Origin of the sequence: Variovorax sp. PAMC26660, assembly GCF_014302995.1 — a bacterium.
GTDB lineage: Bacteria > Pseudomonadota > Gammaproteobacteria > Burkholderiales > Burkholderiaceae_C > Variovorax.
The window spans coordinates 3905504-4812108 of the sequence record NZ_CP060295.1 but is presented as its reverse complement, the minus strand read 5'-3'; the positions used below and the strand labels follow the sequence as shown (position 1 = coordinate 4812108).

The 906605-nt window shown below is 65.5% G+C and carries 833 protein-coding genes, 6 tRNA genes, 1 other RNA gene, 4 pseudogenes and 1 riboswitch (1 of these 845 cut by a window edge); of the genes and pseudogenes, 411 read left to right on the top strand and 433 right to left on the bottom strand.

Annotated elements, in window-relative coordinates:
• From H7F35_RS22665 to H7F35_RS22570, 20 genes are all read left to right on the top strand, one after another.
• Positions 1–49, top strand: the final stretch of a protein-coding gene (locus H7F35_RS22665) for a transporter substrate-binding domain-containing protein (protein WP_187108823.1). It extends 746 nt beyond the left edge of the window; 49 of the gene's 795 nt are visible here — the last part of the coding sequence; its start codon lies beyond the left edge, outside the window; its stop codon occupies positions 47–49.
• Positions 50–62: 13 nt separating this feature from the next.
• A complete protein-coding gene (locus H7F35_RS22660; RefSeq protein ID WP_187108822.1) occupies positions 63–881 on the top strand; it encodes an NAD-dependent epimerase/dehydratase family protein in 819 nt (272 codons plus the stop codon).
• On the top strand, positions 871–1761 hold the full coding sequence (locus tag H7F35_RS22655) for an SMP-30/gluconolactonase/LRE family protein (RefSeq protein WP_187108821.1): 891 nt from the start codon (positions 871–873) through the stop codon (positions 1759–1761). The genes H7F35_RS22660 and H7F35_RS22655 overlap by 11 nt, the downstream gene beginning before the upstream one ends.
• Before the next feature lie 53 nt (positions 1762–1814).
• Positions 1815–2807 carry a TRAP transporter substrate-binding protein gene (locus H7F35_RS22650; RefSeq protein ID WP_187108820.1) on the top strand — a complete coding sequence of 331 codons (993 nt, stop codon included), beginning with the start codon at positions 1815–1817 and terminating at the stop codon, positions 2805–2807.
• 142 nt (positions 2808–2949) lie between these two features.
• Positions 2950–3444, top strand: coding sequence for a TRAP transporter small permease (locus H7F35_RS22645; protein WP_187108819.1), 495 nt, complete (start codon positions 2950–2952; stop codon positions 3442–3444).
• A complete protein-coding gene (locus tag H7F35_RS22640; protein WP_187108818.1) occupies positions 3435–4787 on the top strand; it encodes a TRAP transporter large permease in 1353 nt (450 codons plus the stop codon). Before H7F35_RS22645 ends, H7F35_RS22640 begins: the two co-directional genes overlap by 10 nt.
• 18 nt (positions 4788–4805) lie before the next feature.
• Positions 4806–6386: a galactarate dehydratase gene (gene garD / locus H7F35_RS22635; RefSeq protein WP_187108817.1), complete on the top strand. Its 1581-nt coding sequence runs from the start codon at positions 4806–4808 to the stop codon at positions 6384–6386.
• A 26-nt stretch (positions 6387–6412) separates the two neighbouring features.
• Positions 6413–7174 (top strand): SDR family NAD(P)-dependent oxidoreductase, encoded by a 762-nt coding sequence (locus tag H7F35_RS22630; RefSeq protein ID WP_187108816.1) that lies wholly within the window; start codon positions 6413–6415, stop codon positions 7172–7174.
• 55 nt (positions 7175–7229) lie between these two features.
• The gene (locus H7F35_RS22625) at positions 7230–8210 is read left to right on the top strand and encodes a tripartite tricarboxylate transporter substrate binding protein (protein WP_187108815.1); all 981 of its coding nucleotides are present in this window, start codon (positions 7230–7232) and stop codon (positions 8208–8210) included.
• A gap of 11 nt (positions 8211–8221) precedes the next feature.
• On the top strand, positions 8222–9286 hold the full coding sequence (locus H7F35_RS22620; RefSeq protein WP_187108814.1) for a lactonase family protein: 1065 nt from the start codon (positions 8222–8224) through the stop codon (positions 9284–9286).
• A gap of 41 nt (positions 9287–9327) precedes the next feature.
• Positions 9328–10320 carry a Bug family tripartite tricarboxylate transporter substrate binding protein gene (locus tag H7F35_RS22615; protein WP_187114377.1) on the top strand — a complete coding sequence of 331 codons (993 nt, stop codon included), beginning with the start codon at positions 9328–9330 and terminating at the stop codon, positions 10318–10320.
• 118 nt (positions 10321–10438) lie between these two features.
• Positions 10439–11290 (top strand): archaetidylserine decarboxylase, encoded by an 852-nt coding sequence (asd, locus tag H7F35_RS22610; protein WP_187108813.1) that lies wholly within the window; start codon positions 10439–10441, stop codon positions 11288–11290.
• Positions 11291–11467: 177 nt separating this feature from the next.
• Positions 11468–11878, top strand: coding sequence for a winged helix-turn-helix transcriptional regulator (locus H7F35_RS22605; RefSeq protein WP_187108812.1), 411 nt, complete (start codon positions 11468–11470; stop codon positions 11876–11878).
• 86 nt (positions 11879–11964) lie between these two features.
• Positions 11965–12315, top strand: coding sequence for an FKBP-type peptidyl-prolyl cis-trans isomerase (locus H7F35_RS22600; protein ID WP_187108811.1), 351 nt, complete (start codon positions 11965–11967; stop codon positions 12313–12315).
• Positions 12316–12512: 197 nt separating this feature from the next.
• Positions 12513–13049, top strand: a complete 537-nt coding sequence (gene grpE, locus H7F35_RS22595; protein WP_261803315.1) for a nucleotide exchange factor GrpE — start codon at positions 12513–12515, stop codon at positions 13047–13049.
• A 113-nt stretch (positions 13050–13162) separates the two neighbouring features.
• Positions 13163–15100, top strand: coding sequence for a molecular chaperone DnaK (dnaK, locus tag H7F35_RS22590; protein WP_187108809.1), 1938 nt, complete (start codon positions 13163–13165; stop codon positions 15098–15100).
• A 100-nt stretch (positions 15101–15200) separates the two neighbouring features.
• Positions 15201–16340 (top strand): molecular chaperone DnaJ, encoded by a 1140-nt coding sequence (dnaJ, locus tag H7F35_RS22585; protein WP_187108808.1) that lies wholly within the window; start codon positions 15201–15203, stop codon positions 16338–16340.
• 835 nt (positions 16341–17175) lie between these two features.
• Entirely contained in the window at positions 17176–19098 is a 1923-nt protein-coding gene (locus H7F35_RS22580) for a PrkA family serine protein kinase (RefSeq protein ID WP_187108807.1), read from the top strand.
• 54 nt (positions 19099–19152) lie between these two features.
• Positions 19153–20445, top strand: a complete 1293-nt coding sequence (locus H7F35_RS22575; protein ID WP_187108806.1) for a YeaH/YhbH family protein — start codon at positions 19153–19155, stop codon at positions 20443–20445.
• The gene (locus H7F35_RS22570) at positions 20442–21980 is read left to right on the top strand and encodes a SpoVR family protein (RefSeq protein WP_187108805.1); all 1539 of its coding nucleotides are present in this window, start codon (positions 20442–20444) and stop codon (positions 21978–21980) included. Before H7F35_RS22575 ends, H7F35_RS22570 begins: the two co-directional genes overlap by 4 nt.
• A 323-nt stretch (positions 21981–22303) precedes the next feature.
• Here the strand turns inward: H7F35_RS22570 and aroQ are convergent, their stop codons facing one another.
• Both aroQ and H7F35_RS22560 read right to left on the bottom strand, forming a co-directional pair.
• Positions 22304–22744: a type II 3-dehydroquinate dehydratase gene (gene aroQ, locus H7F35_RS22565; protein ID WP_187108804.1), complete on the bottom strand. Its 441-nt coding sequence runs from the start codon at positions 22742–22744 to the stop codon at positions 22304–22306.
• Between the two features lie 40 nt (positions 22745–22784).
• Positions 22785–23756: a LysR family transcriptional regulator gene (locus H7F35_RS22560; protein ID WP_187108803.1), complete on the bottom strand. Its 972-nt coding sequence runs from the start codon at positions 23754–23756 to the stop codon at positions 22785–22787.
• Between the two features lie 528 nt (positions 23757–24284).
• On the opposite strand from H7F35_RS22560, the gene H7F35_RS22555 reads away from it, so the two are divergent.
• The 10 genes from H7F35_RS22555 to H7F35_RS22510 are packed head-to-tail and all read left to right on the top strand — an operon-like array spanning position 24285 to position 31437.
• Positions 24285–24962, top strand: coding sequence for a Rieske (2Fe-2S) protein (locus tag H7F35_RS22555; RefSeq protein ID WP_187108802.1), 678 nt, complete (start codon positions 24285–24287; stop codon positions 24960–24962).
• A gap of 8 nt (positions 24963–24970) precedes the next feature.
• Positions 24971–25813, top strand: coding sequence for an aromatic ring-hydroxylating oxygenase subunit alpha (locus H7F35_RS22550; protein WP_187108801.1), 843 nt, complete (start codon positions 24971–24973; stop codon positions 25811–25813).
• Between the two features lie 2 nt (positions 25814–25815).
• A complete protein-coding gene (locus H7F35_RS22545; RefSeq protein ID WP_187114376.1) occupies positions 25816–26460 on the top strand; it encodes a glutathione S-transferase family protein in 645 nt (214 codons plus the stop codon).
• Positions 26461–26509: 49 nt separating this feature from the next.
• Entirely contained in the window at positions 26510–27616 is a 1107-nt protein-coding gene (locus H7F35_RS22540) for an S-(hydroxymethyl)glutathione dehydrogenase/class III alcohol dehydrogenase (RefSeq protein WP_187108800.1), read from the top strand.
• A 20-nt stretch (positions 27617–27636) separates the two neighbouring features.
• Positions 27637–28560, top strand: coding sequence for an alpha/beta fold hydrolase (locus tag H7F35_RS22535; RefSeq protein WP_187108799.1), 924 nt, complete (start codon positions 27637–27639; stop codon positions 28558–28560).
• Positions 28557–29432 (top strand): S-formylglutathione hydrolase, encoded by an 876-nt coding sequence (fghA, locus tag H7F35_RS22530; RefSeq protein WP_187108798.1) that lies wholly within the window; start codon positions 28557–28559, stop codon positions 29430–29432. Before H7F35_RS22535 ends, fghA begins: the two co-directional genes overlap by 4 nt.
• A 36-nt stretch (positions 29433–29468) precedes the next feature.
• Positions 29469–29963 carry a GNAT family N-acetyltransferase gene (locus H7F35_RS22525; protein WP_261803314.1) on the top strand — a complete coding sequence of 165 codons (495 nt, stop codon included), beginning with the start codon at positions 29469–29471 and terminating at the stop codon, positions 29961–29963.
• A 25-nt stretch (positions 29964–29988) separates the two neighbouring features.
• The gene (locus tag H7F35_RS22520; protein ID WP_187108796.1) at positions 29989–30378 is read left to right on the top strand and encodes a VOC family protein; all 390 of its coding nucleotides are present in this window, start codon (positions 29989–29991) and stop codon (positions 30376–30378) included.
• 19 nt (positions 30379–30397) lie between these two features.
• A complete protein-coding gene (locus H7F35_RS22515; protein WP_187108795.1) occupies positions 30398–30829 on the top strand; it encodes a TfoX/Sxy family protein in 432 nt (143 codons plus the stop codon).
• Positions 30826–31437, top strand: a complete 612-nt coding sequence (locus H7F35_RS22510) for a 3'-5' exonuclease (protein ID WP_187108794.1) — start codon at positions 30826–30828, stop codon at positions 31435–31437. Before H7F35_RS22515 ends, H7F35_RS22510 begins: the two co-directional genes overlap by 4 nt.
• An 815-nt stretch (positions 31438–32252) precedes the next feature.
• On the opposite strand, the gene H7F35_RS22505 is transcribed toward H7F35_RS22510, so the two are convergent.
• Positions 32253–32981: an alpha/beta fold hydrolase gene (locus tag H7F35_RS22505; protein ID WP_187108793.1), complete on the bottom strand. Its 729-nt coding sequence runs from the start codon at positions 32979–32981 to the stop codon at positions 32253–32255.
• Positions 32982–33119: 138 nt separating this feature from the next.
• Here H7F35_RS22505 and H7F35_RS22500 point away from each other — a divergent pair, with 138 nt between their 5' ends.
• The 4 genes from H7F35_RS22500 to arsH are packed head-to-tail and all read left to right on the top strand — an operon-like array spanning position 33120 to position 35919.
• Positions 33120–33443: an ArsR/SmtB family transcription factor gene (locus H7F35_RS22500; protein WP_187108792.1), complete on the top strand. Its 324-nt coding sequence runs from the start codon at positions 33120–33122 to the stop codon at positions 33441–33443.
• 25 nt (positions 33444–33468) lie between these two features.
• Positions 33469–34755, top strand: a complete 1287-nt coding sequence (locus tag H7F35_RS22495; protein ID WP_187108791.1) for an arsenic transporter — start codon at positions 33469–33471, stop codon at positions 34753–34755.
• Positions 34756–34784: 29 nt separating this feature from the next.
• Positions 34785–35216 carry an arsenate reductase (glutaredoxin) gene (gene arsC / locus H7F35_RS22490; RefSeq protein WP_187108790.1) on the top strand — a complete coding sequence of 144 codons (432 nt, stop codon included), beginning with the start codon at positions 34785–34787 and terminating at the stop codon, positions 35214–35216.
• Complete coding sequence (gene arsH, locus H7F35_RS22485) at positions 35200–35919, top strand: arsenical resistance protein ArsH (RefSeq protein WP_187108789.1); 720 nt, start codon at positions 35200–35202, stop codon at positions 35917–35919. Before arsC ends, arsH begins: the two co-directional genes overlap by 17 nt.
• 18 nt (positions 35920–35937) lie before the next feature.
• On the opposite strand, the gene H7F35_RS22480 is transcribed toward arsH, so the two are convergent.
• Positions 35938–36903, bottom strand: coding sequence for a helix-turn-helix domain-containing protein (locus H7F35_RS22480; RefSeq protein WP_187108788.1), 966 nt, complete (start codon positions 36901–36903; stop codon positions 35938–35940).
• A 130-nt stretch (positions 36904–37033) separates the two neighbouring features.
• On the opposite strand from H7F35_RS22480, the gene gnd reads away from it, so the two are divergent.
• Positions 37034–38455, top strand: a complete 1422-nt coding sequence (gnd, locus tag H7F35_RS22475; RefSeq protein ID WP_187108787.1) for a decarboxylating NADP(+)-dependent phosphogluconate dehydrogenase — start codon at positions 37034–37036, stop codon at positions 38453–38455.
• A gap of 7 nt (positions 38456–38462) precedes the next feature.
• Positions 38463–39011 carry a GNAT family N-acetyltransferase gene (locus H7F35_RS22470; protein ID WP_187108786.1) on the top strand — a complete coding sequence of 183 codons (549 nt, stop codon included), beginning with the start codon at positions 38463–38465 and terminating at the stop codon, positions 39009–39011.
• Between the two features lie 328 nt (positions 39012–39339).
• Here H7F35_RS22470 and H7F35_RS22465 read toward each other — a convergent pair whose 3' ends face one another.
• Complete coding sequence (locus tag H7F35_RS22465; protein WP_315970461.1) at positions 39340–40023, bottom strand: gluconokinase; 684 nt, start codon at positions 40021–40023, stop codon at positions 39340–39342.
• Here H7F35_RS22465 and H7F35_RS22460 point away from each other — a divergent pair.
• From H7F35_RS22460 to H7F35_RS22450, 3 genes are all read left to right on the top strand, one after another.
• Positions 39950–43174, top strand: coding sequence for an efflux RND transporter permease subunit (locus H7F35_RS22460; RefSeq protein ID WP_187114374.1), 3225 nt, complete (start codon positions 39950–39952; stop codon positions 43172–43174). The two genes, H7F35_RS22465 and H7F35_RS22460, sit on opposite strands and share 74 nt — an antisense overlap.
• Positions 43175–43266: 92 nt before the next feature.
• The gene (locus H7F35_RS22455; RefSeq protein WP_187108785.1) at positions 43267–44523 is read left to right on the top strand and encodes an efflux RND transporter periplasmic adaptor subunit; all 1257 of its coding nucleotides are present in this window, start codon (positions 43267–43269) and stop codon (positions 44521–44523) included.
• Complete coding sequence (locus H7F35_RS22450; protein ID WP_187108784.1) at positions 44520–46010, top strand: efflux transporter outer membrane subunit; 1491 nt, start codon at positions 44520–44522, stop codon at positions 46008–46010. Before H7F35_RS22455 ends, H7F35_RS22450 begins: the two co-directional genes overlap by 4 nt.
• A gap of 27 nt (positions 46011–46037) precedes the next feature.
• Here H7F35_RS22450 and H7F35_RS22445 read toward each other — a convergent pair whose 3' ends face one another.
• Positions 46038–46943, bottom strand: a complete 906-nt coding sequence (locus tag H7F35_RS22445) for a LysR family transcriptional regulator (protein ID WP_187114373.1) — start codon at positions 46941–46943, stop codon at positions 46038–46040.
• Positions 46944–47068: 125 nt separating this feature from the next.
• Between H7F35_RS22445 and H7F35_RS22440 the strand changes: the two genes are divergently transcribed.
• The 7 genes from H7F35_RS22440 to H7F35_RS22410 are packed head-to-tail and all read left to right on the top strand — an operon-like array spanning position 47069 to position 53089.
• The gene (locus H7F35_RS22440; protein WP_187108783.1) at positions 47069–47734 is read left to right on the top strand and encodes an RraA family protein; all 666 of its coding nucleotides are present in this window, start codon (positions 47069–47071) and stop codon (positions 47732–47734) included.
• Between the two features lie 51 nt (positions 47735–47785).
• Positions 47786–48991 (top strand): pyridoxal phosphate-dependent aminotransferase, encoded by a 1206-nt coding sequence (locus H7F35_RS22435; RefSeq protein ID WP_410010724.1) that lies wholly within the window; start codon positions 47786–47788, stop codon positions 48989–48991.
• Positions 48992–49029: 38 nt separating this feature from the next.
• Complete coding sequence (locus H7F35_RS22430) at positions 49030–49848, top strand: ABC transporter substrate-binding protein (RefSeq protein ID WP_187108782.1); 819 nt, start codon at positions 49030–49032, stop codon at positions 49846–49848.
• Positions 49849–49875: 27 nt separating this feature from the next.
• The gene (locus tag H7F35_RS22425; RefSeq protein WP_187108781.1) at positions 49876–50574 is read left to right on the top strand and encodes an amino acid ABC transporter permease; all 699 of its coding nucleotides are present in this window, start codon (positions 49876–49878) and stop codon (positions 50572–50574) included.
• Between the two features lie 12 nt (positions 50575–50586).
• The gene (locus H7F35_RS22420; RefSeq protein ID WP_222622051.1) at positions 50587–51339 is read left to right on the top strand and encodes an amino acid ABC transporter permease; all 753 of its coding nucleotides are present in this window, start codon (positions 50587–50589) and stop codon (positions 51337–51339) included.
• 2 nt (positions 51340–51341) lie between these two features.
• The gene (locus H7F35_RS22415) at positions 51342–52094 is read left to right on the top strand and encodes an amino acid ABC transporter ATP-binding protein (RefSeq protein WP_187114371.1); all 753 of its coding nucleotides are present in this window, start codon (positions 51342–51344) and stop codon (positions 52092–52094) included.
• 8 nt (positions 52095–52102) lie between these two features.
• The gene (locus H7F35_RS22410; RefSeq protein WP_187108779.1) at positions 52103–53089 is read left to right on the top strand and encodes a Bug family tripartite tricarboxylate transporter substrate binding protein; all 987 of its coding nucleotides are present in this window, start codon (positions 52103–52105) and stop codon (positions 53087–53089) included.
• A gap of 31 nt (positions 53090–53120) precedes the next feature.
• Here H7F35_RS22410 and H7F35_RS22405 read toward each other — a convergent pair whose 3' ends face one another.
• Positions 53121–54215, bottom strand: a complete 1095-nt coding sequence (locus tag H7F35_RS22405; protein ID WP_187108778.1) for a PA0069 family radical SAM protein — start codon at positions 54213–54215, stop codon at positions 53121–53123.
• Between the two features lie 120 nt (positions 54216–54335).
• Here H7F35_RS22405 and H7F35_RS22400 point away from each other — a divergent pair, with 120 nt between their 5' ends.
• The 6 genes from H7F35_RS22400 to H7F35_RS22375 all read left to right on the top strand — a co-directional run bounded on the left by H7F35_RS22400 (position 54336) and on the right by H7F35_RS22375 (position 58799).
• A complete protein-coding gene (locus tag H7F35_RS22400) occupies positions 54336–54938 on the top strand; it encodes a GbsR/MarR family transcriptional regulator (protein WP_187108777.1) in 603 nt (200 codons plus the stop codon).
• Between the two features lie 61 nt (positions 54939–54999).
• Positions 55000–55431 (top strand): thiol-disulfide oxidoreductase DCC family protein, encoded by a 432-nt coding sequence (locus tag H7F35_RS22395; protein ID WP_187108776.1) that lies wholly within the window; start codon positions 55000–55002, stop codon positions 55429–55431.
• Positions 55432–55497: 66 nt separating this feature from the next.
• On the top strand, positions 55498–56442 hold the full coding sequence (locus tag H7F35_RS22390; protein WP_187108775.1) for a class I SAM-dependent methyltransferase: 945 nt from the start codon (positions 55498–55500) through the stop codon (positions 56440–56442).
• Positions 56443–56762: 320 nt separating this feature from the next.
• A complete protein-coding gene (locus H7F35_RS22385; protein ID WP_187108774.1) occupies positions 56763–57812 on the top strand; it encodes an SRPBCC domain-containing protein in 1050 nt (349 codons plus the stop codon).
• Positions 57809–58444 (top strand): DUF4166 domain-containing protein, encoded by a 636-nt coding sequence (locus tag H7F35_RS22380; protein WP_187108773.1) that lies wholly within the window; start codon positions 57809–57811, stop codon positions 58442–58444. The genes H7F35_RS22385 and H7F35_RS22380 overlap by 4 nt, the downstream gene beginning before the upstream one ends.
• Before the next feature lie 7 nt (positions 58445–58451).
• The gene (locus H7F35_RS22375) at positions 58452–58799 is read left to right on the top strand and encodes a DOPA 4,5-dioxygenase family protein (RefSeq protein ID WP_187108772.1); all 348 of its coding nucleotides are present in this window, start codon (positions 58452–58454) and stop codon (positions 58797–58799) included.
• Between the two features lie 9 nt (positions 58800–58808).
• Here H7F35_RS22375 and H7F35_RS22370 read toward each other — a convergent pair whose 3' ends face one another.
• Positions 58809–59465, bottom strand: coding sequence for a glutathione S-transferase (locus H7F35_RS22370; protein ID WP_187108771.1), 657 nt, complete (start codon positions 59463–59465; stop codon positions 58809–58811).
• A gap of 79 nt (positions 59466–59544) precedes the next feature.
• On the opposite strand from H7F35_RS22370, the gene H7F35_RS22365 reads away from it, so the two are divergent.
• The 3 genes from H7F35_RS22365 (at position 59545) to H7F35_RS22355 (ending at position 62725) form a co-directional block, all read left to right on the top strand.
• Positions 59545–60762 (top strand): polyhydroxyalkanoate depolymerase, encoded by a 1218-nt coding sequence (locus tag H7F35_RS22365; RefSeq protein ID WP_187114370.1) that lies wholly within the window; start codon positions 59545–59547, stop codon positions 60760–60762.
• A gap of 420 nt (positions 60763–61182) precedes the next feature.
• A complete protein-coding gene (locus tag H7F35_RS22360; RefSeq protein ID WP_187108770.1) occupies positions 61183–62091 on the top strand; it encodes a universal stress protein in 909 nt (302 codons plus the stop codon).
• A 7-nt stretch (positions 62092–62098) separates the two neighbouring features.
• Complete coding sequence (locus H7F35_RS22355; protein WP_187108769.1) at positions 62099–62725, top strand: GNAT family N-acetyltransferase; 627 nt, start codon at positions 62099–62101, stop codon at positions 62723–62725.
• Between the two features lie 20 nt (positions 62726–62745).
• Here H7F35_RS22355 and H7F35_RS22350 read toward each other — a convergent pair whose 3' ends face one another.
• A complete protein-coding gene (locus tag H7F35_RS22350) occupies positions 62746–63702 on the bottom strand; it encodes a LysR family transcriptional regulator (protein WP_187108768.1) in 957 nt (318 codons plus the stop codon).
• An 83-nt stretch (positions 63703–63785) separates the two neighbouring features.
• Between H7F35_RS22350 and H7F35_RS22345 the strand changes: the two genes are divergently transcribed.
• Genes H7F35_RS22345 through H7F35_RS22335 form a run of 3 tightly spaced genes read left to right on the top strand, consistent with a single transcriptional unit; the run spans position 63786 to position 66980 of the window.
• Positions 63786–64898, top strand: a complete 1113-nt coding sequence (locus tag H7F35_RS22345) for an adenosine deaminase family protein (protein WP_261803313.1) — start codon at positions 63786–63788, stop codon at positions 64896–64898.
• Between the two features lie 11 nt (positions 64899–64909).
• Positions 64910–65887 carry a Bug family tripartite tricarboxylate transporter substrate binding protein gene (locus tag H7F35_RS22340; protein WP_187108767.1) on the top strand — a complete coding sequence of 326 codons (978 nt, stop codon included), beginning with the start codon at positions 64910–64912 and terminating at the stop codon, positions 65885–65887.
• A 7-nt stretch (positions 65888–65894) separates the two neighbouring features.
• On the top strand, positions 65895–66980 hold the full coding sequence (locus tag H7F35_RS22335) for a nucleoside hydrolase (RefSeq protein ID WP_187108766.1): 1086 nt from the start codon (positions 65895–65897) through the stop codon (positions 66978–66980).
• A gap of 9 nt (positions 66981–66989) precedes the next feature.
• Here H7F35_RS22335 and H7F35_RS22330 read toward each other — a convergent pair whose 3' ends face one another.
• On the bottom strand, positions 66990–67445 hold the full coding sequence (locus H7F35_RS22330; protein WP_187108765.1) for a CBS domain-containing protein: 456 nt from the start codon (positions 67443–67445) through the stop codon (positions 66990–66992).
• Positions 67446–67588: 143 nt separating this feature from the next.
• On the opposite strand from H7F35_RS22330, the gene H7F35_RS22325 reads away from it, so the two are divergent.
• A complete protein-coding gene (locus tag H7F35_RS22325; protein ID WP_187108764.1) occupies positions 67589–68899 on the top strand; it encodes an O-acetylhomoserine aminocarboxypropyltransferase in 1311 nt (436 codons plus the stop codon).
• A 19-nt stretch (positions 68900–68918) separates the two neighbouring features.
• Here the strand turns inward: H7F35_RS22325 and H7F35_RS22320 are convergent, their stop codons facing one another.
• Entirely contained in the window at positions 68919–69947 is a 1029-nt protein-coding gene (locus H7F35_RS22320; protein ID WP_187108763.1) for a GlxA family transcriptional regulator, read from the bottom strand.
• 239 nt (positions 69948–70186) lie between these two features.
• Between H7F35_RS22320 and H7F35_RS22315 the strand changes: the two genes are divergently transcribed.
• The 6 genes from H7F35_RS22315 to H7F35_RS22295 all read left to right on the top strand — a co-directional run bounded on the left by H7F35_RS22315 (position 70187) and on the right by H7F35_RS22295 (position 76058).
• Entirely contained in the window at positions 70187–71236 is a 1050-nt protein-coding gene (locus H7F35_RS22315; RefSeq protein WP_261803312.1) for an MFS transporter, read from the top strand.
• Between the two features lie 115 nt (positions 71237–71351).
• Positions 71352–71999, top strand: coding sequence for a hypothetical protein (locus H7F35_RS34850; protein ID WP_261803311.1), 648 nt, complete (start codon positions 71352–71354; stop codon positions 71997–71999).
• A 41-nt stretch (positions 72000–72040) separates the two neighbouring features.
• Complete coding sequence (locus H7F35_RS22310) at positions 72041–72643, top strand: TenA family transcriptional regulator (protein WP_261803310.1); 603 nt, start codon at positions 72041–72043, stop codon at positions 72641–72643.
• Complete coding sequence (locus tag H7F35_RS22305) at positions 72637–73662, top strand: cysteine synthase family protein (RefSeq protein WP_187108761.1); 1026 nt, start codon at positions 72637–72639, stop codon at positions 73660–73662. Before H7F35_RS22310 ends, H7F35_RS22305 begins: the two co-directional genes overlap by 7 nt.
• A 49-nt stretch (positions 73663–73711) precedes the next feature.
• A complete protein-coding gene (locus tag H7F35_RS22300) occupies positions 73712–75154 on the top strand; it encodes a LysE family transporter (RefSeq protein ID WP_187108760.1) in 1443 nt (480 codons plus the stop codon).
• 94 nt (positions 75155–75248) lie between these two features.
• Positions 75249–76058 (top strand): alpha/beta fold hydrolase, encoded by an 810-nt coding sequence (locus tag H7F35_RS22295; protein WP_187108759.1) that lies wholly within the window; start codon positions 75249–75251, stop codon positions 76056–76058.
• Positions 76059–76068: 10 nt separating this feature from the next.
• Here the strand turns inward: H7F35_RS22295 and H7F35_RS22290 are convergent, their stop codons facing one another.
• The 3 genes from H7F35_RS22290 to H7F35_RS22280 all read right to left on the bottom strand — a co-directional run bounded on the left by H7F35_RS22290 (position 76069) and on the right by H7F35_RS22280 (position 78328).
• Positions 76069–77061, bottom strand: a complete 993-nt coding sequence (locus H7F35_RS22290; RefSeq protein WP_187108758.1) for a tripartite tricarboxylate transporter substrate binding protein — start codon at positions 77059–77061, stop codon at positions 76069–76071.
• Between the two features lie 203 nt (positions 77062–77264).
• A complete protein-coding gene (locus H7F35_RS22285) occupies positions 77265–77927 on the bottom strand; it encodes an NAD-dependent epimerase/dehydratase family protein (RefSeq protein ID WP_187108757.1) in 663 nt (220 codons plus the stop codon).
• A 14-nt stretch (positions 77928–77941) separates the two neighbouring features.
• Positions 77942–78328: a thioredoxin family protein gene (locus tag H7F35_RS22280; RefSeq protein ID WP_187108756.1), complete on the bottom strand. Its 387-nt coding sequence runs from the start codon at positions 78326–78328 to the stop codon at positions 77942–77944.
• Between the two features lie 102 nt (positions 78329–78430).
• Between H7F35_RS22280 and H7F35_RS22275 the strand changes: the two genes are divergently transcribed.
• A complete protein-coding gene (locus H7F35_RS22275) occupies positions 78431–78769 on the top strand; it encodes an Mpo1-like protein (protein WP_187108755.1) in 339 nt (112 codons plus the stop codon).
• 15 nt (positions 78770–78784) lie between these two features.
• Here the strand turns inward: H7F35_RS22275 and H7F35_RS22270 are convergent, their stop codons facing one another.
• Positions 78785–79996, bottom strand: a complete 1212-nt coding sequence (locus H7F35_RS22270; protein ID WP_187108754.1) for a YihY family inner membrane protein — start codon at positions 79994–79996, stop codon at positions 78785–78787.
• A 109-nt stretch (positions 79997–80105) separates the two neighbouring features.
• Between H7F35_RS22270 and H7F35_RS22265 the strand changes: the two genes are divergently transcribed.
• On the top strand, positions 80106–80516 hold the full coding sequence (locus tag H7F35_RS22265) for a DUF2069 domain-containing protein (RefSeq protein WP_187108753.1): 411 nt from the start codon (positions 80106–80108) through the stop codon (positions 80514–80516).
• The gene (locus H7F35_RS22260) at positions 80513–81949 is read left to right on the top strand and encodes an FAD-binding oxidoreductase (protein ID WP_187108752.1); all 1437 of its coding nucleotides are present in this window, start codon (positions 80513–80515) and stop codon (positions 81947–81949) included. Before H7F35_RS22265 ends, H7F35_RS22260 begins: the two co-directional genes overlap by 4 nt.
• Positions 81950–82257: 308 nt before the next feature.
• Here H7F35_RS22260 and H7F35_RS22255 read toward each other — a convergent pair whose 3' ends face one another.
• From H7F35_RS22255 to nthA, 3 genes are read right to left on the bottom strand one after another with little or no spacing between them, the layout of a single operon-like run.
• Positions 82258–82608: a nitrile hydratase accessory protein gene (locus H7F35_RS22255; RefSeq protein ID WP_187114368.1), complete on the bottom strand. Its 351-nt coding sequence runs from the start codon at positions 82606–82608 to the stop codon at positions 82258–82260.
• 11 nt (positions 82609–82619) lie between these two features.
• The gene (gene nthB, locus H7F35_RS22250; protein WP_187108751.1) at positions 82620–83285 is read right to left on the bottom strand and encodes a nitrile hydratase subunit beta; all 666 of its coding nucleotides are present in this window, start codon (positions 83283–83285) and stop codon (positions 82620–82622) included.
• Positions 83282–83935 (bottom strand): nitrile hydratase subunit alpha, encoded by a 654-nt coding sequence (gene nthA / locus H7F35_RS22245; protein WP_187108750.1) that lies wholly within the window; start codon positions 83933–83935, stop codon positions 83282–83284. Before nthA ends, nthB begins: the two co-directional genes overlap by 4 nt.
• Before the next feature lie 76 nt (positions 83936–84011).
• Between nthA and H7F35_RS22240 the strand changes: the two genes are divergently transcribed.
• The 4 genes from H7F35_RS22240 (at position 84012) to H7F35_RS22225 (ending at position 86901) form a co-directional block, all read left to right on the top strand.
• Positions 84012–84854 (top strand): thymidylate synthase, encoded by an 843-nt coding sequence (locus H7F35_RS22240; RefSeq protein ID WP_187108749.1) that lies wholly within the window; start codon positions 84012–84014, stop codon positions 84852–84854.
• 5 nt (positions 84855–84859) lie between these two features.
• Positions 84860–85381, top strand: a complete 522-nt coding sequence (locus H7F35_RS22235) for a dihydrofolate reductase (RefSeq protein WP_187108748.1) — start codon at positions 84860–84862, stop codon at positions 85379–85381.
• Positions 85378–86499 carry a phosphatidate phosphatase App1 family protein gene (locus H7F35_RS22230; protein WP_187108747.1) on the top strand — a complete coding sequence of 374 codons (1122 nt, stop codon included), beginning with the start codon at positions 85378–85380 and terminating at the stop codon, positions 86497–86499. Before H7F35_RS22235 ends, H7F35_RS22230 begins: the two co-directional genes overlap by 4 nt.
• Positions 86500–86661: 162 nt before the next feature.
• Positions 86662–86901 (top strand): hypothetical protein, encoded by a 240-nt coding sequence (locus H7F35_RS22225; RefSeq protein WP_187108746.1) that lies wholly within the window; start codon positions 86662–86664, stop codon positions 86899–86901.
• A gap of 22 nt (positions 86902–86923) precedes the next feature.
• Here the strand turns inward: H7F35_RS22225 and gdhA are convergent, their stop codons facing one another.
• Entirely contained in the window at positions 86924–88267 is a 1344-nt protein-coding gene (gene gdhA / locus H7F35_RS22220) for an NADP-specific glutamate dehydrogenase (protein WP_187108745.1), read from the bottom strand.
• Between the two features lie 364 nt (positions 88268–88631).
• Between gdhA and H7F35_RS22215 the strand changes: the two genes are divergently transcribed.
• From H7F35_RS22215 to H7F35_RS22200, 4 genes are all read left to right on the top strand, one after another.
• Positions 88632–90134 (top strand): AMP-binding protein, encoded by a 1503-nt coding sequence (locus H7F35_RS22215; RefSeq protein WP_187108744.1) that lies wholly within the window; start codon positions 88632–88634, stop codon positions 90132–90134.
• Positions 90135–90177: 43 nt separating this feature from the next.
• Positions 90178–91176: an NAD(P)H-dependent flavin oxidoreductase gene (locus H7F35_RS22210; RefSeq protein ID WP_187108743.1), complete on the top strand. Its 999-nt coding sequence runs from the start codon at positions 90178–90180 to the stop codon at positions 91174–91176.
• A gap of 61 nt (positions 91177–91237) precedes the next feature.
• Positions 91238–92659, top strand: coding sequence for a carotenoid oxygenase family protein (locus H7F35_RS22205; protein WP_187108742.1), 1422 nt, complete (start codon positions 91238–91240; stop codon positions 92657–92659).
• Between the two features lie 232 nt (positions 92660–92891).
• Complete coding sequence (locus tag H7F35_RS22200; protein WP_261803309.1) at positions 92892–93431, top strand: TetR/AcrR family transcriptional regulator; 540 nt, start codon at positions 92892–92894, stop codon at positions 93429–93431.
• A gap of 1 nt (position 93432) precedes the next feature.
• Here the strand turns inward: H7F35_RS22200 and H7F35_RS22195 are convergent, their stop codons facing one another.
• Genes H7F35_RS22195 through H7F35_RS22175 form a run of 5 tightly spaced genes read right to left on the bottom strand, consistent with a single transcriptional unit; the run spans position 93433 to position 99205 of the window.
• Complete coding sequence (locus H7F35_RS22195; RefSeq protein ID WP_187108740.1) at positions 93433–94674, bottom strand: acetyl-CoA acetyltransferase; 1242 nt, start codon at positions 94672–94674, stop codon at positions 93433–93435.
• A complete protein-coding gene (locus H7F35_RS22190; protein WP_187108739.1) occupies positions 94671–96338 on the bottom strand; it encodes a class I adenylate-forming enzyme family protein in 1668 nt (555 codons plus the stop codon). Before H7F35_RS22190 ends, H7F35_RS22195 begins: the two co-directional genes overlap by 4 nt.
• Positions 96335–97144 carry an SDR family NAD(P)-dependent oxidoreductase gene (locus H7F35_RS22185; protein WP_187108738.1) on the bottom strand — a complete coding sequence of 270 codons (810 nt, stop codon included), beginning with the start codon at positions 97142–97144 and terminating at the stop codon, positions 96335–96337. Before H7F35_RS22185 ends, H7F35_RS22190 begins: the two co-directional genes overlap by 4 nt.
• Positions 97145–97167: 23 nt before the next feature.
• On the bottom strand, positions 97168–97953 hold the full coding sequence (locus H7F35_RS22180; protein WP_261803308.1) for an SDR family NAD(P)-dependent oxidoreductase: 786 nt from the start codon (positions 97951–97953) through the stop codon (positions 97168–97170).
• A gap of 1 nt (position 97954) precedes the next feature.
• Positions 97955–99205 (bottom strand): branched-chain amino acid ABC transporter substrate-binding protein, encoded by a 1251-nt coding sequence (locus H7F35_RS22175; protein WP_187108737.1) that lies wholly within the window; start codon positions 99203–99205, stop codon positions 97955–97957.
• 164 nt (positions 99206–99369) lie between these two features.
• On the opposite strand from H7F35_RS22175, the gene H7F35_RS22170 reads away from it, so the two are divergent.
• Positions 99370–100020, top strand: a complete 651-nt coding sequence (locus H7F35_RS22170) for a TetR/AcrR family transcriptional regulator (protein ID WP_187108736.1) — start codon at positions 99370–99372, stop codon at positions 100018–100020.
• 28 nt (positions 100021–100048) lie between these two features.
• Here the strand turns inward: H7F35_RS22170 and H7F35_RS22165 are convergent, their stop codons facing one another.
• On the bottom strand, positions 100049–102586 hold the full coding sequence (locus tag H7F35_RS22165) for a penicillin acylase family protein (RefSeq protein ID WP_187108735.1): 2538 nt from the start codon (positions 102584–102586) through the stop codon (positions 100049–100051).
• 235 nt (positions 102587–102821) lie between these two features.
• Between H7F35_RS22165 and H7F35_RS22160 the strand changes: the two genes are divergently transcribed.
• The 6 genes from H7F35_RS22160 (at position 102822) to H7F35_RS22135 (ending at position 106900) form a co-directional block, all read left to right on the top strand.
• Entirely contained in the window at positions 102822–103031 is a 210-nt protein-coding gene (locus H7F35_RS22160) for a hypothetical protein (RefSeq protein ID WP_187108734.1), read from the top strand.
• 50 nt (positions 103032–103081) lie between these two features.
• Positions 103082–104089 (top strand): hypothetical protein, encoded by a 1008-nt coding sequence (locus tag H7F35_RS22155; protein WP_187108733.1) that lies wholly within the window; start codon positions 103082–103084, stop codon positions 104087–104089.
• Positions 104090–104476: 387 nt separating this feature from the next.
• Positions 104477–105748 (top strand): tyrosine-type recombinase/integrase, encoded by a 1272-nt coding sequence (locus H7F35_RS22150; RefSeq protein ID WP_187108732.1) that lies wholly within the window; start codon positions 104477–104479, stop codon positions 105746–105748.
• A gap of 3 nt (positions 105749–105751) precedes the next feature.
• Positions 105752–106096: a hypothetical protein gene (locus H7F35_RS22145; protein ID WP_187108731.1), complete on the top strand. Its 345-nt coding sequence runs from the start codon at positions 105752–105754 to the stop codon at positions 106094–106096.
• A gap of 134 nt (positions 106097–106230) precedes the next feature.
• On the top strand, positions 106231–106407 hold the full coding sequence (locus H7F35_RS22140; protein ID WP_187108730.1) for a type II toxin-antitoxin system HicA family toxin: 177 nt from the start codon (positions 106231–106233) through the stop codon (positions 106405–106407).
• A gap of 67 nt (positions 106408–106474) precedes the next feature.
• Entirely contained in the window at positions 106475–106900 is a 426-nt protein-coding gene (locus H7F35_RS22135; protein ID WP_315970460.1) for a type II toxin-antitoxin system HicB family antitoxin, read from the top strand.
• 20 nt (positions 106901–106920) lie between these two features.
• Here H7F35_RS22135 and H7F35_RS22130 read toward each other — a convergent pair whose 3' ends face one another.
• The 16 genes from H7F35_RS22130 to H7F35_RS22060 form a co-directional block, all read right to left on the bottom strand.
• A complete protein-coding gene (locus H7F35_RS22130; protein ID WP_187108729.1) occupies positions 106921–108147 on the bottom strand; it encodes a class I SAM-dependent methyltransferase in 1227 nt (408 codons plus the stop codon).
• Between the two features lie 109 nt (positions 108148–108256).
• The gene (locus H7F35_RS22125) at positions 108257–108787 is read right to left on the bottom strand and encodes a DUF2514 family protein (RefSeq protein WP_187108728.1); all 531 of its coding nucleotides are present in this window, start codon (positions 108785–108787) and stop codon (positions 108257–108259) included.
• A 67-nt stretch (positions 108788–108854) separates the two neighbouring features.
• Positions 108855–109337, bottom strand: coding sequence for a glycoside hydrolase family 104 protein (locus H7F35_RS22120; RefSeq protein WP_187108727.1), 483 nt, complete (start codon positions 109335–109337; stop codon positions 108855–108857).
• On the bottom strand, positions 109337–109642 hold the full coding sequence (locus H7F35_RS22115; protein ID WP_187108726.1) for a hypothetical protein: 306 nt from the start codon (positions 109640–109642) through the stop codon (positions 109337–109339). Before H7F35_RS22115 ends, H7F35_RS22120 begins: the two co-directional genes overlap by 1 nt.
• Positions 109639–110034, bottom strand: coding sequence for a hypothetical protein (locus tag H7F35_RS22110; RefSeq protein WP_187108725.1), 396 nt, complete (start codon positions 110032–110034; stop codon positions 109639–109641). Before H7F35_RS22110 ends, H7F35_RS22115 begins: the two co-directional genes overlap by 4 nt.
• A 59-nt stretch (positions 110035–110093) precedes the next feature.
• Positions 110094–110618, bottom strand: coding sequence for a tail fiber assembly protein (locus H7F35_RS34845; RefSeq protein WP_261803307.1), 525 nt, complete (start codon positions 110616–110618; stop codon positions 110094–110096).
• Entirely contained in the window at positions 110618–110743 is a 126-nt protein-coding gene (locus H7F35_RS34840) for a hypothetical protein (RefSeq protein ID WP_261803306.1), read from the bottom strand. Before H7F35_RS34840 ends, H7F35_RS34845 begins: the two co-directional genes overlap by 1 nt.
• A 112-nt stretch (positions 110744–110855) precedes the next feature.
• Entirely contained in the window at positions 110856–111563 is a 708-nt protein-coding gene (locus H7F35_RS22100; RefSeq protein WP_187108724.1) for an anti-CBASS protein Acb1 family protein, read from the bottom strand.
• A 3-nt stretch (positions 111564–111566) separates the two neighbouring features.
• Positions 111567–113033, bottom strand: coding sequence for a phage terminase large subunit (gene terL, locus H7F35_RS22095; RefSeq protein WP_187108723.1), 1467 nt, complete (start codon positions 113031–113033; stop codon positions 111567–111569).
• The gene (locus tag H7F35_RS22090) at positions 112975–113541 is read right to left on the bottom strand and encodes a terminase small subunit (protein WP_187108722.1); all 567 of its coding nucleotides are present in this window, start codon (positions 113539–113541) and stop codon (positions 112975–112977) included. The genes terL and H7F35_RS22090 overlap by 59 nt, the downstream gene beginning before the upstream one ends.
• A gap of 781 nt (positions 113542–114322) precedes the next feature.
• Positions 114323–114610, bottom strand: coding sequence for an XRE family transcriptional regulator (locus H7F35_RS22085; RefSeq protein WP_187108721.1), 288 nt, complete (start codon positions 114608–114610; stop codon positions 114323–114325).
• A 37-nt stretch (positions 114611–114647) separates the two neighbouring features.
• Positions 114648–114824, bottom strand: coding sequence for a hypothetical protein (locus H7F35_RS22080; protein WP_187108720.1), 177 nt, complete (start codon positions 114822–114824; stop codon positions 114648–114650).
• A 122-nt stretch (positions 114825–114946) separates the two neighbouring features.
• On the bottom strand, positions 114947–115519 hold the full coding sequence (locus H7F35_RS22075) for a hypothetical protein (RefSeq protein WP_187108719.1): 573 nt from the start codon (positions 115517–115519) through the stop codon (positions 114947–114949).
• Positions 115516–115908, bottom strand: a complete 393-nt coding sequence (locus tag H7F35_RS22070) for a hypothetical protein (protein WP_187108718.1) — start codon at positions 115906–115908, stop codon at positions 115516–115518. Before H7F35_RS22070 ends, H7F35_RS22075 begins: the two co-directional genes overlap by 4 nt.
• Positions 115902–116372, bottom strand: coding sequence for a Ref family recombination enhancement nuclease (locus tag H7F35_RS22065; RefSeq protein ID WP_187108717.1), 471 nt, complete (start codon positions 116370–116372; stop codon positions 115902–115904). Before H7F35_RS22065 ends, H7F35_RS22070 begins: the two co-directional genes overlap by 7 nt.
• Positions 116369–116623 (bottom strand): recombination protein NinB, encoded by a 255-nt coding sequence (locus H7F35_RS22060; protein ID WP_187108716.1) that lies wholly within the window; start codon positions 116621–116623, stop codon positions 116369–116371. The genes H7F35_RS22065 and H7F35_RS22060 overlap by 4 nt, the downstream gene beginning before the upstream one ends.
• 32 nt (positions 116624–116655) lie before the next feature.
• Here H7F35_RS22060 and H7F35_RS22055 point away from each other — a divergent pair, with 32 nt between their 5' ends.
• From H7F35_RS22055 to H7F35_RS22010, 10 genes are all read left to right on the top strand, one after another.
• On the top strand, positions 116656–116847 hold the full coding sequence (locus H7F35_RS22055; RefSeq protein ID WP_187108715.1) for a hypothetical protein: 192 nt from the start codon (positions 116656–116658) through the stop codon (positions 116845–116847).
• A 2-nt stretch (positions 116848–116849) separates the two neighbouring features.
• A complete protein-coding gene (locus H7F35_RS22050; protein WP_187108714.1) occupies positions 116850–117050 on the top strand; it encodes a hypothetical protein in 201 nt (66 codons plus the stop codon).
• A gap of 49 nt (positions 117051–117099) precedes the next feature.
• Entirely contained in the window at positions 117100–118098 is a 999-nt protein-coding gene (locus tag H7F35_RS22045) for a recombinase RecT (RefSeq protein ID WP_261803305.1), read from the top strand.
• A complete protein-coding gene (locus H7F35_RS22040; RefSeq protein WP_187108713.1) occupies positions 118079–118711 on the top strand; it encodes a lambda exonuclease family protein in 633 nt (210 codons plus the stop codon). The genes H7F35_RS22045 and H7F35_RS22040 overlap by 20 nt, the downstream gene beginning before the upstream one ends.
• Before the next feature lie 8 nt (positions 118712–118719).
• Positions 118720–119952, top strand: coding sequence for a hypothetical protein (locus tag H7F35_RS22035; RefSeq protein WP_187108712.1), 1233 nt, complete (start codon positions 118720–118722; stop codon positions 119950–119952).
• Positions 119949–120242, top strand: coding sequence for a hypothetical protein (locus tag H7F35_RS22030; RefSeq protein ID WP_187108711.1), 294 nt, complete (start codon positions 119949–119951; stop codon positions 120240–120242). The genes H7F35_RS22035 and H7F35_RS22030 overlap by 4 nt, the downstream gene beginning before the upstream one ends.
• Positions 120243–120247: 5 nt before the next feature.
• Entirely contained in the window at positions 120248–120766 is a 519-nt protein-coding gene (locus tag H7F35_RS22025; RefSeq protein ID WP_261803704.1) for a class I SAM-dependent methyltransferase, read from the top strand.
• On the top strand, positions 120763–120963 hold the full coding sequence (locus H7F35_RS22020; protein ID WP_187108710.1) for a helix-turn-helix transcriptional regulator: 201 nt from the start codon (positions 120763–120765) through the stop codon (positions 120961–120963). Before H7F35_RS22025 ends, H7F35_RS22020 begins: the two co-directional genes overlap by 4 nt.
• Before the next feature lie 123 nt (positions 120964–121086).
• Positions 121087–121872 carry an exodeoxyribonuclease III gene (gene xth, locus H7F35_RS22015; RefSeq protein WP_187108709.1) on the top strand — a complete coding sequence of 262 codons (786 nt, stop codon included), beginning with the start codon at positions 121087–121089 and terminating at the stop codon, positions 121870–121872.
• A gap of 4 nt (positions 121873–121876) precedes the next feature.
• A complete protein-coding gene (locus H7F35_RS22010; RefSeq protein WP_187108708.1) occupies positions 121877–122428 on the top strand; it encodes a hypothetical protein in 552 nt (183 codons plus the stop codon).
• Positions 122429–122450: 22 nt separating this feature from the next.
• Here the strand turns inward: H7F35_RS22010 and ntrC are convergent, their stop codons facing one another.
• The 13 genes from ntrC to H7F35_RS21945 form a co-directional block, all read right to left on the bottom strand.
• On the bottom strand, positions 122451–123998 hold the full coding sequence (gene ntrC / locus H7F35_RS22005) for a nitrogen regulation protein NR(I) (RefSeq protein WP_187108707.1): 1548 nt from the start codon (positions 123996–123998) through the stop codon (positions 122451–122453).
• A gap of 24 nt (positions 123999–124022) precedes the next feature.
• Positions 124023–125102: a nitrogen regulation protein NR(II) gene (gene glnL / locus H7F35_RS22000; RefSeq protein WP_187108706.1), complete on the bottom strand. Its 1080-nt coding sequence runs from the start codon at positions 125100–125102 to the stop codon at positions 124023–124025.
• An 11-nt stretch (positions 125103–125113) separates the two neighbouring features.
• The gene (locus H7F35_RS21995) at positions 125114–125623 is read right to left on the bottom strand and encodes a hypothetical protein (protein WP_187108705.1); all 510 of its coding nucleotides are present in this window, start codon (positions 125621–125623) and stop codon (positions 125114–125116) included.
• A 143-nt stretch (positions 125624–125766) separates the two neighbouring features.
• The gene (gene glnA / locus H7F35_RS21990) at positions 125767–127182 is read right to left on the bottom strand and encodes a type I glutamate--ammonia ligase (RefSeq protein ID WP_187108704.1); all 1416 of its coding nucleotides are present in this window, start codon (positions 127180–127182) and stop codon (positions 125767–125769) included.
• Positions 127183–127328: 146 nt separating this feature from the next.
• Positions 127329–128129: a competence/damage-inducible protein A gene (locus tag H7F35_RS21985; RefSeq protein WP_187108703.1), complete on the bottom strand. Its 801-nt coding sequence runs from the start codon at positions 128127–128129 to the stop codon at positions 127329–127331.
• Complete coding sequence (locus tag H7F35_RS21980) at positions 128126–129004, bottom strand: EI24 domain-containing protein (protein ID WP_187108702.1); 879 nt, start codon at positions 129002–129004, stop codon at positions 128126–128128. The genes H7F35_RS21985 and H7F35_RS21980 overlap by 4 nt, the downstream gene beginning before the upstream one ends.
• 50 nt (positions 129005–129054) lie before the next feature.
• The gene (locus H7F35_RS21975) at positions 129055–130029 is read right to left on the bottom strand and encodes a sterol desaturase family protein (RefSeq protein WP_187108701.1); all 975 of its coding nucleotides are present in this window, start codon (positions 130027–130029) and stop codon (positions 129055–129057) included.
• A 9-nt stretch (positions 130030–130038) separates the two neighbouring features.
• On the bottom strand, positions 130039–130848 hold the full coding sequence (locus H7F35_RS21970; protein WP_187108700.1) for a polysaccharide deacetylase family protein: 810 nt from the start codon (positions 130846–130848) through the stop codon (positions 130039–130041).
• Positions 130832–131848: a YncE family protein gene (locus H7F35_RS21965; protein ID WP_187108699.1), complete on the bottom strand. Its 1017-nt coding sequence runs from the start codon at positions 131846–131848 to the stop codon at positions 130832–130834. The genes H7F35_RS21970 and H7F35_RS21965 overlap by 17 nt, the downstream gene beginning before the upstream one ends.
• 90 nt (positions 131849–131938) lie before the next feature.
• A complete protein-coding gene (locus H7F35_RS21960; RefSeq protein ID WP_187108698.1) occupies positions 131939–132679 on the bottom strand; it encodes a pseudouridine synthase in 741 nt (246 codons plus the stop codon).
• Between the two features lie 61 nt (positions 132680–132740).
• Positions 132741–134477, bottom strand: coding sequence for a gamma-glutamyltransferase (gene ggt / locus H7F35_RS21955; protein WP_187108697.1), 1737 nt, complete (start codon positions 134475–134477; stop codon positions 132741–132743).
• A 41-nt stretch (positions 134478–134518) separates the two neighbouring features.
• Positions 134519–136120, bottom strand: coding sequence for a class I SAM-dependent methyltransferase (locus H7F35_RS21950; RefSeq protein ID WP_261803304.1), 1602 nt, complete (start codon positions 136118–136120; stop codon positions 134519–134521).
• A gap of 194 nt (positions 136121–136314) precedes the next feature.
• On the bottom strand, positions 136315–136599 hold the full coding sequence (locus H7F35_RS21945; RefSeq protein WP_261803303.1) for a hypothetical protein: 285 nt from the start codon (positions 136597–136599) through the stop codon (positions 136315–136317).
• A 74-nt stretch (positions 136600–136673) separates the two neighbouring features.
• Here H7F35_RS21945 and H7F35_RS21940 point away from each other — a divergent pair, with 74 nt between their 5' ends.
• Positions 136674–137648, top strand: a complete 975-nt coding sequence (locus H7F35_RS21940) for an IS1595 family transposase (protein WP_187108694.1) — start codon at positions 136674–136676, stop codon at positions 137646–137648.
• Here H7F35_RS21940 and H7F35_RS35175 read toward each other — a convergent pair.
• Complete coding sequence (locus H7F35_RS35175) at positions 137643–137897, bottom strand: ribosomal protein L7/L12 (protein WP_187108693.1); 255 nt, start codon at positions 137895–137897, stop codon at positions 137643–137645. The two genes, H7F35_RS21940 and H7F35_RS35175, sit on opposite strands and share 6 nt — an antisense overlap.
• A gap of 179 nt (positions 137898–138076) precedes the next feature.
• On the opposite strand from H7F35_RS35175, the gene H7F35_RS21930 reads away from it, so the two are divergent.
• The 5 genes from H7F35_RS21930 (at position 138077) to H7F35_RS21910 (ending at position 140984) form a co-directional block, all read left to right on the top strand.
• Positions 138077–138352: a hypothetical protein gene (locus H7F35_RS21930; protein ID WP_187108692.1), complete on the top strand. Its 276-nt coding sequence runs from the start codon at positions 138077–138079 to the stop codon at positions 138350–138352.
• 546 nt (positions 138353–138898) lie between these two features.
• A complete protein-coding gene (locus H7F35_RS21925) occupies positions 138899–139591 on the top strand; it encodes a hypothetical protein (protein ID WP_187108691.1) in 693 nt (230 codons plus the stop codon).
• Positions 139591–140130, top strand: a complete 540-nt coding sequence (locus H7F35_RS21920) for a GTPase (RefSeq protein ID WP_187108690.1) — start codon at positions 139591–139593, stop codon at positions 140128–140130. The genes H7F35_RS21925 and H7F35_RS21920 overlap by 1 nt, the downstream gene beginning before the upstream one ends.
• Entirely contained in the window at positions 140127–140525 is a 399-nt protein-coding gene (locus tag H7F35_RS21915) for a roadblock/LC7 domain-containing protein (RefSeq protein ID WP_187108689.1), read from the top strand. The genes H7F35_RS21920 and H7F35_RS21915 overlap by 4 nt, the downstream gene beginning before the upstream one ends.
• Before the next feature lie 99 nt (positions 140526–140624).
• Positions 140625–140984 carry a hypothetical protein gene (locus H7F35_RS21910; protein ID WP_187108688.1) on the top strand — a complete coding sequence of 120 codons (360 nt, stop codon included), beginning with the start codon at positions 140625–140627 and terminating at the stop codon, positions 140982–140984.
• Between the two features lie 82 nt (positions 140985–141066).
• Here H7F35_RS21910 and H7F35_RS21905 read toward each other — a convergent pair whose 3' ends face one another.
• The 3 genes from H7F35_RS21905 to H7F35_RS21895 form a co-directional block, all read right to left on the bottom strand.
• A complete protein-coding gene (locus tag H7F35_RS21905) occupies positions 141067–141306 on the bottom strand; it encodes a hypothetical protein (RefSeq protein ID WP_187108687.1) in 240 nt (79 codons plus the stop codon).
• A gap of 141 nt (positions 141307–141447) precedes the next feature.
• Positions 141448–141678, bottom strand: a complete 231-nt coding sequence (locus H7F35_RS21900; RefSeq protein WP_187108686.1) for a hypothetical protein — start codon at positions 141676–141678, stop codon at positions 141448–141450.
• A 119-nt stretch (positions 141679–141797) separates the two neighbouring features.
• A complete protein-coding gene (locus tag H7F35_RS21895) occupies positions 141798–143123 on the bottom strand; it encodes an aspartate aminotransferase family protein (RefSeq protein WP_187108685.1) in 1326 nt (441 codons plus the stop codon).
• Positions 143124–143219: 96 nt separating this feature from the next.
• On the opposite strand from H7F35_RS21895, the gene H7F35_RS21890 reads away from it, so the two are divergent.
• The 3 genes from H7F35_RS21890 to H7F35_RS21880 all read left to right on the top strand — a co-directional run bounded on the left by H7F35_RS21890 (position 143220) and on the right by H7F35_RS21880 (position 145144).
• Positions 143220–144077 (top strand): LysR family transcriptional regulator, encoded by an 858-nt coding sequence (locus H7F35_RS21890; RefSeq protein WP_187108684.1) that lies wholly within the window; start codon positions 143220–143222, stop codon positions 144075–144077.
• A gap of 228 nt (positions 144078–144305) precedes the next feature.
• Positions 144306–144926 (top strand): stage II sporulation protein M, encoded by a 621-nt coding sequence (locus H7F35_RS21885; protein WP_187108683.1) that lies wholly within the window; start codon positions 144306–144308, stop codon positions 144924–144926.
• The gene (locus tag H7F35_RS21880; RefSeq protein ID WP_187108682.1) at positions 144926–145144 is read left to right on the top strand and encodes a hypothetical protein; all 219 of its coding nucleotides are present in this window, start codon (positions 144926–144928) and stop codon (positions 145142–145144) included. The genes H7F35_RS21885 and H7F35_RS21880 overlap by 1 nt, the downstream gene beginning before the upstream one ends.
• A gap of 11 nt (positions 145145–145155) precedes the next feature.
• On the opposite strand, the gene H7F35_RS21875 is transcribed toward H7F35_RS21880, so the two are convergent.
• The 6 genes and pseudogenes from H7F35_RS21875 to H7F35_RS21855 form a co-directional block, all read right to left on the bottom strand.
• A complete protein-coding gene (locus H7F35_RS21875; protein ID WP_187108681.1) occupies positions 145156–145749 on the bottom strand; it encodes a TetR/AcrR family transcriptional regulator in 594 nt (197 codons plus the stop codon).
• An 85-nt stretch (positions 145750–145834) separates the two neighbouring features.
• Complete coding sequence (locus H7F35_RS21870; protein WP_187108680.1) at positions 145835–147064, bottom strand: dienelactone hydrolase family protein; 1230 nt, start codon at positions 147062–147064, stop codon at positions 145835–145837.
• A 48-nt stretch (positions 147065–147112) separates the two neighbouring features.
• Entirely contained in the window at positions 147113–147637 is a 525-nt protein-coding gene (locus tag H7F35_RS34835) for a flavin reductase family protein (RefSeq protein ID WP_261803703.1), read from the bottom strand.
• A 507-nt stretch (positions 147638–148144) separates the two neighbouring features.
• Positions 148145–148513, bottom strand: a pseudogene (locus tag H7F35_RS34830) (styrene monooxygenase/indole monooxygenase family protein); the annotation flags it as partial.
• Positions 148514–148863: 350 nt separating this feature from the next.
• Complete coding sequence (locus H7F35_RS21860) at positions 148864–150120, bottom strand: styrene monooxygenase/indole monooxygenase family protein (RefSeq protein ID WP_187108678.1); 1257 nt, start codon at positions 150118–150120, stop codon at positions 148864–148866.
• Between the two features lie 33 nt (positions 150121–150153).
• Positions 150154–150945, bottom strand: coding sequence for an SDR family oxidoreductase (locus tag H7F35_RS21855; RefSeq protein WP_187108677.1), 792 nt, complete (start codon positions 150943–150945; stop codon positions 150154–150156).
• 197 nt (positions 150946–151142) lie between these two features.
• On the opposite strand from H7F35_RS21855, the gene H7F35_RS21850 reads away from it, so the two are divergent.
• On the top strand, positions 151143–152156 hold the full coding sequence (locus H7F35_RS21850; RefSeq protein ID WP_187108676.1) for an AraC family transcriptional regulator: 1014 nt from the start codon (positions 151143–151145) through the stop codon (positions 152154–152156).
• Between the two features lie 178 nt (positions 152157–152334).
• On the top strand, positions 152335–154395 hold the full coding sequence (gene fusA / locus H7F35_RS21845) for an elongation factor G (protein ID WP_187108675.1): 2061 nt from the start codon (positions 152335–152337) through the stop codon (positions 154393–154395).
• Between the two features lie 16 nt (positions 154396–154411).
• Here the strand turns inward: fusA and H7F35_RS21840 are convergent, their stop codons facing one another.
• On the bottom strand, positions 154412–155200 hold the full coding sequence (locus H7F35_RS21840) for a DeoR/GlpR family DNA-binding transcription regulator (protein ID WP_187108674.1): 789 nt from the start codon (positions 155198–155200) through the stop codon (positions 154412–154414).
• Positions 155201–155412: 212 nt separating this feature from the next.
• Between H7F35_RS21840 and deoC the strand changes: the two genes are divergently transcribed.
• The 9 genes from deoC to H7F35_RS21795 all read left to right on the top strand — a co-directional run bounded on the left by deoC (position 155413) and on the right by H7F35_RS21795 (position 165459).
• Positions 155413–156492, top strand: a complete 1080-nt coding sequence (gene deoC, locus H7F35_RS21835; RefSeq protein WP_187108673.1) for a deoxyribose-phosphate aldolase — start codon at positions 155413–155415, stop codon at positions 156490–156492.
• A gap of 4 nt (positions 156493–156496) precedes the next feature.
• Entirely contained in the window at positions 156497–158905 is a 2409-nt protein-coding gene (locus H7F35_RS21830; protein WP_187108672.1) for an aldehyde dehydrogenase family protein, read from the top strand.
• 114 nt (positions 158906–159019) lie between these two features.
• Entirely contained in the window at positions 159020–159472 is a 453-nt protein-coding gene (locus H7F35_RS21825) for an RbsD/FucU family protein (protein WP_187108671.1), read from the top strand.
• Between the two features lie 4 nt (positions 159473–159476).
• The gene (gene rbsK / locus H7F35_RS21820) at positions 159477–160421 is read left to right on the top strand and encodes a ribokinase (protein ID WP_187108670.1); all 945 of its coding nucleotides are present in this window, start codon (positions 159477–159479) and stop codon (positions 160419–160421) included.
• A 27-nt stretch (positions 160422–160448) separates the two neighbouring features.
• Positions 160449–161501 carry an ABC transporter permease gene (locus H7F35_RS21815; RefSeq protein WP_187108669.1) on the top strand — a complete coding sequence of 351 codons (1053 nt, stop codon included), beginning with the start codon at positions 160449–160451 and terminating at the stop codon, positions 161499–161501.
• A gap of 10 nt (positions 161502–161511) precedes the next feature.
• Positions 161512–162516, top strand: coding sequence for a substrate-binding domain-containing protein (locus H7F35_RS21810; protein ID WP_187108668.1), 1005 nt, complete (start codon positions 161512–161514; stop codon positions 162514–162516).
• A gap of 11 nt (positions 162517–162527) precedes the next feature.
• Entirely contained in the window at positions 162528–164117 is a 1590-nt protein-coding gene (locus H7F35_RS21805; protein ID WP_187108667.1) for a sugar ABC transporter ATP-binding protein, read from the top strand.
• Positions 164114–165157 carry an ABC transporter permease gene (locus H7F35_RS21800; protein WP_187108666.1) on the top strand — a complete coding sequence of 348 codons (1044 nt, stop codon included), beginning with the start codon at positions 164114–164116 and terminating at the stop codon, positions 165155–165157. The genes H7F35_RS21805 and H7F35_RS21800 overlap by 4 nt, the downstream gene beginning before the upstream one ends.
• A gap of 155 nt (positions 165158–165312) precedes the next feature.
• Entirely contained in the window at positions 165313–165459 is a 147-nt protein-coding gene (locus H7F35_RS21795) for a hypothetical protein (RefSeq protein WP_187108665.1), read from the top strand.
• Between the two features lie 647 nt (positions 165460–166106).
• Here the strand turns inward: H7F35_RS21795 and H7F35_RS21790 are convergent.
• Positions 166107–167189: an acyltransferase family protein gene (locus H7F35_RS21790; protein WP_187108664.1), complete on the bottom strand. Its 1083-nt coding sequence runs from the start codon at positions 167187–167189 to the stop codon at positions 166107–166109.
• Between the two features lie 332 nt (positions 167190–167521).
• Positions 167522–167782 (bottom strand): DUF2514 family protein, encoded by a 261-nt coding sequence (locus tag H7F35_RS35170; protein ID WP_187108663.1) that lies wholly within the window; start codon positions 167780–167782, stop codon positions 167522–167524.
• A gap of 438 nt (positions 167783–168220) precedes the next feature.
• On the opposite strand from H7F35_RS35170, the gene H7F35_RS21780 reads away from it, so the two are divergent.
• Positions 168221–168688: a hypothetical protein gene (locus H7F35_RS21780; RefSeq protein ID WP_187108662.1), complete on the top strand. Its 468-nt coding sequence runs from the start codon at positions 168221–168223 to the stop codon at positions 168686–168688.
• Between the two features lie 421 nt (positions 168689–169109).
• Here H7F35_RS21780 and H7F35_RS21775 read toward each other — a convergent pair whose 3' ends face one another.
• From H7F35_RS21775 to H7F35_RS21745, 7 genes are all read right to left on the bottom strand, one after another.
• Positions 169110–169316, bottom strand: a complete 207-nt coding sequence (locus H7F35_RS21775) for a hypothetical protein (RefSeq protein ID WP_187108661.1) — start codon at positions 169314–169316, stop codon at positions 169110–169112.
• Between the two features lie 357 nt (positions 169317–169673).
• Positions 169674–170081 carry a hypothetical protein gene (locus tag H7F35_RS21770; RefSeq protein WP_187108660.1) on the bottom strand — a complete coding sequence of 136 codons (408 nt, stop codon included), beginning with the start codon at positions 170079–170081 and terminating at the stop codon, positions 169674–169676.
• Positions 170082–170796: 715 nt separating this feature from the next.
• Positions 170797–171534, bottom strand: a complete 738-nt coding sequence (gene qatD / locus H7F35_RS21765) for a Qat anti-phage system TatD family nuclease QatD (RefSeq protein ID WP_187114362.1) — start codon at positions 171532–171534, stop codon at positions 170797–170799.
• Complete coding sequence (qatC, locus tag H7F35_RS21760) at positions 171534–172667, bottom strand: Qat anti-phage system QueC-like protein QatC (protein ID WP_315970483.1); 1134 nt, start codon at positions 172665–172667, stop codon at positions 171534–171536. The genes qatD and qatC overlap by 1 nt, the downstream gene beginning before the upstream one ends.
• 125 nt (positions 172668–172792) lie before the next feature.
• Positions 172793–173410, bottom strand: coding sequence for a Qat anti-phage system associated protein QatB (gene qatB / locus H7F35_RS21755; protein WP_222621962.1), 618 nt, complete (start codon positions 173408–173410; stop codon positions 172793–172795).
• A 263-nt stretch (positions 173411–173673) separates the two neighbouring features.
• Positions 173674–175527 carry a P-loop NTPase fold protein gene (locus H7F35_RS21750; RefSeq protein ID WP_187108657.1) on the bottom strand — a complete coding sequence of 618 codons (1854 nt, stop codon included), beginning with the start codon at positions 175525–175527 and terminating at the stop codon, positions 173674–173676.
• 19 nt (positions 175528–175546) lie between these two features.
• A complete protein-coding gene (locus H7F35_RS21745) occupies positions 175547–175819 on the bottom strand; it encodes a hypothetical protein (protein ID WP_187108656.1) in 273 nt (90 codons plus the stop codon).
• A gap of 77 nt (positions 175820–175896) precedes the next feature.
• Between H7F35_RS21745 and H7F35_RS21740 the strand changes: the two genes are divergently transcribed.
• The 4 genes from H7F35_RS21740 (at position 175897) to H7F35_RS21725 (ending at position 179869) form a co-directional block, all read left to right on the top strand.
• Positions 175897–176451: a hypothetical protein gene (locus tag H7F35_RS21740; protein ID WP_187108655.1), complete on the top strand. Its 555-nt coding sequence runs from the start codon at positions 175897–175899 to the stop codon at positions 176449–176451.
• 100 nt (positions 176452–176551) lie between these two features.
• A complete protein-coding gene (locus H7F35_RS21735) occupies positions 176552–178045 on the top strand; it encodes a recombinase family protein (RefSeq protein WP_187114361.1) in 1494 nt (497 codons plus the stop codon).
• Positions 178046–178055: 10 nt separating this feature from the next.
• Positions 178056–178961, top strand: a complete 906-nt coding sequence (locus tag H7F35_RS21730; RefSeq protein ID WP_187108654.1) for a plasmid partitioning protein RepB C-terminal domain-containing protein — start codon at positions 178056–178058, stop codon at positions 178959–178961.
• A complete protein-coding gene (locus H7F35_RS21725) occupies positions 178958–179869 on the top strand; it encodes a plasmid partitioning protein RepB C-terminal domain-containing protein (protein WP_187108653.1) in 912 nt (303 codons plus the stop codon). Before H7F35_RS21730 ends, H7F35_RS21725 begins: the two co-directional genes overlap by 4 nt.
• Before the next feature lie 78 nt (positions 179870–179947).
• Here H7F35_RS21725 and H7F35_RS21720 read toward each other — a convergent pair whose 3' ends face one another.
• From H7F35_RS21720 to H7F35_RS21705, 4 genes are all read right to left on the bottom strand, one after another.
• Complete coding sequence (locus tag H7F35_RS21720; RefSeq protein WP_187108652.1) at positions 179948–182344, bottom strand: TOTE conflict system archaeo-eukaryotic primase domain-containing protein; 2397 nt, start codon at positions 182342–182344, stop codon at positions 179948–179950.
• A complete protein-coding gene (locus H7F35_RS21715; protein WP_187108651.1) occupies positions 182344–182556 on the bottom strand; it encodes a hypothetical protein in 213 nt (70 codons plus the stop codon). Before H7F35_RS21715 ends, H7F35_RS21720 begins: the two co-directional genes overlap by 1 nt.
• A complete protein-coding gene (locus H7F35_RS21710) occupies positions 182553–183767 on the bottom strand; it encodes an AAA family ATPase (protein WP_187108650.1) in 1215 nt (404 codons plus the stop codon). The genes H7F35_RS21715 and H7F35_RS21710 overlap by 4 nt, the downstream gene beginning before the upstream one ends.
• 413 nt (positions 183768–184180) lie before the next feature.
• Complete coding sequence (locus tag H7F35_RS21705; protein ID WP_187108649.1) at positions 184181–184840, bottom strand: DUF6988 family protein; 660 nt, start codon at positions 184838–184840, stop codon at positions 184181–184183.
• A gap of 425 nt (positions 184841–185265) precedes the next feature.
• Here H7F35_RS21705 and H7F35_RS21700 point away from each other — a divergent pair, with 425 nt between their 5' ends.
• The 3 genes from H7F35_RS21700 (at position 185266) to H7F35_RS21690 (ending at position 187260) form a co-directional block, all read left to right on the top strand.
• Entirely contained in the window at positions 185266–186189 is a 924-nt protein-coding gene (locus tag H7F35_RS21700) for a TraB/GumN family protein (protein ID WP_187108648.1), read from the top strand.
• Positions 186190–186466: 277 nt separating this feature from the next.
• Positions 186467–186937 (top strand): H-NS family nucleoid-associated regulatory protein, encoded by a 471-nt coding sequence (locus H7F35_RS21695; protein ID WP_187108647.1) that lies wholly within the window; start codon positions 186467–186469, stop codon positions 186935–186937.
• A 101-nt stretch (positions 186938–187038) separates the two neighbouring features.
• The gene (locus H7F35_RS21690) at positions 187039–187260 is read left to right on the top strand and encodes a hypothetical protein (protein ID WP_187108646.1); all 222 of its coding nucleotides are present in this window, start codon (positions 187039–187041) and stop codon (positions 187258–187260) included.
• A 42-nt stretch (positions 187261–187302) separates the two neighbouring features.
• Here the strand turns inward: H7F35_RS21690 and H7F35_RS35065 are convergent, their stop codons facing one another.
• The 8 genes from H7F35_RS35065 to H7F35_RS21655 all read right to left on the bottom strand — a co-directional run bounded on the left by H7F35_RS35065 (position 187303) and on the right by H7F35_RS21655 (position 193134).
• A complete protein-coding gene (locus H7F35_RS35065) occupies positions 187303–187629 on the bottom strand; it encodes a helix-turn-helix transcriptional regulator (protein ID WP_222622050.1) in 327 nt (108 codons plus the stop codon).
• Positions 187630–187742: 113 nt separating this feature from the next.
• On the bottom strand, positions 187743–189254 hold the full coding sequence (locus H7F35_RS21685; protein ID WP_187108645.1) for a hypothetical protein: 1512 nt from the start codon (positions 189252–189254) through the stop codon (positions 187743–187745).
• Positions 189255–189513: 259 nt separating this feature from the next.
• Positions 189514–190755, bottom strand: coding sequence for a hypothetical protein (locus H7F35_RS21680; protein WP_187108644.1), 1242 nt, complete (start codon positions 190753–190755; stop codon positions 189514–189516).
• 148 nt (positions 190756–190903) lie between these two features.
• Positions 190904–191137: a BPSL0761 family protein gene (locus H7F35_RS21675; protein WP_187108643.1), complete on the bottom strand. Its 234-nt coding sequence runs from the start codon at positions 191135–191137 to the stop codon at positions 190904–190906.
• Between the two features lie 131 nt (positions 191138–191268).
• Positions 191269–191937 (bottom strand): hypothetical protein, encoded by a 669-nt coding sequence (locus H7F35_RS21670; RefSeq protein WP_187108642.1) that lies wholly within the window; start codon positions 191935–191937, stop codon positions 191269–191271.
• 23 nt (positions 191938–191960) lie between these two features.
• Positions 191961–192311 carry a hypothetical protein gene (locus tag H7F35_RS21665; protein WP_187108641.1) on the bottom strand — a complete coding sequence of 117 codons (351 nt, stop codon included), beginning with the start codon at positions 192309–192311 and terminating at the stop codon, positions 191961–191963.
• A 101-nt stretch (positions 192312–192412) separates the two neighbouring features.
• The gene (locus H7F35_RS21660) at positions 192413–192670 is read right to left on the bottom strand and encodes a hypothetical protein (RefSeq protein ID WP_187108640.1); all 258 of its coding nucleotides are present in this window, start codon (positions 192668–192670) and stop codon (positions 192413–192415) included.
• A gap of 83 nt (positions 192671–192753) precedes the next feature.
• Positions 192754–193134 carry a hypothetical protein gene (locus H7F35_RS21655; RefSeq protein WP_187108639.1) on the bottom strand — a complete coding sequence of 127 codons (381 nt, stop codon included), beginning with the start codon at positions 193132–193134 and terminating at the stop codon, positions 192754–192756.
• Positions 193135–193178: 44 nt separating this feature from the next.
• Between H7F35_RS21655 and H7F35_RS21650 the strand changes: the two genes are divergently transcribed.
• A complete protein-coding gene (locus H7F35_RS21650) occupies positions 193179–193433 on the top strand; it encodes a helix-turn-helix domain-containing protein (protein ID WP_187108638.1) in 255 nt (84 codons plus the stop codon).
• 249 nt (positions 193434–193682) lie between these two features.
• Here H7F35_RS21650 and H7F35_RS21645 read toward each other — a convergent pair whose 3' ends face one another.
• Entirely contained in the window at positions 193683–194060 is a 378-nt protein-coding gene (locus H7F35_RS21645) for a helix-turn-helix domain-containing protein (protein ID WP_187108637.1), read from the bottom strand.
• Between the two features lie 152 nt (positions 194061–194212).
• On the opposite strand from H7F35_RS21645, the gene H7F35_RS21640 reads away from it, so the two are divergent.
• Positions 194213–197407: a class I SAM-dependent DNA methyltransferase gene (locus tag H7F35_RS21640; RefSeq protein ID WP_187108636.1), complete on the top strand. Its 3195-nt coding sequence runs from the start codon at positions 194213–194215 to the stop codon at positions 197405–197407.
• On the top strand, positions 197404–198138 hold the full coding sequence (locus tag H7F35_RS21635) for a hypothetical protein (protein ID WP_187108635.1): 735 nt from the start codon (positions 197404–197406) through the stop codon (positions 198136–198138). The genes H7F35_RS21640 and H7F35_RS21635 overlap by 4 nt, the downstream gene beginning before the upstream one ends.
• 7 nt (positions 198139–198145) lie before the next feature.
• Here H7F35_RS21635 and H7F35_RS21630 read toward each other — a convergent pair whose 3' ends face one another.
• Positions 198146–198832, bottom strand: a complete 687-nt coding sequence (locus H7F35_RS21630; protein WP_187108634.1) for a hypothetical protein — start codon at positions 198830–198832, stop codon at positions 198146–198148.
• A 555-nt stretch (positions 198833–199387) separates the two neighbouring features.
• On the opposite strand from H7F35_RS21630, the gene H7F35_RS21625 reads away from it, so the two are divergent.
• Entirely contained in the window at positions 199388–199594 is a 207-nt protein-coding gene (locus tag H7F35_RS21625; protein ID WP_187108633.1) for a hypothetical protein, read from the top strand.
• Between the two features lie 42 nt (positions 199595–199636).
• Here H7F35_RS21625 and H7F35_RS21620 read toward each other — a convergent pair whose 3' ends face one another.
• From H7F35_RS21620 to H7F35_RS21610, 3 genes are read right to left on the bottom strand one after another with little or no spacing between them, the layout of a single operon-like run.
• Complete coding sequence (locus H7F35_RS21620; protein ID WP_187108632.1) at positions 199637–200413, bottom strand: hypothetical protein; 777 nt, start codon at positions 200411–200413, stop codon at positions 199637–199639.
• 24 nt (positions 200414–200437) lie between these two features.
• Positions 200438–201430: a hypothetical protein gene (locus H7F35_RS21615; RefSeq protein ID WP_187108631.1), complete on the bottom strand. Its 993-nt coding sequence runs from the start codon at positions 201428–201430 to the stop codon at positions 200438–200440.
• A gap of 32 nt (positions 201431–201462) precedes the next feature.
• Positions 201463–201720, bottom strand: a complete 258-nt coding sequence (locus H7F35_RS21610) for a hypothetical protein (protein ID WP_187108630.1) — start codon at positions 201718–201720, stop codon at positions 201463–201465.
• A gap of 106 nt (positions 201721–201826) precedes the next feature.
• Between H7F35_RS21610 and H7F35_RS21605 the strand changes: the two genes are divergently transcribed.
• Both H7F35_RS21605 and H7F35_RS21600 read left to right on the top strand, forming a co-directional pair.
• Positions 201827–202054: a Mor transcription activator family protein gene (locus H7F35_RS21605; RefSeq protein ID WP_261803300.1), complete on the top strand. Its 228-nt coding sequence runs from the start codon at positions 201827–201829 to the stop codon at positions 202052–202054.
• A gap of 494 nt (positions 202055–202548) precedes the next feature.
• A complete protein-coding gene (locus H7F35_RS21600) occupies positions 202549–203613 on the top strand; it encodes an IS1595 family transposase (protein WP_187108628.1) in 1065 nt (354 codons plus the stop codon).
• Between the two features lies 1 nt (position 203614).
• Here H7F35_RS21600 and H7F35_RS34815 read toward each other — a convergent pair whose 3' ends face one another.
• The 6 genes from H7F35_RS34815 to H7F35_RS21570 all read right to left on the bottom strand — a co-directional run bounded on the left by H7F35_RS34815 (position 203615) and on the right by H7F35_RS21570 (position 209445).
• Positions 203615–204310 (bottom strand): transporter substrate-binding domain-containing protein, encoded by a 696-nt coding sequence (locus H7F35_RS34815; RefSeq protein WP_261803299.1) that lies wholly within the window; start codon positions 204308–204310, stop codon positions 203615–203617.
• A 52-nt stretch (positions 204311–204362) separates the two neighbouring features.
• On the bottom strand, positions 204363–205016 hold the full coding sequence (locus H7F35_RS21590) for an amino acid ABC transporter permease (RefSeq protein ID WP_187108627.1): 654 nt from the start codon (positions 205014–205016) through the stop codon (positions 204363–204365).
• 27 nt (positions 205017–205043) lie between these two features.
• A complete protein-coding gene (locus H7F35_RS21585; protein ID WP_187108626.1) occupies positions 205044–205715 on the bottom strand; it encodes an amino acid ABC transporter permease in 672 nt (223 codons plus the stop codon).
• Positions 205712–206857 carry a WD40 repeat domain-containing protein gene (locus H7F35_RS21580; protein ID WP_187108625.1) on the bottom strand — a complete coding sequence of 382 codons (1146 nt, stop codon included), beginning with the start codon at positions 206855–206857 and terminating at the stop codon, positions 205712–205714. Before H7F35_RS21580 ends, H7F35_RS21585 begins: the two co-directional genes overlap by 4 nt.
• Before the next feature lie 26 nt (positions 206858–206883).
• Positions 206884–208599, bottom strand: a complete 1716-nt coding sequence (locus H7F35_RS21575; protein ID WP_187108624.1) for an IlvD/Edd family dehydratase — start codon at positions 208597–208599, stop codon at positions 206884–206886.
• Positions 208600–208758: 159 nt separating this feature from the next.
• Positions 208759–209445 (bottom strand): RraA family protein, encoded by a 687-nt coding sequence (locus H7F35_RS21570; protein ID WP_187108623.1) that lies wholly within the window; start codon positions 209443–209445, stop codon positions 208759–208761.
• A 92-nt stretch (positions 209446–209537) separates the two neighbouring features.
• Between H7F35_RS21570 and H7F35_RS21565 the strand changes: the two genes are divergently transcribed.
• Positions 209538–210290: a FadR/GntR family transcriptional regulator gene (locus tag H7F35_RS21565; RefSeq protein ID WP_187108622.1), complete on the top strand. Its 753-nt coding sequence runs from the start codon at positions 209538–209540 to the stop codon at positions 210288–210290.
• Between the two features lie 218 nt (positions 210291–210508).
• A pseudogene (locus H7F35_RS21560) lies at positions 210509–211084 on the top strand (IS5 family transposase); the annotation flags it as partial.
• Here the strand turns inward: H7F35_RS21560 and cpaB are convergent.
• The 7 genes and pseudogenes from cpaB to H7F35_RS21525 all read right to left on the bottom strand — a co-directional run.
• Positions 211046–211669 (bottom strand): annotated as a pseudogene (cpaB, locus tag H7F35_RS21555) (Flp pilus assembly protein CpaB); the annotation flags it as partial. The pseudogenes H7F35_RS21560 and cpaB overlap by 39 nt on opposite strands.
• 33 nt (positions 211670–211702) lie before the next feature.
• On the bottom strand, positions 211703–212287 hold the full coding sequence (locus H7F35_RS21550) for a prepilin peptidase (protein ID WP_187108621.1): 585 nt from the start codon (positions 212285–212287) through the stop codon (positions 211703–211705).
• A gap of 16 nt (positions 212288–212303) precedes the next feature.
• Positions 212304–212450, bottom strand: coding sequence for a hypothetical protein (locus tag H7F35_RS21545; RefSeq protein WP_187108620.1), 147 nt, complete (start codon positions 212448–212450; stop codon positions 212304–212306).
• Between the two features lie 460 nt (positions 212451–212910).
• Positions 212911–215949 (bottom strand): autotransporter outer membrane beta-barrel domain-containing protein, encoded by a 3039-nt coding sequence (locus H7F35_RS21540; protein WP_187108619.1) that lies wholly within the window; start codon positions 215947–215949, stop codon positions 212911–212913.
• A 343-nt stretch (positions 215950–216292) separates the two neighbouring features.
• Positions 216293–217315 carry an alpha/beta fold hydrolase gene (locus tag H7F35_RS21535; RefSeq protein WP_187108618.1) on the bottom strand — a complete coding sequence of 341 codons (1023 nt, stop codon included), beginning with the start codon at positions 217313–217315 and terminating at the stop codon, positions 216293–216295.
• 30 nt (positions 217316–217345) lie between these two features.
• The gene (locus H7F35_RS21530; protein ID WP_187108617.1) at positions 217346–218098 is read right to left on the bottom strand and encodes a TIGR04325 family methyltransferase; all 753 of its coding nucleotides are present in this window, start codon (positions 218096–218098) and stop codon (positions 217346–217348) included.
• 507 nt (positions 218099–218605) lie between these two features.
• The gene (locus tag H7F35_RS21525; RefSeq protein WP_261803298.1) at positions 218606–218866 is read right to left on the bottom strand and encodes a LysR family transcriptional regulator; all 261 of its coding nucleotides are present in this window, start codon (positions 218864–218866) and stop codon (positions 218606–218608) included.
• A 379-nt stretch (positions 218867–219245) separates the two neighbouring features.
• Here H7F35_RS21525 and H7F35_RS21520 point away from each other — a divergent pair, with 379 nt between their 5' ends.
• Together H7F35_RS21520 and H7F35_RS21515 are read left to right on the top strand one after the other, a co-directional pair.
• A complete protein-coding gene (locus H7F35_RS21520; protein WP_187108615.1) occupies positions 219246–220160 on the top strand; it encodes a LysR family transcriptional regulator in 915 nt (304 codons plus the stop codon).
• 98 nt (positions 220161–220258) lie between these two features.
• Positions 220259–220900, top strand: coding sequence for a YbhB/YbcL family Raf kinase inhibitor-like protein (locus H7F35_RS21515; protein WP_261803297.1), 642 nt, complete (start codon positions 220259–220261; stop codon positions 220898–220900).
• A 54-nt stretch (positions 220901–220954) separates the two neighbouring features.
• Here the strand turns inward: H7F35_RS21515 and H7F35_RS21510 are convergent, their stop codons facing one another.
• On the bottom strand, positions 220955–221563 hold the full coding sequence (locus H7F35_RS21510; RefSeq protein ID WP_187108614.1) for a TetR/AcrR family transcriptional regulator: 609 nt from the start codon (positions 221561–221563) through the stop codon (positions 220955–220957).
• A gap of 109 nt (positions 221564–221672) precedes the next feature.
• Here H7F35_RS21510 and H7F35_RS21505 point away from each other — a divergent pair, with 109 nt between their 5' ends.
• The 5 genes from H7F35_RS21505 (at position 221673) to H7F35_RS21485 (ending at position 225128) form a co-directional block, all read left to right on the top strand.
• Complete coding sequence (locus H7F35_RS21505) at positions 221673–222704, top strand: MBL fold metallo-hydrolase (RefSeq protein WP_187108613.1); 1032 nt, start codon at positions 221673–221675, stop codon at positions 222702–222704.
• 30 nt (positions 222705–222734) lie between these two features.
• Positions 222735–223637, top strand: coding sequence for an SDR family NAD(P)-dependent oxidoreductase (locus H7F35_RS21500; protein ID WP_187108612.1), 903 nt, complete (start codon positions 222735–222737; stop codon positions 223635–223637).
• 342 nt (positions 223638–223979) lie between these two features.
• Positions 223980–224324: a hypothetical protein gene (locus H7F35_RS21495; RefSeq protein WP_187108611.1), complete on the top strand. Its 345-nt coding sequence runs from the start codon at positions 223980–223982 to the stop codon at positions 224322–224324.
• Positions 224325–224458: 134 nt separating this feature from the next.
• Positions 224459–224635 (top strand): type II toxin-antitoxin system HicA family toxin, encoded by a 177-nt coding sequence (locus H7F35_RS21490; RefSeq protein ID WP_187108610.1) that lies wholly within the window; start codon positions 224459–224461, stop codon positions 224633–224635.
• Between the two features lie 67 nt (positions 224636–224702).
• Positions 224703–225128, top strand: coding sequence for a type II toxin-antitoxin system HicB family antitoxin (locus H7F35_RS21485; protein WP_315970459.1), 426 nt, complete (start codon positions 224703–224705; stop codon positions 225126–225128).
• A 13-nt stretch (positions 225129–225141) separates the two neighbouring features.
• Here the strand turns inward: H7F35_RS21485 and H7F35_RS21480 are convergent, their stop codons facing one another.
• From H7F35_RS21480 to H7F35_RS21350, 27 genes are all read right to left on the bottom strand, one after another.
• Complete coding sequence (locus H7F35_RS21480; protein ID WP_187108609.1) at positions 225142–225405, bottom strand: hypothetical protein; 264 nt, start codon at positions 225403–225405, stop codon at positions 225142–225144.
• A gap of 23 nt (positions 225406–225428) precedes the next feature.
• Positions 225429–226034 (bottom strand): hypothetical protein, encoded by a 606-nt coding sequence (locus H7F35_RS21475; RefSeq protein ID WP_187108608.1) that lies wholly within the window; start codon positions 226032–226034, stop codon positions 225429–225431.
• A complete protein-coding gene (locus tag H7F35_RS21470; RefSeq protein ID WP_187108607.1) occupies positions 226031–226585 on the bottom strand; it encodes a glycoside hydrolase family protein in 555 nt (184 codons plus the stop codon). The genes H7F35_RS21475 and H7F35_RS21470 overlap by 4 nt, the downstream gene beginning before the upstream one ends.
• Positions 226582–226938, bottom strand: a complete 357-nt coding sequence (locus H7F35_RS21465) for a hypothetical protein (protein WP_187108606.1) — start codon at positions 226936–226938, stop codon at positions 226582–226584. The genes H7F35_RS21470 and H7F35_RS21465 overlap by 4 nt, the downstream gene beginning before the upstream one ends.
• A 178-nt stretch (positions 226939–227116) precedes the next feature.
• Positions 227117–227575, bottom strand: coding sequence for a hypothetical protein (locus H7F35_RS21460; protein ID WP_187108605.1), 459 nt, complete (start codon positions 227573–227575; stop codon positions 227117–227119).
• Positions 227568–227915, bottom strand: a complete 348-nt coding sequence (locus H7F35_RS21455) for a hypothetical protein (protein WP_187108604.1) — start codon at positions 227913–227915, stop codon at positions 227568–227570. The genes H7F35_RS21460 and H7F35_RS21455 overlap by 8 nt, the downstream gene beginning before the upstream one ends.
• A 103-nt stretch (positions 227916–228018) precedes the next feature.
• Positions 228019–228189, bottom strand: coding sequence for a hypothetical protein (locus H7F35_RS21450; RefSeq protein WP_187108603.1), 171 nt, complete (start codon positions 228187–228189; stop codon positions 228019–228021).
• Positions 228190–228200: 11 nt separating this feature from the next.
• A complete protein-coding gene (locus H7F35_RS21445) occupies positions 228201–229508 on the bottom strand; it encodes a hypothetical protein (protein ID WP_187108602.1) in 1308 nt (435 codons plus the stop codon).
• Positions 229509–229517: 9 nt separating this feature from the next.
• Positions 229518–230114: a YmfQ family protein gene (locus H7F35_RS21440; protein WP_187108601.1), complete on the bottom strand. Its 597-nt coding sequence runs from the start codon at positions 230112–230114 to the stop codon at positions 229518–229520.
• A gap of 3 nt (positions 230115–230117) precedes the next feature.
• Entirely contained in the window at positions 230118–231245 is a 1128-nt protein-coding gene (locus H7F35_RS21435; RefSeq protein ID WP_187108600.1) for a baseplate J/gp47 family protein, read from the bottom strand.
• Entirely contained in the window at positions 231245–231691 is a 447-nt protein-coding gene (locus H7F35_RS21430) for a phage GP46 family protein (RefSeq protein ID WP_187108599.1), read from the bottom strand. The genes H7F35_RS21435 and H7F35_RS21430 overlap by 1 nt, the downstream gene beginning before the upstream one ends.
• The gene (locus H7F35_RS21425; RefSeq protein ID WP_187108598.1) at positions 231688–232365 is read right to left on the bottom strand and encodes a phage baseplate assembly protein V; all 678 of its coding nucleotides are present in this window, start codon (positions 232363–232365) and stop codon (positions 231688–231690) included. The genes H7F35_RS21430 and H7F35_RS21425 overlap by 4 nt, the downstream gene beginning before the upstream one ends.
• Positions 232362–233459 (bottom strand): phage baseplate assembly protein, encoded by a 1098-nt coding sequence (locus H7F35_RS21420; protein WP_261803296.1) that lies wholly within the window; start codon positions 233457–233459, stop codon positions 232362–232364. Before H7F35_RS21420 ends, H7F35_RS21425 begins: the two co-directional genes overlap by 4 nt.
• A 4-nt stretch (positions 233460–233463) precedes the next feature.
• Positions 233464–234027 carry a hypothetical protein gene (locus H7F35_RS21415; RefSeq protein ID WP_187108597.1) on the bottom strand — a complete coding sequence of 188 codons (564 nt, stop codon included), beginning with the start codon at positions 234025–234027 and terminating at the stop codon, positions 233464–233466.
• Complete coding sequence (locus H7F35_RS21410) at positions 234024–234932, bottom strand: DNA circularization N-terminal domain-containing protein (RefSeq protein ID WP_187108596.1); 909 nt, start codon at positions 234930–234932, stop codon at positions 234024–234026. The genes H7F35_RS21415 and H7F35_RS21410 overlap by 4 nt, the downstream gene beginning before the upstream one ends.
• Positions 234929–236785, bottom strand: coding sequence for a phage tail tape measure protein (locus H7F35_RS21405; protein WP_187108595.1), 1857 nt, complete (start codon positions 236783–236785; stop codon positions 234929–234931). Before H7F35_RS21405 ends, H7F35_RS21410 begins: the two co-directional genes overlap by 4 nt.
• A gap of 110 nt (positions 236786–236895) precedes the next feature.
• Complete coding sequence (locus H7F35_RS21400) at positions 236896–237180, bottom strand: phage tail assembly protein (protein WP_187108594.1); 285 nt, start codon at positions 237178–237180, stop codon at positions 236896–236898.
• Positions 237181–237183: 3 nt separating this feature from the next.
• Complete coding sequence (locus tag H7F35_RS21395) at positions 237184–237552, bottom strand: phage tail tube protein (RefSeq protein ID WP_187108593.1); 369 nt, start codon at positions 237550–237552, stop codon at positions 237184–237186.
• 27 nt (positions 237553–237579) lie between these two features.
• Positions 237580–239061 carry a phage tail sheath subtilisin-like domain-containing protein gene (locus H7F35_RS21390; RefSeq protein ID WP_187108592.1) on the bottom strand — a complete coding sequence of 494 codons (1482 nt, stop codon included), beginning with the start codon at positions 239059–239061 and terminating at the stop codon, positions 237580–237582.
• A gap of 61 nt (positions 239062–239122) precedes the next feature.
• On the bottom strand, positions 239123–239377 hold the full coding sequence (locus H7F35_RS21385; protein ID WP_187108591.1) for a DUF2635 domain-containing protein: 255 nt from the start codon (positions 239375–239377) through the stop codon (positions 239123–239125).
• Between the two features lie 11 nt (positions 239378–239388).
• Positions 239389–240048 (bottom strand): hypothetical protein, encoded by a 660-nt coding sequence (locus H7F35_RS21380; RefSeq protein ID WP_187108590.1) that lies wholly within the window; start codon positions 240046–240048, stop codon positions 239389–239391.
• The gene (locus H7F35_RS21375) at positions 240045–240365 is read right to left on the bottom strand and encodes a hypothetical protein (RefSeq protein ID WP_261803295.1); all 321 of its coding nucleotides are present in this window, start codon (positions 240363–240365) and stop codon (positions 240045–240047) included. Before H7F35_RS21375 ends, H7F35_RS21380 begins: the two co-directional genes overlap by 4 nt.
• Positions 240365–241429 carry a major capsid protein gene (locus H7F35_RS21370; protein WP_187108589.1) on the bottom strand — a complete coding sequence of 355 codons (1065 nt, stop codon included), beginning with the start codon at positions 241427–241429 and terminating at the stop codon, positions 240365–240367. Before H7F35_RS21370 ends, H7F35_RS21375 begins: the two co-directional genes overlap by 1 nt.
• A 63-nt stretch (positions 241430–241492) precedes the next feature.
• A complete protein-coding gene (locus tag H7F35_RS21365; RefSeq protein WP_187108588.1) occupies positions 241493–241873 on the bottom strand; it encodes a head decoration protein in 381 nt (126 codons plus the stop codon).
• 29 nt (positions 241874–241902) lie between these two features.
• Positions 241903–242496: a hypothetical protein gene (locus H7F35_RS21360; protein WP_187108587.1), complete on the bottom strand. Its 594-nt coding sequence runs from the start codon at positions 242494–242496 to the stop codon at positions 241903–241905.
• Between the two features lie 23 nt (positions 242497–242519).
• A complete protein-coding gene (locus tag H7F35_RS21355) occupies positions 242520–243398 on the bottom strand; it encodes a S49 family peptidase (RefSeq protein ID WP_187108586.1) in 879 nt (292 codons plus the stop codon).
• Positions 243395–244837, bottom strand: coding sequence for a phage portal protein (locus H7F35_RS21350; protein WP_261803702.1), 1443 nt, complete (start codon positions 244835–244837; stop codon positions 243395–243397). Before H7F35_RS21350 ends, H7F35_RS21355 begins: the two co-directional genes overlap by 4 nt.
• Positions 244838–244883: 46 nt before the next feature.
• Here H7F35_RS21350 and H7F35_RS21345 point away from each other — a divergent pair, with 46 nt between their 5' ends.
• The 6 genes from H7F35_RS21345 to H7F35_RS21320 are packed head-to-tail and all read left to right on the top strand — an operon-like array spanning position 244884 to position 248141.
• Complete coding sequence (locus H7F35_RS21345; RefSeq protein WP_187108584.1) at positions 244884–245264, top strand: hypothetical protein; 381 nt, start codon at positions 244884–244886, stop codon at positions 245262–245264.
• Complete coding sequence (locus H7F35_RS21340; RefSeq protein WP_187108583.1) at positions 245261–245761, top strand: DUF1643 domain-containing protein; 501 nt, start codon at positions 245261–245263, stop codon at positions 245759–245761. The genes H7F35_RS21345 and H7F35_RS21340 overlap by 4 nt, the downstream gene beginning before the upstream one ends.
• Complete coding sequence (locus tag H7F35_RS21335; protein ID WP_187108582.1) at positions 245758–245997, top strand: hypothetical protein; 240 nt, start codon at positions 245758–245760, stop codon at positions 245995–245997. The genes H7F35_RS21340 and H7F35_RS21335 overlap by 4 nt, the downstream gene beginning before the upstream one ends.
• On the top strand, positions 245994–246725 hold the full coding sequence (locus tag H7F35_RS21330; protein WP_187108581.1) for a DNA cytosine methyltransferase: 732 nt from the start codon (positions 245994–245996) through the stop codon (positions 246723–246725). Before H7F35_RS21335 ends, H7F35_RS21330 begins: the two co-directional genes overlap by 4 nt.
• 55 nt (positions 246726–246780) lie before the next feature.
• On the top strand, positions 246781–246999 hold the full coding sequence (locus H7F35_RS21325; RefSeq protein WP_187108580.1) for an excisionase: 219 nt from the start codon (positions 246781–246783) through the stop codon (positions 246997–246999).
• Entirely contained in the window at positions 246957–248141 is a 1185-nt protein-coding gene (locus tag H7F35_RS21320) for a site-specific integrase (protein WP_187108579.1), read from the top strand. Before H7F35_RS21325 ends, H7F35_RS21320 begins: the two co-directional genes overlap by 43 nt.
• Before the next feature lie 131 nt (positions 248142–248272).
• Here the strand turns inward: H7F35_RS21320 and ssrA are convergent.
• The 4 genes from ssrA to ompA form a co-directional block, all read right to left on the bottom strand.
• Positions 248273–248659: a transfer-messenger RNA gene (ssrA, locus tag H7F35_RS21315) on the bottom strand.
• Positions 248660–248671: 12 nt separating this feature from the next.
• Complete coding sequence (gene gph, locus H7F35_RS21310; RefSeq protein ID WP_187108578.1) at positions 248672–249340, bottom strand: phosphoglycolate phosphatase; 669 nt, start codon at positions 249338–249340, stop codon at positions 248672–248674.
• Positions 249337–250065, bottom strand: a complete 729-nt coding sequence (gene ubiG, locus H7F35_RS21305) for a bifunctional 2-polyprenyl-6-hydroxyphenol methylase/3-demethylubiquinol 3-O-methyltransferase UbiG (RefSeq protein ID WP_187108577.1) — start codon at positions 250063–250065, stop codon at positions 249337–249339. The genes gph and ubiG overlap by 4 nt, the downstream gene beginning before the upstream one ends.
• Positions 250066–250201: 136 nt before the next feature.
• On the bottom strand, positions 250202–250852 hold the full coding sequence (gene ompA, locus H7F35_RS21300) for an outer membrane protein OmpA (RefSeq protein ID WP_187108576.1): 651 nt from the start codon (positions 250850–250852) through the stop codon (positions 250202–250204).
• Between the two features lie 224 nt (positions 250853–251076).
• Here ompA and gyrA point away from each other — a divergent pair, with 224 nt between their 5' ends.
• The 11 genes from gyrA to H7F35_RS21245 all read left to right on the top strand — a co-directional run bounded on the left by gyrA (position 251077) and on the right by H7F35_RS21245 (position 263794).
• A complete protein-coding gene (gene gyrA, locus H7F35_RS21295) occupies positions 251077–253722 on the top strand; it encodes a DNA gyrase subunit A (RefSeq protein ID WP_187108575.1) in 2646 nt (881 codons plus the stop codon).
• Complete coding sequence (locus tag H7F35_RS21290; RefSeq protein ID WP_187108574.1) at positions 253719–254300, top strand: DUF2059 domain-containing protein; 582 nt, start codon at positions 253719–253721, stop codon at positions 254298–254300. The genes gyrA and H7F35_RS21290 overlap by 4 nt, the downstream gene beginning before the upstream one ends.
• Positions 254301–254369: 69 nt before the next feature.
• Positions 254370–255437 carry a 3-phosphoserine/phosphohydroxythreonine transaminase gene (serC, locus tag H7F35_RS21285; protein WP_261803701.1) on the top strand — a complete coding sequence of 356 codons (1068 nt, stop codon included), beginning with the start codon at positions 254370–254372 and terminating at the stop codon, positions 255435–255437.
• Positions 255438–255462: 25 nt separating this feature from the next.
• On the top strand, positions 255463–256584 hold the full coding sequence (pheA, locus tag H7F35_RS21280; RefSeq protein ID WP_187108572.1) for a prephenate dehydratase: 1122 nt from the start codon (positions 255463–255465) through the stop codon (positions 256582–256584).
• A gap of 14 nt (positions 256585–256598) precedes the next feature.
• Positions 256599–257492: a prephenate dehydrogenase gene (locus tag H7F35_RS21275; RefSeq protein ID WP_187108571.1), complete on the top strand. Its 894-nt coding sequence runs from the start codon at positions 256599–256601 to the stop codon at positions 257490–257492.
• A gap of 1 nt (position 257493) precedes the next feature.
• Positions 257494–259512 (top strand): bifunctional 3-phosphoshikimate 1-carboxyvinyltransferase/cytidylate kinase, encoded by a 2019-nt coding sequence (locus H7F35_RS21270; RefSeq protein WP_187108570.1) that lies wholly within the window; start codon positions 257494–257496, stop codon positions 259510–259512.
• Positions 259513–259709: 197 nt separating this feature from the next.
• The gene (gene rpsA / locus H7F35_RS21265; protein ID WP_187108569.1) at positions 259710–261398 is read left to right on the top strand and encodes a 30S ribosomal protein S1; all 1689 of its coding nucleotides are present in this window, start codon (positions 259710–259712) and stop codon (positions 261396–261398) included.
• A 76-nt stretch (positions 261399–261474) separates the two neighbouring features.
• Positions 261475–261801 (top strand): integration host factor subunit beta, encoded by a 327-nt coding sequence (locus tag H7F35_RS21260; RefSeq protein WP_019654766.1) that lies wholly within the window; start codon positions 261475–261477, stop codon positions 261799–261801.
• Positions 261802–261847: 46 nt separating this feature from the next.
• A complete protein-coding gene (locus tag H7F35_RS21255; RefSeq protein ID WP_187114356.1) occupies positions 261848–262183 on the top strand; it encodes a lipopolysaccharide assembly LapA domain-containing protein in 336 nt (111 codons plus the stop codon).
• Complete coding sequence (lapB, locus tag H7F35_RS21250) at positions 262173–263342, top strand: lipopolysaccharide assembly protein LapB (RefSeq protein WP_187108568.1); 1170 nt, start codon at positions 262173–262175, stop codon at positions 263340–263342. Before H7F35_RS21255 ends, lapB begins: the two co-directional genes overlap by 11 nt.
• A gap of 128 nt (positions 263343–263470) precedes the next feature.
• Positions 263471–263794: a ComEA family DNA-binding protein gene (locus H7F35_RS21245; RefSeq protein ID WP_187108567.1), complete on the top strand. Its 324-nt coding sequence runs from the start codon at positions 263471–263473 to the stop codon at positions 263792–263794.
• Positions 263795–263861: 67 nt separating this feature from the next.
• Here the strand turns inward: H7F35_RS21245 and H7F35_RS21240 are convergent, their stop codons facing one another.
• The 5 genes from H7F35_RS21240 to H7F35_RS21220 form a co-directional block, all read right to left on the bottom strand.
• Positions 263862–275288, bottom strand: a complete 11427-nt coding sequence (locus tag H7F35_RS21240) for a filamentous haemagglutinin family protein (protein ID WP_187108566.1) — start codon at positions 275286–275288, stop codon at positions 263862–263864.
• 285 nt (positions 275289–275573) lie between these two features.
• On the bottom strand, positions 275574–276125 hold the full coding sequence (locus tag H7F35_RS21235; protein ID WP_261803292.1) for a hypothetical protein: 552 nt from the start codon (positions 276123–276125) through the stop codon (positions 275574–275576).
• Between the two features lie 247 nt (positions 276126–276372).
• Positions 276373–277377 carry a FecR family protein gene (locus H7F35_RS21230; RefSeq protein ID WP_187108565.1) on the bottom strand — a complete coding sequence of 335 codons (1005 nt, stop codon included), beginning with the start codon at positions 277375–277377 and terminating at the stop codon, positions 276373–276375.
• A gap of 100 nt (positions 277378–277477) precedes the next feature.
• Positions 277478–277984 (bottom strand): RNA polymerase sigma factor, encoded by a 507-nt coding sequence (locus H7F35_RS21225; protein WP_187108564.1) that lies wholly within the window; start codon positions 277982–277984, stop codon positions 277478–277480.
• 43 nt (positions 277985–278027) lie between these two features.
• Complete coding sequence (locus H7F35_RS21220; RefSeq protein WP_187108563.1) at positions 278028–278717, bottom strand: TonB C-terminal domain-containing protein; 690 nt, start codon at positions 278715–278717, stop codon at positions 278028–278030.
• A gap of 213 nt (positions 278718–278930) precedes the next feature.
• On the opposite strand from H7F35_RS21220, the gene H7F35_RS21215 reads away from it, so the two are divergent.
• From H7F35_RS21215 to mnhG, 10 genes are all read left to right on the top strand, one after another.
• Positions 278931–279899, top strand: coding sequence for a TRAP transporter substrate-binding protein (locus H7F35_RS21215; protein WP_187108562.1), 969 nt, complete (start codon positions 278931–278933; stop codon positions 279897–279899).
• A 21-nt stretch (positions 279900–279920) separates the two neighbouring features.
• Positions 279921–280430: a TRAP transporter small permease gene (locus H7F35_RS21210; RefSeq protein WP_187108561.1), complete on the top strand. Its 510-nt coding sequence runs from the start codon at positions 279921–279923 to the stop codon at positions 280428–280430.
• Positions 280423–281724, top strand: a complete 1302-nt coding sequence (locus tag H7F35_RS21205; protein WP_187108560.1) for a TRAP transporter large permease — start codon at positions 280423–280425, stop codon at positions 281722–281724. Before H7F35_RS21210 ends, H7F35_RS21205 begins: the two co-directional genes overlap by 8 nt.
• A gap of 168 nt (positions 281725–281892) precedes the next feature.
• Positions 281893–282270: a fluoride efflux transporter CrcB gene (gene crcB / locus H7F35_RS21200; protein WP_187108559.1), complete on the top strand. Its 378-nt coding sequence runs from the start codon at positions 281893–281895 to the stop codon at positions 282268–282270.
• A gap of 78 nt (positions 282271–282348) precedes the next feature.
• Complete coding sequence (locus H7F35_RS21195) at positions 282349–285306, top strand: monovalent cation/H+ antiporter subunit A (RefSeq protein ID WP_187108558.1); 2958 nt, start codon at positions 282349–282351, stop codon at positions 285304–285306.
• Positions 285306–285656 carry a Na+/H+ antiporter subunit C gene (locus tag H7F35_RS21190; protein WP_187108557.1) on the top strand — a complete coding sequence of 117 codons (351 nt, stop codon included), beginning with the start codon at positions 285306–285308 and terminating at the stop codon, positions 285654–285656. The genes H7F35_RS21195 and H7F35_RS21190 overlap by 1 nt, the downstream gene beginning before the upstream one ends.
• Before the next feature lie 41 nt (positions 285657–285697).
• Positions 285698–287371 (top strand): monovalent cation/H+ antiporter subunit D, encoded by a 1674-nt coding sequence (locus tag H7F35_RS21185; protein ID WP_261803700.1) that lies wholly within the window; start codon positions 285698–285700, stop codon positions 287369–287371.
• The gene (locus tag H7F35_RS21180; protein WP_187108555.1) at positions 287368–287859 is read left to right on the top strand and encodes a Na+/H+ antiporter subunit E; all 492 of its coding nucleotides are present in this window, start codon (positions 287368–287370) and stop codon (positions 287857–287859) included. Before H7F35_RS21185 ends, H7F35_RS21180 begins: the two co-directional genes overlap by 4 nt.
• The gene (locus H7F35_RS21175) at positions 287856–288134 is read left to right on the top strand and encodes a K+/H+ antiporter subunit F (protein ID WP_187108554.1); all 279 of its coding nucleotides are present in this window, start codon (positions 287856–287858) and stop codon (positions 288132–288134) included. Before H7F35_RS21180 ends, H7F35_RS21175 begins: the two co-directional genes overlap by 4 nt.
• On the top strand, positions 288131–288487 hold the full coding sequence (gene mnhG, locus H7F35_RS21170) for a monovalent cation/H(+) antiporter subunit G (protein WP_187108553.1): 357 nt from the start codon (positions 288131–288133) through the stop codon (positions 288485–288487). The genes H7F35_RS21175 and mnhG overlap by 4 nt, the downstream gene beginning before the upstream one ends.
• 27 nt (positions 288488–288514) lie before the next feature.
• On the opposite strand, the gene H7F35_RS21165 is transcribed toward mnhG, so the two are convergent.
• From H7F35_RS21165 to H7F35_RS21135, 7 genes are all read right to left on the bottom strand, one after another.
• Positions 288515–289537 (bottom strand): XdhC family protein, encoded by a 1023-nt coding sequence (locus tag H7F35_RS21165; RefSeq protein WP_187108552.1) that lies wholly within the window; start codon positions 289535–289537, stop codon positions 288515–288517.
• Positions 289538–289551: 14 nt separating this feature from the next.
• Entirely contained in the window at positions 289552–290208 is a 657-nt protein-coding gene (locus H7F35_RS21160) for a CoxG family protein (protein ID WP_187108551.1), read from the bottom strand.
• Positions 290209–290251: 43 nt separating this feature from the next.
• The gene (locus tag H7F35_RS21155; protein WP_187108550.1) at positions 290252–291466 is read right to left on the bottom strand and encodes a vWA domain-containing protein; all 1215 of its coding nucleotides are present in this window, start codon (positions 291464–291466) and stop codon (positions 290252–290254) included.
• Positions 291467–291488: 22 nt separating this feature from the next.
• Complete coding sequence (locus H7F35_RS21150; protein ID WP_187108549.1) at positions 291489–292391, bottom strand: AAA family ATPase; 903 nt, start codon at positions 292389–292391, stop codon at positions 291489–291491.
• Positions 292392–292458: 67 nt separating this feature from the next.
• Positions 292459–293250 carry an FAD binding domain-containing protein gene (locus tag H7F35_RS21145; protein WP_187108548.1) on the bottom strand — a complete coding sequence of 264 codons (792 nt, stop codon included), beginning with the start codon at positions 293248–293250 and terminating at the stop codon, positions 292459–292461.
• A 20-nt stretch (positions 293251–293270) separates the two neighbouring features.
• Positions 293271–295655: a xanthine dehydrogenase family protein molybdopterin-binding subunit gene (locus H7F35_RS21140; RefSeq protein WP_187108547.1), complete on the bottom strand. Its 2385-nt coding sequence runs from the start codon at positions 295653–295655 to the stop codon at positions 293271–293273.
• A gap of 13 nt (positions 295656–295668) precedes the next feature.
• Positions 295669–296166, bottom strand: coding sequence for a (2Fe-2S)-binding protein (locus H7F35_RS21135; protein WP_187108546.1), 498 nt, complete (start codon positions 296164–296166; stop codon positions 295669–295671).
• A 179-nt stretch (positions 296167–296345) separates the two neighbouring features.
• Here H7F35_RS21135 and H7F35_RS21130 point away from each other — a divergent pair, with 179 nt between their 5' ends.
• The gene (locus H7F35_RS21130) at positions 296346–297485 is read left to right on the top strand and encodes a helix-turn-helix domain-containing protein (RefSeq protein WP_187108545.1); all 1140 of its coding nucleotides are present in this window, start codon (positions 296346–296348) and stop codon (positions 297483–297485) included.
• A gap of 33 nt (positions 297486–297518) precedes the next feature.
• On the opposite strand, the gene H7F35_RS21125 is transcribed toward H7F35_RS21130, so the two are convergent.
• From H7F35_RS21125 to H7F35_RS21085, 9 genes are all read right to left on the bottom strand, one after another.
• Positions 297519–297896: a nuclear transport factor 2 family protein gene (locus tag H7F35_RS21125; protein WP_187108544.1), complete on the bottom strand. Its 378-nt coding sequence runs from the start codon at positions 297894–297896 to the stop codon at positions 297519–297521.
• Between the two features lie 90 nt (positions 297897–297986).
• Positions 297987–299468: a M81 family metallopeptidase gene (locus tag H7F35_RS21120; protein WP_187108543.1), complete on the bottom strand. Its 1482-nt coding sequence runs from the start codon at positions 299466–299468 to the stop codon at positions 297987–297989.
• Entirely contained in the window at positions 299465–300598 is a 1134-nt protein-coding gene (locus tag H7F35_RS21115; protein WP_187108542.1) for an ABC transporter substrate-binding protein, read from the bottom strand. The genes H7F35_RS21120 and H7F35_RS21115 overlap by 4 nt, the downstream gene beginning before the upstream one ends.
• Positions 300595–301875 carry a Zn-dependent hydrolase gene (locus tag H7F35_RS21110; protein ID WP_187108541.1) on the bottom strand — a complete coding sequence of 427 codons (1281 nt, stop codon included), beginning with the start codon at positions 301873–301875 and terminating at the stop codon, positions 300595–300597. The genes H7F35_RS21115 and H7F35_RS21110 overlap by 4 nt, the downstream gene beginning before the upstream one ends.
• Positions 301876–301908: 33 nt before the next feature.
• Positions 301909–302625: an ABC transporter ATP-binding protein gene (locus H7F35_RS21105; RefSeq protein WP_187108540.1), complete on the bottom strand. Its 717-nt coding sequence runs from the start codon at positions 302623–302625 to the stop codon at positions 301909–301911.
• Positions 302622–303392, bottom strand: coding sequence for an ABC transporter ATP-binding protein (locus H7F35_RS21100; RefSeq protein WP_187108539.1), 771 nt, complete (start codon positions 303390–303392; stop codon positions 302622–302624). The genes H7F35_RS21105 and H7F35_RS21100 overlap by 4 nt, the downstream gene beginning before the upstream one ends.
• The gene (locus H7F35_RS21095) at positions 303389–304351 is read right to left on the bottom strand and encodes a branched-chain amino acid ABC transporter permease (protein ID WP_187108538.1); all 963 of its coding nucleotides are present in this window, start codon (positions 304349–304351) and stop codon (positions 303389–303391) included. Before H7F35_RS21095 ends, H7F35_RS21100 begins: the two co-directional genes overlap by 4 nt.
• Positions 304352–304356: 5 nt before the next feature.
• The gene (locus H7F35_RS21090; RefSeq protein ID WP_187108537.1) at positions 304357–305217 is read right to left on the bottom strand and encodes a branched-chain amino acid ABC transporter permease; all 861 of its coding nucleotides are present in this window, start codon (positions 305215–305217) and stop codon (positions 304357–304359) included.
• Between the two features lie 22 nt (positions 305218–305239).
• Positions 305240–306445, bottom strand: coding sequence for an ABC transporter substrate-binding protein (locus H7F35_RS21085; protein WP_187108536.1), 1206 nt, complete (start codon positions 306443–306445; stop codon positions 305240–305242).
• A 208-nt stretch (positions 306446–306653) separates the two neighbouring features.
• On the opposite strand from H7F35_RS21085, the gene H7F35_RS21080 reads away from it, so the two are divergent.
• Positions 306654–307421, top strand: a complete 768-nt coding sequence (locus H7F35_RS21080; protein ID WP_187108535.1) for a FadR/GntR family transcriptional regulator — start codon at positions 306654–306656, stop codon at positions 307419–307421.
• A gap of 274 nt (positions 307422–307695) precedes the next feature.
• On the opposite strand, the gene H7F35_RS21075 is transcribed toward H7F35_RS21080, so the two are convergent.
• A complete protein-coding gene (locus H7F35_RS21075) occupies positions 307696–308652 on the bottom strand; it encodes a LysR family transcriptional regulator (protein WP_187108534.1) in 957 nt (318 codons plus the stop codon).
• 106 nt (positions 308653–308758) lie between these two features.
• Here H7F35_RS21075 and H7F35_RS21070 point away from each other — a divergent pair, with 106 nt between their 5' ends.
• Together H7F35_RS21070 and H7F35_RS21065 are read left to right on the top strand one after the other, a co-directional pair.
• Positions 308759–310114: an aspartate aminotransferase family protein gene (locus tag H7F35_RS21070; protein WP_187108533.1), complete on the top strand. Its 1356-nt coding sequence runs from the start codon at positions 308759–308761 to the stop codon at positions 310112–310114.
• Positions 310115–310134: 20 nt separating this feature from the next.
• Complete coding sequence (locus tag H7F35_RS21065; protein WP_187108532.1) at positions 310135–311652, top strand: CoA-acylating methylmalonate-semialdehyde dehydrogenase; 1518 nt, start codon at positions 310135–310137, stop codon at positions 311650–311652.
• 57 nt (positions 311653–311709) lie between these two features.
• Here the strand turns inward: H7F35_RS21065 and phnY are convergent, their stop codons facing one another.
• The 4 genes from phnY to psrA all read right to left on the bottom strand — a co-directional run bounded on the left by phnY (position 311710) and on the right by psrA (position 316990).
• On the bottom strand, positions 311710–313158 hold the full coding sequence (phnY, locus tag H7F35_RS21060; protein WP_187108531.1) for a phosphonoacetaldehyde dehydrogenase: 1449 nt from the start codon (positions 313156–313158) through the stop codon (positions 311710–311712).
• A gap of 31 nt (positions 313159–313189) precedes the next feature.
• Positions 313190–314371: a phosphonoacetate hydrolase gene (phnA, locus tag H7F35_RS21055; protein ID WP_261803699.1), complete on the bottom strand. Its 1182-nt coding sequence runs from the start codon at positions 314369–314371 to the stop codon at positions 313190–313192.
• A gap of 92 nt (positions 314372–314463) precedes the next feature.
• Entirely contained in the window at positions 314464–315771 is a 1308-nt protein-coding gene (locus tag H7F35_RS21050; RefSeq protein ID WP_187108529.1) for an MFS transporter, read from the bottom strand.
• A 115-nt stretch (positions 315772–315886) separates the two neighbouring features.
• Complete coding sequence (gene psrA, locus H7F35_RS21045; RefSeq protein ID WP_187108528.1) at positions 315887–316990, bottom strand: iron-containing alcohol dehydrogenase PsrA; 1104 nt, start codon at positions 316988–316990, stop codon at positions 315887–315889.
• Positions 316991–317235: 245 nt separating this feature from the next.
• Between psrA and H7F35_RS21040 the strand changes: the two genes are divergently transcribed.
• The gene (locus H7F35_RS21040; RefSeq protein WP_187108527.1) at positions 317236–318108 is read left to right on the top strand and encodes a LysR substrate-binding domain-containing protein; all 873 of its coding nucleotides are present in this window, start codon (positions 317236–317238) and stop codon (positions 318106–318108) included.
• A gap of 104 nt (positions 318109–318212) precedes the next feature.
• On the top strand, positions 318213–319643 hold the full coding sequence (locus H7F35_RS21035) for an MFS transporter (protein WP_187108526.1): 1431 nt from the start codon (positions 318213–318215) through the stop codon (positions 319641–319643).
• 3 nt (positions 319644–319646) lie between these two features.
• Here H7F35_RS21035 and H7F35_RS21030 read toward each other — a convergent pair whose 3' ends face one another.
• Positions 319647–320951, bottom strand: a complete 1305-nt coding sequence (locus tag H7F35_RS21030; RefSeq protein WP_187108525.1) for an SUMF1/EgtB/PvdO family nonheme iron enzyme — start codon at positions 320949–320951, stop codon at positions 319647–319649.
• A gap of 167 nt (positions 320952–321118) precedes the next feature.
• Between H7F35_RS21030 and H7F35_RS21025 the strand changes: the two genes are divergently transcribed.
• The 3 genes from H7F35_RS21025 (at position 321119) to H7F35_RS21015 (ending at position 323758) form a co-directional block, all read left to right on the top strand.
• Positions 321119–321658 (top strand): TRAP transporter small permease subunit, encoded by a 540-nt coding sequence (locus tag H7F35_RS21025; protein WP_187108524.1) that lies wholly within the window; start codon positions 321119–321121, stop codon positions 321656–321658.
• Between the two features lie 70 nt (positions 321659–321728).
• Positions 321729–323273 (top strand): TRAP transporter large permease subunit, encoded by a 1545-nt coding sequence (locus tag H7F35_RS21020; protein WP_187108523.1) that lies wholly within the window; start codon positions 321729–321731, stop codon positions 323271–323273.
• A complete protein-coding gene (locus tag H7F35_RS21015; protein ID WP_187108522.1) occupies positions 323270–323758 on the top strand; it encodes a hypothetical protein in 489 nt (162 codons plus the stop codon). The genes H7F35_RS21020 and H7F35_RS21015 overlap by 4 nt, the downstream gene beginning before the upstream one ends.
• A gap of 10 nt (positions 323759–323768) precedes the next feature.
• Here H7F35_RS21015 and H7F35_RS21010 read toward each other — a convergent pair whose 3' ends face one another.
• Entirely contained in the window at positions 323769–324065 is a 297-nt protein-coding gene (locus H7F35_RS21010; protein WP_187108521.1) for a hypothetical protein, read from the bottom strand.
• 146 nt (positions 324066–324211) lie between these two features.
• Between H7F35_RS21010 and H7F35_RS21005 the strand changes: the two genes are divergently transcribed.
• Positions 324212–325474, top strand: a complete 1263-nt coding sequence (locus H7F35_RS21005; RefSeq protein WP_187108520.1) for a hypothetical protein — start codon at positions 324212–324214, stop codon at positions 325472–325474.
• Here H7F35_RS21005 and H7F35_RS21000 read toward each other — a convergent pair.
• Positions 325456–326505 (bottom strand): RNA methyltransferase, encoded by a 1050-nt coding sequence (locus tag H7F35_RS21000; RefSeq protein ID WP_187108519.1) that lies wholly within the window; start codon positions 326503–326505, stop codon positions 325456–325458. The genes H7F35_RS21005 and H7F35_RS21000 overlap by 19 nt on opposite strands.
• A gap of 417 nt (positions 326506–326922) precedes the next feature.
• On the opposite strand from H7F35_RS21000, the gene H7F35_RS20995 reads away from it, so the two are divergent.
• Complete coding sequence (locus H7F35_RS20995) at positions 326923–327624, top strand: alpha/beta hydrolase-fold protein (RefSeq protein ID WP_261803291.1); 702 nt, start codon at positions 326923–326925, stop codon at positions 327622–327624.
• Between the two features lie 143 nt (positions 327625–327767).
• Here H7F35_RS20995 and H7F35_RS20990 read toward each other — a convergent pair whose 3' ends face one another.
• Positions 327768–327998 (bottom strand): hypothetical protein, encoded by a 231-nt coding sequence (locus H7F35_RS20990; protein WP_187114517.1) that lies wholly within the window; start codon positions 327996–327998, stop codon positions 327768–327770.
• Between the two features lie 48 nt (positions 327999–328046).
• Here H7F35_RS20990 and H7F35_RS20985 point away from each other — a divergent pair, with 48 nt between their 5' ends.
• Both H7F35_RS20985 and H7F35_RS20980 read left to right on the top strand, forming a co-directional pair.
• Positions 328047–329489, top strand: coding sequence for a hypothetical protein (locus H7F35_RS20985; protein WP_187108517.1), 1443 nt, complete (start codon positions 328047–328049; stop codon positions 329487–329489).
• A gap of 73 nt (positions 329490–329562) precedes the next feature.
• A complete protein-coding gene (locus tag H7F35_RS20980; RefSeq protein ID WP_187108516.1) occupies positions 329563–329928 on the top strand; it encodes a bleomycin resistance protein in 366 nt (121 codons plus the stop codon).
• Between the two features lie 104 nt (positions 329929–330032).
• Here the strand turns inward: H7F35_RS20980 and H7F35_RS20975 are convergent, their stop codons facing one another.
• Positions 330033–331112, bottom strand: coding sequence for a TRAP transporter substrate-binding protein (locus H7F35_RS20975; protein ID WP_187108515.1), 1080 nt, complete (start codon positions 331110–331112; stop codon positions 330033–330035).
• Between the two features lie 224 nt (positions 331113–331336).
• Here H7F35_RS20975 and H7F35_RS20970 point away from each other — a divergent pair, with 224 nt between their 5' ends.
• From H7F35_RS20970 to H7F35_RS20950, 5 genes are all read left to right on the top strand, one after another.
• A complete protein-coding gene (locus H7F35_RS20970; RefSeq protein WP_187108514.1) occupies positions 331337–332494 on the top strand; it encodes an ABC transporter substrate-binding protein in 1158 nt (385 codons plus the stop codon).
• Between the two features lie 123 nt (positions 332495–332617).
• On the top strand, positions 332618–333499 hold the full coding sequence (locus H7F35_RS20965; RefSeq protein WP_187108513.1) for a branched-chain amino acid ABC transporter permease: 882 nt from the start codon (positions 332618–332620) through the stop codon (positions 333497–333499).
• A complete protein-coding gene (locus H7F35_RS20960) occupies positions 333500–334363 on the top strand; it encodes a branched-chain amino acid ABC transporter permease (protein WP_187108512.1) in 864 nt (287 codons plus the stop codon).
• Positions 334360–335163, top strand: coding sequence for an ABC transporter ATP-binding protein (locus H7F35_RS20955; RefSeq protein WP_187108511.1), 804 nt, complete (start codon positions 334360–334362; stop codon positions 335161–335163). The genes H7F35_RS20960 and H7F35_RS20955 overlap by 4 nt, the downstream gene beginning before the upstream one ends.
• On the top strand, positions 335160–335891 hold the full coding sequence (locus H7F35_RS20950) for an ABC transporter ATP-binding protein (protein WP_187108510.1): 732 nt from the start codon (positions 335160–335162) through the stop codon (positions 335889–335891). The genes H7F35_RS20955 and H7F35_RS20950 overlap by 4 nt, the downstream gene beginning before the upstream one ends.
• 476 nt (positions 335892–336367) lie before the next feature.
• Here the strand turns inward: H7F35_RS20950 and dxs are convergent, their stop codons facing one another.
• The 3 genes from dxs to xseB are packed head-to-tail and all read right to left on the bottom strand — an operon-like array spanning position 336368 to position 339422.
• Positions 336368–338218 carry a 1-deoxy-D-xylulose-5-phosphate synthase gene (gene dxs, locus H7F35_RS20945; protein WP_187108509.1) on the bottom strand — a complete coding sequence of 617 codons (1851 nt, stop codon included), beginning with the start codon at positions 338216–338218 and terminating at the stop codon, positions 336368–336370.
• A 20-nt stretch (positions 338219–338238) separates the two neighbouring features.
• Complete coding sequence (locus H7F35_RS20940; RefSeq protein WP_187108508.1) at positions 338239–339159, bottom strand: polyprenyl synthetase family protein; 921 nt, start codon at positions 339157–339159, stop codon at positions 338239–338241.
• Positions 339156–339422, bottom strand: a complete 267-nt coding sequence (gene xseB, locus H7F35_RS20935) for an exodeoxyribonuclease VII small subunit (protein ID WP_124461042.1) — start codon at positions 339420–339422, stop codon at positions 339156–339158. The genes H7F35_RS20940 and xseB overlap by 4 nt, the downstream gene beginning before the upstream one ends.
• A gap of 182 nt (positions 339423–339604) precedes the next feature.
• On the opposite strand from xseB, the gene H7F35_RS20930 reads away from it, so the two are divergent.
• The 8 genes from H7F35_RS20930 to H7F35_RS20895 all read left to right on the top strand — a co-directional run bounded on the left by H7F35_RS20930 (position 339605) and on the right by H7F35_RS20895 (position 348140).
• Entirely contained in the window at positions 339605–340744 is a 1140-nt protein-coding gene (locus H7F35_RS20930; protein ID WP_187108507.1) for an aromatic ring-hydroxylating oxygenase subunit alpha, read from the top strand.
• A 137-nt stretch (positions 340745–340881) separates the two neighbouring features.
• The gene (locus H7F35_RS20925; RefSeq protein ID WP_187108506.1) at positions 340882–341814 is read left to right on the top strand and encodes a DMT family transporter; all 933 of its coding nucleotides are present in this window, start codon (positions 340882–340884) and stop codon (positions 341812–341814) included.
• A 41-nt stretch (positions 341815–341855) separates the two neighbouring features.
• Positions 341856–342764: a sulfurtransferase gene (locus H7F35_RS20920; protein WP_187108505.1), complete on the top strand. Its 909-nt coding sequence runs from the start codon at positions 341856–341858 to the stop codon at positions 342762–342764.
• Positions 342761–343345, top strand: coding sequence for a DUF2796 domain-containing protein (locus tag H7F35_RS20915; protein ID WP_187108504.1), 585 nt, complete (start codon positions 342761–342763; stop codon positions 343343–343345). The genes H7F35_RS20920 and H7F35_RS20915 overlap by 4 nt, the downstream gene beginning before the upstream one ends.
• A 4-nt stretch (positions 343346–343349) precedes the next feature.
• The gene (locus tag H7F35_RS20910; protein ID WP_187108503.1) at positions 343350–344096 is read left to right on the top strand and encodes an ABC transporter ATP-binding protein; all 747 of its coding nucleotides are present in this window, start codon (positions 343350–343352) and stop codon (positions 344094–344096) included.
• Positions 344093–345355 carry an ABC transporter permease gene (locus tag H7F35_RS20905; RefSeq protein ID WP_187108502.1) on the top strand — a complete coding sequence of 421 codons (1263 nt, stop codon included), beginning with the start codon at positions 344093–344095 and terminating at the stop codon, positions 345353–345355. Before H7F35_RS20910 ends, H7F35_RS20905 begins: the two co-directional genes overlap by 4 nt.
• 3 nt (positions 345356–345358) lie before the next feature.
• Complete coding sequence (locus tag H7F35_RS20900; RefSeq protein ID WP_187108501.1) at positions 345359–345997, top strand: DUF3299 domain-containing protein; 639 nt, start codon at positions 345359–345361, stop codon at positions 345995–345997.
• 151 nt (positions 345998–346148) lie between these two features.
• Entirely contained in the window at positions 346149–348140 is a 1992-nt protein-coding gene (locus H7F35_RS20895; RefSeq protein ID WP_187108500.1) for a DUF3300 domain-containing protein, read from the top strand.
• A gap of 146 nt (positions 348141–348286) precedes the next feature.
• Here the strand turns inward: H7F35_RS20895 and H7F35_RS20890 are convergent, their stop codons facing one another.
• The 3 genes from H7F35_RS20890 to H7F35_RS20880 all read right to left on the bottom strand — a co-directional run bounded on the left by H7F35_RS20890 (position 348287) and on the right by H7F35_RS20880 (position 350775).
• A complete protein-coding gene (locus tag H7F35_RS20890) occupies positions 348287–349555 on the bottom strand; it encodes a M20/M25/M40 family metallo-hydrolase (RefSeq protein ID WP_187108499.1) in 1269 nt (422 codons plus the stop codon).
• Positions 349556–349651: 96 nt separating this feature from the next.
• On the bottom strand, positions 349652–350011 hold the full coding sequence (locus H7F35_RS20885; protein ID WP_187108498.1) for a hypothetical protein: 360 nt from the start codon (positions 350009–350011) through the stop codon (positions 349652–349654).
• A gap of 41 nt (positions 350012–350052) precedes the next feature.
• The gene (locus tag H7F35_RS20880; protein WP_187108497.1) at positions 350053–350775 is read right to left on the bottom strand and encodes a helix-turn-helix domain-containing protein; all 723 of its coding nucleotides are present in this window, start codon (positions 350773–350775) and stop codon (positions 350053–350055) included.
• A 204-nt stretch (positions 350776–350979) separates the two neighbouring features.
• On the opposite strand from H7F35_RS20880, the gene H7F35_RS20875 reads away from it, so the two are divergent.
• The 9 genes from H7F35_RS20875 to H7F35_RS20835 all read left to right on the top strand — a co-directional run bounded on the left by H7F35_RS20875 (position 350980) and on the right by H7F35_RS20835 (position 362411).
• Positions 350980–352140 carry an NAD(P)/FAD-dependent oxidoreductase gene (locus tag H7F35_RS20875; protein ID WP_187108496.1) on the top strand — a complete coding sequence of 387 codons (1161 nt, stop codon included), beginning with the start codon at positions 350980–350982 and terminating at the stop codon, positions 352138–352140.
• Between the two features lie 38 nt (positions 352141–352178).
• Positions 352179–353630, top strand: coding sequence for a M81 family metallopeptidase (locus H7F35_RS20870; protein ID WP_187108495.1), 1452 nt, complete (start codon positions 352179–352181; stop codon positions 353628–353630).
• Between the two features lie 43 nt (positions 353631–353673).
• Positions 353674–355260, top strand: coding sequence for an ABC transporter substrate-binding protein (locus tag H7F35_RS20865; RefSeq protein WP_187108494.1), 1587 nt, complete (start codon positions 353674–353676; stop codon positions 355258–355260).
• Between the two features lie 63 nt (positions 355261–355323).
• Positions 355324–356259, top strand: coding sequence for an ABC transporter permease (locus tag H7F35_RS20860; RefSeq protein ID WP_187108493.1), 936 nt, complete (start codon positions 355324–355326; stop codon positions 356257–356259).
• Between the two features lie 31 nt (positions 356260–356290).
• A complete protein-coding gene (locus H7F35_RS20855; protein WP_410010799.1) occupies positions 356291–357190 on the top strand; it encodes an ABC transporter permease in 900 nt (299 codons plus the stop codon).
• Between the two features lie 13 nt (positions 357191–357203).
• Positions 357204–358232 carry an ABC transporter ATP-binding protein gene (locus H7F35_RS20850; RefSeq protein ID WP_410010723.1) on the top strand — a complete coding sequence of 343 codons (1029 nt, stop codon included), beginning with the start codon at positions 357204–357206 and terminating at the stop codon, positions 358230–358232.
• Complete coding sequence (locus H7F35_RS20845) at positions 358229–359218, top strand: ABC transporter ATP-binding protein (protein WP_187108490.1); 990 nt, start codon at positions 358229–358231, stop codon at positions 359216–359218. The genes H7F35_RS20850 and H7F35_RS20845 overlap by 4 nt, the downstream gene beginning before the upstream one ends.
• A 385-nt stretch (positions 359219–359603) precedes the next feature.
• Positions 359604–361055, top strand: a complete 1452-nt coding sequence (locus H7F35_RS20840) for an N-acyl-D-amino-acid deacylase family protein (protein ID WP_187108489.1) — start codon at positions 359604–359606, stop codon at positions 361053–361055.
• 60 nt (positions 361056–361115) lie between these two features.
• Positions 361116–362411: an ArgE/DapE family deacylase gene (locus H7F35_RS20835; RefSeq protein WP_187108488.1), complete on the top strand. Its 1296-nt coding sequence runs from the start codon at positions 361116–361118 to the stop codon at positions 362409–362411.
• Between the two features lie 41 nt (positions 362412–362452).
• On the opposite strand, the gene H7F35_RS20830 is transcribed toward H7F35_RS20835, so the two are convergent.
• The 5 genes from H7F35_RS20830 to H7F35_RS20810 all read right to left on the bottom strand — a co-directional run bounded on the left by H7F35_RS20830 (position 362453) and on the right by H7F35_RS20810 (position 366458).
• Positions 362453–362668 (bottom strand): hypothetical protein, encoded by a 216-nt coding sequence (locus tag H7F35_RS20830; protein ID WP_187108487.1) that lies wholly within the window; start codon positions 362666–362668, stop codon positions 362453–362455.
• 110 nt (positions 362669–362778) lie between these two features.
• Complete coding sequence (locus tag H7F35_RS20825; RefSeq protein ID WP_187108486.1) at positions 362779–363666, bottom strand: ZIP family metal transporter; 888 nt, start codon at positions 363664–363666, stop codon at positions 362779–362781.
• A gap of 119 nt (positions 363667–363785) precedes the next feature.
• On the bottom strand, positions 363786–364685 hold the full coding sequence (locus H7F35_RS20820; RefSeq protein ID WP_187108485.1) for a dienelactone hydrolase family protein: 900 nt from the start codon (positions 364683–364685) through the stop codon (positions 363786–363788).
• 100 nt (positions 364686–364785) lie between these two features.
• A complete protein-coding gene (locus H7F35_RS20815; RefSeq protein ID WP_187108484.1) occupies positions 364786–365541 on the bottom strand; it encodes an aspartate/glutamate racemase family protein in 756 nt (251 codons plus the stop codon).
• 26 nt (positions 365542–365567) lie between these two features.
• The gene (locus H7F35_RS20810) at positions 365568–366458 is read right to left on the bottom strand and encodes a transporter substrate-binding domain-containing protein (protein ID WP_187108483.1); all 891 of its coding nucleotides are present in this window, start codon (positions 366456–366458) and stop codon (positions 365568–365570) included.
• Positions 366459–366687: 229 nt separating this feature from the next.
• Between H7F35_RS20810 and H7F35_RS20805 the strand changes: the two genes are divergently transcribed.
• Positions 366688–367914, top strand: a complete 1227-nt coding sequence (locus H7F35_RS20805) for a D-amino acid dehydrogenase (RefSeq protein ID WP_187108482.1) — start codon at positions 366688–366690, stop codon at positions 367912–367914.
• On the opposite strand, the gene H7F35_RS20800 is transcribed toward H7F35_RS20805, so the two are convergent.
• From H7F35_RS20800 to polA, 6 genes are all read right to left on the bottom strand, one after another.
• Positions 367847–369421, bottom strand: coding sequence for a PepSY domain-containing protein (locus H7F35_RS20800; RefSeq protein ID WP_187108481.1), 1575 nt, complete (start codon positions 369419–369421; stop codon positions 367847–367849). The genes H7F35_RS20805 and H7F35_RS20800 overlap by 68 nt on opposite strands.
• 16 nt (positions 369422–369437) lie before the next feature.
• Positions 369438–371606, bottom strand: a complete 2169-nt coding sequence (locus H7F35_RS20795; protein WP_187108480.1) for a TonB-dependent receptor — start codon at positions 371604–371606, stop codon at positions 369438–369440.
• A gap of 115 nt (positions 371607–371721) precedes the next feature.
• Complete coding sequence (locus tag H7F35_RS20790; RefSeq protein ID WP_187108479.1) at positions 371722–372090, bottom strand: hypothetical protein; 369 nt, start codon at positions 372088–372090, stop codon at positions 371722–371724.
• A 49-nt stretch (positions 372091–372139) separates the two neighbouring features.
• Entirely contained in the window at positions 372140–373042 is a 903-nt protein-coding gene (locus tag H7F35_RS20785; protein ID WP_187108478.1) for a LysR family transcriptional regulator, read from the bottom strand.
• A gap of 15 nt (positions 373043–373057) precedes the next feature.
• The gene (locus H7F35_RS20780; RefSeq protein WP_187108477.1) at positions 373058–374341 is read right to left on the bottom strand and encodes a M20/M25/M40 family metallo-hydrolase; all 1284 of its coding nucleotides are present in this window, start codon (positions 374339–374341) and stop codon (positions 373058–373060) included.
• Positions 374342–374401: 60 nt separating this feature from the next.
• The gene (gene polA / locus H7F35_RS20775; RefSeq protein WP_187108476.1) at positions 374402–377215 is read right to left on the bottom strand and encodes a DNA polymerase I; all 2814 of its coding nucleotides are present in this window, start codon (positions 377213–377215) and stop codon (positions 374402–374404) included.
• A 97-nt stretch (positions 377216–377312) separates the two neighbouring features.
• Here polA and H7F35_RS20770 point away from each other — a divergent pair, with 97 nt between their 5' ends.
• From H7F35_RS20770 to H7F35_RS20760, 3 genes are all read left to right on the top strand, one after another.
• Positions 377313–377684 carry a hypothetical protein gene (locus tag H7F35_RS20770; RefSeq protein WP_187108475.1) on the top strand — a complete coding sequence of 124 codons (372 nt, stop codon included), beginning with the start codon at positions 377313–377315 and terminating at the stop codon, positions 377682–377684.
• A gap of 61 nt (positions 377685–377745) precedes the next feature.
• Entirely contained in the window at positions 377746–378816 is a 1071-nt protein-coding gene (locus tag H7F35_RS20765; protein WP_187108474.1) for a homoserine kinase, read from the top strand.
• Positions 378817–378825: 9 nt separating this feature from the next.
• Positions 378826–379656: a BPSS1780 family membrane protein gene (locus H7F35_RS20760; RefSeq protein ID WP_187108473.1), complete on the top strand. Its 831-nt coding sequence runs from the start codon at positions 378826–378828 to the stop codon at positions 379654–379656.
• Between the two features lie 21 nt (positions 379657–379677).
• On the opposite strand, the gene H7F35_RS20755 is transcribed toward H7F35_RS20760, so the two are convergent.
• From H7F35_RS20755 to H7F35_RS20745, 3 genes are all read right to left on the bottom strand, one after another.
• Complete coding sequence (locus H7F35_RS20755; protein WP_261803290.1) at positions 379678–381204, bottom strand: DUF3999 domain-containing protein; 1527 nt, start codon at positions 381202–381204, stop codon at positions 379678–379680.
• Positions 381201–385079, bottom strand: coding sequence for a DUF2339 domain-containing protein (locus H7F35_RS20750; protein WP_187108472.1), 3879 nt, complete (start codon positions 385077–385079; stop codon positions 381201–381203). The genes H7F35_RS20755 and H7F35_RS20750 overlap by 4 nt, the downstream gene beginning before the upstream one ends.
• 107 nt (positions 385080–385186) lie before the next feature.
• The gene (locus tag H7F35_RS20745; RefSeq protein WP_187108471.1) at positions 385187–387604 is read right to left on the bottom strand and encodes a UvrD-helicase domain-containing protein; all 2418 of its coding nucleotides are present in this window, start codon (positions 387602–387604) and stop codon (positions 385187–385189) included.
• A gap of 207 nt (positions 387605–387811) precedes the next feature.
• Between H7F35_RS20745 and H7F35_RS20740 the strand changes: the two genes are divergently transcribed.
• A complete protein-coding gene (locus tag H7F35_RS20740; RefSeq protein WP_187108470.1) occupies positions 387812–388789 on the top strand; it encodes a GMP reductase in 978 nt (325 codons plus the stop codon).
• 30 nt (positions 388790–388819) lie between these two features.
• Here H7F35_RS20740 and H7F35_RS20735 read toward each other — a convergent pair whose 3' ends face one another.
• The gene (locus H7F35_RS20735) at positions 388820–389686 is read right to left on the bottom strand and encodes an alpha/beta hydrolase (RefSeq protein WP_187108469.1); all 867 of its coding nucleotides are present in this window, start codon (positions 389684–389686) and stop codon (positions 388820–388822) included.
• Positions 389687–389776: 90 nt separating this feature from the next.
• On the opposite strand from H7F35_RS20735, the gene H7F35_RS20730 reads away from it, so the two are divergent.
• Positions 389777–389852 (top strand) — tRNA-Ala (locus H7F35_RS20730).
• 50 nt (positions 389853–389902) lie between these two features.
• On the opposite strand, the gene H7F35_RS20725 is transcribed toward H7F35_RS20730, so the two are convergent.
• On the bottom strand, positions 389903–390610 hold the full coding sequence (locus H7F35_RS20725; protein ID WP_187108468.1) for an SDR family NAD(P)-dependent oxidoreductase: 708 nt from the start codon (positions 390608–390610) through the stop codon (positions 389903–389905).
• Positions 390611–390762: 152 nt separating this feature from the next.
• Here H7F35_RS20725 and H7F35_RS20720 point away from each other — a divergent pair.
• The 3 genes from H7F35_RS20720 to H7F35_RS20710 all read left to right on the top strand — a co-directional run bounded on the left by H7F35_RS20720 (position 390763) and on the right by H7F35_RS20710 (position 393313).
• Positions 390763–390838 (top strand) — tRNA-Lys (locus H7F35_RS20720).
• Between the two features lie 149 nt (positions 390839–390987).
• Positions 390988–391932: a GyrI-like domain-containing protein gene (locus tag H7F35_RS20715; RefSeq protein WP_187108467.1), complete on the top strand. Its 945-nt coding sequence runs from the start codon at positions 390988–390990 to the stop codon at positions 391930–391932.
• Between the two features lie 16 nt (positions 391933–391948).
• Positions 391949–393313 carry an amidase family protein gene (locus H7F35_RS20710; RefSeq protein WP_187108466.1) on the top strand — a complete coding sequence of 455 codons (1365 nt, stop codon included), beginning with the start codon at positions 391949–391951 and terminating at the stop codon, positions 393311–393313.
• On the opposite strand, the gene H7F35_RS20705 is transcribed toward H7F35_RS20710, so the two are convergent.
• A complete protein-coding gene (locus H7F35_RS20705) occupies positions 393310–393738 on the bottom strand; it encodes a hypothetical protein (protein ID WP_187108465.1) in 429 nt (142 codons plus the stop codon). The two genes, H7F35_RS20710 and H7F35_RS20705, sit on opposite strands and share 4 nt — an antisense overlap.
• Positions 393739–394009: 271 nt before the next feature.
• On the opposite strand from H7F35_RS20705, the gene H7F35_RS20700 reads away from it, so the two are divergent.
• Positions 394010–394186, top strand: a complete 177-nt coding sequence (locus H7F35_RS20700) for a hypothetical protein (protein ID WP_187108464.1) — start codon at positions 394010–394012, stop codon at positions 394184–394186.
• An 85-nt stretch (positions 394187–394271) separates the two neighbouring features.
• Here the strand turns inward: H7F35_RS20700 and H7F35_RS20695 are convergent, their stop codons facing one another.
• The 5 genes from H7F35_RS20695 to H7F35_RS20675 form a co-directional block, all read right to left on the bottom strand.
• Positions 394272–394835: an HNH endonuclease gene (locus H7F35_RS20695; RefSeq protein WP_187108463.1), complete on the bottom strand. Its 564-nt coding sequence runs from the start codon at positions 394833–394835 to the stop codon at positions 394272–394274.
• 48 nt (positions 394836–394883) lie between these two features.
• Positions 394884–394958, bottom strand: a tRNA-His gene (locus H7F35_RS20690).
• A 19-nt stretch (positions 394959–394977) separates the two neighbouring features.
• Positions 394978–395184: a short-chain dehydrogenase gene (locus H7F35_RS20685; RefSeq protein ID WP_187108462.1), complete on the bottom strand. Its 207-nt coding sequence runs from the start codon at positions 395182–395184 to the stop codon at positions 394978–394980.
• Positions 395185–395221: 37 nt separating this feature from the next.
• Positions 395222–395298 (bottom strand) — tRNA-Arg (locus H7F35_RS20680).
• Positions 395299–395671: 373 nt separating this feature from the next.
• On the bottom strand, positions 395672–395872 hold the full coding sequence (locus H7F35_RS20675) for a hypothetical protein (RefSeq protein WP_187108461.1): 201 nt from the start codon (positions 395870–395872) through the stop codon (positions 395672–395674).
• 152 nt (positions 395873–396024) lie between these two features.
• Between H7F35_RS20675 and H7F35_RS20670 the strand changes: the two genes are divergently transcribed.
• Positions 396025–396417, top strand: coding sequence for a hypothetical protein (locus H7F35_RS20670; RefSeq protein WP_187108460.1), 393 nt, complete (start codon positions 396025–396027; stop codon positions 396415–396417).
• Between the two features lie 3 nt (positions 396418–396420).
• Here the strand turns inward: H7F35_RS20670 and H7F35_RS20665 are convergent, their stop codons facing one another.
• From H7F35_RS20665 to H7F35_RS20560, 22 genes are all read right to left on the bottom strand, one after another.
• Complete coding sequence (locus H7F35_RS20665) at positions 396421–396858, bottom strand: acyl-CoA thioesterase (protein ID WP_187108459.1); 438 nt, start codon at positions 396856–396858, stop codon at positions 396421–396423.
• A 2-nt stretch (positions 396859–396860) separates the two neighbouring features.
• The gene (locus tag H7F35_RS20660; RefSeq protein ID WP_187108458.1) at positions 396861–397391 is read right to left on the bottom strand and encodes a MarR family winged helix-turn-helix transcriptional regulator; all 531 of its coding nucleotides are present in this window, start codon (positions 397389–397391) and stop codon (positions 396861–396863) included.
• Complete coding sequence (locus H7F35_RS20655; protein WP_187108457.1) at positions 397388–398164, bottom strand: SDR family NAD(P)-dependent oxidoreductase; 777 nt, start codon at positions 398162–398164, stop codon at positions 397388–397390. Before H7F35_RS20655 ends, H7F35_RS20660 begins: the two co-directional genes overlap by 4 nt.
• Positions 398165–398311: 147 nt before the next feature.
• Positions 398312–399901 carry an ATP-dependent acyl-CoA ligase gene (locus H7F35_RS20650; RefSeq protein WP_187108456.1) on the bottom strand — a complete coding sequence of 530 codons (1590 nt, stop codon included), beginning with the start codon at positions 399899–399901 and terminating at the stop codon, positions 398312–398314.
• The gene (locus H7F35_RS20645; RefSeq protein WP_187108455.1) at positions 399891–400622 is read right to left on the bottom strand and encodes an ABC transporter ATP-binding protein; all 732 of its coding nucleotides are present in this window, start codon (positions 400620–400622) and stop codon (positions 399891–399893) included. Before H7F35_RS20645 ends, H7F35_RS20650 begins: the two co-directional genes overlap by 11 nt.
• Entirely contained in the window at positions 400619–402406 is a 1788-nt protein-coding gene (locus H7F35_RS20640; protein WP_187108454.1) for an ABC transporter permease subunit, read from the bottom strand. Before H7F35_RS20640 ends, H7F35_RS20645 begins: the two co-directional genes overlap by 4 nt.
• Positions 402403–403458, bottom strand: coding sequence for a branched-chain amino acid ABC transporter permease (locus H7F35_RS20635; RefSeq protein ID WP_187108453.1), 1056 nt, complete (start codon positions 403456–403458; stop codon positions 402403–402405). Before H7F35_RS20635 ends, H7F35_RS20640 begins: the two co-directional genes overlap by 4 nt.
• Positions 403459–403498: 40 nt before the next feature.
• Entirely contained in the window at positions 403499–404662 is a 1164-nt protein-coding gene (locus tag H7F35_RS20630) for an ABC transporter substrate-binding protein (RefSeq protein ID WP_187108452.1), read from the bottom strand.
• Positions 404663–404702: 40 nt separating this feature from the next.
• A complete protein-coding gene (locus H7F35_RS20625; protein ID WP_187108451.1) occupies positions 404703–405173 on the bottom strand; it encodes an aromatic-ring-hydroxylating dioxygenase subunit beta in 471 nt (156 codons plus the stop codon).
• Positions 405170–406495, bottom strand: a complete 1326-nt coding sequence (locus H7F35_RS20620; RefSeq protein WP_187108450.1) for an aromatic ring-hydroxylating dioxygenase subunit alpha — start codon at positions 406493–406495, stop codon at positions 405170–405172. Before H7F35_RS20620 ends, H7F35_RS20625 begins: the two co-directional genes overlap by 4 nt.
• 29 nt (positions 406496–406524) lie before the next feature.
• Entirely contained in the window at positions 406525–407670 is a 1146-nt protein-coding gene (locus tag H7F35_RS20615) for an ABC transporter substrate-binding protein (protein WP_187108449.1), read from the bottom strand.
• 373 nt (positions 407671–408043) lie between these two features.
• Complete coding sequence (locus H7F35_RS20610) at positions 408044–409210, bottom strand: ABC transporter substrate-binding protein (protein ID WP_187108448.1); 1167 nt, start codon at positions 409208–409210, stop codon at positions 408044–408046.
• A gap of 49 nt (positions 409211–409259) precedes the next feature.
• Complete coding sequence (locus tag H7F35_RS20605) at positions 409260–409994, bottom strand: SDR family NAD(P)-dependent oxidoreductase (protein WP_187108447.1); 735 nt, start codon at positions 409992–409994, stop codon at positions 409260–409262.
• A complete protein-coding gene (locus tag H7F35_RS20600) occupies positions 409991–410806 on the bottom strand; it encodes a cyclase family protein (protein WP_187108446.1) in 816 nt (271 codons plus the stop codon). Before H7F35_RS20600 ends, H7F35_RS20605 begins: the two co-directional genes overlap by 4 nt.
• A 15-nt stretch (positions 410807–410821) precedes the next feature.
• Entirely contained in the window at positions 410822–412075 is a 1254-nt protein-coding gene (locus H7F35_RS20595) for an SDR family NAD(P)-dependent oxidoreductase (RefSeq protein ID WP_187108445.1), read from the bottom strand.
• On the bottom strand, positions 412072–413244 hold the full coding sequence (locus H7F35_RS20590) for a thiolase family protein (protein ID WP_187108444.1): 1173 nt from the start codon (positions 413242–413244) through the stop codon (positions 412072–412074). The genes H7F35_RS20595 and H7F35_RS20590 overlap by 4 nt, the downstream gene beginning before the upstream one ends.
• Positions 413241–414866, bottom strand: coding sequence for an AMP-binding protein (locus H7F35_RS20585; protein ID WP_187108443.1), 1626 nt, complete (start codon positions 414864–414866; stop codon positions 413241–413243). Before H7F35_RS20585 ends, H7F35_RS20590 begins: the two co-directional genes overlap by 4 nt.
• Before the next feature lie 7 nt (positions 414867–414873).
• Complete coding sequence (locus H7F35_RS20580) at positions 414874–415362, bottom strand: aromatic-ring-hydroxylating dioxygenase subunit beta (RefSeq protein ID WP_187108442.1); 489 nt, start codon at positions 415360–415362, stop codon at positions 414874–414876.
• A complete protein-coding gene (locus H7F35_RS20575) occupies positions 415362–416675 on the bottom strand; it encodes an aromatic ring-hydroxylating oxygenase subunit alpha (RefSeq protein WP_187108441.1) in 1314 nt (437 codons plus the stop codon). The genes H7F35_RS20580 and H7F35_RS20575 overlap by 1 nt, the downstream gene beginning before the upstream one ends.
• A gap of 20 nt (positions 416676–416695) precedes the next feature.
• Positions 416696–417688 carry a PDR/VanB family oxidoreductase gene (locus tag H7F35_RS20570; protein ID WP_187108440.1) on the bottom strand — a complete coding sequence of 331 codons (993 nt, stop codon included), beginning with the start codon at positions 417686–417688 and terminating at the stop codon, positions 416696–416698.
• Positions 417689–417701: 13 nt separating this feature from the next.
• Positions 417702–419210: an indolepyruvate oxidoreductase subunit beta family protein gene (locus H7F35_RS20565; protein WP_187108439.1), complete on the bottom strand. Its 1509-nt coding sequence runs from the start codon at positions 419208–419210 to the stop codon at positions 417702–417704.
• A 4-nt stretch (positions 419211–419214) separates the two neighbouring features.
• Positions 419215–421407, bottom strand: a complete 2193-nt coding sequence (locus H7F35_RS20560) for an indolepyruvate ferredoxin oxidoreductase subunit alpha (protein ID WP_187108438.1) — start codon at positions 421405–421407, stop codon at positions 419215–419217.
• 143 nt (positions 421408–421550) lie between these two features.
• On the opposite strand from H7F35_RS20560, the gene H7F35_RS20555 reads away from it, so the two are divergent.
• Positions 421551–422027: a MarR family winged helix-turn-helix transcriptional regulator gene (locus tag H7F35_RS20555; protein ID WP_187108437.1), complete on the top strand. Its 477-nt coding sequence runs from the start codon at positions 421551–421553 to the stop codon at positions 422025–422027.
• On the opposite strand, the gene H7F35_RS20550 is transcribed toward H7F35_RS20555, so the two are convergent.
• The 6 genes from H7F35_RS20550 to orn form a co-directional block, all read right to left on the bottom strand.
• Positions 422024–422902, bottom strand: coding sequence for a zinc-binding alcohol dehydrogenase family protein (locus H7F35_RS20550; protein WP_187108436.1), 879 nt, complete (start codon positions 422900–422902; stop codon positions 422024–422026). The two genes, H7F35_RS20555 and H7F35_RS20550, sit on opposite strands and share 4 nt — an antisense overlap.
• Complete coding sequence (locus H7F35_RS20545; RefSeq protein ID WP_187108435.1) at positions 422899–423699, bottom strand: alpha/beta fold hydrolase; 801 nt, start codon at positions 423697–423699, stop codon at positions 422899–422901. Before H7F35_RS20545 ends, H7F35_RS20550 begins: the two co-directional genes overlap by 4 nt.
• Positions 423696–424700, bottom strand: a complete 1005-nt coding sequence (locus tag H7F35_RS20540; protein WP_187108434.1) for a 3-hydroxybutyryl-CoA dehydrogenase — start codon at positions 424698–424700, stop codon at positions 423696–423698. Before H7F35_RS20540 ends, H7F35_RS20545 begins: the two co-directional genes overlap by 4 nt.
• Positions 424690–425763: an NAD/NADP-dependent octopine/nopaline dehydrogenase family protein gene (locus tag H7F35_RS20535; protein WP_187108433.1), complete on the bottom strand. Its 1074-nt coding sequence runs from the start codon at positions 425761–425763 to the stop codon at positions 424690–424692. Before H7F35_RS20535 ends, H7F35_RS20540 begins: the two co-directional genes overlap by 11 nt.
• 212 nt (positions 425764–425975) lie before the next feature.
• Entirely contained in the window at positions 425976–427943 is a 1968-nt protein-coding gene (locus H7F35_RS20530) for a DEAD/DEAH box helicase (RefSeq protein WP_187108432.1), read from the bottom strand.
• A 251-nt stretch (positions 427944–428194) separates the two neighbouring features.
• The gene (gene orn / locus H7F35_RS20525) at positions 428195–428791 is read right to left on the bottom strand and encodes an oligoribonuclease (protein WP_187108431.1); all 597 of its coding nucleotides are present in this window, start codon (positions 428789–428791) and stop codon (positions 428195–428197) included.
• Positions 428792–428850: 59 nt separating this feature from the next.
• Here orn and H7F35_RS20520 point away from each other — a divergent pair, with 59 nt between their 5' ends.
• The 3 genes from H7F35_RS20520 to rsgA are packed head-to-tail and all read left to right on the top strand — an operon-like array spanning position 428851 to position 431464.
• The gene (locus H7F35_RS20520) at positions 428851–430110 is read left to right on the top strand and encodes a M48 family metallopeptidase (protein WP_187108430.1); all 1260 of its coding nucleotides are present in this window, start codon (positions 428851–428853) and stop codon (positions 430108–430110) included.
• A 34-nt stretch (positions 430111–430144) separates the two neighbouring features.
• Positions 430145–430492, top strand: coding sequence for a 4a-hydroxytetrahydrobiopterin dehydratase (locus H7F35_RS20515; RefSeq protein ID WP_187108429.1), 348 nt, complete (start codon positions 430145–430147; stop codon positions 430490–430492).
• 12 nt (positions 430493–430504) lie between these two features.
• A complete protein-coding gene (rsgA, locus tag H7F35_RS20510) occupies positions 430505–431464 on the top strand; it encodes a ribosome small subunit-dependent GTPase A (protein WP_187108428.1) in 960 nt (319 codons plus the stop codon).
• 9 nt (positions 431465–431473) lie between these two features.
• Here rsgA and H7F35_RS20505 read toward each other — a convergent pair whose 3' ends face one another.
• The 8 genes from H7F35_RS20505 to rpsP all read right to left on the bottom strand — a co-directional run bounded on the left by H7F35_RS20505 (position 431474) and on the right by rpsP (position 437627).
• Positions 431474–432499 (bottom strand): hypothetical protein, encoded by a 1026-nt coding sequence (locus H7F35_RS20505; protein ID WP_187108427.1) that lies wholly within the window; start codon positions 432497–432499, stop codon positions 431474–431476.
• Positions 432500–432522: 23 nt separating this feature from the next.
• The gene (gene hisC / locus H7F35_RS20500; RefSeq protein WP_187108426.1) at positions 432523–433605 is read right to left on the bottom strand and encodes a histidinol-phosphate transaminase; all 1083 of its coding nucleotides are present in this window, start codon (positions 433603–433605) and stop codon (positions 432523–432525) included.
• A 16-nt stretch (positions 433606–433621) separates the two neighbouring features.
• Positions 433622–434623, bottom strand: a complete 1002-nt coding sequence (locus H7F35_RS20495) for a CobD/CbiB family protein (RefSeq protein ID WP_187108425.1) — start codon at positions 434621–434623, stop codon at positions 433622–433624.
• Between the two features lie 52 nt (positions 434624–434675).
• On the bottom strand, positions 434676–435416 hold the full coding sequence (locus H7F35_RS20490; protein ID WP_187108424.1) for a CoA pyrophosphatase: 741 nt from the start codon (positions 435414–435416) through the stop codon (positions 434676–434678).
• A gap of 124 nt (positions 435417–435540) precedes the next feature.
• A complete protein-coding gene (gene rplS / locus H7F35_RS20485) occupies positions 435541–435918 on the bottom strand; it encodes a 50S ribosomal protein L19 (RefSeq protein ID WP_187108423.1) in 378 nt (125 codons plus the stop codon).
• 111 nt (positions 435919–436029) lie between these two features.
• The gene (trmD, locus tag H7F35_RS20480) at positions 436030–436776 is read right to left on the bottom strand and encodes a tRNA (guanosine(37)-N1)-methyltransferase TrmD (protein WP_187108422.1); all 747 of its coding nucleotides are present in this window, start codon (positions 436774–436776) and stop codon (positions 436030–436032) included.
• Between the two features lie 16 nt (positions 436777–436792).
• The gene (rimM, locus tag H7F35_RS20475) at positions 436793–437347 is read right to left on the bottom strand and encodes a ribosome maturation factor RimM (protein WP_187108421.1); all 555 of its coding nucleotides are present in this window, start codon (positions 437345–437347) and stop codon (positions 436793–436795) included.
• A 16-nt stretch (positions 437348–437363) separates the two neighbouring features.
• Positions 437364–437627 carry a 30S ribosomal protein S16 gene (gene rpsP, locus H7F35_RS20470; RefSeq protein WP_187108420.1) on the bottom strand — a complete coding sequence of 88 codons (264 nt, stop codon included), beginning with the start codon at positions 437625–437627 and terminating at the stop codon, positions 437364–437366.
• Between the two features lie 183 nt (positions 437628–437810).
• On the opposite strand from rpsP, the gene H7F35_RS20465 reads away from it, so the two are divergent.
• A complete protein-coding gene (locus H7F35_RS20465; protein WP_187108419.1) occupies positions 437811–438335 on the top strand; it encodes a GNAT family N-acetyltransferase in 525 nt (174 codons plus the stop codon).
• Positions 438332–438778 carry a hypothetical protein gene (locus H7F35_RS20460; protein WP_187108418.1) on the top strand — a complete coding sequence of 149 codons (447 nt, stop codon included), beginning with the start codon at positions 438332–438334 and terminating at the stop codon, positions 438776–438778. The genes H7F35_RS20465 and H7F35_RS20460 overlap by 4 nt, the downstream gene beginning before the upstream one ends.
• 3 nt (positions 438779–438781) lie before the next feature.
• Here H7F35_RS20460 and H7F35_RS20455 read toward each other — a convergent pair whose 3' ends face one another.
• From H7F35_RS20455 to hda, 6 genes are all read right to left on the bottom strand, one after another.
• Entirely contained in the window at positions 438782–439792 is a 1011-nt protein-coding gene (locus H7F35_RS20455; protein ID WP_187108417.1) for an inorganic phosphate transporter, read from the bottom strand.
• Between the two features lie 14 nt (positions 439793–439806).
• Positions 439807–440451 (bottom strand): DUF47 domain-containing protein, encoded by a 645-nt coding sequence (locus H7F35_RS20450; RefSeq protein WP_093434743.1) that lies wholly within the window; start codon positions 440449–440451, stop codon positions 439807–439809.
• Positions 440452–440576: 125 nt separating this feature from the next.
• Complete coding sequence (locus H7F35_RS20445) at positions 440577–441185, bottom strand: trimeric intracellular cation channel family protein (RefSeq protein ID WP_187108416.1); 609 nt, start codon at positions 441183–441185, stop codon at positions 440577–440579.
• Between the two features lie 6 nt (positions 441186–441191).
• Positions 441192–441842 (bottom strand): 2-amino-4-hydroxy-6-hydroxymethyldihydropteridine diphosphokinase, encoded by a 651-nt coding sequence (gene folK, locus H7F35_RS20440; RefSeq protein ID WP_315970458.1) that lies wholly within the window; start codon positions 441840–441842, stop codon positions 441192–441194.
• Positions 441839–443467, bottom strand: coding sequence for a polynucleotide adenylyltransferase PcnB (gene pcnB / locus H7F35_RS20435; protein WP_187108415.1), 1629 nt, complete (start codon positions 443465–443467; stop codon positions 441839–441841). Before pcnB ends, folK begins: the two co-directional genes overlap by 4 nt.
• 27 nt (positions 443468–443494) lie before the next feature.
• On the bottom strand, positions 443495–444181 hold the full coding sequence (hda, locus tag H7F35_RS20430; protein ID WP_256327128.1) for a DnaA regulatory inactivator Hda: 687 nt from the start codon (positions 444179–444181) through the stop codon (positions 443495–443497).
• 130 nt (positions 444182–444311) lie between these two features.
• On the opposite strand from hda, the gene purM reads away from it, so the two are divergent.
• From purM to H7F35_RS20405, 5 genes are all read left to right on the top strand, one after another.
• The gene (gene purM, locus H7F35_RS20425) at positions 444312–445352 is read left to right on the top strand and encodes a phosphoribosylformylglycinamidine cyclo-ligase (RefSeq protein WP_187108414.1); all 1041 of its coding nucleotides are present in this window, start codon (positions 444312–444314) and stop codon (positions 445350–445352) included.
• Positions 445353–445401: 49 nt separating this feature from the next.
• Positions 445402–446496, top strand: coding sequence for an AI-2E family transporter (locus tag H7F35_RS20420; RefSeq protein ID WP_187108413.1), 1095 nt, complete (start codon positions 445402–445404; stop codon positions 446494–446496).
• A gap of 124 nt (positions 446497–446620) precedes the next feature.
• Complete coding sequence (locus H7F35_RS20415) at positions 446621–447193, top strand: cysteine hydrolase family protein (protein ID WP_187108412.1); 573 nt, start codon at positions 446621–446623, stop codon at positions 447191–447193.
• Complete coding sequence (locus tag H7F35_RS20410; RefSeq protein WP_187108411.1) at positions 447190–447819, top strand: DJ-1/PfpI family protein; 630 nt, start codon at positions 447190–447192, stop codon at positions 447817–447819. Before H7F35_RS20415 ends, H7F35_RS20410 begins: the two co-directional genes overlap by 4 nt.
• Positions 447774–448784 carry a GlxA family transcriptional regulator gene (locus H7F35_RS20405; protein ID WP_187108410.1) on the top strand — a complete coding sequence of 337 codons (1011 nt, stop codon included), beginning with the start codon at positions 447774–447776 and terminating at the stop codon, positions 448782–448784. The genes H7F35_RS20410 and H7F35_RS20405 overlap by 46 nt, the downstream gene beginning before the upstream one ends.
• A 327-nt stretch (positions 448785–449111) precedes the next feature.
• Here H7F35_RS20405 and H7F35_RS20400 read toward each other — a convergent pair whose 3' ends face one another.
• The 7 genes from H7F35_RS20400 to murJ form a co-directional block, all read right to left on the bottom strand.
• The gene (locus H7F35_RS20400) at positions 449112–450719 is read right to left on the bottom strand and encodes a M14 family metallocarboxypeptidase (RefSeq protein WP_187108409.1); all 1608 of its coding nucleotides are present in this window, start codon (positions 450717–450719) and stop codon (positions 449112–449114) included.
• A gap of 47 nt (positions 450720–450766) precedes the next feature.
• Entirely contained in the window at positions 450767–452059 is a 1293-nt protein-coding gene (locus tag H7F35_RS20395; RefSeq protein WP_187108408.1) for an RNA polymerase sigma factor, read from the bottom strand.
• Between the two features lie 2 nt (positions 452060–452061).
• Complete coding sequence (locus H7F35_RS20390; RefSeq protein ID WP_187108407.1) at positions 452062–452496, bottom strand: YciI family protein; 435 nt, start codon at positions 452494–452496, stop codon at positions 452062–452064.
• A gap of 28 nt (positions 452497–452524) precedes the next feature.
• Complete coding sequence (locus H7F35_RS20385; protein ID WP_187108406.1) at positions 452525–452947, bottom strand: YciI family protein; 423 nt, start codon at positions 452945–452947, stop codon at positions 452525–452527.
• 141 nt (positions 452948–453088) lie between these two features.
• A complete protein-coding gene (locus H7F35_RS20380; protein ID WP_187108405.1) occupies positions 453089–453517 on the bottom strand; it encodes a bleomycin resistance protein in 429 nt (142 codons plus the stop codon).
• Entirely contained in the window at positions 453517–454368 is an 852-nt protein-coding gene (locus tag H7F35_RS20375; protein ID WP_187108404.1) for a SirB1 family protein, read from the bottom strand. The genes H7F35_RS20380 and H7F35_RS20375 overlap by 1 nt, the downstream gene beginning before the upstream one ends.
• Before the next feature lie 61 nt (positions 454369–454429).
• The gene (murJ, locus tag H7F35_RS20370; RefSeq protein WP_187108403.1) at positions 454430–455983 is read right to left on the bottom strand and encodes a murein biosynthesis integral membrane protein MurJ; all 1554 of its coding nucleotides are present in this window, start codon (positions 455981–455983) and stop codon (positions 454430–454432) included.
• A 117-nt stretch (positions 455984–456100) separates the two neighbouring features.
• On the opposite strand from murJ, the gene rpsT reads away from it, so the two are divergent.
• Positions 456101–456418 carry a 30S ribosomal protein S20 gene (gene rpsT, locus H7F35_RS20365; protein ID WP_187108402.1) on the top strand — a complete coding sequence of 106 codons (318 nt, stop codon included), beginning with the start codon at positions 456101–456103 and terminating at the stop codon, positions 456416–456418.
• A gap of 96 nt (positions 456419–456514) precedes the next feature.
• Here rpsT and H7F35_RS20360 read toward each other — a convergent pair whose 3' ends face one another.
• Positions 456515–456925 (bottom strand): DUF3579 domain-containing protein, encoded by a 411-nt coding sequence (locus tag H7F35_RS20360; protein ID WP_187108401.1) that lies wholly within the window; start codon positions 456923–456925, stop codon positions 456515–456517.
• A 162-nt stretch (positions 456926–457087) separates the two neighbouring features.
• On the opposite strand from H7F35_RS20360, the gene H7F35_RS20355 reads away from it, so the two are divergent.
• The 9 genes from H7F35_RS20355 (at position 457088) to H7F35_RS20315 (ending at position 465965) form a co-directional block, all read left to right on the top strand.
• Complete coding sequence (locus tag H7F35_RS20355; protein ID WP_187108400.1) at positions 457088–458296, top strand: aspartate aminotransferase family protein; 1209 nt, start codon at positions 457088–457090, stop codon at positions 458294–458296.
• Entirely contained in the window at positions 458293–459225 is a 933-nt protein-coding gene (gene argF, locus H7F35_RS20350; protein WP_187108399.1) for an ornithine carbamoyltransferase, read from the top strand. Before H7F35_RS20355 ends, argF begins: the two co-directional genes overlap by 4 nt.
• Positions 459226–459259: 34 nt before the next feature.
• On the top strand, positions 459260–459820 hold the full coding sequence (locus H7F35_RS20345; protein ID WP_187108398.1) for a hypothetical protein: 561 nt from the start codon (positions 459260–459262) through the stop codon (positions 459818–459820).
• Positions 459817–460131, top strand: coding sequence for a YkgJ family cysteine cluster protein (locus H7F35_RS20340; RefSeq protein WP_187108397.1), 315 nt, complete (start codon positions 459817–459819; stop codon positions 460129–460131). The genes H7F35_RS20345 and H7F35_RS20340 overlap by 4 nt, the downstream gene beginning before the upstream one ends.
• A 75-nt stretch (positions 460132–460206) precedes the next feature.
• The gene (gene kynB / locus H7F35_RS20335) at positions 460207–460857 is read left to right on the top strand and encodes an arylformamidase (protein ID WP_187108396.1); all 651 of its coding nucleotides are present in this window, start codon (positions 460207–460209) and stop codon (positions 460855–460857) included.
• Between the two features lie 10 nt (positions 460858–460867).
• Positions 460868–462160: a kynureninase gene (gene kynU, locus H7F35_RS20330; RefSeq protein WP_187108395.1), complete on the top strand. Its 1293-nt coding sequence runs from the start codon at positions 460868–460870 to the stop codon at positions 462158–462160.
• Entirely contained in the window at positions 462157–463017 is an 861-nt protein-coding gene (gene kynA / locus H7F35_RS20325; protein WP_187108394.1) for a tryptophan 2,3-dioxygenase, read from the top strand. The genes kynU and kynA overlap by 4 nt, the downstream gene beginning before the upstream one ends.
• Positions 463018–463258: 241 nt before the next feature.
• Positions 463259–464644 (top strand): reverse transcriptase family protein, encoded by a 1386-nt coding sequence (locus tag H7F35_RS20320; RefSeq protein ID WP_187108393.1) that lies wholly within the window; start codon positions 463259–463261, stop codon positions 464642–464644.
• A 70-nt stretch (positions 464645–464714) separates the two neighbouring features.
• On the top strand, positions 464715–465965 hold the full coding sequence (locus H7F35_RS20315; RefSeq protein WP_187108392.1) for an SMI1/KNR4 family protein: 1251 nt from the start codon (positions 464715–464717) through the stop codon (positions 465963–465965).
• Between the two features lie 24 nt (positions 465966–465989).
• Here the strand turns inward: H7F35_RS20315 and H7F35_RS20310 are convergent, their stop codons facing one another.
• From H7F35_RS20310 to H7F35_RS20270, 9 genes are all read right to left on the bottom strand, one after another.
• Positions 465990–467174 carry an FAD-dependent monooxygenase gene (locus H7F35_RS20310; protein ID WP_187108391.1) on the bottom strand — a complete coding sequence of 395 codons (1185 nt, stop codon included), beginning with the start codon at positions 467172–467174 and terminating at the stop codon, positions 465990–465992.
• A 5-nt stretch (positions 467175–467179) separates the two neighbouring features.
• Positions 467180–467455, bottom strand: a complete 276-nt coding sequence (locus tag H7F35_RS20305) for a DUF6587 family protein (protein ID WP_187108390.1) — start codon at positions 467453–467455, stop codon at positions 467180–467182.
• 28 nt (positions 467456–467483) lie between these two features.
• Positions 467484–469379, bottom strand: a complete 1896-nt coding sequence (locus tag H7F35_RS20300) for a ferrous iron transporter B (RefSeq protein ID WP_187108389.1) — start codon at positions 469377–469379, stop codon at positions 467484–467486.
• Positions 469372–469671: a ferrous iron transport protein A gene (locus tag H7F35_RS20295; protein ID WP_187108388.1), complete on the bottom strand. Its 300-nt coding sequence runs from the start codon at positions 469669–469671 to the stop codon at positions 469372–469374. The genes H7F35_RS20300 and H7F35_RS20295 overlap by 8 nt, the downstream gene beginning before the upstream one ends.
• Before the next feature lie 126 nt (positions 469672–469797).
• The gene (gene efeO, locus H7F35_RS20290) at positions 469798–470634 is read right to left on the bottom strand and encodes an iron uptake system protein EfeO (RefSeq protein ID WP_222621961.1); all 837 of its coding nucleotides are present in this window, start codon (positions 470632–470634) and stop codon (positions 469798–469800) included.
• 55 nt (positions 470635–470689) lie between these two features.
• Entirely contained in the window at positions 470690–472012 is a 1323-nt protein-coding gene (efeB, locus tag H7F35_RS20285; protein WP_187108387.1) for an iron uptake transporter deferrochelatase/peroxidase subunit, read from the bottom strand.
• 19 nt (positions 472013–472031) lie between these two features.
• A complete protein-coding gene (efeO, locus tag H7F35_RS20280; protein ID WP_187108386.1) occupies positions 472032–473222 on the bottom strand; it encodes an iron uptake system protein EfeO in 1191 nt (396 codons plus the stop codon).
• Positions 473223–473231: 9 nt separating this feature from the next.
• Positions 473232–474068, bottom strand: a complete 837-nt coding sequence (gene efeU / locus H7F35_RS20275; protein ID WP_187108385.1) for an iron uptake transporter permease EfeU — start codon at positions 474066–474068, stop codon at positions 473232–473234.
• Between the two features lie 161 nt (positions 474069–474229).
• On the bottom strand, positions 474230–474691 hold the full coding sequence (locus tag H7F35_RS20270; protein WP_187108384.1) for a metallophosphoesterase family protein: 462 nt from the start codon (positions 474689–474691) through the stop codon (positions 474230–474232).
• An 82-nt stretch (positions 474692–474773) separates the two neighbouring features.
• On the opposite strand from H7F35_RS20270, the gene H7F35_RS20265 reads away from it, so the two are divergent.
• Positions 474774–476237, top strand: coding sequence for a C13 family peptidase (locus H7F35_RS20265; protein WP_187108383.1), 1464 nt, complete (start codon positions 474774–474776; stop codon positions 476235–476237).
• A 17-nt stretch (positions 476238–476254) separates the two neighbouring features.
• Here H7F35_RS20265 and H7F35_RS20260 read toward each other — a convergent pair whose 3' ends face one another.
• Together H7F35_RS20260 and H7F35_RS20255 are read right to left on the bottom strand one after the other, a co-directional pair.
• Entirely contained in the window at positions 476255–479122 is a 2868-nt protein-coding gene (locus H7F35_RS20260; protein WP_187108382.1) for an aconitate hydratase, read from the bottom strand.
• 475 nt (positions 479123–479597) lie between these two features.
• Positions 479598–480011, bottom strand: a complete 414-nt coding sequence (locus H7F35_RS20255; protein ID WP_187108381.1) for a hypothetical protein — start codon at positions 480009–480011, stop codon at positions 479598–479600.
• Between the two features lie 132 nt (positions 480012–480143).
• Here H7F35_RS20255 and H7F35_RS20250 point away from each other — a divergent pair, with 132 nt between their 5' ends.
• Positions 480144–480989 (top strand): helix-turn-helix domain-containing protein, encoded by an 846-nt coding sequence (locus H7F35_RS20250; RefSeq protein WP_187108380.1) that lies wholly within the window; start codon positions 480144–480146, stop codon positions 480987–480989.
• Here H7F35_RS20250 and H7F35_RS20245 read toward each other — a convergent pair.
• From H7F35_RS20245 to H7F35_RS35165, 5 genes are all read right to left on the bottom strand, one after another.
• Positions 480895–483144 (bottom strand): acyl-CoA dehydrogenase, encoded by a 2250-nt coding sequence (locus tag H7F35_RS20245; protein WP_187108379.1) that lies wholly within the window; start codon positions 483142–483144, stop codon positions 480895–480897. The genes H7F35_RS20250 and H7F35_RS20245 overlap by 95 nt on opposite strands.
• A 120-nt stretch (positions 483145–483264) precedes the next feature.
• The gene (locus tag H7F35_RS20240) at positions 483265–483885 is read right to left on the bottom strand and encodes a hypothetical protein (protein ID WP_187108378.1); all 621 of its coding nucleotides are present in this window, start codon (positions 483883–483885) and stop codon (positions 483265–483267) included.
• A gap of 8 nt (positions 483886–483893) precedes the next feature.
• Positions 483894–485009, bottom strand: coding sequence for a DUF2827 domain-containing protein (locus tag H7F35_RS20235; protein ID WP_187108377.1), 1116 nt, complete (start codon positions 485007–485009; stop codon positions 483894–483896).
• Positions 485006–486142: a DUF2827 domain-containing protein gene (locus H7F35_RS20230; RefSeq protein WP_187108376.1), complete on the bottom strand. Its 1137-nt coding sequence runs from the start codon at positions 486140–486142 to the stop codon at positions 485006–485008. The genes H7F35_RS20235 and H7F35_RS20230 overlap by 4 nt, the downstream gene beginning before the upstream one ends.
• A 104-nt stretch (positions 486143–486246) precedes the next feature.
• Complete coding sequence (locus H7F35_RS35165) at positions 486247–487407, bottom strand: YadA-like family protein (RefSeq protein WP_410010798.1); 1161 nt, start codon at positions 487405–487407, stop codon at positions 486247–486249.
• Between H7F35_RS35165 and H7F35_RS35160 the strand changes: the two genes are divergently transcribed.
• Positions 487361–489973: a hypothetical protein gene (locus H7F35_RS35160; protein ID WP_410010813.1), complete on the top strand. Its 2613-nt coding sequence runs from the start codon at positions 487361–487363 to the stop codon at positions 489971–489973. The two genes, H7F35_RS35165 and H7F35_RS35160, sit on opposite strands and share 47 nt — an antisense overlap.
• Here H7F35_RS35160 and H7F35_RS35155 read toward each other — a convergent pair.
• A pseudogene (locus H7F35_RS35155) lies at positions 489955–492252 on the bottom strand (ESPR-type extended signal peptide-containing protein); the annotation flags it as partial. The gene H7F35_RS35160 and the pseudogene H7F35_RS35155 overlap by 19 nt on opposite strands.
• A 502-nt stretch (positions 492253–492754) precedes the next feature.
• On the opposite strand from H7F35_RS35155, the gene H7F35_RS20220 reads away from it, so the two are divergent.
• Together H7F35_RS20220 and H7F35_RS20215 are read left to right on the top strand one after the other, a co-directional pair.
• Positions 492755–493891: a DUF2827 domain-containing protein gene (locus tag H7F35_RS20220; protein ID WP_187108375.1), complete on the top strand. Its 1137-nt coding sequence runs from the start codon at positions 492755–492757 to the stop codon at positions 493889–493891.
• Between the two features lie 12 nt (positions 493892–493903).
• Positions 493904–494764, top strand: a complete 861-nt coding sequence (locus H7F35_RS20215) for a hypothetical protein (RefSeq protein ID WP_187108374.1) — start codon at positions 493904–493906, stop codon at positions 494762–494764.
• 74 nt (positions 494765–494838) lie between these two features.
• Here H7F35_RS20215 and H7F35_RS20210 read toward each other — a convergent pair whose 3' ends face one another.
• From H7F35_RS20210 to H7F35_RS20190, 5 genes are all read right to left on the bottom strand, one after another.
• Positions 494839–497424 (bottom strand): bifunctional aconitate hydratase 2/2-methylisocitrate dehydratase, encoded by a 2586-nt coding sequence (locus H7F35_RS20210; RefSeq protein WP_187108373.1) that lies wholly within the window; start codon positions 497422–497424, stop codon positions 494839–494841.
• A gap of 80 nt (positions 497425–497504) precedes the next feature.
• On the bottom strand, positions 497505–498068 hold the full coding sequence (locus H7F35_RS20205) for a hypothetical protein (protein WP_187108372.1): 564 nt from the start codon (positions 498066–498068) through the stop codon (positions 497505–497507).
• Between the two features lie 34 nt (positions 498069–498102).
• Positions 498103–499101, bottom strand: a complete 999-nt coding sequence (locus H7F35_RS20200; RefSeq protein WP_187108371.1) for an HpcH/HpaI aldolase/citrate lyase family protein — start codon at positions 499099–499101, stop codon at positions 498103–498105.
• Positions 499098–499874: a trans-aconitate 2-methyltransferase gene (gene tam / locus H7F35_RS20195; RefSeq protein ID WP_187108370.1), complete on the bottom strand. Its 777-nt coding sequence runs from the start codon at positions 499872–499874 to the stop codon at positions 499098–499100. The genes H7F35_RS20200 and tam overlap by 4 nt, the downstream gene beginning before the upstream one ends.
• 15 nt (positions 499875–499889) lie before the next feature.
• Positions 499890–500876, bottom strand: a complete 987-nt coding sequence (locus tag H7F35_RS20190; protein WP_187108369.1) for a malate dehydrogenase — start codon at positions 500874–500876, stop codon at positions 499890–499892.
• Positions 500877–501060: 184 nt separating this feature from the next.
• On the opposite strand from H7F35_RS20190, the gene H7F35_RS20185 reads away from it, so the two are divergent.
• The 19 genes from H7F35_RS20185 to accD all read left to right on the top strand — a co-directional run bounded on the left by H7F35_RS20185 (position 501061) and on the right by accD (position 521440).
• Positions 501061–501819: a GntR family transcriptional regulator gene (locus tag H7F35_RS20185; RefSeq protein ID WP_187108368.1), complete on the top strand. Its 759-nt coding sequence runs from the start codon at positions 501061–501063 to the stop codon at positions 501817–501819.
• 225 nt (positions 501820–502044) lie between these two features.
• Positions 502045–502491 (top strand): succinate dehydrogenase, cytochrome b556 subunit, encoded by a 447-nt coding sequence (gene sdhC / locus H7F35_RS20180; protein ID WP_187108367.1) that lies wholly within the window; start codon positions 502045–502047, stop codon positions 502489–502491.
• 13 nt (positions 502492–502504) lie between these two features.
• A complete protein-coding gene (gene sdhD / locus H7F35_RS20175) occupies positions 502505–502870 on the top strand; it encodes a succinate dehydrogenase, hydrophobic membrane anchor protein (RefSeq protein ID WP_093434813.1) in 366 nt (121 codons plus the stop codon).
• Positions 502871–502877: 7 nt separating this feature from the next.
• The gene (gene sdhA, locus H7F35_RS20170) at positions 502878–504686 is read left to right on the top strand and encodes a succinate dehydrogenase flavoprotein subunit (RefSeq protein ID WP_187108366.1); all 1809 of its coding nucleotides are present in this window, start codon (positions 502878–502880) and stop codon (positions 504684–504686) included.
• Between the two features lie 16 nt (positions 504687–504702).
• On the top strand, positions 504703–505404 hold the full coding sequence (locus tag H7F35_RS20165) for a succinate dehydrogenase iron-sulfur subunit (protein WP_187108365.1): 702 nt from the start codon (positions 504703–504705) through the stop codon (positions 505402–505404).
• Between the two features lie 20 nt (positions 505405–505424).
• Positions 505425–505739, top strand: coding sequence for a succinate dehydrogenase assembly factor 2 (locus H7F35_RS20160; RefSeq protein ID WP_124459479.1), 315 nt, complete (start codon positions 505425–505427; stop codon positions 505737–505739).
• Positions 505740–505763: 24 nt separating this feature from the next.
• A complete protein-coding gene (gene gltA, locus H7F35_RS20155; RefSeq protein ID WP_187108364.1) occupies positions 505764–507074 on the top strand; it encodes a citrate synthase in 1311 nt (436 codons plus the stop codon).
• A 97-nt stretch (positions 507075–507171) separates the two neighbouring features.
• Positions 507172–508233, top strand: a complete 1062-nt coding sequence (locus H7F35_RS20150; RefSeq protein WP_187108363.1) for a purine-nucleoside phosphorylase — start codon at positions 507172–507174, stop codon at positions 508231–508233.
• A gap of 117 nt (positions 508234–508350) precedes the next feature.
• Complete coding sequence (locus tag H7F35_RS20145) at positions 508351–509304, top strand: LysR substrate-binding domain-containing protein (RefSeq protein ID WP_187108362.1); 954 nt, start codon at positions 508351–508353, stop codon at positions 509302–509304.
• Positions 509305–509353: 49 nt separating this feature from the next.
• On the top strand, positions 509354–510775 hold the full coding sequence (gene leuC / locus H7F35_RS20140) for a 3-isopropylmalate dehydratase large subunit (RefSeq protein ID WP_187108361.1): 1422 nt from the start codon (positions 509354–509356) through the stop codon (positions 510773–510775).
• Positions 510776–510789: 14 nt separating this feature from the next.
• The gene (gene leuD / locus H7F35_RS20135) at positions 510790–511446 is read left to right on the top strand and encodes a 3-isopropylmalate dehydratase small subunit (RefSeq protein ID WP_187108360.1); all 657 of its coding nucleotides are present in this window, start codon (positions 510790–510792) and stop codon (positions 511444–511446) included.
• Positions 511447–511483: 37 nt separating this feature from the next.
• Positions 511484–512572 carry a 3-isopropylmalate dehydrogenase gene (leuB, locus tag H7F35_RS20130; protein ID WP_187108359.1) on the top strand — a complete coding sequence of 363 codons (1089 nt, stop codon included), beginning with the start codon at positions 511484–511486 and terminating at the stop codon, positions 512570–512572.
• A 91-nt stretch (positions 512573–512663) separates the two neighbouring features.
• Positions 512664–513809, top strand: a complete 1146-nt coding sequence (gene asd, locus H7F35_RS20125; RefSeq protein WP_187108358.1) for an aspartate-semialdehyde dehydrogenase — start codon at positions 512664–512666, stop codon at positions 513807–513809.
• Positions 513810–513978: 169 nt separating this feature from the next.
• A complete protein-coding gene (locus H7F35_RS20120; RefSeq protein WP_187108357.1) occupies positions 513979–516777 on the top strand; it encodes a FimV/HubP family polar landmark protein in 2799 nt (932 codons plus the stop codon).
• A gap of 24 nt (positions 516778–516801) precedes the next feature.
• Positions 516802–517623, top strand: a complete 822-nt coding sequence (gene truA / locus H7F35_RS20115; RefSeq protein ID WP_187108356.1) for a tRNA pseudouridine(38-40) synthase TruA — start codon at positions 516802–516804, stop codon at positions 517621–517623.
• Positions 517620–518324, top strand: coding sequence for a phosphoribosylanthranilate isomerase (locus tag H7F35_RS20110; protein WP_187108355.1), 705 nt, complete (start codon positions 517620–517622; stop codon positions 518322–518324). Before truA ends, H7F35_RS20110 begins: the two co-directional genes overlap by 4 nt.
• Before the next feature lie 48 nt (positions 518325–518372).
• On the top strand, positions 518373–519659 hold the full coding sequence (trpB, locus tag H7F35_RS20105; protein ID WP_187108354.1) for a tryptophan synthase subunit beta: 1287 nt from the start codon (positions 518373–518375) through the stop codon (positions 519657–519659).
• On the top strand, positions 519659–520504 hold the full coding sequence (gene trpA, locus H7F35_RS20100; protein ID WP_187108353.1) for a tryptophan synthase subunit alpha: 846 nt from the start codon (positions 519659–519661) through the stop codon (positions 520502–520504). Before trpB ends, trpA begins: the two co-directional genes overlap by 1 nt.
• Positions 520505–520567: 63 nt before the next feature.
• Positions 520568–521440, top strand: coding sequence for an acetyl-CoA carboxylase, carboxyltransferase subunit beta (gene accD, locus H7F35_RS20095; protein WP_187108352.1), 873 nt, complete (start codon positions 520568–520570; stop codon positions 521438–521440).
• A gap of 68 nt (positions 521441–521508) precedes the next feature.
• Here the strand turns inward: accD and H7F35_RS20090 are convergent, their stop codons facing one another.
• Positions 521509–522069, bottom strand: coding sequence for a YggT family protein (locus tag H7F35_RS20090; RefSeq protein ID WP_187108351.1), 561 nt, complete (start codon positions 522067–522069; stop codon positions 521509–521511).
• Between the two features lie 49 nt (positions 522070–522118).
• On the opposite strand from H7F35_RS20090, the gene H7F35_RS20085 reads away from it, so the two are divergent.
• The 5 genes from H7F35_RS20085 (at position 522119) to H7F35_RS20065 (ending at position 528242) form a co-directional block, all read left to right on the top strand.
• Positions 522119–522763 carry an LON peptidase substrate-binding domain-containing protein gene (locus H7F35_RS20085; RefSeq protein ID WP_261803289.1) on the top strand — a complete coding sequence of 215 codons (645 nt, stop codon included), beginning with the start codon at positions 522119–522121 and terminating at the stop codon, positions 522761–522763.
• A gap of 125 nt (positions 522764–522888) precedes the next feature.
• Positions 522889–524460, top strand: a complete 1572-nt coding sequence (gene lysS / locus H7F35_RS20080; RefSeq protein ID WP_187108349.1) for a lysine--tRNA ligase — start codon at positions 522889–522891, stop codon at positions 524458–524460.
• A complete protein-coding gene (locus tag H7F35_RS20075; protein WP_410010722.1) occupies positions 524457–525734 on the top strand; it encodes an Hsp70 family protein in 1278 nt (425 codons plus the stop codon). Before lysS ends, H7F35_RS20075 begins: the two co-directional genes overlap by 4 nt.
• Positions 525731–526267 (top strand): YgjP-like metallopeptidase domain-containing protein, encoded by a 537-nt coding sequence (locus tag H7F35_RS20070; protein WP_187108348.1) that lies wholly within the window; start codon positions 525731–525733, stop codon positions 526265–526267. The genes H7F35_RS20075 and H7F35_RS20070 overlap by 4 nt, the downstream gene beginning before the upstream one ends.
• A 49-nt stretch (positions 526268–526316) precedes the next feature.
• Positions 526317–528242 (top strand): glycosyltransferase family A protein, encoded by a 1926-nt coding sequence (locus H7F35_RS20065; RefSeq protein ID WP_187108347.1) that lies wholly within the window; start codon positions 526317–526319, stop codon positions 528240–528242.
• On the opposite strand, the gene H7F35_RS20060 is transcribed toward H7F35_RS20065, so the two are convergent.
• The 23 genes from H7F35_RS20060 to H7F35_RS19950 form a co-directional block, all read right to left on the bottom strand.
• The gene (locus H7F35_RS20060) at positions 528239–529588 is read right to left on the bottom strand and encodes a galactosyl transferase GMA12/MNN10 family protein (protein WP_187108346.1); all 1350 of its coding nucleotides are present in this window, start codon (positions 529586–529588) and stop codon (positions 528239–528241) included. The two genes, H7F35_RS20065 and H7F35_RS20060, sit on opposite strands and share 4 nt — an antisense overlap.
• A 3-nt stretch (positions 529589–529591) precedes the next feature.
• Positions 529592–530680, bottom strand: a complete 1089-nt coding sequence (gene nagZ / locus H7F35_RS20055) for a beta-N-acetylhexosaminidase (protein ID WP_187108345.1) — start codon at positions 530678–530680, stop codon at positions 529592–529594.
• The gene (gene acpS / locus H7F35_RS20050) at positions 530677–531084 is read right to left on the bottom strand and encodes a holo-ACP synthase (RefSeq protein ID WP_187108344.1); all 408 of its coding nucleotides are present in this window, start codon (positions 531082–531084) and stop codon (positions 530677–530679) included. Before acpS ends, nagZ begins: the two co-directional genes overlap by 4 nt.
• Positions 531085–531097: 13 nt before the next feature.
• A complete protein-coding gene (locus tag H7F35_RS20045) occupies positions 531098–531862 on the bottom strand; it encodes a pyridoxine 5'-phosphate synthase (protein WP_187108343.1) in 765 nt (254 codons plus the stop codon).
• Complete coding sequence (recO, locus tag H7F35_RS20040) at positions 531859–532632, bottom strand: DNA repair protein RecO (protein WP_187108342.1); 774 nt, start codon at positions 532630–532632, stop codon at positions 531859–531861. The genes H7F35_RS20045 and recO overlap by 4 nt, the downstream gene beginning before the upstream one ends.
• Before the next feature lies 1 nt (position 532633).
• Positions 532634–533599: a GTPase Era gene (gene era, locus H7F35_RS20035; RefSeq protein WP_187108341.1), complete on the bottom strand. Its 966-nt coding sequence runs from the start codon at positions 533597–533599 to the stop codon at positions 532634–532636.
• Positions 533600–533606: 7 nt separating this feature from the next.
• The gene (rnc, locus tag H7F35_RS20030) at positions 533607–534293 is read right to left on the bottom strand and encodes a ribonuclease III (protein ID WP_187108340.1); all 687 of its coding nucleotides are present in this window, start codon (positions 534291–534293) and stop codon (positions 533607–533609) included.
• Between the two features lie 17 nt (positions 534294–534310).
• Entirely contained in the window at positions 534311–534679 is a 369-nt protein-coding gene (locus H7F35_RS20025; RefSeq protein WP_187108339.1) for a DUF4845 domain-containing protein, read from the bottom strand.
• 31 nt (positions 534680–534710) lie between these two features.
• Entirely contained in the window at positions 534711–535682 is a 972-nt protein-coding gene (gene lepB, locus H7F35_RS20020) for a signal peptidase I (RefSeq protein ID WP_187108338.1), read from the bottom strand.
• Between the two features lie 8 nt (positions 535683–535690).
• Positions 535691–537502, bottom strand: a complete 1812-nt coding sequence (gene lepA, locus H7F35_RS20015) for a translation elongation factor 4 (protein ID WP_187108337.1) — start codon at positions 537500–537502, stop codon at positions 535691–535693.
• 522 nt (positions 537503–538024) lie between these two features.
• On the bottom strand, positions 538025–539512 hold the full coding sequence (locus H7F35_RS20010; protein ID WP_187108336.1) for a DegQ family serine endoprotease: 1488 nt from the start codon (positions 539510–539512) through the stop codon (positions 538025–538027).
• 105 nt (positions 539513–539617) lie between these two features.
• Positions 539618–540691, bottom strand: coding sequence for a MucB/RseB C-terminal domain-containing protein (locus H7F35_RS20005; protein WP_187108335.1), 1074 nt, complete (start codon positions 540689–540691; stop codon positions 539618–539620).
• 23 nt (positions 540692–540714) lie between these two features.
• Positions 540715–541389, bottom strand: coding sequence for a sigma-E factor negative regulatory protein (locus tag H7F35_RS20000; protein ID WP_187108334.1), 675 nt, complete (start codon positions 541387–541389; stop codon positions 540715–540717).
• 17 nt (positions 541390–541406) lie between these two features.
• On the bottom strand, positions 541407–542081 hold the full coding sequence (gene rpoE, locus H7F35_RS19995; RefSeq protein WP_261803287.1) for an RNA polymerase sigma factor RpoE: 675 nt from the start codon (positions 542079–542081) through the stop codon (positions 541407–541409).
• A 10-nt stretch (positions 542082–542091) separates the two neighbouring features.
• Positions 542092–542574, bottom strand: coding sequence for a hypothetical protein (locus H7F35_RS19990; RefSeq protein WP_187108333.1), 483 nt, complete (start codon positions 542572–542574; stop codon positions 542092–542094).
• A 13-nt stretch (positions 542575–542587) separates the two neighbouring features.
• Positions 542588–543832, bottom strand: coding sequence for a beta-ketoacyl-ACP synthase II (gene fabF, locus H7F35_RS19985; protein ID WP_187108332.1), 1245 nt, complete (start codon positions 543830–543832; stop codon positions 542588–542590).
• Positions 543833–543931: 99 nt separating this feature from the next.
• The gene (gene acpP / locus H7F35_RS19980) at positions 543932–544171 is read right to left on the bottom strand and encodes an acyl carrier protein (RefSeq protein WP_007830471.1); all 240 of its coding nucleotides are present in this window, start codon (positions 544169–544171) and stop codon (positions 543932–543934) included.
• A 100-nt stretch (positions 544172–544271) separates the two neighbouring features.
• A complete protein-coding gene (gene fabG, locus H7F35_RS19975; protein WP_093236562.1) occupies positions 544272–545015 on the bottom strand; it encodes a 3-oxoacyl-ACP reductase FabG in 744 nt (247 codons plus the stop codon).
• A gap of 31 nt (positions 545016–545046) precedes the next feature.
• Positions 545047–546000, bottom strand: a complete 954-nt coding sequence (gene fabD / locus H7F35_RS19970; RefSeq protein WP_187108331.1) for an ACP S-malonyltransferase — start codon at positions 545998–546000, stop codon at positions 545047–545049.
• Between the two features lie 51 nt (positions 546001–546051).
• On the bottom strand, positions 546052–547029 hold the full coding sequence (locus H7F35_RS19965) for a beta-ketoacyl-ACP synthase III (RefSeq protein ID WP_187108330.1): 978 nt from the start codon (positions 547027–547029) through the stop codon (positions 546052–546054).
• Positions 547029–548126 (bottom strand): phosphate acyltransferase PlsX, encoded by a 1098-nt coding sequence (gene plsX / locus H7F35_RS19960; protein WP_187108329.1) that lies wholly within the window; start codon positions 548124–548126, stop codon positions 547029–547031. The genes H7F35_RS19965 and plsX overlap by 1 nt, the downstream gene beginning before the upstream one ends.
• Positions 548127–548187: 61 nt before the next feature.
• Entirely contained in the window at positions 548188–548370 is a 183-nt protein-coding gene (gene rpmF / locus H7F35_RS19955; RefSeq protein ID WP_007830466.1) for a 50S ribosomal protein L32, read from the bottom strand.
• Positions 548371–548516: 146 nt separating this feature from the next.
• Positions 548517–549074 (bottom strand): YceD family protein, encoded by a 558-nt coding sequence (locus H7F35_RS19950; protein ID WP_187114348.1) that lies wholly within the window; start codon positions 549072–549074, stop codon positions 548517–548519.
• A gap of 82 nt (positions 549075–549156) precedes the next feature.
• On the opposite strand from H7F35_RS19950, the gene H7F35_RS19945 reads away from it, so the two are divergent.
• The 3 genes from H7F35_RS19945 to H7F35_RS19935 are packed head-to-tail and all read left to right on the top strand — an operon-like array spanning position 549157 to position 551653.
• Positions 549157–549738 (top strand): Maf family nucleotide pyrophosphatase, encoded by a 582-nt coding sequence (locus H7F35_RS19945; protein ID WP_187108328.1) that lies wholly within the window; start codon positions 549157–549159, stop codon positions 549736–549738.
• Complete coding sequence (locus tag H7F35_RS19940) at positions 549735–550496, top strand: SAM-dependent methyltransferase (protein ID WP_187108327.1); 762 nt, start codon at positions 549735–549737, stop codon at positions 550494–550496. Before H7F35_RS19945 ends, H7F35_RS19940 begins: the two co-directional genes overlap by 4 nt.
• A gap of 2 nt (positions 550497–550498) precedes the next feature.
• On the top strand, positions 550499–551653 hold the full coding sequence (locus H7F35_RS19935) for an MFS transporter (RefSeq protein WP_187108326.1): 1155 nt from the start codon (positions 550499–550501) through the stop codon (positions 551651–551653).
• 10 nt (positions 551654–551663) lie between these two features.
• On the opposite strand, the gene H7F35_RS19930 is transcribed toward H7F35_RS19935, so the two are convergent.
• Genes H7F35_RS19930 through H7F35_RS19915 form a run of 4 tightly spaced genes read right to left on the bottom strand, consistent with a single transcriptional unit; the run spans position 551664 to position 554857 of the window.
• Positions 551664–552707 carry a S49 family peptidase gene (locus tag H7F35_RS19930; RefSeq protein ID WP_187108325.1) on the bottom strand — a complete coding sequence of 348 codons (1044 nt, stop codon included), beginning with the start codon at positions 552705–552707 and terminating at the stop codon, positions 551664–551666.
• A gap of 3 nt (positions 552708–552710) precedes the next feature.
• On the bottom strand, positions 552711–553079 hold the full coding sequence (locus H7F35_RS19925; RefSeq protein ID WP_187108324.1) for a Rieske (2Fe-2S) protein: 369 nt from the start codon (positions 553077–553079) through the stop codon (positions 552711–552713).
• A gap of 10 nt (positions 553080–553089) precedes the next feature.
• The gene (locus H7F35_RS19920; RefSeq protein WP_187108323.1) at positions 553090–553761 is read right to left on the bottom strand and encodes an HAD family hydrolase; all 672 of its coding nucleotides are present in this window, start codon (positions 553759–553761) and stop codon (positions 553090–553092) included.
• A complete protein-coding gene (locus H7F35_RS19915; RefSeq protein ID WP_187108322.1) occupies positions 553754–554857 on the bottom strand; it encodes an RluA family pseudouridine synthase in 1104 nt (367 codons plus the stop codon). The genes H7F35_RS19920 and H7F35_RS19915 overlap by 8 nt, the downstream gene beginning before the upstream one ends.
• A gap of 538 nt (positions 554858–555395) precedes the next feature.
• Between H7F35_RS19915 and H7F35_RS19910 the strand changes: the two genes are divergently transcribed.
• Positions 555396–558647 carry an Rne/Rng family ribonuclease gene (locus H7F35_RS19910; RefSeq protein WP_187108321.1) on the top strand — a complete coding sequence of 1084 codons (3252 nt, stop codon included), beginning with the start codon at positions 555396–555398 and terminating at the stop codon, positions 558645–558647.
• Positions 558648–558712: 65 nt separating this feature from the next.
• On the opposite strand, the gene H7F35_RS19905 is transcribed toward H7F35_RS19910, so the two are convergent.
• Positions 558713–559591, bottom strand: a complete 879-nt coding sequence (locus H7F35_RS19905; RefSeq protein WP_187108320.1) for a LysR family transcriptional regulator — start codon at positions 559589–559591, stop codon at positions 558713–558715.
• A gap of 107 nt (positions 559592–559698) precedes the next feature.
• Here H7F35_RS19905 and H7F35_RS19900 point away from each other — a divergent pair, with 107 nt between their 5' ends.
• The gene (locus H7F35_RS19900; RefSeq protein ID WP_187108319.1) at positions 559699–561264 is read left to right on the top strand and encodes an MFS transporter; all 1566 of its coding nucleotides are present in this window, start codon (positions 559699–559701) and stop codon (positions 561262–561264) included.
• A 28-nt stretch (positions 561265–561292) separates the two neighbouring features.
• Here H7F35_RS19900 and H7F35_RS19895 read toward each other — a convergent pair whose 3' ends face one another.
• Genes H7F35_RS19895 through hemC form a run of 4 tightly spaced genes read right to left on the bottom strand, consistent with a single transcriptional unit; the run spans position 561293 to position 565400 of the window.
• Entirely contained in the window at positions 561293–562576 is a 1284-nt protein-coding gene (locus H7F35_RS19895; RefSeq protein ID WP_187108318.1) for a heme biosynthesis protein HemY, read from the bottom strand.
• Between the two features lie 7 nt (positions 562577–562583).
• A complete protein-coding gene (locus H7F35_RS19890; protein WP_187108317.1) occupies positions 562584–563678 on the bottom strand; it encodes a uroporphyrinogen-III C-methyltransferase in 1095 nt (364 codons plus the stop codon).
• Positions 563675–564457, bottom strand: coding sequence for a uroporphyrinogen-III synthase (locus tag H7F35_RS19885; protein WP_187108316.1), 783 nt, complete (start codon positions 564455–564457; stop codon positions 563675–563677). Before H7F35_RS19885 ends, H7F35_RS19890 begins: the two co-directional genes overlap by 4 nt.
• Before the next feature lie 16 nt (positions 564458–564473).
• The gene (gene hemC / locus H7F35_RS19880) at positions 564474–565400 is read right to left on the bottom strand and encodes a hydroxymethylbilane synthase (RefSeq protein ID WP_187108315.1); all 927 of its coding nucleotides are present in this window, start codon (positions 565398–565400) and stop codon (positions 564474–564476) included.
• Between the two features lie 83 nt (positions 565401–565483).
• Between hemC and ppc the strand changes: the two genes are divergently transcribed.
• The 4 genes from ppc to H7F35_RS19855 all read left to right on the top strand — a co-directional run bounded on the left by ppc (position 565484) and on the right by H7F35_RS19855 (position 578920).
• Positions 565484–568327: a phosphoenolpyruvate carboxylase gene (gene ppc, locus H7F35_RS19875; protein WP_187108314.1), complete on the top strand. Its 2844-nt coding sequence runs from the start codon at positions 565484–565486 to the stop codon at positions 568325–568327.
• A gap of 381 nt (positions 568328–568708) precedes the next feature.
• Complete coding sequence (locus H7F35_RS19865) at positions 568709–576898, top strand: GH36-type glycosyl hydrolase domain-containing protein (RefSeq protein WP_187108312.1); 8190 nt, start codon at positions 568709–568711, stop codon at positions 576896–576898.
• Between the two features lie 30 nt (positions 576899–576928).
• Positions 576929–577468 (top strand): hypothetical protein, encoded by a 540-nt coding sequence (locus tag H7F35_RS19860; protein WP_187108311.1) that lies wholly within the window; start codon positions 576929–576931, stop codon positions 577466–577468.
• A gap of 213 nt (positions 577469–577681) precedes the next feature.
• The gene (locus H7F35_RS19855) at positions 577682–578920 is read left to right on the top strand and encodes an MFS transporter (protein WP_187108310.1); all 1239 of its coding nucleotides are present in this window, start codon (positions 577682–577684) and stop codon (positions 578918–578920) included.
• A gap of 26 nt (positions 578921–578946) precedes the next feature.
• Here the strand turns inward: H7F35_RS19855 and H7F35_RS19850 are convergent, their stop codons facing one another.
• A complete protein-coding gene (locus tag H7F35_RS19850; RefSeq protein ID WP_187108309.1) occupies positions 578947–579870 on the bottom strand; it encodes a LysR family transcriptional regulator in 924 nt (307 codons plus the stop codon).
• A gap of 48 nt (positions 579871–579918) precedes the next feature.
• Between H7F35_RS19850 and H7F35_RS19845 the strand changes: the two genes are divergently transcribed.
• Together H7F35_RS19845 and H7F35_RS19840 are read left to right on the top strand one after the other, a co-directional pair.
• Complete coding sequence (locus tag H7F35_RS19845) at positions 579919–580452, top strand: GNAT family N-acetyltransferase (protein WP_187108308.1); 534 nt, start codon at positions 579919–579921, stop codon at positions 580450–580452.
• 7 nt (positions 580453–580459) lie between these two features.
• Positions 580460–581740 carry an MFS transporter gene (locus H7F35_RS19840; RefSeq protein WP_187108307.1) on the top strand — a complete coding sequence of 427 codons (1281 nt, stop codon included), beginning with the start codon at positions 580460–580462 and terminating at the stop codon, positions 581738–581740.
• Here H7F35_RS19840 and H7F35_RS19835 read toward each other — a convergent pair.
• Positions 581704–582096, bottom strand: a complete 393-nt coding sequence (locus H7F35_RS19835) for a tautomerase family protein (protein ID WP_187108306.1) — start codon at positions 582094–582096, stop codon at positions 581704–581706. The two genes, H7F35_RS19840 and H7F35_RS19835, sit on opposite strands and share 37 nt — an antisense overlap.
• 35 nt (positions 582097–582131) lie before the next feature.
• Positions 582132–583073, bottom strand: a complete 942-nt coding sequence (locus H7F35_RS19830) for a nitrilase family protein (protein WP_187108305.1) — start codon at positions 583071–583073, stop codon at positions 582132–582134.
• 130 nt (positions 583074–583203) lie between these two features.
• Between H7F35_RS19830 and H7F35_RS19825 the strand changes: the two genes are divergently transcribed.
• On the top strand, positions 583204–583701 hold the full coding sequence (locus H7F35_RS19825; protein WP_187108304.1) for a winged helix-turn-helix transcriptional regulator: 498 nt from the start codon (positions 583204–583206) through the stop codon (positions 583699–583701).
• A 14-nt stretch (positions 583702–583715) separates the two neighbouring features.
• Here H7F35_RS19825 and H7F35_RS19820 read toward each other — a convergent pair whose 3' ends face one another.
• The gene (locus tag H7F35_RS19820; RefSeq protein ID WP_187108303.1) at positions 583716–584162 is read right to left on the bottom strand and encodes a tautomerase family protein; all 447 of its coding nucleotides are present in this window, start codon (positions 584160–584162) and stop codon (positions 583716–583718) included.
• A gap of 63 nt (positions 584163–584225) precedes the next feature.
• Here H7F35_RS19820 and H7F35_RS19815 point away from each other — a divergent pair, with 63 nt between their 5' ends.
• A complete protein-coding gene (locus H7F35_RS19815) occupies positions 584226–584858 on the top strand; it encodes a TetR/AcrR family transcriptional regulator (RefSeq protein ID WP_261803286.1) in 633 nt (210 codons plus the stop codon).
• 3 nt (positions 584859–584861) lie between these two features.
• Here the strand turns inward: H7F35_RS19815 and H7F35_RS19810 are convergent, their stop codons facing one another.
• The 3 genes from H7F35_RS19810 to H7F35_RS19800 are packed head-to-tail and all read right to left on the bottom strand — an operon-like array spanning position 584862 to position 587952.
• Complete coding sequence (locus H7F35_RS19810) at positions 584862–586139, bottom strand: AI-2E family transporter (protein WP_187108302.1); 1278 nt, start codon at positions 586137–586139, stop codon at positions 584862–584864.
• Positions 586136–586882: a LytR/AlgR family response regulator transcription factor gene (locus tag H7F35_RS19805; RefSeq protein WP_187108301.1), complete on the bottom strand. Its 747-nt coding sequence runs from the start codon at positions 586880–586882 to the stop codon at positions 586136–586138. Before H7F35_RS19805 ends, H7F35_RS19810 begins: the two co-directional genes overlap by 4 nt.
• A complete protein-coding gene (locus H7F35_RS19800) occupies positions 586879–587952 on the bottom strand; it encodes a sensor histidine kinase (RefSeq protein ID WP_187114346.1) in 1074 nt (357 codons plus the stop codon). The genes H7F35_RS19805 and H7F35_RS19800 overlap by 4 nt, the downstream gene beginning before the upstream one ends.
• Before the next feature lie 56 nt (positions 587953–588008).
• Between H7F35_RS19800 and argH the strand changes: the two genes are divergently transcribed.
• The 6 genes from argH to H7F35_RS19770 all read left to right on the top strand — a co-directional run bounded on the left by argH (position 588009) and on the right by H7F35_RS19770 (position 597703).
• A complete protein-coding gene (gene argH, locus H7F35_RS19795; RefSeq protein WP_187108300.1) occupies positions 588009–589406 on the top strand; it encodes an argininosuccinate lyase in 1398 nt (465 codons plus the stop codon).
• A gap of 22 nt (positions 589407–589428) precedes the next feature.
• The gene (locus H7F35_RS19790) at positions 589429–590907 is read left to right on the top strand and encodes a rhomboid family protein (protein ID WP_187108299.1); all 1479 of its coding nucleotides are present in this window, start codon (positions 589429–589431) and stop codon (positions 590905–590907) included.
• 197 nt (positions 590908–591104) lie between these two features.
• Positions 591105–591719 (top strand): methyltransferase family protein, encoded by a 615-nt coding sequence (locus tag H7F35_RS19785; protein ID WP_187108298.1) that lies wholly within the window; start codon positions 591105–591107, stop codon positions 591717–591719.
• Between the two features lie 138 nt (positions 591720–591857).
• Positions 591858–593069, top strand: a complete 1212-nt coding sequence (locus H7F35_RS19780; RefSeq protein ID WP_187108297.1) for an efflux RND transporter periplasmic adaptor subunit — start codon at positions 591858–591860, stop codon at positions 593067–593069.
• Positions 593070–593078: 9 nt separating this feature from the next.
• Positions 593079–596264, top strand: coding sequence for an efflux RND transporter permease subunit (locus H7F35_RS19775; RefSeq protein ID WP_187108296.1), 3186 nt, complete (start codon positions 593079–593081; stop codon positions 596262–596264).
• A complete protein-coding gene (locus H7F35_RS19770) occupies positions 596264–597703 on the top strand; it encodes an efflux transporter outer membrane subunit (RefSeq protein ID WP_187108295.1) in 1440 nt (479 codons plus the stop codon). The genes H7F35_RS19775 and H7F35_RS19770 overlap by 1 nt, the downstream gene beginning before the upstream one ends.
• Positions 597704–597792: 89 nt before the next feature.
• On the opposite strand, the gene H7F35_RS19765 is transcribed toward H7F35_RS19770, so the two are convergent.
• From H7F35_RS19765 to H7F35_RS19740, 6 genes are all read right to left on the bottom strand, one after another.
• Positions 597793–599511, bottom strand: coding sequence for a ShlB/FhaC/HecB family hemolysin secretion/activation protein (locus tag H7F35_RS19765; protein WP_187114345.1), 1719 nt, complete (start codon positions 599509–599511; stop codon positions 597793–597795).
• 73 nt (positions 599512–599584) lie between these two features.
• On the bottom strand, positions 599585–600259 hold the full coding sequence (locus tag H7F35_RS19760; protein ID WP_261803285.1) for a hypothetical protein: 675 nt from the start codon (positions 600257–600259) through the stop codon (positions 599585–599587).
• 743 nt (positions 600260–601002) lie between these two features.
• Positions 601003–601509, bottom strand: a complete 507-nt coding sequence (locus H7F35_RS19755) for a hypothetical protein (protein ID WP_187108294.1) — start codon at positions 601507–601509, stop codon at positions 601003–601005.
• Positions 601490–612397: a hemagglutinin repeat-containing protein gene (locus H7F35_RS19750; RefSeq protein ID WP_187108293.1), complete on the bottom strand. Its 10908-nt coding sequence runs from the start codon at positions 612395–612397 to the stop codon at positions 601490–601492. Before H7F35_RS19750 ends, H7F35_RS19755 begins: the two co-directional genes overlap by 20 nt.
• Before the next feature lie 298 nt (positions 612398–612695).
• On the bottom strand, positions 612696–614009 hold the full coding sequence (locus H7F35_RS19745; RefSeq protein WP_187108292.1) for a tetratricopeptide repeat protein: 1314 nt from the start codon (positions 614007–614009) through the stop codon (positions 612696–612698).
• 16 nt (positions 614010–614025) lie between these two features.
• Positions 614026–614169 carry a hypothetical protein gene (locus tag H7F35_RS19740; protein ID WP_187108291.1) on the bottom strand — a complete coding sequence of 48 codons (144 nt, stop codon included), beginning with the start codon at positions 614167–614169 and terminating at the stop codon, positions 614026–614028.
• 291 nt (positions 614170–614460) lie between these two features.
• Here H7F35_RS19740 and H7F35_RS19735 point away from each other — a divergent pair, with 291 nt between their 5' ends.
• Genes H7F35_RS19735 through H7F35_RS19725 form a run of 3 tightly spaced genes read left to right on the top strand, consistent with a single transcriptional unit; the run spans position 614461 to position 616607 of the window.
• Complete coding sequence (locus tag H7F35_RS19735) at positions 614461–615036, top strand: RNA polymerase sigma factor (protein WP_261803284.1); 576 nt, start codon at positions 614461–614463, stop codon at positions 615034–615036.
• Positions 615037–615061: 25 nt separating this feature from the next.
• A complete protein-coding gene (locus tag H7F35_RS19730; protein WP_187108289.1) occupies positions 615062–615817 on the top strand; it encodes an anti-sigma factor domain-containing protein in 756 nt (251 codons plus the stop codon).
• Positions 615818–615845: 28 nt separating this feature from the next.
• Positions 615846–616607 (top strand): SGNH/GDSL hydrolase family protein, encoded by a 762-nt coding sequence (locus tag H7F35_RS19725; RefSeq protein ID WP_187114343.1) that lies wholly within the window; start codon positions 615846–615848, stop codon positions 616605–616607.
• A gap of 18 nt (positions 616608–616625) precedes the next feature.
• On the opposite strand, the gene opgC is transcribed toward H7F35_RS19725, so the two are convergent.
• Positions 616626–617768 (bottom strand): OpgC domain-containing protein, encoded by a 1143-nt coding sequence (gene opgC / locus H7F35_RS19720; protein ID WP_187108288.1) that lies wholly within the window; start codon positions 617766–617768, stop codon positions 616626–616628.
• A 547-nt stretch (positions 617769–618315) separates the two neighbouring features.
• On the opposite strand from opgC, the gene H7F35_RS19715 reads away from it, so the two are divergent.
• The 19 genes from H7F35_RS19715 (at position 618316) to H7F35_RS19625 (ending at position 636603) form a co-directional block, all read left to right on the top strand.
• A complete protein-coding gene (locus H7F35_RS19715; protein WP_410010797.1) occupies positions 618316–624282 on the top strand; it encodes an alpha-2-macroglobulin family protein in 5967 nt (1988 codons plus the stop codon).
• A 58-nt stretch (positions 624283–624340) separates the two neighbouring features.
• Positions 624341–624988, top strand: coding sequence for a hypothetical protein (locus H7F35_RS19710; protein ID WP_187108286.1), 648 nt, complete (start codon positions 624341–624343; stop codon positions 624986–624988).
• A gap of 12 nt (positions 624989–625000) precedes the next feature.
• On the top strand, positions 625001–625468 hold the full coding sequence (locus tag H7F35_RS19705) for a hypothetical protein (RefSeq protein WP_187108285.1): 468 nt from the start codon (positions 625001–625003) through the stop codon (positions 625466–625468).
• A 17-nt stretch (positions 625469–625485) separates the two neighbouring features.
• A complete protein-coding gene (locus H7F35_RS19700; RefSeq protein WP_187108284.1) occupies positions 625486–625881 on the top strand; it encodes a VOC family protein in 396 nt (131 codons plus the stop codon).
• A 34-nt stretch (positions 625882–625915) separates the two neighbouring features.
• Complete coding sequence (locus H7F35_RS19695) at positions 625916–626473, top strand: hypothetical protein (RefSeq protein WP_187108283.1); 558 nt, start codon at positions 625916–625918, stop codon at positions 626471–626473.
• A 39-nt stretch (positions 626474–626512) separates the two neighbouring features.
• Positions 626513–626875, top strand: coding sequence for an NIPSNAP family protein (locus tag H7F35_RS19690; RefSeq protein ID WP_187108282.1), 363 nt, complete (start codon positions 626513–626515; stop codon positions 626873–626875).
• Between the two features lie 64 nt (positions 626876–626939).
• The gene (locus H7F35_RS19685; protein WP_187108281.1) at positions 626940–627308 is read left to right on the top strand and encodes a nuclear transport factor 2 family protein; all 369 of its coding nucleotides are present in this window, start codon (positions 626940–626942) and stop codon (positions 627306–627308) included.
• 16 nt (positions 627309–627324) lie between these two features.
• Positions 627325–627762 carry a hypothetical protein gene (locus H7F35_RS19680; protein ID WP_187108280.1) on the top strand — a complete coding sequence of 146 codons (438 nt, stop codon included), beginning with the start codon at positions 627325–627327 and terminating at the stop codon, positions 627760–627762.
• Between the two features lie 130 nt (positions 627763–627892).
• Positions 627893–628756 (top strand): class D beta-lactamase, encoded by an 864-nt coding sequence (blaOXA, locus tag H7F35_RS19675; protein ID WP_187108279.1) that lies wholly within the window; start codon positions 627893–627895, stop codon positions 628754–628756.
• A 40-nt stretch (positions 628757–628796) separates the two neighbouring features.
• Complete coding sequence (locus tag H7F35_RS19670) at positions 628797–629714, top strand: LysR family transcriptional regulator (RefSeq protein ID WP_187108278.1); 918 nt, start codon at positions 628797–628799, stop codon at positions 629712–629714.
• 144 nt (positions 629715–629858) lie between these two features.
• Positions 629859–630545: a DUF4286 family protein gene (locus H7F35_RS19665; protein ID WP_187108277.1), complete on the top strand. Its 687-nt coding sequence runs from the start codon at positions 629859–629861 to the stop codon at positions 630543–630545.
• A 36-nt stretch (positions 630546–630581) separates the two neighbouring features.
• Entirely contained in the window at positions 630582–631898 is a 1317-nt protein-coding gene (locus tag H7F35_RS19660) for an MFS transporter (protein WP_187108276.1), read from the top strand.
• A gap of 7 nt (positions 631899–631905) precedes the next feature.
• Positions 631906–632619 (top strand): DUF2848 domain-containing protein, encoded by a 714-nt coding sequence (locus H7F35_RS19655; RefSeq protein ID WP_187108275.1) that lies wholly within the window; start codon positions 631906–631908, stop codon positions 632617–632619.
• Positions 632619–633965 carry an amidase gene (locus H7F35_RS19650; protein WP_187108274.1) on the top strand — a complete coding sequence of 449 codons (1347 nt, stop codon included), beginning with the start codon at positions 632619–632621 and terminating at the stop codon, positions 633963–633965. The genes H7F35_RS19655 and H7F35_RS19650 overlap by 1 nt, the downstream gene beginning before the upstream one ends.
• A 64-nt stretch (positions 633966–634029) precedes the next feature.
• Positions 634030–634632 (top strand): GNAT family N-acetyltransferase, encoded by a 603-nt coding sequence (locus tag H7F35_RS19645; RefSeq protein WP_187108273.1) that lies wholly within the window; start codon positions 634030–634032, stop codon positions 634630–634632.
• Positions 634629–635126: a GNAT family N-acetyltransferase gene (locus tag H7F35_RS19640; protein ID WP_187108272.1), complete on the top strand. Its 498-nt coding sequence runs from the start codon at positions 634629–634631 to the stop codon at positions 635124–635126. The genes H7F35_RS19645 and H7F35_RS19640 overlap by 4 nt, the downstream gene beginning before the upstream one ends.
• A gap of 39 nt (positions 635127–635165) precedes the next feature.
• Positions 635166–635447, top strand: coding sequence for a DUF2277 domain-containing protein (locus tag H7F35_RS19635; RefSeq protein ID WP_187108271.1), 282 nt, complete (start codon positions 635166–635168; stop codon positions 635445–635447).
• Positions 635448–635523: 76 nt separating this feature from the next.
• A complete protein-coding gene (locus H7F35_RS19630; protein ID WP_187108270.1) occupies positions 635524–635925 on the top strand; it encodes a GFA family protein in 402 nt (133 codons plus the stop codon).
• A 51-nt stretch (positions 635926–635976) separates the two neighbouring features.
• On the top strand, positions 635977–636603 hold the full coding sequence (locus H7F35_RS19625; RefSeq protein ID WP_187108269.1) for a LysE family translocator: 627 nt from the start codon (positions 635977–635979) through the stop codon (positions 636601–636603).
• A 77-nt stretch (positions 636604–636680) separates the two neighbouring features.
• Here H7F35_RS19625 and H7F35_RS19620 read toward each other — a convergent pair whose 3' ends face one another.
• Positions 636681–636890 (bottom strand): thrombospondin type 3 repeat-containing protein, encoded by a 210-nt coding sequence (locus H7F35_RS19620; RefSeq protein ID WP_187108268.1) that lies wholly within the window; start codon positions 636888–636890, stop codon positions 636681–636683.
• 305 nt (positions 636891–637195) lie between these two features.
• Between H7F35_RS19620 and pbpC the strand changes: the two genes are divergently transcribed.
• Positions 637196–639472, top strand: coding sequence for a penicillin-binding protein 1C (pbpC, locus tag H7F35_RS19615; protein ID WP_187108267.1), 2277 nt, complete (start codon positions 637196–637198; stop codon positions 639470–639472).
• A 47-nt stretch (positions 639473–639519) separates the two neighbouring features.
• A complete protein-coding gene (locus H7F35_RS19610) occupies positions 639520–641001 on the top strand; it encodes a TPM domain-containing protein (protein ID WP_187108266.1) in 1482 nt (493 codons plus the stop codon).
• 31 nt (positions 641002–641032) lie between these two features.
• Here the strand turns inward: H7F35_RS19610 and H7F35_RS19605 are convergent, their stop codons facing one another.
• The 5 genes from H7F35_RS19605 to H7F35_RS19585 all read right to left on the bottom strand — a co-directional run bounded on the left by H7F35_RS19605 (position 641033) and on the right by H7F35_RS19585 (position 658785).
• On the bottom strand, positions 641033–646306 hold the full coding sequence (locus H7F35_RS19605) for a beta strand repeat-containing protein (protein WP_187108265.1): 5274 nt from the start codon (positions 646304–646306) through the stop codon (positions 641033–641035).
• 58 nt (positions 646307–646364) lie between these two features.
• Complete coding sequence (locus tag H7F35_RS19600) at positions 646365–653618, bottom strand: DUF11 domain-containing protein (protein WP_261803283.1); 7254 nt, start codon at positions 653616–653618, stop codon at positions 646365–646367.
• A 241-nt stretch (positions 653619–653859) separates the two neighbouring features.
• A complete protein-coding gene (locus H7F35_RS19595) occupies positions 653860–656769 on the bottom strand; it encodes a beta strand repeat-containing protein (protein ID WP_187108263.1) in 2910 nt (969 codons plus the stop codon).
• A 49-nt stretch (positions 656770–656818) separates the two neighbouring features.
• Positions 656819–657424, bottom strand: coding sequence for a DUF11 domain-containing protein (locus tag H7F35_RS19590; protein WP_187108262.1), 606 nt, complete (start codon positions 657422–657424; stop codon positions 656819–656821).
• 467 nt (positions 657425–657891) lie between these two features.
• Positions 657892–658785, bottom strand: a complete 894-nt coding sequence (locus H7F35_RS19585) for a LysR family transcriptional regulator (protein ID WP_187108261.1) — start codon at positions 658783–658785, stop codon at positions 657892–657894.
• Positions 658786–659128: 343 nt separating this feature from the next.
• On the opposite strand from H7F35_RS19585, the gene H7F35_RS19580 reads away from it, so the two are divergent.
• Entirely contained in the window at positions 659129–659809 is a 681-nt protein-coding gene (locus H7F35_RS19580; protein WP_187108260.1) for a FadR/GntR family transcriptional regulator, read from the top strand.
• On the top strand, positions 659806–661122 hold the full coding sequence (locus tag H7F35_RS19575; protein WP_187108259.1) for a CynX/NimT family MFS transporter: 1317 nt from the start codon (positions 659806–659808) through the stop codon (positions 661120–661122). Before H7F35_RS19580 ends, H7F35_RS19575 begins: the two co-directional genes overlap by 4 nt.
• 19 nt (positions 661123–661141) lie before the next feature.
• Here H7F35_RS19575 and H7F35_RS19570 read toward each other — a convergent pair whose 3' ends face one another.
• From H7F35_RS19570 to H7F35_RS19540, 7 genes are all read right to left on the bottom strand, one after another.
• Positions 661142–662293 (bottom strand): M20 aminoacylase family protein, encoded by a 1152-nt coding sequence (locus H7F35_RS19570; protein WP_410010796.1) that lies wholly within the window; start codon positions 662291–662293, stop codon positions 661142–661144.
• Positions 662294–662366: 73 nt separating this feature from the next.
• The gene (locus tag H7F35_RS19565; RefSeq protein WP_187108257.1) at positions 662367–663869 is read right to left on the bottom strand and encodes a M81 family metallopeptidase; all 1503 of its coding nucleotides are present in this window, start codon (positions 663867–663869) and stop codon (positions 662367–662369) included.
• 38 nt (positions 663870–663907) lie between these two features.
• Complete coding sequence (locus H7F35_RS19560; RefSeq protein ID WP_187108256.1) at positions 663908–665524, bottom strand: ABC transporter ATP-binding protein; 1617 nt, start codon at positions 665522–665524, stop codon at positions 663908–663910.
• Positions 665525–665527: 3 nt separating this feature from the next.
• Entirely contained in the window at positions 665528–666481 is a 954-nt protein-coding gene (locus H7F35_RS19555) for an ABC transporter permease (protein ID WP_187108255.1), read from the bottom strand.
• A 20-nt stretch (positions 666482–666501) separates the two neighbouring features.
• Positions 666502–667443 carry an ABC transporter permease gene (locus H7F35_RS19550; protein ID WP_187108254.1) on the bottom strand — a complete coding sequence of 314 codons (942 nt, stop codon included), beginning with the start codon at positions 667441–667443 and terminating at the stop codon, positions 666502–666504.
• 24 nt (positions 667444–667467) lie between these two features.
• Entirely contained in the window at positions 667468–669033 is a 1566-nt protein-coding gene (locus H7F35_RS19545; RefSeq protein WP_187108253.1) for an ABC transporter substrate-binding protein, read from the bottom strand.
• Positions 669034–669225: 192 nt separating this feature from the next.
• Positions 669226–669350: riboswitch (glycine riboswitch) on the bottom strand.
• A 149-nt stretch (positions 669351–669499) separates the two neighbouring features.
• Complete coding sequence (locus H7F35_RS19540; protein WP_187108252.1) at positions 669500–670306, bottom strand: hypothetical protein; 807 nt, start codon at positions 670304–670306, stop codon at positions 669500–669502.
• Positions 670307–670354: 48 nt separating this feature from the next.
• Between H7F35_RS19540 and H7F35_RS19535 the strand changes: the two genes are divergently transcribed.
• From H7F35_RS19535 to H7F35_RS19525, 3 genes are all read left to right on the top strand, one after another.
• Positions 670355–671002, top strand: coding sequence for an ATP-binding cassette domain-containing protein (locus H7F35_RS19535; protein WP_187108251.1), 648 nt, complete (start codon positions 670355–670357; stop codon positions 671000–671002).
• 135 nt (positions 671003–671137) lie between these two features.
• Positions 671138–673375 (top strand): NADP-dependent isocitrate dehydrogenase, encoded by a 2238-nt coding sequence (locus H7F35_RS19530; protein WP_187108250.1) that lies wholly within the window; start codon positions 671138–671140, stop codon positions 673373–673375.
• A 51-nt stretch (positions 673376–673426) separates the two neighbouring features.
• Positions 673427–673747: a DUF1161 domain-containing protein gene (locus tag H7F35_RS19525; protein ID WP_187108249.1), complete on the top strand. Its 321-nt coding sequence runs from the start codon at positions 673427–673429 to the stop codon at positions 673745–673747.
• Positions 673748–673783: 36 nt separating this feature from the next.
• Here the strand turns inward: H7F35_RS19525 and H7F35_RS19520 are convergent, their stop codons facing one another.
• Positions 673784–674833: a helix-turn-helix transcriptional regulator gene (locus H7F35_RS19520; protein ID WP_187108248.1), complete on the bottom strand. Its 1050-nt coding sequence runs from the start codon at positions 674831–674833 to the stop codon at positions 673784–673786.
• Between the two features lie 162 nt (positions 674834–674995).
• Here H7F35_RS19520 and H7F35_RS19515 point away from each other — a divergent pair, with 162 nt between their 5' ends.
• Entirely contained in the window at positions 674996–676009 is a 1014-nt protein-coding gene (locus H7F35_RS19515) for a helix-turn-helix transcriptional regulator (protein ID WP_187108247.1), read from the top strand.
• Between the two features lie 270 nt (positions 676010–676279).
• Entirely contained in the window at positions 676280–677032 is a 753-nt protein-coding gene (locus tag H7F35_RS19510; protein ID WP_187108246.1) for an SDR family oxidoreductase, read from the top strand.
• Between the two features lie 24 nt (positions 677033–677056).
• Here H7F35_RS19510 and cynS read toward each other — a convergent pair whose 3' ends face one another.
• Positions 677057–677500: a cyanase gene (gene cynS / locus H7F35_RS19505; protein ID WP_187108245.1), complete on the bottom strand. Its 444-nt coding sequence runs from the start codon at positions 677498–677500 to the stop codon at positions 677057–677059.
• A gap of 98 nt (positions 677501–677598) precedes the next feature.
• Entirely contained in the window at positions 677599–678021 is a 423-nt protein-coding gene (locus tag H7F35_RS19500; protein ID WP_187108244.1) for a DUF1348 family protein, read from the bottom strand.
• Positions 678022–678107: 86 nt separating this feature from the next.
• On the opposite strand from H7F35_RS19500, the gene H7F35_RS19495 reads away from it, so the two are divergent.
• The 7 genes from H7F35_RS19495 to H7F35_RS19465 all read left to right on the top strand — a co-directional run bounded on the left by H7F35_RS19495 (position 678108) and on the right by H7F35_RS19465 (position 684657).
• Positions 678108–678713: a TetR/AcrR family transcriptional regulator gene (locus tag H7F35_RS19495; RefSeq protein WP_187108243.1), complete on the top strand. Its 606-nt coding sequence runs from the start codon at positions 678108–678110 to the stop codon at positions 678711–678713.
• A gap of 73 nt (positions 678714–678786) precedes the next feature.
• Positions 678787–679671, top strand: a complete 885-nt coding sequence (locus H7F35_RS19490) for a LysR substrate-binding domain-containing protein (protein WP_187108242.1) — start codon at positions 678787–678789, stop codon at positions 679669–679671.
• A gap of 131 nt (positions 679672–679802) precedes the next feature.
• Positions 679803–680960 carry an alpha-hydroxy acid oxidase gene (locus tag H7F35_RS19485; protein ID WP_187108241.1) on the top strand — a complete coding sequence of 386 codons (1158 nt, stop codon included), beginning with the start codon at positions 679803–679805 and terminating at the stop codon, positions 680958–680960.
• 131 nt (positions 680961–681091) lie between these two features.
• Entirely contained in the window at positions 681092–682429 is a 1338-nt protein-coding gene (locus tag H7F35_RS19480) for an MFS family transporter (RefSeq protein WP_187108240.1), read from the top strand.
• Positions 682430–682589: 160 nt separating this feature from the next.
• Entirely contained in the window at positions 682590–682895 is a 306-nt protein-coding gene (locus H7F35_RS19475) for a hypothetical protein (RefSeq protein WP_187108239.1), read from the top strand.
• Between the two features lie 521 nt (positions 682896–683416).
• Positions 683417–683614 carry a hypothetical protein gene (locus H7F35_RS19470; RefSeq protein WP_187108238.1) on the top strand — a complete coding sequence of 66 codons (198 nt, stop codon included), beginning with the start codon at positions 683417–683419 and terminating at the stop codon, positions 683612–683614.
• Between the two features lie 176 nt (positions 683615–683790).
• On the top strand, positions 683791–684657 hold the full coding sequence (locus H7F35_RS19465; RefSeq protein ID WP_187114516.1) for a hypothetical protein: 867 nt from the start codon (positions 683791–683793) through the stop codon (positions 684655–684657).
• 48 nt (positions 684658–684705) lie between these two features.
• Here H7F35_RS19465 and H7F35_RS19460 read toward each other — a convergent pair whose 3' ends face one another.
• From H7F35_RS19460 to H7F35_RS19420, 9 genes are all read right to left on the bottom strand, one after another.
• Entirely contained in the window at positions 684706–685035 is a 330-nt protein-coding gene (locus tag H7F35_RS19460) for an L-rhamnose mutarotase (RefSeq protein WP_187108237.1), read from the bottom strand.
• Between the two features lie 52 nt (positions 685036–685087).
• Positions 685088–685864 (bottom strand): SDR family oxidoreductase, encoded by a 777-nt coding sequence (locus H7F35_RS19455; protein ID WP_187108236.1) that lies wholly within the window; start codon positions 685862–685864, stop codon positions 685088–685090.
• Between the two features lie 28 nt (positions 685865–685892).
• A complete protein-coding gene (locus H7F35_RS19450) occupies positions 685893–687173 on the bottom strand; it encodes an L-fuconate dehydratase (RefSeq protein ID WP_187108235.1) in 1281 nt (426 codons plus the stop codon).
• A 25-nt stretch (positions 687174–687198) separates the two neighbouring features.
• Positions 687199–688149, bottom strand: coding sequence for an ABC transporter substrate-binding protein (locus tag H7F35_RS19445; protein ID WP_187108234.1), 951 nt, complete (start codon positions 688147–688149; stop codon positions 687199–687201).
• A gap of 30 nt (positions 688150–688179) precedes the next feature.
• On the bottom strand, positions 688180–689205 hold the full coding sequence (locus H7F35_RS19440) for an ABC transporter permease (RefSeq protein WP_187108233.1): 1026 nt from the start codon (positions 689203–689205) through the stop codon (positions 688180–688182).
• 19 nt (positions 689206–689224) lie between these two features.
• Positions 689225–690745: a sugar ABC transporter ATP-binding protein gene (locus H7F35_RS19435; protein ID WP_187108232.1), complete on the bottom strand. Its 1521-nt coding sequence runs from the start codon at positions 690743–690745 to the stop codon at positions 689225–689227.
• A 7-nt stretch (positions 690746–690752) separates the two neighbouring features.
• Positions 690753–691631 (bottom strand): amidohydrolase family protein, encoded by an 879-nt coding sequence (locus H7F35_RS19430; protein ID WP_187108231.1) that lies wholly within the window; start codon positions 691629–691631, stop codon positions 690753–690755.
• A 131-nt stretch (positions 691632–691762) separates the two neighbouring features.
• Positions 691763–694648 (bottom strand): PDZ domain-containing protein, encoded by a 2886-nt coding sequence (locus H7F35_RS19425; protein ID WP_187108230.1) that lies wholly within the window; start codon positions 694646–694648, stop codon positions 691763–691765.
• A gap of 122 nt (positions 694649–694770) precedes the next feature.
• Positions 694771–695832, bottom strand: a complete 1062-nt coding sequence (locus H7F35_RS19420; protein WP_187114342.1) for a porin — start codon at positions 695830–695832, stop codon at positions 694771–694773.
• Between the two features lie 256 nt (positions 695833–696088).
• On the opposite strand from H7F35_RS19420, the gene H7F35_RS19415 reads away from it, so the two are divergent.
• Positions 696089–696799 carry a FadR/GntR family transcriptional regulator gene (locus tag H7F35_RS19415; protein ID WP_187108229.1) on the top strand — a complete coding sequence of 237 codons (711 nt, stop codon included), beginning with the start codon at positions 696089–696091 and terminating at the stop codon, positions 696797–696799.
• A 31-nt stretch (positions 696800–696830) separates the two neighbouring features.
• Here H7F35_RS19415 and H7F35_RS19410 read toward each other — a convergent pair whose 3' ends face one another.
• The 3 genes from H7F35_RS19410 to H7F35_RS19400 are packed head-to-tail and all read right to left on the bottom strand — an operon-like array spanning position 696831 to position 701982.
• On the bottom strand, positions 696831–697805 hold the full coding sequence (locus H7F35_RS19410; RefSeq protein ID WP_187108228.1) for a tripartite tricarboxylate transporter substrate-binding protein: 975 nt from the start codon (positions 697803–697805) through the stop codon (positions 696831–696833).
• Between the two features lie 29 nt (positions 697806–697834).
• Complete coding sequence (locus tag H7F35_RS19405) at positions 697835–699184, bottom strand: alpha/beta hydrolase family protein (RefSeq protein WP_187108227.1); 1350 nt, start codon at positions 699182–699184, stop codon at positions 697835–697837.
• Entirely contained in the window at positions 699181–701982 is a 2802-nt protein-coding gene (locus H7F35_RS19400; RefSeq protein ID WP_187108226.1) for a tannase/feruloyl esterase family alpha/beta hydrolase, read from the bottom strand. The genes H7F35_RS19405 and H7F35_RS19400 overlap by 4 nt, the downstream gene beginning before the upstream one ends.
• 119 nt (positions 701983–702101) lie before the next feature.
• Between H7F35_RS19400 and H7F35_RS19395 the strand changes: the two genes are divergently transcribed.
• Positions 702102–703025 (top strand): LysR family transcriptional regulator, encoded by a 924-nt coding sequence (locus tag H7F35_RS19395; RefSeq protein WP_187108225.1) that lies wholly within the window; start codon positions 702102–702104, stop codon positions 703023–703025.
• A complete protein-coding gene (locus tag H7F35_RS19390; RefSeq protein ID WP_187108224.1) occupies positions 703022–704023 on the top strand; it encodes a Bug family tripartite tricarboxylate transporter substrate binding protein in 1002 nt (333 codons plus the stop codon). Before H7F35_RS19395 ends, H7F35_RS19390 begins: the two co-directional genes overlap by 4 nt.
• Positions 704024–704027: 4 nt before the next feature.
• On the opposite strand, the gene H7F35_RS19385 is transcribed toward H7F35_RS19390, so the two are convergent.
• Positions 704028–704591, bottom strand: a complete 564-nt coding sequence (locus H7F35_RS19385; RefSeq protein WP_187108223.1) for a putative glycolipid-binding domain-containing protein — start codon at positions 704589–704591, stop codon at positions 704028–704030.
• Between the two features lie 95 nt (positions 704592–704686).
• On the opposite strand from H7F35_RS19385, the gene H7F35_RS19380 reads away from it, so the two are divergent.
• The 5 genes from H7F35_RS19380 (at position 704687) to H7F35_RS19360 (ending at position 709702) form a co-directional block, all read left to right on the top strand.
• The gene (locus H7F35_RS19380; protein WP_187108222.1) at positions 704687–705211 is read left to right on the top strand and encodes a C4-dicarboxylate ABC transporter substrate-binding protein; all 525 of its coding nucleotides are present in this window, start codon (positions 704687–704689) and stop codon (positions 705209–705211) included.
• Between the two features lie 6 nt (positions 705212–705217).
• Complete coding sequence (locus H7F35_RS19375) at positions 705218–706711, top strand: TRAP transporter large permease subunit (RefSeq protein ID WP_187108221.1); 1494 nt, start codon at positions 705218–705220, stop codon at positions 706709–706711.
• A gap of 32 nt (positions 706712–706743) precedes the next feature.
• A complete protein-coding gene (locus H7F35_RS19370; RefSeq protein WP_187108220.1) occupies positions 706744–707358 on the top strand; it encodes a YiiX family permuted papain-like enzyme in 615 nt (204 codons plus the stop codon).
• A 386-nt stretch (positions 707359–707744) separates the two neighbouring features.
• Positions 707745–708992 carry a Y-family DNA polymerase gene (locus H7F35_RS19365; protein WP_410010721.1) on the top strand — a complete coding sequence of 416 codons (1248 nt, stop codon included), beginning with the start codon at positions 707745–707747 and terminating at the stop codon, positions 708990–708992.
• A gap of 11 nt (positions 708993–709003) precedes the next feature.
• Positions 709004–709702 (top strand): TIGR02117 family protein, encoded by a 699-nt coding sequence (locus tag H7F35_RS19360; RefSeq protein ID WP_261803282.1) that lies wholly within the window; start codon positions 709004–709006, stop codon positions 709700–709702.
• A 19-nt stretch (positions 709703–709721) separates the two neighbouring features.
• On the opposite strand, the gene H7F35_RS19355 is transcribed toward H7F35_RS19360, so the two are convergent.
• Both H7F35_RS19355 and H7F35_RS19350 read right to left on the bottom strand, forming a co-directional pair.
• Positions 709722–711002: an aspartate carbamoyltransferase gene (locus H7F35_RS19355; RefSeq protein WP_187108219.1), complete on the bottom strand. Its 1281-nt coding sequence runs from the start codon at positions 711000–711002 to the stop codon at positions 709722–709724.
• Between the two features lie 440 nt (positions 711003–711442).
• Complete coding sequence (locus H7F35_RS19350; RefSeq protein WP_187108218.1) at positions 711443–712498, bottom strand: purine-nucleoside phosphorylase; 1056 nt, start codon at positions 712496–712498, stop codon at positions 711443–711445.
• 155 nt (positions 712499–712653) lie between these two features.
• Between H7F35_RS19350 and H7F35_RS19345 the strand changes: the two genes are divergently transcribed.
• Positions 712654–713871: a DNA topoisomerase IB gene (locus H7F35_RS19345; RefSeq protein WP_187108217.1), complete on the top strand. Its 1218-nt coding sequence runs from the start codon at positions 712654–712656 to the stop codon at positions 713869–713871.
• Here H7F35_RS19345 and H7F35_RS19340 read toward each other — a convergent pair.
• From H7F35_RS19340 to H7F35_RS19320, 5 genes are all read right to left on the bottom strand, one after another.
• Positions 713814–714494 (bottom strand): hypothetical protein, encoded by a 681-nt coding sequence (locus H7F35_RS19340; RefSeq protein WP_187108216.1) that lies wholly within the window; start codon positions 714492–714494, stop codon positions 713814–713816. The two genes, H7F35_RS19345 and H7F35_RS19340, sit on opposite strands and share 58 nt — an antisense overlap.
• Before the next feature lie 232 nt (positions 714495–714726).
• Positions 714727–714906, bottom strand: a complete 180-nt coding sequence (locus H7F35_RS19335; RefSeq protein ID WP_187108215.1) for a DUF3606 domain-containing protein — start codon at positions 714904–714906, stop codon at positions 714727–714729.
• Between the two features lie 103 nt (positions 714907–715009).
• Positions 715010–716506 carry a class I adenylate-forming enzyme family protein gene (locus H7F35_RS19330; protein ID WP_187108214.1) on the bottom strand — a complete coding sequence of 499 codons (1497 nt, stop codon included), beginning with the start codon at positions 716504–716506 and terminating at the stop codon, positions 715010–715012.
• Between the two features lie 3 nt (positions 716507–716509).
• On the bottom strand, positions 716510–717496 hold the full coding sequence (locus H7F35_RS19325; protein WP_187108213.1) for a Bug family tripartite tricarboxylate transporter substrate binding protein: 987 nt from the start codon (positions 717494–717496) through the stop codon (positions 716510–716512).
• 44 nt (positions 717497–717540) lie between these two features.
• On the bottom strand, positions 717541–719871 hold the full coding sequence (locus H7F35_RS19320) for an acyl-CoA dehydrogenase (protein ID WP_187108212.1): 2331 nt from the start codon (positions 719869–719871) through the stop codon (positions 717541–717543).
• Between the two features lie 138 nt (positions 719872–720009).
• Between H7F35_RS19320 and H7F35_RS19315 the strand changes: the two genes are divergently transcribed.
• The 3 genes from H7F35_RS19315 (at position 720010) to H7F35_RS19305 (ending at position 723446) form a co-directional block, all read left to right on the top strand.
• Complete coding sequence (locus H7F35_RS19315; protein WP_187108211.1) at positions 720010–720792, top strand: citryl-CoA lyase; 783 nt, start codon at positions 720010–720012, stop codon at positions 720790–720792.
• Positions 720793–720806: 14 nt separating this feature from the next.
• Positions 720807–721970 carry an acyl-CoA dehydrogenase family protein gene (locus H7F35_RS19310; RefSeq protein ID WP_187108210.1) on the top strand — a complete coding sequence of 388 codons (1164 nt, stop codon included), beginning with the start codon at positions 720807–720809 and terminating at the stop codon, positions 721968–721970.
• A 108-nt stretch (positions 721971–722078) separates the two neighbouring features.
• Entirely contained in the window at positions 722079–723446 is a 1368-nt protein-coding gene (locus H7F35_RS19305) for an MmgE/PrpD family protein (RefSeq protein WP_187108209.1), read from the top strand.
• Between the two features lie 6 nt (positions 723447–723452).
• Here the strand turns inward: H7F35_RS19305 and H7F35_RS19300 are convergent, their stop codons facing one another.
• The 10 genes from H7F35_RS19300 to yaaA form a co-directional block, all read right to left on the bottom strand.
• Positions 723453–724160: an arylmalonate decarboxylase gene (locus tag H7F35_RS19300; RefSeq protein ID WP_187108208.1), complete on the bottom strand. Its 708-nt coding sequence runs from the start codon at positions 724158–724160 to the stop codon at positions 723453–723455.
• Positions 724161–724467: 307 nt separating this feature from the next.
• Positions 724468–725478, bottom strand: coding sequence for a Bug family tripartite tricarboxylate transporter substrate binding protein (locus H7F35_RS19295; RefSeq protein WP_187108207.1), 1011 nt, complete (start codon positions 725476–725478; stop codon positions 724468–724470).
• A gap of 82 nt (positions 725479–725560) precedes the next feature.
• The gene (locus H7F35_RS19290; RefSeq protein ID WP_187108206.1) at positions 725561–726715 is read right to left on the bottom strand and encodes a mandelate racemase/muconate lactonizing enzyme family protein; all 1155 of its coding nucleotides are present in this window, start codon (positions 726713–726715) and stop codon (positions 725561–725563) included.
• A 130-nt stretch (positions 726716–726845) separates the two neighbouring features.
• Positions 726846–727733 carry a LysR family transcriptional regulator gene (locus tag H7F35_RS19285; RefSeq protein ID WP_187108205.1) on the bottom strand — a complete coding sequence of 296 codons (888 nt, stop codon included), beginning with the start codon at positions 727731–727733 and terminating at the stop codon, positions 726846–726848.
• 13 nt (positions 727734–727746) lie between these two features.
• Entirely contained in the window at positions 727747–728637 is an 891-nt protein-coding gene (locus tag H7F35_RS19280) for a LysR family transcriptional regulator (protein ID WP_187108204.1), read from the bottom strand.
• A gap of 91 nt (positions 728638–728728) precedes the next feature.
• Complete coding sequence (locus H7F35_RS19275; protein WP_187108203.1) at positions 728729–729658, bottom strand: SDR family NAD(P)-dependent oxidoreductase; 930 nt, start codon at positions 729656–729658, stop codon at positions 728729–728731.
• A 118-nt stretch (positions 729659–729776) separates the two neighbouring features.
• A complete protein-coding gene (queF, locus tag H7F35_RS19270) occupies positions 729777–730652 on the bottom strand; it encodes an NADPH-dependent 7-cyano-7-deazaguanine reductase QueF (RefSeq protein ID WP_187108202.1) in 876 nt (291 codons plus the stop codon).
• Entirely contained in the window at positions 730649–731548 is a 900-nt protein-coding gene (locus H7F35_RS19265; RefSeq protein ID WP_187108201.1) for an alpha/beta fold hydrolase, read from the bottom strand. Before H7F35_RS19265 ends, queF begins: the two co-directional genes overlap by 4 nt.
• A gap of 13 nt (positions 731549–731561) precedes the next feature.
• Complete coding sequence (locus tag H7F35_RS19260) at positions 731562–732404, bottom strand: 2OG-Fe(II) oxygenase (RefSeq protein WP_187108200.1); 843 nt, start codon at positions 732402–732404, stop codon at positions 731562–731564.
• A complete protein-coding gene (yaaA, locus tag H7F35_RS19255; protein WP_187108199.1) occupies positions 732404–733186 on the bottom strand; it encodes a peroxide stress protein YaaA in 783 nt (260 codons plus the stop codon). The genes H7F35_RS19260 and yaaA overlap by 1 nt, the downstream gene beginning before the upstream one ends.
• 106 nt (positions 733187–733292) lie before the next feature.
• Between yaaA and H7F35_RS19250 the strand changes: the two genes are divergently transcribed.
• Positions 733293–736172 (top strand): valine--tRNA ligase, encoded by a 2880-nt coding sequence (locus tag H7F35_RS19250; protein WP_187108198.1) that lies wholly within the window; start codon positions 733293–733295, stop codon positions 736170–736172.
• Between the two features lie 118 nt (positions 736173–736290).
• Entirely contained in the window at positions 736291–737181 is an 891-nt protein-coding gene (galU, locus tag H7F35_RS19245; protein ID WP_187108197.1) for a UTP--glucose-1-phosphate uridylyltransferase GalU, read from the top strand.
• 81 nt (positions 737182–737262) lie between these two features.
• Here galU and H7F35_RS19240 read toward each other — a convergent pair whose 3' ends face one another.
• The 3 genes from H7F35_RS19240 to cysM form a co-directional block, all read right to left on the bottom strand.
• Positions 737263–737490, bottom strand: a complete 228-nt coding sequence (locus H7F35_RS19240) for a sulfurtransferase TusA family protein (protein ID WP_119555274.1) — start codon at positions 737488–737490, stop codon at positions 737263–737265.
• Positions 737480–738058, bottom strand: coding sequence for an NUDIX domain-containing protein (locus H7F35_RS19235; RefSeq protein ID WP_124457892.1), 579 nt, complete (start codon positions 738056–738058; stop codon positions 737480–737482). The genes H7F35_RS19240 and H7F35_RS19235 overlap by 11 nt, the downstream gene beginning before the upstream one ends.
• Before the next feature lie 68 nt (positions 738059–738126).
• Positions 738127–739029: a cysteine synthase CysM gene (cysM, locus tag H7F35_RS19230; RefSeq protein ID WP_187108196.1), complete on the bottom strand. Its 903-nt coding sequence runs from the start codon at positions 739027–739029 to the stop codon at positions 738127–738129.
• 41 nt (positions 739030–739070) lie between these two features.
• Between cysM and H7F35_RS19225 the strand changes: the two genes are divergently transcribed.
• Positions 739071–739155, top strand: a tRNA-Leu gene (locus H7F35_RS19225).
• Between the two features lie 100 nt (positions 739156–739255).
• The gene (locus H7F35_RS19220; RefSeq protein ID WP_261803280.1) at positions 739256–740116 is read left to right on the top strand and encodes a class I SAM-dependent methyltransferase; all 861 of its coding nucleotides are present in this window, start codon (positions 739256–739258) and stop codon (positions 740114–740116) included.
• Here H7F35_RS19220 and H7F35_RS19215 read toward each other — a convergent pair.
• Positions 740113–741060: an NAD-dependent epimerase/dehydratase family protein gene (locus H7F35_RS19215; protein WP_187108195.1), complete on the bottom strand. Its 948-nt coding sequence runs from the start codon at positions 741058–741060 to the stop codon at positions 740113–740115. The two genes, H7F35_RS19220 and H7F35_RS19215, sit on opposite strands and share 4 nt — an antisense overlap.
• Before the next feature lie 55 nt (positions 741061–741115).
• Here H7F35_RS19215 and H7F35_RS19210 point away from each other — a divergent pair, with 55 nt between their 5' ends.
• Positions 741116–742180: a CDP-6-deoxy-delta-3,4-glucoseen reductase gene (locus H7F35_RS19210; RefSeq protein ID WP_187108194.1), complete on the top strand. Its 1065-nt coding sequence runs from the start codon at positions 741116–741118 to the stop codon at positions 742178–742180.
• A gap of 114 nt (positions 742181–742294) precedes the next feature.
• Positions 742295–743272, top strand: coding sequence for a Bug family tripartite tricarboxylate transporter substrate binding protein (locus H7F35_RS19205; protein WP_187108193.1), 978 nt, complete (start codon positions 742295–742297; stop codon positions 743270–743272).
• Positions 743273–743277: 5 nt separating this feature from the next.
• Here the strand turns inward: H7F35_RS19205 and H7F35_RS19200 are convergent, their stop codons facing one another.
• From H7F35_RS19200 to H7F35_RS19165, 8 genes are all read right to left on the bottom strand, one after another.
• Positions 743278–744042 carry an ABC transporter ATP-binding protein gene (locus H7F35_RS19200; protein WP_187114338.1) on the bottom strand — a complete coding sequence of 255 codons (765 nt, stop codon included), beginning with the start codon at positions 744040–744042 and terminating at the stop codon, positions 743278–743280.
• Between the two features lie 10 nt (positions 744043–744052).
• Positions 744053–744826, bottom strand: a complete 774-nt coding sequence (locus tag H7F35_RS19195) for an ABC transporter ATP-binding protein (protein ID WP_187108192.1) — start codon at positions 744824–744826, stop codon at positions 744053–744055.
• Positions 744827–744843: 17 nt separating this feature from the next.
• Entirely contained in the window at positions 744844–746052 is a 1209-nt protein-coding gene (locus H7F35_RS19190; RefSeq protein WP_187108191.1) for a branched-chain amino acid ABC transporter permease, read from the bottom strand.
• A gap of 13 nt (positions 746053–746065) precedes the next feature.
• Positions 746066–746995 carry a branched-chain amino acid ABC transporter permease gene (locus tag H7F35_RS19185; protein WP_187108190.1) on the bottom strand — a complete coding sequence of 310 codons (930 nt, stop codon included), beginning with the start codon at positions 746993–746995 and terminating at the stop codon, positions 746066–746068.
• Between the two features lie 241 nt (positions 746996–747236).
• Positions 747237–748559 (bottom strand): replication-associated recombination protein A, encoded by a 1323-nt coding sequence (locus H7F35_RS19180; protein WP_187108189.1) that lies wholly within the window; start codon positions 748557–748559, stop codon positions 747237–747239.
• A complete protein-coding gene (gene lolA, locus H7F35_RS19175; RefSeq protein ID WP_187108188.1) occupies positions 748543–749175 on the bottom strand; it encodes an outer membrane lipoprotein chaperone LolA in 633 nt (210 codons plus the stop codon). The genes H7F35_RS19180 and lolA overlap by 17 nt, the downstream gene beginning before the upstream one ends.
• A 157-nt stretch (positions 749176–749332) precedes the next feature.
• Entirely contained in the window at positions 749333–751765 is a 2433-nt protein-coding gene (locus H7F35_RS19170) for a DNA translocase FtsK (RefSeq protein ID WP_187108187.1), read from the bottom strand.
• 100 nt (positions 751766–751865) lie between these two features.
• Complete coding sequence (locus H7F35_RS19165; protein ID WP_187108186.1) at positions 751866–752540, bottom strand: Crp/Fnr family transcriptional regulator; 675 nt, start codon at positions 752538–752540, stop codon at positions 751866–751868.
• A gap of 181 nt (positions 752541–752721) precedes the next feature.
• Between H7F35_RS19165 and trxB the strand changes: the two genes are divergently transcribed.
• The 3 genes from trxB to rpmG all read left to right on the top strand — a co-directional run bounded on the left by trxB (position 752722) and on the right by rpmG (position 754283).
• A complete protein-coding gene (gene trxB, locus H7F35_RS19160; protein WP_187108185.1) occupies positions 752722–753675 on the top strand; it encodes a thioredoxin-disulfide reductase in 954 nt (317 codons plus the stop codon).
• Between the two features lie 189 nt (positions 753676–753864).
• Complete coding sequence (gene rpmB, locus H7F35_RS19155; protein WP_007830293.1) at positions 753865–754098, top strand: 50S ribosomal protein L28; 234 nt, start codon at positions 753865–753867, stop codon at positions 754096–754098.
• An 11-nt stretch (positions 754099–754109) separates the two neighbouring features.
• On the top strand, positions 754110–754283 hold the full coding sequence (rpmG, locus tag H7F35_RS19150) for a 50S ribosomal protein L33 (protein WP_007830291.1): 174 nt from the start codon (positions 754110–754112) through the stop codon (positions 754281–754283).
• 170 nt (positions 754284–754453) lie between these two features.
• Here the strand turns inward: rpmG and H7F35_RS19145 are convergent, their stop codons facing one another.
• The 3 genes from H7F35_RS19145 to H7F35_RS19135 form a co-directional block, all read right to left on the bottom strand.
• Positions 754454–755668, bottom strand: coding sequence for a fatty acid desaturase (locus tag H7F35_RS19145; RefSeq protein ID WP_187108184.1), 1215 nt, complete (start codon positions 755666–755668; stop codon positions 754454–754456).
• Positions 755669–755800: 132 nt separating this feature from the next.
• Positions 755801–757072, bottom strand: coding sequence for an RsmB/NOP family class I SAM-dependent RNA methyltransferase (locus tag H7F35_RS19140; RefSeq protein ID WP_187108183.1), 1272 nt, complete (start codon positions 757070–757072; stop codon positions 755801–755803).
• Between the two features lie 41 nt (positions 757073–757113).
• On the bottom strand, positions 757114–758967 hold the full coding sequence (locus tag H7F35_RS19135) for a M48 family metallopeptidase (protein WP_187108182.1): 1854 nt from the start codon (positions 758965–758967) through the stop codon (positions 757114–757116).
• Between the two features lie 50 nt (positions 758968–759017).
• On the opposite strand from H7F35_RS19135, the gene H7F35_RS19130 reads away from it, so the two are divergent.
• Entirely contained in the window at positions 759018–759251 is a 234-nt protein-coding gene (locus tag H7F35_RS19130) for a DUF1653 domain-containing protein (RefSeq protein ID WP_187108181.1), read from the top strand.
• 69 nt (positions 759252–759320) lie between these two features.
• Here H7F35_RS19130 and H7F35_RS19125 read toward each other — a convergent pair whose 3' ends face one another.
• Both H7F35_RS19125 and purN read right to left on the bottom strand, forming a co-directional pair.
• Complete coding sequence (locus tag H7F35_RS19125; RefSeq protein ID WP_187108180.1) at positions 759321–759638, bottom strand: I78 family peptidase inhibitor; 318 nt, start codon at positions 759636–759638, stop codon at positions 759321–759323.
• Between the two features lie 37 nt (positions 759639–759675).
• On the bottom strand, positions 759676–760272 hold the full coding sequence (purN, locus tag H7F35_RS19120; RefSeq protein ID WP_187108179.1) for a phosphoribosylglycinamide formyltransferase: 597 nt from the start codon (positions 760270–760272) through the stop codon (positions 759676–759678).
• A 161-nt stretch (positions 760273–760433) separates the two neighbouring features.
• Between purN and H7F35_RS19115 the strand changes: the two genes are divergently transcribed.
• The 4 genes from H7F35_RS19115 to H7F35_RS19100 all read left to right on the top strand — a co-directional run bounded on the left by H7F35_RS19115 (position 760434) and on the right by H7F35_RS19100 (position 764988).
• A complete protein-coding gene (locus H7F35_RS19115) occupies positions 760434–761615 on the top strand; it encodes an acyl-CoA dehydrogenase family protein (protein ID WP_187108178.1) in 1182 nt (393 codons plus the stop codon).
• 12 nt (positions 761616–761627) lie between these two features.
• A complete protein-coding gene (locus H7F35_RS19110) occupies positions 761628–762743 on the top strand; it encodes an acyl-CoA dehydrogenase family protein (RefSeq protein WP_187108177.1) in 1116 nt (371 codons plus the stop codon).
• Positions 762744–762826: 83 nt separating this feature from the next.
• Positions 762827–764188, top strand: a complete 1362-nt coding sequence (locus H7F35_RS19105; protein ID WP_187108176.1) for an alpha/beta fold hydrolase — start codon at positions 762827–762829, stop codon at positions 764186–764188.
• 11 nt (positions 764189–764199) lie between these two features.
• The gene (locus H7F35_RS19100) at positions 764200–764988 is read left to right on the top strand and encodes an enoyl-CoA hydratase (RefSeq protein WP_187108175.1); all 789 of its coding nucleotides are present in this window, start codon (positions 764200–764202) and stop codon (positions 764986–764988) included.
• Between the two features lie 5 nt (positions 764989–764993).
• Here the strand turns inward: H7F35_RS19100 and H7F35_RS19095 are convergent, their stop codons facing one another.
• Positions 764994–765554: an HNH endonuclease gene (locus tag H7F35_RS19095; RefSeq protein ID WP_093245882.1), complete on the bottom strand. Its 561-nt coding sequence runs from the start codon at positions 765552–765554 to the stop codon at positions 764994–764996.
• Between the two features lie 167 nt (positions 765555–765721).
• Between H7F35_RS19095 and H7F35_RS19090 the strand changes: the two genes are divergently transcribed.
• The 10 genes from H7F35_RS19090 to H7F35_RS19045 all read left to right on the top strand — a co-directional run bounded on the left by H7F35_RS19090 (position 765722) and on the right by H7F35_RS19045 (position 778414).
• The gene (locus H7F35_RS19090) at positions 765722–766759 is read left to right on the top strand and encodes a bifunctional riboflavin kinase/FAD synthetase (RefSeq protein WP_187108174.1); all 1038 of its coding nucleotides are present in this window, start codon (positions 765722–765724) and stop codon (positions 766757–766759) included.
• Positions 766760–766880: 121 nt separating this feature from the next.
• Entirely contained in the window at positions 766881–769733 is a 2853-nt protein-coding gene (gene ileS / locus H7F35_RS19085) for an isoleucine--tRNA ligase (protein ID WP_187108173.1), read from the top strand.
• Complete coding sequence (gene lspA, locus H7F35_RS19080; protein WP_187108172.1) at positions 769733–770248, top strand: signal peptidase II; 516 nt, start codon at positions 769733–769735, stop codon at positions 770246–770248. The genes ileS and lspA overlap by 1 nt, the downstream gene beginning before the upstream one ends.
• Positions 770249–770643: 395 nt before the next feature.
• Positions 770644–771669 carry a LacI family DNA-binding transcriptional regulator gene (locus H7F35_RS19075; RefSeq protein WP_187108171.1) on the top strand — a complete coding sequence of 342 codons (1026 nt, stop codon included), beginning with the start codon at positions 770644–770646 and terminating at the stop codon, positions 771667–771669.
• A 69-nt stretch (positions 771670–771738) separates the two neighbouring features.
• Positions 771739–772734 carry an ABC transporter substrate-binding protein gene (locus H7F35_RS19070; protein WP_410010795.1) on the top strand — a complete coding sequence of 332 codons (996 nt, stop codon included), beginning with the start codon at positions 771739–771741 and terminating at the stop codon, positions 772732–772734.
• 407 nt (positions 772735–773141) lie between these two features.
• A complete protein-coding gene (locus H7F35_RS19065) occupies positions 773142–773963 on the top strand; it encodes an ABC transporter permease (RefSeq protein ID WP_187108169.1) in 822 nt (273 codons plus the stop codon).
• A gap of 10 nt (positions 773964–773973) precedes the next feature.
• The gene (locus H7F35_RS19060; protein WP_187108168.1) at positions 773974–774774 is read left to right on the top strand and encodes an ABC transporter permease; all 801 of its coding nucleotides are present in this window, start codon (positions 773974–773976) and stop codon (positions 774772–774774) included.
• Complete coding sequence (locus H7F35_RS19055) at positions 774764–775825, top strand: ABC transporter ATP-binding protein (RefSeq protein ID WP_187108167.1); 1062 nt, start codon at positions 774764–774766, stop codon at positions 775823–775825. The genes H7F35_RS19060 and H7F35_RS19055 overlap by 11 nt, the downstream gene beginning before the upstream one ends.
• On the top strand, positions 775822–776679 hold the full coding sequence (locus tag H7F35_RS19050) for a phosphodiesterase (RefSeq protein WP_187108166.1): 858 nt from the start codon (positions 775822–775824) through the stop codon (positions 776677–776679). Before H7F35_RS19055 ends, H7F35_RS19050 begins: the two co-directional genes overlap by 4 nt.
• A gap of 73 nt (positions 776680–776752) precedes the next feature.
• Complete coding sequence (locus H7F35_RS19045) at positions 776753–778414, top strand: Na/Pi cotransporter family protein (RefSeq protein WP_187108165.1); 1662 nt, start codon at positions 776753–776755, stop codon at positions 778412–778414.
• Positions 778415–778436: 22 nt separating this feature from the next.
• On the opposite strand, the gene H7F35_RS19040 is transcribed toward H7F35_RS19045, so the two are convergent.
• Positions 778437–779444 (bottom strand): bile acid:sodium symporter family protein, encoded by a 1008-nt coding sequence (locus H7F35_RS19040; RefSeq protein ID WP_187108164.1) that lies wholly within the window; start codon positions 779442–779444, stop codon positions 778437–778439.
• A gap of 70 nt (positions 779445–779514) precedes the next feature.
• Here H7F35_RS19040 and H7F35_RS19035 point away from each other — a divergent pair, with 70 nt between their 5' ends.
• A complete protein-coding gene (locus tag H7F35_RS19035) occupies positions 779515–780453 on the top strand; it encodes a LysR family transcriptional regulator (RefSeq protein WP_187108163.1) in 939 nt (312 codons plus the stop codon).
• On the opposite strand, the gene H7F35_RS19030 is transcribed toward H7F35_RS19035, so the two are convergent.
• The 7 genes from H7F35_RS19030 to H7F35_RS19000 all read right to left on the bottom strand — a co-directional run bounded on the left by H7F35_RS19030 (position 780398) and on the right by H7F35_RS19000 (position 787369).
• On the bottom strand, positions 780398–780832 hold the full coding sequence (locus H7F35_RS19030; RefSeq protein ID WP_187108162.1) for a response regulator: 435 nt from the start codon (positions 780830–780832) through the stop codon (positions 780398–780400). The two genes, H7F35_RS19035 and H7F35_RS19030, sit on opposite strands and share 56 nt — an antisense overlap.
• A gap of 121 nt (positions 780833–780953) precedes the next feature.
• Positions 780954–781940 (bottom strand): quinone oxidoreductase family protein, encoded by a 987-nt coding sequence (locus tag H7F35_RS19025; protein ID WP_187108161.1) that lies wholly within the window; start codon positions 781938–781940, stop codon positions 780954–780956.
• Positions 781941–782055: 115 nt separating this feature from the next.
• Positions 782056–782952: a DUF5672 family protein gene (locus H7F35_RS19020; protein WP_187108160.1), complete on the bottom strand. Its 897-nt coding sequence runs from the start codon at positions 782950–782952 to the stop codon at positions 782056–782058.
• Positions 782953–782971: 19 nt separating this feature from the next.
• Positions 782972–783772, bottom strand: a complete 801-nt coding sequence (locus H7F35_RS19015; RefSeq protein WP_187108159.1) for an SDR family oxidoreductase — start codon at positions 783770–783772, stop codon at positions 782972–782974.
• Positions 783773–783783: 11 nt separating this feature from the next.
• Complete coding sequence (locus H7F35_RS19010) at positions 783784–784746, bottom strand: DMT family transporter (protein WP_187108158.1); 963 nt, start codon at positions 784744–784746, stop codon at positions 783784–783786.
• A 33-nt stretch (positions 784747–784779) separates the two neighbouring features.
• Complete coding sequence (locus H7F35_RS19005) at positions 784780–786393, bottom strand: gamma-glutamyltransferase family protein (protein ID WP_187108157.1); 1614 nt, start codon at positions 786391–786393, stop codon at positions 784780–784782.
• Between the two features lie 13 nt (positions 786394–786406).
• On the bottom strand, positions 786407–787369 hold the full coding sequence (locus tag H7F35_RS19000) for a Bug family tripartite tricarboxylate transporter substrate binding protein (RefSeq protein WP_187108156.1): 963 nt from the start codon (positions 787367–787369) through the stop codon (positions 786407–786409).
• A 236-nt stretch (positions 787370–787605) separates the two neighbouring features.
• On the opposite strand from H7F35_RS19000, the gene H7F35_RS18995 reads away from it, so the two are divergent.
• The 4 genes from H7F35_RS18995 to H7F35_RS18980 all read left to right on the top strand — a co-directional run bounded on the left by H7F35_RS18995 (position 787606) and on the right by H7F35_RS18980 (position 792573).
• A complete protein-coding gene (locus tag H7F35_RS18995; protein WP_187108155.1) occupies positions 787606–788583 on the top strand; it encodes a LysR family transcriptional regulator in 978 nt (325 codons plus the stop codon).
• 158 nt (positions 788584–788741) lie between these two features.
• Positions 788742–790313, top strand: coding sequence for an AMP-binding protein (locus H7F35_RS18990; RefSeq protein ID WP_187108154.1), 1572 nt, complete (start codon positions 788742–788744; stop codon positions 790311–790313).
• A 16-nt stretch (positions 790314–790329) separates the two neighbouring features.
• Entirely contained in the window at positions 790330–791526 is a 1197-nt protein-coding gene (locus H7F35_RS18985) for an acyl-CoA dehydrogenase family protein (RefSeq protein ID WP_187108153.1), read from the top strand.
• Positions 791527–791580: 54 nt separating this feature from the next.
• Entirely contained in the window at positions 791581–792573 is a 993-nt protein-coding gene (locus tag H7F35_RS18980) for a Bug family tripartite tricarboxylate transporter substrate binding protein (protein ID WP_187108152.1), read from the top strand.
• Between the two features lie 67 nt (positions 792574–792640).
• On the opposite strand, the gene H7F35_RS18975 is transcribed toward H7F35_RS18980, so the two are convergent.
• The 7 genes from H7F35_RS18975 to H7F35_RS18945 form a co-directional block, all read right to left on the bottom strand.
• Positions 792641–794152 carry a tripartite tricarboxylate transporter permease gene (locus H7F35_RS18975; RefSeq protein WP_187108151.1) on the bottom strand — a complete coding sequence of 504 codons (1512 nt, stop codon included), beginning with the start codon at positions 794150–794152 and terminating at the stop codon, positions 792641–792643.
• 19 nt (positions 794153–794171) lie between these two features.
• Positions 794172–794660: a tripartite tricarboxylate transporter TctB family protein gene (locus H7F35_RS18970; protein WP_187108150.1), complete on the bottom strand. Its 489-nt coding sequence runs from the start codon at positions 794658–794660 to the stop codon at positions 794172–794174.
• A 133-nt stretch (positions 794661–794793) separates the two neighbouring features.
• Complete coding sequence (locus H7F35_RS18965) at positions 794794–796590, bottom strand: GspE/PulE family protein (RefSeq protein ID WP_187108149.1); 1797 nt, start codon at positions 796588–796590, stop codon at positions 794794–794796.
• Positions 796587–797372, bottom strand: coding sequence for a spermidine synthase (locus H7F35_RS18960; RefSeq protein WP_187108148.1), 786 nt, complete (start codon positions 797370–797372; stop codon positions 796587–796589). The genes H7F35_RS18965 and H7F35_RS18960 overlap by 4 nt, the downstream gene beginning before the upstream one ends.
• The gene (locus tag H7F35_RS18955; protein WP_187108147.1) at positions 797372–797899 is read right to left on the bottom strand and encodes a DNA-deoxyinosine glycosylase; all 528 of its coding nucleotides are present in this window, start codon (positions 797897–797899) and stop codon (positions 797372–797374) included. The genes H7F35_RS18960 and H7F35_RS18955 overlap by 1 nt, the downstream gene beginning before the upstream one ends.
• 89 nt (positions 797900–797988) lie before the next feature.
• The gene (locus H7F35_RS18950) at positions 797989–798402 is read right to left on the bottom strand and encodes a hypothetical protein (protein WP_187108146.1); all 414 of its coding nucleotides are present in this window, start codon (positions 798400–798402) and stop codon (positions 797989–797991) included.
• A 134-nt stretch (positions 798403–798536) separates the two neighbouring features.
• Entirely contained in the window at positions 798537–799397 is an 861-nt protein-coding gene (locus H7F35_RS18945; protein WP_187108145.1) for a TatD family hydrolase, read from the bottom strand.
• A gap of 88 nt (positions 799398–799485) precedes the next feature.
• Between H7F35_RS18945 and H7F35_RS18940 the strand changes: the two genes are divergently transcribed.
• The 4 genes from H7F35_RS18940 to H7F35_RS18925 are packed head-to-tail and all read left to right on the top strand — an operon-like array spanning position 799486 to position 803519.
• Positions 799486–800481, top strand: coding sequence for a S1C family serine protease (locus H7F35_RS18940; RefSeq protein WP_187108144.1), 996 nt, complete (start codon positions 799486–799488; stop codon positions 800479–800481).
• A 20-nt stretch (positions 800482–800501) separates the two neighbouring features.
• Complete coding sequence (locus tag H7F35_RS18935) at positions 800502–801515, top strand: AAA family ATPase (protein ID WP_187108143.1); 1014 nt, start codon at positions 800502–800504, stop codon at positions 801513–801515.
• Complete coding sequence (locus H7F35_RS18930; RefSeq protein WP_187108142.1) at positions 801496–802485, top strand: DUF58 domain-containing protein; 990 nt, start codon at positions 801496–801498, stop codon at positions 802483–802485. The genes H7F35_RS18935 and H7F35_RS18930 overlap by 20 nt, the downstream gene beginning before the upstream one ends.
• Entirely contained in the window at positions 802482–803519 is a 1038-nt protein-coding gene (locus H7F35_RS18925; protein ID WP_187108141.1) for a VWA domain-containing protein, read from the top strand. The genes H7F35_RS18930 and H7F35_RS18925 overlap by 4 nt, the downstream gene beginning before the upstream one ends.
• A gap of 7 nt (positions 803520–803526) precedes the next feature.
• On the opposite strand, the gene H7F35_RS18920 is transcribed toward H7F35_RS18925, so the two are convergent.
• Positions 803527–804111 (bottom strand): TetR/AcrR family transcriptional regulator, encoded by a 585-nt coding sequence (locus tag H7F35_RS18920; RefSeq protein ID WP_187108140.1) that lies wholly within the window; start codon positions 804109–804111, stop codon positions 803527–803529.
• A 129-nt stretch (positions 804112–804240) separates the two neighbouring features.
• Here H7F35_RS18920 and H7F35_RS18915 point away from each other — a divergent pair, with 129 nt between their 5' ends.
• The gene (locus H7F35_RS18915) at positions 804241–805053 is read left to right on the top strand and encodes an SDR family NAD(P)-dependent oxidoreductase (RefSeq protein WP_187108139.1); all 813 of its coding nucleotides are present in this window, start codon (positions 804241–804243) and stop codon (positions 805051–805053) included.
• Here H7F35_RS18915 and H7F35_RS18910 read toward each other — a convergent pair.
• Both H7F35_RS18910 and paaY read right to left on the bottom strand, forming a co-directional pair.
• A complete protein-coding gene (locus H7F35_RS18910) occupies positions 805026–805679 on the bottom strand; it encodes a TetR/AcrR family transcriptional regulator (RefSeq protein ID WP_187108138.1) in 654 nt (217 codons plus the stop codon). The genes H7F35_RS18915 and H7F35_RS18910 overlap by 28 nt on opposite strands.
• 69 nt (positions 805680–805748) lie before the next feature.
• A complete protein-coding gene (gene paaY / locus H7F35_RS18905; RefSeq protein ID WP_187108137.1) occupies positions 805749–806351 on the bottom strand; it encodes a phenylacetic acid degradation protein PaaY in 603 nt (200 codons plus the stop codon).
• A 151-nt stretch (positions 806352–806502) separates the two neighbouring features.
• On the opposite strand from paaY, the gene H7F35_RS18900 reads away from it, so the two are divergent.
• The 21 genes from H7F35_RS18900 (at position 806503) to H7F35_RS18800 (ending at position 827886) form a co-directional block, all read left to right on the top strand.
• Positions 806503–807306 (top strand): enoyl-CoA hydratase-related protein, encoded by an 804-nt coding sequence (locus H7F35_RS18900; RefSeq protein WP_187108136.1) that lies wholly within the window; start codon positions 806503–806505, stop codon positions 807304–807306.
• A gap of 367 nt (positions 807307–807673) precedes the next feature.
• A complete protein-coding gene (paaI, locus tag H7F35_RS18895; RefSeq protein ID WP_187108135.1) occupies positions 807674–808117 on the top strand; it encodes a hydroxyphenylacetyl-CoA thioesterase PaaI in 444 nt (147 codons plus the stop codon).
• Positions 808118–808132: 15 nt separating this feature from the next.
• Positions 808133–809446: a phenylacetate--CoA ligase PaaK gene (gene paaK, locus H7F35_RS18890; protein WP_187108134.1), complete on the top strand. Its 1314-nt coding sequence runs from the start codon at positions 808133–808135 to the stop codon at positions 809444–809446.
• Positions 809447–809490: 44 nt separating this feature from the next.
• Positions 809491–810504, top strand: a complete 1014-nt coding sequence (paaA, locus tag H7F35_RS18885; protein WP_187108133.1) for a 1,2-phenylacetyl-CoA epoxidase subunit PaaA — start codon at positions 809491–809493, stop codon at positions 810502–810504.
• Positions 810501–810803 (top strand): 1,2-phenylacetyl-CoA epoxidase subunit PaaB, encoded by a 303-nt coding sequence (gene paaB, locus H7F35_RS18880; RefSeq protein WP_187108132.1) that lies wholly within the window; start codon positions 810501–810503, stop codon positions 810801–810803. Before paaA ends, paaB begins: the two co-directional genes overlap by 4 nt.
• A 364-nt stretch (positions 810804–811167) precedes the next feature.
• Positions 811168–811941, top strand: coding sequence for a 1,2-phenylacetyl-CoA epoxidase subunit PaaC (gene paaC, locus H7F35_RS18875; RefSeq protein WP_187108131.1), 774 nt, complete (start codon positions 811168–811170; stop codon positions 811939–811941).
• Positions 811941–812465, top strand: a complete 525-nt coding sequence (paaD, locus tag H7F35_RS18870) for a 1,2-phenylacetyl-CoA epoxidase subunit PaaD (protein WP_187108130.1) — start codon at positions 811941–811943, stop codon at positions 812463–812465. Before paaC ends, paaD begins: the two co-directional genes overlap by 1 nt.
• A gap of 10 nt (positions 812466–812475) precedes the next feature.
• Positions 812476–813561 (top strand): 1,2-phenylacetyl-CoA epoxidase subunit PaaE, encoded by a 1086-nt coding sequence (gene paaE, locus H7F35_RS18865; protein WP_187108129.1) that lies wholly within the window; start codon positions 812476–812478, stop codon positions 813559–813561.
• 50 nt (positions 813562–813611) lie between these two features.
• Positions 813612–814757, top strand: a complete 1146-nt coding sequence (locus H7F35_RS18860; RefSeq protein WP_187108128.1) for an ABC transporter substrate-binding protein — start codon at positions 813612–813614, stop codon at positions 814755–814757.
• A gap of 199 nt (positions 814758–814956) precedes the next feature.
• A complete protein-coding gene (locus H7F35_RS18855) occupies positions 814957–815985 on the top strand; it encodes a branched-chain amino acid ABC transporter permease (protein WP_187108127.1) in 1029 nt (342 codons plus the stop codon).
• Entirely contained in the window at positions 815982–817892 is a 1911-nt protein-coding gene (locus H7F35_RS18850) for an ABC transporter permease subunit (RefSeq protein ID WP_187108126.1), read from the top strand. The genes H7F35_RS18855 and H7F35_RS18850 overlap by 4 nt, the downstream gene beginning before the upstream one ends.
• Positions 817889–818620, top strand: a complete 732-nt coding sequence (locus H7F35_RS18845) for an ABC transporter ATP-binding protein (protein WP_187108125.1) — start codon at positions 817889–817891, stop codon at positions 818618–818620. Before H7F35_RS18850 ends, H7F35_RS18845 begins: the two co-directional genes overlap by 4 nt.
• Before the next feature lie 162 nt (positions 818621–818782).
• A complete protein-coding gene (gene paaZ, locus H7F35_RS18840) occupies positions 818783–820834 on the top strand; it encodes a phenylacetic acid degradation bifunctional protein PaaZ (RefSeq protein ID WP_187108124.1) in 2052 nt (683 codons plus the stop codon).
• Positions 820834–821592, top strand: a complete 759-nt coding sequence (locus tag H7F35_RS18835; RefSeq protein ID WP_187108123.1) for an SDR family NAD(P)-dependent oxidoreductase — start codon at positions 820834–820836, stop codon at positions 821590–821592. The genes paaZ and H7F35_RS18835 overlap by 1 nt, the downstream gene beginning before the upstream one ends.
• 29 nt (positions 821593–821621) lie before the next feature.
• Positions 821622–822182 carry a methyltransferase family protein gene (locus tag H7F35_RS18830; protein WP_187108122.1) on the top strand — a complete coding sequence of 187 codons (561 nt, stop codon included), beginning with the start codon at positions 821622–821624 and terminating at the stop codon, positions 822180–822182.
• A gap of 107 nt (positions 822183–822289) precedes the next feature.
• The gene (locus H7F35_RS18825; protein ID WP_187108121.1) at positions 822290–822739 is read left to right on the top strand and encodes a hypothetical protein; all 450 of its coding nucleotides are present in this window, start codon (positions 822290–822292) and stop codon (positions 822737–822739) included.
• Between the two features lie 162 nt (positions 822740–822901).
• Positions 822902–823486: a phosphatase PAP2 family protein gene (locus H7F35_RS18820; RefSeq protein WP_187108120.1), complete on the top strand. Its 585-nt coding sequence runs from the start codon at positions 822902–822904 to the stop codon at positions 823484–823486.
• 89 nt (positions 823487–823575) lie between these two features.
• Positions 823576–824544: a glycosyltransferase family 2 protein gene (locus tag H7F35_RS18815; RefSeq protein WP_410010794.1), complete on the top strand. Its 969-nt coding sequence runs from the start codon at positions 823576–823578 to the stop codon at positions 824542–824544.
• On the top strand, positions 824541–826157 hold the full coding sequence (locus tag H7F35_RS18810; RefSeq protein WP_187108118.1) for an ArnT family glycosyltransferase: 1617 nt from the start codon (positions 824541–824543) through the stop codon (positions 826155–826157). Before H7F35_RS18815 ends, H7F35_RS18810 begins: the two co-directional genes overlap by 4 nt.
• Before the next feature lie 61 nt (positions 826158–826218).
• Positions 826219–827016 carry a ChbG/HpnK family deacetylase gene (locus tag H7F35_RS18805; protein WP_261803276.1) on the top strand — a complete coding sequence of 266 codons (798 nt, stop codon included), beginning with the start codon at positions 826219–826221 and terminating at the stop codon, positions 827014–827016.
• A 66-nt stretch (positions 827017–827082) separates the two neighbouring features.
• Complete coding sequence (locus tag H7F35_RS18800; protein ID WP_187108116.1) at positions 827083–827886, top strand: CPBP family intramembrane glutamic endopeptidase; 804 nt, start codon at positions 827083–827085, stop codon at positions 827884–827886.
• A 14-nt stretch (positions 827887–827900) separates the two neighbouring features.
• Here H7F35_RS18800 and H7F35_RS18795 read toward each other — a convergent pair whose 3' ends face one another.
• The 5 genes from H7F35_RS18795 to H7F35_RS18775 all read right to left on the bottom strand — a co-directional run bounded on the left by H7F35_RS18795 (position 827901) and on the right by H7F35_RS18775 (position 832804).
• The gene (locus H7F35_RS18795) at positions 827901–828509 is read right to left on the bottom strand and encodes a flavin reductase family protein (protein ID WP_187108115.1); all 609 of its coding nucleotides are present in this window, start codon (positions 828507–828509) and stop codon (positions 827901–827903) included.
• Positions 828510–828571: 62 nt separating this feature from the next.
• Positions 828572–830131, bottom strand: a complete 1560-nt coding sequence (locus H7F35_RS18790) for a TerC family protein (RefSeq protein WP_187114337.1) — start codon at positions 830129–830131, stop codon at positions 828572–828574.
• Positions 830132–830363: 232 nt separating this feature from the next.
• Entirely contained in the window at positions 830364–830837 is a 474-nt protein-coding gene (locus H7F35_RS18785; RefSeq protein WP_187108114.1) for a hypothetical protein, read from the bottom strand.
• 58 nt (positions 830838–830895) lie between these two features.
• Positions 830896–831621 carry a hypothetical protein gene (locus H7F35_RS18780; RefSeq protein WP_261803275.1) on the bottom strand — a complete coding sequence of 242 codons (726 nt, stop codon included), beginning with the start codon at positions 831619–831621 and terminating at the stop codon, positions 830896–830898.
• Between the two features lie 205 nt (positions 831622–831826).
• Entirely contained in the window at positions 831827–832804 is a 978-nt protein-coding gene (locus tag H7F35_RS18775) for a LysR family transcriptional regulator (protein ID WP_187108113.1), read from the bottom strand.
• Positions 832805–832903: 99 nt separating this feature from the next.
• On the opposite strand from H7F35_RS18775, the gene H7F35_RS18770 reads away from it, so the two are divergent.
• The 3 genes from H7F35_RS18770 to H7F35_RS18760 all read left to right on the top strand — a co-directional run bounded on the left by H7F35_RS18770 (position 832904) and on the right by H7F35_RS18760 (position 836289).
• The gene (locus tag H7F35_RS18770; RefSeq protein WP_187108112.1) at positions 832904–833818 is read left to right on the top strand and encodes a class I SAM-dependent methyltransferase; all 915 of its coding nucleotides are present in this window, start codon (positions 832904–832906) and stop codon (positions 833816–833818) included.
• Positions 833819–833920: 102 nt separating this feature from the next.
• Positions 833921–834601 (top strand): ParB-like protein, encoded by a 681-nt coding sequence (locus tag H7F35_RS18765; protein ID WP_187108111.1) that lies wholly within the window; start codon positions 833921–833923, stop codon positions 834599–834601.
• Complete coding sequence (locus H7F35_RS18760) at positions 834598–836289, top strand: SulP family inorganic anion transporter (protein WP_261803274.1); 1692 nt, start codon at positions 834598–834600, stop codon at positions 836287–836289. The genes H7F35_RS18765 and H7F35_RS18760 overlap by 4 nt, the downstream gene beginning before the upstream one ends.
• Here H7F35_RS18760 and H7F35_RS18755 read toward each other — a convergent pair.
• The gene (locus tag H7F35_RS18755) at positions 836264–837220 is read right to left on the bottom strand and encodes a helix-turn-helix domain-containing protein (protein WP_187108110.1); all 957 of its coding nucleotides are present in this window, start codon (positions 837218–837220) and stop codon (positions 836264–836266) included. The genes H7F35_RS18760 and H7F35_RS18755 overlap by 26 nt on opposite strands.
• 212 nt (positions 837221–837432) lie before the next feature.
• Here H7F35_RS18755 and H7F35_RS18750 point away from each other — a divergent pair, with 212 nt between their 5' ends.
• The 6 genes from H7F35_RS18750 to H7F35_RS18725 are packed head-to-tail and all read left to right on the top strand — an operon-like array spanning position 837433 to position 843398.
• Entirely contained in the window at positions 837433–838632 is a 1200-nt protein-coding gene (locus H7F35_RS18750) for an amino acid ABC transporter substrate-binding protein (protein ID WP_187108109.1), read from the top strand.
• A 4-nt stretch (positions 838633–838636) separates the two neighbouring features.
• The gene (locus tag H7F35_RS18745) at positions 838637–839515 is read left to right on the top strand and encodes a branched-chain amino acid ABC transporter permease (protein WP_187108108.1); all 879 of its coding nucleotides are present in this window, start codon (positions 838637–838639) and stop codon (positions 839513–839515) included.
• Positions 839512–840447 (top strand): branched-chain amino acid ABC transporter permease, encoded by a 936-nt coding sequence (locus H7F35_RS18740; RefSeq protein WP_187108107.1) that lies wholly within the window; start codon positions 839512–839514, stop codon positions 840445–840447. Before H7F35_RS18745 ends, H7F35_RS18740 begins: the two co-directional genes overlap by 4 nt.
• Entirely contained in the window at positions 840440–841192 is a 753-nt protein-coding gene (locus H7F35_RS18735) for an ABC transporter ATP-binding protein (protein WP_187108106.1), read from the top strand. The genes H7F35_RS18740 and H7F35_RS18735 overlap by 8 nt, the downstream gene beginning before the upstream one ends.
• Positions 841189–841905 carry an ABC transporter ATP-binding protein gene (locus H7F35_RS18730; protein WP_187108105.1) on the top strand — a complete coding sequence of 239 codons (717 nt, stop codon included), beginning with the start codon at positions 841189–841191 and terminating at the stop codon, positions 841903–841905. Before H7F35_RS18735 ends, H7F35_RS18730 begins: the two co-directional genes overlap by 4 nt.
• Positions 841906–841946: 41 nt before the next feature.
• The gene (locus tag H7F35_RS18725; RefSeq protein WP_187108104.1) at positions 841947–843398 is read left to right on the top strand and encodes an aldehyde dehydrogenase; all 1452 of its coding nucleotides are present in this window, start codon (positions 841947–841949) and stop codon (positions 843396–843398) included.
• 18 nt (positions 843399–843416) lie between these two features.
• Here H7F35_RS18725 and H7F35_RS18720 read toward each other — a convergent pair whose 3' ends face one another.
• The 6 genes from H7F35_RS18720 to H7F35_RS18695 all read right to left on the bottom strand — a co-directional run bounded on the left by H7F35_RS18720 (position 843417) and on the right by H7F35_RS18695 (position 850286).
• Positions 843417–844046, bottom strand: coding sequence for a hypothetical protein (locus tag H7F35_RS18720; protein WP_187108103.1), 630 nt, complete (start codon positions 844044–844046; stop codon positions 843417–843419).
• Entirely contained in the window at positions 844046–845632 is a 1587-nt protein-coding gene (locus H7F35_RS18715; protein WP_261803273.1) for a vWA domain-containing protein, read from the bottom strand. Before H7F35_RS18715 ends, H7F35_RS18720 begins: the two co-directional genes overlap by 1 nt.
• Positions 845629–846879: a toxic anion resistance protein gene (locus H7F35_RS18710; protein WP_187108102.1), complete on the bottom strand. Its 1251-nt coding sequence runs from the start codon at positions 846877–846879 to the stop codon at positions 845629–845631. The genes H7F35_RS18715 and H7F35_RS18710 overlap by 4 nt, the downstream gene beginning before the upstream one ends.
• 17 nt (positions 846880–846896) lie before the next feature.
• Positions 846897–848021 (bottom strand): hypothetical protein, encoded by a 1125-nt coding sequence (locus H7F35_RS18705; RefSeq protein ID WP_187108101.1) that lies wholly within the window; start codon positions 848019–848021, stop codon positions 846897–846899.
• Positions 848022–848087: 66 nt separating this feature from the next.
• Positions 848088–849389 carry an aminotransferase class V-fold PLP-dependent enzyme gene (locus tag H7F35_RS18700; RefSeq protein ID WP_187108100.1) on the bottom strand — a complete coding sequence of 434 codons (1302 nt, stop codon included), beginning with the start codon at positions 849387–849389 and terminating at the stop codon, positions 848088–848090.
• Between the two features lie 3 nt (positions 849390–849392).
• Complete coding sequence (locus H7F35_RS18695) at positions 849393–850286, bottom strand: amino acid ABC transporter substrate-binding protein (protein WP_187108099.1); 894 nt, start codon at positions 850284–850286, stop codon at positions 849393–849395.
• Positions 850287–850427: 141 nt separating this feature from the next.
• Here H7F35_RS18695 and H7F35_RS18690 point away from each other — a divergent pair, with 141 nt between their 5' ends.
• Positions 850428–851354: a LysR family transcriptional regulator gene (locus H7F35_RS18690; protein WP_187114334.1), complete on the top strand. Its 927-nt coding sequence runs from the start codon at positions 850428–850430 to the stop codon at positions 851352–851354.
• A gap of 85 nt (positions 851355–851439) precedes the next feature.
• Here H7F35_RS18690 and H7F35_RS18685 read toward each other — a convergent pair whose 3' ends face one another.
• The 3 genes from H7F35_RS18685 to H7F35_RS34810 all read right to left on the bottom strand — a co-directional run bounded on the left by H7F35_RS18685 (position 851440) and on the right by H7F35_RS34810 (position 856826).
• Positions 851440–853590 (bottom strand): ParB/Srx family N-terminal domain-containing protein, encoded by a 2151-nt coding sequence (locus tag H7F35_RS18685; protein WP_187108098.1) that lies wholly within the window; start codon positions 853588–853590, stop codon positions 851440–851442.
• 114 nt (positions 853591–853704) lie between these two features.
• Positions 853705–856026 carry a hypothetical protein gene (locus tag H7F35_RS18680; RefSeq protein WP_187108097.1) on the bottom strand — a complete coding sequence of 774 codons (2322 nt, stop codon included), beginning with the start codon at positions 856024–856026 and terminating at the stop codon, positions 853705–853707.
• 320 nt (positions 856027–856346) lie between these two features.
• Positions 856347–856826 carry a hypothetical protein gene (locus tag H7F35_RS34810; RefSeq protein WP_261803272.1) on the bottom strand — a complete coding sequence of 160 codons (480 nt, stop codon included), beginning with the start codon at positions 856824–856826 and terminating at the stop codon, positions 856347–856349.
• 29 nt (positions 856827–856855) lie between these two features.
• Here H7F35_RS34810 and H7F35_RS18670 point away from each other — a divergent pair, with 29 nt between their 5' ends.
• Positions 856856–858385, top strand: coding sequence for an FAD-dependent oxidoreductase (locus H7F35_RS18670; protein ID WP_187108096.1), 1530 nt, complete (start codon positions 856856–856858; stop codon positions 858383–858385).
• 342 nt (positions 858386–858727) lie between these two features.
• Positions 858728–860002, top strand: coding sequence for a lactonase family protein (locus H7F35_RS18665; protein WP_187108095.1), 1275 nt, complete (start codon positions 858728–858730; stop codon positions 860000–860002).
• A gap of 7 nt (positions 860003–860009) precedes the next feature.
• Here H7F35_RS18665 and H7F35_RS18660 read toward each other — a convergent pair whose 3' ends face one another.
• The 9 genes from H7F35_RS18660 to H7F35_RS18620 form a co-directional block, all read right to left on the bottom strand.
• Positions 860010–861473 (bottom strand): N-acyl-D-amino-acid deacylase family protein, encoded by a 1464-nt coding sequence (locus tag H7F35_RS18660; protein ID WP_187108094.1) that lies wholly within the window; start codon positions 861471–861473, stop codon positions 860010–860012.
• 16 nt (positions 861474–861489) lie between these two features.
• Positions 861490–862389 carry a MurR/RpiR family transcriptional regulator gene (locus H7F35_RS18655; RefSeq protein ID WP_187108093.1) on the bottom strand — a complete coding sequence of 300 codons (900 nt, stop codon included), beginning with the start codon at positions 862387–862389 and terminating at the stop codon, positions 861490–861492.
• A gap of 10 nt (positions 862390–862399) precedes the next feature.
• On the bottom strand, positions 862400–863701 hold the full coding sequence (locus H7F35_RS18650; RefSeq protein WP_187108092.1) for an amino acid deaminase: 1302 nt from the start codon (positions 863699–863701) through the stop codon (positions 862400–862402).
• 2 nt (positions 863702–863703) lie between these two features.
• Positions 863704–864681, bottom strand: coding sequence for an ABC transporter ATP-binding protein (locus tag H7F35_RS18645; RefSeq protein WP_187108091.1), 978 nt, complete (start codon positions 864679–864681; stop codon positions 863704–863706).
• A gap of 157 nt (positions 864682–864838) precedes the next feature.
• Entirely contained in the window at positions 864839–865876 is a 1038-nt protein-coding gene (locus tag H7F35_RS18640) for an ABC transporter ATP-binding protein (protein WP_187114332.1), read from the bottom strand.
• On the bottom strand, positions 865876–866715 hold the full coding sequence (locus H7F35_RS18635) for an ABC transporter permease (protein WP_187108090.1): 840 nt from the start codon (positions 866713–866715) through the stop codon (positions 865876–865878). The genes H7F35_RS18640 and H7F35_RS18635 overlap by 1 nt, the downstream gene beginning before the upstream one ends.
• A 3-nt stretch (positions 866716–866718) precedes the next feature.
• Positions 866719–867660, bottom strand: a complete 942-nt coding sequence (locus H7F35_RS18630) for an ABC transporter permease (protein WP_187108089.1) — start codon at positions 867658–867660, stop codon at positions 866719–866721.
• Positions 867661–867674: 14 nt separating this feature from the next.
• Positions 867675–868934, bottom strand: a complete 1260-nt coding sequence (locus tag H7F35_RS18625) for a lactonase family protein (protein WP_187108088.1) — start codon at positions 868932–868934, stop codon at positions 867675–867677.
• Positions 868935–868952: 18 nt separating this feature from the next.
• Positions 868953–870539, bottom strand: coding sequence for an ABC transporter substrate-binding protein (locus tag H7F35_RS18620; RefSeq protein WP_187108087.1), 1587 nt, complete (start codon positions 870537–870539; stop codon positions 868953–868955).
• A gap of 191 nt (positions 870540–870730) precedes the next feature.
• Here H7F35_RS18620 and H7F35_RS18615 point away from each other — a divergent pair, with 191 nt between their 5' ends.
• Positions 870731–871120 carry a RidA family protein gene (locus H7F35_RS18615; RefSeq protein ID WP_187108086.1) on the top strand — a complete coding sequence of 130 codons (390 nt, stop codon included), beginning with the start codon at positions 870731–870733 and terminating at the stop codon, positions 871118–871120.
• Here H7F35_RS18615 and H7F35_RS18610 read toward each other — a convergent pair whose 3' ends face one another.
• Entirely contained in the window at positions 871121–871735 is a 615-nt protein-coding gene (locus H7F35_RS18610; RefSeq protein ID WP_261803271.1) for an ATP-dependent Clp protease proteolytic subunit, read from the bottom strand.
• Positions 871736–871785: 50 nt separating this feature from the next.
• On the opposite strand from H7F35_RS18610, the gene H7F35_RS18605 reads away from it, so the two are divergent.
• Positions 871786–872610: an RNA polymerase sigma factor gene (locus tag H7F35_RS18605; protein ID WP_261803270.1), complete on the top strand. Its 825-nt coding sequence runs from the start codon at positions 871786–871788 to the stop codon at positions 872608–872610.
• Positions 872607–873158: an AAA family ATPase gene (locus H7F35_RS18600; RefSeq protein ID WP_187108085.1), complete on the top strand. Its 552-nt coding sequence runs from the start codon at positions 872607–872609 to the stop codon at positions 873156–873158. Before H7F35_RS18605 ends, H7F35_RS18600 begins: the two co-directional genes overlap by 4 nt.
• A 13-nt stretch (positions 873159–873171) precedes the next feature.
• Here H7F35_RS18600 and lolD read toward each other — a convergent pair whose 3' ends face one another.
• Together lolD and H7F35_RS18590 are read right to left on the bottom strand one after the other, a co-directional pair.
• A complete protein-coding gene (gene lolD, locus H7F35_RS18595; RefSeq protein WP_187108084.1) occupies positions 873172–873849 on the bottom strand; it encodes a lipoprotein-releasing ABC transporter ATP-binding protein LolD in 678 nt (225 codons plus the stop codon).
• A complete protein-coding gene (locus H7F35_RS18590) occupies positions 873842–875098 on the bottom strand; it encodes a lipoprotein-releasing ABC transporter permease subunit (protein WP_187108083.1) in 1257 nt (418 codons plus the stop codon). Before H7F35_RS18590 ends, lolD begins: the two co-directional genes overlap by 8 nt.
• A 143-nt stretch (positions 875099–875241) precedes the next feature.
• Between H7F35_RS18590 and H7F35_RS18585 the strand changes: the two genes are divergently transcribed.
• The 9 genes from H7F35_RS18585 to H7F35_RS18545 all read left to right on the top strand — a co-directional run bounded on the left by H7F35_RS18585 (position 875242) and on the right by H7F35_RS18545 (position 891002).
• Complete coding sequence (locus H7F35_RS18585) at positions 875242–876207, top strand: hypothetical protein (protein WP_187108082.1); 966 nt, start codon at positions 875242–875244, stop codon at positions 876205–876207.
• Positions 876204–877925, top strand: coding sequence for a single-stranded-DNA-specific exonuclease RecJ (recJ, locus tag H7F35_RS18580; RefSeq protein WP_187108081.1), 1722 nt, complete (start codon positions 876204–876206; stop codon positions 877923–877925). Before H7F35_RS18585 ends, recJ begins: the two co-directional genes overlap by 4 nt.
• 144 nt (positions 877926–878069) lie before the next feature.
• The gene (locus H7F35_RS18575) at positions 878070–879209 is read left to right on the top strand and encodes a GGDEF domain-containing protein (RefSeq protein ID WP_261803695.1); all 1140 of its coding nucleotides are present in this window, start codon (positions 878070–878072) and stop codon (positions 879207–879209) included.
• Between the two features lie 297 nt (positions 879210–879506).
• A complete protein-coding gene (locus H7F35_RS18570; RefSeq protein WP_187108079.1) occupies positions 879507–883667 on the top strand; it encodes a WGR and DUF4132 domain-containing protein in 4161 nt (1386 codons plus the stop codon).
• Positions 883664–884101 carry a hypothetical protein gene (locus H7F35_RS18565; protein ID WP_187108078.1) on the top strand — a complete coding sequence of 146 codons (438 nt, stop codon included), beginning with the start codon at positions 883664–883666 and terminating at the stop codon, positions 884099–884101. Before H7F35_RS18570 ends, H7F35_RS18565 begins: the two co-directional genes overlap by 4 nt.
• Before the next feature lie 17 nt (positions 884102–884118).
• A complete protein-coding gene (locus H7F35_RS18560) occupies positions 884119–885267 on the top strand; it encodes an ATP-binding protein (RefSeq protein ID WP_187108077.1) in 1149 nt (382 codons plus the stop codon).
• Positions 885268–885277: 10 nt separating this feature from the next.
• Positions 885278–887728 (top strand): DUF5682 family protein, encoded by a 2451-nt coding sequence (locus H7F35_RS18555; RefSeq protein WP_187108076.1) that lies wholly within the window; start codon positions 885278–885280, stop codon positions 887726–887728.
• Positions 887725–888849: a VWA domain-containing protein gene (locus H7F35_RS18550; RefSeq protein ID WP_187108075.1), complete on the top strand. Its 1125-nt coding sequence runs from the start codon at positions 887725–887727 to the stop codon at positions 888847–888849. Before H7F35_RS18555 ends, H7F35_RS18550 begins: the two co-directional genes overlap by 4 nt.
• Positions 888846–891002, top strand: coding sequence for an SWIM zinc finger family protein (locus tag H7F35_RS18545; protein WP_187108074.1), 2157 nt, complete (start codon positions 888846–888848; stop codon positions 891000–891002). Before H7F35_RS18550 ends, H7F35_RS18545 begins: the two co-directional genes overlap by 4 nt.
• 6 nt (positions 891003–891008) lie before the next feature.
• Here the strand turns inward: H7F35_RS18545 and H7F35_RS18540 are convergent, their stop codons facing one another.
• From H7F35_RS18540 to H7F35_RS18505, 8 genes are all read right to left on the bottom strand, one after another.
• On the bottom strand, positions 891009–892112 hold the full coding sequence (locus H7F35_RS18540; RefSeq protein ID WP_187108073.1) for an acyltransferase family protein: 1104 nt from the start codon (positions 892110–892112) through the stop codon (positions 891009–891011).
• Positions 892113–892211: 99 nt separating this feature from the next.
• Positions 892212–892287, bottom strand: a tRNA-Thr gene (locus H7F35_RS18535).
• Between the two features lie 71 nt (positions 892288–892358).
• On the bottom strand, positions 892359–892928 hold the full coding sequence (locus tag H7F35_RS18530) for a ClpXP protease specificity-enhancing factor (protein WP_187108072.1): 570 nt from the start codon (positions 892926–892928) through the stop codon (positions 892359–892361).
• 41 nt (positions 892929–892969) lie between these two features.
• Positions 892970–893581, bottom strand: a complete 612-nt coding sequence (locus H7F35_RS18525) for a glutathione S-transferase N-terminal domain-containing protein (RefSeq protein WP_187108071.1) — start codon at positions 893579–893581, stop codon at positions 892970–892972.
• Positions 893582–893676: 95 nt separating this feature from the next.
• The gene (locus H7F35_RS18520) at positions 893677–894450 is read right to left on the bottom strand and encodes a cytochrome c1 (RefSeq protein WP_187108070.1); all 774 of its coding nucleotides are present in this window, start codon (positions 894448–894450) and stop codon (positions 893677–893679) included.
• A gap of 34 nt (positions 894451–894484) precedes the next feature.
• Positions 894485–895921 carry a cytochrome b gene (locus tag H7F35_RS18515; protein WP_187108069.1) on the bottom strand — a complete coding sequence of 479 codons (1437 nt, stop codon included), beginning with the start codon at positions 895919–895921 and terminating at the stop codon, positions 894485–894487.
• Between the two features lie 14 nt (positions 895922–895935).
• Complete coding sequence (gene petA, locus H7F35_RS18510) at positions 895936–896553, bottom strand: ubiquinol-cytochrome c reductase iron-sulfur subunit (protein WP_187108068.1); 618 nt, start codon at positions 896551–896553, stop codon at positions 895936–895938.
• Positions 896554–896743: 190 nt separating this feature from the next.
• Positions 896744–897505 carry a response regulator transcription factor gene (locus H7F35_RS18505; protein WP_187108067.1) on the bottom strand — a complete coding sequence of 254 codons (762 nt, stop codon included), beginning with the start codon at positions 897503–897505 and terminating at the stop codon, positions 896744–896746.
• 616 nt (positions 897506–898121) lie between these two features.
• Here H7F35_RS18505 and H7F35_RS18500 point away from each other — a divergent pair.
• The 3 genes from H7F35_RS18500 to mscL all read left to right on the top strand — a co-directional run bounded on the left by H7F35_RS18500 (position 898122) and on the right by mscL (position 903484).
• Complete coding sequence (locus H7F35_RS18500; protein ID WP_261803269.1) at positions 898122–900341, top strand: beta strand repeat-containing protein; 2220 nt, start codon at positions 898122–898124, stop codon at positions 900339–900341.
• A 156-nt stretch (positions 900342–900497) separates the two neighbouring features.
• On the top strand, positions 900498–902993 hold the full coding sequence (locus H7F35_RS18495) for a tetratricopeptide repeat protein (protein WP_187108066.1): 2496 nt from the start codon (positions 900498–900500) through the stop codon (positions 902991–902993).
• 59 nt (positions 902994–903052) lie between these two features.
• Entirely contained in the window at positions 903053–903484 is a 432-nt protein-coding gene (gene mscL / locus H7F35_RS18490) for a large conductance mechanosensitive channel protein MscL (RefSeq protein ID WP_187108065.1), read from the top strand.
• 6 nt (positions 903485–903490) lie between these two features.
• Here the strand turns inward: mscL and pdxA are convergent, their stop codons facing one another.
• Together pdxA and H7F35_RS18480 are read right to left on the bottom strand one after the other, a co-directional pair.
• The gene (pdxA, locus tag H7F35_RS18485) at positions 903491–904531 is read right to left on the bottom strand and encodes a 4-hydroxythreonine-4-phosphate dehydrogenase PdxA (protein WP_187108064.1); all 1041 of its coding nucleotides are present in this window, start codon (positions 904529–904531) and stop codon (positions 903491–903493) included.
• Entirely contained in the window at positions 904528–905301 is a 774-nt protein-coding gene (locus tag H7F35_RS18480) for a Nif3-like dinuclear metal center hexameric protein (protein ID WP_187108063.1), read from the bottom strand. The genes pdxA and H7F35_RS18480 overlap by 4 nt, the downstream gene beginning before the upstream one ends.
• A gap of 126 nt (positions 905302–905427) precedes the next feature.
• Between H7F35_RS18480 and H7F35_RS18475 the strand changes: the two genes are divergently transcribed.
• Positions 905428–906588 (top strand): trypsin-like peptidase domain-containing protein, encoded by a 1161-nt coding sequence (locus H7F35_RS18475; RefSeq protein WP_187108062.1) that lies wholly within the window; start codon positions 905428–905430, stop codon positions 906586–906588.
• Positions 906589–906605 lie beyond the last annotated feature (17 nt).

The window sequence follows — 906605 nt, the reverse complement described above, 5'->3', positions numbered from 1 at the left end:
CAAGAAGTACCACGGCCGCGACCTGCCCGAGCGCATCACCAAGCTGTGAACGGACAAGAACGATGCAAGACAAGAACAAACTTCATCGCCTGCTGCTGACCGGCGCGGCCGGTGGCCTGGGCAAAGTGTTGCGCGAACGGCTCAAGCCCTATGCCGAGGTGCTGCGGCTGTCGGACATCGCCTCGCTGCCCCCGGCCACCGATGCGCACGAAGAGGTCATGCCCTGCGACCTGTCGGACAAGGCGGCGGTCGATGCGCTGGTGAATGGCTGCGACGCCATCGTGCACCTGGGCGGCGTCTCGGTCGAGCGGCCGTTCGAGGAAATTCTCGAAGCCAACATCAAGGGCGTGTTCCACATCTACGAAGCCGCGCGCCGCCACGGCGTCAAGCGCGTGGTGTTCGCCAGCTCGAACCACGTGATCGGCTTCTACAAGCAGAGCGAGCCCATCGACGCGCACGCGGCGCGCCGGCCCGACGGCTACTACGGCCTGTCGAAGTCTTTCGGCGAAGACGTGGCGCAGTTCTACTTCGACCGCTGGGGCATCGAGACCGTGAGCATCCGCATCGGCTCCTCGTTCCCCGAGCCGCTCAACCGCCGGATGATGAGCACCTGGCTCAGCTACCGCGACCTGACGACGCTGATCGAGAAATCGCTGTTCACGCCCGATGTGAAGCACACGATCGTCTACGGCATGTCGAACAACCGCGACGTGTGGTGGGACAACAGCGCGGCCGCCCATCTGGGCTTCGTGCCGCAAGACGGCTCCGAGGTGTTCCGCGACAAGGTCGAGGCACAGCCGCCCGTCGCGCCGACCGATCCGAATGCGATCTACCAGGGCGGCGCCTTCACGGCCCAAGGCCCGTTCGGCGATGAGCGCTGAACTCGTTCTCGACGCGCGCAATGGCACCGGCGAAAGCCCGGTGTGGCATGCGGGCGAGCAGGCGCTCTACTGGGTCGACATTCCAGCGCGCACGCTGAACCGCTGGCACGCGGGCGAAGGCCGTGCGCAGTGGACGGCGAACGAAATGATCGCCTGCATCGCGCCGCGCGCCGACGTGCCCGGCGAATGGATCGCCGGCATGGAAAGCGGCCTCTTCTCGCTGAAGCCGCAAGCCGACGGCACGCTGGCCGCCACTTCGCTGGCACCCGTCGAACACGCGGCAGCGGCCATGCGCTTCAACGATGGCCGCTGCGACCGGCAAGGCCGCTTCTGGGCCGGCACGATGCTGCTCGACATGGCGGCGGGCGCACGCGTCGGTCGCCTCTACAGCTACGGCAAGGGAGACAAGCACGCCGCCCTGCGCCTCGATGATTTCATCGTACCCAACGGCCTGGCCTTCAGCCCCGACGGCCGCACGATGTACCTCTCGGATTCGCACCCGAGCGTGCAGGCCGTCTGGGCCTTCGACTACGACACCGACAGCGGCACCCCTAGCAACCGCCGCCTGTTCGTCGACATGAAGCCCCTGCCCGGCCGCCCTGACGGCGCCGCGATGGACGTCGACGGCTGCTACTGGATCTGCGGCAACGACGCCGGCCTGGTGCACCGCTTCACGCCCGACGGCCGGCTCGACTGCTCGCTCGAAGTGCCGGTGAAGAAGCCCGCGATGTGCGCCTTCGGCGGCGCCGGGCTCGACACCCTGTTCGTCACCTCCATCCGACCCGGCGGCATCGACCTGTCGGACCAACCACTGGCCGGCGGCGTGTTCGCGCTGCGGCCCGGCGTGCAGGGCATTGCGGAGCCCGCTTTCGGAATCTGAGCCTGTTGTTCATCCGCTGCGTTTTCTTTTCATCCACCGAGGAGCCATCAAAAATGAAATCACTACAAATGAAGAAGCTGTCGGGCCTGATCGCGATCGGCCTGATCGCCCTCACGGCAAGCAACGTCACCATGGCGCGGACCTTCCGCTCCGCCGAGGTGCACGCCAAGGACTTCCCGACCAACCAGGCGGTGAAGTTCATGGGGGAAGAATTGTCGAAGGCCACGGGTGGCAAGGACAACATCAAGATCTTTGCCGACAGCTCGCTGGGCTCTGAAAAGGACACGGTCGAACAGGTCAAGATCGGCGCACTCGACATGGTGCGCGTGAGCAGCGCGTCGTTCCACGGCATCGTGCCGGAGTCGGTCATTCCGTCGCTGCCTTTCCTGTTCCGCGACATCGAGCATTTCCGCAAGGCGATGTACGGCCCGGCCGGCGACAAGGTGCTGGCCGCCTTCGAGAAGGCCGGCTTCATCGGCCTGTGCATGTACGAAAGCGGCGCGCGTTCGGTCTACGCCAAGAAGCCGATCAAGTCGGTGGCCGACATGAAGGGCCTGAAGATCCGCGTGCAACCTTCCGACCTGATGGTGAGCCTTGTGAGCGCCACTGGCGCATCGCCCACGCCGATGCCCATCGCCGAGGTCTACACCGGCCTGAAGACCGGCCTGGTGGACGCCGCCGAAAACAACTACCCCTCGTACGAAGAGGCCAAGCACTTCGAGGCCGCACCGGTCTACTCCGAGACCATGCACGTCATGACGCCCGAAGTGCTGGTGTTCTCCAAGAAGATCTGGGACACCCTCACCAAGGAAGAGCAGGTCGCGATCCGCAAGGCCGCCAAAGACTCGGTGCCCTACTACGTGAAGCTGTGGGAGCCGCGCGAGAAGGACGCCAAGGCGGCCGTCATCAAGGGCGGCGCCAAGATCGTCGCGGCCTCCGAGATCGACCGCAAGGGCTTTGTCGAGGTCGAGAAGCCGGTGTGGGACAAGTTCGCGACCACGCCGGAGCAGAAGGCGCTGGTGCAGGAAATCGTCAACATCAAATAAGGCCCACGGTCTTGCCCCCTCCCCTTCCGGGGGAGGGCTGGGGTGGGGGCACAGCGGCCTCGAACGCGGAATGGCGCTCGTTGGGCGCGGCCCCCATCCCAGCCTTCCCCCAGAGGGGGAAGGAGCAAGACAGGAAATCCATATGCACTTGCTGACCCATCTGAACGCACGCCTCTCGCGCTGGGCGATGTACGTCGCGTGCGTGTGCCTTGTCGGCCTGCTCGGCGTCGTCGTCTACGGCGTGGTGCTGCGCTACGTCTTCAATGACGCGCCGCCGTACGTCGAGCAGGTCGCGCTGCTGCTGGTGATCTCGGTCGCCATGTTCGGCGCCTCCGCCGGCGTGCGGGACTCGGGCCACATCGGTCTCGATTCGCTGGTCAAGGCCCTGCCGGACAAGGCGCAGTTCTGGTGCAAGGCGCTGGTCTATGTGCTGACCATCGGCTTCGCCATCGCGCTGTTCGCAGGCGGCGCCGAGATGGCCGTGTCCACGCGCGAATCGACGATTCCCACGCTGGGGCTGTCCGAGGCCGTGCGCTACGTGCCGGTTCTTTTCGCGGGGGTGCTGATCACCCTCTTCTCTCTCGAGCACCTGGCTGCTCAATTCACCGGCCAGAAGGTCGTTCCATCATGGCATTGACAGTGCTGTCGCTGAGCTTCGTGCTCTTCCTGCTGCTCGGCATGCCGGTGGCCTTTGCCATCGGCCTGAGCTGCCTGGCGACCTTCGCGTACGAAGGCCTGCCGTTCGAGACCGCCATCCAGATGATGGTCTCGGGCATGAACGTGTTCTCGTTCCTGGCCATTCCGTTCTTCATCTTCTCGGGCGAGCTGATGCTGCATGGCGGCATCGCGGACAAGATCGTCGCCTTCGCGCGCAGCCTGGTCGGCCATTGGAAGGGCGGCCTCGGGCTGGCCAACGTGGTGGCGTCCACGCTGTTCGGCGGTGTCTCGGGCTCGCCGGTAGCCGACACCTCGGCCATGGGCGGCGTGATGATCCCGATCATGAAGCGCGAGGGCTACAGCGCGGCCTATGCGGTGAACGTGACGACGCACGCATCGCTCTCCGGCGCGCTGATGCCGACCTCGCACAACATGATCATCTATGCCTTCGCCGCGCAAGCCGCGGTGGGCACCATCGACGGGCACATCATCAAGGGCGTGTCCATCGGCGACCTGATGTTCGCGGGGCTGATTCCGGTGTTCTGGATCATGGTGTGCATGCTGGTGGCGGCCTATTGGCAAGCGGCCAAGTACGGCTACCCCAAGCGCACCGATGGCAGCACGATGGTCGAGCGCTTCCCGGGCTGGGGCATGGTGTCCAAGACCTTCCTGGCGGCGATTCCCGGCCTGATGGTGATCGTGATCATCCTGGTCTGCGTGATGCAGGGGGTGGCAACAGCCACCGAGGCGGCGGCCATCGCGGTGACGTATTCGTTATTGCTCACCGTGGTGGCCTACCGCACGATGACGCGCGAAAAGCTCTTCAAGTCGCTGGCCAAGGCGTCGAAGACCACGGGCGTGATCCTGCTGCTGATCGGCGTGTCGAACATGCTGCGCTACCAGATGGCCTACCTGGAGATTCCGGACGCCATCGAAACGGTGCTGCTGGCCGCGACTTCGAGCCCCTGGCTGATGCTGCTGTACATCAACATCATCCAGATTTTCCTGGGCATCTTCCTGGACATGGCGGCGCACATCCTGATCACCACGCCGCTGTTCCTGCCGCTGGCGATCCAGATGGGCGTGGGCCCGGTGCAGTTCGGGATGATGCTGCTGCTGAACTGCGCGCTGGGGCTGGTGCATCCGCCAGTAGGCACGGTGCAGTTCATCGGGTGCGCGATAGGGAAGATATCCATCGGGGAGGCGACGAAAACCGCGTGGCCCTACTATCTGGCGATCTTCATCGCCATCACCCTGGTGACCTACGTGCCGGCCTTCTCCACTTGGCTGCCCACGATGCTGACCGGCCACAAGGTGCTGTAAGCAACAAAGGCCTTCACGATGAGCAATGCCGCCGCCGGAGCCTCGCCGCTCTACATCCGCATCCATGCCAATGACAACGTGGCCATCGTCGCGAACGATGGCGGCCTGAAGGCTGGCGCCACATTCGCCGACGGCCTCGTGCTGGTGGACAACGTACCGCAGGGCCACAAGGTGACGCTGGCCGACCTGGCCGAAGGCGAGGCGATCCGGCGCTACGACGTCGTGATCGGCTACGCGCTGGAAGCCTTGCCGCGCGGCAGCTGGGTGCACGAACGCGTCATGCGCATGCCGGTCGCACCCGAGCTGGACGGCCTGCCCATCGCAACCGTCAAGCCCCCTGCACTGCCGCCGCTGGAGGGCTACACCTTCGAGGGCTACCGCAACGCCGACGGCTCGGTGGGCTCGCGCAACATCCTCGCCATCACCGAGACGGTGCAATGCGTAGCCGGCGTGATCGACTTCGCGGTGCAGCGCATCAAGGCCGAGCTGCTGCCCAGGTACCCGAACGTCGACGACGTGGTGGCGCTCGCGCACAGCTACGGCTGCGGCGTGGCCATCGACGCGCCCGACGCCATCGTGCCGATCCGCACGCTGCGCAACATCAGCCTCAACCCGAACTTCGGCGGCGAGGTGATGGTGGTGAGCCTGGGCTGCGAGAAGCTGCAGCCCGAGCGGCTATTGCCGCCGGGCAGCATTCCCATCGTCGACAAGCGCGGCGAGGCCGTTGGCGATGCGGCGCTCGACGTGGTCTGCCTGCAGGACGACGAGCACATCGGCTTCATGTCGATGATCGATTCGGTGATGCGGCAGGCCGAAGCCCACCTGGTGCGGCTCGATGCGCGCCGGCGCGAGACCGTACCCGCCAGCGAACTGGTGGTGGGCGTGCAGTGCGGCGGCAGCGATGCCTTCTCGGGCGTCACCGCCAATCCGGCCGTGGGCTTTTGCACCGACCTGCTGGTGCGCGCCGGCGCCACCGTGATGTTCTCGGAAACGACCGAGGTGCGCGACGGCATCGACCAGCTCACCTCGCGCGCCTCCACGCCCGAAGTGGCGCAGGCCATGATCCGCGAGATGGCTTGGTACGACGCCTATCTGCAAAAGGGCCGCGTCGACCGCAGTGCCAACACCACGCCAGGCAACAAGAAGGGCGGGCTGTCGAACATCGTCGAGAAGGCGATGGGTTCCATCGTCAAGTCGGGCTCGGCGCCCATCACCGGCGTGCTGGCACCGGGCGAGAAAGCCACGCAGAAGGGCCTGATCTACGCCGCCACGCCGGCCAGCGATTTCATCTGCGGCACGCTGCAGCTGGCGGCCGGCATCAACCTGCATGTGTTCACCACCGGCCGCGGCACGCCCTACGGGCTGGCCGAAGTACCGGTCATCAAGGTCGCCACGCGCAGCGACCTGGCGCGCCGCTGGCACGACCTGATGGACGTGAACGCGGGCCGCATCGCCGACGGCGAAGCCAGCATCGAGGACGTGGGCTGGGAGCTGTTCCGGCTGATGCTCGACGTCGCCAGCGGCCGCAAGAAAACCTGGGCGGAGCACTGGAAGCTGCACAACGCGCTGGTGCTTTTCAATCCCGCGCCCGTCACCTGAACCACCTTCACACGGAGCGACTCATCATGGACGACCTCAAGGGCAAGACCGCGCTTGTCACCGGTGCCAGCACCGGCATCGGTGCCGCGGTGGCCATTGCGTTCGCCGCGCGCGGCATGCGCGTAGCGGTGCACTACAACAGCTCGGCCGATGCGGCGAACCAGGTGGTCGCCACCATCCACGCGGCGGGCGGCACAGCCTTCGCGGTCAAGGCCAATGTGCGCGACACCGCGGCGATCCGCGACTGCGTGAAGCAGACCATTGCGGAGTTCGGCCGCATCGACGTGCTGGTCAACAACGCGGGCAGCCTGGTCAAGCGCGTGCCCATCGCCGAGTTCGACGACGCGCTGTTCGACGAAGTGATGCACATCAACGCGCGCTCGGTGCTTGCCTATTGCCGCGAGGTGGTGCCGCTGATGCGTGCCCAGGGCGGCGGCAACATCATCAACGTGACCTCGGTTGCGGCGCGAACCGGCGGCGGGCCGGCCGCCTACCTGTATGCGGGGTCGAAAGGCTTCGTGAGCACGGCAACACACGGCCTGGCGAAGGAACTGGTGGGCGACCGCATCCGCGTCAACGCGGTGGCGCCGGGCGTGATCCAGACGCCGTTTCAAGACCGCTTCTCGACGCCCGCGATGCTGGAGAACTTCCGCGCCAGCATTCCGATGGGCCGCATCGGTACGCCTGAAGAATGCGTGGGCGCCTTTCTTTATCTCGCCTCGGAACAGCTCTCGGGCTATGTCACGGGGCAAGTGATCGAAGTGAACGGCGGGCAGTACATGCCCTGAGTTCCATCGCTTTTTTCTTTTCTGCAACCCAAGACCCATAACGGAGACAAGACAGATGACGACGAAATTCCTGCGCAAGCTCGCGGCCCTCTCGGGCGCGGCCTGCATCGCGTTCGGTGCTGCAGCGCCCGCCGCGCAAGCCGCCGGCAACGACTACCCGAACCACACGGTCGAGCTGATCGTGCCCTACCAGCCCGGAGGCGGCACCGACGCGCTGGCCCGTGCCTTTGCCGACGCGAGCCGCAAGCACATGTCCGAGAGCATCGTGATCGTGAATCGCCCCGGCGCGGGCGGCGCCATCGGCTGGAATGAAGTGATCCATTCGCGGCCCGACGGCTACAAGCTGGCGGTGCTGACGGTCGAGCTGCTGACGCTGCCGCACCTGGGCCTGGCCAAGTTCAACTACGACGACTTCCAGCCGATCGCGCAGCTCAACGCCGACCCGGCCGCCATCACGGTGAAGGCAGATTCGCCCTACAACACGATCGAGGAATTCCTGGCGGCAGCCAAGAAGAAGCCGGGCGAGATGGGCGTGGGCAATTCGGGCACCGGTTCGATCTGGCACCTGGCGGCCTCGGCGCTGGAAGACAAGACCGGCGCCAAGTTCAATCACATCCCGTTCCAGGGCGCGGGCCCCGCCGTGCTGGCGCTGCTCGGCGGCCACGTCGAAGCGGTGGCCGTGAGTCCGGCGGAGGTGTCGACTTATGTGCAGGCCGGCAAGCTCAAGATGCTGGTGGTGATGGCCGACAAGCGCCTGGCCGCCTTCGACAAGGTGCCGACCGCCAAGGAGCGCGGCATCGACATCTCGATCGGCACCTGGCGCGGCCTCGGCGCGCCGAAGAACACGCCACCGGACGTGATGGCCAAGCTGCGCGACATCGCCGCGAAGACGGCCAAGGAGCCGCTGCTGCGCGAAGTGATGGACAAGCAGAACCTGGGCTACGTCTACACCGATGGCGCCGCATTCAAGGAAACGCTGGCCAAGGACAACGAGTACTTCAAGGCGCTGATCACCAAGCTCGGCATCAAGCCCTGAGCCGCGCCGTGATGAAAACAACCATCGCATCGCTGCTGTGGCTGGCTGCAGTCGCCCCGGCCTCGGCCGCGACCTGGGTCTATGTGTCGAACGCGGACAGCCAGGAGATCTCGGTGCTCGAGCTCGACCGCGCGCAGGGCGCGCTCAAGCCGGTGCAGACGCTGAATGTCGGCGGCACGGTGATGCCGATGGCGGTGAGCCACGACAAGCGCGTGCTGTACGCCGCGCTGCGCTCGCAGCCGTTTCGCGTGACCGCGCTGTCGATCGACGGCGCCAGCGGCAAGCTGCAGAAACTCGGCGAGGCGCCGCTGGCCGACAGCATGGCGAACATCGACCTCGATGCCACCGGCAAGTGGCTCTTCGCCGCCTCCTACCAGGGCGGAAAGATCACGGTCAACGCGATCGGCAAGGACGGCGCAGTCGGCGCGATCCATCAGTTGATCCAGACCGCGCCGAACGCGCATGCCATTCATGCGGATGCGGCCAACCGCTTCGTGCTCGCCACCAGCCTCGGCGGCGACAACGTGTCGAGCTGGCGCTTCGACGCCGACAAGGGCCTGCTGTCGCCCAACGATCCGCCGCTGACCACCACGGCCGACAAGGCAGGGCCGCGCCACTTCGTCTGGGACAAGGCGCAGCGCCATGTCTACCTGCTGGACGAACTCGACGCGGCACTGCATGTGTTCGCATGGGATGCGACGCGCGGCACGCTGAAGCTCGAACAGAGCACGACCACGCTGCCGGCGGGCTTCACGGGCAAGCCTTGGGCGGCCGATCTGCACCTGACGCCTGACGGTCGCTTCCTGTACGCGTCGGAGCGCACGTCGAGCACGCTGTCGACGTTCAAGGTCGATGCGGCGACCGGGCAACTGCAGCCGCTGGGCCACACGCCGACCGAGAAAGGGCCGCGCGGCTTCGCGATCGATGCGAGCGGCCGCTACCTGATTGCCGCCGGGCAGGAGTCGAACGGCATTTCGCTGTACGCCATCGACACCGCGACAGGCGCGCTGGGCAAGCCGACGCACCTGGACGTGGGCAAGAACCCGAACTGGATCGAGATCGTCGACATGCCCTGAGGAGGCATGCACCCCAACAACAAGGAGACAAGACCATGACCATGCAACGCCGCACACTGATTCGAACCGCCCTCGCCTCTTCGCTCGCCGCCGGCCTTCCGGCCTTCGCGCAGAGCAGCAACAACTGGCCGACGGGCAAGACCATCACTTACCTCGTGCCGTTTCCCGCGGGCGGCACCACGGACGTGCTGGGCCGGCTGATCGGGCAGAAGCTCGGCACCGTGCTGGGCACGACCGTGATCATCGACAACAAGGGCGGCGCTGGCGGCAGCGTGGGCTCGGAAGTGGGCGCACGCGCGGCGCCCGACGGGTTCACGCTGGTCGGCGGCACGATCAGCTCGCACGCGATCAACGTGAGCCTGTACCCAAAGATCGGCTACGACCCGATCAAGTCGTTCGCGCCGGTCACACTGATCGGCACCAACCCGGTGGTGCTGGTGGTGAACCAGGCCAGCCCCTACAAGACCTTGAAGGACGTGATGGCCGCAAGCAAGGCCAAGTCGGGCGGGCTGTCGTCGGCCTCGGCCGGCACGGGAACCTCGCAGCATCTGGCGCTGGAGTTGCTGGCCTACAAGTCGGGCGTGAAGTTCACGCACATTCCGTACAAGGGCAGCGGCCCGGCCATCCAGGACGTGATCGGCGGGCAGGTGGACATGATGTTCGACACCACGGTGGTGGCGGGGCCGCACATCCAGAGCGGCAAGCTGCGCGCCATTGCGGTGACGTCGGCCAAGCGCCTGGCCTCGATGCCCGACGTGCCGACCGTGGCCGAGTCGGGCGTGCCGGGGCTGCAGGATTTCGAGGTGGTGTCGTGGCAGGCGATCTTCGTGCCCGCGGGAACGCCTGTGCCCGTCGTCGACCGGCTGCATACCGAGATCCGCAAGATCCTTGCGACGCCCGACATGCAGGACAAGCTGAAAGGCTTCGGCATGGAGCCCACGGATCTGTCGACCGCGCAGATCGCGGCCTTCCAGAAGGCCGAAGTGGAGAAGTGGGCGCAGGTGATCAAGGCGGCGGGGATCAAGGCCGATTGATCCGCTGGCTCCCGGCAAGCCGGGAGCCTCAAGCCCAAACCAAGGGAAGCTTCCTACGCCCCACGCCGGAAGCCCTTTATAGAATGCCCCTCCGATCCGCATTCCAGGCCCTCCCCACGTGTCCGACCGCTCCGCAGTACTGCCCCAATACCTGTTCCCGAAACAGGCACTGACCAATTTCGCCGGCTGGGTTGCGGGCAAGGAACGGGGGGCTGTCACGACGTGGATCATCCGGCGCTTCGTGGCCAAGTACAGCGTCAACATGGGCGAGGCGCTCGAGTCGGACATCACGTACTACAAGAGCTTCAACCAGTTCTTCACGCGCGCGCTCAAGCCCGATGCAAGGCCGCTCGCACAAGCCGACCTGGTCTGCCCGGTGGACGGCGCGATCAGCCAGTTCGGCGCCATCCAGGGCGACCAGATCTTCCAGGCCAAGGGCCACAACTACACGACCACCGCACTGGTCGGCGGGGACGCCGCGCTGGCCGCGAAGTTCGCGCACGGCAGCTTCGCCACGCTGTACCTGAGCCCGAAGGACTACCACCGCATCCACATGCCCTGCGACGGGCGGCTGGTGCGCATGATCCATGTGCCGGGCGACCTGTTCTCGGTCAACCCGACCACCGCGCGCGGCGTGCCCGGCCTGTTCGCACGCAACGAGCGCGTGGTGTGCGTCTTTGAATCCGCGCACGGTCCGTTCGTGCTGGTGCTGGTGGGCGCCACCATCGTCGGCAGCATGGCCACGGTGTGGCACGGCGTGGTCAATCCGCCGCGCGTGGGCGAGTTGCGCGAGTGGAGCTACAACGACCAGCAGATCGACATCCGCAAGGGCGACGAGATGGGCCGTTTCTTGCTCGGCTCCACGGTCGTCATGCTGTTCCCGGCGCCCGCGCTGGCCTTCAACCCGGACTGGTCGCCCACCCGCGCGATCCGCCTGGGCGAAGCCATGGCAAATTATTCAAATTTGTGAAGCTTTGTCTCACAACCCGCATCCAGCATGCCCCAACAGCTATAAAACTAGTAGCATCGTGATCCTTGCGCTATAGTCGCCGGCCAGCAAGGCGGTCCATAACCAAACACAAAAGCGCGCGACATCGGCCCTGTCCACAAGGCCGCTGGCCCGCCCAGCTTCGAGGAGATGATGTCGATGAGTACCAAGGAAAACGCAGCCGTCAGCCAGTTGCTCGCACTGCTGGAGGCCCGTTATGCGCTGCGCGTACTCTGGGCCCTGCGCGACGGCCATGCCCAAACCTTCCGGCTGCTGCAGGACAGCGTGGGCGGCATCACTCCCAACACGCTCAACACCCGCATCAAGGAGCTTCGCGAAGCCGGCATCGTGAGCCATGGCAGCGACGGCTACTGCCTCACGCTCAGCGGGCAGGACCTGCTCAAGCGGCTGTCCGACCTGCAGGCCTTTGCCGGTAAATGGCAACTGGGCCAGGCCAAGAAAGCTGCGGCACCCACGGCGACGGCGGCTGCTGCGCCAGTCGCGCCAGCCCCGGCTCCCGCACCAGCGGTTCCGGCCGTGCCACCCACCGACGACAGCAGCACCAGCTGACCGCCGACAGGCCGGCCCGGTCCGGCCTCGGTAAACTCCGCGCCTTCGATCCATTCTTCCCCTATCGACGCAAGGAGCGTTTCAAGATGCCTACCACCCCCTCCGGCCTGCAGTACGAAGACACCACCGTCGGCGACGGCGCCGAAGCCAAGGCTGGCCAGCACGTGCATGTGCACTACACCGGCTGGCTCTACAACGACGGCGTGCAAGGCGCCAAGTTCGATTCGAGCCGCGACCGCAACGACCCGTTCGCGTTCTCGCTGGGCGCCGGCCAGGTCATCAAGGGCTGGGACGAAGGCGTGGCCGGCATGAAGATCGGCGGCCAGCGCACGCTGATCATTCCAGCATCGTTGGGCTACGGTGCCCGCGGCGCCGGCGGCGTGATCCCCCCGAACGCCACGCTGAAGTTCGACGTCGAACTCCTCGACGCCCACTGAGCGCGTTTCGACGCCAAAACATGGCGTGAAGGCCCGGTTCCGGGCCTTTTTCATGCCTCTGCGGCCCTTTTGGCCGCATTTTTTCGCTTGAAAAGCTCCCGGCCAGCCCAAACTGGCTGGCTATCGATTTGTTTTCCGGTCCACAGCCGGTTCTTTGAAAAATGTCTGACCCGCAACAATCCGCACAGAATTCGCAAATGCTGCAAGGCGAGCCCAGCCCCGAAGAACTGGAGGCTGCACAAGCCGCCAATGAAGCCGACGCGTTGAACGCATTGGCCGCGGCGCAAGCCGAACTGGCCACGCTGCAAGCCAAGAATACCGAGCTGGCCGATCAGTACCTTCGCGCCCAGGCCGACGTGCAGAACGCCCGCCGCCGCGCCGACGACGAGATCACAAAGGCCCGCAAGTTCGCTGTCGAGGCCTTTGCCGAAAGCCTTCTGCCGGTGACCGACAGCCTCGAAGCCGGCCTCGCCATCAAGGACGCCACGCCCGAGCAGATCCGCGAAGGCGCAGAAGCCACGCTGCGCCAGCTCAAGAGCGCACTCGAACGCAACAAGGTGATCGAAGTGGCCCCGGCCCCCGGCACCAAGTTCGACCCGCACCAGCACCAGGCCATCTCGGTGGTGCCCGCCGAGCAGGAACCGAACACCGTGGTGAGCGTGCTCCAGAAGGGCTACACCATCAATGATCGCGTGCTGCGTCCTGCGCTGGTCACGGTCAGCGCGCCGAAGTAATTCATTCGGCACACAAGATTCCCACAGGAAATCCACGCTTCATCCCTTGAATCGCGCTGGGTTATCCACAAGTTCATAACAACATATTTTTCAGGCTTTCAGGAGTAAAGAACATGGCAAAGATCATCGGCATCGACCTCGGCACCACCAACTCGTGCGTGTCGATCATGGAAGGCAACACCACACGCGTGATCGAGAACTCGGAAGGTGCACGCACCACGCCGTCGATCGTCGCGTACCAGGAAGATGGTGAAGTCCTGGTCGGTGCTTCGGCCAAGCGCCAGGCCGTCACGAATCCCAAGAACACGCTGTACGCGATCAAGCGCCTGATCGGCCGCAAGTTCGAGGAAAAGGAAGTGCAGAAGGACATCAACCTGATGCCCTACACCATCACCAAGGCCGACAACGGCGACGCATGGGTCGAAGTGCGCGGCAAGAAGATGGCCCCGCAGCAAGTCAGCGCCGACATCCTGCGCAAGATGAAGAAGACCGCCGAAGACTACCTCGGCGAAACCGTGACCGAAGCCGTGATCACGGTGCCGGCCTATTTCAACGACGCCCAGCGCCAAGCCACCAAGGACGCCGGCCGCATCGCGGGCCTGGACGTCAAGCGCATCATCAACGAGCCCACCGCTGCAGCCTTGGCCTTCGGCCTGGACAAGCACGACAAGGCCGACCGCAAGATCGCCGTGTATGACCTGGGTGGCGGCACCTTCGACGTGTCGATCATCGAAATTGCAGACGTCGACGGCGAAAAGCAGTTTGAAGTGCTGTCGACCAACGGCGACACCTTCCTGGGCGGCGAAGACTTCGACCAGCGCATCATCGACTACATCATTGCCGAGTTCAAAAAGGACCAGGGCGTCGACCTGAGCAAGGACGTGCTCGCCCTGCAGCGCCTGAAGGAAGCCGCTGAAAAGGCCAAGATCGAACTGTCGAACAGCGCGCAGACCGACATCAACCTGCCCTACATCACGGCCGATGCATCGGGTCCGAAGCACCTGAACATCAAGCTCACCCGCGCCAAGCTGGAAAGCCTGGTCGACGAGCTGGTCGAGCGCACCATCGCGCCTTGCCGCCTGGCCATCAAGGACGCCGGCATCAGCGTGAGCGACATCAACGACGTGATCCTGGTCGGCGGCATGACCCGCATGCCCAAGGTTCAGGAAAAGGTGAAGGCCTTCTTCGGCAAGGAACCACGCAAGGACGTGAACCCCGACGAAGCCGTGGCCGTTGGCGCCGCCATTCAAGGGCAGGTGCTCTCGGGTGACCGCAAGGACGTGCTGCTGCTCGACGTGACCCCGCTGTCGCTCGGCATCGAGACCATGGGTGGCGTGATGACCAAGATGATCACGAAGAACACCACGATCCCGACGAAGTTCGCACAGACCTTCTCGACCGCCGAAGACAATCAGCCGGCCGTGACGATCAAGGTGTTCCAGGGCGAGCGTGAAATCGCTTCGGGCAACAAGGCCCTGGGCGAGTTCAACCTCGAAGGCATTCCGCCGGCATCGCGCGGCACGCCGCAGATCGAAGTGAGCTTCGACATCGACGCCAACGGCATCCTGCACGTCGGCGCGAAGGACAAGGGCACCGGCAAGGAAAACAAGATCACCATCAAGGCGAACTCGGGCTTGAGCGAAGACGAGATCCAGAAGATGGTGAAGGACGCCGAGCTCAACGCCGAAGACGACAAGAAGAAGCTCGAGATCGTGCAGGCCCGCAACCAGGGCGAAGCCATGGTTCACAGCGTGAAGAAGTCGCTGGGCGAACACGGCGCAAGCCTCGAAGCCGCCGAGAAGGAAGCGATCGAAACCGCGATCAAGGACGTCGAGGAAGCCCTCAAGGGTGAAGACAAGACCGTGATCGAGGAAAAGACCAACACGCTGATGACCGCAAGCCAGAAGCTCGGCGAGAAGATGTATGCCGAATCGCAGGCTGCGGCCGGCGCCTCGGCCGCCAGCGGCCCGGGTGGCGCGGAAGCTGCTGCGCATGCACAGGCCGACGACAACGTGGTCGACGCCGAAGTCAAGGAAGTCAAGAAGGGCTGATCTTCAGTCCCTTGTGCAAGGCTGGATCACCTGAAGGGGTGGTCCAGCCTTTCTCGCTTCAACGTTACCCGAGTTCCCGCTGCTTCCAGATCGACCTGCCATGGCCACCAAACGCGACTATTACGAAACCCTCGGCGTCCCCAAGAACGCGAGCGAGGAAGAAATCAAGAAGGCTTATCGCAAGCTCGCGATGAAGCACCACCCTGACCGCAACCACGGCGACACCAGCAAGGACGCCGAGGCCAAGTTCAAGGAGGTGAAAGAAGCCTACGAAATGCTGTCGGACGGCCAGAAGCGCGCGGCCTACGACCAGTACGGCCATGCCGGTGTCGACCCCAACATGCGCGGCGGCCCGGGCGCGGAAGGCTTCGGCGGTTTCGCGGAAGCCTTCGGCGACATCTTCGGCGACGTATTCGGTGGTGCCCGCGGCGGCCGCACCAGCAGCGGACGCCAGGTGTTCCGCGGCAGCGACCTGAGCTACGCGATGGAAGTCACGCTCGAGGAAGCGGCCGACGGCAAGGAAGCCCAGATTCGCATTCCCAGCTGGGACAACTGCGACACCTGCAAGGGCACGGGCGCCAAGCCCGGCACCAAGCCGATCACCTGCACCACCTGCCACGGCGCCGGCGCGGTGCAGATGCGCCAGGGCTTCTTCAGCGTGCAGCAGACCTGCCCGACCTGCCACGGCAGCGGCAAGATCATTCCCGAGCCCTGCACCGTGTGCCACGGCCAGGGCAAGATCAAGAACAACAAGACGCTCGAAGTGAAGATCCCGGCCGGCATCGACGACGGCATGCGCATTCGCAGCACCGGCAATGGCGAGCCAGGCACCAACGGCGGGCCGCCGGGCGACCTGTACATCGAGATTCGCCTGAAGAAGCACGAGCTGTTCGAACGCGATGGCGACGACCTGCATTGCGTGGTGCCGGTGAGCGTGACCACGGCCGCGCTCGGCGGTGAGATCAACGTGCCCACGCTCAAGGGCGCGGCCGCCATCGACATTCCCGACGGCACGCAAAGTGGCAAGCAGTTCCGCCTGCGCGGCAAGGGCATCAAGGGCGTGCGCTCCAGCTACCCCGGCGACCTGTACTGCCACGTGCGCGTCGAAACGCCCGTGAAGCTCACCGAGCATCAGCGCAAGCTGTTGAAGGAGCTCGACGAATCGCTCAAGAAGGGTGGCGACAAACACAGCCCGACCGACAAGAGCTGGTTCGACAAGGCGAAAGAGTTCTTCAGTTGATGGCAGTGCCAGGCTAGTGCCTCGCTGACCTGGCGCTTCTGTGTGGCTTGCTCTTCGCAGGCCATGGAAGAGATCACGCTGAAGCGCACCAAGGGCGTGCAGGACCTGTTCAACAGCCTGGACCCCATTGCCACCCAGTTGCGGTGCGGGGATTCGGCCCACTTCTTCACTTTGCACGTGAAGCCCGGCACCCGGCTTCCGGGCAACAGACCTTCACCTCGAACTCCGGCTACTTCACGGCAGCCCCCGAGGTGAACCTCGTCCAAATGGTGCATGCCGGCCGCTGATCCGGCGCCAAGCACACGAAAGGTGCTGTTCGCACCTTTGCGGAACACGCTGACCGGCGTCCGCGCTCCCCTCCCACATCAACTCACGCAAGCGCCTCCTCAAAAAGTGGCGCGGGGATTGCTTTTATATTTTTTTTTGATGTGCAATAAACCAAACGGCAGATCACACGTTATTGAAGAGAGGCGCCGGTTTTATTGAGCACAGAGGCTCAATAGGCGATGCTTTCTCGGAAAAACCGAAAAGCGGCAGATGGCCGTTCGGCATAGGTGTTTTCACCCGGAGAGAATTAGAAAAGCGAGCTTTTGAATTTAACCGAAATTTGAATAGTAGTTCCGCTTTTTTCGAGGAACTTTACTTGTTGGTGTGGTTCTGATTTAAGAAATGATTTGCCGGGTTCAATCTTTGCTTTATGCTGATTGTTAGCAGATTGTTGTAAGGGAGTTTTCCACCGCATGCAGCGAGGGCGGGCACACCTTTTAAATGGCGCGCATTGCTTTTGCTGCAGGCTCCGGGGCCAAAAGCCCACTGACCTGATGGAGGCGTGACCATGGATGTGATCAGCAACTTTGCCGCCCGCTACGAGCGCACCCGCGAGGAAGTCATCTCGCTGCAGGACTACCTCGATACCTGCAAACGCGATCCCACGGCTTATGCCACCGCCTCCGAGCGCATGCTCAAGGCCATTGGCGAGCCCGAGCTGGTCGATACGCGCAACGATCCCCGGCTTTCGCGCATCTTCGCCAACAAGGTCATCAAGATCTACCCGGCGTTCAAGGAGTTTTATGGCATGGAGGACGCCATCGAACAGGTGGTCTCCTATTTCCGCCATGCCGCGCAGGGACTGGAAGAAAAGAAGCAAATCCTCTACCTGCTGGGTCCCGTTGGTGGTGGCAAGAGCTCCATCGCCGAGCGCCTGAAGCAGCTCATGGAGCGTGTGCCCTTCTACGCCATCCAGGGCTCACCGGTGAACGAATCGCCCCTGGGCCTGTTCGACACGGCCGAAGACGGCGAGATCCTTGAAAAAGAATACGGCATTCCCCATCGCTACCTGAATCGAATTCTCTCGCCTTGGGCCGTCAAGCGGCTCGAGGAATACGGCGGCGACATCCGCCAGTTCAAGGTGGTCAAGCGCTACCCATCGGTGCTGCGGCAGATCGCGGTCGCCAAGACCGAGCCCGGCGACGAGAACAACCAGGACATCTCCTCGCTGGTCGGCAAGGTAGACATCCGCAAGCTGGAGACCTATGCCCAGGACGACCCCGACGCCTACGCCTACTCCGGTGGCCTGTGCCTGGCCAACCAGGGGCTGCTGGAGTTCGTGGAAATGTTCAAGGCGCCCATCAAGGTGCTGCACCCGCTGCTCACGGCCACGCAGGAAAGCAACTTCAAGGGCACTGAAGGCTTCGGCGCCATTCCCTTCGACGGCATCGTGCTCGCGCACAGCAACGAGAGCGAATGGAAGGCCTTCCGCAACAACAAGAACAACGAGGCTTTCCTCGACCGGATCTACATCGTCAAGGTGCCCTACTGCCTGCGCGCCTCGGAAGAAATCAAGATCTACGAAAAGCTGGTGCGCAACTCGTCGCTGGCCAAGGCGCCTTGCGCTCCCGGCACGCTGCGCATGATGGCCCAGCTCTCGGTGCTCACACGCCTGAAGGAGCCCGAGAACTCCAGCACCTTCAGCAAGATGCAGGTGTACGACGGCGAGAGCCTGAAAGACACCGACCCCAAGGCCAAGTCGATCCAGGAGTACCGCGACTACGCGGGTGTCGACGAAGGCATGAGCGGTGTGTCGACGCGCTTCGCCTTCAAGATCATCTCGAAGGTCTTCAACTTCGACAGCTCCGAGGTCGCGGCCAATCCGGTCCACCTGATGTACGTGCTCGAACAGCAGATCGAACGCGAGCAGTTCGCGCCGGAGGTCGAGCAGAAGTACATCAGCTACATCAAGGAGCTGCTGGCGCCGCGCTATGCCGAGTTCATCGGCAAGGAAATCCAGACCGCGTATCTGGAGAGCTACAGCGAGTACGGCCAGAACATCTTCGACCGCTACGTCACCTACGCCGACTACTGGATTCAAGACCAGGAGTTCCGCGACGTGGACACCGGCGAAGTGTTCGACCGGGCCTCGCTCAATGGCGAGCTCGAGAAGATCGAACGGCCGGCCGGCATCGGCAACCCGAAGGACTTCCGCAACGAGATCGTCAACTTCGTGCTGCGTGCACGGGCCGGCAACGCGGGGCGCAACCCGGCGTGGACCAGCTACGAAAAACTGCGCGCGGTGATCGAGAAGAAGATGTTCTCCAACACCGAAGAGCTTCTGCCGGTGATCAGCTTCAACACCAAGAGCAGCGCCGACGAACAGAAGAAGCACGAAGACTTCGTGACCCGCATGGTCGAGAAGGGCTACACGGCCAAGCAGGTTCGCCTGCTGTGCGAGTGGTATCTGCGGGTGCGCAAGAGTTCATAGCGACGAACGCGCAGCAGTTCTTCCCTCTTCTTTGCAAGGAGCTTTGACACCATCGTGGCCATCCTGCAGCAGATCATCGACCGCCGGCTATCGGGCAAGAACAAGTCCATTGGCAACCGTGAGCGCTTCCTGCGGCGCTACAAGGGGCAGATCCAGGAAGCGGTGAGGCGCGCCGTCAGTGGCCGCAACATCCGCGAACTGGAGCAAGGCGAAGACGTGACCCTGCCGCGCCACGATGTGTCCGAACCCGTGTTCGGCCACGCCCGTGGCGGCGACCGCGAGTACGTGCATCCGGGCAACCAGGAGTACCTGAAGGGCGACCGCATCAAGCGTCCCGAAGGCCAGGCTGGTGGCGGCTCCGGCAGCGGCGAGGCCGGCGACGGCGGCGAAGGGGAAGACGACTTCGTCTTCCGCCTCACACGCGAAGAGTTCATGCGCGTGTTCTTCGACGACCTCGCACTGCCCCACCTCATTCGCACCCAGATCGCCGATGTGCCCGAGTGGAAGAGCCACCGCGCCGGCTTCACGAGCGACGGTTCGCCCAACAACCTGCACGTGGTGCGCTCGATGCGCGGGGCGCTGGCCCGCCGCATCGCGCTCGGCGGCGAACCGCGCAAGGAACTCAAGCGTCTCGAAGCGCATCTCGAACACCTCAAGCAGCATCCACAGGTCACGACGGCGCTCATCCAGAAGGAAATCCGCGAAACCGAAGAGCGCATCGCCGAGCTGCGCCGCACCATGCGGCACGTGCCCTACATCGACCCCATCGACCTGCGCTACCGCAACCGCGTGAGGACGCCGGTGCCCAGCGCCAAGTGCGTGATGTTCTGCCTGATGGACGTGTCGGGCTCGATGGACGAGGCGCGCAAGGACATGGCCAAGCGCTTCTTCATGCTGCTGTACATGTTCCTCACGCGGCACTACGAGACCATCGACCTCGTGTTCCTGCGCCATCACACGCAGGCGCAGGAAGTGACCGAGGAAGAGTTCTTCCACGCCACCGAAACCGGCGGCACGGTGGTGTCGAGCGCGCTGGTGCTGATGGACGAGATCATCAAGGCGCGCTACCCCAGCGGCGAATGGAACGTCTACGGCGCGCAGGCCAGCGATGGCGACAACTGGCACCAGGACAGCGGCCGCTGCCGCGAGCTGCTGGTCGACAACATCCTGCCGGTGGTGCGCTACTACGCATACGTGCAGGTGGCCGAGACCGAGCAGAACCTGTGGCAGGAATACCAGCAGCTCGAAGGCGTGCAGCCTAACTTTGCAATGCGCAAGGTGTCGGACGCACAAGACATCTATCCGGTCTTTCGTGACCTGTTCAAGAAGGAAGGGGTCAACTCATGAACACTGACCGCCCTTCGTCCGGCCCTGTCCTGGAGCGCCTGCCCAGTCCTTCCGACTGGACCTTCGAGCTGATCGAGACCTATCACACCGAGATCGCCAAGACAGCCAAGAGCTTCGGGCTCGACGTGTATCCCAACCAGCTCGAAGTGATCACGGCCGAGCAGATGATGGACGCCTACGCCAGCGTGGGCATGCCGATGATCTACCGCCACTGGTCGTACGGCAAACAGTTCATCGCGACCGAGAAGAACTACAAGCGCGGCCACATGGGGTTGGCGTACGAGATCGTCATCAACTCCGATCCCTGCATCGCCTACCTGATGGAAGAAAACACCATGGCCATGCAGGCCCTGGTAATCGCGCACGCGGCCTATGGCCACAACAGTTTCTTCAAGGGCAACTACCTGTTCCGCATGTGGACCGATGCGTCCTCCATCATCGATTACCTCGTCTATGCGCGGCACTACATCGCCGAGTGCGAAGAGCGGCACGGTGTTGATTCAGTCGAGGAACTGCTCGACTCCTGCCATGCGCTGATGAACTACGGTGTCGACCGCTATCGCCGCCCACAGAAGCGTTCGCTGGCACAGGAGAGCGTGCAGCGCGCGGACCGCGAGCGCCACATGCAGCAGCAGGTGAACGATCTCTGGCGCACGCTGCCGCGGCGTGCCGAGCAGGCAGCCGACTCCGACGCCACACGGCGCTTTCCGTCGGAGCCGCAGGAGAACCTGCTCTACTTCATCGAGAAGAACGCCGCGCTGCTCGAACCCTGGCAGCGTGAGGTGGTGCGCATCGTGCGCAAGATTGCACAGTACTTCTACCCGCAGCGCCAGACGCAGGTCATGAACGAAGGCTGGGCCACCTTCTGGCACTACACGCTGCTCAACACCATGTACGACCGTGGTCAGCTCGCCGACGGCTTCATGATGGAATGGCTCAGCTCGCATACCGGTGTGATCTTCCAGCCACCGGTAGGCCATCGCGCCTACAGCGGCATCAATCCCTATGCACTCGGCTTCGCGATGATGACCGACCTGCGGCGCGTGTGCGAGAAGCCGACCGACGAAGATCGCCGATGGTTCCCCGACTTTGCGGGTACCGACTGGGTCAAGACGCTCGACTACGCGATGCGCAACTTCAAGGACGAGAGTTTCATCGGTCAGTTCCTGAGCCCGAAGACGATGCGCGATTTTCGGCTGTTCTCGATCCGCGATCACCAGAGCGAGTCCGAACTCGAGGTGTCGGCCATCCACGACGACAGCGGCTATCAGGCGTTGCGCGAATCGCTGTCACGACAGTACGACATCAGCAGCCGCGAGCCCGACATCCAGGTGTGGAATGTCGCCACGCGCGGCGACCGTTCGCTGACACTGCGGCATACGCAGCGCAACAACCTGCCGTTGCATGACGGTGCGGAAGAAGTGCTGAAGCATGTTGCTCGGCTCTGGGGCTTTGACGTGCACCTTGAAAGCATCGACAGTGCTGGGCGCATCAGTCGTAGTTGGAAGGCTGCGGCGCCGAAGCAGGCCTACTGAAATTTTTGGGGTGCTGCTGTTCAGGGCGCCGCTCACGCCGACACGGTGCTCTTTTTCGCGAATGTCCCCCGCTTCGCTCCTCCTTTATTTAGCTAAAAAGAGCCCCGTATCGACGTGAGCGTTGGACAGAGCGGTCGTTGATCGGCTGCACTCCAGCAGCATGCCCAGGTGCGAATGACGCCGGGTGCTCCCCGCAGCGAAATAAAGGAGGAGCGAAGCGGGGGACATTCGCGGAGGGGAGCACCCGGTGTCATTCGCACGCGCCCTGAACAAAAGCGCCCCCGAACCGCCCGACACGAAACACGCAAGACCTTGAAGTAGGCCTAAGGAACAAGCGCAGCAATAGCCAGCGTATAGCCCTTCACCCCCAGCCCCACGATGATCCCGCGCGCCGCGGGCGAGATGTAGGAGTGGTGGCGAAACTCTTCACGCGCATGCACGTTCGAGATGTGCAGCTCGATCACCGGCACGCTCGCGCCCTTGATCGCATCGTGCAGCGCAATCGACGTGTGGGTGTAGGCGCCGGGGTTCATGACCACGCCCAGCATGTTGCCGGCAGCCACCTCGCGGCCCGCTTCCTGGATCCAGTCGATCAGCACACCTTCGTGGTTCGACTGACGGCACTCGATCTCGACGCCGAGCTTGGCGCCCGTGTCCTTGCACAGACGTTCGACATCGGCCAGCGTGTCGCGACCGTATTGCTCGGGCTCTCGCGTACCGAGCAGGTTGAGGTTGGGGCCGTTGAGGACGAGTATTTTCTTCATGATGAGTAAAGGCCTGAGGGCAACTGGCAAACGCCGCCAATTATGGTCTCGCGCCGGTCTTGCGGCGCTTCGTTGTCGATGATCCGACGTAGTAGTTGTACGAGTCGATGTCCACCACGCAACGCGCCATCAGGTCGACGAAGTCGCGCAGTTTCTGGCCCATGTAGCGCTGCCGCTGGTAGGCGCAGTAGATGCGGCGCGGCTCGGGCTGCCACTGCGGCAGCACCGGCACCAGCACGCCCTGCTCCACCTCGGGGCGCACGAAGAAGGCCGGCAGCAGCGCAATGCCCAGGCCGTCGATGCAGAAGGTCTTCATGACCCAGTGGTCGTTGGTCTCGAAGGCGGGCTCGGGGCGGAAAGCGAAGCTGCCCGATTCGCCCGACACCAGCAGCATCTGCGACAACCCCGACGGAGCCTTCATCACGATCGACTGGTGCCGTACCAGCTCATCCGGCGCCTGTGGGGTCCCGTGGCGCGCGAGGTATTGCGGGCTCGCGTAGAGCCCGTAGTTCAACTTGCCCAGCAGCTTGGCCACGAGGTTGGGGGCATCGGGCGGCTCCGAACACACATAGCAATCGACATCGCCGACCTGCGGTGCGTGAAAGCCGTTCGCCACGTCGAGCTGGCAGCGCACATTCGGATGCGACTCCAGGAACAGCTTGACCACGTGGCAGACGAAGGAAGTGCTGAACTGCGTGTCCGACAGCAGCGAGAGGCTGCCCGACACGCCGGTCGTCAGCTCGTGGATTTCGGTGCTGGCCGCTTCGAGCCGGCCCGTCACTTCGTTGAGCAGCCCTTCGCAGCGGGCGAAAAAGGCGCGGCCGGCTTCAGTGAGCGTGATGCGGCGCGGGCTACGCATCAGCAGTTGCGCGCCCAGCAGCTTTTCCAGCCGCGTGAGTTGCCGGCTCAAGGTGGCCTTCGACACGCCCGAGAGGCTTTCGGCCTTGGTGAGACTACCGCCCTTCGCGACCAGCACGAAGGCCTCGACCAATGCGAGATCGATGCGGCTCATGCTAGTTGCCCCACGGGGTGATCGCTTGATCCACGACACGTGGAACTGGCCTCGGTGTCCCGAACGCTGTTGTTCGGGGCGCGTGCGAATGACGCCGGGTGCTCCCCTCCGCGAATGTCCCCCGCTTCGCTCCTCCTTTATTTCGCTGCGGGGAGCACCCGGCGTCATTCGCACATGGGCACGCTGCTATTGATCCTGCGATCAACAACCGCTCTGTCCAACGCTCACGTCGATACGGGGCTCTTTTTCGCGAAATAAAGGAGGAGCGAAGCGGGGGACATTCGCGAAAAAGAGCACCGTGTCGGCGTGAGCGACGCCCTGAACAGCAGCGCCAAGAATCAAGCACAACGCGACGAACAGAAAAACAGGGTGTCATTTCAGCCCAGCGTTTCAGGAATGAAAAGTTGCGTCTCTTCATGTGGCTTTCATCGGTGCGGCAGACGCGGTACGGTAGACGGCATGGCCGGGGTGGCGTCAATGCTATGCCATCACCGGCGCCGAGCCTCACGCCCCTGCGGCCCACGCACCATGAACACAAACAACACTACCCCCTGGCATCCCGTGGCACGGGCGGCCGACCTGCGCCCCGGCGCCAACATCGTCGCCGGCTTTGCCGAAGGCCAGGAACTCGCCCTCTGGCGCGCTGCCGATGGCACAGCGCAGGCATGGGAGAACCGCTGCCCACACCGCAGCGTGCGCTTCACGCTCGGCCAGGTGATCGAGAACCGGCTGGCCTGTGCCTACCACGGCTGGCAATACGCGGCCGGCAGCGGGCAATGCACGCGCATCCCGGCACACCCGGCCATGCAAGCGCCGCGCAACGTTTGCGCGAAGACGTTCAACGTGGCCGAGGCAGCAGGAATGCTGTGGGTTCACCTGTCGCCCGAGACGCACATCGCGCCCACAGAACTGGCCAACGCCGTCCCTGCCGGCTGGAACTTCTGCCGCACGCTGACCGTGCGAGCACCCGCCAGCACGGTGCGCAAAATGCTGGCCCGGCACGGCCTGGTCGCCGATGCGGCGTCGGGCGCATGGCGCGGCCAACTCGACGAGGTGAACACCGCCGCCCTCGTCCTCGACGCCCAGCCCTCCCTCGCCTTTGTTCATTTCTGGAGCGATGCACATCCGGCCGGGCATGCCATGACAGTCCTGCACGTCGCCGTCCGCCGCCTGCGCAGCGAGATCGAAGCCTTTCCCAAAGATTGAAAGAAGCCATGCCCTTCGTCACCGACGACCCCAACATGCGCGACGACTGGCTGGTCGTCGGGCCCACCACGGCCGAAGCGCGCACGACCCGCCTGCTCGGCGAAACGGTGCAGCTCTGGATTGATGCCGACGGCACGCCCCAGTGCCGCCTGGGCGATCAGCCGCTCGCGGTGCAATCACGCTACGGCTACCTCTGGGTCTGCCCGAGCGGCCAGCCCGCGCGTGCGTTGTTCGACTTCCCCGAATACAGCGAACCCGGTCGCCGCACCATCGACTGCGGCGGCATCGGCGTTGCGGTGTCGGGCCTGCGGGTGATCGAGAACTTCCTGGACATGGCGCACTTTCCGTTCGTGCACGCCGACTACCTCGGCAAGGTGCCGCACACCGAGGTGGCGCAGTACCAGGTGCAGGTCGAACCAGCCACGGGAGAAATCTGGGCCACCGACTGCCGCTTCTGGCAGCCGCGCGCCTCGGCCGCACACGACTCGGGCAGCGAGGTGCTCTACAAGTACCGCGTGATGCAGCCCTTCTCGGCCATGCTCTACAAGTCGAGCTTTCGCGCGGGCGAACTCGATGCCATCGGCCTCTTCCTGCAGCCCATCGACGACGAGCACGTGATCGCCCACACGATCCTTGCCTGCTACGACGACGATTCCACCGACGCCGAACTCATCGCGTTCCAGCACACGATCTTCGGGCAGGACAAACCGATCCTGGAGAACCACGCCTACAAGCGCATGCCGCTCGAAGGCCGCGCCGAGACGCCCACACGCGGCGACACCTCGTCCGTCACCTACCGCCGCTGGCTGCGCGAGCGCGGCATGCGCTTCGGCGTGAGGGCTGCTGCATGACGATGCTGAAGCTCTACGACTACCCGCTCTCGGGCAACTGCTTCAAGGTGCGGCAGATGCTGGCGTGGCTCGGCGTCGCCCATGAAACCGTGCCGGTCAACTTCTACCCTGGGCGCGAGCACAAATCGGCCGCCTTCCTGGCGAACATCAACCCGCTGGGCCAGCTCCCGGTGATCGACGACGACGGCTTCCTGCTGCGCGATGCACAGGCGATCCTCGTCTACTTGGCGAGCCGCCACCACGACGCGCAGGGCCACTGGCATCCCGACGACCCGAAGCTGCGCGGCCAGGTCGCGATGTGGCTTGCCACCGCCGACGACATCACCCGCACCGCCTCGGCCGCGCGGCTGCACGACACGCTCGGCTACCACCACCTCGACATCGACGCCTGCCGCGCCGGCGCGCGCGCCGTGTTCCGCGTGCTCGACGACCACCTTGCCGAACAGGCCAGCATGGGCCTGCGCTGGCTGGCCTCGGCACCCGAGCCGACGATTGCCGACCTGGCCTGCTTTCCGTACGTCGCGCTGGCCGGCGAAGGCGGCATTTCACTGGACGAATTTCCAGCCCTCCGAAACTGGGTCTGGAATTTCCGCCATTTGCCCGGGTTCATTGGCATGTCGGGTATCTTCCCTGCTGGCTCCGCCTGAGTATCCTTGGGCCTTCGCGCCTCCCTCTTTCTCTTTCCCCGAACCCGCCATGAAAACCAAAGCCGCCGTCGCCTGGAAATCCGGAGCCCCGCTCACCATTGAAACCGTCGATCTCGACGGCCCCCGTTTCGGCGAAGTGCTGGTCGAGATCAAGGCCACCGGCATCTGCCACACCGACTACTACACGCTCTCGGGCGCCGACCCGGAAGGCATCTTCCCCGCGATCCTCGGCCATGAAGGCGCGGGCATCGTGGTCGACGTCGGCCCCGGCGTCACCACCCTGAAAAAGGGCGACCACGTCATTCCGCTGTACACGCCCGAATGCCGCCAATGCAAGTTCTGCCTCTCGCGCAAGACCAACCTGTGCCAGTTGATCCGCGGCACGCAGGGCAAGGGCCAGATGCCCGACGGCACCTCGCGCTTCAGCCTCGACGGCCAGCCGATCGCCCACTACATGGGCACCAGCACCTTCAGCAACTACACCGTCGCGCCCGAAATCTCGCTCGCCAAGATCCGTGAAGACGCCCCCTTCGACAAGGTCTGCTACATCGGCTGCGGCGTCACCACCGGCATTGGCGCGGTGATCTTCACGGCCAAGGTGGAAGCCGGCGCCAACGTGGTGGTGTTCGGCCTCGGCGGCATCGGCCTGAACGTGATCCAGGGCGCCAAGATGGTGGGCGCCGACAAGATCATCGGAGTCGACCTGAACCCAGAGCGCGAAGCCATGGCCCGCAAGTTCGGCATGACGCACTTCATCAACCCGAAGGACACCGAGAACGTGGTCGACGCCATCGTGCAACTGACCGACGGCGGCGCCGACTACAGCTTCGAGTGCATCGGCAACACCAAGGTGATGCGCCAGGCGCTCGAATGCACGCACAAGGGCTGGGGCCGCAGCATCATCATCGGCGTGGCCGAGGCCGGCGCAGAGATCAGCACGCGTCCCTTCCAGCTCGTCACCGGCCGCAAGTGGGAAGGCTCGGCCTTCGGTGGCGCACGCGGGCGCACCGACGTGCCGAAGATCGTCGACTGGTACATGGAAGGCAAGATCAACATCGACGACCTGATCACGCACACCATGCCGCTGGAAGACATCAACAAGGGCTTCGACCTGATGAAGCGCGGCGAGTCGATCCGCGGCGTGGTTCTGTATTAACTCTTCAGGAGGCGCCCGCCATGAACCGCATGGAACCCTTGCGCAAGATCAAGGCGGGCGTTCTCGAAGTCGCGTACTTCGAGACCGGGCCCGCCGACGGCCCACCCGTGCTGCTGATGCACGGCTTTCCTTACGACATCCACACCTACGCCGAAGTGGCGCCGATGCTCGCGGCGCAAGGCTGCCGCGTGATCGTGCCGTACCTGCGCGGCTATGGCGCCACGCGCTTCCTGAGCGACGCCACGCCGCGTTCGGGCGAGCAGGCCGCGCTGGGCGCCGACCTGCTCGCGCTGCTCGATGCGCTTGCCATTCCGCGCGCGGTGCTGGCCGGCTACGACTGGGGCGGGCGCGCCGCCTGCGTGGTGGCGGCACTGTGGCCCGAGCGCTGCGCGGGGCTGGTGTCCTTCAACAGCTACAACATCCAGAACATCGCCAAGGCGATGGAACCGGATGCGCCGGCCAAGGAGCACAGCCTCTGGTACCAGTACTACTTTCACAGCGAACGCGGCCGCGCCGGGCTCGCCGAGGACCGCAGGGCGTTCACGAAGCTGCTGTGGAAGCTGTGGTCGCCGACCTGGAAGTTCGACGACGCCACCTTCGAGCGCAGCGCCGCCGCCTTCGACCATCCTGATTTCGTGGACGTGGTGATCCAGTCGTACCGCCATCGCTTCGGCCTCGTGCCCGGTGACCCGGCCTACGCGGACATCGAGCGTCGCCTTGCGGCCGAACCCACGATCACCGTGCCCACCATCACCTTCGACGGCATCGACGACGGCGTACGCCCACCCGCCGAGGCCTCGGCCCACGCGCACCGCTTCAGCGGACCACGCTCGCACCGGCTCGTGCCGGGCGTGGGCCACAACATGCCGCAGGAAGCGCCGCGCACCTTCGCCGACGCCGTGCTCGAACTGGTGCCCGCACTGCACAACAAAGAATCCCGATGACCGACACCCTCAAGACACTTTCCGAGCACCACGCCTTCGGCGGCGTGCAGAGCTTTCACGAGCACCGCTCGCACGAGATCGGGCTGCCGATGCGCTTCTCGGTCTATCTGCCGCCGCAAGCCGCGCACGAACGCGTGCCCGCCCTGCTCTACCTTGCGGGCCTGACCTGCAACGAGGAAACCTTCGCGACCAAGGCCGGCGCACAACGCATGGCCGCAAGCCTGGGCCTAGCGTTGATCGCGCCCGACACCAGCCCGCGAGGCGCGGAGCCCGAAAGCCTGCCGGGCGCGAAAGACAACTGGGACTTCGGCATCGGCGCCGGCTTCTACCTCGACGCGACCGCCGAACCCTGGTCCACGCACTGGCGCATGGAAAGCTGGATCGTCCACGAGCTGCTGCCACTGGTGGCGCAGCATTTCGCCATCGACGGCCAACGCCTGGGCATCTTCGGCCACTCGATGGGCGGCCACGGCGCGCTCACGCTGGCCATGCGGCACCCGGGGCGCTTCAAGTCGCTGTCGGCCTTTGCGCCGATCTGCGCGCCAACACAATGCCCGTGGGGCCAGAAAGCATTCAGCGGCTACCTGGGTGCGCCCAGTGACGACCGCGCCCAATGGCTGGCGCACGACGCCAGCGCGCTGATGCAGTCGCAGACCGTCTCGCCCTACCCCCAAGGCATATTGATCGACCAGGGGCTGACCGACAAATTCCTGGCCGAGCAACTGCACCCCGAAGTGTTCGAGGCCGCCTGCTTTGCCGCCGGCCAGCCGCTCACGCTGCGCCGCCATGCGGGCTACGACCACGGCTATTACTTCATCCAGAGCTTCATCGCCGATCACATCGCGCATCACGCGCAAACATTGCACGGCTGATCGACCACGGCGGGTGCGCGCCGTATCATGGAACGCATGTCCGCAGCCCAAATCCCAGCCTTTCACCTGCGGTCGCGCGATGGCTCCACCGAAGAGAGCATGGTACTGGCCGGTATCTGGCGGCGCGCGTGGATTTCCGCCAACCGGGGCGCCGCCAGCATCGAGCCGATCGCGCACTGGCTGCAGCGCGTGCGAACCGAATTCGTGTCTCCAGCCGAGGTCGTGCTGGCCGAGCGCGACGGACAGGTGCTCGCCTTCATGGTGCTGCTGGAGCGGCGCGAGTACGTGGCCCAGCTCTTTGTCGAGCCCCACCTGCGCAACCAGGGCCTGGGCAAGGCCTTGCTCGACGAAGCCTGCGTGCGCATTCCCACCGGCTGGCGGCTGCATGTGGCCACCACCAATACGTCGGCCCAGCGTTTCTATGAACGCTATGGCCTGGAGCGCGGCACGGTCGACCGGCATCCGACCAGCGGCCGCGAACGCATTGCCTACCATTGGTCGCCCTCACGACCACCGTGGCGCGTAGGCTGAGCGACTTTCCTGATTTTTCTTCCCCATGCGCATCGATCACATCGCACTCTGGACCACTGACCTCGAGCGCTGCAAGCGTTTCTATGTCGACTATTTCGGCGCCACGGCCGGCGCGGGCTACGTCAATCCGACGAAGGGCTTCGCCTCATGCTTCCTGAGCCTGGGCGACGGCGCGCGCATCGAGGCCATGACCACCAGCACGCTCTCACCCGTTTCCATCGAAGCCGGCGCGCAACGCATGGGCTGGACGCACCTGGCCATCGGCGTGGGTTCCGACGCTGCCGTCGACGAACTCACGCAGCGCTTGAAGAACGACGGCTATCCGCTGCTCGATGGCCCGCGCCGCACCGGCGACGGCTACTACGAGAGCGTCGTGCTCGACCCCGACGGCAACCGCATCGAGATCACCGCATGAACAACACGAGGCCCGCACCATGAGCGCCTTCGTCCAGAGCCTGCACGAAATCTTCGAGCGCTTCGGCCGCATCGAGCCCCGCCGCATGTTCGGCGCCCACGGCATCTTTCACGAAGGCCGCATGATCGCGCTGGTGATTCGCGACACGCTCTACCTGAAGGCCGATGCCGAAAGCGCCCCGCACTTCGACAAGCAGAACCTGCCGCCCTTCACCTACGAGCGCCAGGGCAAGTCGATGCCGATGTCGTACCGGCAAGCGCCGGCCGATCTGTTCGAGGACCGCGAAGAAGCCGCCCTGTGGGGCCGCCGCGCGTACGAAGCAGCGCTGCGCTCAGGCCAACCGCCAAAGATCAAGACCCCCAAGCCTCCGGCGGCGAAGAAAACAGCCGCCCGGAAAACGCCCGCAAAGAAAGCAGCAGTGAAGAAGACCCAGAAAGCAGTTCCCCGGTGAGCGACAACAACTCCGCGCTGCCCCCATTGCCCGAGCGCGAACAGATCGCACTGCTCGAACCCTTCGACGGCCTCGGCCTGAAGAACATCGTTGTCGTTGCCACATTGCAAGAAGCCGAACGCGCCGCCGACACGCTGCTGGCCGCGCGCGTGGCCGGCTTCGACACCGAATCCAAGCCCACCTTCGCCAAGAACGAAGTCTCCGGCGGCCCGCACGTGGTGCAATTCTCTACACGCGACACGGCCTGGCTGTTCCAGTTGCATCGCACCGAATGCAACCCGTTGGTGGCCGAGCTGATCGCGTCGACCGAACTGCGCAAGGTGGGCTTCGGCCTGTCAGGCGACCTCACGCTGATCCGCAACAAGCTGCAGATCGAGCCGCAGGCGGTGTTCGACATCGACACCGAATTCCGCCATCGTGGCTACCGCAAGTCGGTGGGCGTGAAGGCGGCGGTGGCACTGGTGTTCAACCGCCGCTTCGTGAAGTCGCGCAAGGCGACGACCTCGAACTGGGCCAACAAGCAACTGACCGAAGCGCAGATCCGCTATGCGGCAAACGACGCCTACGCGTCGATCCGCGTCTTCGACGCGCTGTTTCCCGGCACCTGACCCTTCCTCTGGTGGAGTGGAGGCTGGCGCTGCCGCGGTAGCCTGTTAGGCAATTGCAACTTGAGGCCCGGATTGCGCCCTCAGCTCCGCTCTTTGTAGCTCCGGTCGCCAACTGCGCAAAGCAGCGGGCTCTGCAAACTACTCCGCACTCTTTCCGTGTTTGTCCGCTGATGCAGTCCCTCTGCATGCCACCGAGAGGCAAACTGTGTTCACCAGCATTTGGAGTCGTTTGAATGATGCGGTCTGACAAGGTATTGCTTTGCTTGTCGCTTTTTTTTTGATGCGTGCAGCCAGTGCCGATTCGAATCTTCCGGGGTGCTCGACTCCTCCTCCTGCCTTGATCGATGGGCTTAGTCGGACTGCTTGTGAAATTTCTCGCTCAGTAACGATCGAGCGGTACTCAAGTCCGAAACCAGCATCGCCCTACGCTAGCGAGTTCGACCGGCGCGAGGCGGCGATTGCACTAGGAAAGAAAGCCGAATCCGTCACGGCAGTAGCAGGGATCAAGGCCGGGGCCAACGCCGTCCAAGTGCAAACTAGCTTGCTTCCTCCTCCGTTTGTTGACCAAATAGCCAAGCGTTATCCGACTCCAAAGGCGCGCAGATATAAACACTGGGTGATTGCGTATGAGCAAGTTGAATACGCTGCTCAAGGCACAGCACAAGGATTCCCCCTGGAATGCGCAACGGCCATTCACTCGACCACGCAAGTAACGAAGATCGTTGCCGAGTGCTTTCCACTTGGGGAAAGAGCCCGTTTCTCGAAAACATTAGATGCTGTACGGTGACGAAGAAACCGCCGGTGCGCAAGCGTCGTCAGTCCCGGCCCGCCTCCCCGATGGCCTGCGCCAGCCGCTGCGGATTCGAGAAGAACATCTCGTGGCTGCCGGGGCATTCCACCAACCTGAACAGCCCCAGCCGCTCCGACAGGCGCGGATGCCACGGCAGGCTGTGCGGCAGCGCGGTGTCTTGCTGGCAGTTGACGTAGGACTTGCCCAGTGCCAACTCCGCCAGCGGCTTCTGCAGCCTGATCTTGTCGGTGAAGGTGCGGTACGGATGCGGGTTCAGCTTCTCGTAGGCGGCTTGCGCGAGCGCGAGGTCGGCGTCGTTGATGAAGGCCTCGCGCCAGATCTCGAAGGGCAGCATCACCGCGTTGCCATTGGCTGCGGCGATGGCATCGAACATCGTCACGTAGTGCGGCGGCACCATGTCGTTGAGCGATTCGCCGTCGAGCGGCACGAAGGCATTGATGTAGACCAGCCGCCGCAGCCGCTGCGCGATGCGGTCGGCCACGCCCGAGATCACCATGCCACCGTAGCTGTGGCCTGCGAGGCGGACCTGCGTGAGGTCTTTCTCCTCGATGTAGCGCACGGCGGAGTCGATCGCGTCGCCGAGGCTGGTGTGCGCGCGGTCGTCGCCGGCGCGGTTGCCCGCGAGCGTAGGGCAATGCACGGTGTGGCCGGCGTCGCGCAGGCCATCGGCCACGGCTTCGATTTCGGCGCCGGTGTGCCAGGCGCCGTGGACGAGAACATAGGTGTCGGACATGGGTGTCTCCTTCTGGTAGGTGAAGGAGCACCACTGTAGGAAAGGCATGGCGGTGCCGATGGCCGCTGCCTGCCAACCCGATGGCCGTTTCGCGCCCGGCCCTTTGCCTTCATTCAATAATTCAACGATACTTGAAATATGGAAGAAAACGATGTCGTCCGATCCTTGGCTGCTTTGGCGCAGCCCGTTCGCCTGCGGGTGTTTCGTACGCTGGTGGTGGCCGGGCCCGAGGGCCTGACGCCAGGTGCGCTGACCGAAGCGCTCGGCGTGCCCGCCACGGGCCTGTCCTTCCATCTCAAGGAGCTGACGAATTCGGGGCTGATCTCGCAGGAGCGGCAGGGCCGCAACCTGATCTACCGCGCGGCCTTCGATCGCATGAACGCCCTGCTCGGCTACCTCACGAAAAACTGTTGCCAGGGCGAGCCCTGCCTTGCCGACGGCGCGGCGGCCTGCGGCTGCTGAAGCCCCAACACCTGCGCTCGCCGACATGCTGACTGCCGTCCTGATCTTCGTCTTCACGCTCATGCTGGTCATCTGGCAGCCGCGCGGCCTGGGCATCGGCTGGAGCGCTTCGCTCGGCGCGCTGATTGCGCTGGCGCTGGGCGTGGTCCAGCTCTCGGACATACCGGTCGTCTGGGGCATCGTGTGGAATGCCACCGCCACCTTCATCGCCGTGATCGTCATCAGCCTGCTGCTCGACGAGGCCGGCTTCTTCGAGTGGGCTGCTTTGCACGTAGCGCGCTGGGGCAGCGGGCGCGGCCGGCTGCTGTTCGCGTTCATCGTGCTGCTGGGCGCGGCGGTGTCGGCGCTCTTCGCCAACGATGGGGCGGCGCTGATCCTCACGCCCATCGTGATGGCGATGCTGGTCGCGCTCGGCTTCACGCCCGCCGCCACGCTGGCCTTCGTGATGGCGGCCGGCTTCATTGCCGACACGGCGAGCCTGCCGCTCATCGTCTCCAACCTGGTGAACATCGTGTCGGCCGACTTCTTCAAGATCGGCTTCAGCGAGTACGCGGCGGTCATGGTCCCGGTGAACATCGCGGCGGTGCTCGCCAGCCTGGCGATGCTGATGCTCTATTTCCGCCGCAGCATTCCCGCGCGCTACGACGTGGCACAGCTCAAGGCACCCGCCACCGCCGTGCGCGACATCGCAACCTTTCGCGCGGGCTGGGTCGTGCTGGTGCTGCTGCTCGTTGGCTTCTTCGGTCTCGAACCGCTCGGCGTGCCGGTCAGCGCCGTGGCCGCCTTCGGTGCCGTGGTGCTATTCGCGGTGGCGGCGCGCGGCCACGCGATCGACACACGCAAGGTGCTGCGCGAGGCCCCCTGGCAAATCGTCGTCTTCTCGCTGGGCATGTACCTCGTGGTCTACGGGCTGCGCAATGCCGGGCTGACCGGCCACATCGCCTCGCTGCTCGATGTGTTCGCCCAGGGCGGGGTGTGGAGCGCGGCGCTGGGCACCGGAGTGCTCGCGGCCCTGCTCTCGTCCGTCATGAACAACATGCCGACCGTGCTCATCGGTGCGCTGTCCATCGACGCATCGAGTGCGAGCGGTATCGTGAAAGAGGCCATGGTCTACGCCAACGTGATTGGCTGCGACCTGGGCCCGAAGATCACGCCCATCGGCAGCCTGGCCACGCTGCTGTGGCTCCATGTGCTCGCGAAGAAGGGCACCACCATCGGCTGGGGCTATTACTTCAAGGTCGGCGTCGTGCTGACGGTGCCGGTGCTGCTGGTCACGCTGGCAGCACTGGCGCTGCGGCTGAGCCTCGGCTGACACATCACCCCATCAAAGACTTCACTCCCATGAACGACATCACGATCTATCACAACCCAGCCTGCGGCACGTCGAGGAACGTGCTTGCATTGATCCGCAACACGGGCGACGAGCCCGAGGTCATCGAGTACCTGAAGCACCCGCCGGACCGCGCCACGCTGCAGCGCCTGATTGCCGCGATGGCGATGCCGGTGCGCGACGTGCTGCGCCGCAAGGGCACGCCGTACGACGAACTGGGCCTGGACGATCCGAAATGGAGCGACGACCAGTTGATCGACTTCATGCTGCAGCACCCGATCCTCATCAACCGGCCCATCGTGGTGACGCCGATCGCCACGCGCCTTTGCCGACCTTCCGAGGCGGTGCTCGACATCCTGCCGCGTCCGCAGCGCGGTGCCTTCGCGAAGGAAGACGGCGAGTTGGTCATCGACGCAAAGGGCCAGCGTGTCGCCAAGCCCTGAGCTGCTCAACCTCGATGCCGACGCGTTCCACAAGCCGGATCTGCAACGCTTGCTGCCCGCGCAGCGCGCCACCCACGCCCCGCGCATCCTGCTGCTCTACGGATCGCTGCGCGAGCGCTCCTACAGCCGCCTGCTGACCGAAGAGGCTGCGCGCCTGCTGCAGGCCATGGGCGCCGAGCCGCGCATCTACAACCCCCACGGCCTTCCGCTGCCGGACGGCGCACCCGACGACCATCCGAAGGTGCAGGAACTGCGCGAACTCGCGCAATGGGCCGAGGGCATGGTGTGGACATCGCCCGAACGCCACGGCGCGATGACCGGGCTCATGAAGGCGCAGATCGACTGGATACCGCTGGCCGTCGGCTCGGTGCGGCCCACGCAGGGCAAGACGCTCGCGGTCATGGAGGTGTCGGGCGGCTCGCAGTCCTTCAACGCGGTGAACCAGTTGCGCGTGCTCGGACGCTGGATGCGCATGCTCACCATCCCCAACCAGTCGTCGGTGGCCAAGGCTTTCCTCGAATTCGACGACGACGGCCGGATGAAGCCTTCGCCGTACTACGAGCGCGTGGTGGACGTGATGGAAGAGCTGATCAAGTTCACGCTGCTCACACGCGATTGCGCGGACCATCTGGTCGACCGGTACAGCGAGCGGCGCGAGAGTGCGCAAGCGCTGTCGCAGCGGGTGAACCTGCGCAGCATCTGAGCGCGGGGTTGCGCGGCGTCAACGGCGGCGGCGCAATTCACCGGGCGTGCTGCCCAGATGCCGGCGGCACTGGCGAACGAAGTGCGATGCATCGGCCAGGCCGACGCGAAACCCGATCTCCGCGATGCTCAGGCGGTCGAAGCGCGCATTGCCCAGCATGCGCTGCGCCACCTGCATGCGAAAGCCGGTCAGCGCGGTCGCGAAGGTGGTGGCGCCCTCGCCCAGGCAGCGGTGCAGGCTGCGCTCCGAAATGCCCAGCCCGCGCGCCACGCTGGCGGCCGTGAGGCCGGGCTCGGCATGGCGCTCGCGCGTGGCTTCCAGCACGTGCCGCCGCAGCGCGGCACGCCCCTCGTCCACCGACTGCGCAGGGCCATGCCCCATGGCCAGTGCCAGCAGGCCGCCAAGCTGATCGCCCAGCAGTTCGGCCGGCAGCGGCGGGTTCGCAGCCAGCGTTGGCGTCAACTGGCGAACGAAGCTGCTGAGTACGCCGCCCCAGCCCGCCTGCCCGTCGATGCGGCGCGCCACCTGGTCGCCGGCGTCGGGCAGCCAGGCATCGACCCAGGCGGTCGGCAGTTCGAGCGAAATGGTGTCGGCCGACTGCAGCAGATGAAATTCATAGAGGCGGCGCGAATCGACCAGCACCGCGTCGCCCGGCAGCAGCCGTGCGGCGCGGCCGTCCTGCACGGTGACCCAGGCCGAATCGGTCTTGCACAGCAGGTAGAAATAGTTGTGGCGGCTCTGGGCAATGGCCCGGCGCGTGCGGTAGACGTCCTGCGCGCTGCCGCGCACCTGATTGACGACGAGGGGTCCGAGCGGCGCCGACACCAGCGTCGCGCCGAAATCCCCTGCCGCCGGGCTGGTCACGTCCATCTCCAGAAACCCTTCGCAGACCGCGCCCACCCAATAGTCCAACCGCTTCGAGGGCGACACGGCATCGGTCGACCAGGTGTGGATCGGGGTGGCTGCGGGGGCGATGGCGCTCATGCCGCCAAGATAGCCAGCCCGGGCGCATTTGCCAAGCGGGTATAGGCGCCCTCCCACGCCAGCCGGGCGCAGCCCCCGGCACAATGACCGCCATCTCCAACCGTCTCCCACCGCATACGAAAGAAGGGCCATGAGCAACAAAAGCGATTTCGGACTGATCGGCCTGGCCGTGATGGGCCAGAACCTCGTGCTGAACGTGGAAAGCCGTGGCTTCCAGGTCAGCGTGTACAACCGCACCGAAGCCACCACCGAGGCCTTCGTTGCCGCGAACCCCGGCAAGAAGCTGGTCGGCGCCAAGACGCTCGAAGAGTTCGTGCAGAGCCTGGCCAAGCCCCGCAAGATCCAGATCATGGTCAAGGCCGGCGCACCGGTCGATCAGGTGATCGAGCAGCTCATTCCGCTGCTCGACAAGGACGACATCGTCATCGATGGCGGCAACAGCCTCTACACCGACACCGAGCGCCGCGACGCCTACCTGTCGAGCAAAGGCCTGCGCTTCATCGGCGCGGGCGTCTCGGGCGGCGAAGAAGGCGCGCGCAAGGGCCCGTCGATCATGCCGGGCGGCCCGCTGTCGACCTGGGAAGTGATGAAGCCGATCTTCGAGAGCATCGCAGCCAAGGTCGACGGCCAGCCCTGCGTCATTCACATCGGCCCCGGCGGCGCGGGCCACTACGTGAAGATGGTGCACAACGGCATCGAGTACGGCGACATGCAGCTCATCTGCGAGGCCTACAGCCTGTTCAAGGCGGCCGGCTTCACGACCGACGAAATGGCCACGATCTTCAACGAATGGAACGACGGCGAGCTGCAGAGCTACCTGATCCAGATCACCGCCAAGGCGCTGGAACAGAAAGACCCGGAAACGGGCAAGCCGATCGTCGACCTGATTCTCGACAAGGCCGGCCAGAAGGGCACGGGCCAGTGGACGCTGATCAACGCGGCCGAGAACGCGGTGGTCATCAGCACCATCAACGCCGCCGTCGAGGCGCGTGTGCTCTCGTCGCAAAAGAAGCAGCGCGTGGCCGCCAGCAAGGTGCTGCAGGGGCCGAAGATCGAACTGTCGCTCGACAAGAAGGCGCTGGTGGCCAAGGTGCATGACGCGCTCTATGCCTCGAAGGTCATCAGCTACACGCAGGGCTTCGACCTCATCAAGACGATGGGCGACAAGAAGAGCTGGGGCCTCGACCTGGGCGGCATCGCGTCGATCTGGCGCGGCGGCTGCATCATCCGCGCGCGCTTCCTGAACCGCATCACCGACGCCTTCCGCACCGATCCGGCACTGGGCAACCTGATGCTCGACCCTTTCTTCAAGGACCTGCTCAACCGCACGCAGCAAAGCTGGCGCGAAGTGGTGTCGCTGGCGGTGAGCAACGGCATTCCGGTGCCGGCGTTCAGCGCCTCGCTGGCCTACTACGACAGCTACCGCACGGAACGGCTGCCGGCGAACCTGCTGCAGGCGCAGCGCGACTTCTTCGGCGCCCATACGTACGAGCGCATCGACAAGCCCGAAGGCCAGTTCTTCCACACCGACTGGCCCGAAGTCATCGGCTGATGCCGCCATGCCGGCCCTCGACTATCCCAGCCACCTGGTCGAGGACTGGCAACTGCGCGACGGCACGCTGGTGCGCATCCGCCCGATCCGCGCCGAAGACCTGGCCATGCACTCCGCCTTCGTGGCGGGGCTGTCGAACGAAACGGGTTTCCACCGCCTGCTGTCGCCACGCAAGCCTCAGCCCGACGAGCTTTGGCGCATGACCCATATCGACTACGACCGCGAACTGGCGCTCATCGCGACCACCGAAGTCGATGGTGCCGAGCAGCAGATGGGCGTGGTTCGTTATGTGCGCGGCGACACGCTACAGACCAGCAACACGGCCGAATTCGCCGTGGTCATCGCCGATGCCTGGCAGCACCGCGGGCTGGCCGAGAAGCTCCTGCGCAAGCTGATCGATGCGGCTGCCGAAGCTGGCGTGAAGCAACTGGCGGACATCACCCTCTACGACAACACCGCCATGCTGGCGCTCGCGCGCAAGCTGGGATTCAGGCTGCAACGCGACCCGGGCAATCCGAACGTCACGCGGCTGCTGCTGGCGTTGGAAGAGCGCTGAATTCCACTGTCGGGGCTGGTTGGAAACTGGCGCTGCTGTTCAGGGCGACGCACACGCCGACACGGGGCTCTTTTTCGCGAATGTCCCCCGCTTCGCTCCTCCTTTATTTAGCTAAAAAGAGCCCCGTATCGACGTGAGCGTTGGACAGAGCGGTGGTTGATCGGCGATCACCAGCAGCGTGTCCAGGTGCGAATGACGCCGGGTGCTCCCCGCAGCGAAATAAAGGAGGAGCGAAGCGGGGGACATTCGCGGAGGGGAGCACCCGGTGTCATTCGCACTCGCCCTGAATGAACCCGCACCCGCCCCGAACACAAACACGCGGCAAAAACTAGCCGACAGGTAACCAGGCTCTCACCTGCCCGACCAGCGTCCCCAACGGCGCAGTCGCATCGACCGCCAACACGCCCGCCTCGCCCACTGGCGACTCGAGCGTCGCGAACTGGTTGGCCACCAGACTGGCCGGAAACATGTGCTCGCCCGCCCCGGCCCGCGCGGCCACCCGCCGCTCGGACTCGGCACGCTCGATGGCCATGAACACGAAGCGCAGCCCCGGCGCCGCCGCCCGTAGCTGGTCACGGTAGATGCGCTTGAGCGCCGAACAGGTCAGCACCGCGCCCTGCGGCGCATCGGCCAATGCACGGCCCAACGTCGCCAGCCAGCCGGCCCGGTCTTCGTCGGTCAACGCGATACCGTGGCTCATCTTTTCCACATTGGCCGGCGGATGGTGGTCGTCTCCCTCGATCAGCGGCAGGCCCAGGGTGGTCGCCAACGCCGCTCCCAGGCTCGATTTGCCGCACCCCGACACGCCCATCACTACCAGCCATACCCCGTCCATATGCACCCTTTTGGTAAAGCGCCACGCCCTAAAAAGAGGCGCCAGCAAACTTAAATCTACTTCCTTATGATGCGAAACCTTTTTCCGTCGGAAGCAGAGAGCCCTGTCCATGGTCCAGCTCGCATTGCGTCGCCCGTACACCTTCATCGTCATGGCGATGCTGATCGTGCTGGCCACGCCATTTGTCCTGGCCCGCATGGCCACCGACATCTTCCCGGAAATCAACATCCCGGTGGTCAGCGTCATCTGGAGCTACACCGGCCTGCCGGCGCAGGAGATGGGGCAACGCATCTCCGGCCAGGTCGAACGCGGGCTGACCACCACGGTCAGCGACATCGAGCACATCGAATCGCAGTCGCTGGCGGGCGTGTCGATCATCAAGGTGTTCTTCCAGCCGACCGCCAACATCGAAATGGCCATCTCGCAGGTGGTGGCCTCGATGCAGGCGCAGGTGCGGCAGTTGCCGCCGGGCATCACGCCGCCGCTGGTCATCAAGTATTCGGCCTCCAGCGTGCCGGTGATCCAACTGGCGCTGTCGAGCCCCACGCGCTCTGAAAACTCCCTGTTCGATTCCACCGTCAACCAGTTGCGCCCGCAGCTCATCACGGTGCCGGGCGCGGCCATTCCCTTTCCCTATGGCGGCAAGAACCGGCTGATTTCGGTCGACCTCGACACCCAAGCGCTGCAGGCGCGCGGCCTGTCGCCGGCCGACGTGGTGAACGCGGTCAACACGCAGAACCTGATCCTGCCCTCGGGCACCGCCAAGTTCGGTGCCACCGAATACAACGTGCGCATGAACGGTTCGCCCGACGCCATCGCGGGCCTGAACGACCTGCCGGTGCGCACCGTGAATGGCGCCACCACCTACCTGCGCGACGTGGCCTACGTGCGCGACGGCTTCTCGCCGCAGACCAACGTGGTGCGCCAGGACGGCGTGCGCGGCGTGCTGCTGTCGGTGCTCAAGAACGGCGGCGCCTCCACGCTGGACATCGTGTCGAACATTCGCGCCATGCTGCCCATCGCGGCGCAGACGATGCCGGAAGACATCAAGATCACGCCGCTGTTCGACCAGTCGGTGTTCGTGAAGGCGGCCGTCAAGGGCGTGGTGTTCGAGGCCATCCTGGCCGCCGCACTCACGGCCGCGATGGTGCTGCTGTTCCTGGGCAACTGGCGCAGCACGCTCATCATCGGCCTGACGATACCGCTGTCGATCCTGGCCTCGATCCTGGTGCTGTATTCGCTGGGCGAAACGCTCAACCTCATGACGCTGGGTGGGCTGGCACTGTCGGTCGGCATTCTGGTGGACCAGGCGATCGTGACCATCGAGAACATCGAACGGCACCTGCACATGGGCACGCCGTTGAAGGAAGCCATCGAGGTCGGTGCGGGCGAGATCGGCTCGGCAGCTTTCGTCTCCACGCTGTGCATCTGCATCGTGTTCGTGCCGATGTTCTTTCTCTCGGGTGTGGCGCGCTTCCTGTTCGTGCCGCTGGCCGAGGCGGTGGTGTTCGCGATGCTGGCGTCGTACCTGCTGTCGCGCACGCTGGTGCCGACGCTGGTGATGCTGCTGATGAGCGGCTCGCACGGCCAGGCGCAGCAGCAACAGCCGCCCGAAGGCATAAGGCAAAGCGCGCTGCAGCGCCTGTACCGTGCCTTCGACCGACGCTTTGAGCGCGTGCGCCGTGCCTACACGCTGGTGCTGTCGGCGGTGCTGTCCAAGCGCGCGGGTTTCATCGGCCTGTTTCTCGGCTTCTGCCTGCTGTCGTGCCTGCTCTACCCGGCGCTGGGCCGCGACTTCTTCCCGACCGTCGATGCCGGCCAGATTCGCCTGCACCTGCGCGCACCCACCGGCACCCGCATCGAGGAAACCGCGCGCCTGACCGACCAGGTCGAGGCCGCCATCCGCGAGCTGGTGCCGCCCGACCAGCTCGAAACCATCCTGGACAACCTGGGCGTGCCCAACAGCGGCATCAACCTGTCGTACAGCAACGCCGGCACCATCGGTACCTTCGACGGCGAGCTGCTGCTGTCGCTGAAAGAGGGCCACAAGCCAACCGAGCAGCACGTCTCGCTGCTGCGGGCGGAGCTGCCCAAGCGCTTTCCGGGCATCGAGTTCTTCTTCCAGCCGGCGGACATCGTCACGCAGATCCTGAACTTCGGCCTGCCCGCGGCCATCGACGTGCAGTTCAGCGGCAACGACATGGCCGGCAACGCCGTGCGCGCGGCCGAACTGACCAAGGCGATCCGGCAGATTCCCGGCGCGGTCGACGCCCATGTGCATCAGCGCCTGGACGGCCCTGCGCTGAATCTGCAGATGGACCGCACGCGGCTGCAGCAGTACGGCCTGACCGCCTCGAACGTGGGACAGAACGTGCTCATCGCACTCTCGGGCAGTTCGCAGACGGCGCCCGCCTTCTGGCTCAACCCGGCGAACGGCGTGGTCTACAGCATCGCGGTGCAGACGCCGCAGTACACCGTCGATTCGCTCGACTCGCTGCTCAACATTCCGGTGGGTGCGGGCATCGGCGCGGGCGGGCCCGGCTCGCAGCAACTGCTGGGCAATCTCGTGAGCACGCAGGCCGACCGGCAGCCCGCCGTGATGTCGCGCTACAACATCGCACCGGTGATCGACGTGTACGTGAGCGTGCAGGGCACCGATCTGGCCAGCGTGGCGTCGAAGGTGCAAAAGCTGGTCGACGAGATGCGGCCCAAGCTTTCGCGCGGCAGCCGGGTCGACATGCGCGGGCAGGTGCAGACCATGCAGTCGTCGTTCATCGGTCTCGGCGTGGGGCTGGCGATGGCCATCGTGCTGGTGTACCTGCTGATCGTGGTCACCTTCCAGTCGTGGCTGGACGCGGCCATCATCATCACCGCCCTGCCGGCCGCGCTGGCGGGCATCGCGTGGATGCTGTTCATCACCGGCACCACGCTGAGCGTGCCGGCGCTGACCGGCGCGATCATGACCATGGGCGTGGCCACGGCCAATTCGATCCTGCTGGTGTCGTTCGCGCGCGAGCGGTTGCAGGCGGGCATTCCGCCGCTGTCGGCCGCGCTGGAAGCCGGCGCCACCCGCATCCGGCCGGTGCTGATGACGGCGCTGGCCATGATCATCGGCATGATCCCGATGGCACTGGGCCTGGGCGAAGGCGCCGAGCAGAACGCGCCGCTGGGCCGCGCCGTGATCGGCGGGCTGATCTTCGCCACGGTGTCGACATTGTTTTTCGTGCCCGCCGTGTTCGCGGGGGTGCACAGTCGGCTTGCGCACCGCCGGGCGGCACGCGAAGCACAGCATCAACCGCCAGCGGGCGCAACGCCCCAGGAGAACTAGGACTTGACCCCCACGCTCATTCACTTCGTGTATTCGCTGCCCCCCCGGGGGGCCGCAGCTCGCCTTGGGAGCGGCCCGGCGCCGAGCTGGTCATGACGGAGCAACGCCACTCGGCATTGGCCATCCACCCCATCGCGGTAGAAGAAGGCGAAGGCGAATTGATGCGCCGCCGGCAGATCGTGCGGCGCACGCGCTGGCTGGTGCTGATCGTCCTCGCGCTGCTGGCGCTGGGCGCGACGCGCACGGTGGTCGTGCGCATCGCCAACGCGCGCGCACTCGAAACCGGCACCGCCGAGCGCGCCAGGCAATATGTGCAGACCGCCCTGCCCCGCACGCCCACCGCCGGCCAGACGCTCGCTCTGCCGGGCACGCTGCAGGGCTTCGTGCAGTCGCCGATCTCGGCGCGCGCCAGCGGCTACCTCAAACGCTGGACCAAGGACATCGGCAGCCGCGTCGAGAAGGGCGAGCTGCTGGCCGAGATCGAGACGCCGGAAATCGACCAGCAGCTTTCGCAGGCCGTCGCGGCGCGGGCGCAGGCCGCATCGGGACTGCAGCTCGCGCAGAGCACGGCCGAGCGCTGGGAGGCGCTGCGCAAGAAGGACGTGGTCTCGCAGCAAGACCTCGACGAGCGCCGCAGCGCCGTCGCGCAAGCCACATCGAACGTGGCGGCGGCCGATGCCAACGTGCAGCGGCTGAAGCAGACGGAAGGTTTCAAGCGCGTGGTGGCGCCCTTTGCGGGCGTCATCACCCGGCGCAATGTCGATGTGGGCGACCTGATCGACGCAGGCGCGGGCGGCGGCGCCGGGCGGGCGCTGTTCCTGCTGGCGCAGACCGATCCGCTGCGCGTGTACATCAACGTGCCGCAGGCCTATGCGCAACTCGTCAAGCCGGGCCAGCCGGTGGTCGTGACACAGGCCGAACTGCGCGGCCAGAACTTCAAGGGCCAGGTGGCGCGCACGGCGGGCTCGATCGACACGACCACGCGGATGATGCAGGTCGAGGTCTCATTGCCCAACAGCGACGGCGCGCTGCTGCCGGGCGCTTATGTGCAGGTGTCGCTGCCGCTGGCGGCGAGCCGCTCGCTCACGGTGCCGTCGAACGCACTGCTGTTCCGCGCCGAGGGCACGCGCATCGCGGTGGTCGATGCACAGGGCCGCGTCGGGCTGCGCGCCGTGACGCTGGGCCGCAACTATGGCGAGAACGTCGAGGTGATCGACGGACTCGACGGCAAGGACCGCATGGTGCTCAACCCCTCCGATTCGCTGGCCGAAGGCGACGTGGTGGCGGTGGCGCCCGACGCGCCCGCACCGGCGGCCCCGAAGGCGCCCACGCCCAAGGCCCCCGCGTGACACCGCGCCTGCTCGCCACAGCATTCGCCGCCCTGCTCGCGGCAGGCTGCGCGGTCGGCCCCGACTACAAGACGCCGGACACCCCGCTGCCCGTCAGCTGGAAGCTGGAGGAGCCCTGGCGCGTGAGCACCCCGAGCGACAGCGCCGACAAGGGCCCGTGGTGGAAACGCTTCGGCGATGCGCAGCTCGACGCGCTGCAGGACCAGGCACTGGCCGGCAGCCCCACGCTGGCCATCGCCAATGCGCGGCTGGCGCAGGCGCGCGCCACGCTCGCAGGCAGTGCGGCCAGCCAGTTCCCGCAGCTTGGCCTGGGCACGCGCGCCTCGCGGCTCAAGATTTCCGCCAACCGGCCGCTGACCAGCTATGGAACTGCCAACGCCTCGACGGTACAGAACGACTTCGCGCTGTCGCTCAACGCAAGCTACGAGGTGGACCTGGCGGGGCGCGTGCAGCGCACGGTCGAAGGCGCAACCGCCTCGGCCGAGCAATCGGCGGCCGACCTGGAGAACACGCGCCTGCTGCTGGGCGCCGATGTCGCCAGCAACTACTTCAACCTGCGCTCGACCGACATCGAACTCGACGTGGTCGCGCGCTCCATCGGCCTGCAGCGCCGCGCGCTGGAGCTGGTTACCGCGCGCCATGACCTGGGCGCCGTGTCGGGGCTCGACGTGGCGCAGCAGCAGGCGCTGCTCGAAACCACGCTGACACAGGTCGATGTGCTGAAGAAGCAGCGCGCGCAATACGAGCATGCGCTCGCCACCCTCACCGGTACGCCGGCGCCGAGCTTTGCGCTGGCGGTCGATTTGCGCGAGATCCGGCCGCCGGCGGTGCCGCTGGGCGTGCCCTCCGAGATCCTGCAACGCCGGCCCGACGTGGCCTCGGCAGAGCGCGCGATGGCCGCCGCCAATGCACAGATCGGCGTGGCCACTGCAGCCTTCTATCCGAGCATCATGATTTCGCCGACGGTGGGCGTGGACAGCCGGCTGATCGAGAGCCTGTTCAACGGGCCCAGCCTGCTGTGGTCGGTCGGCGTGTCGGCCACGCAGGTGCTGTTCGACGGCGGCCGCGTGCGCGCGAACGTCAACTTTGCCAAGGCCGGCTACGACGTCACCGTGGGCAACTACCGCCGCACCGTGCTGACCGCGATGCAGGAGGTGGAAGACGGCATCACGGGCCTGTCGGCGCTCGACAGCGCCAACACCCAGGCGCAAGCCGCCGTGACTGCAGCGCGCCGCGTGCTCGACATGGCGACCAGCCGCTACGAAGGCGGCGCCTCGACCTATCTCGACGTGATCACCGCGCAGCAGTCGCTGCTGACGGTGGAGCGACAGGCCGCGCAACTGCAAGGGCAGCGCCTGCTGACCTCGGTGTTCCTCGTGAAGGCGCTCGGTGGCGACTGGTGCGGCACGGACGCGGCTGGTACAGCCGAAAAGCCCTCCGCATCCTGCCCCACCGCCGCGGCCGACCGGACTGCAAAGGCGGGTTGAACCAGCCCGGATCAACCGCCGCGGAGATCACGAGGAAGAGATCTCGAACATCCGCGTGAAGTCGCAGCACTCCTGGGAGAGCATGACGATCGACGAGATCAGCGTGCTGCGCTGATCACCCTTGTACATGGCGACGTACTTCATGACCGGCGGCGCCGGCGTGCAGGGCACGACCATCAGCGAGCCCCTGGCCACCATGGGCGCAAGGCATTTCTCGGGCATGCAGCCGATGCCCAGCCCCGAGGCAGTAAGGCCCATCATCGCCACGAGGTTGTTGACGATGATCACGTCGGACGGCTGCACGCCCTGCGACTTCATCCAGCTGTTGTGCGCCATGCCGGCGCCCGACTTGCTTCCCTGAAGCAGCAGCCGGCGCGACGCCAGCTCATGCAGCCTGAAGATCTTGCCCGGCTCGACGAAGCCCGGCTTGCACATCCACACGCTGGAGAACTCACCGACCACGTGGCTCGGCAGATGCGCTTGCGCGAACACATCCGGCACCAGCACCAGGTCGAGTTCGTCCGCCAGGAGCTTTTCCTTCAGGTTGCCGCTCGCGTCCACGTCGGGCTCGATCGTGACCTTGGGGTAGTAGCGCTGGATGGCCTCGACCAGTTTGTGCAACCACGTCATCGCGGTGAACTCGGTCACGCCGATACGCACGCGGCGCTCGATGACTTCGGGCTTGCCGATCTGGTCGATGGCGGCGTCCCTGTGTTCGAGCAGCTTCCTGGCCAGCACGAACATCTCTTCGCCCTTTTCCGTCAGGCGGGCCGTGCGCTGGGACCGGTCGAACAGTTCCAGGTCGAAGCCGGCTTCCAGTTCATGCACGCGCTTGGAGACGGCGGATGTGGAGGTGTGGAGCTTCTGTGCGGCCTGGGAGAAGCCTCCAAGCTGCACGACCCAATAGAGGGCCTCCAATTGCTTGAACGTCATCATGGTCAGGAAAAACCCTTGTTGATTTCCTTTTTCTCCACCAATTCCTCCGGAATTTTTCGCTTTTTGAAATTTTAGGCAACTTTCACAATCGCGCCATCGAATTGATGTTGAGGCGGTTTGTCATGGTTGCTTCCAGTTTTGCAGTTCACCCGACGCCGGCCGTCGCACCGCAGGATGTGCTGGCCGCCTTCCGGGAAGTGGCCACCCCGCACATCAGCGACAACCTGCAGCGGCTGAGCGGCATCGTCGGCCTGCAGCGATTCCACCGGCAGCGCAAGCTGGTGGGAACGGCGATCACGGTCAAGACCCGTCCTGGCGACAACCTGCTGATCTACAAGGCGCTGATGGATGCCTCTGCCGGCCATGTGCTGGTGGTCGACGGCGGTGGCGACACCACCAACGCACTGGTCGGCGAACTCATCATGCTTTACGCACAGCAGCGCGGCTGCACCGGCCTCGTCATCGACGGTGCCATCCGAGACTCGGCGGCCTTTCGCGAGGCCGACTTTCCCTGCTATGCGCGTGCCGCCATCCATCGGGGGCCCTACAAGAACGGACCCGGCGCGGTCAACATGCCCGTCTGCGTGGGTGGGCAGATCGTGCAGCCCGGCGACATCGTGGTTGGCGACGACGATGGCATCGTGAGCTTTCCGCTCTCCGAGGCACCACGGCTGCTCGACGCCATCGAGCAGACCGCCCGGTTCGAGGCCGCCATCAAGGCCGAGATCGCCAACGGAAAGGCCGGGCAGTCCTGGCTCACCAAGGCCTTCGCGCCGCACGGCCTCTGAATCCGTGAAGCGCACGGCCTCATTCCCATCGACTTGCCTGGAGACAACTCAGTGAGCATCCTGTTGGCCCAACGCCTCGGCGGCGTCAAACCCTCGCCCAGCATGGCGGCGAAGACACGCGTCGACGCAATGCGCGCGGCCGGCCGTCGCATCGTCGACTTCACCATCGGCGAACCCGACTTCCCGACGCCGCGCCACATCGTCGAAGGCGCGGTGGCGGCTCTCATGGCCGGACACACCCGCTACACGGTCTCCAACGGCACGCCGGCCCTGCGGCAGGCCATCGCGGACAAGCTGCAGCGCGAGAACGCGTTGCCGTACCAGTCCGAGAACATCGCGGTGGGCAACGGTGCGAAGCACATCATCTACAACGCCTTCGCCGCCACGCTGAACGAAGGCGACGAAGTGATCGTGCCCGCGCCGTACTGGGTGTCCTACCCGGACATGGTGGCACTGCATGGCGGCACACCGGTCGTGGTGTCGAGCCTGGCCAGCGAGGGCTTCAAGCTGACGCCCGCGGCCCTCGAGGCGGCCATCACGTCCCGCACGCGGTGGCTGGTGCTCAACACACCCAACAACCCCACGGGCGCGGTCTACACCCGCGCCGAACTGGCCGCGCTCGGCGAGGTGCTGCAGCGGCATCCGCAGGTCTGGCTGATGACCGACGAGATCTACGAGCACTTCGTCTACGACGGCGCCGAGCACCTTTCTCCATTGAACGTGACGCCCGAGCTGGCCGAGCGCACCCTGGTGATCAACGGCGTCTCCAAGGCCTATGCCATGACGGGCTGGCGCATCGGCTACGGCGCAGGGCCGGCGGCGCTGATCCGGGCCATCACCATGCTGCTCTCCCAGAGCACCTCGTGCCCCAGTTCCGTGAGCCAGGCGGCCGCAGTGGTTGCGCTCGATGGGCCGCAGCAAAGCGTGGCCGAGGCCGCGGCCCTGTTCGGGCAGCGCAGAGACCACATGGTGCGGATGCTGCAGGCGCTGCCGGGATTCGAGTGCGCCCCGCCGGACGGCGCGTTCTACGTGTTCCCCAGCGTGGCCGGATTGATCGGGCGGACCACGCCGGCGGGAAACGTTCTTTCTTCAGACATCGATGTCGTGCACTACCTGCTGGAGCACGCCGGCGTGGCCGCGATCGACGGCACCTCCTACGGCATGCCTAACCACTTGCGCATGTCCTTCGCCACAGGGGTCGACGTGATCGACCAGGGCGGGCAATTGCTGCAAGCCGCATTGCGCGAACTGTCCTGACGTTTCATCGTTCCGTACAACTTTTCCGGAGTAGTTCCATGAAGAAGAGCGCATCGACCCTTATCGCCGGCGCCTGCCTGGCATTGCTGGCCAACCTGGCCTGCGCGGACCAGCTCGCCGACATCAAGGCCAAGGGTGTGTTCACCTGCGGCACCCTCGGGACGGCCGAGCCGTTCAGCTTTTCCAATGCCCAGACGCGCGAAGTGGAGGGCTACGACGTGGACTTCTGCAAGGCACTGGCCAAGTCGCTGGGTGTCAAGCTGGAGCTGAAGCTCATCTCGGTGGCTGCGCGCATCCCCGAGCTGCAGCAAGGCCGCGTCGATGCCGTGATTGCCAACCTGGGATGGAGCGCCGAGCGTGCCGAGCAGATTGCCTTCAGTGACCAGTATTTCGCGAGCGAGCAGAAGGTTGCCGCGCGCAAGGACAGCGGCTTCACGGCCCTCAAGGACCTGGCGGGCAAACGCGTCAGCGCGGTCAAGGGCTCCAGCTCCGAGATGCTGGTGCGCAAGGTGATTCCGGGTGCTGCGACCATCACTTTCCAGGACCCACCCAGCGCCTTCCTCGCAATGCAGCAGGGCAAGGTGGAGGGGTTGGCGGCCTCCGAACTCAATCTCGCGAAGTTCCGCCAGCAATCCGAGAGCACCGTGCCCATCGTCGTGCTGGAACCCTCCCTGGTGCTGGAGCCCTGGGGCATCGGCATGCGAAAGGAAGAAGCGGGCCTCATCAAGCATGTGAACACCACGCTGCAGGCGATGGAAAAGTCCGGCGAGGCACAGCAGATCTTCAACCGGTGGCTGGGCGCGGGGACCTCCTACAAGATGCAGCGCGCCTTCAGGGTCGAACAGATCAAGGGTTGAGCACGGCAATGTAACGAGGCGCACGACGTGGGTAGCAAGATCGACTTCTCTGTACTGGCGCGAGGGGAATATCCGCAATGGATATGGCATGGCGTGCTCACGATGTTCGAGCTCACGCTGGCAGCGTGGCTGTTCGCCCTGATCCTGGGTACGGTGCTGGCCGTGATACGCATGGCGGACAACCGCGTGGCAAAGGCCTTCGTCGCGAGCTATGTCGAGTACCACCAGAACGTGCCCATGCTGGTGCAGGTCTTCCTCTGGTACTTCGGCATGCCGGCGCTGCTGCCGCATGCGGCACAGCAATGGCTCAATGCCCACGACAGCGAGTTCCTGCTGGCCCTGATCGCCATCGGCCTGTGCATGGCAGCCTACGTCTCCGAAGGGCTGCGCGCCGGCATCCGGTCGATTCCCAAGTCGCAGCTGGAAGCGGCGCGTGCCATCGGCCTGTCCTACCTGCAGGCGTCGCGCCTGGTGGTGCTGCCGCAGGCGCTGCGCATCGCGCTGCCCACCCTGGTGAGCCACACGGTGCTGCTGTTCAAGAACACCAGCCTGGCCATGACCATCGGTGTTGCGGAACTGACCTATGCCACGCGGGAAATCGAGAGCCAGTCGTTCAAGACAGTGGAGGTGTATCTGCTGTCGACGGTGATCTACCTGGGCGTTTCCCTGCTGATCATGACGGCGGGCGCCCGGCTGGAAAGCCGCTACCGCATCAGCGCGAGATAAGCCGTGGACAGCATCTTCTCCATCCTGCGCGAGTACGGCGTCCTGCTGCTGGTCGGCCAGTACCCGAACGGGCCGCTGGGCGGGCTGGCGATCACGCTGGTTCTCTCCGCGCTGGGCCTGCTGCTGGCCTTTCCCCTCGGCGTTGCGATTGCGCTGGCACGCATCAGCCCCTTCGGCTGGCTGCGCATGCCTGCCATGGCGGTGATCTACGTGGTGCGCGGCGTGCCGCTGCTCATGTTCATCTTCTGGGTCTATTTCTTCGTGCCCGTGCTGACCGGGCGCATGGTGAGCGGGTTCACGACCATGGTGATCACGCTGGTGATCTATCAGGCGGCCTACCTGGCCGAGATCGTGCGCGCCGGCATCGAGGGACTGCCGCGCGGGCAGACCGAAGCGGCGCGTGCCGTGGGGCTGAGCTACATCCAGACGATGACGAAGGTCTTGCTGCCGCAGGCGCTCTACAACATGGTGCCGGCGCTGGTCAGCCAGTTCGTCTCCACCATCAAGGAGACCTCGCTGGGCTACGTGATCAGCGTGAACGAAGTGACGTTCGCGGCCAACCAGATCAACAGCTCGCTCATGACGCAGCCGTTTCAGGTGTACTTCATTCTTGCGGCCATCTACTTCTGCCTGTGCTTCTCGCTGACGCGGCTGGCACGCTTCCTGGAGCGCCGCATTGCCACGCGGCGCGAAGGCACCTTCCGGCCGGCGACGGGTCTTGCGCCCGCTGCCGCCGGGCCCATCGCACCCGAGCAAGCCGCATGAACATGTCTTCGACCCCCACTCCTGCCCTCATCGCCTTCGATCTCGTGAACAAGTGGTATGGCGACTACCGCGCGCTGAACGACATCAGCGCGGAGGTTCGCAAGGGCGAAGTCGTCGTGGTCTGCGGCCCTTCGGGGTCCGGTAAGTCGACGCTGATACGCACCGTGAACCGCCTGGAGACCATCCAGGGCGGCACCATCCGTTTCGACGGCCAGGACGTGAACGCGCCATCGCTCGACATCAACAGATTTCGCAGCCACGTGGGCTTCGTGTTCCAGAGCTTCAACCTGTTTCCGCATCTGTCGGTGGCCCAGAACATCATGCTGGGCCCTGTGAACGTTCGCAAGCAGAAGCGCGCACAGGCCAGGGCTCGCGCGCTCGAATTGCTCGAGCGTGTGGGCCTGGCTTCCAAGGCGGACGCATTTCCGGGCCAGTTGTCGGGCGGCCAACAGCAACGCGTGGCCATCGCCCGGGCGCTCGCGATGGATCCGCCGGCCATCCTCTTCGACGAACCGACGAGCGCGCTTGACCCCGAGATGGTCGGCGAGGTGCTGCAGGTGATGAAGTCGCTGGCCCGCGACGGCATGACGATGATGTGCGTGACGCACGAGATGAACTTCGCGCGCGAGGTGGCAGACCAGGTCTGGTTCATGGACCAGGGTTGCCTGCTGGAGACCGGTTCACCGACGAGCTTCTTCTCCAACCCTGGCACCGAGCGCGCACGCAAATTTCTGGCAGACCTGCGTTCGCACTAGGAGACAACATGAAGACCACCTCCGGATTCAATCGCAGGCAGATCTGCGTGGCCCTTGCCGCCCTCGGCGCAGCGCATGCGAGCGTCCGCGCACAGACCGGCTACCCCACGCGCCCCATCACCCTGGTCGTGGGATGGCCGGCCGGCGGCCCGGCGGACAACGTGGCCAGGCCCATCGCCGCGCAGATGTCGGTGCTGCTCGGCCAGCAGCTCATCGTGGACAACCGGCCGGGTGCGGGCGGAAACATCGGCTCCGAGTTCGTCGCAAGGGCCAGGCCCGATGGCTACACCCTCATGCTCGCCACGGTTGCATCACATGGGTGGAACTCGGCGCTGTACCCGAAGCTCGGCTACCGCCCCATGGAAGACTTCGCTCCCGTCGGCATGATCAGCACGTCGCCCGGGACTTTGCTGGTGCCCGTGGCGTCTGCGTTCCACACGATGCACGACCTCGTCCAGTTCGCGCGGGCGAACCCGGGCAAGCTGAACTACGGCTCGGCCGGCGTCGGCTCTTCGCAGCACATGGCCGCCGCCGCATTCAGGAAGCTCACCGGCGTCGATATGACGCACATACCGTTCAAGGGCACGGCCCCGGCAATGGTCGAACTGATCGCGGGCCGTGTGGACACGATCATCACCACGGGAGCGACTCCTTTCATTCGTTCAGGAAAGCTGCGTGCACTGGCCGTGGCGGCCCGACAGCGTCTGCCTGCCCTGCCCGACGTGCCCACCTTCGAGGAAGCGGGCGTGGCGGGCTTCTACACAGACAGCTGGTACGGGCTCGTCGCGCCCGCCAACACACCGCGCCCTGCGCTGAACACGCTGAACGCCGCGCTGATCAAGACCATCGAGAGCCGGGAGATCCAGAAGCAGTTCGCCGACCAAGGCGCGCTTGCGGCCAGGCCGCTGTCGATCGACGAATACTGGCTGTTCGTCAGAAAGCAGATGCCAGAGGCCGCGGAACTGGTTCGCAACTCAGGCGCCACGATGGAGTGAGCTTGCGAGCGCGACCGGCGGCCTGCGAGCGTCAGAAAAGGTTGCCCTGCCCCACAGCGCCAGGTGGTCGGAACGCGGTGAGGTCCAGCGGAATCCGCTCGCGGTTGAAGCCCAGGCGATTCGTCGCCTTCTGGAAGCGCTGGTGGATCAGGTCGGCCCACAGCCCGCTGCCCTTCATGCGCGTGGCGAAGTCGGCGTCGTAGTCCTTGCCGCCGCGCATGTCGTGGATGCGCGCCATGATGCGGTCCGCGCGCTGCGGGTAGTGCAGCTCCAGCCATTCCTTGAACAGCGGGGCCACTTCCCATGGCAGCCGCACCACCGTGTAGAAGGCGCGGCGTGCACCCGCCTCCCATGCCGCTTCGAGCACATGCTCCATGTCTTCGGTGACGAAGGGAATCTGCGGCGCCACGCTCACGCCCACCGGCACGCCCGCCTCGGCCAGCGTGCGGATGGTGCGCAGGCGCCGATGCGGCGCGGCCGCGCGCGGCTCCAGCTTGCGGGCCAGTTCGCCGTCGAGCGTGGTGATGGTGATGTACACGGCCGCCAGGTGCTCGGCCGCCATCGGCGCGATCAGGTCGAGGTCGCGTTCGATCGCGCTCGACTTGGTGACCAGCGCGAAGGGATGCCGCACTTCTTTCAGCAGTTCGATGACCGAGCGCGTGAGCCGCAACTCGCGCTCGATGGGCTGGTAGCAGTCGGTGGCGGTGCCGATCGCGATCTGGCTCGGCCGATAGCTCTTGCGCCCGAGTTCGGCGCGCAGCACCTCGACGATGTTGCGCTTGGCGATCAGCTTGGTCTCGAAGTCCAGGCCGGGCGAAAGGTTCAGGTAGCTGTGCGTGGGCCGCGCAAAGCAGTAGATGCAGCCGTGTTCGCAGCCGCGATAAGGATTGAGCGCGCGGTCGAAGTAGATGTCGGGCGAGTCGTTTTCGGTAAGCACCGACTTCACGTCCTCGAAGCGCACTTCGGTCGCAATCGGCATCAGGCCTTCGGCCTCGGCGGCGCCGTCTTCGAGCGTGCCCCAGCCGTCGTCGAAGGCGTCGCGCTCGTCCTTCGAGAAACGGTGCGCCAGCCGCGTGGCCGCACCACGGCCCTTGATGATGTGAATGGGAACCTGGGCAGCGGGCATGGCAAATCCTTCGCGTGGAATTTACTGTTTATTCATACAGTATTCCACCGATTCGCAGGCACCACTCTGTTTTTACATTTCTCTATTGACAGAAATATAGGAAATCCTAAACTCACGGCCATGGAACTCACTGACATTCAACGCAAGTTCGTCCTGCACTGGGGCGAAATGGGGTCCATGTGGGGCGTCAACCGCACCGTCTCGCAAATCCACGCACTGCTCTTCGCCCACGGCAAGCCGATGCACGCCGAAGAGCTGTCCGACACGCTGGGCGTTGCGCGCTCCAACGTCAGCAACAGCCTGAAAGAACTGCAGGCCTGGAATCTCGTGCGCGTCACCCACACCATGGGCGACCGCCGCGACTATTTCGAGACCAGCGTCGACGTGTGGGAACTGTTCCGCACGGTCGTTCGCGAGCGCAAGGAGCGCGAGTTCGACCCCACGGTCCGCATGCTGCGCGAGCTGGTCACCAGCCCCGACTTCCAGAAGGAACCGGCCGACGCGCAGGACCGCATCCGATCCACCATGGAACTCATGGACAAGCTCGCGACCTGGGCCGACGAGATGCTGCGGCTGTCGCCCGGCACGCTCGACAAGGTGCTGACACTGGGTGCCAGCGTGCAGAAGTTCGTGCGTGGTGATGCCGCGTCCACGGACAAGGGTGGCAGCGGTGGCAAGGGCGAAGACCCCGACGCGCACCACGCCAGTCTTCCGATGATCTGAGTTCTCTTTTTTTTGCCTATCAATTTCTGTTTCAACTGAAATATCGAGAAAAAAGAACGCCATGACCAGCACCGCCCTCGTCACGTACCCGCTCACCGTCTACTTCGACGCCACCTGCGCGCTTTGCGTGGCCGAAATGGGCGCCATGAAGGCGCGCGACGCAGCCGGTCGGCTGGATCTTGTCGATTGCTCGCCCACCGACTTCTCAGGCGGCCCGGCCCCGCGTGAAGCGCTGATGACGGCGATGCACGCGGTCGATGCCAGCGGCCGCGTGCTGTCCGGCGTCGGCGCCATCCGCGCCTGCCGCACGGCGGTGGGCCTGCCGGCTGGCGGCTTCCTGCTTGACCTGCCGCTCGTCGGGGCGCTGGCCGATCGTGCCTACGCCGGGCTCGCGCGCAACCGCTACCGGCTGCCGCGATGGCTTGTCGCGCGGCTCGTGGGACGTGGCGCCATCGCGCCGGTCACCTGCGCAGACGACAACTGCCGCGTCTGAGAACGAACGAATCACGCTGTCACGCCCCCTGGGAATCACAAGAAACCAACGTCCGAAGGAGCCTCGATGCCCAACGTCTTCCAGCCCGACTTCCGCATGCCCGGCACGTCCGAAGCGGCACGACCCGCGATGGCCTCGCCGATCACACGCGAAGACACGCAGGACTACTTCACCGAGGTCGCCGTCGACTACAGCGCCTGGAGCCCGAGCTACAACATGCACTTCGGCTTCTGGCGCCTCGGCCTCAACCCGCTGCGGCGCGAAGGCATGCTGGTGGAGATGAATCGTGCGGTCGGCCGGGCGCTCAAGCTCGATGAAGCGGCGAGCCCTTCGCAGCGCCGCTGCGTACTCGACCTGGGCTGCGGCGCCGGCGCCACCGCGCGCACGCTGGTCGGCGACGACGCTTCGCTCTATGCGGTCACAGTGACCAACGTACCGGTACAAAACGGCATCGCCGCGCGGCTCGACGCCAAGGCCGGCGTGGCCGATCGCGTCGCGCACATCGAAGCCGACTACACGCGCACCGGCCTGCCCGCCGCGCAGGCCGATGGCGCCTGGGCCCTCGAAAGCGCCTGCTACGCCGAGGGCACCGCCAAGGTCGACTTCGTGCGCGAGGCCGCGCGTCTGCTGAAGCCCGGCGCACGGCTGGTGGTGATCGACGGTTTCCTGCTGCGCAAGAAGCCCGGTCGCATCGCCGGCTGGCTGCATCGCCTGTGGGCCGACAGCTGGGCCGTGCCGACGCTGGCCATGCGCGAAGACTTCACTGCCGCTCTGCGCAACAACGGCTTCGAGGACATCCAGTTCAAGTCGCTGCGCTGGCGTATCGCGCCCAGCGCGCTGCACATCCCCGTGCTGGCCACGCGGTTCACGCTGGCCGAACTCTGGAAGGCGCGCGGCCGGCTGAGCCCCTGGCGCCGCAAGCACATCGTGGCGAGTTACTGCGCGCTGGCGCTCGGCATGTTCTGGCGGGACTTCGACTACGGGATGGTGACGGCTACTCGCAGTGCCTGAGTTCTTTGGCGCTGCTGTTCGAGGCGAGTGCGAATGACACCAGGAGCTCCCCTCCGCGAATGTCCCCCGCTTCGCTCCTCCTTTATTTCGCTGCGGGGAGCACCCGGTGTCATTCGCACAGGGGCACGCTGCTGGTGATCGCCGATCAACGACTGCTCCGCATAACGCTCACGCCGATACGGGGCTCTTTTTAGCTAAATAAAGGAGGAGCGAAGCGGGGGACATTCGCGAAAAAGAGCACCGTGTCGGCGGGAGCGTCGCCCTGAACAACAAACGTCAAACACAACGCAACAATCAGACGACAAGGAGCACAGGAGCCCATGAGCACAGAACACGAAGACACCCGCCTGTCCGAACTGGCGCCCGCCACACCCAACGACGGCGAGCCGACTGATGAACCCCGTCGCCGCATGCCCTTCGCCTGGTTCTGGCCCCTGCTGGCCGGCGCGGCGGTCGCGCTGCTGCTGCGCATTGCCTTCAGCGGCGGACCGGGCCACCGCTTCTCGCCGATGCTCGGCTCCTTCGTCTATTTCGTGCCCTCGCTTTGCGGCGCGGTCACGGTCTACATGGCCGAGCGCACCGAACGGCGCAGCTGGGGCTACTACCTCTGGGCGCCCTGGGTCTCCACCGCACTGTTCGTGACCGGCACCCTGGCGATCTTCATCGAAGGCCTGATCTGCGCGATCGTGATCATCCCGCTGTTCGCGGTCATGGGCAGCGTTGGCGGCCTTGCAATGGGCATCGTGTGCCGCATCACGAACTGGCCCAAGCCCGCGCTGTACAGCTTCGCGATGCTGCCGCTGATACTCGGAGCCATCGAGCCCCAACTGCCCGACCCCGACCAGTTCTCCTACACCTCTCGCACGCTCTTCATCGCCGCGCCCACCGAGCGCGTGTGGCACGAGCTGAACGACGCGCGCGACATCCGCCCGAGCGAAGTCGGCGATGCCTGGGCCTACCGCATCGGCGTGCCGATGCCGGTGTCCGGCGTGACCGTCGATACGCCCGAGGGCCGCGTGCGCCAGGTGCAGTGGCAAAAGAACGTGCACTTCGACGAAATCATCACCGACTGGCAACCGGGCCGCGTGCTGAAGTGGCGCTACCGCTTCACGCCCGACTCCTTCCCTGCCGGCGCGCTGGACGACCACGTCATGATCGGCGGCCAGTACTTCGACCTGCGCGACTCCACCTACACGCTGACACCGCGCAACGGCGGCACCGAGTTGCGCATCGACGTGTCGTGGCGCGTGAGCACGCGCTTCAACTGGTATGCCGACCCGGTCCTGCAGTTCCTGCTGGGCGATGGCGCGGAACACATCCTGCGCTTCTACAAGGCGCGCAGCGAAAGCACAGTGGCGGCCGCAGGATGACGAAGAACAACACGCAACCCGTCTTCCAGCAGGCGCTGGGGCCCGCATGGGACCAGCTCGGCGACGTGATCCGGCGCCACTACACGATGACTCCGTTCTCCGACGACTACGTGTGCGTTCGCGGCACGATGAGCGAAGTCCATCACTCACCCTGGGCTGCGCTGCTGATGCCCTTCGGCCGCCTCTTCGGCGCGCTGGTGCCTCACACCGGCACCGATGTGCCGATCGAAGTGCACTACCGATGCCACCCCCACAACCCCCACCTGTACTGGGACCGCGTCTTCCACTTCAAGGGTCGGCCGGACTTCCACTTCCGCTCGCACATGGAGCACACGCCCGCGCAGGGCAGCGAAGTGATCGAGTACGTGCGCTTCGGCATCGGCATGCGGCTGGCGGTGAGCGCCGAAGAAGGCGCACTGGTGTTCCGCGACCTGGGCTACATCTGGCGCATTGCCGGCCTGCGCATTCCGCTGCCGCTGGGCCTGCTGCTGGGCACCGCCTACGTCGAGGAGCGGCCCGATCCTTCCGACCCCGACCACTTCACCATGAAGATGCTGCTGCGCCACCACTGGTTCGGCGATGTCTTCCGCTACAGCGGGCGATTCCGATTGGCGCGCTTGGGGCCACAATGAGCACACCATGCCGCGCCGCCCCGAAAACCTCTACGCCCAGTACCACGCCCACGTCTACTTCGCACCCGCCACGCTGGCGCAGGCGCGCGCGCTCTGCGAGCGGGCGGGCCATGAGCTGATGGTGGTCGTGGGCCGCGTGCACGAACGGCTCGTGGGCCCGCATCCGCACTGGAGCTGCCAGCTCGCCTTCGATGCCGCCGAGTTTGACCAGGTGATCGAATGGCTGGACGCCAACCGCGACGGCCTCGACATCTTCGTGCACGGCGTGACGGGCGACGACTTTGCCGACCACACCACCCACGCCATGTGGCTGGGCAACGAAAGCGTGCTCGACCTGCGGATGTTCAGGCACTGAGATCCGCGGTCAGAACTCCGCGTCGAGTTCGTCGATCTCTTCAGGCTCCTGCTTCGCGGCCGCCACCCACTCCTGCATGGCCGGCAGTTCCATCACGCGCTTGCAATACGCGGCGCACACGCTGTCGAGCGCCACGTCGTAGCTCAGGAAACGTGTGACCACCGGCGCGTACATCGCGTCGGCGATGCCCGGCTGCTTGCCGAACAGGAAAGGCCCGCCATAGGCCTTGAGGCATTCGCGCCAGATCGCGACGATGCGGTCGATGTCGGACTGCGCGCGCGACCACACCTTGAAGCTCTTGAAGTGCGCCTTGATGTTCATCGGCAGCGCGCCGCGCATCGAGCCGAAGCCCGAATGCATCTCGCCGCAGATCGCGCGGCAATGGGCGCGGGCTGCAATGTCGGCCGGCAGCAGTCCGGCCTTGGGCTTGATCTCGTTGAGGTACTCGCCGATGGCCAGCGTGTCCCACACCTTCACGCTGCCGTGCTGCAGCGAAGGCACGAGCATCGACGACGACAGCAGCAGCATTTCGGCCTTCATGGCCGGGTCGTCGGGCGGAATGATCTTCTCGCTGAAGTCCAGGCCCGCCAGCCTGCACATCAGCCAGCCGCGCAGCGACCACGCGCCGTAGTTCTTGCTGCTGATGGTGAGAACGGGTTTGGCCATCGGACGCTCCTTGACGATGCAAGACTGCGTGCAAGCGCCATGCCACCCGGCTGGCCCGCAACTTGCCTGCACCTCCTGCATGCTGTACCGGGCCTATCAGAACCAAGCCGACCTTCTCTCGCCCTCGCGGCTCACGGCGCAGTACCTGGGCAAGGCACTCTGGCAGGACGGCACCGAGCGCACCATCATGCGGCGCATGGCGGCCCAGTTCGAGGTGTTCTCGCGCATGCGGCTGACCCATTCGCGGCCGCCCTACGGCATCGACACCGTGACGGTCGATGGCACACAAGTGGCTGTCCACGAAGAGAAAACCCTCGTTTCGCCCTTCGGCACGCTGCTGCATTTCCGCAAGGACATCAAGGCCGTGCACCCGCCTGTGCTGCTGGTTGCACCACTCTCGGGCCATTTCGCGACCTTGCTGCGCGAAACCGTGCGCACCCTGCTGCGCGACCACGACGTGTACCTGACCGACTGGCACAACGCGCGCGACGTGCCGCTGTGGCATGGCGGCTTCAGCCTCGACGACTACACACTGCAGCTCATCCGCTTCCTCGAAACCATCGGCCCTGGCGGCCACATGGTCGCGGTGTGCCAGCCCTGCGTGGCCGCGCTGGCCGCCACCGCCCTCATGGCCGAGGACGACAACCCCGCAACGCCACGCAGCCTCACGCTGATGGCCGGCCCGGTCGATTGCCGCATCAACCCGACCGGCGTGAACACGCTGGCCACCAGCAAGCCCATCGAATGGTTCCGGCGCAACCTCATCAGCCATGTGCCGTGGCCGCATGCGGGCGTGATGCGGCGCGTGTACCCCGGCTTCCTGCAGCTCTCGGCCTTCATGAGCATGAACCCCGAGCGCCACAAGAAGCAGTTCCAGGACATGGTCACCCACCTCGTCGAAGGCGACATCGAGAAGGCCCGCACCATCGGCAGCTTCTACGACGAGTACCTTGCGGTGAACGACCTGCCGGCCGAGTTCTACCTGGAGACCGTCGAGCGCGTGTTCCAGACCTACGACCTGCCGCGCGGCGTGCTCACCGTGGGCGACCGCACCGTGAACCCCGCCGCCATCCGCCGCACCGCGCTGCTGACGGTGGAAGGCGAGCGCGACGACATCTGCGCGGTGGGCCAGACGGTCGCGGCGCAAGACCTCTGCACCGGCATCCGCCCGTATCTCAAGACCCATCACCTGCAGGCCGGCGTGGGCCACTACGGCGTGTTCAGCGGCAGCAAATGGAACGCGCAGATCTATCCGCGCGTGCGCGAAACCATCTACGCCGCAGCCGAACTGCACTGAGGCCGCAGCGCCTCATTCAATCTGGCAGAGGGTGCGGGGCCTTTGATTGCGGATCGGCGTGGGCCTTCCTACACTCGGGCCCATATGCAACGCAAGGCTTTCATCCGCAGCAAGAACCGCTCTCCGGTCGACCACAGGTCGCTGGCGTCGAGCGAATCGCGCGCGGTCGTGCATGCGGCGGTGACGGCAAGGTCAGAGCTGACCCTCGCACATCCCTGAGCCCGGCGGTCAGCCTCCCCCTTTACAGCGCCATCCATCGACCGTCGGGCCACAGCCCCGCGCGGTAGCACCCGTTCGCCTCTGACGGGTTGCGTTCGCGCACGGTCGCGCTCTCGCCGTCCCCCTCCCGATCTTCCGGCTCGCCGCCGCAGCAACGCTGTGGCCGCGCAGCCTGCTTTCCCCTGCGGAAGGAACACAAGCATGCATATCCAATCCATCCTCGCGATCACCGACCTGTCCGCGCGGGGCCATCGCACGGTTCGACGCGCGGCAGCGATTGCCGCGGAACACGGCGCACTGCTGAAGCTCATGTACGCGCCCACGGCCTTCACGGGCGCCACCGAAACGGGCGCGCATGCCACGCGCCATCTGGCGGGCCTGGCCGTCGAAATGGCCGAGGACTTCGGCATCCTGGTCAAGAAAGTCGACGACACGAGCGGCCATCTGGAAGCCATCGCGCAGGAAGCGCGCTGGTCCGACCTGCTGGTGGTCGGCGACGTGCGCGCCCCTTGCACCCTCGCCCTCTTCCACGGGCAGCCCGTGGAGCGATTGCTGCGCGCCGCGCGCAAGCCGGTTCTGGTCGCGCGCCTCGATGCGGCCACGCGCTACCGGCGAATCCTGGTGGCGGTCGACCTCACGGATGAATCGAGGCATCTGGTCGAGTTGGCCTGGGCTTTCGACAGCGCGGCCGAGGTCGAACTCTTTCATGCGCTCAACACGATGCACGAGGGCAAGCTGCGCTACGCGGATGTGTCCGACTACGCCATCAAGTCCCTGCGCCATGCCTGCGCACGCCATGCGCGCGAGCGGATGCTCTCGCTGTCCGACTCGTCGACCGCGCGGCGCAACCGCGTGGTCTCCGCAATCGGCCAGGGCGACCCGGCGCGGCAGGCGGCGGTCCAGCAGCAGTACTCGAAGGCAGAGCTTCTGGTGGTCGGCAAGCACGGGCGCTCCGCCATCATCGATTTCGTGTTCGGCAGCGTGGCGCAGCGCGTGCTGAAGTGGTCCGCGAGCGACGTGCTGGTCGTGCCGCGCGGGAGTGGCATGGCCTCGCCCGTCAAGGCAGAGCCTGTGGCTCACGGCGTGTTGACGCCAGTTCTGAAGCAGTGAGGGCGCCATGGCATTTGCATTGCCTGTCTTCGCTTCCCTCCCCCTTCGGACCCCGCGGCCGGCCGAACTGCGCATCGACGTCGATCCGAAGAAAGGCAGACCGAGCGAACCCCTCACGCCCGTCTACGAACGCATGCGCGCCATGGCCGACCGTCTGCACGACCTGCCCCTGCTCACGCCGAACGATGCCGATCTGCGAGTGCGCTTTCGCCAAGCGGATGGCGAGATCTACGTCTACATCGAAGACCTTCGCCGCGAACGGCTCGTTGGCTACACGGTCTTCAACCGGCTGATCGAGCTGGGCCGCAGGGCCGACCGCCACATCCGCGCGCCGCACTCGCAGTACGACCCGGCCTACCAGCGGCGCGGGCTCGCCACGGCGGTCTACCGCTGGGCCCTGGCCAGCGGGATCTGCCTGATGAGCGGCGCGCGGCAATCACCGGGCGCGAACGCGCTCTGGCAGAGCCTCGCCCGCCATTGCGAGGCCGGATTCGTCGACCTGCGCGACAAGCGCCTGAGTTACCTCGGCCCCGAGATCGACGATGTCACGCTCGCCGGGCTTCACACGCGCATGTTCCTGCTCGGCAACGGCTGGACGCTGGCGCGCTTCAGGCAGGAAGCGCAGATGACCTGAGCCCGTCGAAGCAAGCAAGCCTAGCGCCGTGCCCGCGTGCCCTTGGTCATGCGCCGCGCGGTCGCCTCACCGGCCTGTGGCAGCCGGTCACGCAGGAAGGCGATCAGCTCCTGCGCCACCACGTTGCGCATCGGCCCCGGCAGGTAGGCCAGCACCACGCGGCGTTCGACAAGCGGCTTCAGCAGCGGCACGACCACCAGCTCGGGGTCGTCGCGCAACGACGCGGTGTACAGGCGCGGCATCAACCCGAGCGCCTGCCCGCTGCGCACCAGCGCGTAGAGGGTTTCGGAATAGCTCACGCGGTAGGGCTCCGCGCCCTGCGCGAACTGTGCGCGCGCCGGGTTGCCCAGCGCCGGCATGCTGCCGCTCTCGAACAGCACCAGCCGCTCCTTGCCGATGGCTTCCCAGTTCGCGTCGCCTGCGGCAGCCAGTGCGTGGTCGCGCCGCACCACCAGCACCAGCGGGTCGCGGAACAGGTCGATGCAGGTAAGCCCGCCCGGCGGCTCTGTGATGGCAGCGACCGCCATGTCGAGCTGGCCGCTGCGCAGCTCGGCCAGCAGCGTGGTCGAGGGCGCATCGCGCCAGGCCAGTTCCACGTCGCGCTGCCCGCCTTTCAGGAATTCACTGGCCGCCGCCGCGACGCGTGCGCTGGCCGAGGGGATCACGCCCACGCGCACGAAAGCCCGCCCGCGCTGCACCGTGCTCTCGATGTCGCGCAGCGCCACCTCGAAGGTGTTGACGAGGAAATCGGTGCGCGCCAGCACTTCAGCACCCACCGGCGTGAGTTCGAGCCGGTGGGTGGAGCGGGTCAGCAGCTCTGCACCGAGCAGCTTTTCCATCTGCTTGATGGCATTGCTCAAGGCGGGCTGCGTGATCGCCAGCCGACGCGCCGCGCGCCCGAACTGGCCTTCTTCGACCAGCACCGAGAAGAACTGCAACTGGCGCAGCGTGAGCGCACGCAGGGGCAAGGTGGCCATGGGCGTCATCCCGGTTGTCGACTCCGGTTATTGATTCAGTGAATCAAATTATAGAAATTCAAAATTTTCCTTATGAGGACCCGATGCCTAGACTGGTCAGCATGACCAGCGCCGCCCCCACCTCCACGCCCTTCACGCTGGAATCCATGCTCCATGCGATTCCCAAGGCCGAGCTGCATTGCCACCTGTTCGGCACCGTGCGCCACGAGACCTTCAAGCAGCTCAACCTGCGCGCCGGCGCGCCGCTGGCCGCCGACGAGATCGAAAGCTTCTACGCACGCGGCGAAAAGCCGGTTGGCGTGCTGCGCGTGCTGCGCGCACTCGACGCGCAACTGGTGCGCAGCGCCGGCGACCTCTACCAGCTCACGCTCGAATACCTGCAGGACGCGGCCTCGCACAACGTGCGCTACGCCGAGTTCTTCTGGAACCCGACCGGCACGGTGCACGGCTCCGGCATTCCCTACGCCATGGCACAGAGCGCCATCGTCCGCGCGATTCATGATGCGCAGCAGGAATTCGGCATCGTCGGCCGGCTCATCGCCGCCATCGACCGCGAGGCCAGCCCCGAGGCGGCCGTGGAGATGGTCGAGTGGGTCAAGGCCCATCGTTGCGACGAAGTGATCGGCATCGGCATCGACTACCGCGAGAACGACCGCCCGCCCGAGCTTTTCACACAGGCCTATGCGGATGCGAAGAAGGCCGGCCTCAAGACCACCGCGCATGCCGGCGAGTTCGGCATGCCCTGGACCAATGTGCGCACCGCGCTCGACGAGCTGCAGGTGGACCGCATCGACCACGGCTACACGGTGGTCGACCAGCCCGACTTCGCGCGCCAATGCGCAGAGCGCGGCGTGATCTTCACCGTGGTGCCCACCAACTCCTACTACCTGCGCACGCTGCCGCCCGAGCGCTGGGCGCTCGATCATCCGATCCGCAAGATGCCCGGCCTGGGCCTTCGCATCCACCCCAACACCGACGACCCGACGCTGCACAAGGTCACGCCTACGCAGGCCTGGCTGATGATGGTGCGCGACTTCGGCTTCAACCTCGACGACCTGCGCGGCTTCATGCACAACGGCCTGGACGGCGCCTGGATCGACGACACGCAGCGCCGCGCATGGCGCACGCAATGGAGCGAGGCCTTCGACACCCTGCGCGCCCGCCTCGACACTGCACCCACTTCCTCGACCCTTTGATTGCCCACGCCATGAACACGCTCCGCCGCCTGCTCCTCGCCGCCGCGCTCTGCGCCGCCCTGCCCACCGCTGCGCTCGCGCAGGCATGGCCGAGCGCCAAGCCGATCACGCTGATCGTTCCCTACACAGCCGGCGGCAGCGTGGATGTGAACGCCCGGCTCGTTGCCCAGCGGCTCGGCGAGCGGCTCAAGCAGTCGGTGGTGATCGAGAACGTGAGCGGCGCGGGCGGCGCCATCGGCGTGGCCAAGGCCGTGAACGCCACGCCCGACGGCTACACGCTGGTGGTGGGGCCCGACAGCGCCATCGCCATCGGCAAGCTGGTCAACCCGACCGCCTTTCGCTTCGACCCGCTGAAAGACCTGGCACCGGTCGGCCTGCTCAACACCGCGCCGATGGTGCTGGTCGCGCGGCCCGGCCTCGAAGCCCAGACCTTCACCGACTTCGTGAAGCTCGCGAAGGCCAAGCCCGGCAAGTACAACTACGCGACCTCGGGCGTGGGCACCGTGCTGCAACTGGCGATGGAGTTGCTGAAGGAGCGCAGCGGCATCTTCGTGACGCATGTGCCCTACCGCGGCGGCGCGCAGATCGCCACGGACGTGATCGGCGACCAGGTCGACCTGGCCATGCTGGTGAGCACCAGCGCCATTCCGCATGTGAACGGCAAGCGGCTGAAGGCGCTGGGCATCACCAGCAGCAAGCGGCTGGCCGCGCTGCCCAACGTGCCCACATTCGACGAGATGCCCGGCCTCAAGGGCTTCGACATGGTGAGCTGGACCGGCATCTTCGCGCCCGCGAAGACGCCGCCGGCCGTGGTCGCGCAGATCAACCATGAACTCAATGCGGTGCTGCAGGAAGAAGGCGTGCGCAGCAAGCTGATGGAGCAAGGCGCATTGCCGGGCAGCGGCACGGCCGAGTCGTTCGGAAAATTCGTGCAGGCCGAGTACGCGCGCAACCAGAAGATCGTGCAGACCGCCAACATCAAGGAGTGAGCGCGCCATGAAGACCTTGCTGTCCCGCCGCGCGCTCGTCGCTTCCGCCGCCAGCATGGCCGGCATGGCCTTCGCGCAGTCCAACACCCCGGCCGCGCTGGCACAGGCGCTGGCCGGCACGCCGGCCACGCAACTGCCGCCCGCCGCGCCGGGCAAGCGCCAGGTCATCATCGACACCGACCCCGGCCAGGACGACGCCATCGCGCTGCTGATGGCCATGGCCGCGACCGACAGGCTTGACATCAAGGCGCTGACCGTGAGCGTGGGCAACCTGCCGCTCACCGTGACCGAGAAGAATGCGCGCATGGTGCGCGACTGGGCCAATCGGCCCGACATTCCGGTGTACGCCGGCTACCCGCGTCCGCTGGTGCGCGAACCGATCTTTGCCGACGACGTGCACGGCAAGACCGGCATGGAAGGCCCCGTGCTGCACGAGCCGCGTGGACAGCTGATGCCCACGCATGCGGTGCAGTACCTGATCGAGACGCTGCGTGCCGCGCCGCCGAAGAGCATCACGCTCGTGGGGCTGGCGCCGCTCACCAACTTCGCGGCGGCGCTCAACGCGGCGCCCGACATCAAGCCCGCCATTGCCGAGATCGTGGTGATGGACGGCTCCTGGGGCGTGGGCGGCAACATCACGCCGGCCGCCACCTTCAATATCTACGCCGACCCCGAGGCCGCATCGATCGTGTTCCGCAGCGGCGTGCCGGTGACGGCCATCTCGCACGATGCAGCGCGCCGCGTGCTGCTGACGCCCGAGCGCATCGCGCCCTTCCGGGCCATGGGCAACAACGCCGGCAAGGTGGTGGCGGACATCTTCGATTCGATGATGGCCTACGGCCTGCGCCGCCGGGGCCTGGCGGTGGGGCCGATCTACGACCCCTGCGTCATCGCCTACCTGCTGCAGCCCGAGCTGTTCAAGGGCGCGAAGGTGAGCGTGGATGTGGAAACGAAGGGCGAGTTCACAACCGGCGCGACGGTGGTCGACTTTCGCGGCTACAACCGCCGCACGCCCAATACGCTGTGGATCAGCGAGGCCGACATCGAGGGCTTCTACGCGCTGCTGCGCACGCAGATCGCGCGGCTGCCCTGAACGACGGGGTCAGCCGGTCTTGCTCTCGTCTTCCGCCGGCCAGTCGCGGATGTAGGCCTTGAGCATCTTGTTCTCGAAGTTCTGGCTGTCGACCACCGCCTTGGCCACGTCGTAGAAGCTGATCACGCCCATCAGCATGCGCTTGTCCATCACGGGCATGTAGCGCGCATGGCGCTCCAGCATGATGCGGCGGATTTCGTCGAGATCGGTCTCGAGCGTGCAGGTGACTGGGGCGTCGTCCATCGCCTTGCGGACCAGCGTGGTGCCGAGCTGTCCGCCGTTGTTGACGATGGCCACGATCACCTCGCGGAAGGTGAGCATGCCGACCAGGTCGCCGTGCTCCATGACCACGAGCGAGCCGATGTCTTTCTCCGCCATGGTGGTGGCGGCTTGTGCCAGCTGGTCGTCAGGTGTGATGGTGAAGAGCGTGTTGCCCTTGACGCGAAGGATGTCGCTGACTTTCATCGTGTGCTCCTCTCGGGACTCTATCTCGGCGGCGTGCCGTTTTTGAATATAGCCCACAATCGACGCCGACCTGAACGCCCCTGTCGCGCACGCATGCTTTGCAGGCGTAACGGGGCATTGCGAGAGACAACAGAAAGGCCTAAATGCCCGGTTATTCCGACCCCGGTTTCGACACCCTTGCGCTGCACGCCGGCGCCGCACCCGACCCCGCCACCGGCGCGCGGGCGGTGCCGATCCACCTGACCACCTCCTTCGTCTTCGAGTCCAGCGACCATGCGGCGGCGCTCTTCAACCTGGAACGCGCGGGCCATGTGTATTCGCGCATCAGCAACCCGACCAACGCCGTGTTCGAGCAGCGCGTGTCGGCGCTCGAAGGCGGCATCGGCGCCATTGCCACCGCCAGCGGCCAGGCAGCGCTGCACCTGTCGGTCGCCACGCTGATGGGCGCGGGCTCGCACATCGTGGCCAGCACGGCGCTGTACGGCGGCTCGCAGAACCTGCTGCACTACACGATGCGGCGCTTCGGCATCGACACCACCTTCGTCAAGCCCGGCGACCTCGACGCCTGGCGCGCGGCCGTGCGGCCCGAGACCAAGCTCTTCTTCGGCGAAACCGTGGGCAACCCCGGGCTCGACGTGCTGGACATCCCGGCCGTGAGCGACATCGCGCACGAAGCCGGCGTGCCGCTGCTGGTCGACTCCACGCTCACCTCGCCCTACCTGATCAAGCCCTTCGACTGGGGCGCCGACCTGGTCTATCACTCGGCGACCAAGTTCCTGTCGGGCCATGGCACGGTGATCGGCGGCGTGGTGGTCGATGGCGGCAGCTTCGACTGGGAAAAGTCCGGCAAATTCGCCGAGCTGACGCAGGCCTACGACGGCTTCCACAACATGGTCTTCAGCGAGGAAAGCACGGTGGGCGCGTTCCTGCTGCGCGCCCGCCGCGAAGGCCTTCGCGACTTCGGCGCCTCGATGAGCCCGCACACGGCGTGGCTGATCCTGCAGGGCATCGAAACGCTGCCGCTGCGCATGGAGCGGCATATTGGCAACACGCAGAAGGTGGTCGAATTCCTGGTCAGTCATCCTTTCGTGTCGCGCGTGGGACATCCGCTGATCGAATCGCACCCGAGCCATGCGCTTGCGCAAAAGCTGCTGCGCCACGGTGCGCGTGGGGCCGGCGCGGTGTTCAGCTTCGACATCAAGGGCAGCCGTGCGCAGGGCAAGGCGTTCATCGAGGCGCTGAAGCTGTTCAGCCACCTGGCCAATGTGGGTGACTGCCGCAGCCTGGTGATTCACCCGGCGAGCACCACGCACTTCCGCATGACCGACGAGGCGCTGGCGGGCGCGGGCATTTCGCAAGGCACGATCCGCCTGTCGATCGGCCTCGAAGATCCGGCCGACCTGATCGACGATCTGAAGCGCGCGCTCAAGGTCGCGGAAAAGGCGGCCGCTTAGCAGGCGGTCGACGCGCGACTCAACCATCCCGAGATAGCAAGGTCGAGGCAAATCGCTGTCGATACAGCTCGGGTGTCGTCCCCGCATGGCGTCGCAGGCTTCGTTGAAGACTGTCGACAGAGCCGAAGCCTGCGCGTTGCGCCACGCGCTCCAGCGGCCAGGGCGTCCGCTCCAGATAGCTCTTGGCGCAATCGAGCCGAAGCCTTTCGACAAAGCGCGCAGGAGTCTCGCCCGTTTCAGCGCGAAACTGGCGGGCAAAGTGACGCGTGCTCATGGCCATCCTTTCCGCGAGCGCTGCAACGCTCAGGTCGCCTCGGGGATGCTCCAGCATCCAGGTCACCAGATCGCGCAACGGATGCCGTGCGTCCATCTGAGCCTGCAAGCCCGGGGAGAACTGAGACTGTCCGCCGGGACGGCGCAGATAGAGGACCAGCTCCTGCGCGACCGACAAGGCAATGGGTCGCCCCAGATCGGCTTCCACCAAGGCAAGCGACAAATCGATGGCCGCGGAAATTCCCGCCGAACTGTAGAACGGGGGATCCATGACGTAGATGGCATCGGGCTCGATTTTCACCTTGGGGTAATTCATCGCCAGTTTCGCGCATGAATTCCAGTGGGTTGTGGCGCGGCGTCCGTCGAGCAATCCTGCTGCCGCCAGCGCGAATGCACCTGTGCACACGCTGCCAATGCGCCGGACACTGCCCGTCTTGCAGCGAAGCCAAGGAAACAGGGTCTCCGCCATTTCCTTCCCCTCGATGACATCGATATCACCGCCCGCGACCAAAATGGTGTCGATGTTCTCTTGAATATCAACGATTGCCCTGGAATTCCTCCACTGCAGTCCCGAATTGCTTTGTATCGGCCCACCCTGCGGCGATGCCAATATCAATTGATATGTTTGCAACAATCCTGCTGCCAGAGAAAATTTCGAAGCCTTTGTGAAAACCTCCCAGGGACCACTGACATCCAATGATTGGCATCCGTCATAAGCAAGCACAACCACGGTGCGCGGCAATTCACATTTGTTAAATATTTTCTTGAGTGTCATGGCGGATTTTGCGGTCATCTCGGCAGTTTCAAGGTACTTCCTTTGCATAAGCTCAGGGCTATGCATGCGAAATTTCTTCTCGAAAAAATCGGAACGTCGCCGTTCTGGCTGTATGCCAAGCCCTGTATGTATGTGCCTCCGCGATAGGACTGACGCTCACGGGTTTGGTGGGAGCGATGCTGGCTCCAACGCGAAGTCTGGCCACGCTCCCATTTGCGCTGGTGACAGTGGCCACCGCCTTGAGCACCATCCCAGTGTCCCTGGCCATGGCTCGCTGGGGACGAAAGCCGCTGTTTGCATCGGGCGCCGCCTTTGGCGCATTGGGCGGGGGCTTGGCGACCTGGGCCATCGTGCAGGGCAACTTCCCTTTGTTCTGTGCCGCCAATATGCTGCTGGGCCTCTATCAAGCCTGCGCGCAATACTATCGATTCGCAGCGACTGAATCGGCCGCCGATCATTTCAAGTCTCAGGCCATCAGCATCGTCATCGGCGGAGGTGTTGTCGCAGCAGTTGCAGGACCGACCTTGGCAGCGTGGGCGCGGGACGCATTGGCTCCGCATACCTTTGCCGGCTCGTATCTCGTGGTCCTGGGATTGGCCATGACGTCGGTGGCCGTGCTGTCCGGCTTGAAATTCACCCAGATCGCATCTGCTTCCAGCTCGGATCTCTCAGTGTCATTCCTTTCCACTGCGCGCAATCCTCGATTCGTCGTGGCCGTCAGCAACAGTGCGCTGGGCTACGCCGTCATGATTTTCGTGATGACCGCGACGCCGCTGGCGGTCGTGTCATGCGGCTTCTCGGTGGGTGAAGCTGCGTCGGTCATTCAATGGCATCTGCTGAGCATGTTTGTCCCGAGTTTTTTCACGGGAAAGCTGATTGCCCGCTGGGGCGTGATCAAGATTCTTCTGACAGGTGCCGTCTTGTTCGCCATTGGCAGCGTGGCGGCACTGGCCGGGACAGCCTTGCTCCATTTCCGGCTGGCATTGGCGTTGAATGGGCTGGCGTGGAATTTCATGTTCGTCGGCGGGACAACGCTGCTGGCCCAGAGGTTCTCCAGCGCTCCCGCGGCAATTCGGGCCCGAGCGCAAGCTGCCAATGAGTTCATCACTTTCGCGGCAGTGGCCATCGGCTCCCTGCTCGCCGGGGCCTTGTTCGACAACAAGGGCTGGGAGGCGGTGAACTGGGTCATCCTGCCTTTCGTGGCAGTGGCCTTCGGCTCGACGCTGTGGCTCTGGGCCGTCGAGCGAAAAACCTCGACGAAAACAGCGCTTCTCGGCCCGAAATCCTGACCTTGCGCCAATCGCAGGTCACGAAAAAGAAAAATTCTTTTCGCGATGGCGAGCCCGATGACTCAATAAATCAGGCGTCTGAACCACCATTCAAATGACAGCGGAGGAATCAATCATGAACATGACGTATGACTGGATAGGAAGTCCATCGGATATGAAAAGAGATGGCGCCGCCATCCTCGAGATGCTCGACGCAAGTGTCAGGGATGACGGCATGCTCGGATACAGCACTCGCCTTTCGAGGGAGGAGGCTGACGCATTTCTCGCATTCTGGGAGTGGCAATTACAGAACAAGGCGGCCAGCATATTGCTCGCACGCGACGAAGCTGGCGTGTGTGCGATGACCTTCATGCGGATCAATCAAAATCGAAATTACATGCATATCGCCGACCTGAGCAAGGGCTATATCACACCAAGAATGCGTGGAACAGCGCTTTTGTCAAATCTTCTTCTGAAAATTTGCGAAAAAGCCAAAACACTAAATATCGAATTGTTGACCTTGGATACGCGGGAGAACTCACGGGCATTCAAGGTATGGACGCACTTCGGCTTCAAGAGTCATGGAGTCCTGCAGGACTACTCCCGCTCGGGCGGAAGGAGCCATGTAGGGCACTTCATGAATCAACGCGTGGAAGATTTGGGAAAAAATTGTCAAAAAGGGGAAAAACTCGTGCTGCAAAATAAAAGCGATTTTCGCGCAAAACTGGAAAACACACTGCACCAGGAAATTGCGAAAAACATCCTCTATTCGCTCTTTTCCTAGATCCGGAACGCCCGAATCTCAGGTTGATGCAGAGTGTTGCCGTGGAAGCCTATCAGGTCACCAAGCATTTCATCAGCTATATAGAGCATCTCTATTTTTATTGCCCATTGCCGAGGCACAAGCGATTCCTCCTGACGAACCTCTACGAAGAAGAAACCGGCCGCCTCTCCCGGACAAAAAATCACATTGAATTGATGGCGGATTTCATCGAGGCACTGGGAGTGCCGGATAGCGTGCGGGATGCCGTCAAACCAATGAAAAGCACGCTCGACCTTATTCGCTACCGACTGGACGCGGTGAAGGACCCTTCCAATTACCACATCGGGGCTGCAGCAGTAATGATCGCGAGTGAAGGCCAGAATCTGGAAAACGAAGCGCACGAGGCGCGCGACAGCTTGTTCGGTAGAACCTACGGACTGACCGAGCAGGATTTGAGATTTTTCTCCGTCCATCGAAAGGAAGATGTCGGCCACGTACAGCAAGGCCTCAATCTCGTTTCCGAATACTGCACCACGAAAAAAATGCAGGACGAGGCACTTTTTGCCGTCCACCACACCAGCAGACTTTTCTACCAGATGTACGAAGGCATGTACCAGGCCTTCGTGGTCTCACCCAAGGCCGAAGAGCTCCTGATCAAATGCTGAAAATAAGATCCAGCCTGCCCGAAATCATCGGAAACACGCCCGTTCTGCGGCTTCAAAACGATCTGATTCCGAAAGGTAAATCGCTTTACCTGAAGATGGAGACCTTCAATCCGACCTGCAGCATCAAGGATCGGACGGCCTACGCGTTGATCTTGGCTGGAATCGCTTCCGGTCAATTGAAAGAAGGAAGCACGATCATCGAATCGACCTCCGGCAATCTGGGAAAGTCGCTGGCGATGCTGGGGGCGGCCATGGGCTTCAAGGTCATCATCGTCGTCGACCCCAAGGTGAGCCGGCAGAATCTGTCGATCTACGAGGCTTTTGGCGCGCAGGTGGTCGTCGTGGATACCCTGGATGAAAACGGGGGGTATCAAAGAACGAGATTGAAGAAGGTCCAGGACCTGTTGAAGACGGTTCCCGATGCGTACTGGCCCAACCAATACGACAACGCGTCGAACAGGAAATTCCATTCCGATGTGACAGCGGAGGAAATTCTCGATCTGAACGTCGAATTCGATACCGTCATCGGCTCGGTCAGCACCGGCGGCCACCTGTGCGGCATCGCCGAAAAGCTGAAGCTCGAGAAGCCGAATACGAAGATCGTCGCGGTCGATGCCATGGGGTCAGCCATCTTCCAGGGGAAGTACAAGCCGCACCTGATGAACGGACTGGGCCTGAGCTGGAGAACCCGGAACGTCAACACGGCGGTGCTGGACGAATACATGCTGATTGGCGACACCGAAGCTTTTTCGATGTGCCGCCATCTGGCGAAAACGTCCGGTCTGTTGCTGGGCGGGTCGAGCGGCGCAGTCATTCTCTCGGCATTGAGGCAACTTCATCTGGGTTCCGCAAGAAGCGCGCTGTGCATCGTCGCGGACTCGGGCTGGAACTATCTCGACCAGCTCTACGACGACAACTGGCTGGAACGACATGACATCGAGCTGATGGGCCCCGGCGAATTGCTGGCGGGGCTGGAAGAGCTGCACTGCGCGCGCATCGATGAGTCCAGCGCGCCATAGCGCTCAACCACACCACAAGCCCAGGGATGACTGATCGAGGGAGGCCTCGATGGGTCTGCTCACGTTCGTCATGTCCAAATTCACATTACCGCCCCAGCCACAAGCTGCCGCTTTCGGGCGACTGCAGCATCATTGCGTTATTGAACAGTTGGCGCTTGGCCGACGCGAATGGCACTTCACCGCATTCCGCAAGCTGGACGAAGTGCTTTCCGATCCTGCGTTTCCCTGCCTCTTCGGCCGCCGGGCCTGGCGGGACAAAAGCGCATTCCTGCTCTTTTGCAGACGTGCTGAAGATCAAGGCCTCGAGGATCTTCATCAGGGCTTGATCGAGTACACCGAGTTCGTGAAACAGACGCCGGTCAATCAGCGACTGTTTTCGCCACTTGTCATCTTTGTCGAGGATCCGCCCGGTCATCAGGCCGAGGCTCACCATCGCCACGCGTGGCATCTGCTCCAGGGGCTGCTCGATGCCGATCGGCAGCCCTGGCCATCAGGCGTTCCGACGGATCCGAACGATCCGCTTTGGACGTACTGCTTCAATGGCGTGCAGTTGTTCTTCAATATCAGTTCGCCGGCACACCGTGCGCTGCGCAGCAGATGCCTGAGCAGCCACCTGAACCTGATCGTCAATCCGCGCGAGAACTTCGACGTCGTCGCGAGTGCCCAAGATCGAGGCGGTCAGCTGGTACGACAGAAGATCCGCGATCGCGTGCGCGCCTACAACGCCGGCTTCGTGCCCGCCGAACTCGGCTTCTTCGGAGAGCACGGCAACTTCGAGTGGAAGCAATTTCAATTGAATGAGCCTGGCCTGCCCGCTGCGCATCAAGCAAGACACCGAGGAATCATCATGAGCGATCTCAACTTTTCCCTGACCGCGCTGTACATGACGTCGGTGGTCTCGCTGCTCGTCACGCCCGGCCCTGTGACCCTCCTGGTGGTTCGGGCCGGACTGGCCGGTGGCATGCGCCACGCCATGCAAACGATCTGTGGCACCAACGCGGCATCGCTGGTGCTCATCTTCGCGTCGGCACTGCTTATCAAGGGCCTGCTGGTCATTGATGGAACCGTGTTTTCCCTGGTCCGGATGTTCGGCTGCCTCTACATCGCATGGATCGCGCTGGGGATGGTCAGGGAGGCTTGGCGCGCACCGCCCGGCGACGCAGGCAAAGGCTCCGCCCCGATCCCCGCGCGGGCCGGGTTCGTTCGCGGCTTCACGCTGGCCATATCGAATCCGAAGGACATCATCTTTTTCGCGTCCTTCCTGCCTCAGTTCATCGGCGTGTTGCCGACGCCGGATCAGAGCCTCGGATTGCTGACGGTCCTGTGGATCGTGCTCGACTTCACCACGCTGGGCCTGCTCGCGTTTCTGATACGCCGCGTGGTCGGACCCGCACAGGAACGACGCCTGCTGCTGATCTCTTCGCTACTGCTCCTGCTGATCGGGATCGGAGGCTTCACACACGCGGTGTACGAGATCATGGCGACGAACTGAAGCTGCGATGCTCCCGGAGCGCAGGGCAGCGGTGCAAGTAGGTACCCGGTATCCTGTGCACCCACTCGAACCTGCGCGCGGCAAAGCAACAGACATGAACCTCACCGTCAACAACTATTCCACCTACTGCTACACCGCCGGCAAGCCCTTCGACGCGGCCAAGCCCACGGTCGTGTTCATCCACGGCGTGCTCAACGACCACAGCGTGTGGATCCTGCAAAGCCGCTGGTTCGCCAACCACGGCTGGAACGTGCTGGCAGTCGACCTGCCCGGCCACTGCAAGAGCGACGGCCCACCACCCGCGAGCGTGGAAGAAGCGGCGCAGTTCGTCATCGCCCTGCTCGATGCGGCCGGCGTCGACAAGGCGGCGCTGATCGGCCACAGCTTCGGCTCGCTGATCGCGCTCGAAGCCGCCGCCCGCGCGCCGCAACGCGTGACGCACCTGGCGATGGTCGGCACGGCCTATCCGATGGTGGTGTCGCCCGCGCTGCTAGAAAGCTCGGTCAGCGATCCGCAGCGCGCCATCGCGATGGTCAACACCTTCTCGCACTCGCTGCTGGCGCCGCCGCCCTCTTCGCTCGGCCCCGGCACCTGGCTCTACGGCAGCTCGCGCGCACTCATGCGCCGCGTGCTGGCGAGCAACCGCGAGCACAACGTGTTCCACATCGGCTTCAAAGCCTGCAACGACTACGCCAACGGCGATGCCGCGATGGAAGCGGTGCAATGTCCTGTGCTGTTTCTGCTGGGCGACGCCGACCAGATGACGCCGCCGCGCGCCATCAAGGCACTGGCCGGCAAGGCGCGACAAGGCAAGGTGGTGACGGTGCACGCGGGCCATTCGCTGATGAGCGAAGCGCCCGACGAAGTGCTGTTCGCGCTGCGCGATTTCGTCAGCGCCCCCTGACGCGGTCGACTTAGTCCGTGACGATGCCCGCGCGGTGGGCCAGCGCACGGTAGCGCGGAATCTCGCTGTCGATCTGGCGGCGAAATCCAGCTGCGCCGATGGCCACCGGCTCCATGCCCTGCGCGCGCAATTGCGCCTGCAACGCAGGGTCGCACATCGTCGCGGTGATGGCGTGCGTCAATCTGGCGAGCACCGGCGCTGGCGTGTGTGCCGGCGCGGCAAAGCCATACCAGGCGTCGAAGCTGGCGTCGGGCAGGCCCTGCTCCGCCAGCGTGCGTATGCCGGGCAGCAGGCCGGAGCGTGCGGCACCCACGATGCCGAGCGCCCTCAGCTTGCCTGAGTGCACTTGCGGCGCGACGGAGGCCACAGTGTCGATGCCCAGATCGACTTCTCCGCCGATCACCGCCAGCAGCCCCTGGTTGCTGCCCTGGTAGGGAATGTCCTGCAGCGCGATGTCCGCCGCCAATGCGAACAGCTCGCCCGTGAGATGCGGGCCCGAGGCGTTGCCGAAGGTGGCGTAGCGGATGCGGCCGGGCCTGGCCCTGGCATCGGCAATCAGCTCGGGCAGCGAGCGCCACGGCGTCGCGCTGCCGGCGAACAGCACCAGCGGCACGCGCGCCACGATGGCGATGGGCGCCAGGTCGCGCGACGGGTTGTAGGACCGCGTGGCGCGCAGCGCCGGGTTCACGCTGTAGCTGGTGGAGCCCGACAGCAGCAAGGTGTAGCCGTCGGGCCGGGCCCGAGCCACGATGTCAGTGCCGATGACCGTGGACGCGCCGGGCTTGTTGTCGATGACGATGGGTTGCCCCAGCCGCTGCGACAAGGTCTCGCTGATCCTTCGCGCCACGATGTCCGTGCCGCCGCCCGGCGAAAAGGGAACGACGAGGCGGATTGCCCGGCGTGGCCACGCGTCCTCTGCGACGGCCGCAGCAGGAGCGGCCAGGACGGCAGAGGCACAAAGAAGAAGCTGGCGGCGAGAAACGTGGAGGTTGGCGAATTTCATGGCAGATGGCGGCAACGAGACGATGCAGCGCAAGCTTCGCGCGCATCGCCTGTCGCTCGCACAGGCTCGCGGATCGATTCAGATGGCGCGTAGTCCAAACCCGCCCATCGATGCCGATGCTTGCCGACAAGACATGGCGCCTTGAACAGAACCCCGGCATGGCGCTGTACCGGCACGCAACGGCCGAGTGTGCCCGAGGAAGCTCAGCGCAGCGCGTTGATGTCCGGCGTTTCGAGCAGCACCTTGGGCGCGCCGCGTCGCGCCACGATCAGCATGGCGCGGCCGACCTGCTCGGTGGTCGTCATCCTGTCGGGCCAGAGCCGGTAGGCCAGGCTGAGCAGCGGCGCGATGACGACGTAGATGCCGTTGTACAGCGGCGTCTTCGAGCGCGCGCCGTTCAACGGCTGGATGACGCCGGGGCGGAACATGTAGGCGGCCTTGAACGGCAGGCGCAGCAAGGCGTTTTCGGTCGCGCCCTTCACGCGTGCCCACATGCTGCTGCCGCGCTCCGTGCTATCGGAGCCCGCGCCCGTCACGTAGGTGAAGGTCATGCCCGGGTTGAGCCGCGCGAGCACCGTGGCGGCCGCGAGCGTCAGGTCGTAGGTGACGCGCTTGTAGTCGGGCTCCTTCATGCCGACGGACGACACGCCCAGGCAGAAGAAGCAGGCGTCGAAACCCTTCAGCTCCGACTCGATGCCCGTGTAGTCGTACATGTCCTTGTGGACCAGTTCGTACAACTTCGGATGCGTGTTCCCCGTGACGCTGCGCCCGATCGTCACCACGCGCTCCACGTCGGGTGCGAGCAGGCACTCGCGCAGCACGCCCTGCCCCACCATGCCGGTGGCGCCAAAGATCAGGATGTTCATGGAGGGGGTTCCGGTCAGACCGTGAAGACGGTCGGCTTCTTGTTGAGCACGGCGAGCAGCAGGTCGACGTCGAAGCTCGACGCCTTGGGCGGCTGCAGCGCCGAAAGCATGCGCGAGAGCGTCTCGGCATGCGGCAGCAGCGGGCCCAGGAAACGCGTGCCGTCGGCACCGGCGACCAGCAGGGTCGGGAAGGTCTCGACATCGAAGGCGTCGGCAATGTCGGCGTGGTCCTCGATGTCGACCCAGGCAAAGCGGAACTGCGGATGCGCGCGCGCCACCTGCTCCAGCAGCGGCCGGTAGTCGCGGCAGGTGCCGCACCATTCAGCGCACAGGCACACGACCCAGGGCGCATCGCTGCTGGGCGGCTCGGCGGATTCGGGGGCGACGGGAAAGGCGCTCAAGGCGGATGCGGCAGAGGTGTCAATGGAAGGCCGGGGTGGTGCGGCCGGAAGGTCGTGGCTATTATCGACAAAGCCCCTCCAGGGGCGCAGGAGACTCGCACGATGAACACCACGACTGCCACGGGATCTGCCGTCGATCCGCGCCGTTTCAAGAGCTTTGCGGAGTTCTATCCGTTCTATCTGACCGAGCACGCCAACCGCACCTGCCTGCGGCTGCACTTCGCGGGCTCGACGCTGTCGCTGCTGTGCCTGGTGGCGCTGGTGGTCACGCTCAATCCGTGGTGGCTGCTGGCCGGCTTGGTGGCGGGCTACGGCTTTGCCTGGGTCGGGCACTTCGGCTTCGAGAAGAACAAGCCGGCGTCGTTCAAGCGACCGCTTTATTCCTTCATGGGCGACTGGACGATGTACCGCGACATCTGGCTCGGCCGGGTCAAGATCTAGCCGCCCCGTTTGCTCCTAGATCAATAGCACATCACCCAGGCGCAGCGCGCGCAACGGGCCTTTTTGCCAGAGGTCTTCGAGCGGCTCGGCCTGCGGCATCAGCAGTTCCTTGAGCAGCGGCTCGATGGGTGTCGACGGGTCGGCCAGCAGCACGTAGCGCGGGTCCTGGTCGGCGGGCTCTTCGGCCAGCGGCGCGATCCAGTCGAGCGCCACCAATGTTTCGAGCACGGGCGCCAGTTGCAGCGCATCGACCCGCATGCGCGTCACCAGCTCGGTCGCGCCCATGCCCTTGGCCGGCGTCGCTCGCGCGCGCGCCAGATGCTGCAGCGCTTCCATGGCCAGTTGCATCGGCCAGCCGGCGGCGCCGCCACGGCGCGCAACGCCCGTGAGCAGGCTCGGCAAGTACGCCGCGATCACCGCGCCCAGCAGCACGATCACCCAGGCCACGTAGATCCACACCAGCAGGATCGGGAACGTGGCGAAAGCACCGTAAAGCACCGAATAGGTCGGCACCAGGCTCAGGTAGTAGGCCAGCACGCGCTTGGCGATCTCGATGGCGGCCGCCACGAAAATGCCGCCGGCCCACGCGTGCGACCAGCGCACATTGGTGTTGGGCACGTAGTGATAGAGCGACGCCATGCCCGCCGCGAGCAGCACGAATTCGAGGCTGTCGAAGGCCAGCTTGACCATGGTGCCGCCCACCACGTCGCGCGAGGCCGAGAACACATAAGAGGTGGTCGACAGGCTCACCGCCAGGATGATCGGCCCGAGCGTTATGGTGGCCCAGTAGATGAGCACCCGCTGTGCAAGAGGCCGTGGCGAGCGCACTCGCCAGATGTTGTTGAGCGTCTTGTCGATGGTGAGGATCAGCGCAATGGCGGTGATCAGCAGCACGATCAGCCCCGCGATGCCCAGGCCGCTGGCCTTGCTTGCGAACTGGTTCAGGTAGCCGAGCACCTGGCGCGCGATGTTGTCGGGAATCAGGCTTTCGATGAGCCAGCGCTGCAGGCGGCCCTGCATCTTGGCGAACATCGGGAACACCGTGAACAGCGCCAGCGCGACCGTGAAGAACGGGACCATCGCGATGGTGGTGGTGAAAGTCAGGCTGCTGGCCGTGAGCCCGAGCCGGTCTTCGCGAAAACGCTCGCCCAGCACCGCCGCAGTGTTGCGCCACGGAAAGCGCGAAAGATCCCTCCAAAGCTGCCGACGATTCATGGCCGGTATCATAGAAGCTGAACTCTCCCCCAGCCTCCGCGCACTTCGTGTCGCTGCGCCAACCCCCTCACCGGGGGCGATACCAGCGGCCCGGCAAAGCCGGTTCCGCGGTATCCCGCCCATGAATGCCAACTTGCCGCTTCCGCCCTCTTCCGTCCGCGCCACCCGATGGCTTGCAGTGGGCAGCCTCGTCGGCCTCATCGTGCTGGGCCTGGCCTGGGAGCTGTGGCTGGCGCCGCTGCGTCCGGGCGGCTCGCTGCTTGCGCTCAAGGTGCTGCCGCTGGTGATTCCGCTCGCGGGGCTCTACAAGAACCGCATGTACACCTACCGCTGGGTCAGTCTGATGATCTGGCTCTATTTCACCGAAGGCGTGGTGCGCGCGTGGAGCGACACCAATGGCGTGGGGCAAGTCCTCGCGCTCATCGAGGTGCTGCTGTGCCTCGTGCTCTTCGCCGCTTGCGCCTGGCATGTGCGCCTGCGCTTGCGCCACGCCAAAGCCGCTGCCCGCCCCCTGGAGGCTTCCGCCCAATGACGACCATTTCTTCTTCCGCCGCCCTGATCGACCAACTGCGCGCCATCGTCGGCGCATCGCACGTCCTGAACGAGGGTGACCTCACTGCCTACGAACAGGACTGGCGCAAGCGCTCGCGCGGCAAGTCGCTGGCCGTGGTGCGCCCGGCCAACACGCAGCAGGTAGCCGATGTCGTCAAGGCCTGCGCCGCAGCCGGCACGTCCATCGTGCCGCAAGGCGGCAACACCGGGCTGGCGGTCGGCTCCACGCCCAACGACAGCGGCACGCAGGTGGTGCTGAGCCTGCAGCGGCTGAACGCCATCCGCACCATCGACGCCGCCAACCTCACGATGACCGTCGAGGCCGGCTGCATCCTGCAGACCCTGCAGGAAACGGCAGAGAAGGCCGGCTACCTGTTCCCGCTGAGCCTGGCGGCCGAAGGCAGCTGCACCATCGGCGGCAACCTCGCGACCAACGCGGGCGGCACGCAGGTCGTGCGCTACGGCAACACGCGCGAGCTGTGCCTGGGCCTCGAAGTGGTCACGCCGCAGGGCGAGATCTGGGAAGGCACCAGCGGCCTGCGCAAGGACAACACCGGCTACGACCTGCGCGACCTGATGATCGGCAGCGAAGGCACGCTGGGCGTCATCACCGCCGCGACCATGAAGCTCTATCCGCTGCCGGCCGCGCAGCTCACCGCCTGGGCCGCCGTGCCTTCGCTCGACCATGCGGTCACGCTGCTGGGCCTGGCGCACAAGCACCTGGGCTCGGGGCTCACGGGCTTCGAGGTGATGGGCAAGTTCGCGCTGAGCCTGGTCGCCAAGCACATGCCGCAACTGCGCGTGCCCTTCGTCGACGATGCGGCCGTGCCCTACTGCGTGCTGCTGGAGAACTCCGACAACGAATCCGAAGACCATGCACGCGCACGCTTCGAGGCGCTGCTCGAAACCGCCTTCGAGGACGGCTGCGTGACCGACGCGGTGGTGGCAGAGAACCTCACGCAGGCGCACCAGCTCTGGCACATCCGCGAGAACATTCCGCTGGCGCAGGCCGAGGAAGGGTTGAACATCAAGCACGACATCTCGATTCCGGTGTCGCGCATCCCGGCCTTCGTCGCAGAAACCGATGCGCTGCTGGCGCGCGAGATCGCCGGCGTGCGGCTGGTGAACTTCGGCCACCTGGGCGACGGCAACCTGCACTACAACGTGCAGGCGCCGGAGAACATCGACACCAAGGCCTTCCTGACGAACGAGGAAGAGCGCATCAACACGCTGGTGTACGACGCGGTCGAGAAGTTCGGCGGCTCGTTCTCGGCCGAACACGGCGTGGGCTCGCTGAAGGTCGACAAGCTCGAAAAGCACAAGTCGCCGGTGGCGCTGGAGATGATGCGTGCGATCAAGCGCGGGCTCGATCCTAAGAACACGCTGAACCCGGGGCGCGTGATTCGGGTTTAGTCGTTGGTCGGGGGCATTCGGGGTGCGTGCGAATGACACCGGGCACTCCCCTCCGCGAATGTCCCCCGCTTCACTCCTCCTTTATTTCGCTGCGGGGAGTGCCCGGCGTCATTCGCACAGGACGCGCCGTGCGTTTGCGGCCGATCAACCAGTGCTCTGAAAACGCTCACGACGGCGGTGTGCTCTGCGCAGCGAAATAAAGGAGGAGCGAAGCGGGGGACATTCGCGGAGCAGAGCACGCCGTCGGCGTGGGCGCCGCCCTGAACAACAGCAGCACCAAAACGCCAGGCAGATCGCGAACAGCGCGCTTAAGGGAAATCCTCGCCGCGCAGCTCGATCGGCTGCCCGTGCGGCGTTCGGTCGGCCGCGTGGTCCCACGCATGGCGGTAGCGCGCGAGTTCGTCGCCAGAGCTGGCACCCTTGTGCGCCACGAGGTATTCGAGGGCTGCCAGCCAGTGGCGGTAGTAGGTCTCGCCGGTGTCCGGATCGCCCGCAGCCTGCGCGGCGGAAATCTGCGCAGCCAATGCCTCTGCCCACTCGGTCCAGGTGAACAGGCCGCCTTCATGCAGCGCCAGCGTCATCGCGAAGGCCTGCGCCTCCCAGGGCGCGCTGAACACTGGCCCGTCGGCATCGCGGGGCATGCCGGACGCCAGCGGCATGTTGCCGCCCGTCACGCAATCGCCTCCAGGTAGCTTTCCCACGCATCGACGGACACCGAAAGGTTCTGGCGTGGAGCGTCGACGCCCCACAGCTCGGCCTCGTCGAAGACCACCGTGTAAAGCCACTGCGGCTGCTCGCCCAAGCCCTGCGCGTTGGCGTCGGCAAAGACGTGCGCGCCGTGCAGATGCGCGATCACACCCTGCTTGCCCTGCACGTAGCCGGGCAGGCGCGTGTGGTGATCGACCTTGCCCAGATGCATGCGCACCGGTTGGCCCAAGGCAAAACGCGCCGGGGCCGGCGCAGGGCGTTCGGTCGACGAGCCCTTGGCCAGAACAGCCGGCACGTTCGCGGCCTGCAGCACACGGGCGACGGGCGCTGCCGCGTGGCGCATCTCGCCAGACGCGATCTCATCCGGAAAGACCTGTCCGCGTTGCAGCATCAATTGTTCGAGCGCGCAGAGCCATATCTGGTAGTAGCTCAGGTCGCGGTAGTCGGGCAGTGTCTCGCGCACGGCGCGGCTCGCATCGATGTTCCACGAACCGGTCGCGCCCATGGCCAGCGTGAGCGCCAATGCGCGCGGCTCCCACGCACCATGGAACAACTCGCCTTCGGGTTCGGGCGTCACCGGCCCGAAGCCTGGCTGGCCGCCCAGGTCGGCCTTGGTGACGTAGCTCATGCGGGGCCCTCCTCTTTGGCAGGCACCTCGACCAGCCGCGTGCCGATCATCGAATCGCGCGACACCAGCGCGGCCAGTTCGTCTTCGGCCAGGTCGTCGGTGCCGGGCGGGCGTTGCGGAATCACGAGGTAGCGCACCTCGGCGGTCGAGTCCCAGACGCGAATGCGCGTGGACTCGAGCAGCGTCACACCAAAGTCGGCCAGCACCCCGCGCGGGTCCTTGACGACCCGCGAGCGGTACGGCGCGCTCTTGTACCAGGTGGGCGGCAGGCCCAGTACCGGCCAGGGGTAGCAACTGCACAGCGTGCAAACCACCATGTGGTGCTGCGCGTCGGTGTTCTCGACCGCGACCATGTGCTCGCCCTGCCGACCCGTGTAGCCGAGCGAGGCGATGGCCGCCGTGGCATCGGCCAGCAGCCATTCGCGAAATGCCGGATCGACCCAGGCCCGTGCCACCACCCGTGCGCCGTTGCGCGGGCCGATGCGGGTCTGGTAGGTGTCGATCAGCGTGTCGAGCGCGGCGGGGTCGATGTAGCCCTTTTGCGTCAGCACGCTTTCGAGGGCACGGACACGCAGATCCATCTCGCCGAGTTCGCTGTGGTCGTGGCCATGGGCGTGTTCGTGGCCGTTCGTGGGGTGGTCTTGGCTCATGCCCGCCATGCTAAGCCCAGGCACTTAAAATTCGAAACACCCGGCCCGGCCCGCCAAACACCTTCTTCCTCCTCCCATGACTTCCACGCCCAATCGCCCCGTCCGCTCCCAGTACGAAGACTTCATGCGCCACGTGGACACCCACGGCGTGCAAAAAAGCGACCGCACCGGCACCGGCACCAAGAGCGTGTTCGGCCACCAGATGCGCTTCGACCTGAACGAAGGCTTTCCGCTGGTGACCACGAAGAAGGTGCACCTGAAATCCATCATCCAGGAACTGCTGTGGTTCCTGACCGGATCGAGCAACAACAACTGGCTCAAGGAACGTGGCGTCAGCATCTGGGACGAATGGGCGCGCGAAGACGGCGACCTGGGCCCGGTGTACGGCGTGCAGTGGCGCAGTTGGCCCACGCCCGACGGCGGCCACATCGACCAGATCTCGGACGTCATCAAGACGCTGAAGACCAACCCCGATTCGCGCCGCATCATCGTGAGCGCATGGAACGTGGCCGAGCTGTCGAAGATGGCGCTGATGCCTTGCCATGCCTTCTTCCAGTTCTACGTGGCACCGGCACAGGCCCCCGGCGAGCGCGGCAAGCTGAGCTGCCAGCTCTACCAACGCAGCGCCGACATCTTCCTGGGCGTGCCATTCAACATCGCCAGCTACGCGCTGCTCACGCACATGGTGGCGCAGCAGTGCGACCTGGACGTGGGCGACTTCATCTGGACCGGTGGCGACTGCCACATCTACAGCAACCACGCCGAACAGGTGGCGCTGCAACTGAGCCGCACGCCCTACCCGTACCCCACGCTGAACATCAAGCGCAAGCCGGCTTCGATCTTCGACTACCAGTACGAAGACTTCGAGGTGCTGGACTACCGGCACGGCGATCCGATCAAGGCGCCAGTGGCGGTGTGAGCAGGATGAGCACACCCCGCATCAACCTCATCTTCGCCCGCGCCGCCAACGGCGTGATCGGCGCCCACAACACCATCCCCTGGCACCTGCCCGAAGACATGGCGCATTTCAAGCAGCAGACTGCGGGCGCACCGGTGATCATGGGCCGCAAGACCTGGGATTCGCTGCCGCCGCGCTTTCGTCCGCTGCCGGGCCGGCAGAACATCGTCGTCACGCGGCAGGCCGACTGGCGTGCCGAAGGCGCGCAGCATGTGGGCGGCCTGCAAGAGGCGCTGTCGCTCTGCGAGCAACGGCAGGCGGCCGAGGTGTGGGTGATCGGCGGCGCGCAGATCTATGCCGAGGCCGAGCCCTTCGCGCAACGCGCGGTCGTGACCGAGATCGCGCGCGACTACGAAGGCGATGCCCATGCGCCCGCACTCGATGCCGGCGCATGGCACGAGACACAACGCGAAGCGCATGTGTCGGCCAAGGAAGGCCTGCCTTTCAGCTTCGTGACCTACGAACGCATCGACGCCACCAAGACATGAGCGACGGCCCGCACAGCCCACCGCGCCCGGCTCTGCGACGCCGGTCCGTGGTGGCTGGCGCAGCGCTGCTCGCGGGCCTTGCGCCGCTGCAGGCACTGCCCGCCGCGAAACCGCTCGAGCCCGATGAAGAAGCGCTCTTCATGACGGGCACGGCGCGCCCCACCGCAGATGGCCGGCTTGAGGTCGACGTTCATGCCTGGATCTTCGAGCGTGAGCATCGCTGGGGACTCAACGCCGCCTTCGCTCGCTACCTCGGCCTGAGCCTGAAGAAGCTGTCGCCTGCCGCGCGGCTGCGCTTCAACCAGCGCACCGCGCTGTTTCATGCCGAGTCCGAAGAAGGCAAGCTGATCGACATTGCCTTCGACGGCGTGCCGACCCGCATCGCGATGCCGCCCTCGGGCAAGGACGGCCGCAGTAACCTGCGCGTGGTGATCGATGCGCCGCGCACATCGGCCTTGCAGGAATGGCAGCAGTTCCACGGCGTGACCGGCCCCGGCGAATTGCTGCATCGCTTCAAAGGTCAGTCCCTGATCGTGCCCGCGCAAGGCGTATCGATCATTTCGGACATCGACGACACCATCAAGCACACGCAGGTGCGCGACCGGCGCGAGATGCTGCTCAATACCTTCGCGCGCCGCTTCGAGGCCACGCCCGGCATGGCGGCGTATTACCGCGCATTGGCAAAGACACCCGACACGCGTTTTCACTACCTGTCGGCCAGCCCGATCCAGTTGTATCCGGCACTCTCCGATTTCATTCGCGGCGCCGATTTTCCCGAGGGAAGCATGCACCTGCGCGAGAGCACGACATGGCGCACGCTGATTCCCGGCGACGAAGATTCGCGCGCGCACAAGCTCGGCGTGATCGAGCGGCTGTTCACCGAATTTCCGCAACGCCGCTTCGTGCTGGTGGGCGACTCGGGCGAGGCCGATCCAGAGATCTATGCGCAAGTGATGCGCGCCCACGCAGGCCGCATCGACGGCATCGTGATCCGCGACGTGACCGGCGAAGGGCGGCTTTCGGATCGCTATCGCGCGACCTTCGACGGCATCGATCCGGTGCTGTGGCACATCCTGATGCCGGACACCACGGCGTGGCCGATCCAGACCCGCAACTGACGCGGCAGCGGCCAGAAACAAACCGGCACCTTCGTCTCTTCTGCAAACCGAAAAGAACACTTCGGTACACGCCCCGAAAGGCATGCGCGCCGCAGGGATTAGACGCAGCTAATTGTTTTTGCGCACAATGTCCGAACCGCCATCACGACAAGGAGACGGACCATGTCCATGGAATTTCTTCGGGCTCTTTCCGAGCAGAAATTGCCATACGTCGTCCACACGCCCGCAGACATCGACAGGCTGCGCGTGTTGCGTGCGGCCGAGTTGGTGACTGCATTCATTCCGCCTTCGGACCGCACGCCCGACGCGCGCGCGATCCGTCAGCTGGCCCAGGTGGAGTCGATCACCGCCAAGGGAAAACTGGCCTTGAACAAGGCCACCTCCGCATTCATCGAACTCTGACCGGGCCTGCAAGAAAAGCGCCTCAGACCACCCCTTGCGCCAGCATCGCATCGGCCACACGCACGAAGCCCGCGATGTTCGCGCCATCGACGTAGCTCACGCTGCCGTCCTTGCGTGCGCCGTAGTGCAGGCAGGACTCGTGGATGCCTTGCATGATCTGCAGCAGGCGCGCATCGACCTCGTCGCGCGTCCATGACAGGCGCGCTGCGTTCTGGCTCATCTCCAGCCCCGAGGTCGCCACGCCACCTGCGTTGCTCGCCTTGCCGGGCGCATAGAGCACGCCGTGGCTCTCGAGCACTTTCACGGCCTCCATGGTCGAGGGCATGTTCGCACCCTCGGCCACGCAGATCACGCCGTTCTTCACCAGCGTGCGCGCGTCTTCCTGGTTGAGTTCGTTCTGCGTGGCGCTCGGCAGCGCGACATCGACCGGCACATGCCACGGCGTTGCGCCGGCCACGAAACGGGTGCCGGTGCGTTCGGCGTAGTCGCTCACGCGGCCGTAGAGGTGGTTCTTTACATCCATCAGCACCGCCAGCTTCTCGGTGGTGAAGCCGTCCTCGTCGACCACGGTGCCACTGGAGTCCGACACGGTGACCACCTTGGCGCCCAGCGCAAGTGCCTTCTCGATCGTGTATTGCGCCACGTTGCCCGCCCCCGAGACGCTCACGCGCATGCCCTCGAAGCTTCGGCCCTTGCGCTTGAGCATTTCCTGCGCGAAGTAGACGTTGCCGTAGCCAGTGGCCTCGGGCCGGATCAGCGAGCCGCCGAAGCTCAGGCCCTTGCCGGTGAACACGCAGTCGGCGCGGTTGGTGAGCTTCTTGACCATGCCGGCCATGAAGCCGACTTCGCGTCCACCCACACCCACGTCACCCGCGGGCACGTCGGTGTCCGAACCGATGTGGCGGAACAGTTCGCTCACGAAGGCCTGGCAGAAACGCATCACCTCGCCCTGGCTCTTGCCCTTCGGGTCGAAGTCGGCGCCGCCCTTGCCGCCGCCCATGGGCAGCGTGGTCAGCGCGTTCTTGAAGGTCTGCTCGAAGGCCAGGAACTTGAGGATCGACAGGTTGACCGACGGATGAAAGCGCATGCCGCCCTTGTACGGCCCGATGGCCAGGCTGTGCTGAATGCGAAAGCCGCGGTTGACCTGCACTTCACCGTGGTCGTCGACCCAGGACACGCGGAACATGATCACGCGCTCAGGCTCCACGAGGCGTTCCAGCAGGCTGTGGGCAACGTATTTCGGGTGCTGCTCGATGTACGGCCAGAGGCTTTCCATCACTTCGGTCACGGCCTGCAGGTACTCGGGCTGTCCGGGGTTGCGTTGTGCGACATGTGCCAGGAAACCCCCGACGGATGCGTGCTTCATTCCAATCCTTCTTCCAAATCAGTGCATAACCTTATGCGGATCGTGCATTTTGCAGGATTGACGAACCAATTCGGCTCAAAACCCCCATTTCGGTGCATTTAAGGAGGGGTTGTATCTCAGCTCGGCCATATTTCCGTCCGATCTCAAGAGTCGACCATCCCCATTCACCTTGAAGGCAATGAAGGACCAAACCAGTCCACGCCGCTGCGATAGCGCATGTCGGCCAAACCATGACGTCGCGCGAAACCGTCTTTCACACCGGCATTCGGTGCGTTTTCATCACCAACTAGACAATGACTAGTTAAACGGCTTACGATCCGCCCATCGAAGCCGCCGCCACAACGGCTCGGCAACAGGAGACAAGATGATTCCAACGCTCTGGTTTGGCGGACGCGCGTACTCGCGCGACTGGATGAAGGCTGAAATAGACCGCGTGCTCGCCGGTCTTCATGCGCTCGAGTGCAACGAGGGCAGCACCATCGCAGCCATGCTGCGCAACGGGCCGGAGTACGTGGCACTGGTGCTCGCATGCCGCCATGCGGGCCTTTATCTCGCATCGGTCAACTGGCACTTCAAGGCACTGGAAGCCAATCACGTGCTGGTCGACAGCGGTGCTCGCGCGCTCTTCGTGCACCAGGACCTGCTGCCGCAGATCAGCGAAGGCCTGCCTGACGGCGTCGAGGTCATCGCGGTGCCGTGCGCCGACAGCGCCGCGCATCCCGCAGTGAGCTGGACCGACTTCGGCGCAGGCCTTCCTGCGATGCCTGCGCGTTCGGGGATGTCGCACGGTGCGATTGCCTACACCTCCGGCACCACCGGCAAGCCCAAGGGCGTGCGCCGGATCTCCGCGCCCGAGAACCAGCGCACCGGCATGGAGCGCGACCTGCAGCAGGTCACCGACATCGTCTACGGCACCGGACCCGACGTCGTCGCATACCTCTCCGCGCCGATCTATCACAGCGCGTCCATGACCTACCTTGCGCACATCTGCAAGCTGGGCGCCACCCTGGTGCTCGAGCCCCGCTTCGATGCAGAGCGTGCGCTCTCGCTCATCGCACAGCATCGCGTCACGCATGCCTACCTGGTGCCGACCATGTACCAGCGCCTGCTCGCCATGGAGCCGGCCGATCGCGCGCGTCACGATCTTTCGTCGCTGCGGCAGATCGCATCCACAGGATCGCCGTGTCCACCCGCGCTCAAGCAATCGATGATCGATTGGCTCGGGCCCATCGTCACGGAAGCCTACGGATCGAGCGAGGCAGGCTACACGACGTTCATCGATGCCCACGCCTGGCAGACGCATCGCGGCTCCGCCGGCCGGCCGCTCCCGCACGCCCGGGTCCGCATCCTCGACGAGCAGGGCCAGGCGGTGCCAACACGCGAGACGGGCCTGATCTACGTCCGCCAGCACGCCGCACCCGACTTCACCTACATCAACCGGCCCGAGGCGCGCACCGCCATCGAGCGCGACGGCCTCATCACCCTGGGCGACATCGGCTACCTCGACGAGGAAGGCTTCCTCTACATCTGCGACCGCAAGTCGGACATGGTGATCTCGGGCGGCGTGAACATCTATCCCGCGGAGATCGAATCGGTTCTGCAGGCCATGCCGGGCGTTGCGGATTGCGCCGTCTTCGGCATTCCCGATGCCGAGTTCGGTGAAGGCCTGGCCGCGGCCGTTCAGCCTCGGCCCGGCTGCCGAATCGAGGCGAGCGAGGTTCAGTCCTTCCTGCGGGAGCGCATCGCCAACTACAAGGTGCCGCGCGTCGTCGAGATTCACGCATCGCTGCCGCGCGAGGACACCGGCAAGATTTTCAAGCGCCTGTTGCGTGATCCGCACTGGCAAAAAACAGCGCGTGCCATCTGAGACCGCGCGCCATCCACATTCCAGTTTTCAAGGAGTTCCAAGCATGAGCCTTCCCCCCATCCTGTCGCAGCGCCTTCGCATTCCCGTGATGGCGTCGCCGCTGTTCATCATCTCCAACCCCGACCTCGTGATCGCGCAGTGCAAGGCCGGCATCGTCGGATCGTTCCCGGCACTGAACGCACGGCCGACCACCGCGCTGGCCGAGTGGCTCGATCGCATCACGAGCGAACTGCACGAACACGACCTTCGCCATCCGGAGCGGCCTTCGGCCCCCTTCGCGGTCAACCAGATCGTGCACCGCTCGAACGACCGGCTCGATCACGACATGGAAGTGTGCGTGCGCTACAAGGTGCCGATCGTGATCACGTCGCTGGGCGCGCGCCCCGAGATCAATGAGGCCGTGCACAGCTACGGCGGCATCGTGCTGCATGACGTGATCGACAACGCCTTTGCACACAAGGCGATCGAGAAAGGTGCCGACGGCCTGATCGCGGTCGCCGCTGGCGCCGGTGGCCATGCGGGCACGCAGTCGCCCTTCGCGCTCGTGCAGGAGATTCGCCAGTGGTTCGACGGTCCGCTGCTTCTGTCGGGCTCCATTGCATCCGGTCGGTCGATCCTGTCGGCATTGGCCATGGGCGCGGACATGGCCTACATCGGCTCGGCCTTCATCGCCACGCAGGAAGCCAACGCCGTGGACGGCTACAAGAAGATGATCACAGAATGCGCGGCGCGCGACGTGATCCACACCAACCTCATCACCGGTGTCCACGGCAACTACCTGAAGCCCTCGCTGGAAGCTGCAGGGCTCGATCCCGAGAATCTGCCGACCAGCGATCCGTCGAAGATGAACTTCGGCTCGGACGGCCAGAAGCCCAAGGCCTGGAAAGAAATCTGGGGCTGCGGACAGGGCATCGGCGTGCTGGGGGACATCCCGCATGCCGCCGACCTGATCGACCGCTTTGCCAACGAATACCACGCCGCGCGCAACGCCTTGCTGGACCGCACAGCCGCTGCGCGCGATCGCGTCGCCGAGCCCGCATAGGCCGCACCGGCTTCGACCGCGTCGTCACTGAGTTCCCACCCCAGAAGAACGGAGACACCCCATGGCCCAGGCATTCCCCACCGACGATCCCTTCCTGTGCGGCTACTACGCCCCGCTTCATGCGGAGAGCGATGCGCCGAATCTGCCGATCACCGGCGAGATGCCGCCGGGCCTGCGGGGAACGCTCTATCGCAACGGACCCAACCCGCAGTTCGCTCCCCGGGGGCGCTACCACTGGTTCTCCGGCGACGGCATGCTGCATGCATTCCACATCGACAACGGGCGCGTGGCCTACCGCAACCGCTGGGTGCGCACGCCGAAATGGTCCATGGAAAACGAACACGGCGAGGGAATGACCGGATCGCTGGGCAGCAGGCACCTGAGCGACCCCAGGATATTGGAGCTGAACTCCACGGTGGCCAACACCAACATCGTGTGGCACGGCGACCGGCTGCTTGCGCTCGAAGAGGTGCACGCCCCGTTCGAGGTGGACCCGGTGTCGCTGGAGCCGCGCGGCTATCACGACTTCGCGGGCAAGCTCTCCGGCCCCATGACCGCGCACCCGAAGATGGACCCGGTCACCGGCGAGATGGTCTTCTTCGGCTATGCCGCGCGCGGACCTTTCACGCCCGACCTGATGCTGCACGTCGTCGACCGCGCAGGGAAGCTGCAAAGCTCGATGCACATCGTGGCCCCCTTCCCCAGCATGGTTCACGACTTCGTGGTCACGCGCACGCACGTGCTGTTTCCGATCTTCCCGCTGACGGGATCGATGGAGCGCGTGCAAAGCGGACGCCCGGGGTATGCGTGGGAGCCGGACAAGGGCACGCACATCGGCATCGTTCCCCGCAACGGCACGGCAGCGGACGTTCGCTGGTTCACCGGGGACCCGAGCTACGTGTTCCATCCGATGAACGGGTTCGACACTGAAGATGGAAAAATCGTCTGCGACATGATGAAGTACGAGGTGGCGCCGCTCTTTCCGCTGCCCGACGGCCGACCTTCATCCGAGCGGCCGCCCACGGCGCGGCTCGTGCGCTGGACCTTTGATTTGGCCGGTGCGTCGAGAACCTACCGGGAGCAGCCGCTGGACGACCTCCCCGGCGAATTCCCCCGCCTCGACGAGCGCTTCGCCATGCGCCCCTATCGGCACGGCTACTACTGCGCCTCCGCGGTCACCGAGGCCATCAAGGGCCATCACTCTCGCGGCGGCCTGGCCCACATCGACCTGTCCAGCGGAGGCATCGTGCGCTGGCAGCCGCCCGAGGGCGACCACTGCGGCGAGCCCATCTTCGTGCCGCGCCATGCCGATGCCGAGGAAGGCGACGGCTGGTTGCTGTCGGTCATCTGGCGCGGCGCGGACAACCGCAGCGACCTGGCCGTCTTCAACGCCACCGACCTGGCGGCGGGCCCTGTCGCGCTGGCCCACCTGTCGCACCGCGTGCCTGCGGGCTTCCACGGCAACTGGCGCTCCGAGGCTTGACGCAGGCCCATTGCCGAACGGCAAAATGAGCGGTTTGAAGTGACCCGGTGTCCACGGACACATCGCTCGACCTATGACAAAACCGGCAGCAGCAAAATGCCCGTCGAGGGCTGCGCCCAGGCCCCCTGCCGAGGGGAGCACCAAGCCTGAAGGCCAGTGGCATCACGGCGACCTGCGCGCATCGCTCATTGCGTGGGGCACCCACCTGCTCGATACGAAAGGCATCGCCGGCATGAGCATGCGCGCGGCCGCCAGGCTTGCCGGCGTTTCCCAGGGCGCCCCTGCCCATCACTTCAAGGACCGGAACGGGCTGCTTGCGGCCATCGCGGCACAGGCCTTCCGCGACATGGTGTCGTTGCGCATGACGCGCCTGGACTCGGTGGACGCCAACGATGGCCCGGCGCGGCTGCGGGCGGTGATCCTGGGATACGTCGAGTTCGCCCAGGCGCACCCTGCCCGCTTTCACCTGATGTTCAGCCCGCAGATCGTGCGCCGCGATCAGTACCCCGACCTGTTGCAGGCCAGCGGTGCGTCCTTCCAATTGCTGAGAAACGCAGTGGCGTTGATTCTTCCCGGTGCCCGGGTCGGAACACTCAGCGAAGAAGAGCTGGCATTCGCCGTCTGGGCGGCGACGCATGGTCTGGCGACACTGACTGTGCAGGGCCGCAAGCTGCCGATATCGGCAACGCAGCGCCCCACCTCGAGCCAGTTGAGCGAGATCGTCGTGCAGTTCTGCCTGGCCGCCTTGCGTGGGCCTGCGGCTCCCGACTGAATCAGTTCGCGCCGCTCTGCACGACGAAGCTCACCACCGTGGTGGCGCTGCCACCAATGTTGAGCGTGGCGAAACGCCGCGCACCTTCGACCTGGCAGTCACCGGCGCGGCCGGTCACCTGGCGGGCAGCATCCAGCACCATCCGCACGCCGGTGGCGCCCACCGGATGGCCCAGTCCGATCAGGCCACCACTGGGGTTGATCGGCAGCCGGCCACCGCGTGCAATGGTGCCGTCCTCGATCGCGCGCCAGCTCTCGCCCGGCGGGGTGATGCCGAAATGGTCGATCGCCATGTACTCGGTGGTGGTGAAGCAATCGTGCGTCTCGATGCCGTCGAGCTGCGACACGTCGGCGATGCCGGCGCGGCGGAAGGCGCCCTGGATCGCGTCGCGCACGTGAGGGAACACATAAGGCTGGCCGGCGCTCGCCTGCAACTTCGGCGCGAGCTTGAGGTGCGCGGTGCGATGGCCCCAGCCGGCAATGCGCGGCAGCACATCGAGCGACGTGCCATGCCGTTTCGCCCAGGCCTCGGCGAAGCGCGCCGACGCCAGCACCACGGCCGCTGCACCGTCGGTCACCTGGCCGCAGTCCTGGCGCCGGATCATGCCCTCGATCACGGGATTGGCTTCGTCGTCAGCAGTGAAGCTGGCCTCGGTGTAGCGCCAGTCGCGCGTTTGCGCAAAAGGGTTGCGGCGCGCGTTGGCAATGTTGATTTCGGCGATGCGCGCCAGGTGCTCGTACTTGAGCCCATAGCGGCGCTCGTATTCCTGGCCGACCAGGTGGAACATGTGCGGCCACATGTACTTCGCGCCCTCGCCCTCTTCGCCGACCCAGGTGGCCGCACCGAGGTGCTGCGCGGCCACGGCGCCGGGCACGTTGCGCTCCAGCTCCACGCCGGTGACCAGCACGCAGTCGTAGCGGCCGCATTCGATCTCGGCGGTGGCCGCGAGCATCGCGATGCTGCCAGACGCGCAGGCCGCCTCGTGCCGCCCCGCGGGCACGCCGTAGAAGCCGGGAGCGATGGCCGAGAGCATGCCTCCGAGCTGGCCCTGGCCAGTAAAAAGTTCGCCGACGAAGTTGCCGACATGGCCGGACTCGATCTCTTGCGGTTCAAGCTTCGTGTCGACCAACGCACCCAGCACCGCATCGCGCAACAGCTCGAACAGGCCGTCGCCGTTGCGTGAGGCATTGACGGCGAAATCGGTCTGGTGACCGCCAAGGACATAGACAGGAGTGGAAGTCATGCGGTTCTTTCTTTTGAAAGGGTATGGGTGCGTTCGCGCGCCGCCTTGAGCGCCTGCTCGCGCAGTGGCGCCTTGACGAGCTTGCCGTTGAGATTGCGCGGCAGCGGCGTTGCGCTCACGGTCACGAAGTCGGGTGTCTTGTAGTCGGCCAGCATGCGGCGGCAGAGCTGGCGCACGGCCTCGGTGTCCACCGGCTCGACGGCATGCACGAACACATGCACGCGCTCGCCCAGTACCGGGCAGGGGCTCGCGACGGCGGCCACCTCGATCACGCCCGGGTGGCGCTGGATCACGTTCTCAAGCTCCACGCAGTACACCTTGTACCCGCCCCGGTTGATCATGTCCTTGATGCGGTCGAACACACGCACAAAGCCTTCGGCGTCGACGCTGCCGATGTCGCCCGAGCGCCAGTAGCCGGCCACGAAAGCGCTGCGCGTGGCTTCGGGGTTGCCCCAGTAGCCGATGGCGTTGCCGGGACTGCGAATCCAGAGTTCGCCCGACTCGCCGGCGGCGACTTCGTGCCCCGCGGCATCGAGCACGCGAATGTCGACGCAAGGCAGCAGCGTGCCGACCGTGTCGGGCTTGCGCGCCGCATCGTCGCGCTCGGTGAGCGAGACGGCCGACGTGGTCTCGGTGGCCCCGAAGCCGTTGTAGAGCGCCAGGCCGGGCAACGCCTCGGCCAGCCGCGCGATGGTGATCTCGGGCATGGCCGCGCCACCGAAATGCCCGATCCGCCAGCACGACAGGTCGTGCCGCTGCAGGTCCGGATGCAGCAGGCAGAGGTTGTACATCGCCGGCACCAGCACAGCGGCGGTGATGCGCCGTGCATCGATCTCAGCCAGCACGTGGCCTGCATTGAACTGCCGCAGACAGACAAGACACGCGCCGGCCTGCAACGCGACCACGATCACCGCCAGCAGCCCTGAAATGTGCGAAGCCGGAATCACCAGCAGCATGCGGTCGTCGGCGACGTAGCCGAAGCGGCGTATGTAGTTGCGCGCCGTGTGGAAGAAACCCAGGTGCGACAGCACCGCGCCCTTGGGATGGCCCGTGGTGCCCGACGTGTACATGATGCAGGCGGCCTGCGTGTCGTCGAAGTCGGCAGCCACCTGCGCATCGCTGCCGGCGGCCAGCAGCGCGGCGTACGCCATGGCACCGGGCCGCACCTCGGCGCCAAGCGGGGGCTCTTCGATGCACACGATGCAATGCACGCCAGTGATTTCTTCGGCGGACGGCAGGCGGTCGGCGAGCGAGGCGTCGAACACCAGCGCCGTCGCACCGCACTGGTTGAGCATGTACTTCAGCTCCGCAGCGCTCTGCCGGATGCCGATGGGCACCGCGATCGCGCCGAGCCGCCAGATGCCTGCCAGCAGCACCACGAATTCGGCGCGGTTTCCAACGAACAGCGCGACGCGATCACCGGCCTTTACGCGTTGCGCGGCCAGTCCGTTGGCGACGCGGTCGGCCATGCGATCGAGCGCACGGTAGCTGATCGTTCTGGAGCCGTCTTCGATGGCCGGCGCATCGCCACGCAGCGCCACCGACGCACGCAGCATGGCATCGAGGTTGCGCGGCCGTTCGGCGTAGCAAGGCACCAGCCGGTCGCCGTAGAGCGCCTCGACGCGCACCGTATCGCCGTGCGATGTGACGATGGGCCCGGTCATGACGCTGGTCGTCCTTCGCGCGGCGCGGTCGGCTCGCGCATGCGCACCGCACCGTCGATGCGCACCACGGAGCCGTTCATCATGCCGTTCTCGATCAGCGCCTGCACCATGTGCGCGAACTCTTCCGGCCGCCCCGGGCGTGGAGGAAAGGGCACGTCGTCGATCAGCGTGCGACGGGTGTGGGCAGGCACGACTTCGTACATGCCGGTTTCGAAGGTGCCGGGCGCGAGCGCCATCACGCGGATGCCGAAGCGTGCCAGCTCCCGCGCCAGAGGCAGCGTCATGCTGGCCACGCCGGCCTTGGACGAGCCGTAGGCAGTTTGTGCCGACAACGCCTCGTAGGCGGCGACCGAGGCCGTGTTGACGATCACGCCGCGATCCTCGCCATCGACGGCGGTCTCGCCGCTCAGGCCTTGCGCGAACAGGCGAATGGTGTTGAAGGTGCCGACGAGGTTGATCTCGATCACGCGCCGGAAGACGTCCAGCTCGCGTGGCATGACACGGCCCGTGGCCTTGTCGGTGCGGAACACGCGCGCCGGGCCGAGCACGCCGGCGCAATTGACCAGAATGCGCGGCGTGCCAAGCGCCGTGCGCACCTGCGCGAAGGCAGCTTCCATGTCGGTGGCCGAACTCACATCGCCGCCGATTGCCAGCAGCTTCAACTCTTTGGCGAGTGCGTCGAGCGGCGCGCCGGCGAGGTCGATGGCCGCCACATGGGCGCCCTGCTCGGCCAGCCGCTGAACGGTGGCGCGGCCAAGCCCCGAGGCCGCGCCGGTGACGACGGCAACCTGTCCTTTGATCTGCATCGTTTTTCCTTGCTGCCTTGTGTTCAGACGCGCGCCGGCATGCGCAGCCCGCCATCGAGGCGGATCACTTCGCCGTTGAGCATCGGGTTGGCAACGATGGCCAGCACCAGCGCAGCGAACTCGCTGGCCTGGCCCGGCCGCCTGGGGAACGGCGGCACGGCCGCGAACACCACGTCGCGCGACCTGGGCGCGAGGTTCATCGTCATCGGCGTCTCGAACACACCGGGCGCGATGCCCATGACGCGAATGCCGTGCTCGCCCAACTCCCGCGCCAACGGCAGCACCATGCCGGCCACGCCGCCCTTGGAGGCGGCATAGGCGGCCTGCCCCATCTGGCCGTCGAAGGCGGCGATGGAGGCGGTGTTGACGATCACGCCGGCTTCCTGGTCGCCCGCTCGGCCTTCGATCATCTGCGGCACAGCGCAGCGGATGCAGTTGATGGCACCCAACAGGTTGATTTCGATCACGCGGCGAAACTCCGCCAGCGGCATCGCCACGCCACGGCGCACGACGCTGCCGGGGTCGGCAATGCCGGCACAGTTCACGAGGATCGCGGTGCGGCCGAGTTGCGCAGCGATCTCGGTGAACGCGGCCTCGATGCCATCTGCGTCGGCCACGTCGGCGGCGAATCCGCTGACGCCCATGGCCGCTGCCGTTGCCGCGACCGCCGCGGCGTCGCGGTCGATCAGCGCGACACGCGCGCCTGCAGCATGCAGCGCTTGTGCGGTTGCGGCGCCCAGCCCCGACGCGCCGCCGGTGACCACCGCTACACGGCCTTGCGCCGCACTGCCGATGTCGTGCATGCCCATGTCAGTCCGGGCGTTTCATCTTGCAACTGACCGGCAATTCGGTCACGGCACCCGGCACCTTGGCCACCGTTTTCCAACCCATGCCCAGGCCTTCGGCGTCGTACTTCACACCCTTGACCAACTGGTTGATGTAGAGCGGGTGCGTGGCCTGGTGATCGTCCTTGCGCATCTGGATCTTGCCGAAGGGCGAGTCGTATTCCATGCCTTCGAGCGCCTGCGCGATCTTCACGAGGTCGGTGGTGTTGCCGACCTTCTCGATGGCCTTGGCGAGCATCTCGGTCTGCACCACGATCGAGGTGTAGTACAGGTCTTCGCCGAACTTCGCCTTGAAGTCTTTCTGGTATTTCTCGAGCGCCGGGGTCTTGTCTTCGACCGGCACGTTCGGGTGCCACGACGAGACCTGGAACACGGTGTTCTCGCCGGCCGCGCCGATCGACGTGGGCACGCCGAAGAGGCCGCCGTAGTAGGTGATGTAGCGCGCGTTCAGGCCCGAATCCTTGCTCGCGCGCACCAGCAGCGACAGGTCGTTGCCCCAGTTGCCGGTGAGCACCGTGTCGGCGCCCGACTGCTTGATCTTCAGCACGTAGGGCGAGAAGTCCTTCACCTTGCCGAAGGGATGGAAGTCGTCGCCGACGAACTGCACGTCGGGACGCGCCTTGCCGATGATCTCGCGCGCATCGGCGCTGACCTCGCGGCCGAACGCGTAGTCCTGGTTGATCAGGTAGATCTTCTTGATCTGCGGGTTCTTCTTCACGTAGTCGGCAATGGCGTACATCTTCATGAGCTGGTGCGCCTCGAAGCGGAACATCCAGAAGCTGCACTTCTCGCCGGTCAATTCAGGCAACGCCGAGCCATAGTTGAGATACAGCACGCGCGATTGCGGGTTGCGCTGGTTGTGCTTTTCGACCGCACCGAGCAACGCGCCGGCAATGCCCGAGTTGCCGGCCTGGACCATGAAGTTGATCTTCTGGTCCACGGTGCTGTTGAACATCGAGATGGCCTTGGCCGGATCGCCGGCGTTGTCCATCTGCACCACTTCGAGCTTGCGACCCAGCACGCCGCCGCGCTCGTTGATGAGGTTCACCGCGTACAGCAGCGTCTTGGACACCGTCACGCCGGTCGAGGCAGTGGGCCCTGAAAACGTGTCGATGTGCGCGATACGGATCGGCGGCTGTTGCTGTTGTTGTGCAGACGCGGCGAGCGTGCAGGCGGCCAGCGCCACGGCTGCGCCGCAGGAGCGAAAGAATGCCATTGATGTCTCCGTTGATGGCCGGTGCACGGGGTGCGAACTGGCCTTTTTTCTTGGCGGTCATTGAAAGTTACTTTGCAGTAACTTTGAGTGAATATAAAGTTGACCCGGAGTCCCGTCAAGCGGGCAGACCCCGTTCACCGTTGACCGACAATCCACTTCCACCCATGGTTGCACCGCCCACAGATCCCCCCATTGCCAAGACCGCGCGCTGGAACAATGCGCTGGCCGACACGCCCGATCCGCGCGAAATCCGCAAGCGGGCGCTGATCGCCGCTGCGGGCCGCACCTTCGGGGTCAAGGGGTTTCACAACACCACGCTCGACGACATCGCGAGCGCGTTGTCGGTCACCAAGCCGGCGCTGTACCGCTACGTCAAGAACAAGCACGAGATCCTGTACGAGTGCCATCGTCTTGCCATCGGCATGGCCGAGGAAGCGCTGCAGAGTGCCGAGTCGGAAGGCACGACCGCGCTGGATGCGTTGCGCCTGTTCGTGAGTCTCTACATCCGCAAGATGACGAGTGAGCTGGGAACCTGCGTGGTGCTGACCGAGTACTACTCGATGACCGAGCAGCACAGCGCACTGATCCAGCAGCGGCGCCGCGTGGTCGACACGCAGTTGCGCGCGTTGGTTGCACGCTGCGTCGACGAAGGATCGATCGCGCCCTGCGACCCCAAGCTCGCGGTGTTCTTCTTCATGGGCGCCATCAACAACATCAACCGCTGGTTCACGGAAAAGGGTGACGCCAGCGGAGAGGCGATTGCCGAGGCCTTTGCAGACCACGTGATCATGGGACTGCGCCCCTCGGCGCGTTAGGCCGAGGGGCTGGGGTGCGCGCCCTTCGCTATTCCCGCACGGTCACGCTCCGATACGCCGCGTCCCCCGTGATCTCCCCCTCGGAGAACGGCAGCCGCAGCCACTGCTTGTTGCCGTAAGCCTGCGTGTAGTCCCCGAAGTGCACAGAAGCCGGGTCTTCCGAGACCGAGTACGAGACCAGGGTGTGCGCCTCCACGCCGCCTTGCGGAAACCGGACGATCTGGAGGTAGCTGTTGCCATTGGCGATGGCGTCGCTGTCCATGTTGTAGCCGCCCTTGTCGAGCCGGTTGTTGGCGCAGATGTGGGTGAAGTAGCCGTCCACGCAGCCGCCGTACAGCGGGATCTTCACGCCGCCGCGCACGGTGAACAGGTAGTCACCGCGCGCCGCATCCAGCGGGTAGGGACTGGCCTTCACGCGCAGCACGGCCGCGCCAAAGGCCTGCTGCAGATCGACGGCGGCCGAGGACTTGACGCCGCGCGGCGTGTGCAACGGATCGCTGGCGCTGAAAGGCACGGCGTAGAGTGCGCCGGCATCCAGTTGCGATGCCCTGCTCCAGAACTCGTCCCAGATGTGAGCACCGCGCGCGCCGATGTTGCCGGTGTTGCCCCATTGCCTGAGCACGTCGCACGCTTGCGCGGTATCGACGTCGCGCGGCGAAGGAAAGATCCCGTCTCCCAGCGGATCTCCGATGACTGAGATCGTTGGCACCGCACAGACGATGTCCAGCATCTGGGTCTTGAAGATTTCAGCGTTGTAGGCGCGGCTGTTGAGCACCATCTGCTTAACCGTGTCGACCGTGGCCTTGTCGCCCGCGTAGCCGTCCGTGCCTTCGAGGCGGTCCTGCGCGAGCCGGTTGCCAAGCTGCGTGCGGAAGCTGACGGGTGCGGTGCCCGCCGGTCCCATGATCGACGGGTAGCCGGTCAGTGGCGCCTTGGGGTTCGCGAGCCAGTAGCTGTCGTTCATGTTGGCGACATAGTCGTCGCGCCACAGGCTGGGCAGGCGCGACGGGCCGATGGCGCCGGATTGCGCCGAATCGGGATCGTCCTTCCAGTCGCAGGCACTGCGGGAGCCGTCAAGCACGATGGGCGCGTCGGCCCCGCCGCCGAACAATGCCGCAAGCGCGCGCCCCTCGTCGGTGTTGCACTGGGCGATCTGCGCATCCGATACGTTGGGCACCGCGCCCATGTCGGCATACCAGGCCTTGGCACTGCCTCTGCCGACAGCGACCGTGTTGACCCATGGAACGGCCGCTTCCTCGCGCTGGACGGCAACCAGTTCGTCGAGAGACTTGGCCTGATTCCAGCGCAGCCAGCTGCGCCACACGCGGTAGTTCTGGCTGTTGATGTCGCGCACGGCAAAGGCGATGGATTGGCTCCACGCGAACGAGGGGTCGATGCCCGACAGGTCGACGAGCGGACCGTACGCTGACCGGTACAGCGTGCGCGTGACCTGCATCAGGCTGCCCGATGGCTGCTTGACGGTCACCGTGATGGCCGTGGGCTGCATCTTCACGTTCTGGCCGTCGCGCACGTAGCTGGTCGCGTCGTCCTTGGCCAGTTGCAACTGGTAGAGGCTGTAGCGCTTCGCGGTCGACACCGTGTGGCTCCACGCCACGTTGTCGTTGAAGCCCAGCAGCATCACGGGCACGCCCGGGAAGCTCGCGCCACTGACGTTGAGCTGGCCCGGAACAGTGAGATGGGCCTGGTAGAGCCGATCGGGCCCGTGCCAGTACCAGTGCGGGTTGCCGAACAACAAGGGGCTCGCGTCGCCGGTCGCGGTGGTGCCGAACCCGATCATGTTGCTGCCGATGCCTTTCTGGCCGCCGACCTGTATCGGGGGCAAGACCGCACGCCGCACAGTGGACGATGCAGCCTTCAGCGCGCTGGCGCTGCCCGACGCGATCCTGGCAACTTGCGGCGACGGCGGCACCGCCGCCGCGATGCCCGAGACGAAATTGCTGTAGCCGCCCGCAAGGCCGGCGTGGTACATCCGCCGGTAGATGTCGTCAGGCGTGATGGGCGCAACCCAGGCTTCCTTGCCGCATGCCGCGTTTTCCGGACCGCCGGCCTTGATCTCCCGGACGTAGCGGTTGTAGCCCGCGGCAAAGCCCTCGACCAGCTTACGCAAGGTGTCGGGCTGCGCCGCGCGCATCGCGTCGAGCGTATCGGCGGTGATCACGTGCTTGTGGAAAAAGTCCGACTCGAGGTTGAGCGGCCGTCCGAGGATGCCGGCGTAGACGCTCTGTGCATCCGCGCCGAAATAGCGCGACCTCTCTCCACGGTAGGTAAGGAAGGAGTCGGCCAACGTGCAGAGGCTGTCCTGGGCCTGCGCATAGCCGTAGCCATAGCCGACACCCTCGAAGTTGTCCGCCTTGATGTGCGGCACGCCGAAGGCCGTGCGACGGATCTCGGCTTTGTAGCTGTCCTGCGCAGGAGGGCTGACCGGGTTGCCTCCGAAGACCGGCAGGAAGCCGGGGCCACCGCCGCCACCCCCGCCGCATGCCGTCAGGGCAATCAGGGTCAGCAGGCAAAGCGGGCTTGCGCGCCGCCAGTGAGTACGTCTCATGTTGTTGTCTCCATTTGGATGTTCTTCGAGGCTCACACGCGAAAATCTACTTATCAGTAAATTTTCTACTCGCGGGTAATGTCCGCGTTCGTCCGGCTGGACGGGATAGGGACTTACCCCGGTCGCGGTCGACCCGGTGCTCGACACGAGCGGACGAACGGCGCGAGGAAGATCCGCGATCGATGCGAAACTTTCTAGCGCTTGTCTGGCTCGCATCCGATCGGGAGAAAACTGCATGTCGAAACACACCTTTGTGGACCCCGTCTTTGACTGGTGCGTCAATTTCCTGATCCACTGGGCCAAGGTTCTTGGCATCACCTACAACGAGATCAACGTCTACGTCTTTTGCGTGCTGTGGCCGATCCTGACGCTGGTCCTGTGCTTTCTGGTGGTCTACCAGCGCACGACGATCCGAGCGCTGCGCGCGCGCCTCCCCTCGCGTTGAAGGGCGCAGATACTCCGGCTCTCACCAAAACAAGAAACGGGAACCAACCTATGCGGCTGCCGCACAAGCTCTTCGCCCTGCTGCCTGTCTTTTCATTGCTTTCAGGGTGCGTGATCACGCCCTACGGCATCGCGACGCTGACATGGAGGACCGTGTACTTCCAGGAAACATCCACGGTAGCCATCAAGCAGTTTCGCGATGGCGAGGTGCTCGACGGAGCGCCCGTCACCTGCAACAACCTGACGGAAAAAAACGCCTCCTGCAGTTGCAGCGTCTCGCGCGCTTGGCCCGTGTCGGACAAGGTGAAGTGGGGCTCGCTTCCCACCGAGAAGCCGCCCACGTATGCGGGGAACACGAAAAACTATCTGGCCGCCCCCAACGTCGTGCCGCCAAGCTTCGATGGCCATCCGCGCCTGCAGTACGCCTTCACCGCGCAGGCAGGCCAGGTGTGGTTCTACGACCTCGGCAGCAAGAGCCTGAAGGTGACCGTGCTGGCCGCCGAGCCCCACCAGTACAAGCCCGCCGAGCGCAGCGGCCTGCGCCAGAGAGTCTCCACGGCAAGCTACGTTCACGTGACGCCGACCGACGTGTTCTATTTCGCGCGAGCCCAGGACCTCCAAGCCAAGCGCTACAGCGAACCGGAAGATCCGAAGGCGCTGCCCGTGCAAACCATCTATCGCTGGAAAAACGGCGACGCTGCGGCAAGCACCACCGATGCGACCGTGCCGCAGTTTTTCGTCTGGAAAGCGGCCTTGCAGGCGGATGGCAGCGTGGGCCCTCTTCTTCTGGCCGAGAAGCAAGGCGGCCTCGCACGCGCCAACCCTGCGCTGTACACCTACGTCCCCGAAGAAGAACTGCCGGCCTATGCGCCGACCGCCGCTGGCTTGTCAGAACAATCCTGTCTGGCGAACGTCAAGCCCGGGGCCATTTGCAGCTACCGCGATCACGGCCTGGACGAAGGCACCGTCTCCAGAAGCGAGCCGACCTGCGAGCCTTACTCCGAGGAGAAGGCGAGCCGGATCCGGAGGAAAAATGCGGAGGCCGGCAAGAGTTCGTGATCCGGCCTCGGACCACCGAATCACAAGTAACAGTCTGTCCAGACGCCCTCCAAGTGGAACCGGAGTCCGCCCAAAATACGGCCCAATCGAATCTGTAGCATCACCCGTGTGTTTCATTGCCGCCTCCGGCTCACGAACGATGCAGGACAGCGAAGATTTTTGGGGTACGCCCTTGGATATCAGATAGATACATTGCTTATGAAAATCGCCACCTGGAATTTTCATTGGTGACTCTGGATGTGTCAGGGCGTGCCGCGAGTTTCGGCAAGTCGTTGATTTTTCTGGAGAAGTTGGCGCCTCATGATTCCTGATGTGTCACACTGACTCGCGTTGGCTGGGTAGCTAGGTGGGTAGCTAGACGGCCTAGCTACCCAACCTCCCCAGACGATGGCCAAACTCAGTCACCTACTCTCCGACCTGCAGATCAAGCGCTGGATCGCCAAGGGGGCGCCTGTCGCCAAGTCCGATGGCGACGGCCTGACCTTCACCCTGTCGAAGGGCGGCACTGCGTCGTGGGTGCTGCGCTACCGCCAAGGCGGCGGCGCCCGCAAGGAGATGACCATTGGGAACTATCCCGACATCAGCCTGGCCGCAGCGCGCGAGGACGCTCGGGCACTGCGCGCGTCCATCGACAAGGGCGTCGACCCGGCAACTCAGAAGCAGGAGCGCAAGACCCGAGCGGCCGCTGCATGGACCGTCTCCGAGCTTGTGGACGACTACCGCAAGAAGGTGCTGCTGCCCAGCGACTTTGCGGCCGGCACGATCTACTACCGCAATGCGGACCTCGACCAGGTCATCGTGCCAAAGCTGGGTACGCGTCGCGTGGATCAGGTGACCAGCATGGACATCGTCACCGTGCTCAAGGACAGCAAACGGTCATGGACGATGACCAAGCGCGCCCTCACGACAGCCTCAAAGCTGTACGACCACGCCTGCGGTCTGACCATAGTGGCGGCCAACCCATGCATGGGGATCAAGCTCACATCGCTCAAGGGGCCGCGGCCCCCTGTGCGCAAGCGCATCATGCTGGCCACTGACGAACTAAAGGCGCTGCTGTCTGGCGTCGACTTCATCGGTCGCGAAAACGGTCTGGCGTTCCGCATCCTGCTCGTCACCTGCGTTCGTGGCGTCGAGCTGGTGAAGGCGAAAAAGGTGGACGTAGACCTGGACGCCGGCACCTGGTGGGTGCCGGACGACTCCGTGAAGACCCGTGTGGGTTTTTCGGTGCCGCTGCCGCCCGTGGTGGTGGAGTGGTTCCGCGAGCTGATCTCAGTGGCTGGCGATTCGCAGTGGGTGCTCCCCGCCCGCCGGATAGATCGAGTCATCAAGTTGGGCGATGTGCCTGTCGGCCGCACCACACTCTGGGCTGCTTTCAATCGCGCCTTCGTTCGCGGCGCCATCGACATTCGCCGCTTCACCCCTCACGACACGCGCAGCACGGCCAAGGGGCATCTGCGCAACCTGGGCGTGTCGCGCGAGATTTCCGAGATCGCCCTGAACCACAAGCTCAAGGGCATGGAGGGCATCTACGACGTGCGGGAAGAGATCCCTGAGCGCCGGCACGCTCTCGGGATCTGGGCCGACTTCCTCGTGGCATGCGAGACCGGGCAACCCCCGCCGCTGCCGAAAAACGTGCTCCCAATGAAACGGGCGGCCTGAGCCATGTTCTTCGCCGAAGTCACTCCCCTGATGCGCCAGGGCCTGCGCCTGAAGGTTGGCGAGCGCGATGCCCCCATGCGCGTAACCGTCACCATCCTGGAATCCGACCGCGACAAGAACAACTCGGCGCGCAACCTGGTCGAGGCCAGCCTGTACGTCAGCTACGGCACTGCGCAGATGGCCAGCCGTGGACGGATCACCGATCCTGTCATCGTGGCGCACAAGGGGCCCGGTTTCCTGCTGTCAGGAACCGAACTCGACTCCCAGACGGTCGACGGCGTGCATCGAGTGTGGGAGCACCGGCAGGTATGGCTCGTGGTGCCGGTCGAGCGGAACGGCAGCGAGTAGCCAGCCGGCCTGCTTCGCATCAGCAAGCCCCGTTGCTTCGATGGAAATTATTTAGCAAAAATGCGTATAAACCTCTTGCGGGTTGAAAGCATTTTTGTTTATAATTCATCCATCGTAACAACAGAAAGGCGGTCGTGAAAATCAGTGAATTCAAGCGGTGGCTCAAGACTCAGGGAGTCGTAGCGGTAGAGGGAAAGAAACACTCCAAACTCTCCATCAACGGCAAACAGACAGTCTTACCGAGACACCCAAGCAAGGAACTGAAGGAAGGCACTAAACAAGCAATCCTGAAGCAACTAGGACTGAAATGAGAGGGAGGCCCGAAAGGGCCTATCCCGGGTTGCTCCATTCACGAACGCCAGGACAGTAGAGGTATAGATGTTGAAATTTCCAGCTAAGTTTGAGCCGGCGGATGAAGGCGGCTTTGTGGTCACCTTCCGGGACGTACCGGAGGCCATCACGCAGGGGGACACCTTAGAAGAAGCGCAAGCCATGGCCATTGACGCACTCGTCACGGCCATGGATTTCTACTTTGAGGATGGCAGAGAGGTTCCTCGACCAAGCGCGCTCCAGAAAGACGAGCGCCTGGTTGAGCTTCCGCTCTCCGTCGCGTCCAAGGTGGAACTGCTGAACATCGTGCTGAAGAAGAAGGCGCGGCCCATCGACATTGCCCGGTCGATGGGGATCAAACCCCAAGAGGTAACGCGCATCCTGGATCTTCATCACGCGACGAAGATCGACACGATGGCGCAGGCCTTCAGTGCGCTGGGCTACCGGCTGGAACTGAAGGTGAGCAAGGCGTAGTCTGATGCGGTCGCTAACGATTAGTTTGTCGACCGCGCCGCCTTCTGCGGGCTGAGGCCTCGCGCGTAAACGTGGGAATCCACTGCGGTGGGGCTCATCACGGCCAGCATTTGCGTCGGCGTCAATTCGCCGCTCTCGAAGCCCGCCTCGTCGATGGCATGGATGCGGTCGATGAACGCTCGATCATCTGCCGAATCTGCGTCGAAGTTGGGGCCGAAGCATCGATCCACAAACGGGTTGATCACGTTCCCAAAAGCGAGAAAAACCGGGAAGTCGAAGCGATCCACAAGAAGAGGGAGGATGTCCTGCGCGCGGATACCTTCAAACCCTTCGCTTGAACAATCCCAGTTCACGAACGTGGGTTCCGCGCGCCGCATTTGGTGGTTGTATCGCCGCTCTGCCGGTAGCTCTTGCCAGATGCGTTCAACGTGTCCAAGCGCCTCAGGCCAACGCATGTGGCCGTTGCGCCCGATCATGTCGCTCGACACGAAGTAGCCGCGAGGATTGAGCGACGCCTTGATCGAATCAAAAAGCCCTTCCAGGTTGGTGACGTGATGCAGCGAATGGTTCGCCATGACTCCAGCGTATTCGCCTGACGGAATCCACGCATTGAAGTCGCCTTGCACGAATCGAAAAATTCGGCCAAGCCCACTAGCGTCCACGGCCTCTCGGCCGCGATCTAGCATCGTCGGGTTGAGATCCAAGCACTCGAATTCAAAGTCTTTGAGGCCGAGTTCGAGCATCAACTTGACGACGCGAATTTCTGTGTCGCAGTTCCCCGCCCCGATGCTGATAAACCGAGCCGTACCGCCAACTCGCTGGGCAGCTTGCACAAGGTTCTTCGCATAGAACTCATCAACCGTGGAGAACCCGCACTCATGGAACAGCGGAAGGATGTACTTGTTCGACCAGTAGTCGAAAACTGACGGCAGCTCGTGAACGTCGATCTGATCGTTGTACTGCGTGAGTTCTCTCTCGATCTGATCGCTGTAAAAAAGATCAGGAAACGCAGTCCTGACCTTTGAATAGATCTGCGAGCTTCGCGCAAGTTGTCGCTCCGCATCGTCGATTCTTGTGAGCGCTTTCCCAAGCCGCTCATTTGTCTCGCGCAGCACGTTTTCAAGATCGTCTGCGCGCCGCATGGCTGCGGTGAGAGCAGCGCCCGATTCGGCCTTGGCAATCCCGTCCATCCGCCACTTCAATGCGTTCCAAGCAGGACGTAGCACTGCCTTTGCATATCGTTTCATCAATCGCATCCCTCCATCTGAGAATGTCTGCGATTGTCGCACTCAGAAACGAAAAAGCCCCCCAGCGCGGACGCTGGGGGGGATGGTGGATCAGTGTGACGTGGGCAGCTTACCGACTGGGAGGCTGTAGTCCATCGGCGTACCGCTCGCAGGCAGTGCCGGCGATGTGGGCAGAGTCAGCGAACTTTGCCAGGATGCCCGCTCTTGCGTCAGCGCGGCTGAGCACATCGGCAAGCACTCCGATGGGATCGTCGGCTGGCGTGCTTCTGCTGGAAGTGCTGGGATTCGTGGTGGCGCGACGGACGGCGGCGACATAGGCGGTGAGCTGACCGCGCAGCTTGTCAGCAGCAGCGTCAGCATCACGGGCAGCAGCCAGAGCGGCTTCAGTTTGTTGGCGTGCATGGTCGATCACTTCCTGTTTTTCAGCCTCGCGGCGGGTTTCTTCAGTTCGGGCATCTTCTTCGGCCTTCTGTGCGGCTTGCACCGCCTGAGTTCTCGCGTCAGCCAATGCCACCTGTGCGCGTGCCGTCGCGGCCTTAGCGTTGCTGACTTGCACACGTTGGCCGAGCATGAAAAACAGCAGCAGTGCAATGACCGCCGCATAGATCCAGCCGGGCACCACGTCAAAAATCTTGGTCATCGAACGATCCTCCACTTGCACTGCGTCGTCTCATGACCTGCAGATCCACAAAGGCAGCAAACGTGCGTCATGCGAGCATCCCGCCCGCGGCCTGGTACGCCGCACGCAGCCTGTCGATGCAGTGCTCGGGCTGCCCGTACCCTGCGCCTGGCAGGCTCGCCCACAGGTTGCGCACGCGCGCCACTGCCAGGTCAAAACTGCCCGCATCGATCAACGGCAGTGCGCCACGCTCACGAATAAGCTGCAGCGCCCATAGATCCTGCGAGTCAGGGCCAAAGTCCGGGAGGCCGAGCTGTGCCTTGTAGTGTGCCCAGTCCTTGAGCATGAACTGGTAACGGCCCGACGCGTTGGAGGTCAGCCCGCGACTGTTGATCACCTTCGACGGCCGCCCGTTGGCAAACGGATGTGTGCTGTAGTCGGTGAAAACTTCGGACTTTCCATCCACGCCGGTAACGATCACGTCGTACCCATCGTTCACGGTGGCGGGACTGGTGCGGGTTCCTTCGGACACAGCCAACATGTCGAGGAAAGCTTTGCGGTTTGATGGCATCACAGGTCTCCTAACGGCGCAGGGCCAGTTGAACTTTCGGGAGGGCCGCGGCGCCACTGGTAGCTGTCGGCCGCCAGCATGAAGAGCACCGCGAAGGTGAAGAAGACAGAGGGCCAGCCAGGCATCGCGAAGAGCCACGGTGCAGCACCGTTGGCACAGGCTCCCATCACCATGAGCACGTACTGCGCTTTCACGCGGTTGAGGACGCTGCCAGTGATCTTGTCGGCGCGGCAGATGCACACGAAGACGATGGCAGCAGAGAGCGCGGCGTTGAGGCCAGCAGGGAGGAATTCCGTGCTGGTCATTTCTGCCCCCTTGCGGCGATCAACACATCGACGAACGCACTGATCTTCGAGCCGACCCAAGACATGATTGCTGGATACTTGTCGCCCACGTAGCCCAGCCCGAAGGACACTGGCGCAAACAGCCACTGATCCCGGATCGGCTCCCAGAACGAGGCGACCATCATCGAGATGGGCACCGTCAGTAGCACCGCGACGGCGGCCGATGCCAAGAAGTAGATGAAGGCGCGGATGTTCCCGTCGCCCTGCCGCTGCATGATCATCACGGCCGCGCCACCCATCGCACCGATGCCGATCACGATGTACGGACCAACAACCATTGCGACCGACATGCCGAAAACCAGCGAGGCGAGCTGCGTGAAGACGTGCACCGGAGTGAGGTCTGTTTGGTTCATGCCGTCCTTTCAGGCAAAAGAAAACCCGCCGAAGCGGGTCGCGGTGATCTAGGGCTCTTTCAGCCGGGCGCCTTCGGCCAAACAACCGATTTAGGAAATCCAGCCTGCGTCTCGATTCGGCTGAGGTCGACGCGGTATTGCTTCCACAGCTTGAGCGCTGCGGTCTCCGCATCCGTGGCCTCGCCGATGTCGATCGCATCCTGCAGAGGCCCGATGCGCAAAGTGGCATCAGCAAGAAGCGTGTCGCGCTGGGCCTTGGCCTGATCGGCTGTCACTGGCGGGATCACTGGCACCGGCGGTGGGCCAAACACCTTGCCGTCCCAGGAATCCCCTGGCATCACTGTCGCCCCCGCGGGAACCGCGACCAACATTGCAACTACGTCTGGGTGAAAGCGCTCCTCGATCGGAACGTCGCCAGCGATGTAGTCGTCATGGGCAGCTTGCAGAAGCTCGTGAGTTTCGCGATCTTGCTCGGTGGCGTCTTCGGCGAGCGGCGCCGGTGCCTGCGGCCGGTCTGCTTCCGTGCGCGTGAAAGGTGCGATGAGTTCGGCGACAAGGCCGTCTTGAATGCGTGCGTACTGCATTAGGAATACTCCGAAACGATGACAAAACCAAAGCCGCCAGTGCCACCGCCCTGCAGAGCACCGCTGTTGTAGGAACCTGCACCACCACCACCGCCGCCGCCGTCGCTGCCAGAGATGCCGTTCAAGGTTCCCGTGACTCCCGCGACGCCGCCAGAGCCCTTGGCCGCCGCTCCACCGAAGCCACTGAGCAGCGCAAGCGCGCCGGTTGCAGTTCCACCAATCGACGAGCCTCCTGAGCTACCGCGGATAGACACATCGCCGCCTACCCCAATGCCGCCCCCGCCGCCGGTGTTGCTGGTCTGCGCCGCCGCTGCGGAGCCTGAGCCGCCAACGCCACCGGTTGCAGACACGTAGGCCCCAAATGATGTTGTTCCGCCAGTACCCCCCGCGCCATTGCCAACCGTTTTCGTAGTAGTCCGGGTCGGTTGAGTCGACCTTGAACATCGCGACGCGAATGCCGAAGATCCGGCCCATCCGCACGAACTGCTCAAGGTTCCAGTTCAGGCGCATCGCACGGTCGTAACGGCGCATGATCTTCAGCGCCGTTGGGTCCAAGTCGTCGCCATCGATGCTCACCACATCAAATCCCTGACGAATCGCATCACGGCCAGGCATCGAGCACGCCTTGTCGATCAGCCAGTGCTGCGACAGGATGGCGCACAGTTGGTGACCGATGAAAGTCTGGCTCGCGTACCACATGGCGAGCACTTCAGGGATCGTCGTCGGCTGTGCGGCCAGCTTCAGCAGCCCCTCGCCTTCGCCCTCGTCCATCGCGCCAGAGACCTTCGCAACTGGCAGCTTTCGGATGAGACCTGCCAGGACATCGCCCATCTTTACGATGGGTGCACCCATGCCGTCGAAGGCGTGAGTGCTGAAGAACCCACCACCCGCGCGAGTCGGAGCAACTGGCGCGGCGGCGGGTTTGCGGAAGAGCCAGTTGAACATGCGTTATCCAAAGAAAGAGCGCCGCGGTGCGATCAGCTCTGCAAATGCGCGAGCGAATGCGTCCGCTTGGTCGTCGTTTGCCCCGTTGGGGAAACTGCGCAGTTCGTTAACGAACGGCTGGTTCCAGTCCGCTCGAAGCATGGAGACATTCCCCACATTCACCTGCGCAGCCGCAGGCTCTGCACGAGTCACCTTGTCACCCGACTCAGGCGAACTAACAACCGATGCTCCCGCCATCGCCCGCGTAAGGTAGAGAACCTGTGTCTTGCCAGCCTGCCCCGGGTCTTGAGGAATGCTCTGTTTGGTTGAGCGGCCGTCCATCGCGGCCGTGTTGACCATGGCTGCGTCGCGCTCGTCCGGCCCGACGCGCATGCGCCGGACGTCGGAGATGATGAATCGCCCATCTTCCGTGCGCCCCAGGCGGAGGCCTACAGTCCAATCGCCGTCGACAGTGCTGGCCAAGTCCCAGCCACGCACCCACTTGATATTCCCCGCAGGAAGCGCCTCGATCACCTTGATCTGGTCAGGCTTGAACAGATCGCCATCCAGCGGCGAGGGACGCTGTTGATACAGGGCCGACCAAGTGCGCGGGTTCTGCTCGAACTGGGCCCAGTGCTTCCGGTCAAACCACTCAGGCCACAGGTACTCGCCACGAACACGCCCGAGCGGGTCACTGTCGACCTCGCAGCGCGCCTGAAGGCACAGCACCTCCCAGTGGTTCCCGTCCTTGCACAGAATCTTTCCACTCTCGCCGTTCCAGCCTTCGGGCAAGATGCGGCCGGCCAAGTCATCCTCATGCCAGCGGGTTTGGATCAATACGATCCAGCCACCGGGGATCAGGCGCGTCTTAAGGTCGTCTTCGTAGGCGTCCCAAGTCTTCGCGCGAACCGTCTCAGAATTCGCCTGTTCTCGGCCCTTGATCGGGTCGTCGATGATGATTCCGTTCGCGCGGTTGCCAGTGACACCGCCCAAGATGCCGCAAGCCATGTACTCGCTGCCATTGGTCAGCGAAAACTCTTGCGCGGCCTGTGACTCAACGGTCAGGCCGCATTTGAAAATGCCGTTGTAACGCGGCTGCTTGACGATAGAGCGAGTGCGCCGGCCCATCTTGCGGGCCAGGTCGTCGCCATAGCTCGCCAGGATCAGCTTTCGCTTGCCGACTTCGCCCAAGTACTTCGATGGGAACACCACCGAGGCATAGGTGCTCTTGGCACTGCCAGGCGGCATGAACACCATCATCCGGCCGTGAGGCGTCTTGCTCACCTCATCCAGCTTCTGCAGCAGCAGCCGGTGGTGATGGGCGAGCGCGACTTCGACGGGCTGGAAAATCTCAGTGTCTGGATCGTCGTCGCTTACAGGGCGCCCCGGAACATCAATCGCGCTGACGTACCGCTGAATGTCGGATCGGGCTTTACGCCTGATCAGCAGCTCCCTCGCCGCCTCCTGCTGCGATGGCTGCGAGTTCGTCATCCGTCAGTTCCTGTGCGCTGCGACGAAGGGTTAGGCCGCCTGAGTGCTCCACCTTGTCCTTCAGCATGCCGAGATGGCGCATGGCCAACGTCAGAGCCGTCCCCTTGTCGAAGATCTTGGCCTTCTTCATGAAGCCGATCTGCTTGCGATCCTCGCCGCGGCCCTCGAACTCTTCAGTCACATCGACGCCGGCCAACACAGCCGCCGCGTCATCGTCGAGTTCGTGAGGCGCCTTCATGCCGCCGTCTTCGTTGTAGAGGCGCCGGATGTCGAAGAAAGCGATACGCGCCAACTCTTGAAGCACACGGTCTTGCGTGATCCCCGTCCGCTGCGCGCGAATCTGCATTTTTTGGGTGATTGCTTCCGAAACCTTACGGTTTGCGATCAATTCCGATGCAGTAACTTCCGCTCGCCTTACGGTGTAGCCCGCGCGAATCGCTGCTTGCTTGCCGTTCAGGTCGATCAGGTACTCGTCCACGAATCGCTGTTGCTTCTTCGTGAGTGCCATAGGGTTCTTTCAATGGGGCACAGCACAACCGGGGGCTGCGAGAGGAGTTATCCGCAGGTGGTCTCCCCCGGTTGGCTGGCAGGCGGCGTCTTGCCCGACGACTGCACGGGCCGGCTTGGCCTTCCCAGCGCCTGAGCGGCGGTGAGTTAGTTGGGTGCCGGGTTTGAATTTAACTAAATCTTGAATACGGCAGTCCGAACTTTCCGCCTTGGACTGACCCGAATCGAGCACTACCAACCCCAAAAAGGAGACAGCAATGGCAGATGAGCAACTTCCGGTCAATTTCATTGACAACCCACATGCGCCAGAAGTCCACTCAACAGGACACGCGGGCCTATGGATGCATATGGGGAACGTACATATCACCCTTGGAGCCGGCCGGATAGATCACAGATCTACCCCGGGCCCCATCAACCACGTTGTGATCGGGCGAGTTGTGATACCAGCACCAGCAGCGCTGGACTTGGCTAAACAGATCCAGGCGATGCTGGCCGACCCTTCCGGGTCGCCACAAGTCGCGTCACCGACCACACCCCTCCACTGAAAGAGGGTCGCCACGGCGCGAGGACGGTCTGCGGCATTGAATGTGTGCAGCGAGCCTCGGCCGGGCAAACAAAAAAGCCGCCGTGATTGCTCAGGGCGGCTCGAATTCTGGAGGCGACTATCCAACGAAGGATGGCGCCGCTCTATTGCTTTTCTGGCGACACGCCAGATTTATACGGGTGCCGAAGCGTAACACACGAATTTCTGCGCCGCAAGGGTCTTTTATCCAGTGCCTACCCTAAGCGGATTTGCGCTGCAGATCGAAGTCAGCGCGATCCACCCCGGCGCCGATCTCCTTCATCTTGTCAACGACCTTGCTCATTTCGGCGGGCGACAACGCCAACCGCGCTGCGATGAAAAACAGCATGTGCAGGTTGATGCCTCGCGGCTCTGCGCCGCCTGTGTACTTGCGCCACTGCTGCCCGCCCGCGACGCTCGCCAGGTCGGCCATGTCGTTACCGCTGAACCCAAGCTGCTCCTTGAGGCGTTGCAGGTCCGTTGTGCTGGGTGCTTCGTAGGGAATCATGGGGAAGTGAAAACGGCCCTTTCGGGCCGCTTGGTGTTTAGAGGAAGACTTTGGTGATCGCTACTGCTGCTGCGGCCACCGAGGCGACGACAACAGCCGGATACCACATGCGCTCCCGGATCATCTTGGCGGCTTCGGCGTTGAGCTTCATGGTTTCAGCCATCAGCTTGCCGATCTCTGCTTCAACTTTGAGCTGGTCCAAGGTCTTGTCCATTTCCGTTCATCCTTTTGGGGTTCGGGCTGCGCGGGCTGCGCTACCACTGGGGTCTATTGTAGCACCATTGGTGCTAGGTGCAAGAAGTTTTTCGACCTCTCGCAAAAAGATTTTGCAGTATTTCAGAAGTCCAGCCGAGCCGCGATCTTGCGCATTGCAGCAGGGCCGGCCCTACCCTGCTCGCGCTCCATCTCGCCCACCAGCCAGCGTGCGAGGTCTCGATGCTCGTGGCGAAACTGACGCTCGAATGGGATGCGCCCCGTTCCCTTGCAGGGCTTGCAGATCGCCCCGCCGAGGGTCGTGCTGCCCTTGATCAGCCCCTGCCCGTGGCCGCCGCAGTGCTTGCAGACGCTGTCACGGTGCCATGCGAGGCAGGCCTTGGCCATGTCGGCGCACTGCAGCATGGTCAGCTTCAAGTGCATCGCTGGCGCCTTGCCGCGCAGCCACTCGACCATGATCTCGACGATCTCCTGCGCTGCGTAGTTGTCGCCCATAAACAGGCGCTCGAGTGGGACGGCGAGCGGCGCCTTCGGGATTGGCACCTGCTGCCCGCGCGACCATGTGCGGCCCTCCGCCAAGTCGCGGCCGGCCAAACCCATCGCGCCCAACACGTCTGTGTCGCTGTAGGTGGTGCGGGCGTCGACCGTGAGGCAGGACGAGCGGACGGCGGTGGCGTAGCGGTCTTGAATGCTCATGCGCGCTCCCCAAATGGACGTTGATCAGCAAACACCGGGTACAGGTCTGCGTTGCAGTCGGGCAGTTCAGCCCAAGCAGCGAAGTGCTCGGGGTTGTAGTGCGACGTACCCAGGAAATTCCAGAACCCTTGAAATTTCCCATCCCAGAACTTCGCCTCGACTTGGTGATAGCCATCGCACTGGTTGTAGAGCAGCACCTCGCACTGCTTCGTCGGGATCACGTCCATTGGGCTGAACGTGAGCGCGAAGGCCCGAGCGCGGGAGTCGGAGCCGGATGCCGGAAGGCCCCGGATGCGACGGCACGCTTCCGCAATCATCCCTGCGCCGAGCTGGCCGCTTTCAAGGTTCGCGGCGACTTCTTCATTGGTGAATGGGCGTGTGATCAGCATTCCGTCTCCTTGCCCTTGGGCGTGATGTTCAAAAGCTGCAGGGCCTTGTCCAGCATGTCCTGCTCAGTGAAGCCGTAGTGCTTGGGGAAGGCCTTGGTTCCGAGGCCGTGCACGCCAGTAGTGCCACGGTGGTGCTCAGGGCAAAGCGGGATCAGCGTCATCCAGTCGCCCTTCCCCCAACCCATGCCTGCGCGCAGGTGGTGCAGCTCGACGTCGGGCGTGAACACGTCCAGCGCCATGTCGCAGCACATGCAGCCGAGTTCGACGAGCCGGGCCTTGTGCAACTGCTCAAGCACGCCGCCGCGCGCCGGTGGCGCACCTTTTGGGGCCGGATGCGCAGCAGCGGCGCAATGCGCCATGACAGCCTTGCGGGCGCCGTTAGGCTTCAGGCCCAAGGCGGCGCGCTCAGCCATCGCCATGACGCTGGATTTCTCGCGGATGTAGGGCTTGCGGGCGAAGGTCACTGCGGCGCCACTCCCCACCGCTTCGGCGTCGACCAACGCACGTTGTGCTCTGCTCCGAACGCCAGCAGCCATTCGATGAATGCGCTTGCCAGCTTCACGCTGAACTTGCGGCTCTGCGCGCCCACCATGACGAAGCCTGCGTGGTTCAACGCCGGCAGCAGTTGGACCGAACCGAACTTCGCCCAGTCATCGCGGAATTCCGCGTCGTCTTTGGTCTCGTGCTTGAAGGCGTCGAACCGTGCTCCTTGCAATGCTTCTTCTGGCGCGGCCTCGCGGAGAAGCCATGAGCCTCGCCCACCTGCCCAACTGGGCCATGTGCCTTCTGCTGTTCGTCCTGCTCGTAGTAGTGCCTGCCATGTCGCCACTACTCGGACCATCCGAGGTTGATGCAGCCCAACGCATCGCCCATATCGAAAACGACCGCGCCGCTGAGTACGCGGCATCCCAGAACCGTGCCCTTGTGGCGAAGGAGTGAACGTGGACTTTCAAGAATTCACTAGCGCAGTCGAAGCTGCCAAGAGCGACATCAAGCGCGGCGATACAGCATCTCGCAATCTTGCCAGTCTGCTCTGCGGTCGCCTTCGCGTGGCTGGAGTTGCTGGTTATGTCCTCGCTGAATTGAAGCGCGAGCTGCAAGACTTCAACCGCCAGACTGGCACGTGGAAGGAGCGGGAATGAACGACCTTTTCAGTCCCTTCACCGCCCACAGCGAGGAAGAGCCCTCATCGTGGGTTGGCAGTCTCGTCATTTCTTTGATCTTGGTTGGCGCTTGCATGTTCGCTGGCCTTTGGGGGGCTTCGGTATGAGTGCTATCCAAACGATCACCAACTACGTCTATGGGGCCGAGGATGGCTTCCAGAATGTGCTGGTGGACCGCTCCCTGAACTTCGAGCGCGAAGCCGGTTTCGCTATCCAGGTGCTGACCTCGAATGACTACGTGGCGAAGCTCGCTGCAGGGGATCGGCAATCCGTGGTCAACGCGGTGACCAACATCGCGGCCATCGGCATCAGCCTGAACCCCGCCAAGAAGCAGGCATATCTGGTGCCACGCAAGGGTAAGATTTGCCTAGACATCAGCTACATGGGCCTGATCGATCTTGCCATTCAGTCGGGTTCGATCATGTGGGCTCAGGCTGATCTGGTCTACGCCAATGACGCCTTCACGCTCAATGGCTTCGACCGGCCGCCGACCCATTCATTCAATCCGTTCTCCAAGGAGCGCGGCGACATGGTGGGCGCCTATGTGGTCGTCAAGATGCACAGCGGTGACTACCTGACCGAATGCATGAGTCGCGAAGACATCGACGCCATCAAGAACCGCTCGGAGTCCGTCAAGGCTGGCAAGCAGTCACCTTGGGATACCGACTACGGAGAAATGGCGAAGAAGACCGTCGTGAAGCGCGCCTACAAGTACTGGCCGAAGTCGGACCGCCTCGATCAAGCCATCCACCACCTGAACACGGATGGCGGCGAAGGTCTGGCATCACTGAATGCGAAGTCTGTGAGCTTGGACCCACAGCCCGTCATTGACGGCTTGCGCATGACCAAGACGGTAGACGAACTGAAGAACTACTGGGCTGAGAACAACAGCAAGCTCGCCAGCGACCTAACAGCGCACGACTCGCTGAAGACGGCCTACAAGGCGCACCTAGCTCGGATCAGGGCCGAACAGGCAAAGGCTGACGTAACCGATGTGGAGGCTAAAGATGCCGTGGCTGAAGCTTGATCAGGGAAGCGAGGAATGGCTCGCAGCGCGCCGGGGTGTCGTGACAGGCTCCCGCTTCAAGGACTGTCGCAGCAAACTCCAGAACGGCCAGCCGTCCAAATCATGCCTTGACTATGCCCGTGACGTTGCACGCGAGCGCTTCGGTGGCACCGCTCCTGCCAAGTCACAGAACGCTGCAATGCGAACAGGCGTAGAGCAAGAGCCGAAAGCGCGGGCGCTGTACGAGGCTCGCACCGGCTACATGGTCGATGAGGTTGGCTTCTTCGCTACCGAAGACGGCTTCTTCGGCCTAAGTCCTGATGGCCTTATCGATGACGACGGCGTGCTTGAGATCAAGACCATTGTGAGCAGCGACACGTTGTTCACGGCCTTGGTGGATGGCGACCTGTCGGCCTACCGCGATCAGTGCTTGGGCTACCTATGGCTGCTGGGCCGCAAATGGGTTGACCTGGTGCTGTGGGCGCCCGACCTTGAAAAGGCTGGACGCAAGGGCCTGCACATCATCCGCATCGACCGTGATGAGGACTCCATCGAGAAGCTGGAAGCCGACCTGATGGCTTTCGTTGCACTCGTTCAAGACCGTGAAGAACAACTGCGGCTCAAAGCTGCCTGAGGCCCACCATGACCGACAACAAAACCCTGTGCATGGACGCTGCCGGCGAGACTGGCGAAGTCGTGCTTCGCTGTGCTGAGGGAGGGGCGCCACGCACCCTGCAAAGCTGTGCGGAAGCATTGATTCAGGCCGGCCATGATTTCTGGAAGGCTTGTCGTCGTGACGCAGGAGGAGGCGCCGTTCGCTGGCTTAACGTCACGGACGGAACCACGATCATCTTCACGCGCGGCGAGTACGCTGACCGTCTTCTGAAGACTATCGGCGACGACTACCACGCGCCGGAAATCGTCTTCAAGCACGCAGACCCCGACGATGAAGAGCGTCATGTCATTGCCAAAGTGGCCGCTCCTCAGGCCAGCAGCAAGGGTGGCGAGGCGGTGGATGCCCTGCGCGAATTCGTCGCCTTGAAGCCGTTGGCCTATGGCGCTGTTGGCACGCGAGACGTGGACATTGCTCTGTGGCACAAGGCGCACGCTGCGGCCGAGCGATTCCTCGCCGCCAAGGATGGCGCTGCCGGTCAAGAGAAGCAGCCCGGGGCATGGCAGCCGCTCGCGTCAGCACCAGACGGCGTTCGCGTATTGCTTGGCCCGCGTGAAGCCCCTGTAGTCGGCATCGTTCGGCAAATGCCTGAATGGGCCGACGAGCAAGAGCCCGTCGCGGCCGTCATCCACTACAACGGCGCCACGTTGGTCGCCGGATACCACTGTTCTGAATGGCATCCGCTGCCTCTCGCCGCACCCAGTGCCGCTATCGCTGCGCGCGAGCAGGGGGCAATCAACACCGCGCGGCTGGCATGGCTGCACACGGCGAACAAGGATGCCGAGGGCTACGAATACGGTGTCTGCAAGGTGAAGTACGACGAGGCCGGAAAACTGGTGTCGTGCCTCTGGACGGCGGGTGATTCGTCGGATGTTGATGCGGCCATGTCGGCTGCTGACCGGCCCTCAAAAGAGTGGTATGCGGCCAAGATCGCCGAGACGCTGGATGACGATTTTGCCATCGGCAAAGCCGCCCTCGCATCACGCGAGGAAGCGCCAGCAGCACCCCAGCAGAGCGCAAGCACCAAGGGGCCGCAGGCTCGTCAATGGCCCAAGACGGCAACGCCCGAAATGGTCGCTGCCTTCAAGCATCGCTTCAAGGAAGGCTCCTTCTTCAAACAACGCTTGGAAGGCGCCATCGAGGCGATGCTCGATGCGGCCCCTGCTCCCTCGCCACAGGCTGAGACGGGGGAGGCATCGTGATCGAAACGCAACGCACCCCATGGCCGTTCCCTGCAGAGGTCGCGCGAGAAGTTGAACGCGAACTAACGTCGTCTGTGTACGCGCCCGCGCCTCGCGACTTGATGGCGTCAGGTCATTTGCCGGCTGACTTTGAAACTCGCTGGATAAGCAACATCGCAGCCATGCGCGACGCGACTGAGGCCAAGCAACAGGCTGATAAGGGACGCCAGCAGTTGTGCCGCGAATTGAATGAGGCGCGCGCCTTTCTCACCGCCGCACAGCCTGCCGATGGCAAGGGAGAGAAGCTGTGAGCGCATTGCCTTCAATCCTTGACGCCTGCTGCGGGAGCCGTATGTTCTGGTTCGACCCGAAGCACCAAGGCGTGCTGTTCGGCGACGTGCGCGAGGAATCGCACATCCTCTGCGACGGCCGCGCGCTCGACATCAAGCCGGACGTTCTCATGGACTTCCGCGACATGCCGTTTCCCGACAACTCGTTCAAGTTGATCAGCTTCGACCCGCCGCATCTGCGCAAGGCCGGGAAACTGAGCTGGCTCGGCCTGAAGTACGGCGTGCTTGGCCAAGATTGGCGCGATGACATTCGCAAGGGATTCGCCGAGTGCTTTCGGGTGCTGGAGCCCGAGGGCATCTTGATCTTCAAGTGGAACGAGATCCAGATCAAGGTGAGCGAGGTACTTGCGTTGACCGAGCACAAACCGCTATTTGGTCACAAGTCCGGCAAGCGCGCGGACACGCACTGGATCACATTCATGAAACCAGCACTCGCCGCAGCTCAGACCGGGCTGGATCGTGGGGAGGGGGAGAGAAAGCAATGAACACGATGAACCAAAACTGCATGGCATTTCAGATCAACCGCGTGGCCCAGATGCTGGATGTCTCCAGATCGACGGTGTACCGCCTGATCCGCGACAAGCACCTCACCCTGGTCAAGGTCGGCAAGCGCAGTAGCCGCATCACGGCCGAGAGTGTTTCCGAACTTCTCAAGGCTCGAGAATCGACCGAGGGCGGCTAGGATGATCGGGTGCCCAGCCCCGTTTGAAGCCCTTGTTTTTTGGGTAGCTAGACGGGTAGCCAGGGTAGCCAGACAGCCAGATCAGCACCCCAAGTGATTGATCTAAAACACTTTTTTTCTCACATGAAAATCGCCACCTGGAACGTCAACTCCCTCACCGCCCGGCTGCAGCACGTGCTCGACTGGCTGGCCGCCAACCCGGTCGACGTGCTCTGCCTGCAAGAGCTGAAGATGACCGACGACAAGTTTCCGCTCGACGTGCTCAAGGCAGCGGGCTATGAAGCGGCCGTGTTCGGCCAGAAAACCTACAACGGCGTGGCCATCCTGAGCCGTGCACCGGTGCGCGATGTGGTGAAGAACATCGGCGGCTTCACGGACGAGCAGTCGCGCGTGATCGCGGCCACGGTCGATACGCCGTCGGGCCCGCTGCGCGTGGTCAACGGCTACTTCGTGAACGGCCAGGCGCCGGGCTCGGACAAGTTCGAATACAAGATGAAGTGGCTGGACGCATTGCGCGAATGGCTGCGCCAGGAACTCGTGGCGCATCCGAACCTCGTGCTGCTGGGCGACTTCAACATCGTGCTGGAAGACCGCGACAGCTTCGACCCCGTGGGCCTGAAGGAAACCATCCACCACACGACCGAAGAGCGCAACCATTTCAAGGCGCTGCTCGATCTGGGCCTGAAAGACAGCTTTCGCATGTTCGATCAGCCCGAGAAGAGCTTCTCGTGGTGGGACTACCGCATGCTGGGCTACCAGAAGAATCGCGGGCTGCGCATCGACCACATCCTCGTGAGCGAACCGCTGGTGCCGCGCGTGAAGGGCTGCATGATCGATCGCGTGCCGCGCAAATGGGAAAAGCCGAGCGACCATGCGCCGGTGGTGCTCGATCTCGATCAGGGCGCCTGAGCCGATGACTGCGCACGCAGCCGCTTCGCATGTCGCCGCCCTTCCAAGGGCCCTTCGAGCGCTTGCGGTCGCCGTCGCGGCATTCGCGATGGCCGGCTGCTCGCTGCTGAAGCCGGCGGACAAGACGGAAGACGGCAAGCCCGTCGCAACAACGCCCGCCGACGAGACCTCACCGGGCAGCCGCGACGTGCCGACCGTGCGGCTGATCACCGCGCAGACGCCCGCCGTGCGGGCTTATCGCAAGCTCGGCGCGCGCCACATCTACAGCAAGTACGCCAACCGCATCTACAAGGGCAAGATCCCGCCGCTGGTCTATGCGGTGGTGGTGGTCGAGACGGACCTCGATGCGAGCGGCAATGTCGTGAACGTGGCCTTCAGCCGGGTGCCGAGCCATGCGCCGGAAGTGCCGCCGATGATTGCCGAACTGATCAAGGCCACGTCGCCGCTGCCCTCTCCGGGCAAGCTGGGCAGCCACACGTACGTCGACACGTGGCTCTGGGACAAGAGTGGGAAGTTCCAGATCGACTCCATCACTCTGGGCCAGCGCAGCAGATAAAAAAAGGCCCCGTCGGGGCCCTTTACTCGATACCCAGTTCCTGGATTTTTCGAGTGATGGTGTTGCGGCCGATGCCGAGCTTTTGCGCGGCTTCGATGCGCCGGCCGCGTGTGTTGGTCAGCGCGGTGAGGATCAGCCTGGATTCGAAGCGGCGCGAGAGCACGTCCCACACGTCGGTGCGGCCGGCGGCCAGCAAGGCCTGAGCTTCGATCTCGAGGCCGGCCTCCCAACTGCTCACACCGCCTGGGGTGCCTTCAGCAGCTACGGGCGCGGCAGCAGTCGTCGCTACCAGGTCATGCTCGGCACCGTGCACAGCGGCGGCCAGGGGCTGCATCGCCGTCGCGGCAACTGCTGCGGCTTCCGTTGCGTGCCCATCCACTGCGGTTGTTGCGGCACTGGCCACAGCCATCACTTCGGGCGGCAGATCCTTGGTTTCGATCAACTGCGCCGGCGCCATCACGGTCAGCCAGTGGCAAATGTTTTCGAGCTGTCGCACGTTGCCCGGAAAACCGAAGGTCGCGAGCTTGACCAGCGCCGCTTCGGAGATCCGCTTGGGCTCGACGCCGAGCTGTCGCGCGCTCACCTGCAGGAAGTGGCGCGTGAGCGCGGGCACGTCTTCGCCGCGTTCGCGCAGCGCCGGCAGACGCAGACGAATCACGTTGAGGCGGTGGAACAAGTCTTCGCGGAAACCGCCGAGCTTGACGCGCTGCTCCAGGTCCTGGTGGGTGGCTGCGATCACGCGCACATTGGCCTTGACCGAGTTGTGGCCGCCCACGCGGTAGAAATGGCCGTCGCTCAGCACGCGCAGCAGGCGCGTCTGCAGATCGAAGGGCATGTCGCCGATTTCGTCGAGGAAGAGCGTGCCGCCTTCAGCTTGCTCGAAGCGGCCGCGCCGCATGGTCTGCGCGCCGGTGAAGGCGCCGCGCTCATGGCCGAAGAGTTCGCTCTCGAGCAGGTCTTTCGGAATGGCCGCGGTGTTGATGGCCACGAAGGGGCCGTTGGTGCGCGGCGAGTGCTTGTGCAGCGCGCGCGCCACCAGCTCCTTGCCCGAGCCCGATTCGCCGGTGATGAGCACCGTCACGTTGCTTTGCGAGAGCCGGCCGATGGCGCGGAACACGTCCTGCATGGCGGGCGCCTGGCCCAGCATTTCGGGCGCGGCGACCATGCGCTCTTCGGCCACCTCTTCGCGCTGGCTTTCATCGACGGCGCGGCGGATCAACTCGACCGCGCGCGGCAGGTCGAAAGGCTTGGGAAGGTATTCGAAGGCACCGCCCTGGAAGGCCGACACGGCGCTGTCGAGGTCGGAGAACGCCGTCATGATGATGACCGGCAGGCCGGGGTGCTTGGCCTTGATCTTGTCGAGCAGGTCGAGCCCCGAGCCGCCCGGCATGCGGATGTCGCTCACCAGGACCTGGGGGCCTTGCTGTTCGTCGTCGTCGGCCTGTTCGAGTGCTGCGAGCACCTCGCGCGTGTTGGTGAAGCTGCGCGTGGGCAAGTCTTCGCGCAGCAGAGCCTTCTCGAGCACGAAGCGAATCGATTGGTCGTCATCAACTATCCAGATCGGCTTCATGCATCTCCTTGTTGCCGTGCTGCGCTAGGGCAGCGGTATCAATATCTTGAAATCAGTCCGGCCCGGGACGCTGTCGCACTCGATCACGCCGTGATGCTGTTGCACAAAAGTCTGCGCAAGCGTCAACCCCAGCCCTGTCCCGCCTTCCCTGCCCGAGACGAGCGGATAGAAGATGCGGTCCTTGATCGTGTCCGGCACACCCGGTCCATTGTCGATGACATGCAATTCCAGTGCCAGTCGATACCACTGCTTGTTGAAGATGACCTGGCGGGCCACACGGGTCTTGAAAGTGATCTGCGCGTCACCGGCCGCGCGCCGCTCTGTCAGGGCCTGCGCGGCGTTGTGAACGATGTTGAGGGTGGCCTGGATCAGCTGCTCGCGGTCGCCGCGAAACTCGGGAATGGACACGTCGAAGTCGCGCTCGATGTGCAGGTCGCGCGGAAACTCCGCAAGGATGACCGAGCGCACGCGTTCGCAGACTTCGTGGATGTTGACGTCGCCCACCACGTGCGGGCGGCGGTGTGGTGCCAACAGCCGGTCGACCAGCGTCTGCAGCCGGTCGGCCTCGTGGATGATGACCTGGGTGTATTCGATGAGGTCGCGCGACTCGACCTCCATCTGCAGCAACTGCGCCGCGCCGCGAATGCCGCCGAGCGGATTCTTGATCTCGTGCGCGAGGTTGCGGATGAGTTCCTTGTTGGCCTGCGCCTGGTCGATGAGGCGCTCTTCGCGGTCCTGCCGCACCTGCTGTTCGAGCGGGGACATCTCGATGATGAGTTCACCCACCTTGTCGCCCTGCGCGAGCGTGACCTGCACGGGCATCAGCTCGTGGTTCACTCGGCGCAGAAAGGCCTCGTAGCGCAGCGTGGCGAAGTCGTTGCTGCGTGCGCCGTCGATGGCGGTGCGCAGCACCTGCGGCTCATGAAAGCACGCGCCGAACTGCGAACCTTCGAGCGTGCGGCGCGATGTACCCAGCGCGTCTTCGAGCCCTGCATTGGCGAACAGAACAGACCCGTCGCTGTTGACCACGGCAATCAGCGTGGACAGCAGGTCGAAGGTCTGAAAGCGCACGTTGGCGCCAACCGCCTTCTTCCCGAATGCCATGTTTTCCTTGCTTACTGCGGCTGCTTGACCGGCAGGCGGCCGATTTCACGGCGAATGCCGGCGATGTCGCTTTCGTTGCGCGCCAGCTCGGCCTTCATCTCGGCCACGCGGTCGAGGTACTTCTGGTAGTTGCGGCCTTCGCTGCCTTGCTTCTCGGGCTCGCCGTTGTTGTAGTCCTTCTGCAGCTCGGCTTGCCGAGCCTCGGCCTTCTTGAGCTCGGATTCGAGCACCGAGCGGGCCTCGCCATCGCGGGCGCGCTGGTCGACGCCTTCGACGCGCGGGCTGCCGGCCGGCGCACGCGCGGCGGACGAACCGGAACCGCCCCCCGAGCCACCGCCCGACGCCTTGGTGCCCTGGACGACGGTGACATTGCCGCCTTCCATGACCTTGCAGCCCTTTTGCTGGGCGATGGTGGCGTTGTTGGTGTACTCGTTGCCGCAACGCCAGACGCGCTCCTGCGCGAGCGCGGGCATCGCAGCGATCAGTGAACCGGCCAGGAAAATGAGGGGAGCAGTCTTCATGTGTATCGGTGGAGGGCGCAACAAAGGCGCATTTTCATGCAATTCGACGCCACTGGTGACCAGATGTTCCACGCCAAGGAAAAAGGACGGCCGGGGCCGTCCTTTTGTCTTACTTCCCCGTGAGGGGCTTGCCGATCAGGCGATTACAGCGAGTAGTACATGTCGAATTCGACAGGGTGCGTCGCCATGCGGAAGCGGGTGACTTCCTGCATCTTGAGCTCGATGTACGCGTCGATGTACGCATCGGTGAACACGCCGCCCTTGGTCAGGAACGCACGATCCTTGTCGAGGTATTCCAGAGCCTGGTCGAGGCTGTGGCACACGGTCGGGATCAGCGCGTCTTCTTCCGGCGGCAGGTGGTACAGGTCCTTGCTGGCGGCTTCGCCCGGATGGATCTTGTTTTCCACGCCGTCGAGGCCAGCCATCAGCAGCGCAGCAAAGCCCAGGTACGGGTTCATCAGCGGATCGGGGAAGCGCGCTTCGACGCGGCGGCCCTTGGGGTTCGCCACGAACGGAATGCGGATCGAGGCCGAGCGGTTCTTGGCCGAGTAGGCCAGCTTCACCGGGGCTTCGAAGCCGGGCACCAGGCGCTTGTAGCTGTTGGTGCCGGGGTTCGTGATGGCGTTCAGGGCACGGGCGTGCTTGATGATGCCGCCGATGTAGTGCAGCGCGAAGTCCGACAGGCCCGCATAGCCGTCGCCGGCGAACAGGTTCTTGCCGTCCTTCCAGACCGACTGGTGCACGTGCATGCCGGAGCCGTTGTCGCCAACGATGGGCTTGGGCATGAACGTGGCGGTCTTGCCGTAGGCGTGGGCCACGTTGTGGATCACGTACTTCTGCAGCTGGACCCAGTCGGCGCGCTGGACCAGCGTGCTGAACTTGGTGCCCAGTTCCATCTGGCCGGCGTTGGCCACTTCATGGTGATGCACTTCGACCGGGATGCCCAGGGCTTCGAGCACCAAGCACATTTCCGAGCGCATGTCCTGGAAGCTGTCGACCGGGGGAACCGGGAAATAGCCGCCCTTGACCGCCGGACGATGGCCGGTGTTGCCGTGCTCGTATTCCTTGTCGGTGTTCCACGAGGCTTCTTCGGAGTCGATCTTCACGAAGCAGCCCGACATGTCGTTCTTCCAGCGGACGCCGTCGAACACGAAGAATTCGGGTTCCGGACCGAAGAAGGCGGTGTCGCCCAGGCCCGAAGCCTTCATGTACGCCTCGGCGCGCTTGGCGAGCGAACGCGGATCGCGCTCGTAGGCCTTGCCGTCGGCGGGGTCGATCACGTCGCAGGTCAGGATCAGCGTCGTTTCTTCGAAGAAGGGGTCGATGTTGGCGGTGTTCGGGTCGGGCATGAGCTGCATGTCGGAGGCTTCGATTCCCTTCCAACCAGCGATGGACGAGCCGTCGAACGCGTGGCCCGAGGTGAATTTGTCTTCATCGAAGTGCGACACAGGCACGGTCACGTGCTGCTCTTTGCCGCGGGTGTCGGTGAAGCGGAAGTCGACGAACTTGACCTCGTTTTCCTTGACGAGCTTGAGTACATCGGCGACGGTCTTTGCCATCAGTTTCTCCTGAGTTGGATGGTGGTTAGGAATACAGGGACGAGGGATGCAGTTTCTGTGCCATTGTCACCTCACCCCGCGAGGCTTTGGTGACCACTGCATACGCCAAATGGAGGCGGAAATTCACCAATTTGGTGCAATAAACATTAGCGCACCAATTCTGGGCCGAGCTTGGCATCAAAGGTGTGCAACCCTTCGATCAGCTGAGCATAGGCGGCATCGAGCCGGCCCGGGTCACCTTTCACGCCCAGCTCGATGTGGCGGCCGTATTCGGGGTGATCGACGCTGGGCAGGCTGAACACCTTGATGCCGGCATGCGTGTCTTCGATGGCCTGCATCAGCGGGGTGAGCGTGGCTTCCATCGCACCGAAAACGATCACCGACTTCTCGGCAACGGCATCGCGGGTGAACAGCTCGGCGTAGCGGCTGTCGAGCACCGACTCGATCATCGGCCAGGCCATGACCGGAAAGCCCGGCACGAAGTGCACATGCTCGACGCTGAAGCCCGGGATCTTGTTGTACGGGTTGTGAATGAGCGTGGCGCCCTGCGGAAACACGCCCATGTTGAGCCGGTGCACGTTGTCGGCCCTGTCCGGCTCGTAGGTCACGCCCTGCTCGCGCGCCGTGTCCTGCATGCGTTCGCGGATCAGCAGTTCGGCCTCGGGGTGCAGCGCCAGCGGCACGCGCAGTGCCTTGGCAGCGCACTGGCGGGTGTGGTCGTCGGGCGTGGCACCGATGCCACCGGTCGAGAAGACGATGTCGCCGGAGGCAAAGGCGCGCTCGAGCGCGGCGGTGATGCGCGCGGGCTCGTCGCCGACGTACTCGGCCCAACTGAGCTGCAGGCCGCGCGCGGCGAGCAGTTCGATGACCTTGGTCATGTGCTTGTCGGCCCGCTTGCCGGAAAGGATCTCGTCGCCGACGACGATGAGACCGAATGCGCGTGTCATGGTGAACCCCATTGAGAAAGAGCAGCCTTGTCGGCTTCGATGGCCGCCGTGCCGCTGGCCGCCGAAGCCTCGGCGGCGGCGCGCTGGGCACGCAGTTGCCCGAGCGCGTCGAGGCAGTAGTGCGCGAACCAGAGCGCGGAGAAGGCAAAAACCAGTGTGTAGATCCAGATGGCGATCGGCACCAGCACGAAGAAGGCAGCGGCGAACAGCAGGCCCGAAGCCCAGACGATGCTGGGTGCGGCGCCCAGGTAGCCGCACAGCACGCCGATGCACAGCAGCGGCAACCGGTGCGCGCGCAGCAATGTGGCGCGCTCTTCGGGGCTGGCATGCTCGGCCAGCGCGTCGAAGCTCATCACGCGGTAGGTGAGCCAACCCCAGATCAGTGGCGGCAATATCAACACCAGCGGCGGAATGAGCCACAGCGGCATGGAGACCACGAGGGCAATCAGCGCCAGGATCGTGACGCCCAAAGAACGGGCGACACTGCCAATGAAGGAGGCCCCCTTCTTCTGCTCGAGCGAGGGAAAGCGCCGCTCGGCGGCCAGCCGGGTCAGCGCTGGTGCCATGAAGCCGGCCACGATCAGCAGGCAGAGCACCACGATCAGGGGCGTGGCGGCGAACACCACCACCAGAGGTGCCAGCATGGCCTTGACGTCGCTGGAGAAAAGGCGGCCGATCCATGCCCAGAAACTGGCCAGCAGCGGCCAGGCATCGAGCGCTCCGCGCGTCCAGACCACGGCCGCGTCCCAATAGAAGTACCCGAGCACCGAGGCCAGCAGGATCATCAAACCCAATGGCAGCAGCGACAGCACGATCACGCGCGGCAGCATGCAGTAGGCGACCGCGCGCCAGAAGGAGTCGAGGAGCAGGCGCATGAGGGTGCGAGGATAACGCCTCGGACCGGGATTTCAGGGGCTTGTGGCCCTCAACTGCGGCCGACCATTCGCTTCAGGCCCAGCCATTGCTGCGCCCAGAAGCCGCGACCGTAGTCGCGCACGCGGCCGTCGGCATCGGGCTCGACCTGGTCGCGGATGCCGGTCGGGTCATAGCGCGCCTCGAAATTGGCGGTGCCGAACATCATGTCCCACCACGGCAGCAGCACGCCGAAGTTGTGGCCGCCGAGCGTGCTCTTGCCATTCGACTCATGGCCCAGGCCGATGCTGTGGTGCAGCCGGTGGAAGCGAGGGCTGATCCACAGCCGCTCGCCGATGGCGCCGAAGCTCAGGCGCAGGTTGGCGTGCTGCAGGCTCTCGCTGAGCTGCGTGAAGGCAACGAAGGCAATGAACTGCCCCGGCGCCACGCCGATCAGCTGCGCCACGATCACGATGAGCGTGTCGTGAACGATGTCGTCGAGCAGGTGATTGCGGTCGTCGCTCCACATCGTCATCTGGCGCTGCGAATGGTGCAGCGAATGCAGGCTCCACCACCAGTTGAACTGGTGCTGTCCGCGGTGGATCCAGTAGCCAACGAAGTCGAGCACCACGAGGTAGATGGCAAAGGCGAGCACTGGCACGTCGGTCACGCCGGGCCAGACCTCGTCGAGGTGGAAGGTGCCCCAGCCGGCCGTGCGCAGGCTGCCCATGGCATCGTCGAAGAAGGGCTGCAGCGTGAAGAAGATCGCCAGCCGGAACAGGCCGAGCCGGTGGATCAGCGTGTACAGCACGTCAATGCGGATCGCCTGACGATCGACCACCGGCTCCACCGATCGCCAGCGCTGCAGCGGCCCGATGATCGCGATCAGCACCACGATCTGGATGAAGCCGACCAGCAGCCAGCCGGTGGCGTCGAAGGCGTCCTCGGTCCAGCCGCCCAGGCCGATGGCATAGACCAGCGGCTGCACGGCTGTCTCGAAGAACCAGCCCTGCAGTGCAGAAAAAACGTCAGTCAGCCAATCGATCACGGCGCGAACTCAGGGGTGGGATGCGATCCAGGCGCGGAAATCCGGGTGCTGGCGCAGCGTTTGAAAACAGAAGCCCTTGGCTTTCAGGCCGACGATCAGCGGCTCCAGATTGGCCGGCGCCCACGGGTCCTTGCGCGACCAGATACCCAGGTGCGCGAGCAGGATGTCGCCGGGGCGGATCGTGTCGAGCGCCTGTGTGAGCAGCTTCGCGTTGCTGAACTTCTCGCTCGGCAGTTCGTCGCCGAGGAACCCGGCGGGCGCCCAGCCCACGTATTCATAGCCGCAGGCCTTGGCGGCGGCCAGCAACGCGGGCGAGGTCTTGCCGCCCGGTGCGCGGTACAGCGGCAACGGCTTCTTGCCAGTGATGGCCGCCAGCCGGTCGGACGACTTGCGGATGTTGGCGCAGTACTCGGCCGCGCTCCAGGTTGATTCCTTGCCGTCCTGCGGACCGGCCGAGGGCTTGATGCGGAAGCTGGGCGGCGAGCCCTTGACGTCCCCGCGCCAGTAGGCGTGGTCGTAGGTGTGCGAGCCGAACTCGTTGCCTTCGGCGGCCCTTGCCTTCCACCACGGCGCCCAGTGGTCGTCGAGGCTGTTGCCGTCGGTCTGGGTGCGCTCGGCGGCAGCGAAGAAAGTGACGCGAACGTCCTGCCGCTTGAGCACGTCGGCCACCAGCGGGGCGATGCCCATGTGGCCGGTGTCGAAGGTCAGGTAGACCGGCTTCTCGCAAGAGGCGCCCTGTGCCGCCCAGGCGCCGGGCACCATGGTTGCGGCCAGCAGCAGCGCGAGGACCGCGCGCCCGTGTCTACGTGCGCTTGCCATGATCCAGCGTCCAGACGCCGTGCGGCGAACGGCCGACATTGACCTGGCGCACAACCTTCTGGGCAACGAGGTCGACCACCGTGAGCTTCTTGGCCCAGCGCGAAGTGACATACAGCGTCTTGCCATCGGCCGACACGTCCATGCAGTCGGGCCCGCCCGGCACCGCATAGGTTGCGATGACCTTCAGCGTCGTCACATCGATGCGGCTGATGGTGTTGGCCACCCGGTTGCTCACGAACACGCTCTTGCCGTCGCCGGCCGAACGGAAGGCGTGGGCACCCTTGCCGGTGGGGATCTTGCCGACCAGCTTGGGCTGCGCGCCGGCCACGTCGAACACCTGCACGCCGTCGCCGCCGGTCAGGCCCACGAGCAGGGTCTTGTCGTTGTGCGTGCCGAAGATGTCGGCGGGCATCGGGCCGGTGCTGGTGCGCCACTTGACGGTCTGCGTGGGGAGGTCGACCGCGATCATCTCGTCGCTGTCCTGCATCGTCACGTAGGCGATGGTGCTGGTGTTGTCGATCCAGATGTGGCTGGGCGTCTTGCCGGAGGCGATGCGCTTGGCGAGCTTCAGGTCCTTGCCGTCCCAGCGGTAGATGTCGACGTGGTTCAGGCGGTTGCCCGCCGTCACGAACCACTTCATGTCGCGCGAGAACTGCAACTGGTACGGATCGATGATGCCGTAGACCACACGCTGCACTTCCGCCGTCTTGGGGTTCAGGAAGGTCAGCGAATCGCCCGCCGAATTGGCCACGATGACCGACTTTTCGTCGGGCGTCATGTAGATGTGGTGCGGCTCCTTGCCGGTCGGGATGCGCTGCTTTTCCGTCCAGTCGACGGGATTGATCACGCTCACGCTGGCATCCAGCGAGTTGAGCACGAAGATCGGAGGTGGCTCGGCCGGCGCGGCGGTGGCGGTGTGTGCCGCCAGGGTTGCGAGCGCCGTCAGGCAGGAAAGCAGGAAGGCCGCGATGCGGCCATTCGGTCGGGCAGGAAGTCGCAAGGGAAGGTTCCGAGAGAGAGCTGAATATCTTAACGGCCGTAGGTTAAGGCTGGCTGACTGCACCGGCAGCCTTTCCACAACCTCGTGCCGCTATTTGGATGGTTTGGATGGCGCGCGCAGCGCCGCGACCTGTTCACTGGTCAGCCAGCGCCACTGCCCCGGCGCGAGGTCTTCAGGCAGCACGAGGCCGCCGATGCGCGAGCGGTGCAGGCCTTCGACCCGGTTGCCGACCGCGGCCAGCATGCGCTTGACCTGGTGGTACTTGCCCTCGGTCAGCGTGAGCCGCAGGTGCAGCGGGCTGTCCGACTCGCAGGCGGCCGCGCGCACCGGCTTCGGGTCGTCGTCGAGCACGACGCCAGCCAGCAGCTTCGCGATCTGCGTTTCGTCCACCTCGTGCTTGGCTGTCACCTCGTAGACCTTGGGCACGTGATGCTTGGGCGAGCCCATCTTGTGGATGAACTGGCCGTCGTCGGTCAGCAGCAGCAGGCCGGTGGTGTCCTGGTCGAGCCGGCCGATGGCCTGCACGCCCTGCACCGCGCCCTTGTTGGGGCGCAGCCGCAGCGGCGACGGCAGCAGCGTGTAGATGCTCGGGTAGGTCGAGGGCTTTTGCGAACACTCGGTGCCAGCCGGCTTGTGCAGCATCAGGTAGGCCTTCTCGTGGTACGCCCACTCGGTGCCCTGGACGGTGTAGAGCAGGCCTTCGGGGTCGAGGTCTTCGAAAGGGTCGTCCACCACGGCGCCTGCGATGGTCACGAGGCCTTGCTGGACCAGGCCCGCGCACACGCGCCGTGTGCCGAAGCCTTGGGTATAGAGGATGTCTTGCAGATGCATGGGAAATGAAAAAAGCGGCCGTGCCGACAGGGGCACGACCGCCTTCGAGTTTGCCGCAGGTTCAGTAGCCTGCCGCCAGGCCGGTATTGCGGCGGGGGTCGTTGGCGCCGTAGAAGCGGTTGTTGCCCACCGGCTTGCCGCCCAGGGACGGTGCACCGACGATGATCGCCGCGAGGTGGTTGGCCGGTTGCGGCACGCCCAGGTTGTGGCCCATGTCGGTCAGGATCTTGCGCGTGTCGGGGCTCAGCGCATAGGTCTCGACGTTGGTGACGTCAGGCAGCCATTGCTGGTGGAAGCGCGGTGCATCGACGGCTTCCTGCACGGTCATGCCGTAGTCGATGGCGTTGATCATGGTCAGCATCACGGCGGTGATGATGCGGCTGCCGCCCGGCGTGCCGACCACCATCACGGGCTTGCCGTCCTTGGTCACGATGGTCGGGCTCATCGAACTCAGCGGACGCTTGCCCGGGGCGATGGAATTGGCCTCGCCCTGCACCAGCCCGTAGAGATTAGGCACGCCGACCTTCGAGGTGAAGTCGTCCATCTCGTCGTTCAGCAGCACACCGGTCTTGGCGGCCGTGATCTTGGCGCCGAACCAGTCGTTCAGCGTGTAGGTCACCGAGACCGCGTTGCCCCACTTGTCGGCAATCGAGTAGTGGGTGGTGTTGCTGCCCTCATGCGGCGCGACGCCCGGCTTGATGTCCTTCGAGACGCCGGCCTTCTTGGGGTCGATCACGGCGCGGATCTTCTCGGCATAGCCCTTGTCGAGCAGGCGGTCGAGCGGGTTCTTCACGAAGTCGGGGTCGCCCAGGTAGCTGTTGCGGTCCACGTAGGCGTGGCGCATGGCTTCGATCTGGTAGTGCACGGCCTGTGCCGAGTGGTAGCCCAGGTCCTTGAGCGGATAGCCCTCCAGGATGTTGAGCATCTCGCAGATGATCACGCCGCCCGAGCTCGGCGGGGGCGCCGACACGACGTGATAGCCGCGATAGTCGCACTCCACCGGCGGCAGTTCGCGCGTCTTGTACTGGTCGAGGTCGGCCTGCGTGATCAGGCCCTTGCCGCCCTGGCTCGACGCCACGATGGCATTGCCGACCCAGCCCTTGTAGAAGCCGTCGGTGCCCTTGGTGCTGATCTCTTTCAGCGTCTTGGCCAGGTCCTTCTGGACCAGCCGGTCACCTACCTTGTAGGGCTCGCCCTTGTTCAGGAAGATGGCCGCGGAAGCCGGGTCTTCCTTGAAGTCGGCCGTGGCGGTGCCGAGCAGGTCGATGTCACCCTGTTCCAGCGCAAAGCCTTTTTCGGCCAGCTGGATCGACGGGGCGAGCAGCTCGCCGCGCTTCATGGTGCCGTACTTCTCGCGTGCGTATTCCATGCCCGAGACGCTGCCCGGCACGCCCACGGCAAGGTGGCCCTTGGTGCTCAGGCCCTTGATGACGTTGCCGTCCTTGTCGAGGTACATGTTGGCCGTGGCGGCCAGCGGCGCCTTCTCGCGGAAGTCGAGGAAGGTCTTGCGGCCGTCGGCCAGTTGCACGGTCATGAAACCGCCGCCGCCAAGGTTGCCGGCAGCCGGGTAGACCACGGCCAGCGCATAGCCCACGGCGACCGCCGCGTCGACGGCGTTGCCGCCGCGCTTGAGCACGTCGACGCCGATCTTGCTGGCCAGGTGCTGCGCGCTCACGACCATGCCGTTCTCCGACGCGACCGGCGCCTGCGACGCGGCATTCGACGCGCTGGCGGCTGCCAGCGCAAGCACCGCCGCAACGGCAGCGTGCAGTTTCGGGGCCCAGTGGATTTTTTGCATGTTGAAGTCTCCTCTGTAAGTTCGATGACGAACGATGGTGGTCAGGCCGTGAGCAATGCCTTGCGCCGCAAAGCATCGAGCGCCAGCGCGACCTGTTGCTGCGCAAATTCCTTCACCGTCGACGGGTCGGTCAACGGCTTGTCGTCCTTGATGAAGCGCAGGCGTTCGCTGTGCACTTCGGCTGCCAGATGTTCGGCCAGCGCCTCGTGGGAGTGGGTGCCGTCGAGCAGCGGCAGCAGGCTGCGCTCGAGCAGCGTGAGCCCCACGGATTCGTGCCACTGGTTGCAGATGTTGGCCGTGGCGCCCGCCGCCAGCGCGAGGCCGGGCGCAACGCGCATGGCTGGCAGTGCCTGCGGCAAACCCGAGACCGCCGCCACGGCGGGCACCGGCGTACGCCGGATTCGCAAGGCGCCGAGGATCAGCAGTTCCTCGAGCATGGCCATCACGGCCGCATCGATTGCGGCCACTGGCTGGTTCGTGAGCTTCGAGGCGGCGGCAATCAGCGCATCCGCCGGCATCGACGCCGGATAGCTGGCATCGAGCAACTGCGCCACAGCCTTGTGCACGGGCAACCGCAGCGTGACTTTCAGGCCGCGAATCGCATGGCAAGGCTGTTCGCGGGCATCGAGCGTGAGTGCCCCGCCGTCCTCGGCCGCGAACGTGCCGGCGAACTCCAGCGCGCGAATGCGTGCGGCGTCGAGGCGATAGCGGATGTCCCTGGCGCTTGCCTGTTTGACCAGCAAAGTTTGGCGGAAAGTGCGGTTGACCAGGAAGTCGAGGTACTGCTCCATCATGACCTGGCTGCCGCCGCATTCGCGCAGCAGCGGGTCGCGCACCTTCTCGCCGTAGTTCTGCACGAACATGGTCGACGGCTCCGCATCGCACAGGTAAGACAGGCCGTGAGCCTCCGCGCGCGCGACGAATTCCTTGAAGTAGCACGGCGCATTGCAGGGCTCGAGGAACTCGTGCAGCAGGTAGGAGCTGCTGGCCCCACGCACGATCGGCATGGCTTCTTCGAGCGTCTTCTTGAGCACGCTGTCGGCACGGGCCGATTGCTCCAGGAATTCGAGCATGCCGCGCGCGTAGGAAAGCTTTTCTTCCGGCGTGTCGCGCGGGCCGCCGCGCAGGATCATCGCGTCGCGCACAATCTCGCGCGCCTTCCAGCCGGGGTACACGTTGTAGCTCACATAGGCCACGCCGTTCGGCGCCAGGTTCTCCGAGCAGATGCGCAGGATCGCGTCCTGCACCGGACCCGGCACCCAGCTGTAGACGCCATGGCAGACGATGTAGTCGAACTGGCCGAACGAGGCGTCGATGCCGGTGATGTCGAAGGCCTTCAGCTCGATGTTCGGCAGGCCTGCGTGGCCGATGGCTGCCACGCCTTGCGCGACCTGCACCGTCGAAAGATCGACACCGAGCGCGCGTGCCTCGGGGTGGCGCGCTGCAAAGGGAATCAGGTTGCCGCCGGCCGCGCAGCCGAGTTCCAGCACACGGGCCGTGGCCGGGGCCGGGGCATCGAGCCCGAACAGGTATGCCAGCGCTTCCAGATGCTCCATGGCCGACTGAGGAAACGGGTGCGAGTCATAAGGCACCGCGTCGTAATAGCTGGTCAGCGTGGAGGTCAGGGAATCCGGCACGAGCATCCTTTGTGGGATCGAAGCAGGCTGCGGCGCCTTGTGTTCCTGGCGGAAATGGAGCGATGCGACAGCGCCCGCCGACTATAGCCTCGCGGTCGCGCAAAAAAAAGCGACTCCCGGGCCGTGGGGCACGGTCGAATCGCGGCATAAAAAAAGCCCAGCCGCGAGGCTGGGCTTGAAATCCTTGCTGCTGGCATGCATCAAGGACCCCGCACAGATTGACCAGCGGGGGACGGTTGACCCGTCAAGGAGAAACCGGGAATCGGTGCGAACACCGGTGAAAGGTCGAATCGGTCGACAGGGGCGCTCGACATTTCGGTGATGGGACGAAGCCAGTGCGCTGCAGCCTCATCGGGCAGCATCGCCCGCAGTTGTGCATCGCGCCACAACTCGCGCGCGAGCTCCTCCAGTTCGAGGAAGTCCACGGTGTGCCACTGCTGCTGCAGGCGATGTGCGCAAACAGCAATCCAGAGGGTGGCGGGCATGTGTTCCATGCGCACAGTTTACTGTATATTTGTAAGGGGTATCCTTTTAGCTCCAGCAATCACAGAACTACTGGATGGACGTACAGATATTAGCGCCGACAGCGGGCAAGGACTACCCCCAGACCTGGAACGAATTCCTCGACTGGTTTTCCACCGAGGACGACTGCCTCGCCTACTTGGAGCGGCTGCGCTGGGGTGATGGATTTATCTGCCCGAAGTGCGGAAGCATTGGCGAGGCATATCGCGCCAGCCGTACCCGCCTGATGTGCCGTGGCTGTCAGCACCAGACCACCGTTACTGCCGGCACCATCTTCGACAAGACTCGCACGCCGCTGCGCGTGTGGCTGGCTGCGGCCTGGTATCTGACAAACCAGAAGCAAGGCGTCAGCGCCTTGGGCCTGCAGCGCGTGCTCGGCCTGGGCAGCTACCAGACCGCCTGGACGATGCTGCACCGGTTCCGCCGCGCCATGGTTCGCCCCGACCGGGATCAGCTCAAGGGCGTGATCGAGGTCGACGAGACCTATATGGCGCTGACCGACCGCGAGGACCCGCCTGTCAAGACCGGCCGCAAGCGCAGCACCTCGAAGCTGCTGGTCGCCGTGGCCGTCGAACTGCTGGAGCCCAAGGGGTTTGGCCGCATTCGGCTGCGTCGCATTCCCAAGGCTTCGGCGCAGTACCTGATCCCGTTCGTCCAAGAGAGCATCGAGCCCGGCGCCCAGGTGCGCACCGATGGTGCGGGTGCCTACAAGCCGCTGAAGGATTTGGGCTACGACCACCAGCGCACGGTGATGCTCGGCTCGGAGGTGCCGGCTCATGTGTCGATGGCCGGTGTTCACCGCGTGGCGGCCTTGGTGAAGCGCTGGATTCTGGGAACACACCACGGTTCGGTGCAGCCCGAACACTTGGATGCCTATCTCGACGAGTTCGTCTTTCGCTTCAACCGCCGAACCTCGGGCTCACGCGGCATGCTGTTCTATCGGCTGCTCCAGCAGGCCGTGGTCACGGCTCCCGTAACCTACGCGGATGTGATTCAGTCGAGCGACTCATAAGAGCCCATGCGACGTCGAGTCGCCATTTCCTTCGATAACCTCTGCTGATGCTCCCAGCTCCCGAAGAGAGAGCACAAGCCGATGCGCTTCCGCATCGGGAACTTGGACTCTCTGAGGTTCATCGCGCAGCACTCCATCGGTAACGGCCTTGGCGTCGGCCAATCCCAGGCCCGTTGCGGCTCGCAAGGTCGTCGTGCAAGAGACCTTCAGAAAACCAGGTCGCCATCCGGTGATTTCAACAATTGCCATCGGCAGTAGATGTTTGCATCAAGGTTTCCATCGAATGGCCGTTTGAGCCGCTGGGATCTGAGAGTAGCGCGTCCCTGTAAACATCGCTAATATCTGTACGTCCATCCAGTACTCTGCATCACTGGAGCTAAAAGGATACCCCTTATATTTGTACAGTCTTTTCGCCCAAGGATGTCGTCATGTCCATGAACCAAGAAACAGTCAACTCTCCCAACCACGCGCTGACAGAAGCCCTGGCCTGGATTTCCAGATTCGCGCATGCCTGGAAGGCCATCGAGCCAGTTCCTCAAAGCCTCAGCATCGACGGCTTCATCATCTGGGGACCGGTGCTCTACGAGAAGCACAAAGGCGACGACCCGGTGAAGCTGGCGCAGCAGATGTTCGGCCAGTCCGGCAGCTACGCCAGATACCTCTATCCCGGCCGCGAACCGCGCCCGGCCAGCACCGCGTCTTAGAATGGCCCGATGAATTGGCACGCACTGCTTCCGCTCGCTTTGGTCATCACTGGCTGCTCGACCGCTCCCAACGAGATCACACAGGTTCGCGAAGGCGTCCTGCGCGCCGTGACGTACGTCCAGGCTGCGGACTACTGCGACGCGAGGAGCTTGACGCCCCGATGGCTGGGCAAGGCACCCGCGGAACAAGGCGTCCTGTTTCAGTGCAACTGACTGACGCCGTTCATTCCTGAACGGCAACCGGGATGCCCCCTGCAGCGCATCCCCCCAAGACAAATCTACAGCCCCGCTGACTAACGCGGGACCTGTGCGCGCACGCCCAGTGTGACGCCGCCTTCGGCCGCCCGACGACCGCCAAGGCAAACACCCCGCACCCAAGCATTTCCGCAGTTTGTGAATTACTGCCGCTCAGGCGCGCCCCAACTGTATGCAGTGGATACAAAAGCTAAGTATTTACCCCATAAACTACTTTTGTTTTCAATTTGACACCATCTGAGGCGAAGAGACGCGATAGCGCTCCGAACTGTCGGAACGTCCCGTCACACCATGCGTTCGCACACGGCTACCTTCAATGCAGCATTGCTGTCCCCCGCAGTGCGAGAACGCTTCCAGACCCTGTTCTCGGTGGCCGAACGCAAGTCGGTTCTGGCATGGCAGGAAGCTCCCTTGCCCCGCGCGGAAGTCGTGATCTGCGACAGCGATCTGCAGGATCTGTCGACCGAAGGATCTTCCTGCACGGTGTTCGTGGGCGCTGCCGTCGCCCCCACCCAACCAGCGGCCACCAACGCCACCCGGCGTTTTCAGTTGATGCCTGACTTCACGGTCGGTCAGTTGCTTGACACGCTCGATCGCGCCGCCGTGTGGCTGCTCGAAGTGCGCAGCCAGAAGCACGTGCAACAACGCGCACAGGAAGTCGAACTGCCATCGTCGAGCTACCAACTGCGCCGGTGGGTCACGCTTTCTGCCGACTTGTCGGCGCCCGGCTATGTCCGCGCGATGGCGTTGCTGACGCGCGAGCCGATGTCGATGGAGCGCCTGTGCAACCACAGCGGATTGCTGAGCTGGCAGGCCCACGACCTGCTGACCGAACTCAAGCGCCTGGACGTGCTGAGCCTGACGAGTGCGGCGATCCGCCGGCCGGCCAGCCAGGCTGCATCGAGCACCGATCGGCGCGGCGGCTTCTTCTCGAAACTCTCCCGCTGGTTGCGGCAAGGCCGCCCCGAGGCCGGGGGCCGCTGATGTCGGTCCACCTGCGTGTTGCGCTCATGGGGCCCATGGGCATCGGGAAGACGACCGCCATCCGCACTGTGTGCGGCAACCTCGCGGTCGATTGCGATGTGCCGAACCTCGACACCGCCACGCACGCCAAGGCGACGACGACCGTTGGCGCCGACTTCGGCGAAGTGGATCTGGGCGATGGCGACAAGCTGCAGATCTACGGCTGCCCCGGCCAGGAGCGCTTCAACTTCGTCCGGCAATGGGTGCTGTCGTCCTCGGTGGGCGTGTTCGTCATGACCGACCTGCATGAACCCGATGCCGTGGCCGAAACCGCTCGACTGCTGGCCGAAGTGGCCAGCAGCCCGTCATCGCCGATGGCCGCAGTGCTGGTGTCCCGGCCCGCCACCCATGCGCAGATCGACGCCTTCGCGGCATCGCTGATGCAAAAAGGCGCCGGTCTCGTGCCGGTGCTCCAGGCCGATGTCAGAGACCGGCAACAAATGCTCGACATGCTCCAGGTGCTGGCCTCGATGCTCTCTCTCAAGGATGAAATCGCTTGAAGTTCCGCTCTCCCCTGTTGCCCGCGCACGTCGTGCTGGGCGCGCAAACAGCGCTCGATGACCTGGCCGCGCCGCTGGCCGGCCTGCGCACTGCCCTGGTGGTCACGCCCGACGGCTTCGAGATCGCACAGCTTCAGCGCAGCAGCCTGAACATCGCCAAGCTCGCGGCCATGACCAGTTCGCTGATGGCCATGGCACGCGCCGTGGGCGGCGAACTCGCCTTCACCGATTGCCGCCGCCTCGTGTTCGACGCGGAACAAGGCACCGTGGCCGTGCAGCCCGTGCCCGCGGCGTTCCCGAGCCTGCTGTGCTTTGTTCTGGGGCCCGACGCCACCCTCGGCCGCGCCCTGTGGACCATGGGCGAGGTCGTCTCCGCGCTGCGCAAGATCGACTGATTCGCACACCCCTATATATGTCCGCAGCATCGCTCGTTAGGCCGGGCTGCGGACTTTTTTCTGCCAACGAAATTTTTCTCAAACAGATCGGACTGCTACATGGCTAATTTGAACGACTCCCTCGCCCAACTGCAGAGCATCGACGGTGCACTGACCGCCGCGGTGGTCGACAGCTCCAGCGGCATGGTGCTGGGCAGCGTCGGCTCGGGCGTCGACATCGAACTCGCGGCGGCGGGCAATACAGAGGTCGTGCGCGCCAAGCTCGCGACCATGAAATCGCTGAACCTCAACGACCAGATCGACGACATCCTGATCACGCTGGGAAAGCAGTACCACATCATCCGCCCGGTTGCGAAGAAGGAAGGCCTGTTCGTCTACATGGTGCTCGACAAGGCACGCGCCAACCTTGCGCTGTCGCGCCGCAAGGTGCAGGACATCGAGCAAGCTCTCGTTGTTTGAGGTTCGATTTATCGATTCGAAGCCGCCCGCGAGGCGGCTTTTCGTGCCTGCACGGTGCGCAGGATCGCGCTGGATCGAACGGCTATCTCGACGGCTTTTCGGCGGCGATCTCGGCCGCGGCCGGCGCGAACATGCCACGCCTCAAGGTCCAGATGCAGGCACCCAGGCGCAGCAGCCTCTCCACGTTGCTGTCGTAGGACGCGCTTTCTGCATCTTCCTGATCGATCAGATCCGCGATGCAGGCGAGCGCATCCGTGGGCGTGAAGCCGAGCCCGGCACGCGCCATGTCGATCGCTGTCGCCAGAACCTCGGTCTTCCCCATGTTGGATTGGTGTCCATGTCGCGCACCCCGGGCACGGCCATGTCTTGTCGGGACAGGCACGCCAGGCTTGCGCTGTTTTTCAACAGAAGCGATGCCGGGTGCCTTGCGCCGGAGGTTGGCGAAAGACCCAGCGCATTTTGATCAGCCCCGAGGTCCGGAAACCCACTCTTTGACAAAGTGGAAGGCCCGGATACGCGCGCGCTCGAAGGCACCGTCCCACGTCAGCTGCTGCGTGATCACGAGCGCGCATTTCTGGACGCCGCGCAGGCTCAACTTGGCAACCCCGGCGTACGAGCCGTGAAGCGTGCGAACGATCTCGAAATCCGCGGTCCAGCCCTCGGGCAGTTCAAAAACGTGTGAAGGTGCTTGCATGATGCAGCGAGGTTAAGCCGGCTGGCTCGCTGAACCCAGGAATTAATACACGAGTATTAACAAACGTTTCCTAAAAATTAACTACGGTGAACATTGGGGGGTTCGGACGGGGTGATGGACTAACCTCGATTCACCCCTTCCCGCACAGCCGTTTCGATTGCCTTGTCGAGCAGTTCCAGGCCGAGGTCGATCTCGCTGTCGCTGATCGTCAACGGCGGTGCGATGCGGAAAACGCCGCCCATGGAAGGCAGCTTCACGATGTTCATGCTCAGCCCGCGCTTCATGCACTCGCGCGTGATGGCCTCGCCAAGTTCGAAGGCCGGCTTCTTGGTCTCGCGATCGGTGACGAGTTCCAGCCCGAGCAGCAAGCCACGACCGCGCACGTCGCCGATGCACGCATGGCGCGACTGCATGTCGAGCAGCCCTCGGGTCAGGCGCTCGCCGGCGGTGCGTGCGCGTTCGACCAGTCCGTCGCGCTCCACGACCTGCAGCACCTTCAGCCCCACCGCGGCGGGCAGCGGGTCGGAGACATGCGTCGTATAGAACAGGAAGCCGCGCGCATGAGCCTCGTCCTCGATCGCGGCGGTCGTCACCATGGCCGCCAAAGGCAGGCCCGCACCCAGCGTCTTGGAAAGCGTCAGGATGTCGGGGGCAACGCCGTCGCGCTCGCACGCGAACATCAGGCCGGTGCGGCCGACGCCGGTCTGCGCCTCGTCGACGATCAGCAGCATGCCGCGCTCGCTGCACTTGCCCTTCAACGCAGCCATGTAGCCCGGCGGCAGTTCGAGGATGCCGCCGCTGCTGAGGATGGGCTCGGCAATGAATGCGGCGAGCGCCCCCGTGGATTGCCTGTCGATCTGCTCGAAGCCGTCATCGAGTTCGCGGCGCCAGTCGAGTTCGCCGTCTTGCGTCGTGAAGCGCGGCCGGTAGGCGTTGGGCGCCGGAATGGCCAGCGAACCGGCAGCCGTCGGGCCGTAGCCCTTGCGGCCCGCGCTGTAGGTTGCCGCGGCCGCGCTGCCGGTCATGCCGTGCCATGACTGCGTGAAGGCCACCACTTCGTGCCGGCCCGTCACGAGCTTCGCCATGCGAATCGCCGCTTCGTTCGACTCGGCGCCGGTGCTCAGCAACAGGCAGCGCTCCAACTCGCCCGGCGCGTGTCGCGCGATCTGCTCGGCGAGCTCCACCACCGGACGCGACAGCATGCCGCTGAAGAGGTGATCCAGCTTGCGGACATACTCCGTGACGACGGCAACGATGTCCGGATGCGAGTGACCGAGCAAGGCGCTCATCTGGCCCGACGTGAAGTCGAGAATCCCTCGGCCATCTGCGTCGTAGACGAAGCAGCCCTGGGCACGCTCGATGATCAACGGCTCGAAGCTGCCGCCATAGCGCACCAGGTGCCGCCCGGCCTGCTGCCAGAACTGGGGGTCGTTGTTCCTGCTCATGTCGATGCTTCCCGATCAAAATGAAGCACGTTACGCATCGACGGCTGCGCCGAGAAGCGAATTGTTTTGAACTCAGGTATCAGGAGAATTCATACCGTGAGCCAATCCCTGGACATCGACCTGCTTCGCAGCTTCGTCGCCATTGCCGAGACGGGCGTGCTGGGCCAGGCGGCGGTCCGCGTGGGGCGCACGCAGTCGGCGCTCAGTATGCAGATGCAGAAGCTCGAAGGCATCGTCGAGCAACCGCTGCTGTATCGCACCGGGCGAGGCGTCACGCTCACTGCCACCGGCGAACGGCTCCTGGTGCGCGCGGGGGAACTGCTGCGCAAGCACGACGAAGCCTTGGCGGAGCTGCGCGGCAAGCAACTGTCCGGGGTGCTGCGCTTCAGTTGCCCCGACGACTACGCGGTCGTGTTCCTGCCATATCTGCTGCAAAGCTTTGCCAGCCTACACCCGGGAGTGCAATTGGAAGTGATGTGCGCGCCAACGCCCCGGCTGCACGAGCTGCTGGCGCGGCATGCGGTCGACCTGGCGCTGGTGTCGGTGGCAAGCACAGCGATCGGTGCCGACGTGATCCGGCACGAGCCGCTGGTCTGGGTGGCGCAGCGTGGCGGTGCCGCTGCGTTGCTCGACCCGTTGCCATTGGCCCTTGGTTCGCCGGATGCGCTCGACCATCTGTTGCCGAAGCAGGCGCTGGAAGCCGCAGGTCGCGCCTACCGGCTCGCTTATGCAAGCAGCAGCCTCTCGGGCCTGGTCGGCATGGCACGGTCCGGCCAGGCCGTCATCGTGCTGACGCGAACAGCCGTTCCCGACGACCTGCAGATCCTGACGTCGGAACACGGGCTCCCCGATTTGCCGAGTGTCGGGGTCACGCTCGCTTGCGACCGTGACGAGCCCAGCGCACTGACGGCTGCATTCGCAGCGCATGTCAGGAAGTTTCTTCCCGCGGCTTGAAGGGCCGCCGGCCTTCTTCGGCGTCGCCGAGGCCGCCTCTTCCGGATGCATGCCGGTGGCCTGATTCAGGCCACCGGGTTTTGCCGCGCCGCTGCGCATCCAGACCGAAACGGTTGCAAACCAACCGAATCGGTAGAATAATCGCATTCCCCAAACCGGCGAAATGCGTGGGTCGACTCATCGGCTCAACGCTGGATCGCTCGACTGCATGCGACAAGGAAGCACACGTTGGCCCTCTTGCACGAAGCCTTCTCGATCATCAAAGAGCACAAGAAGGCGTACATCGTTCTCAACGTCGTCTTCTATGGCCTCGTGCTGATCGGCATGGTTGCCGCGGCGTTCATTCCGGAATTGCGAACTCACACCAACCTGGGCGTGGCGCAGTCGCTTTCGCAGCCGGGCCTCATGGCGGTGGTCAAGGAGGCCTATGGCAATGGGCATCTGTTGACGGCCATCGGCCTCACGTTCGCCGTCAACCTGGCTGTTGCGCTGTGCCAGACAACACTGCCATCGTTCGTCATTCCATTCGCAGGCATGCTGGTGACGCTCTGCCGCGCGGTGTTGTGGGGCTTCATCTTCTCGCCCATCGGCGCCGACCGTGCCACGCTGATTCCACACTCGCTCACGCTGCTGATCGAAGGGCAGGCCTATGTGCTGGCCGCATTTTCGGCCTACGTCCAGGGCCGCATGTTTCTCTGGCCGAGCCGCTACGGACGGGCCTCACGCTGGGCCGGGTACAAGGCCGGCGTGTCTTCGACTGCGCGACTCTATGTGCTGGTGACGCTGGCTCTTTTGGTCGGCGCAATCTACGAGGCCATCGAGGTGATCTACCTGATGCCTCGCTTCTGATGCATCCGATGATGGATGCGATGCGCCTGTGGCTGCATGCGCGCTCTTCGGCCATCGCACAGCACATGCGAACACTCGTCGTACTCGGCGTTGTCTTCTGCGTGCTCTACGCCGTCGGCATCGCCGTCACGCCACTGGTGGCCGAGCTGCATTTCTCGGTCGGCACCTGCGGGATTGTCAGTCGCTGGTGCCTGAACCTGTGCTGCGTATTCAGGTAGGCGCCCGAAACTTAGCGGGGCCCGGCACGCTTGCGTGAACTGCTCTTCTTGTGGCCGAGTGCGTCCATGGCCGACGCGATGATCTCGCCGCGCCACTCTTGCTTCAAGCCCATGCGGGCCGCCAGCAATGCAGTGATGCCAAGACCGGAGAACGCGCTGGTGATGCGCACGATTCGCTCTGCCGTGGCGGTCATCAGATCGGTCCCGAGCGCCTGGTAGACGATGAGGCCCAGCTCCGTCAATTGAGGGTCGACGTTCTCTTCAGTGCCGGCGTTGTTCGCGAGCTGACTGGCGAGCGCCGACACGCCCGGCCAGTCGAAGGTGTAGTCGACGGAATCTTCCACCACGGCCCTGTCACGCTCGGCGCCGGGGGGAAGTTCTGCGACGCTGGCCAGCAGCGCCAGCAGATGGTCGCGGCCCGTCTTGAAGCTGGCGTCATAAATCGCCTTCTTGCTCGGGTAGTGGTGCAGCAGCCCCGCCTTCGAGTAATTGACAGCATCCGCGATCTGCTGAAGCGACGTGTTCTCGAAACCATGTCTGGCGAACAATCCGGCAGCGCGGTCGATGATCTCGGCATCTATTTGAGATTTGGTCGGCCTGGGCATTCAAGAAGTCTAGCGCAGCTTTTCTACCGAAATAGTCGGTTGACCTGAAGGCCGCCCAACGCATTCGAGCGATGCTTCTGCACGACTACATCAAGGTGTTCGACGGCAGGTTCTCGTCCAGCAGCTTGCGCGCCGTCTCGATGCCCGCCACCGGCAGCAGCTTGGCGTCGAGCAGGCCCACCTGCACCAGCACGCTGGCCTGGTCCCAGTAGATGTGCTCGTGGTAGAGCTTGTTGCCGCGGAACTTGATGACCGCGAGCAGTGGCACTTCCACGCGCTTGCCGGTGGGCTTCACGCCCGGCAGCATCCACGGAATCTCGGTGGTGTGGGTGAAGCTGAAGAGCAGTTCGTCGACCACCTGCGTGGCGCCCACGGTGCGCGAGATCGACGTGAGCGCGGTGTCAGGCGGGTTGCTGTTGACGAAGTGGTTCGTATAGAAGGCGTGCAACGCCTTGTAGCCTACGCCGCCGGTCATGGTGGGGATGTGATTGACGTAGGGCTCGGCCACCATGGTGCTCATGGTGTCGTCGACGTTGCGCGTGCCGAACTCGTATTCGCAGTGCTTGTCCCACAGCGCCGACAGGTCGTAGTTCGGGCCGATGGCGTCCTTCAGCGTGGCGATGCTGCGCTCGTGCGCCATCAACGCCGAAGGCTTGTGAAAGTGTTCGCCACCGGCACGCGCGAAGGCGTGGTCCATGCCGGGGTACACGTACAGCGAAACGCCGGGACGGCCCTTGAGCGTCTGCACGATGCGGTCTCGCGCTTCGGGCGGGCAGAACTTGTCGAGCTCGGCCACGTGCAGCGTCAACGGACATTTGATCTTGTCCGCCTCATCGAGCGCAGCATCGATGCCCACACCGTAGTAGCCGACCACCGCATCGGCGTCGGTGCGGCAGGCCGACAGGTACGCCAGCTTGCCGCCCAGGCAGAAGCCGACCACACCGACCTTCTTGTCCGTCACTTCGGTGCGGCCTCGCAATGCATCGATGGCGGTCTGCATGTCTTGCATGCCCTTGGCTTCATCGAAGCCGCCGTACAGCGCGAAGGCGCGCTGCCAGTCGGCTTCGCTGTAGCCGAGTTCGACGTTGGGCTCCTGCCGCCAGAACAGGTCGGGCACCAGCGCCACGTAGCCTTCTTCGGCGTAGTAGTCGGCCACCTCGCGCATGGTGTGGTTGATGCCGAAGATTTCCTGCGCGATCACCAGCCCCGGGCCGGTGCCGCCTTCGGGCAGCGCGAGGTAGCCGCTGAAACTGCCGCTGCCATCGGCGGCCTGCATGCGGATGTGCTGCGCAGAGACGGGGGATTTTTTCTGCATGTGTGTGATCTTCTCCATTCCAAATGTGATGTGGTGCGGGCCGCGCGCTCATTGCGCGCATTCCGGGTGCCGTGTCGTCACCTGGTAATAGCCCGAATGAAAAACCAGTGGCTCGCCATCGAAGCGGTCGTAGCGTTCGACCTCGCCGATGAAGATGAGGTGGTCGCCGCCGTCGTACTGCTTCACGCTGCGGCAGACGAACCGCGCAATGACGCCGTTCAGCAGCGGCACGCCGGCCGTGCCCTCGCAGCAGTCCACGCCGCCGAACTTGTCCGCCTGCGGTGTCGAGAACTGCCGCGACAGGTGATGCTGGTGCACCGCCAGTACGTTGATCGCGAAGTGGCTGGCACCGGTGAAGTCGGCCACGCTCGGCGCCTGCCGCGCCAGGCTCCACAGCACCAGCGGTGGGTCCAGCGAGACCGACGAGAACGAATTGGCGGTCATGCCCACGCGGCGGCCGTCGATGGCGCGCGTGGTGATGACGGTCACGCCGGTGGTGAACTGCCCGAGTGCCTTGCGAAAGTCGCGGCGGTCGAAGCGGTCGACGGCGGCCTCGCGCGCCCGGGTTTCCAGAAACCGGTCGGCCTCGGCGGCATCGAACCACCAGGGCGCAAAGACACGCGGATCATCGAAACCGTTGACGATGGTGCTCGCGACAGCGGGCATGTGGGTGGCACTTTGCAGCAGCTTCTGCAAGTGCGGCTTCGGCGGTGCAAGCAGACTGTGGGTCCAGTCGGTGGCCCAGCGCGCATAGCCCTCCCAGTAGCGGTCGAAGGTCTGCTGCATCCACGCGGCGTCGAACGGCGCATCGCCATTTTCGAGAATCCGCTTGAGATAGATGTCGGCGCACTTGGCCGCGTTGTTGGAGCCCTGGCCGGTGATCGGATCGTTGAGCACCACCGCATCGGCCAGGCCCAGCACCTTGCGTCCCGAAGGCAGCGTCGCCACCGGCTTGCGCACCGTCGGCGCGAAGCGGCCCACGAGGATGCCGTTGTCGTCGGTCAGCTCGATGTGCTTGCAGCGCTCGGCCTCCCAGGGCAGAAAGGTCTCGAGAATCCATTTGCTGCGCGCAAGGTGTTCCTGCGGAGTCTTCACGTCCGCCCAGCAGTCCATCGGGCCGCCCGGCACGCCTTCGAACACCATGATCTCGCACGGCCCCGTGGTGGTCAGCGCCGGGAACACGAAGTACTCGCCCACGCCGGGGATGAGGTTGAAGCACACGGCAGCAAACGACTCACGCGGCTTCATCCCTTTCACATAGGTCAATGCCAATGCGCGCTGAGGTTGCTCGAAGGGCGAGCGCTCCGAGTCTCGCTCGAACAGTTGCGAGATCTCGCCCTTGCCGCTTGCGACGACCACGAGGTCGTGCGCCGCCGCGCAGGCTTCCAGCGCATCGACCCCCACGTCCTGCAACACCAGCTTGCCGCCGCGCTTCTCGAACTCGGCCATCCATGCGGGGATCTTGAGCCTTTGGTCGACCGATCGCGCGGGTCCGTCAAGCCTGGCGCTCCATTCGATGGTCTTGCCGCCTTCCGGGTTGCGCACCGTCATGCCGATGCCCTCTACCGAGGGACATTCGCTCGTCCACCAGTCAAGCCCCAGCTCGCGCTCGGTCTGCAGCGCGGACTCGAACATGCACTGGCTGGACATGACCGGCCCGTCGGAAATCTCCTGTGCCGTGCGGTTCGAAAAAACCGTCACCTCGTGCCCCGCGCCCAGCAGCCCCAGCGCGAGTTGCATGCCGGACTGCCCGGCGCCGACGATGGCCACGCGTCTTCTGTTCATGTGCAAGCCTCGAGCTACGCGGCAGCGGCAACAGCAACAGTGGCGGCGCAGGTGTCGATGTAGCGGTCAGCCTCGACCGGGTCCGCGAACCACGGGAAAAAAGTGCGCGGATCGTCAAAGCCGTTCGCAAAGGCACTGGCCAGCGGCGGTATCGCGCCTGCGGTGCCCAGCAGCTTGAGCACATGGGGCGGCGGCGGTGTGAGCAGCATGTTGGTCCATTGCGTGACCCATTGCGCGTAGCCAAACCAGTAGCGGTCGAAGGTCTGCTGCATCCATGCCGCATCGGCCGCGCCGTCGCCGCGCGCAAGAATGCTCTTCAGATAAGTGTCGGCGCACTTGGCTGCGTTGTTGGAGCCCTGGCCGGTGATCGGGTCGTTGAGCACCACCACGTCGGCCAGGCCCAGTACCTTGCGCCCGGAAGGCAGTGTCGCCACAGGCTTGCGCACCGTCGGTGCGAAGCGACCCGCGAGGATGCCGTTGTCGTCGGTCAACTCGATGTCTTTGCAGCGCTCGGCCTCCCAAGGCGTGAAGGTGTCGAGAATCCACTTGCTGCGCGCAAGATGCTCCTGCGGCGTCTTCACATCCGTCCAGCAGTCCATCGGGCCACCGGGCACGCCCTCGAACACCATGATCTCGCACGGGCCTGTCGTGGTCAGCGCAGGGAACACGAAGTACTCGCCCACGCCGGGAATCAGGTTGAAGCACACGGCGGAGAACGGTTTGCGCGGCGTCATCCCGTTCACATAGGTCAGTGCCAGTGCGCGCTGCGGCTTGTCGAAGCTGGACTTGTGCGCGTCGCGCTCGAACAGCTTCGAGATCTCGCCCTTGCCGCTCGCGACCAGCGTGAGGTCGTGGCTTCGGGTGCAGGCCTCCAGCTCGTCGATGCCCGCGTCCTTGAACACGAGTTCGCCGCCGCGCTTCTCGAACTCGGCCATCCATGCGGGGATCTTGAGCCTTTGGTCGACCGATCGCGCGGGTCCGTCAAGCCTGGCGCTCCATTCGATGGCCTTGGCGCCCTTCTGCTCCGGATGCGGCACGGCCAAACCGATGCCGTCGACCGTGGGGCAATCGCTCGCCCAGTGGTCCAGACCCAGATCGCGCTCGATCTGCAGCGAGGTGTGGAACATGCACTGGCTGGACATGACCTTGCCATGGCGGATGTCGTCACCCGTGCGGTTGCTGAACATGGTGACCTCGTAGCCTGCGGCAAGCAGCCCCAGACCCAGTTGCAGGCCCGACTGGCCTGCGCCGACGATGGCGATTCGTTTCATTGCTTGCTCCTTGCTTGTTGCCCCGGATCGGAGCTAGTCCATCAACTTGGGAATGGCGGGCACGGCCTGCTCGGGGCCCATGGCGGAATAGCCGCCGTCCACCGCATAGTCGGCACCGGTCACGAAGCTCGCGTGGTCCGAGCACAGGAACAGCACCACCTGCGCCACCTCGTCCGGATCGCCGACGCGACCGAGCAGATGGAAGGGAGCGGCCACGCGATCGGTCTTGGCGCGGTCGCCGCCGCTGAGCTGATCCATCACCGCCGACCACGTCCAGCCCGGCGACACGCTGTTCACGCGGATGCCATCGGGCGCAAGGTCCATCGCCATGTTGCGCGTGAGCTGCACCATCGCGGCCTTGCTCACTGGATAGAGCCAGCGCCCCGTCTGCGCCACGCGCGACGAGATGCTCGTGAAATTGACCACCGCCCCGCCGCCGGCCGCGACCATGTGCGGATGCACCGCCTGCAGCATCGCCACCGCACTGGCGACGTTCACGTTGAACGAGGTGAGCCAGTCGGCGCGCGTCGACTTGAAGCCGTCGTCCACATACGAGCAGGCGAGGTTGACGAGAAAGTGCACGCCGCCATGCCGTGCCACCGCCTCCGTCGCGCAGGCCTTCACCTGCGCGTCGTCGGTGATGTCGGTATGCACGAAGCGTGCACCGGCGCCGAGCGAATCCACCAGCGCCTGGCCGTTGGCGGCGTCGATGTCGGCAACAACGACCTTCACGCCAGCCGCGTGCAATGCGCGCACCACGCCGGCCCCAATCAAAGTCGAGCCACCCGTGACGATGGCGCTCCTGCCTTCGAGTCCCTTGAACATGACGCTTGCTCTCCTGTGTCTCAGTTGATCGGGCAGGCCGGGCTGGCCTGCGGAGCGAACGTTATGAGCAAGCAGGCCGCAGGCGAATCCCGCAAACGCAGGCGCTGTCCCTGGCGCGCAGGTTTTTGAAGGAGGGCGGGTCAAGGGCCGGCCCGAATTGTGGGCGGGGACGGTTTTTGCTAGGGTCGCTCGACCCCATGGAAACCGCCACGACCCCACTGCTGCCGCTGCAGCGCTACCGGCTTTTCGAGAGCCACGACATGGACGAGGCCCGCGAAAGCGTGGCGCGCGTTTTCTGCCCGCACGGCCTGGTCATGCTGCAGCCGCGTACTGAACTCGATGCCTGCCACCACAGCGCACGGCTGCACCGGGACGTGAGCCTCAACTACGTGCAGTACGGCCCCGGCGTGCAGATCGACCCCGGCTACCTGCAGGATTTTTTCCTGTTGCAGATCCCGTTGCGCGGCGGCGCAGAAATCCGCTGCGGCGCACAGCATGTGGACGCAACCCCCACCCTCGCCTCGCTGCCCTCGCCGACCGAACCGCTGTCGATGCGCTGGGCCAATGACAGCCCGCACCTGATCGTCAGGCTGGCCCGCTCAGCGCTGCTCTCGCGACTCGAGTCGCTGCTGCAGGCGCCCGTCGGCCAGCCCCTGGTGTTCGACCTCGGCGTGCCGCTCGACAACCCCGCGCTGGCACCGCTGGTTCACTTCATCGACTATCTGCGGCTCACGCTCGACGCCGGCAACGCATTGCAAGCGGGTGGCCGCCTCGCCGAGCATGCCGAGGAATACCTGATGTCGAGCCTGCTGATGTCGGCAGGGCACAACCACTCGCGCGCACTGGCGGGCGATACCAGGCGCAACCTGCTGCCACGCGTGGTCCGCAGGGCGCAGGAGTACATGGCGGCGCATGCGGAGCAGGCCTTGTCGCTGGCCGACATCTGCCGCGAGGTCGGCTGCAGTGCGCGCGCGCTGCAGCTGGCGTTTCGCCAGCATGCGGGCCAGGGGCCGATGGAATTCCTGCGCGTGATCAGGCTCGACAGGGTGCGGGCCGAGCTGCAGGTCTCGCCCGGTGCCGGCGTGCGCGACGTGGCGCAGAAGTACGGCTTTCTTCACCTGGGCCACTTTGCTGCGCAGTACCGCATTCGCTTCGGCGAGCGGCCGTCGGAAACTGCGAGCCGGCAGGCTATCGCTACTCGCCCGATGTGATGACGCCTGCAAGTGCAGGCCAACACAGCATGCATGCCGATCAGGCATTGAAGATCGCCGACGCAATCGACTTGCATCGGCACGGTCAATCCCGTACGCTGGCCCGACGTCCACGCGCAGTACCCGAGCCCTTGCAGACCACCGGGCCGGCCTTCCGGACGCGCAAAGGAGTCCAGCCATGCCAAGCCGATCGAACGGCCTCGCGGCCGAAATGGAAGCAGTGCGAACGCTGGCGCTCGTTGGCGCCGCGGCCGCCGGCAAGAGCTCCCTGGCCGAGGCCTTGTTGTACAAGGCGGGTGCCATCGGAGCCTGCGGCAGCATCGAGCGCGGCAGCACCGTCAGCGACCACGACCCGCTGGAGCGCCGCATGCAGCACTCGCTCAACGCATCGGTGATGCACCTCACGCACGCCGGCACGCGCATCCACTTCATCGACACGCCCGGCGGCCCCGACTTCCTCGGCCAGAGCCTGCCGGCGCTGGAGGCGGTCGAGACGGTGGCGGTGGTCATCAATGCCGCCACAGGCATCGAGCCGATGGCGGTGCGCATGATGGATTACGCGGCCTCGCGCCACCTCACCCGCATGATCATCGTCAACAAGATCGACTCGCAGGGTGTCTCGCTGCCGGGCCTGCTGGTCGACATCCAGGCGACCTTCGGCCGCGAATGCCTGCCGCTGAACCTGCCCGACGGGGTCAACAGGCAGGTGGTGGACTGCTTCTTCAACCGCTTCGGACAGTCCGACTTCGGTCCCGTCGAAGCGGCGCACCGCGCGCTGGTGGAGCAGGTGGTCGAGGTCGACGCGGCCTTCGTCGAGCGTTACCTCGAGGAGGGCGACGTGAATCCGGCCGAGCTGCACGCGCCGCTCGAGCAGGCGCTGCGCGAAGGCCACCTGATCCCGGTGTGCTTCGTCTCGTCGCGCAGCGGCGCCGGCGTGGCCGAGCTGCTGGACGTGATCGTCAAGCTCCTGCCCAACCCGACCGAGGCCAACCCGCCGAGCTTCATCGTTGGCGAGGGCGCAGAGGCCAAGCCCATGGAAGCCAGGCCCGACCCGTCGCTGCACGTGCTGGCGCATGTGTTCAAGGTCACGAACGACCCCTATGTCGGCAAGATGGGCATCTTCCGCGTGCACCAGGGCACGCTCACGCGCGACAGCCAGCTCTACATCGGCGACGGCCGCAAGCCCTTCAAGGTGGGGCACCTGTTCATGCTCCAGGGCAAGGACCATGTCGAGGTGTCGCGCGCGGTGCCGGGGGACATCGTGGCAGTGGCCAAGGTCGAGGAGATTCATTTCGACGCCGTGCTGCACGATGCGGCCGAAGACAGCCATGTCCATCTCGCGCCGCTGGCGTTCCCGGTGCCGGTGCACGGCCTGGCCGTGGAGCCCAAGCGCCATGGCGACGAGCAGCGCGCCTGGGAGATCCTCGGCAAGCTCGCGGCCGAAGACCCCTGCCTGCGCATCGAGCATGTGATGGCCACCAACGAGACGGTCCTCTACGGCCTGGGCGAGCTTCATCTGCGTACCGTGCTCGACCGCTTGCGCGAGGTGTACCGCTTCGAGGTCCTGACGCGGCCGCCGCGCATTGCCTACCGCGAGACCGTGACCGCACCGGCCGAGGGCCACCACCGCCACAAGAAGCAGACAGGCGGCGCCGGCCAGTTCGGCGAAGTCTTCCTGCGCATCGAGCCGCTGGCGCGCGGCGTGGGTTTCCAGTTCGCCGACGAGGTCAGGGGCGGCGCGATCCCGAGCCAGTTCATTCCCGCGGTCGAGAAGGGCGTGCGCGAAGTGCTGGTGTGCGGCGCGATCGCCGGCTACCCGGTGGTCGATGTGCGGGTCGTGGTGTACGACGGCAAGCACCACAGCGTCGACAGCAAGGACATCGCCTTCGCGGCTGCGGGTCGCAAGGCTTTCATGGCCGCGATCCGCGAGGCCCGGCCGGTCGTGCTCGAGCCGATCGTCCTGATCGAGATCGCTGTGCCCGAACATTCCGTGGGGGATGTCACGAGCGACCTGTCGTCGCGGCGCGGCCTGGTCACCGGCACGTCGGCCGTGGGAGTCGGCACCGTGGCCGTTCGCGGGCAGGTGCCCATGGGCGAGCTGGCCAGCTACCAGTCGCGGCTCAATGCGATGACCAGCGGCCAGGGCCACTACACCATTGCGTTGTCGCACTACGAAGCCGTGCCACCGGCCGTTCAGCAGACGCTGATGGGCCAGTACCGGGTGCGCGAAGAGGACTAGGAGAAGCGCAAGCGATTCACGCGGCCGTGGGTCGCGCAAACTCGATCGGCAAATCCTTGAACTGCTTGCGCAAACCCGGCGCAGGCGCACCGCCCACCACGATGCGCGCAAACGCATCGAGCGGACTGAAGAAGGCGGGCCGCAGGCGATTGAGCTTGCTTTCATCCACGATCAGGAAGCTCTGCGACGCGCTGCGGATCGCCGCCTGCTTCACCGGCACTTCGTGAAAGTTGGAGCAGCTCGCGCCCCGCTCCAGGTCCAGTCCTCCGGCTGAAATGAAGGCCTTGTTCACGCCCAGCCGGTTGAGATATTGCAGTCCCTCGTCGGAAAAGAACGTGGCCGACGACGCGTGGTACAGGCCGCCCAGCAGCATCAACTGCGTGTTCGGGCGGCGGCTCAGGATCGACGCGATGTTCGTGGAGTAACACACCACGCTCAACGGCATGTCGGGCGGCAAGGCCTCCGCGAAATGGACCATGGTGGTGCCACAGTCGATGAACAGGCTGTCGTGCGCCTGCACCCATGTGGCGGCGCGTTCGCAGGCCACGCGCTTGTGTGCCGCGTGCTGGTCGCTGGCCTCGTCGAGCGAGTACCTGTCCGCGCCCGGCAATGTGGTCGCAAGCACGTAGCCGCCGAGGGCGGTGAGCGGTGAATCGGCGGCCGACAGGTCGCGGCGGATCGTCATTTCCGTCACGTCCAGCCGCTGGGCGGCCTGCTTGATCGGCAACGGTCCACCGGCCTCGACGAGCTCCTGCATCTTTGCAAGGCGCAAGGTCCGGGCCTCGGCGCCGGCGGTCTTTCGCATGTTCTGGTTCCTCTGGTCCACAAGCCCGAGTATCGGGCATCGAAAATGTTATTTCAAAAACATCTTGCACATATAAATGTTATTGAAATAACATTCAATCCAATACGCCGCCGGCCCCGCACGACGGCATGCACAACGACCGGAGACAAAGACATGCCCCTTGCCTGCCTGCCGCTCACGCGGCGCCTGCGCGCCCCGGCGCCCTTCACTCCATGACCTCCACTTCCCTCGTTCGCGCCAGCGGCACGGTGCGCTCGCGCCCCGTTTCGAGCGTCGCGGCCGCATCGCCCCCGGCTGCTGTCGCCAGCGCCGCGGCAACGGCGCCCGACACCAAGCCGCACGCCATCGCACGCAACACCGCGCAAGCCTTCGACACCGGCTGGTTCGACAACATCCGCATCAACCTCTCGGCCGCTGAACGCCGCGTGGCCACGCTGCCCGGCCGCCGCTCGGTCAAGAAAGATGCGCAGGCCGGCTGGCTGCTCAAGGCCATCACCTGCATCGACCTGACCACGCTCAACGGCGACGACACGGCCGAGCGCGTGCGCAGGCTGTGCGCCAAGGCCGTGACCCCCGTGCGCCCCGACCTGCTGGCCGCGCTGGGCTTTGCAGACCGCACGCTGCACACCGGCGCGGTCTGCGTCTATCACCGCTTCGTGGCCACGGCCGTGGATGCGCTCGCGAGCACCGGCATTCCGGTGGCGGCGGTGTCCACCGGTTTTCCGGCCGGGCTGATTCCGCACGAGCTCAAGCTCAAGGAGATCGAAGCCTCGGTGCGCGACGGCGCGGCCGAGATCGACATCGTCATCACGCGCGAACACGTGCTCACCGGCCAGTGGCGCAAGCTCTACGACGAGATGCGCGACTTTCGCCTTGCCGCGGGCAATGCGCATGTGAAGGCCATCCTCGCGACGGGCGAGCTCAAGACGCTGCGCAACGTGGCCAAGGCCTCGATGGTCTGCATGATGGCTGGCGCCGATTTCATCAAGACCTCCACCGGCAAGGAAGGCGTGAACGCCACGCCGCTGGTCACGCTGGTGATGCTGCGCATGATCCGCGCGTACGAAGCCCGCACGGGTTTCCAGGTGGGCTACAAGCCCGCCGGCGGTGTCTCCACCGCCAAGACCGCGCTCGACTACCAGGTGCTCATGAAGGAAGAGCTGGGCCGCGCCTGGCTCGAGCCCGACCTGTTCCGCATCGGCGCCTCCACCCTGCTGGCCGACATCGAGCGCCAGCTGGAACACCACGTCACGGGCCGCTACTCGGCCTTCCACCGCCACCCGATCGGATGACCCGATGAGCAGCAACAGCAGCGTCGCACGCTATTTCGACACCATGGACTACGGCCCCGCGCCAGAGAGCGACACCGACGCCCGCCAGTGGCTCTCGCGCCATGCACAGGGCTTCGGCCATTTCATCGGCGGGCGCTTCACCGACGCGTCGGCCGGCCCGCATTCCGACACGGCCGAGCCCGCCACCGGCCAGCGGCTCGCCGCCATTGCACAGGGCTCCGCGCAGGACGTGGACGCTGCCGTTGCCGCGGCGCGCGCCGCGCAGCCCGGCTGGCTGGCGCTCGGCGGCCATGGCCGCGCACGGCATCTGTACGCCCTGGCGCGCATGGTGCAGCGCAATGCGCGCCTGCTCGCGGTGGTCGAGGCGCTGGACAACGGCAAGCCCATCCGCGAGACCCGCGACCTCGACGTGCCGCTGGTGGCGCGCCACTTCTATCACCACGCCGGCTGGGCCCAGTTGCAGGAGCGCGAGTTCGCCGACCAGGTGCCGCTGGGCGTGATCGGCCAGATCATTCCCTGGAACTTCCCGCTGCTGATGCTGGCCTGGAAGATCGCGCCCGCGCTCGCGCTGGGCAACACGGTGGTGCTCAAGCCGGCCGAGTTCACGCCGCTGAGTGCACTGCTCTTCGCCGAACTGGCGGCGCAGGCCGGCTTGCCCGCCGGCGTGCTGAACGTGGTGACCGGCGACGGTGCCACGGGCGCTGCGCTGGTCGCGCACGAAGGCGTCGACAAGATCGCCTTCACCGGCTCGACCGACGTGGGCCGCCTGATCCGCGAAGCCACCGCAGGCTCGGGCAAATCGCTCACGCTGGAGTTGGGCGGCAAGTCGCCCTTCATCGTGTTCGACGACGCCGACATCGATGCCGCGGTGGAAGGCGTGGTGGACGCCATCTGGTTCAACCAGGGCCAGGTGTGCTGCGCGGGCTCGCGGCTGCTGCTGCAGGAAGGCATTGCGGCCGACTTCATCGAACGCCTCAAGCGCCGCATGCAGAGCCTGCGCGTAGGCATGCCGCTGGACAAGGCAATCGACATCGGCAGCCTGATCGACCCCTCGCAGCTCGAGCGCGTGCGTTCGCTGGTGGCCACCGGCGTGCGCGAAGGCGCGGCCTGCTACCAGCCACCGGGCGCGTTGCCTGCGGGCGGCAGCTTCTTTCCGCCCACGCTGCTGACGGGCGTGCACCCTGCTTCCACCGTTGCGACCGAAGAGATCTTCGGGCCGGTGCTGGTGACGATGACCTTCCGTACGCCTGACGAGGCTGTGGCGCTGGCCAACAACACGCGCTACGGGCTCGCGGCCAGCGTGTGGAGCGAGACCATCGGCCTTGCGCTAGGCATCGCGCCGCAACTGCAGGCCGGCGTGGTGTGGGTCAACGCAACCAACCTGTTCGACGCGGGCGTGGGCTTCGGAGGCTACCGCGAATCGGGCTATGGCCGCGAAGGCGGACGCGAAGGCTGCTACGAATACCTGAAGCCGCGCGCGTGGGCAGAGCGCAAGCCGCGTTCGGCAACAGCCGCTGCAGAAGCTGCGAACGAAACGGACAAGGCGCCGGTCGCCGCAGGGCTCCCGGCCATCGACCGCACGGCCAAGCTGTTCATCGGCGGCAAGCAGGTGCGCCCCGACGGCGAACTCTCGCACCCCGTGTTCTCCGCCACCGGCCAACGCCTCGGCGAAGTGGGCACCGGCAACCGCAAGGACATCCGCAACGCCGTGGCCGCCGCGCGCGCCGCCGCGGGCTGGTCGACCGCCACGCCGCACCGCCGCGCCCAGGCGCTCTACTACCTGGCGGAAAACCTCTCCGCACGCGCCGGCGAATTCGCCGCACGCCTCGCGAGCCTGACCGGCGTGGCCGCGCGCGCCGCGCAGGCCGAAGTCGACGCCGCCGTGAGCCGCCTCTTCGCCTACGGTGCATGGGCCGACAAGTACGAAGGCACGGTGCATGTGCCGCCGCTGCGTGGCGTCGCGCTCGCCACCATCGAGGCCATCGGCGTGGTCGGCGTGGTGTGCCCCGACGAGGCACCGCTGCTGTCCTTCGTGAGCCTGCTCGCGCCGCTGCTCGCCATGGGCAACCGCACGGTGATCGTGCCGAGCGAGAAGCACGCGCTGATCGCGACCGACTTCTACCAGGTGCTCGAAACCTCCGACCTGCCGGCCGGCGTGGTCAACCTCGTGACCGGCCCAGCCGCCGGCCTCGCGCAGACGCTGGCCGAGCACGACGACATCGATGCGCTGTGGGTCTTCGGTGCGAAAGAGCTGTCGCGCACCGCCGAGCGACTGTCGATCGGCAATCTCAAGCGCACGCTGGTCGACCATGGCCTGGCCACCGACTGGCACGACGGCGCGGCCGCCGAAGGCCCGCTGTTCCTGCGGCATGCCACGCAGGTCAAGAACATCTGGATTCCCTATGGCGAATGAACGTGGCGCGCACACCGAAACCAAGGGAAATCCCCGAATAGCAAACGTTTGCGCAAACGTTTTCCTTCCCTAAGAATTGCGGCCACAAGAACAGTTCCATTTGCAGGAGACAACATGCTGAAGTCCATCCATCCACTGCTCAATGCCGACGTGCTGTACGCCCTGCGCGCCATGGGCCACGGCGACGAACTGGTGCTGTGCGATGCCAACTTTCCGGCCGATTCGGTGGCACGCCAGACCACGCTGGGCCGGCTGTTGCGCATCGACGGCGTGGGCACCACGGAAGCGGCGCGCGCCATCCTGTCGGTGCTGCCGCTCGACGAGGCGGTGGACGACCCGGCACGCCGCATGGAAATCATGGGCCAGCCGCACGAGATCCCGCCGGTGCAGCAGGAGATGCAGCGCGAGATCGATGCGGCCGAGGGGCGCGTGCGTCCACTCGGCGCCATCGAACGCTTTGCCTTCTACGAAGCCGCGCGCCGCGCCTACTGCGTGATCGCCACCGGCGAGCGCCGCTTCTACGGCTGCTTCATCTTCAAAAAGGGCGTGCTTGCGCCGCAGGCCTGACCCCATGACCGTCGTCACTTCCAGGCAGCACGGCGTGGCCGTGCTCGGCATCTTCGTCGCCGACCTCGCATTTCGCGCGTCCAGCCTTCCGGGCGTGGGCCAGACCATCGCCGGCTCGGGCTTCGCGATGGGTCCGGGCGGCAAGGGATCGAACCAGGCCGTGGCGGCCGCGCGCGCGGGCGCCGATGTCACGTTCATCTCCAAGCTGGGGCAGGACGCCTTCGGCAACGACGCGCTCGCCCTGTGGTCGCGCGAAGGCATCACGCCGCGCGCACCGCAGGTGACTGCGCAGCCGACCGGCGCTGCGTTCATCTACGTGCATGAAGTCACCGGCGACAACGCCATCATCGTGGTGCCGGGCGCCGCGATGCTGATCGATGCCGCCGACGTCGACGCGGCAGCCGATGCGATCCGCAGCGCACGCGTGTTCGTCACGCAGCTCGAACAGCCGGCCGCCGCCGCGCGCCGCGGGCTGGAGATTGCACGCGAAGCCGGCACGGTCACGGTGTTCAACCCCGCGCCCGCCCTGCCCTTCGACGACGCGCTCTACGCGCTGTGCGACTACATCACGCCCAACGAGCATGAAGCCGCGGCGCTGAGCGGCATGCCCGTCGAAACCATCGAAGACGCGCAACGCGCGGGCGACTTCTTCCTCGCCAAGGGCGTGGGCTGTGCGCTCATCACGCTCGGCGACAAGGGCGCCCTGCTGCACAGCGCCGAGGGTTCCGAGCACATTCCGGTGTTCCGCGCCGGCACGGTGAAGGAAACCGCCGGCGCGGGCGACGCCTTCAACGGCGGCTTTGCGGCCGCGCTGGCCGAAGGCGCCACCGCGCGCGAGGCCGCGCGCTTCGGCGCGGCAGTGGCCGCCATCTCGGTGACACGTGCCGGCACGGCGCCCTCGATGCCCACGCGCGCCGAGGTCGATGCGCTGCTGGGCCGCGCCGCCTGAAGCATCAAGCAAGCCGAGGACTCCCTCATGAAGCTCAAGTTTTCAGACCGCGAACTCAACTTCCTGGTCGGCATCAACGTACTCATCCTCGTGGTGGCGACGGTGCTCTCCAAAGGGGACTTTCTCGACGTCTACAACTTCCAGTCCATGGGCGGCCAGCTGCCCGAACTCGGCCTGCTGGCCATGGGCGTGGCGCTGTCGATGATCTCGGGCAACGGCGGCATCGACCTGTCGGGCGTGGCGCTGGCCAACCTGGCGGGCGTGGTGGCCGCCACGCTCGCGCCGCAACTGGCCGCGCCGGATGTGTCGCCCTGGCTCTACACCGGCTGGTTCGCCGCCATTGCACTGGCGATGGGCCTGGCCGGCGGGCTGCTCAACGGTGTGCTGATCGCCAAGGCCGGCCTCACGCCCATCCTCTGCACGCTGGGCACGCAACTGCTCTACACCGGCCTGGCCGTGGTGCTCACGGGTGGCTCCAGCCTGCGCGTGGGCGATGCCGAGGCGTTCTCGGCCATCGGCAACGAAATGGTGCTGGGCGTGCCGATTCCGTTCGTGATCTTCCTCGTCATGCTGCTGGCCGTCGGCTGGCTGCTGCGGCAGAGCCCCTTCGGCATCCGCCTGTTCCTGCTCGGCACCAACGCCAAGGCGGCGCGCTACGCCGGCATCTCGCAGGCCCGCATGCTGATCGCAACCTACGCGCTGTGCGGGGTGCTGGCGTCCGTGGCCGGCGTGATCATCGCCGCGCGCACCGCGAGCGTGAAGTCGGACTACGGCAACTCCTACCTGCTGATCGCCATCCTCATCACGGTGATGGCGGGCGTGCGGCCGCAGGGCGGCTACGGCCGCATGGTGTGCCTGTTCTTCTCGGCGGTGGCGCTGCAACTGCTGTCGAGCACCTTCAACCTGCTGGAGATTTCCAATTTCTTCCGCGACTGCGCCTGGGGCCTGCTGCTGCTGTTCTTCCTGGCCTACGGGCGTTTCGGCCTGCAGGACCTGCGCGTCTTTCTTTCCACTGCGCGCACCAGCGCACCGCCGCATCAGCTCCCTCCTGGCGCGACGCAAAGAAACCCCGAGGGCTAGGAGACAAGAGATGCTGAAGAAAACAAAGATCGCCTGCACCGCACTCGCACTGACCACCGTGGCCTTTGCCTCGGCGTTGCACGCGCAGGGCAAGCCGCAAGACATCGTCACCGTGGTCAAGATCACGGGCATCAGCTGGTTCAACCGCATGGAAGTGGGCGTGAAGGAATTCGGCGCGAGCACACCGGGCGTGACCACGCGCCAGATCGGCCCGGCCCAGTCGGACGCCGCGCAGCAGCAACGCCTGGTGGAAGACCTGGTGGCCAAGAAAGTCGATGCCATCGCCGTGGTCTCGATGGACCCGCCCACGCTGGAGCCGGTGCTCAAGCGCGCGATGGAGCGCGGCATCAAGGTCGTGACGCACGAGGCCGACAACCAGAAGAACACCATGGTCGACATCGAGGCTTTCGACAACACGGCCTACGGTGCGCGCATCAACGAGCGTCTCGCGGCCTGCATGGGCCAGCAGGGCAAGTGGACCTCGCTGGTCGGCTCACTGGGCAGCCAGTCGCAGGTGCAGTGGGCCGACGGCGGTGCGTCGAACGCGAAGAAGTACCCCAAGATGACGCTGGTCGATGCCAAGAACGAATCGCTCAACGACGCCGAGAAGGCCTACGGCAAGGCCAAGGAAATGCTGCGCAAGCACCCCGACCTGAAGGGCTTCCAGGGCTCGTCGTCGCTCGACGTGCTGGGCATCGGACGCGCCGTGGAAGAAGCGGGCCTGCAGGGCAAGGTCTGCGTGTTCGGCACAGGCCTGCCGAGCGAGGCGGCCAAGTTCCTCGAGTCGGGCGCGGTCGGCGGCATTGCCTTCTGGGACCCGAAGGACGCCGGCCTCGTCATGAACAAGGCGGCCAAGATGCTGATCGACGGCAAGACCATCACCGACGGCGCCGACATGGGCGTGCCGGGCTACAACAAGGTCTCGGTCAAGAAGGGCCCGGGCGTCGGCATCATCGTCACGGGCCAGGCCTGGGTCGAAGTCGACAAGCAGAACTACAAGAAGTACGCCTTCTGAGCTTGCGAACCATGACGCTTGCAGCAGCGCTCTCCACGCCCGTCCCGCACTTTCCGGCCGCGCCGGCGGGGCGTCGCGTCTTTCTCGAAGTACAGGACGTGCACAAGCGCTTCGCGGGCGTGCATGCACTGCGCGGCATCGACCTGACGATCGAGGCCGGCCAGATCTACCACCTGCTCGGCGAGAACGGCTGCGGCAAGAGCACGCTGATCAAGATCATCTCGGGCGCGCAGCCGCCGAGCCAGGGCCGCATCGTGATCGACGGCACGCCGCACGAAGCGCTGTCGCCGCTGCAGGCGCTCACGCTCGGCATCGAGACGGTCTACCAGGACCTGTCCCTGCTGCCGAACATGAGCGTGGCCGAGAACGTCGCACTCAGCGAGCAACTGGTGAGCACCAACGGCAAGCTGGCGCGGCGCTTCGACCGCAAGGCGGTGGCGGCCACGGCCGTGCGCGCGCTGCAGACAGTGAAGCTGCCGACCGACGCCGCCTTCCTGGCGCGCCGTGTCGACGAACTGCCGATTGCCACGCGCCAGTTGGTGGCGATCGCGCGCGCCGTGGCCACGCGCGCGCGCATGGTCATCATGGACGAGCCCACCACCTCGCTGACGCAGAAGGAGGTGGACAACCTCGTGCACGTGGTCGAAGCGTTGCGCGCACAGGGCGTGGCGGTGCTGTTCGTGAGCCACAAGCTCGACGAGTGCATCGCCATGGGCGGCCAGGCCATCGTGTTCCGCGACGGCACCAAGGTTGCGCAGGGTCCGATCAAGGACTTCACCAAGGCCGAGCTCGCACACTGGATGACCGGCAAGCAGCTCGACGGCGCACGCTTGCGCCACCGCTCGCACGACGGCGAGGTGCTGCTGCAAGTCGAGGCGCTGGGCCGTGGCACACAGTTCAGCGACGTGGGCTTCACGCTGCACAAGGGCGAGATCCTGGGCATTACCGGGCTGCTCGATTCGGGGCGCAACGAGCTGGCGATGGCGCTCGCGGGCGTACAGGCGGCAGACCGCGGCCGCATCTCGCTCGCGTCCAAGGCGATCACGCTGAAGACACCGGCCGACGGCATCCGCCAGGGCATCGGCTATGTGCCCGAAGACCGGCTCAGCGAAGGCCTCTTTCTCGACAAGCCGATCCGCGACAACATCGTCACGGCCGTGCTCAGCCGCCTGCGCGGGCGCTTCGGCGCACTCGATGCGCGCCAGTGCCAGGCGCTGGCCGAACGCACGGTTGCAGACCTGCAGATCGCCACGCCCGACGTGGACCGGCCTGTGCAGTCGCTCTCGGGTGGCAACCAGCAGCGCGTGCTGATCGGGCGCTGGCTCGCCATCGATCCTCGCGTGCTGATATTGCACGGCCCGACCGTGGGCGTGGACGTGGGCTCCAAGGACACCATCTACCGCATCATCCAGCGGCTGGCCGAGCAGGGGCTGGGCGTGATCCTGGTCAGCGACGACCTGCAGGAATTGCTGCAGAACTGCGACCGCATCCTGCTCATGCGCAAGGGCCGCATCGCCCACGACTTCGACGCGCAAGGGCTGGCCGAAAGCGATCTGTACCGCGCGCTGGTTTCCGATACCCCCTCTCCCGCATTCTCATGACGGCTTCCACCATGCAAGCGCACACCACCGCTGTGCCCGCAGCACCCGAGCCCCGGGCCCGCTCATCCTGGCGCCACTGGCTCGCGCAACGCCCCTCGGTCTTCACACTGGCGCTGATCGTGCTGGTGTGCCTGGTGGTGGGTGCGATCAACCCGAGCTTCTTCCAGTTGCCGGTGCTGTTCGACATCGTGCGCGCCTGCACGGTGCTGGGCCTGTTCGCGCTCGGCGTGCTGATCGTGCTGGCCGCGGGCGGCATCGACGTGTCGTTCGCAGCGATTGCCGCGCTCACGATGTACAGCATCACCAAGCTCGTGCTGAACTATTTTCCGGAAGCGCCGATCGCGCTGCTGCTGGTGGCGGGTGCGGTCAGCGGTGCGGTGCTCGGCGTGCTCAACGGCCTGCTGGTGCACTGGCTCAAGGCGCCCTCGCTGATCGTGACCATCGGTACGCAGTACCTGTATCGCGGCATCCTGCTGACCTTTGTCGGCACCGTCTTCTTCATGAACGTGCCGGCGCCGATGGACGCTTTCGGCAAGCTCGCGCTCTGGCGCTTCGACACGCCGCAGGGCCTGCACGCGGTACTGCCGGCCACGGTGCTGGTGCTGGCTGGCGCGGCGGTGCTGACCTGGTGGCTGTTGAACCGCACGCTCATCGGCCGCGCCGTGTATGCGATTGGCGGCAGCCTGGCGATTGCGGAGCGGCTGGGTTACAACCTGCGCACCGTTCACATCTTCGTGTTCGCATACGCGGGCTTCCTGTCGGGCCTTGCGGGCATCGTGCATGTGTCGAGCACGCGGCTGGCCAATCCTTTCGACCTGGTGGGCAACGAGCTGGACGTGATCGCCGCCGTGATCCTCGGCGGCGCGCGCATCACCGGCGGCAGCGGCACCGTGGGCGGCACGCTGCTTGGCGTCGTGCTGGTCACGCTGATCAACAATGTGCTCATCCTGGCGGGCGTGCCGAGCACCTGGCAGAAGGTCATCATCGGGGCCTTCATCCTCGTGGCCGGGGCCTGCTTCGCGATGCGCAAGCAGGGCTGAGGGCTTTTGCGGCGCGCCAACAGCGCAGCGAAAAGCCCGCCGATGTGGCCGACCCAAAAGCATGGGGTCACGGAATTCATCATCAACGCACAGAAGGTGGACGCGACCTGCCTCCAGGGCTCGACCGTGCCACTGAATCTGACCGGCCTGCCGGGGTGTCGATCAGGTTTGGAACGAGCCGCGACGGCATGCCGATCGAGGTGCAGATCGTGTCGATCTGGCTGGCTGAATCGACACTGTCGCGCGCCGCTTCGCTGCTCGAATCAATCAGCGCTGTTCACGACTTTCACCCGGTTCTCTGACTCGGGAACAAACCATGTCCACCATGCCCTTGGATTGATCGAGGGTCGCAGCCCGAAGCTTGCTGAGCCGGCGTTCTTGCAGTTGTTTGTCAGTTGGCGTGAACGGGGCTCCTGGGCGGGAAATAGGTGGTAGCCGGGGAGCAATGTCCCATGACGGCGGCTTCACCCAGCTTGCTCCCCGGTTCGGCCTTGCTGCGAACAAATCGCGCCGGATGCCCTCGCCCGAAAGGCAACTGATTTTCCAGTGGAAAAGGGCGTTCACTGGACTTCAGCGAACGCCCTTGGACGTTGTGTTGATGGAGTTGGGGGGATTTGAACCCCCGAGTAATCGCCCCGCAAGCCTTTATCCATGCGGGTTTCAGAAACCCAAACCTCTCGCCTGTGAGAAACGAGTGAATTTTCGAGGGCGTCCGGCCCCCTTGGGCAACCCCTATGCTCGCGCACGCCGAAGTTCTTCAAGCAGTGGATGGATCAGCTCGACACCTACCCTGCGCAGCTCGTGCTGCGCGCCAAGAAGACGAAGTTGACCAAGCCCCTGCGCCCACTGAGCCGCTAGATGACTCCTCCTTGTTTTAGGGGGGCGCTCGGACTGTCGGCTGGAGCTGAAGGTCGGCCAGGCGTCGCCTGGTGGAGCAGCCTGGCGCGAACTACTTCGCCGCCTGTTCGGCAGCTTGGCGCGCCGCTGACTTGCGGCCCATCACGTAGCTGCTGAAGTGCTTGGCCGCAGCAACGCCCCAGCGATCGATCGGAGCAAGCAATGTCGCGCAGGCGATGCACAAGGCGACAGTCGACAGATTCAGCAGCACCTTCTGCGCGTCTGTGGGATCCCCTACCCAGCGATACACCATGTTCGCGTAGGACAGCATCAGAGGGCCATGGATCAGATAAAGGGGGAACGAGATACGTCCCAGGAAGCGGCTCAGTCGGCCTGAAAGAAACGTCGACAGAGTCTTGCTGAAGACGCATGAGATGGTCAGCAGCGAAGCCACGATCAGGTAGGCCCATTCTGGGTTTGGCCCTACTTTGGGCAACAGAGATGCGCCGTAGAAAGCTACCAGGAACACGAGAAAGGCTGGAGCAGAGAGGCCGATGGCGTTTCGCTTCCAAAAGTCGGAGACGTGCACTTCAGCCAGCACCATTCCGACAACGAAGGCCGAGAAGATGGGGTTGATAAAAAAGGAGACCGCGCCGAGCACCGCATAGACGTAGAAGCGCCGTTCAAGGCGGCCTACGACAAACAACGTGCCCAGCACCAAGCAAGAGCCCCACAACTCGAACGGCATCGTCCATAGCGGTCCGATCAACGTGGTCGCGTAGCTGTAAGCGAAGAAGGTGTCGAAAAAAGAGAAGCGGACCACATCCCAGAGGGATGGAGCCAATGGGAGGAAGTTCTGGAACTTCGGTAGCCGCTGCTCGGCCGGCAAAACGAAGCCCAGCGCAAAAAGTAAGTAGAGGACCGCGGCCGCACAGAAAATCGGAACGGCCAGCCGCACGTAGCGACCAAGAGCGACCTTCACAAGCACATTGCTGTCTCGGTTCCGGCAAAAACCGATTGCCAGCGAGAAGCCCGACACGAGGAAGAAGATCCAGACGGCCAATCCCGCGTTGAAGACCACCAGCTTCGACAGGATCGCAGTGACTTGGTCGCTGATCGGGAATCCTTCGCCGTAGACATGCGCCATCAACACAACGAGCGAACCCCAGCCTCGGAGGCCGTCGAGGAAGTGCAAGCGATTGTCTGTAACGGCCATCATCCCCCTATTGTGCTTTGTCAGCGGCGGTCAGAAACGACAACGCCCCCAGCGCAACCGCTGAGGGTGGAGATCGGGTGATGTGGGCAGCCTAGCGATTGAGAGACTGCCGTTTTTCGGCATGGCGTTCGCAGACTGTGCCGGCGATGAAGGCTCCGGCGACGAACGTCCCCGGCTCGATCAGGGCGGCCCCGCCTGCCAGCACTGTCATGTCCCAGTTGAACCGCTGAGCCGGGGTGACGCCCCCCCACCCGCGGCACCCGATCGAGCGCCAGCCTTGATGCGCTCGTCGGAGTAGTCGCGGAGAACCTTCATCGAGGCGCTGGCGGTGCTGCTTCACCGGTAGCAGCGCGCACTGGTCTTAAGGCGTCGACGTAGCACTCGCAGGTGACGCCGGCAGAGTGGGCACTGCCAGCGAACTTTCCCAGCTCGACAAGAGCTGCTCCACTCCCGCCGAGCAGGTCGGCAAGCAGATCGAGCGCGGCTTCGGCTGGCGGACTTCCGCCGGCAGGGCCGGCCTCTGCGCTGGCTGCACGGACGACGGCGCAGAAGGTATCGAGTTGCTGGCGCACCCTGCGCTCAGCATCCCCAGCCCGTCCTTCGTCCAACCGCTTCTCTTGGCTGCGAGCAGCATGGGACTAGAGCTACAGCAGCAAACGCTCGCCGAGCGACTCGCGTCGCCCTAGCGGGGCCTCGTTGCCCGTAAACACCGCCGGACGGCGCTCCAAGAAACTGGCGACACCTTCCTTGTGGTCGGCAGAGGCGAAGCATTCCTTCATCCCCTCGCCGCGGTGCTCCATGTGTTCGCCGACGTTCTGGGCGAGAGGACCATCGCTGACATCGAGCGCTTCTTTGCGCCACCCGCCGCTTAAGATTCACCACCCTAGGAGGGCTGTGGCTCTGGCGCGCAGCAAAGTGGAGCGGTTGGTCACTCAGACCAGCACGCCAGCAATCGCAGCCCCTAAGATCGCCGGAACGGGCGGTCTAGATTCAAAAAACAAAGGAGAGAGATGAGACGACTTTTCATGATTGCAATGGCTGTTGCGATCACTGGATGCACCGGGCAAGGCGAAGCAGAGAGTGGAGTCAAACTGCTTCTGAACGACCCCGGTAGCGCTACGTTCACCGAAGTGCAGCCAGGCGCAGCCAAGGGGAATTTTTGCGGCCTCGTGAATGCGAAGAACCGCATGGGTGGCTACGTTGGCAACACTCCGTTCTTTTACGAGAAGTCCTCTACGACCTCGGCCATCGTTCAGCCCCCACGGACCGAGGATTTCCAGATGTACTGGCTCTCCATCCGCTCGAAGTCATCGTCAGTCGAGGAACTGATGCAGCTCCATCAGAAGTGCGATCTGGTCGCCCGCTGGAAGTCCGTCTGCGGCGGGGAGTACCCGGGCTCACGACACGCACTGTGCGAGGCGCTTTCAGGGCCTGGCGACAAGTTCTACCTTGCTATGAAAAAAGAGTTCGGGGACTAACGTCCGGCCTGTGCTGACCCAGTGTTCCCAAAATCGGGAAGGACGCAGCAGCGGGAGGTGCGCGCGGTGAGAACGGGCACATAGCTCTGAACAAGCGAAAACATCCGCGCCCGTGCGGCTCGCGGGAATTTTGGGAGGAGACAACCTGATGAAGCAACTCGCGATATTCCTGATCGCCGCATGCGCCCTGTCGACCAGCCTTGCGCGCGGTCACGGTAGCAGCCATGGTCATCACCGCAGCGCACATAGCGAACGGCACTCGGCTCCCCGGCATGCTGTTCATAGGTCCACGCACCGTGCGCCTCGCGGCGAGACCTGCTGGCGCACCAATAGCAGAGGGCAGCGATTCCGGATCTGCTGATCCGATACGTGGCCTCAAGGGCCTGCGCAAGATGCGAACGCCGCCCTTGAGGTGGCTTTTTCATGGGCGTCGCCTGCTTGCCCCCTCCCGGTACAGCGTGCCACCAATCTCCCCCAGCACTACCCAGTCATCCGCAGTGAGGTGATCCTGCGCCAACGCCATCCAAGCGGCCAGGTTGGCAATCGCGCCATCTAGGCCGGCACTGCTTCCCTGCATTTCCAGCAAAGCAGCTCGCTGCTCGAAGAGTTCAATGACGGGGTGAACCATCTGCGCACTGTGCGCCGGTGCGGTTACGGACGCAAGACCAGCAGATCCGCCGCCGTGACCAGGAAGGCGGCCCTTAAACTTCAATCCCAAGATGTGACCGAGCGGCTTAAGGCAACGCTGAACAAGCCATCGCATTTCACACCGGAGCGACAACGTCGACGGGATACCCGAATCCTTGAATAGGCGGACGCAATTTGGAGCAAAGGGGACCGCTTTCCCGTGCCAAGGCGTGAGCCAGGCGCGACACGGACACACTCATGCTGCACGTTCTCGCGACGACCATGGCAAGGGTTTGTTGCTTCATGCAAAAGCATGATGCCGACGGAGTGCCAACAGAGGGGCGAAATCAGCGGCGCTTTAGCTGGGATTATTGCAAGCTACGAGCGACGGCGTTCGCGGGAAGTATTGTCTGGCTTCGGCCGATGCCGTGAAGACATTGACACACGTTCCGGGCGCTAACTTCGCATTGCATCCCCAGCGCACATTTACGAACTGGTGCTCCTTCAGTTCGACAACGCAGAGGTGATAGGGCTGCAGAACATAGGCGGCTGCGGCGTTCGCGCCCGCGCTGGCGCCGATCGAGGAGTAAGCCCCTGGTGGGGAAGCGTTGACCCCGGTTGCTGAGGGTCGAATGAACTCGACGCGCTGCAACGTGCCCGTCTCCTGAGTGCCTTTGGGATCATCTTGGGCAACCCGAGGCACGCAACCGGCGCTCAGCAGCGGTATTGTGATCAGCGCGACGAGTTTGAGCGGCGAGAGCTCCATGTTTTCGATTCCCTGTGATGTTGTTGTTACGGCCCTATGATCGCCGCCGCCGTGATGGATGAGCGGCGTTGCGGATGGGGGGGCGGGAATTTTATGGCGAGATCGGGTCTTTGTTCGCCTTGCTTGAGCCAGAGCAGAGCGGGCTTCTGGGGAAAGAATGGGACAAGAAAAAGGGCCCCGTGCGAGGCCTTGAAAATTCTCTGCCGCGAAGAGCGGTCTCTCAGGAGGGGGGAAAGAGTTCCGGCTGAACACTTGACGCAGTTCATGGGCGGCGTCCCGTCGACGTTGTCGCCCCCGTGTGAAATGCGATGGCTTGTTCAGCGTTGCCTCAATGTGGGCGGCGCCCGAGAGGGACTGCTCGGAGGCCTTCTGTTAGAATCGAGCCTCGCTCAAAGATCCTGAGCGTTGCCTCCACAGGCAAGCTGAATCTCATACCAGCGCGTCGAAGTCACTACGACGAGAAAAACAAAAATGACTTCATGCAAACGAATTTGCCGTAGCGTGGACCGCGTAAGAGTTCACGACCACATTCCAAAAGCCCTCCCTGTGAGGGCTTTTTCGCGCGCCACGGACTTATCTAGCTGATGCACAAACTCAATAAAATCAACAACTTAGATCGGCGGCGATGCTGCCTAAAAAATAGCTGGATGGCTCTCTTTGACAAAAAAAGCCGCCCCCTGATGATCTGTGATTAAAGGGAACACGTCCGCGGGAGTCAGCAGACTTCCATTAGATTCAGAAGTCGAAGTGAGTTGTCCGCCAGCAATTTCTGAGCTTCATCCAAAGGTACTAGCCAGACGTCTGCAAGGCATTTGGCTGTCCTCTCAGCGCTCCATGGGAGGACCGATTTGCCGTCGATTTTTGCGAATGGCCCGTCACTCTCTGGCACCACACGGTTCCGTGGGAGTCGAGCAGCTATGGCACGACCGTTACCGGACGTGAACATTGCTGGGCCCACACTGAACCAGCAGCCCATCCTGTCTGCTGTCCGCAATTCGGTCGCCGTTCCTGTAAACCAATGCAGGACGGCGGTTCCATACCCGGGCTGGCAATGCAATTCGTTCAACACCTCGTTGACTGCCTGCCGAGAGTGAATGCTTAGCGTTCGCCCACCCAGGCTTTTCGAGCGCTCGACGACGGCGCGAAAGATGCTGCATTGAAGTTCAAAGCTGGCTCGATGCCTTGAAGAACCATCGATACCAACTTCACCGACTGCTTTCACCCCCGCCATTTGCTCGAGCAAAAGGTCAAGTTCTCCGACCTTCTGCTGCGCAACTTCAGGATGAAGGCCTGGCGTGATGAGGACTTTCGGGGAAGCGCCCAGAACGCGAGATGTTGCTTCGAATGCCTTTGGACTGGTCGTCACCAGCCAAGTGAACGTGTTTCGCAAACACGCTTCCCTGTAAACCTCGCGAGCGTTGGGGTACAAATCCAAATGACAGTGAAAATCCATCACAGGATGCTATCCCTGCGCAGCAGTACCCCGAGCTCTGCGATGCCAGCACCGAGCACCCTCCGGTAGGCTGCACGATCCTCATGTCGGGCGAAGGCCAGCGTGGCACCAAGGAATCGGTCCAAGCCCTTGTCCTCGACTGCCACTATTGCAAGTGCTGCTGCCATCGGATCGTCCGGCCCGCTCGACTTTCCGGAATCTGCCAGTGAATCGTGCACGTACTCCGTCGTGTCCATTTGAGGATCCCATGCGAGAAATGCGCTCTTGCGGATCATGCAGGGGACACAGCGTCCGCAATGAACGCGGTTGTACGTACGGAACCGACCACAACTCGTCGAGTCTGCGGCCCAAGCGCGCAGAAGGTCCGGGTTGAGGCACTCTCGAAGCATCTCGCCCTTCGTCTTGAACTGGTACGGCAATTCGAGCCTCACCTCGACTCCAAGGCCGGTCAGCAGGGCCTGAAGCATTGCAATGAACATGGGGTGGGTCGTCCGAGTGCTCAAGCTTGAGACCCGTCCGGGCACCAATGGCGGGTTAATGCAAATGAAGCCATTCTCAGGAATGAACACTTGCACGGGTGTCGCGGCAATCTGAGACGCGGCAAGCACAGCGAATCCATAAAACGCCAGCGAACGCGCACGTGTTGACGATTCGCGTGGACCAGAAAAACTGATGCCGTGACTCCACTGTCGGTGCGTGGCACCGGCGCCGAGTAGCCCAGCGTAGTTTCTCTGACGCTGAGAATCTTCGTGCGCAAGCTGTGACACGAACATCGGACGGCGATTACTCGCCACCAAGTCAATGCCCCCAATGAGACTGTCCAGGCCACCAGAAAGCAGCGAAACGCAGTCGTGATCGAGAGCCTTTGGCTTTCCATTGGGCGGGGGCGCCCCGCCATCGATGAAGTGGAGAGTCCAATAGTCGCCGGTCAGCACTTTCAGCATGTCTTCGGCATGCTGTTTCCACGGTGCCCATGTGAGTGGCTCATTCAGTCCGACAGTCAGCGAGATGGTCCGAGTCCAGCCGTCTGCACTGGTGTTTCGAGGGCACGCCAGGTCGGCAGCGCAAACCGCCAAACAGAATTGGACGAAGTCCCACGCCTGGGGACTTGGCGCAAACCCTCTCCGCTTCAAGTGCCCACGGAATCCCTGAGCAATGGTGCCTATGCCCTCGCGCTTGGCGCTTTTAAACAACGCGAACCCACGTTCTCCGTCCTCCAGCGTTGCAGGTAAGTGGTCTACCGTGGTGCAAAGGACTTTCATTCTGCGAATACCTCCAAGGTCGAAGCCAAGACTTCTTTGGCGAGGCGTTGCGGGTCCATGCGCAGAGCGCTGTGACGCTCCATCACCACACGAACTTCGGCGTGAACGTACTCCTTCACATCGTTTCGATACAACTGCACCTGCTGAGGATCGAACTTGAGCCGCTCGTAGGTCTGCCCCAGCTGCAGATCCATCCGGTTGCATACATCGTTGGCAATCGTCAACCCGATCACTTCTGCGATTTGATCGTTGTTCAAATTGAAGACATCAACGTCAGGTGCAGTCTCGTAGAGCTTCCCCAACGCCTCCGCGGCGGCATTGCGTAGCGACTCGTCGTCAACGCTGCCCGTATCAGGAAGAACCTCCTTCACCAACTCCAAGATCAAGTCGCCGGCGGAGAGGTTTGAACCTCTGACACGCTGCACCCAATCGACCACCCTGGGATCAGTTCCATCTCGGGCAGAGGCAAGAAATTGACCAAGTTGTCCGGCTCCCTGCGAGGTTCCACGCATCGTAGATGCCGCCCGCCGGGGCCCGCCCATGCCCCTATTGACCATGTTTTTCGCGGCGGAACGCAGGGACTCCCGGCCGCCACCAGAAAGGTAGGCCGACATGTTCGTCCTGGCAGCAGCAAAGCGACGACCGGGGGCAGGTGCAGCGGGAGCGTCAGGCCCATCTGCTCCTGAAAGGGCGGCACTGTTTGGCGCGTCTTGACTATCGTCGCCAGCTGCTCCATCGTTGTCACCGCTATCGGCGCTGCCCGTGTCCGTGGCGACATCAGACCCTCCGCCCGATTCCGCACCGGCCGCAGGAGACAACCACTCTGGGTCAAACGGAGATCTCGCTCCGCCACCTTTACTTGAAGTCGAAGTGCCCATCAGTGACCTGCTTTCTTGGCGAGAATCGCTTTCTTGACAGGCTGGGCTACACCTGTCGCATCTGCCCAAGTGTCCAAGATAGGCCGGGCCCACACTTGCGCGTGCAACAGCGGAATGATCCCGGGCCCAATGCTACCGACCGGCGCTTGGCTCAGGAGTGAACTGGCTTTGGCGCTGAGCTCAGGAAAAACCTTGCACAGCTCCACCAGCAAAACGATGTCCGCTACTTGCCGCCACGTTCGTTTCGGCGCTTTGAGTTGCCACGCTTTGTCCATCGCCAATCCCGCTTGAACGGCCCCGGCGGCCTGGATCGCTTGCGTGAGCGGTGCGTTGCCGCCCGTTGCGACCAACAGCGCGTCTCGCAGTGCACGCCCCTCTGGCGTCATGTTGTCGGCACCGAAGTCACGAGTGGCGGTGTCTCGGCTCAGATGAAGCAATGGCCGCAGATCAATTTCACCGAGCGCGGGTTGCAACTGCAGCCACTCCTTGGTGAACGCATTGTCCTTGAATGGGTCCGTCAACGGTGCCCCTTCGTGGACCGCAGCTTCGGCAACACGAAGCGCTTCGATCCGGCCATCTGAAGCCGACGTTACCAGTGCCCCGAGCGCATTCGCAAGAGATTCGTCGCATCGCTCCAAAAGGTGCCATTTGGCAAGCTCCTGAACATCAAGCTCAATACCTTGCGGCGCTGCGAGGGCGAATCGCAGAAAAACGGTGTTCAAAAACCGCTTCATCAAACGAGGATTTGCGTTGACGGAAGTCGATTGCGTCAGCAGCGGTGCCAAATCTTCTGCCAGCCGCATCAGCCCTACCATTCGCTCATCGCCAATGCCAACAAGACTTTGGAGGAAATCGGTCGTGACAGCATCTCCTCGCCAGCTTGTCCTCAGTCGTTCGGGAACTGCAGTGAGGGCACGGTCGAATCTGTTTTTATCAAAATACCCATCGGCGAAAGCTCGTTCCATCAGCAAAAGAGCGAGGTAGGCTTTGGCTTCGTTCACGCCAAGACGTGGGACATGCAAAGGAACTTGAATGAGCTTATCGAAGTAGTTCGTTGCAATGTCATTGGTGATGCCGGTCCCCTCGAAGTGGACGCGTACTGCACCTTTGATGAAGTCATTGTCTGCGGCCAGCACAAAAGCACTCCGCTTGAGAAAAAGCAACAAGCGAATCGACTCGAGCGTCGCGATCGCTGTCTTGGGAAGACACCGATCCAGGTCGTCGACGAAGACCACCAGCGTTATCTTTAGTTCCTCAAGCAGTTCTTCGAGCGCATCGCGGAAGGCTTGAATTTCCCCAGGCAGCGAGATCGGCTCAGCTGCTTTCAACAAATCAAATCCACCACCTGCGTCGGAATCCTCGTCACCGTCGGACGAGTTCCCATCTCCTTCGCTTTTAAAGACGCTGCCAAATTTCACGATCGCGCGCCCCACCAGGCCAACCGGAATTCCTGTGGCAATGGTCGCAGCAGCTTCGCCGCCAAGCTGGACCAGTCGCAATAGATTGATACGCTGCAAAAGCCGCTTGGCTTTTTTCAACAAACCCTCATCGGAGGCCGCCCGTCGCAGCACTTCGTCACCCACGATTTGTAACAGTGCGCTACGTGCTCCCTCGAAGTCTTGGTAGAGCCAAGGGTTGAACGTTACGATCACATACGTATTTTCCTCAGGCTCTGCGAAAGCACTCAGCCTCGCAGCCACCATCCGAATAAGCGATGACTTTCCGACGCCCCAACCACCAGAAACGCCTATGGAGATGGGGGCCCCATTTGTTTGCTGGAGCAGTTTTGCGCAAGCGTCCGCGATCACCCCGAAGTTGAGGTAATCGATGGTTGTCTCGTTGTCATGCCACACGGATTTGTTCCTCCCGCCCTCATTGGCGCTCAGCTGCGGATGTCACAGTTGCGCAAATCGGGTGGTCGGATTTTCTTACGTCTCGCAGTAAAAAAATCAACTCGATGGTCGTGGCTTGATCCGCAAGGCGAAAAATAATCATCGATATGCATAAATTTGCCGCCGGTAGATCTTCGCGGTCCGCCGCGTTGCCTCCCTTCTTGGTGCCGTACCCAGTGCCGAAGCTGCGGAACACGAGATAAGCCATCCCGGTGGCGTTCAGCACTATGAGGGTAATTGCGGTCTCGACCATGTTTGGTGCTCTCCTGTGGGTGCATTTTCCCAACAGTGGCAAGGAACCGCTCACTATGCACGGCATGGAGGGCCGGCATGAAACGCAAGTGCACTTGCTGCGGCAAACAGTTCAGGTTAAAGACCAATCCCGATCAGGCCTTCTGCTCTGAAGCAGCCTGCCAGCGAGAACGCAAACTGCGCTGGCAGCGGCACAAGTTGCGCGCCGATCCCGACTACGTCGAAAACAAGCGCAACGCACAAAAGAAATGGGTGGCCGAGCATCCCGAATACTGGCGGCACTACCGCCAACGGCGCAACGTCGATTCACAGCCACCCCCCGGTGAACCACCTGCGAAGTCCGAAGCGGCACAGGTTGTCAAGAAAGACGCGTCAACCTCACAAATCCCTTTACCAACAGGGCTTTACTGGGTGCAGGCCATCGCGCCCATGGATCCTGCAAAGAACGACGCCTTCATGGTCGAAATCCATTTCGTATCAAGCACTTGGCCCACCTCCGCAAAGAACGACGGTATCGACGCTGCGCCACTCGCAGCCTATCTTCCCGTATCAGCGCTTTCCACAACATCGGTGCGGGCAAACGGTTGCGCCCCCGAGAGGCCGATGAGCGGAAAGAGGTCAACAAAGCAGTAATCGGCCACTCGGATTTATGGATTTCAACGCAACCGGATCTCATGCAGAACCTGACCCCGATGATCTGCCTCCGCCCACGCGCGCCGCCCAATACGTGCGCATGTCCACGGAGCACCAGCAGTATTCGACCGAAAACCAAGCCGACAAGATCCACGAGTACGCGCGCGAGCACAACCTGAAAATCGTGCGTACCTACGCCGATGAAGGCAAGAGCGGGCTGCGCATCGATGGTCGTCAGGCCCTGCAGCAGCTGATCAAGGACGTCGAGGCCGGCAGTACCGATTTCCAGGTGATCCTGGTCTATGACGTCAGCCGCTGGGGACGCTTTCAGGATACCGACGAAGGCGCCTATTACGAATTCGTTTGCCGGCGCGCCGGAATCCAAGTGGCGTATTGCGCCGAGCAGTTTGAAAACAATGGCAACGCCATGTCCAATCTGATCAAGAGCCTCAAACGCTCCATGGCTGGTGAGTACAGCCGTGAGCTCTCAACCAAGGTCTTTGCGGGGCAATGTCGATTGATCCGAGAGGGATTTCGCCAAGGCGGGCCGGCCGGCTACGGCCTGCGTCGGGTCCTCGTCGACCAGAGCGGCACGACCAAGGGGGAACTCTCGCGCGGCGAACACAAGAGCCTGCAAACCGATCGGGTGATCCTGGTGCCCGGGCCGGACGCCGAGGTTCAGATCGTCAACGACATCTATGGCTGGTTCATCGATGACGGACTGACAGAAACCGAGATCGCGGCGCGCCTGAACACGGCGGGCATTCAGACCGACTTGCAGCGGGCCTGGACGCGGGCCACGGTGCAGGAGGTGCTGAGCAATGAAAAGTACATCGGCAACAACGTCTACAACCGCGTCTCCTTCAAGCTCAAGCAGACCCGGGTGGCCAACACGCCGGACGCATGGGTTCGCAAGGAAGCGGCTTTCGTCGCCGTGGTGGCGCCAGCGCGCTTCTACGTGGCGCAGGGCATCCTGCGCGCGCGCAGCCACCGCTACAGCCGCGGGGAGTTGCTTGAGAGGCTGCGGCACCTGCTTGCGCAGCGCGGTTTCTTGTCCGGGCTGGTGATCGACGAGACCGAGGGCATGCCGTCGACCGCGACCTACGTGCATCACTTCGGGAGCTTGATTCGCGCCTACGACGCCGTCGGGTTTTCACCCGACCGTGACTACCGCTACATCGAAATCAACCAGTGGCTGCGACGCATGCATCCCGAGATCGTCCATCAGACCGAACAGCAGATCGCACTTGTTGGCGGTCACGTCCAACGCGATCCGACCACCGACTTGCTGCGGTTGAACAACGAGCTCACCATTTCCATCGTGCTGGCCCGCTGTCATCAACTCGGATCGGGGCGACTGCGCTGGAAACCGCGCTTTGACACGGGCCTCGTCCCCGACATCACGGTCGTCGTGCGCCTCGAACGCACCAATCGTGAGGTGCTGGACTACTACTTGCTGCCACGGCTGGATTTCGGTGGCGATGGTCTCCAGATGGCCGAGCAGAACGCCATCGAGATTGAGAGCTACCGCTTTGACACGCTCGACTACCTTTACAGCATGGCCAAGCGTGTGCGCCTGAATCGCGCCGCATGAGGAACAAAGCATGAGTCGTGACCACCGCCCCGGCAGCCTGCAGCAAATTCCGCTGGCCCAGATTGAAGTGCTCAACTCGCGCGAGCGCAACGCCCAAGCTTTTGAAGCCATCGTTGAGAACATTCGGGTCTTGGGCCTGAAGAAACCGATCACGGTGACACCGCGCCCGAAGCCGGACGGCAGTCCCCATTTCCTGCTGGTCTGCGGTGAGGGGCGGTTCAAGGCATTCGGCCTGCTCGGCCATGCCCGAATCCCCGCCCATGTCATTGAAGCGTCTGACGAGGAAGCCTTCATCATGAGCTTGGCGGAGAACATCGCCAGGCGCAAATACTCGCCGCTTGAACTGCTTGATGGGATTGATCGCCTGCGCGCACAGGGCCATGACAAGAAGGCCATCGCTGCCAAGACGGGGCTGAGCCCTGAGTACGTCAGCGGCCTTCTGAACCTGATCACCAACGGCGAACAACGTTTGCTTGCAGCGGTCGGGACGGGCAAGATCGCGCTCAACGTGGCGCTGATGATCGCCAATGCCGGTGACGATGACAAGAGCTTGCAGACCGCCTTGCAGGAGGCCTATGAATCAGGCCAGTTGCGCGGAAATCAATTGACGCAGGCACAACGCCTCGTTCAACGGCGCAAGACACTGGGGCGGTCAATGGCGCGGTCACTGCCGCGAAACAAGGGTGCAGGGATCACGTCGTCGAGCCTGGTCCGCACCTATCAGAAAGAGATGGAGCGGCAGAAACTGCTGATCAAGAGAGCGGATTTTGCTCAGCAGGGCGTTCTCTTCATCACCCAAGCGCTGCGGCAGTTGTATGCCGACGAGCACTTTGCAACCTTGCTTCGTGCGGAAGGGCTGGACACGCTGCCAGAACTCTTGGCCGAACGGGTCTGGCCCAAAGGACATCCAACATGAAACGACAGCCACCATCACCACCGGCATCCTCGCTGGGCTTCGTGCCTGAGCCCATGACGATTCCGTTCGAAAAGATTTTGCCGACGCGTAAGCTTGCCCCGGAATTGGAGACGACGCGCAAGTTCAAACAGATCAAGGCAACCATCAATGCCATCGGCTTGATCGAGCCATTGACCTTGGCAATGCCTGCGGCCGGATCAGAGCTCTACGTTCTGCTGGACGGCCACCTGCGCCTGATGGCATTGAAGGCGTTGGGCTTCATCGACGCGCCTTGTCTGTTGGCGATAGACGACGAGAGCTTCACATACAACAACCGGATCAATCGCGTGACCTCCATCCAGGAGCATGTGATGATCCGGCGCGCGGTTGAAAGGGGCGTCTCCCTGGAAAAACTGGCCGAAGCAATGGATCTGGATGCCAGTCAGGTGCTCAAGAAGTACAAATTGCTCGATGGCATCTGCCCGGAGGCCGCGCATCTGCTCAAAGACCAACAATTCTCTGCCGAGATAAGCCGCGTGCTGCGCAAGATGAAGCCTACGCGTCAGGTCGAGTGCGCGGAATTGATGATCGCGGCGAACAGCTTCACCGTTGCATATGCTCAGGCGCTGTTGGGCATGACACCTCCGAATGCATTGCTGGTAAACAAGCCGAGGAAGCTCAAGGGTCTTAGCCCCTCTCAGATGGAACTGATGGAACGCGAGATGGGGAATGTGCACGCCAAGTACAAGCTGCTGGAGCAAGACTACGGTCAGGACAGGTTTCTGCTGGTTTTGGCAGGCGGGTACTTGAAACGCCTGCTGAACAACAGCGCCATCGCCAAGTTCCTTCAGAAGAAGCAGGCCACGGTACTCACTGAGTTCGAGGCCATCGTACGGGCCCTGCCCTCCGACAATGGCGCCGGCGCATAGGCCCGAATGTCCAATCGGGTGCACGGCAAATTTTGTCGAACGCCCAAAAAAAACGATCATGGCCCTTGGAAGAACCGTCTACGTCGCTCCCACCGCATCGAAGTCCAGACTACCGCTGGTGGGCATTGGTGCGGCGAACCTGTAGCCCATGGCCTGATAGCCTTTTCGGCGCCGATCCCACATGCGCAACAACGCAGGATGCCCAGCGTCCACGAAATCAATTACGCGGACATGTGTTTTGTCGGCGTGCTCTCGGTGAAGGCGCCCCGCGTATTGCTGCAGCGTGCCTTTCCAGGAAATGGGCATCGCAAGCACCAGCGTGTCGAGCGGGGGGTGATCGAAGCCCTCGCCAACCAGCTTGCCGGTAGACAACAGCACGCGCGGTGCGTCGGGCGGCAATGCTTCCAGCTCGGCGATCAAAGCTGTGCGCTGCTTCTTCGGCATGCGCCCATGCAGCGTGAACAGCGTCGAGATGCGATCTGCCAACGCCATGCCGATCGCGTCCAGGTGCTCGGTGCGCTCGGTCAGTACCAGCACCTTTTTTCCTTGCGCAAAAGCGTCCGCGATCTCGTCGGCGATGGCCTGGGTGCGACCGGAGTCGTTGGCAACGTGCCGGAACACGTCCTGGATGCCTGCATCGGCGGCAAGCGGAATGTGCGCCGACAGGTATCGGGGAATCACCTCCAGGGTTTGTGGCGCGCCTGCCGGCCGCACGGCAGTGTGCCGAATAGGCCCGCACTGCATGAAGATGATGGGCTGCCGCCCGTCGCGTCGGACAGGCGTTGCCGTCAACCCCAACACGTACCTGGCTTTGGCCCGTTTCAGGATGGCTTCGAATGAAAACGCGGAGAGGTGATGACACTCGTCAACCATCACCTGTCCATAGTTTTCAACGATCTCGCTGGCCTCCCCCTGTCGGTACAGGGACTGCATCAACGCAACATCGATCCTGCCGGTCGGCTTGGCCTTGCCGCCTCCGATCGAGCCGATCGATTTCTTCTTGTCGTCCCCATCGAAAGCCAGAAAAGTTCGCAAGCGCTCTTGCCATTGCTTGAGCAACTCGGTGCGGTGCACCAGCACGAGCGTGTTGACGCTGCGGCGGGCAATCATCGCCGCGGCGATGACGGTTTTGCCAAATGCGGTCGGCGCGCACAGGATCCCTGTGTCATGCAGGAGCATGGCGGTGACCGCGCTCTCCTGATCGTGCCGCAACGTGCCGGCGAAGCTCGCATGCAGAGTTTCGCCAACGAAGCGATCGTCCTGCAGGTCGCAACGAATCCTGTTCTCACGCAAGAGCGCAACGGCGGCATCCAGGCAGCCGCGCGGGAGAGCAATGTGTCCAGGAAAATTCTCGGCACAGCCGATCACACGCGGCTCATTCCACACTGGCAGGCGCATCGCCTGCGCCTTGTGAAACTCGGGGTTCTGGAAAGCGGCCAGCCGGATCAAGCGATTCGCCAACGCTTGCGGAAGTTGCGCCTTGTCGAAATACAGCAGGTTGGACTGAACGACCGTCAGCGATGACGGCATCGGGCCTTGGATTTTTTGTTTGGATTGTGCTGTGCGTTTCCAAGGCTCTTGCTGATCCTCCTCGGTGATGAAGGTGACATCGAGCGGGTGCGAACCGCCTGTGGCGCGCAAGATCGTCGGCTCGATGTCATGCGGCGCCATTGGAGTGACCGACGCGAGGAAGTTCCACTGGTCTGCGTAGGGCTGCAATGCATCGTTGACGAACACGCTACGCCCGCTCTCTCGAGGCACCTTTTGCAACGGCAGGGCGATCAAATTTCCGAACCCGCCCTTGGGCATCGTGTCCTGGTTCGGAAACAGGCGGTCGTAGGATTCGAGTTTCAGCTGCCGGGTGCGGGCACAGGTATGGCTGATGATGGCCGTGCCGAGTCGTCGTGCGTCCCGCGCCGATACTTCCGACGAGAAAAACACCCAGGCGTGGGCGCCGTTGCCTGACCGTGAGACTTCCAGTGCGGCAGGCACCCCAAGGTCACGACAGGACTGGAGGAAAGCCTGTGCATCGGCACGCCAATCCGCGTCGTCAAAATCTGCGGCCAGAAAACGACAGTTGTCATTTGCCAGCAGTGCGTAGGCACCGATGGTTTGACGGCCAGAAAGATGATCGTAGATCGTCTGGTCTGTCAGCGGCACGAGCATCCGGTGCCCACAGTCGGCGCATTTGACGCGCGGCTTCTCACAAACGCCCGCGCGCCATTCGTTCGCGCACGCCGGCGCATAACCGGCCTTGCCGCTCTTGCTCTCCCAGCGGACAGGATAAACATCGGTGCGGCCCTGGAACAGGCGACGAAAAAGTGCGATCTTCTCTGTGGTGCCCAATGCAACGGGTGCGGAATGCGCGATGGCGAATTCGGGCTCCCGCCAAGCGATGCCATGGGTTTCCAGCAGACCGACCAATCGGGCGTTCTCTGCGCGCATCCGCTCGAGCTCATCGTCTTTGCGGACCATCACTGCGAGTTCATTCCGAGTCGCTCCTCGATCAAAAGTTTATCCGAGCACGTCACCAGGCCGATCCGCTTGCCACCATGGTGTCTGGCGAATGAGCCCGATGAGCTGCCGGTTCCATTGGTTTTTGACAGAAACCTCTGGGTGAAGTTGAAGTGCTCGCCGAACCCGAAGCCGGATGAGGCCGGGGTGCAGTGGTTTCGTTCGCCGTTCATGACTGCCTCCCTTCAACAATCGACCCGTCTCCGTCGTCGTTATCGTTGCCTCGGGCTTTGCGAGAACGCTGTGCCGGCGATGTTGGCAACGACAAGGCCTCGTCGAAGTCTTCGTCCTTGAAGTGCCATCGGCCAGCCAACGCGGCGATACCCAGGATGCGTTCGCACACCTTCCGAATCTGCCGCGGCGTCAGCCACGCAAGCCGGCAGACCTGGAGATCGGAGAGGGGTCTGAAACTTCTCTTCGCGTTCGGCGGAACCAACGCGGCGAGTGTGCCCGCGAAGATGCTGTTCGCCACGGCCAGCCGCCCGTCAATGTCGGGGGCCTCGATCGTGAAAGTCGTGAAGCGCGAGCGCAGCGGTGCTCTGATGGCCTGTTCATCGTTGGCAGTTGCCACATACCAAACGTGACTCGCGTCGAACTCGAAGTCGACGCTGAGGTCTTTGATCGTCGCGGCGGTGACCGGCTCGAGCAGGCTCAGGAGCGCATCGGCCGGGTTCGCATCCCGGTAGCCCTTGCTCTTGTCGAGCTCATCGAGCAACACCATCAGGTTGGCGCAGGTGCCCAGCACGATGCGGTCCCACAGCACGCCCGTCGTGGTGTTGCCCCAATACCGCTCAGAACCCCGCAGCGACATGGTCGACTGCACGTTGTCAAAGGCTTGTCGGTGCACCTTCGTGCCCAGCGCCTCGGCGAGGCGATGGGTGAAGTGGGTCTTGCCGAGGCCCGGCTCGCCGAGCAGCAGGATGGGCGGTGGCCGCAACGGCGCACCGCCCAGTTCGGAAAGAGCTATTCGCTCGGCCACGAACCGAATCACGGGTTTGAAGTTCGGCATGTCGCGTTCGAGGTCATCGAGTTGCCGCCGCCAGCCTGCACGAATGGTGATTGAGCGCCACGGCCCGTGGCGCATGGCCCGCGCAAAGTGGTCCAGGTCACGCTTCAGTACATCCTTGTCGACACTCGCCAGACCGGCCTCCAGCGTGCGGAAGCGCTCGACCGCAGCTTGCCAGTTGAACACGGCGACGGTATCGCCCGGCTGCACCGGGAGCTCATCCCGCAAGCGCGAAGATGCGCTCGACGTCGCGGCTTCCTCGAGGCGCTTTTGCTCACGGGCACGGTCGCGGCGTTGAGAGATCTCCTCTTGCAATTGCAACTCAAGACAGTGCGGCGCCATCAGACGCACGGACTTCATCACCCCGTCGGGGTCCATGAAGTTGGCGGACTGCAGCGGACCGTACCCAGGCGGGACCGAAGTCGAAGGTGGAGAGGATGAAGGACGGGACATGTGCGGCTCCAATGCGAGGAGCCGCGATGCCACGCAACTCCTCAGGTGACTAAGGAAAGTTTCAAAGGCATCGGAGCAATGACGACTGAAGGTCGCATTCGCCTGAGGATGCCGATTTCCTTGATCCCGTTTCGACGCTCGCGCACGGTCGTGCCAACGTCGACGACGTGCAACAAAACAATGGGCGCGTGGTGGCAGAACATTTGGAGGGCCTTGTGAAGGACGGGACGTTAAGTGCCGTCAGCAAGGCTGTCAACGAGTAGCCGACTGAGATTTTGGGTCTCGTTGCATGAAACGCTGATCTCTCGCATGCGTCCGACACGACGCAAAACCCAGCGTCAGTAGGACGGCAGCATCGGTGTCAGGCAGTCTTCAAAGCCCAGGTGCACCCGATTCATGCGGGCCATCAGGACGCGATCTCCGGTGAGGATGGCCAGGACCATGCCGCTGATCGTGACGAGACCATTCGAGCATTCGATCAGCTGGTGCACGAGTTGCACCGGGAAGCCTTCCTTGTGACGCTGCAGCGCGTGAATGCTGCCATGAACGAACGAGTTCAAAGCGTGGCGCTGCATGTCCTCGAACCGACCCAGCATCGCCGCGGGTGCTGCTGCGGCTGGCATGGCGGCCGAAGCATTCCGAAGTTGTTTGATCATCTCCCTTGCTGCGGGCAACTTGCGCGCAGCTTCGTCGGCTTCTGCACTGAGCGGGGCGGCGGCGAGCGCAACGTGTCCTTCGGTTGCGGCAAGAAGCATCCAAGCCGAGCGGGTTGTCGCCTCAAACTGCAGCCGCATGAGCGGGGCGGCTGACGACACAAACCCGCCCGCAACGAGAAGCCGCAGCGCCCGGGCGTGGTCGATTGAGAGTGAGGCTGCCGTGACGCTGAGGTCCATCCGACTGGCATCATCTCGGTACTCAGGGTAATGGTCCAAGTCCAGAAGCTTGACGATCGTGTCGTCGAGTTCATCGGACCGGCGGAGTATTTTTTCAATGTCCATGCATCAACTCTTGCACGTATTTTTGCCTCGGCGGCTGGTTCAAACTTCGGACTGCTGCTGATGATTATGGTCGGCCGCTCAAGCGGTGCTTGGCAGGGTGGCTTTTGGAAAACCACTCCGCGTCTTGGTTCAGTGGCTGCGCTCGACCCACACCCCCGCTGTGGTCCAAGAGCACCGCCGGCACTGCGGCCCGTTCCTTGTTGAATGCCAGAGCCTTCGCTGGTGCCAGGTCGTCGAGCCGCGTCTTCGGCGTTCCGAAGCAGGCGTGTTGACTTCTTCGTAGTGAGACGAGAACCAAATGTCTATCTTGATGGCGGACATGCCTCACCCGATGAGCAAGCCGGTCTTGCGCAGAAAATCGGGAGCGATCAGCATGGATCTGCAAGCCATGTCGCTCATCCACTGCCGAAGGAAATGGAATACAGATGACAATTTTCAAGAGCCTGCTGGTTTCGGCTGCGTTGGTCGTCAGCGCTTCATATAGTGCCGCACAAGCCACCGTTCCGGCCATCAAGGTGACCGCGCCGACCGGCAATGTGAGCGTCATCATTGGCAGCATCCATGCGCCAGTCGATGGACTGCCGCAGCCAGCCGATTCAGTGCTCAGGGGCTTCTCGCGTTACGTGGTCGAGGGCACCGGCGCTCCTCTCACCTACAAGTCACGACTGCATGAGCAGGAAGTTGGGGCCGGACTAGGAACATACGCAGCCTGGACACAGATGCTCGACGAAAGCCAGCGCAAAGTCTTGATAGAGAGAATCCTTTGCCACCCCGCAATAGCTCACCTGAAGGGCGATGAGCATGCGAATGAGGCGACGATGCGATACGTCTACGCGTTGACGCGCAAAAGCGCTGCCCAGGCCGCTGGCTATGCCGCCTATCGCTGCACCCGATTGGGCGTGCGATCACGCGACCAAATACTCGAAGTTGCGGCGCAAAGAAATGGCGTCCCTCAATTCGGCCTGGAAGACCCCGACGAGGTGGAAGAGCGCCGTTCGGCGGTCGATGAGCGAATCTACATGCATCAACTGCGAATCGCCTTCCACCCAAGTTCGCAGGCGGCTTACAGCCGTGCGGTCGCGGCAATCGCCAGCGGCCGCTATGAAGACGTCAACGCCGCGGTCGATTCGCTCGCAGCAAATGCCGCTGATGCGGCACGGTACAACCAGGTGATGGTCGCGGATCGCAATCACGCCTGGCTGAAAAAACTCACGCCGTGGCTTGACAAGGGTGGCGCCTTTGTCAATGTTGGCGCGGCCCATCTTTCAGGTCCGGACGGCCTTCTGACCCTTTTGGCCGCTCGTGGTTATCTCCTCGAAGTCAAACAGCTGCCTGCGCGCAGCGACTGACACCTCCTGCGGTCTGGGGCGCGAATTGCACATTTGCGATTTGTGCGCGGGACGCAGCTGACAGACACCGGGAATGCTTTCCGACATGTTCACGCCAAGAACTTCCACGAGCTGAATACGCATGCGTTGGTACGCGAGTAGGAAAAGTTTGCGAAGTATGGAAAGTATGCCGAGCAGGAAAATTAGGCCGAAAAGTAGTATTCACGCCTGCCCATGCTGGCGCCGGGCATCCTAGTTACCTGTATTCCACCTACCTTATTAAAAGAGATCCGAACTGATGTCAGATGCAAGAAAAATGAGCTTCGCGGAGATCCAGAAGCGCATCATGGACATGGATGCCGAACGTGCAGAGCTTGAGGCAGCACTTCAAGCCAAACGTGGCGAAGAAATCAAGGTTCTCGCTGACGCCTATGCGAAGAAGCTACAGGCCGGAGGGTTTTCGATCTCTGAGGGCATCAAGGCATTGGCGCCGTACGACACCGCCGCAGCGAAACGCTCGGGCGTTGCACCGCGCCCGCCGCGCGAGGTCGAAACCGGTACGACGTACAGAAATCCCGAGACGGGCGAGACGTGGACTGCTGGCGGAAAGGGCCGTGTTGTTGGATGGCTTCAAGCTCAGATCAACGCCGGCAAGAGCGCGGCATCCTTTTCCACAAATGCAAGCAGTCTCGGGGCAAGGAATGGAGAAGGCGCGTCAGCCACCGGCACCACCGAAAGAGCCGGCGGCGACCAGGTAGGCAATGGTTGAACACACCTGTCCCACCACCCACGTTGATTGGGAGTCGGACTGCGAAACGATCCGTCGAGTCGGCTAAGGGCGCAGCACAGCTTCCCGAGACAATCCGTACCATGATCGATACAGAAGCGCTGCCCGTCGAAGAATTGGGTGCGCAGGCCGTTGAATGGCGTCGACGCGCGCTGCAGGGCGATTTGCACGCCCGTGGCCTGGCCCACGAACTGGAAGCGGAATTGCGTCGACGTGTTGGCGCGCCCCGACCTGACCACAGCACGTTGGATCTGCGGCCACTCGAACATCGCCAAGATCGGCGGCGTTGGTGGAAGCCCTGGTGATTTTCCTTCGCTGATGCTTTGCGGGCCACCAGCCAAGCTCCGTTACGTGCCGTTCAACAGCTCGGCTACTTCTCGCTTCCCTAAGCCTCGTACGAATGCAAGGCGTTCAAGCTGTTCGGCCTTGGGGCGAGCCTTGCCCTGCTCCCAGTTGTAGACAGCCTGCCCTGTCACGCCAACCAGCCTTCTGTGGTCCGCTGCGGAGAGGGGCAGCTTTCCGCGATGTGCAGAGAGACGGGGTCCCGACGTATTCACGCCGAGGATTCCCCCCGGGCTAAATGCGCATGCGCTGGTGCACCGATTATGGAAAGTATGCCGAGTAGGAAAAGTAGCCGACAGGGCAATGCCTGCGCTGGTGCCGACAAGCAGCATCAACGCAAGTTGTCATGCACAAGCGTAGACAACAGGCGGCAAGTGAGGCAGGCCAGGCACAGAGCGCAACCAGCGTTGAGCCGCACTTGAGAAATCGGCCGAGTTGCTGTAAATCACTTTGACTGCTCGACGTTCTCGACGCGATACACGTGGCCTGCGATCTCATCCGCCTTGGCATCCACATTGCGTCGATGCGGCCTGCGCCATTGCAGTCTGCGAAGCGAATGCGTTGGGCCGTATGCCTGCCTAACCCAATGACCGCGAACCCAGTGCGCACCCCTTGGCGCCGAGTTCCCTGCGGCCTCTTGCCGAAAGTTCTCTTCGAACGACTTGCCGCACAGGTGAATCTCGGTGTAGCCAAGCATCGCAAGTTCGGTTTTTGCCTGCCGCTGTTCTTTGGTGTCCGTCGCCTTGCTCGACTTCTCGACCAACCGGCCCGGCGCGTCGGAAGGCCACCGGGCATCCACATCGTCCGGGTAGGCGGACAGGTAGGCCAGCGCGTTGACGATCAGCCGCGTGATCCGTGCCCAACATTCCCGAAGCTGGGGCAGATGCTCCAATTCGGATTTGGCACTGACCGCCTGTGCACTGGGCATACCGATCTGCCTGGCCTGTTCGGCGAATCCAGTCGCGCCATCGCGCTCTTTGCGCAACCGTGCGACGCGATTGCTGATCTCGAAATCACTCGCTTCGCCAATGCCCATTCGCAGCGCTTCGTCCGCGAACGCGATGACGAAAAATGGCTCGGGGTTTTCGCCCAGGCGGCCGTAGGCATCCGGATCCGATACTGGCGCAAAAGTCACACAGAACTGGACGAACGACAAGGCACGGCTGCCGTCCTTTTGCCTGATGTGGTTGCAAAAAACATAGGCCCCATCGGCCTGCCACCCCGGCTCAGCCTCAAGCTCCGGCTGCGGGCCGAACGACAGATACAAGGCCTCGTACGGGAAGTTCAGGGACTCCAGCGGCAAATCGTCGACGTCCGTGCGGTCGAACATTTCCATCAGGCGCGGCGGAAACTGAAAAATCTGGCGCCCGCCCGCATGAAACGCGACGTTGAACATCGCCGCCGTATAGCCGTCGGCCTCCTTTCTTGGCCAGGCCCGCGTGTTTGCGAGGCGCAAGCTCAGCCGGGTCTTCGAAAAATCCTTTTGTGTTTCGCTTGAAATCAACGATGCGATCTTGTTTTGTACATCCACGGTAAAAACGTCTTGCGGACGACTGTGCCGTCCTGCGGACCGGGCCAGCGACTCGCCGGCCGGGTGAAACATTCGAAACCGCTGCGGGTGCACCGAGAACATTGGCGCACTGTCCGCGCTCCAGTTCTCCACAACTTCCGCGGGTCGTTTGCCCAGGCGGCCTTCTGGCAATGAAGATGCCAGTCGTTGAGCCACTGCATGCGACGGCTCGGTCCCGATGTCGAACTCGACGTAGTCCCATAGAAAGCTCGCCGCGACGGCGGATCGTGCCTCCAACCACCACAGCTGCGCGTGGAGCACCCCAGGGTCGGCCAACGCATAGCGCATTTCAAAGCTCGGCCGCACACCATTGCCGCATCGCGAGTTGTGCTCAACGAGCGCCGCGAAACTGACGCTCAGGTAGACGATTGCATCGGATTCAATCATGGCGCTCAGCGTACCTGAACAACGGAAGCTGTACGCGGACAACAGCGGGGTGGAGAACCAGATTGGCCCTGTTGCCCTCAGATGCTCAAGTTGATTGTTCGATGGCTGCCAGCCTGATCTGCGACTGCAGTCAAGACGGAGTCACCGCGCTTACTCAGTGCTGTCGGTCGCAGCGTCCTGGCCTTCTAGAGAGGCGTGACGATGATGAGCCCATTTCGGCTGACAGCGAAGTCGACCGGAGCCTGCCTCTCGCCGGGGGCTACTCGAAAATCGATAGAGCGCCTCGGTTCCCTTCGGCAAGCATTGCCAGCGAACTCACCATGACGTTGGCTCGCGCCCGCGGCCCAAGGCGCTCTTCACGCGTAAAGGACGGCGGCTCTAGGACCACAAGGTATCCCATTGGATCGAGAAATTCCTCGAGCCACACCCGCAGGTAGCTCTCATCCCTGACAGCACGGACCTCTGCGAAGCGGCAGGCGGCCAAGCCGAAGCTGGCAGGAGCCTTCAGGCCGGCAAGTGTGAAGAGGCTTTTGACCTGCGGAAAGGGAACACCTTGCAGCATGTCTTCGACGCTCATCATCTCCCCCACCCGCACCAACCCGGCTGCGACCAACTCGCTAAGTTCGAGGTTGCGGACGGGAGAGTCTTCCGTTGGAATCCTTCCGGGCATCTGCGCCAGGTACCAACGCGCCGCATTGGGTGAGAGCTGGACAAGAAGGTCCGATAGCGCCTCCCGCTTCGCAAGGGAGCCTCTCAGGCCAAACTCTTCGTCCACGAAGTCCCGTGGAAGCCATGGAGAGGACTTGGTGAGGTGCTGTTCGAGTAGCGGCCAACGGATGTCGCATCGGATGGCCTCAAGAATGGCCCGCCAGCGGGTGGAAGATAGGCCCTCGGCATACTCCTCGAATTCACTCTTGAAATGCTCGACCCCGCTTCCATACCTCGCGGTCATCGCCAACTTGTGGTCGCCGATCGAAACGAAAAAATCCACCTGGTCAGGTTGGCCAGGCGTGAGGGACACCGGTTCGATGCTCGGGAGACGATCCCGAATAATGGGCTGCGTCCGCGCCTCGTCGAAAGACATCGGCCAAGACTTCGGCCACGCAATCATGGTGAGCGCAGCGTCGGGCTTAGGCCTCGGCACCATTGCCGTCTTGAAAACGCTCCTCTCCGCGAGCTGATCGACCTCTAGCGCGACGATCTTCATCTGCTGCAGCGCGCAAGCGTAAGCTCGCAGTCGTTCTGGCAACTCCTCACGGTATCGGCTCAGCTTCGAGATTTCCCGGCTCATGCGCGTCTGGACCGGGAAGAAGTCAACGGCATGTCCAGGATAGTCTCGCGCAGCCTCACCGACCGTATCCCTTTGCCACTCTGCCACCACTTTTTCCTGCGGCGGAATGCTGGCAAGACGGTGCTCCACGGCTTCGCGGGCGGCCGCGGCATGCGCGTATGCGGTCGCGAGAGCAGTCGCAAGGGGCTTGGGCAAGCGTTGATCAGGCATCTGGCGCATTCGCTGTAGATCAAGCGGTCCGCAGTCTAGCGGCTGACACCGTCAGTGGCTTCGCCGGAATTTTCAATATTCCGGCGGCTACCGTGCCCCCACAGCATCGCGCCGTACCGGTCAAAAATTTGCCTCGACCACTCTAGCCTTACTCTTCGGGCTCCCCGGCAATCCAGTCGCTGATCTGAAGGTCATGCATTTTGACCGCCGCATCGATCTGCCAAGCTGTAGGGTAGTGACGAAGTATCCGGTTGGCCAACTGGCGCAATTTGGGGGGCACAGGACCTCCCCACAACTCCAGATCGTTGTCGGGCGATTGCAGATCGCGAAGGGTCTCACCAGCCCACTGCAGCGCTCTTCGACGTTCGTACGGAAGTGTCATTTTTTCGTTCCTCGTCTGCGGTTTTTGGATCACGGTCCTTCAGCATGGACGTCGCAAGGAAATGCGAACCACCCATGTTGGACATGCTGCTGTTCAAGCTTCCGCCGCGGATTCAATACGCGTTGCGAGTTTCAACCCTTCGGGTCACTACCAGGCTGGCTTTCGCTCAATAGCACCTCCAAGGCACGCCGATTGAGCTCGGGCACCAACCGCTGACCTCGCAGTTGTCTGATCACCGCCTGCACCAGCATCACCGGCAAAGACAACACGAAACCGAGGATCGTCCCGGCCACGAAAAACGACATGTCCATGCGGGCGGAGAGACTGCATAGGAGGCCAACGAGGGCGCCGATGCCCGCGCCCCAGGCCATGCGCTTCAGATAGAACTTTGGCGGCAGGTAGAGTCCGAAGGGACTCAACCGATCGGAATGGATGGACTCGTCGAAACTGAACTTTCCCGTCGTCGAATTCAGCGCGCCAAAGAACTCGCCTTTTTCGACACCCTTGGCCGCGCCATAGATTAATGCCAGAGTGTGGCCGGGCCTTGAGTCGACGGGGAAGTCGCTCAGGTCGTAGGCTGACTCTCGACCGTCGGCTTCGCGAATCCAGATTTTTTGAATCGACACCACCTCGGAACTGATGCGGCCTGGGCGAAAGATCGCGTGACCTTCGATGAACTGCCGCTGATCTCGGCCCTGGCGGACCATCGCAACCGATGACTCCGACGCTTCGATAACGACTCCTTGCACGACCTGCAGCCAAATCCGGCGGCCGCCGGGCAGAACGATGGTGGTCGGCATGTTTTTGGCGTCCCGACCTGCGTTTACCGACTCAGGGACCAGCCGTCAGAGCCTTTGACGAAGCGAAACTGTGCGGGCGCCTTGTTTCGGGTTCCGGCCTGGGTCATGTCGAGTTCGACATCGCAGCGCCACGACACGTCCGTGTCCGCCTTGCAGCCGAGCTTCTTGACATCGTGGATTTCTCCGAGAGAATTTTTTGTGCCGCTGAGCCGTTGCAGTTGGGCCTGGCTTTCCGACAGGTACTTGCGCACGGTCTTGTCGACATCGCTGGACGAGGGCTCGCCGCTGCAGCCGGCCAGGGCAGTCGCCAGCGAAACCAGTGCGACGACGGCCAAGCCGCGATTCGTTTGGGAAGACAAGGTGCGGTTTTTCATGAGGTTGTGGTGGTGTGCGTTGACAAGGACAAGGTGATAGGTCGGCGCGCCGCGTTGAGGTGATGGAAATTCGAATCCATTCCTCTCTGGGGCTGCGGTCGTCACTCGGAAATCACGCAGGTGCGCCGGCCACGAAGAGCCTGCAATTGGCGCTCCGTCGGAAGCATCGCCAGTGGGCCGACCACCGGCATGTCGGTTGCCCCTGCGGATTGGAAGACGAGGTAGATCGGTTTGCCGGGCCGCACACCTTTGGGGTCACCCTCCGAGTCGCTCGCGTATACCGACTTGATCGAACCGATGTCTCGCTTGGGGCAGCCCTTCAGGCTGGTTCCCTTCTCGACCGCCTGCTCGAAGGTCATCGTTTGAGGGGCCGCTTGGACTTGAAGACAGCACCCCATCGCGATCAGCGCCAGCAGGCGACCAGGGTGGCAACGGCGCCCCCTCATGACGCGCCCTTGGCCAGGCGATCGGAGGGTGCCAATCGGCTGGCGCACGCGCTGCGCAGCCATTCGGCCGCAGAAGGCAACGGACCGCCCAAGGCCATCAGGGCCTTGTTCAACGATTCGCCATAGCTCCGATCAGCGCCGTCACCGGTGCGATCGGTCCCGCCGACCAAAACGGCACAGTGCGTTGGACTCGCCAAAAAGGCCGCAACTTCTGCGGATGCCGGACTGGCGATCTGAGCATGAGCGCCGTGCGCGCCAATGAGCGCAAGAGCGCAAGCGATGGCTAAGGGGTTTTTCATGGGCGAGTGCGAGAGAGTGATCGAAAAGATCTTCTGACGAATCAATATGATCCACAAAGAGCTCCAAATGTACGACATATGAGGTGGAGCGGGGCGATGCGGAACTTGATGCTGAGCGGCCTATGCCCAGAACCAAGCCGCAACCAACCACCAGGGAAGTTTTCGCCAGAAACTTGCGCCGTGCCCGACGTCTCAGGGACCTGACCCAAGAGGGTCTCGCATTGGAGGCGGGCGTGCCGCGTGCGTATCTGAGCCGTGTTGAGCGCGGCACGATCAACATCTCGATCGACAACGCCGACGCGTTGGCTCGTGCCATCGGTGTACCGCTGCACGAACTGGTCGATCCGGCGAAATTTCGTGGCCTTGATGAGCGGTAATGATTTCTGCGTCAGCGAGAACTGGTCTGGGACTACTGTCTCGGCGCAGCCAAGGTTGCTCAGGCGCGTTCTCTTTTCTGTGCCGAAGAGGCCCAGAACGCACAAACCGCCCTCGATGGTGGGCGCCCTCGACCTCGTGGAGTGCGTCGCCATCGTTGGATCCGCGACTTCACCCTGATGATCGCGGGCTTGGGCCCCGGTCAAGATGAAACGACGGGACGCTCACACGAGGAGGGCCAAGCAGGTAGATCATCCCTTGGGCTTCGCGGGGCGTCCGATCTTTCGAGGTTTCAGGCCGTCAAGCATATAGGCGAAGGCCCGGCGCAAATCGGAGTGTTCGTCGCCTTGCAGTTCCGTCTGAATACGTTGCGCAATGGCCTTCGCAGAGAACTCATGCATGTCGTCGCGGCCTCGAAGCACCTGCATGCAGGCCTCGATCACCTTGGCCGGAGGGTCAACGTCGCCTGACTCGTAACGGGAAACCAGCGCTTGGTCTACCCCGCCCAGTCGGACCCCAAATTCTTTCTGAGTGGCCGAGCCACGCGCTGCGCGGACCATGCCGCGAACGGTGTGGACGGCTTGCAGCTCTGGTGAGCTTTCGGACTTGTGTGCAGGCGCCAATTTCATCGAAATTTCGTTGATCTATGAAGCATCGCAGATAGAATCATAAGTTATGCGCAACGCGAATTTCGTCATTTCAGACAGCTTCCATAGCCAGAGGTCGCCCAGCCCGACGTCCGCGCCTCTCGTGATGAGGACGCTGGGATAGCATGTCGGCCATGAACGCCCCTCTGAGCCAAAGGCTTACGGCCTTCGGCGCAGCAACGAGCGAAATTCGCTCGTTGGTGGCTGAGGACCCCGCCACCATTGACTACCTGGATCTCCAGCGCTTTCGCCGGATGGCGAGCCGCGAGGGCAATGCGTTTGTCGCACCCGATGCGGTGGTGCTGGTCAACGGCCAGCCGCTGCTGTATGCGGTGTACGCCGAGTCCCTGTCGAGCACGAGCGATGCGAACGCATCGCTGGTAACGCTACGCTCTGCACTGGCTTGCCGCGGCGAGAGCAGCTACCTGGCAGTCGTTTCTCCGGGCGAGATCAAGCTGGTGTCGGCCCACTACGCGCCAGACCTCAAGGACGCGGTGGTCGTCAAGCACTCGGATGCTCTGGCGAGCTTTCTGATTCGGGATCTGGCCGCGGGAATCAAGCCGGGGGCGATTGCAGAGAAGGCCTGGCAAAAGGCGACCCGTGACGGCGACAAGCGGGCGGTTCACGAGCTACTGTTCAGCCTACTGGACCATGTGACGAAGGCGCTGCGTTCCTCGGGTCCGCTGCAGGGGCGCGATGAGGAGATTTTGTCCCTGGTCGGACGTGCGCTATTCACCTGTTTCCTGCTGGACCGCGGCATCCTGAGCGCCGATACATGTCCGGCCCTTTTCGGCACAGACGGCGTGACCGCATTTTCAAATCCGCGGTCCGCTGCGCTGTGCTGTGACTGGCTCGACGAGACCTTCAACGGCGAGTTGCTGCCGATCGAGTGTGACGACTACGCAAGCTACTTCAACGCGTTGAATGGCGCCGATGGGCTGGTATTCAGAGAGCTGTCGAAGATCATTGAGCGCACGACGGCAGAAGGCCAGCGCTTTCTGGATTGTTCCTGGATTGACTTCTCGCACGTACCAGCCGATCTGCTGAGCCAGTTGTACGAGAGCTATGCCCACAAGTTCTTTGGCGATGACGCCGGGCAGGAGAGCATCCACTACACGCCCCGGTACATCGCCGAATACATGATGGAACAGGCCTTCCCCGGGATCGAAACAGCAAAACTTGACAAGGCCAGGGTGCTGGATCCCGCCGCAGGCGCCTGTATCTTTCTCGTACTGTCTTTGCGCCGCCTGGTGCAGGAGCGTTGGCTGCGAACCCGCCGGCGTCCACGCACGAAGGAGATTCGGCAGATCCTTAACGAACAGCTGCGCGGCTATGACATCAACAGCCATGCGTTGAAGTTGGGGGCGCTGAGTCTATATCTCACGGCATTGGAGCTTGACCCGAATCCGCTGTCGGGCGACAGCCTGGTCTTTGAGCCGTTGATGGACCACGTGTTGTTCAACACGCGGCTGCCGGACGAGCAGTACCCATGTTCCTTGGTGCTGGGCAGCCTTTGCGCCGAACTGCCCGACGATCCGATGGGCAATCGATACGACCTGGTGATCTCGAACCCGCCTTGGACGCCCTGGAGGGCCCAAAAGAATGACTCGAAATCCCAGGCCCGTGCAGACGCCTTGAATGGCAGGGCCTCCGAGATGATCCGCAAGATCGCCAAGGAGAGATCGCCGCTGCTGGCGGATGTGACGCAGACTCATGAGAACGCCCTGAAGGCGCCCGATGTTCCGTTCATATGGCGGTCGATGGAATGGGCGAAGCCAGGTGCTGTCATCGCTTATGCGGTCCACGCCCGGCTGTTGTTCCGGCGAGCCGATGCGGGCGCGTCAACTCGTGACGCACTGTTCCGTGCGCTCAGGATCACGGGCATCTTCAATGGAACAGCGTTGCGCATGGAGGAGGTCTGGCCGAATGTCGAGGCGCCGTTCTGTCTCGTGTTCGCCAGAAATTCGATGCCCAGTGACACAGATCACTTCTACTATGTTAGCCCTGAGGTTGAGCGGGGGCTGAATCGGCGATCACTTTGGCGCACCGACTATCAGAGCGCACATCCCATCGAGATGCGGGTTCTGAAGGAAAAACCGTACCTGCTCAAGACGCTGTTCCGAGGCACGGCGCTGGACGTAGAACTGATTGATCGATTGGAGTCGCAGTTGACGGCAGAGGAGCTTAAGCTGGGGCAAGACGGCGGCCGGTCGATCGTGCCTAGTCAAACCACCAAGGTGCGAACGGTCCGCTTGGCCAGCTATTGGTCACAGGATCGCGGGCTGTTCAGTGGGCAGGGCTTTATGGGGCCGGGTACACAGAAGGCTGATTTCATCCGCGAGATGAACGCCAAGACGCTCAGCGCGAAGGACGATGCCGGCCGGTACGTAGAGACCAGCAAACTCAAGCTTTTCGCGATGGATAGGGTGGAGCGTCCTCGACGTCCCGAGATCTATCGCACGCCGCTCGTGCTGTTCAGCCAGACGCCTGGTGCCAGGAAGACCAGCCATCCAGTGCGCATTACCCTTGACCCAACGCCCGTCGCGTTCAACTACTCTTACTATGGGTACAGCACCGCGGGTCACGCGCAGCCGGCGGAGCTGGCTTGCTATCTGTTCGTGATCGCCAACAGTGACTTGTTCAGCTACTACACGTTGATGACCAGCGCGCGATTTGGTGTCGAACGGGACACGATCTATGTCGAGGATGTCGATGTGTTTCCGATGCGGCCCTTCGAGGATCTGACCAAGAGGGAGATCTCGGAAGCATGCAAGCTCGCGAAAGATTTCTGCGTTGAGGATCCTGAAGGCGATGCAGTGCGCCGGCAGATCAACCGCTGGGTTGGTCAGTTGTATGGCTTGAGCGCCGATGACATTCAACTCGTCGAAGACACTCTGGCCGTAAGCTCGCCATTGTCGACCTCCAAGGATCTGGCGCAGTCGGTGCCGACGCGCGCCCAGATCACCACATTCGCCAAGCGGCTGGAAGCGGAGTTGGCGCCATTCTTTGATGATGAGAATGATCCGATCTGCGTGACTCCCCAGCCAGTGGCGTCGCAGAGTTGGCTCTTTGTCAGTGTCCACACCCACGGAGCCGAAGGAGAGGTACAGGGGCAGGAACGGCTGAAAAAGGCCTTGACCATCTTGGCGGATCACGAAGGATCCAGCCGCGTGCTGATGAACATCGGCCAAGGGCATTTGTGCATCGGGATGTTGGCGCAATACCGCTACTGGACACCGAGTCGGGCAAGGGCAACGGCCTTGAGCATCCTGCAGAGCACTGACGGGGTATTCGGACGCAACGCCGACATCGCAGGGAGCGAAGCTTGAACGCAGGGTCGGGATTTCTCGCAAAGCGCGCCTTGGCGACGCAAGGGATATACCGATTCCCGCCGTTCGGTGACTTGCAGGTCAAGGCTGTTGAACGGGCCTTGCGCATGGCCTGGGACGAGCTGGTCAAAAATCCGCTCGTGTACAAAATCGATCTGGCTGCGGCCAACGAGGTGGCCATTTCTGAAGGCTTGGTACGAGTGGTCGACATGATCCGCGATGCTGGTGCGATCCCCGCCTTCACCAAGCATTTCGAAACGCCGCATACCGACGGATCGTTGCGCAACTTCAACGGCACCAAGCTGTCGAAGCGACCTGACATGTCGTTCAAGCTTAAGGTGAACCCGGTCCCTGGCATCCATGGGATGCACCACAGGCTTTTCGTCGAGGCCAAGATACTCGAGACCGGCAAGCAAGGCATGAGCGACTATTGCAAGGATGGTCTAAGTCGCTACATTGTGGGCGACTATGCATGGGCAATGCCGCACGCCATGATGCTGGCCTACGTACGATCGCCCGCCTACGTACTCCCCAAGTCCTTGAACATGCACCTGTCTAAGCCTACGAACAAGCTGTCGTACGAAGTCCTGACCCTACAGGCCGCGATGTGCGAATACACGAGCAGCTCGCCGCGCGCCTACGAGACCACGCACGGACGTGCGGGCTGGACTTTCAGTGACGGCACTGCGCCGACGTCGATCAAGCTCATTCATCTCTGGCTCCCGGTCTAGCTAACGATCAGCGCGTGCGGTCCACCTTGATGGGGCCGAACATGCCGGTGTAGATCAGCGCTTCCCAGATCTTTTTGACCGCCTGTCCGGCGTCCTGGCTCAGAAACAGAGACGAACGGGCGCCACGAGGAGAGCCAAGCAGGTAGTGCCGCATTGATTCCCAGGTTTCAGCAACTTCCGACCATTCTGAACACGGCACCTCCTTTTGGAGGATCAGGGGCATTGCGATGGCCAGTGGGATGGTTTCCCCCGGGCTCACGTGCTTCTCCCATTCACATTTGATCAGGACTGGCTTTGCTTCGGTGCTGTAGAACTTCACGTCGAGCTTCTCCGCAGTGAGCCGCGCCGCCGGATGTCGGGGCAACGCCGCCACGGAAGCAATGATCTCGTCGGCGCCGTCACCGTAAGGGCAACTGATGAACCCGTTCACGAAAAACCGCGTGTGGTCGAGTCTTTGATACCCGCACCGGTCACTTGGCGTGGTCGCAGGACTGCGGTAGTTTTTGTGATTCCACACAAGCGGGTGCCATGTGGGGTACGTGTTGATGGCGGGACCAATCTGGTCCACGATGTCCCGCAACGCATGGCGGCTCTTGGTACGCTGGTCTTCATCGAGGCCCTGTAGCCGGTTCACAAAGTAGTCCTCGACTTCGTCGTAACCGTCCTGCGCTGCCTCGTCCGCTCGGAATGCCATAGTCGCCCCATGAATTTTATAAATTGCGCATGATATTGCAATATCATGCGCAATTAATATTTTTCATGCATCATTCTTAGGCATTGCGCGTGCTCTCGATCGGATGGACATGCTCTCCAAGTTGTCCGTGGTGCACGCAGTCTCGATGCCCCACATGGTCGAGGCGCCGTCGGGCGCCCGCAGCGGGAATGTTGGGCCGGTGTTCTCGCACGGCGGCCGCGCTGCGGCCGCTTCCTCCTGCGCAGACCGGCACTGCCGGGCCGCCCCCACATGCAGGGCGCCTTGATTCACGCCCGCAGTCTGCACCGGCGTCGGGAAGTTGTGAAGCGCGCCGCGATAAGTGTGCCCAGATCGGTGCGATAAGTCTGCCCTGATCCGGTTACGCCCGCTGTAAAGGAATTGCCGGGGAGGAAAGGCAAGCGTCCACCGAGCGATGAACCCACAGCAGCAGTGTCGACATGCCGGCGCGGGTCTTCTGCGACTGGGAAAAACGGCCCTGGGCCGGTGCGTGGCGCCCTCCACAATTCTCGCTCCATTCACCAAGGAGCAAAAACCATGAACTCGTCTCTATCCCCGACCGAACGCCGGTGGGCCGAACTGGTCCGCGAACGGAAGTATCCGCCGATCGTCATCGAAGTCGCTGGCGCGATGGGGACCGTCAGCCATCAGCCGTCGCATCAATGGACGTTGGAGGAGGTGCTGGCGCGCGACCCTATGCAGGCGAACTGGGACCCCGAGTCGGGCCTTCCTGACGTCTTCTAGTGGCAAGTGGCGCGGCTTGAAGGAGTCCTGCGGCCCGGGCCTCTAATCGATCTCGCCCGCCTCGCGCAGCAAGTCTTCATAGAGTCCGCCCAGTGCTCCCATGATCAGCCCACCATGGAACGGCCAGATGGTGCCGAGGGCGTCATTTGCAGCTTGAAGCAGGTTCTGGATCATGGCCAGAGGGATGACGACTTCATCCTTCATGTGCACGTGGAGGGCCTTGTCGCCGCCGCCATCCGGCGTGTACCAGTCGTAGGAGTACCTCGACCATGTGTGCTTCATTTCCACCGCAAGGATCTCCGCCACCGCCGAGCGGACAGCGTCAGGAACGATGCCGACCTGCAAAGCCTTGGCCATTGCCTCCAGATCGGTAAGCAACTCCCTAAGGCCATGCCAGGTTTCCGCACGCTCGGCCTGTTTTCGACTGGGGAACCTGGGACGGGGCCTGCCGAGCTTTTCTCGGTACTTCTGAACGTCAATTCCGAGCTGTAGCGGAGCCTTGATCATCAGTTCAGCCGCATGGCGCTGGAGGAAGAAAATCGGCAGGCCATGGTGGTCCAACGTCGTCTTCTCACGAGCGGCGCTCAACAGGGTATTGGCTGCGAGCAAGTAGGCTTGGCCATAGTTCGGCGCCCGAAATCCGCCGAGCCTTGCGACGCCGGCCGCCAGATCCTTTTCGGTTTGCTCAGGCGATTTCCCCCAGAAGAGGACTCCAGCGGGTTCGCCGGTGCCGTTGAAGTAAAGATCGTCGGGAAACTTCGCCATCTTGGAAAGTCTTTCAAGTGGATAAGCGAACAGCGGCACGAGAGGAAAACCCATGCCGGTACATCTCGTTCCGCGGGTCTAACCCGGGACCGGGCGGCTGTTGCCCTCGTTGCTCCCCAGACGTGCAATCAGCAGGCCTGTTCCTGTAGCTGAGACGTCTACCCCGCGACCGCTCAACGTACCTGCCAGACTGGAGGCATTCACTTTAACGGCCAGTGCCGACGAGGAGAACCCCAACTGGTCAGCTAGGACGGGCAGAATCTCACTTGGGGCTTTCGCAACGTGTGCTGCGTCGACGAGGCGTATGCGGTCCCCCGCGCCAAGACTCTGGGCACTGAAAGTGCGCGTGAGAACTCGCGATCTCCATGCAGGGCCTTCGCCCTTTGCAGACTCCGGTCCTTCCGATATGAACCCGGTGGGCAGGGCGCCCCTAATTGCGAAGTACGTCGCCAGCTGCGCCTTAATCGAATTGACAAACTCTGAGGAAGCTGAAACACCGAACAGCTCCGTTCCCCGCCACTTCCAGATGACATCTTTCGTCCGGAACTCGCCCTCGTCAGCCGGTAGGGCTTCAAATAACATGCGAAGTTCCACGATGGCCAGGCACCGGGCCACCCCTAGGTGCAGGCACAGCCCAGCGCGGTGCTCCCCCTTCTTCTCACTACGCTCGGGAGGATCGTAGGCAGCAACGCGGATCTTGTGCCCTGGGTCGACGCAGGTGTACACAGCCAGCCCAGTCGTGATCGATTTGCCCACGCCAGAACTTGGGCCACCTTCTAGCACCGTGACGGACTGCGCCCCAGCCTGCAGCTGCTGCAGACCTTTATGCAGCGCGGCATGGCGGCCGGCTTCCAGGCCGCCCTTGGCTTCAAAAAAGTGCAGGTTGTCCTTCGTGTCAAGGACCACGTAGTCGGGCGCCTCGCCCTCCGCCTTGAACTCCTCTGTTCCAGGGACACAGAAGTTGCGGTACCCGGACACTTGGTTCGTTCCTGCATACGCGTTTCCATCCCACTTCAAGGCGCCCTCCTTGGCTGATCCGCCGATGCTACTGCGAGCACTGATGGAGGTCATCGGTAACGCAGCAGACAAGAACCGTCGAGGAGTTATTGAGACTGCGATTCCAAGATTCCGTGCGCGATCACAAACGCTGCAGCTTCGGCCTTTTCACTGGTCGCGTAGGAGCCATCGTCGGGATTCTCTTTCATAGGCAATCCCGCGATTTCGATCGATTGGATGTACCAGCTATCGCCGCCAACAAGGGTAACGGACACGTAGCGGCCGCCCTCAAGGACCTTGGTGATTCGGGTCTTGGAGAGACCGTTGTCCATCAGCTCCGTCGAATGGCTTGTCGTACGATCCATAGCGGTCTCCGTGTGTTGGAAGCGCACAGTATCGCGGAACACATGATCGTGTTTTGTGTGCCAGGAGTCGGTCGCCGACCATGTCACAGATCACTGGGGCGGCCAGATGATCTACATTCCCCGCGACTTCCAACGGAAGCTCGCCCAGATCGAGCTCGAGCTGGCGATCTTCGACGCCTTCACCGGCGCCAAGATCCCGGAGCTCTCGCGCAAGTACGAGATGACCATCAACGGGCTGCGCTGCCTCATTACGCGCGTCGGTGCAAAACTGGCATCTTCCCGGCCCGAGCTGCAGCTGGACACGGTGGAGCCCCGCAAGATCGCTCGAAGGTGAGCGATTTGCGCTGCCGGCGCATTTACCACCCGCGAGACGCGCTTTCGCCTTGGCAACGACCACGGAATCGGAAGGCTCGCACCACCCTCATGACTTTCTATTCTTAACTTTCGCCTCTTTAGACTTGGGCATTTTGCCTCGCGGCCTCACAGTTCGCCCTCGTTTTGAATTCAGCCGACAGCCAAGTTTTTGGCGGCGGCAGTAGTCCCGGATTCCGCGCGGCGGTGTGAGTCGGCGTTTAGCAGTGAATCCACAAGGCAAAGCGAATGAAACGGAGTCACCTCTCTCGGTGGGTGCCTTCTCGGTTAATCTTCCATTTTTCCTGGCTTGAGCTCGCGGCGTTGGGTCGCAGCAAGGGACAGCAGCCTTCGTTCGCGAATGGCTGTCCTCCCGAGCCATCGGCATCAGCGTGGGCTGGGCCATTTCACGCAGAAGGCCACTCAAGGTCTGTTCAAGCGACGTCTGCGTGTGCCAGTTGGCGCACGCCCACGCGGTTGCTGCGGCTGGAAATGGCCGGTCACTTTCTGCTTTCGCCGACGGCGAGGAATTTCACCCTCACCGACGTGGAGAAGCTCTCCGAAGATCAGGTGCACGCGCTGTTTGCACAGCAGCGCTGGTCCAAGTACGGAGAGGGAAAGCAGGTCTGCCCAGAATGTGGGGCGGTGGACAGCCATTACGTCGTTCATCGCCGTCATCAGTGGCGGTGCAAAGCCAAAGGCTGCGCTCGCACGTTTTCGGTGACGACGGGCACGAAGCTTCAGGATCACAAGCTGCCGCTCAAGAAGATCCTGCAGATCATCGTGATCTACACCACGGCGGTGAAGGGGATCAGCGCGAGCCAGATGGCGCGGACCGTGGGTGTCGCGTACCAGACTGCTTTCGTGCTGCTCCACAAGCTCCGCGAAGGTCTGCTGAACAACCGCAACCTGGAGCCCCTCGAGCGGCACGTGGAGGTCGACGGCGGCCACTTCTCTGGAGCAGTTCGCAAAGATCGGGTGAAGGTCTTGACAAAGAACAACTACTACAAAGGCAAGTTCCCCGATGGGCCAGGCCATCGGGCGGTCATCGTCTTCCGGCAGATTTCACCCATCAAAGGCCAGGGTGCCGAGCGAACGATCGTGGAGGTTGCGTTCGACGAGAACCGCAAGCACGTCGAGCCGCTGAGCCGCCAATACATCCAAAAAGGTACCGTGGTTCACACCGACGGCGGAGACGCGTTTCTGAATTTTTCGCGGCAATGGACCCATCACACGGTGATCCACAAGAAGGAATACTGCACAGCCGATGGCGTCAACAACAACCAAGCCGAGAGCTACTTCGCTCGGCTCAGACGTCTTGTTCGTGGTCAGATCCACCGCATGACGCCCAAATACATGCTCGACTACGCAAACGAAATCGCCTGGCGAGAAGACGTGCGCCGCCTGGAAACTCGGGCGCAGCTGTGTGACCTGCTGCGGGGTTGCCTGAAGCAAGGACGCTCGCGCTGGTGGCGGGGTTACTGGCAAGGCGTGCACCGTGCCGGCGAACTGAAGTTCGATCCAGACGCGCGGGCCACCTGACTCAGTCGTCGGGGAAATCCCGGAGGGACCACCGCCCCATCTCTCTCGTCATCTGGGGGTGATGTCGTTCCAGGATGCCTTCACGGGCCATCTGTTTGAGCCTGTATCGAATGAGGACGTTCAGCCGTTTCCTGCTGGTCACTTCAAAGTCGATGTTTTCAAGCTTGGCCACGTGCAAGGCAATGTCGTCGGTGTACAGCGGAACGTCCGAAGACCTCAAGTAATTGAGGATGTGCCTCTTCAGATTTCCACGAGGGAGGATGCCCTTGAAGTCTGCAGCCGTCTTGATCTCGACTTTCTTCGCGCCGAAAAGCACCACGGACGCCGCCGCGTAAGGGATCGAGAAGTCAACTTGCTTTGCACGCTCGGGCGTGATGGCCAGCGAAGCGACCAGCACATCGACCTTGTTGGTCAGCAGGAAGGGAATGCGGTTCGGGCCGGTCACCGGCACGATGTTGGCCTTGACGCCCCAGTCCTTGGCCAGCAGCTTGGCCACGTCGGCGTCGTAGCCGTCGGGCTGGTTCTTGGCGTCGGTGGTGCCGTAGGGCGGAAAGTCGACCAGCATGCCGATGGTGATCTCGCCCTTCTTCTTGATGTCGGCCACGCTCTGGGCCGAGGCGAAGGGTGCGAACACGGTCAGCGCGGCGCCGAGGCCCAGGGCTGCGATGGCAGCGCGGCGGGTGGTGGTAATGCTCATTGGATGTGTCTCCTGAATAAAGAAAGGAAGCGACGAGAAAAAGAAACGGGAATCAGCGTGCAAGCGCCTGGGCTTGCTTGCGCTCCATGCGCGCGGCCAGCAATGAAAGAGGCCAGCAGATCACGAAGTAGATGGCGGCCACCACCGAGAACACGATCAGCGGCTGGAAGGTGGCGTTGTTGATGATCTGCCCGGCGCGCGTGATCTCGGTGAAGCCGATGATGGCCGCCAGCGATGTGCCCTTGATGATCTGCACCAGGTAGCCCACCGTGGGCGCAAGCGCGATCTTGAAGGCCTGCGGCAGCACCACGTCGCGCATGCGGGCGGTGTACTTCAGGCTCAGTGCCTCGGCCGCTTCCCACTGGCCGCGCGGAATGGCCTCGATGCAACCGCGCCAGATTTCGCCGAGGAAGGCCGCGCTGTTCAGGATCAGCGCCACGCCCGCGGCAATCCACGGGTTGATGTCCAGCCCCAGCACCGGTGCGCCGAAGAAGATCAGGAACAGCTGCAGCAGCAGCGGCGTGCCCTGGAAGATCTGGATGAAGGTGGTCGCAACGGCGCGCGCGCCCTTCGACTCGGAGGTGCGCATGAGCGCGATGATCAGCCCGAGGATCGCGCCGCCGACGAAGGCGATGGCCGAGAGCGCGAGCGTCCACTTGGCCGCTTCGAGGATGAAAAGGAATTCGGGAAAGCCGAAGGTACGCATGATGGTTCTTGCTCCGTCCGTCGCCTGTTACCGGCGGTCCGGGTAGTTGAGCGCGCGCTTGTAGATCAGCTTGAACATGGCCGAGAAGGCCAATGCCAGCGCCAGGTAGATGGCGGCCACCACGATGTAGATCTCGAAACTGCGGAAGGTCTGCGACTGCAGGTTGGCGGCCACCGAGGTCAGGTCGTCGGCCGAGATGACCGACACCACGGCCGAACTGAGCATCAGCAGGATGAACTGGCTGGTGAGCGCCGGATAGATGGCCTTGAGCGCGGGCTTGATGATGACGAAGCGGAAGATTTCCCAGGGCTTGAGGTTCAGCGCCCTGCCCGCCTCGATCTGCCCCTTGGGAATCGACTCGATGCCCGCGCGGATGATTTCGGTCGCATACGCGCCGAGGTTCACCACCATGGCCACCAGCGCGGCCGTCTGTGGCGACCAGCGCAGCCCGATGGCCGGCAGCGCGAAGAAGAAAAAGAACAGCTGCACGATGAACGGCGTGTTGCGGATCACCTCGATGTAGGCATTGACGATGAAGCGCAGCCAGCCCGGCCCCGAGGTCTTGCCCCAGGCGCAGAAGATCGCGACCACCAGGCCCAGCACCGTGGCAATGAGCGAGAGCTGGACGGTGATCCAGGTGCCCTTGAGCAACAGCGGCCAGGCGGCGAAGACGGCGTCGAATTGAAACTGGTAGTTCACTTGAGGCCAGCCATGGTGCGCAGCGAAGAGCGCCGTCCAGGCATCGCCCGGATCGAACAAGGACCACCTTGCACCGGGACGCGGTGCAAGGTGTCGACCAAGGTTCCGCTGCCGACCGCGTAGACGGCCAACATCTTCTCCACGTTGAACTGAGCCAGGATGTACTGGCTGTCCGCAGTAAAGACGATTCCCTGGCCAGCCTCTCCCGCTGGCAAGTCTCCTGCGGCGTATGCCTGGCCATCGCGAATCTCGAAGAGCCGCACCCGGCCCCGTTCGCGTCGCCCTGGGTTGTCGGGTCTGAGGTTTGAGCCGTCCATGGTGAGCGCGGCGATCCAGCGGCCATCTGGAGAGATGGCCACGCCCTCCGGCAAGGCGGGGACCGAAAGGTGCTGCACGGCACGAAAGGGGCGCCGGGAGATGTCGACGAGCGTGACGGTATCTGCATCGCCCGCCAGTTGCCCCGCCGGACCGGGCAGCCCCGCAAGGCCTACATTGCCGATCACGGCCCATCGCCCACCACCACAGACATCGACCGCATACGGGGCAACGCCAGTCGATATGCGCTCGGGCGTGAGATGAACCGACGAGCCCTCGACATCGAGCACCGCTGCACCCTGTGCATCGCGCATCAGGACGATGGCGGCCCTGCCGTCGGGGGTGAAGGTCACGCCTGAAAGACGATCGTTGGAGACAGCTATCTCGTTCTTGCGCACCAACTGCGTCCCTTCCACGGCGAATGACTCGATCGTGCCGCCCAACGTCGCGGCCAGCAGGAGGTGGCCGTTCGGGTGAAACGCCACGCCTTGCGGATGATGCGAGGTGGGGACGCGTTGTACGACCCGGGGCCGGGCAACGGTCAGGTCCACCACCTGGAGGTAGTTTTCGAACACGCATTCGCCACGGACCGCGTCGTAGCGGTTGGGTGCAGACACGACGGCAAGCTGTCCGTCCGGCGAGATCGCGACGGCTTGCGGCGGGCCCACGATCGTCGTGCTCACATCAACCGTGGCGACGATGCGCGGCGGGAAAGACGATGCATCGATGACGTCCATCGTGTCGCCCGGCGCGTCGCAGGGGTAGGTGTCTCCGCCTGCAACGCGCTGGTACTTCGCATCGTTTGTGGAAACGATCCAATCGGGCATGTGCATTGCCGTCTTCCGCTCGGCGCTCAATGGCTCTCCCGTGGCACGGCATGGCCTCGGCAGCCCACGAGGAAGTCGAGATCCGCGCCCTTGTCGGCCTGCAGCGTTCGTTCGACATAGAGCGACTGATAGCCACCCTTCATGGCGGGCTCAGGCGCAGACCAGGCCGCCCTGCGCGCCGCGAGCGCTTCCTCGGAGACGTGCAACTGGAGTCTTCGGGCCGGTACGTCCAGTTCGATTTCGTCCCCGTCTTTCACCAACGCCAGGGGACCGCCGACGGCCGCCTCCGGCGCGACGTGCAGGATCACCGTACCGAACGCGGTGCCGGACATGCGGGCATCAGACAACCTCACCATGTCCCGCACGCCGCGCTCGAGCAGCTTGCGCGGGAGCGCCATGTTGCCCACTTCCGCCATGCCAGGGTACCCCTTCGGACCGCAATTACGCAGGACCATCACGCAGTGTTCGTCGATGTCCAGCGCGGGATCGTCGACACGGCGCTTGTAGTCTTCGATCGTGTTGAACACCACGGCGCGACCGCGATGGCGCATGAGTTCCGGCGAGGCCGCCGATGGCTTGATGATCGCGCCATCCGGCGCAAGGTTGCCTCGAAGTACAGCGATGCCGCCATTTGGCGTCAGCGGCTTCGTGACGGGCCGAATCACTTCCTTGTCGAAGTTTTCCGCCGGCTCGATGTTCTCTGCGACAGTGCGCCCCGTCACGGTGAGCGCGCCGAGGTCCAGCACCGAAGCCACTTCTTTCATGAGGGCCGGCAGGCCGCCTGCGTAACAGAAGTCCTCCATGAGGAAGCGGCCGGACGGCATCAGATCAAGGATGGTGGGCATGTCCTGTCCCCAGCGATCCCAGTCTTCCAGTGTGAGCGGTGTGCCGATTCGCCCCGCGATCGCCAGAAGATGCACGACGGCGTTCGTCGAGCCACCGATCGCACCATTGATGCGGATCGCGTTGGCGAACGCCTCACGCGTCAGGATGCGCGACAGCACCAGATCCTCGTGGACCATCTCGACAATGCGCCGGCCTGTCATCCGGGCCAGGCGCGATCGGCGCGCATCGACCGCAGGGTACGCGGCATTGCCGGGCAGCGCCACACCCAGTGCCTCGACCATGGAAGCCATGGTCGAGGCGGTGCCCATGGTCATGCAATGACCGGGCGAGCGCGACATCGCGCTCTCGGCCGCCATGAAATCGGCCCGACTCATCACTCCCGCGCGAACATCCTCCGAGAATCGCCAGACGTCGGTACCGGAGCCGATGTCCTTGCCGCGAAATTTTCCGTTGAGCATGGGACCACCCGAGATCACGATGCTCGGCAGGTCGCAGCTCGAGGCGCCCATGAGCAGCGAAGGCGTGGTCTTGTCGCACCCGGCCATCAAGACAACGCCGTCCATGGGATTGCCCCGGATCGCCTCCTCGACGTCCATCGACGCGAGGTTACGAAAGAGCATGGCCGTCGGTCGCAGGTTGGACTCTCCGCAGGAAAAGACCGGAAACTCCAGGGGAACACCTCCTGCATCGAGCACACCCCGCTTCACGTGCTCCACCAGCTCGCGAAAATGCGCGTTGCACGGCGTGAACTCCGAAAAGGTGTTGCAGATGCCGATGACCGGACGGCCATCGAAGGCGTCATCGGGCAACCCGCGGTTCTTCATCCAGCTGCGATGTATGAAGGCGTCCTTGTCGTCACCCGCAAACCAGGCGGAGGACCGAAGCTTTTTTGTCATGATGGCTTTCGTCTTGAAAGGGTGCGCCGCCTTGCCAGCCTGTTTGATGGGGCGAGGCAGGCACTGCGTCTTGAGACCTGGAAGTTCTGCGCGCGGATCTGTGCGCGTTGCCGCGCTTCGGGGAGCCCTTGGGCAAGGAGGCGTTGAATCCCGCCCGCGTTACATCACACCGAATGTGTTGAATGCCTCGACAGTGCTCATGCCGTTCTGAATGGCCTTGCGCACACTGCTTTCCGTGGAAGCCTTCTCGAGCGCGAGGCTGATGGCCTCCACCTCTGCCTCGCGAGGAATGATCAGCACACCATCCTGGTCGCCAAAGACGATGTCACCGGGGCGAACCCGAACGCCTTGGATCTCTACAGGCACTCGATAGTCGACCACCTTGCCGCGTGGTCCCTGGTCCTGGGAATAGCCACCGAGCGAGAAGACTGGCAGGCCCAGTTCAAGCACCTCTGTCGTGTCGCGGGAATAGCCATCAAGGACTGCGCCGGCCGCCTTCAGGTGCATGGCACGCGTCGTCATCAACCCACCCCACAACGCGAATTGCGGGGCCGATCCGGTTGCAACGTAGACCTCGTTGGGCGCGAGGTCGTCGAGCGCCTGAAAAAGCAGGCCAAACGCCTGCTGGCTCAGCGGCGACTTGCCCTCCGGCTCGGAGCGCGAGAAGCAGTTGGTCTCCAGCACGGGCATGGCGCGACCCGCAACGACCATGGATCGCTCTACCGGCTTGATGGCTGGCGGCAGAAATTGGTGCATCAGCCCGAGCGTGTCCAGGATGTCCCCGACCACGGCGGGGAACAGGCGCGTGCGCATCAAGCCAAACAGTTCGTCATCGTCTTTCCACATTGCTTCTTGTCTCCTTTAGAGACGAGGATTGAACGCGCCTGCTACAGTAAAGACAACCTGTACCCCTGTATGACAGGTTAAAGAATCCATTCATGACCGCACACCCCTTTGTCCTTGGCAGATTGGAGCGAAACTCGCTGGCGGAGCAGGCCGTGCAAAGCCTTCTTCAGCACATCCAGGACGCAAAGCTGAGCCCCGGAGCGCCGCTGCCTTCGGAAGCGCGGCTGGGCGAGTCACTCGGCGTCAGCCGCACCGTGATACGGGAAGCGCTGAGAACCCTGAAAGGGTTGGGCGTCGTGGAGATCGCCAACGGAAAGAGTCCGATCGTTCGGCGCGATCTGGATGCTTCGGCACTCGGCATCTACTTCTCTCGGGCACTGCAGGTTCTGGAAAATTCCACGGAGGACCTGATGGACGTGCGCGCAAGCCTCGAAGGCCGTGCAGCAGCACTGGCGGCCCAGCGGCGTACACCGGCGCAATTGACCCGGATGTCCGATCTGGTCATACAGATGCAAGCACAACTGCGGCGACCTTCCGTCTACGCCTCACTCGATACGGAGTTGCATCTGGAGATTGCGCGTGCAAGCGGAAACCTGTTGCTGTTCCAGATGATCGGGTCTGTACGGGCCTCGCTCGAGTCGCAATCCCGTCAAGGCATGGAACAGCGAAAGACAGAAGCGAGTTTGCAGAAGGTTCAAGATGGCCACGCCGAGCTCGTCGAGTTGATCGGCAATGGCAATGCGGAGGGCGCAACGGAATGCATGCGCCTGCACATGGAAAGCGCGCTGCGCGTATTGAGCGAGCCAGTCGCGCGTCGATCAAAGCGGATGAGAACCGCAGTCTGACGGGTGATCCCTGTTCAACTGCGAGACAAGCGAGGTGGCCCTGGCGCGTTTCGATGTTCGCCAAGTCATGCAGCCAGCAGGCGGGACGGGGCACAAGTGTCGTGGCATCTACTCATAGCGAAGGCCATGTGAAACGGCGTCGACGAGGAGTCATGCGGCCTTGCGCCGGAACCCTTGGTTGCCGCCGTTGCGGTTCGGGGCGAAACCATTGGCCAGCAGTACTCAATGCCATCTTGTACGTCGCCGAGCATGGGTGCAAGTGGCGAGGCCTGCCCAAGCGGTTCGGCAACTGGCACACCATCTACACGCGCATGAATCGCTGGGCCAAGTCTGGCGTCCTGGACAGAGCCTTCGCGCAGCTACAGCTCGCGCACAAGTGGTGCAGATCAAGATCGAAGCCGTGTCGTTGGACAGCACCAGCGTCAAGGTGAATCCCGATGGCACAGGCGCTCGAAAAAAACGGTCCGCAAGCTATCGGCAAGTCCCGCGGCGGATGGAACACCAAGATCCACCTTCTCGCCGCGGACGCGCGCACGGCCGTAACGCTCTCGTTGTCGCCAGGCCAGGCGCACGATGCACCCGAAGGTCGCGAGTTGCTCAGGCGCTTGGGCGCGCCGAATCGGCCGCTGCATCTGCTCATGGATCGCGCCTATGAAGGCAACGAGACTCGGCAGCTTGCGCTTGACTTGGGCTTTATCCCTGTCGTCCCGCCACTGCGCACTCGCGTCGAGCCGTGGGAATACGACCGCGCCATGTACAAGCGCCGCCAGGTCGAGCTTTTCCGAATCCTCGAGCGAGAGTTCGAGCGTCACGGCGCTGACGACCTTGGGCTTGGTGTCGTCGCGGTTGGCCTCCTGCGCCACCGCCAGCACCAGCACTTTCTCGAGCACGGTCTTGCTGATCTGCGACGCTTGCTCGCCACGGCTCTTGTCCTGCTGGGCGTTGACCATCACGTCGACATAGTTGCCCGGCAGCGCGAAGCCGGCGACGCCGACCACGTCGTTGACGCGCACCGTCATGGCCCGCTTGCCGCTGGCGATCACCGCCGACAACCCGCCCTGGATGCCCACGGGTGCCAGCTTGCCTTCCATGATCGCTTCGCCGCGCAGCACGCCGACCTTCACAACGCGGTCGTCCAGCGCCTTGATGTCACTGAACGAGCCGTTCGGCACGGAGCCGCTGGGCCAGTCGACCGTGGACAGCATCTGCGCATTGACGCGGCTGCCCAGTTCGATGTCGACCGCGGCCACCACGACCTTGTTGGACGCGATGCCGCTTTGCCGGGAGATCCATCCGGCCGCGTAGACCGCGGCCGCCAGCCCCGTCAGAAGGGCCAGAAGGGCCAGAAGGATCAGCCCGATCGCCTTGATGTTCTTCATACGAACCTCCGTCGCAAGTGAAAGATGAGAGGGCTAGACGTAGCCCAGCTGATGAGCAAGCACTTCGACCACCGTGCCCGCCGCGATACAGATGCCATAGGGCAGCTTCCCCACGGACTGAGCCATGTGAACGTGTCCCGTGGGACGGATGCCCGCCATGCTGGAGATCGCCATGCCCTGTGCCGCGGTCTTGACGTTGGCCAACATGTGCGAAAGGCGCCGGCGATGGATGGCGAACGCCAGCGCCGCCATGCCGCCGGCAATGAAGGTGAAGAGCACCGCCACCAGCGTCTGCTGCGGGCCGATGAATGCACCTGCCATGGCCATGAGCTTCACGTCGCCCGCCCCCATCAATCCCAACGCATAGAACGGCAGCATCGCGATGAAGCCCACGCCAAGCCCGCCGAACACGCTCAGTGCGCCTGCGGACGGTGTGCGGGCGGCGAGCGTCCCGTAGACGAGCGCGAAGAACGCGCCGCCGAAGGTCAGCCAGTTGGGAATGCGATAGGAACGCCAGTCGCTGACGGCGGCCACCCCAAGCAGCGCGACGAGCGCGAGCATTCGAACGTCTGTAGCCAGCATTGCCAGCAGTTCGAGAGCGGAATCGAGTTCTTGCATGGTCGGCTCCGTGGGTTCAGGCGCTGCGCCGGATGGCAAGCAGCAGGAGCAGGCACACGACCGTCACCAGAGCGCCGATCAGAGCGAACTCCATGAACGACATGCCTGCGTCTTCCCGCAGCAGGTTCATGAAGGTTCTCGGCAGCAGTGTGAACGGTTCCATGCGTGTTCCCCGGTTGTCGTGACCGGCCGGAACCGCTTGTCTGCCCGATGTGTGCAGAAGCGTTCGGCCTGGGGATGACTTTAGGAGTCGCATCGCCTTCGCACATGAGCGAAGCGCCCCTTTGCGGGGGAGTCAAATGCCCTACCTCCTCCCATGTGCGGCCATGACAAAGTGCATATCCCGAATGGTGCGAGCGCACGTGGGGATGGTTGAGGGCTTCGCAGTTGCGTGGGACATGTCGAAGATGAGCGACCCCATCAAGCATCGACCAGGACGCGGTATGGCCAATACCGGGAAAGAGAAGTTCTGCGCTTGTGCACCCGTGCCTTGCACTTGCGCGCCGGGGCACGAGAACATGGCATCGATCTGCCGTGCCCGGAGGCGAACTCGACCTCAAGTGGCCGCTTCGCGGGTTGCGTGGATGTTGCGCATCCACGCCCCTCTCAGCCCTCTCAGCCCTTCACCACTTCACGCGCAGGCCCAACGAGGCGTTGATCCCGCTCCTGACCTTGGTGTTGCCACCCGAGGACCACAGCTTGCCGACTTCGCCGTACAGGCTGGTCGTCTGGTTCAGCGCCAGCGTGAAGCCGCCTGCCAGCTCGGTGCTCGTGCCCCCCACGGGCGCGGTGATGTCGGTGACGCTCGCTCCGTTCATGAAGCGTGCGACATCCGTGCCGCTCGAGGTCTTGTAGACGTTGATGCGGCCATACGGCTGCAGCTTGCCCATGCTGGTGTCGATCTCGCCCTTGATCCGAACGCCCGCACGGGCGATCCAGCCGCTGTCCGCCTTCGGCTGAACCACGGCGCCAGTGATCAGCGAGCTGTCCAGGTTCAGGTGCTGGTGGATGAGCTGCAGCTGCGGCTCGATGCTCCAGCCACTGCCGCCCAGCGCGAAGGACTGGCCCACTTCGATGGACGCCAGCAGGCTGCTGCCCTTGCCGCTCGCGCCGAAGCTCAGGAGCGGCTCCACCGTGTAGCGGTGACGGCCCGCCTGCACCACGGCATCGGCATAGAAGCCGCTGTCGCTGGTGTAGGTGCCGTACACGCCCAGGTACTGGCTGCGCAGGTCGTTGCGGCCCACGCCCAGGTTGCTCACGCCGCTGGCAAAGCCGTTGACGCGTGCATCGCCGTCGAGCTGGCCGACGTAGACGCCTGCGCGCCAGTTCGGCACGACCAGCAGGTCGGTGCCCGCCTGGAAGCCGGTCAGGCGTCCCTTGCTGGTGGGCGAGACGGAGCCGCCCTGCCGGATGTCGATGTCGGTGGACAGCACGCGGGCCCAGGCGCGGCGGTCCGAACCGGTCGGTGCAGTGGCTGCGCCCTTCACATCGTCGTCGCCCACGCGCTTGCGCAGATCGCCCAGCATCGCGAGGTTGCCCTGGCGCAGTTGGTTCGGCAGTGCTGCGTAGAGCGCCGCCTCGGGCCGGTAGGTGATGACCGGCACACCAGCCGGGTCGCTCGGAGACACTGCGTTGATGGTGGAGCGCAGGTACCAGTTCTCGCCTGCACCGTTGGCATCTGCTGCATTCAACCTGTACTCGTAGGCGCCTGCATCGACATGGCCGCCAGCCAGCGAGAACGCGTCCTTGGTCGTCTGCGCGGTCGTGGTCGCACCGTTCTGCGCGGTGATGATCTCGATGCCGTTGCCGCTGGTCAGCGCGCCCAGGCCACCGAGGTTGGTGATCTGCACGCTGGTCCTGCCGCTGGCGATGGCCGTGGGGCCGTCGAGGATCAGTCTGTCGCTCGTGCTCGCGCTTCCACCCAGCACCGTTCCCAGTCGCAGCGTGCCACCGCTGCCGACCCACGGCCCGTTGACCGTGAGGGTTGTGCCAGGCACGCTTCCGGGGAGCGAAACAGTGCCACTGTTGGTCATTGACGCAATGACCTGATTGTTGCCGGCCAGGTCCAGCACGCCGCCTGCAGCGACTGTGAAGGCGCTGACGCTGCTGAGCGTGTTGGCCGCACCGGCGCGCAATGTGCCGGCGGCGACAGTGGTGCTGCCAATGTAGGTGTTGATGCCGCTGAGGGTCAGGGTGCCTGCGCCAGCTTTCACCAAGCCGCCGCCGCCCGAGAGAGGGCCTGACCAACTCATGCTGTAGCCGTTGGTATTGATGGTGCCCGTGCCGTCCAGCCGCAGGGGATTGGCCAGGCTCAGGCCATCGGACCCGGCGATGACGCTGGCGCTGGCACCGCTGTCGATGGCAATGGCACCCGACAGCGACGAGCCGGCGTTCAAGGTCAGGCTGTTGCTGCCGCCGATGAATTCCACGGCCGAGGCGCGGGTGACACCGTCGCCGCCAAGACCACCGGAGATCGCGCCGCTGTTGGTGACGTTCATGTTGGCGCCCATCACGCCCGCGCCACCGGCACCGTTGGCGCCGCGCGGGCCACCGTTGCTGTTGGTCCCGCCAATGCCGCCGGCGCCACCTGCGATGGTCCCGCTGTTGGTGATCGTGACCCCCGTGCCTGTAGACCACAGGCCGACGCCACCGTCACCACCGCCACCCGGCATGCCAGTGCCACCCAAGCCGCCTCCTCCGGCGCCGCCAGCGCCCCCGGCCCCGCCTGCGATCTGGCCCGTGTTGGTCACGGTCACAGCGCTGCCGGCCAAGGTGACGCCGTGGCCGCCGGCCCCGCCGCCGCCGCCCGATGCGTTACTGCGGGCCGGCAACAGCTCGGACCCGCCGGCTCCACCAGCGCCACCGGCAAAGGTGCCGCCGTTGGTGAGCGTGAGACCGGGCGCCGTGACGTTCATGAAGAATCCACCGCCACCACTGCCACCGCCGCCGGCCTGCGAAAAGGCGTCTCCCCCTTTGCCACCGGTCCCACCTGTGGAAGCGCCAGAGGAAGAGTAATTGCCGAGCGGGGCGATCAGCGTCGCCCCATAACCGCCGGCACCGCCACCACCCGCAGCCCAATATCCGTTGCCACCTGCGCCTGCGTTGCCGCCTGTAGAGCTGCCGCTCGATGAAGTGGCGCCGGGATTGATGGAGGACCCCACGTGTCCACCTCCGCCACCGCCGCCATATCCATTGCCATTGCTGGCATCGCCGGTCTGAGACCCTCCCGCGCCGCCGGCATCTCCCTGCAGCGCACCGGGGCCAACGACGCTGCTGGACGCGCCAGCCGCACCGCCTGCGCCCGCGGTAGCGCCGGCAAATGACCCGATGCTGGCGGCCGCCCCCGCCGTCGCGCCGGCTGCGGTCGACGATCCGCCGGCGCCCCCTTGCGCATTGACGGTAGTGTCATTGAGCCCGCCACCACCGCCGCTGCCATCGCTGCCACCCGCGCCTGCGTGCAGTGTCGGGTCACCGACGGGCTGGCCTCCTGCACCGCCGGCCGCCAGAAACAGCGCCGCCACAGCGACGCCCCGTAGTCCCCCCAGCGCGCCCGCACACCCTCCACTCACGCTGGTCGATCGGGCATGGCCTCGGGCGATCTCGGGAGCTGCCACCCAGGTGTCGAGCGTGAGATTCCAAAGTGTCCGGAATGTCTTGTTCATGGCTTTCCCTTTGTGTCGTTGTCCTTGTTCGTGGCTTCATCGAGGCAGTCGCTCGCGTGCACCCGCGCGCCTTGGAGGCCTGCAGATGCAGTCGATTTCAAATCACAAGCCTCAATGTAAGAACGCGTACAACACGGCGAAATGCCTGAAACTGAGTACCCTCAAAGAGGCGCGTTCGGTCGCGGCCAGATCGTGCCGTGCCCCTCGACCGCGCCATGTGATGTCCGACTTCACCGGACTGCATCGAGATGTAATTTGTATTTCCCGCCAGATGCAAAGGTGTTTGACGGACGGGCGTCCCACCCCTGCCAAAGCCAGTTCAGGGCTGGTTGAACCGCAGCCTTCAGGGTTCACTCCGCGTGTCCCCGCGAACGCTGTCAACGACAGACAGCACGGCATCGACAACAGCATCGGGGTCATCGAATTGGATGTCGTGGCCCGCCTTGGCCAGCACTACGTGCCGACCTCTCGAGGACCAGCTCGCCTCTTCTTCGTGCATCTGCATCCAGATGGCCTGCACCTGTTTGCCTTGCTCGGGCGTGATCCTCATTCCCCTGAGTTCCGCCTCCGAGTACGGCGCCATCGCGGTCAGCACCACGAGCGGACGATCGCCCAGCTCGCGAAAACCATCCGCCTCGGGGAGCGTGCGGTCCAGCTCGTCGTTCTCCGCCAGTTGGGTGCTGAAAGACACGGGAGCATAGGCGCGGATGGCTTGTGTATCGTGCGCCGTGTGATACGGCGTTGGTGGCGCCAACAAGGGTGCTGCCGCGCGAAGAACGCCCATCCGTGCGAGCGCCACCGCGATGCGAGAGAAAGTGGAGCGAGACTCCGTCATCAAGGCGGCGACGCGCTCGACCTGCTCTGGATGAGAGGGATCGACAAAGACAAGGCCTGCCACCTCGGCACCAAAGTACCTCGTGTAGGCCATGGCATAGGGCCCGCCCGCCGATTGGCCGACCAGCACCAGCGGGCCAGCTTCTCCTGCATTGGTCAACGCGGCGCGCAGGTCGTGTGCAACACGTTCGAAACTCGGAGGGCTGCTCGCAGGATCGCTCCACATCATCCCCGCCCGGCTGTATGCGCATGTGCGGGTATGCCGGGCGATGGGCCCCTGTACCGACGACCAGCTCAGCGAGCCGTCGATGCTCAATCCTGCCTCGAGTACCACGGTGGGCGAGCCCGTACCCCGGCAATCCAGCTGAATCCTGCGGCCTCCTATGTCGACCATCTTGCCGGGTGGAGGGAAATCACGCGCGGCTCGGCCCTGGCCGATGCGCTCGTAGATGGCACCGGCCACCGCGACCAGAACGCCAAGCGCCGCGCTCGCCGTGCAGATGCGTACCGTCCATCGCTTGAAGTTTTTCACATGCGCGCGCCGGCGCTGCTTGACGGGCACTCAGGCAAGGTCGAAGCAACAACCCGCGTAGTAAGGTTTGTCGCCACCGTCGACAAAGGGCACCTCGATCGGCTTGCCCTCATTGCGCCAGCTGTCGCGTTTTTTGTAGCCGGAGCGCATCAGCTCGGCCATCAGTTCGTCGTGGTGCTCGATGCGGTAGGGGCACACCGCCACCCCGATGCTGTTGAGCGTGTAGATCGTGCGCTCGGGATGCACGGCCGTGGTGTTGAGAATGATGCGCTTCGGCTTCACAGCCAGTTCGGACAGGATGGCGTCGATCCGCTTCGGCAGGTACTGCAGACTGCCCGATGCATAGAGCACATCGACGCCGCTCGCGTCGCGATAGTCGGTGGTGAAGTCGAGTTGCGCGGCCACCTCCCGTTGCTTGGCGAGTTCTCGCCCGCTTGCGACCACGCCGGGCACGTCGCACACCGTCCAGTGCAGGTTCTCGGGGTAATTGATGACCCGGCGGAAGGCGTAGTACTTGATGCCGACGTGCCCGCCAAGGTCGAATACGCGTGTCAGTCCGGCCTCGATCGAGCGACCCAGCCAGAAGACGCCCGGATAGTCGTAGAAATATATCTGCGGGCTGTAGAGCTTGGCCGCCTCGGCGTTGTCGTAGCCGATGGGTTTGGTGGAGGGGGCACTGTCCTCAGCCGCCACGAAGCTCACGAATGAGCCCATGAACAGGTTTTCGTCCTGGTTGTCCAGAAACTTGCGCCTGTAGGCACTTTCCAGTCGGCTCAAAAGCATTTTCGTTCTCCGGTGGCACCGACTATTGTGCAGACCGATTCAGGCATTCAAGATGCAAAGCCCTGCGCCGCAGGGGCAGTTACCCACTGGGGGTTACCTACCAAACGGGGCGATCGTCGCGAGTGCACGACCAGAGGCTGGGAACTCGCGGATTTTGGCCACGCTGAAGTGCTCGACGTTGCGTGATCGGAGGGAGTGAATCGCCTTACATGGTCCGCCCAAGGAGAACAAGTTTCTACATCGCGATGGCTTGAAGGGTTTGCTGCCTTACATCCGGGCTGTTTGTGCAGTAGGTGCTGCTGCCCATGATGGCTATTCGCGGCTGGGGCTCCTATCTCCGGGATGTACTCGAGGTACTGGCGATTCATTGGGATTCGCGCTCGACAAATGCGTATGCGACGAACCGCGAAGGCATCGGAGTCGACGGCCGAGTCGTACACCAATCCCAGTTCGCAATAGCCGCGCTCCACGCGCTCAACCACCTCGGGCGAACTGGCTGTCATCATGCTACCAGTGACGCTTGGGCAGCATTGCGAGACGTACCATGGCGTCGGGCAGCAGATAGGCCGCCAAGGTGTTCACGGTGGCGATCGACAAACGCCCCGGCGATGCCGCCGCGGCGCCGTACGCCGCATCCACGATGCCGTAGCTGTGGTTCATGGTGCGAAACAGCTGTTGCCCTCGATCCGTGAGCGCCATGCCGCAGCCGTTGCGGCGAAACAGCCGCGCACCGAGCGTCTGCTCCAGTGCCGCCATTTGCTTGCTCAAGGTCGGCTGTGTCACGCCGAGCATGTCTGCCGCTACGCGCAAGGAGCCTGCGCGCCACGGCCAGGAAGACTCGGAGTTGGTGATCGTTGGGCTGCATAGCAAGGACAGTAGTGGCCCACGATGCGGCTGGGTCGGCTGGCTTCCGCGACATCAGCGAGGGGGACTTCGAGGTCAAGCCTAGGTGGCCTTTTTTTGCCGACGCAGGGCATATTGCGCACGATGCTGTGACATGGCATTTCGCGGTCACCAACGTATCGCCGAAATTTGGTCGGTCGTTTCCCGTATCGGCCGAAGTCCGTCACTCTATGCAATAGATCATTGGAAAAATCGCAATAATCTCTTCGCCAAGTCAACCCGGCGTCGTGCAGGATGCATCCTCATGGACACTGAACAACTCAGAACCTTTGTCGAGGTCGTTCGGCTGGGCAGTTTCGCGTCCGCTGCCCGCCTGCTCGATTCCGATCCGTCGGCGGTCACGCGAGCCGTCGCAGCACTCGAGAAGGATCTGGGCGTACGACTGCTGGAGCGGACAACCCGCCGCCTTGCGTTGACAGAAGCCGGTGCGGCGTACCACGAGAGCGTATCGAGCTTGCTTAAGGGCCTCCAGCGGGCCAGCGACGAGGCGCGCGACCTGGCGGGGCAACCCGAAGGCGTGGTCCGGGTGACCGCGTCGGTGAGTTATGGCCACACCGTCATCGTTCCTATGCTCCCCGCGCTGTGCAAGGCGTATCCAGCGCTAGAAATCGACCTGCTGCTGACCGACTCGGTGGTCGATCTCGTGGCCGAGCGCGTCGATGTGGCGCTGCGCCTGAGGCAAGCGGTCGACAGCTCTCTGGTTGGCGTGCGTCTTACGAGAATTCGCTATCACGTCTGCGCAAGCCCGGCGTACCTTCAGTTGCACGGAGCTCCACGCATCCCGGCCGATCTCGCGGCACGCGACTGCCTTCGATGCCCCCTGCCCGGCTATCGCACGCAATGGAAATTTCGCAGCTCCACCGGCGCAATCGACGTCGTGGATGTCGGAGGCAAACTGATGATGTCCAACTCGCTGGCTCTGCATCGCGCAGTCCTGGCCGACCTGGGTCCGGCACTGCTTCCGGATTGGCTCGTCGGCTCCGACCTCGCGGCAGGCCGAATGATCGATCTTTTTCCGGAGCAGGAAGCGACGCCTACCGACTTCGACAACTCGATCTGGCTGCTCCATACCTCCCGCGCCTACGTGCCCCACAGGGTTCGGGCGTTCATCGACTTCGTCAAGAAACAGCATGTCACCACGCCGATGATCGCCGTGTGATTCGTGCGCCGTGTGCAATGGTTCCGTGCGACACGGCAACTGTTCGGCCGATGGGTCGCTTCCTACGATGACAGCTCCTTTCACCTCTGGAGTTTCGTATGAAGATAAGATCGATGCCGCTTCGCGCATTGGATTCAGCGCCCCTTTTTCTCGCGGTTGTTGCGGCGCTGGCGCTGAGCGGCTGCAGCCCCGATGCCATTGCACAGACCTCCGCGTTCTCGCTGTCGAGTTCGGACCTTGCCTCAGGCACCTTCGATACCAAGTTCATCCTGAACGGCTTCGGCTGCACGGGCGGCAATGTCTCCCCCGCGCTCAAGTGGTCGAACCTGCCGGTGGGGACGAAATCGCTCGCACTGCAAGTGCGCGACCCGGACGCACCAACCGGCAGCGGGTTGTGGCACTGGGCCGTGTACAACATTCCCGCAAGCGCGACCGGCTTGCCGCAGGGTGCCGGAAATTCTCCGAGTTCCCTGCCGACGCCTGCATTCGGCGGCAACACGGACTTTTTCGATACAGGCGCAACGGGTGCCAACGGCAACTATGGTGGCCCCTGCCCGCCGAGCGGCGACAAGCCGCATCGCTATGTGTTCACGCTCTATGCCCTTGCAGTGGACAACGTGCAAGCCGCAGGCGGAATTCCCAGGACCGCCAGCGCAGCGTTGTACTCGTTCATCCTGAACAAGGGGATCGGCAAGGGGCTGCTCGGAACAGCCAGCTTCACGGCGCAGTACGGGCGATAGGTCCCTGCGCTTCGGAAAAGCCCGCGACCAGGCTCTGCACTCTGCGTTTGCAGGCTATGCCTCGTAGTGGCTGAGGAACAAGTCAACCGCCGCATTGGCGATCTGCCGCTGCGCCCGGGGCGCCAGCTTGGGCTGGCCCAGTGCAATCTGCGGCCAGAAGGCCACGCCTTTGACCAAGCTTTCCAGTTGCTGCGCGGCCAGCGAGGCATCGCCTGGCTTCAGGCGACCATGCTTCTGCGCGGCGAGAATCCAGCCGAGAACCCCGCCTTCTTTCTGGCCCAGTCGCTTCACCATCTCCTGCACGCGCTCGGGCGAATGGATGGCGGCCGCGATGGCCACGCGCGCCAAGTCGAGAAAGTTGTCATCGGCCAGCAAGGCCATCTTCTGCATCAGCAGTGCGAGCAGTTGTTCACGCACTGGCGCATCGGCGCGATAGGGCAGGTCTTCCTGGTTCGCGGCGCTTTCCCACAGCACGCGCAAGATTTCGGCGAAAAGTTCGTCCTTGCTCGGGAAATGGTTGTACAGCGTGCGCTTCGACACTTCAGCGCTGGCGGCGATCTTGTCGACGCTTGTGGCCTCGAAGCCATTAGCGCGGAACTCGGTGATAGCGGCCTGGACGATCGCCTCGCGCTTGCGGTCGGTAAGACGTGTTGCCTGGGTCATTGGCAAATTTTACACTGGTGAGTGTACTTTTTTTGAATTCGCTGTACACTCCGAAAAATTACACCTCACGGTGTACTTTTCTCCTTCCATTTTTATCGGAGTGCTCCGCATGACCAACCAGTCCCTCTGCCTTCGCCGCGGTGAGCCCGTCGTTCGTGCCTCGTCGCCGCGACAACACGACGGCAAGTTCCGCAACGTGGTGCCGCGCGAGGCGCCCGGCTTCGCCAAGACGCTCGCGATTGCCTGGCGCGTGTTGACGCAGAAACCCGACACCACGGTGCCGCGCGCGCCAATTCCGGTGCGGCCCCTCAGCGCGGCGGCGCTGGCCGCCGCTCCGGACGCGAGTCTGTTCCGACTGGGGCACTCCACCTTGCTGCTGAAGCTCGCTGGCGAGTTCTGGCTGACTGACCCGGTGTTCTCGGAGCGCGCATCGCCGTTTCAGTGGATGGGGCCGAAGCGCTTTCATGCGCCGCCGATCGCCATCGACGATCTGCCACCGATCAAGGGCGTGATCCTGTCGCACGACCACTACGACCATCTGGACCACGCCGCCATCATGAAGCTGGCGCCCAAGGTGGATGTGTTCGTGACGCCGATCGGCGTTGGCGACCGCCTGATTGCCTGGGGCGTGGACCCGGCCAAGGTGCAGCAACTCGACTGGTGGCAGCAAACGGCTGTGTCGGGCGTGCGACTGGTGGCCGTGCCGGCGCAGCATTTCTCCGGACGCGGGCTCACCGACAGCGACCGCACCCTGTGGGTGTCGTGGGTGATCATGGCGGGCGACCTGCGCCTCTTCTTCAGCGGCGACACCGGCTACCACGCCGACTTCAAGACCATCGGCGAACGCTTCGGCCCGTTCGATGTGACGATGCTCGAAACCGGTGCCTACGACGCCCAGTGGCCCGAAGTGCACATGCAGCCCGAAGAGACATTGCAGGCCCACCTCGACCTCAAGGGCCGTTGGCTGATGCCCGTGCACAACGGCACCTTCGACCTGGCGATGCACGCCTGGCACGAACCCTTCGACCGCATCCATGCGCTGGCCGAAGCGGCCGGCGTCGCGCTGGCTACACCGGCCATGGGAGAGCAGCTGTCGCTTGCCGAGCCGCACACGGGGCAACGCTGGTGGCAAGAGCTTTGAGACGCCTTCTTTGAACGCGACACCGACCCGATGTCCTCAGCTTCCACCGTCGTCCTGACCGGCGCCACCAGTGGCATCGGGCAACTCGCCGCCATCGCACTGGCAAGGCAGGGCGCACACCTCGTACTGACGGCACGCAACAAGGTCAAGGCCAGCGCCACCCGCGCCATCATTCAGACGGCTGCGCCTGGCGCCCGGATCGACTTTCACTACGCAGACTTCACCAGCCTCGATGCCGTTGCAGCAGTCGCGACCGAAATCGCCTCGCGCTACGAGCGCATCGATGTGCTGATCAACAACGCCGGAATTCATGCATTCGAGCAGCGCGTCACTGTCGATGGCTTTGCCGAAATGATGGTCGTGAACTATCTCGCGCCCTGGTTACTGACTGCCGGCCTGCGAGACAACCTCGTTCGCTCTGCACCATCGCGCATTGTCACAGTGGCTTCCGAGGCCTCGCGGCGCAGCGGCGACCTGGTGCCGGATCGGGATCTCTCGGACACGACGCCTTTCACACGACTCGGTTCATCGAAGAAATACGGTCAGACGAAGCTGATGAACATCATGTTTTCGCAGGAACTCGCTCTTCAGCTCAAGGACACGGGTGTTGCAGTCAATTGCCTGGACCCCGGCTTCAACGTCACCGGCCTAGGCCGTGAGCTGGGTTTTGCCTCCTCCCTCGAACGAGTGCTCGGCTGGTTGAACGTGGGCGACCCGCAGCGCGGCGCCGGCATCATCGTGAGGCTCGCCGCCGACCCGGCCTTCAGCGCCGTGTCTGGCGGGTATTTTTCAGTCAAGGACGCACGGCCGCTGCAGCCAATCGCACCAGCCGACAGCGCCGCCGCTCGCCGAGAGCTCTGGTCCGCTACCTCGGCCCTGCTCGACTCGTTCGGTCTCGGCCCTTTCGCCGCAATTGAAAAGGCGATGCGCTGACGCGGCCGCAAAAATTGGGCATCAACTGAAATACCAGACGACGTAGCCCGCGAAAACTACGTTCAACCCGCCTGCGTACGCCAGCATCCCCCTAGGGTCAGAGATCGGCGAAATCCAACAGGCTGCCAGCAAATCTCGTCGGACGCCCTTGTACGAGAGATATCTGATTTCCCAATGGAAAAGGGCGTTCACTGGACTTCAGTGAACGCCCTTGGACGTTATGTTGGTGGAGCTGGGGGGATTTGAACCCCAGAGCGCCCCAGCATTGGCGCGGCCTACAGCCGACGCGTGCGACTTACGTGCGATTCCGAGGGCTTTCGATGCACTGTATGCTTGTACAGCATGTTCTTCGCCGAAGTCACTCCCCTGATGCGCCAGGGCCTGCGCCTGAAGGTCGGCGAGCGCGAGCCGCCCCTGCGCGTGACAGTCACCATCCTGGAATCCGACCGCGACCGGAACAACTCGAATCGAAACACCGTCGAGGCCAGCCTGTACGTCAGCTACGGCACCGCGCAGATGGCCAGCCGCGGGCGAATCATCGATCCAGTCATCCTGCCGCACAAGGGCGCTGGCTTCTTACTGTCGGGCACGGAACTCGACTCCCAGACGGTCGACGGCGTGCATCGAGTGTGGGAGCACCGGCAGGTATGGCTCGTGGTGCCGGTCGAGCGGAACGGCAGCGAGTAGCCAGCCGGCCTGCTTCGCATCAGCAAGCCCCGTTGTCTCGATGGAAATTATTTAGCAAAAATGCGTATAAACCCCTTGCGAGTTGAAAGCATTTTTGTTTATAATTCATTCATCGTAACAACAGAAAGGCGGTCGTGAAAATCAGTGAATTCAAGCGGTGGCTCAAGACTCAGGGAGTCGCGGTGGCAGAGGGAAAGAAACACTCCAAACTCTCCATCAACGGCAAACAGACAGTCTTACCGAGACACCCAAGCAAGGAACTGAAGGAAGGCACTAAACAAGCAATCCTGAAGCAACTAGGACTGAAATGAGAGGGAGGCCCGAAAGGGCCTACCCCGAGTTGCTCCATTCACGAACGCCAGGACAGTAGAGGTATAGATGTTGAAATTTCCAGCTAAGTTTGAGCCGGCGGATGAAGGCGGCTTTGTGGTCACCTTTCGGGACGTACCGGAGGCCATCACGCAGGGAGACACGTTAGAGGAAGCACAAGCCATGGCCGTTGACGCTCTCGTCACGGCCATGGATTTCTACTTTGAGGATGGCAGAGAGGTTCCTCGACCAAGCGCACTCCAAAAGGACGAGCGCCTGGTTGAGCTTCCGCTCTCTGTCGCGTCGAAGGTGGAGCTTCTAAACATCGTGCTGAAGAAGAAAGCACGCCCCATCGACATTGCCCGGTCGATGGGGATCAAACCCCAGGAGGTCACGCGCATCCTGGATCTTCATCACGCGACGAAGATCGATACGATGGCACAGGCCTTCAGTGCGCTGGGCTATCGGCTGGAGCTGAAGGTGAGCAAGGCGTAGCTGTCAGGATCGGCTATGGCTTCGGCGAGCCGCTCGACTGTTTGCGCCAGGCCCATTCCGCTTGCAGCCAGATCGCTAGCCCGAACACCGCGGCGATCTGGTTGGTCGTAGTGGGTTCGTAGGGCGAAAGCCCGAGCATCACGCCCAGCTTCGCCAGCAGGATGAACAAGGAGACGATGCCGGCCACGCGGGTGACGTATCGGACCAGGTGGGCATTGGACATTCCCGAAGGATAGCGCCCAAACGAAAAAATCCCCAGCCCGAAGGCTGGGGACATGAACCGGCGGCGGTCGGCATGCGCTACTTGGTGGGCAACTTTCCTCCGCCGAGCGAGTAGTCGGCCGGCGCGCCCTGCCCGCGCACGGTCTGGCCGTCTGCCTTGCTACTGGCATAGGCGTTGTTGATGTCATCGGCCTCCTTCATGAGCCGTCCAAGAAGTCCTTGAGCGTCTGCTGAAAGTACCCCGCTGGCTTGGGCTGCGTCTGCTGCACCAGCGCTGGCACTGACGGCAGCTTGACCTGCGGCGCCACCACGACTGCCCCCACGTCCGGCAGCGGCTGGGTTGCACAGGCGGCTACCGCGAGTAGCGAGAGCATCACGCAGGCCCGACTGAAGGCCTGCGACCACTTGAACGTTCGTTGCATCTTTCTGCTCCTGCGCGGCGTGGGCCGCATCGATGGTTTTCTGCTGTGCCAGCACGCTGGCGCTGATGGTGCGCAGCGTCGCCGCCGCTTCATCCTTTTGCGTCTTGATGGCGCTCGACAGCGCCGTGACGTTCGCCTTCTGCACGATGGCGTCGGCCTTGTAATGCTGGCCCACCTCTCGCTCTCCGAATGCGGCGACCAGCGCAAGCGCAAGGAAGATGGCCCAGAGCCAGCCTGGCACGATGTCGAAGATCTTGGTCATCTGCGCACCTCGTTTCCCCAGCTCGCGGAATCGTCCTCGGTGTCCTCGGTCGGCGGTGCCGCTGCAGGGGCGTAAAGCTCGCCGCCAGCGGCCAGATAGGCTGCCCGCAGCTTGTCCAGGCTGTTCTCGAACTGCCCATAGCCGGCGCCCGGCAGGCTCGCCCAGAGATTGCGCACGCGTGCTACGGCCAGGTCGAAGCTGCCGGCGTCGATCAACGGCAGCGCGCCCCGCTCCCGGATCAACTGAAGCGCCCACAGGTCCTGCGATGCTGGGCCGAAGTCAACAAGGTGCAGCAGGGACTTGTAGTGCGCCCAGTCCTTCAGCATGAACTGGTAGCGACCCGAAGCGTTCGAGGTGAGCCCCTTGCTGTTGATGACCTTCGACGGCCGGCCGTTGGCAAACGGATGCGTGCTGTAGTCGGTGAAGGTCTCGGGCTTGCCATCCACGCCGGTCACGATCACGTCGTAGCCCTTGTTCCGGGTCGCCGGGCTGGTGCTGGTGCCTTCGGACACGCCGAGCATGTCGAGGAAGGCTGTGCGGTTCGAGGTCATTGCGTGGCCTTTCCGACGTTGATGTCGATCAGGTCGGTATCCACGGCGCTCGTGACCTCACCCGTCTTCACCGCCTGCTTGAGCTGCCTCGCTCGGATGAAGTTCTGCCGCCACGCCTTCGCGATCGGGAGGACGATGAAGAGCAGCGCGCCCTGGATTCGGATCTTGGTCTGCTGGTCCCACGCGAAGACACCGCCGAGCAAGTCCATCTGATCGAGGCCCGTCTGAATCCAGTCAGGCATGTACTGCACCAGGCCAGCCGCAACGCCGGTCCACATCGCCGTCGATGCCCACCAAGCCGCAGCGATGTGCGCGTCGTACCAAGCCCAGAATTTGGTTTTGAAACTGTTCACGGATGATCTCCAGTTGATGGGGCGCCAGCGCACTGTGCGTAGAGGCGGATGACAACGGCGTAGTGATTGGCCGACTGTTCGGCTGTAGGCCGCGGCGGCAGTTCTGGCAACGGCGGGCACAAGCGCAGATCCGACGGAGTGCTGCAGCCAGTCAGCAGGAACGCCAGCAGGAGGTGCTTCATTTCCGATGCTCCTGCATGCGTTCGTTGGCACGTCGGATTTCGCGGTTGACGACTTCGGGCTGCACAGTGGCTTGAGGTGCATGCGCAGGAATCGCCTTCGCCACCTTGGCTGCCTGCACGATCACCGCTTTCGCCACCTTGTCGGCCTTGTCCGCTGCTGCATCGACCTTGCCGACAACCTCGCTCACTGCGGTGGTGGTGTCCTGCAGCCGGCCCGCAGTAGTCGCCTGGCTATTGACCATGCCATCGAGACGCTTGGTGATCTCGTCCATCTTCCCTGCCAGGTCGACGAACATGCCGCGGTTGACCTCGCGCTCTTGCTGCAACGTCTCCCGGTAATAGGCAGACACACCGGTACCACCGAGCAACGCGCCCGCGAGCAGAATCCCGGCCAGCGCGAAGAACACCTTGATGTGCCCGCTGTAGTAGCGGAACTTTTGGACCATTTCACTCATGACCGCCTCCTTCCAGTCGACGGACTTCGGAAGTCAGCGTGTCGATCTTCTCGTTGGCAACCTTCAGTTGGAAGGTCAGCAAATCGACGCTGTTCTTCAAGCTGTATAGCTCTCGCACCATGGCTTCCACCCGCTTGTCAGCAGCGTCAGCGCGCTCGACCGCTCGATCGCGCTCCTCCATCACCTGCTTCATGAGCTGGTCTCCGGTGCGAGCATTTGTGACAGCCGAGTTCAATGCCGAGCTGAGTACCGGCCACAGGAACTTGTAGGCGATTACCAAGATGACCGTGCCGGCGCCACCAGTGAGCCACGTGCTTGGGTTGTCGAGGTCCATCTTCATGATCCGAATGGCTGGAGGTCAGAAGGGGTGTCGTGGCTCATGCGTTCCTTTCAGGCAAAAGAAAACCCGCCGAAGCGGGTTGGATTTGGATTGGGCCAGCAGTTCAGCCCCAAGGGTTGCTTGGTGGAAACAGCGCCATGAAGGCGACGTAGCGCGGATCGTCCTCCTCGACCTCGCCCATGTGGGGATGGTCGGCCGGGTCTTGTGGGGCCGAATACGAGGCCTTGATGGTGGTCTCGGTGTCGTCGGTGAATTCGACAATGACGATTGCCATGATGATTCCTTTTAGAAGCCGTAGCCGTAACTGTTGAGGGTGAGCGTCCCGGTGCCGGCGCCGTTGGACCACGCATAGAAGGTCGTCTGCGGCGTGACGATCGGTGTATCGGGAATCGTGCCGCCCACAGTCCCGCCCGCGCCAACGGAAACGGTTTGGGCCGCCACGTACCCCGGGGTGCCGATGCCAGTGACGGTGGGGCAGGCGGAAAAAGCCATGAAGGACGTCGTCGAGCTCGCCATCGCGCCGTTTCCGCGCCAGCTCTTTGCATTGCGCGGGACGCAGCTAGCGAGCGACGTGGAGGCGAATCCAGTGGGCGTGCTCGAATTAAGTACAAGAGCGTAGTAATCGACTCGGCGGTCGAACTGCTGGAAGACTCCGAGCAGGCTGCCCGCTGTGGTAGGCAACACGCTGATCAGGGCCGATGCGGTGTAACCGCTCGGCATGTTCGCGCCGCCATAGACCTCGGGCGCCGCCGCGGCAGTGGCGTTTGCTGCCAGCACGTTCGACACGCCGGTAGCCGGGTTGTAGATGGCGTAGATCGCCACCCAGCCGGACACGGGCGCAGTGCCGGCGTCCATGGCGCCCGCGCCCGTCGTGGCCAGGTTGATCGTCTTGTTGAAGCTCGGCAGGCAATAGCGCGTGCCGCCAAGGGCGGTTTCTACGATCACCTCGTCGGCAGTGAATGCGCAGGTGGCGCTGGCCGCCGCGAGGCCGGCACGCAGGTTGCGCACGCTGCCGACGACGCCGGCGACCTGAGACATCTGTGGCGCATGACTCGCCTTTGTGGCCGGTGCGACTTGCAGCGCGGCGCCAGTGCACTCGATCAAGACAAAAGCCGGGATCGCGGCATTCCAGACGACCATGCACTTGCCACCGACGACGATCTCACCGCCTTGCAACGGCGCGTGCGCTCCACCAACAACGTTCTTCACGCCGACAGCATTTACGGCGAGCGTTGTTGCTCCGGTGTTTGCTGCTGCTGCCTTGAACCACAAGACCATGCCATCGGTCAGCGTAGTGATAGCTGGCGTGTAGGCAATGGCACAGGCATTCGCCGGCCCCGTGTCGTTCGCCGTCACCAGCGCGTTCGAGCGAAAGCTCGTCAACAACTGGTCGTAGGTCGTTTTGCTCGGCGTCACGCCGGCCGCTGTGAGGATGTTCAGCAGCTCCGACTGAAGCATGTTGAGAAACGAAGCGCGCACATAAGTCGCGGCTTGGCCGAGTGCCGGATTGCCCTCTGTCCAGAAGCCGGGTGTTCCTGCCCCCTCGGGCGCAGGCATTACCGCTACCGCGGTCGGGTCGTCGATTGCGAACATAGAAGGTCCTCAGGTGTAGGAAAAAATCAGAACGGTATGTGCGGGCATCACCTCGCGCAGAGCGCATTCAAGAACTGCGTTGCCCCACACAGCAAGCGCATCACCAGCGCGGCCAGTGCCGACTTGCATGCGTTGCACCGTGTTCAGCGGCGCATTGACCTGCCAGGCGTGCGCCCATGCAGGGCCACGCAGCGGATCGCCGGCCCGGAGCATTCCGACCCGAGCAGGCAAGAAGTTCTTGATCGTGATGACGTAGCCCAAAGCAAGCGCGTAGGCGATGTAATACGGCGCCGACTGGCCGCCCACGGCGATCAGCCTGGCCACGACCTGCGCACGACGTTGCGCCACGCTCGGGGACAGGCCCGCGCACGGATCCGGCAGGCCGAGCGTTTCTTCCCACTCAGGCAACAGTTCGAGTGTTGAAGCGGGGAAGGCGTCGACCAGCAACTGGTTCGATCGCGCGTTCTGGCGCGCGTAGACCGGCGTCAGGCCTGCCAGCAGCTTTGTCAGCGTCGCGTCGCCATCGCGCGGCCAGACTCGGCCACGCGGCATCAACGACTGAAGCGCCGCCAGATAGTCTGCGGCGCTGTATTGCGGTGCGCTCATGGGTCAGGGGTAGGTGACGGTCCCGCGCACCGGCAGAAAGCCCAGGGCGGTCGCGATGTTGCCGGAGGGCACGGTGATGACGAAACCCTTGGTGCCGGAGATCGCAGCGATGGCCGACTCGATCAGCGACAGCGCAACGGTCCCGCCGGTCGGAGTGCCCTCCAGGTAGAAGACGCCGTCGATGGCCGCCGCGATCAGCGCCCTCGTCACCAAGCTCGCAGAAGTCAGGCCGGTGATGGTGAAGTTGACCGGGAACGCGGTCGCGGCACACGAATAAACAAGCGCCGTGACCGGCTGCAGCGGAAAGATCGCATTGGCTACTGCAAGCTGATCACCCGTCGCGTGCGCCGCGCGGTCCTCGCCGGTGGCCGTGCCGTTGGTTCCCTGCGGGAAGCCGCCGAACGCCGCTTCGGCCTGGTCGAACATCGTGTAGACCACGACGGTGCCATCACCGAAGCCGCGCGGCTTGCACCACGCGCGTGTCACGCCGGGCACAGCCGTCGCCCATTTCACATAGTCGTCTGCGCTGCCCCCTTGCGGAGGCTTCTGGTAGGCCGCGAGCATGCGTGTGCGCAAGCTGTCGTCTTGCTCAACGTCCGCGCCCCCGGTGAACGCAGTGGCAGCAACGCCGCCAGATTGGATGCCAGGGATGGATGCGCCCAGCGTGAGGACTACACCGACCGCCGCATTGCCGTTGGCGCCCACGAGGCCCGCGGGGTCCGAAACTGCGGTCGCCACCACGGTCACGAAACCGGTACCGTCGACCGTGGCGTCGGCGTTCGACGTGTAAGTGAGGCCGTCGCCGCGGACGATCGAAGTGCCGGCCGGCAGCACAGTCCCAATCACGCCGGGAAACGATGCGCTGCCACTGGCTTGCGCCGTTGCCTTGCGAATCACGCCCTTCAGGCCGGCCCACGCTTCGAGGAATTCACCGGTTGCAGTCCACGGCACTGCCTGCTGCGCGATCCAGTCGAGATAGCCATAATGCAAGTGTGAGAGGTTGGCTTGGGCGTTGCCCGTGGCGCCGATGTTGGAGAACCGCAGCAATGCGTCAGCGCCTGGTAGCGACGACTCAATGTCGCGCGCCACCAGGTTCTTCAGCTCGCTGAGCTTTGGTCGGGAGTACGGCATCAGTTGATTCCTTGCCAGACAGAGGCGAAGTTCATTGCGACGGTGGTACCGTCGACTCGGTTGGCAACGATCTGGGCGCCGAGATTGCTCTGCGCAACCCAAGCCACGTCGACGTCGAACCGCGCGACCACGCCGTCGTCGATCAGCCACTGCAGCGACTCGACGATGTAGTCCCGGGCCCGCGTGGCGGTGTCGTTCGTTTGTTTCTCACGCGAGAGCAGCCACAGGCGCGAGCCGATGGGGTAGCGCTCGCCGGCGTCGGCCCACCAGCCGCGCGGGTCGCTGGTGCCGTCAGGGATCTCGTCGTCCTCGTTCGCGATGCGGTCGGTGAACAGACTGATGAGCACGGCCGTGATCAGGTCGTCGCCAGTCTGCAGGTCTGCCCCCTGCAGCACCCAGTCGCCGCGCCCGAGCGCAGGCACCCAGACAGTGGTGGTATCGCTCATACGCTCTGCCCAGTGTTGTTGGGACCAGTCTGGACTCCGCTGTGCGTCTCGCGGTGGTCGATGATGTGGCCGTCCGATGTGATCGTGCTGCCGACGTAAGTTGTGGTGCAGCTCTGGTAGTTGGAAGCAACGTTGTTGAAATTGATCGTCCCGTTGGTCATCGCGGCGATGGGAAGACCAACGCCGCCGGATACGCCGCCTGTCGTCAACTGCATCGACTGCAGCAACTGCGTGGTCTCAACCCGCGGCGTCTCAAAGCGCACGAAGTTGCCGACCTTGAACGTGATCGATGGCGTGTTGTGGAAGAGCATGGGCAACCCTGCCCCGTCGACTTCAATGCCAGTGCGCTTGAGCCAAATCGACTGTCCCTGGTCGTCGTAGATCGCTACCTCGCCCGGTTTTAGATTCTTCAGGCGCGCGGTCTGGTCGTTCGTGCCAATGATCACGCCGTTCGACCGATCGCCGCCCACGAAGATCACCACGCCGTGGCATCCGGGCAGCGGGTTCGACGTGAAGCCGTATTCAGCGACGCGCGGCGTGGTGTCGCGCGTTTCGAGCTCTCCGATCTGGATCTGCACCTTCTGCACCGCTCCGCTGTCGTCAGTGGTCGTGATGCGGCCGCGACTGACCACCAGCTGCACGCGCCGCCACAGCTTCTTGATCTCTTCGTTCAATTTCGCACCTCATTGCCCCAGCCGATGCCGGGATTCACAGGGATGTCTGCGAAGGTCGGCAGTTGGATGATGGGAAGCGGCAGGAACGCCTCGGGCCGCATGACGGTCAGCCCGCACTTCGTGCCCGCGTTGTCGCGGCGATAGGCCACCTCAGTGATCAGCCAAACCGCCTTTTCGTCTTCGCTTCCGCACTTCAGGGTTGGCAACGACAAAGGCACCAGCGTGTTGGGGGTCCACAGCGCACCAGCACCGTCGCGCCAGCCATCGGTCACCACGTGCAGCTGCGCGGAACGGCCAATGCGGCGGTTGGCCTCCCACGTCACGCGCTTCTGCGCGAAGTCCAGACCGCCGCCGGGCGACTCGGAAATGATCATGCGCAGCCGGTGCCGCAGCATTCCGGGGTCCTTTGCTGTGGCCAGGAGATTGCCGCCCTCCCCGATGTCGCCCAGCACGTCCATGCTTTGCATGAAGCACTGATAGTCGGAAAAGCGCTGATCGCTGGAGAAGGACATGGATGCGAACTGCACGTTCTCGCCCTCGGTGAAGCCGCTGGCGGCCACGACCTTCGCGGCTTGGGCCAGCAACAAGTTGCCATCTGGCTGGTCATATGCCAGCAGGGCACCGTAGCGGCACACGCGCTCGATGATCTCGAAGGCCGTCTCGCCGATCATCAGGTTGAACTGCGCGACCTGCACGCCCTTGCTGCCAGGCGCCGAAACGGTGATGCCGTAGGGCTGCGCCAACTTCTGCGCGATCCCGAGTGCGTCGGCCCCGCTGATCTGGCCGCCGGGCCATTCCGCCGAGCAGTCCACCAGGTCGGCACAGTTGCTGCGGCCCACGATGGTCACGGCATGTTGGCCTGGAGAGATTGAATAGTTCGCGCGGTCGATGTGCCCTGTCAGCACCAGGTCGTCGCCTAGTTTCACCGTGCAGGCATCGCCCGGCTGCACAACGAAAGCCTCGGCCTGGCCCGGATACAGCTCGGTCATGCCGATCTCGAAGTCCGAGGGACAGCGCTCAATGCCGCGCGTCACGCGCACTTCGGTCCAGCCGGTCAGCTCACGGCCGCCGACAGTTAGGGTCAGATCTTCCATCGGGTTACTTTGAGAGAGCCTGGAACGAAACGGGCATGAAAGCCGGGTGGCGCGGGTCCGCCTGGATCACCAGTTCATCAGCACGCTCCGAGTCGCGGTAGACACGCTGGGCGATGACCGTTGAGGGCATCGTGGTCGGGCTTGTGATCGTCGCCAGTTGCGCGAGATTGGCACCGCGGGCAGTGAGGTCTCGCACGACCGCCGTGCGCAGGTTGCGCAGCGCCTCGAACGTGGCATCGGCGCCCTGGTCCCCGGCGATCAGGATCTCGGCATCCAGCAGGTTCGTGATCTGCGTGCGCAGCGCCGCAGCGTCATCGAATGACGACGGCTGGTAGCTGGTTGACGCGCGGCACAACGCTACCAACGCGGCACGGCGAAACAGATCTCCGCAGCCGCTCTGCATCGTCGACATGGCCACGCCAACAGCGGACACGGGCGTGGCCTGGCTGGGCGTGAAGATCGACAGGGTCGTGAGCATGCGCACTGCGTCTGCGGGGTCGTTGGTGGCCGCGAGCAGCGCAGCGGCAACGCTCTGCGCGGTGCTCGCGAAGTCCGAGACGCCGCTCACGAGGCGATCTCCTGCGCCGCAGTCGTCAGCGCCGACACAGCACTTGCGACGTGCGATCGCGCCACAGTTCCAGCGGCGATCAGCGAGGGTATGGTCGAGAGGCTCGACAGTTGACCGCTCAGATTGCCAATACCGCGAGTGCGGCCGCCGAAGTAACGCCCGTTCGCACCTGGCAAAGAGTTGACCATATGCATGAGGTTTGTCGCGTCGTTCGCGAGATTGAGCGCAGTGTTGGCCCAGGTGCTGGCGGTGCTGACGGCCTGCCCCACCACGGACGCACCTTGCGCCAGTGCTCCAGACACCGACGATGCAAAGTCACCGCCGACTGCGGCATCCGCGAGGTCGGCAAGGGACTTGACCTCTGCGCGGGTGTCTGAGAGGACGGAAGGAAAGGAACGCTCGCCCTCTTCGATGAACGAGAGCGAGATCTCGAACACTCGGCCGTTGTCCCAGCGCTCGTCCATCGCCGAATCGATCAGGGCCACATTGAGCGCGCCGAGTGTCGGGTGCACCAAGGTCTTCTTGCCCGGCGCCTCGCAGGCAGCGATCAGGCGCTCGCGCTGGGCAATGACGTCGCCCCCACCGTAGCGCGCGTTCTCGACAAGGAAGCCGCGCAGGGTGATACGGCGTGCGGCACGCCCCATGTCCTCGACCCAGACCTGATCCTTGAACGGGTACTCGTGCACCGCGTTGCGCCGACCCACACGGATCTGGCCGCCGAACACTCCGAAGGGTACGCCACCGAACGATGCCGGTTGCAGGCGGTTGCGCCAGCCCGCATCAAATGCCGAACCGTTCAGACCATTGCCGGCGAACAGGCCCGAGATGCTCGATGCTGCGCCAAGCAGTCCCTGCACCTGCGATACCGCTCCCAGCGCGGTGTTGACTTTGCTGGAGATGCTCATGGAACCGCCATGCTGGTTGCGACATTCACGGGGACGTTCTTGCCGCTGTTGTCACGCGCGGTGGCCGTAGTGCCGGGCGGCAGCCCCTTCAGGTGGATTTCCAACTGCTGCTTCATCTCGGTTGCGGACTTCGCACGCCCAGCGGCCTCGCCGTCAGCGTTCGCCGGCCGCTCGTACTGCCGGGACACGATGGATGCAGCCTGCTGTTCGGTGGTCGCCTTCTTCAGCGCGTCGCCGGCGGTCTTCTCGCCGCCCTGAGTCAGTTCGTAGTTCACGAAGCCCATCTGCTCCTCGAGCGTGGCCGTGCGGATGTTCTTGCCCGCCCACTTCATGAACTTGCGCTGCCGGTCGTCGTGCCACTGAGCGATGCCCACGGCCTTGCCACCATCGCCGACGGCCGCGGTGTCGAAGTTGCTTTCCTTCTTCAGGTTCGCAGCAATACCGATCGCCTGTTCGTTCGACCAGCCCTTCCCCTTGAAGAAATCCACGACCGTCTTGGCTGTGCCCACCTGCGACAGATGCTGTCGGCCTTCCTCCGGGTGCACCCAGTCGTAGATCTTGCTGCCGATCGAGATGCCGCGCTTTTCGAGCTGATTGTTGATCCAGGTGCCGGTCTCCCACCCAGCCACGCCGGCGAACGCCACCGCCCCCGCAGCCCCCACGCCACGCAAGGCCGCAGTGAGTAGGCCGGCCTGTGCGCCTGCACCTCCGAGGGATGTGCCGAGCAACGCCAAGCCCTTGATGGCAAGCGGCACCGTCGAGACGGCGAGGTTGGTCAAGCTCAGTGCGATGCTCGTGATGCTGAGCAGCAGCGGCCCGGCCATCACGAGCGCCACGCCGATGGCCGCAACCTTCCACCCGCCGATGGAATCGACGAAATCGCGAATGCTCTTGATCGTCTTCTGCAGACCTGCCCACAACTCTTTGAAGTCGATGCTTTTGACCCAGTCGGCAAAGTCGCGCGCCCACTTGCCGACTTCCTGGTGGATGAGTTCCCGATTCGCAGAAATGACCTCGGTTAGCCACTCTACGAGCGGCTGAAAGGCCGGGATCAGCGCATCACCGATGGTGTTCCGCAGTCCCTGGCCGGCGAGGCTGAGGTAGTTCAACGCAAGGCCGAAGCTCTCGGCCCGGCGGATCTGCTCGGGGCCCATCACCGCGCCCAGTTCCGCGACCCTTGCCTGGTACTTTGCGATTGCCACAGGGCCTTCTCGCAGTATCGGCAGCAACGCTTCCACACCGAATGTGCGCGCGACGAGGCCCTGCACCTGAGGACTCTTGATGTTCGAGATCGCCACCGACAGGTCGCGAAATGCCTGCACGGAGTCGACCGCGCCGGACGAGGTCTTGTGGATGCTGATGCCCAGCTTGTTCAGCACGGCCAATGCATCCTGGTTACGACCATAGAGCGCATCCTGCAGGGTGTCGCCCAACGTCTTGAAGCCGCTGGTCATTTCCTCGCTTGACACCCCGAGCGCATTGGCGACGCCGCGGTAGGACTGCAGCTCGCCGGCCGACACGCCTATCGTGCGCGACGTTCGCGCCACCTCCGATCCGAGCCGCGCCCATTGCACAGCCAACGCCGCGATACCCACCAGCGAGCCGCCGCCGATCAGCGCCAGGATGGGTGCGCCGATCTTCGCGACCTGCGAGGCAGCGTCCCTGGCGCGCCGCGCGACGTTGCCCAGGGACTTCGCCATCTTGTCGATGCCGAGTTCACGCCCCAGTGCCTTGATGGAGTTCCGCAACTGGTTCACCGGCCGCGTCAGCTGCGAGAACGAATTGTTGATCTTGCGCACCGTGGCCGTGGCCCGGTCGACCGCAGAAATGGTGATCGCAAAGACGTTGGCCATGGTGCTTCAATCCGGGTTCTTGTTCATGCGTTCGGCCTGCGCGTGCCACCATGCAAGGCGGCTCCACGGCTCATCCCACGCATCGCGCGGGCCCCAGCCGTAGAACTTGGTCAGGTCTGCGAGGAGGTCTCGCCAGTGGTCTGGTCGCCCTCGCTGAAGGCTTCCAAAAAATCGCCAGCCTCCTTCAGGTCCCGCTGGCAGAGCCCTTCGACGACCTTGCGCGGCACCTTGGCGACGAGCTGGATGAGATTGATCACCACGCCCATATTGGTCGTGGCGCTGGACGCCTTCTCCAGCTCGCCCGCTGTGGGCTCGCGAAGCTCCAGCTTCTCGTAGGTCATGTCGCCCAGCTTGACGGGCTTGCGAAGGGTGATAGTGATTTCGTCTTGTTCCATGATTTATTGCTCCGTAACGGAAAGGCCTTCCCACTTGACTTCGATAGTTGCGTCTTCGGCTTTGGCCGTCTGGTCTTCGACGGTCCACATGTTTCGGCCGACGATGGTTTTGCCGTTGGCGAGCTCGGCGACCACCGTGACATTCGTCATGGCATTGATGCTTGCCACGCTCAGGCCGCCGCTGTCGCGCAACGTTGCAGAGATGTGTCCGGCCTTGGGCTTTTCGCTGTAGCCGTGCACGCCATCCATGCCCGTCAGCGTTTCGCGCGTGACCTTGGCCGGGGAGTACTCGAACGCGCCGGCCACCATGTAGGTGGTGCCATCGACAGAGAGGTAGGCCGTCCCAGCCAGGCGGTTGGTGTCATTTGCCATGTTGATTCCTTGGGGTTGACGCGCTGCTTACTGCAGGCGGAACTGGGCGAGCAGCGCGAAGATGCGCAACTGGGCGATCAGCGTGCCGGGCCATAGCACGTCGACGCGGTTGGGGTTCTGGGCGTTCTGCTGAACGATCAGGTTTTGCGCGAACAAGTCGCTGCGCTGCACCAGGCCGGCGTACTCCAGTTCCTGGTACGCCGCTATCTGGTCCATCTTGATGATGTTGGGCGTCACGATGGCCGAGCCCGCGGCAAAGCGCGTCCCGTCGGCGGCCAATTTCATGCGCGGGAACTTGCTCGTGATGCGCGTGCGCAGGAAGCGCAGCACGAACATGAGCGTGAACATCGTCTCGATCTCGAGGTAGCTGTTGTCGGGCTGCCCGAAGCTGTTCTTCTGGTAGGTCGTGATCGCGTTCTCGATTGCGACCGTGCCGTCGTCGGCCACCGTGAAGGTTGAGATGCCGTCGTACAGCAGCGTGTTGCGGTCGGTGAGCTGGAAGCGCGACTGCAGCGGCGGCGGCAAGATGCCCAGCAGCGCCAGCGTCTGCACCGGGCGCCCCGGGTCGGCGCGCACGCTGACCGCGACCTGCGCCGCGAAGGCGGAGGCCCACAGCCAGGTGGGCGTCGGACTGTCGTTGAAGCCCATCACCGAAGCATGCTGGTCATTGCGGCCGGTGCCGAATGTGGTGAGCGCACCCAGGGTGCCACGGTATGCGGCGAACACGTGGCCGTAGATCTGGCTTGCCCAGCTCCAGCGGCCCACCTGGTCGCCCAGCAGCGCCTTCAGCGCGTCGAGGCTGGTGGTGTCGGTGTACGGGCACACGATGAAGTCGAACGGCTTGTCCAGCAGGTTGAGCAGGCCAGTGGTCAGGCTCGGCGCGGTGGCGCCGCTGGCCATCGCCGTGATCGTGTACGTCATGCCCACGGGAAGGGCCTCGCCGCCGGCAGTGCCCTGGTAGTTCACGCGCAGGTCGATGTCGTTGCCGCACGGCCCCTTGTTGATCGCGGTGAAGGTCACCGTGCTGGTCGCGGCGGCCGCTGTGACCGGCAGATTCGGCGTGGCCGTGACAGCCGCGGCGATGGCGGTAGCGATGGCGGCGGTCGTCTGAGTGGACAGCACAGGAATCGCGACGCGCACGCCGGCGATGTAGAGGTACAGCGTGCCATTGGCCGTGGGCGCGGCCGTCACGGCCAGCGTGCCGGTGGCAGCGGTGGCGGCCGGGTCGTCGGCCAGCGGCAGATACCAGACCTCGCCGAAGTTGTCGTTCTCGCGGTACTTCGCCGTCATCAGGTGAAGCATCGAGCCGGGGCCGCCCACTTGCGCGGCGTCGGAGACGCCTTGCGAGATGACTGGCACGTTGGCCACGCCGGTGCCCGCCGCCGTCTTCTGGCCGATGATCAGCGCGCGCTGGTTGAGCGTCGCACTGTTGGCCATCGAGTTGTCCACCTCTGCATAGAAGAGGGGCACACGGATGTTGGCCGGGAGATTCTGGAAGGGAAGCGTCATGGTGGCTCCTGAAATGAAAAAGCCCGCTCAAGGCGGGCTGTTCGGTGAGGGGTGGTGGCGCTCAGCTGGTGCTGGTGGCCGTGTCGGGCTTGGCGGCCTTTTCGGCCTTCGGCGCCACGGGCGCGGTCAGCGCGGCTTGTTCCGGTACCGGGGCGGGCTCGGACGCTGCTGCAGGCGGCTCTGCCGGCACAACGTCGCCGTCGCGCAGCCGGCGCTGCCAGTAGTCGGTGTCGGGCACATCGCGCCCTTCATCGGGAAGGAGGTCTTTCAGATCAGGGTCGCGGCACTTCATGCCGGGCGCGGCTTTCACATACATGGCGGAGGCTCCTATTGCGGAAGTTGAATGTCGAGCGCGCCCTCGTCGCGCCCGTCGGGCCCGGTGGTGCGCGGTGCTGGTTGCACGGCGCCTGGGAACGGCGGGTTCGGGTAGGTGCCGGTGGCATCGAACGGGCTGGTGGTGTCCAGGTGAATACCCATGCTTTCGAGTGGCACGATTGCCGGCTCAGCAGGTGGCCACGTCGATGCGGGTGGCGAGGCCTGTGTGGGGTCAAAGCTCTCGAACGTCTCGGTGGATAGCGTCATGCGGAAACCGGCAAGTTGCCGGCCACCATCGGCAGTGCATTCCACTTCGGTCTGGACCGTCGCGAACTGTTGGGTCATCCGGTTGAGCCAGTAGCCCGTGAGGATCGCGTTCTCCACGCGATAGGCCAGATCTTCGATTAGGTCCTGCACCGCTTCTGCAGTAGTCGCTGTGACTTGACCCTGCACCACGACAGATGCCGTAGTCGTGAACTCGGGCTGCCCCTTGTTGATGGATTGCTTGGTCTCGGTTGGAACGTTGACCAGCAGCGCGGGCAGCTTCTCCGGAGGCGTGGGCCAGTCACCTGGCGACACGATCGTCGTGCCCGGAATCTCGGCACGCAGCAGCGCAACTACAGCCAGGCGCAGCATGCGCCGCGCCGACATGGGTTGATCGAGCGGGTTCATGCAGATACCTTGTTGAGCAAGAGCTTCGCAGCCCCATGCCCGTCAAGTTGAGTTTCGCGAATGACGTAGGTCACGCCGGTCCGGCCGACCGTGATCTGATCGTCCTGCTGTGGCGTTTGCGGGAACGCGCTGAGCCGGATCCCGAGCACCGGTGTCTCCGTCGTAACCGCCATCCCCCCGGCCAGGTCCACCTCACGGTAGGCCTCGTCGAAGATGCCTTCCGTCGTGGTCGGCGAGCCGCCCTTCGGAAGATAGACGACAGGTTCAGCGAAGACCCCGTGCACAGGGCCCAGCACCAGCGCGTCCCAGTCGACCATCAGCTGCCCGCGCGACCGGAGAGCAGCACCTCGGGACGGGTGCAGAGGAACAGCGGGTAAGCGTACGCCTCCATCTTCCACCACATGCGGCGGTCCCGGTCGGGGATCGGCAGCACGTACACCGGTTGGCCCGGCTGGTTGATGAACTCCGCAGATTCTCCCGGGGCCATGACTTCTTGGAAGATGCCAGGAGCATTCACCGGGAAGAACTTCACCTTGTCGTCGGCGATCTTCACGGTACTGTTGTCGTCCGAGCCGCGGTAGTTCACCCAGGTGATGTTGTCGAAGTTGAACGCGCTGAAGGCGTCTCCGAAAGCAGCATCGCGAATCATCCGCGCGTCTTCGAAGTTCACGAACGTCTTCACGACGTCCTTGTGGGTCATGAACTGGTCGTAGAAGGTGTCGCCGCACAGCGCGTAAACGCGCGTCTGCTGGGTGAACGCCCCCTGCGCCTTGCGGGCCATCGTGCGCTTGATCGTGTTGCAGATCGGACGCAGCGTGAACTCGACGTTGGCCGACAGGTTGAACGCGACTTCGGTTGCCTGCAACTGCTGAAACTCATCGAACCAGTTGTACAGGACCGACCCGTCCTTCGGGTCCAGCACCATGCCCTGCACCGCAGCCAGACGCAGGTATTCCTTCGTGTACTCGATGTTGTTCAGCAGGCCCGTGGGGCCAGCCAGACGGCGCGCCACTTCGCGCTCGAGCTGCATCGGCACGGTCACGATCTGGCCGGTAGGGCCTTCCGGAAACTCGCGAATGTTCTGCAGTTCGTAAGTGTGGATCGTGTCGTCGTGCATCAGCCGCGGCACGTCGAAGTAGCGCATCTTGCGCTTCTCGGTCGTGCGCTGCGTGCCCTCGGCGCCGCGCTGGCTGAAGCCGATGAGCTTCAGCGTGCCGGTACGCTCTTCGACCGAGACTGCGGTAGTGCGGATCGGGTTCGGATCGAAGATGTTCAGCGCGCCCAGGCCCGAGGGCTGGTACGGGTTGCGTTGAACGCCTTGCGTCAGGGCCAGCGCGCTGAACGCGTCGCCGTTGAAGATGTCGATGATTTCGGCTGCCATGTCAGTTCCTTCTGGAAATGAAAAAGCCGCCCGAAGGCGGCCTCAATTGGTTGGTGTGTTGGATCAGCGGCCGATGATGCCCAGGCCGGCCAGGGTGGCGAGACCGGTCGTGATGGCGCCGGCGTTGAACGACGCGTCCCAGATCAGCTCGGTGGTGTTGACTTCGCAGTCACGGCGCACAACCACGCACGGCTTGTCGGCCAGCGTCGCGTCCTTGGTGCCGAACAGAATGCCCGCAGGCACCTGCGAGCCATCGCTGGCAGTGCTCACGCACTGCACATACTTGCCCGAGGCGGTGATCTTGCCGACGATGGTGCCGGCATAGACCTTCGCGCCGGCAGCGAGCACAGCCTGGTCGACAGAGCGGTGACCGTTCGCCTGCGAGACGAGAAATCCGCCGTCGTGCCATTGCTCGGCGAGGGGGGTAACAGTGGGATTGCCCATGATTGGATTCCTTCAGTGAGGTTTGGTGATCAGCGGCGGCCTTTGGCTGCTGCCTGGAGGTTCTGGTCCCAGCGGGCTGCGGCTGCCTGTTGAGGCGTCGTCTTAATGTCTCCGCCGGCGCCCACTTGCGGATTGCGTGCGGAGCGGCTGACGTGGCTTGCGGCTGCCGGAGCGGGTGTGCTTTCGAGCATGGTGACCGCTTCGCGACGGGTCATCGAAGTGTTGAAAGCGAGATTGGCGGCGAGGACAGGGTTCCTGCCGGCGGCGGAGCTACCGAAGATGGCGGCGCAGCGCGCACGCTCGCGCCGGCGGGCCGCGGCGGCGGTGCTGTCACCGCGCATTTCTTCATCGCTGTCGTCATCGGCTTTTGCCTCGTCGTCCTTCTTTTTTTCCTCCTCTTCGAGGGCTTTCATGCGAGCCGAATATTCGTCCTCCGATTCGTCGTCGCGCTTCTTACGCTCGTCGTCGTCGTCGCCTTCGGCCTTGGCTTTCGCCTTGGCCTCGTCGTCCTTCTTTTTCTTTTCTTCGTCTTCATCGTCGCCGCCTTCGGCGCGTGCTTTGCCGGCGAAGCCAGCCAGGTGGGCGAACGAAAGGGCGTTCGCCACTTTGCGGAGAGTGCTCATCGCATTCCTTTGTGGTTGAGTGACTACTTACCCAGCTCGACGAGCAGGGACCGAAACGCTTCGTCGGGCGCCATGACGGCGTCGGCGAAGCCGATCTCGACGCCTTTGGCCCCGAGAAAGGTGGTGGCTTGGGTGCCGCGCACCACAGCCTTGGAGAGGTTGCGATTCCGAGCGACGGTGCTGACGAACAGGTCGCCCATCTCGTCAATGTCTGCCTGGAATCGCTCTCGTGCCGCTTTTTCAAGCGGCGTGTATTCGTTGCCATCGGCCTTGCGGTCGCCGTACTGAAAGATGTTCACGGTGACGCCGGCCGTCGTCAGCGCTTTGCTGAATTCGACTGCCATGCAGATGACGCCCACGGAGCCAGTGCCGCCCGTGCGGGGGACCACGATGCGATCACAGGCACTGGCGATGGCATAGGCGGCGGAATAGGCCGAGTCGCTCAGGATTGCCCAGATCGGCTTCGTGCCGCGCTGCCCATAGATGGTGTCTGCAAGGTCGAAGCATCCCGACACCTCGCCGCCAGGACTGTCGATGTCGAACGCGATCGCCTTCACCTTGGGGTCGTCGATCGCCATCGAAAAGTTCGCGCGCAGGCCGTCGTAACCCGTCATGCCGCTGTACGGCCGAATGGTGCCAAGCTTGGCGACCAGCGTTCCAGTGACCGGAATCACTGCCACTCCAGCGACTATCTCGTAGCCGCGCGGTGGCGAGTCGGCTGGGCCGCTGAACTCTTCGTCCTCGGACCAGGCGCCCATCTTCGATTCAATCCCGTTCGCGCGGAACAGCTTCGCGATGCCGAAGCGATCTGCAAGCGCAGCCATGACCATCTCACCCTTCGACGGGAGGATGGCCAGGGGCGTGTTGAACAAGCGCTGCGCCAAATGTGGGTAGTTGGTCATGGTTTCTGTGCGTTGGACTCGCTGTCGTCCTTGAAGAAATCGCCGGTGCCCTGAATGGCAGCCCACTTCGGAGGCGGCAGGCCGCGCTCCTCGTAGGCCTTCTGTTCGATCTGGCGCTGGTCGGCGACCTCTTCCCAGTCGACGCCCTGCTCTGCGCCTTCGCTCTCCAGCGTGGCCAGCCCAGCCTCCATGCGCAGCACGCTGCCGGCCGGCTCCTTGACCGGATCGATCCAGCCGCGTGCCGGGCCGAGCCAGCGGCAGCGCGAATAGGCGGTGGCCGCCTCGACGAAGCTCGGTGCGCCGGCGGGCAGCGGCAGTTCGCCGTTCTCCATCGCCTCGCGCAGCCACAGCGCGTAGATCGGCGTGGCGAAGTTGGTGGTGAACTCGCCGCGCCGGCGCATCAGCGTCTTCCAGCTCTCCATGAGCGCAGCGCGCGCACTGCTGTAGTTGGTCCGCGACCAGTCCTGTGTGATCTGCTCGCGCGACAGGCCCGTGGCAGCCGAGTACAGACCCAGCATCTCGTGAGCGAAGTCGGCAAAGCCGGTGTGCGGGTGCGGGCTCGCAACCGACTCAATGCTTTCGCCGGGTGCCAGCGTGGGCACCTTCACACCGTTGAAGTACGCCGGCCGCTCCTGCGACCACTCGGCACGCATCTGCTGGTAGGCATTGAGTTCCTGCGCCGCGGCGTCGTCAGCTCCCAGAGCCTCCTGCACCAGCGCGGGGTCGTATGGACTGGTCACGTAGGTGCCCAGCGCCGCAGCGAGCGACGCCTGCTGCAGCTCGAGCCCGTAGTAGCGCGCCAGCATGCGAGCGTGCGACAGGATCGGGCTGAACGCGCTGATGCCGCGATGCTGCCCGGCGCGGTCCCGGTCGAAATCGTGGATCACGCGCGTGAAGCCGTCGTCATCTTCGAAGGGCACGCGCTCCCAGGTGTTCGCCTCAACCGACAGATACCAGTCGTTCTGCTGCGCGCGGCGGATATGAGCAGCCAGGCGCTCGCCAGTTTCCTCGTCGATCTCGATGCCGCCGCGCATGTTCTTCGTGTCGGGCCCCTGGAATGGGTTGCTCATCCGGTCAGGGTCGATGAGGCGGATGCACGTTGCATATTCAGCGCCGCCGGCACCCACACGCTCGGGCATCCAGTACGCCAGCGCCAGCCCTTCGCCGTCGATGAGCTTGTGCCGCATGGCCAGGCGGAACTGCTGGCCGGTGGTCAGCGCACGTTCGACGTCGTTCCATCGGCCCAGGCTCTCTGAGTAGCCGCGCCACAGCGCCTCGGCCGCCCGCTGGTATTCCATCGCCCAGGTGGCGTCGAAGGCCTTGCCGAAGCGCGCCTTCAGCGCCCGATAGTCTGGCGAGGCCGACAGCCGCAGGTGCGTGCCGACAACGTTGTCGAGGATCCGTGTGACGCCGCCTGTCGACCAGCAGAGCGCAAGCACCAAGGGGCCGCAGGCTCGTCAATGGCCCAAGACGGCAACGCCCGAAATGGTCGCTGCCTTCAAGCATCGCTTCAAGGAAGGCTCCTTCTTCAAACAACGCTTGGAAGGCGCCATCGAGGCGATGCTCGATGCGGCCCCTGCTCCCTCGCCACAGGCTGAGACGGGGGAGGTCATAGTGGATATGGTTCCGCCAGCGACATCGCGGGACCGTTGGATGTACCAACAAGGACGGCTGGCCGAGCGTGATCCGAGGACGCATCGTGCTGAGCTGATCGAAGAGCTGTGCGCTCGGATCAAGGCAGCCGACGATGCGGCAGCGGATGCTGACTACATGCTGGACAGCAACGACTGCATCGCAGTGCTGCGCGGGACGTGGGGGAACAGTTCCGCCGCACAGCCTGCCGATGGCAAGGGAGAGGGAGCGTGAGCGCGATCATCAGCCCATGCGGAAAGTACCGCTATCGCCTGGAACGCACTGTCGGCATGGACGGACCTGTCTACGCATTCTTCGGCGTCAACCCGAGCACAGCCGATGCAACGGTCGATGATCAGACCGTGAAAAAGTGGATCGGCTTCACGAAGCTGTGGGGCGGCTCGCGCTTCCTTGTCGGCAACGTGTTCGCCTACCGCTCGAAGGACGTGAAGGCGCTGGCAGACGTGCAAGACCCGTTCGGCGAGGACATCGGCGACCACACCACCGACATCATCAACGACGCCGACATCCTCGTGCCGTGCTGGGGCAACACCGAGAAGGTTCCGCCTAAGCTGCGCTTCGCCTTCGATGTGCTGCTGGACGCCCTGCTGTCGTCTGGGAAACCCGTTCGTCACTTCGGACTCACGAAAGGCGGCGACCCCGGACACCCGCAAATGCTGGCCTACAGAACGCCGCTCATGCCCTTCGATACACCGAAAGGAACACTATGACCGCCCCGCAAGCAGCGCCAGAACTCAGCACGGCTTCGAGGCCTGAGGCGGTGACCGCTGCCGAAACGAAGATGCTGCAGTACCTCTTCTCGAACATGTCGGACCTGTCCGATGGGGATTGGCGTCATCACGGATTCAGGCTCTCCACCTTCACCAGCCTGGAGCGCAAGTTGCTCCACATCCTCGCCGCTCGCGCTGCACCAGGGCAGGCTCTGACGGATGGGGAGGCACTGTGAATGAGCTGGCTCTTTTCGCAGGCGCTGGTGGAGGAATTCTCGGTGGCCACTTGCTCGGATGGCGAACCGTCTGCGCAGTTGAACGTGATGCCTACGCAGCACAAGTTCTCATATCGCGGCAAAACGATGGAGCACTCCGACCTTTCCCGGTTTGGGCTGACGTTTGCAGTTTTGACGGACGACCTTGGCGCGGAATTGTTGACGTCATTTCTGGCGGCTTTCCCTGCCAGGACATCAGCAGCGCCGGCAAGGGCGCTGGGCTCGAAGGAGACCGATCAGGGCTATGGGCAGAAATGGCGCGCATCGTGGGCGAAGTTCGACCCCGATACGTCTTCGTGGAAAACAGCCCAATGCTCACTTCTCGGGGACTCGGAGTTGTTCTCGGAGACCTGGCCGCGCTCCGGTTTGATGCTCGATGGCGCGTGCTTTCCGCTGCCGATGTTGGCGCACCCCATGTGCGCGAACGCATCTGGATCGTTGCTACCGACGCCAACGCTGGTGAGTTGCGAACATCCTGGCCGGCAGAAGATCGAGAGTCATCAGCAGGACTGCATATCCGCGGCTCTGGCACGGCGCGACGAATGGCGCCCTGGTGGGAAGTGGAGCCCGAGCCATGCAGCGTGGGTTATGGGGTGGCCGGCGTCGTGGACGAACTTAGGCCATTCGGCAACGGGCAGGTTCCGCAGGTGGCTGCGACTGCATGGCAAATCTTGACGGAGACCGCGTGATGCCCACCCCCACCCCGAAAGCCTCCCGACCCACTCCTGAGAAAGCGAGCAAGACATGAGCGCCAACGAAGCCCACTACAGGTGGGTCAAGCTGAAGAAGCACTGCACCGACACGGGCGACACGCCAGACGCCGTCCACGCCAGGCGCCGGAAACGAGTATGGACGGATGGCGTGCAGTGCCGCAAGGGTCCCGATGGGAACCTCTACATAAACCCCGAGGAATACAACAAATGGGTCGAAAGCCAGTCACCATCGAATGCCCTCGCGGCGTGAGCCTTCGGGAGTTCAAGCACGAGCAGCGCATTCAGATCGCTTTCAGCTACCGCGGCGCCGAGTGCCGCGAACTACTGCCGCCTCAGTCGATCACTAAGAGCGCCCTCACCTACGCTGCCGGCCTGCGGGTCGAGATCCTGCGCAAGATCGCTGACGGAGAGTTCCAGTACGGCGAATACTTCCCAGACAGCACAAAGGCGAAGAAGTTCGAGAACGCAGGAGGCCGCGCTCTGATCGGCCCGCTGCTCGATGCACAGCTCGCCACCTACGAAAAGCAGGTGAAGGCAGGGAAGTTGTCGCCAAGCACCCTCGCGGGCTACAAGAAGGCACTCAACAGCGAGCGCATGAAGGCTTGGCGCACCAAGACGCTGGCCGAGGCAACACCCAGCGCTTTGCGTTCCTGGATCTCCGAGATGAACGTGACCGCAAAGTTCACACGCAACCTGCTGACGCCATTTCGTAGCGTCTTTGAAGACGCCCTCAACGACGACAGAATCCGCTTCGATCCATTTGATCGGATCGCCTTGACGAAGCTTCTGAAGCAGACGGCCAAGTCCAGCGAGTACCAGGCTAACCCGTTCACAGCCGAAGAACGCGCCGCCATTCTCGAAGCTGCCCGAGCCGACGAGTGGCCCATGATTCAGTTCTGGTTCAATGCCGGCCTTCGGCCCGGCGAGATGATTGCCATGAAGTGGCCAAAGGTGGATTTGAAGGCGGCCAAGGTTCGGATCGATCTGAACCAGGTAGAGGGGGTAGAAAAAGCTCCGAAAACGGCTGCAGGCGTCCGTGATGTCGACCTGAACCACGATGCAGTCGCCGCCCTAAAGGCGCAGGAGCCGATCAGCAAAGCCAAGGGCTCGCATGTCTGGCTGAACCCCGCCACTGGAGAGCCGTGGACGAATGATGCGCAGATCCGGAAAACGATGTGGGTGCCGCTGCTCAAGCGGTCGGGCGTGCGCTATCGCAACCCATACCAAGCTCGGCACACATTCGCCAGCGCGGCGTTGACGGCCGGCGCAAACCCGTGGTACTTGGCAGACCAACTCGGCCACGAGGACGCTACGATGGTTTTCACCATCTACGGCAAGTTCATTGGGGACGACTACAAGAAGCCGAAGGCACAGCTCAAGGCGGTATCTTGACCCGCCTTGCGTGCGAATTCCCCCGGCTTTACGTGCGAAATTCGTGCGAATCGAACGCCAAAAGTAGACCGTTTGGGACGGTTTGACGGGGCAACGCTCAATGGTCTCTCATTGGCGTTGACCGTCTTGTATGGTGGAGCTGGGGGGATTTGAACCCCCGTCCGCAAGCCTTCATCGCGCAGTTCTACATGTTTAGTGATCTGATTTGAGTCTCGCTTCCGGAGTCGCGCAGTCACACGCTAAACCGGACGCCAGCACCCTATTTTCTCGCCTCGACCCAAGGTACCCGGATCGAAGCCAGCCCATGTAATTATCTTTGCAGCCGGGAGGATTCAGATTGCTCTGTCACCCCCTTGCCCAGCCCATCGGCCTGCTGTTGCAAAGCTCACTGGCAATTAAGCAGCGAGTGCGAAACGTTCGTCGTTTGCAGTTAGTTTGTTTGAATCTGTTTTACGAGCGCATTCAGCTCGACATGCCCCGCTGCGACTCCGAACCCACGTCGAAACCAGTGCAGCCCCAAGTCTTCTATTTTAGGCGCTATTGAGGAACTTCAAGAGCTCGAGGGGCGAAGAGATTGAGGCGTCGGCCTTCCAGAGCACAGCATCGGCCTGCGAGCCCATGTAGCCGTAGGCGGCCGCGACGGTTCGCATACCCGCGGCACGGCCGGCGATGATGTCGCGCTCGTCGTCGCCCACGTAGATACATACGTTGGAAGCGACGCCCAACCGGCGCGCCGCTTCATGTAAAGGCTCTGGATGCGGCTTGGAGAAAGGCGTGGTGTCACCGCTCACGATCGCACGGGCCGTGGCAAATAGCGGTATGGCACTCGTCAGCGGATCGGTGAAACGGGCCGACTTGTTGGTAACGACACCCCAGAGCAGACCACGCTCTTGAAGCGCCTCGATCAGCATGTGGACACCATCGAACACATGCGTGTTCAGCAGCATGCGCCGCTCGTAGGCAACGAAGAACTCTTCTCGCAGTTCGGCAAACTCAGGCGCCTCTGGCGTGATGCCGAACGCCACACCGAGCATGCCGCGCGCACCGGCGCCGGCCATCGGCCTGTAGCGCTCCAACGGATACGAGGCCAAGCCTCGATCGGTACGCATCTTGTCGGCTGCAGCACCCAGGTCGGGAGCGCTGTCTATCAGCGTGCCGTCCAGATCGAACAGCACGGCTTGCGTCGAAGCATTTTTCATCCCTGCGAACCTGGCAGTGGTGGCTTTTGCGTCGCAAACATGTAGTTGACACTGGTGTCGGCGCTGAGCCAGTAGCGCCGGGTCAACGGGTTGTGTTCCATGCCGCGGGTAGCCCGCAGGTCCAGTCCGGCTGCGCGGCAGTAGGCGGCAAGCTCACTCGGGCGAATCAGCTTCGGATACTCATGGGTTCCGCGCGGCAGCATGCCAAGAACATATTCAGCCCCCACGATCGCAAGCATGAAGGCCTTCAGATTGCGGTTGATCGTCGAGAGAAACACCCAGCCGCCCGGCTTTACCAGCGTGGCACAGGCCTGGACTACCGAGGCCGGCTGTGGCACGTGCTCAAGCATTTCCATGCATGTGACGACGTCAAAGCTGCCGGGCTGTTCAGCGGCCAGTGCTTCGGCACTGATCTCGCGGTACTTGACGCCGCGCGTGCCGGCCTCGAGGGCATGCAACTGGGCAACCTTGAGCGCCTTGCCCGCCAAGTCGATGCCCAGCACCTCGGCGCCCTTTCGCGCCATCGAGTCAGCCAGGATTCCGCCGCCACAGCCGATATCCAGCACACGACGTTGTGAGATAGGCGCAATACCGTCGATCCACTCAAGACGCAATGGATTGATTTCATGCAATGGGCGGAATTCACTCTCCAAATCCCACCACCGATGCGCAAGCTCTGAAAACTTGGCCAGTTCAGCCGGGTCGGCATTCACGTTTTCTGTCATACAGCGATTATGAAACGGGCAACGGGCAACGGCCCACAAACATCCAGCAGGCTTTGACAAGCGATCGAGTGTTAATTCGCCAGGCATAAAAAAACCCCGCCAAAGCGGGGTTTTTTTCATCGATGGAATCGATCGATTAGTTGGCGCGGGTGCCGACCACTTCGATTTCAACGCGACGATTCTTGGCGCGACCTTCCTTGGTCTTGTTGTCAGCCACAGGTTGCGACTTGCCCTTGCCTTCGGTGTAAACGCGGTTGCGTTCGATGCCCTTCGAGACCAGGAAGGCCTTGACGGCTTCAGCGCGACGCACCGACAGACGCTGGTTGTAAGGCACCGTGCCGATCGAGTCGGTATGGCCCACAGCGATGATCACTTCGAGGTTGACGCCACGGATCTTCTCAACCAGGTCGGTCAGCTTGGCGCGACCTTCAGGCTTCAGAACCGACTTGTCGAAGTCGAAGAATGCGTCAGCAGCGAAGGTCACCTTGTTGGCGGCGACTTGCGGTGCACCCGGAGCAACCGGAGCGCCAGGGGTCGGAGCCACGGCAGCAGGAGCGGCCGGAACCAGAGCGCCGTCGCAACCGGCGGCGGCAGTAGCCGGCGTCCAGTTGGCATCACGCCAGCACAGTTCGTTGGTGCCGTTCTTCCAGACCAGCTCGCCGGTGCCGTTTTGCCAGTTGTCGATCGTAGGACCGCCATCAGCAGCGGTGACACGGGTCTGCGCGCCGGCGGCAGTGGCGAGCGCAGCGACTGCAAACATCATCGCCACTTTATTCAGTTTCTTCATGGTTCTCCTCTTGGGGAAAAAGCCGCAGCCGCGCTGCGAATCAAGGACGCTTTAAGTGACCACCACCCAAAACGTTGAGGCGATTGTGCCATAGGGTCTTTGGCAAACAGGCCGCTGGACGCCCCCGAAGCGTAGGACGGAGGCGGAATAGCCGCCTAGTGTTGCGGCGGTGCGACACCCCTCACAGCGTAAAATTTCGCCTTCCTGCCGCCAGCCTCTCGCTCATGACCTCCTTCGCCAAAGAAACCCTGCCCATCAGTCTCGAAGAGGAAATGCGCAGCAGCTATCTCGATTACGCCATGAGCGTCATCGTGGGCCGGGCGCTTCCCGATGCGCGCGATGGCCTCAAGCCCGTGCACCGGCGCGTCCTGTTCGCCATGCACGAACTGAACAACGACTGGAACCGGCCGTACAAGAAGTCGGCCCGTATCGTCGGTGACGTGATCGGTAAATACCACCCGCACGGCGACCAGTCGGTCTACGACACCATCGTGCGGTTGGCGCAGGACTTCTCCATGCGCCACATGCTGGTCGACGGCCAGGGCAACTTCGGTTCTGTCGATGGAGACAACGCAGCCGCAATGCGTTATACGGAAATCCGGCTGTCCAAAATTGCGCATGAAATGCTGGGCGATATCGACAAGGAAACTGTCGATTTTCAGGACAATTACGACGGCTCCGAAAAAGAGCCAAGAGTCTTGCCCAGCCGGTTACCGAATTTGCTGGTGAATGGTTCAGGCGGTATTGCGGTCGGCATGGCCACCAATATTCCGCCGCACAATCTGAACGAGGTGGTGGACGCCTGCCTGCACCTGCTGCGCAACCCACAAGCCAGCATCGACGAGCTGATGGAAATCATCCCGGCGCCCGACTTCCCCACAGCCGGCATCATCTACGGCATCAACGGCGTGAAGGACGGCTACCGCACCGGCCGCGGCAAGGTCGTGATGCGCGCCAAATGCCACTTCGAGGACATCGACCGTGGCCAGCGCCAGGCGATCATCGTTGACGAGCTGCCCTACCAGGTCAACAAGAAAACGCTGCAGGAGCGCATGGCCGAGCTGGTGCACGAGAAGAAAATCGAAGGCATCAGCCACATCCAGGACGAGTCCGACAAGTCGGGCATGCGCCTGGTGATCGAGCTCAAGCGCGGCGAAGTGCCAGAGGTTGTGCTCAACAACCTTTACAAGCAGACCCAGCTGCAGGACACCTTCGGCATCAACATGGTGGCGCTGATCAATGGCCAGCCCAAGCTGTGCAACCTGAAGGACCTGATCGAGGTCTTCCTGCAGCACCGCCGCGAAGTGGTCACACGCCGCACCGTCTTCACGCTGCGCAAGGCCCGCGAACGCGGCCATGTGCTCGAAGGCCTGGCGGTGGCGCTGGCCAACATCGACGAGTTCATCCGCATCATCCGCGAGTCGCCCACCCCACCGGTCGCCAAGGCCGAGCTCATGACCCGCGCCTGGGACAGCAAGCTGGTGCGCGAAATGCTCACGCGTTCACGCGCCGATGGCGGCGTGATCAACGCCGACGACTACCGCCCCGAAGGCCTTGAGCGCGAGTACGGCATGGGCGGCGATGGCCTCTATCGCCTGTCGGAAACGCAAGCCCAGGAAATCCTGCAGATGCGTCTGCAACGCCTGACCGGCCTCGAGCAAGACAAGATCGTTGTCGAGTACAAGGAAGTCATGGCGGAGATCGACGATCTGCTCGACATCCTGGCCAAGCCCGAGCGCGTCTCCACCATCATTGGCGACGAACTCACCGAGACCAAGCAGGAGTTCGGCCAGTCGAAGCTCGGCGCCCGCCGCAGCCTGGTCGAGCACAGCGCTTTCGACCTCTCGACCGAAGACCTGATCACCCCGACCGACATGGTGGTGACGCTCTCGCACAGCGGCTACATCAAGAGCCAGCCCCTGGGCGAATACCGTGCTCAAAAACGCGGCGGGCGCGGCAAGCAGGCCACATCGACCAAGGATGACGACTGGATCGACCAGCTCTTCATCGCCAACACGCACGACTACATCCTGTGCTTCTCGAACCGTGGCCGGCTGTACTGGCTCAAGGTGTGGGAAGTGCCTGCGGGTTCGCGCGGCTCGCGCGGCCGGCCGATCGTCAACATGTTCCCGCTGCAGGAAGGCGAGAAGATCAACGTCGCACTCGCGCTGACCGGCGAGAAGCGCAACTTCCCGGCCGACCAGTACGTGTTCATGTCGACCTCGATGGGCACGGTCAAGAAGACCGCGCTCGATGAATTCAACAACCCGCGCAAGGGCGGCATCATTGCCGTCAACCTCGACGACGGCGACTACCTGATCGGCGCCGCGCTGACCGACGGCAAGCACGACGTGATGCTCTTCAGCGACGGCGGCAAGGCCGTGCGTTTCGCCGAGGACGACGTCCGCCCGCTGGGCCGCAACGCTCGCGGTGTGCGCGGCATGTCGCTCGATCCGGGACAGGGCGTGATCGCGATGCTGGTGGCCGAGGACGAGCAGCAAAGCGTGCTCACCGCCACGGAAAACGGTTACGGAAAGCGAACAAGCATTACGGAATACACGCGCCACGGCCGTGGAACCAAAGGCATGATCGCGATTCAACAGAGTGAGCGCAACGGCAAGGTCGTTGCCGCCACTCTTGTGCATGCGGATGATGAGATCATGCTCATCACCGACAAGGGCGTGCTTGTGCGCACCCGGGTTGCCGAGATTCGCGAATTGGGTCGCGCGACGCAGGGCGTCACGCTGATCGGACTCGACGAAGGCGCCAAACTCAGCGGGCTACAACGTATCGTCGAAAACGACGCGAACGGCGAGAGTGAGCCTGACGCAGACGATACTTCCACATCTTCAACGGAGAATCCTCAGTGAAAAAAATCAAACTCGCACTTCTGACGGTAGCCCTTGCCAGCAGCTCCATGGCTGCCATGGCCCAGGACAAGGCCACGATGATCAAGCAGTTCATCGACATCCAGCGCCCCGGCATCGAATCGCTGGCACGCGGACTGGTCGAGCAATCGAGCGCCCCGATCGCGCAAGCCGGCTCGCAGTACCTGCAGACGCAAGTGCCGGAAGCCAAGCGCGAAGCCGCTGCCAAGGCTGCCGACGCCGAGCTCAAGAAGTACTTCGACGACGCCTACCCGGTCGTGCGCGACAAGGCCGTGCAACTGGCACCTGGCGCCCTGACCCCGCTGCTCGAGCAGAACTTCAGCGAAGACGAACTCAAGCAACTGCTGGCCTGGATCAACTCGCCCCTCAGCAAGAAGTACCAGGACCTGAATCCGAAGATGCAAACCGCACTGACGGAAAAGCTCGTGTCCGAAACGCGCGCCACCATCGAGCCCAAGATGCGCGCACTCGACGAAAACGTCGCCAAGGCACTGGGTGCCCCCACTGAAGCACCTGCCGCACCCGCCAAGGCCCCTGCCAAGGCACCAGCCAAGAAGTAAAGCAACGTGATCCAGCAGCAGACGCCGGCCGGCAAGCGCCCCTACAACTTTTCGGCCGGCCCGGCTGCCATGCCGGAGGCGGTGCTGCAACGCGCTGCCTCCGAAATGCTTGACTGGCAAGGCAGCGGCATGAGCGTGATGGAAATGAGCCATCGCGGCAAGGAATTCGGCGCCATCTGTACGCAGGCCGAAGCCGACATCCGCACGCTGCTGGCCGTGCCCTCTCATTTCCACATCCTGTTCATGCAGGGTGGCGGACTTGGCGAAAACGCCATCGTCCCGATGAACCTGTCGCGCGGCAAAACCGCCGACTTCGTGATCACCGGCAGCTGGAGCGTCAAGTCGCACAAGGAAGCGCAGCGCTACTGCGCCGCGCGCGTTGCAGCAAGCAACGCCGACAACCAGCACACCCAACTGCCCGATCCCTCGACCTGGCAGCTCAGCAAGGACGCCTCGTACGTGCACGTGTGCAGCAACGAGACCATCAACGGCATCGAATTCCAGCAGTTGCCCGACCTTGCCGCGCTCGGCAGCAACGCACCGCTCGTCATCGATTTCTCGTCGCACGTCGCCTCGCGCAGCGTCGACTGGACTCGCGTGGGCCTTGCCTTCGGCGGTGCCCAGAAGAACCTCGGCCCGGCCGGCCTGACGATCGTTGTCGTGCGCGACGACCTGCTCGGCCATGCGCTCGAGATCTGCCCGAGCGCATTCAACTACAAGACCGTGGCCGACAACAAGTCCATGTACAACACCCCACCGACCTGGGGCATCTACATGGCGGGGCTCACGTTCCAGTGGCTGCTTCAGCAGACCGAGGGCGACCTCACCGGCATTGCCGCCATGGAGCAGCGCAACATCGCAAAGGCGAAGCTGCTGTACGACTTCATCGACAGCTCCGACTTCTACGCCAACCGGATCGATGCGAACTGCCGCTCGCGCATGAACGTGCCGTTCTTCCTGGCCGACGAGGGCCGCAACGAGGCCTTCCTGGCCGGTGCGCGCGAAGCCGGCCTGTTGCAGCTCAAGGGCCACAAGTCGGTCGGCGGCATGCGCGCCAGCATTTACAACGCCATGCCGCTGGCAGGGGTGCAGGCACTCGTGGGCTACATGCGAGAATTCGCGCGATCGCATGCCTAGGCGCATGCCCTAGCTGCTCGCACCGATGACCGACTCCGCTCCAACACCGCCCTCCTCCCCCGACAACTCCGAAAGCCTTGCCGGTCTGCGCGTGCAGATCGACTCGCTCGATCAGCAACTGCTCAGCCTGCTCAACGAGCGGGCCCATGTGGCCGAACTGGTCGGCGAGGTCAAGAAGCGCGAAGGCACGCCGTTCTTTCGCCCCGACCGCGTCGCGGCGGTCATCGACAAGATGCAGAAAAGCAATGCGGGTCCGCTCAAGGACCTGCATGTGGCCGCCATCTGGCGCGAGATCATGTCGGCCTGCCTGGCACTCGAATCGCCGCAACGCGTGGCCGTGCTGGGCCCGGAAGGCACTTTCTGCGAACAGGCCGCCATCGAGTACTTCGGTGGCGCAGCCGACCTGATCTACTGCGCCAGCTTCGACGAGGTGTTTCATGCCACCGCCGCGGGCAGCGCCCAGTACGGCGTGGTCGGCGTCGAGAACTCGACCGAAGGCGTGGTCACTCGCTCGCTCGACCTCTTCCTGCATTCGCCCACGCATGTCGTCGGTGAAGTCAGCCTGCTGGTGCGCCACCATCTCCTGCGCAGCAGCAACTCGCTCGAAGGCGTCGAGGCCGTCCTGGCCCATCCGCAAGCCTTGGCCCAATGCCAGACCTGGCTGTCCAAGCACCTGCCGAACGCCGAGCGCCGTGCCGTGTCGAGCAACGCCGAAGGCGCGCGGCTCGCCGCCACCAACCCGGCCTGGGCCGCTCTGGCGGGCGAACGCGCCGCCACGCGCTTTGGCCTGCACATCGTGGCGCACGCCATCCAGGACGATTCGTACAACCGCACCCGCTTCTCGGTGATCTGCCTGCCGCAGACGCTGGCCATGCCGCCGGCCTCGGGCCGCGACTGCACGAGCCTGATCGTCTCGGTGCCGAACCAGCCCGGCGCGGTGCACGACCTGCTGGTGCCGCTCAAGGCCAACAACGTGTCGATGACGCGCTTCGAATCGCGCCCCGCGCGCACCGGCCAGTGGGAGTACTACTTCTACATCGACCTCGACGGCCATCCTTCGCAGCCCAACGTGGCCGCGGCGCTGGCCGAACTGCGCGGCCTCTGCGCGTTCTACAAGGTCCTTGGCGCCTACCCCGTCAAAGCCTGAGCCGGACAGACACGATGTTCGAGCAACTGGGATTGATCGGCTGCGGCCTCATGGGCGGCTCTTTTGCGCTCGCGCTCAAACGCGCGAAGCTGGTGAAACGCGTGGTCGGCTACAGCAAGTCGCCGTCCACCACCGAGCGGGCACGCCAGCTCGGCGTGATCGACGTGGTGGCGCCTTCCGCGCTGCTCGCCGTATCGGGCGCCGACCTCGTGCTGCTGGCTGTGCCCGTGGCCGCATCGGAAGCCATGTTCAAAGCCATCCGCCACGGCATTTCGAGCGAAACGCTGGTGATGGACGTCGGCTCGACCAAGGGCGACGTGATCGAAGCCGCGCGCAACGGCCTGCAAAAGCAGTTCGCGAATTTCGTTCCGGCGCATCCGATCGCCGGCAAGGAAGTCTCGGGCATCGAGCACGCCGAAGCCTCACTGTTCACCGGACGCCAGGTTGTTCTGACGCCCGTCAAGGCCACGCTGCGCTCGAACGTGCAGCGGGCTTCGCAGGTCTGGAGCGGCATCGGCGCCCATGTCGTGACCATGACGCATGAAGAACACGACGCCGCCTTCGCCGCCGTGAGCCATCTGCCGCACCTGCTGGCCTTTGCATACACCAACGCCTTGACCGCGCAGCCGCAAGGCGACCGCTTCCTGAGCCTCGCGGGCCCGGGCTTTCGCGACTTCTCGCGCATCGCTGCGAGCGACCCGGTCATGTGGCGCGACGTGCTGCTCGCCAACCGCGAGCAGGTGCTGCTGCAATCGCAAGCCTTCCGAAAGGCACTGGAAGACCTCGAAGCACTGATGGCCGCCGGCGACCTGCAGGCGCTCGAACAATCCATCGCCGCCGCCAGCAAGGCCCGTGCAGCGTGGAAACCCAATTCGAATTCCGACGCCTCGGCCCAGCAGGATTCCTGACATGTTCTCGACGGCCTTCCTCGACCTTCCGCCCCTCACCGGCGCCGCCGGCACGGTCCGGCTGCCGGGCTCCAAGAGCATTTCCAACCGCGTGCTGCTGCTGGCCGCGCTCGCCAGCGGCACCACCACCATCCACGACCTGCTCGATTCCGACGACACGCGCGTGATGCTCGACGCCCTGCGCGCGCTCGGCTGCGGCATCGACCCGGCGCCGGCCGATAACACGCTGCGCATCACCGGCCTCGGCGGGCAACTGAAGCCCAACGCCACCCTGCTGCCGCTGTTCCTGGGCAACGCCGGCACCGCGATGCGCCCGCTGACGGCGGCCCTGTCGCTGCTCGGCGGCGAATTCGAACTGAGCGGCGTGCCGCGCATGCATGAGCGTCCGATCGGCGACCTGGTCGATGCACTGACTCAGCTCGGCTGCCAGATCGACTACCTCGGCAACCCCGGCTATCCGCCGCTGCGCATTCATCCGGTCGACCACAGCGACCTCGTGCTCGACGTGCCGATCCGCGTGCGCGGCGATGTGTCGAGCCAGTTCCTGACCGCCCTGCTGCTGGCGCTGCCGCTCGCGGCACGCAACGACATCGTGATCGAGGTGGTCGGCGAGCTGATCTCCAAGCCCTACATCGAGATCACGCTGAACCTGCTCGCGCGCTTCGGCATCGCGGTGCGGCGAGACGGCTGGGAGCGTTTCACCATTCCGGCCGGCAGCCACTACAGCTCGCCGGGCGACATCCATGTCGAGGCGGACGCCTCCTCTGCTAGCTATTTCATAGCACTTGGCGCAATTGCGACGGGCGTATCCGGACAAAATGGCATCCGAATCGAAGGCGTGGGCGTCGATTCGATCCAGGGCGACATCCGCTTCATCGATGCCGCACAGCAAATGGGCGCGCAGGTCGACAGCGGCCCGAACTGGCTCGAAGTGCGCCGTGGCGCCTGGCCGCTGAAAGCCATCGACCTCGACGCCAACCACATCCCCGACGCGGCGATGACGCTCGCCGTCATGGCGCTGTACGCCGACGGCCCCAGCACCCTGCGCAACATCGCGAGCTGGCGGGTGAAGGAAACCGACCGCATCGACGCCATGGCCAACGAGCTGAGGAAGCTGGGCGCCACGGTCGAGGCCGGCCCCGATTTCATCCGCGTGCATCCGCTGGCGCAGGGCGGCTGGCTGCCGGCCAGCATCCACACCTATGACGATCACCGCGTCGCCATGTGTTTTTCGCTCGCGGCGTTCAACCCGGCCCGGGTGCCCGTGCGCATCCTCGAGCCCCACTGCGTTGCCAAGACCTTCCCCGACTACTTCGAAACGCTGTTCTCGGTGGCGGAAGCCGCGGCGGTGCCGGTGATCTGCATCGACGGCCCGACCGCCTCCGGCAAGGGAACGCTCGCGGCCGAAGTGGCGCGCCTGCTGGGCTACCACTACCTCGATTCGGGCTCGCTCTACCGCGTGACCGGCCTTGCCATGCGGCGCGCCGGCCTGAGCGCCGATCCGCAGCACGAAGCGCAGATTGCCGCACTCGCGGCCGCCCTGCCCCTGCAGTTCACCGAGGGCAAGGTGCTGCTGGCCGGCGAAGACGTCAGCGACGAAATCCGCACCGAAGCCGCCGGCATGGACGCTTCCCGCGTCTCCACGCTGCCCGCCGTGCGAGAGGCCCTTCTGGCCCTGCAGCAGCGTTTTCGCCAGCTGCCCGGCCTCGTGGCCGATGGCCGCGACATGGGCACCGTGATCTTCCCGGACGCCACCCTCAAGGTCTACCTCACGGCCAGCGCCGTCCAGCGCGCCGAGCGGCGCCATAAGCAGTTGATTTCAAAGGGTATTTCGACTACACTCGACAGTCTTCGCTCCGACTTGGAAGCACGTGACGCCCGGGACTCATCCCGCAGCGTCGCACCTCTGAAGCCGGCGCAGGATGCGCGCCACCTCGACAACTCCCAGCTTTCCATCGAGCAATCGATCGATCAGGTGTTGAACTGGTGGCAGCAAGTACAGCCCTTCAAGTCCGCTTGAAAGGCTCGCGCCAACCGGGTGTTCCGGCTGGCGCATACCGCTCCAGCAGGCTCTTCTCGCGCGACAGCGCACCGGCCTTCTGGTTGTTCAACCAACCCGGGCACCAGCCCACAAAACCGCCGTCTCCAGACCCAACAGCAGCCGCACGCAATTTCGCATTCGCGCCTGCCAACCCTGCCTGACGGAAGGAACCATAAATGTCTGAATCTTTTGCCGACCTATTCGAAGAGTCCCTGAAGCGTTCCGAAATGCGCACCGGCGAGGTCATCACGGCCGAAGTCGTGCGCGTCGAGCACAACCACGTCGTCGTCAACGCCGGTCTGAAGTCCGAAGCGTATGTGCCGATCGAAGAGTTCAAGAACGACAAGGGCGAACTCGAAGTCCAGGCCGGCGATTTCGTTTCCGTTGCCATCGGCAGCGTTGAAAACGGCTACGGCGACACCATCCTCTCGCGCGACACCGCCAAGCGTCTGGCTTCGTGGCTCGCCCTCGAGAAGGCCCTGGAATCGGGCGACTTCGTCACCGGCACCACCAGCGGCAAGGTCAAGGGCGGTCTCACCGTCCTGGTCAACGGCATCCGCGCATTCCTGCCGGGTTCGCTGATCGACACGCGTCCGATCAAGGACCTGACCCCGTACGAAAACAAGACCCTCGAATTCAAGGTCATCAAGCTCGACCGCAAGCGCAACAACGTCGTGCTGTCGCGCCGTGCAGTGGTCGAAGCCAGCATGGGCGAAGAACGCGCCAAGCTGATGGAAACCCTGAAGGAAGGCGCTGTTGTCCGCGGCGTCGTCAAGAACATCACCGAATACGGTGCGTTCGTTGACCTCGGCGGCATCGACGGCCTGCTGCACATCACCGACATGGCATGGCGCCGTGTTCGCCACCCGAGCGAAGTCGTTCAGGCCGGCCAGGAAATCACCGCCAAGATCCTCAAGTTCGACACCGAAAAGAACCGTGTCTCGCTGGGTCTCAAGCAAATGGGTGATGACCCGTGGATGGGCGTTTCGCGCCGCTACCCGCAATCGACCCGCCTGTTCGGCAAGGTCACGAACATTGCCGACTACGGCGCGTTCGTCGAACTCGAACCCGGCATCGAAGGCCTGGTGCACGTCTCCGAAATGGACTGGACCAACAAGAACATCGCTCCGAACAAGATCGTCTCGCTGGGCGACGAAGTCGAAGTCATGGTTCTGGAAATCGACGAAGACAAGCGCCGCATCAGCCTGGGCATGAAGCAGTGCAAGGCCAACCCGTGGCAAGAGTTCGCGCAAAACACCAAGCGCGGCGACCGCGTCAAGGGCCCGATCAAGTCGATCACCGACTTCGGCGTGTTCGTGGGTCTGGCTGCCGGCATCGACGGCCTGGTTCACCTGTCGGACCTCTCGTGGAACGAAACCGGCGAAACCGCCGTTCGCAACTACAAGAAGGGCCAGGAAGTCGAAGCGCTCGTGCTGGCTGTCGACGTCGACCGCGAACGCATCAGCCTGGGCATCAAGCAGCTGGACAGCGACCCGTTCACCACGTTCACCACCGTGAACGACAAGGGCCAGATCGTGACCGGCAAGGTCAAGACCGTGGACGCCCGCGGCGCTGAAATCGACCTCGGCGAAGACATCCTCGGCTACCTTCGCGCCAGCGAAATCTCTCGCGACCGCGTGGAAGATGCTCGCAACGTGCTGAAGGAAGGCGACGAAGTCACCGCCATCGTCGTGAATGTGGATCGCAAGACCCGCAACATCCAGCTGTCGATCAAGCAGAAGGACATGGTCGACGAACAAGGCGCCATGGCCAACCTGAGCCAGCAGTCGGCACGCGAAAACGCGGGCACGACGAGCCTGGGCGCCCTGCTGCGCGCCAAGCTCGACAACAGCGACAACAAGTAAGCTGAGTCGAAAGGCAGAGCTGGCCCCAGGGGCCGCTCTGTCTTTTTTTTCGTCCACGTTTTCTCTGCTCTGGCCTATGACCCGCTCTGACCTCGTCGAAGAACTCGCAGCGCGCTTTGCGCAACTCACGCATCGCGATGCCGAATACGCCGTCAAGACCATCCTGGACGCGATGAGCGACGCGCTGGTGCGCGGGCATCGCATCGAGATCCGTGGGTTCGGCAGCTTCTCGGTCAACCGGCGTCCGCCGCGCATCGGCCGCAATCCGCGCTCGGGCGAGAGCGTGCAGATTCCAGAGAAGCGGGTGCCGCACTTCAAGCCGGGCAAGGCCCTGCGCGAGGCCGTGGACGCAAAGACCGCCGAGCTCGATGCCGGCAAGGAAGCCAAGGGCCGCAAGGCCTGATCGGCATGGTGACAAACGTAGAATGCTCCCGGCAACGGGAACGGCTATGAAATACCTCCTGTGGCTGCTCAAGGCAGCCATTTTTTTTACGCTCTTCGCTTTCGCGCTGAACAACCAGCACGACGCGACCGTCTATTTTTTCTTCGGCACCCACTGGCGCGCACCCCTTGTGCTCGTCGTGCTCGCGGCATTCGCCGGCGGGCTCGTGGTGGGCGCGCTCGGCATGCTGCCGGGCTGGTGGAAGCACCGCGCCGCAGCGGCGCAGTTGCCTTCCGCATCCGAAGCCCTGACCACCGCGGCACCGACGGCCGCATCCGCTTCTGCGGCAGTGCCGTCCATCTCCGCCACCGACCTTCCCGCCGTACGTCAACATGGACTTTGATCCCAGCTGGCTGCTGATCGGCCTGCCCGTCGCCTTCGTGCTCGGCTGGCTCGCATCGCGCTTCGACATCCGCCAGCTCAAGCTCGAAAACAGGCAAGCCCCGAAGGCTTACTTTCGCGGCCTCAACTTCCTGCTCAACGAGCAGCAGGACCAGGCCATCGACGCCTTCATCGAGGCCGTGCAGAACGACCCCGACACGCAGGAGCTGCACTTCGCGCTCGGCAACCTGTTCCGCCGCCGCGGCGAATACCAACGTGCCGTGCGCGTGCACGAACACCTGCTGGGCCGTGGCGACCTGAGCCGCAGCGACCGCGAACGCGCCCAGCACGCACTGGCGCAGGACTTCCTTCGCGCCGGCCTGCTCGACCGTGCCGAAGCCGCGCTGCAAAAGCTCGAAGGCACGCGCTACGAGAACGAGGCCCGACTCTCTCTGCTGGCCATCTACGAACGCTCGCGCGAATGGACCCAGGCCGCCGCCGTGGCGCAAAAGCTGGACGAGTCCGATCAGGCCAGCTACAGCACGCGCCGCGCCCATCATCTGTGCGAACAGGCCACCGAGCGGTCGGCGGCGGGTGACATGTCCGGCGCGGCAAAGCTGCTCGCACAGGCTGCCGAACTGGCACCACAGGCGCCGCGCCCGGCCATCGACACGGCCACGCTTCAGTTGCGCAATGGCGAAGCAGCCGCGGCCTTCGACACCCTCGTCGCCCTGAGCGACACCGCACCGCTCGCGCTGCCGCTGTATGCCGCCGCGCTGCAGCAAGCCGCCGTGGCGGCCCACCGCGAAGGCGAAGCGCTCGCGCTGCTGCAGCGGCGCTATGTCGAATCGCCATCGATCGACGTGCTGGAAGCGGTGATCGCGCTCGGCGGCACGCCGACCGCCACCGAACAAGACCAGGCGCCGACCCCGCGCGACGGCTACATCGCCCACCTCGCGCAGCAACCGTCGCTGGTCGCTGCATCGCGCTGGCTGGCGGGCGAGCGCTTCGAGCATGAGCAGTTCCATCCGCAGGTGCAGCGCGCGCTCGACCAGGCCACCCGCCCGCTGATGCGCTACCGCTGCGCGGCCTGCGGTTTCGAGGCGCACCAGTACTTCTGGCACTGCCCCGGCTGCCAGGCCTGGGACAGCTATCCGCCCCGCCGCGTCGAAGAACTCTGACCACGATTCTGAACAATAGTCACGCGGGGACTGGCACGCTTTCCAGGCGTCAACGCCCCGCTTCCCGAGTCCGTTGAGCCCGAGCCGATGCTTCTGTCGGCTATATCAACAATGAGGGAGTTCAATCAATGTTCAAGAAAATCCTGGCCGCCACGGCCCTGCTGTTCGCGGTCGTTTCGTTCGCCGCGGTCGATGTCAACAAGGGCACCGCCGCCGACCTCGACGGCATCAAGGGCGTCGGCCCGGCGATGTCCAAGCGCATCCTCGACGCGCGCAAGGAAAGCGAGTTCAAGGACTGGCCCGACTTCATGCAGCGCATCAAGGGCGTGAAGGAGAAGAAGGCGGCCAAGCTGTCGGCCGAAGGCCTGACGGTCAATGGCCAGGGCTTCGGCGGCGCAACCGCCGCGGCGGCCGCGCCAGCCAAACCAGCCAAGGCGCCGGCCAAGCCATAACGGCCACGGAATAAAAAAAAAGCCGCCCTCGTCAGGCGGCTTTTTCATGCCCGCAGCCCTCGCGGCCTTACCTCGGCAAGCGACGCTGCTCCGTCTCCGTCAGCCGCGCGCGCTGAGCCGGCGTCAAGGTGCCCTGCCCCAGCACCTGAAAGGCGCTGTCGGGGTCGTAGCGCACGCTGCGCTGCAGGCCACCCGCAGGCGGCAGGCTCTCGCTACCGCCCTTGTGTTCGGCGGGCAAGGGCTCCGATCCGAAGCCGAGCACCCGCACGGTGAAGACCGACGGCATCGCCTGGCGTGCTGCGCTGCGCTCGCGTTGCACCGCCTCCTGCGCGGCCATGGCCGCCTGCGAGGCCGCGGCACTGGCGGTGGTCAGCGCGCCGATGTTCACTGCCGCAGCCACCGGAATGCCCTTCGATTCGCCCTTCACCTGGATGTTGTCGGCGTTGAGCACCTGGGTCGCGATGAGGTTCAGGTTGCCCGCCACCCGCACGCCCGCGTCGCCGGCATTGATGATGCCCCGCGGCGCCACCAGATCGACGTCGCCATCGCCCACCGTGCCGATGCCGCTGCCGCTCATGTCCGACTTCTCGCGCACCACGGTCACGCCGTCCGGATCGGTCAGCACCTCGGGCGCCGAAGGCACGCGCACGGTCTTCGAGCCCTTGCCCGCATCGATGTCGCCCTTGCTCGACCAGATGATCTGGTCGCTGCCACGCGTGGTGGCTTCGGGCACGAAGGACAGGATGCGCGAGCGGTTCACCGTCACATCGTCCCTGGTGAAGATGCCGATGTGACCCGAGCCGAGCGTGACCAGGCCATAGCCGTCGGGCACGGTGGCGCCCAACGCCGCCACCTGCAGTCCACCGCCTGGCGTGAGCACGTCGATGTCGCCGCCGGCCATGGTGCGCAACATCAGCGTGTTGGCGGCCACGTCGCCCTTCCATGCATCACCGGGGAACAGCGTCTCGACCGCCGCGTAGCCGCGGTTGACCCCGCCGTTGCGCGGCAGGTCGTTGCTGCCGGGCTCGTTCTGGTCGCGGCCCGCATCGCGCAACTCGATCAGATAGATCTGGCGAATGAATTGCTGCTGCGCCAACGCGGGCAGCGCCTGAAAGCGTGACCACGCCTCCATGGGCGCCAGCGTCTCGCCGGTCATGTCCTTCATGTACGACACCAGACCGCGACGCACCGTCTTCACCTGCCCGCCAGCGCGCGTTTGCGTGAGGTCGGTGAGGTAGACCGGCAGCACGGTGCCGTCGGCTCCGCGCGTCTTGAGGTAGTCGGGCATGGCAGCCACCTTCGCGGGGTCGAGGTAGGCGGCCACGAAAGCGTCGTAGGCAGCGGGGCGGTTCATGCCCGCCATCACCGTGATCGTGGCGCCCTGGTCCGGCAGGCCCTTGATGCGGGTTTCGTCGATCGGGCGATTGGCGGTGTCGTAACCCTGGTTGCCCAGCGTGCGCACCTGCAGGTTGTCTGCATACACATCGCGCCCCGCGGACAGCAGCAGCGTGCCCGGGCCCTGCACGGACATGGCACCGGTGTCGAGGACGCCCGGGCCGTACGGGCTGCGCACCGGTGCCACCGCCAGGATGTCGTTGCCCGCTTCGAGCAGCGTCACGTCGCTCGGCCGCAGGTTGCGCGCATCGATGCGCATGTTGCGGATGTCCTTGCCCGCGCGCAGCCAGGTCTGCTCGCTCGCCATGACGTCGGCGCCGATGATGGAGCCGCGCGCCGCATAGATACGACTGGGCTCGCGGTCGTCGGCCAGCGCCATCGTCCGCAGGTTGCCCAAGCCCCGGTAGTACTCGCGCTGGTTGGTGGCAATGTCGGGGTCCCCCATCTCGTTGCGCAGCAAGGCGTCCAGATTGACGGTGAACAGGCCGCCGAGCGGCACGTACGGCGAAGGCATCATCGCCGGCGTCGCGCGGGCCATGATGACTTCGGCAAACGGCTCGCTCTTGTAGAGGCTGTTGAACTCGTACGACTGACCGAAATCCATGGCAGTCCGCCAGTTGGGGTTGCTGAAGCGCACATCCTGCTGCGCCATCAGCCGCACATCGTTGGTGGTTCCCGGCATCACGTACATCGGCCCCTGGATCTCCAGCGAGCCGTTCATGGCGGTGGCGCGGGTCAGCGCCGGGTAGCGATTGCCGCCCCGCCCGACCAGCCCGTCCAGGTCGGTGCTGGCTCTGGCCAGCGCCAGGTCGCGGAAGGCGAACGCCGCCTGGTTGACCAGCGTGATGTTGCCGCCCGTCGATGCCAGGCGAAGCGAGGTGCGGTCTGTGTAGCCGCTCATGTAGGCGCCGTAGTCCACCACGTGGCCGGTCAGGGCGTCGTAGCCGTCGCCGTAGCGCACCAGCAGCGGGTCGATCACCGCCTGCAGCCGCAAGTCGCCCGCGGTGCGCAGGCTCAGCGTGGCGTCGCCCAGCGCGAGCACGGGCGCGATCGGCAGCACCTGCGTCTTCTTGTCGGGTTTGCTGATGGTCAGGTCGAAGCCCGAGGTGGTCTCGCCGGCGGTGATCTCTGCCGTTCCGCGTCCCACGTAGTACTGGCCGCCGCGAATGGCACCGCCCGCGTCCACCGTCATCGCGCCGCCGTTGCGTGTTTCCATCGTCATCGCTTCGGCCTGCGTACGGCCGCCGCGCATGCGCATGTTGCTGGTCAGCGCCACCACCAGGTTGCCCAGGTCGCCGCCCGCGCGCACCGTCACGTTGCCGCCGCCGAAGGCGGCCACGCCTTGCTGGAACTGGCCGTAGTCCACCCACCAGCTCGATTGCTGGGCGCGTTGCACCACAGGCGTGAGAACGCCGTCGACATAGATGTAGTCCGTGACGTACTCGCCGAAGACGCGGTCCGCACTCAGGTTGCCCTGGCGGTTGAGCCACTGCACGAAGCGCTGGCCCGAGGGCTGCGCCACGATGCTGCCCTGCGCGTCGATGTCCAGGTTGCCGCCCGCAATGCCGTAGGTGGCATCGGGGCGGGCCGTGCTGAAGTCGCTCCAGGTGCTCGTGTCCTTGCGCCCTGCGGTGTAGATCACCGATTCCTTGTGCGCCAGGCGCAGGTCGCGCCCGGCGCGCACTTCGAGGTCACCGGTGCCGGTGCGAATCAGCTTGCCGGCGCCGTTGTCGAGATGGGGGTCGTCCTCGGTCGCCACCGCCGTGTTGGCCGTGCCGACGACGATGCTGCCCTGCCCCGACGCCTGCGCCGCCAGCGGCTTGAGCGCCAGCGCGTTGGCCGAGGCCATGTCGCCACCCGCCACCAGCCGCAGGTTCCACGACGGGCCTTCCTGCAGCACGCCCGTGCGGTCCGCCGCATCGAAGCCATCGCTCAGGTGGCCATTGACGAGCAGGTTGCCGCCCGCGCGCAGCGTGAGACTGCCTTCGCGCGCAGGGGCGAAGTCGCGCCACAGGTTCCAGTCGCTGGCCAGCGTGAGGTCGCCTGCGCTGCGGATTTCGATGCCGGGCATCACGGCCATGCCGGTGCCCAGTCGCGCGCGAATCGCGCCGGCGTGCGCCATGAAATCGCCGGCCTCGGCAATGGCCTGCGCCTTGACCGCATCGACCGTGTCGCTCTCGTAGACGCGCACGCCTTCGAGCACGGCCGAGCGGGCGCCGGTCACACTGGCGCGCAGATTCGCGACGGCCAGGTCGCTCTGGTCGGCATTGCGCGGTGCGCGCAACCGCACCGCACCGGCATCGCCGCCGGACACATCGATCAGGCCGCCGCGAATGTCGAGCTGCCCGCCCGCCGCTTCGAGCGTCACGCGACCGCTGCCCAGCGGGCCGGTCGCACCGGCCAGCAGTTGCGCGCCGCCCTGCATCGCCACACCGTTGCCGCCGGTGATGCGGATCGCACCGCCGTAGGCCGCGCGTGCATCGACGGTGCCGGTGACATCGACCTTGCCTTGATCGGCAGTGAGGCCGAAGTCTTCGACCATGGTGATGCCGTCCAGCACGATGTCGCCCTGGCGGATGCGGAACTGGCGCGAGCGGTTGAAGCCGGCGTCGTTCAGGCGCCGGCTGAATCCGGCGAAGTCGGGCAAGGTGGCGATGTCCAGCGAGAAACTGCCGGCCTTGCCACGCGTACCCGCACTGCCGCCGGCCTGCGCGGCAATGCCACCGTCGAGCACCACGGTGCCGCCGTTCGCGGCCACCAGGCTCAGGGTGCCTGCGCTGCCGCCGGCCGGGTGCGCGGCCAGGTTCAGCAGGCTGCCGGCGTTCAGGCGCACGTCTCCGCCCACGGCCGACAGATTGATGCGGCCCGCGTCGGCGTATTCCGCCACGTCGAAGAACTGCTTGGCGAAGCCGCCGACATCGATCTGCCCGCCATCGGCAACCACGAGGCTGCCGCGTGTCGCGCTGATGTCGACGGTGCCACCCAAGGCCACCGCGCGGGTGCCCAGCAGCACGCTGCCGCCGCTCAGACTCAGGCGCGCGCCAAGGCTGTCCTGCAGGTTCTGGTTGCTCACCGCGGTGCGCGCGGCGCCGTCCCCCACGACCTCCAGAGCGCCTTGCGTTGCGACGGACTGCGCGGCGCCGCCACGGCCGGTCAGCAACGGCGTGCGCAGCGTGAGCGCGCTCACACCGGCGTCCACACCGCCACTGCCTTCGCCCACGATCTGCTCGCGGCCCGCCAGCGCGACGGCACCGAAGCCGGTGAAGCGCTTCTGGCCAGCGCCCAGCACCAGCGTCGATGCGTCCAGCGTGAAGCGGCCGGTGCCTGCGCCCGCACTTGTCCCCCCCGCATCGCCGAGCGTGTTCAGCAGCGTGATCGCATCGCCGCGAATGGCAATGTCGCCCGCACCACGGCCGGTGAACGCCGCGCCATCGAAGGTCAGCGAGGCCAGGCCCGCCGCCCCCATATCCATCGACCGATAGAAGTCGAAGCTCGAATAGCTGCGCAGCGTCAGGCGTGTCGACTGGGCCAGTTGCGCCAGCCCGGTGCTGTCGAGCACCATGCCTTCGGTGCCGCCGCCGAAGCCGATGCGCCCGGACGACACCGACAGGTCGGTGCCGGAAATGCGCGCCGAGCCGGCCAGTTCGGTGGTGCGCGTGGCGTCGATCAGCAGCGACGCATCGCCGCGCAGCACCGCGCCCTCGCCGATGCGCACCAGGCCGCCCTGCGTGATGTCGACGTTCTGGCGCAGCGCCTTCACGGCGTCGCCCGTGGCCACGCGGATCAATGCGCCCCAGTCGCGCGCCGGCGTGATGAGCACGTCGTCGACCGCGTCCTTCGCGTCGATCACGCCGTCGTTGTTGTCGTCCAGGTTGCCGTCCGGGTCGGTGTAGACCGCCGCGACCTGCGGCGTCACGATGAGGTTGCCGGTGCGCGACGAACGCACGCCCTTGGCGCTCACGCGGCTGCCCGCATCGACCGCCACTTTTCCGGTGGCAGCCAGCACGATCTCGGGGCCGAACAGCTCCGAGCCCTCGTCGTTGCGCACCACGATGTCGGTGGCAGTGACGTTCACGCGCATGCCGCGCGGATCGCCGGTGCGCGTGCCACCCACCAGCAGGCTGCCGGCGCCGAAGTTCGACAGGCTGGTCGCGTCGATCACCAGGTAGCCGTCGGCCTGCAGCGCGGTGCCATCGTGCCCCGCGCCCACGATGGCGATCTTCTGCCCCGCGATGTCGACCAGCCCACCGCGCCCGCCGGCGTCGGCCTGCGAACGCAGCGTGCCGTCCAGCGTGAGCCGTCGCGTCGCATCGAACACCACCCAGCCGCCGTCGCGCGGCAGGCGCGGCGTGACCACGTCCTGGCCCGTCATGCGGTACTGCGTGAGGCGGAAGGCATCGGACGAGAAGAAATCGTTGGCGAAGGCCTCGTTGTATTCGGTGTACTTGCGCAAGGTGCCATCGGACATCACGCGCCAGGCGGAAGGCACGGCGTCCTGCTTGCCGCTGTAGGCGTTGCCGGCCTTGCCCTGCATGACGATGCTGCCGTCACGCGTGCTCACACCGCCCGCGGCGGGGCCGGCCCACGCGGTGCCGGTGGCCTGCACGGCAAAGGCACCGGGCAGCATGGCGTAGCGCGCCGGCAGCAGCGTGTACCAGCCGGCTGCAAGGCCGCCACCGCCCGCGAGCCAGACGCGCTCGCCGGCCGGCATGGCGCTCGAAGGCGCCGCGCTGCTGTGGCCGGGCAGCACCGCGTACATGCCGCGCGTGGTCAGCACGTCGTGCGAGCCGCCGGGGCCGGGCACGAATTCCCAGGCGTAAAGGTCGCCGCCGCCGGCAATGTCGACCACCGCGCCCTTGGCCAGGTCCACGTTGGGCGACTTCATCGTGATGCGCTTTTCAGGCGGTGCCGTGAGCGAGCCGACGAACGGCGTCAGGCTGTTCAGCGGCTGCGTGGGGTCGTGCCAGTGCTCGTCGTTGGTCAAGATGCCGTAGGGCACCACCACGCCCTTGCCCGACACCGAAGTGATGCTGCCCGCACCCAACGCGAGGCGGTCGGTGGCGTTCAGCTCGATGGCGCCATGCGGCGCGCGAAGCACACCGTTCTGCTCGATCACCGGCGCTTCCAGCCGCAACGTGCCACCCGCCGACAGCGGCACAGAGCCCGCGTCGCGCAGGCGCTCCACGGTGATCGACTGGCCGGCGCGAACCGCGGCGGTCGTGGCCGTGGCCGGATAGACCTGCCCGGCCTTCAGCACCAGTTGCCCGTCCACGTCCAGCCCCACCCGCAGGCTGGAGTTCGCCGTGATCTGCTCGGGCAGCGCGCCGCCGAAGCGGATTTCGTCGGCGGCCATCACGGTCGTGCCGAAGCCGGCGATGCGGGCACCGGCAGCACCACCCAGTGCCTCGCGCCGGACTTCGAGCAGGCCGGCCGACAGCGTCAGCGCGCCGCCCAGGCTTGCGGGGTCGCTCCACGGCTTCGCGGTGTAGGGCGAGACCGCGTCGAGCGTCAGGCGCGAGGCGGACAGTTGCGCGCTGCCGCGGTTGCCTCCGTTCGTGAGCGTGCCCGACAGATTGAGCGCGCCGCGCACATCGATCTTCACGCCGTCTCCCAGCGTGATGGTGTTCGACTTCAGCGAGACCGCGCCGAAGCCGCCCCGGCCCAGCGAACCCGATGCAATGCGCATCGTGGGCGCCATCTGCGTGTCGGGAATGACGATGTGCTTTGTCGCCGCCGCATCCGAATAGAAGTAGCGGTTGAGCAGCTCGACCACCGGCTGCTCGATGAACGGGTCCATCTCCCACGGCTTGATGCTGCGCGCGGAGCCCGGCGCGTTGAGGTCCGTCACCACTTCCATGCCGGTGCCGATGGAGGTCGTCAGGTCGAGGATGGCCGCTCGCATGTCCTGCGTGAACTTGATCGGCGTGGTGCCGTACTCGTTGTACAGGTCGAGGTTGGGAATCGAGAGGTACGAGTTCGCGCTCTTGATCTTGCCTGTGACCGGATCGCGCCAGAAGTAGGTGCGCGACGGCAGCTTCACCGGCGCACCATCGGCGCCGCCCACGTCCACGATCGTCAGCGCGCCGCCGGCGGCCGTTGCACCGCCCGCGTGGCCGCGCATGTCGGCGCCGACCTTGCCGGCCCCGAAGATCCGGATGCTGCCGCCGTCGCTGTCGCGCGTGACCGCATGGAACGAGGGCCCGCTGAAGCGCTTGTAGGTCAGCTCGTCCACCTCGCCGCTGGTGCCCGACACATCGATCAGCGCGCCGGGGTCGAGCGACAGGGTTGCCCCGCTCACGCCGTTGCCCAGCACGACGTCGCCGCCGCGCAGCACCTGGCCGACGCGGTTGCCCATGGCCTCGGGATAGATCGCTGCAACACCGCGCGCCGTCAGGCTGGCGCCGGACGCGAGCGTGATCTCTTTCGCGGCAAGGTCGATGCGGCCTGCGGGCGCGTCCAGCGCGCCGTTCACGGTCAACGAACCACCCGCAGCGGTCATCGCCAGCGTGCCGCCCACGTCGGTGCGCAGCGTGGCGCCCGCGCCGATGTCGATCGAGCCCGCCGTCACGTTCAGGCGAATGGCCGCAGGGGCGCGCTTCAGGCGCTCTTCCAGCCGCAGCGTGCCGACCGGTGCGCGCGCGGCCAGGCTGTCGCCCGTGGCGATGTCTTGATAGGCGAAGGTCCGCAGGTCGATGCTGCTCACCGAAGGCGCCACCGTCACGCCCTTCGGCACGGTGATGCGGCCGTCCGCCGTCGCGCTGGCGACGACCGACACATCGCCGAAGCCGCGATCGCCGTACAGCGTTGCGGGCAGCACCAGCACCTCGGGCGTGGCCGCCTCGCCGCCGATCTGCACCGGCGACCGGGTTTCGAGCACGAGGCGCCCCGCCGAGCCGGCCGCATGCGCGCGAATGTCGAAGCCCGAAAGATCGGTGGCCGCCGTCAGGCCGCTCAGCGTGAGCGAACCCGCATCGCCCACGCGCAGCGAGGGAAGGTTCTTCTTGTTGATGTCCACGCGCCCGCCGCCCGACACGTCGAGCACCGCGCCCGGCTCTGCCAGCAGTTTGCCCACGCCCAGGTTGATCGTGCCGCCGTCCATGGCCCAACGCGCCGGCGCCATGCCGTCGCGCCAGGCGTTGATCCACTGCCCGCTGGCGTCGAGCCGTCCGGTGGCCCCCATGCGCAAGGTGCCGTTGATCGCACTCAGCGAGATGTTGCCGCCGGCCGCGCGCAGCGTGCCGTCGATCTGCATCGGATTGGCCGAGCCGTCGCCACCGCCCGCGACGAACGACGCACCGGGCGACAGCTCCACCACGGCCCCGCTTTCCAGCACGAAGCCGAAGTTGCCGGCCAGGTTGAACACCAGCTTGCCCATGCCCGAGCGGCTGAGCACGTCGTCCGAGAGAAAGGTCACCTTGCCTGTCGCGTTGGATGGCGCGCCGGGTTCCGGCTGGGCCTCGTAGTTGCGGTCCAGGACCGAGCCGGCGTGGAACTCGGCCGCCAGCCGGTGCGGCTCGTGGCTGATGACCACGCGGTTCGGCGACCAGGGCCGGTCTTCGGTGCTGCCACCACCGAGCTGCAATTGGCCGCCGACGTTCTTCGACGGCTGCTTGCGCTGCCGCTCGCCCACCACCACGCCGCCGGCGTAGTCGCCTTCGAGCACCATCGCATCGCCCGCGAAGATCTGCACGGTGCCCGCCTTGCGGCCTTCGATGTAGCCGGCTTCCACCGCGTCGCGCCCGATGACCGGGCTGCGCCAGGTGTTCGACACGCCCCAGCGTGCGTGTGCATTCGTGTAGCGACCCGCAAGGCCGGTGTACTCGCCATCGGGCATGGCGCGGTCCATCGTGTAGACCCGGCCGTCCGCGCCCATCAGCTTGGTGACGGTGTTCATGCCGTCGAGGTAGCGCACCGAGCCGCCCGACACGTCGATCAGCGAGCCCTCGCGCGTGATCACCGAACCGCCGGCCCGCAGCTTGATGGAACCGGCATCGGCCGAAAGCTCCTTCAGGTCGGTCTTGCCGACACCGACCCAACCCGTCACGTCGCCCAGCGGCGTGCCGGCCCAGGCGCCGGGTATGTAGCCGCCCGTGGCGTTCTTCACCCACTCGACGCCGGCCATCGGGCCGCCCTCGAACACACCGCTCACACGGCGGTCGACGATCACCTTCTTGCCGCGCACCCACGACTCGATCAGCAGCGGCGAATCGCGCAGCTCGTTGATGCGCAGCTCGGCTTCGACGAAGTTGCGCGACATCGGCACGATGCGGCCCTGCAGGCCCGCCACGCTCAGATAGGCGCCGCGGTCCAGGTAGATGCGGCTGCCGTCGCGCAGGCTGTCGGGCTTGAAGTACGGCAGTTGGGTGGACAGCGGATTGACCGCCGACTCGATGTTGATCGAGCCTGAGGGCACCAGCACGCCGGCACCCGGCCTGGCTTCGATCAGTTGGCCGTACAGGCCGATCCAGCCCGGCCGGTAGCGCGTGGCCAGTGCCGTCGTCTCGATCTCGCTGGTGTCGGTGACGTCGGGCAGCACCTGCGTGACGCTGCCCTTGCCCAGCGTCAACGTGCCGGCCTGCCAGCTCAGCAGCACGTCGTGGGTGTCGCTGTTCTGGTAGGCGTGGGTGCCTTGCCCCCAGGCACGCAGCAGGATCGAGCCGTTGCGATTGCCCAGCGCGGTGGTGGAGGCCACCACGCCGTCCTGATGAATGTCGCGCGCCTGCAGCGTCACGTTGCCGCGCTCGGACAGCACGATGCCGGAGTTGGTCACGTCGTAGCCGACGGCGGCGGCACGCGCCGTCATCTCGGGCAGCACAATCTTGGCCAGCGCCTCGGTGTAGGCCGGCGTGTAGGGGTCGGTGCCGTCCCTCAGCGCGTTTTCAAGATGCGTCCAGGCAAAGGCCCAGCCGGGCACGGCCGAGGCCGCAACGTCCAGCCCGCGCACGCCGTTCGTGTCGTTGCCCTTGGCCGCGTTCAGGTAGATGTTCTCGCCGGCGGCCAGGATGACCTGCCCATCGGGCGCGAACAGTGCGCCCGCGTTGCTCACCTTGGGCGCGAACAGCATGAGTTTGCCGCCCGGCGTGGTTCGCAACTGCGCGCCGGCCTGCACCTGTACCGCGCCCGGCGCCGCGCCGGGCACGAAGCGATCGACACCGCCCAGCTTGTCCGGCGCACCGCCGCTGCCCGCCTCGAACCCGTAGAGGCCGGGCGCGCGCGCCGCGAAATCGCCGAACTGCGGAATCGCGAAATCGTCGGCCTGCCCGGAAGCGTCCTTGTAGACCTGGGGCTTGTTGATGCCGAGGTTGAACTGCTTGTCCGACAGCGCCAGGCTCGATGCCACCAGCGTGCGCGTGTTCACCTGGCTGCTGCCGGTGAAGACGATGCCGTTGCGGTTGACCAGGTACACCGAGCCGTCGGCCTTGATCTGCCCCGCGATCTGGCTGGGCCTGCCGCTCGGGTCGTTGATGCGGTTCAGCGCGATCCATCCGTTCGAGCCGTCCGGCTTCGCACCGCCCTTCTGGTCGAACTGCACCGTGGTGTTCTTGCCCACGTTGAAGCTCTCCCAGTTCAGGATCGCCTTCTCTGCCGTCTGCTCGATGCCCACCACCGTGCGTCCACCGGCGGCCGTCTGCACCGGCGCCCTGGCGTTGAGCCAGCCGGCCGTCAGGCTCTGGGTGTCGACCTTCAGCCCGCCTTCGGCCAGGCCGTCCGGAATGCCGGAAGCCCCACCCAGTGCCGCCAGCCGCGCGGCTTCCTGCGCCGCCTGCTGCGCCGCGATGCCGCGTGCCGCGAGATTGAGGTTGTCGATCGAGCGCTGCAGTTGCGCGCTGTCGCGCTGCTGCTGGGCCATCGGGTTGGTGAGACTCGATGCCGGCATGCCGTTGGGCAGACGGCCCGTGGCCAAGGCCGTGTTCTGCATCACGTTCTTGTTGGCGAACCACGCGGCGCCCAGCGCCTGCTGCGCCTGCGCGCCGTCCATCGCGCCGCCGGCCGCCAGCATCACCGCCAGCGCACGCGCCAGCGGCTTGAGGCGCCACCTGTCGACATCGTGGCGCGAGGCGTGTGCTGCCCGCGCACGGCTGGTGGATGCTGGCTTCATCGGGGCAGGATGCAGGGTCGACATGACAGATTTCTTTCGGTGACGGTTCGGGCGTGCGACAGGAAGCAACGACCGGCGCGCATGCGCCCTGTCGCTGTGCCTTAGACGGATGCCGGCATCGAAAGCTGTACGGAAATTTGCGGAATTCGCGCGAAGCGGCCCGCCGGCGCTGCACGCGCGGCTGCGCTGCTCAGGGAGCGGGCGGCCCGAAAGAAAATGTCGGCAGGGGCCGCTGAAAAGCGGGGTGGCTCACCTCAGCGCTTGGCGTCTGCGGATCGCGAATCCTCAGAAGCTGCGGTTGTAGGTGAACAGCAATGCGGCCTTGCCCAGTGGCGCGATCTGCACCGAATCCTGCTTCGTGATGCGATAGCCCAGCGCCGGAATCACCAGCGGTGAAAAGCCGCCGAAGTTCAAGGGCACCTTGTTCTTGTACTGGCCCACGTAGCCGTACATCAGGCCGACAGTCAGCTTGGCGTAGAGCGAAGGCTGATCGAACAGGTTGTCCCAGCGGTAGCCGTAGTAGGCATAGGCGCTCGGCTGCCCGAAGGAGTTGCTGAAGAAGCCGGCGCCCCACAGCCAGTTGTCGGGCAGGTGGCGCTCGACCCCGATCAGATAGACGCTGCGGTGTTCCGGACTGTGGCTCCAGTGATAGGCGTACGGCGAGATCGTCAGCTCCCACTTGTCCGCGCTGCCGATGCTGCGGTCGATCGGTGCGGATGATGCGGAGGGCGCGGACGATGCGGGCTGCGTCTGGGCTTGAACCTGCGGCGACTGCAGCGCGGCCAGGCCGATCAGCGCAAGCGAAGCCAGATGACAATGGCGCGGGGAAATATTCATGTTGGATTCCTTGTTTCACCTCCCTCCCGGTCAGTGGCCAACGCATTTGCTCTTGTCGCAGCGCATGAAAGCAGCGCCGCTCCAAGCCTTGAGGCAACAGAGGCCGTCCACAAACAGGAAAGCCCCTCACGGGGCTCTCGAACAGGGTCGGTGGCCGTACTTCATCTCACGGCAATACGCGTTTTGGCAGTCATGACTTTAGATGGCGAAGTGCCGGACTTCCTGAATCCATTCTGAAGTTTCGCCCTCAGCTCAACACCACGATCGCGCCCGGCAACGACGTGGCATCGAGCCTGAACAGTCGCTGGATCTGCGCAATGGCCTTGTCGAGATCGCCGATGTGGAATCGGCCGCTCACCGGCCTGTCGCCCAGCGAGCGCGCGAGCAGCACCACGCGGCCTGGCCGGTAGCGGTTGATCTCGGCCACCACCTGCGTCAAGGCGGTCTTGCGAAAGCTCAGGATGCCTTCGCGCCACGGCGACAGTTCAGCGGCGTCGATCTGCCGCACCGCCCCCATGGCGAGCCGGTCGTACACCACCTGCTGCGACGGCATCAGCGCAATATCGCTCCCGCCGGTGGCCACGCGGACCTGGCCTTCGATGCAGGTCACGCAGATGCCTTCGGCCAGCCGCCGCACCTCGAAGCGCGCGTCCGTTGCCGACACACGGCCTTCGCTGGCCACCACGGTGAAGGGCTGCGCCGCGCGCAACGCGTTGACCGACACCTCGCCGTCGATCAGGTCGATGCCTTGCGGCTGGCCGTTGGCCGCGCGCACGCCCAGGCTGCTGCGCGTGTTCATCTCCACGGTGACTGTGGGCGTGAGCGCGAGCTTGCGCTGTTCGCCGACGCCTGTTCGGAAATCCGCCTGCAGTGCCTGCACCGAAGGCCACAGGTCCAGCGGTGGCCGCACCAGCGCCACGCCGATGGCCGCTGCGGATGCCGCGACGGCGCCGCCGAGGAACATGCGCCGCGGCAACGGCAGGGCCGCCGTGTTGCCCATGGTGCGCAACCGTGCGAGTTCGGGATCGGCATGGCTGGCCAGGGTGGCGGCGGGCAGCAGCTCGCGCCATTGCCGGTGCGCCTTGCGGAACGCCTGCGCATGGGCTTCGCTGATGGCGCACCAGTGCTTCAGCGCGCGCGCATCGCGCGGCCGCGCGGCGCCCGACGCAAGGCGACGCACCCAGGCCTGCGCCTGTGCATCGAGCGCATCGGGGGCCTGCTGGCGCGGGCCCGGATCGCGGGGCACGGTCATGGACACGGGCCGCTCCGGGACCGGGACATCGACGACGCAAACACGCAGCACATCTTCATCAGACGGTTCTCGACAGCCATTCCTGCACACCGGTCGCGGTTCATCGCATGCGCTCCACCACATGGTCGTGCGCGCGCCGCAGTTCGCGGTCGACCAGGCTCACCGACACGCCCAGGCGACGCGCCACTTCCTGGCGCGGCATTTCGTCGACCCGGATCAGGATCAGGATGCGGCGGCGGCGTGGCGGCATCTCTTCGATCACCGCCGCCAGACGCTGGGCCTCGGAGCGAGCCTCGGCCGTTTGCGCGGGGCCGGGTGCGGGGTCGGACAGGCTCTCGAACACCTGCTCGACCTCGGTGCCGCTCAGGAAGCGGCTCTCGGAGCGCAGGCGGTCGAGCGCCGCGTTGGTGGCCATCCGCATCAGGTAGCTCAACGGGTACTGCACGGGGCCGCTGGTTTCCGCGCCGCCTTCGAGCCGCACCCAGGTGTCCTGCAGCGCGTCGCCCGCCAGGTCGGCATTGCCGAGCTGAAGCGTCAGCCGGCGCTTGAGGTCTTCATAGCGGCGCAACATGAAGTCGCGCAGCACGCCCAGCCCGGTGTCGCTCATGGGCTGAAGAAAGAAAAGTGCAGGGCCTGCGTGCGCACGCGGGTCACTGGCGCTCGCAATCGCGGCCGGCGGCGGAGGCCTTCGGCACGATCAGCATGGTGAAGGGCTGCGCCGGCCGGCTCGGCGGCAGGCCCGTGCGCACCTGCCGCAAGGCCTGAAGAATGGCCTCGTCGCGCGCCGTGTCGCCGGTGGGATCGAGCAGCACCGGCCGCTCGATGCGGCCTTCGCCGTCGAGATGAAAGCTCACGGCCACGCGGTAGTTGCCGGGTGCGATGCGCGCATCGCGGCAGAACACCTCGCGCATGCGCGATTGCAGCAGGCCTTCGTACACGGGGTCGCGCGGCAGCGGCGCGGCCGCGGTGTCGGGCGCGCCCGGTTCGAGCACGAAGGCATCGGCCGCCGTGTACTGCACCGACAGGTGCGCGGCCTCGACCAGCAGGCGCAGCGCGGCGTCGGGCGTGTACCAGCCCTGCACGGCGGCGGACTGCACGCCGCCGATCGAATCGGCGCCGTAGAACGCGGACCACCCCGTCGCCGCGCCATGCTCATCGAGCGCGGCCTGCAGCGGCTGGGCGGGAATGTCGAAGTGCATGCGCACATGGCGCGGCGCCGGCCGCGTGGCCGGCACGTCGATGCGGGCCGGTGGCCCGGCCTGGGCACTCGGATTCGCCAGGGCCATGGTCATGCCAAGCACCAGTGCCAATGCACCGGCGCGCGGGACCGTTGTTGCCATAGGCGGGTGGAGTTCATGCAATGCGGATCGACTCGCCGCACGAGGGTGCGGCCTGGATCGCAGCGCATGCTATCGACGCCATTTGACGGAACGGTGACGGGCCCTGCCCCATTGGCGGCAGGCGGGATGGCAGGGAAATGCCTCAGAAAGTGGCCTGGAATTTGCTCGTATGCTTCCTTTGGTTTTGCTTTCAACCCGTTCCGGAGCGCGCTAATGAATCACAAGTTCGGTATTGCCCTTGCTGGTCTGACCCTTGGCGCTGCGGCTTTCGCGCAGACCAAGTGGGACTTGCCCACCGCCTACCCGGCGAGCAACTTCCACACCGAGAACATCACCCAGTTCGCCAGCGACGTCGACAAGGGCAGCGGCGGCAAGCTCAAGATCACGGTGCACTCCAACGCCTCGCTGTTCAAGGCACCGGAGATCAAGCGGGCGGTGCAAGGCGGCCAGGCGCAGCTCGGAGAAATCCTGCTGGTGAACTACCAGAACGAATGGCAGATGTTCGGTGCCGACGGCATTCCCTTCCTGGCCGACAGCTACGACGCCGCCTGGAAGCTCTATCAGGCGCAGAAGCCCGCGCTTGAAAAGAGGCTGGCCGAACAGGGCATCGCGCTGCTCTACACGGTGGCCTGGCCACCGCAGGGCATCTTCGTGAAAAAGGAAATCGCCTCGGCCGCCGACCTCAAGGGCGTGAAGTGGCGTGCCTACAGCCCCGCCACCGCCCGCATCGGCGAACTGGTGGGCGCGCAGCCGGTGACGGTGCAACAGGCCGAGCTGTCGCAGGCCATGGCCACCGGTGTGATCGAGTCGTACATGTCGTCGGGCTCCACGGGCTACGACACCAAGACCTACGAATACATCAAGAACTTCTACGACACCCAGGCCTGGCTGCCGAAGAACGCGGTGCTCATGAACAAGAAGGCCTTCGACGCACTCGACAAGCCCACGCAGGACGCCGTGCTCAAGGCTGCGGCCGATGCGGAAAAGCGCGGCTGGGAGCTGTCGAAGAAAAAGAACCTCGAATACCTCGACCTGCTCAAGAAGAACGGCATGACGGTGCATGTGCCGTCTGCCGCGCTCAAGGCCGACATGAAGAAGGTCGGCGACACCATGATCAAGGAATGGCTCGACAAGTCGGGGCCCGAAGGCCAGGCGGTGGTCGACGCGTACAAGAAGATGTGACACAGCGCCGAACAGCATCCGATGCGCAAGACACTTGATTTTCTCTACAACAGCGCCGCCGCCCTGGCGGCGCTTTTCATGATCGGCCTGCTGGTGATGGTGCTGCTCTCCATCATCGGGCGGCAGCTTCACTTCAACATTCCGGGCATCGATGCGTATGCGGGATACATGATGGCCGGCGCCGGTTTTCTCGCGCTCGCGCACACGCTCAAGCGCGGCGAGCACATCCGCGTGACGCTGATCCTGCAGAACCTGTCGCCCGCGGCGCAGCGCTGGCTCGAACGCTGGGCCATGGCCGCGAGCGCGCTGCTCGCGGTGCTGTTCGCGTGGTACAGCGCGCGGCTTGCCTGGCAATCGTTCGACTTCCACGACATCTCCACCGGCAACGACGCCACGCCGCTCTGGTTGCCGCAGCTCTCGATGGCCATCGGTACGCTGGTGTTCGCCATTGCGGCGTTCGACGAGTTCGTCATCGAATGGCGAGGCAGGCCGGCCAAGCCGGTCGAGACGGAGGCGCTGCGCCATGAGTGACATTGCCGTTGCGGGCCTGCTGATTGCCGCGCTTTTCCTGATCCTCGGCAGCGGCGTATGGATCGGCCTCACGCTCTCGGGCGTGGCCTGGATCGCCATGCAGATCTTCTCGTCCCGCCCCGCGGGGGACGCCATGGCCGTGACCATCTGGGGCTCTGCCTCCAGTTGGACGCTCACCGCGCTGCCGCTGTTCGTGTGGATGGGCGAGATCCTGTTCCGCACCCGGCTCTCGCAGGACATGTTCAAGGGCCTGGCGCCCTGGATGCAGAGCCTGCCCGGCCGGCTGCTGCACACCAACGTGGTGGGCTGCGCGGTGTTCGCGGCAGTGTCGGGCTCCAGCGCCGCCACCTGCGCCACCATCGGCAAGATGAGCCTGCCCGAGCTCAAGCGCCGCGGCTACCCCGACGACATGGTCATCGGCACGCTCGCCGGTGCCGGCACGCTGGGCCTGCTGATCCCGCCCTCGATCATCATGATCGTCTACGGGGTGAGCGCGGACGTGTCGATCGCGCGGCTGTTCATCGCGGGCGTCATCCCGGGCATCCTGCTCGCGCTGCTGTTCTCGGGCTACATCGTGTTCTGGGCCTTGCGCAACCCCGATCTGGTGCCGCCGGCCGACGCAAAGCTGCCCTTCCTGGAAAAGCTCAAGGCCTCGATGTCGCTGATCCCGGTGGCCCTGCTCATCCTGTCGGTGCTCGGCTCCATCTACGCGGGCATCGCCACCGCCACAGAGGCGGCGGCCGTGGGCGTGGTCGGCGCAATGGTTATCTCCGGCGTGCAGGGCTCGCTGAACTGGCACAGCTTCAAGGAAGCGCTGCTCGGTGCCACGCGCCTGTACTGCATGATGGCTCTCATCCTCGCGGGCGCGGCCTTCCTGACGCTGGCCATGGGCTACATCGGCCTGCCACGGCACCTGGCCGAATGGATCGGCTCGCTCGGCCTGTCGAAGTTCCAGCTCATCCTGATGCTGGCGGCGTTCTACATCGTGCTCGGCTGTTTCCTCGACGGCATCTCGATGGTGGTGCTGACCATGGGCGTGATCATGCCGACCGTCACCGCGGCCGGCATCGACCCGATCTGGTTCGGCATCTTCATCGTGCTGGTGGTCGAGATGGCGCAGATCACGCCGCCGGTGGGCTTCAACCTGTTCGTGCTGCAGGGCATGACCGGCAAGGACCTGCTGTACATCGCGCGCGTGACGCTGCCGATGTTCTTCCTGATGGTGGCGGCGGTGCTGCTCATCTACTTCGTGCCGCAATTGGTGACCTGGCTACCTCAGCAGATGGCGCCATGAAATTGAGCTCGCCCCCAGGCTGCGCGCACTTCGTGTCGCTTCTCCAACCCCCTACCGGGGGCAACACCAGCGGCCCGGCAAAGCCGGTTCCTCGGTGCTCCACGAAAAGAAATCACGGCCTCCTGATCCATCAGGGGCCATGGCAACAACTGCCCAGACAATAGGCCGATGCTGCTTCCGGTTCTTGCCATCTGTATCGGCGCCTCGCTGGGCGCCCTGTCACGCTGGGGCCTTGCCCTGTGGTTCGGCGCCAGCGGACTCATGCCCTGGGGCACCCTGGCCGCCAACCTGATCGGGGGCTACCTCATCGGGCTGGCCATCGCCATGTTCCAGCTCCTGCCCAATCTCGATCCGGTCTGGCGCCTGGCGCTGGTGACGGGTTTCCTGGGCGGACTCACGACCTTCTCGAGCTTCTCGGCCGAGGTCACGACGATGCTGCTCGAAGGCCGGAGCGGCGTGGCCATGCTCACGGCGGCCGCGCATCTTGGCGGCTCCCTCTTCCTGACATGGCTCGGCATCCGCACCGTGCAGGCGTTCTCGGGTTGACCACTTGATGAAAACCGCCTGATGTCCTGCGGTTATAAATAGAGGCCACATCGGGGTCGATCGATAGAATTGACCACAATGCCCCTGGTCTTTCTCGTCGCTCTCCCCTTCATTGCCAGCGTGCTGGCCGCGTTGATGCCCTCCAACGCGCGCAACAGGGAGTCGACCCTCGCGGGACTCGTCGCACTCGGCTGTGCCATCCAGGCCGCATGGTTCTTTCCGCAGATCGCCAATGGCAATGTGATCAGGCAAGAAATCGAGTGGCTGCCGGCCCTGGGCCTGAACCTCGTGTTTCGCATGGACGGCTTCGCATGGCTGTTCTGCATGCTGGTACTGGGCATCGGCGCGCTGGTGGTGCTCTATGCGCGCTACTACATGTCGAAGTCCGATCCGGTGCCGCGCTTCTTCTCGTTCTTCCTCGCGTTCATGGGCGCGATGATGGGCGTGGTGCTCTCGGGCAACCTCATCCAGATGGTGCTGTTCTGGGAACTCACCAGCCTTTTCTCCTTCTTGCTGATCGGCTACTGGCACCACCGGCGCGACGCGCGGCGCGGTGCGCGCATGGCGCTCACCGTCACCGGTGCGGGCGGGCTGTGCCTGCTGGCCGGCGTGCTGGTGCTGGGCCGCATCGTCGGCAGCTACAACCTCGACGTGGTGCTGGCCTCGGGCGACCTGATCCGCGCGCATGCGCTGTACCCCGTGGCGCTGGTGCTGGTGCTGCTGGGCGCCTTCACCAAGAGCGCGCAGTTCCCGTTCCACTTCTGGTTGCCGCGCGCCATGGCCGCGCCCACGCCGGTGTCGGCCTACCTGCATTCGGCCACGATGGTGAAGCTCGGCGTGTTCCTCATGGCGCGGCTTTGGCCGGTGCTGTCGGGCACCGAGCAATGGTTCTGGATGGTGGGCGGCGCAGGCGCGATCACGCTGCTGCTGGGCGGTTTCATCGCGATGTTCCAGCGCGACCTGAAGGCGCTGCTGGCCTACTCGACCATTTCTCATCTGGGGCTCATCACGCTGCTGCTGGGCCTGAACAGCCCGTTGGCGGCGGTGGCGGCGGTGTTCCATGTGATGAACCACGCGACCTTCAAGGCCTCGCTGTTCATGGCGGCCGGCATCATCGACCACGAGACCGGCACGCGCGACATCCGCAAGCTCAGCGGCCTGATGCGGCTGATGCCGATCACGGGCACGCTGGCCATCATCGCCAGCGCCTCGATGGCCGGCGTGCCGCTGCTCAACGGCTTTCTGTCGAAGGAAATGTTCTTCGCCGAGACGGTCTTCATCCAGGCCACGCCCTGGGTCGATTTCAGCCTGCCCGTCATCGCCACCCTCGCGGGCATCTTCAGCGTGGCCTATTCGGCGCGCTTCGTGTTCGACGTATTCTTCGGCCCGCCCTGCGGCGACGAAGTGCCCAAGCATCCGCACGAGCCGCCGCACTGGATGCGCGTGCCGGTCGAGCTGCTGGTGCTGGTGTGCCTGGTGGTGGGCGTGGCGCCGGCGTGGTCCGTCGGCCCGATGCTGGCGGCTGCCGCCACGCCGGTGGTCGGCGGCACGCTGCCCGACTACAGCCTGGCCGTGTGGCACGGCTTCAATCTGCCGCTGATGATGAGCTTCGTGGCGCTGGTGGGCGGCGGCGTGCTGTATTTGCTGCAGCGCCGCCGACGCGCGGCAGGCGGTCTTGAGCACACGCCGCTGCTGCATCGCTTCGACGGGCAAGTCATCTTCGAGCACCTGCTCGCACTGCTCAGCGAAGCCGGCCGCCGCAGCCGTCGCCTGTTCGGCACTCGCCGCATGCAGTGGCAGTTGCTGCTGCTGGTGCTGGTGGCCGTGACCGGCGCCACCGCCGCGATGTGGGTCACCCCCGCAGCACCGGGCACACGCGAGCTGCTGCCCTTCTCGCCGATGTTCGCGATGACCTGGCTCATCGGTGGCACCTGCGCGCTGGCCGCCGCGTGGCAGGCCAAGTTCCATCGGCTTGCGGCGCTGATGCTGGCCGCAGCCGCGGGCCTCGTGTCCTGCGTAACGTACATCTGGTTCTCCGCGCCCGACCTGGCACTGACCCAACTGGTGGTCGAGGCCGTGACCACCGTGCTCATCCTGCTGGGCCTGCGCTGGCTGCCGATGCGCAGCAAGGACGTGGTGCAGCCCGCGCGCATGCGGCTGCGCCCCTGGGGCCGCCGCGGACGCGACTTGCTGGTTGCCACCGTCGCCGGCTGCGGCATGGCCGCGCTGGCCTGGGCCATGATGACGCGCACCTTCCCGCAAAGCATCTCGCCCTTCTTCCTCGAACGCGCGCTCACCGAAGGCGGCGGCACCAACGTGGTCAACGTGATGCTGGTCGACTTCCGCGGCTTCGACACTTTCGGCGAAATCACCGTGCTCGGCATCGTGGCGCTCTCCGTGTATGCGCTGCTGCGGCGCTTTCGCCCGGCCATCGAATCGATGGCCCTGCCCGTGCAACAGCGCCAGCAGGTGGACGACGGCAGCAGCGACCTGCTGAACCCACGCCTGGCCAAGGACACGGCCGTCGGCTACCTGATGGTGCCGGCCGTGCTGGTGCGGCTGGTGCTGCCGCTGGCGGCGCTGGTGTCGGTCTACTTCTTCATGCGCGGGCACAACGCGCCGGGCGGCGGTTTTGTCGCGGGGCTGGTGATGTCGGTCGCGCTGGTGCTGCAGTTCATCGTCTCGGGCACCGAGTGGGTCGAAGAGCACCTGCGCATCTACCCGCGTCGCTGGATCGCCATCGGCCTGCTGTTTGCGCTGGCCACCGGCAGCGGCGCGGTGGTGTTCGGCTATCCCTTCCTGACCACGCACACCTTGCACCTGAGCCTGCCGCTGCTGGGCGACATCCACGTGCCCAGCGCCCTCTTCTTCGACATCGGCGTGTTCGCGCTGGTGCTCGGCGCCACCATGTTGATCCTTACCGCGCTGGCCCACCAATCGATACGCAGCCACCGCTGGGCCGATGAACAGGCCGAGAAGGAAGCGGAGGCCAAGGCCGCCGCAGCAGAAGCCGCCTTGGCAGAGGGAGCCCGCTGATGGAAATCGTGCTCGCCCTCGCCATCGGCGTGCTCACCGGCTCGGGTGTCTACCTGCTGCTGCGCCCCCGCACCTTCCAGGTCATCATGGGCCTGACCCTGATCTCGTATGCGGTCAATCTTTTCATCTTCAGCATGGGCCGGCTCAAGGTCGACAGCGAGCCGGTGCTGGTCAAGGGCTTCACCGCCACCTTGGCCAACACGGCCGACCCGATGCCGCAGGCGCTGGTGCTGACCGCCATCGTGATCGGCTTCGCCATGACGGCCTTGTTCCTGGTCGTCATGCTCGCCTCGCGCGGCCTCACCGGCACCGACCATGTGGACGGTGAAGAGCGGCAGGAGGCAGAGTGAAAGAAATCTTCCACCTGCTCGACCGGTTCCTCGAGTTCAGCATGCCGCACCTCGTGGCGGTGCCGATCCTCGTGCCGATGCTCACCGCCGCACTCATGCTGCTGCTGGGCGAGAACCGCCGCCGCACCAAGTCGGCCCTGAGCGTGATCTCGGGCCTGATCGGCCTGCTCGCGGCGCTGGCCTTGCTGCGCTGGGTGAACGCAGCCGACACCGGCGGCGGCCCCGGCTCGATCGGCGTCTACCTGCCCGGCAACTGGCGCGCGCCCTTCGGCATCGTGCTGGTGGCCGACCGGCTCTCGACCATGATGGTCGCGCTCACGGGCGTGGTCGCCTTCGCGGCATCGATCTATTCCACCTCGCGCTGGGACCGCGCGGGCGTGCACTTCCATCCGCTGCTGCAACTGCAGCTCATGGGCCTGAACGGCGCCTTCCTCACCGGCGATCTGTTCAACCTGTTCGTGTTCTTCGAGGTGATGCTCGCGGCCTCCTACGGCCTGCTGCTGCACGGCTCGGGCCGGCTGCGCGTGCAGGCCGGGCTGCACTACATCGCGATCAACCTCGCGGCCTCGTCGCTGTTCCTGATCGGTGCGGCCATCCTGTACGGCGTGACCGGCACGCTCAACATGGCCGACCTGGGCATGCGCATCGCGGAGCTGTCACCCGGTGATCGCGGGCTGGTGCATGCGGCGGCGGCCATCCTCGCAACCGCGTTCTTCGCCAAGGCGGGGGCCTGGCCGCTCAACTTCTGGCTGGTGCCGGCCTACAGCGCAGCGGTGTCGCCCGTGGGTGCCGTGTTCGCGCTGCTGACCAAGCTGGGCATCTACACCATCCTGCGGCTGTGGACTGTGCTGTTCGCGCCCGACACCGGCGCTTCGGCTGCCTTCGGGCAGGTCGCGCTGGTCGGCATCGGTCTTGCGACGCTGTTCGTCGGCGCCATCGGCATCGTCGGCACGCAGCGGCTGTCGAACCTCGCGGGCTTCAGCGTGCTGGTGTCGGCGGGCACGTTGCTGGCGGCGGTCGGCCTCGGTCAGCCGGCTGTGTGGGCGGGGGCGCTGTACTACCTGCTGAGTTCCACGCTCGCGGTCAGCGCCTTCTTCCTGCTGATCGACATGATCGAGCGTTGGCGCAACGCCGGCATGAGCGTTGCGCCGCACGAGGCGGCGGGCAATGCGCCCTTCCTGTCCGAAGACCTGAGCGCGCTGGCCGACGTGAACCTCGACGACGAGGCGCAAGCCCTCTACGGCCGCGCCATTCCGGCCGGCGTGGCCTTCCTCGGCCTGAGCTTCATGGGCTGCACGCTGCTGCTCGCGGGCCTGCCGCCGCTGTCCGGCTTCGTCGGCAAGTTCGCGATGCTCTCGGGGCTGCTCGGCGCCCAGGGACTCACGGCAGCCGGCTGGACCTTCCTCACGCTGCTGATCGTCTCCGGCTTCCTGTCGCTGATCGCGCTGAGCCGCACGGGCATTCGCCACTTCTGGACGCAGCCGCACGCCACGATGCCATCGCTGCCCGCGCTCGAAGTGCTGCCTGTGGCCGGTCTGCTCGCGGCCTGCGTGGCGCTGACGATCTGGGCTGAACCGGTGATGCGGCATGCGCAGGCCACCGCAGAAGGGCTGTTCAACCCCGCGCCCTATCGCAACGCCGTGATGGGTGCCAGGCAGGTGCCCAACCCCGTGCCTGCGACCGTGACCGTGCCGCACGAAGGCGCCGCCCCATGAAGCGCCTGATTCCCTCGCCGCCGCTCTCGTTCGCGCTGTTCATCGTCTGGCTGCTGCTCGAACAGTCGCTCGAAACGACCACGCTGGTGTCGGCCGTGATTCTGGCCATCGCCGTTCCGCTGATCACCAAGGGCCTGCGGCCGGCCGCCGTGCGCATGCGCCGGCCCGGCGTCGCGCTGCGGCTGTCCTTCCTCGTGACCTTCGACATGCTGAAGTCCGCGTTCGACGTGGCGCGGCTGCTGCTCACGCGCCGCACCTCGCGCATCGGCTCGAAGTTCGTGCAGATCCCGCTCGACATGCGCGACCCCAACGGCCTGGCCGTGCTCGCCATGATCATGTGCCTCACGCCCGGCACCGCCTGGGGCGAAGTGGCGTTCGACCGCAGCACGCTGCTGATCCATGTGTTCGACCTGGACGACGAGGCGGCCTTCGTCGCCATGATCAAGCAGCGCTACGAACGCCCCCTGATGGAGATCTTCGAGTCATGACACCCATCCTCTTCTGGGCGCTGAAGTTCGCGCTCTTCCTGCTGGCCGTGGCCATGCTCTGCGCGGTCACCCGGCTGCTGATCGGCCCGACCGCGCAAGACCGCGTGATGGCGCTGGACTGCCTCTACATCAACGGCATGATGATGATGCTGGTGCTCGGCATCATCTACGCGAGCAATGTGTACTTCGAGGCGGCCATGCTCACGGCGCTGTTCGGCTTCGTGGGGTCGACGGCCATGGCCAAGTTTCTGCTGCGCGGGGAGGTGATCGAATGAACGACTTCATCGTCGGACCGCTGCCGCTGTGGGCGGAAATCGTCACTGCGGTGTTCGCCGTGCTGGGCGCGGCCTTCGCGGCCATCGGTTCCTTCGGCCTGGTGCGGCTGCCCACCTTTTTTCGCCGCATTCACTCGCCCACGCTGGGTGCCACGGTGGGCGTGTGGTGCATGACCGTCGCCACGATGGTGTACTTCTCGGTGCAGGGCTTCAGCCTGTTCCTGCACGCAATTTTGATCGTGCTGTTCATCGCGCTCACGGCGCCGATCACCACCATCTTCCTGATGCGCGCTGCGCTGTTCCGCGAACGGCAAAAGGGTGGCAATGTGCCGCCTCAAGCCAAGTCGGGCTGACAAGACGCGAACAAGCCTGCTGAGCGTTCAGCTCGGCTGCAGGTGCTGCATTTCCTTCGCGCGCGCCACTTCCACCTCGCGCGGCAGCGTCACTGCATTCTTCACCGCCAATATCTCGGCCATCACGCTCACCGCAATCTCGGGTGGCGTCTTGCTGCCGATGAAGATGCCGATGGGGCCACGCAGGCGCGCGAGCGACGCAGGCGTCTGGTCGAAGTGCTCGATCATGCGATCGCGCCGCGCATCGGCATTGCGGCGCGAGCCGATGGCGCCGACGTAGAAGGCCTCGCTCTGCAGCGCTTCGAGCAGCGCAAGGTCGTCGAGCTTGGGGTCGTGCGTGAGCGCGACCACGCAACTGCGCCGGTCGGGCCTGAAGGCCAGCACCGCGTCGTCGGGCATCTCGGTCGTGATGTGCACGCCGGACAGCGACCATGCGGTGCGGTACTCGGCGCGCGGGTCGCACAAGGTCACGGCGAAACCGCTGAACTTGGCCATGGTCGCAAGGTATTCGGCGAGCTGGCCGGCGCCGATCAGCAGCATGCGGTACTCGGGGCCGAAGGTGTTGGTGAGCTCGGTGTCGTTCACCGTGAGTTCGTCGGGCGCCGTCGCCTCGGCGAGCGCCACGACCCCGGTGGCCAGCGTGACCGTGCGCCGCATGAGCCGGCCCTGTTCGAGCTGCGTGACCAGCGTGTCGAGCGCATCGGCATCGGGCGCGTATTCGAGCAGCAGCTCCAGCGTGCCGCCGCACGGCAAGCCGAAGCGATGCGCCTCGTCGGCCGTGATGCCGTACTTCACGAGCGCTGGTGGCGCACCCAGCGGCACGTCTTCGCCCTTGCCGTGGGCATGGCTGTAGCGCGCGATCAGGTCGTCTTCGATGCAGCCGCCCGAGACCGAACCGACCACCGCGCCGTCTTCCGCCAGCGCCATGATCGAACCCACTGGCCGGGGCGACGAGCCCCAGGTGCGCACCACGGTGGTCAGCAACGCACGCTTGCCGGCACGCCGCCAGTCGCGCAGCGTGCGCAGCACCATGACGTCGAGGTTTTCCATGGCGTGGGCCGTCGCTAGCTGGCGTCGCCCGGTGTGGGGGGCGCGTCCTTGTCGTCCTTCTTGCCCAGGCCGATCTTCTTCATCAGGCCCGACATGACGCCTGATTTCTCCGCAGGTGCTTCAACCGCTTCCGCGACGGGCGCTGGCGGCGGACCGTAGCGGCTTTGCATCTCGGCCTCGAAGCGCTTGAAGAAATCGTCGGCGGTCGACTTGGCGGCGCCATCGATCAGGCGCTGGCCGAGTTGGGCGATCTTGCCGCCGACCTGGGCCTGCACGGTGTAGTCGAGTTCGCAGCCGACAGGCGGCGGCGATGCGGCCTCGGCTTCATGGGCAATTGCCGCGTCCGCTGGCGCCTCTGCGGGGACCGCATCCGCCAGCGGCCTGAGCGTGACGCTCGACGCCCCCTTCGCAAACCCCGCCACGCCGCCCTGCCCCTCGAAGGTCAGCTTGTAGCCATCGGGCGCGACGATGTCCGACAGCATCACCTTGCCGCTGAACTTGGCCGACACCGGGCCGATCTTGACCGCGAGCGCAACGCTGTAGGTGTTGTCCCCCGTCAGCTCGAACTTGTCGCAGCCGGGAATGCACTTCTTCAGCGTTTCGGGATCGTTGAGCGCTTCCCAGGCCTGTTGTTGCGTGACGCCGAGACGGCGGTTTCCGAGCATTTCCATCGTGTCTTCCTTGGGTTCTGTCTGGCTGGCTTGACTGGCGTGACTAGCGGCCGGATCGCATGAGGGCCGCGAGGCTGGCGGCCAGTTGTTCGAGCGCACTGAGATTGTGGACCGCCAGCATCGCGTCCGCTTGCCGGTGCAACACGCTGGCCCCACGCGCCAGAGGGGCGTAGCCCTCGAAGCGCAGCAGCGGGTTGAGCCACAGCAGGCGGCGCGAATGGCGCTTGAGCCACAGCAATTCGTCTTCGAGCACGGCAGGCTCGCCGGTGTCCAGGCCGTCGCTGATCACCAGCACCAGCGTGCGGCGGCCAGTGAGGCGGCGGGCGTGGAAACGGCGCAGCTCGGTCAGCGAACTGCCCAGGCGCGTGCCGCCCGCGAAATCGTCGATGGCAAGGCTGGCGGCGCCGAGCATGGCATCGGTGTCGGCCAGCCGGAAGGCCGGCGTCAAATCGGTCAGCCGGGTGCCGAAGGCGAACACGTCGCGCCGTCCGGCCCGCCGCGTGGACGCATGAAGGAACGCGAGCAGCAGCCGCGCATAGCGCTCCATCGAGCCCGACACATCGACCAGCACCAGCAACGGCAAAGGTTGCTCGCGCCGGGTCAGCCGTGGCAGGCGCAGGATTTCTCCGCCGGTGCGCGCGGCCTCCTGCAGCACGCCGGGCCAGTGCATGCGCGCGTGCTGCCGACCCGCATCGCTGGCCACCCGCAGGCGGCGCGAAGGCAGCGAGGGAACCGGCAAGCGGATGTCGCGTGCGAGCCGTTCGACCAGCCGGTATTCGGAAGCACCGAGCGCGTTGAAGTCCGCATGCTGCAGGCGCTGGCGGTCGCTCGACGTCATGGCGGCATCGAACTCGACCTCCTTGTCGGGCTTGACCGCGAGCGCAGGTTTGGCCGGATCGCGTGGCGCGGTGAGGGCCTCGCGCACGCGCGGGCGCCGCTTCGAGGGCTCGGCCTTGCCTTCGGCGCTGGGCAGCATCTGGGCGAGCAGCTTGTTGGCCAGCTCGGGGTCGCGGAACCAGGCATCGAAGAGTTCGCGGAACACCATGCGGTCTTGTTCGCGGCTCACCATGACGGCTTCCATTGCGGCGCTCAGGTCGAGCTTGTCTTCGACACCGACCAGCGTGGCGGCTTCGGCAGCGAGCGCGATGCGCATGGCGTCGGTACGCACACCCGCACGGCGCAAGGCGCGGCCGAACGCGGTGATGTTGCCGGCGAGCTTGCCGCTGCGTACGTCGCCGAGCTGCTGGACGCCGGTCATGCGTGTGCCCCGTTGCTGCTGCTCAGCGAGCGAGCGGCTCTTCGGGCCTCAACAGATCGGATGCCAGCTCGCGCGTGAGCGCCGCCACATCGTCGCGCTGCTTGAACAGGATGCCGGCGGTATCGACCACCACTTCGGGGTCCAGCTCCACAGTGTCGAGCGCGATCAGCGCCCTCGCCCACTCGACGCTTTCGGCGATGCCCGGCGCGCGCTGGAAGGCGTTGACGAACGGCGCCTCGCGCAGCCGCGCGACGAAGGCCGCCACCTGGGCCGAGAGCTTTTCGCCGGCCTGCGGCACCTGGGCACGCACGATGGCCAGTTCACGCTCGCGTTCGGGGTAGTCGAGCCAGTGATAGAGGCAGCGCCGCTTGACCGCATCGTTGAGTTCGCGCGTGCGGTTGCTGGTGAGGATGGTGACGGGCGGCACCACCGCGCGCACCGTGCCCAGCTCGGGAATGCTGACCTGGTACTCGCCGAGGTATTCGAGCAGGAAGGCCTCGAAGGGCTCGTCGGCGCGGTCCACTTCATCGATCAGCAGCACGGCACCGGGTGCCGGCGTCTGCAGGGCTTGCAGCAGCGGGCGGCGGATCAGGTAGTGCGGCTGGTAGACCTCGGCCTCCACGTCGCGCGCCGCACCGCTGGCCTCGGCCGCGCGCATGTGCAGCAACTGCGCCGCGTAGTTCCATTCGTAGAGCGCTTCGCGCTGCTCCAGGCCGTCGTAGCACTGGAGGCGCAGCAGCTCGCGGCTCAGCGCCTTCGACAGTGCCTTGGCCAGCTCGGTCTTACCGACGCCGGGCTCGCCTTCGAGCAGCAGCGGACGCTGCAGCTTGAGCGCGAGAAACACCGCCGTGGCCAGGCGCCGGTCGGCAAAGTAGCCGGCCTGCACCAAACCGTCGGAGAGGGAATCGATGGTCGGAAAGATCATGGCGAAGCGTAGCGGAAGACGCGAGGGTGTCGCGCCTTCCGGCTCCCGTTGGACCGCCCTGGCTTGTTCAGCCCAGGGCCTTGGTCACTGCCCGTTGCGTCAGCACGCTGATCAGGTTGGCGCGATAAGCCGCAGAAGCGTGCAGGTCGCTGTTGAGATCGCTGGCATCGATCTTCACCGTGGCCGCCGATGCGGCAGTGAAGCTCTTGTTCAGCGCGTCTTCCAGTCCTGCATGGCGGAACACGCCGTTGCCCGCGCCGGTGACGGCCACGCGCACGCCGTTGTCGTACAGCGCCAGGAAGATGCCCACGAGTGGGAAGTTCGACGCCTTCTGGCGCAGCTTTTCATACACGGCGCGCTTCGGAATCGGAAAGCGGATCGCGGTGATCAGTTCGTCTTCTCCCAGTGCCGTGGTGAACAGGCCCTGGAAGAAATCGTCGGCCGCAATCTCGCGCTTCGAGGTGATGACGGTGGCGCCCGAGCCCAGCACCGCGCTGGGGTAGCACGCGGCCGGATCGTTGTTGGCCACCGAGCCGCCGATGGTGCCCATGGCACGCACCTGCCGGTCGCCGATGCGCGAGGCCAGGTCGGCCAATGCCGGATAAGCGGTCTTCACGTCGGTGTTGTTCGCCACGTCGAGGTGACGCGACATGGCGCCGATGGTGATGTTGTTGCCGTCTTTCCTGATGCCGGTGAGTTCCTTGATGCCGCTCAGGTCCACCAGTTGTTCGGGTGCCGAGAGCCGCAGCTTCATGGAGGCCAGCAGCGTCTGTCCGCCTGCCAGCGGCTTGCCGCCGGCAGCGATGAGTTTGGCCGCATCGGCCAGGGAGGCGGGCCGTTCGAGTGTGAAGGCATACATGGTGTGATTCCTTCTTTGTTTTAGTGCTTGGCGGCGGCCTGCATCGCTTCCCAGACGCGGCTGGACGATGCGGGCATGTCGAAATCCTTGACGCCCAGCGGCGCCAGCGCGTCGAGCACGGCGTTGATGACGGCCGGCGGCGAGCCGATGGCCCCCGCCTCGCCGCAGCCCTTGGTGCCCAACGGGTTGTGGGTGCACGGGGTGCACACGGTGTCGAGCTTGAACTGCGGAAAGTCGCCCGCTCTTGGCATGGCGTAGTCCATGAAGCTGCCGGTGAGCAGCTGGCCGGTTTCGTTGTCGTAGACGCAGTTCTCGAGCAGTGCCTGGCCAATGCCCTGCACCAGCCCGCCATGCACCTGGCCCTCGACGATCATCGGGTTGATGATGGTGCCGAAGTCGTCCACGGCGGTGAAGCGGTCGATCTTCACTTCGCCGGTCTGCCTGTCGATCTCGACCTCGCAGATGTAGGTGCCGCCGGGGAAGGTGAAGTTGGTCGGATCGTAGAACGCGGTTTCGTTCAGGCCCGGCTCGAGCTTGTCGAGCGGGTAGTTGTGCGGCACGTAGGCCGTGAGCGCCACCTGGCCGAACGGAATCTTCTTGTCGGTGCCCTTGACCGTGAACTCGCCATTTGCGAACTCGATGTCGGCGTCGCTGGCCTCCATCAGGTGCGCGGCGATCTTCTTGGCCTTGGTCTCGATCTTGTCGAGCGCCTTCATGATGGCCGCGCCGCCGACCGAGATGGAGCGCGAACCGTAGGTGCCCATGCCGAAGGGCACGCGGCCGGTGTCGCCGTGCACCACGTCGACGTTGTCGACCGGAATGCCCAGGCGCGCGGCAACGACTTGCGCGAAGGTGGTTTCATGGCCCTGGCCGTGGCTGTGCGAGCCGGTGAACACCGTCACGCTGCCGGTCGGGTGCACGCGGATTTCGCCGCACTCGAACAGGCCGGCGCGCGCGCCGAGCGCACCCGCGATGTTTGACGGCGCAATGCCGCAAGCCTCGATGTAGCTCGAATAGCCCATGCCGCGCAGCTTGCCCTTGGCCTCTGTCGCGGCCTTGCGCTGCGCATAGCCCTCGACATCGGCCAGCACGCGCGCCTTGTCCATGCAGGCATGGAAGTCGCCGGTGTCGTACTGCAGCGCAACCGGCGTCTGGTACGGGAAGGTGGTGATGAAGTTGCGCTTGCGGATCTCGTCCTGGCCCAGGTTCATTTCCCAGGCGCAGCGCGACACCAGCCGCTCCAGCAGGTAAGTAGCCTCGGGCCGCCCTGCTCCACGGTAGGCATCGACCGGCGAGGTGTTGGTGAACCAGGCATCGACCTCGACGTAGATCTGCGGCGTGGTGTATTGGCCCGCGAGCAACGTGGCGTAGAGGATGGTCGGCACTGCCGTCGAGAAGGTCGACAGGTAGGCGCCGAGGTTGGCGTCGGTGTGCACGCGCATCGCGAGGAACTTGCCGTCTTTGTCCATCGCCATTTCGGCGTGGCTCACGTGGTCGCGGCCGTGCGCATCGGACAAAAAGCATTCCGAGCGTTCCGCCGTCCACTTGATGTTGCGGTTGAGCTGCTTGGAGGCCCAGGTCAGGCACACGTCTTCGGCATACAAAAAGATCTTGGAGCCGAAGCCACCGCCCACATCAGGTGCGATCACGCGCACCTTGTGCTCGGGCAGGCCCAGCACGAAAGCCGTCATCAAGAGGCGTTCAACGTGCGGGTTCTGGTTCGACACGTAGAGCGTGTACTCGTCGGTGCCCCTGCTGTAGCTGCCGATGGCCACGCGCGGCTCGATCGGGTTGGGAATCAGCCGGTTGTTGACAAGGTCGAGCTTCGTCACATGCGCGGCCGTGGTGAACACCGTATCGACCGCCGCCTTGTCGCCCAGCACCCACTTGTAGCACTGGTTGTCGGGCGCTTCGTCGTGCAGCGTGGTGCTGCCGGCCTTCTTCGCCGCATCGGCCACGCTCACGAGCGCGGGCAGCACGCCGTAGTCGACCACCACGGCTTCGGCGGCATTCTTGGCCTGCTCGACCGTTTCGGCGACCACCATGGCCACGTGGTCGCCCACGAAGCGCACCTTGTTGATCGCCAGGATCGGGTGCATCGGCTCCTTCATGGGGGTGCCGTCGGGGTTGTTGATGAGCCAGCCGCAAGGCAGCCCCCCCATTTTTCCCTCGATGTCCTTGCCGCTGAAGATACCGACCACACCGGGCATCTTCATGGCCTCGGAGATGTCGACCGAATTGACGGTGGCATGGGCGTGCGGCGAGCGCACGAAGACCGCATGGCTCTGGTTGGCCAGCGTGATGTCGTCGGTGTAGTTGCCCGCGCCGGTCAGGAAGCGATAGTCTTCCTTGCGCCGCAGGGCTTCGCCGATGTGCGGCAGGTTGGAGAAGTCGGAAGCACCCATGATGCTGCTCCCTTCACGCCGTGACGGTTGTCTTGACCGGGGTGCCCGAGGCCATCGCCTCGCCGCCCATCTTCACGGCCTTCACGATGTTCTGGTAGCCGGTGCAGCGGCACAGGTTGCCGTCGAGCAGTTCGCGGATCTCGGATTCGCTCGACCTGGGGTGGTGCGTACACAGGTCGATGGCGCTCATGACCATGCCAGGCGTGCAAAAACCGCACTGCAGGCCATGGCACTCCTTGAAGGCCGCCTGCATGGGGTGCATGGTGCCGTCGGCTTCGGCAATGCCCTCGATGGTGGTGATGTCGGCACCGGCCGCCTGGGCGACCAATACATTGCATGATTTGATGGCCCGTCCGTTCACGTGGACGGTGCAGGCGCCGCATTGGGCGGTGTCGCAGCCGACGTGGGTGCCCGTCAGGTGGAGGTGCTCGCGGATCGCGTGCACAAGAAAGGTGTTGGGAGGAGCGTCGACCGTGACCGGGCGGCCGTTGACCTTGAAAGCGACCTGCATGTGGCTGTCTCCGTGAAAGGTGATGGCTGATTCAGCAAAAAGCATCTTGGATGCCCACCTTTCGCACTATCCTAGGCAAAACCCTTGACACTTGCACAGACCGCGTGAAATTCTCAAAATGAAACAACTTGCCATTTGGCAAGCCGGGAAAAGACGCCCCACACGTGCGAATCCACACGATGCCCGCCTCTATCGTTTCGCCACTGCCTGAGCGCTCTCTGGCCATCGCCCAAGCGCGCCGCGAACTGATTCACGGCGAGGCTTCCCGCGCGCGCGGCAGTGCCTGCGTCGATTCATGGATCTCCCGCTCGTGGCAGCGGTGCATCGAGTCGGGCCGGCGCCCACAGCAGCGCGTGAGCTTCGACCCGGTGAGCCGGTCGGACAGCAGCGACGTCGCCGAGTGCAACCGGGCGCTGGTGTCGGTGGCCCGCCCCGTCATCGAGCGGCTGTCGCGCGCCATCGCGGACACCCGCTACTTCGCGATCCTGACCGACGCCAACGGCATCGTGGTCGACGTGGGCACGCTGCCCGACGGCGCCGATGCCGCCAGCCGCTATGCGCGCGACATCGGGCGCATCGGCGTCGACCTGTCGGAACACGCCATCGGCACCTCGGCCATCGGCACCGCGCTGGCCGAGCAGGAATCGGTGTGGCTGCACCGCGGCGAACACTTCTTCGATGACACCAGCGTCTACAGTTGCGCCGGCGCGCCGCTCTTCGGTCCTCGAGGCGACTGCATCGGCATGCTCGACCTGACAGGCGTGCAGGTGGTCGAGCGGCCCGAGCTGCGGCACCTGGCCACGCTGTCCGCGCGCAGCATCGAGAACATGCTGGTGATGCTCGAACCCTGCGAGCTGCTGCTGCACCTTGCATGGCCCGGCAGCCCGAGCAGCGAGGCCACCGAAGGCCTGTTGTGCATCGATGCCGGCGGCAGCGTCACCGGCGCCAATGCCGCCGCGCGGCAGATGCTGCACCAGCCGCTGGCGCGCAGCCAGCACGCCTTGCATTTCAACGATCTGTTCGCCCTGCCTCTGCACATGATGTTCGACGCGGCCCGCCGAGGCGATGCGGTGCTCGAAGTGCCTCTGTGGTCGGGCCTGCGCGTGCAGGTGCGGCCCCAGCGCGGTGGCAACGGCATCACGGGCGCTGCGCTCCCCGATGCCCGGCCAAGGCTGCGCGATGTGGAAACCGCGCTGATCCGCAAGGCGGTGGCCGATGCGCGCGGCAATGTCGCCGAGGCGGCACGTGCACTGGGCATCAGCCGGGCCACTGTCTACCGCAAGCTCTGGCGCGGCCGGCCCGCCGGTGGCTCGGACTGAACGTCCGCTGTTCGGCTTTCGTTCAGGCCTTGTTCACGCGCCGACCGGCACCTTGTCCAGGAAGCCGGTCACCGAGCGCAGCTTGCCTGCATCGAGCTGGACGAAATCCGTGCCCTGGATCAGGTCTTCGGCGCCGCTCGGGCCCAGCGTCCACGAAAAGCGCAGGTTGTCGCCATGCGCCTCGGCCTTGCCGAACAGGTTGAAGCGAAAGCCCGGGTAGCGCTGATGCACCGCGCCGACCAGCGCGCTGATCTGCTCGCGGCCGCTGGCTTGCGCCATCGGGTCGACGTAGTGTGCGTTGGCGGTCCAGCCGGCCTCGATCAGCTCGGCGCGGCGAGCGGCGTCGGTTTCATTCCACACGGCGATGTAGCCATGGGCGATGGTGGTGGCGTCGTGTGCGGCGGTGTTCATGGTGACGATTCCTTTGGGGTTCAGGCCCGCAACATCGCGGGGTGAAGGAATGGTCGCGTCGCACGCGCCGCGCGTCGATGACGTGGGAGGTTATGCGGCCGGCACCGCATCCAGCGGAAACACCGGCCGGCGCACCTTGCTGAACGGGAACAGGCTGTAGTCCGAACTTGTCACACCGGGGCTGTCGCACTCCACCAGCGCCGCCGACAGCGGCTCGAACACCGGCCGGCAGTACATGCGCGACTTGAGCAGAAGAAAACGCTCCGTTCGCGGATCGAGCCCGGCGCACTCGAACACGCCGATGTCCCACGGCTCTTGCGTGCGCTCGGTCACCACGATGCGCGCCGTGCCGATGTCGAACAGCACCGTGCGCCCCATGCTGCTGCGCTGGCCGGTGTAGGTGGGGCCGGTGATCACGTACTCGCCGTTGCTGATGCTGCGCACGGTGCCGGTCAGCCGCACCGGCGTTTTCTTCAGGCCGATGCCTTCGAGCGAGACCTTGTTGCCGAGCGCGACCGTCACCTGCGCGCCCTCGCCCGCCGCGATCAGCTCGCGCACCGCCTCGGGGTCGCACAGCGGGCCCACGCCGATGCCGTGCAGCCCCTGCGCCAGCGCCTCCTGCAGCACGTCCATGCTGTCGCAACTGCCACCCGACATGCAGTTGTCGCCATGGTCGAGCAGCAGCACCGGGCGCGTGGCGCCGTGGGCGATGAGCTTGGCGCGCGCCACCGATTCGGCCAGCGGTTCGCTGCGGTAGATGAAGGCCTCGCGCTCGGCCCACATCTGCCCGGCGATGCGATCCGCCGTGGCCTGCGCGCGCTCGGGCGATTGCGCATCGACCACGATCACGCTCATGCAGGGCGCCTCGATGTCCGACAGCGAGAAGCCCGCAAGGATCGACACCGCCAGCGATTCCGACTTCTCGGCTTCGCGCGCGGCCTCAATGGCCCGCTGCATCGCGCCGGTGAACGACGCGCTGCGCAGCGTGTGCGCCATCAATGGCAACGGGTGCCAGCGCATCGCGGGCTTGCTGCGGCCGGCCAGCAGGTCGAACAGCAGGCGGCCGGCGTGGTCGCCGGTCTCGTACATGTCGATGTGCGGATAGGTCTTGAAGCCGACGATCACATCAGCGTTTTCGACCATGGCCGGCGTGACGTTGGCATGCAGGTCGAGCGCCACGCCGATGGGCACACCGGGCGCCGCGGCGCGCAGCCGAACGAGCAGGTCGCCTTCGCCATCGACGCTGTTCTGCGCCACCATCGCGCCGTGCAGGTCGAGCAGGATGGCGTCGCAGCCCGGCACTGCATCGACGATGCACTGCGTCAACGTGGTGTAAGCCTGCGCATCGACCGGCCCGCTCGGGTTGGCCGAGGCCGACACCGGCGTGACCAGCGTGGCACCGGCCTGCTCGGCCAGGTCGATGAAGGCCGACATGGCGGTGCGCATGCCCTTGTTGTCCTTGTAGGCCTGCTCGCCGAAAGTCGGGCCATCGGGGCCGAAGGCCGCGAGCGGCGTGGGCACAGGCGAGAAGGTGTTGGTCTCGTGGTTGAGGCGGGCGATCAGTACTTTCATTGGGCAAACTTTCCGGCACTTCCCAGCATGGTGATATCGCCGAAGCTGGAGCCATTGCGGTTGTCGGGGCGGAACGCGACCGTGAAACCATTCAGGTTCATGGGCGGCGAGTTCTCGATGCTGCGCCGGAGCGATTCGGTGGTGATCGGTCCCTTCACGCGCTGCAGCGATTCCCCAAAGGCCTTGGCCGTGATGTAGCCCTCCAGGCCCAGGTAGGAGCCTTCGCTGCCACTGCCCGTGCCCTTGAGTGCCCGTTGATACTCGTCCACGATGGGGAAGCGCGTCTTCCAGAACGGCGGCACCACTTGAGACAGCACGATGCCGCGGCTCTTGTCACCGAGTTCCTTGTACAGAAGGAACGAACTCGCCACCGAGTTCGTGTAGATCTGCGGATGGACGGGCGCCGCCACCAGCGATCGGATGATGTTGATCGCAGGCATGCCGGCGGCGATGACGTACACCGCCTGCGCCCCGCTCGCGATCACCTGCTGTGCGATGGCCGCATGGTCTTTTTCCTTGGGGTCGAAGCGCAGCGACAGCAGCGCCGGGTGCTTGTTTTTTTCGAGCGCCGCCAACGCGTCCTTCTCGATGCCCTTGCCATAGGCGTCGTCGCTGGAGACGATCGCGATGCGCGTCACGCCGATGGTCGTCAGGTGGTTCATCACGCGCGTGACCTCGTCGGCGTACGACTCCCGCACGTGATAGATCGGCACCTTCGGCCCGCGCAGCACCGCCGCGCCGGTCAGCCCGCCGAAGATGAAGCTGTCGTACTTTGCCGCCACGGGCAACATGGCCGCGCCGATGCCCGTGCCCATGGTGCCGAACAGGCAGACCACGTGATCGGTGCCAAGCAGCTTCTCGGCATTGGCCGCCGCCTTTTCCGCGATGTAGGCGTCGTCATAGATGATCATCTTGACGGGCCGACCACCGATACCGCCTGTCTTGTTCAGCTGGTCGAAGAACAGCGTCTGGCCCTCCATGAACGCGAGACTGTTCGGCGTGAACGGGCCGGTGAGCACGGCGGACTGGCCTACCAGGATCGGCTCCCCGGCCGCCCCTGCGGCCGTGCATGCCGCGACCATTCCCATCGCCAGCAGGCGCAGCCCCATGCGCCGGAGCGCCGCGCTCATGCGGCGACTCCCGCGCTTTGCAGCATCGCCTGCAGCAGCACGTTGCAGCCGGCTTCCAGGTGCTCGGGCTGCGCGTCCTCGATCTCGTTGTGGCTGATGCCATCGAGACAGGGAACGAAGATCATCGCCGTGGGGCAGACGCGTGCGAGGTACACCGCGTCGTGGCCGGCGCCGCTGATCACATTCATCCACGTCAGGCCCTGTGCCTGCGCAGCCTCGCGAACGGCCGACACCAGTTTCGGCGTGAAGGGCTGCGGCGGGAAGTACACGACCTGCTCCACCGTCATTTCGACCTTGCCCTTGGCGGCGATGCGCTGCACGGCTTCTTTCAGCTCGGCATCCATCGCGGACAGCACCACGTCGTCCGCTGCGCGCAGGTCGACGCTGAGCCGCACGCGGCCAGGAATCACGTTGCGCGAGTTCGGATAGTTCTCGATCCAGCCGACCGTGCCGCGCGCGTGCGGTGCGTGGGCCAGTGCGATTCGATTGACCTCGATCACCAGTTCGGAAGCCGGCAGCAACGCGTCTTTTCGCAGCTCCATCGGCGTGGGGCCGGCGTGCGCTTCCATGCCCTGCACCACCACGTCATACCAGCGCTGGCCCAGCGCGCCTTCGACCACGCCGATCACGCGCTCGTTGGCTTCGAGCACCGGGCCCTGTTCGATGTGCGCCTCGAAGTACGCGCCCACCGGAGACATCGCTGCGGAAGCCGGTGTGCTGCCGGCATAGCCGATGGCCTTGAGTGCGTCGGACACGCTGATGCCGTCGTTGTCGCGTTGCGCCAGCGCATGGTCGAGCGTGAAGGCGTCGACGAAGACGCCCGAGCCCATCATCACGGGCACGAAGCGCGAGCCTTCCTCGTTGGTCCACACCGCCACTTCGAGCGGTGCCTCGGTGACGACGCCCGCATCGTTCAACGCGCGAATCACTTCGAGGCCCGCGAGCACGCCGTAGTTGCCGTCGAACTTGCCGCCGGTCGGTTGCGTGTCGATGTGGCTGCCGGTGGTGATGGGTGGCAGTGCGTTGTTGCGGCCCGCGCGGCGCGCGAAGATGTTGCCGATGGCGTCCACGCGCACCTCGCAACCGGCCTCCCGCACCCAGCGCGTGAACAGGTCGCGGCCCTGGCGGTCGAGGTCGGTCAATGCAAGGCGGCAGACGCCGCCCTTCTGGGTGGCGCCGACCTGGGCCAACTGCATCAGCGAATCCCAGAGGCGCGGCCCGTCAATGCGAAGGTCGCGCACATCCGGTGCGATGGAAATTTCGTTCTGTTTGTTCATTGGTCTTGGCGAAGGAGTGAAGGCGGGGTGCACTCAAGCAAGGCCCACGCCGAGGTATCGATCTTTCACTTCATGGTCGGCCATGAAGGCGGCATTGGCTGCTTCGTGCACGATCACGCCCTGCTCCACGATGTAGTGGCGGTCGGCGAGCTGCACGCACACCTCGAGGTTCTGCTCGACCAGCAGGATGGCGACGCCAGCGGCCTTGATGGTCTTGAGCTGCGCGACGATCTCCTCGACGATCACCGGCGCGAGGCCTTCCACCGGCTCATCGAGGATCAGCAGGCGCGGATGGTTCATCAGCGCGCGGCCGATGGCCAGCATCTGCTGCTCGCCGCCCGAGAGTTGCCCGCCGCCGTTGCGCCTCCGCTCCTTCAGGCGCGGGAAGATGCGGTAGATGTCTTCGAGCTGCCAGGGCGAATCGCGGCGCTGGCCGAGCAGCAGGTTTTCTTCCACCGTCAGCAGCTTGAAGATGCCGCGATGCTCGGGCACCAGGCACACGCCGCGCGTGGCGATGCGGTGCGGCGGCAGGCCCGCCACGTCCGCGCCCTGGAAACGCACGCGCCCGCTGGTGGGCGTGACCGCGCCGGCAATGCTCTTGAGCGTGGTCGACTTGCCCGCGCCATTGCGCCCCAGCAGCGTGACGAGTTCGGCCTCGCCCACGGTCATCGACACGCCCTGCAGCACGTGGCTCTTGCCGTAGTGCGCATGCAGCGCCTCGACTTCGAGGATGCTCTTTTTCCCGTTCATGCCTTCCCTCCGGTGATCATGTTGCCCAGGTAGGCCGTTCGCACCCGCGCATCGGCGCGGATGTCGCCCGGCAAACCCTCGGCCAGCACGCGGCCCAGTTGCATGACGGTCACGGTGTCGGAGATGTCCATCACGATGTTCATGTTGTGCTCGATCAGCACCACGGTGTGGGCATCGCGCAGGCTGCGGATCAACCGCTTCATGTCGTCGAGGTCGTCGATGCCCATGCCCGAGGTCGGCTCGTCCAGGAAGATCGCCTTGGGCTTCGCAGCGAGCGCCATGCCCACTTCGAGCCGGCGTTGCTGGCCGTGCGACAGCACGTTGGCCGGCGTGTCGGCCAGCCGTTCGAGGCCGACGCGAGCCAGCACTTCAGCCACCGTGTCTGCGCAGGCGCGGTCGCCGATGGGCGCGCGCCAGCAGTTCATGGCCTGTCGCGGCGCGATGCCCTGCGCCGCCACGCGCAGGTTCTCGCGCACCGAGAGGGTCGCGAACAGGCTGGTCACCTGGAACGAGCGCGCCATGCCGCGCTGCACGCGCTTGTAGTCGGGCTCGTGCGTCACGTCGTGGCCGTCGAACAAAATGCGCCCACCCGTGGTGGTGCCGGTGCCCGTGAGCATGTGGAACAGCGTGGTCTTGCCGGCGCCGTTCGGGCCGATCACCGAATGCACGGTGTTGGGCAGGATCTTCAGGTCGACCCCGCCGAGCGCGGCGAACTTGCCGTAGTGCTTGGTGACGCCGATGGCTTCGATGAGTACGGGTTGCGTCATGCTTTTTCTCCCTGCGCTTCGGGTGCCTTGACCACTGCAGGCAATGCCTTGCGGAACACGCGCCGCCAGACGGCCTCGCCCAGGCCCCAGAGACCGCGCTGCATGCCGATGCTCACGCCGATCAGCAGCAGGCCCAGCAACAGCAACCATCGCGGCCACAGCGTGGACAGCCAGTCGGCCAGCAGCACATAGAAGGCCGAACCCAGCACCGAAGCGAAAAGGTTGCCGGTGCCGCCGATCACGGTGATGACCAGGATCATCTCGCTCGTGTGGTACTCGGCATTCGACAGCGGCGCGATGCCGGTCATCATCGCGTGCAGCCCGCCCGCGAGGCCGGTGACAGCACCGGAGATGACGAAGGCCAGCAGCTTGAAGCGCTTGAGGTTGTAGCCCACGGCGGCTGCGCGGTCTTCGTTGTCGCGGATGGCGAGCAGCGTGCGGCCGAAGACCGAATCGGTCACCTTCAGCAGCAGTGCGAATGCAATCAGGAAGATCACCGCCACGAAGGCGTAGTACTTCCAGGGCGTGTCCATGAATGCGGGGCGCGGCACGTCGAGCAACCCGTTGTCGCCGCCCGTGAGGCCCGACGCGGTGTAGGCCACGAAATAGAACATCTGCGCGAAGGCCAGCGTGAGCATCACGAAGTAGGTGCCACGCTGGCGGATGGCGACCCAGCCGACCACCGCCGCGCCCAGTGCGCCCATCGCAATGGCCGCGAGCAACGCGAGCGGCATCGGCAGTTGCAACCGCGTGAGCAGGATCGCGATGGTGTAGCTGCCCAGCCCGAAGAAGATGCCCTGCCCGAACGACAGCAGCCCCGTGTAGCCCAGCAGCAGATTGCAGCCCAGGGCCGCCAACGCATAGATCAGCACCTCGCTCGCAAGCGAACCCGAGCGCAGCACGAGCGGCAGGCCCAGCGCGGCAATCAGCGCCAGCAGGAATGTGTATTTTCTCGGCATCGCCATCATCCTTTGCGGCCGAGCAGGCCATGCGGGCGCAACAGCAGCACGGCCGCCATCGCGATGTAGATCATCAGGCTCGCCCCCGGCGGCCAGATGGTGCTCATGAGGCTTTGCACGATGCCGATCAGCAGGCCACCGACCAGCGCGCCGCCGAAGCTGCCGAGCCCGCCGATCACCACCACCACGAAGGCGACGCTCAGCGCCTCGACACCCATGAAGGGCTCGGCGCCACGGATCGGCGCGGCCAGCACGCCCGCCAGCGCGGCCGTGGCCGCACCGAGCGCAAACACCAGGCTGAACACGCGGAACACGTTGATGCCGAGCAGCGAGACCATCTCGGTCGACTCGCTGCCCGCACGCACCGCACTGCCCAGGCGCGTGCCTTCGAGCACCCCCCACAACAGCACCGCGAGCACGGCGGTGAAGCCGATCACGAACAGCCGGTACTTGGGATAGATGAAGTCGCCCCACATGACCACGCCCTGCAGCAGATCGGGCGTCGGCACGCTGTTGCCCAGCGGGCCCCAGAACACGATGACGATCTCTTGCACCGCGAGCGCCAGGCCCACGGTCACGAGGATGTGGAACTCGTGCGGCTTGGCATAGACGCGGCGCAGCAGCAGCTTTTCGGCCAACCAGCCGAGCGCGCCGACGCACAGCGGCACCAGCACCAGCGCGGCCCAGAAGTTCAGGCCCCACTGCATGGCCTGGTAGCACAGGTAGGCACCCAGCAAATAGAAAGCGCCGTGCGCGAAGTTCACGAAACGCAGCAGGCCGAACACGATGGACAAGCCAACGGCCAGCAGGAAATACAGCATGCCGATGCCGATTCCGTTGATGGTCTGGAGCAGGTAGACGGTCATAGGCTCGTTGGCTTGCGTTGCATCAGGCCAGCTTGCAGCCAGTCTTGTCGATGGGCAGGAAGGACTTGCCGGAACTCACGACATCGACGTAGTCGGCGGGGTTCTTCATCTTCGACTTGGCCTTGCCCTTGAGCAGGTAGTAGTCCTTGATGACCTGGTGGTCGGCCTTGCGGATTTCTTCCGTGCCCGTGAGGCCGTCGTACTTCATGCCTTCGAGCGCCGCGATCACCGCCTTCTGGTCGACGGTGCCCGCCTTGATGATGCCGTCGATCAGGATCTTGGTGCAGATGTACGAGCCGGCCAGGCTGTAGTTGGGCACGATCTTGAGCTTGTCGGCGGTGCGCTTCACCAGGTCCTTGTTGAGCGTGGTGTCGGCCGTGTGCCAGTACTGCGCGCCGAAGTAGACGTCTTCGCACAGGTCGGCACCGAGTTCGTCGAACTGCTCCAGTCCCGACGCCCAGGCCATGAGGATCGTCATGTTCTTGTGCATGCCGAAGCTGACCGCCTGGCGCAGCGCGGCAGACGATTGCGCGCCGAAGTTCAGCAGCAGCAGCACGTCGGGCTTGGCGGCCATCGCGTTGGTGAGATAGCCGCTGAACTCCTTCTCGTTGAGCGAGTGGTAGCTGTTGCCCACGTGCTCGATGCCCTTCTCCTGGAAGATGTTCTTGGCCGCGCTCAGCAGGCCGTCGCCGAACACGTACTGCGGCGTGATCGTGTACCAGCGCTTGGCCTTGGGCATGGTGGCGATCAGCGGGCGCACCGTCTGCTCGATGGCGCCGAAGGTGGGCACCGACCAACGGAAGGTGGCGGGGTTGCAATCCTTGCCGGTGATTTCATCGGCACCGGCGGTGGTGATGAAGAGGGCACCGGCCTTCTCGGCTTCCTTGCCCATGGCCAGCGCTTCCGACGACAGGATGCCGCCGGCGAAGAACTTGGCGCCCTGCTGCTGCGAGGCTTCCTGCACCTTGCGCACGGCTGTGGCGGGCTTGCCTTCGGTGTCGAGCACCGTGTAGGCCAGCGGACGCTTGAGCACGCTGCCGTACTGCTCGATGGCCAGCTTCATGCCCAGGTCGGCGTACTTGCCGTTGGCCGCGAACGCGCCCGACATCGGGACCGGGCAGCCGAAGCGGATGGCCTCGGCCGACTGGGCAAAGGCGGCGCGGCCAGCCAGCAGGGAAGCGGGGGCGGCCGACAGGGCGGCGAGCTGAAGGAGGTGTCTGCGTTGCATGGGGATCTCCGGTCGTGGTGTGGAAGTAAGTGAAAAGAGCTGCCTGCGAATGCCGGCGAATTTAAGCGGATAAATAGGATTAATATGCTGGTAAAAACCCGCTAGCAAGCCCTGTGCCCAACATCAACCGGACCCCGCCAATGACGCCGTTTAAGATCGCGCGCTGTTGCGCATCCCGCGCATCTCCCGATGGGCATGGAGCGTGTGAATGACAGTGGGCCAACACCGCCCCAAGCGGCAAAAGCTCTCGGACGTGATCGTTGAAGACGTCAAGCGATGGATCGTGGCGGAGCGCAAGCAGCCCGGCGACCGGCTACCGAACGAGAAAGAACTGATCGAGCTTTTCGGCTACTCGAAGAGCACGGTGCGCGAGGCCTTGAAGGCACTCGAAGTGCGCGGCCTGATCGCCATTCGCACCGGCCCCGGCGGCGGGGCGTACCTGCAGCAGGTGTCGGTCGACCATGCGTCGGAGCCGCTGCGAAATTTCCTGCACTTCCATCACCTGGACGGGCATCACATCTACCAGTTGCGCAAGGCGCTGGAGCCCGAACTGGCCGCGAGCGTGGTCGGCCGGCTGACGCCCGAGCAGTTCGAGCGGCTCGAAGCCAATGTGCGTCTGTGCACTGTCGAGCCCACGAACGAGGACGAGTTGCGCACGCAACGCGAAGCCGAACTCGCTTTCCACACGATGTTGGCCGAGGCTTGCCCCAATCCGGTGCTGTCCTTCATGTGCCGCTTTCTCAACGACCTGTTGCGCGATCTCGTGGTCTACAAGAAGGCGCTGGACCATCACCACTTCGGCGAGACCAATGTCGACTATCACACCCAACTGCTTGCGGCCTACCGAAAGGAAGACGCGGACGAAGTGCGCCGGTTGATGGCCGAGCACATGGTCGATGCCGAGGCGCACATGCATGAGATGGAGGCGCACATCGGGGCGAAGCATTTGCTGCTGCCTAGTGGGGGGCAGCGGTAACCCGGTCTTGGGTCTTGTTCGGGGTGGGTGCGAATGACACCGGGAGCTCCCCTCCGCGAATGTCCCCCGCTTCGCTCCTCCTTTATTTCGCTGCGGGGAGCACCCGGCGTCATTCGCACATGGGCACGCTGCTGGTGATTGCCGATCAACAACCGCTCTGAGCGCGCACGTCGATACGGGGCTCTTTTTAGCTAAATAAAGGAGGAGCGAAGCGGGGGACATTCGCGAAAAAGAGCACCGTGTCGGAGTGAGCGACGCCCTGAACAAACAGCCCTCAACCGTGAGCCGCCTCCAGACAAGCCTGAAACGCCAACACCGCCCGTGAAGGCTTGGGCGACCGCCGCAGCAAACTGACAAACCGGCATGCATAGTTGAAGCGCGCCGGCAACACAGCCTTCATCAGCCCGCGTTGCTCGAATACCTGCGCATAGTGGTCCGGCAAGAACCCCAGAAACCGCCCCGAAAGAATCAGCGTCGCAATCGCCTCCTGGTCGAACCCCGTCGCCTTGCGCGACAACCGCGCTCGGTGGCTCAGCTCCATGTTCGGCGAGTGATAACCCAGTCCCGCGAAATGGTGTTCACCCAGCTTCGACCACGTGAGCTTCGCGTGCGGGCTCTCGAACAGCGGATGCCCCTTGCCGCAGTACAGCAACATCGTCTCGTCGAACAGGTCGGCGTACACAAGGCTCTTCGAGGCGCGATGCGCCGGGATGATGCCGATCTGGAAGTTGCCCTCCAGCACACCCTGCTCTATCGCATTGATCGAACCCACGTGCACTGCCAGGTTCACCTCGGGCGCCATCTCTGTGAAGCGCGCAATGGCCTCGCCGATGCGCGCCTTCGGGTTGGTCGCGGTCTTGTCGAACAGTGCCACCTCCAGTTGCCCGCCCATGCGGTTGTGAATGTCGTCGATGCCGCCGCGAAAGGCGTCGACCGAGGCCAGCAGCCGCAGCGTCTCGTCGTACACGCGCTGCCCCTCGGCGGTGAGTGCGAAGCCAGCCCGACCACGCCGGCACAACACGAGGCCCAGCCGCGTTTCCAGGTCTTTCACATGCCGGCTCACAGTGGACGTGCCGATGTTCAGCTCCAGCTCGGCCGCCGCCATGCCGCCGCAGTCGACCACGCTCTTGAACACCTTGAGCAGGCGCAGGTCCATGTCGCTGAGCTGCCCCAGAACGGCGCGATTCCGGGTGCCTTGGGCACTGTTTTGGGCTTCGGCCTTTACTTGCATAAATCGTCAAGTGAACATTGATATTGCGCCATTCTCCACACTGAAGGCTCTGCGAACAATCGGCACATCCCTTCACCTCCGGAGCCCGCCCTGCGCGGGAAGCGCCATGACCCTCGCAACGCCCGCCATCGAACCGACCTCCACCGCGCGCACCGACGCCGCCTGGCTCGACGCGCACTGGATGCCCTACACGGCCAACCGCAGCTTCAAGGCCGATCCGCGGATCATCGTGGAGGCCAAGGGCGCCTACTTCACCGACAGCGACGGCCGCAAGATCTTCGACGGCCTCTCGGGCCTTTGGTGCTCGGGCCTGGGCCATGGCCGCCCCGAAATCACCGAAGCCGTGAGTCGCCAGATCGCCAAGCTCGACTACTCGCCCGCCTTCCAGTTCGGCCACCCGCTCTCCTTCGAGCTGGCCAACAAGATCAAGGAACTGACGCCCGCAGGCCTGGACTACGTGTTCTTCACCGGCTCGGGCTCCGAAGCCGCCGACACCTCGCTGAAGATGGCGCGTGCCTACTGGCGCACCAAGGGCCTGGCCAGCAAGACGCGCCTGATCGGCCGCGAGAAGGGCTACCACGGCGTCAACTTCGGCGGCATCTCGGTGGGCGGCATCGCGGCCAACCGCAAGCTGTTCGGCCAGGGCGTCGAAGCCGACCACCTGCCGCACACCCAACTTGCATCGAACGCCTTCACGCGCGGCATGTCCGACAACGGTGCCGATCTGGCCGACCGCCTGCTCGACCTGATCGCGCTGCACGACGCATCGAACATCGCGGCCGTGATCGTCGAGCCCTTCGCCGGTTCGGCCGGCGTGGTGATTCCGCCCAAGGGCTACCTCAAGCGCCTGCGCGACATCTGCACCGCCAACAACATCCTGCTGATCTTTGATGAAGTGATCACCGGTTTCGGCCGCTGCGGCGCGCTCACGGGTGCGGATGCCTTCGGCGTGACGCCCGACATCATGAACATCGCCAAGCAGGTCACCAACGGCGCGCAGCCGCTGGGCGCCGTGGTCGCCAACAAGGACATCTACGACACCTTCATGGCAGCGGGCGGCCCTGACTACATGCTCGAGTTCCCGCACGGCTACACCTACGGCGCGCACCCGGTGGCCTGCGCCGCCGGCATCGCCGCGCTCGACGTGCTGCAAAAGGAAGACATGATCGGCCGCGTGCAGACGCTGGCCCCGCACTTCGAGAACGCGGTGCACAGCCTCAAGGGCAGCAAGCACGTGACCGACATCCGCAACTTCGGCCTCGCCGCTGGCCTGACGATCGCCGCGCTGCCGGGCGAGCCCGCACGCCGCCCCTACGAGATCGCAATGAACTGCTGGAAGAAGGGCTTCTACGTGCGCTACGGCGGCGACACCATCCAGCTCGCACCGCCCTTCATTTCCGAGAAGGCCGAGATCGACCGCATGGTCAACGCGCTGGCCGACGCCCTCGCCGAAACCAACTGATCCGCAGCAGGGCACTCACCATGCAACACGACAAGAACGTCACGGCCACCATCGGCCACTTCATCGACGGCAAGCACGTCGGCGGCGGCACCCGCGTGCAGCCGGTGTTCGATCCGGCCACGGGCTTCTCGGACAAGAGCGTCGCGCTGGCCGACAAGCTCACGGTCGAGCAGGCCATCGCGTCGGCGCAGGCCGCCTTTCCGGCCTGGCGCAACACGCCGCCGCTCAAGCGCGCCCGCGTGATGAGCAAGCTCAAGACGCTGCTCGAGGCCAATGCCGACCGCATCGCTGCGCTCATCACGGCAGAGCACGGCAAGGTGTTGTCAGACGCGCACGGCGAGTTGCAGCGCGGCATCGAGAACGTCGAGTACGCGAGCTACGCACCCGAGCTGCTCAAGGGTGAGCACAGCAAGAACGTCGGCCCGGCCATCGACTCGTGGAGCGAGTTCCAGGCCATGGGCGTCACGGCCGGCATCACGCCGTTCAACTTCCCGGTGATGGTGCCGCTGTGGATGTGGCCGATGGCCGTGGCCTGCGGCAACACCTTCGTGCTGAAGCCCTCGGAGCGCACGCCCTCCTCCACCTTGCTGGTGGCCGAGCTGGCGCTCGAAGCCGGCCTGCCGCCGGGCGTGCTGAACGTGGTCAACGGCGACAAGGAGGCCGTCGACACGCTCCTGACCGATCCGCGCGTGAAGGCCGTGAGCTTCGTCGGCTCCACCGCGATTGCCGAATACATCTACACCACCGGCTGCGCGCACGGCAAGCGTGTGCAGGCGCTGGGCGGCGCGAAAAACTTCGCGGTGGTCATGCCCGACGCCGACATCGGCAACGCCGTGAGTGCGCTGATGGGCGCGGCCTACGGCTCGTGCGGCGAGCGCTGCATGGCGATCCCGCTGGTCGTGGCCATCGGCGACGACACGGGTGACGCAGTGGTCGCGGGCCTGAAGGCCGAGATCGCGAAGATGAAGGTAGGCCCCGGCAACGACAACGGCAACGACATGGGCCCGCTGGTCACCAAGCCGCACTTCGAGAAGGTCAAGGCTTTTGTCGATGCGGGCGTGGCGGCCGGCGCGAAGCTCGTGGTCGACGGCCGCGGCGTCAAGGTCGAAGGCCATGACGGCGGCTACTACCTCGGCCCTTGCCTGTTCGACGGCGTGAAGCCCGGCATGACGATCTACCAGGAAGAAATCTTCGGCCCGGTGCTCGGCGTGGTGCGCGTGAAGACGCTCGAAGAAGCCATGGCCATGATCGACGCGCACGAGTACGGCAACGGCACCTGCCTCTTCACGCGCGACGGTGAGGCTGCGCGCTGGTTCAGCGACAACATCCAGGTCGGCATGGTCGGCATCAACGTGCCGCTGCCGGTGCCCGTGGCGTACCACTCCTTCGGCGGCTGGAAGCGCTCGCTGTTCGGCGACCTGCACGCCTACGGCCCGGACGCCGTGCGCTTCTACACCAAGCGCAAGACCATCACGCAGCGCTGGCCCTCGGCCGGTGTGCGCGAAGGCGCGGTGTTCGCATTTCCGTCGAACCGCTGAGGCCTTGAACTTGCCGCAGGCCAGGCCTTGTGGGCCTGGCCTGCGGCATTCGTTTTTCTACCAGGGCAACGAATAGGTCTTGCAGTTGGTAAAGCTCTTCATGGCTTCGAGCACGCCTTCCTTGTAGCCCAGGCCCGAGTCCTTGATGCCGCCGAAGGGCGTCAGCTCCAGCCGGTAGCCCGGCACCTCGCGCACATTGACGCTGCCCACGTTCAGCTCGCGGATGAAGCGCGTGATGTAGTCCAGCCGGTTGGTGCACACCGCCGAGGACAGGCCATAGGCCGTGCCGTTGGAGATGCGGATCGCTTCTTCGATGGTCTTGAAGCGGATCACCGGCGAGACCGGCCCGAAGGTCTCGTGCTTGGCCACTGTCATCTCGGGGTCCACGTGGTCGAGCACTGTGGGCGAATACAGCGCGCCCCTGCGCTCGTTGCCGTACAAGAGCTTGGCACCGGCCGCGATGGCCTCGTTGACCACCGCCTCGAACTGCCTGGCGGCAGCCTCGTCGATCACCGTGCCCATGTCGGTGTCCGGGTCCATCGGGTCGCCGTACTTCAGCGCCTTGGTCTTGGCCACCAGCAGCTCGACGAACTGATCCGCCACGGATTCGTGCACCAGCATGCGCTTGACCGCCGTGCAGCGCTGGCCCGAGTTCTTGTACGAACCGTTGGCCGCCAGCGTGGCCGCCTCTTCCACATCCGCGTCTTCCATCACGATGATCGGATCGTTGCCCCCCAGCTCCAGGATCTGGCGCTTGTAGACCGCCTTGCCCGAGATGTACTTGCCGATCGGCACGCCACCGGTGAAGGTGACCAGGTCGACGTCGGCGTTGGTGAGCAGTTCGTCGGCAATCTCGGCCGGGTCACCCGTGAGCACCGACAGCATCTGCGGCGGCAGGCCCGCTTCATACAGGATGTCGGCCAGCAGGAAGGCCGTGAGCGGCGTCTTCTCGCTGGGCTTGAGCACGATGCGGTTGTTGGTCGCAATGGCCGGCGCCACCTTGTGGATCACCTGGTTCAGCGGATGGTTGAACGGGGTGATGGCGGTGATGGCGCCCAGCAGGGGTTCGCGCAGCGTGTAGACCTTGCGGCTCTTGCCGTGGTGCGTGAGGTCGCAGGAGAACACCTGGCCGTCGTCCACCAGTGCCTGGTTGGCGGCGAACAGCAGCACGTCGGAGGCACGGCCCACCTCGTACAGCGAGTCCTTGCGCGAGAGGCCCGACTCGAGCGTGATGGTGCGCGAGATCTCGTCCAGGCGCGAAGCGATGATCTCGCCTGCGCGCATGAGGATCTTGTAGCGCTCGTAGCGGGTGAGCGTGGACTTGTAGTCGCGGGCGATGCGAAGCGCATTGCGCACGTCGTCCAGCGTGGCCTTGGGCACGGTGGCGATGACTTCGCCGGTGTAGGGGTAGGTCACCTCGATCACGCGGTCGCGGTGGACGCGCTCACCGGCGATGCGCAGGGCTTCGCGGTGGATGGTGCCTGGCTTCAGGGTGGCTTGGCTCATGGGGTGCTTCTTGCTCCGGAAGGCGTTTGCGTTATTGGGCGTGGTTCAGCGCGATGTCCAGCGCATCGAAGTTGCGCAGGCGCCGGCCGGCAGCAATGCCGGTGACCGGGCGGTTGCAGATCAGCGGCACGCGCTGCTCGGAGACACCGCCGTGCGAGCGCAGCGGCACTTCGAGCGCCGACAGGTCGTGGCGGCTGGCCGAGGTGCCGATGACGGTGCTCTGCTCGCTCACGACCACGATGTCGCCGATGCGGTCGGGCGGCAGCTCGAAGCGCGCGGCGGCGTCCTTGCGCGAGAGCACGAGTTCCATGCCGGGCACGCGCTGGATGCGGTCGATCCAGCCGGGCACGCGGGCTTCGTCGGGGGCGTACACGGTGGCGAAGGAGCCGAGTGCGCCGTGGTGCACCACATACGGGTCGGTGATCGGCAGGATCACGCGGGCGACACCGGCGCCGTACCACTCGTCGAGCACGTCCTGCAGGTAGATGACGTTGGGCGAGCCGTCGCTCGCGTGCTTGTCGTTCATGCCGTGGTCGGCGGTGACGACGATGGTGGCGCCCAAGGCATCGAGCTGCGCAAGGTAGCGGTCCATCATGGCGTAGAAGGCATTGGCGGCCGGGCTGCCGGGGGCGGCCTTGTGCTGCACGTAGTCGGTGGTCGACAGGTACATGAGGTCGGGGCGGCGCGACTCCATCAGCTTGACGCCGGCGGCGAAGACGAACTCCGAGAGTTCCGCGCTGTAGACCGAGGGCACGGGCATGCCGACCATGTCGAGCACGTTGTCGATGCCGTTCTCTTCCATGGTGACCTGGTCGGACTTCTCCGACGAGAAGCAGATGCCCTTCATGCGGTGGCCCAGCAGCTTGCGCAGCTTGTCCTTGGCGGTGACCACGGCCACCTTGGCGCCGGCATCGGCGAATGCCGCCAGGACGGTGCCTGCGCGCAGGTACTTGGGGTCGTTCATCATGACTTCCTGGCCCAGTTCGCGGTCGAAGAAGTAGTTGCCGCAGATGCCGTGCACGGCCGGTGGCACGCCGGTGACGATGGACAGGTTGTTCGGGTTGGTGAACGAGGGCACCACGCAGTCGGCCAGCAGGTTGGCGCCTGACTTGCGCATGCGGTCGAAGTACGGGGCGACACCGGCTGCGATGGCCGCATCCAGGTACGCCGGCTCGCTGCCGTCCACGCAGACAACGACCACGGGGCGGGCCATCCAGCGGTAACTTCGACCGTTGACTTCAAGCAAGTTTGGTTTCACAGGTTTCACTCCTTGGTTGTTGAGATGTGAGGTCGTCCTGCCGCGGCTCAGCGACGGATGAACGCCGCGATGCACGCACTGATCAGGCAACTGGCCGCGACGATGGGGAACACCAGCGAGGTGTTGCCCGAGTGGTCCAGCATCCGGCCGATCAGCGGCTCGCCAAGCCCGGCGAGCAGGTAGGAAAAGAAGTTCATGACGCCGGTGGCCGTACCCGCGCGTTTCGCGCCGACCAGATCGGGGCACAGGGCCCAGAACGACGAGGCCGGTCCGTAGACGAAGAAGCCTGCAAGGAAGAGCAGGCCCAGGCCGAGGATGCTCGTGGGCAGCAGGTACATGCCGATCGAGGCGACGGCACCGAGCAGCATGTACAGCACGATGGCCTTGTAGCGCTTCGATCCGAAGACCTTGTCGGAGATCCAGCCGTTGGTGAGCGCGCCGAAGGCCATGCCGACCGGCAGTGCGACCGAAATCCAGGCCGGGTCGATCATGCCGTCGGCAGCCTTGGCCCAGTCCTTGCCGAGAAAGTGCACCGGCACCCACACGATCAACCCATAGCGCGCCGCGTTCTGGAAGCCGATCGAGAGCGCGGCAATCATCAGCCGGGGATTGCTGAGCACGGCCTTGTAGCGCGCCCACGAGCTTTCCTCGGCTTCGTGCCCGGCATGGACTGCCTTCGCATCCTCCGCATTGGCGACACCGGTTTCTGGCGACTTGAAGCCAAGGTCCTCCGGGCGTTCACGGGCGATCAGATAGAAGGTGATGCCACCCACCAGCATCAGCAGCACGGGAAGCCGGAAGATCCAGCGCCAGTCGAGGTGGAACACGTTCACGACCAGGATGGAGGTGATGAAGGACAGCACCGACGCGCAGCCTGCCGCGAAGGTGTAGCAGCCGAACACCTTGCCGCGCTCCTGCGCACCCCACCAGTTCGACAGCAACCGGCTGCCAGGCGCCCACCCCAGGGCCTGGAAGTACCCGTTCACGCCCCAGGGGATGGCCAGGCTCTTGAACCCGATCGCGAAGCTGACGACCCAGTTGGCGGCGCACGAAAGAATGGCCCCGGCCGTCATGACGCGCCGTCCGCCGAACTTGTCGGCCAGATTTCCGTTGATGGCCTGGCCCACGGCGTAGCACCACAGAAGGCAGCTCGAGGCCCAGCCGAGGACTTCCTTCGAGAGCCCGAATTCCTTCTGGATGCCCGGAATGGCAAAGCCGAATGTCTGCCGCCCCGTGTAGAAGAAGAAGTAGCAGAACATGGCGGCCAGCAGCATCCGCCACTGGGCCTTCCTGAACGAATTCTCGAGAGGCGGAACGTAGGTGCCCGCCGGCAGGGTCTGGTTGGCTGCTTGCATGGTTTGTCTCCATTTCTTGACGGGCGTGGGGCCCGTGGGACCGGCTCAAAGGCCGGCATCTGTTTTTGCTGTCCTGGCCGCGCGCATACCCACAGCACCCGGCACTCCGAATCATCTAGGCGGGCACCGCCCCGATGAAGTTCTTGCCACGCGCGCCTTCCATGGCGCGCGCGATCATCGCCGCGGCCTCGCCGTCAGCCACGCCGTAGTCGGCAAACTCGGTCTTCACGCCGAGGCTCTGCAGAAAGTCGCGCAGGCGCCGCGTCGCGGCGGACAGGTCCGGGCCGAACAACTGCTGCAGCGTGCGGTCGCGGTCGGGCGACTTGGCCCAGGCTTTTTCAAGCACGAGCGGCAAGGTGAAGGAGCACGCGATGCCGTGCGCCAGCCCGTGGCGCAGCGTCATCTCGTACGAGATCGAATGGGCCAGCGCGGTCTTCGTGTTGGAGAACGCCATGCCCGCCTTGAGCGCGGCGAGCGACATGCGCTCGCGCAGCGCGATGTTTCCGAGGTCGGCCAGAAGGGCTGGCAGGCACTCGAAGATGTCTTGCACCGCAGACACCGCGAAGGTGTCGGAGATGGGATTTGCGTTCACGTTCCACACCGACTCCAGCGCATGGGAGAGCGCATCGAGCCCGGTGGACACCGTGATTCCCGCTGGCACCGAAAGCATCAGCTCAGGGTCCACGATGGCCGCTTCGGGCCACGTGGCCTCCAGATGCAGCGAGTACTTCTTCTGGTTCGCGGTGTCCCAGATCGTGGCCCAGGGCGTCACTTCGCTGCCTGTGCCCGCAGTGGTCGGCACCGCGATCAGCGATTTGACGCTGGCGGGCACAAAGGGTTTTCCCGTGGCGAGCAGGCCGATGAGTTCATCGAACTGTCCGCTGCCAGTGCCGACCATCAAGGCCTTAGCTGTGTCGATGGCGCTGCCGCCGCCCACCGCAACGATGGCGTCGCAACTTGCATCGCCACTGGTGTCGGATTGCCAGAAGCTGTTGTAGAGCCCGGCCAAGTGCGCCACATCGGGGTTGGGCCGCACGTCGTCGATCACCGTGACCAGGGCGTCCCCCAGAAGTGCTTCGAGGCGGGCAACAAGGCCCAGCGCGCGCGCTTCGGGAAAGGTGACGACGACGACACGGCGGCCGGCAAGGATCGAGGGCAACTGCTCGAGGCTTCCTCGACCGCAATGGACGGAAACAGGGTTGTGAAAAGCATGGGGCATCGGCTTTGTCTCGCGTGGTTGTTTGTTTGCTTCTTCCTGCATCGCGCTGTGCCGCGCGTTCTTGAATGGATGCAAGTGTCAAAGCCGCCCGCTGCCCCGTCCAATCGCATTTCTGACGCCGGCATGGTCGAAAACCGATGGATGGCATTCGCCCGCGCGATCACGGGGAAAGCGCGCATGCCGACCGGGGCCCGGATGTGAGAGGCTTCAGCCGCTCACGCGCCACCGCCTTTCAAAACCTGCCCATGTTTCACCAGTACTACAAGTGGATCCGCTGCTTTCACGCTGTCGCCAAGACCGGCGGCTTTACGTCGGCCGCGCAATACCTGCACATCGGTCAGCCCACGGTAACCGATCAGGTCAAGGCACTGGAAGAGCGCTTCAACGTGGAGCTGTTCCTTCGCGGCGGGCGCACCGTGCGACTGACCGCAACGGGCGAGCGGCTCTATGGCATCACCCAGGGCCTCTTCGGCCAGGAGGAAGAAGCCATCCAGTTCCTGCAGAACGCGCACAAGCTCGAAGCCGGACTGGTTCGCGTCGGTGCGGTGTCTCCGCCGATTGCCCTGGAGCTGGCGCGCAACTTCAAACGCGCGCATGCATCGCTGGAGCTGACGATCTCCATCGGATCGGAGGAATCGACCCTGCACGGGCTGCAGGACTTCGACATCGATGTCGGCATCGTGGCCGAACCACCGCCCATCGAGGGCTTGCATACCGTTCCCTTTCGCAACGAGCGGATCATTGCGGTGGTTCCGGCGGATCATCCGTGGACGCGGCGTGCATCGATCACCACGCAGGATATCGAAGGCGAAATGGTGATCCTTCGGGAGCCCGGCTCGAAGACCCGCCAGCGCGTCGAGCGCGCGTGCCAGCAGAAGAACGTGCGCGTGAACTGCGTCATGGAAATCAACAGCCGCGAGGCCATCCTGCACGCGGTGGCCAGCGGAATGGGCATCGGCTTCGTCACGCAGGTGGAGTTCATTCCCTTGCCGGGACTCGCCGCAGTCATGGTCGATGACGAGGAACTGTCGATCAGCTACTCGCTGTGCTGCCTGTCGGTGCGCCAGGACAGGCCGCTGATCAGCGCGTTGTTCGCGGTGTCGCTCGCACCGGCGTAGCGGCCGGAATGCCGCGAGCGCCGCACCAGTGGACGGTGCGGTCCTACAGCGGGCACGGCGGCGCGCTTTCCATAATGGTCCGGCCTTCACTCCAGTGAATCCGCGTGCCCCCTCTTTTGCGCAGCGACATCCCCGCCCGCCTCGACCGCCTGCCGTGGTCGCGCTGGCATTGGCGCGTGGTGATCGCGCTGGGCGTGGCCTGGATCCTCGACGGGCTCGAAGTCACGCTGGTGGGCTCCATCGGCGCGGTGCTGGAGCGGCCCGATACGCTCGGGCTTTCGGCCGGCGAGATCGGCGCATCGGGCTCTGTCTACATCGCGGGCGCCGTCATCGGCGCATTGATCTTCGGGCGGCTCACCGATCGGCTCGGGCGCAAGAAGCTCTTTCTGATCACGCTGGTGGTCTACACGGTGGGCACGCTGGCCACTGCCTTCTCGCCCAACTTCGCCTTCTTTGCGCTCTGCCGTTTCGTCACGGGGCTGGGCATCGGCGGCGAGTACGCGGCCATCAACTCCGCCATCGACGAACTCATTCCGGCGCGGGTGCGCGGGCGCGTGAACCTGGCAATCAACGGCAGCTTCTGGATTGGCGCGGCACTTGGTGCGGGGCTCAGCCTCGTGCTGCTCGACGCGCGGGTGATCGGCCCGGTGTGGGGCTGGCGTGCGGGCTTCGCGCTGGGCGCGGTGCTGGCAGTGGCCATCCTGCTGGTGCGGCGCGACGTGCCCGAAAGCCCGCGCTGGCTGATCGCGCATGGGCGGGCCGACGAAGCACGGCGCGTTGTCGAACGCATCGAGGCCGAAGTCGAGGCACAACACGGCCCGCTGCCGGCGCCGCAAGGCCACGTGACCTACACGGCCGCGGGCAGCAGCAGCCCGTCGATGCGCGAGGTGGCGCGCGTGCTGCTCAGGCACTACCGCCAGCGCAGCGTGGTGGCCGGCGCGCTGATGATCTCGCAGGCCTTCTTCTACAACGCGATCTTCTTCACCTACGCGCTGGTGCTCACGCGCTTCTACGACGTGCCCGCAGGCAGCGTGGCGCTCTACATCTTTCCGTTCGCGCTCGGCAATGTGCTGGGGCCGTTGCTGCTGGGCCCGCTGTTCGACAGCGTGGGCCGGCGCAAGATGATCGCGCTGACCTATGTGCTGGCCGGCGTGGGGTTGGCGCTCACGGGCTGGGCCTTCATGGCGGGCTGGCTCGATGCGCGCAGCCAGGCGCTGTGCTGGTCGGCGGTGTTCTTCCTGGCATCGGCGGCGGCAAGCTCGGCCTACCTCACGGTGAGCGAGGTGTTCCCATTGGAGATGCGGGCCATGGCCATCGCGATCTTCTATGCGATCGGCATGGGCGCGGGCGGCTTCGCGGCACCGATGCTGTTCGGCCTGCTGATCGAGACCGGCAGCCGCGGCGCGGTGACGGTGGGCTACGGCATCGGCGCCGCGCTGGTCATCGGCGCGGGGCTGCTGGCCTTGCGCCATGCGGCCGATGCGGAGCGCAAGCCGCTGGAAGAAGTGGCGCCGCCGCTGTCATCGGGGCGCTGAAGCTCAAAGCGCGCAGGTCCGGAAACCGAAGAAGCCGTCGTCGCGCTCGGGCAGCGCGAAGCTGCGGCGCTTGAGCGAACGCAGGCGCGCACGCGTCGCGAACGATGCACCGCGCAGCACGCGCGCCCGGCCGAACGCCGCCTCGGGATCGAACTCGCCACCGGCGCTCCACGGATCGGCGCGATAACCGGGCCAGGGCTGCAGCGTGCCTGCCGTCCATTCATGCACGTCGGCCCAGCGAAAGCCGCGCCGCGCGGCCGCGTGCGCCGCAATCTCCCACTCGACCTCGGTGGCAATGCGGCGCCCCGCCCAGCGGGCCCACGCATCGGCCTCCCACCAGCTCAGGTGCACGGCGCTGTGGTGCCCGGCCGCGCGCACCGTGGAACCAAAATGCTGCTGCAGCACCGAGCCGCCGGTGCCGTTGCGCGCCACGCCGATCTGCTCGACGTAGCGCGGCCCGCGCCGCCCCTCGACCTGCGCGGCCAGCCAGCGCCAACCGTCGGCATGCCACAGCGCCTCGCGGTCGTAGCCGCCATCGTCGACGAATTCGATGTACTGGTTCCAGGTGACGGGTTGCGCATCGATCTCGAACTCGGGCACGTCGATGCGGTGCGCGCTGCGCTCCTGCGAAAAAGCGAAGCCGCTCGCGGACGAGCCCAGTTCCCAGCGCGTGGCCGGCAGCAGCAGCGGCTCGCGCGTGACGGCGATGGGCGCCTGCTCGACGCCCAGGGGCAGCCCCAGCGCCTGCGCCATCACCACGAACTGCTCGCCGCGCAGGTCTTCATGGAACAGCGCCAGGCGATAGAAGTACAGGCCGGCATCGGTCTCGGCCGCGTGCTCGAGCAACTCGAGCGTGCTCTCCAGCGTTTCGAGCAGGTAGGCCTTGGTCTGGCCCAGGTCGGGCAGGTCCGTGGACCAGCGGCGCCCCGGCATGCTCTGCGCCGGGTTCCACCAATCGTCGGCGCCGGGGTCTATGGCCGCCAGCCGCGTCGGCCGCACGGGGCAATCCACGCCGAAGGCGCGCTGCGTGTTGCGGCCGATCCACCACTCGGCAAACCAGCCGATGTGACCGGCCAGCCAGACCGGCGGCACCACGCCTTCCTCTTCCGGCACGGGCGGCACCATGAGCGCCTGGGTGCCCAGTGCCTCTTCATAGAGCGACAGCAGATGCAGCGTGTGGTTGCGCGCGTCGATCAGCGCCAGCGACAACAGCTCGCGGCCGGCGCGGCACATGTCGGGCGAATCGATCGAATGGGGCAGGCCCTGGGCTCCGGAAGGCGTCGAGGAAGGCGGTGGGCGCGAGGACATGGACGATTATGAGGACCGGTCGATGGCCTCCAGACAGGCCCTGGTTTCCGGGTAAACCCGCCCAATGAAACGACGCAATACAAAGGTATGCGCGGGTAACATTCCGGGCTTTTGCGCAGCCCCCACAACGGGCCCGCGTTTTCTCTGGGCTTTGTGGGAGACACCCCTTGTCTGCATTTCTCAAATTCGCGACCGGCATGGACTGGGTCAGCGAAAAACTCGGCAAGATCGCCGGCTACGCCGTACTGGGCGCCTCGCTGATCTCCGCCGGCAACGCACTCATTCGCTACGGTCTCGATTTCAGCAAGAACTCCTGGCTCGAAATCCAGTGGTACCTGTTCGCCGCCACCGTGATGCTCGGTGCGCCCGTGGTGCTTCGCTTCAACGAGCATGTGCGCGTGGACATCATCTACGGCAAGCTCAAGGGCTACGGGCCGGTGTATGTCGACCTGTTCGGCCTCATCTTCTTTCTGCTGCCGGTGATGGGTCTGTTCACCTACCTCACCTGGCCCTTCTTCTGGAACATGTGGGTCACCGGCGAGATGTCGGGAAACATCGGCGGCCTGATCCGCTGGCCCGCCGCGCTGCTGATGCCCGTGGGCTTTGCAGCGATGTTCCTGCAGGGCGTTTCGGAAATCATCAAGCGCATTGCCTACCTGCGCGGCCTGATCCAGATGGACACGCACTACGAGAAGCCGGTGCAGTGACGGGCGCTCTTCGCGCGCCCCTTCGCTCTCTTTCAGGTTCCGCCCTCTCCCGCACCGCAGGTAAGTAGCAATGCACATGGAAAACTTCGCCCCGATCATGTTCGCGGGGCTCATCGTGATCATGCTGATCGGGTTCCCGGTCGCGTTTTCGCTCTCGGCCCTGGGCCTGATCTGCGGCTTCTTCGCCATCGAGATGGGCTGGTTCCCGGCCGGCTTCATGGCCAACCTGCCGCTCAATGTGTTCGGCATCCTGTCGAACGAGACGCTGCTTGCCATTCCGTTCTTCACCCTCATGGGAGCCGTACTGGAGAAGTGCGGACTCGCGGAGGACATGCTCGACTCGATGGGCCAGCTTTTCGGCCCGGTGCGCGGCGGCCTGGGCTACTCGGTGATCATCGTGGGCTTCATCCTCGGTGCCATCACCGGCACGGTGGCCGGCCAGGTGATCGCGATGGCGATGATCTCGCTGCCGATCATGATGCGCTACGGCTACGACATGCGCTACTCGACCGGCGTGCTCGCCGCCTCGGGCACGATCACGCAACTGGTGCCGCCCTCGCTGGTGCTCATCGTCATGGCCGACCAGCTCGGCACCGACGTGGGCCAGATGTACAAGGGCGCCTGGGGTCCGTCGATCCTGCAGGTGATCATCTTCGCGATCTACACCTTCATGGTAGGCCGCCTGCGCCCGCACTATGTGCCGGGCCTGCCCGTCACCGCGCGCACGCTGCATGGCTGGGCGCTGTGGGGCAAGTGCCTGCGCGGCATCATTCCCTCGGCCATCCTGATCTTCGCGGTGCTCGGCTCGATGGGCGGCCTGCCCTTCATGGACAACGCCATCGCCACGCCGACCGAAGCCGGTGCCATGGGCGCGGTGGGTTCGCTGATCCTGGCGCTCATCCATCGACGCCTGAGCTGGTCGCTGATGAAGGACGCGATGGAGGGCACGATGCGCCTGACGGCGATGGTGGTGTTCATCCTGATCGGCTCGCGCGTGTTCTCGCTGGTGTTCCAGGGCGTGGACGGCGCCAAGTGGATCGAGCACATGCTCGCGGGCCTGCCCGGCGGCCAGGTGGGCTTTCTGATCGCGGTGAATATCTTCGTTTTCTTCCTCGCGTTCTTTCTCGACTTTTTCGAGATCGCGTTCATCATCCTGCCGCTGCTGGGGCCGGTGGCGCACAAGCTCGGCATCGACATGGTGTGGTTCGGCGTGCTGCTGTGCGTGAACATGCAGACCTCGTTCATGCACCCGCCGTTCGGCTTTGCGCTGTTCTATTTACGGGGCATCGCGGACACCCTCTTCAAGAACGGAGCGTTACCCCGAAAGGTGGAGTCGCGCGACATTTACCTGGGCGCCATACCGTGGGTGGGCATGCAACTGCTGCTGGTGGCCATCGTGATCTTCTTCCCGCAGACGGTGACCGTGTTCCTGGAGAAAGAGAAAGTCGTCGACATCGAGAAGGTCAATCTCGACATGCCGGCCGATGCCGAGCCGCCGCCCGCGCCCGACAGCAACGGCGTGAACATGGAAGACCCGTTCGGCAACAGCAAGAAGGACGAGCCCGCCGCGCCGGCTGAAACACCGCCGGCCTCGAACGAGCCCACCAAGCCGTGAGCGAGCACGGCCCACAGGACAGCCCTCGCACCCCGCTCGAAAGCGCCGCCTTCCCGCCCCTGCTGCGCACGCTGGCGGTGGTGCTCGTGGTGGACATCTTCGCCTTCGCGCTCTGGAGCCTGCCTTCGCTGCGCACCACCACCTGGTCGACCAGCGCCCTCGTGGTGTTCGGCATCGCGGCCCTGTGCGTGGTGTGGGTCGGCTACTGGATCGTCTACAGCCGCACCCGCATCGAAGGCGACGTGCTGACGCAGACCTGGCTCTGGAACAAGCGCGTGAGTGCGCAGGACGTGGCGCAACTCAAGCTGGTGCACATCCGCATGCTCGAACGCGTGATCGCGCCGCGGCTGCTGGTTCGCCGGCGCTACGGCGGCATCACCTGGTTCCATGCCTACGACCCGCAGGTGCTGATCGCGTTCGGCGAGCAGGTGGCGCAACGCACCATTCCGTCAACGCCTGCCCCGGCGGAAACCGGGACGCACTGACGCACGCCTGCTAGCGCTGGAGCAGGCGCTCCAGCGTCTCGCGGATCGATTGCGACTTGTCGGCGCTGTCGTTGATCGCAAGGCAGCTTGGCGCATAGACCTGCTCCGCGCCGCGGGGTCCCAAGGTGGCATGGAGCTGTTCGCAGTCGCAGCGCAAGCGGCCCTTCAATGCACGGCTTCGCGCGTTGCGCACTTCGGCCACCCAACATGAATCGGCGCAGCCGCAGGCGTGGTATTCGAGCACCTCGCCCGGCTTCTTCCACGGCAGCCTGTCCGTGGCCTGGGCAGCGAGGGCGAATGCGGACATGAGCAGCGCCGCCACGAGAGGCAACATTCGGGACATCCGGCAAGGCCTGTGAGGTGGAAAGCGAAGCACTATAGCGGCCGCGCCTGCCTATGATCGGGCGCTCTTCACTACAGGGGATTGGCCGCATGCGGCGATATCTGTCACTCATGGCCGCGGCGCTCGCCTGCGTCTGCGTTCACGTTGCGCAGGCCGAGGAATGCCGGCGCTGGCCCAATGAATTCAAGCCCTACGACGGCTACACGCCGACCGGCGAGAGAGGCGCGCTGGAGCGCGACCCCGTGTGGTTTCGCTACGTGCGCGCGGTGCGTCCGGCCCACGGCGGCCCGGACGACACCCGCTATGCGCTGCGGCAGGCCGAGCCGTCGCGCAGCAAGATGCGCTACGACTCGCTCACCACGGTGTCGCTCGGCGGCACAGCCAACGGCTTCATCGCCACGCTGGACGACTGCAACACGCTGCTCGATGCGCAAGGGCGTCCGCTGGTGCCCGACCACTTCGGCGAAACCGAGATCGAGGGCAACACCACCGACAACGCGGGCCGGCCGCTGCCTATCCTCACGCTCAAGCTCTTTCGCGAGGGCCCCAACGGCGCGGACTACACCTACCTGAGATTCCAGCGCGGCACGCTCGTCACGCGCTCGCCGCACTGGTACCAGAACAGCTACAGCATCTCGCAACTGGCGATCAAATACCCGGTGCGCCCCGCCGGACTGCGGCAGGTCACGGCCGACGGAAAGGCCGGGTTGCTGCGCATGTCCGACCTGCGCGAGATCATCCCCACGCAATACGACGGCGTGGGCAGCGTCGACACGGACCCCGCGCACACGCACCAGCCGCTGCTCTTCGCGCAGTCCGGCAAAGAGATCGAACTGTTCAACCTGAACGGGCAACGCATCGACGTGCCCCGCTTCCATCGCTTCGAGGCGCATGCGGCGGCCGATGCGGCGCCGGCTTATCTCTCGCTGATCGACGACGAACGCAAGACCTGTCGCCTCTACCTCGACGGCATGCGTGCGCTGCTCCCCGACGAACTGCCGATGGAGGGGCACGGCTGCCCCTCCATCTGGCGCAGTGACGGCGCGCTGATCTTCGCGGACGCCTCCGGCTTGCTGCGCGGCTATGCCGTGACTGCAGACGGCGCGACTTCTGCGCTGTTCCAGGGCGTGCCGGGCAAGATCGAAGCGCGGTTGCCATCGGGTGTGATGGTGCTGCGCACGGTGGCAGCCAACGGCGGCAAGGACAGCTTCAGGCTCGCGCGCAAGTCCGGCGAGAACCTGACGGACGATGTCTACAACGGCTTCACCAACCTGGGCTGCGGAGCGCTGCGCGTGCAGCGCGGCACGACCTGGTATTCGCTGCAGCCCGACGGCAGCCTCAACACCCAGATGTTCTACCCCTTCAGTTGCTGACCAGCCGGCGCGGCCTGTCGAAACATCACCTGCACTTCGGCGGCACGCGCCCTCAACTGGCCGCAGCCGCCGTCGATGTCCTGGCCGGCCGAATTGCGCAGCTTGGTCAGGATGCCGCGCTCGTGCAGCGTGCGGGCCATCTGTTCGCAGCGCTCCCACGACGGACGACTGAACGCCACGCCATCCACCGCGTTGAAGGGAATCATGTTCAGCACGCCGTACTTGCCGGACAGCAGCCTGACGATGCCCTCGATTTCCTCCGGCCCGTCGTTGACGCCTTCCAGCAGCGTCCACTGGTACTGGATGGGGTAGCCGGTGGCACGCGCATAGCGCTCGCCCGCGGCGACCAGTTCTTCGGGCGTCATGTTCGGCGCGCGCGGAAGCAGCTTCTTGCGCAGGTCAGCCTGGGTCGTGTGCAGCGAGAGGGCCAGCGCAGGCCTGACGCGCTCCTGGAGCAGCCTGTCGAACACGCGTGGATCGCCCACCGTGGAGAACACCAGGTTCTTGTGGCCGATGTTGCCCACCGTGCCGAGAAGGTCGATGGCCTCGATCACGTTGTCCAGGTTGTGGGCCGGTTCGCCCATGCCCATGAACACCACCTTGCGCACCGGCCGGCGCATGCGCGCAAGCGCAACCTGGGCAATGATCTCGGCGCTTCCCACCTGGCGCAGCAAGCCGTCGCGGCCCGTCATGCAGAACTGGCATCCGACCGCGCACCCCACTTGGGACGAGACGCACAGGCCGTCCCGGGGCAGCAACACGCTCTCCACGGTCTGGCCGTCCGCAAGGGCGACCAACAGCCGCTCGGAACCGTCGGCGCCGGGGTGCACCGCGTGGATGCGTGCCAGTCCCGCCAGCTCGGCTTCAATGGACGGCAGGGCCTCCAGCAGCGACGACGGAAAGAAGGTTCCCGGCAAACGCCGGCCGCTGTTGCGGGGCAGCGCATGGGACCACAGCCGCAGGATGCGCTGCTCGTGGCTGGGGCCGGCCCCGGCTTCCCGCAGGCGTCGTTTCAGTTCGTGGATTCGCATGCGCGGGCTCGGGTCGACATGCGGCAGATTGTGCACGGCGGCCTCTTCACAGAGAGACTGGCAACGATCATTCCCAATGCCTGCATGCCAAAAGGTGCTTGGCGAACAGGGCTCCAATGAGCTAAAAGCCCGATGGGGCGAATGCCGATTTTCCGGGCCCGCTCGACGAAGGCAAGCGCTCTGCCAGGTTCCTGGGCCGCTTGCTCACAAGAACATATCAACCGAGGGTTTCAAATGCAGTTTGGATGGATGGTTCGCGCGCTGTCACTTGCAGCGGCTTCGACGATTTTTCTTGGCCTGTCCGCTTGCGGAGGGGGTGGGGGCGGCGGAGGCGGAGGTGGCATTCCCTTCGTGCCGCCAGTCACGGCACCGCCGACTGGGGCCCCGGTTGCACCGCCTACAACAACCAGCCGGGTGGTGGCCGACACGATCGTCTCGACAAGGACGGGAGCGGCCTACAGCCTCGAGATCTATCTGCCCGCTTCCTACGATGGCAGTTCGACCAACTATCCGGTCATTTATGCGTTGGACGGCGACGCGATATTCAATCCGCCAGGCAATCGCTTTTCAAACCTGAAAGACATCCTGGACCAGCGAAACACCCAGGCGATCCTTGTCGGCATCGGCGGCACGGCCCGCAGAACCACCGACTACGTGCTGCCCGGGGCCGTGCCGTACCACGACTTCCTGACCTCGGAGCTTGTGCCTTTCATCGAAGCGAAGTACCGCAGCGATACGAAGAAGCGCATGCTGACGGGCCTGTCGCTCAGCGGCAGCATGACCGGCATCGTGCTGTTTCTCGAAGGCGCAAAAAACAACCTGACCTTCTCGTACTTCCTGTCGTTCGAGGGCACGTACGACGGCCAGGGAACACGGTACCAAGACCTTGAGCAGGCCATGCACGACGGCCTCGCAGGCAACCCGTTGCCGGCAACGCTCTTTCTGACGCGCTGCGCCACCGTTTCGTCGTGCAACTTCAATCCGGTGGACGGGATGTACCAGCGCCTCCTGGCCAGAGGGTATCCAGGCTTCACGGTCACTGAGACGACTTACTCGACCACCCACGGGAAAACCGACATTCCCTCTTTCACCGACGCGATCGCCAAAATACTGCCGTAGATCGCCGGCCGATGTTCTTCAGTGCCCCATGAAAAAGCCCCGCCAAAACCGCAGTCTGTGTAAATAGTCTGCCGGCCGCTTGAATTGAGATGCCCCGCGAGAGCGGGGCATTTTTCATTGGGGCGAGGAATGCCCCAAGGGCCTCAACCCCGCAGCGCCTGGAGCATCCAGGGCGCGCCCTTCATGTTGAACAGCGCACCGTACTTGCCGGTGAGCAGTCTGACGATGCCTTCGATCTCCTCCGGCCCGTCGTTGACGCCTTCCTGTGCACGCCGGCCTCTTCCATGTTCTGCATCTGCTTTCGCTGCCGGCCCCCTGTCGCCCGTTGCAGCGGCCCTCCTGCGCGACGCTCGCAGCAGGCAGAATGCGGCCACGACCGGCTCTTCAGGCCCTTCCGGCCCTCGGCGAAAAATCAATCTTCGATGACCATGCGCAAGATCAGCACCGCCACCGCCGCCCTCCTCGCTGCCATCGCCCTGGCCGTCGCGGCCTGGTTTCTCGCACTCGCCAGTTCACCCGTCACCGGCCCGCAGCCCATGGCCTGGCACAAGGCCGACGGCTCGCCGCCGACGGTGGCCGCCGATGCCGCCTCTCGCTTTCGCGGCTGCAGCCTGGTCGACGTCAACCTCGACATGGCGGTGTGGAACGGCGGCGTGATCGTGCCGTGCCGCGACGAGGCGCTGGGCATCGGCTGGGCATTTCTCGATCCGCGAACGCAGCAAGCCACACTGCGATGGCCGCTGATGCAGAACGGTGACGTGCTGTTCACCCAGGGGATCGTTCCCGGCCCCGGCCGGCGGCTCGCCATCGTGTTCCAGCAGGCGATCACGGGCGACTCGTTCGTAGCCATCGCCAACGCCGACGGCTGGGAGCGCGCGCCCCAGAACCTCGGGCACGTGCGCTACCTGGCCGGTGCGTGGGTCGGCAACCAGTTCGAACTCGCCGTGGTGTCAACCACCGCTGAAGACAGGTACGGCTTGTCGGCGGCGGTGAAGGTGATCGCCATCGAAGGCACCGAGCGGCGCGAACGCGTCGCCGTTCCGGCCTGCGGCACCGACTGCCACACGCCGCAGATGGCCTACCGCGCCGGTGGGCGCTGGGTGTTCGAAGACACCGGCCGCGCCGTCGCCGAAGGCGGCGAGTCCGTCGCACCGATCTTCCCCGGCCGCACGCTCTACGAGGGCGACGTCGATCTCGTCGCGCAGGGCAAGCTCCGCACGCCCGACACGCTCTCGCTCGGACTCAAGGACACGCCCGGAATCGGCGCCGACGGCAAGCCCACGCAGGCCGCGCCGCCGCCGCCGTGGAGCGGCATGCGGGTCGTGCGGCAGAACCGCTTCACCATCGACGAGAGCGCCGTGCGCCGCCGGCCGCAGTGGGCCGACGCCTCGCTGCGTGCCATCACCGAGCAGGTCGGCGACCGCGCGTTGACATGGCATACCGACGACAGCGACAAGGTCCGCATTACCGACGCACGGCAACCCGCGATCGACACGATGTCGGCACTGGCCGCGGTGGCGCAATGGCCGCAGGGCCTGGCGTCCCGCCTGTTCCTGCCCGACGCAACGGGCGGCTTCTGGCTGGTCGACAGCGCTGGCGAATCCATTCACCTGGACCACGCGCTGCGCCGCACCGACCCACTGCCACTGCGCGCTCACCTCCAGTCGTCGCGCAGCGCGCTGCCGGTGTACGCGCTGGGCTGGGCGCTGTTCGGGCTGCCGATATTGCTGCTCGTGTGCGTGGGGCTTTCGCTGTGCATCGCGCCTCGCCGGACTGGGGTTCGGGAACGGGCGATCAAGCTCGCCTCGGTGCTGTACCTGGTCAGCGCGGGATGGGCGTTGATGCAGGTCGTGCCGCTGCTCTGAAAGGGTGGCTGCCGGAGCCGGCGCGCAGCCCCACCACTGCACAATTGCGCCATCAAGAACACCGGGCCCCGGAATGAATCAAGCAAGCTTCGGCAAGGCCATCCCCGTACTCGCGTCACTCGACCTGGTGCGCACCCTGGATTTCTACAAGAACGTGCTTGGCTTCCAGACGCAGCACTTTGAAGATTTTTCCTATGGCATCGCGGAGCGCGGTGACACCGAGCTGCACTTCTGGGCCTGCAACGACAGGCACATTGCCGAGAACACGTCGTGCTACCTGCGCGTGGCGGACATTGCCGCCGTGCACGCGGAACTCAGCGCCAAATTGCCTTCGGTCCAGGACGTGGTGCGCACGGCATGGGGCATGGACGAGCTGTATGTGATCGACCCGGACGGCAACCTCATCAAGTTCGGCCAGGAGTCGGCTGGCGCGCCCTAGCAGGTGCCACGCGCGGGCCCGGCACGCCCCTGCGCAGCCGACGAAAAAAAGCCCCGCCGGAACCGGCAGGGCTTTTTGTACAGGAGCGCGAAGGCGCCGCGCGCTTACAGCTTCTGCTGTTGCATGAAGCGGTCGAACGTGCCTTCGGTGTAGCGGAACCAGGCGTTCTGGTCGGCCAGGAATTTCGACCAGTCGCCGTAGATCTTCTTCCACTCCGGGTTGCTGTTGTTCAGGTCCGAGTAGATCTGCTGGGCCGACTTGAAGGCCGCGTTCATCACGTCCTGCGAGAACGGGCGCAGCTTCGTGCCCGAGCCCACGAGCTGCTTGAGCGCGACCGGGTTCTTGGCGTCGTACTTGGCGGTCATCGTGATGTTGGCGTGCGCGGCAGCCGCTTCGACGATGGCCTTGTACTCGGCAGACAGGCCTTCCCACGCCTTGGTGTTGATGTAGAAGTCCAGCTCGGGGCCGCCTTCCCACCAGCCGGGGTAGTAGTAGAACGGCGCGATCTTGTTGAAGCCCAGCTTCTGGTCGTCATACGGGCCGACCCATTCCAGGCCGTCGAGCGTGCCCTTTTCGAGCGCGGGGTACAGGTCGGCACCGGGGATCGATTGCGGGATCACGCCGAAGGGTTCGAGCACCTTGCCGGCAAACGGGTTGGTGCGGAACTTCAGGCCCTTCAGGTCGGCGACCGACTTGATTTCCTTGCGGAACCAGCCGCCCATCTGCGCGCCGGTGTTGCCGCCCGGCAGGTTGATGATGTTGTACTTGGCATAGAACGCGCGCATCAGCTTCAGGCCGTTGCCTTCGTACATCCATGCGTTCTGCTGGCGGGTGTTCATGCCGAAGGGCACTGCGCAGCCCAGGCAGAAGGTCGGGTCCTTGCCGTAGAAATAGTACGGGGCCGTGTGGGCCATTTCGACCGACGCGTTCTGCACGCCGTCCACCACGCCGAACGCGGGCATCAGCTCGCCACCGGCGTGCACGGAAATCTGGAACTTGCCGCCCGTCATGTCACTGACGCTCTTGGAGAACGTCTCGGCCGTGCCGAAGATGGTGTCCAGCGACTTGGGAAAGCTGGACGCCAGGCGCCAGCGAACGGTGGCCTGGGCATGCACCGCGGGTGCGATACCGGCAGCCAGAACGCCCGCGATGCCGGCGTTTTTGATGAGGGAACGACGATCCATTGGTAGCTCTCCGAGTTCTTGGAATAAAAACAAAACGCGGCTTGTGACCGCGTTGGGGACTTTGGTTTAAGTCGGGGCGATTGTAAAAACGCGCTTACAGGCGTCCGGCGGGGGTTTACCCTGCGGGCCTCCCCACAGGCGGCGCGCGATCCGGAGGGTGTTGCAGGCGAGGCATAAAATGTTACTTCGCCTTCATCACTCAAAACCACCGAGGCATCCAACAGATGATCCGTTCTATCCCTTTCAAACCCGCACTCTTCGCACTCGTTGCCGCCACTGCATTCGGTAGCGCACAGGCCGCCGACATCAAGATCGGCGTTGCCGCAGCCCTGTCGGGTGGTGCCGCGCAATATGGCTCGGCCATCCGCAACGGCTTCCAGCTCGCGGCCGACGAGATCAACGCCGCCGGCGGCATCAATGGCGACAAGATCGTGCTGGCCATCGAGGACGAGCAAGGCAAGAAGGAAGACGCCATCAACGTCTTCAAGAAGCTCATCTTCCAAGACAAGGTCCTGATGACCTTCGGCCCCACGCTGTCGAACTCGGCGCAGGCTGCCGACCCGATCGCCCAGGCCGCCAAGACCGTGGCCTTCGGCACCTCGAACACCGCCGACGGCATCACCTCGATCGGTGACTACATCTTCCGCAACTCGGTGACCGAAGCCGACGTGCTGCCCGAAACGCTGCGCGTGGCCATCAAGCACGCCAACGTGAAGAAGGTCGCCGTGCTCTACGGCAACGACGACGTGTTCACCAAGAGCGGCTACGACAACTTCAAGAAGGCACTGGAAGACCTGAAGCTGCCGGTGACCACCACCGAGACCTTCGCCAAGGGCGACGTGGACTTCAAGGCCCAGCTCACCAAGATCAAGGCCACCAACCCCGACGCCATCGTGCTGTCCGCACTGCTGGCCGAAGGCGCACCGGTGATGGTGCAGGCGCGCCAGCTCGGCCTGAACGTGCCGATCATCGGCGGCAACGGCATGAACTCGACCAAAATCTTCGAGTTGGCCAAGGGCAGCTCGGACAACCTGTACGTCGGCAGCCCCTGGTCGGCCAGCAACGCCACGCCCGAGAACACCAAGTTCCAGAAGGCCTACAACGACAAGTACAAGGCAGCGCCGGACCAGTTCGCGGCGCAAGCCTATGACGGCCTGTACGTCGTGGCGCAGGCGCTCAAGGGCGTGAAGCTGTCGGGCAACCTCGCGGCCGACCGCAGCGCACTGCGCGACGCCCTGCCCAGCGTGAAGTGGACCGGTGCCACCGGCGCCTTCACCTTTGCACGCGCCAAGGACAAGGCCGGCAAGCCCGCCGGCTACGACGCCCAGCAGCAGGCCATCGTGAGCGTCACGAAGGGCACTGCGTTCGTGATCGAGAAGTAAGCACCGCCAGTGCGGGACCGCGTTGCGCGGCCCGCCGGTGCTCTTCGCATGGCGCAGGCCTCCTGCGCCGTTTTCTTTTTTGATTTGCCGTGGCGCTGTGCCGCGGCCTGACGGAAGCCCATCGTGCTCGATCAGCAGCTTGTCAACGCCTTGTCGCTCGGATGCGTCTACGCACTCTTCGCGCTCGGCTTCACACTCATCTTCGGCGTGCTCGGCGTCATCAATCTCTCGCACGGCGCGGTGTTCATGGTGGGCGCCTATGCGGCGGCCGAATTCATGCGCGTGTCGGGCATGCCGCTGTGGGTCGGACTGCCGTTCGCCTTCGCGTTCTGCGGCGTCATGGGGTTCCTGATCGACGTGCTGGTGCTCAAACCGCTGCGCAAGCGCAACGCACCCCACCTGATTCCGATGATCGCCACCATCGGCGTGGCCATCATCCTGAACAACGGCATCCAGGGCATCTTCGGCGCGGAGAACCTGCGCTTCCCGGCCGGCACCATTCCCGACGACGCGCTGGTGTTCGCCGGCATCCACGTCACCGTGCTCGAACTGGGCATCGTGCTGGCGTCGTTCGTGCTGATGGGCGTGCTGATGCTGTCGCTGCAGCGCACGCAACTGGGCCGCGCACTGCGCGCGATTGCCGAGTCGCCCAAGGCGGCGTACCTCGTGGGCGTGAACGTCGAAGGCCTGTTCTACCTGACCTCGTTCGTGGCCGCCGGCCTGGGCGGCGTGGCGGGCGTGCTGATCGGCCTGTACTCCAACGCCCTCTTCCCGCTGATGGGCCAGCCGATGCTCGAAAAAGGCATCGCGGTGATCATCCTGGGCGGCATGGGCGACATTCGCGGCGCGCTGCTCGGCGGCCTGTTCCTCGGCTTCGCCGAGGTGCTGTCGGTGGCCTATGTGGGCTCCAACATGCGCGACGCGGTGGCCTTCGGCCTGCTGTTCCTGGTACTGCTGGTGCGCCCCAAGGGCCTGTTCGGCTCGCTGAAGGAGCGCAAGGTCTAAATGGAAGCCCTCGACAACTTCTGGTCGGTCTACAGCAACCTGGTGCTCTCGCTGGGCATCAACAGCCTGCTGGCACTCTCGATCTGGCTCACGCTCTCCTGCGGCATGCTGGCCCTGGCCAACGCCGCATTCATGGGCATCGGTGCGTACACCGCGTCGATCCTCACGCTGAGCTATGGCGTGCCGTTCCCGGTCGCCATTGCCGCCGGCATGGCAGCGCCCGCATTGGTCGCCTTCATCATCGGCAAGCCGACGCTGCGCCTGTCGGGCGTGTACCTCGCGATGGCCACGCTGGCCTTCGGCGAAGTGGTGCGCATCGCCATCCTGAACGCCGAGTCGCTCACGGGCGGCGCGCTGGGCCTGAACGGCATTCCGCAATCGACCCAGTGGTGGCACGTGGCGCTGGCGCTTGTGCTCGTGCTGCTGGTGCTGTGGCGCATCCGCCGCTCCAAGGTCGGCCGCGCCTTCGAGGCCATCAAGGAAGACGAAACCGCTGCCGGCCTGATGGGCATCGACGTGGCGGGCCACAAGATGCTGGCCTTCGTGCTGGGCGGCGCCATCGCCGGCCTGGCGGGCACGCTCAATGCGCACCTGACCTTCTTCATCGGCCCGGCCGAGTACGGCTTCAACCGCGCGGTCGACATCCTCACGATGGCGATTCTTGGCGGCATCGGCAGCCTCACCGGCCCGGTGCTGGGCGGCACCATCCTCACGCTGCTGCCTGAAATGCTGCGTGGCCTGGGCTCCTTCCGCCTGGTGGTCAATGGCTTCATCCTGGTGCTGATCGTGCTGTTCCTGCCCAAGGGCATCTGGGACCCGGCACGCATCCGCCAGTGGTTCGCACGCAAGGGGAGCGCGGCATGAGCGACAACACGCTTTTGACACTCAAGAACGTGTCGCGCCACTTCGGTGGCCTCAAGGTCCTGCAGGACGTGAGCCTGGACATACCCAAGGGCGGCATCTTCGGGCTCATCGGCCCGAACGGTGCTGGCAAGACCACGGTGTTCAACCTGATCACCGGCCTGCTGCCGACCACCAGCGGCACCATCCATTTCGAAGGCCAGGACCTGGCAGGCCGTAAGCCCTTCCAGATCACCCGTGGCGGCATTGCGCGCACCTTCCAGAACATCCGCATCTTCAAGGAGATGTCGCTGCTGGAGAACGTGACGGTCGGCATGGACGCCAAGCTGCGCTACGGCCCCTTCGGCCTGCTCGCCGGCTCGGGCCTGTTCCGCAGCGAGGAAAAGCGTGCACGTGACCGCGCGCGCGAACTGCTCAGCTGGGTCAAGCTCGACCACAAGGCGAACGACGTGGCCGACAACCTCTCGTACGGCGACCAGCGCAAGCTGGAGCTGGCGCGCGCGCTGGCCACCGAGCCCAAGCTGCTGCTGCTCGACGAGCCGGTCGCCGGCATGAACAGCACCGAAAAGAGCGAGCTGATGGTGGAGATCGAGAACATCGCGGCGCGCGGCTTCACGGTGTTCATGATCGAGCACGACATGCGCTTCGTGATGGGCCTGTGCCAGCAGATCGCGGTGCTGAACTTCGGCCGCATCATCGCGCGCGGCGGGCCCGAGCAGATCCGCAACGACCCGCAAGTGATCGAGGCCTACCTTGGCCGCGAAGACGACGAAGCCACCAACGACCAGGAGGCCGCTGCATGAGCGCCGCAACGAGCAACCCCTTGCTGCAGGTGCAGGACCTGAAGGTGAACTTCGGGCACGTGCAGGCCGTGAAGGGCATCGACTTCGAGCTGCACGAAGGGCAGATCACCACGCTGGTCGGCGCCAATGGCGCCGGCAAGTCGACCACGCTGTTGGCCCTCTCGGGACTGGTGAAAAAGGCCTCGGGCCGCGTGACCTTCGCGGGCCAGGACATCGGCGCGCTGTCGCCGCACAAGATCGTGGCCGGCGGCGTGGTGCAGGTGGCCGAAGGCCGCGCCACGCTGACAACGTTGACGGTGCGCGAGAACCTCGAACTGGGCGCCTACACGCGGCGCGACGGTACGGCGGCGCGCATTGCCGACCTGGAACGCATCTACGCGCTGTTCCCGGTACTGAAGGACCGGGCCGACGGCCTGGCCGGCAATCTTTCGGGCGGCGAGCAGCAGATGCTGGCCATCGGCCGGGCCCTGATGGCCAAGCCGCGCGTGCTGCTGCTGGACGAGCCTTCGATGGGTCTGGCGCCGATCATCGTGCAGGACATCTTCCGCACGCTGCGCGAGATCAACAAGCAGGGGCTGACGATCTTTCTGGTGGAGCAGAACGTGCGGCAGGCACTGAAGATCGCGGACCGGGCGTATGTGATCGAGACGGGGTCGATCGTGCTGTCGGGTACGGGGCGCGAGTTGCTGGGCAACCCGAAGGTACAGGACGCGTACCTGGGCAGTTGACGGTTTTTGCCTTTGTCTTTTTCCCTCCCCTCCCGGGGGAGGGTCAGGGTGGGGGCACGGCGGCCTTTGAACTGCAGCGGCATTTTCAAGGCCGCGGGCCCTGTTCGCCGCGCTGTGTTTGACGTGCACTGCTCAGGGCGCTGCTGTTCAGGGCGCGTGCGAATGACACCGGGTGCTCCCCTCCGCGAATGTCCCCCGCTTCGCGCCTCCTTTATTTCGCTGCGGGGAGCACCCGGCGTCATTCGCACCTGGGCATGCTGCTGGAGTGCAGCCGATCAACGACCGCTCTGTCCAACGCTCACGCCGATACGGGGCTCTTTTTCGCGAAATAAAGGAGGAGCGAAGCGGGGGACATTCGCGAAAAAGAGCACCGTGTCGGCGTGGGCGTCGCCCTGAACAGCAGCGCACGAAACAACAGCACCAAGAGCCCCCATCCCAGCCTTCCCCCGGAAGGGGAAGGAGCAATACACGGAACCTCAGGCGCGGCCGAAGCGGTCCGCGATGGACTTCTCGATGCCCGGTGCATCAAGACCGATACCGGACATCAGCTTCGCCGGGTCACCGTGTTCGATGAACTGGTCGGGCAGGCCCAGTTGCAGCACCGGCTTCAGCAGGTTCGCGACCTGTAGCGCTTCGAGCACCGCACTGCCCGCGCCACCCATCGTGGCGCCATCTTCGAGCGTGACGATGGCGTCGTGCGTGCGCGCAACCTTCAACAGCAGTTCGACGTCAAGCGGCTTGGCCCAGCGCATGTTGACCACCGTGGCATCGAGCGACTCGGCGGCAGTGAGCGCCGGGTACAGCAAGGTGCCGAAAGCCAGGATCGCGATGCGCTTGCCTTCGCGGCGCACTTCACCCCTGCCGAAAGGCAATGCTTCGAGCGTGAGGTGCGGCGTGACGCCAGCACCCGCGCCGCGCGGATAACGCACCGCCACCGGATGGTTCTGCTCGTAGGCGCTGGACAACAGTTGCCGGCACTCGCGCTCGTCGGCCGGACAGGCAATGCTCATGTTGGGAATGCAGCGCAGGAACGGGATGTCGTAAGCACCCGCGTGCGTGGCACCGTCGGCACCGACAAGGCCCGCGCGGTCGAGCGCGAACACCACTGGCAGGTTCTGGATCGCGACGTCGTGGATCAGTTGGTCATACGCGCGCTGCAGGAAGGTCGAATAGATCGCCACCACCGGCTTCAGGCCTTCGCAGGCGAGGCCTGCCGCGAAGGTCACGGCGTGCTGCTCGGCAATGCCCACGTCGTAATAACGATCAGGGAAGCGCTGCTCGAACTCGACGAGCCCCGAGCCTTCGCGCATCGCGGGCGTGATGCCCACGAGCCGGCCATCGTGCGCGGCCGTGTCGCACAGCCACTGGCCGAACACCTGCGTGAAGGTCTGCTTGGCCACCGCGGTGGACTTGACCAGACCGACCTGCGGATCGAATTTGCCAGGGCCGTGGTAGGCCACCGGGTCGGCCTCGGCCAGCTTGTAGCCCTGGCCCTTCTTCGTGACCACATGCAGGAACTGCGGGCCGTCGAGGTGCTTCAGATTTTCGAGCGTGGGCACCAGCGAATCGATGTCGTGCCCGTCGATCGGGCCGACGTAGTTGAAGCCGAACTGCTCGAACAGCGTGGCCGGAACCACCATGCCCTTGGCATGCTGCTCGAAGCGCTTGGCCAGCTCGAACAGCGGCGGCGCCGCGCGCAGCACGCTCTTGCCGACGTTCTTGGCGGCGGCGTAGAAGTTGCCGCTCATCAGTTGCGCCAGGTAGCGGTTGAGCGCACCCACGGGCGGGCTGATCGACATGTCGTTGTCGTTCAGGATCACCAGCAGCTTGCAGTCGCACACGCCGGCGTTGTTGAGCGCCTCGAAGGCCATGCCGGCCGTCAGCGCACCGTCGCCGATGATGGCCACGGTGTAGCGGTCTTCACCCTTTTGCTTGGCCGCCATCGCCATGCCGAGCGCGGCCGAGATGCTGGTGGACGAATGCGCGGTGCCGAAGGTGTCGTACTCGCTCTCGCTGCGCTGTGGAAAGCCGGAGATGCCGCCGATCTGCCGCAGCGTGGGCATGCGCTCGCGCCGGCCCGTGAGGATCTTGTGCGGATAGGTCTGGTGGCCCACGTCCCACACCAGCCGGTCATGCGGCGTGTTGAACACGTGGTGCAGCGCGACTGTGAGTTCGACCGTGCCGAGGTTGGAACTCAGGTGGCCGCCGGTGCGCGAGACGTTGTCGAGCACGCAGGCGCGCACTTCATCGGACAGTTGCCGGAGCTGGGCCCGGTCGTATTTGCGGATCGGCGAGGGGTCGTGGAGTGTGGGGAGCAGCGGAGCCATGGGGAGGTTTTGTTCTTTTCTCAGCGGTCGCGGTCGACCACCATGTGGGCCAGGGCACGCAGTGCGGCGGTATCGGCCAGGCCGCTGCGCGCAAGCGCGGCCAGCGCGTCGGCCAGCAGTTGGCGGGCCTGCACGCGTGCGCCGTCCAGGCCCAGCAGCGACACGTAGGTGGGCTTGTCGGCCGCAGCGTCCTTGCCGGCGGTCTTGCCCAGGGTCTGGGAATCGGCGGTGACGTCGAGGATGTCGTCGACCACCTGGAACGCGAGGCCGATGGCCGCGCCGTAGTCGCGCAGGGCGGCCAGGGCCGTCGGCGTGACATGGCCGCAGGCAGCGCCCATCTCGACGCTGCCCTGCAGCAGCGCGCCGGTCTTCAGGCGATGCATTTCGCGCAGTTGCGCTTCGTTCAGTGCAATGCCGACGCTGGCAAGGTCGATCGCCTGGCCGCCAGCCATGCCCTGGCTGCCAGCGGCGCGCGCCAGCAGGCGGCACAGCGCGGCCTGCGTGGAGGACGGCACCTCATCGCCCTCGGGCGTGAGCAGCTCGAAGGCCAGGGCCTGCAGCGCATCGCCGGCCAACAGGGCGTCGGCCTCGCCGAACTTCACGTGCACGGTGGGCTTGCCGCGGCGCAGCACGTCGTTGTCCATGCACGGCAGGTCGTCGTGCACCAGCGAATAGGCGTGGATCAGTTCGGTGGCGCAGGCTGCGCGCAGCGCGGCAGCTTCATTGCCGCCGACCGCCTCGCTGGCCGCGAGCACCAGCAAAGGCCGCAGCCGCTTGCCGCCGTCGAGCACGGCATAGCGCATGGCGTCGCCCAGCAGCACGGGTGCATCGACGCCGACCCAGCGCGACAGCGCTGCTTCAACATTCGCCAGATGCGGCTCGCTCCAGCCGGCGAGGCGGGCGGCGTCCCAATCGGTGGAGGTCACGGGGACTGCGCTCATTCGGCGGTCCACGTCTTCAGGCTGCCCGCGTCGAGCACCTTGATCTGGTCTTCGACCGCCTGCAGCTTGTCGCGGCAAAAAGCCAGCAGCGCGGCGCCGCGCTGGTAGCTGCCAAGCAGTTGATCGAGGGGCAACTGGCCCGATTCGAGTTCTGCAACCAGTTGTTCCAGTTCCTGGAGCCCGGCTTCGTAGCTGGCGGGCAGCGGGCCGGTATCGGGCGTTGCCGCCGGGCTGGACGAGGAAGGGGAAGGCACCTTGGGCATGCAACGAAACGTGGGTGAAACCGGGCATTTTAGGGCGGGGGCCAAAACAGGGGCCCGCGGGTACAATGCGAACTTCTCTCGTTGGCGACACACCAACACTCCTCTCGGGCCGTCGACCCTTCCAGACGGCGCCTTCCGTTCTTCCTCTTTCTCTCCCTGTGGGGAGCTTGGTCAGGTCCTCCATGTCTGATTTAAGTCTTCAACTGCAGCAGGCCGCGAGCCAACTTCCAGTTTCAGCGTATTTCGACGAGGCGCTGTATGCGCGCGAAATGCAAAACCTTTTTGCGCGAGGGCCCCGCTATGTCGGCCATCGCCTCGCCGTGCCCGAAATGGGCAACTTCCATACGCTCCCGCAGGAGCACCAGGGCCGTGCGCTGGTTCACACGCCCAAGGGCGTGGAGCTGATCTCCAACGTCTGCCGGCACCGCCAGGCGTTGATCCTTCAGGGCCGGGGCCAGCTCGACAACAAGACGGGCGGCAACATCGTCTGCCCGCTGCACCGCTGGACCTACGCCGCGAGCGACCCGCGCAGCACGGGCACGCTGATCGGCGCCCCGCACTTCGACCAGGACCCCTGCCTCAACCTGCACAACTACCCACTCACCGAGTGGAACGGTCTTCTGTTCGAGAAAAACACCGACGGTTCCGGGCCCGACGTGGCAGCCAACATGGCCGGCCTCGGCCCGCAGGCCGACCTGGATTTCAGCGGCTACGCGCTCGACCGGGTCGAGCTGCACGAGTGCAACTACAACTGGAAGACCTTCATCGAGGTCTACCTCGAGGACTACCACGTGGGCCCGTTCCACCCGGGTCTGGGCAGCTTCGTCACCTGCGACGACCTGCGCTGGGAGTTCAACCAGAACTATTCGGTGCAGACGGTGGGCGTGGCCAACCGCCTGGGCCGCGCGGGCAGCCCGGTCTACCAGAAGTGGCAGGAGCAACTGCTCAAGTACCGCGACGGCAAGCCGCCCAAGTACGGCGCCATCTGGCTGACCTACTACCCGCACGTGATGGTCGAGTGGTATCCGCATGTGCTCACCGTATCGACGCTGCATCCGGTCAGCCCGACCAAGACGCTCAACATGGTCGAGTTCTTCTACCCCGAGGAAATCGTCGCCTTCGAGCGCGAATTCGTCGAGGCCCAGCAGGCCGCCTACATGGAAACCTGCGTGGAAGACGACGAGATCGCCGAGCGCATGGACGCCGGCCGCCGCGCGCTGATGCTGCGCGGCGACAACGAGACCGGCCCCTACCAGAGCCCGATGGAAGACGGCATGCAGCAGTTCCACGAGTGGTACCGCAGCGCGATGCAGAACGCCTGACCGTCAATGAACAGCGCATCGACGGGTGGTGTTCGGGGAACACCGCGGAACCGGCTTCGCCGGGCCGCAGGTGTTGCCCCCGGTGAGGGGGTTGGAGAAGCGACACGAAGTGCGCGAAGCCTGGGGGAGAACCAATAATGCAAGCGCTCTGGATGGTGCTCGGCGCCTTTTTGTTCGCCACCATGGGGGTGGTCGTCAAGATCGCCTCGGCCTGGTTCAACAGCGGTGAACTGGTGCTCGGACGAGGCCTGATCGGCATCGTTTTTCTCTGGCTGCTGGCACGCAATCGCGGCGTTTCGCTGGCAACCCAGTACCCCGGCATGCACGCCTGGCGCAGCACCATCGGCGTGATCTCGCTGGGCGCGTGGTTCTACGCCATCGCGCACATGCCGCTGGCCACGGCCGTCACGCTCAATTACATGAGCAGCGTGTGGATCGCAGCCTTCCTCGTCGGTGGCGCGCTGCTGGCCTGGGTGCCGGTGCCCGGCCGCGACGGCCGCGTGGCCCGACCGCCCTTGCAGGCACCGCTGGTGCTCACGGTGCTGGCGGGCTTCGCCGGCGTGGTGCTGATGCTCAAGCCCTCGGTGGATGCGAGCCAGGGCTTCGCGGGCCTGCTCGGCCTGCTGTCGGGGGTGACGGCCGCCTTTGCCTACATGCAGGTGGTGGCACTGTCGCGCATCGGCGAGCCCGAGCTGCGCACGGTGTTCTATTTCGCGGTCGGCTCGGCCGTGGCGGGTGGCATTGCCACGGCCGCCACAGGCTTCTCGGGTGCGGGCTCGTGGACATGGCCGCATGCGCTGTGGCTGCTGCCGATCGGCCTGCTGGCCGCCCTCGGACAACTGTGCATGACACGCGCCTACGCCACGGCCAAGACGCAAAGCGGCACACTGCTGGTGGCCAACCTGCAGTACTCGGGCATCATCTTCGCGGCGTTCTACAGCGTGGTGGTGTTCAACGATCACATCGACGGCGCCGGCTGGGGCGGCATGACGCTCATCATCGTGAGCGGCATCGCGGCCACCGTGCTGCGACAGCGGGCGGTGCCCAAGGCGCCGGCCGAGGAACACTGAACCACGCGCAACAACAGCGACATTTCGAAGGAGCACACGCCATGTACACCACCCTCATCTCCGTCGAACAACTCCAGCAGCTGCAGCAGGGCGACGCGCCTTACATGGTGTTCGACTGCAGCTTCGAGCTCATGAAACCCGAAGCCGGCCCGCAGCACTATGCCGCCGCGCACATTCCGGGCGCGCTCTACGCCAACCTCGACACCGACCTCAGCGCCAAGCATGGCGCGCCGGGCGCACACGGCGAGGTGGTGGTTGCGCAGGACGACGGCCTGCCCGCATCGGGCGGCCGCCATCCGCTGCCCAGCCGCGAGAAGTTCGCGGCCTGGCTCTCCAGCATCGGCTTTGCCAACGGCATGCAGGCCGTGGTGTACGACCGCAACGGCGCCAACTACTGCGGGCGCCTGTGGTGGATGCTCAAGTGGATGGGCCACGACGCGGTGGCCGTGCTCGACGGCGGCCTGCAGGCCTGGCAGGCTGCGGGCGGTGAAGTCACCGGCCGCGAGGAGCCCGCGCACTTTCAATCGAACTTCGTGCCCGGCGAGCCGATTGCGAAGCTCGTCACCACCGACACCGTGGTGCGCCGGCTCGGCCAGCCTGACCAGAACCTGATCGACGCACGCGCCGGTGCGCGTTACCGTGGCGAGGTGGAACCTCTGGACCCGATTGCCGGTCACATCCCCGGGGCCCTGAACCGGCCCTTCGCCGACAACCTCGGTCCCGACGGCAAATTCAAGCCGGCATCGCAATTGCATGCCGAGTTCGAGTCGCTGCTCGCGGGACGAGATCCGGCGACCGTCGTCCATCAATGCGGCAGCGGCGTCAGCGCCGTGCCCAACCTGCTTGCGATGCAGATCGCCGGCTTCGGGACGACCGCGCTCTATGCCGGCAGCTGGAGCGAATGGAGCAACACGCCGGGGCTGCCGACCCGGCAAGGCGCTGAACCATGACATTGACGACCCGACAACTGCAACGCACTGGCGGCCTGGCAATCGCTGCCGCGTTTCTTGCGGCGGCCCCGTTCCTCTCCGCGCAAGCGCAGCAGCAGCACGCGCATGTGCACGGCCAGCTCAAGCTCGACGTGGCCGTCGACGGCCCGACCGTGGTGATCGACATGGACTCCCCGCTCGACAACATCGTCGGCTTCGAGCGCGCCCCGAAGACCGATGCCGAGAAGAAGGCCGTCGAGGAAGCCGTGGCCCAGTTGCGCGCGGCCGACAAGCTCTTCATCATCGATCCGGCCGCCAACTGCAAGCTCGGCCCGGTGGATCTGCGCTCCGGCGCGCTCGGCCTGGGCAACCCCGATCCGAACGAGCCCGTGGGCCACGCCGACCTCGACGCCACTTTCTCCTTCAACTGCACCAACGCGGCCGCCGCGAAGTTCATCGACGTGAACCTGTTCAGCGTGTTCAAGGGGCTGCGCCAGATCGATTCGCAGATTGCCTCCGCACAAGGCCAGTTCAAGCGCCAGCTCAAGCGCCCAAGCGGCGCACAGGCCGCCCAGCCAGCCCGCCTGAGCTGGGGCAAGTGACACTGTGAGCACTCCCCTGCAGGCCGAGACGTCGCCATTGCGCGTCGTGCTCGCCGCCGAAGCGCTGCGCTTCTCGTGGCCCGGCGTGAAAACCCCGTGCATCGACATCGAGGCCTTCCGCATCACCGCCGGCGAATCGGTGTTTTTGCATGGCCCGAGCGGCTGCGGCAAGAGCACGCTGCTGTCGCTGCTGGCCGGTGTGCTGGTGGCCGACGAAGGCCGCGTCACGCTGCTGGGCCATGACTGGTCCAAGCTCTCGGGCACGCAACGCGACCGCAGCCGCGTGGCCCACGTGGGCTACATCTTCCAGCAGTTCAACCTGCTGCCTTATCTGAGCGTGCTCGACAACGTGCTGCTGCCTTGCCGCTTCTCGGCGCGGCGCGAAGCACAGGCCGCGCGCAACGGCAGCTCGCGCGAAGAAGCCGAGCACCTGCTCGGCCAGATGGGCTTGGATCGCAACCTGTGGAAGCGCCAGGCACTGCAGCTCTCGGTCGGCCAGCAACAGCGCGTGGCTGCGGCGCGCGCACTCATCGGCCAGCCCGAAGTGGTGATTGCCGACGAGCCCACCTCCGCACTCGACGAAGATCGGCGCGAAGCCTTCCTCGACGTGCTGCTGACGGCCTGCGCGGTGAACCACAGCGCGCTCGTGTTCGTGAGCCATGACCAGCGCATCGCACAACGCTTTGCGCGGCATGTGCTGCTGCCCGAGATCAACCGCGCCGCCACCAGCGCAATGGCGGTGGACGCATGAGAGCCTTGTTTTCGATTGCCTGGCGCAGCGCCTGGAACCGCCGCTTCACGCTCGCGCTCACCGTGTTCTCGATCGCGCTGTCGACCTTCCTGCTGCTCGGCGTGGAGCGCATCCGCACCGAGCTGCGCGAGAACTTCGCGTCGTCCGTCTCTGGCACCGACCTGATCGTCGGCGCGCGCACCGGCTCCACGCAGTTGCTGCTGTACTCGGTGTTCCGCATCGGCGCGGCCACCAACAACATCTCGTGGAAGAGCGTGCAGGCGCTGACAGAGCATCCCGGTGTCGACTGGGTCGTGCCGCTGTCGCTCGGCGACTCGCACCGCGGCTTCGCGGTGCTGGCGACGTCGCCCGAATACTTCACGCGCTTTCGCTATGGCGACAAGCAACTGCTGAAGATGCGCGAAGGCAAGCCCTTCAGCGAACTCTTCGATGCGGTGGTGGGCGCCGAGGTGGCCGACAAGCTCGGCTACCACGTGGGCCAGAAGATCACGCTGGCGCATGGCAGCGGCGAACTCAACGTGGCCGAGCATGCCGACAAGCCCTTCACGGTGGTGGGCGTGCTCGCGCGCACCGGCACGCCGGTCGATCGCACGGTGCACATCGGCCTTGCAGCCATGGAAGCCATTCACCTCGAATGGGTGGGCGGCGCGCCGATGCCCGGCGTGCACATTCCGGCCGAGCAGGTGCGCAAGTTCGACCTCACGCCCAAGAGCGTGACGGCCGCGCTGGTGGGCCTGAAGAACCGCGCCGCCGTGTTCGGCGTGCAGCGCTGGATCTCGACCTACACCGGCGAGCCGCTCATGGCCATCCTGCCCGGCGTGGCGCTCGACGAACTGTGGAGCGTGATCGGCATCGGCGAGAACGCGCTGCTGCTGATGTCGGCACTGGTCGCGCTCGTGAGCCTCGCGGGACTCGTGTCAGTCGTGATGGCCGGGCTCAACGAGCGCCGCCGCGAACTCGCCGTGCTGCGTGCGGTGGGCGCGGGCCTGCGCCATGTGCTGGCGCTGCTGGCACTCGAAGGCGCGATGGTCACCGTGCTGGGCGTGCTCTTCGGCCTGGTCATGGCGGTGCTGGGCATCGCCCTGCTCTCGCCATGGCTGCAGGCGCAGTTCGGACTGACACTGAGCCTTTCCGAACCTACACTGAACGAATGGCTGCTGATGGCAAGCCTGCTGGTCGCGGGCTGGCTGGCGAGCCTCTTGCCTGGCATCCGTGCCTATCGACTCTCCCTGGCAGACGGCCTCTCACCGAGGATTTGAACCATGCGCATCGCAAAGAAGATTCCCACGCTCAAGGCTTTCACTCGCCTTTCAATGCTGCTGGCCGGCGCCGGCCTCGCAGCGGCCACATGGGCCGCCGACCCCGCGCCCAAGGACACCACGGCGTCGAACCCCCTGGGCGGCAAGACCGCGCCGCCCGTTGCAGCCAAGGGCACACCGGGCCAGCCAAGGCAGATCACCTGGGAAGAACTCGTGCCCAAGGACTGGGACCCGGCCAAGGAATTCAAGGGCATGGACCTGAGCGCGCTCGACGATGGCGACCCGCGCGCCAACGAGCTGCTGATGAAGATGCAGGAAGTCTCGAACAACGCGCCGACCAATCCCGCGATGAACGGCACCGAAGTGAAGATCCCGGGCTTCATCGTGCCGCTCGAAGAAGCCAAGGGCGAGGTCACCGAGTTTCTGCTGGTTCCCTACTTTGGCGCCTGCATCCACACGCCGCCGCCGCCGGCCAACCAGATCCTGCATGTCGTGCCGCAAAAGGGCGCCAAGTTCCGCGCCATGGACACCGTGTGGGTCACCGGCAAGCTGCAGACGCTGCGCAACGATTCGATGATGGGCGTGAGTGGTTACCACGTGAGCGCCACCAGCGTCACAAAGTATTCGGGCGGCGCCAAGTAGGTCTTGCGTCTGTGGTTCTGCGCCGACAGGGTTGGCGGCGCACGACCGACACAGACCGTTGCATCCGTGAAGCAGGCTTTGTCATCGCCTGCTGCCGAGCGCCGTTGAAAGAGTTCCGGGCACGACGCCGGCGCCTTCATGGAACTCCAAGATGACAACAACCCATCGCCCCACAGTCCCGCGGCTCCTGACGATCTCGCTGTGCATCGGCGCCCTCGCCATTGCACTCCCAGGCTGCGACGACAAGACCAAGCCTCCGACGCCTGCAGCCTCTGCCGAAGCCGATCCCGCGCTGTCGATCCCGCCGCCTTCGGTGCCGCAGACACCCGCGGCCCCGACCCCGGTGGCCTACGCGCCACCTTCGGCCGAACAGCTCTACCAACTGGTCGCACCCATCGCGCTGTACCCCGACAAGCTGGTGGCGCAGATTCTTGCAGGCGCCACCTACCCCGAACAGATCACCGCCGCCCATGACTGGCTCGGGCAGAACCGGACGCTCAAGGCCGGCCCGCTCGCCGATGCGGCCAACCAGCAACCTTGGGACCCGAGCGTCAAGTCGCTCACCGCCTTTCGCAGCGTGCTCGACCAGATGGCCGGCAATGTCCCGTGGACCGAATCGCTCGGCAAGGCCTACTACAACGACCCGACCGACGTGATGAACGCGATCCAGGTCATGCGCCAGCGAGCCTCGAAGGCGGGCCGCCTGAAGAACAACGACAAGCTGCGCGTGGCGAGCGCCGCGACGCCGCAGAACTATGCGCCGGCACCGGACATGCAGCCGATGTATGCGGGCCCCGCCGTGATCGAGCCGCCGCCGCAACTGATCACCATCGAGCCGGTGCAGCCCGACGTGGTGTACGTGCCGAGCTACGACCCACAGGCGATCTACGGCGCATCTGAACCCATCTACCCCGGCTATGCCTACGCTCCGCCTGTCGTGGTGGCGCCCGGCTACAGCGGCGGCCAGATCGCCGCGGCGGGCGCACTGGCATTCGGTGCCGGCGTGATCGTCGGTGCCGCGCTGGAGCGTCACGACTGGGGCTGGCACTCATGGAACATGAACTGGGGTGCGCCGCGCTGGCAAGGGCGCGGCCGGGGCCCCGACGTGCAACCGGCTTATGCGCGACCGGCCGTGGTCTACAACAACAGCACCTACATCTCGCGCTCGACCACGGTGGTCAACAACGTGAACAACGTGCGCAATGTCTACAACAACAATGGCGGTCCGCGCGGCACCCTGCCGCCGGGAGCTGCGCCCAATTTCGCGGCGGGCCCAGCCTTTACGCAGCAACAGCAACAACAACAGGCGTTGCTGGCCCAGCAACAAGTGCAGCAGCAACAGCGCCAACAGCAGCAGGCTGTGCTCGCTCAGCAACAACAGCAGCAGGCCCATCAACAGCAGGCGTTGAGGCAGCAGCAGGCCCAACAGCAAGCGCAAGCCCAGCAACACTCGCAGCAACAGGCCCAGCAGTTGCAGGCGCAACAACAGCAACAGACGCGCGAGCAGCAACAACAGGCGCGGCAGGCCCGCTTCCAGCAGCAGCAACAAGACCCGCAGCACAGGCAGCAAGCACAACAAGCACTGCTGGCTCAGCAACAACACCCAGGCGCCGCCAACCCGCAAGCGCAGCAACAGGCCTTGCAACAACAGCAAGCTCGCGCGCAGCAGCAGGCGGCGCAGGACCAGCAACGGCAGCAACAACAGCATCAGCAACAGGCCCAGCAGGATCAGTCGCGGCGCCAGCAGATGCAGCAGCAACAGCAGGCGCAACAACAAGCACGCGCGCAGCAACAGGCCCAACAGCAACAACAGCAGGTCCAGCACCAGCAGGCGCTGCAGCAACAGCAGGCCCAGGCCCAGAATCAGGCCCGTCAGCAACAGCAAGCCCAGCAGGAGCAGATGCACCGCCAGCAGCAGGCACAGCAGCAAGCCGCGCATCAGCAACAGCAGCAACAGGCGATGCAGCAGCAGCGTCAGGTGCAACAGCAGCAACAGCAGGCGCACCAGGCCCAAGCCCAGGCTCAGGCCCAAGCGCGGCAACAGCAAGCTCAGCAGCAACAGCAACGCGTGGCCGCTGCGGCGGCTGCAGCCCATCGCCAGCCACCGCGCCCGGGTGAACCGGATCGGCAACAGCACCCCTGAGCGGCTGGCTTCGAACGACGCCGACGGCGCCGTTCAGAGGCAAGGCGCTGCTATGGTGTGAATCAACAGAAAAACAGTGCGCGCAAGGCCGATGGCTGGCGCCACGGGGCACGTCAAGCACCCCGTGCGAACGATCATGAAGAAGATCAGTTCTTGCCGATCTCGGTCAGCAGGCGCGTGACGAGATAGATGCGCGGCACGATCGAATCGACTTCGATGTACTCATCGCGCGCGTGGTAGCCGAAGCCCGCGAGGCCGAAGCTCTCGACCACCGTGGCCTTGCCCGAGCGGCCCGCATAGCCCGCATCGGTGCCGCCGCCGGTCATGGGCGTCAGCGCGAGATCGCGGTCGATTTCCTTGTAGATGGCCTGCGCCTTCTCGCCCAGCGCACGGCCCTTCTCGCCTGCGATGAACGCCGGACGGCCCACTTCCACCTTCACCGTGGTCTCCGTGTCGGGAATCAGCTTGCCGGCCCCGATCTTTGCCTGCAGCGCCGCGTCGAGCTTCTTCTCGGCGCCGGGCTGCGTGATGCGCACGTCGCCCAGCGCCTGCGCCTTCTCGGTGATCTGGTTGAGCGGGCCGGTGGCGCGCGCCACGGTCCAGTTGAGCGTCGCGCCGGGGATGTCCTTGGCGATGTCCCTGGTCTGCAGCATCTGGTACGACAGCTCGTACAGCGCGTTGCGGCCCAGCTCAGATGCGGCACCCGCATGCGCCGCGCGGCCCTTCACCTCGAGCGTGGCGGTGGCGATGCCGGCCGCGCCGAGCAGCAGCGATTCGCCCTTGACCACGGACTTGGCCGCCGTGGGCTCGAACGACAGCACCGTGTCGTGCTGGTCGGCCATGGTGGCGATGAGTTCACCGGAGCCGACCGAGCCCACTTCCTCGTCGGGGTTCATCAATACGGTGAGCGTGTCGTAGTCGCGCCAACCGGCATCGGCCAGGATCTTGAGCGAGGCCATCATCACGGCCAGGCCGCCCTTGTCGTCGGCGATGCCGGGGCCGTAGATGCGGTTGCCGTCGACCTTGTAGGGCTGGCCGTTGAGGATGCCCGCCGGGTACACCGTGTCCATGTGGCCCTGCAGCATGATCTTGCGTTTGCCGGTGCCCTTGAGCGTGCCGATCACGATGTCGGCGCCCGCGCCGGCCGTGGCCTTGCGGCGTTCGGTCTTGAAGCCCGCGGCCTTCAACCGCCCTTCCACCAAATCGGCCATCTTGAGCAGGCCGTCGACGTTCAGGCTGCCCGACTCGATGAGCACCATTTCCCTGAGGTTGTCGATCACCGCGGGCTGTGCCTTCTCGGCGGCGGCGAGCAGCTTGGCATCAGGCGCGGCCTGCACAGCGGAAGCGGCACCGAGCGCAAGGCCGCAAGCCAGGGCGATGGAGCGAAGGGCGAAGAAAGAGGAGCGCATTGTCATGATGGTTTTTGTCTCTGAGTGAAGGGCGGGCAACAGCATAGCGAGCCAATGAGGAATGCAGCGCAAATCGGCGACAGCTCCTCTCCCGTGCGCCCCTCAGTCAAGCTGGTTGCGCAGATTCCTGAGGATCAGGTACCCGCCCCACAAAAGCATGCCCGTGATGAGCGTGAGATGGCTCATCTCGAACCAATAGGCATGGGGGTCCGTGGCCACCAGAACAGTCCTGGAAGGACAGCCACCGCCTTTGGAGCTGCAGGAAATTTCCCCTCGGATCAAGCCGCGCAACAAGAACACAAGCAAGGCAAAGCCTCCGCCAAGCATCGCCAGCAAGGTCGATGCCAGCCGCAGCCGGCTTCCGGAGAATGCGCCGCCCTCCTTGGTGAGGGACTTTCGCAAGCTCCTGTGCCAGACGAACACAAGAACAACCACGCACAGAACGTAGACCAGGAGCTTCACACGACTTCCTTTGGCGCTTTGATTTTTTACGTGGGACCCGCTCAGCCCTTGCGGCCGCGCACGGTTTTCTTTGCGGGCGCGGTCTTCGCGGGCTTGCGTGCCGGCTTCAGCGCCGGCGCTTCGCGCGCCGACTTCATGTGCCCGCTCTCCCCCGATGTCATGCCCACGATCTTCGCGAGCTGGCGGCTCACGCTCACGTAGGCATGCCCGAGGCGGCTGTCGAAATACAGCGAGTCGCCACGCGCAAGGCGCACCACCTCTCCGTTGTCGAAGTGCACGTCGATCTCGCCCGACAGCACATACGCGAACTCTTCGCCGGCGTGCCGCACGAAGTCTTCGGGGCCGTTGATGCGGCGCGCGTGCACCGTGCCTACGATGGGGCTCATCTGCTTGCCGGCCACTGTCGTGCCGAGAAACTCATAGGCAATGGCGAGCCCGCGATACACCACGCCCTTGCCTGCGCGGGTGACCACCGGGCCGTCGAACTGCTCGGGCTTGACGCCGGCGCCCGCGAACATCGCGTTCATGTCCATCTCTAGCGCACGGCCCAGCGCAGTGAAGTTTTCGTAGCCCAGCGCGAGCTGGCCGCGCTCCGCACGCGAGATGGTGGTGATCGACACGCCCGAGCGCTCGGCCAGTTGCGCGAGCGTCCAGCCGAAACGCTTGCGCGCGGTGCGCAATCGATGACCGAAAGTGGTGCGATCCAGCGTGGGCGGCTCTTCCTTCGGCTTCGTCCCCGCTCTGGTCCCTGTGTGTGGAGTCACGCTTGGCCTTCTCTTTGTAGTGCACTGCAATTCTGCCAGCCCGGCGCCCGGCCATCCATGCCAACCCGCGTGACGCGGGCCCAGAATTTGCGTATATGCAAATTGCATTGACGCAAATTTCACCGGACTGGTTCACCATGGTTTCCCCTTGGTCGGCCCGAATTAATTTGCGTATCCGCAAATTTCTTCCTACACTTTTCGCCGATGACCTCCAACACACCAGCGCCCATCGTGGCCGACTACCTTGTGATTGGCGGCGGCATTGCCGGGGCTTCAGTGGCCCACTGGCTCGCGCCGCACGCCAGCGTGATCCTTCTCGAACGCGAAGCCCAGCCGGGCTATCACTCCACCGGCCGCTCGGCCGCCCTCTTCATGGAAAGCTACGGCACACCGCAGGTGCGCGCGCTCACCATGGCCAGCCGCGCCTTCCTCGAACATCCGCCCGAAGGCTTTGCCGAACATCCGCTGCTCACGCCGCGCGGCGCGATGATGGTCGCGGGCGAAGAGCACATGGCCGAACTCGAAGCCCACTGGGACGTGCTGTGCGCCATGGACGCCGGCGCCACGCGCCTGAGCGGCGAACAGGCGCGCGAGATGGTGCCCGCCCTGCGCCCCGAGCAGGTGGCCGGCGCCGTGTATGAACCTGATGCAGCCGACATGGACGTGCACTCCATCCACCAGGGCTACCTGCGCGGCATGCGGCAGGCTGGCGGCAAGCTGGTGTGCGATGCCGAAGTGACGTCCATCGAACGTGTCGGCGAACGCTGGCGCGTGACGGCCGGCGGCAAGGTCTACGAGGCGCCCGTGGTGCTCAACGCAGCCGGCGCATGGGTCGACACCATCGCCCAACTGGCCGGCGTGACGCCCATCGGCATCGAGCCACGCCGGCGCTCGGCCTTCATCTTCGCGCCGCCCGAAGGCGAGAACGTTGGGCACTGGCCCATGGTCTTCGGCGCCGACGAAGGCTGGTACATCAAGCCCGACGCCGGCATGCTGCTCGGCTCGCCGGCCAATGCCGATCCGGTCGATCCGCAGGACGTGCAGCCCGAAGAGCTGGACATCGCCTTCGCCATCCACCGCATCGAGGAAGCGACCACGCTCACCATCCGCCGCCCCACGCGCACCTGGGCCGGCCTGCGCTCCTTCGTGGCCGACGGCGACCTCGTCGGCGGCTTCGAGCCCAGCGCGCCCGGCTTCTTCTGGGTCGCGGCGCAAGGCGGCTACGGCATCCAGACCTCGGCGGCGATGGGCGAAGCCTGCGCCGCACTGGCACGCGGACTGCCGCTGCCGGAGCGCATCGCGGCCTTCGGCCTCACGGTCGACATGCTTGGCCCGCAGCGCCTGCGCACGGCCGACGCCGGCTGATCCGCCCACAAAACAATCCCTCCTCACGAGAAACCACCATGCGTGTCTTCAGTGCCTCCCTCGCCACCGAAACCAACACCTTCGGCCCGATGCCGACCGGCATCGCGTCCTTCAAGGACCGCGGCTACTTCCCCGCCGGCCAGCATCCCGATGCGCTGACGATCTACTCGGGCCCGTTGTGGGCCGCACGCATCCGCGGCGCGGAAAAGGGCTGGACCCTGCTCGAAGGCATGGTGGCGGGCGCGCAGCCCAGCGGCATCACCACCCGCCATGCCTACGAGACGCTGCGCGACGAAATGCTGAACGACCTGCGCGCCGCACTGCCGGTCGACATGGTGCTGCTCGGCCTGCACGGCGCGATGGTGGCGGATGGCTACGACGACTGCGAAGGCGACATGCTGGAACGCGTGCGGCAGATCGTCGGACCCGACATCATCATTGGCGCGGAGCTTGATCCGCACAACCACCTCACGCCCGCGATGGTGAACAACGCGAATGTGATGGTCTCGTTCAAGGAATATCCGCACACCGACGTGCTCGAACGCGGGCTGGAGCTGGTGGACATCTGCGCCGCGGCGGTCGAGGGCAAGGTCAAGCCGGTGCACGCGATGGTCGACTGCGACATCATCGTCACGGTGCACACCTCGCGCGAGCCGGCACGCAGCTTCGTCGAGCGCATGCAGGCGCTCGAAGGAAAAGACGGCGTGCTCTCGGTCTCGCTCACGCACGGTTTCTCATGGGGCGACGTGCCCGAGATGGGCACCAAGGTGCTGGTGTACACCGATGGCGACCAGGCCAAGGCCAACGCGCTGGCGCGCCAACTGGCCGATGAAGTCATCGCCATGCGCGACGGCCTCACCGTCAACTACCCCAGCATCGACGCCTCGCTCGACGAGGCGCTGGCCTTCGACGGCGGCCCGGTGGTGCTGGCCGACGGTGCCGACAACCCCGGCGGTGGCGCGGCGAGCGATTCCACCTTCATCCTGCGCCGCATGCTGGAGCGCGGCATCACCAACGCGGCCCTGGGCCCGATGTGGGACCCGATTGCCGTGCGCATCGCCTTCGACGCGGGCGTGGGCGCCAGGCTGCAGATGCGCATCGGCGGCAAGATCAGCCCGCTGTCGGGCGACCCGCTGGACCTGGACTGCACAGTGAAGGCGCTCATGCACGACCTGGTGATGACCGGCCTGTCGAACACGCCCACGGCAATGGGCGACTGCGCACTGGTCGAGGTCAATGGCATCGAGGTCGTGCTGATCACGCGGCGCAACCAGGCCATGGGCACAGACCTGTTCACGCAACTGGGCTGCAACCTGCCCGCGAAGAAGATCGTGGTGGTGAAGTCTTCGCAGCATTTCTATGCGTCGTATTCCAAGGTGGCGAAGCACGTGATCTACGCGGGCGCACCGGGCGCCGTGACGCTCGACCTCACGACCTTGCCCTACCGCAAGGCGCGCCTGCCCAAGTGGCCCATCGGCGTCGCTGCCTGATCCCCTTCTTTTTCTTTCGCACCCACCGACCGGAGAACCGACGATGAAACGACGAACGCTTGCCGCCCTCGCTGCCCTGGCTCTTGCAGCCGCTTCCGCTGCGAGCCTCCCGGCGCTCGCCCAGACACCGCCCAAGACGCTCAAGGTGGTGGCGCATGCCGACCTGAAGATCCTCGACCCGACCTTCACCACGGCCTACATCTCGCGCAACTTCGGCCACATGGTGTACGACACGCTGTTCGCGCAGGACGCCACCGGCAAGCCGCAGCCGCAGATGGTCGAGAAGTACAGCACCTCGAAAGACGGCAAGCAGTGGAGCTTCACGCTGCGCCCCGGCCTGAAGTTCTCCGACGGTGCCGCCGTGACCTCGGCCGACGCCGTGGCCTCGCTGCAGCGGTGGGCCGCGCGCGACAGCCTGGGCCGCGCCATGACGGCGGTCGGCGCCGAGTGGAAGGCGACCGATGCGCGCAACTTCACGCTCACGCTCAACGAGCCCTTCGGCATGGTGCTCGATGCGCTGGCCAAGCCTTCGGGCTTCCCGCCCGTCATCCTGCCGGAGCGCATCGCCAAGCTGCCGGCCACCTCGCCGCTCACCGAAGTCATCGGCTCGGGGCCCTTCATCTTCAAGCGCGACGAATGGGTGCCGGGCAACAAGACGGTGTTTGTGCGCAACCCGAACTACGTGGCGCGCAGCGAGCCGCCGAGCGGCCTGGCCGGCAGCAAGAAGACCAGCTTCGACCGCGTCGAATGGCTCTACCTGCCCGACGCCAACAGCGCTGTGTCGGCGCTCAAGCGCGGCGAGGTCGACTACATCGAGCAGTTGCCGCCCGACTACATTGCGCCGCTGCGCACCGACACCAACATCAAGATCGGCTCCGGCGGCGCCTACCAGGGCTTCCTGGTGATGAACCAGTCGCAGCCGCCCTTCGACAACCCGAAGGTGCGCCAGGCGCTGCTGCAGGCGGTGAACCAGGAACGCTTCGTCGCGGCCATGGGCTTCCCGCTGGACATGCGCATGGCCTACTGCGCCACCTACTTCATCTGCGGCAGCCCCAACGACACTTCGGCCGGCGCCGAGCCCTTCCGCAAGGCCGATGTCGCCAAGGCGAAGAAGATGCTCGCCGACGCCGGCTACAAGGGCGAGAAGGTGGTACTGATGGTGCCGAGCGACGTGCCCTACCTCAACGCCGAAGCGCTGATGGCCGCGCAGACCATGAAGAGCATCGGCATGAACGTCGATGCGCAGAGCATGGACTGGGCCTCCATCGGTGCACGCCGCGCCAAGCGCGACGCGGCCGATGCGGGCGGCTGGAACATGTACGTCACGGTGGCCGGGGAGTTCGATGTCAACTCGCCCATCGCCAACGCCTACCTGGGCGCGGCCTGCGGCAACACCCTGCCCGGCTGGCCCTGCGACAAGAAGCTGGACGAGCTGCGCACCGCATGGCTGAAAGAAACCGTGCCGGCCAAGCGCAAGGAACTGCTGGACGCCTTCCAGGCCCGCGCCTATGAGGCCGTGCCGTACATCAACGCGGGCCAGTACTCGGCCGCGTTCGCTGCGCGCGCCAACCTCAAGGGCCTGGACAAGCTCTGGGCCGGCATGCCGACCGTCTGGGCGCTCGACAAGTAAGCAGCCCCCGCGCCGCCGACCCAGCCAGCACACAGCCAGCCACACCAGTTCAAGGGCACCGCCATGGGCTATATCGTTCGACGCTTTCTCTCGACACTCCCGGTCATGGCGGTGGTGGCGGTGGTGGTGTTTCTGTTGATCCACCTGTCACCGGGTGATCCGGCCGCGCTCATCGCGGGCGACCTTGCCACCACGGAAGACATCGAAAAGCTGCGCGCCGCGCTCGGCCTGAATCTGCCGCTGTGGCAGCAGTTCGCGCTGTGGGTCGGCAAGCTGTTCACCGGCGACCTCGGCACCTCGATCTTCACACAGATGCCGGTGACGCAATTGCTCGGGCAGCGGCTGGAGCCCACGGTGTCGATCGCGGCGCTCACCATGCTCATCACGCTGGTGGTGTCGGTGCCGCTGGGCACGCTCGCCGCCTACCGCGCGGGCAGCTGGGTCGACCGGCTGGTGATGCTGTTCGCGGTGCTGGCCTTCTCAGTGCCGGTGTTCCTGGTGGGCTACCTGCTGGTCTACAGCTTCGCGGTGCAACTGCCGTGGTTTCCGGTGCAGGGCTATGCGCGCTTCGCCGACGGCCCACTCGAATGGCTGCACTCGCTGGTGCTGCCCTGCGTGAACCTCGCCCTGGTGTACATCGCGCTGGTGACCCGCATGACGCGCGCCACCGTGCTCGAAGTGCTGCACGAGGACTACATCCGCACTGCACGCGCCAAGGGCCTGGGCGTGCTGGCGGTGCTGGGGCATGCGCTGCGCAACGCGGCCATTCCCATCGCCACCACCATCGGCGCGGGCATCGCGCTGCTGATCGGCGGCGTGGTCGTCACCGAGACCGTGTTCGCCATTCCGGGCGTGGGCCGCCTGGTGATCGACTCGGTGCAGCGCCACGACTATCCCGTCATCCAGAGCGTGCTGCTGCTGTCGGCGGGCGTGTATGTGCTGATCAACCTGCTGATCGACCTGAGCTACCGCCTCTTCGATCCGCGCATCCAGTACTGAAGAACACCAACCCATGTCCACGGTCCTCCCCATGAGCGAGATCGATGCGCCAGTCTCCACACCCACGGTGCCGGCTGCGCTCGACGAAGCGCCCTTCGTGCCCCCGCGCTTTCGCTGGCTGCGCAAGCACCCGACGCTGATCATCGGCGCGCTGCTGCTGATCGCGATCGCCATCCTGTCCATTGCCGCGCCGTGGATCGCCACGCACGACCCGCAGGACATCGACCCGCTCGCGCGCATGCAGCCGCCGTCGGCCGAGCACTGGTTCGGCACCGACGCGCTGGGCCGCGACGTGTTCAGCCGCGCCGTCTGGGGTGGTCGCGTGTCGATGATCGTGGGCTTCTCGGTGGCGGTGCTGGCCACCTTCTTCGGCATCCTGCTGGGCTTGGTGTCGGGCTTCGTGCGCTGGGCCGACGGCTTCATCATGCGGGTGATGGACGGGCTGATGGCCATTCCCGGCATCCTGCTGGCCATCGCGCTGATGGCCGTGACGCGCGCCAGCCTGACGACGGTGATCATCGCCATCACGGTGCCGGAAATCCCGCGCGTGGTGCGGCTGGTGCGCTCATTGGCGCTCACGCTGCGCGAGCAGTTGTTCGTCGAGGCCGCGCATGCGGTGGGCACGCGGCTGCCGACCATCCTGGTGCGCCATGTGCTGCCCAACATCGTGGCGCCGCTGATCGTGCAATCGACCTTCGTGGCCGCCGCCGCGGTGCTGACCGAAGCGGCGCTTTCCTTCCTCGGCGTGGGCGTGCCCGCGCAGACGCCGAGCTGGGGCAACATGATGGCCGAGGGCCGCAACTTCGTGACTGTGGCGTTCCACATCATCCTGTACCCGGGCCTGCTGCTGGCAGCCACGGTGCTCGCGATCAACCTGCTTGGCGACGGTCTGCGCGATGCGCTCGACCCGCGCCTGGCGCGGCAACTGTGAGGGCGCCATGACGATGACCCCGATGTCCCACACCGCCCTCGCCCCCGGCGAGCCGCTGCTCGAAGTCGACAACCTGCGCACCCACTTCCACACGCTGGCCGGCGTGGTGCGCTCGGTCGACGGTGTTTCGTACACGGTGCGCGCGGGCCGCACGCTCGGCGTGGTCGGCGAATCCGGCTGCGGCAAGAGCGTGACCGCGCTGTCGATCCTGCGGCTGGTACCCACGCCGCCGGGCCGCCACATGGGCGCCGTGCGGCTGCGCGGCACCGACCTGATGCAGCTGAGCGAACGCGAGATGCGCCAGATCCGCGGCAACCGCATCTCGATGATCTTCCAGGAGCCGATGACCTCGCTGAACCCGGTGCTGACCGTGGGCCGGCAGATCGCGGAGACAGTGCAGTTGCACCAGAAGGCCAGCCGCGCCGATGCGCTCAAGCGCGCGGTCGAGATGCTGCGCGTGGTGCAGATCCCCGAGCCAGAACGCCGTGTGAACGAGTACCCGCACCAGTTGTCGGGCGGCATGCGCCAGCGCGTGATGATCGCGCTGGCCCTGGCCTGCAACCCCGAAGTGCTGATCGCCGACGAGCCCACCACCGCGCTCGACGTGACGATCCAGGCGCAGATCCTCGACCTCATCAAGCGGCTGCAAAAGGAACTGGGCATGGGCGTGGTGATGATCACGCACGACCTGGGCGTGGTGGCCGAGAGCTGCGACCGCGTCGTGGTCATGTATGCCGGCAAGAAGGTGGAAGAAGCCGACGTGATCGATCTGTTCGACCGGCCGCTGCATCCCTACACCCGTGCGCTGATGGCCTCGATGCCCGCGATGAACACCGCAAGCACGCGGCTCACGGAAATCCCGGGGCTGGTGCCGGCCGCGCACGAACTGGGACGCGGCTGCGCCTTTGCGGCACGCTGCAGCCATGCGCGCGCACGCTGCCGCGCCGAGACGCCGCAGCTCACGCAGCAAGGCGGCGACCATGTGGTCGCCTGCTTTGCGGTCGAAGAACAATGGGAAGACGTCGCCGAGGTGATCGCATGACGGAAACGACCGCAGCACCGCTGCTCCAGGTGCGCAACCTGCGCAAGCACTACATCTCGCCCAAGCGCTGGCTGCGGCCCGCGAAGCCGGCGATCCAGGCGGTCGACGGCGTGTCGTTTTCAGTGGCGCGCGGCGAAACGCTGTCGCTGGTCGGCGAGTCGGGTTGCGGCAAGACGACGACGGCCAAGTCGGTGATGCGGTTGGTGGAGCCGACCTCGGGCTCGGTCGAGCTGGAAGGCGAGGAGCTGCTGACGCTGTCGTCCAACGAGATGCGGCTGCGCCGGCGCCAGTTGCAGATCATCTTTCAAGACCCGTATGCGTCGCTGAACCCGCGCCTGACGGCAGGCGAGATCGTGGCCGAGCCGCTGCGCAACTTCGACATGGGCGCGGCGGCCGAGCGGCGAGAGCGCGTGCAATGGTTGTTCGCGCGCGTCGGCCTGCGGCCCGAGGCGGCGAAGAAATTTCCGCACGAGTTCTCGGGCGGCCAACGCCAGCGGCTGGGCATTGCGCGCGCGCTGGCGCTCAACCCCAAGCTGATCGTGTGCGACGAGCCGGTGTCGGCGCTCGACGTGTCGGTGCAGGCGCAGGTGGTGAACCTGCTGATGGACCTGCAGGCCGAGTTCGGCATCGCTTATCTCTTCGTGGCGCACGACCTGGCGGTGGTGCGACACATCAGCCATCGCGTGGCGGTGATGTACCTCGGGCACATCGTGGAGATTGCCGATCGCGACACGTTGTTCTCTGCGCCGCTGCATCCGTACACGGAGATCCTGCTGTCGGCGGTGCCGGTACCGAATCCGCGCACGCCCGCGCGTCGCATGTTGCTGCAGGGTGATCCGCCGAGCCCGGCCAATCCGCCTTCGGGTTGCCGTTTTCACACGCGCTGTCCAATGGCGCAGGCCGTGTGCAAGGAACAGGTGCCCACGTTGAGCGAGCGGCCCTCGTCTTCCAGCGGTGGGCACTGGGTGGCTTGTCACTTCCGCTGATGGCTCTTTTTTTTCGCCGCGTTGTGCGTTCGATGCGCTGCTGCTGTTCAGGGCGTCGCCCACGCCGACACGGCGCTCTTTTTCGCGAATGTCCCCCGCTTCGCTCCTCCTTTATTTCGCGAAAAAGAGCACCGTATCGGCGCGAGCGCTCAGAGCAGTCGTTGATCTCAGGATCAATAGCAGCGTGCCCCTGTGCGAATGACGCCAGGTGCTCCCCGCAGCGAAATAAAGGAGGAGCGAAGCGGGGGACATTCGCGGAGGGGAGCACCTGGTGTCATTCGCACTCGCCCTGAATGAACCCGCACCCACACCCGCACCCGCACCCGCCCCCAACAGCAGCGCCCAAAACAAGAGCCCCAACAAAGAACACCACGAAAGGATCGAGATGAACACCCCAGTCACCCACTACGACCTGCTCATCCACGGCGGCACCGTCATCGACGGCACCAAGGCGCCACGCTTCAATGCCGACGTCGGCATCGTGAACGGCCGCATCGTTGCCATCGGCCAGCTTGCCGGCCACACCGCCGAGAAGACACTCGACGCCACTGGCCGCATCGTCGCCCCCGGCTTCATCGACTCGCACACGCACGACGACCAGGCCGTGCTGTCGCAAGCGCAGATGCCCTTCAAGGTCTCGCAAGGCGTGACCACGGTGGTCGCGGGCAATTGCGGCATCAGTGCTGCGCCGCTGCGCGTCGACATGGAATTGCCGATGCCGCTGAGCCTTCTCGAATCACCGGCGGAAGGCCGCTTCACGACCTTCGCGGCGTACCTCGATGCACTGCGCGCCACACCTTCATCAGTGAACGTGGCCGCGATGGTGGGCCACTCGACCTTGCGCGCCGTAGTCATGTCCGACCTCGACCGCCCTGCGAACGACACCGAGATCGCCGCCATGCAGGCGCTGGTCGAAGAAGCCATGCAGGCCGGCGCGATCGGCATGTCGACCGGCACCTTCTATCCGCCGGCCGTGAAAGCCACGACCGAGGAAATCATCGAGGTCGGCCGCCCGCTCACTTCGCGCAAGGCGCTCTACGTGACGCACATGCGCGACGAAAGCGACCGCGTGATGGAGTCGCTGGAAGAAACCTTCCAGATCGGCCGCGCGCTCGACATTCCGGTGGTGGTGTCGCACCACAAGGTGCAGAACACGCAGAACTTCGGCAAGACCAAGGTCACGCTGCCCTTCATCAAGGAAGCGATGCAGCACCAGTGCATCGGGCTCGATTGCTACCCGTACACGGCCGGCTCGACCATGATCCGCACCGACCGCGGAATGATGGAAGGCCGCGTGCTCATCGCATCCAGCGTGCCGCACCCCGAATGCGCGGGCCGTGACCTGAAGGACATCGCGGCCGAATGGGGCGTGTCGGGCGAAGAGGCGGCAAAGCGGCTGCAGCCGGGCAGCGCGATCTATTTCATGATGGACGAGGACGACGTGCAGCGCATCCTCGCCTTCGACGAAACCATGATCGGCTCCGACGGCATTCCGCTGGGCGACAAGCCGCATCCGCGCCTGTGGGGCACCTTCCCGCGCGTGCTGGGCCACTACAGCCGCGACATCGGCCTGTTCCCGCTGGAAACGGCGGTGTGGAAGATGACTGGCCTGACGGCGCGCAACTTCGGCTTGCACGAGCGCGGCGCGCTCAAGCCGGGCTATCACGCCGACGTGGTGATCTTCAACGCAGCGACCGTGCGCGACACCGCGAACTACGAAACGCCGACGCAGCCGGCCGAAGGCATCGATGCGGTGATCGTGAACGGCGCCGTGACCTGGCAGCACGGCGTGCACAGCGGTGCACGCAACGGGCAAGTGATCGTGCGCCAATCCTGACGACGCACTGCGGCAAGCGGTGAAACAATGGGTCACTCCCCCTCCTCACACGCCGCCGCCATGCAAACCACTGCCGAGACCCAAGCCTGCGAAGCCGCCATCGTCGCTGCCGCGCAGGCCCTGCGCGAGGATGCCGTCCGCATGCTCGGCGAGCTTGTCGCGCACCCCTCGTTGATGGGCGACGAGCAAGGTGCGCAGGCCTGCATGGCCGACACCTTCGCTGCGCTCGGCCTGCAGGTGCACGAATTCCAGATCGACGAAGACAAGATCCGCGCGCACCCGGGCTACTCGCCCTCCATCGTGTCGTACGAGGGGCGCCCGAACGTGGTGGGCATTCACAAGCCAGCCGGTCCTGCCAAGGGCAAGTCATTGATTTTCAACGGGCACATCGACGTGGTGCCGACCGGCGCGCCTGCACTCTGGACGCATCCGCCCTTCGAGCCCTTCATCGAGGGCGACCGGCTGCACGGGCGCGGTGCCTGCGACATGAAGGCGGGCATCGTGGCCTACACGATGGCCTTCAAGGCGCTGCAGTCGCTCGGGCTGGAGCCCGCATCGCCCGTGTACTTTCAATCGGTGGTGGAAGAGGAATGCACCGGCAACGGCGCGCTGGCCTGCCTCGTCGAAGGCTACCGGGCCGATGCGGCCATCATTCCCGAGCCGCTGGGCGGCATCATGACCTGCCAGTTGGGCGTGATATGGCTGGCCATCGAGGTGCTGGGCAAGCCGGTGCACGCGTCGGTCGCGCAGACCGGCGTGGGGGCCATCGACTTTTCGCTCTACCTGTTCGCCGAACTCAAGAAGCTCGAAGCACGCTGGAACGAGCCTTCGGCGCGCTACCGCTGCTTTGCGCACCACGCGCATCCGGTGAACTTCAACCTCGGCAAGATCCAGGGCGGCGAATGGGCCTCGTCGGTGCCATCCGCATGCCGCAGCGACATCCGCGTCGGCTTCTATCCCGACATGAGCGTGGCGCAGGCCAAGGCCGAGGTCGAAGCGGTGCTGGCCGCCGCCCATGCCGCACATCCGGCGCACCAGAGCCTGAGCTACAGGATCATCTACGAGGGCTTTCAGGCCGATGGCTGCGAGGTGGACCTGAACGAGCCGGTTGTGACCACGCTGTCGAAGTGCTATCGGGACATCGTCGGCAAGACGCTGGAGCCGCAGGCCTTCACGGGCACCACCGATGCGAAGTTCTTCAACCTCTACGGCAACACGCCGGCTATCTGCTACGGCCCGACGGGCAGCAGCATCCACGGCATCGACGAGTGGGTGTCGATCGACAGCATGATGGAGGTTGCCGCGGTGCTGGCGGTGTTCATGGCCCGCTGGTGCGGGCTCAACCAGCGGGGCTGAGCGAAGGCAAACCGGCGCGTTTGGAACGACGCCTGTATCAGTCAGTCCGGCGCGTTCATCACCCGGTCGAATTCTTCGTCTGCAGGGACGTTGTCGGCATCGAGTTCGCTGGCATCGGTGAGATCGATGCCGGTTTCTTCCGAGAGCTCGTCGGTGGCTTCGCTTTCGGCGGAGTCGAAATCGTCGGCGGACAAGGAGTCGTCCTCATCGACTTCCAGAGGCGGGACGGAACGCGCGGTGGCGTCGACGTGAATCATGATCGGCTCCTCGGCTGATTGCTGAACGGCCCCCTATGGTGCGCCTGTTTCGGCCGTTGCGGCTCATCCGGCATGCAGCGTGGGTGTCGGAAAGTTTCCCGCCCCTGGTGTCAGTCTTTGTGCACGTGGCCGTGTTCGCCATGGCCGGGATCGTCGTGGCCATGGTCATGCCCATGCTCGCCGTGCGCCAGCCGGCTCACCAGCGTGACCAGCACGATGCCGGCGACCAGCCAGAGGATCTGCGCGGCGGTCTGCCGCGCGGGCAGGCGTTTTTGCAGTTGCGGAATCAGGTCGGCCAGCGCCACGTAGACGAAGCTGCTGCCCGCCAGCACCAGGAAGTACGGCAGCCAGCTGTGCAACTGGTCGACCAGCCACCAGCCCGCGATGCCGCCGAGCATGGTCATGGTGCCCGCGAGCGACACCTTCACCAGCGCCGCGCGCTGGTTGGCCGAGCTTTGGCGCAGCACGACCAGATCGCCGATGTGGTGCGGCACCTCGTGCGCGAGCACGGCGATGGCGGCCACGAGACCCAGGCGCATGTCGGCGATGAAGGCCGAAGCGATCAGGATGCCGTCGCCGAAGCAATGCACGCTGTCGCCGGTGAGCACGGCCCAGCCGCCGGCGCGGGGTGACGCGTGGTCGTGGCCATGGCCATGGCCGTGTGCGTGGTCGTGCCCCTCGTGCCCGGTCGCCTCGCCACCGTGGTGGTGCTCATGCCCGTGGTGCCACAGCTCCGCCTTGTCGAGCAGGAAGAAAAAGACCAGCCCGAACAGCAGCACCGCGAACAGCAGCGCGGGTTCGATCCGGCTTTCAAACGCTTCGGGCAACAGGTGCATGAAGGCGGTGGCGAGCAGCGCGCCGGCCGCCAGGCTCAACAGGTGCTGGGGGTTCACGCCGCCGGAGCCGTTGCGTACGCCCACGCGCAACAACAGGGCCGCCAGCCAGACGCTTCCGATGCCGGCAACCAGGGTTGCCAAGATGATGACTATCAAATTCATAGCTGCTTGCGCAAGAGGGACGGCCATTGAAACAGTTTCAGGGCCGTGGTCCGTTCATAAAAAGAGAAAAGGCCGTCATCGGACGGCCTTCGGCGGGGAGTGGCTACTGGGCGCCGCCTTCAGGCGACGCCATTGGCTTTGAACCAGGCCGTGGCGCGCTGCCATCCGTCGTCTGCTGCGCTCTTGACGTAGCTGGGGCGGTAGTCGGCGTGGAATGCGTGGCCTGCTTCGGGGTACACGACGAAGCTCGATGCCTTGGCCGCCGCAGTTCCATTGGCCAGAGCAGCTTTCATCTTATCAACCGTGTCAAGGGGGATGCCCTGGTCTTTTCCGCCGTACAGGCCGAGCACCGGCGCATGCAGGCTGGCGGCGATGTCGATGGGGTGCTTTGGCGTCAATTCGCTGGCCTGGCCGACCAGCCGTCCGTACCAGGCCACGCCGGCCTTGACCTTGCCGGTGGCGGCATAAAGCCAAGTGATGCGCCCGCCCCAGCAGAAGCCGGTGATGCCGGCCTTGTTGGTGTCGCCGCCGTTGGCCTTGGCATAGGCCAGGGCGCCGTCGAGGTCGGCCATGACCTGCGCGTCGGGCACCTTGGTAACGATGTCGGCCTGCAGCTTGGGAATGTCGGTGTAGCCGCGCGGATCGCCCTGGCGCGCGTAGAGCTCGGGCGCGATGGCCAGGTAGCCGAGTTGCGCGAAGCGGCGGCAGGTGTCGGCGATGTATTCGTGCACGCCGAAGATTTCCTGGATCACCAGGATCACTGGCAACCCGGTCTTGCCGGCCGGTGCCGCCGCATAGGCGGGCACCTCGAAGCCGTTGACGGTGTACTTGATGGGGCCGGCCTTCAGGCCTTCGGCCGAGGTGGCGATGGCGGTCTGCGCCACCACCGGCATGACGGCGGCCGCGTAGCCCACGCCAATGGCCGCCTTGAGCGCGGTGCGGCGCGTGGCGCCCTGCTCGGTGCTCTCGCCGGGGCGAAGCGAATCGAAGTCGGAACGGCTGTCGTCGCGTGCGGGCATGGGAAGGGCTCCGTTTGAATCGTCGGACAAGGGGCGCTGCGCGAAAAAACGCACGCCGCAATGTAGGCGAAATCGGCCTGGCGCCTCTATGACCGGAATTTCAGTGGGGTTGGCGTGGCATGCCGTAGGCGCGACGCGCCAGTGCGGCCGCCAGCACCTGCGCCGGGTCCACCAGATCCAGCCCGGCCACAGCGGCCGAGCCTTGCAGGCCCAGCGGCACCTCGGTGCAGCCCATGATGATGGTGACGGGACCATGGCGCTCGGCCAGGCGCAGCGCCACCTCTGAAAAGCATTGCTCTGCCAGCAGCATGTTGCCGGCCTTCACGCCGTCGAAGATGCCGCGCATGATGGTTTGGCGTTCGTCGGCCAGCGGCACATGGCAGCCGAGCCCGGCCTCTGCGAGCGCCTGTTCATAGAGCCGCACGCGGTAGGTGCCTTCGGTGGCCATCAGCGCCACGCCGGTTGCGCCCTGCCCGGCCAGTTGCCGCGCCGTTTCCCGCGCCATGTGCAGCAGCTCGACCTGCGGAAAACGCTCCTGCAGACTGGCATGCCAAGCATGCGCGGTGTTGCAGGCGATGGCCACGGCCCGGCTGCCGAGCGCGGCCAGCCGGCCCAGCGCCTGCAGCATCGGCTCCAGCGGCTGGTGCGCGCCGTTGTCGGCCGAGGCCAGCGCGCCGGTGCGGTCGGGCACCGGCACCTGCGCGAGCCAGTGCTCGGGAAAAGACTGGTCGCGCACCGGCTCGCCGCGCGCACGCATCTGCTGCGCGCAGGCCTGCACGAAGAGCCGGACGAAGTCGGCGCCCGCCGCGGGGCCCATGCCCCCGAGGATGCCGACAACCTGTGTGGCTGCGACCATGTCTTTTCTCTTCCTTGTCGTTCGGATCAGGTTGCCGGCTTGTCGCTGAAGGCCTTGAGGTTTTCCTTCAACTGGGGGCTCATCGGCAGGTTCAGCGGCACGCCCTTCGGCGGGATCGGCTGCATGAACCACTTGGTGTAGAGCTTCTCGAACTCGCCGCTCTTCATCATGCCGATGAAGGTGTCGTCCACCAGCTTCTTGAAGGCCGGGTCGTCCTTGGGCAGCATGCAGGCATAGGGCTCGACCTGCAGCGACTCGCCCACCACTTCGTAGTCGGCCGGCGTCTTGGCGTTGGCGATCAGGCCGAACAGCAGGATGTCGTCCATGGCGAAGGCCACGGCACGGTCGCTCTCGACCAGCAGGAACGCGTCGGCGTGGTCCTTGCCGAGCACGATGTTCATGTCGAGGCTCTTCTCGGTGTTGTACTTGCGCATGACCAGCGCGTTGGTGGTGCCGGTGGTGCTGGCCACGGTCTTCTTCGCAAGGTCGGCGTAGTCCTTGATCCTGGAAGACTTCTTCACCAGCAGGCGCGTGCCCGTGTAGAAGTGATTGACGGCAAAGGCCACGTCCTTGCCGCGTGCGGTGTTGTTGGTGGTGGAGCCGCACTCCAGGTCGATGGTGCCGTTGGTGATCAGCGGGATGCGGTTCTGCGAAGTGACCGGCATCAGCGCGACCTGCAGGTTGGGCTTGTTCAGTTTCTTCTTCACCGCCTCGACGACGGCGTTGGAGAGTTCCACCGAAAACCCGATCGGCTTGCTGGGGCCGTTGAGATAGCTGAAGGGCACGGACGATTCCCGGTAGGCGAGCGTGATCTTGCCGGACTCGGCGATCTTCGCCAGCGTGTCGGCGGCCTGCGCGCCGGTGGCGGTGAAGAGCACCGCGGCAGCCATGGATGCCATCAAGACGGAGAGCTTCATTCGAGCCTTCATTCGGTTGGATTGAACAGAAGTCCAGTGTAGGAAAGAGCGGCTCGTTGCGACAATTCCAATAGGACGCTGGGCCATACCCAAAGGTTATGGACTGGGCCCGACACGGTGCAGGGCATGCGCTTTGGCTATGGGCCACGGCGCTTTTGGCATTACCGGCTTGCGCGGTGCAGCCCTACAGTCAATGCAGTCTCTTCTTCATTCCCGGAAAGTTGCCCTCATGCATGTGTGTGTGCTCGGTGCCGGCATCGTGGGCCTGGCCACCGCCTGGCAACTCGAACGCCAGGGCCACAAGGTCACCGTGATCGATCGCGCGACGCCCGGCGCGGGTGCCAGTGGCGGCAATGGCGCGCAGCTGAGCTACTCGTATGTGCAGCCGCTGGCCGATCCATCGATCTGGAAGCAACTGCCCAAGCTGCTGCTGTCGCCCACTTCGCCGCTCAAGCTGCGGCCACAACTCGATCCGCTGCAGTGGCGCTGGGGGCTGGCCTTTCTGGCTGCCTGCAATGCGCAGACCTCGCGCGACACCACCGCGCAGTTGCTCGCGCTGGCCGCATCGAGCCGCACCGAGTTCGAGGCCATGCAGGCCGACATCGCGCCCGACTGCGATTTCTCTGCCACCGGCAAGCTGGTGCTGTATTCAAGCGCAGCCTCGCTCGAAGGCGCACGCGCGCAGGTCGAACTGCAGCGCACCATGGGCAGCGAACAGCGCGTCGTCACGCCCGACGAATGCGTTGCCATCGAGCCCGCGCTTGCGAGCTATCGCAGCCAGATGGCGGGCGCTGTCTACACGCCGAGCGAATGCGCGGCCGACTGCCTCAAGGTGTGCGCCGAGCTGATGCGCGCACTGAGCGCGCGCGGCGTTCGCTTCATGCTCGGCACCGACGTGCACGGCTTCGCGCGCAGCGAAGGCCGCGTGGCCGCGGTGCAAACAAGCGATGGCGACGTGGCAGCCGATGCCTTCGTGATGGCGCTGGGCTCGGCCTCGCACAAGCTGGGGCGCGCGCTGGGCGCCTACCTGCCGGTGTACCCGCTCAAGGGCTACAGCATCACGGTGGAGGTCGAACCCACGCCCGGCGCCGCGCCACTCGTGAACGTGACGGACAGCGCGCGCAAGGTGGTGTTCGCGCGCATCGGCTCGCGGCTGCGGGTGGCGGGCATGGCCGAACTCGTGGGACATGACGCGAGCATTCCGGCCACGCGCATCGAAACGCTGGCAGCCGCCACGCGCGCACTCTTCCCGCGCGCGAGCCGTCTGGAAGAACTGCATCCGTGGACCGGCATGCGGCCGGCCACGCCGAAGGGCCTGCCGATCATCGGACGGTTGCCGAGCGCGCCGTCGAACGTGCTGTTCAACACCGGGCACGGCGCGCTCGGTTTCACGCTGGCCTTCGGTTCGGCGCGACAGATCGCCCTGGCGCTGGCGCCTTCCGCATCGACGTCCTGAGCTTGCGGCCGAGGCGCCGCCAGCCGATCACCACGCCGGTGAGGCTCAGCGCCACGCCGCCCAGGCTCGTGGCGACGAGCAGTACATCCCACAACGGGCGATGGTCGAGCAGCGGCAGCCAGTCCCAGCTGTGCAGCATCGCGAACAGCCAGCGGCTCAGGCGGCGCGTGCTGTCGGAGCGGCCGAGCACGGTGCCGGTCTGCGGATCGACGTGCACCCAGGTCGCATGGACATCGCCGAACACCACGCGCCAGATGGGCAGGGGCTTGTCGGTGCCGCCGGTCATCGTGTGCGGCTCGCGCGTGTAGTAGTGGCTGTCGTAGGCGGTCAGTATGTCGATGCGCTGCACCGCATCGGGCAACAGGCGTGCGACAGCCGTACGCAATGCATTGGGGTCGAACTGGTACGGCTGTGCTGTGACGGCATCGCGCACCATCGGTCGGCCGTTGGCTGTGCTGGCAAGCACCAGCGTCTGGCCTGCCGCGCGCACCCAGCGCAGCTCGCGCACATTGCCACCGGTCGCGGCCAGCAAGGTCGCGGGCGCTGCGTCCTGTACGGAAACAACGAGCGGCCCGCCATTCATCGCCTCGATGCGCAAGGCCGGCGCGCCGCTGTCGAACACGCGCCAGGGGTTCATCGACATCAGGCCGCTGAAGATCCACGTCAGCGTCACCAGCGCGAACAACAACCCGGTGATGTGATGCCAGCGCATCATGAAGCCTTGATACGGCGAATGCGAGCCGCTCTTGTAGGTGCGGCCGAAGCGCCAGCGCATCACGCCCACCACGGTGCCGGTCAGCGTGACGGCGATGCCAATGATCGAGAGCCAGTTGACGATGTCCGCCCAGTAGCGGTCGAGGCCGATGCCGCGCAGCGGGTACAGCCAGTGAATCCAGGCACCGGCGTAGTTCCAGAGCCGTTCGGCGCGCGGTGCATCGCGCACCACCTCGCCGGTCTTGCCCGATACATAGAGCCGGGTAGCGTCGGCATCCGCCAGCTCGACCACATGCAGCGGACGGTGCGCGTCGAGCCCGCGCGAATGGGTGAACGCGTCTTCGCCGATGGTGCCGCGGTAGTCGAGCGGCAAGCTGGCGCCGGCATAGGCTTGCGCGCTGGCGAGCACGCGGGTGCGATCGACTTCGCGCAGCACGGCGCCTGTCGCCGCATCGACGACGATCGCGCCACTGCCCGGCGGTGGCCGCCGCTTGCCGGGCTGGGCTTCACGCCCTGGCGTCGCAAGGTACACAGCGCGCCCACCGCTGGCGGCAGCCAACCGCAACTCCTGCAACGGCCCAGCAATGCCTGCCGCATCGAGCGCCTGCCTGGGCCCCATGAGCGGCGTCGAGGTGTCGAGCCGTGGCAAGTGCTGAAGCCGTTCGGCCTCCGTGAGCTTGGGGTAGCCCACGTACATCATCACCACGCCCGAGACGAACCACATCGCGAAGAAGGCGCAGACGACCACGCCCAGCCAGCGATGGATCAGGAACAACCAGCGTTTGGCATGCACGGCAAATCTCCCCGGTCTAGAAGCTCACGCGCAGCGACACATCGGCCGTGCGCGGCGCGCCGAGGTAGGCGAAGGTGCTGCCGACATTCGCCGCGTAAACGCGGTTGGTGGCATTGCGGATGCGACCGACCACGGTGACGGAGCGGTTCACCTTCCAGCTCAGCCCCAGGTCGAGCAGCGTGTAGCCCGGCCAGTTGATGGTGTTGGCCGCATCGGCATACACCTTGCCGACATGGCGCACGCCCACTGTGGCCTGCAAGCGCGGCGTGAAGGCATACGACATCCAGAGGTTGGCCACCACGGCCGGCGTGTTGGTCGACGTGCGGCCCGCGAGCGACCCGCCTCCCTGCGCGAAGCGCTCGTAGCGCGCATCCACGTACGTGAGGTTGCCCTGCAGCGACCACTGGGGCGTGGGTTGCAGCCCGAGCGCCAGTTCCACACCCTTGGACGACTGCTCTCCCACCAGCACGGTGAGCGCGCTGTTGCTCGGGTCCTGCGTCGCGATGTTCTTGCGGCGGATGCTGTAGGCCGCGAGCGTCGCCGTGCCCTTGCCCTGCCAGAAGTCGAGCTTGCTGCCGATCTCCACCTGTCGGCCGGTGGTCAGCTCGCTGTTGTTGCGCACGTCGGCGAACGAGGCGGTGGAGAGCACGCCCGAAGGCGGATCGGCCGCCGTCGCGTACTGCGCATACAGGTTGGCGCCGGGCGCGAAGTCCCACACCAGGCCGACGCGGCCGGTCGTCGGTTTGTAGCCGCGATAGAAAGTGGCGGGGTTCGAGGCATCCACCGTGCGTCGGTTGACGAGGTCGAGGTCGATGCGCTCGTGGCGCAGCGCCGTCACGAGGTGCAATGCCGGCATCAGCGCCGTGCGGTTTTCAAGATAGAGCGCGGTGGTCGTGACCTTGTTGTTCCTGTCGGGCCGAAAGCCCGGCGTCATGCCCGGCACCGCGAAGAAGCGCTCCGTGGCAAACACATAAGGATTGACGGTGCTCACCGTGCCGGAGAGGCTGTTGGGAAAGCGCGTCTGCCGGTTCACGCTGTAATCCAGGCCAAAAGACCAGTCGCTCTTCAGTCCGGCAAGCCACCCCTTGTAGACACCCTCCACGCGGTTGCCCCACACATCCTGGTCGTGCCGCTGCAGCAAGGCGCTGGAGCGGATGACCGCCGTGTTGCCCGGGTTGTAGCGATAGCTCTCGACGTTGCGGTAGTCGCGCAGTGCGTCGTAGGCATAGAAGGTGTTCTTGAACTGCAGCGCGTCGCTCACCTGCCATTCGGTGACCGAGCGCAGCCACTGCACGCGCTGCGCATACAGGCCGTCGCTGCTGTTGTAGTTCTTGAAGCGGATGCCAGGGTCGATGCGCATCGTGCCGGCCACCGGGTTGAGCACGGGCGTGCCCCAGTAAGGCCGGTCGACGTTCTCATCCTGGTATTCGTAGGCCAGCGTGTGCTTCAGCCCACCGCCCAGGTCCGAAAGCAGCGAGGCGGCCAGTTGCGTCGACTTGCTCTTCGTGCCATCGGTCCAGCCATTGGCATCGCGGTGGTTCACGTCGATGCGCACGTATTGGCTGCCCGCGCCGCCGTCGCCCGCAATGCGCCGGTTCAGCCCGAACGAGGCCTCCTTGAGGTTCTGCGTGCCCAGCCGCAATTGCGCTTCGGCGAAGTCGCCGCGCTCGGCCGTCTTGGTGATGTAGTTGATCGAGCCGCCCAGCGCGCCCGAGCCGAACAGGAAGCTCGACGGCCCGCCGATGGCTTCGACTCGGTCGTAGATCCAGCTGTCCACCGGCCGCGCCGCAATCGCGTACTGCACGTTGATGCCGTTGAACAACTGGCTGATCGAGCCGCTGCCGAAACCGCGGTAGCTCACGCCGATGTTGCCCGGCGCATCGTGCGCGGTCACGCCCGGAATGGCGCGCAGGATTTCTTGCGTGTTCTGTGCACCGCGCGCGTCGATCACCGAACGATTCACCACCGTGACAGACGCCGGCGTCTCGCGCGGCGTGAGGCCCAGGCGGCTGGCGGTGTCCGAAGGGGTGTCGAGGTCGAGCCGGCCGTTGGCACTGGGCGCGTCGTCGGCCACCTCGATCTGCGGCAGCGATGGCGCACCTGCGGGTTGCGCATGGGCAGGCGCGCAAGCGGCGCCGAGCAAGGCGAAGAGCCCCAGCGTGGGGGCGGAAGAAATACGGGACATGAAATCTCTCTTGCAGCGGCGCGTGCGAAAAAGAAAAGGCAGCGCCAGCCGCGGAACGACCGAAAACCCACCGCGCGGCCGTGTCAGGCCGCGTGAGGTGGAAGAAGAGCGGGGTTCAGGAGAGCGTGGGCGGCCCGCGCGCCGGCAGCGGCGAGGCCGTGGCTGCCGCGATGCGGGCAGCGGGAATCGATTGCAGCGCGCGGCCCAGCGGCAGCGGCGTGGGCAGCTTGACCTGCGCTGCCGAGGGCGGCGGGCCGGAGAGCATGCACAGCGGGCAGTCCATCGCGGCAACGCCCATCTCGGTCGGACCGTCGTCGCCCTGCACGATGACCTTGATGGAACCGCTGGCGGAACACACCAGCTCCATCGCCTGCGGGTTCACGATGGGCGATGCCCCCGCGACGAGCAGCGACGCCATGAACCACGCCAGCACCAGGCGGTGCAACAGGCGGTGCAACAGGCGGAAGGTTCGTGGAAAGTGCATGGCCGCGGATTATCGCGTGCGGCGAATGCCCATGGCACTCGGGCGGTGCTCAGGCGGCCTGCTCTATCGCTTCGCGCATGCAGCGCGTGATGCCGCGCACCGCCACCGAATCGGGCCGGCCCGCGAAACGCAGCGCGCGGATCGGCACCGGGATGTGCGGCTCCAGCGTGAGCACGTCGACCTTCTCGCGGTCGGCTGAGCGCGCGGTGCAGCCATCGACCAGCGCCACGCCCAGCCCGTGGTGGGCCATGGCCAGCGCCGCGTGATAGGTCTGCACCGTCACCACCGCCTGCTGGAAACCCACGCCCGCCTGACGGCAGGCCTGGCTCAGGCTGGTGCCCACGGGGTCGCGGCTGTCCAGGCCGATCACCGGCCGATCGACAAGGTCGTGCAACGCGACCGAACCGTTGCGCACCAGCGCGCGCGGCAGCATGCCCTTGGGCGCGATGCACACCATGCGGCTGTCGGCCAGCGTCTCTTGCGTGAGCGAGGGATGCACCGCGGGACTGAACGCGAAGCCCACGTCGGCCTCCTGCAGCAGCAGGGCCGACATGATCTGCGGCGAATGCAGCGACTCGACCGTGATCGCATAGCCCGGATGCATTTCGCGAAAGGCCTTGAGCGCGCGCGGCAGCACGTCGTAGCTGAGCGCCAGCACGCTGAGGATGCGCAGCTCGCCGGTGTCGCCCGCCGTGCGCAGATTGGCGGCCAGCCGCTGCACTTCGTCGAGCTGCGCGAACAGCCGCTCGATGTGCGGGTACAGCGTGAGCGCCTCGGTGGTCGGCGTGAGCCGGCCCTTGACACGCTGGAACAGCGGAAAGCCCAACTGCTGCTCGGCATGCTGCAGCGTGCGGCTGACCGCCGGTTGCGTGATGTTGATGAGCCGCGCCGCCGCGCTCACGCTGCCCGTGAGCATGATCGCGTTGAAGACCTCGATGTGGCGCAGGCGCATGGGGCGGTGGACCGGTCAGTTGCCGGTCTTGCCGCGCGCGATGTCCATGATCAGGCGCGTGCCAAGATAAAGACGCGGTTCGATCGAATCGACCAGCACGTATTCGGCATCGGCCGAATGCGCGCCGAAGCCTTGCAGGCCGAAGCGCTCGATGACGGGCGCCTTGGTCTTGAGCGCGGCGAAGGCGGCGTCGGTGCCGCCGCCTGCGGCCTTGTCATCGGCGCCCAGCGAACGGCCCAGCTCGTCCTTGTAGATCTGCTGCGCGTGTTTCGCGAGTGCGCGCGATGCATCGGTGGCTTCGAGCGGCGGACGGCGGCGCTCGAACTTCAACTCGACCTTGGCTTCGGGAATGAGCTGCTTCTTCACGCGCTCGTTCACCTGCTGCTCGATGCGGTCGTAGTCGCTGACCTTCAGCACGCGCACGTCGGCGCCCGCAGTGGCGCTGGCCGGAATCACGTTGCGGTTGCTGCCGGACTTGGAGATGGTCCAGTTCATCTTCAGGCCCGTGGCCGGGTCGGACAGGTCGCGCATCTGCAGGATCTGGTGCGACAGCTCGTACAGCGCATTCACGCCCAGCTCGGGCGCGGAGCCCGCGTGCGAGGCCTTGCCGGCAACGTGCAGCGTGACCGAGGCAATGCCGGCGGTGGCCAGCGAGAGCTTGTCTTCTTTCACGTAGGCGCCCTCGAAGGACAGCACGGCGTCGTGCTCGCTGCCCATGCGCGTGATGAGCGCACGCGCGCCGGGCGAGCTGATTTCCTCGTCGCCGTTGATCAGCACCGTGAGCGTGCCGTAGTCCTTGAACTTCATCTGCTGCAGCATCGACACGATGTGCGTGATGACGGCCACGCCCTGCTTGTCGTCGGCAATGCCCAGGCCGTAGGCCTTGTCGCCCTCGATGCGGAACGGCTGCTTGTTGAGCATGCCGATCGTGTAGACCGTGTCCATGTGCGCGATCAGCAGGATCTTCTTGCTGCCCGTGCCCTTGAAGGTGGCGCGCACCACGCGGCCGATTTTCTCGGGCGTGTCTTCCATGCGGTATGCGTCGGCGCTCGGGTCGATCAGCTCGACCTCGCCGCCCAGGGCCTTGAACTTCGCGGCGATGAGGTCGGAGATTTTTTCAAGGCCGTCGAGGTCGCGGCTGCCCGATTCGATGGAGACCAGCTCTTTGAGCGTGTCGAGCAGCGCAGGCTTTTCCTTCGCGGCGAGCGAGGCGATGCGGGCATCGGGGGCTGCGAAAGCGGTGCCGATGCAGGCGGCGCAGACGGCTGCCAGCAGGAATTGGCGAGGCTGGAATTTCATGGGCTTGCGTTCTTCTTTCTTTCGTTGTCTCTTCGGTCGACTTGGTAGATCAATGCGGGATCAGTGGGCCTTGTCCCAGTTGGGACCGACGCCGATCTCGGCGAGCAGCGGCACCTTGAGGTCCGCCACGCCGGCCATCAGGCGCGGGATTTCGGTGCGCACCCATTCGACCTCGGCCTCGGGCACTTCGAACACCAGTTCGTCGTGCACCTGCATGATCATCTTGGTGGCGCGCTTTTCTTCATCAAGCACGTTCTGTACCTTGACCATGCTGAGCTTGATCAGATCGGCCGCCGTGCCCTGCATCGGCGCGTTGATGGCCGCGCGTTCTGCGCCGCCACGGCGCGGGCCGTTGGGCGAGTTGATCTCGGGCAGGTACAGGCGCCGGCCGAACACGGTCTCGACGTAGCCCGTTTCCTTGGCGCTCGCCTTGGTCTCGTCCATGTAGGCCTTCACGCCCGGATAACGCGCGAAGTAGCGCTCGATGTACGAGGCCGCGGCCTTGGTCTCGATGCCCAGGTTGCGCGCCAGGCCGAAGCTGCTCATGCCGTAGATCAGGCCGAAGTTGATGACCTTGGCATAGCGTCGCTGCTCGCTCGACACCTGGTCGGGCGTGGAGCCGAACACTTCGGCGGCGGTGGCCCGGTGCACGTCGATGCCTTCCTTGAAGGCGCGCAGCAGCGATTCGTCGCCGCTGATGTGGGCCATGATGCGCAGCTCGATCTGCGAATAGTCGGCGCTGGCAATCACGCTGCCGGCCGGTGCCACGAAGGCTTCGCGCACGCGGCGGCCTTCAGGGGTGCGGATCGGAATGTTCTGCAGGTTGGGGTCATTGCTGCTCAGCCGCCCGGTGACGGCCACCGCCTGTGCATAGTGCGTGTGCACGCGGCCCGAGCGTGGGTTGGCCAACTGGCCGAGCTTGTCGGTGTACGTGCCCTTGAGCTTCGACAGGCCGCGATGCTCCAGGATCTTGGCGGGCAGCGGGTAGTCTTCGGCGAGTTTTTCGAGCACTTCTTCATCGGTGCTGGGCGCGCCGCTCGGCGTCTTCTTGACCACCGGCAGACCGAGCTTGGTGAAGAAGATTTCGCCGATCTGCTTGGGCGAACCCAGGTTGAAAGGCTGGCCGGCAATCTCGTAGGCCTCTTGCTCCAGTTCCATGATGCGCGTGCCGAGTTCATGGCTTTGCGCGGCGAGCGTGGCACTGTCGATCAGCACGCCGTTGCGCTCGATACGAAAGAGTGCCTCGCTCGACTCCATCTCCAGCTGATAGATGAAGCCCAATTTTTCGTCGGCTTGCAGGCGCGGCCACAGCGTGTTGTGCACATCGAGGGTCAGGTCGCTGTCTTCGCAGGAATACTCGGCGGCCTTGGCGATGTCGACCTGGCTGAACGAGATCTGGTGCGCGCCCTTGCCGCACAGGTCTTCGTACGAGATGCCGCTGCGGCCCAGGTGGCGCTCGGCCAGACTTGAAAGGCCATGCGGCTTGTTCACTTCGAGCACGTAGCTCTGCAGCATGGTGTCGTGCGCGTAGCCCTGCACCTCGATGCCGTGGTTGGCGAACACATGACGGTCGTACTTGATGTGCTGGCCGAGCTTTTTCTTCGCGCCGTTCTCCAGCCACGGCTTGAGCTTGGCAAGCACTTCGTCGATGGGCAACTGCTCGGGCGCGTCGGGGTAGTTGTGGGTGAGCGGAATGTAGGCCGCTTCGCCGGGCGTGACGCTGAAGCTCACGCCGACGATCTGCGCGACCATTTCGTCGAGCGAGGTCGTTTCGGTGTCGATGGCCGCGAGGTCTGCGGCTTCGAGCTTCGCGAGCCAGGCGTCGAACTGTTCCCAGGTGGTGATGGTGTCGTACTTGAGGTTGCTCGCGGGGGCGGCAGCCTCCAGCGCGCTCAGGTCAGCGGGCTCGTCGAACAGGCCGCCCTGGTCGGTGCTGGCCTTGGCGGACTTCTTCTTGACGCTCTCCGCTATCAGCTCTGGCGGCACTTCCTGCGCTTCGAGCGTCTTGACGAGGCTTTTGAAGCCGAACTTCTCGTAGAAGGGTTTCAGCTCGGTGGTCTGCGGTGCGCCGACCGGCAGGTTCTCGAGCGAGGGCAAGCCGGTGACGTGGCCTTCGAGGTCGCAGTCGGTGCGGATGGTGACGAGGCGCTTGCTCAGCGGCAGCTTGTCGAGGGCCTTGCGCAGGTTCTCGCCCGCGGCGCCCTTTACTTCGGCCGCGCGTTCGACCAGCGCATCGAGCGAGCCGTACTCGAGCAGCCACTTGGCAGCAGTCTTCGGGCCGACCTTCTCGACACCGGGCACGTTGTCGACGCTATCGCCCACTAGCGTCTGGTAATCGACCATCAAGTTGGGCGGCACGCCGAACTCGGCAGTGACACCTGCCACATCCCGCCGCTTGCCGTTCATCGTGTCGATGATGGTGATGTGCTCGTCGACCAGCTGGCTCAGGTCCTTGTCGCCGCTGGACACGATCACCTCGATGCCCTGCGCGGCGGCAATCTTGGCGAGCGTGCCGATCACGTCGTCGGCCTCGACCTCGGGCACGGTGATCACCGGCCAGCCGAGCAGCCTGACCACTTCGTGAATGGGGTCGATCTGGCTGCGCAGGTCGTCGGGCATCGGCGAGCGGTTGGCCTTGTACTCGGGGTACCAGTCGTCGCGAAAGGTCTTGCCGGGCGCATCGAAGATGCAGGCCGCGTAGTCCGCGCGCACCTCGCGGCGCAGCGCGGTCATCATGTTGATCATTCCGCGAATGGCGCCGGTGGCCGGGCTCTTCGGGTCGCCAGGCACGGCGCGCAGATCGGGCATCGCATGGAAGGCTCGGTAGAGGTAGCTCGAGCCATCGACGAGCAGCAGCGTTTTCTTGTCGGTCATCGGGCCATTTTGCCGTGCCCGGACCGGTCCGCCGAACCACGGCGAAACGGCCTGCGCACCGACAGACGGGAAGCGGTGCCGCGCCTACAATCAAGGCATGCCTAGCTCCACACTCCTGGTCGCCCGCCGCATCCTGCTGGCGCTGGCTTTCGCCGCCCCCTTTGCCGCCGTGCAGGCGCAGCCCGCGCCCGCCCAACCGGCGGCCACGCCGGCCCCGGCGGAATCGCTACCAAATCAGGAGCAGGCAGACGGTCGGCGCAACCAGAAGGTCGAGAACCTGCACACCGAAGACAGCGGTGCCTCGGTCGACGAAGTCCGCTACGGCGGCCGCACGCAAAGCATCAACGTCAAGCCCAAGTCGAACATGCCCGGCTACGAAGTGCTGCCGGCCGACGCAGGCACGGGGCGCCAGGGCTCGTCGGAGACCGGCGCCAATGGCCCGCGCGTCTGGAACGTGATGAAGTTCTGACCGTGCGACCCGCCCACTTCCTCCCATCTCCCGCATCCTCGGCCCGGCGCTGAGCAACGCCATGGCAGTTTTTACCGAAGTCCAGTTCGGCGAGGCAGACGCGCTCGTGCAACGCCTCGGCGTCGGCCGCCTGCGCGACCTGCGCGGCATCCAGGGCGGCATCGAAAACACCAACTACTTCGCGACCACCGAGTCCGGCGAGTTCGTGCTGACGCTGTTCGAGCGCCTGAGCGCCGAGCAGTTGCCCTACTACCTCAGCCTCATGAAGCACCTGGCGGCTGCCGGCCTGCCGGTGCCGGAGCCCGTGGCCGCCATGGCCATCGCGCCCGCCGCCGAGAAGCCGTCGAAAAAGAGCCTGCCACCGACGCCCGCCACCGACACCTCCTGCGACTTGCTGCACATGGTCGCCGGCAAGCCCGCCGCGTTGGTGCAAAAGCTTTCGGGCCACAGCGAACTCGCTCCCGGCCCAGCCCACTGCGCCGAGCTGGGCGCGATGCTGGCACGCATGCATCTGGCAGGCCGCGACTATTCACGCACCCAGCCGAACCTGCGTGGCCTGGCCTGGTGGAACGAAACCGTGCCGGTGGTGCTGCCCTATATCGAAGAATCGCAATCCGCCCTGCTGCGCGCCGAGCTGGCCTACCAGAACCATGTCGCCGAATCGTCGACCTACGCGGCATTGCCCCGTGGCCCGGTGCACGCCGACATGTTCCGCGACAACGTGATGTTCGCGACCGGCGACGACGCAGGTGCCGCACCACGCCTGACCGGCGTGTTCGATTTCTACTTCGCCGGCACCGACACCTGGCTGTTCGACCTGGCCGTGTGCCTGAACGACTGGGCCATCGATCTGCCCACCGGCCGGCACCATGCCGAACGCGCCGACGCGCTGCTGTCGGCTTACGAATCCGTGCGCCCGCTGAACGCCGCCGAGCGCACCCTGCTGCCCGCGATGCTGCGCGCTGCGGCGCTGCGCTTCTGGATCTCGCGCCTGTGGGACTTTTACCTGCCCCGTGAGGCGAGCATGCTCAAGCCCCACGACCCGTCGCACTTCGAGCGCGTGCTGCGCGAGCGCGCCACCCACCCGCATGTCATGGCACAGGCCTTCGAGCCGCTGCTTGTGGCTGCCTGACCCCCACACATGAAACTCAACCTCGTGCCGGCGCGAACCGGCGCCGAATGGGTCCGCCTCGGACTCAAGACCTTCTGGCGACAGCCGCTGGCCTTCATCTCGCTGTTCTTCCTGCTGATGGCGATGATCTCGACGGTGTCGATCGTGCCGATACTGGGCAGCCTGTTCGCGCCAGCCCTGGTGCCGTTCATGACGCTGGGCCTGATGGTCGCGACCTCGGTGGCCTACACCGACAACGCCGAAGGCGTCGGCCAGGCCGGCGACGCGAAGCGCCCCACGGGTTCGGCAATGTTCGTGGCAGTGTTCAGCGCCATGCGCGCCGAATGGCGCTCGCTGCTGGTGCTGGGCATCATCTCGGCGGTCTACTTCGTGCTGGCGGTGATGGTGACGACGCTGGTCGACGGCGGCCAGCTCGCACGCGCCTACCTGCTCGACGATCCGCTGACGCCCGAAGTGATCACGAGCAGCGACTTCCAGGTGGCGCGCATGCTGCTGATGTGCCTGAACCTGCCGCTGTCGCTGGCCATGTGGCATGCGCCGGCGCTGGTGCACTGGCACCGCGTGGAGCCGGTGAAGAGCATCTTCTTCAGCATCGTCGCGCTGTTCCGCAACTTCGGCGCCTACACGCTGTTCGGCATTGCGTGGTTCGGCGTGTTCCTGATCGCCGGCATCGGCATGGGCCTGCTCGCCACGGTGCTGATCGGCGTCGGCGCGATGGGCTCGGGCGGCGCCGCGCTGGCGGTGGGCAATGTGCTGATCGTCGGCACGGCGCTGGTGCTCGCGGCCATGTCGCTCAGCTCGACCTGGTTCACCTTCCGCGACACTTTCGATCCGAACTGAGCGTGAGCGCGGCCGCCCGGTTCAGTCGGGCGCGGCCCCGTCCTTGCGCAGGCTCGCGAACAGCGACCACGCCATGCCGGCCAGCAACAACAGGCCGACACCCAGCGCACCCCAGAGCCACCATTTGCGCGACGGATCGAGGCCATCCGTCTGCGGAATCGGCGGCTGCACCGCAGCCGCCACCGCTGCCGTGATCGCCGCCGTCGGCAGCGTGACCGAGGCGCCATCGGCGACGACCGGCTTGTCCGAGGCATAGCCCGGAATCAGCGTCGACAGCGCCAGCGGTGCGCCGGGCACAGCCCCTTCGACAGTGCCTGTATCGGGCGCCGCACTCCACGACAGAGAGAACGGCGCCCCACCCTGCGCGAGAAACACCAGCGTGCGCGGCACGGCGCCTACTGCGATGGTCGGCGGCGTCGCACCCAGCACGCTCACCGGACCGGCAGTTCGCAAACGCAGGCGCGTGTACACCGCGCCATCGAGCGCCAGCACGGGCGAGCGCACCTCGCCGCCGGCTTGCGCCAGACGGTAGACCACTGCATCGACCAGCGGCGATTCATCCGGCCGGTCAGGCAGCGAGACCGGTCGGCGCTGCTGGTGCCGCAATGCATAGAGCGGATTGCGGGGGACGGGCTGCGGCGGCGTGGCTGTGGCTGGCGCCGGCTCGGACAACCCCGAGACGCCGACCTGTGCCAGCGTGTTGATATCGGCCAGGTCGATGCGCAGGCTCTGCACCGGCAGGCCGCGCGGCAGCAGATAGTCGCAATAGGCGGCGGCGCAGCGCCCCGGCTTCAGCGGGCCGGACCATTCGAGCGGCGCGACGGGTTCGACCTCTTGCACGCTGTCGATGCCCACGCCGGTCAGCGGTACGCCATGCTGCGGATCGCTCCAGCGCAGGCGCAGGAAACGCGTGCGCAGGCTGCCGAGGTCGACCGCGAGGCGCTCGATGGTCTGGCCGCTGTGGGCCAGCCGCACCAGTTGATCTTCGCTGCCCACCGGCCGCCACTGGCGCAGGTCGTCGCTGGCTTCGAGCCGGAAGGCGAACAGGCCACGCGCATCGGGCGCGATCTCGAAGCGGGCCTGCAGCAGGCTGCCTTTGACCTGGCTCAGGTCGATGAGCCACTGCGTCGCTTCGCTCGCCTTGCGCTGGGCGCTGGCAGCCTTGCTGTCGAGCGCCAGCGAGCCGTCGGGCCGCACTGAAAAGGCGAGCGATGCATCGGCCGAAGCCGTGCCGGTGTCGCTGCCGGGCAGCGCGAAGATCGGTACGTCTTGCGAGGCGGTTCGTGGGGCCGCGGCTTCATTGCGCAGCCACGCGTAAGGCACGGCATGTCCGGCGGCATTGCGCACGCGAAGATCGCGCAAGTCACCGTGCGCGGCGCTGCCGTAAATCGACAGGGGGAGCGTGAGCCGGTGGTACGGCCCGTCGCCCTGCAGCACGATGGGCGCAGAGGTGGCAGGCTGCGCATGCACTGCGCTGAAACTCGTCGCCACCATGACGGCGACGAAGGCGCTGCCCGCGCGAAGCGTCCACATCGCGGCGCCGCTCATGCCGCGCCGCCTTCGGCCGGCGCCTTCTGTTCCGCTTTTTCTTCTTCCTTCTTCGGAGGCACCGGCGCGAAGTAGCCCACCAGCAGCAGCAAGGCCCCCACCGCAATGAACGACACGATGCGGAACAGCCCGCCGCGATTGGCCAGCTCGACGAAGAACAGCTTCAGCACCACCACGCCGAGCAGCACCGCGCCCGCGACCCACAAGGTGCGCACCTTGCGCGAGTGGCCCAGCACCATCGCGGCCACGCCGCAGACCGCCCAGGTGATCGACAGCGCCGCCTGCGTCAGCCACGATGCATAGAGCGCATCGAAGCGCCATTCGACGCCGGCGTAGTGGAGGCAGGTGCGCAGCACCATGCCGGTCAGCAGCGCGAGCCCGGTGAGGCCGGCCGCGCCCTTGGCGACCATCGGGTCCACGCGCGCGAACGATCCCCGCGGCAAGGCACGCCACCAGAGCACCAGCGCGAACAGCACCAGCCATTGCGCGAGTTCGAGCGGATTCAGCAGCGGCACATAAGGCAGCGGCGCGGCGTTGCCGGGGCTCACGGCATTGGTGAACCAGACCCAGACCAGCAGATAGACCACCACCGGCGTCGCCGCGAATTCCAGGTAGGCGCCGCGGTACTCGGTCAGCGGCCAGCGCTTGAGCGCCACGCGAGAGCGCAGCGCCCACAGCACGAGCGCCGGCACGATGGCCCAGCCCAGCAGTTGCCAGCTCGACCACTCGGCACCGATGCGCCCGAGTTGCCATTGGCATTCGCGCGCCGCGAGCAACAAGAAGAGCCAGAAGCCCGCCACATGGAAAGGCGTCAATGCCGGGGCATCGAACCAGCGCTTCTGCGCACGCAGCAGGCGCAAATGCCACACCAATGCCAGCGGCCAGGCGATCCAGCCAAGCGCGCTCGACGGCACGTAGAACGGCGTCGGGCCACCTGCAATGCCATAGGCCGCGATCAGGCCAAAAGCCGGCAGCGTGGCGATCGTGGCCTTGCCCAGTTGCGACCAGTCGCGGCGGTGCGCCACGAGCGCACCCAGCGCGGAGGTGACGAGCACGACCGCCATCGCGGCAGCCGGCACATGGCTCGCCAGATCGTGGCGGTTCAGCACACGGATGCTTTCGTCCAGCACGCCGAAGAACCACCAGAAAAGCCCCCAGATCACCGGCGCCCACAGCACGATCGGATTCGCGCACCACGCATTGGCCCAGCGCTTGGGCGCGGTGCCCGCAGGCTCGCTCACGCGCGGCCGCGCTTCGTCGCGCAACCAGTCGCCAGCCAGCAAGGCCACGAGCCCCAGCACCACGGGCGTCCAGAAGCCGAGGTGCGCGAAGGCCGGCCTCACCGCTTCGGGGTCCACAGACTGGCTCGCGCCGAACGCAATCGCAGCGATCACCTGCAGCACGCCAGCCAGCGCGGCGAGCGGGAAGTGCGCCATGCGCAGCGCCACCCAGAACACGACCGTGGCGGTCAGCGGCCACAGCAACGCGGCCTGCGCCAGGTTCAGCTGGAACAGCATCGCCAGATGCAACAGGCTCACACCCGCGAGCACGCCCACCACATTGCCGATCGACCACCCAGACTGGACGCCGCGCGCCAGTGCCGCGCGGTGCGCCTGCAGCATCGACCACGCAGCACTGCCGAGCAGGCTGAGCGCGATCAGGCAGGCGGCGGCAGCGCCTTGCCATCCGCTTTCCAGCACCCGCCCGTCGGTGACCTCGCCGGTGTGGTGCAGCGTCGCGATGAAGCCCGCCACCGCGAGCGCCTGCATGCCGAAGCTCACGTAAGTCAGCGGCAGCAATGCGAAGCGCACCGCCACGGCGAAGGTGACCGACGCCAGCACGGCCGTTGCAGCGGCGGCCCACGGCGGCGTCCACCATTGCCAGAGCAGCAGCGTGAGCGCGGCCATGCCGAGCCACGGCAAGGCGCTGCCGACCATGGCTTCCACTGTGTTGCCCACGTCGAGCTTGGCGCGACGGTGCATGGCCCACATGGCAAAAGCGCTCACGGCCACCAGCAGCGGGCCGATCAGCGAACCTTCGAGCAACGGATGCCCCGGCGCCGCGTCGAGCCCGGTCGCTTCGAGCAGCTTCAGCACCGCACCGGCAAACACCACGAACGAGAAGGCGCGCGCATACACGCGCCCCTGCCGCGCGCCCAGCCAGTACATGCCGGCCGCCTCGACCGCCCAGGCGGCCCCAGTCCACCGCCCTTCGAGGCCGAGCGGAATCGCCAGCGTGCCGAAGATCACACCGACGATGGCATAGGCCTCCGCCAGCAGCGCCAGTCCCTTGGGCTGCGTCGCGAACACCAGCCGGCCCATCACGAGGTAGAAGGCCGCGAGCGCCATCGCCGAGAAGGCGGCGCCGTATTCCCACGGGCGCATCAGCAGGTACTGCATGCCGAACGCGACCATGGGCGTGCCGAACACGAGCGAGCTGTCGACCCGGCCGGCGCGGCGCAGCGTGTCCAGCGCGCGCGTGGCCAGCGGGTGCGCGGGCTGCACCGGCGCATCGAACAACGTGCGGCGCGCAAACAGCAGGCCGATGGCGGTGAATAGCAGGAAGAACGCGATCAGGAACGGCTGGATGGTGCCGTACTGGTCGTCGGTGTAGTACTTGTGCGCCCAGCCGGCCGCCAGCGTGAAGGTGCCGACGAAACCGATCAGGTTCAGCACGCGCCAGGCCTTGAACCAGGCGACCAACACAATGCCGACATCGAGCACCAGCAGGTAGGTGAACAGCCCCACTGGCTGGTTCGAGCCGGTGGAGGCGAGCACCGGCGCCGCGAAACCTTCGAGCGCGGCAACGATGGCCAGCAGCGGCGCGTTCTGCAGCACTGCCAGCGCAGCACTGAGCACGGCCACGCCGAACAGGAAGGCGAAGCCAACGCTGGCCGGCAGCAGCCCGCTGAGCTTCATGGCCGCGAGCGTCGTGAGATAGAAGACACCGATGCCCGCGCCCTGCAGGATCAGCGCGTAGCCCGCGCGCTTCTTGCGCAGCAGCCAGCCCAGCACCAACAGGCCCGCGCCCACCAGCGCCACGGCCGCATAGCGCAGCTCGATAGGCACGGTCACGCGCTCTGCCGTATAGCGCAGCAGGAAAGCCAGCCCAAGGAACAGGATCAGCACGCCGAGCTTGACCAGCATGTTGCCGCCGAAGATCAGGTTGGCGATGGGTGCGGGCAGGCGGTCGCGCAGCGGCACTGGCGGTGGTGGGGGCGGCGGAGGTGGGCGGCGGACCGGCGCTGGTGCGGCCACAGGCGGCTTGATGGGAGCAACCGCCTCGGGTTGCGGCGGTGTGACGGTTTTTTCGACGGGAGCGACAGCAACAGCCAGCACAGGCTCGACGGCTGCAACCGGCACATCGGCGACGACAACTGCAACTGCTGCGACGACGGGCGCGGGCACCGTCATCTTGGCGATGCCCGGACGGGCCAGTTCCGCCCGTGGCGGCGCCAACGGCAGCGACGGCATGGTGGCGAGCGGCGTGTCCGCCATCGAGGTCGCGAGATCGCTCGCCGGCGCATCGGCCAGTTCGGGAATCACGGAGGCTGTAGCTACAGGTGCGGCGATGGCACCGGCCGCGCCTTGCGACAACCGGGACTCGAGCAGCGAGACCCGCTGTTCGAGTTCCGCCACGCGCTGCTGCAGCTTCAGCACACCGCCGGCCGGGGCCGTGGCCGCGCTGGCAATCGCGGGGCTTGCGGCGCTCGGGTTGGGAGCGCTTTCAGCGCCGGATCGCTCGGGCGCGGCTTTCTTCTTGCCGAAGATCTGCGGAAGCGCAAAGGCGCCCAGCACCGCAAGGACCAGCGCCGCAGGCACCGACTGGAACAGCGCGCCTATCACCAGGCCGGCAATGATGCCAAGAAACCACATCCCGAACTCCCCTTGTTTGGCGAGCCCGGAGTGTACGGCCGTTCAAGGAAAAAGACGCCCTGACGCCCGTCCTGCCTGCGGTGTTAGCTATAGTTTTAGTAGCGCCGTCAAACGGGCGTGAGCTTGGCGACGGAAAGCGCCAGCCACTTCACGCCGTGGCGCGTGAACTTGACCTGCGCACGCGCGTCGTCGCCCGTGCCTTCGAGCGCCACCACCGTGCCTTCGCCGAACTTGTTGTGGAACACCTGCATGCCCGAGCGCAGTCCATGCGAAGGCGCCGTTTTTTGCGGTGGCACCGGCGGGCTGGCGAAGGTGTCCTTGCTGCTGCTGCCGCCACCGTAGCCACTGCCGCCGCTGTAGGCGCCGCCACCACCGCGCGTGCTGGCGTAACCGCCGCCATAGCCGAAGGCCGAAGGCGTGAAGCTCTGGTTCTTGGGTGTGAGCCACTTGAGCGCCCCCTCGGGCAGTTCGTCGAAGAAGCGGCTCTTGACGTTGTAGCGGGTCTGGCCGTGCAGCATGCGCGTCTGCGAATGGCTCAGGTACAGACGCTTGCGTGCGCGCGTGATCGCCACGTACATCAGGCGGCGTTCTTCCTCGAGGCTTTCGAAGTCGCTCATCGAGTTCTCGTGCGGGAACAGGCCCTCTTCCATGCCGGTGATGAACACGCAGTCGAACTCCAGGCCCTTGGCTGCGTGCACGGTCATCAGTTGCACCGCGTCCTGGCCGGCTTGCGCCTGGTTGTCGCCCGACTCGAGCGCGGCATGCGTGAGGAAGGCGACCAGCGGGCTGAGCGTTTCGCCGGTCTCGGCATCGGGCGCGAGCGGTTCGTCGGAGACCGGGCGGGTCAGGTCGATGCCCTGGCTCGCGGGCGACTGGCGCAGCTCGTCGACCGGCAATGCCACCGCATCGCGGCCGAAGCCCTCCAGCGTGACGAAGCTCTCGGCCGCATTCACGAGTTCTTCCAGATTCTCGACACGGTCCGCGCCTTCGCGGTCGGCCTTGTAGTGCTCGATGAGCCCGCTGTGGTCCAGCACCAGCTCGATGATCTCGCGCAGGCTCACGCCCTGGGTCTGCTCGCGCAGCACGTCGATCTTGGCGACGAAGCCCGTGAGGTTGGCGCCAGCCTTGCCGCCGACGGCGCTGACCGCGTCGTGCAGCGAGCGCCCGGCCGCGCGCGCCGCGTCCTGCAGGGTTTCGAGCGTGCGCGCGCCAATGCCGCGCGGCGGGAAATTGACGACGCGCAGGAAGCTGGTGTCGTCGTCCTTGTTCTCGAGCAAGCGCAGGTAGGCCAGCGCGTTCTTGATTTCGGCGCGCTCGAAGAAGCGCAGGCCGCCGTACACGCGGTACGGCACCGAGGCGTTGAAGAGCGCCGTTTCGATCACCCGGCTTTGCGCATTGCTGCGGTAGAGCACGGCCATCTCTTTCCGGTCGAAGCCGTCGCGCACGAGCTGGCGCATTTCCTCGACCATCCACTGCGCTTCGGCCAGATCGGTAGGCGACTCGTAGACGCGCACAGGCTCGCCAGGGCCCTGATCGGTGCGCAGGTTCTTGCCCAGGCGCTTCTTGTTGTGGCTGATCAGCTCGTTGGCCGAATCCAGGATGTTGCTGTAGCTGCGGTAGTTCTGCTCCAGCTTGATCTGATGGCGCACATTGAACTCGCGCACGAAGTCGGTCATGTTGCCCACGCGCGCACCGCGAAAGGCGTAGATGCTCTGGTCGTCGTCGCCCACGGCGATCACGCTGTTGTTTTCGCTGGGCGTGAACTGGCCCGCAGCCACGTTGCCCGACAGCATCTTGATCCACGCGTACTGCAGGCGGTTGGTGTCCTGGAATTCGTCGATCATGATGTGGCGAAAGCGCCGCTGGTAGTGCTCGCGCACCGGGTCGTTGTCGCGCAGCAGTTCGTAGCTGCGCAGCATCAGTTCGCCGAAATCGACCACGCCTTCGCGCTGGCATTGTTCTTCGTAGAGCTGGTACAGCTCGACCTTCTTGCGGTCGTCATCGCTGCGGACTTCGACATCGCCGGGGCGCAGGCCGTCTTCCTTGGCACCGGCAATGAACCATTGCGTCTGCTTGGCCGGGAAGCGCTCGTCGTCGACGTTGAACTGTTTCATCAGGCGCTTGATGGCCGAGAGTTGGTCTTGCGTGTCGAGGATCTGGAAGGTCGACGGCAGGTTGGCCAGCTTCCAGTGGGCGCGCAGGAGGCGGTTGCACAGGCCGTGGAAGGTGCCGATCCACATGCCGCGCACGTTGACGGGCAGCATCGCCGTCAGCCGCGTCATCATTTCCTTGGCGGCCTTGTTGGTGAAGGTCACGGCGAGGATGCCGCCGGCGGAGACCTGCCCCGTCTGGAGCAGCCACGCGATGCGGGTGGTGAGCACGCGGGTCTTGCCGGAGCCGGCGCCCGCAAGGATCAGCGCATTGCCCTCCGGCAGCGTGACCGCGGCGAGTTGCTCCGCGTTCAGGTTATGGAGCAGCGGCATGTCCGCAGGGTGGGCGTCAGCCGCAGGATCGTTAAATAACATCCTGCGATTGTAGAAACCACTGCGTATGCGGGTTATATGAAGAAGCAGAAGACCCGCCGCTGCGAGACCGCGTAAACTCAATCACCGGGCCCAAGTTTCTTGCGCCCGGTTTTTTGTGGGCGTCTTCCTTTGCAGAAGGCGCCGCGAAAACCGGCCGGACCAAGCGCTCTTTCGTTCTGTTCAACGATTCCTTTCAGGAGCCTGGTCATGCAAATTTTCGATTACGACAACATCCTTTTGCTCCCGCGCAAGTGCCGCGTGGAAAGCCGTTCCGAGTGCGACGCCAGCGTGAAGCTGGGCGAACGCACGTTCCGCATGCCGGTGGTGCCGGCCAACATGAAGACAGTGGTCGACGAGTCGATCTGCCTGTGGCTGGCGCAGAACGGCTACTTCTACGTCATGCACCGCTTCGACCTCGACAACCTGAAGTTCGTCAAGGACATGCAGGGCAAGGGCGTGTTCGCTTCCATCTCGCTCGGCGTGAAGAAGCCCGACTACGACACGGTCGACCAACTGGTGGCCGAGGGCCTGACGCCCGAATACATCACGATCGACATTGCGCACGGCCATGCCGACAGCGTGAAGAACATGATCGGCTACCTCAAGGAAAAGCTGCCGAAGTCCTTCGTGATTGCCGGCAACGTCGGTACGCCCGAGGCCGTGATCGACCTGGAGAACTGGGGCGCGGACGCGACCAAGGTGGGCATCGGCCCGGGCAAGGTCTGTATCACCAAGCTCAAGACCGGCTTCGGCACCGGTGGCTGGCAGCTGTCGGCGCTCAAGTGGTGTGCACGCGTGGCCACCAAGCCGATCATTGCGGACGGCGGCATCCGCGACCACGGCGACATTGCCAAGAGCGTGCGCTTCGGCGCGTCGATGGTGATGATCGGCTCGCTGTTTGCGGGGCATGAAGAATCGCCGGGCAAGACGGTCGAAGTCGACGGCGTGCTCTTCAAGGAGTACTACGGCTCGGCCAGCGACTTCAACAAGGGCGAATACAAGCACGTCGAGGGCAAGCGCATCCTCGAACCCATCAAGGGCAAGCTGGCCAACACGCTCATCGAGATGGAGCAGGACGTGCAGAGCTCGATCAGCTACGCGGGCGGCCGCACGCTGATGGACATCCGCAAGGTCAACTACGTCACGCTGGGCGGCGCCAACGAGGGCGAACACCTGCTGATGTAAGGCGGCCCCGAGGAGCTGCGCCGGTCGTCGTCAGGCTTCGAGCAGTTGCACCGCATGCCGGTGCAGCGCATGGGCCGGATCGGCGATCGCATCGACCACGCCGAAGTGGTTCAGCCCCGGGAGCACCTCGCACACCGGCACGGTGTTGCGGCCCCACGCCTCGCGGATCATGGCGTTGTGGCGAATGAACTCCGGGCTCTCGCTGCCGCCCGCGACCGCGTAGAGCTGGCCGCGCGAAGGTGCCGGCCAGAGCGCGGGGCTGGCACGCAGCGCGTCTGCATCCGTCAGGTGAAGCACGTTCTCCAGGAACGGCGTGCGCTGCAGCGGGCGCAGGTCGTAAAGGCCTGAGATCGACAGCGCATTGCGCACCAGGTGCGCGGGCAAATCAGGCGCGACTGCCTTCCAATCGCAGGCCAGCAAGGCCGCGGCCATGTGTCCGCCAGCCGAATGCCCGGCGACGGTGATGCGCGACGGATCACCGCCATAGGCTGCGACATGGCGCCAGGTCCACGCGAGCGCGCGCACCATCTGCAGCAGGATGCCCGGCACAGTCACGGGCTGCCCGACGGGGCCGGGGCACAACGCATAGTTGGGCACGACCATGCACACGCCGCGGTCGTTGAATGCGGGTGCGATGAAGGAATGCTGGCTCTTGTCCATCGCGCGCCAGTAGCCGCCGTGGATGAAAACCAGGACCGGCGCGTCGGGCACGGGGGCCGGAAAGATGTCGAGCGTTTCGTTCGGGCCGTCGCCGTAAGGCAGGTCGATCCGGCTGGGCAAGGTGTCGCGCGCCTGGGCCGATTCGCGCGCCCATCGCTCAAAGTACGCCGGGTGGTCCTTGACCCGAGCGAGGTTGTTGTACATGCCTTCCAGCCAGGCGGGTTCGTACGAGGCCATGCGGTTCCTGCTCCTTGATTCGCGAGGCGCGCATCTTGGCATGAAGGCCTGCGCCAAAACGGGAGTTCTGGTTAGAATTTGAGTTGTGTTGGGGGGGTAGCTCAGCTGGGAGAGCGCCGCGTTCGCAATGCGGAGGTCGTGAGTTCGATCCTCATCCTCTCCACCAACCGATTCGAAAAGGCCTTGGCAATCGCCAGGGCCTTTTCTTTTTGCGACTCAGGTATCGAGCGTCAGGTGCTGGCCGTGAAGCGCGGCCGCTGCTGGCGAGGCGAGGAAACCGATGGTCTGCGCCGCGACCGAGGTCGAAACCCAGTCGGCCGGATTCGCATCGGGCATGGCCTGCCGGTTGGCGGGCGTGTCGAGCACGCTGGGCGCCACGCTGTTCACGTTGACGCCGTGCGGCGCCGCCTCGGCGGCCATGGCTTCGACCAGGCGCTGCAGCGCGCTCTTCGATGCGATGTACGCCGCCATCGCCGGCATACCGCGTGCCGCCACCTTCGCCGTCACGGCGATGATGCTGCCGGTGCCGCGCTCGATCATCGAAGGCAGCACCGCTTGCGTCACCGCGACGAACGACCACGCATTGAGATTCATCATGCGGTCCCAGCTCGCACGCGTGAGCGCATGCGTCGCCTCGCCCATCTCGAAGCCACCCGCGATGTGCACGAGCGCATCGATGCGGCCGAAGGACTTGAGCGCCTGCTCCGCGAGGCCTGCCATGTCGGACGCCGAGGTCACGTCGCCGGCGAGCAACAGGTGCTGCGAGTTGTCGAGACCCGGGAACACTTCCGCCAGGCGACCCGCATGATGGTCGACCAGCGCGAGACGCGCGCCCCGTTCAAGGAAGTGCTGCGCCACCGCACGGCCCAGCGCGCCCGCAGCGCCGGTGATCAGGACATGGGGCGTGGTGCTTGCATCGCTCATCGAAATTTCTCCTGGTAGAGATAGGGGTAGAGGGGCATGCCCCGCCGGTAGTGGCGCATCCTAACGCTGCGACTCACAATTTTTCTGGACGGCCATAAATTCTGGGATATACTCGTGGTCTTGCCAGAAAACGCCAAACGTTTTCAAAGCAAGGGCTCTTAGCTCAGTTGGTAGAGCAGCGGACTCTTAATCCGTAGGTCGAGTGTTCGAGTCACTCAGGGCCCACCAACCAACACTGCGGAAACGCTGAAAAGCCTGCTACCTCACCGGTAGCAGGCTTTTTTCATTGGCGCACCGCCTTGCATGGACGCGGGCTGGGTCCATCGAGCAAATGCGGACACGCTGCACGACCGGTTGTTTGGAACAATCCTGTTGCCATGCAGCCAGACCCCTTCACCACGTCGAGAACACAGACGGTTCGCTATCTCGATCTGCTGTCGCGTGCGGTCGCGCACATCGACACGCACCTGGCCGATCCGCTCGATGCGCGCATGCTGGCCGACATGGCGGCCATGTCCCGCTACCACTTCCACCGAATCTTCCGCGCGTACTTCGGAACCACCGTGGGTGGCTACATCACCTGGCGCCGCATGCAGCGGGCGTGTGAACTCCTCGCCCGCAACTGCGCCCCAGTGGACAGGGTCGCCATTCAGGTCGGCTACGAATCCGCCCAGGCCCTCGCGAAAGCCATGCGCCGCGAGCTGGACACCACGCCGGTGGCCGTGCGGGCCGGCAGGGCTCCGTGCTGGCAGCAACTGTTCGACCGCCGGCCCGCCATCGATCCACTTGCATCGCACAACGACGCGTTGCTCAAGCCACAAATGCTCGATGTGCACGCACTCCCGGTCCTGACAGCCACCGGCCGCGGGATGGATGCCGGCGACATGCGGCGGGCGGCCGAGCAGGCCTTCGACGAACTGGTCCCGGCCATCCGACAAGCGAATCTGCTGCCGCGCACCCAAAGCTGGCTGGCACTGTTTCCGGACGAACCCCAGGGTCTGGAAGATCAACAGGCACGAATGCTCTGCGGCGCAGTCTTCGATCACCGCCTCGTCGAACGCAGTGGCCGTGCAACACAGCCGGCAATCACTCTGGAAGGCAGCTTGAGCTGGTGGCATCTGCCCGCCGGCCGCCATGCCGTCTTCTCGCACCGTGGAGGCCATAGCCTGCTGCATCGCGTATGGAACGCCGTGTATCGCGACTGGCTTCCTGCCACCGGTTACGCGTTGCGCGACACACCCAGCTTCGAGCACTACGTCAACGATCCGCGCGAACCACTGGGCAACGAATGGCGCACCGACCTCTACCTTCCACTGCAGTAACCGCCGACAGCCCGCCATGACCTCTTCCCTTCCAGACATCGAAACCGCCAGCGCGAGCCAACTGATACAGGCGCTTGCCACGCGCCAGATCGGCGCCCTCGAGCTGTGCGACGCGACCATCGCACGCATAGAAGATCGCGACCGCCACATCAACGCCGTCGTCGTGCGCGACTTCGAGCGTGCACGCGAGCAGGCACGCGCCGCCGATGCGGCGCTGGGCCGGGGCGAGCGGCGCCCGCTGCTGGGCCTGCCCATGACAGTGAAGGAGTCGTTCAACGTCGCGGGCCTGCCGACCACCTGGGGCTTCGAGTTCGCCCGCTCGCTGCCGGTCACCGAAGACGCCGTGGCTGTCGCCCGACTCAAGACCGCCGGCGCCGTGATCCTGGGCAAGACCAACCTCGCGCTCGCTCTTGGTGACTACGAGAGCAACAACCCCGTGTACGGACGCACGCTGCATCCGCTGGATGCAACGCGCACGCCGGGCGGATCGTCCGGCGGTTCAGCGGCCGCGTTGGCCTCAGGCATGGTGTCGCTCGAATTGGGCTCCGACATCGGGGGATCGATCCGCGTGCCCGCGCACTTTTGCGGCGTCCATGGCCACAAGCCGAGCCACGGCCTCTTGCCCACGCGCGGGCACCAATTCCCCGGCTACGAGGCGGCGTCCGATGTGCTCTCGGTGATCGGGCCTCTGGCGCGCAGCGCCGCCGACCTTGAACTTGCGCTCGACGTGCTGGCCGGCCCCGATACCGGCGAGGCGATGGCCTATCGACTGGAACTGCCACGCGCCCGGTGGCCGGATGCCCGAGGCCTGCGCGTGCTGGCACTGACCGAACACCCTTCGGCTCGCACAGGCACGGACGCACGGCGCGCAGTCGAAGACGTGGCCGCCCGGCTTGCAAAGGGCGGCGCGCGCATTGCACATGCCAGTGCGCTGCTTCCCGATCTCTCCGCCCTTCAGGACGACTACGCAAAGCTCCTGGTCACGATCGTGACGCGAGGCGCTCCCCATCCGCCTGCTTCCATCTCCGCTCACGAATGGCTGCGCCTGCTCGACCGGCGCCTGCAGTTGCGCAAGCGCTGGCATCTTCTCTTCGAGTCGTTCGACGTCGTCATCGCGCCGCCTTTCGGCACGGCCGCGTTCGAGCACATCGACGCTCCCGATTGGGAACACACGACGCTGACCATCGACGGCGAGCCTTCGCTGTACCGCGAGCAGTTGGCCTGGTCGGGCGTTGCCACCGTCGCCGGATTGCCTTCGACAGTGGCACCTGCGGGCAAGACCGCGCAGGGGTTGCCATTGGGCGTGCAGATCATCGGCCCCGCACTGGAAGACCGGACGACGATCGCCGTGGCCCGCTGGCTCGAAGAAAACGCCGGCTAGGAAGCCGAGCCCTGCACGCCGCCTTGCAGGGCTGCCCAGTCATCGACGAAGCGCGCGAGAACATCACGCTTCTCGCCCACTTCTGCCATCAGGTACTGCCTCGCATGCGCCTGGGCCACTTCGCTCGACAGGAACCACTGCTCACGCGCAAGGCTGCCCTGCGGCGGTGGCGTGCCCCAGTCCGTGCCGCCGTTGCCACGAAACGCTTCGGTGACAGGCAGGCGCCCGTCCGTCTTGCCGATGTCGGACAGCGCACCCCGTGGACCGCCCAGCGCGATGCGGACCTGGACGATATCGCCTTCCGCATGAATGGATGCGCCCAGACCTCCCACATCGTGCACCTGCCAGAGCTGCTGCGCAGAGGCATTGCGAACCCAACTCTCCAAGGCGCGCGTCAAACTTTCGAGAACGATTTCTTTGTTCATACGGCAATATTTCACGTTTCTATCTGGCACTTACACCCTGCCTCAGACCCAACCTACAAAAGTAGGCAGAGCGGCGTGGCATCTTGCACCTGCTGTCACGCACCATAAGAACAAGGACTACAGGGACATCAAACTGCGAAGCGAAAAGCTCGTTGACCCGCTCAGGCGGGTATTTTTTTGCCTGAGTGCCTGTGGCGTCAACAACGATGCGCGGAAAACCGGAAAGCACCGCCCCGGCATATGCCTTGAAGCCTGAGCTATATTTCCGCCCATGGAAAAGGCTTCCGACATAGGCAAACCCACCGTTCCCATCGACCTGATCGGTCCGGAACATTGGTCCCGCTCGAAACGCGGCAACGGCCGCTTCACCAAGGTGATCTTCATCGTTGTAGGCGGCATTGCAGCGGCAGGCGTGGTCGCCTACCGCTACTTCGGCATCGGACGCTGACCGGTCCCTCGCACAAGCAAAAGCCCGCAGTCCAAAGGACTGCGGGCTTTTTTCATGGGTGCAAGCAAGCAACATCGAAGCGCACTCACTGAAGCCGCGAGCCCTTGGGCAGCCGCTTCGCCAGCCATTCATGCACGTCTGCGCGGATGTTTCGGCCTTCGAGCAGAAAGTTCTCGAAACGGCTCGGCACGTACGGCAGGTAGACCAGCGGCATGCCCGCTTCTTCGGGCGTGCGCGCGGCCTTCCTGTTGTTGCAGACCGCACACGCGCTCACCAGGTTGGTCCACATCCACGGGCCTCCGCGCGACTCGGGCAGCACGTGTTCGCATTGCAGATCACGCTCCGCGAACACGCCGGCGCAATACGCGCAGGTGTGGCGATCGCGACGCAGCAGCTTGCTCTTGGTGACGCCGGGCACCACGTCGAACAGGTTGATCTTCGACGCGCCACGCAGCGCGATGATGGGCGCCACCTCGATGCGCGACTGCACGCCGCGCGCGACATTGAACCCGCCACGCAGCGTGGCCAACGGCAGGTCGCCGTCTTCCCACGCGACCGATCCGGTGGCGTAGTGCAGCACCGCCTGCTCCAGCGAAATCCAGGCTTGCGGCGTGCCCTGAATATCGAGTTGCAGGACGTGAGGGTGCATGACTCGCCTCCTTTCGCGGCGATGGTTGAATGAAGAGAAGAAAAAAGATGGGGAGCACGAACGGAATCGAACCGTCGTCAGCGGGACCACAACCCACGGCTCTGCCGTTGAGCTACGTGCACCGTAGAAAAAAACCGGCGACCTACCACTCGCCCAGCAAACGCACGCGCTGGTCGGGGTCGAGACCATCGAGCCGACACTCGCGGCCAGGCGAGGCGGACGGGTTCTCCGTTTCAGGCCGGGCATCGATGCCGATGCCGAAGCGTCGGGCCAGTGCAAAGACCATGCGCTTGCGCGGCTGTGCCGGGCGCACGGTGATCATCCGGATCGGGGTGTTGCGCTTGCGCATGGTGACTCCTTGGTTGGTGACGACAAAAACAAAAACGTGGCCCCACGTGCACGACTCGAACGTGCAACCCCTTGCTTCGTAGGCAAGTGCTCTGATCCATTGAGCTAACGCGGGCTGAAAACAAAAAGTGTCCGGTTACGGGTTCCGGCGCCGCCCAATCTTTGCGGCCGGTTTCCGCGGGAGGGCCATCTGCATGGCCCGGTCCCGCTCGGGTTGGGTTCAAAAAAGCGGATGACCCGCTTTTCCATTTCGGTTGTGTCCTCACGCGACGGACAGCGCGCTGGGCGCTGTCCCGTACGACGTCGCTGCACAGGGGTGATCACTTTCCTGCACATCCCGCCAGACCGTCTACGCGGTGGACTCTGGCGGTGTGGTGAAGGCACACCCGAAATGGCAAAGCACGACTAACAAACAAAGCAAAAAACAAAAAGGCCCGGAACCTTTCGGTGTCCGGGCCTCTGCTTGAGAGAGCTTGGAAGATGTGCGCCTATGCGCAATCTCCACCCGGTAGCACCTGATCCTCGAACTTGCCAACGCGCAGGCTGGCTGCGGCTTTCGTGGAATGCACGTAGCTCTGGCGCTGGTTCGATGGGGTCGACAGCATGTTCAAACCACCGCACGACCACACGCGCACGAACGCCCGGCCCGATGCGGGTCGAATGTTGGTGAGAGTCAAGGCGGTGTTCACGATGGTTCCTGGTCAAAAATTGCCGCTGTCGGCTGTGAGGGGTTGGAAAAAAGGTACGGCCGGGGCCGCGAATGAAGGCAACTGTAAATAGTGTTTACGGCGACGTCAACAACCGGGACAATCTTTTCTTGTCTTGTTGTTGTTTTTGAACAGTGCCCAATATCACCGTCGCTCGTCGTCGCAATGCCCTCGCGCTGCATCGCCGCTTTCTCGAAGAGGCCGTTGCCGCGGGCCTGCCAGCCAAGGGGCTGGACCAGGCGTTCGCGAAGAAGATCGAAATCTCTCCCAGCATGTGGAGCCAGATCAAGAGCGCCCGGCCCATCGGCGACAACCTCGCGCGGCAGATCGAGCGGCACTGCGACGTCGAGTCCGGCTGGCTCGACAAGGAAGACCGGCCCTCCGAAGTGCCCGATGCGGCGGAAGAGCGCTTCATTGCTGCCGCGCGCGAGGCATGGCGTACGGCCAATGCAAAGGGCAAGCGAGAGCTCAGCGGCTGGCTGAAGAAACGCGCACAGGACACCGCCGACGCGGAGCCCCCGCCCTGAGCCTCAACCCAGTGCAGGTGCGTCGCGCAGGATCGCCGCGCGCATGTCGTCCGGAATCGCAACAGCGCGGTGCGTCTCCAGCGAGGTCGTCACCAGCACCTGCTTCACCTCCATGCGCAGCTCGCCGGACACCGGCTCGAAGCAGCGCAGCGCGAGCGACATCGAGCGCGAGCCCAGCCGCTGCACGGTGAGCCCGAGCGTCACCTGGTCGCCCATGCGGCTCACGGCACGAAAGTCGGCTTCGAGCTTCACGGTCGGCAGGCCGATGCGGCGCTGCGCCACCAGCCCGTGATAGCTGATGCCCAGGCCTTCGCTCACCCAGTCTTCGACGAGGCCGTTGAGCATCACGAAGTACTGCGGATAGAAGACAATGCCCGCCGGGTCGCAGTCCGAGAACCGGATCAGGCGCGCACGCTGGAATTCAGTGCTGATCTCGCTCATCGTCAGCCCTCGTCGCCCGCGGGCTCGCCATGCATCACATGCACGCGCAGTTGCCCCAACTGGCCGTACATCTGCTTCACGGTCTTCATGTCGAGCCCCGAGAACATTTCGAGAATCCACTGCTCGTGTTCCGTCGCCATCGTCTCGAAGGTGCGCCGGCCCGTGGGCGTGAGGCTCACGATCCATGCACGGCGGTCTTCGGGACTGGGTGCACGCGCCACCATGCCTTCGCGTTCGAGTTCATCGGTCAGCCCGGTGACGTTGCCGCCGGTCACCATCAGGTAGCGCGACAGCACGCGCATCTTCAGGCCCTCCTTGTAGCGGTAGAGCTGCGCCATGTAGTCGAAGCGTGCCAGCGAGATGCCGAAGCGCTCGCGCAAACGGCGGCGGATCTCGGCTTCGATCTGCGTGGTGCTCGCGAGCATGCGAAGCCACAGCTTCAGCATCGCGTGGTCTTCATGGCCCGCGCGGGCCTCGTGGCCGAGTTCTTCGGCGTCGCTCAGCACCGCATGCGATGCGTCGTTGCGTGTCATGTCACTTCTCCCCCTGAAACAGAGATCGACTGGCCGGTGACCGATGCTGCGCCCTCCCCGCACAACCAGCGCACGGTGTCAGCCACCTCGGACGGCTGCACGATGCGCTTTTGCGGATTGACGTTGGAGAACTCGGCCAGCGCATCGGCCTCGCTGCGCCCGGTCTTGCCGACCACGTTGGCGACGCTGTTGCGCAGGATGTCGGTGTCGGTGTAGCCAGGGCACACGGCATTCACCGTGATGCCCTTGCGCGCCACTTCGAGCGCCAGCGAGCGGGTGAGCCCGATCACCCCATGCTTGGCCGCGGTGTAGGCCGCGACATAGGCGTAGCCCTTCTGCCCCGCCGTGCTGGCGATGTTGACGATACGGCCCCAGCCGGCGTCGAGCATGTCGGGCAAGGCCGCCTGCGCGCACAGAAAGCTGCCGGTCAGGTTGACCGACAGCATCCGCTGCCAAAGCTCGAACGAAGTCTTGAGGAACGGTGCGCTCTCGGCCGCACCGGCGTTGTTGACGAGCACGCCGATCGCGCCCCTTGCGGCGCGCGCCTGCGCAAAGGCCGATTGCACGGCCTCCGGGCTGGCCACGTCGGCGGCGACCACGCCATGTCCGCTGCCAGCGAGCGAATCGGCCACGCGCTGCAGCGCGTCACGGTCGCGCCCCAGCAGGGTCAGAACGGCGCCCTCGGCGGCCAGGGTGCGGGCAATCTCGGCGCCAATGCCGCGTGCGGCACCGGTCACGAGAGCATGGCGGCCAGTCAGTGAATTTGTTTGCATACCTGAATGTTTTAGTTCTGAATCATTTTAACGGTGAGCGCCCGACCGGGTTGTCACCGCATGAAACGCCGGCCATGGAGGTCCAGCATCGCGCTGGTCACAAACGCCACGCGTCCTGAAAGCGGCAGCGGCGTGGTGTTCATGCGGCTACGACCTTGCGGGCCGACCGTCCCAGGTCTGTTCGCCGACGCCACGCTCGCGCAGCCTGAATTTCTGCACCTTGCCGTTCTCGGTGCGCGGCAGGTCGGGCAGCAGGTCGATGTAGCGCGGCACGGCAAAGTACGGCAGGCGGCTCTCGCAGAAGCGCGCAAGCTCGGCCGGGTCGATGCGAATGCCCTCGCGCGCCACCAACGCGGCCATCACCTCGTCTTCAGCCAGCTCGGAGCGCACCGGATACACCGCGCACGAGGCGACGCCCGGATGGCTCAGCAGCACCTGCTCGACCTCGAACGAGGAGATGTTCTCACCACGCCGCCGGATCGCGTCCTTGATGCGGTCGATGAAGCGGAATGCCCCGTCGGCATCGCGCACCACCCGGTCGCCCGTGTGAAACCACAGATTGCGCCAGGCCTCGACGGTCTTGTCCGGCATGTTGAAGTAGCCGCTTGCGAAGGCATAAGGCTCGTCGGCACGCAGCAGCAGTTCCCCGGCCTCGCCGGGCGGCAGCGCCGCATCGTCCTGGTCGGCCACGCGCGCCTCGAAGCCCTGGCGCAGCCAACCCATGACGCCGCCACGCGGCGAATCGGGTGCCGTGGCAATCGCGAAGTTGGTTTCCGTCGAGCCGTAGCCTTCGAGCAGCGAGACGCCAGTGCGCGCCCTGAACGCCTGCCCCGCCGCCGAGGGAACGCCGGGGCCGAGGCCGATGCGAACGCGGTGATCCCGCTCGCCGTCACCCTCCGGCTGCGCCAGCAGGATCGGCACCATCGCCCCCAGCAGGTAAACCACTGTCGCGCCATTCGCGCGCATCGACGGCCAGAACCCCGACGCCGAGAAGCGCGACTCGAACACCACCTCGGCCCCTGTCAGCGCCGCCTGCGCAAAGGTGTTGAGCGCGTTGATGTGGAACAGCGGCAGCGTGGTGCACAGCACGTCGTCCTGGCCAACGCCGAGCACTTCCGCGCTGTTCAGGCCCCACCAGAAGTACTGGGCGTGCGGGCAGATCACGCCCTTGGCAGGCCCGGTCGTGCCGGATGTGTAGAGGATCGCGAGCGGGTCGCCGGGTTGAACTGGCGCCGCAGGAATAGCCTGCGCGCTTTCCGGGTAAGGCACCACGCGCACGCCGGCGGGCGCTTGCCAAGCGACTGTCGCCATCTCGCCGACAACCCAGATCTCACGAAGCGCCGTACGCCCGAGGTCCGCCGTCGCGAGCCGTTCGAGAAAGCCGGCCTCGATCACCAGCAACTTCGCTTCGCTGTTCGCGAGGAAGTACTCGACCTGCGGCCCCATCGACGCCGTGTTGATGGGCACGACCGACGCGCCCATCCAACCCGCGCCCAGGAAGGCTTCGAGAAACTCGATGCGGTTGCCGCACATCACGGCGACCCGATCCCCGCGCACCACGCCGGCCTTGGCCAGTGCGCCGGCCCGGACAGCCGCCGCGTGCACCGCATCACGGTGTGCCCACTGACGCCCTGCGATGCGCAGCAAGGGTCGCCCGCCGAACAGCTCGGCCTGCCGCTGCAGCATTGCGGGCAACGTGCGCTGCGCCGGCAGCATCGCACGGGCCTCACTCGTCATCGTGCGTACCTCCACCCAGATAGGTCGCCTGCACACGCGGGTCGCTTGCCAGTTCGGCAGAAGCGCCCGAGAGCGCGATCTCGCCGGTCTCCAGCACATAGCCCTGGTCCGAGCTTTCGAGCGCGGCGCGCGCGTTCTGCTCCACCAGCAGGATCGACACGCCGTCTTCGCGCAGCTTGCGCACGATGGTGAGGATGTCGCGCACGATCAGCGGCGCGAGCCCGAGGCTGGGTTCGTCGAGCATCAACAGGCGCGGCGCCGACATCAGCGCGCGCCCTACCGCCAGCATCTGCCGCTCGCCACCCGAGAGCGTGTCGGCCCGTTGCGCGCGGCGCTCGGCAAGGCGCGGAAAGCGGTCGTACACCGACTGCAGCCGCTTCTTCATTGCATCGCCGCGCAGCCGCTTGGCATAGGCGCCGAGCTGCAGGTTGTCGAGCACCGTGAGTTCGCCGAACAGCTCGCGCTTCTCCGGCACGAGGCACAGGCCTCGTTCCACGCGCGCTTCCACATCGAGCCCCTGCAGGTCTTCGCCCTCGAAGCGCAGCGTGCCCTTGCACGGCAGGAGACCCATGGCAGCGGCCAGCAGCGTGGTCTTGCCCGCGCCGTTCGGGCCGATCACCGAAATGATCTGCCCATGTTGCAAGTCGAGCGATACGCCACGCACCGCCTCCACTTGCCCATAGGAAACGTGCAGATCGCCAATCTCCAGCATCGCGGTCATACAACGCTCCCCAGGTAAGCCGCCTGCACACGCTCGTCGGCGCGCACCGCCGACGGCACGCCCTCCACGAGCTTGGAGCCGAAGTTCATCACCACCAGCCGGTCCACCAGTTTCATCACGAAGTCCATGTCGTGTTCCACGATGAGGATGGTCACGCCCTCCTCGCGCAGCTTGCGCAGCAAATCGCCGAGCGCCATCTTTTCCTTGCGACGCAATCCGGCCGCCGGTTCGTCGAGCACCAGCAGCACCGGGTCGGCGGCCAGCGCGCGCGCGATTTCCAGAATGCGCTGCGTGCCCAGCGGCAGGCTGCCCGCCAGTTCATGCGCGCGGTCGCCCAGCCCGATGCGGTCGAGCTGACGCTGTGCTTCCTGCAGGATCTGGCTTTCTTCCATGCGATCGAGCCGCAGCCCCGCCTTTAGGATTCCCGAGCGGGTGCGCGAGTGCGCGCCCAGCGCCACGTTGTCGAGCAGGCTCATGCGAGGCCGCAGCTTCACGTGCTGGAAGGTGCGCGCCAGGCCCAGCCGCGCCACTTGCCGCTGCGGCATGCCGGCAATGTCGTGCGCCAGAAAGCGCACCTGGCCCGCGCTCATCGGCAGCGTGCAGGTCAGCAGGTTGAACATGGTCGATTTGCCCGCGCCGTTGGGCCCGATCAACCCGACGATCTCGCCAGCCTTGACGTCGAAGCTCACATCGTTGACCGCCACCAATCCGCCGAAGCGCTTGACCACGCCGTTCACCGACAGCACCTGCGTGCCGCGCTCGGGCAGTTGGCGGTGCGGCAACGGTTCGACCGGCGGCGCCTCGTGGCGCGAAGTGCCCTGGGTCGTGCCGCGACGATGCGTCCAGCGCCGCAGCAGCCCCATCACACCGCCCCGCGCAAAGTGCAGCAGCAGGATAAAGAGCGCGGCGAAGGCCACGGCCTCCAGTTGCCCCGCCCGCTGCGTCAGCATCGGCAGCACGTCCTGCAGGCCGTTCTTGAGCACCAGCACCAACGCCGCGCCGACCAGCGCGCCCGCCAGTTGGCCGAGGCCACCGGCCACCGCCATCAGCAGGTACTCGATGCTGGCGCGCACGTCAAAGGGCGACGGACTCACGAAGCGATTCATGTGCGCATAGAGCCAGCCAGCCAGCCCCGCAAAGAGCGCGGCCGTGACGAACAACGAGAGCCGCACGCGGTAGGCATCCGCGCCCACGCTCGCCAGCAGCGTGGCGCCGCCGCGCAGCCCGCGAATGGCCCGACCCGGCCGCGACTGCAGCAGGTTGTGGCTGAACAGGCAGGCCAGCCCGACCATCGCCCAGATCAGGTAGTACATCGCACGCGGCTCGGCCAGCGACCATCCCGCGATCTGCAGCGCCGGAATGTTCGACAGGCCGGTGTGGCGCCCGAGCGCATCGACATTGCCGAAAAGCATCGCGATCGACAGCCCCCACGCGATGGTGCTGAGCGGCAGGAAGTGCCCGCCGAGCCGCAGTGTGAGCATGCCGATGGCCAGCGCAGACAGGCCAGTCAGCAACAGCGCGAACAGCAGCCCGATCCAGGGCGACATGCCTTGCGTGGTCGTCAGCCAAGCCGTCGCATAGGCCGCAATGCCCACGAAGGCCGCCTGCCCGAACGAGGTGGCGCCGCCCACGCCGGTGAGCAGCACCAGCCCGAGCGCCACCAGCGCACCGATGCCGATGTCATTGAGCAGCGACACCGTGAAGCTGCCCGCCAGCGCCGGCACCAAAGCCAGCACGACGACCACCGCGGCGATCCACGCCATGCGTTTGCGGTTCGCGTTCATTGGTCCACCTCGTCTTCTTCCTCTTCGGCGTGCGTCACCATGAAGGACCGCAGCATGAGCACCGGTATCAGCAGGCTGAAGACGATCACGTCCTTCAGCGCACCGCTCCAGAACGAGGCAAAGCTCTCCACCACGCCGACCGCGAGCGCGCCCACGGCCGTCATCGGGTAGCTCACGAGCCCGCCGATGATCGCGGCGACGAAGGCCTTCAGGCCGATGATGAAACCCGAGTCGTAGTACATGGTCGTCACCGGCGCGATCAGCACGCCGATCAGCCCCGCCAGCAGCGACGCGCAGCCGTAGGCCAGCAAGGCCGTGCGCACCGGCCGGATGCCGACCAGCCGCGCGCCCACACGGTTCACGGCCGTCGCGCGCAGCGCCTTGCCCGCGACCGTGCGCTCGAACACCAGGAAGAACAGTCCGCTCAGCACAATGGCCGCACCCACCATCAGCACCACCTGGCCGCTGACCGTGAAGCCATCGCTCAACGTGAACATGGCGTCGGTGAGCGGTGTGGTGCGCGAGCCTTCAGGCCCGAAGAACAACAAGCCCAGGCCCGACAGCAGGAAGTGCAGCGCCAGCGACACGATCAGCAGCACCAGCACCGACGCATCCGCGATCGGCTGGAACACCACCCGTGCGAGCAGCGGCGCAATCGGCACCACCAGCAACACCGCCACTGCGATGTGCACCGCCACCGGAATACCGGGGCGAGCCACCATCCACGCCAGCAGGCACGGCAACGCCGGCAGCACGCCCCACATCAACACCGCCTTGGGAATGCGCGCCGCCTCACGGCGCCGCAGCAGGCTGCCGATTTCCGTGGCCATGGCCAGCAACGCCAGCGTGGCGACAAGACCGATGGTCGGCGGCACGCGGCCGGTTTCGAAGGCCGCGAGCGTGAGCGCCGTGAAGGCGGCAATGTCGCCGAACGGCACGAACACCACCCGCGTGACGGAAAAGATCAATACCAGCCCGAGCCCGGCCAGCAGATAGACGGCACCGTTGGCCAAGCCATCGGTGACGAGAATCAGCGCCACGTCCCATGTCATAGAAAAGCCTCTCCAAAAATCGTCGTCGGCATGAAGGAGTTCAAGGTGCGAGCTTCCATTGACCGTTGTCGAGCTTGACGATCACGCGGGCGCGTTCGTCCACGCCATAAAGGCTGCCGGGCTTGAAGGTGTACACGCCATGCGTGCCCACCACTTCCTTGGTGCTGAAGATCGCGTCGCGCAGTGCCACGCGAAACTCGGGCGTTCCCGGCTCCGCCTTCTTCATCGCACGCGACGCCGCATCGGCGAACACCAGCCAGCCGTCGAAGGAATAGGCCGAGAAGGCGTCGCTGGTGGGTGCGTTGTTGACCTTCTGGAACGCGGCACGGAAGTCCATCGCGATCTTCTTGGTCGGGTAGCCGTCCGGCAGTTGCTCGGCCACGATCACCGGGCCGGTGGGCATCAATGCGTTCTGCCCTGCCGCACCAACCACGCGCACGAAGTCGGGGTTGATCAGCCCGTGTTGGCCGTACACGCCGCCCTTGAAGCCGCGCTCGGCCAGCGCAAGAAAAGGCAGCGCGCCCGGCGTTCCGGCGCCACCGGTCATCACCGCATCAGGCCGCAGCGCCACGATCTTGAGCACCTGCCCCGTCACCGAGGCATCGGCGCGCGCATAGCGCTCGTTGCTCACCACCTTGATGCCGGCGGCGGGCGCAGCCTTGATCAATGCGTCGTAGACCAGATCGCCCCAAGCGTCGGAAAAGCCGATGTAGCCCACGGTCTTCACGTTGTTGCGCTTCATGCGCTCGACCACGGCGTCGATCATCAGTTGCGTGGGCTGCGCGACCGTCATCACCCACGGGTTCTCGTTCGGATCGAGCAGGATCGGCGTGAGGCCGATCATCGGCGTCTTCGCTTCCTTGCCCACCTGCGCCATCGCGATCGCGGCGGGCACGCCCGACGTGCCCATGAGCACATCGACCTTTTCTTCTTCGATCAGCTTGCGCGCATTGCGCCCGGCCGTGGTCGGGTCGGAGCCGTCGTCCAGCACGATGAGCTGCACCTTGCGGCCGTTGATCTCCGGCTTGTAGGCCAGCGCGGCCTGCATGCCTTTCGCGTAGGGCACGCCGAGCGAGGAGTTCGGCCCCGACAGCGACACGCTCAGGCCGACCTTGAGGTCGGCCGCCAGCGCGCTCGCAACACCACAGGCGGTCAACGCGGCCGCGAGGGCACCGCGCGTCAGGGTCTGCATCAGGCTCTTCATGTCGTAGCTCCAGTGAGGATGGATGGAAGTAACGGAAAACTCAGATGAACAACTGGATGGCCGGCAAGGCGCGCGCGGCGTTGAGCAGGTCGATGCGCTTCTGGCGGATCGACCAGCCGGTCGGCGTGCGCACCAGACGGTGACGGGCGGTGCCGCTCAACTGGGTCTGGTTGTCGCCGCGCGCCTCGATGTAGATGAAGGGGGTGTGCAGCAACACCTCGCCGCTCGCGGCGCCTTCCTGCGCGATGCGCGAAGGCTGCAGCACGTGCTGGCTGTGGCTGGCCGGGTGCTGCGAATGCGCGCGCGGATTCTTCAGGCGATCCACACGCAGCTGCAGCAGCAGGCGGTCTTCGTACGCCAGCGAGTTGTGCGAGAACGGATCGACCTGCGCCGCACCGAGCAGCGGCACCCAGTAGTGGCCGTCTTCGGCGAACAGGGCCAGCCAGTCGTCGAAGCGCCGCTCGTCGAGCAATGCGGCCTCGTGGGCAACGAAATCGCGCGGGTCGTTCATGGCGCGACCTCCATGCCCGCCACCATCGACTTCGCCCAGGCGCGAAACTGGTTGCGCATCAACAGCTCGTTCGTGCCGTTGGTGGTGATGGTGGATTGCGTCAGCTCGGCCGCGTCGAAGTTGCGATGCAGGCTCACCCACTCGTTGCCGCCGGCACGCAGCCCCTGCTGGATGCTCTCGAACAGGTGCACATCGTCGTGCGCGACCACCGACATCGGCGAAAACACGAGCCGGTTGTAGCTCATGGCGCGCTCGAAAAGCAGCGCTGGCGCACCGGCCGCGCGAAAGCTCCATGCCTCGATGAGCGTGCGGTTGGCCGCCAGCGGCCGGATCACGCGTATGGCCTGCGGCGAACCCTTGACCGACAGGCTCGGATAGAAGACCGAGTTCTGCGGCGAACGCTGCAGGATCTCGGTGGCCCGCGTCTCGCCGTGCGCCGCGCGCATCGCTGCCTCGTATTCTGGCAACTGCGCGTAGTTGGAGTGGATGCTGAAGTTCACGCCCAGCACGCTGTGGCCGTTGGCGAACACCCGCCCGCCCATGTTGTCGAAGAACTCGTAGCCCGAGCCGAAGGGCAGGATCTGCTCCATGGCCATCGGCTTGGGGTCCGTAGGCGCATGGCCCTGCCACAGCGCCTCAGCAGCCTGCGTGGCCGACTCGTGCGTCGACATCGGGTGCACCGTGTCGTTGATGTTCTCCAGGTACATCTTCCAGTTGCAATGGACGATGTTGCGCAGCACACCGCCGCCCACCGTGAGCTGTCCTTCCGGCGAGCGGTCGACCATGTTGTCGATGGCGCCGAGCACTTCGCCGCAGTAGTCTTCGAACGAAGGCCCCTGCTCGGAGAGGCGCACGAACACGAAGTCGCGATACACCTTCACGTGCTTCACCGATGCCAGACCCTGCCCTGATTCGCAGGCCTTGAGCTGCGTGCCCTCATAGCCGTTCTTCAGCGGAATCGCGAGCGGTGCACCGTCGAGCTTGTAGGTCCAGGCGTGGTACGGGCAGCGGAAAAACCGGCCGGTGTTGCCGCTCTCGTCCGTCAACAGTTGCGTGCCCTTGTGGGCGCAGCGGTTGTAGAGCACGTGCACCGCGCCGTCTGGCTGGCGCACCATCAGCAATGGCCGCCCGGCAATGTCCTGCGTTATGAAGTCACCCGACGCCGGCACTTGGCTTGCGTGACCGAGAAAGACCCAGGTGTTCGCGAACAGGTGCGCCTGTTCGAGCGCGAAAAGCTCCTCGCTCAGGTACAGGTCGCGGTGAACCCGGTCGTCCTGCACCAGCGCCGCGACGAGATCGGGGCGATTGCGGTAGGTGGTCATGGCGGTGGACTCGGTGACTCAGGCGGCGCTCAGGGAACCAGTTTCCACTGGCCCTTGGTCATCTGCACGATGACCACGCCGCGCTGGTCCGAGCCATAGCGATCGTCGGGCTTGAAGGTGTAGATGCCGTGCGTGCCCACCAGCTCCTTCGTGCTCACGATGGCATCGCGCAGCGCCGTGCGGTACTGCGGCGTGCCCGGCTCGCCCTTGGTGCGCGATGCCGCATCGGCCAGCAGCAGGTAGGCGTCGTAGGTGTACGACGAGAAGGCATCGGTCGGCACCGAGCCATTGACCTTCTGGTAGGCCGCGCGAAAGCCCATCGACACCTTCTTGATGGGGTTGCTGTCTGGCAGCTGATCGGCCACCAGCACCGGACCGCTGGGCACCTGCAGCCCTTCGATGGAAGCACCGCCCACGCGCACGAAGTCGGCGTTGATGAGGCCGTGCGTGCCGTAGATCTTGCCCTTGTAGCCACGCTCCGCAAGCGCGAGGTAAGGCAATGCGCCTGGCGTGCCCGAGTTGCCGGCGAACACCGCATCGGGCCGCCCTGCAATGATCTTCAGCACCTGCCCCGCCACCGACGAATCGCTGCGCGCATAACGCTCGTTCGCCACCACCTTGATGCCGGCTGCATCAGCGCTCTTCACGAGCGAGTCGTAGGCGAGGTCCCCCAATGCATCGGAGAAGCCGATGAAAGCCACCGTCTTCACGCCCGACTTCTTCATGCGCTCGACCACGCCCGCGACCATGAGCGGGAAGGGCTGCGACACGGTGACTGTCCATGCGCCCTCAGGGCCGGCGATGGTGACCGGGGTGGGCGAGATCAGCGGCGTGTTGAGTTCCTTGGCCACCGCGGCGATGGCCATTGCACCCGGCACACCGGAGGTGCCGATGAGCACGTCAACCTTGTCTTCGGTCACCAGCTTGCGCGCATTGCGTCCGGCGGTGGTGGGGTCGGAGGCGTCGTCGAGCACGATCAACTGCACCTTGCGGCCGGCGATTTCGGGGTGCTCCGCAATGGCGGCGCGAATGCCCTTTTCGTACGGAATGCCGAGCGCCGCAACCGGACCCGACAGCGAACTGATGAAGCCGATCTTCAAGTCGGCCGCCATGGCCTGAGCGGCCACCAGCGTCACGGCCGTGATGCCTAGGATTCGAGCCAAATTCTGTTTCATCGTGGTTGCTCTACTTTGAGTTGCGTTGCGGGGTGCTTGTGTTCTTGGCGCTGCTGTTCAAGGCGGGTTCATTCGGGGCGAGTGCGAATGACACCAGGTGCTCCCCTCCGCGAATGTCCCCCGCTTCGCTCCTCCTTTATTTCGCTGCGGGGAGCACCTGGCGTCATTCGCACAGGGACACGCTGCTGGTGTACCGCTGATCAACCACCGCTCTGTCCAACGCTCGCGTCGATACGGGGCTCTTTTTCGCGAAATAAAGGAGGAGCGAAGCGGGGGACATTCGCGAAAAAGAGCACCGTGTCGGCGTGAGCGACGCCCCGAACAGCAACGTTCAGAACGCACAACACGACGAACAGAAGAACAAGGCTTCATTTCAAGGAACCAGCTTCCACTGACCCTTTTCGAGCCTCACGACGACACGCGAGCGGTCATCCGAGCCGTAACGATCGGTCGGCTTGAAGTTGTAGACGCTGTGCGTGCCCACCAGCTCCTTGGTGCTCGTGATGGCATCGCGCAAGGCGAGGCGGAACTGCGGCGTTCCCGGCTCGCTCTTGGTGGCCAGCGCACGCTGAGCCGCATCGAGGTAGATCAACCACGCATCGAAGGTATAAGCCGAGAAGGTGTCGGTGGGCGGCGCGCCATTGGCTTTCTGGTAGGCGGCGCGGAAGTCCATCGCGATCTTCTTCATCGGGTTGCTGTCAGGCAACTGCTCGGCCACGACCACCGGACCCGTGGGCGCCAGCAGGCCTTCGACCGACGCACCGCCGACACGGATGAAGTCCGGGTTGATCAGCGAATGCATGCCGTAGATCTTTCCCTTGTAGCCACGCTCGGCCAGCGCCAGGTAAGGCAGCGCGCCCGGTGTGCCCGAAGCCCCGGTGATCACCGCGTCGGGACGCAGCGCCACGATCTTCAACACCTGCCCGGCCACCGACGAATCGCTGCGCGCATAGCGCTCGTTCGACACCACCTTGATGCCCGCCGTGGGCGCGGACTTCATCAGCGCGTCGTACACGAGGTCGCCCCAGGCGTCGGAATAGCCGATGTAGGCGACGGTCTTCACGCCGGCCTGCTTCATCTTCTCGACCATCGCGCCCATCATCAAAGGCGCGGGTTGAGGCAGCGTCACCATCCATGCGCCCTCCTCGCCCGCCAGGTCGGCATTGGCAATCGAGATCAACGGCGTCTTGGTCTCGCGCGCCACGCCGGCAATCGCCAGCGAACCCGGTGCGCCGGCCGTGCCGATGATGACGTCGACCTTGTCTTCCTCGATCAGCTTGCGTGCGTTGCGCGCGGCAGTCGACGGGTCGGAGGCATCGTCGAGCTGGATCACCTGGACCTTGCGACCGCCAACTTCCGACATGTAGGCCAACGCAGCCTTCATGCCCTTGTCGTAGGGAATGCCCAGCGACGACACCGGCCCCGACATCGAGGTGATGAAACCGACCTTGAGATCAGCCGCCCACGCGCCCGCGGCGCTCAAGGCACTCACGGCCGCGGCAAGGCCCGCGAGGGCTCGGAATCGGGTCAGGACTTTCATGGCGATGCTCCAGAGGTGAGGGATGAACGTGGGGAAAACGGAAATAAGTTCAGAGGGCCAGACTGCCGACGCTGGTGCCGCCGCACACGTACAGCACCTGGCCGGTGACGAAGCTGTTTTCGGGCGCGGCAAAGAAACGCACGGCGCGTGCCACATCGGCCGACTCGCCAAGCCGCTTGACAGGCACCGAGGCCGCGAGCGAGCGTTCCTTCTCGCTGCCGGCTTCGACCACGTCGTAGAACATGTCGGTGCGAATGGGGCCGGGTGCGACCACGTTCACCGTGATGCCGTCGCCCGCGAGTTCGAGCGCCCAGGTGCGGGCCATGCCCAGCATGCCGGCCTTGGTGGCCGAATAGCTGGTGCGCGTGGCCAGGCCCAGCGCGGCGCGCGAAGACAGCAGCACCACGCGGCCGAAGTGCTGAGCGCGCATCGCCGGCAAGGCGCCCTGTACGAGCTGGATCGCACAGCCCAGGTGCAGATCGACCAGCGCATCGAGGTCGTCGAGCTTCACATCGGGCAGCAAGGCGGCACGGATGACGCCGGCGTTGTGGATCACGGTGGTCGGCGCGAAACGTTCGACCAGTTCGCGAACCGCCTCGCCCGTGGCGGCGCGGTCGCTCAGGTCGACTTCGATGCTGTGCAGCTTCGGATGGTCGATCTCCACCTTGCGGCGTGCCAGCGACACGACTTCGTAGCCCTGTGCGAGCAGGTCTTCGCAGATGGCCTTGCCGATACCTGCGCTGCCGCCGGTGACGGCCGCGACTTTCGGTGCAACGTTGCTCATGCCGAAGCCCCTACCAACGCCAGCACCCGCAGCGGGCTGCCGCTGCCCTTTTCGATCTTGAGCGGCGGGCAGATCAGCACCGCGCCCGACGGCGGCAGCAGGTCGAGGTTGCTCAGGCACTGCAGGCCGTAGCGCCCGGCGCCGTGCATGTAGTAGTGGCACGGATAGGGCGGGCGCAAGTGGTAGCCCTGCCCTGCATCGGTGCCGATGGCCTCCGAGCCGAAGCCCAGCACGTCGCGCTGCTCGACCAGGAAGCGCACGGCTTCGGTGCTCGGGCCGGGCGTGTGTTGACCCGTCTCGTCGAAGTTCTGATAAGCCTCGGGGTCACTGCGCTTGGACCAGTCGGTGCGCATCAGCACCCACGCACCCTTCGGGATGCGGCCATGCGCGGCTTCGTAGCGCTCGATGTCGGCCACGCTCAGCAGGTAGTCGTCATTCGTCTGCACATCGGCCGAGCAGTCGATCACGCAGGCGGGTGCGACGAAGTGCTGCACCGGAATCGTGTCGACCGAGTTGTTCGGCAGGTCGCGGCCCGAGATCCAGTGGATCGGCGCATCGAAGTGCGTGCCGGTGTGTTCGCCGCAGGAAAAATTATTCCAGTACCAACCGGGGCCGCGCTCGTCGTACTTCGACACTTCTTCGATGCGGAAGGGCCAGCACTGGCCCATCTCGGGTGGCAGCGCGATCTGCGGGAATTCGGGCGTGAGCGTCTGCGTGAGGTCGATCACGCGGATGCGGCCGCTGGCCATCGCGGTCACCAGGCCGCCGAGGATCTCGGCTGCGGACATCAGTTCTGTGGTGTTGGTCGTCATCGTGTGGCTCCTGTCTCAGCCGCCCGCCGCGAGTTCGCGTTCGAGCACCTTGGGGTTGTCGCGCCAGCGCTCCAGCCATTCCTGCGCCACGTCACCGGGGTACACGTCTTCCACACCATCGCGCAGTGCCTTCACGATGGCGTTGGCCAGCGCGGTGGGCGCCAGCTTGGGCGGTGGCGTGTGCTGGTTCCATTCGTCGTCGATCGGGCCGGGGAACACATTGATCACGCGAATACCCGCCGGCCGCATTTCAGCGCGCAGGCACTGTGCGAGCGAATGCGCCGCAGCCTTCGAGGCGCTGAAGGTGCCGTGCGGCGGAAAGTTGCTGAGTGCGTAAATCGACAGCAGGTTGACCCACGCCGTCGCGCCCGTCTCGCCATCGGCGGAACGGCCCTTGAGCGCGGGGCCGAACTCCTGCGCAAGACGCAGCAGGCCGAAGTAGTTGATGTCCATCTCGGCCTTGGCCACGTCCGTGCCACGCCGCGCGCCGATGCCGAAGGTGCGATGCACCTCGGCGTTGTTGATCACGATGTCGACCTTGCCGCCGATGGAGCCTGCCAACTCCGTTACCTGGCGGCCGTTGGTTAGGTCGAGCGGCACCAGCGTCACCTGCGGCAGCGCCGAGATGTCGTCCAGCCCGTCGCCCATCTTCTTCCACGGCTCGGCATGGCCGACCCACACGATGTCGGCGCCGGCCTTCACCAGCGCACGCACGATGGCCTGGCCGGTCTCGGTCTTGCCGTCGGTCACCAACGCCTTGCGGAACTTGGGGTCGCTGGTCATTTCACGCAGCATCTTGTCGTCGGCCATATGGGCACTCCCTTCATTCGGAAAACCAATGAGAACGGCCTGCCCCGCTCGGTCGAGCCGGGCGCCGACACGCACTCGTGTGGGCGCGTCGCCGACTTCGCCGTGCAGGTGGACCATGAGCGTGGGACCTGCGTCGAGGTGCACCAGGCCCAGCCGCCAGGGCAGCCGCTCGCGAAAGAACAGATCGTTGCTGTGATGCAGCGTGGTGCCGCCGAGCAGCTCGCCCTCGCCGCTCTGCTGGCGCCAGCGCAGGGCAGCCGACAGGCACTTGTGGCAGACCTCGCGCGGCGGGTACTGCACCGTGCCGCAGTCTTCGCAGGTCTGCAGTTCGAAGCGGCCTTCGGCAGCAGCCGCCGTGAGGCCTAGCGCCACGCGGCCACGCGCGCCGGGCGGCAGGTTCATCTGCCGGGTGCGCAGCACCGGGTTCTTGCGCGGGGGGCGCATCATCGGCATGGTCATGCGGGTCTCCCCAGGATGACCGCGCCTGTGCACAGGCAGCGGTCGTAGGTCACCATGCCGAAGCCGGCGACGAGGCCCAGTTGGGCATCGGGCACGGTGCGTTGGTCAGCTTGGTCTGTCAGTTGGCGGATCGCCTCGACCATGCCAAGGAAACCGCCCGCCGCACCGGCCTGCCCGGCAGAAAGCTGCCCGCCGCTGGTGTTGTTCGGAAAACTGCCATCGAAGGTCATGGTGTGCGACTGCACGAAGGCCGAGCCCTCGCCCTTCTCGCAGAAGCCCAGGTCCTCGAACTGCATCATCACAATGACCGGGTAGTCGTCGTAGGTCTGCACGAAGTCGAGCGCGGCGGGTTGCACGCCGGCCTGCGCGTAGAGGTCGTCGCGGTCTTTGCGCCAGCCGCCCTGCACCATCACCGGGTCGTCGGCATAGGCGTTGTGGCGTTCGATGGCGCCGCGGATCACCACGTGCGCCAGGCCCAGGTCGCGCGCGCGCTCTTCGTTCATCACCAGGAAGGCATCGCCGCCGGCACAGGGCATCACGCAGTCGAACAGATGGATGGGGTCGGAGATGGGCCGCGCGGCCATGTACTCGTCCAGCGTCAGCGCCTTCTTGAACATCGCGTTCGGGTTGCCCAGCGCGTTGGTGCGTTGGTCCACGCAGATGCGGCCGAAGTCTTCACGCTTCGCGCCGAAGGTGCGCATGTAGTTCGCGGTGATGAACGCGAAGATCGAGTTGGGTCCGCCCGAGCCGTAGGGGTAGCTGGCGTCACGCGCGAAGTTGCTGAAGCTGCCGAGCGTCTGGCGGAAGGAGTCGACATGGTTGGTGTCTGCCCCCACGCAGGCCACGATGTCTGCATCGCCCGCCTGCACCGCCCGCGCCGCGCGACGCAGGCACATCACGCCCGAGGCACCGCCGGTCGGCACATGGTCGAGCCAGCGCGGCGACAAGCCCAGGTGCTGCGTGACGCCTACGGCCGTGTCGGGCGCGAGCGAGAAGCTGCTGAGGCATAGGCCGTCAATCTGTTCCTTGGGCACGCCGCTGGTCTTGACCAGCGCCTCGATGGCTTGCCCGATGAACCAGTGCGCGCTGCGCGTGGAGTAGCGCACATAGGGCACGGTGACGGGCACCGCCACCGCGACGCCTTCATAGGAGAGTCGTCGCTTGGTCATGGCTGCCTCTTTTTCATGGCGCGCGTGTCGATGCAGTGGCCTTGGCCCGGCAGCGACTGCGCCATCTCGCGCAACTGGCCGCGCTGGATCTTCTGCGAGGGCGTGAGCGGCAGTGCGTCGACGAAGGCCACGTAGCCGGGCGCCTTGTAATAGGCCAGCTGCGCCAGCGCGTGTTCGACGATGCTGGCTGCGATCTGCGCGCGTTGCGAGGCATCGGCGCCTTCGCGCATGACGATGCAGGCCAGCACCTCGTCGCCGCGCACCGCATCGGGCGTGGCGGCCACGGCGCAGGTCTTCACGGCCGGATGCTGGTTGAGCACGCTTTCGACTTCGACGGCAGAGATGTTTTCGCCGCTGCGGCGGATCACGTTCTTCTTGCGGTCGACGAAGAAGAAGTTGCCTTCCGCATCGCGGCGCACGAGGTCGCCGGTATGGAACCAACCATCGGCCCAGGCTTCGCGCGTGGCTTCTTCGTCTTTCAGGTAGCCGGAGAAGAAGTAGCGCTTCGGGTCGCTGCCGGCCGAGCGCACCAGCAGTTCGCCCGACGCGTCAACGGCGACGTCGTTGCCGTCTTCACCGACGAGGCGAATCTCGACGAAATCTTCCTGTCGGCCGAAACAGCTCGTGCCCACCAGGCGCGGTTCGCGGTTGGCCATGATGCAGGCGGCGGCACCGGTCTCGGTCATTGCCCAGGCCTCGACCAGCGGAAAGCCGAAACGCCCCTCGAAGGGCGCGTGGTTCTTGCGGTCCACGCCGGCGCCGAAGCCCCAGCGGATTGCATGGTCGCGGTCGGCCGCCGATGTGGGTGCGGACAGCAGCATGGCCGGCATCACGCCCAGGTAGTGAACGATGGTGGCGCCGCTTTCCTTCGCACTGGCCAGCCAGGTCTTTGGATGAAAACGGTCGAGCTGCACGAGGCATCCACCCGCGACCAGCACCACCATGGTGGAGAACGCCATCGCGTTCATGTGGTTGAGCGGCAGCGGCGTGATGACGCGCTCCGCATCGGGGCGGATGCTGCACACGCCGTCGAGCGCGGCGTACCACTCGCCGGCGCGCAGGAAGTAGGCGTTGCTCAGGATGCAGCCCTTGGGCCGCCCGGTGGTGCCCGAGGTGTAGAGCAGGCCGCATTCGGTATCGACGCCAATGGGCTCGCCGGCATGCGGCGCGGCTGTCTTCGCGCTGGGAACCGCATCGTCCGGCCCCATCGTCTCGAAGGCAACGCCAGCCTGTGCCGCCGCTGCACGCAGGTCGGCGGCGCGCTCGGGCAGCGTCACGGCCAGGCCGATTTCACTGTGGCCGATCAGGTAGACCAGCTCGGCCGAGCGCATCTCGGCATTGATCGGGACCACGCTTACGCCCAAAGCGTTCAACGCGAACCAGTGAAAGAGGAAGGCCGGCCGGTTCTCCAGCAGCAGGCCGACGCGATGGCCATGGCCGTAGCCGGCTTGCGCGTAGGCCACGCGCAAGCGTTCGACCTCCGCTGCCGCCTCGCTCCAGCGAATGGCGCCCGCTGCAATGCCGTAGGCGGCAGCAGTCACCGATTCGGTGAACAGGAACTCCGCCCGCGGCGTGCGCGTCGCGGTAGCCGCGAAGACTTGATGGACGGTGGCGTGTGGCATCGCGTCCTTAGATGAAGAGTTGCACGGCCGGCAGGGCCGCGTCGCAGTTGAGCAGGTTGACGCGCTTGAGCGTCATGCGCAACGCGCCGTCCTGCACCGCGAGGTGATGGAAGAAAGTGCCGACGTAGAACTGAAGCTCGTCGCCCTGCGACTCGGTGTAGTGGAACTCGGTGCGCACCAAGAAGCGATTCGCCCCGACGTCGAACTGTTCGACCACCGGCACTTGCAGCAGATGGTGGCAGCGGCTCGGCGGTTGCTGCGAGAACGCACGCGGACTCTTGAGGCGTTCGATGCGAAGATCGCGCAGCAGCTTGTCTTCGTAGAGATGCGAGGTGTGGTTGAGGCCGTCCTCCTGGTCCGGCACCAGCGGAACCCAGTAGAAGGCGTCGTCGGTGAAGAGCGCGTTCCATTCTTCATAGCGGCGCGTGTCGAGCAGGCGCGCCTCGTTCACGACGAAGTCGATCAGATCCTGGCGGGTGATGTCGATGCCGGCCATCACATGGTCTCCGTCATGCGCTGAACCCAGCTTCGGTACTGGTTGCGCATCGGCAACTCGTTGGTGCCGCCGGTGGTGATCTCGCCGCCCTTCAGCTCCGAAGGGTCGTAGTCGCGGTGCAGGCTCACCCATTCGTTGCCGCTCGCGTGCAAACCTGCCTGCATGCCGCGATAGGCCTGCAGGTCGTCATGCCCCACCACCGAGAACGGCGAGTTGATGAGCCGGTTGTACATGGTGGTGCGCTGCAGCAGTTCGGGCGGCGCGCCCTTCAGGCGAAAGGTCCAGCTCTCGACCAGCGTCTTGTCGGCCGAGATCGGCTTCACCACACGGATCGCCTGGATCGCGCCCTTGATCGTGAGGTTCGGGTAGTACACGGTGTTGTGGCGTGCCATGCCCAGAATCTGCGCGGTCTTCTCTTCACCGTAGCGCGCCTTCATGGCGTCGTCGTATTCGGGGATCGCCTTGTACTTGCTGTGGATGCTGAAGTGCACACCCGTGAAGCTGTGACCATGGTCATACGTGCGGATGCCCATGTCCTCGAAGAACTTGTAGTCGGACATGAAGGGCACGAACTGTTCGACCGCCATGGGCTTGGGTTCGTCGGCCGGTTTGTCGGCCCACATGCGCTTGGCGGTACCGGCCGACGACTCGTGCGCCACCATCGGGTGCATGGTGTCGTTGAGGTTTTCGACGAACATCTTCCAGTTGCACTGGTGCATGAAGCGCAGGCAACCGCCTGCGATTTCCAGCTCGCCTTCGGGCGAACGGTCGGCCATGTTGTCGATGGAGCTGAGCGAATCGCCGAAGTACTCGTCGAAGTCGGGCCCGGCATCGTTGATCTTCACGAAGATGAAGCCGCGGTGGCTGCGCACGTGCTTGAGCGTCGTCAGGCCCTTGGCCGATTCGCACTCGTGCAGCGCCGTGTTCTCGTAGCCGGTCTTCAGTGGAATGGCCAGCAGCGAACCATCGGTCTTGAAGGTCCAGGCGTGGTACGGGCAGCGGAAGAACTTGCCGGTATTGCCGCAGGGCCCGCTCACGAGGCGCGAGCCCTTGTGGGCGCAGCGGTTCATCATCGCGCGCACGCTGCCGTCGGTGTGGCGCACGACGATCAGCGGGCGGCCGGCAATCTCGTTGCTGAACCAGTCGCCGGGCTTGGGGATCTGGCTCTCGTGGCCGGCGTAGTTCCAGGTGTTGGCGAAGAAGTGCTCCTGCTCCAGCTCGAACAGCTCCTGGCTGGTGTACAGGTCGCGATGCACGCGGTCGTTCTGCACCAGTGCACGGATGGCATCGGGGTTGTCTCGGTACGAGGTCATGGGTCTGGCGGCTCCTGGCTTCAGATGTCGAGCACCAGGCGTTCGCCCTTGGCGCGCGAGATGCAGATCTGCATGACGTTGCCTTGCGCCTTCTCCCGGGCGGTCAGCACGTAGTCGCGGTGGTCGATCTCGCCTTCGAGCACGGGCACGGCACACACGCCGCATTCGCCGCGCTTGCAGTCGAACATCGGGTCGCAGCCGTTGTCGATCAGGCAGTCGAGGATGCTCTGGTCGGCCGGCACGATGAAGCGTTGGCCCGATTGGGCAAGTTCCACCTCGAAGGGCTGGTCGCCTTCTTCGGCGACCGGCTCGGTGAAAAGCTCGAAGTGCACGCGGTCGTGTTCCCAGCCGCGCGCCTGGGTGCGGGCGAGCACGGCGTCGAGCATGACCTTTGGGCCGCAGACGTAGAGGCGGTCGCCGGCGGGAACGCCATCCAGCAATGCGTCGATGTCCAGTGGCGCCCCAGCCTCGGCGTCGGCATGCACGCGCAGGTCGTCGCCCAGCAGCGCCTGCAGCTCGGGCAGGAAGGCCATCAGGTCGCGGCTGCGGCCGGCGTAGTGCATGCGCACTGGTGCGGCCTCGGCGCGGCGGCGCGCCGCCATCGTCGCGAGCGGGGTGATCCCGATGCCGCCTGCAACCAGCACCGATCCGCCTGGGCCGGTGTGCAGCGGGAAGTCGTTCTTCGGCGCTTCGATGGCGAGCGTGTCGCCCTCTTTCAACCGCTCGTGCATGAAGCGCGAGCCGCCACGGCCTTCGGCCTCCTTGCGCACTGCGATCACGTATTCGAGCGGTGCGTTGGTGGCGTTGCGCGCCGTCGCGAAGTTGATGAGCGAATAGTGGCGCCAATCGGTCTTGCCATCGGGCAGCGACACCTGCACGCGGATGTGGGCACCGGCCGCAAAGCCGGGCAAGGCTCGGTCGTCTTCGGCACGCAGGCGCAGCAGGCGGATCAACGGGTTGAGTTCGCGCGCTTCGACAACGCGCAGTTGAAGGGTGGCGGTGGGAGCGGTCATCTTCTGTGTCTCTTCAGGCCAGGGCGTGCTGCGCCAGCGCGGCTTGCAGCTTGTGGCCGTGTTCGTCCGCGAGCGCGGCGTCGCGCAGTTCGCGCAGCGTGGCGGGCGCAAGCGCCGTGCCGGCACGCTCGAAGGCGCGCATCACGGTGTCGTAGTTGCGCAGGCCGCGTTCGTGCGTGTCGCTGTAGCCTTTCACGAGGCGCTGGCACTGCGCCAGCTCGACGGCGAGTTCCGGGTTGCGCTGCGCGGTAGTGGCGATGCGCTGCAGCCATTCCTCGATGCGGCGGTTCTCGTCGGCGTAGCGCATGGTGGACAGGCGCCAGCGCTTCATGGCGGCCACGGTGCGCAGCATGAGGTAGCCGCGCAGCGAGCTGGTCTGGATCACACGGCCGTGCTGGGTGAAACGCCCGACGATCTTCTTCGGCAACGTCGAGTTCATCAGCCAGCGGCCGATGCCGCCCGGCAGCGTCTCGCAGATTTCCTGCAGGCGCGGGTGCATGTATTCGTTGATGGCGAGCACCTGTCCGGGCTGCACACGGGCTTCGTCGCGCACGCGCTCGAAGCGTGTCGCACGGGTCTTGAGGGCGGCAACGCGGGCGGTGTCTTCGTAGGACATCCAGAGTGCGAGGTGGCGTGCGGTTTCGCGCAGCAGGCGATGGCCGTCGTCGTTCGGCAAAGCTGCAATGGCAGCCATGCGGTCGAGGTACAGGCTGGCGTAGGCCGTGTCCTGGTAGTCGATGAGGCGGCGAACGCCTTCGAGCAGAAAGTCTTGTACCGCCGGCGGGAAGTCGCGCTGCGCCCGTTCGACCAAGGCGCGCACGGCGGGATGGCGCGGCTGCGGCGTTGGCGCGGCGAGTGGCGCGGCTTCCACGGTCTCGCCGTCGTCGCCGGCTTGTGCCCGTGCGAATGCAGCACTGAAGGCCTTGAGGCTGGGCTTGACGCCCACGCCGCCGCGTTCGACGGTCGCTTCGAACTGTGCACGGCTGAAGGGCAGCACGCCCGAGCCTGACAGTGCACCGAACAGCACAGCGCTGATCACGCTGCCCGAGGCTTCGGCAGCCTGCGCCATGTCAAAACGGATGAAGCGCTTGGCAGCCTTGGCCGTGTGTACGAGCAGTTGGGCGCTGTCGACGCGGCCATCGCCCAGTGCGCTCTTCTCCGCAATGGAGAACACGCGGTGCGTGGACGCGATCAACGTGGTGCGGTCGTTCGTGACGAGGCCGCGCTGCACGGCACGGCCCGCTTCCATGAGTTCCGACGCCAGCACCACATCGACATCGCCCGGCAACGGCATCAGCGCCAGCACCGGCCGTCCGCCGTCCGCCTCGGCTTGCGCGATCGGATACAGCTCGACGTAGTAGATGGTGGCGCCGGTGCGCTGGGCTACGCCCGGCACCGACGTGGTCTGGGCAACGTAGCCGTTGGCCTCGCCCATGTCGACGATCCAGTCGGCCAGTACGCCGCCGCCCTCCCCGCCCATGGCGAGGATCGCGATCTTGATGGGTTGCGCGGTATTCGTCATCGCTTCAGAAGGCATAGGCGTCGCGGCGGCGCGCTTCGCCGCGCTGCAGCCAGCCGATCACGCTGCTGCGCACGCGGTCGCGCAGCATGTCCCAGCGGCTGGGGTTGCTCACGATCTGCGCCTTGTAGAAAGAGGGGCACAGCACCGCGGCATGCGAGACCTCGCCGCACACGCCACAGCCCACGCAGCTATCAAGCACGGTCGCGACCGGGTCGGTGCGCAGCGGATCGGGGTTGGGCTTGATCGACAACGACGGGCAGCCCGACAGGCGGATGCACGAGTGATCGCCGGTGCAGGTGTCGGAATCGACACCAAATTTCTCGCGCACCATGCGCTTGCCGTCAGCGATGGCTTTGCGCACCAATGGCTTCTCGCGGCGCTGCTTGTTGAGCATGCACTCCGATTGCGCGATCAGGACCTTGGGGCCCTTGGTCTTCGTGGTGAGCGCTTCCTTGAGCGCATCCCGCATGCCAGCGACGTCGTAGGTGCGGCGCAGGGTTCGGACCCATTCGACGCCCACGCCGCGCACGGCACGCTCGATGGCATGGCCGGTGCTGCGCGTCTTGTTCACGGCGTGCGACGAAAGGATGTCTTGCCCGCCCGTGGCCGAGGTGTAGTTGTTGTCGACGACGATGGTGAGGTTGTCGCTCTTGTTGAAGACCGCATTCGCCACGCCACTGGTCAGGCCGTTGTGCCAAAAGCCACCGTCACCCATCATCGAGATGGCGCGCTTGCCAGCCGGCGCATTGAGCGCCGACGCGCCTGCCCCACCGAGGCCGTAGCCCATGGTCGTGTTACCGATGTTGAAGGGCGGCAGGATCGAGAACAGGTGGCAGCCGATGTCGGCGCTCACGTGGTGAGCACCCAGCTCGCGCTCGACCAGCTTCATCGCGCTGAAGATCGGGCGCTCTGGGCAGCCGGTGCAAAAACCCGGCGGACGTGCGTGCACGACTTCGCCCAGCGACGTGGACGGCAGCGCCGGCTCGGGTGCGGCATCGACGCCGATGGCGGCCACCTCCTTGAGCGGGATCACCTTGCGCACTGGCGTGGGCACTGGCAAGGGTGCGAGTCGTTCGTAGCGCTCGCAGAAGGTGCGCGCGCCTTTCAGCAATTCGGACGACGTGTATTCGCCGGCCACCGGCAGCATGTCCTTGCCGTGCAGCACAGTGGTCGAGCCAGCCTGGCGCAGGATGGTCGCGAGGTTCTGCTCGACGAAGTTGGGCTGGCCCTCTTCCACGATCATCACCGCGCGCTTGCCTTCGCAAAAGCGCAGCACTTCGCTCTCGATGACCGGGTAGGCCACGTTCATCACATAGAGCGGCACCTGGGTGTTGCCATAGACATCGGCAAGGCCCAGGCGTTCAAGCGCGCGCAGCATGGTGTTGTAGCTGCCGCCCTGCACGATGATGCCGATGTCGTCGGCGTCTTCGGAGAAGAACTCGTTGAGCTTGCGCTCTTCGATGAAGCGCACGGCGGCGGGCCAGCGGTCCTTCACCTTTTCCTGCTCGTGCGTGAAGCTGGCGGGCGGCAGCACGATGCGGCTGACATCGCGCTGCGGGTTTTCCAGTGCATCCTTCAGCGTGAACTTGGCGCGCTTGTTGTCGCCGGCAATGAAGTGGCCGTGCACATGGCAGGCACGGATGCGCAACTGGAGCATCACGGGCGTGTTGCTGGCTTCGGAGAGATCGAAGCCCTGCTTGACCGCATCGACGATGCTCGGCAGATTGGGACGTGGATCGAGCAGCCAGATCTGCGACTTCATGGCGAACGCATGGCTGCGCTCCTGCATGATCGACGAGCCCTCGCCGTAGTCTTCGCCCACGATGATCAACGCACCGCCGGTGACGCCGCCCGATGCGAGATTGGCCAGCGCGTCGGAAGCCACGTTGGTGCCCACGGTGGCCTTGAAGGTGACGGCGCCGCGCAGCGGGTAGTTGACGGAGGCGGCCAGCGTGGCGGCGGCGGTGGCTTCGCTCGCGCTGTTCTCGAAGCGGATGCCCTGCTCGGCCAGGATGTCCTGCGCATCGGCCAGCACGTCCATCAAATGCGAGATGGGCGCTCCCTGGTAGCCGGCGACATAGGAGACACCCGATTCGAGCAGGGCCTTGGTCACGGCCAGAATGCCCTCCCCGCGGAAGACATCTCCACCAGAAAGCCGCAGTTTCTTGACTTCTTCAACGAACGAACGCTCAGCCATGTGGGTCCTTGTTCTCTATCGTGGGACGATGCGCTCATCTGCCACATCATGCTTTCTATAATGTTGACAAATGAATGTATCCACAATCATGTATTACCCTAGACATGCAAACAGCGTGCCCGCTGCAACTGTGAGGTGCCTTCATGGCTGAGCAACCCGTCGCGTCGCATCGCTTTGTCGATGACTACCTGCCTGCCCTGCTCGCGCAGGCCAGCCAGTTGATCTCTTCGGAGTTCCACGAGGTCGCGCGGCAGCAGGGCTTCTCTGTGTCGGAGTGGCGTGTGATGGCTTCGTTGGCGGGCAGCGACGCTGTCAGCATCGGTCAGCTCGCGCAGGTGACGGTGACCAAGCAGCCGACCGTGACACGGCTGTTGGACCGCATGGAATCGCGCGGGCAGGTCGAGCGCCTGCCCCACGAAAGTGACCGTCGCATCACGCTGGTGCGCATCACGCGCAAGGGCCTGAAGGCTGTCGAGCATCTGATGGACCTGGCACGCGACCACGAACGGCGCGTGCTGGAGCCCTTCGGATTGCGACGTGCCGAAGAGTTGAAGCAAACGCTGCGGCAGATGATCGACCTGCACGTGCATGTGCCGGTCGAGGCGCCCGAAGAAGACTAAGGCACCAGCACAGCGCGGCCGCGATGGCCGCGCTTCGCGATCCAGTCGAGCGCAATGGCTGCATCGGCCAGCGCGAAGCTCTGCACGTCGAGGTGCAGGCGGCCGTCGGCCAATCGCGCGAGCAGCTCGGGCGCGGCGGCACGGCCTTCGGCCTCTCGCCTGAACATGTTGAGCGGCAGCAGTGCCACGTCGCGCTGCAGGAAGTGAGCGATGTCGAGTTGCAGCGTCGGGCCTGCGGTGTAGCCGATCAGCACGGCGCGTCCGCCCGGACGAACACAGGGCAAGACCGCTGAAAGCACGCCCCCACCGACGGTGTCGATCAACAAGTCGGCGCTCGCAAGTGCCGGAGGTTCTGCATGCGGATCGACTGCAGTCACGGTACACCCAACATCGCGTGCGAGTTGAACGACGAGCGAACCCACCGCACCGCTTGCACCGGTCACCAGGACTTGCTCTCCCGCCTGCAGCTTCGCGACTTCGTGCAACGCCACCCAGGCCGATGTGCTGGGCGAAAAGAACGCCGCACCCAATGTCATCGGCAACGCATCGGGCAAGACACCGAGCGCTCCGTCGGGTGCATCGATCTGCTCGCACCAGGTGCCGTCGAACAGCGTACCCAATCCACTGCCACGCAACCACACGCGCTGCCCGATGTCGTAACGCGCACTTGCGATGACGATGCCGGCAGCTTCCACGCCCGGTGTGTAGGGCAACGGTGGATGCCGCAGGAAGCTGCCTCGCCACACGGTGCGATCAATGTGGCCGACCGTCGCTGCCTGCATGCGCACGATGGTCCGGCCGGGATGCGGCACCGGATCGGCGACTTCTTCAAGCACAGGCACCGCGTCGAAGCCATGGATGCGAACGGCCTTCATGGCAGCGTCGAGAGAAAACCGAGCACCGTGTGCGCGAAAGCCTCGGGCATCTGGTCGGGCAACGGCACCATGCCGCCTTCGATGTCGACGATGCGCGCTTGAGGCAGATGGTGCTGGAGCTCCCTCGCATGCGGCGCGGCGAATGGATCGTCGGTGGCGCGGATGATGAGCGCCGCTTGCGTCACGCGGCCGATGCGGTCTTCCATGCGATAGGACGCCACGGCACGATGCCCCTCCTCGACACGATGGCCGACCTTCAGCGCATCGAGCACGAAGGCTTCGAGCAGGTCGGGACGCCCCGGCGGATAGAAGCCCTGGCGCTTTTTCCACAGCGCGGCGAGATGGCTGCCGTCTTCACTCGGTGCCACTTCGTCGATGGGCGGCCTGTCTGCACGTGCACGGCGAAAGGCTTCGTCGGTGTACGGCGTGGACGACAGCACGAGGCTGCGCACCCGTTCGGGAAACGCCGCCGCAAGTTCGAGCGCCACGACGCCGCCGGTGTGATGCCCCACGACATCGGCAGGCTCGATGTGCAACGCATCGAGCAGTTCGCAAGCCACGCGCGCCCACTGCGCGATGCTGGCCGGCACGCCGCCATCGGCGGAGTCGCCGAAGCCCGCGGTGTCCATGGCGATGGCGTAACGTTGTGCGCCGATCAGCGGCAGCACGCCACGGTACTCGGCCCAACTGCGCGGCGACTGATGCAGCAACAGCACCGCAGGCGCGTTCGAATCGCCGCACGCCGCGTAGTGGACCTGCCCCACCGACAGGTCGGCGAAGGCACGGCGAATCGTCATGACAGCGTCTCGTGAGCGGGTGCGCGCCACAGGCCCGCATGCCGCAGTTCGCCGAGGGTGCGCGAGAGCACGTCGCGGCGATAGGCTGCGATGTCGCGGCCTTCGTAGTCGTAGAAGCCGCTGCCGCTCTTGAGGCCCAGCCGCCCTTCCTCGACCATGCGACCGACGATGGCCGGCGCGGTGTAGCGGCCGGCATCGAGCGATGCCGACATCTCGCGGCTCGCGTGGTGCAGGATGTCGCAGCCGCCGAAGTCGATGAACTCGACCACGCCGAGCGCCGCGAAGCGAAGGCCCAGGCCGTAGCGCGTGGCCTTGTCGATTTCTTCCGCTGTGGCAGCGCCGTCTTCGATCATGCGAGCCGCTTCGTTCATGACCAGCGCCTGCAGGCGCGGCACGATGTAGCCCGGCGATGCGCCGCACACCACGGGCAGCTTGCCGATCTCTTCCATCAATGCCTTCGTGCGCGCGAGCACGGCGGCGTCGGTGCCCGGATGGCAGCTCAGCTCCACCACCGGAATCACATACGCCGGATTGAGCCAGTGCATGTTCAGGAAGCGCGCCGGCAAACGCACCAGCGCCGCGAGTTGCGTGACGAGGATGCTGCTGGTGGTCGAGGTCAGGATCGCGTCGTCGCGGCAATGGCGGTTGATCTGCTCGAAGGCTTCGCGCTTGGCGTCCATCGTTTCGGGAACGCCCTCGAACACCAACTCGGCAGCGGCCAGCGCTTTCGGCGCAGCGGCAGCGTTGACGAAATCCACACGCGCGGCGATGGACTGGATCAGCTGCGCATCGAGCACGCCGAGTTGCGACAGGCCTGTCAGGCTCGCTTCGATCTCGGCCTTGGCTTCGTCACGCAATCGCTGCCATGCTTCATCGCTGCGCTGGCGCAGGTCGATCAGCGAGATGCGGTGACCGGCATAGGCGAACGCGATCGCGATGCCGCGCCCCATGCGGCCCGCGCCGACGGCCGCGAAGCGGGGCAGCGCGGCGTCATTCGCCATCGTGCAGCCTCTGCCTGAGTTGCGCCGCGCTCAGGTCGGCAAGGCCCAGGCTCTCGAAGGTGCGCGGGCCTTGGCGCAGGTCGCGCCCGAGAAAGCCGCCGACGATGGCCAGCAGGCCGTGCGCAATGGGTGCATCGACACCCGCATGGCGCGCCGCCGAGGCGAGGAAGGCGAGCCCGAGCTCGGTGTCCTCCGTGATGTAGCGGTGCGTGTGCAGGTCGATGTTCTCGCGCCAGTCGCCCGACTTGACGAGCTGCTTGTGCGCATCGCCGTACATCCAGCGGTCGTTGTTGTAGTGGTCGGCCAGCGGATAGTGCGGTGCGCCCTGCCCGAAGGCTTCGCGCACCGCGATGCGCTCCTGGTCGAGCCGGTCGGTCACGTCGCGCACGGCGCGCTGCGTGCCTTCGTTGTGGATGTCCCAGCGCTCGAAGTGCTGCAGCGGCGCGGCATTCATCACCATCAGCGGTGGATGAATGACGGGGCCGGCGTTCATCAGCGCACCAGAAAGCGCGTTGCCGCAGCCATGCACGGCCGGATAGGCCTTGCGGATCACTTCGATGGCTGCAGCCTCCTTGCGCGCGGGGTAGACCCCGGTCGGCAGGCGGATGGCGCGGATCGTGACGTTCACCTCGCGCTCGCCGTGCTTGCGCGCCAAATAGGGCAAGGTACCGGTTTCGGCCCAGGCGACATCGGCGCGGTTGCCCGCCTGCTTCACGGTTCTTGCCATCACATAGCTGCCAAAAGTGCCCGGCGGCAGAAAGACGACCTGGTCGTCGACAAGGTGCGGCGCCATCGCGAGCGCGATGTCATGCTGGGCGATGGCCGGCGTGGGAATGACGATCAGCTCGGTGCCATTGAGCGCCGCACCGATGTCAGCGGTAGCCAGTGCAAGCTGCACCTCGCGCGCGCCGTCGGCGTCTTTCAGTGTGATGGCGCCGGCTTGCACGACAGGCGCCAGTGCCACTGCATCGCGACGCCACAGGCGCACCTCGTGCCCGGCTTCGGACAGGTCGGCGGCGGCCGCGTAGGCACCATGACCACCTCCAAGAATCGCAATTTTCATGTTCAAAAGTTGAAAAGCAGATGTCGATGAACCGGCGGCCGCAGGGCGGACCCGGGGAGCAATGCGCCATTACATTACTTTTCATCGATTTATATGTCAATCAAATTTCAACGCGATAGGCCCCTCGGAAACCCGCAATGAAAAAGCCCGCGCTTCTTGCGAAGCGCGGGCTTTTTGGGGGCGAGGCGGCTGGTTGGCCGCTCTGCGATGGATCAGCGCGTGGGCTTGAACGCACGCTTTTGTGCGTCGCGGGGCACGAACACCTTGCCCGGGCCGCCGTGACCTGCGCCATTGCCGCGCGGTGCGAAGCCTTCACGCGGTGCAAAACCTTCGCGGGGAGCGAAGCCTTCGCGAGGTGCGAAACCGCCGCCTTCACCACGGCCACCGCCGTTGCCGCCGCCGCGCGGAGCGTTGTCGCCCCAGCCCGGCTTGCGACCGTAACCGCCGCCGCCTTCGTCACGGCCGCCGCCGAAACCAGCGTTGTGACCGCCGCCATGGCCGTGGCCCTGGCCGCCGCCACCGAAGCCACGCGGGCCCGGAGCAGCCGGACCGCGCGAGCCGCGGTCGTTGAAGCCGCTGGCACCGGCGTAGCCGCTGTTGCCGCCGCCGAAGCCGCCGGCATTGCCACCGCGAGGTGCGCCGCCGCCACCGAACTTGCGGTCGCGCGAATGGTTGTCACGGCTGTCGCGACCGCCGCCACGGTACTCGCCCATCGGGGGACGCGATTGCGGCATGCGCTGTTGCGGCTCGAGACCGGCAACGACTTCAGCCTTGAACTGCTGGCGGCTGTATTGCTCGATGTCCATGATCTTGCGGCGATCGCGGAACTCGGCAAAGGTGATGGCCAGGCCGTCGCGGCCTGCACGGCCGGTGCGGCCGATGCGGTGGGTGTAGTCCTCGGCCTTCATCGGCAGGCCGAAGTTGAAGACGTGGGTGATGGTCGGCACGTCGATGCCGCGGGCGGCAACGTCGGTGGCCACCAGGATCTGGACTTGACCTTGGCGCAGCGCCATCAGGCGGCGGTTGCGCAGGCCCTGGCTCAGGGCGCCGTGCAGCGCCACGGCGCTGAAGCCTTCTTGCTGCAGGTCGTTGGCGAGGCCGTCGCACTCGACTTGCGTGCTGGCGAACACGATGGCCTGGTTGATGCTGGTGTCGCGCAGCCAGTGGTCGAGCAACTTGCGCTTGTGCTGGCTGTTGTCAGCCCAGTACAGCGACTGCTTGATGTTGGCGTGCTTTTCCTGCGGGCTGTCGATGGTGATGCGCTGCGGCTCGCGCATGACGCGCTGGGCCAGCTGCTGGATGCGCGGCGCGAAGGTCGCGCTGAACATCATCGTTTGCTGGCGCTCGATGGTGAGCTGATTGACTTCGGCCAGATCGTCGGAGAAGCCGAGGTCGAGCATGCGGTCGGCTTCGTCGACCACCAGGAACTTGACCTGGTCGAGCTTGAGTTGCTGCGAGCGCTGCAGGTCGAGCAGACGGCCGGGCGTGGCAACCACAAGGTCGGCGTTCTGCAGCTTGGCGATCTGCAGTTGGTAAGGCATGCCGCCCACCACGTTGGCAATGCGCAGGCCGCGGCAATGGCGAACCAGTTCGATGGCGTCGTGCGCAACTTGCTGGGCGAGTTCGCGCGTCGGGCACAGGATCAGGGCGCCGGGGGTGGCGGCCTTGAAATGGCGGGCGTTGGTCGGGTCCTTGCGCTTCGGCTTCTTCGGCACGGCTTCGCCGCGAGCGGCAGCTTCAGCGGCCTGGCGCTGGAATTCAGCCTTGGCTTCGGCTTCGGCTTCGGCCTGGCGCTTCAGGAGCGTGTGCAGCACGGGCAGCAGGAAGGCTGCGGTCTTGCCCGAACCAGTCTGGCTGGAGACCATCAGGTCGACAAAACGGGCCTTGCCGTCCTGGCCGGCTTCGCCGCCCATGGCGAGCGGGATCACCTTGTCTTGCACGGTGGTCGGCTGGGTGAAGCCCAGGTCGGCCACGGCGGCGATCAGTTCGGGGGCGAGGCCCAGGCGAATGAAGCCGTTGGGCAGGCTGGGTTCTTCAACCGCAGCGATCTCGGGGGCGGCTGCGTCGAGCGCCTCGAGGATCGGCGCTTCGGACATGGTGTCCACAGCGGCGGTGAATTCGTTGTTGGTAGCGGATTGCACAGGCGCGAACTCGCCCTGCGCTTCAAAAGCGTCGGTCATGTAGATATCAATCTCAAACGCGAGCGCTGCCGTAGGCGGCGCCCCGTTGGTGGTTAAAAACATCAACCATCCAACGACATTCAGCTTCTGGCTAACGCCTGAGGCTGTGGCCCTTTTTGATCAGCGGATGCGATCGGGCGCGGTGTGCAAGATAGGGAGATGCAAGAGACGCTGATCTGTGTCCTAAGACCTATTCAAACCAGCGAAGCCTGCGATTATGGCACGGCTTCGGGTTTTTACCTAATCCCTTGTCAATCGGTCAGGCGCAGAAAGGTTTCGCGGTAATGGGCGAGTTCCTCGATGGACTCGTGCACGTCGGCCAGCGCGGTGTGCGCCTGCTGTTTCTTGAAGGCGCTGTAGGCCGAAGGTTTCCAGCGCTTGGCCAGTTCCTTCAGGGTGCTGACGTCGAGGTTGCGGTAGTGGAAGTACGCCTCCAGCTTGGGCATGAACTTGACCAGGAAGCGCCGGTCCTGCCCGATGGTGTTACCGCACATGGGCGAGCCGCTGCGGGGGATGTACTTGGCGATGAATTCGAGCAGTTGCTGCTCGGCGGCCGCTTCGTCGAGCGTGGAGGCTTTCACCTTGTCGATCAGCCCGCTGCGGCCGTGGGTGCCTTTGTTCCAGGCGTCCATGGCGTCGAGGACGGCGTCGCTTTGATGGATGACAAGCACGGGGCCGTCGATGCGGGGCGTCAGGTCGGGGCCGGTGACAACCACGGCGATTTCGAGCAGGCGCTCTTTCTCGGGGTCGAGGCCGCTCATTTCGCAGTCCAGCCAGACCAGGTTCTGGTCGCTTTTCTTCAGGGTGGGCGTGGCTGCGGGGGGCGTCGGGACAATGGATTCAGGCATCGCGGGATTGTCGCCGACGGCCCGCGCCTGCAGATACCGAGGGCTAAACTCCGCGCTCCATGTCCTATTCGCTCATCTTCACCATTGCCTTTGCGGTCGCGCTGGTTGCAGGCCTGCTCGTGAAGTTCTGGCTGGCTTCGCGGCAGGTGCGCCACGTGGCGCGGCACCGCGGCACCGTGCCGGCCGCCTTCGCCCAGACCATCACGCTCGCCGCCCACCAGAAGGCGGCCGACTACACCATCGCCAAGGCGCGCTTCGGCCTCGTCGAAATGGCCTGGAGCGCCGCACTGCTGCTGGGCTGGACACTGCTCGGCGGGCTCGACGTGCTCAACAAGCTGCTGCTGGTGTGGATCGGCGGCGGCATGGTGCAGCAACTGGTGCTGCTGGCGGCCTTCGCTGTCATCGGCGGCTTGCTCGAGCTGCCCTTCACGCTCTGGCAGACCTTCAGGCTCGAAGAGCGCTTCGGCTTCAACAAGATGACCTGGAAGCTCTGGCTGGCCGACACCGCCAAGTCGACGCTGCTCGGTGCGCTGATCGGGCTGCCTATCGCAGCGCTGATCCTGTGGCTCATGGGCGCAGCCGGAACCCTCTGGTGGCTGTGGGCCTGGGCTTCGTGGATGGGCTTCAACCTGCTGTTGATGCTGATCTATCCGACCTTCATTGCTCCGCTGTTCAACAAGTTCAAGCCGCTCGATGACCCGACGCTGAAGGCACGCGTGACGGCGCTGATGAAGCGCTGCGGCTTCGCGGCCAAGGGCCTGTTCGTGATGGACGGCAGCACCCGCAGCGCCCATGCGAATGCCTATTTCACCGGCTTTGGCGCGAGCAAACGCGTGGTGTTCTACGACACGCTGCTGCGCCAGCTCAACGCCGGGGAAGTGGAAGCGGTGCTCGCGCACGAACTCGGCCACTTCAAGCACCGCCACATCGTGAAGCGGCTGGTCGCCATGTTCGCGCTGAGCCTCGCCGGCTTCGCCCTGCTGGGTTGGGTCTCGACCCAGGTGTGGTTCTACACGGGCCTGGGCGTGCAGCCCAACATGACCGCGCCCAACAGCGCGCTGGCACTGCTGCTGTTCATGCTCGCCGTGCCGGTGTTCGGCTTCTTCGTTGCACCGCTGCCCGCACGCCTGTCGCGCAAGCACGAGTTCGAGGCCGACGCCTATGCGGTGGCCCAGACCAGCGGCGCCGATCTGTCAGCCGCCCTGCTCAAGCTCTACCAGGACAACGCATCGACGCTCACGCCCGATCCGGTGTTCGTCAAGTTCTACTACTCCCATCCGCCTGCCTCCGAGCGCCTGGCGCGCATGACGGCGGCATGACCACCGCATCAACAACCTTTTGCCGAAGCCCCTCATGAGCAGCATGTTCAAGCCCAAAGACTGGAAAAACATTCCCCGCAAGGCGCTGAGCGCCACCGAGATCGTTTCGGGCCTCGCCCAGCTCGAGGGCTGGAAGCTCACGGGCGACGGCGCCGATGTCGCCATCGAGAAGACCTTCACCTTCGCCAACTACTTCGAGACCATCGCCTTCGTGAACGCGCTGGCCTTCGTGGCGCACACGCAAGACCATCACCCCGACCTGTCGGTGCACTACAACCGCTGTGTGGTGCGCTTCAACACGCATGACGTGGGCGGCCTGTCGGTCACCGACTTCGATTGCGCACGACAAGCCAACGCGCTGGTCGCGAGCTCCGCCGCATGACGGAACGCGCCTGTGGCTAAACCGGCCCGCGCCACTGCCTCTGCAGCCACTGCTGCAAAGACACTCCACGATGGTCTCGTCGTTGCCAGCCATGGGCGTCATTGCCTTGTCGAAACGCCAGCCGGAGAGCGGCTGATCTGCCACCCGCGCGGCAAGAAGAGCCAGGCCGTCGTCGGCGACCGCGTGCGCTGGCAGGCCACCGAGGACGAAGGCACCATCGAAGAGGTGCTGCCGCGTCGCAACCTCTTTTATCGACAGGACGAGATTCGCACCAAATCTTTTGCGGCCAACCTCGACCACGTGCTGATCCTGATCGCGGCCGAGCCGGAGTTCTCAGAGCATCAACTGGCGCGTGCGCTGATCGCGGCGCAGGCCGAGCGCATCACACCGATCATCGCGCTCAACAAGAGTGACCTCGTCGAGCCCTTCGGGCGTGCGTGGAACAAGCTGGCGCCCTATCGCCGCATGCATCACGGTGTGCTGCCGCTGTCGCTGAAGGCTTCGGGCGAGGCGGACTACGCCTCGCTGATGAAGCTTCTTTCTGGCAAAACCACCCTTGTGCTCGGGCCCTCAGGCTCGGGCAAAAGCACCCTGACCAACCTGCTGGTGCCCGGCGCGACCGTGTTGACGCAAGAGATTTCGCAGGCGCTGAACTCAGGCAAGCACACGACCACCAGCACCACCTGGTACTGGATCGACGAAGCGCGCACCACCGGCCTGATCGACTCGCCGGGCTTCCAGGAGTTCGGACTGAATCACATCGAGCCGATGCAGCTTGCCGGCTTGATGCCCGACATTGCCGAGCACATGGGCGATTGCAAGTTCTACAACTGCACTCACCTGCACGAGCCGGGCTGCGGCGTGATCGCCAACGTGGCTTCGGCCGCAAACACGGCGCCGGGCGCCATCAGCGCCAGCCGCTACAAGATCTACGGCGAGCTGTTCGCCGAGCTGAGCCAGAAGCGGTACTGAAGCCGGGCGTCAGCTCAGCCAGACGCGATACGACTTCCAGGTCGGATCGAACGCAAGGTCAAGCCTGACCGGCAACTCCGACTCCACCTGAAGCGATTGCGCATGCGCAATCGCCGCCTCCGGATTGGCCACGTGGAAGTGGATGGTGCGAACACCCTCCTCCAGCACGACGTGCGTGCAGCAGCCTTCCCCGTGCGTCTGCAGCAGTGCGGTCAGCCGGTCTTCGTAGACACGCGCCTCGTCCAGCTCTTCACCCGATTCGACGGGGATGGCGGCCGAGAGCCGATGCCCCAGGTCCGCACGCCCGAGCAGCGCATTCGCGGCATCGTTGCGCATCACGACCGCCTCGACCTCGCTGCCGTCCTCGGCCGTGCGCGTGGCGGTCAGGCCGGACCAGTCATGCTCGCCGGTGGGAAACACGCCGGTGTGGCCAAGATCCTCGCGCCAGCACGCGTCGAACAGATGCACGAAATCATCGAGCGGCACACCATCGAAACTCGCATGTGCATCGGCCTCGATATGGTCGACCGCACCGACTTTCACGGCGAAGTCGTACTCGCCCAGAATGTGGTCGAGCATGATCAGGCTCATGTGGCGCGCGTGGTCGCGCATGTCCATTGGAATGGGTTTGGCAAAGCCGATCTCCAGCGCCACCCGGCCCCTGTAGGGCTCCTGCTTCACGAGAACGTCCGAGCAAGCGAGCTCGAAGTCGTTCATGCGCATACTGAAACCTTCGCTCATTCGCTGCCGGAAGGCCTCCACTTCGACCTGGGGCAACGCGGGCGCGCTCTGCACCAGCGCCATGAGGTCTTCGAAATCGTCCTCGGCGCCTTGCGCCGTCAACACGAGCTTGAAGGCTGGCGGATCGCCCATCACCTCGGCCGCCAGATTTGGAAAGAAGGGCTGCAGCAGCTCATTCAGCGCCCCCACCAGTTCGTGGCCCGACAAGGAACGCAGGCTCTCGAGGCGGTCGCTCAAGGCTTGCCAGAAAGATGCGCAGGCGACAGCGCGCGGATCGGTGGGAATGCTCGACATCGACAAAACTTCTCTCAGGGGTTTCAGGTGAAGATTTCTTGCAGGTGCTGCACGAGCACGCCGCACTGCTCGCGCGTACCGATGCTGATGCGCAGGTACTGTGCGATGCGCGGCTGCTTGAAGTGCCGCACCAGCACCGCGCGCTCACGCAGCAGCGCCGCCAGTTCGGCCGCGTCGCGTCGCGGATGGTGCGCGAACACGAAATTGGCCTGCGAGGGCAGCACGTCGAAACCCAGGTCTTCGAGCTGGAGGCTGAGCCCCTCGCGGGTGTCGGCGATCTTGTCGCAGGTGGTCTTGAACCACGCCTCGTCATCGAGTGCCGCCACGGCACCCGCCGATGCCAAGCGGTCGAGCGGGTAGGAATTGAAGCTGTCCTTGACGCGCACCAACGCGTCGATCAGGTGCGACTGGCCACAGGCGAAACCGACCCGCAGGCCGGCCAGCGCACGTGACTTCGAGAGGGTGTGCACCACGAGCAGGTTCGGGTACTTGCCGATCAGCGGCAGCGCGCTCTCGCCGCCGAAATCGACGTACGCCTCGTCGACCAGCACCACGCGATCGGGACAAGACGCGAGAAGTTGCTCGATGCGCGACAGCGGCAGCCCGATGCCGGTGGGCGCATTCGGATTCGCGAGCACGATGCCGCCGCAGCCGCGACGGGCGCGCGCCGCGATGGCTTCGACATCGATGCGCAGGCCGTCATCGACCGGCTGCAGCTCACAGGCAATGCCGTAGAGCTGGGCATAGACCTTGTAGAAGCTGTAGCTCACATCCGGCATCAGCAATGGCTCGGCCTGCTGGAAGAAAGCGAAGAAGGCGTGTGCCAGCACTTCGTCCGAGCCGTTGCCCGCGAAGACCTGATCGGCCTGCAGCCCGTGCCGGCGCGCGACCGCTTCACGCAGCGCGAGCGAGGTGGGATCGGGGTAGCGCTCCAGGCCGTTCGCGGCCGCACGCTGGATCGCCTCAACGGCGTTCGGCGACGGCGGGTACGGGTTCTCGTTGGTGTTGAGCTTGACGAGGTTCTGGATGTGCGGCTGCTCGCCGGGCACGTAGGGTTCGAGCGCGCCGATGCGCGGGCTCCAGAAGACCGGCACTGCGGTGGTCATGGCGTTTTCCGGTCGCTCAGCCCAGCAGGCGAGCGAGTGTGAGCAAGGCCAGCAGCACCATCCACATCACGACCGAGCGCCAGACTAGGCCGACCACGCTGCGCAGGTGGCCGGGCTCGGGCTCGCGCCCCGGCGTGCTGCCGCTGTCGGGCGGGCGACCGTCCGCAATGGAATCGCCGGCTTGCGCGCGTGGCAACGGGTCGAGCGTCGGGATGGGGCTCAGCGAGCCGCCGCCCAGACGCACATTCACTGCACCGGAGGTGGCGGCCAGAATCACACCATCGTTCTCGTTCGGGAAGCGCCGCGCGTCGTTGCGCCAGCAATCGATCGCTTCCTCGAAGCTGCCGACCACGGCAAAACCCAGGGCCGTGATGCGCGCCGGCAGCCAGTCGATCGCGTGCCAGGCGCCGTCTGCGGCCTCTTGCACCGACACGCTCGAGGGTTGCACCGCAGCGCCGTTCTTGTGCGCCCAGTAGCGCGCAACGAACTCGCTCATGCGATAGAACACCGCGCCGGCCGGCCCGAGACCGATGGCCGCGATCACCGAGAACCAGGCCAGCACGCCGAACACATGGCGATGCGCAGCGATCACCGAATGCTCGATGACGTGGCGCACGATTTCGCTGCGTGGCAAGTCGGCGGCATCGACACCCTGCCAGTGCGCCAGCAGCGAGCGCGCGAGCGGCTCGTCGCCTTCGTCGAGCGCATCGCGAATGTCGGTGAAGTGATGGCTGAACTGGCGAAAGCCCAGCGTGACGTAGAGCACCGCGATGCTCCAGAGCACTGCGAACGGCAGGCCCAATGTGAGCACCAGCAGCCAGTGCACGCCCAGCGCCACGAGCGTGGGCAAGAACACGGCAAGCCCCCATGCGATCCAACCGTGATGCGGCTTACCCGCGTCGAAGTTGCGGCTGGTCCAGCGTGTCCACGCCAGAACGCTGCCGTACACGGGGTTGCGCGGGCCCAACGGCCGCACCTGCTCGATCAGCAACGCGCACAGGATGGCAAAGAAGCTCATCCTTCGATGATAGCGAGAGAGCCTGAAGATTCAGGCCGAATTCAAACCCGATTCAAGCAGCGAGGAAGCGATAGAGATTGCGCAGCATACCGGCGGTCGCACCCCAGACGAAGCGTTCGTCGGGCCCATCTTGGTAAGGCATCGAGTACCACTCGCGCTTGCGGCCGTCGGTGGCGCTCACGGCATGGCGGCGATGGTTGGCGGGGTCCATCAGCCAGGCCAGCGGCACCTCGAAGGCCTGGGCCACTTCGTAGGGATTGATCGTGAGCTCGAAGTCGGGCTGCACCAGCGCAACCACCGGCGTCACGATGAACGAGGTCACCGTGGTGTAGGTCGGAAGGCTCCCCAGCACTTCGATGAATTGCGCCGAGAGCCCCACCTCTTCCCAGGCCTCGCGCAATGCGGCGGCCGCGATGTTGGCGTCTTCCGGATCGACACGTCCGCCCGGAAACGCCACCTGGCCCGAATGGTTCGACAGGTGCGTGGTGCGCTCGGTCAACAGCACGGTCGCGCCTTGCGGGCGCTGCACGATCGGCACGAGCACGGCCGCTTGCGCCGGTGCACGGTCGACCATTCGCGGTTCGCGGCGCAACTCGGGCGTCCACTCCGGCGGCGTGGCAAAGCGTGCCCGCAGCGCTTGTGCCGTCAGTTGCGCGGGCGATACCGCCGGCAAACCATCGCTGCCATCCATGAAGGGCGCCTCGCGCGGGTCGAACTGCAGCAGCGTGGGCGGGACCACGGCATTCACGGGTTCGAGGGGCAAGGATTGCGCGGGGACGGAAGTGGTGGTCAAGAGATGCGTTGGCCGGTAACAGGGTAGGTGGAGTAGAGCGTAAAAAGGTGACGCTGTCTTTTGTGCGAAGCACCAATGCAAAAAGCCGCCAGAGCGGCGGCTTTTCTTGCACGACAGGAGCAGCTTATTTGGCTGCAGCCGTCGACTTGCTCGGCAGCTTTTCCTTGATACGTGCCGAGCGGCCGCTGCGTTCACGCAGGTAGTACAGCTTGGCGCGGCGCACATCGCCACGACGCTTGACTTCGATGCCGGCGATCAGCGGGCTGTAGGTCTGGAACGTACGCTCCACGCCTTCGCCGCTGGAGATCTTGCGAACGGTGAAGCCGCTGTTGAGGCCACGGTTGCGCTTGGCGATCACGACGCCTTCGTAGGCCTGCACGCGCTTGCGGGTGCCTTCGACGACGCTCACGCTGACGATGACCGTGTCACCGGGCATGAAATTAGGAATGGTCTTGCCGAGGCGGGCAATTTCTTCCTGCTCGAGGGTTTCAATGAGGTTCATGATTTCCTGATGTTCGATCGTGTCGGGCTACACAAAAGGCGCTGTTGGCATCCATCGCTTGAGCGACGAAAAGACCAGGCGCGGCCGGGCAGAGGATCGGGCAGCCGAAGATTATAGCTTTTTTTTCAGCGCGGCCTCGTCGGCCTTGCCCAGAAGGCCGGCAGCACGGGCTGCATCGATCAGGTCGGGGCGCCGCGCGGCTGTCATGGCCAGGCGCTGGTCGCGCCGCCAGCGCTCGATCTGCGCATGATGGCCCGAGAGCAGCGGCGCGGGAACGCCCTGCCCGTTCCATTGCTCGGGCCGCGTGTAATGCGGGCAATCGAGCAGGCCATCGAGCGCGGGGTTGAAGCTGTCCTGCACGTGGCTGGCCTCGTCGCCGAGCACACCGGGCTGCAGCCGGGCGACAGCATCGAGCAACGCCATCGCGGCAATCTCGCCACCCGAGAGAACGAAGTCGCCAAGGCTGATCTGATGGGTGACGCGCGCATCGATGAAGCGCTGGTCGATGCCTTCATAACGGCCGCAAACCAGCACTGCGCCCTCGCTAGCGGACCAGCGTTCGACCGCCTCATGGCGCAGCGCCTCGCCAATGGGAGAAAACAGCACGACAGGCGCCTGCGCGCCGCGCGCGGCCATGGCCGCGTCGAGGCAGGCGGTGAGTGGCTCCGCCATCATCACCATGCCGGGACCGCCGCCGAAGGGGCGATCGTCCACACGCTTGTAATTGCCTTGTGCGAAATCACGCGGATTCCAGAGCACGACCTCGACCTGCTTCGATTCGTAGGCGCGGCGCGTCACGCCGCTGGCCATGAAGGGCGCAAACAGCTCGGGAAACAGGGTGAGGATGTCGAAGCGCATGCGCGCAAGACCCGAATCAGTATTCGGGTTGCCAGTCGACCGTGATCAGCCGGCCGGGCAGGTCGACCTTGTCGACGAAGACCGAGACGAAGGGCACCATGCGTTCGATGGCCTTGCCGTCTTCTTCGGCCGTCAGCACCAGCGTGGTCTGCGGGCCGGTGGCGAGCAGTTCGCGCACCGTGCCGAGCACCACGCCTTCGCGGTTGACGACCGACAGGCCGATCAGATCGACCCAGTAATACTCGTCGACGCTCGCCGTCGGGAAGCTCGAGCGCGGCACGAAGATGCGCGCGCCGCGCAGGGCCTCGGCCGCATTGCGGTCAGGCACGTCTTCGGACGAGGCAACGATGCTGTCGGAGTGTTCTTTGGCTTCGCGAATCGCGAGCCGGAAAGCGGCGTTTGCAGAGGCTCCGGGAGCCTGCAGAAACCAGCGCTTGGAAGAGAAAAGCGCCTCGGGCTGGGCGCTATGGGGAAGAACCTTGAACCAGCCCTTGATGCCCCATGCATCGGCGATGCGTCCTACCTCGATCGCATCCGCCGGCAATTCGGCGGCTTCGAGTGTGGGCAACATCGCCGTGCGGGACGGCTTAAGCCGCCGCCTTGGGCGCTGCGGCTGCAGCTTGCTTGATCAGGCGCATGACCGTGGGCGAAGCCTGGGCGCCAACGCTCTTCCAGTAGGTCAGACGGTCCTGGGCAATGCGGATGCTTTCTTCGTTTTCCTTTGCGGTCGGGTTGTAGAAACCCAGGCGCTCGATGAAACGGCCATCGCGGCGAACGCGCTTGTCCGACACGACGATGTTGAAGAACGGACGGCCTTTGGAGCCGCCGCGGGAAAGTCGAATGACGACCATGATTTATCCTTGGGTGGTGCAACAGGCCGACTCTCTAGCTGAGAAGGCCCGGTCACAATGTTCTTCCAGCGTCGAGACACGCGACATGGCCACCCGGCCAGCGACACGCTGAAAAGCCTGCGATTATAGCCCGCTCCGCGTTTTCTCCGAATATTCGGCTCCGCGCCGTCTCTTTTCCACCGCATGACCCTCACCATTCGCCCCAGCCGCGACGACGACGTCGCGGCCATCACGGCCATCTACGCCCACCATGTGCTGCACGGCACGGGCACTTTCGAGACCGAGGCGCCCTCGGCCGCCGACATGGCTGCACGCCGCGCCGACGTGCTCGGCAAGAACCTGCCCTACCTGGTCGCGGAAGAACGTGGCGAGGTGCTGGGCTTTGCCTACTGCAACTGGTTCAAGCCGCGCCCGGCCTACCGTTTCTCGGCCGAAGACTCGATCTACATGTCGGAGTCAGCACGCGGCAAGGGTCTGGGTGCCAAGCTGCTGGCGTCGCTCTCGCAGGCTGCCGAGGCTGTCGGCGTTCGCAAGCTGATCGCGGTGATCGGCGACTCCGCCAACGCCGGCTCGGTCGGCGTGCACCGCAGCCAGGGCTTCACCCACGTGGGTGTACTCAAGGATTGCGGCTGGAAGTTCGGAGAATGGCGCGACGTGGTCCTGATGGAAAAAGTGCTCGGCGAAGGCAGCACAACAAAACCCGAATGAAAAACAAAACAACCGCAGCCTGGCTCTCTTTCCTCGGTGGCCCCCTGGGGCTGCACCGCTTTTACCTGCGCGGCATGGGCGACCTGCTCGGCTGGCTGCTGCCCATTCCTACGGCGCTGGGCATCTACGGCATCGAGCGTGTGCGCATGTACGGCGTGGACGACGGGCTGAGCTGGGGGCTGATTCCACTGCTGGGCTTCACCATTGCAGGCTGCGCGCTGATGGCCATCATCTATGGCCTCATGACGCCCGAGAAATGGAATGCCCGCTTCAACGCAAGCGCACCGACGGATGCCAAACCAGGTCAGACGAACTGGTTCACCATCGGCGCCGTGGTGCTCTCGCTCTTCTTCGGCAGCACGATCCTGATGGCCAGCATCGTGTTCAGCTTCCAGCGCTACTTCGAGCACCAGATCGAAGAAGGCCGGAAGATTTCACAGTAGTCCTCAGAACAACTGCATGCTGACCCAGTAGGCAATCGCGGCAACGAAGGCCGAGGCGGGGATCGTGAAGATCCACGCCCAGACGATGTTGCCAGCCACGCCCCAGCGCACCGCGCTCGCGCGCTGCACAGAGCCCACACCGACGATGGCGCCCGTGATGGTGTGCGTGGTGGACACCGGGATGCCCAGCGCCGTCGCCAGGAACAGCGTCAGCGCGCCGCCCGTTTCCGCACAGAAGCCGCCCACCGGTTTCAGCTTGGTGATCTTCTGCCCCATCGTCTTCACGATGCGCCAGCCACCGAACATGGTGCCCAACGCGATCGCGGTGTAGCAGCTCACGATGACCCAGCTCGGCGGCGTCGCATCGCTGGCAGACGCATAGCCGGTGGCAATCAACAGCATCCAGATGATGCCGATGGTCTTCTGCGCGTCGTTACCGCCGTGACCCAGGCTGTAGGCACCGGCCGAAACCAGCTGCAACCGCCGGAACCAGCGGTCCACGCGCGAAGGCGTGGCGCGCCGGAAACCCCAGGCCACCACAACCATCATCATCGAGCCCAGCAGGAAGCCCAGCAGCGGCGACACGAAGATGAACGCCACCGTCTTCCAGATGCCCGAGGCCACCAGGCCGCCGGTGCCCGTCTTGGCGATCACCGCACCCACGATGCCGCCGATCAGCGCATGCGAGGAACTGCTCGGAATGCCGTAGTACCAAGTCACGAGGTTCCAGCTGATCGCCCCGATGAGCGCGCCGAACACCACATGCACATCGACCACCCCAGGCTGGGCGATGCCCTTGCCCACCGTGGCCGCCACGCTCAGGTGGAAGATGAAGATCGCGATCAGGTTGAAGAAGGCCGCGAACACCACGGCCTGCCCCGGCTTGAGCACGCCGGTGGACACCACCGTCGCGATCGAATTGGCGGCGTCGTGAAACCCGTTCATAAAGTCGAACAGGATCGCGAGCACGACCAGCACTATCACCACCCAAAGGGCGACCTGAACCGTTGCCATCGATGGCTACCCGCTCAGGAGTTCTCGAGGACGATGCCCTCGATCACGTTGGCCACGTCTTCGCACTTGTCGGTGATCGTCTCGAGCAATTCGTAGATTGCCTTGAGCTTGATCACCTCGCGCACATCGGGCTCCTCGCGGAACAGCTTGCTCATGGCGCTGCGCATCACGCGGTCGGCGTCCGATTCGAGGCGGTCGATTTCCTCGCAGGTCTTGAGCACCGCCTCGGCCACGGCCGGGTCGGCGATCTTGCCGAGGAACTTGACGGCGTCCTTCAGGCGGTCGCAGCACTTCACGCTCAGGGCCGTGAGGCGCACGATCTCGTCGGTCATGTGGCGCACGTCGTACAGCGCCATGGTCTCGGCCGAGTCCTGGATCAGGTCGGCAACGTCGTCCATCGTGTTGATGAGCTTGTGGATCTGCTCACGATCGATGGGCGTGATGAAGGTCTTGTGGATCAGCCGGTTGACGTCATGCGTCACGCGGTCGGCAGCGCGCTCGGCGTTGTCGACATCGCGGTTGTACTGCTCTCGCAGATGCACGTCGTTGTAGTTGGCGACGAGTTGCTCGAACGCCCTCGCCGCCTCCACGATGCGCTCGGCGTGCTGGTTGAACATCTCGAAGAAATTGCCCTCGCGGGGCAGCAGCTTGCCGAACATGGAAACTCCTGGGATGCGTCAATCACAATTTCATGACGCCTTCATGAAAAACCGGCGAAGTTTAACGGGCGCGCAAGCCTGACCCGTTCGGACCGGCTTTTCGGGACCCCTGAAACGCTCGAAATTCAGGCCGGCAAGCGCAAAACCGGCAGGTGCCAGCCACCGTAGATGCCGCCCATGCGAAGCGCCACGATCAGCAGCACGCCCGCATGAAAGGCCCAGCGGCGCGGCGCACCGACCGCCTGAAGCAGCAGGTAGGCCGCAATGCCCGCGATGGCGGCCGAGCCGTAGATGCCACTGCTCAGCAGCAACGGAATTCGGGCGGTGAACACGTCGCGCAACAGGCCGCCGGCCGCGCCGGTCATGGTGCCGACCAGCATCACGATGACGGCCGGCAGGCGCCGCTCCTCGGCCACCTGTGCACCGGTGATGGCGAACAAGCCGAGCCCCAGTGCGTCGGCCACGGCCAATGCGTGCTCGGGCAGCGGCATCAGGTGCACCCACGCGATCGTGAGCGCCGCTGCCGCCAGGATCACGTAGACATAGCGGGTGTCTCGAATCCAGAACACCGGATGGCGGTCGAGCAGCAGGTCACGCAGCGTGCCGCCGCCCACCGCGGTGACCGAAGCGATCACCACCACGCCCAGCCAGTCGAGCCCCGCATGGCCGGCCCCCAATGCCCCACTGACCGCGAAGACCGCCACACCGGCGAGATCGAGGACGTAGAGCAGCACGGCCGTCTAGACGATGCGCTTGACCACCTGGCCCGTGACACGTGCCAGCGCTGCGCGCGGCACCTTGTCGGGCGCAATTTCTGCGAGCGGCTTCAGCACGAAGGCGCGCTCGCGCATGCGGGGATGCGGCAGGGTCAGCGTCGGCGTGTCGATCACCGAGTTGCCGTGCATCAGCAGGTCGAGATCGAGCGTGCGCGGCGCATTGGGAAAAGGCCGCTCGCGGCCGGCCTGCGTCTCCAGGCGCTGCAAAGCCACGAGAAACTGCTCGGCATCCAGCCCGGTGCGCACAGCCACCACGGCATTGACGAAATCAGGACCTTCGGCATCCACCGGCTCACTGCGATAGAGCGACGAGCGGGCCGTCACCTGGGTTCGCTGCAGCGCGCCGATCGCGGCCATGGCCGCCTTCACGGCCGCCTCGGCATCGCCCAGGTTCGCGCCGATGGCGACGAAGGCCTGCACGGTCGGGTAGTCCTCGCGCGGACCGCGCGGGCGGCGCACGGGGGCACCAGCAGGCGCACGGCGTGCGGGCGGGCCGCTTCTGGCGCCAGCCGACGGCGGCTTGGCACCGCCCGCGCGCGGCGGTGCGGACTTCTTGGCCGGGGTCTTGGTTGCGGGGCTCTTCCTGCCGTCCTTCGGCTGGCCGGACGTGCTCATTCGGCCGCGGCGCTCCCGCCGCCCTCACTGCTGCTGCCGCCACCGGGGCGCGGTTTGTTGCGACGACGCCGGCGCTTGCGCGGCGCCGCGGCCTCGCCATCGGGCGGCACGGCGCCAGCCTCGACTTCAACCTCGTCGTCCTGCTCGGAATCCTGGTCATCCCGGCTCTGCGGACGTGCGGCCGGCTCATTGCGTGGTTTTGCCGGCGCGGGGTCGCGCACACGCACGCGCTGGCGCACCTTCTGCTCTTCACGCACCTGCTCCAGCAGGTCCTGGCGGCGCAGGTCGTCGGCGGTGCTGAACTCTTGCCACCACTCGGCAATGGCCTCGCTGACCTCGCCCACATCGGCCCGCAGCCGCATGAAGTCGAAGGCGGCACGAAAGCGCGCCTGCTCGACGAGGCTGTAGGGCGTGGAGCCAGTGCGCTTGTCGAAGCGCGGCTGCATCATCCAGATCTCGCGCATGTCTGCGGCCAGCTTGCCGCGGCCCGACACGTCGCCGATGCGCGCATTGAACACGTCGTCGATGGCGTCCTGCAGCGCCGGGAACGGCGCCTGCGGGCGCTGGCCGCGCTGGCCTTCCTGGCGCTGGGCCCAGCCATCGCGCACGTCGGCCCACAGCACGCAGGCCAGCAGGAAGCTGGGCGCCACGGGCTTGCCTTCGCCCACGCGGCGGTCGGTGTCCTGCAGGGCCGCCTTCACGAAGGGCTGGTCGGCACGCTCGACCACCACGTCGAGCAGCGGGTAGATGCCCTTGGCCAGCCCCAACTTGTTCAGTTGCTCGACCGTGGCAATTGCATGGCCGGTCTGCAACAACTTGAGCATTTCGTCGAACAAACGACTTTGCGGCACGTCGGCCAGCAGCTTGCTCGACTCGATCAGCGGCGCCGCCGTCTTGGCTTCCATCTTGAAGCCAAGGGCCGCGAGCTTGGCCGAGAAGCGGATCGCGCGAATGATGCGCACCGGATCTTCGCGGTAGCGCGTGGCCGGGTCGCCGATCATGCGCAGCGTGAGCTTCTGGGCGTCCTTGATGCCGTTGTGATAGTCGACCACGACCTGGTTGGCCGGGTCGTAGTACATGGCGTTGACGGTGAAGTCGCGGCGCGCCGCGTCTTCCTCCTGCGGACCCCAGACGTTGTCGCGCAGCACGCGGCCGCTGGCGTCGACGGCGTGCTTCATGCTCGCAAGCTCGCCCTTGCTGGTGCGCTCATTGCCCGCCACCTGCTCGGCGGCGGCGTTGTCCATGTAGGCGCGGAAGGTCGAGACCTCGATCACCTCATGCTCGCGACCACGGCCGTACACCACGTGCACGATGCGAAAGCGCCGTCCGATGATGAAGGCGCGGCGAAACAGCGATTTGACCTGCTCGGGCGTGGCGTTGGTGGCCACGTCGAAGTCTTTGGGGCGCAGCCCCAGCAGCAGGTCGCGCACCGCGCCACCCACCACATAGGCCTCGTACCCCGCCTGCTGCAGCGTGGTGACCACATTTTTCGCGCGTTCGTCGACCAGGGCCGGATCGATCTTGTGAACCTCTGCCGGCACCTCCTGGCGCTTGCCGAAGCGGCTCTTGCCCTGTGTGCTGCCGGCGGTCTTGCCGAGCAGCTTGTCGATGAATTTCTTGATCATTGTTGGTTGAAAGCCTTGTTCGCTCTTTTATTCGTTCTCGAGCATGGAGCGGATCAGCGGAATGGTGATCGCGCGTTGCGTCTGCAAGGCATAGCCGTCGAGCTGCGTGAGCAGCTCCATCAGGCTGCCCAGATCGCGGCTGAAGCGGTGAAGCATGTAGTCGAGCACGTCGTCGGACAGCATCACGCCGCGCGCATCGGCGGCCTGGCGCAGCACCGCGCGGCGTTCGCTTTCGCTCAGTACCTGCAGATGGAAGACATGGCCCCAGCCGAGGCGGGTGCGCAGGTCTTCGCGCAGCGGCAGGTCGGCCGGCGGCAAGGCGCCCGCACCCACCACGCCGCGCTGCAGGGTCTGGGCGTTGACGAACCAGTTGAAGGCCGCGTGCTGCTGCACCGCGGTGTAGAGGTGGACGTCGTCGAGCAGGACGGCGCCCCAGCGCTCGTCGAACTCGGGCGGCTCCAGCAGGCCGGCGTGGAGCCAGCCCACGCTGGCGCCCTGCTCGCGCAGTGCGACACGCACCGATTCGAGCAGATGGGTCTTGCCACTGCCGCTTTCGCCCCAAAGATAGGTCGGCACCGGCGAGTGCAGCACAGGGCTGCCGGCGCTGCCCGCCCACAGTTGCAGGTGGCTGAGCGCCGCCTCGTTGGGGCCGGCAAAAAAGGCGTCGAAGCTGGGGCCCGTCGCAATGCCGATATCGAGCGCGAGCTGTTTCATCCCGGGAAGGTTCATGGAGGGGGCCGCTGGGGCCCTTAAAATCGTGAGGAATTCTATCGGCCCGGCCGCCTCGGTTACCGGCGCCTCCCCCTTCGCCCTCTGTTCGCCTCCTTCTCGACCTCGACCGCCCATGACTTCCCCCACGCCCACCCCGCTCAGCTACAAGGACGCCGGTGTCGATATCGATGCTGGCGACGCCCTGATCGACCGCATCAAGCCCCTGGCCAAGAAGACCCTGCGCGAAGGCGTGCTGGCCGGTATCGGCGGTTTCGGCGCCCTGTTCGAGGTGCCCAAGCGCTACAAAGAGCCGGTTCTGGTGAGCGGCACCGACGGCGTGGGCACCAAGCTCAAGCTGGCTTTTGAATGGAACATGCACGACACCGTCGGCATTGACCTCGTGGCCATGAGCGTCAACGACGTGCTGGTGCAAGGCGCCGAGCCCCTCTTCTTCCTCGACTACTTCGCCTGCGGCAAGCTGGACGTGGACACCGCCGCCGCGGTCATTGGCGGCATCGCCCGCGGCTGCGAGCTTTCGGGCTGCGCGCTGATCGGCGGCGAAACCGCCGAAATGCCCGGCATGTACCCCGCCGGCGAATACGACCTGGCGGGCTTTGCGGTCGGCGCGGTCGAAAAATCGAAAATCCTCACGGGCCAGAACGTCAAGCCCGGCGACGTGGTGCTCGGCCTGGCCTCGGCCGGCGTGCATTCCAACGGTTTCAGCCTGGTTCGCAAGGTGATCGAGCGCGCGGGCGCCGATTTGCCCGCCACCCTCGACGGCAAGCCCTTCCGCGAAGCCGTGATGGAGCCCACCCACCTGTATGTGAAGCCCGTGCTGGAAGCGCTGGCCAAACACCCGATCAAGGCATTGGCCCACATCACCGGTGGCGGCCTGCTCGAAAACATCCCGCGCGTGCTGCCCGAAGGCACGGCCGCCCATCTCAAGAAGGGCAGCTGGCCGCAGACCGAACTCTTCGCCTGGCTGCAGAAGGTCGCCGGCATCGACGACATCGAGATGAACCGCACCTTCAACAACGGCATCGGCATGGTCGTGGTGATCGACGCGGCCGAAGCCGCTGCCTGTGCCGCCACCCTGCGCGCCGCCGGTGAAACGGTGCACGACATCGGCGTGATCGCCGCGCGCGGCGAAGGCGCCGCGGTGGTCGTCGGCTGACCGCCGGCTTGCTCCGTCCACTTTCCTGAGCAGAGCACCCGCACCCCGGATGGCCAAAAAGCCGCAACAACCCACCACGACAGCCGTTCCCACGGCTCCCACGTCCCGCATCCCCCGCGTGACGGCCTCACGCGGCGTGATGATCGCCAGCTACCTGCTGATGCTGGCTGCGCTGCTGCTGGTGATGTGGGAACACCTGCTGCCGGGCCTGCTGTGCGTCTGCATCGGCTTTCTGGCCACGCGCTGGTTCGCGCGCGTGCTGACCGGCGGCCTGCGGCGCATTCCATCGCTCGGCAAGCATGCCGAAGGCTGGGCCGGCGTGCTGGCCGTCATCCTGGTGCTGCTCGGCCCGATCGCGCTGGTCACGCTGCTGCTGTCGCAGGCCCGTGAATACATCGTCGATGCGCCCGACCAGTACCGCGAGCTGCTCGACTACACGGCCCGCACGGTGCTCGAGTTGCGCTCCAAACTGCCGGGCGAGATCGCGGCGTACCTGCCCGAAGGCGCGGCCGAGATCCAGCGCGTGATCGCCAACTACCTGCGCGCGCAGGCCGGTTCGCTGGCCATGGCCGGGCGCGCCTGGCTGCACGGACTGCTCTTTTCCTATGTGGGCCTGATCGTCGGCAGCCTGGCTGCCGTGGCGCATGCGCCGCTGCTTCGCAAGCCGCTGGCCGAGCAACTGCACCAGCGCGTCGAGACCTTCGGCGAGGCCTTCGGCCAGATCGTGGCGGCCCAGTTCTGGATCGCGGCCTTCAACACGCTGCTCACGGCCATCTTCCTGCTGTTCATCATGCCGATGTGGGGCGCGCACCTGCCGTACACGCCGGCGCTGATCACGCTGACCTTCCTGGCCGGGCTGGTGCCGATCGTGGGCAACCTGGTGTGCAACTCGGTGATCACGCTGGTGGGCCTGTCGGTTTCGCCAGTCACGGCGCTGGCCTGCCTGATCTTCCTGATCGTGATCCACAAGGCCGAGTACGTGATCAACGCCAAGGTGGTGGGCGCGCGCACGCAGATGAGCGTGTGGGAGCTGCTGGCCGTGATGTTCGTGGCCGAGGCGGTGTTCGGGCCGGCCGGGCTGGTGGCGGCGCCGCTGTACTACGCGTACCTGAAGAAAGAGCTGCAGGCAGCGGCGCTGGTCTGAGCGGGCCGTGGCCGACAGGCCATGTCCTGATCTGATCGGTTCTGGTCCGCTCCCGAGCGGACCATGGGCTGGTAATGCACAAGAATAGGCGGCATCATCCATTCCGCCCTTGTGAGCCACCGCCATGAAAACCTGTCTGATTGTGATTGACGCCCAGGCGTCGTTTCGCCAGCGCCCCTACTGGGACGAACGCCAGGCCGCCCCCTACTTCGCCGCGCAGAACGCGCTCATCACGGGCTGCGCCGCCGCCGGCACGCCGATCGTGCGGATCTTCCACGTCGACGAACCGGCCGATGCGAGCAACCCGTTCGCGGTCGAATCGGGCCACATCCGGCCCATCGAGGGCCTGGCCGATTTCGAGGCCACGGCCACCTTCACCAAGCACCGGCACAGCGCGCTGGTCAACAGCGGGCTCGACATCTGGCTCACGCAGAACGGCATCGGCCGGCTGATCGTGAGCGGCATCCGCACCGAGCAATGCTGTGAAACCACCACGCGCCACGCGTCGGACCTGGGCTGGGAGGTCGACTACGTGACCGACGCCACGCTGACCTTCGACATGACCCAGCCCGACGGCCAGCCGCTCGCCGCCGCCGACATCAAGGCGCGTACCGCCACCGTGCTGCACGGCCGCTTCGCCACGGTCTGCAGCGTGGCGCAGGCACTGGAACGCGCCGGCGCAAAGGCCAACGCATGAGCCTGCGCGTACTGATCCTGGCCTACGACGGCGTCGAGGCACTGGACTTCGCCGGGCCGTTCGAGGTGTTCACCACCGCCAGCCGCGTCAGCCAGCGGATGCAGCCCGGCACGGCCGTGCCGTTCGAGGTGGCCTCGGTCGCTCAGGCATCGCCCGTGCAGGCGCGCGCCGGTCTTCGCCTGCTGGCCGATCACACACTCGAGGACAGCCCGGAAGCCGACGTATTGATCGTTCCTGGCGGCGTGGTCGATGCGCCGATGGCCAGCCCCGACACCTTGCGCTGGATTGCGGAAAGCGCAGCCGGCGCACAGCTCGTGGCGTCGGTCTGCACCGGCGCCTTCCTGCTCGCGAAAAGCGGTGTGGTCACGCGCGAGGCGATCACCACGCACTGGGAAGACATCGCCGACCTGCGCGCGCAGTTTCCACAGCTCGATGTGCGCGAAGGCGTGCGCTGGGTCGACAGCGGCCGTGTCGTCAGCTCGGCCGGCATCAGCGCGGGCATCGACATGAGCCTGCACCTGATCGAGCGCCTGGCCGGACGCGAACTGGCCGAGCGCACCGCGCGCCAGATGGACTACGCATGGACCCACAACAACAGCAGCAACAACAGCCACCCATCCGCGTAATCTTCGCGCTGCTGCCCGGCAGTCTCGTGCTCGACTGGGCCGGGCCCGCCGAGGCACTGCGCATCGCCAACCAGCGGCTGCGTGCGATGGGCCAGCCCGAACGTTTCGCGCTCGAATTTGCGAGCCCCCGGCCGACCTCTCTCAGTTCGGTCGGCGTTGCGCTCACCGGGCTGGTGCCGCTGCCCACGCAATGGGACAGCCCGGCCTGGGTGGTGCTGGTCGGTCTGCCCGGAAACAGCATCGCCATCGACAACCCCGAGGCGCAAGACCTGCTGCACTGGCTGCGCAGCCTGCGCTTCGAGCACGGCCGGCTGGAACTGGTGACGATCTGCGCCGGTGCCGTGCTGGCGGCCCACGCTGGCACGCTCGCGGGCCGGCGCGCCACCACGCACCACCATCACCTGGACGAACTGCGCATGGTGGAGCCGAATTGCGACGTGGTGGCAAATCGCGTGTTCGTGATCGACCCGCCGCTCTACAGCAGCGCGGGCGTCACGACCGGCATCGACCTCGTGCTGCACCGCATCGCCGAGATTTGCGGCGAAGCCCTCGCAGCCCAGGTGGCGCAGACCATGGTGGTGGCGTTGCGGCGCGGCCCGCACGACCCGGAACTGTCGCCCTTTCTCGCCTACCGCAACCACTTGCATGCCGCGCTGCACCGCGTGCAGGACGCGGTCAGCGAGCAACCTCAGGCCGAGTGGAGCGTGCCGCGCATGGCGGAGGTGGCGCATACCTCGGCACGGCATCTCACGCGCCTGTTCGTCGAGCATGCGGGCGTGGCGCCGCTGGCGTATCTGCGGCGGCTGCGGCTGGCGGCGGCGCAACTCGCGCTGGCTTCGGGCTCGAATGTCACGCGGGCGGCGGAGTTGTCGGGTTTCGGTTCAGACACGCAGTTGCGTCGCGCGTGGCATCAGTTCGGGCTGCCGGGGTCGCCGTCTGAAGCGAATGCTCTGCTGAAAAATTAGCGGGCGTTCAACTCGCGTTGTATTGACCGCTTGCGATCGCTGGAGACACGTTCAGGGCGAGTGCGAATGACGCCAGGTGCTCCCCTCCGCGAATGTCCCCCGCGTCGCTCCTCCTTTATTTCGCTGCGGGGAGCACCCGGCGTCATTCGCACCTGGGCACGCTGCTGGTGCTTCGCTGAACAACGACCGCTCTGAGCGCTCGCGCCGATACGGGGCTCTTTTTCGCGAAATAAAGGAGGAGCGAAGCGGGGGACATTCGCGAAAAAGAGCACCGTGTCGACGTGAGCGACGCCCTGAACAACAACAGCACAAAAAAACGCAACACACTCAGTGCCAGACCCCCACAGGCGCAGGACCAGGCACGCGCAGCAGCTTGTCGTCACCGATCTCCAGCAGCCTGTTGGCCGCATAGCTGTTCTGCGAATCCGGCTCCAGCGCAGCGCTGACCAAGGGCGACAACGGCTGCGCCAGCGAGACATAGAAGCTGCCCGGTGGCATCACTGCTCGGCCAGTACGTGGCCGCACGCGGAAGGCGCGGATCGCCTCACCGTCCTCGATGGCGCCGCGTGCGTCCTGCCTCTGGCCGTCGGTCTGCGAAAGGATCTCGTAGCGCTCGACCTGCCACGGCGCTGCGCTGTCGATGCGTTCCACGCGCACACCCAGCATCTGCAGGCGCTGCACGGCCACCGTTTCGCTGGCCGCCAGCAAATAACCGCACGGACGCGGGCGCGCGTTGGCGATCTTCAGCGGCTCGGCCGCACGCCACTCGACATCGACTGCCTTTTCTTCCCCACTCTTCGCATCGAGAAAGTCCAGGCGCTGGCGCGTCGTCGTCTGCCAGGCCTCGACCACGAGGTCGCCGTGGCAGGCATCGTCCTTGGCGCGCTGGCCAGCCTGTGCGGTGAGCTGCATCAGCGCCGGCCCCTGGCGCGCCGCCGTCTCGATGACGGTGGTGGCGGCCAGCACCTGCGTGTGCACGCGGCGCGCGAAATGCGCGCGGCCCAGCCCCACGCCGCGCACCTCCAGCAGCAGGCTCACGGCCTGATGCAGGCCGCTCACATTGCGGCCGGTGTCGGGCTGCACGCCGCCCATCGAGACGGTGCGGTCCGTGCTCTTGCCACCAGAAGTCGTGTGGTACTTGAAGCCCTGCAGCCCCGCCTGCGTGAACGCGGACTGGATGGCGTCGATGTAGTCGCGCTGCGCGCTCGCGGCCATGGCGGCGTCGAGGTTGCCCACGGTGGCGGGCTGCAGCAGGCCGTCGTACTTCATGACCGCACCGAACTTGTCGATCCAGCGGCCACCGACGGTGAACTCGTGCAGGTCGAGCACCACCTGCGGCCGAAAGCGCAAGGTCGCGGCCGCGATCAGGCGCGCCTCGGGCGTGCGCAGCAGCAGGTGGTCGCGGTTCACGTCGATGCCGTTGGCGGTGACGCGGGTGAAATGCTCCGCGCCATCGGGGTTGCCACGCGGCAGCAGCACAAGGTTCACTTTCTGCAGCAGCGCCGCGCCCGGCCCGCTGGCGAACTGCTGCGCCAGGGCCAGCACTGCTTCGCCGCCGGCCGGCTCGTTGCCGTGCTGCTGGCCGATCACCATCACGGTGGGCCGCGCGGGATCGAAACGCCCCTGGTCGGCAAGCAGCACCAGCGGCATCTCACGCCCCTGCTGCGACACGCCCAGGCGCTCGACACGCACGTTCGGCGACTGGCGCGCCAGGTCATCGAGAAAAGCCAGCACCTCGGCGTGCGAGGCAAAGTCGGTGCGACCGGCGCGAAAGCCCGGCGTGGCGTAGCTCACCGACGGATCGGGAAAGCGCGCCGCAATGGCCGCTGGCTCGACCCACACCTTGGCAGGATCGAACTGGGCCTGGGCCGATGCGGCCGACAGCAAGGTCAGGCCAAAGACGCACAGGAAATGGAAGTGAGAGATACGGCGCATGGCGCGCATTTTCTCCTCGCGCGGGCTGCCGTGGCTTCAGCAGGCATTCAGCTCAGGGTACAGGCCCTCGCACGCCTGAGCAGCAGCGCCCGTTCGCGCGTGTTGCGGGTGAGCGAGGCGGCGCGCTCGAACTCCTTGCGCGCCTCGTCGAGCCGGCCGAGCTTGAAGAGCAGATCTCCACGCACGGTCGGCAACAAGTGATAGCCGCGCAACGCGGGCTCGCCCATGAGCGGCTCCACCACCTCCAGCCCCACGGCCGGCCCGAAGGCCATCGACAGCGCGACGGCGCGGTTGAGTTCGACGATGGGCGACGGCGACAACTCGGCCAGCGCGTCGTAGAGCGCGGCGATGCGCGGCCAGTCGGTTTCGCCGGCGGTGCGCGCGCGACCGTGGCAGGCAGCAATGGCGGCCTGCAGGGCGTAAGGGCCGAAGGCACCACCCAGCGACTCGGCACGCGCGAGCGCAGCGAGGCCGCGGCGAATCAGCATCTGGTCCCAGCGCGCCCGGTTCTGTTCGAGCAGCAGAACCGGCTCGCCAGACGCACCGACGCGTGCGGCCGTGCGGGAAGCCTGGATTTCCATCAGCGCCACGAGGCCGTGCACCTCGGACTCGCCGGGCACCAGCTCGGCCACGATGCGGCCCAGGCGCATCGCTTCGTCGCACAGCGTCGGACGCATCCAGTCGTCGCCAGCGGTGGCGGCATAGCCTTCGTTGAAGATCAGGTAGAGCACTTCGAGCACCGAGGCGAGCCGCGCCTGAAGCTCATGCCGGCGCGGCACCTCGAAGGGCACGCGCGCCTCGGCCAGCGTGCGTTTGGCGCGCACGATGCGCTGCGCCACCGTGGCTTCGGGCACGAGAAAAGCACGGGCGATTTCGTCGGTGGTGAGGCCGCCCATCAGCCGCAGCGTGAGCGCCACGCGCGCTTCGGTCGACAGCACCGGGTGGCAGGCGGTGAAGACCAGGCGCAGCAGGTCGTCGCCGATGTCGTCGTCAAGGGCGGCATCGACTGCTTCGGCGAAGTCGGCTTGCGCGATGTCGTGCCGGGCATCGAGTTCGCGGCCGATCTCGGGCGCCTTGCGATCGGCCAACTGGCCATGGCGCAGGCGGTCGAGGGCGCGGTGCTTGGCCACGGCGGTGAGCCAGGCGGCGGGGTTGTCGGGCACGCCGGCTTCGGGCCATTGTTCGAGCGCATAGACCAGCGCGTCCTGCGCCAGCTCTTCGGCCAGGCCCACGTCGCGCACCATGCGCGCGAGCGTGGCGATGATCTTCGCGGACTCGATCCGCCAGACCGCCTCGATCGCACGATGGATGGCGCCGGCGCCGGCGTCACTGATCGCCATGCTCAGCCTTTCTTTTTCTGGCCCTCGGGCACGGTCTGCATCGAGGGGATGCTGCCCCCCAAGGCCTGCAGGTCGGGCGGAAAGTCTTCGAGTTCCTGCACCTGCCGGACCTCGATCACTTCGTTCTCGCCACCGGGGCAGCGCGCGGCCCATTCGATGGCTTCGGCGCGCGAGGCCACGTTGATCACCCAGAAGCCGCCGAGCACTTCCTTGGCCTCGGCAAACGGCCCGTCGACGATCTTCGGCTTGCCGCCCGGAAAGCTCACGCGTGCGCCCATCGAGGGCGGATGCAGGCCGTCGCAACTGATCAGCACGCCGGCTTTTTGCAGGGACTCGTTGTAGGCCATCATCGCGGCCATCGCCTGGGCGTCCTCGGGCATGGTGCCGGGCGCGGCGGTTTCGTAGCCGTGGGGAATCATCAGCAGCATGAATCGCATGGCAATGTCTCCTTGTGCGTCGCGGAACTCAGCGACCGGCCTTGGAGGCGGACTCGGCCCGCAGGCGGTCTTCCTGGGCGAGCAGCTCGGGCGTCATCGAATCACCGAAGTCGGTGGCCTCGAACACCTGGCGGATCTCGATCTCGCCTTCCTGGAAGGGGCTGCGCTTGATCCACTCGATGGCTTCTTCCTTCGACTTGACCTGCAGCAGCCAGAAGCCGGCGAGCAGTTCCTTGGTTTCGGCGAAGGGGCCGTCGATGACTGTGCGCTTGAGGCCTTCGCAGCGCACGCGGGCGCCCTTGGAACTCGGGTGCAGCCCCTCGCCCGCCAGCAGCACGCCGGCCTTGACCAGTTCCTCGTTGAACTTGCCCATCTCGGTGAGGATCTCGGTGCTGGGCATGACGCCCGCTTCGGAATCCTTGTTGGCCTTGACCAGAATCATGAATCGCATGGTGTTTCTCCTGAAGGTTGATGAGGTTCGGGAGACGCTGGAAACTGCGTGCTCCTGTTCACACGTCGGGCGAGCGGGAGGCGGATCGACACGATCACGTCGATCTGGTTGTAATTTTTTGCTTCAAAAACCCGGCCGCACTCAGGGCAGGTAGCCGCAAAAGCGCAGCACATGCCCGTCCGGCTCGCGGATCGCAAATTCGCGCAGGCCCCAGGGCTGAGAGGTTGGCGGCTCGATCACGGTCACGCCGCGCGTCACATAGGCGGCGTGCAGGCCATCGATGTCCTTGCCCACGTGGATCACGATTTCGCCGCGCCAGGGCATGGCTTCGCGGCCATTGCACTGCCACAGGCGCAGATAGACCGGGTCGCCGTAGGTGCGGTCGCCCTTCTTCACCCGGGCGTAGCTGGGCGGCTCGCCGGCAATGAAATCAAGCTCGAAACCCAGCACGTCGCGAAACCAGCGCGCGGCGCGCGAGACGTCCGATACCGGCAGCACCGGCTGCACGCCGTGGAATTCATGCCGGGTGCCGAGGTCGGGTGCCGGGCTCACACCGGCCTTGGTGTCCATCAGTTGGCCGTTCGGCGCAGGATGGCGACGCGCTCGGCGATCACGTCGATGTCGAGCGCGTCCTCGGCGTTCGACAGGTAGGTTTCCAGGTCGCGCACCGCGAGCGGGTTGTTGCCCTGCTCTGCGTGCGCGACGCCGCGGTCGCGAAACTCGCCCCAGGCGCTGGGCAGCAGCGCGATCAGGCGGTCCTGCACGGCAATGACGCGCTGCCAGTCTTCCTGCGCGTGGTGCACTTCCTTCAGGTTGCGCAGCATGCGGGCGATGATTTCGCGCGAGCTGGCGGGCTGCAGGTACAGGCCCAGCGGCACGTCGAAATCGCCGACGAGGCCGTTGCTGCGCTTGTAGGGCTCCAGCCGCTCGCCCAGTTCTTCGCGCGACAGCGACTTGCCGGTGAACGGATCGATCACCACCTGTCCCTTGGGCAGCGTGACCTTGAGCATGAAATGGCCGGGAAAGCCGATGCCTCGCGCCTGCAGGCCCAGGCCCTGCGCCAGCTCCATCCACAGCACCGCCAGCGAGATCGGAATGCCGCGGCGGGTGCGCAGCACAGCGTTCAGGTAACTGTTGTCGGGGTCGTAGTAGTCGTTGACGTTGCCGCCGAAGTTCAGGTCATTGAAGAAGAACTGGTTGAGCGCGCGCAGCCGGGCCAGCGGTGCGGCATCGGCCGGCAGGCGGCGCTTGAGGCGGGCCAGGAGCTGGTCGACATCGCCCAGCACCTGCTGCACGTCGAGTTCGGGGTATTCGTCCTGCGCGAGGCTGGCGGCGGCTTCGAGCAATGGAAACTGCTCGTCGCTGCGAACCAGTGACTCGAAGTATTCCAGTGCGGTAGGAACCTGAAAGCTGAACGTCATGTGTCTTTGTAGAGGAGCCCGCCGGGAGCGTCAAGGCAGTGTTTTCCGGCTCGCCAAAGCCTCAGCGGCGCATGAAACTGCGCGGGCGCACGCCAACGGCTGCCAGCACGGCGAAATAGAGCAATGCCGAGCCGGCGATCAGTGCGGCGAGCAGGCCGATGCGGTACAGCTTCTGGTCGCGCAGGCCGATCCAGTCGAAGTGATGCGAGCCCCACGCCAGCAGCACCGCCAGCACCAGCACGCCGGCCAGCACCTGCAGCGCGAACTTGCCCCAGCCCGGCTCGGGCTTGTAGCTGCCGCGCCGGATCAGGCCGACCAGCAGCCAGGTCGCATTGACCAGCGCGCCGATGGCAATGGTCAGGGTGAGCGCCGCATGCTGCAGCACCGGCACCAGGAAGAAGTTGAGGACCTGGGTAAAGATGAGCACGCCCACGGCGATCAGCATCGGCGTACGGGTGTCCTGCTTGGCGTAGTAGCCGGGCGCCAGCACCTTGACGGCCACGAGGCCGATCAGGCCGACGCCATAGCCCGTCAGCGCCAGCGCGGTGCGCCGCACGGCGTCGTCGGGATAGGCGCCGTTGTGGAACAGCACGGCCACCAGCGGCTGCGCGAAAAGCAGCAACGCGACGGCGCACGGCGCCGAGAGCAGCACCACGAGGCGCAGGCCCCAGTCGAGCAGCGACGAATAGCGCGCGTCGTCCTTGGCGGCGCGAGCGCCGGCCAGTTGGGGCATCAGCACCACGCCGAGGGCCACGCCGAGCATGGCGGTCGGGAATTCCATCAGGCGGTCGGCATTGGTCACCCAGGTCACGCTGCCCGTTGCGAGGTGCGAGGCAATCTGCGTGTTGATGAGCAGCGATATCTGCGCCACGCTCACGCCCAGCAAGGCGGGCAGCATGAGCTTCATCACCTTGCGCGTGGTGGGATCTTTCCAGGCCGTGCCCAGCGCCTTGAAGCTCGCGCCGATGCGCGGCATCAGGCCCAGCGCGCGTAGCGCCGGGATCTGCAGGGCCAGTTGCAGCACGCCGCCGAGCAGCACGCCCACGCATTGCGCATAGATCGGCTCGATGCCGTACCTGCGGAACAGCGGTGCGCCGACCACGATCGACAGGATCAGCGCGATGTTCAGCAGCACCGGCGACGCGGCGGGCACCGCGAACTTGCGCCATGTATTGAGAATGCCGCCCGCCAGCGCCACCAGCGACATGAAGCCGATGTACGGGAACATCCAGCGCGTCATGACGACCGCCGAGTCGAAACCGGCCAGCCCGCTGGCCATGGCCCAGACCATCAGCGGCGCCGCGACCACCCCCACCACGCAGACCACCACCAGCGTCCAGGTCAGCAGCGTGGCGACGTGGTCGATCAGTTGCCGGGCGCCCTCTTCGCCGGCTTCCGTCTTGCGCCCGGCCAGTACCGGCACGAAAGCCTGGCTGAAGGCACCTTCGCCGAAAACCCGCCGGAACAGGTTCGGGATGCGAAATGCGACGTTGAAGGCATCGGTGAGCGCGCTGACGCCGAAAACCGAGGCGAAAAGCACGTCGCGCACGAGGCCCGTGATCCGCGATGCGAGAGTCAGCAGGGAGACGGTGGAGGCGGATTTGAGCAGGGACACGGGGGCGAGTGTAGGGCCCGCAAAGGCGGCAAAAAGGGGTAATTCGGAGGAAATGACAACCCGCCCTATAATGGAGGGCTTTGCTGCATCATCCTCAGACACCTAAGGAACTAAATCATGGCATCCGCCAAGCCCAAGAAAAAGAACCCGCGCCTCGCCTCCGGCCGTAAGCGCGTCCGCCAGGACACCAAGCTCAACGCTGCGAACACCTCGCTGCGCTCCAAATACCGTACCGCGGTCAAGAACGTCGAAAAGGCTGTTCTGGCCGGCGACAAGACCAAGGCAAGCGAACTGTTCGCGAAGGCCCAGAGCATCGTCGACACCGTCGCCGACAAGGGCATCTTCCACAAGAACAAGGCAGCCCGTGACAAGAGCCGCCTGTCGGCCAAGGTCAAGGCCCTCGCCCTCGCGCCTGAAAAGGCCGTCGCCGCCTGACACCTGTCAGGCAAGCCCGGGCCGGAATTCTCCGGTCCGCCGTTTGATCGGGGTGCGCTGCAGCAAAGTGTAAAAAACCGCCTTCGGGCGGTTTTTTCATGGGCGATCGGTTTGGGGTGGCTCGACGGGAATCACCGGTGCGACGGGGTCCGACCGCACCACAGCCGCCACCGGGGTCTGCACGGCCTTGGGCACGGCCGGTGCGGGCGGCGCCGGGGACACCTCGGACACCTGCAGGTCGTTGTCCTTCGCGAAGTTGACGCAGAAGTCCCAGGCCATGGGTTCGAGGTCACGCAGGTCGCGGTTCACGATCACGCACTTGACCCCGTTGATGGTGGTCGGCTCGCACCATGGGGAATAGCTCAGGTAGCTGCCCGGAAAGGCGCCACCGGGACGGAAGGAGCTCATGACACCGGCAAGCCGCTCGGCCCAGTCGCTGGGGCGGAAAGTCCGGCCATCGTGCGTGATGCCCTGGATGAAGATTTCTTTGGCAGTGGGGGAAATCATCGTTGAATGAGGCGCCCGGAGCAGGTGCTGCGGTGCAGCAAGCGATTCTATCCGCGCCACTTTTTGCATCCTGAACATGGGGCATTGCAGTAATGCGGAATCCTCAACGAAGCCGTCAAACCGCACGCCTAGAATCCGCCTTCCCTATCTGGAGAACCCCGAATGAGCGCTACCGCCCAGCCCACCTCGCCCCACGTCATGAACACCTACGGTCGCCTGCCGATCGCACTGTCGCACGGCCAGGGCTGCCGAGTCTGGGACACCACGGGCAAGGCCTACATCGACGGCCTCGGCGGCATTGCCGTCAACACGCTGGGCCACAACCACCCCGAGCTGGTGCCCGCGCTGCAGGACCAGCTGACCAAGCTGATCCACAGCTCCAACTACTACCACGTGACCGGCCAGGAACAGCTCGCCACCAAGCTGACCGAGCTGTCGGGCCTGACCAACGCATTCTTCTGCTGTACCGGCCTGGAGGCCAACGAAGCCGCCCTGAAGCTGGCCCGCAAGTACGGCCATGACAAGGGCATCGAGCGCCCCGAGATCGTGGTCTATGAAGCCGCCTTCCACGGCCGCAGCATCGCCACCCTGTCGGCCACCGGCAACCCCAAGGTGCAGGCCGGCTTCGGCCCGCTGGTCGAGGGCTTCATCCGCGTGCCGCTGAACGACATCGAGGCGCTCAAGAAGGCCACCGAAGGCAACCCGAACGTGGTCGCCGTGTTCTTCGAGACCATCCAGGGCGAAGGCGGCATCCACCCGATGCGTGTCGATTACCTCAAGCAAGTGCGCGCGCTGTGCGACGAGCGCGACTGGCTCATGATGATCGACGAAGTGCAGTGCGGCATGGGCCGCACCGGCAAGTGGTTCGCCCACCAGTGGGCCGGCATCAAGCCTGACGTGATGCCGCTGGCCAAGGGCCTGGGCTCGGGCGTGCCGATTGGCGCAGTGGTGGCCGGCCCCAAGGCCGCCAACATCTTCGGACCGGGCAACCACGGCACCACCTTCGGCGGCAACCCGCTCGCCATGCGCGCCGGCATCGAAACCATCCGCATCATGGAAGAGCACAAGCTGCTCGAGAACGCCGCCACCGTGGGCGCCCACCTGAAGGCCGCGCTGGAGCGCGAAATCGGCGGCCTGCCCGGCGTGAAGGACATCCGCGGCCAGGGCCTGATGCTGGGCATCGAGCTCGACCGGCCCTGCGGCGTGATCCTGAATCGCGCCTGCGACGCCGGCCTGCTGTTGAGCGTGACGGCCGACAAGGTGATCCGCCTCGTGCCGCCACTCATCCTGAGCATTGCCGAGGCCGACGAGATCGTCGCCATCCTCGCGCCCATCGTCAAAGCCTTCCTGTCGGAGCCTGCCGCGCAATGACGACCACCACGACACCCGCCATCCGCCACTACCTGCAGTTCGCCGACCTCACGGCCGACGAGTACGTCTACCTTTTCGATCGCATGGCGATCATCAAGAAGAAGTTCAAGACGTATGAAAAGCACCAGCCGCTGGTCGACCGCACGCTGGCGATGATCTTCGAGAAGGCCAGCACGCGCACCCGCGTGAGCTTCGAGGCCGGCATGTACCAGCTCGGCGGCAGCGTGGTCCACCTGACCACCGGCGACAGCCAGTTGGGCCGCGCCGAGCCCATCGACGACAGCGCCAAGGTCATCAGCCGCATGGTCGACATCGTGATGATCCGCACCTACGAGCAGACCAAGATCGACGCCTTCGCGGCGCACTCGCGCGTGCCGGTCATCAACGGCCTGACCAACGAGTTCCACCCTTGCCAGATCCTGGCGGACATCTTCACCTACATCGAGCACCGCGGCTCGATTCAGGGCAAGACCGTGGCCTGGGTGGGCGATGGCAACAACATGGCCAACACCTGGCTGCAGGCGGCCGAGATCCTGGGCTTCACGGTGCACGTGAGCACACCCAGCGGCTACGAGGTCGACCAGTCGATCGCCGGCATCCGCTCGGGCGACAGCTACAAGGTCTTCAAGGACCCGATGGAAGCCTGCCGCGGCGCCGACCTCGTCACCACCGACGTCTGGACCAGCATGGGCTACGAGGCCGAGAACGAAGCCCGCCGCAAGGCCTTTGCCGACTGGTGCGTCGATGAAGACATGATGCGCGTGGCCCAGCCCGGCGCCCTCTTCATGCACTGCCTGCCCGCCCACCGCGGCGAGGAAGTGCAGGCCGAGGTGATCGACGGCCCGCAGTCGGTGGTGTGGGACGAGGCCGAAAACCGGCTGCACGCCCAGAAGGCGCTGATGGAGTTCCTGCTCCTGGGCAGGCTCTGACGGAGCTGGCCGTAAAGCTCGCGAGGCGCAACGCATGGAGTTGATGAACCTCTATCTGCCGCACTACCAGTTCGCAGAAGAACACAGCCTCTACGTGCCCGCCTCGCCTGCCCGCGTGATCGACGCCGCGAACCAACCCGAGGTGATCGACGACCCGATCGCCCGCCGCCTGATCGCGCTGCGCGAGTTGCCCAACCGGCTCGCCGGCCGACTCGGCTTTGCGTCCGCCCTGCAGCAGCGCCCGGCCTTCGGCCTTGCGAACTTCACTCCGCTCGGCCGCGACGGCGAGAGCGAACTGGCCTTCGGCCTGGCCGGCCGCTTCTGGCAATCCGACTATGGGCTGGTCACGCTGGCCGATGCGCCCGCCTTTGCCGCGCTCGACGCCACCGGCCTTGCCAAGCTCGTGCTCAACTTCACCACCCGGCCCGAAGGCCAGGGCACGCGCCTCACGACCCGCACCCGCGTCTGGTGCGGCGACGATGCGGCGCGCCGCCGATTCACCGCCTACTGGCTGCTGATCCGTCCCGCGAGCGGGCTGATCCGCCGCCGCCTGCTGCGACGCGTGCACGACGCTGCGGTGGTCATGAACCCGTGAACCCCTGCCAGACCTGCGGCGCCTGCTGCGCTGCCTACCGCGTCGACTTCAGCGTGCATGAACTCGACGACAACGGCGGCCGGGTGCCGTCCGGCCTTGCGGTCGAGGTGAACGACGCCCTGTGCCGCATGCGCGGCACGGACCACACGCCGATGCGCTGCGCCGCCCTGACCGGCAAGATCGGCCAGGCCGTGAGCTGCGGCATCTACGAATGGCGCCCCAACCCCTGCCACGAACTGCAGTCGGGCAGTGACGCCTGCGAGCGGGCCCGGGCGCGGCACGGGCTGCCAGCGCTGTCGTCGTTGCACTGAGCCGGTTCATCTCGTGACGTTTGGTGTTGGAAATAACCGACACCACGACCCCTCGCCCGGCGCTAACTTCGCGCCATGGCTCCATCACATCAGCAACGCATCTGGGACATCTCGCCGCCCGTGCATGAAGGCGCGCCGGTGTTTCCCGGCGACACGCCGTATCAACAGCGCTGGGCCGCGACCATTTCGCCGGGCTGTCCGGTGAACGTCAGCGAGATCAAGCTCTCGCCCCACATCGGCGCGCACGCCGATGCGCCGCTGCACTACGACCCCGACGGCCAGACCATCGGCCATGTCGACCTTTCGCCCTTTCTCGGCCCCTGCCGCGTGATCCACGCGATCGACAAGGGCCCGCTGATCGAGTGGGATCACATTGCCCATGCCGTCGACAGCCACCTGCCGCAACGCGTGCTGGTGCGCACCTACACCACCATGCCGGTGGACCGCTGGGACCCGCAGCTCGCGGCCTATGCGCCCGCCACCGTCGAGCGCCTCGCGGCCATGGGCGTGAAGCTCATCGGCATCGACACCGCCAGCATCGACCCGGCCGACAGCAAGACACTGGAAAGCCACCAACGCATCCGCCGCCTCGACCTGCGCGTGCTCGAGAACCTCGTGCTCGACGACGTGCCCGAAGGCGACTACGAACTCATCGCGCTGCCGCTGAAGCTGGTCAGTGCCGATGCCTCCCCCGTGCGCGCAGTCCTGCGCGAACTTCCTCGCTGAAACCCCCACCATGACGACCCTTGCAGACTGCCGCGCGCTCGACGCGCAAGACCCGCTGCGCACCCTGCGCGACCAATTCATCCTGCCCGAAGGCGTGCTCTACCTCGACGGCAATTCGCTCGGCGTGCTGCCGAAGACCGCAGCGGCGCGCATCGCCGAAGTGGTGACGAAGGAATGGGGCGAAGGCCTGATCCGTTCATGGAACACCGCGAGCTGGTTCGATCTGCCGCAGCGCCTGGGCGACAAGGTGGCCCGCCTGATCGGCGCCGCGCCCGGCGAAGTGGTGTGCACCGACAGCACCTCGGTCAATCTCTACAAGGTGCTGTTCGCTGCGCTCTCGCAGCAGAAGGACAGCGGCCGCAAGCTGGTGGTGAGCGAGCGCAGCAACTTCCCGACCGACCTCTACATCGCCGAGTCGCTGTGCCGCGAACGCGGCTTCACGCTCAAGCTGATCGACGCGAGCGAACTGCAAGGCCCGGATTCGGTGCTCACCGACGAAGTGGCCGTGCTGATGCTCACGCACGTCAACTACCGCACCGGCGCCATGCACGACATGAAGGCCATCACCGCCGCCGCCCACGCCGTGGGTGCCCTCGCGGTGTGGGACCTCGCGCACAGCGCGGGCGCCGTGCCGGTGGCACTGAACGACAGCAACGCCGACTACGCCATCGGCTGCGGCTACAAGTACCTGAACGGCGGCCCTGGCGCACCGGCCTTCGCATGGGTCAACACGCGGCACGCCGGCCAGTTCGAGCAGCCGCTGTCGGGCTGGTGGGGCCATGCCGCGCCCTTCGAGTTCACGCCGCACTACCGGCCCGCGCCGGGCGTCGGCCGCTACCTCTGCGGCACGCAACCGATCATTGCGCTGGCGGGGCTCGAATGCGGTCTCGACACCGTGCTCGCGGCCGAGTCCTTCAACCGCGAGCAGGGCGCGATGGCGGCGCTGCGCACCAAGTCGCTCGCGCTCACCGACCTCTTCATCACGCTGGTCGAAGAACGTTGCAAGGGCCAGGGCCAGGGCCTGTCGCTGATTACGCCGCGTGACCATGCCCAACGTGGTTCGCAGGTGTGCCTCAGTCGTGAAGAAGGCGCCTACGCCATCGTGCAGGCGCTGATCGCGCGCGGCGTGATTGGCGACTACCGCGCCGGCGATTCGCAGATGCCCGACATCCTGCGCTTCGGCTTCACGCCGCTGTACATCGGCTTCGAGGACGTGTGGAACTCGGTCGAGCATCTCGTGCAGGTGCTCGAAACCGGCGAGTGGCGACGCGCTGAATTCAACCGCAAGAACGCCGTGACATGACCGCCGACAAGAGCCCCGCGAAAAGCCCCGAGAACATCGTTCACGAAGAGAAGGCACAACTGGACTTCAGCAAGTCCATGAGCTACGGCGACTACCTGCACCTCGACGAGATCCTCAATGCGCAGCATCCGCTATCGCCCGCGCACGACGAGATGCTGTTCATCGTGCAGCACCAGACCAGCGAACTCTGGATGAAGCTGATGCTGCACGAGCTGCACGCCGCCACGAATTGCATCGCCGAAGAAAAGCTGGCCGATGCCTTCAAGATGCTCGCACGCGTGAGCCGCATCATGGAACAGCTGGTGAGCGCATGGACCGTGCTGTCGACCATGACGCCGCCCGAGTACACGGCGATGCGCCCCTACCTGTCCAACTCCAGCGGCTTCCAGAGCGCGCAGTACCGCTGCATCGAGTTCGCGCTCGGCAACAAGAACGCTGCCATGCTCAAGCCGCACGCGCACCGGGCCGATCTGCTGGCGCAGGTCGATGCGGCCTACCGCGCGCCCTCGCTGTACGACGAGTCACTGCGCCTGCTGGCACGCCACGGCCTGCCGGTGCCGGCCGACCGGCTGGAGCGCGACTGGACGCAGCCCTATGAAGTGAGCGACGGCGTCGAGGCGGCATGGCTCGTCGTCTATCGCAACCCGCACGATCACTGGGACCTGTACCAGCTCGGCGAAAAACTCACAGACCTCGAAGACGCGTTCCGCCTCTGGCGCTTCCGCCACGTGACCACGGTCGAGCGCGTGATCGGCTTCAAGCGTGGCACCGGCGGCACGGGCGGCGTGAGCTACCTGCGCAAGATGCTCGACGTGGTGCTGTTTCCGGAAATCTGGAGGCTGCGCACCGAGCTGTAGAGCGAAAGGCCGCGCGCACTTGCGGCTCCTACAATCCGCGCGGCACCAGCACTTCAAGTCTCGACAAGGTGATTCGATTCGTCGTTTGACCTTGTGCTGCGGGGTCACCCCGCGGTGGATGGATGGCTACATGTTCCGGCGCGCAAGCGGATCTGCGCTGACGCGCAGCACAGCTGGCGCATCACCGGCTGGTTGAAGGGCTGGTTGCCACCCACCTTCATCGATCGGTCTTGCCACCTTCATGACGCGCGAACTGAGCTACAGGGAATGGTTGGCCCGCAGCCTTGCGCGGGCCTTGCTGGCCGATGCCAGGCAGCCCGGCGGCACCGCGCCCGACGCACTGCGCGCACGGGCCGCCGCGACGCTTGGCGCCGATCAACCCTGGCTGAAGCCGCTGACAGAGGCACTCGGCAACCGCTCGCAAGCCACGTGGCAACGCACCGACCTGCCCGCGCTGGCGAAGGCGATCCACGACATGCCCGAGCTGGACCTCGCCTTCGCGCAGGACGAGCTGCCGCACGTTCGACGGATCATCCTGCGGCCCGCGCAGATGCTGCCGCGCCCGATGGGCCTCGATCACTTCGCCTTGCCACACGTTCCCACGCTGGCCGAACTCGCGCAGTGGCTGGAACTCGAGCCCGACCGTCTGGCATGGCTCACATCGGCGGCACAGGCCTTTCGCGAGCCCGACGCGGGCGGGCCACGCCGCGCCTCTCATTACCGCTACCAGTTGCAGCCCAAGCGCCTCGGCGGCCTGCGCCTGCTGGAAATTCCCAAGGCCGATCTGAAGCGCGCGCAGCGCCGCATCCTGGACGACCTGCTTCAACACGTGCCCGTGCACGAGGCAGCGCACGGCTTCGTGCAGGGCCGCTCGGTCGCCAGCCATGCGGCCGCGCATGCCGGCAAGGACGTGGTGATCGGCTTCGACCTGCGCGACTTCTTTCCCGGCGTTCGCGCCTCGCGCGTGCATGCGATGTGGCGCACGCTGGGCTACCCCGAGGGCGTGGCGCGCGCCCTCACCGCGCTGTGCACGCATCGCACCGACAGCGCCGTGGTGGAACGACTGCGCGATGACGGCGGCCTCGACTGGATGGGCGCCAAGCGACTGGCCGCGCCGCATCTGCCGCAAGGCTCGCCCTGCTCGCCCGCGCTGGCGAACCTCTGCGCCTTCCGGCTCGACCTGCGGCTCGAAGGGCTGGCGTGGGTCTTCGGCGCCACCTACACACGCTATGCCGACGACCTCGTGTTCTCGGGGCCGGCATCGCTGCGCGGCCGGTTCAGCGCATTGCGCGCATGGGTCGGCGGCATCGCAAGCGATGAAGGCTTCGAGCTTCATCCACGCAAGGTGCGCTGCATGCCGCAGCACCGCCAGCAACGTGTGACCGGCGTGGTCGTCAACCAGAAGGCGAATGCGCCGCGCGAAGACTTCGACCGGCTCAAGGCCGTGCTCCATCGATGCGCGGTGCATGGGCCCACAAGCCAGAACCGCGCGAAGCTGAGCGACTTTCGCGGTCACCTGCTGGGCCACATCGCGTGGATCGGCCAGTTCAATCCGGCCCGCAAGATCCGCCTGATGCGCCTCTTCCACCGGATCGAGTGGCCAGGCGCCGTGCAACCGCCCTCATGAAATAGGGGTGGCATGGGTCGCCCCGGTCTGCGCAAAGCGCTACATTTTGGAAACAACGGAGACCACTGCCATGAACGACATCCGGTTCACACCCGACGAGCTCTCCACCCTGCGCGAACACGGCGTCGTGCTGTTCGCAGACCGCGTGATCTTCGATGCGCAGCCGCCCATGCCGGCGCAGCAGATCGCGGCCGTGCAGGCCCTGTGCGCGGGGCCTCTGCCAGAGCCGCTGGTGGCGCTGTGGCAGCAGACGGCGGGTGGGCGGCTCGACTACGATCTGACGCTCGAAATGAACGGCAACGTCGAGGCCGTCAGCTGGACGGAACTGTTCTGGGACGGCAGCGACGGCTACCGCGACCTGCAAGGCTGGATCGAACATGAGCAGGAGCAGGCCGAGAAAGCCGCCAAAGACGCCGGCACACCGTGGAGCGGCAAGCTCACGCACCTGCCCTTCGGTGGCTTCGAATACCGCGACCGCATCTACACGGTGGTCGAGCCCGGTGCCGGGCATGGCCAGATCGTCGCGTGGAAGCAGGGCCTGCCCCCTGCATGGACGCACGCACTGCACGAAGACGGCCAGAGCGCCATCGCGCCCGACCTGCACGGCGCCTTCGCTGCATTGCACCTCGAAGAAGACCCGCTGGCACCTGCGGGCGACTATTTCTCGGGGCAGACCTTGCTCGAATACATGGACGACCGGCACCAGGACCACGGCCTGGACCTCGACCTGATGGACAAGCTGGTCGCCTTTTATTGCCGCGCCGTGCTCGACTGGCGCACGCCGCTGGCCGAGGCCACGCTGCGCCACCAGCCAGCCTTGGCGCGCGTGGCGCTGCGCCATGCGATTGCCACGGACGATGCCGAGTTGATCGTGCAGCTCGCCGCCGCCGGCGTGAGCTTCGAGGGGCCGCTGCAAGGCAGCGCGCTCGCCACCGACGTCGCCGTGGGGCATGACGCCTTTGCCGCCGCCGCAGCGCTGGTGCGCGCGGGCGCGCCGGTGGCCGCCGATGCCCTGCGCAACATCAACGGCCAGATTGCACCCGAACTCACCAGCGCGCTGCTGGCCAACGGTGCCGAGCCCAACGTGGCGGCCATCGTCAAGTGCGCGGCCTGCGGTGCACCCGCAAGCGCGCACCTGATCGCGGATGCCTGCACGCAGGCGGGCATCGACGTGCCGCCTGCTTTCGTGACGGACCGCGATGCCATGCTGCTCGAACTGGAAACCACGCTGGCGAAGATGACCGACGGCACGAATGCCCACTACCTGGGGCAGGAAGGGCTGGCCGAGCGCATCGAGCATCTGGAGACCTTCAGGCTCTGAGGCTCGCCGGCGGCGGCTGCAGGCTTATCCGCCGTACAACCAGGGCTGGTCGAGCAGCTTCGCGCCGAGCATGCGCATCGCCATGTCGCGGCCCAGGCGCACTGCGCCCGTGGCATGGAAGATTTCGCCGTTGCGACGCGCCCGCGCCTGCACCCGCGCATTGCGTGCCCAGCGCGCATCGGCGTAGCGCGAAAAGGCGGCCGGCACTTCGGCCGCGCTGCCATTGCCGAGCGCCTCGGCCAGCGCCAGCGCGTCTTCGATCGCCATGCCGGCGCCCTGCGCGAGGTAGGGAACCATCGGATGCGCCGCATCGCCCACCAGCGCGACACGCTCGTGCGCCATGTCGGCGGCAGAGGCGACGGGCGCGCGATCGCTGAGCGACCAGGCGCGCCAGCCGGGCATGGCGTCGAGCAGGGCCTGCAGGCTGGCGCAACTGCGGCCCATCGCCTGCTTCAGTGCGGCGATGCTGCTGGCCTGATCCCAGTCGCGCGCGTCGCCGGCCGGGGCGGATTCGGCGATCACGACCACGTTGAGCCAGTCGCCGCCGCGCACCGGGTACGCCACCGCATGCAACTGTGGCCCGAGCCACACATCGACCCGCGTGCGGCGCAACGCCATGGGCAGTGCAGATTGCTCGATCAGTGCGCGCCAGGCGGTGTGGCCTGTGACGCGCGGCGGCTCGGTGGCCGAGGTGGAAGCTAGTTGCTGCCGCGCCATGCTCCAGAGGCCATCGGCGCCCACGAGCGCCTCGCCTTCCCAGGCGCGCGCGTCGGTGCTCGACACGCACACGAGGTCATCACTGGTCTCGATCTGTTCGATGTGGGTGGCAGTGACCAGCGCGCCGGTGCCGCGTGCGCGCACCGCTTCAAGAAGCAGCCCATGCAGGTCGGCGCGATGAACGCAGAAGTAAGGCGCGCCGTAGCGCTGCTGCATCGCACTGCCGAGCGGCAGGCGGGCCAGCTCCGCGCCGTTGCCGGCGCTGTGGACCACCAGTGCATCGGGACACGCGGCAATGGCCGCAAGGCCGGTGCCCAGGTCGAGTTGCTGAAGGCGTCGGGTGACATTGGGGCCGAGTTGCACGCCCGCGCCGATTTCGCCGAAGACAGTGGCCTGCTCGAAAACGTCGGCCCGGTGCCGGTTGCGGGAAAGCGCCAGCGCCGTGGCCAGCCCCCCGATGCCGCCCCCGGCGACGAGGATGTGCGCGGGCATCGGTCTCAGAGGCTGTTCGTGGACGACAGCTTGTCGGCTTCCGGTTTGAAGGGTGTCTTGGGGGCGCAGCTTCCGCAGGTGTCGCAGGAGCCGCAGCCCGAGGTCTTGGCGAGCGAGGCCGCCAGCTGGTCGGCACGTTGCTGGTCGACCAGCCCGGCGCGCTGCGTGCCCGCCGCGAGCTTGTGCGCCGCGCTGCGCCGCCAGCCCGCAGGCATCCAGCGCCAGACCGCGTAGAACGCGGCCGCCGCGACGATCAATCCGACGATCAGTTGCTGTGCCATTTCTTCTTCAAACCTTTCGCTGCCGGTTTTAACCTGCCCCGAGTGCCAGTGCAACGCGGTAGGTGATGAAGCATGCCGCGTAGGCCAGCGCAAAAAGATAGCCCGCCATGATCCAAACGTACTTCCACGACCCGGTTTCGCGCTTGACGGCCGCGAGCGTCGAGACGCACTGCGGCGCGAACACGTACCAGACCAGCAACGACAGCGCCGTTGCCAGCGACCAGCTCCCGGCGATCAGCGGTTCGAGCGCGCCCGCCACGTCGTCGCCAGTGGCCGAGAGCGCGTAGACCGTGCCCAGCGCGCCCACCGCCACTTCGCGCGCGGCCATGCCCGGCACCAGCGCGATCGAGATCTGCCAGTTGAAGCCGATGGGCGCAAAGATGTGTTCGAGCCCCCGGCCGATCATGCCGGCCAGGCTGTACTGGATGGCCGGGCCGGTCGCGCCTTCGGGCGGCGACGGAAAGGTCGACAGGAACCACAGCAGGATCGTGAGCGTGAGGATGATCGTGCCCACGCGCTGAATGAAGATCCACGCGCGTTCGTACAGCCCCAGCGCGAGGTTGCGCAGGTTGGGCCAGCGGTAGGCCGGCAGTTCCATCATCAGCGGCGAATGCTGCGCGTTGTCGCGAAAGCGCTTCATCACCCAGGCCACGGCCATTGCCGAGACGATGCCGAACACATACAGCGCGAACAGCACCACGCCCTGCAGGTTGAACACGCCGCCCACGGTGCGCGCCGGAATGAAGGCCGCGATGAGCAACGCATAGACCGGCAGCCGCGCCGAACAGGTCATGAGCGGCGCGATCATGATGGTCGTGATGCGGTCGCGCCAGTTGCTGATGGTGCGCGTGGCCATCACGCCCGGAATGGCGCAGGCAAAGCTCGACAGCAGCGGAATGAAGGAGCGGCCCGACAGGCCCACGGTGCCCATCACGCGATCGAGCAGGAAGGCCGCGCGCGGCAGGTAGCCGGAGTCTTCGAGCGCGAGGATGAAGAGGAAAAGAATCAGGATCTGCGGCAGGAACACGATCACGCCGCCCACGCCCGCGATCACGCCGTCGACCAGCAGGCTCTGCAGCATGCCCTCAGCCATGTGCGCCTTGAGCAGGCCGCCGAGCGCCTCGGTGCCGCCCTTGATGGCGTCCATCGGCACGTTGGCCCAGCTGAACACGGCCTGGAACATCAGGAACATGGTGACGGCCAGCACCAGCATGCCCCACACCGGATGCATCACCACGCGGTCGATGCGGTCGCTGGTGGCGAGGCTGCCGACCGGCTCGGTCACCGCAAGTCCGAGGATGCGGCGCACTTCGCGCTGCGTGGCAAGCACGTCGTCCAGGCCAGGCGCATGCCAGGGCTGCAGCGCGACGGCGGCCACGGGCTTGTCGAGCGCGTCGAGCAGGCTTTGGGCGCCGCCGGTGTGCACGCCGACGGTCTCGACCACCGGCAGGCCCAGCTCGCGCGACAGCACTGCCGTGTCGACCACGATGCCCTGCTTGCGGGCCATGTCGGTCATGTTGAGCGCCACCACCATCGGCAGGCCGAGCTTCTTCGCTTCGAGCACCAGCCGCAGGTTCAGGCGCAGGTTGGTGGCATCGGTCACGCACACCAGCAGATCGGGCAAGGCTTCCTGGCTCTGGCCGGTGACGATGTCGCGGGTGACGGCCTCGTCGGCGCTCAGCGCGTTCAGGCTGTAGGCACCCGGCAGGTCGAGCACGAAGACGCGGCGGCCCGAAGGCGTGCGGAGCGTGCCTTCCTTGCGCTCGACGGTCACACCCGCGTAGTTGGCCACCTTCTGGCGGCTGCCGGTCAGCAGATTGAAGAGCGCGGTCTTGCCACAGTTCGGATTGCCCAGCAGCGCAATGCGCCCCGGCTGCGCGGTGGCAGCGAAGCCGCCCGGCCCCTGGATGACGGCCTCAACCATGGTTCGCGGCTCCCGGCGTCACGTGAATGAGCGCGGCCTCGTGGCGGCGCAGCGCAAAGGTGGTGTGGCCCAGGCGCACCGCCAGCGGCTCGCGCCCCGGAATGCCGCTGGCCACGATGCGCACCGCTTCGCCCGGCACAAAGCCGATTTCGGTCAAGCGCAGCACGAGTTCGCGGTCGTCCGCGCTCTCGGGGCGCGCCACGTCGAGCACGGTGGCCCACTGGTTGTTGGGAAGCTGGTCGAGGTGCAGGACGGCGGGTGCCGGCGCTGCGCCGTTGTCATTGGTGTGCACGGTGAGAGTGCGCCCTGAATATCGGCGCGCCAAGTAAGCAATACCCGAATGCTAGCAATTCTCACTCGCGAAAACCTGACCAAGCCCCAGAAAGACCTCGATCCCCCGCCGAATCGGGGTTTTCGATCAGTTCAGTCCGAGCATTCCGCGCAGTTTGGACAGGTCTTCAGCCAGTGTGTTGACCCGGCCGGCGAGCATCTTGCGGTCGCGCTCGGTGAGCTTCGAGTACGTCTCGAAGCCGCCATCGGCCGCCTTGTACTTGGCCAGCGTGTCGAACACGGCCTTGAAATTGGCATCGGTCTTGTCCGAAAAGGCCTTGTTTTCCTTCACGACCAGCGGGCGCAGCAGTTCGACGATCTTGTAGGCGCCCTCGAAGTTGGACTGAAAGTCCCACAGGTCGGTGTGGCTGTAGCGGTTCTCTTCGCCCGAAATCTTGGTAGCGGCCACCTCTTCCATCAGCACGGCAGCGCCGCCCACCACCTTCTCGGGCGGGAAGGTCAGCGCGACCAGGCGCTTTTGCAGTTCGAGCACGTCGGCCAGCAGCTTGTCGGCCACGGGATTCAGTTCCTTGGTGCTCTTCTGGACCCACAAGCCGTACTCGATGCGGTGGAAGCCGCCGAAAGCCGGATCTTTCTCGGCCTTCTCATGGTCGTCAGCGCGCGAGTCGATCGACTTGTCGAGGTCGTTGAACAGCTCGGCCACCGGCTCGATGCGCTCGTAGCTGGTGCGCGTTGGCGCATAGAGCTTCTTCGCCTTTTCGATGTCGCCAGCCTTCACCGCAGCGGTGAAGGCGCGCACGTCCGTCGCCAGTTTGCGCACGTTCTCGGCCACGTAGATCTTGTAGTCGGAGATCGGTCCGACCAACTCGAGCGGCGACACGGCGGCTTGTGCGCCAACGGCATAAAGCCCGGCGAAGCCTGCAACGAAAGTGGCGAGGAAATGGCGGCGGAACTGCACGGTCATGGATCTCCTAGTTCTAGCGGTGGTGAAAAAAACTTGTGGTCCCGAAGAAGCGGCCTCAGGCCGCCATCAGGCTGCGCCCCAGCCAGTCGCGCTCGTCCTGCACGCCGGGCAGCGTGAAGAAGAAGCCGCCGCCGATGGGCTTGATGTATTCCTCGAGCGGTTCGCCATCCAGGCGCGTCTGCACCGCGATGAAGCCCCTCTCAAGGTCAGCCTGGTAGCAGATGAACAGCAAGCCCATTTCGAGCTGGCCCGACTTGGTGACGCCATTCGAGTAGTTGAAGGGCCGGCGCAGGATCAGGTTCGCATCCGACGCCCGGGTGCGCGGATTCGCCAGGCGAATGTGCGCGTCCATCGGCGTGGACTTGCCTTCGGTGTCCTTGGTGTAGTCGGGCACGTCGTGCTCCGTCTTGCCGCCATCCATCGGCGCACCGGTAGGCTTCAGGCGGCCCATGATGGCTTCCTGCTCCTGCAACGGCGTGCGGTCCCAGCGTTCGACGAAGTTGCGGATGATCCGCACCGCCTGGTAGCTGCCACCCACGGCCCAGGCCGGCTCGTCGCCCCCGGACTGCACCCACACGATGCCGTCCATCAGCTTGTTGTCGGCCGAATCGGGGTTGGCCGAGCCGTCGCGAAAACCCAGGAAGTTGCGCGCGCTCTCGGCCGGCTTGCCGGGCACGGCCGGAATCGGCGGCACGGTGCCTTCCTGCTTCCAGTGCAGCACCAGCAGGTCGGGCGTGTTCTTGATGATGTCGCGCAGCGCGTGGATGTTGGCGTCGGGCGTGTTGGCGCAGAACTGGATCGACAGGTCGCCGTGGCACAGCGCGGCATCGAGCGCGTCGTTGGGATGGCGCTGCATCTGGTTGAGCCGCACGGGCTTTTTCTTCGCAAGGCCGAAGCGCTCGTCGAACAGCGAGGTGCCGACCGACACCGTCACCGTCAATCCGTCGGGCTGCACCACCGGGCCGAGGATGCCCGAGCCCGCAGGCGGCAGCTTGGGATCGGGGTCGGTCTGCAAGCCGCCCTGCGTCAGGAAGGCGATGCGTTCGGTGAGCGTGCGGAACAGGCGCTCCAGGTCGGCACGGTTCTCGGCCAGCACATAGAACGACGCGATCATGCCGGCCGTCGGGCGCGGCGTGACGATGCCTGCCTGGTGCTTGCCACGGAAGGGCACGCGGTCTTGCGTATGGCTGCTCTGCGGCGCGTCGGTGACCTGTGCGCCGGCATCGGGCGAATTGGGCGAGCCCGCAGGCGCGGCGGCGGCATGGGCCGAGGCGGCGAGCCCGGCGAAGGCAACTCCCGCGGCACCGAGCATGCGGCGGCGGTGCGGCGAGGCGGGTTGCCCGGGTGCGGGCGCGGATTCGGGGGTCGGCTTTTCCATGGGGACTCTTCTCTTCAACTCATTCGAGGCCGAGCGCGGCATTCACCTTGCCGAGTTCGTCGGCAAGCGCGCGCACATCGGCTGCAATGGCTTTTCTCTGTGCTTCGTCGAGCGGCGTGGCCTTGAAGCCCTCGCCTTCGCGGTAGGGCGCCAGTGCGGCATCGAAGGTCGCGAAGCGTTCATCCACGCTCTTTTGCAGCGCAGGCGCGGCCTTGACCAGCAGAGGCTGCAGCAGCTCCGAAATCTTCTTTGTGCCTTCGTACGTGCCTTGCAGGTTCACCAGCTCGGCATGGCCGTAGTGGTCTTCACCGCCGGCCGGCAGGTTGTCGGCCACGCGGCGCAGCAGCTTGGACGCCGAACCGGCAAGGCGCTCGGGCGGCATGTTGAGCCCGCGCAGGCGTTCCTTGAGCGCGCCGATGTCGACCGCCAACCGATCGACCACGGGCGCCAGGCCCTTCACGTCGTTCTGGCTGTAGAGCGCGTACTCGATGCGATGGAAACCGGTGAAGCCGGGGTCGGCCTCGCGCTTCTCGAAATAGTCGGCGCGCGCGTTGATGCGCGTGTCGAGGTCGGCGAACAGCTCGGCCATCGGCTCGATGCGCTTGTAGGACTGGTGGGCCGGCGCGTAGAGCGCGCGCGCCTGTTGCAGGTCACCCGCCTTGATGGCGTCGGCCAAGCCGCGCACCGCATCTTCCAGCGTGCCGGCTTCGAGCCGCAAAAACACCTGGTACTCGGCCAGCGCGCCCACGTAGTTGACCAGCGAAGGCCGCGCCTCTTCGGCCTTCGAGGCCGCCGATGGCGTGACGTGCAGCTTGCCGCGCGGATTGCTCAGCAGGCCGCAGGTGATGGCAAAGTCGCCCGGCGACAGCTTGACCGTCATGGTCTGCGAGAAGCCCGGCGCGATGTTCTCGCGCTCCTCCACCACCATCACGCCGTCGAGAATTTCCCACTCGAGCGCGCGGTTCGACTTGTTGACGATGGTGAAGGTGGTGCGCCCCGCCGGCACGGTGATCTCGTTGGGCTCGCAGGCGTTGCCCTGGATGGTGACGGTGACGGCGTTGTCGGCCGCCTTGGCCGGCGCCTTCTTGGCCTCGTTCGAGGCATACCAGAAGGCCACGAGCCCGGCGACGACCAGCACCGCCGAAGCGGCCACCGCCACGCGCATGAGGTTGGAAGAGGAAGGTTTCGGTTCGGGGGAAGAAGAGGACATTGCAGGGTTTCAGCGGGCAGGCGCCACGCGAGGCGCCATCGCCGGAGGCGAGCGCAGGAAGAAGAACAGGGCTACTGCCAGGAAGGCCAGGTAGACGATGACCTCGCCCACCACGGGCGCGGCCTGGTAGCCCAGCAGGCCCGAGAGCACGGCGCCCACGGGGCTGTCCATCGGCAGCGTGTCGCTCATGTCGAACACCACCGTCTGCAGGTGGTTCCACACGCCGCCTTCATGCAGCTTGCGCAGCACGCCGGCCAGCAGGCCGGCCGCCACCAGAAGAATGAACAGGCCCGTGTAGCGGAAGAAGCGCCGCAGGTCGAGCCGCACGCCACCCGAATAAAGGCCCCAGCCGACCGCCACCGACACGGCGATGCCGGCGAGCGCGCCGACGGGAGCCTCCCAGCCACTGCTTTGCTGGAACACAGCGAGCAGGAAGAACACAGACTCCAGCCCTTCGCGCGCCACGGCCAGGAACACCATGCCGATCAGCGCCCAGCCCTGCCCATCAGAGCCCTTGGTGAGCGCCTTGTCGATGGAGGCCTGCAGTTCGCCCTTGATGGAACGCGCCGCCTTGCGCATCCAGAACACCATCGAGGTCAGCATGACGACGGCGATCAGCCCGACCACGCCCTCGAACAGCTCTTGCTGCTTCTGCGGAAACTCGGCCGCCAGCAATTGCAGGCCGGCGCCGGCGAACAGCGACAGCGCGGTGGCCAGCAGCACGCCGACCCACACCGCGGGCATCAACGCGCCGCGTCCGCTTTGCTTGAGGTAGCTGGCAACGATGCCGACGATCAGCGCGGCTTCGATGCCTTCGCGCAGCATGATGAGAAAGGGGATGAGCATCGGCTTCGGAATTCAGGGCAGATAAAGCCCCCGGAGCCGGCAGGTCAGCAACGCTCGACGTTGGCCCCACGGAGGAGCGAACGAGCATACCCCATCAAATAAGATCCATTCTCATCTGAGGGCTTTTGTTGCCGAATGGTAATGATTGCCCGGTCTCAGCCTCAGACAGTGAGTTCGACGATGCGTGCGCTGACGGCATCGCCGTCGATCAGGAGTTCGGCCACCGCGATGGGCAGCTTGAAACGGCGCGGACCTGCGCTGCCCGGGTTGACGTACAGCACGCCATCGCGCTCTTCGATCTTCGGCTTGTGCGAGTGGCCTGAGACGACCACGCGGACACCGGCGGCGGCCGGGTCGATGTCGATCTGCGAAAGGTCGTGGATCGCGTAGATCAGCACGCCGTCGATCTTCAGGAATTCGGATTCGGCGATCGCATCGGCCCACGATTCGCGATCGTTGTTGCCACGCACGACCGTCAGCGGCGCGATGGCTGCGAGCGCTTCCAGAATGCCGGCGTTGCCGATATCGCCACCGTGCACGATGAAGTCGCAGCCTTGCAGGAACGCGAGCGCCTCAGGCCGCAAGAGGCCATGCGTGTCGGAGATGAGGCAGACGCGAAGCATGAGGCGAAAGTGATTCTCGCAAACCCCGAGGCACCCGGCACAGCGGCCCGAAGGCACCTTCGGCCAAGGCATGATCGGCGCCATGCCCGAGGACACCACCCCCCAGATGCCCGTCAACGAAACGCCCGAAGAGGCGCCAGCCTCACCGCCTTTGCCGGTCGCCGTGCCGCGTGCGAGCTTGTTGCGCTGGATCGTCGGTGGCCTGCGCGCCGCCGTGCTGCGCGCACCCGGTGTCGATGCCACGCCCGCCCCCTGGCAACTGCTGCTGCTCGTGCTGCTGCCCGAGCTTCTGTGGGCCGGCGTCGGTCGCCTCCAGGTGGACGGCCCCGCGCAGCTCAATGCACTCGCGGCCCTCAACCCGCTCTGGACGCTGGGGCTGCTGGCATGGCTCGGCTGGTGCGCGCTTTCCGGCAGGGCCGCAAGCGGCGGGCTGGCGCGCTGGTTCGCGCTGGCCACCTGGGCCATGCTCCCGGGCAATTTGCTGATCACCTTGCTGTCCGTGGGTTATGCGCGCGGCTGGCTGCCCTCAGCGCTATCCAGCGCCAAGGGCTACTGGGTCGTCTTCGGCATCGGCTGCCTGTGGATCGTGCTGGCGCTGGCGCGCTTCACCGCGCGCGAGGTCGGCTCGCGCTGGCGGGTCGCCCTCTTCGTGCCGGCGTTCGTGGCGATGCTCACCTTGGGCTTCTGGCAACTGATCAACAGCGAAGAGCGCGTGTGGCTGCCCGACGCCAGCGCGGCATCTCCCGAACCCGAACGGCCGCGCCTGAAGCTGACGCAAGAGGTCTTCGAGCAGCAGCAGGCGCTGTGGGATCGCACGGTGAACGGCCTCGCCGACCGTCGTGCGGGCCAGCCCAATGTCTACGCGCTGGTGTTCGCGCCCTATGCGTCCGAAGACGTGTTCCTGCGCGAAAGCCGCATGGTCACCCAACTGCTCGAAGAACGCTTCGACGCCAAGGGCCATGTGCTGCATCTGATGAACCACGCCACCACGACCGACACGCTGCCCTGGGCCACGCCGCTCAACCTGCAGCGTGCCGTGACGGCGCTGGCCCAACGCATGGACCGCGACAACGACCTGCTGGTGATCTACCTCACCTCGCACGGTGCGCGCGACCACAAGCTGGCGGCTGCGCACTGGCCGCTGTCGGTGCCTTGGCTCACGCCCGAGGAACTGCGTACGGCCCTCGACGGCGCAGGCATCCGCCATCGCGTCGTGGCGGTGTCGGCCTGCTATTCGGGTGGATGGATCGAGCCGATGGCGAACGATCACACACTGGTGATGACCGCCGCCGACGCCACGCATACCTCGTACGGATGCGGGAGCCTGTCAGAGCTGACCTTCTTCGGCCGCGCGATGTTCAACGAAGAACTGCGCAAGACCCATTCCTTCGAGACCGCCTTTGCAGCGGCCGTGCCGCTGATCCGCCAGCGCGAGATCGAAGCCGGCAAGGAAGACGGTTTTTCCAATCCGCAGATCAGCGCCGGCGAGAAGATCCGCCCGCTGCTCGATCGACTTGCGCAGCGGCTCGATGCCGCCGGCAAGTAACGATCAACCGGCGACGATCAGGCCGCGAGCAACTGACGCAGCACGAACGGCAGGATGCCACCGTGCTTGTAGTAGTCCACCTCGATCGGGGTGTCGATGCGCAGGCGCACCGTCACCTCCTGATGGGTGCCGTCGGGCCGGTGCACGACCAGCTTGACGTCCATCTGCGGCTTGAGTTCGCTGCCGATCACCACGTCGATCTGCTCGTCGCCCGTGAGGCCCAGCGTCTGCCATGAATCGGCACCGCGGAACTGCAGCGGCAGCACGCCCATGCCGACAAGGTTGGCGCGGTGGATGCGCTCGAAGCTGCGCGCCACCACGGCCTTGATGCCCAGCAACTGCGTGCCCTTGGCGGCCCAGTCGCGGGACGAGCCGGTGCCGTACTCCTCGCCGCCGAACACCACCGTCGGCACGCCCGCTTCCATGTATTTCATGGCCGCGTCGTAGATGAACATCTTCTGGTTGCCCGGCTGGAACAGCGTGACGCCACCCTCTTCCTGCGTGCCGTTGGCATCCGGCGGAATCATCAGGTTCTTGATGCGCACATTGGCGAAGGTGCCGCGCATCATCACGTCGTGGTTGCCGCGGCGCGAGCCGTAGCTGTTGAAGTCGGCCTTGGCCACGCCGTGCGCCTTGAGCCAGATGCCCGCGGGCGAGCTTTCCTTGATCGAGCCGGCCGGCGAGATGTGGTCGGTGGTGATCGAGTCGCCGAACAGCGCCATGACGCGCGCGCCCTTGAAGCCCGCGTCCGACGCATGCGGCTTCATCTTGAAGCCCTCGAAGAACGGCGGCTCGGCAATGTAGGTGGACTTGGGCCAGTCATAGACCTGGCCGTTGGTGCCCTTGATGCTCGTCCAGAACTTGCCCGGATCGGTCTTCACCTTCTCGTAGTTCGCGCGGAACGACTTGGCGTTCATCGCAAAGCGCAGGTTGTCGTCGATCTCCTTGGGGCTGGGCCAGATGTCGCCCAGGTAGACGTCCTTGCCGTGCTTGCCCTTGCCCACGGGTTCGGTCATCAGGTCGGTCATGACGTTGCCGGCAATCGCGAAGGCCACCACCAGTGGCGGCGAGGCCAGGAAGTTGGCCTTCAGATTCGGATGGATGCGCGCCTCGAAATTGCGGTTGCCCGAGAGCACCGCCGCGCCGATCAGGTCGTTCTTGGTGATGGCTTCGTTGATCTCCGGCGTCAGGTCGCCGGCGTTGCCGATGCAGGTCGTGCAACCGTAGCCGGCGAGGTAGAAGCCGAGCTTTTCGAGGTACGGCAGCAGGCCCGCTTTTTCGAGGTACTCAGTAACGATGCGCGAGCCGGGCGCCAGCGAAGTCTTGATGTGCGGCTTGACCGTCAGGCCTGCCTCCACCGCCTTCTTGGCCAGCAGGCCGGCCGCGAGCATCACGCTCGGGTTCGAGGTGTTGGTGCACGAGGTGATGGCCGCGATCAGCACGTCGCCGTTGCCGATGGTGACGCCGCCCTTGGGCGCGGGAGGCGCCGTGGCGCTGGTGTGGGCCGCAGCCTTGGTCGAGCGGTTGGCAACCATCTCGACCAGTTCGCGCGGCGAACCGGCGGGCGGCGCCGCGGTCTCGTTGTCGTTGCCCTGCCCGGCCGTCACCAGCGGGTAGCGCAGCTTGAGCTTGTCGGCCGGCTGGTTGAAGCCGTTGGCGTCGTTGGGCTTGCTGTAGAGCTCGGAGAACTTGGTGGCCAGGTGGCCCAGGTCGATGCGGTCCTGCGGGCGCTTGGGGCCGGCCAGGCTGGGCGACACGGTGCCCAGGTCGAGCTTGACGATCTTGGTGTAGTCGATCTCGCCCGGCGCGGGCATGCCGAACAGGCCCTGCGCCTTGTAGTAGGCCTCGAAGCGCTCGACCTCTTCCTTGGTGCGGCCGGTGCCTTCGAAGTAAGCCACGGTCATTTCGTCGACCGGGAAGAAGCCCATGGTCGCGCCGTATTCGGGCGCCATGTTGCCGATGGTCGCGCGGTCGGGCACGGCGATGGATGCAGCGCCGGGTCCGAAGAATTCGACGAACTTGCCCACCACCTTCTCGGCCCGCAGGATGGACGTGACGTACAGCACCAGGTCGGTGGCCGTGACGCCTTCGCGCAGCTTGCCGGTGAGCTCGAAGCCCACCACGTCGGGCGTGAGCATGTAGACCGGCTGGCCCAGCATGGCCGCTTCGGCTTCGATGCCGCCCACGCCCCAGCCGACCACGCCGATGCCGTTGATCATGGTGGTGTGGCTGTCGGTGCCGACGAGCGAGTCGGGGTAGTACGTGGGCTTGTCGCCCTTGTCGTACGGGCTCTTGTAGACGCCGCGCGCGAAATACTCGAGGTTGACCTGGTGCACGATGCCGAAGCCCGGCGGCACGACACGGAAGGTGTCGAAGGCCTGCATGCCCCACTTCATGAACTGGTAGCGCTCGTTGTTGCGCTGGAACTCCAGCTTCATGTTCAGGTCGAGCGCCTTGGGCGTGCCGTAGTAGTCGACCATCACCGAGTGGTCGACCACGAGATCGACGGGCACCAGCGGCTCGATGGTCTTGGGCGACTTGCCCAGCTTGGCGGCCACGCTGCGCATGGCGGCCAGGTCGGCCAGCAGCGGCACGCCGGTGAAGTCCTGCAGCACCACGCGGGTGACGACGAAAGGAATTTCGTCGGTGCGCTCGGCGTTGGGCGCCCAGTGGGCCAGCTCTTCAACGTGCTTGGGCGAAACCTTCTGGCCATCGCAATTGCGCAGCACCGATTCGAGCACGATGCGGATCGATACGGGCAGTCGGTCGATGGTGGGGTATTGCTTGGCCAGTTCCTTCAGTGACCAGTACTTTCCGGCTGTGCCCGATGCGGTCTTGAAGGTCTTGAGAGTGGACGCAAAGGCGTGCGCCGGTGCTTTGGCCATAGAGAAACTCCTGTTTGTTCGTGGAAGCTCCTCAAGGATAGCGGGGATCAATGTCAGCTGTTGTAGTCTGGCTTCCCCGGAAATGGTCTCACGGCGCTATGGCGTTCATAGCGAGAAACGCCCCTCCGACGGGCCTGTCTGGGAACTCCGGAGGCGCTGAAGGTGGCTTGGTGCACTTGCGCCCGGGGTACGTGCGAATGACACCAGGTGCTCCCCTCCGCGAATGTCCCCCGCTTCGCTCCTCCTTTATTTCGCTGCGGGGAGCACCTGGCGTCATTCGCACCTGGGCACGCTGCTGGTGTACCGCTGATCAAGCACCGCTCTGTCCAACGCTCACGCTGATACGGGGCTCTTTTTCGCGAAATAAAGGAGGAGCGAAGCGGGGGACATTCGCGAAAAAGAGCACCGTGTCGGCGTGAGCGACGCCCTGAACAACAAGCCCCAACGTGTCCCCGAATAAATCAAAAACAGCCCCTCACGCCAAGGCCACGCCAGAACGCCCCCGGGTCCGACGCAGCCCGGTCCATTGCAACTCGGCCAGCACCACCACGCACAGCACCTGCGCCAACACCCAGGCCACACCCAGCGCAGTGATCGTGAACATGCCACTGGCCAGCAGCGCAATACAGGCCAAGGCCCAGCCGAAGTTGCCGACGATCACAAGACCGATCAGCGTGCGCGGCGGCGTGCTGCGGCTGGCCATGAAGGCGGCAGCCGCCGCGTACACCAACAGGAACACACCCGTGCCCATCAGCAGCGGCGCCGGCAGCCCGGTCCACCCGGCCAGGGCATCGGTGAACGCCACCTGCAACGCACCGGTCGCGGCGCAGGAAGCGGCGTCGGTCCACATCACGGTGGGCAGGAAGCGAGGGGAGGCAAAGACGGACATGTGAATCTCCTTGGGGTGGTACGCCGCAAGCCAGTCCTGCCGCGTTGGAACCAATGATTCCGGCCCGCGTGCGGCGCGTCGATGACCTGGGAGGTCATGGCGCCGCGCCGCCAGCACGCCAGAATGCGGCCCATGAACACCACCCGCACTCACTCGTCCAAGGCCAGCCAGCCCGGCGCGCGCGATCCGTTCGGCGTCCACCTGCGGCACTGGCGCACCCACCGCCGCCTGAGCCAGCTTGACCTGGCGCAAGAGGCCGAAGTCTCGACCCGCCACCTGAGCTACGTGGAAACCGGCCGCGCCGCGCCCAGCCGCGAGATGGTGCTGCGCCTGGCCGAGCGGCTCGAAGTGCCGCTGCGCGAACGCAATGCGCTGCTGGTGGCGGCCGGCTTCGCGCCGATGTACCGGCAGCGCTCGCTCGACGACCCGGCGATGGCCTCGGCGCGGCGCGCGGTGGACCTGGTGCTGAAAGGCCACGAGCCCTTCCCCGCACTGGCCGTGGACCGCCACTGGAACCTGGTGGCGCACAACGCGATGGTGCCGATGCTGATGGAAGGCGCAGCGCCCGAACTGCTGCAAGCGCCCATCAACGTGCTGCGGCTGAGCCTGCATCCGGACGGCCTGGCCTCGCGCATTGCCAACCTTGCGCAATGGCGCACCCATCTGCTCGAACGGCTGCAGCAGCAGATTGCCGCCACGGGCGACGTTGTGCTGCAGGCACTGCACGACGAACTGGGAGCCTACCCCGCCCCCATGGTCAGCCACGACCTGCCCGCCATCGACACGGAGCTGTCTGCGGTGGCCGTGCCGATCCAGTTCGTCACCCCCAACGGCGTGCTGAGCTTCATCAGCACCATCACCATCTTCGGCACGCCGGTGGACGTCACATTGCAGGAACTGGCGGTGGAGTCGTTCTTTCCGGCCGACGAGCAGACGGCGGCGGCGCTGACGGCACTGGCTGCGCAGTCGGCAAGCTGAGGTCGCGGCTCTTCTGGACGGGCCCCTCGAAGTCATCCACCTGGATGACCTTGTCGGCCGCCTTCAAATAGGCCAGCGCCAATTCGGGATCGGCCGCCGAGCGCGCGGCTTCTTCCAGCGAATTCGTGCGGCGCAGCACCTTGTTGAGCGCGGCGGTCGTGCCGCCCAACTGCGCACCCAGTTCCATCGCATGCATCAGGTCGCGCAGGCCACCGGGCGCGGGTTCGCTGAGGTCGGGCGCCAGTCGTTCGACGATGCGCGGGTTCGTGCGCAGCAGGTCGGCCAATGCGATCAGTTGCACGTCGCGCAGCGGCGCCAGGTGCGCGGTGCGGCGCAGCACCAGCGCGCCGATCACGCGGCGGCCGGCGGTCGGCAGGTTGGCGTACAGGTCGCGCAGGATCTTGCCGGCCTCGTCGAGCTGCATGCGGATCGCCGCCTGTGCGAAAGGCAGCAACTCGGGCGCCGCATCGACGCGGTAGCGCCAGATGCAGGCGCTGGCCAGATAGAGATGCGCGAGCACATCGCCCAGCCGCGCCGACAACAGTTCCATGCGCTTGAGCTTGCCGCCGAGCATGCCCATCGCCAGGTCGGCGGTGAACGCGTACTTGGCGCTCATGCGCGCGACCAGCCGCGCCTCGCGCATCAGGTCTTCGGGCGGCTCGCCCAGCACCGGCGCGCCGAACACGCTGTGCCACAGGTTGACCGCCACGTGCTTGCCGTGCGCAATCAGCGCCTTGCCGAGCGCGGTTTCGTCGTTGGCCTGCACCGCCGCCATTTCGTCGAGCACGTGCGGGTGGCAGCGCACCGCCCCCTGGCCGAACACGATGAGCGCGCGCGTGAGGATGTTCGCGCCCTCCACCGTGATCGCGATGGGCGCCTGCCGATAGGCCACGCCGAGCAGGTTCGATGGGCCGGCGATGATGCCCTTGCCGCCGAGGATGTCCATGCCGTGGTTGACCGCGCGCCGTCCTGCCTCGGTGAGCTGCACCTTGAGGATCGCGCTCGCCACGCTGGGCCGCTCGCCCTTGTCGAGCGCCGCGGCCGTGAAGCGGCGCGCTGCATCGCTCGCATACAGCTCGGCCGACATCTGCGCGATCAGCCCCGCGATCGCGTGGAACTTGCCGACCGGCATGCCGAACTGCTCGCGGATCTGCCCATAGCCGTTGCTCACGTAAAGGGCGGTCTGCTGCATGGCTGAACCCAGCGCGGGCAGCGAGATCGCGCGCCCTGCAGCAAGGCATTCCATCAGCATGCGCCAGCCCTGCCCGACCTGCTTTTCGCCGCCGATGATCCAGTCCATCGGCACGAAGACCTGGCGGCCGTGGATCGGGCCGTTCATGAAGGCACTGTCCATCGGGCGGTGGCGCCGGCCGATCTCCATGCCTTCGTGCGGCACGGGAATCAGCGCGCAGGTAATGCCCAGGTCGCGCTGACCTTCGGGCTGGCTTTCATCGACCGCGTGGAAGGCCAGCCCGACCACGGTGGCCACGGGTGCCAACGTGATGTAGCGCTTGTCGAAGTCGACCAGAAAGCCTTTGGTGAGCTGGCCGTTGAACTCGCGTTCGACCAGCACGCCACGGTCGGGGATGGATGCCGCGTCCGAGCCGGCATACGGCGAAGTCAGGCCGAAGCACGGCAGTTCGCGGCCATCCGCCAGACGCGGCAGGTAATGGTCTTTTTGCGCATCGGTGCCGTAGCGCAGCAGCAGTTCGGCCGGGCCCAGCGAGTTGGGCACCATCACAGTGACGGCGGTGGCCGTGTTGACGGTGGCGATGCGGGTCACCACGGTGGCGTGCGCAAAGTGGCCGAAGCCCAGGCCGCCGAATTCCTCGGGAATGATCATTCCGAAGAAGCGCTTCTCGCGCAGGTAGCGCCACACCTCGGGCGGCAGGTCGCGCGCCTGGTCGATGGCGTGGTCGTCGAGCATGTGGCACAGCTCGCGCACTTCGCGGTCGAGAAACGCCTGTTCGCGTTCCGTCAGTTGGTTGGGGCCCATGGCCGCGAGCGCATCGAAGTCCGGACGGCCGGCGAAGAGCTGGCCCTCGAAGCCGACCGTGCCGGCCTCCAGTGCAGCGCGCTCGGTGTCACCCAGCGGCGGCAGCGCCTTCGAGAATGGCTTCATGGCCCATCGGCCGATCAGTGTCGCCAGCGGCATGGTGCGTCTCCTTCGCCGCGACGAAAGCGCGGCTCGGCACCATTCTTGGAGCGCGGGGCTGCTCGCGCGGGCCGGCCAAGGGCCTCCGTGCGTGTCGGAGGCGGGCGCGCCTGACTTCGTCTATCGCCGCTTCGGGGCCACCTGGCCAGCGGGTGCGGCCGGTGCGGCTGCCGGGGCCGCTGCAGGATCGCGCCAGCCGTACTCGACATAGCGGCGAATGATCAGGCAACCCGGCGGCGAATCGATCAGCGAGACCGACGACGTGGGCTCCTTGTCGTCGGTGTAGACCGCGTAGATGGGCAGCAGCCGCGTCATCTTGTAGCCCGCCAGTTCCTGCTGCGCGACGCTCGCGCAGGTGAACGGTGCGACCGAGATGCGCTCGGCCGACACGGTGCAGGCGCCGCTGTCGTCGGGAATGGCGGTGATCGAGGCGGCCACGCCGGCGTTTGGAAACTCCATGCCGATCAGCGAGAACAACGGCCCGGCGTCGGGGCGCTTGCGGTCCCAGTCGAGCAGCACATCGTGGCTGCGGCTGCCCTGCACGGTGAGCGTTGCGAGCCGCGTGATGGCGGGCAGACAGCGCTTGACGCCCACGCTGGTGGCCGCGCGCGTGAGCGTGTCCTGCGGCGCTGCGGGCGGCGCTTGCGGCACCAGCACGCCTTGCGCGAATGCCGTGCCGGCAGCAGCGCAAGCCGCCGCCACGAGCAGCAGCCGTCCGAATCGTTGTGTCGTTGTTTGCATCGTTGGTCTCACGCGCAGAGGTTTTCGAAAGCGGCGGTATAGATGCGCACGTTCTCTTCGCTTTCCGGGTCGAGGGTGGCGATGAAGCGGCGAGCACGCTCGCGGTAGGACGCGAGGTTCTCGTCGTGCTCCGCAAAGGCCTGCTGCAGCGCACGCCCGCCCTCTTCGCAATCGAAGTCGTGATAGCGGTAGCCGCAATCGCCGATCAGGTGGGAGTTATGGATCAGGGGATAGCCGCCGTAGAGCGCCTCGTAATAGAGGTAGTTCTGGCCGTTCTCCCAGTGATGGCTGATGACCGCGTCCACGTTGAACGCCATCACCTGCCAGGTCGGGAAACGACCCTCGAAAGTGCTCAGCCCGTGGCGAACGATGTCCAGGCTGTTGGCAAAGCCGTTGAAGACCGGGTGGTCCTTCATGTGGAAGGTGTTGTACGCGTAGACGTGTTCGAGCAGGTCGGGGTCGGCGCGGTGCGCGGCCTCGCAGCACAGCAGGGGAATGTGGCTGGTCTTCACCATGCAGATGTTGGGCTCGAACATCGCGACGCGCCAGCGCTTGCGGCCGGGCTGGTAGTCGAAGCGGTGCCCTTCGGGCAATCCGGCAGAGGCGCGGTCCAGCACCAGCGGGCTCCACAGGTGCGGCACCATGCGCACCGGCGCACGAAAGCCACTCGCGAAGTAAGGCACGCAGGTGGCCTCGTATTCGGGGATCGTCCAGATCTCGTCGTAGGGCGCGCCGGTCAGCAAAAGGCCGTGGGGTTTGTCGAACACCATGCGCTCGATGTCGATCACGTAGTCGTTGCCCACGCGCATCGACACGATCTTGCCGCCGCGCTCGCGGAACGCCACCATCCAGTCGCGGCTCAGTTGTGCGCTCATCTCGACCATCACATCGAGCTCTTGTGCCGCTTGCGCCATGTCGATCAACGGCACCGGCGAATCGGACAGGAAGTTCGCATCTTCAGGCGAGCCGTCGCCGCCGCCGGTCACCAGGAAAGCCTGGCTCACGAGGGGCGAGCGCAGCAGCAGCATGACGAAGAACAGGCAGTTCTGGTAGATGCCGTTTTCCCAGAGCGACTGCTCGCCCTTGCGCACGAGGATGGAAACGCCGACTTTCAATTGCTTCATGCCGTCACGCCCACCGGGGTTTTCGCCTGCAGGTCGAGCAGGAGCCGCGCATAGGCTTCGACGTTCGCTGCGTTGAAAGGATCGACGGCATCGAACACCTGCCGTGACCGCTGCCGGTAGTCTTCGAGCCGTGTGTCGTGTTCGCTGGCTGCGATGCGAAGCTGCCGCCCACCTTCGGCCGCCTCGAAGCCGGGGTAGTAATAGCCCGCGCCAAAGCCATGCAGCCAGGGCGAGTTGTGCACCAGCGGGTAGTCGCCGTAGAGAGCATCGAGGTAGCTGTAGTTCTGGTCGTTGGTCCACTGGTGCGACACCACCGCGTCGGCGCTCTGCACCATGAAGCCCACGATGTCGTGCCGGCCCAGGAACAGCGCCTTGTGCTGCTGCACCAGGTCCAGTTGGTTCGCGAAGTACAGCATCGTCGGGTGGTCCTTCATGTGCAGCGTGTTGAGCACGTTCATCATCGCGACGCTGCCCGGCTCGGCGCGGTAGGCCTCGTCGCAGGCCAGCATCGAGATGCTCGAGGTCTTGGCCACCGACACGTTGGGCTCGAAGATCGCCACGCGCAGGCCGGCGCGCACGACGCCCGTTTGCCAGCCGAAGCGATGGCCGAGCTGCGTGACCTCGGCAATGCGCTGCTCCAGGAATTGCGGATGCCACAGGTACGGCACAACGCGCACCGGGCAGCGATGCAGCACGCGCTGGAAGCTTGCGAAGGTCTGGTACTCGGGCAGCAGCCAGATTTCGTCGCAGCGATCGGGGCGGGAGAAAAGACCGGGCTTGTCGAACACAGCCGGCTCGATCAGGGCCGCATAGGGCTGCCCGGCGCAGTAGTACACGACCTTCTTGCCGCGCGCGCGCTGCAGCGCCAGCCATTGCGGATCGAGGGCACCGGCCATCTCGATGATCACGTCCACTTCGTCGGTGGCTTCATGCGCGCGCATCAGCCGCAGCCCCAGGGCGTTCAGGTCGACCTGCGCGGGCATGACCTGCTGGTCGCCCACGTCGATCAGCACCACCGATTGCACGAAGGGCAGTTGCTGGAACAGGCGCGCGAGGAACACGACGTTCTGTCCGAGGCCGTTTTCCCAGATGCTCTGCCCCGCGCGGGTGATGACGGAAATGCCGATGCGCATATGAAATATAGGTCTTGAAAAGCAAGCTGGCTCCCGCGTCCAAGGGGCGCGGGAGCCAGCAGATTACCCGATCCGGTGATCGGGTCAGCGGCAGCAAATGTCGATTACTTCCACTTCCAGCCGATACCGGCGTTGATGCCCCACTCCTTGCCCGTGGTCGACAGGCCCGCGCCCCAGGACATCTTGCCGTCGTCCGACAGCGCCTTGAAGGTCAGCGCCACCGCGCTGTAGCCCTTGTACGAGCCCAGGCCAACACCGACTGTCTTTTCTCCGGGGTACAGCGTTGGCAGATAGGTCCCAGACATCGCGAAGGCCATCGCCGAGCCCGAGTAGGCAATGCGCGCCACCTCACCCACCTGGCTTTGCACCTGGTTGAGCTGCCCGACGTTGACCGCGTCGCCCGGCTGGATGCCTGGTGCCACGTTGCTGATGCGCGTGCCACCCGGTACACCGTTGCCCAGGTTGACCTGGTTGTAGTTGACCGAGCCGTCCGGATTGGTCGCGTACTGGATGCTGCCGGCCTTTGAGGCATTCGACGCTGCCTTCAACTGCGCCACGTTGGTCGCGTCGCTGTCGGCCGAGCCTGCCGCCACGCCCGTGATCTGGCGGAACTGGTTGCTGTTGGCATCGCCCACCGAGACCGCGGCCTGCGTGCTGGTGGTCGCTGCGATGGCGGCCTGCTGGTCTGCCGTCGCATTGCCCGGCACGTAGCCGGCCACGCCCGCAGCCCTGGAGGCCACCGAGTTCGCACCCAGCGCCACACCGCCGCTTTGCGTGACCACCGCGCCGAAGCCGATGGCCGTGCCCTGGGAGACGTTCTGCGCCTTGCTCAGCGGCGTGCCGCCGGCGTCGGCGTTGTCACCGAAGGCCACGCCACCACCGCCTGCACGGGAGTCGGCACCGAAGGCCTGCGAGCCGGTGGCAAGCGCCCCCGTACCGATCGCGATGGCATTGGCACCCGTCGCCTGGGCACCGAAGCCGATCGCCACCGCGCCGTCGGCCGTGGCCTTCGCGCCGTTGCCGGCAGCGAAGGAGTTGGCGCCGCTGGCCACCGATTGCGGGCCGATCGCCACCGAATCCTGCCCACTGGCCACGGAATCCGGGGCTGTCGAGTTGGCATGGAAGTACTTCGCACCCTTGGTGTTGATATCGTTGACCGCCGTGCTCAGGCTGCTGACGTTGCTGGTGGCCGTGCTCAGACCAGTGGACAGGCTGCCGATGCCGCTCGTCGCGGTGCTCAGGCCGGTCGAAGTCGAGGTCGACAAGCTGCTGATGCTGCTGGTCGCGGTGCTCAGGCCCGTCGAAGTCGACGTCGACAGGCTGGCGATGCCGCTTGTCGTCGTGCTCAGGGCGGTGGACAGGCTGCCGATGCTGCTCGTCGCCGTGCTCAGACCCGTCGAAGTCGAGGTCGACAAGCTGCTGATGCTGCTCGTTGCCGTGCTCAGGCCAGTCGAGGTCGAAGTCGACAGGCTGCCGATGCTGCTGGTCGCCGTACTCAGGCCAGTCGAGGTCGACGTCGAAAGGCTGCCAATGCTGCTCGTCGCCGTGCTCAGGCCAGTCGACGTCGAGGTCGACAGGCTGCTGATGCTGCTCGTTGCGGTGCTCAGGCCAGTCGAGGTCGACGTCGACAGGCTGCTGATGCTGCTCGTCGCCGTGCTCAGACCGGTCGAGGTTGACGTCGAAAGGCTGCCGATGCTGCTGGTCGCCGTGCTCAGACCGGTCGACGTCGAGGTCGACAGGCTGCTGATGCTGCTCGTTGCCGTGCTCAAGCCGGTCGAAGTCGAGGTCGACAAGCTGCCGATGCTGCTGGTCGCGGTGCTCAGACCCGTCGAGGTCGACGTCGACAGGCTGCTGATACTGCTCGTTGCCGTGCTCAGGCCAGTGGAAGTGGACGTCGACAGGCTGCCGATGCTGCTAGTCGCCGTGCTCAGACCCGTCGAGGTCGACGTCGACAGGCTGCTGATGCTGCTGGTCGCCGTGCTCAGACCGGTCGAGGTCGACGTCGACAGGCTGCTGATGCTGCTGGTCGCCGTGCTCAGACCAGTGGATGTCGAAGTCGAGAGGCTGCCGATGCTGCTGGTTGCCGTGCTCAGGCCTGTCGATGTCGAGGTCGACAGGCTGCTGATGCTGCTCGTTGCCGTGCTCAAGCCGGTCGAAGTCGAGGTCGACAAGCTGCCGATGCTGCTGGTCGCGGTGCTCAGACCCGTCGAGGTCGACGTCGACAGGCTGCTGATACTGCTCGTTGCCGTGCTCAGACCCGTCGAGGTCGAGGTCGACAGGCTACCGATGCTGCTAGTCGCTGTGCTCAGGCCGGTCGAGGTCGACGTCGAAAGGCTGCTGATACTGCTCGTTGCCGTGCTCAGGCCAGTCGACGTCGAGGTCGACAAGCTGCTGATGCTGCTCGTTGCCGTGCTCAGACCCGTCGAAGTCGAGGTCGACAAGCTGCTGATGCTGCTCGTTGCCGTGCTCAGGCCAGTCGAGGTCGAAGTCGACAGGCTGCCGATGCTGCTGGTCGCCGTACTCAGGCCAGTCGAGGTCGACGTCGAAAGGCTGCCAATGCTGCTCGTCGCCGTGCTCAGGCCCGTCGAGGTCGAAGTCGAGAGGCTACCAATGCTGCTGGTTGCCGTGCTCAGGCCAGTCGATGTCGAGGTCGACAGGCTGCTGATGCTGCTGGTCGCGGTGCTCAGACCCGTCGAGGTCGACGTCGACAGGCTGCTGATACTGCTCGTTGCCGTGCTCAGACCGGTCGACGTCGAGGTCGACAGGCTGCTGATGCTGCTCGTTGCCGTGCTCAGACCAGTGGAAGTGGACGTCGAAAGGCTGCTGATGCTGCTCGTCGCTGTGCTCAGGCCCGTCGAGGTCGACGTCGACAGGCTACCAATGCTGCTCGTCGCCGTGCTCAGACCAGTGGATGTCGAAGTCGAGAGGCTGCCGATGCTGCTGGTCGCGGTGCTCAGACCCGTCGAGGTCGACGTCGACAGGCTGCTGATACTGCTCGTTGCCGTGCTCAGGCCAGTCGACGTCGAGGTCGACAAGCTGCTGATGCTGCTCGTTGCCGTGCTCAAGCCGGTCGAAGTCGAGGTCGACAGGCTGCCGATGCTGCTCGTCGCCGTGCTCAGGCCAGTGGAAGTGGACGTCGACAGGCTACCGATGCTGCTCGTCGCCGTGCTCAGGCCAGTCGAGGTCGAGGTCGACAGGCTGCTGATGCTGCTCGTCGCCGTGCTCAGACCCGTCGAAGTCGACGTCGACAGGCTGCCGATGCTGCTGGTTGCCGTGCTCAGGCCCGTCGAGGTCGAAGTCGAGAGGCTACCAATGCTGCTGGTTGCCGTGCTCAGGCCAGTCGAGGTCGAGGTCGACAGGCTGCTGATGCTGCTGGTCGCGGTGCTCAGACCCGTCGAGGTCGAAGTCGAGAGGCTACCAATGCTGCTGGTTGCCGTGCTCAGACCGGTCGAAGTCGAGGTCGACAAGCTGCTGATGCTGCTCGTTGCCGTGCTCAGACCGGTCGAAGTCGAGGTCGACAGGCTACCGATGCTGCTCGTCGCCGTGCTCAGACCGGTCGAGGTCGACGTCGACAGGCTACCGATGCTGCTCGTCGCCGTGCTCAGACCGGTCGAAGTCGAGGTCGACAAGCTGCTGATGCTGCTCGTTGCCGTGCTCAGACCAGTGGATGTCGAAGTCGAAAGGCTGTCGATGCTGCTCGTCGCCGTGCTCAGACCCGTCGAAGTTGACGTCGACAAGCTGGCAACGCTGCTGTTGGTGGTGCTCAGGCCGGTGGACAGGCTCAAGATCCCACTGGAGAACGTCGTCGACAGCGAGGTCAACTGGCTGTAGTTCACCGCGTCGGTCGGGTTCACACCTGGCGCAACGTTCGTGAGAACTACCGGCGTGGTCGCCCCGACACCGCCCAGGGTCACCTTCGTGTGGGATGCGTCGTCGTACTGCACCGAGTTGGCAAGTCCGGTCGACAAGCTACCGATGCTGCTGTTTGCGGTGCTCAGGCCCGTGGACAGGCTGCCGATGCCACTCGTCGCGGTGCTCAGGCCGGTCGAGGTCGACGTCGACAAGCTGCCAATGCTGCTGGTCGCCGTGCTCAGGCCAGTGGACGTCGAAGTCGACAGGCTGCTGATCCCGGTCGAAGCCGAGGTCGACAGGCTGTTGATGCTGCTCGTCGCGGTGCTCAAGCCAGTCGAGGTGGAAGTCGACAAGCTGGCGACACTGCTGTTGGTCGTGCTCAGGCCAGTGGACGTCGAGGTCGACAGGCTGCTGATCCCAGTGGAAGCCGAAGTCGACAGGCTACCAATGCTGCTCGTCGCCGTGCTCAGGCCGGTCGAAGTCGACGTCGACAAGCTGCCAATGCTGCTGGTCGCCGTGCTCAGGCCAGTCGACGTCGAAGTCGACAGGCTGCTGATCCCGGTGGAAGCCGAGGTCGACAGGCTGCTGATGCTGCTGGTCGCCGTGCTCAGACCGGTCGAAGTTGACGTCGACAAGCTGCCAATGCTGCTGGTCGCCGTGCTCAGGCCCGTCGAGGTCGAAGTCGACAGGCTGCTGATCCCGGTCGAAGCCGAAGTCGACAGGCTGCTGATCCCGGTCGAAGCCGAAGTCGACAGGCTGCTGATGCTGCTCGTCGCGGTGCTCAGGCCGGTCGAGGTCGACGTCGACAGGCTGCTGATCCCAGTGGAAGCCGAGGTCGACAGGCTACCAATGCTGCTCGTCGCAGTGCTCAGACCGGTCGAAGTCGACGTCGACAAGCTGCCAATGCTGCTGGTCGCCGTGCTCAGGCCAGTGGACGTCGAAGTCGACAAGCTCGCAACGCTGCTGTTGGTCGTGCTCAGACCTGTGGACAGGCTTGTGATGCCGCTCGCGGACGTGCTCAAGCCGGTCGAAAGACTGCTGACGGTGCTGTTGGTCGTGCTCAGCCCCGTCGAAAGACTGCTGATGCTGCTCGTCGCCGTGCTCAGACCGGTCGAAGTTGACGTCGACAAGCTGCCGATGCTGCTGGTCGCCGTGCTCAGGCCAGTGGACGTCGAGGTCGACAGGCTGCTGATCCCGGTGGATGTCGAAGTCGACAGACTGCTGATGCTGCTCGTCGCCGTGCTCAGACCGGTCGAAGTCGACGTCGACAAGCTGCCAATGCTGCTGGTCGCCGTGCTCAGGCCAGTGGACGTCGAAGTCGACAGGCTGCTGATCCCGGTGGATGTCGAAGTCGACAGACTGCTGATGCTGCTCGTCGCCGTGCTCAGACCGGTCGAGGTCGACGTCGACAAGCTGGCGACGCTGCTGTTCGTCGTACTCAGGCCCGTGGACGTCGAAGTCGACAGGCTCCCGATGCTGCTGGTTGCCGTACTCAGGCCAGTCGAGGTCGAAGTCGACAGGCTGCCGATACGGCTTGTCGCGGTGCTCAGGCCCGTGGAAGTCGAAGTCGACAGACTGTTGATGCCGCTCGTCGCCGTGCTCAGGCCGGTTGAAGTCGAAGTTGACAGGCTACCGATGCTGCTCGTCGCGGTGCTCAGGCCGGTCGACGCGGACGTCGACAGGGCGTTGAGCTGACTGACATTGACTGCATCGGTGAGTGCAGTGCCCGCAGCAAGACTGTTGATCTGCTGGCCGGACATGTTGAGGGTGCCCGTGATGGTTGTCGGTCCCTGAATGAGGACGCTGACGCCCTTCAGCGTCAGTTGTCCACCCAAGGAGCCATAAACCGCAGCCGTCGCCGACGAAAAACCGTTCCCGCCTGTATCGCTCGCGGAGTTTCCGAGGAAGAAAGACAGGGTTGGATTACCCGTGCAACTGATGCTTTGGGTAGTCCCCTTGGGGCCAGCGCCAAAGTTGTTAGTGTTAGTACTCGGGCTTTGCGGCTGGCACAGGGTCAATCCCCCGTTCCCCAGCGTCTGAGCCTGGACCTCGCCACCCATGAACACAGCCGGAAGACCAAGCACGACGCTGGCCACCAACCTCAGCGCAAACCCAGGAACCGTGGCCAAGCCACCGGCTTCGGGCCCGTCAGCAAGGCGCACATTGCTACTGCGCTTGCCGCGAGCCGAAGCGATTTCAGCGATGGCCACCCATGCGCCCAGGGCTTCGTTCCATACGCTTCTGTAAGACTTATTCATTTGTTCAACTCAGTTCACGGTAGAGGCAGCCAGGTACAGATCGGCAAGAAACGCGACTTCCCTGGCTCAGAATCCGTCGCGAAAGACATCCGCCACGCGGCGGTCATTTGCAAGAACGATGGAATGTACAGAGCTGTTTACATTCATGGCGCAATGCAACATCAGGGAATATTTGACCGGATGATTTAGTTCACAAAAATTAAATAAGAGTGTGTAGATCGTTTCCGGCGAGTTGTTGTCGGACCACGAAAGAGCGTCGCCACCTAGAATCCCGACAGACTTGAAAGCGGGCATTTGTCACGCAAAATCACCAGTAAAGTCGCCTTTGCCATGCTTTTCACCTCTTATTCGTCGATTGGCAGAATCTCTCCCTGTGCATATGCCGAGAGTGAAAGTGCTTAAATTCAGGTAATTAGTCACAAAACAATCAATGAATTGCTCGCCCAGAAAAGGCTTTTTCTTCGCCTTCGGTATTAATTAACATTCTGGAAACCAATTAAAAATGCCTTCCTCCACCAGGCTCCGCATTGGCATCACCATTGGCCTGCATCACGAGGCCGAGACGCTGTGGAACAACGGCATCAAGCAGAACGCCGTGTTCCTGGCGGAAGCACTGAAGCACTGCCCGGGCGTCGCGTCGGTCGTGCTGGTCAACACCACGGCCATCCCCATCACCGCCGCCCTGCCCTGGGACCAGGCACGCTGGCCCACCGTGACCTTCGAGGCGGCCAAGGACAGCGTGGACGTGCTGATCGAGCTCGGCGGCCAGGTCGATCCGGTGCAAACCGATTACCTGAAGCGCCGCGGCGCGCGGCTGGTGTCGTACTGCTGCGGCTTCGAGTACGTGCATGCCATGGAGTCGATGCTGTTCAACAGGCCGCTCTGGGGACAGAACCTGTTCATCAACCAGCGCTATGACGACATCTGGATGGTTCCGCAGGTGGCCCATATCAGCCAGCCCTACTTCGAGGTGCTGCGTCGCGCCGAGGCGCGCGCCGTGCCTTTCGTGTGGAGCCCGGTGTTTCTCGACGAGCGCACCCGCGCGCTGCCTGACGCCGGCGTTTACCAGCCGCGCAGCGGGCCGCGCCGGCTCAGCGTGATGGAGCCGAACATCAACGTGGTGAAGTTCTGCCTCTACCCGATCCTGATTGCCGAACTGTCTTACCGCGCACGGCCCGACGCCATTGCACTGCTGCAGGTCACCAACGCAGAGCGGCTGGCCAAGGAGAACATGGAGTTCATCACGCTGATGAACCAGCTCGACCTGGTCCGCCAGCACAAGGCGGTGTTCCTGGGCCGGCACGAAACGCCGGTGTTCCTGGCGCAGAACACCGATATCGTGGTTTCACACCAATGGGAGAACCCGCTCAACTACTTCTACCTGGAGACCTGCTGGCAGGGCTACCCGCTGGTGCACAACGCGCACCTGTGCGCGGACCTCGGCTACTACTATCAGGACAACGACGTGGCCGCAGGCAGTGCCCGTGTGCTCGAAGCCATCGACACGCACGATGCACAGGCCCTTGCTTACCGCGAGCGGCAACGCAACCTGATCGACCGCTACCTGCCCGGCAACGCGGCGGCCACCGAGGTCTACAACACCCTGCTGCTCGGACTGATGCAGCGCCCAGCCACATGAGCGAAGCCCTGCATGCTTGATCCCTCAGAACTGCGCAGATTCTTCCCCGTTGTCGTCTCGCCCAGCCATGACGGCAAGTTCTTCCAGAACTACGTGCTGTCGATGCTGAACCTCACCATCGAAGCCGAGCGTGCCGGCATGCGGCTGCAAGTGCTGCTCCACCAGGGAGAGAGCCTGGTGACGCGCGCACGAAACAACTGCGTGGCCCAGTTTCTGGCCAATCCGCACTGGACGCACCTGTTCTGGATCGACGCCGACATCGGCTTTTCGGCGCAAGCGGCCTTCCGGCTGCTGCTGTCGGGCTACGACATTGCTGCCGGCGTCTACCCGCTCAAGCGCGAGAACTGGCCCAGCGAAGGTGTGGCTGCGGGCACGACACAGCAGCAGTTCGAAGCCACGTTCACGCGCTATACCGTCAACGCCAAGGCCTCGGAAGCCACCTCGCGGGTCGAACTCGACATCCAGCCCGACGGCTTCATGAAAATGGACGAAGCACCGACCGGCTTCATGGTGATCAAGCGTGCGGTGTTCGAGCGGCTGATGGCCAGCTATCCCGACCTCAGCTACGTGCCCGACAGCATCGGCGAAGCGAACCTCGGGCTGCACTACCGCTTTTTCGACGTGATGGTCGATCCGGTGACGCGGCGCTACCTGTCCGAAGACTACGGCTTCTGCCGCCTGTGGTCGGGGCTGGGCGAGTCGATCTACATCGATGCCAACTCCAACCTCTCGCACCAGGGCGCCAAGCTGTATCGCGGCGACTTCGCCAACTCGTTGCTGACTGCGTTGCCCTATGCGGTCGGCGGCCCCGCTGGCGCCGCCATGGTGCTCACAGGCCGGGAGAATCTGAAGCCGAACGCTCCGCCCCCTTGAGCCCCCGCGAGGGCAGCGCCCACAAAAAAGCCCCGCCTGAGCGGGGCTTTTTGCTTGGTGCGATCTGAAGAAGATCAGGCCGCGACCGTATCCGCCACAGCCTTGTAGTCGTCGATCTTGTCGAAGTTCAGGTACTGGTAGATCTGCGCGCTGGACGCATCGAGCACACCCGTTGCTGCCATGTACTCTTCCCGGGTCGGAATGCGACCGAGGCGCGAACAGATGGCGGCGAGTTCGGCCGAGCCGAGGTACACATTCGTGTTCTTGCCCAGGCGGTTCGGGAAGTTGCGGGTGCTGGTCGACATCACCGTTGCGCCTTCCCGCACTTGCGCCTGGTTGCCCATGCACAGCGAGCACCCCGGCATTTCGGTGCGGGCACCGGCATTGCCGAACACGCCGTAATGGCCTTCTTCAGTCAGTTGCTGCGCGTCCATCTTCGTGGGCGGCGCGATCCACAGCTTGACCGGAATGTCGCGCTTGCCTTCGAGCAGCTTCGACGCGGCACGGAAGTGACCGATATTGGTCATGCACGAGCCGATGAACACTTCATCGATCACGGCACCGGCCACGTCGCTCAGCGTCTTCACGTCGTCCGGATCGTTCGGGCAGGCCACGATGGGTTCGTGGATCTCGGCCAGGTCGATTTCGATGACGGCGGCGTAGTCGGCGTCCGCATCGCCCTTGAGCAATTGCGGGTCCTTGAGCCAGGCCTCTTGCGCAGCGATGCGGCGCGCCAGCGTGCGGGCATCGGCATAGCCTTCGGCAATCATCCACTTCATCAGCGTGATGTTGCTGTTGATGTATTCGATGATCGGTTCCTTGTTCAGGTGCACCGTGCAGCCAGCGGCCGAGCGCTCTGCGGACGCATCGCTCAGCTCGAAGGCTTGTTCGACCTTCAGGTCGGGCAGGCCTTCGATTTCGAGGATGCGGCCCGAGAAGATGTTCTTCTTGCCTTGCTTGGCCACGGTCAGCAGACCCGACTTGATGGCGTACAGCGGAATCGCGTTGACCAAGTCGCGCAGCGTGACGCCGGGCTGCATCTTGCCCTTGAAGCGCACGAGCACCGATTCAGGCATGTCCAACGGCATCACGCCGGTGGCGGCCGCGAAGGCCACGAGGCCCGAGCCGGCCGGGAAGCTGATGCCGATGGGGAAGCGGGTGTGGCTGTCGCCACCGGTGCCGACGGTGTCGGGCGTCAGCAGGCGATTGAGCCAGGAATGGATCACGCCGTCGCCCGGACGCAGCGAAACACCGCCGCGGTTGGCCATGAACTCGGGGAGTTCGTGGTGCATCTTGACGTCGACCTTCTTCGGGTACGCCGCCGTGTGGCAGAACGACTGCATCACGAGGTCGGCCGAGAAGCCCAGGCAAGCCAGGTCCTTCAGCTCGTCGCGCGTCATCGGGCCGGTGGTGTCCTGCGAGCCGACCGAGGTCATCTTGGGTTCGCAGTAGGTACCCGGACGCACGCCGGTGCCTTCGGGCAGGCCGCATGCGCGGCCGACCATCTTCTGTGCGAGCGAGAAGCCCTTCTTGGTGTCGACCGGGCTGGTCGGCAGGCGGAACAGCGTCGAGACGGGCAGGCCCAGTGCTTCGCGCGCCTTGGTCGTGAGGCCACGGCCGATGATCAGCGGAATGCGGCCGCCGGCGCGCACTTCGTCGAACAGCACGTCGCTCTTGACCTGGAATTCGGCGATGACCTTGCCGTCCTTCAGGGCCTTGCCTTCGTAGGGACGCAGCTCGACCACGTCGCCCATGTTCATCTGCGCCACGTCGAGCTCGATGGGCAGTGCGCCCGAGTCTTCCATCGTGTTGTAGAAGATGGGAGCGATCTTGCCGCCGAGGCAGACGCCGCCGAAACGCTTGTTCGGCACGAAGGGAATGTCTTCGCCGGTGAACCACAGCACCGAGTTGGTGGCGCTCTTGCGCGACGAACCCGTGCCGACCACGTCGCCGGCATAGGCCACGAGGTGGCCGCGCGCGCGCAGGTCTTCGATGAACTTCACCGGGCCGCGCTTGCCGTCTTCTTCGGGAACGATGCCGGGGCGTGCGTTCTTGTGCATCGCCAGGGCGTGCATCGGAATGTCGGGACGCGTGGTGGCGTCGGGTGCGGGCGACAGGTCGTCGGTGTTGATTTCGCCAGCCACCTTGAAGATGCTGACGGTGATGCTTTGCGGCACTTCGGGACGGCTGGTGAACCACTCGGCATCGGCCCAGCTTTGCAGCACTCCCTTGGCGTGGACGTTGCCCTTGTCGGCCTTTTCCTTGACGTCGTGGAACTGGTCGAACATCAACAGGGTTTTCTTCAGGCCCTCGGCCGCCACGGCACCGACTTCGGCGTCGTCGAGCAGGTCGATCATGGGGCTGATGTTGTAGCCGCCGAGCATGGTGCCGAGCAGTTCGGTCGCGCGGGCGCGCGAAATGAACTCGCTCTTTTCGGTGCCATGGGCCACGGCCGCGAGGTAGCTCGCCTTGACCTTGGCCGCGTCATCGACGCCGGCGGGCACACGGTAGGTGAGCAGATCGAGCAGGAAGGCACCGTCCTTGGCATTCGCGCTCTTGAGGAGCTCGATTGCTTCGGCGGTTTGCTTCGCGCTCAAAGGCAGCGGCGGGATACCGAGCGCGGCGCGTTCGGCAACATGGTCAACGTAGGCTTGCAACATCTTCTTTTCTCCGGAAACTGGGCTGGCGGGCGTGCAACGCGGCAAGCAAGAGCCGCGCCGCACCCCTTCGTTCGGTACGCTTACTTCTTGGCCGCGTCGGCACCTTCGAAAAGGGCCTTCGGCGGGTTCTTCTTCATTTCTTCGGCAAACGCGACCTGAGCGGCGGTCTGGCATTCGTCAGCGATGCGCAGGCCAGCCTTCTGGTTCATCAGCATCGACTTGTTGCCCAATTGCAGCCACATGGCGCCTGCACGCGGGTCTTCGAGGCGAATGGCACCGGTGCGGCTTTCGACCGGGTGCATGCGGTACTTCAGGCCCTTGGTGGTCACGGTGAAGAAGCCGGGCTTCTTCTCGTCGGGCGTGACGGTCACGTCGGCACCGAGTTCGCACTGGGCCTTGCCGACGGACACGCGCTGGGCCACGGCCAGGTCGGCTTCGTTGAGCGTCACATCGGTGTCGGTGTTGATCGGCGTGACTTCCTCGACGGCCTTGGCCGCGCGGCGGGTGACCTGGTGCTTCTTGGCGGGTGCCTTGGCCGCGGTGGTCTTGGCGGCGGGCTTGGCCGCCGGCTTGGCTGCGTCCTGGGCCATCGCGGCCAGCGGGAGTGCCAGAGCAACAGCGGCGATCAGGGCAATTTTCTTCATGTGTGGGTTTCCTTGAGGCTGGGTTCGGTGAGTTTCAGGAGGCCGCGAATGCAAACCAGGCTTTCGCCTCGGGGGGCAACGCGCGCCCTGTTGCGTGGGCACGCGTCAGAACCTGCCAGAAATGGCGGTAGCTCGCGCGGTCGTGCAATGTGCCATCAATTTGTGTCGGAGCCCAATCCCCATCTGCGGCTTTTGCAATGATTTGTGTGGCAATTTGAATCTGTGCCTCATCCGGCGCGAAGGCCTCGAGGATGGGACGGATCTGGTTCGGATGGATGCTCCACATGCGCGTGTAGCCGAATTCGGTGGCCGCCTTGCGGGCCGCAGTGCGCATTGCGTCAGTGTTGTTGAACTCGGTCACCACGCAGTGCGAAGGCACCTTGCCGTAGGCGTGCGCCGCCGAGGCGATGGCCAGCTTGGCACGCACCACCAGCGGATGGGTGAACTGCCCGGCAGCGCCCATGCCGTCGGCGGGAATGGCACCGGCATGCGCCGACACGAAATCCATCAGGCCGAAGCTCAGCGATTGCACGCGCGGATGCGCGGCGATCTCGAAGGCGTTGTGCACGGCGAGCGGCGATTCGATCAGCACGTGCAGCGGCAGCGCATCGGCATCCGCCGCTTCGAGCGCCGCAACAGCCTGCAACACATCGGCCACCGATTCGACCTTGGGCACCATCAGGTGGCTGAGGCGATGGCCGGCGCGCCCGGCAATGGTGACCAGGTCGCCGGCGAATGCCGGGTGGTCGACCGGGTGCACGCGCACGCCGACGCGCATGCCGGGTTTGGCAGCCAGCGCGAGTTCGGTGACGAGGGCGGCATGCTCGGCCTCGCCGCCCACCGGCGCGCCGTCTTCGCAATCGAGGGTGACGTCGAACACACAGGCGCCGAACTCTTCGGCCATCTCGGCCTGCAGCGCCAGGCTTTTCCTCATGCGGGCTTCGACGCCGCTGTAGTGGTCGCACACGGGCAGGGTCACAGCCCCGGCCTGCGCGCCGAGCAGCACTTCACCCGGATGGACTGCTTTGGTCATGCTTTCTTTTGCGCCACGATGAACATGCGCGGGAAAGCGAGCAGCCGCTTGCCATCGGCGCGGGCCGGATAGGCCTCGTCGACGCGACGTTCGTATTCGGCCAGGTAGCTCGCCTGCAGGTCGGGCGGCAGCCGATCAACAAAGGGCTTCAGGCCCGTACCACGCACCCATTCGACGATGGCCGCGGCATTCGCCATCGGGTGCTGGTAGATCGTGTGCCAGACGTCGACGTGGACCGCGCGCGTCGCCAGCAGGTCGTAGTAACCGCCCAGGCCGAACAACTGCGTGCGCAGCTTGTCGGCGTCGCCAATGGGCTCGGCCCAGGGCGCTTCGGCCGCCACCGCACGCATCAGGCGGTGCGTGGGTTCCTGGCGGTTGTCGGGCATCTGGACGGCGAGCACGCCGCCCGGGGCCAGCGCATCGAACAGGCGCGGAATCAGCTTTTCGTGATCCGGCACCCATTGCAAGGACGCGTTGGCGTAAATGAGGTCGGGCGCTTCTTGCGGCGCCCAGGTCGCGATGTCGCTCAACTCGAAGCGCGCCTGCGGCAGGCGCTCGCGCGCGCTGACCAGCATGGCTTCGGAGTTGTCGGTCCCGAGGGCTTGCGCCTTCGGAAACCGATGGACCAGCAGCTCGGTGGAATTGCCCGGCCCACAACCGAGGTCGACCACGCGGGCGGCCTCGCTCAGTGGCACCCGCGCCAGGAGTTCCTGTGCGGGTCGGGTGCGCTCGTCCTCGTAGCGACGGTAGAGCGCGGGATTCCAGTCGAGCATGCCGGCGGGTCTTGCTTAGATCAGGTGAGCAACGCCGGCTTGTTCGCCTTGCAGCTCTTCCAGGGTCTTGTTGATGCGTTCCTGGCTGAATGCGTCGATTTCGAGGCCTTCGACCAGCTCGTACTCACCGTTTTCGCAGGTGACCGGGAAGCCGAACATCGTGTCCTTCGGAATGCCGTACTGGCCGTCCGACGGGATGCCCATGGTGACCCACTTGCCGTTGGTGCCCAGGGCCCAGTCGCGCATGTGGTCGATGGCAGCGTTGGCGGCCGAGGCAGCCGACGACAGGCCGCGTGCTTCGATGATGGCGGCGCCGCGCTTGCCGACGGTCGGCAGGAAGGTGTTGGCGTTCCATTCCTGGTCGTTGATCATCTTGGCGACGCTTTCGCCGTTGATGGTGGCGAAGCGGTAGTCGGCGTACATCGTGGGCGAGTGGTTGCCCCAGACGGTGAGCTTTTCAATGTCGGCCACGGCCTTGCCGGTCTTGGCAGCGATCTGGCTGGCAGCGCGGTTGTGGTCCAGGCGCAGCATGGCGGTGAAGTTCTTGCGCGGCAGGTCCGGCGCGCTCTTCATGGCGATGTAGGCATTGGTGTTGGCGGGGTTGCCGACCACCAGCACCTTGACGTTGCGGCTGGCAACGGCGTTCAGTGCCTTGCCTTGTGCCGTGAAGATGGCGCCGTTGACGGCCAGCAGTTCGGCACGTTCCATGCCGGGGCCGCGGGGGCGCGAGCCAACCAGCAGTGCGTAGTCGGCGTCCTTGAAGGCGGTCATCGGGTCGCCGTGGGCTTCCATGCCGGCCAGCAGCGGGAAGGCGCAGTCGTCGAGTTCCATCATCACACCTTTGAGCGCCTTCTGGGCCTTCTCGTCGGGGATTTCGAGCAGTTGCAGGATGACCGGCTGGTCTTTGCCGAGCATTTCGCCGGAAGCGATACGGAACAACAGGGCGTAACCGATTTGACCGGCGGCACCGGTGACGGCAACGCGGACGGGCTTTTTGCTCATGGGAAGACTCCAGAAGGTGATGAAACGGTGTCGGCGCGCTCGTGGTGCGCCAATGGTCCAGCGGGGGGATTACCTTCCCGCGGCGCGGGACCGGCCAGCATTTTAAGCCGATTCAATGAGCCTCGTCTTATGTCTTATATAAGATATCCTCGGAGACCCCGCCACGGCGCACCCCACCGCTGCCATGAACACGCCCACAGCCCTCGACGAGCCCGCCACGCCGTCCTTCAGTCCGCTCTACCAGCAGATCAAGACCTTGATCCTGCAGAGCCTGCAGGCGGGTGAATGGAAGCCGGGCGAGCCCATCCCGAGCGAGATGGACCTGGCCGCGCGCTACCGGGTGAGCCAGGGCACGGTGCGCAAGGCCATCGACGAGCTTGCCGCCGAAAACCTCGTGGTGCGACGCCAGGGCAAGGGCACCTTCGTCGCCACGCATGCCGAGCAGCATGTGCAGTACCGCTTTCTCAAACTCGTGCCCGATGCGGGCGATGCGAACACCGACGGCCCGGCCGTGCGCACCATCGTCGACTGCAAGCGACAGCGCGCTTCGGCCGATGTGGCGCGCGCCCTCGGCTTGCGCACGGGCGACGCGGTGCTGCAGGTTCGGCGCGTGCTCGCATACGGCGGCGTGCCGACCATCCTGGAAGACCTCTGGCTGCCCGGCACCCCCTTCAAGGGCCTCACGGCCGAGCGGCTGCGTGCCTGGCCCGGCCCGATGTACGCGCTGTTCGAGACTGAATTCGGCGTGCGCATGGTCCGCGCCGAAGAAAAAATTCGCGCCGTGTTGCCCGATGCCGAACAGGCCGAACTGCTCGCCGTGGCGCCGCAGATGCCCCTGCTGAGTGTGGAACGCGTTGCGCACACCTACCATGACATGCCCATGGAGTTGCGCCGCGGGCTCTATCGCACCGACACGCACCACTACAGAAATCAGCTGGGCTGACCCCGATGCAGACGAAGGTCGAATTCCATTGCGCGAATGTGCGCACACAACGCGCGCGATGGGCTACGAAGTCAATAGCATCCGACTGCAGCGGTGCGTTGACGCGAGCGCGTCCGCAGCACGATGGTGCATTGCAATAGAATTTTGCGTTGTTTGCATTTCCGCATAAGAAACAAAAGCGTTCGCTCTCAGAACAAGCCACCAAGCCACGAAAGCCCTCCCCCCATGACAGAGCTTGCAACTCCACCCCGGCCGCCACGTCGCGAATTTCGCAACATCAACCTCATCACCGATCTCCCGACCTACCGGTTGCCGCCGGCTGGCATCGTGTCGATCCTGCATCGCGTCAGCGGCGTGATCATGTTCCTGCTGCTGCCGTTCATCATCTGGATGTTCGACACGTCGCTGTCATCTGATTACTCGTTCGCCAAATTCAAGGCCGCCTTCAATACCGGCATCGGCTTCGCTCCGGGCTGGTTCTTCAAGCTGGTTGCGCTGGCACTAATCTGGGCCTACCTGCACCACTTCATCGCTGGCCTGCGTCACCTCTGGATGGACGTGAGCCACGCAGCAGTGACAAAGGAATTCGGCCACACCTCGGCCGTGGCCACGCTGGCCCTGAGCGTCCTGCTCACCCTGGTGCTCGGCGCCAAGCTGTTCGGCCTGTACTGAAAAGGAGCCCACCATGTCTGTGAATTACGGCTCCAAGCGCATCGTTGTCGGCGCACATTACGGTTTGCGCGACTGGCTCAGCCAGCGCATCACGGGCGGCCTGATGGCGCTCTTCACGATCATCCTGCTCGCACAGCTGATCTTCTCGCGTGGCCCGATCGGCTACGACCTCTGGGCCGGCATCTTCGCCGCGCAGTGGATGAAGGTGCTGACCTTCTCCGTGATCGTCGCCCTGCTCTATCACGTGTGGGTCGGCATGCGCGACGTGTGGATGGACTACGTCCAGCCCGTCGGCATTCGCCTCGCCCTGCAAATTTTCACCATCGTCTGGCTTGTCGGTTGTGCGGGTTGGGCCATTCAAGTGCTTTGGAAGATCTGACCCCACCATGACCTACACAAAAGAACAAATCACCAAGCGCAAGTTCGACGTCGTGATCGTCGGCGCCGGCGGCTCCGGCATGCGCGCATCGCTGCAACTCGCACGTGCCGGCCTCAATGTGGCCGTGCTCTCCAAGGTGTTCCCGACCCGTTCGCACACCGTCGCGGCTCAAGGTGGCGTGGGCGCTTCGCTCGGCAACATGAGCGAAGACAACTGGCACTACCACTTCTACGACACGATCAAGGGTTCCGACTGGCTCGGCGACCAGGACGCAATCGAGTTCATGTGCCGCGAAGCACCGAAGGTCGTGTACGAGCTCGAACACTTCGGCATGCCGTTCGACCGCAACCCCGATGGCACCATCTACCAGCGTCCGTTCGGCGGCCACACGGCCAACTACGGCGAGAAGCCCGTGCAGCGCGCCTGCGCCGCGGCCGACCGCACCGGCCATGCGATGCTGCACACGCTCTACCAAAAGAACGTCGAAGCCCGCACCCAGTTTTTTGTCGAATGGATGGCGCTCGACCTCATCCGTGACGACGAAGGCGACGTGGTCGGCGTGACCGCCCTCGAGATGGAAACCGGCGACCTGCACATCCTGCAGGCCAAGACCGTGCTGCTGGCCACCGGCGGTGCGGGCCGCATCTTCGGCGCGTCCACCAACGCCTTCATCAACACCGGCGACGGCCTGGGCATGGCCGCGCGCTCGGGCATCCCGCTGCAGGACATGGAGTTCTGGCAGTTCCACCCGACCGGCGTGGCCGGCGCGGGCGTGCTGCTGACCGAAGGCTGCCGCGGCGAAGGCGCCATCCTGCTCAACAGCAACGGCGAACGCTTCATGGAGCGCTACGCGCCCACGCTGAAGGACCTGGCACCGCGCGACTTCGTGTCGCGTTCGATGGACCAGGAAATCAAGGAAGGCCGTGGCTGTGGTCCCAACAAGGACTACATCCACATGAAGCTGGACCACCTCGGGGCCGACACCATCCACAAGCGGCTGCCTTCGGTCTACGAGATCGGCATCAACTTCGCCAACGTCGACGTCACCAAGGAACCGATTCCGGTGGTGCCGACCATCCACTACCAGATGGGCGGCATCCCGACCAACATCAACGGCCAGGTCGTCATCCAGAAGGGTGAAGACAACAGCGCCGTGGTGAACGGCCTCTACGCCGTGGGCGAATGCTCCTGCGTGAGCGTGCACGGCGCCAACCGCCTGGGCACCAACTCGCTGCTCGACCTGCTGGTGTTCGGCCGCGCGGCGGGCAACCACATCGTCCAGTTCAACGACAAGCTCAAGGAACACAAGGCGCTGCCGACCAACGCTGCCGACCGCACGCTGCAACGCCTGAACGAACTCGAAGACAGCACCGCCGGCGAATACGCGCAGGACGTGGCCGGCGAGATCCGCGCCGTCATGCAGCAGCACGCCGCCGTGTTCCGCAAGCAGGCCTCGATGGACGAAGGCGTGGTCAAGATCGCCGCCGTGCGCGAGCGCGTCAAGGCGATCGGCCTGAAGGACAAGTCCAAGGTGTTCAACACCGCCCGCATCGAAGCGCTGGAAGTCGACAACCTGATCGAAGTGGCGCAGGCCACCATGGTCTCTGCCGCCGCCCGCAAGGAGTGCCGCGGCGCCCACACGGTGGAAGACTACGAGCGCCCCTCGGACGACCCGGTCGCACCGCTGGGCCGCGACGACGCCAACTGGATGAAGCACACGCTCTGGTACAGCCAGGACAACCGCCTCTCGTACAAGCCGGTCAAGCTGCAACCCCTGACGGTCGCATCGGTGCCCCCGAAGGTCCGGACATTCTAAAAATTAGGAACATACGATGAAGCGCACATTCCAGATCTACCGCTACGACCCGGACAAGGACGCCAAGCCTTACATGCAGACGATCGAGGTCGAACTCGACGGCCACGAACGCATGCTGCTCGACGCCCTGATGAAGCTCAAGGCGCAAGACCCGACGCTGTCGTTCCGCCGCTCGTGCCGCGAAGGCGTCTGCGGTTCCGACGCGATGAACATCAACGGCAAGAACGGTCTGGCCTGCCTGACCAACATGAACACGCTCAAGGGCACCGTGGTGCTCAAGCCGCTGCCCGGCCTGCCGGTCATTCGCGACCTGATCGTGGACATGACGCAGTTCTTCAAGCAGTACAACTCGATCAAGCCGTACCTGCAGAACGACAACGTGCCGCCCGAGAAGGAACGCCTGCAGTCGCCCGAAGAGCGCGAAGAGCTCGACGGCCTGTACGAGTGCATCCTGTGCGCGAGCTGCTCCACGAGCTGCCCGAGCTTCTGGTGGAACCCCGACAAGTTCGTGGGCCCGGCCGGCCTGCTGCAGGCCTACCGCTTCATCGCCGACAGCCGCGACGAAGCCACCGCCGAGCGCCTGGACAACCTGGAAGACCCGTACCGCCTGTTCCGTTGCCACACGATCATGAACTGCGTGGACGTGTGCCCGAAGAACCTGAACCCCACCAAGGCCATCGGCAAGATCAAGGAACTGATGGTGCGTCGCGCCATCTGACCTTTCTTCAAGAAATCACCATGCAAACCGCCGATGAACTCCTGCAGCCGCTCAGCGAACGTGCGCTGAGCAAGCTGAAATGGCGTTGCCGGCGCGGCCTGCTCGAGAACGACCTGTTCATCGCCCGCTTCTTCGAGCGGCACGAATCCCACATGACCGTCGGTCAAGCGGGAGCGATGGAGACACTGATGGACCTGTCGGACAACGACCTCCTCGACCTTTTGCTACGCAGGAAGGAGCCCGAGCCCGAATGGGCCGGGGCCGAGGTGGTCGCATTGCTGCTGCTGATGCGCACCGACGGCGCCCAGCGCCCCGCAATCTCTCCTTCGTCCTGAATCCTCCTCTGAAAGAAAATCGAAATGAAAGCATCCGATACCAAGGCCACGCTGTCGTTCAGCAACGGCGGCGACAGCGTCGAACTGCCGATCTACAAGGGCACCGTCGGCCCCGACGTGATCGACATCCGCAAGCTGTACGCACAGACCGGCATGTTCACCTACGACCCGGGCTTCATGTCGACCGCCGCCTGCCAGTCGGCCATCACGTACATCGATGGCGACAAGGGCGAGCTGCTGTATCGCGGCTACCCCATCGAGCAGCTCGCGACCAACTGCGACTTCATGGAAACCTGCCACCTGCTGCTGTACGGTGAACTGCCGGACACGGCCAAGAAGGCCAACTTCACCAAGCTCGTGACCAACCACACGATGGTGAACGAGCAGATGCAGTTCTTCCTGCGTGGCTTCCGCCGCGACGCGCATCCGATGGCCATCATGACCGGCCTGGTGGGCGCCCTGTCGGCCTTCTATCACGACAGCACGGACATCAACAATCCCGAGCACCGCGAGATCGCCGCGATCCGCCTGATCGCGAAGATGCCCACGCTCGTGGCCATGGCCTACAAGTACACGATCGGCCAGCCGTACATGTACCCGAAGAACGACCTGAGCTACGCAGGCAACTTCCTGCACATGATGTTCGCCACGCCATGCGAAGAGTACAAGGTGAACCCGGTGCTCGAGCGCGCGCTCGACCGCATCTTCATCCTGCACGCAGACCACGAGCAGAACGCCTCGACCTCGACGGTGCGCCTGTGCGGCTCGTCGGGCACCAACCCCTTCGCGGCCATCGCGGCCGGCGTGGCCTGCCTCTGGGGCCCTGCCCACGGCGGCGCCAACGAAGCAGCCCTGAACATGCTGTACGACATCCAGAAGGAAGGCGGCGTCGAGAAGATCGGCGAGTTCATCAAGAAGGTCAAGGACAAGAACTCGAACGTCAAGCTCATGGGCTTCGGCCACCGCGTGTACAAGAACTACGACCCGCGCGCCAAGCTGATGCAGGAAACCTGCAACGAAGTGCTGACCGAACTGGGCCTGGAAAACGATCCGCTGTTCAAGCTGGCCAAGGAACTGGAAAAGATCGCCCTGGAAGACGAGTACTTCGTGTCGCGCAAGCTCTACCCGAACGTCGACTTCTACTCGGGCATCGTGCAGCGCGCCATCGGCATCCCGGTGCCGCTGTTCACCGCGATCTTCGCGCTGGCCCGCACGGTCGGCTGGATCGCCCAGCTGAACGAAATGATCGGCGACCCCGAGTACAAGATCGGCCGTCCGCGCCAGTTGTTCGAAGGCTCGCCCAAGCGCGACGTCAAGCCGATCACGGCTCGCTGAGCTTCCGTCGAATCTCGATGATCAAGAAAGCTGCCTTCGGGCAGCTTTTTTTGGCCTGTAAATTGCGATCTCTTCAGGCCCACAAAGGAGAAGGTGAATGTCAGTTTTTCAACGCGTGACCTGGTTTGGCGCGAGGGCGGCATTCATTGCCTTCGCAGCGACGCTGCTGTTCGGCTGCGCCACCGATGCACCCGGTGCGAAGCCGCCGCAGCAGCAGATTGCGGTGAAAGTTCTCATCATCAGCATGTTCAAGCCTGAAGCCCAGGTGTGGATCGAGCCGCTGAAGCTGACCCGCGAGATCAAGGTTCCGGGCCTGTCCGCCGACGATCCGCTGGTCCGGTGCAGTGCCGATTCGGTGTGCCAAGTCACCACCGGCATGGGCCACACGAATGCGGCGGCGTCGATCACGGCGTTGGTATTCAGCGGGAAATTCGATCTCTCCCAAACCTACTTTCTGGTGGCCGGCATTGCGGGCGTCGACCCCCATGTCTCGACCATCGGATCGGCCACCTGGGCCCGATTCCTGGTCGACTACGGCATCGCGCACGAAATCGATGCGCGCGAAATGCCGCCGGGCTGGCGCGCGGGTTATTTTGGAATCGGCGCCAAGGACCCGGACACAAAACCCAAGTTCGAATACCGAACCGAGGTTTTTCGCCTCAATGAAAGATTGCTGCAAAAAGCCCTGAAGCTGTCGGCCGGAGTCTCCTTGGCCGACAACGACAAGGCACGCGCCTACCGCGCCCAGTATGAGCAGCAGGCCGCCAGAGCTCGTCCGTCGGTCCTTCAGTGCGACACCGCGGCCGGAGACACCTATTGGCACGGCAGATTCCTTGGAGAGGTGGCCACCCACTGGGTTTCGCTTCTGACCGATGGGCAGGGCAAGTACTGCACCACCCAGCAGGAAGACAACGCCACCTACGAGGCACTGAAGCGGGGAGCCGATGCCGGACTGCTCGACCTGCAGCGCGTGGCGGTCCTTCGCACAGCCTCCAATTTCGATCGCCCCCACAAGGGGCAGACCGCATACGCCTCTCTGAAAGCCGAATCGGGCGGTTTTTCGCTGGCCACCGGCAACCTCCTGATCGCGGGCCGTCCGCTGGTCGACACGATCGTCGGCAACTGGTCAGCCTGGAGCGCAGGGATTCCCGCAGACTGACCTGACGACAGCGGCTCGTCGCGGGACGGCAGCAAGGCCATCGCATATCGCGATGGCATCACCTCTAAAACGAGGGGAAAATGGCAAACTCATCGCCAGACGCGATGCCCAATCCCCATGAGCACGTCAGAACGCAACTTCGCCCGCCGCATCGACCTCACGTCGTTGCAGTTGTTCGTGGCCGTGTGCGAACTGGGCAGCATCGGGCGCGCGGCGGAGCGCGAATTCATCGCGGCATCGGCAATCAGCAAGCGCCTGTCCGACCTCGAAGCCACGCTCGGCACCACCCTGCTCTACCGCCATGCGCGCGGCGTCGACTTGACGCCCGCCGGCGAAAGCCTGCTGCACCATGCGCGCTCGGTGCTCTACAGCCTGGAGAAGATGCAGGGCGAGTTGAGCGAGTACGCAGACGGCGTGCGCGGCCACGTGCGGGTGCACGCGAACATCTCGGCCATCGTTCAGTTCTTGCCCGAGGACCTCGGCGTGTTCACACGCGCCCACGAGGCCATCAAGATCGACCTCGAGGAGCACCTGAGCAGCGAAGTGATTCGCGCGGTGCAGGAAGGCGCGGCCGACCTTGGCGTGTGCCACGTGGCCGGTGGCGCGAGCGAATTGCAAAGCCTGTCGTACCGGCACGATCGCCTGGCACTGATCGTTCCGACAGGCCATGCACTGGCACCGCAGGGCGCCATCGACTTCATCGATTCACTCGACTTCGACCACGTCGGCCTGCACACCAACAGCTCGATCTACGTCGCGATGCACGAGGCGGCGCTGAACGCCGGGCGCAGCATCAAGCTGCGCATCCACGTCACGGGCCTCGATGCCATGTGCCGGATGATCGAGAACGGCCTGGGCATTGGCGTGATGCCGCACCGCGCCTTCGAGCTGATGCAGAACGGCATCGGCCGCGGCCTCGTGAGCGTGGCGCTCAACGACGCCTGGGCGGCCCGCGAAATCCGGCTGGTGGCGCGCGACTTCTCCACGCTGCCGGTGGCGGCCCGCTCGCTGGTCAACCACCTGCATGCCGCCGCCGACTCGGCGGACGCCACAGAACCACTCGCGGCCTAGACCGCATCGACCACAGACAATCCATTTCCCCACGAAAGAAGAGACCGACATGGCACGCACGCTCTACGACAAGATCTGGGACGAACACGTCGTCCACACCGAGGACGACGGCACCGCGATCCTCTACATCGACCGCCACCTGGTGCACGAAGTGACCAGCCCTCAAGCCTTCGAGGGCCTGCGCGAAGCCGGCCGCAAGCTGTGGCGCATCAGCTCGGTCGTGGCCACGGCCGACCACAACACACCGACCACCGGCTGGGAACGCGGCTACGCAGGCATTGCCGATCCGACCAGCAAGGAGCAGGTCACCACGCTGGACAAGAACATCGCGGAATTCGGCGCCGCCGCGTTCTTCCCGTTCCTGAGCAAGCGCCAGGGCATCGTGCACGTGATCGGGCCTGAATCGGGCGCCACGCTGCCGGGCATGACCGTGGTGTGCGGCGACTCGCACACCTCCACGCACGGCGCCTTCGGCGCGCTCGCGCACGGCATCGGCACCAGCGAGGTCGAGCACGTGATGGCCACGCAGACGCTGCTCGGCAAGAAGGCCAGGAACATGCTTGTGAAGGTCGAAGGCAAGCTGCCTTTGGGCTGCACGGCCAAGGACATCGTGCTGGCGATCATCGGCAAGATCGGCACCGCTGGCGGCACGGGCTACACGATCGAATTCGCGGGCTCGGCCATTCGCGACCTCAGCATGGAAGGCCGCATGACGGTCTGCAACATGGCCATTGAAGCCGGCGCGCGCGCCGGGCTGGTGGCGGTCGACGAAAAGACCATCAGCTACGTGAAGGGCCGCCCGCTCGCGCCCACCGGCGTCGAATGGGAACAGGCCGTGACCTACTGGCGCACGCTGCAATCCGACGCTGGCGCGACCTTCGACGCCGTGGTCGAACTCGATGCCGCGCAGATCCCGCCACAGGTGACCTGGGGCACGTCGCCCGAAATGGTGGTCGACATCAACGGCCGCGTGCCCGATCCCGACAAGGAAAAAGACGCGAGCAAGCGCAGCGCCATCGAACGCGCACTGGTCTACATGGGCCTGGAGCCCAACAAGGCGATGAACGACATCTTCATCGACAAGGTGTTCATCGGCTCGTGCACCAACAGCCGCATCGAGGACATGCGCGAAGCCGCCGCCGTGGTGAAGAAGCTGGGCCAGAAGGTCGCGAAGAACGTCAAGCTCGCGATGGTCGTGCCCGGCTCGGGCGTGGTGAAGGAGCAGGCCGAGCGCGAAGGGCTCGACCTGATCTTCAAGGCCGCGGGCTTCGAATGGCGCGAGCCCGGCTGCTCGATGTGCCTGGCCATGAACGCCGACCGCCTGGAACCCGGCGAGCGCTGCGCATCGACCAGCAATCGCAACTTCGAAGGCCGCCAGGGCGCCGGTGGCCGCACCCACCTCGTGAGCCCCGCGATGGCCGCCGCCGCCGCCGTGCACGGTCACTTTGTCGACGTGCGCACCTTCGCCTAACCTGGAGACATCACATGCAGAAATTCACCGTGCACAAGGGCCTCGTGGCCCCCATGGACCGCGAGAACGTCGACACCGACGCGATCATTCCGAAGCAGTTCCTCAAGTCGATCAAGAAGACCGGCTTCGGCGTGAACCTGTTCGACGAGTGGCGCTACCTCGATGCCGGCTTTCCGGGCCAGGACCCGGCCAGCCGCAAGCCCAACCCCGATTTCGTGCTGAACCAGCCGCGCTACGCGGGCGCCTCGGTGCTGCTGGCGCGCAAGAACTTCGGTTGCGGCTCGTCGCGCGAACATGCGCCGTGGGCGCTCGACCAGTACGGCTTTCGCGCGATCATCGCGCCGAGCTACGCCGACATCTTCTTCAACAACAGCTTCAAGAACGGCCTGCTGCCGATCGTGCTGCCCGAAGCCCAGGTGGCGCAGTTGTTCGACGAGGCCCTGGCCTTTCCGGGCTACACGCTGACGATCGATCTCGAGCGCCAAGTGGTGGTCAAGCCCGATGGCGGCGAGTTCGCGTTCGATGTGCAGGCTTTCCGCAAGTACTGCCTGATCAACGGACTGGACGACATCGGCCTGACGCTGCGCCACAAGGACAAGATCAAGGCCTTCGAGACCGAGCGACTGGCGCAGAAGCCGTGGCTCGCGCATACGATGCTGGCCAACGCCTGAGCGCATCTCTGATTTCTCTCTTCAATACACGACAAAAATGAAAATCGCAGTTCTCCCGGGTGACGGCATCGGCACCGAAATCGTGGCGGAAGCCGTCAAGGTGCTCAACGTGCTCGACCTGAAGTTCGAGATGGAATCGGCACTGGTCGGCGGTGCGGCCTACGAGGCCCACGGCCATCCGCTGCCTGAATCGACGCTCAAGCTGGCGAAGGAATCCGACGCGGTGCTGTTCGGCGCGGTCGGCGACTGGAAGTACGACAAGCTCGACCGGCCGCTGCGGCCCGAGCAGGCGATCCTGGGGCTGCGCAAGAACCTCGGCCTGTTCGCCAACTTCCGCCCGGCCATCTGCTACGAGCAACTGGTGGACGCATCGAGCCTGAAGCCCGAACTGATCTCGGGCCTGGACATCCTGATCATTCGCGAGCTGACCGGCGACATCTATTTCGGCCAGCCGCGCGGCCGCCGCATCGCGACGGACGGGCACTTTCCTGGCGCCGAAGAAGCCTTCGACACGATGCGCTACTCGCGCCCCGAGGTCGAGCGCATCGCGCGCGTGGCCTTCGAGGCCGCCCGCAAGCGCAGCAAGCGCGTGACCAGCGTCGACAAGAACAACGTGCTGGAAACCTCGCAGCTGTGGAAAGACGTGATGCTCGACATCGCGAAGGAATATCCGGACGTCGAACTCGACCACATGCTGGTCGACAACGCAGCCATGCAACTCGTGAAGGCGCCCAAGAAGTTCGACGTGGTGGTCACCGGCAACATGTTCGGCGACATCCTCTCGGACGAGGCCGCGATGCTCACGGGCTCCATCGGCATGCTGCCCTCGGCGTCGCTCAATTCGAGCAACCAGGGCCTGTACGAGCCCAGCCATGGCAGCGCCCCAGACATTGCCGGCAAAGGGGTTGCCAATCCTTTGGCTACAATCCTGTCCGCTGCCATGATGCTCCGCTTTTCACTCAACCAAGCCGAAGCTGCCGACCGTATCGAGTCGGCGGTCAAGGACGTGCTCGCCTCCGGGCTGCGCACGGGTGACATCTGGTCAGAAGGTACGAAGCGCGTCGGCACCCGCGAGATGGGCGACGCGGTCGTTGCAGCAATCACCAAAAAGACGATTACCGGCTAACCGCAGCCCGCTTCGTCACGCCCCTCCCCGGCTCGACGAGTCGGGGGCAAAAAAAGACAACTTCTTTCTTTTTTCACAAGGGCAAACTGAAATGGCGAACGCATCCCAACAACCTCTGGTCGGCCTCGTAGGCTGGCGTGGCATGGTCGGCTCGGTCCTGATGGACCGCATGCAGGCCGAAGGCGACTTCGGTCTCATCGAGCCGCTGTTCTTCTCGACCTCCAACGCTGGCGGCAAGGCCCCGGCGATGGCCAAGAACGAAACCGCGCTGAAGGATGCGAACGACATCGAAGCCCTGAAGAAGTGCGACATCGTCATCACCTGCCAGGGCGGCGACTACACCAGCGAGGTGTTCCCCAAGCTGCGCGCCGCCGGCTGGAACGGCCACTGGATCGATGCGGCCTCCACCCTGCGCATGCAGGACGACGCGATCATCGTGCTCGACCCCGTCAACCTGCCAGTGATCCAGAACGCGCTCACCAACGGCGGCAAGAACTGGATCGGCGGCAACTGCACCGTGAGCTGCATGCTCATGGGCGTGGGCGCCCTCTACAAGGCTGGCCTGGTCGAGTGGATGACCAGCATGACCTACCAAGCTGCATCGGGTGGCGGCGCGCAGCACATGCGCGAGCTGCTGACCCAGTTCGGCACGATCAACGCCGAAGTGCGCTCACTGCTGGACGACCCGAAGTCGGCCATTCTTGAAATCGACCGCAAGGTCCTGCACAAGCAGCAGAACCTGAGCGCCGCCGAAACGGCCAACTTCGGCGCACCGCTGGGCGGCTCGCTGATTCCCTGGATCGACAAGGATCTGGGCGACGGCATGTCCAAGGAAGAATGGAAGGCCGGCGCCGAAACCAACAAGATCCTCGGCCAGGGCGCGGGCTTCGGCACTGCCGCCGTGCCGGTCGACGGTTTCTGCGTGCGCATCGGCGCCATGCGCTGCCACAGCCAGGCCCTGACCTTCAAGCTGAAGAAGGACGTGCCGGTTGCCGACATCGAAGCACTGATCGCCGCAGACAACCCCTGGGCCAGCGTGGTGCCGAACACCCGCGAAGCCACGGTGAAGGACCTGACGCCCGTGGCCGTGACCGGCACGATGAACATCCCGGTTGGCCGCATCCGCAAGCTGGCGATGGGCCCCGAGTACGTCGGCGCTTTCACCATCGGCGACCAACTGCTGTGGGGTGCCGCGGAACCGCTGCGCCGCATGCTGCGCATCTTGCTCGAAGCCTGATGCGGGCTGCTCAGGCCCATTTGAAACACAATTTGTTGCCTTCAGGCAACACAAGATGTGATCGTAAGTATGCGCGCACTGGGTAGAACGGGCGCATTGCCTTGTCAGTGCCCGGTGATGATGCTAACGTCCTCTTACAAATTCTGGGCCTGAGCCGCCCCCTATCAGCATGACAAGACATCTGTTGCCCGCGGCCAGCCCCTCGGCCGTTCGCCCGCCTCTGCCATCGAACGGTTGGCGCCTTTCCATCCTGGGCGCGGCCGCCGCCGTGGCTCTGGGCCTTGCCAGCACCGACGCCAGCGCTTTCGCGCTGGGTCAGTTGAAAGTGCAATCGGCGCTGGGCGAACCGCTGCGTGCGGAGATCGACGTGACCGAGATTGCCGCCGCCGAAGCGGACGGTCTGAAGATCAACATCGCCACGGCCGAAGCCTTCAAGAACGCGGGTATTCCGTACAACACGGCATTGAGCGACGTCAAGGCGACGCTGCAACGTCGCGCGGGCGGCCAGTACGTGGTGCGCCTGAGCGGCAACCGCGCGCTCAACGATCCGTTCATCGACCTGCTGCTCGAAGCCAACGGGTCGTCGGGCCGCATCGTGCGCGACTACACCGTGCTGCTCGATCCGCCAGCCGCACGCCAGGCGGCAACGAGCACGCCGGCAACGCCCATCGCTCCCCAGATCAGCACGCCCGTCGAGCGCCCTGCCCCGGTCGCCCGCGCCCCCCGCGAGCGGGCGCCTGTTGCGGCTGCTCCTTCGGCACCGGTCGCCGCCGCTCCTGCACCAGCACCGGCGGCAGCAGCCCCCGCACCCGTCACTGCCGCCGCACCGGCGCGCGCCAGCGGCGGTAGCGGCGGTAGCGGCGAACAAGTCACCGTGCAGCGTGGCGACACCGCCAGCAAGATCGCCGGCGCCCACAAGCCGGCCGACGTGTCCCTCGACCAGATGCTCGTGGCGCTGCTGCTCGCCAATCCGGATGCCTTCGTTGGCGGCAACGTCAACCGCATGCGGGCCGGCGCAGTCCTCGACCTGCCGGGTGCCGCCGAAGCGGCGGCCGTCACTCCTGCGGAAGCACGTCGCACGGTCACGGCGCAAAGCCGCGACTTCGGCGCCTACCGCCAGCGTCTGGCCGAAAACGCGCCGACCTCGAACGTGGCCGCTGCCAGCCGCAAGGCCTCGGGCAAGCTGCAAACCAACGTGGAAGACCGCAACGCTGCGGCCAGCGCGCCCGACAAGCTCACGATCTCCCAAGGCAGTGCGTCGACCCGCGCAGCCGACGAAAAAGTCGCGCAGGCACGCCAGGCACAGGACAACAACAACCGCGTGGCGGAGCTGTCGAAGAACCTGAACGAGCTGAACAAGCTCAAGGCCGGCACTGGCTCGTCAACGCCTGCAGCGGCGGCCCCTGCCGCACCGGCAACGCCGGGCATCGCGGTTCCGACGCCAGCGACCAGCGCGACGACGACACCAGCCGTCGCGAGTCCCGCGCCTGCGCCGGCCGCCGCACCTGCCGTTGCGGCAGCCGCACCAGTTGCCGCGCCACCAACCGCCCCAACCCCTGAAGCCACGACGCCGGCTCCCGCGGCAGTTGCGCCTGTCGCAGCCGCTTCCGCCGCAGCGGCCGGCACGACACCGTCCGCCGATGCAGCAGCCTTGCCCGCGGCGGCCGCAGCGAGCGCCGCAGTTGCAGCAGCACCAACGCCCGCCCCCAAGCCGGTGGTCAAAGCAGCACCGCCTCCGCCGCCCCCGCCGGAACGCAGCTTCTTCGAAGAACTGCTCGACAACCCGCTGATGCTCGCCGGTGCTGCGCTGATCGCGCTGCTGGTCGGCTTCCTGCTCTATCGCGTGCTGGGTCGCCGGCGCGAGGAAATGAGCGAAAGCGTGTTCCTCGAAAGCCGCATTCCCAAGGACTCGTTCTTCGGCGCCAGCGGTGGCGAATCGGTCGACACCAAGCATCGCGGCGATTCCACCGTCTCTTCGCTGTCGTACTCGCCGAGCCAGCTCGACGCCGGCGATGTCGACCCCGTGGCCGAAGCGGACGTCTACCTGGCCTACGGCCGCGACCTGCAAGCCGAGGAAATCCTGCGCGAAGCACTGCGCCTGAACCCGGACCGCACCGCCATCCACCTCAAGCTGCTCGAAATCCACGCCAAGCGCCGCGATGTGCGGGCCTACGAGGGCCTTGCCACTGAAGTGCACAAGCTGACCGGCGGCCTGGGTTCCGAGTGGACCCGCGTGGTCGACATGGGCAAGGACCTCGACCCAGGCAACCCGCTGTACGAATCGGGTGCACCACGCAGCGCGAGCGCTGCCGAGACCGCCGCTTTCGCCGGCGCTCTGGCCGCAGCCGCCAAACCGGTGGCGCCGCCACCTCCCGCAGCGCCGCCAGCCGCCGCAGCACCACCCGCCTTCGTCCCCTCGGTGGCACCGCTGGACTTCGACCTCGATCTGAGCCAACCGCCAGCACCGGCTCCGAACCACGCCCCAGTCGGCGCCAGCCTGCCGAAGTCGGCCTACGCACCCGCCCCGACCACCGCGCGCCCCGCCGCGCCGCTGTCCAACGGCCATGCCGCAACGCCTGTCGATCTTGAAAACGATTTCGACACCGCCCCTGGCGCGCTGACCCCCGACACCCGCCCATCGACCCTGAACCTGAGCGATGCGGAGCACAACACCCGCCCGGCCATGCTGCGCAACGCGCTGCCGGCGGATTCGGGCTTCATCGAGTTCGACATGAGCGCGCTGGCAGGTCTGCCGGCCCGCTCCGCCGAAACCGCGGCCAAGCCGGCAGCGGCCACGCATGCAGACGAAGGCGACGACAGCCCGCACGCCGTCAAGCTGTCGCTCGCACGCGAGCTGCAAGCCATCGGCGACGTCGAAGGCGCCCGTTCGCTGGTCGAGGAAGTCGAAGCCGAAAGCGCTGGCGACCTCAAGTCGCAAGCACGGCAACTGCTCGCCGAGCTGCGCTGAGCGGCTTGTTCCTTCCCTGAATTCGTGAGGCTGGCGCTCGGCATCCGGTACAACGGCCAGGCATACGAGGGCTGGCAAAGCCAGCGCTCGGGCCGCACGGTGCAGGACAAGCTGGAAGCCGCCCTCGCGAAATTCACCGCACAGCCCGCCGGCACGATCGGCACGCTGTGCGCCGGCCGCACCGACGCCGGCGTGCACGCGCTGATGCAGGTGGTGCACTTCGACACCACCATCGAGCGCGAACCCTTCTCCTGGATGCGCGGCACCAACCGCTTCCTGCCCGACGACATTGCAGTGCAGTGGGCCCAGCCGGTGCCCGACGAGTTCCATTGCCGCGCCAGCGCTCTGGCACGCCGCTACCTCTACGTGCTTTCCCAGTCGCCGGTGCGGCCCAGCCTCGACACGGGGCGCATGGGCTGGTCGATGCATCCGCTCGATGGCGATGCGATGCGCAAGGCCGCTGCCGTGCTCATCGGCACGCATGACTTCAGTTCGTTCCGTGCCTCGGCCTGCCAGGCCAAGTCGCCTGTGAAGAACCTGCGCCGCATCGAGATCACGCGTGTCGGCGAAGGCGAGCGATGCCGCTGGCATTTCGAGTTCGAGGCCGATGCGTTCCTGCACCACATGATCCGCAACCTCATGGGCAGCCTCGTGCGCATCGGCCGCGGCGACGAACGCCCCGAATGGATCTCCGAGGTGCTTGAAGCCCGCAGCCGCAAGGTGGCGGCTCCGACTTTCTCGGCGGATGGCCTGTACTTCCTGGGCCCGTTGTACGACGCCAAGTGGGGTCTGCCGGCCGAGGCCACATTGCAGGCGGGCGGGGCTCCTTATGATGGCCCGCCATGACAGCAGCAGCCGTTCCCCGCACCCGCATCAAGATCTGTGGCCTGACGCGTGAGGCCGATGTGGATGCAGCAGTCGAAGCCGGCGCCGACGCCATCGGCTTCGTGCTCTACGCGAAAAGCCCTCGCGCCGTCACGGCCGAGCGCGCCGCCGAGCTGGCCTCGCGCCTGCCGCCCTTCATCACGCCCGTGCTGCTGTTCGTGAACGAAGATGCTTCCAAAGTCATAGCATCACTCTCATGTGTGAAGGGCGCCATCGCCCAGTTCCACGGGGAAGAAACGCCTCAGCAGTGCGAGGAAGCCAGCGGCCCGGGCCGTTTTCGCTACATGCGCGCCGCCCGCATTCCGCTGGGGGCTGCCGGCGCCGGCTTCGACCTCGTAAAATACGCGTCCGATTACTCCCACGCCCAGGCCATCCTGCTCGACGCCCATGTCGAAGGTTATGGCGGTGGCGGCAAGGCTTTCGATTGGTCACTTCTTCCACCCGCCGTCGACGCTCACCTCGTCTTGAGTGGTGGGCTCACACCTGCAAACGTGAGCGATGGCATTCGCATCCTGCGGACGCGCTGCAAGACGCTGTCCGTTGATGTGAGCTCGGGCGTCGAAATCGACGGCCCGGGGAACAAGGGCCTGAAGGACGCCGGAAAGATCCGGCAATTCGTCGCCGCAGTGAGAGCTGCCGACGCCCCGTCCTTCTCCAGTTAGCCGCCGCACCCGATCGTCATTCGGGCTGCGGCCCAACGATCGAGAACCATGCAAAGCAATTTCCAGGACTACCAGCAACCCGACGCCACCGGCCACTTCGGCAACTACGGCGGCACTTTCGCGAGCGAAACGCTCACCCACGCGATCAACGAACTGCGCGACGCGTATGCGAAGTTCAAGGACGATCCGGCGTTCCTCGCCGAATTCCACTACGAGCTCAAGCACTTCGTCGGCCGGCCCTCGCCGATCTACCACGCCGCACGCACCAGCCGCGAAATGGGCGGCGCGCAGATCTATCTGAAGCGCGAAGACCTCAACCACACCGGCGCGCACAAGATCAACAACGTGATCGGCCAGGCGATGCTCGCGCGCCGCATGGGCAAGCCCCGCGTGATCGCCGAGACCGGCGCCGGGCAGCACGGCGTGGCAACAGCCACCATCTGCGCGCGCTACGGCCTCGAATGCGTGGTCTACATGGGCAGCCAGGACGTCAAGCGCCAGAGCCCCAACGTCTACCGCATGAACCTGCTCGGCGCGACCGTGGTGCCTGTGGAGTCGGGCAGCAAGACGCTGAAAGACGCGCTCAACGAGGCGATGCGCGACTGGGTCACGAACGTGGAAAACACCTTCTACATCATCGGCACCGTGGCCGGCCCGCACCCCTATCCGACGATGGTTCGCGACTTCCAGAGCGTGATCGGCACCGAGTGCATCGACCAGATGCCGGCCATGCTGGCCGCCGACGGCATCACCGGTGAAGCCGAGGGCAAGCAGCCCGACGTGGTGGTCGCCTGCGTGGGCGGCGGCAGCAATGCAATGGGCATCTTCCATCCCTACATTCCGTTCGCGGGCACGCGCCTGATCGGTGTCGAGGCGGCTGGTGAAGGGCTCGACAGCGGCAAGCACTCGGCCTCGATCCTTCGCGGCAGCCCTGGCGTGCTGCACGGCAACCGCACCTACCTGCTGCAGAACGAAGACGGCCAGATCACCGAGACGCACAGCATCAGCGCCGGCCTGGACTACCCGGGCGTGGGCCCCGAACACGCGTACCTGGCCGACATCGGCCGCGCCGAGTACGTCGGCATCACCGACATGGAGGCGCTCGAAGCCTTCCACTACCTGTGTCGAACGGAGGGCATCATCCCCGCGCTCGAATCCAGCCACGCCGTGGCCTACGCCATGAAGCTCGCGAAGACCATGCGCCCTGACCAATCCATCCTGGTGAATCTTTCGGGCCGTGGCGACAAGGACATCGGCACTGTCGCCGACCTGTCGGGCGTCGATTTCTACGACCGCCCCTCGATGCGCGGCCTGAGCGTGAAGGGAGGCAAGTGATGAGCCGCATTGCCGCCACCTTCAAGACGCTCCAGTCGCAAGGCCGCAAGGCCCTGATTCCCTACGTCACCGCCGGCTTTCCCTTCGCCGACATCACGCCCGAGCTGATGCACGGCATGGTCGAAGCGGGTGCCGACGTGATCGAACTCGGCGTGCCCTTCTCCGACCCGATGGCCGACGGCCCGGTGATCCAGAAGGCCGGCGAAGCCGCGCTGGCACTGGGCATCGGCATGAAGCAGGTGCTCGCCATCGTGGCCGCCTTCCGTCAGAAGGACGCGACCACGCCCGTGGTGCTGATGGGCTATGCGAACCCGGTCGAGCGCTACGACCTCGTGCACGGCAAGAAGGCCTTCATCCGCGACGCGGCGGCGGCGGGTGTCGACGGCCTGCTGGTGGTCGACTACCCGCCGGAAGAATGCGAGGACTTCGCCGCCGACCTGAAGGCCGCCGGCATCGACCTGATCTTCCTGCTGGCACCGACCAGCACCAGCGAGCGCATGGCGCAGGTGGCGCGCATCGCCACCGGCTATGTCTACTACGTCTCGCTCAAGGGCGTGACCGGCGCCGGCCATCTCGACACCGAGGCGGTCGGCCAGATGATCCCGCGCATTCGCCAGCACGTGAGCATTCCGGTCGGCGTGGGCTTCGGCATCCGCGACGCGCGCACGGCGCAGGCGGTCGGATCGGCCGCGGATGCGGTCGTGATCGGCACGAAGATCATTCAACTCATCGAAGACCAGCCACGCGAAAAGGTCGTGCCCGCGGTGCGTGAATTCCTCGCCGGAATCCGCGAAGCGCTGGACGCCCTGCCTGCGGCTACCCCCAAGAATGCGGCTGGCCGATAATCTCGGTTGCCCCTCACCCCAGCCCTTCTCCCGTTCGGGAGAGGGGAGCTAATTCGGAGTCCTATGAGCTGGCTTGAAAAACTGCTACCCGCCAAGATCGCACAAACCGACCCCAGCGAGCGCCGCCAGGTGCCCGAGGGCCTGTGGATCAAATGCCCTGCCTGCGAGACGGTGCTCTACAAGACCGACCTCGAGCACAACCAGAACGTCTGCCCCAGCTGCAGCCACCACCACCGCATCGGCGCCCGCGCGCGGCTCGACGCTTTCCTCGATGCCGAAGGACGCTACGAGATCGGCCAGGAAGTGCTGCCGGTCGACGCCCTGAAGTTCAAGGACAGCCGCAAGTACCCCGAGCGGCTCAAGGAAGCGCTCGAGAACACCGGCGAGACCGACGCGCTGGTCGTGCTCGGCGGCTCGGTCCACAGCATCAGCGTGGTCGTGGCCTGCTTCGAGTTCGAATTCATGGGCGGCAGCATGGGCAGCGTGGTCGGCGAGCGCTTCGTGCGCGGTGTCGAAACCGCCATCGAGCAGAAAGTGCCCTTCATCTGCTTCACCGCCACCGGTGGCGCACGCATGCAGGAAGGCCTGCTTTCGCTGATGCAGATGGCCAAGACCAACGCCTCGCTCACGCGCCTGGCGAAGAAGGGCCTGCCCTACATCAGCGTGCTGACCGACCCGACCATGGGTGGCGTGTCCGCCGGCTTCGCCTTCGTGGGCGACGTGGTGATTGCCGAGCCCAAGGCGCTGATCGGCTTTGCCGGCCCGCGCGTGATCGAATCGACCGTGCGCGTGACGCTGCCTGAAGGCTTCCAGCGCGCCGAGTTCCTGCAGACCAAGGGCGCGATCGACTTCATCAGCGATCGCCGCGAACTGCGCAAGACGATTGCCAGCACGCTGGCCATGCTGCTGCGCCAGCCGGCCGACGCCGTGAGCTGAGCGGCACGCGACAAATCAACGAAAAAGGGCCCGGGTGCGATGCACCCGGGCCCTTTTTTCTTGTCGCTTCAAAAAGTCAGTTGATAGGCAAACACGAGCAGGTTGCCCAGCACGATCGCCAGCACCTGCAGCACGACGATCGCGGCCAGTGGCGAAAGGTCGATGCCGCCGATCAGCGGGATGAAACGGCGAAACGGCCGCACCAGCGGTTCGGCCAGGCGCGTGATCAGGTCGAGCAGCATCGGCGACGCGCCCGGCACCCACGACAGCACCGCATAGACCACCAGCAGTGCCGTCAGGCCCGACACCGCGAGCTGGAACAGGCCCACCAGCGACACCAGCGGCAAAGTTGCAATCCGCCCCAGATTGCCGATCAGCAGCCACAGCAGCAGGAACTTCACGAGCACCAGCAGCCAGGCGGCGATCAGGCTTGCCAGGTCCCAGCGCTTGATCGACGGCACGATGCGCCGCAGCGGCAGCACGATCCAGTCGGTGATCGCAAACACGAAGCGCCCGAGCGGATTGCCGAACGGCACCCGGTGGTACTGCATGTAAAGGCGCAGCAGGCAGGCGCCGCCGAGCAGGCCGACGATCACGTCGAGAAGGAACGAGGGAATCTGATAGAGCATGGGGCGGGGTCGTGAGCGGAATGCGATGATAGCCACGCAAGGTTCTTCGATGACGACACAACCCCTTTTGCATTCACTGCCATTGTTCCCGCTCGGTACGGTCCTGTTTCCGGGCGGCCTGCTTCCATTGCGCATCTTCGAGGTCCGCTACCTCGACATGATCGGCAAATGCCGCAAGGCCGATGCGCCCTTCGGCGTGGTCAGCCTCACCAGCGGCAGCGAGGTGCGCAAGGCTGGCGCCGATGCCGAGAGCTTTGCCGCCATCGGCACGCTGGCCGTGATCCGCGAGTTCGACTCACCGCAAAGCGGCCTGCTGCAGATCGAATGCGTCGGCACCCAGCGCTTTCGCGTTCGCCACACCGAGCTGCAGAAGCACGGCTTGTGGGTGGCCGAAGTGGAAGCCGTGATGGACGACATCGCGCTCGAGATTCCTGACGATCTGCAGCACACGGCCACCGCGCTGCGGCGTCTGGTCGACACGCTCGAGGAACGGCGCGGCTCACACGGCGAGTCGGTGCGGCTGCCGATCGGCGCGCCCTACCAGTTCAACGACTGCGGCTGGGTGGCCAACCGCTGGTGCGAGTTGGTGCCGATGCAACTCGAGCTTCGGCAACGGCTGATGGAACTCGACAGCCCGCTCATGCGCCTCGAACTGGTCAGCGATCTGCTCACACGCACAGGCATCACTGAATAGGTCGCTACATTTTTCATAGCGCATTGCGCAGGATTGACGGGCGATAGGGGCAGGTTTTATTCAAAGGCCCATGGGCTAAAATGCCAGCCCCGCGCACGCTCCCGGTTGCGCGCCACCCGCCTCCCATGTCCGATCACCTGACCCCTCCCCTTCCCGTGTCCGCCGCGCCCGTCGCGGCACCGACCGCAGCCCCTGCCGTCGACGACAACAAGCTCATCGCCGAACGCCGCGAAAAGCTCAAGCTACTGCGCACAGCGCAGGCCGAGGGCAAAGGCGTTGCGTTCCCGAACGACTTCAAGCCACGCCATCGCGCCACGGCCCTGACTGAGGCGCATGGCGCCACCGAAGCCGAAGCGCTCGAAGCACAGGCCATTGCGGTGAGCGTGGCAGGCCGGATGATGCTCAAGCGCGTGATGGGCAAGGCCAGCTTCGCAACCCTGCAGGACGCCACTGGCCGCATCCAACTCTACGTGACGCGCGATGCGGTCGGCGAAGAAGCCTATGCCGAATTCAAGCGCTGGGACCTCGGAGACATCCTGGGCGCCGAAGGCACGCTGATGAAGACGAAGACCGGCGAACTCTCGGTCAAGGTCACGAAGCTGCGCCTGCTCACCAAGAGTTTGCGCCCCCTGCCCGGCGACTTCTACGGCATGGCCGACCAGGAGCAGAAGTACCGCCAGCGCTACGTCGACCTGATCACCGACGAAACCGCCCGCACGCGCTTCACCGCGCGCAGCAAGGCCGTCAGCGCCCTGCGCGAGTTCATGGTGGCCAACGACTTCCTCGAAGTCGAGACGCCCATGCTGCACCCCATTCCGGGTGGCGCGAACGCCAAGCCGTTCAAGACGCATCACAACGCGCTCGACCAGGAAATGTTCCTGCGCATCGCGCCCGAGCTGTACCTCAAGCGCCTGATCGTTGGCGGCTTCGAGCGCGTGTTCGAGATCAACCGGAGCTATCGCAACGAGGGCATCTCGGTGCGGCACAACCCCGAGTTCACCATGATGGAGTTCTACGCGGCCTACTGGAACTACCGCGACCTGATGGACTTCACCGAGACGCTGATCCGCACCATCGCCGACAAGGCCGTGGGCACGCAGCAGCTCACCTACGGCGGCAAGCCCGTCGACCTGACGCAGCCCTTCGAGCGCCTGACGATCCGCGAAGCGATCCTGAAGTACACCGAGGCCGGTGACGGGGTGGACGACGCCGCGTGGCTCCTCAACGCCCTGCGCAAGCTCGGCCTGAGCGAAGAAAAAGACAAGCTCTCGCAGCGCAGCCTGGCCAGCCTGCAGGTGATGTACTTCGAGGAAACTGTCGAAGAGAAGCTCTGGCAGCCGACCTTCATCATGGAACACCCGACCGAGATCTCGCCGCTGGCACGCGCCAACGACGAGCGCCCCGAGGTCACCGAGCGCTTCGAGCTGTACATCACCGGCCGCGAATTCGGCAACGGCTTCAGCGAGCTGAACGACGCCGAGGACCAGGCCGCGCGCTTCAACGCGCAGGTGGCCGCCAAGGACAGCGGCGACGACGAAGCCATGTTCTACGACCACGACTTCGTGCGCGCGCTCGAATACGGCATGCCGCCCACCGGCGGCTGCGGCATCGGCATCGACCGGCTGATGATGCTGCTGACAGACTCGCCGAGCATTCGCGACGTGATCCTGTTCCCGGCGCTGCGCAGGGAATCTTGAGCGTGTTGTCTCCGTCGTCGCTGCCGACGATCGGCATCGACTTCGGCACCTCCAACTCCGCCGTGGCCTGCCGGGTCGACGGCGTCGCCCGGCTGCTGCCCATCGAAGGCACGGCCACCACGCTGCCGACCGCGATCTTCTTCAATGCCGAAGACCGCACGACGCATTTCGGCCGCGAGGCCATCGCCCAGTACCTGTCGGGCACCGAAGGGCGCCTGATGCGCTCGCTCAAGAGCCTGCTCGGCAGTGCGCTGATGCAGGAGAAAACAGCGATCTACGACGGCCTCGTGAGCTTCGAGGACATCATCGCGCGCTTCCTGCGCGAGCTGGCCGTGCGAGCCAGCCGCGAGCTTGGACAGATGCCGGAGCGCGTCGTGATCGGGCGCCCGGTGCACTTCGTGGACGACGACTCCAAGCGCGACGAGCGCGCCGAAGAAAGCCTGCGGCATGCGGCCCGCGCGGCCGGTTTTCGCGACATCGCGTTCCAGCTCGAACCGATTGCCGCAGCCTTCGACTATGAACAGCGCATTACCAAAGAATCGATCGTGCTGATCGTCGACATCGGCGGCGGCACCTCGGACTTCACCGTCGTGCGCGTCGGCCCCGAGCGTGCCGCGCACGACGACCGCAGCAACGACGTGCTCGCCACCAGTGGCGTGCACATCGGCGGCACCGACTTCGACCAGCGCCTGAACCTCGAACGCGTCATGCCGCAGTTCGGCTTTCGCCACACCGGCGCGCAGGGGCGCGAGGTGCCGAGCAAGGTGTTCTTCGAGCTGTCGTCCTGGCACCTGATCAACTGGCTCTACGCACCCAAGGCGGTTCGCCAGGCCAAGGAGCTGCGCACGAGCTACAGCGACACGCGGCTGCACGACCGGCTGATGAACGTGCTCGAAGAGCGGCATGGCCACCGCATTGCCAGCGCTGTCGAAGCGGCCAAGATCGATGCTTCGGTGCGGGATGCGGAAACCGCGATCGATCTTTCCTGCGCCGAAGCGGGGCTGGTCGCTTCGCTCTCGCCGGCGGACATGGCACAACAGCTCGCAACGCCGCTCGAGAACGTCATCGCGTGTGCGCACGCCTGCGTCAAGCGGGCCGGCCTGCGGAGCAATGACCTCGATGCAATCTACCTGACCGGCGGCTCTTCGGCCCTGCGGCCGTTCCAGCACGCATTGCGCAAGAGCTTTGCCGGCGTGAATCTTGTCGAAGGCGACCTGTTCGGCGGCGTGGCGACCGGCCTGGCCTGCGTCGCGCGGCCAGGACGCACGGCATGAAGTACCTGGCGGGCTATCCGGCATCCCTGCTGGATCAGGTCCGCCAACTGATGGCTGAAGACAAGCTCGGGGCGCTGCTGACCCAGCGCTACCCCGAGGGCTCGCATGGCATCCAGACAGACCGTGCGCTCTACGACTACGTGAGCGGGCTCAAGAGCGATTTCATGCGCAAGGCCGAGCCGTTGTCCAAGGTGATGTACGACAGCAAACTGCACGTGATCCGCAATGCGCTCGGCACGCACACCACGGTCTCGCGCGTGCAGGGCGGCAAGCTCAAGGCCAAGCGCGAGATCCGGGTGGCCAGCCTGTTCAAGGAAGTGCCGCTCGACTGGCTGCGCATGATTGTTGTGCACGAGTTGGCACATATGAAGGAGCGTGAGCACGACAAGGCGTTTTACGCACTTTGCATGCACATGGAGCCGGACTATCATCGATTGGAGTTCGATTTGCGCCTGTACCTTGAGCATCTGAACACGGGCGGAAAACGCCTTTGGTCCGGCATGGTTGCGACTCCCATGCCGGGCGGCGACTAACCCCCTTCCCTCACCTGCGTCATCCCAACATGCCTGCGCCGTTACCCACATGACAACGACGCTGCCTCGCCTCAACTTCACGTCGCTGTCCTCGCACGAGACCTGCGGCGACATCGTCGAAGCCTTCAGGCTGGCGGCTGAAAGCCTCGGCTATCCGACCCGTTTCAACCAGAGCTACATCGAACCGGGTGAAATCAACATCCTATTTTTCTTCTGGGATGTGCCATGGGAACACATCGAGCAGCACCACCCCGATTGCATCGTCGTCAATTTCGAGCCGATGGTGCTTGGCACCCACGCCTGGAACGAGCGCTACCTCGGCGTTCTCAAGCAGTGCTATCTCTGGGAATACAGCAAGTCGAATTTCCAGCGGCATCGCCAGCTGGAATACAGGAACGCGGACTACGTCGCACTCGGTTGGGAACCCGGTGCGGCGGAAATCCTGCCGCTGAGCGACATCCTGCCCGATGAGCAGCAGGACATCGACGTCGTGTTCTTCGGCTCGCTGACGCGCCGGCGCATCGACATTCTCGAAGGGCTGATGGCGCGCGGACTGCGGGTCGAAGTCAATCGCGGGCGCGCCTGGACACTGGAAGAGCGCAACGGCTTCATGCGCCGCGCGAAGATCGTGCTCAACCTCCACAACTGGGAGGAGTCGCGCATCGTCGAAGTGCCGCGCCTGTCGATCCTGCTGCGCCATCGCAAGGCGGTGGTCTGCGAGCTTTATCCCGACAGTGAGATCGAGGCCTCCGTGCGTGACTCGGTGGTCGGCGCCCCTTACGAAAAGCTCATCGAGACGATCGAGCAATTGCTCGCCGATGCCCCCCGCCGCGCGGCGCTCGAACGCAAAGGCCTGGAGCTGTTCAGCCATGCGTTCGCGCCTCCCCTTGTGGGCCCGGCCATCCAGCGCTTCCTGAGCTGGCGCGCGCAGCAGCCCGATCGGTTCGTGGCAACGAACATGCCGCGTGTGACGGTGTGCCTCATGGCCGGGGACTCGCTTGAAGCCCTGTCGCAAAGCCTGCACGCGTGGGCCGCGCAAAGCGACGTTGCGCTCCAAGTGGTGCTCGTTGCTCCCGCGGGGATTGCTGGCCTCGACACCCTTCTCACCCAAGCAGGCATCGCCAATGCACAGTTGATTTCGTTGCCGGTCGCATGCGACCGCGCCACGGCCCGCAATCTTGCATTGGCGCAGGCGCAAGGCGACTACATCGTCTTTTCCGATGCCGGCGACATTCCCGCCCCCGAACGCCTGCAACGCCAGGCCGCGCTGCTGGAGACCTGCACCGACATCGACATCGTGGGCTGCTGGTGCGATACGCACGAAGGGCCGTTCGAATTCGCCGAGCGGCACCAGGACATCCTGGTCGAGTACCTCGGGCCCCGTCCGCTGCTGCTGTCAGCCTGCATGGTGCGACGCAGTTTTCTTGAACGCAGCGGCGTGCGCCACGACCCGGAATTCACGGCGCACGACGACTTGCACATGCTGTGCAAAAGCGTGGCCGCGGGCGCACGTTTCGCTGTGGTCCCCCAACTGCTGCACCGGCCGGTCGCATTGCCCGCGTCCGCCGATGCGGCCCGCGCCGCTACGCAGGCCTCACAAGCGCGCGCACTGGTGCTGGCCTATCTGCTGCCGAAATCCAGCGGCGAAGACGTGCACGAGATCGCGAAGCTCTATGCGCTGTATTGGCCGTCGGCACTGGACTTTGCGCAAGGCCTGTTGCAAACCCTGGCACGCGCCTGCTTCAGCCCGGCAGCAGCGCCGGAGCAACAACTGGTCGAACACGAAACACTGACCCGTGCGCTTCGGCACGAGGCATTGCGCCTGCTGCAGGTCTTCTTCAATGCGGGCCTGGCCGACAAGGCATGGCTGGAAAGCCAGTTCATGATTCCCGAGGTGGCCCGGTTCCTGGCCCCCGCAGCCAACCAGTTGCCGGTGCGGATCTTCAGGCTCGAACCGGAGTCGGCAGCCAACTAGCGCAAGCGCTGGGAGACCGCGTCCATCGATGCCATGTACGCCGACCGGTACGGTTCGTCCAGGTTGATGAAGTGCACCAGCAGCGTCTCGTCCGAGGCCAGGTGCGGCGGCGTGTTGATACTCAGGTTGTCGACGACGACACGGTCATCGACCAACCCCTCTTCGGACAGCACCTGGTTGGTGTAGTACTGGTCGCCCTGGCTGCTGTAGACCGCCGACTTGTCACCCACCTCGCCGATCCGTTGCCAGATGCGCGCGAGCAGGTCGGCGTTGCGGGCCGTATTGCGAAAACCCATCACACCCGAATTGAAGGCCCAACCGCCCACATCCTTCGCCAGCAGCAGCTCGCGCCCTTCGAGCAGGTCGTCGATGCGGCGGCCTTGATTGACGAAGAGGACGTCGGCATCGACCCAGATCACCCACTTGTGATGCGCGATGTGCTGTTGCAGCAGCCAGCTGCGGACCCACGAACCGCCAATGCCAGGATCGATCGTCTCGGGCACCGCACGGTACACGTGATAGGCATAACCGTGCCTGTCGCAGTAGCGCTTCACGTTGTGTTCGGAAACCCGCGCATAGCTCGCAACGTGGTGGGTGTAGAGCGTGACGAAGGCGATGTCCGCGCCGGCGTTGTAGCTCGACATGGCGTCGTCCGACAGCGCAGGATAGGCCGCCGGTTGCAGCATGGGATGGCCATGGATGAGCGCATTGTTGACCTGCGCCACCAGCAAGTCCTGCAGGTTCGTGTCATGCAGCAGCGCTTCGCGCCATTCGCCCTCGGGTGCCGCAACGGGCAGCGGCCCCAGGTTGACGACGAAGATGCGCGCCTGGAACCACTGCGGAATGCGCCACGAGACATTGACGTAGATGTCGCCAACCATGGCGTTGCATCCGAGCAGGCCCACTGGACGCAGCCGCGCGGCTTCGTCGGTCGAGCGGTTCACCAAGGCGATGACATTCCCCGCATCGCCCATCAACGCGTGCAGCGCGGCACGGTTCGCGGCGGTGTTGCGCAGCACCATCATGTTGGTCATCGCGGGGCCCGGCTGGTCGCCGCTGGGCGGACCCTCCACCACCAGCGAGTCCCGCCCCTGCATCAAGGCCTCGATGGCGACGGGATGGAACACCACCGAATCGCCGTCGAGAAACAGGAGCCAGTCGTTCTCGGGCAGCGTGCGCAGATGGCGCAGGATGTGGCTGTACCGGGCGCTGTCGCGCAATGCCGGATGACGGATGCGGTCCGCCTCGACCCACTGATGCGGATAGCCGAACAAGCGGCAGTAGTGCGCATGGTTGCGCAGCGTGGCCTCGTCCTTGCGCGGAAAGAAGCTCAGGCACAAAGGCATGCGCTACTCCGTCAGACCGCCGTGCGACAGCATGCGCCTGGCGCCCAGGTATTCCGCTGAACTTGCGAGAAACGGCCACGACGACGCAGCCGAACGAGGCAGCAGCGCCCGCCGGCGTGCCTCACTGGCGGCATCGCCCACCCAGCGGCCTGCATCGCGGACCACGCCGAAATCTTCCAGCAACGCGTCGAGCGGCGCGCCATCGCCGATGCTCTGGTTGCACAGCAACGCCAGATCGCAGCCTGCGTCGATGGCCGCCAGCGCGGCATCGGCGTAGCTGAGCAGCTTGCCGTCTATGTAGCGCCCGGCCTCCATGCTGAGGTCATCGCTGAAGATCGCGCCGTCGAAACCGAGCCGCTGCCGCAGGACGGCCTTCAGCCACTTGGATGAAAAGCCCGCCGGCCGCTTGTCGACCTTCGGATAGATCACATGCGCCGGCATCACCGCGGTGAGCGTGCCCGCCAGCCAGTCGTAAGGCCGAGCGTCGTCGGCCAGGATGGCCTGGAGTCCGCGCTTGTCGACCGGAATCTCGACATGCGAGTCGGCCGTCACGAAACCGTGCCCCGGGAAATGCTTGCCGCAATTGCGCATGTCCGCCTGCAGCATGCCGTGCATGACGCTCTTGGCGAGCAACGCGACCACACGCGGGTCGCGGTGAAAACTGCGGTCGCCAATGACACTGCTCTCGCCGTAGTCCAGATCGAGCACTGGCGCAAAGCTGAAGTCGACGCCGCAAGCTCGCAACTCGGCGGCCAGTACGAGGCCCGTCGCAGTGGCGGCCTGCGTCGCGCGCATGGCGTCGCGCATCCACAGCTCGCCCAGGGCGCGCATCGACGGCAGCCGCGTGAAGCCATCGGTGCGAAAACGCTGCACGCGCCCGCCTTCGTGGTCGACGCAGATCAGCAGGTCGGGGCGGATCGCCTTGATCTCGGCATTGAGCGCCGTCATCTGGGCGCGGTCCTGCCAGTTGCGGGCGAAATGGATCACGCCGCCCACCAGCGGGTCGGCAAGTCGCCGGCGGTCGGCCGCGTTCAGTTCGGTGCCGGCTACGTCGATGATCAACGGCGAATGGGTACTGGAAATCGGATTCATGCGTCGCTGCTGCTCTTGTGCTCGACCACGACAAAGCTCGCGGCATATTCGGTTTCATCGGTCACGGTCACGTGGGCGGTGAGGCCCTTGGCCTCGAACCAGTCCTTGAGTTCGCCATGCAGCACGATCACCGGCTTGCCGCTGCGCAGGTTGGCGATCTCGCACGAGCGCCAGGTCATGGGCATGCGCATGCCCATGCCGATGGCCTTGCTGAAGGCCTCCTTGGCGGAGAAGCGCGTGGCGAGGTAACTCAGCCCGCGCTTCGGCCAGCGCTCGCTGCGGGCCTTCCACACAGCGAACTCGGCGTCGCACAGCACCTTGCGGGCGAAGCGCTCGCCCTGGCGCTCGAAGGTCGCCGCAATGCGACGCAGGTCGCAGATGTCGGTGCCAATGCCGTAGATCATGCGGCGCCGGCGTTCACTGCGCTTCGCTGATGCAGCGCAGGTACTCCTGCGTGGTGGCCGTGTAGCCGAGTTCGAGCGCGTCGGCGACGAAGGCGTGGCCGATCGAGACCTCGTGCACGCCGGGCACCGCGCGCAGGAAGGCGGTGAGGTTGTCGCGGCTCAGATCGTGGCCTGCATTGACGCCCAGGCCCGCGGCATGCGCCGCGCGTGCCGAGGCCACATAGCGCGCAAGCACGGCTTCTTCATCGGGAGTGCCGCGCGATGCCGCATAGCCTTCGGTGTAGAGCTCGACACGGTCGGCGCCCACGGCCTTGACCGCCGCCATCATCCCGGGAACAGGGTCCATGAACAGGCTGACGCGCACGCCCAAGGCCTTGGCTTCGGCGATCAGCGGGCGCAGGCGCTCCGCGACTTCAGGGAAGCTCCAGCCATGGTCGCTGGTCGATTGCGTTTCGCTGTCGGGCACGAAGGTGGCCTGATGCGGCTTCAGCGTGCGCACGAAGTCCATCAGGTTCTGGAAGGGGTTGCCCTCGATGTTGAACTCGATCGCCGGCCAGTCCTTGGCGAGCAGCGTCGAGAGGTCGCTGACATCGTGCGCGCGGATGTGGCGCGCGTCGGGCCGCGGATGCACGGTGATGCCCTGCGCGCCGGCGGCCAGGCAGGCCTGTGCCGCCTTCACCACGCTCGGGATGCCCAGATGGCGTGTGTTGCGGACCAGGGCCACCTTGTTGAGGTTGACCGACAGCGAGGTGGTACCGGCGTTGCCTGAAGTGCTCATAGTGCTTGCAGATCTCTCATCATTTGCCGCGTGCGCAGCGTGGTCACGCCGCAATGGTAGTTGAGCAACGCACGCAACTGGTTTCGCAGGGCACTGTTGCTGCCGGCGTTCATGGTGGCGATCTCGCGCAGCGTGGCGGTGAAGGGCGCGCGATCGTCGAGCACGCCTTGCAGGGACTGCCAGTCGGCGCCGTTCAGTGCCGCTTCGTCCTTGGCGGCCTGCCGCAATCCGGCTTCCGGTACGAGGGTGTAGCGCGCCCGGGCCGCGAGCGGTTCCAGTGTGAGGGTCTGCGCGTCCAGCGATGGCAGCAGGCCCACGCCTCGCAGCAGCAGAAGCTCGAAGGCGCGCAGTGCGGCGGCCTGCGTGGCAGCCTGGGCACCGGCGTGGTCGCCCGCCAGCACCTGCACCACCCCGGCGTAGGCATCGAACAGGGCTTCGTGGGCGTCGTCGCGAGCCAGCAGGCGCAACACCAGTTCGTTGATGTAGTAGCCCGACATCAGGGCTTCACCGGTTGGCATCACGTGGCCGCCCATCCATTCAGCGCCCTTGAGCGTGCGGATCTCGGCGTCGCCGCCGTAGTTGAGCTGCAGGGGCTGCAACGGCAACAGCACCGGGCGGAAATTGGAACTCGGCCGCTTCGCCCCCTTGGCCACCAGCGCGATGCGCCCGTGGTGGCGGGTGAAGACCTCCAGGATCAGGCTCGACTCGCTCCAGTCGTAGCGGTGGAGCACGTACGCCGGCTCGTGCGAAACGCGGTGGGCAGCGGCCACTTCATTCGTAACCGAAGGAGCGCACGCGTGCCTCGTCGTCGGCCCAGCCCGAACGGACCTTGACCCAGAGTTCGAGGAACACCTTGGCGTCGGCCAGCTTCTCCAGCTCGACCCGGGTTTCCATGCCGATGCGCTTGATGCGCTCGCCCTTGTCGCCGATCACCATGGCCTTGTGGCCGTCGCGCTCGACAACGATGGTGGCAGCAATGCGCAGCAGCCGCTTCTGGCCCTTCTTCTGGGGCGGCTCTTCCTCGAACTTGTCGATGATCACGGTCGAGGTGTAGGGCAGCTCGTCGCCGGTCAGGCGGAACAGCTTCTCGCGCACCAGTTCGCCGGCCAGGAATTTCTCGCTGCGGTCGGTGAGTTCGTCCTCGGCGTAGAACCAGGGCTGCTCGGGCAGGTACTTCTCGCAGATGCCGAACAGGCGTTCGACATCCTTCGCGTTCTTGGCCGACATCGGCACGAACTCGGCAAAGTTGTGCTTGCCCTGCATGGTCTGCAGCCAGGGTGCGATGTCGCCGCGGCGGTGCACGTTGTCGAGCTTGTTGGCCAGCAGCACGGTCGGAATGCCCTTGCCGAGCAGCTTGAGCACGCGCTCGTCGGCCGGCGTGAAGCTGCCGGCCTCGACCACGAACAGAATCAGGTCCACGTCGCCGACCGCGCCCTGCACGGTCTTGTTGAGCGACTTGTTCAGCGCGTTGGCATGCAGGGTCTGAAAACCCGGCGTGTCGACGAACACGAACTGCGTCGCGCCCAGCGTGCGCATGCCGGTGATGCGATGCCGCGTGGTCTGCGCCTTGCGCGAGGTGATGCTGATCTTCTGGCCGACCAACGCATTGAGCAACGTCGACTTGCCCACATTGGGCTTGCCGACGATGGCGATAAGGCCGCAGTGTTGCGGGCCGGTTGCGGCCGTATCGCCTGCGGCGTCTTCGGGTTCCGCTACGGGATTGATAGCATCGTTCATTGTGATTTCACGCGGCGCCGCGTGCCTTGAGCCGGATCAACATGGCAGCCGCGGCGGCCTGCTCGCCGGCGCGGCGCGAGCCGCCGATGCCGCGTTCGCGAAGGCCCAACTCGGGCACCTCGCACTCGACATCGAAAGTCTGCTTGTGCGCGGCGCCCAGCGTCGCTGCCACGCGGTACACCGGCAGCTTCATTTTGTGACCCTGCAGCCATTCCTGCAATTCGGTCTTCGGATCCTTGGCCGCTGCATCCATGCGCGGGGTGATTTCGACCGACTCGTACAGCCGATGCACCAGCGCCTGGGCGGCTGCAAAGCCGGCGTCCAGGTAGACCGCGCCAATCAGCGCTTCGAGCGCGTCGGCCAGGATCGACGGCCGGCTGGGGCCGCCCGAGCGGGCCTCGCCTTCGCCGAGCCGCAGCAGCGGCGAGATTGCCAGTTCGAGCGCCAGCCGGTGCAGGGTGTCCTGCTTGACCAGGTTGGCACGCACGCGCGACAGATCGCCCTCGGGTAGGGCCGAAAGACGGATGTAGAGCAGGTGGGAGACAGCGAGATTCAGCACCGAGTCGCCGAGAAACTCGAGGCGCTCGTTGTGATCGGCCGAGAAACTGCGGTGCGTGAGCGCGAGCTGGAGCAGCCGGGCGTCGGAGAACGTGTACTTGAGGCGCGCCTGCAGCGCGACGAGGCTGCCGTCCACCTTTTTGAGCGCCGCGTTCAGCGGGTCTCGCCCTTGTACTTGAGGGTCAGGTAGGCCGGCCCGAACAAGGGAATCTCGCGTTCGTACGCATACGACACGACGACCTTGTCGCCGACCTTCTTGATATCGAGGTCCTTGCCGCTGACCGACTTGAAGTCGTCGATGGCCTGAGCACGATCGAAGATGGCGCGCACTTCGGGCACGGTCGTGCCTTCCTTGGCCTTGTTGGCGGCCTTGTCGATGGCCTGCCATTCGATCAGCGTCGGAATGACCTGCGCGACGACGACGCCCACGCAAGCGAGCACCACCGCGACGAACACCAAGCCGATGAACGAAATGCCGCGCTGTTGCGCGGCCCTGCTGCGGATGGACCGGTTTGTTCTCATGCCCTCTTACCCCTCGAACAGTTTGGACTGCTTATTGAAACGGACCGATGCGACCCAGATCGCCGAAGTTCATCCAGACGAAGAACGCCCTGCCCACGATGTTCTGGTCAGGCACGAAGCCCCAGTAGCGCGAGTCCGCCGAATTATCGCGGTTGTCGCCCATCATGAAATATTGGCCGGCGGGCACCTTGCAGACCACGCCTTCGACGGAGTAGCGGCAGTTTTCGATGCCCGGGAAATTGAAGCTGCTGGCGCCAGGAATGAAGGACGGCGAGGTTTCGTCGTTGAGCAGCTTGTGCTGCTTGTCCCCCAGCTTCTCTTCGTACTGCTTGAGCAGGCGCATCGATTCGCTGTCGAGGTAATCGTCCTCGGGTGTCTTCGACACCGGCTGACCGTTGATCGTGAGCTTCTTGTTCAGGTACGCCACCTCGTCGCCCGGGATGCCGACCACGCGCTTGATGTAGTCCATGCTCGGCTTGGGCGGGTAGCGGAACACCACCACATCGCCACGCGCCAGCGGTGTGCCGTCGGTGATCTTGGTGTTGATGACCGGCAGGCGCAGGCCGTAGGTGAACTTGTTGACCAGGATCAGGTCGCCGGTCAGCAGCGTGGGCATCATGGAGCCCGAAGGAATCTTGAAGGGCTCGTACAGGAACGAGCGCAGCAGGAACACCACCAGGATCACCGGGAACAGGCCAGCGGTCCAGTCGAGCCACCAGGGCTGCATCAGCAGCCGGTCGCTCGCCTTGGCGTCGACGGTATCGACCTGCGTGATGCCCTGCCCTGCCAGCCGCGCATTGCGCTCGGCCATCGAGGCCTCGAGCTTGGCGGCGGCCTGCTCGCGCTTCGGCAGGAAATAGAAACGCTCGGCCAGCCAGAAAAGACCGGTGACCACCGTGGCCAGGAACAGCAGAAGTGCGAAGTTGCCTTCGATCACGCCGAAATACCAGGCACCGACATAGCCGGCAAATGCCGCGAGGACCAGGGAGGTGATGAATGCCATTTTGTTGATCAGTCTTCGACTTGCAGAATCGCGAGGAAGGCCTCTTGCGGGACCTCGACAGAGCCGATCTGCTTCATTCTTTTCTTGCCCGCCTTCTGCTTTTCGAGCAGCTTCTTCTTGCGGGAGATGTCGCCGCCATAGCACTTGGCCAGCACGTTCTTGCGAAGCGCCTTGATTGTCTCACGCGCAATGATGTTGACCCCGATGGCGGCCTGGATCGCCACGTCGAACATCTGGCGCGAAATGATCTCGCGCATCTTCGACACCACCGCCCGGCCACGGTACTGCGACTGGGTGCGGTGCACGATGATGGACAGGGCATCGACCTTCTCGCCGTTGAGCAGGATGTCGACCTTAACCACGTCGGACGCGCGGTACTCCTTGAACTCGTAGTCCATGGAGGCATAGCCCCGGCTGACCGACTTCAGCTTGTCGAAGAAATCGAGCACGATTTCGCCGAGCGGCATTTCGTAGGTCAGCATGACCTGGCGGCCGTGATAGGCCATGTTCATCTGCACGCCGCGCTTCTGGTTGGCCAGCGTCATGACGGCGCCGACGTATTCCTGCGGCATGTACAGATGCACGGTGACGATCGGTTCGCGGATCTCGCTCATCCTGCCGACGTCGGGCATCTTGGACGGGTTCTCGACCATGATGACTTCGCCGTCGCTGCGCACCACCTGGTAGACCACGCTGGGCGCGGTCGTGATCAGGTCCTGGTCGAACTCGCGCTCCAGGCGCTCTTGCACGATTTCCATGTGCAGCAGGCCAAGGAAGCCGCAGCGAAAGCCGAAGCCGAGCGCCTGACTCACCTCGGGCTCGTAGCGCAGCGACGAATCGTTGAGCTTGAGCTTTTCGAGCGCGTCGCGCAGCGAGTCGTACTCGCTGGCTTCGGTCGGGTAGAGACCGGCAAACACCTGCGGCTGGATTTCCTTGAAGCCCGGCAGCGCCTCGGTGGCGGTGGCGGCCGCGCCACCCGTGCCTGGCTTGATCAGCGTCACGGTGTCGCCGACCTTGGCGGCCTGCAGCTCCTTGATGCCCGCGATGATGAAGCCCACCTCGCCCGCTTCGAGCGAAGCGCGCGCTTCGGTGGCCGGCGTGAAGACGCCGATGTTGTCGGCGTTGTACATGGCACCGGACGCCATCATCTTGATACGCTCGCCCTTCACCAGGCGACCGTCGACCACGCGCACCAGCATGACGACGCCGACATACGCATCGAACCAGCTGTCGACGATCATCGCGCGCAGTGGGCCATCGGGATTGCCGCGCGGCGCGGGCATCTTGTGGACCACTGCCTCAAGGATCTCGTCGATGCCCATGCCGGTCTTGGCCGAACAAGGAATCGCATCGGTCGCATCGATGCCGATGACGTCTTCGATTTCAGTTCGCGCGTTCTCTGGATCCGCGTTGGGCAAATCCATCTTATTGAGCACCGGCACCACTTCGACGCCGAGGTCGAGTGCGGTGTAGCAGTTGGCCACCGTCTGCGCTTCGACACCTTGCGACGCATCGACAACGAGCAGCGCGCCTTCGCACGCCGACAGCGAGCGACTCACTTCATAAGAGAAGTCGACGTGACCCGGCGTGTCGATCAGATTGAGGTTGTAGACCTGTCCGTCGAGTGCCTTGTAGTGCAGCGCGGCGGTCTGTGCCTTGATGGTTATCCCACGCTCTTTTTCGATGTCCATCGAGTCGAGCACCTGCGCCTCCATCTCGCGCTCGGCGAGACCGCCGCAACGCTGGATCAAACGGTCTGCGAGCGTGGACTTGCCATGATCGATGTGCGCAATGATCGAAAAATTTCTGATGTGATTCATCAACGGGAACGCTTAAGTACTTGAATTGGCTCGTGCGCAGAGTGCGACAGGCAAGAAAAAAGGGCGCGTCTTCTGGAGACGCGCCCTGAACCAACAAGCAATGGCAACTGCAGTAGTTGGAACTTCATTGTAGGCAAAAAGGGAAGCACGTACATCCGGGAACGGGGTCCAAAGGGGTCGTTGCAGGTCAACAACATCAAAGATATATACAGGTTATCCACAGGATCGGTGGAGCACTCACTGAACAACTTGTGGGCGATCTGTGGAGCACCGGTGGACTGCTGTCTAACATCTCGCATCGTGAAGGTCAGTGCATTCCTTATGCGCTGACCGCCCGCCAAGAGAGGCCTATTCTACCGAAAACCGTCCTTAGCCTTCTTGAAAGTTAGTAGACACAAACAAAACATCTCGCTTTTTGGCCCTCAGATTTTTTTCGAGCCGGACAGCGGAACGTCGTAAACACCTCAAAAAAACGGCCCCAAACCCGACTGCCGGGTGGGGCCACTTGACGCCGGCGCCAGATCAGCGTGCGGGACGGATCAGGGCATATTGCGCCCAATCGCCACGACGGAACAGCACGCTGAGCGCCTTGCTCTTGTCGGCCTTGCCAATGGCGGACTCGAATTCCCGCGCGTTGGCAACCTCGACATTGCCCACGGCCAGGATGATGTCCCCTTCGCGCAGACCGGCACGCGCAGCAGCGTCGCTGGCGGTATCGACCTTCACGCCGCCCTTCAGCTTGAGCTCCTTCTTCTGCGCATCGTTGAGATCGCTCACGGCCAGGCCGAGCGATTTGGCAGCGGCCGAAGCCGATGGCTTCTGCGCCGGCTCGTCGCGATCGGCTGCGCGCTTGGCAGGCTTGTCGGGCTCGATCTCTGCAATGGTCACGCTCAAGTCGCGCGAGGCGCCGCGGCGGAACACCGTGAGCGTGCTCTTGGTGCCCGGCTTGGTGTTGCCCACGAGACGCGGCAGATCGCTCGGCTTCTCGATGGGCTTGCCGTCGAACTTGGTGATGACGTCACCCGGCTCGACACCGGCCTTCTCGCCCGGCGATCCGGCCTCGACGCCACGCACCAGCGCGCCTTGCGCCTTGCCCAGCCCGATTGCTTCCGCCACGTCCTTAGTGACCTGATCGATCTGCACGCCGATGCGGCCGCGCGAAACGCGACCCGAGGTGCGCAACTGGTCGCTGACACGGATCGCCTCGTCGATCGGGATCGAGAACGAGATGCCCATGAAGCCACCCGAGCGCGAGTAGATCTGGCTGTTGATGCCCACCACTTCGCCACGCATGTTGATCAGCGGGCCGCCCGAGTTGCCCGGGTTGATGGCCACGTCGGTCTGGATGAACGGCAGGTATTCGCCGGTGTCGCGCTGCTTGGCGCTCACGATGCCTGCGGTGACGGTGTTCTCGAGGCCGAAAGGCGAGCCGATGGCCATCACCCATTCGCCCACGCGCAGCTTGGAGATGTCGCCCACCTTCACAGCAGGCAGCCCCGTTGCCTCGATCTTGACGACCGCGACGTCGCTGCGCTTGTCGGAACCGACGATCTTGGCCTTGAACTCGCGCTTGTCGGGCAACGTGACCATGACCTCGGAAGCATCTTCCACCACATGCGCGTTGGTCATGACATAACCATCGGCTGTCAGGATGAAGCCGGAACCCACGCCGCGCGGGCGCTCTTCTTCCTGGGGCTGCTGCGGCTTGTTGGAACGCGGCCCTTGGCGCGGCGCGCCCGGCAGCGGCTGGCCGAAGAAGCGGCGGAAGAACTCCTGCATCTCCTCGTCCATCTCGCCATTGGCGCCGCCGCCTCGCTGCGCGACCTTCTCGACAGTGCGGATGTTGACCACGGAGGGGCCGACCTGATCGACGAGGTCGGTGAAGTCAGGCAGCGTGCGCGTCTGCGCATGGACCGACTCGACAGGCAGGAAGGTGGCGCCGGCTGTCACCGCCAGCGCAAAAGCCAACAGGCCGGAACGAAGCTTGTGTCCCTCGACTTTGAAGATCATCGGTTTTCTTTCAAAAGAACAGAGCGGATAAAACAACAAATGCTGTGAGTCTGCGGCGCGTGCTTGGTTCAGCGCAAGGGGCGCGGCAGGCGCTTTCGCGGCCTGTCAGCGCGTGCGCACAAGGCTCTGCGCGAATGCATTGAGTGTCTGCTGCGGCACCTCGCCGACCGCGGTCACCCACCAGTCGCTGGCCGGCTCGGGCAGGCGCCGGCGAATCGCGTTGGTTGCCCCGATGGTCAGTACGCCGTCGCGAGGCCCACGCACTGCGTCGTAACGCTCGATGAAAAGCGACACCGAGGCAAGACCGTCGGAAAAGGTCCACTGAACAGTCGTGGCATCGGGCTTCGACGACTTGCCATCAGCAGCAGCTGGGCGCCGGAAAAAGCTTCGAGGCTTGAATCCGGGCACGGGCGTGCTGAGGGCCCAGCCTTCGTCTTGTGCGGTGGTTCGCTCCAACTCGAGCTTCTCGATGCGATAGCCCGAGGTGTTGGCCATCATTTGCGCCAAGGCCTGCGCCTTCACCGGTGCATCGAGCTGCAGTTCGGAGAACGCCGACTGCTCCACCACGCGGGATTCGCTGTCGACGGTTTGCAGCTTCACGACGAGGCCCGAGCGGCGCTCGCTCCAGATGCGATAACCAAAGCGCAGTCCGTCGTGCGGCACCAGCTGCACCACATCTGCGTCGAAGCCCGCCACACGGTCCTTGCCGATGGCGCGTACGTCGTAGAAATCGCCGATCGACGAATCGGGCTTGTCCGGGAGATTCGGAAAGAGATCGAGGTTCTCGCGCTTTTCGACCTTGACGACCTTCACCTCGGGCAGGAAGGTCATGACATTGCGATTGCGCCGGAAGGTCGAACGCTGCGGCCCCGACAGGGCCTCGATGCGCTCGATCTGGTGATCACCGTCGCGCACATGCCAGATGCGCGCGCTCGACAGATCGCCACCCGGAGCCGACACCACGAAGGTGCCTACATAGTTGCGCTGCCGGGCGCCCGCATGCATGCGCTGCAGCCATTCGGTCACGCTCATCGCGGGCGGCTCGTCTGTCTGCGCCGTCGCTGCACTCTTCGCATTTGCCGAGCCCGAGCGGGTCTGCGCGGTGGCAATCTGCGCCAGGCAAAAAGCTGCAAACACAAGCACGCAGGCGCGGGCGGAGATCGGCATCTGAACGGTCATTACAGGCAGCTGAGGGCGCGCACTCAGCGCGTGGGCCCCTCGAAGGTGGCGTTGCGCAAGAATCCGGAAGGCATTTGCGAAGCGCCACCAGCTTGCTGGTGCGCTTCGAGCAATTGATCGAGCCGCGGATCGCGCAGCATGACTTGCGGATTGCCGTTACCGACGATCACGCGGGTCGGGGTCAATGTGGCGCTGGCCGGCTGCTGGCCATTGATGGCAGCCGCTGCGAGGACAGAATTCACCGCCGGCTGTTGTTGCTGTTGGGTCGACGCGATCTGCGCGCCGGCCTGCGGAACCGCCGCGCCGTTACCGACCAGCGTCCAGCTGACGGCCACCACGGCGACCAGCGACGCAGCACCGGCCACCAGCTTCCAGCGGAACACCGGCTCATTGGCCGCGTCTGCCCTGCGCTGTACAGGCAAAGCCGCCGCTACGGCGACAGGCGCCAGCACAGGCGCGGCGACAACGGGTTCAGCAGCCAGTCGCTGCTGGAAACGAGCCAGGAACGCCAAGGTGTCGCTGCACGGCGCATGGCCCCCCGAACGCAGGACATCGCCCACCGCGTGGTATTCCTGCCAGGCCGCGCGCGATTCGTCCTCGTTGCAGACCGCGACGATCGCCTGCGCGAACGCCTCGCCCTGCAAATGACCATCCGCAAGTGCGGACACCTGTTCCCGAACTGTCATCGACTGATTCATTTCATTCACCTGCTTGCTTACCAACGCTTGCCGGACTGGTTGTCCAGCAGTGGTTTGACCTTGGCCGAAATGGCCTCACGCGCCCGGAAAATACGCGAACGCACCGTGCCGATAGGGCAATTCATGACCTCGGCGATCTCTTCGTAACTCATGCCCTCGATTTCGCGCAGCGTGACCGCCTGGCGCAACTCGGCCGGGAGCGCATCCATGGCTACCTCGACGGCGGTGGCGATTTCCTTCGCCGCCATGATCGATTCAGGGGTTTCGTCGCTGATTGGTTCGTTTCCGGGACGGTAAGTTTCATCGTCGTCATCAGAAGACGGCCGCAGAGCGCTTTCGGAGACAGTCGGATCGCGCTTCATGTCCACCAGCGCCTTCTTGGCGGTGTTGACGGCGATCCGGTAAAGCCAGGTGTAGAACTGCGCCTCCCCCCGGAACTGGTGCAATGCGCGGTAGGCCCGAATGAAGGTTTCCTGCGCAATGTCCTCGATCAGGTCGACATCGCGCACCATCCGGCCGATCAGGCGTTCGATACGGCGCTGGTACTTGATGACCAGCAGCTCGAAAGCCTTCTGATCGCCCGCAACCGTGCGTTGGACCAGCTGGAAATCGACCTCGCCCGGGCGCGGCGCCTCGGCGGACGCGTCGGTCAGGCCGGAGTCCGGTGGCACAGGCGGCACAGAAGTGGTCATCGAGGGAGGTTCAGGGCGCGTCGGCCGGTGCCGTCGCGCGCCAGGGGTCGCCAGCAGGTGCTGCGGAGGGAGCGCGCGAATATACCGCGCGACGCACATCGCGCCAGCGTTCCGGCATGGTCCGGTGCTCGATCCAGATCCAGCGCCGGGCGCGGCCGGGCTCGGCAAGCCTGACCAGCATCAGCGACTGGAAATCGAGGGCGACCGAGGCTTGGGCCGCACGAACGCTGCGAGTGGTGTCGGCGCCCGTCAAAGACCAGCAAAGTCCATCGAAGTGCAGAACCGCCGCGCCATCGCGCCGCAAGCCGAAGCCGGCGGCAACGCCGGAAAACGCGACACTGAGAACCAGCAGGAGCTGGCGCCATCCGGCGCTATCCAACAGATAGCAGGATGCGCCCGCACAACAAGCGCCCAGGGCCCAAAGGACAATCAAGATCCGGGTTGCGCCACGCGAGCGCCCCACCGGATAGGTCACCGACGGTGCGCTGTGCATGAAAGAGCAATGCTCAAGCGCGCTTGAACACCAGCGTGCCGTTGGTGCCCCCGAAGCCGAAGTTGTTCTTGACCGCGACATCGATCTTCAGATCGCGCGCCTCGTTGGCGCAGTAGTCGAGATCGCACTCCGGATCCTGGTTGAAGATGTTGATGGTCGGCGGGCTCTTCTGGTGATGCAGCGCGAGCACAGTGAACACCGATTCGATGCCGCCCGCGCCGCCCAGCAAGTGACCGGTCATGGACTTGGTCGAATTGACGACGAGCTTCTTCGCATGATCGCCGAAGGCGAGCTTGACCGCGTTGGTCTCATTGAGGTCACCGATCTGCGTCGAAGTGCCGTGCGCGTTCAGGTACTGAACCTCGTCGGCATTGACACCCGCATTGGCTAGCGCCATGACCATCGAACGGCGCGGGCCGTCGACGTCGGGCGCGGTCATGTGATACGCGTCACCGGTCAGGCCGAAGCCCGAGACTTCCGCATAGATCTTGGCTCCACGCGCCTTGGCATGTTCGTATTCTTCGAGCACCAGCACGCCAGCACCCTCGCCCAGCACGAAGCCGTCGCGATCCTTGTCCCACGGGCGCGAAGCCGTCGCGGGATCGTCATTGCGGGTGCTCAGCGCGCGAGGCGCAGTGAAGCCGCCAATGCCAAGCGGAGAAATGGTGGATTCGGCGCCGCCCGCGATCATTACGTCGGCATCGCCGTACTCGATCATGCGTGCCGACGTGCCGATGGCATGCAGGCCGGTGGTGCAGGCGGTCACGACGGCGATGTTCGGGCCCTTGAAGCCGTACTTGATCGACACGTGGCCCGAGATCATGTTGATGATCGATGCCGGCACGAAGAACGGCGAAATGCGGCGTGGGCCGCGACTCGCATATTCGCCGTGCGTCTGCTCGATCATCGGCAAACCGCCGATGCCCGAGCCGATGTTGCAGCCGATGCGCACGGCTTCCTCATAGGACAGCGCTTCGCCGGTCGGCAGTCCGCTGTCCTGCACCGCCTGAATGGCGGCGGCGAGCCCCAGATGAATGAAGCGGTCCATGTGACGCGCTTCTTTCTCCGAGATGAATTGGGTGATGTCGAAACCCTTGACCTCACCGGCGAACTTGCAGGCGAAGGCGCTTGCATCGAACGCGGTGATGTTCGCAATGCCCGACTTCCCGGCCAACAAGTTGGCCCAGGATTCGGTTGCGGTGTTTCCGACAGGAGCGATGCAACCGAGTCCGGTCACGACGACGCGGCGTTTGGTCATGCCGGCAAACCTTTCTGGAAGCGCTGTACAACAGCCTGTCGGCGCATGCGGTTCAAAGGAGAACCGCCGGCCGCAGACGCGATGTTGTCAGCTGGCCGATCAGGCCTTTTGATTCTTGGTGGCGTAGTCGACGGCGTTTTGCACCGTGGTGATCTTCTCGGCGTCTTCGTCGGGAATCTCGATGCCGAACTCGTCTTCGAGTGCCATCACGAGTTCGACCGTGTCGAGCGAGTCGGCGCCGAGGTCGGCCACGAAGGCCTTTTCATTCGTCACTTGGGACTCTTCCACGCCGAGTTGCTCGGCGATGATTTTCTTGACACGTGCTTCGATATCGCTCATTTGGTTCCCTCTGAGGGTTTGTAGGTAATCGGTGGATTTTAGCCGGGCGCATTGTGGCATTTGCCGTGCACCCGGTACGGGAAAAGATTGCGCCTTGCGGCTACATGTGCATGCCGCCGTTGACGTGCAGCTCCTGCCCCGTCACATAGGAGGCCTGGGGCGATGCGAGGTAGGCCACTGCATGCGCGATGTCGGCCGGCTTGCCCAGGTGACCCAGCGGGATCTGCTGAAGCAGCGCCTGCTGCTGGGCTTCGGGGAGGCTGGCCGTCATGTCGGTTTCGATGAAACCGGGCGCGACGCAGTTGACCGTGATGTTGCGGCTGCCGAGTTCACGGGCCAGCGCGCGGGTCATGCCCGAGACGCCGGCCTTGGCGGCCGCGTAGTTGGCTTGCCCGGCGTTGCCGGAAGCGCCCACCACGCTGGTGATGCTGATGATGCGGCCATAGCGCTGCTTCATCATCGGGCGGATCACGGCGCGCGACAGGCGAAAGACGGCCTTGAGGTTGGTGTCGAGCACCGCGTCCCAGTCGTCGTCCTTCATGCGCATGGCGAGCGTGTCGCGCGTGATGCCGGCGTTGTTGACCAGCACGTGGATGGCGCCATAGGCCTTCACGATCTCGTCGATGAGGGCTTCGACGGCAGCGCCGTCATTCACGTCGAGCGCACGCCCACGGCCATCGAAGGCACTGAGGGCGGAAGTGATCTTCGCCGCGCCTTCGTCGGTGGTGCCGGTGCCCACGACCTTGAGGCCGCGCTGGGCCAGCTCGAGCGCGATCGCCGCGCCGATGCCGCGCGATGCGCCGGTGACCAGGGCGACTTGCCCTTCAAATTTGGGAATGCTCATAAGAAAAAGTATCGGGCCTTGCTTGCGCCGTTCAGCCGGCGAGCGATTGTCGGGTTTCCGCGAGCGTGGCCGGGTCGTACACCGACGCGGCTTCCAGATCGGGGGTAATGCGCTTCACCATGCCGGCCAGCACCTTGCCAGGGCCGCACTCGATGATGGCGGCTACACCGCGCAGTTTCAAGGCCTGGATGCTTTCGACCCAGCGAACTGGACCTGCGGCCTGGCGCACCAGCGCGTCGCGAATGCGGTCCGCGTCAGTTTCGATGGCCACGTCGATGTTGTTCAGCACCGGAATCTGAGGCGTCGCCAGCGTGATGCCGGCGAGCTTTTCGCGCAGCGCTTCGGCTGCGGGCTTCATGAGGCTCGAATGGAACGGCGCCGACACGGGCAACAGCAGCGCGCGCTTGGCGCCATTGGCCTTCAGCAGTTCACAGGCCTTGTCGACCGCCGCCTTGCTGCCGGCGATCACCGTCTGCATCGGATCATTGAAATTCACGGCCTCGACGATCTCGGCACTGTCGGCACCGAAAGTCGCCGTAGCTTCCACACAACCCGCCATGACCTTGCTGGATTCCATGCCGAGGATGGCCGCCATCGCGCCGACACCTACGGGCACAGCCTGCTGCATCGCTTGTGCACGAAAGCGCACGAGCGGCGCTGCCTGTGCGAGCGTCAGCACGCCGGAGGCGACCAGCGCCGAGTACTCGCCCAGCGAATGACCAGCCACCACGGAAGGCGTTGCACCGCCTTCGGCCAGCCAGGCGCGCCACGCGGCAACGCCTGCCACGAGCATCACGGGCTGGGTGTTGGTGGTGAGCGCCAGTTCTTCCTTGGGGCCGGCCTTGATCAGCGCGCCAACGTCTTCGCCCAGCGCATCGGAGGCTTCGCGCAGGGTTTCGGCCACAGCCGGATGGTCGCCCCAGGCGTCGAGCATGCCGACCGCCTGCGAGCCTTGACCCGGAAAGACAAAAGCAAAGGATTTCATTGTTTTATGCGTCATATCGCATTGCAGCCCTCGTCGAGAGGCCGCAACACGCTACAGATTCAATAGCACCGCGCCCCAGGTGAAGCCACCGCCCACGCCTTCGAGCATGAGGGTCTCACCCTTCTTCACCTTGCCGGAGCGCACAGCTTCATCGAGTGCCAACGGAATCGAGGCAGCCGACGTATTGCCGTGCTCGTTGACCGTGACGATCAGCTTCTCGCGCGGCAGCTTCAGCTTTTTCGCTGTGCCTTCCATGATGCGGATGTTGGCCTGGTGCGGAATCAGCCAGTCGATGTCGGCCTCGGTCTTGCCGGCCTTGACCAGCGTGGCGCGCGCAGCCTCTTCGAGCACGCGGACCGCGAGCTTGAACACGGCCTGCCCGTCCATGTGCAACAGCGGCGTGCCCAGCACGTTGCCGCCCGAGACATGGCCTGGCACACACAGAATGCCGACGTGTTTGCCATCGGCATGCAGATCGCTGGCAAGAATGCCCGGCTCTTCGCTGGCTTCAAGCACCACCGCACCCGCACCGTCGCCGAACAGCACGCACGTGGTTCGGTCGTTGAAGTCGAGGATGCGGGAGAACACTTCGGCGCCAATCACCAGTGCACAACGCGCCGTGCCGGTGCGGATCATCGCGTCGGCAATGGTCAGCGCGTAGACGAAACCGCTGCAGACGGCCTGGACGTCGAAGGCCGGGCAGCCGGCAATGCCGAGCTTGTGCTGGAGGATGGCGGCCGACGATGGGAACACCATGTCGGGCGTCGAGGTCGCGACGATGATCAGGTCGACATCGCTGGCCTTGCGGCCCGCGGCCTCCAGGGCGTGCCTGGCGGCCTCAAGACCGAGATCGCTGCTGCTGACTTCCGGCGCGGCAAAGTGACGCGCGTGGATGCCAGTGCGTTCAATGATCCACTGGTCGGAGGTTTCTATGCCGCGTGTTGCCAGTTCCTTGGCAAGGTCGTCATTGGTCACGCGGCGTGGGGGCAGGTAACTGCCGGTGCCGGTAATGCGTGAAAAAGGGGTCATCAAACGTGAAGGGCCGTCGCGTCGACCGGCGCCGCCGGTTCCTGCCGCGCGAGCAATGGCGCGGCGTGGGCGATGCGGGCCCGCACGCGATCGAGCAGGTTGTTGCGAGCGGCATCATAAGCGCGATCCAGCGCGTAGCCGAAAGCCACTTCGTCGGCCGAGCCATGACTCTTGAAAACCAGGCCACGCAGGCCCAAAAGTGCGGCGCCGTTGTAGCGGCGATGATCAACACGACCTTTAAAGGCTTTTAAGACCGGGTAGGCAACAATTGCCGCAATTTTGGTGAAGACGTTTCGCGAAAACTCGGCCCGAATGAACTCCTGGATCATTGAAGCAACGCCTTCGCTGGCCTTCAACGCCACATTCCCGACAAATCCATCGCAGACGATGATGTCGGTTGTGCCCTTGAAAATATCGTTGCCTTCCACGTTACCGTAGAAGTTCAAATCTTTGGAGTTAGCAGCCGTACGCAGCAGTTGACTCGCTTTTTTGATCGTTTCGCTGCCCTTGATGGCTTCTTCGCCAATATTGAGCAAGCCGACCGAAGGCGACTCGTTGCCGGTCAACGCCGAGACGAGCGCCGAGCCAAGCACGGCGAACTGAAGCAGATCCTCAGCGTCGCAATCGACGTTCGCACCCAGGTCGAGCACGGTCGTTGCCCCGCCCTTGGCGTTCGGCAGTTGCGGCGCAATGGCCGGACGATCAATGCCGTCGAGCGTCTTGAGCAGGTAACGCGCAATGGCCATCAGCGCGCCGGTGTTCCCGGCCGAGATGGCGGCTTGCGCAGTGCCATCCTTGACCTGCTGGATCGCAACACGCATCGAAGAGTCCTTCTTCTTGCGCAATGCGATTTCGACAGGGTCGTCCATGCCCACCACCTCGCTGGCAGCGACGATGCGGGCGCGTGGATGCGCGGCAAAGCCCGCCAGTGCGGCCGGCGCACCGACCAGCAACAACGAGGCTTCGCTGTGCCGCTCGAGAAACGCACGGCAGGCCGCAAGCGTGACGCGCGGCCCATGGTCGCCTCCCATGCAATCCACGGCGAGCGTGATTGCAGAAGGCGCAGCAGCGAATTCGGGAAGAGAAGACGTAGCCATCAAAACAAAGGCCCGACGCTACAGCAGAAGTAGCTTCGGGCCTCGGCCTTGGGATGCGAGATCAGGCTTCAGACTTGTTCTTGAGCACCTGACGGCCACGGTAGAAACCGTTGGGGCTGATGTGGTGACGCAGATGCGTTTCGCCGGTGGTCGGTTCCACGGCGATGCCGGGCACGACCAGCGCATTGTGGGAACGGTGCATGCCGCGCTTGGAAGGCGACTTCTTGTTTTGCTGGACGGCCATGATGGCTCCTGGACTGTTAGGTGAGTGATTGGATGCGCTCTTTTGCGGTGGCAATGCAGCGGCATGTATGGAATGCCTTTATCTGCATCGCTGCTCACGGCGGCGCGCGCGAAGCCCATGAGTATAGCCCAGCCTGGGGAAAAGGGCTACTTGCCCTCTCCCGGCTTGCGTGAACGCAACGCTCCGAGCACCGCAAAGGGGTTCGGCTTGGCTTCTTCGGCCGCCTGGAAGTCCTCGTCGCTGGACGAGAGCTGGACCGGTATCGGGCAAACATCGTGAATGGGCGTGACGGGAATTTCCATCAAAAGCTCGTCCTCGATCAGGGTCTGGAGGTCGAAATCCCGGCTGATGACCAGCAGGTCTTCTTCGGATTCCTCGTCTTCAGCTTCTGCCGTGGCCTCGTCGGCCACGAAACGGAACCAGCGGTCGACCGTCAGCAAGGTGTCGACGGGCGACAGGCAACGCTGGCAAACCAGTGGCACGGTGGTTTCCGCCTCCAGGTGCAGCCAGGGCGTCGACTTGCCGTCTGCGCCGGGGCGCTCCTCGGCGGTCGCCTCCCAATGGACCACGGCGTCAGGCGCCGGAGCCGCCAGTTCAGCGACCAGGCGCAGGTAATCAGGAACCGGGTCAGCAGCCTCAAGGGATGCGGCGGCGGCTGCAAAAGCAGGCACGTTGAGCCGTTCGGGGGCAAATTCTCTGTTCATCCGCGCCAGTCTATCGCGCCGGCCGTTTTCCCGACATCGGGCGTGCCTGAGGGTTTTGAACGGCTCACGCACAATCGTCCCCATGCAACGCTCTGTGATCCTCGCCTCGACCTCGCGCTACCGCCGCGAACTGCTCACCCGCCTGCGACTGCCCTTCGACGTGCAGTCCCCCGAAGTCGACGAAACGCCGCTGGCCGGCGAAACGCCACACGACCTGGCCGTGCGCCTGGCACTTGAAAAGGCCAATGCCGTGGCCGCCCGCTTCCCCGAAGCTGTGGTCATCGGCTCCGATCAGGTGGCCGACTTGGCTGGCGAGGCACTCGGCAAGCCCGGCGACCACGTCCGCGCCACCGCCCAGTTGCGCCGCATGCGCGGCCAGACACTGATATTCCAGACCGCCGTGGCCGTCGTCTGCCACGCAACGGGCTTCGTCCAGCGCGACATCGCACCCGTGCGCGTGGTATTTCGCGACCTCAGCGACGCCGCGATCGAGCAATACCTCCTGGCCGAACAGCCTTACGACTGCGCAGGCAGCGCCAAGAGCGAAGGCCTGGGCATTGCCTTGCTGAGCGCCATCGACAGCGACGACCCGACTGCGCTGGTCGGCTTGCCACTGATCCGCACCTGCCGGATGCTGCGCGCCGCGGGAGTTGAACTCCTGTGACACACGGAAAGCTCTACCTCGTCCCCGCACCGCTCGATTTCGGCTGCGACGTCCAGGCCCCGCTGCAAGACGCGCTGCCGCTGGGCACGCTGCAAGCGGCCGCCGGCATCACCCACTGGATCTGCGAGAACGCCAAGTCCGCGCGCGCCTATCTGAAACGCATCGACGCTGTCGCGCCACTGGCCGCCCCCCTGCAGGCGCAGAACATCCAGGAACTGCCACGCGAAGTGCACAAGAAAGGCGACCACGCTGGTCAGTTCGACGCCCGCCCCTTGCTGGCTGCCGCGCTCGAAGGCCATGACATCGGCTTGCTCAGCGAGGCCGGCATGCCGGCGGTGGCCGACCCCGGCTCTTCGGTGGCTCGCGCCGCGCACGACCTGGGCATTGCCGTGGTGCCGCTGACCGGCCCGGTCTCGTTGCTGCTGGCGCTGGCCGCGAGCGGCCTCAACGGCCAGAACTTCGCCTTCGTCGGCTACCTGCCGCAGGACGCGAGCGAGCGCCAGATCCGCATTCGCGAGCTCGAAGCGCTCGCGCTCAAGACCGGCCAGACACAGCTGTTCATTGAAACGCCCTACCGCAACACCGTGCTGCTGCAGGCCCTGGTGCAAACGCTGCAGCACAACACCCGCCTCGCCGTGGCGCGCGGCCTCACGCTTGCCACCGCCCATGTGCGCAGCGAAACGGTCAAGGGCTGGCGCGCCAAGCCGCAGACTGGCGTGGACGAACGCCTGCCCGCCGTGTTCGCGATCGGTCGCTGACGATGGTGGCCGTGACCGCAGGCACGCGCTGGGCTTCGCGTGCACAGTTCTTTTCCGCCGGCTTCATCTTTGCGACCTGGGGCGTCCACGTGCCCACAGTGAAGGCGCACTACGGCATCGACGAAGCCCAGCTCGGACTGGCCATGCTCGCGGCCGGCGCCGGCGCGATGTTCGGGCTGACCAGCGCGGGGCGCTGGATCGGGCGCTACGGCCCGCGCCGCGTGGCCAGCATCTGCGGTTGCATTTACGCGCTGCTGCTCGCCGGCCTGATCGCCATGCCGGGCTATGTCGCGCTGCTGGGGTTGCTGGCGGCCTTCGGCCTTGTCACCAGCGTGTTCGACGTGTCGATCAACACCGAGGCGGCGCAGCTCGAACTGCACGGTGGAACGCCTTTGATGAGCGGCATGCACGGCATGTTCAGCCTCGGCGGCATGGCCGGCGCCGCCAGCGGCAGCGCGGCGCTTGCGGCCGGACTCGGCGCACAGGCCCACCTGCTGCTGGTGGCCACGGTCATGGTGCTGGCTGTCGCTGCGGCCTCCACACGCATGCTGCCCAAGCCCGCCGCTGCAGGCGACGGGGCCGCCGCCGATCACAGCTTTCGCCTGCCGCGCGGTGCGCTCGCAGTGCTGGGCACGCTCGCCGCACTGGGCCTGATCGCCGAAGGCGCGATCTACGACTGGAGCGTTCTCTATATGCAGCAGGAAATCGGGGCGCCGCAGCAGCAAGCCGCGCTGGCCTACGCGAGTTTCTCGGCGGCCATGGCGGCAGCACGTTTCGGTGGCGATGCAATGCGGGCCCGCTTCCAGCCTGCTGCGCTGCTGCTCGGCAGTGGTCTGCTCGCAGCAGCGGCCATGACACTGGTGCTGCTCACCGACCAGCCCTGGCTCGCCTTGATCGGCTTCGCAGGCGTGGGCGTCGGCTTTGCCAATGTGGTGCCGATCCTGTTCTCTGCCTCGGCGAAGGTGCCGGGCATCGAGCCGGCACGCGGCATTGCAGCGGTGTCGGCCGTGGCGTATCTGGGGTTCATGGCAGGCCCCGCGGTGATCGGCCTGCTGGCGCGGGCGACCTCGCTGACCGCCGCGCTCTATGTGGTCGTGGTTTTCGCCGTCGCGCTGGCGGCTTCGGCGCGCTACACCGCCAGCGGCGAAAACCGATAACAGCAGCGAATCAGCGCAGCGCCGGTACGTTGTTCTGCATCAGGCGCACCGTGGTTTCAGCCATGGAGGCGCCGAACTTCTTCGCCAGCTTCTCGGCCACGTTGTCGCGGCGCGTGTAGTCGATCACCTCGTCGGCCTTGATGACTTCGCGTGCCACGTAGTCGACATTGCCCAACTGGTCGGCCAGGCCGTACTCGACGGCTTGCTCGCCACTCCAGAACAGGCCGCTGAAGAGGCCCGGGGTGTCGAGCTTCAGGCGGTCGCCGCGACCGGTCTTCACCACATTGATGAACTGCGCGTGGATCTGGTTCAGCATGGTCTGGGCGTGGGCGCGTTGCGCGTCGCTCATTGGGCTGAACGGATCGAGAAAACCCTTGTTCTCGCCAGCGGTCAGCAGGCGGCGCTCGACGCCGACCTTTTCCATCACGCCGGTGAAGCCGAAGCCGTCCATCAGCACGCCGATGCTGCCGACGATGCTGGCCTTGTCGACATAGATCTTGTCGGTGGCGGCGGCAATGTAATAGGCGGCCGAGGCGCAGGTTTCCTCGACCACGGCGTAGACCGGCTTCTTGTGCTTGGCCTTCAGCCGCTTGATCTCGTCGTTGATGATGCCGGCCTGCACCGGACTGCCGCCGGGCGAGTTGATCAGCAGGATCACGCCCTTGGCGCCGTCGTCCTCGAAGGCCGTCTTCATGGCCGCGACCACGAACTCCGCGCTCGCATCTCCACCGGCAGCAATCTCGCCCTTGATCTCGACAACGGCCGTGTGGGCGGTGGTCTTGGCGGTGCTCGGCGTACTGCGCGAAAGCGCGAACCACGCCAGAAAAATGAAGAAGGCGAGCCAGGACAGCCGCACAAAGGTCTTCCAGCGGCGCGTGGCCTTCTGCTCGCCCAGCGCGGCGAAGGCGAGCTTTTCAAGCGTTGCGCGCTCCCAGCCGGGGCGCTGTGTGGGGTCTTGAGCCATGTTCTTGGAGGTGTCCTGCGAAGGCGTGATGGGAGCTACCGGCTCAAACGGATCGAAACCTTCAGGTTCTCTGCGATTCGGGTCGGTCATGTGTCAGAAGATGAGGGGGTGGAGGTTCCAGTCAGTATGCCAGTGCACCACCCCGTCATGCTCGCTCAGCGCGATCTTCACAAGGCCGCCGCGGCAAGGGCCACCCGCGCATTCGCCGGTATCGGGCCTGTAGACCGCGCCATGCGTCGCGCACAACAGCCACTGGCCCGTGTCGTCGAAGAAGCGGTCGGGCTGAAAATCCATCTCCATCGCGACATGGCTGCAACGGTTGAGGTACGCATGGGGCAGCCCCTCGAAACGCACCGCGAAGGCGCGGCAGGTTTCCCCGCCGTGAACCACGTCGAACGGCACGGCATGGCCGCCTTCGACCAGGTCCGCGGCATTGCACAGCGGGATGCGTTCTTCGCTCATGACGAAATTCTCAGGCGTTGTCGAGGAGCCACGTTTCCAGGCTGGCGACCGTGTGGGCGACGAACAAGGGCTTGAATTCGTCGAAGCTGGCAGGCTCGTGCGCGCCGTAGCTCACACCCACGCTGGGGCAGCCGGCGTTCTGCGCCAGTTGCAGGTCGTGCGTGGTGTCGCCGATCATCAGGGTGCGTTCGGGCGTCACGTCGAGCTCTTCCATCAGCTCCAGCAGCATGCGCGGATGCGGCTTGCCGAAGGTCTCGTCGGCGGTGCGCGAGGCATCGAAGCGGTCGCGCAAGGCGACCGACTTCAGCGCTTCGTTCAGCCCACGGCGCGACTTGCCGGTGGCAACCGCCAGCTTGTGGCCGCGCGCGCGCAGCGCGTCGATCATCTGCAGAACGCCGTCGAACAGCACGAGGTCGTCCTGGTGCTGCAGGTAGTGGTAGCGGTAGCGGGCACCGAGTTCGGGGTATTTTTCCTTGGGCACATCGGGCGCCGCGCGCGCCAGCGCCTCGGCCAGGCCCAGGCCGATCACCCAGGCGGCGTCGTTTTCGGTCGGCTTGGCACCGCCGACGTCGATCACCGCGGCCTGGATGCAGCGCACGATCAGTTGCGTGGAGTCGTAGAGCGTGCCGTCCCAATCGAAGGCGATCAGGTCGAAGCGAAGAGGTCTGGAGGAATCAGTCATGGGACGTGGGAGTGGGGTGTTGGGCCAGCGCGTCGAGCGCGGCGGGCGACATCAGCGCGTGCAGCTCGGGCGGCAGGTCGGTCTGCAGCGCGACACGCTCGCCGCTGGCCGGGTGGTTGAACTGGAGCCGCCAGGCGTGCAGGAACATGCGCTTGAGGCCGAGCTTCTGCAATGCGCGCTGGCGCTCGAAGTCACCGTATTTGTCGTCGCCGGCAATCGCATGGCCGGCCGATGCCAGGTGAACACGAATCTGATGGGTGCGACCGGTCTTGATGGTCACCGCCAGCAATGACAGCGGTGTGGCGTCGCCGGGCAGCGCAAGCCGCGCCAGCACACGCACCAGCGTCACGGCGCGCATCGCATCCGGATGGTCCTTGGCAACCACGCGCACGCGGCGCTCGCCGGCGCCGGCCGTGCCATCGGGGCCCGGCAACAGGTACTTGGCCAGCGGCGCGTCGAGCACCTTCTTGTTGGCTGGCCAGTTGCCTTCGACCAGCGCCAAGTAGGTCTTGCCGGTCTCGCGCTCGCGAAACTGGTCTTGCAACGCCAGCAGCGCGCTTCGTTTCTTGGCGACCAGCAGGATGCCCGAGGTTTCGCGATCCAGCCGATGCACCAGCTCCAGGAACTTGGCGCCCGGCCGCGCCGTGCGCAGCTGCTCGATCACGCCGAAGCTGACGCCGCTGCCGCCATGCACCGCCACGCCGGCAGGCTTGTCGATGGCGAGCACCGCGTCGTCTTCCAGCAGCACGGGAAATTCGCGTGCCGGCGCGGGCGGGGTGGCGCCCTCTTCCGCGCGCGGCGAAATCCGCACCGGCGGCAATCGCAGCACGTCGCCGACCTCGATGCGGGTTTCGGCCTGGGCTCGCCCCTTGTTGATGCGCACCTCGCCCGACCGGATGATCCGGTAGACGTGCGTCTTCGGGACGCCTTTCAGATGGCGGAACAGAAAATTGTCCAGCCGCTGTCCGGCGGATTCGGCATCGACCGTGAGGAATTTGATGGCCGAATGCGGCGCCCCGGTTTCACCTGAAGCTTTTTGGCCTGAGGGATTTGGAGCGGTCTCGGGGCTTTGCTTCGCACCTATAATGTTTTTCACCAGCGCGGTCGTGTAAGTGCTTGATTAGACAGAAGTTTAGAGCACTGACGACAACGCTGTGAGGTCGATGCCGCTTTGGCGCCGAGCTGCAAACCCCGCGCAATTGCGCAAAGTGGCAGGCCAGGCACCCGAGTCAAGCCGACACCCACGAAACACCGATACGGAATACCCAGCCTGCAGCTTCCAAGCTGCCGGCGGATCGAAGCGAGTCCCTTGTTGTGTTGATGCTGCTGATTCAAATGTGCTTGCGCTGGCTGATGCCGGTGGCCTCAGGCATTGAATCGTCCGTAGCGCGCGCCACCCTTGCGCAACCGGCTATCAAAAAGATAGCTACTCAACACCGAATCTGGCTCGCGCCCATCCACGCGCCCCCACCCCGGCTGTCTTCTTGAGCTGACGCTCAAGAGGCCTGTCCGCGCCTGGCGCGGCAGTCACAGCATCCGGGGCCAAGCGGCAATTCCCCTGGTTTCGCGGGCGTCGTCCGTGCATCGTTGGCCCTTCACGGGCTGCAGAACGATACATATAAGGACAACGCATCATGAAGCGGATGCTGATCAATGCCACGCAGCCAGAAGAGCGGCGCCTGGCCATCGTCGACGGGCAAAAGCTCCTCGACTACGAAATCGAGATCGAAGGGCGCGAACAGCGCAAGGGCAACATCTACAAAGCGGTCGTGACCCGCGTCGAGCCCAGCCTCGAAGCCTGTTTCGTCGACTACGGCGAAGACCGCCACGGCTTCCTGCCGTTCAAGGAAATCTCCAAGCAGTATTTCGCCGAAGGCGTGTCGGCCAGCCAGGCCCGCATCCAGGACGCGATCCGCGAAGGCCAGGAACTGACCGTTCAGGTCGAAAAAGAAGAACGCGGCAACAAGGGCGCGGCCCTCACCACCTTCATCTCGCTGGCCGGCCGCTATGTCGTGCTGATGCCGAACAACCCCCGTGGCGGTGGCGTTTCGCGCCGCATCGAGGGCGACGACCGCGCCGAACTCAAGGAGGCGATGGACCAGCTCGAGTACCCGAAGGGCATGAGCATCATCGCGCGCACCGCCGGCATCGGCCGCACCGCGCCCGAACTCCAGTGGGACCTGAACTACCTGCTCAAGCTCTGGACCGCCATCGACGGCGCGGGCAAGGGCGGCAAGGGCGCCTTCCTGATCTATCAAGAATCGTCGCTCGTCATTCGCGCCATCCGTGATTACTTCAATCACGACATCGGCGACATCCTGATCGACACCGACGACATCTACGACCAGGCGCAGCAGTTCATGGCGCACGTCATGCCCGAGCATGCCGCCCGCGTGAAGCGCTACCGCGACGACGCGGCGCTGTTCAGCCGCTTCCAGATCGAGCACCAGATCGAATCGGCCTACGCCCGCACCGTGCAGCTGCCCTCGGGCGGCGCCATCGTGATCGACCACACCGAAGCACTGGTGTCGGTCGACGTGAACTCGGCCCGCGCCATCAAGGGCGGCGACATCGAAGAGACCGCCACCCGCACCAACCTCGAAGCCGCCGACGAAGTGGCCCGCCAGATGCGCCTGCGCGACCTGGGCGGCCTGATCGTCATCGACTTCATCGACATGGACGAGTCGAAGAACCGCCGCGAAGTCGAAAGCCGCCTGCGCGACGCACTGCGCCAGGACCGCGCCCGCGTGCAGTTCGGCTCGATCAGCAAGTTCGGCCTGATGGAAATGAGCCGCCAGCGCCTGAAGCCCGCGCTGTCGGAAGGCTCGTCGATCCCCTGCCCCCGTTGCGGCGGCTCGGGCCACATCCGCGACACCGAATCCAGCGCGCTGCAGATCCTGCGCATCATTCAGGAAGAGTGCCTCAAGGACAACACGGCCGCCGTGCACGTCCAGGTGCCGGTCGAAGTGGCCTCGTTCCTGCTGAACGAAAAGCGCCCTGAAATCGCCAAGATCGAGCTCAAGCAGCGCGTCACCGTGCTGATGGTGCCCAACAAGACGCTCGAAACGCCGAACTACAAGCTCGAACGCCTCAAGCACGACGATCCGCGCCTCGACCACATCGAAGCCAGCTACAAGATGGCCGACGAGATCGAAGATCCGACCGCCGTCACGCGCCGTTCGCAAGAGCCCACCAACAAGCAGACGCCGGTCATCAAGGGCGTGCTGCCCGATGCACCCGCACCCGTGGTGCAGCCCAAGCCCGAAGCCGTGCGCGCGCCTGTCGCTGCAGCACCGGCACCGGTCGCTCCGCCCGTGGTGAGCGCGCCCGTCCCGGCGCAGAGCGGCTTCTTCGGCTGGATCAAGAACCTGTTCGGCGGTACGTCGGCCCCCGCTCCGGCGCCGGCACCGGCCGTGATTCCGGTCGAGGCACCGAAGCCCCGTCGCGATGGCCGTCCTGGCCGCGATGGCGAAGCACGCGGCGGCGCACGTGACGGCGAACAACGCCGTGGCGGCCGCGGTGGTGAAGGTCGCGGCGAAGGCCGTGGCGAAGGCGGCCGCTCCGGCGGTCGCGACGGCGAACGCCGTGGTGGCCGTGGCGGCGAGCGCCGTGAAGGTCGCGGTGGCGAAGGCCGTGAAGGTCGCAGCACCGAAGTGCGTAACGACGCCGCCAACCCGGCGCGTGAACAACGCGAACCGCGCGAGCAGCGTGAACCCCGTGAGCCCCGTGAAGCACGCGCACCGCGCGACGGCGAACAACGCCGTGGCGGTCGTGGTGAGCGTCGCGAAGGCGAAGGTCGCAATGCACCGGCCGAGGCACTCGACGGCAACGTCAACCTCGAAGCCCAGCAACTGGCGCCGGGCGCCGTCGCAGGCGAAGAAGGCAATGCAGCGGAACGCGCACCGCGCGCCCGCGGCGAACGCCGTGAACGTGGCGAGCGCAGTGATCGTGGCGAACGTGGCGGTGACCGCAACGAACGCGGCGACCGCAATACCGACGCACAGCAGCCCCGCAGCGAAGCCACCGCCGGCGACGACGCAGCCCAAGGCGAGCGCCAACCCCGCAACGGCCGCGACGAGCAACGCGCACCGCGCGGTGATCGCAATGACCGCAACGACGGCCGCCGCGAGCGCCGCAACGACGCCCCGCAGGTCGCCGGCGAAGCCGACAACACCCGCGTGGCAGAAGCAGCAGCAAGCGATGCCGACCAAGGCAGCGATGCCGCCACCGGCAACAACGAGCAGGCACCGCGCCGCGACGGCGACGAGCGCCGTGGTCGTTCGCGTGACCGCTACGGCCGCGACCGCCGCGAACGTGGCCCGCGCGACGAAAGCGAAGCCAACACGGCCGCTGCTCAGGTTGCAGAAGGCTCGGCAGCAGAAGCCGTCGCAGCCAGCGATGTGCAAGAAGCCCCGGTGTCCCGCCAGCAGCAGCAACTGCCACTGGTGTCGGAACGCGCCGAAGCGACTGCCGTTGCTGCAGCACCGGAAGTTCGCGAGCCCGCTCCCCAGCAGGCCCGCGCCGAGCAGCGCCCCGCGCCGGTGTCGGCTGTCGCAGTACCCGTCGTGGCCCAAGCTGCAGCGCCTGCCGCCAACGGTCGCGCACTGCCCAAGGTGCAGTCCTTCGAACTGCCGCTGAGCGAACTCGCACAGATCGCCGAAAGCTCGGGCCTGCAGTGGGTCAACTCGGATGCCGATCGCATCGCGCAAGCACGTGCCGCGATCGCCGCCGAGCCGAAGCCGGTCCACGTGCCGCGCGAACGCCCACCGGTGATCACGCTCGACGAAGGCCCGCTGGTGCTGGTCGAAACCCGCCGTGACCTCGCCTCGATGTCGCTGCCGTTCGAGCAGACTGCCGGCGACGCGCAGCCACAGCGCACGCTCTGAGCCCCCTGCTCAACCGCAAATGAAAACGGCGCCTCTGGCGCCGTTTTTTTATGGGGTCGGCGTTGTCACGCCGGAACAGGCCGAGCGTCAGGCGAGGGCAGATCCGGCATCTCCAGGATCAGTTGCCCGAACCGGCAGGCACAGGGCGTCCTGCCGCCCTCGCTCCAGATCAGCGAGAAGTCGACACTGGGCAAGGGCGGCAGGCCGTAGCGCCCATCGACGATCTTCATGCCCGGCTCCACTTCCTCGCGCGTGAGCACCGTCACGGCAAGCCCCGCGAGCACCGCCGCGCGAATGCCCTGCGTGCTGGCCGAAGTGAAGACCACGTGCCAGTCGACCGACGCGGCGTCCAGCGCCGAACCGGCCACCTCCCGATTGACGCAAGGCTTCGGAAAGAAGGCCAACGGCAACGACGCGCCCTTCGGCGCCTCGAAGGTCTCGGCTGCGGCCCAGACCAGTTGCGTGCGCCGCAGGCGCGTGCCCTCCACGCAATCGGGTGGCGACATCACCACCGCAAGGTCGAGGTCGCCGGCCCGGATCGCCGCGCGCAGGTCGATGTGCATGCTCACGCAGACCTCCATCCGCACCGCCGGGAATCCGCGCGCGAACTGCGAGAGCAGCGGCGGAAGGCGGTCACCCATGAAGTTGTCCGGCACGCCGAAACGCACCGAACCCGAGATCGGCGACGGCTGGAAGCGCCGGGTCATGGCGTCGAGCGCGTCGAGGATCTGCTGCGCGTAGCGCAGGAAGTCTTCGCCGTCTTCCGTCACCGTGAGGCGGCGCGTCGTGCGATGCAGCAGCGGCCGGCCCACCTGCTCTTCGAGCTTGCGGATCTGGTGGCTGATGGCGGACTGGGTCAGGTGCAGGCGCTCTGCTGCACGCGTGAAGCCGCCGGTTTCCTTGACGGCCACGAAGGCGCGCAACAGCGTGGGGTCGAAATCCATGGCGATAGATAAATGATGGTTCTTAATGAATTCTAGGAAATTAAATCATTTCCATCATGAAGAGGGTTTCACCAGAATCAGCCGCATCTCTTTCGGAAAGCTGCTCGATGTCTCTCTCTCACGCCGGCAAGAACCGGATCGCACTGTCCGCGATCTGCCTGATTGCCCTGATGTTCGGCCTGGAAATCTCCAGCGTGCCGGTCATTCTTCCCACGCTCGAAAAAGCACTGCACGGCAACTTCAGCGACATGCAGTGGATCATGAACGCCTACACCCTGGCCTGCACCACGGTGCTGATGGCCGCCGGCACCGTGGCCGACCGCTACGGCCGCAAGCGCGTGCTGATCGTCGGCGTGGTGCTGTTCGGCCTCACCTCGCTGGTGTGCGGCCTCGCGCAAAGCGCGCCCGTGCTGATCGTCAGCCGCTTCCTGCAGGGCCTGGCCGGCGGCGCCATGCTGATCTGCCAGCTCGCGGTGCTGTCGCACCAGTTCCAGGAAGGCAAGGAGCGCAGCAAGGCCTTCGCCATCTGGGGCGTGGTCTTCGGCATGGGCCTGGGGTTCGGGCCGATCATCGGCGGCGCGATCGTCGCGCTGTCAAGCTGGCAATGGGTCTTCCTGGTTCACGTGCCGCTGGCCGTCGTGGCGCTGGCGCTCGTGCTGGGCAGCGTGGAAGAGTCGAGCGACCCTGACGCGAAAAAGCTGGACCTGCCGGGCATCGTCACGCTGTCGCTCGCTGTGTTCGGCCTGACGTACTTCATCACGCAGGGGCCGGGCCTGGGCTTCGCGAGCCCCGCGGCCATCGGCATCCTTGTCGCCACAGTGGCCAGCTTTGCCGTGTTCCTGTGGGTCGAGAAGATCAACCCGCACCCGATGTTCGATTTCTCCGTGTTCCGCATCCGCAATTTCTCGGGATCGATCATCGGCTCCATCGGCATGAACTTCAGCTTCTGGCCGTTCATGATCTACCTGCCGATCTACTTCCAGAGCGGCCTGGGCTACGACGCGGTCACCGCCGGTTCGGCCCTGCTGGCGTACACACTGCCGACGCTCGTCCTGCCGCCGCTGGCCGAGCGCCTGTCGCTGCGCTACCGGCCCGGCCTGGTCATTCCCTCGGGCCTGTTCGTGATCGGGCTGGGCTTCATGGCGATGCGCTACGGCAGCGGCGTCGAACACGCGAGCTGGCTCACGCTGCTGCCCGGCTGCCTGCTGGCCGGCATCGGGCTGGGCCTGACCAACACGCCCGTCACCAACACCACAACTGGCTCGGTGTCGAGCGCCCGCGCGGGCATGGCCTCGGGCATGGACATGAGCGCACGGCTGATCACGCTGGCCATCAACATCGCGCTGATGGGATTCATCCTGCTGGAAGGCATCCATTCGTACCTGCGGAACACTTTGTCCGCATCCCTCGATGCGCCGCAGTTGCGCGCCGTGGCAGAGAAGATCGCGGCCGGCAGTTTCAACGCGCTCACGCAGGACTTTCCGGCGCTGTCGCAAGCCGACCCATCGGGCACTGCGGTTCACGCGGCGCTCGTGCAGAGCTTCGGGCTGGTGATGCTCTACGGCGGCATCGGCGTGTGGGTGTTGGCCGGCATCAGCCTGCTGATCTTCGGCAATGGCAAGCCCTCGGCGCGAGCATCGGGCTTGAAGACCGAAGAGTCCATGTGCTCCTGACCCCAGGAGGCACACAGACAGAAAACGCTCAGGTGTTTTCGATCTGCGCCGCGCGCTTCCACGCCTCGGCAGCCTGCTCCGCGTCTTCGCGGGCTTCGGCCAGTTGCGCCAGGGCGAGCCAGGCGCGCCGATAAAGATCGGTGTCCTGCAACCCCAGTCCGGCCTGCGTGAGCAGTTGCTGGGCCTTGCCCCACAACTGCCGCTTCATGCAGGCCATGCCCGCGAGGTACTGCAGGTTCGGGTCGCGCGGGTTGTTGCGTTGCGCGCTTTCGATGCGGGCCAGCCAGTCGGCATCGACCGAGTCGAGCCCTGCTTCGAGCGCACGCGCCAGCTTGACGCGCAGCGCATCGCCCAGAGCCCGCGGGTTCGCGACCATGCGCTCCCATGCCGGCAGCAGCCAGCCGCGCGCCAGCGCCAGGTCGCCGCGCAACGCGACCATGCGCTGCGCCGCATGGATTGCCACTTCCGGCATGCCGCGTTCGTTGGCATCCAGTTCGGACCAGGCGCGCAGCAGTTGCGCCGGATCGTGCGCGCCCGACAGCAGCTCGGTCGCCAGACCGCGCACGATGCTCTGCGCCGCCGCTTCGGAGAACGCGCGGTGCTTGGCCAGCAGGCGCGCGGTTTCAAGGGCTTCGACGGTGCGTCGGTCCAGGCGGGCGGCCTTCAGACGCAGGCGCAAGGCCAGCGTTCGCCGCTGCACGCCCTGCGGCAATTCTTCGAGCCGTGCGAGCGCGGCGGGCGCGTCGCGATCTTCGAGCGCCCAGCGCGCGGCGCGCAGTTGCACGCCTTCGCGCGTCTCGGGGCTCGACAGCACGGTGCGGTCGGCGCTCTCGTTCAGGGCTTGCTGCAGATGGGCGTCGCGTGCCGGCTTGTCCTGCAGGGCCTGCGCGCTCTCGGCCGCCAGCAGATGCGCCAGCACGCGCACCTGTTGCGCCTGCGGCAGGCTCGCGCCGAGTGCAGACAACGTCTTTTCTTGCGTCAGCGCGGCCTGTGCAGCCTTGCGTGCCCGCGAGAAGCGCCCCGAAATCAGTTGCACCATCGCGTCGAGCAAGGCGGCATGCAGCGTGCGTTCTTTCTGCTGAAGCCGCCAGTGGCGCGCCTGCGTCGGCAGCGAGAAGAGCGCGGCCAGGGCGCGCAACGCGACGTGCAGCAACACGAAGGTCGCCAGCAGGATCACGAGCACGAGGTTCAGCGACAGGTCGACGCGCCACGGCGGCCAAAACACGGTGATCGTGCCCTGGTTGTTGCCCGCGAACAGGGCGACGGCCGCGGCGACGGCGAAGAGCGCTAGGAGCCAGATTGCAGCGCGCATGGGCGGATCAACGTCCTGCTGCGGCGGTGGCCAATGCAGCGATCGTGTCGTCGATGCGCGCAGGCTCGGTGGTCTTCACCTGCTGCTGCAACTGCTGCAGCAGCGTGGCGGCGGCTTGCGTGCGACGCGACGCGGGATCGAAATAGCGGTTGAGCGACGCGGCCACCTGGGCCAGTTCGGTGCGCGTGGCATCCACCTGGCGCGACAGCAGCGACAGGCGCGCATTGAGCAGCTTGAGCTTGAGGTTCTCGCGCAAGAAGTAAGACTGTTCGGGCGCCAGCAGCACGGCTTCGGGGCTCTGGATGCGGCCGACGCGGACCAGCGAGCGGGCCTCGCCGCGCACCGTCAGCAGCACGCGGCGCCACCACGGCGCATCGGCAGGAATTGGCTCGGCCTGCCAGGCATTGAGGCCGGTGCCGCGCACGGCCACGGCGTTGAGCGTGGGCAGGTCGTCCACGCTGCGCATCAGTTCGTCGAGCCTTTGCAGGGCTTCGGCGTTGTCGGTGCTGGCACTGCTGCGCAGCCGGTCGGCGTCGCGCTGCATGGCGCGCTGCAGTGGCGCAAGCCGCGGCTGCGCGGCACGCGAGATGCGCAGGTCGCCCGCCTTGAGCGCTGCGAGCAAGGGCTCGACGCTGCCGGTGACTTGTGCCTGTTGCAAGGCAAGGCGCACAGCCGACTCGATATCGATGACGAGGTTTTCATCCCGCGAGCGCGAGAGGCTCTGGATCAGTTCTTCGAGCTGCGAACGCTGCAGCGCGACTTCGGCCACGCGGGTTTCGATCAGGGCCACGCGGGCCGCCGAATCGCGCACGGTGTCGCTGGCCTGGCGTGCCAGCGCGCGCGCTTCCATCGATTGGGCGATGGCATCGGCGCTTTGCCGTGCCAGCTGTTCCTTCATGCCGCTGACCTTCTGCCACAGCGCGATGGTTGCGATCAGGGTGAACACGGTCACAAGAGCCAGCAGGCCGAATCCGATGCGTGACAACAGGACCGCAGCAGCGGCTTGCGCGGCAGGCGTCTGGTGCGGCGCCAGCGGGGCAGGCACCGGTGCCGCAACGGCGGATGGGGAAGAAAGGTCGTCGGACGGGGACGCGGCGCTCATGCGAGGGATTCTATCGACGCGATCAGCGCTTCCCGCAAGGGTGTGCATACACGCAACGCCCCGAAACCCGCGGCGCGCGCGGCTTCGCCGATGCGTGCATGGGTGACCACCGCGCTTGCGGCATGCCAGTCGGCATCGGGCATCGCGCGCTGAAGATTGCCGATCGCTTCCGAGCTGCTGAAGAGCCAGATCGCACGGCCCTCGGCGCCGTCGATGGCGAGTTGCCGTGCCTTGCTGTCGAACGACGGTGGCAGGCGACGGTAGGCCACCACGGTGTCACGCAGGCCACCAGCGGTATCGATTTCATGGGCGAGCCAATCGCGGCCGGTCGGCTGGCCCGCTTCGTCACCGCCGCGCACGATCAGCACGCGCGTGCCCGTCGACACCTGGGTCTGTGCCCGCTCCCACAGCGCCTCGGAGTCGAAGCGCGTGGCCTCGGGCGGCGGTGCGTCGATGGCTTGCGGTGGCACACCGGCACGCAGCAAGGCGCGCGTGGTGCCCGGGCCGGTGGCCCAGAAGCGGCGGCCCGCGATCATCTCGGTCGCCGCATCGGGCCCTTGGTGCAGGAAGAAATTCTCGACGGCCGTGGCGCTCACGAACATCAGCGCCGCATAGCTTGCGAGCTGTTGCCACGCCGTGTGCAGGGGCTCGACATCGGCCACCGGCGCAATCACGATCAGCGGCAACGCCACCGCATCGATGCCGGCGGCGCGAAATTCGTCGACCCATTGCACCGCCTCGCGCGCCGGGCGCGTGACGATGACGGGGCGCGCGGTCATACGATGACCACGGATTTCAGTGGGCGCCCGCGTCACGCAGCAGGGCAGCGGCCCGGCCGCCGAGTGCATCGGCCTGGACGAAGTCGTCGGCCGAAGCAAGCACGTGGACCTTCACCAGCGGCGCATTGCCCTCCGGATCGCCCCACGCCGCATCGACGCGCAGTGCGCCATCGGCCTGCCAACGCGCATGCGCCGCCAGCGGCATCGAGCAACTGCCACCCATCGCGCGGCTCACGGCGCGTTCAGCGGCGGTCGACAGCCAGTCGCCCCGGTGGGTGAGCGAGCCCAGCAGCTCGATCAGCTCGTCGCGGTCCGCGCGCACCTCGATGCCCAATGCGCCCTGCCCTGCGGCCGGCAGCATGGTGTCGGGATCGAAGGCCACGCGGATGCGGCTTTCAAGGCCCAGGCGCTTGAGCCCGGCTGCGGCGAGCACGATCGCGTCGTACTGCCCTTCGTCGAGCTTGCGCAGGCGGGTGTCGAGGTTGCCGCGCAGTGGTTCGATGCGCAGGTCGGGCCGCAGCGCGCGCAGCAGCACCACGCGGCGCAGGCTGGAAGTGCCGACCACCGCGCCCTGCGGCAATTCGTCGAGCGAGGCATAGCGCGGCGACACCAGCGCATCGCGCGGGTCTTCGCGCTCCAGCACGCAGGCCAGCGCAAAGCCCTCGGGCAGGTCCATCGGCACGTCCTTGAGCGAATGGACCGCGATGTCGGCGCGCCCTTCTTCCAGTGCGAGTTCGAGTTCCTTGACGAAGAGGCCCTTGCCGCCGACCTTGCTGAGCGAGCGGTCGAGGATCTGGTCGCCGGTGGTCGTGAGGCCCAGCAGGCTGACCGTGTGGCCCCGTTCTTGCAGAAGTGCCTGCACGTGTTCGGCTTGCCACAAGGCCAGGCGACTTTCGCGCGTGGCGATGACGATATTGCTCAAGACCGTTCCCAAAAAGTACATGTTTCCAGACCGCCGGAATGCTAGCATGTTGCGCCGCAGCAACGCAGTCGGCGCATCCATTCAAGTCCCAGGAACAACATCGAATGAAAGCCAGCAAGACCCCTGCTCCTCCCAAGCGCCGCCAGGCCGAAGACCAGCCGCTGATCGACGACATCCGGCTATTGGGCCGGATCCTCGGCGACGTGATCCGGGAACAGGAAGGAGACGAGACCTATGCGTTGGTTGAAAAGATCCGGACCCTGTCGGTGGCGTTCCGGCGCGACGCCGACCACGCGGCCGACCGCGCGCTCAAGAACCTGCTCAAGGGCCTGAGCGCCGCCGAAACGGTGCGCGTGATCCGCGCCTTCACCTACTTCAGCCACCTGGCCAATCTGGCGGAAGACCGCCACCAGATCCGCCGCCGCACCGAGGCCGAGCGCGAAGGCGTTCATGCCGACGGCGACCTGCAGACCGCCCTGGCCCGCATCCGCAAGGCCGGCGTCAAGCCCGACGAGATCGTGGCCTCGCTGGCCCACAGCTACGTGTCGCCCGTGCTCACCGCGCACCCGACCGAAGTGCAGCGCAAGAGCATCCTCGATGCCGAGCGCGCCATCGCGCTGCTGCTGACCACGCGCGACGAGATCAAGCTGCGCCAGAGCGCCTACGCAAGCGGCAAGGACGCGCTCACGCCCATCGAGTTCGCCGAGAACGAAACGCAGATGCGCACGCGCGTCACGCAGATCTGGCAGACGCGCCTCTTGCGCTTTTCCAAGCTCACGGTGGCCGACGAGATCGAAAACGCGCTGAGCTACTACGAAGCCACCTTCCTGCGCGAGATTCCGCGCGTCTATGCCGACCTCGAAAGCGCGCTGACCCAGGGCGGCGTCACGCCGTCGGTCGCGCCCTTCCTGCGCATGGGCCAGTGGATCGGCGGCGATCGCGACGGCAACCCCAACGTCACCGCTGAAACGCTCGAATACGCGCTCAGCCGCCAATCCGAACTCGCGCTGCGCCACTACCTCACCGAAGTGCACTACCTGGGCGGCGAGCTGTCGCTCTCGGCCACGCTGGTCGATGTGTCGGTCGAGATGCAGGCGCTGGCCGAGCGCTCGCCCGACACCAACGAGCACCGCAAGGACGAGCCCTACCGCCGCGCCCTCACCGGCGTGTATGCGCGACTGGCAGCCACGCTGCGCGAACTCACCGGCGGCGAGGCCGCGCGCCATGCGGTCGCGCCGCAGAACCCGTATGCCAACGCCGAGGAATTCCTTGTCGACCTGCGCACCGTGGAAGAGTCGCTCGACGAGAAGCACGGCAGCGTGCTCGCAGCACCGCGCCTGCGCCCGCTGATCCGTGCGGTCGAAGTCTTCGGCTTCCACCTCGCCACAGTCGACCTGCGCCAGAGTTCCGACAAGCACGAGGCCGTGATCGCCGAGCTGCTGGCCATCGCGCGCATCGAGCCTTCGTACGCCTCGCTGGCCGAAGAAGCCAAGCAGACGCTGCTGCTGAAGCTGCTCGACGACGCCCGTCCGCTGCGCGTGCCCGATGCCGACTACTCGCCGCTCGCGAAAAGCGAACTCGCGATCTTCGCGGCCGCCCGCGCCTCGCGCGCACGCTACGGCGCCGCCGCGATTCGCCACTACATCATCAGCCACACCGAAACGGTGAGCGACCTGCTCGAAGCCCTGCTGCTGCAAAAGGAAGTGGGCCTGCTGCGTGGCGCGATGAATGGCAACGCCACCTGCGACCTGATCGTGGTGCCGCTGTTCGAGACCATCGAAGACCTGCGCAACGCCGCACCCATCGTGCGCGCCTTCTATGCGCTGCCGAACATCCAGGCACTGATCGAACGCTCCGGCGCTGAACAGGACGTGATGCTCGGCTACAGCGACAGCAACAAGGACGGCGGCATCTTCACCAGCAACTGGGAGCTGTACCGCGCGGGCATCGCGCTGGTGTCGCTGTTCGACGAACTCAACAAGAAGAAGGCCAACCCGATCCGCCTGCGCATGTTCCACGGCCGTGGCGGCACGGTGGGACGCGGCGGCGGCCCGAGCTACCAGGCCATCCTGGCGCAGCCACCCGGCACGGTGCGCGGCCAGATCCGCCTGACCGAACAAGGCGAGGTGATCGGCTCCAAGTACGCCAACCGCGAGATCGGCCGGCGCAACCTCGAAACGCTGGTGGCCGCCACGCTCGAAGCCACGCTGCTGCCGCAGGGCAAGCCGGCGCCCGCCACCTTCGTCTCGGCCGCGGGCGAACTCTCCAGCGCCAGCATGGCCACATACCGCAAGCTGGTCTACGAGACACCCGGCTTCGGCGAGTACTTCTTCAGCGCCACGCCGATCCGCGAGATCGCCGAACTCAACATCGGCTCACGCCCCGCATCGCGCAACCCGAGCCACAAGATCGACGACCTGCGCGCAGTGCCGTGGAGCTTCAGCTGGGGCCAGTGCCGGCTCACGATTCCGGGCTGGTTCGGCTTCGGCTCGGGCGTGGAACAGTTCCTCGCCGCTGCAGGCAATGCCGCGGGCAAGAAGGAACGCCAGGCACTGCTGCAACGCATGTATGAGCAATGGCCTTTCTTTCGCACGCTGCTGTCGAACATGGACATGGTGCTGGCCAAGAGCGACCTCGCGCTGGCCTCGCGCTATGCCGAGCTGGTGACCGATCGCAAGCTGCGCCAGAAGGTGTTCTCGATGATCGAGGCCGAATGGCACCGCACGTCGGACGCGCTCACGCTCATCACCGGCGCGAAGCAGCGGCTCGAAGGCAACGCCGAGATGCAACGCTCGGTGCGGCATCGCTTTCCGTACATCGATCCGCTGCATCACCTGCAGGTCGAGCTGATGCGGCGTTATCGCGCGGGTGATGGCGGCGAGCGGCTGCAGCGCGGCATTCACATCTCGATCAACGGAGTGGCCGCGGGCTTGCGCAACACCGGTTGATTAGGTGCAGGCTACCAAAGACAAAGGGCGCCTTGTGCGCCCTTTCCTACGTGAACAGTCGGCAAACAGGAACCTGTAAGGTCAATTAAAAGAGTACGGTCGGAGAACGTTCACAGTTCTCGCAATCGCGCGGCAGCTCGAAGTCGTCAAACAGGAGCCCGTTGCAATGTCAGTCCCGCAGTCCCTATCCCATTCGCAAGTCGATTTCGTCAGCAGCGACTTCGAAGCGTTGGCTTCCCACATGCGCCACTGCGCGCGCGCTCACGGGCGATGGTTCTCCGTGCGAAGCCACATGCAACGGGTGCGTGCACTCGCTGCCGGCCGCATCGTCACGATGGCCTGCGTGGCCGTAGTCCTGGGCATCGGCCTCGTCGCAATCGCTTGAGCGCAGCAGCCGTCGTCGACCGCCTCCAGGGGCTCAGTCACTACGCCCGGACCCTTCTTCTGGGTCCTCACGACCCGGTTGCACTTCCGATCCGTGCCGAACTCTTCGGTGCCCAACGTTTCGAACAGCACGGCCACAGCCTGGCCCGTGCCCAAGTGGTGGAAGACGACCACCACCGTGCGCGCGAAGGTGCGCCTTTTTTTCCGCGTGTCGACGAAAACCTCGAGTCGCTGCGCGCAGCCTTCGATTACATCGCGCTGATCTCGCAGAGCGGGCGCTATGTGTCGCCCGCCGCCGAGTGGCTGCTCGACAACTTCCATCTGGTCGAGGCACAGCTCCAGCAGATCCATGACGGCGTGCCGCGCAGTTATTACGCGCGCCTGCCCAAGCTCACCACACCGCCGCTGGCGGGATTGCCGCGCGTGTACGGCATTGCGTGGGCCTATGTCGCGCACACCGACAGCGTGCTCAATGCGACGCTGTTCACCGCCTTCCTCAACGCGTATCAAGACATCGACGAGCTGACGCTCGGCGAGCTGTGGGCGCTGCCCACCACCCTGCGCGTGGTGCTGCTGGAGAACCTGCGCCGCGTGGCAGAGAGCATTGCCGAGAACAAGGTCGCACGCGAGATCGCGCACGCAGCCTGGGATGCGGCACCCAACCTCTCGGCGCAAGACCTCGACGTGCTCTACCGCGCGCTGCAGAGCCACGGCCTGCAGGACAACTACCTCACGCAGCTCTGGCAACGCCTGCCCGTGGAGCACGGCGACGACATGCCCGCGCTGGTGCGCTGGACCGAGCAGCACTGCCCCAACGGCCCGGCGCTGATCGGCGATGCGCAGAACGCGCAAGCCGCCGCCAACCTCACGGTCGGCAACATCATCACCACGCTGCGCATGATCGGCCAGGTCGAGTGGAGCGACCTGATCGAACCCGTGAGCCGCTCGCTGCGCGTGCTGCGCGAGCTGCCGAGCTTTGCCAACGAAAGCGAACTCACGCGCCAGCAGATCACGCATGCGATGGAGCAGGTGGCACGCAGCAGCGAACGACCCGAGCGCGAGGTGGCGCAGGCCGTCGTCAAGCTGGCGTCGAGCGCGCCGGCCGACGAAGCCGGCGCGGAGACCGATCGCGCCGACGGCACCGCCGGCTATTACCTCTTCGGCCAGGGCCGGCCCGCGCTGATCGCGTCGTTGCAGCCGGACGGCCCCGCAGGCCGCGTCGACCGCACGACGAACATCCGGCCCGCACGCGACCATCGCGGCTGGCGCCTGCCCGTGTATGTCGGCGCCGTGACCATCGGCACCGCGCTGCTGCTGGCAGCCGTCGTGCACGGCCTGCCGCACCGCGAAGACTGGACCACGGTGGTGGCGCTGATCCTTCTGGCGTGGCCGGTGTCCGAGGCATTGATTGCGCTGGCGCAACGCATCATGGCGGAGTCGGTGCGGGTGCAGGCATTGCCACGCCTGGATTTTGCGGGCGGCATTCCCGAGCGGCACCGCGCGCTGGTCGTCATTCCCACGCTGCTGGGTTCGACCGCGAACAACACACAACTGGCCCACCGGCTCGAACTGCATTGGCTCGCCAACCGCGAGGCGCATGCGCAGTTCGCACTGCTGACCGACTGGGCCGATGCGCTTCAGGCCTCGATGCCCGACGACGCGGTGCTGCTAGACGATGCCCTGCAACGCATCGCCGCGCTCAACGCCAAGTACCCTGTGGCGGAAGGCGCCGCACCGCGCTTCCTGCTGCTGCATCGCCCGCGCAGCTGGAGCGACACCGAACAGCGCTGGATGGGCTGGGAGCGCAAGCGCGGCAAGCTCGAAATGCTGGTGCGCCTGCTCGCGAGCGGCGATGCCAGCGGCTTTCTTCCGCTCGCGCCCGGCCAGCAGATCGCGCCCGGCCGCACGCCCTATGTGCTGACGCTCGACAGCGACACCGGCCTGCCGCCCGGCGCGCTGCGCGATCTCGTGTCCATCGCCGCGCATCCGCTGAACGCGCCCGAGATCGACGTGCAAAGCCGGCGCGTGGTCGCGGGCTTCGGCATCCTGCAGCCGCGCATCGTCACGCCGTTCCCGATGCAGAACGAGCGCTCCTTCTTCCACTGGATGTTCGCCGGCCAGTGCGGCCTCGACCCCTATGGCAGCGGTGCGTCCGACATCTACCAGGACGTGTTCGGCAGCGGTTCCTTCACCGGCAAGGGTTTGCTGAACGTGCGCGCGGTCCACGCCACGCTCGACCAGCGCCTGCCCGACAGCGCGGTGCTGAGCCATGACCTGCTCGAAGGCACGGTCGCGCGCTGCGCGATGGTCAGCGATGTGGTCTTGGTCGAAGACCATCCGCACCATGCCGGTGTGGCCGCCTCGCGCGTGCACCGCTGGGTGCGCGGCGACTGGCAGTTGCTGCCGCTGATGTGGCGTGCTCGCCGCTTCGGCATCGACGCGCTGGGCCTCTGGAAGATGTGCGACAACCTGCGCCGCTCACTGGTGGTGCCCGCGTCTTTCGCGCTGCTGGTGCTAGTGATCTTCACGCAGGCCATGCCGCTCGGATGGGCGCTGGCTGCAGTTGCATCGGCGCTCACGCTCGGACCGCTGCTCGGCGCGCTGGCCGGGCTGGTGCCGACACGACGCTCCATCGAGCTGCGCCACTTCTTCGATGTGGGCGCAGTGGAACTGCTTCGCGCCATGGCCGGCGCGGCCTGGCAGTTCGTTCAGTTGGCGGCGCAGACGCGCCTGCTGCTCGATGCGGCCTTTCTCGCCACCTGGCGAATCGTCGTCAGCCGCAGGCACTTGCTGCAGTGGACGACGGCAGACCAGGCGCAGGCGCAATCCAGCCAGCAACTGAAGCCCTTCGTGCGCAGCGCGGCCAGCAGCAGCGCGCTCTGCCTTGTGCTCGCCGTGCTTGCGAACTGGAGCGCCTACCCGGTGCTCGGTCCGCTGCTCTTCGTGGTCTGGGCGCTGGCGCCGATCGCCTCGTGGTGGAGCAGCCGCGTCAATGCGCAAGTGGAAGACCCGCTCCAACCCGAGCAGCGCGCCTACCTGGAAAAACTGGCGCACGACACCTGGCGCTTCTTCGAACACGTGGTGGGCCCGGACGACAACCACCTGCCGCCCGACAACCTGCAGCTCGAACCGCAGCCGACCATTGCGCACCGCACCTCGCCGACCAACATCGGCATGTACCTGCTCGCCACCTGCTGCGCACGCGAATTCGGCTGGATCGACACGGCGGCCTTGCTGGCACGCGTCACCGCCACGCTCGACACCGTCGACCGCATGCAGAAGCACCAAGGCCACCTGTTCAACTGGTACGACACGCAAACGCTCAAGCCGCTGCCGCCGGACTATGTGTCCAGCGTGGACAGCGGCAACTTCGCCGGCCACCTCGTGGCCGTGGCGCAGGCCTGCCGGGCCTTTGCGGCGGAAGAAGGCTGCCAGAGCCATGAAGAACCCGCGCTCGAAGCGCTGGCGCAACGCTGCGACACGCTGCACGACGGCATGGATTTCAGCGGCCTCTACGACGCCAAGCGCCACCTGTTCCACATCGGCCTGCGTGTCGAAGAGAACGTGCTCGACGCGAGCTACTACGACCTGCTGGCCTCCGAATCGCGGCTGCTGAGTTTTCTGGCGATCGCCAAGGGCGACGTGCCACGCCGCCACTGGCTGGCGCTGGGCCGGCCGTTCCTGCTGGTGGGCTTCCAGCCCAGCCTCAAGTCGTGGTCGGGCTCGATGTTCGAGTACCTGATGCCCGCGCTCGTGATGACCGAGCCCGCCGACGGCCTGCTGCAGGTGGCCAATGCCGCAGCTGTCGCCGAACAGCAGGCCTTCGGCCGCGCCCACAACATTCCGTGGGGCGTTTCCGAGTCGGCCTACTTCGCGCAGGACCATTCGCTGGCCTACCAGTACTCGCCCTTCGGCGTGCCGCGCCTGGCGCTGCGGCGCACGCCGCCAACCGACCGCGTGGTGGCGCCTTACGCCAGCGCGATGGCCGCGCCCTTCGCGCCCGAGGCGGCAGTGATCAACCTCGAACTGCTCGAATCGCTCGGCGCGCGCGGCGAGTTCGGTTTTCACGACGCGATCGACTTCACCGCCTCGCGCCAGGCCGAGGGCCAGGACTTCACCGTGGTGCGCAACTTCATGGCGCACCACCAGGGCATGTCACTGGTGGCGCTGTGCAATGTGCTGCGCGACGAAGCACCGCGCCGCTGGTTCGGCAGTGCCGCGCTGGTGCAGGCGCACGAGTCGCTGCTGCACGAACGCACGCCGCGGCAGATCATCGGCAGTGCCGACCCGCGCACGCCGCCCGAGCCCAGCCAGACCGAGCTGGCGCCGCTGTTCCAGCCGCGCGTGGTCGACCCGATGGTGCCGGGCTTCCAGCCCACGCACCTGCTGTCGAACGGCCGCTACACGGTGGCACTGCGTGCCAATGGCGCGGGCGTGAGCCGCTGGCGCTCGTTCAACGTGACCCGCTGGCGCGACGATCCGCTGCGCGACAGCTACGGCACCTTCTTCTATGTCCGCGACGAAGGGCAGCGCGAGCTGACCTCGCTCACCGCCCTGCCCGCACCCGGCGCCGACTGGAGCTATCGCACCCGCTTCCTGGCCGACCAGGTGCAGTTCGACGCAGCCGGGCCCGGCCTGCAGATACGCACCACAGTGCTGATCAGCCCCGAGGACGACACCGAGCTGCGCAACATCACGCTGCACAACAGCGGCGACGAAACGCGCACGCTCGAACTCGTCTCCTACTTCGAGCCGGTGCTGTCGAACCCCAAGGCCGACGAGGCGCATCCGGCCTTTGCCAACCTGTTCGTCGAATCGCGCTGGGAGCCCGCGTGGCGCGCGTTGCTGCTGTCGCGCAAGCCCCGCCTGCACGGCGACCCGGTGGTGGCCGCGGTGCACTTCGTGGCCTCGGTCGATGCCAACGTGCTGTCGATCGACTGCATGACCGACCGGCGCGCCTTCATCGGCCGCAACCGCACGCTCGCCACGCCCGCGCTCGATGCACAGCCGCAGGCGATCAACGGCACGCCGGTGAACGGCCTCGACCCCATCGCCTGCCTGCGCGTGCGCCTGTCGATCGCGCCGGGTGCCACCGCGCGCCTGAGCTTCGCGACCGCCGCCGACGAAAGCATCGAGGCGCTGATGCCCAGCATCGACCGCTACCTGCAGCCCATGCACGTGGAGCGCGCCACCCGCATGGCCGCCACGCTGGCGCAGGTGCGGCTGCGCGACCTGAGCATCGCGCCCGCGCAGAACCTCGCGCTGCAGGACCTCACGACCATCCTCACCTACACCACGCCCCGCGTGATGAGCGACCGGGGCCTGATCGACCTGCGCCAGATCTGGCGCTTCGGCATCTCGGGCGACAAGCCCATCGTGCTGGTCTACATCCATTCGATGAACGGCATGGGCCTGATCAACACGCTGCTGCGCGCGCAGCCGTGGTGGGGCTTCGGCGGCGTGGCCTGCGACCTGGTGGTGCTCAACAGCGAGCCGAACTCGTACCTGATGCCCCTGCAGCGCGAAATAGAGACGCTGCGCTCGCGCGTCGCGCAACAGACGCAGAACAGCTTTCCACGCAACGACACCGCCGGCTTCTACCTGCTGCGCGACCAGGACGTGGTGCCTTCGGAAAAGGCCGCGCTGTCAAGCCTGGCGCGCGTGGTGTTCACGGCCGACGGTCGGGCGCTCGAAGTGCAGGTGGCTGCATTGCACGAAGCGCGCGGCACGCCGCCAGCGGGCGACAACAGCACGCCGGCGCCGTCGCGCGTGCCCCTGCTGACACGGCGCGTGGCAACGCAGGCCGCGCCTGAAGTGGTGACGCCCATCGGCGACTTCGATGCCGAGAGCGGCGAGTTCAGCTTCGAGGTCGATCTCGACCACCGCACGCCGCGCCCCTGGGTCAACGTGATCGCCAATGCATCCTTCGGCTTCCAGGTGTCCGAATGGGGCACCGGCTACACCTGGGCCGGCAACAGCCGCATGCACCAGGTCACGCCATGGTCGAACGACCCGGTGCAGGACCCGGCCTTCGAGCACTACCTGCTGCAGGACGTGAGCTCGCGCGAGATGCTGCCGCTCACGCCTGCTGGCGGTGGCAACGGCAGCACCCGCCACCGCGTGCGGCATGGGCAGGGCTACACGGTCTTCGAGTGCCATCAGGATTCCCTGGTGCTGGAGACCACCTTCTTCGCGGACCGCGACGAGGCCGTCAAGCTGGTGCATGTGCGCGTGCGCAACGAAGGCGCCGGCCAGCGCCGCCTGCGCACGCTCGCGATGGTCGAGTGGCAACTGGGCGCCGCGCGCGGCGAACGGCGCACCGTGCATTGCTGGAAGCCCGAAGACCAGGCGGCCGTGTTCGGCCAGCAGCGCGAATCGAGCGCAGGCTTCGGCGGCAGCACGGCTTTTCTGTTGCTTGCAGGCCTGCAAGGCGCGACGACCGGGGCCACGCAATGGACCTGCGACCGCAGCGAGTTCTTCGCCGGGCGCGGCGTCGTCGAAGTGCCCGACACGCTGGCGCGGCGCGCTGGCAGCGGGCTCGATGCCTGCGCGGCCATCGGCGGCGAATTCGTCGTTGCCTCTGGCGAAACCGCGAGCTTCAGCTTCGTGCTGGGCCATGCCGGCAGCGCCGACGCGGCGCTCGAACTCGCCCGCCGCTGGCGGCAGCGCGACGTGCCCGAAGCACTCGAGCAGGTGCGCGGCTTCTGGGACGAACTGCTCGACCGGCTGCAGGTGCGCACGCCCGATCCGTTGTTCGATGCACTGGTCAACCGCTGGCTCGTGTACCAGACGCTGGCGTGCCGGCTCTGGTCGAAGGCCGGCTTCTACCAGGCCGGCGGCGCCTTCGGCTTTCGCGACCAGTTGCAGGACGCGATGGCCTTCGCCCTCACCGATCCGCCGCGCCTGCGCGAGCAGATCCTGGTCAACGCGGCGCGCCAGTTCCCCGAAGGCGATGTGCAGCACTGGTGGCACATGCCCGGTGGTGCTGGCGTGCGCACGCATTTCTCGGACGACCTGCTGTGGCTGCCCTATGCATCGGCGCACTACGTCGAGGTAACCGGCGATGCGTCGCTGCTCGACGAGATGGTCGGCTTCATCGAAGGCCCCGGCATTCCCGAGGGCGCGGAAGACGCCTACTACGCGCCGCAGAACAGCGGTCGCATGGCCACCGTGTTCGACCACGGCGCACGCGCCATCGACCGCAGCCTGAAGACCGGCGCGCACGGCCTGCCACTGATGGGCACCGGCGACTGGAACGACGGCATGAACCGCGTCGGCAACGAAGGCCGTGGCGAATCGGTATGGCTCGGCTGGTTCCTGTGCAGCGTGGTCGAGCACTTCGCGCCCATCGCCGAATCACGCGGCGAGCATGAACGCGCCGCGCGCTGGACCGAGGCGCGACGCGGCTGGATCGCTGCGCTGCACGACGCAGGCTGGGACGGCGCCTGGTTCCGCCGCGCCTTCTTCGACAACGGCGCGCCGCTGGGCTCGTCGGCCAACGACGAATGCCGCATCGACCTGATCGCGCAGGCGTGGTCGGTGCTCTCCGGCGCTTCGGACGCAGCCCACACCGGCCCGGCGATGGCCGCCGTCAAGGAGCATCTGCACGACGAGCCGGCCGGCCTGCTGCGCCTGCTGGCACCGCCCTTTGCCAACTCGACCAACAACCCCGGCTACATCCAGGCCTACCCGCCGGGCGTGCGCGAGAACGGCGGCCAGTATTCGCACGGCGCCGTGTGGGCGCTGATGGCGCAGGCGTTGCAGGGCGACCATGAAGCGGCCTGGCAGAGCTTCGAGGGTTTGAGCCCGGCCCACCGCACGCAACACCCCGAACGCGGCCCGGCCTACGAGCTGGAGCCTTATGTGATGGCGGGCGATGTCTACGGCGCCGCACCCTATGTGGGCCGTGGCGGCTGGAGCTGGTACACCGGCTCGGCCGCATGGCTGCACCGCGCCGCTGTCGAAACCCTGCTGGGCCTGAACGTGAAGGGACGCCAGCTTTCGCTGACGCCGCACCTGCCCGCGCACTGGCCGGGTTTCGAGATCGCGCTGCGGCTCGGCAAGCGCAGCCTCACGCTGCAGTGGGGCACGGTCGAAGGCGCCGTCGCGCCCACGCACCAACTGGCGGTGGGCGAGTGGATCGACTGGCAGGCGCTGCCGGCGAATGCGGTGGTGCGGGTGGGTTAAGGTCCGGGGCCGCTTTCACCCCGCGCTTTCATGACCACCATCCAAGTCCGCCGACGACTCATCGTCATCATCCTCCTGTGCGTGGCCGTGGGAGGTGCCTTCCTGCGGCACTACGCAGAACGGGGATCGACCGCGCGCGACATCGGCACGCTGCTGATGGTGCTGTGGGTGCCGATCATCGGCAACGTCATTGCATGGCTCATCAGCAAGCGGCCGCGCCGGGCGCCGCCGGCCGCACCGCCGAGCTTCGACGGGGTGGGCGCGTTCACGCCGCACCTGCTGGTCGAACTCAAGTTCCGCAAGCCGGCACTGCCTTCGCAGGATGTGCCGATCGGCGCGGGCGAGTACCGCTGCGCGCTGGTGATCGACAACGAAGGCTTTTCGGCGCGCTGGTTCGTGCCGCAGGGCGAGGTGCTCGAGCGCGCGATGCCCGAGGCGCTGGAGGTCGAATTCCTCTCGCCGGCCGTGGCCCGGCCGAAGTTTCCGCACGGCGCGGTCTTTCGCGTGCTGATCGGCGATTCGTTCATCGCCGACGGCCGGGTGCTGCAGTCGCGCCCGGTCATCACTTGACCCCCCTCACCTCGCGCGGAGCGTGATGGCGATGACCACCCAGGCGGTGGTCCGGGGGTGTGCCGGAACACAAAAAAGGGTCGATTGTTAGCCGTCAGGAAACTGACTACTGCTGGCCAGCCTCTTTGTCGCAAAGGCGTCAGCTCGCACACTCCAATGCCCTTCACAAGCATTGGCGCATGCGTCGCCGATGCCCTTCACGAAAGCATCTCCATGATGAATTCACCCAGCAGCAACCCATGCATCGACGACGTGGCGGCGGCCGCACCGGCCCACACGTCGCGCTCCGCATGGCTTGCCGTCAGTTCCATTGCCGTCGGCACCTTCGCCATGGTGTCTACCGAGTTCATGCCCATCGGCCTTCTGACCGACATCGCCCGCGGGCTCAACGTGTCCGACGGCACAGCCGGCCTGATGGTCACGATGCCCGGTGTGCTGGCGGCCTTCGCGGGCCCGGCGCTGATCGTTGCTTCGGGCCGGCTCGACCGGCGCACGGTGCTGATCACGCTCACCCTGCTGCTGATCGCCTCGAACCTGCTCGCGGCCTTTGCCCCCAACTTCGGCACCATGCTGGTCGCACGCCTGATGCTCGGCCTGGCCGTGGGCGGCTTCTGGACTTTTGCGCCGGCCGCTGCCACGCAACTGGTGCCGCCTGCCTCGCAAGCCCGCGCCATGTCGCTGGTGCTGGCGGGCGTGTCCGCCGCCACCGTACTCGGCGTGCCGGCGGGTTCGCTCCTTGGCACGCTGTTCGGCTGGCGCGCCTCGTTCGCGGTGACCGGCGCGCTGGCCACCGCCGTGCTGCTGATGCAACTGTGGCTGCTGCCGGCGATTCCGCCGCTGCGCGCCATCGGTGCGCGTGACCTGCTGACGCCGCTCACGCGCCGCATGGCGCAGGTCGGCCTGCTCGCGGTGCTGTTCTTCATTGCCGGCCACTTTGCGGCCTACACCTACCTGAAGCCGCTGCTGCAGCAGGTGTTCGGCCTGCAGGCCAATGCGGTCTCGACGCTGTTGCTGGTCTATGGCGCGGTAGGTTTCGTCGGCACCTTCCTGGGCGGCAGCCTGGTGGCGCGCAGCGTGCGCGGTACCACCCTGCTGGCGGCACTGATGCTCGCGACGGCGCTGCTGCTGTCGACACTGATCGGCACCGGCATGGTGGCTGGCGCGATCGTGGTCGTGATCTGGGGCGTGGCTTTCGGCCTGATCCCGGTGGCGCTCACCGGCTGGATGATGGAGGCCGTGCCCGATGCGCAGGAAGCCGGCCAGGCCCTGCTCGTGACCGGCTTCCAGGTGGCGATTGCCTCCGGCGCGCTGATCGGCGGCCTGACGGTCGACAGCTACGGCATCTCCAGCACGATGGTGCTCAGCGGCGTGCTGGTGCTGATTGCCGCGCTGATCGTCGCCACGCTGGGCCGTGCGCGCGGCGGTGCGCCGCTGGCCGCCATTCCGGAATGACACCCAGCCGCCGCACTGCACTTTAGCTAACGACGGCCTGTCTTTCCTGCCGCCACGATCGCATCGAGCACCACGCGCAGGGCCTTGTTGACCGGCTTGTCCCGCCGGATCACCACCGCCAGCGTGCGGTGCATGCGAGGGTTCAGGTGGCTGCTCTTCAGCTCGGGGTGGGCACCGCGCCCCACCATCGACATGCCGGGCACGATACCGTAGCCAAGCCCCGCAGCCACCATCTCCTTCATCGCCTCGACGCTGCCCAGCTCCATCACGGGTTGCGGCTGCAGGCCCTCGGCGGCAAACCAGCGGTCGACCAGCTTGCGCGTGTTGGCTGCAGGCTCGAACAGCACCAGTGGCAAGGCACCCAGGTCGGCCGGCGTCACGCGCGCCTTCAAGGGCGCAAGGTCGCGCCGGCCGATGGCGACAAACGCGTCGTCGAGCACCGGCATCACCGTCAGTGAACGCCCCGCCGCCGGCAGCGTGACCAGCGCGAGGTCGATGCTGTTTTCTTCCACCTTGCGCACATGGTCGTCGGTGTTGCCGGTGCTGACCACGATGCTGAGCGCCGGGAACTGCTCGCGCAATGCGCGCAGCACGCCTGGCAAAAAGTACAGGCAGGCCGTCGCGCCCGTGCCCAGCCGCACGCGGCCCGTGACGCCGCTTGCATGGTCGGCCAGTGCGTCGATGGCGTTGTCCACCGCGGTTTCGATGTGGTGCGCGTGGCGCAGCAGTTCCATGCCCGCGGGCGTGGCCCTGGCGCGCTTGCCGACGCGCTCGACCAGCCGCACCGCCAACCTTCGCTCCAGCTGGCGAATCTGCAGGCTCACGGCGGGCTGGGAAACGCCGAGCCGGTCGGCTGCGGCAGAGAAGCTGCCTGTTTCGATCACCAGCCCGAAGGACTTGAGCTGGTCGAGGTTCAGTGTCTTTTCCAAAGTATTCCTTATGCCTTGCATAGCTTGGCGAAGCTTCACTTATCGATGGTGGCTCGTCAAGATCGGGGCATGTCATCGCCATCCCTCGCTGCCTCCGCCCTCACCGCCGTCGAAGTCCTCGATGCCGAACCGCATCAAATGCCCTTGGTGCAGGCCATCTACAGCCACTACGTGCTGCACGACTTGTGCTCCTTCGAGGAAGAAGTGCCCACCGTGGACCAGATGCAGTCGCGCCGCACCGACACGCTGCGGCGCGGCCTGCCCTACCTCGTCGCGCTGAAGAACGGCGAGGTGGTCGGCTATGCCTATGCGAGCGCCTACCGTGCCCGCTCCGCCTACCGCCACACGGTGGAAGACTCGATCTACGTCGCGCAGGGCATGCACGGCCACGGCATCGGCAAGGCGCTGCTCGCCGAGGTGATCCGGCGCTGCACCGACGGCGGCTTCACGCAGATGGTGGCGGTGGTCGGCAACAGTGCCAATGCCGGTTCGCAAGGGCTGCACGAAAGCCTGGGTTTCGAGCGGGTGGGCGTGCTGCGCGATGTGGGCTTCAAGTTCGGGCAGTGGGTGGACACGGTGCTGATGCAGCGCGCGCTGCGCTAAACCCGCCATGTCGAACGACCCCGCCGCCGCGCCAGTGCGCGGATGGCTCGCGCTGCTGTGCGCGAGCCGGCTGCTGCAGGCCATGATCGTCACGGCCTACTCCGGCGTGCTGCCCTTCGTGATGGCCGACTGGCAGATGTCGGCCGCACAGGCCGGATCGATCCAGAGCGCATGGCATGTGGGCTACATGGTCTCGCTGTTCGCGGTGGGCCTGCTGGCGGACCGCTACGGGCCGCACCGCATTTTCTTCGGCGGCAGCCTCGTCAGTGCGATGGCGGCGCTGGCCTTCGCGCTCTTTGCGCACGACCACCGTTCCGCGATGCTGCTGTACGGGCTGGCGGGGTTGTGTGCGGGTGCGTCGTACACGCCGGGCCTGCAACTGCTGGCGCGCAATGCCGAGCCCGCCGTGCGTGGCCGCGCGATGGGGCTCTTCATCGGCGCGTCGTCGATGGGCTATGCGCTGTCGCTCGCGGTGGTCGCGGCCTTCAGCCACGCGCAGCAATGGCGGCACGGCCTGCTGGTGGCGGCGGCTTGTTCAGTGGCGGGTGCATTGCTGACGGTGCAGGCCATGCGGCGGATGCGCCCGCCATCGCCTGCAGCCCACGCAGCCCGCGAAGGCACCTGGAATGCACTGGCCGCGACAGTGCGCGACAAGCCCGCGATGGCCGGCAACTGGGCCTACGCCTTCCATTGCTGGGAGCTGATGGCGCTGTGGGCCTGGCTGCCGGCCTACCTTGTCGCCTCGTCGGGCGGCACGGCCGCGTGGCAGGGCGCGGGCATCGCGCTCGCAGCCTTCGCGCACCTGGTGAGCGTGTTCGGCAGCATCGCGGGCGGCGCGGCCTCGGACCGGCTGGGCCGTGCGCGGGTCATGATGATCGCGACCGTCGCCAGCCTCTGCATGTCCTTCGCGTTCGGCTGGATGTGGACCTGGCCGCTGTGGCTGCTGGCCGCGGCAGCCGCCGTCTACAACCTGCTGGCCATTGCCGATTCGTCGGTCTACTCGACCGCGCTGGCCGACGTGGTGGCGCCGCACCGGCTGGGCGTGGCGTATTCGGTGCGCTCGGTGATGGGCTTCGGCGCGGGCGCGCTCAGCCCGTGGGTGTTCGGCCTGGCGCTGGACTGGGGCCAGACGCGCTTCGGCCTGGGCAGCACGCACAGCTGGGTGGCGGCCTGGAGTTCGGTCGGGCTGGGCGCTCTGCTGGGGCCGTGGATGATCGCGCGCTTCTCACGGCTGCATCGCGCGCGCCCCGCTCACCGAGCTTCGTCTTCCGACCACTCGGGGCTGTAGCCGCCGAGCGTCGGGTGGTACATCTCGTCGCCGGTGTGCTGGGTGAACTCGACATTGAGCCGGTCTTCGCGCAGACCCAGGATCTCGATGCAGTCGCGGCACAGGGCCTTGGCCACTTCGAGCCGCAACTCGGCGGAGCGCCCGCGCCGGATGTCGCACATCAGCACCGACACCTCGACCGGCTCGCCGTCCACCATGCGCCAGACACCGCCCTCGCCCACTTCGCGGATCGCGATGCTGATGCGGCGGATGTCGACGCTCATCATCTGCGCGTAGGTCTCGCTGAGTTTTTTCGCGAGGCGCTTCTTGTCGGCCACGAGATGCGTGCCGTTCACGTCGAGCTGGAGATAGGGCATGTCGAAGGGCTCCGTCGAAAAGGTTCGGCAATGGCTTAGCGTGCGAGCGCCTTGCCGCCGCGGTAGCCGAGCAGCGGATCGTACAGATCGGTGCGCCTGTCGCGGTGCAGGTCGTTCAGCGGCGTCCAGATCGGCGCGGAGCGCGCGGCCGTGAGGTCGACGTCGGCATACAGGATCGTGTCCTCGTCCGGCCCGGCGATGCGGCCCACGGGCCAGCCGTTGGTGCCGGCGATCAGCGAGTTGCCCATGAAGCCCGAGCCGCGCTCCTGGCCCACGCGGTCGGCGGCGGTGATGAACACGTTGTTGGCATGCGCTGCCGTCATGGTCAGGTAGGCGGCCATGCAGGTGCCGCTCGCGTCGTAGAGCGGCGGCGGCGTCCACACCCAGTTGGTGGGCGTGCAGATGATGTCCGCGCCCAGTTGCGCGAGGATGCGCGGCGCCTCGGGAAACCAGATGTCCCAGCACACGAGCAGGCCGATGCGGCCGATCTTCGTCTCGAACACCGGGTAGCCCTCGTCGCCGGGCGTGAACCAGAGCTTCTCGTTGTTCCAGAGATGGGTCTTGCGGTAGCGGCCGATGTAGCCGTCGGGGCCGACAAGCACGGCCGTGTCGAACAACCGAGGACCGTCTTGTTCGACAAGGCAGCCGACGATGTAGACGTCGTGCTTCGCCGCGAACGCGACCCAGCCCTGCACGGTCGGCCCGGTGGGCACGGGCTCTGCATGGGCGTAGGCCTCTTCACGGCCGCTGAAGCAGTAGCCCGTGGTCGCGAGTTCGGGCAGCACGATCAGCCGGGCTTTGTTTTCGACGGCGGCGGTGAGGCGTTCATGCACGGCTTTCGCGTTGCGCTCGAGGTTTTCGATGCCGACCTGCGGATCGAACTGCACGACGGCCACCCGCACAGGACTGGCGCGCAGGCCGGGGATGGCATCCGCGCTGGTGGCGATATCGGAGGCAGGAATGGTTGATGGATTCATTGGCTTCAGGTTTCAAATTAAAACCATGATGATCCTAGTCATTTAAGTTTTACTTTGCAACCGATCTGCCATTACGGTCTAATCCTGCAACCAGTTGGCGCATGCGCCTTGCAAGGAAAGCAGAGAAAAGATGGCCCAGAGAAAAAGCCTGAAAGACGACCCCTGCCCGATGGCACGGTCGCTCGAGATCGTGGGAGACCAGTGGTCGCTGCTCGTCATTCGTGACGCCTTCGATGGCATGAAGCGTTTTGGCGAATTCCAGCAAAGCCTGGGCGTGGCCAAGAACATCCTGGCGGACCGGCTCAAGTGGCTGGTGCAGGAAGGCGTGCTCGACCTCGTGCCCGCATCGGACGGCACGCTCTACCAGGAATACGTGCTCACGCCGAAGGGCAAGGGGCTGTTCCCCGTGGTGGTCGGCCTGCGCCATTGGGGCGAGGCGCACCTGTATGCCAAGGGCGAGCCGCACTCCGTGCTGGTCGAACGGGACAGCGGCAAGCCGGTGCAGAAGATCGACTTGCGCACGCGCGACGGCCAGCCGCTGGATGCAGCCGCCACCTTCGTGAAGAAGCTGCCCGTCAAGACAGCGACGCGCGCGAAGGCGCCTGCGGCCAAGGCAGGCGCTCGCTGAATTTCAGGCGCGTTCTATGTGGCCGCAGCGGCCTTCGCCTTGGCGGCGAGCGCGGCGAACTCTTCCTTGCCGAAGGCGGTGCCGAACAGGCCCCAGCCTCCTTCGGCCGCCTCGGTCAGGATCACCCAGGTGCGCGCGGCCTGGCTCGGGTCGCCCGACAGCTTCGCGACGATCTCGGTGGCTTCCTTCGTGATCTGCTTTTGCCCTTCGCGGTTCAGCGAACCCGGCGGCGTGATGATCTGCACGCGCACCGTGCGCGCCTGCGCACTCGTGGCGGTCTGCACCGCCGACGCCGGCATGCGATGGATGTACGCAGCGGTGTTGTCCAGGTGAAAGGGGCCGGGCTTTGCCACGCCTTCGGCGCGAAGCACCGCCAGCGTGAGCGCTTCGCCAAGTTGGCGGTCGGTCTCTGCACCGGCCGGAAACAGGTCTGCGGCAGCGTAAACATCGATCATCGGCATGGGAGGCTCCTGCAAGGGATTGTTGATTCTGAATGACGACCATCATCCACATCGAGGATGATGATGAACATAATCCTGATCGTCAAGCACCACGACCGAGGACTTTTCACGCCCATGGGCCATTCAAAAGCGAACAAGGAAGAAAGCCACACGCGCATCGTGCAAACAGCGGCCGCGCGTTTCCGCGAGGCCGGCGTCGATGGCGTGGGCGTGGCCGAACTCATGAAGGACGCGGGCCTGACGCATGGCGGCTTCTACCGTCACTTCGCCTCGCGCGACGAGCTGGTGGCCGAGGCGGTCGAATGCGCGCTGAGCGACGGAGGCCGCGCTGTCGAGGCCGTGGCCGCGTCCAAGGCGAGTCGCCCGGTGGTGGCAGCCAGGCTGGTCGACGCCTACCTGAGCACCGCGCACCGGGACGCACTGGCCACGAGCTGCGCCGTGACCACGCTGGCCGGCGACGTGGCCCGCAGCAACGAGCGCACGCGCACGGCCTACACGCAGCAGGTGAACACCTATCTCGACCTCCTGGCCAACCTGGCGGCGGCGGAGAAGTCGAAGGAAAAGCGCGCGAAGGCCATCGCGGCGCTGTCTTCATTGGTGGGTGCGGTGTCGCTGTCGCGCGCGGTCAACGACGAAGCGCTCTCGCAGGAAATACTCAAGGCCGCAGCCGACGAGCTGAAGGCGCTGCTCGGCTGAGCCCTACTCCCCCAGCAGCTCGCCAATCGGCTGCAGGTCTTCCACCCGGTCGCAGATCGACTTGATCACCATCGTGATCGGAATGCCCAGCAGCAGGCCCCAGATGCCCCAGAGCCAGCCCCAGAAGATCACGCCCACGAACACCGCCACCGGGTTCATGCGGCTGGTGCGGCTCGTGAGCCAGGGCATCAGCAGGTTGCCGATAAGGGTGTGGATGGCCAGCGATACGCCGCCGACCACGACGCCCATCTGCAGGCTGTTGAACTGCAGGAAGGCCACCAGCCCCGCCGCCACCAGCACGATCACCGAGCCGATGTAGGGAATGAGGTTGGTCACGCCCGCGATGATTCCCCAGACCGCCGCGTTCTCGACCCCGATGACCCAGAACGCCAGGCCGGTCGTCACGCCCACCACCGCGCTCACCAGGATCTGCACCAGCAGGTAGCGCTCGATGTTGCGGGTGATGTCGTCCAGCACATGCACCGTGACCTTTTTCTTCTGCAGGCTCGACCCGGTGATCTTGATGAGCTTGCGGCGGAAAGTGTCGCCCGAGCACAGCGCGAAGTAGGTCAGGAAGGCCACCAGCGTGAGCTGCCCCATCGCGCTCAGCAGGCCGACGGTGCCGCTGAGGAGGTAGTCGCGCACATTGAAGCCCGGCCGCTCGATGACGACACGTGCCACGCCCTTGCGCGCCGCGACGCGCGCGGAGTTTTCCTCGGCGGCCTTCTCGAGTTGCGCAGCCGCCTGCTGCACGCTTTCGAGCGGCGTGGCGCTGGCGCTCTTGTCGCGGCGCATGGCCTGGCCCAGCTTCTGTGCGGCCACCGGCAGCGAATCGAGCAGTTGCGAGGCGCTGCCCGACAGCGAATAGCCGGTCCAGCCCAGGCCGCCGAACAGGCCCAGCAGGATCACCGCCGCGGCAATCCAGCGCGGCAGCTTCCAGCGATGGAGCATGTCGACCAGCGGTGACAGCGCGTAGGTGAGCAGCAGGCTCAGCATCAGCGGAATGAACACGGCCTGGCCCCACTGCAGCGCGAAGACGCTGGCGAGCACGGCGAGCACCACCAGCGAGGCGCTGCGCACGTCGACCGGCATGTGCAGCAGCAGGCGTTGGCGGGCCCGCGCAGGCGCATCCTTCGCCGGCGCGTCGGGCTTTGATTCGGAAGCGGAAACGGGCTCGTCAGCGACCGGCTGCGGAGGCTCCGCAGGCTGTGGCTCAGGCGCGGGCTGCGGCGCTTCCTCGGTCGGAGGCTTGCCGGAAGGCGCGTTGGTTTCTTCGGTCATCGCGCTTCCTTCAGCACTTCGCGCACGGCCGCCAGTTGGCGCCGCGACACCGCCACGGGTTCGGGAATCGCATCGAGCCGCAAGGCCCAGCCTTCGGCGTCCTCGCCGTCGTCGTACTTTTCGAGCGCGCGGATCGCCGAACGTGCCACCAGCGCATTGCGGTGCACCCGCAAAAAGCGGTTCGGATAGCGCTCCTCGAACTCGTTGAGCGAGCCGTCGAGGATGTGGCTGCGCGTGGCGGTGCGCACGGTGAGGTATTTGTATTCGGACTTCAGGTAGAGCACCTCGGACAGCGGCACCCGCTCGGCCCGGCCCCGGTCTTGGATCAGCACGCTTTCGGGCGCGGCCTCGGCCTGCATCGCGCGGCGCTCCTTGAGGAATCGCTCGGCTTTCTGCAAGGCCTGCTGCAGGCGTTCGGCCCGCACCGGTTTGGTCAGGTAGTCGACCGCATCCAGCTCGAAGGCCGTCACCGCATGGGCGGCATGCGCCGTCACGAACACCACGGCCGGCGCGTCTGTCCGGCTGCGCAGCGCACGCGCCACCTCGATGCCATCGACACCCGGCATGTGCACGTCGAGCAGCACGAGGTCGAGCGCCATCGTGGCCAAGTGCTGCTGCGCCTCCGCACCCTGCGAGGCCTCGGCCACCACCTCGGCGGCGGGCGAGGTGCAGTCACGCAGCAAGGTGCGCATGCGGGAGCGCGCCAGGGCTTCGTCGTCAACGATCAGGGTCTTGAGGCTCATGATTCAGCGGGGATGGCAATGCGCACCCGGTAGTTCTTCTGGTCCATGCCGGCGCTGAACTGCATCTGCATGTCGTGCAAGAGGCGCAGGCGGTCGCGCACATTGGCCAGCGCGATGCCGTGGCCGCGCGGCAGCGGCTGGTCGGCCCAACGCAGCGGCGGCAGGCTGTTGACCACTTCGATCACCACCATGGAACCGCGCCGCTCGGTGCGGATGCGCAGCTTGGCGCCCTCGGGGCTGGGCTCCACGCCGTGCTTGATGGCGTTTTCGACCAGCGGCTGCAGCAGCAACGGCGGCAGGCGCGCGTTGCTGGCAGCGGCGTCGAGGTCCCAGCGGATGCGCAGGCGGTCGCCGAAGCGCACCTGCTCGATGGCCAGGTAGCGCTCGGCCAGCGCGATCTCGTCGGCCAGCGTGCCCGATTCGCCCGGGTCGGCCAGCGCCTGGCGAAACAGCTCGGCCAGGTCTTCGAGCATGGTCTCGGCCTTGGCCGGCTCCTCGCGCACCAGCGCAATGGCGCTGTTGAGCGTGTTGAACAGAAAGTGCGGGCGGATGCGCGATTGCAGCTCCTCGAGCCGGGCCGTGGTCGCGGCGGGCGTCTGGCCGCGCGCGCGCAGCACCATCGCCGCCATCACCAACCCCGAGAAAAGAGCCCCGGCCAGCGCACTGGCCAGCCACGGCGCATTGGAAAGCACGCCCGTCAGCCGCAGCAAACCGCATCCATAGAGAGAGGCGATGGCACCCAGCGTGGCGCCTGCCGCGTACTGCCACTGGCGCGGCAGGCGCCGCAGCGGCTTCTTGAGCCCGCAGGTCGCCACCAGCCACAGCAGCGTTGCCGGCAAGGCGCCACCCGTGACGGTGGCCGTCTGCACCAGCCATTCGGCGGGCGTCGTCACCACGAACAGCGTGGCGATGGCCACCACCGCCTCGACGAACACCACGGTGCGCAGCACCACGCCGATGCGGCAGGCGTCGAACAGCGAAGGCTCGCCGCGCGCGGGCGAACGGGCCCTTTCCGACGATGCCGGGGACGTGGTTGTAGAGCTGGCCGATAAAATCGCCGGGTTGCGCATCACAGACATCAGTTACATCGGGTGACCAACCCATTATTGCCTCCTGGACGGCTCCCATGACCCAAAACCAACTCGACAAGAAATCCGAAGCCTGGTCGGCCCTGTTCTCCGAACCAATGAGCGACCTCGTGAAGCGCTATACCTCCAGCGTCTTCTTCGACAAACGCCTCTGGCAAGCCGACATCCAGGGCTCGCTGGCACACGCCGGCATGCTCGCCGCGCAAGGGATCATCGGCGTGCAGGACCACGCCGCGATCGAACGCGGGATGGCGCAGATTCGCGCTGAAATCGAATCCGGCGCCTTCGAGTGGAAGCTCGACCTCGAAGACGTGCACCTGAACATCGAAGCCCGCCTGACCCAGCTGGTGGGCGACGCCGGCAAGCGCCTGCACACCGGCCGCAGCCGCAACGACCAGGTGGCCACCGACGTGCGCCTGTGGCTGCGCGGCGAAATCGACCTGATCGGCGACCTGCTGGTCGCGCTGCAGAAGGCGCTGGTCGACATCGCCGAGAAGAACGTCGAGGTGATCCTGCCCGGCTTCACCCACCTGCAGGTGGCGCAGCCGGTGAGCTTCGGCCACCACATGCTGGCGTACGTGGAAATGTTCAGCCGCGATGCGGAACGCATGGGCGAGGTGCGCCGGCGCGTGAACCGCCTGCCGCTGGGCGCCGCCGCGCTGGCCGGCACCAGCTATCCGCTGGACCGCGAACTGGTCGCCAAGACCCTGAGCATGGACGGCGTGTGCCAGAACAGCCTGGACGCCGTGAGCGACCGCGACTTTGCGATCGAATTCACCGCCGCCGCCAGCCTGTGCATGGTGCACATCAGCCGCATGAGCGAAGAGCTGATCCTGTGGATGAGCCAGAACTTCGGCTTCATCCAGATCGCCGACCGGTTCACGACCGGCTCGTCGATCATGCCGCAGAAGAAAAACCCCGACGTGCCGGAGCTGGCGCGCGGCAAGACCGGCCGCGTGGTCGGCCACCTGATGGCGCTGATCACGCTCATGAAGGGCCAGCCGCTGGCCTACAACAAGGACAACCAGGAAGACAAGGAGCCGCTGTTCGACACCGTCGACACGCTCAAGGACACCCTGCGCATCTTTGCCGAGATGATCGGCGGCATCACCGTCAAGCCCGAGGCGATGGAAGCCGCCGCCCTGCGCGGCTACGCCACCGCCACCGACCTGGCCGACTACCTCACCAAGAAGGGCCTGCCCTTCCGCGACGCGCACGAGACCGTGGCCCACGCCGTGAAGGCCGCCACCTCGCACAAGGTCGACCTGGCCGAGCTGCCGCTGTCGGTGCTGCAGCAGTTCAACCCGAACATCGAGAAGGACGTGTACGACGTGCTGAGCCTGCGCGGCTCGCTCAACGCACGCAACATCCTGGGCGGCACCGCCCCGGTGCAAGTGAAGGCGCAAATCGCGCGCCACCGCGCCCGCCTCGGCTGAGCAGCCCGACAGCCACCGCGCCGTGTTCTACGCCATCCCGCTCGAAAACAGACCGAGCTGGCGCAACCCGCCGTGGATGACGGTGCTGCTGATCCTCGTGAACATGCTCGTGTTCTGGGGGCCGCAGCGCAGCGAAGAGCACGGGCGCGAGCGCGCCGCCAGCTACTACACGAAGAGCGTGCTGCCCCGGCTAGAGTTGCCGCCGTTCGTGGAGTGGATCGAGAAAACGGACCCCAAGCGCGGCAAGCTGGCGCGGCGCATGCTGGCGGACGAGGAGGCCTATCCACAGTTGCTCGAAGGCCTTCAGCACGAAAAGAAGTTCCTGCAGAAACTGCAGGCTGACGAAGTCATCACGCCGGCGAACCCGCAGTACGCCGAGTGGAAGCATGACCGCCAGAAGTACGACGCCATGCTGCCCGCGCCCTTCACCGAGCGCTGGGCACAGGACTACGGCAGGGACGCCGAGTTCAAGCCCTGGACCTGGATCACCGCCGCCTTCCTGCACGGCAGCACGGGGCACCTGCTGGGCAACATGCTGTTCCTGTTCCTGTTCGGCTTCTCGGTCGAACTGGCGCTGGGCCGCGGCACTTACCTGACGTTCTATCTGCTCGGCGCCATCGGCGCCTCCGCGCTGGCCGGCTGGGCCTATGCGGGCAAGGGCAGCTACGGCCTGGGCGCCTCGGGCGCGATCTCGGCGCTGATGGGCATGTACGCGGTGATGTATCGGCTGCGACGCATCCGATTTTTCTACCAGCTGTTCTTCTATTTCAACTACGTCACCGCGCCGGCGCTGCTGCTGCTGCCGGCCTGGATCGTCAACGAGCTGATGCAGCACTGGCTGGGCGGCCAGGGCATCGCCTACATGGCCCATCTCGGCGGCCTGCTCACAGGCGCCGCGCTGATGGCTGGCGCCACGCTGCTGCACCGCGTGAAGACGCCCGAGACCGTCAAGTCGGAAATGGTGAACGACGACGATCGCTTCGAGCAGCACGTGGCCGCCGCGCGCAAGCTGGCCGCCGCGATGAAATTCGAGGCCGCCTGCGCCGAATGGCGCGCCGCCGCCGCCCTGCGCCCCGGCGACACCGACACGCTGCGTGCCTGGTTCAACACCGCGCGCCTGCAGCCCGCGAGCGACGACTTCCACCAGGCCGCGCGCCGCATCTTCCGCCTGTCCGCCACCGACGCCGATACCCTGGCGCTGCAGCACGCCAGCTTCACGACCTACCTCGACCAGGCCAGGCCCGGTGTTCGCCTCAAGCCCGACGACATGGCCCGCCTGGCGCGCCGCTTCGCGCGCATCCGCCAGTTCGGGGATGCGGACAAGCTGTGCCGCATCCTGCTGAAAACCGCGCCCGAGCATCCCGAGCTGGCGAACACGCTCTCGGTGTGTGCCAACGGGCTGCTGCACGCGGGCGAACGCGACAAGGCCATCGGCCTGCTGCCGCATCTGCTGCGGCTTGCGCCCAACGACATGGTGACGCGCGCGCTGCAGCGCGCCTGACAGTTCGCGCTTCAGGATCCGAATGTCCCGAAGCGCCCCTTTGATAACGCCCACAATAGGGGCGTGACCTAGAAGACGCAGATCTGGGTGTAAACCAGTCACTACAAGAAGCAGTCCGACCAACGTCGCAGGAGGATGACCCCATGCGGGAAAAAGAGGAAGACAAGGGCGCACAAACGCCGGAGCAAGGCACAGGAATGAGCGCAAAGGACGTGGCCCTGGATCTGCTCATGCGCGTCCTGGCTGCACTGGCGCTGTCCATCTTCGTATATCGGGTGGTCCAGATCGAGTTGCGGCAGCCGAGCATCGTCCTGACCACGCTGCTGATTTCGGAGACCCTGATCGTTGCGCTCGTCATCTTCGCCAAGATGACGAAAACGCGCGTCTTCTCATTTTCGACAGTGGTCTCGACCACCGTCGCCACCTTCTACTTCCTGTTCATCCAGCTCGACGACGGCGAAAAACTGGTGCCGGTGTGGATCTCCGAGACAGTGATGGTCGCGGGGATGCTGCTGCAGATCTGCGCCAAGATCTATCTGGGGCGCAACTTCGGCCTGCTGCCGGCCATTCGCGGGGTGGTGACCGGCGGCCCCTACGGCCTGGTGCGCCATCCGATCTACCTTGGCTACCTCATCACGCACCTCGGATTCCTGCTCAACGTCTTTTCGCTGTGGAATCTGATGGTGCTGACGCTGCTCTATCTCTTCCAGTTCGCAAGAATGGTGAACGAAGAAAAGGTGCTGATGCAGTCCGCCGAATACCGTGCGTACATGAGCCGGGTGCCCAAGCGGCTGATTCCCTTCGTGGTTTAGACCGGTCCTTCGCGCCGCCGGTGGCACTGCGCTTGCGGTAACGCGCATGTAAAGCCGGCCGCGTCGCTCGTGCATCGTTGAACTTGAGGGCACGCGTTCGCTCCATCTGGGGCTTTCGCTACTTCAATTTCCTGTCTGATGCCTGACCAAACCCCATCCCGCTTCGCCCTGATCTTCACGGCCCTGGCCATCACCGCGCTCGCAGGTTGTTCACGCACCAGCGTGGAGGCGCCCGGTCCGTCGAAGGCAGCAGCCGCACCAGAAAAGGAAGTCGGCGCCGTCACCCTGAAGCAGGAGACCCTGGCCCTGAGCACCGAGTTGCCCGGCCGCACCGCGGCGCCGGTCATCGCCGAGATCCGCCCGCAGGTCGGCGGCATCCTGAAAGAGCGGCTCTTCATCGAAGGCTCGCAAGTCAAGGCCGGCCAGGTGCTCTACCAGCTCGATCCAGCCTCGTTGCAGGCGGCGCACGCCAGCGCGCAAGCCAGCGTGCGCAAGGCCGAGTCGGCCCTGACCACAGCGCGCACCGTGGCCAAGCGCAACGCCGAACTGGTGAAGATCGACGCCATCAGCCGCCAGGTGTTCGACGAAACCCAGGCCGCCGAGCAGCAGACCGAGGCCGACCTCGGCGTGGCGCGGGCCGCCGAGCAGACCACACGCATCCAGCTCGGCTACACGCGCATCACCTCGCCGATCACCGGCTGGGCCGCACTGTCGACCGTGACGCCCGGCGCGCTGGTCACGGCCAACCAGGCCGCGGCGCTCACCACCGTGCAGCAGCTCGACCCGATCCATGTGCACGTCACGCAGTCGAGCAGCGAACTGCTGCGCCTGAAGCGCGAATTGGCCAGCGGACGGCTGCAGCGCGCGAACGATGCCGAGGCGCGCATCCAGTTGCTGCTGGAGGACGGCAGCGCCTACCCGCATGCCGGCCGCCTCACCTTCAGTGACGTGACGGTCGATGCCGGCACTGGCAGCGTGACACTGCGCGCAGTGGTACCCAACCCCGACAAGCTGCTGATGCCCGGCATGTACGTGCGCGCCGTGCTGCAGGAAGGCGTGAACACCGCGGCGCTGCTGGTGCCGCAGCAGGCCGTGACGCGTGCGCCCGACGGCAGCGCCTCGGCGCTGGTGATCGGCACAGACAACAAGGTCGCCAAGCGCCCGATCAACATAGGCCGCGCGGTCGGCACGCGCTGGCAGGTGATCGACGGGCTGGCCGCGGGCGACCGCGTGATGATGGAAGGCTCGCAGCGCGTGAAGGTGGGTGACAAGGTGAAGGTGGTCGACCTCGGCGCGGAGCCGTTGGCGAGCGTCGAGCCCGACGCAGCCTCCACCACCATCGCACGCTGAGGCTCGCCCATGGCCCAGTTCTTCATCGACCGCCCCATCTTCGCGTGGGTGCTCTCCATCGTCGTCATGCTCGCCGGCCTGATGGCCATCCGCACGCTGCCGCTGGAGCAGTACCCCGACATCGCGCCGTCACGCGTGTCCATCAATGCCACCTACACCGGCGCCTCGGCCAAGACGGTCGAAGACTCCGTCACGCAGGTCATCGAGCAGCAGATGAAGGGACTGGACAACCTGCTCTACATGCAGTCGACCAGCAACTCGTCGGGCGTGGCTCGCCTGTCGCTCACCTTCAACGCCGGCACCAACATCGACGTGGCCCAGATGCAGGTGCAGAACAAGCTGCAGCAGGCCATGTCGCGCCTGCCGCAGCAGGTGCAAAGCCGCGGCGTCACCGTCACCAAAGGCGGCAACGACTTCCTGCTGATCGTCTCGATGTACTCGGGCGACGGCAGTGCATCGGCCGTGGACGTGGGCGACTACATCAGCAGCAACCTGGTCGACGTCATCAGCCGCATCGACGGCGTGGGCGAAGTGCAGACGCTGGGCACCGGCTATGCCATGCGCCTGTGGCTCGACCCCGACAAGCTGCGCAAGTACGCGCTGATGCCTTCGGACGTCGGCGCCGCCATCACCGCGCAGAACGCGCAGGTGTCGGCCGGCCAGCTCGGCGCGCTGCCGGCCAGCGCGCAACAGCAGCTCAACGCCACCATCACCGCGCGCAGCAAGCTGCAGACGGCGGAGCAGTTCGAGAACGTGGTGCTGCGCGCCACGCCCGACGGCGCCGTGGTGCGGCTGAAGGACGTGGCCCGCGTCGAACTCGGCGCCGAGAACCTCACGGTGCGCTCGCAACTCGGTGGCCGCCCCGGCGCGGGGCTGGGCGTGGTGCTGGCCGATGGTGCCAACGCGGTGCAGGTGGCCGAGGCGGTGAAGGCCAAGGTGGCCGAGCTGCAACCGCTCTTTCCCAACCAGCTGCAAACCTTCGTGAGCTACGACACCACGCCCTTCGTCAGTGCATCCATCGACGAAGTGGTGAAGGCGCTGGCCGAGGCCATGCTGCTGGTCGTGCTGGTGATGTACGTCTTTCTGCAGAACTTCCGCGCGACGCTGATCCCGGCGATTGCAGTGCCGGTGGTGCTGCTGGGCACCTTCGGCGTGCTGTCGATTGCGGGCTACTCGATCAACACACTCACCATGTTCGGCATGGTGCTGGCCATCGGCCTGCTGGTGGACGACGCCATCGTGGTGGTGGAGAACGTCGAGCGCGTGATGCACGAGGAAGGCCTCTCGCCCAAGGAGGCCACGCGCAAGTCGATGGCCGAGATCACGCCGGCGCTGGTCGGCATTGCGCTGGTGCTGTCGGCGGTGTTCATCCCCATGGCCTTCTTCGGCGGCTCGACCGGTGTGATCTACCGGCAGTTCTCGATCACCATCGTCTCGGCCATGGCGCTGTCGGTGTTCGTGGCGCTCACGCTCACGCCGGCGCTGTGCGCGACGCTGCTCAAGCCCGTCGCCAAGGGCCAGCACGCGGTGGCCCGCCGCGGCGTGCTCGGCGCGGCCGACCGCTTCTTTGCAGGCTTCAACCGCAACTTCGACAAGGGCGCCGATCGCTACCAGGGCGTGGTGGGCGGCATCATTCGGCGCGGCAAGCGCAGCATCGTGGTGTACCTGCTGATCGCGGCCGTGATGGCGCTCTTGTTCATGCGACTGCCGACCTCGTTCCTGCCCGATGAAGACCAGGCCTTTTTGCAGGTGCAGGTGACGCTGCCGCCCGGCGCGTCGGACGCGCGGCTGCAGCCGGTGGTCACGCAGATGCAGGACTACTTCACCCAACAGCCCGAGGTGCTGAGCGTCAACGTCATCACCGGACAGAACGGCGACCAGAGTTCGGCGCGCGCCTTCGTCAAGCTCAAGGACTGGGCCGAGCGCGAAGGCGACGGCCAGTCGGCCGCAGCGCTGGCGCGGCGCGCCAACAAGGACCTGTCGACCATCCGCGACGCACGCATCTTCGTGCTGCTGCCGCCGGCAGTGCGCGGGCTCGGCGCCAACGCGGGCTTCAACTTCCACCTGAAGGACATCAACGGCCTGGGCCACGATGCGCTGGTGAAGGCACGCGACCAACTCATCGAACTGTTGTCCAAACGGTCCGAGGTGGCGAACGTGCGCAGCAACAACCTGGACGACACGCCGCAGTTTGCGGTCGACATCGACGACGCGCGCGCTGGGGCTGCCAGCCTGGCCACGTCCGACATCGACAGCACGCTGTCGAGCGCGATGGGCGGCACCTACATCAACGACTTTCTGGACAACGGGCGCGTGAAGCGCGTGTACATGCAGGGCGACACCGCCTTTCGGATGCTGCCCGCCGACATCGACCGCTGGAGCGTGCGCAACAGCCTCGGCCAGATGGTGCCGTTCCCGGCCTTCTCCAGCTCGCGCTGGACTTATGGCTCGCCGCAACTGCAGCGCTACAACGGCAGCCCGAGCTACGAGTTCGTGGGCGATGCCGCGCCGGGCGTGAGTTCGGGCGACGCCATGGCTGCGGTGGACGAAGTGATGAAGCAGATGCCACCCGGCATCGGCTACGAATGGACCGGCGCATCGTTCCAGGAACGGCTGTCGGGTGCGCAGGCGCCGGTGCTGTATGCCATCTCGATCCTGTTCGTGTTCCTGTGTCTTGCGGCCCTGTATGAGAGCTGGTCGGTGCCGTTTTCGGTCATTCTGGTCGTGCCGCTGGGCATCGTCGGCGCGCTGATGTTCACCAGCTTCCGGGGCCTGAGCAACGACGTGTACTTTCAGGTCGGCCTGCTCACCACCGTGGGGCTGTCGTCGAAGAACGCGATTCTGATCGTCGAGTTCGCCAAGCAGTTGCAGGAGCAAGGCAAGAGCGTGGTCGAGGCCACGCTGATGGCGGTGCGGCTGCGCCTGCGCCCGATCCTGATGACCTCGCTGGCCTTCGGCTTCGGCGTACTGCCGCTGGCCATCGGCACAGGCGCCGGTGCGGGTGGCCGCCAGTCGATCGGCACTGCGGTGCTGGGTGGCATGGTGGTCGGTACTGCGCTCGGCATCTTCTTCGTGCCGCTGTTCTTTGCGTTGATTCGCGGATGGTTGCAGGGGCGGCGCAAACCTGTTGTGCCTGATGACGAGGCGAATGGATCGCAGCCCGCTGCGGCCGCTGCCGAACAGGGAGGCCACTGATGCGACGCCAATCCTTTTCCCGATTCCCTCTGCGCGCACTCGCCTGTGCGGCCATGGCATCGGCCGCGCTCGCGGGTTGCGTCAACCTTGCGCCCGCGTATGAGAAACCCGTCGCTCCGGTGCCGCAAGCCCTGCCCTCCGCCGGTGTCGAGGCGGCCACGCCGCTCGACGTTGCATGGCGCGACTTCTTCGTCGATCCGCGCCTGCAGGGCGTGGTTGAACTCGCGCTCGCCAACAACCGCGACCTGCGCGTGGCCGCGCTCAACATCGAGCGTGCGCGGGCCCAGTACGGCATAGTGCGCGCCGGCCTGTTCCCGACCGTCGAGGCCGGTGCGGGCGGCAGCCGCTCGCGCACGCCGGGCGGCCTGTCGACCAGCGGCGAAGCGCGCTACGCCACGCAGTACAGCGCCGACCTCGGCCTGACGAGCTACGAACTCGACCTGTTCGGGCGCGTGCGCAACCTCAGCGAATCCGCGCTGCAGAGCTACTTCCAGACCGAGGAGACACGGCACAGCACGCAGATCAGCTTGATTTCCGCCGTGGCCACCGCATGGCTTCAACTGGCCGCCGACGAGCAGCGACTGCAGCTTGCGCGCAGCACGCTCGACAGCCAGCGCAAGTCCTTCGAGCTGATCCAGCGCAGCCACGCCCTGGGCTCGCAATCGGGTCTGGCGCTGGCGCAATCGCAAAGCACCGTCGATGCTGCGCGCGCGGATGCGGCTGCGTTCGACGGCCAGGTCGAGCAGGCCCGCAACGCGCTGGCCCTGCTGGTCGGTGCCACGCCACCGGCCGAGCTGCTGCCGGTGCCGGCCACATCGACAACGGCCACGACCACCGCCGCGCAACTGCTGGTGCCGCCGGCCGGCCTGTCATCGGACGTGCTCCAGCAGCGCCCCGACGTGCGCGCCGCCGAGCACGCACTGCGCGCCAGCAACGCCGACATCGGTGCGGCGCGCGCCGCATTCTTCCCACGCATCGCGCTCACCGCATCGGCCGGCACAGCCAGCAGCAACCTGTCGGGCCTGTTCGCGGGCGGCAGCAAGGCATGGAGCTTCGCGCCCTCGATCAGCGTGCCGATCTTCGACGGCGGCGCCAACCGCGCGAACCTGCGCGTGGCCGAGACGCAGCAGAAGATCCAGCTCGCGACTTATGAGAAGACCGTGCAGACCGCGTTCCGCGAAGTGGCCGACGCGCTGGCCGAACGCCGCACGCTGGCCGAACGGCTGGATGCGCAGCGCTCGTTGCTGGGCGCCACTTCGCGCAGCTTCGAGTTGTCGCAGTCGCTGTTCAAGAGCGGTGCCAGCAATTATCTGGACGTGCTCGATGCGCAGCGCGCTTACTACGCGGCGCAGCAGACGCTGATTGGGTTGCAGCTTACGGAGCAGACCAATCGGCTGACGATCTATAAGGCGTTGGGTGGAGGTTGGAAGGACGGCTGAGGCGCCGTTCTTCTTGCTCGGGTCCGCTGCGCTCTCTTCCTGAAACTCTCCTGCGCTGCCATTGCGGCCGGGAAGAAGTCAGGAGGTTTTCAGAAGCTTGCGTTGAGATTGAAGCCCAGCGTGACCTTCGCAGTGCGATAGCCCTCGGGCTTGCGGATGGGCGCGCCGACAAAGAAGTCGTAGCTCAGCTTGGTCCACTGGCCGCGCACGCCGATGACTGCGCCGGCAAGGCTGCGGCCGAGAAGGTCGACCGTGGAGCGGCCACCGACATGGCCGTAGTCCATGCCTACATAAAGCTCCGCGCCACTCTGCCCCACCGCCCAGCCGATGTCATTGCGCAGCAGCCATCCGCGTTCGCCCAGCAGGCTCGTCTCGCCATCGAAGCCACGCACTGTGTAGCGCCCGCCGATGGCGAAGCGGTCTTGCGGTGTCAGCGGCGTGCGGTTCCACTGTGCCCGGATCAGGCCCGAGTAGCGCATCTTCTGCTCGCCGAGCTTGAAAGGCGCATTGAGGCTGATGTCCGCCGTGTACAGCTTCAGACGCGAGGTGCCCTCACCGAACTCTTCTTCCGGCGCGGCGCGCGAGCCGAAGCCGCCCGTGCCTCGCTTGTAGGCCAGCGTGCCTTCAAGCGTTGCGTCGCCGATGAACTCCTTGTGGTTCAGGCTGAATTCCAAGCCCCCGACCACGCGGTGCTGCACCTCGACCTCGGTGTCGTCCACGAAGTTGCGCGACTCGCGGCGCCAACCCTTGATGGCCACCGTGGTCTTGCGGCTCTGGTCGCGGTAGACCAGGCGCGAGAACTTGACCTCGGCGTTGTTGCTCTTGCCCGCGTACACGTAGTTCTGGTTCAGGCCGGCCACGCTCTGGTGGTACTGGCTGTTGGAGGCGGTGAAGCCCAGGAGCCAGTAGCCGTAGGGCAGCGAGTAGTGAACAGTCTGGCCTTCGGTGCCCTTGGCCGGGTCGCCGAAGACGTGGTTGTTGATGTTGTGGTTGGCGCTGACGTAGAACAGGTCGTTCAGGCCGAAGGGGTTGTCCAGGGACAGGGTGGCGCCGGCCTGGTAGCGGCCTGTGGCTTCGGTGCCGCTGTCGTCAAGGCTGAGGGTGACTCGCCACTTCTTGGATTGGACGTACTTGACGACGAGGTCGCTGTCGCCGGGCTTGGCGTTTGCGGCTGTGGAGGGTTCGATCTGGATGTCGGCTTCGGCGGTGGGGGAACGCTTGAGGTTTTCCAGGCCTTGTTCGATGTCGCGCAGGTTCAGCAGATCGCCGGGGCGTGCGGGGATGGCAGTGGCGAGCAGGGCTGAGCTGCCGAGCAAAGTCGATGAGGAGTCTGCGGTCGTGCGGATGGCGGCGATGCGGCCCGGTACGAGCGACAGCGTCAAGGTGCCGGTCGACAGATCCTGCGGTGCGGCGAGAACGCGGGTCGTGACGTAGCCGCGGGCGATGGCGGCTTGCTGGGCACGTGCGAGGACTACGTTGACGCCGGCGGTGCCGAGGCATCGACCGATGGGCGAATCGTTGCCGTCGGGGCCAGACAGATCAGCGACGGCCCATTGGAAGGATTCGGACTGCTCGCCGACAAGCAGCACGCGATCGATGCGAAAGCACGGGGACTCGGACTCGGGAATGCGTTGGTTTGGCGCCGATGGTGCAGCCTGCGGACGCTGATCAACAGTGCGTTCGTTCTGCTCGCGCAGTGCTCGCTCACGCTCTTGCTGACGCTGCTGTTCAACGAAAGGTTTCGGCGTAGTGGGTGATTGCTGAGCCAGAGCCAGCAATGGGCCGGCCGCTACGGCGGCAGCCCACAGGTTGCGTTTCAAATCAAACTCCCTCTTTCTATTCTTGTGCAGGCCTATACCGGCCCCGTCGACCGCACTCAGTTCAACGAACCGGCGCGGGACATCCCTCAATGGTCTTTGATGGAACAGGCACCAACGCATCTGGATCGGTGGCGTCCACCAGAGTCAAGTTGCAGGCGGGTTTGCTACCCCAGCCGAACTCAACAATGTAGGCATGCCCTTCTTTCGGAGTGAATCCGAGCGTCACAGGGCCGCAGTTGCCAGAGCGATATCCCGAACCGGTGCCGCTGCCCCAGGAGCCGTAGCCGCTCACTTGAATTGGCTCTCCAGGCTTTGCTTCGTGAACGCGATAGGGCTCCGTCTTGCCGAGCGCCCTGCTGGTGCCTTGCACGGCGTTGGCGATCCAGGGGTAGATGACGCCGCGGCCCGTGTAGACCACGCTGCCCAAGGAGGTGAATTCCTGGCAGGCCTGCGGCGAGGTGCTGACAGAGAAATGCGCTGGAAAACCTGAGCCTGCAGCCCGCACCACGATCTTGGCCGTGCCAGGCTCGACATCGCGCAATTCGTTGTAGCCATTGTTGGCACGAATATCGGCAAGTGCAGCTTCGGGATTGATCTTGCTATAGGCGCATGCCGATAGCATGCCACTGGCAACAACTACGGCCCACCAATTCATTTTTTCAGACATTTTCATTAAATCAAAAACACGGGATTTGGCATCCGACTTTTTGAGTCTGAAATAGATATCACCAGCCATAAGTACTCACTTGATGATCATGATTCCTGCCGCCAGCGCAGGAGGTGGCGTATTGATGTAGTTCTGCGATATTTCTCAGACCTGCGGTGTGATTTTTTAAAACCCTTCGTTACAGGATCTGTCCTGCACCTTCAAAGAAAGCGTCATAAGCCATCTCAAAATATTTAAATAAAACAAGGGAGAGAAAATTCCATTTTCGATTGCTCGGAATCGGGTATTTGCAAAAACCTATGCCACGCCTCTACCAAAAAAATAACTTCAATGAGAGAAAAATTCCCTTCCGGGACTTCTTCCCACGAATCAATCACACAACTAAATTGAACGCCCGCGCGTTCAAAGGCAACATTCATTTCATCGGAATACTCAACAAATCCCTCTTGCTCGCCTTTCTGAAGGCGAATTATTTTTTCGATGAACTGAATAATGCTCGAGAGCGTTTCCGAGTCATTTTTGACCCAACAATAGGAATCCACGCGCAAGTATATTTGTCATACTTATTTTCACGGAAAGACTTTCATCTTTCGAGCGCGCTAACCGCCAGTAGTCAGAGTAACTGGCATTCGGATAACTCATCACATTTTTTTCAATATAAAATTCAACAACTTTGGCCATTTCTTCATCTCAAAATACAGGGTACGCTGTCAACTTTAGTGCGGACCTCATTTTGCATAGTAACTCCGCGCCGCAGCCCATTTGGCTAGGTAACTATGGAACTTCAAGCTGCGCGAACCTCTGCCGAAAAACTACTCAACTCCATCAACTCCATCAACTCCAGGGCGGAAAGGAAAATAAAATTTATCCATTGGATTTTCCCCTTGCATCTTCAAAAGATATGGATCAACCGGGCACTCTTGCCTCATTTCGATCATCTCCATTCCGGCGACCAGTACAAAACGATCATCCTTGTACTCAATACCATTAGCCTCATAATATTTAATTGTCATACTGTAATCGAAATTGTATTCATCTAATTCCAAGTAGATTTTGGTATTTCCAGCACCAGGAAATATCTCATCCCTTTTCAGACAACTGTTCAGTGATTCAAGCAGTTTTTTCGTTTTATGCTCGGCGTTTGCCCAGGGCTCTTTGTGCAACAAGTTGAGCAGCATAAAGCCATCTTTAGAACCAATCCCATAAACCGGAATAACTAGGCCATCAACCCTCCCTGCAACCAAAATATTCGCATCTTTAATTTTTATCAATTCTTGAATAAGCTCGAATATCGTCATATTATTTTCCAATTTTTTCATCCAGAGTTACATCAAAGGTGCCAGTTCTGGTCGTATTTTTTCCGAGATTTGCGACTGACGAAGCTGCTTTCCAAAAACCACCGTTATGACTCCCCACTCCATTGCCACTACCAACATCTCGACTTATGTATTGCATCTCTTTTTTGGCCCTCGGATTGAAATAAACAGGCTCTCCAAATTTTGAATTCTCATTTGTTTTTCTGTACCCTAGCATTGCTGCTTGCTCTGAAGTTGAGAGTACAAGCGGTGATGTAACAACCGGCTCTGGCGGCGCTTTGACATTGACTCCACGAGGTATTGGCAGATCAGGCGCATATACTTTGGGGTCATACCATTTGGCATCCCCAGCCTTGCCTTGGTATGCGGTAACTTGCCTGCCATCTTCCCCCTTAAACGTATACAAAGGGCGTCCATCAGGAGTTGTCTTGCCGGTTGCAATTGCATCTCCGGGCAAATTGCTCCAGCAATTGTTGTGTACCCAGACGCCTTCTGCCCCCTCTTCACCCTTCACGAAGTAGGTATGGAAATCCGCCACCGTCAGGTTATAGGCTCTCAGTGGCTCCGATGTCCGCTGAATTCTTTTGACCTCAAGCCAATTTCCACTGCTGCCCAGTAGGCGGTATCCCGTTTTCAGGTTTGCCGCATCTACCCATTGCGCGTGAAGGATTGGCCCTTGGTAGTTATGCCCCTCAGACGCCTTGGGCAAAATCGTTTCACTTTCAATGCCTGGTAGTTTTGCAAAGAACGGGTGAACAGCATTTGAAACAATGACCTGCACCCGGCCATCGGCGTCCTTTATCGTCACATAGACGGTTTCCTGGTACGGGTTGCTGTATTGCGCGAGAACGGTTTTGTAGCCCACGACGCCCTCACGCTCATCGCGCGAGAAGACGCCATCTCCAACACGTATGTCCTTGATCTGGGTATAGCCCGAGGTCGTCTTGACCAACATGTCGCCTCGGAACGAGCATGTGCCGCTTGCTGTCCTCGGTACGCCAACAGGCATCGGAGCCATTCCCTCAGCCTTCGCCAACGCCTTGGGAATGTATTTGCCCCCGAGCCAAGCAAGTCCGAACTTGCTCGCATCAATCCCCACGTCCATCAGTGGGTCGCGCTCACCCGGATAGCCCGCCACGTTGAACGAGTCCAGCACGCGCTGACCTTCGCTTGACTGGTAGGGGCCGAAGAGCGTCTTGCTCCCATCCTGAGCTTGAGCATTCGCAGAGACTGCAATACCGGTGCCCAATGGCACAGCAAGACACCCTAGCCCGAATGTTTCAAGACAACTCAGAGCACCGCCAGCAGCAAGAGCACCACCGCCGACCAACCCAACCGAGCCGCCAGCCAGATTTGCCGCGCCGCCCGTGCGGCGGATCAGTTCTCCGTTTCGCGTGAGTGCATCTCGTGCTGCGTCAACGTACGGCTCATAGACAAACTCACCCGTCGCGCGCAAAGCTGCTTGTTCTGCCTCGTATTTTTTCCCATCGTCCTGTAAAGAACGTAGTTTTCCGTAGGCCTTGTCATCTTTCGAAATTCCATCTGCACATTTCACCAAGAAGCAGGCCGCCGCTTGAAGTCGGTCTTTTTCCTGTTGTGTCTTGTTCGCTTGAAGTGCTGCAAGCTTCTGGGCCTCGGTAAAACGCAGCTGCCTGTTGTTGATGTCAATGCTGTAGGCGCCCGATGCCCCGGCCGCTCCCCCAACCATGCCGCCGATGGCCGCCGCCGTTGCGGCACCCACCGCCTGGGCCACTGGCGAGGGCAAGCCCATGCCAGCGATGGCCTCCCCGATTCGCGGCATCAAGGCAGAACTCGCACCAGCCCCCAAGGCGCCAGCGACTCCACCACTCAGACCACCTGACGCTGCATGTGCCAATACGCGGTAGGCCCCGCCTTCTTTCCAGTTGGTCTCCAGATCGCGCGCTTGAGCTATCAACGCGGCCTTCTTGTCGAGATCAAGCTCCGCTTCAGCCTCTCCGCGCAATTTCTTGGCGTCGTTGAGCTTTCCATCAGCAAAGTCTCCAATGGCCTTGGCCGCCTTCTGCTTGAACTCTTGCGATATCTGCGCCTGCGCCTGCACATCCTTGATGATGGTCTTGGTGTTCCAGTCCTTGACCAACGTGCCGGCGCTGCTGTTGTCACCGGTCCTCACGTTCTGGTCGCCCGCAACACCCGAGATGCCGGACTTGGTCACGCTGGTCTGGTTGTTGCCGCTGTGGCTGCCCACACCAGCTCCGCCGCCCGGTCGACGCATCGCATCGATGTCCGCATCGGTCATGCCGCGTTCGCGCAGAACCTGTCGATGGGCCGCTTCGTCCCCCGCAAAGAACCCAACGCTCCCGCTGACCGAGAAGCTGCTGCCGCTGGACTGACTGACGTTCTGCAAATCGCTCATCGTGAGCTCGCCGCCGGTGCTGAAGCTGTTCTTCTTGTTGTCGATGGCGGCTTGCGTGCTCTCGATCACCGCACCCTTCAGGTCTGTGTTGCCCGCGACCTTGACGTCGAAGCCACCATCTCCGGCCTTGATGCCCGACTGAACGGCCGGGCTGACGAACACGCCATCGGCCTTGGCCCCCGCTGCATTTCCCCCTGCTGTGCTGATGCCGTAGCAGATGGGCGGAATGCACAGGCTCACATTGAAGCCACCGCTGCTCTGGCGTGACTGCCCTACGCTCACGTCCTGCAGGCTCTCGATGTTCAGGTTGCCGCCCACATCGGCCGTGACACGGTTGGCCTCAACAATGCCTCCGCGCATATTCAGGTCACCACCCGAGCTGATGTTGACGGCCTTGCCGCCGCTGACCTGGGTGGCGTTGTAGCTGATGTTGTCCTGGTTGTCGCGGCCCTTGCCCTTGCTCACACCCAACTGGATGCTGAAGCCGGTCTGCGCGCCGGCCCCGAAGGTGACGCCTACGTTGGCGCCGCGGCTGGAGTTCTGCCCGACCGTCTTGCTGGTGTTTTTACTGGCCTCCAGCGTCACGTCGTTGTCGGCTGCCAGGTTGGCGGTGTTGCCCGCCGCGATGGTGGAGCCGATGGCGTGGATGTTCGAGTCTTTGCCGTCGCCCGTGGCCGCGATATTGACGTTGTTGGCCCCCACGACGCCCGAGCCCACGGCCTCGCTGCTGCTCGTGATGCTGGTGCTCTGGCTGGTGTTGCGGCTGACATTGACGCTCACGCCGTAGCTCATGCCGCCACCGTTGGCGAGCTTGCTGGCGGTGTCGTACACCTGCTTGCCGCTCATGGCCAGGTTGAGGGCGCCCAGCGCCTGTGAACGACTGTCGCTGGTATCGCCCATGGCCTTGATCGTGCTGGATGCCCCCTTGAGGGTGTCGGTACTGATCCCCATGACGCTGGCGCTGCCGCCTAGGATGCTGCTGGAACTCTTGTCCATGGTCACCGACATGGAGGTGTTGTAGGCCTCGTTGATGACGACGTTCTTCGCAAGGATGTTGACGTCGCCGCCCACCAGTGGCCCGGCCTGTCCTGCGGCCAGGACGCTGCTGGCGGTCTGGCGGTATTCGTTGCCGGCCACCAAGGTCACGTTGCCTTGCAGGCTGGCGACCTGGCTGGCCTGTTGGGTCGTGCTGGTGGTTGCAGTCGCCTGGGAACCCTTGATGTTCCCGATGGCCGGGTTGTACCACTTGCCCACCATGCCGGACTTGCTGTTGGCGTCGTAGCTGCTCTCCGTGCGCGTGTTCTGGGCGCTCTCGATGGTGAGGTTGCGACCGGCCAGCATGGTGATGTTGTTGTCGGCGACGACAGTGGCCGCCTGCAAGGTGGTATCGCGTCCACTCACTGTCTGCAGGCTCCCCGCCGAAACGCTCGTCCCAATCGCATCAGTGCGGCTGCTTCCATTGGCACTTGTGGCGGACTTGCTGCCCCTCATGGCGGCGCCATTGGGGGTGTCGGGGCCCATGGACATGCCGATGGCGTTGCCCAGGCCGGTGGCGCTGCTTCGGCTTTGCTTGGCGTGGGCTTCCTGCGTCGTCCGGTTGGCCGTCGTGAGATTGATATCTCGACCTGCCGACAAGCTCATGGCCTCAGCGGTGCGAAGTTGCGCGGCCTTCAGGTTGACGTCGTTACCGGCCACCAGCGCCATGCTCTTGCCGCTCAAGCTGCTGGACAAGACATCCGTGGTACTGGTGCTGTCGAAGGTACTGGAGCTGGATTTCTTGAACAGGCTCTTGGACGAAGACTGGGTAGACGTGGCGATGCTGCTCGTGGACTGCCCCGCCGTGACATTGATATCGTTCCTGGCCGTTGCTATCAATGCACCGTCAACGCTGGCGATGGCACCCGCCCGGATGTTCAAGTCGCTGCCAGCAGCAAGACGCACATTGTCTTGGCCCTGGATGACGGAGCCCACTTCGCGACTCTCAAATGCGACTGCCGCGATGCCCTTGCCCGCGACGACGGAACTGCGGTTTTCGGTGACGGTACCCAGGTTGATGTTGCGCCCTGCGCCCACCGCAACCGATCCGGCGCTGACCAGCGCAGCAGCGATGAGGTTGGTATCGCGCCCCGCAGAAGCGATCAACACGCCCCCCGGATCGGTGACGTACACGCCAGCCACGCGGTCGATGTCCGTGCGCGATACGCCGGTCTGTGTCGTGGTCTGGATGTTGATGTCGCGCCCGGCTGTCAGCATAGCCGCGTCGCGCGCGGTGATGCTGCCGCCGATGTTGTTCAGGTCGTTGCGTGCGTTGATGCCGATGCTGCCACCGGCAATGCGGCCACCGAGGTTGTTGACGTTCTCGGCGTTGATCGACACCAGGGTCCGTCCAGCAATGGTGCCTGTGTTGACCAGATCGCCGGAGGTCTTGATCACGGTGGCATCAGCACTCAGGAGAGCGCCCGAGCCGTCGATGTCCCCTGGCCGCACGCGCACGTACACCTGAGGCACCAGCGCCTGTTGCGTGCTGCCGTCGGGCAGGGTTACAGAGCGCTCGACCAGCCAGACGATGTCGCTGGTCAGTTGCGCCATCTGTGCGGCCGACAAGCCGATGCCAGGGCGCAGGCCATATTGCTTGGCGAAGGTGGCCCCCGCATTCATCAACGCGGCGTACTGGTCGTCGTCGTTGGCAAAACCGTCCAGGAAGCGGTAGCCAGTCAACTGCGCGACTTGCTCACGGATGAGCTTCTGTTCGTAGAAGCCATCGCCCAGGCGCTTGAGGATATTGTTCGGGTCCTGCCCGAGGTTGTTCAGCAGATAGTCGCTGCTGAGCCAGTTACGGTAGTTTGCAAAGCGAGGATCGGTTTCGATCAGGTAGTGGCTACCTGCTTCGGAGCGGACATTGAACAGACTGGCGCGGGGGACGGCAATGTTGGGCGCGCTGGTGCGCACGACCATCGGAATGGTTCGCGCCGAACCCGCCTGAGCCGTTGTGGCTACACCGTCTGTACTGCCCGCACTCTGGCCTCCAACGCTCACCACCGCACCAACCTGGGCTGGAACTTCAACGATGGTGGCCGGGCCGCTGCCGGCGCCCACCCCACCGACGCCACCCGCATGGGTGCCCACGTTGACGCTGGAGGCTGGGCCCAGTGCCTTGCCGTTCACGGCATTGAGGTTGGGTTCGTACTTGTATGCCCCCAGCGAGATGGTGTCGAACTTCGTGCTACCAGCCACCGGAGCCGCCAGTTCTCCTTGGTCGCTGATCACGGTCGCCGTGCCGACTGCGAGGGTGACCTGCCCCTTCATCTGTTCGGGCACGTAGGGGCCGCCTGTGGCTGTGCCGCCGGCCGTCACCTGGCTGTTCTCGTTGTAGAAGCGGCCGGAGACCGCAATGTCGCCTGCAGCCGCCATGCGCGCGGGGTCGAGGTTTTTGGCGGTGTCGCTGATCGCGATGAGCGGTGCGGTCCATTGGCCATAGCCGCCCGTGCCGATCAGTTCTTCGCTGCCATCAGGCTTCCTCAAGAACATCGTGCGATTGATCGGATCAAGCCGCACCTGGTCCAGGGTATAGAAGCCCCCACGCCCAGGCTGCGGAATGTAGGGCGCGTACGTCACGGCGACACTTGTCTTGACCACCGGCTCACCGCGCTCGATGTGAATGTCGCGGTTGTTGACGTTGTCCATCGAGATCACCATGCTCCCCAGCGACTCGATGTCGGCGCTCAGGTTGTTGAGCACTGAGCCCTGCCCGGTGGCCAGGCGGTCGGCATCCAGCCTGGCGCCGATGCGCATCGCGTCGGCCGTCGTGCCGCCACTGAAGATCAGCGCATGCTCGCGGTTGTTGATGGTGTTCGCGCCGATGTTCAAGGTGTTGCGCGCGGCAATGGTGCCCGCCTTGGTCACGCCGTTGGCGGTCTCCGCATCGTTGTCGAGCGTGCCTGTGCCAATAGACAACTGGTTGCCGTAGATGCGGCCTGTGCCGATGTTCTTCACCGCACCCGCATTGACCTGCGTGGCGCCCTTGCTGTCGATCAGGCCCCGGTTGATCAGGGTGCCGCTGGCGTTGACGACAGTATCGGCCCCAGACATCTCGGCGCTGGCCGTGTTGTTGATGTCGCTGCCGCCTATCGTGAGTTTCTGTCCGGCCAGCAGTTTTCCGTTGTTCGTGAGTGTGCCGGTGGTGGCGTAGCTCAGGTTCCCGTTGGCAGCGACCTCTGCGTTGTTGGTGATATCGCCCACGAGCGCGACACCCAGATCGTTGGCCGAGACGAGCTGGCCGTCGTTGCTGAAACTTTTGGCGTCAAGCACCACGCCGCCGAATCCCGGGGTTTGCACCTTGCCGTCAGGGCCGCGCACTGCGGCCGTGCCCCCGACCAATGTTCCATCGGTGTTCGTGATCACGAGGGTCTTGGCACCGGGATTGCCCGCATTGGGATCCTTGATGGCCAGCGTCTGTATGGCGGAGATCAGGCCTTTGCTGTTGTCCAGAGGACCACTGCTGACGATCGTGACATTCTGATCGGCACGAACGGCACCTGTGTTGTTGTTCAGGCCGCCAACCCCGATGGAAACGTTCTTGCCTTCGATGCCTTGGTTGGCGCTACGCGTGTTGGCATTGCCGATGCTTGCGGCATTCAAGGTGGTTTTTGCAAGGGAGCGCACGAGGCCGCCAGAATTCTGGATGTCCCCGGCGTTGATCGTGAGATCGCCTACCGCCTGGGTCTGGCCGCCACTGTTGTCGTAGCTCGCATCCTTGGTGTTGATTGCTACTGTGGATTGGCCGAGCACCGTGCCTCCACTGGCGTTCGTGAACTTGCCGGTCTCGGCGTCAAGAAGGCCCTTGGACCCGATGTAGCCCGCCGTGTTGTCGACGGCACCGGTCCTGAGCGTCAACGCGCCGCCGCTGATGATCTCGCCTTGCTTTTTCTCGGGGTCCGGCGAACGGGTGTTCGTCAGTTTCTGGCCACGGGTGTTGACGCTCATCGCATCGACTGACTGGATCAGGCCCGCGTTGTTGCCGAGCGCGCCGGAACGGATGTCCAGCGTGGCAGCAGAGTCCAAGATGCCATGGTCGTTGCTCAGCAACTTGTCGCTGGCATCGATGACGAGGGTCTTGCCGGTGACCTTGCCTGCATCGTTCACCAGACCGCCATTGGTGAGCGTTGCTGCGCCACCAGCCTTCATCCCGCCTTCCTTGTTGATGGTCACGCCCATGGTCGTGACCCCGAGATTGCCCGCCACCGCGGCCACAGTGCCCTTGCTGTTGTCCAGCGTATTCGCGCTGAAGGTGGTGTTGCCCTTGGCGGCCAGCATGCCGCCGACGTTTGTTGCGGCCCCGCCGATGGTGGCGCTCAGATCGCCGGCAGCGGTGATGCTGCCTGTGTCGTTGTTCAGGCTCCCGGCTTTGTTCTTGACGGTGATCGTCGCATTAGCGCCTGCGCCGATCTCGCCGTTCTTGCTGTTGTCCAGCACGCTGTCCACGATCACGTCGAGGTTGGAGGTGCCAGTTGCGCGAACAATGCCGCCCTGGTTGGTCAGGCTGCCGGCCGCGATGTTCGTATTGCCATTGCTGGCGATGGTGCCGTCACTGTTGTCCGCTGCGCCAACCACGTTGATGCGCGTGGCATCGGAGCCGGTCTGGATGATCTGGCCCCCACGGTTGCTGAGTGACCCGGCATCGATGGTGACCCGCTCGGCGCTGGTCCTGGCTTTTGTGCCGTCCTGATTGAAGGTGCCCGACATGGCGACGGTCAATGCCTTGTTGGTGGTGATCTGGCCATTGGCCCCGTTGTAGCTTCCGCCCGCAATGGTGAGCATGCCGGCTCCGGCATGCTCGATCTGGCCGTTTGCATTGGTGATGCTTGCGCCGCGCAGGTTCAGATCCTGGCCATTGCTGGCGATGCGTCCGCCATCGTTGTTCAGGGTGCCGCTGGTGGCGATGGTCAAGGCCTCGCCACCGGTCTGCACGATCTCGCCGCCATTCGTGTTGGCGATGTTCGAGACGTTCAGGTCCAACTTCCCGGCGTTGAGTTGACCGGCATCGTTCACCAAGGTCTGGCCAGGCTGAGCATTGGCGGTGATGCTCAAGATGCCCGGCGTAACAACGGCGGCTTTGCTGCCGGTGACCACGTTACCTTGGGTCGCAGTGATCGCGATATTGGCCGCGCTGGTCTGGCTGGCCGAGAGATCGACGCTCGCGCCTTGCAGCGTAGCGTCGCCCGCGGCGAGATTGATGCCGTTGGCGACCAATGCGCCAGTGCTCGTCACGCGCAAATCGCCAGCGCCGCCAAGCTTGCCGTCGTTCTGCACGCCGGCACCAAGCACGCCGGCACCAAGCACGCCGGCGTTGCGGCCTTGCAGGCTACCCGTCGTGATCGTTGTGTTTCGGCCTGCGGTAATGCTGCCGTCGTTGGTCAGTGCGCCCCCGACCGCAACCTTGACATCATTGGCGCCGCGCAGGCTTCCACCGTTGACAAGCGTGCCTGCCTGAACGTTCAGGTCCGAAGTCGCACCGATGGCGCCACCACTGCCGTTGGCCAGTTGGCTGGTCACTGTGAGCCGAACCCCGGCCTGTGCCGATTGGATGCTGCCCTTGGTGTTGTCCAGAGAGTTGGTGTTGAACGTCAGGCCTTGATTGGAAGCAAGGGTGCCGGCGCTGTTGTTCGTCGCCCCCGCCACATTCGCGGTCAAGGCGGCCGCCGCGGAAATCGTCCCACGCGTGTTGTCGGCTTTGCCTCCGACCGTGAGGTTGGCATCGGTGGCGCTGGTGAGCGCGCCGTCGACGTTGATCAGATCACCGCTGCTCGCGATGTTCAGGCTGCCCGCATTCAGTTCCCCGCCCATGTTGTCGAAGCGTTCGACATTGGCGCTGAAACCGTTGCTGATGTTCACCGTGCCACCGCGGTTGTCGAAGGTGGGCTGGCTGACCCTCATGCTGGCGAGATTCAAGGTCCCGCCGTTGTTGATGATGTTCGCGCTCTCCAGCGAGATCGGGCCGCCCGCATAGATGCGACCGCCATCGTTGAGGATCCCGCCTGCAGCGGTGATCGCGCCGGGCGACGGAGGAACATACGGTGCAGGCGTGATGGTTGCGCCGGAACCAGAACCGCTTCCCGCGCCGGGCGAGCCTGGGGTGATGGCGGCGCCGCCTGTGCCTGGACTTGTTTCGCTTCCAGACTGCGGTGGTGTTGCCGCGACAGGCTCCAGTCCGATCACGCCACCGGCGGTGTTGCTCAAGACTGGCGCGGAGATGGCAAGGGCTGCACTGCTCGTCTGGCGAATCGTGCCGCCGTTGCGGTTATCGATGTTGCCCGCGACGCTGGCAAGCTCCACGCGCGCGCCTTCGAGCGTGCCGCCCGCGCCGTTGAGCGAATTGGCCAGCGTGTCTTGTGTCGCAATCTTCAGATTGCCGCCGCTGCTGATGCGGCCGCCATTGGCAAGGTTCGATGCCGCAAGGTTCGCATCGGCCGTGGCCTGGATCGCTCCGATGTTCTCAAGGCGGCCCGCACTGGTCACCACCAATTGACCTGCCCCTGCAAGCACGGGGGTGCCCGGTGCGGCCTGGATGGTGCCGGCATTGCGAACGCCAAGGCCCGCTTCGGTGCCGATGAGCGTGATCTTTCCGGCGTACATGCCGCCGAGCGCGGCTACATCGAGTGCGAAGGTGGGCACGGGACCGGTGCCTGTGGTTGGGCTGATCTGGCTGTAATCCGCCGACACCTGATTGGCCCCGGCCACAACCTTCAGCTCGCTGGCCCAGATGCCCGCGTTGGCCTGCACGGCACGGGCAAGAATTGCCGCGTAGTCGGTCTTGCTGGCATCGAGGCCCGCACCATCGATGCTGATGGTGCCGCCGCGCACGAGAAAGCTGTCAAGACTTCCTGATGGACTGAACTGTGGCGTGCCAGTGGTCAACGTGGCACGGCTCGCGTTGATGAAGCCCCCGCCATCGACGCTGATGCCGGCCGGGTTGGCAATGATCACTTCAGCGCGTTGCCCGCCGACTTCGATATAGCCGCGAAGCTGGCTCGGAATGCCGCCGTTGACTTCGTTGAGGATGATGCGCGCCGGACCAGTGGCCAAGTGCGGATTCCCCTGCACAAAACCACCGAGCTGGGTCTGCACATTCGCGCGGCTGTTGTTGAGAATCGCGCCGTTGGGTCCGACGTTGAACTGGTTGTAGACGTTGCGCGAAACGCCTGCGGCGGACGGCGTCTGCACATTGATCAAGGGCAGGCCGTTGGGCGCAACCAGTACGGTCGGGCGAAGGTTGCCCGGGACGTTAGGGGCGCCGACGATCTGGGCCTGGCTGGGCATCGGCCCCAGGAGCCCGAAGAGCGCGGTTGTTGTCAGTACCGATGCGGCCACCGACGACGCCGTCTTGCTGCCGCCTGTCGCCTTGGACGATCCCTTGCCCGTGCTCGTAGCCGTTTCCTGAACCACCATGCGCATGCCTCTCGCGGCATTGAAGACGATGCGGTGCAAATGGCGATTCATGTTCTGGCGCTCCCTGACAGTTGTTTTTCCGGAACGTGACCTGTGACAAGACGCACGAAACGGGGGGAGCGATTATGCAAAGGGAAAACCCTTGCAAGCGAGGCACTTCGTCACAGATAAAAACAACACGCAACCGCTCTCTAGCGCGTGTAATTCTTACGAACTACATTCGATTGGACGTGTGAAAGCTTTGCGCAATAGTCGCCTGCTGCAGGCGGGGCGCGTCGGCCTCCGATGCCAGCGGCCGCGATCTCTCACCTGATGAACAATCCTGCAGGCCGAAAGCCCGCGCCCGTCCCTATGCCGCCGGCGCCGCCGGCCGCAGCAACCAGCGCACTTCCTGCGTCTGCTCACTGTCCGGATAACGCGACTCCAACGTCGTCAGGATCGGCTGCGCCATGTCGGCGCGGCCCAGCCCCTGCACCAGCGCGCGGGCGGCCAACTCATAGGCCTGCGGAATCGCCTCGTTCCCGCGAAAGCGCCGGTCGAAGCCCGACAGCAGCGCCAGCGTGGCGTGCGCGTCGCCGTTGCGCCATTCGGCACGCGCCATCGCGATCACCATCGCCGGGTCGTCGAGCGAAAAAGTCTTGTCGCGCTCACGGCAGAGCTTGAAGACCTTGAGCGCCTCGGACCCCAGGTCGCGCCGCATCAGCAGCGCAATGAAGCGCCGCGCTTGGTCGAGCATCGTGGCCTGCTTGTCGGGCAGCATCGTCAGCACGCGGTGGTAGCGGCGCTGCGCCGACAGGTCGTCCGACGCAGCCGTGCGCTGCGCCTCGTACGCAGTGCCGAGCGCGGCGGCCAGGTCGCCGTCGGTGATCAGTTGCGCCACTTCGGCATCGGTGCGCTGCGCGGCGATCTGCTCGGGCGTGCGGCGGTCCACCGGGGCGCCGTCGCCCAGTTCGCTGCCGGGCACGGCGTCGATGCCGAAGGCAGCGTGGTGCTGGAACATCACGTAGCCCAGCAGGCTCGCCATGACCCAGCCGAAGTAGATGAACGCGAAATTGACAATCGGCAGGATGATGCGGCCGTCGAACACCGGCACCACCATCGAAATGGCGATCTGCGCGCCCGTGCTCAGCAGGAACAGGAAGAAGCACAGCAGCGCATAGGGCCAGCCGATGATGCGCATTGCGTCCATCACATGGCCGGGGTTCATCGCCTGGAAGAAGCTGCCGGACTGCACCAGCACGATGACCGCCGCCGGAAAGGTGAAGGACATGACGAACAACCCGACCGTGCCCAGCATCGGCGCGTACCAGGCCAGCCAGCCGATCAGGAAGGCCTGCACCACCGAGATGGCGAACAGCTTCCAGGGCAGGTAGGTCCAGTCGTCGCTGGACTCACGGCCGAAGTCGGCCGAGTCGCGCATGCCGCGCGCACCGAGCGCGATGATCTTGAAGCCGTAGCGGCTGGCGGCCAGCATGATGCCGATCTCGATGAGCACGAAGGCCAAGGCGTCGGGCAAGAAGAAAACGGCCTCGAACAGCAGGCTGCAGAACGACAGCACCAGGCCGTAAGCCAGCGGCCGCATCTGGAACGGAAAGGCGAAGAAGCTGTTGAGCCGGTGCCAGAACGGCGGCGGAGGCGGCAGCGAATCCCTGTCGACGATCATGGCGATGGCCTGCTTTCTATCTTGCTGCTGCTTCTATTGACTTGCGAACGAACTCGCCCTGGCTCATGACGACGCGGCTGCCGAGGCGCACCTGGCCCCGTTCGCGCTCCAGGCGCCGGATGAAGACAGTGAGGATGCTGCCGACCTGGTCGTTGACCATGCGAATCTTCTCGAAGGTCTTGCGGGTTGCTTCGCAAGCTTCGTCACGGTTCTGCGTGGTTTTTGACCGTCTTGCTTTGCTTCATTCTTCCCCCCGCGCGCACGCGGCCCCGCTCGATTTTGCGGGGCAGTATACGTTAACAAATGTATCCAATCGACGGCCAACCGGGGGCCACTTCAAGCCCCGCCGACGGTGCCTGAACACAGCTCCCCGCCAGCTTTGCCGGCCTGAATCCGACCAGCCGCGCGGGCCGTATATCAGGCATGCGCAACCATGGCCCACAATCCGCGAATGACAGCACCCAGCCCGGACGCCGAATTGATGGCCTTGATCGATCGCATCGGCCATCGCGACGAAGCCGCCCTGCGGCAGCTCTACGACCGCACCTCGCCCAAGCTGATGGGCTTGGCCATGCGCGTCGTGCGGCAGCGCGAATGGGCGGAGGACGTTCTGCAGGAAGCCTTCCTGACCGTCTGGCGAGTCGCCGGCGACTACCGGTCCTCGCTCAGTCCGCCGCTGGCGTGGCTGGGGCTGATCGTTCGCAGCCGCGCGCTCGACCTGCTGCGACGGCGCACCGCCGACCGCGCCCAGCTCACCCAGGAATTCGACGAGCTGATGGCCGACACCCTCGAGTCGAATGCGCCCAACCCGGCGGATACCGCCGATGCCAGCGAGCAGGCCTGGGCGTTGCACCAGTGCCTGGGCCAGTTGGAAGGCCGCCAGCGCGAGGTGGTCAGCCTGGCCTACCTGCGCGAGATGAGCCACGGCGAGCTGGCCGAACAACTCAAGCTGCCGCTCGGCACGGTCAAGACCTGGATCCGGCGCGGACTGGAAAAACTGCGCGTCTGCATGGGACGCTTTGCATGAAGGCGATGACGAAGAAGGCGGCCCTATGAATCTCATCGCACACCCCGAACTGCTCGAGCTGCTGGCTGCGAGCCACGCCCTGGGCACCCTGCGCGGCGGCGCCCGCCGCCGCTTCGAAGCCATGGCCCGCGAACAGGCGCCGGTGCGCGCCGCGGCGCTGGTCTGGCAAGGCCGGCTCGCGAGCATGACCGAGCTGCAGAGCCCCATCGTTCCCGATGCGGCCGTGTGGACCCGCATCCGCAACATCATCGACGCCGAGAAGACGCAGCACGCCATGGAGCGGCAGCGCGATGCGGCCAACGCCGCCGCCAAGCCGCAGCCGGGCGGCTGGCTGCGCAGCCTCGCGCTCTGGCGCGGCGCCACGGCGGCCGGCGCGCTGGCCACCGTGCTGGCCGTGGTGGTCGGGCTCAACCTGCGCGACCAGTTGAACAACGCCCCGGCGGTGCAGTACGTGGCCGTGCTGTCCGACGATCAATCGGCCGCCTCGATGCTCGTGACTTTCGACCCGAAGAAAAAGCAACTGGTGCTGCAACGCGTGGGCAACTACGCCGAAGCTGGCGACAAGTCGCTGCAACTGTGGGCTTTGCCGCCCGGCGGTGCACCGCGTTCGCTCGGCGTACTCGACAATGCGCCGGGCCTGCGGCTGGCTGCATCGGAATCCGATGTGCACGCCGTACCGACCTTGGCCGTTACCTTGGAAGCCAAGGGCGGCGTCCCGCCAGGCAGCGGACCCAAGGGCCCCGTGGTCTTCAAGGGCGCCCTGATCGAAAAAACCATCTGACCTGTTGCCTGCCTTCCCCATGTCTTCGATGAAAACCGCGCTGGCCGCGGTCGCGCTGCTGACGGCGGCGCTCGCCACGCACGCCCAGCCTGCCTTCTTCCCCCAGGAATCCGAGACGGCCGCCGCCGAGGCCGCGTCCGCGCGCGACTATCTGGCCGCCAAGGAACGCTGGCACAACGAGCTCGCGGCATTTGCGCGCGCCGACCAGGAGCGCTTTCCCGGGCCCGGCGGCGTGGTGTTCGTCGGCAGCTCCACGGTGCGCATGTGGACCCGCATGCAGCAGGACTTCGCCCGGGTGCCCGGCGGCATCGTCAATCGCGGCTTCGGCGGCTCGACACTGTTCGACTGCAGCCTGTTCGCGCGCGACCTCGTGGTGCGCTACAAGCCCCGCCAGGTGATGGTCTATGCCGGCGACAACGACCTGGCCGAAGGCCGCACACCGCTGCAGGTGCTCGACAGCTTCGCGCGCTTCGCCAACGCGGTGCGCGCCGAATTGCCCAATGCGCGCATCAGCTTCATCTCGGTCAAGCCCAGCCCGTCGCGCGAGCAGCTCATGCCGCAGATCCGCGAGACCAACCATGTGATCTCGGCCTACCTCAACCTGTTGCCCAACAGCGAGTACATCGACATCTACACGCCGATGATCGGCGCCGATGGCCGGCCGCGCCCGGAGCTGTTTCGCAGCGACAAGCTGCACATGACGGATGAGGGCTACCGGCTGTGGCACTCGGTGATCGCGCCGCACCTGCCGAGCATTCCGCCGGCACCGGTCGCCACCTCGCTGCCCTGATCCCGGCGGCCGCGCGGCTCAGGCCGGCGCGGGCCCCGAAGGCACATCGTCCGCCGGCGGCGGCAGATCCGCACCGCGCGTGAAGCGCGCCACGAAGTACATCCCCACGAACACCGCCAGCAGCAGCAGGCCGTCGCCCCACCAGGGCCGCGCCGTCTGGCTGTCGCCATAGAAAGTCAGCACCAGCAGCACCGCCACGAGGTGTGCGCAGAACACCGGCAGCGAGGCCGAACCCATCGCCTCCAGCCAGTGCATCCGCGGAATCCTGCGCATCAGCCAGGGCCCGAAGCGCACGGCGAGGATGCCCAGCGCCACGAGGTTGACGAGCCGCAGCGGCCCGAGCTGCCATTTGTCGAACAGCAGGTTCAGCTCCACATCGCCGCCGAACGGCGCCTGCCCGTTGATGCCGGTGTGGCGCCAGTAAAGCCCGTACAGCGCGATACCGGCCGCCAGCACCAGCAGCCACGCCGGAAAGCGCAGCGGCCGCGCGGCGGGTCCGCTGCGGGTGGCGCCGATGCACAGCCCCGCGAACCACAGGAACTGCCAGGCATAGGTGTTGAAGGCGCCCATCTCATGGAACGGCACCGGCACGCCCAGGTAGCGCACGGCCAGCCCGTAGACCCATTCGCTCAAGCCGAACTGCGCCGCCGCCCACACGCTGACGCTGACCACCATCACCAGCGTCCAGCCATGGCGCATGGCAAAGGCCAGCACCCACGGACTCAGCAGCATGAAAAAGATGTACATCGGCAGGATGTCGAGCAGCGCGGGCTCGTAGATCAGCAGCAGCCCGTACAGGAAACCGTCGCGCGGCTCGGCCAGGTAGTACGACACCAGGTTCTTCACCGCCGGCTGGTCGATGTGCAGCCCCAGCGCCGCGATCACCGTGAACAGGAACAGAAGAATGGCTGCCTGGCACAGGTAGACCTTCAGCACGCGCCGCCAGAAGGCCGTGCGCATCGAGTCCACCCCGCGCACGTAACCGATGCGGCTGTAGACCAGCCCGGCCACGAAGGCCGACAACAGCACGAAGCCTTCGGCGGCCGAAACGAAACCAAAAGGCTGACCCAGCGGATCGGTCAGGCGCGTGGGGAGATGGGTGACGGTCATCAGCACGAGCATCAGCCCGCGCAAGGCGTCTATTTCCCAGTAGCGTTTCATCGGTCGGCGGCGAGGTCTTGGTGGCGGCCTGCGCGGCGCACGCAAGACGGTACGGATTGTAAGAAGACTGGTGTAGCTCTTGCTGCGTTTGGCTTGAAGTCGCGCTGGGGCGGGTTCATTCGGGGCGGGTGCGAATGACACCAGGTGCTCCCCTGTGCGAATGTCCCCCGCTTCGCTCCTCCTTTATTTCGCTGCGGGGAGCACCTGGTGTCATTCGCACCTGGGCACGCTGCTGGTGTACCGCTGATCAACCACCGCTCTGTCCAACGCTCGCGCCGATACGGGGCTCTTTTTAGCTAAATAAAGGAGGAGCGAAGCGGGGGACATTCGCGAAAAAGAGCACCGTGTCGGCGTGAGCGTCGCCCTGAACGGCAGCAAGCACCCCGAACATCCGGCCGCCGCCTAAAACAAAGCGGCTATGCCAACGCCATATGACCCTTGGCACTGCCGAACTGCCTCGCAAATCGGCTACGCTGCGCGCTGCCTTCAGGTGGAGATATAAGTGAACCGTTTCTTTCCAACATTGCTCCTGGCCGGTGGCGTCCTCATGGCCGGCCCGGGCTTTGCCCTCCAGATCACCAGTCTGTCCCCACAAGGCGAGGTCGCGCGCGTGCGCCAGATCGTCGCCAAGTTCGACCAGGCCGCCGTCAATTTCGGCGACCCCAAGGCCCCCGCGCCGCTCTCGGTCAGTTGCACCGACGCGCAGGCCGGCAAGGGCACCGGCCGATGGACCGATGCCAAGGCCTGGGTCTACGACTTCGAGAACGACCTGCCGCCCGGCGTGCGCTGCACGGTCACCCGCATCCCCACCTTCAAGCCCGCCAGCGGCGAGCTGACCGGCCCCGAGCGCTACCAGTTCAACACGGGCGGCCCGTTCGTGCGCAACTACATGCCCGGCACCTACACCCGCATCGATGAACAGCAGATGTTCATGCTCGAGCTCAACGGCGCGGCCACGCTCGACAGCGTGCAAAAGAATGTCTGGTGCTCGGCCGACGGCGTTGGCGAGCGTATTCCGGCCAAGCTGCTCGACGGCGAACAGCGCACCGGCCTGCTCAAGGCCTTCAGCCGCGAAAAGGAAGCCGCCAAAGACCCGCTGCGCTTCATCACGATGCAGTGCAACCGCACGCTGACGCCCGGTGCCAAGGTGCAGATCGTCTACGGCAAGGGCGTGGCCACGCCGTCGGGTGTTGCCAACAACGTCGAGCGCCGCTTCGACTACCAGGTGCGCGAGCCCTTCGCTGTGTCCTTCACCTGCGAGCGCGAGAACGCGCAGGCCGCCTGCCTGCCGCTGCGCCCGATGCAGCTCGCCTTCAACGCGCCGGTCACGCGCAAGCTGGCCTCGCAGATCCAGCTCAAGGGCGACAAGACGATCAAGGCCAAGCTCGACAACGACGGCGGCACCCAAAGCGACGATGACGTGGTCAACGGCGTGAGCTTCGAGCCGCCGCTGTCCGAGAGCACGCAGTACAGCATCGAGCTGCCCTCGAAGTTCGAGGACGCCTCGGGCCGCCCGCTGGCATCGCCCGGCAACTTCCCGATGAAGGTCGCGACAGGTTCCATGCCGCCGCTGGCCAAGTTCGCCGCCTCGCCCTTCGGCGTGGTCGAGCGCCTGGCCGAGCCCGACACCCCGGCCATGATGCCGGTCACCGTGCGCCGCGTAGAGCCGCAACTGATGGTGAATGCGCTCACGCCCGGCAAGGTCAGCGACATGAACCCGAAGACCGACGCGGACATCATCGCGTGGTTCCGCAAGGTGCGCCGCTACGACAGCTATAGCGTCACGCGCGAACAGGCGCGCAAGGACATCAAGGGCCCGCTGCCCCCGGTCATCGACAAGGACGACCGCACGTCGCTGCAAACGCGCATGCTGTCATTGCTGGCAGGACAGCCGGGCGTGAAAGCGCTCGACATGCCCAAGTCCGACGCCGGCGACCCGCGCCCCTTCGAAGTCATCGGCATCCCGCTCACGCCGGGCTTCCACGTGCTCGAAATCGCCTCGCAGAAGCTCGGTGAAGCGCTGCTCGACGAACGCTACAACGCCGGCCGCACGATGTACGTGCGCACCACCGCGCTGGCCACCAACCTGGCCGTGCACTTCAAGCTGGGCCGCGAGAACTCGATGGCCTGGGTCACCACGCTCGACAAGGGCAAGGTGGTGGCGGGCGCCGACGTGCGCGTGTCCAGCTGCGACGGCAAGGCCGTGGCCACCGGCACCACCGACGCGAACGGCATCGTCATGCTCAACGGCATCTCGCCGCAGGCGCCGTCATGCAACGGCCCTAATGAATACGACAACGGCGCATGGTTCGTGAGCGCCCGCGCCAAGGACGACAAGGGCATCGAAGACCTGGCCTTCACCTGGAGCGACTGGCAGCGTGGCATCGAGCCCTGGCGCTTCAACGTGCCGACCAACCTGCAGCCCGAGCCCGACCGCATCGCCCACACCATCTTCGACCGCACGCTGCTGCGCGCCGGCGAAACGGTGTCGATGAAGAGCCTGATCCGCACGCAGACCAGCAAGGGCTTCGGCCTGCCGGAAAGCCGGCCCGACACCCTGGTCATCACCCACACGGGCAGCGGCCAGCGCTTCACGCAGCCGCTGAACTGGCGCAAGACCGCCACCGGCGGCCTGAGCGCTGAGAACACCTTCCCCATTCCACCGGCCGCCAAGCTCGGCGTGTACGAAGTGGTGCTGCGCACCGGTGGCAAGGACACCAACGGCGACGGTGAAAGCGACGACAACGAAGGTGGCGGCAGCCGCAGCTTCAGCACCGGCATGTTCCGCGTCGAGGAATTCCGCCTGCCCGTGCTCGAAGGCCGCATCACGCCCACCGACAAGAAGCCGCTGGTGGCAACCACCACGGTGCCCACCGACGTGCAGATCAACTACGTGGCCGGCGGTGGCGCCGCCAACCTGCCGGTGCGCGTGTCGGCCATGGTGCGCGGCAAGAGCCTGAGCTTTCCCGACTACGACGCCTTCAGCTTCAACCCGCCGCGCGCGGAACAGGCCGACGGCACGCAGTCCGCCTCCGCCGACACAGGTTCGGGCGAGGAAGACATCAACAGCACCAGCGACACCCGCGTGATCGCCGACAAGCTGCCCGTGACGCTCAACAAGGACGGCGCCGGCAAGGTCTCGATCGACAAGGTGCCCAAGGTCAAGGCACCGCGCGAGCTGCTGCTCGAAGCCACCTACGCCGACCCGAACGGCGAAGTGCAGACCATCCGCAGCACGCAGACGCTGTGGCCGGCCGCCGTCATCGCCGGCATCAAGACCGAAGGCTGGGTCTCCACCGCCCAGAAGCTGAAGTTCCAGGCGCTTGCGCTCGACCTCACGGGCAAGCCCCAGGCCGGCGTGACGCTCAACGTGCGTGCCGTGGCGCGCATCACCACCACCAGCCGCAAGCGCATGGTGGGCGGCTTCTACACCTACGACAACAAGACCGAGACCAAGGACATCGGCACCGTCTGCAGCGGCAAGAGCGATTCGCGCGGCCTGCTGCTGTGCGAGTCGGAGCTGAAGGAAGCCGGCGAAGTCGAACTCGTGGCCAGCGCCACCGACAGCGACGGCCGCGACAGCAAGGCCGTCAGCTCGGTCTACGTCACCAAGCAGGGCGAACTCTGGTTCGGCGGCGAAGACAACGACCGCATCGACGTGTTGCCTGAAAAGAAGAGCTACCAGCCCGGCGAGATCGCCAAGTTCCAGGTGCGCAGCCCGTTCCGCTTTGCCACCGCGCTGGTCGCGGTGGAACGCGAAGGCATCATCGAGACGCACGTGGTGCAGCTCGACGGCAAGGACCCGACCGTCTCGCTCGAGGTCAAGCCCGAATGGGGCCCCAACGCCTACGTCAGCGTGCTCGCCCTGCGCGGCCGCCTGCGCGAAGTGCCGTGGTACAGCTTCTTCACCTGGGGCTTCAAGGCACCGCGCGAGTGGTGGACCGCCTTCTGGTACGAAGGCAAGGAATACGTCGCGCCCACAGCGATGGTCGACCTGAGCAAGCCCGCCTACCGCCTGGGCATGGCCGAGATCCGTGTCGGCACGCGCGCCCACCAGCTCGACGTGACCGTCACCAGCGACAAGCCCAGCTACCCGATCCGCAGCAAGGCGCAGATCACCATCTCCGCCAAGCTGCCCGACGGCAAGCCCGCAGCAGGTGCCGAAGTGGCACTGGCTGCAGTCGACCAGGCCCTGCTGGAGCTGATGCCCAACGACAGCTGGGGCCTGCTCAACGCGATGCTGCAGCGACGCAGCTGGGGCGTGAGCACCTCCACCGCGCAAATGGAAATCGTCGGCCGGCGCCACTACGGGCGCAAGGCCGTGCCCGCGGGCGGCGGCGGCGGCAAGGGCCAGACGCGCGAACTGCTCGACACCCTGCTCGTATGGAACCCGAAGATCGTGCTCGACGCCAACGGCCAGGCCGTGGTGACGGTGCCGCTCAACGATGCGCTCACCACCTTCAAGATCGTGGCCGTGGCTGACTCGGGCACCAGCCTGTTCGGCACCGGGCAAATGAGCATCCAGGCCACGCAGGACCTGCAGATCATCAGCGGCTTGCCGCCGCTGGTGCGCGAGGACGACCAGTTCCGCGCCCAGATCACGCTGCGCAACACCACGCAAAAGCCGATGAAGGTCGAGGCCACGCCGCGCGCCACCCTGCTCACACTGGAGCCGCAGACCGTGGACATCCCGGCCGGCGAAGCGCGTGAAGTCGCATGGACCGTGACCGCGCCCGCGCAACTCGCACAGACGCGTGCCGAAGCCATCCTGTGGGAGATCGAGGCCAAGGACACCATCGGCGGTGCCCGCGATGCGCTCAAGGTGCGCCAGCGCATCGTGCCTTCGGTGCCGCTCACGGTGCAGCAAGCCACGCTGGTGCAGCTCGACGGGCCGTTCACGCTCGACGTGGCGCCGCCCGCCGATGCCCTGCCCGGCCGTGGTGGCCTGAAGCTGTCGCTGCAACCCAAGCTGGCCGAAGGCCTGCCGGGCGTGCGCGACTGGTTCGCCAACTACCCCTTCATCTGCCTCGAACAGAAGACCAGCAAATCGGTCGGCCTGCGCGACGCGAAGATGTGGCAGGGCGTGCTGGCAACGTTGCCCACCTACCTGGACAGCGACGGCCTGGCCAACTACTTCCCGCCGCGTGACGGTGAAGCGAATCGCGGCAGCGACATCCTGACCTCGTACCTGCTCGCGGCGACGAACGAGGCCGCACAGCTCAACCCGGCCTTCGCGCTGGCGGACGACGTGCGCGCGCCGATGGAGTCGGGCCTGATCGCCTTTGTCGAAGGCCGCATCACGCGCGAGTTCTGGAGCCCGCGCAAGGACCTGGACGTGCGCAAGCTCGCCGCGCTCGAAGCGCTCTCGCGCTACGGCAAGGCCAAGGGCAGCATGCTCGGCAGCATCACCATCGCGCCGAACCAGTGGCCCACCAGCGCGGTGATCGACTGGCTCAACATCCTCAAGCGCGTGCAGGACGTGCCGCAGCGCCAGCAGCGCCTGGACGAAGCCAACAACGTGCTGAAGGCGCGCCTGTCTTATCAAGGCACCAAGCTGATCTTCAGCACCGAGCAGGACGACTACTGGTGGTGGCTGATGACCAACGGCGACGTGAACACCGCGCGCCTGCTGCTCAGCGTGATGGACGACCCGGCCTGGAAGGACGACATCGGCAAGCTCGCCAACGGCTTCATCGGCCGCCAGCAGAACGGCGCATGGCACACCACCACCGCCAACCTGTGGGGAGGCCTCGCGCTGGAGAAGTTCTCGAAGGTGTTTGAAAGCACCCCGGTGTCCGGCGTCACCGCCGCCACGCTGGGTGCCGTCAAGGCGCAGGTCGACTGGAGCAAGGTCGAGCGCGTCAAGACCACCGACGCCGCCGGCGCACCGAACCAGACCACCTTCTTCGGCGCACCCGCCTCGCCGGGCAACCTGAAGAACAACAGCATGTTCCTGCCCTGGGCCGCATCGCCTTCCGGCGCACCGGTGCGCGACACCCTTCTCGTCACGCAGCAAGGCACCGGCAAGCCGTGGCTCACGCTGCAGTCGATTGCCGCCGTGCAACTGAAGGCACCGTTCGCCGCCGGCTATGCGATCAAGAAGACCGTCACGCCGGTCGAGCAGGCCACCGCGGGCAAGTACACCCGCGGCGACGTGCTGCGCATCACGCTCGAAGTGAACGCCAGTGCCGACATGACCTGGGTCGTCATCAGCGACCCGATTCCGGGCGGCGCCACCATCCTGGGCGGCGGCCTGGGCCGCGACTCGCAGATCGCCACGCAGGGCGAGAAGAAGTCCGGCTCCGGCTGGGCGGCTTTTGAAGAACGCAGCTTCGAGGCCTTCCGCAGCTACTACGAGTACATGCCCAAGGGCGTGGTGAAGATGGAATACACCGTGCGCCTGAACAACGTCGGCGACTTCGCGCTGCCGCCGAGCCGCGTCGAGGCGATGTACGCGCCCGAGATGTTCGGCGAGTCGCCGAATGCACGGGTGAAGGTAGAGGCGGCGAAGTAGGCCGCATCGCATCGCAACGGACCGACCGACTGATTGACGAAGAAAAGGGAGACACACCATGGGCCTCGCCATCAGCGTCGGCACGCTGGCCTACTTGCTGGAGAACGACACCGAAGGCGCCGGGTGGCGCCAGGAGGAGCTGGCGGTGGCGAACAAGCTGCTGGCGTCGGCGGGCCTGCCGCCGCATGCCGAGCCCCGCGAGCTGCCGCCGCTGCACTCGCGTGCGTCGTTGCGCAGCTTTCCGTACTCGTTCATCCACTACCTGCGCCTGGCATACGCATACCGCGCGCAGTCGCCCGACTGGGTGGCAACGCCGCTGGCAGACGATGTCGATCCCACGGACGACCCGGTGGTCGAAGACGCGCTCTTTGAATCGGAAAGCCACCTGATCCGCCACTCGGACGCGGAAGGCTTCTATGTGCCGGTCGATTTCGAAGAGGTCCTGTACTCCAGCCCGGACGACGAAGAAGAAGTGACCGGCGGCATGCTCGGCTCGTCCTACCGCCTGCGCGATGAGCTGGTGCTGGTGGCGCCCGCGCTCGGCATCGCCCTTGTCGACGGCCAGCTGTCGGACAAGGAAGCCGAACGAATCAATGGCCTGATCGATCTCGACGAAGGCCTTCATCGGGAATACGCGGCGTGGCTGCTGCTCTACGAATCGGCACGGCTGAGCATTGCGCACAGGACGGCCATCGTTTTTTCCTGAGCGATGGCACCGATGCGCACGCTCGCCGTTGCTGGCTTGCTGTCTTTCCTTCAATTCGGAGCACAAGCACAACCGGTTCTTGTTGGGCAATGGAAGTCCGATGCCGTTCGCACGATCCAATTCAACAAGGAGCGTGCACGCCTCGACGACAAGAAGTTGGAATTTCTCTCTCAATTGATGGGGAAGATGACGGTCACGTTCACAGAAGACTTGGTCGCCTACGACATGCCCGACGGGAACATGCGCTTCGGTGGTGGTCAGACGCACTGGTTTCAGGGCTTCAAGGAGACTCATCCCTACAGCCAGATCGGACACACGCGCAACACTGTTGCTGTGCGCTCCACAACACCCGTCTCCGGCAACGACTCGATCACCGTCTACAACTTTGAAGATGCAAACACCATGTGGGTGTATCTGGGCGGCGCAGACAACGGATTTCCTGAAGAGCATCTTCGTGAGTACTTCATTCGCATGCGCTGAATCCGCCTCTTCTACCGATGCCCCGCCACCTCGCCACTGTCACCCTCCTCGTCCACGACTACGACGAAGCCATCCGCTTCTTCACCGAAGCGCTTCGCTTCGAGCTGGTCGAAGACACGCCGCGCGGGCCGGGCAAGCGCTGGGTGGTGGTCGCGCCCGGCAGGAATGGCGGCGCCACGCTGCTGCTGGCCAAGGCCGTGACCAACGAGCAGGCCGCCAGCATCGGCAAGCAGGCGGGCGGGCGCGTCTTCCTGTTCCTGCACACCACGGACTTCCAGTCCGACCACGAACACATGACATCCCACGGCGTGCGTTTTCTCGAAGCGCCGCGCCACGAGCCGCATGGCACGGTCGCCGTCTTCCTGGACCTTTGCGGCAACCGGTGGGACCTTCTGCAACCGAACGACACATGAGCAGCATGCATCGACGGCGACTGGCGCCCGCACCATGACGATTCACGACCGCATTCACTTCACCGGCAACCCCTGGCCCGAAGGCCATGCCATCGAGCAGTTCCGCTGGACGGCCTCCGTCAAGAACAACCAGGTGTGGTTCGACCTGCACCTGCGCAGCGAAGACTACGACGCACAGCGCGAGATCGACGAGCCCGAAGACGAAGAGATCGACTCCCCCTCCGACTGGGAGGCGCCCATCGTCTGGAACAACTACCACCGCTGCACGCTGTCGTCGACGAACTGGGGCTCGGGCGGAGGCTTCGCGGTGTGCTCCCTGTCCGACTTCAGCCTCGCGCGGATCGACGGCCTCGAAGCCAGCGTGGACGAGCCACCACCCGAGGACATGGAAGACAACGTTTTCCACATCTATCTTCTCGGCCACGACGCAGCAGCCCACCACCGCATCCGCTTCGACCGCATCGCAGGCACCGACCGCTTCAACATCGCCTGGACCGGCAAGATCGCGCTGGCCTATGCCGGCGACCATGAATACAAGTACGACTTCGCCGCGCATCTGTACGACGTGGAAGCGCCGCGAATTTCCGCGTGAGCCTTGTCACGGCCTTCCAAAGCCATCGGGAGATCATTCATGAAGCGCCTCATCGAAATCCGCACCTACAGGCTCAAGCCCGGCACCCTGCCCGCCTTCCACGAGGCAGTGCACACGCAGGCCGTGCCGATGCTGCGCATCAAGGGGATGGACGTGGTCGCCTACGGCCGCTGCGATCATGAGGAAGAGACCTACCACCTCGTGCGCGCCTACGAAAGCCGCGAGGCGCTGCAGGCTGAGCAAGCCGCGTTCTACGGCTCGGCCGAATGGCGCGAGGGCCCGCGCAGCGCGCTGGTCGACCGCATCGAGACTTACCTGAACACGCTGCTGTGGGTCTCGCAGGAAGCCGTCGACAGCATGCGATCGCTCAACACACCATCGGACGCGCCAAACAGGCGCTGACAGCCGCATCGGCCTACACTCGCCGTCCGGCCCATCCCCCACTTTCTTCTTCAGGAGAAAACGCATGAACACAACGGAAATCGCCAGCAAACTCGTGGCGCTGTGCAAGCAAGGGAAATTTCAGGATGCCAAGGTGCTCTACGCACCCGAGGCAGTGAGCGTCGAAGCCAGCGCCCCGCCCGGCGGACAGCGCGAATCCGTGGGCCTGGCGGCCATCCAGGCCAAGGGCGAATGGTGGGTCGCCAACCATGAAGTTCACTCGATGCAGGTCGCCGGCCCGTGGCCGAACGACGACCAGTTCATCGTCGGCTTTCGCTTCGACGTGACGATGAAGCCCACCGGCCAGCGCTTCATGATGGAAGAGATGGGCCTCTACACGGTCAAGGACGGCAAGATCGTGCGGGAAGAGTTCTTCTATTCGGGCGGTGCCTGAGCCTCGCATGCAAGGCATGCCGCAGGGCAGCGGCAGCGAACCGAACTGCCTGCGCTGCCCCTCGACGGCGCTGCGCCAGCTTCCCGGCGAACCCCCGCAAACGATCGCCTTCCTGCAATGCCCGGCCTGCCTGCGTCACTACGCGCAAAAGGTCGGTGGCCCGCTGACGTACCGATGGGGTCACCCGATCAGCCTGGCGCTCTACGGCGTCCTGTTCACGACGGAACCGCTCGCGGAGGCGCAACGCATCGCCGATGTGCTGCGGCAAGACCGCACGCCTGAAGAGCTGGCCCTGTTCGTCGAAGAAATCGAACTGGAACTCACGCATCCGACACAGCAGGTCAGGGACATCCTCGACAACAGGAGTCCGGAAGCGGCCTGCCGGGAATTTCTTGCGGCAGTCGCCCGCGACCTCGCGTCGCCGGTGGACGCGACGCATCCCCCTCGCACCTGACGCGCCCTCGCCGTTACGGGCGTTACGGCCGTGACGAAGCGGCTGGCCGCGCGGCTTGTTGCTGCCTGCCGCGCACCGGATCATTCCCGGCGCCCACACCTCGGGCACCGCAAAACTCCAAGGAGATCGAATGATCCACACCCAACAACACCGCCGCAGCTTCCTCGCACACAGCGGCGGCGGCCTGCTGGCGGCCCTGCTCGCCAGCCACGGCCGCTTTGCCGATGCAGCCACGCCCCTCGCCCATGTCGAAGAACGCTCTGACCTCGCCAAGTATTTCAAGCAGGCTGGCACGCCGGGAACCTGGGCGGTGCTCGACAGCACCACCTCGAAGCTCACGGTGGTCGACCGCCAACGCGCCGAGCGCCGCTACAGCCCCGCATCGACCTACAAGATTCCCAACAGCCTGATCGCGCTAGAGACCGGCGCGGTGAAGGACATCGACGAAATCTTTCCCTACGACGGCAAGCCGCTGCCCCGCAAGGAATGGGAGCGGGACATGAACCTGCGCGAGGCGATCCGCGTCTCCAACTTTCCGCTCTACCGCGAGGTGGCGCGCCGCATCGGCCTGGCGCGCATGAACGAATGGATCGCGAAGCTGCACTACGGCAACGAGACGCTGGGCACGCAGGTCGACCGCTTCTGGGTGAACAACACGCTGCAGATATCGGCCGTGGAACAGGTGCGCTTTCTGATGCGGCTCGCGCAGCGCACGCTGCCGATGTCCGCGCGCAGCCAGGACATGGTGCACGAGATCACACTGATCGAGCAGACGCCCGCCTACGCCCTGCATGCGAAGACCGGCTGGTACGAAACACCGAGCCTGTCGATCGGCTGGTGGGTCGGCTGGGTTGCACTGGCGGACGGCAGCGTGAAGAGCTTCGCGCTGAACATCGACATGCACGGCGAGGCCGATCTCGCCAAGCGCATTCCGCTGGGCCGTGCGCTGCTCGCGCAGATGGGCATTCTTCCGGCCCAGGGCGCCACACCCTGAGGCGGGCGCATTGCGGGCAAAATGCCCCGCAGGTGCCCTCATGAATACAAGATTTGTCGAAGCCTTCCTGTGGGCCGCGCGGCTCGGCAGCTTCCGTGCGGCGAGCGACCGGCTCCACATCACGCAGGCGGCCGTGTCCAACCGCGTCGCCTCGCTCGAAGAAGACATCGGCGCGCGCCTCTTCGAGCGCGACGCGCGCGAGCTGCGGCTCACGCCGGTGGGCGTGCGGCTGATGGACTACGGCGAGCGCCTGCTGGAGCTGCGCCGCGAGATCGTCTCGCTGGGCCGTCCGCGCGGCGACATCCTGGGCCTGGTGCGCATCGGCGCCATCGAGACGGTGGTGCACACCTGGCTGCTGGGCTTCCTCACCAACCTGCGTTCCACCTACCCCGGCATCGAGGTACAGCTCACCTCCGAGACCACGCGCGCATTGCACCGTGGCCTGCGCGAAGGCGCGCTCGACATCGCCCTGCAGACCGACCACATCGCCGGTGCGGGCATCGTCAGCACGCCCTGCCTGCCGATGCCGATGGGCTGGGTCGGCCCGATCGGCGCCGAAGGCACGCAGACCGTCGAGCAGTTGCTGCGCCAGCCCGTGCTGACCATGAGCCCCGGCTCGCAGCCGCACGAGGCACTGAAGAACCTGTACCGCGCGGCCGGCATTCCGCTGGGCAAGGTGCACTGCGTCAGCTCGATCTCGGCACTGGCGCGGCTGGTGAAGGCGGGCTTCGGCAATGCGCTGGTGCCGCTGCCGCCCTGCTATGAATACGTGGCCAGCGGCGACGTGCGGATCATTGAGTGCGACGCGCTCATCTCGCCGCAGCGCATCGTGGTGAGCCATCTGGAAGCGGCCGACTCCGACGCGATCCGCCTCGTGGCCGAGCTGGCCTGCCGCGCGTCCGACCAGTTCACAGCCTCTGCAATCGCACCAACCTGGAGCGCCACAGCAGAGGGATAACCCTCGGAATGGCGCATTCAGGCCCCACAAAGGGGCCAGTAATTCTTGTGGCTGTCGCCCAGAAAAACTCGTTTGTGACAGTACGACCCTGCGACGGAAGATCGCGCCTTCATTTTTCGAAGGCCCGCCCGCTCTTCCGCCGCCATGACCACTCCCGCTTCTTCCTCCCCTGAAACCGCCGCGGCGAACGCGAACGGCCTGCTGTTCGTCGCCTCCGATGTCGAGCCGGCCGACGAAGCCGACTTCAACCGCTGGTACGACAAGGAGCACGTCGAAGAGCGCGTGCGCATCCCCGGCTTTCTGTCGGGCGCGCGCTACTCCTCGCTCGAAGGCGGCCGCAAGTACCTGGGGCTGTACCGCACCGAATCGCTGGCCGTGTTCGGCACCGCCGGCTACCGCGCCGCGTTCGAGAAGCAGACGCCGTGGTCCATCGCCAACCTCGACCGCATGCGCCAGCCGGTGCGCCGCGTGTGCGCCGTACGTGCCGTTACCGGCTTCGGCAGCGGCAGCCACGTGGTCGTGCTGCCGCTGCCCGTGGCCGCCGATACCGAGGCGCTGGTTGCGCAGGCCACCGCCATCGGGCAGCAACTGTCCGAGCAGGCAGGCTTCGTGCAGTCGTACCTGCTGATGCCCGACACCGCCCTGAGCACGCCGCTGCCACGCGAAGCCACCGAAGGCCGCGTGCTGCAACCAATGCTGGTGGTGGAAACCAGCAGCGCCGACGCCGCGCGCACCGCACGCAGCTTTGCCGCCACGGCCTTCGACGCCGACCCCGCCACCGGCTGGCTGCTCGCGCTCGGCTGGAAGCTGCTCGCGGCCGAGTTGAACTGATCCGATTCCAACGTCTTCACCGAACAAGGTACTTCCATGACCGAACATGCGCTTCCCGCAACGGCGGCCGTCCCCACCGGCGCCCCGCCCAAGATGGGCCGGCTGGCGATGGCCAGCTCCATCGGCACCACGCTGGAGTGGTACGACTTCACCGTCTACAACATCATGGCCGCGCTGGTCTTCAACGCGGTGTTCTTCCCGTCGTTCGATCCGCTGACGGGCACCATCCTCGCCTTCTCGACCTATGCGGTCGGCTACATCTCGCGTCCGCTGGGCGGCGTGGTGTTCGGCCATCTGGGCGACCGGCTCGGCCGGCGCTTCGTGCTGGTGGCCACGCTGGTCATCATGGGCGTGTCGACCGGGCTGATGGGCCTGCTGCCGACCTATGCCACCTGGGGCATCTGGGCGCCGGTGGCGCTGGTCGCGCTGCGCTTCGTGCAGGGCGTGGCGCTGGGCGGTGAATGGGCCGGCGCAGTGCTGCTGTCGATGGAGCACGGCAAGCCCGACGAGCGCGGCCGCAACGCCTCGTTCACGCAGGTCGGCCCGTCGTGCGGCACGCTGATCGGCACCGGCTTCATCGCCATCGTGTCGGCCTGGCTGAGCCCGGAAGACTTCCAGACCTGGGGCTGGCGCATTCCGTTCATCTCCAGCGTGGCGCTGGTGATCTTCGGGCTGTGGCTGCGCAGCGGTGTCGAGGAAACGCCGGTGTTCCGCGAGATGGAAGAGAAGAAGACCACCGCCAAGACACCCATCAAGGAAGTGCTCACGCAGCACTGGCGCCGCCTGCTGGTGGCGGGCGGCTCGCGCATCGGCTCCGACGTGCTGTACGCGCTGGTCGTGGTGTTCACGCTGACCTACGTGACGACGGTGCTGCACCTGTCGCGGCCACTGGCGCTTACCGCGACGATGATCGGCGCGGCCTGCAACGCGATCGCGGTGCCCTACTTCGGCAGCCTGTCGGACCGCATCGGTCGCCGGCCGGTCTACATTGCCGGCGCCTTGCTGGGCATCGTCTGGGCCTTCGTGTTCTTCGTGCTGATGAACAGCGCGCACCCTGTCGCCATCTGCGCGGCGGTGGTGGTCGGCCTGATCATCCACGCGATGATGTACGGCCCGCAGGCCGCCTTCGTGACCGAGCAGTTCCCGGGCCGCGTGCGCTATGCCGGCTCGTCGCTGGCCTACACGCTGGCGGGCATCCTGGGCGGTGGCTTCGCGCCGCTGATCATCGCCAGCCTGTTCAAGTCGTGGGGCAGCACGGTGGCCGTGTCGCTGTATGTGGCGGGCGCGCTGTGCGTCACGCTGGTCGCGCTCTTCGTGGCGCGCGAAACCGCCAAGAAACCGCTGGAAGCCTGAGACCGCCATGCCATTGCGTTTTGCCTGCGAAACCGTGAGCGCCGACGGCGCACGGTCCATCGAACTTCACTCCATCGAACCCACCGCGCTGGTGGTGGCGGGATGGACCGGCCGCGACACTGCGGCCATCGAACACCACATCGAGGAACTGGCCGCGCTCGGCGTGCCGCGCCCATCGAGCGTGCCGCTGTACTACCGCGTCGCGGCCCAACTGCTGACCCAGTCGCCGGCCATCGAGGCACTGGGCGACCAAAGCTCCGGCGAGGCCGAGCCCGTGTTCTTCTTCTCGCAAGGCGAGTGGTGGCTGAGCGTGGCGTCGGACCACACCGACCGCCATGTCGAGAGCTACTCGGTCGCTGTCTCCAAGCAGATGTGCGCCAAGCCGGTGGCCGAGGTCGCATGGCGCTGGCGCGACGTGCAGGCGCATCAGGACGAGATCGAACTGCACTCGCGCATCTTCGAGAACGGCCGCTGGGTGGACTACCAGCGCGGCACGCTCGCATCGATCCGGCCGCTGGCCGCGTTGCGCGACGGCATGCCTGGCACCGGTGCGGCGCCCGAAGGCCTGTTCATGACCTGCGGCACGCTGGGCGCGCTGCCCAACGCGAAAGGCGAAGGCATCCGCCCCGCCGCGCAAATGGAAATCGAACTGCACGACCCACGCCTGCAGCGGCGCATCGTGCATCGCTATGCGGTCGAAGCACTGCCGGTGGTGGCGTGATGGCGAACAGCAAGCTCACCATCGCCGCCCTGCGCGAACGCATCGCGCGCGGCGCGCTGTCGCATGAAGCACTGATCGAGCAGGTGCTCGAAGCGGCCGCGCAACCTTCGGCACAGCACGTCTTCACACGCCTGTACGCCGACGCGGCGCGTGCAGCAGCCCGGCATGCCGATGCGGCGCACAAGGCCGGCGTGCAGCTCGGCCCGCTCGCCGGCCTGCCCGTGTCGATCAAGGACCTCTACGACGTCGCCGGCGAAACCACCATGGCCGGTTCCGCCGTGTGCGCAGGCGAACCACCAGCCGTGCGCGATGCAGTTGCCGTATCGCGACTGCGTATGCAGGGCGCAGCCATCGTCGGCAAGACCAACATGACCGAGTTCGCGTTCTCCGGCGTGGGCATCAACCCGCACCATGGCACGCCGCGCAACCCGGCCGATGCGGAAACGCCGCGCATTCCGGGCGGCTCGTCGTCGGGCGCGGCAGTGTCGGTGGCGCTCGGGCTTGCGGTGGCCGGCCTCGGGTCGGACACGGGCGGCTCGATCCGCATTCCCGCCGCGCTGTGCGGTCTCGTGGGTTTCAAGAGCACGCAGTCGCGCGTGCCTCGTACCGGCGCCTTCGAGCTGGCACGCTCGCTCGACACCGTGTGTGCGATGGCGAGGTCGGTGGAAGACTGCCTGACCGTGGACGCGGCCATTGCCGATGCACCGCTGGCCGTGCGCAGGCGCCCGCTGCAAGGCCTGCGCCTCGCAGTGCCGGCCACGCTGATGTTCGATGCCATCGAGCCCAAGGTGGCGCGCGCTTTCGAGCGCGCCGTGCATGCGCTGTCGAAAGCGGGTGCGCAGGTGGTGGACATCACGCTCGCCGAACTCGCCGAGATCGCGACCGTCAACGCACCCGGCGGCTTCTCTCCGGTCGAGGCTTCGGCCGTGCACCGCGAGCGATTCGCCGCACGCCGCGACGGCTTCGACGCCCGCGTGGCCGCACGCATCGCGCTCGGCACCGAAGTGCGCGCCGCCGACTACATCGCCATGCAGGACCGCCGGCGCGACTGGATCGGCCGTGTCGAACACGCGCTCGAAGGTTTCGACGCACTCATCTGCCCGACCGTGCCGATCGTCGCGCCGTCCGTCGCCGCGCTGGCCGAAGACGCCGCCTTCTTCCAGGCCAACGGCCTGCTGCTGCGCAACACCTTTGCGATCAACCTGCTCGATGGCTGCGCCTTCAGCCTGCCGTGCCATGCGCCGGGCGAACTGCCGGTGGGGCTGATGCTGTCGTCGGTGCGCGGTGACGATGCACGGCTGGCCGCGGCGGCGCTGGCCGTGGAGGCTGCGCTGCAATTCGGCTGAGTGCGGCGGCATCCGGCGGGGCTGCGCCGGCGGTGCGGCCCCCGGTTCGGCTATCGTTTGGCGCATGTCGCGCCAACAACCTTCCCTGACCGGCCCCCGGATTCTTCTTCGCCCGCTGCTCGCATCCGACGCACCCGCCCTTGTCGATGCCGCCGCCGATGGCGAACTCTGGAACCTGCCCTTCACCGTCGTGCCCTCGGCCGCCACGGTCGAGGCCTACCTGCGCACTGCCCTCGACGGCCGCGCCGTGGGCACCGTGATGCCGTTCGCAACCGTGATCCGCGACACCGGCCGCGTGATCGGCTCGACACGTTTCTGGAAGATCGACCGCAACAACCGCAAGCTCGAAATCGGCAGCACGTGGATCGCAGCCTCCTGGCAGAAGACCTTCGTCAACACTGAAGCCAAGTACCTGATGCTGCGGCACGCCTTCGAGGACATGGCCTGCGTGCGCGTGCAGCTCACCACCGACGAGATCAACGCGAAATCGCGTGCGGCCATCCTGCGGCTGGGCGCCAGGCAGGAAGGCATCGTGCGCCACGAGCGGATCATGCCGGACGGCCGCAAGCGCAACTCGGTGCGCTTCAGCATCATCGATGACGAGTGGCCGCAGGTGAAGGCGCAACTGGAGGCGCGGCTTCGCGCATCGGAGGAACCCAGGCCATGAGCACTGTCATCGTCGTACCTACAGCCGAATCGCATTTCGAGAGCCTGCACCGCGCGCTCGACATCGTCGCGCGCGAGCAGAAGTACCTTGCGCTGACTGAAGCCCCGCCGCTGGCGCAATCGATCGCCTTCTACCGCAACGTGATCGCCAGCGACTTCCCGCATTTCGTGGCGGTGGACGACAGCGACAAGGTGGTCGGCTGGTGCGACGTGGCACCGGTGTTCGGGCATTCGCGGGCGCACATCGGCATCCTCGGCATCGCCCTGTTGCCCGAGGCGCGCGGCCAGGGCCTCGGAGCCAGGCTGCTGCAGGCGGCCATCGACAAGTCGTGGTCTCGCGGGCTGACCCGCATCGCGCTGAACGTGCGCGCGGACAACCTCAATGCCAAGGCGCTGTACGAGCGGCTTGGCTTCGAACACGAAGGCATCGTGCGCCGCGCCAGCCTGATCGACGGCATCTACCACGATGCCCACGCGATGGCCCTGCTTAGATAGACTGGCCGGCGCCACCCACCCGCCGACTGGAGAGCGCCCATGTGTCGCAGCATCAAGACCCTCTACAACTTCGAGCCCCCTGCCACCGAGCAGGAGGTTCGCGCAGCCGCACTGCAGTTCGTGCGCAAGCTCAGCGGCTTCAGCGTGCCGTCGAAAGCGAACGAGGAAGCCTTCGAGCGCGCGGTCGATGAAGTGACGGCAACGGCCACCCGCCTGATCGAATCGATGGTCACGACGGCCGAGCCCAAGGACCGCGCGATCGAGGCCGAACGCGCCAAGGCCCGCTCGGCTGCCCGCTTCGGCAGCACGGTGCCCCACTGAAAAACCCCGCCGCTGCCCGGCGGCACGGCATTTGATATGGTGTTTGGCGGCTGCCCGACGCAGCGCGAACAAGCACATGAAAAAGACTTACACCGGTGGCTGCCATTGCGGCGCCGTGCGATTTGAAGCCGACATCGACCTGAGCCTGGGCACCCTGCGGTGCAACTGCGCCATCTGCACCCAGACACGCTTCTGGCCGGCCATCGTCGCGACCGATGCCTTCCGCCTGCTCGAAGGCGAATCCGAACTCAGCGAGCAGATGCTCGACACCCGCAACAGCCACTACATCGTCTGCAGGCACTGCCGCGTGCGCTCCTTCGGCGTGGGCCATTCGCCCGAGACCGGCGCGAGCGCCTACGGCGTGAACGTGACCTGCCTGGACGACGCGGAACTCGACGACCTCGCCAACTCGCCGATCAGCTACGTGGACGGGCATCGCGGCACCTGGCACGTCGCGCGCACGGCCATCGGAAACTGACGAAGCGCATCGCTTTCCCCCCACACAACACCACCATCAGGAGACAACTTCATGCCCGTCGAACTCTGGCTCGCCTTCGTCGCGGCCTCTGCCGTTTTGCTGATCATTCCGGGGCCGACCATCCTCACGGTGATCAGCTATTCCATGTCGCATGGCCGCCGCGCGAACGTGCCGCTGGTGGCGGCGGTGGCGCTCGGCGACTCGACCGCGCTGGTGGTCTCGCTGCTGGGGCTGGGCGCGCTGCTCGCCACCTCGGCCTTCTGGTTCACGGCCGTGAAATGGGTGGGCGGGCTGTACCTGCTGTACCTGGGCATCAAGCTGCTGCGCGCCGGCATCACATCCACCGAGATCGCCGCGCCGGCCGCGCCCGCCTCGCGCCTGCGCCTGTTCGCCAACACCTACCTCGTGACGGCGCTGAACCCCAAGGGCATCGTGTTCTTCGTGGCCTTCCTGCCGCAGTTCATCAGCCCCACGGCAGACGTGACGCGCCAGCTCTGGGTGCTCGCCGTCACCTTCGTGGTGCTGGCCGCGACCAACGCCACGCTTTATGCGGTGTTCGCGGGCTCGGCGCGCAAGCTTCTTTCTTCGCCGCGCGCGCAGCGGCGCTTCAACTTCGCAGGCGGCTCGCTGCTGAGCGCGGCGGGCATCTGGGCGCTGATGGCGCGCCGGCCCGGCTAAGGCACGCGGGCAACTGAAACGCCCACGAACAAACGGCCGCCAAGCGTGATGCTTCGCGGCCGTTTTGCATGCGTCGGTCAGTTGCGGTACGGGTTGTTCGGTGCGCTGTCGTAGCGGTTGGGCACACCGTCGCCGTCACGGTCGCGGTCGGCGCGGTTGGGTACGCCGTCGCGGTCACGGTCGCCGTACTGATGGCCGCGCGGCGGTGGCGGGCGGTCGTAAGGTGCGACCACGCAGCCGGCCAGGATGGCCGATGCGGCCAGCAGGATCGCTAATGTCTTCGTCATGATGCGTTTCTCCTTGGAGTGGTTATGGAACCGGGCTCGCCTCCTGCGAGCCGGTAGGGCATTGAAGGCCACGCCGGTCACGCGCAGGTTGCTTCATTGAAGCCCGCACGTGAAGTTCGTTACCGGATGTGGGTGGGGCCTTGCGCCGTGTGTGGTTCACTCTGGCCGCATGCCCCACGGCAACGCGGCGGCCACGGCCCCGTCCCGGAGTAGGTGCAATTCCCGTCGTCCCCAAGGCGGGCCGAAGCCTGCTTCGCATCGCAGAGAATGCCCAAGGTCGCCCTTCGAGATCTCCCGTGCCCTTCATGCAGCCCACGTCCCTCAGCTTCCGCCGCAAGGCCCTTGCCACTGCAGTCTTGCTGGCAGCCTGCGCACACCCGGCCTGGGCCCTGGTCAGCTTCGACGAGGTCAAGCGCGACTTCCGCTCGTCCGACACCGCCGTGCTCGACCGCAACGGCGAACTGCTGCAGCGCGTGCGCACCGACGCCACCGTGCGGCGCGGCCAGTGGACCGCGCTGGCCGACGTGTCGCCTGCATTGCGTACGGCCATGGTGCTGAGCGAGGACAAGCGCTTCTACGAACACAGCGGCATCGACTGGCGCGCCGTGTCGGCCGCCGCCTGGGGCAACCTGTGGAACACGCGCACGCGCGGCGCATCGACCATCACGATGCAGCTCTCGGGCCTGCTCGACGACGACCTGCGCCGCGCCGCCGGCGGGCGCAGCTTCACGCAGAAGATCGGCCAGACGGTGGCCGCCGCGCAACTGGAGCGCAACTGGCGCAAGGACCAGATCCTCGAGGCTTATCTGAACACCGTGCCGTTCCGTGGCGAGATCGTGGGCATCGATGCGCTCTCGCGCACGCTGTTCAGCAAGGCGCCGAGCGGGCTCGATGCACGCGAAGCCGCCGTTGCCGCCGCGCTGGTGCGTGCGCCCAACGCCAAGCCGGCCGTGGTGACGCAACGCGCCTGCGAAGTGCTGCGCGTGATGGAGGCGGGGCAGAAGGTCGATTGCGAAGCGCTCGACATGTTCACGAGTGCGGCGGTGCAGCGGCGGGCCTTCGAGGCCAATGAGGGCATTGCGCCGCATGCGGCACGGCGTGTGCTGCGGGAGATTCGGGATGCGAATGCGGGGGCAGCCCCCACCCCGGCCCTCCCCCAGAGGGGGAAGGAGAAAGACAAAGAGGCGAGCGTGCGGACCACGCTGCGCGCGCCACTGCAGCGCTTTGCGCTCGACACGCTGCAGCGCCACTTGCGCGAACTGCGTGGCCGCCATGTCGAAGACGGCGCGCTCGTGGTGCTCGACAACGCGACCGGCGAGGTGCTCGCCTGGGTCGGCTCTTCCGGCCCGTTGAGCCAGGCGGCCGAGGTCGATGGCGTGACCGCGCTGCGCCAGCCGGGCTCCACGCTCAAGCCATTGCTCTACGGCCAGGCGATTGCCGAGAAGCGGATCACCGCCGCCTCGCTGATCGATGACTCGTCGGCGCAGATCAACACCGCGAACGGCCTCTACATTCCGCAGAACTACGACCGCCAGTTCAAGGGCCCGGTGTCGGCGCGCACCGCGCTGGCCGCCTCGCTCAATGTGCCGGCCGTGCGCACGCTGGTGATGGTGTCGCCCGAGTCCTTCGCGCGCGAGCTGCGCGCCGCCGGCCTGCCGCTGCGCGAAAGCGGTGATTACTACGGCTACAGCCTGGCGCTCGGCAGCGCCGAGGTGTCGTTGCTGTCGCTCACCAATGCCTACCGCATGCTGGCCAACGGCGGGCGCTACGGCACCACCACGCTCACCGCGCGGCCACCCATTCCACCCGTTCCCGCCGCCGACAAGACCAAGGCCACAGCCACACCACCGCTGCTCGATGCGCGCGCGGCCTTCATCGTCGGCGACATCCTCTCCGACCCGAACGCGCGCACGCGCACCTTCGGCCTGGACAGCATCCTCTCGACCCGTTTCTGGACCGCCGTGAAGACCGGCACCAGCAAGGACATGCGCGACAACTGGGCGGTGGGCTGGTCGCAGCGCTACACGGTCGGCGTGTGGGTCGGCAACGCCAGCGGCGCGTCGATGTGGGACGTGAGCGGCACCAGCGGCGCCGCGCCGGTATGGGCCGAGGTGATGCGCTTCCTGCACGCGCGCGAGCCCAGCCGCGCGCCCACACCGCCCGCGGGGCTGGTCGAGGCGCGCGTCGAATTCGGCCCCGGTGCCGATGGCAACGCGCTCGAAGCGGCGCGCAGCGAATGGTTCCTGCAGGGCACCGAGCAGCCGCTGTTCGCGCTCGACACCGGCGTGGGCACGTCGACGGACGGCCCCTCCGCACGCATCACCTCGCCGGCCGACGGCACCATCCTCGCGCTCGACCCCGACATCCCGCCGCTGCGCCAGCGCGTGCGCTTCGAGTCCGAAGGCCGTGGCGTGCAGTGGCGCATCGACGGCAAGCACTTCGCGCGCGGCAACACCGCGCAGTGGCTGCCCTGGCCCGGACGACATGTGATCGAGCTGGTGGACGCCAACGGCAAGGTGGTCGACCAGCGCAAGGTCGAAGTGCGCGGCGCGGGCGTCGTGACCAAGAGCGCACGCAGATGAGGATGACGCGCTTCGCACACCTCGCCATCTCAGGAGGACCGATACCGATGGAATCCCGCGCAAGACCGATGGCGGCCTGGGCCTGGCTTTGGCTCTTCACTGCAGTGGCAGCAATGTGCGTGCTCTGTGCGCCCGCACAGGCCAAGCCGCTTGCCGTGCCCGCGATGACATCGCGCGTGGTCGACCTCGCGAAGACGCTGAATGCGGACGATGCCAGCACGCTGCGCCATGACATCTCCGAGGTGGAGCAGAGCACGCAGGCCCAGCTCGCGGTGCTGATCGTGCCCACCACGGGCGAGGAATCCATCGAACAGTTCGCCGCGCGCGTCTTCGCGCAATGGAAGCTCGGCCGCCAGGGTGAAGACGACGGCGTGCTGCTGCTGGTGGCGCTGAAAGACCGCCGCATGCGCATCGACGTGGGCACGGGCCTGGAAGGCCGGATCACCGACATCCAGGCCGCTCGCATCATCGACAACGAGATGAAGCCGCGCTTTCGCGACGGCGATGTGGCCGGCGGCGTGCGGGCCGCGGTGCAGTCGCTGTCACAGCTTCTTTCGCCACCGCCGGCGGTGACGGCGCTGGAAGAAGAACCGCCCGCGCCGCAAGAACGCAAGCCGTCGCTGCTGCGCCGCCTGATCGACATGTTCTCGACCAACGCCAGCCAGTCGCAGACCAACCTGGCCTCGCTCGCCGTGGTGCTCTGGACCCTCGGCGTGGGCGCGTGGCACGGAAGCCGGCCACGCCCGCCTTCGGAGCCGCGCGTGGTGTCGCAAGGCACGGGCAAGCGGGGCCGCAAGGGCCAGCGGCTGGCCGAGCACGAAGCACAACGCGACGCCGCGTTGTGGGCCGACCTGAAGACACAGGCCCCGGGCCCCAAGCCGCGACGCTGGCCGGTGGTGCTGGGCCTGCTCGCGGCCGGACCGGCGGCTGCGGCACTGGCGCTGATGAACCTCGCGATGCCGTTCATCCTCTTCATGCCGGTCAGCTTCATGTACGGGGTCGGCTACCTGTCGGGCCGGTTCAAGACGGCACGCTACGTGTTCATCTGCATCGCGCTGGCGATCGCGGCGCTCATCGGCCTGGGGTTCTATCTGGGCGCGGACAAGCTGCCGTGGGTCATCGTGGGCGTGTTCGTCACCTGCTTCGTCGGCATCGGCCTCGCGGCGGTCGTGGTCGGCGTGCGCATCCACTGGCAGCGCAGCGTGCCCTGGTTCATGGTGCGGCTCGCGCTGGTGACCGGTGCCATCGGCTTCGCGTTCGTCGAGCTGCGGCCGGGCCCGGAGCCTGACGAAAGCTGGATCGGCATGGCGCTGGTGAGCTTCATCGCGCTGGTGTTCGGTTTCTTCCCCACCAACAGCAGACGCCGGGGTGATGGCGACGACGACGACGACGATCGCGACAGCGGGTGGAGCAGCAGCAGCCGTTCGTCAAGCAGTTCTTCGAGCAGCAGCAGTTCGTCGGACAGCTCCTCCTCGTCGTCGGGCAGTGGCGGCTCCAGCAGTGGCGGTGGCGCCTCCGGAAGCTGGTAGTCCGCTCACCGCGCACAAGGTGTGAAGAAAGTCAGTCCACCTTCACGCTGAACAGCACTTCGCCCGTGCCGCCCGGCGCCAGCGAGCCGCCGAATGCCCAGCGCAGCCCGCCAGTGCCGCCCACCGTCTGCGCGGCGGCGCAGGCCACCGCCGGTGCGGGCGCCGCATTGGCCGGCGTGTTCTTGCTGCAGCCGGTCAACGACGCCGGCGTGGTGCCGGCCTGCGCGGCGACGAAGGCGGTGTACTGCGGCGTCGTGTCGTTGACCGTCATGCCGGTGATCGGCGTCATGCCGTTGTTGATGTAGGTGACGCGGTACTCCAGCGTCTCGCCCGACTTGGCCTGGTTGTTGACGCCGAAGCTGCCGCCCTGCGTGACGTTGCGCACTTCCTTCTTCAGCTCCAGTGCGCTGTTCGACACCGTGGTGATGTCCAGCACCGTGTAGCTCGCGCTCAGCGCCGGGCCGGCGTTGGTGAAGTCGAAGCTGGCCTGCACGGTGCTGCGGTTGTTGTTGCCGTTGCCCGCGCTGGCCGGAATGAACTCCTGCATCAGCAGGCACACGTTCTGCCCCGCCACCACGGTGACCGGCGCCGAGGGCGGATAGAGCAAGGCCGCACCGGGCTGCAGCGAACCGGTGCAGCCCGTGTCGGCAAATATCTTGCCGCTCCAGCCGCCGATGGCCGGCGTGTCCACCGAACTCGAAATGCTGAAGCTCACCGTGCCGCCGGTGCGCGCGATGAAGGTGTGCGCATAGCTCACCGTGCTGCCTGGCAGTCCGCTCTTGGCGCCATCGGCGGCCAGCGTGTTGCGCTCCACGTCGCCGAAGTTCAGGCCTGCATGGCCGCTGCCGTTCCAGGTGAAGGCGATGCGGTCGGGCGTGCCGGCGCGCGTGTAGGTGTAGGTGGTGCCACCGCTCGCCACCGCCGAACCCGAGGGCAGCCTGACGCTGCTGAACGAGGCGCCGGTCGACAGGCGCGACGCGGTGTTGGTCTGCTCCACGCACAGCGGCGTATTCGCGGCGGTGCCGAAAGGCACGTCGAGCGCGTAGCTGCCGCCGCCGTCGGTGGTGGCGGTGGAGATCACGGTGGCGCCGCAGTTGGTCAGCCGCACGGGCACGCCAGCGATGCCGCCCTCGGCGCCGTTGATCAGCCCGTCGTTCGCGGTGCCACCTGTGCCGATGCCGTTGTCGAGAAACACGCGCCCCGACACGCTGTAGCCGAAGCCGTTGACGAAGGTGCAACTGATGTCGGCGCCGGCCACCATGCGCGCCGCGGGCAAGGTGAGCTGGTTGCCCACGAGCGTGCCGAAGGGCGTGGTGGGCGTGGCGCTGGCCGCATCGACGCAGCTCGCGCTGATCGGGTTGGCGGGCCAGCCGGCGGGCGCGCTTTCCTTGATGGTCGCTTCCAGGCCGGCGGTGCCGGTGAGGTTGGCGGCGCCGCTCACGGTGTCCGCGCCGGTGACAGTGATGCTGTCGGTGGATGCCGACAGGCCACTGAGCGCGAAGCCGAACACGTTCGCGCCGCTGCCACCGGTGGTGGTCTTCACGATCCGCACCTTGGGGTACGGCGGCGTGAAGGTGTTGGTGAAGGTGCAGGCGATGTTGCTGCCCGCCGCGGTGGCCGCCGCGTCGAGCGTGACCTTGCGGTTGGGCAGGTCGGGCGTGGCGGTGCCGCCCGCGCCCAGGCCGGTGCAACTCACGCCGATGAGCGCGTAGTTGGCGGGCGGCACATCTTCCGTGACGGTGGTGGCCACGCCCGGCGCGGCGAGCGTCTGGATCGCGCCGGCCACCGCGGTGCCGGCGGTGGCCGTGGTGATCGTCTGCGCGGCCAGGCCGTTGCTGCCCGTGAAGCCGAAGGCACCAGTGCCGCCGTTGCTCACCTTGCTGATCGTCACCGTGGCGGAGGCCGCGTTGGTGAACAGGCATTGCAGCGGCTTGCCGTACTGCACGCTCTCGGCGGGGATCGTGTAGGTGCGCGCATTGGCGCCGCTGCCCAGGCTGCCGATCGGCGTGCCGGCATCGGTGCACAGGGCGCTCGCCAGGTTCCAGCCCGGCACCGCCGGCTCGGTGATGGTGATCGGGGCGGCCGCAGCCGTGGCCGAGAAAGGCTGCGTGCCCGCCGCCACCGTGTTGCCGTCCACCTGCACGGCCGTGCCGGCCGCCATGGTGCTCACCACGCCGTTGGTCTGTGTGGTGTTGCTCAGCGTGAAGTTGAACGGCCCGCCCGCGCCGCCGGTGGTGGTCTTGGACAGCGCCACGGTGGGCGCCACGCAGACGGCGGCGGTGGTGGCCTGCGCCAGGAAGCCTTCGTTGGGCGGCCCGCTCTTGACGTGGACAACGACCGTATTGCTGCCGGTGCGCCAGTTGCTCGACAGCGTGGCGCTGGCCTGCTGGCCGGCCTTGTAGCCGGTGAAGTTGTAGGGGTCCGCGCCACCTTGCGGCACACCCGGCACGCTTTGCAGCATGCCATTGACGAACACTTCGGCGACCGAGTTGTCCGAGTAGAAATCCAGCTTCAGCGAGAACGTTCCCGGGTTCACCGTCCCGTCCATGTTGAAGGTGAAGCGGTGGTAGACATCCACGTTGCCCGCATGGCTGGGGTCGTAGTTGGAGTTCCAGTTGGCGTTGCTGAAGGGCGAGTTGATCCACGCACCGGGCGCCTTGTTGCCCACGAACGAACGCTGCCACGCGGCCACGCTGCCGGGGCCGCCGGTGGCCGAGCCCTCGCCCGATTCCCACACGCTGTCGCGGCCGCCGGACAACGGCGGGCCGTTGGGGCCGGCGTAGGCGGTGTTGAAGACCGCCGCGTTGGTGGCACAGCTCACTGTCGGCGGGATCGGCGGCGAGGTGGGGCCGGTGAGGCCGGTGTTGGTGAACGTGCAGACGAGGTTGCTGCCGGGCGCGGTGGCCGCCGCATTGAGCGTGAGCACGCGGCCCGACAGCGTGGCCGTGCCGCCCGCACCCATGCCGGTGCAGGCGGCCGTGGTCAGCGAGAAACCTGCAGGCGGCACCCCCTCGGTGATGGTGGTGACCGTGCCGGCCGCCGCCAGCGTCTGCGTCGGCGCGCTGGTCGGCGTGTTCGCCAACAGCGTGGTGATGCTCTGCGCCGTCAGGCCGTTGGTGCCGGTGAAGTCGAAGGTGCCGGTGCCGTTGAGCGAAGTCTTCTGGATCGTGACCGTCGGCAGCGCACCGAACCTGTAGGGCTGAGGGCTGGGCTGGTAGGTGTTGCCGCCAGCCGTGAAGCTGCCGCCCAGCTCCACACCGCCCAGGGTCACGGCCGTGGTGGCGTAGCTGCCGGGCACCGTGCTGGCGGCCGGCATGTCGCACTGGCTCGCGCTGGTGGTGGTGCAACTGCCGGCCGCGCCCACCGCGCCGGTGCCGAAGGCCACGTTGGGCGTGGCGCCGAAGTTGACGACGACACCCGCGCCCACCGGGTTGCCGCTGGCGTCGCGCACGTAGACCTGCAACACGTCCTTGGCGATGCCGTTGGCCAGTTGGTTGTCCGTGGCCACGCGCAGGCCCGACTGGGCGGCGCTCGGCGTGCCGACCACGAAGGTGTAGCTGGCGGGGCTCGGGCCGTAGGACTTGCCGTTCAAGGTGAAGGAGCCCGTCAGCACACCGGTCGAGGTGCTGACCACGCTGCTCTTGGTGCCTGCGATGGTGCTGGTTGCCGTCACGCTGCACAGGCCGCTGGCGTCGGTGGTGCAACTGCCCGCTGCACCGATCGCGCCGCCGTTGAATGCCACGCCGGGCGTCGCGGCGAAGGTCACCACGATGCCCGGCAACTGGTTGTTGGACGCGTCGCGCACGATGGCTTCGAGCACGTCCTGGTCGGTGCCGTTGGCCGTCATGTTGTCGGTGACGGTGCGTTCACCCGAGCGTGCCGGCGCGGCCGGTCCGACCACGGTGGTGCTGGCGCTGGCGCAACTGACCGTGGCGTTCGATACGCAGCTCGCGCTGGGGTTGGTGGCAGGCACGCCGTTGCCGTCGACTTCGGCGCTCGCGTAGTTGGTGACCACGGTGTTCACGGTCGCCGGCGCGGTGGCGGTGAGCGTGAAGCTTCGCGTCTCCCCGATGGGTATGCCCCCGGCGGGCAATGTCATCGTGCAGCTCAGCAACGCCGCATTTGCGCTGGGCATCGTGCCGCAGTTCACGGACGTGACATTGGCGCCCGGCGCAACCGCCGTGGCCCTCACGCCCGTTGGCAGCCGGTCGCGCACGATCACGGTGGTGCCCGTGGCGGCGGTGCCGTTGTTGGTCAGGCTCAGGGTGTAGGTCATCGCCCCGCTCTGCACCACCGTCGACGGTGCCGTCTTGCCCAAGGTGAGCACGGGCATCGGCAGGTTGTACTGGATCACCACGAGCCCGTTGCCGCCGCTGGCATTGCCGCCACCGCCCGCGGCCACACCGGCAACGTAGTGCGCGTCGCCGGAATTGGCAGCCGCGCCGCCGGTGTTGTCGGACGCCGAGTTCGACCCGCCCACGGTGCTGCTCCCGGTCAGCGCCGGTGCCAGGTAGCTGGAGCCGCCGCCGCCCATGCCGTTGGGGTCGGTGCCCTGGCAGATGCCGCCGCCGCCGCCGAAGTAGCCACCGCCACCGCCGCCGCCGCCTTCGTTCTGGTTCTGGTTGGTCGAGGCGCCCTGACCGCCCTGCAGTGCGCCGCCCCCGGTCGCGCTGCCGAGGTTGCAGGAGCCGCCGCTGCCCGCCGCGCCGCCCGCGGATTGCGTGCCGCCCTTGCCGCTTCCGCTCGTTCCATCGCTGCCGCCGACGAGACCGCCGCCACCGGCGCCGCTCGGCGTGCCCACATCCGCCCCCGGGGACGAACCGCCACCCGCGCCGGCGATGAGCCGGGCATTGCCCTGCGTGTAGCTCGCGCTCAGGAACACGCCCGACAGGCCGCCGCCGCTGGCGCCCCGGCTGATGTTGGCACCGTTGCCGCCCGCGCCACCGCCGCCGAAGACGCCCGTGATGTCGTTCATCCGGCCACCCTGGCCGACACGGATGCCCAGCGTCGAGGCGGGCGTCACCGCCAGCGTGCCGGTGGCGAAGCCGCCGCCGCCGCCGCCGCGTTGCGCCGTGTAGTAGCTCGTGTTCGGCCCGCCGCCGCCCGCACCCCAGGCCTTGATGAGCACGGCGCTCACGCCGGCCGGCACGGTGAAGGGCTGGTCCGCACCGTTGTAGGTGATCTGGACGCAGGTGTTGTAGGCCGTCTGCGGCGTGCAGGCCACCTGGGCGGCGCTGGCCGGCGCCGAAAGGGACAGCGCGGACAGTGCCAGCGCGCCCGCCCACAGCCAGCGAAGGCTGCGCACAGGCCGGGCTCGATGCGAAGTTGGAATTTGAGTCATCTGTTCCGCCTTGAAGGCCGAATCATTTCTTGTCATCTGCGGTCACCGGCGCGGCGTCGCCCGCCCGGCCCTTCGCCTGGCGCTGCGCGCCGGCCGAGGGGAAGCCGAGCCCCGTCTCGTCGAACTTGAAGCGCAGGCGAATGTAGGCGCCCTTGCTGGTGTATTCGTTGGCCGTGAGGTCGCGGTCCTTCAGGCCCACGAAGTTGTAGCCGGCCGAGACCCACAGATCCTTCATGACCTGGTAGCCCACTTCCACGCCCACCGTCTTCTGCAGCGCGCCGTCCTTGCCGTACAGCAGGCCGGCCTGCACCCCGAAGTCCCAGTCCTTGTTGATGTCCTGCGTGTAGCGCGCCTGCAGCAGGTGCGCCCAGTAGGTGCTCTTGAGCAGGCCGTCGTCGGCGCGCGACCACTTGGCTGCATAGCGTCCGTTGACGACGGTGCCGGGGCGCGGGTTGTAGTTGAAGTGGGCCGACACGATGTCGGCGCTGGTGGTGCCGGGCAGGCTCGCGTTGCCGTAGCCCGAACCGAACACGCTGCCGCCGTCGAGCGCGCCGGTCGAACTGCCGGTGCCCACCACGCGCTCGCTGCGGCGCTCGTAGCGCATCAGCGCGTTCCAGCTGTCGGTATCGACCGGGCGGTAGGCCAGCCCGATCTGGTGACGCGACAGGTGGCGCTCGTTGCCGGCGTTGGTGCCCTGCCCTTCGCTGTCGCTCATCACGCTGCGCGCGAGCAGGCTCCACGAGCGGTCCAGCTTGTAGCCGAAGCCCGCGCTGAACAGGCGCGTGTTGGCGTCGTCGCCGTGCCGGGCTTCGAGCACGCCGCTGGTCTTCATGCGCTCGGTGATGTATTCCAGGCCGCCGGTGATGGCCGTCGATTGGCCCAGGCCACCCGAATAGCCCGTGCCGCTGTTGCCGCTGTTGCGATAGCCGCCGAGCTGGCGCGTGTGCTCGATGCCGCCGGTCACGCTCAGGCCTTCGCTGATCTTGAAGGTGTTGCGCACGCCCGTGGCCGCCTGCGCGGCGCGGCCGTCCAGGCTGTCGGCCAGGCGGTATTCGCTGTACACGCGCCCGCCCTCCATGTAGCTGCTCTCGATGCCGAGAATGCCGACGTTGTTCGATGAACTCGACGTGAGTTCGTCCGGGCCGTAGAGGCTGGAAACCAGCTCGTAGCGGCCGTAGATGCGCGTCTTGTCGGTCACCGCGTAGTTGCCGCCCACGGCCAGCACATGGCGGTCGGACTTGCGGATGTCCTGCTCGCCTTCGACGAACACATTGGCCTGCGGCAGCCCCGGCATCTGGGCCGAGACGCGCGCGCGGAGGGTGGTCAGCTCTTCGGCATGTGCGTTGGCGTTGGCCGCGCCGCCCAGCGCGGTGACGTTGCTGGCGCCGACACCGCTGCCCAGGTTGCCGCTGTAGGTCGAGATCTGGCCGTAGTCGAAACCCGAGCTGCTGCCCAGCCCCGCACCGCTCTGGCCGTGGCGCAGGCCCACTTCGCCGACCAGTTGGTCGCCGAACTTCTTCTGCACGCTGGCAGTGAAGCCGCGGCGGCTGCCTTCGAGCAATGCGTCCTGGCTATAGATCGCCTCGCCGCGCAGCGCGGTGGTGCTGTCGATGCGGTACTCGGCCCGCGCAGAGGCTTCGGTGCGGCCGGCCGAGAAGCTGGCGCCGGGGTTGTCGAAACCGGTGCTGGTCTTGCTGGCGAGCGCGACCACGGCCAGGTCGGCGGTCTGGTGGCGCAGTTCGATGCGCCCGCCGTTGCCCTTGCCGTTCTTGTCGGACTCGGTACGCACCCACTCACCGGCCATGGTGGTGTTGTCGCCCACGCGCGCCACGGCGGTGACGGCTCCGAGCTTGCGGCGGTTCTCGGGGTTTTCGTCGGTGCTCGCGACCACGCCCAGTTGCAGGTTGTCGGTGACCTTCACCTGCACGTCGGTGCCGGCCACGTTGAACTTGGGGCCGCCCGCATCGACTTCATAGGTCACGCGGATGGACTGCGGATTGAGGTTGGCATCGGCCGAGGCAATCGCGTGCGTGAACAGCAGGCGGCGCGTGAGCGGCTCGATGGTGTAGTCGACGAAGCGCGCCACGGTCGTGCGCTGCAGCACCAGATTCGGTTGGTTGCGGTCGCGCACCACGATCTCGACCTGCTCGCTGTTGTCGACGAACTCGCCGCCCTTGGCGCTCAGGTAGTACGGGCCCGAAGTGCCGACGGCGCGGAACTCTTCGACCTGCTGCGTCTGCGCCGTGCGCGAGAAGAAGCTGGTGGCGCGCACGTTGCCGTCGTCGTAGACGTGCTTCAGGCCCGTGAGCGCGCGGTTGTTCTGGCTCAGGTTGCGCACCTCGGTGCTGCTGGCGGTGGTGAAGTCGCCGTACAGCAGGTAGGAGCGGTTCTTGTCGATGCGCACATACAGCTTCTGCGTGCTCTGTGCATCGAAGCCCTTGACCGACGAATCGCCGTACACGGGGTAGAACTCATCGGGGCGGATGTCGCGGAACAGGCGGTCGTTGCGCGTCTTGTTCGAGTCGTAGGCGGCGGTCAGCAGGTATTCGCCCTTGACCGTGCCCTTGAGGAAGAAGGCGGTGCGGGCCGAGGCGCGGCTGTTCTTGTTGCCCTCGTCGGCCAGCCCGGTGAGTTCGGACTCGAAGGCCGCGCCGGCCGGCATGGCGCCCAGCGGCACGCCGCCGCGCTGGGTGAAGTCGAGCACGCCTTCGACGATGCCGACCGCGATCATCGGGCGCATCTCGGGCATCAACGCCAGGCGCACTTCTTTCACGAAGCTGCCGGCCGTCACGCGGATGCGCGCATCGCCGGGCTCGCCGGGCGGCAGCAGGCGGAACTCGGCCACGCCGCCGTCCATGAAGACCTGCGTGCCGGGCTCGGCCGGGTTCAGGTCCTCGTCGAGCCAGCGGCCCCGGTCGGCTTCCAGCGTGAGCTGCGTGCGCGCGGTCACGGGCACGCCGGCCGCGTCGGTCAGGCGCACCTTCACGATGACGGGCGTGCGCAGGTCGGCCTGCGCCGATTCGGGTACGTCGATCTGGATGGCGCCGAGCTTGTCGGGCGCGATCACGCTGATCTGCTGCACGGTGCCGCGCACGTTGCCGAAGGGGTCCACCGCTTCGAGCTGCAGGCGGTTGGTGCCGGGCTGAAGCACCACGCCGATGTATTCCCAGGCGCCGAGCTTCTTGGCGGGCAGTTGCGTCTTCTTGCCGACGCGCCGCTCCTCGATGGCCTTGCCGTTGACGCTCAAGCGCAGCGCCAGGCCGTCCTCGCCCTTGACGCGCACATTGACCAGCAGGCCGGGCAGCGTGTCGCCATCCTTCAGGTCGATGAAGCCGGGGGCGTTGTTGTCGATCTGCGGCAGCAGCGCTTCGAGTTCGATGGGGCTGGGCACGGCCTGCGCCAGCAATGGCGAACTGCGCGGCTCGAGCATCGCGGTGTTCGTGTTGACTGGCCGGCTCGCAAAAGCGCCCACACCGGCCGCGCCGCCGCCCGTGGCCGACGCGCCTTGTGCGTTGGTGGGCAGGCCGTTCAGCGCGGCGAACAGGCTGCCTGCGGGTGTGGGCGGTGGTGCGGCGCTGGCGCCGAGCGTGCCGCCCATGGTGCCCGCTGCACCGTTGACGAAGCCGCTCGCGCCGGCGGGCGCCGAAGGCATCGCGATCAGCGGGGCCGAAGTGGCGAGCGTGCTGGCGCCGGTGCTGCCCGTGGCAAGTGCCTGGCCGCTGGCGGGCAGCGAGCGCACATCGCCGACCGGCACGATGCGGCCTTCGGGGTCCAGGCGCATGCGCACCTGCGCCTCGGCTTCGGTGTCGGGAATGGCGGCGATGGCGGCGCGCCGCGCGATCACGTCCTTCATCACGTCCGGTGCGTCGCAGTTGCCGACGACGAAGTTGGCCTTGTGGAACTCGCCCTTCTTCAGGTCGACGAAGCGGCTCTCGGGGCGCCCGGCGTTGCGGTTGTCGAGCAATTCGAGCCGCGCGCCCAGAGGCAAGGTCGTCTGGTCGACACGCAGCACATGGGTGATGGGTTTCAGGCCGTACAGGCTCCACTTGCCTTCGACGTCGGTGACGACGTGCGTGCCGTCTTCCATGTACAGGCGCACGCCGGGCACGCCGATCTCGTCGGAGCCCTCTTGCCTGCCGTCGCGCTTGCAGTCCATGTAGACCTTGCCGAACAGGAAGGCGTCGTCGGAGAACACGCCGCCGGTCACGCGCACGGTCCAGCTCGCCAGGTTCGATTGCATCCGGCCCGAGTTGGCGCGGGCGCGGTTGATGGCGTCGCCGTTGGTGGGCGCGCCCACGCCGATGCGCACGCGGTAGCGCAACACGGCCGACTGGTCGGCGGCCAGGGTCAGCGACGGGAAGTTGAAGAGCAGTTGCGGCCCCGCGCCGCCGACCGGGTTGGCGGTGACGGCGCCGTTCAGCCGCGCGCTGTTCGCCACGTAGGCAAAGCCCGGCGGCAGGCTGTCGGCCAGGCTCACGCCGGTGAACGGAAAACCGGTCTTGTTGGTGACGACCAGCGCGTAGTCCATGAAGTCGCCGAACTCGACCTCGCGCTTGCTGCCTTCCTTGCGCAGCACCAGCCCGAGCACGTTGCCGCGGTCGAGCGGAATGTGGTTGTGCACCACGTCGCAGGCCGCGCCCGAGGCGTCGAAGCCCGCGTTCAGCGAGAAGTAGTGGGTGGTCGGGTCCGAGCCCTTCGGCGGGCCGCCGTTGGGCACGATGGCGCCGCAGCGATCCAGGGTGCCGGGCGTCACCGTGATGAGCTGCGACGGGAATGCATAGCCGCTGGCCGCCGGTGGCGTCACGTCCAGTGTGTAGGTGCACGTGCCCGTGACCGGAGGCGACTGCAGGAAGAACTGGTAGCCGCCGTCGGCGCCGGTGGTCATCGACGCGCTGCCGTTGGCATGGAAGGTGTAGACGCCCGACGAGCCGCCGAACAGGTCGTCCGGCGTGACCGGCGTGACCGGCCCGCTGCGGCACGACTGCCGTGCGAAGGTAACGACCGCACCGGCCACGGGCTCGCGCGTGAGCGAGTTGTAGATCGTGCCTTCCGGGTCGGCCACCAGCGACTGCGCCGTGCTCGCGCTCGCCACCACCAGCATCGCCGGCGTGACGTTCACGGTGTTCTGGTCGAACGCCGCGGCCCAGGCCTTGTTGGTGAGCGCCAGGCGGCTGCCGATCGCGTCGGCCTTCTGCGTGATGCGCACGGTGAACGACAGCTCTTCGCTCTGCCCCGGTGCGAGCGCGCGGGCACCGTCGGTCAGGCTCAGCGCGGCTTCGGTCGGCAGCTTGAACGGGTCGGCGCTGGTCAGCGTCTCGCGGTTGCAGGCGGCGCGGCCGGTGAAGCCGCCCGCCACATCGAGCAGGCCGTTGCGCGCCTTGGGCACAGCGGTGAGTTCCCACGCGGCGACATGGGTTTCGGGCTTGTCCATGTCGAAGGTGCAGTTGAGGTTGTCGATCAACCGCACGTTCGGCGCCGGCGCAATGCCGGTGTTGCTGACCTTCAGCACGTAGTCCAGCTCGAACACGCCCTGCGCGATGCGGCGCGGCGGCGACACCGTCTTGACCAGCGAGAGCGTGGGCAACTGCGTGGACACCGGCGTGGGCGAGGCGTCGTTGTTCGGGTTGCCGTCGCCGTCCGCATCGGGGTTGCTGCCGTTGACCGAATCGTCGAAGATGGTCGGCAGGGCACCCACCGCAAGCGCCGCCTGCGCACGCACGGTGTTGTAGAGCGTGGAGGCACGGCCCGCGACATTGAAGCGCACGTCGAAGCGCACGGTGAACTGCCCGCCCACCGGCAGCACCGCACCCGGCGCCAGCAGGTTCTGCCCGGAGGCCGTGCCGTTGAAGGCGTTGTTGACGGCCACCGCGGTGCCGTTGCCCTGGCTGTTGGCGATGGCCAGCGTGCCGGGCACGACGGTGTACTGGTTCGCGGCCGGCAAGGCGGCCGTGGTGTAGTTGCCGAACTGCGTGGCTCCGCTGCCTTCCATCAGGTCGGGCAGTTGCACGCCATAGAGCCACAGGGAGCCGTAGTTGCGCACGTTGACATCGAAGGTCACGGTGGCCGTGCCATCGGGCTGGCCGTCGCTGCCTCGGTTCATGCGGGGCGCGGACGCGGCCTTGGCCACGCCGATGCGACTTTGGCTCGTGGTGATGAGCACGGTGTTCGACGGCGCCACCGCCGGTGCCACGCCGTCGTTGTAGAAGCCCTGCGCGGTGTTGCGGATCTCGCCGCTCTGGTCGGCCTTGACCTGCACCGCGAACTGCATGGCGATCGATGCGTTGCGCGTGAGCGCGACCGGCACGCCGATCGCCACTTCGATGGCCGAGGCATCTTCCGCCGTGCGGTAGCTGAATTCGGCATCGCCCTGCAGGCGGAACAGGCGCACCGCGCCGGCCGCTGTGCTTTGCAGCGTGCCCGCGATGTAGCGTGTGCCGATGGGCACGACGTCGCGCAGCAGCAGCAAGGCCGTGGGCGTGTTGTTCACCGTCACCCGCGTGCCGGCGGGCGCTGCGGTATTGCCGGGCTGCGCGTCGCGCGCGCCGATGTTGGTGCCCGACACGCTGAAGTCGATGCGCGTGTTGCCCGGCTCGACGATGCCCGGATAGCTCGCCGACTTGGTGAGCGCGAGCACCGCGAGATCACCGACGTTGACGGTGTCGCGGTTCACCGCGCTGATGTTCTGCAACGCGGTGGTGGCCGTCAACGCCACGCAGGCGCTGCCCATCGCGACAGCCGGAACGGTGCCTTGCACCAGCAGCGCGACGCCCTGCCCCGGCTGCAGCGCCAGGGCGCCGCCGACGCCCAGCGGCAGCACCGGATCGGCCGCATCGACCACGCCGTTGTTGTTGCCGTCGCGCACCACGCGCAGCGACGACAGGTCCAGCGTGTCGGCCGGGCAGCCCGCGCCGTTGTTCACAAGGCCCAGTGTGTAGGTCGACGGCACATTGCCGGTGTTGGTGAGCACGTGGCTCAGCGTGACGATGCTGGCCGGCGGCCGGCTGACCGCCTGGTCCTGCGTGAGCAGCAGCGACTCGACCGCCATCACGTTGGCGCTGACGCCGTTGGAACTCGATGTCTCGGTCTGCAGCAGGCCGGCCGGCACGTAGGTGGCGGTGGCCACGTTGCGGATGACGGTGCCGCCGGGGGCCGGCGCGGCATGCGCGCCCGTGCTGCTCAGGACGAAGCCCAGGACACACGCCGCCACGGTGGCGGCGGCCCTGCCGCCTCGCCACCGGTGCGAGCGGATGCTCGGAGACTCGACAAGAAATTGCACGCGACACACCTTCCGTCGGTCCACGCGCGCATGGCGGGCGGACCTCATCACAAATCGAAAGAAAGAACTCTTTCCTCTGCCGCCTGGGGGACAGGCGCGCTCGCGCGCTGCTGCAGCGGCAGCGACACAAATGGCTGCTGTCGTGCGAAAGCGGCAAGGGAAAAAGGCGAGGCGCGGCCAAGGCAGCGCCTCGCGAAAGCCAGCGGACCCCGAGGCCCACCGGCGACTCAAACCCTTGTCGTTACTGGTTGATCTTCACGGAGAAGAGCAGCGTGGCCGTGCCGCTGGGGGCCACGGTGTTGGCCGCACTGCCGCAGCTCACGGCGGTGGCGGTCTGCGCATAGGCCAGTGCCGTGCCGCTCACGCCGGTCGAGGTGCATTGCGTGAGCGCAGCGGGCTGCGTCGCGCTCAGCGCGGTGTACGCGGGCACCGCATCGTTGATGGCGATGTTGGTGACCGGTGCTGTGCCTTCGTTGGTGGCAATCACCTTGTAGACGATGCACTGGCCGGGCTTCAGCGTCAGCGGGGTTGCAGCGAACGCGGTGTCGGCCACGCCGTTGCAGGCGGCGCTGGCAGCCTGCGTCTTGACGACGCGGATCTGGCCGGTGATCACCGTGCTGATGTCGGTCGCCGTCGGCGCGCCGCAGTTGGCCGTGAAGGTCGCGGTCACGCTCACCGTGTCGGTGGCGCCAGCGGTCGCACCGCCCGGTGCGAACACGCGCACCAGCAGCTTCTGCGAACCGTTCGCGGCCAGCGTCAGGGCGGACGAGTTGGTCACCAGCGTGTCGTTGGCATCGATCTGGCCGTCGCCGTTCACGTCGAGGTAGATCGCGGTGGTCCAGCCGAGCGAAGCGTCAGCCGATGGCACGGTTGCCGTCAGCGTGTACGCGCCGCAGCTCTGACTGCCGGTGCTGCTCAGCGTGTGCGGGTACACCACGGTGCCGCCCGGTGCGACCTGGCCGCTGTTGTTCGGCGAGAGCGTGGCGCTGTACGTCAGGGGGACGGTGACGGTCACTGCGTCGGTCTTCGTGTCGGACACGATCACGCCGGTCGAAGCGGTGGCGGTGGACTGCACCTGGAAGTAGATCTTCTGTGCAGTGACCGGCGCTTGCGTCGCGGGCGGCGTCACGCAGGCAGCGACCTGCGCCTGGACGCCGGCGTTGGCCGCCACGGACGTGATCGCCGCGGACGCGCAGGTGCCACCCGAGGCCACGAACTTCACCGTCCAGCCCGCCGGCAGGGAGCCGGGGAAGCTGGTCGACTGGCTGGCCGCCAGGTTGTAGGTGTTGTTCTTCGTGTCGTTGTTCTTGACGAACAGCGCGAACACCGTGCCGGTGCCGGCCGCGGTCGCGTTGGTCGTGGTCGGGTTCGGGCTCGGGCCGGGGCCCAGGTCGCCGTCGCCGACCGAACCCGTGCCCGTGCCGGCAGCGGTGTTGGTCAGATCGACCAGCGAGCCCACGACGATGGTGACCGTGTCGAGCGTGGCGTCGATCTTCGTGCCGTCACCCACGGAACGACCCGCCACCGTGGCCGAGTACGGACCCGCGCCGACAGCCGTGGCCGAAGGCACGTTGGCTTGCACCACGATGCCGACGCTGCTCCCAGCCGCGATCGGGCCGGTGTCGGGCACGCCGTCGCCGCTGGTGTCGAGCAACGGCGTGAAGCCGTCAGCCGCGAAGAACAGGAAGGTCGTGCCGGCCGGGAAGGTATTCGACGACACAGAGAGGTTCACGGTGTCGCTGCCTGTGCCGGCGTTGAACACGGTCTGGGTGAACTTCACGCTGCCACCGGCCACGACCGACGCACGCGTGGTCAGGTCGTTCGCGGTGCCGTTGGGCGTGCCCGGCGTGGTGTCGGCGGCGTTGGCGGCGGTCGAGCCGTTGGCGCCCACGACGACGCCGTAGTTGGCAAGCACCGTGTACGCCGACGGGTTCGTGCTGGAGCCTGGCGTGCCGATGGACGCCGCAGTGGTCGTCAGGGGAACGGTGGTCGGCTCGAATTTCGCCACGTTGGTGGTGGTCGAGGTGCCGATGGCGGCGCTGGTGTTCACCAGCACCACGAAGCTGACGGTCTGCGTGACGTTCTGGCCGAGCGAGGCGACCACGGTGTTCAGCGTGTTGCCGCTGACCTGGAAGTCGATGCCGGTCGGATCACCGGCCGCGCCGTCGCCCAATGCCGTGCCGGGAACGCTGCTCCACACCGCGGAACCCGCGACGTAGGTCATGCCGCTGGGCAGCGTGTCGGACATGGCGAACCTGCCGGGGGCGCCACCCGTGTTGTTGAAGGTGAGCGTGTAGACCGTGTACTGGCAGGTCGCGCTGGAAGCCAGGCCTGCCGACCATGCCGTCGCGCAGCTTGCCGAGGACGAACGCTGGCCGCCGTTGGCAGCCGTGGGCCATGCGCCGCCACCGGGAGCGGACACGGACGGCGCACCGATCGTCTTGGTGACGTTGAACGCCGCAGCCGTCGTCAGCTGGATGTCGTCCTTGACGGCTGCCGAGGTGTTCGGCGCGGTGTACAGCGCCGGCGTGCCTGGCGTGGCGGTAAGGGTCGCCGTGTCGAAGGTGGCGGGGACAGTGCCCGCGCCGCTGGCCGTTCCGGGAATCGTGTAGGCCACGACGAAGCGGAACACGCCGTTGTTGCCGGCCACCGGCAGCGCCAGAACGTCGCAGGTTGCGGCGCCCGTGGCAGTACACAGGCTGGTGGTGCTGTCGGGCACGCCGTCGCCGTTGGCGTCCGCATAGACCTCGACCTTGGAGAACTTGTCCGTGTCGGCGTCGACCTTGATCGTGAAGGTGTCGTTGCCGTTGCCGGTGTTGGTCAGCGTGTGCGGTGCGTAGACCGTGGAGCCGACGGCGCCGATCTTGGTGTTGATGACGGTGGTGGTGACGCTGCTGACCGAGTCGAGCGTGAACGAACCCACCTGCTGCACCGTGGTCTGGACCAGGTTGGACGTGGCCAGTTGCGTGGTGCCGGCCGCATCGGAATAAGTGGCTGAGGCCTGGTTACCGATGACGGTGTTGGCGGGCGGTGCGGCAGCAAAAGAAGCCGGGCTTCCGAACAGGAAGCCCAGCGTCAACGCTGCGGCGCCGACCCACGACGCAGCCGGCCTGAAGCCGTTGCTGCGCCGGGTTGGCAGGGTGGGAATCACGTGATTTCTCCTCGGTTGTCAAAGAACGGGAACATGAAAAGCGGGTGGGTCAGCGCGCGGCACCGACCACGGCCGGCGGTGCGGGCGGCACGACCGTCTCGACCTTGGCGCGCGCGCTCACGGCAGCGCTGCCGTTGGCGGGCAGCTGGCCCAGGCTCCAGCGCAGCGCGCGGTAGTCGGCGTAGGGCACGGGTTCGGTCTTGTTGCCGGCCGCCTTGCGCGTCAGCGGCTCGGGGCCGAACACGGCGTCCTTGGTCGCGGCCTGCACGAGCGTGGCGCCCGGCTTGGCGCTGCGCGGCAGGTAGGCCAGGCCTTCGGGAATCGGCAGGTCGGCCACGAGACCGGTGACCGGCTTGCCCGTGTTGTTGGTGTAGGTGGCCTGGTACTCGACCACATCGCCGGGCTTCACCGAGCCGGCGTCGAGCAGTTGCTCCTTGCCTTGCGCGTCCTTCACCACCTTGTGCTGGGTCAGCACGACGGCGACGGCCTTGTTCTGCGTCTTCTGCGCAGCCTCGGTGGCGGCGGTGGACTGGGCCATGGCGGTGCCGGCCAGGCCGCTCAGGCTTGCAACGACGAGCGCGCCGGCGCCCATGCGGGCAGCGAAATGGGAGATGCCGCGGCGGCAAGCGAATTGAGTCAGTTTTTTAATGGACATGGTTGCTCCGAATTCAGGACACACAGGAGTCCACCCCCGGTAAATACCGGGCGTGAAATAAGCGGCTCGGGCCGCAATGGGAAACGCCGGCCTTGCATGGGCTGGCATTGGGGAGAACAACAGTCGCTTGCGCTCGAATGGCTTCGAAGCAGGCGCTGGCTGCCGGCCTGCTGCGATTTCTCAGTCGCAGTCAGGGTCCCGTCAACATTTGTTAACTTTTATTTTTGGAGTGACGGAATGTATATTCGAAAACGCTGTTCTGCACCCCTCAGATCCGACAACCCATGATTCGGAATTAAGGTTCCGGTTTCGACAACCGGCGGTTTCAAACGCGCCTCTTCCCTCTGTCGCGCGAGGGCGGCAAAGATCCAGGCAAGGGTGTTCCCGCTGCGTTTTTTGCAGTGAAATTCAGGAAAAGAAGAAATACGGGCCGCTCGACGCTTGACAGTCGATGGCCGTTGGCGGGATCAGGATGATTTGAAAATACTGAGCACGTAATCCACGAAGGTTTTGATCTTTGGAGAATTCCTGCGAGACGGCAAATAAACCAGATTGATTTCCTGCGGTTTCAAATTCAGCGATGGAAGCACCGGCACCAGCAGGCCGCTTTCAATCTGCGCCCGGGCCAGCGACACGGGAACCAATGCAATGCCCCTGCCCGACATGGCCAATTGCAGGATCAATTCAAGATCGTCCGACTGAAATACGCTTTCCACCCGCACCCGGTGGATCTTTTCAGCAGTCGCCAGGTTGATTTCGCGTTTGCGCCCCTCGGCATCGGTGGTCAGGAAGAAGTGCGATGCCAGGTCCGACAGGCTCTCGATGCGCGGGAACGGCGCCAGGTAGGCCGGCGCGGCGCACAGCGTCAGCGGTTCGTGCTTCAGATGGCGTGCGACCAGCTCGTCGCAGCCTTCGCGGCCGCGCCGGATGGCCAGGTCGGCCTCGTCGCGGAACAGGTCCGCGCGGTCCTTGCCGGTCTCGACCACCACTTCCAGTTGCGGATAGGCCGTCATGAAGGCCGGCAGGTGGCTCATCAGCAGTTCCCGGCCGTAGTAATGAGGCACGGCGATGCGCAGGCGTCCATTCACGGCGCCGCCGCCGGACGACAGGTTCAGCATGACGTCGTCGAGGATGGTCAGCACGTGCTGGGCCGCCACCAGGAATTCCCGGCCTTCTTCCGTCAGCGCGAAGCGGGCGGAGCCGCGATGCAACAGCAGGTGCCCCACCGTGGCTTCCAGCCTCTGGAGCTGACGCGACGCGGAGGCCTTGGGCACATTGAGTACGTCGGCAGCGGGAGTCAGTCCTCCAAGCTGGGCGGCTTTCGTGAAAAGCCGCACATCCGACAAAGAAAAATCCTTCATTTCAGCCCGGCGAGATCCGTTTTTTGTTTTCTCCCTGAACGCGCCTGCAAGCCAGGGCGCAGGGCCACAATGCAGGACCAAGGCAACCTACTGATTCATAAGTGACCTTTAGTTTCATTTTCAGCCATCGAGTTGATGATTGGTAACAATTGATGCAACGTTTCCTAAATGGCGGGAAAAGTTCACCGTTTGGCCATAAATCTGCGAATCCAGCTTGCAAAATCCTGCGAACAAGAGTGCTGAACCTTGGCAGAGCCGCAAGGTGGACAACCACCTCGCGGGCATCCCGGACTCTGCTTTGGCGTCAAAATTCGTCCAATCATTGAATGAATAGGCTCACCTGATGCTTGCCCAAGCGCCTCGCACCTCCCTGGCGGACTCCGCCGCCAACAGCATCCGCACCGAAATTTCCGCCGGACGCTGGGCGGTTGGCAGTCGCATCCCGATCGAGCCGCAACTTGCGCTGCTGCTGGGCGTGAGCCGTGGCACGGTGCGCGAAGCCGTCAAGACGCTGGTGTCGCGCGGCCTGCTCGAAGTGCGCCAGGGTTCGGGCACCTATGTGCGCTCGGGCTTCGATCCCTCGTCCAGCCTGCAGAAGATGCGGCGCGCCAGCCTGCGCGACCAGTTCGAGGTGCGCCGCGCGCTCGAAGTCGAAGCGGCGCGGCTGGCCGCGGTGCGCCACACGGCGAAGGACCTGCGCCGGCTGAACACCCTGCTCGACAAGCGAGGCGTGCCCGATGCGAGCGACAGTGGCGCCGGCTTCATCGAACGCGACCTCGCCTTTCACCTGGCCATCGTCGATGTGTCGGGCAACCTCGCGCTGGCCGAGACCTGCCGCTTCGTCACCGGCTATATCAAGGAAACCATCGCCAGCACGATGAGCAGCAGCCTGCCCGAACCCGACGAGGCCGCGCACCGCTCCATCGTCGAAGGCATTGCCAGTGGCGACCCCGACATCGCGGCCGCTGCGGTGCGCGCTTTCATGGCGCCGATGATCAACGCGCTGTCGCTGGGCGCGGCATGAGTTCGATCACGCTCTCCCCCGGTTCCACCTCGACGCCACGCACCCAGCCCGCACACCCCGGCACCACCGAAGAACTGCTGATCGACGCCGAGGTCGACAGCCAACCCCCGCCACGCCCCACGCCTGCGCCGAGCACCGGCCGACGCATCCTGCTCGGCGCCAGCGTGGTGCTGATCGCGTTCAACCTGCGGCCGGTGTTTGCCAGCCTGTCGGTGGTGCTGCCCGAAATCATCAAGGCCACCGGCCTGTCGGCCACGGCCGCGAGCCTGTTGACCACGCTGCCGATCGTCTGCCTGGGCGTCTTCGCGCCGCTCGCGCCGTGGCTGGGCCGCCGCTTCGGCACCGAGCGCACGCTGCTCGGCTGCATGGTGCTGATCCTGCTGGGCACGGTGCTGCGCGGCACCGGCAACATCCCGCTGCTGTTCCTGGCCTCGGCCATCGCAGGCAGCGGCATCGCGGTGTCGAACGTGCTGCTGTCTGGGCTGGTCAAGCGCGACTTCGCCAAGCAGGCGGCGCTGATGATGGGCCTGTACACCATGGCCGTGTGCGGCGGCGCCGCCAGTGCCGCGGGCCTGACGGTGCCGATCGAACATGCATTGGGCGGCGGCTGGACGATGGCGCTTGCGATGTGGGCATTGCCGGCCGCGCTCGTCACGCTGATCTGGGCGCCGCAGGCGCTGCCGCTGAAGCCGGTGGCGAGCGAATCGGGCTTCACCGTGCGCGGGCTCTGGCGCGACAAGCTGGCCTGGCAGGTCACCTTCTTCATGGGGCTGCAATCCGCCCTGGCCTACATCGTGATGGGCTGGCTCGCGCCGATCCTTCGCGAGCGCGGGCTCGGCAGCGAAACGGCTGGTTATGTGGTGTCGCTGTCGGTGATGACGCAGGTGGTGACCTGCCTCGTGGTGCCGGCGCTGGCCGTGAAGCTGCGCAACCAGCGCGGCCTGGCCGTGGTGCTCGCAACGCTCACGGTCACGGCCATGCTGGCGATGCTGTTCGCGCCGCTGCAAGGTGTGTGGCTCTGGGCCGTGCTGCTGGGCATTGCGCAAGGCGGCACCTTTGCGCTGGCGCTCACGGTGATCGTGCTGCGCTCACCCGATTCGCACGTGGCCGCGCACCTGTCGGGCATGGCACAGGGCGTGGGCTACATGGTGGCGGCCTTCGGTCCGCTGGTGGCTGGCTTGCTGCACGGATGGACCGGCAGCTTCCGCGCATCGGCCTGGCTCTTCGTCGGGCTGGGCATTGCGCTGGTCATCGCGGGCCTCGGCGCGGGGCGCACGCTGCATGTGGGTGCGGTGACGGTGCCCAGGCACTGAGCGCGTCACCGCAGCGCGCTTACTGCAGGTAGCTCTCGGCGAGCAGCGCCCAGTAGGCCGCGCCGATCGGCAGGTTGCTGTCGTTGAAGTCATAGCCGGGGTTGTGCACCATGCAACCGCCGTGCTGGCCCGGCGCGCCGTTGCCGATGAAGAGGTAGCAGCCGGGCCTTTTCTCCAGCATGAACGCGAAGTCTTCGCTGCCGGTGACGGCCGGGCCTTGCGGCTCCACATGCTCCGTGCCCACCAGCTCGCGGCCGATGCGCCGCGCGAACTCGGTTTCATCCGGCGTGTTCACCAGCACCGCATAGCCCTTGCGGTAGTCGATGTGCGCCTTCACACCAAAGCTCTCGGCCTGCGCATTCACGATGGCCTTCACGCGCTTTTCGAGCAGCTCGCGCATCTCGCGATGGAGCGAACGCACGCTGATCTCCAGCACGCAGGTTTCGGGAATCACGTTGTTCGCCTTGCCGGCATGGATGGCACCGACGGTGACGATGGTCATCTCCTGCGGATCGGCGTTGCGCGAGACGATGGTCTGCAGCGCCATCACGATGCTCGACGCGGCAACGATCGGGTCGGCCGAGCGATGCGGCATGGCGCCGTGCCCGCCCACGCCGGTGAGCGTGACGGTGGCGTAGTCCGACGAGGCCATGGCCGCGCCTTCGCGGAACACGAGGTCGCCCTGCCGCCGTCCCGGCGAGTTGTGCATGGCATAGACCGCGTCGCAGGGGTACTTCTCGAACAGGCCGTCTTCCATCATCTTCACGGCGCCGCCCATGCCCTCTTCGGCCGGCTGGAAGATCAGGTTGAGCGTGCCCGAAAACTCGCCGTGCTGCGCGAGGTACTTGGCCGCGCCGAGCAGCATCGCGGTGTGGCCGTCATGGCCGCAGGCGTGCATGATGCCGGGCCTTCCGCTGCGGTAGGCCAGGCCGGTCTTCTCTTCGATGGGCAGCGCGTCCATGTCGGCACGGATGCCGATGGCGCGCGTTCCGCCGCCGCGCTTGAGGCGCCCGACCAGCCCCGTCACGCCGAGCCCGCGCTCGACTTCGTAGCCCCAGGCCGTGAGGCGCCCGGCCACCAGGTCGCTGGTTCCGAACTCTTCAAAACCAAGCTCGGGGTTCTGGTGGATCTGCTGGCGCACCGTGACGAACTCGGCGGCGTTCTTTCTCATGTACTCAAGGTAGTGCTGTGCGTTCTGCGGCATCGTGTTCTCTGAGGTTGGAGGGGAAGAATCTGTCGGCTGCTCAGGGTTGCAGCGCCATCGTGGCGGGCAGCCGCGTCCACGGCAGATCGGCCGGGTCGGCAGCCATCGGGCCCGGCGCCTTGGCCACGAGGATGGTGCTGGCGATGGGCGCGAAGTCGGCGCGGAAATGCACCGAGCTTTTGTTGACCAGCAGCTTCATCGCCTCGGGCTCGATGCCCAGGTAGCGGAAGAACTCGCGATCGAGCATCTGGCTCTTGCCGCTGGCCACGGCGATCCGCACGCCGTCGATCTCCAGGCAGGCACTAGCGCCGAGCGACACCGTACCGCCGCGCGACATCGGACCCTTGCCCTGCACCTGGCCGTCGCTGAGCGCGGTCACAGTGAACAGGCCCTCGACCGGCGCATCGCTGAACTGGCCGCCCCACGTGGGCACCGAGGTGCCGAGCGCGATGCGGATCTGCGCGCCGAGGCCGGCTTCGTGCGCCGCGGCTGCGGCGGCCGGGTCGAACATCAAGCCCAACGCCACCTGCCCCGGAAAGCGCTTGCCCGCGCCTTCGGCCAGCAGCGCATGCAGCATGCCGGTGGTGTTGCTGTCGGCGCCCGCGCCGGGGTTGTCCTGCGTGTCGGCAATGACGACCGGGCGGCTCGCACCCTCCGCCAGCTCCAACGCCCGCGCCACCGCCACGCGCGGCGCCAGCACGTCGAGCCGCCATTGCGAGCGCGGCTGGTCGATGCGCTCATACAGCGTGGCCACCGCCGTGCCGGCGTCATCACCGTAGCCCCACACCACCGGGCCGCACTCGGCGATGTCGGCGGCAGGAAAGCCGGTGGCAAAGCTCAGCACCGCGTCGTGCTTCGCGTCGAGTTCCTTCAACAATCCGTACACCGATGCGGCCGGCTCGATCATGGTCGACTGCACGTTCAGCGGCAGCAGGAAGCTCAGCCGCCGCGCATGCAGCGGCTCGCGCGAACCGCGCGCCACGCGGCGCTCCAGCAGCGTCGCTGCGAGCCGGCCCGTGTCGGCCATGTCGATGTGCGGGTAGGTGCGGTAGGTGGCCAGCGCATCGGCCTCGGCCAGCATTTGCGCGGTGATGTTGCCGTGCAAGTCCAGGCTCGCGACGATGGGCACGTCAGGCCCGACCAACATGCGGATGCGCGCGATCAGTTCACCCTCAGGGTCTTCCAGGTGCTCGGTCACGGCCGCGCCGTGCAGGTCGAGGTAGACCGCGTCGATGCCGCCATCGGCCAGCGCGGCTGCAAGGTCTTCGGTGATCGCGGCCGAGATGCGCTCGAAGGCGTCTTCCGTCACGTGCGCCGAGGGCGTGGCGCCGGCCCAGGCCGAAGGCACCAGCGACCAGCCCTTCTCGCGCGCCGCGTCGATGAACCCGCCGACGGGAATGTTCCTGCCCGCATAGGCCTCGACGATCGCAGCGCCGCGCCGGTACGGCGGAAAGCTGGAGCCCGCGTTGAAGGCGGCCCAGTCCGCCTTGCTGGGCGCGAAGGTGTTGGTCTCGTGCTGGAAACCGGCGATGAAGACTTTCATGACATCCTTTTTTTCATTGACGTGGGAACGAAGAAATTTCAACTGCGTGCAAAGGCGAAGTCGCGGCCGGGCGCAGCAGCCAGCAGTTTGCGCGTGTATTCGTGTTGCGGCGCGAAGAACACGTCGCGCACTTCGCCACGCTCCACGATTTCACCCTGGCTCATGACGATCACGCTGTCGCAGATCTGACTGGCCACGCGCAGGTCATGGGTGATGAAGAGAATGCCGATCTTCAGCCGCTGCTGGATCTCGTCGAGCAGCCGCAGGATCTGCGCCTGCACCGACACGTCGAGCGCCGACACCGCCTCGTCGGCGATCAGCACCTGCGGGTCGCAGGCCAGTGCGCGCGCGATCGAGATGCGCTGGCGCTGCCCGCCCGAGAACTCGCTCGGGTAGCGGTGCAGCGCATCGGACGACAGCCGCACCAGCCGCATCAGCTCTTCGGCGCGCGCCCAGGCTTTGTCGTGCGGCATGCCGAAGTTGACCGGCCCTTCGACGATGGACGCGCCCACGGTCTGCCTTGGATTGAGCGAGCGGTACGGGTCCTGGAAGATCACCTGCACCGTGCGCCGAAACGGCGACAGCGCGCGCCCCTTGGCGTGCGCCACCGACCGGCCATCGGCAAAGATGTCGCCCGAGGTCGGGTCGATCAGCCGCGCGATGCAGCGCGCCACCGTCGACTTGCCCGAACCCGACTCACCCACGATGCCCACGGTTTCGCCCGGCCGCACCGCGAGCGACACATCGCGCGCCGCCTTCACCGTGCGCCGCTTGCCGGGCCAACTGCCCGTGACGTAGGTCTTGCAGATGTTCACAGCGTTGAGCAGCGGGTAGGCGTCCGCCACCGGAGGGCGCTTGTGCGCGGACAGTTCGGGCACCGCATCGAGCAGCATCTTCGTGTAGGGCTCGCGCGGCGCCGTGAGCACCGCCATCTTGTCGCCCTTCTCGATCATGGCGCCGAGCTGCAGCACCACCACCTCGTCGGCAATCTCGGCCACCACGCCGAAGTCGTGCGTGATGAAGAGCACGGCCGTGCCGTTCTCGGTCTGCAGCTCGAGGATGAGCTTGAGGATCTCCGCCTGCGTCGTCACGTCGAGCGCGGTGGTCGGCTCGTCGCAGATCAGCAGCGCGGGCTTGAGGATCAGCGCCATCGCGATCACGATGCGCTGGCGTTGCCCGCCCGAGAGCTGGTGCGGGTATGACGCGAAGATGCGCTCGGGCTCCGGCAGCCGCACGCGCGCCATGATCGCGAGGATCTTCTGCCGCCGGTCGGCCTTGCCCATGCGCACGTGCTGCGCCAGCATCTCGTCGATCTGCGCGCCGCAGGTCATGACGGGGTTGAGCGCGGTCATCGGCTCCTGGAACACCATGGCCATCGACGGGCCGCGCAACTGGCGCAGGCGCGATGTCGGCGCGGCGAGCAGGTTCTCGCCCTGCAGTTCGATAGTGCCGCGCACCGGCACGAGCCCTGCGGGCAGCAGGCCCATCACCGCATTGGCAATGACCGACTTGCCCGAGCCCGATTCGCCGAGCAGGCAGACGATCTTGCCCGGCGGCACATCGAAGGAAACCTTGTCGACCGCATGCGGCCGGTCGCCGCCGCGCGGCAATGCGATGGCAAGGTCGCGAACGGAAAGTACGGGGGCTTGTGCCATGGCTCAGCCTCCGCGCTTGTTGAACTTGGGATCGAGCGTGTCGCGCAGCCCGTCGCCCAGGATGTTCACCGCCAGCACCGTGAGCGCCAGGAAGATGCCCGGAAACAGGACGTTGTGCGGGTACTGGTTGAACTGCGCGCGGCCCTCCGCCATGATGTTTCCCCAGGTCGCCATGTCCGCCGGCAGGCCTACGCCGAGGAAGGACAGGATGGCTTCCACCAAGATCGCCGAGGCGCACACATAAGTCGCCTGAATGATCAGCGGCGCAATCGCATTCGGCAGGATGTGCCGCACGAGGATCTTCCAGGTCGGCGTGTCGAGCGCAATCGCCGCCTCGACATACGGCTCTTCGCGCACCGTGAGCACCACCGAGCGCACCAGCCGCGCCACGCGCGGAATCTCGGGCACCGCGATGGCCACCACCACGGTGAGCAGCGTGCCGCCGAACAGCGCCACGAGGCTGATCGCGAACAGGATGCCGGGGATGGCCATGACGCCGTCCATCAGCCGCATGATCACGCCGTCGATGCGGCGAAAGTAACCGCCCAGCAGGCCCACGAGCATGCCGAACACCATGGCGAGCGCGGCCACGGCAATGCCTACCGTGAGCGACACGCGCGCACCGTACAGCGTGCGGCTCCAGATGTCGCGCCCGAGGCTGTCGGTGCCCATCACGAACAGGTGCTCGAAGGTGTCGCCGGCCAGGCTGTTGAACTCGCCGCGCGTGCCGGGCATGAGGTTGCCGCTGCCGGGGTCGATGGCGGTCGGGTCGATGGTGCCGAGCCACGGCGCGGCCAGCGACATCAGCACGAGCAGCAGCAACACGCTGCCGCCCGCGCGCACCGACCAGTCGGCCAGGATGCGCTTGAGCAGCGAGCGCCGTTGCGGCGGTGCCAGCGCTTCGATGGCGATGTCTGGCACTGTGGCAAGGGGAAGGGGAAGGGTCGAATCGGTCATGGTGTTTCCGTTCACTTCGTTCAGTACCGGATGCGGGGGTCGAACACCAGGTAGCTCACATCGATCAGCAGATTGATGAGCACATAGATGACGGAAAAGAACAGCGTGATGCCCTGGATCAACGGGAAGTCGCGCGACAGCACCGCGTCGACCGTGAGCTGCCCGAGCCCCGGAATGGCGAACACCGTCTCGGTGACCACCACGCCGCCGATCAGCAGCGCAATACCGATGCCGATGACCGTGACGATGGGAATGGCCGCGTTGGCGAGCGCGTGGCGCATCAGCAGCCGCGTCTCGGAGATGCCCTTGGCACGCGCAGTGCGGATGTAGTCCTCGGTCATCGCCTCGGCCACGGCCGCGCGCGTGACACGCGCGATCAGCGCCACGTAGATGATCGACAGCGTGATCGACGGCAGGATCAGGTGCTTGATCCACAGCCAGGGCCCCTGGCTCAGTCGCTGATAGCCCTGCACCGGCAGCCACTGCAGGTGCAGCGCGAAGATCCAGATGAGCACGTAGCCGATCACGAACGCAGGTATTGAAAAGCCCATGACCGAGAAGCCCATCAGCATGCGGTCGAGCCAGCCGCCGTGGCGCCACGCTGCGATCACACCGAGCGGCACCGCGATGAGGATGGTGGCCACCAGCGTCACGGCGGCGAGGGACACCGTGGCCTCGATGCGCTGGCCGATCAGTTCCACCACCGTCTTCTTCATGAAGTACGACTCGCCCAGGTTGCCCTGCAGCAGTTGCGCACTCCAGTGGAAGAACTGCACGGGCAGCGACTGGTTGAGCCCCAGTTGCTCGCGCACGCGGGCGATGTTCTCGCTGGTGCCGCTGTCGCCCACGATGGCGGCGGCCGGGTCGCCGGGCGCGAGCCGCAGCATCAGGAACACGATGAGCGCGACGATGACGAGCACCGGCACGGTCGAGAGAATGCGGCGTGCAAGAAAGAGCAGCATGGGTGACTCCCGGGTCCGGCCGCGTCAGTTCTTCTTCAGGTTCCAGAACACGGCCACCGGCGAGCGCACCACGCCGCTCACCACGCCCTTGCGGTAGGCCGTGAGCGGCTTGTATTCGCCGATGGGCGCGTAGATGCCGGTGTCGTACACGCGCTGCTGGATGGCGGTGGCCAACTCCTTGCGCTTGGGTTCGTCAGTGCTGGCAAGGAAGTCGGACTTGAGCTGCTCCAGCTTGTCGTCGGTGGCCCAGCCGAACCAGCCCTTTTCGCCATTGCCCGTGAGCGGCGCGAAGAACATCGGGTTCATGTTGTCGGCAATGCCCCAGCCGGTGATGAAGAGGTTCCAGCCGCCCTTGTCGACCGGGTCCTTCTTGGCGCGGCGCGTGACCAGCGTGGGCCAGTCCATCGACTGCATGTCGACGTTGAAGCCGGCCTGCTTGAGCAGTTGCGCCATCACCGGCGGAAACTTGTTGAGCACCGCGAAGTCGGCCGGGTACATCAGCACCACGGGCTTGCCGTCATAGCCTGCTTCCTTGAGCAGCGCCTTGGCTTTCTCGAACTGCGGCTTGCCGGTGAAGTAGCCGGTCTTGTCGGACGCGAAGGCCGAGCCGCAGGGGTAGATGGAAGCGCAACTGTTGTACAGCTCCTTGTGCACGAGCTGGGCGCGCATCAGCGCCTCTTGGTTGATGGCCATGAAGGCGGCCTGCGCGATCTTGGGGTTGTCGAAGGGCGGGATCAGGTGGTTCAGGTGCAGCGCGAACGAGCCCTTCGACACGGGGCTGTCGAGCGTGATGGCGGGGTTGTTCTTGAGTGCGGTGTACTGCTCCGACGGCACCCACTCGATCATGTCGACCTCGCCGTTGGCCAGCGCATTGGCCTGCGTCTGCGCGTCCTTCAGGACGATCCATTCCATGCGGTCGACGTACACGTTCTTGCCGCCGGCCGTGCCGGAGGGCGCCTCGGCGCGCGGCACGTACTTGGTGTTCTTCAGGTAGACGATCTTTTCGCCGGGGCGGTATTCGTCCTTCTTGAAGATGTAGGGGCCGGAGCCGGTGGCGTCGTCTATCTGCTTGTCGGCCGGGGTGGCGGCCACGCGCGCCGGCATGATGAAGGGCGGGTTCGACGAAGGCTTGCTCAGCGCGTCGAGCACCATGCCGAAGGGCTCCTTGAAGACGAACCTGAAGCTGTTGGCATCGACCGCCTCGGTCTTGTCCATGGCGGCGAACATCTTCTGGCCCAGGCCGTCGCGCTGGCCCCATCGCTTGAGCGAGGCGAGCACGTCGTCGGAGGTGACAGGCTTGCCGTCATGGAAGGCCAGGCCCTTGCGCAGCGTGAAGTTCCAGGTCTTGCCGTCGGCGCTGGTCGTGTACTTGTCGACCATCTGCGGCAGCACCTTGCCCCGCTCGTCCACGCCGAAGAGCGTGTCGTAGACCATGTAGCCGTGGTTGCGCGTGACGAAGGCGGTGGTCCAGATCGGGTCGAGGATCTTCAGGTCGGACTGCGGCACGAGGCGCAGCACCTTGCCCGCATCCTGCGCGAAGCTGCTCGCCGAAGCGGCGGCAAACAGCGCGCCCGCGAGGAGGGTTGTCATCAGGTTTTTTTTCGACAGCATGCTTCAGTTCTCCGGTGGAAGGAATGGGGAAGGTGTGAACGTGAAAAGGCTTCGGCCACGCGCGGGCCGCCGCCGCGGCAAAGCCGATGGCAGGGATGCGCGAGGCGCTCGGATGAAAGTCATGGACACAGGCTCCGGAAGCGAACAAGGACACCCCGCGCGTTGGCGCGGCGTGCCCCTGCTGTCCTTTGGCCTGAGAGATTCACCATGCGCGCACATCGCACATGGCTTGCCCCTTCGGCGGCTGCCCTCGGCACCTTGAACGGCGCCGGGCAACGCTCTCCAGCGTTAGAAAAAATCCAGTCTTGGGACCTGAGCGTTCTGGGCTATCGCCTTCGGTAATGCACTAACTCGAAGCATCGAGCCGGCATTTCTCCTGGATCGATTTCTCTAAGCAGTTTGTGTGCCACTCGGGCCGCTCAGGCCTGATGGCACGCCGAAAAAACTACTGCATGCCGCCGCCGCAGAAGTCGAGCCCTTCGGTCGAGTCGTCGGTGAAGCTGACGGTGGTGCGCTTGTTGGCGCTGGGACCGGTGTTCGCGGGCCAGTCGCTTTGCAGCCATGTGTAGCGCCACGCATAGGGCTCGCCTGCCTTGGCGGGCTCGTCGTAGGCAATGCGCAGGCTGCCGCGGCTTTCGTCGTGGCAGTGCTGCGAGGTCTTGTAGTCCTTCTCGCTGAAGCAGGCGCGGATCGATCGCGAACACCAGTAAGGAACACCTTCGTGCGCGGCCTTGGCCGGCTGACCCGGCGGCGTGTCCAGCGGCACGAAGTCGGCCGTGACGAAAGACGCGCCACCACCCGAGTAGCTTTCGGACTGGCGCTGCGTCACGGCCGCGGCCCAGCGGCCTTCGGCCAGTGGATAGAGCGCCGGCGCGAGGCTGAGATACACCTCGGGGTCGTCGCTCTTGCGGTCCTGCTGCAGCGAGGCCACGTAGTTCGAGAAGTCGTGCAGGCGATCGAGCTGCCAGGCGGCGGTGGCGGCATTGCGCTTCAGGCGCGCCATGGCCAGCGGCTTCTCTGAAATGACCACGTAGTCGCCGGGCGCGCCACCGCGCGGCCGGTGCAGCGTCAGCGCCTGGGCGTCGCAGGGCTGGGGCAGCAAGGCGCACAGGTGGGCACGCCACTCGGCATCGACGGACTCCGGCGCCTTGACCGCAACGAAGACCTGCGCCGAAGGCGCGGCCATGGCGGGGCCCGCGAGCCCCAGGGCGAGGAGCAAGCTGCCGGCGCCGACGGTGAGGAGTTTTTTCATGCGCGAATGGTAGCCAGCCGTCATCGCCCTATGAGTTAAAACCGCCGCGTGAACACGACCGACTCTCCCCTCCCCCGCCCCCTTCTCCAGATCCAGGACCTCGGCTTCGCATATCCGGGTCAACCCGCACTCGCCGCCGACTGGAACGCCTCCATCGGCCCGGGTGTCACGCTGCTGTACGGCGACACCGGCACCGGCAAGTCCGCGCTGCTCCAGGTGATCGCCGGCCTGCTGCCCGCCACCGGCCGGTTGACCGCGGCCGGCGCGCGACTGGACAGCGCACCCGAGGCCTATCGCCAGAACGTGTTCTTCGTCGATCCCACGACGGACCGGTTCAACGAAGTCACTCCCCGCGAATGCGCGGCCACCCTGAACAAGGGCAACCCGCATTTCAGCGAAGAAAAGTGGCAGGCCCTGGTCGAAGGCTTCGCCCTGAGCCCGCACCTCGACAAGAAGATGTACATGCTTTCGACGGGTTCGAAGCGCAAGGTCTGGATGGCGGCCGGGCTGGCGTCGGGACGCCCGCTGCTCCTGCTGGACGAGCCCACGGCCGGGCTCGATGCCGCGTCGATCCGCTGCCTGTGGGCCACGCTCGCCGGCTTTTCGGGGCAAGCCTCGCAGGCTGTGCTGGTCGCCAGCGCCGCGCGCGTCGACACGGTCCCGCTCGCGGCTTGCATCGACTTGCCGCTGCATTGACACAGGCCGCCGCGGGGTGATCCGGCCGTGAAATGGCATCTCACCGGCGCGCCCGGCGACAATCGGCGGTTCTGGCGGTCAGATCCCGCCTGAACTCCCTGCCACCCGACAACACAGCATTACGGAAGCAAGCGCATGAGCTCGAAGCAACCCACCATCGTCTACACCCTGACCGACGAGGCGCCCCTGCTGGCGACCTACGCGTTTTTGCCCATCATCCGCGCCTTCACCCACCCGGCCGGTATCGACGTCGTCACCAGCGACATCTCCGTCGCGGCCCGCGTCCTCGGCGAGTTCCCCGAATTCCTGAGCGACGACCAGAAAGTGCCCGATAACCTCTCCGAGCTGGGCAAGCTCACGCTCAAGCCCGAGGCCAACATCATCAAGCTGCCCAACATCAGCGCCTCGGTGTCACAGCTCAAGTCCGCGATCAAGGAGCTGCAGGACAAGGGCTACAAGATCCCCGACTACCCCGAGAACCCGACCACGGACGAGGCCAAGGACATCCGCGTGCGCTACAACAAGTGCACCGGCAGCGCGGTGAACCCGGTGCTGCGCGAGGGCAACTCCGACCGCCGCGCGCCCAACGCGGTGAAGGAATACGCGCGCAAGAACCCGCACAGCATGGCCGACTGGAGCCAGGCCTCGCGCTCGCACGTCTCGCACATGCACGGCGGCGACTTCTATCACGGCGAAAAGTCCATGACCCTGGACCGCGCGCGCAACGTCAAGATGGAACTGCTGACCAAGAGCGGCAAGACCGTCGTGCTCAAGTCCAAGGTCGCGCTGCTGGACCGCGAGGTCATCGACTCCATGTTCATGAGCAAGAAGGCGCTGCTGGACTTCTATGAAAAGGAGATCGAGGACGCGCACAAGACCGGCGTCATGTTCTCGCTGCACGTCAAGGCCACCATGATGAAGGTCTCGCACCCCATCGTGTTCGGCCACTGCGTGAAGATCTTCTACAAGGAAGCCTTCGAAAAGCACGGCAAGCTGTTCGACGAGCTGGGCATCAACGTCAACAACGGCATGGTCGATCTGTACAACAAGATCGCCACGCTGCCCCAGAGCACGCAGGACGAGATCAAGCGCGACCTGCACGCCTGCCACGAGCACCGCCCCGAACTGGCCATGGTCGACTCGGCCAAGGGCATCACCAACTTCCATTCGCCCAACGACGTGATCGTGGACGCCTCCATGCCCGCGATGATCCGCAACGGCGGCAAGATGTGGGGCGCCGACGGCCGCCTGAAGGACGTCAAGGCCGTGATGCCCGAATCGACCTTCGCCCGCATCTACCAGGAGATCATCAACTTCTGCAAGTGGCACGGCGCCTTCGACCCCAAGACCATGGGCACCGTGCCCAACGTCGGCCTCATGGCCCAGAAGGCAGAGGAATACGGCTCGCACGACAAGACCTTCGAGATTCCGGAAGACGGCGTCGCCAACATCACCGACCTGGACACCGGCGAAGTGCTGATGAGCGAGGACGTGGAACAGGGTGACATCTGGCGCATGTGCCAGGTCAAGGACGCCGCGATCCGCGACTGGGTGAAGCTGGCCGTCAACCGCGCGCGCAACTCCGGCATGCCGGTGGTGTTCTGGCTCGACGCCTACCGCCCGCACGAGGCGCAGCTGATCACCAAGGTCAAGATGTACCTGCACGAGCACAACACCTCGGGCCTGGACATCCAGATCATGAGCCAGGTGCGCGCCATGCGCTACACGCTGGAACGCGTCGTGCGCGGCCTGGACACCATCAGCGCCACCGGCAACATCCTGCGCGACTACCTGACCGACCTGTTCCCGATCATGGAACTGGGCACCTCGGCCAAGATGCTGTCGATCGTGCCCCTGATGGCCGGCGGCGGCCTGTACGAAACCGGCGCGGGCGGCTCGGCCCCCAAGCACGTGCAGCAACTGGTGGAAGAAAACCACCTGCGCTGGGATTCGCTGGGCGAGTTCCTCGCGCTGGCCGTGAGCCTGGAAGACCTGGGCCTGAAGACCGGCAACGCACAAGCCAAGATCCTGGCCAAGACGCTGGACACCGCCACCGGCAAGCTGCTGGACAACAACAAGAACCCCTCGCCCAAGACCGGTCAGTTGGACAACCGCGGCAGCCAGTTCTACCTGGCCATGTACTGGGCCCAGGAACTGGCCGCGCAGACCGATGACACGGCGCTGCAGTCCAAGTTCAAGAAGCTGGCCGAGTCGCTCGCAGCCAACGAGAAGAAGATCGTCGACGAACTCGCGGCCGTGCAGGGCAAGCCGGTGGACATCGGCGGCTACTACCTGGCCGACCCGAAGAAGTTCGAGGCGGTGATGCGCCCGAGCGCAACGCTCAACGCGACGCTGGCTTCGGCACAGGGTTGATGCAAGAAGGGGCTGCGCAGGCAGCCCCTTTTGTTTGAAAGGCAGACCACCATGAAACATGGGTTGTTGATTGCCGTTGCGCTGGCGGCCCTCGCCGGCGCGGCCCACAGCGCCGAAAACTGCGAAGACCTGCGCGCCCGGATCGAGTCGAGCATCGCCGCGGCCGGCGTGACGCGCTTCACCGTGACCGTCGTCGATGCCAACGCATCGGCAAATGGCCAGACCGTGGGCAGTTGCGAACTGGGCAGCAAGAAGGTGATGTACGAGCGCGATGTCGGACCCGGCCCGTCCGCTGCGCGCCCGACCGTCGCGCCGATGCTCACCGAGTGCAAGGACGGCACGGTGTCCGTCGGCGGCGACTGCAGGAAGTAGCAGCGGGCATCGCTTCCTCCCGCGCTGCCTTGCGGGTCAGCCGCAAGTCTCCGGCTCGAGAAGCCCCTTCTGCATGCCCTCGCGAACGGCCTGGGCGCGCGACTTGACGGCCAGCTTGCGGAAGATGTTCTTCACCTGGGTATCGACCGTGTGGAGCGATCGATGGCTCGTCTCGGCGATCTGCCGGTTGCTCAGGCCCTGCGAAATCATCCGCAGCACCTTGATCTCTCGCGGCGACAGCAATCGCCGTGAGCGGTCCGGACCGGAGGACAAGGCCTTGCGCGTGCGCGTCGCCTTGACGGGCACTGGCGCCGGCTTCTCGGGCGCGATCTTCGACCCCAGGATGCGCCGCGCGAGCCGGGACGCCATCGCGGTTTCGCCCTGCGCGATCAGGCGCATCAGGAAAGCGAGGTCGCCCTCGTTCGCCTCGGTGAAGAGCGAGCCGACGGCGCCCGCGGCCGCTGCTGAGTCCGCGAGCAGGTCATGGTCGTCGGCCACGGTCCACTCCATGGGCTCTTCGGGCTGCAAGAAAACCCTGGCCACAGGCGCTGCGGGCCATGCAATGGCGCCTTCGATCCGCACAGGAGCCTCGGTTGCCGCATCGGTTGGTTGAGGAAGTGCGATCCAGTACTGCGGCCCTGTCGTGCGTGCCGCCCTGAAGCGATCGGCGCGGGCCGCGATGGTGTTGTTCTGGCGAAAGGCTTCGGGCTTCAGCAGCGCGGGAAGGAGCGGCATCTTCGAGTTGATGGAACGGGCCGCCCCGTCCCTGCCTTCTGTCTCGGGCTGCTTCCACGCGAGGCCGCACATCTGCTCCACCAGGCGCGATCGCTTCCTGATCGCCGCGATGCGCGCCTGCGCGCCCCAGCGCTTGACGCCCAGGCTCCTGCGAAAAATCTTGCCTTGCCCCGGAACGCTCCGGGTCAACCAGCGCACGGGTCCGGCGCCTATTGCCGATCGGCGCGCCGCGCCAGCACTGCCGCCTTTCACGTTGGCGGCGCCTTGCTTGATTTTTCCTCTGAACATGGGTGTCGGCGCTCGCTCAAGAAGGGTATGGGGGTGCCGCCGATGGAGCGGTGCCGCATGCATGGCTCTGCGGTCACGTCACCCATGAGGTTGCTCGCCGGCCCTCAGCAGGCTTGACCGTGCGTCTCAGTTCTTGCAAGAATCTGCTCGGAATCCGGGATTTTTGGCACTTTTTTCGTATTTTCTTCTTCCAACGACCTCTCAGCCAGCCTCCACACACCCTCGATGAGCTTGCGCGACCTCGAGCCCGGCGTCCGTTCCACGCTCCAGAACGGCCTGCCCCACAGCCACTTCAGCGTGCAGGCAGAACCGCCGCGGCGGCAACTGCTGGCCTGGCGGGATCGCGTGGGCCACGTGATCGATGTGCTGCCCTCCTCGCGCGAAACCGAAATGCCATTCCGGGCGGCCATCGATCGCTACAGCGTCGGCGACATCGTCTTCACCGACTGCCGGTCCGACGCGATGGTGCTCGAACGTTCGCTCGCCCGCATCTCGACCGACACGGTGCGCGACTACGCTTTCCACTTGTTCCTCGAAGGCGATGTCGAAGGCGTCACCGTGCGCCACTCAGCGACACGCCATGACGCATCTTCCGCGGCGAAGATCCTGGCGCTCGACATGGGCCAGCCGGTACGCATGCGTCGCAACGCGTGCCACGTGCTCACCTTCTTCGTGCCGGGCACGCTGGTGGAAGAAATCTTCCCGGACCCCGAAGCCATTCACGGCCGCACGATGCAAGGCGACACGCCGATCGCCCGGTTGGCCATGGCGCACATCGCCGCACTCGGCCAGGACATCGCCACACTGAGCGCTCCGGCGGCGCATGCCGCCGTGCGCGCGGGCGCGCAACTGCTGATCGCGGGCTTCGGCAAGCAGGCCCAACTGAGCGGCAATGCACGCGCGGCGGCGCGTGCCGCCATGTTCGGCCAGGTGCGGCGCTACGTTCAGGCGAACCTGCACCGGGCCGACCTGTCGCCCGAGAGCGTGCTGACGGCGCTGCGAATGCCACGCCCGACGCTGTACCGCATGTTCCAGCACGAAGGCGGCCTGGGCGCGTACATCCGCCACCTGAGGCTGCGGCATGCGGCCGACGACCTGATCCGGTATCCGCATCTGATGGTGACCGACGTGGCATATGGCGTCGGGTTCAAGAGCCCCTCGGATTTCACGCGGGCGTTTCGCCGGGCCTATGACTTGTCGCCGCGGGACTTCAGGGCTTCGTCGGGGAAGGCTGCTTGAGCGCTCGGACCGAAGCTCGCGGACGCAGCGGAAGGTTTCGTTGATTTCGAGAAACAGGCAAGAACCCGACAGAAACCGGACAGTGGCGTGCTGGCCGCTCTACCGCGAAAGTACGACAGCCCCGTGACCATCGATTCCGCGTATTCGCAGGATCAGGCAAGAACCTTGTTCAATCCGGATACCGCCCCAAACCCCATCGGCGCGAGACTTCTCTGCATGCCCGGCGCGTCCCTTGCGCCATGGTTCACCGACCCGCACGAGGAGTTTTGTATGAGCGCAATCCAGGAAAAAGTCGTCCTCATTACCGGTGCGAGCAGCGGCATCGGCGAAGCCACCGCGCGGCTGCTGGCGCGGCGCGGCGCCAGCGTGGTGCTCGGTGCGCGGCGCACCGACCGGCTCGAAGCACTCGCGGCCGAAATCAATGCCACGGGCGGCACGGCGAGCTTTCAGCGTCTCGACGTGACGCATCGCCCCGACATGGAAGCCTTCGCCGAGTTCGCACTCGAGACGCACGACCACATCGACGTGCTGGTCAACGCCGCGGGCGTGATGCCGCTGTCGCCGCTGTGGAACCGCAAGATCGAAGAGTGGGAACTCATGATCGACGTGAACCTGCGCGGCGTGCTGCTCGGCATCGCGGCCGTGCTGCCGGCGATGCAGGAACAGGGCTGGGGCCACATCGTCAATGTGGCGCCGATCGCCGTGCAGGGCCTGTCGGCGGACTCGGCCGTGTACCACGGCACGCAGTACGCGGTGAATGCGATCTCCGAAGGGCTGCGGCAAGAGCACGAAGGGCGCCTGCACGTCACGGTGGTGAGCCCCGACGTGGCCGCAGCAGGCGACCCGCTGGCCGAGCACATCGCGGCCAGCTACACCGTCGAGCGCATGCGCACGCGGCGGCGCCTTGCTGAGCCTGCCGATGCTGTGGCACGTTCGATCGCCGGCGCGATCGAGGGGTACGGCATTGCGGGAATGACGCGACGCCCGGCCGCAAGGCCACGGCCGACCGCGCACGCGTGGTGATCGCTCCCCGGCCTCGCGACTGCGTCAGTAGCTCCTGTAGGGCAGGAACTTGCCCGACAGCACCACGTTGACGCGATCGCCCTTCGGGTCGGGCTGGCGCTGGATGTCCATGCTGAAGTCGATGGCGCTCATGATGCCGTCGCCGAATTCCTCGTGGATCAGTTCCTTGATGGTGGTGCCGTACACGCTCACCACCTCGTACCAGCGGTAGATGAGCGGATCGGTCGGCACCGGCGTGGGCAGCGAGCCCTTGTAGGGCACGACCTGCAGCCACTTCTGCTCTTCCGGCGTGAGGCCGAAGATCTTGCCGACGACCTTGGCCTGCTTGTCGTCGAGCGTCATCTGGCCCAGGCATGCGGCGGTCGTCCACTCTTTCGAGAGTCCGACTTTCTTTGCCACGTCGGCCCACTGGATGCCCTTGGACACCTTCACGGTGATGATTTTTTCGGTGACGTCGTTGCGGTTCATGCGGCGGGCTCCTTGAGATGAATGGGTGCGACAAGCCAAGCAACAGACATGCCTGTTGTCTTGCCCCCTCCCCCTCTGGGGGAAGGAGCAAGACCGGGTCAGCGTTCCCAATGGAACTTGCGATCCGCCTCCGCAACAGGCTGGTCATTGATGCTCGCAAAGCGCTTTTGCATCAGCCCGTTCTCCGCAAACTCCCAGTTCTCGTTGCCATGGCTGCGAAACCACTGCCCCGCCGCGTCGTGCCATTCGTACTCGAAGCGCACCGCGATGCGGTTGCCCATGAAGGCCCACAACTGTTTCTTCAGCCGGTAGTCGTGCTCGCGCTCCCACTTGCGCGTGAGGAACTCCACCACCTGTTCGCGGCCATTGACGAAGTCCGCGCGATTGCGCCATTCGGTATCGGACGTGTAGGCTAGGCTCACGCGCACCGGGTCGCGCGTGTTCCATGCATCTTCGGCGGCCTGGACTTTCTTCGTGGCGGATTCAAGGTTGAAGGGCGGCAGCGGCGGGCGGGATTCCATGGCGGTCTTTCTGCAAAGGATGAAGTGGCGAAGGCCCGCAATGTGCCATGAGTAGACAGACCTGTCTACATGCCTACAATCGCCGCATGGACATCTCCGCATTGCCCGCACGCGAGCGCATCCTGCTCACCGCGCACGACCTCTTCTATGCCGACGGCATCCGCGCCACCGGCATCGACCGCGTGATCGCCGCATCGGGCGTCACCAAGGTCACCTTCTACCGGCACTTCCCGTCGAAGGACGACCTGGTGCGTGCCTTTCTCGACCATCGGCATGGCCTGTGGATGGCGTGGTTCGTCGATGCGCTGGGCCGTCGCGGCGCGCATGAGCGCAGTGACGACAAAGGCGCCTTGCCGCTGCTGGCCGACGTGATGGCCGAGTGGTTCGCCGATCCGGCGTTTCGCGGCTGCGCGTTCATCAACTCGACGGCCGAGATCGGTGCCAGCGTGGAAGGTGCCGCGCAACGCGCACGCGAGCACAAGCACGAGATGGTCGAAGTCATCACGGGCCTGCTGCCCGCCGCGGCACCCGCGCGCATGGCGCTGGCACAGGCGGCAGCACTCGGTGTCGACGGCGCCATCGTCAAAGCGCAGATGGGCGATGCAGCACTGGCGCGCGAAGCTGTCGACGACCTGCGCCGGCTGCTTCAGGCGCTGGGCGCCAGCGTCGGCGCTTCACGCCCGCCCACGTGAACGACCCGGGTTCCGCCACAAGCAACCGGAAGCGTTAGATACCATCGACCCCCGCTACCTTCATCCACAACAGATGGTTTCTCCGCGTCTCCCCTCGACCCAGGGCCTGCAGGCCTTCGAGGCGGTCGCTCGGCTGCGCAGCGTGAACCTGGCAGCCGAAGAGCTGAACGTGACGCCCAGCGCAGTCAGCCACCGCATCCGCCAGCTCGAATCGCAACTGGCGCTCAAGTTCTTCACGGGCAGCGATTTCAGCCTGAGCACCGACGGCATGGCCTACCTGGCCCGCGTGCGGGAAGCCATTGCGGCATTGCAGCAAGTGCCCGGCCGCGAACCCGAATCGCAGGTGCGGCGACTGCGCGTGGCCGTCACGCCCACCTTCTCGCGCCAGATGCTGCTGCCCCGGCTGGCCCGCTTTCGCGACGCCTACCCGAACATCGAGCTGATGCTGCAGGTGACCGCGCCGGTGCGCAACACGACGGTCGAAGAGGCCGACATCGAACTGCGCTTCGGCACCGGGCCATTTCACGACCGCGAGTCTTTCCAGTTGCTGGCCGACGAGGTCTCGCCGGTCTGCAGCCCCGCCTACCTGCAACGCCACGGCCCCTTCGACGGCTTTGCCACCGACGCCGAGGTCTCGCGCGCGCAGTTGCTGCGCACGCCGCTGGAGTCATGGCGCACCTGGTTCAAGGCCTGCGGCGTGGGCCTGCCGGAGCCCGCCACCGGCCACCAGTTCAACGACCTCGGGCTGGCGCTCGATGCGGCGGCCGAAGACTTCGGCGTGGTGCTGATGCACCTGCGGCTGGGCAGCGCCTGGCTGGAGAGCGGGCGCCTTGTGCGGCTTTCGCCGCGCAGCGTGCCCTCGCCCAATGCCTACTTTCTTTGCTGGCGGCCAGGCGCGATGGAGCGCTGGGAGTGCGCCACTTTTGTCGAGTGGCTGCGTCAGGCCCTGCGCGACTGAGCCGGGCACGCACCGGGCCTGAATTTTTTTCAGATGCGGGCGCAGGTCTTTTCAGATGATGCCCCGGGGCCCCTGCGGATAATGACCGGTTGCCCAGCGCCAACCCACAAAGACAACCAAGGAGACTCCCAGTGTCCGACCTTTCCAAGATCACCAGCATCGAAGACCTGCGGGTGATCGCCAAGCGGCGTGTGCCGAAGATGTTCTACGACTACGCCGACTCCGGCGCCTGGACCGAGAGCACCTACCGCGCCAACGAGAGCGACTTTCAGAAGATCAAGCTGCGCCAGCGCGTGGCCGTGAACATGGAAGGCCGCTCCACCCGCACCACCATGGTCGGCCAGGAGGTGTTCATGCCCGTGGCCATCGCGCCCACGGGCCTGACCGGCATGCAGCACGCCGATGGCGAGATCCTGGGCGCCCGCGCGGCCAAGGCCTTCGGCATTCCGTTCACGCTCTCGACCATGAGCATCTGCTCGCTGGAAGACATCGCCGAGAACACCGACCGGCACCCCTTCTGGTTCCAGCTCTATGTGATGAAGGACCGCGACTTCATCGAGCGCCTGATCGAACGCGCCAAAGCCGCCAACGTGACGGCCCTGCAGCTCACGCTCGACCTGCAGATTCTTGGCCAGCGCCACAAGGACATCAAGAACGGCCTGACCGCGCCGCCCAAGCCCACGCTGAAGAACCTGATCAACCTGGCAACCAAGCCGCGCTGGTGCATGGGCATGCTGGGCACCAAGCGCCGCACCTTCGGCAACATCGCGGGCCATGCCAAGGGCGTGAAAGATCTGTCGTCGCTGTCGTCGTGGACGGCAGAGCAGTTCGACCCGGCCCTGAGCTGGGCCGACGTGGAGTGGATCAAGAAGCTCTGGGGCGGCAAGCTCATCCTCAAGGGCGTGATGGACGTGGAAGACGCGCGCCTGGCCGCGTCCAGCGGTGCCGATGCACTCATCGTGTCCAACCACGGTGGCCGCCAGCTCGACGGCGCGCCCTCTTCCATTGCCGCGCTGCCCGCCATCGCCGAAGCCGTCGGCAGCGAGATCGAAGTGTGGATGGACGGCGGCATCCGCAGCGGCCAGGACGTGCTCAAAGCCCGCGCACTGGGCGCACGCGGCACCATGATCGGCCGCAGCTTTCTGTACGGCCTGGGCGCCCACGGGCAAGAGGGCGTGACGCGCGCGCTGCAGCTCATCCACAAGGAACTCGACATCACGATGGCCTTCTGTGGCCGCACGAACATCGACGACGTCGATTCGAGCATCCTGCTGCCGGGCACCTTCTAAGCCCGCAAGGGCAAGCGGACAAGGCCCCTTCAGGGGTAGGCTGATGCGGCGCCGGCTGACACGGCGCGGCCACGTGCAGGCGCAGAATGTTTTGGCAACAACAACATCGCCTGCACGGCGGCAAAGGCACCATGAGCGCAGTCACGCCTACCCATGGAGGCCAGACGGCTTCCGCTTCTTCGTCCCCACCGCACTACACGGCCGAAGAAAAGCGCCACCGTGTCTTTGCGATCATGGCGGCCTCTTCAGGCAACCTAGTCGAGTGGTTCGACTTCTACGTGTATGCCTTCTCGGCGCTGTACTTTGCGCCGGCGTTCTTTCCCAAGTCCGACCCCACCGCACAGCTGCTCAACACCGCCGGCGTGTTCGCGGCCGGCTTCCTCATGCGGCCCATCGGCGGCTGGCTCTTCGGCCGCGTGGCCGACCGGCTCGGGCGCAAGACCTCGATGCTGATCTCCGTCACCATGATGTGCGGCGGCTCGCTGGTCATCGCCTGCCTGCCGACCTACGCACAGATTGGCGCGTGGGCGCCCTTTTTGCTGCTGGTCTGCCGGCTCTTCCAGGGCCTGTCGGTCGGTGGCGAATACGGCACCACCGCCACCTACATGAGCGAGGTGGCGCTGAGGGGCCAACGCGGCTTCTTCTCGTCGTTCCAGTACGTCACCTTGATCGGCGGGCAACTGCTCGCGGTGCTCGTCATCGTGGCGCTCGAACAGTTGCTCACCGAGGCCGAACTCAAGGCCTGGGGCTGGCGCATTCCCTTCGTGATCGGCGCCATCGCCGCCGTGGTCGCGCTGCTGCTGCGCCGCACCCTGCATGAAACGCAAAGCGCCGAAGCCAAGGCCAACAAGGAAGCCGGCAGCATGGCCGCGCTGTTCAAGCACCACACGCCCGCCTTCCTGACGGTGCTGGGCTACACGGCCGGCGGCTCGCTGATCTTCTACACCTTCACCACCTACATGCAGAAGTACCTGGTGAACACGGTGCACCTGCCGATCAAGACCGCGAGCTACGTGATGACCGGCGCGCTGTTCGTCTACATGTGCATGCAGCCGATCTTCGGCGCGCTGTCGGACCGCATCGGGCGGCGCAACAACATGCTGCTGTTCGGTGGCCTGGGCACGTTGGCGACCGTGCCGATCCTGACCGCGCTGCAATACACGACGAGTCCGGTGATGGCCTTCGTGCTCATCATCGTCGCGCTGGCCATCGTGAGCTTCTACACCTCGATCAGCGGGATCGTGAAGGCGGAGATGTTCCCGCCCGAAGTGCGCGCGCTGGGCGTGGGGCTGGCCTATGCGGTCGCCAATGCGATCTTCGGCGGCTCGGCGGAGTACGTGGCGCTGGGGCTCAAGTCACTGGGGCATGAGTCGGTGTTCTTCTGGTATGTGAGCGGGATGATGGTGATTGCATTTCTGGTGAGCTTGCGGCTGCCGAGGCAGGCGAGTTACTTGCATCACGATCATTGAAGATTTCTGGCACGGCCCGGCCAGAGCGAACGGGTCGACTCTCCCTATGATTTCAAAGAGGCCACAACGGCCCGACAGGGAGAGTCCACATGACAGTTCAGAACCTCGCCACCGAGCCGCGCTCGGCGCCCGGCTACTTCTTCAAGGGCGAGGCCATTCGATGAGCGTTCGCTTGCGTCTGGTGTTGAACCTGCTGGCATGGGCGGTGTTCATTCCGGTTCTCAATTTGCTCTTCACCAGCCTGGAGCGAAACCGGATCCTGACGACCTCCGGCCTTTCGGTTTCGATCATTGCAGGTACGCTCGTTCTTTGGTTGGGGCTGATCTATTGGCGTTGTGTGCCGAGCACCGCCAACCTCGCAGTCCGCTTCGCCTATCTCGCCATCTATCTGACGGTAGCGCTCCTGCTTGGAATCGCCGCGCTCTGGGGCGCTTTCTGGGTCACAGTTTTGATCTACGGGCTTTGACTTACAACGCGAAGATGATCGCCATTTGCAGCGCATCAAAAATGATGGTGATTGCGTTCCTGGTGAGATTGCGGCTGCCGAGACAGGCGAGTTACTTGCATCACGATCATTGAAGGCAGTGGGAATGCCTGCTTGAACCGCAGGTATCTGCATGGCTATACGGCGCCGGTCACGCCAGAGCGTGATCGGGATTAGCGTCCCGTTGAAATCACTGCGACGCAAGCCGAAGCCACCCCGCAGGGTCTGCGGCTTTGTCGTTCGTGCCTCCAGTTTTTTGGCGACTCGATGGGCGGGCGCGAGCCCGGCCGGCTTCACGCAAGTGGTTTCCCGGTACGCCAACCCGTCGAGCTGCCGCCCTCAATTGGCGTTGGGTGCCGCGGTTTCAGCAAACCGAAACCCTTGGAGGTCATCCAGACCAAAGCCGCTCGCGCGTCCGTGCGCAGCCCTTCGAGTCTTCTGAGACCACCAGCGCCGAATCTCTCGCGCTACAGGCATGCGATGACATCGACGGCCTTCACGTCGTGCAGCGTGCATATGCGTGTCTCGAAAAACTCATCGCCCCGCAGCACGTGAACGACACGGAAGAGGTCTGCCCGACGCGCACCGAACTCAGTGCACTGGTGCGGTTGGTCAATGAGGAATTGCAGCGGCGGATCAATACAGCCGAGGTAACGATTCAGGCATTGCGTGCAGCCGAAAGTCAGAGCGGTGCGCAATGAACGCCCATGCGAGCTATCTGCTTATTGCACATAAAAAACCTCCTCGGAAGCCTCGGCCCGCTTTTGTGACTTGTTCCACACCAACGAGAAACCGATCTACATGAATCACGGGCGCCTGTCGTAGCAAGAAGAAGATCGCCGCCAATAATTGCGGCCTCATAAAAAAGGGAGGAATTTTGAAAAAGTCAGGTCTCAACAATATGCCGCGCGTCCGGCTGCTTGCCATTGCAGCCGCAGCTGTAGCGATTTCCGCATGCGGCGGGGGAGGAGGCGGCGGCGGATTCTCGGTATTGCCAATTGCGCCAGCGCCGGCACCGCCGCCATCGGCGCCAGTGGCCGACAACTCGGCCCCTTGTTTCAACGAAGCCGATTTCCGCGAAGGAACAACGGTCGAACTCGAGGCGGCGAAGCTGGGAGCCGACCCGGTATCCGCGCCATCCCATAGAAAGAGCGTGACCGAGGGCCGAGAAATGTTTGCCGGCGCCAATCCTATTGCCATCAACGTCGGATCTGAAACGGTCCAAATGCTGCAGGTAACGGAGAACACCGTAAAAAAAGAGTACAGGGATTTTGTCGGTGGGAATATCCTGCTTTACGGTAAGTCCACGACTTACAAACTCACCATCGATCCAGAGCTTGCGGCCACGCGTCCCGCCGACTTCCCCAAGAGTCAGGTCAATTCCGATTCCCAGGCCTTCGAGCCGCCGTTCTCTTTTCCGATCGACATGAAACCCGGTCAAGTAGTCAACCAGAAACTATCGATCACCAAGAATCGCACTTTCTATGGCCAAAGCGATTCGCTCTCCATCCCGGCCACTGGCGAGCTGACCTACCACGGCCGCGAGAAGCTGGAAACGCCGCTGGGCACGTTCGACACCTGCAAGCTCTCGCTGAAGATAACGATCGGTGCCTCGGTGATCTCGAAGGACGCCACCCAAGAGTTGTGGCTGGCTGCCGAAGGCCCCTATCGAGGCCAACTGCTCAAGGGCAGCGATGCGAAATCGTCGCAGCTCGTGACGAAGATGACCTACTCACCCAAGTAAACGGGCAGTCGGTATCCAGCAAGCGGACCCTTCGGGGTCCGTTTTTCGTTACAGCGCGAATATCCGCTCCATGGCCACCCACTTCTCCCCTTCAGGCGTCCAGGGCGTAGGCGCCTGAAACTTCCACATCAGCGTTTCCCATTCGCCGATCTTCGAATCGCTCTGGGACGCAAGCGCCATCGCCTGCGCGTCATACCGCGCGTCGTCTGTCTCCATCAGCATCACCATCCGCGTGCCAAGCCGATAGATCTCCATACCCGTCACCCCATGCACATGCAGATGCGCGCGCACTTCGGGCCAGATGCTGCGGTGGTACGCCTCGTACTCAGCAATCAGCTTCGGGTCGTCTTTCAGGTCGAGGGCAAGGCAGTGGCGCATGGGCGGCTCGTTCGTTCCGGAGAGAAGAGTGAATGAGTGGGAGAGAAAAGGATCAGGTCAACGCCCGATCCAGATGCGTATACCCGCCATCCACAAACACCCACTGCCCCGTCGTATGCGAGGCCTGCTCGGACAGCAGAAACACGACAGTGTTCGCAATCTCCTGCGGCGTCGTCATCCGTCGTCCCAGCGGAATCTTGTCGGTGATGGTCGCGAGCTTGCGGTCGGGTTCGTCAAAAGCCGAAATCCAGCGCTGGTACAGCGGCGTCATCACCTCGGCCGGAATCACCGCGTTGACGCGCACGCCATCCTCCAGCAGCGATGCGGCCCACTCGCGCGTCAGCGACAGTTGCGCGCCCTTGGCCGCCGTGTAGCCGCTGGTGTTGCCCTGCCCCGTCACCGCCGTCTTCGACGAGATGTTGACGATGGCGCCTTTGCTGGCCTTCAGGTGCGGCAGGCAGAAATGCGCCATCACATAGCAATGCACGAGGTTGCGTTCGAGCGATGCAACGAAAGCCTCGCGCCCTGCTTCGAGGCCCACGCTGTCGTTCACGCCCGCGTTGTTGACGAGCCCGTCGATGCGGCCGAACTCGGCGATGGTGCTTTCAATGGCCTTGGCGCAAGCGGCCTCTTCCATCAGCTCGAACTGGATGAACAGCGCACGCGGCTGCAGTGCACGCAGCTCTTCTTCAAAAGGCGCATCGAGCGGGTTCTTGCCGCAGATCACCGGCACCGCCCCTTCGCGCGCCAGCGTGAGCGAGATGGCCGCGCCGATGCCGCTGCCGCCACCGGTCACGATCACCACCTTGTCTTTCAGATGCAGGTCCATGGTTGTGCTGTGCCTTTCCTTTGTCTGCTCATCCGCGAAAGCGATAGCGTTCGAGCGATTCGGGTTTCATGGTGATGGAAAAGCCCGCGCCCTTCGGCGGCATGTACGCCGCGCCGCGAATCTCGCAGGGCTCGACGAAGTGTTCGTGCAGGTGATCGACGTACTCGATCACGCGGCCTTCGCGCATGCCGGAGATACAGAGGTAGTCGATCATCGACAGGTGCTGCACGTACTCGCACAGGCCCACACCGCCGGCGTGCGGGCACACGGGCAGCTTGTATTTGGCGGCCATGAGCATCACCGCCAGAATCTCGTTCACGCCACCGAGCCGGCACGCATCGATCTGCACCACGTCGATGGCGCCGCGCATGATGAACTGCTTGAACATGATGCGGTTCTGGCACATCTCGCCGGTGGCCACCTTCACGACCGGTGCAATGCCTTCGCGGATCTTGCGGTGGCCTTCCACGTCGTCGGGGCTGGTCGGCTCTTCGATGAACCAGGGCTTGGCAAAGGCGAGTTGCCGTACCCAGTCGATGGCCTGGTCGACCTCCCAGACCTGGTTGGCGTCGATCATCAAATGGCGATCGGGCCCGAGCACTTCGCGCGCCACGGTCAGGCGGCGAATGTCGTCCTGCAGGTCGCGCCCCACCTTGAGCTTGATGTGGTTGAAGCCCGCATCGACCGCCTCTTGCGCCAGCCGCCGCAGCTTCTCGTCGGAGTAGCCGAGCCAGCCGGCCGAAGTCGTGTAGCAGGGGTAGCCCTCGGCCTGCAGCGTGGCAACGCGCTCGGCCTTGCCCACAGCCGCATCACGCAACAGCGAGAGCGCTTCTTCGGGCGTGATGCAGTCGGTGATGTAGCGAAAGTCGATGCAGCGCACCAGTTCCTCGGGGCTCATGTCGGCAACCAGTTGCCACACGGGCTTGCCTTCGGACTTGGCCCACAGGTCCCACATCGCATTGACCACGGCCCCGGTCGCAAGATGGATCGCCCCCTTGTCGGGGCCGATCCATCGCAACTGGCTGTCGGAGGTGATGTGCCGCCAGAAGCGGCCCATGTCCTGCGCCACCCACTGCAGATCGAGCCCCACGACCAGATGGCGCATGGCCTCGATGGCCGCGCAGCAGATCTCGTTGCCACGGCCGATGGTGAAGGTCAGGCCGTGACCTTCGAGCCCCGGTTGATCGGTTTCCAGCACGACATACGCCGCGGAGTAATCCGGGTCGGGGTTCATCGCGTCGGAGCCGTCGAGCTGCTGCGAGGTGGGAAAGCGCACGTCGAGGACGCGCATCGATCGAACAATGGTCATGAGGTCTTCAGGTCTCCAGGAAAAATCAGTCGTACAGCACGGCCGCGATCTTGGGATCGGCGATGTTGGTCTTGTCGTACCAGAAGAACCCGGTGTCGACGATCTTGGGCAGCTTCTCGCCCTTGATCGCCTTCACGGCCATCTCCACGGTCTTGTAGCCCATGCCCACGGGGTTCTGCGTGATGGCGCCGGCCATGCTGCCGTCGAGGATGGCGTTCTTCTGCTGCTTGCCGGAGTCGTAGCCGATGATCACGACCTTGCCGTTGCGCTTCATCTCCTTCACGCCATTGACCACACCGATGGCGGAGCCTTCGTTGGCGCCGAAGATGCCCTTGAGGTTGGGCGAGGCCTGCAAGATCGACTTGGTGATCTCGGTCGACTTGAGCTGGTCGCCGCCGCCGTACTGCACGCTCACGATCTTGATGTTCGGGTAGGTCGACTTGATGCGGTTGACGAAGCCGTCACGCCGGTCGACACCGGTACGGCTGGTCTGGTCGTGCACCACCAGCGCGACTTCACCGGACTTGCCGATCAGCTCGGCCATCTTGTCGGCGGCGAGTGCGGCGGCGGCCTTGTTGTCGGTCGTGGTGGTGGTGACGGGAATGTCGCTGTCCACGCCCGAGTCGAAAGCCACCACGGGAATCTTCGCGGCCTGCGCCTTCTTCAGCAGCGGAATGGCGGCCTGGCTGTCGAGCGCGGCGAAGCCGATGGCCTGCGGCTTCTTGGCGAGCGCGGCGGAGAGCATGTCGATCTGCTTGTCGACCATGGCTTCGGTCTCGGGGCCTTCGAAGGTGACCTTCACCTTGAAGTCTTTTCCTGCCTGCTCGGCCCCCGACTTCACGGCCTGCCAGAACTGATGCTGGAAGCCCTTGGACACGAGCGGGATGTAAATCTCTTGCGTCTGCGCTTGCGCAAAACCCGACAGGCCGATGAGGGCCGCTCCGAGCGTGGCTGTGACTGCTCTTCTCTTGATCATGCAAAGTCTCCTGTGGTTGTAGAAATCGGGTCAGTGCTTGCTGTTGCTGCGGCGGCGCAGGATGTCGGCGTACACCGCAAGAATGATGATCACGCCGGTGATGACGGTTTGCCACTCTTGCGCCACCGAGAGAATGCGCAAACCATTGGTCAGCACGCTCATGATGAAGGCGCCGATGATCGTGCCGACGATGGTGCCGGTGCCGCCACTGAGCGAGGTGCCGCCAATCACCACCGCCGCGATCGCGTCGAGTTCATAGCCCTGCCCCAATGCGGGCTGCGCAGAATTCAGGCGCGAGGCAATCAGCAGGCCCGCAATGCCGCAGATGCCTCCGCTCACCGTGTAGACAATGACCTTCCAGAAGTCGGTGTTGACGCCCGACAGGCGCACCGCTTCTTCGTTGCTGCCGAGCGCGAAGGTGTAGCGCCCGAGGATGGTCTTGTTGAGCACGATGCTCGCAACAATCGCCACCACGAACAGGATGAGAACCGCGTTCGGAATCGGCAGCGACGGAATGACGTAGCCGATCAGCGAGTCTTGCGAGATGGCAGAAAAGTTGGGCGTGTCGTTGAAGTAGATCGGCTTGGTGCCCGAAATCACCAGCGACAGGCCCTTGAGCAGCATCATCATGCCGAGCGTGGCAATGAAGGGCGGGATCTTGAGCTTGGCGATCAGCACGCCCGACACGAAGCCGGCCAGCGCGCCGAAGAAGATGGCGGCCGCAATGCCCAACGCCAGCGGCATGCCCATGTAGGTGAGCACCACGCCGGCCATGACGGCGCAGAAGGTCATCAGCGTGCCCACCGACAGATCGATGCCCGCCGTGATGATGACGAAGGTGCAGGCAATGGCCAGCACGCCGTTCACTGCGGTCGACTGAAGAATGCTCACGAGGTTGTCGGCCTGCAGGAACTGCGGCGACGCGACGCTGAAGAACACCATCAGCACGATCAGGCTGGCAAAGGCCAGCATCTTCTGTCGCGTGGCCGGGCGAAAGAGCCGCGCCTTCAGCGAGAAGCCAGGCGATGCAGCGGTGGTGGCGGTGGGGGTCGTCAAGAATTATCTCCAGTCGAAATCAATGGGCTGCGGCGGAAGCAACTTCGCGGCGGGTGGCGAGCTGCATGATTTTTTCTTGCGAAGCCTCGCGCCCCGTCAGTTCACCGGTGATGCGGCCTTCGCACATCACGAGCACGCGGTGGCTCATGCGCAATATCTCGGGCAGTTCCGACGAGATGATCACGATGGCCTTGCCCTGCTCTGCCAGCGCATTGAGCAGGCGGTAGATCTCGGCCTTGGCGCCCACGTCGATGCCGCGCGTGGGCTCGTCGAAGAAGAGCACGCTGCAGTCGCGCAGCAGCCACTTGGCAATCACGATCTTCTGCTGGTTGCCGCCCGAGAGCAGGCGCACCTGCTGGTGCACCGAAGGCGTCTTGATGTTGAGCTGCTTCACGTAGCGCTGGCCGGCCGCCTCGATGGCGGCCTGGTCGAGAAACACGCCCATCGACACGAACTTCTTCATGCTGGGCAGCACGATGTTGGTTTCGACGTCCATGCTGGTGGCAAGTCCGAAGTGCTTGCGGTCTTCCGACAGGTAGCCGATGCCGTGCGACACCGCGTCTTGCGGCGACTTGATCGACACCTTCTTGCCGCGCACGCGGACTTCGCCCGAGTCGATGGCGTCAGCGCCGAACACGGCGCGCGCCAGCTCGGTACGGCCCGCGCCCATGAGCCCCGCAAAGCCCAGGATCTCGCCCTTGCGCAGCACGAAGCTCGCATCGCGCACCATCGATCCGCGTGTGATGCCGCGGGCCTCCAGCACGATCTCGTTGCCCGAGGTGTCCGGGAAATCGTTCTCCACTTCAGTGAGTTGGCGCCCGACCATCATGGCAATGAGCGAGTCCATCGGCGTGTCGGCCATCGGCACGGTGGCGATGTACTGGCCGTCGCGCATCACGGTCACGCGGTCGGCGATGCGCTTGAGCTCATCCATCTTGTGCGAGATGTAGACCACGGCGACGCCCTGCGACTTGAGCTGGCCGATGATGCGGAACAGATCGGCCACCTCTTCGTTGTTGAGCGCGGCGGTGGGCTCGTCCATGATGAGCACGCGCGAATCGAAGGACAGCGCCTTGGCGATCTCCACCATCTGCTGCTTGGCAACCGTGAGTTCGCCCACAGGCGTTTGCGGATCGAGCCGCAGGTTCATGCGCTCGAAGATGCGCTGCGTTTCGGCGCTCATGGCCTCTTCGTCGATGAACAAGCCCAGGCGCCCGCGCGGTTCGCGGCCGATGAAGATGTTCTGCGCCGCGCTCAGGTGGTTCATCAGGTTCAGCTCCTGATGGATGATCCCGATGCCCAGCGCCTGTGCGGCGCGCGGGCTCGCGATGTCCACGGGCTGACCGTTGAACGTCACCTCGCCGGAGTCCTTGCTGTAGACGCCCGCGAGCACCTTCATCAGCGTGGACTTGCCGGCGCCGTTCTCGCCCATGAGGGCGTGCACCTCGCCGGGCAGCAGATCGAACTGTGCCTTGTCGAGTGCGCGCACCCCGGCAAAAGATTTGCACAGGTCGCGGATGGTGACGATGGGTTGCTGCATGCGATGTTCAAGCGGGCTGAAGGTCGTAGAAACGCTGCGCGGTGCCGCGCCAGACTTGCGCCTGCTCGCCGGTCGACAACTGCGCGATGAAGGCTTCGCTCACGGCGATCCAGCCTGCGTAATCACCCGCGAGCGTGAGCACGGGCCAGTCGCTGCCCCACATGAGGCGGCCGGGGCCGAAGCATTCGAGCAGGTGCTCCCACACGGGGCGCACGGCGTGGGCCACAACGTCGGCATCGCGGTACATCGCGGACGGCGCTTCGGTCCACAGGCCCGAGAACTTGCAGCAGACCTGCTGCGGCAGCGCAGCGATCTCGCGCATCCGATGGCGCCATGCGGCGAAGACTTCGCCGTCGGCTTCACCGACCGGCGGCTTGGCCGCATGGTCGATCACCACCGGCAGTTGCGGCCATTCGCGCAGGAAGCGCAACAACGCGCCCAGATGCCGCGGCTTCACGAGCGCATCGAAGCGCAGGCCCAGCCGCACGAGCGCCTGCAGCGCGTCGGGATGCGGCGCACGCACGATCCAGTCGTCATCCGGCAGGTCTTGCAGCATCGGCCGCACGCCCTTGAACTTCGGGTGGCGCGCCATGCGCTCCAGCGATGCAGCAGCTTCGGGCCGGCTCAGGTCGACCCAGCCGACCACGCCGCCGATGAATTCGTGGGCCGTCGCGAGTTCGAGCATGAAGTCGGTCTCGGCTTGCGAGTCGGCCGCCTGAACCAGCACGGTCTGCGTGACGTCGTGCGCCTCCAGCAGCGGCATCAGGTCTTGCGGCATGAAGTCGCGCACCAGCGGTGCCAACACCGGCACATCGGCGCGCAGCCACGTGTAGTCGCCGCGCGCGGGCTGCCAGAAATGCTGATGCGAGTCGATGCGTGTTGCCATGCGTTTCAAATCATCGGCAGTGGGGCTTGGGTCCATGGCGGGGCTCATTCATTCAGAGCACGAGGCCGTCGTCAATCGCTGCGAACAGCGTTGCGATGTTGTCGGGTTGGAGGTAGGTTTCATCGGCCGGCCTATTTCGTCACGTCGACGCGATCAAGCTGAAAGTACGCACCCGACACCTTCTTGAGCACCAAGGTATGCGAGCCCGTGGCCAAGCCCGACACGCTGTAGGCCGTTCTCTGGCCTTTGTAGACGGCAACCGCGGGGATCGTGATGTTCTGCGCCGCTGCACCGTCGAGCGAGGCCGAGAACTGCACCGCCGTCGTATCGACAGGCGCCAGTGCGCGGATGCCGGTTCCGGTGAAGGTGACGCTCATCGCATCGCCATTCGTCTGGGTGTAGTGAATGTCGAAGTTGAAGTCGCCCGAAGACTGGCTGCGTCCGGTCGAACTCCCCCAGTTGCCCGTGTAGACGATGCCCGACCAATCGTCGTTGTGCACAGCCGACGACGGGAAGAGCAGATCGAACTCCACCGGCAGATTGTTTCGCTGGACCTTCACATGCAGCTTGCCGTTCGCCGCTTCTGCACCCAGGGCGGCATTCAGGTCGTTGCTGTCCACGATGTTCTTCGCCTGGCCTGCAACGGTTGCCTGAAGGAACACATCGTTGGCCAGTACGCCGCTGTTCGCCGCATCCGATCCGGCCAGCACGGACTGCACCAGCACGCCCGCCACGCTGGGCAACCCGCCGGCCGAACGCTCGCCTTCCGTTTCCACCGACTTGACCTTGGCACCCAGAAAGTCGGACGGGGTTTCCAGCGTCACCACCTGAATGTTCAGCGGGTCGAAGATCGGCTTCTGGGCCTTGGGCTTCAGCCGCGGGTCCTGCACGCCGAACTTGTCCATGGCGATGTTCTGGAATCCGACAGTCAGGGCCGGCGAGCTGGCCGCGACCGTGAAGTCGCCCTTGGCGCCATCGGCGAACATGGGATCGCCTGAGTACTTCGAGTTCGCATCCCACCCCATTGCCTGCGCCGCCTGCAGCGCGGCGCTGGTCGGCAGCAGGTTGTTGTCGACGAGTTCGCCCTTGTTGCCGCTGTTGATGCCGATCGGCTGATAGGCCCCCATCACGATGTTGTGCTCGAAATGGTCCAGGCTGTTCGCAAACCAGACATGCGCATGGAAGGTGCTGTTCACCAGGATGTTGTTGCGGTTGATGCGCTTGAAACCCTCGCGGTTCTTCAGCCCGCCTTTGAGCAGGACGTTGTTCTCGATCACGTAGTTGGTCGAACCGTCGTCCAGGTCGATGTCCCAGCCATGGTCGCAACGAAAGCGGTTGTTGCGGATCGTGACGGGCTTCATCGCATCCAGGAAGGGCATCAATGGGTTCGCCGCAAGGTCCAGATTCGCAACGCCGCCGTTGCCCGCCGGCAACTGGCCCCAGTACCGGTCGCGCCCCCAGGAATTGAACGCGCCGTGATCGCCGGTCTCCAGCACGGTATCGAATACGTCGTTGTACTCGAGCACATGGCCGCCCCAGGTGCCGTCGCCGATGTTGATGCCCGCGCGCGGCGTGCCATAGATGCTGTTGCTGCGCACCGTGATCTCTGACGCCATCGAGATCTCTACGCCTGTCGCCTGCTTTTCCCTGAAGCCGATGTCATGGATCAGGTTGTTTTCGGCAATGGACTGGGCCGGGTAGGCATTGGTTTTCGGCCCGACCGTCTTGTCCATGTCGGTGTAGCTTGTTCTGGCGGCGTAGTGGAAACCGGGCGAGCGAACCGCCTCCGGCGAGCCCACGAAAAGAATGGCGCTGGCGCCGATGTCCTGGATCTCGTTGCCCCGCACGGCAATGCCGCGGTTGTAGCCGCTGACGAACACGGCATTGCCGCCCAGCGCATGCATGTCGTTGCCTGCAACCTCCAGGTCCTTGCCACCTTCGATGTAGATGGCACCGCCCCGAAAGACTTTCCAGTCGCTGCGAAGCAATGGTTCGGTGGTCTTCATGAAGGTGTTGCCGGTCTGCGTCAGCGTCAATCCCTTGATCGCCACGTCGTGAATCGGCGTGGCCTCCGAGCCTTTCAACACGATCAGTTGCTCGACCAGGCCGTTGTCGACGCCGCCGCTCACCTCGACCCGCAATGCCGTCCTCGGATCGACACCCGTCTTCGGAATGAAGTAGAGCTTTCTGGCGGCCACGTCATGGAACCACTCCTGCGGCGCATCGAGTTCCTCGAAGATGTTCTCGACGAAGCTCACGTTCCAATCCGGCCCTTGCTCCATGCGGTAGTTGCCGGTCCCCTCGCCCAGATCGAGCGTGCCATCGGGCTTCTTGCCCTTGATCTGGTAGTGAATGTCGCCCCATTCGCCGTTCAGCATCACATGCGCGTACCCGCCCTTGGGGTTCTTCCAGTTCGCAACGCGCGCGGAGTCCGTCGCCGCTCCACTGCCGTTGAAAAAAATCCTCGGGCCGGCCGGGTCGCGGGGTTGAAAGTTGGGATAGCGCGCACGCACCTGGCGCTCGCCGTCGATGTAGAGGTCGTCGAAATCGGTGCCATCGGTGGCGGCGGTCCAGACGCCGTTGCCTGTGGTCGCCCACTGCAGCCCAGCCAGCTTTCGCGCGCCGCTGAGCACGGGCTGCATGCCGGGCACCGCCGTGATCACGAAGGGCTTGCCTGGTGTGCCCGAAAGCTCCGGCCCCAGCACCACGGTCGAGGTCAGGTAGTGCGTGCCTTGATCGAGAAAGATCGTCCGTCCTGCAGGCGGCACGGCGCCGGCCTGCGCATCGCTGGCGGCCTTCAGCACAGCCTGCTTCAGCGTGGCGAAAGGCCGGGCTTGCGTGCCGGGGTTTTGATCGTTGCCGGTTGGAGAGACATAGAGATTCGCCGTGTCCACCGGCGTGACCGGATCGGCTGGGGCCACGGGGTTGCCGCCGCCAGCAGGTGGCGGAAAGAAGCCGCCACCGCCGCTTCCGCCGCCGCACCCCTGCAGCCCGAGCATCAAGACCATCGCAGCCATTGCGCCGCCGATAAAAGAAGGCCGGCACCCTTCCTTCTTGTGCGTTGCAGGTGCGGACACAGTACATCCTCCAGTCATCATTTTTTCGACTCCCCTGGTGATTGCAGTGATACCGGCCGGCGTCAGAACGTGTGGCTCATCCCGAAGTACGTCCCGGTCTGCCGACCGCCTGCGGGCGGGTTGTTGTTGGTGGCTTCCACCGAGAAGTTGGCCGTGGCGCTGTTGAAGACCTTGCCCATCGACGCGTAGAGCAACGTGCGCTTGGACAGCGCATAGTTGGCGCCCAGCATGTACAGGTTGGCACTGCCGGCGTTGCGGTTCTGCGTGACACGGAACACGGACCCGATCAAGGTCAGCCAGGGCGTGACCTTGTAGTTGGCGCCGACCCAGTAGTGGTTGGCCTTGCTCGGCGCATTGAGCGGCGCATCGGGTGCCGACAGGCGCTGGTAGCCGGCAAACATCTTCAGGTCGTCGAAGGTGGCGGTGCCGCCGAGCGTGAACTCCTTGGAGGTGTTGAACAGGTCGGAGTACTTGCCGTTCTTGTCGCGCGCCACGTCGTAGATGGCGCGCACTTCGTACGAAGATGCGGCGTAGACCAGCGAGATGCCGTCCTTGCGCAGCTTGGTGAAGCCGTCGGTCTGCTCGCCCAGGCCCGTTTGCACGGTGGCGCTGAAGCCGCCCCAGGTCGGCGTCGTGTATTCGATGCCGTTGTCGTTGCCTTGCCAGTTGCGCCCGCGCACCAGCGTGGCGGTGCCGATGAACTGCTGGCCCGTGGGGTCGATGTACCAAACGTCGTTGGAGATCGCCAGGTTCTTGCCCAGCACCAGCTTGCCCCAGTAGTCCTGCAGGCCGACATACGCGCGCCGGTTGAGCAGCAGGTCGGCGCCGTTGGGCTTGGCCGCGGGCAGATCGAAGCCGCCTTCGAGCACGAACAGGGCGGCCATGCCGCCGCCCAGGTCCTCCGTGCCCTTGACGCCCAGCATGCTGGTGCCCCACTGGTTGCCGGCGTGGCGCCACAAGGTACCGCCGCCCTTGCCCGACGCGTCGGCAATGTTGTTCTGGTAGTCGACACCTGCCACCACGCGACCGTAGAGCGTCACGCTGCTTTGGGCTTGAGCGCCCGTAGCACCGATGCCGAGACAGGCGCACAGGGCGCCTGCCAGAGCGATGGATCCGAAATTCATCTTCATCGTCTTGTCTCCTTTTGTTGTTCCAGGATGGCGAGGCAACCAGAAGCACACCTGCCGGTGTGCGGCAGCTTTTTTTGGCCTTACCAATTTGGTATGACCACTTTGCCATAAGGCAAAATTGGCCTTACCAGAACAAACCCTTTTCGGGTTTCCCCGTAAGAAAGAAGGCACGATGAGCGCAAATCGACGGGGTTCAGGGTGTCAAACTGGCATGACCAGATAGCCCCGCCTAGTCCTTTAGTTAACCCAGATGCTTCCTCCCGCCAAACCCGCCGACACCCGACGGCTCTATCAGCAGATCGCCGACCAGATCCGCGCTTTCATCCGGAACGGCAACCTGCCTTCCGGCGCACGCTTGCCTCCGGAGCGGGAACTGGCCTTGCAGTTGGGGGTGTCCCGGCCTTCGCTGCGCGAAGCGCTGATCGCCCTGGAGATCGACGGGCGCATCGAGATACGGATGGGTTCGGGCGTCTATGTCTGTGCAGCGCAGGACACCTCCGAGCGCGAGACGCCGGCGGTCGGCGAAAGCCCGTCCGAAATGATGCAGGCCCGCGCGATGCTCGAAGGCTCGGTGGTCACGCTGGCCTCGGCCCGCGTCACCTCACACCAGTTGGACCGCGTGAAGAGTTGCCTGGAGGACATGCGCCAGGACGGCCTGCACGGACGCATGCAGATCGAGAACGACCGGCGCTTTCATCTCACCATTGCGGAGATGACGGGCAACTCTGTGCTTGTCAGGCTCGTGGGGGAGCTTTTCGATGGGCGGCACAGCCCGATCTCATCGCGAATGAGTGCGCGCACGGAAGACTCGCAGGCCTGGAAGGCCGCTTTCGTCGAACACGAGGCGATCTACCGTGCGCTGGAGGCGCGAGACCCACAAGCTGCCGTGGCGGCAATGCTCCATCACCTGAGCGCATCGCATGCGCGATGGACAGGGGAAGCGCCGGCCTCTGCCCTCTGAGCGGCGCTTCCTGCCTGTCGCTGCAACGCGACTATTCCGCGTAGACGCCAGCCGCCTTGATGATCGGCGTCCACTTGGCGATTTCTTCCGTCACGAACTTCTTGTGACCCGCGGGCTCGATGCGGCCATCGGTCGCGACCACGGCACCCAGCAGCTCTTCGCGGTGGATGAAGTCCGGGTCTTTCAGCGCCACCTTCAGCGCATCGTTGAGCTTCTTGAGCACCGGCGCGGGCGTGCCCTTGGGCGCATACAGGCCGTGCCAGATCGTCACCTGGAAATTCTTCAGGCCCGCCTCGTCGAGCGTGGGCAGGTCTTTGAGCATCGGCAGCGCGAGCCGCTTGGGCGTGGTCACCGCGAAGGCCTTCACCTTGCCGGCCTGGATCTGCGGCGTGGTGTTGGTGGTCTGGTCGCACAGCAGGTCGATCTGGCCGCCGATCAGGTCGGTAATGGCCGGCGCCGTGCCCTTGTAGGGAACGGCCGTCATCTCGGTCTTGGTCGCGCTCTGGTACAGCAGGCCGCACAGGTGCGAGGCCGAACCCACGCCCGCATTGCCGATGTTGATCTTGCCCTTGTTGGCCGCGATCCAGGTCGTCAGTTCCTTGTAGTTGGTCGCGGGAATGCCGGGCTTGGAGATCAGCGTCATCGGCACGTCGTTGACGATGCCCAGGTACTCGAAATCGCTCTCGACCTTGAACGGCAGGTTGCGCACCAGGCTCGGCACGGTCGCCATCGCGATGTGGTTGAGCAGCAGCGTGTAGCCATCGGGCGTGGCGCGCGCCACCTTGGCTGCGCCGATGGAACTGCCCGCGCCGGGCACGTTGTCGATGATGACGGTGCCGCCGCCCAGCGGCTTGCGCAGTGCCTCGGCCAGGTCGCGTGCCACGCGGTCGGTGGGGCCGCCGGCCGCGAAAGGCACGACGATGGTGATGGACTTGCCGCTCGGGAAGTCTTGCGCGTGCGCGCCGACAGCAAGGGCAATCGCCGCGAGGGCGAACAGTTTTTTCATGAAGTCTCCGTCAAGTGGATCAAGGGAATTCAGGGGGCGCGCGAAGGCACGCGGCTTTCGAGCGTGGGCGATTGCCACGCGGGCTGGATGTGGCAGCCGTTCTTGCCGTCGGTGTCATAGCGCGGCATCAGCGCCTTGCAACGCTGCGCGAGGCCTTCCGGCGTGGGCTTCTCGCCCTTGTCGATCCAGTCGAGCAGCGCGGCGAAGAGCGCGGGGTATTCCGAATCGCTCAGGTAGCTGTGCTCGTGCTCGGCGCTGAAGCTCTGCACCAGGTTGCCGCCGGTGCCGGCCGCATCGCGGATGCGGCGGTAGGCGTTTTCGAGTTCGACGAACGCAGTCGGATCGTCGATGGCATGCAGCCCGACCGTGGGCAGCGAGGTGCGGCCGGTGGGCTGGCTGTCGGCCGCCAATGCGCCCTTGGCCTGCGGATCGGCTGCGTAGCGCAACACGCCGGCATTGAGCGCCGCATCGTCGGCCGAGCCGCTGTAGCGCACGCCGATGTTGCCGAAGGGGTTGTGGCCTCCCAGCCGTTTTTGCACGAGGTCCTGGAACAGCCAGGTCGCCCAGGTCAGATGGCCGAGCAGCGAACGCTCCTGGATCTTCACGACCGACAGGATGGTCTTGAGCCGCATCGCCTGCTCGGGCGTGCGTTGCGCGGCGGGCATGCCGACGCCGGTGCAGGCCTTCACACGCTCGACAAGGTCGGCGCGCGTGAGCTTTGAATCCATCGGCAGGCCCATCCACAGCGGGTACTGCGGCTCGTCGGAGCGTGGATGGTTGCGGCAGACGTACTGGTAGACCACGCGCAGGTCGAGCCGGAAGTCATAGTTGTTGTTGCCGCCGCCGATCACACCGCTCGTGAGCAGCAAGCCGTCGTAAGGGCTCTTTGCACCGCCTGCGGGTGCGTACAGTTCGGCCGCCTTGGCGGCCACGCCGCCGCCGTAGCTTTGCCCGTGCAGCAGCGTGCGGCGCGGCTGGCCGAAATGGCGCACGAAGATCTGGCGCAGGCGCTCGGTGTCTTCGGCCGACATGGTCACGCCGTAGCCGCCGCGCCGGTAGGTGGAGCCGGCCCAGGCATAGCCGGCCTTCACGGTGACGGCCCAGCGCTTGAGGTCTTCCGCGCTGCGCGCCAGGTTGGGCGCACCGGTCTCGGGGCCGCCGTGGGCGTGCATCACGAGCACGCCGCGGTTCCAGTCCTTCGGGATAGCGATCCAGTAGAGCGCGCCCGTGCCGTCCTCACCGGTGTAGCAGCGCGCGGCCTCGGGCACCGGCGTGGGGCAGGTGGCGGCCTTGGGCCCGGTGGGCGCCGCATGCGCGGAAAGCATCGGCGCCGCGCCGATCAGCGCGAATGCCGCGAGGCTGGACAGTGTTTTTTTCAATGGCGTACTCCGAGTTCCAGCGCCGCGTTCGTTCCGTCGGTGGAGACGAAGCCCAGGACGCCGCTGTTGAAGATGAAACTGCCCGGGCGGCCCGCATCGGCCTGCACCACGCCCGGCAGAAGCGTGCTGTAGGTCAGGGTTGCTGCGGCACCGCCAAGATTGAAGCTGTTGCCCGACACGGCAGCCTCATGGCTTTCGCCCTTGACACTGGCCGTGACGTAACTGCCGTCGGCCGCACCGGACGCCAGGGCCAGTTGCGGCGCATGCATGCGCAGGCCCGGGTCGATGACGGTGTCCAGGCCCGTGAAAGAGTCGGCGGCCAGTACGGGGGTGGACGCACGCCGCAGGTACAACTGCACGGGCGCACCGTTGACCAGTCCGATCACCATCGAGCCGGTGAGCGTGCCGCCTGTGGTGTCGGCGGTGCCGGCCTTCGTGGTCGAGGTCGTGTACATGTCGAAAGCGCCACGGGTGCCGTTGTAGGTGATGTAGCCCTTCTCCGTGAACTTGCAGGTCTGGTCGTAGAACATGAAGCTGTTGGACACCGGGTCATGGCAGTACTGGAAGCTGCCGGCATTGCGCAGCCGCCCCGACGCCGAATATGCCACCGCGCCATCCTTGCCCATTTCCACGCCCACCGCATTGAAGATGAAGGCCACCGAGTTGAACACCTTCGGGTTCGCCGAGTTCTCGAAGGTGTTCTGGAATGCCACCAATGGAGAGAAGCCGCCGCCGCTGGGCGGAAGCACGCCGCCCAGCAGCACGCCGCCCGGCGCGAAAGTGAAGACCGCCCCGCTCTCGGCGCTGGCATAGCTGCAGTTGCTCTCCGACACCAGCGAGCCGGTGCGTTGCGTGCCAGCGGCGCGCTGCAGGCTCGCATCGATGGTCACGGTATAGGCCATGGTGGCCGGGTCGATCTGCACGCGCAGTTCTTCGCCGAAGCTGTTGCCGCCCTTGTAGCTGGTCACGGACGCAGGCAGGTTCGGGCAAGCCAGCGGATCGCCGACCTCGGTCACGCAGCTGTAGTTGACGGCCGCGTCGAGGCTGCCGCTGCCGCGGTACTTGGGCCATGCCGGGAACTGGCACAGCGGACGCGTGCGGCCATAGGTGCCGGCCACGGCGTCCACCGCCACGCCGGTGGCGGGCGCCAGGCCGGCCTCGACCCAGCCCTCGAGCGCGGCCAGCGAATCCCAGTTGGGAATGAAGCTGCCGGTGCCGTGCCCCATGCCGGGCACGGTGTAGAAGCGCACGCTCTGGTCGACGGCCGCCTGGCCCACGGTGGCGATGAGCTGCTTGTAGTAGTCGATGGTCGAGTTCGGGCTGATCACCTCGTCGGCCAGGCCGTGCAGCATGATGAGCCGGCCACCATGCGCGAAGAACGGCGCAAGATTCGGGTTGGTCGCGTCGGTCAGGTTCGACACATCGGTCACGCGTGCGGCATAGCTGCCCGGGTTCACCGGATCGAAGGTCAGCGTGTCGAAGCCCGCGATGCGCGTGACGAAGAACTTCACCCACTGGTCGCCGGTGACGTACATGTTGGCGTCGGAAGACGTGGCGGGATTGCCGGGCACGCTGCGCGTGCCGAGATCACGCGTGGTGTACGGCCCCGCCACCAGCGCGCCTTCGAGCAGGTTGTAGCCGCCCGCGCGCTTCACGCCGTTGGCCAGCGAATAGGTGCTGAAGTCCAGCGGCAATTCAATGGCGTTCACGGTGGCGATCTGCGCGTCCGACAGGCAGGTCTTGCTCGTCTTGGTCCCACCGGGGCAACGCAGCGACGCCACGATCTGCGCATTGAGCATGCGGCAGCTCTCGACATTGCTCACGATGTTGTCGGCCGCGCCGTCGAGCTTGTCGCAGGCCTGCATCGCCGCCTTCTGCACCATCAGCGTCTCACTCAGGTCCATCCAGCCCGCGCCGTTGTTGTTGTAGAGCGCGCGCCCCACCGCCACGTTCGACAGCCGCGTGCCGGTGTAGTTGAGCGCGGGCTCGTTGGCGATCACGCCGTCGTAGTCCAGCGGCCAGCGCTGGATGTAGCTGAGCGCATCGCGCCCGCCGGTCGAGGTGCCGAGAAAGTAGGCGTGCCTCGGCGCGACGCCGTAGCGCGCGAGCACCAGCGCCTGTGCCACGTCGCGCGTTTTCTTGAGCGACAGGCCGCCGTAGTTGGCCAGTTGCTCGTCGTTGGCCGCGAATCTGCCGTCGGTGATGCTGCTCGACTGGTGGCCCGAGTCGTCGCCGTAGGTGGCATAGCCGAGCGCCAGCGGCGCGGGCTTGTCGGCAGGGCCGAAGCGGATGACCTCGGTGCCGTCGATGAGCACGCCGTCGAATCCGCCGCCGCCGAAATGGATGGTCTTCTGGTTCCACTTCTCGGGCAGGTTGACGGCGAAGTTGATCGCGCCCGCGCTGGCATCGACGGGCTGGATGGTGCCGCGCACGCGGCAGTAATCGCCCAACTGGTTGCCGGCAGCGCCCGCCGCCACGGGCGTGGCGCTGGTGACGGTGGCGCCCTGCGTGGGCAGGCTGATCAGTGCGGCGGGCAGGCTCTTGCCGGCAAGGTCCGCGCAGGACAGCACGGGCTGCACAGGCGCAAGCGGCGGGTTGTCGGGTGGGCCGTCGGGCGGGTTGTTGCCGTTGCCGCTGGTGGGCGGGTTCACGGGCAGGCTCGGGAAGAAGCCCGAGCCCCCTCCCCCACTGCCGCCACCGCAGGCGGCCAGTGCGAGCGAGATGCCGATCGCGGGGCCGAACGAACGGCACGCACGAAGGGCGCGATGAATCATCGATGCGGGGCGCAATGAGCGCATGGTCTTGTCTCCGGCATGCAGCCTCATCGGGCTGCTTTTTGAATGGGCGGCCGGACGATAGATTCACGAGTGACTTCGGGTCAAATAAAATAAAGAGGCACTTTCAATATGAAAAACATATGGATATCCGGGCACTGAGGTACTTCGTGGCCGTTGCAGGCACCGGCCACATGACGCGCGCCGCCGAGCAACTGGGCATTCAGCAACCCCCGCTGAGCCTGCAGATCAAGGCGCTGGAGCGCGAGCTGGGCGTGCTGCTGTTCAAGCGCCACCCGCGCGGCGTGGCGCTCACCGACGCAGGCCGGCTGTTCCAGGTCGAGGCGCTGCGCATGCTGCAGGACATGGACGCCATGAAGCAGCGCATGGCGCGCGTGGCCAGCGGCCAGGCCGGCACGCTCGCATTCGGCTTCACCAGTTCGGCCGCGGCGCACCGCTTCATGCCCGAGGCGCTGCGCGCGTTCCGCCGCGCGCACCCCAACGTGGAACTGCAACTGCGCGAAGACAACGCGGCAGAGCTGACCGACGCACTGGCTGCGGGCCGGCTGCACTGCGGCCTGCTGCGCGTGCCGGTGGCGCGGCCCGAGGGGCTGGTGTTCGAGACACTGCTGCGCGAGCCGGTGTGGGTCGCCATGCCGAGCGACCACCGCTTTGCCCTCGCGGCCGGCAAGAAGACTTCACGGCCGTTGCCGCTGTCGAAGCTGTGCGAGGAAGGCATCATCCTCGTGCGCCGTCCGGGCGCGCCCGGCCTCTATGCCGAGCTGCTCGCGCTGTGCCACGCCAAGGGCCTGCGCCCGCGCGTGGTGGCCGAAGTCGATCGCATGATGACCAACCTGAATCTCGTGGCCGCGGGTGTCGGCCTGTCGGTGGTGCCGGCCTCGATGACCGGTGTGCATGCACACGCCATCGCCTACACGCAGCTGGCCGATGGCGGGCAGCTCGACGCGCCGCTCACGCTGGTGTCGCGCGCCGAAGAAGACAACCTGCCCGCACAGCACTTCGCTGCGCTGCTGCGCAAGCTCGCGGCCGAGAATCCGGGATCATGACCGTGCCACCGCTCCAGCGCCGCCACTTCATGCGCCGCGTGGGCGCGGGGTTGGCGGCTGTGTGCGCGATGCCGCGGCTGTCTTACGCAGCGCCATCACCCTGGCCCAATCGGCCAGTGCGCCTGATCGTGGTCTACCCGCCCGGCGGCGTGAGCGACGGCATGGCGCGCGTGCTGGCCGATCCGCTGTCGCAATCGCTCGGCGTGCCGGTGCTGATCGAGAACCGCCCCGGCGCGGGCGGCAGCCTCGGCATGGATGCACTCGCGCGTGCCACGCCCGACGGCTGCACGCTGGCCTTTTCCGCCATCAGCCCGCTCACATTGCATCCGCTGATCGCCCGCGTGCCCTACGACCCGCTGCGCGCCTTCGCGCCCGTGGCCAGCGTGATGCGCACGCCGGTGCTGGTGGTCGGCACGCCGGCCTTCGCCGGCCGCGGCTTCGGCGAGCTGATCGCGCGTGCGCGCAGCCAACCCGGGGCGGTGCGCTGGGCCACCTCGGGCGTGGCGACCATCGGCCACATGGTGCTCGCGCAGGTGCGCATGCAAAGCCGCACCGACATCACGCACATCCCCTACCAGGGCGGCGGTCCGCAGCTCAACGATGCGCTCGGCGGGCAGTTCGAGGTGCTGTCGACCAACGTGGCTGCGCAGCAGTTGCAGTACATCGAGGGCGGCCGCTTTCAGGCGCTGGCGGTCGGCGCGCCTGCACGCATCGAGGCGCTGCCTGCGGTGCCGACGCTCGCGGAACTGGGCTTCGAGAAGGCGAATCGCGATTCGCTGTTCGGCATCTTCGCGCCGGCGCGCACGCCGGCTTCGGTGGTGCAGCGGCTCAACATGGAGATCAACCGCGTGCTGCGCGGCGACGCCGTGCTTGCGCGTTTGCGTGGCGCCTACAACCTGCCGGCTGGCGGCAGCATCGAAGACTTCGCACACGAAATCACCATCGACCGTCGGCGCAACCGCGAGCTGGTGGCGGGCGACCGGTCGCAGTTCGACTGACTGATCAGCGCTCTGCAGTCCAGAGACGGGGGTAGTCCTTCACGAAGCCGTCCGGCGTGACGACCAGCACCTGCGCATAGTCGAAGCGCTTCGCCTCGTAGGCGTACTCGCTCTCGCTGCGCCGCTCGTAGCGCTGCATGAGTTCACTCAGCACGCCACCGCCGTCCAGGTCGACCCATGCTGCCGGTGCATCGGCGCTCTCGCCTTTCTCAAGGTTGAGCCGCCGCAGTTGCAGCAGGTTCGTGGCGGGCGTGAAGCCCAGGTCGAGGTCGACACAGTGCGACATGTCGGACACGGCTTCGTCGTTGAGCTTCCAGTGGCCGCGCGCATCGCGGGTGATCGACAGGTCGATGGCCGCTTCGCCGAGCCAGCCGCGCACGGTGCCCCATTGCGTGTGCCAGTGCAGGTCGCAGCGCACGCGGTAGTGCAACTGGCCGATGCGGCCGTCTTCCATGCGGAACACGGCGGCGCCATCGAGTTGCCAGGCCGAAGCGTTGCGTTCGAGACGACAGGCGTCGTGGCCCGGTGCATCGAGCCTGCGCCAAAGAATGGAGGCGACGGTTTGCATGGCGCGGATGATGGACCGGCATGCTGCAGTGCGCAAGTCTTGCCCCTTCGTCATCGCAGGTGGCAGTCAGGTTCGGGGGCTAGCGTCAGCGGCGCATGATGCCGCCCATCGACACCGATCTACCCGAAACACCTCAACCACCGCCGACGCTGCGCGTGCTCGACCTGATCGACCGCGCCGCGATGCCGCTCGCCATTGCCATTGCGCTGCTGCTCTTCCTGCAATGGCCGCTGCGCGACCTCGCCGGTTCGGGCAACGGCCCGACGCAGGCCAATGACCTGGCGCAATGGCTGTTCGCGCTCTATGTGGCGGTGGCGCTGCGGCATGCGGGGCGGCGCGGCGCGCACCTCGTGGCCCGGCCTGATCTGGCCGCCGACACCACCGGCCGCTTCGCGCGGCTGCGCCGCATCGGCGCGGCGCTGTGCGTGCTGCCATGGGCGTTGTTCCTGATCGTGACGGCCACCGTGCCGGTGGTGCGCGCGGTGATGGCGATGGAGCTGTTCCCCGACACCTTCAATCCGGGCTATTTCATGATCAAGGTCGCGCTGCTGTTGCTCGCCGTGCTGCTGGCCGTGCAGAGCGCGCTCGACCTCTGGCACGAACGCAGCAGGCCCGCATAGGCACAGATGGCCTGGATCGGACTCGCACTGCTCGCGCTGGCCCTGGTGCTGATGATGACCACCGGCTGGCCGACCTACGCCGTGCTGCTGGGCGTGTGCACGTTGGGCGCGGTGGCGGGGTTGGCGCTCGGTGCCTTCGATGTCGCGCTGCTGCAGAACCTGCCGTGGCGCATCGTCGGCCTGCTGGAGCACGACCTGCTGCAAGCCCTGGCGCTCTATGCGCTGGTCGGTGCGCTGCTCAACCGGCTGGCGCTGGCCGAGCACCTGTACAACGGCCTGCGCAAGCTGCTGGCTTTCGTCGTGCCACGCGCCGCGCCGGAGCTGGCCGGCATGCTGCTGGGCCTGATGCTCGCGCCGATGAACGGCTCGGTGGGTGCCAGCCTGCTCACGTTGGCGCGCACCGCCGGCAAGGGCTGGGCGCGCGAGGGCCTGCCGGCCGACCGGCGCACCGCGCTCGTTGCAGTCACCAGCACACTGGGCGTGATCGTGCCGCCCTCGCTGGTGCTGCTGTTGCTCGGCGATGCGATGCTGCGCGCACACACCGAGGGCGTGAACATGGCGCGCGAGCTGTCGCTGCCCACGGCCGCCGCCGGTGCCGCCAACCGCATCGTCAACACGCAGGACATCCTGCAGGCCGCGCTGGTGCCCGCGGCGGCGCTGCTGCTCGGCTGGCTCGCGGTCGCGTGGTTCGGTGCGCGGCGCAAGCCCTTGCCGAGCGCGCAGCGCGAACCGATCGACCGGCGCGAAGGCTTGACGCTGCTGCTCGTGCCCCTGCTGATCGGTGCGCTGCTGGTGCTGGTGACCATCGGCAGGGTGCGCGCAGTCGAGGGAGCGGCCGCCGCCTGCGTGATGTTGCTGGGCTGGGGCCTGGTGTCGCGCCAGCTCACGCGCCCGGTGCTGTGGCAGGTGCTCGACGATGCGATGGCACTCACCGGCGCTCTGTATGCACTGCTGGCGGCGGCCACCACCTTCTCGTTGCTGCTGCGCGGCTTCGGCACCGACGGGCTGATCGCGCGGCTCATGCTGTCGCTGCAGGGCCATCCGATGCTCGGGCTCATGGTGGTGCTGGCCGTGCTGCTGGCCTGCGCCTTCGTGCTCGATGCCTTCGAGCTGATCTTCCTGATCGTGCCCATCGTGATGCCGCCGGTGCTGGCACAGCTCGACGACGCGGCATGGATTGCCACGCTCACATTGCTGGTGCTGCAGGCGGGCTTTCTGCTGCCGCCCTTCGGCTATGCGCTGGTGCTCGCGCGCGGCCAGGTTGCGCCGCGCCCGCCGGTGGCGGCCATCGCGTGCTCGTTGATTCCCTATCTGGCCGTGCTCGCCGCAGTGACTGCCGGCGTGATGGCGTTGCCGCAAACGACGCGCTGGCTGCGCACTTCGCCGACCGCGCTGGCACCGGCCGAGCCGATGAACGAGGAAGCGCTCGACCGGCTCATGCGCGAGATGGCACCACCACCCGATGCGGGCGACAGCACCGTGCCGCCCGAGGAAAAATAAGGGCCCGCACGTGCCGGACAATGCGCGGCACCATGACCAAGCTCCCCGCCGCGCTCGCGCTGTTCCTGTCCGTTCTTTTCTGCAGCACAGGCCATGCCGCAGCCACGCTGAAAGACGGCGACATCATCTTCCACACCTCGCGCTCGGCACAGAGCGTGGCGGTGCAGCGCGCCACCGGTTCGCGCTACAGCCACATGGGCATCGTGCTGCTGCGCGATGGCAAGCCCTATGTGTTCGAGGCCGTATCGACGGTGCGCTACACGCCGCTCGCGCAATGGACGGCGCGCGGCAACGGCGGGCACTATGTGGTCAAGCGCCTGCGCGATGCCGACAAGCTGCTGACACCCGCCGCCGTGGCGCGCCTGCATGCGAAGACCTCGGACTTCGCGGGCCGTCCGTACGACCTGACCTTCGAGTGGTCGGACCAGCGCATCTACTGTTCCGAACTTGTGTGGAAGCTCTATCAGCGCGCGCTGGGCATCCGCATCGGCGAGCTGCAGAAGATCCGCGAGTTCAATCTGACGGACCCGGCGGTGCGCGCCAAGATGCGCGAGCGTTATGGCGACAAGGTGCCGATGAATGAACCGGTGATCTCGCCTGTGGCGATGTTCGAGTCGCCATTGCTCGCGACTGTTGAGACGCGCTGAAGGGTTGGGGCGCTGTTATTCAGGGCGTCGCTCACGCCGACACGGTGCTCTTTTTCGCGAATGTCCCCCGCTTCGCTCCTCCTTTATTTCGCGAAAAAGAGCCCCGTATCGACGTGAGCGTTATTCGGAGCGGTCGGTGATCGCAGGATCAACAGCAGCGTGTCCAAGTGCGAATGACGCCAGGTGCTCCCCGCAGCGAAATAAAGGAGGAGCGAAGCGGGGGACATTCGCGGAGGGGAGCACCTGGCGTCATTCGCACAAGCCCCGAATGAACCCGAACCCGCACCCGAAACAGCAACGCCCAAAACAAAAACACAAAGCCAAACATCGCCGGAACTGAGCCCCCGGACAGGCATGACCGCCCAAGCCGCGAGACAATCGTTTCCGTGAGTTCCCAGCCCCCGTCAGCCCCACCAATCCGCCGCATCGCCCACCTCGACATGGACGCCTTCTACGCGTCGGTCGAGTTGCTGCGCTATCCGCAGCTCAAGGGCCTGCCCGTGGTGATCGGCGGCGGGCGTCGACGCGTGGACGAGGCCATCCGCAACCTGCCCGAAGGCGGCACGCTGGCCGACATTCCGGTCGACTCGTTTCCGCTGCTCAAGGACTACACAGGCCGCGGCGTGATCACCACCGCCACCTACGCCGCGCGCCAGTACGGCGTGGGCTCGGCCATGGGGCTCATGAAGGCCGCCAAGCTGTGCCCGCTGGCCATCATCCTGCCAGTGGACTTCGATGAATACCGTCGCTTCTCGCGCGCCTTCAAGCAAGTCATCCTGGAGGTCGCGCCGCTGATGGAAGACCGCGGCGTGGACGAGGTGTACATCGACTTCACCGACGTGCCCGGCGGCCAGCGCGACGGCGGGCGTTCGCTGGCGTGGCTGCTGCAGAAAGCCATCTTCGACAACACCGGCCTGACCTGCTCCATCGGCGTGGCACCCAACAAGCTCATCGCCAAGATGGCGAGCGAGTTCAACAAGCCCAACGGCATCTCGGTCGTTTATGAGAACGACCTCGAAACGCGCATCTGGCCGCTGCCCTGCCGCAAGGTGAACGGCATCGGCCCCAAGGCCGACGAAAAACTCAAGCGCTTCGGCATCGAGACCGTGGGCCAACTTGCGGCACGCGACCGAGACTGGCTCGTTGCCACCTTCGGCAAGGCCACCGGCGCGTGGATGCACGAGGTGTCCTGGGGCCGCGACAACCGACCGGTGGTGACCGAGAGCGAACCCGTCTCGATGAGCCGCGAGACCACCTTCGACCGCGACCTGCATGCGGTGCGCGACCGCGCCGAGCTGGGCGCCATCTTCACCCACCTGTGCGAGAAGCTGGCCGAAGACCTGCAGCGCAAGGGCTACGTGGGCAAGACCATCGGCATCAAGCTGCGCTACGACGACTTCAAGATCGCCACCCGCGACCAGACCATCGACCGCTTCACCGACGACGGGAAGACCATCCGGCAGGTCGGTGGGCAATGCCTCAAGCGCGTGCCGCTGGAGCGCCCCTTGCGCTTGCTGGGCGTGCGCGTGGGCGCGCTCGCCAAGGCCGGCAGCCCCGAGGCGCTGGCACCGGCAGGTGCGGGCGGGCAACGCACGACTGCGGAGTCGACATCGACCACCGCATCGCTTTTCTGAACCTCGACACCATGATCATCAAACGCTGGCTCAAGCGCATCGCATTCACACTGCTGGGATTGGTGGCCTTGGTCGGGCTTTATGTCGCCACGGCCAGCGCGCTGGTGCTGTGGCCCGCCAATGCCAACAAGCCTTCGGACGCCATCGCAGCGAATGCACCCGAGGTGCAGGCCTGGGTGTTGAGCAATGGCGTGCACACCGACTACGTGTTCCCGGTCCGCTCGGCCACCGTCGACTGGCAGCAGCTTTTTCCGCTCGCGGACTTTCGCGCCGTGCCGCCGGACGCCGAGTTCATCGCCATCGGCTGGGGCGACCGCGAGTTCTACCTGAACACGCCCACCTGGGCCGACCTGACGGCCTCGCGCGCCTTCGGTGCGCTGTCGGGCGGCAACCGCTCGCTGATGCATGTGAGTTACCTGCAGCGCGGGCAACTGGGGCGCGGTGCTTTCAACCTGCCGCTGTCGCAGGGCCAGTACGCGCAACTGGTCGGCTATGTGCAACGCACGTTGCCCTCGGGCCGCGCGACGCCCATTGCAGGCGCGCACTACGACAACCAGGACGCCTTCTACGAAGCCGAGGGCGGCTACAACCTCTTCGAGACCTGCAACACCTGGATCGGGCGCGGCCTGCGGCAGGCGGGCGTCACCGTCAGCCGCTGGACACCCTTCGACTTCACCGTGACCTGGCACCTGCAACCGGCAACGCCCTGAGCGTTGCCGCCGTCGCGGCTCAGTCCAGCCCGTCGAAATCCGCGTCGTCCGGCCCGATGTGCGGAGGCGAGCGCCAGCCGGCATCGCGCATCGAGCGCGCCACCTGGTGCTCCACGCCCATCAGCACCGCGAACAGCGCCATCCGCACGGGAATGCCGTTGTCCGTCTGCCGGAAGATCGCCAGCCGCGGGTCGTGGTTGAGGTCGATGCTCAGGTCGTTCGCGCCCGGGCGACCGTCGCGCGGCAACGGATGCATCAGGATCGTGTCGGGCTTGCAGACCGTGTCGACCAGCGCCTTGCGCACCTGGAACTCCGGCGTGTAGCCCTCGATTTCCTCGCCCGCGAAGCGCTCCTTCTGGATGCGGGTGGCGTAGACCACGTCCGCACCGCGCAGGCCTTCCTCGAGCGATTGGGTCTGCTCGATCACGTGGCCGTTGCGCGACACCAGGTCGAGCAGGTAGGCCGGCATTTCCAGCGAAGGCGGCGCGATCAGCGTGAACTTCAGCCCGCGGTACAGCGACAGTAGCCGGATCAGCGAATGCACCGTGCGGCCGTACTTCAGGTCGCCCACCATCGCCACGTGCGTGCCGTCGACCAGCTTGCCCATGCGCGAGAACTCGCGCTGGATGGTGTACAGATCGAGGATGGCCTGGCTCGGATGCTCGCCCGGCCCGTCGCCGGCGTTGATGACCGGGATGTTGGTGGCACGTGCGAACTCGGCCACCGAACCTTGCTCAGGGTGGCGCACCACCAGCGCATCGACATAACCGCTCATCACGCGGCTGGTGTCGTAGATCGATTCGCCCTTGGCCATCGACGAGAAGGTGAAGCCCGTGGTGTCGCACACCGTGCCGCCGAGCCGGCAGAACGCGGCGCCAAAGCTCACGCGAGTGCGGGTGCTGGCCTCGAAGAAGAGGCTGCCGAGGACAGCGCCTTCGAGGATGCGCGTGACCTTCTGGCGCCGCGCGATGGGCTGCATGACGTCGGCGACCTGGAACAGGTCTTCGAGGCTGTCGCGCTCGAACTGCGCCACCGACAGCAGGTGCGGCCGGCCCTCGGCTGCGATGCGCTGGCCGAGTGGGCGGTCGTCTGCGCCGACGGTGGCTTGCGCCTCGCGCTGAAGGATTTCGGCGACGAATTTGCCGACCATTTCGGGCATGGCCCGTGATTCGCCGGAGTCGGCTGGCAGCAGCCAGGTGTCGAGTGCCCGGCGGCGAACACCCAGGCGTTCGGAGAACGCGTCGCGGGTCAGATTGAGGCGGCGCATGGCGTCGCGCAGGATGTCTTGTTGCTGGCTCATGGGGCGCAAATATACGCCATGAGCGCGATTTCTTCATGAAATTTACGCAATGCGTATATTTTCAGGCTGCCTCTGCAATCTATCGCCGAAACCCGGTCAGAGCCTGTCTAACGATCTGTTCGGGGCCGCGGGCTTCGCGCCGCTGTTCTTCAGGGCGTCGCTCACGCCGACACGGTGCTCTTTTTTGCGAATGTCCCCCGCTTCGCTCCTCCTTTATTTAGCTAAAAAGAGCCCCGTATCGACGTGAGCGGTCAGAGCCGTCGTTGATCGCAGGATCAATCAGAGCGTGCCCCTGTGCGAATGACGCCAGGTGCTCCCCGCAGCGAAATAAAGGAGGAGCGAAGCGGGGGACATTCGCGGAGGGGAGCACCTGGTGTCATTCGCACCCGCCCTGAATGAACCCGCATCACGAGCATCCGCATGGCTTAGTAAACAGAAGTTCAGGGCTTCGGCACACCGCCCTGCCACTGCGGCCAATTCGCCACGATGTGATCCACCACGCGACTACCGACAAGTTCGATGTTCTCCACCGTCTCGGCAAAGCCACCCGCCGTCTCGCCCGGCGCCGGGTCCAGATGCTGCAGCGTGGTTTCCTTCGGGCTGCCCTGGTCGAAGTTGACCGCGCCGCGCAGACTCATCACCCGGTCGGTGCCGTGCGCGCGCTTGATCACGAGGGTGATGGCGGCGGCCTCCATTTCGGTGATCACGTAGTCGTCGGCGCCGTAGAGCTTCGCGATGTACTGCGCCTGCTTCGACATGCCGGGGCCGTGGAAGAAGGTGTCGCCGGTCATGTGCGTGCCGGTGCCGACAAAAGGTGCGCGACGGGCCGCGGCGTCGGGGTAACGCAGACGGTACTTGCGCGCCGATTCCGAGTCCTTCAGCGGCGTGTCGGCCGAGAGCTTCATCGCCCAGCTCACGAGGTCGGGGTTGATCTTGAAGCGGCGGTATTCCTCGTAGCCCTTGCGCGGCATGAAGGTCGGCTCGCCGGCCTTGTTTTCTTCGGGCGCCCAGCGGTGGCCCAGGTCGTAGTCCACCAGCCAAGTGGCCCAGCTCACTTCGCCGATGGTGCCGCGCGATGGCGGCGTGCCGGCCACGCCCGAGATCACGTAATAGGCCTGCGAGAAATCGAACTGCGGGTTCAGCAGGATGGCCTGCATCGACGACGACGAGTTGACCTTGCCCATGCCGAGCACCGCGCCGCACACGCCGTCGACGTTGCAGTACACGGGCTGCAGCGCGCCGGGCACGGCCATCGGCTTGGTGTTCATCCAGTAGCGCTCGTACCAGTGCTGGAACTCGCCGGCGCGGTCGCCGGTGTTCTTGCCGATCTCGAACATGGCAGCGACGAACACCTTGACCTTGACGGGCGCAACGGCCGCCGTGGCAGGCGCGGTCGTTGCGGGCGAAGTCGAGGTGGAAGCACAGGCGGTGGCAAGCAGCGCGACGCCGCACAGCGCCAGCAGGCGGGTGCCAAAGGAAGACCAACGAGGGAACATTCTGGAACTCGGTAAGAAGAAGACAAGAAGAAGAAAGGAAAACACAGGACAGAGGCAACAAGCGCAGCCAGCGCACCGGCAACGTGTGCGGCGTCCTACAGCCTGCGATTGTCGGTGCAGGCAAAAGCTCGGAGTACCGCACTGACGCAAAGCCCATGCCCGCTTCTTCCTCGCCTTCCGCCGCCAAGCCTGCGTCGAAGCCGACGCCCATCACCAACGGCCTCGTGCATGTGAACCCCGACATGCCGGGCATCCACCGCCTGAAACACGGCGAGCGCTTTCGCTACCGCGACGCCGAGGGCCACTGGCTGCGCGACGTGGACGAGGTCTCGCGCATCCGCATGCTCGCCATTCCGCCGGCCTATACGCAAGTGTGGATCTGCCCGCTGCCCAACGGCCATCTGCAAGCCACCGGCATCGACGCGCGCGGACGCAAGCAGTACCGCTACCACGCCGATTGGCGCGTGATGAAAGACGAGACCAAGTTCGACCGGCTCGAAGCCTTCGCGCTCGCGCTGCCGCGCATCCGTGCCCGCGTGGCGCGCGACCTGCTGCCGCAGTCGGACAAGAAGGGCCAGAAGGCGCCAGGCCGCAGCCAGGTATTGGCGGCACTGGTGCGCCTGCTCGACACCACGCTGCTGCGCATCGGCAACGAGGAATACGCGAGCAGCAACGGCTCCTACGGCCTGACCACCTTGCGCAACCGGCATGCGGCGGTGCAAGGCGCGGCGCTGCGGCTGCGCTTTCGCGGCAAGAGCGGCGTGATGCACGAAGCCCGGCTCGACGATCCGCGCGTAGCCAGGGTGGTGCGGCATTGCCAGCAACTGCCCGGACAGGCGCTGTTCCAGTACGCCGGCGAAGACGACGGGGAACTGCGCAGCGTCTCGTCCACCGATGTCAACGACTACCTCGCAGAAGCCTCACAGGGCGAGCGCTTCACCGCCAAGGACTTCCGCACTTGGCACGGCACGGTGCAGGCGCTGGAACTCACGCGCCTGGCCTGCGGGCCGGGCCGCACCGCCGCGGATGGCAACCGCTACAGCGCGAAGGACATCCTGGCCGCCGTTGCCAGGCAACTCGGCAACACGCCGGCGGTCTGCAAGAAGGCCTATGTGCACCCGGCGGTGCTGGCGCTGGGCAGTGCGCTTGCGGACGATGAAGAAACCACCGCCCTGTTCCAGAAGATCACCGGCCGTGGCACGGCGCGGCCATCGCGTGGGCTGTATGCGGCGGAGCGCCGGCTGCTGGCCTTCCTGCGCACGCACCGGCAAGGCCAGGCGCGCGAGCGGCATGCGGCCAACGGACGCGGCAAGCCTCAGCCGCCGGTGGCGAGCCCGAGGCGCACGCTGTCGCGCTCCACCGTGATGGTGTAGCCAAGGTCTTCGGCCAGGTTCTGCAGCGCGACGGCATCGATGGCCAGTGCACGCGGTGCGCGGTGCGCGTCGAGCACGGCATGCGTGGCGCCGGGCTCGCGCGGCAAGGCGCGCAGGCACAGCGCATCGAGGCCGTCCGCATCGATGCGGATCGCACCCGCTTCGGCCACACCGTCGTGCAGGTAGCCGAGCGCGCCCAGAAAAAGATAGCGCAGCGCGGCGCCCGAAGGCCAGCGCGGTTCGTCTTCCCCGGGTTCGAGAGCGTCGTCGGTCACCAGCGACACGCCATGCAGGTCGAAGGCCGAGCGCATCAGGTTCACGCACTGCGCCACCAGCGCGCTGCGCGTGATGCCGTCGTCTGCGGTGGCCAGCTCCCAATCGCGCAGCGAGCGAATCGCATGGACCAGTTCGGACACCTGGTTGTCGATCAGCGCCACCCGCTCTTCGCAGGCAGCGGCATCGATGGTGACGGCACTCACCTGGCGCTTGAGCATCAGCAATGCCATGCGAACGACCGAGACGGGCGCGGCCATGTCGTGCCGCAAGGCCGGCAAGGCGCGCGTGAGCAGTTCATGGCGCACGCCAGCGGCGATCCAGCTGCGCGCTCCGGGAGAAGACTTCATCGCGCGGCGACCAAGGGCAGCAGGGTCATCGGCCCGGATGCGGGGAACGCCTGCGCGCGGGCGCGAGCACGGCCTGCAGGGCTGGGGGCGACGAAAGGCACGGTCACGGGGTACTTCCTGAAACGAGGGAGAGAAGGCCACGAGTATCGTGCCCGCCCCCCGCGCCGGACGTAGGAACGTGCCTACGACGGCCTGGGCCGCAAAGGCATGGCCGCGTGGCCTGCCCGGTCGTTCAGGGCTTGCCGAGATAGGTGCGCACGTCCTTCACCTCGACGCCTGCGGCGGCGATGGCCGAGCGCAACTGCTGCTCGCTCACCTCCAGCGCCTGCGTCCAGTAGCGAACCTCGTGCGCTTCGTTGACGTTGATGCGGGAAGCATCCTGCGGCCCGCGCTTGCTCAGGTCATCGGCCATGGTGTGGTGTCCTTTGTTGAAGCCGCGAGGATGCGGCGCGCCCCGGGGTCGGGCTGGAGGACGGCAGCGCGCCTGCTTGCAGGAAATATCCGAGAGGTGGCCTTCAGGCCTGCCGGGCGCGCATCTGCAGCTCGCGCTTGAGCAGCTTGCCGTTGGCCGTGGTGGGCATCGCGTCGATCACCTCGATGCGGGCCGGCCGCTTGTAGGGCGACAGGTGCTCGACCAGCTGCACCCGCAAGGCGGCCTCGTCCAGCACCGCGCCGAGCTTCATCTCGACGAAGGCGACGATCTGCTCGTTGCCGTCGGCCTCCGGCACGCCGACCACCGCGCACAGGTGCACGCCGGCGAAGCGGCCGATCACCGCCTCGATCTCGGCCGGGTAGACGTTGAAACCCGAGCGGATGATCATTTCCTTCAACCGCCCAACCACGAACAGCGCGCCGTCCTCGCCGAAGCGCCCGAGGTCGCCGGTGGCGTACCAGCCGCCGGGGCGCATCACCTGTGCGGTAGCCGCCGCATCGCGAAAGTAGCCCAGCATCAGGCCGGGGCCGCGCAGCCAGATTTCGCCGGTGTCGCCTTGTGCAGCGTCCTGCCCGTCGAGGGAAACGACGCGCGCCTCGCCGCCTTCCACCGCATGGCCGGCCGCCGTGTCGGTGCGCGGCGATTCAGTGCGCGTGAGGAACACCGAGCCGGCGTACTCCGACAGGCCGTAGCCGTAGTGCAGTGGCTGCCCGAACAGCCGCTCCACCCGCTGCTTGAGCGCGGGATCGAGCGGCGCAGAGCCGGTGTACACGTAGCGCAGATGCGGAAAACGCGGCACCACGTTTTCCGCATCGATGTGGGCCAGCAGGCGCGCGTACATGGTCGGCGGCCCGAGCAGGTTCGACACTTGTTCGTCGGCCAGCGCCTGCAGCATGTCGGCCGGCGAAAAGGCACTGCGCAGCACCAATGACGCGCCACCAGTCAGCGCAGCCATCAGCACCGTGCCGATGCCGAAGATGTGCGTCATCGGCAGGAAGGCGTAGGCACGGTCGCGTTCATTCAGCGCGCGCACGGTGGCCGACACGCGTCCGAAATGCAGCAACCCTCGGTGCGACACCATCACACCCTTGGGCGTGCCCGAGGTGCCCGACGTGAAGATGATCGCGGCCGTGTCGGCCAGCGCCGCATCGGGTTCCGTGCGTGCGTCGGCGCGCACGGCCGAGCGCATCACGCCCGGCAATGCAGCCGGCACCGCACCGGCCCGCTGCGCATGCCGGTCCGCCGATTCGGAAGCGCCGGTCGTGAAGCAGCACAGGCGCGCATCGGCCCGCTCGACGATCGCCGCAATCTCGCCCGGCGACATGCGCGCATTGACGCCGCACGACCACGCGCCGACGCGGCTGCAGGCCATGAGCAGCACGATGTGCGCGGCGCAGTTCTCGGCCACCAGCACCACGCGGTCGGTCGCGCGCACGCCGGCGTCCCGCAGGTCTTGCGCGGCCACGTCGACCATCGCCTGCAGCGCCGCATAGGTCGTGGTGCCCGTGGGCTCGAAAAGAAAGACAGCATCGGGCGTGCGGACCGCACGCGCCTCCAGCAACTCATGAATACGCTGCATCGTCTATTCCGCCTCGATGCCCTTGGACGCGCTCGCCCAGAGCTTGCGGTCGGACACGCCCTTGGTCGCCAGCAGTTCCGGCGCACCCGACCACACGTCGTAGCCCTGATCGCGCAGCCGGTGCGCGATGTCTTCGCGCGCCAGCATCTTCTGCGCGGCGGCGTTCATGCGCGCGACCAGCGCCGGGTCCATGCGCGCCGGGCCGTACAGACCGAACCAGCCGCCCACGTCGTAGCCGGGCACGCCCGACTCGATCATGGTCGGCACATCGGGCAGCATGCGGTTGCGCTGGCGCGAGGTCACGGCCAGCGCGCGCAGCCTGCCCGACTGGATGAAGGGCCGCGAGGTCGCGATGATGTCGAACATCATCGTCACGGTGCCACCCATCACGTCGGCCAATGCCGGCGCGCTGCCCTTGTAGGGCACATGCGTCATCTGCACACCCGCCATCTTCTCCAGCAGCGCGCCGCTCAGGTGGTTGGAGGCGCCCACGCCCGCCGAGCCGTAGAACACCTTGCCGGGCCGCGCCTTCGCATAGGCCAGCAGCTCGCTCACGCTGCGCACGGGCAGCTCGTTGTTGACCACCAGCACGTTGGTGTAGTCCACCAGCGGCGCGATGGGCGTCAGGTCCTTCATCGGGTCGAAGGCCATGTGGCGCTGCACATTCGGGTTGATGGTGATGGTCGGGCTCGCGCCGAAGAACAGCACGGCGCCATCGGGCGCGGCCTTGGCGACCGCATCGCCACCGAGCGAGCCGCTGGCGCCGGGCCGGTTGTCCACGATGACCTGCGTGCCCAGCTCCTGGCTCAGCGCGGGCGCGAGCAGGCGTGCAGCGCCATCGACCGGGCCACCGGCGGAATAGCCGACCACGAGCTTGATGAGGGACGGCAAGGGTTGTTGTGCGAAGGCTCGGGAAGGCAACGCCGCAAGCGCTGCGCTGCCCGCCAGCGCAGCCATGAGGTGGCGGCGCGAGAAGTCGATGGGTGTCATGGGCGATGTCTCCTGTTGTGTATTTCTTCGGCGGCTCACATCTCTCAGGCCGGTAAGTCCAGGACTTGCCGGGCGAGGATGTTGCGCTGTATCTCGTTGGTGCCGCCGTAGATCATTGCGGCCGTGGAGCCGATGAGCGGCGACAGCACGTTGAAGGTCTGCCCGTCGAGCAGCTGGTCGCCGGCAACGGCGCCCTGCTCTTCCCCGGCCTCGACCAGCAGCGCGCCGATGCGGTGGTAGGTCTCGCTGGCCCAGATCTTCAGCAGCGACACCGACGCGGGCAGCGGCTTGCCGGCCCGCACGATGTCGGCAAAGCTGGTGTAGGCGGCGGTCAGGTCGGCCACGTCGAGCCGCAGCGCCGCGAAGCGCTGCGCGAACACCGGGTCGGCAAACAGGCGTCGCGCCTGCGCCAGCCGCGCCAGCTGGCCCAGTGCGTACTGCGATTGCTTGGGGCTGCCAAGAAAGATGCGCTCGAAACCCAGCAGCGCCTTTGCGATCGTCCAGCCGCCATGCAGCTTGCCAACCAGATTCTCGGCCGGCACGCGCACGTTGTCGAAGAACACCTCGCAGAACTCCGGCTCGCCCGCCAGCGTGTGGATCGGCCGCACCGTGATGCCCGGCGTGCGCAGGTCGCACAGCAGGAAGCTGATGCCCTCCTGCTTGCGCGCGTCCTTGTCGGTACGCACCAGCATGAAGATGTGGTTGGCATCCTGCGCGAGCGTGGTCCAGATCTTCTGGCCGTTGACGATGAAGTGATCGCCTTGCGCATCGCGCGCGGGCAAGGCCTCGGTGCGCAGGCCCGCGAGGTCGGAGCCGGCGTTGGGTTCGGAATAGCCCTGGCACCAGACGTTCTCGCCGCTCAAGATGCGCGGCAGAAAGCGCTGCTGCTGTTCAGGCGTGCCATGCTGGATCAGCAGCGGCCCGATCATCACGATGCCCTGGTCGGGCGCGCGTGCCACGCCGTACTGCTCCAGCTCCTCGATCCAGGCGATGAGCTTGTCGGCCGGCAGGCCCATGCCGCCGTGCGCCTGCGGCCATGCCGGTGCGATCCAGCCTTGCGCGGACAGCGTGAGGTACCAGTCGCGCATCTCGCTCCAGCGTGCGCGGTGCGACAGGTAGCGCAGTTCTTGCGGGTAGCGCTGCTGCAGAAAGCCGCGCACCATGCGGCGGAACTCGGGCTCGGGCATCGCGGCCCAGTCGGCCTGTCGCGGGAACTCGCCAGTCCATGCCGCCGCCGGGCCTGCGCTCGTGTCGGCCTCGTCCGTCAACGCGGCATGCCGGCGCTGATGCGCAGTGACGTTGCCCAGCCATGCGGAAAGGCACAGCACGCGCTTGTAGAACAGGCTCAGGTCGCACTCCTGCGTGTAGCCGATGGCGCCATGCAACTGCACAGCCGCGCGCGAAGCCTGCAGCGCGGCTGCGGTGCAACGCGCGTTCACGCGGCTCGCCTCGGCTTCGAGCCGATTGCACGACAGATCCTGCGCGGCCAATGCCAGCACCTCGTTCAAGGTGGCATGCGCCACTTCGAGGTGAATGAACATGTCGACACAGCGATGCTGCAGCGCCTGGAAGCTGCCGATGGGCTTGCCGAACTGCGAGCGCGTGCGCAGGTACGCCAGGGTCTGGGCCAGCATCGCCTGCCCCGCGCCCAGCAGCTCGGCCGCCTGCAGGATCTGGCCGGCGGCGAGCGCATGGCGCAGCGCATCTTGCGCGGCAGGCCCTTGGGCCAGCACGGCACCAGGCGGCAGCGCGACCTGCTCGAAACGCAGGTTGGCCGCCTGGCTGCCATCGACCAGCGGCACCAGCGTCTCGGTCACGCCTTCGGTGCCGCGCGGCACCCACAGCAGCACCGCATCGTCGTCGCCGCGCGCAGACACCAGCCAGCCGCTGGCGGCGGCGCCGGGCAGCACCATGAGTTTTTCGCCTTGCAGAAGCACACCGCCGGCCTTTGCGCCGTGCACCTCGCAACCACAGGCCAGCGGCACCGCGCTCAGGTCGCCCGCGCTTTCCTGCCAGGCCAGTGCGGGCAGGCTGCGGCCTTCAACCAGTTCGCGGAGCAAGGCGTGCGCGCCCGGCGTGTTCAGCCGAGCCAGCAACAGCGCGCTGAGGCCGGCCACCGCGAGCAGCGGTTCAGGCGCCACGTGCTCGCCGGCCGCGCGCAGGATTTCTGCCGCACCGTCGAGCCCCAACGCAAGGCCGCCCGCAGATTCAGGCGCCAGCATGCCGGGCCAGCCAAGCGCCGCGATCTCAGGCCAGCCCAGCGCCTCGTCAGCGTCCGGTTGTTCGGTGCGGGTGCGGCGCCTGCCGATGGCGCGGCTGCGCGCGAAGTAGTCCAGCGCTGCTTCGCGCACTGCCGCAAGTGATTCGGTGTCCATCCAGTTTGCCTGCCTCGTTCCGTTGCAAAGACGAATCGCAGCGTGCCTGAAGACACCGCCACAGGGCATTTGCATTTGCCGAAGGGAGGGTTTCGCAATCACAGAGCAGTCTTGCGCGAGGAGGCATAAATTCGCGCCATGACCAAGATCAAGAAATCCCTGCACACCGAACTCGGCCACAGCACGCCCGACAAAATCACCGTTCGCGGGCGCGACCTGCCTTCCGAGATCCTCGGCCACCTGAACCTGGGCGACATGGCCTTCCTGGAGCTGACCGGGCGCATCCCGACGCCACAGGAGTCAGTGACCTTCAACGCCATCGTCGTCACGCTGGTCGAGCACGGCATCACACCCAGCGCGCTGGCCGCGCGCCTCACCTACGCGGGCGCCCCCGAGGCACTGCAGGCAGCAGTGGCCGCTGGCCTTTGCGGGCTGGGCACTGTGTTCGTGGGCAGCACCGAAGGCGCCGCCAAGATGCTGTACGAGGCGATTCCGTTCGGCGAGAAGCCGACACGCCCGCTCGCCGACATGGCAAAGGACATCGTGGCCGACCACCGCGCGCGCAAGCAGATCGTGCCGGGCCTGGGCCATCCATTGCACAAGCCGATCGATCCGCGCACGCCGCGCCTGTTCCAGATCGCGGCGGAGAACGGCTTGTCCAGCCACTACGTGGCGCTGATGCAGGCGGTGCAGGAAGAAGCCGAGCGCGTGTCGGGCAAGTCGCTGCCGATCAACGCCACGGGCGCCATCGGTGCGATTGCCGCCGAGTTCGGCTTTCCGTGGAAGATCATTCGCGGCTTCGGCGTGATGGCGCGCGCCATCGGGCTCGTGGGCCACATCCTCGAAGAGATCGACGACCCGATGGCCATCGAGATCTGGCAGCGTGTGGAAAAAGAAGCCGGCGGCCCGCGCCAGGACTGAGCGAGCAGCAACCGATGAACAACGCCAACGACAAGAGCTTCCCCGACATCCGCGACGCCGTGCGCGACCTGTGCGCGCAGTTCCCCAACGAATACTTCCGCAAGATCGACGAGGCGCGCGGCTACCCCGCCGAATTCGTCGACGCGCTCACCAAGGCCGGCTGGATGGCCGCGCTGATCCCGCAGGAATACGGTGGCTCGGGCCTGGGCCTGACCGAAGCCTCGGTCATCATGGAAGAGATCAACCGCTGCGGCGGCAACTCCGGCGCCTGCCACGGCCAGATGTACAACATGGGCACGCTGCTGCGCCACGGCAGCGAAGCGCAAAAGCGCGAGTACCTGCCGCGCATTGCCACCGGCGAACTGCGCCTGCAGTCGATGGGCGTGACCGAGCCCAGCACCGGCACCGACACCACCAAGATCAAGACCACGGCCGTGAAGAAGGGCGACCGCTACGTCATCAACGGGCAGAAGGTGTGGATCTCGCGCATCCAGCATTCGGACCTGATGATCCTGCTGGCGCGCACCACGCCACTGGCGGACGTGAAGAAGAAATCCGAAGGCATGTCGATCTTCATCGTCGACCTGCGCGAGGCCATCGGCAAAGGCATGACGGTGCGGCCGATCCTGAACATGGTGAACCACGAGACCAACGAGCTGTTCTTCGAGAACCTGGAGATTCCGGCGGAGAACCTGATCGGCGTGGAAGGCCAGGGCTTCAAGTACATCCTCGACGGCCTGAACGCCGAGCGCACGCTGATCGCGGCCGAATGCATCGGCGACGGCTACTGGTTCATCGACAAGGTGACGGCCTATACCAAGGAGCGCGTGGTGTTCGGCCGACCCATCGGCCAGAACCAGGGCGTGCAGTTTCCGATTGCCGAGGCCTTCATCGAGATCGAAGCGGCGAACCTCATGCGCTACGAAGCCTGCCGCCTGTTCGACGCGCACCAGCCCTGCGGCGCGCAGGCCAACATGGCGAAGTACCTTGCGGCCAAGGCGAGCTGGGAGGCGGCGAATGCCTGCCTGCAGTTCCACGGCGGCTTCGGCTTTGCCTGCGAATACGACATCGAGCGCAAGTTCAGGGAAACGCGGCTGTACCAGGTCGCGCCGATCTCGACCAACCTCATCCTGAGCTACGTGGCCGAACACATGCTCGGCCTGCCCCGGTCTTTTTGACTCGCCCCCAGGCTTCGCGCACTTCGTGTCGCTTCTCCAACCCCTACCGGGGGCAACACCTGAGGCCCGGCATAGCCGGTTCCTCGGTGTTCCACGAAAGGATCCTTCATGACTTCCGCCACCATCGACCACCCCAGCAAGACGCTCGCCACCTTCGCCGCCGCACTACAGTTCGGCGACATCCCCGCGCCCGTGCTGCGCCGCACCGAAGACCTGATGCTCGACTGGCTCGGCTCGGTGCTCGCGGCCCGCACGTCACGCCCCATACGCAGCATCGAACGCTTCGCGCAGATGATGGGGCCCGCCGATGGGCCCAGTGAAATACTGACCTCGCGCCGCACCAGCTCGCCGTTGTTCGCGGCGCTGGTCAATGCCGCCGCCTCGCACTATGTCGAGCAGGACGACGTGCACAACGGCTCGGTGTTTCACCCGGCCGCCGTGGTGATTGCGCCCGCACTCGCGGTGGCACAGAGCATCGGCGCGAGCGGCGCGCAGTTGTTGACGGCGGTTGTCGCGGGCTACGAAGTCGGCATCCGCGTCGGCGAGTTCCTCGGACGCTCCCACTACAAGACCTTCCACACCACTGCGACAGCGGGCACGCTCGCAGCCGCTGCCGCCGTAGGTCGCCTGCTGAATCTCACGCCGCAACAGATGCTGCATGCCTTCGGCTCGGCAGGCACGCAGTCGGCCGGTGTGTGGGAGTTTCTGCGCGATGCCGCCGACTCCAAGCAACTGCATTGCGCGCATGCCGCAGCCAGCGGATTGATGTCGGCCTACCTGGCGCAGGACGGCTTCACCGGTGCCGCAAGAATCCTCGAAGGCGCACAGGGCCTCGGCGTGGGCATGTCGAGCGACGCCGATCCGGCGAAGCTCACAGATGGGCTCGGCACACGCTGGGCGCTGGCCGAAACCTCCTTCAAGTACCACGCCTCCTGCCGCCACACCCATCCCGCGGCTGATGCGCTGCTGCAGGTGATGACGCAGAACAAGCTCACGCCGGCAGACGTTTCGCACGTGACCACGCACGTGCATCAAGGAGCCATCGACGTGCTGGGCCGCGTGACGGTGCCGGCCACGGTGCACCAGGGCAAGTTCTCGATGGGCACGGTGCTGGGCCTGATCGCCGTACACGGCCGCGCGGGTCTGGGCGAGTTCGACCGCGACTTTCTTGCCCCCGAAGTGGCGGCCTTCCGCGACAAGGTGACGATGCAGCTCGACGCCGAAGTCGACACCGCCTACCCCGCACGCTGGATCGGCAAGGTCAGCGTGCACACTGCCGATGGCCGCACGCTGCAGGGCCGCGTGGACGAACCCAAGGGCGACCCAGGCAACAGCCTGAGCCGCGCCGAGATCGAGGACAAGATGCAGCGCCTGACGCACTACGGCGAGGGCGCAACGGCGCAAGAGGCGAAGGCCTTGTGCCAGCGCATCTGGCAACTGGCCGATACGCCGAAGGTCGAACGCCTGTTCGCCTAGAACGACTCAGGCAAAAAGGCGCCCGTGGCCGGGCGAGCGCGCATCGAGCCCGGCCGTGCGCACCAGGTCCCAGAAGCCTGCCGGTGAACTGGAGACAACCGGCACCTGAAGCCGCGCCTCGACCTCTTGCACTGCATCGAGCGTGACCAGTCCGCCGCACGAGATGAGGATGCCGTCCGCGCCGGGCTGGGCTTCGAAGACTTTCACGCAAAGGTCGACCAGCACCTGCGTCGGCACCGCGCCGACCTTCTGCACGTCGGAAATCGACAGGCCTTCAAGCGCCAGCGGTTCGAAGTCGCTCTGCTCCAGGTAGCGTCGCAGGTGTACGTTGACTTCGTCGATGTAGGCAGTAGCCACCGCCACGCGCCGCACCGTCAGGCTGCGCAGCCCGTTGATGATGGCGTTGCTCATGGTGGAACACGGCAGGCCGGTGGTGCGCGCCATTTCCGCTTCCAGTTGCTGGTTGAATTCAGCACCGCGAAAGAAGCTCAGCGAAGTGCCCATGAGCGACACGGCGCTGACGCCTTCGGCCTTGAGTTCGAGCGCCTTGCCGATGACCGAGTCGATCACTTCCGTGTAGCCGCGCGTGGAGATTTCACCGAGGCCAAGGCCGCGCGCGCTGAAGCGAATTCGGTCGCCGTAGAGCAAGGGGCCGTCCACCGGCACCGCGCCGGCTGCGGGGGGAACGATCAGGCCTAGATGGGGTTGTGTCATTCAGTGGCTCCAATTGCTTTGCTGTTGTGGGTTGGTTTTTTTCAGGGTGAGTGCGAATGACACCAGGTGCTCCCCTCCGCGAATGTCCCCCGCTTCGCTCCTCCTTTATTTCGCTGCGGGGAGCACCTGGCGTCATTCGCACCTGGACACGCTGCTGGTGCACCGCCGATCAACGACCGCTCCGCATAACGCTCACGTCGATACGGGGCTCTTTTTAGCTAAATAAAGGAGGAGCGAAGCGGGGGACATTCGCGAAAAAGAGCACCGTGTCGGCGTGAGCGTCGCCCTGAACAGCAAAGGCTTCAAACTACCCCCCATCCGCCACGATGTGCTGCTCAGTGATGATGCGTTTCCATCGCGTGGTCTCTTCGGCCATGTCCTTGCCCAGTTGGGCCGGCGTGGCATAGGCGCGCAAGGTGCCTTGCGCGGCAGCAGCGACACCCGCTTCGGGCGTTTCGAGCACGGCCTTCACCGCGGCCGAAAGCTTTTCGACGATGTCATTGGGCGTGCCTGCAGGTGCAAGCAGGAAGATGCGCGGCGCCACATCGAAGCCCGGCAGCGCATCGGCCAGCGGCGCAACACTCTCCGCACCTTCGAGCTTCGCGGTGTTCATCAGCGCCAGCGCGCGCAGCTTGCCGGCCTTGGCCTGCGCCATCGCGGCCGTGGCGCTGACCACGCCGATGGGCACCTGACCACCGATCACGTCTGGCACGATCTGCGCGGCACCGCGGTACGGCACATGCACGACAAACGTGCCAGTGGACTGCTTGAGCATCTCGAAGCCCAGGTGCTGCACGGTGCCGACGCCCGAAGTTGCAAACGAATAGCGTGCCGGATGCGCCTTGAGCAGCGCCACCAGTTCGGCCGGTGTCTTCGCGGGAAAGTCGTTGCCGGTGACGATCATCAGCGGCGAGATGAAAGCGCCCGCCACCGGCTTGAAGCTGGTCAACGGATCGATGCCCATCTTCGGCTGCAGCAGCTTGGCGATGAGCAACGCGCTGTCGCCCATCATCAACGTGTAGCCATCGGGCGGCGCCTTCGCCACGAGATCGGCAGCAATGAGCCCGGTGGCACCGGTGCGGTTTTCCACCAGCACCTGCTGGCCCAGCACCGCCGACAAACGCACACCGAGCAGGCGCGCCACCGCATCGACCCCACCGCCGGCCGAGTAGCCCACCACGAGGCGGATAGGCTTGTCGGGATACTTCTGCTGCGCCCACGCAGCGGGCACGGCGAGCGCACCCATCAGGCCCAGGGCCACTGCGGCCCGCAATGCATGCCGGCGTGCCGGGCGATTCGCTTGTCTGCTGGCGTTCATCGTGTCTCCGTTGTTCTGGGGTCGTCGCCGGCCGTCTTTGCGGCCTGGTCGTGTTCGGAAGTCTCGCGTGTCGTCGCTCGGTTCAGGCCTTGCCCTTGCCGTGCGAGGTCGGCAGTTTCGCCAGCTCGCGCACGCGCTCCGCGTTGGGCGTGAAGCCGAGCCCCGGCGTCTCGGGCAGCGTGAGCCAGCCTCCATCAGGCACCGGCAGGCCGTCGAAAATTTTCTCGAGCATCTTCACCGCGACGTAGTGGTACTCCACCAAGCCGCCGTTCGACACACCCGCATGCAGATGCATGTTGTGGAAGGGCCAGGCGCCGCCGTTGTCGATGGGCACGTTGAAGGCCTGCGCCATGCCCGCGATCTTCAGGCACTGCGAATAACCACCCGAGATGGTCACGTTGGGTTGCAGCACGTCGGCCGCCTGGTTCACCAGCAGGTCGCGAAAGCGGAAGGCCAGGCCTTCGTTCTGCCCGCAGGCCAGCGGGATGCGGGTGCGCGCGCGCAACTGGGCCATCTGGCGCACATCGTTCTGCGTGAGCGGTTCCTCGAAGAAGCTGATGCCGTAGGGCTCGATGCGCTGCGCCAGTTCGGTCGCATGGAACAGGTCGAGGCCGCAGTTGGCATCGACGTACAGCTTCACATCAGGGCCGACGGCTTCGCGCACGGCGGCAACGCGACGCACGTCTTCGGCAATGACTTCATCGAGCGGTCGCGGCTCATCGCGGCGCGCCAGCGCATGGTTGCCGACCGTCATCTTCAGGCGCTGGAAGCCCTGCGACACCCAGAGCTTTGCGGCGGCGGCGAGCTGGTCGCGCTCGAAGAAGCCGAAGCCGAAGGTGGCGTACACCGGCACCTTGGCGCGTGCCCCGCCCAGCAGGCGCCACAGCGGCTGGCCGAGCGCCTTGGCCTTGATGTCCCACAGCGCGATGTCGAGCGCGGCGATGGTGTGGCTGGCGTAGCCGGTCTGGCCGCGCGGCGACAGCAGCCAGTAGAGCTTGTCCCACAGGCGTTCGGTGGCCATCGGGTCTTCGCCGATCAGCGCGGGACCGGCCACCTCGCGCACGGCGGCGGCGATGATTTCTTCCTCGGTGATGGCGGTCATGCCGTGGCCGACGAGGCCGGTGTCGGTCTCGATCTCGGTCAGGCACAGGGACAGCGAGGTCTGCTTGTTCAGGCCCACCACGTCGATGGTGACGGGAATGTTCAGCGGCGTGGCGCTGACGCGGATGATCTTCAAGAATGTCTCCTTTGTTTTGTGGCCATCTGGTGATCTTTCGATCTGTCGAGAGCCATCTTTGCGCGCCGGCCGCTGGAGAACAATTCGTTTTTGGCAGGCGCGAGGCTTCGTGCCCCGCGAAGGCTCGGGCTCAGTCGGGCCGACCTAGGTGTTCGAGCACCGAACGCGCGGCCACGGTCAGGTCTTGCTGCCGACGCACGCACAGCAGGTGCCGACGCATCGCCCAGGGCGCATCGAGCTTCAGGCAGCGCAGGCGCAGGATCTGCAGCTGCGACAGCACGGCCGCATAGGGCAGCACGCCGATGCCCACGCCCTGCTCCACCATTCGGCACACCATGTCGAAGCTGCCGACCTGCATGCGCACCTTGAGCGGCACCTGCGCCTCCAGCGCTGCGCTCAGCAGCACGCGGTGCAGAGCAGTGCCTTCGCGCACCACGATATGGTCGTGCCGCAGCACCTCGTCCACGCCGATGCGCTTGCGCCGGGCCAGCGGATGGTCGCGCGCGACGATCACGGCCAGCTCGTCAGTTCGGTACGGCAGGCATTCCAAGTTCTCGGCGGGCGTGTTGCCCTCGATCACGCCGATGTCGGCCAGGCCGGCCTGCACCGCCTTCACCACCTCGGTGCTGGCACGCTCCTGCAGGTCGATCTTGAGCACCGGATGCAGCCGCAGGAAGGAGCCGATCTGCGCCGGCAAGAACTGCGCGATGGTCGACGCGTTGGCCGTGATGCTGACCACGCCCGCCACGCCGTTCTGGAAATCATCGAGTTCGGCGCCCAGCCGGTCCATGGCCGACAGCACGGAACGCGCATGCAACAGCAGGCCGTGGCCCGCCGAGGTGAGCGTGACGCCGCGCGCATGGCGCACCAGCAGCGGCAGCCGCGCGCGGGCTTCGAGGTCGGAGATGCGTTTGCTCGCGGCCGCCAGTGCAATGTGACAGCGCTTGGCACCCTCGCTGATGCTGCCGTGGTCGGCCACGGCCACGAAAAGGCGCAGCGATTTCAGGTCAGCAGACATGCGGCGCGCGCCTTCAGGGCGCGACGAGGTGGTCGAACAGTTCGCGCGCCGAGGCCGGCAGTTGCTCGCGGTTGCGCGCGATGAGCTTGAGTTCGCGCTCGGCCCATGCATCGCTCAATGAAACAGTGGCAATCCGCATCGCCATCGACAACCGCTGCGCCGAAGACGCCGGCAGCACGCCGACGCCCACGCCCGCTTCGATCATCAGGCAGATAGCCTCGAAGCTGCTGACCTGGATGCGCGGGTTGAAGCCCCGGCCCGCCAGCTCGGCGCGGCGCTGCAGGAAGCGATGGATCGCGCTGCCGTGGTGCAGGCCCACGTGCTGTTCATCCAGCGTGTCGGCAAAGGCCACCGAGGGCGCGCCCGCCAGATGGTGTGTGAGCGGCACCACCAGCACGAGCTGGTTGCTGCCGAACGCGCGCGCGTCGAAATCGCCGGTGTGCACGTCGCCGGCCAGGATGCCGATGTCGGCTTCGCCGTCGGCCACCGCGCGCACGATTTCCTCGCTCAGGTATTCGCGCAGGTCCACCTGCACGGCCGGATGCTGCGTGAGAAAGCCCGCCAGCTTCTGCGGCAGGTACTCGGTGATGGAGGTGGTGTTGGCAAACACGCGCACATGGCCCTTGATGCCCTTGCCGAAGTCCTGCATGTCGCAGCGCAGGTGCTCCATCTGCTGCATCACGCGCTTGGCGTGGTACAGCACGGCCTGCCCGGCGGCGGTGAGCGTCACGCCCTGCGCACTGCGGTGCAGCAGCTTGCCGCCCACGGCCTCTTCCATCTGCTTGATGCGGGTGGAAGCGGCGGCCAGCGAGATGCAGGCTTTCTCGGCGCCGCGCGTGAGGCTGCGCGCGTCCGCCACGTAGACGAACAGTTTCAGGTCGAACAGGTCGAAATGCAGGTTCACCGGGCAGCCGCAGCAAGGAGAAAAGGAACGCGCATTGTCCGGCGAATGGCGCGGTGCGCGCCTCGGTGTGCGCCCTTCTGCGGGTTTGACCTCAGACCGGGTCCCAACTGAACACGTCGGCCGAGCGGTCCAGCGGGTAGAAGCTGGCGCGCATCGCGGGCATGGCGTGCTCGGCAATGCTCTGCGGCGTCCAGCCTTCGGAGCGATGAACGGAACGCACCGGCCGCGGCTGGCTGATGAGCGAAATCTCGTTGTTGCGCACCGAGAAGATCTGCCCGTTGACCGCGCTCGCCGCATCGCTCGCCAGGTACACGGCGAGCGGCGCCACCTTGGCGGGCGTCATCTGCTTGATCTTGTCGACGCGGGCGCGCTGCTCGTCGGTGTCGGTGGGAATGGCGCCGATCATGCGGCTCCAGGCAAAGGGCGCGATGCAGTTGGAGCGCACGTTGAACTTGAGCATGTCGAGCGCGATCGATTTCGACAGCGCCACGATGCCGAGCTTGGCCGCTGCGTAGTTGGCCTGGCCGAAGTTGCCGATCAGGCCCGAGGTCGAGGTCATGTGCACCATCGCGCCGGCGTTCTGTTCCTTGAAGTGCGTGGCAGCCGCGCGGCTCACGTAGTAGGCGCCGTACAGGTGCACCTTGAGCACGGAATCCCACTCGTCGACCGACATCTTGTGGAAGAAGCGGTCGCGCAGGATGCCGGCGTTGTTGATCACCGCGTCGATGCGGCCGAAGCTCTCGACGGCGCATTCGACGATGCGCGCCGCGCTGGCGGCGTCGGCCACGCTGTCGGTGTTCGGCACGGCCTGGCCGCCGGCGGCGCGGATCTCGTCGACCACCTGCTGCGCCGGGCCGGCGCTGCCCACTGCGCCGCCGCCTTCGGCGGCGAGTGCGCCGTCGAGCGCGGCGCCAATGTCGTTGACCACCACCTTGGCGCCGTTGCTGGCCATGGCCAATGCAATGTCGCGCCCGATGCCGCCGCCCGCGCCGGTGACGACGACCACTTTTCCTTCAACCATTTTTGTCTCTGCTCCGGATGTTCGACCGCGGGTTCGCGGGGTCGATTCCAGAATGCCACAGGGGGCGGGCTACGGGTTTCGGATTTACGAAGAGGGTCTTCAGCGGCGCCCCGGCGACTTACTGCCGCGCGGTACGGATATTGGCCGGCAGCGCCTGCGGCCAGCTCGTGCGGAACGGGTTGATGTCCAGCCCGCCGCGCCGCGTGTAGCGCGCATACACCGCGAGCTTGGTCGGCTTGCAGCGGCTCCAGATGTCCGTGAACATGCGCTCGGCACACGGCTCGTGGAACTCGTTGTGGTTGCGAAAGCTCACGATGTACGCGAGCAGCCCGGCCTGCTCGATGGGCGGGCCGCTGTAGCGGATCTGCACGCTGCCCCAGTCGGGCTGGCCGGTGACGAGGCAGTTGCTCTTGAGCAGGCGGCTCGTCAGGGTTTCGTTCACATGCACCTGCGTGGTGTCGCTGGTCAGCAGCTCGGGTGCGGGCTGGTAGTGGGTGCACTCGATGTCGAGCCGGTCGAGGTCGAGGCCGTCGATTTCATGCACCGGCTCGCGGTCGAACAGCTCGGGCGTGAGCAGCTTCACGCCGATGCCGCCCGACTGGTCGCTGCCGCGCCATGCCGCTTCGGCGAGATCGGTGCGCAGGTGTTCGCGCACGGCGTCGATGCTCGCGAAGGTGCTGTTGTTGAAGCTGTTCAGGTAGAGCTTGAAGGACTTGCTCTCGATGATGTTCGGCGTTTCGCAGGGAATGGTGAAGTGCGCAATGGCCAGTTGCGGCTTGCCGCGCGGATTGAGCCAGCTCACTTCGAAGGCGGTCCAGAGGTCGGCGCCGAAGAAGGGCAACGCGCCGGTCTTGATGCCCATGGCTTCGCGCTGGGTGGCGCGGGCAATGGGGAACAGCAGCGAGGGGTCGTACTTGTCGGCATAGGCCGAGGCGCGGCCCAGTTGCGATTGTTCGGGGGTGTTTGCGTTGTCGGGGTGGTTGTCGAGGCTCATGGCTTATCCTTGGCGTGCGCCGCATGGGCGAACGGGGCGATGTGGTTGGCGAGGATGGTGCAGACCTGGGGCGGCAGGTCGTGGCCCATGCCGGGAACGGCGATGAACTTCGCACCGGGAATGCGCTTGGCCGAGTCTTCTCCGCAAGCAATGGGCACGAGGGCATCGGCATCGCCGTGCAGCACCAGCGTCGGGCGCTGGATTTGCGGCAGCACCTTGGGGCGTTCGTCGTCGGCGCCGATGGCGAGCATCTGCCGCATCAGGCCGGCCGGGTGGTACGCGCGGCGCATGCTGAAGGTGAGGCGCTCGGCCAATTCTTCATCGGTCTGCGGATAGGCCGGGCTCTGGATGAGCCGCAGCAGCCTGATGCTGTGCGCCACGAGTTCGGCCTCGCCCTTGCCCAGCGGGCGGCGCATGAGCATGGACGCGACTTCGCGGCGCGGGCCGGGCAGGCCGCGCGCGCCGCTCGAACTCATGATGCTCACGAGGCTGGCCGTGCGCTGCGGCGCGGTGGCCGCGATGCGCTGCGCGATCATGCCGCCCATCGAGGCGCCGACGATGTGCGCCTTGGCGATGCCCAGTGCGTCGAGCACGCCGAGCGAATCGAGCGCCATGTCCTGCAGGGTGTAGGCCGAGCGCACTTTCAGGCCGAGGCGGTGGCGGATGGTTTCCCAGACGATGTTGCCGGTGCCGGCATGGTCGAAGCCCTGGCTCAGGCCGATGTCGCGGTTGTCGTGACGCACCACGCGAAAGCCGTCGTCGACCAGTTGCTGCACGAAGGCGGCGGGCCACGCCACCAGTTGCATGCCCAGGCCCATGATGAGCAGGATGACGGGGCGTCCTTCGCCACCGGTATCGTCGACTTCGATCTGCAGGCCGTTGGCGTTGACTTTCATCTCGTCCTTGTGATTACTTGAATTCGCGCTCGCGCAGCCATTTGGTGGCGACCCACTTCTCGCCGGCCAGCACCGGCGCACCGCCGTGCAGGGTGCGGGTGGCGGGGTCGGGGCGGTCATAGCTGAAGAACACGCCGGTGCCGCGCACGGGTGCGACTTCAAGGCCCACGTCGGGGAATGTGGTGGCGCCGCCCTGTTCGGGCTCCTGCAGGTACATCACGAGCGTGGCCACGCGCTGGCCGCCGCGCTTGAGGATGGTGGGCGTGCCGGGCTCTTGGGGGTCGAAATAGTCGTAGTGCGGGCGGTACTGGGCGCCGGGGGCGTAGCGCAGGATCTGCAGGCCCTCGCCGTATTCCAGCGGCCAGCGCAGCAGCACCGCAAGGCGTTGTTCGAGCCGCGCGACGATCTCGTTCTCGCCGCGCTCGAAGAACATGCCGTCGCTGGTGCGGTCGATGTTGAGCACTTCGCCGCCGGTGCGCGTTTCCACGGTGAGCGAGCGCGCCAGGCGCACCCGGGCTGCGGCGATCAGTCCTTCGCATTCCTCGGTCGACAGCAGGTTGCCGAAGACGATCACGCGCGGATGCCGCAGCGTGTGCAGCACCTGCACGCGGCGGTCGCCGGCATCGAGGTAGAGCGGCGCGCCGTCGAGGTCGGGGCCGGGCATCTCGGTGCGCGCGGGGGCCAGGGCCGCCTCGACATCGGGGAAACCGGCTTCGAGCTGGGCCAGCGCCACGTCGGTGGCCGAATCGTGCCAGCCGGCCGCGCGCATGGACACGCGCAGTGCTGGCACCGAATGACCGGCCGCCAACTGGGCCACCAGCCATTCGCGCAGTTCCGGACTGATCGGTTGAGACATCAGACTTTCCTTCTGAACACCAGCCTTTCGGCCGTTGACACGCTTGCGTCGAAACCATAACCCTCGAGGTCGAACTTTTCCAGCGCCTTGGGCGTGGCCGCCTTGTGCAGCACGGCCCATCGGGCCAGCAGGCCGCGGGCGCGCTTGGCGAAGAAGCTCACGATCTTGTACTTGTCGCCCTTCCACTCCTGGAACACGCATTCGACCACGCGTGCCTTGAGCACCTTCTGGTCGACCGATTTGAAGTATTCCTGAGAGGCGACGTTGATGACGACCGGCGTGCGGTCGGCCGCCAGCCGCTCGTTCAGGTGCTCGGCAATGCGCGAGCCCCAGAAGGCGTACAGGTCCTTGCCGTGGCGGTTGGCCAGCGCGGTGCCCATTTCAAGCCGGTAGGGCTGCAGCCGATCGAGCGGCCGCAGGATGCCGTAGAGGCCACTGAGGATGCAGACGTGGTCTTGCGCCCAGTCGAGCTGCGCCTTGGTGAGCGTGCGGGCATCGAGGCCGCCGTAGACGTCGCCGTCGAAGGCAAAGGCCGCCTGGCGGGCGTTCTTCTCGGTGCTTTTGGAAGACCAGGCTTCGTAGCGCGCCACGTTCAGGGCAGAGAGCTTGTCCGACAGGTGCATCAGTTCGGCGATCTGCTGGGGCGACTTCTCGCGCAGCAGCTTGATCAGCTCGGCCGAGGGGCCGCGCGGAGCTTCGAAATGGGATTGGGTGGCGGGGGTTTCGGAGGGGACCGGGGTGTCGTAGTCGAGAGACTTTGCAGGGGAGAGCAGAAAGAGCATCCCGGAATTATGAGTGGCTGCCATGACCCGAAGCCGCGCCGGTAAAATCCCCGGCAATCCCACCTCTGTCACCAACGGCACCCGAGGGTGCCGTTTTGCATTCCCCATGAGCGAACCCACTACCCCTTCCGCACAACCTGGTCTCGACAGCCTGTCGAAATCGTTCGAACCCGCCGCCATCGAGGCGCACTGGGGCCCGGAATGGGAAAAGCGCGGCTATGCCAAGGCGGGCTTCCGCGGCACGCAGCAACCCAAGGAAGGCGCCGATTCGTTCGCGATCCAGTTGCCGCCGCCGAATGTGACGGGCACGCTGCACATGGGCCATGCGTTCAACCAGACGATCATGGACAGCCTCACGCGCTACCACCGCATGAAGGGCGACAACACGCTGTGGGTGCCGGGCACCGACCATGCCGGCATCGCGACGCAGATCGTGGTGGAGCGCCAGCTGCAGGAGCAGAAGGTCAGCCGCCACGACCTGGGCCGCAAGAACTTCGTGGCGCGCGTGTGGGAATGGAAAGAGAAGTCGGGCAACACCATCACCGAACAGATGCGCCGCATGGGCGACACGGTGGACTGGAGCCGCGAGTACTTCACGATGGACGACGACCTCTCGGCGGTCGTGACGCAGACCTTCGTGAAGCTGTACGAAGAAGGCCTGATCTACCGCGGCAAGCGCCTGGGCAACTGGGACCCGGTGCTCAAGACCTCGGTGAGCGACCTCGAAGTCGAGAGCGAAGAAGAAGACGGCTCGCTCTGGCACATCGCCTACCCGCTGGAAGACGGCAGCGGCACGCTGACCGTGGCCACCACCCGGCCCGAAACCATGCTCGGCGACACGGCCGTGATGGTTCACCCGGAAGACGAACGCTACAAGCACCTGATCGGCAAGCACGTGAAGCTGCCGCTGGTGGACAAGCTGATTCCGATCATTGCGGACGACTACGTCGACAAGGAGTTCGGCACGGGCGTCGTCAAGGTGACGCCGGCGCACGACTACAACGACTACGCAGTCGGCCAGCGCCACAAGCTCGAAGTGATCGGCATCCTCACGCTCGACGCGACCATCAACGACAACGCGCCCGAGAAGTACCGCGGCATGGACCGCTTCGTGGCGCGCAAGGCCATCGTGGCCGACCTCGATGCGCTGGGCCTGCTGATCGAGGTGAAGAAGCACAAGCTGATGGTGCCGCGCTGCGCGCGCTCGGGCGCCATCGTCGAGCCGATGCTGACCGACCAGTGGTACGTGGCCATGACGCGCCCCGGCGCCGACGGCCAGTCGATCGCGCAGAAGGCCATCGACGTGGTGAAGTCGGGCGAAGTGCGCTTCGTGCCCGAGAACTGGGTCAACACCTACAACCACTGGATGGAAAACATCCAGGACTGGACCATTTCGCGCCAGCTCTGGTGGGGCCATCAGATTCCGGCCTGGTACGACGAGGAAGGTAACGTGTACGTGGCCGAGAACGAGGCCGATGCACAAGCCAAGGCCCCGGGCAAAAAGCTCACGCGCGACGAGGACGTGCTCGACACCTGGTATTCGTCGGCGCTGGTGCCCTTCTCTTCGCTGGGCTGGCCCGAGAAGACGCAGGACCTCGACCTGTACCTGCCCTCGACCGTGCTCGTGACGGGCTACGACATCATCTTCTTCTGGGTCGCCCGGATGATCATGATGACCAAGCACTTCATCGGCAAGGTGCCGTTCAAGCACGTCTACATCCACGGCCTGGTGCGCGATGCGCAAGGCAAGAAGATGAGCAAGTCCGAAGGCAACGTGCTCGACCCGGTCGACCTGATCGACGGCATCGAGCTGCCCGAACTGCTGGACAAGCGCACGCAGGGCCTGCGCAAGCCCGAGACGGCACCGGCCGTTCGCAAGAACACGCAGAAGGAATTTCCGGACGGCATTCCGGCCTTCGGCGCCGATGCGCTGCGCTTCACCTTCGCCTCGCTGGCTTCGCTCGGCCGCAGCATCAACTTCGACTCCAAGCGCTGCGAGGGTTATCGCAACTTCTGCAACAAGCTGTGGAACGCCACGCGCTTCGTGCTGATGAACTGCGAAGGCCAGGACTGCGGCCTGTTGGAGCACACGAAGGAAGACTGCAAGGTCGGCGGCCCGGCGCATGGCTACCTGAAGTTCAGCCGCGCCGACTACTGGATCGTGTCGCAACTGCAGCGCGTCGAGGCCGAAGTGGCCAAGGGCTTCGAGGAATACCGGCTCGACAACGTGGCAAATGCGATTTATCAGTTCGCGTGGGACGAGTTCTGCGACTGGTATCTGGAAATCGCCAAGGTGCAGATCCAGACCGGCGACGATTCGCAAAAGCGCGCCACGCGCCGCACGCTGATCCGCACGCTCGAAACGCTGCTGCGCCTGGCGCACCCGGTGATTCCGTTCATCACGGAAGAGCTGTGGCAGAAGGTGTCGAAGGTTGCAGGTCGTGAGGGCGCGTCGATCATGGTCGCGGCTTATCCGAAGAGCCAGCCAGAGAAGATCGACGAAGCGGCCGAAGCGCATGTGGCGCGGCTCAAGGCGCTGGTGGATGCATGCCGCACGCTGCGCGGCGAGATGAACGTGTCGCCCGCCGTGCGCCTGCCGCTCTATGCGGTGGCCGACGATGCCGAAGGCGCGGCCTTCCTGCGCGAATCGGCGCCTGTGCTGCAGGCGCTGGCCAAGCTGAAGGAAGTGAAGGTCTTCGACGACGAGGCCGCGTGGCAGGCTGCAGCCGAAGCGGCGCCGGTGGCAGTGGTCGGCGCGGCCCGCCTGTGCCTGCACATGGAAATCGACAAGGCCGCCGAGAAGGTCCGCATCGGCAAGGAAATTGCCCGCATCGAGGGCGAGATCGCCAAGGTGCACGGCAAGCTCGGCAACGAAGCCTTCGTGGCCAAGGCGCCGCCCGCCGTGATCGATCTGGAGCGCAAGCGCCTGGCCGATTTCACTGCCACGCTGGAGCGCCTGCGCGACCAGCTTGTGCGCCTCGGCTGACAGACGCGGGAAGTTTCGGGCGTTTAGGATGATGGTTCGGCACTTGCTTGCCGCGCCAGCATCAGTTTGCTGATTCGACTGACCTCCCATCTTCCAACGAACCGACGCCGAACTGCCCATGTCCACACCATCGACACGTATCCGCAAGGCTGTATTTCCCGTTGCGGGCTTTGGCACCCGCTTTCTGCCCGCGACCAAAGCGCAGCCCAAGGAAATGCTGCCGGTGGTCGACAAACCGCTGATCCAGTACGCGGTGGAAGAGGCTTATGCCGCGGGCATTCGCGACATGATCTTCGTGACCGGCCGCAACAAGCGCGCCATCGAAGATCACTACGACACCGCCTACGAGCTCGAAAGCCAGCTCGAGGCCAGCGGCAAGACCGCACTGCTGAACATCGCCCGCTCGGTGATGCCCGACGACATGACCTGTTCGTACGTGCGCCAGCCGCGCATGCTGGGCCTGGGCCATGCGGTGCTGTGCGCCGAGCACCTGGTGGGCAACGAACCCTTTGCCGTGCTGCTGGCGGACGACTTGATGGTCGGCCCCGAGGGCGGCGAACCGGTGCTCGCGCAGATGACCGCTGCTTTCGCCCGCCTCGGCGCGTCGCTGCTGGCCGTGCAGGAAGTGCCGCTGGAGCACGTCAAACGCTACGGCATCGTGGCCGGCGAGACGGTCGAGGACGGCCTGGTGAAGGTCCATCGCATGGTCGAGAAGCCCAAGCCCGAAGAAGCGCCCTCGCGCCTGGGCGTGGCAGGCCGCTACATCCTCACGCCGGGCGTGTTCGACGAGATCCGCAACCAGCCCAAGGGTGCGGGTGGCGAGATCCAGCTGACCGACGGCATCGCCGCGCTGATGAAGAAGGAATCGGTCTACGCCTATGCGTACAAGGGCATCCGCTACGACTGCGGCAGCAAGGAAGGCTTCCTGCAGGCCACGGTGGAGCTGGCGCTGGCGCACCCGGAAGTGGGCAGCGAATTCCGCGAGTACCTCAAGAGCCTGAAGCTGTAACGGCTTCGGTCTTGGTCTTGGTTTTTCTCCTTCCCCTCCCGGGGGAAGGCCGGGATGGGGGCCAGCGGCCTCAAATCCAGTTCAGCGCCTCTTCAGCACATGAATGAAGTCGCTCCCCACCGTCTCCTGCGCCATCAGCTCATTGCCGGTCTGGCGCGCAAAGGCTTGAAAGTCCCGCACTGACCCCGGATCGGTCGACACCACCTTCAGCAGTTGCCCGCTCGCCATGTCATTGAGCGACTTCTTGGCCTTGAGGATGGGCAACGGGCAGTTCAGCCCGCGCGTGTCGATTTCGCGATCAACTTCCACGCTTGGGCTCCTCGGGCGGCAGGTTGAGCCCACGGCGGCGCTCTTCGTTTTCGGCAGCGGTGAAGAACACAGGCTCGTGGCCGCGCGTGCGCAGCCAGTCGGCCAGCGCGTAGCCCGTGCCCGCAGGCCAGCAGCGCAGGTCCGGCAGGTCGTAGAGGCGGTAGTCGACCAGTTCGGGCGAGAGCTTCACCTCGCCATCGGCCACCACGTGGTACGCGATGATGATCTGGTTCATGCGCTGGAAGTCGTAGGCGCCGACGAGCTTCGTGGCGCTGACGTCGAGGTTCGTTTCTTCCTTCACCTCGCGTGCAATACCCTCTTCGGGCGTCTCGCCAGCTTCCATGAAGCCGGTGATCAGCGCGAACATCTTGCCGGGCCAGGCCGCGTTGCGCGCCAGCAGCACCTGGCCGCGGTACTCGACGATGGCCGCCAGCACGGGCGTGGGGTTGTTCCAGTGGGTGTGGCCGCAGTTCGGGCAGCGCAGGCGCTCCTTGGGGCCGCCGTCTTCCATCAAGGCGATCCACTCCAGCGGCGTGGCACAGACCTGGCAAAACTTGGGATGGGGCATGGTGTGGTCTCTGTTCTTTTTCTGGGGCTTGCGGTGCCTCGTGGACGGGCACCGTAGCAGTTCGTTGCTTATGCGGGGAAAACGCCTGTCGACAAGTAGCGATCACCCCGATCGCAGACCACGAAGACGATGGTCGCGTTCTCGACCTTCTTCGCCACTTCGAGCGCGGCCCACAGCGCACCGGCTGCCGAGATGCCGCCGAAGATGCCCTCTTCACGCGCCAGGCGACGGCACATTTCCTCGGCGTCGTCCTGGCTCACACTGATTTCTTCATCGACCCGGCTCGGGTCGTAAATCTTGGGCAGGTACTCGGCCGGCCATTTGCGAATGCCGGGAATGCGCGAGCCTTCGGCCGGCTGTGCGCCGATGATGCGCACCGCCGGGTTTTTTTCTTTCAGGAAGCGCGAGACGCCGGTGATGGTGCCCGTGGTGCCCATGGCGCTCACGAAATGCGTGATCTTGCCCTTGGTGTCGGCCCAGATCTCGGGACCGGTGGTCTCGTAGTGGATGCGCGGGTTGTCGGGGTTGGCGAACTGATCGAGCACCCGGCCCTTGCCCTGCTTGACCATCTGCTCGGCCAGGTCGCGTGCGTATTCCATGCCACCGCTCTTGGGCGTGAGCACCAGCTCGGCGCCGAAAGCCTTCATGGTCTGGGCGCGTTCGACGGAAAGGTCCTCCGGCATGATCAAGACCATGCGGTAGCCCTTGATGGCCGCAGCCATCGCCAGCGCGATGCCGGTGTTGCCGGACGTGGCTTCGATCAGCGTGTCGCCGGGCTTGATTTCACCGCGTTCTTCGGCTCGCTTGATCATCGAAAGCGCGGGCCGGTCTTTCACCGAACCTGCGGGATTGTTGCCTTCCAGCTTGCCGAGAATCACGTTGCCACGCTTGGCGTTCTCTGCTGCATCGATGCGCTGAAGGGCCACCAGGGGGGTTTTGCCGATGGCATCTTCGATCGTCGGATAATTCATGCCAGCCACTGTGCCATAATTTTGGGCTTCCTTCCGGATGTGCCCGGGTGGTGAAATTGGTAGACGCAGGGGACTCAAAATCCCCCACCGAAAGGTGTGCCGGTTCGATTCCGGCCCCGGGCACCACTCATTTAGCGCCAAAACACGATGGCGTACCCTCACGAAATCCCGTCTGCGAGCGGTAGACTGCACCAATTCTGATCAGAAGAGTTGGGACACGAGGGACATGAGCATCGTAGAAAAGGCCATCCGCAAATTGCGCATGGCGACATTGAAATGGCAGAAGCCGTCGGCACCGCCCGCGCTTGATGCCAACTCCATAGAAACCCCACCCGATACCGAACATGCAGATGAAGGCCTTGTGCTTTCAGGCGCGTGCTCTGTCTGCGGCGCGGCCGCCCGCTTTACCGGGTTCACCGACAATCCACGCGAATCGGGCCGCTGCTCGAACTGTCAGTCGTTCAACCGACAACGACAGATGGCCTTCACGATTCGCGAGCAATGCGGGCTGCCTCAACGGGGGGGCTGGCACTTTCCGCCCGACTTCACCATCTACAACACCGAGACGACGGGTGCACTGCATCTGCAACTGGCCGAACTGCCGAACTATGTGTGCTCGGAGTACTTCGGCGACGAATACAAGTCCGGTGAGATGGTCGATGGTCGTCGTCATGAAGACCTTCAGGCCCTGTCTTTTGCCGATAACCTGCTCGACCTCGTGATGACAAGCGACGTGATGGAGCACATGCCGGAGCCCTACGCAGCGCATGCGGAAATCTTCCGCGTACTGAAACCCGGTGGACGCCACATCTTCACGGTACCGTACAGCCCGCTGCTTGCCGAGGATCAGGTCCGCGCCAAGATCGTCGATGGAGAAATCATCTACCTCGAAGAGAAGGCCTTTCATGGCGACCCGGTACGGCCCGATGAAGGCGTGCTGGTCTGGACGATTTTCGGCCTGAACATGCTCGACCGTCTGCGCTCTATCGGCTTCGAGGCCTCGGAATGGGATCTTGACGAGCCGGCATACGGCATCGTCGGTCCCGGCGCGCTGACGTTCGAGGCGAGAAAGCCACTCGCAGCCTAAGCCATTACGGGCTGGTGCCCCTCGAGCAGGCCGGTATGCACCGTCGGATGCGCAAGCCGCACGCGCAACTCCCTCTTGAGCCGCGTGTTGTCAAGCCGGCGCGATTCCCCCATGAAGCTCAGCAATTGCAGCGGCAACTGCCGTTCGGCCTCGTCGCGCGCCACGCGCTGCGGACGCTGCAGACCATACAGATCAGCCGCCAGGTCCATGTAATCGCCCATCCGCAACTCGGTGTCGTCCGACGCATGAACGATGCGCTGCGGTCGGCCTCGGAACAACGCGGCCTCGCAGGCGCGCGCCAGGTCGTCGGCGTGGATGTGGCTGGTGTAGACGTCGTCCTCGCGCCGCAACACCGGCGTGCCACGTTGCAGGCGCCCGCGTGGCGTGCCGTTTTCGCGATCCGGCGCGTAGATGCCCGGAATGCGCAGGATGCTGGCGCGCAGGCCCGTGCTGCGGCCCAGCCAGCGCACTGCGCGCTCGGCATCGACCCGCCGGTGGGAGCGCGGCGTATCGGGCCGCACGCCGCGCGTTTCACTCACGCGCGCACCGCCACAGTCGCCATAGACGCCGCTGGTCGATCCATACACGAAAGCCGATGGCACCGAGCGCAGCCGCAACGCGCGCACCAGCGACGTGGTGCGCTGGTCGCGCCACCAGGCGGCGCCGCCGTCCCGCGCAGGCGGCGCCAGGTGCAGCACGCGCGTGGCGATGCCCGCCAGGCGGCGCAGCGTGGCAGCATCGTCCAGATTGCCCACCAGCGGACGAATTCCGGCTGCGCGCAGGGCAGCCACCCGGTCCGCCGAAGAAGTGAGCGCCACCAGTTGCATGCGCCCCCGCAGGTCGCGCGCAACACGCTGGCCGACGTCGCCGCAACCGATGATCAGAAGGCGCTCGCGCCGGAACCGCGCCGGCAGTGCGCCGGAGGGACTATTGATTGAAGGCAAAATCCCGTTTCCTTTCCCTTTCAGACACAGGCTGAAAACAAGCCGAAGAATACCGATGACTGTTGCCGCACCGCACGAAGCGGGCTTTTCCATCACCGTCGAGCCCAGCGGGCGCCATTTTGTGGTTCATGGCGACGAAACCATCCTCGCAGCCGGCATCCGGCAAGGCATCGGCCTTCCCTATGGCTGCAAGGACGGCGCCTGCGGCTCGTGCAAGTGCAAGAAGCTCTCGGGAGAGGTCACCCTCGGCCCCCATCAAAGCAAGGCCCTGAGCGCCGAGGAACAACTGGCCGGCTTCGTGCTGACCTGCTGCGCCCACGCCAGGAGCGACGTCGTCCTCGAATCGCGCCAGGTGACCGAGGCCGGCGCGCTCCCGATCCGCAAGATGCCGGTGCGGGTGCTGGCCCTGACCCGCCAGTCGCACGACGTGATCATGCTGCGCCTGCAACTGCCCGCGGGCGAGCCGCTGCAGTTCCATGCAGGCCAGTATGTGGAGTTCATCCTGCGCGACGGCGCGCGCCGCAGCTATTCGATGGCCAATGCGCCGCACACGCTGAGCCAGCCGGGCACGGGCATCGAACTGCACCTGCGGCACCTGCCCGGCGGCAAGTTCACCGACCACGTCTTCGGTGCCATGAAGGAAAAAGAGATCCTGCGCATCGAAGGCCCCTTCGGCAGCTTCTTCCTGCGCGAGGACTCCGACAAGCCGATGATCCTGCTCGCCTCGGGCACGGGCTTCGCGCCAATCAAGGCGCTGCTCGAGCACATGAAGTTCAAGGCTATCGACCGGCCCGCCACGCTCTACTGGGGCGGCCGCCGGCCCGAAGACCTGTACATGGACGAATGGGTGCGCGACCAACTGGCCGACATGCCGAACCTGCGCTACGTGCCGGTGATTTCCAACGCGACGCCCGAAGACAACTGGACAGGCCGCACCGGCTTCGTTCATCAGGCGGTGCTGGAAGACTTCTCGGACCTCTCGGGCCATCAGGTCTACGCCTGCGGTGCCCCCATCGTGGTCGACTCGGCCAAGCGCGACTATGTGGCGCTGGCGGGCCTGCCCGAGGAAGAGTTCTTTGCCGACGCGTTCACCACGGAGGCCGACAAGGCCATTCCCTGACCGACGCGCACGCCGCGTCCCAGCGCTCAACAAGGGGGAATGCCGACGGCCCGACGGAGCTTGCTCCGCGACCGCGGTGCTCCTGTCCATGAGGCGTTGAAAGCCCAGAAAAAAATGAAAACAAGACACTTCCTCTTCACCCTGCTTGCCAGTGCCACCGCACTGCTGGGCGCCGGCCACGCCAACGCCCAGCAGCAACGCCCGATCCGCCTTGTTGTTCCGTACGCCGCAGGCGGCCCGATCGACAACACGGCACGCATCCTGGCCGAACGCGTCAAGGACACGCTGGGTCCGGTCATCATCGACAACAAGCCGGGTGCGGGCGGCAACATCGGGGCGGACATCGTGGCCAAGGCGCCTGCAGACGGCCTCACGATCGGCATTGCGGCCACGGCCACCAATGCGGTCAATCCGTGGCTTTACAGCAAGATTCCTTTTAACGCCGCCACCGACTTCGCGCCGATCACTCAGATGGTCCGCGTGCCCAACGTGCTGGTGATGAATGCCGACACGGCCAAGCGCCTGAACATCAACACGGTGGCCGACCTGATCCGCTACGCCAAGGCCAACCCCGCCAAGCTCAACTACGGCAGCGGCGGCAACGGCAGCGCCGGCCACCTGGCGGGCGAGCTGTTCAAGAAGGAAGCCGGCATCTTCGCGCTGCACATTCCGTACAACGGTGGCAGCCCGGCGCAGTTGGCGCTGATCTCGGGGCAGGTCGATTTCAACTTCGACAACCTGGCCACCGCGGCGCCGAACATCCGTTCGGGCAAGCTGAAAGCGATTGCGGTCACAACGCTGCAGCGCAGCAGTTCACTGCCTGACGTGCCGCCAGTGGCCGACACGCTCAAGGGCTTCTCGATCGACACCTGGTGGGGTTTGGTGGCGCCGGCCGGCACACCGCACGATGTGATCGTGAAGCTCAATCAGGCCTTCGTTGCCGCGCTGAACGCGCCGGAAACGAAGACCCGTTTTGCCTCGCTGCTCGCCGAGCCGGTGGGCAGCTCGCCCGAGCAGTTCGGCGCCTTCATGAAGAGCGAACTGGGCAAGTACGAGAAGGTCGTGAAAGCGACCGGCGCGAAGGTCGACTGAGTTGGTTATTCGCCGAGGTACGCAGCGCGCACGCGAGGGTCGCGCAGCAGTTCCTTGGCGTCGCCGTCCATCGTGATGAGGCCCGACTCCATCACGTAGCCACGGTCCGCCAGTTGCAGTGCGCGGTTGGCGTTCTGCTCCACCAGCAGGATGGTCACGCCCTGCGAGGCCACGGTCTGCACCACCTCGAAGATCTTGTCGCACATGATGGGCGACAGGCCCATGGTGGGTTCGTCGAGCAGCAGCACCTTGGGGCGCGCCATCAGCGCGCGGCCCATGGCCAGCATCTGTTGCTCGCCGCCCGACATGGTGCCGGCCAGTTGGTCCTTGCGCTCGCGCAGGCGCGGGAAGGTGACGAACACGCGTTCCATGTCGCTGGCAATGGCGGCCTTGTCCTTGCGAATGTAGGCGCCGATCTGCAGGTTCTCGGTGATGGTCATGCGCGTGAACACGCCACGGCCTTCCGGCACCATCACGAGGCCTTCCTCCACCAGGTCCCACGCGCCGCGGCCCTTGATGCTGCGGCCCAGGAATTCGATATGCCCGGCGCCCGCCGGCAGCGTGCCGGTGATGGCCTTCATGGTGGTGGTCTTGCCGGCGCCATTGGAGCCGATCAGCGACACCAGCTCGCCCTCGTGAACCTCGAAGTCCACGCCCTTGACGGCCTGGATGCCGCCGTAACCCACCTTCAGTCCGCTGACTTTCAGCAGCGTCTTGCCGGTGGCCTTGGCCTGTGCGGCCGTGGCCCGGGTTTCTGCTTCGCTCGTCATCGTCGTCATCTCAATGTCCTCCGGTGCCGAGGTAGGCCTCGATCACCTTTTCGTTTTTCTGCACCTCGGCCGGTGTGCCTTCGGCAATCTGCTTGCCGTAGTCCAGCACGGTGACGCGGTCGCACAGGCCCATGATGAGCTTGACGTCGTGTTCGATGATCAAGATCGTGCGGTCGTCCTTGCGGATGCGGTCGATCAGCTCGCGCAGCAATATCTTCTCGGTCAAGTTCATGCCGGCGGCCGGCTCGTCGAGCGCGATGAGCTGCGGGTCGGTGGCCAGTGCGCGTGCAATTTCCAGGCGGCGCTGGTCGCCGTACGACAACGTGCGCGCCTTGTAGTCGGCGAACTTGCCGATGCCCACGTAGTCGAGCAGTTCGTGCGCGCGTTTGGCGATGGCGGCCTCTTCGGCCTTGAAGCTGCCGGTGCGCAAAATTGCGCCGAACACACCCGAATGGGTGCGGATGTGGCGCCCGACCATCACGTTCTCCAGCGCAGTCATTTCGGCGAAGAGACGGATATTCTGGAAGGTGCGGGCAATGCCTGCCTTGGCCACTTCATGCACGGCCGTCGGCTGGTAGGGCTTGCCGGCCAGCTCGAAGCTGCCGCTGTCGGGCGTGTAGAGCCCGGTGATCACGTTGAAGAAGGTGGTCTTGCCGGCGCCGTTGGGGCCGATGAGCCCGTAGACCTGGCCGCGCTTGATGGTGATGCCCACGTCCGAGAGGGCCTGCAGGCCGCCGAAACGCTTGGAGATGCCGCGAACGTCGAGGATGGTTTCTGTCGTCATGTCTGTGTCTCCTGCACTCACGGATTGATGGACATGGGACGCGAAGCCGAACCCGGCAATTCGTCGGCGGGCGAGTCGATGCCCGGTGCATGGGTCTGCAGCGAGCCCGGCGCCACGGCGGCATGGGTCGGATCGACCGGCACGCCGCCCTTCTTGGTCAGCGTCTTGCCATGTTCCGGTGAAGGCCAGAGGCCGCGCGGGCGCAGCAGCATGATGATGATCATGGCCAGCGCAATGAAGAGCTGGCGCAGGATGGACGCATCGAGGCGGCCATCTGTCAGCGACTGCAGCGGGCCGGCCACATAGCGCAGCACTTCGGGCAGCGCAGCCAGCAGCACGGCACCGAGGATGACGCCGGGCAGGTGCCCGATGCCGCCCAGCACCACCATCGCGACAATCATCACCGACTCCATCAGGCTGAAGGACTCGGGCGACACGAAGCCCTGGAAGGCCGCGAACATCGCGCCCGAAACGCCGCCGAAGCTGGCGCCCATGCCGAAGGCCAGCAGCTTCATGTTGCGGGTGTTGATGCCCATGGCCTTGGCGGCGATTTCGTCTTCGCGAATGGCCATCCAGGCGCGGCCGATGCGCGAGATCTGCAGGCGATGCGAAATGATCACTGTGGCGACCACGAGCGCAAGGAACAGGTAGTAGTAGAGCGACACCGACGAGACCGTGAAGCCGTCGAACTTCCACGCCTTGCCCAGGTCGAGCCCCCAGAACTTGATGGAGTCGATGGCGGTGATGCCCTTCGGACCGTTGGTGATGTTCACCGGCTGGTCGAGGTTGTTCAGGAACACGCGGATGATTTCGCCGAAACCCAGCGTGACGATGGCCAGGTAGTCGCCGCGCAGCTTGAGTGTGGGCGCGCCCAGCAACACGCCAAGGCATCCGGCCACCACCAGCGCCAGCGGAATCACGATCAGCAGCGAGGTGTGCAGGCCGTTCGGGAACATCTGGGCGAACCAGGGGAAGGTCTCGGTCAGGTGCGACGAGCCCATCAACGCGTAAAGGTAGGCCCCCACGGCGAAGAAGGCCACGTAGCCCAAATCGAGCAAGCCGGCGTAGCCGACCACGATGTTCAGGCCCAGTGCCAGCAGCACGTAGAGCAGTGCGATGTCGGCGATGCGCACCCAGGCGTTGCCCTGCAACTGCAGCAGCAGCGGCAGCGCGAGCACGACGATGGCGCCAACGAGGTAGAGAGCGAGGTTCTTGCTGTTCTTCATGATTCGTCGCTCCTCAGGCACGGTCCGCCACGCGCTCGCCGAGCAGGCCCGAGGGCCGCAGCGTGAGCATGACGATCAGCACGATGAACGCGAAGATATCGCTGTAGTTGCTGCCCAGCACGCCGCCCGTGAGGGTGCCGATGTAGCCGGAGCCGATGGCTTCGATGAGGCCGAGCAGAATGCCGCCGACCACCGCGCCGGCCAGGTTGCCGATGCCGCCGAACACGGCCGCGGTGAAGGCCTTCAGGCCGGGCAGGAAGCCCATCGCGTGTTGCGCGATGCCGTAGTTGGAGGCGTACATCACACCGGCGATGGCCGCGAGGATGGCACCGATGATGAAGGTGGCCGAGATGACCATATCGGGGCGAATGCCCATCAGCGCCGCGACGCGCGGGTTCTCGGCGGTGGCCCGCATCGCGCGACCGAGCTTGGTGTAGTTGACCACCCACATCAGCACCACGAGCGAGAAGGCCGTGACGCTGAGGATCATGACCTGCGTGGGAGAGATGACCGCGCCACCCACGTGGATCGGATCGGTCGGCAGGAGGTTGGGATACGCCTTGTTGGTAGGCTTCCAGATGATCATTGCCAGCGTCTGCAGCAGGATCGACATGCCGATGGCGGTGATGAGCGGCGCGAGCTTGGGGCTGTTGCGCAGCGGCCTGTAGGCCACTTTCTCGATCACGAAGTTGAGGGTTGCCGCAACGATGCAGGCAATGATCAGCGCGATGAGGAGGATCAGCCAGCCCGGTGTGTTGGGCATACCGTCCTTCATGAGACCGATGATGGTCCAACTGGTGAGTGCCCCCACCATCAGCACTTCTCCGTGCGCAAAGTTGATCAGGTTGATGATGCCGTACACCATGGTGTAGCCCAAGGCTATCAAGGCATACATGCTGCCGAGAACCAGACCGTTGATGATCTGCTGCAGCAATATTTCCATAACGCGATTCCCTATGTGTTGCACCGATGCGGGGTGCCATGCACCCACCGAGGCACCGGTTTGGCGCCCTTGGCTTGACAAGCAAAAAACCAGCCAACATGTGTCGCTGGCGGATTAGTGGGCGGGATTGTAAGCACGCACCAGCGCTGGTTTGGTGCGTGTTGACCGGGGTTTACCCGCTCACCTCATGCTGTATGCGCGTGAGGTCATGCGCTGCGTGGGCGCATGTTGCAAGACAGTATCAATCGTCTCGTTCGGCGTTTCGGCGGCGCAGTTCGCGCAGCTTTTCGGCAATGCGGATTTCGAGTCCGCGCTCGACCGGCTCATAGAAAACCTGGCCTTCCAGGCCCTCGGGAAGATAGCGCTCGCCGGCGGCGAAACCGCCCTCCTCGTCGTGCGCATAGCGGTAACCCTTGCCGTAGTCGAGCTCCTTCATGAGCTTGGTCGGCGCGTTGCGCAGGTGCATGGGCACCGGGCGGGTGCTGTCCTTCTTGATGAGGGCGCGCACCGCGTTGTAGGCCTTGTAGACCGCGTTCGACTTGGGCGCGATCGCAAGGTAGACCACGCATTCGGCCAGTGCGAGTTCGCCCTCGGGCGTGCCCAGTCGCTCGTAGACCTCGGCCGCGTCGAGCGCCAGCCGCAACGCGCGCGGATCGGCCAGGCCGATGTCTTCGCTCGCCATGCGCACCAGTCGTCGCGCCATGTAGCGCGGGTCGGCACCGCCGTCGAGCATGCGCACGAACCAGTAGAGCGCGGCATCGGGATCGCTGCCGCGCACCGACTTGTGCAGCGCGCTGATGGTGTCGTAGAACTGCTCGCCGCCCTTGTCATAGCGGCGCATGCGCTCGCCGAGCACACGCAGCAGCCATTCGTCGTTGATGCGGTCGAGCTTCTCGGCGCGGGCCGCGACGGCCAGCGTCTCCAGCGTGTTGAGCAGGCGCCGCGCATCACCGTCCGCGTAGGCCACCAGACGGTCGACCGCCGTGTCGTCGATCGCCGGCACGGCCTGTATCGCCTGGGCCCTCACGACGATCTGCTTGAGGTCGTCTTCGCCGAGCGACTGCAGCACGTAGACCGCGGCGCGCGACAGCAAGGCCGAGTTGACCTCGAAGGACGGGTTCTCGGTGGTCGCACCGATGAAGGTGAAGAGGCCCGACTCCACATGCGGGAGGAAGGCGTCCTGCTGGCTCTTGTTGAAGCGATGCACTTCGTCCACGAAGACGATGGTGCGTTGCTGCTCCAGCCCGTCGCGCGCGGCCGTGGCACGCTCCACCGCCTCGCGGATGTCCTTCACGCCGCCGAGCACTGCACTGATGCTCAGGAACTGCGCGTCGAAGGCATCGGCCATGAGCCGCGCGATGGTGGTCTTGCCGGTACCCGGCGGCCCCCAGAGGATGCAGGAATGCGGCTGGCCGGACTCGAAGGCGATCCGCAAGGACATGCCCGGCCCCAGCAGATGCTGCTGGCCGATCACTTCGCCAAGCGTCTTGGGACGCAGGCGCTCGGCGAGGGGTTGATGGGCGGTGGCCAAGCCTGCTGTGCTTCTCTTATTGCTTGACGACATCCGCGCCCGCTGGCGCCTTGAAGTCGAACACGCTGGCGGGCAGCGACGGGTTCACTTCGACCTTGCTGAACTTCAGCACCGAACGCTGGCCGAAACTGTCCAGTATTTCAAGCGCCGCCAGCGCATCGCCCTGAAAACCGACCTGCACGCTTTGCAGCTGGCCGTCCTTGTTCTTCGGCGTGGCCTTGACCCATTGCAGTCCATCGCGCTCTGGCGCGGCTTCCAGCGCGAAATCGGCCTGCAACGCGCGCAGATCGGGCGCCGCTGCAATCAGCGCCGCGGGCGTGGAGCCCAGCGCCTGCGCCTGGGCGCGCTGCGTGACCTGGTTCAGGTCGGCGTCGTAGAGCCACAGCGTCTTGCCGTCGGCCACGATCACTTGCGCAAAAGGCTTCTGGTAGTCGAACTTGAATTTGCCAGGACGCTGGAACTCGAAGGTGCCGGTCGACGTCTTCACGCGACCCGGTTGCCCTTCGCGTGCAGGCGCCGTCACGGTCTGGGTGAAATCGGCGCGGCCCGACTTGACCGTCTTCACGAAGGTTTCGAGGCTTTCAAGCCCGCCAGCCCATGCGTTTGCAGAACTGAGAAGGCCGATCAATAGCCAATGACGCAATTTCAATTTGGATTCCTCGGAAAAGCTGTGGCACCGGGCATCGACCCTACCCGCCGCGAATTGAAGCAGGTGTAGGTCTTCATGAAGATTTGCAACACCGAATGCGTGTTTTTGCAAATTGCCTTTCAGCACGTAACCTGAATACCGACACCCGGCTCGCGAATTACTCCGTGCGCGCAGGCACCAATATTTCGCGCTGGCCGCTGCCGCTCATGGCACTGACCAGGCCGGCCTTTTCCATGTCTTCGACAAGGCGCGCGGCGCGGTTGTAGCCGATCTTCAGGTGGCGCTGCACCAGGGAGATGCTGGCCTTGCGGTTCTTGAGCACGACCTCGACCGCCTGGTCGTACATCGGGTCTTTTTCGGCATCGCCGCTGCCGAGCATGTCGCCGTCACCGTCGCCATCGACCGTGCCGCCTTCGAGCACGCCTTCGATGTAGTCGGGCTCGCCCTGGCTCTTGAGGTAGGCCACCACACGGTGCACTTCCTCGTCGCTCACGAAGGCGCCATGCACGCGGATCGGCAGGCCCGTACCGCTGGGCATGTAAAGCATGTCGCCCATGCCGAGCAGCGCTTCGGCACCCATCTGGTCGAGGATGGTGCGGCTGTCGATCTTGCTGGACACCTGGAATGCGATGCGGGTCGGAATGTTGGCCTTGATCAGGCCGGTGATCACATCGACGCTGGGGCGCTGCGTGGCCAGGATCAGGTGAATGCCGGCGGCGCGCGCCTTCTGCGCGAGGCGGGCGATGAGCTCTTCAATCTTCTTGCCGACCACCATCATCAGGTCGGCCAGTTCGTCGATCACGACGACGATGTGCGGCTCGCGGCGCAGCGGCTCGGGATCATCGGGCGTCAGGCTGAAGGGGTTGTAGATGAACTCTTCGCGCGCCTTGGCTTCGTCGATCTTGGTGTTGTAGCCGGCCAGGTTGCGCACGCCGAGCTTGCTCATGAGCTTGTAGCGGCGCTCCATCTCGGCCACACACCAGTTCAGGCCGTGGGCCGCCTGGCGCATGTCGGTGACCACGGGCGCCAGCAGGTGCGGGATGCCTTCGTAGACCGACATTTCAAGCATCTTCGGGTCGATCATCAGCAGGCGAACGTCGCGTGCCTCGGCCTTGTAGAGCAGAGAAAGAATCATCGCGTTGATACCCACAGACTTGCCCGAACCGGTGGTACCGGCCACCAGCACGTGCGGCATCTTCGCGAGATCGGCCACCACGGGGTTGCCGATGATGTCCTTGCCGAGGCCCATGGTGAGCATCGACTTGCCTTCGTTGTAGATCTGCGAGCCCAGGATTTCGCTGAGCTTGATCGACTGGCGTTTGGCGTTCGGCAGTTCGAGCGCCATGTAGTTCTTGCCGGGGATGGTCTCGACCACGCGGATCGACACCAGCGAGAGCGAACGCGCCAGGTCTTTGGCCAACCCGAGAATCTGCGAGCCCTTGACGCCGGTGGCGGGCTCGATCTCATAGCGAGTGATCACCGGGCCGGGAGAAGCCAGCACCACGCGCACATCGACGCCAAAATCCTTGAGCTTCTTCTCGATCATGCGCGAGGTCATCTCGAGCGTATCGGGCGACACCGTCTCCTGACGCACCAGCGCGGCATCGAGCAGATCGACCTGTGGCAGCTTGCTGTCGGGCAGTTCCTTGAAGAGCGGCTTCTGGCGCTCCTTGACGACGCGATCGCTCTTGGGCACTTCGGTCATCGCGGGCTCGATCTGTACCGGCGGCGAAGCTGCTCGGCGCTTGGGGCGCGGCTCGACGAGGATTTCTTCGTCATCGTCGGTGAAAGCGGACGATGTGGGATTCATCGCGGGCTCGCTGCCCCTGCCCGAATCGCCGCCGCGCGTGAACGCGGGTTCGTCGGCCTCCGCGCGTTCGCGGGCGGCCTGCTTGCCCATGGCAATGTCAGCCGCCATTTCGCGTTTTTCGCGGCGCGACTCGAACAGCGAATAGGCGCGTGCGCCGATGCGCTCGGCAATCAGGCTCCACGAAAAGCGAAACACCAGCGCCGAGCCGATCACGCCGATGGCGATGGCCACCAGCGCCGAGCCGGTAAAGCCCATCCAGCGAACGCTGGACGGCCCCACCAGGTAGCCCAACGCGCCGCCGCCAGAACCTGGCAGATGGGATTCGAGTCGGTACAGCCGCGACCATTCGAGCATGGTGCTCGCGCACAGCAGCAGGACAAGGCCAACCCAGAAGGCAATGCGGCTGCGGTTGAACCGGCCGCGCGCGGGCTGTTCGGCCGGTGCCGACTCGCCACCGCGCAACCAATTCGCCAGCGACGAGAGCCATGCGCGCAAACCTGCGGCCAGGCACCACCAGACGGAATAGCCTGCCAGGAAATAGCTGCCATCGGCCAGCCAGGCGCCAATGCGGCCGCCCCAGTTCTTGACGTCTCCCCCTGTGCCCGATGTCGACCACGCGGTATCGGAAGGCGTGAAGCTCAGCATCGCAAGCAGCCAGAACAACAGCGCCGCGAATCCGACAATCAGCGTGATTTCGTGGGCAAAGCGCATGGCGCGCATGCGCACGGGTTGCCCTTCGGCGGCAGAGGAAGATTGAAGCGTATTGAGCGAATAGGTCATGAAAAACACGGCGCCCGACCCAGAAAATCGGGAGCCGGACGCACGAACACTACAACAAAAGGCCGCGGCAGTCGCCCAAGGCGGACCCGGCCCCGGAGGCTCAGGCGAGAGACAGGAGCCGTTCCTTGACGATCATCGACCCGTCGTCCTGGGTCTGCACGAAGCCGCGCTCTTCGAGATCCTTCATCACGCGGCTCACCATTTCGCGTGAGGCACCGACCATCTTGGCCAGATCCTGGCGGGAGATCTTGTCGCGAACCTTGAGGTTGCCCGCGCCGTCATCGACGGCGAATTCGAGCAGCGAGCGTGCCACACGGCCGTAAACGTCCATCAGCGCAAGCGACTCGATCTTGCGATCGGCATGGCGCAGGCGCTGAACCAGGCCACGCATGATGTTGTAGGCCATCGAGGAGTTCTCGGGCAGGCAGCGCGCAAAAGCGTCACGGCCCAGCATGAGCACGTCGCACTGGATTTCAGTGCGCACCGTGGCCGAATGCGGCTCATCGTCGATCAGGCTCATCTCGCCCAGGTAGTCGCCGGGGTTCAGCGTGGCCAGGATCACTTCGCGGCCACGGCTGTCGGCGCTGGTGACGCGCGCGCGCCCCGTCAGGATGATGTAGAGCGCGTCGGACTTCTTGCCCTGCTCCACAACGACTTCGGCGCGCTTGAAGCGCTTCTTGATGATCGCATCCGCGATGCTTGCGGATTGCGTAGCCGTTAGCGACGCGAACAAAGGAACGCGCCGAAGCAATTCAAGGTTGGACAGCATCGACATTTATCAATTCCCTGATACAGCACACGGAGTCGTCCAAAAGGCAAGCCAATGGATTACTACAATCGCGCGCATTGAAAACACCGTGCACCCGGTGTTGAACCGAGCGGTGATACTCCACATATATCGCTACCACCCTGAAAATGTACACGCTGAAGCAGCGTATATCCTAGGTTTTCTACTCATGTCTGCTCCCCAACACGCCAAGGTTTTAATTCTCGGCTCCGGCCCCGCCGGATATACCGCCGCTGTCTACGCCGCCCGCGCAAATCTCCAGCCTTTGCTCATTACCGGTATCGCCCAAGGCGGCCAGCTGATGACGACCACCGAGGTCGACAACTGGCCGGCCGATGTGCACGGTGTGCAGGGTCCGGACCTGATGCAGCGCTTTCTGGAACACGCTGAACGATTCAAGACCCAGATCGTGTTCGATCACATCAACAAGGTCGACCTGAGCAAGCGCCCCTTCACCCTCACCGGCGACAGCGGCACTTACACCTGCGACTCACTGATCATCGCCACCGGCGCCTCCGCCAAGTACCTGGGCCTCGATTCGGAAGAAAAGTTCATGGGGCGCGGCGTCTCGGCGTGCGCCACCTGTGATGGTTTCTTCTATCGCGAGCAGGAAGTCTGCGTGATCGGCGGCGGCAACACGGCCGTCGAGGAGGCGCTGTACCTCTCCAACATCGCCAACAAGGTCACGCTGGTTCATCGCCGCGACAAATTCCGCGCCGAGCCCATCCTGATCGACAAGGTCATGGAAAAGGTGGCCGAAGGCAAGATCGTGCTGAAGCTGCACAACCAGCTTGACGAGGTGCTGGGTGACGGCACGGGCGTGACTGGCATCCGCATCAAGAACACGCAAACCGGCGCCACCGAGCAGATCGATCTCAAGGGCTGCTTCATCGCTATCGGGCATCACCCGAACACCGACATCTTCCAGGGTCAACTGGAGATGAAGGACAACTACATCCTGACCCGCTCCGGCCTGCAGGGCTTCGCCACGATGACCAGCATTCCGGGCGTGTTCGCGGCTGGCGACGTGCAGGACAACGTGTACCGCCAGGCCATCACGAGCGCCGGCACGGGCTGCATGGCGGCGCTGGATGCGCAGCGCTTCCTCGAACAGGACGACTAGGCTCAGTCCCACTCTCGGGTAAAAGGGCTATAATCCGAGGCTTTGCCGAAATATGGCCACGCCCTCACCAAGGGTTGGGTTACGGCAAAACCGGGGTACCGCCACCCGTTTCTGGCGAGGTCAAGCTGCAAAACACCCTGCAATCGCCACGATTGCGCCGGTGCCAGCTGTTCAAGAAAGAGTGTCCACATGGCACGCGTATGCGACGTAACGGGCAAAGGCCCGATGGTCGGAAACAACGTTTCCCACGCCAACAACAAAACCAAGCGCCGGTTCCTGCCGAACCTGCAATATCGCCGTTTCTGGGTCGAGACTGAAAACCGCTGGGTTCGCCTGCGCGTTTCGAGCGCTGCTCTGCGCCTGATCGACAAGAACGGTATCGACGCCGTGCTCGCAGACCTGCGCGCACGCGGCCAAGCTTAAGGAGCTGAATCATGGCAACGAGCAAAGGCGGACGCGAAAAGATCAAGCTGGAATCCACCGCGGGTACCGGCCACTTCTACACGACCAGCAAGAACAAGAAGACGATGCCTGAAAAGATGTCGATCATGAAGTTCGACCCGAAGGCACGCAAGCACGTCGAATACAAGGAAATCAAGCTGAAGTAATTCGGCCTTGGTTATCCAAACAAAACCCGCTGTGATCCAGCGGGTTTTTTGTTGCCCGTCTATTTCTCTTTCGTCGTTCATTTGGGAAATACAAATACGGCGGGCACAAAAAAGCCGACCTCGAAGGTCGGCTTTTTCAATGAGCAGATGAACCGCTCTGCTTGCTCTTCCTAGATGCGCGCAGCGCGCAAGCGGGTCGAGAACTCGCGCAGGCCTGCAATGCCGCTGGCCTCGGCCCGGTGACACCACGCCGCCAGATCGGCCGCCAGTTGCTCGCGCGACTGCGAGGTGTTCAGCCAGAGCTGACGCAGCTCTTCGCGCATGGTGACCATTTTGTCGAGCACCGGGTGGGCGGCACGGGCTTGCACCACGTGCGTACGGGCCGATGCGGGCACCTTGTCGTCATCGCGGTGCAGCCAGCGCTTGGCGGCCTTGAGCACCGACAGGTCGGCACCCTTGGTCTTCAGCATGGCCAGCTCTTCGGTGGTCGCACGGCGCATTTCACGGGCGTAGCCGGCCATCACTTCATAGCGATTGGCAATGACGGCCTCCAGCGTCTTTTCGTTGGCCACGGGCTGGATGTCGCCCATCTGCATCTTCGGCGGCACCTTCTTGACCTTGGCCCAACCGATGGCCTGCATCGCCTGGATGTAGACCCAGCCGATGTCGAACTCATACTTCTTGACCGAGAACTTGGCCGAGGTCGGGTAGGTGTGGTGGTTGTTGTGCAACTCTTCACCACCAATGATCAGGCCCCAGGGCGAGATATTGCGGCTGGCGTCGGGCGCCTCGAAGTTGCGGTAACCCCAGTAGTGACCGATGCCGTTGATGATGCCGGCGGCAGTGATCGGAATCCAGAGCATCTGCACAGCCCACACGGCCATGCCGAGCGTGCCGAACAGCGCCAGGTTGATGATCAGCATCAGGCCAACGCCTTGCCAGCTGTAGCGCGTGTAGAGGTTGCGCTCGATCCAGTCATCGGGCGTGCCGTGACCGTAGCGTTCCATCGTTTCCTTGTTCTTCGACTCCTTGCGATACAGCTCGGCGCCACGCCAGAACACTTCGTCGATGCCCTTGACCTGCGGGCTGTGCGGGTCTTCTTCTGTTTCGCACTTGGCGTGGTGCTTGCGGTGAATGGCGACCCATTCCTTGGTCACCATGCCGGTGCCGAGCCACAGCCAGAATCGGAAGAAATGCGACGGGATCGGGCCCAGATCCATGGCCCGGTGCGTCTGCGTGCGGTGCAGGAAGATCGTGACCGCTGCGATGGTGATGTGCGTGGTGACGAGCGTGTACAACACCACTTGCCACCAAGCAAGATCCCACAGGCCGTGTCCGAGCCATTGGATGGCCGCGTTCAAAACGGCGGAGTCAGGAAGCAACATTGAGTCAGGTACTCCATGGCCACACGAAGGTGCAGCCTTCAGATAACCAGCGATTTTAAGTCGGGAGGGCCAAAACGAGGCCTTTTACCCTTCAAGAAAAGCACTGATTAACCCTCGATTGGAGTCCTGCGCCTATTTGCGGTTCCACACCGCCGCAAAGAAGCCATCGGTGGAATGGCGATGCGGCCACAGCCGCAGGTAGCGCCTGCCGTCCGCCCCGCCAGCGCAAAGTGCCTCGAAACCCTCTACTTTGAGCCCCTGCAGCAGTTCCGCAGCGTCCTGAGGCTCGAAATCGGGGTTGGCGGCGGCAAAAGCTTCGGCAATGGCCTCGTTTTCCTCTGGCAACACGCTGCAGGTGGCGTAAACCAGCCGGCCGCCCGATTTCACGAGCCGTGCCGCACTTTGCAGGATGGCCGTCTGCTTGACCGTCAATTCCTCGACCGATTTGAGCGACTGGCGCCATTTCAGGTCTGGATTGCGGCGCAGCGTGCCAAGCCCCGAACAGGGCGCATCGACCAGCACGCGGTCGATCTTGCCCGCCAGGCGCTTGACGCGGTCGTCGCGCTCGTGAGCAATCGCGGCCGGATGGACGTTCGAGAGCTTGCTGCGCGCCAGCCGTGGCTTGAGCGCATCGAGCCGGTGCGCCGAGGTATCGAAGGCGTAGAGACGACCGGTGTTGCGCATCGTGGCGCCAATGGCCAGCGTCTTGCCGCCGGCACCGGCACAAAAGTCGACCACCATCTCGCCACGCTTGGCGTCCAGCAGCAGCGCAAGCAGCTGCGAGCCTTCATCCTGCACCTCGACGGCGCCGCGGGCGAAGACATCCAGCTTGGTCAGCGCCGGCTTGCCATCGATGCGCAAGCCCCAGGGCGAGAACGGGGTTACTACCGATTTGATAGCAGCCTTCGCAAGCTCTGCCTTCACTTCAGCTCGCTTGTCCGTCAGGGTATTGACGCGCAGATCGAGCGGCGCCGGCTGCTGCAGGCTTTCGACCAGCGGCCAGAAACCGTCGCCCAACTGGGCCTTGAGCGGCGCCACCAGCCACTCGGGCAGGTTGTGGCGATGGCGTTCGAGCAGGTCTTCCGGCTTGACGGCGTCGCAGTTGTCGAGCCAACGCTTCTCCGTGTCGTTGAGTGCGCTCATCAAAAAATCGCGCGGGCCATAGAAACCCAGGATCGCCATGCGGCGTTCCTTCGAGCCGCTGCCCGAGGGCGAGAGGTGATCGAACAACAGCTTCTTGCGAAGCACGGTGTAGACGGTCTCGGCGAGCGTGGCGCGCTCGCGCGGGCCGAACTCGCGATGGTCGCGGAAAAAGCGCGAAACGACCTGGTCGGCCGGGTGATCGAATTTCAGGACAAGGCCGACCAGATCGGCGGTGGCCTCCAACAGGGCTTTGGGGTGCATCCCCCGATTGTCTCAGCCAGCCGGGCCTGCAGCCCGAAGGGCTATGCCTGACGCGTCCAGAGCGTCCCGAAAGCCTGCCGCTCGATGTCTTCCAGAGTGGGCGAATGGCCCACCCACAGCACCAGCGCAGCACCCGGCAGGGTCAGGGTGTGCTCCAGTTGGCGGCACAGTTGCCAGCGGTCGTCATCGTCCAGGCCCGGCAGCTCGATGAACACGATGTAGGCACGGCGCCACGGAAATTCACGCAGGTCCTTGCGCACCAGCCAGGCCCGCGAAGCGGGCAGGCAGCGCACGAGATCGGCCCGCAGTTCGCCCAACTCGTAGTCATTCAGGTCGTGCCGCGAAATCTGGCTGAAGAAAGGCGTGCCAGTGATTTCTTCCCAGGCGCGCGCCTCGGCTTCCTCCGCGTCCTTGAGCCGGCCGCGCCACAGCCTGAGCGCCTCTTCGTCATGCCCCCCCGCGTCGGGGTCTTCGAGCGAGGCCACGGCGCTCTTCGCCGCCCACCAGCGGCTGGCGGCGCCCGATTGATGCAGCCGTTCGAGCACGACAAGACGGGACGCGCGATCGCTGCTGGGCAGCATCTGAACCAGCCCCCGCAACGCACCCGGATGTTCCGGCGCGATGCGCAAGGCGCTCTCGTAGCGGACCCGCACGGGCGCCGCCGGATCGAGCCGCCGCTCCGAGTCGGCCCACTCGACCATTTCGTCGGGCGTGTTGTGCTCGCCACGCGCGGCCAGCACCTCGATGCGCTCGCGGATGCGCGACCTGTGCGCGTGGTGCTGTTTCCAGTCGGCGGCATGCGCGCGGCGCCACTGGTTGTCGAAATGCTCGATCCACTTCTTGCGATCGGCCAGCAACTCCAGCGCCGGCCGCACCGACCACTCGGGCAAGACAGCCTTCTGCTCCAGCGCCTCGAGCCGGTCGCGCAAGACAGGGTGGGTGTCTTCCAGGTCACTGACACGGCGCATCGCATCGCGCAGCGCCTGACGTGCAAATTCGTCGCTGGGCGGCGTGCGAACGCGCTTGCGCAAGGCGGCGAACGGCCCCGGCGGCTGCGGCTCGTGTTCGGCGCGCGACCAGTGCCAGGGCCAGAACTCGTTGGCGTACCAGTTGCCCTTGATCGCAATCTCGGTCAGGGCGGAGGCAGCCACCGGAGCACCCAGCAGCCGGCCCGAAATTCGGTCGGCCTCGTACTCGTCCTGCCGGGCGAGCGCGAACGTCTTGGCAGCAAAGCGCGGAAAGTACCAGTGGAAGAAGGCCTGCGAGAACAGCGCCATCACGCCTTCGTTGCGCTGCAGGTTGGCGTCGAGCTTGAGCCACGACAACCGCGTGCGGTAGATCCAGGCGCTCAACTTGCCGTGGTTGCCACGCAGGTGGCCGTATTCATGCGCCAGCACCGACAGCAGCCGGCGCCGGTCCAGCATCATCAGCAGCGGCAGGCCGATGCTCAGGGAATTGACCGCGCCGCCGAAAAGCCCGAAGCGCGGCACCTGGCGGATGCTGGCGTTGAACTCGTCGTCCAGGTAGACGTGGTGAACCGGCGGCCCCTTGATCCTGGCGCGGATGCGATCCAGCGCCTCGAAGAGCGCCGGCGCATCTTCGCGAAAAAGCTCCTGGCCCTCGGGCGCGTCGGAGCGCACCCAGAGCGCTCGCACCGTGGCCCACAGCAAACCTGCGGCAAACAACAGGAGCCAGCCCCGCGTCAAGCCGAAGCGCTCGCGCTCGAACGACGAAATCACCCAGACAATGATGCCCACCGCGAGCCCCAGGCAGCCCAGCACCCACAGGTAACCGAGCGCGGCAAAAGCCGCAACGCTGCGTCGATAGCGCGCACTGTCGTCCGCACTGGCATGCTCGCTCAGTCGAACCAGGTGAACAAAATCAGCACGATCCATCCGACTCCGTCAAATCAAGCCCCGACAGTTTTTGAAGAAAGAGGCCCCCGTTGAACGACGACGACCTGCCACCCCTGATCGAAACACCTCCCGGCCGCTACCGCCACTACAAAGGCGGTGAATACGAGGTGATCGGCACCGTGCGCCACAGCGAAACCCTCGAGCCGATGACGCTGTACCGCGCCTTGTATGGTGCCCATGGACTCTGGGTCCGGCCTGCCGCAATGTTCGGCGAAACCATCGAGATCGACGGCACGCTGCAGCGAAGATTCACCCCGATCTAGTCCGGCACGCCTGTTCCGTGCGTCTTGCCTGCGTGGGTCGCTATATTTTCAATAGCAACCCGAATTCCATCAACCGCAGCGAACGCCCGTCACGCGGTTGCGTGCGTCGACATCGAGATTGAGCCGCCCGCCATTCAATTCCAGCGTTGCCGCCTCGTTCGGCTTCAGCACGCGCAAGACACTAGCACCAGAGCGCGCACGGACCGCAGCTTCGAGTTGAGGTGTCAGTGGCTGGCCAATGGCGAACCGGGCTCCATCCGCATTGCACTGGTAGACCGGCTCCGGCAGCGGCGCGGGCGCCGGGGCGGGTGCAGGCGCCGGAGCAGCGCAGGCTGCCATCAGGGCAGCACCGGCAACGACAGTCAGCATCAGCGATTGGGTTTTCACTTCGAAACTCTCGGAAAACCCGCGAATATAAACAACTTCACCGAATGTGACTCGATGTATCTGACAGCCATCCGGCGATGGCACGTGGATACAACAGGTGTTCCTGCGCCAGCACCCGTCCCGCCAGCGTGGCCGCGGTGTCCTCGGGCAACACGGGAACCACGGCTTGCGCCAGGATGGGCCCATGATCGAGCTCGGCGGTCACCTGGTGAACGGTCACCCCGGCCACCTTGCAACCCGCTTCGATGGCACGCTGGTGCGTGTGGAGCCCCGGAAATGCGGGCAGCAGCGAGGGATGAATGTTCACCAACCGCCCGGCATAACGGCCGACGAAGCCCGGCGTCAGGATGCGCATGAACCCCGCCAGCACCACCAGTGCCGGCGAATAGCCGTCGACAACCTTCGCCAGCGCCTCGTCGAAAACCTCGCGGCTGGCGAAATCCTTGTGCGGGACGACCGCGGTGTCGATGCCATGCGACTTGGCCAGCGCCAGCCCGCCGGCCTCGGCCTTGTTGCTCACGACCGCCGCGATGCGCGCGCCAAAACGGTCGGCCCAGCGGTCGCGCTCGGCGGCACGCACTATGGCCGCCATGTTGGAGCCGCCGCCGGAAATCAGGATCACGATGTTCTTCATGGGAGGCGGGATTATCCGTGCCCGGATTCGGCGGGACCTGAAGCGCTGTTGTCACGGCTTGTCGCCGCGCGGACACCGTTTCACAGCACGACCGTGCTAAAACTCGCAGTTCCGGAGACACACCGCGTCTGCGGTGAACCGATCAACACAGCGAGGCACGCATGGATTTGAGCTTCACACCCGAAGAACAGAAGTTCCGCGAAGAGGTTCGCGCCTGGGTCAAAGAAAACCTTCCCAAAGAGATTTCGAACAAGGTACACAACGCGCTCGAACTGACGCGCGACGATCTGCAGAACTGGGCCAAGATTCTTGGCAAGAAGGGCTGGCTGGGCTACGGCTGGCCCAAGGAATTCGGCGGCCCCGGCTGGACCGCCATCCAGCGCCACCTGTTCGAGGAAGAAACCGCGCTGGCTGGCGCGCCGCGCATCATTCCCTTCGGCCCCGTCATGGTGGCCCCGGTGATCATGGCCTTCGGCAATGCCGAGCAGCAAAAGCGCTTTCTTCCCGGCATCGCCAGCGGCGAAGTCTGGTGGAGCCAGGGCTACAGCGAACCCGGCTCGGGTTCCGACCTGGCTTCGGTCAAGACCAAGGCCGAGCGCAAGGGCGACAAGTACATCGTCAACGGCCAGAAGACCTGGACCACGCTCGGCCAGTACGGCGACTGGATGTTCAACCTCGTTCGCACCAGCAACGAAGGCAAGCCGCAGACCGGCATCAGCTTCCTGCTGCTCGACATGAAGTCGCCCGGCGTCACCGTGCGCCCGATCAAGCTGCTCGACGGCGGCCATGAAGTGAACGAAGTGTTCTTCGACAACGTCGAAGTGCCGGCCGAGAACCTGATCGGCGAAGAGAACAAAGGCTGGACCTATGCCAAGCACCTGCTCTCGCACGAACGCACCAACATCGCCGACGTGAACCGCGCCAAGCGCGAACTCGAGCGCTTGAAGCGCATCGCCAAGAGCGAAAGCGTCTACGACGACCAGCGCTTCCGCGACGAGATCGCCAAGCTAGAAGTCGACATCGTCGCCCTCGAAATGATGGTGCTGCGCGTACTGTCGGCCGCGACCTCGGGCAAGAACTCGCTGGACGTCGCGGGCCTGCTCAAGATCCGCGGCAGCGAGATCCAGCAGCGCTACAGCGAACTGATGATGCTGGCCGGCGGCCCGTATTCGCTGCCGCTGATCCGCGAAGCCATGGAAGCCGGCTGGCAGGGCAACTTCCCGGGCGGCAATCCGGCCATCGCGCCGCTGTCGTCGACCTTCTTCAACATGCGCAAGACCACCATCTACGGCGGTTCGAACGAAGTGCAACGCAACATCGTCGCGCAGACGGTTCTGGGCTGAGGAGACACGCACATGGATTTCAATTTCACCGACGACCAGGAACAACTGCGCGACGCCGTTCGCAAGTGGGTCGACAAGGGCTATGACTTCGAGCGCCGCCGCGGCATCGAGGCCAAGGGCGGCTTCTCGCGCGAGGCCTGGGACGAACTGGCCGAGCTGGGCCTGGGCGGCCTGTACATCGCCGAAGACGACGGCGGCCTGGGGATGGGCCCGGTGGCCGGCATGGTCGTGATGGAAGAACTGGGCCGCGGCATCGTGCTGGAGCCCTTCGCGCAGACGCTGATTGCCGGCGCGGTGCTCGGCGGCTATGCCGACGCAGGCACCAAGGAAGGCTGGCTGCCGCGCATCGCCGGCGGCCAGGCCATCGTGGTGCTGGCCTACCAGGAACGCAAGGCCCGCTACCGCCTCGACGTGTGCGACGCGCACGCCGCCAAGACCGGCACCGGCTGGTCGCTGAACGCCGCCAAGAGCGTGGTGCCCGTGGGCGACGAAGCCGATGCCTACCTCGTGCCCGCCAAGGTCGACGGCAAGATCGCCCTCTTCCTGGTCGAGCGCAGCGCCAGCGGCGTCGAGGCCCGTGGCTACGGCACGCAGGACGGCGGTCGCGCGGCCGAAGTCGTGTTCGACAAGGCAGACGCCACGCTGATCACGCTCGACGGCCTCGCCGCCCTCGAATACGCGGTCGATGTCGGCATTGCCGCCACCTGCGCCGAAGCTGTCGGCGTGATGGACAAGACGGTCGCGCTCACCGTCGAATACATGAACCAGCGCAAGCAGTTCGGCGTGGTCATCTCCAGCTTCCAGGCGCTGCGCCATCGCGTCGCCGACATGAAGATGCAGCTCGAACTCGCACGCTCGATGAGCTACTACGCCACGCTCAAGCTCAACGCCCCGGCGGAAGAACGCCGCCAGGCGTTGGCGCGCGCCAAGTACCAGCTGGGCACGTCGATGCGCTACGTCGCCGCCAACTCGGTGCAGCTGCATGGCGGCATCGGGGTGACGGACGAATACATCGGCAGCCATTACTTCCGCAAGCTCACGCAGCTGGAGCTGACCTTCGGCGACACCCTGCACCACCTGGGCGAAGTGTCGGCCCGCATGCTAGACACGGCCGGCGTCTTCGCCTGACGGCCTTTTTCCCCTAGCATCCAACGCCCGCCCGCCTTGCGCCGGTGGGCGTTTTTACTTGGAATCCGGACCAGGAACGACACATGCCATCACGCCGTACTCTCCTTGCCCTCGCCCTCATCGGGACCGCATCGACCGCCATGCTGACCGCTTGCGCCACCGCCCCTTCGCCTTCGTTCACCGAACGCCCACCCATCGTGTTCATGCACGGCAACGGCGATTCGGCGGCGCTGTGGCAAACGACGATCTGGCGTTTCGAGTCGAACGGCTGGCCGCGCGAGCGGCTGTTTGCGGTCGACCAGCCCAACCCTCTTGCGCGCGACGACGATGCCGTGGCCCAACCCGGACGCAGTTCGACCGGCGAGTCGGCCGTGTTCCTCAAGGCCGAAGTCGACAAGGTGCTGAAGGCCACGGGCGCCAGCAAGGTCGTGCTGATCGGCAATTCGCGTGGCGGCAACACCATCCGCAACTACGTGCAGAACGGCGGCGGTGCGGCGGTGGTGAGCCATGTGGTGCTGGGCGGCAATCCGGCGCACGGCATCTGGTCGGTGAAGGGTTTCCGCGAGAACAACGAGTTCTCAGCCCTGTCGGGCTTCATGCAGCAGCTCAATGCGCCCAAGGGTGCGAACGGCGAAGAAGTCACGCCCGGCGTGAAATGGCTGACGCTGCGCTCGGACAACAACGACAAGTACGCCCAGCCCGACGGCGTGTGGATCGGCGCCCCCGGCAAGCCGACCAACATCGGCTTCGACGGCCCGGCGCTCAAGGGCGCGACCAACATCGTGCTGCCACGCGTCGACCACCGCGAGACCTCGTTCTCGCCCGCTGCGTTTGCGGCGACGTGGCAGTTCCTGACCGGCGAGGCGCCGCGCACCACGGCGGTGGTGGCCGATGCAAACGTCGTGCTCAACGGCCGTGCGGTTGGGGCGGAGAACCTTTCACTAAACGGCGGACAGGTGACGGTCTATGCCGTCGACCCGGCCACGGGCGTTCGGCGCGGCGACGCGGTGCACAGCAAGAACATCGGTGCGGACGGCCGCTGGGGGCCCTTCAGCGCGCGCGGCGACACCGCTTACGAGTTCGTCCTCAGTGCGCCGGGCTATGGCACCACGCACATCTACCGCAGCCCGTTCCCGCACAGCAGCAACTTCGTGCACCTGCGTCCCGAGCGCATCCTGCCGGCCGACGATGGCGCCAATGCCGTCGTTGTCTTCACCCGGCCCCGGGGCTACTTCGACGCACAGCGCGACACCATGCGCCTCGACGGCCAGAGCCCGCCAGCGGGCGTGCCGCCCAAGGGCGCGGGCGTGTCGACTTCGCGGCTGCGCATCGCGGCCAGCGGACCGCAGCGTGCAGTAACAGGCGAGTTCAACGGCGAACGCATCACCGGCCTGACCTGGCCCGCCGCCAAGGAGCACACCACGGTGCTCGAGCTGACCTACTGAGTCGCGCCGCCATGACCGACACCACCGCCCCCTTCGTGCTGGCCACGCGCGACGCGCGCGGCGTGGTCACGCTGACGCTGAACCGACCGGCCTCGTTCAACGCGCTCTCCGAAGGCATGCTCGGCGCACTCGAGCAGGCCATCGGCGAGATCGCGGCCGACGCCACCGTGCGCGCCGTCGTCATCGCAGCGGCGGGCAAGGCCTTCTGCGCGGGCCACGACCTGAAGGAAATGCGCGCCGAGCCCTCGCTGGGCTACTACCGGCAGCTCTTCGAGCGCTGCGGCGCGATGATGCTGTCGATCCAGCGCCTGCCCGTGCCGGTGATCGCACGCGCGCACGGCATCGCGACGGCCGCGGGTTGCCAGCTGGTCGCGGTCTGCGATCTGGCGGTGGCGTCGAGCGATGCACGCTTTGCGGTCAGTGGCGTGAACGTGGGGCTTTTCTGCGCCACGCCCAGCGTCACGCTGTCGCGCAACCTCGGGCGCAAGGAAGCCTTCGAGATGCTGGTGACGGGTGAATTCATCAGCGCGCAGGAGGCCCGCGAAAAGGGCCTGGTCAACCGGGTGGCGGCGCCAGCGGAACTCGATGCCGCGGTCGAATCGCTGGTGGCCAGCATCGTCGCCAAGCCGCGCCAGGCGCTTGCGCTCGGCAAGGCCCTGTTCTACCGCCAGCTCGAAACCGGCATCGAAGCCGCACTGGCCGACGCCAGCCAGACCATGGCCTGCAACATGATGGACGAGAGCGCGCTGGAAGGCGTTCAGGCCTTCATCGAGAAGCGCCCGCCGGACTGGAAACGCTGAAGAAGCTAGGTATCGTGCAGCCGCGAGCTTTGCGGCAGGTGCGCCATCAGGAACTCCATCTGGTCCGCCAGGATGCGGCGATTTCGCAGGATGAAGTCTTCCCAGAGGCTGGGCACATACGGCGCGTACAGCAGCGGCATGTTCGCCTGCTCCGGCGTGCGGCTGCTCTTGCGGTGGTTGCACGGCTTGCAGGCCGTGACCACGTTCATCCAGGTGTCGATGCCCTTCTGCGCGAACGGAATGATGTGCTCGCGCGTGAGCTCGTCTTCATGGAAATGCCCGCCGCAATAGGCGCAGACATTGCGGTCGCGCGAGAACAACTTGCTGTTGGTCAGGCCCGGACGCTGGGTGAAGGGATTGATGCGCGGCACGCCCTTGGTGCCGATGATGCTGTTGATCGCAATCTGCGACTGCTCGCCCGTGATCGCGTTGTGGCCCCCACGAAACACCGCGACCTGCGCGCCCACTTCCCAGCGCACTTCGTCCGCTGCATAGTGAATCACCGCCTGTTCGAGCGATATCCATGACTGGGGCAGCCCTTGGGCCGACAGCTTCAAGACCTTCACCAACGTCTCCTCAAAAAAGGGAAGAACCACGGAAAGACCAGGGACACGGAGTGCATTGGAGACCCACGCCAATCAGTGCACTGCGTCACAATATACCGGCTTTGTGACAAAACGGCCTGATTCGCCCATTTGGCGGGCGAAAGGCGCTATCAAAAAGATACTCACCGATGCAGGTTTTCCGCGGCTTCCGGCACCCGGGCGTAGCCCCCGCCTGCGCCCTCACGATTGGGAATTTCGACGGCGTGCACCGTGGCCACCAGGCCATGCTCGCGCTTTTGCAGACCGAGTCCCGCCAGCGCGGGCTGCCGAGCTGCGTGATGACGTTCGAGCCCCACCCCCGCGACTATTTCGCCGCCCTCACCAAGAAACCTGACCTGGCCCCGGCGCGCATCGGCACGCTGCGCGACAAGCTCAGCGAGCTGGCCGCCTGCGGCGTGGCCCAGACCATCGTGCTGCCCTTCGACGGCCGGCTGGCTTCGCAATCGCCCGAGGAATTCATCCAGAACGTACTGGTCGACGGCCTGGGCGCGCGCTATGTGCTCGTGGGCGACGACTTCCGCTTCGGCGCCAAGCGGGCCGGCGACTACGCCATGCTCGATGCGGCCGGCGACAAGCGCGGCTTCGACGTGGCGCGCATGAACAGCTACGAGGTTCATGGCCTGCGGGTTTCCAGTTCGGCAGTGCGCGAGGCGCTGGCCGAAGGCCGCATGGCCGACGCGCAGACGCTGCTCGGCCGGCCCTACACAATTTCGGGCCACGTGGTCCATGGCCGCAAGCTCGGCCGCGCGCTGGGCGCCTCGGCGCCGGGCAAGGACGACGGTTTTCGCACCCTCAACCTGCGCTTCAAGCACTGGAAACCGGCCGCCAACGGCATCTTCGCGGTGCTGGTCCACGGCCTGGCCGACCAGCCTTTGCCCGGCGTGGCGAACCTTGGCGTGCGCCCCTCGCTGGACGCCAACGACGTCAACGGCGGCCGTGTTTTGCTGGAAACGCACTGTCTGGAGTGGCCCTCCCATCTCGGGACCGAAGGGGCCTACGGTAAAATCGTCCGCGTGGAACTCCTGCACAAACTGCACGACGAATTGCGCTACACCAGCCTCGAGGCCCTCACAGCGGGCATCGCGAAGGATGGGCGCGACGCACGTGCGTTCTTTGCATCGACCCACGCCGAAACCCACCGCCAGACCACGCGCGACCGAATTTAGCCCTGCACGCCCCGTGCTGCCGCCCTTCGACAAGCTCAGGGCGAACGGCTTTTCTTCCGCACCGACCGCTCAATGCAGTTCGGGCTGAGCCTGTCGAAGCCCCTCTGTTTCGCACCCCAACATGTCTGACGCTGCCGCCACCCCCACCGACTACCGTTCCACGCTGAACCTGCCCGACACCCCCTTCCCGATGCGCGGCGACCTGCCCAAGCGCGAGCCGGGCTGGGTGAAGGAATGGAACGACGAAGGCCGCTACCACCGCCTGCGCGACGCCCGCCACGGCGCGCCCAAGTTCATCCTGCACGACGGGCCGCCGTACGCCAATGGCCAGATCCACATGGGTCACGCGGTGAACAAGATCCTGAAGGACATGATCACCAAGGCGCGCCAGCTCGAAGGCTTCGACGCGCTCTACGTGCCCGGCTGGGATTGCCACGGCCTGCCGATCGAGAACGCCATCGAAAAGCAGTTCGGCCGCAACCTGAGCCGCGACGAGATGCAGGCCAAGAGCCGCGCCTACGCCACCGAGCAGATCGCGCAGCAGCTGCTCGACTTCCAGCGCCTGGGCGTGCTGGGCGAATGGGACCACCCCTACAAGACGATGGACTTCGCCAACGAAGCCGGCGAACTGCGCGCGTTCAAGCGCGTGATCGAGCGCGGCTTTGTGTATCGCGGCCTGAAGCCCGTGTACTGGTGCTTCGACTGCGGCTCGTCGCTGGCCGAGTTCGAGATCGAATACGCCGACAAGAAGAGCCAGACCATCGACGTCGCCTTCAAGGCGAACGACCGCGAGAAGGTGCTCAAGGCCTTCGAGGCCGACCATCTGCTGCTCGGCGACGTCTTCGCCGTGATCTGGACCACCACCGCGTGGACCATCCCCGCCAACCAGGCGATCAACCTCAACCCCGAGCTCGAGTACTCGCTGGTCGACACCGAGCGCGGCCTGCTGATCGTGGCCAATTCGCTGGTCGAGATGTGCATGAACCGCTATGCGCTCGACGGCAAGGTGGTCGCCACGGTCAAGGGCGAAAAACTCGGTGGCCTGGAATTCCAGCATCCGCTGTACGACGTGGATGCCGGCTACCGCCGCGTGGCGCCGGTCTACCTGGCCGACTACGCCACTGCCACCGACGGCACGGGCCTGGTCCACTCCTCGCCCGCCTACGGCGTGGATGACTTCAACTCCTGCATCGCCCACGGCGTGGCCTACGACGACATCCTGAACCCGGTGCAGGGCAACGGCAGCTACGCACCCGATTTCCCGCTGTTCGGCGGCCAGAACATCTGGAAGGCCGTGCCGGTCATCATCGCCGCGCTGCGCGACGCCAACCGCCTGCTGACCACCGAGACCATCACCCACAGCTACCCGCACTGCTGGCGCCACAAGACGCCGGTGATCTACCGCGCGGCCGCGCAGTGGTTCGTGCGCATGGACGAGGGCGAAGGCGTGTTCACCAAGGACAAGGCGCCCAAGACGCTGCGCCAGACCGCGCTTGACGCCATCGAGCAGACCAGCTTCTTCCCCGAGAACGGCAAGGCGCGCCTGCACGACATGATCGCCGGCCGTCCCGACTGGTGCATCAGCCGCCAGCGCAGCTGGGGCGTGCCGATCCCGTTCTTCCTGCACAAGGATTCGGGCGAGCTGCATCCGCGCACCATGGAAATCCTCGACCAGGCCGCCGACGTCGTCGAGAAGGGCGGCATCGAGGCCTGGAGCCGCGTGACGGTCGAAGAGATCCTGGGTGCCGAAGACGCGCCGCACTACACGAAGAGCACCGACATCCTCGAGGTGTGGTTCGACTCGGGCTCGACCTTCTATCACGTGCTGCGCGGCACGCACCCCACCGTGCACCACGAGACCGGCCCCGAAGCCGACCTGTACCTCGAAGGCCATGACCAGCATCGCGGCTGGTTCCATTCGTCGCTGCTGATCGCCTGCATGCTGGAAGACCGCGCGCCGTACAAGAGCCTGCTCACGCACGGCTTCACGGTGGATGCCAAGGGCATCAAGATGAGCAAGTCGCTCAAGAACGGCATCGACCCGCAGGAAATCAGCAGCAAGCTGGGCGCGGAAATCATCCGCCTCTGGGTGGCGGCCAGCGACTACTCGGGCGACATCGCCGGCGACGACAAGATCCTCGCGCGCGTGGTCGATGCGTACCGCCGCATCCGCAACACGCTGCGCTTCCTGATGGCGAACACCAGCGACTTCGACATCGCGAAGGACGCGGTGCCGCTCGATCAGCTGTTCGAGATCGACCGTTACGCGATGGCGCGCGCGGCACAGTTCCAGGCCGAGATCCTCGCGCACTATCAGGTGTACGAGTTCCACCCGGTGGTGGCCAAGCTGCAGATCTACTGTTCGGAAGACCTGGGCGGTTTCTACCTCGACATCCTGAAGGACCGTCTCTACACGACGGCTCCAGGCTCGCTGGCGCGCCGCAGCGCGCAGACGGCGCTGTGGCACATCTCGCAGGCAATGCTGCGCTGGATGGCGCCGTTCCTGAGCTTCACGGCCGAAGAGGCGTGGAAGTTCGTGGGCACCGGCAAGCCGGGCGAGTCGATCTTCGCGCAGACCTACAGTCAGTTCGCTGCGCCCGACGAAGCCTTGCTGGCCAAGTGGAGCCGCATCCGCGAGATCCGCGACGCGGTGAACAAGAACATCGAAGCCGTGCGTGCCGAAGGCAAGGTCGGCTCGTCACTGCAGGCCAACCTGCAGGTGACGGCGCCAGCCGACGACTTCGCGCTGCTGGGCTCGCTGGGCGACGACCTGAAGTTCGTCTTCATCGCCTCCGCGATCGAGCTGGCTGCGGGTGAAACACTGTCGACGGTGGTGACGCCGAGCACCGCGCAGAAGTGCGATCGCTGCTGGCATTACCGCGACGACGTGGGCCACGACCCGGCGCATCCGACGATCTGCGGACGTTGCACGAGCAACCTGTTCGGCGCCGGCGAATCGCGGAGCTTTGCCTGATGGCTGCGGCACGCTCCATGTCGGCATCGTCGCGTTCGCGCGGCGGCAGCATCTGGCCCTGGCTGGGGCTGGCGCTGATCATCGTGATGATCGACCAGTTCACCAAGACGCTGATCCTGGGCTACTACAAGCTCGGTGACTGGACTTACGTCACGAGCTTCTTCAACGTCGTGCGGGCGCACAACACGGGGGCCGCCTTCTCATTCCTGGCGGATCACTCGGGGTGGCAGCGTTGGTTCTTCACGGCCATCGGCGTGGCGGCTGCGGTGTTCATCGTCTGGATGCTGAGGTCGCACGCGGGGCAGAAGCTGTTTTCCTTCTCCATGGCTTGCATTCTGGGCGGGGCCATTGGCAATGTGGTCGACCGGATGATGCATGGCTACGTGGTGGACTTTCTGAGCTTCCACCTGGGGAACTGGTACTTTCCGGCGTTCAATGCTGCGGACAGTGCCATCACGCTTGGGGCGATCTGTTTGATCGTTGACGAGATTCGTCGCGTGCGGCGCGGCAAGTAGCGTTCTTCTTTGGGGTGGCGCCCGGTACGCGCTACGGCGCGCTCAGCCCCACTGTGCCGGCCCTTCGGGCTTCCCTGCGGTGCTCGCATTTCGCGGGGTCTCGCAGAACTCGCCTTCGGCTCAAACAGCTGCGAGCCCTGATCCGCGAAATGCTGCGCTCCTCGGCGGCCCAGAGGGGCTGAGCGCGCCGTAGCGCGTACCGGGCGCTTGTCGTGACGTGAATGCCGCTGCCCTCACCCCTGCCCTCTCCCGGAAGGAGAGGGAGTAAGACGGGCACCTCCAGGCGGCCCTCCATCTCGCTCGAAGCCCAAAGGGTTTCTCCCCGCTTCCAAGCTCTGTCATAGCGGGGTCATACTGCGGCGGTTCAATGTAATCGATTACATGAACACCGCACGATGAGCATTCAAGCCGTTGCAGCCAAAGCCGGAGTCTCCGTGGCCACCGTGTCGCGGGCCTTCAATTTCCCCGACAAGGTGACCCCTGCCACGCGGGAGTTGGTCGAGCGCGTGGCACGCGAACTCCACTACGTGCCGAACGCCAGCGCCCGCACCTTGCGCACCCAGCGCAGCCGCGTGCTCGGTGTCGTGCTGCCCACGCTGCTGAACCCGACTTTTGCCGAATGCCTGCAAGGCATTGCGCGCGCCGCCATCGCGGGTGGCTACGCCATCATTCCCGTCACCACCGGTTATCAGCTCGACGAAGAAGAGCGCGCTGTCCATCTGCTGTTGGCCGGCAACGTCGATGGGCTCATCCTCGTCGTGTCGAACCCCTCGACCTCGACCGCCCTCCCCCGGTTGCGGGCAGCCGGTGTTCCCTACGTCCTGGCCTACAACCGGCACCCGGACCACCCCTGCGTCTCCGTCGACAGCGAAGGCGCCGTGGCTGATGCAGTCACGCGCCTCGTGTTGCTGGGGCACCGCCGCATCGCCATGGTCAGCGGCACACTCGCCGCGTCGGACCGCGCGCAACAGCGCTACCGCGGCTACCTGAAGGGCATGGCCGACGCCGGGCTCGACACACCGCCACTGATCGAAGTGCCCTTCGTCGAAACCGCCGTCGATGCGCTCTCGCAGCAGTTGCAAGCGACCCGCAACCGCCCCACCGCGCTGATCTGCTCGAACGACCTGCTCGCCATCCGCAGCATCCGCGCTGCGCATCTCAGCGGCCTCTCGGTGCCCGACGACCTGAGCGTGATCGGTTTCGACGGCATCGCGCTCGGCGAAGACCTCACACCCGCCCTCACCACCATTGCCCAGCCCAACAGCGACATCGGCCGCCACAGCGTCGAGCTGCTGATCCAGGCGATGGCCGCCGGCACCACGCTGCAGGCCGACGCGAGCCTGCTGCTTCCCCACGCCTTCCGCGACGGCGAGTCGTGCGCAGCCGCGCGCGAACACGAACCACACATCGCCCCTTCCTGACCGACTCTTCTCCCTCGTTCTCCGCCCCATCCATCCAAGGAGCTCTTCATGTCTTTCCGTTTCCATCGCATGGCCCGCCTCGGCGTGCTGGCCGCAGCGCTCGCTGCCGCAGCCGGCAGCGCCATGGCGCAGACCGCCATTTGCTACAACTGCCCGACCGAATGGGCCGATTGGGGCACGCAGTTGAAGGCCATCAAGGCCAAGACCGGCATCACCGTGCCGCCCGACAACAAGAACTCGGGCCAGTCTCTCGCGCAGATGGCGGCCGAGAAGGCCAGCCCCGTGGCCGACGTCACCTACCTGGGCGTGACCTTCGCGGTGCAGGCCGCCAAGGACGGCCTGGTCGAGCCCTACAAGCCGGCCGCATGGAAAGACATTCCCGACGGCCTGAAGGACCCGGCCGGCAACTGGTTCACCATTCACTCGGGCACGCTCGGCTTCATGGTCAACGTCGATGCGCTCAAGGGCAAGCCGATTCCGAAGTCGTGGGCCGACCTGCTCAAGCCCGAATACAAGGGCCTGATCGGGTACCTCGACCCCGCCTCGGCCTTCGTCGGCTATGTCGGCGCCGTGGCCGTGAACCAGGCGCGCGGCGGCACGCTCGACAACTTCAAGCCGGCCATCGACTACTTCAAGGCCCTGCAGAAGAACGAGCCCATCGTGCCGAAGCAGACCTCGTATGCGCGCGTGCTCTCGGGCGAAATCGCGATCCTGCTGGACTACGACTTCAACGCCTACCGCGCCAAGTACAAGGACAAGGCCAACGTCGCCTTCGTCATCCCGAGTGAAGGCACGCTGGCCGTTCCTTACGTGATGAGCCTGGTCGCCAAGGCCCCGCATGCGGCCGACGCGAAGAAGGTGCTCGACTTCACGCTGTCCGACGAGGGCCAGGCCATCTGGGCCAAGGCATATCTGCGCCCGGTGCGCGCCAGCGCAATGCCCAAGGAGATCGAGGCGCAGTTCCTACCCGCGAGTGAATACGCGCGTGCCAAGAGCGTGGACTACGGCCGCATGGCCGCCGCGCAGCGCGCCTTCTCCGACGAGTATCTGAAGGAAGTACGCTGAGTCGGCGTCCTGGATGAAGCCTTGTTCTTCTATCCGTCGCGTTGTGCGTGGGTGGGTTTGTTCAGGGCTTTTTCGGGCCGTTGTTCAGGGCGACGCTCACGCCGACACGGTGCTCTTTTTCGCGAATGTCCCCCGCTTCGCTCCTCCTTTATTTAGCGAAAAAGAGCCCCGTATCGACGCGAGCGTTGGACCGAGCGGTGGTTGATCGGCTGCACACCAGCAGCGCGTCCTGTGCGAATGACACCAGGTGCTCCCCGCAGCGAAATAAAGGAGGAGCGAAGCGGGGGACATTCGCGGAGGGGAGCACTTGGTGTCATTCGCACTCGCCCTGAAGAACAGCAACGCCCCGAACAACAGCGCCAAGAACACAAGCACCCCGCAATAGAAAGCAAGATGGAAGCACTGAGATGAAGTCCACCAACGCCTGGAACCCACGCTGGCGCCTGCTGGCTTGCATCGCGCCGGCGGCCGCATTTTTCACAGCTTTCTGGCTGCTGCCCGTGGTGCGCCTGCTCACGCTGCCGGCCGACAAAGGCTGGGCCACCTACTTCGCGGTGCTGACCGACGCGCGCTACCTGCAAAGCATGGCCAACACGGTCGTGCTCTCGATCACCGTCACACTGGCCACGCTGGTGCTGGGCGCGGCGGTGGGCATCTACCTCGCGCGGCATGCCTTCGTGGGCAAGCGCATGCTGTTGTCGCTGCTCACGCTGCCGCTGTCCTTTCCGGGCGTGATCATCGGTTTCTTCGTGATCCTGCTGGGCGGGCGGCAAGGCGTGGTGGCCGACCTCAGCGACAGCCTGTTCGGCGAACGCATCACCTTCGCCTACGGCCTGCTCGGGCTGTTCCTGGCTTACCTGTATTTCTCGCTGCCGCGCGCCATCGCCACCTACACGGCGGCGGCCGAGTCGATGAACACGCAGCTCGAAGAGGCGGCCCGTTCACTCGGCGCCTCGCGGCTGCGCGTAGCGCGCGACGTGTGGATGCCGGAGCTTGCACCCACCACGCTGGCCTGCGGCGCCATCCTGTTCGCGACCTCCATGGGCGCATTCGGCACCGCCTTCACGCTGGCCAGCAAGTTCGAGGTCATTCCCATCACCATCTACAACGAGTTCACCAACTACGCCAACTTCGCACTCGCCGCGTCGCTGTCGATTTCGCTGGGCATCGTGACATGGCTGGTGCTGTTCGTCGCGCGCCGCTTCGGCGCCAACCCCGTGGCACGTTGAGGCACAAGCGATGCGCAAGAACACCCAAGCCAAAGCGCCCTTCCTGCTCGCCGTCACGGTGATCGTGAGCCTCTTCATGATCGCCCCGATGCTGTTGTCGGTCATGGCGGGCCTGGTCAACAACTACAGCGCGGGCCTCAAGAGCGGCCTCACACTGCGCTGGCTCGGCGAGGTGTGGGAGAACTACGGCGGCACCGTCGGCTGGTCGATCGCATTGGCCATCGCCTGCGTCGTCGGCACCGTGCTGATCGGCGTGCCCTGCGCCTATGCGCTGGCGCGCAGCCGCTCGCGCGCCGCGCGCATTTTTGAAGAACTGCTGACGCTGCCTGTCGCGGTGCCGGGGCTGGCAACCGCGCTGGCGCTGATCCTGGCCTACGGCCAGCTCACCGCTTTCCGCCAGAGCTTCGCCTTCATCCTCGTGGGCCACATGATCTTCACGCTGCCCTTCATGGTGCGCACCGTCAGCTCGGCCTTCGAGCGCGACGACCTGCTCGCGCTCGAAGAGGCCGCGCGCTCGCTGGGCGCGAACTTCCGCCAGCGCTTCCTGGGCATCCTCGTGCCGGCCGTGTTCCCCGCCATCGTGGCGGGCAGCCTGATGGTGTTCACGCTCTCGGTGGGCGAGTTCAACCTCACCTGGATGCTGCACACGCCGCTCACGCGCACCTTGCCCGTAGGCCTGGCCGACAGCTATGCCTCGATGCGTATCGAGATCGGATCGGCGTACACGTTGGTCTTTTTCGCCGTCATTCTTCCGGTGCTGTGGGGCCTGCAGTACCTTGCCAACCTGATGCAGAAACGCCATGGAACTTGAACGCATTCCCGTCGACATCTCGAACTGCGCGAAAACGTATGCCGACGGCACGCGCGGCCTGCAGCCCACCGACCTGCACGTCGAGGCCGGCGAAGTGCTCGCGCTGCTCGGCCCCTCGGGCTGCGGCAAGACCACGCTGCTGCGGCTGATCGCGGGGCTGGAGGCGCCCGACGCCGGCAGCCGTATCGTGTTCGGCGACCAGGACGTGACGCACCGCCCGGTCGAGCATCGCGGCGTGGGCATGGTGTTCCAGAGCTACGCGCTCTTTCCTCAGATGACGGTGGCCGCCAACATCGGCTATGGCTTGCGCATCCGCGGCATCGCGCCCGATGAAGAAAAACGCCGGGTCGGCGAACTGGTCGATCTTGTGCGGCTCGGTGGTCTGGAGAACAAGCGCCCCGCCGAGCTTTCCGGCGGGCAGCGCCAGCGCGTGGCCCTGGCGCGCGCCGTGGCCGTGCGTCCGCGCGTGCTGCTGCTCGACGAGCCGCTGGCCGCGCTCGACGCCAAGCTCAAGGAATCGCTGCGCGACGAACTGGCCGAATTGCTGCGCAGCCTGCACATCACGGCCATCCATGTGACGCACGACCAGCAGGAGGCCCTGGCCATTGCCGACCGGCTCGCGGTGATGCGCGCCGGCCGCATCGTGCAGGTGGGCCGCGGCGAAGACCTGTACCGCGCGCCTTCGCATCCTTTCGTGGCCGAGTTCCTGGGCCGGGTCAACAAGCTCGAACGCCCGGCCGAAGCCATCGCGCAAGGCGTTGTCCGACTCGGGGGTTGCACCGTGCCCTGCCCGAGCGCGTGGCAAGACCATGCGATGCTGTTGGTGCGACCCGAAGACATCGAAGTTGGCGCGCCCCAGCCCGACTGGGGCAGCGCCACCGTCGAACGCCGCACCTTCCTTGGCGACCGCGTGCAGCTGCATCTGCGCACGCAAGACCAGCCCGTGCTGATGGCCGATGTGGGACGCGACAGCCCCTTCGGTCCGGGCGACGCGGTCGGTCTTCGCATCCACCCGGATCGCCTGATGACGTCGCAGGAAACCAGCGCATGACGACAACGCCAAACAACAACACCTTCCTGGTCCAACTGACCGACCTGCACATCCGCGAGCCGGGCCGGCTGGCCTACGGCCGCATCGACACAGCGCCGTATCTGGCACGCGCGGTGCAGTCGGTGCTGGCCCTGCGGCAACCGCCCGACGCCGTGGTGATCACCGGCGACCTGACCGATTTCGGCCGCGCCGCCGAGTACGAGCACCTGGCCCGCCTGCTGGCGCCGCTGACCATGCCGGTCTACCTGATGCCCGGCAACCACGACGACCGCGACCAGTTGCGCCACAGCTTCCCCGACCACGCCTACCTTGGCACCGGTGCCGACACGGATGGCTTCATCCAGTACTCGGTGCGCGTGGGCGCGCTGCGCCTGCTGACGCTCGACACCTGTGTGCCGGGCGCCAGCCATGGTTCGCTGTGCAACACGCGCCTGGCCTGGCTCGAAGCCCAGCTCGACGCGTGCCGCGATGAACCTGTTGTCGTCGCCATGCACCACCCGCCTTTTGAAACGCTGATCGGCCACATGGACGAGATCGGGCTGCTGCAGGGCGCCGACGCGCTCGAAGCGCTGATTGCCCGCCATCCGAACGTCGAACGCGTGATCTGCGGCCACCTGCATCGCGCCATCGACGTGCGCTTCGGCGGCACCATCGCCTCGACCTCGCCGGCGCAGGCGCACCAGGTCTGCCTCGACCTGGCAGCCGATGCGCCCTCTGCCTGGACGCTCGAACCACCCGCTTTTCGGGTGCACGCATGGTCGGCGCACAGCGGCCGGCTGGTCACCCATCTGGCGGCTTCCGGTACCTTCGAAGGCCCTTATCCTTTCCACGACAACGGAGCCCTGATCGACTGAAGCGCCCACTTGTGGAAAATGGGGTCGAAACGAAGCAAAACGAAAACAAGAGAAAGGCCAGAACCCGACACCCATGAAGCATCTTCTGAATCTGCTGGCGGCAGTCGCATTGCTGGTGTGGGGTACGCACCTCGTTCGTACCGGCGTGCTGCGCGTGTTCGGCGCCAACCTGCGCAAGATCCTCGTGCAGAGCATGCGCAACCGGTTCACGGCCGCCCTCTCGGGCATCGGCGTCACGGCGCTCGTGCAGTCGAGCACCGCCACCTCGCTCATGACCTCGTCCTTCGTCGGCCAGGGCCTTGTCACGCTCCCTGCGGCGCTGGCGGTGATGCGGGGTGCCGACGTGGGCACCGCGTTGATCTCGGTGCTGTTCTCGGCCGACCTGTCGTGGCTTTCGCCCATGTTCATCTTCGTGGGCGTGGTGCTGTTCATCACGCGCTCGGCCAGCGTTGCGGGGCGCGTGGGGCGGGTGCTGATCGGCCTGGGGCTGATGCTGCTCGCGCTGCAACTGGTGGTCGAAGCCACCGAACCCCTGTTCTCTTCGCCCGCCGTGCGCGCGCTGCTCGCATCGCTCAACAGCGACGTGCTGCTTGAAATCACCATCGGCTCAGTGCTGGCCATCGTGGCGTATTCGAGCCTGGCGGTGGTGCTGCTGGTCGCGGCCATGGCCACGTCAAACGTGGTGCCACTGGACGTGGCGCTCGGCCTGGTGCTCGGCGCCAACCTCGGCAGCGGGCTGCTGGCGGTGCTCACCACGTCCAAGTCGGCGGTGTCGGTGCGGCAAGTGACGGTCGGCAACCTGCTCTTCAAGGCGCTGGGCGTGGCCCTCGTCGCGCCTTTCATCGGGCTGTGGATTCGCTATGTGCAGCCCGAGCTGCCCAACCAGACGCATGGCGTGGTGCTGTTCCACCTGGCCTTCAACATCATCATCAGCGTCGGCTTCATCGGCCTCACGCAATGGGTGGCCAAGCTGGTGACGCGGATGCTGCCGGTGCCGCAACAACCGGCCGGCACCAGCCGGCCGCATCACCTCGATCCATCGGCGCTGTCGACGCCCTCGCTGGCCATCTCGAACGCGGCACGCGAAGCACTGCACCAGGCCGACATCGTCGAGACCATGCTGATCGGCACCCTCGACGTGATCCGCAACAACGACCTGCGCCTGTCGCAGGAGCTGAGGCAGCTCGACGACACGGTGGACGAGCTGTACTCGGCCATCAAGTACTACATGACCCGCATCTCGCGCGAGGCGCTGGGCGAAGAGGAAAGCCGGCGCTGGACGGACATCATCAGCTTCACCATCAACATGGAGCAGATCGGCGACATCATCGAGCGCGTGATCATCGACATCGAGGACAAGAAGATCAAGCCGCAGCGCAACTTCTCGCAGGCCGGCATGGCCGAGATCGTCGAGCTGCACGGGCGGTTGGTTGCCAACCTGCGGTTGAGCATGAGCGTGTTTTTGAACGGCAACGTGCGGGATGCGCAGAAGCTGCTCGAAGAAAAGGCGCGGTTCCGGGATCTGGAACGGGCCTATGCGACGACCCACCTGGACCGCCTGTCGGACCAGACAACGCTGAGCATCGAGACCAGTTCACTGCACATCGACCTGATCAGCGACCTGAAGCGGATCAACTCGCACATCTGCTCGATTGCGTACCCGATCCTCGAATCGGCCGGGGCGTTGGCGCCCAGCCGGTTGAAGGAATCGCGGCTGGGGAAGATCGAAGGGTAGTTCCGGCTCCGGGAAGCAACGGCTACTTGGCCGCAGTCAAGGCAGCCGGGTCTGCATCCCGCTCGCGCCGCGCATACCGCTGCGCCAGCACGGCACACACCATCAGCTGCATCTGATGAAACAACATCAGCGGCAACACGATCGCGCCCACCGCGTGTGAAGCGAACAAGACCTTCGCCATCGGAATACCGCTGGCCAGGCTCTTCTTCGATCCACAGAACACGATGGTGATTTCGTCCGCCACGTCGAACCCGAACTTGCGCGCCATCAGGGTCGTGACGCCCAGGGCCAGGGCCAGCAGCACAGCGCACACCAGCAGCAAGCCCAGCAGCGCACTCACGGGAATCTGCTTCCACAGTCCTTCAATAACAGCCGCGCTGAACGCCGTGTAGACCACCAGCAGGATCGATCCCTGGTCCACGAACTTCAGCACGGCGGCCCGCTTCTGGATCCACTTGCCGATCACCGGCCGCAGCAGATGCCCCACCACGAACGGCACCATCAGTTGCAGCAGGATGCGGCCGATCGAATCGAGCGACGACGACGAGGTGATGCCACCGCCGTTCGGCAGCACGACCAGGTTCACCAGCACCGGCGTGATGAACACGCCCAGCAAGGTCGAGGCCGATGCGCTGCAGATGGCCGCGGGCATGTTGCCGCGCGCCATCGCGGTGAATGCAATCGCGGACTGCACCGTCGCCGGCAGCACGCAAAGGAACAGCACGCCGGTGTAAAGCTCCGGCGTCACCAGCGGCGACAGCACCGGCCGCAGCGCCAGCCCGAGCAGCGGGAACAGCACGAAGGTACTTGCGAACACCAGCAGGTGCAGCCGCCAGTGCGTGATGCCCGCCATGATCGCCTCGCGCGACAGCTTGGCGCCGTGCAGGAAGAACAGCAATCCGATGGCGACGGTCGTCAGACCTTCGAAGAAATGTGCGATGCGCCCGCTCGCGGGCAGCAGGCTGGCGAAGGTCACGACCGTGACGAGCGCGAGCGTGAAGTTGTCGGGGAGAAAGCGTGAACGGGCCATGGGACGTATTGGAGCGGCTGGCGATTCAAAAGAGAAATGGATTTATCGGATGGATATATGATTCCAGCGCATGAACGTCACGCTCCGTCAACTCCGCGTCTTCCGCTCGGTGGCCGAGGGGCGCAACTTCAGCCGCGCCGGCGACCAGGTCGGGTTGAGCCAGCCGGCCGTCAGCCGCTCGATCCTGGAGCTTGAGTCGCAACTCGGCCTCAAGCTGCTGGACCGCACCACGCGCGAGGTGATGCTGACCGAGGCCGGCCAGTCGCTCGCGGCCCGGCTCGACCGTGTGCTCGACGACCTCGACCAGACCCTGCAGGACGTGGCCGGCCTGGCCAGTGCACGCGGCGGCAAGGTGCGGGTGGCCAGCAGCCCTACGCTCTCGGCCAACCTGATGCCCGGGTGCATCGCGGTCTGCGCGGATACGGCGCCGGGCATCCAGTTCCTGCTGCTCGATCGCATCCAGCAGGACGTGCTGGACAGCGTGCGCAGCGGCGAGGTCGATTTCGGCGTGGTGATCGAACCTTCGGAAGCCGACGACCTGCATTGCGAGCCGATCCTGAACGACCCCTTCGTGCTGGTGGTGCCACCCGCGCATCGGCTGGCCCAGAAGACTTCCGTACGCTGGGCGGCACTCGACGGGCAGCCGCTGGTGCTGCTCGACCACGCTTCGGGCAGCCGCCGCCTGATCGACCAGGCGCTGGAGCACCACGGCGCGCAGTGCGAAGTGAAGCAGCAGCTCGGCCATCCGACCACGGTCTTTCGCATGGTCGAGGCGGGCATCGGCATCAGCGTGATGCCGGGCATGTCGCTGCCACCCGAAGGACTGGCTCAGTTGGTCGTGCGCCCGCTGGTGCCGCGCGTGCAGCGGGCGATCATGCTGATCCGCCGGCGCAACCGCGCGCTCTCGCCGCTCGCGCAGCAGGTGTGGGGCATCGTGCGCGACACCGCCGCGCTCAGTGCGACAGCGGAGTCGGGCGCGACGACGCCGGTGAAGAAGCCGCCCGCCTGAACTGCGCCTGCCGTTGGCGCAGGCAGAAGTCGATCAGGTCCTCCACTTCGGTGGCCTTGTCGAACACCGCGTCGGCACCGAGCAGCGCGCATTTGCGGCGCATGTCCGGCGTGGCGTGGTTGCTCAGCACCACCATCTTCTGCATCGGGTCGCGGTTGCGGCAGGCTCGCAGCACGCTGAAGCCGGTGCCGTCTTTCAGGAACAGATCGACGATGGCCAAGTCCCACTGCGACGGGTTGCCCGTCAGCCAGCGCGTGCCCTCGGCTTCCGACTCGGCCTGGCCGATGGGATCGACGCGGGCCACCTCCCGCAAGGTGCCCACGAGGTTCTCGCGGATGGTGGGGTTGTCTTCGACGATGAATGTGCGGACGGTGTTCATGACGCTTGCCTCTGAGCTTTTGCCACAGGCTACAAAGTGCGCCCGGCACAAGTCGAAGGCATGACACCCCCACGCGGGTAGGACAAGGCTGGCGGCGCCCTCCCCACCCTTTCGCGCGGTCCTACAGCGTCAGGATCGTGCAGCCCGTGGTCTTGCGCGCTTCCAGGTCGCGGTGCGCCTGCTGCACGTCGGCCAGTGCATAGCGCTGCTCGATCGGGATCTTCACCGCGCCGCTGCGCACCACCGCGAACAGGTCGTCGGCCATGGCCTGCGTGCTTTCGCGCGTGGCCATGTGCGTGAACAGCGTGGGCCGCGTGACGTAGAGCGAGCCCTTGGATGCAAGCGTGCCGAGATTGATCGGCGGCACCGGGCCCGAGCCGTTGCCGAAGATCGCCAGCAGGCCGAAGGGACGCAGGCAGTCGATCGAGCCCTCGAAGGTGTCCTTGCCCACCGAGTCGTAGACCACCTTCACGCCCTTGCCGCCGGTGATTTCCTTGACGCGGGCCGCGAAGTTCTCGGTGCTGTAGTTGATGGCGTGCGCCGCGCCGAACTGGAGCGCGAGCTTGCACTTGGTATCGCTGCCGGCCGTGCCGATCAGTTGCAGGCCGAGGGCCTTGGCCCACTGGCAGGCGATCAGGCCGACGCCGCCGGCGGCTGCGTGGAACAGGATGAAGTCGCCGGGCTGCAGGCCCTCGGCCGGCAGTGTTTTCTTCAGCAGGTACTGGGTGGTCAGGCCCTTGAGCATCATGGCCGCGCCGGTCTCGAAGGAGATGTCGTCGGGCAGCTTGCAGACGTTCTTGGCCGGCATCACGCGCAACTCGCTGTAAGCGCCCGGTGGCTGGCTCGCATAGGCGGCGCGGTCGCCGGCCTTCAGGTGCGTGACGCCTTCGCCCACCACCTCGACCACGCCCGAGGCTTCCATGCCGAGCTGCAACGGCATCTGGAACGGATAGAGCCCGCTGCGCTGGTAGGTGTCGATGAAGTTCAGGCCCACCGCCTTGTGACGGATGCGGATTTCGCCGGGGCCGGGTTCACCGACTTCGACCTCGACGATCTTCAGTTCTTCGGGACCGCCATGACGGTCGATACGGACGGCTTTGCTGATCATCGTTACTGTCTCCACACGCAGAAAAAGAAGAGGCGCATCGTGCCACGTTTGGCACTTTCGCGATGGTGCGGGACATTGCCCGCCAGGTCGGCGGCCATGCAGGCGCCGCCTCGACTCACGCCTGATGCGGCGGCGGCTCGGGCGCGAACTCGATGAGATAACCGTTGCGCTCGAACATCTGCAGGATCTCGCGCTCGCCGTACCAGCTATCGAGCTGCGACAACGGAATCAGCGAACGCAGCGTGAGCGGCGCCAGGCTCACCAATTGCCGCACCTTGGCGTGGTGGCCGAACAGCTGCATCGCGTCGTAGCCGTGGTGCAGTTGCGGCCCCGCATGCTCGATGGCAAAGCTGCGCGCCAGCTCCAGCGGAGCAAAGCGCATGCCGACGGCTTCGAGGGTCGGACGCAGCACGCCGCTCAGTTGCACGTCTTCGAGCAGCGCGTTGTGCTGCCAATGCATCCTGAGCGGATCGCCCTCCACCACATCGGGCGGCGGAATCTCGACGCGAATGTGCGGATGATTGACCAGTGCTTTCATGAAGCGCCGGCTGCGCAGGCTGAAGCCGCCGTTCTGGATCGGCGTGACGATGTGGTCGGTCTTGTGCAGTTCCTGCGCCCAGTCAAAGCTGTTGCGCCAGAACGTGCCCTGCGGCGAATCGATCTTCGCCAGGTGGATCGGCGCACCGATGTAGTCGCAACCCAGGAACTCGTCGCTCCAGTTGGCGGCATTGACGACCCAGCCGTCGTCCTGCACCACCAGTGCGAAGTCTGTCTGCACCACGCGCCAGAGCGCGAACATCATGAACCAGCCGTACTCGTGGTAGTTCATCGGCGCGATCGCCACGTGCCCGATGCCCGGCGCCAGGTCGTCGGGCGCTTGCGGGCTGCACAGCAAGGCGCAGGTGCCGGGCATCTGCGACTGGCTCAGTTGCAGGGCCATCGCCGCGCCGCGCGCGTCGGGCAGGCCGGTGACCGACACCAGGGTGATCTGCCGGAAGGCCTCCCCGCTCATGCGCGCCTGTGCGGATGGGTCAGTAGGTGCCGGGGTAGGCGCCGCCGTCGGCCAGCACGTTCTGGCCGGTCATGTAGCCGGCCTGCATGCTGCAGAGAAAAGCACAGATGGCGCCGAACTCGGCCGGCGTGCCGAAGCGCCTGGCCGGAATGTTCTTCTTGCGGGCTTCCCACACGGTGTCGAAGTCCTGGCCCGACTTCTGGGCCGCACCAGCCATTGTGCCCTTGAGGCGGTCGGTGTCGAAAGAGCCTGGCAGCAGGTTGTTGATGGTCACGCCCTGCGCCGCGATGGGCGTGCGCGCCACGCCGGCCACGAAACCGGTCAGGCCGCTGCGCGCGCCGTTCGACAGACCCAGGATGTCGATGGGCGACTTCACCGAACTCGACGTGATGTTCACGATGCGCCCGAAGCCGCGCTTGGCCATGCCGTCGACCGTGGCCTTGATCAGTTCGATGGGCGTGAGCATGTTGGCGTCGACCGCCTTGATCCACGCGTCGCGGTCCCAGTTGCGGAAGTCGCCGGGCGGCGGGCCGCCGGCATTGGTGACGACGATGTCGAAGTCATGCCCCAGTGCGAACACTGCCGCGCGGCCGGCTTCGGTCGTGATGTCGGCCGCCACGTGCTTGACGAACGGGCCCGATGCGCCTGCACCACCTGCGGCCTCGGCCAGCTTCTTCGCAGCCGCGTCCAGCGCCTCGGTGCCGCGCGCCACGATCACCACGTTGACGCCTTCGCGCACCAGCGCCTCGGCACAGCCGTAGCCCAGCCCCTTGCTCGCGCCGCACACCAGCGCGGTCTTGCCTGCAATACCCAGATCCATGTTGTTTGCTCCTATCGTGCAGGGGCTTGGCGCCCCTTGCGTGTGAAAACGAAGATGCCCGCGATGACGAGCACGGTGCCGGCGGCGATCCACGGTGTGAACGGCTCGCCGAGTATCACCACCCCCATGAGGATGGTCGACAGGGGTCCGATCATGCCGGTTTGCGCGGCCACCGCGGGGCCGATGCGCTCGATGGCCATCATCACCATGAGGACGGGCACGGCCGTGCACAGCGTGGCGTTGAGCACCGACAACCAGATGACCTCGGGCGCGACCTCGAAAGCCGCGCTCATCGGCCGCGTCAGCACGAACTGCAGGATGCACAGCACGCAGGCCACGGTGGTGGCCAGGCCCACGAGCCGCAGCGAGCCCAGGCGCTTGACGAACTCGCCGCTGTAGACGAGGTAGCCCGCATAGCTCACCGCGCTCAGGAACACGAGGAACGCGCCCCAGGCTGCCGCCCCACCACCTTTGCCGCCACCGCCGGTCCACAGTTCGTGGCCGAACACCAGCAGCACGCCGGCATAGCTCACGACCATGCCCAGCACCTGCGGGCGCGTGGCGCGCCGCCGGTACATGAGCCAGCCGAACAGCAGCACCAGCGTGGGGTTGAGATAAAGAATGAGCCGCTCGAAGCTGGCCGAGATGTAGGCCAGCCCGGCAAAGTCGAGAAAGCTCGCAAGGTAATAGCCGGAGAAGCCGAGCCCGATCACACCGAGCCAGTCGCGTGACGTGAGCTTGGGCTTGCCGCGCCCCGCCCACCATGCCATCACCGCGAAGAGCGGCAACGCGAACAGCATGCGCAGCATGATGAGCGTGATGGCATCCACGCCGTGGCGGTAGGCGAGCTTGACGATGATGGCCTTGCCGCTGAACGCAATCGCGCCCAGCGTGGCAAGGATCAGACCGGTCGCATAGCCTTTTCTTGCGCCGTCGTGAGAGGGGATGCCGAGCGACGCGGCTGTCTTGTTCATCCCCCGATCATCGCGGCAACCCCGAGACCTTGCTCAGTACCCTGCCGCCACGCCGTCGCGGCGCGGGTCGCTGGCGGCCACATAGCCTTCGACCGACGGCTCGCCCGCACGCCAGATGAACTGGCCGGCGCCGAAGTCCTGGTACGAGTCGTTGATCACTTCGAGGTGATGGCCCAGGTCGCGCAGGCCCTGCACGGTGTTCGGGTTCATCGCGGCTTCGACGTTGATCTCGAGCCCCGCATTGAAGCGCCAGCGCGGTGCATCGCAGGCGGCCTGCGGGTTCTGCTTGTAGTCGAGCATGCGCACCAGCGTCTGCATGTGGCCTTGCGGCTGCATGTTGCCGCCCATCACGCCGAAACTCATGACCGGCTGGCCGTCCTTCGTGAGGAAGGCCGGAATGATGGTGTGGAACGGACGCTTGCCCGGCGCCACCACGTTCGGGCTCTCGGCCTTGAGGCTGAAGCCGTGGCCGCGGTTCTGCAGGCTGATGCCGAACTCGGGCTCCACGCAACCCGAACCGAAGCCCATGTAGTTGCTCTGGATGAAGCTCACCATCATGCCGCTCTCGTCGGCCGCCGTGAGGTAGATGGTGCCGCCCTTGACCGGGTTGCCCGCCTTGAAGTCCTGCGCCTTCTTCACGTCGATGAGGCGCGCACGCGAGGCGAGGTAGGCATCGTCGAGCATCTGCTCGGTGGTCACTTCCATGGTCTTGCGTTCCGACACGTAGCGGTACACGTCGGCGAAGGCCAGCTTCATCGCCTCGATCTGCAGATGCTGCGACTGGACCGAATCGACCGGCAGCGAGGCAATGTCGAACTTCTCCAGGATGCCCAGCGCGATCAGCGCCGCGATGCCCTGCCCGTTCGGCGGAATCTCGTGCAGCGTGTGGCCATGGTAGTCGCGCGAGATCGGCTTGACCCACTCGGGCTGGTAGGCCGCAAGGTCGGCCACCGTGAGCGCACCGCCCTGTTCGGCGGAGAACTTGGCGAGCGCCTCGGCGATCTCGCCGTTGTAGTAGGCCTCGCCCTTGGTGCGGGCAATGGCCTTGAGCGCACGGGCGGCTGCCGCGAAGCGGAACAGCTCGCCCACCTCGGGCGCGCGGCCCCAGGGCAGGAAGGTCTGCGCAAAGCCCGGCTGCGACTGCAGCACCGGCGTGGCCGCAGCCCACTTGCCCTGCACCACCGGCGGCACGAGATAGCCGCGCTCCGCGATGTCGATGGCCGGAGCCATCAGGTCGGCGAACGGCAGCTTGCCGAAGCGATCGCTCATGGCGACCCAGCCGCGCACCGCGCCCGGCACGGTGACCGAGTCGATGCCGCGCATCGGCGGCGTGGCGGCGTCGGCGCCGTACTTGGCCTTGAAGTATTCGGGCGTCCAGACCTTGGGCGCCGGGCCCGAGGCGTTCAGGCCGTGCAGTTCCTTGCCGTCCCACAGGATGCAGAAGGCATCGCTGCCCAGGCCGTTGCTCACTGGCTCGACCAGCGTCATCACCGCTGCCGTGGCAATGGCCGCATCGACCGCATTGCCGCCCTGCTGCAGGATGCGCAGCCCGGCCTGCGAGGCCAGCGGGTGCGAGGTCGACACCACATTGCGCGCGAAGATCGGAATGCGGGTGGAAAGGTAGGGGTTGCTGAAATCGAAGTTCATGTCGGCGTGCTCTTTATTCGTTGGTGATCTTGCGTTCGACCACGATCTTTTTCCACTTGGCGGCGTCGACCGCCACCAGCTTGGCGAACTGGTCGGGCGTGCCCGGCGCCGCGGGCTCGATGCCCAGGCGTGCGAGCTTTTCCTTCACGTCGGGATCGGCCAGCGCTTCATTCGCGGCCTTGTTGATGCGCGCAACGATATCGGCCGGCAAATTCTTCGGGCCATAGAAACCGAACCAGGTGTTCGACTCGTAGCCGGGCAGCGTATCGGCGATGGGCGGCAGCTCGGGCGCCAGCGGGCTGCGCTTGAGCGAGGTGACGCCCAGCGCGCGCAGGCGGCCGTCGCGCACATGCGGCATGCCGGTGGGCAGCGAGTCGAACAGCACGTCGACCTTGCCGCTGATCAGGTCGGGAATGGCCAGCGCCGTGCCCTTGTAGGGAATGTGCGTGACGAACACGCCGGCCTGCGCCTTGAACAGCTCGGCCGTGAGCTGCACGATGGTGCCGTTGCCGCTCGACGCGTAGTTGAGCTTGCCGGGGTTCTTCTTGGCGTAGTCGATCCACTCGCGCACCGTCTTGGCGGGCGAATTGACCGGCACCAGCATGATGCTGGCCGCATCGCCCACATGCGCGATGGGCGTGAAGTCGCGCACCGTGTCGTAGGGCAGCTTGTTGATGGCGGGGCCGATGGCGTGCGTGCTGGTGGTTGCCAGCAGCAGCGTGTAGCCATCGGGCGCGGCCTTGGCGGCCTGGTCGGAGCCGATGGCGCCGCCGGCGCCGGGCTTGTTGTCGATGACGAGCGTGGTGCCGAGCTTCTCGCCCATCTTCTGCCCCAGCGTGCGGGCGAAGAGGTCGGTGGCGCCCGCTGCGGGGAACGGCACGATCAGCCGGATGGGCTTGTTGGGGTAGTTCTGGGCCAGGGCAGAAGTCGCGGCCAGCAGCATTGCGGCGGCGAGCACGAAGCGTGTTCGTTTCATGTGGATGATTTTCTCCGAGGTCTTTGTATCGGTGCGCCGTGGCCCGGCGCGGCCGAAAGATTGGACGCTTGTGGCATTGAAAATGGAAATGGATTTATCTGATAGATATATGAGCCGGATGCATCAATCGTGCCCACAGCCACCCGGACCGCCACGGGCCGCAGTTTTCCTGCCGACAATGGCCGCAACGGCCCTGCCCGACAGCAGCCTTTTCCTCCAACCACAACGACGACACCGTGGACCTTCGCACACTTCGCTACTTCATCACCGTGCTCGAAGCCGGCAGCCTCTCGCGGGCGGCCGCCCTGCTGTACGTGGCACAGCCAGCGCTCACGGCGCAGATCAAGAAGCTGGAGAACGAACTCGGCGCCCAGCTTTTCGAGCGCTCGCATGCGGGTGTCACGCCGACCCCCGCCGGGATGCAGCTCTACCACGATGCACGGCGGCTGCTGTCCGACGCGGCCGCGTTGCGCGAACGCTTCCAGCGCCCCACGCAAGGGCTGGAGGGCTCGGTCACCCTCGCGATCCCGTCGCTGCTGTCGTCCTTGCTGATGGGCCCGGTGCTCAAGCAGCTCAAGCTGCGCCACCCCTTCGTGCGCGTCTTCGTGCTGGACGACCTGAGCCTGATGGTGAAGAAGACCATGCTCGACCGCCGGGCTGACGTCGGCATCATGGTCGACACGCCGGCACTCGAAGGCCTGGTGTGCGAGCCACTGGCAAGCGAATCGATCTTCCTCTGCGGCTTCGACGTGAACGGCATCGCCGCGCCATTGCTCAAGCGCCGGCGTGCCGCCCCCAAGGCGGGGCATCGCCGCGGTCGCGACGAAATCACCTTCTCGCGCGCGGCGCAATTGCCGCTCGTGCTGCAGTCACGCCGTTTCAGCATCCGGCAGGCGGTCGAGCACGCGGCATCGGAGCTGGACATCGAGCTGAACGTCGCCTACGAGCATGACTCGGCGCGCGTGCTGCGCTCGCTCTACCAGGCCGGTGCCGGCTTCACCTTCACGCCGGCCTGCGCACTCGACGACTCGGCCCTGACGGACGAACGCTGGGTCTGCGCGCGCGTGACGCAGCCGCAACTGCTGCGCAGCTACACGCTGGCCACGCTCGCGAACCGCCCGGCCGACCCGGTCGTGCAGGCCGTGATCGACGTGCTGCGCGAGGAAATCACCCGCATGGCCGGCCAGGGCCTCTGGGACGCCGACCTGCCCTGACACCGCTCCGCCGACGCGAGCGCCGCAGCCATCGCGGCCGGCCATCAGAAATAGTGATGGCCGCGCATCAGCAAACGGTATTTCCTCCCCGGCGCCCTGCGCCGCGATAGTCGCGCCAGTCCACTCGCACATGGAAGTGGCGCACAGGAGATAGCCTTTTGAATTCCCCATCCTTCGAGGTCGCCAACGTCGGCGCCCTTGTCTCGCGCGCATCCCGCGCATTCGCCCGGCAGGTTGCGATCAAGAGCCCGGCGCGCTCGATCACCTACGAAGAACTCGACAGGCGTTCCAACCGCCTTGCCAACGCGCTGCTCGCGCACGGCCTGGCACGCGGCGCGCGGGTCGGCGTGTGCCTGCCGAACTGCATCGAGGTGGTCGAGCTTGAACTGGCCTGCTACAAGGCGGCGCTGGTGAAGGCGCCGATCAACGCACGGCTTTCACCGGTCGAGGTCGCCGGGATGATCGCCAACAGCGAAGCCGAACTGATCGTGACCACGGCCGCGCGGGCCGAGGCCTTCCTGCCCCTGATGCAGACCGCTCCGCCCCGATTGCTGCTGATCGACCAGCCGGACGGCAGCGCGCGCAGCTACGAGGCCGCACTGGCCGCCGCCAGCAACAGCTTCGACGCCGCGCGCGTGCAGTCCGACGAGCTGGCCGTGCTGCACTACACCTCGGGGTCGAGCGGCGTGCTGAAGGCCGCGATGCAGACCTTCGGCAACCGCCTGGCGCAGTTGCGCAAGTTCCTCATGCGCCCCGACGGCATGCGGCCCGGCGAACTGCTGGGCCTGGTCGGGCCGATCACGCATGCCTCGGGCATGCAGCTCGTGCCGGCGCTGTGCAGCGGCGCGACCATCCGGCTGTTCGACGGCTTCGAGCCCGAGCGCTTTCTCGCCGAGATGCGCGCCGACCGCGTGGCCCACACCTTCATGGTGCCGACCATGATCAACATGCTGCTCGCGCAGTTGAAGGGCCAGTACCTGCCGCTGCCCGACCTGAAGCGGCTCGGCTACGGCGCGGCGCCGATGGCACCCGCGCGTATCCTGCAGGCCATGGATGTCTTCGGGCCGATCCTCTCGCAGGGCTACGGCGCCGGCGAAACCACCTCCGGCGTGTGCGGGCTCTCGGTCGAAGACCATCTGTTCGCACGTGCCGCCATGCCCGAGCGCCTGGCCTCCTGCGGACGGCCCTTCCTGGAATCGCGCGTCGAGATCGTCGACGACGAAGGACAGCCCGTCGCTGTCGGCGAGATCGGCGAGATCGTGGTCAGCGGCCCCGACGTCTTCGCGGGCTACTGGCGCGCGCCCGAACTCACGGCCGAGGTGCTGAAGAACGGCAGCTATCACACGGGCGACCTCGCGCGCGCCGACGACGACGGCTTCATCTACATCGTCGATCGCAAGAAAGACATGGTGATCACCGGCGGCTTCAACGTCTATCCGTCGGAAGTCGAGGCGGTGCTCTACCAGCACGCGGCCGTCGCCGATGCCTGCGTGTTCGCGGTGCCCGACGACAAGTGGGGCGAGGCCGTGGCCGCGCACATCGTGCTCAAGCCCGGCGAGGTGCCCGACAGCGCCGCGCTCGATGCCTTCTGCGCCAGCCGGCTCGGCGGCTACAAGCGTCCGCGAACGATCGAGTTCGTGAGCACGCTGCCCAAGAACCCGAACGGCAAGGTCGCGCGCAAGCTCATCCAGGCGCCCTACTGGGCCGACCGCGCACGGCGCGTCAATTGAACAGGAAGGAACACGCATGAACAACGCACTTGCTGCAGGCACGCACTTCGAAGGCTCGGCACAGGCCGCAGAACTGATCGGGCGCATCCGCGATTTCATTCACGGCGAACTGGCTGCCATCGTCGCCGAGCACGGCATCGACCACGAGCGCGGCCCCGACCGCGAGACACTGCGGCGCGTCTGGCGGCGCTCGAACGAACTCGGCTTCTACGGCATCACGCTGCCGAAGGCGATGGGCGGGCTGGGCCTGTCGGTGCTCGATCACGTGCTGATCAAGGAAGCCATCTACGCCAGCGGTTCGCCCCTCGCGCCGCATGTGTTCGGCGAACTCAGCGGCCCACCCCGGGTGGGCGCGCTCGCGCGGCAGGCCACGCCCTGGCAGCTCGAACAATTCATCGCGCCGGTGGCGAATGCAGACAAGGCGATCTGCTTCGCATTGACCGAAGCCGAAGCCGGCTCCGACGCCGGCGCGGTCCAGACGCGGGCCGAGCGGCAGGGCGACGACTACGTGCTCACCGGCCGCAAGCGATTCATCTCGGGCTCGCCGTTCGCCGACTTCGCGCTCGTGATGGCCTCGACCGCCGAAGACCCCTCCCAGCGCGAAATCTCGGCCTTCTTCGTCGACCTGGGCCTGCCGGGCGCGCGCGTGGAGTCGGGCTACAAGACCATGGCCGGCCAGTCGCACACGGGCGACATCGTGCTGGAAGCGTGCCGCGTTCCCGCGCGCAACATGATCGGCGAGCCGGGCCGGGGCCTGGCGCTGGCGCTCGGACGCATCACTGTGAACCGGCTGCTGCACTGCCCCGCCATGGTGGGGCTGGCGCGCGTGGCGCTGGACGATGCCATCGCCTATGCGAAGGGCCGCCGGCAGTTCGGCCGCGCCATCGCGCAGTTCCAGGCCATCCAGCACATGCTGGCCAACATGGCGACCGAACTGGCCGCCGCGCGCGGACTGATGATCGCGACCGCGCGCCAGATCGATGCCGGCGGCGAAGCGCGCGCCGAGGCCTCGATGGCCAAGCTGTTCTGTTCCGAGTCTGCCTTCCGCATCGCCGATTCGGCAGTGCAGATCCACGGCGGCGAAGGCATCGTGCAGGGCCGCCGCGTGGAGTTCCTGTTCCGCATGCTGCGCATGTATCGGGTTCTCACCGGCACCAGCGAGATCCAGCGCAACACCATCGCGCGCGAACTGCTGGGCGACCCGGTGCCCTGACGCCGAAGCCCGGCCGCCTTCCACAAACGACAACCAGATCGAGAGACAAGAACCATGAACCTCCATTGCACTGCTTCACGGCGTCAACTGTGCAAGGCGCTGGCCGCGTCGCTGTGGCCCGCCGCATGGCCCGCGCTGGCGGCCGACAGCGACTGGCCCACCCGGCCCATCAAATGGGTGCTGCCCTACCTTGCGGGCACAGGGCCCGACATCACCGCGCGCACGCTGGCGGAAGCAGTCAGCCCGCTGCTCGGACAGCCCGTCGTGATCGAGAACCGCGCCGGCGCCGGCGGCAACATCGGCGCCCGGATGGTTGCGCATGCGCCGGCCGACGGCTACACGTGGATCTATTCCGCTGCGCCGATGGCGGCCAACATGCGCATGTACGCGAACCCGGGCTACGACGCGGTGAAGGACTTCCGCCACATCATGCGGCTGACGACCTCGGACATTTTGCTGATCGTCCATCCCTCTTCCGGCATCCACAGCGTGCACGACCTGGTCGAGCGCGCGCGTGCCAACCCGGGCAAGCTGGACTACGCCTCCGGCGGCGTGGGCACGCCCTCGCACCTGGGGGTCGAACTGTTCCTCAGTGCAGCCGGCGTACAGGCCACGCACGTGCCCTACAAGGGCGCCTCGGAAATGGTCAACGCGGTGCTCGGCAAGCAGGTCTTCTTTGCGATGCCGATCTTCGCCGTGGCCTTTCCGCATGTGCAGGCGGGCCGGCTCAAGGCACTGGCCATTGCCGGCAGCCAGCGCAATGCCGCGCTGCCCGATGTGCCGACGCTCGCCGAAGCGGGTGTGCCCGGTGTGTCGCTCACCTCGTGGGGCGGCATCTCGGTGCCGGCGCGCACGCCCGATGCGATCGTCTCGAAGATCCACGCGGCGTTCGAGCAGGCCATCCGGCAACCCGCCGTTCGCACGGTGATCGAGGCCTCGGGCGGCGGCGTCAGCCCGTCGAGTCCGCAGGACTACGCCAAGGGCTTCACGCAAGAGATCGCGCTGACCGAAGCCATGATGAAGAAGGCGCAGCTGGCACCGATGTAGCACCGGCTGCGGCCCATGAAAAACGGCGCCCGAGGGCGCCGTTCTTGTTTTCAGGAAGCGCTGTCGATCACTCTTCGACGAAGGCTTCCTCGCGCTTCGACTTCACAGCCGGCAGCAGCACGATGATCAGCAGCAGCGCCGCAGCGGCCAACAGACTGGCAGAGATCGGACGCGTCACGAACACGCTCCAGTCGCCACGCGACAGCAACAGCGAGCGGCGCAGGTTCTCTTCCATCATCGGTCCGAGGATGAAGCCCAGCAGCAACGGCGCAGGCTCGCAACCCAGCTTGAAGAAGGTGTAGCCCACCAGACCGAAGATGCCGACCATCCACACGTCGAAGGTGTTGTTGTTGGTCGAGTACACGCCGATGGCACAGAACAGCACGATCGCCGGGAACAGGTACTTGTACGGCACCGACAGCAGCTTGATCCACATGCCGATCAGCGGCAGGTTCAGGATGATCAGCATCGCGTTGCCGATCCACATCGAAGCGATCAGGCCCCAGAACAGTTCGGGGTTGCTGGTCATCACCTGCGGACCCGGCTGGATGTTGTGGATCGTCATGGCACCCACCATCAGCGCCATCACCGCGTTGGGCGGAATGCCCAGCGTCAGCAACGGGATGAAGGAGGTTTGCGCACCGGCGTTGTTGGCCGACTCGGGAGCCGCCACACCGCGGATGTTGCCCTTGCCGAAGGGCACTTCGCCCGGCTTCAGCTTGGTCTTCTTCTCGATGGTGTAGGCCGCGAAAGCCGCCAGCAGCGCGCCGCCGCCCGGCAGGATGCCCAGGGCCGAACCCAGCGCCGTGCCACGCAGCACGGCGGGGATCATGCGCTTGAAGTCTTCCTTGGTCGGGAACAGGCCCGAGACCTTGGCGGTGAACACTTCGCGCTCGTCGTCGGGACGCGAGAGGTTGGCAATGATTTCGCCGTAGCCGAACACGCCCATGGCGATGGCCACGAAGCCGATGCCGTCGGTGAGTTCAGGAATGTCGAAGCTGTAGCGTGCGACACCCGAGTTCACGTCGGTGCCGACCAGACCCAGCAGCAGGCCCAGCACGATCATCGCGATGGCCTTGAGCAGCGAGCCCGAAGCCAGCACCACGGCACCGATCAGGCCCAGGATCATCAGCGAGAAGTACTCGGCCGGGCCGAACTTGAAGGCCAGCTCGGTCAGCGGCGGTGCGAAGGCCGCCAGGATCAACGTACCCACGCAACCCGCGAAGAACGAGCCGAGGCCCGCTGCCGCGAGTGCCGGACCCGCACGGCCCTTGCGCGCCATCTGGTAGCCGTCGATCACGGTCACCACCGACGAAGACTCGCCCGGCAAGTTGACCAGAATGGCCGTCGTGGAGCCGCCGTACTGGGCACCGTAGTAAATACCGGCCAGCATGATCAGCGCCGACACGGGCGGCAGTGCGTACGTGGCGGGCAGCAGCATCGCGATGGTCGCGACTGGGCCGATGCCCGGGAGCACGCCGATCAGCGTGCCAAGAATGCAGCCGACCAGGCAGTACAGCAGGTTGGTGAAGGTAAAGGCAACGCCAAAACCCATCGAGAGGTGTTCAACCAATTCCATGATGTGAGCAGCTTTCTTCTCAACCGGTGATGAAGGTCGGCCAGACCTGGATCTGGAGCTTCAGCGCCCAGATGAATGCGACATAGCTGCCAACGGCCAGCACGGTCGCAAGGACCAGTACTTTCTTGAGATCGAACTCGTTGCCCGCCAGGCTGCCGATGATCACCAGCGCGTAGATGGCAATGATCATGCCCATGGCCGGCACGCCGATGCTCGGCAGACCGCCGAGCAGCACGCCGAAGGCAAGGTTGGCGCCCAGGATGAACACCACCTGTTTCCAGGCCCACTTGCCGATTTTTTCGCCGTCGGTGGTTTCAACGGTGAGCCCGGTGAACATGATCCCCAGGCCGATCAGGGCCATCAGGATGCCGAGCATCAACGGAAAATAACCCGGCCCCATGCGGGCACCGCTGCCCACGCTATAGGTGGTGGCACCCCATGCGAATCCGACGCCCACGATGGTGAACATCAGACCCGAGAAAAAGTCTTTCTGACTTTTGATCTTCACGAACAGTCTCCTCGAACAATTTCGATGCGGGATTGTCGAGTCAGGTGCTGGTCAGGCTGATGTGGATTCCACTAACGAAAGACCTAGGGATAACCCGAAAGGCCACATCTGCTCTTTCGCGGAGGGTGAGAGCTTATTCGAGCGGAGGCGTCGCGCTCAGGACTTCTTCGATGGTCGTCACGCCCTCGGCCACGCGCAGCGCGCCAGCCAAACGCAGCGGCCGCATGCCGTCGATCACCGCCTGGCGCCGCAACCCGGTCAGGTTGGGCTCCTTGGTGACCTGGTCCTTGAAGGGCTCGGTCACGCTCAGCAGTTCGTACAGGCCCATGCGGCCCATGTAGCCGGTCATGCGGCAGTCGACGCAACCCACTGGCTTGTAGGCGCGCACCGAGCCGGTGATCTGCCAGGGCTTGACGATGGCCTCGAGGCTTTCGCGCGTGACCGTGTCGTCAGGCTGCTTGCAATGCGGGCACAGCGTGCGCACCAGCCGCTGCGCGAGCACGCCCAGCATCACGGCCGTGATGAGGTACGACGGCACGCCCAGTTCCATCATCCGCGTGATGGCGCTGGGTGCGTCGTTGGTGTGCAGCGTGCTGAACACGAGGTGGCCGGTGAGCGCGGCCTGCACCGCCATCTCGGCGGTGGCCAGGTCGCGGATTTCGCCGACCATGATGATGTCCGGGTCCTGCCGCATCAGCGCGCGCAGGCCTTCGATGAAACCGAAGTCGAGCTGCGGCTGCACCTGCGTCTGGTTGAACGAGGGCTCGATCATTTCGATCGGGTCTTCGACCGTGCTCACGTTGACCTCTTCGGTCGCCACGCGCTTGAGCGTGGAGTACAGCGTGGTGGTCTTGCCCGATCCCGTAGGCCCGGTCACCAGGATGATGCCGTTGGGCCGCGTGACGAGCTGTTCCCAGCGGTGCGCGTCGTGCTGCGCGAAGCCCAGCGCGTCGAGGTCTTTCACGGCGGTGTCGGGGTCGAAGATCCGCATCACCATCTTCTCGCCGAAGGCGGTCGGCAAGGTGGACAGGCGCATTTCGACTTCGTCGCCGCGCATGTTGCGGGTCTTGATGCGGCCGTCGAGCGGACGGCGCTTTTCGACCACGTCCATGCGGCCCAGCAGCTTGATGCGCGCGACCATCGCGTTCATCACGCCCATGGGCATCTGGTAGGCCGGATGCAGGATGCCGTCGATGCGAAAGCGGATCACGCCCTGCTCGCGGCGCGGCTCCAGGTGAATGTCGCTGGCGCGCTGGTCGAAGGCGTACTGCCACAGCCAGTCGACCACCTGCACCACGCTCTGGTCGTTGGCGTCGAGCTGCTTGTTGCTCTTGCCCAGTTCCACCAGTTGCTCGAAGCTCGCGCCACCGGTGTTGCCGCCGGCCTTCTGCGCGGCGCGCACCGACTTCGCGAGCGCGAAGAACTCGGCCGTGTAGCGCTGGATGTCCGATGGGTTGGCCACCACGCGCCGCACCGTGCGCTTGGACTGGCGCTCGACCTCGGAGATCCAGTCGGTGAGGAATGGCTCGGCCGTGGCCACCACCACTTCGTTCGGCAGCACCTGCACCGGCAGCACCTTGTGGCGCTCGGCATAGGCGGCGCTCATGGTGTCGGCCACCTTGCCCACGTCGACCTTGAGCGGGTCGATGCGCAGGTAGGTCAGGCCGGCCCGGCCCGCCAGCCATTGCGTGAGCATTTCCAGGTCGAGCGGCTTGTTGTCGCTCTCGCGGGTCATGGCCACGTTGGCCAGGCGCACCAGCGGCGCCTGCCGGCTTTCGGCCTGCGCGCAGCGCGCGATGGTGCGCTTGGCCTCGACCGGAGAAATGACACCGTCGGTGGCCAGCCATTCGATCAGGCGGCGCAGGTCGAGCGGGCCTTCGTGGCGGGCGGCCAGGGGAACAGGGGCGGAAGCAGCAGGAACAGCGCTCATGAGCCGGAAGGTCGGGTGATGGAAAGATTCAAGGGCTTGAACACCCGCAACCACTTGGGCGCGGGAAGGCCCCAGCGAGTCTGGATCGTTTGGGCGCGCTCGGCAAGCGCCTCGCGCTTCGGGCGAGTGGGCGTGCGCTGCGCCAGCACCACCGTGTTGCCTTCGCGCGTCGGCTTGAAGGCCCAGACGGCATCGGCGCCGAAGGCGGTGGCGATCTTCTCGAGGCTGCGCTCGTAGCTCGACGAGCGGCCGAAGAGATTGACCGTCATGCAGCCGTCTTCCGTGAGCAGCGCGCGACAGTCGGCATAGAAGTCTTCGCTGTCGAGCACCGGTGCTGCGGCTTCATGGTCGTACAGGTCGACCTGGAGCGCATCGACCGTGCCGTGCCATTCGGGCTTGCGGATCTCCAGCGCCGCATCGGCGATGACCACGCGCAGCTTCGGATCGTCGGCCGGCAGCTTGAACCAGCCGCGGCAGGCGGCCACCACCTGCGGATTGAGTTCGACCGCGGTGGTGCGCATGCGCAGCGTCTTGCGGCTGAACTTGGTGAGCGTGGCCGCGCCCAGGCCGAGCTGCATCGCGTGGCGGCTGGCCACGGTCTTGCCGTCGACGAACAGCAGCCAGGCCATCATGCGCTGCACGTATTCGAGTTCGATCTCGAACGGCGCATCGAGCTTCATCGAGCCCTGGACCCATTCGGTGCCCAGGTGCAGGTAGCGGATGTCGCCCCAATCGGAAAAATTGACTTCGGGAAGGAGGACGGGTGTTTTGCTCGATGCCATCAGAGAAGGTGGTGGGCGACAAAGACCTCGCGCCAGGCCGCGAGCTTGCGCTCGAAACTCCACGACGCGTTGGCGGGACTGGTGGAAGGCAGCGAGTAGACCGGCACGCCCAGGGTGCGCGTGTGGCGCGCGTGCTTGGAGCTCTCGCCGCCGTTGTGCGCAATGGCGGCCAGCCGGGGCAGGTGAAGGCCGGCGATGTCGTTCGCCACCGGCGCGCGGATGGCCGAATCGAGACTGCCCTCGCGCTCGCAGGCGCCGTACACGTCCCACACGCCCAGGCCGCGATCGAGCAGCCAGCCGCAGCGCTTGCTGTAGCTGTCTACGCCCAACGGGAGAGGGTTTTCGGGCCAGACGGCTTGCAAGATCTTCCAGAACTGGTTTTTGGGGTGTGCATAGTACTGCTGCTGCGCGAGCGACTTGACCCCGGGGAGGCTGCCGAGGATCAGCACGACGGTGGCCGGCGAGACGATGGGCGCGAGCCCCGTGAGCAGCGGGCTCGCGGCGGCGGGTGCGGCGGATGGATTCATGGGCGGTATCTTGGCACCGCCAGCCGAGCGCCCATGAAAAAACCCGCCGCGGCGGGTTTTTCGTTCAGGCCGAAGCCTGTGGCGCCAATTTACTTCTTGGCGGCTTCGTTCTCGGCCGTGCCGGGGATCTTCTCGCCGATGGCCTTGCCGGTGCTGCGCATGCCGTCGGCCGTCTTGTGGCCGGCGTTTTCAACGGCTTCGCCGGTCTTGGTGGCAGCGTGCTTGGTGGCGGTGGTGGCCTTCTTGGTGGTGCGCTTGGTGGCGTTCCATGCCTTCTTGGTGCCGCGCTCGGTAGCGGCAACAGCCTTCTTGGTGGTGCGCTTGGTCGCGTCGACTGCGTCCTTGCCGGCTTCCTTCACCTTTTCGGTGGTGGTGGGCTCGGCGGCGGCGGGCGCTGCCGTGGCAGGGGCAGGTGCGGTGGTCTGTGCCACGGCCGACACGCCGATGGAGGCGAGCGCCAGAGCGAGGACAACGGGCACGGTGCGAATGAAAGACGTGGTCATGAAAAGGCTCCTGGATGTTGGATGAAGTTTTGGAGTGACGAGCTTGCCACTCGACTAGCAACGAACTTGTGAACCTCAAGGATGACAGCAAATTTGCAGCATCTGCACACACGGGCGCAGAACGGGGCGTTGACCTACGCGACCTGCGGCGGACGTTCCGACAAAGCCATGAGACTTTCGAGCTTCGGGAGCGTTTCGATCGCATTTCGCGTGGTGGCCCGGGCCAGTTCCTCGATGCCGATGCCCCGCAGGCCGGCCACCACTTCGGCGATGCGCGGCAACTCGCCGGGCTCGTTGCGGCCCTGCGGCTCGCCGGCAGCTCGCTGTTCTTGCGTGCGATAGAGCCAATGCGGCTGGATGTCGGGCGCATCGGTCTCCATCACGATCGATTCGAGCGGCAGCGTGCCGGCCAGCCGCCGCAACTGCAGCGCACGCTCGAAGGTCACGGCACCGCCAAAACCCAGCCTGAGCCCAAGCGCGATGCAGGCCTGGGCCTGCTGCTCGCTGCCGTTGAAGGCATGCGCGATGCCGCGCCACGGTTGCCCACCCGCCGTTTGCCGTAAATGCTTGAGCACCTTGTCGACCGAGCGCCGCACGTGGATGAGGATGGGTAACCCGTGCTTGCGTGCCAGTTGCAACTGAGTGTGAAAGAAACGCTCCTGCTTGTCGCCGTCTAGGCCTTCGACGAAATAGTCGAGCCCGATCTCGCCGACCGCCACCAGCCGGGGGTCGTCACGTCGCGCGGTCAGCTCGGCATCGAGCGCATCCAGGTCGGCGTCCTTCGCCTCGCCGGTGCACAGCGGGTGGATGCCCAGCGCGTAGGCGTCGCCCTGCGCGTGGGCCAGCTCGCGCACGGTGGCGAAGTTGAAGACGGCCACGGCCGGAATCACGCACATGGCCACGCCCCGCTCGGCGGCACGGGCGCGGATCACCGGCATCTCCGCACCGAATTCGGGCGCATCCAGGTGGCAGTGGGTATCGACAAATGCAGCCATCGCGCGATGATGCCCGAAGGGATGCGCACGCGCGGAAAGCGTGCTACCGTGAACTCCTTCACGCGATTTTTTTGCCGGAGGTTCTCCGATGCGCAGGCCAGCTTTCTACAGCCGTTCGCCCCGCACGCTGCCGCTGGCCGCAGAACAAGCGGCCGAACAGGCGGATGCCCCGGCGTCGCCTGACGCGGTAGGCCATGGCGCGCAAGCCGCACCTTCTTCAAGGGCGGGATGGCAACCGGCCCGCCGCAGCTTCGCACTGCTGATCGTGCTATGCGCCGCGCTGGTCACCGGCGCCGCCCTCTGGGCGCCGCGCCCCGGAAGCAAGGCTCTCACGCAAAAGGACATCGACGCGGCCGTGCTGCGCACGCTGCAAACCAACACCCTGCCCTCGCCCGCCGCCAAGGCGGCCGACATCATCCGGCCCTCGGTGGTGCGGGTGGTGAGCTATGGCACAGAGAAGAACACCCCCGAGGCCCGACTGCAAAAGCGCGGTCGCAATCTCGCCAAAGGCAAGGCGCCGGACGCCGACTCGCCGCCTGGCGAAGTCGAGCGCGGCGTGGGCACGGGCGTGGTGATCGTCGACAAGGGCGTGATCCTCACCAACCTGCACGTGGTCGCGGGCGCCGACAAGATCAAGGTCACCTTCTTCGACGGGCTGGAAGCCATTGCCACCGTCACCGGCGTGCAGCCCGAGAACGACCTCGCCGTGCTGCAGGCCCAGAAGGTGCCCGACGACCTGATCCCGGCCACCATGCGTTCCACCGCCGACCTGCGCCCCGGCGATCAGGTGGCGGCGGTGGGCTTTCCGTTCGGCATCGGGCCTTCGGTGTCGGCCGGCGTGGTGTCGGGCCTCAACCGCTCCTTTCGCTCGCCCGAAGGCAAGCAGGAGCTGGGCAACCTGATCCAGTTCGATGCCGCCGCCAACCCGGGCAATTCGGGCGGCCCGCTGATCAACATGGACGGCGAAGTGCTCGGCATCGTCACCGCCATCCTCAACCCGACGCAGCAGCGCACCTTCATCGGCATCGCCTTCGCGATACCCATCGAGAACGCCGCCTCCGCCGCTGGTTCGCCGCCGTTCTGATTTCAACGAAAGCCCTTCGCATGAGCACAGAGACCGCCTCCCCCACGCCCGCCGGCACCGCCGAACTGATGGAGCAGATCCTCTACGAGGTCAAGCGTGTGGTCGTGGGCCAGGACCGCTTTCTCGAACGCGTGATGGTCGCGATGCTCGCGGGCGGGCACCTGCTGGTCGAAGGCGTGCCCGGCCTTGCCAAGACGCTCACCATCAAGACCCTGGCCGACACCGTGCGCGGCCAGTTCAAGCGCATCCAGTTCACGCCCGACCTGGTGCCGGCCGACCTGGTGGGCACGCGCATCTACAACCAGAAGACCGGCGAGTTCAGCACCTCGCTGGGCCCGGTGTTCGCCAACCTGCTGCTGGCCGACGAAATCAACCGCGCGCCGGCCAAGGTGCAGAGCGCGTTGCTCGAAGTGATGCAGGAGCGGCAGGTCACCATTGCCGGCGAAACGCACAAGGTGCCGCGCCCCTTCCTCGTGATGGCCACGCAGAACCCGATCGAGACCGAAGGCACCTACCCGCTGCCCGAGGCGCAGGTCGACCGCTTCATGATGAAGGTGATGGTCGACTACCCGAGCGACGAGGAAGAGTTCGTGATCGTCCAGCGCGTGATCGGCCCGCCCGTGGAGGTCAGTGCGGTCGCCACCACCGACCAGCTTGCGGCGCTGCAGGCCGAGGCGCGGCGCGTGTATGTCGATCCTTCGCTGATCCAGTACGCCGTCAAGCTCGTCTCGGCCACGCGCACGCCCGAGAAGCACGGGCTGAAGGACCTGCGCCACTTCATCACCTTCGGCGCCAGTCCGCGCGCCAGCATCAGCCTGACCGAAGGCGCTCGCGCCCTGGCGCTGCTGCGCGGCCGCAGCTACGCGCTGCCCGAGGACATGATCGCGCTGGTGCCCGACGTGCTGCGCCATCGCGTGACGCTGTCGTACGAGGGTCTGTCCGAAGGCCTGACGCCCGACGGGCTGGTGGAAAAGATCATGCGTGCAGTCCCCGCTCCTGCAAAACCTCTCGAACATGAAAAGCTGGTGGCGTAAGGCCCCCGAGGCCGCGAACGACGAACGGCTCGCCGCACAAGCCGGAGGGGCGGAGCGCGCGTTGCGCCGGCTCGAATGGACCGTCATCCGCCGCCTCGACGGCCTGCTGCAGGGCGACTACCGCACGCTGATGCGCGGCGTCGGCCTCGATCTGGCCGACCTGCGCGAATACCAGCACCACGACGACGTGCGCCACATCGACTGGAACGTCACCGCACGGCTGCAGGTGCCGCACGTGCGCGTGTTCACCGAAGACCGCGAGATGGCCGCCTGGTTCGTGCTCGACCTGAGCCGTTCGGTCGACTTCGGCTCTGGCCTGAAGGCCAAGCGCGAAATCTCCGCCGGCTTCGTCGGCGTGCTGGCGCGCCTGCTCACGCGGCACGGCAACCGCGTCGGCGCGCTGGTCTACGGCAAGGACCTCGAAGCGGTGATTCCGCCGCGCAGCGGTCGCCGCCACGTGCTGCACCTGCTGCACGCGATGGAGCGCCGCGCCGACAAGGCCGAGGCCGCGCCCACGCAAAAAGGCATGACCCGCCTCGACGAACTGCTGAAATCGGCCGCCACGCTGATGCCGCGCCGCTCCACCGTGTTCGTGGTGTCCGACTTCCTCAGCGAGCCAGGCTGGGAACGCCCGCTGGGCCAGTTGGTGCAGCGCCATGAAGTGATCGCGGTGCGCCTGTTCGACCCGCTCGAACTGGAACTGCCCGACCTCGGCCTGGTGCCGCTGCGCGATGCCGAGACCGGCGAACAGCTCTGGGTCGACACCCACGATGCCGGCTTTCGCAAACGCTTCGCACGCCTGGCAGCCGAGCGCGAAACCGCCCTGCGCGCGGCGCTCGCCAAGGCCGGCGTCGATGCGCTCGAACTCTCGACCAACGACGATCTGGTGGAAGCCATCGTTCGTTTCGCCGATATGCGTAAGCGCCGCACGCGCATCGGCCTGGCTGGCCTGAAGGCGGTGGCAGCATGAACTTTCTCTGGCCTCAATTCCTCTGGCTGCTGGCTGCGTTGCCGCTGCTGATCCTGCTGTACCTGTGGCTGATCCGGCGCAAGAAGAAGCTGGCGGTGCGCTATGCCAGCCTGTCGATCGTGCGCGAAGCCATCGGCACCGGACAGAGCATCCGGCGCCACATCCCACCCCTGCTGTTCCTGCTGGCCATGGCCGCGATGCTGGTGGCCGCCGCGCGGCCGATGGCGGTGGTGGTGCTGCCGTCGAACCAGCAGACCATCATCCTGGCGATGGACGTGTCGGGCAGCATGCGCGCGGCCGATGTGCTGCCCAACCGGCTGGTGGCGGCGCAGGAAGCGGCCAAGAGCTTCATCAAGGACCTGCCGCGCAGCGTGAAGGTGGGCATCGTCGCTTTCGCGGGCAGCGCACAGGTGGCGCAGTTGCCCACCACCAACCACGACGACCTCGTGACGGCCATCGACAGCTTCCAGTTGCAGCGCGCCACGGCCACGGGCAACGCCATCGTGGTGTCGCTCGCCACGCTGTTCCCCGATGCCGGCATCGATGTCGAGCAGTTCAGCGCGCCAAGCCGCCAGCGCGGCGTGCCGCTCGACCAGACGGAGAAAAAGCTCAAGGAATTCACGCCCGTCGCGCCCGGCTCGTACACATCGGCCGCAATCATCATGCTGACCGACGGCCAGCGCACCACCGGCGTCGATCCGCTCGATGCCGCCAAGGCAGCGGCCGACCGTGGCGTGCGCATCTACACGGTGGGCGTGGGCACGGTCGATGGCGAAACCATCGGCTTCGAGGGTTGGTCGATGCGCGTGCGGCTGGACGAAGACACGCTCAAGGCCATCGCCCAGAAAACGCAGGCCGACTACTTCTACGCCGGCACCGCGAACGACCTGAAGAAGGTCTACGAAACGCTGAGCACCAGGCTCACCGTGGAGAAAAAGGAAACCGAAATCTCGGCGCTGTTCGCTCTCGGCGCGGCGGTGCTCACGCTGCTGTCGGCGGGGCTGTCGCTGCTCTGGTTCAACCGGATTCTTTAGGCCTCTTTCAAGCGCCCGTGGCGGACTTCGACGCCAGGCGCTCGAGCCCTGTCCGGACCTCCTCCAGCACTTCGTCCGACAGGGCCTTGTCATTCACGGCACGGGCAATCACCACGCCGCCCAGCATGGCGGCGAGCATCAGGATCGCGTCGGAGCGTGCCGCCTTCTTCGTGCGCCACGGAAAGTGTTTGGTGAAGCGCTCGATGGTGGCCTTGAGGTGCGCCGTCAGCGACGCGCTCAAACCCTGTTCGCGCCCCGTCTGCTCCGCAAATGCCGCCATCAGGCAGCCCTGGCCGCGGTCGTCGCGGTGGTCGGCACTCAGGTAGGCGCGCATGTAGGCCAGCAGGCCATCGGGCGTTTCGGCCACGCTGTCGATCTGGGCCAGCGCGGCGGCCGAGGCGTGGTCGATGCACTCGGCCATCAGCGCCTCCTTCGAGGCGAAGTGGTTGTAGAAGGGCCCGTGCGTGAGGCCGGTGGCTTTCATGATCTCGCTCACGCTGACGCCATCGAAGCCGCGCTCCTTGAACAGGCGCGAGGCTTCGTCCAGGATCTTCTGGTGCTTTTCGGCGGTTTCTGCTGGGGGGTATCGCATGTGACCTCTTCCTGTTCCGGGGTACTTCAAGACCTCGTTTGACGTTAAGCATGATACCCATCATGCTTCGCCACCTCAAACATGATAGTCATCATGCTTTGAATCAAACCACCTTTGAATGGATTCGAAATGAGCGAACAAGCAACCCTCGGTACCGCCGTCGTCACAGGCGCTTCGGCCGGTCTCGGCAAGATTTACGCGGACCGCCTGGCCCGTCGCGGCCACGACCTGCTGCTGGTCGCGCGACGCGGCGACCGGCTGGAAGAAGTGGCGAAGGCCCTGCGCGCCGAATACGGCGTGAAGGTGCAAACGCTGGTGGCCGACCTGGGCGCTGCCGACGACCTCGAACGCGTGGCCGCCGTCGTTGCCGCCGACCCCGCGATCACGCTGCTGGTCAACAACGCCGGCACCTCGACGCTGGCGCCCGTCGCGCAGACCACCACCGAACAGATGCAACAGATGCTCGACGTGAACATCCTCGCCCTCGCCCGCCTGAGCCATGCGGTGCTGCCGGCTTTCAAGGCGCGCAACCGCGGCACGCTGGTCAACATCGGTTCGGTGCTGGGCTTTCACACGCTGCCGATCAGCAGCATCTACAGCGGCACCAAGGCCTTCGTGGTGGCCTTCACGCGCGGGCTGCAGGACGAAGTGACGGGCACCGGCGTGAAGGTGCAACTGGTGTTGCCGGCCGCCACGGCCACCGACATCTGGGAGCTGTCGGGCGTGCCGATGTCGGCACTGGCCGAGGGCACCATCATGGCCGCCGAAGATTGCGTGGACGCCGCGCTGGCCGGGCTCGACCTGGGCGAAGCGATCACCCTGCCGTCGGTGAACGACGCCGCCCTGCTCGCCAACTTCACCGACGCGAGCGCCAAGCTGTTCACCGCCTCGCAGAACGGCAAGCCGGCGGCGCGCTATTCCGTGGCGGCCTTGGCTGCCTGAACGGCCTTGGCCGCGATCGCCGCGTAGTCCGGCGACTTGACCGCCCCGATGCCACCCAGGAACAGATCGGCCACGATCGGCGCAATCGCCGCGTGGTCGAGTGTTCCGCCGGGCTTCATCCAGGTGAACATCCAGTTGATCATGCCGAACAACAGCATGGTCAGCGGCTTGGCGAGGTCATCGCTCGGCGCGCCCGGCCTCAGCGCGGAGACCGCACGCGCAAAGCCCGCGACCACCTCGCGCTCCTTGTCGAGCACACGCTCGCGGTCGGCCTCTTCCAGGAAGCGCACGTCGTCGGTCAGCACGCGGTGCGCGTCCTGCGCGCCGGCGTATTCCTCGACGATGCGGTAGATGAAGCGGCGCAAGCGCTGTTCGTCGGTGTGGGTCGATGCCTCTTCCTCGGCCACCAGCGCGGCCAGCTTCGACACGTGCGTCTCGGCAATGCTGATCAGCAGGCTGCTCTTGTCCTTGTAGTAGTGATAGAGCGTGGCCTTCGAGAGATTGCAGGCCTCGGCCACCTGGTTCATGGACGTGGCGGGATAGCCCCGGCGCGCGAACAGCTGGGCCGCCTGCGCAAGGATCAGTTCACGCTGGTCGTCGTAGGTGGCGGATCTTCCACGCGGCATCGGGTCTGGTTCCTGGAGTGAGCGGTTGAGGGCAACGCGCGATCTTGCACGAAGCGGATCGGGCGCCAGCTAGCCGCGCCGCGTGGCAATGAGCGAACGCACGTCGGTCGCCGGCAAGCGCGGCCGGTCTTGTTCCACCTCGGCGAGCGGCGCCACTTCATGCAGGCTCGCGAGGCTGCGCACCGTCAGCGCCTGGTAGGTGTGGGTGCCTTCGAGCTTCCAGGCGATCTCGTCCTCGCTCAGCTCGCGCTTCACCTTCGCCGGAATGCCGGCCACCAGCGAGCGCGCCGGCACCTTCATGCCAGCCGGCACGAAGGCGCAGGCCGCAACGATGGCCTGTTCGCCGATCTCGGCCTCGTCCATCACCACCGCATTCATGCCCACCAGCGCATCCCGCCGCACGATGCAGCTGTGCAATATCGCGCCGTGGCCGATGTGGCCGTTGACCTCGATCACCGTGTCGTTGTCGGGAAAGCCGTGCACGCAGCAGTGGTCCTGCACGTTCGAGCCCTCCTGCAGCACGATGCGGCCGAAGTCGCCGCGCAGGCTGGCGCAGGGGCCCACATAGCAGTGGGGGCCGACGATCACGTCGCCGATCAGCACGGCCGTGGGGTGCACGTACGCGCTCGGGTGAACGACCGGGATCACGCCGTCGATGGAATAGCTGGGCATTCGGTCAGTCTCCTTTTCGTGGGGCTCAGGGTTTGCCCTGAATCAACCCGCTTGTGTCGGGATTGCGGTCGATCCTAAAATCAACCGAACGGTCGGTCAATAGTGTTTGCGAGCCGATCCGCCCCCCCACACAGGATGAGAGACACAAGCCATGAGTGATCCTTTGGTACTCACCAGCAACGCCGGCGCGGTACGCACACTGAGCCTCAACCGGCCCGCGGCGCTCAACAGCTTCACGACGGAACTGCATGCCGAGTTGATGGCGGCGCTGGAGTTGGCGGCGCAGGACGACAACGTGCGCTGCGTGGTGCTCACGGGTGCCGGCCGTGCCTTCTGCGCCGGGCAAGACTTGGCCGACCCGTCCGTCGCGCCCGACCCCACGCCCGGTGCAGCGCCCAAGGACCTGGGCCATGTCATCTCCACTTACTACGCCCCGTTGGTGGCCCGTCTGCGTTCGATGCCGGTGCCGGTGATCGCAGCCGTGAACGGCGTTGCCGCCGGAGCGGGCGCCAACCTCGCACTGTGTTGCGACCTTGTCGTGGCGGCGCGCTCGGCCAGTTTCATCCAGGCTTTCACTCGCATCGGCCTGGTGCCGGACACCGGTGGCACCTGGCTGCTGCCCCGCCTCGTAGGCTCTGCTCGCGCGCTCGGCATCGCGATGCTGGGCGACAAGCTGCCGGCCGAGGAAGCCGCTCGCATCGGCCTGATCTGGCAATGCGTGGACGACGCGGCGCTGGCCGAAACGGCCGCCGCACTCGCGTTGAAGCTGGCCGGCATGCCGACCCGCGCGCTCGTCGCCACGCGCCAGGCCATGGCTGCCGCGCAAGACATGGACCTGAGCACAGCACTCGCCGAAGAATCCCGCATTCAACGCGAGATGGGCAACGCCAACGACTACCGCGAAGGCGTCGAAGCTTTCCGCGCGAAGCGGGCGCCGGTGTTCACGGATCGCTAGGTATGACGGCTCGTTTTCTTGCTTGTCGTGATGTTGTCCGGTTTCGGCGCTGCTGTTCGGGGCGTAGCTCACGCCGACACGGTGCTCTTTTTCGCGAATGTCCCCCGCTTCGCTCCTCCTTTATTTCGCGAAAAAGAGCCCCGTATCGACGTGAGCGTTGGACAGAGCGGTGGTTGATCGGCGATCACCAGCAGCCTGCCCCTGTGCGAATGACGCCAGGTGCTCCCCGCAGCGAAATAAAGGAGGAGCGAAGCGGGGGACATTCGCGGAGGGGAGCACCTGCTGTCATTCGCACCCGCCCTGAATGAACCCGAACCCGCCCCAAACAGCAGCACCAAGAACACAAGCTGAGCACAGGTAACCCAGGATGACCGACACCCACCGCACACCGCAACAAACGGCCGAGTACGTCCGCGACGGCATGCTCGCGAATGACAACGCCACCAAGGGCCTCGGCATGCGCATCGTCGAGGTCGGCCCCGGCCAGGCCACCATCGAAATGCAGGTGCGCCCCGACATGCTCAACGGCCACGCCACCTGCCACGGCGGATTCATGGCCACGCTGGCCGATTCCACTTTCGCCTTCGCCTGCAACTCGTACAACGAGCTGACCGTGGCCTCGGGCTTCTCGATCGACTTCATCGCACCCGCGCGCGAAGGCGACCTGCTCACCGCACGCTGCTTCGAAGTGTCGAAGGCCGGCCGCACCGGCGTGTACGACACCGAAATCACCAACCAGCGCGGCGAGCGCATCGCGATGTTTCGCGGCCGCTCGTACACGGCCAAGGGCCGCCCCGCCGTCGCTGCCTGAGGAGACATCCACACCATGACAGCCAGACACCCAGCACCCGGCGAACTCGAAGCCATCGAAACCGCAAGCCGCGACGAGATCACCGCGCTGCAGCTCACCCGCCTGCGCGCTACGCTGCAACGCGCCTACGACAACGTGCCGCATTACCGCAAGGCCTTCGATGCCAAGGGCGTGCACCCGAACGACCTGAAGTCGCTCGCCGATCTGTCGAAGTTTCCGTTCACGGTGAAGACCGACCTGCGCGACAACTACCCCTTCGGCATGTTCGCGGTGCCGCGCACGCAGGTCGCGCGCATCCATGCATCGTCGGGCACCACCGGCAAGCCGACGGTGGTGGGTTACACCAAGAACGACATCGACACCTGGGCCGACCTCGTCGCGCGCTCGATCCGCGCAGCGGGCGGCCGTGCCGGCGACATGATCCATGTGGCCTACGGCTATGGCCTCTTCACCGGCGGCCTCGGCGCGCACTACGGTGCCGAGCGCGCGGGCTGCACCGTCATCCCCATGTCGGGCGGCCAGACCGAGAAGCAGGTGCAACTGATCCAGGACTTCAAGCCCGACATCATCATGGTCACGCCCAGCTACATGCAGGTGATCATCGAGCAGTTCGAGCGGCAAGGACTGAGCGCCAAAGACAGCTCACTCAAGATCGGCATCTTCGGCGCCGAGCCCTGGACCGAGGCGATGCGCCGCGACATCGAAGCCAAGGCTGGCATCGACGCGGTCGACATCTACGGCCTGTCGGAAGTGATGGGCCCCGGCGTTGCCAGCGAATGCGTCGAGAGCAAGGACGGCCCCGTGATCTGGGAAGACCACTTCTATCCCGAGATCATCGACCCCGAGACCGGCGAGCTGAAGGCCGACGGCGAAGAAGGCGAACTGGTCTTCACCTCGCTCAGCAAAGAGGCCATGCCGATCGTTCGCTATCGCACGCGCGACCTCACGCGCCTGCTGCCGCCCACCTCGCGCGCCTTCCGCCGCATGGGCAAGATCGTCGGGCGCAGCGACGACATGATGATCATCCGCGGCGTCAACGTCTTCCCCACGCAGGTGGAAGAAATCGTGCTCGCGCACGAGCGCCTCTCGGGCCTCTACCAGGTGCATGTGCGCCGCGACGGCCTGCTCGACGAGGTCGAAGTGCACTGCGAACTGCAGCCCCATTCGCGCGTCGACGAAGCCGAACGCAAAGCCATCGCCGGCTGGGTGCAGGACCGCGTGAAGACGCTGGTCGGCATCTCGACCACGGTGCGCGTGTTCGACCCCGATTCCATCGAACGCACGCAGACCGGCAAGGCCCGGCGCGTCGTCGACACCCGGCCGCGCTGAACGCGCACGCCGCTGTTTCAACTCTCTTTGCAAAGGACACGCACATGTACACCCAGGCAATGGACACCATGGGCAAGGACGCCGGCGACGACAAGAAGAAAAAAGCCGTGCGCTCCGCCGAGGAAATGCGGCTCGAAGAGCGCTTCGATGCGCACATCGACGCCGGCGATTTCATCGAGGCCAAAGACTGGATGCCCGAGCACTACCGCAAGACGCTGGTGCGACAGATCAGCCAGCATGCGCATTCCGAAATCGTCGGCATGCTGCCCGAGGGCAACTGGATCAGCCGCGCGCCCACGCTCAAGCGCAAGGCCATCCTGCTGGCCAAGGTGCAGGACGAAGGCGGCCACGGCCTCTACCTGTATGCCGCCGCCGAAACGCTGGGCACCTCGCGCGACCAGATGTTCGATGCGCTGCACAGCGGCAAAGCCAAGTACAGCTCGATCTTCAACTACCCGACGCTGACCTGGGCCGACATGGGCACCATCGGCTGGCTGGTCGATGGCGCGGCGATCATGAACCAGGTGCCGATCTGCCGCTGCTCGTATGCGCCGTATGCGCGCGCCATGATCCGCATTTGCCGCGAGGAGAGCTTTCACCAACGCCAGGGCTACGAAGCCCTCCTGACGATGATGACCCACGGCACCGACGCGCAGAAGGCGATGGTGCAGGACGCGGTCAACCGCTGGTGGTGGCCCTCGATCATGATGTTCGGCCCGCCGGATGACCAGTCGCCCAACAGCGCGCAGTCGATGCGCTGGGGCATCAAGCGCTTCAGCAACGACGAGCTGCGCCAGAAGTTCATCGACGCCGCCGTCGAGCAGGCGCGCATTCTCGGCGTGACCTTGCCCGACCCCGATCTGAAGTGGAACGAAGAGCGCCAGGCGCACGACTTCGGCGCCATCGACTGGAGCGAGTTCTGGCGCGTGGTGGGCGGTGACGGCCCCTGCAACCGCGAGCGTCTGCAAGCCCGTGTGGACGCATGGGAAGACGGCGAGTGGGTGCGCGAAGCAGCCATGGCCCACGCCAACAAACAACCGATGAAGGAGGCCGCATGAGCGCCGATACGACAACCAAACAAGAGTGGCCCCTGTGGGAAGTGTTCGTTCGCAGCAAGGCGGGCCTGGACCACAAGCATTGCGGCAGTCTGCACGCAGCCGATTCGAAGATGGCGATCCAGATGGCGCGCGACGTGTACACGCGCCGCCAGGAAGGCAGCAGCATCTGGGTTGTTCGCTCCGAGCAGATCGTTGCCAGCGATCCTGCCGACAAGGACATGTTCTTTGATCCGGCGGAGGACAAGGTCTACCGGCATCCGACTTTCTATGCGTTGCCCAAGTCTGTGGACCACATGTAGTTCATGAAACGTCTTGCTGTTTCCGTTCGGTTTTTGGGTGGCGCGCTTCGTTCGGAGCGCTGCTGTTCAGGGCGACACTCACGCCGACACGGTGCTCTTTTTCGCGAATGTCCCCCGCTTCGCTCCTCCTTTATTTCGCGAAAAAGAGCCCCGTATCGACGTGAGCGTTGGACAGAGCAGTCGTTGATCAGCGGTACACCAGCAGCGTGTCCAGGTGCGAATGACGCCGGGTGCTCCCCGCAGCGAAATAAAGGAGGAGCGAAGCGGGGGACATTCGCACAGGGGAGCACCCGGTGTCATTCGCACCCGCCCCGAATGAACCCGCCCCCACACCCGAAGCACAACGCAAGCCGGAACCACTGAAATGCAAGCATCCATTGAATTGAACCGCACGCCCGCCGTGCAATACCTGCTGCGCATCGGCGACACGTGCCTCGTGCTCGCACAGCGCCTGGGTGAATGGTGCGGCCATGCACCCGTGCTGGAAGAAGACATCGCAATGGCCAACATCGCGCTCGACCTCGTCGGCCAGGCGCGCGGCCTGCTCATGCACGCCGGTCACGTCGAAGGCCGCGAACACGACGAAGACCAGCTCGCCTACCTGCGCGACGAACGCGACTACTTCAACCTCACGCTGGTCGAACTGCCACGCGGCGACTTCGCTTTCGCCGTGCTGCGCAACACCATGGTTGCCACACTGCTCAAGCTGCTGTGGCAACGCCTCGCCGCATCGAGCGACGCCGAAGTGGCCGCCATTGCCGGCAAGGCCGTGAAGGAAGCGCGCTACCACCAGCAGCATTCGGCCGACTGGGTCGTGCGCCTGGGCGACGGCACTGACGAATCGCGCCGCCGCACCGAAAAAGCGCTCAAGCAGTTGTGGCTCTACGTTCCCGAACTGTTCGAGAGCGACGCGGTCGATGCCGAAGCCAGCGCCAGCGGCCTCGGCCCCGCGTGGAGCGAACTGCGCGAACCCTGGCTCGCCGAGATGCAGCAAGTGCTCGATGAAGCCGGCCTCGCGATGCCTGCGGAAGCCGCTTTCCGCAGCACCGGCAAGCAGGGCGTGCACAGCGAGCACATGGGCTACATCCTCACCGAGATGCAGCATCTGCAGCGCAGCTTCCCCGGAGGCGTGTGGTGATGAACGCACTGGCGTCGCGCGTCGATGCGGCATGGGCCGTGCTGCACACCGTGCTCGACCCCGAGGTGCCGGCCGTGTCGGTCTGCGACCTGGGCATCGTGCGCGACGTGATCGAACACGACGACGGGCTGGAGATCGTACTCACGCCGACCTACTCCGGCTGCCCCGCGACCGAAGCCATCGAGCACGACGTGCTGGCCGCCATCGAACAAGCCGGCCTCGGCCGCGCACGCGCCACGCTGCGCCGCGCGCCCGCCTGGAGCAGCGACTGGATCAGCGAGGAAGGCCGCGCCAAGCTCAAGGCCTACGGCATCGCGCCGCCGGCCCACCTCACGCCCGAAGTTGCGGCCAACACCGCAATGCCGATCAAGCTCTTCGGCCGCATCGCCGGCGAACGCATTGCCTGCCCTCGCTGTGCGAGCGAGCGCACCGAACGCCTTTCCGCCTTCGGCTCCACGGCCTGCAAGGCGCTGTACCGCTGCATGGCCTGCCGCGAACCCTTCGAACACTTCAAGCCAATCTAGGTAGCAAGCGATGAGCACCCTCTTCCACCCCCTGCGCGTGAAGGCCATCGAGCCCGACACGGCCGAGGCCGTCATCGTCTCGTTCGAGGTTCCCACCGACCTGCAGGAAGTCTTCGGCTTCACGCAGGGCCAGTACCTCACCTTGCGCCACGACATCGACGGCCAGGACCTGCGCCGCTCCTATTCGATCTGCGCCGGCCTCGACGACGGCGAGCTGCGCGTCGGCGTGCGCAAGGTGCGCGACGGCGTGTTCTCCAACTGGATCAACGCGAGCCTGAAACCCGGCGACACCCTGCAGGTGATGGCGCCGCAAGGCCGTTTCTTCGTGCCGATCGAGCCGGCCTCCGCGCGGCACCACGTCGGCATTGCGGGTGGCAGCGGCATCACGCCGATTCTGTCGATCATGAAAACGGTGTTGGCGCGCGAGCCTGCGAGCCGCTTCACGCTGATCTACGGCAACAGGCAGCTGCAGTCCACGATGTTCAAGGAAGAAATCGAGGACCTGAAGAACCGCTACATGACGCGGCTGGTGCTGCAGCATGTGTTCTCCGACGAGCACACCGATTCGCCGCTGGGCTACGGCGTGATGAACCGCGACAAGATCGGCGAGTTCTTGAAGAGCGTGGTGCCGGCTGCCCGCATCGACCATGTGTACGTCTGCGGCCCGTTCCAGATGAACGACGAGGCCGAAGCTGCGCTGCTGGCCGCCGGCGTGCCCGAGGAACGCATCCACATCGAACGCTTCGGCGTCGCGCTGCCCTCGGCCACCCAGGTCGGCGCCGTGGTGCACGAAGCCAAGCCGGGCGACGCCAAGCAGGCGCGCATCACCATCGTGCGCGACGGCCTGCAGCGCGAGATCACCTTCACCGAAGGCCAGCCGAGCATCCTTGATGCGGCGTCGGCGGCCGGCCTAGAAGTGCCTTTCTCTTGCACCTCCGGCGTGTGCGGTACCTGCCGCGCCAAGCTCGTGGACGGGGAAGTCCGAATGGAACGGAACTTCGCGCTCGATAAAAATGAGGTTGCCGCGGGTTTCATATTGACCTGCCAGGCTCACCCTCTGACCGAACGCGTCACGCTCTCCTTCGACGAGCGTTGATCGAAGATACTTCAGGCCTCAACAATTTTTCAACCCGGAGACAAGTCCAAATGAAATTCTTCAAGCCCTTGCTGATTGCCGCGCTGTGCGCCACCGCCGCCGCGGCCTGGGCCGACGTCAATGTCGGCGTGACGGTCTCGGCCACCGGCCCGGCCGCCTCGCTGGGCATTCCCGAGAAGAACACCATCTCGCTGATGCCCAAGACCATCGCGGGCCAGAAGATCAACTACATCGTGCTGGACGACGCGTCGGACACCACAGCCGCCGTGGCCAACACGCGCAAGCTCATCGCCGAGAACAAGGTCGACATCGTGCTGGGCTCGACCACCACGCCCAACTCGCTCGCCATGATCGACGTGGTCAGCGAAGCCAAGACGCCGATGATTTCCATCGCCGCTTCGGCCCGCATCATCGAGCCGATGGACGCCAAGAAGAAGTGGGTGTTCAAGACGCCGCAGAACGACATCATGATGTCGCTCGCCATCGCCGAGCACATGGCCGCCAACGGCGTGAAGACGGTCGCCTTCATCGGCTTCTCCGACGCGTACGGCGAAGGCTGGTCGGAAGAATTCGCGAAAGCCGCCGCGCTGAAGAAGATCACCGTGGTCGCCAACGAGCGCTACTCGCGCACCGACACCTCGGTGACCGGCCAGGTGCTCAAGATGATGTCGAGCAAGGCCGACGCCGTGCTGGTCGCAGGCTCGGGCACGCCGGCCGCGCTGCCGCAAAAGACGCTCAAGGAACGTGGCTACACCGGCAAGATGTACCAGACGCACGGCGTGGCCAACGCCGACTTCCTGCGCGTCGGCGGCAAGGACGTCGAAGGCACCTTCCTGCCTGCAGGCCCGGTGCTCGTGGCCGAACAACTGCCCGCCAGCAACCCCGTGAAGAAGTCTGCACTGGCTTACGTCGCGGCCTATGAAGCGGCCTACGGCAAGGGCACCGTGTCGACCTTCGGCGCGCACGCCTGGGACGCCGGCCTGCTGATGACCTCGGCCGTGCCGGTCGCGCTGAAGAAGGCACAGCCAGGCACACCGGAATTCCGCGCCGCGCTGCGCGATGCGCTGGAACAGATCAAGGAAGTGGCCGGTGCGCACGGCGTGTTCAACACGACCGCCACGGACCACCTGGGCCTGGACCAACGCGCCCGCGTGATGGTGAAGATCGAAAACAACGCCTGGAAATACCAGCCCTGATCGCGTCTGCCTTGCTCCCTCCCCTTCCGGGGGAGGGCTGGGGTGGGGGCAAGCGGCACTTGATGAAGCACTGCGCCGAACGAGCCACGCCCCCATCCCGACCTTCCCCCAGAGGGGGAAGGAGCAACACAGTGCAGCGCGGCTGAAGACGCTGCCGCAGACACCGATTCGATACACGGGCCGAGCCCAAAGGTTTTTTATGGATTCGCAGATCGCCCTGCTCCTGGGGCAGGACGGCATCGTCAACGGTGCCGTCTACGGTTTGATGGCGCTCGCGCTGGTGCTGGTGTTTTCAGTCACGCGCGTCATCTTCATTCCCCAGGGCGAGTTCGTCGCCTTCGGGGCGCTCTCGATGGCGATGCTGCAGGCTGGCCGCGTGCCGGCCACGCTGTGGCTGCTGCTGGCACTGGCGGTGATGGTGCTGATCGTCGAGGTCTGGCGCTGGAAGCGCGGCGCGGTGGTCGACTGGGCTTCCGCGCTCGCATGGTGCGTGGTGCTGCCGCTGGCCGCCGCCGCGCTGGTGCTGCTGCTCAAGCCCACCTCGATGGCGGGGCAGACGCTCACCACGCTGATCCTCATCATGCCGCTCGGGCCGTTGCTCTACCGCCTGGCCTACCGGCCGCTGGCGGATGCCAACGTGCTGATGCTGCTGATCGTCTCGGTCGCGCTGCATGGCGTGCTGGTCGGGCTGGGCCTGTTGTTCTTCGGTGCCGAAGGTTCGCGCACCACGGCGTTCTCCGAAGCGCGCTTCGACATCGGCGGCATTCCGGTCAGCGGACAGTCGCTGGTGGTCGTCGGCGTCACGCTGCTGCTGGTGATTGCCATGTTCCTGTTCTTCGGCCGCTCGATGATCGGCAAGGCGTTGCGCGCCACCGCCATCAACCGTGTGGGCGCACGGCTGTCGGGCATTCCGACCGAGCTGTCGGGTGACCTGAGCTTCGCGCTCGCCGCGCTCATCGGCGCGGTGTCGGGCCTGCTGATCGCGCCGATCACCACCGTGTACTACGACACGGGCTTTCTCATTGGCTTGAAGGGCTTCGTGGCCGCCATCGTCGGCGGGCTCGCGAGCTATCCGCTGGCGCTGCTCGGCGCGTTGCTGGTCGGCCAGCTCGAAGCCTTCGCCTCTTTCTGGGCCAGCCCCTTCAAGGAAGTGCTGGTCTTCACCCTGATCATTCCGGTGCTGTGGTGGCGTTCGCTGCGCAGCCATCACGTGGAGGACGAGGAATGAACCCGTCTTCGAACAACGTCGCTGCCGTCGACAACGCGTCCCCCGCGGGCAAGCCGCTGGTCACGCCGCGCCAGCTCACGCTGGTCTTCGTGGTCCTGCTGGCACTGGCCTGGGGCTTCCTGCCCGAGTTCACGGTCTCGGTGCTCAGCAACATCGGCCTCTATGCACTGGTCGCGGCCGGGCTGGTAATGCTGACCGGCGTGGGCGGCATGACCTCCTTCGGCCAGGCCGCGTTCGTCGGCATGGGCGCCTATGCCACCGCGTGGATCTGCACTTCGCCCACCGCCGCCGCGTGGCTGGGCGGCGCGGTGAGCCCGGCGCTGCTGCCGTGGGCCGGCCTGCTGCTGGGCCTGGTCTTCACCTTCGCGCTCGCGTGGGCGCTGGGCGCGGTCACGCTCAAGCTGCAGGGCCACTACCTGCCGCTGTGCACCATCGCCTGGGGCCTGAGCCTGTACTACCTGTTCGGCAACATGGAGTTCCTGGGTGGGCAGACCGGCATCACCGGCGTACCGCCGCTCGTTGTGGCGGGCGTGTCGCTCGCCACGCCGCGCGCGCTGGGCGTGGTGATCTGGGCCGTGCTGCTGCTCGCGCTGTGGGCGCTGCACAACCTGCTCGATTCGCGCGAAGGCCGTGCCATCCGCGCGCTCAAGGGCGGACGGCTCATGGCCGAGTCGATGGGCGTGGACACGGCGCGCCATCGCATCAAGCTCTTCGTGCTGGCCGCGCTGCTCGCCGCAGTGTCGGGCTGGCTCTATGCGCATCTGCAGCGCTTCGTGAATCCGACGCCGTTCAACCTGAACATCGGCATCGAGCTGCTGTTCATGGCGGTGGTCGGCGGTGCGGGCCACCTGTGGGGCGCGGTGCTCGGCGCTTCGCTCATCACGCTGCTGAAAGAGAAACTGCAAGACGTGCTGCCCGCATTGCTCGGCACCAGCGGCAACTTCGAAGTGATCGTGTTCGGCCTGTTGATGCTGTTCGTGCTGCAGCGCTTTGCGGATGGCCTGTGGCCCACGCTGGCGCGGCTGACGAGCCGCTGGGTGCGCAACGACACGAAGTCCGTTGCAACCACCACGACATCGAAGGTCGCCCCCGCACAACTCGCACAGCGCACGCTGCCAGCCAGCGGCGAACTGCTGCTGCAGGCCGACAACGTCAGCAAGCGCTTCGGCGGCCTCGTTGCCAACAACGAAATCTCGATGACGCTGAAGGCCGGCGAGATCCATGCGCTGATCGGCCCGAACGGAGCCGGCAAGAGCACCTTCTTCAACATGATCTCGGGCGTGGACGATCCCAGCTCCGGCGAAGTGCGGCTCTCGGGCCAGTCGATGGCCACCAGGCCGTCGCGCGCTTTTGCCGCACTGGGCCTGGGCCGTACCTTCCAGCACGTGCGCCTGCTCGGGCAGCGCAGCGTGGTCGAGAACGTCGCGCTCGGTGCCCATCTGCGCGCCAAGCGTGGCTGGCTCTCGGCGATGCTGCGGCTCGACCGCGCGGAAGAAGCCGCGCTGATGGCCGAAGCCCGCCGCCAGATCGACCGCTGCGGCCTCGGCGCGCATGCCGACACGCCGGCCGCTTCGCTCTCGCTCGGCCAGCAACGCGTGGTCGAGATCGCGCGCGCCCTGGCCGGCCAGCCGTCGGTGCTGCTGCTCGACGAACCCGCCGCCGGCCTGCGCCATCTGGAAAAGCGCGCCCTCTCCGTGCTGCTGAGCCAGTTGCGCGCCGAAGGCCTGGGCATCCTCGTGGTGGAACACGACATGGAATTCGTGATGAACCTTGCCGACCGCATCACCGTGCTGGAGTTCGGCACCGTCATCGCCACCGGCACGCCGGCCGAAGTGCAGGCCAACCCGCGCGTGCTCGAAGCCTATCTGGGCGGCGCCGACGACGAACTGCTGGAAGACGCCCAATGAGCACGCCCATCCTTCAACTGGACGGTTTTTGCGTCGCCTACCGCAGCGTCGAGGCGGTGCACAGCGTGCATCTGCATGTGAACGAAGGCGAGATCGTCACCGTGATCGGCCCCAACGGCGCCGGCAAAACCACGCTGCTGTGCGCGGCGATGGGCCTGCTGCCGTCCACCGGCAGCCTCTCGCTGCACGGCGAGCGCATCGCCCGCCCCGGCGTCGAGACCATGGTGGCGCGCGGCGTCGCGCTGGTGCCCGAGCGTCGCGAGCTATTCGGCGAAATGTCCGTCGAAGACAACCTGCTGCTCGGCGGCTTCTACCAGTGGCGCAAGGGCAAGCGCGACCAGCGTGCGCGCATGGAAGAAGTGTTTGAAATTTTCCCGCGCCTGCGCGAGCGCAAGCCGCAGATGGCCTCCACGCTTTCGGGCGGCGAACGCCAGATGCTGGCCATCGGCCGCGCGCTGATGGCGCGTCCCCGCCTGTTGATGCTCGACGAGCCCTCGCTCGGCCTGGCCCCGCTGGTGGTGCGCGAAGTGCTGCGCGTGGTGGCGCAACTGCGCAGCCATGGCGTCTCGGTGCTACTGGTGGAACAGAACGCACGCGCCGCGCTGCAGGTGGCCGACCGCGCCTATGTGCTGGAGATGGGCGACGTGGCGCTGGAAGGCAACGCGCGCGAGCTGCTGCATGACCAACGAATCATCGATACCTACCTGGGCATAGGCAACAAGCACTGACCCCGCCTTGCTCCCTCCCCTTCCGGGGGAGGGTTGGGGTGGGGGCAAGCGGCACTTGATGAAGCACTGCGCCTAACGAGCCATGCCCCCATCCCAATCTTCCCCCAGAGGGGGAAGGAGCAATGCAAAGACATCCCGCGCCACTGACGAAAGGACATCCTCATGACCACCCTTCAAAGCTACATCGCCGGCCGCTGGATCGGCAAGGAAAGCGCGCAGCAACTGCGCAGCGCCATCAACGGCACGGCAGTGGCCAGCACGCATGCCGAAGCCATCGACTTCGCCGAAGCGCTGAACCACGCGCGCCGCGTCGGCCTTCCCGCGCTGATGGCGCTGGACTTCCAGCAGCGCTCCGAACGGCTGAAGGCGCTGGCCAAGTTCCTGGCTGCGAACAAGGAAACGCTCTACGCGATCTCGGCCCACACCGGCGCCACGCGCGCCGACAGCTGGATCGACATCGAAGGCGGCGCCGGCACGCTAAGCGCCTACGCCGGCATCGGCACCAACGAGCTGCCTTCGGGCAACCTCGTGCATGAAGGGCCGGCCTTCCCGCTCGGCAAGAAGGGCGGCTTCGCGGGCACGCACATCCTGGTGCCGCGCGGCGGCGTGGCGGTGCACATCAACGCGTTCAACTTCCCGGTGTGGGGCCTGCTCGAGAAGTTCGCGCCCAGCTTTCTGGCGGGCATGCCGTGCATCGGCAAGCCGGCCACGGCCACCAGCTACCTCACCGAAGCGCTGGTGCGGCTCATCGTGCAGTCGGGCATCCTGCCCGAAGGCAGCCTGCAACTGGTGATCGGCGGCACGGGCGACCTGCTCGACCGGCTCGAAGGGCCTGACGTGGTCACCTTCACCGGCTCGGCCGATACCGCGGCCAAGCTGCGCGTGAACGCGAACCTGGTGCGCCAGTCGATCCCGTTCAACGCCGAGGCAGATTCGCTGAACTGCGCGATCCTCGCGCCCGACGTGACGCCCGACGACGAGGAGTTCGATCTCTTCGTGAAAGAGGTGGCGCGCGAGATGACCATCAAGGCCGGCCAGAAATGCACGGCCATCCGCCGCGCGATCGTGCCGCGCCAGCACCTCGATGCCGTGGCCGAGCGCCTGCGCGCGCGGCTTGCGAAGACGGTCATCGGCGATCCGTCGCGCGAAGAGGTGCGCATGGGCGCCCTGGCCTCGCATGCGCAGCAGGTCGATGTGGCCGAGCGCGTCGCGACGCTGCTGCAAGGTGCCGAACTGGTCTATGGCGAGCGCGATGGCTTCTCGCCGGTCGGCGACGGCGTGGCCGGTGGCGCCTTCTTCGCGCCCACGCTGCTGCTGAGCCGCAAGCCGCTCGAGCACGACGCCGCACACGACGTCGAAGCCTTCGGCCCCGTCAGCACGCTGATGCCTTATGACGGCATCGACGAAGCATTGGCGCTGGCCGCACGCGGTCGTGGCAGCCTCGTGGGCACGCTGGTCACGCGTGACCCGGCCATCGCGGCCAAGGCCATTCCGGTCGCTGCCGCATGGCATGGCCGCCTGCTGGTGCTCGACCGCGAAGCCGCCGTCGAATCGACCGGCCACGGCTCGCCGCTGCCGCAGCTCAAGCACGGCGGCCCCGGCCGCGCGGGCGGTGGTGAAGAACTCGGCGGCCTGCGCGCCGTGAAGCACTACCTGCAACGCGCCGCAGTGCAGGGCTCTCCCACCATGCTGGCCGCGATCACCCGCGAACATGTGCGCGGCGCGGCCGTGCGCGAAAGCGAAGTGCATCCCTTCCGCCGCTACTTCGAAGAACTGCAGATCGGCGACTCGCTGCTCACGCACCGCCGCACCGTCGGCGAGGCCGACATCGTGGCCTTCGGTGGCATCTCGGGCGACTACTTCTACATGCATTTCGACGAGGTGGCCGCCAAAGAGTCGCCCTTCGGCAAGCGCATCGCGCACGGCTACTTCGTGCTGTCGGCGGCCGCCGGCCTGTTCGTGTCGCCGGCACCGGGCCCGGTGCTGGCCAACTACGGGCTGGACACGCTGCGCTTCGTCAAGCCGGTGGGCATCGGCGACACCATCCGCGCGCGCCTGACCTGCAAGCGCAAGATCGACCGCAACAAGAAGGACGCGAGCGGCCAGGGCCAGGGCGTGGTGGCATGGGATGTGGAGGTGACGAACCAGCACGGTGAACTGGTCGCCAGCTACGATATCCTGACCCTCGTCTCCAAGAAACCCGAAGCCACCTGATGTTCGATCTCACCGGCAAAACAGCACTCGTCACCGGCGGCAATGGCGGCATCGGCCTGGGCATGGCCCAGGGGCTGGCCAGGGCCGGCGCCCGCGTCATCGTCGCCGCGCGCAACGCGCAGAAATCGGCCACCGCGGTCGAGGCATTGAAGGCACTGGGCAGCGACAGCTTTGCGCTCCAAGCCGACGTGAGCGACGAAGCCTCGGTGCAGAAGTTGTTCGACGAAGCCATTGCGCGTTGCGGACGGCTCGACATCCTCGTCAACAACGCCGGCATCACGGTGCGCAAGCCCGTCGACCAGCTCTCGCTGGACGAATGGAACCAGGTGCTGGGCACCAACCTCACGAGCGCCTTTCTCTGCAGCCGCGCCGCGCATCCGCACCTGAAGGCAGCGGGCGGCGGCAAGATCATCAACATCGGCTCGATGATGTCGATCTTCGGCGCGCCCTACGCCCCGGCCTATGCCGCGAGCAAGGCGGGCATCGTGCAGCTCACCAAGTCGACGGCGCTGTCTTGGGCGGTGGACAACATCCAGGTCAACGCGATCCTGCCGGGCTGGTTCGAGACCGAACTCACCGACGGCGCGCGCAGCCAGATTCCGGGCCTGTACGACCGCGTGGTGGCACGCGCCGCCGCCGGCCGCTGGGGCCAGCCGGCCGACATTGCCGGCACCGCCGTGTTTCTTGCGAGCCCCGCGTCGGACTACGTGACGGGCACCGCCATTCCGGTCGACGGCGGGTTTTCGATATCCGGTTGACGCGCGCGGCGCGTGTAGATTCGGCCGCCATGCTCTTCTGGTTCCAGCCCATCGTTTTCATCGCCGGCACGGCCGCACTGCTGTATGTCTCGCGCGGTCCGTTGCGCCAGCCCGGCTCGCACGGTTTCTATCGCTTCTTCGCCTGGGAATGCATGCTCGTGCTGATCCTCGTGAACCTGCCGGTGTGGCATGTCGATCCGTTCTCGGTGACGCAACTGCTCTCGTGCGTGTTCCTCGCGCTGTCGATCTGGCTGCCGATCCATGCGGTGCGGCTGCTCAAGGCGCAAGGCAAGCCGAGCGACACGCGCAATGACGACCCGGCCCTCTATCGTTTCGAGAAGACGTCCTCGCTCGTGACCAGCGGGGCCTTCCGCTACATCCGCCACCCGATGTACACGGCGCTCATGCTGCTGGCCTGGGGCGCCTTTCTCAAGCAGTTCACCTGGCTCACGCTGGCGCTGGTGCTCGCTGCCACGCTGCTGCTGTTTCTGACGGCGCTGCGCGACGAGAAGGAATGCATCGCGCATTTCGGCGAGGCCTACCGCGCCTACATGCGCGGCACGCGGCGCTTCATTCCGTTTTTGCTGTAGCGCTTGCGGCGGGGGGCGTGTTTATACACGCACCTTGCGGCGCAACCTTGCGGGAAGCTGACCCGCACGATCAGGTTCCATTCACGAGAGCGGCCTAGCATTCGCGCATGCTGCTCGCACGCGTACGCCGTTTTGCTGAAGCGCACTACAGGATGTGGTGCGTGGCGGGCGTATTCCTGATTCTTCTGCAGCCTTTCATTGCGGTTCATTTCCGCTGCGACGGCCTGGAAGACGAACCGATGCTGCGCGTGCGCAGCCTCGGCGACACCACGCAGTTCGAGGCCGACGACCGCGCGGACCATCCGAACGACCACGAGACCACGGTGTTCGCCCAGGCGCCGGCGAGCATCGATCACCCCGACGCCTTGCTGTCCGCGCTGGACGGCTTCATGGCGATGGTGTTCGCGCTGTTGCCGCTGGCCCTGGTGATGACCCGGCTGGTCACGCCGGTCGAGCGCGAAGCGCCTGAGCACGTACCGCCGCATGGCGGGGCTCCGCCTGCCACGCGACCCTGGCGGCGCCTGCCGCCCACCGCTGCCCCGCCCTACGGGATCTGAGAAGCGACGCCACGCGCGCCGCGTTTTCCCGCTGCGTTTCGCCGCGGGCTCTCGTCCTCGTCGAAAGGTCCTGACCGTGACCCATCTTTTCTGGCATGCGCGCAGCAACTGGCGCCGTCGTGCGCCCCTCTTTTTCTTCGCCCCTCTCGCGGGGGTGGCCTCGTGAACGCACTGAATCTCGCCCTCTTTCAATGGATCACCGCCGGCAGCCAGCCCACGCCCTGGGTGCTTGCGGTCGCCAGGAGCTTCGCGCTCTGGGGCAGCTGGCTCTGCGCCGGCCTCATCGTCGTGGCCCTGTGGCGGCACCGCGCTGATCGCGCCTACCTGTGCGTCGTGGCCGCGGTGGCGGGCCTGACCTCGCTGTTGTCGCATGCCATCGCGGTGTCGCTCAACGTGGCCCGGCCCTTCGTGCAGGGGTTGGCACCGGCCTACATCGAGCATGCCAGGAGCGGCTCGCTGCCCAGCACGCACGCGGCCGTCATGTTCATGCTGGCGCTGGCCTTCCTGCTGCGCCCCAACCTGCGCCGGCTCGGCGTGCCGCTGCTGGCATTGGCCGCCGCCACCGGCTGGGCGCGCGTCTACGTGGGCGTGCATTTCCCGCTCGACATCGTCGCCGGCCTGCTGCTCGGGGGCTCGATTGCCTGCGCGCTTGCCGCCGTGACGTGGACCGTTCATCTTTTCGCAATGCGCTCTGGCCATGCTTCCGCCGACGGACACAAGACCAAATCGCTCTGGAGGCCTTCATGATTTCTCCCACCACCGCAAGACATTCGCGCACCGGCGCAGGCCTCGGCGCAATCACCTCCCCAGCCACGGAAACCACGCCGCAAGCCGCCATGCCGGCGACGGCAGACACACAGGCGCGCAGCATCTCGTGCGTGATCCCCTGCTACAACGAAGCCGCCAACCTGCGGCACCTGCTGCCCCTGCTCGAAGACATCCTCTGGGCCACGCGGCTGCGCTGGGAAATCATCGTGGTGGACGACGGCAGCACCGACGACACCGCCGCCGTCGCGCAGGCGTGGTGCGAGCTGTCGGGCTTTCGCTGCATCTCTCTGTCGCGCAATTTCGGCAAGGAAGCCGCGCTCACCGCCGGCCTTGCCGCCGCCAACGGCGATGCGGTGGTGCTGCTCGACGGCGACCTGCAACATACGCCCGAACTCATCCACGCCATGATCGCGCAGTGGGTGGCCGGCGCCGAGGTGGTGTACGCCGTGCGCCAGGAGCGCAGCGACGAGAGCCGCTTCAAGCAGATCGGCAGCAAGCTGTTCTACAAGTTCGTCAATTCCTCCGACCGCTTCGAGGTGCCCAAGGACGCGGGCGACTTCCGCCTGATGGACCGCAAGGTGGTCGATGCATTGATGAGCCTGCCCGAGCGCAGCCGCTTCATGAAGGGCCTGTACGCGTGGGTCGGCTTTCGGGCCGTGGCCTTGCCCTACACGCCCGCGCCGCGCGCCGAAGGCACCACCACGTTCAACGCTCGGCGGCTGCTGAGCCTGGCCATCGACGGGCTCACCGCCTTCACCACCTGGCCGCTGCGCCTGGTCAGCGTGGTGGGCCTGCTGCTCGCGGTGCCGGCCTTCGCCTATGGCGCCTACGTGGCCGTGGACCACCTGCTGTTCGGCAACTCGGTCTCGGGCTGGACCACCATCGTCGTGAGCCTGATGTTCTTCATCGGCATCCAGATGATCTCCACCGGCATCGTGGGCGAGTACATCGCGCGCATCTACGAAGAGGTCAAGGGCCGCCCGCTGTACGTGGTGCGTCGCGAGCACGGCAGCGGGCTCGAGGTCGAAGAGACATGAAGCGGACCGGCAATGGCCGGTGGACGTCGCCGCAGCCCCTGTGGCTCATCGCCGCGATCTTCGCCTGGCTCCTGGTGACGGCCTGGGCGCGCCCGCTGATGGCGCCCGACGAAGGCCGCTATGCCAGCGTCGCGCTGTCGATGCTGCATTCCGGCGACTGGCTGGTGCCCCGGCTCGACGGCCTGCCCTTCTTCCACAAGCCGCCGCTGTTCTACTGGATCGGCGCGGCCGCGATGGCGGTGACGGGGCCGGTGGAATGGGCGGCGCGGCTGCCCTCCATATTGGGCGCGGGCGTGGCGGCTTCGGCACTGTTCCTCTTCCTGCGCCGGTGGTCGACGGTGCGGCAGGCGCTGCTGTCCACCGTGGTGCTCGTGACCACGCCCTTCTTCTTCCTGGGCGCGCAGTTCGCAAACCTCGACATGCTGGTGGCCGGCTGCATCTCGGCCACCGTGCTGCTGGCTGCCGCGGCGGCGCTGGCCCGGGAACGCGCCGAGCCCTGGCGGGCGTTGCTGGCGGGTGCCTACCTGTTCGCCGCGGCCGGGCTGCTGGCCAAGGGGCTGATCGGCGTGGTGCTGCCCGTGGGCGTGCTGCTGATCTGGTGCTTGGTCACGCGCAGAGCGGCCGTGCTGCGGCTGTCGGTCTGGCTGCCCGGCTGGGCCCTCCTGCTGCTGGTGGCCGGCCCGTGGTTCGTGGCGATGCAGATGAAGTACCCGGAGTTCTTCGACTACTTCGTCATCACGCAGCACTTTCGGCGCTTCGCGTCCTCGGGCTTCAACAACCAGCACGGCTTCTGGTTCTACCTGCCGGTGCTGGCGGGCTTCACGCTGCCATGGTTCGCCTGGGTGCTGGTGCCCCGGCGCAAGGACGGGGACGCGCGGCCCCGGCTGTCCGACATCGACTGGCTGATGTGGATCTGGCTCGCGGTGATCGTGGTCTTCTTCTCGCTGCCGCGCTCCAAGCTGGTGGGCTATGTGCTGCCGGCGCTGCCGCCGCTGGCCTACCTGATCGCGCAGCGCGTGCTGGCGGGCCGGTCGATGGAAGCGCTGCTGCCCAGGTTGCGCGCAACGACGCTGGCTTCTGCGGCCGTGTGCGTGGCCTGCGTGGCCGCCATCACGATCTACGAAGCGCCACCCGCCACCCGGCTGCGCTTGCCTGCGGGCCAGGCCGTGGCCGCCGACGACCAGGTGCTGATGCTCGACAGCTACTTCTACGAGATACCGTTCTACTGGAACCTGCGCAAGCCGGTGCTGGTGCTGGACGACTGGAAGGCGGCGGCCACCGACACCCGCGACAACTGGCGCAAGGAAATCGTGGATGCCGGCCGCTTCGAACCCGCGCGCGCCGCCAGCACGCTGGTCGACCGTACGCAGCTCGCCGCCACGCTGTGCGTGCCGCACACCACCTGGCTGGTGGGGCCGAGCAATTCACAGCTCACGAACCCCTGGCTGACTCACGCGCAATTGGTCGCGGCTCACCAGAGCGTCGCGGCATGGCGCTTCGCGGGCAGCGCCACAAGCGACCCGCGCTGCCTGGACGTCGAGACCGCCGCGCCCACGCCTTCATTCCCTCAACCCACACCCCAACCTGCAACTGGAACGAATGGCGACGACTGAGACTTCCGGCCCTTCGGGGCCCGCGACCCGCTACCTGTGCATCTGCGCGGACGATTTCGGAATGAGCACGGGCATCAATGCGGCCGTGCTCGATCTCGCCGCACAGGGGAAGATTTCCGCGACCAGCTGCATGGTGCGCCGCAGCGCCTGGACCGACGGAGCGAAGGCGCTCAAACGCATCGATCCCGCGCGGCTGGACACCGGCCTGCACCTGGACCTCACGCGTCCCGAGACGGCCGACGGCTTCGAGCCCGGCCTGTTCGGGCTGCTCGCGCGGACCTACACGCGCACGGTGTTCACGCCGGCGCTCCATGCGGACATCCGCGACCAGCTCAACCGCTTCGAAGACGCCATGGGCCGGGCGCCCGCGTTCGTCGATGGGCATCGGCACGTGCATCAGTTTCCGGTCGTGCGGGATCTGCTGGTCGAGGAAATCGCGCGGCGCTACCCCGCCTCGCCGCCGTGGGTCCGCTACACCGCGCCCGTCTGGCGCCACGGCCCCGAACGGCTGAAGGCCCAGGTCATCCACGCGCTGGGCGGCGCGCGGCTGGCCGCGCTCGCCCGGAAGCGCGGGATTCCCGTGAGCCGCCGCCTGCTGGGTGTCTACGATTTTTCGGGCGACACGCAGGGCTACGAGGCGCGACTGTCCGAATGGCTCTCCGGATGCCGCACGGGCGACGTGCTGATGTGCCACCCCTCCGCCGGCGCCAACCTGCCGAGCGACCCGCATGGCTCGGCCCGGCTGCGCGAATACACGGCGCTGCAGCGCCTGGCGTTTCCGGTACAGGGGCGGCTGGGCGAGGTCGCGCTGGCACCGTTGTCGCAACTCTTCGGGCGGGGAGAACTGGCTCCCGCATAGCGCCGGCGCGGCGGTAGGTAACATGCGCGCCTCCCCTTCCCCCTGAGCGCCACGCGTCCGAGATCCATGCACTCCCCGAAAAGCGCGGCCTTTCCCTCGGCGGCACAAGCCGCCCTCCTGTTCCTGGCGCTGTTCCTGTGCGAGCTGGTCGTTGGCGCCGCGCTGCGGGACGCCAACGGACTGCTCGGCCTGAACGGCATGCAGATCGGCGTGCTCTCGGCCGTGCTGGGCAACGGCTGCGTGTTCGTGGTGGTGATGCATTTCCAGAAGCTCACCTACCGCGAGCTGTTCCACCGCTCCCCCACCTCCGCCGGGGCCATGCTGATGCTCGTGGTGCCGCCAGTGTTGCTGCTCGTGCCCGCGCTGCTGCTCACCATCACCTCGGCGCTGAACCTGATGATGCGGGTCATGCCGCTCTCGCCCTGGGAAGAGTCGCTGTTCAGCCGCATGGCCGACGGCAGCGTCGCGGCCGTGCTGGCGGTGTGCGTCATGGCGCCGCTGCTGGAAGAAATGCTGTTCCGCGGCATCGTGCTGCGCGGTTTCCTGCAGCGCTATTCGCGGTGGCAGGCCATCTGCATGTCAGCGCTGCTGTTCGGCGCGGCGCACATGAACATCTACCAGTTCGTGGTCGGCTTCGTGATGGGCGTGGTGCTCGCGTGGCTGTACGAGCGCACGCGCTCGCTCATTCCCTGCATCGCCCTGCATGCCACCTACAACACCGCCACCCTGCTGCTGGGCGACTGGCTCAGCGCCGCGTCGCCGCAACGCATGCTGTGGGCCTTGCTGCTGGCAACGCTAGCCGCCGCCTGCGGTGCGCTGGCCTTGCGGCAGATGCTGGTGGTGCCTGCCGCGCGCGGCACCACTCCCTAGCTTTTTCGCCCTCTCTAGCCGCCCACAGGCGGCAGCGGCCGCGCATCGACCGCCTCGCCGTCGACGATGAAGTGCCCGCCCGCCACATGGTGCAGCGTGCGCAGTTCGTCATGGCCGGTGAAATTCCAGCGCCCATCGGCGAACACGCGGGCATCGGCCTGCGCCGCGATCACTTCGCCGAGGAACAGGTCGTAGCGCTGCTGGATCGGTGGCTCGGGCAGCAGCCGGCATTCGAGCCAGGCCACGCAGTCTTCGAGCAGCGGCGCATCGGTCGCCACACCCGCGAAGGTCTGCAGGCCGTAGGCCGCGAACTTGTCATGCCCCGCGCGCTCGACGATCTCGCGGCCCGAGCTGTTGCCCAGTGCTTCGGTCAGGTCGAGCTGCGCGCGCGTCGGCACCTGCAGCGCGAAGCTGCCTGCGCCTTCGAGCAGCACGCGCGTCCAGGTGCTTTTGTCGAGCACCACGGCCACCTTGGGCGGATCGAAGTCCAGCGGCATGGCCCAGGCCGCGGCCATGATGTTGCGCTGGCCGCCGTGCGCGGCACTCACGAGCACGGTGGGGCCGTGGTTCAGCAAGCGGTAGGCCTTGTTCAACGGAACCGGCCGGCGGTGGGAGGCATTCATGCGCGTGGGATGAAAGTTGCTGGGATGGAAGCGCGCCAGCCTACCAAATCGGCTTGGCCGCGTCAGGCCCCGGCTTCCGGCATTGGCAGCCGCCGAACGGCCACCGTCCTGATGCGCTGCGCGTCCACGTCGGTCACGACGAACTCGTACCCGTCGTGCACCCAGGTCGCCTTGACCGGCGGCAGCCCGTCGAAGCGGGCCAGCAGAAAGCCCGCGACCGAGGTGTAGCTGTCGTCCTCGCTCACGAGGCCATGGGTCTGCAGCGCCTGCTCCAGCAGGTGCAGATCGGCACTGCCGGACACGGTCCATGCGTCGGGGGCGGTCTGCAGGATCTCCAGCGTCTCGTCTTCATCGGGGAACTCGCCGGCGATCGCTTCCAGCACGTCGATGGGCGTGACCACGCCGGTCAGCATGCCGTGCTCGTCGTTGACCAGTGCGAGCTGTCCGCGCGCACCGCGCAGCGTGTCGATGAGGCGGATCACGGTGGTGGATTCGGGCACGTAGATCGGCGCGCGCAGGCCGCCGCGCTCGTCGATCTTTCCGTCGCGCAGCAGGTGGCCCAGCAGGTCCTTTGCGCGCGCCACGCCGACCACGTCGTCGAGCGAGCCACGGCACACGGGGAAGATGCCATGCGGCGTGTCGAGCAGCTGCTCGCGCACCGCGTCGGGGTCGTCGTTCAGGTCGACCCACGAGATGTCGGCGCGCGGCGTCATCACCGAGCGCACATTGCGATCGGCCAGCGACAGCACGCCGCTGACCATGTTGCGCTCTTCGACGGCAAAGGCAGGCTGCGCCGCCGATGCCGCACCGGATACGCCGCCCGCCGGCACCGGCTCGCCGGGCGCACGGCCACCCAGCAGCCGGATGATGGATTCGGCCGTGCGGTCGCGCAGGGGCCGGCGCGCCTCGTGCCGCAACGCATTGCGCTTGGCCCACTGGTTCAGCGTCTCGATCATCACGGAGAAGCCGATGGCGCCATACAGGTAGCCCTTGGGGATGTGGAAGCCCAGGCCCTCGGCCACCAGGCTCAGGCCGATCATCAGCAGGAAGCTCAGGCACAGCACCACCACGGTCGGGTGCGCGTTGACGAAGCGCGTGAGCGGCTTCGATGCCCACAGCATGATGCCGATGGAAATGACGACGGCCGCCATCATCACCGGCAGGTGCTCCACCATGCCCACGGCGGTGATCACCGCGTCGAGCGAGAACACGGCGTCGAGCACCACGATCTGCGTGACCACCAGCGCGAAGCCCGCATAGACCGTGGAGCCGCTGGCCGTGTGCGTCACGCCCTCCAGCCGCTCATGCAACTCGGACGTTGCCTTGAACAACAGGAAGAATCCCCCCAGCAGCAGGATCAGGTCTCGGCCCGAGAAGCCCTGGCCGAACACGCTGAACAGCGGCGTGGTCAGCGTGACCAGCCACGAAACGATCGACAGCAACGCCAGTCGCATGAACAGCGCCAGGCTCAGGCCGATGAGCCGCGCCCTGTCGCGCTGGTGCGGTGGCAGCTTCTCCGCGAGGATCGCAATGAAGATCAGGTTGTCGATGCCCAGCACGATCTCCAGGACGACCAGCGTCAGGAGACCGATCCAGGCGGCGGGGTCGGAGAGGAGTTCAATCATGGAAAGCGCGCAAGCAGGTGCGGCCCGGCATGGCGCGAGCCATGTCGGGCGACAGGAAAAAGGCGGGGAGGAAATTCGCTGCGAAGGCGTTGTTGGCAACGCAGCGGTGCAGGCAAAAGCTGGCGCAGGCCAGCGACCTACTGGGAGGCTCTGAAGAGGATTTCACCCCCGCAGTCTATCGAACCCCGTTTTGACGCCCTGGTGCCAAGGGGTTTTCGGCCTCTGCGAATCAACGATAGGCGTCGCACAGCGCGAGGTATTCGTCGCCCGAAATCTGCAGCGCGGTCGCGCGGCGCAGCACACGCGCCTTCGGCTTGGGCAGGTCGGTCTTGATCTGGATCTGCTTGCCGATGGGAATGCCCATGTAGCTCTGGTTGACCCAGATGTTCTCGACGATGTTCTGCCATGGAATCAGCAGGCCGTTCTCGAAAGTCAGGCCCTGGTGGCCCACGACGAACGCGGGCGTCGCAATGTTGCCCAGTTGCCGGATGCACTTGAAGGCCAGCCATGCCGCAAGCAGACCGAACGCCGCCGCAATGAGGATGCCGATGTTCTTGTCCTGCGCGCGAATGCAGAGAACGGCCAGCACGCACGCCACCACCACCCAGAGGATGGCACCGGCGATCAGGCGCGAACGGGAGTAGAAGACCGGACGGTCCTGGCGGGTCTTTTCCTGCTGGCTGGTGGAGCTGTAGATTTCCATTTTCCTGATTCGCTTTTGTGTGTTGGAGTGGTTGAAGGACGGAGAAAAAAAGAAGAGCTCAGGCAGCGGGAAGATGCTGCATGAGGCAAGCCATCAGCACGGGCTCGTTGTCGATCTTCGAGCGATCGATCTTGCGGGCCTTGCCGTTGGCGACGATCACGAGGTGCTCGTCCACGTCCATGCCCTCTTCATCGGACTGCGTGCGGATGGTGTCGATGCTCGACCATGCAATGAGCTGGCCCTTGTGCACCAGGCCCTCGGCGTTCAGGCCGAGCGCGCCGAAGGCCACGGTGTCCCCGGCATGCACGCGGCGGTCGACGTCGTGCCGCAGCACCTCGCTGATGGCCTCTTCCACTTCGGCGACCAGCGCGGGTGCGTTGTCCCACAGGTCCAGCCGCAGCCGCAGCGTCTTGCCGTTGCGCGTGGTGATCAGCACATGGTTGCGGTTGTGGCGATGACGCAGGCGGGCCACGTCCGCGAAGGCGATGGTGTCGGCACCCAGTTGCATGCCGTGCGCGCCGACCGTCAGCACCTTCGGCGTGCGCCACCAAGCGAGGAAGTCGCTGCCCTTCCAGAAGATCAGGTAGATCGCGGCGGGGATCGCCAACACCAGCACGAAGAAGGCGCCCTTGTAGCGAACGAAGTCCGCGGTGATCAGATAAGGAAGGATGTAGATCTTCGCCGGCACCAGCATCATGGCGCAGAAGACATAGATCGCGGCAAGGCCGGCCAGCACACAGTAGAACGCGTAGCGCGGAAAGATTCGGGCGTGACGAATGGGCATGTGAATGGCCCAATGCGTCGACAACGGGCGTGGTGGCGTGAACAAAAAACTGTGCGCGCAACCATACCAGCGCGATGCGTCGCGCGTGAGGCCCGAGGTGTCGTCCGATGCCTCTTTTTGCGAATGAAAAACGTGTATTGAAGAAGCAACTAATTAGGAAGAATTAATTTTTGCGCTTACCTCGGCACAACCGCTGCTTAAGCATTCATGACGCCTGCGCAACAAGCGCGCGATGCGCCGCAATTGCACGACCGCGCATCGGGCCCTGCGTATCGCGGCCCTTGAGCGGACCGAAGCGCGCGTCCTTGGACACGGCCGCGACACAGTCGCGAAGACAGCGATGCGCCGGGTCCACGTCATCGCGCGGATGCCAGGCCTGCAGCACCTGTTCGAGGGGAACGGCCACCGGCAACTTGAATATTTCCAGGCCCAGGCTCGCCGCGATGGTGCGCGCCAGGGGTTCGGGTACGCAGGCCACCAGCGACGAGCGCGCGGCTGCCATCAATGCGCCGTAGGCACTGGGCACAGTCAACGCGATCTGCCGTACGCAGCCTTGTTCCGCGAGAAGGCTGTCGATGGGTTCGACGGACTTGGCGCGCCGGGTGACCGCCACATGCTGCTGGGCCGCCAGGCGCTTGGGCGTGATGCGCGCCTTCAGCAACTCATGCCCTGCCCCGACCACGCCGACGATGCGCTGCTCGTACAGCAGCGCGGTCTGGATCTCCGGACTTTTGTCGAACAGCGCTCCCACATCGAGGTCGATGCGGCCTTCTCGCAGAGCCATCGCATCGCTGTCGCTTTCGGGAATGAAGCGCAGGCGTGCCAGTGGAATATCGCGCCGCAACGCGGCCAGCAAGGTCGCCCCGTAGACGATGCCCATGCCTTCGGGCGCGCGCACCGTGAACTCGCGCGCTACGCGCGCCAGCGGTACGCCGCCGTCGGGCTGCATCAGCAGGCGGGCATCGGCGATCAAGCGACGCACGGGCTCGCGCAGGGCCACCGCGCGCGGCGTCGGCACCAGCTTGCGGCCGGCACGCACGAGGATCGGGTCGCCCAGCGCCTCGCGGATGCGAGCCAGCGTGTGGCTCATGGCCGGCGCGCTCAGGTGCATGCGCTCGGCGGCGGCGCTTACGCTGGCGGTGCTCAGCAATGCGTCGAGTGCTGTCAGTAGGTTCAGGTCCATGGAATTCATCTCGTGCAGGTCATTGCTTTGAACAATGCACTGTACATATCCATCGCGCGGCCCGACACTTCGCGCCCTCTCAACGCCGGAGCCTCTTCAGTGAACCCATCGCATGCCAGCCGCACCGCCCTCGCCACCTCGCTCATGCGGGCCCTTCATTCGCGCAGCGACCCGGCCCCGCTGCTGGACGATCCGTGGGGCGACCGCCTTGTTCCGGAGGCCGCGCGCGCGGCCTTTCGCGAGCGGGCGCTGGCCCAGCGCGATGCTTCGGATACCGTCGCAACGCCCGACCAGATGCTCGATGCGGCACTGCACGCCAACGCCGCGTATCCCGATGTCATCCTGCGCTCGCGCTACACCGAAGACGCACTGAGGAACGCCGTGGCCCGGGGCATCGGCCAGTACGTGATCGTCGGTGCGGGCTTCGACAGCTTCGTCTGCCGCCGCCCCGCGTGGGCCGAAGGCCTGACCATCTACGAAGTCGATCACCCGGCCACACAGCAACTGAAGCGCCAGCGCCTGCGGGACTGCGGCATTGCCGAATCGGCCTCGGTGCATTTCATCGAGGCGGACCTGTCGGTCGAAGACCTCGGCACCGCCCTCGCGCGATCGCCTTTCCAGTCGACGCAACCGAGCTTCTTCTCGTGGCTCGGCGTCACCGTGTACCTCACGCGTCAGTCCAACCTTGCCGCGCTGCATGCGATTGCCTCTTGCGCCCCGGAAAGCAGCGAACTGGTCTTCACCTACATCGACGAAGCGGCCCTGCGCCCCGGCCACCTGAACGCCGAACCGTTCCGCAAGCTGCAGAGCGAGGTATCGGCGGTCGGCGAGGCTTTCCTCTCGGGCTTCGATCCGGCGGGCCTGAAGACGCTGCTTCTGGAGACGGGCTTCGCGCTGAAAGAGGACATGGACGGCCACCAGGCCCTGGCGCGCTACGACGCCACGGGCGTCAATGGCTTCCAGCCCGCGGGAGCCGCGCACGTCGCGCATGCCGTCAGGTTCCGGTCCGCCTGAGGCTGCTAGCGTGCGGGCCACTTGTGGCGCAGCTTGTCGATGGCGATGATGGCTGCCGACGCGCTGCCACCGGTTCCCACAACCACAACAAGAGGCCTTGCCATGACCGCCAAACCGAACCTGATCTCCGTCGCCCTCGACGAACTCCACCCGACCCAGATCACCGTCGGCGGTGCGGAGGTAGCGACCAAGCGCACGCAGTGGAGCCAGCTCAAGCGCAAGGAGCGCGAGCGCACGCTGGCCGCGCACTGGTTTCCGGCCGTGCGTGGGCCGGGTGGGCGCTACTACATCGTCGACCACCATCACCTCGGGCGTGCGCTGCATGAAGAGTCGGTCGACAAGGTGTGGGTGATGCAGCTCGACGATCTTTCCGAGGTCAAGGGCGAGCAGTTCTGGCGGCTCATGGAGTTCCACCGTTGGGCACATCCGTTCGATGAGAAGGGCAAGCGGCGCGAGTTCAGCGCGATCCCCGCCAGCGTGGCGAAGATGCGCGACGACCCGTACCGCGCGCTGGCCGGCTTCGTGCGCAAGGCCGGCGGCTATGCGAAAGATGCGGCGCCGTATGCGGAGTTTCTGTGGGCCGATCATTTCCGCCCGCTGTTGCCCGTGAAGAAGCTCCAGCCTTCGGCCACCGAGCCATTGCCGCAGGCCACCATCGACAAGGCCGTGGCGCTCGCGCGCGCCGCCGCCGCACGCTACCTGCCGGGCTGGACCGGCGTGATCAGCGCCACGCCCGTTGCGGTGATGGCCCCGGCCGACGACCACCACAAGTCCGCACCGTGAACGCCACCCCACGCCGGCCCAGCATCGCCGACCTGGTGGCGGGCGTGTCCATCGCGGGCCTGCTGCTGCCCGAAGCGGTGGCCTATTCGGGCATCGCGGGGCTGCCGCCGCAGGCAGGTGTGATCGCGCTCTTCGCGGGCCTTCTGGTCTACGGCATCTTCGGCAGCAGCCGCTTTGCGATCGTCTCGGCCACCTCGTCGTCGGCTGCGGTGCTGTTCGCGGCCACCACCTCGATTCCCGGCGTCGATACCCCCACGCGCCTGGCGCTGGGCGCGGGCATCGTGCTGCTGGCCGGTGTCTTCTTCGTGATTGCGGGCATCGCCAAGCTCGGCGCGGTGTCGAGCTTGATCGCCAAGCCGGTGCTGCGCGGCTTCGCGCTCGGGCTGGCGCTGACCATCGTGATCAAGCAGTTGCCGAAGGTGCTGGCGGTGCAGCCAGCGCACAGCGACTTCTTCCGGCTCATCGCGGGCCTCGTGTCCGAGTGGCGGCACTGGAACCTGGCCGGCGCAGCGATGGCGCTGGCCGCGCTGGTGCTGCTGCGCGGGCTGGCACGCTGGCGCGCGGTGCCAGCGGCGCTGCTGGTGATCGTGTGCGGCATCGCACTCGACGTGAGCGGGCTGTGCCATGCCTGGGGCGTGGCGGCGGTCGGGCCGATCTCGCTCGACTTCTCGCACCCGGGCGTGCCTTCGCTGGACCGCACGCAATGGCTGGGGCTGGGCGAGCTGGCCTTTGCGATGGCGCTGATCCTCTATGCCGAGTCCTATGGTTCGATCCGCACCTTCGCGATGCGCCACGGCGACAACGTGTCGGCCAACCGCGACCTGCTCGCGCTGGGCGGCGCGAACCTGCTGTCCGCGCTGTTCCAGGGCATGCCGGTGGGCGCGGGCTACTCGGCCACCTCGGCCAACGAATCGGCCGGCGCGCAGAGCCGCGCGGCGGGCATCGTGGCGGGACTGGTGGTGCTGGTGGCCGTGCTCACGCTGCTGCCGTGGATCGCGCACACGCCGGAGCCGCTGCTCGCCGCCATCGTCATCAACGCGGTGAGCCATTCGCTGAACCCTTCGTCGCTGCGGCCGTACTTCCATTGGCGGCGCGACCGGCTGGTGGCATTGGTCGCCGTCGCGGCGGTGCTGCTGCTGGGCGTGCTCGACGGTCTGCTGGCCGCCATCGGCGTGAGCCTGTTGATGCTGCTGCGCGGCTTCTCGCGCACCACCGTGAGCTGGCTCGGCCGGCTAGGCCAGAGCCACGACTATGTCGACACTGGCCGCCACCCCGAGGCCGTGGTGCCGCCCGGCGTGCTCATCGCGCGGCCCGAGGTGCCACTGTTCTTCGGCAATGCGGATGCGGTGTTCGCGTCGATCCGCGCCCGCGTCGATGCCACGCCGGCGCTGCAGCGCATGGTGCTGAGCCTGGAGGAATCGCCGGACCTGGACGCCACCAGCATCGAGGCGATGTGCGACTTTGCCGCCTACGTGCGCGTGCGCGGCGCGCGCCTGTCGCTGGCACGCGTGAAGGACAACGTGCGCGACCTGCTCGCCAAGGTCGATTCGCCCGACCTGAAGGCAGAGGTGTATGCGCCGTGGAGCGTGGACGATGCGGTGGAGGTGTCGCCGCCGAACGCAGGCAACGCCACAGCAGCAGCAGCAGCAGCAGCAGCAGCCGTCAGCGCTGCGCCGCCTGCCGCCTGAACTCGCTCGGGCTGCCGCCCGTGTGCTCGCGGAACACGCGGCTGAAATGCGAGAGGTTGCCGAAGCCGGCGGCCAGCGCGATGTCGGTGATGGAGCGTGTCGCGTTCGCTGGGTCGAGCAGTTCGCGGATGCTGACGGCCAACCGCTGGTGCTGGATGTAGCCGGTCAGCGTTTCGTCGTCACCCGCAAAGGCGCTGTGCAGCAGGCGCTTGCTGCAGCGCAGGGCCTGCGCCATGCTGTCGATCGACAGGGCCGGGTCGTGCAGGTTCTGCGCGACGTGGCGGCGGATGCGGTCTTTCAGCGCTTCGCGTTGGGTCTGCGGTGTTTCCTGCCCCGCGAGTTCCATCAGCGACAAGCGCACCAACTGGATCAGCAACTCGCCCGCGCCACGCGCGGCGGCTTCGCTCATGAAGGGCAGCTCCAGGTAGGTGCTGCGCATGGTCTCCAGCGCCACGCGCGAGATGCCGCTGCCCCCGCCGATGCGGCGCGCCACGAGGTCGTTGAGCGGCAATGCAGGCGTGGCGAGCTGGTCCTTCGGCAGCATCACGATCAGGTGGTCGCTGCGCTCGGGGTTGGCCACGGTGTAGTCGGCGGTGGTGTCGTAGAGCGTCCATCCGCCTGAACGCACCGCTGCTGCGCGGCCACGCTGCGTGACCTCGGCCGAACCCTGCCAGGGCGCGACGATCTTCAGGTAGGGCGCTTCGCTCATGCGTGCCATCTGCGTGGTGCGCAGCACGCGGTGCCGGTTGGCTTCGAGCCGCGTGAGGATCACGTCGCCCGCGTGCGAGGCCGCAAGGTGGCCGTCGAATTCGCTGTCGTCGTACAGGTCGGAGCCCAGGCCGCCGAAATGGCGCCACACCCACTCGCACCACAGCGGCCCGCGCTCCTTCGGCGGGATCTGGTCGGTGGACAGGAGCAGGGAGGCGGTCATGCAGGCAAGGACGGCGAGAACGAAAGATTTCAACACGGAGCCGGGGTGCCGCGCATTGTGAAGCGCCTTCAAGTCCCAAGGGATTTCGGGTTAACCACTAGGCGCGTGCACGCTGCGTCAAGTGCTTTGTGCGCGGCAGGCACAGCACCCGAAGGCCCGCATTTCTACGATTCCGGGCAGCGGGCGCATGTCGACGCCCGGAGGAGACTTCCATGCTTCACCCCAATCGCCGCCACTGGATCAAGGGCACCGCCACTGCGCTCGGCGCGGCCGCCGTCGCGCCGCAACTGTTCGCACAAAACAGTACAGGCGGCCCCGTGCGCATCGGCTACGCCATCGCGCGCACCGGCCCGTGGGCAGCCGGCGCACAGGTGAGCCAGGAACCCAACTACCTGCTGTGGGCCGAGCAGGTCAATGCCGCAGGCGGCCTGTCGGTGAAGGGCGCCAAGCGCCCCATCGAGCTGATCGGCTACGACGACCGCAGCGAGACCGAGACCTGCGTGCGCACCTTTGAAAAACTCATGGGCAGCGACAAGGTCGACCTGGTGCTGCCGCCCTGGGGTTCGGGTGCCAACTTCGCGGTGGCCCCGCTGGCCAACCGCTTCGGCTATCCGCTGCTGGCACCCACGGCCCTGTCGCGCAAGCTGATCGACATGCACCTGCCCTTCTTCTTCTCGTTGCTGCAGCAGCCCGACAAGATGATGGGCGCGCTGGTCGACATGCTGGTGGCGAACAACGTGAAGACCATCACCATCGTCTACATGGACGACCTGTTCGGGCTGGAGAACTTCGCCGCGCTCAACGCCGCGCTGAAGAAGACCAGTATCCAGGTGCTCGACCGCAAGAGCTATCCGCTGGGCGTGAAAGACCTCGCGCCGGTGCTGCGCACCATGAAGGACCTGAATCCCGACGCCTTCATCGGCATCACCTACCCGCCGGACACCATCCTGGCGAGCCGCCAGTCGCGCGAGGTGGGCTTCAACCCCAAGTACTTCTACGCCTCGGTGGGCACCGCCTTCCAGCTCTACAAGAACGTGATGGCGGCCAACACCGAAGGCGTGATCGGCATGGGCTCGTGGAACAGCAAGACCAGCCCCGAGGCCAAGGCGTATTTCGACGCGCACACCAAGAAGTTCGGCAAGGAACCCGACCGCTGGGCCAGCGGCCATGCATGGGCCGGGCTGCAGATTCTTCAGCAGGCGGTGGAGAAGGTGGGCCTGGACCGCAAGGCGCTGCGCGAGCAGATCGCAAAGAACGAGTTCAAGACCATCCTCGGCCCGATCCGTTTCGAGGGCAGCGAGAACGCATCCATTCCCGGTACCGTCGCGCAATGGCAGGGCAGCGACTTCGAAGTGGTCTGGCCGAAAGACCGCGCCACCGCGCAACTGATGCCCAAGCCGGCCTGGAAATAACAGCGTGTCATTCACTGGATGGGCCGAGCTTCTGGCCGGCGGATTGATCACCGGCGGCATCTATGCGCTGGTCGCCATCGGGCTGAACCTGCAGTACGGGCTGATGCGCATCATGAACATCTCGCACGGCGAGTTCCTGATGCTGGGCGCCTTTCTCACGTGGTGGGCGCACACGGCCTTCGGCATCTCGCCGCTGGTCTTCATGCCGGTGGCCTTCGCGGTGCTGATGGTGCTGGGCATGGCGGTGCATTGGCTGTGCTTCCGGCAGGTGGCGGCACGCGCACCCAACGTCGATGTGTTCGAGGCGCGCAGCCTGATGGTGGGCTTCGGCCTGATGTTCCTGGTGCAGAACACCGCGCTGCTGATCTGGGGCGGCGACCTGCGCGGCTACGACTACCTGGCCGAGCCGGTGCAGTTCGGCGAGATGCGCTTCACCGCCAACAAGCTGGTGCTGTTCGGCGTGGCGCTGGCGCTGAGCCTCGGGCTCATCGCGCTGCTCAAGCTCACGCTGCTGGGCAAGGCGGTGCGCGCGCTGATGCAGTCGCCCACCGGCGCGCAGCTCGTGGGCATCAACACCAAGCGGCTGCATCCGCTGATGTTCGGCATCGGCCTGGGCCTGTCGGGCGTGGCCGGCGCGCTGCTGTCGATGACTTACGAAATCTCGCCCTCGATGGGCGAGCCCTACACGGTGACGGCCCTGATCGTCATCACGCTCGGCGGCTTCGGCAGCATCGCGGGCAGCCTCGTCGGCGGCCTGCTGCTGGGTGTGGTGGAAGCGCTGGGCATGTACTACACGAGCCCCTCGCTCAAGATGCTGCTGTCGTATGCCGTGTTCATCGGTGTGCTGATCTGGCGGCCCAACGGACTGTTTTCCCGCAGATGATCTCCCTCTTTCAAAACAAGCCGTGGTGGGTGCTGGCCATCGGCCTCGTGCTGGCGGCCGCCGTGCCGTGGATCGCATCGGAGTTCGTGGCCTCGGTGGCGCTCGGTTGCCTGATGTACATCGCGCTGGCCACGAGCTGGTCGCTGTTCTGCGGTGCCACGCGCTACCTGTCGCTCGCCACCTCTGCCTTCTTCGGGCTCGGCGCCTATGCCAGTGCCACGCTGCTCGACGTGCTGCCGTGGCCGCTGGTCATCCTGTGCGGCGCGGCCATCGCCAGTGTGGTGGCCGCGGTGATGGGTGCGGCGGTGCTGCATTTGCGCGGCACCTACTTCGCGGTGCTGACCTTCGGCATGACGGAGCTGATCCGCCATGCCGTGACCTTCGTCGAGAAGCAGGTGTCGGGCACGGTCGGCCGCGTACTGACCGTGGTGCCGTCGAACGAGGCGGTGTACCTCACGGTGCTGGCGATCGCGGGCGCGGCCATTGCAACGGCGCTGCTGGTCAAGCGCAGCCGCTTCGGGCTGGCGCTGGCCGGCATCGGTGCCGACGAGCAGCGTGCGCAGACGCTCGGTGTCGATACGCGCCGCGTGAAGATCATGGGCTTCGCGCTCACCGCCGCGTTTGCCGGCGCGGTCGGCGCGGCGATGGCGGTGCGTTGGACCTACATCGATCCGCCGGCAGTGTTCAGCCCCTTCATCGGCTTCCAGACCGTGCTGATCGCGATGATCGGCGGCGCTGCCAGCATCGGCGGGCCGGTGGCCGCGGCCATCGTGTTCAGCCTGCTGTCGGAAACGCTGCGGCTGCAACTTCCCTACGGCTACATGATGGTTCTGGGGCTGCTGCTGATCCTGTGCGTGATGTACCTGCCCAACGGCCTCGCGTCGCTGTGGCAGCGCAAGGCGGCGGCGCTGCGGAGGCACGGCCATGAATGAGCGCCCTCTTCTTCTCGAAGCCCGCGAACTCACCGTGCGCTTCGGCGGCCTCACCGCCGTGGACGCGGTCAGCGCGACGCTGCATGCGGGCGAGCTGGTCGGCATCATCGGGCCGAACGGCGCGGGCAAGACGACCTTCTTCAACGCGATCTCTGGCGTGGTCATGCCGACCTCGGGCCGACTGCTGGTGGAAGGCAACGTCGACCTCACGCGGCGCGGCCCGCACCTGTATGCGGCGCACGGCATCGCGCGCACCTTCCAGACGCCACGCGTCATGGCCGACATGACGCTCGAAGACAACGTGCGCTTCGGCATGCAGTTCGCGGGACGCCATCGGGTGCCCATCGCGGGACTGGGCAGCACCGGCGAAATTCTCGACATGCTGGGCCTCGGTGGCCTGGCGAAGAACATCGCCGCCGACGTGACGCCATCGCAGCAACGCCTGCTGGAGATCGGCATGGCGCTGGGCACCCGGCCGCGCGTGCTGCTGCTCGACGAAGTGGCGGCGGGCCTGACCGAAATCGAGGTCGATGCGATGGCGCGGCGCATTCGCCGGCTGCGCGACGAACACGGCCTCACGGTCGTGTGGATCGAGCATGCGGTCGCCACGCTGCTGAAGTACGTCGAACGCGTGCTGGTGCTGCACCAGGGCCGCAAGATCGCCGACGGCACACCCGCCGAAGTCGTGCGCAATGCCGAAGTGGTCGAGGCCTATCTGGGCGACGAGATGGAGGCCACGGCATGAGCACCGCCGCAAGCCAACTGACCGTGCGCGGTCTCTCTGCCGGCTATCACGGCTTTCAAGTGATTCAGGGCATGGACCTCGATGTGTCGCCCGGCATCACCGTCGTACTCGGGCCCAACGGCGCGGGCAAGACCACGCTGCTGAAGGCACTGGCCGGACTGCTGCCGCGCTCGGGCGAGGCGCTGCTCGACGGCGCCGCGCTGCCTTCCGGCGAAGCCACGGCCTGCGTGCGACGCGGCCTGGCGCTGGTGGCCGAAGGCCGCCAGCTTTTTCCGCAGATGACCGTCACCGAGAACCTCGAACTCGGCGGCTGGCTCATTCCCGCGCGGCTGCGCGCCGAACGCCTCGCGCGTGCCTTCGACGACTTTCCGCGCCTGAAGGAACGCGCCACGCAACTGGCCGGCACCATGAGTGGCGGCGAGCAGCAGATGGTGGCGGTGGCGCGCGCCATGATGAGCGGGCCGCGCCTGCTGATGCTCGACGAGCCTTCGCTCGGCCTTGCGCCGCGCATGGTTGACGAGCTGCTCGCCATCGTGCGCCGCATCGCGTCGCAGGGCGTGACCGTGCTGATGGTCGAGCAGAACGTGCGCAAGGCGCTGCAGGCCGCGGACCGTGGCTATGTGCTCGAACGCGGCCGCGTCGTCGCCTCGGGCGAAGCACAGGCCCTGCTGCATTCCGACGTGGTGCGCCAGGCCTACCTGGGCGTCGCCTGATCCATTCATTCATCCACTCCCTTTTCTCCGAAGGACACCTCATGACCGACATCTCCATGTTCATCGACGGCGAGCATCGCGCCGCCACCGGCGGCGCCACCTTCGAGCGCCGCAATCCGCTGGACGGCGGCATCGCCACGCGCGCCCCCGCAGGCACGCCGGCCGATGCAGTCGCCGCTGTCGAGGCCGCGCACCGCGCCTTCGCCACCTGGTCGCAGACCGGTCCCGGTGCGCGCAGGGCCCTGCTGCTGAAGGCCGCGCACGCGCTCGAATCGCGCGCCGATGCCTTCATCCAGGCGATGGCACGCGAGACCGGCGCCTCGGCGCTGTGGGCCGGCTTCAACGTGCATCTGGCGGCCGGCATCCTCACCGAAGCCGCCTCGCTCACCACGCAGATCAGCGGCGAAGTGATCCCGTCCGACGTGCCCGGCAGCCTCGCCATGGGCGTGCGGCAGGCGGCCGGCGTGGTGATCGGCATTGCGCCGTGGAACGCGCCGGTGATCCTGGCCACCCGCGCCATCGCGACGCCGCTGGCCTGCGGCAACACCGTGGTGCTCAAGGGCTCGGAGCTGTGCCCCGAGACGCATGCGCTCATCATCGAAGCGCTGGCCGAAGCCGGCCTGCCCAAGGGCACGGTGAACTTCGTCACCAACGCGCCGGCCGATGCCGGCGCCGTGGTCGAGGCGATGGTGGCGCACCCGGCCGTGCGCCGCGTCAACTTCACCGGCTCGACGCGCGTCGGCAAGCTCATCGCGCAGACCTGCGCCAAGTACCTGAAGCCCGCCGTGCTCGAACTCGGCGGCAAGGCGCCCTTCGTGGTGCTGGACGATGCCGACATCGACGCCGCGGTCAACGCCGCGATCTTCGGCTCCTTCGCCAACTCCGGCCAGATCTGCATGTCGACCGAGCGCATCGTGGTCGACAACGCCATTGCCGATGAATTTGTCGCCAAGTTCGCGGCCCGCGCGCAGGCGCTGCCGCTGGGCGATCCGCGCGAAGGGCCGGTGGTGCTCGGCTCGGTGGTCGACATGAGCACGGTGAAGCGCTGCAACGCGCTCATCGACGACGCGCTGGCCAAGGGTGCCAAGCTGGTGTGCGGCGGCAAGGCGAGCAATACGCTGATGCCTGCGACGGTGCTCGACCACGTGACACCGGCCATGGATATCTACCGCGAGGAATCCTTTGGACCGGTGAAGGCCGTGGTGCGCGTCAGCGGCGTGGAAGAAGCCGTGGCCATTGCCAACGACAACGAGTTCGGTCTTTCATCGGCCGTGTTCGGCCGCGATGTGGCACGCGCATGGAACGTGGCGCAGCGCATCGAAGCCGGCATCTGCCATGTGAACGGCCCCACCGTGCACGACGAGGCGCAGATGCCTTTCGGCGGCGTCAAGGCCTCGGGTTACGGCCGCTTCGGCGGGCGGGCCGGTGTGGAAGCGTTCACGGAGCTGCGCTGGATCACGTTGCAGACAACACCGCGCCACTACCCGTTCTGATGGCCGGGCCGGCGGGTCTCAACCCGCCAGGAAGTCCGGCTGGCGAAATTTCTTCTCCAGGAACTGCCCATTGGCCACCAGCGCAGCCGCATCGCTGGAGGCCACGTTGGCCACGATCTCGCGCAGCTTGCCGTCGAGCAGGCCCAGTTGTTCGCCGAGCAACTGGCGTGCGGTCTTGCCGTCTTTCACGGCATGCGTGATGCGAAAGGCGGGCGGCAATGCAACGTAGTTGGCCAGCGTCTCGGGCAGGTAGCGCAGCACGGTCTCGCGCACGGTGAACAGGTCGTCGCCATTCGAGCGCGCGCCCACCAGCCGCGGCAGCACCTCGCCCACCGAGCCGCGCACACTGTCCAGGCTCTTGCGCATGTCCTCGGTCAGGTGCGGCTGTGCCTGCGCCACCACGCGGTCGAGGCGTTCCAGTGTCTGCTCCACGCTCAAGCTGTCTTCGATGCGGCGCTCCAGTTCGGGCGCCTTGCGGCCCAGCAGCCAGCCGGCCACGTACAGGCCGGCAGTGATCAGCAGCCATCCGCGATCGATGACGCCCGCGAACAGCAGGGCCGGCCCCATCAGCGCCAGCGCGCAGCCCAGGATGTTGGCGTTGCCGTACAGGAACAGCAGCGCCCGCAGCTTCAGCGAACGCTCCGGCATCACTGGTAGCCCCGGATTTCCTTGAACACCTGGCCCAGTTGCAGCTTGCGGCCGTCGAACTCGCGGCCGCCCGAGAGCAGCGCGATCTGCTGCATCTCGGACACGTTGCCCTCGCCGAACAGGATCGGAAAGATGCGCGCCGGCAGGCCGCGCGCGTAACGCTCGCGGAACTCGTGCAGCTTCAGGCCCGAGTTGTTCTCGCCGTCGGTCAGCAGCACGATGCTGACGAAGCGGTCGGGCTCGCGCTGCTGCTCTTGCCGCGCGAGGTCTTCGGCGGCGGCGAGCGCGGAGTAGATCGCGGTGCCGCCATCGGCCTGCATCGCATCGGCCTGGCGGCGCAGCTCGGTGCGCGCGGCATCGATCTGGTCGGCATCGAAGCGCACCCACACAGGCGCCGACACCTGGGTGGCGAACGGAATCAGCACCACGCGTTCGCGGCTCTGGAAGGCGCTGTAGCGCGCGCTGGCTGTCGTGGCTGCATCGGCGCCCGAGAGCAGCTTGAGTGCCTCACGCATCGATTCCAGGCGTTTGCCCGACATCGAGCCGCTGAGGTCGAGCACGAAGATCGAGGTGGCGGGCTTGCGCCATTGCGACTGGTAGGTGCCGAGCACTGCGTCGATCACTTCCAGCCGGTTGGGAAAGCCCAGCTCTGCCACAGCGGCCGTGGGCAAGGCGCTGGCGGCAGCCACCTCGGGGTTGGCAGGGCGAAGGAAGGCAGCGGAGAGCGCATCGCGCTGGAACGGCGCGGCCTTGAGCGTGGCCACGAGTTGGGTGTAGGCCTCGCGCTTGTCGGCGTTGAGCAGCATCAGCGGGTAGTCGGCCGAGATCATGCCGTCGCGCGGATAGATCAGCGTGAGCTGGTCGGCGGCGGGCAGCTTCTCGTTGGTGCGCAGGATCACGGCTTCGTAGTTCACCATCGCGTCGATGGCGGACGGGTCTTTGATGTACGCCTCGGCCAGCCAGCCGGAGCTGCCGGCGGTGAGCTTCTGGCCCGAGAGAAAAGCCTTGAGCGTCTTGCCGTCGACGTCTTGCGCGCTCAGGTCTTCGGTCTTGCCCGCGAGTGCGGACGCCACCGCGAACAGCGCGCTCATGCCGGTGTTGGAGCTGGTGGCGTTGGTCATGCCGTAGCGCAACTGGCCGCTGCCCGCGGCCTTGGCGATCTCGGCCCAGCCGGGCGGGCGCTTGGTCCAGCCGAGCTGCGCTGCCTTGGCGTTCTTCACGCCGAGCGCAATGCGCGAATAGAAGAGCTTGTCACGCGCCAGCGGCTTCGTCTGCAACGCGAGCGCGGGGTAGGCGCCGTTGGGCGGCAGGATCGCGTCGAAGCGCTCGCCGGCGTTGATGCGCTCGACAATGTCCAGCGTGCCAGCGTACGAGAGCCTCACCTCCACACCCGCGGCCTTCGCGGCATCGACGATGGGCCCTTCGAGGTCCTTCAGTTCCGAGCCCGCGAGGATGGTGAAGGCGGCGTTCGACGCCACCGCCGGTGCGCTCTTCGTGGCCTGCGCGTCCTGTTGCGGCTCGCAGGCCGCGAGCCCCATCGCCAGCAGCGCAATCGCGAACAGCCAGCGCATGCGCGCCAGGCTCACAGCGAGACCTCGCCGCGTGGCTGCTGCAGCGCCTGGGTCGTTTCCTGGCGGCGCACGCGGTCCAGGTAAGTGCGGCTCTTGGCAACCTCGTTGGTCAGCGTGTCCACCGTGGTCTGCATCGAATCGAGCGCGCGGCTCTTGAAGTCGGCGATCGTGTCCATGGTCTGGTAGATGTTGGCAAAGGCCTGCTGCAGCTTGGCGATCTCGATGGTGCTCGACGCGGCCTGCTGGTGGATGGCGCTGCTCTGGTCGCGCAGCATCTCGCTGGTGCTGGCGATCAGGTTGCCGGTGGTCGCGTTCAGCGCGCTGATCTGGTCGAGCACCAGCTTCTGGTTGGACAGCGCCTGCGCCACGATCACGGCGGTGCGCAGCGCAGCCACGGTGGTGGTGGTGGCGCGGTCCACGCCCTTCATCAGCTCCAGGTTGTTCTTGCGGATCATGTCCAGCGCCAGGTAGCCCTGGATGTTGACCGCGAGCTGCGTGAGAAGGTCGGTGACCTTCTGGCGTGCGTAGAACAGCATTTCCTCGCGCACCACGCGGGCCTTTTCGGGGTCGGTCACTTCGAGTTCGCGCGCCTTGGCGTCGAGCTGGCCATCGAGCGCCTTGCCGATGTGCACGTATTTTTCCAGCCGCTCCATCAGCGTCCAGAGGTTGACCTTTTCCTGCTCGATGGCGGTGTTGTCGCGCAGCAGTTCGTCCTTGCCGCGCTTGAGCGACTCGATGATCGCGTTCAGGTGCGTCTGCGAGGACTGGTAGCGCTCGAAGTAGGCCAGCAGCTTGTTGCCCAGCGGAATGATGCCCAGCAGCTTGCGCGCCGAGAACAGGTCGCCCTGCTTCGACGGGTCGAGGTCTTCCACCCGATGGCGCAGGTCGATCAGCGACTGGCCGATCTGCGCGCCCTTGTCGAACAGGCCGTTGCGCAGCGAACCCACGGGCCGCTCGAGCATGCGGTTGGAAACCGAAGCCGAAGCCTCGATGTCCTTGGTGCCCATCGAGTGGATGCGCTCCACCGCTTCCTTGAACTGCGGATGCTGGCTGTCGTGCTGGGTGATGTCGTCGATGAAGCGCGCCACCTGCGCGTCGAGTTCGGCCACCTCCTCGGGCTTCAGCCGCACCTTGCCGCTGGCGGATTCCACCGGCACCACCGCGACGGCGGCTGGCGGCTCGAGCGTGAAGGCCTGAGGCGGCAGGAGTTCGACTGGCGCGGAGGCCGTGGTGGTGGTCGTTGCGGTGACAGGCGCGTTCATGAGGGTTCCTTGATTCATTACTTGAAGCGGGCTTCGATGCCCACGGTCATTCGTTCCAGCCACTCGAAGCTGGGCGGGTCGATCACGTCGACCAGCACCTCGGGCACCTTCACGCCGCGCGCGGCCCAGGTCTCGGGGCCCTTGGTGTCGCCGCCGGTGCGGTAGCCGTATTCGTGCGCCAGCTCGCGCAGTGCAGGGTCGTTCTCCAGCGCGGCGCCGAGCCGCACGCCACCGGGCGTGTAGGGCACCAGCACATGCTTGGAGAAGACGGTGGGCTTGGGGTAGAGCAGCACCATGTCGCTCTTGAGCCGGTCGGGGTTCTTGAGCCAGAACTCGACCATCTGCGACTCGTAGGCCACCAGCAGCGGCGCCTTGCCCATGCCGAGCGCGAGGTAGTCCTCGAACGGGCCAGCCGACGACTGCTCCTGGAAGCCCTGGCGCAGGAACAGCGGCGCGACCACGGGCATGACGCGGTCCACGTCTTCCTGGCTCTGCACGATCTGCTGGTTGTTGGCCAGGTAGCTTGCGAGCGCGAGGTACATCGCGGCCGAGTTGGAGGTGCGAACGTCGGTCGAGTTGATCAGCAGCGATTTGCTGGTGGCAAAGGCGCTGCTGGCCTTCAGCTCTTTCCAGCGCGTGCCCTTCTCGATCATGGCCATCAGGCCCGGTAGGTCGACGACGTAGTAGAAGTCGCCCTGCTTCTGCGCGATGCCGTTGGCTACGAGGATCTCGGCAATCGGCCGCCAGCTTGCGAGCACGATCGGCGTGTAGAACGGGTTGAAGACGTTCGGTGCCTTGGCCAGCGACTTGAGCTGTGCCGCCGCGGGCGCGCCCGAGGGAAAGCCGAAGTCGAACTTGCTGGCGTCGTAGCGGCTGGCAATGGCACGCGAGCCGGCCTTCTCGACCGTGACGGTGATGCCCTGCGCCGCCAGCGCCTTCTGCACGCGCGGGTCGGCGAAGAAGGCTTCCTTTTCGGAACCGATCAGGCCACGCAGCGTGACCTGCTTGTCCTGCTCGATCCGGGTGGCGGCGGCAGTGGCCGATTCATCGTGCAGGCGGGTGTTGGAGTACCAGACACCGGACGCGACCGCCGCCAGCAGCACCACGGCCAGCACCGGCGCGATCAGCTTTCGAATTTCCAAATCTCATGCTCCTCACCTCCCTGTGAGCGGGAGGCGAGAAACATCCTACCGACCGAATATGACGGTTTATGACACCCCGATGTCAGCGGCGATCTCGCGCGTGATGCGCAGGAATTTCTCCATGTCGGCAATCGAGTTGCAATGCAGCGGCGACACGCGCACGGTGCCCGCCAGGCCAAAGGATTCGAGCATGCGCTTCGAGTAGATGCTGGTCGCCACGCGCTCGTAGACCGTCACGCCGCGCTTTCCGTACTCGACCACCGCCTGCGTGCAGTCGATGCGGTCGAAGCCGATGCCCAGGATCAGGTCGCGCTTGCTCAGGTCTTCATGGTCGAGGAAGACGTTCACGCCCTTTATCTCGCGCAGGCCGGTGGCGTTGGGAGTGCCTTCGAGCAGCGTGGCGAGCAGCGCGCGTTCGTGCAGCTCGATGTGGGTGATGCCTGCGACGAACAGCGCACGGCGGTCGGTGGCGTCGGTGAAATGGCTGCCGAGCCAGCACACGTAGTCGACGATCTCGGTGAGCACGGCGAACTGCCACGGCGCGGCGCTGCCCAGGTCCCAGTAGTCGGGCTTCTTGCCCGCCAGCTTGTGGTGCGGCAGCACGGCCGCGCGGTCGGACACCCACGTCAGGCCCGAGCCCCGGCAGCCGAAGAACTTGTAGGGCGCGATGTTGATGCCGTCCACCGGCGTCTTCTGCAGGTCGATCAGGCCATGTGGCGCATGCTGCACCGCGTCCACCACGATGTACAGGTCAGGCTTGATGGCACGCGCGCGGCGCACGATCTCCTCGATGTCGAGCTTGGCGCCGGAGATGTTCGACGCATAGATCACGTTGAGCAGGCAGGTGCCCTGGTCGACCAGCCCCACGATCGCATCGACATCGACGCCGCCGGTGACCGGGTTGCTGGGCGCCACGCGCAGCTCACGGCCGAGCCGGTCGGCATAGAGGCTCATCGCGTCGAAGGCCGAGGGATGCTCCAGCACGGTCGTGACCATGTTCGTGCCCGGCACGTTCTCGGCCACCGCGCGCACCATGTCGAACATGGCACCCGATGCGGTAAGCGAGGCGTACACGCTGCCGCCTTGCGCATTGAGGATGGTGCGCAGGTCCGCGCTGCCCCTGGCCTGGATGTCCTGCAGCTCGACGGCGGTGGCATGGATGCGTTCGGCGTTGTCGGGAATGGCATCGACCTGCGCGAAGCGCTCGACCGCCGCCTTCAGGCGGAACGAGCCGCCCGCGTTGTCGAAGTAGAGCCGCTCGCGGCCGTGATGGTCATGGTCGACCAGCAGAAAGCGCTGCTTGACCTCGCGCATCAGCACGCTGGAAAAGGCCTCGCCACGGGTGCGGTTCAAAAGCTTGGAAACCATTGATCAGACGCCCTTGTTGTTGGGGTTCTTGTAGATCTCGCGCACCGCGTCCGACATCGGGAAGTTCAGGTTCGCGTTCTTCGGCGGGATCGGCGACATGAACCACTTGGTGTAGAGCTGCTCGATGGCGCCCGACTTCATGAGGCCGGTGACGGTCTCGTCGACCAGCGCCTTGAACTGCGGGTCGTCCTTGCGCAACATGATCCCGTAGGGCTCCTGGCGCAGCGACTCCTTCAGCAGCTTGTACTCGCCCGGGTTGGTGGCGCTGGCGACCATGCCGGCGAGTTGCACGTCGTCGAGCACATAGGCGTCGGCGCGGCCGGTGGACAGCAGCAGGAAGCCGTCGGAGGTGTCCTTGCCGGCGATCTCGTTCACTTCGATGGTGCCGTTCTTGCGCGCGCCGCGCAGCAGCTGGATCGAGGTGCTGCCCGAGACGGTGGCCACGTTCTTGCCGTTGAGGTCGGCCAGCGAATTGATGCCCGAGGCCTTCTTCACCGCGGCGGTGATGTTGGTCACGAAGTGGCTGGGCGCGAAGTCGACCTGCGCCTGGCGCTGCGTGGTGTTGGTGGTGGTCGCGCAATCGAGGTCGACCGTGCCATTCTGCAGCAGCGGAATGCGGTTGGTCGAGTTGAGCATGGTGTAGCGCACCTCGATCTTCGGCAGGCCCAGTTTGGCCTTGATGGCGTCGACGATCTTCAGGCAGATGTCGTTGGTGAAGCCAATGGGCGCGGCGTCGGCGCTGAGCTTGTACGAGAACGGGATCTGGCTGTCGCGCGCGCCGATCTGGACGGTGCCGCTCTCCTTGATCTTCTGCAGGGTGCCGCCGTCCTGGGCGCTGGCGGCGCCGCATGCGAAGACAAGGGCGAGTGCTGACGCGAGAGGCAGTTTGAAGTCCATGGTGTATTCCTTGGTTTGCAATGACGGGGCCTGGCGCGAATCTTCGGTGTGTCGATGAATTTCTAAAAGCGATTTTTTGTGATCGAATCACATGAACAAAAGCGTTCTTTTGAGTCGATTTCACTGGAGACCCGCACCGTGATGACCTTCAAGCAGCTCGAAGCCCTCTACTGGATCGCCCAACTGGGCGGCTTCGCACAGGCGGCGAACCAGTTGCACACCTCGCAGTCGGCCGTGTCCAAGCGCGTGCATGAGCTCGAACTGCTGTTCGACACCGAGCTGTTCGACCGCAGCCAGCGCACCGCGCGCCTCACCGAAAAGGGCGAGGAGATGTTCGTGCTCGCCAAGAAGCTGCTGGCGCAGCGCGATGCGGCTGTCGAGCAGTTCGGCAAGCCCGGCGTGGTGGAACGCCGCATCCGCATCGGCGTGACCGAGCTGACCGCCATGACCTGGCTGCCTCGGCTGGTCGGGCTGATCCAGCAGCACTACCCGAAGGTGATCCTCGAACCCGACGTGGACGACAGCCTGCAACTGCGCGACAAGCTGCAGGCCGACGAACTCGACCTCGTCATCGTGCCGGACACCTTCGCGGACTCGCGCCTGTCGAGCAAGCTCATCGGGCAGGTGCAGAGCGCATGGATGTGCAAGCCCGGCGTGGTGCCTGCCGCCACCGGCACCGTGCGGCTGCATGAACTGGCGCGGCACCGCATGCTGGTGCAGGGCAACAACTCGGGCACCGGGCGCGCCTACGACGCGTGGATGAAGGAACAGGGCGTGCAGCCCGCCAACGTGATCGTGGTGAGCAACCTCGTGGCGCTGACCGGGCTCACCGTGTCAGGGCTGGGCGTGAGCTACCTGCCGCGCCGGTGCCTGGAGCCGCTGGTCGCGGCGGGCATGCTCGCGGTGATCGACGTGACGCCCGCGCTGCCGGTGGTGAACTACGTGGCGATGCACAAGGGCGAGCACCGCAGCGCCCTCACCTCTTCCATCGTGATGCTGGCGCAGGAGTGCTGCGACTTCACGCGGATGTTTCAGGCGCAGGGGGAGGAAGAGGTGGTGAAGGGCTGATCGGCGCTGGTTCTCGCGATGCACCAATGAAAACGGCCGGGCATCAGCCCGGCCGTTGTGCGTCGCGTAGCGCGAAACGCGGCGTCTACTTTGCGGCCAGCAAGGCGCGGTAGCTCAGGGCGTACGCCAGCTTGCCGGGTTTGAGCGGGTCTACAGCTACGTAGAGAGCTGTCAGGGCTGCCGGGTCATAGGGCTTCGTGATCTGCCCCATATCCGTCGCGGTCATCCCCGACGAGCCGATCAGCGTGGCGGGGTCGACACGATTCATCAGGGCCGATGCAGTGCCGATGGCCTGCATGTAGCTGGTCGCGTCAGTCAGCTTGTACGCCGACAGCGTGAGGTTCTGCGGACTCGCCTGCAGCCACTCGGACCAGTAGAACTCCAGGAACTCGGTGCTCTTGGTGGGATCGGTGCTGTTGGTGGGCGGGGTGTAGCCCAGGTCACGCGTGAAGTACAGCAGCGCGCGGTACGGATCGTCCTGCAGACCGTTGCTCAGGCCCAGTTGCTGCGGCAGTTCCGCAGGCGTGATGGCGCGGCCATCGGGCAGCCTGAGCCACACCGTCTTGTTCTTGCGCATCCCACGCCAGAAGGTCGCGTTGTTCTGGGTCATGAAGTTGCCCTTCATCACCACAGGAATCTTGACCTCTGCGCCGCCGCCGTCCGGTGCGTCCCAGAAGCTGGTGAGGGTGTGGTGACCATCAGTGAGGTACAGCACGCCGCGCGGGCCGACGACTGCAGACTTCATCGTGCTCTTGTCAACCGTTTTTCCGGAGCAGGTGAAGGTGGTGGTGTCGGTGAGCTTCGAGGTGCCCGCGATGACGGTGCTGCCCTTCGAGTCGGTCAGGCCGGAAGCCTCGCAGAAATCGTCGAACTCCTTCTTCCACTCCTTCGAGGTGCCGCCGTTGTTCCGGTAGCGCGCCTGCTTGTAATAGACCTGGTCATAGCCGATGGCCGGCTGCGTCGGGCGGGCGTCGCCGATGCGGATTGCCAGGGGAACATCGACAGCCGCCGCCGCATAGGTATTGATCACCGGCTGCACCGGCAACACGCGGCACACGCCCGAGATGTTGGTCGACGCCGTGCCACCCGTGCTGGCGCCAGTGCCGATGTAGTACGCCGTCTGCTTGCCCACGGGCAGCAGCACGCGTGCGGCCTTCTGGTTGTCGCTCCACTGGCCGGCGACGAGGCCGTTCATGCCGCTGACGATGGCGGTCGCCGCACCGCCGATGGCGGCATTGGCGCCGAGCTTGACGTCGGTGTCGATGGTGTCGGTCTGCAGCAGGCTGGCGCCCACCGAGACAAAGTTGCGCTGCGTACGGCCCGTGGCGGGCAATGCCACCGCCGCGCTCTGCAGCACCCAGGTGCCGGTGCGGAAGCTGCCATCGGCGGCGCTGGTGAATTCATCGGCCAGCAGCGTGGCCGCGCCCGATTGCGCGTTGACCATGACGCGGCCGATCCGCTGGCCGTCGATGGTCAGGGCCAGGGCGCCCGGGTAGGTCTTCTGGTCGGCTTCGGCCACGAGCTTGCCGGGCTGGCCGGCGCTGCAGTTGTCGGCATAGGCCTGGCCCACGCAGGCGCGCACGCTGCCGTCGGCCTTGATGCTGAGTTGTCCGAATGCTGCGTCGGCGCCGCCCTGCATCACGCCTTTGGCGTTGTAGGCGGCCGTGCGCTTGACGAAGCTGTAGACGCCGGCCAGCCGCGCCACGTCGGCCACGCCCTGGTTGGACGCAGCGACCTCGCCTTGCAGCAGCGAACCGTCGGCTGCCTTGAGGTTAGGCACCTGGGCCAGCGAACCGCTCAGCAGGCCTCCTTCGAGCTGGAAGCGCAGGCTCAATTTGGACAGCGCGGCGGTGGTGAGTGCATCGGGCACGCCCGTGCCCGCAATGGCAGCGAACTTCGTAGCGAGCAGCGAGCCATCGGCCTGGGTCGCGTAGCTGGCGCTCAGTGCGCCGGCCAGGCCGAAACGCGAGTCGACAAAGCGCAGCGTGAGCTGGCCGGTGGCCGGCTGGTCGAGCGTGATGGAAACGGTGTCGCCGAAACTGGCCGTGCCCGCGTACTGCGCGCCACCCGCGAGCGGCTGCAGCGCCACGGGCGGTGCGTCGGCGTTACCGGCGACGGGCCCCGTGGCCGGGAAAAAACCGGCGCCACCACTGCCGCCGCCGCAGGCCGCCAGCGACAAGGCCGCGAGGCCGACCAATCCCGCCATGCGCGCGCGGGTCCAATGAGAGTTCGTCATGAAAGTCCACAGAAAGGGGCTGAACACACGCCGGCGCAGGCTTTGCCCGCAGCCGCCGGAAGCGGCCCGATTCTGTGAACTTAAGGTGACGGTCCTGTGACTTCGTGTGACGGCTCAGTCCATGCGTTGCAACTGGACGTCCGTGACGGCCACGCTGCCCGAGGCCTTCGGAAAGCGCAGCTGCACCTGCGCGATGTGTTCAAGGTCCACCTCGTGCAGCGCGAAGGCCCTGAGCGGCACGGCCACCATGTTCAGCAATGGGCGCGTGGTGCCGGTGTCTGCGTAGATCGCGTCTTCAGGCGCATCGACCAGCGGGATCGTGCCGTTGGGCTTGCGCGCAATGCCGTAGAGCGCGTCACTGAAATCGCTGCCTTTCAGCGCCACCTTGCGCCCCTGCGTGTCGACCACGGAGACCTCGACCTCCTGCCCGATCGGCGCCGCGACGGCAACACGGAAGCTGAGGGTGTCGAAGCCCTTGGCAGAAAGGTCACCGGTGTTGACGGTCATGGTCGGACCGGGCGCGTCCCATTGCAGTTGGGCCTGGTCCGTGACCGACCAGATCAGCAAGGTCTTCGGGTCGTAGGAGCGCGGGCTGTACTTCTCACCTTCCCCGAACAGGGACGCAACGGAGATGTTGGTCACAGGATCGGTGCATGCCACTGGCCTCGTCGGTGTGATCTGCGACCCGCGGATTCCCAGAAACTGGCATTGCACCAACCGATTGAAGTTCGCAAGCACGGTCGACAACCCGCTGGGGTTCTTCGCAATGCTGTCGGCATTGCGAAAGCCCTGGAGCAGCTTGCGCTGCGCCGCCGGCTGATGAATGGTCAGGACCACGCGTTCGTCGCAAGTGGTTTCGCCCGCCGGGCATCCCGCTGCGGGTGTGGGTGCCTGTCCCTTCCAGTAAGGCGCGAACTGGACTTCATCACCAACGAAGTAGCGCATGAACGATTCGATCAGGAAGGCGCCATTGCGCCGTTGATCGTCAGCACTCATGCGAAGAGAGTCCATCCTTCCTGTTTGCTTGCAATGGAGCGGCGCAGTACCAGGGCTGAACAACTTAAAACCCTGGTAGTCGTAGTCGATCACGGACCCCAAGGCATCGTCGGTTTCGGACCAATGATCGTTGTAAAAATTGTGATTGGCGCCCCTCACGACGATCTGATACTTCGGCGCACTCTCGTCCTGCGCGGTGTAGCGGCTGTCGTCGAAGATCTGCGCGCCCGGCATGTTGTAGACGTCGCCATCGCAGGTGGGCAGCAGGGTCGCGAACGGCACATGGGTCACACGCGACAGTTGCCTGGCATTGATCGGCGCCAACGAGAAAACCGCGCGGAGCTTGTGTGGCGCTTCGGTGCTGGACGGCAACACGATCCCGGACGCCGCCAGTGCGTCCGGCGAGGTCGTCTGCTCCAGCCATTTCGAGCTGTCCGCGTTGATGCTTTTCGGCCTGATCGCCTGAGCCTGCCTGAGCTTGACCTTGGCCTTCTCCAGTTCGAGCGTCTCTGCGCCGAGCTTTTCCTTTGCTTGCAGCGACTCTGCCAGGCGCTGTGCCACCGCTTGGGTGAAGGCAGAAATGGAAGGCGAGCCCGCCGGCAGCGCGGCGAGCGCGCTCTTTGCCTTGGTCAGCTCGGCACTTGCTGCGCGGTCGGCAGTCGTGGCCGCATCCACCCGCGTCTCGACAGCCGCAGTCAATGCAGCGGCGAACCGGAGCCAGCGCACCGTCTCGACATCTTCGTAGCTGATGCCGATGCGCTGCTTGTTCAACTCCACCGCATAGGCCACTGCCTCCGCACCGCGCGAGTGCCCGAGGATGCCCACGCGATCGAGGTCCAGCTTGCCCTTGAGCCCCGCCAGCTCGACACCATTGAAGACACCCGTGGCATTGCCCGTGCGCAGCAGGTCGAGCGTCGTCATGAGCAACTGTCCGCGTGCCAATGCGCCGGCATCGGAAGCGTTGCTGTTGTTGAGCCCGTTGATCTTCCCCGCATCGATGGAAAGCGCCACATAGCCTTGCTCGGCCAGGCTCTTCTGCAAGTAGTCGTAGCCCTTCGCGTTGTTGAGTTCTGTGTCATCGTGCATGCCATGCAGGAACACGACCACCGGGAAACCGCCCGAGGGCGAGACCTGCACCTTCGACAGGCCCCGCGAAGCGGCGGCCTCGCCGACCGGGTATCTCACCGTGCCACGCAGAGGCACCGTGTAGATCACGTCCTTGTTCAGCGGATCGGACACCGCTGTGGTGCCGAGCCGATAGACCACCTGCTCGGAAGACACGAAGTCCCCTTTTTCACCGAAGGGCACGGCAGACGAATACCGGGTGATCTCGGAAGGGTCTGTCGGGTTCGGCATGACCGCGACCGAGGCCGTTGGCGCAGGCTGCGCGGCAGGCTCGGTCACAGCGGAAGGTGCCGGCGGCATTGCAGCGATGGGCATCCCTCCACCTCCGCTACCCCCGCCACATCCCCCCAACAAGGCAAACACCAGAAAGAACGCGCACGCCTGCGGCACGCGCTTCGCACATTCGACATTCATATTTTTCTCTCCCTGACTCTCTCGATGCACAACGAGAGCGCGCCACTCGCGTGACGAAGGTCGCGCTCCTGCGAGTGTCTGGATGTCCGGGAGTCGAGCGTTATCGCGGGCTGCGGCTTGATGGCCGGCCCGTCTGGTGATGAACTCCTCCCTCGCAAACGACGCAACACCGTTGCACTATCTGTGCCAACGCCTGCTGTCGTTCTTGCAAGAGGGGCGCCTCAGTCGGGGCTGCCGAGGCGGGGTGTTTCAGGGTGCAGTCGCCGCAGTGCCAGTGACAGTTTCATGGCAAGGTCGCGCGCGCCGGGCTCCCCGCGGGCCAGGGCAGCCAGTGCTTGTTCGTAGTCGTCCGTGAGCTGTTGCCACAACTCGAAGTCGGCGCCAAGACCCTCTGCGTCCTTGTCCATCTGCGCTCCTGTCTGCGTGCCTTCCACCCTGCGTTCATCAGTTTGACTGATTTTCTTCTGGAACGTTAGAACTTTAGGAAACTCTTGCTGCACCGACCTGGATTTGGTGGCTGTCGATCCAATGCTGATTTGGTGAAAACATATTTCAAAAACAGCCAAATTTGCGTCAATATTCGCGACATTCCGTGATTTCAACTTCGATTCGATGGAATTGAGAAAAAATCTTTCATTCCTGAGTCTTGCTTGAAAGCTCGCCAGAAGCCGCGCAAACGCCCTGTGTTCCCTGCCTTCCATCGTCGCAAGACGTCCATCAGAAAGTGCACATGACCATCACCGTGACACGCCAGGATGCCCGCTACAACACCTTGAAAAAGGGCTTCAACCTGCGATGGCCTGCAACGGAATCGGATGCGGCCTCGCGCATCGAGCTGCCGGAGAGCGCCGCCGATGCCACTGCCGCCCTGCAGCGCATCGTCGATGCGGGCCTTCGGCCCACATTGCGCAGCGGCGGCCATTGCTATGAAGACTTCGTTTCCAACAATCCCGAAGGCGCAATCCTCGATCTGAGCCTGCTCACCCAGACGAGCACCGCCAAGGCCGATGGGCGCCATCGCATCGGCCCCGGCACGCAGAACTGGACCGGCTACCTTGACCTGTACAAGCGCAGCAACGTCACGCTGCCCGGCGGCTCCTGCTACTCGGTCGGTGCGGGCGGGCATATCTGCGGCGGTGGCTACGGTCTCCTCTCGCGCCTGCAGGGGTTGACGGTCGATTGGCTGTCTGCGGTCGACATCCTGACGGTGGACAACCACGGCAAAGTGGCGCCGCGCACCGTGGATGCGAGCCACGAGCCCGAGCTGTTTCGCGCCTGTCGCGGTGCGGGCGGCGGCAACTTCGGCGCGATCACCGGCTATGTGTTCGACACCTTGCCGCAAGCGCCGCGCGAGGTGGCATTGGCGGTGGTCGCGTTCGACTGGGCCACCATGACGCCCGAGCGCTTCGCCACGCTGCTCTCGATCTACGGCGAATACTGGGAAACGCGCGGCAAGTCGCCCGACACCTGGGGCATGTTCTCGCTGCTCAAGCTCACGCATCGTTCGTCGGGCCAGATCGTGATGCTGACGCAGTTCTGCAACCCCGACGGCACCTGCAACGACCTGACGGTGCTCAACGAATTCCTGAGTCGCTTCCAGGCCTGCGCACCGGTGCCCGCCAAGGGCCGTGCGCCGGGCGTGGGCCCGGCACCGCAGCGCGATGCGGGGCAGTTGCTGTGCTCCAAGCCGCATACGGTGACGCGCTACGACTGGCTCACGGCCACGCAGTACCTCAACGGTTCGGGCGACAACCAGCGCGGCAAATACAAGTCGGCCTACATGAAGCAGAACTTCAGCGCACGCGAGGCGCGGCGCATCTACACGCACCTGACGCGCGTGATGCCGGGCGTCGATCTCAGCCAGTCGTTGGTGCAGGTGGATTCATACGGCGGCGCCATCAACAAGCCCGAGCGCATCAACGACACGGCGGTGCCGCAACGCGCCTCGATCATGAAGCTGCAGTACCAGACCTACTGGCGCAGTGCCGCTGACGATGCCGGCCACCTGCGCTGGATCAGCGACTTCTACCGCGACGTGTACGGCACGCCCGAGGTGCCTGAACGTTATGCCGGCACGCCCTACCCCGGTGAACGTTACGAGGGCTGCTACATCAACTATCCGGACAACGACATGCTGGCGTACCCGTTCTGGTCGCAGCTTTACTACGGCGATCAAGGGCTCTATGGCTTTCTGCAGAAGGTGAAGCGGCGCTATGACCCGAACAACATCTTTCACCATGCCATGTCGGTGCGGCCCTGATGAAACTTCGCTGTTCTGTTCTTCTTGCTGGGCGTTTTGTTCGCTGCTGTTCAGGGCGTCGCTCACGCCGACACGGTGCTCTTTTTCGCGAATGTCCCCCGCTTCGCTCCTCCTTTATTTCGCGAAAAAGAGCCCCGTATCGACGTGAGCGCTCAGAGCGGTTGTTGATCGCAGGATCACCAGCAGCGTGCCCCTGTGCGAATGACACCGGGTGCTCCCCGCAGCGAAATAAAGGAGGAGCGAAGCGGGGGACATTCGCGGAGGGGAGCACCCGGTGTCATTCGCACTCGCCCTGAAAACAGCAGCACCAAAAACGCCCGCCTCAACCAAGAGAGGAACCCCATGACATATCGCCCAAGTCAACCCGGCCAGAAACGCCGCGCCGTCATGCAATGGATCGGCGGCGCTTCCGCCCTCGGCGCCTTGACTCCGTTGCTGCCCGCCAACGCACAAACCCCGAACGCGGCAAGCCCCGGTGCAACAACGGCGGGCGTGGCAGTCAACGAGACACCAACACCCCGCTTCGCCTACGTCGGCACCTACACCAGCAATGCACCCGGCGGCACTGCCGGAGGGCCTGCGTCGAAAGGCATCCATGTGCTGGCCTTCGCGGACGGTGGCTGGCCGCAAGTGCAGACGGTCGCCAGCGCGAACCCTTCGTTTCTTGCGGTGCATCCCAGCCGGGGCTTCCTGTATGCGATCAACGAAATCGACACCTACCAAGGCCTGCCCACCGGAACGGCCGAGGCCTATGCCATCGATGAGCGCAGCGGCCGCCTGACGCTGATCAACCGCCAGCCGCTGTCGCTGTCGGGCGTGGTTCCTGCGCACCTGGCCGTGTCGCCCGATGGGCGCGCCCTGGTCGTCGCGCTGTATGGCGGCGGTGCCTACAACGTGCTGCCGATCGGTGCGGACGGAACGCTCGGCAAGGTCTCGGGCATTGAAAAGGAAACCGGCTCCGGCCCCGATGCAGAACGACAGGAATCACCGCATCCGCACATGGTGCTGTTCGATGCGTCGGGTCAGCGCGTGATCGCCACCGATCTGGGCAGCGACCGCATCAACGTCTTCTCGCTCGCCGATGGCAAGTTGAGCCTGCTCGGCCGCACACCCGTGTCGCCCGGCAGCGGCCCGCGCCACCTGGCGCTGCTTCCGTCGCAGCGCTTTTTGTACGTGGTGAGCGAACTCGACGCCACGGTCGCCTGCTTCGGCTACGACGCGGCGAGCGGCAAGGTCGGGGAGCAACGCCAACGCATCTCGACCGTGCCGGAGGGCTTCACCGGCCAGAAGAACGCGGCGGCGCTGGTGATGCATCCCTCAGGGCAATTTCTGTATGCGACCAACCGCCGGTTGAAGTCGGACCATCCGATGGCCGACAGCATCGCCGCATTCCGCATCGATGCAACCAGCGGCGCGCTGACACCGCTGCAGCACTGGGGCGAAGGCCTGCGCTTCCCGCGCGCGTTGGCGATGGCACCCGGTGGCAGTCACCTCTACGCACTCAGCCAGAAGGGCGACACCATCTTGCGCCTGCGCATCGACCCCGCGAGCGGCAAGCTCGACCAGCCGGTGCAGGTCGCGCAAGTGCCCACACCGGTGTGCCTTGTATTTGCCTAACGGCTAACTAGCTCCCGCGCGTGAGCATCCGCCCCGCGCGCGCAATCACCCGGGCTTCGGGCTCGCCGCCGCGGTAGGCCAGCACGCCGTTCACGAACACGTGTTCGACGCCTTCGCTCACGCCGTGCGGCTTGTCGTAGGTGGCGGTGTCGGTGATGGTCTCAGGGTCGAACACCACCACGTCGGCCATGGAGCCTGCACGCAGCAAGCCACGGTCGGCAATGCGCAGGTTGCGCGCAGTCATGCCGGTCATCTTGTGCACCGCCTGTTCCAGCGTGAACAGCTTGCGCTGGCGCCAGTAGCGCGCAAACACGCGCGGGAACGCACCCCACAGGCGCGGATGCGGATGGCGGTCGTGCGGCAGGCCGTCGCTGCCGATCATGGTGAACGGATGCGCGATGACGCGCTCCACGTCTTCTTCCTGCATCTGGAAATAGCAGGCGCCGCCGGGCTTCAGGCGCAGGCAGGCCTCTTGTTCGGTGGTGCCCCACTCGCGCGCGATGTCGGAAATCAGGCGGCCCGTCATTTCGGGATGCGGGTCGGACCAGGTCAGCAGCACGTCGATGACGCCATCGACCAGGTCTTCGCGCAGCACGGTGGAGCCGGCCACGTAGGGGTACACGTCCATCGCGATCTTCTGGCGTTTGGCCAGGGCTTCGATCAGCGGCAACGTTTCCTTGGTGCGGCCCCAGTTGGCGGGGCCGGCGCACTTGTGGTGCGAGATGACGAGCGGCACGCCGGCGTTGAAGGCCGAGTCGCCCGCTTCGTGCAGCGCTTCGATGATCTGCTGCATCTCGCTGCGCAGATGGGTGGCGTACACGCCGCCGTGGCGCGCCACCACACGCGCAAGCGCCGTCACTTCCTCGGCCGGTGCCGCAAAGGCTTCTTCATAAAACAGGCCCGAGGACATGCCATGCGCGCCGTCAGCCATGCAACTGTCGAGCAGCGCTTCCATGCGCGCCAGCTCATCGGCACTCGCAGGTCGGTCGAGCGCTTCCATGGTCGCGAAGCGCAGCGTGGTGTGGCCGATGAGTGCGGCCACGTTCAGCGCGGGCTGCGTCGCATCGACGGCCGCGCGGTACTCGGCCATGGTCGCGTGCTTGAACGATTCCGCGCCCAGAAGCGTGAGCGGCGGCTTGGACTGCGGCGTGCGGTACGGCGCGAGCGAGATGCCGCAGTTGCCCGTCACCACCGTGGTGATGCCCTGCGACACCTTGGGCAGGCACAGCGGGTCGCGCAGCACGATCGCGTCGTCGTGCGTGTGGGCGTCGATGAAGCCGGGCGCGATCACCTTGGCGCGGCAATCGACCACCTCGACATCCGCAAGCACCAGGCCAGCGGGCAGCCGCTCGCGCAGGCCCGCGCCGAGCGCGAGGATGCGATCGCCCTGCAGCAACACGTCACCGGGCCACGAAGGGCCGCCGGAGCCGTCGACCACCAGGCCGCCTTCGAGCAGCGTGGCGCTCTTCATTTGTTGTTGTCGTTGCTCAGCCATGCTTGATACCTCCGCCGTCCCAGCTTTGCAGCGGGTGCGTGGCGGCATCGATGCCGTGCCGCTGGAAGGCATCGCGTGCGCGCTGCAGGCGCTGCACCGCGGGCTCGCCACGGCGCTGGGCCACCAGCACCGTGAGAATTTCGATGGCGGTCAGGTGCGTCAGGTAGGCGTCGATGCCCACGTGCATCACCGCGTCGTCGGGCACCGAGAGGCCGAGCAGAAAGTCAGCCCTGGCCGCGAGGGCCGTGCCGGGCCGTGTGAGCGCGACCACCTTGGCGCCCTGCCCGCGCGCGATGTCCACCGCGTCGAGCAGCGAGGGCATGCCGCCGACGTGCGAGATCGCGATGACCACGCCGCCGGGCCGCTGCGCCGCACCGGCCACCTGCTGCAGGTGGTAGTCGGCCCAGGCGTTGGCCGAGAGGCCGAGGCGGAACAGCCGCGCCTGCAGGTCGTTGGCCATGAACCACGAGGTCGCGCCCGCGCCGTACAGATCCACATGCGGCGCGGCAGCGATGGCCGCCACGGCGCCGTCGAGCACCTGCATGTCGAGCTGGCCGCGCACGCCCGAGACCGAAGCGGCCGCGCTGCGTGCGATCTTGCCGACCACTTCGTCGGCTGCATCCTCGATGTTGACGCGGCGGTGCAGCGGCGAGCCGCCGAGCGCCAGCTCCTGCGCCAGCGCGAGCTTGAACTCGCGCAGGCCGGCAAAGCCGAGGTCGCGGCAGGTGCGCATGATGGTCGGCACCGAGCTGCGCGAACGCTCGGCCAACTGCTCGAAGCTCTCTTCGAGCACGCGGTCGGGGTCTTCGAGGATCAGGTCGAGAATCGCGCGCCGCGTCGCCGGGGCGCTGCTGCGGATCTGCGCGACTTTCTGAAGCAGTGAAGGGGTCATCGGTGCAAGTTCAGAAATGCATGGCGACGGCGTCGCTCACGCGGTAGTCGTTCTCGACGACAGGCATCCAGTGCCATTTGTCGAAGGTGGTGCAAGGGTGCGAGATGCCGAGGCCGACGCGGTCGCCCACGGCCGGGGCCTGTGTCTCTTCGGTGGCATCCCAGCGCAGGTAGGCATGCTGGTCGTTCAGTGCGGTGATCTTCCAGCCGGCGGGCACGGCCTGCGGCTGCAATGCGCCGCGTGCGGCGCGGGCGATCGGCACGGGCATCGACAGGTCGAAGGAGATGTCGCGCTTGCCCACGGCAAGGATCGCCAGGCCGGGTTCGGGGCGCGATTGCACGGTGGCCCAGACTTCCATCGCCGGCGTCAGGCCCTCGCCGCAGCCGCAGCCCAGGCGCTCATCCACCGCGTTCACCATGCGCTTGTAGAAGCCGTGGTCGTGCGTGACGTAGCAACCCGAACGCAGCAGGCCACGAACAGGCGAACCCAATGCAGGCTTGAGGCGCCCGGCCACGAGGTCGAAGATGGCCGAGCCGCCGGCCGAGACCAGCACCTCGTCAGTCTCGAACAATTGCTGCGTGTCGCAGTGGCGCGCGACGGCTTCCACGCGGTCCATCAGCGTGTTGGCATAGGCCGTGTCCGGTTCGCTGGCACCGGTGGCGCCCTGCCCTTCATAAGTCTCGATGCCCACGAGCTTGACCGCATCGCTGGCGCGCAGCCGGGTCGCGAGCGCGATGGCGTCTTCATGCGTGCGGCAGCCGGTGCGGCCGCCATCGACGCCGATCTCGATCATCACGTCGAAAGGCACGCTCGCAGGGTGGCGCTTCTTCCAGTCTTCGATCAGCGCCAGTTGCGCGAGCGAGTCGACCAGGAACACGATGCGCAGGTCGGCATGTGCGCGCAGCAGCATCTGGATGCCAGCCAGGTCTTCGTCGCTCACCACCTGGTTGGCGATGAGCGCGCGGCGCGCACCGGCCGCCACGCCCACGGCCAGTTGCGTGACGGTGGCGAAGGTCAGGCCCCAGGCGCCCGCGTCGAGCTGGCGCTTGAAGAGCTGCGGCGACATCGTCGTCTTGCCGTGCGGTGCGAGGTCGATGCCCCATTCGCGCACCCGCGCCTGCATCCACGCCAGGTTGTGTTCGAGCGCCTCGCGCTTGAGGATGGCCAGCGGCAGCGGCAGGTCACCGGCCAGCACATTCCAGCCGGCCGCGCCGATCTCGCTGCGTCGGCGCGGCGGCTGGGTGCGCGGGTAGCCCTTGAAATTGCTGCCCAGCAATGGGTCCTGGAAGTCCTTGGTGGCTGTGTCGGTCATGGTCATGCGGCAATGTTGGAGAGCAGTTCTTTGCGGAGGCAGGCGCTGTAGTGTCCGGTCGAAATTTCTTCGAGCGCGGGCACAGTCTGCGCGCAGATCTCGATGGCATGCGGGCAACGGGTGCGGAACACGCAGCCAGAAGGCGGCGAGATGGGGCTGGGAATGTCGCCCTTGAGCGCGATGCGCTCGGTCTGCACTTCGGGGTCGGGCTTGGGGCTCGCGGCCAGCAGCGCCTGGGTGTAGGGGTGCGAGGGGCGGGCGAACAGTTCGTCGGTGGTGGCGACTTCCATCACCTTGCCCAGGTACAGCACCACCACGCGATCGCACAGATACTCGACCACGTCGAGGTCGTGCGAGATGAAGAGCATGGTCAGGCCAAGACGCTCGCGCAGGTCGGCCAGCAGGTTGATGACCTGCGACTGGATGGACACGTCGAGCGCGGACAGCGGCTCGTCGGCCACGATGAACTCCGGCTCAACCGCGAGCGCGCGCGCCACGCCGATGCGCTGGCGCTGCCCGCCCGAGAACTCGTGCGGAAAGCGGCTCGCGTGCTCGGCGCGCAGGCCGACGGTTTCGAGCAGCTCGGCAATGCGCTTGTCACGCGCGGCCGCGCCCTTGTGCAGGCCGTGCGTGGACAGCGCCTCGCCGAGGATGGCGCTGATGCGCATCTTCGGGTTCAGGCTCGCGTACGGGTCCTGGAAGATGATCTGCAGCTTGCTGCGCAGCTTGCGCATGCGCTCGCCCGAGAGCGCGCCGATGTCCTCGCCCCGGTAGAGCACCTGGCCTTCGGTGCGCTCGATCAGCCGCAGCACAGTGCGGCCGATGGTGCTCTTGCCCGAGCCGGATTCGCCGACGAGGCCGAGCGTTTCACCGGGCTGGATGGCGAACGACACGTCGTCGACCGCGCGCACCGGGCGGTCGCTGCTGCCGAAGTATTTCTTGAGTCCGCGGACTTCGATGAGGGGAGCTGCGGTGGTCATCGTGGGTGTTTTGTATTGGCTCCCTCCCCTTCCGGGGGAGGGTTGGGGTGGGGGCACGACGGCATTGGATGAAGCACTGCGCCGAACGAACGCCGCTTGTCCCCATCCCAGCCTTCCCCCGGAAGGGGAAGGAGCAACACGCCAGGCAGTGCGCTTCTCATGCGATCCTCACCAAAGGCTGGGCCGGCTGCACACGAACGCAGCGGGCCTCGCGCCCATGGTGCGTCTCGATCAGCGGCGGCATCACGGCGCTGCACTCAGGCAGCGCCAGATCGCAACGCGGCTCGAAGGCGCAGCCGGGCGGCGGCGCCAGCGGGCTCGACACCTGCCCGCGAATCGCGAACAGCCGCTTGGGCTTGGGTTGCCCCGGCAGCCGCGCCTTGCCCGGCAGGCAGGCCAGCAGGCCCTGCGTGTACGGATGCTCGGGCTGCGCGAACAGCGGCCGCACGGGCGCGCTCTCGACCACCCGGCCCGCATAGAGCACCACCACGTCATCGGCATGGTGCGCGACCACGCCGAGGTTGTGGGTGATGAAGAGGATGCTCATGCCCGTCTCGGCCTGCAGCCGGCGCATGAGTTCGAGAATCTGCGCCTGGATGGTCACGTCGAGCGCAGTGGTGGGCTCGTCGGCGATCAGCAGCGTCGGGTCGCAGGCCATCGCGAGCGCAATCATGACGCGCTGGCGCATGCCGCCCGAGAGCTGGTGCGGGTACTCGTGAATGCGTTGCGCAGCCGCCGGGATCTCGACCAGCTCCAGCATGCGCAGCGCATGGGCCAGTGCCGACTTACGGTCCAGCCCTTTGTGCAGCCGCACGCTCTCTGCGATCTGCTCGCCGATGGTGAAGACCGGGTTCAGGCTGGTCATCGGCTCCTGGAAGATCATCGACAACTGGTTGCCGCGCAGCGAGCGCATTTCGCGCTCGCCGATCTGCAGCAGGTCGAGCGTCTTGCCTTCGCGCGTCACGAACGATGCGGTGCCGCTGACCTGTGCGTTCGCGGTCTTGGGCAGCAGGCGCATCAGCGTGAGGCTGGTGACCGACTTGCCCGAGCCCGACTCGCCCACCAGCGCGGTGGTCTTGCCGGGCTGGATCGAAAAACTCACGTCGGCCACGGAGCGCACGAGGCCGTCTTCGGTGGGGAAGCTCGTGCTCAGGTTGCTGACCGTCAGACGTGCCGTGTTCGTGGGGTTCGTCATCATGAAGTCTTCTTGAGCTTGGGGTCGAGCAGGTCGCGCACCCCGTCACCCAGCAACTGCAGCGACAGCGCCGTGAAGATGATCGCGAGCCCCGGGAACAGCACCACCCAGAAGGCCTGGTGCGCGTACTGCTGGCTGCCCGCGACCATGGTGCCCCAGGTCGGAATCTCGGGCGGCACGCCAACGCCGAGGAACGACAGGCCTGCTTCGGCCAGGATCGCGTAGGCAAAGATGAAAGACACCTGCACGAGGATCGGTGACATCAGGTTCGGCAATATGTGGCGCCACAAAATGCGCGAGGTGCGAACACCCAGCGCGCGCACCGCTTCCACGAACAGCAGCTCGCGCACCACCAGCGTCGAGGCCCGCACCACCCGCGCCACGCGCGGCGTGTAGACCAGCACCAGCGCCAGCACGGTGTTCATCAGCGAGGGCCCGAGGATGGCCACCAACGCGATGGCCAGCAGGATGTCGGGGAAGGACATCATCGCGTCGACCACGCGCATCAGCGGCGTGTCGAGCCGGCGGAAGAAGCCGGCCATCAGGCCCAGCACCGTGCCTGCGATGACCGAGCCCAGGGCAGTGAGCGCAGCGATGGCCAGCGAGTAGCGCGCACCGTGCACGATGCGCGAATACATGTCGCGCCCGAGTTCGTCGGTGCCCAGCAGGTGTTCGGCGCTCGGTGCCTTCAGGCGCTGCAGCACGGCCGTGTCGTTGGGGTCTGCGGAGGCGAACAGCGGCGCGCCGATCGCCATGATCGCGATGACCAGCAGCACCAGCGCGGAGACCATCACGATGCGGCGGTGCATCAGCTGGCGGAGCATTCTTGGCATTTGCATTCTTCAGACCTTCACGCGCGGGTCGACCACCGCGTACAGCAGGTCGATGGAGAAATTGATCAGCACGTAGATCGCCGCAATCACCAGCAGCGCGCCCTGAATGACGGGGTAGTCGCGGCGCAGCACCGCGCTCACCACGAGGTTGCCCACGCCGGGCAGGCCGAACACGGTCTCGGTGATGACGGCGCCGCCGATCATCAGCGCAACCGTCAGGCCGATCACCGTGACGATGGGCACCAGCGCATTGCGCAGCGCGTGCTTGAGCACCACCGTGCTTTCGCTCAGGCCCTTGGAGCGCGCGGTGCGCACATAGTCTTCACCGAGCACGTCGAGCATCGAGGCGCGCGTGAAGCGGATGATGAGCGCCGAGTTCAAGAGGCCCAGTACGGCAGCCGGCAGCACCAGCGAGTGCAGCCGCTCGGCCAGTGCCGCATCGGGTGCGCCGTAGCCCGACACCGGAAACCAGCCGAAGGACACGGCAAAGATCTGTATGAGCACGATGCCGAGCCAGAAGCTCGGGATGCTCGCGCCCAGCATCGCGATGCCGGTGAAGAGCTGGTCGACCACGCGCCCGCGGAACACGGCGGAGACGATGCCGCAGGGCACGCCGATCAGCGCGGCGATGGCCACGGCCATCAACGCGAGCAGCGTGGTGGGTTCTGCGCGCTCCCACAGTGCCTGCGTGACCGGGCGCTGCAGAAAGATCGAGGTGCCGAGATTGCCCTGCAGCACTTCGCGCAGCCAGTAGCCGAACTGCACGGGCAGCGGCTTATCGAGGCCGTATTCCTTTTGCACGCGGGCGATGTCCACGGCCGTGGCCTGGTCGCCCAGCAGCACCGAGATCGGATCACCCGAGGCTGCGCGCGTGAGCACGAAGACGAGCACCGCCACGATGCCCAGCACGACGAGCATGCCGGCAAGGCGGGAAGCTATGTAGCGAAACAAGAATATCTCCTCGCTCAGCGCGAAAACTCGATGGCTGCCGCGCTGCCCACGGCCACGTACTGGCCGGTGAACTTGACGTCGCCGCCCTGCACGCGGAAGACCGTCACGTTGTCACCCTGCTTGTTGTGGCACACATAGAGGAACTTGCCGCTCGGGTCGAGCGTGCAGCTGCGCGGGTAGTTGCCGCGCGTCCATTCCTCGCGCACCAGCGTGGGCGCGCCGGTGCGTGCGTCGATCTTGAACAGCGAGATCGAATCGTGCAGGCGGTTCAGCGACACGAAGTGCTGGCCATCCGGCAGCATGCGGATGCCCGATGCATAGCTGGTGCCCTTGAAGCCGGCCGGCAGCGCCGAGGTTTCGCTCACCGGCGTCAGCACGCCGGTGCGGTTGTCGTAGCGCATGAAGGCGATGGTCGATGCCTCTTCATTCACCAGATAGAACCACTTGCCGTTCGGATGGAAGATGAAATGGCGCGCACCCGAGCTTTCGGACACCGCCACCGTGCTGGGCTGGCTCAGCACGCCGGTGCTGCGGTCGAAGCGGTAAGAGATGACGCGATCGAGCCCCAGGTCGGCCACCAGCACGAAGTTGCCGCCGGGGTCGCTGTGCACCATGTGGGCGTGCGGGCCGTCGTGGTCGCTGGTGGCAAAGCCTTCATGCGAACGGGCCGCGGCCGGCACCACGTCGGCGCCGGGCTTGCATGGGGTGGATGCGCCACAGGCCTCGACGTCCTTGTAGACGACGGCCGCGCGGTCGGCATCCGGCGTGCCGTCGGCGCGCAAGGCGATCACGCTGACATCGCCGCTGGCATAGTTGGCCGTGAAGAGAAAGCGCCCATCGGGATGCACGCTGATGTAGGCCGGGTCCTTGCCGCCGCAGGCCACCTCGGCCACGAACGACAGCGCGCCGTTCGCGCCGATGCGAAAGGCCGAGACCGAACCGGCCTCGAACTCGTTGGCCGCATAGAGCATGGGCAAGGTCGGATGGCGCGCCAGCGATGCAGGGTTGCGCAGCTTGGCGTTGTCGCCGGTGCTGGCCACGGCCGGTGGTGCACCGGGGATGGGCTTGAGCGCACCGGTGGCGCTGTCGACCACGAACTGGTGCACGCCCAGGCCACGCCCGCCGCGCCACGGCTTGCCGCCGTCGCTGTAGGTGCCGACGTAGGCATAGACCGGGCCGGACGTTGCGGCCTGGACGGTAGAGGCCGTGAGGCCAAGGGCTCCGAGGCCGGAGGCCAGTGCGCTGGCTTGCAGAAGTTGGCGACGCGATGGCATGGCTGTGTTCCCTGTGCCTTACTTGATCTTCGCGTTCCAGAAGAACGGCCAGGTCGCGGGCGTGTAGTTGTCCAGCGCCGGGCTCTTGGCCGAGAGGCCGTTGAACTTGCCGATGTTGATGTACGGCACTTCGTCATAGACGACCTGCTGCACCTTGCCCCACAGCGCGCCGCGCTTGGCCGGATCGCTCTCGGTGTTGAAGGCATTCAGCGCCGCCTTCTTGGCGGGCGAATCCCACCAGCCGGGCGCGCCGTCGCCGAGCTGCGGCGGCGAGAGCATCGGCTCGGGGAACTGGCCCGAGTGGGTGACGTAGATGTCCCACAGCTTCGAGTCGTTGCGGCGCTGCACCAGCGTGGCCCAGTCGACCACGTTGAGGTCGACCTTGAAGCCGGCGCGCTTGAGCTGCTCGGCCATCAGCAGCGCCATGTTGTAGTGAAAGTCGTACTGGCGGCTGGTGAGCACGCGGATCGGCTCGCCCTTGTAGCCGGCCTTGGCCGCGAGTTCCTTGGCCTTGGGTGCGTTGCGCTGGTTGTACTGCGTGACGCCCGAGGCCGAATAGAACGGCGAGCCCTTGGGGAAGTGGTTGCCCTCGGCCACGAAGAAGCGCGTGTCGCCGAAGCCGGCCGCGAGCATTTCGCCTTCGCCCAGGGCGGTCTGGATCGCCTGGCGCACGGCCGGGTTGGCGGCCACGCCTTCCTTGGTGTTGAGCACGAGGTACGGGAAGCCGAAGGACGGCGTCATGATCGGCAGCGTCTTGCCGCCCGAGGCTTCCAGGCGCGGCAGGGCTTCCACAGGCAGCAGGTCGGCAAAGTCGTACTGGCCGGCCAGCGCGCCTTCAACGCGCGTGCTGGCGTTGGGCACGGGCACGAAGCGCAGCTCTTCGATGGCGGCTTCGCGCTTGCCGCCGTAGCCGCTGGCCGGCTCCTTGCGCGCCGAATATTTGTCGAAGCGCGTGAGCAGCACGAACTGGTCGGGGCGGCGCTCCTTGAACTTGTAGGGGCCGGTGCCGACGAATTCCTTCAGCGGCGAAGCGATCGAGTCCTTCGCCATGATGGCCGCCATGCCGCTGGGCAGCGCGAACTGCGAGAGCAGCGGCGCATAGGGCTCTTTCAGCACGACCTCGATGGCGAGCGGGCCCTTGGCCTTGAGGCTGTCTATTTCCTTGCCCACGGCCTTGCCGCGCGGCGACTGGTCCATCCAGCGCTGCAGGCTGGCGACCACATCGTCGGCCGTGAGTTCGCGGCCGTTGTGCAGCATCACGCCCTTGCGCAGGGTGATCGCGTAGGTCTTGCCGTCGGCTGAAATCTTCGGCATGCCCTCGGCCAGCATCGGCACCACGTTCCACTTGGCGTCGAAGGTGTAGAGCGTTTCGTACACGTGCTGCATGATGGTTCCGACCAGGTCGGCGGTCGACGCCATAGGGTCGAGCGTCTGCGGCTCGGCCACCATCGCCAGCGTGGCGAAGTTGCGCGGGCCTTGCGCATGCGCTTGCTGCTGGGGCAGCGCGGCGCACAGCATCGCGAGCAGGGACGCACCCAGCAGGCTGCGCTTGGACAGCTTCGGCAGGCGCTGGACGACAAGACCGGCGTGGGCGGCATGGGTCATGGGGAACTCCTTCATGGGGCGATCGAGGTTTGTGAAAGAAATTTTCTTTTCGGCCCGGACTTTGAAGCAGTATTCATGCCAAATCATCCGTGTTAACCCTTGTTGAAGGGTTAATCTGAAATAGATTTTCAGATTGGATTGATACTCGGCGCTCCCTTTCCCCCATTCTTTTTCCAACTCAGGAGATCTCCATGCCGCTCGAATACCTCGGCGCCCCGCCCCTTGCTTCCGACCGCCAGGTCCGCCCCTTCTCCCCGGCCGTGCGTGCCGGCGACTTCGTCTATGTGTCGGGGCAGGTGCCCGTGAACAAGGAAGGCGAGCTCGTGGTGGGCGGCATCGAGGCGCAGACGCGCCAGGTGATGGAGAACCTGAAGACCGTGCTGGCACTGGCCGGCGCCACGCTCGACGACGTGTGCAAGAGCACCGTGTGGCTGCAGGATGCGCGCGACTTTGGTGCCTTCAACCGCATCTACATGGGCTACTTCGGTGAGAACAAGCCGGCACGCTCGACCACCGAGGCACGGTTGATGATCGATGCGCGCGTCGAGATCGACGTGGTCGCCTACAAGCCCAAGGCCTGATCAGGCCTGCTGCAGCTCGGTCTTGCGCTGGATGATGCGCGAGACCAGTCCGTATTCCACCGCCTCCTGGGCCGACAGCCAGCGGTCGCGCTCGATGTCGGCCAGCACCACCTCCAGCGGCTTGCCGGTTTCCCGCGCGATCTCGTGCGCGATGCGCAGGCGGGCCTTGATGATTTCCTGCGCCTGGATCGCGATGTCGGTAGCCTGACCACCCGCACCACCGCTGGGCTGGTGGATCAGGAAGCGCGTGTTGGGCAGGCACACGCGCCGTTCGCGTGGCGCCGACAGGAACAGATGCGTGGCCGCGCTGCCGACCCAGCCGGTGCCGATCATGTTCACCGGCGCGCTGATGAAACGCACGATGTCGTGGATGGCATCGCCCGACTCCAGGTGGCCGCCCGGCGAACTCACGAGGATGTCGATGGGTTGCTGGCTGTCCGCATCGAGCGCGATGAGCCGGCGCGTCACGTCGGCGGCCACGACGTCGGTGATGGTGCCGAAAATCAGCAGCGTGCGCGATTTGAATGCCTTTTCCTCCAGGTAGGAGTTGCGCGGCTCGGCGATGGCCGCAGGCTTGGTGTCGTCGTCGGTTTCCATTGAGAACATCGGCTGCATGGAGAAAGCTCCTGTGGTTGAACTGTCTTGACGAACAAGCCCACAGTTTCGTGACATTGCCTGCGCTGTGGCAAGCTGCGCCGATGCTCGATGAACGCTATCTGTCGCAATTCCCGGCGCACCGCGGCCGGCTGGTTCGCGCCGCCATGCGCCTGCTCGGCGGCAAGGCGGAGGCCGAGGATGCGGTGCAGGACACCTACCTGCGCGCGCTGGAAGCCGGACACACCCACGAACTCGATGCAGCGCAGGCCTGGCTGACCACGGTGATGCAGCACCTGGCCATCGACCGGCTGCGGCGGCGCAACTGGATGCAGGCGTGGCTGCAGGGCGCCGAAGCGCAGCACACCATCGCGCACGAGGCGCCTTCGGCGGAGGACGACGCAGCGGTGGCCGAGTCGACGGCACAGGCATTGCGCCTGCTGGCCACCCGGTTGTCGCCGCCGGACGCCGCCGCCGTGCTGCTGCGTGAAGTCTTCGAGGCCAGCTTCAAGGAGATTGCACAGGCCAGCGGCAAGACCGAAGCGGCATGCCGGCAACAACTGCATCGCGCGCTGTTGCGGCTGCGTCAGGACAAGAGCCTGGACGACGGCTGGGGCGATGGCGAATCGGAAGCCAGCTTTCGCGTGTACCGGCAGGCGCTGCATGCCTGCGATCCAACGCAATTGTTCGCGATGCTGCGGCAGCCGCCGACGCGAGCCTTCACGATGTCGGCCTCGGTGGCCAATGCCGGTGCGCCACGCGCGGTCTGCCAGGTCATGCAGATCGGCGGCCGGATCGGCCTTGTGCTGACGCTGGGCGGCAAGGTGTTGTGCGTGCTGCCGCTGGACACGAGCTGCGTGGCCACGACGGACGCGCTGGAGGAAGTCGCAACTTGAGCCTCGTCGTCATCGTCTCCGGGCCGCCTGGATCGGGCAAGACGTCCGTGTCCACATTGCTGGCACATGCCGATCCGCGCGGCCTGCACATTCCGTCCGACCTCTTCTACGACTTCCCCGCGCACCCCGTGCCGCCTTACCGTGCAGAGGCCAACGAACAGAATGCGGCCGTGATCAAGGCGGTTTGCCGCGCGGCGGCGTCCTTCGCATCCGACGGCTACCGGGTCTGCCTGGACGGCGTCTTCGGGCCATGGTTTCTGCCCCTGGTCGCGCGCGAGTTCGACGCGGCGGGCAGCCGGGTGGCGTATGTGCGGCTCGACATCGGCCTGGACGAAGCGCTGGCGCGCGTGAACGCCCGCTCGGGTCCGGACATGGCGTCGATGGTGCGCACGATGCACGCAGCATTCGAGCAGGCGCCCGGGCTCGAAAGCCACGGGGTCCCGACGGCGGACCGGCCACCTGAGGCTGTCGCGCGCGAGATCGAAGGCAAACTCGCCAGCGGCGCGCTGCAGCTCGACCTGAAGTACTGGGCGGCGCGCGGCCTCTAGCCGGCGCCCCCGGTCAGCCGGCGAGCCGCCCTGCCACCAATTGCAGCACCCGGTCGCAGCGCTTGGCCAGATCCTGGTCGTGCGTGACCATCACGAAGGCCGTGCCATGCCGGTGCGCCAGGTCGAGCATCAGCGCGAACACGGTGTCGGCGGTGCCACGGTCGAGGTTGCCGGTGGGCTCATCGGCCAGCACGCAGGCAGGCTGCGTGACCAGTGCGCGCGCGATTGCCACGCGCTGGCGTTCGCCGCCCGACAGTTCGGCCGGCCGGTGGTGCAGGCGCTCGGCCAGGCCCACGCTCGACAGGATCTTCGTGGCGGCCTGCGCCGCCTGCGCGGGCTCCACGCGACGGATCTTCAGCGGCATCGCCACGTTGTCGAGCGCGCTGAACTCGGGCAGCAGGTGATGGAACTGGTAGACGAAACCCAGGTGCTGGTTGCGCAGGCGGCCTTGCTCGGCGGCATCGGCATGCGCGATGTCCTTGCCCAGCAGTTCGACCTTGCCGGACGTGGGCGCATCGAGCCCACCCATCAGGTGCAGCAGCGTGCTCTTGCCGGAGCCTGAAGCACCGACGATGGCCAGTGTTTCGCCGGCATGCACGTCGAGGTCGACACCGTGCAGCACGGTGAGGTCGAGGCGGCCTTCGTGGAAGCGCTTGGTCAGGCCGCGGGCCTTCAATACGACGTCACTCATAGCGCAGCGCCTCGGCGGGGTTCACGCGGCTGGCGCGCCAGCTCGGATACAGCGTGGCCAGGAAAGACAGGACGAGGGAAATGATGGCAATGGGCATGATGTCGCTGCGCTGCGGATCGCTCGGCATCTTGCTGATCAGGTAGATGTCCTTGGGCAGGAAGCTGGCGTGGAAGAGATGTTCGAGGAAGGGCACGATCACGTCGATGTTGTAGGCGATGCCCAGGCCCAGCAACAGGCCGGCCACGGTGCCGATCACACCCACCATGGCGCCCTGCACCACGAAGATGGCCATGATGCTGCGCGGCGAGCTGCCGAGCGTGCGCAGGATGGCGATGTCGGCGCGCTTGTCGGTCACCGTCATCACCAGCGTCGAGACCAAATTGAAGGCGGCCACCGCCACGATCAGCGTGAGGATGATGAACATCATGCGTTTCTCGACCTGCACGGCCGCGAACCAGGTCTTGTTCTGGCGCGTCCAGTCGCGGATCAGGAACTCGCCGGGCAGGCTCACCGCGAGCTGGTCGGCGATGTCGCGGGCCTCGTTCAGGTCCTTCAGCTTCAGGCGGATGCCGGTCGGGCCTTCGAGGCGGAACACCTTGGCCGCGTCCTGCTCGTGGATCATGGCCAGTGCCGAGTCGTACTCGTAGTGGCCCGAATCGAAGGTGCCGACCACGGTGAACTGCTTGAGCCTGGGCACCACGCCGGCCGGCGTGACCTGTCCGCCCGGCGCCACCAGCGTCACCTGGTCGCCCGGCTGCACGAACATCGAGCGTGCCAGCTCGATGCCCAGCACGATGCCGAACTGGCCCGGCACCAGCTTGTCGAAGGTGCCCTTGGAGGCGATGCCGTTGGTGTCGGTGACTTCGGGTTCGAGCTTGGGGTCGATGCCGCGAATGATGGCGCCCTTCATGTCTTCGCCGCGCGCAATCAGCGCCTGCGTGTTGATGAAGGGTGCCGCGCCGATCACCTCGGGGTTCTTGCGCGCCGCCGCCATGATCTGGTCGAGGTCCTGCAGTGCCTGGCCGTCGCGCGAGAAGATCTCGATGTGCGACACCACGCCGAGCATGCGGTCGCGCACCTCTTTCTGGAAGCCGTTCATCACACTGAGCACAATGATCAGCGCCGCCACGCCCAGGGCGATGCCAAGCATCGAGACACCGGAGATGAAGGAGATGAAGCCGTTGCGCCGCGTCGCCCGGCCTGCGCGCGTGTAGCGCCAGCCGAGCTGCAGTTCGTAAGGAAGTCGCATCAAATTTCCCGCCGAGCCGCCTCAAGGGAAATTTGCCCGCCCTCGGGGGGCAGCGAACACACGAAGTGAGGAGCGAGGGGGTAGGTCATACGGCGGAATTGTGGCATTCCGGATGACCTCAGGGCTTCCCGGACAATAGGGAGATGGCCGAAACCCTCCCACGTCACTTGTTGATCCCCTTTGCCGGCCGCGGTTCCCCGGCTTGCCGTGCGGCACTGCTCACCCTGCGACTGCCCAACCTCGAAACCCTGCTGCTGCGACTGAGCCTGGCGGACACCGACACGCAGGACGAAAGCACGCGCTCGCCTCCGCATGAACGCGCGCTCGCGCAGGCGCTGGGCATTTCCGCTGCCGACGGTTGCATCCCCTGGGCCGCGCTGGAAGCCCGGAAAACCGGCCTGGCCGCGCCCGACGACCACGAAGCCTGGGGCCTCGTGACGCTGTGCAACTGGCAGGTCGGCATCGACGATGTGGCGCTGGGCGACCCGTCCGCCATCGAGATCGACGCCGCCGAATCGATGGCCCTGCTGGCCGTCGCACAACCCTTCTTCGAAGAAGACGGCATCAGGCTGTATCCCTCCGATACGCCGGGCCGCTGGCTCGCACGCGCGCCCATCTTCGACGGGCTGGCCACCGCCTCCATCGACCGTGCGGTGGGCTGCCCGATCTCGCAGTGGTCGCCGCTGGGCGATTCGTCGCGGCCCTTGCGCCGGCTGCAGAACGAGATGCAGATGCTGCTCTACACGCAGCGCGTGAACGACGACCGCGCCGCGCGCGGCGTGCCACCGATCAACTCCTTCTGGCTCAGCGGCACCGGCGTGCTGAAGAAAGAGCCGACGCGACCCGTCGCAACGCCCGAAGTCAGCGATGCCTTGCGCATCGCCGCGCTGCGCGACGATGGCGCGGCCTGGGCCGCCGCCTGGCAGGCGCTGGACGCCGGCGCCATCGCCGACCTGCTGACCGACTACACGCGCGGTGCCGACGTGGCGCTCACGCTGTGCGGCGACCGCGCCGCGCAGCGCTACACCGTGCAGCAGCGCGGCCTGGCCCGCTGGGCCAAGAGCCTGTTCGACCGCACACGCGCATCCAGCGTGCTGGAGGCCCTGTGAAGATCGTCGCCAGAGAAATCCCGCCGCGCACCGTCTGGGCGCTGGAACAGGCCGGCGTGCACCCGCTGCTCGCGCGCCTCTTTGCGGCACGCGGCGTACGCGCCAAGGAAGAACTCGACGACGGCCTGGCCCGGCTGCTGGCGCCCGACACGCTGCGCGGCACGCGCGAAGCCGCGGTGCTGCTGGCCGATGCCATGGCGCTCGACAAGCGCCTGTGCATCGTGGCCGACTACGACTGCGACGGCGCCACTGCCTGCGCGGTCGGCGTGCGCGGCCTGCGCCTGCTGGGCGCCAAGAACGTGAGCTACCTCGTGCCCGACCGCGTGGTCGACGGCTACGGCCTGACCCCACCGATTGCCGAGCGCGTGGCCGACAGCGGCGCCGACATGCTGATCACCGTCGACAACGGCATCGCCAGCGTCGAGGGTGTTGCGGCCGCCAAGGCACGCGGCCTGCAGGTGCTGGTGACCGACCACCACTTGCCCGGCCCCGAACTGCCGGTGGCCGACGTGCTGGTGAACCCCAACCAGCCCGGCTGCGAGTTCGAGAGCAAGAGCATCGCCGGTGTCGGCGTCATGTTCTATGTGCTGCTGGCGCTGCGCTCCGAGCTGCGCAAGCGCGGCGTGTTCGACGTGGCAACACAGCCCAAGCTCGACGCGCTGCTGCCGCTGGTGGCGCTCGGCACGGTCGCCGACGTGGTGAAGCTCGACGCCAACAACCGCCGGCTGGTGGCGCAGGGCCTGCGCCGCATCCGCGCTGGCGTCATGCCTGCCGGCGTAGCCGCGCTCTTCAAGGCCGCAGGCCGCACCGCGTCGGTCGCCACCACCTTCGACTTCGGCTTTGCCCTGGGCCCGCGCATCAACGCGGCCGGCCGCTTGGCCGACATGACGCTGGGCATCGAATGCCTGTTGACCGACGACGCAGGCCGCGCCGACGAACTCGCGCGCATGCTCGACGGCATCAACCGCGAGCGGCGCGACATCGAAGGCGGCATGCGCGACCAGGCGCTGCTGCTGGCCGAGTCGCTGTTCGCCACCGACGGCGAAGGCATCGAGGCGCCGCCGCCGGCCATCAGCGTGTTCGACGCGAACTTCCACGAAGGCGTGGTCGGCATCGTGGCCTCGCGCATCAAGGACCGCTTTCACCGGCCGACCTTCGTGTTCGCAGCGAGCGGCGCACCGGGCAAGGAACACGAGCTGAAGGGCTCAGGCCGTTCGATCCCGGGCTTTCATTTGCGCGATGCGCTCGACCTCGTGGCCAAGCGCCATCCGGGCGTGCTGCTGCGCTTCGGCGGGCATGCCATGGCCGCGGGCTGCACCGTGGCGCGCGAGCACTTCAAGACCTTCGAGCAGGGGCTGGCGCAGGTGGCCGGCGAATGGCTGGCCGCCTCCGCGCTCACGCGGCAGATCGAAACCGACGGGCCCATCGCACGCGAGTACATGCGCATCGACTTGGTCGACACGCTGCACAAGGAGGTGTGGGGCCAGGGCTTCGCGCCGCCGACCTTCAGCGAAGAAGTCGAGGTGGTGTCGCAGCGGCTGGTGGGCGAAAAACACCTGGCGCTCAAGCTCAAGCACCAGGGGCAGCCGATCGACGCGATCTGGTTCAGCCACACCGATCCGCTGCCGCCCAAGGTCAAGCTGGCGTTCCGGCTCGATGCGGACGAATGGCAGGGCGTGCGCCGCCTGCGCTTTCTGGTTGAAGGCGCGGAGTTCTAGCCTGCGCAAAGGCGCGTGACTTAGGGGACACGCGCCCCCGGGGCTTCGGAGATACGATCGGTTACCCAACCTGTCAAAAGAAAAACTTCGAGACGCCCGGATGCCTTCCTGTCACCGCTCCCCCTCCTCCACCGGCGCTTGCCCATGATCGATGGCGCGAGCTATGGCCTGCTGGCGGGCCTCATGGTGTGCGGTCTGGTATTGCTGCTGGTGTTCGGCAGCGTCATCCACGGTTATTACGCGTTGGCCTGTGCCTGTGCACTGGTCGCCTTTGCCGGCTTGAACGGCCTGGCGCCGCGCGGCCCATCCGCCCATTGGCCGGCGGCGGCGCTGGTGCTGTGGACGGTCTGCCGGCTTCAGTTCGGGCGGCACCTGCTGCGGCTGAAGGATTTCGCGCCGCGCCTGGACCGGGTCGCGCAGGCCACGCTGGTCCTCTTCGCGATCGCCGTGCTTTATGCCGCCCTCGAAACACAGCTCGTGTGGACGCTGCGCACGGTGCAGGCACTGGCAGTGGCCTCCACGGTGATCCTTGCAGTGGGCGCGGTGATGGTGCTGCGCCGCCTGCCTTGGCCGGCGGCGTTGTTCCTGGCCGGCGCGGCGCTGCTGATCGGCGGCATCTCGGCCACCCCGATGTCGATCTGGCTGGACCCGGCCTGGGCACCCCGCCGCATGAACTTCGCGCAGGCCGCCGTGATTGCGGAGCTGATGGTGTTCGTCATCGCCATCGGCGTGCGCCTGCGCGCCGATCGGGCGCTCGAAGCTCGCACGCAGCAAAAGGTGGAAGACCTGGGCACCGACGCGCTCACCGGCGCCACCAGCCGCGCCGGCTTCGAGAGCCGCGGCCGCGACTGGTTGCGCGAAGGCCGGCCGTTCTCGCTGATGCTGGCCGACCTGAACGGCTTCAGCCGCGTGAACGAACGGCATGGACGCGCAGGCGGCGATGCGGTGCTGGCCGCCATGGCCCGGCGCCTGCGCCAGCAGGTGCGCGCGGACGACATGGTGGCCCGGCTCGGTGGCGACGAGTTCGCGATCCTGCTGGTCGGCACACCGGCGCGGCACAAGCTCGCGGAGATGGCGATACGCATGCTGACCGCCGGCGCCCGGCCGGTCGAGCACGATGGCCGGCTGCTCGCGGGCGGCGAACTGAACTTCGGCATTGCCAGCCACCCGGTCGACGGCGACACGCTTGAAAGCATCGTGCAGGCCGCCGACCGCGCACTGCGCCACTGCGAGCAACAACGCATGGGCCCGGCCTATGCGTTCGCCGGCGAACTGCATGAATGAATTTTTCGTACCTGCCGCCGCATGAGGCACGGTGCATGATTCAGGCATGAGATTTCCTTCTTTTCTACTGCCTGTTTTTTACGCACCATCGAGCGCCCGACCGTCACGTTGCTGACGGGTCGGGCTTTCACATCGGGCCTTTATCCTCGGTCGCGAACACGGCATGCACAGATGCGTGGTTGAGCCCCATCGCGCATGCCGACCGGCAGATGTCCAGACCGCCGCCATCGCCCCGATTCATCCGCCACATTCAGCGCCGACAGGGCGCGTCGTCGATTCACAGGAGGACGTTTTTCCATGCGCCGTTTTGAACTGATCGAAGGAACCGCCAGCAAATTCTGGGAAGTGGAACAGGTCGGCTCCGACCTCAACATCCGCTGGGGCCGCATCGGCACCGCAGGCCAGAGCCAGACCAAGTCTTTCGCCGACGCCACCAAGGCCGATGCCGCGCTGACCAAGCTCGCCGCCGAGAAGACCGGCAAGGGCTACGGCGAAGTCGGCGTGGCCACCGGCGCGGCCATCGGCAAGACCGAGGCCAAGCCGAAGGCCGAAGCCACCGCCGAAAAAACAGCCTCGCCGGCAGCGGCGGAATCCACGGCAGCGGCCGACGCCAGCGCGCCCGCGCAGGAAGCCGCAGCGCCCTCCACCGAAAGCATCGACAGCCAGGCCGACCGCGTGTTCGAAGCCGTGCGCGCAAAGATGGAAGCGGGCGAACTCACGACCAAGGACACCTTGTCGCCCGGCATGCTCAAGCGCCAGCATGGCGTGAGCGAGCAAGGCGCCGCGCTGGCGTTCAAGCGGCTCAAGGCACAGGGCCTGCTGGACGGCTGGGGCACCAGTTGCACGCCCGTCAAGAACGCGCAGGCGCTTGCGAAGGAACTGGGTGCAACCGCACCGAACGCAGCCGCGGAAGCATCCATCGGCGCCGAGATGCCCGTCAGCGCCGACACGCCGCCGTGGCTTGCCAGCGGTGCGCCCGTGCGGCTCTCGCCCGAGATGCTGCGCCAGGCCTTTCCCTCGCGCCGCTTCCCTCCGAAGCCTGCTGCAAGCACGGGTGCGGCCGCCACCTGGCAGCTGGTGCGCCGCCAGCTCGATCCGAAGGTCGATGTCGGCAACAGCGATGCGGCCCTGCAGCCTGCGGTGCAACGCATGCTCGATCGCGTGGCGCTGCGCGAGCCCTCTGCCGATGCCGAGTCCGACACCGTGCTGATGGCATTGGCGCTGAGCACCGGCGGCCACTACGGCGAGAACGAGCCCGGCGAAATGGTGGCGAACTACCTGGTGGCGCAATACGGACTGCCGGGTGCCATCGACATCCTGCTGTCGGCGCAGCAGATCCAGGTCCAGACCGACTACGACCGGCAAGCCCAGGTCCGCCGCAGCAGTTTCGGCAGCGCGGTGAGCCGCGCCATGGGCAACAGCTACTACGGCCCGCTGGGGCAAGGCGAGCAAGCGCTGCGCGCGCACCTGGCCGCCGCCGAGCCCGAGGTCTGGCAAGCCTGCCGCGACAAGATCGAAGCCGCGTTGCCCGGCGTGCACCCCAGCCGCCAACCCACGCTGGCCCTGATGCTGCCCGACGCCCCCGAGATCTCGAACGCGATGGTGCATGCGCTCGCAGCCGAAAAGGGCACGCCCGAAACCACGCACTGGCTGCTGCTGACGGCCACCGACCTGGCCGCCATCGCGCTGGCCGCCAAGGTCAAGCTCAGCTATTCCAGCGGCTTCTGGGGCGACAGCCACATGACGAGCACGCTGGTGCAGGAGCGCGGCACCGAGGCCGTGCCCGTGCTGGAGCGCGGCGCCGCCAACGACGACGCGGGCGACGCGCTCGCATGCATCGGCACGCCCGAGGCGGTGCAGGCGCTGGCCCGCGTGGCGAGCCAATCGAAGGGCGCGCTGGCGCGGCTTGCGCTGTCGGTCGACCGCTGGCCGGCGGCGGCCATCGCCGCGCTGTCACGGCTGGTCGCGGCTGGCGGCAAGGACGCCAACCTCGTCACGCCCAGCCTCACGCGCCTGCTGCGCGCGCACAGCGCAGCCCTGCTGCCCGCGCTGCGGCCCTGGCTGGATGCTGGCGCGCAGGCCGCCATCGACCGGCAACTCGCGCTGCTGTCCGGCCCCGCCGAAGTGGCCGATGCCGACGAACTGCCGCCCGTGCTGGCCGCGCCACCGTGGCTTGCCAAAGTGCAGAAGAAAGCCGCCGCCACGCTGGTGCTGGAACCGCTTGCGCTGGCTACGGCTGAACAGTGGAACGAAGGCGAACGCGAGAAGGCGTTGCGCCTGAACTCGTGGCAAATGAATCGCCATGCATCGGCGCGCCAGAACATGGCGGTGCTGCTCGATGAACTGGGCTTCGACATCAAGAAGCAAAAATCACACGGCCCGCTCGCCAAGGCGGCCGAAGCCGCGATCCGCGACGGCGATGCGCAGGGGCTGATCGCCAACTGGCGCGCCATGGTGGTCGAGCGCAAGAAGGAGCGCTACAACTGGTTCTGCTTCACATCGAGCTTCGTCACGCTGCTGCCGGCTGCAGTCGGCGTGCCGTTCTGGAACGCGATTGCGAGCGAGGCGGAAAGCGACGACATCGGCATGGTGCTCGCCACGCACGGCCAGGCCGTGATGCCGGGCCTGATTGCGATGGTGCGGTCGAAACCCTCCGAGAACCTGTCGTACGCGCTCAACTACGGCACGCCCGACCTGGCCATGCCGGCCGCCCGCGCCTTCGCCAAGCTCAAGACCTTGCGCGCCGCCGGCCGCGAATGGCTGCTGAAGTATCCCGAGCACGCCGCCTGCGGCCTGATCGCGCCTGCGCTCGGCAAGGCCGGCGAGGCACGCGACTGCGCGGGCTCGGCGTTGCGCCTCCTGCAGGCCAACGGCCACGAGGCGCTGCTGCTCGAAGTGGCCGGCCGCTACCGCCAGCCCGAGGTGGTGCAGGCGCTGCGCGCCGTGCTCGACGAAAGCCCGCTCGACCGCTTTCCCACCAAGCGCGCCAAGCTGCCCGAGTTCTGGCAACCGCGCGGCTGGCGCCGCCCGACGCTCAGGAACGGCAAGGCGCTGCCCGACGATGCGCTCGACCACTTCGGCCAGATGCTGACCTTTCCGACCACCGAAGGCATCTACGGTGGCATCCCCGTGGTCAAGGAGGCCTGCGACGCCGACTCGCTGGCCGAGTTCGCATGGGACGCCTTCACCGCCTGGCTCGAAGCCAGCGGGCCGAGCAAGGAAGGCTGGGCGCTCACCTCGCTGGGCCTGTTCGGCAACGACGACACGGCGCGCAAGCTCACACCCTTCATTCGCGCCTGGCCCGGCGAGGCTGCGCATGCGCGCGCCGTGACCGGGCTCGACGTGCTGGCCACCATCGGCAGCGACGTCGCGCTGATGCTGCTCAACGGCATCGCGCAGAAGGTCAAGTTCAAGGGCCTGCAGGACAAGGCGCGCGAGAAGATCGACGCCATCGCCGAGGCGCGCGGCCTGAGCACCGAGGAACTCGAAGACCGGCTCGCACCCGACCTCGGCCTCGACGAGCAGGGCACGATGCTGCTGGACTTCGGCCCGCGCGCCTTCAAGGTCGGGTTCGACGAAGCGCTCAAGCCCTATGTGCGCGAGAGCACCGGTGGCGTCGATGGCGCGCGGCTGCCCGACCTGCCCAAGCCCAAGAAGACCGACGACGACGCACTGGGCAAGGAAGCGGTCGAGCGCTTCAAGCTGCTCAAGAAGGACGCACGCACCATCGCGAGCCAGCAACTGCTGCGCCTCGAAGTGGCGATGTGCGCACGCCGGCGCTGGACGCCCGAGGTGTTTCGCCTTTTCCTGGTCGAGCATCCGCTGGTGCGCCACATCGTGCAGCGGCTGATCTGGGGGGTGTACGCGGTGGAGGGCGACAACAGCTACGGCGGCACGCTGCAGGCATGCTTCCGCGTGGCGGAGGACGGCAGCTACACCACGGCCGAAGACGACCCCTTCGAATTGCCTACGGGCGACAACATCCGCATCGGCGTGCCGCATGCGCTGGACCTGTCGCCCGCCGATGCCGCCGCCTTCGGCCAGGTGTTCGCCGACTACGAGCTGCTGCAGCCCTTCGCCCAGATCGGCCGCGACATCTACACGCTGACCGACGAAGAAAAGAAGAGCTTGAAGCTCGAGCGCTGGAAAGACGTGAAGGTGCCCACCGGTCGCGTGCTGGGCCTGGCCAACAAGGGCTGGCGCCGCGGCCAGGCGCAAGACGCCGGCTGCATCTGGTACTTCAGCAAGCCGCTGGGCACGAACCGCGTGATCGAGCTGAGCCTGGACCCCGGCATCATCGTCGGCATGGTGGACGAATATCCCGAGCAGACGCTGGGCCAGGTGCAGGTCGGCCAGCCCTCGGGCTGGGGCGACATGCGCGATGCCGAAGCACTGCACCTGCTCGACCCGATCTCGGCGAGCGAACTGATCCGCGACATGGAAGGGCTGCGGGCATGAAGCGGCGCGCGTGGATGCTGGCGGCGGGCCTGGCCATCGCGGCCACGGCCTTGGCGGCCACAGCAGCAACAGCGGCCGAAGGCAACGCGCCCGAGGTCTCGCCGCGCGTGACCACTGTGGCCACCGGCGGCGAGTGGACCTCGCCGAAGGGCAGCGGCGTGCTTCGCGTGGTGATCGCCGACACGGGGTTCTCGCATGTGCATTCACGGCTGTGGATCGAATGGCTGACGGTCGGCGAACGCGGTGCGCCACGGCGGGTGGCGCGCGTGCTCGTGAAGGAGCTCTCGGGTGGCATGAACGTCCTCGAAGCCGGCAACCGGCGCGAGACCTTCCAGGGCGGGCGCATCCGGCTGCGCGCCACTCACACCTATTCGCAGGACAGCTCGGACATCACCATCGAGACCGGCAAGCCCGGCGAGTACAAGCTCCTCTAGTTTCATCAGCATCCACCATGGCCACATCCAGCAAAAGCTCCAAAGACACCGGTGCGCCGCAAACGCCAACGCAGTTGCAACGCCCGCCGGCCGAGATCCAGTACGCCGCGCAGCTCGCGCGCTTGCAGGCGCAGGACAAGGACCCGCGCCCGCCCGGCTGGGTGCTGGGGCTGAAAGCCGCCCGCGCCTTCATCCTCGGAGATGCGTCGCTCGACATCGCGCCCAAGATCGTCGCGCCCGTGGCCAGCATCGAACGCATGCTGGTCACGCTGGCCACCGGACGCGGGCTGATGCTGGTGGGCGAGCCGGGCACGGCGAAGTCGATGCTGTCGGAGCTGCTGGCCACCGCCATCTCGGGCATCTCGACGCTCACCATCCAGGGCGGCGCATCGATCACCGAAGACCAGATCAAGTACGGCTGGAACTACGCGCTGCTCATCAACGAAGGGCCGAGCCCGCGCGCGATGGTGCCGGCGCCGCTCTACCTGGGCATGCAGAAGGGCCAGGTGGTGCGCTTCGAGGAAATCACGCGCGCGCCGCTCGAAGTGCAGGACTGCCTGCTCGGCATGCTGTCGGACCGCGTGATGGCGGTGCCCGAGCTGTCGGGCGAGCACGGCATGCTCTATGCGCGCGAGGGCTTCAACATCATCGCCACCGCCAACACGCGCGACCGTGGCGTGAACGAGATGAGCGCGGCGCTCAAGCGCCGCTTCGATTTCGAGACCGTGTTCCCCATCCTCGACTTCGACCGCGAACTGGCGCTGGTGCAGGAGTCGTCCGCGCGCCTTCTGGCACAGAGCGGCATTCCGAAGACCATTCCCGCGCCGGTGCTGGAACTGCTGGTGTCGACCTTCCGCGACCTGCGCGGCGCGCCGGCCAAGGAAGGCGGGAACGGCAATGGTGGCGACGCAGCGATGGACCGGCTCACGGCCGTGATGTCGACCGCCGAAGCGGTGAACGTGGCGCATGCGGTCGGCGTGCGCGCGTGGTTCCTCGAACAGCGCGAGGGCTCGCCGGCCGATCTGGTCGATTGCATCGCGGGCACGGTGGTGAAAGACAACGCGGACGATCGCGCCAAGCTGCGCCGCTACTTCGAGCAGAAGGCCGCCAAGCGCAACGGCGCGCACTGGCGTGCGTACTACGAGGCGCGGCATCGTCTTCCCTGAGCGCGCGGCAATGACACAGCAGCCCCACATCGTCGGCGTGCGTCACCACAGCCCTGCCTGCGCGCGGCTGGTCGCCGAGCGCATCCGCACCCTGCGCCCCGCGCATGTGCTGATCGAAGGGCCAGCCGATTTCAACGAACGACTGGCCGAGCTGTACCTGCCGCACCAGTTGCCGGTGGCGATCTACAGCTACCTCTCGGGCGACGAAACGCATCGCGGCTCGTGGTCGCCCTTTGCCGAGCACTCGCCCGAATGGCAGGCGCTGCAGGTGGCGCGCGAAGTCGGCGCGCAGGTGCGCTTCATCGACCTGCCTGCGTGGCACGACGCCTTCTCGCGCATGGAGAACCGATACGCCGACGTGGCCGATGCGCAGCATGAAGAACGCGCCGAAGCCTACGAACGCGCGCTGACCGAGAAGCTCTCGGTGCAGGGCCGCGATGCACTGTGGGACCACCTGTTCGAGGACGGCTGCGATGCGGCCGAGCTGGCGCAGCGCCTGGCCACCTACTTCGATCATTTGCGCGGCGAAGACCCCGGCTCGCTGGGCAACCAGGCGCGCGAACAGATGATGGCGCGCTGGATCGCCTGGGCGATGGCGCAGCCGGTTGAGCCCGGCCGCGCGCAGGTGCTGGTGGTGTGCGGCGGCTACCACGCGCCTGCGCTGGCGCGGCTCTGGCAGGGCCTGCCGGCCGAGCTGCCCGCAACCCCAGAGCCATCGCTCGAACCCTGCAATGAAGGAGGCCAGGACGACAGAGCCGATGCGCCGCTGCGCTTCGGCTCCTACCTCGTGCCGTACACATTCAAGCGCCTCGATGCCTTCGCCGGTTATGCCTCGGGCATGCCCTCCCCCGCCTACTACCAGTGGGTCTGGGAGCACGGCCCCGAAGGCGCCGCACATCGCGCGCTGCAGCACGTGATGCAACGGCTGCGCGACAAGAAACTGCCCGCCTCCACCGCCGACCTAATGGCCGTGCATCTGCGTGCGCAAGGCCTCGCGCGTTTGCGCGGTCACGAGAAGCCGCTGCGCTCCGACTGGCTCGACGCGCTGGCCGGCGCGCTGGTAAAAGACGCGCTCGATGCGCCGCTGCCCTGGACCTACCGCGGCGCGATCCGCCCCGGCACCGACCCGGTGCTGGTGCAGGCCATGGATGTGCTGGCCGGCGACACCGTCGGCCGCCTCGCGCCCGGCACGCCGCAGCCGCCGCTGGTGGCTGCGGTGGCGGCCGAACTCGCTGCGCACGGCATCGTGCTGCGCGGCCAGCTCAAGATCGACCTGCTGGCCGACGCCGACCGCGCGAAGAGCCGCGTGCTGCACCGGCTGTCGATCCTGCGACTGCCCGGCGTGCGACGCACGCAAGGGCCGAAGCTGGCAATGTCGGGCGAACGCACCGAAGTCTGGTCGCTGGCCGAGCCGCTGGAGCAGCAGGCCGCGCTGATCGAGGCCGGCGCCTGGGGCGCGAGCCTGCATGACGCGGCGCGGGCCCGGCTCGAAGACGATCTGCGCCAGGCACAGGGCCGCATCGGTCCGTTGGCCGATGGGCTCAACCAGGCCGCGTGGGCGGGGCTGTCGGCGCTCAGCGATTCGCTGCTGGGCGAGCTGCAGGGCGCCATCGCCAACGAGCCGCGCTTCGAGGCGCTGGGCCCGGCCTTGTCGGTGCTGCATACGCTGCTGCGCCACGGCCAGATGCTGGGCATGGCCGATGCGCCGGTGCTGCGCGTGGTGATCGAGTCGGGCTTCGACCGCGCGCTGTGGCTGCTGGAGCCGCCCGCCGCCGTCACGCCAGCCGACATGGACGCGCATCTGCAGGGCCACCTCGCGCTGCGGCGGATCGTGGCCGACGTGCTGGCCCATGCGGCCGACACATCGCACGACGCCGACGCACCGAAGCTGCTCGACGTGGAGCCGGCGCGCGCGCTCGCGGTCTGGCAGCGCAAGGCGGCCGATGCCAGCGCCGCGCCCGTGAGCCGTGGCGCCGCGCTGGGCGCCACGCTGAGCCTGGCGGGGCGGGCTGCACACGCGCAGCCGCACGATGCCGGCGTGAATGAAGCGATGCAACTGCTGCATTCGCTGCCTGCGCCGGTGCTCGGCGATGCGCTCACCGGCCTGCTCGCGCTGGCACGCGAAACGCTGTCGTCCGAACCGGCCTTCGTCGCCGGCATGGACCGCACGGTGCAGGCGCTGGACAACGCCGACTTCGTGCGCGCCATGCCCAGCCTGCGCGCCGCCTTTGCCTGGCTGCCGCCGCAAGAGCGCGGATTGCTGGCCGAGCAGGTGCTGAAGCTGCACGACGCCGCTCATCTGTCGCGCCGCGCGCTCACGGCCACGCACTCCGGCGAGGCCGCGCCGGAAGCGCTGGCGCAGGCGCGCATGGTGGAAGACGCCGTGCTCGCGCGCCTCGCGGCCTGGGGCGTCACGCTCGACAACAACGACAAGGACTTCGACGGAAGCCCCCGCCCATGAGCCTGGACATTCCCGATCCGCTGCAACGCTGGCGCCTGCTGCTGGGCGATCCGGCCGAAGCGTGCTGCGGCGGCCTGAGCGCCGAGGCCAAGGCGGCCGACGCCGCGCTCGACTGGCTCTACGGCCGCGACAGCGACCGCGCCAGCCGCGGCGAACGCAGCGCGGGCCTCGGCCCGTCGGCGCTCAGCACGCCGGACTGGATCAACACCATCCACTCGCTCTTTCCGAAGGAAGTGATCGAGCGGCTGGAGCAGGACGCGGTCGAGCGCTACGGCATCGACGAGGTGGTGACCAACCTCGAAGTGCTGGAGCGCATCGAGCCTTCCGAATCGCTGCTGCGCGCGGTGCTGCACACCAAGCACCTGATGAACCCGCAGGTGCTCGCGGCCGCGCGCAAGCTGGTGGCCGAGGTGGTGCGCCGCATCATGGAAAAGCTGGCCACCGAAGTGCGGCAGGCCTTCAGCGGCAGCCGCGACCGGCGCCGCCGATCGCGCATGAAGATCGCGCGCAACTTCGACTTCAAGCAGACGCTGGCCGCCAACCTGCACCGCTACGACCCGGAACGCCGCAAGCTCTATGTGGAGCGGCCGGTGTTCATCAGCCGCACCAAGCGGCACGCCGAGCCGTGGGACATCATCCTGCTGATCGACCAGAGCGGCTCGATGGTCGACTCGGTGATCCACAGCGCGGTGATGGCTGCGTGCCTGTGGCAGTTGCCCGGCATGCGCACGCGGCTGGTGGCCTTCGACACGGCGGTGGTCGACCTCACATCCGATGTGTCCGATCCGGTCGAGCTGCTGATGAAGGTGCAACTGGGCGGCGGGACCGACATCGCGAAGGCCGTGGCCTATGCGCAGTCGCTGATTGCCAATCCGCGCAAGAGCATCGTGGTGCTGGTGAGCGACTTCTACGAAGGCGGCAGCGAACACGAGCTGGTGCGGCGGGTGAAGGCGCTGGTCGAGTCGGGTGCCAAGGTGCTCGGGCTGGCCGCGCTCGATGCGCAGGCCGAGCCGGCCTTTGACCGCGAGATGGCCGCGCGGCTGGTGCGCGAAGGCGCGCAGATCGGCGCGATGACGCCGGGCCAGCTCGCGGGCTGGCTGGCCGAGAAGGTGCAGGGATGAGCGCGATGACCGAACTGCGCGCCGACCTGCTCGAACTGACGCCAGAGGCGTTGACCGCGCTGGCCAACGCGGGCTTCGTCAAGCGTGCGCAAAAGGACGTGGCGGCCGGCCTGCTGCCGCGGCTGGAGACCGGCGCGGACGGCGTGGTGCAGGCCCACTTCGACGACGGCGTGCGCACCAGCCTGCCACCCGGGCGCACGCTGCGCGATGCGCAATGCAGTTGCCCCGCGAGCGGCATGTGCCGGCACCGGGTGATGCTGGTGCTGGCTTATCAGGCGCAGGCGGCTTCCGTGGCCACCGCGCAGGCACCATCGGCCGACGACACCGAAGCGCCCACGGAATCAGCCGGTGCATGGAGTCCCGCCGAGTTCGACGATGCCGCGCTGGCAGCCAGCCTTGCGCCTTCCGTGCTCGAACAGGCCCACAAGTTCGCTGCGGCGCGGCCCGTGGTCGGCGTGCAGGCGTGGCGCAGTGCCAGCGCACCGCCGGTGGCGCGGCTGCCGATGTGCAGCGTGCGCTTCTTCTCGCGCAGTTCGCTCGTGCATGCGCGCTGCGACTGCAAGCAGGGCAGCGGCTGCGCGCACGTGGTGATCGCGCTCTGGGCCTTCCGGCAGGCGGGTGCGTTGCTGCCGGGCTCGGCCGAGGTCATGGTCGAAGTGCGGTCGCCGGCCTCGGGCAGCGCCGACGCGGCCGATGGCAACTCTTCGCCGCAAGCGATGCAGGGCGAGGCCGCACGCATGCTGCGCGCGCAGATCGACGCCTTGCTGCTGTCGCTCTGGCTCGACGGATCGAGCCAGCCGTTGATGGCGCTGGCGGCACGCTTCGAGGCGGTGCGCAACCAGGCGCGCGCGCTGGCCTGGAACTGGGTCGACGACGCGCTCGACGAACTCTGGCAACTGCTGCAGGCCCAACAGGCGCGCAGCAGCCGCTTCGAGCCCTTGCGACTGGTGCGCGTGCTGGCCGAGCTGTGGGCCCGGCTTCAGGCGGCCGCGCAGGCCGAGCGCCCGCAGGCGCGGCCTGCGCTGCTGGCGAGCCAGATCCTGGGCATCGGCGTGAAGGGAGAGGTCGCGCTCGACCACCTGCGGCTGGTGTCGCTCGGCGCTGAACTCTGGTCCGACGACACGGCCGAAGGGGCGAGCATTCTCTTTGCCGACCCCGACACGCAGAACGTGACGGTGCTGGAACGCCAGTGGTCGCGCGCGGCGGACATCGCCACCGGCGGCGCCGCGCCCAACCTGCTCGGCCGCCGCGTCGCGGGCTTTCCGCTGCGGCAACTGGCGAGCGGGCAGGTCATCACCAAGACCGCGACGCGGCGCGCCAACGGGCTGATCGACATCGCCCCCGGCGCGCGCCAGACCGGCGTGCTGCCGCTGTCGCCGAAATCATGGGACGACCTCGTCGCGCCGCTGCGGCAGGACAGCGTGGCCGCGCTGGTGGCGCATCTGCGCGAGGCGCCACCGGACTTCGTGCGGCCGCGCCAGGCCGCGAGTGGCGCGTCGGCCGGTGCAGCGGGGCAACTGCATGTGGTGGCCTTCGATCGCATGGAGGTGGCGTCCTGCCACTGGGATGCGGCGGCGCAGGTGCTGCACGCGAGGCTGGGGCAGGCGGCGCTGGACGGGCCACAGGCAGCGGATGAAAGCGGCAGCGATGGATTGCTGCACCTCGCACTGCCACATCGCACCGTCTCACCGGGTGCCGTCGACGCACTGGCACGCGCGCTCGCAGGCGAATGGGGCGCCCTGCGTGCCGTGGCCGGCACGGTGCATCTGCAAGGCGGTCGCGCGATCATGCAACCGTTGAGCCTGCTGACGGCGCAGCGCGCCGTGGTGCTGCAGGCCGAAGCGCCGATGCCGCAGCCGCTGGATTTGCAGAGCGACACCGAGGAAGTGCCTGCGTTGAATGCGCTGGCCGGCGACACGCTCGAACTGCTCGCGCTCTGGCTGCGCCAGGGCCTGCGCCATCAGGGCGGCGGCGCATGGTCACGGGCCGAGGCGCAGGTGCTGCGGTTGAAGCAATCGGGTCTGGGTCACAGCGCAAAGCTGCTGGGCGGCGTGCTCGAAAACATGCGCTCCGCACAGCGTCCGGCGCTGGTGGCGCAACTGGCGATGTTGGGACTGCTGATGCAGGGCGTTGCGCAGTCGGCCGAGCCTTGACCGGAACTAGCTGGGTTTCACGCCCGGTGCGCGCTGGGCGCCATCGCCGCTGTCCTTCACTGCCTTGGCCCATCCATGGCCCCAACGCGCGATCGGGCGCTCGAACCACCGATAGAAAACATCGGCAACCAGCAGCGCGACGGCAAAGCCGCTGAACAACAGGAACGGACCGAAGAGCATGCCGGGGAACACGAAGAGCACAGCCTGCACTGCCATGACCTGGATCAGGTACATGGCGTACGAACGCTGGCCGATGAACACCAGCGGCCGCCATGCCAGCGCGCGGCTCAGGTAGGTGCTGTTCACGATGAGGGACGGCATCAACAGTCCGATCAGCAAACTGAACACCACGATCAGCGTCGCATGACCGAGGTGCGCCTCGAAAAGAGCGCCTCGCCTGTACCAGACGAACAGCACGAAGGCGATGATGAATGCGGCCTTGTTGGTCATGAGGCCGCGAAGCCTGTCGAACACGATCCGCGAATGCATGGCCACGGCAATGAGCGAACCCAGGATCAGCCCGAAATAGAACCACGGCGTGAACCAGGCGGGATAGAAGCTGCCGACCAGAAGAACGCCCGTCACTCCGAGGCAAAGCAGCGCAAGGCCCATGCGGGAGGTCGACGTGCGCCCGAACAGGGCGAACAGCAACGGCCACACCAGGTAGTACTTCCACTCCACGCCCAGCGACCAGGTAATGGCCCAGGGCGATGGCCCGGCAAATTCGTTCAGGAAAGTGAGCATGTAAGGCGTCGCCGCCTTCATTTCGGTCCAGGCCAGGCCCTGCGAGAAGTAACTCAGGACCATGACCAGCAGGTACACGAGAAAGTAGACAGGCATCAGCCGCGTGCTGCGCCGGATATAGAACGCCTTCAGCGATACGAAACCGGTGGCGTCCCACTCGCGCAGCAACAGCGTCGTGATCAGAAAGCCGGAGAGCACGAAGAAAACGTAGACACCGAGCCAGCCGGTCCGCGTGCCCGACATCTCTCCGCCGAAATGAACCGCGAAAACAAGAAAGACCGAAATCGCCCGCAGCCCGTCCAGGGCGGGGAAATACGAGGTCTTCAGGTAGACATCGTGGTCGAGGGCTGTTTTCGATTCGCGCATTCGGCGGGCTTCACGAGAAAGTGGCGCTCAATAAAAAATCCCCGAATTTTCTGGAAATCCTGGGGATTGGGGTGCCCTCGGTGGCCGAGGACAGTGTGATGGTGCCGCTTGTCGGAATCGAACTGACGACCTTCCGCTTACAAGGCGGGTGCTCTACCAATTGAGCTAAAGCGGCGTATTTTTTCTCTGCGGGATTCTAGCCGCGCGGCGTGGCACCCAGTTCAGGGCGCCGGTGCCGCCGTCTGTCTACTTGACGCGCTTGAGCGATGGCCTGGAACCGCCACCGGCCGGCGGGCGCGGTGGCTCGTCGACCGGATCGGTCTGGCTCGCTTCGACCGCTTCGTCGGCGTCCTCGCCCGTCACCAGGTGGACGATCTTGCCTGCATCGCCTTCGGTGCCACGCGAAGCGTCGCGCAAGGGCATGCGCGCCGGGCCCGTGTGCGCAGGCACAACAGGGGGCGCATCGCCATTGCCGTTGTCTGCCGCGGCAGGCGCGGGTGCCGGAAAGGCCATACCCTGCCCGTTTTCACGCGCGTAGATCGCGATCACGCGCCCCACCGGCACGCTGATTTCACGCGCACTGCCCGCAAAACGGGCCTTGAACTCGATGAAATCATTGCCGAGCTTGAGCGAGCTGGTCGCGTCGAAGCTGATGTTGAGCACGATCTCGCCGTTTTTCACGTACTCGCGCGGAACCTGGACACTGTCGTCGACCTGCACCGCGACATAGGGCGTGAACCCGTTGTCGGTGCACCATTCGTACAGGGCCCGGATGAGGTACGGGCGGGTGGAAGACGACTCGAGCGCGTTGATCATGAAAAACGACGGAAAACGGTGGAAGCAGGCACGCAGCTTACTTACTTTCGCATGACCTTTTCAGAAGGCGTGAGTGCTTCGATGTAGGCCGGACGCGAGAAGATGCGCTCGGCGTACTTCAGCAGCGGTGCCGCATTCTTGCTGAGGTCAATGCCGTAGTAGTCGAGGCGCCAGAGCAGCGGTGCAATGGCCACGTCGAGCATCGAGAAGTTGTCGCCCAGCATGTACTTGTTCTTGAGGAACACGGGAGCGAGTTGCGTGAGGCGGTCACGGATGTGCGAGCGGGCCTTTTCGAGCGCCTTGTCGTTGCCCTTGACGGTGCGATTCTCGAGCGTCGACACGTGAACGAACAGTTCCTTCTCGAAATTGAGCAGGAACAGGCGCACGCGGGCGCGGTCGACCGGGTCGCCGGGCATCAGTTGCGGATGCGGGAAGCGCTCGTCGATGTACTCGTTGATGATGTTCGACTCGTACAGGATCAGGTCGCGCTCGACCAGAATCGGCACCTGGCCGTACGGGTTCATCACGCTGATGTCTTCGGGCTTGTTGTAGAGATCGACGTCGCGGATCTCGAAGTCCATGCCCTTTTCGAACAAGACGAAGCGGCAGCGGTGGGAAAACGGGCAGGTCGTTCCTGAATACAAGACCATCATGGCGAAAGACTCCTAAAAATCAAAAAGAGTGGGTCGCGTTGGCAACCCACTCTGTGGGACCGGATACACGAGGCGTCCGGTCGGCGTGGACGGAACTACTTGACGTCTTTCCAGTACGAGGCGTTCAGTCGCCACACAAAAACCACGGACATGACCAGGAACAGCAGCACCCAGACGCCGATGCGAATACGGGTGTTCTGTGCGGGCTCGGCCATCCATTGCAGGTAGCTCACCAGGTCGCCCACCGCATTGTCGTACTGCACGGATGTCAGGGTGCCGGGAGTGACTTGCTCCCAGCCCTTGAACACTTCGGTTTCGTGACCGTGCTGTTCGACTTTGGTGTAGACCGGCCGGCGCTCGCCCTGCAGTTCCCACAAGGGGTTCGGCATGGCGACGCTCGGAAACGCGAGGTTGTTCCAGCCGGTGGCCTTGGTGTCGTCGCGGTAATAGGTGCGCAGATACGTGTAGAGATAGTCGGCGCCGGTGCCGCCATGGCCGGCGCGCGAACGCGCAACCAGCGTGAGGTCGGGTGGCGTCGTGCCGAACCAGTCCTTGGCCTGGCGCGGGTCGATGTTCGCCTTCATGGTCTCGCCGACCTTGTCGGTCGTGAACAGAAGGTTGTCCTTGATCTGCTGCTCGGTGATGCCGAGGTCCTGCAGGCGGTTGTAGCGCATGAAGGCTGCCGAATGGCAGTTCAGGCAGTAGTTGACGAACAGCTTGGCGCCGTTTTGCAGGGCGACCACGTCGTTGGTCTTGGGATTCGCCTTGTCCCAGGCAATGCCCTCGGACTCGGCGGATGCCGTTGCACAGAAGGTCAGGCCCAGCGCGAGACCCAGGACCGCGAGCCAGCCGGAAATGCTTTTCTTCATCGTGTGTTCTCTCAGCTCTCTTGGGCAGCTTGTCTCAATGGGCGGCAAAAACCACGCGCTCGGGCACGGGCTTGAATTCACCCTTGCGGCTCCACCATGGCATCAGCAGGAAGAAGCCGAAGTAGAAGAGCGTGCCGATCTGCGAGATGGTCTGTGCGATGTCGAGGGCGAAGGAGCCGATGACCAGGTTGCCCCAGACGCCGGGCGGCTGGATGCCCAGGTAGCCCAGGATCAGGAAGAAGAACACGAACACGCCATAGACATACTTGTGCCAGCTCGGACGGTAGCGGATCGACTTGACTTCGCTGTGGTCGAGCCACGGCAGGAAGAACAGGATGATGACCGAGCCGCCCATGATGACCACGCCCCAGAACTTGGCGTCGAAGGACTTGAGCAGGAAGATCACCACAGCGGCCACGACCACGGCAGCGACCTTGAGCGCCGTGCCCGACTTGCCCTTGATGAAGTTCCAGATGGCAGCGGCACCGATGATCAGCGCGAACACGTTGACCATGTCGTCGGTGGTTGCACGCAGCATCGAATAGAAAGGCGTGAAGTACCAGACTGGCGCAATGTGGTTCGGCGTCTTCAGCGAATCGGCCGGGATGAAGTTGTTGTACTCGAGGAAGTACCCACCGGCTTCCGGCGCGAAGAAGATCACTGCCGAGAAGATCGTGAGGAACACCACCACGCCGAAGATGTCGTGCACCGTGTAGTACGGATGCGACGGAATGCCGTCGAGCGGATGGCCGTCGGGGCCGCGGTTGGCCTTGATCTCGATGCCGTCGGGGTTGTTCGAACCCACTTCGTGCAGCGCGATCAGGTGGGCCACCACCAGGCCGAGCAGCACGAGCGGCACGGCGATCACGTGGAAGCTGAAGAAGCGGTTCAGCGTGGCGTCGCTCACCACGTAGTCGCCGCGGATCAGCAGGGCCAGGTCAGGGCCGATGAACGGGATGGCGGCGAACAGGTTCACGATCACCTGGGCGCCCCAATAGGACATCTGGCCCCAGGGCAACAGGTAACCCATGAAGGCTTCGGCCATGAGGCACAGGAAGATCGCGCAGCCGAACACCCAGATCAGCTCGCGCGGCTTGCGATAGCTGCCGTACATGAGGCCGCGGAACATGTGCAGGTACACCACGATGAAGAACGCCGAGGCGCCTGTCGAGTGGATGTAGCGGATCAGCCAGCCCCAGGGCACGTCGCGCATGATGTATTCGACCGAGGCGAAAGCCTGGGCCGCATCGGGCTTGTAGTGCATCACCAGGAAGATGCCGGTGACGATCTGGATCACCAGGACCAGCATCGCCAGCGAGCCGAAGATGTACCAGAAGTTGAAATTCTTCGGTGCGTAGTACTTGCCCCACTGGTCGTTCCAGAGCTTGGTCAGCGGGAAGCGGTTGTCGACCCAGTTGAGCAGCTTTTCGCTGGCGGGTGCGTTGGGGGAAATTTCGTGGAATTCAGCCATGTTCTTCGACTCCCTCAGGCCTTCTTGCTGTCTTCGCCGATGAGCAGGCGGGTATCAGACAGGTACATATGAGGAGGCACCGGGAGGTTGTCGGGCGCGGGCTTGTTCTTGAAGACACGGCCGGCCAGGTCGAAGGTGGAGCCGTGGCAGGGGCAGAGAAAGCCACCTTCCCAGTCGGCGGGCAGCGAGGGCTGCGGGCCGGGCTGGAAACGGTCGCTCGGCGAGCAGCCCAGGTGGGTGCAGATGCCGACCACGACCAGCACTTCGGGCTTGATCGAGCGGTTCTCGTTCTGCGCGTACTTGGGCGTGAATTCGTCGGGGTGACGCTTGGACAGCGGATCGGCCAGTTGCCCGTCGAGCTTGGGGAGTTCCGCGATCTGCTCGGGGGTGCGCTTGAGAATCCAGACCGGCTTGCCGCGCCATTCGACGGTCATTTTCTCGCCGACCTTGAGGGCCGAGATATCGACTTCAACCGCTGCGCCGGCGGCCTTGGCCTTCTCCGAGGGCTGGAATGTGCTCACGAAAGGGATGGCGGTGGCCACGCCGCCCACTACGCCGGCACAGCTGGATGCGATCAACCACGTCCGTTTGCCTGTGTCGATCCGGGGCGAGCCGGAGGTCATGTCACTCATGGGGATCCTCTTTGTCTTCTTCGCTGGAGCAGGGTCAACCCTTGGCTTGAACAGGGTCAACCCGCGATTGTAGCGGGGCGGTGGGGGAGAATTCAACGGTCGCAATGTGCCCGGCCTGCGTCCAGGTGGACGACAGGCGCGCACACGGACCGCGCATCGACTGGCGACGAGGACCGTCGCCGTCCGGTCTTCAGTTCAGAAGACCGTGCTGCGTCGCCTCATGAACCGCCTGCGTCCGCGACTTCACGGACAGCTTGCGATAGATGCTCTTGGCGTGAAACTCGATCGTGTTGACCGACAGGTACACCGCCTCGGCGATCTGCCTGTTGCTCCAGCCCTGCGCGATCAGGCGCAGCACCTTGAGTTCGCGCGGCGACAGCAGGCCCGGCGGAACTTTTGCACCCGTATCCGCATTCACGGCCGGCACCTGAACGCGGATAGGCACGATGGTCCGCACCTTCGCCGATGCCGCAATCGAAGAAAGGATGCGCCGCGCGATGCGCGAATCCATCGGTGCGCCACCGCGCTCGATCGAACGCAGCAGGTAGGCGAGTTCGATCTCGTCCGCTTCGGTCAGCAGATAGCCGATGGCACCGGCGGCAATCGCGGCGCTCACCAGTTCGTGATCGTCCGTTGCCGACATGCCGACACTTTCGATGCGCGGATAGATCTGGCGCACATGCATCAACAGCGAGACGCCGTCGCGGCATGGCAACCGCATGTCGACCAGCACCAGGTCATAAGGCAGCGAAGCCAGCAGGCTGCAGGCTTCGCTGCGGCTGGACGCAATCACGATGCGCCGGCGCGGCGCGAGGTCGGCAAGGATGCGACGCATCCGCTCGGCCACCGCGAGATCGTCCGCAACGATCAGCGCGGCGTGGAAGACACCGCCATACATCTGAGATGCCGACAGTGCCGGCTGCGCAACGGCGCAATGGATGCTCATGTCCATGACCGCGCTCCCCCAGTGGCACAGCGGAACGTGTCCGCGGATGCACTGGCAATGCTCAAAAACAAATTGACCATGCGACGTCCCTCTGACTCTGTTGCTACCCATGGGTAGCCTCGAAATGTTGACTTTCGTTTCAGACGTCGCAGGAACGATGCCCGCGCGAGAACGCGCCGGACAAACAGCCACGCAGTTGCATGTAGCACTTTGATTTCGTTGAAGAAATTGCCAAAAACGGGCTGCATCACACAGCCCTGAACGGCCCTTCGGAAGGCCGTTTTTGCGTCGCTGTTACGTGCGAGTTACGGCGCGTGTTACGTAGCACTGCGCCACACGAAACACGCTCGACATCGCATGTCGAGACCTCGCTCGATGTTTTGTGCGATGCCCGCGAAGCCGCATGGGCGTTGGCTTCGCGAGCCTCGCTTTGATTTTTCGATCGCGCATCGAATGCGTCGTGCACATCAAGAACTACGGATACCGGTGATGTTCAGCAAGACACCCCATTCCTAGCATCAGTTGCATTGGGTAACGCAATGAAACCCAACCCTGCTTTCACGCCGCGAGGGCGCATGGAAGTCGAAAAGTTGCCACTGATTGATCAAGGAAAAAGGTCCAAATGACTACTACCAAGCGCGCTTCTACACGCTCGTCCTTCAACCCACGTCGCGCGGGCGTCAGCCGGCTGCTTGCTTCGGTTCTTGTGGGGGCTGGGTATGTGATGACGCTGCCTGTTGCGCAGGCGCAGGTGACCATTGGCACGGACATCATCAAAGTCAACAACGGCGTATTTGGCGCTGCTGGCAACAATACGGGCGGCGCCCTGAATGCCAACGGGGGCCTCACCACGACCACACTGACAGCAGCCGGCGGCACGATCCAGACGCTGAGTTCCACCACGGTCAACGCGTCCACCGGCAACATCGGCACCGTCAACGCCAACACCATCACCGCAGCCGCCGGCACGGTCACCAATCTTGCGACCACCAGCCTGACTGCTGCCAATGGCACGATCCGGACGCTGAGCTCCACCACTGTCAACGCATCCACCGGCAACATCGGCACCGTCAACGCCAACACCATCACTGCGGCCAACGGCACGATCACCAATCTTGCGACCACCAGCCTGACCGCTGCCAACGGCACCATCCAGACGCTGAGTTCCACCACGGTCAACGCATCCACCGGCAACATCGGCACCGTCAACGCCAACACCATCACTGCAGCCGCCGGCACGGTCACCAACCTTGCGACCACCAGCCTGACCGCTGCCAACGGCACCATCCAGACGCTGAGTTCCACCACGGTCAACGCATCCACCGGCAACATCGGCACCGTCAACGCCAACACCATCACCGCGGCCAACGGCACGATCACCGATCTCGCAACCACCAGCCTGACTGCTGCCAATGGCACGATCCAGACGCTGAGCTCGACCACGGTCAACGCGTCCACCGGCAATATCGGTACCGTCAACGCCAACACCATCACTGCGGCCAACGGCACGATCACCGATCTCGCAACCACCAGCCTGACCGCTGCCAATGGCACGATCCAGACACTGAGCTCGACCACGGTCAATGCGTCCACCGGCAACATCGGCACCGTCAACGCCAACACCATCACCGCGGCCAACGGCACGATCACCGATCTCGCAACCACCAGCCTGACCGCTGCCAATGGCACGATCCAGACACTGAGCTCGACCACGGTCAATGCGTCCACCGGCAACATCGGCACCGTCAACGCCAACACCATCACCGCGGCCAACGGCACGATCACCGATCTCGCAACCACCAGCCTGACCGCTGCCAATGGCACGATCCAGACACTGAGCTCGACCACGGTCAATGCGTCCACCGGCAACATCGGCACCGTCAACGCCAACACCATCACCGCGGCCAACGGCACGATCACCGATCTCGCAACCACCAGCCTGACCGCTGCCAATGGCACGATCCAGACACTGAGCTCGACCACGGTCAATGCGTCCATCGGCAACATCGGTACCGTCAACGCCAACACCATCACCGCGGCCAACGGCACGATCACCGATCTCGCAACCACCAGCTTGACCGCTGCCAATGGCACGATCCAGACGTTGAACTCCACCACGGTCAATGCGTCCACCGGCAATATCGGTACCGTCAACGCGACGAACGTCAGCACCAACAGATTGACGGCCGCCAACGGCACCATCAACAACCTCAGCTCGACCAACATCAGCACGACCAACCTCACGGCCGCCAGTGCCACGATCAATGCGCTGACTGCCAACACAGTGAGCGCCACGACGGTGAACGCAAGCACGGTCAACGCCACCACCGGCAACTTCCAGACGATCACGGCCGCGAACGGCAACATCACTGTGCTCAACACGCAGACCGGCAACATCACGACGATCAACGCGGTGACCGGCAATGTCACGACGCTGAACGCGGGCACGGTCAACGTCACCGGCAATGTGTCGGCCGGCGGAACGATTGCAGCGGGCAACGGCATGATCGCGAATGGACGCGTGCAGAACGTGTCGGCAGGCATCCTGCCGACGGACGCGGCGAACATGCAGCAGTTGAACCAGGTTCGTGCCGAAGCACAGGACGCGCGCAAGACAGGCAGCACCGGTGCATCCATCGCCTTGGCGGCCGCCTCCGTGCCGGCACTCGAAGCCGGCAAGCAGTTCGGCGTGGGTGTGGGTGTGGGCTCCTATGACGGTCGCTCGGCAATCGCCGCCGCCATCAGCTTCCGTCTGAGTGAGTCGGCGCAGATCAAGGTGAATGTCGGCACCGGCCAGAGCGGCAAGGTCGGCGGCGGTGTGGGCGCATCCTGGTCCTGGTAATCCAGCCGGCCTGGCCGCGGCGCCTGCGATGCGCCGCGAGCAGGCCAGCAGATGAAGCGGAAGGCCGGCCCCTATACTGGGTGACCGGCCTTTTTCACCTGTGTCAAGGTCGGCACTCCTGCGACTGACCTTCTGACCCGTTCCTCACACGGATTCATGAACTCACCTTCACTCGCCCCCGCCCCCGCCCCCGTCGCCACCGTCAGCGATGCCGCCCGCCTTCTGGAACAGGGGCTGTCGTTGCACCAGGTTGGTCGGTTCGCAGAGGCATTGCAGATTTACGAAGACCTGCTCTCCAGTTTCCCCGAGCATGCCGACGCGCTGCACCTGGCCGGCGAAGCCCTCTATCGGCAAGGCAGGCCGAAGCTGGGGTTGAACTACGTGAACCGGGCCATTGCGCAATCTCCGCATCACTTCTATTTCAATACCCGCGCGACGATATTCATGCACATGGGCTTGCTGGCCGAAGCACAACAAGACCTTCGGCGCGCGATCAAGGCGTTGCCGAATTACCCAGCGGCCTACGTCAACCTGTCGGCGGTCTACCGGCAACAAAAGAAATACCGGCTGGCGCGCGAGGCCGCCGGCGAGGCCACGCGGCTCGCACCGCAAGCGCCCGCAGCATGGAACAACGCAGGCGCGATCGACATGGAACAGGATCGTTTCGATGAAGCCATTGCCCAATTCCGGCAAGCGCTGAAGCTCGACCCGACCTACGTCGTCGCACACAAGAACATCGGCAAGATCCACGCGCACCAGAAAAACTGGGCCGAAGCACTGCCTTCGCTCGAACAGGCCCAGACCGAGCCACCCGACTTCGAGGCGTCCTATCTGCTTGCCCGCGCGCTGCTCGGCTGCGGCCGCAACGAGGAGGCCATTGCACCGATGCAGCGGGCCATGCGCAATTCTTCCGCGGAAGTACGCGGCAGGGCGCTGTCCGAATTCGACGGCATGGCGGCGCTGTACGGCGTTTGCGGCGCCCTCGAAGGTGTCTTGATGCGCTTCGCCGAGGCCGGCGAGTTGTACAAGCTGGCCCTGGAATCCCTGCCGGAACACGAGGCGCTGCTGAACAATCTCGGCACGACGAATTTCCGGCTGGGACAGTACGACTCGGCCATCGAAATCCTCAAGAAGACCTTGGCGCTGCATCCGCGCCAGGTGCTCGCGCGCTGCAACCTTGGCGTGACCTACATCATGGCCAGCCAATCGGAAGCGGCCATAGCAGAGTTCGAGCAATGCCTGCGCGACGACCCGGATTTCATGTCGGCCATGGTGTGGCTGCTGGGTGAAAAGGCGCACATCGCCAATTGGGACGGCGTGCCCGAATTGCGCGCGAGAATCGCCGCGAACCTCGACAACCCGCACAAAGCCCAGGCGGTGTCATCGTTCATCCTGATGTCGAACTACGACGATCCACGGCGACTGAGGGCCTGGACAGAGCACTCGGCCGCGCTGACCGACAAGGCGGTGAACATCAAGCCCTTCCCCGATGCCGGCGCACGCCGCACCTCGCCCCGCATCCGCGTCGGCTACTACTCCTTCGACTTCCGCAACCACCCGGTCGCCCACCTGACCGCCGAGCTGTTCGCCCTGCACGACCGCAAGGATTTCGAGGTCTTCGTGTACTCCTACGGCTCCGACGACGGCCATCCGGCGCGCGCGCGCATCGCGGGTTCTGTCGAGCATTTCGTCGACATGCACGGCCAGTCGATCCAGCAGATGGCCGAGCGCATCCGCGAGGACGAAGTCGACATCCTGATCGACCTCTCCGGTGACACGCGCGGCGCCAAGCCGCAGGTCATGGCCTACCACGCGGCGCCCGCGCAGCTCATGTGGCTGGGCTACATGGGCACCAGCGGCACACCCAACTACGACTACCTGGTGTCGGACAACTTCCTCTCGCCGCCGGGCACGGAAGACTGCTACACCGAGAAACTGCTGCGCCTGCCCGAGACCTTCCAGGTGATCGACACGAAGCGGCCCGTCAATCCGCACAAGGCCACACGCGCCGGGCACGGTCTGCCGGAAGACGCATTCGTGCTGTGCAACTTCTCGCAGTCCTTCAAGATCCAGCCCGAGACCTTCGATGCGTGGGTGCGCATCGTGCAGGGCATTCCCAATTCCGTGCTGTGGCTGGCGCAAGGACCGAACGGCTTCGAGCAGAACCTGCGTGCGCACTGGGAAAAGGCCGGCTTGGCGGCCGAGCGCCTGATCGTGTCGCCGCGCATGCCGGTCGACCAGCATCTGGCGCGCATCGGCCTAGCCGACCTGTTCATCGACACCTTCCCCTACAGCAGCGGCGCCACTGCGAACGACGTGCTGTGGTCGGGCGTGCCGCTGCTCGCGCTCGCAGGCTCGACGATGGTCTCGCGCATGGCGGGCAGCCTGCTGGGCGCCATCGGCCTGCCGGAACTGGTGGCCACGAACCACGCGGAATACGTGCAGAAGGCCATCCACTACGCCACGCATCCGGACGAACTGGCCGCGCTGCGTGCACGGCTCATTGCAGCCAAGGAAGCGCGCCTGGGCTACTTCGACACACCGCGCTTCGTGCGGCACCTGGAAGACGGGTTCAGGCAAATCGCGGCCCGCAGCCGTGAAGGGATGCCGGCGGAGCACGTCAGCGTTGCGCTGCGCCCACTGGAGAAGTGAGCAATCGCGGGCATACTCGGCACTCCTTCAACAGCAGAGCTCCAGCAGCCTTTTGAATCATGAGCATCCTCAGTGAATTCAAGGAATTTGCCGTCAAGGGCAATGTGGTCGACCTTGCGGTCGGTGTGATCATCGGTGCAGCGTTCGGCAAGATCGTCGACTCGCTCGTGGCCGACATCATCATGCCGCTGGTCGGTGTGGTGTTCGGCAGGCTCGACTTCTCGAACCTCTATGTGGTGCTTGGCACTGCACCAGCCGGCGTGGCCAACACGCTGGCCGACCTCAAGAAGGCTGGCGTTCCGGTGCTGGCCTATGGCAACTTCATCACCATCGCGGTCAACTTCGTGATCCTCGCCTTCATCATCTTCATGATGGTCAAGCAGATCAACAAGCTGCGGAAAACGGAAGCCGCAGCGCCTGCGGCTCCGGCCGCCACGCCGGAAGACATCACGCTGCTGCGTGAAATTCGCGACAGCCTGAAGCGCCCCTGAGCGACCTCAGGCGCCGGACAGGGTCCGGGCCATGCGCAGCGCCTCGATGAGGCTCGACGCATCGGCAAGGCCCCTGCCCGCGATGTCGAACGCGGTGCCGTGATCGGGGCTGGTACGCACCAGCGGCAGCCCCAGCGTCACGTTCACGCCCTTCTCCACACCAAGGTACTTGACCGGGATCAGGCCTTGGTCGTGGTACATCGCAATCACCACGTCGAACTCACCGCTGGACGGCACGCCGGCCTTGGCGCGCGCGCGCATGAACACCGTGTCGGGCGCAAAGGGCCCGCTGGCGTCGATGCCCTCGGCACGCGCGGCCTCGATGGCCGGCAAGATGATCTCTCGCTCTTCCGAACCGAACAGGCCACCCTCGCCCGCATGCGGATTGAGGCCCGCGACGCCGATGCGCGGCATGCGGCCCAATGCTTGGGTCAACGCCCGGTGCGTGATGCGCAGCGTCTCGAGCACACCCTCGAAGCGCACGGCCTCGATGGCATGGCGCAGTGACATGTGGATGCTGACGAGCACGGTGCGCAGTTCGTCGTTGGCCAGCATCATGCGCACCGGCACGTCGGCCACGCTGCGGCCCAGGTGCGCCGCCGCTTCGGCCTGCAGCAGCTCGGTGTGGCCGGGGTACGGGAAGCCGGCGGCCGACAGCGCCTCCTTGTGCAAAGGCGCGGTCACGATGGCGGCGATTTCGCCGCGCAACGCGGCCCGCGCGGCCCAGACCACGCATTCGCCCGCCACACGACCAGCCTCGGCGCTGACGCGGCCAAGCTCGATGTGAGTCGGCGCAGCGATCACCTGCAGCACAGGGATGCAGCCGGGCGGCACCGTCGCCACCTCGGCCACGGATTCGATTTCCAGCACGGGCCACGCCAGTTGCCCCGGCGAGGCCAGCGCCTGCGATGCCCGGCGCACGGTGGCCACGTCGCCGGCGACGAAAGTGCCACGCGTCGCATCGGGTGCGTCGCGAAAGGCCTTGGCGATGATCTCCGGGCCGATGCCCGCGGGATCGCCCAGCGTGATGGCAATGGCGTCGTTCATGCGGGGTTGTCGATGTCGATGAATTCGTGCGTCAGGCCGAGTTGCGCCGCCACATGCCCTGCCACCGCCGGCGCGCCGTAGCGCTCGGTCGCATGGTGGCCGCAGGCGAGAAAGGCCACGCCCATCTCGCGCGCATAGTGGGCCTGGGGCTCCGAAATCTCGCCGGTGATGAAGGCATCGGCACCGGCCGCGATGGCCGCTTCGAAGTAGCCTTGGGCGCCGCCCGTGCACCACGCTATATTTTTAATAGCGCGATGTGCAGTGTCGACGAGCGTTACCGGCCGATTCAGTACCTTCTCGACATGCGTGGCAAGCGCCTTCGCGTTGGCGAAGTTCTCGCCGTTCTCGCGCGTGCCGAGAAAGCCCAGCTCCTGCTCGCCGAACCTCCCCGTCGAACCCGCGTGGGCCACAAGCCCCAGTTGCAGCCCAAGCTGAGCGTTGTTGCCCAGTTCGGGATGCGCGTCGAGCGGCAGGTGGTAGGCGAACAGGTTGATGTCGTGGCCGAGCAGCAGACCCAAGCGCTGCTTCATCCAGCCGGTGACGCAGCCGTCCTGCCCGCGCCAGAACAGGCCGTGGTGGACGAAGATGGCATCGGCCTCGGCGTGGATCGCGGCCTCGATCAGTGCGCGGCTGGCGGTCACGCCCGAGACGATCTTGCGCACCACAGTGCGCCCTTCGACCTGCAGGCCGTTGGGTCCATAGTCCTTGAAGCGCCCGGGGGCCAGCAGCAGGTCGAATGCATGAAGCAGTTCGTGACGGGTGGTGCTCATCGCGACATTGTCGCGCCACCCCGATCACGGCCACGCGGCGTGGTTTCCAACTCGCATCATTGAGGGACAATCACAGCCAGTACCGCGCCAGATGGCGCTCTCCACCGCCTTTTTCATTCAATTTTCATGAAACGCACCTGGCTGCTCTTTGCCCAAGCCGTGACCGTCCTGCTGGCGGCCTACTTTGTCGTTGCGACGCTCAAGCCCGAATGGCTCAACAAGCGCGCGACCTCGTTGGGCGGCGTGGTGTCGATCGTCGAGGCGCCGGCCGGCAGCCCCGCCATTCCGACGCCCGGCAGCCTGAGCGTGCCGGCAAAGAAGGCCTCGCCGGCGGTCGTGAGCATCAACACCAGCAAGGCCGCGCAACGCCATCCGCGCAGCAACGACCCGTGGTTCCGCTTCTTCTTCGGCGACCAGGACGACCAGCCCCAGGTCGGCCTGGGCAGCGGCGTGATCGTGAGCCCCGACGGCTACATCCTCACCAACAACCACGTGGTCGAGGGCGCCGACGAAATCGAGGTCACGCTGAACGACAGCCGCCACGCGCGCGGCAAGGTGATCGGCACCGACCCCGACACCGACCTGGCCGTGCTCAAGATCGAGCTCGACAAGCTGCCGGTGATCGTTCTGGGCAACTCCGACGAACTGCAGGTGGGCGACCAGGTGCTGGCCATCGGCAACCCCTTCGGCGTGGGCCAGACCGTGACCAGCGGCATCGTCTCGGCGTTGGGCCGCAACCAGCTGGGCATCAACAACTTCGAGAACTTCATCCAGACCGATGCGGCCATCAACCCCGGCAACTCGGGCGGTGCGCTGATCGACGTCAACGGCAACCTGCAGGGCATCAACACCGCGATCTACTCCCGCTCGGGCGGCAGCATGGGCATCGGCTTTGCCATTCCGGTGTCGATGGCCAAGATCGTGCTCGAAGGCATCGTGAAAGAAGGCCAGGTGCGCCGCGGTTGGATCGGCGTCGAGCCGAGCGACCTGTCGCCCGAACTGGCCGAGACCTTCGGCGTGAAGGCGGATGCGGGCGTCATCATCACGGGCGTGCTGCAGAACGGCCCTGCTGCCAAGGCCGGCATCCGGCCGGGCGACGTGATCACCTCGGTGGGCGAGAAGAAGACCGACAACGTGCAGGCACTGCTGACCGCGGTGGCCAGCTTGAAGCCCGGCAGCACCTCGCGGTTCGCACTGCAACGCGGCAGCGACAAGATGGAACTGGATGTGACGCCGGGCCTGCGGCCCAAGAGTCCGGTGCGTCAGGTGCCCAACCAGCCGGAGTAGGCCTGCGGAATAGTCCG

Excerpts from the sequence above, each read along its gene's own strand:
- H7F35_RS19500 (WP_187108244.1), bottom strand. The coding sequence starts at position 678,021 with ATGGAATCCCGCCCGCCGCTGCCGCCCTTCAACCTTGAATCCGCCACG.
- H7F35_RS20110 (WP_187108355.1), top strand. The coding sequence starts at position 517,620 with ATGACAGCAGCAGCCGTTCCCCGCACCCGCATCAAGATCTGTGGCCTG.
- H7F35_RS21715 (WP_187108651.1), bottom strand. The coding sequence starts at position 182,556 with ATGAACGGCGAACGAAACCACTGCACCCCGGCCTCATCCGGCTTCGGG.
- H7F35_RS20845 (WP_187108490.1), top strand. The coding sequence starts at position 358,229 with ATGACGGAAACGACCGCAGCACCGCTGCTCCAGGTGCGCAACCTGCGC.
- H7F35_RS21190 (WP_187108557.1), top strand. The coding sequence starts at position 285,306 with ATGGAAATCGTGCTCGCCCTCGCCATCGGCGTGCTCACCGGCTCGGGT.
- H7F35_RS19180 (WP_187108189.1), bottom strand. The coding sequence starts at position 748,559 with ATGTCGTCAAGCAATAAGAGAAGCACAGCAGGCTTGGCCACCGCCCAT.
- H7F35_RS19010 (WP_187108158.1), bottom strand. The coding sequence starts at position 784,746 with ATGAACAAGACAGCCGCGTCGCTCGGCATCCCCTCTCACGACGGCGCA.
- H7F35_RS20320 (WP_187108393.1), top strand. The coding sequence starts at position 463,259 with ATGACGCGCGAACTGAGCTACAGGGAATGGTTGGCCCGCAGCCTTGCG.
- H7F35_RS18545 (WP_187108074.1), top strand. The coding sequence starts at position 888,846 with ATGAGCGCGATGACCGAACTGCGCGCCGACCTGCTCGAACTGACGCCA.
- H7F35_RS19620 (WP_187108268.1), bottom strand. The coding sequence starts at position 636,890 with ATGACGAAGACATTAGCGATCCTGCTGGCCGCATCGGCCATCCTGGCC.
- H7F35_RS20600 (WP_187108446.1), bottom strand. The coding sequence starts at position 410,806 with ATGACGACCAACACCACAGAACTGATGTCCGCAGCCGAGATCCTCGGC.
- H7F35_RS21405 (WP_187108595.1), bottom strand. The coding sequence starts at position 236,785 with ATGGCCAACGTCTTTGCGATCACCATTTCTGCGGTCGACCGGGCCACG.
- cynS (WP_187108245.1), bottom strand. The coding sequence starts at position 677,500 with ATGAACCGCAACGACGTCACCGAAAAAATCATCACCGTGAAGGTGTCC.
- lepB (WP_187108338.1), bottom strand. The coding sequence starts at position 535,682 with ATGGCATTCATCACCTCCCTGGTCCTCGCGGCATTTGCCGGCTATGTC.
- H7F35_RS22010 (WP_187108708.1), top strand. The coding sequence starts at position 121,877 with ATGACTGCGCACGCAGCCGCTTCGCATGTCGCCGCCCTTCCAAGGGCC.
- H7F35_RS20315 (WP_187108392.1), top strand. The coding sequence starts at position 464,715 with ATGAACGACATCCGGTTCACACCCGACGAGCTCTCCACCCTGCGCGAA.
- H7F35_RS20380 (WP_187108405.1), bottom strand. The coding sequence starts at position 453,517 with ATGGACACCAAGGCCGGTGTGAGCCCGGCACCCGACCTCGGCACCCGG.
- trpA (WP_187108353.1), top strand. The coding sequence starts at position 519,659 with ATGAGCCGCATTGCCGCCACCTTCAAGACGCTCCAGTCGCAAGGCCGC.
- H7F35_RS20960 (WP_187108512.1), top strand. The coding sequence starts at position 333,500 with ATGGAAGCCCTCGACAACTTCTGGTCGGTCTACAGCAACCTGGTGCTC.
- H7F35_RS21875 (WP_187108681.1), bottom strand. The coding sequence starts at position 145,749 with ATGCCCAGGCCGACCAAATCTCAAATAGATGCCGAGATCATCGACCGC.
- H7F35_RS21930 (WP_187108692.1), top strand. The coding sequence starts at position 138,077 with ATGTCCATGAACCAAGAAACAGTCAACTCTCCCAACCACGCGCTGACA.
- H7F35_RS21995 (WP_187108705.1), bottom strand. The coding sequence starts at position 125,623 with ATGAAGACTGCTCCCCTCATTTTCCTGGCCGGTTCACTGATCGCTGCG.
- H7F35_RS19420 (WP_187114342.1), bottom strand. The coding sequence starts at position 695,832 with ATGAATTTCGGATCCATCGCTCTGGCAGGCGCCCTGTGCGCCTGTCTC.
- H7F35_RS19845 (WP_187108308.1), top strand. The coding sequence starts at position 579,919 with ATGTCATCGCCATCCCTCGCTGCCTCCGCCCTCACCGCCGTCGAAGTC.
- H7F35_RS22255 (WP_187114368.1), bottom strand. The coding sequence starts at position 82,608 with ATGCCGCTGGCGTCCGGCATGCCCCGCGATGCCGACGGGCCAGTGTTC.
- H7F35_RS19355 (WP_187108219.1), bottom strand. The coding sequence starts at position 711,002 with ATGAGCCAGCAACAAGACATCCTGCGCGACGCCATGCGCCGCCTCAAT.
- H7F35_RS19800 (WP_187114346.1), bottom strand. The coding sequence starts at position 587,952 with ATGCGCAACCCGGCGATTTTATCGGCCAGCTCTACAACCACGTCCCCG.
- H7F35_RS19185 (WP_187108190.1), bottom strand. The coding sequence starts at position 746,995 with ATGGAAATATTGCTGCAGCAGATCATCAACGGTCTGGTTCTCGGCAGC.
- H7F35_RS19695 (WP_187108283.1), top strand. The coding sequence starts at position 625,916 with ATGACGATTCACGACCGCATTCACTTCACCGGCAACCCCTGGCCCGAA.
- H7F35_RS19785 (WP_187108298.1), top strand. The coding sequence starts at position 591,105 with ATGAGCGCAAAGGACGTGGCCCTGGATCTGCTCATGCGCGTCCTGGCT.
- H7F35_RS21225 (WP_187108564.1), bottom strand. The coding sequence starts at position 277,984 with ATGAGCGACACCGGGCTGGGCGTGCTGCGCGACTTCATGTTGCGCCGC.
- H7F35_RS20060 (WP_187108346.1), bottom strand. The coding sequence starts at position 529,588 with ATGCCTTTGTGCCTGAGCTTCTTTCCGCGCAAGGACGAGGCCACGCTG.
- H7F35_RS20650 (WP_187108456.1), bottom strand. The coding sequence starts at position 399,901 with ATGACGAGTGAGGCCCGTGCGATGCTGCCGGCGCAGCGCACGTTGCCC.
- H7F35_RS22075 (WP_187108719.1), bottom strand. The coding sequence starts at position 115,519 with ATGAGCATTCAAGACCGCTACGCCACCGCCGTCCGCTCGTCCTGCCTC.
- H7F35_RS19565 (WP_187108257.1), bottom strand. The coding sequence starts at position 663,869 with ATGAAAGTCTTCATCGCCGGTTTCCAGCACGAGACCAACACCTTCGCG.
- H7F35_RS18985 (WP_187108153.1), top strand. The coding sequence starts at position 790,330 with ATGAACAACGCACTTGCTGCAGGCACGCACTTCGAAGGCTCGGCACAG.
- H7F35_RS20395 (WP_187108408.1), bottom strand. The coding sequence starts at position 452,059 with ATGGCGATCAGTGACGCCGGCGCCGGCGCCATCCATCGTGCGATCGAG.
- H7F35_RS20890 (WP_187108499.1), bottom strand. The coding sequence starts at position 349,555 with ATGACAATGCGCTCCTCTTTCTTCGCCCTTCGCTCCATCGCCCTGGCT.
- argF (WP_187108399.1), top strand. The coding sequence starts at position 458,293 with ATGACGACCACCACGACACCCGCCATCCGCCACTACCTGCAGTTCGCC.
- H7F35_RS19395 (WP_187108225.1), top strand. The coding sequence starts at position 702,102 with ATGGATATCCGGGCACTGAGGTACTTCGTGGCCGTTGCAGGCACCGGC.
- H7F35_RS20420 (WP_187108413.1), top strand. The coding sequence starts at position 445,402 with ATGGCCAAAAAGCCGCAACAACCCACCACGACAGCCGTTCCCACGGCT.
- H7F35_RS21940 (WP_187108694.1), top strand. The coding sequence starts at position 136,674 with ATGGACGTACAGATATTAGCGCCGACAGCGGGCAAGGACTACCCCCAG.
- H7F35_RS19760 (WP_261803285.1), bottom strand. The coding sequence starts at position 600,259 with ATGGCTGGTGATATCTATTTCAGACTCAAAAAGTCGGATGCCAAATCC.
- H7F35_RS19325 (WP_187108213.1), bottom strand. The coding sequence starts at position 717,496 with ATGACACCCATCGACTTCTCGCGCCGCCACCTCATGGCTGCGCTGGCG.
- leuC (WP_187108361.1), top strand. The coding sequence starts at position 509,354 with ATGGCACGCACGCTCTACGACAAGATCTGGGACGAACACGTCGTCCAC.
- H7F35_RS18765 (WP_187108111.1), top strand. The coding sequence starts at position 833,921 with ATGACCGCCAAACCGAACCTGATCTCCGTCGCCCTCGACGAACTCCAC.
- H7F35_RS21065 (WP_187108532.1), top strand. The coding sequence starts at position 310,135 with ATGCAACACGACAAGAACGTCACGGCCACCATCGGCCACTTCATCGAC.
- H7F35_RS20560 (WP_187108438.1), bottom strand. The coding sequence starts at position 421,407 with ATGGCTGAGCGTTCGTTCGTTGAAGAAGTCAAGAAACTGCGGCTTTCT.
- H7F35_RS18830 (WP_187108122.1), top strand. The coding sequence starts at position 821,622 with ATGCTCTTCTGGTTCCAGCCCATCGTTTTCATCGCCGGCACGGCCGCA.
- H7F35_RS22380 (WP_187108773.1), top strand. The coding sequence starts at position 57,809 with ATGACGAAGAACAACACGCAACCCGTCTTCCAGCAGGCGCTGGGGCCC.
- H7F35_RS19740 (WP_187108291.1), bottom strand. The coding sequence starts at position 614,169 with ATGGTCAACGACCAGGTCGGCAGCATCCTCACTGTCTTCATCCGGCGC.
- xth (WP_187108709.1), top strand. The coding sequence starts at position 121,087 with ATGAAAATCGCCACCTGGAACGTCAACTCCCTCACCGCCCGGCTGCAG.
- H7F35_RS20070 (WP_187108348.1), top strand. The coding sequence starts at position 525,731 with ATGAAGTACCTGGCGGGCTATCCGGCATCCCTGCTGGATCAGGTCCGC.
- H7F35_RS22035 (WP_187108712.1), top strand. The coding sequence starts at position 118,720 with ATGACCGACAACAAAACCCTGTGCATGGACGCTGCCGGCGAGACTGGC.
- H7F35_RS19935 (WP_187108326.1), top strand. The coding sequence starts at position 550,499 with ATGGTGGCCGTGACCGCAGGCACGCGCTGGGCTTCGCGTGCACAGTTC.
- H7F35_RS19400 (WP_187108226.1), bottom strand. The coding sequence starts at position 701,982 with ATGCGCTCATTGCGCCCCGCATCGATGATTCATCGCGCCCTTCGTGCG.
- orn (WP_187108431.1), bottom strand. The coding sequence starts at position 428,791 with ATGCCTGAATCCATTGTCCCGACGCCCCCCGCAGCCACGCCCACCCTG.
- H7F35_RS20045 (WP_187108343.1), bottom strand. The coding sequence starts at position 531,862 with ATGAGCACTTCAGGCAACGCCGGTACCACCTCGCTGTCGGTCAACCTC.
- H7F35_RS21720 (WP_187108652.1), bottom strand. The coding sequence starts at position 182,344 with ATGGTCCGCAAAGACGATGAGCTCGAGCGGATGCGCGCAGAGAACGCC.
- H7F35_RS20185 (WP_187108368.1), top strand. The coding sequence starts at position 501,061 with ATGAACACGCCCACAGCCCTCGACGAGCCCGCCACGCCGTCCTTCAGT.
- H7F35_RS19515 (WP_187108247.1), top strand. The coding sequence starts at position 674,996 with ATGAGCTTGCGCGACCTCGAGCCCGGCGTCCGTTCCACGCTCCAGAAC.
- H7F35_RS21395 (WP_187108593.1), bottom strand. The coding sequence starts at position 237,552 with ATGGCAAATGACACCAACCGCCTGGCTGGGACGGCCTACCTCTCTGTC.
- H7F35_RS19295 (WP_187108207.1), bottom strand. The coding sequence starts at position 725,478 with ATGAACGCCAGCAGACAAGCGAATCGCCCGGCACGCCGGCATGCATTG.
- H7F35_RS21660 (WP_187108640.1), bottom strand. The coding sequence starts at position 192,670 with ATGACCTTCGAGCAGGCGGTCGAGAAGGGAACCAGCCTGAAGGGCTGC.
- paaE (WP_187108129.1), top strand. The coding sequence starts at position 812,476 with ATGAGCACCCTCTTCCACCCCCTGCGCGTGAAGGCCATCGAGCCCGAC.
- kynA (WP_187108394.1), top strand. The coding sequence starts at position 462,157 with ATGACCGCCGACAAGAGCCCCGCGAAAAGCCCCGAGAACATCGTTCAC.
- H7F35_RS21345 (WP_187108584.1), top strand. The coding sequence starts at position 244,884 with ATGGTCGCTGCCTTCAAGCATCGCTTCAAGGAAGGCTCCTTCTTCAAA.
- H7F35_RS19710 (WP_187108286.1), top strand. The coding sequence starts at position 624,341 with ATGGGCCTCGCCATCAGCGTCGGCACGCTGGCCTACTTGCTGGAGAAC.
- H7F35_RS20610 (WP_187108448.1), bottom strand. The coding sequence starts at position 409,210 with ATGAAAGTCCTGACCCGATTCCGAGCCCTCGCGGGCCTTGCCGCGGCC.
- pdxA (WP_187108064.1), bottom strand. The coding sequence starts at position 904,531 with ATGAACGACGCCATTGCCATCACGCTGGGCGATCCCGCGGGCATCGGC.
- H7F35_RS22650 (WP_187108820.1), top strand. The coding sequence starts at position 1,815 with ATGAAATCACTACAAATGAAGAAGCTGTCGGGCCTGATCGCGATCGGC.
- H7F35_RS20760 (WP_187108473.1), top strand. The coding sequence starts at position 378,826 with ATGAAACTCAACCTCGTGCCGGCGCGAACCGGCGCCGAATGGGTCCGC.
- H7F35_RS21920 (WP_187108690.1), top strand. The coding sequence starts at position 139,591 with ATGTCGGTCCACCTGCGTGTTGCGCTCATGGGGCCCATGGGCATCGGG.
- H7F35_RS19930 (WP_187108325.1), bottom strand. The coding sequence starts at position 552,707 with ATGACCGACCCGAATCGCAGAGAACCTGAAGGTTTCGATCCGTTTGAG.
- H7F35_RS22600 (WP_187108811.1), top strand. The coding sequence starts at position 11,965 with ATGCCTACCACCCCCTCCGGCCTGCAGTACGAAGACACCACCGTCGGC.
- fusA (WP_187108675.1), top strand. The coding sequence starts at position 152,335 with ATGCCAAGCCGATCGAACGGCCTCGCGGCCGAAATGGAAGCAGTGCGA.
- H7F35_RS22285 (WP_187108757.1), bottom strand. The coding sequence starts at position 77,927 with ATGAACATCCTGATCTTTGGCGCCACCGGCATGGTGGGGCAGGGCGTG.
- H7F35_RS19715 (WP_410010797.1), top strand. The coding sequence starts at position 618,316 with ATGGCCGGCCCGGGCTTTGCCCTCCAGATCACCAGTCTGTCCCCACAA.
- H7F35_RS19815 (WP_261803286.1), top strand. The coding sequence starts at position 584,226 with ATGAACATAATCCTGATCGTCAAGCACCACGACCGAGGACTTTTCACG.
- H7F35_RS19705 (WP_187108285.1), top strand. The coding sequence starts at position 625,001 with ATGCGCACGCTCGCCGTTGCTGGCTTGCTGTCTTTCCTTCAATTCGGA.
- H7F35_RS19680 (WP_187108280.1), top strand. The coding sequence starts at position 627,325 with ATGCCGCAGGGCAGCGGCAGCGAACCGAACTGCCTGCGCTGCCCCTCG.
- H7F35_RS19340 (WP_187108216.1), bottom strand. The coding sequence starts at position 714,494 with ATGAAGTCTTCTCCCGGAGCGCGCAGCTGGATCGCCGCTGGCGTGCGC.
- H7F35_RS19490 (WP_187108242.1), top strand. The coding sequence starts at position 678,787 with ATGGTTTCTCCGCGTCTCCCCTCGACCCAGGGCCTGCAGGCCTTCGAG.
- H7F35_RS18730 (WP_187108105.1), top strand. The coding sequence starts at position 841,189 with ATGAGCACCGCCGCAAGCCAACTGACCGTGCGCGGTCTCTCTGCCGGC.
- H7F35_RS19945 (WP_187108328.1), top strand. The coding sequence starts at position 549,157 with ATGCAACGCTCTGTGATCCTCGCCTCGACCTCGCGCTACCGCCGCGAA.
- nthB (WP_187108751.1), bottom strand. The coding sequence starts at position 83,285 with ATGAGCTACGTCACCAAGGCCGACCTGGGCGGCCAGCCAGGCTTCGGG.
- H7F35_RS22480 (WP_187108788.1), bottom strand. The coding sequence starts at position 36,903 with ATGAGCGCCATCGCCCCCGCAGCCACCCCGATCCACACCTGGTCGACC.
- H7F35_RS21085 (WP_187108536.1), bottom strand. The coding sequence starts at position 306,445 with ATGCAACGCAGACACCTCCTTCAGCTCGCCGCCCTGTCGGCCGCCCCC.
- H7F35_RS21850 (WP_187108676.1), top strand. The coding sequence starts at position 151,143 with ATGGAAACCGCCACGACCCCACTGCTGCCGCTGCAGCGCTACCGGCTT.
- H7F35_RS18860 (WP_187108128.1), top strand. The coding sequence starts at position 813,612 with ATGAAATTCTTCAAGCCCTTGCTGATTGCCGCGCTGTGCGCCACCGCC.
- H7F35_RS18540 (WP_187108073.1), bottom strand. The coding sequence starts at position 892,112 with ATGCGCGAATCGAAAACAGCCCTCGACCACGATGTCTACCTGAAGACC.
- H7F35_RS21240 (WP_187108566.1), bottom strand. The coding sequence starts at position 275,288 with ATGAAGCCAGCATCCACCAGCCGTGCGCGGGCAGCACACGCCTCGCGC.
- H7F35_RS19700 (WP_187108284.1), top strand. The coding sequence starts at position 625,486 with ATGCCCCGCCACCTCGCCACTGTCACCCTCCTCGTCCACGACTACGAC.
- H7F35_RS20410 (WP_187108411.1), top strand. The coding sequence starts at position 447,190 with ATGAGCCTGCGCGTACTGATCCTGGCCTACGACGGCGTCGAGGCACTG.
- H7F35_RS19755 (WP_187108294.1), bottom strand. The coding sequence starts at position 601,509 with ATGAAAAAATTGGAAAATAATATGACGATATTCGAGCTTATTCAAGAA.
- H7F35_RS21355 (WP_187108586.1), bottom strand. The coding sequence starts at position 243,398 with ATGACCAACTACCCACATTTGGCGCAGCGCTTGTTCAACACGCCCCTG.
- H7F35_RS21800 (WP_187108666.1), top strand. The coding sequence starts at position 164,114 with ATGACGGCTTCCACCATGCAAGCGCACACCACCGCTGTGCCCGCAGCA.
- H7F35_RS21830 (WP_187108672.1), top strand. The coding sequence starts at position 156,497 with ATGAGCAGCAACAGCAGCGTCGCACGCTATTTCGACACCATGGACTAC.
- H7F35_RS19570 (WP_410010796.1), bottom strand. The coding sequence starts at position 662,293 with ATGAGAAAGAACGCCGCCGAGTTCGTCACGGTGCGCCAGCAGATCCAC.
- H7F35_RS18725 (WP_187108104.1), top strand. The coding sequence starts at position 841,947 with ATGACCGACATCTCCATGTTCATCGACGGCGAGCATCGCGCCGCCACC.
- H7F35_RS19050 (WP_187108166.1), top strand. The coding sequence starts at position 775,822 with ATGACGACAACGCCAAACAACAACACCTTCCTGGTCCAACTGACCGAC.
- H7F35_RS21430 (WP_187108599.1), bottom strand. The coding sequence starts at position 231,691 with ATGAGCGATACCACCACTGTCTGGGTGCCTGCGCTCGGGCGCGGCGAC.
- H7F35_RS18815 (WP_410010794.1), top strand. The coding sequence starts at position 823,576 with ATGCCGGCGACGGCAGACACACAGGCGCGCAGCATCTCGTGCGTGATC.
- H7F35_RS18900 (WP_187108136.1), top strand. The coding sequence starts at position 806,503 with ATGAGTGATCCTTTGGTACTCACCAGCAACGCCGGCGCGGTACGCACA.
- H7F35_RS20515 (WP_187108429.1), top strand. The coding sequence starts at position 430,145 with ATGAGCAGCATGTTCAAGCCCAAAGACTGGAAAAACATTCCCCGCAAG.
- H7F35_RS21780 (WP_187108662.1), top strand. The coding sequence starts at position 168,221 with ATGAGACGACTTTTCATGATTGCAATGGCTGTTGCGATCACTGGATGC.
- H7F35_RS21435 (WP_187108600.1), bottom strand. The coding sequence starts at position 231,245 with ATGCCGTACTCCCGACCAAAGCTCAGCGAGCTGAAGAACCTGGTGGCG.
- petA (WP_187108068.1), bottom strand. The coding sequence starts at position 896,553 with ATGAGTGACATGACCTCCGGCTCGCCCCGGATCGACACAGGCAAACGG.
- H7F35_RS20250 (WP_187108380.1), top strand. The coding sequence starts at position 480,144 with ATGAACACCACCCGCACTCACTCGTCCAAGGCCAGCCAGCCCGGCGCG.
- H7F35_RS21040 (WP_187108527.1), top strand. The coding sequence starts at position 317,236 with ATGTTTCACCAGTACTACAAGTGGATCCGCTGCTTTCACGCTGTCGCC.
- H7F35_RS18610 (WP_261803271.1), bottom strand. The coding sequence starts at position 871,735 with ATGCAGCCGATGTTCTCAATGGAAACCGACGACGACACCAAGCCTGCG.
- H7F35_RS19220 (WP_261803280.1), top strand. The coding sequence starts at position 739,256 with ATGAGCATCGTAGAAAAGGCCATCCGCAAATTGCGCATGGCGACATTG.
- H7F35_RS19445 (WP_187108234.1), bottom strand. The coding sequence starts at position 688,149 with ATGATCAAGAGAAGAGCAGTCACAGCCACGCTCGGAGCGGCCCTCATC.
- H7F35_RS20930 (WP_187108507.1), top strand. The coding sequence starts at position 339,605 with ATGTCTGATTTAAGTCTTCAACTGCAGCAGGCCGCGAGCCAACTTCCA.
- leuB (WP_187108359.1), top strand. The coding sequence starts at position 511,484 with ATGAAAATCGCAGTTCTCCCGGGTGACGGCATCGGCACCGAAATCGTG.
- H7F35_RS22295 (WP_187108759.1), top strand. The coding sequence starts at position 75,249 with ATGAACCTCACCGTCAACAACTATTCCACCTACTGCTACACCGCCGGC.
- H7F35_RS19830 (WP_187108305.1), bottom strand. The coding sequence starts at position 583,073 with ATGAATCCATCAACCATTCCTGCCTCCGATATCGCCACCAGCGCGGAT.
- H7F35_RS20745 (WP_187108471.1), bottom strand. The coding sequence starts at position 387,604 with ATGTTATTTAACGATCCTGCGGCTGACGCCCACCCTGCGGACATGCCG.
- leuD (WP_187108360.1), top strand. The coding sequence starts at position 510,790 with ATGCAGAAATTCACCGTGCACAAGGGCCTCGTGGCCCCCATGGACCGC.
- H7F35_RS21970 (WP_187108700.1), bottom strand. The coding sequence starts at position 130,848 with ATGGCAAGCGCACGTAGACACGGGCGCGCGGTCCTCGCGCTGCTGCTG.
- H7F35_RS21770 (WP_187108660.1), bottom strand. The coding sequence starts at position 170,081 with ATGGAGCTCTCGCCGCTCAAACTCGTCGCGCTGATCACAATACCGCTG.
- H7F35_RS21275 (WP_187108571.1), top strand. The coding sequence starts at position 256,599 with ATGTTCGAGCAACTGGGATTGATCGGCTGCGGCCTCATGGGCGGCTCT.
- H7F35_RS22165 (WP_187108735.1), bottom strand. The coding sequence starts at position 102,586 with ATGAGACGTACTCACTGGCGGCGCGCAAGCCCGCTTTGCCTGCTGACC.
- H7F35_RS19045 (WP_187108165.1), top strand. The coding sequence starts at position 776,753 with ATGAAGCATCTTCTGAATCTGCTGGCGGCAGTCGCATTGCTGGTGTGG.
- H7F35_RS20555 (WP_187108437.1), top strand. The coding sequence starts at position 421,551 with ATGGCTGAGCAACCCGTCGCGTCGCATCGCTTTGTCGATGACTACCTG.
- H7F35_RS19170 (WP_187108187.1), bottom strand. The coding sequence starts at position 751,765 with ATGACCTATTCGCTCAATACGCTTCAATCTTCCTCTGCCGCCGAAGGG.
- H7F35_RS19345 (WP_187108217.1), top strand. The coding sequence starts at position 712,654 with ATGCCCGCTTCTTCCTCGCCTTCCGCCGCCAAGCCTGCGTCGAAGCCG.
- H7F35_RS22340 (WP_187108767.1), top strand. The coding sequence starts at position 64,910 with ATGAACACGCTCCGCCGCCTGCTCCTCGCCGCCGCGCTCTGCGCCGCC.
- H7F35_RS20895 (WP_187108500.1), top strand. The coding sequence starts at position 346,149 with ATGACAACAACCCATCGCCCCACAGTCCCGCGGCTCCTGACGATCTCG.
- H7F35_RS21105 (WP_187108540.1), bottom strand. The coding sequence starts at position 302,625 with ATGAACGGGAAAAAGAGCATCCTCGAAGTCGAGGCGCTGCATGCGCAC.
- H7F35_RS21375 (WP_261803295.1), bottom strand. The coding sequence starts at position 240,365 with ATGGTCGACTGGGACGCGCTGGTGCTGGGCCCTGTGCACGGGGTCTTC.
- H7F35_RS18785 (WP_187108114.1), bottom strand. The coding sequence starts at position 830,837 with ATGGAAATCTACAGCTCCACCAGCCAGCAGGAAAAGACCCGCCAGGAC.
- H7F35_RS20540 (WP_187108434.1), bottom strand. The coding sequence starts at position 424,700 with ATGGCGAATGACGCCGCGCTGCCCCGCTTCGCGGCCGTCGGCGCGGGC.
- H7F35_RS34815 (WP_261803299.1), bottom strand. The coding sequence starts at position 204,310 with ATGAGCATTACCACCACCCGCCGCGCTGCCATCGCAGCCCTGGGCCTC.
- rpsP (WP_187108420.1), bottom strand. The coding sequence starts at position 437,627 with ATGGTCGTCATTCGACTTTCCCGCGGCGGCTCCAAAGGCCGTCCGTTC.
- H7F35_RS21075 (WP_187108534.1), bottom strand. The coding sequence starts at position 308,652 with ATGCAAGTAAAGGCCGAAGCCCAAAACAGTGCCCAAGGCACCCGGAAT.
- H7F35_RS20640 (WP_187108454.1), bottom strand. The coding sequence starts at position 402,406 with ATGAACGCGAACCGCAAACGCATGGCGTGGATCGCCGCGGTGGTCGTC.
- H7F35_RS19475 (WP_187108239.1), top strand. The coding sequence starts at position 682,590 with ATGAGCGTTCGCTTGCGTCTGGTGTTGAACCTGCTGGCATGGGCGGTG.
- H7F35_RS22455 (WP_187108785.1), top strand. The coding sequence starts at position 43,267 with ATGACGGAGCAACGCCACTCGGCATTGGCCATCCACCCCATCGCGGTA.
- H7F35_RS21860 (WP_187108678.1), bottom strand. The coding sequence starts at position 150,120 with ATGAAACGAATCGCCATCGTCGGCGCAGGCCAGTCGGGCCTGCAACTG.
- H7F35_RS20780 (WP_187108477.1), bottom strand. The coding sequence starts at position 374,341 with ATGAAATTCCAGCCTCGCCAATTCCTGCTGGCAGCCGTCTGCGCCGCC.
- hda (WP_256327128.1), bottom strand. The coding sequence starts at position 444,181 with ATGAAACAGCTCGCGCTCGATATCGGCATTGCGACGGGCCCCAGCTTC.
- H7F35_RS21640 (WP_187108636.1), top strand. The coding sequence starts at position 194,213 with ATGAACGCCCCTCTGAGCCAAAGGCTTACGGCCTTCGGCGCAGCAACG.
- H7F35_RS18635 (WP_187108090.1), bottom strand. The coding sequence starts at position 866,715 with ATGCAAATGCCAAGAATGCTCCGCCAGCTGATGCACCGCCGCATCGTG.
- H7F35_RS21390 (WP_187108592.1), bottom strand. The coding sequence starts at position 239,061 with ATGACGCTTCCCTTCCAGAATCTCCCGGCCAACATCCGTGTGCCCCTC.
- queF (WP_187108202.1), bottom strand. The coding sequence starts at position 730,652 with ATGAGCCTCGACAACCACCCCGACAACGCAAACACCCCCGAACAATCG.
- H7F35_RS19855 (WP_187108310.1), top strand. The coding sequence starts at position 577,682 with ATGATGAATTCACCCAGCAGCAACCCATGCATCGACGACGTGGCGGCG.
- H7F35_RS19900 (WP_187108319.1), top strand. The coding sequence starts at position 559,699 with ATGTCTCTCTCTCACGCCGGCAAGAACCGGATCGCACTGTCCGCGATC.
- H7F35_RS21165 (WP_187108552.1), bottom strand. The coding sequence starts at position 289,537 with ATGGAAAACCTCGACGTCATGGTGCTGCGCACGCTGCGCGACTGGCGG.
- H7F35_RS22355 (WP_187108769.1), top strand. The coding sequence starts at position 62,099 with ATGGCATTTGCATTGCCTGTCTTCGCTTCCCTCCCCCTTCGGACCCCG.
- H7F35_RS20245 (WP_187108379.1), bottom strand. The coding sequence starts at position 483,144 with ATGCCGCTGGCGACACTGATCGGCCGATGGGCCATGAAGCCATTCTCG.
- H7F35_RS21515 (WP_261803297.1), top strand. The coding sequence starts at position 220,259 with ATGAAGATAAGATCGATGCCGCTTCGCGCATTGGATTCAGCGCCCCTT.
- H7F35_RS21130 (WP_187108545.1), top strand. The coding sequence starts at position 296,346 with ATGCCCGCCTCTATCGTTTCGCCACTGCCTGAGCGCTCTCTGGCCATC.
- H7F35_RS22100 (WP_187108724.1), bottom strand. The coding sequence starts at position 111,563 with ATGTTCAACTGGCTCTTCCGCAAACCCGCCGCCGCGCCAGTTGCTCCG.
- H7F35_RS19200 (WP_187114338.1), bottom strand. The coding sequence starts at position 744,042 with ATGACGAGCGAAGCAGAAACCCGGGCCACGGCCGCACAGGCCAAGGCC.
- H7F35_RS19145 (WP_187108184.1), bottom strand. The coding sequence starts at position 755,668 with ATGTTGCTTCCTGACTCCGCCGTTTTGAACGCGGCCATCCAATGGCTC.
- paaK (WP_187108134.1), top strand. The coding sequence starts at position 808,133 with ATGACAGCCAGACACCCAGCACCCGGCGAACTCGAAGCCATCGAAACC.
- H7F35_RS21270 (WP_187108570.1), top strand. The coding sequence starts at position 257,494 with ATGTTCTCGACGGCCTTCCTCGACCTTCCGCCCCTCACCGGCGCCGCC.
- H7F35_RS19390 (WP_187108224.1), top strand. The coding sequence starts at position 703,022 with ATGACCGTGCCACCGCTCCAGCGCCGCCACTTCATGCGCCGCGTGGGC.
- H7F35_RS20200 (WP_187108371.1), bottom strand. The coding sequence starts at position 499,101 with ATGACCAAAGCAGTCCATCCGGGTGAAGTGCTGCTCGGCGCGCAGGCC.
- H7F35_RS20750 (WP_187108472.1), bottom strand. The coding sequence starts at position 385,079 with ATGTGGTTTCTTGGCATCATTGCCGGCCTGGTGATAGGCGCGCTGTTC.
- kynB (WP_187108396.1), top strand. The coding sequence starts at position 460,207 with ATGGCTCCATCACATCAGCAACGCATCTGGGACATCTCGCCGCCCGTG.
- xseB (WP_124461042.1), bottom strand. The coding sequence starts at position 339,422 with ATGCCCAAGGTGCCTTCCCCTTCCTCGTCCAGCCCGGCGGCAACGCCC.
- H7F35_RS22290 (WP_187108758.1), bottom strand. The coding sequence starts at position 77,061 with ATGAAATTCGCCAACCTCCACGTTTCTCGCCGCCAGCTTCTTCTTTGT.
- H7F35_RS18835 (WP_187108123.1), top strand. The coding sequence starts at position 820,834 with ATGTTCGATCTCACCGGCAAAACAGCACTCGTCACCGGCGGCAATGGC.
- acpS (WP_187108344.1), bottom strand. The coding sequence starts at position 531,084 with ATGATCTACGGCATTGGCACCGACATCTGCGACCTGCGTCGCATTGCG.
- H7F35_RS22390 (WP_187108775.1), top strand. The coding sequence starts at position 55,498 with ATGCCCAACGTCTTCCAGCCCGACTTCCGCATGCCCGGCACGTCCGAA.
- H7F35_RS21605 (WP_261803300.1), top strand. The coding sequence starts at position 201,827 with ATGATCTACATTCCCCGCGACTTCCAACGGAAGCTCGCCCAGATCGAG.
- H7F35_RS22300 (WP_187108760.1), top strand. The coding sequence starts at position 73,712 with ATGGGTCTGCTCACGTTCGTCATGTCCAAATTCACATTACCGCCCCAG.
- H7F35_RS20580 (WP_187108442.1), bottom strand. The coding sequence starts at position 415,362 with ATGGCCGGCATCGACATCACCCGCCAGGATCTGATCGACTTCGTCGTG.
- H7F35_RS22415 (WP_187114371.1), top strand. The coding sequence starts at position 51,342 with ATGTCTTCGACCCCCACTCCTGCCCTCATCGCCTTCGATCTCGTGAAC.
- H7F35_RS20205 (WP_187108372.1), bottom strand. The coding sequence starts at position 498,068 with ATGAAGAAAATTGCCCTGATCGCCGCTGTTGCTCTGGCACTCCCGCTG.
- H7F35_RS22210 (WP_187108743.1), top strand. The coding sequence starts at position 90,178 with ATGAGCCTTCCCCCCATCCTGTCGCAGCGCCTTCGCATTCCCGTGATG.
- H7F35_RS21980 (WP_187108702.1), bottom strand. The coding sequence starts at position 129,004 with ATGCGCCTGCTCCTCGACTCCTTCTGGCGCGCGGTCGCCTACTGCATG.
- H7F35_RS21645 (WP_187108637.1), bottom strand. The coding sequence starts at position 194,060 with ATGAAATTGGCGCCTGCACACAAGTCCGAAAGCTCACCAGAGCTGCAA.
- yaaA (WP_187108199.1), bottom strand. The coding sequence starts at position 733,186 with ATGCTCTTTCTGCTCTCCCCTGCAAAGTCTCTCGACTACGACACCCCG.
- H7F35_RS20630 (WP_187108452.1), bottom strand. The coding sequence starts at position 404,662 with ATGAAGAGCCTGATGCAGACCCTGACGCGCGGTGCCCTCGCGGCCGCG.
- H7F35_RS21550 (WP_187108621.1), bottom strand. The coding sequence starts at position 212,287 with ATGCAAGAACTCGATTCCGCTCTCGAACTGCTGGCAATGCTGGCTACA.
- H7F35_RS18960 (WP_187108148.1), bottom strand. The coding sequence starts at position 797,372 with ATGGCATCGAGCAAAACACCCGTCCTCCTTCCCGAAGTCAATTTTTCC.
- pbpC (WP_187108267.1), top strand. The coding sequence starts at position 637,196 with ATGCAGCCCACGTCCCTCAGCTTCCGCCGCAAGGCCCTTGCCACTGCA.
- H7F35_RS21255 (WP_187114356.1), top strand. The coding sequence starts at position 261,848 with ATGAAATACCTCCTGTGGCTGCTCAAGGCAGCCATTTTTTTTACGCTC.
- H7F35_RS18570 (WP_187108079.1), top strand. The coding sequence starts at position 879,507 with ATGCGCCGTTTTGAACTGATCGAAGGAACCGCCAGCAAATTCTGGGAA.
- H7F35_RS20900 (WP_187108501.1), top strand. The coding sequence starts at position 345,359 with ATGCGCATCGCAAAGAAGATTCCCACGCTCAAGGCTTTCACTCGCCTT.
- H7F35_RS19650 (WP_187108274.1), top strand. The coding sequence starts at position 632,619 with ATGGCGAACAGCAAGCTCACCATCGCCGCCCTGCGCGAACGCATCGCG.
- H7F35_RS22550 (WP_187108801.1), top strand. The coding sequence starts at position 24,971 with ATGCCCTTCGTCACCGACGACCCCAACATGCGCGACGACTGGCTGGTC.
- H7F35_RS22180 (WP_261803308.1), bottom strand. The coding sequence starts at position 97,953 with ATGGGCATGCACGACATCGGCAGTGCGGCGCAAGGCCGTGTAGCGGTG.
- H7F35_RS19495 (WP_187108243.1), top strand. The coding sequence starts at position 678,108 with ATGGACATCTCCGCATTGCCCGCACGCGAGCGCATCCTGCTCACCGCG.
- H7F35_RS20255 (WP_187108381.1), bottom strand. The coding sequence starts at position 480,011 with ATGTCCGTCTTTGCCTCCCCTCGCTTCCTGCCCACCGTGATGTGGACC.
- H7F35_RS18555 (WP_187108076.1), top strand. The coding sequence starts at position 885,278 with ATGACACAGCAGCCCCACATCGTCGGCGTGCGTCACCACAGCCCTGCC.
- H7F35_RS22515 (WP_187108795.1), top strand. The coding sequence starts at position 30,398 with ATGAGCGCCTTCGTCCAGAGCCTGCACGAAATCTTCGAGCGCTTCGGC.
- H7F35_RS19260 (WP_187108200.1), bottom strand. The coding sequence starts at position 732,404 with ATGTCTCAACCGATCAGTCCGGAACTGCGCGAATGGCTGGTGGCCCAG.
- H7F35_RS19575 (WP_187108259.1), top strand. The coding sequence starts at position 659,806 with ATGAGTTCGATCACGCTCTCCCCCGGTTCCACCTCGACGCCACGCACC.
- mscL (WP_187108065.1), top strand. The coding sequence starts at position 903,053 with ATGAGCATCCTCAGTGAATTCAAGGAATTTGCCGTCAAGGGCAATGTG.
- H7F35_RS19630 (WP_187108270.1), top strand. The coding sequence starts at position 635,524 with ATGAAAAAGACTTACACCGGTGGCTGCCATTGCGGCGCCGTGCGATTT.
- lspA (WP_187108172.1), top strand. The coding sequence starts at position 769,733 with ATGGCTGCGGCACGCTCCATGTCGGCATCGTCGCGTTCGCGCGGCGGC.
- H7F35_RS21705 (WP_187108649.1), bottom strand. The coding sequence starts at position 184,840 with ATGGACATTGAAAAAATACTCCGCCGGTCCGATGAACTCGACGACACG.
- H7F35_RS20970 (WP_187108514.1), top strand. The coding sequence starts at position 331,337 with ATGATCCGTTCTATCCCTTTCAAACCCGCACTCTTCGCACTCGTTGCC.
- H7F35_RS20385 (WP_187108406.1), bottom strand. The coding sequence starts at position 452,947 with ATGCGATTCATGATTCTGGTCAAGGCCAACAAGGATTCCGAAGCGGGC.
- H7F35_RS18700 (WP_187108100.1), bottom strand. The coding sequence starts at position 849,389 with ATGGTTTCCAAGCTTTTGAACCGCACCCGTGGCGAGGCCTTTTCCAGC.
- H7F35_RS20305 (WP_187108390.1), bottom strand. The coding sequence starts at position 467,455 with ATGGCACAGCAACTGATCGTCGGATTGATCGTCGCGGCGGCCGCGTTC.
- H7F35_RS22265 (WP_187108753.1), top strand. The coding sequence starts at position 80,106 with ATGAATGCCAACTTGCCGCTTCCGCCCTCTTCCGTCCGCGCCACCCGA.
- H7F35_RS21120 (WP_187108543.1), bottom strand. The coding sequence starts at position 299,468 with ATGAAAGTACTGATCGCCCGCCTCAACCACGAGACCAACACCTTCTCG.
- H7F35_RS20310 (WP_187108391.1), bottom strand. The coding sequence starts at position 467,174 with ATGCCCGCGCACATCCTCGTCGCCGGGGGCGGCATCGGGGGGCTGGCC.
- H7F35_RS22385 (WP_187108774.1), top strand. The coding sequence starts at position 56,763 with ATGAGCACAGAACACGAAGACACCCGCCTGTCCGAACTGGCGCCCGCC.
- H7F35_RS21735 (WP_187114361.1), top strand. The coding sequence starts at position 176,552 with ATGTCCACGGAGCACCAGCAGTATTCGACCGAAAACCAAGCCGACAAG.
- H7F35_RS21480 (WP_187108609.1), bottom strand. The coding sequence starts at position 225,405 with ATGTCCCCAGCCTTCGGGCTGGGGATTTTTTCGTTTGGGCGCTATCCT.
- H7F35_RS22360 (WP_187108770.1), top strand. The coding sequence starts at position 61,183 with ATGCATATCCAATCCATCCTCGCGATCACCGACCTGTCCGCGCGGGGC.
- H7F35_RS19100 (WP_187108175.1), top strand. The coding sequence starts at position 764,200 with ATGACCGACACCACCGCCCCCTTCGTGCTGGCCACGCGCGACGCGCGC.
- H7F35_RS18690 (WP_187114334.1), top strand. The coding sequence starts at position 850,428 with ATGACCTTCAAGCAGCTCGAAGCCCTCTACTGGATCGCCCAACTGGGC.
- H7F35_RS22200 (WP_261803309.1), top strand. The coding sequence starts at position 92,892 with ATGAGCATGCGCGCGGCCGCCAGGCTTGCCGGCGTTTCCCAGGGCGCC.
- H7F35_RS22155 (WP_187108733.1), top strand. The coding sequence starts at position 103,082 with ATGCGGCTGCCGCACAAGCTCTTCGCCCTGCTGCCTGTCTTTTCATTG.
- fabD (WP_187108331.1), bottom strand. The coding sequence starts at position 546,000 with ATGAAATCCTTTGCTTTTGTCTTTCCGGGTCAAGGCTCGCAGGCGGTC.
- H7F35_RS18575 (WP_261803695.1), top strand. The coding sequence starts at position 878,070 with ATGATCGATGGCGCGAGCTATGGCCTGCTGGCGGGCCTCATGGTGTGC.
- H7F35_RS21625 (WP_187108633.1), top strand. The coding sequence starts at position 199,388 with ATGAACTCGTCTCTATCCCCGACCGAACGCCGGTGGGCCGAACTGGTC.
- H7F35_RS20695 (WP_187108463.1), bottom strand. The coding sequence starts at position 394,835 with ATGCACCCTCACGTCCTGCAACTCGATATTCAGGGCACGCCGCAAGCC.
- asd (WP_187108358.1), top strand. The coding sequence starts at position 512,664 with ATGGCGAACGCATCCCAACAACCTCTGGTCGGCCTCGTAGGCTGGCGT.
- H7F35_RS22440 (WP_187108783.1), top strand. The coding sequence starts at position 47,069 with ATGGTTGCTTCCAGTTTTGCAGTTCACCCGACGCCGGCCGTCGCACCG.
- H7F35_RS19205 (WP_187108193.1), top strand. The coding sequence starts at position 742,295 with ATGAAAACAAGACACTTCCTCTTCACCCTGCTTGCCAGTGCCACCGCA.
- H7F35_RS21000 (WP_187108519.1), bottom strand. The coding sequence starts at position 326,505 with ATGCGAATCCACGAACTGAAACGACGCCTGCGGGAAGCCGGGGCCGGC.
- H7F35_RS18950 (WP_187108146.1), bottom strand. The coding sequence starts at position 798,402 with ATGACCACGTCTTTCATTCGCACCGTGCCCGTTGTCCTCGCTCTGGCG.
- H7F35_RS22560 (WP_187108803.1), bottom strand. The coding sequence starts at position 23,756 with ATGAGCCGCATCGATCTCGCATTGGTCGAGGCCTTCGTGCTGGTCGCG.
- H7F35_RS19885 (WP_187108316.1), bottom strand. The coding sequence starts at position 564,457 with ATGACCGCGCGCCCCGTCATCGTCACGCGCCCGGCGCGCGAGGCGGTG.
- H7F35_RS19410 (WP_187108228.1), bottom strand. The coding sequence starts at position 697,805 with ATGAAAAAACTGTTCGCCCTCGCGGCGATTGCCCTTGCTGTCGGCGCG.
- H7F35_RS20715 (WP_187108467.1), top strand. The coding sequence starts at position 390,988 with ATGCAGCCAGACCCCTTCACCACGTCGAGAACACAGACGGTTCGCTAT.
- H7F35_RS21575 (WP_187108624.1), bottom strand. The coding sequence starts at position 208,599 with ATGACAAAAAAGCTTCGGTCCTCCGCCTGGTTTGCGGGTGACGACAAG.
- H7F35_RS18920 (WP_187108140.1), bottom strand. The coding sequence starts at position 804,111 with ATGCGATACCCCCCAGCAGAAACCGCCGAAAAGCACCAGAAGATCCTG.
- H7F35_RS21520 (WP_187108615.1), top strand. The coding sequence starts at position 219,246 with ATGGACACTGAACAACTCAGAACCTTTGTCGAGGTCGTTCGGCTGGGC.
- H7F35_RS22185 (WP_187108738.1), bottom strand. The coding sequence starts at position 97,144 with ATGCAGATCAAAGGACAGGTTGCCGTCGTCACCGGCGCGGCCTCGGGG.
- fabG (WP_093236562.1), bottom strand. The coding sequence starts at position 545,015 with ATGAGCATTCCCAAATTTGAAGGGCAAGTCGCCCTGGTCACCGGCGCA.
- H7F35_RS19360 (WP_261803282.1), top strand. The coding sequence starts at position 709,004 with ATGATCATCAAACGCTGGCTCAAGCGCATCGCATTCACACTGCTGGGA.
- H7F35_RS19610 (WP_187108266.1), top strand. The coding sequence starts at position 639,520 with ATGGAATCCCGCGCAAGACCGATGGCGGCCTGGGCCTGGCTTTGGCTC.
- H7F35_RS21580 (WP_187108625.1), bottom strand. The coding sequence starts at position 206,857 with ATGCCCGATTGGATCGTTTCCACAAACGATGCGAAGTACCAGCGCGTT.
- H7F35_RS20460 (WP_187108418.1), top strand. The coding sequence starts at position 438,332 with ATGAAAAACAAAACAACCGCAGCCTGGCTCTCTTTCCTCGGTGGCCCC.
- terL (WP_187108723.1), bottom strand. The coding sequence starts at position 113,033 with ATGACGAACTCGCAGCCATCGCAGCAGGAGGCGGCGAGGGAGCTGCTG.
- H7F35_RS20840 (WP_187108489.1), top strand. The coding sequence starts at position 359,604 with ATGAACACCCCAGTCACCCACTACGACCTGCTCATCCACGGCGGCACC.
- H7F35_RS20830 (WP_187108487.1), bottom strand. The coding sequence starts at position 362,668 with ATGATTCACGTCGACGCCACCGCGCGTTCCGTCCCGCCTCTGGAAGTC.
- H7F35_RS19310 (WP_187108210.1), top strand. The coding sequence starts at position 720,807 with ATGAACAACGCCAACGACAAGAGCTTCCCCGACATCCGCGACGCCGTG.
- H7F35_RS18525 (WP_187108071.1), bottom strand. The coding sequence starts at position 893,581 with ATGATGGTCTTGTATTCAGGAACGACCTGCCCGTTTTCCCACCGCTGC.
- efeO (WP_187108386.1), bottom strand. The coding sequence starts at position 473,222 with ATGTCCTCTTCTTCCCCCGAACCGAAACCTTCCTCTTCCAACCTCATG.
- H7F35_RS35160 (WP_410010813.1), top strand. The coding sequence starts at position 487,361 with ATGCCGCTCGTCGCGGTGCTCAGGCCGGTCGAAGTCGAGGTCGACAAG.
- ubiG (WP_187108577.1), bottom strand. The coding sequence starts at position 250,065 with ATGACAGAAAACGTGAATGCCGACCCGGCTGAACTGGCCAAGTTTTCA.
- H7F35_RS21985 (WP_187108703.1), bottom strand. The coding sequence starts at position 128,129 with ATGACACGCGCATTCGGTCTCATCGTCGTCGGCGACGAGATCCTTTCC.
- H7F35_RS18710 (WP_187108102.1), bottom strand. The coding sequence starts at position 846,879 with ATGAACGCGCCTGTCACCGCAACGACCACCACCACGGCCTCCGCGCCA.
- H7F35_RS18755 (WP_187108110.1), bottom strand. The coding sequence starts at position 837,220 with ATGACCGCCTCCCTGCTCCTGTCCACCGACCAGATCCCGCCGAAGGAG.
- ntrC (WP_187108707.1), bottom strand. The coding sequence starts at position 123,998 with ATGAAGCCGATCTGGATAGTTGATGACGACCAATCGATTCGCTTCGTG.
- H7F35_RS19840 (WP_187108307.1), top strand. The coding sequence starts at position 580,460 with ATGTCGAACGACCCCGCCGCCGCGCCAGTGCGCGGATGGCTCGCGCTG.
- H7F35_RS20950 (WP_187108510.1), top strand. The coding sequence starts at position 335,160 with ATGAGCGCCGCAACGAGCAACCCCTTGCTGCAGGTGCAGGACCTGAAG.
- grpE (WP_261803315.1), top strand. The coding sequence starts at position 12,513 with ATGCTGCAAGGCGAGCCCAGCCCCGAAGAACTGGAGGCTGCACAAGCC.
- H7F35_RS22495 (WP_187108791.1), top strand. The coding sequence starts at position 33,469 with ATGCTGACTGCCGTCCTGATCTTCGTCTTCACGCTCATGCTGGTCATC.
- era (WP_187108341.1), bottom strand. The coding sequence starts at position 533,599 with ATGAACGATGCTATCAATCCCGTAGCGGAACCCGAAGACGCCGCAGGC.
- H7F35_RS21695 (WP_187108647.1), top strand. The coding sequence starts at position 186,467 with ATGTCAGATGCAAGAAAAATGAGCTTCGCGGAGATCCAGAAGCGCATC.
- H7F35_RS20655 (WP_187108457.1), bottom strand. The coding sequence starts at position 398,164 with ATGCAAACAAATTCACTGACTGGCCGCCATGCTCTCGTGACCGGTGCC.
- H7F35_RS34850 (WP_261803311.1), top strand. The coding sequence starts at position 71,352 with ATGAACATGACGTATGACTGGATAGGAAGTCCATCGGATATGAAAAGA.
- H7F35_RS20870 (WP_187108495.1), top strand. The coding sequence starts at position 352,179 with ATGCGTGTCTTCAGTGCCTCCCTCGCCACCGAAACCAACACCTTCGGC.
- H7F35_RS19450 (WP_187108235.1), bottom strand. The coding sequence starts at position 687,173 with ATGACCATTGTTCGATCGATGCGCGTCCTCGACGTGCGCTTTCCCACC.
- H7F35_RS21775 (WP_187108661.1), bottom strand. The coding sequence starts at position 169,316 with ATGGTTCACCCCGTCATTGAACTCTTCGAGCAGCGAGCTGCTTTGCTG.
- H7F35_RS21925 (WP_187108691.1), top strand. The coding sequence starts at position 138,899 with ATGCGTTCGCACACGGCTACCTTCAATGCAGCATTGCTGTCCCCCGCA.
- H7F35_RS20575 (WP_187108441.1), bottom strand. The coding sequence starts at position 416,675 with ATGACCTCGTACCGAGACAACCCCGATGCCATCCGTGCACTGGTGCAG.
- H7F35_RS20345 (WP_187108398.1), top strand. The coding sequence starts at position 459,260 with ATGGAGTTGATGAACCTCTATCTGCCGCACTACCAGTTCGCAGAAGAA.
- H7F35_RS20530 (WP_187108432.1), bottom strand. The coding sequence starts at position 427,943 with ATGACCGACGCTTTTGAAGCGCAGGGCGAGTTCGCGCCTGTGCAATCC.
- rplS (WP_187108423.1), bottom strand. The coding sequence starts at position 435,918 with ATGAACCTCATTGAAACCCTCGAGCAGGAAGAAATTGCCCGCCTCGGC.
- H7F35_RS19330 (WP_187108214.1), bottom strand. The coding sequence starts at position 716,506 with ATGCAGCGTATTCATGAGTTGCTGGAGGCGCGTGCGGTCCGCACGCCC.
- H7F35_RS22430 (WP_187108782.1), top strand. The coding sequence starts at position 49,030 with ATGAAGAAGAGCGCATCGACCCTTATCGCCGGCGCCTGCCTGGCATTG.
- H7F35_RS22085 (WP_187108721.1), bottom strand. The coding sequence starts at position 114,610 with ATGATTCCCTACGAAGCACCCAGCACAACGGACCTGCAACGCCTCAAG.
- H7F35_RS18965 (WP_187108149.1), bottom strand. The coding sequence starts at position 796,590 with ATGAGCGCTGTTCCTGCTGCTTCCGCCCCTGTTCCCCTGGCCGCCCGC.
- H7F35_RS19425 (WP_187108230.1), bottom strand. The coding sequence starts at position 694,648 with ATGGCTGCGATGGTCTTGATGCTCGGGCTGCAGGGGTGCGGCGGCGGA.
- H7F35_RS20120 (WP_187108357.1), top strand. The coding sequence starts at position 513,979 with ATGACAAGACATCTGTTGCCCGCGGCCAGCCCCTCGGCCGTTCGCCCG.
- H7F35_RS20455 (WP_187108417.1), bottom strand. The coding sequence starts at position 439,792 with ATGGCAACGGTTCAGGTCGCCCTTTGGGTGGTGATAGTGCTGGTCGTG.
- H7F35_RS22240 (WP_187108749.1), top strand. The coding sequence starts at position 84,012 with ATGACTTCCACGCCCAATCGCCCCGTCCGCTCCCAGTACGAAGACTTC.
- H7F35_RS22630 (WP_187108816.1), top strand. The coding sequence starts at position 6,413 with ATGGACGACCTCAAGGGCAAGACCGCGCTTGTCACCGGTGCCAGCACC.
- rpoE (WP_261803287.1), bottom strand. The coding sequence starts at position 542,081 with ATGACCACTTCTGTGCCGCCTGTGCCACCGGACTCCGGCCTGACCGAC.
- H7F35_RS20300 (WP_187108389.1), bottom strand. The coding sequence starts at position 469,379 with ATGGTTGAGGCCGTCATCCAGGGGCCGGGCGGCTTCGCTGCCACCGCG.
- H7F35_RS22040 (WP_187108713.1), top strand. The coding sequence starts at position 118,079 with ATGCCGTGGCTGAAGCTTGATCAGGGAAGCGAGGAATGGCTCGCAGCG.
- H7F35_RS19725 (WP_187114343.1), top strand. The coding sequence starts at position 615,846 with ATGAAAACCGCGCTGGCCGCGGTCGCGCTGCTGACGGCGGCGCTCGCC.
- H7F35_RS20765 (WP_187108474.1), top strand. The coding sequence starts at position 377,746 with ATGGCAGTTTTTACCGAAGTCCAGTTCGGCGAGGCAGACGCGCTCGTG.
- H7F35_RS18590 (WP_187108083.1), bottom strand. The coding sequence starts at position 875,098 with ATGCGACTTCCTTACGAACTGCAGCTCGGCTGGCGCTACACGCGCGCA.
- H7F35_RS20210 (WP_187108373.1), bottom strand. The coding sequence starts at position 497,424 with ATGTTGCAAGCCTACGTTGACCATGTTGCCGAACGCGCCGCGCTCGGT.
- H7F35_RS20740 (WP_187108470.1), top strand. The coding sequence starts at position 387,812 with ATGCAAATTTTCGATTACGACAACATCCTTTTGCTCCCGCGCAAGTGC.
- H7F35_RS21665 (WP_187108641.1), bottom strand. The coding sequence starts at position 192,311 with ATGAAAAACCGCACCTTGTCTTCCCAAACGAATCGCGGCTTGGCCGTC.
- phnA (WP_261803699.1), bottom strand. The coding sequence starts at position 314,371 with ATGGCCCGCCCCGTGGTCGTTGTCTGCGTGGACGGCAGCGAGCCGGCG.
- H7F35_RS21680 (WP_187108644.1), bottom strand. The coding sequence starts at position 190,755 with ATGCCTGATCAACGCTTGCCCAAGCCCCTTGCGACTGCTCTCGCGACC.
- ppc (WP_187108314.1), top strand. The coding sequence starts at position 565,484 with ATGAAAGCCAGCAAGACCCCTGCTCCTCCCAAGCGCCGCCAGGCCGAA.
- H7F35_RS18495 (WP_187108066.1), top strand. The coding sequence starts at position 900,498 with ATGAACTCACCTTCACTCGCCCCCGCCCCCGCCCCCGTCGCCACCGTC.
- H7F35_RS22270 (WP_187108754.1), bottom strand. The coding sequence starts at position 79,996 with ATGATACCGGCCATGAATCGTCGGCAGCTTTGGAGGGATCTTTCGCGC.
- psrA (WP_187108528.1), bottom strand. The coding sequence starts at position 316,990 with ATGCCCCATGCTTTTCACAACCCTGTTTCCGTCCATTGCGGTCGAGGA.
- H7F35_RS18925 (WP_187108141.1), top strand. The coding sequence starts at position 802,482 with ATGAACTTTCTCTGGCCTCAATTCCTCTGGCTGCTGGCTGCGTTGCCG.
- H7F35_RS18550 (WP_187108075.1), top strand. The coding sequence starts at position 887,725 with ATGAGCCTGGACATTCCCGATCCGCTGCAACGCTGGCGCCTGCTGCTG.
- H7F35_RS20915 (WP_187108504.1), top strand. The coding sequence starts at position 342,761 with ATGACATTGACGACCCGACAACTGCAACGCACTGGCGGCCTGGCAATC.
- H7F35_RS19435 (WP_187108232.1), bottom strand. The coding sequence starts at position 690,745 with ATGCAGCAACCCATCGTCACCATCCGCGACCTGTGCAAATCTTTTGCC.
- phnY (WP_187108531.1), bottom strand. The coding sequence starts at position 313,158 with ATGAGCCAAGCCACCCTGAAGCCAGGCACCATCCACCGCGAAGCCCTG.
- efeU (WP_187108385.1), bottom strand. The coding sequence starts at position 474,068 with ATGCTCATCCCCTTTCTCATCATGCTGCGCGAAGGCATCGAAGCCGCG.
- rimM (WP_187108421.1), bottom strand. The coding sequence starts at position 437,347 with ATGTTGCCCACACTCGAAGCCGCCGAATTGCCGGCGGATGCGATCGAG.
- hemC (WP_187108315.1), bottom strand. The coding sequence starts at position 565,400 with ATGTACTTTTTGGGAACGGTCTTGAGCAATATCGTCATCGCCACGCGC.
- purM (WP_187108414.1), top strand. The coding sequence starts at position 444,312 with ATGACTTCCCCCACGCCCACCCCGCTCAGCTACAAGGACGCCGGTGTC.
- H7F35_RS20215 (WP_187108374.1), top strand. The coding sequence starts at position 493,904 with ATGCTTGATCCCTCAGAACTGCGCAGATTCTTCCCCGTTGTCGTCTCG.
- H7F35_RS20615 (WP_187108449.1), bottom strand. The coding sequence starts at position 407,670 with ATGAAACAGAATTTGGCTCGAATCCTAGGCATCACGGCCGTGACGCTG.
- H7F35_RS19520 (WP_187108248.1), bottom strand. The coding sequence starts at position 674,833 with ATGCATGCGGCACCGCTCCATCGGCGGCACCCCCATACCCTTCTTGAG.
- H7F35_RS20240 (WP_187108378.1), bottom strand. The coding sequence starts at position 483,885 with ATGCAAACAACGACACAACGATTCGGACGGCTGCTGCTCGTGGCGGCG.
- H7F35_RS18645 (WP_187108091.1), bottom strand. The coding sequence starts at position 864,681 with ATGACCACCGCAGCTCCCCTCATCGAAGTCCGCGGACTCAAGAAATAC.
- H7F35_RS19965 (WP_187108330.1), bottom strand. The coding sequence starts at position 547,029 with ATGACCCCTTTTTCACGCATTACCGGCACCGGCAGTTACCTGCCCCCA.
- H7F35_RS22070 (WP_187108718.1), bottom strand. The coding sequence starts at position 115,908 with ATGCTGATCACACGCCCATTCACCAATGAAGAAGTCGCCGCGAACCTT.
- H7F35_RS19850 (WP_187108309.1), bottom strand. The coding sequence starts at position 579,870 with ATGCAAGGCATAAGGAATACTTTGGAAAAGACACTGAACCTCGACCAG.
- H7F35_RS21810 (WP_187108668.1), top strand. The coding sequence starts at position 161,512 with ATGCTGAAGAAAACAAAGATCGCCTGCACCGCACTCGCACTGACCACC.
- H7F35_RS22235 (WP_187108748.1), top strand. The coding sequence starts at position 84,860 with ATGAGCACACCCCGCATCAACCTCATCTTCGCCCGCGCCGCCAACGGC.
- H7F35_RS20190 (WP_187108369.1), bottom strand. The coding sequence starts at position 500,876 with ATGAGCAAAAAGCCCGTCCGCGTTGCCGTCACCGGTGCCGCCGGTCAA.
- H7F35_RS22540 (WP_187108800.1), top strand. The coding sequence starts at position 26,510 with ATGAAAACCAAAGCCGCCGTCGCCTGGAAATCCGGAGCCCCGCTCACC.
- H7F35_RS20920 (WP_187108505.1), top strand. The coding sequence starts at position 341,856 with ATGTACACCACCCTCATCTCCGTCGAACAACTCCAGCAGCTGCAGCAG.
- polA (WP_187108476.1), bottom strand. The coding sequence starts at position 377,215 with ATGACCGACAAGAAAACGCTGCTGCTCGTCGATGGCTCGAGCTACCTC.
- H7F35_RS19165 (WP_187108186.1), bottom strand. The coding sequence starts at position 752,540 with ATGTCGATGCTGTCCAACCTTGAATTGCTTCGGCGCGTTCCTTTGTTC.
- H7F35_RS21135 (WP_187108546.1), bottom strand. The coding sequence starts at position 296,166 with ATGCAGGTCGCTTTCAAGGTCAACGGCCGCCCGGTCACGGTCGACGCT.
- nagZ (WP_187108345.1), bottom strand. The coding sequence starts at position 530,680 with ATGAATCCGATTTCCAGTACCCATTCGCCGTTGATCATCGACGTAGCC.
- H7F35_RS20550 (WP_187108436.1), bottom strand. The coding sequence starts at position 422,902 with ATGAAGGCCGTTCGCATCCATGGCTTCGACGCGGTGCCTGTGCTTGAA.
- H7F35_RS19910 (WP_187108321.1), top strand. The coding sequence starts at position 555,396 with ATGAAGCGGATGCTGATCAATGCCACGCAGCCAGAAGAGCGGCGCCTG.
- H7F35_RS19350 (WP_187108218.1), bottom strand. The coding sequence starts at position 712,498 with ATGTTCCCTCGTTGGTCTTCCTTTGGCACCCGCCTGCTGGCGCTGTGC.
- H7F35_RS21360 (WP_187108587.1), bottom strand. The coding sequence starts at position 242,496 with ATGAGCACTCTCCGCAAAGTGGCGAACGCCCTTTCGTTCGCCCACCTG.
- H7F35_RS21260 (WP_019654766.1), top strand. The coding sequence starts at position 261,475 with ATGACCCGCTCTGACCTCGTCGAAGAACTCGCAGCGCGCTTTGCGCAA.
- H7F35_RS22535 (WP_187108799.1), top strand. The coding sequence starts at position 27,637 with ATGAACCGCATGGAACCCTTGCGCAAGATCAAGGCGGGCGTTCTCGAA.
- H7F35_RS18805 (WP_261803276.1), top strand. The coding sequence starts at position 826,219 with ATGAGCACGGGCATCAATGCGGCCGTGCTCGATCTCGCCGCACAGGGG.
- H7F35_RS21245 (WP_187108567.1), top strand. The coding sequence starts at position 263,471 with ATGTTCAAGAAAATCCTGGCCGCCACGGCCCTGCTGTTCGCGGTCGTT.
- H7F35_RS20860 (WP_187108493.1), top strand. The coding sequence starts at position 355,324 with ATGGGCTATATCGTTCGACGCTTTCTCTCGACACTCCCGGTCATGGCG.
- H7F35_RS21160 (WP_187108551.1), bottom strand. The coding sequence starts at position 290,208 with ATGGAAATGCTCGGAAACCGCCGTCTCGGCGTCACGCAACAACAGGCC.
- qatB (WP_222621962.1), bottom strand. The coding sequence starts at position 173,410 with ATGTCGGCCTACCTTTCTGGTGGCGGCCGGGAGTCCCTGCGTTCCGCC.
- H7F35_RS19690 (WP_187108282.1), top strand. The coding sequence starts at position 626,513 with ATGAAGCGCCTCATCGAAATCCGCACCTACAGGCTCAAGCCCGGCACC.
- H7F35_RS20270 (WP_187108384.1), bottom strand. The coding sequence starts at position 474,691 with ATGCTTCGCGTCTGCCTCATCTCCGACACGCATGGCCTCTTGCGGCCT.
- H7F35_RS21700 (WP_187108648.1), top strand. The coding sequence starts at position 185,266 with ATGACAATTTTCAAGAGCCTGCTGGTTTCGGCTGCGTTGGTCGTCAGC.
- H7F35_RS20855 (WP_410010799.1), top strand. The coding sequence starts at position 356,291 with ATGAGCGAGATCGATGCGCCAGTCTCCACACCCACGGTGCCGGCTGCG.
- lysS (WP_187108349.1), top strand. The coding sequence starts at position 522,889 with ATGTCCGATCACCTGACCCCTCCCCTTCCCGTGTCCGCCGCGCCCGTC.
- H7F35_RS19810 (WP_187108302.1), bottom strand. The coding sequence starts at position 586,139 with ATGACCGAAGAAACCAACGCGCCTTCCGGCAAGCCTCCGACCGAGGAA.
- H7F35_RS19065 (WP_187108169.1), top strand. The coding sequence starts at position 773,142 with ATGAAGTCCACCAACGCCTGGAACCCACGCTGGCGCCTGCTGGCTTGC.
- H7F35_RS18620 (WP_187108087.1), bottom strand. The coding sequence starts at position 870,539 with ATGACCCATGCCGCCCACGCCGGTCTTGTCGTCCAGCGCCTGCCGAAG.
- H7F35_RS22405 (WP_187108778.1), bottom strand. The coding sequence starts at position 54,215 with ATGCCCGCTGCCCAGGTTCCCATTCACATCATCAAGGGCCGTGGTGCG.
- H7F35_RS22190 (WP_187108739.1), bottom strand. The coding sequence starts at position 96,338 with ATGACCGGGCCCATCGTCACATCGCACGGCGATACGGTGCGCGTCGAG.
- H7F35_RS21510 (WP_187108614.1), bottom strand. The coding sequence starts at position 221,563 with ATGACCCAGGCAACACGTCTTACCGACCGCAAGCGCGAGGCGATCGTC.
- H7F35_RS21020 (WP_187108523.1), top strand. The coding sequence starts at position 321,729 with ATGCACATGGAAAACTTCGCCCCGATCATGTTCGCGGGGCTCATCGTG.
- H7F35_RS22130 (WP_187108729.1), bottom strand. The coding sequence starts at position 108,147 with ATGAAACGATATGCAAAGGCAGTGCTACGTCCTGCTTGGAACGCATTG.
- H7F35_RS21815 (WP_187108669.1), top strand. The coding sequence starts at position 160,449 with ATGAAGCTCAAGTTTTCAGACCGCGAACTCAACTTCCTGGTCGGCATC.
- glnL (WP_187108706.1), bottom strand. The coding sequence starts at position 125,102 with ATGGCATTCGGGAAGAAGGCGGTTGGCGCCAACGTGCGCTTTCAGACC.
- H7F35_RS20620 (WP_187108450.1), bottom strand. The coding sequence starts at position 406,495 with ATGACCACCTACCGCAATCGCCCCGATCTCGTCGCGGCGCTGGTGCAG.
- H7F35_RS20975 (WP_187108515.1), bottom strand. The coding sequence starts at position 331,112 with ATGGATCGTCGTTCCCTCATCAAAAACGCCGGCATCGCGGGCGTTCTG.
- H7F35_RS18795 (WP_187108115.1), bottom strand. The coding sequence starts at position 828,509 with ATGAATGCCTCCCACCGCCGGCCGGTTCCGTTGAACAAGGCCTACCGC.
- efeO (WP_222621961.1), bottom strand. The coding sequence starts at position 470,634 with ATGACCGTGCAGTTCCGCCGCCATTTCCTCGCCACTTTCGTTGCAGGC.
- ompA (WP_187108576.1), bottom strand. The coding sequence starts at position 250,852 with ATGAAGAAACTGAATAAAGTGGCGATGATGTTTGCAGTCGCTGCGCTC.
- H7F35_RS21005 (WP_187108520.1), top strand. The coding sequence starts at position 324,212 with ATGGCCGCGGCGCTCGCCTGCGTCTGCGTTCACGTTGCGCAGGCCGAG.
- H7F35_RS20805 (WP_187108482.1), top strand. The coding sequence starts at position 366,688 with ATGCATGTGTGTGTGCTCGGTGCCGGCATCGTGGGCCTGGCCACCGCC.
- H7F35_RS21455 (WP_187108604.1), bottom strand. The coding sequence starts at position 227,915 with ATGAAGATGGACCTCGACAACCCAAGCACGTGGCTCACTGGTGGCGCC.
- H7F35_RS22260 (WP_187108752.1), top strand. The coding sequence starts at position 80,513 with ATGACGACCATTTCTTCTTCCGCCGCCCTGATCGACCAACTGCGCGCC.
- H7F35_RS20835 (WP_187108488.1), top strand. The coding sequence starts at position 361,116 with ATGCAAACCACTGCCGAGACCCAAGCCTGCGAAGCCGCCATCGTCGCT.
- H7F35_RS20025 (WP_187108339.1), bottom strand. The coding sequence starts at position 534,679 with ATGAGAACAAACCGGTCCATCCGCAGCAGGGCCGCGCAACAGCGCGGC.
- H7F35_RS20955 (WP_187108511.1), top strand. The coding sequence starts at position 334,360 with ATGAGCGACAACACGCTTTTGACACTCAAGAACGTGTCGCGCCACTTC.
- H7F35_RS21155 (WP_187108550.1), bottom strand. The coding sequence starts at position 291,466 with ATGACCGGCGTCCAGCAGCTCGGCGACGTACGCAGCGGCAAGCTCGCC.
- H7F35_RS21545 (WP_187108620.1), bottom strand. The coding sequence starts at position 212,450 with ATGGAACCGTTCACACTGCTGCCGAGAACCTTCATGAACCTGCTGCGG.
- H7F35_RS19480 (WP_187108240.1), top strand. The coding sequence starts at position 681,092 with ATGAGCGCAGTCACGCCTACCCATGGAGGCCAGACGGCTTCCGCTTCT.
- H7F35_RS18650 (WP_187108092.1), bottom strand. The coding sequence starts at position 863,701 with ATGACCGACACAGCCACCAAGGACTTCCAGGACCCATTGCTGGGCAGC.
- ileS (WP_187108173.1), top strand. The coding sequence starts at position 766,881 with ATGTCTGACGCTGCCGCCACCCCCACCGACTACCGTTCCACGCTGAAC.
- H7F35_RS19890 (WP_187108317.1), bottom strand. The coding sequence starts at position 563,678 with ATGAGCGCCGCGTCCCCGTCCGACGACCTTTCTTCCCCATCCGCCGTT.
- H7F35_RS21650 (WP_187108638.1), top strand. The coding sequence starts at position 193,179 with ATGCCCAGAACCAAGCCGCAACCAACCACCAGGGAAGTTTTCGCCAGA.
- H7F35_RS22645 (WP_187108819.1), top strand. The coding sequence starts at position 2,950 with ATGCACTTGCTGACCCATCTGAACGCACGCCTCTCGCGCTGGGCGATG.
- H7F35_RS20645 (WP_187108455.1), bottom strand. The coding sequence starts at position 400,622 with ATGACCGCGATGCTGGAGATTGGCGATCTGCACGTTTCCTATGGGCAA.
- H7F35_RS18565 (WP_187108078.1), top strand. The coding sequence starts at position 883,664 with ATGAAGCGGCGCGCGTGGATGCTGGCGGCGGGCCTGGCCATCGCGGCC.
- H7F35_RS22655 (WP_187108821.1), top strand. The coding sequence starts at position 871 with ATGAGCGCTGAACTCGTTCTCGACGCGCGCAATGGCACCGGCGAAAGC.
- H7F35_RS20820 (WP_187108485.1), bottom strand. The coding sequence starts at position 364,685 with ATGCCCGCACGCGACGACAGCCGTTCCGACTTCGATTCGCTTCGCCCC.
- H7F35_RS20150 (WP_187108363.1), top strand. The coding sequence starts at position 507,172 with ATGTCAGTTTTTCAACGCGTGACCTGGTTTGGCGCGAGGGCGGCATTC.
- H7F35_RS18695 (WP_187108099.1), bottom strand. The coding sequence starts at position 850,286 with ATGGACTTCAAACTGCCTCTCGCGTCAGCACTCGCCCTTGTCTTCGCA.
- H7F35_RS19020 (WP_187108160.1), bottom strand. The coding sequence starts at position 782,952 with ATGAGCGGGGAGGCCTTCCGGCAGATCACCCTGGTGTCGGTCACCGGC.
- H7F35_RS18560 (WP_187108077.1), top strand. The coding sequence starts at position 884,119 with ATGGCCACATCCAGCAAAAGCTCCAAAGACACCGGTGCGCCGCAAACG.
- trxB (WP_187108185.1), top strand. The coding sequence starts at position 752,722 with ATGTCTGCTCCCCAACACGCCAAGGTTTTAATTCTCGGCTCCGGCCCC.
- H7F35_RS22580 (WP_187108807.1), top strand. The coding sequence starts at position 17,176 with ATGGATGTGATCAGCAACTTTGCCGCCCGCTACGAGCGCACCCGCGAG.
- H7F35_RS21385 (WP_187108591.1), bottom strand. The coding sequence starts at position 239,377 with ATGTATGTGAAAGCCGCGCCCGGCATGAAGTGCCGCGACCCTGATCTG.
- H7F35_RS22615 (WP_187114377.1), top strand. The coding sequence starts at position 9,328 with ATGCAACGCCGCACACTGATTCGAACCGCCCTCGCCTCTTCGCTCGCC.
- H7F35_RS20685 (WP_187108462.1), bottom strand. The coding sequence starts at position 395,184 with ATGCGCAAGCGCAACACCCCGATCCGGATGATCACCGTGCGCCCGGCA.
- H7F35_RS19510 (WP_187108246.1), top strand. The coding sequence starts at position 676,280 with ATGAGCGCAATCCAGGAAAAAGTCGTCCTCATTACCGGTGCGAGCAGC.
- H7F35_RS19590 (WP_187108262.1), bottom strand. The coding sequence starts at position 657,424 with ATGTCCATTAAAAAACTGACTCAATTCGCTTGCCGCCGCGGCATCTCC.
- H7F35_RS20570 (WP_187108440.1), bottom strand. The coding sequence starts at position 417,688 with ATGACCGCTCCCACCGCCACCCTTCAACTGCGCGTTGTCGAAGCGCGC.
- qatD (WP_187114362.1), bottom strand. The coding sequence starts at position 171,534 with ATGGATTTTCACTGTCATTTGGATTTGTACCCCAACGCTCGCGAGGTT.
- H7F35_RS21450 (WP_187108603.1), bottom strand. The coding sequence starts at position 228,189 with ATGGCAATCGTCATTGTCGAATTCACCGACGACACCGAGACCACCATC.
- H7F35_RS21730 (WP_187108654.1), top strand. The coding sequence starts at position 178,056 with ATGAGTCGTGACCACCGCCCCGGCAGCCTGCAGCAAATTCCGCTGGCC.
- H7F35_RS19110 (WP_187108177.1), top strand. The coding sequence starts at position 761,628 with ATGGATTTCAATTTCACCGACGACCAGGAACAACTGCGCGACGCCGTT.
- H7F35_RS20875 (WP_187108496.1), top strand. The coding sequence starts at position 350,980 with ATGACCTCCAACACACCAGCGCCCATCGTGGCCGACTACCTTGTGATT.
- acpP (WP_007830471.1), bottom strand. The coding sequence starts at position 544,171 with ATGAGCGATATCGAAGCACGTGTCAAGAAAATCATCGCCGAGCAACTC.
- H7F35_RS22150 (WP_187108732.1), top strand. The coding sequence starts at position 104,477 with ATGGCCAAACTCAGTCACCTACTCTCCGACCTGCAGATCAAGCGCTGG.
- H7F35_RS21090 (WP_187108537.1), bottom strand. The coding sequence starts at position 305,217 with ATGACCGTCTACCTGCTCCAGACCATCAACGGAATCGGCATCGGCATG.
- H7F35_RS18855 (WP_187108127.1), top strand. The coding sequence starts at position 814,957 with ATGGATTCGCAGATCGCCCTGCTCCTGGGGCAGGACGGCATCGTCAAC.
- H7F35_RS20495 (WP_187108425.1), bottom strand. The coding sequence starts at position 434,623 with ATGAGCTTCTTTGCCATCCTGTGCGCGTTGCTGATCGAGCAGGTGCGG.
- H7F35_RS19660 (WP_187108276.1), top strand. The coding sequence starts at position 630,582 with ATGACCGAACATGCGCTTCCCGCAACGGCGGCCGTCCCCACCGGCGCC.
- fghA (WP_187108798.1), top strand. The coding sequence starts at position 28,557 with ATGACCGACACCCTCAAGACACTTTCCGAGCACCACGCCTTCGGCGGC.
- H7F35_RS21825 (WP_187108671.1), top strand. The coding sequence starts at position 159,020 with ATGCTGAAGTCCATCCATCCACTGCTCAATGCCGACGTGCTGTACGCC.
- H7F35_RS22275 (WP_187108755.1), top strand. The coding sequence starts at position 78,431 with ATGAACACCACGACTGCCACGGGATCTGCCGTCGATCCGCGCCGTTTC.
- H7F35_RS21420 (WP_261803296.1), bottom strand. The coding sequence starts at position 233,459 with ATGGAAGATCTGACCCTAACTGTCGGCGGCCGTGAGCTGACCGGCTGG.
- H7F35_RS20265 (WP_187108383.1), top strand. The coding sequence starts at position 474,774 with ATGCCCGAGGACACCACCCCCCAGATGCCCGTCAACGAAACGCCCGAA.
- H7F35_RS21855 (WP_187108677.1), bottom strand. The coding sequence starts at position 150,945 with ATGTTCAAGGGACTCGAAGGCAGGAGCGCCATCGTCACGGGTGGCTCG.
- H7F35_RS18945 (WP_187108145.1), bottom strand. The coding sequence starts at position 799,397 with ATGGCTGCATTTGTCGATACCCACTGCCACCTGGATGCGCCCGAATTC.
- H7F35_RS18845 (WP_187108125.1), top strand. The coding sequence starts at position 817,889 with ATGAGCACGCCCATCCTTCAACTGGACGGTTTTTGCGTCGCCTACCGC.
- H7F35_RS19275 (WP_187108203.1), bottom strand. The coding sequence starts at position 729,658 with ATGGTTGAAGGAAAAGTGGTCGTCGTCACCGGCGCGGGCGGCGGCATC.
- H7F35_RS22395 (WP_187108776.1), top strand. The coding sequence starts at position 55,000 with ATGACCAGCACCGCCCTCGTCACGTACCCGCTCACCGTCTACTTCGAC.
- rpsA (WP_187108569.1), top strand. The coding sequence starts at position 259,710 with ATGTCTGAATCTTTTGCCGACCTATTCGAAGAGTCCCTGAAGCGTTCC.
- H7F35_RS19320 (WP_187108212.1), bottom strand. The coding sequence starts at position 719,871 with ATGGACACCGAATCACTTGCGGCAGTGCGCGAAGCAGCGCTGGACTAC.
- H7F35_RS18640 (WP_187114332.1), bottom strand. The coding sequence starts at position 865,876 with ATGACGAACCCCACGAACACGGCACGTCTGACGGTCAGCAACCTGAGC.
- H7F35_RS20375 (WP_187108404.1), bottom strand. The coding sequence starts at position 454,368 with ATGACGTTCAGCTTTCAGGTTCCTACCGCACTGGAATACTTCGAGTCA.
- H7F35_RS21945 (WP_261803303.1), bottom strand. The coding sequence starts at position 136,599 with ATGCCCGCCACCCTCTGGATTGCTGTTTGCGCACATCGCCTGCAGCAG.
- H7F35_RS35175 (WP_187108693.1), bottom strand. The coding sequence starts at position 137,897 with ATGGCAATTGTTGAAATCACCGGATGGCGACCTGGTTTTCTGAAGGTC.
- H7F35_RS19455 (WP_187108236.1), bottom strand. The coding sequence starts at position 685,864 with ATGGACCTGCATCTGAAAGACAAGGTGGTGATCGTGACCGGTGGCGGC.
- H7F35_RS21030 (WP_187108525.1), bottom strand. The coding sequence starts at position 320,951 with ATGTCCTCGCGCCCACCGCCTTCCTCGACGCCTTCCGGAGCCCAGGGC.
- H7F35_RS21610 (WP_187108630.1), bottom strand. The coding sequence starts at position 201,720 with ATGGATCGTACGACAAGCCATTCGACGGAGCTGATGGACAACGGTCTC.
- sdhC (WP_187108367.1), top strand. The coding sequence starts at position 502,045 with ATGACAGAGCTTGCAACTCCACCCCGGCCGCCACGTCGCGAATTTCGC.
- H7F35_RS19635 (WP_187108271.1), top strand. The coding sequence starts at position 635,166 with ATGTGTCGCAGCATCAAGACCCTCTACAACTTCGAGCCCCCTGCCACC.
- H7F35_RS22555 (WP_187108802.1), top strand. The coding sequence starts at position 24,285 with ATGAACACAAACAACACTACCCCCTGGCATCCCGTGGCACGGGCGGCC.
- dxs (WP_187108509.1), bottom strand. The coding sequence starts at position 338,218 with ATGGCTCCGCTGCTCCCCACACTCCACGACCCCTCGCCGATCCGCAAA.
- H7F35_RS18670 (WP_187108096.1), top strand. The coding sequence starts at position 856,856 with ATGACCATCACCGTGACACGCCAGGATGCCCGCTACAACACCTTGAAA.
- H7F35_RS20605 (WP_187108447.1), bottom strand. The coding sequence starts at position 409,994 with ATGAGCAACGTTGCACCGAAAGTCGCGGCCGTCACCGGCGGCAGCGCA.
- H7F35_RS19530 (WP_187108250.1), top strand. The coding sequence starts at position 671,138 with ATGAGCTCGAAGCAACCCACCATCGTCTACACCCTGACCGACGAGGCG.
- H7F35_RS19070 (WP_410010795.1), top strand. The coding sequence starts at position 771,739 with ATGGCCCGCCTCGGCGTGCTGGCCGCAGCGCTCGCTGCCGCAGCCGGC.
- H7F35_RS21445 (WP_187108602.1), bottom strand. The coding sequence starts at position 229,508 with ATGTTCGCAATCGACGACCCGACCGCGGTAGCGGTAATGCCTGCGCCC.
- gdhA (WP_187108745.1), bottom strand. The coding sequence starts at position 88,267 with ATGAAGCACGCATCCGTCGGGGGTTTCCTGGCACATGTCGCACAACGC.
- H7F35_RS22660 (WP_187108822.1), top strand. The coding sequence starts at position 63 with ATGCAAGACAAGAACAAACTTCATCGCCTGCTGCTGACCGGCGCGGCC.
- H7F35_RS20535 (WP_187108433.1), bottom strand. The coding sequence starts at position 425,763 with ATGAAAATTGCGATTCTTGGAGGTGGTCATGGTGCCTACGCGGCCGCC.
- H7F35_RS19540 (WP_187108252.1), bottom strand. The coding sequence starts at position 670,306 with ATGAAAAAACTCCTCACCGTCGGCGCCGGCAGCTTGCTCCTCGCCCTG.
- H7F35_RS22125 (WP_187108728.1), bottom strand. The coding sequence starts at position 108,787 with ATGACCAAGATTTTTGACGTGGTGCCCGGCTGGATCTATGCGGCGGTC.
- H7F35_RS21495 (WP_187108611.1), top strand. The coding sequence starts at position 223,980 with ATGTTCTTCGCCGAAGTCACTCCCCTGATGCGCCAGGGCCTGCGCCTG.
- H7F35_RS19925 (WP_187108324.1), bottom strand. The coding sequence starts at position 553,079 with ATGAGCGAAGAACGCATCCCGCTGTGCAATGCCGCGGACCTGGTCGAA.
- H7F35_RS19075 (WP_187108171.1), top strand. The coding sequence starts at position 770,644 with ATGAGCATTCAAGCCGTTGCAGCCAAAGCCGGAGTCTCCGTGGCCACC.
- H7F35_RS22090 (WP_187108722.1), bottom strand. The coding sequence starts at position 113,541 with ATGGCACTCACGAAGAAGCAACAGCGATTCGTGGACGAGTACCTGATC.
- H7F35_RS21485 (WP_315970459.1), top strand. The coding sequence starts at position 224,703 with ATGTTGAAATTTCCAGCTAAGTTTGAGCCGGCGGATGAAGGCGGCTTT.
- glnA (WP_187108704.1), bottom strand. The coding sequence starts at position 127,182 with ATGGCAAAGACCGTCGCCGATGTACTCAAGCTCGTCAAGGAAAACGAG.
- H7F35_RS22605 (WP_187108812.1), top strand. The coding sequence starts at position 11,468 with ATGAGTACCAAGGAAAACGCAGCCGTCAGCCAGTTGCTCGCACTGCTG.
- H7F35_RS21530 (WP_187108617.1), bottom strand. The coding sequence starts at position 218,098 with ATGCTTTTGAGCCGACTGGAAAGTGCCTACAGGCGCAAGTTTCTGGAC.
- H7F35_RS21145 (WP_187108548.1), bottom strand. The coding sequence starts at position 293,250 with ATGTATGCCTTCACACTCGAACGGCCCGCCTCCCTGGCCGATGCGGCC.
- blaOXA (WP_187108279.1), top strand. The coding sequence starts at position 627,893 with ATGATCCACACCCAACAACACCGCCGCAGCTTCCTCGCACACAGCGGC.
- H7F35_RS20585 (WP_187108443.1), bottom strand. The coding sequence starts at position 414,866 with ATGCCACACGCCACCGTCCATCAAGTCTTCGCGGCTACCGCGACGCGC.
- arsC (WP_187108790.1), top strand. The coding sequence starts at position 34,785 with ATGAACGACATCACGATCTATCACAACCCAGCCTGCGGCACGTCGAGG.
- H7F35_RS21630 (WP_187108634.1), bottom strand. The coding sequence starts at position 198,832 with ATGGCATTCCGAGCGGACGAGGCAGCGCAGGACGGTTACGACGAAGTC.
- folK (WP_315970458.1), bottom strand. The coding sequence starts at position 441,842 with ATGAGCACGTCCGGCCAGCCGAAGGACGGCAGGAAGAGCCCCGCAACC.
- H7F35_RS21905 (WP_187108687.1), bottom strand. The coding sequence starts at position 141,306 with ATGGGGAAGACCGAGGTTCTGGCGACAGCGATCGACATGGCGCGTGCC.
- H7F35_RS18825 (WP_187108121.1), top strand. The coding sequence starts at position 822,290 with ATGCTGCTCGCACGCGTACGCCGTTTTGCTGAAGCGCACTACAGGATG.
- H7F35_RS19115 (WP_187108178.1), top strand. The coding sequence starts at position 760,434 with ATGGATTTGAGCTTCACACCCGAAGAACAGAAGTTCCGCGAAGAGGTT.
- H7F35_RS20590 (WP_187108444.1), bottom strand. The coding sequence starts at position 413,244 with ATGACCAAGCGACGACTCTCCTATGAAGGCGTCGCGGTGGCGGTGCCC.
- H7F35_RS19775 (WP_187108296.1), top strand. The coding sequence starts at position 593,079 with ATGGCCCAGTTCTTCATCGACCGCCCCATCTTCGCGTGGGTGCTCTCC.
- H7F35_RS19140 (WP_187108183.1), bottom strand. The coding sequence starts at position 757,072 with ATGCACCCCAAAGCCCTGTTGGAGGCCACCGCCGATCTGGTCGGCCTT.
- H7F35_RS19525 (WP_187108249.1), top strand. The coding sequence starts at position 673,427 with ATGAAACATGGGTTGTTGATTGCCGTTGCGCTGGCGGCCCTCGCCGGC.
- H7F35_RS21910 (WP_187108688.1), top strand. The coding sequence starts at position 140,625 with ATGGCTAATTTGAACGACTCCCTCGCCCAACTGCAGAGCATCGACGGT.
- H7F35_RS21505 (WP_187108613.1), top strand. The coding sequence starts at position 221,673 with ATGACCAACCAGTCCCTCTGCCTTCGCCGCGGTGAGCCCGTCGTTCGT.
- H7F35_RS21565 (WP_187108622.1), top strand. The coding sequence starts at position 209,538 with ATGACCGCACACCCCTTTGTCCTTGGCAGATTGGAGCGAAACTCGCTG.
- H7F35_RS18980 (WP_187108152.1), top strand. The coding sequence starts at position 791,581 with ATGAACCTCCATTGCACTGCTTCACGGCGTCAACTGTGCAAGGCGCTG.
- H7F35_RS20825 (WP_187108486.1), bottom strand. The coding sequence starts at position 363,666 with ATGAATTTGATAGTCATCATCTTGGCAACCCTGGTTGCCGGCATCGGA.
- H7F35_RS18515 (WP_187108069.1), bottom strand. The coding sequence starts at position 895,921 with ATGGCTGAATTCCACGAAATTTCCCCCAACGCACCCGCCAGCGAAAAG.
- galU (WP_187108197.1), top strand. The coding sequence starts at position 736,291 with ATGTCCACACCATCGACACGTATCCGCAAGGCTGTATTTCCCGTTGCG.
- H7F35_RS18935 (WP_187108143.1), top strand. The coding sequence starts at position 800,502 with ATGAGCACAGAGACCGCCTCCCCCACGCCCGCCGGCACCGCCGAACTG.
- H7F35_RS22175 (WP_187108737.1), bottom strand. The coding sequence starts at position 99,205 with ATGGCATTCTTTCGCTCCTGCGGCGCAGCCGTGGCGCTGGCCGCCTGC.
- H7F35_RS21725 (WP_187108653.1), top strand. The coding sequence starts at position 178,958 with ATGAAACGACAGCCACCATCACCACCGGCATCCTCGCTGGGCTTCGTG.
- H7F35_RS18750 (WP_187108109.1), top strand. The coding sequence starts at position 837,433 with ATGCTTCACCCCAATCGCCGCCACTGGATCAAGGGCACCGCCACTGCG.
- H7F35_RS21740 (WP_187108655.1), top strand. The coding sequence starts at position 175,897 with ATGAAACGCAAGTGCACTTGCTGCGGCAAACAGTTCAGGTTAAAGACC.
- H7F35_RS19090 (WP_187108174.1), top strand. The coding sequence starts at position 765,722 with ATGCAGGTTTTCCGCGGCTTCCGGCACCCGGGCGTAGCCCCCGCCTGC.
- mnhG (WP_187108553.1), top strand. The coding sequence starts at position 288,131 with ATGAACGACTTCATCGTCGGACCGCTGCCGCTGTGGGCGGAAATCGTC.
- paaD (WP_187108130.1), top strand. The coding sequence starts at position 811,941 with ATGAACGCACTGGCGTCGCGCGTCGATGCGGCATGGGCCGTGCTGCAC.
- rpsT (WP_187108402.1), top strand. The coding sequence starts at position 456,101 with ATGGCATCCGCCAAGCCCAAGAAAAAGAACCCGCGCCTCGCCTCCGGC.
- accD (WP_187108352.1), top strand. The coding sequence starts at position 520,568 with ATGAGCTGGCTTGAAAAACTGCTACCCGCCAAGATCGCACAAACCGAC.
- H7F35_RS19820 (WP_187108303.1), bottom strand. The coding sequence starts at position 584,162 with ATGCCGATGATCGATGTTTACGCTGCCGCAGACCTGTTTCCGGCCGGT.
- H7F35_RS22330 (WP_187108765.1), bottom strand. The coding sequence starts at position 67,445 with ATGAAAGTCAGCGACATCCTTCGCGTCAAGGGCAACACGCTCTTCACC.
- H7F35_RS21895 (WP_187108685.1), bottom strand. The coding sequence starts at position 143,123 with ATGAGCAGGAACAACGACCCCCAGTTCTGGCAGCAGGCCGGGCGGCAC.
- serC (WP_261803701.1), top strand. The coding sequence starts at position 254,370 with ATGCCGGAGGCGGTGCTGCAACGCGCTGCCTCCGAAATGCTTGACTGG.
- H7F35_RS22500 (WP_187108792.1), top strand. The coding sequence starts at position 33,120 with ATGGAAGAAAACGATGTCGTCCGATCCTTGGCTGCTTTGGCGCAGCCC.
- H7F35_RS18500 (WP_261803269.1), top strand. The coding sequence starts at position 898,122 with ATGACTACTACCAAGCGCGCTTCTACACGCTCGTCCTTCAACCCACGT.
- H7F35_RS20815 (WP_187108484.1), bottom strand. The coding sequence starts at position 365,541 with ATGGTCGCAGCCACACAGGTTGTCGGCATCCTCGGGGGCATGGGCCCC.
- H7F35_RS22170 (WP_187108736.1), top strand. The coding sequence starts at position 99,370 with ATGGTTGCACCGCCCACAGATCCCCCCATTGCCAAGACCGCGCGCTGG.
- H7F35_RS20725 (WP_187108468.1), bottom strand. The coding sequence starts at position 390,610 with ATGAGCGATGCAAGCACCACGCCCCATGTCCTGATCACCGGCGCTGCG.
- H7F35_RS20260 (WP_187108382.1), bottom strand. The coding sequence starts at position 479,122 with ATGGCCAAAGCACCGGCGCACGCCTTTGCGTCCACTCTCAAGACCTTC.
- gph (WP_187108578.1), bottom strand. The coding sequence starts at position 249,340 with ATGAAAAATGCTTCGACGCAAGCCGTGCTGTTCGATCTGGACGGCACG.
- H7F35_RS22120 (WP_187108727.1), bottom strand. The coding sequence starts at position 109,337 with ATGCCATCAAACCGCAAAGCTTTCCTCGACATGTTGGCTGTGTCCGAA.
- H7F35_RS22375 (WP_187108772.1), top strand. The coding sequence starts at position 58,452 with ATGCCGCGCCGCCCCGAAAACCTCTACGCCCAGTACCACGCCCACGTC.
- H7F35_RS22505 (WP_187108793.1), bottom strand. The coding sequence starts at position 32,981 with ATGTCCGACACCTATGTTCTCGTCCACGGCGCCTGGCACACCGGCGCC.
- H7F35_RS22145 (WP_187108731.1), top strand. The coding sequence starts at position 105,752 with ATGTTCTTCGCCGAAGTCACTCCCCTGATGCGCCAGGGCCTGCGCCTG.
- H7F35_RS18940 (WP_187108144.1), top strand. The coding sequence starts at position 799,486 with ATGCGCAGGCCAGCTTTCTACAGCCGTTCGCCCCGCACGCTGCCGCTG.
- H7F35_RS21620 (WP_187108632.1), bottom strand. The coding sequence starts at position 200,413 with ATGGGTTTTCCTCTCGTGCCGCTGTTCGCTTATCCACTTGAAAGACTT.
- H7F35_RS21185 (WP_261803700.1), top strand. The coding sequence starts at position 285,698 with ATGCCGCACCTCGTGGCGGTGCCGATCCTCGTGCCGATGCTCACCGCC.
- H7F35_RS21470 (WP_187108607.1), bottom strand. The coding sequence starts at position 226,585 with ATGACCTCGAACCGCACAGCCTTCCTCGACATGCTCGGCGTGTCCGAA.
- H7F35_RS22080 (WP_187108720.1), bottom strand. The coding sequence starts at position 114,824 with ATGGACAAGACCTTGGACCAGCTCAAAGTTGAAGCAGAGATCGGCAAG.
- H7F35_RS21100 (WP_187108539.1), bottom strand. The coding sequence starts at position 303,392 with ATGACGCAACCCGTACTCATCGAAGCCATCGGCGTCACCAAGCACTAC.
- H7F35_RS19625 (WP_187108269.1), top strand. The coding sequence starts at position 635,977 with ATGCCCGTCGAACTCTGGCTCGCCTTCGTCGCGGCCTCTGCCGTTTTG.
- H7F35_RS19030 (WP_187108162.1), bottom strand. The coding sequence starts at position 780,832 with ATGAACACCGTCCGCACATTCATCGTCGAAGACAACCCCACCATCCGC.
- H7F35_RS21900 (WP_187108686.1), bottom strand. The coding sequence starts at position 141,678 with ATGCAAGCACCTTCACACGTTTTTGAACTGCCCGAGGGCTGGACCGCG.
- H7F35_RS21590 (WP_187108627.1), bottom strand. The coding sequence starts at position 205,016 with ATGCGTACCTTCGGCTTTCCCGAATTCCTTTTCATCCTCGAAGCGGCC.
- trmD (WP_187108422.1), bottom strand. The coding sequence starts at position 436,776 with ATGCGCTTCGACATCCTCACCCTGTTTCCCGAGCTGTTTGCGCCCTTC.
- dnaJ (WP_187108808.1), top strand. The coding sequence starts at position 15,201 with ATGGCCACCAAACGCGACTATTACGAAACCCTCGGCGTCCCCAAGAAC.
- H7F35_RS22055 (WP_187108715.1), top strand. The coding sequence starts at position 116,656 with ATGAGCCTCGCCCACCTGCCCAACTGGGCCATGTGCCTTCTGCTGTTC.
- argH (WP_187108300.1), top strand. The coding sequence starts at position 588,009 with ATGACCCAAAACCAACTCGACAAGAAATCCGAAGCCTGGTCGGCCCTG.
- H7F35_RS18735 (WP_187108106.1), top strand. The coding sequence starts at position 840,440 with ATGAATGAGCGCCCTCTTCTTCTCGAAGCCCGCGAACTCACCGTGCGC.
- H7F35_RS19015 (WP_187108159.1), bottom strand. The coding sequence starts at position 783,772 with ATGGATCTGGGTATTGCAGGCAAGACCGCGCTGGTGTGCGGCGCGAGC.
- kynU (WP_187108395.1), top strand. The coding sequence starts at position 460,868 with ATGACGACCCTTGCAGACTGCCGCGCGCTCGACGCGCAAGACCCGCTG.
- H7F35_RS19135 (WP_187108182.1), bottom strand. The coding sequence starts at position 758,967 with ATGGATCGTGCTGATTTTGTTCACCTGGTTCGACTGAGCGAGCATGCC.
- lapB (WP_187108568.1), top strand. The coding sequence starts at position 262,173 with ATGGACTTTGATCCCAGCTGGCTGCTGATCGGCCTGCCCGTCGCCTTC.
- H7F35_RS19555 (WP_187108255.1), bottom strand. The coding sequence starts at position 666,481 with ATGACCGATTCGACCCTTCCCCTTCCCCTTGCCACAGTGCCAGACATC.
- H7F35_RS21325 (WP_187108580.1), top strand. The coding sequence starts at position 246,781 with ATGAGCGCCAACGAAGCCCACTACAGGTGGGTCAAGCTGAAGAAGCAC.
- H7F35_RS22625 (WP_187108815.1), top strand. The coding sequence starts at position 7,230 with ATGACGACGAAATTCCTGCGCAAGCTCGCGGCCCTCTCGGGCGCGGCC.
- H7F35_RS22215 (WP_187108744.1), top strand. The coding sequence starts at position 88,632 with ATGATTCCAACGCTCTGGTTTGGCGGACGCGCGTACTCGCGCGACTGG.
- H7F35_RS22135 (WP_315970460.1), top strand. The coding sequence starts at position 106,475 with ATGTTGAAATTTCCAGCTAAGTTTGAGCCGGCGGATGAAGGCGGCTTT.
- H7F35_RS22205 (WP_187108742.1), top strand. The coding sequence starts at position 91,238 with ATGGCCCAGGCATTCCCCACCGACGATCCCTTCCTGTGCGGCTACTAC.
- H7F35_RS22225 (WP_187108746.1), top strand. The coding sequence starts at position 86,662 with ATGTCCATGGAATTTCTTCGGGCTCTTTCCGAGCAGAAATTGCCATAC.
- sdhA (WP_187108366.1), top strand. The coding sequence starts at position 502,878 with ATGACCTACACAAAAGAACAAATCACCAAGCGCAAGTTCGACGTCGTG.
- H7F35_RS19545 (WP_187108253.1), bottom strand. The coding sequence starts at position 669,033 with ATGACAACCCTCCTCGCGGGCGCGCTGTTTGCCGCCGCTTCGGCGAGC.
- H7F35_RS20145 (WP_187108362.1), top strand. The coding sequence starts at position 508,351 with ATGAGCACGTCAGAACGCAACTTCGCCCGCCGCATCGACCTCACGTCG.
- plsX (WP_187108329.1), bottom strand. The coding sequence starts at position 548,126 with ATGGCTACGTCTTCTCTTCCCGAATTCGCTGCTGCGCCTTCTGCAATC.
- H7F35_RS21960 (WP_187108698.1), bottom strand. The coding sequence starts at position 132,679 with ATGCATCTGCAAGACATCCTCTATACCCAAGGCTTCGGCACACGGCGC.
- H7F35_RS21095 (WP_187108538.1), bottom strand. The coding sequence starts at position 304,351 with ATGCCGAGAAAATACACATTCCTGCTGGCGCTGATTGCCGCGCTGGGC.
- H7F35_RS19645 (WP_187108273.1), top strand. The coding sequence starts at position 634,030 with ATGTCGCGCCAACAACCTTCCCTGACCGGCCCCCGGATTCTTCTTCGC.
- H7F35_RS20795 (WP_187108480.1), bottom strand. The coding sequence starts at position 371,606 with ATGTCCCGTATTTCTTCCGCCCCCACGCTGGGGCTCTTCGCCTTGCTC.
- H7F35_RS21180 (WP_187108555.1), top strand. The coding sequence starts at position 287,368 with ATGAAGCGCCTGATTCCCTCGCCGCCGCTCTCGTTCGCGCTGTTCATC.
- H7F35_RS19265 (WP_187108201.1), bottom strand. The coding sequence starts at position 731,548 with ATGAAAGTCAACGCCAACGGCCTGCAGATCGAAGTCGACGATACCGGT.
- H7F35_RS22365 (WP_187114370.1), top strand. The coding sequence starts at position 59,545 with ATGCTGTACCGGGCCTATCAGAACCAAGCCGACCTTCTCTCGCCCTCG.
- garD (WP_187108817.1), top strand. The coding sequence starts at position 4,806 with ATGAGCAATGCCGCCGCCGGAGCCTCGCCGCTCTACATCCGCATCCAT.
- H7F35_RS21710 (WP_187108650.1), bottom strand. The coding sequence starts at position 183,767 with ATGGACCCCGACGGGGTGATGAAGTCCGTGCGTCTGATGGCGCCGCAC.
- H7F35_RS20085 (WP_261803289.1), top strand. The coding sequence starts at position 522,119 with ATGACGACACAACCCCTTTTGCATTCACTGCCATTGTTCCCGCTCGGT.
- cysM (WP_187108196.1), bottom strand. The coding sequence starts at position 739,029 with ATGAATTATCCGACGATCGAAGATGCCATCGGCAAAACCCCCCTGGTG.
- H7F35_RS20090 (WP_187108351.1), bottom strand. The coding sequence starts at position 522,069 with ATGCTCTATCAGATTCCCTCGTTCCTTCTCGACGTGATCGTCGGCCTG.
- H7F35_RS20790 (WP_187108479.1), bottom strand. The coding sequence starts at position 372,090 with ATGCACTTTCCACGAACCTTCCGCCTGTTGCACCGCCTGTTGCACCGC.
- H7F35_RS22525 (WP_261803314.1), top strand. The coding sequence starts at position 29,469 with ATGTCCGCAGCCCAAATCCCAGCCTTTCACCTGCGGTCGCGCGATGGC.
- H7F35_RS21440 (WP_187108601.1), bottom strand. The coding sequence starts at position 230,114 with ATGAGCGCACCGCAATACAGCGCCGCAGACTATCTGGCGGCGCTTCAG.
- H7F35_RS19000 (WP_187108156.1), bottom strand. The coding sequence starts at position 787,369 with ATGAAACGAACACGCTTCGTGCTCGCCGCCGCAATGCTGCTGGCCGCG.
- H7F35_RS20810 (WP_187108483.1), bottom strand. The coding sequence starts at position 366,458 with ATGAAGCTCTCCGTCTTGATGGCATCCATGGCTGCCGCGGTGCTCTTC.
- H7F35_RS19285 (WP_187108205.1), bottom strand. The coding sequence starts at position 727,733 with ATGTCTGCTGACCTGAAATCGCTGCGCCTTTTCGTGGCCGTGGCCGAC.
- H7F35_RS20710 (WP_187108466.1), top strand. The coding sequence starts at position 391,949 with ATGACCTCTTCCCTTCCAGACATCGAAACCGCCAGCGCGAGCCAACTG.
- H7F35_RS18680 (WP_187108097.1), bottom strand. The coding sequence starts at position 856,026 with ATGCCCATCGCTGCAATGCCGCCGGCACCTTCCGCTGTGACCGAGCCT.
- H7F35_RS21320 (WP_187108579.1), top strand. The coding sequence starts at position 246,957 with ATGGGTCGAAAGCCAGTCACCATCGAATGCCCTCGCGGCGTGAGCCTT.
- rpmG (WP_007830291.1), top strand. The coding sequence starts at position 754,110 with ATGGCAACGAGCAAAGGCGGACGCGAAAAGATCAAGCTGGAATCCACC.
- H7F35_RS20565 (WP_187108439.1), bottom strand. The coding sequence starts at position 419,210 with ATGACGAATACCGCGCAACCCATCAAGATCGCGATCCTCGCCATGGGC.
- H7F35_RS19825 (WP_187108304.1), top strand. The coding sequence starts at position 583,204 with ATGGCCCAGAGAAAAAGCCTGAAAGACGACCCCTGCCCGATGGCACGG.
- H7F35_RS19860 (WP_187108311.1), top strand. The coding sequence starts at position 576,929 with ATGACCACCATCCAAGTCCGCCGACGACTCATCGTCATCATCCTCCTG.
- H7F35_RS18780 (WP_261803275.1), bottom strand. The coding sequence starts at position 831,621 with ATGCCCATTCGTCACGCCCGAATCTTTCCGCGCTACGCGTTCTACTGT.
- H7F35_RS20700 (WP_187108464.1), top strand. The coding sequence starts at position 394,010 with ATGGAAAAGGCTTCCGACATAGGCAAACCCACCGTTCCCATCGACCTG.
- H7F35_RS20065 (WP_187108347.1), top strand. The coding sequence starts at position 526,317 with ATGACAACGACGCTGCCTCGCCTCAACTTCACGTCGCTGTCCTCGCAC.
- H7F35_RS18475 (WP_187108062.1), top strand. The coding sequence starts at position 905,428 with ATGAAACGCACCTGGCTGCTCTTTGCCCAAGCCGTGACCGTCCTGCTG.
- H7F35_RS20940 (WP_187108508.1), bottom strand. The coding sequence starts at position 339,159 with ATGAGCGCAGTCCCCGTGACCTCCACCGATTGGGACGCCGCCCGCCTC.
- H7F35_RS20450 (WP_093434743.1), bottom strand. The coding sequence starts at position 440,451 with ATGTTCGGCAAGCTGCTGCCCCGCGAGGGCAATTTCTTCGAGATGTTC.
- H7F35_RS19730 (WP_187108289.1), top strand. The coding sequence starts at position 615,062 with ATGAATCTCATCGCACACCCCGAACTGCTCGAGCTGCTGGCTGCGAGC.
- H7F35_RS20755 (WP_261803290.1), bottom strand. The coding sequence starts at position 381,204 with ATGAGCGGCGCCGCGATGTGGACGCTTCGCGCGGGCAGCGCCTTCGTC.
- H7F35_RS18915 (WP_187108139.1), top strand. The coding sequence starts at position 804,241 with ATGAGCGAACAAGCAACCCTCGGTACCGCCGTCGTCACAGGCGCTTCG.
- H7F35_RS19805 (WP_187108301.1), bottom strand. The coding sequence starts at position 586,882 with ATGAGCCTCAAGACCCTGATCGTTGACGACGAAGCCCTGGCGCGCTCC.
- H7F35_RS18975 (WP_187108151.1), bottom strand. The coding sequence starts at position 794,152 with ATGGAATTGGTTGAACACCTCTCGATGGGTTTTGGCGTTGCCTTTACC.
- H7F35_RS21335 (WP_187108582.1), top strand. The coding sequence starts at position 245,758 with ATGACCGCCCCGCAAGCAGCGCCAGAACTCAGCACGGCTTCGAGGCCT.
- H7F35_RS20905 (WP_187108502.1), top strand. The coding sequence starts at position 344,093 with ATGAGAGCCTTGTTTTCGATTGCCTGGCGCAGCGCCTGGAACCGCCGC.
- H7F35_RS21195 (WP_187108558.1), top strand. The coding sequence starts at position 282,349 with ATGCCCCTGGTCTTTCTCGTCGCTCTCCCCTTCATTGCCAGCGTGCTG.
- H7F35_RS21235 (WP_261803292.1), bottom strand. The coding sequence starts at position 276,125 with ATGAATATTTCCCCGCGCCATTGTCATCTGGCTTCGCTTGCGCTGATC.
- H7F35_RS19370 (WP_187108220.1), top strand. The coding sequence starts at position 706,744 with ATGACCAAGCTCCCCGCCGCGCTCGCGCTGTTCCTGTCCGTTCTTTTC.
- H7F35_RS20220 (WP_187108375.1), top strand. The coding sequence starts at position 492,755 with ATGCCTTCCTCCACCAGGCTCCGCATTGGCATCACCATTGGCCTGCAT.
- H7F35_RS22305 (WP_187108761.1), top strand. The coding sequence starts at position 72,637 with ATGCTGAAAATAAGATCCAGCCTGCCCGAAATCATCGGAAACACGCCC.
- H7F35_RS20165 (WP_187108365.1), top strand. The coding sequence starts at position 504,703 with ATGAAGCGCACATTCCAGATCTACCGCTACGACCCGGACAAGGACGCC.
- H7F35_RS21370 (WP_187108589.1), bottom strand. The coding sequence starts at position 241,429 with ATGGCAGCCGAAATCATCGACATCTTCAACGGCGACGCGTTCAGCGCG.
- H7F35_RS18585 (WP_187108082.1), top strand. The coding sequence starts at position 875,242 with ATGGCCGAAACCCTCCCACGTCACTTGTTGATCCCCTTTGCCGGCCGC.
- H7F35_RS19005 (WP_187108157.1), bottom strand. The coding sequence starts at position 786,393 with ATGAACTTCGATTTCAGCAACCCCTACCTTTCCACCCGCATTCCGATC.
- H7F35_RS21110 (WP_187108541.1), bottom strand. The coding sequence starts at position 301,875 with ATGAACAAACAGAACGAAATTTCCATCGCACCGGATGTGCGCGACCTT.
- dnaK (WP_187108809.1), top strand. The coding sequence starts at position 13,163 with ATGGCAAAGATCATCGGCATCGACCTCGGCACCACCAACTCGTGCGTG.
- H7F35_RS19055 (WP_187108167.1), top strand. The coding sequence starts at position 774,764 with ATGGAACTTGAACGCATTCCCGTCGACATCTCGAACTGCGCGAAAACG.
- H7F35_RS19780 (WP_187108297.1), top strand. The coding sequence starts at position 591,858 with ATGCCTGACCAAACCCCATCCCGCTTCGCCCTGATCTTCACGGCCCTG.
- H7F35_RS18955 (WP_187108147.1), bottom strand. The coding sequence starts at position 797,899 with ATGAATCCATCCGCCGCACCCGCCGCCGCGAGCCCGCTGCTCACGGGG.
- H7F35_RS18810 (WP_187108118.1), top strand. The coding sequence starts at position 824,541 with ATGAAGCGGACCGGCAATGGCCGGTGGACGTCGCCGCAGCCCCTGTGG.
- H7F35_RS21070 (WP_187108533.1), top strand. The coding sequence starts at position 308,759 with ATGACCCTCGCAACGCCCGCCATCGAACCGACCTCCACCGCGCGCACC.
- pcnB (WP_187108415.1), bottom strand. The coding sequence starts at position 443,467 with ATGATCAAGAAATTCATCGACAAGCTGCTCGGCAAGACCGCCGGCAGC.
- H7F35_RS19025 (WP_187108161.1), bottom strand. The coding sequence starts at position 781,940 with ATGATCAGCAAAGCCGTCCGTATCGACCGTCATGGCGGTCCCGAAGAA.
- paaC (WP_187108131.1), top strand. The coding sequence starts at position 811,168 with ATGCAAGCATCCATTGAATTGAACCGCACGCCCGCCGTGCAATACCTG.
- H7F35_RS35065 (WP_222622050.1), bottom strand. The coding sequence starts at position 187,629 with ATGCTGCTTGTCGGCACCAGCGCAGGCATTGCCCTGTCGGCTACTTTT.
- aroQ (WP_187108804.1), bottom strand. The coding sequence starts at position 22,744 with ATGAAGAAAATACTCGTCCTCAACGGCCCCAACCTCAACCTGCTCGGT.
- rbsK (WP_187108670.1), top strand. The coding sequence starts at position 159,477 with ATGACCGTCGTCACTTCCAGGCAGCACGGCGTGGCCGTGCTCGGCATC.
- H7F35_RS18505 (WP_187108067.1), bottom strand. The coding sequence starts at position 897,505 with ATGGACATGAGCATCCATTGCGCCGTTGCGCAGCCGGCACTGTCGGCA.
- H7F35_RS18720 (WP_187108103.1), bottom strand. The coding sequence starts at position 844,046 with ATGCCGGAGCGTTCGCTGAAGCTGCGGGCGCTGCTGTTCCTGTACGGC.
- H7F35_RS19905 (WP_187108320.1), bottom strand. The coding sequence starts at position 559,591 with ATGGATTTCGACCCCACGCTGTTGCGCGCCTTCGTGGCCGTCAAGGAA.
- paaZ (WP_187108124.1), top strand. The coding sequence starts at position 818,783 with ATGACCACCCTTCAAAGCTACATCGCCGGCCGCTGGATCGGCAAGGAA.
- H7F35_RS21175 (WP_187108554.1), top strand. The coding sequence starts at position 287,856 with ATGACACCCATCCTCTTCTGGGCGCTGAAGTTCGCGCTCTTCCTGCTG.
- H7F35_RS20010 (WP_187108336.1), bottom strand. The coding sequence starts at position 539,512 with ATGATCTTCAAAGTCGAGGGACACAAGCTTCGTTCCGGCCTGTTGGCT.
- tam (WP_187108370.1), bottom strand. The coding sequence starts at position 499,874 with ATGCTCGACTGGAATCCCGCGCTCTACCGTCGCTACGAGGACGAGCGC.
- H7F35_RS21150 (WP_187108549.1), bottom strand. The coding sequence starts at position 292,391 with ATGATCTTTCCGACCATCGATTCCCTCTCCGACGGTTTGGTGCAGGCC.
- H7F35_RS22520 (WP_187108796.1), top strand. The coding sequence starts at position 29,989 with ATGCGCATCGATCACATCGCACTCTGGACCACTGACCTCGAGCGCTGC.
- paaY (WP_187108137.1), bottom strand. The coding sequence starts at position 806,351 with ATGCCCAGCTATTCCATCGACGGCGTGATCCCGGTCGTTCACCCGAGC.
- H7F35_RS19300 (WP_187108208.1), bottom strand. The coding sequence starts at position 724,160 with ATGACACAACCCCATCTAGGCCTGATCGTTCCCCCCGCAGCCGGCGCG.
- H7F35_RS20505 (WP_187108427.1), bottom strand. The coding sequence starts at position 432,499 with ATGTCGAGCATTCCCACCGATCCGCGCGCTGTCGCCTGCGCATCTTTC.
- H7F35_RS20735 (WP_187108469.1), bottom strand. The coding sequence starts at position 389,686 with ATGGCCTCGTACGAACCCGCCTGGCTGGAAGGCATGTACAACAACCTC.
- H7F35_RS22325 (WP_187108764.1), top strand. The coding sequence starts at position 67,589 with ATGCCCGGTTATTCCGACCCCGGTTTCGACACCCTTGCGCTGCACGCC.
- purN (WP_187108179.1), bottom strand. The coding sequence starts at position 760,272 with ATGAAGAACATCGTGATCCTGATTTCCGGCGGCGGCTCCAACATGGCG.
- H7F35_RS21675 (WP_187108643.1), bottom strand. The coding sequence starts at position 191,137 with ATGACACTTCCGTACGAACGTCGAAGAGCGCTGCAGTGGGCTGGTGAG.
- H7F35_RS22195 (WP_187108740.1), bottom strand. The coding sequence starts at position 94,674 with ATGACTTCCACTCCTGTCTATGTCCTTGGCGGTCACCAGACCGATTTC.
- H7F35_RS19655 (WP_187108275.1), top strand. The coding sequence starts at position 631,906 with ATGCCATTGCGTTTTGCCTGCGAAACCGTGAGCGCCGACGGCGCACGG.
- H7F35_RS20545 (WP_187108435.1), bottom strand. The coding sequence starts at position 423,699 with ATGACGATTCGCCGTGCCTTCGCCGACCTGTCGGTGGGGCAGGTCCAC.
- H7F35_RS18625 (WP_187108088.1), bottom strand. The coding sequence starts at position 868,934 with ATGCCATCGCGTCGCCAACTTCTGCAAGCCAGCGCACTGGCCTCCGGC.
- H7F35_RS21840 (WP_187108674.1), bottom strand. The coding sequence starts at position 155,200 with ATGCGAAAGACCGCCGGCGCCGAGGCCCGGACCTTGCGCCTTGCAAAG.
- H7F35_RS20985 (WP_187108517.1), top strand. The coding sequence starts at position 328,047 with ATGACCATGCGCAAGATCAGCACCGCCACCGCCGCCCTCCTCGCTGCC.
- efeB (WP_187108387.1), bottom strand. The coding sequence starts at position 472,012 with ATGGAAAAGCCGACCCCCGAATCCGCGCCCGCACCCGGGCAACCCGCC.
- H7F35_RS21400 (WP_187108594.1), bottom strand. The coding sequence starts at position 237,180 with ATGGAACAAGACGAAATCACTATCACCCTTCGCAAGCCCGTCAAGCTG.
- H7F35_RS18775 (WP_187108113.1), bottom strand. The coding sequence starts at position 832,804 with ATGGACCTGAACCTACTGACAGCACTCGACGCATTGCTGAGCACCGCC.
- H7F35_RS18930 (WP_187108142.1), top strand. The coding sequence starts at position 801,496 with ATGAAAAGCTGGTGGCGTAAGGCCCCCGAGGCCGCGAACGACGAACGG.
- H7F35_RS18910 (WP_187108138.1), bottom strand. The coding sequence starts at position 805,679 with ATGCCGCGTGGAAGATCCGCCACCTACGACGACCAGCGTGAACTGATC.
- H7F35_RS22640 (WP_187108818.1), top strand. The coding sequence starts at position 3,435 with ATGGCATTGACAGTGCTGTCGCTGAGCTTCGTGCTCTTCCTGCTGCTC.
- H7F35_RS19750 (WP_187108293.1), bottom strand. The coding sequence starts at position 612,397 with ATGAATCGCCATTTGCACCGCATCGTCTTCAATGCCGCGAGAGGCATG.
- H7F35_RS19550 (WP_187108254.1), bottom strand. The coding sequence starts at position 667,443 with ATGCTGCTCTTTCTTGCACGCCGCATTCTCTCGACCGTGCCGGTGCTC.
- H7F35_RS21010 (WP_187108521.1), bottom strand. The coding sequence starts at position 324,065 with ATGTCCGCATTCGCCCTCGCTGCCCAGGCCACGGACAGGCTGCCGTGG.
- H7F35_RS22320 (WP_187108763.1), bottom strand. The coding sequence starts at position 69,947 with ATGACACTCAAGAAAATATTTAACAAATGTGAATTGCCGCGCACCGTG.
- H7F35_RS18530 (WP_187108072.1), bottom strand. The coding sequence starts at position 892,928 with ATGATCAACGCGCTCGAGTCGTCTTCCACCCGCCCGTACCTCATCCGG.
- H7F35_RS19640 (WP_187108272.1), top strand. The coding sequence starts at position 634,629 with ATGAGCACTGTCATCGTCGTACCTACAGCCGAATCGCATTTCGAGAGC.
- H7F35_RS18740 (WP_187108107.1), top strand. The coding sequence starts at position 839,512 with ATGATCTCCCTCTTTCAAAACAAGCCGTGGTGGGTGCTGGCCATCGGC.
- H7F35_RS22335 (WP_187108766.1), top strand. The coding sequence starts at position 65,895 with ATGAAGACCTTGCTGTCCCGCCGCGCGCTCGTCGCTTCCGCCGCCAGC.
- H7F35_RS21125 (WP_187108544.1), bottom strand. The coding sequence starts at position 297,896 with ATGAACACCGCCGCACACGACGCCACCACCATCGCCCATGGCTACATC.
- H7F35_RS34845 (WP_261803307.1), bottom strand. The coding sequence starts at position 110,618 with ATGCAGTACGCACGCATTCAAGACGGCCTTGTCGCCGAACTCATCGCA.
- H7F35_RS21690 (WP_187108646.1), top strand. The coding sequence starts at position 187,039 with ATGATCGATACAGAAGCGCTGCCCGTCGAAGAATTGGGTGCGCAGGCC.
- sdhD (WP_093434813.1), top strand. The coding sequence starts at position 502,505 with ATGTCTGTGAATTACGGCTCCAAGCGCATCGTTGTCGGCGCACATTAC.
- H7F35_RS22370 (WP_187108771.1), bottom strand. The coding sequence starts at position 59,465 with ATGGCCAAACCCGTTCTCACCATCAGCAGCAAGAACTACGGCGCGTGG.
- H7F35_RS20520 (WP_187108430.1), top strand. The coding sequence starts at position 428,851 with ATGTCCTATTCGCTCATCTTCACCATTGCCTTTGCGGTCGCGCTGGTT.
- lepA (WP_187108337.1), bottom strand. The coding sequence starts at position 537,502 with ATGAATCACATCAGAAATTTTTCGATCATTGCGCACATCGATCATGGC.
- rpmB (WP_007830293.1), top strand. The coding sequence starts at position 753,865 with ATGGCACGCGTATGCGACGTAACGGGCAAAGGCCCGATGGTCGGAAAC.
- H7F35_RS19735 (WP_261803284.1), top strand. The coding sequence starts at position 614,461 with ATGACAGCACCCAGCCCGGACGCCGAATTGATGGCCTTGATCGATCGC.
- H7F35_RS19665 (WP_187108277.1), top strand. The coding sequence starts at position 629,859 with ATGACCACTCCCGCTTCTTCCTCCCCTGAAACCGCCGCGGCGAACGCG.
- H7F35_RS20705 (WP_187108465.1), bottom strand. The coding sequence starts at position 393,738 with ATGAACAAAGAAATCGTTCTCGAAAGTTTGACGCGCGCCTTGGAGAGT.
- H7F35_RS21210 (WP_187108561.1), top strand. The coding sequence starts at position 279,921 with ATGCGCAAGACACTTGATTTTCTCTACAACAGCGCCGCCGCCCTGGCG.
- fabF (WP_187108332.1), bottom strand. The coding sequence starts at position 543,832 with ATGACCAAACGCCGCGTCGTCGTGACCGGACTCGGTTGCATCGCTCCT.
- H7F35_RS20005 (WP_187108335.1), bottom strand. The coding sequence starts at position 540,691 with ATGACCGTTCAGATGCCGATCTCCGCCCGCGCCTGCGTGCTTGTGTTT.
- H7F35_RS21410 (WP_187108596.1), bottom strand. The coding sequence starts at position 234,932 with ATGAGCATCTCCAGCAAAGTCAACACCGCGCTGGGAGCGGTATCGCAG.
- H7F35_RS20000 (WP_187108334.1), bottom strand. The coding sequence starts at position 541,389 with ATGAATCAGTCGATGACAGTTCGGGAACAGGTGTCCGCACTTGCGGAT.
- H7F35_RS21615 (WP_187108631.1), bottom strand. The coding sequence starts at position 201,430 with ATGACCTCCATCAGTGCTCGCAGTAGCATCGGCGGATCAGCCAAGGAG.
- H7F35_RS18685 (WP_187108098.1), bottom strand. The coding sequence starts at position 853,590 with ATGACGAACTCTCATTGGACCCGCGCGCGCATGGCGGGATTGGTCGGC.
- H7F35_RS21570 (WP_187108623.1), bottom strand. The coding sequence starts at position 209,445 with ATGTGGAAAGACGATGACGAACTGTTTGGCTTGATGCGCACGCGCCTG.
- H7F35_RS22110 (WP_187108725.1), bottom strand. The coding sequence starts at position 110,034 with ATGAACCAAACAGACCTCACTCCGGTGCACGTCTTCACGCAGCTCGCC.
- deoC (WP_187108673.1), top strand. The coding sequence starts at position 155,413 with ATGACCTCCACTTCCCTCGTTCGCGCCAGCGGCACGGTGCGCTCGCGC.
- H7F35_RS19460 (WP_187108237.1), bottom strand. The coding sequence starts at position 685,035 with ATGCGCCACTGCCTTGCCCTCGACCTGAAAGACGACCCGAAGCTGATT.
- H7F35_RS18850 (WP_187108126.1), top strand. The coding sequence starts at position 815,982 with ATGAACCCGTCTTCGAACAACGTCGCTGCCGTCGACAACGCGTCCCCC.
- H7F35_RS20660 (WP_187108458.1), bottom strand. The coding sequence starts at position 397,391 with ATGACACGCAACGACGCATCGCATGCGGTGCTGAGCGACGCCGAAGAA.
- H7F35_RS22620 (WP_187108814.1), top strand. The coding sequence starts at position 8,222 with ATGAAAACAACCATCGCATCGCTGCTGTGGCTGGCTGCAGTCGCCCCG.
- H7F35_RS21380 (WP_187108590.1), bottom strand. The coding sequence starts at position 240,048 with ATGAACCCGCTCGATCAACCCATGTCGGCGCGGCGCATGCTGCGCCTG.
- H7F35_RS19195 (WP_187108192.1), bottom strand. The coding sequence starts at position 744,826 with ATGACGACAGAAACCATCCTCGACGTTCGCGGCATCTCCAAGCGTTTC.
- H7F35_RS20230 (WP_187108376.1), bottom strand. The coding sequence starts at position 486,142 with ATGCGCATCGGCATTTCCGTCATCACCCGCGCGGGGCAGAGCATCTGG.
- H7F35_RS19035 (WP_187108163.1), top strand. The coding sequence starts at position 779,515 with ATGAACGTCACGCTCCGTCAACTCCGCGTCTTCCGCTCGGTGGCCGAG.
- H7F35_RS21115 (WP_187108542.1), bottom strand. The coding sequence starts at position 300,598 with ATGAGCGCGGCGCTCCGGCGCATGGGGCTGCGCCTGCTGGCGATGGGA.
- H7F35_RS21950 (WP_261803304.1), bottom strand. The coding sequence starts at position 136,120 with ATGCTCGTGCCGGATTCCCTGACCTCCACGCTGACCAGCTATTACGAC.
- H7F35_RS21230 (WP_187108565.1), bottom strand. The coding sequence starts at position 277,377 with ATGACCGTGCCCCGCGATCCGGGCCCGCGCCAGCAGGCCCCCGATGCG.
- H7F35_RS21685 (WP_187108645.1), bottom strand. The coding sequence starts at position 189,254 with ATGATTGAATCCGATGCAATCGTCTACCTGAGCGTCAGTTTCGCGGCG.
- H7F35_RS21745 (WP_187108656.1), bottom strand. The coding sequence starts at position 175,819 with ATGGTCGAGACCGCAATTACCCTCATAGTGCTGAACGCCACCGGGATG.
- H7F35_RS20925 (WP_187108506.1), top strand. The coding sequence starts at position 340,882 with ATGCAAGCGCTCTGGATGGTGCTCGGCGCCTTTTTGTTCGCCACCATG.
- H7F35_RS20355 (WP_187108400.1), top strand. The coding sequence starts at position 457,088 with ATGAGCGCTACCGCCCAGCCCACCTCGCCCCACGTCATGAACACCTAC.
- H7F35_RS21475 (WP_187108608.1), bottom strand. The coding sequence starts at position 226,034 with ATGACCAAGATCTTCGACATCGTGCCAGGCTGGCTCTGGGCCATCTTC.
- H7F35_RS22160 (WP_187108734.1), top strand. The coding sequence starts at position 102,822 with ATGTCGAAACACACCTTTGTGGACCCCGTCTTTGACTGGTGCGTCAAT.
- H7F35_RS20850 (WP_410010723.1), top strand. The coding sequence starts at position 357,204 with ATGACCCCGATGTCCCACACCGCCCTCGCCCCCGGCGAGCCGCTGCTC.
- H7F35_RS21540 (WP_187108619.1), bottom strand. The coding sequence starts at position 215,949 with ATGAACAAGACATTCCGGACACTTTGGAATCTCACGCTCGACACCTGG.
- H7F35_RS19585 (WP_187108261.1), bottom strand. The coding sequence starts at position 658,785 with ATGAAGGATTTTTCTTTGTCGGATGTGCGGCTTTTCACGAAAGCCGCC.
- H7F35_RS19745 (WP_187108292.1), bottom strand. The coding sequence starts at position 614,009 with ATGATCGTCGACAGGGATTCGCTGCCGCCTCCGCCGCCGTTCTGGCAC.
- H7F35_RS19770 (WP_187108295.1), top strand. The coding sequence starts at position 596,264 with ATGCGACGCCAATCCTTTTCCCGATTCCCTCTGCGCGCACTCGCCTGT.
- H7F35_RS21500 (WP_187108612.1), top strand. The coding sequence starts at position 222,735 with ATGTCCTCAGCTTCCACCGTCGTCCTGACCGGCGCCACCAGTGGCATC.
- H7F35_RS22020 (WP_187108710.1), top strand. The coding sequence starts at position 120,763 with ATGAACACGATGAACCAAAACTGCATGGCATTTCAGATCAACCGCGTG.
- H7F35_RS22115 (WP_187108726.1), bottom strand. The coding sequence starts at position 109,642 with ATGACCAGCACGGAATTCCTCCCTGCTGGCCTCAACGCCGCGCTCTCT.
- H7F35_RS18660 (WP_187108094.1), bottom strand. The coding sequence starts at position 861,473 with ATGAAGAGCGCCACGCTGCTCGAAGGCGGCCTGGTGGTCGACGGCTCC.
- H7F35_RS20665 (WP_187108459.1), bottom strand. The coding sequence starts at position 396,858 with ATGAGCGAGATCAGCACTGAATTCCAGCGTGCGCGCCTGATCCGGTTC.
- H7F35_RS20785 (WP_187108478.1), bottom strand. The coding sequence starts at position 373,042 with ATGCGCCTGCGCCACATCGAGGTCTTCAACGCGATCATGCTCACGGGC.
- H7F35_RS19235 (WP_124457892.1), bottom strand. The coding sequence starts at position 738,058 with ATGCCCCATCCCAAGTTTTGCCAGGTCTGTGCCACGCCGCTGGAGTGG.
- H7F35_RS20980 (WP_187108516.1), top strand. The coding sequence starts at position 329,563 with ATGAATCAAGCAAGCTTCGGCAAGGCCATCCCCGTACTCGCGTCACTC.
- H7F35_RS19375 (WP_187108221.1), top strand. The coding sequence starts at position 705,218 with ATGGCCTGGATCGGACTCGCACTGCTCGCGCTGGCCCTGGTGCTGATG.
- H7F35_RS22470 (WP_187108786.1), top strand. The coding sequence starts at position 38,463 with ATGCCGGCCCTCGACTATCCCAGCCACCTGGTCGAGGACTGGCAACTG.
- hisC (WP_187108426.1), bottom strand. The coding sequence starts at position 433,605 with ATGACCACCGCAGTGCCGGTCTTCTGGAGCCCGCGCATCGGCGCGCTC.
- H7F35_RS20625 (WP_187108451.1), bottom strand. The coding sequence starts at position 405,173 with ATGAACGACCCGCGCGATTTCGTTGCCCACGAGGCCGCATTGCTCGAC.
- H7F35_RS21460 (WP_187108605.1), bottom strand. The coding sequence starts at position 227,575 with ATGAGTGAAATGGTCCAAAAGTTCCGCTACTACAGCGGGCACATCAAG.
- H7F35_RS20235 (WP_187108377.1), bottom strand. The coding sequence starts at position 485,009 with ATGAAGCAATTGAAAGTCGGCGTTTCCATCCTCGTGCGCAAGGGCGAG.
- paaI (WP_187108135.1), top strand. The coding sequence starts at position 807,674 with ATGACCGACACCCACCGCACACCGCAACAAACGGCCGAGTACGTCCGC.
- H7F35_RS19895 (WP_187108318.1), bottom strand. The coding sequence starts at position 562,576 with ATGCGCGCTGCAATCTGGCTCCTAGCGCTCTTCGCCGTCGCCGCGGCC.
- H7F35_RS19190 (WP_187108191.1), bottom strand. The coding sequence starts at position 746,052 with ATGAAGAACAGCAAGAACCTCGCTCTCTACCTCGTTGGCGCCATCGTC.
- H7F35_RS19430 (WP_187108231.1), bottom strand. The coding sequence starts at position 691,631 with ATGGCAACACGCATCGACTCGCATCAGCATTTCTGGCAGCCCGCGCGC.
- H7F35_RS18655 (WP_187108093.1), bottom strand. The coding sequence starts at position 862,389 with ATGACCCCTTCACTGCTTCAGAAAGTCGCGCAGATCCGCAGCAGCGCC.
- H7F35_RS19670 (WP_187108278.1), top strand. The coding sequence starts at position 628,797 with ATGAATACAAGATTTGTCGAAGCCTTCCTGTGGGCCGCGCGGCTCGGC.
- H7F35_RS20360 (WP_187108401.1), bottom strand. The coding sequence starts at position 456,925 with ATGATTTCCCCCACTGCCAAAGAAATCTTCATCCAGGGCATCACGCAC.
- H7F35_RS20390 (WP_187108407.1), bottom strand. The coding sequence starts at position 452,496 with ATGCGATTCATGCTGCTGATGATTCCCCACGGCTACGAAACCGCCGCG.
- H7F35_RS22400 (WP_187108777.1), top strand. The coding sequence starts at position 54,336 with ATGGAACTCACTGACATTCAACGCAAGTTCGTCCTGCACTGGGGCGAA.
- H7F35_RS19920 (WP_187108323.1), bottom strand. The coding sequence starts at position 553,761 with ATGACTGATTCCTCCAGACCTCTTCGCTTCGACCTGATCGCCTTCGAT.
- H7F35_RS21080 (WP_187108535.1), top strand. The coding sequence starts at position 306,654 with ATGACAGTGGGCCAACACCGCCCCAAGCGGCAAAAGCTCTCGGACGTG.
- H7F35_RS20465 (WP_187108419.1), top strand. The coding sequence starts at position 437,811 with ATGACCCTCACCATTCGCCCCAGCCGCGACGACGACGTCGCGGCCATC.
- H7F35_RS20770 (WP_187108475.1), top strand. The coding sequence starts at position 377,313 with ATGCCTAGCTCCACACTCCTGGTCGCCCGCCGCATCCTGCTGGCGCTG.
- H7F35_RS21215 (WP_187108562.1), top strand. The coding sequence starts at position 278,931 with ATGAATCACAAGTTCGGTATTGCCCTTGCTGGTCTGACCCTTGGCGCT.
- H7F35_RS19250 (WP_187108198.1), top strand. The coding sequence starts at position 733,293 with ATGAGCGAACCCACTACCCCTTCCGCACAACCTGGTCTCGACAGCCTG.
- H7F35_RS22570 (WP_187108805.1), top strand. The coding sequence starts at position 20,442 with ATGAACACTGACCGCCCTTCGTCCGGCCCTGTCCTGGAGCGCCTGCCC.
- H7F35_RS21050 (WP_187108529.1), bottom strand. The coding sequence starts at position 315,771 with ATGCAAGCAGCCAACCAGACCCTGCCGGCGGGCACCTACGTTCCGCCT.
- gnd (WP_187108787.1), top strand. The coding sequence starts at position 37,034 with ATGAGCAACAAAAGCGATTTCGGACTGATCGGCCTGGCCGTGATGGGC.
- H7F35_RS22445 (WP_187114373.1), bottom strand. The coding sequence starts at position 46,943 with ATGACGTTCAAGCAATTGGAGGCCCTCTATTGGGTCGTGCAGCTTGGA.
- H7F35_RS22545 (WP_187114376.1), top strand. The coding sequence starts at position 25,816 with ATGCTGAAGCTCTACGACTACCCGCTCTCGGGCAACTGCTTCAAGGTG.
- paaA (WP_187108133.1), top strand. The coding sequence starts at position 809,491 with ATGTACACCCAGGCAATGGACACCATGGGCAAGGACGCCGGCGACGAC.
- lolD (WP_187108084.1), bottom strand. The coding sequence starts at position 873,849 with ATGAGTGACGTCGTATTGAAGGCCCGCGGCCTGACCAAGCGCTTCCAC.
- H7F35_RS18665 (WP_187108095.1), top strand. The coding sequence starts at position 858,728 with ATGACATATCGCCCAAGTCAACCCGGCCAGAAACGCCGCGCCGTCATG.
- H7F35_RS20160 (WP_124459479.1), top strand. The coding sequence starts at position 505,425 with ATGCAAACCGCCGATGAACTCCTGCAGCCGCTCAGCGAACGTGCGCTG.
- H7F35_RS19990 (WP_187108333.1), bottom strand. The coding sequence starts at position 542,574 with ATGCACAGCGCACCGTCGGTGACCTATCCGGTGGGGCGCTCGCGTGGC.
- H7F35_RS18615 (WP_187108086.1), top strand. The coding sequence starts at position 870,731 with ATGCCGCTCGAATACCTCGGCGCCCCGCCCCTTGCTTCCGACCGCCAG.
- H7F35_RS19040 (WP_187108164.1), bottom strand. The coding sequence starts at position 779,444 with ATGGCCCGTTCACGCTTTCTCCCCGACAACTTCACGCTCGCGCTCGTC.
- H7F35_RS20865 (WP_187108494.1), top strand. The coding sequence starts at position 353,674 with ATGAAACGACGAACGCTTGCCGCCCTCGCTGCCCTGGCTCTTGCAGCC.
- H7F35_RS21805 (WP_187108667.1), top strand. The coding sequence starts at position 162,528 with ATGACGCTTGCAGCAGCGCTCTCCACGCCCGTCCCGCACTTTCCGGCC.
- H7F35_RS19315 (WP_187108211.1), top strand. The coding sequence starts at position 720,010 with ATGACCAAGATCAAGAAATCCCTGCACACCGAACTCGGCCACAGCACG.
- H7F35_RS19415 (WP_187108229.1), top strand. The coding sequence starts at position 696,089 with ATGCTTCCTCCCGCCAAACCCGCCGACACCCGACGGCTCTATCAGCAG.
- H7F35_RS19305 (WP_187108209.1), top strand. The coding sequence starts at position 722,079 with ATGACTTCCGCCACCATCGACCACCCCAGCAAGACGCTCGCCACCTTC.
- H7F35_RS22350 (WP_187108768.1), bottom strand. The coding sequence starts at position 63,702 with ATGGCCACCTTGCCCCTGCGTGCGCTCACGCTGCGCCAGTTGCAGTTC.
- H7F35_RS19560 (WP_187108256.1), bottom strand. The coding sequence starts at position 665,524 with ATGGCACAAGCCCCCGTACTTTCCGTTCGCGACCTTGCCATCGCATTG.
- H7F35_RS21880 (WP_187108682.1), top strand. The coding sequence starts at position 144,926 with ATGCATCCGATGATGGATGCGATGCGCCTGTGGCTGCATGCGCGCTCT.
- H7F35_RS20595 (WP_187108445.1), bottom strand. The coding sequence starts at position 412,075 with ATGACCATGCCGATGATGCGCCCCCCGCGCAAGAACCCGGTGCTGCGC.
- paaB (WP_187108132.1), top strand. The coding sequence starts at position 810,501 with ATGAGCGCCGATACGACAACCAAACAAGAGTGGCCCCTGTGGGAAGTG.
- H7F35_RS20400 (WP_187108409.1), bottom strand. The coding sequence starts at position 450,719 with ATGCGCCGTATCTCTCACTTCCATTTCCTGTGCGTCTTTGGCCTGACC.
- H7F35_RS34810 (WP_261803272.1), bottom strand. The coding sequence starts at position 856,826 with ATGGAAGGCAGGGAACACAGGGCGTTTGCGCGGCTTCTGGCGAGCTTT.
- H7F35_RS20415 (WP_187108412.1), top strand. The coding sequence starts at position 446,621 with ATGAAAACCTGTCTGATTGTGATTGACGCCCAGGCGTCGTTTCGCCAG.
- H7F35_RS21205 (WP_187108560.1), top strand. The coding sequence starts at position 280,423 with ATGAGTGACATTGCCGTTGCGGGCCTGCTGATTGCCGCGCTTTTCCTG.
- H7F35_RS18520 (WP_187108070.1), bottom strand. The coding sequence starts at position 894,450 with ATGAAGAAAAGCATTTCCGGCTGGCTCGCGGTCCTGGGTCTCGCGCTG.
- H7F35_RS22410 (WP_187108779.1), top strand. The coding sequence starts at position 52,103 with ATGAAGACCACCTCCGGATTCAATCGCAGGCAGATCTGCGTGGCCCTT.
- H7F35_RS20635 (WP_187108453.1), bottom strand. The coding sequence starts at position 403,458 with ATGACATGGGACGTGGCGCTGATTCTCGTCACCGATGGCTTGGCCAAC.
- H7F35_RS19105 (WP_187108176.1), top strand. The coding sequence starts at position 762,827 with ATGCCATCACGCCGTACTCTCCTTGCCCTCGCCCTCATCGGGACCGCA.
- gltA (WP_187108364.1), top strand. The coding sequence starts at position 505,764 with ATGAAAGCATCCGATACCAAGGCCACGCTGTCGTTCAGCAACGGCGGC.
- H7F35_RS22345 (WP_261803313.1), top strand. The coding sequence starts at position 63,786 with ATGCCTAGACTGGTCAGCATGACCAGCGCCGCCCCCACCTCCACGCCC.
- H7F35_RS18800 (WP_187108116.1), top strand. The coding sequence starts at position 827,083 with ATGCACTCCCCGAAAAGCGCGGCCTTTCCCTCGGCGGCACAAGCCGCC.
- H7F35_RS19685 (WP_187108281.1), top strand. The coding sequence starts at position 626,940 with ATGAACACAACGGAAATCGCCAGCAAACTCGTGGCGCTGTGCAAGCAA.
- H7F35_RS20405 (WP_187108410.1), top strand. The coding sequence starts at position 447,774 with ATGGACCCACAACAACAGCAGCAACAACAGCCACCCATCCGCGTAATC.
- H7F35_RS21870 (WP_187108680.1), bottom strand. The coding sequence starts at position 147,064 with ATGCAGAAAAAATCCCCCGTCTCTGCGCAGCACATCCGCATGCAGGCC.
- H7F35_RS21220 (WP_187108563.1), bottom strand. The coding sequence starts at position 278,717 with ATGGCAACAACGGTCCCGCGCGCCGGTGCATTGGCACTGGTGCTTGGC.
- nthA (WP_187108750.1), bottom strand. The coding sequence starts at position 83,935 with ATGAGCCAAGACCACCCCACGAACGGCCACGAACACGCCCATGGCCAC.
- crcB (WP_187108559.1), top strand. The coding sequence starts at position 281,893 with ATGCTGCTTCCGGTTCTTGCCATCTGTATCGGCGCCTCGCTGGGCGCC.
- H7F35_RS19210 (WP_187108194.1), top strand. The coding sequence starts at position 741,116 with ATGACTGTTGCCGCACCGCACGAAGCGGGCTTTTCCATCACCGTCGAG.
- H7F35_RS22230 (WP_187108747.1), top strand. The coding sequence starts at position 85,378 with ATGAGCGACGGCCCGCACAGCCCACCGCGCCCGGCTCTGCGACGCCGG.
- ggt (WP_187108697.1), bottom strand. The coding sequence starts at position 134,477 with ATGCAAAAAATCCACTGGGCCCCGAAACTGCACGCTGCCGTTGCGGCG.
- opgC (WP_187108288.1), bottom strand. The coding sequence starts at position 617,768 with ATGAAACGCTACTGGGAAATAGACGCCTTGCGCGGGCTGATGCTCGTG.
- pheA (WP_187108572.1), top strand. The coding sequence starts at position 255,463 with ATGACCGACTCCGCTCCAACACCGCCCTCCTCCCCCGACAACTCCGAA.
- gyrA (WP_187108575.1), top strand. The coding sequence starts at position 251,077 with ATGACCTCCTTCGCCAAAGAAACCCTGCCCATCAGTCTCGAAGAGGAA.
- H7F35_RS19060 (WP_187108168.1), top strand. The coding sequence starts at position 773,974 with ATGCGCAAGAACACCCAAGCCAAAGCGCCCTTCCTGCTCGCCGTCACG.
- rpmF (WP_007830466.1), bottom strand. The coding sequence starts at position 548,370 with ATGGCCGTCCAGCAAAACAAGAAGTCGCCTTCCAAGCGCGGCATGCAC.
- H7F35_RS19380 (WP_187108222.1), top strand. The coding sequence starts at position 704,687 with ATGATGCCGCCCATCGACACCGATCTACCCGAAACACCTCAACCACCG.
- H7F35_RS19835 (WP_187108306.1), bottom strand. The coding sequence starts at position 582,096 with ATGCCCTATCTCCAGCTCGACGTGAACGGCACGCATCTCGTGGCCGAC.
- H7F35_RS21655 (WP_187108639.1), bottom strand. The coding sequence starts at position 193,134 with ATGTCGTACATTTGGAGCTCTTTGTGGATCATATTGATTCGTCAGAAG.
- H7F35_RS19950 (WP_187114348.1), bottom strand. The coding sequence starts at position 549,074 with ATGAACAGAGAATTTGCCCCCGAACGGCTCAACGTGCCTGCTTTTGCA.
- H7F35_RS21365 (WP_187108588.1), bottom strand. The coding sequence starts at position 241,873 with ATGGGCAATCCCACTGTTACCCCCCTCGCCGAGCAATGGCACGACGGC.
- H7F35_RS18480 (WP_187108063.1), bottom strand. The coding sequence starts at position 905,301 with ATGAGCACCACCCGTCACGAACTGCTTCATGCATTCGACCTGCTGCTG.
- H7F35_RS21140 (WP_187108547.1), bottom strand. The coding sequence starts at position 295,655 with ATGGGTGCTTCCGACTTCTCCAACCTGCCGCACATCGGCGAAGCCCTG.
- trpB (WP_187108354.1), top strand. The coding sequence starts at position 518,373 with ATGCAAAGCAATTTCCAGGACTACCAGCAACCCGACGCCACCGGCCAC.
- H7F35_RS19335 (WP_187108215.1), bottom strand. The coding sequence starts at position 714,906 with ATGGCCGATGACCTGAGCAAGCGCGGGCCGCAGGATGCTTCCCGCATC.
- H7F35_RS21670 (WP_187108642.1), bottom strand. The coding sequence starts at position 191,937 with ATGCCGACCACCATCGTTCTGCCCGGCGGCCGCCGGATTTGGCTGCAG.
- H7F35_RS19580 (WP_187108260.1), top strand. The coding sequence starts at position 659,129 with ATGCTTGCCCAAGCGCCTCGCACCTCCCTGGCGGACTCCGCCGCCAAC.
- H7F35_RS19385 (WP_187108223.1), bottom strand. The coding sequence starts at position 704,591 with ATGCAAACCGTCGCCTCCATTCTTTGGCGCAGGCTCGATGCACCGGGC.